General features: G+C 48.7%; 837 protein-coding genes, 11 tRNA genes, 6 rRNA genes, 1 other RNA gene, 21 pseudogenes, 1 riboswitch and 1 other annotated feature (2 of these 878 running past the window's edge). Of the genes and pseudogenes, 508 read left to right on the top strand and 368 right to left on the bottom strand.

Going from position 1 to position 922,746, the window contains the following annotated elements; translation table 11 throughout:
- On the bottom strand, positions 1-607 hold the beginning of the coding sequence (istA, locus tag KZ771_RS11700; RefSeq protein ID WP_290654853.1) for an IS21 family transposase. The gene continues 851 nt to the left of window position 1, outside the view; the window shows 607 of its 1,458 coding nt (coding positions 1-607); the start codon lies at positions 605-607; the stop codon falls past the left edge of the window.
- A gap of 315 nt (positions 608-922) precedes the next feature.
- Between istA (KZ771_RS11700) and KZ771_RS11695 the strand changes: the two are divergent.
- A pseudogene (locus tag KZ771_RS11695) lies at positions 923-1,264 on the top strand (transposase); the annotation flags it as partial.
- 405 nt (positions 1,265-1,669) lie between these two features.
- Here KZ771_RS11695 and KZ771_RS11690 read toward each other — a convergent pair.
- Positions 1,670-3,928 (bottom strand): annotated as a pseudogene (locus KZ771_RS11690) (hypothetical protein); the annotation flags it as partial.
- Positions 3,929-4,000: 72 nt separating this feature from the next.
- Between KZ771_RS11690 and KZ771_RS11685 the strand changes: the two are divergent.
- Positions 4,001-5,206 (top strand): IS256 family transposase, encoded by a 1,206-nt coding sequence (locus KZ771_RS11685; RefSeq protein ID WP_290569042.1) that lies wholly within the window; start codon positions 4,001-4,003, stop codon positions 5,204-5,206.
- Between the two features lie 151 nt (positions 5,207-5,357).
- On the opposite strand, the gene KZ771_RS11680 is transcribed toward KZ771_RS11685, so the two are convergent.
- The 5 genes from KZ771_RS11680 to KZ771_RS11660 form a co-directional block, all read right to left on the bottom strand.
- On the bottom strand, positions 5,358-6,074 hold the full coding sequence (locus KZ771_RS11680; RefSeq protein WP_290653613.1) for an ABC-three component system middle component 1: 717 nt from the start codon (positions 6,072-6,074) through the stop codon (positions 5,358-5,360).
- A complete protein-coding gene (locus KZ771_RS11675) occupies positions 6,074-7,504 on the bottom strand; it encodes an ABC-three component system protein (RefSeq protein ID WP_290653611.1) in 1,431 nt (476 codons plus the stop codon). The genes KZ771_RS11680 and KZ771_RS11675 overlap by 1 nt, the downstream gene beginning before the upstream one ends.
- A 609-nt stretch (positions 7,505-8,113) precedes the next feature.
- Positions 8,114-8,377, bottom strand: a complete 264-nt coding sequence (locus tag KZ771_RS11670) for a hypothetical protein (protein ID WP_290653609.1) — start codon at positions 8,375-8,377, stop codon at positions 8,114-8,116.
- A 69-nt stretch (positions 8,378-8,446) separates the two neighbouring features.
- Complete coding sequence (locus tag KZ771_RS11665; RefSeq protein WP_290653607.1) at positions 8,447-8,974, bottom strand: DNA-binding protein; 528 nt, start codon at positions 8,972-8,974, stop codon at positions 8,447-8,449.
- Positions 8,975-9,033: 59 nt separating this feature from the next.
- The gene (locus KZ771_RS11660) at positions 9,034-9,948 is read right to left on the bottom strand and encodes a hypothetical protein (RefSeq protein WP_290653605.1); all 915 of its coding nucleotides are present in this window, start codon (positions 9,946-9,948) and stop codon (positions 9,034-9,036) included.
- A 403-nt stretch (positions 9,949-10,351) separates the two neighbouring features.
- Here KZ771_RS11660 and istA (KZ771_RS11655) point away from each other — a divergent pair, with 403 nt between their 5' ends.
- Positions 10,352-11,809 carry an IS21 family transposase gene (istA, locus tag KZ771_RS11655; RefSeq protein WP_290654851.1) on the top strand — a complete coding sequence of 486 codons (1,458 nt, stop codon included), beginning with the start codon at positions 10,352-10,354 and terminating at the stop codon, positions 11,807-11,809.
- 11 nt (positions 11,810-11,820) lie between these two features.
- Positions 11,821-12,564 carry an IS21-like element helper ATPase IstB gene (istB, locus tag KZ771_RS11650; RefSeq protein WP_290653603.1) on the top strand — a complete coding sequence of 248 codons (744 nt, stop codon included), beginning with the start codon at positions 11,821-11,823 and terminating at the stop codon, positions 12,562-12,564.
- Positions 12,565-12,588: 24 nt separating this feature from the next.
- Here the strand turns inward: istB (KZ771_RS11650) and KZ771_RS11645 are convergent, their stop codons facing one another.
- Entirely contained in the window at positions 12,589-13,224 is a 636-nt protein-coding gene (locus tag KZ771_RS11645) for a DUF3596 domain-containing protein (RefSeq protein ID WP_290653601.1), read from the bottom strand.
- The gene (locus KZ771_RS11640; protein WP_290653599.1) at positions 13,217-13,450 is read right to left on the bottom strand and encodes a hypothetical protein; all 234 of its coding nucleotides are present in this window, start codon (positions 13,448-13,450) and stop codon (positions 13,217-13,219) included. Before KZ771_RS11640 ends, KZ771_RS11645 begins: the two co-directional genes overlap by 8 nt.
- A gap of 116 nt (positions 13,451-13,566) precedes the next feature.
- On the opposite strand from KZ771_RS11640, the gene KZ771_RS11635 reads away from it, so the two are divergent.
- Positions 13,567-13,770, top strand: coding sequence for a helix-turn-helix transcriptional regulator (locus KZ771_RS11635; RefSeq protein WP_290653597.1), 204 nt, complete (start codon positions 13,567-13,569; stop codon positions 13,768-13,770).
- Between the two features lie 36 nt (positions 13,771-13,806).
- Complete coding sequence (locus KZ771_RS11630; RefSeq protein ID WP_290653595.1) at positions 13,807-14,931, top strand: cysteine desulfurase family protein; 1,125 nt, start codon at positions 13,807-13,809, stop codon at positions 14,929-14,931.
- A gap of 44 nt (positions 14,932-14,975) precedes the next feature.
- On the opposite strand, the gene KZ771_RS11625 is transcribed toward KZ771_RS11630, so the two are convergent.
- From KZ771_RS11625 to KZ771_RS11565, 13 genes and pseudogenes are all read right to left on the bottom strand, one after another.
- Complete coding sequence (locus KZ771_RS11625) at positions 14,976-15,869, bottom strand: phosphoadenosine phosphosulfate reductase family protein (protein ID WP_290653594.1); 894 nt, start codon at positions 15,867-15,869, stop codon at positions 14,976-14,978.
- Positions 15,862-19,248, bottom strand: coding sequence for a hypothetical protein (locus KZ771_RS11620; RefSeq protein ID WP_290653592.1), 3,387 nt, complete (start codon positions 19,246-19,248; stop codon positions 15,862-15,864). The genes KZ771_RS11625 and KZ771_RS11620 overlap by 8 nt, the downstream gene beginning before the upstream one ends.
- A complete protein-coding gene (locus tag KZ771_RS11615) occupies positions 19,238-20,182 on the bottom strand; it encodes a DUF4007 family protein (RefSeq protein ID WP_290653590.1) in 945 nt (314 codons plus the stop codon). Before KZ771_RS11615 ends, KZ771_RS11620 begins: the two co-directional genes overlap by 11 nt.
- Positions 20,183-20,396: 214 nt before the next feature.
- The gene (locus KZ771_RS11610) at positions 20,397-20,825 is read right to left on the bottom strand and encodes a hypothetical protein (RefSeq protein WP_290653588.1); all 429 of its coding nucleotides are present in this window, start codon (positions 20,823-20,825) and stop codon (positions 20,397-20,399) included.
- Complete coding sequence (locus tag KZ771_RS11605) at positions 20,825-22,960, bottom strand: AAA family ATPase (RefSeq protein WP_290653586.1); 2,136 nt, start codon at positions 22,958-22,960, stop codon at positions 20,825-20,827. Before KZ771_RS11605 ends, KZ771_RS11610 begins: the two co-directional genes overlap by 1 nt.
- A gap of 9 nt (positions 22,961-22,969) precedes the next feature.
- Entirely contained in the window at positions 22,970-23,179 is a 210-nt protein-coding gene (locus KZ771_RS11600) for a hypothetical protein (protein ID WP_290653584.1), read from the bottom strand.
- On the bottom strand, positions 23,176-25,251 hold the full coding sequence (locus KZ771_RS11595; RefSeq protein WP_290653582.1) for a DEAD/DEAH box helicase family protein: 2,076 nt from the start codon (positions 25,249-25,251) through the stop codon (positions 23,176-23,178). Before KZ771_RS11595 ends, KZ771_RS11600 begins: the two co-directional genes overlap by 4 nt.
- Before the next feature lie 678 nt (positions 25,252-25,929).
- Positions 25,930-26,006: transfer RNA gene (locus tag KZ771_RS11590), tRNA-Arg, on the bottom strand.
- A gap of 485 nt (positions 26,007-26,491) precedes the next feature.
- On the bottom strand, positions 26,492-27,391 hold the full coding sequence (locus KZ771_RS11585) for a hypothetical protein (protein ID WP_290569083.1): 900 nt from the start codon (positions 27,389-27,391) through the stop codon (positions 26,492-26,494).
- Positions 27,392-27,699: 308 nt separating this feature from the next.
- Positions 27,700-28,854 (bottom strand): annotated as a pseudogene (locus tag KZ771_RS11580) (alkaline phosphatase D family protein); the annotation flags it as partial.
- Between the two features lie 150 nt (positions 28,855-29,004).
- Positions 29,005-29,742 carry an IS21-like element helper ATPase IstB gene (gene istB / locus KZ771_RS11575; RefSeq protein ID WP_082343291.1) on the bottom strand — a complete coding sequence of 246 codons (738 nt, stop codon included), beginning with the start codon at positions 29,740-29,742 and terminating at the stop codon, positions 29,005-29,007.
- Positions 29,743-29,751: 9 nt separating this feature from the next.
- Positions 29,752-31,299 carry an IS21 family transposase gene (gene istA / locus KZ771_RS11570; RefSeq protein ID WP_290569097.1) on the bottom strand — a complete coding sequence of 516 codons (1,548 nt, stop codon included), beginning with the start codon at positions 31,297-31,299 and terminating at the stop codon, positions 29,752-29,754.
- A 172-nt stretch (positions 31,300-31,471) separates the two neighbouring features.
- A complete protein-coding gene (locus KZ771_RS11565; RefSeq protein ID WP_290569098.1) occupies positions 31,472-32,488 on the bottom strand; it encodes a hypothetical protein in 1,017 nt (338 codons plus the stop codon).
- Between the two features lie 261 nt (positions 32,489-32,749).
- Between KZ771_RS11565 and KZ771_RS11560 the strand changes: the two genes are divergently transcribed.
- From KZ771_RS11560 to umuC, 4 genes are all read left to right on the top strand, one after another.
- A complete protein-coding gene (locus KZ771_RS11560) occupies positions 32,750-33,487 on the top strand; it encodes a hypothetical protein (RefSeq protein ID WP_290569099.1) in 738 nt (245 codons plus the stop codon).
- A gap of 100 nt (positions 33,488-33,587) precedes the next feature.
- Entirely contained in the window at positions 33,588-33,905 is a 318-nt protein-coding gene (locus tag KZ771_RS11555; RefSeq protein ID WP_290569100.1) for a hypothetical protein, read from the top strand.
- Between the two features lie 1,177 nt (positions 33,906-35,082).
- Positions 35,083-35,508, top strand: coding sequence for a translesion error-prone DNA polymerase V autoproteolytic subunit (gene umuD, locus KZ771_RS11550; RefSeq protein WP_290569103.1), 426 nt, complete (start codon positions 35,083-35,085; stop codon positions 35,506-35,508).
- Positions 35,486-36,781, top strand: coding sequence for a translesion error-prone DNA polymerase V subunit UmuC (gene umuC / locus KZ771_RS11545; protein WP_290653580.1), 1,296 nt, complete (start codon positions 35,486-35,488; stop codon positions 36,779-36,781). Before umuD ends, umuC begins: the two co-directional genes overlap by 23 nt.
- A gap of 12 nt (positions 36,782-36,793) precedes the next feature.
- Here the strand turns inward: umuC and KZ771_RS11540 are convergent, their stop codons facing one another.
- The 8 genes from KZ771_RS11540 to KZ771_RS11505 form a co-directional block, all read right to left on the bottom strand.
- Entirely contained in the window at positions 36,794-37,261 is a 468-nt protein-coding gene (locus KZ771_RS11540) for a hypothetical protein (RefSeq protein WP_290573463.1), read from the bottom strand.
- 19 nt (positions 37,262-37,280) lie between these two features.
- Positions 37,281-38,504 (bottom strand): hypothetical protein, encoded by a 1,224-nt coding sequence (locus KZ771_RS11535; protein ID WP_290573464.1) that lies wholly within the window; start codon positions 38,502-38,504, stop codon positions 37,281-37,283.
- Entirely contained in the window at positions 38,501-41,413 is a 2,913-nt protein-coding gene (locus tag KZ771_RS11530; protein WP_290573465.1) for a tyrosine-type recombinase/integrase, read from the bottom strand. The genes KZ771_RS11535 and KZ771_RS11530 overlap by 4 nt, the downstream gene beginning before the upstream one ends.
- Positions 41,410-43,680: a hypothetical protein gene (locus KZ771_RS11525; RefSeq protein WP_290573466.1), complete on the bottom strand. Its 2,271-nt coding sequence runs from the start codon at positions 43,678-43,680 to the stop codon at positions 41,410-41,412. The genes KZ771_RS11530 and KZ771_RS11525 overlap by 4 nt, the downstream gene beginning before the upstream one ends.
- Complete coding sequence (locus KZ771_RS11520) at positions 43,673-44,236, bottom strand: hypothetical protein (protein WP_290573467.1); 564 nt, start codon at positions 44,234-44,236, stop codon at positions 43,673-43,675. Before KZ771_RS11520 ends, KZ771_RS11525 begins: the two co-directional genes overlap by 8 nt.
- A 723-nt stretch (positions 44,237-44,959) precedes the next feature.
- Complete coding sequence (locus KZ771_RS11515; RefSeq protein ID WP_290573468.1) at positions 44,960-45,166, bottom strand: hypothetical protein; 207 nt, start codon at positions 45,164-45,166, stop codon at positions 44,960-44,962.
- A 21-nt stretch (positions 45,167-45,187) separates the two neighbouring features.
- The gene (locus KZ771_RS11510) at positions 45,188-45,361 is read right to left on the bottom strand and encodes a hypothetical protein (RefSeq protein WP_290573469.1); all 174 of its coding nucleotides are present in this window, start codon (positions 45,359-45,361) and stop codon (positions 45,188-45,190) included.
- 163 nt (positions 45,362-45,524) lie between these two features.
- Positions 45,525-47,564: a hypothetical protein gene (locus KZ771_RS11505; protein ID WP_290573470.1), complete on the bottom strand. Its 2,040-nt coding sequence runs from the start codon at positions 47,562-47,564 to the stop codon at positions 45,525-45,527.
- Positions 47,565-48,061: 497 nt separating this feature from the next.
- On the opposite strand from KZ771_RS11505, the gene KZ771_RS11500 reads away from it, so the two are divergent.
- Positions 48,062-48,793, top strand: a complete 732-nt coding sequence (locus KZ771_RS11500; protein ID WP_290573471.1) for an HNH endonuclease family protein — start codon at positions 48,062-48,064, stop codon at positions 48,791-48,793.
- Between the two features lie 29 nt (positions 48,794-48,822).
- Here the strand turns inward: KZ771_RS11500 and KZ771_RS11495 are convergent, their stop codons facing one another.
- A complete protein-coding gene (locus tag KZ771_RS11495) occupies positions 48,823-49,212 on the bottom strand; it encodes a hypothetical protein (protein WP_290573472.1) in 390 nt (129 codons plus the stop codon).
- Between the two features lie 106 nt (positions 49,213-49,318).
- Here KZ771_RS11495 and KZ771_RS11490 point away from each other — a divergent pair, with 106 nt between their 5' ends.
- A complete protein-coding gene (locus KZ771_RS11490; RefSeq protein WP_290573473.1) occupies positions 49,319-49,498 on the top strand; it encodes a hypothetical protein in 180 nt (59 codons plus the stop codon).
- Here the strand turns inward: KZ771_RS11490 and KZ771_RS11485 are convergent.
- Genes KZ771_RS11485 through KZ771_RS11465 form a run of 5 tightly spaced genes read right to left on the bottom strand, consistent with a single transcriptional unit; the run spans position 49,472 to position 52,150 of the window.
- Positions 49,472-49,807 (bottom strand): helix-turn-helix domain-containing protein, encoded by a 336-nt coding sequence (locus tag KZ771_RS11485; protein ID WP_290573474.1) that lies wholly within the window; start codon positions 49,805-49,807, stop codon positions 49,472-49,474. The genes KZ771_RS11490 and KZ771_RS11485 overlap by 27 nt on opposite strands.
- 6 nt (positions 49,808-49,813) lie before the next feature.
- Complete coding sequence (locus tag KZ771_RS11480; RefSeq protein WP_290573475.1) at positions 49,814-50,416, bottom strand: hypothetical protein; 603 nt, start codon at positions 50,414-50,416, stop codon at positions 49,814-49,816.
- A gap of 12 nt (positions 50,417-50,428) precedes the next feature.
- Positions 50,429-50,758, bottom strand: coding sequence for a hypothetical protein (locus tag KZ771_RS11475; RefSeq protein ID WP_290573476.1), 330 nt, complete (start codon positions 50,756-50,758; stop codon positions 50,429-50,431).
- A 17-nt stretch (positions 50,759-50,775) separates the two neighbouring features.
- Positions 50,776-51,924: a site-specific integrase gene (locus KZ771_RS11470; protein ID WP_290573477.1), complete on the bottom strand. Its 1,149-nt coding sequence runs from the start codon at positions 51,922-51,924 to the stop codon at positions 50,776-50,778.
- Complete coding sequence (locus KZ771_RS11465; protein WP_290573478.1) at positions 51,917-52,150, bottom strand: hypothetical protein; 234 nt, start codon at positions 52,148-52,150, stop codon at positions 51,917-51,919. Before KZ771_RS11465 ends, KZ771_RS11470 begins: the two co-directional genes overlap by 8 nt.
- A gap of 134 nt (positions 52,151-52,284) precedes the next feature.
- On the opposite strand from KZ771_RS11465, the gene KZ771_RS11460 reads away from it, so the two are divergent.
- The gene (locus tag KZ771_RS11460) at positions 52,285-52,482 is read left to right on the top strand and encodes a helix-turn-helix transcriptional regulator (RefSeq protein WP_290573479.1); all 198 of its coding nucleotides are present in this window, start codon (positions 52,285-52,287) and stop codon (positions 52,480-52,482) included.
- A 34-nt stretch (positions 52,483-52,516) separates the two neighbouring features.
- On the opposite strand, the gene KZ771_RS11455 is transcribed toward KZ771_RS11460, so the two are convergent.
- The gene (locus KZ771_RS11455) at positions 52,517-52,756 is read right to left on the bottom strand and encodes a hypothetical protein (protein WP_290573480.1); all 240 of its coding nucleotides are present in this window, start codon (positions 52,754-52,756) and stop codon (positions 52,517-52,519) included.
- A gap of 896 nt (positions 52,757-53,652) precedes the next feature.
- On the bottom strand, positions 53,653-54,591 hold the full coding sequence (locus KZ771_RS11450; protein WP_290573481.1) for a LysR family transcriptional regulator: 939 nt from the start codon (positions 54,589-54,591) through the stop codon (positions 53,653-53,655).
- A gap of 96 nt (positions 54,592-54,687) precedes the next feature.
- Here KZ771_RS11450 and KZ771_RS11445 point away from each other — a divergent pair, with 96 nt between their 5' ends.
- Positions 54,688-55,122 carry a DMT family transporter gene (locus tag KZ771_RS11445; protein WP_290573482.1) on the top strand — a complete coding sequence of 145 codons (435 nt, stop codon included), beginning with the start codon at positions 54,688-54,690 and terminating at the stop codon, positions 55,120-55,122.
- Positions 55,123-55,131: 9 nt separating this feature from the next.
- On the top strand, positions 55,132-55,593 hold the full coding sequence (locus tag KZ771_RS11440) for a DMT family transporter (RefSeq protein WP_290573483.1): 462 nt from the start codon (positions 55,132-55,134) through the stop codon (positions 55,591-55,593).
- Positions 55,594-55,639: 46 nt separating this feature from the next.
- Here the strand turns inward: KZ771_RS11440 and KZ771_RS11435 are convergent, their stop codons facing one another.
- Together KZ771_RS11435 and KZ771_RS11430 are read right to left on the bottom strand one after the other, a co-directional pair.
- On the bottom strand, positions 55,640-56,767 hold the full coding sequence (locus KZ771_RS11435; protein ID WP_290573494.1) for an MFS transporter: 1,128 nt from the start codon (positions 56,765-56,767) through the stop codon (positions 55,640-55,642).
- A complete protein-coding gene (locus KZ771_RS11430) occupies positions 56,767-57,291 on the bottom strand; it encodes a TetR/AcrR family transcriptional regulator (RefSeq protein ID WP_290573484.1) in 525 nt (174 codons plus the stop codon). Before KZ771_RS11430 ends, KZ771_RS11435 begins: the two co-directional genes overlap by 1 nt.
- A 53-nt stretch (positions 57,292-57,344) precedes the next feature.
- Between KZ771_RS11430 and KZ771_RS14350 the strand changes: the two genes are divergently transcribed.
- Positions 57,345-57,521: a HipA N-terminal domain-containing protein gene (locus KZ771_RS14350; RefSeq protein WP_365996747.1), complete on the top strand. Its 177-nt coding sequence runs from the start codon at positions 57,345-57,347 to the stop codon at positions 57,519-57,521.
- Between the two features lie 29 nt (positions 57,522-57,550).
- Here KZ771_RS14350 and KZ771_RS11425 read toward each other — a convergent pair whose 3' ends face one another.
- Positions 57,551-57,967 carry a YqaA family protein gene (locus tag KZ771_RS11425; protein ID WP_011233330.1) on the bottom strand — a complete coding sequence of 139 codons (417 nt, stop codon included), beginning with the start codon at positions 57,965-57,967 and terminating at the stop codon, positions 57,551-57,553.
- Between the two features lie 155 nt (positions 57,968-58,122).
- Here KZ771_RS11425 and KZ771_RS11420 point away from each other — a divergent pair, with 155 nt between their 5' ends.
- A complete protein-coding gene (locus tag KZ771_RS11420) occupies positions 58,123-59,085 on the top strand; it encodes a calcium/sodium antiporter (protein ID WP_290573485.1) in 963 nt (320 codons plus the stop codon).
- A 54-nt stretch (positions 59,086-59,139) separates the two neighbouring features.
- On the top strand, positions 59,140-59,475 hold the full coding sequence (locus KZ771_RS11415; RefSeq protein WP_290573486.1) for a zinc ribbon domain-containing protein: 336 nt from the start codon (positions 59,140-59,142) through the stop codon (positions 59,473-59,475).
- A 31-nt stretch (positions 59,476-59,506) separates the two neighbouring features.
- Here KZ771_RS11415 and KZ771_RS11410 read toward each other — a convergent pair whose 3' ends face one another.
- Entirely contained in the window at positions 59,507-60,349 is an 843-nt protein-coding gene (locus KZ771_RS11410) for a methylated-DNA--[protein]-cysteine S-methyltransferase (RefSeq protein WP_290573487.1), read from the bottom strand.
- A 237-nt stretch (positions 60,350-60,586) separates the two neighbouring features.
- Between KZ771_RS11410 and KZ771_RS11405 the strand changes: the two genes are divergently transcribed.
- Together KZ771_RS11405 and KZ771_RS11400 are read left to right on the top strand one after the other, a co-directional pair.
- Entirely contained in the window at positions 60,587-60,937 is a 351-nt protein-coding gene (locus tag KZ771_RS11405) for a PadR family transcriptional regulator (RefSeq protein ID WP_054488828.1), read from the top strand.
- Entirely contained in the window at positions 60,937-61,878 is a 942-nt protein-coding gene (locus KZ771_RS11400) for a hypothetical protein (RefSeq protein ID WP_290573488.1), read from the top strand. The genes KZ771_RS11405 and KZ771_RS11400 overlap by 1 nt, the downstream gene beginning before the upstream one ends.
- Before the next feature lie 65 nt (positions 61,879-61,943).
- Here KZ771_RS11400 and KZ771_RS11395 read toward each other — a convergent pair whose 3' ends face one another.
- The gene (locus tag KZ771_RS11395) at positions 61,944-63,041 is read right to left on the bottom strand and encodes a DUF2891 domain-containing protein (RefSeq protein WP_290573489.1); all 1,098 of its coding nucleotides are present in this window, start codon (positions 63,039-63,041) and stop codon (positions 61,944-61,946) included.
- Between the two features lie 217 nt (positions 63,042-63,258).
- On the opposite strand from KZ771_RS11395, the gene egtB reads away from it, so the two are divergent.
- The 5 genes from egtB (at position 63,259) to KZ771_RS11370 (ending at position 67,224) form a co-directional block, all read left to right on the top strand.
- Positions 63,259-64,539 (top strand): ergothioneine biosynthesis protein EgtB, encoded by a 1,281-nt coding sequence (gene egtB / locus KZ771_RS11390; protein ID WP_290573490.1) that lies wholly within the window; start codon positions 63,259-63,261, stop codon positions 64,537-64,539.
- Positions 64,540-64,560: 21 nt separating this feature from the next.
- Positions 64,561-65,424: an L-histidine N(alpha)-methyltransferase gene (gene egtD, locus KZ771_RS11385; RefSeq protein ID WP_290653578.1), complete on the top strand. Its 864-nt coding sequence runs from the start codon at positions 64,561-64,563 to the stop codon at positions 65,422-65,424.
- 530 nt (positions 65,425-65,954) lie between these two features.
- Positions 65,955-66,323: a PhzF family phenazine biosynthesis protein gene (locus tag KZ771_RS11380; RefSeq protein ID WP_290653576.1), complete on the top strand. Its 369-nt coding sequence runs from the start codon at positions 65,955-65,957 to the stop codon at positions 66,321-66,323.
- Between the two features lie 31 nt (positions 66,324-66,354).
- Positions 66,355-66,672, top strand: coding sequence for a hypothetical protein (locus KZ771_RS11375; protein WP_290573493.1), 318 nt, complete (start codon positions 66,355-66,357; stop codon positions 66,670-66,672).
- A 129-nt stretch (positions 66,673-66,801) separates the two neighbouring features.
- On the top strand, positions 66,802-67,224 hold the full coding sequence (locus KZ771_RS11370; RefSeq protein ID WP_035234747.1) for a hypothetical protein: 423 nt from the start codon (positions 66,802-66,804) through the stop codon (positions 67,222-67,224).
- 60 nt (positions 67,225-67,284) lie between these two features.
- On the opposite strand, the gene KZ771_RS11365 is transcribed toward KZ771_RS11370, so the two are convergent.
- Both KZ771_RS11365 and KZ771_RS11360 read right to left on the bottom strand, forming a co-directional pair.
- Positions 67,285-68,490 carry an IS256 family transposase gene (locus KZ771_RS11365; RefSeq protein ID WP_290569042.1) on the bottom strand — a complete coding sequence of 402 codons (1,206 nt, stop codon included), beginning with the start codon at positions 68,488-68,490 and terminating at the stop codon, positions 67,285-67,287.
- A 101-nt stretch (positions 68,491-68,591) separates the two neighbouring features.
- Positions 68,592-68,918 (bottom strand): SEL1-like repeat protein, encoded by a 327-nt coding sequence (locus KZ771_RS11360; protein ID WP_020744997.1) that lies wholly within the window; start codon positions 68,916-68,918, stop codon positions 68,592-68,594.
- Positions 68,919-68,975: 57 nt separating this feature from the next.
- Between KZ771_RS11360 and KZ771_RS11355 the strand changes: the two are divergent.
- Positions 68,976-69,284: pseudogene (locus tag KZ771_RS11355) on the top strand (Na/Pi cotransporter family protein); the annotation flags it as partial.
- A 93-nt stretch (positions 69,285-69,377) separates the two neighbouring features.
- On the opposite strand, the gene KZ771_RS11350 reads toward KZ771_RS11355, so the two are convergent.
- Positions 69,378-70,541: a DcaP family trimeric outer membrane transporter gene (locus KZ771_RS11350; protein ID WP_043961024.1), complete on the bottom strand. Its 1,164-nt coding sequence runs from the start codon at positions 70,539-70,541 to the stop codon at positions 69,378-69,380.
- Positions 70,542-71,107: 566 nt separating this feature from the next.
- Here KZ771_RS11350 and KZ771_RS11345 point away from each other — a divergent pair.
- Entirely contained in the window at positions 71,108-71,311 is a 204-nt protein-coding gene (locus KZ771_RS11345; protein ID WP_063977589.1) for a heavy-metal-associated domain-containing protein, read from the top strand.
- Positions 71,312-71,354: 43 nt separating this feature from the next.
- Here KZ771_RS11345 and cueR read toward each other — a convergent pair whose 3' ends face one another.
- The 3 genes from cueR to KZ771_RS11330 all read right to left on the bottom strand — a co-directional run bounded on the left by cueR (position 71,355) and on the right by KZ771_RS11330 (position 74,956).
- The gene (cueR, locus tag KZ771_RS11340; protein WP_075610838.1) at positions 71,355-71,852 is read right to left on the bottom strand and encodes a Cu(I)-responsive transcriptional regulator; all 498 of its coding nucleotides are present in this window, start codon (positions 71,850-71,852) and stop codon (positions 71,355-71,357) included.
- A gap of 54 nt (positions 71,853-71,906) precedes the next feature.
- Positions 71,907-74,447, bottom strand: coding sequence for a heavy metal translocating P-type ATPase (locus KZ771_RS11335; protein ID WP_198517597.1), 2,541 nt, complete (start codon positions 74,445-74,447; stop codon positions 71,907-71,909).
- A gap of 131 nt (positions 74,448-74,578) precedes the next feature.
- Positions 74,579-74,956, bottom strand: a complete 378-nt coding sequence (locus KZ771_RS11330) for a hypothetical protein (RefSeq protein WP_290653559.1) — start codon at positions 74,954-74,956, stop codon at positions 74,579-74,581.
- 97 nt (positions 74,957-75,053) lie between these two features.
- On the opposite strand from KZ771_RS11330, the gene KZ771_RS11325 reads away from it, so the two are divergent.
- Complete coding sequence (locus KZ771_RS11325) at positions 75,054-75,218, top strand: hypothetical protein (protein WP_290573653.1); 165 nt, start codon at positions 75,054-75,056, stop codon at positions 75,216-75,218.
- Between the two features lie 169 nt (positions 75,219-75,387).
- On the opposite strand, the gene KZ771_RS11320 is transcribed toward KZ771_RS11325, so the two are convergent.
- Together KZ771_RS11320 and KZ771_RS11315 are read right to left on the bottom strand one after the other, a co-directional pair.
- A tRNA-Arg gene (locus KZ771_RS11320) sits at positions 75,388-75,464 on the bottom strand.
- A gap of 158 nt (positions 75,465-75,622) precedes the next feature.
- On the bottom strand, positions 75,623-77,173 hold the full coding sequence (locus KZ771_RS11315; protein ID WP_290653557.1) for a serine hydrolase: 1,551 nt from the start codon (positions 77,171-77,173) through the stop codon (positions 75,623-75,625).
- A 149-nt stretch (positions 77,174-77,322) separates the two neighbouring features.
- On the opposite strand from KZ771_RS11315, the gene KZ771_RS11310 reads away from it, so the two are divergent.
- The 4 genes from KZ771_RS11310 to KZ771_RS11295 all read left to right on the top strand — a co-directional run bounded on the left by KZ771_RS11310 (position 77,323) and on the right by KZ771_RS11295 (position 82,863).
- Positions 77,323-79,437 (top strand): TonB-dependent receptor, encoded by a 2,115-nt coding sequence (locus KZ771_RS11310; protein ID WP_290653555.1) that lies wholly within the window; start codon positions 77,323-77,325, stop codon positions 79,435-79,437.
- Positions 79,431-80,468 carry a PepSY-associated TM helix domain-containing protein gene (locus tag KZ771_RS11305; RefSeq protein WP_290653553.1) on the top strand — a complete coding sequence of 346 codons (1,038 nt, stop codon included), beginning with the start codon at positions 79,431-79,433 and terminating at the stop codon, positions 80,466-80,468. The genes KZ771_RS11310 and KZ771_RS11305 overlap by 7 nt, the downstream gene beginning before the upstream one ends.
- Positions 80,469-80,586: 118 nt before the next feature.
- Positions 80,587-82,122: a leucyl aminopeptidase family protein gene (locus KZ771_RS11300; RefSeq protein ID WP_290653551.1), complete on the top strand. Its 1,536-nt coding sequence runs from the start codon at positions 80,587-80,589 to the stop codon at positions 82,120-82,122.
- 183 nt (positions 82,123-82,305) lie between these two features.
- Positions 82,306-82,863: a hypothetical protein gene (locus KZ771_RS11295; protein ID WP_290653549.1), complete on the top strand. Its 558-nt coding sequence runs from the start codon at positions 82,306-82,308 to the stop codon at positions 82,861-82,863.
- On the opposite strand, the gene alr is transcribed toward KZ771_RS11295, so the two are convergent.
- On the bottom strand, positions 82,829-83,926 hold the full coding sequence (gene alr, locus KZ771_RS11290; RefSeq protein ID WP_290653547.1) for an alanine racemase: 1,098 nt from the start codon (positions 83,924-83,926) through the stop codon (positions 82,829-82,831). The two genes, KZ771_RS11295 and alr, sit on opposite strands and share 35 nt — an antisense overlap.
- 133 nt (positions 83,927-84,059) lie before the next feature.
- On the opposite strand from alr, the gene KZ771_RS11285 reads away from it, so the two are divergent.
- Genes KZ771_RS11285 through KZ771_RS11275 form a run of 3 tightly spaced genes read left to right on the top strand, consistent with a single transcriptional unit; the run spans position 84,060 to position 87,591 of the window.
- On the top strand, positions 84,060-86,093 hold the full coding sequence (locus KZ771_RS11285) for a S9 family peptidase (RefSeq protein ID WP_290653545.1): 2,034 nt from the start codon (positions 84,060-84,062) through the stop codon (positions 86,091-86,093).
- On the top strand, positions 86,093-86,917 hold the full coding sequence (locus tag KZ771_RS11280; protein WP_290653543.1) for a prephenate dehydratase domain-containing protein: 825 nt from the start codon (positions 86,093-86,095) through the stop codon (positions 86,915-86,917). The genes KZ771_RS11285 and KZ771_RS11280 overlap by 1 nt, the downstream gene beginning before the upstream one ends.
- A gap of 20 nt (positions 86,918-86,937) precedes the next feature.
- Positions 86,938-87,591 (top strand): dienelactone hydrolase family protein, encoded by a 654-nt coding sequence (locus KZ771_RS11275; protein ID WP_290653541.1) that lies wholly within the window; start codon positions 86,938-86,940, stop codon positions 87,589-87,591.
- On the opposite strand, the gene KZ771_RS11270 is transcribed toward KZ771_RS11275, so the two are convergent.
- Both KZ771_RS11270 and purE read right to left on the bottom strand, forming a co-directional pair.
- Complete coding sequence (locus KZ771_RS11270) at positions 87,588-88,673, bottom strand: ATP-grasp domain-containing protein (RefSeq protein WP_290653539.1); 1,086 nt, start codon at positions 88,671-88,673, stop codon at positions 87,588-87,590. The genes KZ771_RS11275 and KZ771_RS11270 overlap by 4 nt on opposite strands.
- Positions 88,670-89,161: a 5-(carboxyamino)imidazole ribonucleotide mutase gene (gene purE, locus KZ771_RS11265; protein ID WP_290653537.1), complete on the bottom strand. Its 492-nt coding sequence runs from the start codon at positions 89,159-89,161 to the stop codon at positions 88,670-88,672. The genes KZ771_RS11270 and purE overlap by 4 nt, the downstream gene beginning before the upstream one ends.
- A gap of 195 nt (positions 89,162-89,356) precedes the next feature.
- Between purE and KZ771_RS11260 the strand changes: the two genes are divergently transcribed.
- The 3 genes from KZ771_RS11260 to KZ771_RS11250 all read left to right on the top strand — a co-directional run bounded on the left by KZ771_RS11260 (position 89,357) and on the right by KZ771_RS11250 (position 92,011).
- Positions 89,357-89,902: a hydrolase gene (locus KZ771_RS11260; protein WP_290653535.1), complete on the top strand. Its 546-nt coding sequence runs from the start codon at positions 89,357-89,359 to the stop codon at positions 89,900-89,902.
- 180 nt (positions 89,903-90,082) lie between these two features.
- Positions 90,083-90,289, top strand: a complete 207-nt coding sequence (locus tag KZ771_RS11255) for a cold-shock protein (protein ID WP_006954095.1) — start codon at positions 90,083-90,085, stop codon at positions 90,287-90,289.
- Positions 90,290-90,439: 150 nt separating this feature from the next.
- Complete coding sequence (locus tag KZ771_RS11250) at positions 90,440-92,011, top strand: PAS domain-containing methyl-accepting chemotaxis protein (RefSeq protein WP_290653533.1); 1,572 nt, start codon at positions 90,440-90,442, stop codon at positions 92,009-92,011.
- Here the strand turns inward: KZ771_RS11250 and cysE are convergent.
- From cysE to KZ771_RS11230, 4 genes are all read right to left on the bottom strand, one after another.
- Positions 91,995-92,816 carry a serine O-acetyltransferase gene (gene cysE, locus KZ771_RS11245; RefSeq protein WP_290653531.1) on the bottom strand — a complete coding sequence of 274 codons (822 nt, stop codon included), beginning with the start codon at positions 92,814-92,816 and terminating at the stop codon, positions 91,995-91,997. The two genes, KZ771_RS11250 and cysE, sit on opposite strands and share 17 nt — an antisense overlap.
- Before the next feature lie 33 nt (positions 92,817-92,849).
- A complete protein-coding gene (locus tag KZ771_RS11240; RefSeq protein WP_290573667.1) occupies positions 92,850-93,302 on the bottom strand; it encodes a DUF2489 domain-containing protein in 453 nt (150 codons plus the stop codon).
- Positions 93,302-93,757 (bottom strand): Der GTPase-activating protein YihI, encoded by a 456-nt coding sequence (gene yihI / locus KZ771_RS11235; protein ID WP_290653529.1) that lies wholly within the window; start codon positions 93,755-93,757, stop codon positions 93,302-93,304. Before yihI ends, KZ771_RS11240 begins: the two co-directional genes overlap by 1 nt.
- Positions 93,758-94,346: 589 nt before the next feature.
- Positions 94,347-94,973 (bottom strand): c-type cytochrome, encoded by a 627-nt coding sequence (locus KZ771_RS11230; RefSeq protein ID WP_290573669.1) that lies wholly within the window; start codon positions 94,971-94,973, stop codon positions 94,347-94,349.
- A 222-nt stretch (positions 94,974-95,195) separates the two neighbouring features.
- Here KZ771_RS11230 and yihA point away from each other — a divergent pair, with 222 nt between their 5' ends.
- Both yihA and KZ771_RS11220 read left to right on the top strand, forming a co-directional pair.
- Positions 95,196-95,798 carry a ribosome biogenesis GTP-binding protein YihA/YsxC gene (gene yihA, locus KZ771_RS11225; protein ID WP_290573675.1) on the top strand — a complete coding sequence of 201 codons (603 nt, stop codon included), beginning with the start codon at positions 95,196-95,198 and terminating at the stop codon, positions 95,796-95,798.
- Positions 95,782-96,708, top strand: a complete 927-nt coding sequence (locus tag KZ771_RS11220) for a DMT family transporter (RefSeq protein ID WP_290653527.1) — start codon at positions 95,782-95,784, stop codon at positions 96,706-96,708. Before yihA ends, KZ771_RS11220 begins: the two co-directional genes overlap by 17 nt.
- Positions 96,709-96,848: 140 nt before the next feature.
- Here KZ771_RS11220 and polA read toward each other — a convergent pair whose 3' ends face one another.
- Positions 96,849-99,620, bottom strand: a complete 2,772-nt coding sequence (gene polA, locus KZ771_RS11215; protein WP_290653525.1) for a DNA polymerase I — start codon at positions 99,618-99,620, stop codon at positions 96,849-96,851.
- A gap of 404 nt (positions 99,621-100,024) precedes the next feature.
- Between polA and KZ771_RS11210 the strand changes: the two genes are divergently transcribed.
- The gene (locus KZ771_RS11210; RefSeq protein WP_290653523.1) at positions 100,025-101,641 is read left to right on the top strand and encodes a VRR-NUC domain-containing protein; all 1,617 of its coding nucleotides are present in this window, start codon (positions 100,025-100,027) and stop codon (positions 101,639-101,641) included.
- Here KZ771_RS11210 and aroE read toward each other — a convergent pair.
- From aroE to dprA, 6 genes are read right to left on the bottom strand one after another with little or no spacing between them, the layout of a single operon-like run.
- Positions 101,610-102,419, bottom strand: coding sequence for a shikimate dehydrogenase (aroE, locus tag KZ771_RS11205; protein WP_290653521.1), 810 nt, complete (start codon positions 102,417-102,419; stop codon positions 101,610-101,612). The two genes, KZ771_RS11210 and aroE, sit on opposite strands and share 32 nt — an antisense overlap.
- 2 nt (positions 102,420-102,421) lie before the next feature.
- Entirely contained in the window at positions 102,422-103,354 is a 933-nt protein-coding gene (gene hemF / locus KZ771_RS11200; RefSeq protein ID WP_290653519.1) for an oxygen-dependent coproporphyrinogen oxidase, read from the bottom strand.
- The gene (locus KZ771_RS11195) at positions 103,351-103,911 is read right to left on the bottom strand and encodes a Sua5/YciO/YrdC/YwlC family protein (RefSeq protein ID WP_290653517.1); all 561 of its coding nucleotides are present in this window, start codon (positions 103,909-103,911) and stop codon (positions 103,351-103,353) included. The genes hemF and KZ771_RS11195 overlap by 4 nt, the downstream gene beginning before the upstream one ends.
- A 35-nt stretch (positions 103,912-103,946) precedes the next feature.
- Complete coding sequence (locus KZ771_RS11190) at positions 103,947-104,468, bottom strand: topoisomerase DNA-binding C4 zinc finger domain-containing protein (RefSeq protein WP_290653515.1); 522 nt, start codon at positions 104,466-104,468, stop codon at positions 103,947-103,949.
- Positions 104,469-104,503: 35 nt separating this feature from the next.
- On the bottom strand, positions 104,504-104,977 hold the full coding sequence (locus KZ771_RS11185) for a DUF494 family protein (protein WP_290653513.1): 474 nt from the start codon (positions 104,975-104,977) through the stop codon (positions 104,504-104,506).
- 3 nt (positions 104,978-104,980) lie between these two features.
- A complete protein-coding gene (gene dprA / locus KZ771_RS11180; protein ID WP_290653511.1) occupies positions 104,981-106,018 on the bottom strand; it encodes a DNA-processing protein DprA in 1,038 nt (345 codons plus the stop codon).
- Between the two features lie 63 nt (positions 106,019-106,081).
- Between dprA and def the strand changes: the two genes are divergently transcribed.
- The 4 genes from def to trkA are packed head-to-tail and all read left to right on the top strand — an operon-like array spanning position 106,082 to position 110,260.
- Positions 106,082-106,606 carry a peptide deformylase gene (gene def, locus KZ771_RS11175; protein WP_133540768.1) on the top strand — a complete coding sequence of 175 codons (525 nt, stop codon included), beginning with the start codon at positions 106,082-106,084 and terminating at the stop codon, positions 106,604-106,606.
- Positions 106,606-107,568, top strand: coding sequence for a methionyl-tRNA formyltransferase (fmt, locus tag KZ771_RS11170; protein ID WP_290573383.1), 963 nt, complete (start codon positions 106,606-106,608; stop codon positions 107,566-107,568). Before def ends, fmt begins: the two co-directional genes overlap by 1 nt.
- On the top strand, positions 107,568-108,887 hold the full coding sequence (gene rsmB, locus KZ771_RS11165; protein ID WP_290573381.1) for a 16S rRNA (cytosine(967)-C(5))-methyltransferase RsmB: 1,320 nt from the start codon (positions 107,568-107,570) through the stop codon (positions 108,885-108,887). Before fmt ends, rsmB begins: the two co-directional genes overlap by 1 nt.
- Positions 108,884-110,260, top strand: a complete 1,377-nt coding sequence (gene trkA / locus KZ771_RS11160; RefSeq protein WP_133540771.1) for a Trk system potassium transporter TrkA — start codon at positions 108,884-108,886, stop codon at positions 110,258-110,260. The genes rsmB and trkA overlap by 4 nt, the downstream gene beginning before the upstream one ends.
- Here trkA and KZ771_RS11155 read toward each other — a convergent pair.
- Together KZ771_RS11155 and KZ771_RS11150 are read right to left on the bottom strand one after the other, a co-directional pair.
- Entirely contained in the window at positions 110,257-110,871 is a 615-nt protein-coding gene (locus KZ771_RS11155; protein WP_290653509.1) for a YigZ family protein, read from the bottom strand. The genes trkA and KZ771_RS11155 overlap by 4 nt on opposite strands.
- Entirely contained in the window at positions 110,864-112,825 is a 1,962-nt protein-coding gene (locus KZ771_RS11150; RefSeq protein ID WP_290653507.1) for a transglycosylase SLT domain-containing protein, read from the bottom strand. The genes KZ771_RS11155 and KZ771_RS11150 overlap by 8 nt, the downstream gene beginning before the upstream one ends.
- Positions 112,826-112,960: 135 nt before the next feature.
- Here KZ771_RS11150 and fadB point away from each other — a divergent pair, with 135 nt between their 5' ends.
- The 3 genes from fadB to tusA all read left to right on the top strand — a co-directional run bounded on the left by fadB (position 112,961) and on the right by tusA (position 116,636).
- Positions 112,961-115,117: a fatty acid oxidation complex subunit alpha FadB gene (gene fadB, locus KZ771_RS11145; protein ID WP_290653505.1), complete on the top strand. Its 2,157-nt coding sequence runs from the start codon at positions 112,961-112,963 to the stop codon at positions 115,115-115,117.
- 20 nt (positions 115,118-115,137) lie between these two features.
- On the top strand, positions 115,138-116,301 hold the full coding sequence (fadA, locus tag KZ771_RS11140) for an acetyl-CoA C-acyltransferase FadA (RefSeq protein WP_133540775.1): 1,164 nt from the start codon (positions 115,138-115,140) through the stop codon (positions 116,299-116,301).
- 101 nt (positions 116,302-116,402) lie between these two features.
- Entirely contained in the window at positions 116,403-116,636 is a 234-nt protein-coding gene (gene tusA / locus KZ771_RS11135) for a sulfurtransferase TusA (protein WP_133540776.1), read from the top strand.
- A 21-nt stretch (positions 116,637-116,657) separates the two neighbouring features.
- On the opposite strand, the gene KZ771_RS11130 is transcribed toward tusA, so the two are convergent.
- Together KZ771_RS11130 and KZ771_RS11125 are read right to left on the bottom strand one after the other, a co-directional pair.
- Positions 116,658-117,134, bottom strand: a complete 477-nt coding sequence (locus tag KZ771_RS11130; protein ID WP_133540777.1) for a GNAT family N-acetyltransferase — start codon at positions 117,132-117,134, stop codon at positions 116,658-116,660.
- An 18-nt stretch (positions 117,135-117,152) separates the two neighbouring features.
- Positions 117,153-117,761 carry a DNA-3-methyladenine glycosylase I gene (locus tag KZ771_RS11125; RefSeq protein ID WP_290653502.1) on the bottom strand — a complete coding sequence of 203 codons (609 nt, stop codon included), beginning with the start codon at positions 117,759-117,761 and terminating at the stop codon, positions 117,153-117,155.
- 93 nt (positions 117,762-117,854) lie between these two features.
- Between KZ771_RS11125 and glyQ the strand changes: the two genes are divergently transcribed.
- On the top strand, positions 117,855-118,775 hold the full coding sequence (gene glyQ / locus KZ771_RS11120; RefSeq protein WP_133540779.1) for a glycine--tRNA ligase subunit alpha: 921 nt from the start codon (positions 117,855-117,857) through the stop codon (positions 118,773-118,775).
- On the top strand, positions 118,772-120,838 hold the full coding sequence (gene glyS / locus KZ771_RS11115; protein WP_290653500.1) for a glycine--tRNA ligase subunit beta: 2,067 nt from the start codon (positions 118,772-118,774) through the stop codon (positions 120,836-120,838). Before glyQ ends, glyS begins: the two co-directional genes overlap by 4 nt.
- Before the next feature lie 65 nt (positions 120,839-120,903).
- Here the strand turns inward: glyS and gyrB are convergent, their stop codons facing one another.
- Genes gyrB through dnaA form a run of 4 tightly spaced genes read right to left on the bottom strand, consistent with a single transcriptional unit; the run spans position 120,904 to position 126,932 of the window.
- Positions 120,904-123,321: a DNA topoisomerase (ATP-hydrolyzing) subunit B gene (gyrB, locus tag KZ771_RS11110; protein ID WP_290653498.1), complete on the bottom strand. Its 2,418-nt coding sequence runs from the start codon at positions 123,319-123,321 to the stop codon at positions 120,904-120,906.
- 2 nt (positions 123,322-123,323) lie between these two features.
- Entirely contained in the window at positions 123,324-124,424 is a 1,101-nt protein-coding gene (gene recF, locus KZ771_RS11105) for a DNA replication/repair protein RecF (protein WP_290653496.1), read from the bottom strand.
- A gap of 7 nt (positions 124,425-124,431) precedes the next feature.
- A complete protein-coding gene (gene dnaN / locus KZ771_RS11100; RefSeq protein WP_290653494.1) occupies positions 124,432-125,535 on the bottom strand; it encodes a DNA polymerase III subunit beta in 1,104 nt (367 codons plus the stop codon).
- A 29-nt stretch (positions 125,536-125,564) separates the two neighbouring features.
- Positions 125,565-126,932 (bottom strand): chromosomal replication initiator protein DnaA, encoded by a 1,368-nt coding sequence (gene dnaA, locus KZ771_RS11095; protein ID WP_290573358.1) that lies wholly within the window; start codon positions 126,930-126,932, stop codon positions 125,565-125,567.
- 293 nt (positions 126,933-127,225) lie between these two features.
- Here dnaA and rpmH point away from each other — a divergent pair, with 293 nt between their 5' ends.
- The 6 genes from rpmH (at position 127,226) to KZ771_RS11065 (ending at position 132,386) form a co-directional block, all read left to right on the top strand.
- A complete protein-coding gene (gene rpmH, locus KZ771_RS11090) occupies positions 127,226-127,360 on the top strand; it encodes a 50S ribosomal protein L34 (RefSeq protein WP_126784943.1) in 135 nt (44 codons plus the stop codon).
- Entirely contained in the window at positions 127,353-127,730 is a 378-nt protein-coding gene (gene rnpA, locus KZ771_RS11085) for a ribonuclease P protein component (RefSeq protein ID WP_290573354.1), read from the top strand. The genes rpmH and rnpA overlap by 8 nt, the downstream gene beginning before the upstream one ends.
- A complete protein-coding gene (gene yidD / locus KZ771_RS11080; RefSeq protein WP_133540612.1) occupies positions 127,685-127,960 on the top strand; it encodes a membrane protein insertion efficiency factor YidD in 276 nt (91 codons plus the stop codon). Before rnpA ends, yidD begins: the two co-directional genes overlap by 46 nt.
- A 21-nt stretch (positions 127,961-127,981) precedes the next feature.
- Entirely contained in the window at positions 127,982-129,643 is a 1,662-nt protein-coding gene (gene yidC, locus KZ771_RS11075) for a membrane protein insertase YidC (protein WP_290573351.1), read from the top strand.
- A 5-nt stretch (positions 129,644-129,648) separates the two neighbouring features.
- Positions 129,649-131,025, top strand: a complete 1,377-nt coding sequence (mnmE, locus tag KZ771_RS11070; protein ID WP_290573349.1) for a tRNA uridine-5-carboxymethylaminomethyl(34) synthesis GTPase MnmE — start codon at positions 129,649-129,651, stop codon at positions 131,023-131,025.
- 170 nt (positions 131,026-131,195) lie between these two features.
- Positions 131,196-132,386 carry a site-specific integrase gene (locus KZ771_RS11065; protein WP_290653492.1) on the top strand — a complete coding sequence of 397 codons (1,191 nt, stop codon included), beginning with the start codon at positions 131,196-131,198 and terminating at the stop codon, positions 132,384-132,386.
- Between the two features lie 45 nt (positions 132,387-132,431).
- On the opposite strand, the gene KZ771_RS11060 is transcribed toward KZ771_RS11065, so the two are convergent.
- The 4 genes from KZ771_RS11060 to KZ771_RS11045 all read right to left on the bottom strand — a co-directional run bounded on the left by KZ771_RS11060 (position 132,432) and on the right by KZ771_RS11045 (position 136,120).
- Positions 132,432-132,776 carry a helix-turn-helix domain-containing protein gene (locus KZ771_RS11060; RefSeq protein WP_290653490.1) on the bottom strand — a complete coding sequence of 115 codons (345 nt, stop codon included), beginning with the start codon at positions 132,774-132,776 and terminating at the stop codon, positions 132,432-132,434.
- 60 nt (positions 132,777-132,836) lie between these two features.
- A complete protein-coding gene (locus KZ771_RS11055) occupies positions 132,837-134,516 on the bottom strand; it encodes a DUF927 domain-containing protein (RefSeq protein WP_365996744.1) in 1,680 nt (559 codons plus the stop codon).
- A gap of 10 nt (positions 134,517-134,526) precedes the next feature.
- Positions 134,527-134,724, bottom strand: a complete 198-nt coding sequence (locus KZ771_RS11050) for a helix-turn-helix domain-containing protein (protein ID WP_289117571.1) — start codon at positions 134,722-134,724, stop codon at positions 134,527-134,529.
- 814 nt (positions 134,725-135,538) lie between these two features.
- Complete coding sequence (locus tag KZ771_RS11045; protein ID WP_290653486.1) at positions 135,539-136,120, bottom strand: TetR/AcrR family transcriptional regulator; 582 nt, start codon at positions 136,118-136,120, stop codon at positions 135,539-135,541.
- A 99-nt stretch (positions 136,121-136,219) separates the two neighbouring features.
- On the opposite strand from KZ771_RS11045, the gene KZ771_RS11040 reads away from it, so the two are divergent.
- The 6 genes and pseudogenes from KZ771_RS11040 (at position 136,220) to KZ771_RS11015 (ending at position 138,574) form a co-directional block, all read left to right on the top strand.
- Positions 136,220-136,702 (top strand): HPP family protein, encoded by a 483-nt coding sequence (locus KZ771_RS11040; RefSeq protein WP_290653484.1) that lies wholly within the window; start codon positions 136,220-136,222, stop codon positions 136,700-136,702.
- 69 nt (positions 136,703-136,771) lie between these two features.
- Positions 136,772-136,972 (top strand): annotated as a pseudogene (locus KZ771_RS11035) (helix-turn-helix transcriptional regulator); the annotation flags it as partial.
- A 60-nt stretch (positions 136,973-137,032) separates the two neighbouring features.
- Positions 137,033-137,311, top strand: coding sequence for a cupin domain-containing protein (locus KZ771_RS11030; RefSeq protein ID WP_290654847.1), 279 nt, complete (start codon positions 137,033-137,035; stop codon positions 137,309-137,311).
- Positions 137,308-138,027: an AzlC family ABC transporter permease gene (locus tag KZ771_RS11025; protein ID WP_290653482.1), complete on the top strand. Its 720-nt coding sequence runs from the start codon at positions 137,308-137,310 to the stop codon at positions 138,025-138,027. Before KZ771_RS11030 ends, KZ771_RS11025 begins: the two co-directional genes overlap by 4 nt.
- Before the next feature lie 3 nt (positions 138,028-138,030).
- Complete coding sequence (locus KZ771_RS11020; protein ID WP_290653481.1) at positions 138,031-138,378, top strand: AzlD domain-containing protein; 348 nt, start codon at positions 138,031-138,033, stop codon at positions 138,376-138,378.
- A 22-nt stretch (positions 138,379-138,400) separates the two neighbouring features.
- On the top strand, positions 138,401-138,574 hold the full coding sequence (locus KZ771_RS11015; RefSeq protein ID WP_365996484.1) for a 3-methyl-2-oxobutanoate hydroxymethyltransferase: 174 nt from the start codon (positions 138,401-138,403) through the stop codon (positions 138,572-138,574).
- Positions 138,575-138,756: 182 nt separating this feature from the next.
- Here KZ771_RS11015 and KZ771_RS11010 read toward each other — a convergent pair.
- A pseudogene (locus KZ771_RS11010) lies at positions 138,757-138,972 on the bottom strand (ISL3 family transposase); the annotation flags it as partial.
- Positions 138,973-139,039: 67 nt separating this feature from the next.
- Here KZ771_RS11010 and KZ771_RS11005 point away from each other — a divergent pair.
- Complete coding sequence (locus KZ771_RS11005) at positions 139,040-140,458, top strand: IS1380 family transposase (RefSeq protein WP_290653480.1); 1,419 nt, start codon at positions 139,040-139,042, stop codon at positions 140,456-140,458.
- A 321-nt stretch (positions 140,459-140,779) separates the two neighbouring features.
- A complete protein-coding gene (locus KZ771_RS11000; RefSeq protein ID WP_290653479.1) occupies positions 140,780-142,429 on the top strand; it encodes an IS1634 family transposase in 1,650 nt (549 codons plus the stop codon).
- Between the two features lie 43 nt (positions 142,430-142,472).
- Here KZ771_RS11000 and KZ771_RS10995 read toward each other — a convergent pair whose 3' ends face one another.
- From KZ771_RS10995 to KZ771_RS10945, 11 genes are all read right to left on the bottom strand, one after another.
- On the bottom strand, positions 142,473-145,544 hold the full coding sequence (locus KZ771_RS10995) for a type I restriction endonuclease (RefSeq protein ID WP_290653478.1): 3,072 nt from the start codon (positions 145,542-145,544) through the stop codon (positions 142,473-142,475).
- An 81-nt stretch (positions 145,545-145,625) separates the two neighbouring features.
- Complete coding sequence (locus tag KZ771_RS10990) at positions 145,626-146,759, bottom strand: Fic family protein (protein WP_290653477.1); 1,134 nt, start codon at positions 146,757-146,759, stop codon at positions 145,626-145,628.
- A gap of 111 nt (positions 146,760-146,870) precedes the next feature.
- Positions 146,871-148,223: a restriction endonuclease subunit S gene (locus tag KZ771_RS10985; RefSeq protein WP_290653476.1), complete on the bottom strand. Its 1,353-nt coding sequence runs from the start codon at positions 148,221-148,223 to the stop codon at positions 146,871-146,873.
- Positions 148,223-150,496 carry a class I SAM-dependent DNA methyltransferase gene (locus KZ771_RS10980; RefSeq protein WP_290653475.1) on the bottom strand — a complete coding sequence of 758 codons (2,274 nt, stop codon included), beginning with the start codon at positions 150,494-150,496 and terminating at the stop codon, positions 148,223-148,225. Before KZ771_RS10980 ends, KZ771_RS10985 begins: the two co-directional genes overlap by 1 nt.
- Before the next feature lie 27 nt (positions 150,497-150,523).
- Positions 150,524-151,465: a WYL domain-containing protein gene (locus tag KZ771_RS10975; RefSeq protein ID WP_290653474.1), complete on the bottom strand. Its 942-nt coding sequence runs from the start codon at positions 151,463-151,465 to the stop codon at positions 150,524-150,526.
- Positions 151,466-151,641: 176 nt separating this feature from the next.
- Positions 151,642-152,214, bottom strand: coding sequence for a conjugative transfer protein MobI(A/C) (mobI, locus tag KZ771_RS10970; protein WP_290653473.1), 573 nt, complete (start codon positions 152,212-152,214; stop codon positions 151,642-151,644).
- A 109-nt stretch (positions 152,215-152,323) separates the two neighbouring features.
- Positions 152,324-152,479, bottom strand: a complete 156-nt coding sequence (locus KZ771_RS10965; RefSeq protein WP_008929699.1) for a hypothetical protein — start codon at positions 152,477-152,479, stop codon at positions 152,324-152,326.
- Between the two features lie 41 nt (positions 152,480-152,520).
- Positions 152,521-153,150 (bottom strand): recombinase family protein, encoded by a 630-nt coding sequence (locus KZ771_RS10960; protein WP_290653472.1) that lies wholly within the window; start codon positions 153,148-153,150, stop codon positions 152,521-152,523.
- A gap of 120 nt (positions 153,151-153,270) precedes the next feature.
- Positions 153,271-153,642, bottom strand: coding sequence for a hypothetical protein (locus tag KZ771_RS10955; RefSeq protein WP_290653471.1), 372 nt, complete (start codon positions 153,640-153,642; stop codon positions 153,271-153,273).
- A gap of 89 nt (positions 153,643-153,731) precedes the next feature.
- The gene (locus tag KZ771_RS10950) at positions 153,732-154,145 is read right to left on the bottom strand and encodes a hypothetical protein (protein WP_290653469.1); all 414 of its coding nucleotides are present in this window, start codon (positions 154,143-154,145) and stop codon (positions 153,732-153,734) included.
- Complete coding sequence (locus tag KZ771_RS10945; RefSeq protein ID WP_290653467.1) at positions 154,138-154,986, bottom strand: hypothetical protein; 849 nt, start codon at positions 154,984-154,986, stop codon at positions 154,138-154,140. Before KZ771_RS10945 ends, KZ771_RS10950 begins: the two co-directional genes overlap by 8 nt.
- 531 nt (positions 154,987-155,517) lie before the next feature.
- Here KZ771_RS10945 and KZ771_RS10940 point away from each other — a divergent pair.
- On the top strand, positions 155,518-157,740 hold the full coding sequence (locus KZ771_RS10940; protein ID WP_290653465.1) for a DEAD/DEAH box helicase: 2,223 nt from the start codon (positions 155,518-155,520) through the stop codon (positions 157,738-157,740).
- A 43-nt stretch (positions 157,741-157,783) separates the two neighbouring features.
- Here KZ771_RS10940 and KZ771_RS10935 read toward each other — a convergent pair whose 3' ends face one another.
- Together KZ771_RS10935 and KZ771_RS10930 are read right to left on the bottom strand one after the other, a co-directional pair.
- Positions 157,784-158,107: a HigA family addiction module antitoxin gene (locus KZ771_RS10935; RefSeq protein ID WP_081195053.1), complete on the bottom strand. Its 324-nt coding sequence runs from the start codon at positions 158,105-158,107 to the stop codon at positions 157,784-157,786.
- A gap of 14 nt (positions 158,108-158,121) precedes the next feature.
- Positions 158,122-158,415 (bottom strand): type II toxin-antitoxin system RelE/ParE family toxin, encoded by a 294-nt coding sequence (locus KZ771_RS10930; RefSeq protein ID WP_111569416.1) that lies wholly within the window; start codon positions 158,413-158,415, stop codon positions 158,122-158,124.
- A 387-nt stretch (positions 158,416-158,802) separates the two neighbouring features.
- On the opposite strand from KZ771_RS10930, the gene KZ771_RS10925 reads away from it, so the two are divergent.
- The 3 genes from KZ771_RS10925 to KZ771_RS10915 are packed head-to-tail and all read left to right on the top strand — an operon-like array spanning position 158,803 to position 161,918.
- The gene (locus KZ771_RS10925; protein WP_290653456.1) at positions 158,803-159,948 is read left to right on the top strand and encodes a dicarboxylate/amino acid:cation symporter; all 1,146 of its coding nucleotides are present in this window, start codon (positions 158,803-158,805) and stop codon (positions 159,946-159,948) included.
- On the top strand, positions 159,929-161,614 hold the full coding sequence (locus KZ771_RS10920; RefSeq protein ID WP_290653454.1) for an FUSC family protein: 1,686 nt from the start codon (positions 159,929-159,931) through the stop codon (positions 161,612-161,614). The genes KZ771_RS10925 and KZ771_RS10920 overlap by 20 nt, the downstream gene beginning before the upstream one ends.
- Positions 161,607-161,918, top strand: coding sequence for a DUF2007 domain-containing protein (locus KZ771_RS10915; protein ID WP_290653450.1), 312 nt, complete (start codon positions 161,607-161,609; stop codon positions 161,916-161,918). The genes KZ771_RS10920 and KZ771_RS10915 overlap by 8 nt, the downstream gene beginning before the upstream one ends.
- Here KZ771_RS10915 and KZ771_RS10910 read toward each other — a convergent pair.
- Positions 161,875-162,129 (bottom strand): GIY-YIG nuclease family protein, encoded by a 255-nt coding sequence (locus KZ771_RS10910; RefSeq protein ID WP_290654843.1) that lies wholly within the window; start codon positions 162,127-162,129, stop codon positions 161,875-161,877. The two genes, KZ771_RS10915 and KZ771_RS10910, sit on opposite strands and share 44 nt — an antisense overlap.
- A 90-nt stretch (positions 162,130-162,219) precedes the next feature.
- Here KZ771_RS10910 and gloA point away from each other — a divergent pair, with 90 nt between their 5' ends.
- A complete protein-coding gene (gloA, locus tag KZ771_RS10905; protein ID WP_290653448.1) occupies positions 162,220-162,771 on the top strand; it encodes a lactoylglutathione lyase in 552 nt (183 codons plus the stop codon).
- On the opposite strand, the gene KZ771_RS10900 is transcribed toward gloA, so the two are convergent.
- A complete protein-coding gene (locus KZ771_RS10900; RefSeq protein WP_290653445.1) occupies positions 162,751-163,245 on the bottom strand; it encodes a sulfur transferase domain-containing protein in 495 nt (164 codons plus the stop codon). The genes gloA and KZ771_RS10900 overlap by 21 nt on opposite strands.
- Before the next feature lie 65 nt (positions 163,246-163,310).
- Here KZ771_RS10900 and KZ771_RS10895 point away from each other — a divergent pair, with 65 nt between their 5' ends.
- From KZ771_RS10895 to glmS, 16 genes are all read left to right on the top strand, one after another.
- Positions 163,311-163,766 (top strand): flavodoxin domain-containing protein, encoded by a 456-nt coding sequence (locus KZ771_RS10895; protein ID WP_290653443.1) that lies wholly within the window; start codon positions 163,311-163,313, stop codon positions 163,764-163,766.
- Between the two features lie 442 nt (positions 163,767-164,208).
- Entirely contained in the window at positions 164,209-166,104 is a 1,896-nt protein-coding gene (mnmG, locus tag KZ771_RS10890) for a tRNA uridine-5-carboxymethylaminomethyl(34) synthesis enzyme MnmG (protein WP_290653441.1), read from the top strand.
- 8 nt (positions 166,105-166,112) lie between these two features.
- Positions 166,113-166,745 carry a 16S rRNA (guanine(527)-N(7))-methyltransferase RsmG gene (gene rsmG / locus KZ771_RS10885; protein WP_290654841.1) on the top strand — a complete coding sequence of 211 codons (633 nt, stop codon included), beginning with the start codon at positions 166,113-166,115 and terminating at the stop codon, positions 166,743-166,745.
- Positions 166,746-166,805: 60 nt separating this feature from the next.
- Positions 166,806-167,594 (top strand): ParA family protein, encoded by a 789-nt coding sequence (locus tag KZ771_RS10880; RefSeq protein WP_133540663.1) that lies wholly within the window; start codon positions 166,806-166,808, stop codon positions 167,592-167,594.
- A gap of 23 nt (positions 167,595-167,617) precedes the next feature.
- Positions 167,618-168,508, top strand: a complete 891-nt coding sequence (locus KZ771_RS10875) for a ParB/RepB/Spo0J family partition protein (RefSeq protein WP_290573332.1) — start codon at positions 167,618-167,620, stop codon at positions 168,506-168,508.
- A gap of 177 nt (positions 168,509-168,685) precedes the next feature.
- Positions 168,686-169,072, top strand: a complete 387-nt coding sequence (locus KZ771_RS10870) for an ATP synthase subunit I (protein ID WP_133540665.1) — start codon at positions 168,686-168,688, stop codon at positions 169,070-169,072.
- 12 nt (positions 169,073-169,084) lie between these two features.
- On the top strand, positions 169,085-169,882 hold the full coding sequence (gene atpB, locus KZ771_RS10865; protein WP_133540666.1) for a F0F1 ATP synthase subunit A: 798 nt from the start codon (positions 169,085-169,087) through the stop codon (positions 169,880-169,882).
- A 44-nt stretch (positions 169,883-169,926) separates the two neighbouring features.
- Positions 169,927-170,184 (top strand): F0F1 ATP synthase subunit C, encoded by a 258-nt coding sequence (gene atpE / locus KZ771_RS10860; RefSeq protein WP_006954753.1) that lies wholly within the window; start codon positions 169,927-169,929, stop codon positions 170,182-170,184.
- Between the two features lie 37 nt (positions 170,185-170,221).
- Complete coding sequence (gene atpF / locus KZ771_RS10855; RefSeq protein WP_290653438.1) at positions 170,222-170,692, top strand: F0F1 ATP synthase subunit B; 471 nt, start codon at positions 170,222-170,224, stop codon at positions 170,690-170,692.
- A 17-nt stretch (positions 170,693-170,709) separates the two neighbouring features.
- Complete coding sequence (gene atpH / locus KZ771_RS10850) at positions 170,710-171,243, top strand: F0F1 ATP synthase subunit delta (RefSeq protein ID WP_133540668.1); 534 nt, start codon at positions 170,710-170,712, stop codon at positions 171,241-171,243.
- A 14-nt stretch (positions 171,244-171,257) separates the two neighbouring features.
- On the top strand, positions 171,258-172,799 hold the full coding sequence (atpA, locus tag KZ771_RS10845) for a F0F1 ATP synthase subunit alpha (RefSeq protein WP_290653435.1): 1,542 nt from the start codon (positions 171,258-171,260) through the stop codon (positions 172,797-172,799).
- Positions 172,800-172,853: 54 nt separating this feature from the next.
- On the top strand, positions 172,854-173,717 hold the full coding sequence (gene atpG / locus KZ771_RS10840) for a F0F1 ATP synthase subunit gamma (protein WP_133540670.1): 864 nt from the start codon (positions 172,854-172,856) through the stop codon (positions 173,715-173,717).
- A 42-nt stretch (positions 173,718-173,759) separates the two neighbouring features.
- Positions 173,760-175,145, top strand: coding sequence for a F0F1 ATP synthase subunit beta (gene atpD / locus KZ771_RS10835; protein ID WP_290653432.1), 1,386 nt, complete (start codon positions 173,760-173,762; stop codon positions 175,143-175,145).
- Between the two features lie 17 nt (positions 175,146-175,162).
- Entirely contained in the window at positions 175,163-175,579 is a 417-nt protein-coding gene (locus KZ771_RS10830) for a F0F1 ATP synthase subunit epsilon (protein ID WP_133540672.1), read from the top strand.
- 112 nt (positions 175,580-175,691) lie between these two features.
- Positions 175,692-177,059, top strand: a complete 1,368-nt coding sequence (glmU, locus tag KZ771_RS10825) for a bifunctional UDP-N-acetylglucosamine diphosphorylase/glucosamine-1-phosphate N-acetyltransferase GlmU (RefSeq protein ID WP_290653429.1) — start codon at positions 175,692-175,694, stop codon at positions 177,057-177,059.
- Positions 177,060-177,062: 3 nt separating this feature from the next.
- A complete protein-coding gene (glmS, locus tag KZ771_RS10820; RefSeq protein ID WP_290653427.1) occupies positions 177,063-178,895 on the top strand; it encodes a glutamine--fructose-6-phosphate transaminase (isomerizing) in 1,833 nt (610 codons plus the stop codon).
- A 50-nt stretch (positions 178,896-178,945) separates the two neighbouring features.
- Here the strand turns inward: glmS and KZ771_RS10815 are convergent, their stop codons facing one another.
- Positions 178,946-179,425 carry a hypothetical protein gene (locus KZ771_RS10815; RefSeq protein WP_290653425.1) on the bottom strand — a complete coding sequence of 160 codons (480 nt, stop codon included), beginning with the start codon at positions 179,423-179,425 and terminating at the stop codon, positions 178,946-178,948.
- A gap of 142 nt (positions 179,426-179,567) precedes the next feature.
- Here KZ771_RS10815 and KZ771_RS10810 point away from each other — a divergent pair, with 142 nt between their 5' ends.
- Positions 179,568-180,155: a glutathione S-transferase family protein gene (locus tag KZ771_RS10810; RefSeq protein WP_133540977.1), complete on the top strand. Its 588-nt coding sequence runs from the start codon at positions 179,568-179,570 to the stop codon at positions 180,153-180,155.
- Here the strand turns inward: KZ771_RS10810 and KZ771_RS10805 are convergent.
- Together KZ771_RS10805 and KZ771_RS10800 are read right to left on the bottom strand one after the other, a co-directional pair.
- Entirely contained in the window at positions 180,145-181,800 is a 1,656-nt protein-coding gene (locus tag KZ771_RS10805; RefSeq protein WP_290653423.1) for an acetolactate synthase large subunit, read from the bottom strand. The two genes, KZ771_RS10810 and KZ771_RS10805, sit on opposite strands and share 11 nt — an antisense overlap.
- 115 nt (positions 181,801-181,915) lie before the next feature.
- Positions 181,916-182,299 carry a DUF4168 domain-containing protein gene (locus KZ771_RS10800; RefSeq protein ID WP_290653421.1) on the bottom strand — a complete coding sequence of 128 codons (384 nt, stop codon included), beginning with the start codon at positions 182,297-182,299 and terminating at the stop codon, positions 181,916-181,918.
- 172 nt (positions 182,300-182,471) lie between these two features.
- Here KZ771_RS10800 and KZ771_RS10795 point away from each other — a divergent pair, with 172 nt between their 5' ends.
- The 3 genes from KZ771_RS10795 to KZ771_RS10785 are packed head-to-tail and all read left to right on the top strand — an operon-like array spanning position 182,472 to position 185,990.
- Entirely contained in the window at positions 182,472-183,944 is a 1,473-nt protein-coding gene (locus KZ771_RS10795) for an ATP-binding protein (RefSeq protein ID WP_290653419.1), read from the top strand.
- Positions 183,931-185,259 carry a sigma-54 dependent transcriptional regulator gene (locus tag KZ771_RS10790; protein ID WP_290570673.1) on the top strand — a complete coding sequence of 443 codons (1,329 nt, stop codon included), beginning with the start codon at positions 183,931-183,933 and terminating at the stop codon, positions 185,257-185,259. Before KZ771_RS10795 ends, KZ771_RS10790 begins: the two co-directional genes overlap by 14 nt.
- 44 nt (positions 185,260-185,303) lie before the next feature.
- A complete protein-coding gene (locus tag KZ771_RS10785) occupies positions 185,304-185,990 on the top strand; it encodes a type 1 glutamine amidotransferase domain-containing protein (protein WP_133540757.1) in 687 nt (228 codons plus the stop codon).
- Positions 185,991-186,023: 33 nt separating this feature from the next.
- Here the strand turns inward: KZ771_RS10785 and KZ771_RS10780 are convergent, their stop codons facing one another.
- A complete protein-coding gene (locus tag KZ771_RS10780; RefSeq protein WP_290653417.1) occupies positions 186,024-188,072 on the bottom strand; it encodes a TonB-dependent receptor in 2,049 nt (682 codons plus the stop codon).
- A gap of 8 nt (positions 188,073-188,080) precedes the next feature.
- Positions 188,081-189,214, bottom strand: coding sequence for a PQQ-dependent sugar dehydrogenase (locus KZ771_RS10775; protein ID WP_290653415.1), 1,134 nt, complete (start codon positions 189,212-189,214; stop codon positions 188,081-188,083).
- A 189-nt stretch (positions 189,215-189,403) separates the two neighbouring features.
- Between KZ771_RS10775 and KZ771_RS10770 the strand changes: the two genes are divergently transcribed.
- The gene (locus KZ771_RS10770; protein WP_290570283.1) at positions 189,404-190,918 is read left to right on the top strand and encodes an FMN-binding glutamate synthase family protein; all 1,515 of its coding nucleotides are present in this window, start codon (positions 189,404-189,406) and stop codon (positions 190,916-190,918) included.
- A 3-nt stretch (positions 190,919-190,921) separates the two neighbouring features.
- On the opposite strand, the gene KZ771_RS10765 is transcribed toward KZ771_RS10770, so the two are convergent.
- Entirely contained in the window at positions 190,922-191,836 is a 915-nt protein-coding gene (locus tag KZ771_RS10765; RefSeq protein WP_290570285.1) for a hydrogen peroxide-inducible genes activator, read from the bottom strand.
- A gap of 136 nt (positions 191,837-191,972) precedes the next feature.
- Between KZ771_RS10765 and KZ771_RS10760 the strand changes: the two genes are divergently transcribed.
- The 6 genes from KZ771_RS10760 (at position 191,973) to KZ771_RS10735 (ending at position 197,627) form a co-directional block, all read left to right on the top strand.
- Positions 191,973-192,518 (top strand): peroxiredoxin, encoded by a 546-nt coding sequence (locus KZ771_RS10760; protein WP_133540751.1) that lies wholly within the window; start codon positions 191,973-191,975, stop codon positions 192,516-192,518.
- Between the two features lie 75 nt (positions 192,519-192,593).
- Positions 192,594-193,121: a carboxymuconolactone decarboxylase family protein gene (locus KZ771_RS10755; protein ID WP_133540750.1), complete on the top strand. Its 528-nt coding sequence runs from the start codon at positions 192,594-192,596 to the stop codon at positions 193,119-193,121.
- Between the two features lie 145 nt (positions 193,122-193,266).
- Positions 193,267-194,499, top strand: coding sequence for a Zn-dependent hydrolase (locus KZ771_RS10750; RefSeq protein WP_290570289.1), 1,233 nt, complete (start codon positions 193,267-193,269; stop codon positions 194,497-194,499).
- 66 nt (positions 194,500-194,565) lie between these two features.
- Positions 194,566-195,996 carry a cytochrome c oxidase accessory protein CcoG gene (ccoG, locus tag KZ771_RS10745; protein ID WP_290570291.1) on the top strand — a complete coding sequence of 477 codons (1,431 nt, stop codon included), beginning with the start codon at positions 194,566-194,568 and terminating at the stop codon, positions 195,994-195,996.
- Positions 195,997-196,000: 4 nt separating this feature from the next.
- Positions 196,001-196,984, top strand: coding sequence for a serine/threonine protein kinase (locus KZ771_RS10740; RefSeq protein ID WP_133540747.1), 984 nt, complete (start codon positions 196,001-196,003; stop codon positions 196,982-196,984).
- A 25-nt stretch (positions 196,985-197,009) separates the two neighbouring features.
- Positions 197,010-197,627 carry a thiol:disulfide interchange protein DsbA/DsbL gene (locus KZ771_RS10735; protein WP_133540746.1) on the top strand — a complete coding sequence of 206 codons (618 nt, stop codon included), beginning with the start codon at positions 197,010-197,012 and terminating at the stop codon, positions 197,625-197,627.
- Between the two features lie 159 nt (positions 197,628-197,786).
- Here the strand turns inward: KZ771_RS10735 and KZ771_RS10730 are convergent, their stop codons facing one another.
- Entirely contained in the window at positions 197,787-199,004 is a 1,218-nt protein-coding gene (locus KZ771_RS10730) for a mechanosensitive ion channel family protein (RefSeq protein ID WP_290570295.1), read from the bottom strand.
- Positions 199,005-199,009: 5 nt separating this feature from the next.
- Positions 199,010-199,930 carry an acyltransferase gene (locus KZ771_RS10725; RefSeq protein WP_290570297.1) on the bottom strand — a complete coding sequence of 307 codons (921 nt, stop codon included), beginning with the start codon at positions 199,928-199,930 and terminating at the stop codon, positions 199,010-199,012.
- 128 nt (positions 199,931-200,058) lie between these two features.
- On the opposite strand from KZ771_RS10725, the gene KZ771_RS10720 reads away from it, so the two are divergent.
- The 3 genes from KZ771_RS10720 to KZ771_RS10710 are packed head-to-tail and all read left to right on the top strand — an operon-like array spanning position 200,059 to position 205,177.
- The gene (locus KZ771_RS10720; protein ID WP_290653413.1) at positions 200,059-200,655 is read left to right on the top strand and encodes a SulA-like SOS-response cell division inhibitor; all 597 of its coding nucleotides are present in this window, start codon (positions 200,059-200,061) and stop codon (positions 200,653-200,655) included.
- Positions 200,652-202,100 (top strand): DNA polymerase Y family protein, encoded by a 1,449-nt coding sequence (locus KZ771_RS10715; protein WP_290570301.1) that lies wholly within the window; start codon positions 200,652-200,654, stop codon positions 202,098-202,100. The genes KZ771_RS10720 and KZ771_RS10715 overlap by 4 nt, the downstream gene beginning before the upstream one ends.
- On the top strand, positions 202,100-205,177 hold the full coding sequence (locus KZ771_RS10710; RefSeq protein WP_290570307.1) for an error-prone DNA polymerase: 3,078 nt from the start codon (positions 202,100-202,102) through the stop codon (positions 205,175-205,177). The genes KZ771_RS10715 and KZ771_RS10710 overlap by 1 nt, the downstream gene beginning before the upstream one ends.
- Before the next feature lie 5 nt (positions 205,178-205,182).
- Here KZ771_RS10710 and KZ771_RS10705 read toward each other — a convergent pair whose 3' ends face one another.
- Positions 205,183-205,731, bottom strand: coding sequence for a gamma carbonic anhydrase family protein (locus tag KZ771_RS10705; protein ID WP_290570309.1), 549 nt, complete (start codon positions 205,729-205,731; stop codon positions 205,183-205,185).
- Positions 205,732-206,220: 489 nt separating this feature from the next.
- Between KZ771_RS10705 and KZ771_RS10700 the strand changes: the two genes are divergently transcribed.
- The 7 genes from KZ771_RS10700 (at position 206,221) to KZ771_RS10670 (ending at position 212,987) form a co-directional block, all read left to right on the top strand.
- A 16S ribosomal RNA gene (locus KZ771_RS10700) occupies positions 206,221-207,763 on the top strand.
- 106 nt (positions 207,764-207,869) lie between these two features.
- Positions 207,870-207,946: transfer RNA gene (locus KZ771_RS10695), tRNA-Ile, on the top strand.
- A gap of 97 nt (positions 207,947-208,043) precedes the next feature.
- Positions 208,044-208,119, top strand: a tRNA-Ala gene (locus tag KZ771_RS10690).
- A gap of 238 nt (positions 208,120-208,357) precedes the next feature.
- Positions 208,358-211,325, top strand: a 23S ribosomal RNA gene (locus KZ771_RS10685).
- Positions 211,326-211,447: 122 nt separating this feature from the next.
- Positions 211,448-211,563, top strand: a 5S ribosomal RNA gene (gene rrf, locus KZ771_RS10680).
- Together the 16S, 23S and 5S rRNA genes with 2 tRNA genes alongside form the textbook arrangement of a ribosomal RNA operon.
- Positions 211,564-211,854: 291 nt before the next feature.
- Positions 211,855-212,394 carry a cytochrome b gene (locus KZ771_RS10675; protein WP_290653411.1) on the top strand — a complete coding sequence of 180 codons (540 nt, stop codon included), beginning with the start codon at positions 211,855-211,857 and terminating at the stop codon, positions 212,392-212,394.
- 11 nt (positions 212,395-212,405) lie between these two features.
- Positions 212,406-212,987 (top strand): YceI family protein, encoded by a 582-nt coding sequence (locus KZ771_RS10670; RefSeq protein ID WP_290653409.1) that lies wholly within the window; start codon positions 212,406-212,408, stop codon positions 212,985-212,987.
- Positions 212,988-212,996: 9 nt separating this feature from the next.
- On the opposite strand, the gene KZ771_RS10665 is transcribed toward KZ771_RS10670, so the two are convergent.
- From KZ771_RS10665 to hemC, 4 genes are read right to left on the bottom strand one after another with little or no spacing between them, the layout of a single operon-like run.
- Positions 212,997-214,163, bottom strand: coding sequence for a heme biosynthesis HemY N-terminal domain-containing protein (locus tag KZ771_RS10665; protein ID WP_290653407.1), 1,167 nt, complete (start codon positions 214,161-214,163; stop codon positions 212,997-212,999).
- Positions 214,160-215,341 (bottom strand): uroporphyrinogen-III C-methyltransferase, encoded by a 1,182-nt coding sequence (locus KZ771_RS10660; RefSeq protein ID WP_290653405.1) that lies wholly within the window; start codon positions 215,339-215,341, stop codon positions 214,160-214,162. Before KZ771_RS10660 ends, KZ771_RS10665 begins: the two co-directional genes overlap by 4 nt.
- Positions 215,334-216,062: a uroporphyrinogen-III synthase gene (locus KZ771_RS10655; RefSeq protein ID WP_290653403.1), complete on the bottom strand. Its 729-nt coding sequence runs from the start codon at positions 216,060-216,062 to the stop codon at positions 215,334-215,336. The genes KZ771_RS10660 and KZ771_RS10655 overlap by 8 nt, the downstream gene beginning before the upstream one ends.
- Positions 216,055-216,990 (bottom strand): hydroxymethylbilane synthase, encoded by a 936-nt coding sequence (gene hemC / locus KZ771_RS10650; RefSeq protein WP_290653401.1) that lies wholly within the window; start codon positions 216,988-216,990, stop codon positions 216,055-216,057. The genes KZ771_RS10655 and hemC overlap by 8 nt, the downstream gene beginning before the upstream one ends.
- 69 nt (positions 216,991-217,059) lie before the next feature.
- Between hemC and KZ771_RS10645 the strand changes: the two genes are divergently transcribed.
- From KZ771_RS10645 to KZ771_RS10610, 8 genes are all read left to right on the top strand, one after another.
- Positions 217,060-217,251 carry a lipoprotein gene (locus KZ771_RS10645; RefSeq protein WP_365996481.1) on the top strand — a complete coding sequence of 64 codons (192 nt, stop codon included), beginning with the start codon at positions 217,060-217,062 and terminating at the stop codon, positions 217,249-217,251.
- A complete protein-coding gene (gene lysA, locus KZ771_RS10640; protein WP_290569645.1) occupies positions 217,248-218,501 on the top strand; it encodes a diaminopimelate decarboxylase in 1,254 nt (417 codons plus the stop codon). Before KZ771_RS10645 ends, lysA begins: the two co-directional genes overlap by 4 nt.
- A 7-nt stretch (positions 218,502-218,508) precedes the next feature.
- The gene (gene dapF / locus KZ771_RS10635) at positions 218,509-219,336 is read left to right on the top strand and encodes a diaminopimelate epimerase (RefSeq protein WP_133540639.1); all 828 of its coding nucleotides are present in this window, start codon (positions 218,509-218,511) and stop codon (positions 219,334-219,336) included.
- Positions 219,333-220,028, top strand: a complete 696-nt coding sequence (locus KZ771_RS10630; RefSeq protein WP_133540638.1) for a DUF484 family protein — start codon at positions 219,333-219,335, stop codon at positions 220,026-220,028. The genes dapF and KZ771_RS10630 overlap by 4 nt, the downstream gene beginning before the upstream one ends.
- Positions 220,015-220,920 (top strand): tyrosine recombinase XerC, encoded by a 906-nt coding sequence (locus tag KZ771_RS10625; protein ID WP_133540650.1) that lies wholly within the window; start codon positions 220,015-220,017, stop codon positions 220,918-220,920. The genes KZ771_RS10630 and KZ771_RS10625 overlap by 14 nt, the downstream gene beginning before the upstream one ends.
- Positions 220,917-221,633 (top strand): HAD-IA family hydrolase, encoded by a 717-nt coding sequence (locus KZ771_RS10620; RefSeq protein ID WP_290653399.1) that lies wholly within the window; start codon positions 220,917-220,919, stop codon positions 221,631-221,633. The genes KZ771_RS10625 and KZ771_RS10620 overlap by 4 nt, the downstream gene beginning before the upstream one ends.
- Before the next feature lie 76 nt (positions 221,634-221,709).
- A complete protein-coding gene (gene uvrD, locus KZ771_RS10615) occupies positions 221,710-223,881 on the top strand; it encodes a DNA helicase II (RefSeq protein ID WP_133540637.1) in 2,172 nt (723 codons plus the stop codon).
- Between the two features lie 70 nt (positions 223,882-223,951).
- Positions 223,952-224,380 (top strand): OsmC family protein, encoded by a 429-nt coding sequence (locus KZ771_RS10610; RefSeq protein ID WP_347813160.1) that lies wholly within the window; start codon positions 223,952-223,954, stop codon positions 224,378-224,380.
- Here KZ771_RS10610 and rarD read toward each other — a convergent pair.
- On the bottom strand, positions 224,377-225,297 hold the full coding sequence (gene rarD, locus KZ771_RS10605; protein ID WP_133540635.1) for an EamA family transporter RarD: 921 nt from the start codon (positions 225,295-225,297) through the stop codon (positions 224,377-224,379). The genes KZ771_RS10610 and rarD overlap by 4 nt on opposite strands.
- Positions 225,298-225,328: 31 nt before the next feature.
- Positions 225,329-225,784: a thioesterase family protein gene (locus KZ771_RS10600; RefSeq protein ID WP_208107644.1), complete on the bottom strand. Its 456-nt coding sequence runs from the start codon at positions 225,782-225,784 to the stop codon at positions 225,329-225,331.
- A gap of 84 nt (positions 225,785-225,868) precedes the next feature.
- Here KZ771_RS10600 and recQ point away from each other — a divergent pair, with 84 nt between their 5' ends.
- The 3 genes from recQ to KZ771_RS10585 are packed head-to-tail and all read left to right on the top strand — an operon-like array spanning position 225,869 to position 230,839.
- Positions 225,869-227,737, top strand: coding sequence for a DNA helicase RecQ (gene recQ, locus KZ771_RS10595; RefSeq protein WP_133540633.1), 1,869 nt, complete (start codon positions 225,869-225,871; stop codon positions 227,735-227,737).
- A complete protein-coding gene (locus KZ771_RS10590; RefSeq protein ID WP_290569659.1) occupies positions 227,730-227,996 on the top strand; it encodes a DUF3630 family protein in 267 nt (88 codons plus the stop codon). Before recQ ends, KZ771_RS10590 begins: the two co-directional genes overlap by 8 nt.
- Entirely contained in the window at positions 227,993-230,839 is a 2,847-nt protein-coding gene (locus KZ771_RS10585; protein ID WP_290569661.1) for an EAL domain-containing protein, read from the top strand. Before KZ771_RS10590 ends, KZ771_RS10585 begins: the two co-directional genes overlap by 4 nt.
- 77 nt (positions 230,840-230,916) lie before the next feature.
- Here the strand turns inward: KZ771_RS10585 and KZ771_RS10580 are convergent, their stop codons facing one another.
- Positions 230,917-231,384, bottom strand: coding sequence for an Hsp20 family protein (locus KZ771_RS10580; RefSeq protein ID WP_133540630.1), 468 nt, complete (start codon positions 231,382-231,384; stop codon positions 230,917-230,919).
- Between the two features lie 219 nt (positions 231,385-231,603).
- Between KZ771_RS10580 and KZ771_RS10575 the strand changes: the two genes are divergently transcribed.
- Positions 231,604-232,629 carry a hypothetical protein gene (locus KZ771_RS10575; protein ID WP_133540629.1) on the top strand — a complete coding sequence of 342 codons (1,026 nt, stop codon included), beginning with the start codon at positions 231,604-231,606 and terminating at the stop codon, positions 232,627-232,629.
- Positions 232,630-232,647: 18 nt separating this feature from the next.
- Positions 232,648-233,460 (top strand): mechanosensitive ion channel domain-containing protein, encoded by an 813-nt coding sequence (locus KZ771_RS10570; protein ID WP_133540628.1) that lies wholly within the window; start codon positions 232,648-232,650, stop codon positions 233,458-233,460.
- On the opposite strand, the gene KZ771_RS10565 is transcribed toward KZ771_RS10570, so the two are convergent.
- Together KZ771_RS10565 and KZ771_RS10560 are read right to left on the bottom strand one after the other, a co-directional pair.
- Positions 233,457-235,295, bottom strand: coding sequence for an ABC transporter ATP-binding protein (locus KZ771_RS10565; protein WP_290654839.1), 1,839 nt, complete (start codon positions 235,293-235,295; stop codon positions 233,457-233,459). The genes KZ771_RS10570 and KZ771_RS10565 overlap by 4 nt on opposite strands.
- A 39-nt stretch (positions 235,296-235,334) precedes the next feature.
- Positions 235,335-236,408 (bottom strand): transporter substrate-binding domain-containing protein, encoded by a 1,074-nt coding sequence (locus KZ771_RS10560; RefSeq protein WP_290653397.1) that lies wholly within the window; start codon positions 236,406-236,408, stop codon positions 235,335-235,337.
- 126 nt (positions 236,409-236,534) lie between these two features.
- Here KZ771_RS10560 and KZ771_RS10555 point away from each other — a divergent pair, with 126 nt between their 5' ends.
- Entirely contained in the window at positions 236,535-236,954 is a 420-nt protein-coding gene (locus tag KZ771_RS10555) for a DUF6746 family protein (protein ID WP_290569668.1), read from the top strand.
- Here KZ771_RS10555 and KZ771_RS10550 read toward each other — a convergent pair.
- Together KZ771_RS10550 and KZ771_RS10545 are read right to left on the bottom strand one after the other, a co-directional pair.
- On the bottom strand, positions 236,951-238,054 hold the full coding sequence (locus KZ771_RS10550; protein ID WP_290653395.1) for a beta-eliminating lyase-related protein: 1,104 nt from the start codon (positions 238,052-238,054) through the stop codon (positions 236,951-236,953). The genes KZ771_RS10555 and KZ771_RS10550 overlap by 4 nt on opposite strands.
- Positions 238,055-238,077: 23 nt before the next feature.
- Complete coding sequence (locus KZ771_RS10545; RefSeq protein ID WP_290653393.1) at positions 238,078-238,329, bottom strand: hypothetical protein; 252 nt, start codon at positions 238,327-238,329, stop codon at positions 238,078-238,080.
- A gap of 136 nt (positions 238,330-238,465) precedes the next feature.
- On the opposite strand from KZ771_RS10545, the gene KZ771_RS10540 reads away from it, so the two are divergent.
- Positions 238,466-240,325, top strand: a complete 1,860-nt coding sequence (locus KZ771_RS10540; protein WP_290653391.1) for a DUF885 domain-containing protein — start codon at positions 238,466-238,468, stop codon at positions 240,323-240,325.
- Here KZ771_RS10540 and KZ771_RS10535 read toward each other — a convergent pair.
- The gene (locus KZ771_RS10535; protein ID WP_290653389.1) at positions 240,322-241,428 is read right to left on the bottom strand and encodes a sensor domain-containing diguanylate cyclase; all 1,107 of its coding nucleotides are present in this window, start codon (positions 241,426-241,428) and stop codon (positions 240,322-240,324) included. The two genes, KZ771_RS10540 and KZ771_RS10535, sit on opposite strands and share 4 nt — an antisense overlap.
- 216 nt (positions 241,429-241,644) lie before the next feature.
- On the opposite strand from KZ771_RS10535, the gene recC reads away from it, so the two are divergent.
- The 5 genes from recC to KZ771_RS10510 all read left to right on the top strand — a co-directional run bounded on the left by recC (position 241,645) and on the right by KZ771_RS10510 (position 255,052).
- Positions 241,645-245,100 carry an exodeoxyribonuclease V subunit gamma gene (gene recC / locus KZ771_RS10530; RefSeq protein WP_290653387.1) on the top strand — a complete coding sequence of 1,152 codons (3,456 nt, stop codon included), beginning with the start codon at positions 241,645-241,647 and terminating at the stop codon, positions 245,098-245,100.
- Positions 245,097-248,786 (top strand): exodeoxyribonuclease V subunit beta, encoded by a 3,690-nt coding sequence (recB, locus tag KZ771_RS10525; RefSeq protein WP_290653385.1) that lies wholly within the window; start codon positions 245,097-245,099, stop codon positions 248,784-248,786. The genes recC and recB overlap by 4 nt, the downstream gene beginning before the upstream one ends.
- Complete coding sequence (gene recD, locus KZ771_RS10520) at positions 248,783-250,681, top strand: exodeoxyribonuclease V subunit alpha (RefSeq protein WP_290653383.1); 1,899 nt, start codon at positions 248,783-248,785, stop codon at positions 250,679-250,681. The genes recB and recD overlap by 4 nt, the downstream gene beginning before the upstream one ends.
- A complete protein-coding gene (locus tag KZ771_RS10515) occupies positions 250,674-253,832 on the top strand; it encodes a DUF3427 domain-containing protein (RefSeq protein WP_290653381.1) in 3,159 nt (1,052 codons plus the stop codon). The genes recD and KZ771_RS10515 overlap by 8 nt, the downstream gene beginning before the upstream one ends.
- An 86-nt stretch (positions 253,833-253,918) precedes the next feature.
- Positions 253,919-255,052, top strand: coding sequence for an alpha/beta hydrolase-fold protein (locus tag KZ771_RS10510; protein ID WP_290653379.1), 1,134 nt, complete (start codon positions 253,919-253,921; stop codon positions 255,050-255,052).
- 21 nt (positions 255,053-255,073) lie between these two features.
- Here the strand turns inward: KZ771_RS10510 and KZ771_RS10505 are convergent, their stop codons facing one another.
- Positions 255,074-255,397, bottom strand: coding sequence for a HigA family addiction module antitoxin (locus tag KZ771_RS10505; RefSeq protein ID WP_273269573.1), 324 nt, complete (start codon positions 255,395-255,397; stop codon positions 255,074-255,076).
- 15 nt (positions 255,398-255,412) lie between these two features.
- Positions 255,413-255,706 (bottom strand): type II toxin-antitoxin system RelE/ParE family toxin, encoded by a 294-nt coding sequence (locus KZ771_RS10500; RefSeq protein ID WP_290653377.1) that lies wholly within the window; start codon positions 255,704-255,706, stop codon positions 255,413-255,415.
- 286 nt (positions 255,707-255,992) lie between these two features.
- On the opposite strand from KZ771_RS10500, the gene yafN reads away from it, so the two are divergent.
- On the top strand, positions 255,993-256,292 hold the full coding sequence (gene yafN / locus KZ771_RS10495; RefSeq protein ID WP_290653375.1) for a type I toxin-antitoxin system antitoxin YafN: 300 nt from the start codon (positions 255,993-255,995) through the stop codon (positions 256,290-256,292).
- Between the two features lie 3 nt (positions 256,293-256,295).
- Here yafN and KZ771_RS10490 read toward each other — a convergent pair whose 3' ends face one another.
- Positions 256,296-256,961, bottom strand: a complete 666-nt coding sequence (locus KZ771_RS10490; RefSeq protein ID WP_290653373.1) for a hypothetical protein — start codon at positions 256,959-256,961, stop codon at positions 256,296-256,298.
- A 290-nt stretch (positions 256,962-257,251) separates the two neighbouring features.
- On the opposite strand from KZ771_RS10490, the gene KZ771_RS10485 reads away from it, so the two are divergent.
- From KZ771_RS10485 to KZ771_RS10475, 3 genes are all read left to right on the top strand, one after another.
- Positions 257,252-257,740: a DNA-binding protein gene (locus KZ771_RS10485; protein WP_290653371.1), complete on the top strand. Its 489-nt coding sequence runs from the start codon at positions 257,252-257,254 to the stop codon at positions 257,738-257,740.
- A gap of 68 nt (positions 257,741-257,808) precedes the next feature.
- Positions 257,809-259,071, top strand: a complete 1,263-nt coding sequence (locus KZ771_RS10480) for an anti-phage deoxyguanosine triphosphatase (RefSeq protein ID WP_290653369.1) — start codon at positions 257,809-257,811, stop codon at positions 259,069-259,071.
- A 15-nt stretch (positions 259,072-259,086) separates the two neighbouring features.
- Positions 259,087-259,560: a nucleoside deaminase gene (locus KZ771_RS10475; RefSeq protein WP_290653367.1), complete on the top strand. Its 474-nt coding sequence runs from the start codon at positions 259,087-259,089 to the stop codon at positions 259,558-259,560.
- Here KZ771_RS10475 and KZ771_RS10470 read toward each other — a convergent pair.
- Together KZ771_RS10470 and vapB are read right to left on the bottom strand one after the other, a co-directional pair.
- Complete coding sequence (locus tag KZ771_RS10470) at positions 259,557-260,006, bottom strand: type II toxin-antitoxin system VapC family toxin (protein ID WP_290653365.1); 450 nt, start codon at positions 260,004-260,006, stop codon at positions 259,557-259,559. The two genes, KZ771_RS10475 and KZ771_RS10470, sit on opposite strands and share 4 nt — an antisense overlap.
- Positions 260,003-260,233 (bottom strand): type II toxin-antitoxin system VapB family antitoxin, encoded by a 231-nt coding sequence (vapB, locus tag KZ771_RS10465; RefSeq protein WP_290653363.1) that lies wholly within the window; start codon positions 260,231-260,233, stop codon positions 260,003-260,005. Before vapB ends, KZ771_RS10470 begins: the two co-directional genes overlap by 4 nt.
- Positions 260,234-260,364: 131 nt before the next feature.
- On the opposite strand from vapB, the gene ctlX reads away from it, so the two are divergent.
- From ctlX to KZ771_RS10440, 5 genes are all read left to right on the top strand, one after another.
- On the top strand, positions 260,365-261,264 hold the full coding sequence (gene ctlX / locus KZ771_RS10460) for a citrulline utilization hydrolase CtlX (RefSeq protein ID WP_290653361.1): 900 nt from the start codon (positions 260,365-260,367) through the stop codon (positions 261,262-261,264).
- A 233-nt stretch (positions 261,265-261,497) separates the two neighbouring features.
- Positions 261,498-261,707, top strand: coding sequence for a cold-shock protein (locus tag KZ771_RS10455; RefSeq protein ID WP_133540791.1), 210 nt, complete (start codon positions 261,498-261,500; stop codon positions 261,705-261,707).
- Positions 261,708-261,853: 146 nt separating this feature from the next.
- Complete coding sequence (locus KZ771_RS10450) at positions 261,854-262,684, top strand: putative RNA methyltransferase (protein ID WP_290653359.1); 831 nt, start codon at positions 261,854-261,856, stop codon at positions 262,682-262,684.
- Positions 262,685-262,748: 64 nt separating this feature from the next.
- Positions 262,749-262,988: a DUF2442 domain-containing protein gene (locus KZ771_RS10445; RefSeq protein WP_290569712.1), complete on the top strand. Its 240-nt coding sequence runs from the start codon at positions 262,749-262,751 to the stop codon at positions 262,986-262,988.
- Positions 262,985-264,121 (top strand): GNAT family N-acetyltransferase, encoded by a 1,137-nt coding sequence (locus tag KZ771_RS10440; RefSeq protein WP_290653357.1) that lies wholly within the window; start codon positions 262,985-262,987, stop codon positions 264,119-264,121. The genes KZ771_RS10445 and KZ771_RS10440 overlap by 4 nt, the downstream gene beginning before the upstream one ends.
- Positions 264,122-264,256: 135 nt before the next feature.
- Here KZ771_RS10440 and KZ771_RS10435 read toward each other — a convergent pair whose 3' ends face one another.
- Both KZ771_RS10435 and KZ771_RS10430 read right to left on the bottom strand, forming a co-directional pair.
- Complete coding sequence (locus tag KZ771_RS10435) at positions 264,257-265,399, bottom strand: RNA-guided endonuclease TnpB family protein (RefSeq protein WP_290653355.1); 1,143 nt, start codon at positions 265,397-265,399, stop codon at positions 264,257-264,259.
- 116 nt (positions 265,400-265,515) lie between these two features.
- Positions 265,516-265,809, bottom strand: a complete 294-nt coding sequence (locus KZ771_RS10430; RefSeq protein WP_290653353.1) for an SLC13 family permease — start codon at positions 265,807-265,809, stop codon at positions 265,516-265,518.
- Between the two features lie 107 nt (positions 265,810-265,916).
- Here KZ771_RS10430 and KZ771_RS10425 point away from each other — a divergent pair, with 107 nt between their 5' ends.
- Positions 265,917-266,921 carry a lyase gene (locus KZ771_RS10425; RefSeq protein WP_290653350.1) on the top strand — a complete coding sequence of 335 codons (1,005 nt, stop codon included), beginning with the start codon at positions 265,917-265,919 and terminating at the stop codon, positions 266,919-266,921.
- Between the two features lies 1 nt (position 266,922).
- Here KZ771_RS10425 and KZ771_RS10420 read toward each other — a convergent pair whose 3' ends face one another.
- Positions 266,923-267,753, bottom strand: coding sequence for a DUF4198 domain-containing protein (locus tag KZ771_RS10420; protein ID WP_290653348.1), 831 nt, complete (start codon positions 267,751-267,753; stop codon positions 266,923-266,925).
- Positions 267,754-267,783: 30 nt separating this feature from the next.
- Entirely contained in the window at positions 267,784-268,845 is a 1,062-nt protein-coding gene (locus KZ771_RS10415; protein WP_290653346.1) for a PepSY-associated TM helix domain-containing protein, read from the bottom strand.
- 122 nt (positions 268,846-268,967) lie between these two features.
- Between KZ771_RS10415 and KZ771_RS10410 the strand changes: the two genes are divergently transcribed.
- The 4 genes from KZ771_RS10410 to yjjG are packed head-to-tail and all read left to right on the top strand — an operon-like array spanning position 268,968 to position 271,598.
- A complete protein-coding gene (locus KZ771_RS10410; RefSeq protein WP_290569724.1) occupies positions 268,968-269,750 on the top strand; it encodes a ferredoxin--NADP reductase in 783 nt (260 codons plus the stop codon).
- A gap of 20 nt (positions 269,751-269,770) precedes the next feature.
- Entirely contained in the window at positions 269,771-270,349 is a 579-nt protein-coding gene (locus KZ771_RS10405; protein WP_290654837.1) for a uracil-DNA glycosylase family protein, read from the top strand.
- 4 nt (positions 270,350-270,353) lie between these two features.
- Positions 270,354-270,872, top strand: a complete 519-nt coding sequence (locus tag KZ771_RS10400; protein WP_290653344.1) for a DUF2937 family protein — start codon at positions 270,354-270,356, stop codon at positions 270,870-270,872.
- A 42-nt stretch (positions 270,873-270,914) separates the two neighbouring features.
- A complete protein-coding gene (gene yjjG, locus KZ771_RS10395; protein WP_290569727.1) occupies positions 270,915-271,598 on the top strand; it encodes a pyrimidine 5'-nucleotidase in 684 nt (227 codons plus the stop codon).
- Between the two features lie 12 nt (positions 271,599-271,610).
- On the opposite strand, the gene KZ771_RS10390 is transcribed toward yjjG, so the two are convergent.
- On the bottom strand, positions 271,611-272,072 hold the full coding sequence (locus KZ771_RS10390) for an isoprenylcysteine carboxylmethyltransferase family protein (RefSeq protein ID WP_290653342.1): 462 nt from the start codon (positions 272,070-272,072) through the stop codon (positions 271,611-271,613).
- Positions 272,073-272,085: 13 nt separating this feature from the next.
- Here KZ771_RS10390 and KZ771_RS10385 point away from each other — a divergent pair, with 13 nt between their 5' ends.
- Positions 272,086-272,625 carry a DUF1415 domain-containing protein gene (locus KZ771_RS10385; protein WP_290653340.1) on the top strand — a complete coding sequence of 180 codons (540 nt, stop codon included), beginning with the start codon at positions 272,086-272,088 and terminating at the stop codon, positions 272,623-272,625.
- Here the strand turns inward: KZ771_RS10385 and KZ771_RS10380 are convergent.
- Positions 272,608-273,654 (bottom strand): phospholipase A, encoded by a 1,047-nt coding sequence (locus KZ771_RS10380; RefSeq protein ID WP_290653338.1) that lies wholly within the window; start codon positions 273,652-273,654, stop codon positions 272,608-272,610. The genes KZ771_RS10385 and KZ771_RS10380 overlap by 18 nt on opposite strands.
- A 211-nt stretch (positions 273,655-273,865) precedes the next feature.
- Between KZ771_RS10380 and KZ771_RS10375 the strand changes: the two genes are divergently transcribed.
- Positions 273,866-276,553, top strand: a complete 2,688-nt coding sequence (locus KZ771_RS10375; RefSeq protein ID WP_290653336.1) for an EAL domain-containing protein — start codon at positions 273,866-273,868, stop codon at positions 276,551-276,553.
- On the opposite strand, the gene KZ771_RS10370 is transcribed toward KZ771_RS10375, so the two are convergent.
- The 12 genes from KZ771_RS10370 to KZ771_RS10315 all read right to left on the bottom strand — a co-directional run bounded on the left by KZ771_RS10370 (position 276,550) and on the right by KZ771_RS10315 (position 286,842).
- A complete protein-coding gene (locus KZ771_RS10370; RefSeq protein ID WP_290653334.1) occupies positions 276,550-277,731 on the bottom strand; it encodes an NAD(P)/FAD-dependent oxidoreductase in 1,182 nt (393 codons plus the stop codon). The genes KZ771_RS10375 and KZ771_RS10370 overlap by 4 nt on opposite strands.
- Before the next feature lie 5 nt (positions 277,732-277,736).
- Complete coding sequence (locus KZ771_RS10365; protein ID WP_290653332.1) at positions 277,737-278,216, bottom strand: peroxiredoxin; 480 nt, start codon at positions 278,214-278,216, stop codon at positions 277,737-277,739.
- A complete protein-coding gene (locus KZ771_RS10360; RefSeq protein WP_290653330.1) occupies positions 278,213-278,884 on the bottom strand; it encodes a class I SAM-dependent methyltransferase in 672 nt (223 codons plus the stop codon). Before KZ771_RS10360 ends, KZ771_RS10365 begins: the two co-directional genes overlap by 4 nt.
- Complete coding sequence (locus KZ771_RS10355; RefSeq protein WP_290653327.1) at positions 278,884-279,324, bottom strand: GNAT family N-acetyltransferase; 441 nt, start codon at positions 279,322-279,324, stop codon at positions 278,884-278,886. The genes KZ771_RS10360 and KZ771_RS10355 overlap by 1 nt, the downstream gene beginning before the upstream one ends.
- On the bottom strand, positions 279,321-280,202 hold the full coding sequence (locus tag KZ771_RS10350; protein ID WP_133539998.1) for a Dam family site-specific DNA-(adenine-N6)-methyltransferase: 882 nt from the start codon (positions 280,200-280,202) through the stop codon (positions 279,321-279,323). The genes KZ771_RS10355 and KZ771_RS10350 overlap by 4 nt, the downstream gene beginning before the upstream one ends.
- Positions 280,203-280,259: 57 nt before the next feature.
- Positions 280,260-281,729 carry an AAA family ATPase gene (locus tag KZ771_RS10345; protein ID WP_290653326.1) on the bottom strand — a complete coding sequence of 490 codons (1,470 nt, stop codon included), beginning with the start codon at positions 281,727-281,729 and terminating at the stop codon, positions 280,260-280,262.
- Positions 281,730-281,751: 22 nt separating this feature from the next.
- A complete protein-coding gene (gene aroB / locus KZ771_RS10340; protein ID WP_290653324.1) occupies positions 281,752-282,822 on the bottom strand; it encodes a 3-dehydroquinate synthase in 1,071 nt (356 codons plus the stop codon).
- A gap of 21 nt (positions 282,823-282,843) precedes the next feature.
- Positions 282,844-283,374, bottom strand: coding sequence for a shikimate kinase AroK (aroK, locus tag KZ771_RS10335; RefSeq protein ID WP_133540001.1), 531 nt, complete (start codon positions 283,372-283,374; stop codon positions 282,844-282,846).
- Between the two features lie 120 nt (positions 283,375-283,494).
- Positions 283,495-284,778 (bottom strand): type IV pilus secretin PilQ, encoded by a 1,284-nt coding sequence (gene pilQ, locus KZ771_RS10330; protein WP_290653322.1) that lies wholly within the window; start codon positions 284,776-284,778, stop codon positions 283,495-283,497.
- A gap of 8 nt (positions 284,779-284,786) precedes the next feature.
- A complete protein-coding gene (locus KZ771_RS10325; RefSeq protein ID WP_290653320.1) occupies positions 284,787-285,569 on the bottom strand; it encodes a hypothetical protein in 783 nt (260 codons plus the stop codon).
- On the bottom strand, positions 285,566-286,075 hold the full coding sequence (locus tag KZ771_RS10320) for a hypothetical protein (protein ID WP_290653318.1): 510 nt from the start codon (positions 286,073-286,075) through the stop codon (positions 285,566-285,568). Before KZ771_RS10320 ends, KZ771_RS10325 begins: the two co-directional genes overlap by 4 nt.
- Positions 286,063-286,842, bottom strand: a complete 780-nt coding sequence (locus tag KZ771_RS10315; protein WP_290653316.1) for a hypothetical protein — start codon at positions 286,840-286,842, stop codon at positions 286,063-286,065. The genes KZ771_RS10320 and KZ771_RS10315 overlap by 13 nt, the downstream gene beginning before the upstream one ends.
- Positions 286,843-286,973: 131 nt before the next feature.
- Between KZ771_RS10315 and KZ771_RS10310 the strand changes: the two genes are divergently transcribed.
- On the top strand, positions 286,974-289,445 hold the full coding sequence (locus KZ771_RS10310) for a penicillin-binding protein 1A (RefSeq protein WP_290653314.1): 2,472 nt from the start codon (positions 286,974-286,976) through the stop codon (positions 289,443-289,445).
- Positions 289,446-289,472: 27 nt separating this feature from the next.
- Here the strand turns inward: KZ771_RS10310 and metL are convergent, their stop codons facing one another.
- Positions 289,473-291,914 carry a bifunctional aspartate kinase/homoserine dehydrogenase II gene (metL, locus tag KZ771_RS10305; RefSeq protein ID WP_290569741.1) on the bottom strand — a complete coding sequence of 814 codons (2,442 nt, stop codon included), beginning with the start codon at positions 291,912-291,914 and terminating at the stop codon, positions 289,473-289,475.
- 173 nt (positions 291,915-292,087) lie between these two features.
- Here metL and metJ point away from each other — a divergent pair, with 173 nt between their 5' ends.
- A complete protein-coding gene (gene metJ, locus KZ771_RS10300) occupies positions 292,088-292,414 on the top strand; it encodes a met regulon transcriptional regulator MetJ (RefSeq protein WP_133540008.1) in 327 nt (108 codons plus the stop codon).
- Here the strand turns inward: metJ and KZ771_RS10295 are convergent.
- Positions 292,405-293,655 carry a malic enzyme-like NAD(P)-binding protein gene (locus KZ771_RS10295; protein ID WP_290653312.1) on the bottom strand — a complete coding sequence of 417 codons (1,251 nt, stop codon included), beginning with the start codon at positions 293,653-293,655 and terminating at the stop codon, positions 292,405-292,407. The genes metJ and KZ771_RS10295 overlap by 10 nt on opposite strands.
- Positions 293,656-293,908: 253 nt before the next feature.
- Positions 293,909-294,121 carry a 50S ribosomal protein L31 gene (gene rpmE, locus KZ771_RS10290; RefSeq protein WP_105307524.1) on the bottom strand — a complete coding sequence of 71 codons (213 nt, stop codon included), beginning with the start codon at positions 294,119-294,121 and terminating at the stop codon, positions 293,909-293,911.
- 170 nt (positions 294,122-294,291) lie between these two features.
- On the opposite strand from rpmE, the gene priA reads away from it, so the two are divergent.
- The 5 genes from priA to hslU all read left to right on the top strand — a co-directional run bounded on the left by priA (position 294,292) and on the right by hslU (position 300,898).
- The gene (gene priA, locus KZ771_RS10285; protein WP_290653310.1) at positions 294,292-296,496 is read left to right on the top strand and encodes a primosomal protein N'; all 2,205 of its coding nucleotides are present in this window, start codon (positions 294,292-294,294) and stop codon (positions 296,494-296,496) included.
- A 72-nt stretch (positions 296,497-296,568) separates the two neighbouring features.
- Complete coding sequence (gene argS / locus KZ771_RS10280) at positions 296,569-298,311, top strand: arginine--tRNA ligase (protein ID WP_290653308.1); 1,743 nt, start codon at positions 296,569-296,571, stop codon at positions 298,309-298,311.
- Positions 298,312-298,313: 2 nt separating this feature from the next.
- Positions 298,314-298,886, top strand: a complete 573-nt coding sequence (locus KZ771_RS10275) for an SPOR domain-containing protein (protein ID WP_133540012.1) — start codon at positions 298,314-298,316, stop codon at positions 298,884-298,886.
- A 97-nt stretch (positions 298,887-298,983) separates the two neighbouring features.
- On the top strand, positions 298,984-299,529 hold the full coding sequence (gene hslV / locus KZ771_RS10270) for an ATP-dependent protease subunit HslV (RefSeq protein ID WP_290653305.1): 546 nt from the start codon (positions 298,984-298,986) through the stop codon (positions 299,527-299,529).
- A 19-nt stretch (positions 299,530-299,548) separates the two neighbouring features.
- Complete coding sequence (hslU, locus tag KZ771_RS10265; RefSeq protein WP_290653303.1) at positions 299,549-300,898, top strand: ATP-dependent protease ATPase subunit HslU; 1,350 nt, start codon at positions 299,549-299,551, stop codon at positions 300,896-300,898.
- Between the two features lie 8 nt (positions 300,899-300,906).
- On the opposite strand, the gene KZ771_RS10260 is transcribed toward hslU, so the two are convergent.
- Positions 300,907-302,976: an EAL domain-containing protein gene (locus KZ771_RS10260; protein WP_290653301.1), complete on the bottom strand. Its 2,070-nt coding sequence runs from the start codon at positions 302,974-302,976 to the stop codon at positions 300,907-300,909.
- 174 nt (positions 302,977-303,150) lie between these two features.
- Between KZ771_RS10260 and rraA the strand changes: the two genes are divergently transcribed.
- A complete protein-coding gene (gene rraA, locus KZ771_RS10255) occupies positions 303,151-303,636 on the top strand; it encodes a ribonuclease E activity regulator RraA (protein WP_133540016.1) in 486 nt (161 codons plus the stop codon).
- The gene (locus tag KZ771_RS10250) at positions 303,636-304,682 is read left to right on the top strand and encodes a formimidoylglutamase (protein ID WP_290653299.1); all 1,047 of its coding nucleotides are present in this window, start codon (positions 303,636-303,638) and stop codon (positions 304,680-304,682) included. The genes rraA and KZ771_RS10250 overlap by 1 nt, the downstream gene beginning before the upstream one ends.
- Here KZ771_RS10250 and hutI read toward each other — a convergent pair.
- Positions 304,645-305,865: an imidazolonepropionase gene (gene hutI / locus KZ771_RS10245; protein ID WP_290653297.1), complete on the bottom strand. Its 1,221-nt coding sequence runs from the start codon at positions 305,863-305,865 to the stop codon at positions 304,645-304,647. The two genes, KZ771_RS10250 and hutI, sit on opposite strands and share 38 nt — an antisense overlap.
- Before the next feature lie 134 nt (positions 305,866-305,999).
- On the opposite strand from hutI, the gene hutC reads away from it, so the two are divergent.
- Genes hutC through hutH form a run of 3 tightly spaced genes read left to right on the top strand, consistent with a single transcriptional unit; the run spans position 306,000 to position 309,948 of the window.
- Entirely contained in the window at positions 306,000-306,704 is a 705-nt protein-coding gene (gene hutC / locus KZ771_RS10240) for a histidine utilization repressor (protein WP_133540019.1), read from the top strand.
- Positions 306,705-306,713: 9 nt separating this feature from the next.
- Positions 306,714-308,396 (top strand): urocanate hydratase, encoded by a 1,683-nt coding sequence (gene hutU, locus KZ771_RS10235; protein ID WP_133540020.1) that lies wholly within the window; start codon positions 306,714-306,716, stop codon positions 308,394-308,396.
- Positions 308,397-308,424: 28 nt separating this feature from the next.
- On the top strand, positions 308,425-309,948 hold the full coding sequence (gene hutH, locus KZ771_RS10230; protein ID WP_290653293.1) for a histidine ammonia-lyase: 1,524 nt from the start codon (positions 308,425-308,427) through the stop codon (positions 309,946-309,948).
- Here the strand turns inward: hutH and KZ771_RS10225 are convergent.
- The 3 genes from KZ771_RS10225 to KZ771_RS10215 are packed head-to-tail and all read right to left on the bottom strand — an operon-like array spanning position 309,938 to position 312,125.
- The gene (locus tag KZ771_RS10225) at positions 309,938-310,837 is read right to left on the bottom strand and encodes a bifunctional GNAT family N-acetyltransferase/hotdog fold thioesterase (protein ID WP_290653291.1); all 900 of its coding nucleotides are present in this window, start codon (positions 310,835-310,837) and stop codon (positions 309,938-309,940) included. The genes hutH and KZ771_RS10225 overlap by 11 nt on opposite strands.
- Positions 310,837-311,277, bottom strand: coding sequence for a D-aminoacyl-tRNA deacylase (gene dtd / locus KZ771_RS10220; RefSeq protein WP_133540023.1), 441 nt, complete (start codon positions 311,275-311,277; stop codon positions 310,837-310,839). Before dtd ends, KZ771_RS10225 begins: the two co-directional genes overlap by 1 nt.
- Positions 311,274-312,125 (bottom strand): virulence factor BrkB family protein, encoded by an 852-nt coding sequence (locus KZ771_RS10215; protein WP_290571081.1) that lies wholly within the window; start codon positions 312,123-312,125, stop codon positions 311,274-311,276. Before KZ771_RS10215 ends, dtd begins: the two co-directional genes overlap by 4 nt.
- Before the next feature lie 85 nt (positions 312,126-312,210).
- Here KZ771_RS10215 and KZ771_RS10210 point away from each other — a divergent pair, with 85 nt between their 5' ends.
- The 4 genes from KZ771_RS10210 (at position 312,211) to KZ771_RS10195 (ending at position 314,431) form a co-directional block, all read left to right on the top strand.
- Positions 312,211-312,927 (top strand): SDR family NAD(P)-dependent oxidoreductase, encoded by a 717-nt coding sequence (locus KZ771_RS10210; RefSeq protein WP_290653289.1) that lies wholly within the window; start codon positions 312,211-312,213, stop codon positions 312,925-312,927.
- A 62-nt stretch (positions 312,928-312,989) separates the two neighbouring features.
- A complete protein-coding gene (locus KZ771_RS10205) occupies positions 312,990-313,232 on the top strand; it encodes a YqaE/Pmp3 family membrane protein (protein WP_133540025.1) in 243 nt (80 codons plus the stop codon).
- Entirely contained in the window at positions 313,229-313,861 is a 633-nt protein-coding gene (locus tag KZ771_RS10200; RefSeq protein ID WP_290653287.1) for a DUF2959 domain-containing protein, read from the top strand. The genes KZ771_RS10205 and KZ771_RS10200 overlap by 4 nt, the downstream gene beginning before the upstream one ends.
- A gap of 57 nt (positions 313,862-313,918) precedes the next feature.
- A complete protein-coding gene (locus tag KZ771_RS10195) occupies positions 313,919-314,431 on the top strand; it encodes an NAD(P)H-dependent oxidoreductase (RefSeq protein ID WP_133540027.1) in 513 nt (170 codons plus the stop codon).
- On the opposite strand, the gene KZ771_RS10190 is transcribed toward KZ771_RS10195, so the two are convergent.
- Positions 314,428-315,048 (bottom strand): TetR family transcriptional regulator, encoded by a 621-nt coding sequence (locus KZ771_RS10190; protein WP_133540028.1) that lies wholly within the window; start codon positions 315,046-315,048, stop codon positions 314,428-314,430. The genes KZ771_RS10195 and KZ771_RS10190 overlap by 4 nt on opposite strands.
- 194 nt (positions 315,049-315,242) lie before the next feature.
- On the opposite strand from KZ771_RS10190, the gene KZ771_RS10185 reads away from it, so the two are divergent.
- Complete coding sequence (locus tag KZ771_RS10185) at positions 315,243-315,524, top strand: DUF3081 domain-containing protein (protein ID WP_290653285.1); 282 nt, start codon at positions 315,243-315,245, stop codon at positions 315,522-315,524.
- Positions 315,521-316,183: a hemolysin III family protein gene (locus KZ771_RS10180; protein WP_290653283.1), complete on the top strand. Its 663-nt coding sequence runs from the start codon at positions 315,521-315,523 to the stop codon at positions 316,181-316,183. The genes KZ771_RS10185 and KZ771_RS10180 overlap by 4 nt, the downstream gene beginning before the upstream one ends.
- A gap of 48 nt (positions 316,184-316,231) precedes the next feature.
- On the opposite strand, the gene typA is transcribed toward KZ771_RS10180, so the two are convergent.
- Entirely contained in the window at positions 316,232-318,070 is a 1,839-nt protein-coding gene (gene typA, locus KZ771_RS10175; RefSeq protein WP_133540031.1) for a translational GTPase TypA, read from the bottom strand.
- A gap of 373 nt (positions 318,071-318,443) precedes the next feature.
- On the opposite strand from typA, the gene glnA reads away from it, so the two are divergent.
- The 6 genes from glnA (at position 318,444) to KZ771_RS10145 (ending at position 325,536) form a co-directional block, all read left to right on the top strand.
- Positions 318,444-319,853: a glutamate--ammonia ligase gene (glnA, locus tag KZ771_RS10170; RefSeq protein WP_290653281.1), complete on the top strand. Its 1,410-nt coding sequence runs from the start codon at positions 318,444-318,446 to the stop codon at positions 319,851-319,853.
- Between the two features lie 101 nt (positions 319,854-319,954).
- Positions 319,955-321,043: a nitrogen regulation protein NR(II) gene (glnL, locus tag KZ771_RS10165; RefSeq protein WP_290653279.1), complete on the top strand. Its 1,089-nt coding sequence runs from the start codon at positions 319,955-319,957 to the stop codon at positions 321,041-321,043.
- Complete coding sequence (glnG, locus tag KZ771_RS10160; protein WP_290653278.1) at positions 321,030-322,427, top strand: nitrogen regulation protein NR(I); 1,398 nt, start codon at positions 321,030-321,032, stop codon at positions 322,425-322,427. The genes glnL and glnG overlap by 14 nt, the downstream gene beginning before the upstream one ends.
- Before the next feature lie 79 nt (positions 322,428-322,506).
- On the top strand, positions 322,507-323,184 hold the full coding sequence (locus KZ771_RS10155; protein WP_133540035.1) for a response regulator transcription factor: 678 nt from the start codon (positions 322,507-322,509) through the stop codon (positions 323,182-323,184).
- A complete protein-coding gene (locus tag KZ771_RS10150; protein WP_290653276.1) occupies positions 323,181-324,536 on the top strand; it encodes a HAMP domain-containing sensor histidine kinase in 1,356 nt (451 codons plus the stop codon). The genes KZ771_RS10155 and KZ771_RS10150 overlap by 4 nt, the downstream gene beginning before the upstream one ends.
- Positions 324,537-324,552: 16 nt before the next feature.
- Entirely contained in the window at positions 324,553-325,536 is a 984-nt protein-coding gene (locus tag KZ771_RS10145) for an alpha/beta fold hydrolase (RefSeq protein ID WP_290570980.1), read from the top strand.
- Here the strand turns inward: KZ771_RS10145 and KZ771_RS10140 are convergent.
- A complete protein-coding gene (locus KZ771_RS10140; RefSeq protein ID WP_243734536.1) occupies positions 325,526-326,455 on the bottom strand; it encodes a cation diffusion facilitator family transporter in 930 nt (309 codons plus the stop codon). The two genes, KZ771_RS10145 and KZ771_RS10140, sit on opposite strands and share 11 nt — an antisense overlap.
- A 77-nt stretch (positions 326,456-326,532) precedes the next feature.
- Between KZ771_RS10140 and trmL the strand changes: the two genes are divergently transcribed.
- Positions 326,533-326,997, top strand: a complete 465-nt coding sequence (gene trmL, locus KZ771_RS10135) for a tRNA (uridine(34)/cytosine(34)/5-carboxymethylaminomethyluridine(34)-2'-O)-methyltransferase TrmL (protein WP_290653274.1) — start codon at positions 326,533-326,535, stop codon at positions 326,995-326,997.
- Here trmL and KZ771_RS10130 read toward each other — a convergent pair.
- Complete coding sequence (locus KZ771_RS10130) at positions 326,929-328,290, bottom strand: ABC transporter substrate-binding protein (RefSeq protein ID WP_290653272.1); 1,362 nt, start codon at positions 328,288-328,290, stop codon at positions 326,929-326,931. The two genes, trmL and KZ771_RS10130, sit on opposite strands and share 69 nt — an antisense overlap.
- Before the next feature lie 203 nt (positions 328,291-328,493).
- Between KZ771_RS10130 and KZ771_RS10125 the strand changes: the two genes are divergently transcribed.
- On the top strand, positions 328,494-330,173 hold the full coding sequence (locus KZ771_RS10125) for a cyanophycinase (protein WP_290653270.1): 1,680 nt from the start codon (positions 328,494-328,496) through the stop codon (positions 330,171-330,173).
- 77 nt (positions 330,174-330,250) lie between these two features.
- Here the strand turns inward: KZ771_RS10125 and pyrE are convergent, their stop codons facing one another.
- Both pyrE and rph read right to left on the bottom strand, forming a co-directional pair.
- Positions 330,251-330,892, bottom strand: coding sequence for an orotate phosphoribosyltransferase (pyrE, locus tag KZ771_RS10120; protein WP_290653268.1), 642 nt, complete (start codon positions 330,890-330,892; stop codon positions 330,251-330,253).
- 14 nt (positions 330,893-330,906) lie between these two features.
- Positions 330,907-331,620, bottom strand: a complete 714-nt coding sequence (gene rph, locus KZ771_RS10115) for a ribonuclease PH (RefSeq protein ID WP_290653266.1) — start codon at positions 331,618-331,620, stop codon at positions 330,907-330,909.
- Between the two features lie 127 nt (positions 331,621-331,747).
- On the opposite strand from rph, the gene smrA reads away from it, so the two are divergent.
- The 4 genes from smrA (at position 331,748) to KZ771_RS10095 (ending at position 335,405) form a co-directional block, all read left to right on the top strand.
- The gene (smrA, locus tag KZ771_RS10110) at positions 331,748-332,335 is read left to right on the top strand and encodes a DNA endonuclease SmrA (RefSeq protein ID WP_133540041.1); all 588 of its coding nucleotides are present in this window, start codon (positions 331,748-331,750) and stop codon (positions 332,333-332,335) included.
- Between the two features lie 9 nt (positions 332,336-332,344).
- Positions 332,345-333,208, top strand: coding sequence for a YicC/YloC family endoribonuclease (locus KZ771_RS10105; RefSeq protein WP_290653264.1), 864 nt, complete (start codon positions 332,345-332,347; stop codon positions 333,206-333,208).
- 196 nt (positions 333,209-333,404) lie between these two features.
- A complete protein-coding gene (locus tag KZ771_RS10100) occupies positions 333,405-334,643 on the top strand; it encodes a site-specific integrase (RefSeq protein ID WP_290653262.1) in 1,239 nt (412 codons plus the stop codon).
- 42 nt (positions 334,644-334,685) lie between these two features.
- A complete protein-coding gene (locus tag KZ771_RS10095; RefSeq protein ID WP_290653260.1) occupies positions 334,686-335,405 on the top strand; it encodes a hypothetical protein in 720 nt (239 codons plus the stop codon).
- Positions 335,406-336,171: 766 nt separating this feature from the next.
- Here KZ771_RS10095 and KZ771_RS10090 read toward each other — a convergent pair.
- A complete protein-coding gene (locus tag KZ771_RS10090) occupies positions 336,172-336,585 on the bottom strand; it encodes a hypothetical protein (protein ID WP_290653258.1) in 414 nt (137 codons plus the stop codon).
- Positions 336,586-336,780: 195 nt separating this feature from the next.
- On the opposite strand from KZ771_RS10090, the gene KZ771_RS10085 reads away from it, so the two are divergent.
- The 9 genes from KZ771_RS10085 (at position 336,781) to KZ771_RS10045 (ending at position 347,183) form a co-directional block, all read left to right on the top strand.
- Positions 336,781-338,064, top strand: a complete 1,284-nt coding sequence (locus tag KZ771_RS10085) for an APC family permease (RefSeq protein ID WP_290653256.1) — start codon at positions 336,781-336,783, stop codon at positions 338,062-338,064.
- Between the two features lie 445 nt (positions 338,065-338,509).
- On the top strand, positions 338,510-338,872 hold the full coding sequence (locus KZ771_RS10080; protein ID WP_036206228.1) for an NADH-quinone oxidoreductase subunit A: 363 nt from the start codon (positions 338,510-338,512) through the stop codon (positions 338,870-338,872).
- Entirely contained in the window at positions 338,869-340,704 is a 1,836-nt protein-coding gene (locus KZ771_RS10075) for a heavy metal-binding domain-containing protein (protein WP_290653253.1), read from the top strand. The genes KZ771_RS10080 and KZ771_RS10075 overlap by 4 nt, the downstream gene beginning before the upstream one ends.
- Positions 340,701-341,597 (top strand): complex I subunit 1 family protein, encoded by an 897-nt coding sequence (locus KZ771_RS10070; RefSeq protein ID WP_290653251.1) that lies wholly within the window; start codon positions 340,701-340,703, stop codon positions 341,595-341,597. Before KZ771_RS10075 ends, KZ771_RS10070 begins: the two co-directional genes overlap by 4 nt.
- Positions 341,597-342,133 carry an NADH-quinone oxidoreductase subunit J gene (locus KZ771_RS10065; protein WP_074210963.1) on the top strand — a complete coding sequence of 179 codons (537 nt, stop codon included), beginning with the start codon at positions 341,597-341,599 and terminating at the stop codon, positions 342,131-342,133. Before KZ771_RS10070 ends, KZ771_RS10065 begins: the two co-directional genes overlap by 1 nt.
- Positions 342,130-342,441, top strand: coding sequence for an NADH-quinone oxidoreductase subunit NuoK (gene nuoK, locus KZ771_RS10060; protein WP_036206236.1), 312 nt, complete (start codon positions 342,130-342,132; stop codon positions 342,439-342,441). Before KZ771_RS10065 ends, nuoK begins: the two co-directional genes overlap by 4 nt.
- Complete coding sequence (locus KZ771_RS10055) at positions 342,438-344,336, top strand: proton-conducting transporter membrane subunit (RefSeq protein WP_074210964.1); 1,899 nt, start codon at positions 342,438-342,440, stop codon at positions 344,334-344,336. The genes nuoK and KZ771_RS10055 overlap by 4 nt, the downstream gene beginning before the upstream one ends.
- Before the next feature lie 13 nt (positions 344,337-344,349).
- A complete protein-coding gene (locus tag KZ771_RS10050; protein WP_290653245.1) occupies positions 344,350-345,819 on the top strand; it encodes an NADH-quinone oxidoreductase subunit M in 1,470 nt (489 codons plus the stop codon).
- Positions 345,819-347,183 (top strand): NADH-quinone oxidoreductase subunit N, encoded by a 1,365-nt coding sequence (locus KZ771_RS10045; RefSeq protein ID WP_290653243.1) that lies wholly within the window; start codon positions 345,819-345,821, stop codon positions 347,181-347,183. Before KZ771_RS10050 ends, KZ771_RS10045 begins: the two co-directional genes overlap by 1 nt.
- 104 nt (positions 347,184-347,287) lie before the next feature.
- Here KZ771_RS10045 and KZ771_RS10040 read toward each other — a convergent pair whose 3' ends face one another.
- Entirely contained in the window at positions 347,288-347,689 is a 402-nt protein-coding gene (locus KZ771_RS10040; RefSeq protein WP_290653241.1) for a DUF6691 family protein, read from the bottom strand.
- Positions 347,686-348,147 carry a YeeE/YedE family protein gene (locus KZ771_RS10035; protein ID WP_290653239.1) on the bottom strand — a complete coding sequence of 154 codons (462 nt, stop codon included), beginning with the start codon at positions 348,145-348,147 and terminating at the stop codon, positions 347,686-347,688. The genes KZ771_RS10040 and KZ771_RS10035 overlap by 4 nt, the downstream gene beginning before the upstream one ends.
- Positions 348,148-348,336: 189 nt before the next feature.
- On the opposite strand from KZ771_RS10035, the gene KZ771_RS10030 reads away from it, so the two are divergent.
- The 3 genes from KZ771_RS10030 (at position 348,337) to KZ771_RS10020 (ending at position 349,882) form a co-directional block, all read left to right on the top strand.
- Positions 348,337-349,203, top strand: coding sequence for an MBL fold metallo-hydrolase (locus KZ771_RS10030; protein ID WP_199446747.1), 867 nt, complete (start codon positions 348,337-348,339; stop codon positions 349,201-349,203).
- Positions 349,204-349,278: 75 nt separating this feature from the next.
- On the top strand, positions 349,279-349,488 hold the full coding sequence (locus KZ771_RS10025; protein ID WP_290653236.1) for a hypothetical protein: 210 nt from the start codon (positions 349,279-349,281) through the stop codon (positions 349,486-349,488).
- Positions 349,472-349,882 (top strand): DUF6262 family protein, encoded by a 411-nt coding sequence (locus KZ771_RS10020; protein ID WP_290653234.1) that lies wholly within the window; start codon positions 349,472-349,474, stop codon positions 349,880-349,882. Before KZ771_RS10025 ends, KZ771_RS10020 begins: the two co-directional genes overlap by 17 nt.
- 210 nt (positions 349,883-350,092) lie before the next feature.
- Here KZ771_RS10020 and KZ771_RS14345 read toward each other — a convergent pair whose 3' ends face one another.
- The 9 genes from KZ771_RS14345 to KZ771_RS09980 form a co-directional block, all read right to left on the bottom strand.
- Complete coding sequence (locus KZ771_RS14345) at positions 350,093-350,449, bottom strand: cytochrome c biogenesis protein CcdA (protein WP_223268841.1); 357 nt, start codon at positions 350,447-350,449, stop codon at positions 350,093-350,095.
- A 26-nt stretch (positions 350,450-350,475) separates the two neighbouring features.
- Positions 350,476-350,952, bottom strand: a complete 477-nt coding sequence (locus tag KZ771_RS10015) for a hypothetical protein (protein ID WP_011784881.1) — start codon at positions 350,950-350,952, stop codon at positions 350,476-350,478.
- Between the two features lie 49 nt (positions 350,953-351,001).
- Positions 351,002-351,457: a cytochrome c gene (locus tag KZ771_RS10010; RefSeq protein ID WP_011784882.1), complete on the bottom strand. Its 456-nt coding sequence runs from the start codon at positions 351,455-351,457 to the stop codon at positions 351,002-351,004.
- Positions 351,450-352,304 (bottom strand): hypothetical protein, encoded by an 855-nt coding sequence (locus tag KZ771_RS10005; RefSeq protein ID WP_053115571.1) that lies wholly within the window; start codon positions 352,302-352,304, stop codon positions 351,450-351,452. The genes KZ771_RS10010 and KZ771_RS10005 overlap by 8 nt, the downstream gene beginning before the upstream one ends.
- Before the next feature lie 10 nt (positions 352,305-352,314).
- Complete coding sequence (locus tag KZ771_RS10000; RefSeq protein WP_290653228.1) at positions 352,315-352,824, bottom strand: DUF411 domain-containing protein; 510 nt, start codon at positions 352,822-352,824, stop codon at positions 352,315-352,317.
- Positions 352,825-352,923: 99 nt separating this feature from the next.
- The gene (locus KZ771_RS09995) at positions 352,924-353,217 is read right to left on the bottom strand and encodes a hypothetical protein (protein ID WP_094625679.1); all 294 of its coding nucleotides are present in this window, start codon (positions 353,215-353,217) and stop codon (positions 352,924-352,926) included.
- Positions 353,218-353,328: 111 nt separating this feature from the next.
- Positions 353,329-353,712: a hypothetical protein gene (locus KZ771_RS09990; protein WP_199453991.1), complete on the bottom strand. Its 384-nt coding sequence runs from the start codon at positions 353,710-353,712 to the stop codon at positions 353,329-353,331.
- A 571-nt stretch (positions 353,713-354,283) separates the two neighbouring features.
- Positions 354,284-355,843: a multicopper oxidase domain-containing protein gene (locus KZ771_RS09985; protein WP_094625680.1), complete on the bottom strand. Its 1,560-nt coding sequence runs from the start codon at positions 355,841-355,843 to the stop codon at positions 354,284-354,286.
- Complete coding sequence (locus KZ771_RS09980; RefSeq protein ID WP_094625681.1) at positions 355,843-356,040, bottom strand: hypothetical protein; 198 nt, start codon at positions 356,038-356,040, stop codon at positions 355,843-355,845. Before KZ771_RS09980 ends, KZ771_RS09985 begins: the two co-directional genes overlap by 1 nt.
- A gap of 12 nt (positions 356,041-356,052) precedes the next feature.
- Between KZ771_RS09980 and KZ771_RS09975 the strand changes: the two genes are divergently transcribed.
- The gene (locus tag KZ771_RS09975; RefSeq protein ID WP_290654835.1) at positions 356,053-358,530 is read left to right on the top strand and encodes a heavy metal translocating P-type ATPase; all 2,478 of its coding nucleotides are present in this window, start codon (positions 356,053-356,055) and stop codon (positions 358,528-358,530) included.
- Positions 358,531-358,724: 194 nt separating this feature from the next.
- The gene (locus tag KZ771_RS09970; protein WP_290653222.1) at positions 358,725-359,465 is read left to right on the top strand and encodes a TVP38/TMEM64 family protein; all 741 of its coding nucleotides are present in this window, start codon (positions 358,725-358,727) and stop codon (positions 359,463-359,465) included.
- 52 nt (positions 359,466-359,517) lie between these two features.
- Here the strand turns inward: KZ771_RS09970 and merA are convergent, their stop codons facing one another.
- The 3 genes from merA to merT form a co-directional block, all read right to left on the bottom strand.
- On the bottom strand, positions 359,518-360,924 hold the full coding sequence (merA, locus tag KZ771_RS09965; protein ID WP_290653220.1) for a mercury(II) reductase: 1,407 nt from the start codon (positions 360,922-360,924) through the stop codon (positions 359,518-359,520).
- 86 nt (positions 360,925-361,010) lie between these two features.
- A complete protein-coding gene (gene merP, locus KZ771_RS09960; RefSeq protein WP_011784884.1) occupies positions 361,011-361,307 on the bottom strand; it encodes a mercury resistance system periplasmic binding protein MerP in 297 nt (98 codons plus the stop codon).
- Positions 361,308-361,321: 14 nt separating this feature from the next.
- Entirely contained in the window at positions 361,322-361,672 is a 351-nt protein-coding gene (gene merT, locus KZ771_RS09955) for a mercuric ion transporter MerT (protein ID WP_011784885.1), read from the bottom strand.
- 73 nt (positions 361,673-361,745) lie between these two features.
- Here merT and merR point away from each other — a divergent pair, with 73 nt between their 5' ends.
- The 7 genes from merR to KZ771_RS09920 all read left to right on the top strand — a co-directional run bounded on the left by merR (position 361,746) and on the right by KZ771_RS09920 (position 366,863).
- Positions 361,746-362,186, top strand: coding sequence for an Hg(II)-responsive transcriptional regulator (gene merR / locus KZ771_RS09950; protein ID WP_290653211.1), 441 nt, complete (start codon positions 361,746-361,748; stop codon positions 362,184-362,186).
- 690 nt (positions 362,187-362,876) lie between these two features.
- Positions 362,877-363,464: a hypothetical protein gene (locus tag KZ771_RS09945; protein ID WP_290653209.1), complete on the top strand. Its 588-nt coding sequence runs from the start codon at positions 362,877-362,879 to the stop codon at positions 363,462-363,464.
- Positions 363,424-363,687, top strand: a complete 264-nt coding sequence (locus tag KZ771_RS09940) for a hypothetical protein (protein ID WP_290653207.1) — start codon at positions 363,424-363,426, stop codon at positions 363,685-363,687. Before KZ771_RS09945 ends, KZ771_RS09940 begins: the two co-directional genes overlap by 41 nt.
- Positions 363,687-364,877, top strand: a complete 1,191-nt coding sequence (locus KZ771_RS09935) for a cytochrome c biogenesis protein CcdA (RefSeq protein ID WP_290653205.1) — start codon at positions 363,687-363,689, stop codon at positions 364,875-364,877. Before KZ771_RS09940 ends, KZ771_RS09935 begins: the two co-directional genes overlap by 1 nt.
- A 16-nt stretch (positions 364,878-364,893) precedes the next feature.
- Positions 364,894-365,484, top strand: a complete 591-nt coding sequence (locus tag KZ771_RS09930) for a protein-disulfide reductase DsbD domain-containing protein (protein WP_094625685.1) — start codon at positions 364,894-364,896, stop codon at positions 365,482-365,484.
- 42 nt (positions 365,485-365,526) lie between these two features.
- Entirely contained in the window at positions 365,527-366,231 is a 705-nt protein-coding gene (locus KZ771_RS09925; protein WP_290653199.1) for an SCO family protein, read from the top strand.
- Between the two features lie 164 nt (positions 366,232-366,395).
- The gene (locus KZ771_RS09920) at positions 366,396-366,863 is read left to right on the top strand and encodes a TlpA disulfide reductase family protein (RefSeq protein ID WP_290653197.1); all 468 of its coding nucleotides are present in this window, start codon (positions 366,396-366,398) and stop codon (positions 366,861-366,863) included.
- Between the two features lie 46 nt (positions 366,864-366,909).
- Here KZ771_RS09920 and cadR (KZ771_RS09915) read toward each other — a convergent pair whose 3' ends face one another.
- Entirely contained in the window at positions 366,910-367,311 is a 402-nt protein-coding gene (gene cadR, locus KZ771_RS09915; RefSeq protein WP_008173755.1) for a Cd(II)/Pb(II)-responsive transcriptional regulator, read from the bottom strand.
- Positions 367,312-367,408: 97 nt separating this feature from the next.
- On the opposite strand from cadR (KZ771_RS09915), the gene KZ771_RS09910 reads away from it, so the two are divergent.
- The 9 genes and pseudogenes from KZ771_RS09910 to KZ771_RS14340 all read left to right on the top strand — a co-directional run bounded on the left by KZ771_RS09910 (position 367,409) and on the right by KZ771_RS14340 (position 373,952).
- Positions 367,409-368,305: a cation transporter gene (locus KZ771_RS09910; protein WP_290653187.1), complete on the top strand. Its 897-nt coding sequence runs from the start codon at positions 367,409-367,411 to the stop codon at positions 368,303-368,305.
- Between the two features lie 3 nt (positions 368,306-368,308).
- On the top strand, positions 368,309-368,821 hold the full coding sequence (gene lspA / locus KZ771_RS09905; RefSeq protein WP_141066969.1) for a signal peptidase II: 513 nt from the start codon (positions 368,309-368,311) through the stop codon (positions 368,819-368,821).
- A 99-nt stretch (positions 368,822-368,920) separates the two neighbouring features.
- Positions 368,921-369,559, top strand: coding sequence for a peroxiredoxin (locus KZ771_RS09900; RefSeq protein ID WP_036206316.1), 639 nt, complete (start codon positions 368,921-368,923; stop codon positions 369,557-369,559).
- A 108-nt stretch (positions 369,560-369,667) separates the two neighbouring features.
- A pseudogene (gene nrfE / locus KZ771_RS09895) lies at positions 369,668-370,978 on the top strand (heme lyase NrfEFG subunit NrfE); the annotation flags it as partial.
- Positions 370,887-371,417, top strand: coding sequence for a DsbE family thiol:disulfide interchange protein (locus KZ771_RS09890; RefSeq protein ID WP_290653179.1), 531 nt, complete (start codon positions 370,887-370,889; stop codon positions 371,415-371,417). The pseudogene nrfE and the gene KZ771_RS09890, both read left to right, overlap by 92 nt.
- Positions 371,408-371,896, top strand: a complete 489-nt coding sequence (locus KZ771_RS09885) for a cytochrome c-type biogenesis protein (protein ID WP_278367922.1) — start codon at positions 371,408-371,410, stop codon at positions 371,894-371,896. Before KZ771_RS09890 ends, KZ771_RS09885 begins: the two co-directional genes overlap by 10 nt.
- A complete protein-coding gene (gene ccmI, locus KZ771_RS09880) occupies positions 371,893-372,783 on the top strand; it encodes a c-type cytochrome biogenesis protein CcmI (protein WP_290653176.1) in 891 nt (296 codons plus the stop codon). The genes KZ771_RS09885 and ccmI overlap by 4 nt, the downstream gene beginning before the upstream one ends.
- Before the next feature lie 39 nt (positions 372,784-372,822).
- A complete protein-coding gene (gene lgt, locus KZ771_RS09875; RefSeq protein WP_053115065.1) occupies positions 372,823-373,626 on the top strand; it encodes a prolipoprotein diacylglyceryl transferase in 804 nt (267 codons plus the stop codon).
- Between the two features lie 50 nt (positions 373,627-373,676).
- Positions 373,677-373,952, top strand: coding sequence for a MerR family DNA-binding transcriptional regulator (locus KZ771_RS14340; RefSeq protein WP_365996477.1), 276 nt, complete (start codon positions 373,677-373,679; stop codon positions 373,950-373,952).
- A gap of 199 nt (positions 373,953-374,151) precedes the next feature.
- Here KZ771_RS14340 and KZ771_RS09870 read toward each other — a convergent pair.
- The 3 genes and pseudogenes from KZ771_RS09870 to KZ771_RS09860 all read right to left on the bottom strand — a co-directional run.
- Positions 374,152-374,760: pseudogene (locus tag KZ771_RS09870) on the bottom strand (IS110 family transposase); the annotation flags it as partial.
- Between the two features lie 708 nt (positions 374,761-375,468).
- Positions 375,469-375,597: a hypothetical protein gene (locus tag KZ771_RS09865; protein WP_290653168.1), complete on the bottom strand. Its 129-nt coding sequence runs from the start codon at positions 375,595-375,597 to the stop codon at positions 375,469-375,471.
- Between the two features lie 32 nt (positions 375,598-375,629).
- Positions 375,630-376,205 carry an XRE family transcriptional regulator gene (locus KZ771_RS09860; protein WP_290653166.1) on the bottom strand — a complete coding sequence of 192 codons (576 nt, stop codon included), beginning with the start codon at positions 376,203-376,205 and terminating at the stop codon, positions 375,630-375,632.
- 88 nt (positions 376,206-376,293) lie between these two features.
- Here KZ771_RS09860 and KZ771_RS09855 point away from each other — a divergent pair, with 88 nt between their 5' ends.
- Complete coding sequence (locus KZ771_RS09855; protein WP_290653164.1) at positions 376,294-376,932, top strand: LysE/ArgO family amino acid transporter; 639 nt, start codon at positions 376,294-376,296, stop codon at positions 376,930-376,932.
- A gap of 5 nt (positions 376,933-376,937) precedes the next feature.
- On the opposite strand, the gene KZ771_RS14335 is transcribed toward KZ771_RS09855, so the two are convergent.
- Entirely contained in the window at positions 376,938-377,180 is a 243-nt protein-coding gene (locus KZ771_RS14335; protein ID WP_365996476.1) for a hypothetical protein, read from the bottom strand.
- 106 nt (positions 377,181-377,286) lie between these two features.
- Here KZ771_RS14335 and KZ771_RS09850 point away from each other — a divergent pair, with 106 nt between their 5' ends.
- Both KZ771_RS09850 and KZ771_RS09845 read left to right on the top strand, forming a co-directional pair.
- Positions 377,287-377,580, top strand: a complete 294-nt coding sequence (locus tag KZ771_RS09850) for a hypothetical protein (protein WP_290653162.1) — start codon at positions 377,287-377,289, stop codon at positions 377,578-377,580.
- Positions 377,581-377,657: 77 nt separating this feature from the next.
- Positions 377,658-377,894: a nuclear transport factor 2 family protein gene (locus KZ771_RS09845; protein ID WP_290653160.1), complete on the top strand. Its 237-nt coding sequence runs from the start codon at positions 377,658-377,660 to the stop codon at positions 377,892-377,894.
- Here KZ771_RS09845 and KZ771_RS09840 read toward each other — a convergent pair.
- The 7 genes and pseudogenes from KZ771_RS09840 to KZ771_RS09810 form a co-directional block, all read right to left on the bottom strand.
- A pseudogene (locus tag KZ771_RS09840) lies at positions 377,884-379,450 on the bottom strand (IS66 family transposase). The gene KZ771_RS09845 and the pseudogene KZ771_RS09840 overlap by 11 nt on opposite strands.
- Positions 379,451-379,564: 114 nt before the next feature.
- Positions 379,565-379,921 carry an IS66 family insertion sequence element accessory protein TnpB gene (gene tnpB, locus KZ771_RS09835; RefSeq protein ID WP_290653158.1) on the bottom strand — a complete coding sequence of 119 codons (357 nt, stop codon included), beginning with the start codon at positions 379,919-379,921 and terminating at the stop codon, positions 379,565-379,567.
- Positions 379,918-380,220 (bottom strand): hypothetical protein, encoded by a 303-nt coding sequence (locus KZ771_RS09830; protein WP_290653156.1) that lies wholly within the window; start codon positions 380,218-380,220, stop codon positions 379,918-379,920. The genes tnpB and KZ771_RS09830 overlap by 4 nt, the downstream gene beginning before the upstream one ends.
- A 308-nt stretch (positions 380,221-380,528) precedes the next feature.
- Positions 380,529-381,332: a LytTR family DNA-binding domain-containing protein gene (locus tag KZ771_RS09825; RefSeq protein ID WP_290653154.1), complete on the bottom strand. Its 804-nt coding sequence runs from the start codon at positions 381,330-381,332 to the stop codon at positions 380,529-380,531.
- Positions 381,329-382,387, bottom strand: coding sequence for a histidine kinase (locus tag KZ771_RS09820; RefSeq protein ID WP_290653152.1), 1,059 nt, complete (start codon positions 382,385-382,387; stop codon positions 381,329-381,331). Before KZ771_RS09820 ends, KZ771_RS09825 begins: the two co-directional genes overlap by 4 nt.
- Positions 382,388-382,449: 62 nt before the next feature.
- Positions 382,450-384,978 carry a glycoside hydrolase family 3 protein gene (locus KZ771_RS09815; protein ID WP_290653150.1) on the bottom strand — a complete coding sequence of 843 codons (2,529 nt, stop codon included), beginning with the start codon at positions 384,976-384,978 and terminating at the stop codon, positions 382,450-382,452.
- Positions 384,979-385,085: 107 nt separating this feature from the next.
- Positions 385,086-387,794, bottom strand: coding sequence for a TonB-dependent receptor (locus KZ771_RS09810; RefSeq protein ID WP_290653148.1), 2,709 nt, complete (start codon positions 387,792-387,794; stop codon positions 385,086-385,088).
- Between the two features lie 426 nt (positions 387,795-388,220).
- Here KZ771_RS09810 and KZ771_RS09805 point away from each other — a divergent pair, with 426 nt between their 5' ends.
- Entirely contained in the window at positions 388,221-390,089 is a 1,869-nt protein-coding gene (locus KZ771_RS09805) for a DUF885 domain-containing protein (RefSeq protein ID WP_290653146.1), read from the top strand.
- Between the two features lie 23 nt (positions 390,090-390,112).
- Here KZ771_RS09805 and KZ771_RS09800 read toward each other — a convergent pair whose 3' ends face one another.
- Positions 390,113-391,003 (bottom strand): sensor domain-containing diguanylate cyclase, encoded by an 891-nt coding sequence (locus KZ771_RS09800; RefSeq protein ID WP_290653144.1) that lies wholly within the window; start codon positions 391,001-391,003, stop codon positions 390,113-390,115.
- 62 nt (positions 391,004-391,065) lie between these two features.
- Between KZ771_RS09800 and KZ771_RS09795 the strand changes: the two genes are divergently transcribed.
- Complete coding sequence (locus KZ771_RS09795) at positions 391,066-391,509, top strand: YaiI/YqxD family protein (protein WP_133539503.1); 444 nt, start codon at positions 391,066-391,068, stop codon at positions 391,507-391,509.
- Positions 391,510-391,515: 6 nt separating this feature from the next.
- Here KZ771_RS09795 and KZ771_RS09790 read toward each other — a convergent pair whose 3' ends face one another.
- Positions 391,516-391,794 (bottom strand): peptidylprolyl isomerase, encoded by a 279-nt coding sequence (locus KZ771_RS09790; RefSeq protein WP_290570916.1) that lies wholly within the window; start codon positions 391,792-391,794, stop codon positions 391,516-391,518.
- 139 nt (positions 391,795-391,933) lie between these two features.
- On the opposite strand from KZ771_RS09790, the gene KZ771_RS09785 reads away from it, so the two are divergent.
- Entirely contained in the window at positions 391,934-393,052 is a 1,119-nt protein-coding gene (locus tag KZ771_RS09785) for a Fic family protein (protein WP_290653142.1), read from the top strand.
- Positions 393,045-393,722, top strand: coding sequence for a DNA-3-methyladenine glycosylase I (locus KZ771_RS09780; protein WP_290653140.1), 678 nt, complete (start codon positions 393,045-393,047; stop codon positions 393,720-393,722). Before KZ771_RS09785 ends, KZ771_RS09780 begins: the two co-directional genes overlap by 8 nt.
- Here the strand turns inward: KZ771_RS09780 and upp are convergent.
- Both upp and KZ771_RS09770 read right to left on the bottom strand, forming a co-directional pair.
- Positions 393,719-394,348 (bottom strand): uracil phosphoribosyltransferase, encoded by a 630-nt coding sequence (gene upp / locus KZ771_RS09775; protein WP_290570910.1) that lies wholly within the window; start codon positions 394,346-394,348, stop codon positions 393,719-393,721. The genes KZ771_RS09780 and upp overlap by 4 nt on opposite strands.
- A gap of 111 nt (positions 394,349-394,459) precedes the next feature.
- Positions 394,460-395,653 carry an MFS transporter gene (locus tag KZ771_RS09770; protein WP_290653138.1) on the bottom strand — a complete coding sequence of 398 codons (1,194 nt, stop codon included), beginning with the start codon at positions 395,651-395,653 and terminating at the stop codon, positions 394,460-394,462.
- 73 nt (positions 395,654-395,726) lie between these two features.
- Between KZ771_RS09770 and KZ771_RS09765 the strand changes: the two genes are divergently transcribed.
- Complete coding sequence (locus KZ771_RS09765; protein ID WP_133539487.1) at positions 395,727-395,984, top strand: YkoF family thiamine/hydroxymethylpyrimidine-binding protein; 258 nt, start codon at positions 395,727-395,729, stop codon at positions 395,982-395,984.
- Here KZ771_RS09765 and KZ771_RS09760 read toward each other — a convergent pair.
- On the bottom strand, positions 395,965-396,981 hold the full coding sequence (locus KZ771_RS09760; RefSeq protein ID WP_290653136.1) for a GGDEF domain-containing protein: 1,017 nt from the start codon (positions 396,979-396,981) through the stop codon (positions 395,965-395,967). The two genes, KZ771_RS09765 and KZ771_RS09760, sit on opposite strands and share 20 nt — an antisense overlap.
- Positions 396,982-397,046: 65 nt before the next feature.
- Here KZ771_RS09760 and KZ771_RS09755 point away from each other — a divergent pair, with 65 nt between their 5' ends.
- A complete protein-coding gene (locus KZ771_RS09755; protein ID WP_290653134.1) occupies positions 397,047-397,496 on the top strand; it encodes an N-acetyltransferase in 450 nt (149 codons plus the stop codon).
- Here the strand turns inward: KZ771_RS09755 and KZ771_RS09750 are convergent.
- Positions 397,493-397,927, bottom strand: a complete 435-nt coding sequence (locus tag KZ771_RS09750) for a nuclear transport factor 2 family protein (protein WP_133539484.1) — start codon at positions 397,925-397,927, stop codon at positions 397,493-397,495. The genes KZ771_RS09755 and KZ771_RS09750 overlap by 4 nt on opposite strands.
- A gap of 76 nt (positions 397,928-398,003) precedes the next feature.
- Between KZ771_RS09750 and KZ771_RS09745 the strand changes: the two genes are divergently transcribed.
- Entirely contained in the window at positions 398,004-398,426 is a 423-nt protein-coding gene (locus KZ771_RS09745) for a secondary thiamine-phosphate synthase enzyme YjbQ (protein ID WP_290654833.1), read from the top strand.
- 3 nt (positions 398,427-398,429) lie between these two features.
- On the opposite strand, the gene KZ771_RS09740 is transcribed toward KZ771_RS09745, so the two are convergent.
- Complete coding sequence (locus KZ771_RS09740; protein WP_290653131.1) at positions 398,430-399,740, bottom strand: methyl-accepting chemotaxis protein; 1,311 nt, start codon at positions 399,738-399,740, stop codon at positions 398,430-398,432.
- A 147-nt stretch (positions 399,741-399,887) separates the two neighbouring features.
- Between KZ771_RS09740 and KZ771_RS09735 the strand changes: the two genes are divergently transcribed.
- Positions 399,888-400,781, top strand: a complete 894-nt coding sequence (locus KZ771_RS09735; RefSeq protein ID WP_290653129.1) for a TIGR00730 family Rossman fold protein — start codon at positions 399,888-399,890, stop codon at positions 400,779-400,781.
- A 2-nt stretch (positions 400,782-400,783) separates the two neighbouring features.
- Here the strand turns inward: KZ771_RS09735 and KZ771_RS09730 are convergent, their stop codons facing one another.
- From KZ771_RS09730 to KZ771_RS09685, 10 genes are all read right to left on the bottom strand, one after another.
- Positions 400,784-401,899: an ABC transporter permease gene (locus tag KZ771_RS09730; protein ID WP_290653127.1), complete on the bottom strand. Its 1,116-nt coding sequence runs from the start codon at positions 401,897-401,899 to the stop codon at positions 400,784-400,786.
- On the bottom strand, positions 401,900-404,623 hold the full coding sequence (rbbA, locus tag KZ771_RS09725; RefSeq protein ID WP_290570893.1) for a ribosome-associated ATPase/putative transporter RbbA: 2,724 nt from the start codon (positions 404,621-404,623) through the stop codon (positions 401,900-401,902).
- The gene (locus tag KZ771_RS09720) at positions 404,623-405,678 is read right to left on the bottom strand and encodes an efflux RND transporter periplasmic adaptor subunit (RefSeq protein ID WP_290653125.1); all 1,056 of its coding nucleotides are present in this window, start codon (positions 405,676-405,678) and stop codon (positions 404,623-404,625) included. Before KZ771_RS09720 ends, rbbA begins: the two co-directional genes overlap by 1 nt.
- The gene (locus tag KZ771_RS09715) at positions 405,675-406,442 is read right to left on the bottom strand and encodes an SDR family NAD(P)-dependent oxidoreductase (RefSeq protein ID WP_290653123.1); all 768 of its coding nucleotides are present in this window, start codon (positions 406,440-406,442) and stop codon (positions 405,675-405,677) included. The genes KZ771_RS09720 and KZ771_RS09715 overlap by 4 nt, the downstream gene beginning before the upstream one ends.
- Positions 406,443-406,552: 110 nt before the next feature.
- The gene (pgsW, locus tag KZ771_RS09710) at positions 406,553-407,704 is read right to left on the bottom strand and encodes a poly-gamma-glutamate system protein (protein ID WP_290653121.1); all 1,152 of its coding nucleotides are present in this window, start codon (positions 407,702-407,704) and stop codon (positions 406,553-406,555) included.
- 14 nt (positions 407,705-407,718) lie between these two features.
- The gene (gene pgsC, locus KZ771_RS09705) at positions 407,719-408,294 is read right to left on the bottom strand and encodes a poly-gamma-glutamate biosynthesis protein PgsC (protein ID WP_290570885.1); all 576 of its coding nucleotides are present in this window, start codon (positions 408,292-408,294) and stop codon (positions 407,719-407,721) included.
- A complete protein-coding gene (gene pgsB / locus KZ771_RS09700) occupies positions 408,291-409,499 on the bottom strand; it encodes a poly-gamma-glutamate synthase PgsB (RefSeq protein WP_290570883.1) in 1,209 nt (402 codons plus the stop codon). The genes pgsC and pgsB overlap by 4 nt, the downstream gene beginning before the upstream one ends.
- Before the next feature lie 96 nt (positions 409,500-409,595).
- Entirely contained in the window at positions 409,596-410,798 is a 1,203-nt protein-coding gene (locus KZ771_RS09695) for an ectonucleotide pyrophosphatase/phosphodiesterase (RefSeq protein ID WP_290570881.1), read from the bottom strand.
- A gap of 21 nt (positions 410,799-410,819) precedes the next feature.
- Positions 410,820-411,158, bottom strand: coding sequence for a zinc ribbon domain-containing protein YjdM (locus tag KZ771_RS09690; RefSeq protein WP_290570879.1), 339 nt, complete (start codon positions 411,156-411,158; stop codon positions 410,820-410,822).
- 65 nt (positions 411,159-411,223) lie between these two features.
- Positions 411,224-412,588, bottom strand: a complete 1,365-nt coding sequence (locus tag KZ771_RS09685; protein WP_290653119.1) for an SLC13 family permease — start codon at positions 412,586-412,588, stop codon at positions 411,224-411,226.
- Between the two features lie 75 nt (positions 412,589-412,663).
- Here KZ771_RS09685 and KZ771_RS09680 point away from each other — a divergent pair, with 75 nt between their 5' ends.
- Positions 412,664-413,593, top strand: coding sequence for an alpha-L-glutamate ligase (locus KZ771_RS09680; RefSeq protein ID WP_290570875.1), 930 nt, complete (start codon positions 412,664-412,666; stop codon positions 413,591-413,593).
- A 69-nt stretch (positions 413,594-413,662) separates the two neighbouring features.
- Here KZ771_RS09680 and KZ771_RS09675 read toward each other — a convergent pair whose 3' ends face one another.
- Complete coding sequence (locus tag KZ771_RS09675; protein ID WP_290653117.1) at positions 413,663-415,807, bottom strand: TonB-dependent receptor; 2,145 nt, start codon at positions 415,805-415,807, stop codon at positions 413,663-413,665.
- Positions 415,808-415,970: 163 nt separating this feature from the next.
- On the opposite strand from KZ771_RS09675, the gene KZ771_RS09670 reads away from it, so the two are divergent.
- Genes KZ771_RS09670 through KZ771_RS09655 form a run of 4 tightly spaced genes read left to right on the top strand, consistent with a single transcriptional unit; the run spans position 415,971 to position 419,172 of the window.
- Positions 415,971-416,489 carry a GAF domain-containing protein gene (locus tag KZ771_RS09670; RefSeq protein ID WP_290571089.1) on the top strand — a complete coding sequence of 173 codons (519 nt, stop codon included), beginning with the start codon at positions 415,971-415,973 and terminating at the stop codon, positions 416,487-416,489.
- Between the two features lie 2 nt (positions 416,490-416,491).
- Entirely contained in the window at positions 416,492-417,424 is a 933-nt protein-coding gene (locus KZ771_RS09665; RefSeq protein ID WP_290571091.1) for an META domain-containing protein, read from the top strand.
- Between the two features lie 21 nt (positions 417,425-417,445).
- Positions 417,446-417,886 carry an Rrf2 family transcriptional regulator gene (locus KZ771_RS09660; RefSeq protein ID WP_133539467.1) on the top strand — a complete coding sequence of 147 codons (441 nt, stop codon included), beginning with the start codon at positions 417,446-417,448 and terminating at the stop codon, positions 417,884-417,886.
- Between the two features lie 17 nt (positions 417,887-417,903).
- The gene (locus KZ771_RS09655) at positions 417,904-419,172 is read left to right on the top strand and encodes an amidohydrolase family protein (RefSeq protein ID WP_133539466.1); all 1,269 of its coding nucleotides are present in this window, start codon (positions 417,904-417,906) and stop codon (positions 419,170-419,172) included.
- Here KZ771_RS09655 and KZ771_RS09650 read toward each other — a convergent pair.
- The 4 genes from KZ771_RS09650 to KZ771_RS09635 form a co-directional block, all read right to left on the bottom strand.
- On the bottom strand, positions 419,169-420,059 hold the full coding sequence (locus KZ771_RS09650; RefSeq protein ID WP_290653115.1) for a MaoC/PaaZ C-terminal domain-containing protein: 891 nt from the start codon (positions 420,057-420,059) through the stop codon (positions 419,169-419,171). The genes KZ771_RS09655 and KZ771_RS09650 overlap by 4 nt on opposite strands.
- Before the next feature lie 3 nt (positions 420,060-420,062).
- Positions 420,063-423,131 carry an SMC family ATPase gene (locus tag KZ771_RS09645; protein ID WP_290653113.1) on the bottom strand — a complete coding sequence of 1,023 codons (3,069 nt, stop codon included), beginning with the start codon at positions 423,129-423,131 and terminating at the stop codon, positions 420,063-420,065.
- Positions 423,128-424,270: an exonuclease SbcCD subunit D gene (locus KZ771_RS09640; RefSeq protein ID WP_290653111.1), complete on the bottom strand. Its 1,143-nt coding sequence runs from the start codon at positions 424,268-424,270 to the stop codon at positions 423,128-423,130. Before KZ771_RS09640 ends, KZ771_RS09645 begins: the two co-directional genes overlap by 4 nt.
- A 92-nt stretch (positions 424,271-424,362) precedes the next feature.
- The gene (locus tag KZ771_RS09635; RefSeq protein ID WP_290653109.1) at positions 424,363-426,402 is read right to left on the bottom strand and encodes a BCCT family transporter; all 2,040 of its coding nucleotides are present in this window, start codon (positions 426,400-426,402) and stop codon (positions 424,363-424,365) included.
- Between the two features lie 154 nt (positions 426,403-426,556).
- On the opposite strand from KZ771_RS09635, the gene KZ771_RS09630 reads away from it, so the two are divergent.
- A complete protein-coding gene (locus KZ771_RS09630; protein ID WP_290571103.1) occupies positions 426,557-427,153 on the top strand; it encodes a TetR/AcrR family transcriptional regulator in 597 nt (198 codons plus the stop codon).
- Here KZ771_RS09630 and KZ771_RS09625 read toward each other — a convergent pair.
- Positions 427,150-428,352, bottom strand: coding sequence for a cyanate transporter (locus tag KZ771_RS09625; protein ID WP_290653107.1), 1,203 nt, complete (start codon positions 428,350-428,352; stop codon positions 427,150-427,152). The genes KZ771_RS09630 and KZ771_RS09625 overlap by 4 nt on opposite strands.
- Before the next feature lie 166 nt (positions 428,353-428,518).
- Between KZ771_RS09625 and gmk the strand changes: the two genes are divergently transcribed.
- The 4 genes from gmk (at position 428,519) to KZ771_RS09605 (ending at position 432,117) form a co-directional block, all read left to right on the top strand.
- Entirely contained in the window at positions 428,519-429,145 is a 627-nt protein-coding gene (gmk, locus tag KZ771_RS09620) for a guanylate kinase (protein ID WP_290571107.1), read from the top strand.
- Positions 429,146-429,213: 68 nt separating this feature from the next.
- Entirely contained in the window at positions 429,214-429,486 is a 273-nt protein-coding gene (gene rpoZ, locus KZ771_RS09615) for a DNA-directed RNA polymerase subunit omega (protein WP_133539458.1), read from the top strand.
- 130 nt (positions 429,487-429,616) lie between these two features.
- Positions 429,617-431,722: a bifunctional GTP diphosphokinase/guanosine-3',5'-bis pyrophosphate 3'-pyrophosphohydrolase gene (gene spoT / locus KZ771_RS09610; protein ID WP_290653105.1), complete on the top strand. Its 2,106-nt coding sequence runs from the start codon at positions 429,617-429,619 to the stop codon at positions 431,720-431,722.
- 2 nt (positions 431,723-431,724) lie between these two features.
- Complete coding sequence (locus KZ771_RS09605; RefSeq protein WP_133539456.1) at positions 431,725-432,117, top strand: RidA family protein; 393 nt, start codon at positions 431,725-431,727, stop codon at positions 432,115-432,117.
- Positions 432,118-432,155: 38 nt separating this feature from the next.
- Here the strand turns inward: KZ771_RS09605 and KZ771_RS09600 are convergent, their stop codons facing one another.
- Positions 432,156-433,505 (bottom strand): Na+/H+ antiporter NhaC family protein, encoded by a 1,350-nt coding sequence (locus tag KZ771_RS09600; RefSeq protein WP_290653103.1) that lies wholly within the window; start codon positions 433,503-433,505, stop codon positions 432,156-432,158.
- A 122-nt stretch (positions 433,506-433,627) separates the two neighbouring features.
- Here KZ771_RS09600 and KZ771_RS09595 point away from each other — a divergent pair, with 122 nt between their 5' ends.
- The 12 genes from KZ771_RS09595 (at position 433,628) to hemB (ending at position 446,032) form a co-directional block, all read left to right on the top strand.
- The gene (locus KZ771_RS09595; RefSeq protein WP_290571114.1) at positions 433,628-435,157 is read left to right on the top strand and encodes a bifunctional GNAT family N-acetyltransferase/carbon-nitrogen hydrolase family protein; all 1,530 of its coding nucleotides are present in this window, start codon (positions 433,628-433,630) and stop codon (positions 435,155-435,157) included.
- Positions 435,158-435,193: 36 nt separating this feature from the next.
- Positions 435,194-435,877, top strand: coding sequence for a tRNA (guanosine(18)-2'-O)-methyltransferase TrmH (gene trmH / locus KZ771_RS09590; protein ID WP_133539453.1), 684 nt, complete (start codon positions 435,194-435,196; stop codon positions 435,875-435,877).
- Positions 435,878-435,883: 6 nt separating this feature from the next.
- Positions 435,884-437,968, top strand: a complete 2,085-nt coding sequence (gene recG, locus KZ771_RS09585) for an ATP-dependent DNA helicase RecG (RefSeq protein WP_290653100.1) — start codon at positions 435,884-435,886, stop codon at positions 437,966-437,968.
- A 77-nt stretch (positions 437,969-438,045) separates the two neighbouring features.
- Complete coding sequence (ubiE, locus tag KZ771_RS09580; protein ID WP_290653098.1) at positions 438,046-438,819, top strand: bifunctional demethylmenaquinone methyltransferase/2-methoxy-6-polyprenyl-1,4-benzoquinol methylase UbiE; 774 nt, start codon at positions 438,046-438,048, stop codon at positions 438,817-438,819.
- A complete protein-coding gene (locus tag KZ771_RS09575; RefSeq protein WP_290653096.1) occupies positions 438,819-439,421 on the top strand; it encodes an SCP2 sterol-binding domain-containing protein in 603 nt (200 codons plus the stop codon). Before ubiE ends, KZ771_RS09575 begins: the two co-directional genes overlap by 1 nt.
- Positions 439,421-441,073: a ubiquinone biosynthesis regulatory protein kinase UbiB gene (ubiB, locus tag KZ771_RS09570; protein WP_290653094.1), complete on the top strand. Its 1,653-nt coding sequence runs from the start codon at positions 439,421-439,423 to the stop codon at positions 441,071-441,073. Before KZ771_RS09575 ends, ubiB begins: the two co-directional genes overlap by 1 nt.
- A gap of 16 nt (positions 441,074-441,089) precedes the next feature.
- Positions 441,090-441,350: a Sec-independent protein translocase subunit TatA gene (gene tatA, locus KZ771_RS09565; protein WP_290653092.1), complete on the top strand. Its 261-nt coding sequence runs from the start codon at positions 441,090-441,092 to the stop codon at positions 441,348-441,350.
- A gap of 2 nt (positions 441,351-441,352) precedes the next feature.
- The gene (tatB, locus tag KZ771_RS09560) at positions 441,353-441,712 is read left to right on the top strand and encodes a Sec-independent protein translocase protein TatB (protein WP_290653090.1); all 360 of its coding nucleotides are present in this window, start codon (positions 441,353-441,355) and stop codon (positions 441,710-441,712) included.
- Positions 441,709-442,431, top strand: coding sequence for a twin-arginine translocase subunit TatC (gene tatC / locus KZ771_RS09555; protein WP_133539446.1), 723 nt, complete (start codon positions 441,709-441,711; stop codon positions 442,429-442,431). Before tatB ends, tatC begins: the two co-directional genes overlap by 4 nt.
- A 9-nt stretch (positions 442,432-442,440) precedes the next feature.
- A complete protein-coding gene (locus KZ771_RS09550; protein ID WP_290653088.1) occupies positions 442,441-443,232 on the top strand; it encodes a TatD family hydrolase in 792 nt (263 codons plus the stop codon).
- Entirely contained in the window at positions 443,229-444,998 is a 1,770-nt protein-coding gene (locus tag KZ771_RS09545) for a diguanylate cyclase (protein WP_290653086.1), read from the top strand. Before KZ771_RS09550 ends, KZ771_RS09545 begins: the two co-directional genes overlap by 4 nt.
- A gap of 32 nt (positions 444,999-445,030) precedes the next feature.
- Complete coding sequence (gene hemB / locus KZ771_RS09540) at positions 445,031-446,032, top strand: porphobilinogen synthase (protein ID WP_290653084.1); 1,002 nt, start codon at positions 445,031-445,033, stop codon at positions 446,030-446,032.
- A 5-nt stretch (positions 446,033-446,037) separates the two neighbouring features.
- Here hemB and KZ771_RS09535 read toward each other — a convergent pair whose 3' ends face one another.
- A complete protein-coding gene (locus KZ771_RS09535; RefSeq protein WP_290653082.1) occupies positions 446,038-446,964 on the bottom strand; it encodes a Ppx/GppA phosphatase family protein in 927 nt (308 codons plus the stop codon).
- Position 446,965: 1 nt separating this feature from the next.
- Entirely contained in the window at positions 446,966-448,243 is a 1,278-nt protein-coding gene (gene rhlB / locus KZ771_RS09530) for an ATP-dependent RNA helicase RhlB (protein ID WP_290653080.1), read from the bottom strand.
- Between the two features lie 93 nt (positions 448,244-448,336).
- Between rhlB and trxA the strand changes: the two genes are divergently transcribed.
- The 8 genes from trxA to KZ771_RS09490 all read left to right on the top strand — a co-directional run bounded on the left by trxA (position 448,337) and on the right by KZ771_RS09490 (position 457,361).
- Positions 448,337-448,663, top strand: a complete 327-nt coding sequence (gene trxA / locus KZ771_RS09525) for a thioredoxin TrxA (protein ID WP_133539440.1) — start codon at positions 448,337-448,339, stop codon at positions 448,661-448,663.
- 300 nt (positions 448,664-448,963) lie between these two features.
- Positions 448,964-450,232 (top strand): transcription termination factor Rho, encoded by a 1,269-nt coding sequence (gene rho, locus KZ771_RS09520; RefSeq protein ID WP_133539439.1) that lies wholly within the window; start codon positions 448,964-448,966, stop codon positions 450,230-450,232.
- Positions 450,233-451,705, top strand: a complete 1,473-nt coding sequence (ubiD, locus tag KZ771_RS09515) for a 4-hydroxy-3-polyprenylbenzoate decarboxylase (RefSeq protein ID WP_290571143.1) — start codon at positions 450,233-450,235, stop codon at positions 451,703-451,705.
- The gene (gene fre / locus KZ771_RS09510) at positions 451,706-452,407 is read left to right on the top strand and encodes an NAD(P)H-flavin reductase (protein ID WP_133539437.1); all 702 of its coding nucleotides are present in this window, start codon (positions 451,706-451,708) and stop codon (positions 452,405-452,407) included.
- A gap of 20 nt (positions 452,408-452,427) precedes the next feature.
- Positions 452,428-452,528, top strand: a riboswitch (TPP riboswitch).
- A gap of 57 nt (positions 452,529-452,585) precedes the next feature.
- Positions 452,586-454,685, top strand: coding sequence for a TonB-dependent receptor (locus KZ771_RS09505; RefSeq protein WP_290653078.1), 2,100 nt, complete (start codon positions 452,586-452,588; stop codon positions 454,683-454,685).
- Between the two features lie 12 nt (positions 454,686-454,697).
- Positions 454,698-455,309 (top strand): nicotinamide riboside transporter PnuC, encoded by a 612-nt coding sequence (gene pnuC / locus KZ771_RS09500; protein ID WP_290653076.1) that lies wholly within the window; start codon positions 454,698-454,700, stop codon positions 455,307-455,309.
- Positions 455,309-456,022: a phosphotransferase gene (locus KZ771_RS09495; protein ID WP_290653074.1), complete on the top strand. Its 714-nt coding sequence runs from the start codon at positions 455,309-455,311 to the stop codon at positions 456,020-456,022. Before pnuC ends, KZ771_RS09495 begins: the two co-directional genes overlap by 1 nt.
- A gap of 16 nt (positions 456,023-456,038) precedes the next feature.
- Complete coding sequence (locus KZ771_RS09490; RefSeq protein WP_290653072.1) at positions 456,039-457,361, top strand: MFS transporter; 1,323 nt, start codon at positions 456,039-456,041, stop codon at positions 457,359-457,361.
- A gap of 47 nt (positions 457,362-457,408) precedes the next feature.
- Here KZ771_RS09490 and KZ771_RS09485 read toward each other — a convergent pair whose 3' ends face one another.
- On the bottom strand, positions 457,409-457,609 hold the full coding sequence (locus tag KZ771_RS09485; protein WP_133539432.1) for a DUF3185 family protein: 201 nt from the start codon (positions 457,607-457,609) through the stop codon (positions 457,409-457,411).
- A gap of 168 nt (positions 457,610-457,777) precedes the next feature.
- Here KZ771_RS09485 and KZ771_RS09480 point away from each other — a divergent pair, with 168 nt between their 5' ends.
- Complete coding sequence (locus KZ771_RS09480; protein WP_290571154.1) at positions 457,778-460,240, top strand: TonB-dependent receptor; 2,463 nt, start codon at positions 457,778-457,780, stop codon at positions 460,238-460,240.
- Positions 460,241-460,313: 73 nt separating this feature from the next.
- Here the strand turns inward: KZ771_RS09480 and KZ771_RS09475 are convergent, their stop codons facing one another.
- A complete protein-coding gene (locus KZ771_RS09475) occupies positions 460,314-460,787 on the bottom strand; it encodes a Dps family protein (RefSeq protein ID WP_133539431.1) in 474 nt (157 codons plus the stop codon).
- Positions 460,788-460,845: 58 nt separating this feature from the next.
- Positions 460,846-461,775 (bottom strand): rhodanese-related sulfurtransferase, encoded by a 930-nt coding sequence (locus KZ771_RS09470; protein ID WP_290571156.1) that lies wholly within the window; start codon positions 461,773-461,775, stop codon positions 460,846-460,848.
- 86 nt (positions 461,776-461,861) lie between these two features.
- Between KZ771_RS09470 and KZ771_RS09465 the strand changes: the two genes are divergently transcribed.
- A complete protein-coding gene (locus tag KZ771_RS09465; RefSeq protein ID WP_290571158.1) occupies positions 461,862-462,623 on the top strand; it encodes a sulfite exporter TauE/SafE family protein in 762 nt (253 codons plus the stop codon).
- Here the strand turns inward: KZ771_RS09465 and KZ771_RS09460 are convergent.
- Together KZ771_RS09460 and KZ771_RS09455 are read right to left on the bottom strand one after the other, a co-directional pair.
- On the bottom strand, positions 462,567-463,586 hold the full coding sequence (locus KZ771_RS09460) for a hemolysin family protein (RefSeq protein WP_290571163.1): 1,020 nt from the start codon (positions 463,584-463,586) through the stop codon (positions 462,567-462,569). The genes KZ771_RS09465 and KZ771_RS09460 overlap by 57 nt on opposite strands.
- A gap of 11 nt (positions 463,587-463,597) precedes the next feature.
- Positions 463,598-464,200: a VTT domain-containing protein gene (locus KZ771_RS09455; RefSeq protein ID WP_290653070.1), complete on the bottom strand. Its 603-nt coding sequence runs from the start codon at positions 464,198-464,200 to the stop codon at positions 463,598-463,600.
- A 131-nt stretch (positions 464,201-464,331) separates the two neighbouring features.
- Here KZ771_RS09455 and hemH point away from each other — a divergent pair, with 131 nt between their 5' ends.
- Genes hemH through KZ771_RS09435 form a run of 4 tightly spaced genes read left to right on the top strand, consistent with a single transcriptional unit; the run spans position 464,332 to position 466,989 of the window.
- Positions 464,332-465,432, top strand: a complete 1,101-nt coding sequence (gene hemH / locus KZ771_RS09450; protein ID WP_290653068.1) for a ferrochelatase — start codon at positions 464,332-464,334, stop codon at positions 465,430-465,432.
- Between the two features lie 32 nt (positions 465,433-465,464).
- Positions 465,465-465,917: an OsmC family protein gene (locus KZ771_RS09445; protein WP_133539426.1), complete on the top strand. Its 453-nt coding sequence runs from the start codon at positions 465,465-465,467 to the stop codon at positions 465,915-465,917.
- On the top strand, positions 465,901-466,404 hold the full coding sequence (locus tag KZ771_RS09440; RefSeq protein ID WP_290653065.1) for a retropepsin-like aspartic protease: 504 nt from the start codon (positions 465,901-465,903) through the stop codon (positions 466,402-466,404). Before KZ771_RS09445 ends, KZ771_RS09440 begins: the two co-directional genes overlap by 17 nt.
- Positions 466,405-466,446: 42 nt before the next feature.
- Positions 466,447-466,989 (top strand): hypothetical protein, encoded by a 543-nt coding sequence (locus KZ771_RS09435; protein ID WP_133539424.1) that lies wholly within the window; start codon positions 466,447-466,449, stop codon positions 466,987-466,989.
- Here the strand turns inward: KZ771_RS09435 and KZ771_RS09430 are convergent.
- The 4 genes from KZ771_RS09430 to KZ771_RS09415 form a co-directional block, all read right to left on the bottom strand.
- Positions 466,930-469,632, bottom strand: a complete 2,703-nt coding sequence (locus KZ771_RS09430; RefSeq protein WP_290653063.1) for an EAL domain-containing protein — start codon at positions 469,630-469,632, stop codon at positions 466,930-466,932. The genes KZ771_RS09435 and KZ771_RS09430 overlap by 60 nt on opposite strands.
- 148 nt (positions 469,633-469,780) lie before the next feature.
- Complete coding sequence (locus KZ771_RS09425; RefSeq protein ID WP_290653060.1) at positions 469,781-472,666, bottom strand: insulinase family protein; 2,886 nt, start codon at positions 472,664-472,666, stop codon at positions 469,781-469,783.
- A gap of 151 nt (positions 472,667-472,817) precedes the next feature.
- Complete coding sequence (gene gorA, locus KZ771_RS09420; protein ID WP_290653058.1) at positions 472,818-474,170, bottom strand: glutathione-disulfide reductase; 1,353 nt, start codon at positions 474,168-474,170, stop codon at positions 472,818-472,820.
- 124 nt (positions 474,171-474,294) lie between these two features.
- A complete protein-coding gene (locus KZ771_RS09415; protein ID WP_290653056.1) occupies positions 474,295-476,574 on the bottom strand; it encodes a S9 family peptidase in 2,280 nt (759 codons plus the stop codon).
- A 146-nt stretch (positions 476,575-476,720) separates the two neighbouring features.
- On the opposite strand from KZ771_RS09415, the gene prlC reads away from it, so the two are divergent.
- Positions 476,721-478,766 carry an oligopeptidase A gene (prlC, locus tag KZ771_RS09410; protein ID WP_290653054.1) on the top strand — a complete coding sequence of 682 codons (2,046 nt, stop codon included), beginning with the start codon at positions 476,721-476,723 and terminating at the stop codon, positions 478,764-478,766.
- Positions 478,767-478,778: 12 nt separating this feature from the next.
- On the opposite strand, the gene KZ771_RS09405 is transcribed toward prlC, so the two are convergent.
- Together KZ771_RS09405 and KZ771_RS09400 are read right to left on the bottom strand one after the other, a co-directional pair.
- Positions 478,779-478,994, bottom strand: coding sequence for a DUF2970 domain-containing protein (locus tag KZ771_RS09405; protein WP_290653052.1), 216 nt, complete (start codon positions 478,992-478,994; stop codon positions 478,779-478,781).
- Positions 478,994-479,317, bottom strand: a complete 324-nt coding sequence (locus KZ771_RS09400; protein WP_290571183.1) for a hypothetical protein — start codon at positions 479,315-479,317, stop codon at positions 478,994-478,996. Before KZ771_RS09400 ends, KZ771_RS09405 begins: the two co-directional genes overlap by 1 nt.
- A 135-nt stretch (positions 479,318-479,452) precedes the next feature.
- Between KZ771_RS09400 and rpe the strand changes: the two genes are divergently transcribed.
- The 10 genes from rpe (at position 479,453) to rlmJ (ending at position 488,560) form a co-directional block, all read left to right on the top strand.
- Positions 479,453-480,130, top strand: a complete 678-nt coding sequence (gene rpe, locus KZ771_RS09395; RefSeq protein ID WP_290571185.1) for a ribulose-phosphate 3-epimerase — start codon at positions 479,453-479,455, stop codon at positions 480,128-480,130.
- A gap of 1 nt (position 480,131) precedes the next feature.
- Positions 480,132-481,139: a tryptophan--tRNA ligase gene (trpS, locus tag KZ771_RS09390; protein WP_133539415.1), complete on the top strand. Its 1,008-nt coding sequence runs from the start codon at positions 480,132-480,134 to the stop codon at positions 481,137-481,139.
- 6 nt (positions 481,140-481,145) lie between these two features.
- Positions 481,146-481,739, top strand: coding sequence for an aminodeoxychorismate/anthranilate synthase component II (locus KZ771_RS09385; RefSeq protein ID WP_290653050.1), 594 nt, complete (start codon positions 481,146-481,148; stop codon positions 481,737-481,739).
- Positions 481,740-481,758: 19 nt separating this feature from the next.
- Positions 481,759-482,934: an HDOD domain-containing protein gene (locus tag KZ771_RS09380; protein WP_290571189.1), complete on the top strand. Its 1,176-nt coding sequence runs from the start codon at positions 481,759-481,761 to the stop codon at positions 482,932-482,934.
- Positions 482,935-483,149: 215 nt separating this feature from the next.
- Entirely contained in the window at positions 483,150-484,373 is a 1,224-nt protein-coding gene (locus KZ771_RS09375; protein ID WP_133539412.1) for an aspartate aminotransferase family protein, read from the top strand.
- Between the two features lie 15 nt (positions 484,374-484,388).
- Complete coding sequence (astA, locus tag KZ771_RS09370) at positions 484,389-485,414, top strand: arginine N-succinyltransferase (RefSeq protein WP_290653048.1); 1,026 nt, start codon at positions 484,389-484,391, stop codon at positions 485,412-485,414.
- A 29-nt stretch (positions 485,415-485,443) separates the two neighbouring features.
- Entirely contained in the window at positions 485,444-486,913 is a 1,470-nt protein-coding gene (gene astD / locus KZ771_RS09365) for a succinylglutamate-semialdehyde dehydrogenase (RefSeq protein WP_290571195.1), read from the top strand.
- A gap of 12 nt (positions 486,914-486,925) precedes the next feature.
- A complete protein-coding gene (locus tag KZ771_RS09360; protein WP_133539409.1) occupies positions 486,926-487,267 on the top strand; it encodes a DUF3802 family protein in 342 nt (113 codons plus the stop codon).
- A 10-nt stretch (positions 487,268-487,277) separates the two neighbouring features.
- On the top strand, positions 487,278-487,697 hold the full coding sequence (locus tag KZ771_RS09355; RefSeq protein ID WP_243734500.1) for an OsmC family protein: 420 nt from the start codon (positions 487,278-487,280) through the stop codon (positions 487,695-487,697).
- The gene (gene rlmJ / locus KZ771_RS09350; protein ID WP_290653046.1) at positions 487,694-488,560 is read left to right on the top strand and encodes a 23S rRNA (adenine(2030)-N(6))-methyltransferase RlmJ; all 867 of its coding nucleotides are present in this window, start codon (positions 487,694-487,696) and stop codon (positions 488,558-488,560) included. Before KZ771_RS09355 ends, rlmJ begins: the two co-directional genes overlap by 4 nt.
- Here the strand turns inward: rlmJ and KZ771_RS09345 are convergent, their stop codons facing one another.
- Genes KZ771_RS09345 through KZ771_RS09335 form a run of 3 tightly spaced genes read right to left on the bottom strand, consistent with a single transcriptional unit; the run spans position 488,561 to position 490,751 of the window.
- Positions 488,561-489,460: a phosphoribulokinase gene (locus KZ771_RS09345; protein ID WP_290571200.1), complete on the bottom strand. Its 900-nt coding sequence runs from the start codon at positions 489,458-489,460 to the stop codon at positions 488,561-488,563.
- A gap of 54 nt (positions 489,461-489,514) precedes the next feature.
- Positions 489,515-489,745: a SlyX family protein gene (locus KZ771_RS09340; RefSeq protein WP_290571202.1), complete on the bottom strand. Its 231-nt coding sequence runs from the start codon at positions 489,743-489,745 to the stop codon at positions 489,515-489,517.
- 4 nt (positions 489,746-489,749) lie between these two features.
- A complete protein-coding gene (locus KZ771_RS09335) occupies positions 489,750-490,751 on the bottom strand; it encodes a hypothetical protein (protein ID WP_133539405.1) in 1,002 nt (333 codons plus the stop codon).
- A gap of 95 nt (positions 490,752-490,846) precedes the next feature.
- On the opposite strand from KZ771_RS09335, the gene fkpA reads away from it, so the two are divergent.
- A complete protein-coding gene (gene fkpA, locus KZ771_RS09330; protein ID WP_290653043.1) occupies positions 490,847-491,617 on the top strand; it encodes an FKBP-type peptidyl-prolyl cis-trans isomerase in 771 nt (256 codons plus the stop codon).
- A gap of 57 nt (positions 491,618-491,674) precedes the next feature.
- Here the strand turns inward: fkpA and rsd are convergent, their stop codons facing one another.
- Positions 491,675-492,151, bottom strand: a complete 477-nt coding sequence (gene rsd, locus KZ771_RS09325; RefSeq protein ID WP_290571208.1) for a sigma D regulator — start codon at positions 492,149-492,151, stop codon at positions 491,675-491,677.
- Between the two features lie 90 nt (positions 492,152-492,241).
- On the opposite strand from rsd, the gene nudC reads away from it, so the two are divergent.
- From nudC to KZ771_RS09305, 4 genes are all read left to right on the top strand, one after another.
- Complete coding sequence (gene nudC / locus KZ771_RS09320) at positions 492,242-493,048, top strand: NAD(+) diphosphatase (RefSeq protein WP_290653041.1); 807 nt, start codon at positions 492,242-492,244, stop codon at positions 493,046-493,048.
- 44 nt (positions 493,049-493,092) lie between these two features.
- Positions 493,093-494,163 carry a uroporphyrinogen decarboxylase gene (gene hemE, locus KZ771_RS09315; protein WP_290653039.1) on the top strand — a complete coding sequence of 357 codons (1,071 nt, stop codon included), beginning with the start codon at positions 493,093-493,095 and terminating at the stop codon, positions 494,161-494,163.
- A gap of 142 nt (positions 494,164-494,305) precedes the next feature.
- On the top strand, positions 494,306-495,361 hold the full coding sequence (locus KZ771_RS09310; RefSeq protein ID WP_290571214.1) for an efflux RND transporter periplasmic adaptor subunit: 1,056 nt from the start codon (positions 494,306-494,308) through the stop codon (positions 495,359-495,361).
- Between the two features lie 3 nt (positions 495,362-495,364).
- Complete coding sequence (locus KZ771_RS09305; RefSeq protein WP_133539399.1) at positions 495,365-498,463, top strand: efflux RND transporter permease subunit; 3,099 nt, start codon at positions 495,365-495,367, stop codon at positions 498,461-498,463.
- A 36-nt stretch (positions 498,464-498,499) separates the two neighbouring features.
- Here the strand turns inward: KZ771_RS09305 and KZ771_RS09300 are convergent, their stop codons facing one another.
- Genes KZ771_RS09300 through rsgA form a run of 3 tightly spaced genes read right to left on the bottom strand, consistent with a single transcriptional unit; the run spans position 498,500 to position 501,135 of the window.
- Positions 498,500-499,207 carry a glycerophosphodiester phosphodiesterase family protein gene (locus tag KZ771_RS09300; protein WP_290571218.1) on the bottom strand — a complete coding sequence of 236 codons (708 nt, stop codon included), beginning with the start codon at positions 499,205-499,207 and terminating at the stop codon, positions 498,500-498,502.
- The gene (gene asd / locus KZ771_RS09295; protein ID WP_133539499.1) at positions 499,208-500,086 is read right to left on the bottom strand and encodes an archaetidylserine decarboxylase; all 879 of its coding nucleotides are present in this window, start codon (positions 500,084-500,086) and stop codon (positions 499,208-499,210) included.
- A 5-nt stretch (positions 500,087-500,091) separates the two neighbouring features.
- Positions 500,092-501,135, bottom strand: coding sequence for a small ribosomal subunit biogenesis GTPase RsgA (rsgA, locus tag KZ771_RS09290; RefSeq protein WP_290653037.1), 1,044 nt, complete (start codon positions 501,133-501,135; stop codon positions 500,092-500,094).
- Positions 501,136-501,207: 72 nt separating this feature from the next.
- Here rsgA and orn point away from each other — a divergent pair, with 72 nt between their 5' ends.
- The 5 genes from orn to KZ771_RS09265 all read left to right on the top strand — a co-directional run bounded on the left by orn (position 501,208) and on the right by KZ771_RS09265 (position 503,699).
- A complete protein-coding gene (gene orn / locus KZ771_RS09285; RefSeq protein WP_290571222.1) occupies positions 501,208-501,762 on the top strand; it encodes an oligoribonuclease in 555 nt (184 codons plus the stop codon).
- Between the two features lie 35 nt (positions 501,763-501,797).
- Complete coding sequence (locus KZ771_RS09280; RefSeq protein ID WP_290571224.1) at positions 501,798-503,342, top strand: BCCT family transporter; 1,545 nt, start codon at positions 501,798-501,800, stop codon at positions 503,340-503,342.
- A gap of 83 nt (positions 503,343-503,425) precedes the next feature.
- Positions 503,426-503,501 (top strand) — tRNA-Gly (locus KZ771_RS09275).
- 23 nt (positions 503,502-503,524) lie between these two features.
- Positions 503,525-503,600: transfer RNA gene (locus tag KZ771_RS09270), tRNA-Gly, on the top strand.
- Positions 503,601-503,623: 23 nt separating this feature from the next.
- Positions 503,624-503,699: transfer RNA gene (locus tag KZ771_RS09265), tRNA-Gly, on the top strand.
- Positions 503,700-503,714: 15 nt separating this feature from the next.
- Here KZ771_RS09265 and KZ771_RS09260 read toward each other — a convergent pair.
- Positions 503,715-504,647 (bottom strand): histone deacetylase family protein, encoded by a 933-nt coding sequence (locus tag KZ771_RS09260; protein WP_290569152.1) that lies wholly within the window; start codon positions 504,645-504,647, stop codon positions 503,715-503,717.
- On the bottom strand, positions 504,638-506,491 hold the full coding sequence (locus KZ771_RS09255; RefSeq protein WP_290569151.1) for a GNAT family N-acetyltransferase: 1,854 nt from the start codon (positions 506,489-506,491) through the stop codon (positions 504,638-504,640). The genes KZ771_RS09260 and KZ771_RS09255 overlap by 10 nt, the downstream gene beginning before the upstream one ends.
- A 139-nt stretch (positions 506,492-506,630) precedes the next feature.
- Here KZ771_RS09255 and KZ771_RS09250 point away from each other — a divergent pair, with 139 nt between their 5' ends.
- Both KZ771_RS09250 and KZ771_RS09245 read left to right on the top strand, forming a co-directional pair.
- Positions 506,631-508,709, top strand: coding sequence for a diguanylate cyclase (locus KZ771_RS09250; protein ID WP_290653035.1), 2,079 nt, complete (start codon positions 506,631-506,633; stop codon positions 508,707-508,709).
- Positions 508,706-509,920: an Nramp family divalent metal transporter gene (locus tag KZ771_RS09245; protein WP_290653033.1), complete on the top strand. Its 1,215-nt coding sequence runs from the start codon at positions 508,706-508,708 to the stop codon at positions 509,918-509,920. The genes KZ771_RS09250 and KZ771_RS09245 overlap by 4 nt, the downstream gene beginning before the upstream one ends.
- Before the next feature lie 30 nt (positions 509,921-509,950).
- Here KZ771_RS09245 and KZ771_RS09240 read toward each other — a convergent pair whose 3' ends face one another.
- Positions 509,951-510,958: a DUF4382 domain-containing protein gene (locus KZ771_RS09240; RefSeq protein ID WP_290653031.1), complete on the bottom strand. Its 1,008-nt coding sequence runs from the start codon at positions 510,956-510,958 to the stop codon at positions 509,951-509,953.
- A gap of 168 nt (positions 510,959-511,126) precedes the next feature.
- Between KZ771_RS09240 and KZ771_RS09235 the strand changes: the two genes are divergently transcribed.
- Positions 511,127-511,498: a DUF413 domain-containing protein gene (locus tag KZ771_RS09235; protein ID WP_133540725.1), complete on the top strand. Its 372-nt coding sequence runs from the start codon at positions 511,127-511,129 to the stop codon at positions 511,496-511,498.
- Between the two features lie 39 nt (positions 511,499-511,537).
- On the opposite strand, the gene purD is transcribed toward KZ771_RS09235, so the two are convergent.
- From purD to cutA, 11 genes are all read right to left on the bottom strand, one after another.
- Positions 511,538-512,818, bottom strand: coding sequence for a phosphoribosylamine--glycine ligase (gene purD / locus KZ771_RS09230; protein ID WP_290653028.1), 1,281 nt, complete (start codon positions 512,816-512,818; stop codon positions 511,538-511,540).
- Positions 512,819-512,826: 8 nt separating this feature from the next.
- Positions 512,827-513,690: a methyltransferase gene (locus tag KZ771_RS09225; RefSeq protein ID WP_290569138.1), complete on the bottom strand. Its 864-nt coding sequence runs from the start codon at positions 513,688-513,690 to the stop codon at positions 512,827-512,829.
- Positions 513,691-513,778: 88 nt separating this feature from the next.
- Positions 513,779-515,341, bottom strand: a complete 1,563-nt coding sequence (gene purH / locus KZ771_RS09220; protein WP_290653026.1) for a bifunctional phosphoribosylaminoimidazolecarboxamide formyltransferase/IMP cyclohydrolase — start codon at positions 515,339-515,341, stop codon at positions 513,779-513,781.
- An 83-nt stretch (positions 515,342-515,424) separates the two neighbouring features.
- On the bottom strand, positions 515,425-515,718 hold the full coding sequence (gene fis / locus KZ771_RS09215) for a DNA-binding transcriptional regulator Fis (RefSeq protein ID WP_105307351.1): 294 nt from the start codon (positions 515,716-515,718) through the stop codon (positions 515,425-515,427).
- 7 nt (positions 515,719-515,725) lie between these two features.
- Positions 515,726-516,697 (bottom strand): tRNA dihydrouridine synthase DusB, encoded by a 972-nt coding sequence (gene dusB, locus KZ771_RS09210; RefSeq protein ID WP_290653024.1) that lies wholly within the window; start codon positions 516,695-516,697, stop codon positions 515,726-515,728.
- A gap of 150 nt (positions 516,698-516,847) precedes the next feature.
- Positions 516,848-517,729 (bottom strand): 50S ribosomal protein L11 methyltransferase, encoded by an 882-nt coding sequence (prmA, locus tag KZ771_RS09205; protein ID WP_290653022.1) that lies wholly within the window; start codon positions 517,727-517,729, stop codon positions 516,848-516,850.
- A 3-nt stretch (positions 517,730-517,732) separates the two neighbouring features.
- Positions 517,733-519,082: an acetyl-CoA carboxylase biotin carboxylase subunit gene (gene accC / locus KZ771_RS09200; protein WP_290569127.1), complete on the bottom strand. Its 1,350-nt coding sequence runs from the start codon at positions 519,080-519,082 to the stop codon at positions 517,733-517,735.
- A 43-nt stretch (positions 519,083-519,125) separates the two neighbouring features.
- Entirely contained in the window at positions 519,126-519,584 is a 459-nt protein-coding gene (gene accB / locus KZ771_RS09195; protein WP_290569125.1) for an acetyl-CoA carboxylase biotin carboxyl carrier protein, read from the bottom strand.
- An 18-nt stretch (positions 519,585-519,602) separates the two neighbouring features.
- Complete coding sequence (aroQ, locus tag KZ771_RS09190; protein ID WP_290569124.1) at positions 519,603-520,061, bottom strand: type II 3-dehydroquinate dehydratase; 459 nt, start codon at positions 520,059-520,061, stop codon at positions 519,603-519,605.
- A 157-nt stretch (positions 520,062-520,218) separates the two neighbouring features.
- Positions 520,219-521,973, bottom strand: a complete 1,755-nt coding sequence (locus tag KZ771_RS09185; RefSeq protein ID WP_290653020.1) for a protein-disulfide reductase DsbD — start codon at positions 521,971-521,973, stop codon at positions 520,219-520,221.
- Positions 521,970-522,290: a divalent-cation tolerance protein CutA gene (cutA, locus tag KZ771_RS09180; protein ID WP_133540714.1), complete on the bottom strand. Its 321-nt coding sequence runs from the start codon at positions 522,288-522,290 to the stop codon at positions 521,970-521,972. The genes KZ771_RS09185 and cutA overlap by 4 nt, the downstream gene beginning before the upstream one ends.
- Before the next feature lie 174 nt (positions 522,291-522,464).
- On the opposite strand from cutA, the gene KZ771_RS09175 reads away from it, so the two are divergent.
- The 3 genes from KZ771_RS09175 (at position 522,465) to KZ771_RS09165 (ending at position 525,123) form a co-directional block, all read left to right on the top strand.
- The gene (locus KZ771_RS09175) at positions 522,465-522,755 is read left to right on the top strand and encodes a co-chaperone GroES (protein ID WP_290572268.1); all 291 of its coding nucleotides are present in this window, start codon (positions 522,465-522,467) and stop codon (positions 522,753-522,755) included.
- A 51-nt stretch (positions 522,756-522,806) separates the two neighbouring features.
- Complete coding sequence (gene groL / locus KZ771_RS09170; RefSeq protein WP_133540712.1) at positions 522,807-524,453, top strand: chaperonin GroEL; 1,647 nt, start codon at positions 522,807-522,809, stop codon at positions 524,451-524,453.
- A gap of 133 nt (positions 524,454-524,586) precedes the next feature.
- Entirely contained in the window at positions 524,587-525,123 is a 537-nt protein-coding gene (locus tag KZ771_RS09165) for a DUF3016 domain-containing protein (RefSeq protein ID WP_290572265.1), read from the top strand.
- Here the strand turns inward: KZ771_RS09165 and KZ771_RS09160 are convergent.
- Both KZ771_RS09160 and epmB read right to left on the bottom strand, forming a co-directional pair.
- Positions 525,098-525,418: a hypothetical protein gene (locus tag KZ771_RS09160; RefSeq protein WP_290572263.1), complete on the bottom strand. Its 321-nt coding sequence runs from the start codon at positions 525,416-525,418 to the stop codon at positions 525,098-525,100. The genes KZ771_RS09165 and KZ771_RS09160 overlap by 26 nt on opposite strands.
- A 17-nt stretch (positions 525,419-525,435) precedes the next feature.
- Positions 525,436-526,494: an EF-P beta-lysylation protein EpmB gene (gene epmB / locus KZ771_RS09155; protein ID WP_290572261.1), complete on the bottom strand. Its 1,059-nt coding sequence runs from the start codon at positions 526,492-526,494 to the stop codon at positions 525,436-525,438.
- A 93-nt stretch (positions 526,495-526,587) separates the two neighbouring features.
- Here epmB and efp point away from each other — a divergent pair, with 93 nt between their 5' ends.
- From efp to KZ771_RS09140, 3 genes are all read left to right on the top strand, one after another.
- Positions 526,588-527,157, top strand: coding sequence for an elongation factor P (efp, locus tag KZ771_RS09150; RefSeq protein ID WP_133540708.1), 570 nt, complete (start codon positions 526,588-526,590; stop codon positions 527,155-527,157).
- Positions 527,158-527,172: 15 nt separating this feature from the next.
- Positions 527,173-528,144 (top strand): EF-P lysine aminoacylase EpmA, encoded by a 972-nt coding sequence (epmA, locus tag KZ771_RS09145; RefSeq protein WP_290572258.1) that lies wholly within the window; start codon positions 527,173-527,175, stop codon positions 528,142-528,144.
- Between the two features lie 87 nt (positions 528,145-528,231).
- On the top strand, positions 528,232-528,636 hold the full coding sequence (locus tag KZ771_RS09140) for a MerC domain-containing protein (protein ID WP_290572256.1): 405 nt from the start codon (positions 528,232-528,234) through the stop codon (positions 528,634-528,636).
- Positions 528,637-528,650: 14 nt separating this feature from the next.
- On the opposite strand, the gene trmA is transcribed toward KZ771_RS09140, so the two are convergent.
- A complete protein-coding gene (trmA, locus tag KZ771_RS09135) occupies positions 528,651-529,754 on the bottom strand; it encodes a tRNA (uridine(54)-C5)-methyltransferase TrmA (RefSeq protein WP_290653018.1) in 1,104 nt (367 codons plus the stop codon).
- A gap of 131 nt (positions 529,755-529,885) precedes the next feature.
- On the opposite strand from trmA, the gene KZ771_RS09130 reads away from it, so the two are divergent.
- The 12 genes from KZ771_RS09130 to KZ771_RS09075 all read left to right on the top strand — a co-directional run bounded on the left by KZ771_RS09130 (position 529,886) and on the right by KZ771_RS09075 (position 544,893).
- Positions 529,886-531,484, top strand: coding sequence for a S8 family serine peptidase (locus tag KZ771_RS09130; RefSeq protein ID WP_290653016.1), 1,599 nt, complete (start codon positions 529,886-529,888; stop codon positions 531,482-531,484).
- A gap of 479 nt (positions 531,485-531,963) precedes the next feature.
- Positions 531,964-533,505, top strand: a 16S ribosomal RNA gene (locus KZ771_RS09125).
- 106 nt (positions 533,506-533,611) lie between these two features.
- A tRNA-Ile gene (locus KZ771_RS09120) sits at positions 533,612-533,688 on the top strand.
- A gap of 127 nt (positions 533,689-533,815) precedes the next feature.
- A tRNA-Ala gene (locus KZ771_RS09115) sits at positions 533,816-533,891 on the top strand.
- Between the two features lie 237 nt (positions 533,892-534,128).
- A 23S ribosomal RNA gene (locus KZ771_RS09110) occupies positions 534,129-537,015 on the top strand.
- Positions 537,016-537,137: 122 nt separating this feature from the next.
- Positions 537,138-537,253: ribosomal RNA gene (gene rrf, locus KZ771_RS09105) — 5S ribosomal RNA — on the top strand.
- A 259-nt stretch (positions 537,254-537,512) separates the two neighbouring features.
- Complete coding sequence (locus KZ771_RS09100; RefSeq protein WP_290572757.1) at positions 537,513-539,924, top strand: TonB-dependent receptor; 2,412 nt, start codon at positions 537,513-537,515, stop codon at positions 539,922-539,924.
- 170 nt (positions 539,925-540,094) lie between these two features.
- Positions 540,095-540,403 carry a hypothetical protein gene (locus KZ771_RS09095; RefSeq protein ID WP_290572759.1) on the top strand — a complete coding sequence of 103 codons (309 nt, stop codon included), beginning with the start codon at positions 540,095-540,097 and terminating at the stop codon, positions 540,401-540,403.
- A gap of 26 nt (positions 540,404-540,429) precedes the next feature.
- Positions 540,430-540,849: a copper chaperone PCu(A)C gene (locus KZ771_RS09090; protein ID WP_290653014.1), complete on the top strand. Its 420-nt coding sequence runs from the start codon at positions 540,430-540,432 to the stop codon at positions 540,847-540,849.
- Positions 540,849-541,859, top strand: coding sequence for a DUF2333 family protein (locus KZ771_RS09085; protein WP_133539832.1), 1,011 nt, complete (start codon positions 540,849-540,851; stop codon positions 541,857-541,859). The genes KZ771_RS09090 and KZ771_RS09085 overlap by 1 nt, the downstream gene beginning before the upstream one ends.
- An 8-nt stretch (positions 541,860-541,867) precedes the next feature.
- Positions 541,868-542,572 (top strand): TIGR04219 family outer membrane beta-barrel protein, encoded by a 705-nt coding sequence (locus tag KZ771_RS09080; protein WP_243734515.1) that lies wholly within the window; start codon positions 541,868-541,870, stop codon positions 542,570-542,572.
- A gap of 77 nt (positions 542,573-542,649) precedes the next feature.
- On the top strand, positions 542,650-544,893 hold the full coding sequence (locus KZ771_RS09075) for an EAL domain-containing protein (RefSeq protein ID WP_290653011.1): 2,244 nt from the start codon (positions 542,650-542,652) through the stop codon (positions 544,891-544,893).
- A gap of 12 nt (positions 544,894-544,905) precedes the next feature.
- Here KZ771_RS09075 and KZ771_RS09070 read toward each other — a convergent pair whose 3' ends face one another.
- The 5 genes from KZ771_RS09070 to KZ771_RS09050 form a co-directional block, all read right to left on the bottom strand.
- On the bottom strand, positions 544,906-545,391 hold the full coding sequence (locus KZ771_RS09070) for a DUF3299 domain-containing protein (RefSeq protein ID WP_290572770.1): 486 nt from the start codon (positions 545,389-545,391) through the stop codon (positions 544,906-544,908).
- A complete protein-coding gene (locus tag KZ771_RS09065; RefSeq protein ID WP_290653009.1) occupies positions 545,388-546,629 on the bottom strand; it encodes an ABC transporter permease in 1,242 nt (413 codons plus the stop codon). The genes KZ771_RS09070 and KZ771_RS09065 overlap by 4 nt, the downstream gene beginning before the upstream one ends.
- Positions 546,622-547,332, bottom strand: a complete 711-nt coding sequence (locus KZ771_RS09060) for an ABC transporter ATP-binding protein (protein ID WP_290653007.1) — start codon at positions 547,330-547,332, stop codon at positions 546,622-546,624. Before KZ771_RS09060 ends, KZ771_RS09065 begins: the two co-directional genes overlap by 8 nt.
- A 13-nt stretch (positions 547,333-547,345) precedes the next feature.
- Positions 547,346-547,873 carry an inorganic diphosphatase gene (ppa, locus tag KZ771_RS09055; RefSeq protein ID WP_133539837.1) on the bottom strand — a complete coding sequence of 176 codons (528 nt, stop codon included), beginning with the start codon at positions 547,871-547,873 and terminating at the stop codon, positions 547,346-547,348.
- 102 nt (positions 547,874-547,975) lie between these two features.
- Positions 547,976-548,959: a class 1 fructose-bisphosphatase gene (locus KZ771_RS09050; protein WP_290653005.1), complete on the bottom strand. Its 984-nt coding sequence runs from the start codon at positions 548,957-548,959 to the stop codon at positions 547,976-547,978.
- A gap of 134 nt (positions 548,960-549,093) precedes the next feature.
- Between KZ771_RS09050 and mpl the strand changes: the two genes are divergently transcribed.
- From mpl to panP, 6 genes and pseudogenes are all read left to right on the top strand, one after another.
- Positions 549,094-550,452 carry a UDP-N-acetylmuramate:L-alanyl-gamma-D-glutamyl-meso-diaminopimelate ligase gene (gene mpl / locus KZ771_RS09045; RefSeq protein ID WP_290572779.1) on the top strand — a complete coding sequence of 453 codons (1,359 nt, stop codon included), beginning with the start codon at positions 549,094-549,096 and terminating at the stop codon, positions 550,450-550,452.
- A pseudogene (locus KZ771_RS09040) lies at positions 550,442-551,082 on the top strand (flavin prenyltransferase UbiX). The gene mpl and the pseudogene KZ771_RS09040 overlap by 11 nt, the downstream one beginning before the upstream one ends.
- 3 nt (positions 551,083-551,085) lie before the next feature.
- Positions 551,086-552,018 (top strand): ABC transporter ATP-binding protein, encoded by a 933-nt coding sequence (locus KZ771_RS09035; protein ID WP_290572783.1) that lies wholly within the window; start codon positions 551,086-551,088, stop codon positions 552,016-552,018.
- On the top strand, positions 552,015-552,791 hold the full coding sequence (locus tag KZ771_RS09030; RefSeq protein ID WP_133539842.1) for an ABC transporter permease: 777 nt from the start codon (positions 552,015-552,017) through the stop codon (positions 552,789-552,791). Before KZ771_RS09035 ends, KZ771_RS09030 begins: the two co-directional genes overlap by 4 nt.
- Positions 552,788-553,468 (top strand): SAM-dependent methyltransferase, encoded by a 681-nt coding sequence (locus KZ771_RS09025; RefSeq protein ID WP_290572785.1) that lies wholly within the window; start codon positions 552,788-552,790, stop codon positions 553,466-553,468. The genes KZ771_RS09030 and KZ771_RS09025 overlap by 4 nt, the downstream gene beginning before the upstream one ends.
- A 28-nt stretch (positions 553,469-553,496) precedes the next feature.
- Positions 553,497-555,191, top strand: coding sequence for a pyridoxal-dependent aspartate 1-decarboxylase PanP (gene panP / locus KZ771_RS09020; protein ID WP_243734516.1), 1,695 nt, complete (start codon positions 553,497-553,499; stop codon positions 555,189-555,191).
- Here the strand turns inward: panP and panC are convergent.
- The 7 genes from panC to sfsA form a co-directional block, all read right to left on the bottom strand.
- A complete protein-coding gene (gene panC, locus KZ771_RS09015) occupies positions 555,165-556,010 on the bottom strand; it encodes a pantoate--beta-alanine ligase (RefSeq protein ID WP_290572788.1) in 846 nt (281 codons plus the stop codon). The genes panP and panC overlap by 27 nt on opposite strands.
- A gap of 20 nt (positions 556,011-556,030) precedes the next feature.
- A complete protein-coding gene (gene panB / locus KZ771_RS09010; RefSeq protein WP_133539905.1) occupies positions 556,031-556,825 on the bottom strand; it encodes a 3-methyl-2-oxobutanoate hydroxymethyltransferase in 795 nt (264 codons plus the stop codon).
- Positions 556,826-556,835: 10 nt separating this feature from the next.
- Positions 556,836-557,345 carry a 2-amino-4-hydroxy-6-hydroxymethyldihydropteridine diphosphokinase gene (folK, locus tag KZ771_RS09005; RefSeq protein WP_133539845.1) on the bottom strand — a complete coding sequence of 170 codons (510 nt, stop codon included), beginning with the start codon at positions 557,343-557,345 and terminating at the stop codon, positions 556,836-556,838.
- A complete protein-coding gene (pcnB, locus tag KZ771_RS09000) occupies positions 557,338-558,675 on the bottom strand; it encodes a polynucleotide adenylyltransferase PcnB (protein WP_290572886.1) in 1,338 nt (445 codons plus the stop codon). Before pcnB ends, folK begins: the two co-directional genes overlap by 8 nt.
- Before the next feature lie 135 nt (positions 558,676-558,810).
- Complete coding sequence (gene gluQRS / locus KZ771_RS08995) at positions 558,811-559,683, bottom strand: tRNA glutamyl-Q(34) synthetase GluQRS (RefSeq protein WP_290572791.1); 873 nt, start codon at positions 559,681-559,683, stop codon at positions 558,811-558,813.
- On the bottom strand, positions 559,676-560,125 hold the full coding sequence (gene dksA / locus KZ771_RS08990; RefSeq protein ID WP_105307316.1) for an RNA polymerase-binding protein DksA: 450 nt from the start codon (positions 560,123-560,125) through the stop codon (positions 559,676-559,678). The genes gluQRS and dksA overlap by 8 nt, the downstream gene beginning before the upstream one ends.
- A gap of 99 nt (positions 560,126-560,224) precedes the next feature.
- Complete coding sequence (gene sfsA / locus KZ771_RS08985; protein ID WP_290572793.1) at positions 560,225-560,932, bottom strand: DNA/RNA nuclease SfsA; 708 nt, start codon at positions 560,930-560,932, stop codon at positions 560,225-560,227.
- A 56-nt stretch (positions 560,933-560,988) separates the two neighbouring features.
- Here sfsA and pepB point away from each other — a divergent pair, with 56 nt between their 5' ends.
- Genes pepB through mrcB form a run of 3 tightly spaced genes read left to right on the top strand, consistent with a single transcriptional unit; the run spans position 560,989 to position 567,044 of the window.
- On the top strand, positions 560,989-562,275 hold the full coding sequence (pepB, locus tag KZ771_RS08980) for an aminopeptidase PepB (RefSeq protein ID WP_133539849.1): 1,287 nt from the start codon (positions 560,989-560,991) through the stop codon (positions 562,273-562,275).
- 24 nt (positions 562,276-562,299) lie between these two features.
- Entirely contained in the window at positions 562,300-564,780 is a 2,481-nt protein-coding gene (hrpB, locus tag KZ771_RS08975; RefSeq protein ID WP_290653003.1) for an ATP-dependent helicase HrpB, read from the top strand.
- Complete coding sequence (mrcB, locus tag KZ771_RS08970; protein ID WP_290572798.1) at positions 564,777-567,044, top strand: penicillin-binding protein 1B; 2,268 nt, start codon at positions 564,777-564,779, stop codon at positions 567,042-567,044. The genes hrpB and mrcB overlap by 4 nt, the downstream gene beginning before the upstream one ends.
- Positions 567,045-567,085: 41 nt before the next feature.
- Here the strand turns inward: mrcB and hemL are convergent, their stop codons facing one another.
- From hemL to KZ771_RS08950, 4 genes are all read right to left on the bottom strand, one after another.
- Positions 567,086-568,372 carry a glutamate-1-semialdehyde 2,1-aminomutase gene (gene hemL, locus KZ771_RS08965; RefSeq protein WP_290653001.1) on the bottom strand — a complete coding sequence of 429 codons (1,287 nt, stop codon included), beginning with the start codon at positions 568,370-568,372 and terminating at the stop codon, positions 567,086-567,088.
- A 26-nt stretch (positions 568,373-568,398) separates the two neighbouring features.
- Complete coding sequence (locus KZ771_RS08960; protein ID WP_133539853.1) at positions 568,399-569,412, bottom strand: aspartate carbamoyltransferase; 1,014 nt, start codon at positions 569,410-569,412, stop codon at positions 568,399-568,401.
- A 71-nt stretch (positions 569,413-569,483) separates the two neighbouring features.
- Positions 569,484-569,915, bottom strand: a complete 432-nt coding sequence (locus tag KZ771_RS08955) for a CopD family protein (protein ID WP_290572803.1) — start codon at positions 569,913-569,915, stop codon at positions 569,484-569,486.
- 14 nt (positions 569,916-569,929) lie between these two features.
- Entirely contained in the window at positions 569,930-571,624 is a 1,695-nt protein-coding gene (locus tag KZ771_RS08950) for a chloride channel protein (protein ID WP_290572805.1), read from the bottom strand.
- A gap of 93 nt (positions 571,625-571,717) precedes the next feature.
- On the opposite strand from KZ771_RS08950, the gene KZ771_RS08945 reads away from it, so the two are divergent.
- The 3 genes from KZ771_RS08945 to pepQ all read left to right on the top strand — a co-directional run bounded on the left by KZ771_RS08945 (position 571,718) and on the right by pepQ (position 574,277).
- Positions 571,718-572,455 (top strand): DUF6776 family protein, encoded by a 738-nt coding sequence (locus KZ771_RS08945; RefSeq protein WP_290572807.1) that lies wholly within the window; start codon positions 571,718-571,720, stop codon positions 572,453-572,455.
- 61 nt (positions 572,456-572,516) lie between these two features.
- Positions 572,517-572,867 carry an iron-sulfur cluster insertion protein ErpA gene (gene erpA, locus KZ771_RS08940; RefSeq protein WP_133539856.1) on the top strand — a complete coding sequence of 117 codons (351 nt, stop codon included), beginning with the start codon at positions 572,517-572,519 and terminating at the stop codon, positions 572,865-572,867.
- Between the two features lie 90 nt (positions 572,868-572,957).
- Positions 572,958-574,277, top strand: coding sequence for a Xaa-Pro dipeptidase (pepQ, locus tag KZ771_RS08935; protein WP_290572812.1), 1,320 nt, complete (start codon positions 572,958-572,960; stop codon positions 574,275-574,277).
- A gap of 26 nt (positions 574,278-574,303) precedes the next feature.
- Here the strand turns inward: pepQ and KZ771_RS08930 are convergent, their stop codons facing one another.
- Together KZ771_RS08930 and KZ771_RS08925 are read right to left on the bottom strand one after the other, a co-directional pair.
- The gene (locus KZ771_RS08930) at positions 574,304-575,434 is read right to left on the bottom strand and encodes an anhydro-N-acetylmuramic acid kinase (protein WP_290572815.1); all 1,131 of its coding nucleotides are present in this window, start codon (positions 575,432-575,434) and stop codon (positions 574,304-574,306) included.
- A complete protein-coding gene (locus tag KZ771_RS08925; RefSeq protein WP_290572819.1) occupies positions 575,434-576,750 on the bottom strand; it encodes a peptidoglycan DD-metalloendopeptidase family protein in 1,317 nt (438 codons plus the stop codon). Before KZ771_RS08925 ends, KZ771_RS08930 begins: the two co-directional genes overlap by 1 nt.
- 216 nt (positions 576,751-576,966) lie before the next feature.
- Here KZ771_RS08925 and tyrS point away from each other — a divergent pair, with 216 nt between their 5' ends.
- The gene (gene tyrS, locus KZ771_RS08920; RefSeq protein ID WP_290572821.1) at positions 576,967-578,169 is read left to right on the top strand and encodes a tyrosine--tRNA ligase; all 1,203 of its coding nucleotides are present in this window, start codon (positions 576,967-576,969) and stop codon (positions 578,167-578,169) included.
- A 428-nt stretch (positions 578,170-578,597) separates the two neighbouring features.
- Here tyrS and KZ771_RS08915 read toward each other — a convergent pair whose 3' ends face one another.
- Genes KZ771_RS08915 through lptD form a run of 7 tightly spaced genes read right to left on the bottom strand, consistent with a single transcriptional unit; the run spans position 578,598 to position 587,212 of the window.
- On the bottom strand, positions 578,598-580,598 hold the full coding sequence (locus KZ771_RS08915) for a methyl-accepting chemotaxis protein (protein WP_290572823.1): 2,001 nt from the start codon (positions 580,596-580,598) through the stop codon (positions 578,598-578,600).
- Positions 580,599-580,624: 26 nt separating this feature from the next.
- Positions 580,625-581,437: a symmetrical bis(5'-nucleosyl)-tetraphosphatase gene (locus tag KZ771_RS08910; protein ID WP_290572825.1), complete on the bottom strand. Its 813-nt coding sequence runs from the start codon at positions 581,435-581,437 to the stop codon at positions 580,625-580,627.
- Positions 581,438-581,439: 2 nt separating this feature from the next.
- Positions 581,440-581,817, bottom strand: coding sequence for a Co2+/Mg2+ efflux protein ApaG (gene apaG / locus KZ771_RS08905; protein ID WP_290572827.1), 378 nt, complete (start codon positions 581,815-581,817; stop codon positions 581,440-581,442).
- Positions 581,810-582,622: a 16S rRNA (adenine(1518)-N(6)/adenine(1519)-N(6))-dimethyltransferase RsmA gene (rsmA, locus tag KZ771_RS08900; protein WP_290572829.1), complete on the bottom strand. Its 813-nt coding sequence runs from the start codon at positions 582,620-582,622 to the stop codon at positions 581,810-581,812. The genes apaG and rsmA overlap by 8 nt, the downstream gene beginning before the upstream one ends.
- On the bottom strand, positions 582,615-583,604 hold the full coding sequence (gene pdxA / locus KZ771_RS08895) for a 4-hydroxythreonine-4-phosphate dehydrogenase PdxA (protein WP_290572831.1): 990 nt from the start codon (positions 583,602-583,604) through the stop codon (positions 582,615-582,617). Before pdxA ends, rsmA begins: the two co-directional genes overlap by 8 nt.
- A 12-nt stretch (positions 583,605-583,616) precedes the next feature.
- Entirely contained in the window at positions 583,617-584,915 is a 1,299-nt protein-coding gene (gene surA / locus KZ771_RS08890) for a peptidylprolyl isomerase SurA (protein WP_290652998.1), read from the bottom strand.
- 11 nt (positions 584,916-584,926) lie between these two features.
- Positions 584,927-587,212 (bottom strand): LPS assembly protein LptD, encoded by a 2,286-nt coding sequence (lptD, locus tag KZ771_RS08885; RefSeq protein ID WP_365996475.1) that lies wholly within the window; start codon positions 587,210-587,212, stop codon positions 584,927-584,929.
- Positions 587,213-587,355: 143 nt separating this feature from the next.
- Here lptD and KZ771_RS08880 point away from each other — a divergent pair, with 143 nt between their 5' ends.
- The 3 genes from KZ771_RS08880 to djlA are packed head-to-tail and all read left to right on the top strand — an operon-like array spanning position 587,356 to position 589,872.
- Complete coding sequence (locus KZ771_RS08880) at positions 587,356-588,357, top strand: phosphotransferase (protein ID WP_290652996.1); 1,002 nt, start codon at positions 587,356-587,358, stop codon at positions 588,355-588,357.
- The gene (gene murU, locus KZ771_RS08875) at positions 588,357-589,049 is read left to right on the top strand and encodes an N-acetylmuramate alpha-1-phosphate uridylyltransferase MurU (RefSeq protein ID WP_290652994.1); all 693 of its coding nucleotides are present in this window, start codon (positions 588,357-588,359) and stop codon (positions 589,047-589,049) included. Before KZ771_RS08880 ends, murU begins: the two co-directional genes overlap by 1 nt.
- Entirely contained in the window at positions 589,036-589,872 is an 837-nt protein-coding gene (gene djlA, locus KZ771_RS08870) for a co-chaperone DjlA (protein ID WP_133539870.1), read from the top strand. The genes murU and djlA overlap by 14 nt, the downstream gene beginning before the upstream one ends.
- Here the strand turns inward: djlA and KZ771_RS08865 are convergent.
- Genes KZ771_RS08865 through rapA form a run of 3 tightly spaced genes read right to left on the bottom strand, consistent with a single transcriptional unit; the run spans position 589,869 to position 594,058 of the window.
- Positions 589,869-590,684: a DUF3530 family protein gene (locus KZ771_RS08865; RefSeq protein ID WP_133539871.1), complete on the bottom strand. Its 816-nt coding sequence runs from the start codon at positions 590,682-590,684 to the stop codon at positions 589,869-589,871. The genes djlA and KZ771_RS08865 overlap by 4 nt on opposite strands.
- Positions 590,685-590,731: 47 nt before the next feature.
- Positions 590,732-591,388, bottom strand: coding sequence for an RluA family pseudouridine synthase (locus tag KZ771_RS08860; protein WP_133539872.1), 657 nt, complete (start codon positions 591,386-591,388; stop codon positions 590,732-590,734).
- A gap of 12 nt (positions 591,389-591,400) precedes the next feature.
- Positions 591,401-594,058, bottom strand: coding sequence for an RNA polymerase-associated protein RapA (rapA, locus tag KZ771_RS08855; protein ID WP_133539873.1), 2,658 nt, complete (start codon positions 594,056-594,058; stop codon positions 591,401-591,403).
- Positions 594,059-594,222: 164 nt separating this feature from the next.
- On the opposite strand from rapA, the gene KZ771_RS08850 reads away from it, so the two are divergent.
- The gene (locus tag KZ771_RS08850) at positions 594,223-595,608 is read left to right on the top strand and encodes a PhoH family protein (RefSeq protein ID WP_133539874.1); all 1,386 of its coding nucleotides are present in this window, start codon (positions 594,223-594,225) and stop codon (positions 595,606-595,608) included.
- A 1-nt stretch (position 595,609) separates the two neighbouring features.
- Here the strand turns inward: KZ771_RS08850 and KZ771_RS08845 are convergent, their stop codons facing one another.
- The 6 genes from KZ771_RS08845 to KZ771_RS08820 form a co-directional block, all read right to left on the bottom strand.
- Positions 595,610-596,602: a hypothetical protein gene (locus tag KZ771_RS08845; protein ID WP_290652992.1), complete on the bottom strand. Its 993-nt coding sequence runs from the start codon at positions 596,600-596,602 to the stop codon at positions 595,610-595,612.
- 5 nt (positions 596,603-596,607) lie between these two features.
- Positions 596,608-596,898 (bottom strand): hypothetical protein, encoded by a 291-nt coding sequence (locus tag KZ771_RS08840; RefSeq protein WP_133539876.1) that lies wholly within the window; start codon positions 596,896-596,898, stop codon positions 596,608-596,610.
- An 87-nt stretch (positions 596,899-596,985) separates the two neighbouring features.
- Positions 596,986-597,399: a Holliday junction resolvase RuvX gene (gene ruvX / locus KZ771_RS08835; protein ID WP_133539877.1), complete on the bottom strand. Its 414-nt coding sequence runs from the start codon at positions 597,397-597,399 to the stop codon at positions 596,986-596,988.
- Positions 597,396-597,953, bottom strand: coding sequence for a YqgE/AlgH family protein (locus tag KZ771_RS08830; RefSeq protein ID WP_133539878.1), 558 nt, complete (start codon positions 597,951-597,953; stop codon positions 597,396-597,398). The genes ruvX and KZ771_RS08830 overlap by 4 nt, the downstream gene beginning before the upstream one ends.
- A gap of 52 nt (positions 597,954-598,005) precedes the next feature.
- Positions 598,006-598,959 (bottom strand): glutathione synthase, encoded by a 954-nt coding sequence (gshB, locus tag KZ771_RS08825; RefSeq protein WP_133539879.1) that lies wholly within the window; start codon positions 598,957-598,959, stop codon positions 598,006-598,008.
- Positions 598,960-598,986: 27 nt separating this feature from the next.
- Positions 598,987-599,724 carry a 16S rRNA (uracil(1498)-N(3))-methyltransferase gene (locus KZ771_RS08820; RefSeq protein ID WP_290652990.1) on the bottom strand — a complete coding sequence of 246 codons (738 nt, stop codon included), beginning with the start codon at positions 599,722-599,724 and terminating at the stop codon, positions 598,987-598,989.
- Between the two features lie 119 nt (positions 599,725-599,843).
- On the opposite strand from KZ771_RS08820, the gene metK reads away from it, so the two are divergent.
- The 14 genes from metK (at position 599,844) to tgt (ending at position 615,747) form a co-directional block, all read left to right on the top strand.
- Positions 599,844-600,989: a methionine adenosyltransferase gene (gene metK / locus KZ771_RS08815; protein ID WP_133539881.1), complete on the top strand. Its 1,146-nt coding sequence runs from the start codon at positions 599,844-599,846 to the stop codon at positions 600,987-600,989.
- A gap of 115 nt (positions 600,990-601,104) precedes the next feature.
- Positions 601,105-603,102 (top strand): transketolase, encoded by a 1,998-nt coding sequence (tkt, locus tag KZ771_RS08810; protein WP_290652988.1) that lies wholly within the window; start codon positions 601,105-601,107, stop codon positions 603,100-603,102.
- Between the two features lie 3 nt (positions 603,103-603,105).
- Positions 603,106-604,122, top strand: coding sequence for an erythrose-4-phosphate dehydrogenase (gene epd, locus KZ771_RS08805; protein ID WP_290652986.1), 1,017 nt, complete (start codon positions 603,106-603,108; stop codon positions 604,120-604,122).
- An 11-nt stretch (positions 604,123-604,133) separates the two neighbouring features.
- Entirely contained in the window at positions 604,134-605,315 is a 1,182-nt protein-coding gene (locus KZ771_RS08800; RefSeq protein WP_290652984.1) for a phosphoglycerate kinase, read from the top strand.
- Between the two features lie 27 nt (positions 605,316-605,342).
- Positions 605,343-606,407, top strand: coding sequence for a class II fructose-bisphosphate aldolase (gene fba / locus KZ771_RS08795; protein ID WP_290652982.1), 1,065 nt, complete (start codon positions 605,343-605,345; stop codon positions 606,405-606,407).
- 88 nt (positions 606,408-606,495) lie between these two features.
- Complete coding sequence (locus KZ771_RS08790; RefSeq protein ID WP_243734519.1) at positions 606,496-607,275, top strand: DUF481 domain-containing protein; 780 nt, start codon at positions 606,496-606,498, stop codon at positions 607,273-607,275.
- Between the two features lie 104 nt (positions 607,276-607,379).
- Entirely contained in the window at positions 607,380-609,281 is a 1,902-nt protein-coding gene (locus tag KZ771_RS08785) for a methyl-accepting chemotaxis protein (protein ID WP_133539886.1), read from the top strand.
- 93 nt (positions 609,282-609,374) lie between these two features.
- Positions 609,375-610,055, top strand: coding sequence for a TIGR00153 family protein (locus KZ771_RS08780; RefSeq protein ID WP_133539887.1), 681 nt, complete (start codon positions 609,375-609,377; stop codon positions 610,053-610,055).
- An 11-nt stretch (positions 610,056-610,066) separates the two neighbouring features.
- Complete coding sequence (locus tag KZ771_RS08775) at positions 610,067-611,338, top strand: inorganic phosphate transporter (protein WP_133539888.1); 1,272 nt, start codon at positions 610,067-610,069, stop codon at positions 611,336-611,338.
- 154 nt (positions 611,339-611,492) lie between these two features.
- Positions 611,493-612,056, top strand: a complete 564-nt coding sequence (locus KZ771_RS08770; protein WP_133539889.1) for a sigma-70 family RNA polymerase sigma factor — start codon at positions 611,493-611,495, stop codon at positions 612,054-612,056.
- The gene (locus tag KZ771_RS08765) at positions 612,037-612,579 is read left to right on the top strand and encodes a hypothetical protein (RefSeq protein WP_290652980.1); all 543 of its coding nucleotides are present in this window, start codon (positions 612,037-612,039) and stop codon (positions 612,577-612,579) included. Before KZ771_RS08770 ends, KZ771_RS08765 begins: the two co-directional genes overlap by 20 nt.
- Positions 612,576-613,469 carry a hypothetical protein gene (locus tag KZ771_RS08760; RefSeq protein WP_290652978.1) on the top strand — a complete coding sequence of 298 codons (894 nt, stop codon included), beginning with the start codon at positions 612,576-612,578 and terminating at the stop codon, positions 613,467-613,469. The genes KZ771_RS08765 and KZ771_RS08760 overlap by 4 nt, the downstream gene beginning before the upstream one ends.
- 88 nt (positions 613,470-613,557) lie before the next feature.
- The gene (gene queA, locus KZ771_RS08755; RefSeq protein WP_290572860.1) at positions 613,558-614,610 is read left to right on the top strand and encodes a tRNA preQ1(34) S-adenosylmethionine ribosyltransferase-isomerase QueA; all 1,053 of its coding nucleotides are present in this window, start codon (positions 613,558-613,560) and stop codon (positions 614,608-614,610) included.
- A gap of 21 nt (positions 614,611-614,631) precedes the next feature.
- Entirely contained in the window at positions 614,632-615,747 is a 1,116-nt protein-coding gene (gene tgt / locus KZ771_RS08750; RefSeq protein ID WP_133539908.1) for a tRNA guanosine(34) transglycosylase Tgt, read from the top strand.
- Here the strand turns inward: tgt and KZ771_RS08745 are convergent.
- Positions 615,723-617,162 carry a serine/threonine-protein kinase gene (locus KZ771_RS08745; protein ID WP_290652976.1) on the bottom strand — a complete coding sequence of 480 codons (1,440 nt, stop codon included), beginning with the start codon at positions 617,160-617,162 and terminating at the stop codon, positions 615,723-615,725. The two genes, tgt and KZ771_RS08745, sit on opposite strands and share 25 nt — an antisense overlap.
- 207 nt (positions 617,163-617,369) lie before the next feature.
- On the opposite strand from KZ771_RS08745, the gene KZ771_RS08740 reads away from it, so the two are divergent.
- From KZ771_RS08740 to KZ771_RS08710, 7 genes are all read left to right on the top strand, one after another.
- Positions 617,370-618,101: a PilZ domain-containing protein gene (locus KZ771_RS08740; RefSeq protein ID WP_133539894.1), complete on the top strand. Its 732-nt coding sequence runs from the start codon at positions 617,370-617,372 to the stop codon at positions 618,099-618,101.
- 86 nt (positions 618,102-618,187) lie between these two features.
- The gene (gene rpsU, locus KZ771_RS08735; RefSeq protein ID WP_006954239.1) at positions 618,188-618,403 is read left to right on the top strand and encodes a 30S ribosomal protein S21; all 216 of its coding nucleotides are present in this window, start codon (positions 618,188-618,190) and stop codon (positions 618,401-618,403) included.
- Between the two features lie 162 nt (positions 618,404-618,565).
- Complete coding sequence (gene dnaG / locus KZ771_RS08730; RefSeq protein ID WP_290652974.1) at positions 618,566-620,314, top strand: DNA primase; 1,749 nt, start codon at positions 618,566-618,568, stop codon at positions 620,312-620,314.
- A gap of 102 nt (positions 620,315-620,416) precedes the next feature.
- Positions 620,417-622,252, top strand: coding sequence for an RNA polymerase sigma factor RpoD (gene rpoD, locus KZ771_RS08725; protein WP_290652973.1), 1,836 nt, complete (start codon positions 620,417-620,419; stop codon positions 622,250-622,252).
- Between the two features lie 71 nt (positions 622,253-622,323).
- The gene (locus tag KZ771_RS08720; protein ID WP_290652971.1) at positions 622,324-623,100 is read left to right on the top strand and encodes an amidohydrolase family protein; all 777 of its coding nucleotides are present in this window, start codon (positions 622,324-622,326) and stop codon (positions 623,098-623,100) included.
- 71 nt (positions 623,101-623,171) lie between these two features.
- On the top strand, positions 623,172-624,581 hold the full coding sequence (locus tag KZ771_RS08715; protein ID WP_290652969.1) for a hypothetical protein: 1,410 nt from the start codon (positions 623,172-623,174) through the stop codon (positions 624,579-624,581).
- Positions 624,582-624,627: 46 nt separating this feature from the next.
- Positions 624,628-624,703: transfer RNA gene (locus KZ771_RS08710), tRNA-Ile, on the top strand.
- A gap of 87 nt (positions 624,704-624,790) precedes the next feature.
- On the opposite strand, the gene KZ771_RS08705 is transcribed toward KZ771_RS08710, so the two are convergent.
- From KZ771_RS08705 to cadR (KZ771_RS08670), 8 genes and pseudogenes are all read right to left on the bottom strand, one after another.
- Entirely contained in the window at positions 624,791-625,042 is a 252-nt protein-coding gene (locus KZ771_RS08705) for a hypothetical protein (RefSeq protein WP_133539899.1), read from the bottom strand.
- Between the two features lie 243 nt (positions 625,043-625,285).
- On the bottom strand, positions 625,286-628,456 hold the full coding sequence (locus KZ771_RS08700) for a type I restriction endonuclease subunit R (protein ID WP_290652965.1): 3,171 nt from the start codon (positions 628,454-628,456) through the stop codon (positions 625,286-625,288).
- Positions 628,457-628,584: 128 nt separating this feature from the next.
- Positions 628,585-629,550 (bottom strand): Abi family protein, encoded by a 966-nt coding sequence (locus KZ771_RS08695; protein ID WP_053954624.1) that lies wholly within the window; start codon positions 629,548-629,550, stop codon positions 628,585-628,587.
- Positions 629,551-629,648: 98 nt separating this feature from the next.
- Complete coding sequence (locus KZ771_RS08690; protein ID WP_290652963.1) at positions 629,649-630,239, bottom strand: hypothetical protein; 591 nt, start codon at positions 630,237-630,239, stop codon at positions 629,649-629,651.
- 4 nt (positions 630,240-630,243) lie between these two features.
- Positions 630,244-630,594 (bottom strand): hypothetical protein, encoded by a 351-nt coding sequence (locus KZ771_RS08685; RefSeq protein WP_290572884.1) that lies wholly within the window; start codon positions 630,592-630,594, stop codon positions 630,244-630,246.
- A gap of 132 nt (positions 630,595-630,726) precedes the next feature.
- Positions 630,727-631,943: pseudogene (locus KZ771_RS08680) on the bottom strand (IS3 family transposase).
- Positions 631,549-631,665: a sequence feature (AL1L pseudoknot), on the bottom strand. (Overlaps the previous pseudogene by 117 nt.)
- 47 nt (positions 631,944-631,990) lie before the next feature.
- Positions 631,991-632,416 (bottom strand): hypothetical protein, encoded by a 426-nt coding sequence (locus tag KZ771_RS08675; RefSeq protein ID WP_290652961.1) that lies wholly within the window; start codon positions 632,414-632,416, stop codon positions 631,991-631,993.
- A gap of 125 nt (positions 632,417-632,541) precedes the next feature.
- On the bottom strand, positions 632,542-632,949 hold the full coding sequence (cadR, locus tag KZ771_RS08670; RefSeq protein ID WP_004364961.1) for a Cd(II)/Pb(II)-responsive transcriptional regulator: 408 nt from the start codon (positions 632,947-632,949) through the stop codon (positions 632,542-632,544).
- A gap of 95 nt (positions 632,950-633,044) precedes the next feature.
- On the opposite strand from cadR (KZ771_RS08670), the gene KZ771_RS08665 reads away from it, so the two are divergent.
- The 3 genes and pseudogenes from KZ771_RS08665 to KZ771_RS08655 all read left to right on the top strand — a co-directional run.
- Positions 633,045-633,941 carry a cation transporter gene (locus KZ771_RS08665; RefSeq protein WP_253506366.1) on the top strand — a complete coding sequence of 299 codons (897 nt, stop codon included), beginning with the start codon at positions 633,045-633,047 and terminating at the stop codon, positions 633,939-633,941.
- 3 nt (positions 633,942-633,944) lie between these two features.
- Complete coding sequence (lspA, locus tag KZ771_RS08660) at positions 633,945-634,457, top strand: signal peptidase II (protein ID WP_003821921.1); 513 nt, start codon at positions 633,945-633,947, stop codon at positions 634,455-634,457.
- Positions 634,454-635,452 (top strand): annotated as a pseudogene (locus KZ771_RS08655) (ISL3 family transposase); the annotation flags it as partial. The gene lspA (KZ771_RS08660) and the pseudogene KZ771_RS08655, both read left to right, overlap by 4 nt.
- Positions 635,453-635,494: 42 nt before the next feature.
- Here the strand turns inward: KZ771_RS08655 and KZ771_RS08650 are convergent.
- From KZ771_RS08650 to KZ771_RS08640, 3 genes are read right to left on the bottom strand one after another with little or no spacing between them, the layout of a single operon-like run.
- Positions 635,495-636,883, bottom strand: coding sequence for a restriction endonuclease subunit S (locus KZ771_RS08650; protein ID WP_290652947.1), 1,389 nt, complete (start codon positions 636,881-636,883; stop codon positions 635,495-635,497).
- A complete protein-coding gene (locus tag KZ771_RS08645) occupies positions 636,858-638,573 on the bottom strand; it encodes a class I SAM-dependent DNA methyltransferase (protein WP_290652945.1) in 1,716 nt (571 codons plus the stop codon). The genes KZ771_RS08650 and KZ771_RS08645 overlap by 26 nt, the downstream gene beginning before the upstream one ends.
- 27 nt (positions 638,574-638,600) lie before the next feature.
- Complete coding sequence (locus tag KZ771_RS08640; protein WP_290654832.1) at positions 638,601-639,494, bottom strand: WYL domain-containing protein; 894 nt, start codon at positions 639,492-639,494, stop codon at positions 638,601-638,603.
- Positions 639,495-639,845: 351 nt separating this feature from the next.
- On the opposite strand from KZ771_RS08640, the gene KZ771_RS08635 reads away from it, so the two are divergent.
- The 3 genes from KZ771_RS08635 (at position 639,846) to KZ771_RS08625 (ending at position 641,120) form a co-directional block, all read left to right on the top strand.
- Positions 639,846-640,703, top strand: a complete 858-nt coding sequence (locus tag KZ771_RS08635) for a hypothetical protein (protein ID WP_290652943.1) — start codon at positions 639,846-639,848, stop codon at positions 640,701-640,703.
- 11 nt (positions 640,704-640,714) lie between these two features.
- Complete coding sequence (locus KZ771_RS08630) at positions 640,715-640,858, top strand: hypothetical protein (RefSeq protein WP_290652942.1); 144 nt, start codon at positions 640,715-640,717, stop codon at positions 640,856-640,858.
- A 115-nt stretch (positions 640,859-640,973) separates the two neighbouring features.
- Positions 640,974-641,120: a hypothetical protein gene (locus KZ771_RS08625; protein WP_290652940.1), complete on the top strand. Its 147-nt coding sequence runs from the start codon at positions 640,974-640,976 to the stop codon at positions 641,118-641,120.
- A 73-nt stretch (positions 641,121-641,193) separates the two neighbouring features.
- Here the strand turns inward: KZ771_RS08625 and KZ771_RS08620 are convergent, their stop codons facing one another.
- The 3 genes from KZ771_RS08620 to KZ771_RS08610 form a co-directional block, all read right to left on the bottom strand.
- Positions 641,194-641,646 carry an antitoxin Xre/MbcA/ParS toxin-binding domain-containing protein gene (locus KZ771_RS08620; protein WP_290652938.1) on the bottom strand — a complete coding sequence of 151 codons (453 nt, stop codon included), beginning with the start codon at positions 641,644-641,646 and terminating at the stop codon, positions 641,194-641,196.
- Between the two features lie 278 nt (positions 641,647-641,924).
- A complete protein-coding gene (locus KZ771_RS08615) occupies positions 641,925-642,284 on the bottom strand; it encodes a hypothetical protein (protein ID WP_290652936.1) in 360 nt (119 codons plus the stop codon).
- A 146-nt stretch (positions 642,285-642,430) separates the two neighbouring features.
- A complete protein-coding gene (locus KZ771_RS08610; RefSeq protein WP_290652934.1) occupies positions 642,431-642,646 on the bottom strand; it encodes a hypothetical protein in 216 nt (71 codons plus the stop codon).
- A gap of 308 nt (positions 642,647-642,954) precedes the next feature.
- On the opposite strand from KZ771_RS08610, the gene KZ771_RS08605 reads away from it, so the two are divergent.
- The 4 genes from KZ771_RS08605 to fic all read left to right on the top strand — a co-directional run bounded on the left by KZ771_RS08605 (position 642,955) and on the right by fic (position 654,540).
- The gene (locus KZ771_RS08605; RefSeq protein WP_290652933.1) at positions 642,955-643,104 is read left to right on the top strand and encodes a hypothetical protein; all 150 of its coding nucleotides are present in this window, start codon (positions 642,955-642,957) and stop codon (positions 643,102-643,104) included.
- Between the two features lie 486 nt (positions 643,105-643,590).
- Complete coding sequence (locus KZ771_RS08600) at positions 643,591-646,851, top strand: STY4851/ECs_5259 family protein (protein ID WP_290652931.1); 3,261 nt, start codon at positions 643,591-643,593, stop codon at positions 646,849-646,851.
- 6 nt (positions 646,852-646,857) lie between these two features.
- The gene (locus tag KZ771_RS08595) at positions 646,858-653,142 is read left to right on the top strand and encodes a DEAD/DEAH box helicase (protein WP_290652929.1); all 6,285 of its coding nucleotides are present in this window, start codon (positions 646,858-646,860) and stop codon (positions 653,140-653,142) included.
- Between the two features lie 294 nt (positions 653,143-653,436).
- On the top strand, positions 653,437-654,540 hold the full coding sequence (gene fic, locus KZ771_RS08590) for a protein adenylyltransferase Fic (RefSeq protein WP_290652927.1): 1,104 nt from the start codon (positions 653,437-653,439) through the stop codon (positions 654,538-654,540).
- Between the two features lie 272 nt (positions 654,541-654,812).
- On the opposite strand, the gene KZ771_RS08585 is transcribed toward fic, so the two are convergent.
- On the bottom strand, positions 654,813-656,432 hold the full coding sequence (locus KZ771_RS08585; protein WP_290652925.1) for an alpha-glucosidase family protein: 1,620 nt from the start codon (positions 656,430-656,432) through the stop codon (positions 654,813-654,815).
- 423 nt (positions 656,433-656,855) lie between these two features.
- Here KZ771_RS08585 and KZ771_RS08580 point away from each other — a divergent pair, with 423 nt between their 5' ends.
- From KZ771_RS08580 to KZ771_RS08565, 4 genes are all read left to right on the top strand, one after another.
- The gene (locus KZ771_RS08580) at positions 656,856-659,690 is read left to right on the top strand and encodes a TonB-dependent receptor (protein WP_290652923.1); all 2,835 of its coding nucleotides are present in this window, start codon (positions 656,856-656,858) and stop codon (positions 659,688-659,690) included.
- Between the two features lie 111 nt (positions 659,691-659,801).
- Positions 659,802-661,577 carry an alpha-amylase family glycosyl hydrolase gene (locus KZ771_RS08575; protein ID WP_290652921.1) on the top strand — a complete coding sequence of 592 codons (1,776 nt, stop codon included), beginning with the start codon at positions 659,802-659,804 and terminating at the stop codon, positions 661,575-661,577.
- Positions 661,577-663,094 (top strand): MFS transporter, encoded by a 1,518-nt coding sequence (locus KZ771_RS08570; RefSeq protein ID WP_290652919.1) that lies wholly within the window; start codon positions 661,577-661,579, stop codon positions 663,092-663,094. Before KZ771_RS08575 ends, KZ771_RS08570 begins: the two co-directional genes overlap by 1 nt.
- Positions 663,095-663,098: 4 nt before the next feature.
- Positions 663,099-665,489: a glycoside hydrolase family 15 protein gene (locus KZ771_RS08565; protein ID WP_290652917.1), complete on the top strand. Its 2,391-nt coding sequence runs from the start codon at positions 663,099-663,101 to the stop codon at positions 665,487-665,489.
- 29 nt (positions 665,490-665,518) lie between these two features.
- Here the strand turns inward: KZ771_RS08565 and KZ771_RS08560 are convergent, their stop codons facing one another.
- A complete protein-coding gene (locus KZ771_RS08560) occupies positions 665,519-666,544 on the bottom strand; it encodes a LacI family DNA-binding transcriptional regulator (RefSeq protein ID WP_290652915.1) in 1,026 nt (341 codons plus the stop codon).
- A gap of 117 nt (positions 666,545-666,661) precedes the next feature.
- Here KZ771_RS08560 and KZ771_RS08555 point away from each other — a divergent pair, with 117 nt between their 5' ends.
- Together KZ771_RS08555 and KZ771_RS08550 are read left to right on the top strand one after the other, a co-directional pair.
- The gene (locus KZ771_RS08555) at positions 666,662-668,197 is read left to right on the top strand and encodes a serine carboxypeptidase (RefSeq protein WP_290652913.1); all 1,536 of its coding nucleotides are present in this window, start codon (positions 666,662-666,664) and stop codon (positions 668,195-668,197) included.
- A 144-nt stretch (positions 668,198-668,341) separates the two neighbouring features.
- On the top strand, positions 668,342-670,390 hold the full coding sequence (locus KZ771_RS08550; RefSeq protein ID WP_133538988.1) for a methyl-accepting chemotaxis protein: 2,049 nt from the start codon (positions 668,342-668,344) through the stop codon (positions 670,388-670,390).
- Here the strand turns inward: KZ771_RS08550 and KZ771_RS08545 are convergent.
- From KZ771_RS08545 to gdhA, 3 genes are all read right to left on the bottom strand, one after another.
- Positions 670,383-672,569, bottom strand: a complete 2,187-nt coding sequence (locus KZ771_RS08545; RefSeq protein ID WP_133538987.1) for an OsmC domain/YcaO domain-containing protein — start codon at positions 672,567-672,569, stop codon at positions 670,383-670,385. The genes KZ771_RS08550 and KZ771_RS08545 overlap by 8 nt on opposite strands.
- 81 nt (positions 672,570-672,650) lie before the next feature.
- A complete protein-coding gene (locus KZ771_RS08540) occupies positions 672,651-673,196 on the bottom strand; it encodes a DUF3750 domain-containing protein (RefSeq protein WP_290652909.1) in 546 nt (181 codons plus the stop codon).
- A 135-nt stretch (positions 673,197-673,331) separates the two neighbouring features.
- Positions 673,332-674,684, bottom strand: coding sequence for an NADP-specific glutamate dehydrogenase (gene gdhA, locus KZ771_RS08535; RefSeq protein ID WP_290652907.1), 1,353 nt, complete (start codon positions 674,682-674,684; stop codon positions 673,332-673,334).
- Between the two features lie 128 nt (positions 674,685-674,812).
- On the opposite strand from gdhA, the gene KZ771_RS08530 reads away from it, so the two are divergent.
- The gene (locus KZ771_RS08530) at positions 674,813-676,201 is read left to right on the top strand and encodes a DUF945 family protein (protein ID WP_290652905.1); all 1,389 of its coding nucleotides are present in this window, start codon (positions 674,813-674,815) and stop codon (positions 676,199-676,201) included.
- Positions 676,202-676,221: 20 nt separating this feature from the next.
- On the opposite strand, the gene KZ771_RS08525 is transcribed toward KZ771_RS08530, so the two are convergent.
- Positions 676,222-677,160 carry an HDOD domain-containing protein gene (locus KZ771_RS08525; RefSeq protein WP_290652903.1) on the bottom strand — a complete coding sequence of 313 codons (939 nt, stop codon included), beginning with the start codon at positions 677,158-677,160 and terminating at the stop codon, positions 676,222-676,224.
- 144 nt (positions 677,161-677,304) lie between these two features.
- On the opposite strand from KZ771_RS08525, the gene KZ771_RS08520 reads away from it, so the two are divergent.
- From KZ771_RS08520 to KZ771_RS08500, 5 genes are read left to right on the top strand one after another with little or no spacing between them, the layout of a single operon-like run.
- Positions 677,305-677,853: a DUF3365 domain-containing protein gene (locus KZ771_RS08520; RefSeq protein ID WP_290652901.1), complete on the top strand. Its 549-nt coding sequence runs from the start codon at positions 677,305-677,307 to the stop codon at positions 677,851-677,853.
- Between the two features lie 48 nt (positions 677,854-677,901).
- Positions 677,902-679,284, top strand: a complete 1,383-nt coding sequence (locus KZ771_RS08515; protein ID WP_290652899.1) for a cytochrome ubiquinol oxidase subunit I — start codon at positions 677,902-677,904, stop codon at positions 679,282-679,284.
- Between the two features lie 11 nt (positions 679,285-679,295).
- Positions 679,296-680,303: a cytochrome d ubiquinol oxidase subunit II gene (cydB, locus tag KZ771_RS08510; RefSeq protein WP_290652898.1), complete on the top strand. Its 1,008-nt coding sequence runs from the start codon at positions 679,296-679,298 to the stop codon at positions 680,301-680,303.
- A gap of 20 nt (positions 680,304-680,323) precedes the next feature.
- Entirely contained in the window at positions 680,324-681,982 is a 1,659-nt protein-coding gene (locus tag KZ771_RS08505) for an ATP-binding cassette domain-containing protein (RefSeq protein WP_290652896.1), read from the top strand.
- Positions 681,979-683,616: an ATP-binding cassette domain-containing protein gene (locus KZ771_RS08500; RefSeq protein ID WP_290573435.1), complete on the top strand. Its 1,638-nt coding sequence runs from the start codon at positions 681,979-681,981 to the stop codon at positions 683,614-683,616. Before KZ771_RS08505 ends, KZ771_RS08500 begins: the two co-directional genes overlap by 4 nt.
- A gap of 43 nt (positions 683,617-683,659) precedes the next feature.
- Here KZ771_RS08500 and KZ771_RS08495 read toward each other — a convergent pair whose 3' ends face one another.
- Together KZ771_RS08495 and KZ771_RS08490 are read right to left on the bottom strand one after the other, a co-directional pair.
- Entirely contained in the window at positions 683,660-684,091 is a 432-nt protein-coding gene (locus KZ771_RS08495; protein ID WP_290573436.1) for a TIGR01244 family sulfur transferase, read from the bottom strand.
- 13 nt (positions 684,092-684,104) lie between these two features.
- Entirely contained in the window at positions 684,105-684,998 is an 894-nt protein-coding gene (locus KZ771_RS08490) for an MBL fold metallo-hydrolase (protein ID WP_290573437.1), read from the bottom strand.
- A gap of 270 nt (positions 684,999-685,268) precedes the next feature.
- On the opposite strand from KZ771_RS08490, the gene KZ771_RS08485 reads away from it, so the two are divergent.
- The 3 genes from KZ771_RS08485 (at position 685,269) to KZ771_RS08475 (ending at position 687,738) form a co-directional block, all read left to right on the top strand.
- Positions 685,269-686,165: an MBL fold metallo-hydrolase gene (locus tag KZ771_RS08485; protein WP_290573438.1), complete on the top strand. Its 897-nt coding sequence runs from the start codon at positions 685,269-685,271 to the stop codon at positions 686,163-686,165.
- A 42-nt stretch (positions 686,166-686,207) separates the two neighbouring features.
- Complete coding sequence (locus KZ771_RS08480; RefSeq protein ID WP_133538974.1) at positions 686,208-686,837, top strand: peroxiredoxin; 630 nt, start codon at positions 686,208-686,210, stop codon at positions 686,835-686,837.
- A 148-nt stretch (positions 686,838-686,985) separates the two neighbouring features.
- The gene (locus KZ771_RS08475; protein ID WP_290573439.1) at positions 686,986-687,738 is read left to right on the top strand and encodes a sulfite exporter TauE/SafE family protein; all 753 of its coding nucleotides are present in this window, start codon (positions 686,986-686,988) and stop codon (positions 687,736-687,738) included.
- On the opposite strand, the gene yghU is transcribed toward KZ771_RS08475, so the two are convergent.
- From yghU to KZ771_RS08450, 5 genes are read right to left on the bottom strand one after another with little or no spacing between them, the layout of a single operon-like run.
- Positions 687,735-688,574 (bottom strand): glutathione-dependent disulfide-bond oxidoreductase, encoded by an 840-nt coding sequence (gene yghU, locus KZ771_RS08470; protein WP_290573440.1) that lies wholly within the window; start codon positions 688,572-688,574, stop codon positions 687,735-687,737. The two genes, KZ771_RS08475 and yghU, sit on opposite strands and share 4 nt — an antisense overlap.
- 26 nt (positions 688,575-688,600) lie before the next feature.
- On the bottom strand, positions 688,601-689,842 hold the full coding sequence (kynU, locus tag KZ771_RS08465) for a kynureninase (RefSeq protein WP_290573450.1): 1,242 nt from the start codon (positions 689,840-689,842) through the stop codon (positions 688,601-688,603).
- The gene (locus KZ771_RS08460; RefSeq protein ID WP_290573441.1) at positions 689,838-690,656 is read right to left on the bottom strand and encodes an alpha/beta hydrolase; all 819 of its coding nucleotides are present in this window, start codon (positions 690,654-690,656) and stop codon (positions 689,838-689,840) included. Before KZ771_RS08460 ends, kynU begins: the two co-directional genes overlap by 5 nt.
- Positions 690,657-690,696: 40 nt before the next feature.
- Positions 690,697-691,962 carry a mechanosensitive ion channel family protein gene (locus KZ771_RS08455; RefSeq protein WP_290652894.1) on the bottom strand — a complete coding sequence of 422 codons (1,266 nt, stop codon included), beginning with the start codon at positions 691,960-691,962 and terminating at the stop codon, positions 690,697-690,699.
- Positions 691,959-692,453 (bottom strand): Mpo1-like protein, encoded by a 495-nt coding sequence (locus tag KZ771_RS08450; protein WP_290573443.1) that lies wholly within the window; start codon positions 692,451-692,453, stop codon positions 691,959-691,961. The genes KZ771_RS08455 and KZ771_RS08450 overlap by 4 nt, the downstream gene beginning before the upstream one ends.
- Before the next feature lie 162 nt (positions 692,454-692,615).
- Here KZ771_RS08450 and KZ771_RS08445 point away from each other — a divergent pair, with 162 nt between their 5' ends.
- From KZ771_RS08445 to KZ771_RS08435, 3 genes are read left to right on the top strand one after another with little or no spacing between them, the layout of a single operon-like run.
- On the top strand, positions 692,616-693,659 hold the full coding sequence (locus tag KZ771_RS08445; protein WP_290652892.1) for a methyl-accepting chemotaxis protein: 1,044 nt from the start codon (positions 692,616-692,618) through the stop codon (positions 693,657-693,659).
- Positions 693,643-694,182, top strand: coding sequence for a hypothetical protein (locus tag KZ771_RS08440; protein ID WP_290652890.1), 540 nt, complete (start codon positions 693,643-693,645; stop codon positions 694,180-694,182). Before KZ771_RS08445 ends, KZ771_RS08440 begins: the two co-directional genes overlap by 17 nt.
- Before the next feature lie 25 nt (positions 694,183-694,207).
- On the top strand, positions 694,208-694,771 hold the full coding sequence (locus KZ771_RS08435; protein WP_290652888.1) for a gamma-glutamylcyclotransferase: 564 nt from the start codon (positions 694,208-694,210) through the stop codon (positions 694,769-694,771).
- 173 nt (positions 694,772-694,944) lie between these two features.
- Here the strand turns inward: KZ771_RS08435 and KZ771_RS08430 are convergent, their stop codons facing one another.
- The 4 genes from KZ771_RS08430 to KZ771_RS08415 all read right to left on the bottom strand — a co-directional run bounded on the left by KZ771_RS08430 (position 694,945) and on the right by KZ771_RS08415 (position 699,225).
- Positions 694,945-695,259, bottom strand: a complete 315-nt coding sequence (locus tag KZ771_RS08430; RefSeq protein WP_290654831.1) for a metalloregulator ArsR/SmtB family transcription factor — start codon at positions 695,257-695,259, stop codon at positions 694,945-694,947.
- 70 nt (positions 695,260-695,329) lie between these two features.
- Positions 695,330-696,442, bottom strand: a complete 1,113-nt coding sequence (locus KZ771_RS08425) for a GGDEF domain-containing phosphodiesterase (protein WP_290654830.1) — start codon at positions 696,440-696,442, stop codon at positions 695,330-695,332.
- Between the two features lie 12 nt (positions 696,443-696,454).
- On the bottom strand, positions 696,455-697,540 hold the full coding sequence (locus tag KZ771_RS08420; protein ID WP_290652886.1) for a PAS domain-containing protein: 1,086 nt from the start codon (positions 697,538-697,540) through the stop codon (positions 696,455-696,457).
- On the bottom strand, positions 697,537-699,225 hold the full coding sequence (locus KZ771_RS08415) for an EAL domain-containing protein (protein ID WP_290652884.1): 1,689 nt from the start codon (positions 699,223-699,225) through the stop codon (positions 697,537-697,539). Before KZ771_RS08415 ends, KZ771_RS08420 begins: the two co-directional genes overlap by 4 nt.
- A gap of 133 nt (positions 699,226-699,358) precedes the next feature.
- Between KZ771_RS08415 and KZ771_RS08410 the strand changes: the two genes are divergently transcribed.
- On the top strand, positions 699,359-700,414 hold the full coding sequence (locus tag KZ771_RS08410) for an AI-2E family transporter (RefSeq protein WP_290652883.1): 1,056 nt from the start codon (positions 699,359-699,361) through the stop codon (positions 700,412-700,414).
- A gap of 2 nt (positions 700,415-700,416) precedes the next feature.
- Here the strand turns inward: KZ771_RS08410 and KZ771_RS08405 are convergent, their stop codons facing one another.
- The 4 genes from KZ771_RS08405 to KZ771_RS08390 all read right to left on the bottom strand — a co-directional run bounded on the left by KZ771_RS08405 (position 700,417) and on the right by KZ771_RS08390 (position 703,191).
- On the bottom strand, positions 700,417-700,824 hold the full coding sequence (locus tag KZ771_RS08405; protein ID WP_290652881.1) for a class I SAM-dependent methyltransferase: 408 nt from the start codon (positions 700,822-700,824) through the stop codon (positions 700,417-700,419).
- Positions 700,727-701,536, bottom strand: coding sequence for a class I SAM-dependent methyltransferase (locus KZ771_RS08400; protein WP_290652879.1), 810 nt, complete (start codon positions 701,534-701,536; stop codon positions 700,727-700,729). The genes KZ771_RS08405 and KZ771_RS08400 overlap by 98 nt, the downstream gene beginning before the upstream one ends.
- Before the next feature lie 136 nt (positions 701,537-701,672).
- On the bottom strand, positions 701,673-702,842 hold the full coding sequence (gene amt / locus KZ771_RS08395; RefSeq protein WP_290652877.1) for an ammonium transporter: 1,170 nt from the start codon (positions 702,840-702,842) through the stop codon (positions 701,673-701,675).
- Between the two features lie 10 nt (positions 702,843-702,852).
- On the bottom strand, positions 702,853-703,191 hold the full coding sequence (locus KZ771_RS08390) for a P-II family nitrogen regulator (RefSeq protein WP_133538961.1): 339 nt from the start codon (positions 703,189-703,191) through the stop codon (positions 702,853-702,855).
- Between the two features lie 238 nt (positions 703,192-703,429).
- Between KZ771_RS08390 and KZ771_RS08385 the strand changes: the two are divergent.
- Both KZ771_RS08385 and glpQ read left to right on the top strand, forming a co-directional pair.
- A pseudogene (locus KZ771_RS08385) lies at positions 703,430-704,497 on the top strand (cysteine synthase A).
- 12 nt (positions 704,498-704,509) lie between these two features.
- A complete protein-coding gene (glpQ, locus tag KZ771_RS08380; RefSeq protein WP_290652874.1) occupies positions 704,510-705,553 on the top strand; it encodes a glycerophosphodiester phosphodiesterase in 1,044 nt (347 codons plus the stop codon).
- Here glpQ and KZ771_RS08375 read toward each other — a convergent pair.
- Entirely contained in the window at positions 705,528-705,995 is a 468-nt protein-coding gene (locus tag KZ771_RS08375; protein ID WP_290652872.1) for an N-acetyltransferase, read from the bottom strand. The two genes, glpQ and KZ771_RS08375, sit on opposite strands and share 26 nt — an antisense overlap.
- Positions 705,985-707,445 (bottom strand): RimK family protein, encoded by a 1,461-nt coding sequence (locus tag KZ771_RS08370; protein ID WP_290652870.1) that lies wholly within the window; start codon positions 707,443-707,445, stop codon positions 705,985-705,987. Before KZ771_RS08370 ends, KZ771_RS08375 begins: the two co-directional genes overlap by 11 nt.
- 77 nt (positions 707,446-707,522) lie before the next feature.
- On the opposite strand from KZ771_RS08370, the gene KZ771_RS08365 reads away from it, so the two are divergent.
- Together KZ771_RS08365 and KZ771_RS08360 are read left to right on the top strand one after the other, a co-directional pair.
- Positions 707,523-708,029, top strand: coding sequence for a TIGR03546 family protein (locus tag KZ771_RS08365; RefSeq protein WP_133538957.1), 507 nt, complete (start codon positions 707,523-707,525; stop codon positions 708,027-708,029).
- A 2-nt stretch (positions 708,030-708,031) separates the two neighbouring features.
- Entirely contained in the window at positions 708,032-709,786 is a 1,755-nt protein-coding gene (locus KZ771_RS08360) for a TIGR03545 family protein (protein WP_290652867.1), read from the top strand.
- A gap of 388 nt (positions 709,787-710,174) precedes the next feature.
- On the opposite strand, the gene KZ771_RS08355 is transcribed toward KZ771_RS08360, so the two are convergent.
- The 3 genes from KZ771_RS08355 to KZ771_RS08345 are packed head-to-tail and all read right to left on the bottom strand — an operon-like array spanning position 710,175 to position 714,307.
- Entirely contained in the window at positions 710,175-711,353 is a 1,179-nt protein-coding gene (locus KZ771_RS08355) for a homoserine O-acetyltransferase (protein ID WP_290652865.1), read from the bottom strand.
- Positions 711,350-713,005 (bottom strand): long-chain fatty acid--CoA ligase, encoded by a 1,656-nt coding sequence (locus tag KZ771_RS08350; protein WP_290652863.1) that lies wholly within the window; start codon positions 713,003-713,005, stop codon positions 711,350-711,352. The genes KZ771_RS08355 and KZ771_RS08350 overlap by 4 nt, the downstream gene beginning before the upstream one ends.
- Positions 713,006-713,014: 9 nt before the next feature.
- On the bottom strand, positions 713,015-714,307 hold the full coding sequence (locus KZ771_RS08345; protein ID WP_290652861.1) for a GntP family permease: 1,293 nt from the start codon (positions 714,305-714,307) through the stop codon (positions 713,015-713,017).
- A 223-nt stretch (positions 714,308-714,530) separates the two neighbouring features.
- On the opposite strand from KZ771_RS08345, the gene KZ771_RS08340 reads away from it, so the two are divergent.
- Both KZ771_RS08340 and KZ771_RS08335 read left to right on the top strand, forming a co-directional pair.
- Positions 714,531-716,744 carry a TonB-dependent receptor gene (locus tag KZ771_RS08340; protein ID WP_290652859.1) on the top strand — a complete coding sequence of 738 codons (2,214 nt, stop codon included), beginning with the start codon at positions 714,531-714,533 and terminating at the stop codon, positions 716,742-716,744.
- Between the two features lie 129 nt (positions 716,745-716,873).
- Positions 716,874-717,497: pseudogene (locus KZ771_RS08335) on the top strand (response regulator transcription factor); the annotation flags it as partial.
- On the opposite strand, the gene KZ771_RS08330 reads toward KZ771_RS08335, so the two are convergent.
- Positions 717,386-718,747 (bottom strand): hybrid sensor histidine kinase/response regulator, encoded by a 1,362-nt coding sequence (locus tag KZ771_RS08330; protein WP_290654829.1) that lies wholly within the window; start codon positions 718,745-718,747, stop codon positions 717,386-717,388. The pseudogene KZ771_RS08335 and the gene KZ771_RS08330 sit on opposite strands and share 112 nt — an antisense overlap.
- A 916-nt stretch (positions 718,748-719,663) precedes the next feature.
- Between KZ771_RS08330 and KZ771_RS08325 the strand changes: the two genes are divergently transcribed.
- Together KZ771_RS08325 and KZ771_RS08320 are read left to right on the top strand one after the other, a co-directional pair.
- Entirely contained in the window at positions 719,664-720,161 is a 498-nt protein-coding gene (locus KZ771_RS08325) for a TonB-dependent receptor (RefSeq protein ID WP_290652857.1), read from the top strand.
- A 129-nt stretch (positions 720,162-720,290) separates the two neighbouring features.
- Complete coding sequence (locus tag KZ771_RS08320; RefSeq protein ID WP_133539005.1) at positions 720,291-720,947, top strand: response regulator transcription factor; 657 nt, start codon at positions 720,291-720,293, stop codon at positions 720,945-720,947.
- Here KZ771_RS08320 and KZ771_RS08315 read toward each other — a convergent pair.
- Together KZ771_RS08315 and KZ771_RS08310 are read right to left on the bottom strand one after the other, a co-directional pair.
- Positions 720,897-724,262 carry a PAS domain-containing hybrid sensor histidine kinase/response regulator gene (locus tag KZ771_RS08315; RefSeq protein WP_290652855.1) on the bottom strand — a complete coding sequence of 1,122 codons (3,366 nt, stop codon included), beginning with the start codon at positions 724,260-724,262 and terminating at the stop codon, positions 720,897-720,899. The genes KZ771_RS08320 and KZ771_RS08315 overlap by 51 nt on opposite strands.
- A gap of 2 nt (positions 724,263-724,264) precedes the next feature.
- Entirely contained in the window at positions 724,265-724,882 is a 618-nt protein-coding gene (locus tag KZ771_RS08310) for a trimeric intracellular cation channel family protein (protein WP_290572159.1), read from the bottom strand.
- 158 nt (positions 724,883-725,040) lie between these two features.
- On the opposite strand from KZ771_RS08310, the gene KZ771_RS08305 reads away from it, so the two are divergent.
- The 12 genes from KZ771_RS08305 (at position 725,041) to KZ771_RS08250 (ending at position 735,355) form a co-directional block, all read left to right on the top strand.
- The gene (locus KZ771_RS08305; protein ID WP_290572157.1) at positions 725,041-726,564 is read left to right on the top strand and encodes a sigma 54-interacting transcriptional regulator; all 1,524 of its coding nucleotides are present in this window, start codon (positions 725,041-725,043) and stop codon (positions 726,562-726,564) included.
- 128 nt (positions 726,565-726,692) lie between these two features.
- Positions 726,693-727,028: a preprotein translocase subunit YajC gene (gene yajC, locus KZ771_RS08300; protein WP_133538948.1), complete on the top strand. Its 336-nt coding sequence runs from the start codon at positions 726,693-726,695 to the stop codon at positions 727,026-727,028.
- Between the two features lie 28 nt (positions 727,029-727,056).
- Positions 727,057-728,901 (top strand): protein translocase subunit SecD, encoded by a 1,845-nt coding sequence (gene secD, locus KZ771_RS08295; protein ID WP_133538947.1) that lies wholly within the window; start codon positions 727,057-727,059, stop codon positions 728,899-728,901.
- Positions 728,902-728,909: 8 nt separating this feature from the next.
- Positions 728,910-729,857, top strand: coding sequence for a protein translocase subunit SecF (gene secF, locus KZ771_RS08290; RefSeq protein WP_290652853.1), 948 nt, complete (start codon positions 728,910-728,912; stop codon positions 729,855-729,857).
- Positions 729,858-729,904: 47 nt separating this feature from the next.
- Positions 729,905-730,684, top strand: coding sequence for a peroxide stress protein YaaA (gene yaaA / locus KZ771_RS08285; RefSeq protein WP_290652851.1), 780 nt, complete (start codon positions 729,905-729,907; stop codon positions 730,682-730,684).
- 34 nt (positions 730,685-730,718) lie between these two features.
- Positions 730,719-731,624, top strand: a complete 906-nt coding sequence (locus KZ771_RS08280) for a DUF3014 domain-containing protein (RefSeq protein ID WP_290652849.1) — start codon at positions 730,719-730,721, stop codon at positions 731,622-731,624.
- A complete protein-coding gene (locus tag KZ771_RS08275) occupies positions 731,621-732,223 on the top strand; it encodes a lysophospholipid acyltransferase family protein (RefSeq protein WP_290652847.1) in 603 nt (200 codons plus the stop codon). Before KZ771_RS08280 ends, KZ771_RS08275 begins: the two co-directional genes overlap by 4 nt.
- Entirely contained in the window at positions 732,223-732,873 is a 651-nt protein-coding gene (locus KZ771_RS08270; RefSeq protein WP_290652845.1) for a GNAT family N-acetyltransferase, read from the top strand. The genes KZ771_RS08275 and KZ771_RS08270 overlap by 1 nt, the downstream gene beginning before the upstream one ends.
- 59 nt (positions 732,874-732,932) lie before the next feature.
- Positions 732,933-733,397 carry a 6,7-dimethyl-8-ribityllumazine synthase gene (gene ribE / locus KZ771_RS08265; RefSeq protein WP_133538941.1) on the top strand — a complete coding sequence of 155 codons (465 nt, stop codon included), beginning with the start codon at positions 732,933-732,935 and terminating at the stop codon, positions 733,395-733,397.
- Between the two features lie 10 nt (positions 733,398-733,407).
- Positions 733,408-733,827, top strand: coding sequence for a transcription antitermination factor NusB (nusB, locus tag KZ771_RS08260; protein WP_290652843.1), 420 nt, complete (start codon positions 733,408-733,410; stop codon positions 733,825-733,827).
- Between the two features lie 59 nt (positions 733,828-733,886).
- Positions 733,887-734,882 carry a thiamine-phosphate kinase gene (gene thiL / locus KZ771_RS08255; RefSeq protein WP_133538939.1) on the top strand — a complete coding sequence of 332 codons (996 nt, stop codon included), beginning with the start codon at positions 733,887-733,889 and terminating at the stop codon, positions 734,880-734,882.
- On the top strand, positions 734,879-735,355 hold the full coding sequence (locus KZ771_RS08250; protein ID WP_133538938.1) for a phosphatidylglycerophosphatase A: 477 nt from the start codon (positions 734,879-734,881) through the stop codon (positions 735,353-735,355). The genes thiL and KZ771_RS08250 overlap by 4 nt, the downstream gene beginning before the upstream one ends.
- Here the strand turns inward: KZ771_RS08250 and dxs are convergent.
- The 3 genes from dxs to KZ771_RS08235 are packed head-to-tail and all read right to left on the bottom strand — an operon-like array spanning position 735,350 to position 738,325.
- Positions 735,350-737,191, bottom strand: a complete 1,842-nt coding sequence (dxs, locus tag KZ771_RS08245; RefSeq protein ID WP_290570656.1) for a 1-deoxy-D-xylulose-5-phosphate synthase — start codon at positions 737,189-737,191, stop codon at positions 735,350-735,352. The two genes, KZ771_RS08250 and dxs, sit on opposite strands and share 6 nt — an antisense overlap.
- A 13-nt stretch (positions 737,192-737,204) precedes the next feature.
- Entirely contained in the window at positions 737,205-738,089 is an 885-nt protein-coding gene (locus KZ771_RS08240) for a polyprenyl synthetase family protein (RefSeq protein WP_290652840.1), read from the bottom strand.
- Complete coding sequence (locus KZ771_RS08235) at positions 738,086-738,325, bottom strand: exodeoxyribonuclease VII small subunit (RefSeq protein ID WP_133538935.1); 240 nt, start codon at positions 738,323-738,325, stop codon at positions 738,086-738,088. The genes KZ771_RS08240 and KZ771_RS08235 overlap by 4 nt, the downstream gene beginning before the upstream one ends.
- A gap of 207 nt (positions 738,326-738,532) precedes the next feature.
- Here KZ771_RS08235 and pomA point away from each other — a divergent pair, with 207 nt between their 5' ends.
- The 4 genes from pomA (at position 738,533) to KZ771_RS08215 (ending at position 742,187) form a co-directional block, all read left to right on the top strand.
- Entirely contained in the window at positions 738,533-739,300 is a 768-nt protein-coding gene (gene pomA, locus KZ771_RS08230) for a flagellar motor protein PomA (protein WP_133538934.1), read from the top strand.
- Between the two features lie 5 nt (positions 739,301-739,305).
- A complete protein-coding gene (locus KZ771_RS08225; protein ID WP_290652838.1) occupies positions 739,306-740,238 on the top strand; it encodes a flagellar motor protein MotB in 933 nt (310 codons plus the stop codon).
- 106 nt (positions 740,239-740,344) lie between these two features.
- Entirely contained in the window at positions 740,345-741,805 is a 1,461-nt protein-coding gene (gene thiI / locus KZ771_RS08220; RefSeq protein WP_290652836.1) for a tRNA uracil 4-sulfurtransferase ThiI, read from the top strand.
- Positions 741,806-741,821: 16 nt separating this feature from the next.
- Positions 741,822-742,187 carry a VanZ family protein gene (locus KZ771_RS08215; protein WP_290652834.1) on the top strand — a complete coding sequence of 122 codons (366 nt, stop codon included), beginning with the start codon at positions 741,822-741,824 and terminating at the stop codon, positions 742,185-742,187.
- 2 nt (positions 742,188-742,189) lie between these two features.
- On the opposite strand, the gene srmB is transcribed toward KZ771_RS08215, so the two are convergent.
- Positions 742,190-743,404, bottom strand: a complete 1,215-nt coding sequence (gene srmB, locus KZ771_RS08210; protein WP_133538930.1) for an ATP-dependent RNA helicase SrmB — start codon at positions 743,402-743,404, stop codon at positions 742,190-742,192.
- Positions 743,405-743,466: 62 nt separating this feature from the next.
- Complete coding sequence (locus KZ771_RS08205; protein WP_290570639.1) at positions 743,467-744,315, bottom strand: universal stress protein; 849 nt, start codon at positions 744,313-744,315, stop codon at positions 743,467-743,469.
- A gap of 143 nt (positions 744,316-744,458) precedes the next feature.
- Between KZ771_RS08205 and KZ771_RS08200 the strand changes: the two genes are divergently transcribed.
- A complete protein-coding gene (locus KZ771_RS08200) occupies positions 744,459-746,636 on the top strand; it encodes a S9 family peptidase (RefSeq protein WP_290652831.1) in 2,178 nt (725 codons plus the stop codon).
- A gap of 272 nt (positions 746,637-746,908) precedes the next feature.
- Here KZ771_RS08200 and KZ771_RS08195 read toward each other — a convergent pair whose 3' ends face one another.
- Complete coding sequence (locus tag KZ771_RS08195) at positions 746,909-748,585, bottom strand: Zn-dependent hydrolase (RefSeq protein WP_290652830.1); 1,677 nt, start codon at positions 748,583-748,585, stop codon at positions 746,909-746,911.
- 97 nt (positions 748,586-748,682) lie between these two features.
- On the opposite strand from KZ771_RS08195, the gene KZ771_RS08190 reads away from it, so the two are divergent.
- Positions 748,683-749,534 (top strand): HDOD domain-containing protein, encoded by an 852-nt coding sequence (locus tag KZ771_RS08190; protein WP_290570633.1) that lies wholly within the window; start codon positions 748,683-748,685, stop codon positions 749,532-749,534.
- On the opposite strand, the gene rdgC is transcribed toward KZ771_RS08190, so the two are convergent.
- Together rdgC and KZ771_RS08180 are read right to left on the bottom strand one after the other, a co-directional pair.
- A complete protein-coding gene (gene rdgC, locus KZ771_RS08185; protein ID WP_290652828.1) occupies positions 749,531-750,433 on the bottom strand; it encodes a recombination-associated protein RdgC in 903 nt (300 codons plus the stop codon). The genes KZ771_RS08190 and rdgC overlap by 4 nt on opposite strands.
- Positions 750,434-750,473: 40 nt before the next feature.
- Positions 750,474-752,219, bottom strand: coding sequence for an ATP-binding protein (locus tag KZ771_RS08180; protein WP_290570629.1), 1,746 nt, complete (start codon positions 752,217-752,219; stop codon positions 750,474-750,476).
- 199 nt (positions 752,220-752,418) lie between these two features.
- Between KZ771_RS08180 and KZ771_RS08175 the strand changes: the two genes are divergently transcribed.
- The 15 genes from KZ771_RS08175 (at position 752,419) to phoU (ending at position 768,472) form a co-directional block, all read left to right on the top strand.
- Positions 752,419-753,192: a DUF3450 domain-containing protein gene (locus KZ771_RS08175; RefSeq protein WP_290652826.1), complete on the top strand. Its 774-nt coding sequence runs from the start codon at positions 752,419-752,421 to the stop codon at positions 753,190-753,192.
- Positions 753,193-753,203: 11 nt separating this feature from the next.
- Positions 753,204-754,577 (top strand): MotA/TolQ/ExbB proton channel family protein, encoded by a 1,374-nt coding sequence (locus KZ771_RS08170; RefSeq protein ID WP_290652824.1) that lies wholly within the window; start codon positions 753,204-753,206, stop codon positions 754,575-754,577.
- A gap of 3 nt (positions 754,578-754,580) precedes the next feature.
- A complete protein-coding gene (locus KZ771_RS08165; RefSeq protein WP_133538921.1) occupies positions 754,581-755,111 on the top strand; it encodes a MotA/TolQ/ExbB proton channel family protein in 531 nt (176 codons plus the stop codon).
- 14 nt (positions 755,112-755,125) lie between these two features.
- Positions 755,126-755,533: a biopolymer transporter ExbD gene (locus KZ771_RS08160; protein ID WP_133538920.1), complete on the top strand. Its 408-nt coding sequence runs from the start codon at positions 755,126-755,128 to the stop codon at positions 755,531-755,533.
- A 1-nt stretch (position 755,534) separates the two neighbouring features.
- Positions 755,535-756,137 (top strand): energy transducer TonB, encoded by a 603-nt coding sequence (locus tag KZ771_RS08155; RefSeq protein ID WP_133538919.1) that lies wholly within the window; start codon positions 755,535-755,537, stop codon positions 756,135-756,137.
- Positions 756,138-756,148: 11 nt separating this feature from the next.
- Positions 756,149-757,411, top strand: coding sequence for a hypothetical protein (locus tag KZ771_RS08150; RefSeq protein WP_290652822.1), 1,263 nt, complete (start codon positions 756,149-756,151; stop codon positions 757,409-757,411).
- A 166-nt stretch (positions 757,412-757,577) separates the two neighbouring features.
- Positions 757,578-758,555, top strand: coding sequence for a porin (locus tag KZ771_RS08145; RefSeq protein WP_290652820.1), 978 nt, complete (start codon positions 757,578-757,580; stop codon positions 758,553-758,555).
- Between the two features lie 80 nt (positions 758,556-758,635).
- Positions 758,636-759,559, top strand: coding sequence for an AEC family transporter (locus KZ771_RS08140; protein ID WP_290652818.1), 924 nt, complete (start codon positions 758,636-758,638; stop codon positions 759,557-759,559).
- Between the two features lie 88 nt (positions 759,560-759,647).
- Positions 759,648-760,334, top strand: coding sequence for a phosphate regulon transcriptional regulator PhoB (gene phoB, locus KZ771_RS08135; protein WP_133538915.1), 687 nt, complete (start codon positions 759,648-759,650; stop codon positions 760,332-760,334).
- A 27-nt stretch (positions 760,335-760,361) separates the two neighbouring features.
- Positions 760,362-761,663 (top strand): phosphate regulon sensor histidine kinase PhoR, encoded by a 1,302-nt coding sequence (gene phoR / locus KZ771_RS08130; protein ID WP_290652816.1) that lies wholly within the window; start codon positions 760,362-760,364, stop codon positions 761,661-761,663.
- A 124-nt stretch (positions 761,664-761,787) separates the two neighbouring features.
- On the top strand, positions 761,788-762,777 hold the full coding sequence (locus tag KZ771_RS08125; protein ID WP_290652814.1) for a phosphate ABC transporter substrate-binding protein: 990 nt from the start codon (positions 761,788-761,790) through the stop codon (positions 762,775-762,777).
- Between the two features lie 165 nt (positions 762,778-762,942).
- Complete coding sequence (locus tag KZ771_RS08120; protein ID WP_290652812.1) at positions 762,943-765,210, top strand: ABC transporter permease subunit; 2,268 nt, start codon at positions 762,943-762,945, stop codon at positions 765,208-765,210.
- Positions 765,211-765,230: 20 nt separating this feature from the next.
- On the top strand, positions 765,231-766,892 hold the full coding sequence (gene pstA / locus KZ771_RS08115; RefSeq protein ID WP_290652811.1) for a phosphate ABC transporter permease PstA: 1,662 nt from the start codon (positions 765,231-765,233) through the stop codon (positions 766,890-766,892).
- Between the two features lie 28 nt (positions 766,893-766,920).
- The gene (pstB, locus tag KZ771_RS08110; protein ID WP_133538910.1) at positions 766,921-767,739 is read left to right on the top strand and encodes a phosphate ABC transporter ATP-binding protein PstB; all 819 of its coding nucleotides are present in this window, start codon (positions 766,921-766,923) and stop codon (positions 767,737-767,739) included.
- A gap of 10 nt (positions 767,740-767,749) precedes the next feature.
- Positions 767,750-768,472: a phosphate signaling complex protein PhoU gene (gene phoU / locus KZ771_RS08105; RefSeq protein WP_133538909.1), complete on the top strand. Its 723-nt coding sequence runs from the start codon at positions 767,750-767,752 to the stop codon at positions 768,470-768,472.
- Here phoU and serA read toward each other — a convergent pair.
- The 3 genes from serA to KZ771_RS08090 form a co-directional block, all read right to left on the bottom strand.
- Positions 768,469-769,704, bottom strand: coding sequence for a phosphoglycerate dehydrogenase (gene serA, locus KZ771_RS08100; RefSeq protein WP_290652809.1), 1,236 nt, complete (start codon positions 769,702-769,704; stop codon positions 768,469-768,471). The two genes, phoU and serA, sit on opposite strands and share 4 nt — an antisense overlap.
- A 42-nt stretch (positions 769,705-769,746) precedes the next feature.
- On the bottom strand, positions 769,747-770,409 hold the full coding sequence (gene rpiA, locus KZ771_RS08095) for a ribose-5-phosphate isomerase RpiA (protein ID WP_290652807.1): 663 nt from the start codon (positions 770,407-770,409) through the stop codon (positions 769,747-769,749).
- Between the two features lie 85 nt (positions 770,410-770,494).
- Complete coding sequence (locus KZ771_RS08090; RefSeq protein ID WP_290652805.1) at positions 770,495-771,076, bottom strand: 5-formyltetrahydrofolate cyclo-ligase; 582 nt, start codon at positions 771,074-771,076, stop codon at positions 770,495-770,497.
- A gap of 43 nt (positions 771,077-771,119) precedes the next feature.
- On the opposite strand from KZ771_RS08090, the gene KZ771_RS08085 reads away from it, so the two are divergent.
- Positions 771,120-772,688: an amidohydrolase family protein gene (locus KZ771_RS08085; protein ID WP_290652803.1), complete on the top strand. Its 1,569-nt coding sequence runs from the start codon at positions 771,120-771,122 to the stop codon at positions 772,686-772,688.
- 16 nt (positions 772,689-772,704) lie between these two features.
- Here the strand turns inward: KZ771_RS08085 and ssrS are convergent.
- Positions 772,705-772,892, bottom strand: a non-coding RNA gene (gene ssrS, locus KZ771_RS08080) — 6S RNA.
- A gap of 20 nt (positions 772,893-772,912) precedes the next feature.
- Positions 772,913-773,227: a cell division protein ZapA gene (zapA, locus tag KZ771_RS08075; protein WP_290570590.1), complete on the bottom strand. Its 315-nt coding sequence runs from the start codon at positions 773,225-773,227 to the stop codon at positions 772,913-772,915.
- 145 nt (positions 773,228-773,372) lie between these two features.
- Between zapA and KZ771_RS08070 the strand changes: the two genes are divergently transcribed.
- The 11 genes and pseudogenes from KZ771_RS08070 (at position 773,373) to gcvP (ending at position 786,910) form a co-directional block, all read left to right on the top strand.
- A complete protein-coding gene (locus KZ771_RS08070) occupies positions 773,373-773,939 on the top strand; it encodes a UPF0149 family protein (RefSeq protein ID WP_290652801.1) in 567 nt (188 codons plus the stop codon).
- Between the two features lie 46 nt (positions 773,940-773,985).
- Complete coding sequence (pepP, locus tag KZ771_RS08065; protein ID WP_290652799.1) at positions 773,986-775,308, top strand: Xaa-Pro aminopeptidase; 1,323 nt, start codon at positions 773,986-773,988, stop codon at positions 775,306-775,308.
- On the top strand, positions 775,290-776,117 hold the full coding sequence (locus tag KZ771_RS08060; RefSeq protein WP_290652798.1) for an FAD-dependent monooxygenase: 828 nt from the start codon (positions 775,290-775,292) through the stop codon (positions 776,115-776,117). Before pepP ends, KZ771_RS08060 begins: the two co-directional genes overlap by 19 nt.
- 35 nt (positions 776,118-776,152) lie before the next feature.
- A complete protein-coding gene (locus KZ771_RS08055; RefSeq protein WP_290652796.1) occupies positions 776,153-778,378 on the top strand; it encodes a S8 family serine peptidase in 2,226 nt (741 codons plus the stop codon).
- Positions 778,379-778,396: 18 nt separating this feature from the next.
- Complete coding sequence (locus KZ771_RS08050; protein ID WP_290652794.1) at positions 778,397-778,891, top strand: hypothetical protein; 495 nt, start codon at positions 778,397-778,399, stop codon at positions 778,889-778,891.
- Positions 778,892-779,126: 235 nt separating this feature from the next.
- Positions 779,127-779,363, top strand: a complete 237-nt coding sequence (locus tag KZ771_RS08045; RefSeq protein ID WP_290652792.1) for a hypothetical protein — start codon at positions 779,127-779,129, stop codon at positions 779,361-779,363.
- A 3-nt stretch (positions 779,364-779,366) separates the two neighbouring features.
- Positions 779,367-781,697 carry a TonB-dependent receptor gene (locus tag KZ771_RS08040; RefSeq protein ID WP_290652791.1) on the top strand — a complete coding sequence of 777 codons (2,331 nt, stop codon included), beginning with the start codon at positions 779,367-779,369 and terminating at the stop codon, positions 781,695-781,697.
- 306 nt (positions 781,698-782,003) lie between these two features.
- The gene (locus tag KZ771_RS08035; protein ID WP_290570340.1) at positions 782,004-783,308 is read left to right on the top strand and encodes an alkaline phosphatase; all 1,305 of its coding nucleotides are present in this window, start codon (positions 782,004-782,006) and stop codon (positions 783,306-783,308) included.
- A 17-nt stretch (positions 783,309-783,325) separates the two neighbouring features.
- Positions 783,326-783,487, top strand: a pseudogene (locus tag KZ771_RS08030) (glycine cleavage T C-terminal barrel domain-containing protein); the annotation flags it as partial.
- 34 nt (positions 783,488-783,521) lie between these two features.
- Positions 783,522-783,911: a glycine cleavage system protein GcvH gene (gene gcvH / locus KZ771_RS08025; protein ID WP_133538898.1), complete on the top strand. Its 390-nt coding sequence runs from the start codon at positions 783,522-783,524 to the stop codon at positions 783,909-783,911.
- A gap of 110 nt (positions 783,912-784,021) precedes the next feature.
- Positions 784,022-786,910, top strand: a complete 2,889-nt coding sequence (gene gcvP, locus KZ771_RS08020) for an aminomethyl-transferring glycine dehydrogenase (protein ID WP_290652790.1) — start codon at positions 784,022-784,024, stop codon at positions 786,908-786,910.
- A gap of 235 nt (positions 786,911-787,145) precedes the next feature.
- Here the strand turns inward: gcvP and KZ771_RS08015 are convergent, their stop codons facing one another.
- From KZ771_RS08015 to KZ771_RS07990, 6 genes and pseudogenes are all read right to left on the bottom strand, one after another.
- The gene (locus tag KZ771_RS08015; RefSeq protein ID WP_290652788.1) at positions 787,146-790,244 is read right to left on the bottom strand and encodes a type I restriction endonuclease subunit R; all 3,099 of its coding nucleotides are present in this window, start codon (positions 790,242-790,244) and stop codon (positions 787,146-787,148) included.
- A gap of 229 nt (positions 790,245-790,473) precedes the next feature.
- Complete coding sequence (gene rhuM / locus KZ771_RS08010) at positions 790,474-791,007, bottom strand: RhuM family protein (protein WP_290652786.1); 534 nt, start codon at positions 791,005-791,007, stop codon at positions 790,474-790,476.
- Positions 791,008-791,171: 164 nt separating this feature from the next.
- The gene (locus KZ771_RS08005) at positions 791,172-792,380 is read right to left on the bottom strand and encodes a restriction endonuclease subunit S (RefSeq protein WP_290652784.1); all 1,209 of its coding nucleotides are present in this window, start codon (positions 792,378-792,380) and stop codon (positions 791,172-791,174) included.
- A complete protein-coding gene (locus KZ771_RS08000; RefSeq protein WP_290652782.1) occupies positions 792,377-793,201 on the bottom strand; it encodes a KilA-N domain-containing protein in 825 nt (274 codons plus the stop codon). The genes KZ771_RS08005 and KZ771_RS08000 overlap by 4 nt, the downstream gene beginning before the upstream one ends.
- Positions 793,198-794,781, bottom strand: coding sequence for a type I restriction-modification system subunit M (locus KZ771_RS07995; RefSeq protein ID WP_290652780.1), 1,584 nt, complete (start codon positions 794,779-794,781; stop codon positions 793,198-793,200). Before KZ771_RS07995 ends, KZ771_RS08000 begins: the two co-directional genes overlap by 4 nt.
- 91 nt (positions 794,782-794,872) lie before the next feature.
- Positions 794,873-795,013 (bottom strand): annotated as a pseudogene (locus tag KZ771_RS07990) (addiction module antidote protein, HigA family); the annotation flags it as partial.
- Positions 795,014-795,205: 192 nt separating this feature from the next.
- Here KZ771_RS07990 and KZ771_RS07985 point away from each other — a divergent pair.
- The 3 genes and pseudogenes from KZ771_RS07985 to KZ771_RS14330 form a co-directional block, all read left to right on the top strand.
- Positions 795,206-795,526: a helix-turn-helix domain-containing protein gene (locus KZ771_RS07985; protein ID WP_290652778.1), complete on the top strand. Its 321-nt coding sequence runs from the start codon at positions 795,206-795,208 to the stop codon at positions 795,524-795,526.
- Positions 795,523-795,690 carry a hypothetical protein gene (locus tag KZ771_RS07980; protein WP_290652776.1) on the top strand — a complete coding sequence of 56 codons (168 nt, stop codon included), beginning with the start codon at positions 795,523-795,525 and terminating at the stop codon, positions 795,688-795,690. The genes KZ771_RS07985 and KZ771_RS07980 overlap by 4 nt, the downstream gene beginning before the upstream one ends.
- A pseudogene (locus KZ771_RS14330) lies at positions 795,687-796,385 on the top strand (GGDEF domain-containing protein); the annotation flags it as partial. The gene KZ771_RS07980 and the pseudogene KZ771_RS14330, both read left to right, overlap by 4 nt.
- A gap of 104 nt (positions 796,386-796,489) precedes the next feature.
- Here the strand turns inward: KZ771_RS14330 and KZ771_RS07975 are convergent.
- From KZ771_RS07975 to KZ771_RS07965, 3 genes are all read right to left on the bottom strand, one after another.
- Complete coding sequence (locus KZ771_RS07975) at positions 796,490-796,777, bottom strand: HigA family addiction module antitoxin (protein ID WP_290573629.1); 288 nt, start codon at positions 796,775-796,777, stop codon at positions 796,490-796,492.
- A 9-nt stretch (positions 796,778-796,786) separates the two neighbouring features.
- The gene (locus tag KZ771_RS07970) at positions 796,787-797,065 is read right to left on the bottom strand and encodes a type II toxin-antitoxin system RelE/ParE family toxin (RefSeq protein WP_290652774.1); all 279 of its coding nucleotides are present in this window, start codon (positions 797,063-797,065) and stop codon (positions 796,787-796,789) included.
- Positions 797,066-797,146: 81 nt separating this feature from the next.
- A complete protein-coding gene (locus KZ771_RS07965; RefSeq protein ID WP_290652772.1) occupies positions 797,147-798,022 on the bottom strand; it encodes a DNA ligase in 876 nt (291 codons plus the stop codon).
- 354 nt (positions 798,023-798,376) lie between these two features.
- On the opposite strand from KZ771_RS07965, the gene KZ771_RS07960 reads away from it, so the two are divergent.
- The gene (locus KZ771_RS07960) at positions 798,377-798,961 is read left to right on the top strand and encodes a hypothetical protein (RefSeq protein ID WP_290652770.1); all 585 of its coding nucleotides are present in this window, start codon (positions 798,377-798,379) and stop codon (positions 798,959-798,961) included.
- A 69-nt stretch (positions 798,962-799,030) separates the two neighbouring features.
- Here KZ771_RS07960 and KZ771_RS07955 read toward each other — a convergent pair.
- A pseudogene (locus KZ771_RS07955) lies at positions 799,031-799,206 on the bottom strand (transposase); the annotation flags it as partial.
- 13 nt (positions 799,207-799,219) lie between these two features.
- Here KZ771_RS07955 and KZ771_RS07950 point away from each other — a divergent pair.
- From KZ771_RS07950 to KZ771_RS07925, 6 genes are all read left to right on the top strand, one after another.
- Positions 799,220-800,401, top strand: a complete 1,182-nt coding sequence (locus KZ771_RS07950; RefSeq protein ID WP_290652768.1) for an RNA-guided endonuclease TnpB family protein — start codon at positions 799,220-799,222, stop codon at positions 800,399-800,401.
- A gap of 45 nt (positions 800,402-800,446) precedes the next feature.
- Positions 800,447-801,586: an RNA degradosome polyphosphate kinase gene (locus KZ771_RS07945; RefSeq protein WP_365996734.1), complete on the top strand. Its 1,140-nt coding sequence runs from the start codon at positions 800,447-800,449 to the stop codon at positions 801,584-801,586.
- Positions 801,573-801,770, top strand: a complete 198-nt coding sequence (locus KZ771_RS07940; protein ID WP_290652766.1) for a hypothetical protein — start codon at positions 801,573-801,575, stop codon at positions 801,768-801,770. The genes KZ771_RS07945 and KZ771_RS07940 overlap by 14 nt, the downstream gene beginning before the upstream one ends.
- Positions 801,771-801,782: 12 nt before the next feature.
- Positions 801,783-803,075: an exopolyphosphatase gene (locus KZ771_RS07935; RefSeq protein ID WP_290652764.1), complete on the top strand. Its 1,293-nt coding sequence runs from the start codon at positions 801,783-801,785 to the stop codon at positions 803,073-803,075.
- Positions 803,076-803,207: 132 nt separating this feature from the next.
- Entirely contained in the window at positions 803,208-803,414 is a 207-nt protein-coding gene (locus KZ771_RS07930) for a hypothetical protein (RefSeq protein ID WP_133538722.1), read from the top strand.
- Positions 803,414-804,127 carry a nucleotidyl transferase AbiEii/AbiGii toxin family protein gene (locus KZ771_RS07925; protein ID WP_290570560.1) on the top strand — a complete coding sequence of 238 codons (714 nt, stop codon included), beginning with the start codon at positions 803,414-803,416 and terminating at the stop codon, positions 804,125-804,127. Before KZ771_RS07930 ends, KZ771_RS07925 begins: the two co-directional genes overlap by 1 nt.
- A 120-nt stretch (positions 804,128-804,247) precedes the next feature.
- Here the strand turns inward: KZ771_RS07925 and KZ771_RS07920 are convergent, their stop codons facing one another.
- Together KZ771_RS07920 and KZ771_RS07915 are read right to left on the bottom strand one after the other, a co-directional pair.
- Positions 804,248-806,053 (bottom strand): hypothetical protein, encoded by a 1,806-nt coding sequence (locus KZ771_RS07920; RefSeq protein WP_290652762.1) that lies wholly within the window; start codon positions 806,051-806,053, stop codon positions 804,248-804,250.
- Between the two features lie 279 nt (positions 806,054-806,332).
- On the bottom strand, positions 806,333-807,505 hold the full coding sequence (locus KZ771_RS07915) for a DcaP family trimeric outer membrane transporter (RefSeq protein WP_290570564.1): 1,173 nt from the start codon (positions 807,503-807,505) through the stop codon (positions 806,333-806,335).
- Positions 807,506-807,684: 179 nt separating this feature from the next.
- Between KZ771_RS07915 and acs the strand changes: the two genes are divergently transcribed.
- Entirely contained in the window at positions 807,685-809,625 is a 1,941-nt protein-coding gene (gene acs / locus KZ771_RS07910; protein ID WP_290652760.1) for an acetate--CoA ligase, read from the top strand.
- Between the two features lie 64 nt (positions 809,626-809,689).
- On the opposite strand, the gene KZ771_RS07905 is transcribed toward acs, so the two are convergent.
- Entirely contained in the window at positions 809,690-810,907 is a 1,218-nt protein-coding gene (locus KZ771_RS07905) for a type II toxin-antitoxin system HipA family toxin (RefSeq protein WP_290652758.1), read from the bottom strand.
- Positions 810,904-811,161, bottom strand: coding sequence for a helix-turn-helix transcriptional regulator (locus KZ771_RS07900; RefSeq protein ID WP_133538730.1), 258 nt, complete (start codon positions 811,159-811,161; stop codon positions 810,904-810,906). The genes KZ771_RS07905 and KZ771_RS07900 overlap by 4 nt, the downstream gene beginning before the upstream one ends.
- A gap of 161 nt (positions 811,162-811,322) precedes the next feature.
- On the opposite strand from KZ771_RS07900, the gene KZ771_RS07895 reads away from it, so the two are divergent.
- From KZ771_RS07895 to KZ771_RS07885, 3 genes are read left to right on the top strand one after another with little or no spacing between them, the layout of a single operon-like run.
- Positions 811,323-811,610 carry a helix-turn-helix transcriptional regulator gene (locus KZ771_RS07895; protein ID WP_290652755.1) on the top strand — a complete coding sequence of 96 codons (288 nt, stop codon included), beginning with the start codon at positions 811,323-811,325 and terminating at the stop codon, positions 811,608-811,610.
- Positions 811,600-812,802: a type II toxin-antitoxin system HipA family toxin gene (locus tag KZ771_RS07890; RefSeq protein ID WP_290652754.1), complete on the top strand. Its 1,203-nt coding sequence runs from the start codon at positions 811,600-811,602 to the stop codon at positions 812,800-812,802. The genes KZ771_RS07895 and KZ771_RS07890 overlap by 11 nt, the downstream gene beginning before the upstream one ends.
- 48 nt (positions 812,803-812,850) lie before the next feature.
- Positions 812,851-813,483, top strand: a complete 633-nt coding sequence (locus KZ771_RS07885; RefSeq protein WP_133538733.1) for a response regulator transcription factor — start codon at positions 812,851-812,853, stop codon at positions 813,481-813,483.
- A gap of 326 nt (positions 813,484-813,809) precedes the next feature.
- Here KZ771_RS07885 and KZ771_RS07880 read toward each other — a convergent pair whose 3' ends face one another.
- Entirely contained in the window at positions 813,810-814,841 is a 1,032-nt protein-coding gene (locus KZ771_RS07880) for an IS110 family transposase (RefSeq protein WP_290652752.1), read from the bottom strand.
- A 122-nt stretch (positions 814,842-814,963) separates the two neighbouring features.
- Between KZ771_RS07880 and KZ771_RS07875 the strand changes: the two genes are divergently transcribed.
- The 10 genes from KZ771_RS07875 (at position 814,964) to KZ771_RS07830 (ending at position 837,254) form a co-directional block, all read left to right on the top strand.
- A complete protein-coding gene (locus tag KZ771_RS07875) occupies positions 814,964-818,413 on the top strand; it encodes a PAS domain-containing hybrid sensor histidine kinase/response regulator (RefSeq protein ID WP_290652750.1) in 3,450 nt (1,149 codons plus the stop codon).
- Positions 818,414-818,742: 329 nt separating this feature from the next.
- Positions 818,743-819,009: a DUF4212 domain-containing protein gene (locus KZ771_RS07870; RefSeq protein ID WP_290652748.1), complete on the top strand. Its 267-nt coding sequence runs from the start codon at positions 818,743-818,745 to the stop codon at positions 819,007-819,009.
- Between the two features lie 6 nt (positions 819,010-819,015).
- Positions 819,016-820,731, top strand: a complete 1,716-nt coding sequence (locus tag KZ771_RS07865) for a sodium:solute symporter family protein (RefSeq protein WP_290652746.1) — start codon at positions 819,016-819,018, stop codon at positions 820,729-820,731.
- A 557-nt stretch (positions 820,732-821,288) separates the two neighbouring features.
- On the top strand, positions 821,289-823,121 hold the full coding sequence (locus KZ771_RS07860; protein WP_290569890.1) for a DUF294 nucleotidyltransferase-like domain-containing protein: 1,833 nt from the start codon (positions 821,289-821,291) through the stop codon (positions 823,119-823,121).
- A gap of 2 nt (positions 823,122-823,123) precedes the next feature.
- A complete protein-coding gene (locus KZ771_RS07855; RefSeq protein ID WP_290569891.1) occupies positions 823,124-823,762 on the top strand; it encodes a 3'-5' exonuclease in 639 nt (212 codons plus the stop codon).
- A gap of 142 nt (positions 823,763-823,904) precedes the next feature.
- A complete protein-coding gene (locus KZ771_RS07850; RefSeq protein ID WP_290569892.1) occupies positions 823,905-826,916 on the top strand; it encodes a TonB-dependent receptor in 3,012 nt (1,003 codons plus the stop codon).
- 247 nt (positions 826,917-827,163) lie between these two features.
- Positions 827,164-830,025 carry a TonB-dependent receptor gene (locus KZ771_RS07845; protein WP_290569893.1) on the top strand — a complete coding sequence of 954 codons (2,862 nt, stop codon included), beginning with the start codon at positions 827,164-827,166 and terminating at the stop codon, positions 830,023-830,025.
- Between the two features lie 240 nt (positions 830,026-830,265).
- Complete coding sequence (locus KZ771_RS07840) at positions 830,266-833,007, top strand: TonB-dependent receptor (protein WP_290652744.1); 2,742 nt, start codon at positions 830,266-830,268, stop codon at positions 833,005-833,007.
- Between the two features lie 116 nt (positions 833,008-833,123).
- Entirely contained in the window at positions 833,124-834,038 is a 915-nt protein-coding gene (locus tag KZ771_RS07835; protein WP_290569895.1) for a class I SAM-dependent methyltransferase, read from the top strand.
- 294 nt (positions 834,039-834,332) lie between these two features.
- The gene (locus KZ771_RS07830; RefSeq protein ID WP_290569896.1) at positions 834,333-837,254 is read left to right on the top strand and encodes a TonB-dependent receptor; all 2,922 of its coding nucleotides are present in this window, start codon (positions 834,333-834,335) and stop codon (positions 837,252-837,254) included.
- Positions 837,255-837,342: 88 nt separating this feature from the next.
- Here the strand turns inward: KZ771_RS07830 and KZ771_RS07825 are convergent, their stop codons facing one another.
- Positions 837,343-838,656: an AAA family ATPase gene (locus KZ771_RS07825; protein ID WP_290652742.1), complete on the bottom strand. Its 1,314-nt coding sequence runs from the start codon at positions 838,654-838,656 to the stop codon at positions 837,343-837,345.
- 377 nt (positions 838,657-839,033) lie between these two features.
- On the opposite strand from KZ771_RS07825, the gene KZ771_RS07820 reads away from it, so the two are divergent.
- The 4 genes from KZ771_RS07820 (at position 839,034) to KZ771_RS07805 (ending at position 841,380) form a co-directional block, all read left to right on the top strand.
- Positions 839,034-839,363, top strand: a complete 330-nt coding sequence (locus tag KZ771_RS07820) for a LytTR family DNA-binding domain-containing protein (protein WP_290569898.1) — start codon at positions 839,034-839,036, stop codon at positions 839,361-839,363.
- Between the two features lie 90 nt (positions 839,364-839,453).
- Complete coding sequence (locus tag KZ771_RS07815) at positions 839,454-840,011, top strand: FlgO family outer membrane protein (RefSeq protein ID WP_290652740.1); 558 nt, start codon at positions 839,454-839,456, stop codon at positions 840,009-840,011.
- Positions 840,012-840,021: 10 nt separating this feature from the next.
- Entirely contained in the window at positions 840,022-840,603 is a 582-nt protein-coding gene (locus KZ771_RS07810; RefSeq protein WP_290652738.1) for a FlgO family outer membrane protein, read from the top strand.
- Positions 840,604-840,672: 69 nt separating this feature from the next.
- Positions 840,673-841,380, top strand: a complete 708-nt coding sequence (locus KZ771_RS07805; RefSeq protein ID WP_290569901.1) for a DUF1499 domain-containing protein — start codon at positions 840,673-840,675, stop codon at positions 841,378-841,380.
- 27 nt (positions 841,381-841,407) lie between these two features.
- On the opposite strand, the gene KZ771_RS07800 is transcribed toward KZ771_RS07805, so the two are convergent.
- The 5 genes and pseudogenes from KZ771_RS07800 to KZ771_RS07780 all read right to left on the bottom strand — a co-directional run.
- Entirely contained in the window at positions 841,408-842,898 is a 1,491-nt protein-coding gene (locus tag KZ771_RS07800) for a Fic family protein (RefSeq protein ID WP_290652736.1), read from the bottom strand.
- 162 nt (positions 842,899-843,060) lie between these two features.
- On the bottom strand, positions 843,061-843,984 hold the full coding sequence (locus KZ771_RS07795; protein WP_290652734.1) for a nucleotidyl transferase AbiEii/AbiGii toxin family protein: 924 nt from the start codon (positions 843,982-843,984) through the stop codon (positions 843,061-843,063).
- Positions 843,974-844,513 (bottom strand): type IV toxin-antitoxin system AbiEi family antitoxin domain-containing protein, encoded by a 540-nt coding sequence (locus KZ771_RS07790; RefSeq protein WP_290652732.1) that lies wholly within the window; start codon positions 844,511-844,513, stop codon positions 843,974-843,976. Before KZ771_RS07790 ends, KZ771_RS07795 begins: the two co-directional genes overlap by 11 nt.
- Positions 844,514-844,613: 100 nt before the next feature.
- Entirely contained in the window at positions 844,614-844,871 is a 258-nt protein-coding gene (locus KZ771_RS07785) for a hypothetical protein (RefSeq protein WP_290652730.1), read from the bottom strand.
- Between the two features lie 140 nt (positions 844,872-845,011).
- Positions 845,012-845,188 (bottom strand): annotated as a pseudogene (locus KZ771_RS07780) (transposase); the annotation flags it as partial.
- Between the two features lie 13 nt (positions 845,189-845,201).
- Between KZ771_RS07780 and KZ771_RS07775 the strand changes: the two are divergent.
- Positions 845,202-845,585, top strand: coding sequence for a transposase (locus tag KZ771_RS07775; RefSeq protein WP_290652728.1), 384 nt, complete (start codon positions 845,202-845,204; stop codon positions 845,583-845,585).
- Positions 845,572-846,201 carry an RNA-guided endonuclease TnpB family protein gene (locus KZ771_RS07770; protein ID WP_290652726.1) on the top strand — a complete coding sequence of 210 codons (630 nt, stop codon included), beginning with the start codon at positions 845,572-845,574 and terminating at the stop codon, positions 846,199-846,201. The genes KZ771_RS07775 and KZ771_RS07770 overlap by 14 nt, the downstream gene beginning before the upstream one ends.
- 41 nt (positions 846,202-846,242) lie before the next feature.
- Here the strand turns inward: KZ771_RS07770 and KZ771_RS07765 are convergent.
- Positions 846,243-846,326, bottom strand: a pseudogene (locus tag KZ771_RS07765) (DUF547 domain-containing protein); the annotation flags it as partial.
- A 301-nt stretch (positions 846,327-846,627) separates the two neighbouring features.
- Here KZ771_RS07765 and KZ771_RS07760 point away from each other — a divergent pair.
- From KZ771_RS07760 to KZ771_RS07695, 14 genes are all read left to right on the top strand, one after another.
- Positions 846,628-848,943, top strand: a complete 2,316-nt coding sequence (locus KZ771_RS07760) for a TonB-dependent receptor (RefSeq protein WP_290652724.1) — start codon at positions 846,628-846,630, stop codon at positions 848,941-848,943.
- 9 nt (positions 848,944-848,952) lie between these two features.
- Complete coding sequence (lpdA, locus tag KZ771_RS07755) at positions 848,953-851,094, top strand: dihydrolipoyl dehydrogenase (RefSeq protein ID WP_290652722.1); 2,142 nt, start codon at positions 848,953-848,955, stop codon at positions 851,092-851,094.
- A 1-nt stretch (position 851,095) separates the two neighbouring features.
- Positions 851,096-851,980: an ABC transporter substrate-binding protein gene (locus KZ771_RS07750; protein ID WP_290652720.1), complete on the top strand. Its 885-nt coding sequence runs from the start codon at positions 851,096-851,098 to the stop codon at positions 851,978-851,980.
- Positions 851,981-851,988: 8 nt separating this feature from the next.
- On the top strand, positions 851,989-852,159 hold the full coding sequence (locus KZ771_RS07745) for a hypothetical protein (RefSeq protein ID WP_290652718.1): 171 nt from the start codon (positions 851,989-851,991) through the stop codon (positions 852,157-852,159).
- Positions 852,138-853,721 carry an ABC transporter permease subunit gene (locus tag KZ771_RS07740; RefSeq protein WP_290652716.1) on the top strand — a complete coding sequence of 528 codons (1,584 nt, stop codon included), beginning with the start codon at positions 852,138-852,140 and terminating at the stop codon, positions 853,719-853,721. The genes KZ771_RS07745 and KZ771_RS07740 overlap by 22 nt, the downstream gene beginning before the upstream one ends.
- Positions 853,714-854,361, top strand: coding sequence for an ATP-binding cassette domain-containing protein (locus tag KZ771_RS07735; RefSeq protein ID WP_290652714.1), 648 nt, complete (start codon positions 853,714-853,716; stop codon positions 854,359-854,361). The genes KZ771_RS07740 and KZ771_RS07735 overlap by 8 nt, the downstream gene beginning before the upstream one ends.
- A complete protein-coding gene (locus KZ771_RS07730; protein ID WP_290652712.1) occupies positions 854,354-854,959 on the top strand; it encodes a CDP-alcohol phosphatidyltransferase family protein in 606 nt (201 codons plus the stop codon). The genes KZ771_RS07735 and KZ771_RS07730 overlap by 8 nt, the downstream gene beginning before the upstream one ends.
- Positions 854,960-855,281: 322 nt before the next feature.
- Positions 855,282-856,061: a sterol desaturase family protein gene (locus KZ771_RS07725; protein WP_290652710.1), complete on the top strand. Its 780-nt coding sequence runs from the start codon at positions 855,282-855,284 to the stop codon at positions 856,059-856,061.
- Between the two features lie 335 nt (positions 856,062-856,396).
- Positions 856,397-857,218 (top strand): alpha/beta hydrolase, encoded by an 822-nt coding sequence (locus KZ771_RS07720; protein WP_290652708.1) that lies wholly within the window; start codon positions 856,397-856,399, stop codon positions 857,216-857,218.
- Positions 857,215-858,477 (top strand): ATP-binding protein, encoded by a 1,263-nt coding sequence (locus tag KZ771_RS07715; RefSeq protein WP_290652706.1) that lies wholly within the window; start codon positions 857,215-857,217, stop codon positions 858,475-858,477. Before KZ771_RS07720 ends, KZ771_RS07715 begins: the two co-directional genes overlap by 4 nt.
- Positions 858,478-858,489: 12 nt before the next feature.
- On the top strand, positions 858,490-858,777 hold the full coding sequence (locus tag KZ771_RS07710; protein ID WP_290652704.1) for an ATP-binding protein: 288 nt from the start codon (positions 858,490-858,492) through the stop codon (positions 858,775-858,777).
- 3 nt (positions 858,778-858,780) lie between these two features.
- Positions 858,781-859,068 (top strand): PAS domain-containing protein, encoded by a 288-nt coding sequence (locus KZ771_RS07705; RefSeq protein WP_290652702.1) that lies wholly within the window; start codon positions 858,781-858,783, stop codon positions 859,066-859,068.
- Positions 859,056-860,789 (top strand): EAL domain-containing protein, encoded by a 1,734-nt coding sequence (locus KZ771_RS07700; protein WP_290654826.1) that lies wholly within the window; start codon positions 859,056-859,058, stop codon positions 860,787-860,789. The genes KZ771_RS07705 and KZ771_RS07700 overlap by 13 nt, the downstream gene beginning before the upstream one ends.
- A gap of 417 nt (positions 860,790-861,206) precedes the next feature.
- Positions 861,207-861,283 (top strand) — tRNA-Arg (locus tag KZ771_RS07695).
- Between the two features lie 244 nt (positions 861,284-861,527).
- Here the strand turns inward: KZ771_RS07695 and KZ771_RS07690 are convergent.
- From KZ771_RS07690 to KZ771_RS07680, 3 genes are all read right to left on the bottom strand, one after another.
- A complete protein-coding gene (locus tag KZ771_RS07690; protein ID WP_290652700.1) occupies positions 861,528-862,700 on the bottom strand; it encodes a flagella assembly protein FlgT in 1,173 nt (390 codons plus the stop codon).
- A gap of 76 nt (positions 862,701-862,776) precedes the next feature.
- Positions 862,777-863,214: an LPP20 family lipoprotein gene (locus KZ771_RS07685; RefSeq protein ID WP_290654825.1), complete on the bottom strand. Its 438-nt coding sequence runs from the start codon at positions 863,212-863,214 to the stop codon at positions 862,777-862,779.
- Positions 863,215-863,341: 127 nt separating this feature from the next.
- A complete protein-coding gene (locus KZ771_RS07680) occupies positions 863,342-864,211 on the bottom strand; it encodes a LysR family transcriptional regulator (protein ID WP_290652698.1) in 870 nt (289 codons plus the stop codon).
- Positions 864,212-864,330: 119 nt separating this feature from the next.
- Between KZ771_RS07680 and KZ771_RS07675 the strand changes: the two genes are divergently transcribed.
- The 6 genes from KZ771_RS07675 (at position 864,331) to KZ771_RS07650 (ending at position 869,880) form a co-directional block, all read left to right on the top strand.
- Entirely contained in the window at positions 864,331-865,665 is a 1,335-nt protein-coding gene (locus tag KZ771_RS07675) for an NADH-quinone oxidoreductase subunit L (RefSeq protein WP_290652696.1), read from the top strand.
- The gene (locus tag KZ771_RS07670) at positions 865,649-867,868 is read left to right on the top strand and encodes a putative inorganic carbon transporter subunit DabA (RefSeq protein ID WP_290652694.1); all 2,220 of its coding nucleotides are present in this window, start codon (positions 865,649-865,651) and stop codon (positions 867,866-867,868) included. The genes KZ771_RS07675 and KZ771_RS07670 overlap by 17 nt, the downstream gene beginning before the upstream one ends.
- The gene (locus KZ771_RS07665) at positions 867,853-868,089 is read left to right on the top strand and encodes a hypothetical protein (RefSeq protein ID WP_290652692.1); all 237 of its coding nucleotides are present in this window, start codon (positions 867,853-867,855) and stop codon (positions 868,087-868,089) included. Before KZ771_RS07670 ends, KZ771_RS07665 begins: the two co-directional genes overlap by 16 nt.
- Before the next feature lie 91 nt (positions 868,090-868,180).
- On the top strand, positions 868,181-868,540 hold the full coding sequence (locus KZ771_RS07660; protein ID WP_290652690.1) for a hypothetical protein: 360 nt from the start codon (positions 868,181-868,183) through the stop codon (positions 868,538-868,540).
- Positions 868,541-868,543: 3 nt separating this feature from the next.
- Positions 868,544-868,900 carry a HipA N-terminal domain-containing protein gene (locus KZ771_RS07655; RefSeq protein ID WP_290652688.1) on the top strand — a complete coding sequence of 119 codons (357 nt, stop codon included), beginning with the start codon at positions 868,544-868,546 and terminating at the stop codon, positions 868,898-868,900.
- Positions 868,900-869,880, top strand: a complete 981-nt coding sequence (locus KZ771_RS07650; RefSeq protein WP_290652686.1) for a HipA domain-containing protein — start codon at positions 868,900-868,902, stop codon at positions 869,878-869,880. Before KZ771_RS07655 ends, KZ771_RS07650 begins: the two co-directional genes overlap by 1 nt.
- Here KZ771_RS07650 and flgN read toward each other — a convergent pair.
- The 3 genes from flgN to flgA all read right to left on the bottom strand — a co-directional run bounded on the left by flgN (position 869,877) and on the right by flgA (position 871,431).
- A complete protein-coding gene (flgN, locus tag KZ771_RS07645; protein WP_290569921.1) occupies positions 869,877-870,281 on the bottom strand; it encodes a flagellar export chaperone FlgN in 405 nt (134 codons plus the stop codon). The genes KZ771_RS07650 and flgN overlap by 4 nt on opposite strands.
- A gap of 10 nt (positions 870,282-870,291) precedes the next feature.
- Positions 870,292-870,621 (bottom strand): flagellar biosynthesis anti-sigma factor FlgM, encoded by a 330-nt coding sequence (gene flgM, locus KZ771_RS07640; protein ID WP_290652684.1) that lies wholly within the window; start codon positions 870,619-870,621, stop codon positions 870,292-870,294.
- A 96-nt stretch (positions 870,622-870,717) separates the two neighbouring features.
- The gene (flgA, locus tag KZ771_RS07635; RefSeq protein WP_290652682.1) at positions 870,718-871,431 is read right to left on the bottom strand and encodes a flagellar basal body P-ring formation chaperone FlgA; all 714 of its coding nucleotides are present in this window, start codon (positions 871,429-871,431) and stop codon (positions 870,718-870,720) included.
- A gap of 166 nt (positions 871,432-871,597) precedes the next feature.
- On the opposite strand from flgA, the gene KZ771_RS07630 reads away from it, so the two are divergent.
- The 15 genes from KZ771_RS07630 (at position 871,598) to KZ771_RS07560 (ending at position 887,455) form a co-directional block, all read left to right on the top strand.
- Complete coding sequence (locus tag KZ771_RS07630) at positions 871,598-872,542, top strand: chemotaxis protein CheV (protein ID WP_290652680.1); 945 nt, start codon at positions 871,598-871,600, stop codon at positions 872,540-872,542.
- Positions 872,543-872,578: 36 nt separating this feature from the next.
- On the top strand, positions 872,579-873,412 hold the full coding sequence (locus KZ771_RS07625) for a protein-glutamate O-methyltransferase CheR (RefSeq protein WP_290652678.1): 834 nt from the start codon (positions 872,579-872,581) through the stop codon (positions 873,410-873,412).
- Between the two features lie 284 nt (positions 873,413-873,696).
- A complete protein-coding gene (gene flgB / locus KZ771_RS07620) occupies positions 873,697-874,095 on the top strand; it encodes a flagellar basal body rod protein FlgB (protein ID WP_290654824.1) in 399 nt (132 codons plus the stop codon).
- A 28-nt stretch (positions 874,096-874,123) separates the two neighbouring features.
- Positions 874,124-874,576, top strand: coding sequence for a flagellar basal body rod protein FlgC (gene flgC, locus KZ771_RS07615; protein ID WP_290652676.1), 453 nt, complete (start codon positions 874,124-874,126; stop codon positions 874,574-874,576).
- A gap of 26 nt (positions 874,577-874,602) precedes the next feature.
- Complete coding sequence (locus tag KZ771_RS07610) at positions 874,603-875,286, top strand: flagellar hook assembly protein FlgD (protein WP_290652674.1); 684 nt, start codon at positions 874,603-874,605, stop codon at positions 875,284-875,286.
- Positions 875,287-875,301: 15 nt separating this feature from the next.
- Positions 875,302-876,681 (top strand): flagellar hook protein FlgE, encoded by a 1,380-nt coding sequence (gene flgE, locus KZ771_RS07605; protein WP_290652672.1) that lies wholly within the window; start codon positions 875,302-875,304, stop codon positions 876,679-876,681.
- 287 nt (positions 876,682-876,968) lie between these two features.
- On the top strand, positions 876,969-877,712 hold the full coding sequence (gene flgF, locus KZ771_RS07600; protein WP_290652670.1) for a flagellar basal-body rod protein FlgF: 744 nt from the start codon (positions 876,969-876,971) through the stop codon (positions 877,710-877,712).
- 35 nt (positions 877,713-877,747) lie between these two features.
- Positions 877,748-878,536, top strand: coding sequence for a flagellar basal-body rod protein FlgG (gene flgG, locus KZ771_RS07595; RefSeq protein WP_290652668.1), 789 nt, complete (start codon positions 877,748-877,750; stop codon positions 878,534-878,536).
- A 31-nt stretch (positions 878,537-878,567) separates the two neighbouring features.
- Positions 878,568-879,242, top strand: coding sequence for a flagellar basal body L-ring protein FlgH (flgH, locus tag KZ771_RS07590; RefSeq protein WP_290654823.1), 675 nt, complete (start codon positions 878,568-878,570; stop codon positions 879,240-879,242).
- A 12-nt stretch (positions 879,243-879,254) separates the two neighbouring features.
- Positions 879,255-880,355, top strand: a complete 1,101-nt coding sequence (locus KZ771_RS07585; protein WP_290652667.1) for a flagellar basal body P-ring protein FlgI — start codon at positions 879,255-879,257, stop codon at positions 880,353-880,355.
- Complete coding sequence (gene flgJ / locus KZ771_RS07580) at positions 880,336-881,286, top strand: flagellar assembly peptidoglycan hydrolase FlgJ (protein ID WP_290652665.1); 951 nt, start codon at positions 880,336-880,338, stop codon at positions 881,284-881,286. Before KZ771_RS07585 ends, flgJ begins: the two co-directional genes overlap by 20 nt.
- A gap of 90 nt (positions 881,287-881,376) precedes the next feature.
- Positions 881,377-883,416, top strand: a complete 2,040-nt coding sequence (gene flgK / locus KZ771_RS07575; RefSeq protein WP_290652663.1) for a flagellar hook-associated protein FlgK — start codon at positions 881,377-881,379, stop codon at positions 883,414-883,416.
- Positions 883,417-883,422: 6 nt separating this feature from the next.
- Positions 883,423-884,637, top strand: coding sequence for a flagellar hook-associated protein FlgL (flgL, locus tag KZ771_RS07570; RefSeq protein ID WP_290652662.1), 1,215 nt, complete (start codon positions 883,423-883,425; stop codon positions 884,635-884,637).
- A 402-nt stretch (positions 884,638-885,039) separates the two neighbouring features.
- On the top strand, positions 885,040-886,629 hold the full coding sequence (locus tag KZ771_RS07565) for a flagellin (RefSeq protein WP_290652660.1): 1,590 nt from the start codon (positions 885,040-885,042) through the stop codon (positions 886,627-886,629).
- A 454-nt stretch (positions 886,630-887,083) separates the two neighbouring features.
- Positions 887,084-887,455: a four helix bundle protein gene (locus KZ771_RS07560; RefSeq protein ID WP_290652658.1), complete on the top strand. Its 372-nt coding sequence runs from the start codon at positions 887,084-887,086 to the stop codon at positions 887,453-887,455.
- A 2-nt stretch (positions 887,456-887,457) separates the two neighbouring features.
- Here the strand turns inward: KZ771_RS07560 and KZ771_RS07555 are convergent, their stop codons facing one another.
- Positions 887,458-887,655 carry a hypothetical protein gene (locus KZ771_RS07555; protein ID WP_290652656.1) on the bottom strand — a complete coding sequence of 66 codons (198 nt, stop codon included), beginning with the start codon at positions 887,653-887,655 and terminating at the stop codon, positions 887,458-887,460.
- An 85-nt stretch (positions 887,656-887,740) separates the two neighbouring features.
- Here KZ771_RS07555 and KZ771_RS07550 point away from each other — a divergent pair, with 85 nt between their 5' ends.
- The 5 genes from KZ771_RS07550 to KZ771_RS07530 all read left to right on the top strand — a co-directional run bounded on the left by KZ771_RS07550 (position 887,741) and on the right by KZ771_RS07530 (position 891,229).
- Complete coding sequence (locus KZ771_RS07550) at positions 887,741-888,178, top strand: flagellar protein FlaG (RefSeq protein WP_290652654.1); 438 nt, start codon at positions 887,741-887,743, stop codon at positions 888,176-888,178.
- A 12-nt stretch (positions 888,179-888,190) separates the two neighbouring features.
- A complete protein-coding gene (gene fliD / locus KZ771_RS07545) occupies positions 888,191-889,576 on the top strand; it encodes a flagellar filament capping protein FliD (protein WP_290652652.1) in 1,386 nt (461 codons plus the stop codon).
- Between the two features lie 22 nt (positions 889,577-889,598).
- Entirely contained in the window at positions 889,599-890,069 is a 471-nt protein-coding gene (gene fliS / locus KZ771_RS07540; protein ID WP_290652650.1) for a flagellar export chaperone FliS, read from the top strand.
- A gap of 11 nt (positions 890,070-890,080) precedes the next feature.
- Entirely contained in the window at positions 890,081-890,371 is a 291-nt protein-coding gene (locus tag KZ771_RS07535) for a hypothetical protein (protein WP_290652648.1), read from the top strand.
- A gap of 327 nt (positions 890,372-890,698) precedes the next feature.
- Complete coding sequence (locus KZ771_RS07530; RefSeq protein ID WP_290652646.1) at positions 890,699-891,229, top strand: hypothetical protein; 531 nt, start codon at positions 890,699-890,701, stop codon at positions 891,227-891,229.
- 115 nt (positions 891,230-891,344) lie between these two features.
- On the opposite strand, the gene rpsT is transcribed toward KZ771_RS07530, so the two are convergent.
- A complete protein-coding gene (gene rpsT, locus KZ771_RS07525; RefSeq protein ID WP_133540202.1) occupies positions 891,345-891,605 on the bottom strand; it encodes a 30S ribosomal protein S20 in 261 nt (86 codons plus the stop codon).
- Positions 891,606-892,126: 521 nt separating this feature from the next.
- On the opposite strand from rpsT, the gene murJ reads away from it, so the two are divergent.
- From murJ to ispH, 6 genes are all read left to right on the top strand, one after another.
- Positions 892,127-893,686: a murein biosynthesis integral membrane protein MurJ gene (gene murJ / locus KZ771_RS07520; RefSeq protein WP_290652644.1), complete on the top strand. Its 1,560-nt coding sequence runs from the start codon at positions 892,127-892,129 to the stop codon at positions 893,684-893,686.
- A gap of 244 nt (positions 893,687-893,930) precedes the next feature.
- On the top strand, positions 893,931-894,992 hold the full coding sequence (ribF, locus tag KZ771_RS07515; RefSeq protein ID WP_290652642.1) for a bifunctional riboflavin kinase/FAD synthetase: 1,062 nt from the start codon (positions 893,931-893,933) through the stop codon (positions 894,990-894,992).
- 41 nt (positions 894,993-895,033) lie between these two features.
- A complete protein-coding gene (gene ileS / locus KZ771_RS07510) occupies positions 895,034-897,868 on the top strand; it encodes an isoleucine--tRNA ligase (RefSeq protein WP_290652640.1) in 2,835 nt (944 codons plus the stop codon).
- 4 nt (positions 897,869-897,872) lie between these two features.
- Entirely contained in the window at positions 897,873-898,397 is a 525-nt protein-coding gene (gene lspA / locus KZ771_RS07505; RefSeq protein ID WP_290569578.1) for a signal peptidase II, read from the top strand.
- Between the two features lies 1 nt (position 898,398).
- Positions 898,399-898,839: an FKBP-type peptidyl-prolyl cis-trans isomerase gene (fkpB, locus tag KZ771_RS07500; protein ID WP_133540196.1), complete on the top strand. Its 441-nt coding sequence runs from the start codon at positions 898,399-898,401 to the stop codon at positions 898,837-898,839.
- Between the two features lie 30 nt (positions 898,840-898,869).
- Positions 898,870-899,805 carry a 4-hydroxy-3-methylbut-2-enyl diphosphate reductase gene (ispH, locus tag KZ771_RS07495; protein WP_290652638.1) on the top strand — a complete coding sequence of 312 codons (936 nt, stop codon included), beginning with the start codon at positions 898,870-898,872 and terminating at the stop codon, positions 899,803-899,805.
- A gap of 159 nt (positions 899,806-899,964) precedes the next feature.
- Here ispH and KZ771_RS14325 read toward each other — a convergent pair whose 3' ends face one another.
- From KZ771_RS14325 to KZ771_RS07470, 6 genes are all read right to left on the bottom strand, one after another.
- Positions 899,965-900,249, bottom strand: coding sequence for a type II toxin-antitoxin system RelE/ParE family toxin (locus tag KZ771_RS14325; protein ID WP_365996472.1), 285 nt, complete (start codon positions 900,247-900,249; stop codon positions 899,965-899,967).
- Complete coding sequence (locus tag KZ771_RS07490) at positions 900,249-900,488, bottom strand: type II toxin-antitoxin system ParD family antitoxin (RefSeq protein WP_133540194.1); 240 nt, start codon at positions 900,486-900,488, stop codon at positions 900,249-900,251. Before KZ771_RS07490 ends, KZ771_RS14325 begins: the two co-directional genes overlap by 1 nt.
- A gap of 89 nt (positions 900,489-900,577) precedes the next feature.
- Positions 900,578-900,895 (bottom strand): type II secretion system protein, encoded by a 318-nt coding sequence (locus tag KZ771_RS07485; RefSeq protein WP_290652636.1) that lies wholly within the window; start codon positions 900,893-900,895, stop codon positions 900,578-900,580.
- Complete coding sequence (locus KZ771_RS07480) at positions 900,873-901,088, bottom strand: Type II secretion pathway-like protein (RefSeq protein ID WP_290652634.1); 216 nt, start codon at positions 901,086-901,088, stop codon at positions 900,873-900,875. Before KZ771_RS07480 ends, KZ771_RS07485 begins: the two co-directional genes overlap by 23 nt.
- The gene (locus KZ771_RS07475) at positions 901,075-901,569 is read right to left on the bottom strand and encodes a hypothetical protein (protein WP_290652632.1); all 495 of its coding nucleotides are present in this window, start codon (positions 901,567-901,569) and stop codon (positions 901,075-901,077) included. Before KZ771_RS07475 ends, KZ771_RS07480 begins: the two co-directional genes overlap by 14 nt.
- Complete coding sequence (locus KZ771_RS07470; RefSeq protein ID WP_290652630.1) at positions 901,563-901,973, bottom strand: prepilin-type N-terminal cleavage/methylation domain-containing protein; 411 nt, start codon at positions 901,971-901,973, stop codon at positions 901,563-901,565. The genes KZ771_RS07475 and KZ771_RS07470 overlap by 7 nt, the downstream gene beginning before the upstream one ends.
- A 410-nt stretch (positions 901,974-902,383) precedes the next feature.
- Here KZ771_RS07470 and flhA point away from each other — a divergent pair, with 410 nt between their 5' ends.
- The 13 genes and pseudogenes from flhA (at position 902,384) to KZ771_RS07405 (ending at position 914,951) form a co-directional block, all read left to right on the top strand.
- Entirely contained in the window at positions 902,384-904,525 is a 2,142-nt protein-coding gene (flhA, locus tag KZ771_RS07465; RefSeq protein ID WP_290652628.1) for a flagellar biosynthesis protein FlhA, read from the top strand.
- A gap of 14 nt (positions 904,526-904,539) precedes the next feature.
- Positions 904,540-905,903: pseudogene (gene flhF, locus KZ771_RS07460) on the top strand (flagellar biosynthesis protein FlhF).
- Positions 905,904-905,918: 15 nt separating this feature from the next.
- Positions 905,919-906,791, top strand: a complete 873-nt coding sequence (locus KZ771_RS07455; RefSeq protein WP_290569531.1) for a MinD/ParA family protein — start codon at positions 905,919-905,921, stop codon at positions 906,789-906,791.
- Positions 906,784-907,509, top strand: coding sequence for an RNA polymerase sigma factor FliA (locus KZ771_RS07450; RefSeq protein WP_290652626.1), 726 nt, complete (start codon positions 906,784-906,786; stop codon positions 907,507-907,509). The genes KZ771_RS07455 and KZ771_RS07450 overlap by 8 nt, the downstream gene beginning before the upstream one ends.
- A 33-nt stretch (positions 907,510-907,542) precedes the next feature.
- Positions 907,543-907,926, top strand: coding sequence for a chemotaxis response regulator CheY (gene cheY / locus KZ771_RS07445; RefSeq protein ID WP_133540185.1), 384 nt, complete (start codon positions 907,543-907,545; stop codon positions 907,924-907,926).
- A gap of 14 nt (positions 907,927-907,940) precedes the next feature.
- Positions 907,941-908,681, top strand: coding sequence for a protein phosphatase CheZ (locus tag KZ771_RS07440; protein WP_290652624.1), 741 nt, complete (start codon positions 907,941-907,943; stop codon positions 908,679-908,681).
- A 13-nt stretch (positions 908,682-908,694) separates the two neighbouring features.
- Positions 908,695-910,878, top strand: coding sequence for a chemotaxis protein CheA (locus KZ771_RS07435; protein ID WP_290652622.1), 2,184 nt, complete (start codon positions 908,695-908,697; stop codon positions 910,876-910,878).
- A 15-nt stretch (positions 910,879-910,893) separates the two neighbouring features.
- Positions 910,894-912,078: a chemotaxis response regulator protein-glutamate methylesterase gene (locus KZ771_RS07430; protein WP_290652620.1), complete on the top strand. Its 1,185-nt coding sequence runs from the start codon at positions 910,894-910,896 to the stop codon at positions 912,076-912,078.
- Positions 912,079-912,080: 2 nt separating this feature from the next.
- On the top strand, positions 912,081-912,866 hold the full coding sequence (locus KZ771_RS07425; protein ID WP_290652618.1) for a ParA family protein: 786 nt from the start codon (positions 912,081-912,083) through the stop codon (positions 912,864-912,866).
- The gene (locus KZ771_RS07420) at positions 912,863-913,624 is read left to right on the top strand and encodes a chemotaxis protein CheW (RefSeq protein WP_290652616.1); all 762 of its coding nucleotides are present in this window, start codon (positions 912,863-912,865) and stop codon (positions 913,622-913,624) included. Before KZ771_RS07425 ends, KZ771_RS07420 begins: the two co-directional genes overlap by 4 nt.
- 28 nt (positions 913,625-913,652) lie before the next feature.
- Entirely contained in the window at positions 913,653-913,892 is a 240-nt protein-coding gene (locus tag KZ771_RS07415; RefSeq protein WP_290652614.1) for a hypothetical protein, read from the top strand.
- Positions 913,893-913,933: 41 nt separating this feature from the next.
- Positions 913,934-914,446 carry a chemotaxis protein CheW gene (locus KZ771_RS07410; protein WP_133540179.1) on the top strand — a complete coding sequence of 171 codons (513 nt, stop codon included), beginning with the start codon at positions 913,934-913,936 and terminating at the stop codon, positions 914,444-914,446.
- A gap of 16 nt (positions 914,447-914,462) precedes the next feature.
- Positions 914,463-914,951, top strand: coding sequence for a DUF2802 domain-containing protein (locus KZ771_RS07405; RefSeq protein ID WP_290652612.1), 489 nt, complete (start codon positions 914,463-914,465; stop codon positions 914,949-914,951).
- 71 nt (positions 914,952-915,022) lie between these two features.
- On the opposite strand, the gene KZ771_RS07400 is transcribed toward KZ771_RS07405, so the two are convergent.
- Entirely contained in the window at positions 915,023-915,301 is a 279-nt protein-coding gene (locus KZ771_RS07400; RefSeq protein WP_290569513.1) for an EscU/YscU/HrcU family type III secretion system export apparatus switch protein, read from the bottom strand.
- Complete coding sequence (locus tag KZ771_RS07395; RefSeq protein ID WP_290652610.1) at positions 915,298-917,142, bottom strand: flagellar hook-length control protein FliK; 1,845 nt, start codon at positions 917,140-917,142, stop codon at positions 915,298-915,300. The genes KZ771_RS07400 and KZ771_RS07395 overlap by 4 nt, the downstream gene beginning before the upstream one ends.
- A gap of 140 nt (positions 917,143-917,282) precedes the next feature.
- On the opposite strand from KZ771_RS07395, the gene ccmA reads away from it, so the two are divergent.
- The 8 genes in view from ccmA to KZ771_RS07355 are tightly spaced (at most 1 nt apart) and all read left to right on the top strand, a layout consistent with a single transcriptional unit that may run on beyond the window.
- Entirely contained in the window at positions 917,283-917,963 is a 681-nt protein-coding gene (gene ccmA, locus KZ771_RS07390; RefSeq protein ID WP_290652608.1) for a cytochrome c biogenesis heme-transporting ATPase CcmA, read from the top strand.
- On the top strand, positions 917,960-918,646 hold the full coding sequence (ccmB, locus tag KZ771_RS07385) for a heme exporter protein CcmB (RefSeq protein WP_290569508.1): 687 nt from the start codon (positions 917,960-917,962) through the stop codon (positions 918,644-918,646). The genes ccmA and ccmB overlap by 4 nt, the downstream gene beginning before the upstream one ends.
- 1 nt (position 918,647) lies before the next feature.
- A complete protein-coding gene (locus KZ771_RS07380; RefSeq protein ID WP_290569506.1) occupies positions 918,648-919,397 on the top strand; it encodes a heme ABC transporter permease in 750 nt (249 codons plus the stop codon).
- Complete coding sequence (ccmD, locus tag KZ771_RS07375; protein ID WP_133540172.1) at positions 919,397-919,621, top strand: heme exporter protein CcmD; 225 nt, start codon at positions 919,397-919,399, stop codon at positions 919,619-919,621. The genes KZ771_RS07380 and ccmD overlap by 1 nt, the downstream gene beginning before the upstream one ends.
- On the top strand, positions 919,618-920,109 hold the full coding sequence (gene ccmE, locus KZ771_RS07370) for a cytochrome c maturation protein CcmE (protein WP_290569504.1): 492 nt from the start codon (positions 919,618-919,620) through the stop codon (positions 920,107-920,109). The genes ccmD and ccmE overlap by 4 nt, the downstream gene beginning before the upstream one ends.
- Positions 920,106-922,082 (top strand): heme lyase CcmF/NrfE family subunit, encoded by a 1,977-nt coding sequence (locus tag KZ771_RS07365; RefSeq protein ID WP_290652606.1) that lies wholly within the window; start codon positions 920,106-920,108, stop codon positions 922,080-922,082. Before ccmE ends, KZ771_RS07365 begins: the two co-directional genes overlap by 4 nt.
- Positions 922,079-922,642 (top strand): DsbE family thiol:disulfide interchange protein, encoded by a 564-nt coding sequence (locus tag KZ771_RS07360; RefSeq protein WP_290652604.1) that lies wholly within the window; start codon positions 922,079-922,081, stop codon positions 922,640-922,642. Before KZ771_RS07365 ends, KZ771_RS07360 begins: the two co-directional genes overlap by 4 nt.
- Positions 922,639-922,746 carry the beginning of a cytochrome c-type biogenesis protein gene (locus KZ771_RS07355; RefSeq protein ID WP_290569498.1) on the top strand. Its footprint extends 363 nt past the window's final position, so only the first 108 of its 471 coding nucleotides appear in the window; its start codon is at positions 922,639-922,641; its stop codon lies off the right edge, out of view. Before KZ771_RS07360 ends, KZ771_RS07355 begins: the two co-directional genes overlap by 4 nt.

Here is a 922,746-nt window from a genome sequence, read left to right as displayed (position 1 = left end):
TTAACACCGGTGCGTAGCGGTTTGCCCTGGTGACCGCCGAGCGCAGATTATCCGGCACCAGTAGCTGTGGTACGCCACCGAAGAACTCAAAGGCGCGTACGTGCGCCATGATCCAGTCTTCCAGTTGCTGTGAACGCCCGGCTTCAACATAGGTGTAATTTGAAGCACCTAAGGTTGCCACGAAGACTTGTGCGTTATAGCGAACGTCACCGGTATCGGGATTGAGGATAGGCACTGTCGGGCCGCAGTAATCGATAAACAGTTTATCGCCGGCAAGGTGTAATTGTCGCATGCTGCGCTTTTGGGTCTTGCGCCAACTGCGATAGTGCTCACAGAACTGCGTGTAACCATAGGCAGTGGCTGAGTCCTTTTCCCGGTACTCGCGCCACAACAGTAGCTTTGTCATCCCTTTACGCTTGAGCTCTTGATGCATTTCATAAAAATCTGGCTGGCGTTTGGCGCGGGACACATTCCGGCCTCTATATACAGCAGCCTCAAGCTCAGTGTCACTGAACTCCTCAGGCAGCGGCCAGGTGAGTTCACTGGCAGCAAAGCGCGATAAAATCTCGCTAACGGTGGCGGGGCCGACAGATAAGCATTTACTGATGTCTCTCTAACTGAGCCCGGCATCAAACCGAAGTCTCAGGATGTCTTTTATCTTACTCATTTGGGTTCTCTTTCTAGCCATGGTCAGCCATTCCTCAATGCAGTTGCGTTGAGTTGAGCTTACCAGTTGATTTAGTTAGAAAAAGAACGGTATTTCGGCATTCCGATCACCGATTTCGGCAATCCGAACAGTGATTTCGGAAAAAGGCTAAAAGTGATCGGATAAAACCGAAACAGGTGATCGGTTTAAACCGAAATGGGTGATCGGATTGAACCGAAATGAGTGTTCGGATTCATCCGAAACATGCAGTTAAACCAAGTGCCACCGACGAGCGTGATAGGCAAAGCCGTGCAATATACATTGAACCAATGGTCGAAGTTGCAAGTGTATTTAACCGACGGACGCATTAATATCGATAACAACCGCGCTGAGCGCGCTATCAAACCGTTCGTGATTGGTCGCAAAGCTTGGCTGTTTGCCAATACCTACGGTGGAGCGGATGCCAGTGCGATGCTGTACAGCTTGGTAGAAACCGCCAAAGCCAACGGACTGCAACCGATTGACTACCTGATGAGCCTGTTCAAGCAGTGGCCACTCATTAACGACAGCGATAATATCGACCACTTACTGCCCTGGAATATCGAACTCACATCCTAGCGTCAATTATCTTGGCCGGTTGTGTGGTTCGCGTTACGCTTACCATGGAATAGGCCGACTATTTTTCCTAGCCGAAGGTTTAAGTGAGAAAACCCAACAATGGATGAAAGAGCAAAAATACAGCCGATACTCCTCGCGAGCGATGCAAGCTGCACTTCACAGTCTGGCAATTTATAATTTGTCATTAAAGCTATACGAAGACGCAGAACATTCTGAGCTATCGAATGCTTAGAGTGTGCTTGGAAGTCAATGCTGCAACTTCAAGCGACGGTATCACGCTGCCGACGACTTTAAATTTGCTGAGGGAGCTTTGAGTCGAAAGATTCGAAGCCCCTTATAAAGTTCTATGATTCAAGCGTGAATCTATTGGCGCATCCGATTTTTCAGATTTATTATCAAACGATTCTAGCCACCACTTCCTTCCCTATAGAGAAACTTATCCCTAGGAATCCATTCCTTTCGCTGCATCAAGTTTATGATTTTTACTTCTTCATGATGCTTAAGATATTTATATGTAAAGTACCTTACTACTTTGTCTTCGTGCGTCGATAAAATTATATATTTCTCACGGAAATCGTTCCGCAACACTTCAACCAAAGATGACATATTGATGTCGTCCATAGTCTGAACTGGATCGTCAATAAAAATACTAGAAAACCGATTAGCATAGACTTTATGCAAAGCCAAAGTTAAAGCAATAACAACGGCTGATATTTGGCCAGAACTCATGGTATTAAGAATATCATGATCGCTTTCCCAATTTGAAACAAGCCGCACATTTTTAAGCTCGTCTAGGCCAGTAGGGTCCTTAATAAATATCCCGTGTCCAAGTCCAGCTTGGTGAGATTGCAGAATTTTACCGGAGTATATGTAGAACGGGATCTCAATATCAGTAATAAGTTTTTTCCTATACTGCTTTATTTTGCCTTTTAAAATACCTGCAAGCTTATCTACGTCATTTGCGGCGCGTACCATTATCTCATGTCGTTTAGATAATTCGACAAGTTCCGACGAGACTTCTTTCAAGGAAGCGAAATAGAGATCCTTAACGTAACGTTCTTTCCTATCCAGCAAACCAACATCAAGCTGAGCCAACCTATCATGCTGACTGTTGAAGTAATCTCGATAAATTCTGTCAAACACATTTGAAAGGTTGGCTTCATGATAGCCATCTGGACCTTCTCCTATTGCGGCTCTTATTCGTTCGCAAAGAAAATCTGTAGCCTCCGAAATGCTATTAACAACGTCAGTTGCCGGGAACATACTCAAAAGTAAGTCATCATGCTCGATGTGTTCAGAAAACAGCCAATCTCTTAGTTTTGCAAAACGCTCTTTCATATTTAAAGCCTTAGAAAGAGCAAGCAGCTCCTCTTGAGAAGGAGCTTGCGTCTCATTTAAATAGGCTGCACATGCGTCAATTAAAGGGCTTAAATGTGTTTTATCAAAGCTATCACGAGTAGTGACTAACACCTTCTCTTGCCCTGATAGCTCTGAACGAAGTAGATGCCCATGTTTAATTATCGCGTGGTTCAATGCGTCGTGCGATTCGTAGCCCTGTCCGCAGAGTAAGCAAGCAGACTCATCTGGCATTCTATCGAGATCTGCTGACAGAGAATTGTGATGTTTAAGGAGTTCGGAGTAAATTGAGTTCAGGCCTACCGATTTTTTCTCCTCGTCAATAAGGTGCTGGAGTGAGCTTTCAAAAACCACACTATCCTCCAGGTTAAGCGCATTAAAAAGAGTTTCAAAACTCTGTATTTTGCGAATTTTTTTTAGGTCCCGGCTCTTAAGCGCTATGTAGCAACTCTCGATCAGTCGATGCCTCTGACTCTGTTTCACATGTGCATCGTAGTCAGCAATAGAGTTAAAATAGCCAACATACAGCTCAAGAATTTCCCGCTGCCGAATGGCGTTCTCAAAACGGCGATTTCTAAGAAAATAGAATTGATGGCGAAGAAGGTTCTTAACATGAGTAATTTCTGCCAATGAGCTATTGAACTTTTCTTGGTCCAACTCAGGGATTGCAACCAAATCCCAAAAAGGGCTCATATTGGTTTCAGCAAGCCATGGTAGAGCATAAACATGTGGCTGATTGGCCTCAGTTTTAATGTTATTAAAGTCGTCAATTTTGTATAGCTGTTTTATTTCTAAAATTCGGGAGCTGATCTTTCGTTTGGTATTGTTGATATTTCGGGAAATATCGATGAGTTTCTTTAGCTTCTCATCAGACTCACGTGTGTTGCCGAATAGCTGAGCAAGCTCTTCAGCTCTTTGCGTTTCGTTTTTCGTCTTTAAAAATCGTGATGTCTCTTCTTGTTGTACGTAATGGAAAAGTAAAAAATCCCGTGCAAGATCAGTCGAACCAAAATATTGATTGAGCTTATCCTGACTTGACGGTTCAGCTCTTCCATCCACAATTTCATTCAGCTCCCAAAGCTCTTTAAACTTAGATATTTTCTTGTGGCTATCGGGAACACGGCCTTTCATCTTCCGCTGAAATACTTTTACATTGGACTCTGAATCTACAAACTCCAGTATGACCTCAACATTTTCGTTACCTTGATGAGCAACGACAACGTCAGCTGGATTCTGCCGAGCCTCCAAGGATATTAAACGGCTAATATTCCCCGTTATTCCCAACTCAATAGCATCAAAGACTGATGTTTTGCCATATCCGAGAGTGTAAAAATATCTGTGTAAATGGCATTCTTAGCAATATCGAAGAAGGATATCAGAATGCCAATATCAGACAAACTCATCGATCAGCTGCTTGATGGCTGTGACTCACCCGACGACATTTTAGGTGAAGCTGGGCTGCTCAAGCAGCTTACCAAGAAGGTCGCTGAACGCGCTTTAGAAGCCGAGATGCAAGCCCATTTAGGCTACGCCCCAAATGATGCGGCCGGCAATAACAGCGGTAACTCCCGCAACGGTAAAACCAAGAAGGCTGTTCGTAGCACCAACGGTGACGTCGAGCTGGATATTCCCCGTGATCGCAACGGTAGCTTTGAGCCTAAACTGGTTCGCAAAGGTGAACGTCAGCTTAACGGATTCGATGAGCGCATCGTCGCGCTCTATGCCAGAGGCATGACTACCCGGGATATCCAGGCTTACCTTGAAGAAGCCTACGGTGTTGAAGTATCTCCCACATTCATATCTCAGGTTACAAACGAGGTGATGGACGAAGTAAAGGCCTGGCAACATCGACCACTGGCAAAGCTTTACCCGGTCGTTTACCTTGATTGCCTGGTGGTTCGCAGCCGTGACTCTGGCGTTGTTCAAAATAAGTCAGTCTACCTGGCGCTTGGTATTAACACCGACGGTGAAAAAGAGCTCCTTGGCCTGTGGATGGCGCAAACCGAAGGCGCTAAATTCTGGTTATCTGTGATGAACGAGCTTAAAAATCGCGGCGTCGATGATATCTTTATCGCCTGTTGCGATGGCCTGAAGGGCTTCCCCGAAGCCATTGAAGCGGTTTACCCGAAGACTCAGGTACAGCTGTGCATCGTGCATCAAATTCGTCACTCTCTGCGTTACGTAAACTGGAAGCAACGCAAGATCATCGCAGCTGACTTAAAGCTAATTTATGGTGCTGCCACCCGCGCTGCAGCAGAGCAGGCGCTGGAAGAGTTCGCTGAAAAGTGGGATGAAGAGCATCCGACCATAAGCCGCTCATGGCGGGCAAACTGGGAACGCTTAAGCGTATTCTTCGAATACCCGGCGGAGATACGTAAGGCTATCTACACCACTAACGCCATCGAATCGCTGAACGCGTCATTGCGTAAAATTACCAAGACTCGCCGGTCGTTCCCGAATGATGAGGCCATCATGAAGGTATTGTACTTAGCCTTGCATCAGGCATCGAAAAAGTGGACGATGCCCATACGCAACTGGAAACCGGCCATGGCGCAATTCGAGATCATGTATCAGGATCGGATTTAACAGTGCAAACAGCCATTTACACAAAATTTTTTACAGTCTCCATATCCATTCGGCCCATCAAGTAAAACTAGACGATCACCATTAAAATTCAGGGTATATGGTTCAGCGCCAAATACCTTAAAATTCGATATCGTAATTTTACTTAGACTGATCACTGAAGACTTCCCCAAATCGCTACGACTTGATGTTCGGTATTTTCTTCATCCCAACCTTTATCAGAGTTTACCAACTGATCATATATTAAAGACTGTTCTTCGGAGAGTGAGCTTTCAACTTCCTGATCGAGGTTAATAAGTTCCTGTTCCCTTGGAATGTAGGTGATAAAGGGCAACTTAAGAGCAATCTTTAATATCAGAGAAAAGTGGTCCTTTTTACTTTTATGACTCTTCTTAAATTCTAAAAAATTCTTCCCTCCCTCTGCGGTGATTATATTATTTATCAAACTATTGGTAATCCTTTCGATGCTTTCCTTAGCCAAAAATTCTTCTATCGCATGAACTTCCTGGGGATCATAAGCAATAACATTTTTCTTAAAGTTATACTGGTCCTCCTCTAATGCCAGTACAGTTCGCAGGCTGATTCTTGCTTCCTCATGACAGACGATCATAGTGCAATTTTTCTCAAATGTTTTGTCAACGACTCCTGAGTCACTTATTTCTCCAAATAACTCCTGTGCTTTCTTTTCCAGCAAAATTATTGCCATCTCGTCGGATTGGTCATTCAGTTCTAAAGTTACGAAATATTCTTCCCGATTACATGGTTTGGACGCGGAGAAAAGACAGACCTTAGCAGCTATATCTTCCGAAAGTTCTATACTTACTAACTCATAACCATTATTGGAGAGTACATTATTTATGATACTGATCATTAGGCTAATGCATCCTTAGCGGCCGGAATTGGAACAAGTGTAATATGCTTTAGTATTTCGTCCCTTTTAGAACGGGGATCTTCATCTTCAGATGGCGGTGCTTCTGTATGTTCCACAGAGCCTGGATAGAGCGTGTGCACATCTGAACCGCCATAGATAAGATTCTCAATCTCGAATAAAACTTCACTCATGCTGCGGTTTGATATAATTTCCCTTTCAATTTCTCTGACGCTAGGCAAGCTCGTAATAGTCGTTGGGAGATAATTCTGGTACGGTGGTGTACTTGCTCGATAAGTAAACCTGTTTTTTGATGCATCATGTGATGCCCGCTCAATGTTCATTTGGTGAAAAGCTTTAATCAACACATAACGAATACCAAGCCTATCCGTAGAAATAGCATTATCAAGGTTGTTATCGTATTCTAAGTAGATGTGAGGGCTGAAATTTCGGTAGTGTGACCACAGCTCTTTTGGGCTTAAACTTAACAGAGCTTTTTTTGCTTCTTTGAGGTTACAGAGCTGGTCAACCGGCTCATCGTGATAGTCTGGACCTGTTGTGTATTCATCAATCAAACGCGCAAATTGCTCTTTGAACTTACATGTCAAATACTCAGTTCCTATATCTTCGTGATCTATTTCTAGACCATGTATAATTTCGTTGAACGCTATCGGTATTTTTTCAGAACTTTGTTTTCTTTTGTGTCGTTGAATAATGTAGCGATCCATCATTCCTAAAAAATAGAAGAAGGTTTTTTTCTTTTGCTCTTCTGTAACAGTTAACTCTCTAGCTTGCATGGCCTCAGCAATTTCTGACTTGATTTTGTTATCGATTTCATTTAAATCGCAAAATTCATTGTTATCCTCATACCGATAAGAAGCCAGTCTAGCAATAGCATCGTTTTGCTCATGAAGTATGGAATCTATTACCTTATAAAGCTCTTTGGAAGTAAAGCCCTCAAACGCTGTTCTTAAAATAGCCGCCAACTTTGGAATGTTTTTTTCACCGGATGTTGCTTTTTCCAGTATTGAGCTCCCGTCTTTCGGATTTGTATTATCATATTCTTCTATGATAGCCCTAAAATCATCCTTTACCGACGCAGCCAGACTGGCAGTACCAGTTTTGGAATTAATTGGTTTCCATGTGTGTACCCAACCCTTAACGCCATCCTGTTTATATAACTCAAGTGTTATCGCGACAAGAGCATTGGTATATTTACTATAGCTACTCGAGTTGTATGCTTTAACCTGGTGGACAGATATGGGAGCTTCGTCGTGCCAAAGTTCAAAGTCCTCAGTATTTTCGAGCATCAAATGGTAGTTAGAAAGATCTGACTCTACTGGCTCTTTATTTATGGCTTTTAACGCACAATATAACGCCACCTTTCCTTGATAGTTGAAGCCACTCCATGAGGGTGACGCGTCAAAAGCCATTGCAAACTCCCGTTCCAGAATCAATAAAGCTAGTCAGCAATTTTCACTTTCAGGCCATGAGTTTTTTGCCGGCAAAAGAAGCATTTTCAACAGCATTTAAAACGCCGCTCTGAGTAAGTTTTCCTTAGCATCACGTACATAAAAGTTTTATTTATTAGCACACTCGGCGAATAGTTACAACAATCTAACAACTTACCAGCACTGAAACAACTGTATCTGATTTTTCAACAGTATGGCAGCATTGCAGCACCTCAATGACATAAATCGCTGATTGGCATTTTTACTTTGCGGTTGGGTCCAAGATTTAATCTTAAATTCTGGAGACAAAATCGGCAATCTAAACCCACTTAGTAGGCATCTCGGCCCACTAGAGCAATGAATTGTTACGTTCTCGCTACGATAGCATCTTGAAATGCTCAATAATATCCGCTGAAATTGAGTGCGACTCCACATATCGTTCAATGAACTCATTCATCATAAATCGATAGCGAACAAATTCATTACTGCATTCGAACTCCCGCAACGCGCCATTTACTCGATCATCGTGACGTAAATTCAGCCGGATTTCAGTTGCACTCAGGGCATAATAAAAAGATAAATACTCCGATTTTAAACCCACTCCTCGAGGTTGTCGGGTAGCAGTGAATACGCGAGGCGATACTGAGAGAAAACACACCCGACATCCGAAAAGAACTGCAATAGACCCTGAACATCGCCATGCGGCCATCCAAGATTATATCCTCGAAACGTCTGTGGCTGGTAATGGAAGAGTTCGCCGTCGGTTCTATCGAGTTCAACTTGTACCTGATTTTCAGCAGCTTCCAAAAGGCTAGCCGGTGCAAGCATGAAAAAGCTCATATATTCCGGTTTCATAGTGGGTCCTTTTTAATTTCGTGGTGTGGAAATGACCTGACAGATGAAGTATTGATTGGTATTAGAACTTCAGCCTTTCACTGCTTCAAGCTTGCCCCGCAGTTCCGCGTTTTCGATTAACAGTTTTGCGTTTTGCTGTGCAAGGCTATCTAGCTCCGTTTGCAGTTCATCAAGCTCACCCTCGAGCTTTTGTAAGCACTCATCTGCAGAGCGTTCACTTTCCTTATAATGCTCTAATGCCTGTTCATGAGCCGCTTCAAGACTTTTTAGGCGTCGCTCAAAGAGCTTCTGAGCATCAATGTAGCCGGCAATCGCCATCTGCTTCATTGCATGGACGACTTTATCAATCAAGGTTTGAGCGTTATCAGCGTAATGAGTAGGGAGTGAATCGAACGTTAGACTCTCTTTGCTGGATTCATAAAGCGGGTCATCTCGGTTGTCGCTGTACGTCTCCCAGATACTCTTAATGCGAGCGAGCCCGCCACGGTCGCCCAGCTCTTTGCGAAGAGCGCCCGGATTCGGGCGCCTTCCTCGTTTTTCCAGCGCTAAGCCAGCGTCGATAATTTCCTGCTCCGTGACTTCCGCGTGACGAGCCATCGCAATCTCCTTTTTAACGAAATTAATTTAATTAATGAAATTAAAGTTTCGCAAAGCGTCTATGCGAAAGTAGGCCTATCAATCTCGGCCTCAGCAAGAAATGCCATCGATTGCTGACTGACCACACTACTCTTGACTGAGCGAGCCAGGACGTCATAGAGCAAGGCATGGTTTTGACTGCATGTGTGCTCTCGAAAAACGCCAGACGTCCAGATATGACGCAGCTGATTAGCCAAAGATGGTGAGTGGCTTTCAAGGTTATGTAACGCATCAGCACATACCTCGAGGGTCAGCAGCTCAGGCTCGACCAGAGTACCCAGAGCGGTTTTCGTAGCACCAGCACTCAGCGTTCGTGTTTTACCAACGCCATGCAGTAGCGCAGCGACAACCGCAACATCACGCTCAATATCAGTCAGCGCATGAACACCTGACACATTCCAGGCAACCTCAACAGCATGCTCAATTAGGCCTCCGACATATGCGTGATGCGACCTAAGGCTTGCCGGGCATTGCAGGAATGAGATCCCGATTTTGGGCTGGAGCAACACATCATCGATAAAGCGCCGCATTAACGTTGATTGGATGCGAGCATATAGCACCAGAAAGGCTTGAAACACCGCGGGCCGAGGGCATTGAGAAATTGGGAGAGCCGACAAGCTATTACCCAGACGCTTGCTGGCTGCAGCGCAAGTTAAATTCTTACATACCCGAACTGTTCCAACGCGGGTTGGTAGCGCTGCAACTTCAACATGGATCATGGTGTGCTCAAGAATCACCTCATCTGCAATTTGGTCATGTCGTGCAATAACTGTAAGGTCGCAAGAGCTATCAGAAAGCGTCAGTTCAAACACGTCATTGTCTCGCTCAGGCGAAACCGCCTTTAAAGCCGAAAGATAATAACGTCCGATAAAACGGCGGTAAGTGCTAGCATCAATCAAAAGCGGCTGTACAGTTTCATGAGTTGTTGTATTCATAGTCATTCTCCAAGAAATATTAAATCGTTAACGTGATGGGAGCGAAGCGCTGCGCTTACTCACCAACTGTCTTAAAGTCATTGAAATTTGATTTGTGCATGTTTCGGATGAATCCGAACACTCATTTCGGTTCAATCCGATCACCCATTTCGGTTTAAACCGATCACCTGTTTCGGTTTTATCCGATCACTTTTAGCCTTTTTCCGAAATCACTGTTCGGATTGCCGAAATCGGTGATCGGAATGCCGAAATACCGTTCTTTTTCTAACTAAATCAACTGGTAAGCTCAACTCAACGCAACTGCATTGAGGAATGGCTGACCATGGCTAGAAAGAGAACCCAAATGAGTAAGATAAAAGACATCCTGAGACTTCGGTTTGATGCCGGGCTCAGTTAGAGAGACATCAGTAAATGCTTATCTGTCGGCCCCGCCACCGTTAGCGAGATTTTATCGCGCTTTGCTGCCAGTGAACTCACCTGGCCGCTGCCTGAGGAGTTCAGTGACACTGAGCTTGAGGCTGCTGTATATAGAGGCCGGAATGTGTCCCGCGCGCAACGCCAGCCAGATTTTTATGAAATGCATCAAGAGCTCAAGCGTAAAGGGATGACAAAGCTACTGTTGTGGCGCGAGTACCGGGAAAAGGACTCAGCCACTGCCTATGGTTACACGCAGTTCTGTGAGCACTATCGCAGTTGGCGCAAGACCCAAAAGCGCAGCATGCGACAATTACACCTTGCCGGCGATAAACTGTTTATCGATTACTGCGGCCCGACAGTGCCTATCCTCAATCCCGATACCGGTGACGTTCGCTATAACGCACAAGTCTTCGTGGCAACCTTAGGTGCTTCAAATTACACCTATGTTGAAGCCGGGCGTTCACAGCAACTGGAAGACTGGATCATGGCGCACGTACGCGCCTTTGAGTTCTTCGGTGGCGTACCACAGCTACTGGTGCCGGATAATCTGCGCTCGGCGGTCACCAGGGCAAACCGCTACGCACCGGTGTTAAATGAAAACTATGCGCGCATGGCGCGTCATTACAACACCGCCATCATGCCTGCCCGACCTTATAAACCCAAAGACAAATCAAAAGCAGAAAACGCCGTTCTTATCGTAGAGCGGTGGATCTTAATGCGTCTGCGACATGATCACTTTTATACGCTATCCAGCCTTAATCAGCGGATCCGGGAGCTGCTGGTTGAGCTTAATCACCGTCAGCAACGCGTTCACCCGGGCTCACGGCACGAACTTTATATCCGTCTTGATAAACCAGCGCTAATGCCGTTGCCTGCGTATGGCTATCAATACATCGACAGTAAACAAGCCCGGGTCGGACCGGACTACCATGTTCTGTACGCTAAGCACGCTTACTCTGTACCCCACAACCTGGTCGGACAGACCGTTACACTGGAAGCAACAGCGCAAATCATCTGCTTTTACTATCAGGGTAAGGTCGTGGCACAGCACCCCAGAAAACATCAGCCCGGCGCGTTTAGTACGATTAAAGAGCATATGCCGGATGCTCACGTAAAACAGCGCTGGGGTGTTGAGCGCCTGCTTGGCTGGGCTGAAACCATCGGCAGCGGCACTCGTGCGGTTATCGCAGCCCAACTGGCTCGTCGACAACATCCGGAGCAGGCAATAAAAAGCTGCCTCGCTATCCTTAACCTGGGCAGTAAATACGGACAGGAGCGGCTTGAAGCCGCCTGTCAGAAAGCGCTAGTGCTCGAGCAACCACACCGCAAGGTCATTCTGAACCTGCTGGCAAATAATAAAGAGCAAGACCTCACGCATACCGAAGCCGACGACTCGCCGGCGGTTAACCATCCCAACATCCGTGGACAACACTACTACCAATAAGGACGATCATTATGAGTTTATCATCACTCCATGAACAACTGCGTGCATTACGGCTGGGGCACTTCTCTCAGGCGTTACAACAGCAGCAAGAGCAACCGGATACCTATACCGACATGAGCTTCGAAGAGCGTCTCGGTCTGCTTGCCACCCACGAAATACTGTGCCGTGACAACACCAAAGTAAAACGTCTGACCCGCCAGGCAAAGCTGCTCGATGCCCGCCCGAGCGGTATCGATTACCGCAGTGGGCGTGGGCTTAAGAAAGAAAAAATAGCGGTGCTACTAAGCGGGCAATATCTGCACTACAACCAGAACATTATCATCACCGGGGCAACAGGCTGTGGTAAAACCCACCTGGCTTGTGCGCTGGCAACGCAGGCCTGTGAACAACATCACAGTGCTCGTTATTACCGCCTCGGAGAGCTGCTGGATGAGTTACACGTTGGACATGCTGACGGCTCTTACCGACAGCAGTTGAATACCTTAGCGAAGCGTAAACTGCTTATCCTTGATGACTGGGGCATGGAGAAGTTAAGTGCTCGTCAGGCGAATGACCTGCTTGATGTGATGGAAATACGCTACCAACAATCCAGTACCATTATCGCCAGTCAAATCCCCACCAGCGAGTGGTACAAGCTGATACCCAGTCCCACCATTGCCGACGCCTTACTTGACCGCTTATTGCACAACAGTCACCGAATCGAACTGACAGGAGAATCCATGAGAAAACTAGACCAATCCGATCACTTAGCGTAAAAAGAGGGTTATGAAAAAGAACGGCTAACAGGTGATCGGATAACTCCGGAATCGCTGTTCGGAATCACCGAAATACGCAACATCCGTACGCGGAACTTTAAGCGATTTAATTCCCTGGTAAGGTGAGCTAAAATTGTAGCGGTTGGCTGCTTCATTCAAAATCATGCGCAATGGCGTCATGATGTGGTTTATCCGCGACGGCGATAGCTGCTTGTTGCTTCGAGTCGTCACTTTGGCGAGGGATGCTCGAAACTCCAAGATGTCGGCTTTGGTGATGCAGCCAACCTCTTTATCTCCAAACGCTGGAAGCAAATAGCCATTCAGCGTTCTTCTAACCGTATCTGCGTGAGATGTCCGCCACTGAATACGCATTTCAGCAAACCAAGTTTCCGCGAAATCACTGAAGAGCGGCGTGTCTAAATGCTGACTGCGCACCTGCATTTCCTTGAATTGCTGCGCCTTAGGGCTGCCCGGAAAGTGTCTGGCATAATCAAACGTGCCTAACGTAATCTCCGCTTCAATCCGATCAAGGAGCTTCTGCACCCGCTTACGATTTTCTCGCGTGTCTTCGAGAGAAGTTTGTTCGCGACATCTTTTGCCGCGGTAACTGAAGTCAATAACCAAACGGTTATTTTCCTTCCGTGCGTACATTCTAGCCATGAGCAAGACCTCCACGCGCCATTGGGATAGCCAATGAGTTTGAGGAAGCCCCCATCATGTCCCGCTGAATAGCCTCCCAAATGAAGAGGAGTTTTCGGCCTCCGAAAGGACGAACGTAATGAACCCCTTCCAACAAAACAGAGTCTTTCAACTGCTCTCTGATCGTTCTGGGATCGTATTTAATACGCTCAGATAATTCTTCAGTGGTCAGGTATGTTTCGTTCATGCTATTCTCCTAGTATCTTAAGAGAGCAATAATGATGCTCTAGAGACACATTATACGCCTATTGATAACTTGTCAACGCTTTTTGTATCTCTAGAGGATTAAAATGGGTCGCTAAAATGATAAAATGCAACTTTGCAGAGTTACTAGGCGCGCGAAAACTGAAGGTCGCAGATGTCGTCAGGGATACCGGAATTAATCGCAGTACCTTGACTCGCCTGTATCACGAAACAACGTCACGAATTGACTTCGAGACGCTGGAAACGCTTTGTCGATACTTGGAGTGTGATGTTGGTCAATTACTTGAGGTGATTGATGACTAATATTTCGTTACGAGAAATGGGACGAGGAAACGCTTAATGATTTACTTCGACAGCTTAGCATCGTATCCAATGCTCCCCGAGGTCACAGAGAATCTGCGGTTAACGATGCAGGACCATTACGCAAACCCTTCCGCTTCTCACATGCTGGGGGAGCAAGGAAAAGAGTTGATTGAGAACACGCGTGAGTCGCTAGCCGAATCGTTAGGAGCCTTCGCGAGCGAGATTATTTTTACTAGCGGCGCAACTGAAACTAATAACCTGATTATAAAGGGGGTGATTTTACCTTTACTTTTAAAGGGTAAGAAGCCGCACTTAATAACCTCTGTATTAGAGCACAAATGCATATTGTCGATAAGCAATTATCTTGAATCATTAGGCTGTGGAGTAACATATCTGAGGCCTAACTCAAAGGGTGAAATTAAGCCAGAACAGGTAAAAAATGCTTTAAGAGAAAATACCGCACTAGTGTCGTTAATGCATGTAAATAATGAGCTAGGAACCATCAACCCTATCAATGAAATTGGCCAGATCTGCACGAATGCAAAAGTCCCTCTACATACTGATGCGGCGCAAAGTTACATGAAAATCCAAACAGATGTCGACGACCTTAACGTAGACTTTATGTCCCTATCTGCCCATAAGATAGGTGGACCTAAAGGAGTGGGTGCTGCCTATATAAGAGACCTCAAGGATTTAGATATCAGCCCTCTCGTACATGGAGCAGGCCAAGAGTTTGGTGTGAGAGGCGGTACTTTACCAACACCATTAATTGCTGCTTTTGGCACAGCTGTTGGTGTATTCAGGAATTACTACTCGTTACAGCAAAATATGGAGCTAAAACAGCAACTGCTCATCGGGCTTGAAAAACTTGGAGTAAAATACAGAGTGAACGGTGGGGAAGAGATCTTACCATCTTGTATTAGCCTTACGTTGCCTTGCAGTAATATCGAGGGGCTTCTCCGCGGAAGCCACCAATCACTAGCGCTATCACAAGGTTCGGCATGTTCAGCAGGCTCAATTGAACCTTCACACGTTCTAACATCACTACATTTTAATAGAGACGAGGCATCTAAAACGCTAAGAATCAGCTTCAGCCATTTAAATACGGCTGAAGATATACAAGCATTACTTAATGAACTAGCCAAGTATACGGAATGCTGAGGGAGCACTAAGAGTGCTCTCAAATAATCCTTAATTGAATTAGACTATTTATAGCACGTTATGCAAGCCCCCCCACCTTCAATATCGTCATAAATTTCATCAATATCGCTAGACTCATATACCCCTTCGATATCACCTAAAAGCGCGTTCCGCCTTTTCTTTTTCTTAAATCGTTCAACTTTCTTCTCATGATTCTCAATAATCTGAGCACGTCTCTCGGGATCTTCCAGAGTTTCCAACGGCTCACCCTTCCCCATCCAGTAAAATCTTTCACCAGTGACGTTATTATCCTCGCCTTTCTCGAATTCTTTTGCTTGCTCAAACAGATCGGGGTGGTTTTCTTTTAAACGAATCCACTCTATCTTTTTTTGATAGAAGCAAAACGAACAACCGGAACGGGAGCGCCAACTGTAGTAATCGGGTAGGTCTAGTCCATTTCGTTGGAGAATATTTTCAATATCCGACTTTACTATACCGTCCTCTCTAAACGGCATAACGGTAGTAATCGGTTTATCAATAGTTAAGAGCCCTGTTCTGCTCGGTTCATCAGCTCGGATGCCAACATAATTTACAATGCGATACCCTTCTTTGATGAAGTTGTCAGCCCACTGCTCAAAAGGTTTTAATTTAAGCTGAACAGTACACCAACGATCTCGCTGAGACGGAAGAAAATTCTGATGCTTCTTAAGCAATGATTTAAAATCTAGCTCCCCTCTTCCATCTATGTCATTTAGTGAACGAGCATTCAACCTGTGAATAAATCCTAGACGCTCTTCGAGCTTGTCAATGAAATCATTAGTTTCAGGAAGTTCATACCCGGTATCAGTAAAGAAATAGTCGATATCTAAGTCCGGTCGAGTCTCCTTCATGTACAGAGCCAGAGCACTGCTATCCTTTCCTCCTGAGAGCCCAAGAACATGCTTTATTTTTTCACTCATTAGTTCCCTCCAAAGCTTCGACAGGATGCATAAATTCACTAAGCAACTTAACTAAAACCTCTCTTTTTTGATCATTAGAAAGTGGTGTAAGTTCCTTACTAAAGGATTTCACGAGCCTCTCTAATTCAGGAGCATTTTCTGAGGTCTTAGATATGTGTCCCTCAAGCTCAACCAAACTACCCTGTTCATCAGTTGTTATTAGTCCAACAGGTATTGCTGAAGTTTTCGACGTTAGTTTTGTGAAGGTCTCCTCTCGCCTAAACTGACGACACAAGTTATAAACTTCATGCAAGCCGTTATTGATATGTTTATCAGTCCAGCTCCGCTCAGCCGCTCCAAGAGCTGTTGATACAACCCATTCGAATGAGTTTTTATCGTTTATATATCCAGTCAAACGACTTGCGAATTCCTTTATCGACGGCCTATGAGCAGCCTTTGCGACCCGCTCACTTCTTTTAGCAAGTGTCTGGTCAAAGCTCCCACTCAGCTCTTGCATGACAATCTGTTTAAATGCATCAACTAGAAGTGTGTGCTGTGATGTTAATTCGTCTATTGCTGACTTTAAGCGTACAGATAATTCATCAATAGATTCTTTAGAGCCCTCTCCCTTCTTGGGGATATTAAAAATTTCAGGAATATCTTCAAGCACAAGCTTGTATGGATCGTTTGCTCTCAGCACACTATTTCGTAGTGCTTTAGCTTCTCTAGACAGCTCAACGCTCTTGTCTTCACCATCAAACAGATGGCCTGAAGTTTTCTTCACCCACGGAGGCAGAGTGTGAATTAGCCTAACAATATGCTTTGCTAATTCTAGAAGATTGGAATCCTCCGTTGACTGAAGCTCTGCAGCTGTTGCAATGCTGCGAACTACGTTGGTTTGGATCGAGTCAATCTCAAAATACCTTACTGCTACCTCGTGAGAATGCTTATGTAACTTCTCAACAATAACTTCATCAAGCTGAGGTATGAATATAAAGCTTTGAGTTGAATCCTTATCGTAGAAAGCTACCTTTCCCTCTAAAGATTTTAGTAGAGCTAAGGCATAAATACGGCAAAGGCCAGCTGTCAAACCGAAAGGCGGGCGCATCCACATTTCATAAAGCTCTGACAAGGTAACCATCTTGTCTGCAGATTTGATAAAGTTAAAGCCACTTTCCCATAGTCTGTAAGCATCTTCGAATTCTGCATTTAATTCAGGACTCCAGTCAGATACAAACGCATACCCACAAGGAGTCTTCTGGTGCCAACCTTTGCTTTTCAATACTGATAGATAAACACCTTTTTCCGGCGGGAAAGTGTTCTCATCAAAACCAAGATCAGACTCATGCTCGCTATTCAGCATTGCGAGCATCAACTTGTTCGTAGCTGAATTGGCGTTACCGGATGGCTTTGAACGATTTACCAGTTCGTTAATAACTGTAGGAGAGCGGTTGTATATTGAGTCAGCAGCCAGAGAGGCCAACTGTGACAACGGAGCAATACCTTTTGACTCTCCCTGATAGAACCATTTCGCACTGGAAAACAACGCTTCAAGCTCGTTGGAAAGACGATGACGAACATCTGATAAGCGATTGTTTAATTCCTTTTTTGCTACGTGGTCGTGCGCTAACCTATCTTCTCGTTTAAATACGTTATTAATAGCAATTGACTCAATCGCTGATGCTTTTAGTTTACTTGTACTCTTCGGAGAGCCTAATAGTAAACGAGGGTATTCCTTAGATAACTTTTTCAATTCATTGTGGTTTAGTGACTCGCCGATTAGAACAAAGGTACTAAACGGCTCTCCTGCCTTCGGTTGCTCTTTCGAATCAACCTGGGAGATCGCTTCTGCGTACTCCACAAAGGTAGTCTCTGTCCACCTCATGGCACCAGTTCTGTGGTAGTGTGAGGATGCTAGTATGTGAGTTGCAGAGTTGCATTCATTCGCCCAATTTACCCCGTCCTTAATCGACTCAACTTCGCTAGCAACAAGCTCATTTACATCAACGTCACTTCCTTGGAAAACAAATAGTGCATTATGTTTTTTTCTAAAAATAAGAACCGACGATTTTTCTAGTTCATCTATTACGCCTTCAACCTCTCGCCTCTCAAAGCCGCAACCCTCGTAATATTTAATTAGCAGCTCGCGAGTTGCATATAAGTGGAAGGATTGACCAAAAACTGTTAGTAAAGCAACCAGAGAAGTGAGTTTATGGTACAGCTTTCCATCTTTCGCCCCAGCTCTATAAATCGCATCATTTGCTTCTAGCCAGGCTTTCCCATCCGGAGAGCTATTAATGAGGTGTCCTAAATTAGTCTCAAGATAGTCCCACAGGAGATCTGGACCATAGAGGGATAATGAATCCGTCGACCATTCATTTTCCAGAAACCAACGGAAGCCATATCTTTCACTGGAAGATAAAAAGCCAAAAATGCTTCGCTCATTTTGTGAAAATCGCCGCCTAGAAATTGGTCCCAATAACAGGCTAACTATTGGGTCGATAGGTAACGCGTTGAGCAACGGAGTAGTTGCAGATATTGCCGGAGGTAACTCAGTCGAAATCGCGTCAACTAACCCTGTGTATTTATTAAATAGCCGTTTCTCTACTTCAGGCTCGACCCTTATAGAATCGGCTATCAAAATAAGAGACTCATCCACGGTTGGGTTATAGCTCAAATCGCGATAGCGACCTTGAACTTTTGCCCATTCTTGCTGAGTAAGTGCAGCTTTGCCTTTTGCGTACTGATTAAATGCTTGGTGTAGAAAACCAATGATGATAACTGGTTTTTCTGACTTTTGTGCCAAGTCAGCGAGTTCTTGAAAGAAATACAAATCTCCATCATGACTCGACTGATAATCCAGCGCCTTTCCGAGTTCATCGAGTAGAATGACCACTCCATCTAAGTTCTTCAAGGCTTCTTGAGTCGAATTACTAATCGCCTTTAAACAATCGGCATCAGACATAGCAGCGTTGAGACGACTAATCTCACAGTCCAACTGACTGCAAACTGATTCTGCTATAGAGTGTGCAGGGTTATTTAAACCACACACATGTTTTATGACGCCCCAGCCATTTTTGTAAGGAAATGCTCTTTCAATAGTTTCATCTAATGAGTCTGCATTTTTAAATTTATCTAGAGTAGATTGTCGGTGGTTGCTATTACGCCCTAACGCACCCGATATCAGAGCCGCAAGAGTTGACTTACCCGAACCGTAAGGCCCCGTAACAGTGAATGCTCTTTGTGAACTTCCGTGAATCTCGCGCGCTACAGTAGATATTGTTGATTTCAACGTCCCATGAATGATAACTGCGTTTAAAAACTCATCGAAATTATCAGCAACCGCATCGATTCGAACCGAACTCTTGTACTTATCATTAATATAGACACTAGTAGACATAGCCGTCACCGTAATAATCATCTAAAAATTGGGCAGGGTACTTCTTCAGAAACGAGTCGACCATAATTTGTCTCAGCCCAAGAGAATCGGTCCAAGATACTTTTCCGTTTGAAATGGAAGCTAGATCATCTAGCTTATTCGATAACCCTTGCTCAGATAGGCGAAAAATTCTACCAGGAGAACACGGTTTAGAGAGCAAGGAGTCAAAATCAATGGTGTTAACACCTGACTCAGCCGTCTCATTGCCAACAAAACGACAAAGAGCATAGGCGAAAATCTCTGTAGGCAACGATGGTCGCTCTGTAAACTCGCTAACGCAAAACCCGCCAGAAACCTCCTTAATAAGCCCCAGCTCAGAAAGTGGTGATGCAAAATGATCTTCATCAACGGCTTTTGATTGCCGTGTTTTTTTACTGTAGGTGTGCAAAAAGCAATCTACATCTTTTTTCACGGTAGATTTCTTTCCTGCTTCCATATTGGTTAAACTAATAGTGCTCGATATAATTTCATCGACCAACTTAGGTTTCTCAAAGCTTTGAAAATTGCAGTAGTTAAAAAAGTAGCGATAGGAAGTGAGTAAATCTGTCGAGGCATTTAAACGATAGTGAAGCAACCAAATCGATGCTGTTTTTTCAAGGTAGGGATCCGCACCGCCTTTACTAGCCCCTTCTTCAAAAAGAAATCTACCTAAATCAGCTACCGCTAACTGACTGCGCGACTTAACTAGTGAAGAAGTCATTACACCCGTCATTTCAGCCCAGTAACGAATGGCGTTGACCATGTTTTTCCCTACACCGAGGGTTACAATGGCGTCACGTACAAAGTCATCTGATGTGATAGATTTTTTACTATTATTTATCAGTAGGTTAACAGCTTTATATAACCAACCGTACCGTAGCGCGAAGGTATCGTGCCCTGAAAACTTAGGTTTCATATCCATTCCCTTTTTGGAGAGCCTCTCCAAAATAGCATATGACCTTAAATTTTCAAATCACTAAGTGCATGGTGCACCGGCAAAAATAAAGCATAAAACCGAAGAAAAAAACAGAGTAACTCTTTGTTTTTTATGATAAAAATTTTGCTGCTATTATGAAACCAACTTACCACGCAGCATAAAATCCGACATTTTATATAAATTGGCAATGCGTTTAAGCTAACTCCTCAAGCTCATAGTAGATATTCCACAGAGGGGTAGCCTCAGTCTCAGATAGAATCTTTAACAACATTGGAATACCGGCATTTGCTAAGCCCACGCATAGATCAAGCATTCTTTTGGGATCTAACAAAATATTAGGATCTTCCGTTTCAGCTAAAGCAATCATCTGCATTTGGGCTACTCGATGAGGGTTACGATTTAGAATTTCAGCTGTTATAGCGTTATAAGTATTTTTTTCCTTCATTGGAGTTAGTCCCTTATTGAAGGCAAGACATAATGCCATAAACCAAAAGTCTATTTGCCTATCGAACGGAGAATTCTCACGAGATTGATTTTGGCTACCCGTCGATACAAAGTTTCTTATTTGTTCCTGGTAGGCCTTAGGCATTTCTATTTGGTACTGCGCAAAAATATTCTCCATTAACTTCTCCTAGAAACAAGATTTGTTTGATCTGTTCGTTCACAAATATTACAGAACTGCCTATGGTTACATTCACAAATTGAAGTAACGCCATATTCCTCAGGTTCATTTCGAAGCATTCTTGGATAATGCCCAGAAAAAGACAGTGTCACAGATTCCCCAGCATATTCATCCAATAATGACTCAACTCCCTTTATCTCATCGAAAGTCAAAAACATTACGACTTGAGAGCCTTCTTTAACTAAATTTTCAAGAAGAGAAGCCTTGACCAAGCCTGACGTCATTCCTAATGGCGTATCTATAATATTAGGGGCTTGTACGTTGCTAACTTTTGTTAGAGCAAGGATAAAAGATAACGATATAGCCCTACGTGAAGCCCCATTAAGTTCTGTATCCGGATTTAAAGGTTGATCACTTGGACCATACACTTTGATATCAAAATCCTGACTCAACTCAGCTCGCCTGATGACGCCATTTGGATTCATTCCGCTTTCTGCACCGATCATTGACAGAAATATTCTATTCATTTCCGCGCTCACATTATTTAGTTCAGTTGTCTTTATTTCTTGAAAGATATTTTCATAAACTCTAGTCAATGCTTCGGTAAGCCTATGCTTTCCATCGGCGGTATTTTTCTTGTTTAATTTACTAGAATAAACTTCCGCATCCTTTTTTAATAAGGAATTGTTTTCTTTTAGTCTCTGCATCTCATCTTGTGTAATTACAATAGATTTAGTTATCTCTCTCAATTTTTCGGTTACAATCTTTTCCTGATCTCTGAGCTCTATCAAAAGTTCATCATTAATTTCATCAATCATCGCCTGCTTTTTTCTTAAAAGCTCCATTGATGACCTTAATGATGAGTCCGAATTAAAATAATTTTTAGTATGCGCATCGTATTCAGTTTTCCAGCCACCATTCAGCTGCTCACTTGAATACATTGAAGATGAAAAATACAAATTTGAAGCTCTATTATTCAGTAAGTCCACTTCTCTACTTTCTTCTATAACGTTAACTATGTAGCTTCTCTTTTCTTCCCCTATATTGGTCTCATTAGTCAGAGCCGCGCCACAAAGACACTCCCCTCTTTCTAATATATCGTTAAGGACGGGAATGAATTGCTTAGGAAAGTTATCTCTTGCCTTCATATCGACTAGTATTCTTGATGCCTTACCTAACTTTTTCTCAATCAAGTTAATATGTAAGCTTTGACTATTTAATAATGTACATAAAGATTTGATCGAATTACTTTTAAGTTCCTGTGCTGATTCGATTTGCCGTTTAATAGTGTTGACCTCATTCCCCAAAGCAGTTTTATTCCCGAGTTTTAACTGCTCTTCTATTGCCTTCTTCAGTTTAACCAAATCATCTTCAGACTTAGTTTTTTCAGTTAATAGTTCTTTTAATTCAATATCGCTCCCGCGAATCCAGTCATCGTTATCGTTTATCTTCGTTTCTACTTCAATGAGCTTCTGACCGTAATCTGACTTATCTATATTTCTCAGAAACCCAAGTTTTACACTTTTCAAATTGGCTATTAAAGCCTCCAAATCCTTCATAGATAGGAGAGATTCAATAGCCTTCTGCACTCTTAACCTTTTCTCACTCCCAGTCGCAGTGCTCTCAATGAACGTAAGAGCTTTATCACCGTCAGTGAAATAGATATCTTTTAAAGTCTCAGGAAGAGCCCGCTCAATTCGTGAACTTATCTCTGACTGAATTACCGGCTTGAACCCTTCTTCCGTGTTTTCGTATAGTCTTACATCATCTTGACTACGCTCAAATTTCTTTCCATCGGTAGATACATACTCTGTGCATTTCCTTATTAGCCGATAAACCTTAGAATTAATAGCTGTTCTACCTTTTCGACTAATAACTTCTTCAGTTTCAAACTCGATTTGGACTTCAATATCAATTTCTCGTTGTCCGTCCTCTGCCAATGAGACAGGATATAATTTTTCTTCGATTACTTTAGAGCCATAAAGACCCCAAATTAATCCGCTCATTGCGGTTGTCTTTCCGGTACCATTCTCGGCGCGAATAACAGTTAACTTCTTCTCGGAATCTCGAGAGAAATTTATAAAAACATCTCGTAATAACCTAACGTTCTTAAACTTTGCACTGATTAATTTCATTAGATCCACCTATGAAACTGACATTATGCTGTTGTAATGCTCTATCTTTTCTTGCAAACTTTTTCTAACGGACTTATCATCTGTTTGTGTTGCCTGTATCAAAAAGGCTTGATTAGCTAATTCAGTTAACTTTTCTATATCAAGATCTTGATATGCCTCTGGGGAATTTTTAATCTCTTTTTCAACCAAGCTCTCGACAAGCTTTCTTGACATACTCATAATGATTCCTTAACCGAAATTAGTTCATTGGATATATTTATTGCAGAATTCAACGATTTATCTTTCAACGCTAAAGACATGAACCATTGAATCCTGCTCAATTCACTGCTTACAAGAGCATTATAATCACTTCTATTTTCCGGAGGAAAAACGATAAAGTCGTGTATTATGGCCTTAGTCTTTCCTGTTGATTCACTTTTACGCAAAACTCTACCTAGCCTTTGAACCCAAGTTCTTTTCGTTCCACTGCTAGCTAAGAAAAATGCCGTTTTAATTGGAGGGATATTAAATCCCTCGTCTAGAACTTTTTTAGACGTTAGTATCTCAATGTCCCCTACTTTATAACTTCTTACTAGATCATCCATTAGCTTCTTATTCGAGGTTTCTTCGCCCGTTATTTGGTGAAAAATAAAACGCGTTCTTCGAAGCACCTCATTTACATCAATTAACTGTTCAGGCCCTTTATCCGTACAAAATGCTAATGAGTGAACTCTATCCTTTAGATTTTTGGCCTCGTTTTGAAAAGCTGATATTTTTCCCTTTGCGCTCTCTGAAATAGCTCGTCGCCGTATCTGTAATTGTTCAACAATTTTTTTGGTTTCTTTGTCGTCGCTCCAAGAAAGCCTGTTAATCTTTTCCGTATATTCTCTCCAAAGAGCAGCCTCTTCTTGGTTTAAGTACACTTTATGAGCTACGTATTGAAATGGGACAAGACAGTTCCCAATCGCTTCTTCTAAGGGAAATCGATATACAATCGGACCGAAGTATTGAAACAGCTTATCAGTACCGTCTTGATCATATTGCCGTTCCGGTGTTGCTGACAATGCTAACCTAAAATCTATAAATTCTGGAGGGTCGTCTGCAAAAGATGCAGTACCTAAATTGTGCGCCTCATCACCAATTAGCATCATTTTATTTTTATATTTCGATAATACGTCTTTTATCTCAGGTGTTTTTAACGCATCGTGAGTAAGTATTATCACACTTTGTTGTGGTAAAACATCATGCTCTTTTATTAGTTGCCTTATTGTTCTTGTAATATTTTTGGTTCCCAAACCTTCAGTGCTAATTGGTTCAATAGAAAAATTTCTTACATCTTCTGCCCACTGTTTAATAAGTGGCTTATTAGGAACCGATACAATTAAGAGTGCTGAAAGCTCCTTTTCTAACGCTAACGTAGCGCATACAAGTGAAGTTAGAGTTTTTCCTCCACCTGTCGCAATTTCAAGCGTTCCTCGCTTTCCAGCTGAAAACCATGAGTCTACGGCCTCACCTTGATGTTTAAAGTCTCCATCCCGATAAACTAGCCAATTTGGTACCTTTAATTTTTTTCTATCCATTTTTTCTTCTAGTTTTTTTCGGAGTCTATCCATTAACTTTGGCAATTCGCTTTCTGAAACTTGCAATCTAGTTGAGCCCATTACGTCCGATATTGTTTTGTCATTTAAACACAGCGTATAAGAATCGGGCCTTTCATCTTCCCAAAAGCTATTAAATCTAGATTGATATGCCTCTACTATTTTATTGCTACTATCTGACTCCCATTCTCTATTTAGCACAAGTTGCTCGAAATTTGACATTAGGCCAGATTTAGTTGCATTTCCAGATCCGTGAATAGCAACTTTTCCTGAAAGGGTGTCGAAAAGCCAAATTTTGGCATGCATGATGCCTTGTCTCATCAGTACAAGTCGAATATCAAGGCGCTCTGTCCAAATCAGGTATTTCATCACGTCAAGAGTGCACTCAGCGACTGTGTTTTTGGTTATATCTATATCTCCAATAAGATATTTATATATTGATTTATCTTCGTCATAGGCTTGAAGCAACGCTTCTTTATCCTCGTCACTTAGGCTTGGACCAATTAAAAATCGCCCTTTAGACTGAGGATTCTGATATAAAGTTGATAAAGGTTCCGCCAACTCAGCGAGTACTCTTGACGAGAAATACGCTGACAAACAATCAAAGCTTGTTGAACATTCGGCAACAGGAAGAAATAACGATGAAACAATATTCTTCTCGCTAGGGAAGAAAACAGGGGATAATTTTTCTAGCCGCTTTTTTGTGGTTGTCATCGATAATGAGTCCTAGTTTGTAGCGTATAAAAACGAATCCCGTTCCATGAGTTCGTGACGTATCTCCAAAAGATACGCCTTACTTACTTACTTACTTACTTACTTACTTAACACCATAAATGATGCACTAGTTCCAATCAATGCTTAGCTTACGTCAAAGCGCCAGATCTAAAGTTGATAAATTCGCGATAAGTTAAGTGCGCTCAAAGTTAGCTTTTAAAACACAAACAAGTAAGCGTGATTAAATCAGATTTCTTAACTAGTAGAATCCCCAATTCTCAGCCCAAAAGCGGAAATGGAACCAGGCCCTCTTCGCAGCAAATTTTGGGTAGAAACATGGAAGCAGCCTTATAAACCGAGTTCAAACGGAAGAACAGTAAGGAAATTTCAAGTAATTCAATACACACTTTGAAGGCATGGGGAATGCCACGAACACGCTGATCAATTAGTTTACAAAAGCTGTTTGTAGCAAAGTGAAAGCCTATTTAAGTTAAAGGTCACATTTAAGGTTCGAGTAAAAATCCGCAATTTCTAATGGCACAAATCTGTCACAAATTTGTCACAGCCTTGCTACAGCTAAAAATCAGCCACAAAAGCTAACGGTCAAACCGAAAAGACATCAAAGAAAAGAATTTAGAGTAGATACAGAAGGAAGAAAATCGCTACAGGCCAAGGAAATGGCCCGCCCGATAGGATTCGAACCTATGACCTCAGCCTCCGGAGGGCTGCGCTCTATCCAGCTGAGCTACGGGCGGATTTCCTGCTTTTGACCTTTGGCACCTGTGCCTAATTTCCGAATGACCTTTGCCTCCGGAGGGCAGTCACGGGTTCGGTGGTAAATCGTTAAAGTTAGGCTTAGCAAGGTATTAAACGGTGTTGCTGTTCTAGATCGTTCTAAAAATTTCGCACTTTTGAGACCAATTAACGACAAAATTGGTCACAGAGCACCATCCCCAAAACCGACGATTTTTGACCTCTGCCTTAGAACAAAAATTTGCGAAACCGAGACAAAAATCTGAGTCTTGAGGTGGAAAAAATTCTACCTCAATTGACGTATGTCATCCGCTTAAGAAGCTCGAAACTGCCCCTGATGTTTTCCTTTGAGATCTCAATATTTCTAAGCATTTGAACTTCGATATCAGAATGATTTGTCCATACAATGAGCCGTTGGAAGCTTAACCAATTGTTGTTTCTTGGCGGTCGAGTTTGGTCTGCCACTACACAGCCCCATAATTTGGGCTTAAACCACTTCTTGGCTATTACCCCATATTTCATTACTGTAGAGTTCGTCATATGTATCAACGGTAATAACTTTAATGCCAATGCCTTCAAGAAAAAACTGCTTACCTTCTTCCAGCTTAGTCCGACCGCCATTAGTGACGTGCACAAACCAAGCCTGTTTGCGCATTTTCGGGTACTCCCTAAAATACCGAGCACGTTCAATTAGTAACCAGCGCAGAAATACTTCATTTTCCTCGAGTCCTAAGCCAAATATTAACAACTGGGAACTAAAAATAACCTGTAACCAAGTATCAGCTCCCCGCCAAGTATTATGGCTTTTCCCCGAGAATAGTCTGTTACCATAGCGATGAAGCCATTCTCTCGCTCGCTGGACTGATCCCATGTAATGACTTAAACCAAGTCGTATGCTTTGTCTGTATTCTTGCATGCCATTGATATGCCATATTCCGAACGACTTGCAAGGGTTTGTTATTTTGTCCTGACCAAAGTATGTATCCCACGGGTAGTAGGCTGTAAATTTTTCTTTCTTCGTTCGGCGTTTTTTAAAGCCTCCACAATCAGCAAGAACTTTATCGAAATTTGTTGTAAGAATTGGAGAACTGTTACGTAGTGCCCAATTTACAACTCTACGATGGTGCTCGGCAGGTTCCCACTTATCCAAAAGATCGCAGAATTCTCTTTGAAGTGACTGTCTGGATGAGCTTAGTTCAAGCACATCGTAGTATTCTGTGAGTGAAATGCCTCGGGGATAGATCTTAACTCCCGGTTTGTATTTGTTAGCTAATCCTTGCAAAAGTCCTTCCCAGGAATTACCCATCCCGCTATATCGATGAATTCCGTTACCAACAACAAGAGCAAGTTCAGATTTATTTTTTTTAAGAACCGACGTTATATCCATAGCGCTCCATAATAGTTAGTGTTGAATCGAAAAATAAAGACAAAAGATAAACATCCGCTGAGCAGTATCACGCATTTCTAGAGGTCTGTCCGTTTGAATAGAGACTTACACCGCCAACTAGTTACCATTCAACAAGTGAAGCACAGAGGTATGCGCGCTACTTCTTGATGAACTACTCCAATTGTGAGCGGCCGCATCAATTTAACTATGGCCTACTATCGGCAAAGGTCGAGAAATCAGCTGTAAACGCGTTTGGGTTCCATTGATCACTACAGTTGCCCATGGAAGCTCAAGATGTTGCTTGGTAATTAGCGCAGAGGATAGACAGGTTTATTGTTACTGTCGCATATCCAATTTATCCAAAGCTTTTGGTCAGTTCCTTCAGAAAAGGATACAAAATTTCTTTCACGAATATATTTATCCGAGCCATGAGGGGAAATCATGGTTGCGGTAATCGCTCTTGTTTCTTCCAAATACTCAACATCATCATTTGTTACTGCTAAAATACCTAACCACTGCATATATGAGGGTGCGGGATGAACGATTCCTGAAGATACGACCTGATGAATTCTAATCTGCGTTGTATCAATATCGTCTCTAATTACTCCCATACAACCTATATGGACATCCCCTGATAGAACTACAGTTTTACCATTTCGTCTCTTAGCGTTTTCAAGTAATCTCATCACTAAGCGTAAACGTTCACCTTGATGCTCTTTGGCGCGCCAATGATCCTTGAGATCATCGGTAAGTTCCTCTTCCCATGGGGTTGCCTCAAATGCTTTCTCAGCTAGAGAAAAGTCTCTATAAACAACTGGCACGGCACTTAATACTAGAAGGTCACCCTCATTACAGCTTTTCGCTAAATAGTCGTTGATACTCTTCCATTGTGTCTGGCTCATCACTTGACTTCTGGTTCTCTCAGAACGATGGTCAAGGCTCAGAATATTATAACCTCGGAACTGAGTTGCCATCGCAAAATGATCACCATCTGGACTTAGCAATGTTGAGTTTTCTCCACGTATTTGAAGTAATGAAAAATACTTCTTTGCTATTCTAAATATGCCCTCATAGACGTCACATGTTTGAATATCTTCGGGATAGCTTCCCCACCCGTCAAAAATATCATGATCATCCCACATCATTATTGACGGAACTTCAGCTAACATTCGTGCGAAAGGCTCGCGATTCCAACGCTCGACGTAAAGTTCATAAAAAAACCTATCAACTGCGTCTGCCATTTTATTTGTGAACTTTCTTTTTACTTTTTCCTTACTTCCAAGCTCATTCCAGTCTTTTAGTAAATTCACTTTGGTCCAGAGTGAATCAGCATAGACCTGATCTCCTCCCAATAGCATAAGAGAAAATGGCTGGGCCTCGTGCTCCTCTCTCATTTTATGCCACAATTTGTATGGTTCTTGTGTTGAGGTCATTAACTTGAAGTCTGAAAAACCATTACACGAAGCATAAGCAAACTTTGGTCTTTCATCTTTTACGTTTCCTGGTGCGTATTTCGGTCTATCCGGACAGCGATTCCGGCATCATTCGGACAAGCGTTCCGGTGTCATCCGGACAAGTTAATTTCACCTCGCATGATTTTCTTTTTACGTGATTTAGGCGTCACCTGCTAGTGTTTTTTTGCGTTGCGATTCACCTTGTAATTCCAACCGATGCGCATTATGGATAAGTCGATCAAGCAATGCGTCTGCCACGGTCGGGTTATCCATCAGTTCATACCATTGTGATACCGGTAGCTGGCTGACGATAATGGTACTGCGTCGCTCGTAGCGATCTTCAATGACATCCAGCAGATCGGTGATTTGTTTTCCCTTAAAGCCTTCCAGCCCCCAGTCGTCCAGGATAAGTAAATCGACCTTTTGTAACTTGCTGAGCACTTTTAGATAAGAGCCATCAACGTGACCCAGTTTCAGGGCTTCAAGCAAGTGCCCAAGCCGGTAATATTGTACCCGATAGTTTTGCCGACAGGCCTGCTCGCCTAAACAGCAGGCAAGGAACGTTTTGCCACTGCCGGTTGGGCCGGTGATAAGGATGTTTTGCTGATAGCGTAAGTGATGACCTTCAAGCAGGGGGATGAGCTGCTCTTTTCTAAGGCCCCTCGCTGCCGGGTATTTGAGTTGCTCAGGCTGCGCCTGCAGACGCAGGTTAGCTTGTTTACGCAGGCGTGTAATACGGTTGTTTTCCCGGCTTAAATGCTCCTGTTCAACAAGCAGCAGTAATCGTTCTTCGAAGGCAAGCTCGTCATAAGTACCCGGTGTTTCACGTTGTCGTTCAAGTGCTGATGCCATAGCCGGTAATCGTAACTGGCGCAGCTGGCTGAGTAAGTTATCCATTACCGCTCCTTATTGGTAATAATGTGCGCCACGCACATTGATGTGATGAGTCGGAGTCGTAGCCGGCTCCGGAGTGGATTGACTGTCCCGGCCGTTGGCGAGGATGTTGCGGATAAACCGGATGGCGTAGTGTTGTTGCTCAAGAGCAATACCGCAGGCTCGCTCTAAGCGCTCTGAGCTATAACGCTTTTGCAGCGATAGAAGGCCCAGGCAACTGCGTTGGGCTTGCTCGACGTGGGCTTTTGAGCGCTCAATATGCTCAATCACTAATGCGGTATTTTTGCCAATGCTGGCCGCCCAGCGGTGGATACGCTCCGGTGTCCAGTCTTTATAAACGGCATGTGCCACGGGCATATGTGATGCCTCGGTGGTGTGTTGGTAACGCTTTTTGCTTCGGATGTGAGTCGCGACCACATTACCGCGGTAATGGATTTGTACCAGTCGCTGGGTGACCATTAACTCTACCCGCTCACCGACCAGCGCATGAGGCACCGAGTACCAGTGGTTATCGAAGGCCACATGGTAGTCTTTACCGACTTTTGCCAACTTGAACTGCGCGTACTCGTAAGGCATTTCAGGTAACGGTGCTAATGCGGGTGCGTCGATTTGTTTAAACAACTCCGCCCGGCTCAGACCGTTATAGCTTTTCATCGGTCGCTCGTTGAGCTCTTTGTTCAGCGACCTTATCGCCTGATTTAACGCCGCCATACTGTGGAAGGTCGTATGCCTCAGCCGCGCTAACACCCAGCGTTCAACCACTAACACAGCGGATTCTACTTTGCCTTTATCCTGAGGCTTGCGGGGGCGTGCGGGGATGACAGGACAGCCATAATGTTGACTGAACGCCCGGTAGCTGTCGTTGAGGTGCGGCTCGTAGCGGTCGGCCTGATTAACACCGGATTTTAAATTATCCGGGATGAGCAACTGCGGCACACCGCCTAAAAACTCCAGACAGCGGCGATTGGCGAGCAGCCAGGACTCTAAGTCCTGTCCTTCGCACGCTTCGATGTAGGTGTAATTTGACGCGCCCATTGAGGCAACGAAGATGGCTGCCTTGCGGTATTCTCCGGTGAGTGGGTTAACGATGCGTACGGTTGGTCCGCAGAAGTCAATAAAGAGCTTCTCACCGGCTTTATGTAATTGACGCATAGAGCGACGTTGCTTACCCAACCAGCGGCGATAATGCTCACAGAACTGAGTGTATCCCAGAGCCTGATTACCATATTCGGCCTGGTATTCCTGCCACAACAACTGCTTGGTCACGAGTGGGCTGGTAAGCTCCTTGTGTACCTTCAGCCAGTCCGGCAGCACGCGTTGCGGTTGATAATTGCGACCGGGCATCAATAAATTATCGAGCTTCTCAAGTGACACTTCATCAGGAAGCGGCCACTCGAGCTGTAAACTTCGGAACCGGGTCAAGATGTTGTTGACGGTTGAGCGACCGATGTTCAGCGTTAATGCTATTTGCCGATCAGTCATCCGCCGCTCAAACTTCAAACGAAAAATGTCCAGATAAGTCCGCATATCCGTCCTCGCTTTTTTCTTTGCTTTAGTCATGGTTGCCTCGGCTCACAGATAAAAACTCTGTTATGCCGAAACTCGAAAAGCGAGGGAAGAAAAACTTGTCCGGATGATACCGAAATGGTTGTCCGGCTCAGACCGAAATCAATGTCCGGATGACCCCGAAATACGCAAGAACGCCGGTTCCCTTTCAAGGCGCTCGATTGCATCAGCCGCCCCACTGTTTTGTAATTTCCTCTTCAATAATCTGTGGTTGAGAGCCATCAAAGAAGCGGTAAGCTTTACCATTGAAATAGAGCTGAGATGGGTATTCGTCATCAGTAGCATAAAATGTATAGGGCGTGTCGTGAAACGATTGCATCATCATTCGTCCCAGCGGAACCTTCAATAAGTCTCTGCGCGTACTGACTGTCTCGATGGTGTATCCCTTCTCAGTGGGCGTAGCCTGTACAACGACATCGCCATTTTCATCGGTTTGGATTGCTGAATAAAACCCCATTTTTAACGTAAAATACGGGGGTAACTTCCAGCGCACTGGCTCACCGATAATGACGGGTAAAATATCATTTTCCTCAACGGCCTCGAATTCTACCGGGATGTGAATAAGCGCCACGATTTGCTCAGGTTGATAGCCCCATTGAGGATGGTCTTCGACTGCATCTTTTCGTTGTAAGAGAAATGCTTTACTGCGTTCACCACAGTGACCAAGACACGTTGCCTCATAATTAAATTGTGCTGCAACATCTCCTATTTTTTTATTGATGAACTGCGAAAAGACTTGATGAGCCTCATCGCTCGAGTCGATGGAAGCGCCATTAAAGTCATCCGGTAACCAGGCCTGCCCGACGATATCGTAATCCGATGAGAAAGCTGCACCCAGTACCATACCTCCTATCGATACGGCCGCCCCTAAGTCACTGCCAAGTGATGAGCCTAAATCCCCGACCGCTAAATCGGTCACCATCGATGTCATGGTTCCGTAGTCAGCAGATGACCATGACTCTATAAATTCCTTGTTATACGTATTGGCAACAATTTCCCGGCGAGTCTCTGTTTCAACTAAGTAGCGGCCAATATATGAAAGGCGTTTGTTGGTCAGCTCATCATTTAGCTCCGTTGATTGCGGGTCATTCCCCAAAGAGCGTATGTAAGGGTCATCACTCATCGAAACGCATCCAGAGACAAGTACTGCTGACAATAGACCGACTAAGACTTTTTTGTTCATGGCTAAACTCCTTGTTTCTATCATTTTCTTCCTTGTTGCAATAGCTCTAGCTTATCTGACATTAATTCTAAACGGAATAGAGCAGCGTACTTCGTGCAACTCATCAGGCATCTAGCTGACCGGGTTTTATTTATACGCGCCGGAGATTTGTAAGTTACTGTTTTACATCGATACTTCATTTGCACCGCGTGAAGTAGCGGTAATTTCATATTTTGATAGCTTGTTCACTCACCTCGCAATAGTAAATGAAGGAATTAGCGTATGAGCACAAAATTTGATGAAATTATTACAGCAAGCCACGTCTTTTGCGATGATGTTGGTTGCTTTTTCGATGAAGATGCCAGGCTGTTCGTGATGATTGACCGAGCGGGCAATATCCTTGCTGCTCTCGGCTATCATATCGAACAGGAGGCAATAGCCCGAGTGCAAGAGTCGGCTTCATTGCAAAGCAAAAAAGGGTATGGCTACAGCATTTACTTATACGCACTGGCAACACTCAGTCCCAATCTGATGACTTGCGCCGATACGTCTGAGCTTTCGCTCGGCGCTTTAGCACTTTGGGAGCGGCTTTTTAACGCCGCCACCGACACCAGTCATATTGCTAACAGCGCACACAACTCACTGGAAAACTGTACTTATGACGGTTTGATTAAACGTTCGTTAGTCGATACACCTGTTTATAGACAAAGCCTTGATGAGGAGTTTCAAGAGTCTGTTTTTATTTCAAACCCTGATTTGTTTATTCAGGATCTCGATGCGTTCGATTTACCAGCCAAAGTACAAGCGGGACGGCTAAATCCGAACCTGCCTAATTGGGGGTTTTCAATGTATGGAAAAATCAGTGACCAAATCAGTGCCCGCTTATTTCGAAAGGCTTTCACTCCGGTTCAAAAGCGCGTCATTTATGACTTCCTCACGTGCACATACCAGTTGAGGCATTGCCGGTTCACTATTGCGATGCAGCTTCCAAGAAGCTCGCAAACTACATTAGCCCAGTGAATTGCAAACCGATTAACCCTTCGGCAAAACGTGGTTATGACTCGCTAACCACGCCTTGCTTTAGTTGACTTATTTACAACGTTGAAAATGAGGAACGATAATGAATCAATACCGCATTCAAACGACTGATGCCGGAGCTTTCGAGTTTCGTGGCGTATTAATCGCTCAAACGGGAAACCAGGTCGATATGACATTTTATGACACGGCAACCGTACCTGATACCAATCTTTTTCATTCTGCCAAAATTTTTAAAACGGAGAGTGGACGTTTCGTGGTAGTGAAACGTTTTTTCTCTAATTACCGTGACTGGGATCCGGAGTGCAAAGCGGCTGAATGTAAAACGCATGACGAGGCCCTGGATTGGCTAAACGCCAATGACAATGATCAGGGGTTGGCGGAGCTGTTGAAATATGAATAGCCTTGACTCAAAGGTAGCCTCTACACCCAATATTGGGCTGCCGACTTCCCAAGAGGTTAAGAGCCCAAGGTAAATAGCACGCAAGAATAAAAGCGGTTAGCGCCAACCTGACGCTAACCGCTTTCAAAAAATGCCGAAAGCTCGATTCGGAATAACGTTTACCTTATGCGTTAGTCTGCAAAAGAGCGGCTTCGCTACTTGATTATCACGGACGCTTAATCCGTACAATGAGCCAAAAGGTAAGTCTTCGTAGCTAACGGATAGATGCAAACCAGGTTCGTTGAGCTCATTTAGCAATATTGAAATTTCGTTTGTTTACTGGCTAAACTAGTAAATAACTGACCGTGACTAACAGTCTCTTATGATACCAGAGACATCAGAATTGCAATGCCATACTGGAATAGGAGTTAACAACTTATGGAGCTCACTACATGGGAAGCCATTCTGATTGGCGTTGCGCCACTCGTTCTTCTTGCCGGCACTGCAACTATCTTCATTGGCAACAATAAAGGCAAACGTGACGGCTCAAAGAATAGGAAGTCCGACTCTGATAACCATTAAATCCGTCCCCCTTATTAAACCGTGACAATTTAGGAACTAATTCACTTCACCCAATCGGCTCTCGGCCGAAGTGCCACTCAACATAAAAAGCAAACACTGATATTGTGCCCTCACTCCACCAATAGGCGTTAAATCTGGTTGCAATTTTAAAGCCTCTTGCTTATGCTTTTTCTGGTAAGCACTTGGGCCTTTTATCTGTCGACGTTCACTTTTAAGTCAACCCGGCGGTGACCAAGATGCAATGAGTTCTGGAAGGGGCTGCCTGGAAAGGTAGCCCCTTTATTTTTCGGCTCATTTCGCCGTTTCTGTCATAGTTTAAGCCTAATTGTTCAAGCCTGAAACTTCCACACCATCTACCTCCAGCCGTGTTGACGCTAAACGTTGCTGAGCGACACCCTTCTATTTCCGTATACCTCGGGTTGGGTTATAAATCATTTCAATGTCATGAAATACCGCCTGCTAAACTTCGAAAAAGTCAGGACCACGACGCTTTATTTGACTAAAGAAATCCTGATTTCAGCTTAATAAGAGAGACAGCCTCAGCCAAGATAAAAACAGCAGTTGCGAATTTTGCACGAACAAATATACTGTCTATACATACAGTGCTTGAGGTCGTATGAAAGTTGATATCATCAGTCGTTCGGGCGTGTTCCCGCGCGTGCAAATTCCGTACTTACTGGAAACGGTGCAAGCCGGTTTTCCCTCGCCTGCGCAGGATTACGTGGAGCAGCAGCTTGATTTGAATGAGCTTTGCATTAAACATCCCGCAGCTACCTATTTTGTGCGGGCGAGCGGTGAGTCAATGATAGGCGCAGGTATTCACGATAACGACATTCTGGTGGTCGACCGCGCGCTGAGTGCTCAGGCTGGTGATATCATTATTGCCTGTTTAAATGGCGAGCTCACCGTTAAAGCGCTTCAGCTTAAACCCTATCCTGCGCTTTTGTCCCATAACTCGGATTATCCGCCCATTCGTTTAGGCAGTGATGCCGAGCTTGATGTTTTCGGGGTCGTCAGTCATGTCATCCACCGCTGCCGCTAAGCGAAAGCCATGTTTTGCGCTGATTGATTGCAACAATTTTTATGTCTCCTGCGAGCGGTTATTTCGACCCGACTTACGGGAGCGGCCGGTCATTGTCGCCTCAAACAACGATGGCTGCGCCATTGCCCGCTCGGCGGAGGCCAAGGCGCTGGGTATCAAAATGGGGGCGCCGCTGTTTAAAATCGACGAGCTCATCCGCGAGCACCGTATTGAAGTATTCTCATCCAATTATGCACTGTATGCCGATATCTCCAACCGTGTGATGACAACCATTGAGCAGATAGTGCCGAGCTTAGAGGTTTACTCCATTGACGAAGCCTTTGCTGAGTTGACTGGGGTCGAGCGCGCGGTATCGCTTGATACCTTTGGTCATGAATTAAAAAACAGAATTCTGCGCTGGGTGGGCATGCCGACCTGTGTCGGTATTGCGCCGACAAAAACGCTCGCAAAACTGGCGAATTACGGCGCCAAGCAATACCCGAAAACCGGCGGTGTGGTCGATTTAAGTGAGAGAGCACGGCAGCGCCGCCTGCTTGCTATCACACCGGTTGATGAGGTGTGGGGTGTTGGGCGCCGTATTGCTGCCCGACTTAACACCATGGGTATCACAACCGCATTACAGCTCGCTGAGTGTGACTTAAAAACGCTGCGCAAACAGTTCTCGGTAGTACTCGAGCGCACCGCCCGCGAGCTTCGCGGGGAGTCGTGCCTGTCGCTTGAGCAAGTGCCGTCACAGAAAAAACAAATCGTTGTATCGCGCAGCTTCGGGCAGCCGGTACTGACACTTGATGCCGTTCAAAGCGCGCTCAGCAATTTTATTACCCGCGCCGCTGAAAAATTACGCAGCGAGAAGCAGTGCGCCCGGCAACTGACGGTGTTTATGCGCACCAACCCGTTTCGTCAAAACAACCCGCAATACGGCAACAGCGCAACGCACACATTATCGGTACCGACACAGGACAGCCGGGAGCTTTTGGCGCTCACCCGCGACCTGTCCGAGCGCATTTATCGCCCCGGCTTTTATTACGCCAAAGCCGGTGTCATGATCGGTGATTTTTATGCCCCCGGCGTGTTTCAGCCCTCGTTGTTTGAAACCAATAAGTCAAAACCAAACAGTAAGGCACTGATGGACGTGCTTGATAAGCTCAACCGGGCCAAAACCGGTAGCGTGTATTTTGCATCCCAGAAGAAAACGAAGGACTGGCAGGTGAAGCGCGAGCGGTTATCGCCCGCCTACACCACTCGCTGGACTGATATACCTAAAGTACGATGATGAGATTTTGACTTAAGAGCGAGGGCGCTTTAAACCAAGTTTGCGGGCATACCAACGCGTCTGCTCTTCACCTCTATTGAGCATAGTAGCAATCTCGCGATAAGACATCGACGCAATATTGTCTCTTATAAAATTAAGCTCCTCTTCCGTGAACGGCCTTACTTTTGTCGCAGTCAACAAATTCATCCGATTCGCCTTTTGCCGGACAGCATCTGACGAACGATTAAGATGCTCAGCAACCTTTTCAATACTGAGCTTTCCTGCACTTTCTTGTATGAACCTGAGTTCATCATCATTATAAGCACGGCGCTCCGATGTCGCCGCGTATGCTTTTGAGCCAAGACTTAGTCTTTTTGCCCGTCGCATAACGGCGGCTTTGGAAACCTCCAGCCGCCCTGCTATTTGCCGTGCTGTTCGTTTGTAATAATTTGCTTTTAAGTAACGGCCCATGGATTTCGACCACACATTGTGTTTTGCCATTTTTTTACTCCAAAGCTATTCAATCTACGCTACCCGCTTGATGGGGTAGTTTTTGTATTGCGGCATATTTAGTCTGTAACTTGTTAACAACAATAATTTCAGTTGAATCAGCCTCAAGCGCTTGGAGATACACGAACTCGTCGTCAATGAGCATTTTAATTGCTGCTAAAAGCGGCTGTCGAAGCGTCTTTATTTCATCGAAATCTGGCAAGTCTGCGACATGATTAACACGTGATGTGAGTTGTCCGGACTCCGGCTCTGATTCAAACAAAACTTGAGAAGTTTCGTTTCGAACGACAGGCGACACAAACACGAAGTCTTCACTCTTTTTTTGCTTCGCATCGAGTTTCTTTAACGCCTCAATCGTCTCAAACACATTGAGACAAATACGTTGCTCGCTCGCGTGTGGCGGGGAGATAGATTCGGGGCGGTGACTTAAATCTTTCGTTGTTATTGATGCAAAGCTTTTTTCAGTTTCAAGTATTATGCGCTGGTCAGTTAACTGCATCGACAGCTTCGCATCTCGAGATATATGCATTAGATTAATCACTTTCTGAAATGCTTTAAATGACGCGGCATTCAGAACCGCGCACTGCTCTTCCTCACTTTGAAGAAGTTCAAAGCTTGCATGAAAGTTAGTCGAATCAACAAATGCCTTATCTTTTGAAAACATAACGCTGACATGGTCAGCAACCGTTGCATGTTGTGCCGTATTAAACTCATCAACGGCTTTCAATAGCTTACAACTCCCCTTTGATACCGAGGCACTGAAAGCCTTTTCGTCCATACTAGGCTCAAAATCATAATCAGCGAGCGAATTTATCAAACGAATATTTTGATTAAACGTGGCGCTATCGTCGATACGGATAAATTCTATCGGTGAGAATAAGTTACACTCGAGCAACTTGCCGGAAGAAATGCTCATCGACATACATTGCGTATCAATATCGATTTGAACATGCCGGTCGCGCTTCGTTTTTTCGAGCAACGTAGAGAGAAAGACCGCGTCAAGCTCTAACCACAAATCGTCTTCGATATTGCCATCACTAATATCTAAAACAGCAGACGCAATGAGCTCCTGAGCTTGGGTTTTCAGCTCAATTGTTTCAGCACTGGCATCGCAAATAAGCGTAATAACATTAGCCCGTTGCTCATTGTCATTATTTTGTAGCGACACAGCCGTCGCAAGCAGCTTTGCGGCTCTGCAAAATTCGTCATGAGACACGATAACTTTTATTGTCATGATTGCTCCACAGGTGACACATTTTGTTGAAAGTTAAGATATGAAGTTAAAATACATAAAATGCCGGGAAGGTAGCGCCAAAGCGGCCATCGCAGGCCGTGGGGTTTCGAGGCTATCGATGCGCCCTTTTGGTTATCATCAGTGACAGGCAGCACGGTGAACCCAAGTTTTTTGATCATCACTGCCCATTTTTTAGCTTGTTCAGACCGGCTTTCATCTGGCAGGTACAGCGTTACTTTCGACTGGCTCAGCCCGATCAGATTTAGCGCTCGCAAATGACGTTCAGCATCGCGTAGTCTGGTTATAACTCCCTGACTTGATGTCTTAGATAACGTGCTAATTGCCTTGGTATTTCTCGCACTCCATGTTGCCATCGATAGCGTGTCGACTAGGCTTACCCAGATTTTTGACGTGAACGGTTTTTCTTGTAGAAAACAGATGTCGATGGACGCTGCACATTCTTCAAAATGCTCCCGCAAAGCGTTATCAAAATGTATATTTGATACGGTTTTATAGTGCGTTAACTCGGTCAAATAATCACTGAACGTAGGAGATGATTGCTTAACCCGTTGTTCTGGTAGCACCTCTTGTGTCTCGAAAACATGCGCTTCCGGTAGCCCTCTTGTGAAGGTTTTAAACAACAGCTTTTCAGCCTCACGTAAACCCCTAGTCGCTTCGTATCGTTTTTTGAAATCGAATCGGTAGTTAGTGTCTGGTAAGAGCGAGGCCATGGAATCAGTGCTGAGCGATTGACTTCGCAGGCTATTTTTCATGAAGAACAAAACATCGAGCAAATGCAAGTAGCTTGTCGCGGTGACGACCGGACTAACGTGCCCCATCATTTGCGCGACTGTATCTAACGTTGCGAAGAAATTATTAGGTGGCCGGCCAAGCGCTTCGAGTTCTTGTGTAACTCGCTCAAGTTGCTTATCCGAAAGAATGTCTGCTTTGAGAAAGAATACGCTATCTCGATACGCTTTTAACTGCGGTGAGCAGCAAAGCGACAACTGAAATACAAGGTTATTAGCAGCGCTGTGGCGCAGCGAGTGAAAGACCAGGTTTTCATTAGCACATTTCGTTCGCAGCGCCTGCATAAAGTCATCGTTGAGTGCACTTAAAACGTAGTCATCAAAAAGCGTATCTCGCCCTATTCTTTCTCGCTCACCGATATAACTTTCCAGTCGCTCAACCAAATCTAAAGGGAGCAAACACAGCGGAAACCGCCGAACGGCTTTTAATGTTTTTCGTTTTATAAGACGGGTAACATAGAGTGCTTTTAACTCAATACTGACGTCACTTGTTTCAAGCAAACTCGCTTCTTTTCGCCGCAGCCCTGCGCAATACGCAAGTTGCGCAAAAATAACAAACTGCCAACGTTCAGGAGTATTGGCTTTTGAAAGAAAACTCTCGCAAGCCCCGTTTAAGTCCTGCGACGGGATGTAATGCGCACGTGTTTCACAAGTGCCAGCTCCGAGATACTCTAACTCGTTTGCATCGAATAATTTAATACGCGTTGTTTGAGATAAATACTGCAAAAAGCCAAGGGCAGTGCTTTGTTTACTGGCATCTGCTAATTCGCTGAGCGTGTCTGCAACGTCCTCACTCAGCTCCTCAAGTGCTTCGTGCGATTCCTGAGCCTCAGCCAGAAGCGCTTCATCAGACCATGCATCGCAAGCAAATACACTAAGCGTCGATAGGTACGTTTCAATCGTGCTTACAGCAAGCTTTTCTTTTATGTTGCCGCCATGCAGCATTAAGTCAGTTATGTATGTTGCTATCGCTACAGCGACAAAGCTGACTTTTCTAGAACTTGTGTAAGCCACATTGAGTAAATCAACAAGGCTCTTTTTAAGTTGATTAAACGCTGACGAGTTGCGCTGCTGTTTTTCATCTGCGTCTGCATAAGCTTGAACGCTTTTTCGGACTACATGAATCAGCTCAGAGTCGGCTGACTGAGTACGTGCGTCGAAGCTCAACTGTCGTTGGCTATGCTCATCAAAAAGCTCTGTCAGCTTTTCTAGCGACATAAGCTCTTTTACTGTTCGCTTGTTTCTTCTCCGCTGTGCTCGTTGATTTGTTTTTATTTCACCGTCAACCGCCCCGGCGCCGGTAATTGCGCGTGCAAAACTTGCATCGCTGAGCGGTGTATATAGCTTGGAGAAGCTTTCTGCGGCGATACTCTGCGTCGTAAATGAAAGTGCTTCGAGCGCCTGCGTTAGCGTTAGCTGTGTGCTCAAATGTCGCTCTAACGCATAACGCTGAAATACACTCGATAACGCTTCAGATATCGACTTAGTTGCAGTTGCCTGTGCCGGCAACGACTTCAAAAGCGTGAAAGTGCGCAAAGCAACCGCATCAAAGATGACTCTGTCTTTTTTTAACGAAAGCGCGGCAAATTGTGCATCTTTAAAAATTGTTAAATCAGCAACATCTGCGCTCAAAAATGTGTTTAGCTGTTGCTTTGAGCATATGGCTGCATGCCTGGCAAGCAATAGCGATAAAAGCATTGCGCGCGTCGTCGCTGATTGCTTTTTAGATAACTCAACTTCAAGCATCTCCTCAAGCGCATCGACAAGCCCTAACGCCGGGGAGTTATCGTTAATGACCGTTATCTTCTGTTCGACCGACAGCGTTAAAGGCGGCGGAATGAGAGCATCATTGAACTGAGCGCAATACTCGAAAAGCGCTCCAAAACATAAGCGAAGCGCGTCTTCTTCCTGAGCTCTATTCGCTTTTCTATAAACCGTTCTCGCACGCTCTACGAAGTAGCGTTTTGGCAGCTTATGGGGCGTTACTAGCGCTTTTTCGCACTGAGAAGTTATGACTTGATAGGCAAAGCCGGCGCACCCACGAACAGTTTTTTGCTCTGTGTTGAGCACCTCAACAAAAAAATCAAGCTCGATTGTCATGCCCTCACCCCACTATTCAATTTGTTTAATAGCTCGAGAGCTTGCGCGTCAACCTCATCAAGCTCAGCATCGTCAGCTTGCTCTAACAGTTGTTGTTGGCACTTCGAATATTCACTAATTGAATTTATGCTGTGGTTGCTCAGCGCGTAAGCGTTGGCACGCGCGTGATTCATGAAAAGATTCATTGCACTCTGCGAGTAATTGCGTTTATTTACTGACTGTTTGAGAAAGCTTTGTGCTGCCGTATGACGGAGCGAGTGTGTTTTTACCGGAGCGCTCAAGAGTGTGCTCAACTTTTTCTCAACAAACGCACTAGAAAAGTGCTCCCATTTACTTTCAGCTGTTAATCTCGATATAACCATCGAAGGGCTGCTAATTGCGAGCTTTTCTGCCATCCCATCCGCTGCTTCCAATTGCCTTTCAATCAACAAGCACAATTGCGACGTCAGAACAATGAGCCGGCGCTCATGTTTGTGGTGCACAGCTTTGTCTTTGACTGAAATCAGGTTTAATTTTGCAGAAAAATGCTCGCGAGAAGGAAGTGGCTCTGTAACGGGTCGCAGGCCTACTGTCATCGCTACTCGCAAATAAGCGTAAAAAGCTAGCTCATTAAATGCTTGAGCGTGCGAACCTGGTTTTGACGCTTTCATCATCAAAGCCGCCTTTTCCGCGGTTTGTTGTAAAACTGCTTTTAACAGGCCGCCTCTTAAGGTTAACTCGGAGCCCGCATGGTCAAGATGTTTAGAGTGAGATGCGGCGTCACCTCGTGTGATGCGGGTAAAGTCAAGCTTCAGTAGAAAACGACTCCACGAGTGATTTATTTGCGCTACAATTTCTTTGTGCGACTGGTGTACATAATGCTGCTGGACAGAGCTTTGTTGCCGCAGTAAGTTCAACGTTACCTCTGGCAGTTCCTCGCGAACACTGTGTAAAAAAGCACCTTCGAAAGCGAGGGGGGTCAACCCAAACTTTTTAAGACCACACTCGTTAATTTTACGATTTAGCCAGCGCGAATAATCCGTTGAAGTTAGTTTGAATGCATGTGCAAGTGATTTGTGATTGCGGTTATCAGGCTCGACTACAGATAAGGCTTTTTCAAACAGTGAGAATAGTGGCTCTAATAACTTAAGTGTAATAGAGGCTCTTGTGTAATAATGATGTCGCTCGGCTATTCCTAACGGTCCAGCAACATCTACAAGCCGTGTGTTTAACGTTAAGCTGGCTTCGCTAATTTCATTTTCCGCCTGCTTTTTTCCGCTTCTTTTGTAAGTTAGTGAGCCGGGTATTATGTCTCGTTCACTAAATTGTGGCGAGAGCACGTTCACAAGTGTTAATGAGAAGGGATCGGCCAAGCCAAACAGCTTCGCAAAAAAACAGAATAAGTACATTGATGTCTGTTCATCTATTTGACTAATTCGCCCGCTCAGAAGATTTCTGTCAATTGAGTTTAATAACACCACCAATTCAGCATGTGTTGCCGCTTTCAGGCTCCACACAAGAGCTAGTTCTGCGTTATACAACGCGCGCTGTAACCCCACTCTTTTCTTGTTATACAGTGCATATTCTTGATGACTGAGTTTTGTAAGATTTGGAGTGACATGCAGCCTACTGTCAATGTGCTCGCCATATTCATCGACCGCATCGACTTGCTCAACAGCGACGTTTTCACTCAGTAGCGTACTGCGCTTTATGAAGCTTGCTGCTGCATAAAAACTCTTACCAGTTTTCGTTGCTTCTCGCTCACGCGCTGGTTGATAAAAAGAGGCTAAGTCGGCGAGTGCCTTATCGTCACGATTTTTGGCCACTTTTTTTAGCTCTACCTGGAGCTCATACACACTCGCTCGTGCGACAAAATTCTTTGTGAAAGGGAGTGGCTTTTCTATCTTTATTAGTGTTTTATAAAACTGCAGAAAAGCATTGTAATCCTCCGGTCCGCGCGTCAGCCACATTCGCGCAATCAGCGCGCATTGCAGCGCAAAGCTTTCAAAAGATTCACTCTTTTCTTCAACCTCGCGTATAAGCATTAAGGTTGTTGAAAATGCGTGTGTTTCGAGTTCACCCACGAAGTCGTTTCGCTCGTAGTTCACTATGCCCGCATCAGAAAATTGCTTTAAATAATCCGCTATCTTGCTGATTTCGCTGCGCTGCTGCATCGAAGACTCATCGATATCAAGTATCGTGTCGCACACTAACGACAGCCGGCTCGCATACTCTTCAATAACTAAACCCGTCGGTAGATTGAAATACTGATTGATGAGCTCATCCATTGCGCTGCTCCTTGAGGAACGGCACATCGTTTAAAAGCGCGTCTACATCAACTGATGAAGGTTGCGTTTCTGTCGCCACATCTGTTTTTTCAAATAGCTTATCTTTTTGTCGCAGAGCACGACGATGGCATTTCAAGATTTTTGTGTAATCCACTTGGCGAAATAGCGTCGCACTACGGTCAATTGAGTAGGACAGCGCATAAGCGACTTTCGCGTCCGTCGTTATCAGTGATTCTGCTTCTATTTGGTGAAGTATTTTTTCCCGCAATTGCGCGAGCGTTACCGACCGCTTCAGCGGAACTACGACAAACTCAAGCTCAATAGACAACGAGCGTGATGCGAGCTCGGCAAATAAAAAATAATGCTGAACAAAGTAGTATTTGTCGCGAATGCGATAGACTCGAGCGAAGTCGATGTGCTCAAGCAGAAGCGATAGCTTGTTTGCTTGCAAAACATAGTCGACTAAACGTTTCATTCGTGACTCGACGAGTGTAAGAGTAGGTAGCGGTATGCAGTTGATATTGCTAACTTCAAGTTTTTCGATCGATTCTTTCATTCGTTCACCTCTTTTATCCCAGTCTAAATAAAGAGTTAGCAGGAGCCACAACGGGGATCAAGCACCTTAAACATGATCTTCTTGGAGCTAAACGTTAATTTCACCAATAAACCCTTAAAACTATAGTTTTTACACGATGCGCAGGTATCGTGTAGAAACCTAGAGAGAGACTTTAAACCCACTTAACCGTTTGAATTATCTATTAATTACTTAAAATCATAATAATCGCTCGGTTTATTCCTAAAAATTCTTAAAGTTCCTAAGAATTAACAAAACTTAGCTCAATAAAAATTTGACCTGATGAATTTAACGCATAAATCACAGATGAAACTTTCGCAGAGAGACCTTTTTTCTGCTGTCCAATAGTGGAAAACTATTTGTTTGAGTAAGTTTTATTCACCAAAATTTTTGTCTGGCTAATCAATTTTAAACAAGAAACTAACGAGACTTACGTTTGTGATGAATCCAAGTCAACTGCTAAGAAATAGACTGATGTTGCGGTAGTTCCAAATGTCGTGAAACACGCAGGGCGGGATGGTTCAAGATTTTGGGATAAATGCGCTATTGGGTGTAATTGATAATGCTCAGCAGTGGCGATTCAGTAGATGCGCTAACACTTTACGTTTTCCCAAAGAGGCCGAAAAACAAAGATTGAATCGCATCGGATAAGCTTGTAGTCACGTTTAAAAAACGGCCATGCTGTCGACTGGAGAAAAAATGCCTTTATGAAAGATGCCATGGGCGATCAGCCTCAGCAAAGAATAATAGAAAACTATATGCCACCATCGAATTCTGAATTTGAGACGCAACCCTTGCTTGAGCAATTGCCTTAGCCTGCTCTTGACTATCGCCGTCTTTTATCCGCTCAGTACTAGTTTCTTCAAAACCGTCAGCATTGCGGAAACGCACATCAATTAAATAATTTTTCATACTTTCTTCTGAACAATAAAGTTAACCGTTGCTTTTTTCGATCAACGGGCCGTCTAGCCAGAGCTCATCTTCAGCACTCAATAAAAAATCTTCACGGGAGCTATTAGCCAGAAGCTCCTCGAGACTGTAGTCGCTTGCAGGCACTTGCTGACTGTCGTCGTTTTTTCGCTTCGCGGGTTGGTTCTGACTCTCCATATTGCTACTCCTTTGCTTAAGTACCGAGCTTATTCATGAGCATGAATAGATTCAGCCTGTGCGTACGCGGTACTGACTATTATTAAAGTAGAGGCGCGCAAAAATGGCAAGAGCATACACCGCACGATACAAGATCGTATCGAGCGGTGTATGCTGCTGATGACTAAGTCAAAGATTCTAGCAACGCAAACGCGCCGTTTGACTGATAATATTGCGCCACTGTTTTGAGGTTTATTAACCGTTTTTCAATCGGATCTAAGTAAGTGGCGTTAGGATCGCCCCCTTTTTTGAACATCACCTCGAGGATATCGACTTCATTCATTTCAGCAGCAAGTGCTAACGCTGTGTAGCCTGGTCCTGGCAAGTTATGTTTTGCATTTGGATCCGCTCCCTTATCCAGTAACATCATAATAATATCCCGTGCATGCTGCTCTTTTTCTTCTGAACGCACTGAAGACATCTTAGCATCAAATAGACGTTTCAAAGCTGTCAAAAGCGGGCTTTCTAACTGCTCTAAGTGACGCTGAGATGGAGGTACGCCAAGCTCTAATAGCTCAGCGACAATCTCGCTATCACCGGTGGCTATAGCAAGCCCCAGACATGTTAGTTTCTTCTTATCTGTTCGCATTGCCAATAACTTAGGTACCGCCGGCTTGTTGCTGGCTCTTTCTTCTCGAAGCTTTGCAAGAAGGTTTAGCACCACACCTCGGTCTTCTTGAGTTGAGGACTGTGCAAAATTTTGTAGCGCAATGACCAAAGGATTATGCCCACGGTTCAACTTTCTGCCTATTGAGATGGACGCCTCATCTAAAAGCGTTTCAAACGCATCATAATCACGTAACATAACCGCTTGGCAAATCTGTTCAATGCGAATATCCGAATCTCCAAAACGTGAATACCGATTCGGCTCGGTAAAGCTGATGTCACCGGCTACAACAAATGGATCCGGATGGCTCTTCCAATTAATTTTGGCTTCGGGAAAGTCATGCTTTAATTGGCTTTGTAAGGTTTCAATTTCATAAGGTTTAACAAAGTCTGCGATCGTTGTTAGCGCAGTGCGCGGCCATTCGTCAGGGTGGTCATGAGGCAAATCTAAATTCAACAAAATTGCCAGGTTCTTGGCTTTTTTCAGTAGCACTGAATGACCTTGGGTGCCAAACATCGATGCCGCGGTCAGCGCATCTGTCAACAAGTCAGCATGTAATGGTCCTATAAGAAACGCAACCGAGTCGAGAATTTTTACGTAAGTGTGACAGGCACCTTTTAAGTCGCCGTTCATTGTTAAGTAACGCGCTATTAGCCAGTCACAGTGAAATACATAAGACCACCCGCGCTCATCGCTCATGAGTTTTGTCCTGAGGCGATTAAGGTCATTCAAATAAGTGTTGTCGTTTAATGGGTCGCGCCCCGATGAAAACTGGTTAATAAGAGACTGCACGTCACGATGATACGTTTCGCGCCCTTTCGTAAAGTGATTTCGCCAGATATCCAAAACCGGACGACTATCCTGATTAAATAACTTCAGCCGTGTTGCCGCCAGTAGTTGCTTATACCGTGGCTTCACCTTCATTGTGTCGATGATCCTTGCGTGCAATAAAGCCGTCTTATAGTAGGCTTGAACTCCTGTTGTGAGCATGTCGCTTGCAAACATCTCGTTAATTTTATTAAGTGACGGTAGTTCGGTGTTACCCCAGCGGACTAATTTGTCTTTATCCTCTTTCGGTAACGACTCATAAAATGCAGACCAGTGCGCATCTTTTTTGAGTGCCTGCAGCGCTCTGGCCACTGACCGGTGGTTATCATCTTCAGCGAGCAGTGTTAATGGGCTGACAAGCTCTGGTTGGCTGGACTGAATGTGGAGCAAAAACTCAGCGAAAATGCTCGGTAAAAGCTCCTCAACAATCAGTTGCTCAGCCTCTGAACAGGTGAGCCTCTCAAACACAACCGTAGCACAGTCTTCTAGTCGGTAATTTATGGCTGACTCAGCTGCGCTTTTTAATACTGAAAGGTACTCGTGGCTAACCACGCCTTTTAATCGGCTCACGATAAGCTCATCAACAATATAGTGGTAGCGGTTGTAAGCGAGAAATTGATTGTTCAGTTCCTTTTTTTCTTTATTGTTCAAAGTAATACCCAAGCCGTGTATCCAAACTTTTAATACATCCAGGGGATTTGCAAATTCAGGGCGCTCTATATCATTCATGTAAGCCTCCATGCTTTAACTTGTTCATTTCACTTTTAAAGTTTCGCGATGCTCGCCAGTCACTCGGAGTACTAGGGACGGGGAGCTTCGCGCCTGCTGGCGAGACAACCGCCAGATGCCGCTTCCCCTTTTTTAACCACCACCCTTTATGTCTTATCAGCTCTTGCACCATTCGGTTAATGCTTTTGTCTTTACTAAATTGCATGACCGACCTCCAAAAGCGCCCGCAGGCGCTTAAGGTTAACTACCAGATTATCATGCATTTCTGCGACCACCACCGGACTTACCTCCGGTTTTGCTAGGCCAGCCTGCATCACCTTTACTTGCCTGTGTCTTACCGTATACTTTCATTAACATTGCATATCTCCTTTGTTTTTGCTCTGCATTGAGCAAGATTGAGTATGCAAAAAGACGATGACTATGTCGGCAACGCAACTGCGCCAAAAATTATTATTTTTGTTTTCGCTTTTCTTTAGGTATCTACGGGTTCATTAACAATGATGAAAATTCGCTTCTTGCAACAAGCATCTGTCACGGCAATTTGGCTAGTTATCACAGCCTGTTTTGCGTTACCGATACAGGCAAGCGACAACGTTATAAAGAAAAGTAACAGCGGGATTTGTCATGCTGAAGACAGTCGCTGGTATTCGAGAACCAAAAACTTCACGCCTTACGACACACTTGATGCTTGTCTCAAAAGCGGTGGACGATTACCCAAAGGCTATAAATATCGAAAGACAAACTCACAGCCCACAGGCTATCAGCGTAGCGCTTTTAACCACTGGGTTGATAAAGACGGCGACTGTTTAAACGAGCGCCATGAATTACTGGAAAAACTATCCACCGGTCCGGTTCATTACTCAGATGATAACTGTCGGGTAGTCCGTGGCCGCTGGAATGACCCTTACACCGGTAGAATATTCTTTAACAGCTCCGATGTGGACGTCGACCATGTTGTGGCTCTGAAACGTGCCTGGGATACCGGTGCATCGTCCTGGAGCGATGAAAAGCGGGAGCGTTTTGCGAATGACCCTATCAATTTACTTGTAGTCGATGATGGTACCAATCAATCAAAGGGCGCTAAATCAGTACTCGAATGGCTACCACCCAACGAAGCCTACCATTGCAACTATGTGACCCGGTATTTGCGAGTATTGATAACTTACGAACTGGAGAAAAGCTATCAAGATAAGGTTCGCAACCTCCGACAAAAGCTTTGCGCAAAATAAAACCTGTCATTCATACGGGACTTAAGCGGTTATCGTAGACTTTTCGCCGTCCGACGAAGGTTGAGCATTTCCGGGTAATTATCAGACATCAGCACATCAATAGGTACCTTGCCGTTTGGAAGCGGACGCTGTAACCATGCAATCATTGGCTCATGCGATGAGCTCAGTATTTTTAGATCGGCATATAAGCCAATTATAATGGACAAGCGAAATTGCAGTTTGATATCCGAAGCTTCCGCAATCACCGACTTATCATCCAAAGAGACTGTATCTGATAAGCCAAGTGTCGCTCGCTTCTCAGCATCATTGAACGACCACTTATCCAGTATATTGAAGGCAACATTGAGCGCCTTCTCGGTTTTCTCCGGCGTGAACTCCAGCCCTTCTGTGTATTTATTAACGATATTACTGTCCGTCATGTCGTCCCTTTGTCGTTATTGTCGTACGGCACTGTCATCCTTTTGCGGATAGTCGTTGACGCCGCCCTTACGCTACACTTTTTCTTTTAAAGAAAAGGAGTTTCCTGTGCCTAAAGTTACTTTATTGGCGGATGATAGCGCCACACAACCCATCACATTATCCCGAATTCCCACCATTGGCGAATACATCTTTTTTAACAACGAAACGCTTGCCATTCATCGGGTCATTCATATCCCAAGAGCATTTGGCTCTCAGGCGCTAATCTCGGTTCGTATCATCGAGTAGCACGAGGAGTGCATCAACCTGAGCTCGTAGTTCACGGCGCCGGTTAATACTTTGTATATCACTCACCGGCTGCATATCAATCAGTGACTGAACAATCTGCAAAAGCTCTGTCAGTACCTTATACGACATCGTGTCACCTGACATTGTCGTACGACAGCCTGGCAGTGTTGTCGTATCGATATAGCGGCGACCATGAAAAAGGCGCGATTTAACGCGCCCTTTGCTTACCCACCGCTGAAGCGTCCGGTACGACACATTGGCGTACCGGGCTGCGTCAGTCAGTGTCATTTCATGCGTCATTTTTTTCATAGCGACTTATTCGACAGGCAGCACATACTGATATTCATCCTGGTAACCCACTACATTCCAGTAAGGAATGATGAGGTTATCAATATGGCAGCTTTCGCCTTTTAACACGCGTGTCGACAACTGGCGCTCAACCCACGTAATAAGAGCCATCGCATTGGATTTCTCATTACCGGTGCCTAAGCGCTCAACCAGGTCGGTCTGCTCAGGCACAATCGGATAAGATTTTTGCAGGCGCTGAGCGGCATCGACTATCATCTCGATGCTTTTCATGCCTTGTAGTGCGTACAGGCTGTAACAATGCTTTAACTCCAGCATGCCTTTGACGCCTTCTTGTCGAGCCATTAAATGGTCGACAAGCTGCGGCTCATTTTTAAAGGCATCCGGGCTATAGCAGTAAAGCTCGCGCACCCAGCACTCAAAAGCCAAGTAAGCCACCGAAAGACCAGTGTCGTTCTCTTGCTTTGGCTGATAGTGCGCTTCCAGAAGCTCTAAAAAATGCGGCTGACAATAGCGCAATAAGTTCATTGCTACAAAAGAAGTATCAACGATAACTCCATTCAGTATAGGCAGAGCCGGTTGGCTCGGCGCCATTCCAATATAGTGATGCATAGCATCCTCCTGTTATGAATTGATATCAGCTTGTTTACTGATGGTGATAGGAAGTTTTAAATCGGTACTCAGGCGGTCAACAACCGGCTCCAAAATGCAAAGCAGTGTATTGAAGTGCTTATCGCCGAACGACAGCTTCATGTCAGAGCAAACGTAATAGACCCAGGTCTCGACCGCTTCCTGGTTGTTTTTTTCCGTCCCTAAGCCAATAAATGGCACCAGCTCACTGCCCTCTTTTATTCCAAGCGCACCAACGAGCTTATTGGCCAGGTAACCAGAGAGCTCTCGACGGAGTTTCTGCTCGCGGCGACTTTTTTCAATGTATCGGTTAAATGGGCTCATCGTATCCACCTTATGGGTTAAAAATTCTGTGCTAAAAGACGCTCAAATGCAGAGCCGTCCTGACGGGTTAAGTTCGGGACATACCGGGAGTACACACGGAACAACATTTCCGTCGTTGTGTGCCCCATCTGGCGAGCTATCCATTCTGGGTTCTCACCCGAAGCCAGCCAGAGTGTTGCGGCGGTATGGCGCGTTTGATAGGGCGTACGTTTAGGTAAGCCCAGGTAACGCAATAGTGGGTACCAGACACGCTTCGTCACGTTGTTGTGGCTAAGCGGCGTTCCGGTACGTGTGCAGAACACAAAGTCACCATCACCCGTTACCTCATGCTGAGCTTTAAGCGCCTTCAGCGTCATATCGTTCATGTCGATGATGCGATACGAGCTGTCGTTTTTGGTTTGCTCAATCTCGCCCATCACCAATGCCCGCTTAACAGCGATTTGACGGCGCTCAAAGTCAACGGCATCCCATTGCAGCCCATCAATCTCTCCTGTACGCATGCCGGTGAAGAACCGGACGGTGTAATAATTCCGAAAATCCGGGCGCACGTTGTTTAAGATAAGCTGCACTTCCTCGAGACTGAACGGCTCCACCGAAGAGCGTGGAATTTTTAGCGATTTAATTCCCTGATAAGGTGAGCTAAAATTGAATCGGTTGGCTGCCTCATCCAATATCATCCGCAGCGTATTCATAATTTGATTGATACGTGATGCCGATAATGGCTTTTGAGCTCGAGTGGTCACTTTGGCGAGGGACGCTCGAAACTCAAGAATACTGGCTTTGGTGACGCGGCCAACCTCTTCTTCTCCAAACCGGGGAATAAGATAGTTATTTAACGTCATGCGAATTTTTGACTGGTGCGACTTACGCCATTGAATAAGCATTTCCTCAAACCAGGTGTTAGCAAACGCTTTAAATAACGGCGTATCACCCTGCCCCATATCCAGCTTTTTAAATTTCTCTGCTCGAGGGCTGTTCGGGAAATACTTCGCGTAGTCAAAAACGCCTAGCGTTATTTCAGCCTCTATTCGCTCAAGCAGTTTCTCAACTTTTTTGCGGTTCGCCTTAGTATCGGGCAATGCTGTTTGCTCGCGGCACCGTGTGCCTTTATATCGAAAATCGATAAATAAGTTGCCCGACTCTTTACGAGTGGAAACGCTACCCATTTAAAACACCTCCGCTCGTGAAAGGAATTGACGAAGAAGACTTGGAAAACTTCATCATGTCTTTTTCGATGACCTCCCAAATAAATAAAATTTTGCGACCCTCAAAGGGACGAATGTAATGCACTCCTTCAAGCAAAACTGAATCTTTCAGTCGCTCTCGAATCGTGCGGGCATCATACTGAATGCGGTTAGCTAATTGATCGGTGGTCAAGTAAGTATAATTCATGCTAATCTCCATGGTTCCAAACAAGTCTTTTTTGTAACTCTACAGGTACATTAAACCCTCATAAAGATACTTGTCAATGTTTTTTTGTATCTTTAAAGGGGCTTTTTGTACCTTTTTAGGTTTTAGGTGGGAAAATGATTAAGTGCAATCTAGCTAAGATGATGGGAGAGAGGAAACTGAAGCTCATTGATGTCGTTCGGGATACTGGCATTAACAGAGGTACCATCACACGGCTCTACCATGAGACTGCGACACGGATAGACTTCGATATACTAGAAAAGTTATGTCGCTACTTTGATTGTGAAGTTGGTGAGTTTCTTGAGCTTATTTAACATTCCCCAACTTGTTTTTATAGTCTCTAGCTATTTATGACAAGTCCGGCAATTCCAGACGCGGAGACGAACGGGTGTCAGCTTTGGGATAAAAATGCCGGGCTAATTCCGTATCATTTATCTGGCAGACCTGCTCCCCGTTGATACCGGTTTGCTCTGCCAATGTACTGATTTTCTGTATGGCGCCGATGCTAATTCTTAGGCTGTTTCGCACTTGCCGGATAGACAGCCCGGCATGCAGGCGCAACCGTAAAATTTCACGAAGTTTACGCATTGATATTCTCTTTCTAGACATAACCGAGTCCGCTTCTTTGGGGTTCTAATCTGCAAGTTTGCAGTAAACTGAACACCTTTGATGATATCTTGGTTAGGTCTGAAGGAGTCATCATTTAAACTAAATGCGTCGCTTGTCGGCTCACTCTCATATTTAGGTGTTATTTTAAATAGTTTTTTCAACCATCGCACCGCTTGCGCCTCCTTGGTTTGTTAGCAAGCAAATTTTTCTGCTCAGTCGTTATTTTTTTAAGTAATGACTCGGCAGAGTTTTCACCATTAATGAGGTCAGCGTTCGCGGCTCGCCAGTCAGCGGTGAGTTCGCCGCGAAAGGCTTTGTCTAAGACTGATTGAGTTAGTTTATTGATCCGCTCGAATGCAACATTGGTTTTTTGCTCAATGTTGTCGGCAAGGGCAAATAGTTCTTCGACGCGGCGGACGATGTGGGCTTGTTCTTGTAGTGAAGGAAGTGGTACATCTAAGCCTTTTACTGGGTTGCAAGTAAGTTTCCCGGCTCAAACCTGCGACAGGACGGGCCGATACCTTGGCTATGGCTCTGCCGTCATGGGGAAGAGCTGTATCTAGTGAACTCTTCCACTGAAACTATTGATGAAATATCGGTGAGACACGGAGGGATGCAAACGGTTGATGATGAGGCATTATGCTTGGCGAGCAAGTCGCGCTATACATATAAAAATGTGGAGCCGAACCAAGCTGTTAAGGTTGACGAATACGACGGCTTTTACGACTTAGACTTTTTGATACAAATTTAGGATTTCTTCTATTTTTTTCATTTTGTCACCTAATTGCCTTATGGTGCATGATAGCACCTCTAATTAGGTGACAAAATTAGTTAGCCACTGCACTTTGACTGCAATAGGTGTGAATTGCTTAGTTCTACTCACCGTAATGCCAATACGGTGGTGAGCCAAAAACTTCCACGAAGTAGTCAATTACGGCCCTCACATTAAGAGGTGGGTGCCGGGAATCAGGATAAATAGCTGCAATATATTGTGGTGTTGTTCTTATGGCTGTAGGGCGGTCTTTAAGTAGTTTCACTAGTCTGCCATTTTTCAGGTAGTCGCCAATTAGCCAGTCCGGGAAAAGCACGATACCTGTACTATTTAATGCAGAGGTGAGCAGAGTATCTGCGTTATTAGAAGCTAAAATAGGGGTGATTGCCTGTTGGTGCCAGTTGCCATCCGGTTCTTTGAAAAGCCAGCGGTTTGGTCCTGATGTTCCGCTATAGACCAAACAATTATGTTGAGTTAGATCTTCTGGGTTTTGAGGTTCACCGTGTGTTTTCACATATTCCGGACTGGCTGCCAGATGATAAGTCTGGTTCCCTAAAACTCGCGCATGTAGTGACGAATCATTCAGAGTATCAATTCGAAAAATAACATCCGCAGGTTCCAGGTGCGGGTCAACGTAGTCATCGGTTAGAGTGAGTTCAACACGAAGTTTAGGATGGCGCAGAAACAGTTCTGGTAACCAGGGCGCAATATGTCGTTGCCCAAAATAAACCGGCGCATTTATTCTGACTATGCCTTCCGGCTCATCCTTTCTATCTTGCAGTTTATTGCGCACATCAAGAAATTGTTCCCTGGTTTCGCGAGCAAACTCAATGAATATGCGAGCTGACTCGGTTGGCATAATCGCCCGGGTATTTCGATAAAACAGCTGCTGGCCTAACGCATCTTCTAACTGCTGAATTACCCGCGAAACCATAGAGGGTGACACACCTTCCCGCCGAGCCACGACTGAAAAACTTTTGCTGTCATATACGTCGATAAAAAACTGCAGTGCTCTGAGGTTTATTGCGTTAACTGAGTTCATTTGTGCAGAATTTGCAAAGGAGTTTAGTTAACTTTCCCATTTTTCGGTTGCTGAGTCTAGGGTAGGCTGCTGTTCTTGAAAAGTAAGAGGTAGCTTATGCAAATTATTATGGTTTTATTAACGGTACTTGCTGGCATGGGCCTCTCAGTTGAGGCCGGTCTGCTTGGACCGCTTGGCTCACAGGTTGGAAAGCTCTGGGCAACGTTAAGCATTTTTGGAGTCGGCGCTGCGCTGACCTTCCTTCTCATGCTGTTTTTCAGTCCTCGCAATAGTCCTTCGTTCTCATCACAACCCGCGTGGACACTTACAGGGGGGCTATTAGGTCCGGTGTATATCGTTGCACTGACTCTAACTGTTCCGGTCATTGGCATTGCCATGACTATGATCGGAATCCTGGTCGGGCAAATTACCAAGAGCTTTATTATCGACCATTATGGTTTGTTCGGTACGCCATCACGTAAAGTCGATGGCAGGCGCTTCATTGCACTTTTTTTTATTGTCGTCGCACTCGTTCTCATGGCGCTTGATTAAGGAAGTATTATGACATTATTAATGATTATTATCGCTATTGTGGGTGGCGCCGCACTAAGTATTCAGGCTGCCGTAAACGGCGAGCTTGGCAGTAAAGTTGGTGTTTTTAAAAGTGCTTTTTTGACGTTCTTGCTGGGTGCCATTATTACCGGTTTGCTCATTTTCTATTTCGAGCCCAGCTACGCGATAACGCTAGCAGATGTTCCGAAATGGCAATTATTAGGTGCTTTATGTGGCGTTCCTTACATTGTCATTATGGTGATTGCTGTACAGAAGATAGGAACCGCGGTCGCGACTGTGGCGGTTATTTTTGGTCAACTCGCAATGAGCATCTTAATTGATACGCTTGGTTGGTTTGATAACTCAGAAGTTACTCTCTCGGCCTCTCGAGTTGGTGCCGTGCTTTGCCTGGGCGTTGCTCTGTTTTTCATACATTCGAGTATTAAGAATGAGAAAACAAACTCAACTTAATTTTGGTGTGTTGTCGGATAAGGGTATCAGCTTGAGGGCATTGCGTTCACCCAACACTTTTCGACTTAGCCAGTCCGGCTGTCAAGGTGAGACAGGCGAAGACTGTAACGGCGTAACCTGCTGTAAACTGCTCCATTAAAAGCCCGAAGATTGGGGCTCCTACAGTCTGGCCGATAGCGATGGTAAGGAAACCAATCATCAGACCCGTTGCTGGTCGGTCGGGTAGAGCCGCAACTCCCCAAACTAGATATACACCAGTCAGCATTATATAGGCCATGCCAAAAAGAATACCACCGATCAAAGTCAAGGCGGGCGTGGTGCTTTCAAGTCCTATTAGAAGGATACTTGCTGCCATTGTACTTAAGAACGTCCAATGTATTCGCTCAATTCCAAACCGTGTTACTAAAGACCCTGCAGCCGCACCGACAATGCCAGCTGCGCCAATTGCGATCCATAGAAGTCCGGCGCCGGAATGGCTCCAGCCTAATCGGAGACCTACAAGCTGGCTGCCGAAAGACCATAGAGCGGTGCTGGACGCGCCCATCAGGAAAGAAGCGACGATCAGATGTGTAAGCGCTTTATCGAAGGGTGGTAGGCCAGAGGCGTTTTTAATGGCCATATTAGCTTTTTTGGGTACGCTCAGTGCCGTTGCTACCGCGATGAGGAAAGCGACCGCGGAAAAAATTGCAAACGCTAATCGCCATTGCCCTCCGATCATCAATGCCACCGGCCCTGAGAGCACCACACCTGCACCAGTACCGGCGTTAATGATAGTATTGGTGTTGCTTTGTCGATCCGGGTGGACGACTTTGGCTACAGCAGCTGCCATGGGCGGTGAGGCTAACCCGGTGCTGGATCCAGCGAGCATCACCGCACTTGCGAGCCAAAGGGAGTCAGGTGCCGTTGCGATTCCAGTCATGCCTACTGCCGCTACTAGTGCAGCGCCTGTTGCAACGGCGCGGGCACCGATCCGTTCGGTTAAGTGTGCCGATAGGATAATAGCAATACAGTAGCCCAGAAAAGACCCGCCAGATATCAACCCGCTCAATGTAGGGGATAGGGAGAGGTCTGCGTCGACCTGGGGCAGAAACAGTCCGAAAGCGAAACGGGCGAAGCCGTAACAGACGGCTATCAGACCGAACCCCGTCGCGCTTAGATACAAGCTTGGGTTCATCATTTTGCCCGTGAGACAATTGCTACAGCCGCGTTACGCGCCTTCTCCACAGCTTCCGCACCGCGATAGACGGCTACTGACGTCGCGCCTTCGAATAGAATGAGGACTTGCTCGGCCAGCCCCGGGTCATCAAGACCGCCGGTTTCTATCGCCACAATTTCCTGTATTTTATTCCACAGTCCTTCTTTATGAGCCGACATTACTTCGGCAATTTCCGGAATATCGCCCCCAGTTTCGCCATAAGCGCGCAAAAACAGACATCCTCGGCAACCCTCTACCCGGACCCAGTCTTCGAGCGCTTTAAATAGTGCATCTACGCTGCGAACTTCTAGTCGCCGTAAGAAACGTTTATCCCGCTCAGTTAGCACCTTGGCTATGAGTGCGCTCTTACTGCCTGCATGCTTATAAAGCGTTCTGCTCGATATTCCGGCAGCTTGAGTGAGTCGATCCATTCCAGTGGCTGTGAAACCATTTCGATCGAAAAGGGATTCTGCGGCGGAAATAAGTTTGTTTTTTATGTTCATATGCAGCCTTCATTCTGGATTGATACCTCAAAGTGTAAAGTGATCGTTTTACACTGTCAATTCAGTTTTCATCTAGTAAGAGAGACGTCATCATTTTTTATTTCAATGCTCAACGGTCTGAGTACTTTGATAATCTTTTACCAGAAGGTTTGCGAGAGATTCGTGATCGAATTGTTGACCAAGATAATGCCGACTCGACAAGACCTTTTGATATTTTGGCAATAATATGACGGGATTGCATCGGGGTCGTTACAGCGCATCAAAACAACTGCGTAATACCCAGCAAAATAGCGTAGCGGCCAGCTTTACTAATAAAAACCAGAATCAAAAATTGCCAGAAGGTTAATCGCAGCATACCGGCTATAAAGGTGAGTGGGTCACCAATGAAGGGAGCCCAGGCCATCAGCAACGACCACTTACCAAAGCGTTCAAACCAGCGATGACCACGGGCAAGAGATTTTGGTTTGAACGGGAACCAGCGGCGATCCTGATACCGGACCAAAAAACGGCCCAGAACATAGTTGACCACGGACCCCAGCGTATTACCGATTGAGGCCAGCCACCAGATTATCCAGACATCGTAATCCATGCGCTGGGCTGCCACGACCACAAACTCAGATTGAGCTGGCAGTATTGTGGCCGCCAGAAACGCTGTCAGAAATATACTTAAGTACATAAACCCCTATTACGCGGCACAACTTATAACGGATGTCATCAGCGTACTGGAAATAAGGTGTTCATAAATGAATTTCACCTATTATTGGCTATAAAAATTTAAAATCTGCCGTAAACTGATGTACTTAGTCGGTTCGTTTACTGAAGGTAATCGTTATGGTTATTGATCTGCTGTTACTGCTTTTAGGTGTGGTGCTGTTAACTTTCGGTGGTGAAGCGCTCATTCGAGGTTCGTTGGCTGCAGCCAGGCGCTTCGGCATTTCGCCGCTGCTCAGCGGCCTGGTCATTGTTGGTTTTGGCACCTCTTCTCCGGAGTTGGTGGTTTCTATTGACGCCGCTATGACGGGTCAGCCTGATATCGCCATTGGTAACGTGGTCGGCAGCAATATCGGTAATATTCTTCTTATTCTGGGTGTTTGTGCGGTCATTATGCCAATGGCCGTTCAGCCTTTGGCGCTGCGCCGCGACGCGGTTACTGTGGTCGGTGCATCGGTACTATTTTTGGTGTTAGTAGCTGGCAGTGCCCTCGGACGCACCGATGCTTTTATTCTTCTGATTGCTTTGGTTGCTTATTTGATCTGGGCGTACCGAACTGAACGCCTGCATGCCGGGCCATCTGCCGACATGCATAAAGCAGAAGCTGAGGAGTTAACGGCAGTTCCCAAAACCTCGCTGTGGATAGTTATGGCCGTTCTGATTGGGCTGGTTTTTCTAATCGGTGGCTCGCGTGTGATGCTTTCAGGGGCTATTGGACTGGCGGAATCCTTTGGCGTTTCCGAAGCCGTTATTGGTTTAACGCTGGTTGCTGTTGGTACATCCTTACCGGAGCTCGCTGTGTCGGTAATGGCTGCTCTCCGCCGCCATGCTGACGTTGCTGTGGGCAATATTCTTGGCAGTAATATATTCAACCTGCTCGGTATTCTGGGCATTTCCGCGCTACTTCAGCCACTTCCGGTGCCCGAGCGTATTTTGCAGTTCGATCAGTGGGTGATGCTGGGTACAGCCGCTATTCTATTACTGTTTCTGTACACCGGTCGTCGCCTCAGCCGAATGGAAGGCGGTGTTTTGTTGGCCGGTTATGTCGCTTATGTGGGATTAAGTTTTACTGCTTTTGCGTAATTTTTGACTACACTAAATAATGAACACTCATCAATAAAACAGAGAGGTACCTCAATGGCATTCGAAAAGTGTCCGAAGTGTGAAGATCAGGTACTGGATAATAACTACAGTTGCCCGGCCTGTGGTTTTGTGAAGAGTGAAAAACCGGAACAAGAGAACCAACCGGGCGAAAACAGCACGATTACCTCTGAGAACACATCGAAAAGCTTGCAGATACAAGGCGTGTTATCGCTCATTATTCTTATCGTGGGTGTGCTTTGGTTTTTTCTAACCTCCGAGGAATCTCAGCAAAGTAACGAAATCAATGTGATACCTCTGATTATGTTTATCGGCGGTCTTATCTGGTACATAGTGACGCGCTTTCGAATTTGGCGTTCGCATTCTTCTTAAATAAGAGCAATAACGCGGTTACCGAACGATGCTACTGCTCTACGGGCTCTTCGTGCAGGGACTCCCATGCCTGAAGCATTTCTTTCTTCGTTGAGCCCCAGCGGTAGCCGCCCAAAGCGCCGCTTTTCTGAATAACACGGTGACACGGAATTAGCATGGCAACAGGGTTTGCGCCAACAGCATTACCAACCGCCCGAGACGCTTTAGGGTAACCTAATGCATTGGCAATTTGTGAGTAACTCGCCAGCTTTCCCGATGGTATCCTCAATAAAGCTCGCCACACGGCTACTTGAAAATTTGTACCCATTACGTGCAATGACAAGGGGTTAGACTGCCCGTCTTTTAATCGACTAAACAGTACGTTAGCCACATAGTTGGTCGCGTTGTCGTTTCTTACGAGCGAGGCTCTGGGCCAGTCTTTATGCACACTGGCAAGTATCTCGTCAACAGCTCTGGAGCCCAAAAACTCAATGCGGCATACGCCTCGAGGGGTAATTGCGACAAATATCTTACCAAAAGGCGTTTCATTTACGCCGTATTGAATAGTAACTCCCTGACCTTCGTTCCTGTATTCCCCCGGCGTTACGGCTTCTAGCTTTACAAAGTAGTCATACAGTCGGGAGCCCCCGCTTAGACCCATGCTGAGAGAAACATCCATAAGAGAGCCTTCTTCTTTCAGCATTCGCTTGCTGCGTTCCAGGGTAAGAGCCTGCAAAAAACGCTTTGGTGTGGTGCCTGCCCATTTACAAAATACCCGATGAAAATGGAACGGACTGAGATGAACATGAGCAGCAACGTCTTCCAGGGTGGGCTGGCTCGATACATGCTCTGACATATAGGCCATGGCTTTTTCAATACGGATATAATCAGACATAACCATCACCCTTACACGCGATTAATTGAGATACCACCATCATAAAAAACAGTTTATCCGACAACGACCCGAAGCTTGCTCTTTTTTTTAATCACGCTGCTAGATACGAATGCTTGTATCAAGCACTGACTATATCCCGAGTGTCATTATTATTTGCATTGTTACTGTATGTCACCTAGTATTCATTTTACTGTGTTTCACACAGTGTGCGTAATACAGCATAAATAAGGACTCACTATGGCTACTGCACCACTCGATAAACTCAAGCTAGAACTGCGCCGTGGCGTTTTGGTTTTAGCGGTACTCGCATCTCTGCGCGAGCCTCATTATGGCTATTCGTTACGTAAGCAACTGCAAGGTGCCGGCGTCGATATTGATGAAGGTACGTTATACCCACTTATTAGAAGACTGGCCGATCAAGGGTTGCTCGATAGTGAATGGAAGCAGGGAGAAGGGCGTGAACGACGTTATTACCAGTTATCAACGCTGGGTGTAGAGCTATTAGAACAATTAACCCAGGAGTGGACCTCGCTCAACAGCGCGATTGGCCCCCTACTGTTGCGGAACACCAATGAGGAGCAACACTAATGGATATGGTAGAACGTTATATTGCCGCTGTTCAGCGAGAGCTGCCAGAAAAGAAACGCGATGATATTAGCCGCGAGTTAAAGGCGAATATTCTTGATCAGATAGACGCATTAGAATCGCAGCAAGGGAGTGTGTCTGACGCTGAGGTAGCTGGACTGTTAAAAGCGATGGGGCATCCGCGCAAGGTGGCGCTTCAGTTTTGTCCGCCCACGCCACTGGTAACCGCGGAGCTTATGCCTTTGTATTTGCACACGCTGTATATGGTGCTCGGCGTGTTGTTTGTGATTTCAACCGTTGAAATTACGGGCCGCTGGCTTGGTGGTGCTGAAATGAGCTTGCTGCTATTCATGAAGGGCATAGCAAGCGATTTTCTGGCCAGTGGTTACTTTGCGTTTACGACAATTACCATCGGTTTTGCAGTTATGAGCCGCTCTCGGAAAAAGGAAACTGCAGAGGTTGCAGGCACCTGCAAATGGAGCCCTGAGAAGCTCCCGGCCGCAGGTAAAAGTTGGCAGCATATTAGTTTACAGAATATATTTTCCGATCTAGCCACATTACTATTTTTAGTGATGTTGATTTGGTATCCGTTATGGCAGCCCGACAGTGGTACGCAGAGTATTTTTACTGAGCAAGCGCTGACTATTTTACGCTGGTTTACGCCGGTTATTGCAATTGCTACGGCACATAGTTTGTGGCAGTTACGGACAAGGCTATGGACCCGCAATATGTTGATGCTTAACATTGCCGTTAGTGCTGCGTTTTTACTGGTTTCGGCAGGGTTGCTGATGTTATCGCCTGTGTTACAAATTAATGTCGAAGTTTTGAGGGAAGAACTGGGCATAGCCATTATCGAACGAAGTACTCAGACAGTTCTGGTGGCTGCTGCATTAATAGCAACCTATGAAATTGTCCGTGATGTACGTCGGTTGATCCGCAGTTGATGGGGAAAGACAGACAAACAGCCGCGCTTTATTGCGCGGCTGCAGCCAAGGCTTTTTTCTGACAATTACTGCTGCGCCTGATTCAACGCCTGAATAGCAAAGCTGCCCAGCCAGTGACCACCTTCGTAGCTATCGCCAACTAGATTAGGGTAGGAGTGCGCCATATGTTTATCGGCAACTTCGCGTAAATGCGCATACTGTGGGTATTGGTTAGCCAGCGCATACAGGTTCCAGGCGCGGCTGAAGTTTAAACCGTCCAGATGCACCAGTTTGCCGTCGGTTCTGTCGCTGACTTTACCTACCGTCAGGCTGTAGTCCGGATCAGCGAGTTGTGGCATAAAATCATCTAACCAGGTTAAAAACTGCTGTTTTGGCAGGACGCGCTGCATTAGGCCAATTTCTTCCAGACAGGGTGACAGAAAGTCATAGCCACTTGGCTCCCAGCTTATCGGGCAGTTTTTATCTTCTGAAAAGTAATCTTTAGCGCGCTTAGTAATTAATTGCTGTAGCTCTGTATGTTCGTGATTCACAGCGTAGTCGTAGGCAAAACTTAAGCCAAAGGCTGTGTTGGTATGCTCGCCCACTCGCACCGGGTAGACCAGCCGAGGTAAGAAGTTGATATAGCGTTCAACGATTAAATCGGCTAATGGTTGTAAGTTAGCGGCCAGCTCTTTGGCCATAGGGTCTTTCCATGAGTGAAGCTCGTCAGACAGTTTTAACAACCACGCCCAACCGTAAGTGCGCTCAAACGAGTCATTAATGTCTTTGCTGAAAAAGTCCACTTCACGCGCGACTTTTTCTGCAGTTAAGTTGCGTTTAAGAACGGCTTTTACCTCGTCAGCCTGTTCCAGATCGGGGTACTGCTGTAACAGGGTGACCATTGACCAGTAGCCATGAACGGCACTGTGCCAGTCAAAACAGCCGTAAAAAACGGGATGAAGAACTGACGGCTCCTTTAAATCGTCAGCACTGCCCAGTACCGCTCCGGTTTTGTATGGGTAAGGTGTTTCAACACAATGTAATGGCAGCTCTACCAGTTTATTTGCTTCGGATAGTGTTAAATGGTGTGAAGCCATGCGTTCGGTGTCCTGAGTTGCCGGAGAACAGGCCTGCAATAACACCATACTTAACAGGGCAGTACAAAAGGAAAGGGCTTTTAGCATATTAGGCTCACATTGATGATTGTTTTTAGCTCGAATGATAGTAGCAACCTTATAAATTTTTAGCTATGTCCGAAAGCGGCAGCTGAGTATTGCTATAGCGCCTTAGGCAGGTTTGCGTTATCCGTACTGGCAACCGAAATCAAAACTGCCATACTGAAATTCATAGCACAGAGGTCGACACCTCTCGGACCTATTTGAAGTACAGGAGGCCAAGCTAATGCCGAGTATTGCGCAGCCCTTCGACAATGAGAGCTTGCCGAAAGACAAGTTAATAGCGGAGTATGAGCGGGTGCGTGCGCAAACAATGAGGTTGACGGAAGCCTTAAGTGCAGAAGATATGATGCTACAGTCGATGCCCGATGCCAGCCCGGCGAAATGGCATCTCGCGCATACCACCTGGTTTTTTGAAACTTTTTTACTGCAACCTCATTTAGCGGGTTATCGAACGTACAACAATGCCTATCAATACTTATTCAATTCTTATTATGAAACGGTAGGCGAGCGCCATCCGCGACCGCAACGAGGCTTGTTGTCACGGCCGCCGTTAGAAGAAGTGGTGAATTATCGGAAGCATGTTGATAACGCCATGAAGGCATTGCTGGAGTCATACTCTGCTGAAATTAAGGCGGCTGTTACCATTGGCTTGCATCACGAGATGCAGCATCAGGAACTGATACAAACCGATATTAAACATGCGTTGTCACTTAATCCGTATGCGCTGGGGCCGGATACCAATGCGGCAGAATCTTCCCCTGATTCCGGTAGCACAGGAAACCCTGAATTTGTCCATTTTGAAGGTGGCTTATCTTTTATCGGTACCGATGCGGAGTCATCCTTTGCCTATGGCTGCGAACAACCCCGGCATCAGGTATTTGTGCCGGAGTTTAGTCTGTGTGAGCGCTTGGTGACTAACGCAGAATGGTTAGAGTTTATGGCTGACGACGGCTATAAGCGGCCAAAACTCTGGCTTTCGGACGGCTGGGCAACAGCGCAACAGGAAGGTTGGCGAGCGCCTTTATACTGGCATCGTGAAGGTGAGCAGTGGTTTACTGTGACGGGCCGTAACCGTGTGCCTTTAGATCTAAATGCTCCGGTTTGCCATATTAGCTATTACGAGGCAGACGCTTTTGCGCGCTGGTGCGGTTGCCGTTTGCCAACAGAGTTTGAATGGGAGCATGCGGCTCAGTCGGTTGAATGTTGCGGTAACTTTCTGGAGCAAAACCAGTTACTGCCGCAGCCGGTAGTCGCCGATAATAAAGGCCTCAAGCAAATGTTCGGCGATGCCTGGGAGTGGACGCAGAGTCCGTTTATTCCTTATCCGGGATTCAAAACGCCGGAAGGGGCGTTGGCTGAGTACAACGGGAAGTTCATGGCTAACCAGTGGGTTCTGCGTGGCGGTTCATGCGCTACTGCCGAGCAACAAATACGCTTAACCTACCGGAACTTCTTTTACGCGCATCAGCGTTGGCAATTTAGCAGTCTGCGTCTGGCCAAATAAAATCAAAAATCGGGATGTTTTATGAACCATGGGTTTTTGCAGGATGTTCTGGCGGGGCTACGCTTGCCTCAAAAAACGCTACCACCCAAATATTTTTATGACGCAAAGGGGTCAGAGTACTTTGACCAAATTTGTCAGCTGGATGAGTACTACCCCTACCGCACTGAGCTTGGAATGTTGCCCGATGTCGCCGGGGAATTAAAACAGTACTTTTCGGGAAAATCTCTCGATAACATTCAACTGGTTGAGTTTGGTGCGGGGTCGCTGCATAAAGTAAAACCATTGCTAAAAAAGTTACCTGTGATAACGGAGTTTGTCGCGATTGATATTTCGGGTGAACATCTCAAAAAAGCCTCAGCCGACCTTGCCGAGTCCTTCCCCAAATTACAGATTAAAGTTGCTCAAGGGGATTTTACCCAACCAATAGAACTGGCGCTTTCTCAGGCGACTTCAATGGGCTTTTTTCCAGGCTCTACCATAGGCAACTTTGAGCCTGAAGAGGCCTGCGAGTTTCTGCGTAGCGCTCGCACAACCCTTGGTAAAGAAAGCTATATGCTGATGGGGGTAGACACCAAAAAAGACGAGCAAATGCTTGAGCGTGCATACAACGACAGCAAAGACATTACCGCACGTTTTAATAAGAATATTCTGACCCGAATGAACCGAGAACTCGATGCTAATTTTCATCCCGATCAGTTTGAGCACCTGGCCATTTACAATCAGAAGCTGGGCCGTATAGAAATGCATTTGCGCAGTTGTATCCGGCAGGAGGTTGAAGTTGCCGGTGAAAGTTTTCAGTTTAAGGAGGGTGAAACCATTCACACCGAAAACTCCTATAAATATTACCCCGAAGAGTTTGATCGGTTAGCAAGCTCGGCAGGCTGAAAGCGCGAAAAGATATGGCTGGCGCCTGACGGAATCTTCGCGATTATGCTATTACACAATGCTGACAAAGTTCGAGACTAATCGGTGTCTGCTATGCCAAAACTTTTTACTGTCGATGTCTTTTATGGTTCGCAGGCGTTGGGCAATCAGCATCATATAGCTTATCGCCCGGCCCCCGCTTGGTCCGAAACGCCTTCGAATATCAAAGAGTTCCAAATCTAATTCTGATGAGTGGCGGCTCAGGAGCGTTTCAGGCTCAGTTTTTAAATTATGACAGACAGGTGCGTCGCTGTGGGTCGGGTAACCTCGCGGTTGCTGCGTACATAAACGGGAAACTAAAGACGAAACCCACCAACGATCTTTTATTGACGCCCTCAGGTGAAATACAGCTAGGGTTTGACCATGAATCGGCTTATTACTTTGATAAACCTTTAACGCAGAGACCGTTGCGTAACTTTAGGTTTTGGCGACGATTTATAAGTCAGCCAGTTATTAATGGCTGCTACTGTGGTGGTCGTAATGATTATGTTTTGCTGGAACTTAGCCAGCCGTTGACACAATTGAGTGTAAATAGCGGTGTATTATGCCAGTTTAGCCAGCGAGCTCTAATTGTCATTTACCGGTTGCTGTCAGGTGCGGTACAACTGCGTTACTTTGCGCCGCAGTACGGAGAGGCTGAAGATGCAGCTACGGGCTCGGCCTGTGTGCAGGCTTCCGCTTACCTCAGAAATCAATACCCAAAGAGTTACGCACATAAGCCGATTGAAATTAAACAATGCTCGCCCGCAGGAGGGTGTCTTTATCTGAAAAATTATCAGCAACAGGTTTTGGTCAGGGGGCGAACAGCGATGCGAGATAGTACCGCTGTTTTCTCGTCTTTTGACTACACTGAAGAGTGAACATTCCGCAAGAAAACAGAGAGGTGCTTCAATGGCATTTGAGAAATGTCCAAAGTGTGAAGATGAGGTTCTGGATAATAAATACAGCTGTCCGGCTTGTGGCTACGTGAAGTCCGAAAATTCAGAACAAAAAGAGCAACCGGGTGAAAACGATCAGCCTGGAGAAAGCAAAATTACCACTGAAAACACATCGAAAAGCTTGCAGGTGCAAGGGGTACTGGCAATCGTTATTCTGATTATTGGCGTGCTCTGGTTTTTCCTAACTTCTGATGATGGGTATACGGATTTAATGGTTGATGGGGTGAAGGTGCCCCATCAACCATTAAATCCGTATACCCTTTATTTTTAAGGCAAATGTTTTTCACTGAGAACACAGCAAAATGAATTAACGGCAGAAAAAAGGGCTCTTAATGACGCGGCAGGCTTCAGAAAGCATGCAAAATGCAATCATCGTTTAACAGAAAGGATAGATGCATACATGAACGCAGAAGAAGCATTACTTCAAATCTATATGAGAGAATTAGATACAAAGCGTCAAATAAAACATAATTCTAAATTTGACATATTTATGAGTACGGGGGCGTACCATTTAGAATTCGCTGTGTTGTCGTTGGCTATTAGCAAAGTAAATCAGGAATTAAAGAGTGCAGGTGTTGATATCGCGTCTTTCATAGACGAGATCCATAAATACATAAACGACATCATGGTAGACAGCATGGAAGGCTCGAACCAAGTTAAAGAGTTTGACCCGAACAACCCTAAGGAAGTAGAGGTGTCATGTTATAGCAGAACATTGAAAATGGTGAATGATAACCTGCTTAACCGTTACTACAACGCACTGCAAGCAGAAAGAATGAAGGAGGAGTTAGACAGAAAAGTCATTCGATTCCATAAAAAATGAAGACCTAAAGATATCAAAACGAGACTGTAAAAAATTTTGTGTAAATGGCTGTTTGCACTGTTAAATCCGATCCTGATACATGATCTCGAATTGCGCCATGGCCGGTTTCCAGTTGCGTATGGGCATCGTCCACTTTTTCGATGCCTGATGCAAGGCTAAGTACAATACCTTCATGATGGCCTCATCATTCGGGAACGACCGGCGAGTCTTGGTAATTTTACGCAATGACGCGTTCAGCGATTCGATGGCGTTAGTGGTGTAGATAGCCTTACGTATCTCCGCCGGGTATTCGAAGAATACGCTTAAGCGTTCCCAGTTTGCCCGCCATGAGCGGCTTATGGTCGGATGCTCTTCATCCCACTTTTCAGCGAACTCTTCCAGCGCCTGCTCTGCTGCAGCGCGGGTGGCAGCACCATAAATTAGCTTTAAGTCAGCTGCGATGATCTTGCGTTGCTTCCAGTTTACGTAACGCAGAGAGTGACGAATTTGATGCACGATGCACAGCTGTACCTGAGTCTTCGGGTAAACCGCTTCAATGGCTTCGGGGAAGCCCTTCAGGCCATCGCAACAGGCGATAAAGATATCATCGACGCCGCGATTTTTAAGCTCGTTCATCACAGATAACCAGAATTTAGCGCCTTCGGTTTGCGCCATCCACAGGCCAAGGAGCTCTTTTTCACCGTCGGTGTTAATACCAAGCGCCAGGTAGACTGACTTATTTTGAACAACGCCAGAGTCACGGCTGCGAACCACCAGGCAATCAAGGTAAACGACCGGGTAAAGCTTTGCCAGTGGTCGATGTTGCCAGGCCTTTACTTCGTCCATCACCTCGTTTGTAACCTGAGATATGAATGTGGGAGATACTTCAACACCGTAGGCTTCTTCAAGGTAAGCCTGGATATCCCGGGTAGTCATGCCTCTGGCATAGAGCGCGACGATGCGCTCATCGAATCCGTTAAGCTGACGTTCACCTTTGCGAACCAGTTTAGGCTCAAAGCTACCGTTGCGATCACGGGGAATATCCAGCTCGACGTCACCGTTGGTGCTACGAACAGCCTTCTTGGTTTTACCGTTGCGGGAGTTACCGCTGTTATTGCCGGCCGCATCATTTGGGGCGTAGCCTAAATGGGCTTGCATCTCGGCTTCTAAAGCGCGTTCAGCGACCTTCTTGGTAAGCTGCTTGAGCAGCCCAGCTTCACCTAAAATGTCGTCGGGTGAGTCACAGCCATCAAGCAGCTGATCGATGAGTTTGTCTGATATTGGCATTCTGATATCCTTCTTCGATATTGCTAAGAATGCCATTTACACAGATATTTTTACACTCTCATCAAAACGCATTCCTTGCTGAACAGGAATGCGCATGGACACTAATTGCCTTCTTCAAGGGCAGCGATTTTTGATTCTATGATCGGCAATCTCGCCCTGGCACCTCTGTGTCCTTTATCGACAGCTTTTGAATACCAGATTTTTGCCTGATAAAAATCTTGTTTAACGCCCTCACCTTTTTCATACAACACACCGAGCGTATAAGGCGCAATATCATGCCCTTCACTAGCAGCCTGCTTAAAAAGCGTGATTGCAGATTGTATATCGCCCTTGTCGAGCGCTGATGCGCCTTCAAAGAACGCGTCGTTCGCCCATACAGAAAAAGATAGAGTGAACGCAAAAGAGGACAAAAATAGCTTTCTTAACATAGGTGTTTCCCATACTCTAATTAAGCCGCTTTACGTGGCTTTTTGCTTCGCTTATTTTTAAAAGCTAAGGATATCTATCCGTTCACATTGGGCGCAAATATAGGCACATGTATCACTGCGCTTATCGCAGCGTTGGGTGTAGTGGGGGTTAATAGTGGATTTGCACTACAAATAGCGCTTGTGCACCTGATTTATAACGTTCTGGGCGTTACGCTTATTTACGGGCTGCCTTTATTGCGCAATATTCCGCTCAATTTGTCTTATCAATTATCAGTGATAGCGGCAGAGCGGAAAATGTACGGCGCAGCTTATATCGGTGGCTTATTCTTTATTATGCCTTTGGGTATTATCTTCACTACTATGTAGCTAATGTAGCGCGCCATTCTATTTTTCTGTATGCACAAAAAAACGGCGCTGATGAGCTCAGTGCCGTTTCTCTTTTTTAACTTAGTGCATGTATTAGAATGCGTATTTTGCTGAAACTTGGAAGCGGTTCATGTCGCCTTCAAGGCCGGCTTCAATTTCACGCTTTGCGAAAGCGTATTCAGCGCCAACGGTTAGCGCTTTAGTTGGCGAGTACAAGTAGTTTACACGTGTGCTATAAGTGCTTTCAGTGGTAGCTAAACCCGTTAATGATACGTCATTGTCTGCTTCAAACGCCGAGAACATGATGCTACTGCGCGCTTTTTCGCTCCACTTGTGACGATACGCAACGCCGTAACCTGTTGAGTCTATGGCTTCAAGGTCGCCGCTTTCGGTAAGTACTGCACCATTAACTGCGTTTAGCGCAGAGTATCTGCCTAAACCTTTACCCGTGTTGAACGTGAAGCGAATATCGTCGCCATTAGACAAATTGTATTTACCGGTTACCGATACACCAAAGCTGGTTTCGTCCGCATCAATGCCAGCGGCATTATCGTAAGACAACTGTCTTAATAAGCCCGCTACTTTTACATAACCCCAGTCATACTTTGACGTATAGGCAGCTACAAAGTCTGGAACGCTGCTGTCGTCACTCGTAATTCGGCTACCACCGCCAAATGGCGTAATGGTTGATTCTGGGTTTTCAAGCGCAAGCTGTAGGCCGCCGTTGGTATATCTCACCATAACTTGACGGGCAAAGGTGATGCCGTCAGTGGTACCAATAAAATCAAGTGATTCTGGTAATGAACCTACGTCCATAAAGGTCGTCCATGTTTGGCCCACCAACCAATTCTTGTAAGTTAAGTACGCGTGGCGTACTCGCGGAGTGTAGGAGTTACTGATTCGCTCATCACCGCCGCTAGTTACAAGGAAGTCGAGTTCGAATACACCGTTTATGGTATCGCCTTCAGCCGTAGGCGTTGACGTTGCAAAGCGGAATCGTGAGGTTCTGATGTGGGCATCAAATTGTGGATCTTCGTCAACGCCACCAACAGGTGTTAGTGAAGGAATATAGAAATCGCGACCTACGCTACCCGATGCAATGGTGCCATCTGAGTAGTCACTGACCATAGCGTCGACTTTAATGTAGCCTGTGAATTTCACACTTGTGTCGCCGATTGTTGCTGCTTGTGCTGCACCGGTAGATGCTGCTAGGCACAGCGCTACTGCTGTAGCCGTATTTTTTATTTTAGCTTTCATCGTGTCTGTTCCAAAAAAGTGGTTAAATAAATGTAAATTCAACGTTAACATTGCTGATTGTGTCCTTATTATCTAAAAATTAAGGGTATACGGATTTAATGGTTGATGGGGCACCTTCACCCCATCAACCATTAAATCCGTATACCCCGCAATATTTGCGATCGTATCGTCAAGCACCACCATGAGCTGGGCGGTGGCGATAACGGCCAAGGCCAGACCGAGTGGGCGCTCTGGTCTGCCTGAGTGAGAAGGGGACTCTGTGGATATCGATTAACTCCTTTGTGTTTAGTGCGATTACCGAACACCGGTTGCGCTGACTTTTCACAAAAGGGTAATCGTTCCAATGGTTGGAAGGTCAAGGCTGCGTTTGCATGCCTTGCACAGAGAGACTGTCGGCATCGGCCAGGTCTTATCAATAGCCGTGCATTTGGCAGCCCGTCGGCACAGAGCACTCGACAAATCAAAGTCTGAGGCTCCGCAGTTGACCTTACCAGCGTTGGAAAGACTAGATTGGTCGCTGGGACGATCAGGTTCCTCAATTCTCTGATTCTGTGAAGGAGTTCGATATGTATCGATTCAACGTTAACGGCATGACCTGTGGCCACTGCACATCCGCCGTCGAAAAAGCCATTAAAAGTATCGACCCACAGGCGGAAGTATCTACAGATATAGAACACGCCGAGGTCACCGTGCGCAGCCAGGTCAATGAGGCGCGTATCAGTGATGCCATCCGCGAGGCTGGGTACGATAATCAGCACCTTGCCGGGTAATCATTCAGGTCAGGGCAAGGACGCCGCTTCTGAAGTAGACGCGTCAGCGCTTCTCTTTCCCGCGACGTTGCGTGCAATTGGGTTCAATCCCGATAGCCCCGAAGCGCGTGGAATTAAGTTCTCGCTCACCCTTAGGCGTTCCTTTCACTACGCCATCCCCGGCCAGACCGCTGATAATCGGGCAGTCCGGCCGAGCGTCGCCCTGGCAGTTTTCCGCCAGGTGCTTGAGTGCACGGCTCATTTCCTGGAGTTCGCGCGCCTTGAGCTCAAGCTCCGCGACATGCTCAAGCGCAAGACGTTTGACGTCGGCGCTCGCACGACCCCGGTCGCGCCAGAGCGCAACCAGTTTATTCATCTGCGCCACCGAAAACCCGAGATCCCGTGCGCGCCGGATGAAGCGCAGGGTTTGCACATCCTTGTCCGAGTAATCCCTGTATCCAGCTTCAGTTCGCAACGCTTCCGGAATCAAGCCGATCGATTCGTAGTAGCGGATCATCTTCGCCGATACACCCGATGCCTCCGCTGCCTTTCCAATATTCATAGCCATGCCTCTCCAGATAACATCAAGCCTGCACTGTGGCAGGCTCGGTTGTCCTTATTTCGCTTGTGCAAATTCCACCTGTCTCTGCGACACGTCGTTGTCGTCCGTCCCCATGGGTGAGCGGAAATGACGCAATCTCAGTGCATTGCCGAGTACAAACACCGACGACAGTGCCATGGCGCCGGCAGCGAAGACGGGCGAAAGCAGGATGTCGTAGGCCGGATAGAGCACACCTGCCGCGACCGGAATCAAAGCCGTGTTGTAGGCAAACGCCCAGAACAGATTTTGTCGGATGTTGTCGATGGTTGCCTTCGACAAGGCGATCGCCTTTGGCACACCTTGCAGGTTACCCGACATCAGCACCACATCAGCCGCTTCAATGGCAATGTCCGTACCTGTGCCAATGGCAAGACCTACATCCGCTTCGGCCAGAGCGGGAGCGTCGTTGATGCCATCACCGACGAACGCCACCTTGCCGTGCTCTCCCTTAAGGCGGCGCACCGCGTCGACCTTGCCGTCCGGTAGCACTTCCGCCACCACCTCGTCGATCCCGAGTCGCGCCGCGATGGCCTTGGCCGTGTGGGCGTTGTCGCCGGTGATCATCGCGACCTTGAGCCCGAGATCGTGCAGGGCCTTGATGGCAGCAGGCGTCGTTTCCTTGATCGGGTCGGCAACGGCGATAATCGCCGCAAGCTTGCCCTCTATCGCAGCATAGAGCGGAGACTTACCCTCGTCGCCGAGGCGTTTGGCGACCTTGGAGAACGCCGCCACGTCGTGACCGAGTTCGCTCATGTAGCGGTCAGCACCTATCTCGACCCGCTTGCCACCGGCCTCAGCCTTCACGCCAAAACCCGTCACCGATTCGAAGTTCGACACGTCCGGCAGTGAGATGTTCTCCGCGGCGGCGTTCACGATCGCACGGGCGATCGGGTGTTCGGACTTGGCCTCGACGGCCGCGATCAGACCCAGGACGTTTGCACGTTCGAATCCAGCAGCCAGTTCCAGGTCGGTCAAGGCGGGTTTGCCTTCCGTCAACGTGCCCGTCTTGTCAACGGCGACGACCTTGGCGTCCTTGAGCAGTTGCAGCGCTTCGCCCTTGCGGAAGAGCACGCCCAGCTCGGCACCGCGGCCGGTGCCCACCATGATCGAGGTCGGTGTGGCCAGCCCCATGGCGCAAGGGCAGGCGATGATCAGGACCGCAACGGCGTTGACCAGCGCGAAAGTGAGCGCGGGCGACGGGCCGAAATAAAGCCATGCAGCGAAGGTGAGCGCGGCCACGGCGAAGACCGCCGGCACGAAATACATCGTCACCTTGTCGACCAGCGCCTGAATCGGCAGCTTCGACCCCTGCGCTTCTTCCACCATGCGGATGATCTGCGACAGAACGGTGTTGCCGCCGACAGCCGTCGCACGGATGGCGAACGCGCCTTTCTGGTTCACCGTTCCGGCCACGACCTCGCTGCCGTTCGTCTTGGAGACGGGGATCGGCTCGCCGGTGATCATCGATTCATCGACATAGCTTTCGCCTTCGATGAGTTCGCCATCCACCGGGATGCGATCGCCGGGACGAACCTCGACGATATCTCCCGACAGGACGGAATCGATCGGCAACTCGACCGTCTTTCCGTCCCTGCGCACACGGGCCATCTTGGCCTGAAGGCCGACCAGGCGCTTGATCGCCTCGGAGGTGCGTCCCTTGGCGCGAGCCTCCAGCAACCGGCCGAGCAGGATGAGAGTGACGATAACAGCGGCGGCCTCAAAGTAGACGTTGACGGCTCCGTCGGGCAGGAACCCCGGCGCGAAGGTCGCCACGAGCGAATAGCCATAGGCTGCCATGGTGCCGACCGCGACCAGGGAGTTCATGTCGGGGGCAAGCCGCCCGAGGGCCGGAAACCCCTTGTGGTAAAAGCGGATGCCCGGCACGAACAGAACGATGGTTGTCAACACGAACTGGAGATACCAATTCGTCTCCATGCCGATCGTTGAGGCAATCAGGTCGTGCATGCCAGGAATGAGGTGTGAGCCCATCTCCAGAATGAAGACAGGCACGGTCAACACCGCTGCAATCGTGAAATCACGTGTCAGTCCACGGCGTTCCGCGTCCTTCTTCTCGGTGCGCTCATCGGTCTCGCCCCGACTGCTACCCGTAGCAGCCGCGATTACCCTGGCATCATATCCCGCGTTCTCGATAGCCGTCACCAAGGCGGTCGCATCGGCGCTGCCCTGGATCGTGGCTCTTTCAGTCGCAAGGTTGACAACGGCACTGGTGACGCCGGGCACAGCCTTGAGCGCCTTTTCGACGCGACCGACACAGGACGCGCAGGTCATACCTTCGATGGAAAGCTCTGTGGTCTCAGCAGGCACCGAATAGCCAGCTTTCTCGATAGCGTTGATGAGTGATCCGCGGTCGAGTGGCGAAGCGGACTGGATATCGGCACGTTCGGTCACCAGGTTCACCGTAACAGTGTCAACGCCCTCGACCTTCTTGAGTTCAGCCTCCACGCGCCCGACGCAGGAAGCGCAACTCATACCTTCGATGGGAAAGCTTGTCACCGTCACAGCCGACGGATTCAATTTGTCTTGAGTATGCATCATTCGTCTTCTCCACAAGCATCTCCTGATGATATTCCAGAAAGATAAACCTTCCTATTGTGGGAAGGTCAAGCGCTAAATTTCCTGATGCATAGTTACCACACCCAGTACTTACGGGAACATCGAATCCGGGTTTAGGTTGAAAACTCCATACGAGTGTTGTCAGCAGTCAGTGGCACATCGGACAAATTCGCGCTAAGGGAGCGTTCGAGGTAGACAGAAGGATGCGCGATGAATTCTCTAGTACCACAATCCTTACGCATTTGTTCCAGGCCTCGCCAACCAGTTTTTCCGTTGGGAAAGTGTAATCTGTGATTGCACGCCAAAGAGAAAATCAACCAGCTAATCCGAATACCCCTGATGATTACCAGCAGAGCAAGGAAGTTAATATTGTTCCTCTTATCATGTTTATCGGTGGTCTTGTCTGGTACATAGTGACGCGCTTTCGGATCTGGCGCGAGCATTCCCGGAAGAAATAAGCGGCCGTTAGGAATGTAAGCAATATCGTTCATACATTGCTTTAGAACACAGAGGACTTTGATCGTTTTGGCTTTTTAAACCATACCCATTAGTAAGCAAGTGACTAAAAAGGAAGACCTGGAGGTGGAAATGGACAATAAAGAAGCATTTGAAAAGAAGCACGAAGCGAAAATTGAAGAGATGAAAGCTGAGATTGATCGTCTGAAGGCTAAAGCGAAACAGTCGGAGGCTGACTCTCAAATCAAGTATGAAGAGAAGATTGAAACCAACCAAGTTAATTTCATCAAGCACTAGTTTCAGGTAAAGGTCGTATTTTTGAAGAACAAATTATTAGCAAGAATTGTTGGCCACAAAATGGACACATTATGGACACATTTATTTTTACGCCTTTATTCCAGTATTTTGAGTAGCGGTCAGTTTTAGTGAAAGAAATGATATGAAAATAACGGAAAAATATAATGATTGGCGCGCCCGGCAGGAGTCGAACCTGCGGCCTCTGCCTCCGGAGGGCAGCGCTCTATCCAGCTGAGCTACGGGCGCATCTACTAAATTTTGACCTTTACCTTCGAACCCTTTTTGCCGTCCGACCTTTACCTCCGGAGGGCAACGCTCTATCCAGCTGAGCTAAGGGTGCGCATGCTTATGGAAAGCGAGGGCATTATAGGGATTTGCCCCCGCGCTGTCCAGCGTTAGCAAGCTTATTGCTTTTGTAATTTTAGGTTGTGGAAGTCGAAGCTGAAATCAGTAAAGTCAGCTACAGCTTCCATTGTCGCGGTTTTGACTTGGTTGCCGCGATCCACATCAAAATCAATAAATGCGTCAGCTTCCAGTAATGGCTGGTCCCAACGCACAATAAATGTATTGCCGTTGTAATGCTCTAACCGACCTTTAAGCATCTCCGTATGGGTAAAGTCTATGCGTAACTCACCATTATTACTGGAGATGAGCACGTCGCCGTACCAGGCGTCGTTATATTCACCGACGTACTGCTCCAATACCAGAGGAGGTTGGATATCGTCGGCCGGCTCAACACTGAAGTCCGCTTTTTCCTGTATAAACTCGCGGTATTTTTCGCTTTGTTGCGCAACCCAATCTTTATCCGGCGTGTCTAACACCACCTCCAGGGATTCCTCAACAATGGCCGTTAGCGCGCCAAAGGCTTGCTGATTACTTAAAACCGTTATCGCAAATTCTTCTTCAGGTATCACTGTTGTGAAAGATAACATGCCAAGAATACCGCCGCTGTGGGAGATGTGTTTAACGCCATAGTAATCCTTCACAAACCAGCCCAGGCCATAACCACGGAAGTACGTGCCCTGCTCCGCTGCACTGGCGGCAACCGGCAACGGCGTTTCGAGTTGCCACATGGCATTTAATGAGTCTCCGCTGAATAGCTGTGAGCCGTTCGGGGTTTTACCTTCGTTAAGCAATGTTAGTAGCCAGCGACTCATATCATCAACACTGGCCGCTGTTGCACCTGCAGCAGCAAAATCTTCCAGAAAGTCCAGCGGGAAGCGGTGTAACTCGCCATCCATCTCGATAGTACCAACGGCAACATTCTCATTGTCTGCGTCAATGCGTGAAAAACCAATCGTGCTTTCATTCATTTGCATTGCTTGAAAAAGTGTTTGTTCAACATATTGGTGGTAAGGCATGCCGGACACCCGCGAAATCACCTCTCCGGCAGTGACAAACATCAAGTTGTTGTAGTCAAAACGCTCACGAAATCCATGCTTAATAGGAACATGCGCCAGCCCGGCAAGCACTTCATCAGTGGTTTTATTGGTGTTCGGCCAAATCATTAAATCACCGGCGCCCAAACCAAGGCCTGAACGATGGCTCAGCAAGTCTCGCACGGTAAGCTCGCGTGTGATGTAAGGATCCGCCAGTTTAAATTCCGGGATATGCTCGATAACTTTATCGTCCCAGCTCAGTTTATCCTGCTCGACCAGGGTTGCAATGGCTGCTGCTGTAAAGGCTTTGGTGTGCGACGCAATGCCAAACAAGGTAGTCGCAGTCACCGGTTCATTGGATTCAATATCGCGCACACCAAACCCTTCAGCTAAAACGACTTCGCCATCTTTTACCGCAACGACGGCGATACCGGGAATATTAAAAGCTTTTAACGATTGCTCCGCGGTGTCGCGAATTTTTTGTTCCAGATCAGGGGCGGTTTCAGGTTTATCTGAGCAGGCCGTAACGCCCAGCGTTAATGCACTTGCCAGCAATAGTTGAGAGACGCTTTTCATAAACTGAATTTCCTTATTGTTTTTTTTAAGCCTACCACAGCCGCCGGAAACTTCATCGAAATCAAGCAAACAATAAAGTCACTTAAAAAACTATGAAGTAAACATTGACTCAAAAATACGAATAGTTATCATTAGCTAAAGTTTTGTAAATGATAAAGATTCTCATGTTTAAGAAGTCACTTTCCTTAGCGGTGCTAACCGCGATGTCCTGCGGAGCTGTTGCTCAACAAAACGATACCATTAATATCGACGAAACTATCCAAATTAGCGCAACGCGCACCAGCACCCCGCAAAGTGCTATTCCGGCAACCGTTTCGGTCATTGATGGAGAAGAGCTGCGCCAGCAGTTGACCGTGTCGCAATCCTTATCTGATATTTTGGGCAACCTTATTCCTGCTTTCTCTCCCTCTCGGCAGAAGTTGACCAGTGCGGGCGAAACGCTGCGTGGCCGCCAGCCCCTTTACTTAATTGATGGCGTACCTCAGTCAAATCCATTGCGTAACGGGTCTCGTGCAGCCATGACCATCGACCCCTTTATGATTGAACGTGTTGAAGTTATCCACGGCGCCAGCGCCATTCAAGGCATGGGTGCCAGTGGTGGTATTATTAACATTGTTACCAAACAAGCCGAGCAAGGCACATCACACGAGCTTAACGCCGGTTTTATGGCGCCGGATTCCGAATTTTCTGAGGGGTTGAGCTACCAAGCCGGCTATTTAGTCCGCCACGCAACTGGCGACTGGCGCTTTGTTGGTGGTATCCAGTATCGCGATACCGGCATGTATGTTGATGGCAACGGCATGCTCATCGGCGTAGACACCACGCAGGGCGATACTATGGATTCGAAAAGCTACGATGTTTTCGCCAAGCTGGGGTACGACATTGATGAACAGCAATCGCTAGAGTTCATGATTAATCGGTTTGATATGTCGGGTAATGGCGATTACTACTCGGTCGGCGGCGACCGCGCCGAAGGTATTCCGACGGTATCGGTAGAGGGTGAGTACCCGGGCGATGCGCCGGAAAACGAGGTTACCACCTCAAGTCTAACCTATAACCATAGTAACTTTTTAAACGCGGAGCTTAATTGGCAACTGTTCCTGCAAGACTTTTCGGCGCTATACGGTGGCGGAACCTATGGTGTGTTTCAGGCTCCAGCTTACGGCGATAACTTATTTGACCAGTCCCGCAACGACTCGCGCAAATATGGCTCTCGCATCACCCTAAACTGGGACAATATTCAGCAATCGCCCTACTCTGTGTCAGCTGGCCTTGATTACCTTAATGATACGACCTTCCAGGAACTTGCTCAGACAGGCCGTAAGTGGGTTCCCGAAACAGAGTTTAAGAACTGGGCTCCTTACGCTCAACTTCGCTATCAAGCTAATGGCCTAACCTTAAGCGGTGGTTTACGTTACGAGTATGGCAAACTCAATGTTGATGACTTTACCTCGCTAGCTGCCTATGGCTCAACCTTTGTCGAAGGCGGCGAACCAAGTTTTAATGAGTTGCTGCCCAATGTCGGTGCCGTTTACGCATTAACCGATCAATGGCGAGTTTACGCAAGCTACTCAGAAGGTTTCAGCATGCCCGATGTCGGTCGTGTGTTACGCGGCATTTCTACTCCGGGGTTGAATATTGACAGCTTTTTAAACCTACAGCCAGTGATTGCTGATAACGAGGAGGTTGGCGTTGAATACCGGGGCAATGCTGTAAGTGCATCCGTGAGTTACTTTCGTTCCGGATCTGACCTCGGTGCCCGCTTGCAAGCGGATGCCGATGGTATTTACAGCGTTATGCGCGAAAAAACCGAAATTGACGGGTTTGAGTTAAGTGCTGAGTACGCGTTATCCAGTGACACCGCTTTCGGCCTTAACTATGCCGAAACGGATGGTGAATACGATAGCAACGCCGATGGCTCAGTGGATACCCAGCTGGGCGGCAATAACATTGCGCCAAAGCGCGCTAATTTGTACTGGTCGCAACAGTGGAGTGGCATGATCAGCTCACAAGTGCAGTGGAATAAGTTATTTGACCGTGAAATTTACAGCGGTGATCAATCCATTAATAACTTTGACGGTTACGACACCATCGATGCATCAGTACTAATAGAAACCCGAGACTTAGGTAATTTCTCGGTCGGTGTTGAGAACCTGCTGGATGAATTCTACTTTACCTACTATGCGCAGACCGTTGGTCCCGACAGCCGCAACTTTGCCGGCCGCGGTCGCACAGTAAGCTTTAACTGGAATTACCGTTGGTAAAACCGAACCTGACACAGTGGCACCGCTGGCTGGGTTTAACTCTCAGCTTGTGGATGCTGTTGATGGCAATCAGCGGCTCGTTATTGTTATTCAAAAACGAGCTGCTGACGTTATTCTATCCGCAACTTGATCTGCAGCAGCCTGTTTCAGTAACGGAGGCGGCACATATTGCTGACGGCTTCTCGTCAGGTTACGCCTTAATGCCAACCGCCGACCGGCCCTGGTTTGAGGTCGTCAACGCTGACAAATCGCATTTTTACTATAGTGCCACTGGTGAACTCCTACTTGAGCGTCCTTATTTGGGCGACTTTGTCAGCTGGCTGGTCGAATTACATCACCATTTGGCGCTTAATGACCTCGGCAAGGATATTTTAGGTGTCCTGGGATTGTCGAGCTTGCTGCTTGTTTTTACCGGTCTTATCCGGTGGTGGCCCAGGCGCGGTTCCTTCAGACGTGCGTTGGCCATACGCTGGGCTAATCCATTCTCTCGACGTGGCATGCAGACCCTGTGGCAACTTCATCGTTGTGTTGGCGCTCTGCTATTCATTCCGATTGTTATCGTTTTAGTTACCGGCACTGCGGTTATGTATGCCGCCCCCGTTAAGTCAGCGCTAACTTATCTTTTGCCTTTTCAACCCCAGGTTAAGGAACAAAGCCTACCGCGGCAGCCGCTTAACAACTGGACACAACGGCTTGCCATTGTGTCGGACGTATTACCTGCTGCCGAAGCACGCTTACTCTACCTAGAAAATCCACAAATACGGGCGAAGCACGACGCCGAGTGGCACCCCAATGGCCGCAACTACATTCAATTCTCCGAACAAAACACTGTCAGCAACGTAATTGATGAACGGGCTACACCGCTGGGTAATCAAGTATCTAATATGATTTACCCTACGCACGTCGCTGCGGTTGGCGGATCCTTTTATTTAATTGTCGTTTTGCTCTCGGGAGTCGCATTAATACTGTTGCCCACCACCGGTATCTGGTTTTACGTTAAACGATTTTCAAAGCGCTCCACCATTCGTTAGTTAAAAAACCTGATAAGTATCGCTAAAATTTTGCGGTTAGCCTTATTTGCTTGGTCGATACGCTTGCCAGCGCTATAGTAGTTTTTATTTAAACGGTGTATTACTAAAGGAAAATACGATGACGATACAACGCACACTCTCGGGTATTGCCTTGTCAGCAGCGCTGGCATTACCTGCTGTTGCCAGCGACTACCTGTCGACAACTACACGCTTTACCGACGACAACGCTGACGCTGCTACACGCGTTCTGTTTGTGCCTGAAAATACCACCATCGCTGTAGAAGGCTGGTCTGATGCGCAAAACAAGCAGGTCGCTCGCGCAGCTGAGATCGAAGCATTTGACGGGTCGGCAGCTCAGCTAATCACACTTGTTGCGCCTGACGGCACTAAAGCTAACCATTTATTGCTTGCCGGTGTTGGTAACCCAGCAGAGTTATCACGCTTTAAAGCTGAAAACCTGGGCGCATCAATTGCTGCCGCATTAAAGCCGGAGTTAGACGATGTTGTTTTTGATACCCGTCTAATCAAAAACCCGGGCATCGCTGCTGAAATTAGTGCGCAAGTGGCACATGGTATTGATTTACGTAACTACCGCTTCGATCGCTATCAATCAGAAGCCGAAGCTCGCCCACAAACCAATTACCATTTTGTAACTGCGTCAGCGGACATTGCTGAGAAACATTACGAGGACTATCGAGCTATTGCTGAAGGCGTCTTTGTAGCACGTGACATAACAGCATTGCCTGGCAGTGACGGTTATCCCGAGGCTATCGTTCAACTCGCTCAAAAAGCGATGCAGGGCTTAGATATTGACGTTACCGTCGTTACCCCCGAACAAGTCAATGAAATGGGAATGGGCTTGCTGGAGAGTGTCAGTGCAGGTAGCCAACATGGCTCTTATCTTTTAGCTGCCCATTATAAAGGTAGTGACGACGCGCCAATCGCATTAGTCGGTAAGGGCAATACGTTTGACACCGGTGGCTATAACTTAAAAACCAGCTCCTCTTCAATACTGCGTATGCAAACCGATAAAGCGGGTGCTGGAGCGGTTATCGGTGCTGTCATGGCATTAGCTAAACAACAAGCGCCGGTCAATGTCGTTGCTATTGCGCCGTTATCACATAACTTAATTTCCGGCTCTGCCACGCTACCCGGTGATGTGGTAAAAGCCGGTGACGGGACCTTAGTCGAAATCGCTAATACCGATGCCGAAGGTCGACTCATTCTTGGTGATGGTAACTGGTATGCGAACGATAAATTTAAGCCACGCGCTATCGCCAATATCGCCACGCTAACGGGTTCTAAAGTTGGCGCTTTGGGCACAGGCTATGCGGCAATGTTTGCCAGCGAAGACGATTTACGCCAGGCGATTATCGAAGCCGGAAAAGTGACCGATGAGAAGGTTTGGGAACTACCTCTAGACGGTTATCCCGGAATTATCGACAGCCCGCTGGCAGACATCCGTAATATTGGCTCTCCGGGAACGCAGGCAGGCGCGGCCTTCCTTAAACACTTCGCCGGCGACACGCCTTGGATCCATATCGATATGGCCGCTGATGCTATGGTCAGCAGCCCTACCGGTATTCACCCGGCAGGACCGACGGGTTTTGGTGTGCGGTTATTGACTGAATGGGTACATCAGCTCAATAAATAACCGGTTATACTGCGCGGCCTTGATTAATTATAGGCCGCGCAACACCCTCTCACCGACTCCCACCTTTCCTCATTATTTTTTCTTTCACTTACCTAATATATATCTGACAAATTAATACGCTGAGTGTCATCGACTTGGGTCAGTTTGGCAACTAATGTTAGTGGCTTTTTGGGGGAGTCCATCGTGAAAAAAGTAATCACCTTAATCATTTTTCTCGTCATTAGTCCGTTCGCATTTGGCGAACAAAACTTAACTCTGAGCGATGAGGATATCGAAAATATTCTTGCTGCCTATGATCGGGTACAGCTACCAACAGACTTCTATGACAACTCAGTTAAGCCAGGCGAAACCTATCATATCCCCTCACAAGAGGAGGTTATGGAGCTAATGTTAGGTCAATTTGATTACCGCAAAATACATCACAAATTTTTAGAGTTCTACCACTCAGATAACCACCATGGCCGCTTGATACGCTCACAGTTGGACTACGCGGGCTTTGATAATATCGAGCAGTTCTCACAGGCCGCCTCATTAATGTTTGCGGTGAGTGCTCTAATAACAATTCAACAATATAACCTCGGAGGCACCCTCTGGAATACAGTGTTAGACCGAGCTGAGGCGCTGCAACAACATATCCCCAGCACTACTAAAGCAACAGTAGCACGGAATCTTCCGCGCATTCATGACTTTCTCGAAGCACAAGACGCTAAGCACGATAGACGCGTGGGACACGAACACTAGTCCCCGTTAAAAGGTGCCAAGAGATGGTATCGGCGTAATTGGCGACTTCGCGCACGTCAATTCGCGCCCCCCACAGCTCTACGTCATCTCCAACGCAGGCCTCCGGTATATCGGTAATATCGATAGTAATCATATCCATCGATACCCGCCCAACCAAAGGCGCAATCTTATTGCATACCGCAGTTGGCGTGCCATTACCACACTGTCGGGGGTAACCATCGGCATAACCAATAGCGACAGTCGCTATACGGGACGGTTTTTCTGCTATCCAGGAACTACCATAGCCGACTGAATCACCTTTTTTAAGCTCATGAATGGCGATGATCGGAGCTTTTAACGACATAGCCGGCTTTAACTCAGATTGAACTTCGGTCACGGCGGAGGGGTTAACGCCATATAAGAGTAACCCCGCCCTCACCCAATCGTTTTCGCCAATTTCACCGCGTAATTGCGGGTTGAGTAGTGCGGCAGAATTATGCAGAGAAAATTGAAACCCACTGTTCTGCCGTTTTATCTTCTCAAACTGCTGGCGTTGATAATGGTTAAGCGGCATACCTGAATCTGCATTTGCCAAGTGCGACATCAGCACCGTATCTGCGACGTTATTGCACTTTCGCAGACGCACTAAAAAGCCTTCTACTGCCGCCAGCTCTAAACCAAGGCGGTGCATGCCGGTATCAATTTTTAACCAAACACACAGTGGACGCGCCAGCTTGGCTTGCTCCAACAGCTCTAATTGATAGAGCGAATGAATTACGACCCAGAAATTATTCTCGGCAGCGACTTCCAGCTCAGCGATACTCTGACAGCCTTCCAGAATCAGCACAGGTTTATCCGAACTCGTGTGCGCGTCTCTCAACGCTAAGGCCTCATCGGTAAAGCCCACACCAAACGCATCAACACAGGGTGCTAACACATCGCAAACAGCGCCCACGCCATGGCCGTAACCATCAGCCTTGACGATACCGAGTAGTTTACCCGTTCCAATTTGTTGTCTTACCCAGTTGGCATTTGTACTTAAGGCGTCGACATCGATCTCTGCGCGAGTTGTTCTGAAATTCATTTTTACTGTTCTTTTTTATCAGTTAACGATGAGTTTACCGCAATTTTCCCCGAGTTTAACGGAAGTCTTTGCACTTAGACACGTGCTTGAGTAACGTTAACCCTAACTTTACGTTAAAAACGAGGGATTAATTATGTGGCTAAAAGCTTCTGCAATCGCCGTAAGTTTGGGGGTTGTTGCACCTCAAGTCAGTGCTGATACATTTAAATCAGAAGACATATTTCAGTTGGAGTACGCCAATCAAGTGAGCGTTTCTCCTGACGGTAACTATGTCGCCTATATCCGCAATAGTTTTGATGATATGAAAGACTCCACCCGTCGCTCGTTGTGGGTCGTCGATACGCGCACCGGCGAATCATTACCGATTTTTGACGACGGGCATAGTTATAGCGGCTTGAGTTGGTCAAACGATAGTAGTCGCCTGGCATTTACATCAAACCGTAATGAAAAAAATCAGATCCATGTTTACTGGCTTGACGAGCAAAAAGTCGCCAAGGTAACCAATGTTCACGAATCACCCTCAAGCCTTAGCTGGTCGAATGATGATCAGCACATCGCTTTTATGATGTCCGTAAAGGCCCCAGCGACCGACTTTGCTAAGTCTGTAAAAATGCCGACACGACCAGAAGGTGCTAATTGGGCCGACAAAGCAATCATCGTTGAAGAAGCTTATTACCAGCGTGATGGCGCAGGCGTGTTAGACCCTGCCCATCGCCAGGTCTTTGTGGTACCGGCAACCGGAGGTTCTGCACGCCAGTTAACCGAGGGTGAATATAGTCATCGGGGACCGCTTAGCTGGACGCAGGATAATCAGCATATCGTTTTTTCCGGTAATCGTAGCGAAAACTGGGCATACCAAATTAATGAAAGTGACTTGTATGCTGTGGCGCTCGCCGACAAGTCTATTACTCAAATTACCGATATCCCCGGCGAAGAACATTCAGCGCAGTTCTCACCCGGTGGCGAACAGCTGGTCTATTTACACAGCAATAATGAGCCCGTTCCCTACCATAAAAACCAATTATGGGTAATGGATTGGGATGATCGCTCCAGTCGCGAGCTACAGGCGGATTTCGACCGGTCTTTCGCAAGTCCACAATGGAACAGTGACGACCAGATTGCGGTTCAATTTGCTGATCGCGGTAAAAACGTCATTGCATCAGTAAGCCTGGATGATGAGCTTAATCGACGGGTTGATGATGTCGGCGGTACCTACGTTAGTCGGCCTTATACCATGGGATCTTTTAGTGCATCCTTAAATGGCGCTATCGCGTACACTCGCGGAACTGCCTACCGACCAGCCGATGTCGGTTTTCAGAAAGATGGCGAAAACAGCAAGTCCCTGACCGCGCTGAACGAAGATTTACTGGCCTACAGGGAGCTGGGTAAAGTCAACAAAATTGAGTTTGAGTCCCGTTATGACGGCGCAAAAATTCAGGGTTGGTACATTACGCCGCCTAATTTCGATAGCACCAAGGAGTACCCGCTATTACTTGAGATCCATGGTGGCCCGCACCTGTCTTACGGCCCTCACTTTGCGGCGGAACACCAGCGTTATGCAGCAGAGGGGTATGTCGTTTTATATGTCAATCATCGTGGTAGCACATCATACGGTAAAGAGTTTGCCATGCTGCTTGATGGAAACTACTCATCTCCGTACGACTTTGCAGACCACATGAGCGGCATCGATGCTCTGATCGATAAAGGATTTATTGACGCAGACAACCTCTTCATTGCCGGGGGCTCCGCCGGTGGTATCGCTACCGCTTATGCGGTTGGCATGACGGATCGCTTTAACGCCGCTGCAGCGACAAATCCGGTAATTAACTGGGTTAGCAAAGTGCTTACTGCGGACAGCTCCATGGGCCAAATTCACAACCAGTTCCCGGGCATGCCATGGGAAGAGCTAGAACACTATTGGGAACGTTCACCACTATCGCTGGTGGGTAACGTGAAAACGCCCGTGATGCTATTCACAGGTGAAAATGACCGCCGTACGCCGATTTCAGAAACTGAACAATTTTACCAGGCGTTAAAACTGCGCAAGGTGGATGCTGCAATGGTGCGTGTACCTGGTGCGTCACATGGTGTAACCTATCGTCCATCGAATATGATCGCGAAAATCGAGCATGCGCTGGCGTGGTTTGAGAGGTATAAAAAGGATTAATGAACTCAGCTACAATGGATATTGTAACATTAGGCCCTGCCGGCACGTTCTCTGAACTTGCCGCGCAGGATCTCATTAAAAATAAGGGATTAACGAGCAGTATTTCACTTGCGGATGACCTTTTCAGCGTCATTGAACAAGTTACGCCAGGAACGCTAGGCTTGGTTCCTATCGAAAACCTTAGCGAAGGTTTTGTCTCTCCGGTGGTTGACCATCTGGTTAGACATCCTCTGCAAATTATTGCGGAAACTAAACTCCCTGTCGCATTTAAAATAGTTGCAAACCATGACTCACCCGAGCATTTATGGGCGCAGTTTGTAGCTGCAGGTCAATGTCGTCAGTGCATTCAGTCAATGTCACTACCGGTCATTCACACTAACAGCAATAGTGACTCGTTGTATAAACTACTGCGCTGTAAATCACCCGCCGCAGCCATTGTTCCGGCGCATATTGACTGTCCTACGTCGCTAAAAGTGCTACATAAGACGGCAGCCGATATCGAGCACAACGAAACCCGGTTTATTTTGTTATCCGCTTCACAAGCTAACGCCAACTACGAAGCTAATATCAAGTGGAAAAGTAGTGTTATTTTAGTCGATGACAACGACCATCCCGGCCTTCTCGTTGACAGCCTCTCGGTATTTGCGAGCCGCGGTATCAACCTGACCTCTATCGTTTCGCGCCCCACCGGCGGCAAATTTGGTCAGTACCACTTTTTTATAGACTTTGATGGTCATTCTGAACAACCCCACGTAAAACAGGCGCTCGAACAACTAGCAAAATTGAATCAAATTCGTTGGCTTGGAAGCTATAAAGCGGCCTAACACAAACCAGAGGAGTATCTATGCCGTTAAATGTCATTAAACATGAGCCGTCGCAAACTGCCGATGCAGTTATTATTTGGCTTCATGGTCTGGGTGCATCGGGCAACGATTTTGTACCGATGACTGAGCATTTGCGTTTTGACAGTGCCAACATCCGTTTTCTATTTCCCAATGCCCCTCAGTTACCGGTCACTATAAACCAGGGAATGGTAATGCCGGCATGGTACGACATTACCGACATATCCATCGACCGAACCATTGATAGCAAGCAACTTCGGCAATCAGCTGCTGAAGTCCACGCATTAATAGATGAGCAAATAGAAAAAGGTATCGACAGTCAGCGGATCATTATCGCGGGCTTTTCGCAGGGCGGAGCGGTAGGTTACGAAGCTGCGTTGACGTATCCTAAGGCGCTGGGCGGATTGATGGCTCACTCCACTTACTTTGCCACTGCCTCAGACATAGAGCCGGCAAAGGCAAATGCCAAGTTACCGTTATTGATACAACACGGAACCCAGGATCCGGTCGTGCCCGAGTCTCTGGGACGCAAAGCGGTAGATGAATTAACGCAGCGAGGTTACCCGGTCACCTATCAAACCTACCCGATGCCACATTCTCTGTGTCTCGAGCAGGTTGAAGATATGAAGCGTTGGCTCGCTGACCGCTTCGCTTAAGCCAACTTAATCAGCTCGTCACACCATTGTGAGGCGAGCTTTTCTCCTCGTTCAAAGGTATCAATCATAAAGTTAACATGACCGACTTTACGCCCCGGGCGAGGCGCTTTCCCGTACCAATGGCAGTCAGCCGCTGATGCTTCCCATAACACTTCAGGCAATCCGTCCACGCCAATGGCGTTAATCATTAATGTGGGAGCGACTAAAAACTCGGGCAGTGGCAGTCCGGTGATACAACGAATATGCAGGTTAAATTGGTCGCAATTAGCACCGCTCATGGTCCAGTGACCAGAGTTGTGTACGCGAGGCGCTATCTCGTTTACCAACAGTTGTTGTTTCTCACCCTCTCCCACCACAAAAAACTCAATCGCTAATACACCAATATAATCGATATGATCGGTTAGTTTTTGATGGTATTGCTGTGCTAATGCCTCAAGTTCATCGGTGAACTGTTGTGCGCCGGCCATGCTGTAAGCCAGGATGCCATCATTATGTACGTTTAGCGTTAATGGATAACCGCGCTGCTCGCCATGGTGGTCACGCGCCGCAACCACAGATACCTCGTGGCTAAACGGAATCATGTCTTCGACAATTCCGGGACGTTGGCCGGCTTCCTGAATGATTGGGTCGGCATCTTGCCCGGGCTTCCAGCGCCACTGACCTTTACCGTCATAGCCTCCCCGGGCTGACTTGATGACTACCGCTTTATCGCAGTTTGATAGAATATCTCTAAGTTCATCAGTTGTCTGATAGGCTTGCCAGGGTGATGTTGGCACTCCAAGCTCATCGCACAATGACTTTTGCGTTCGCCGGTCAGTCAGTTGATTAAATCGTTCAGCCTTGATCAAAAATTTATCATGGGTCTGCTCGACCAGCGCTTCACCCAGGTGCTCGTGTTCCCATGTCACCACATCAGCCCAAGCTTTTGCTTCATCCAGCGACATCGGCAATGGTTGGTCGCTGGCTAATGGCATAACCTGTTGCTGTCGATCGCTGTATAAGATGCACTGATGACCTTGCTGAATGACCGCTTTGCCGAGCATTTGTCCGAGTTGGCCATTGCCCAAAATTAAAATATTCATTTAGGTAGCTCCAGGTCGGCATTAGCCATAACCTTGTCGCGCTGTTTAGCGCGGAACGCAGTCACCGCATCACGAACTTTTTGATCAAATGAGCCAATTATCTGTGCTGCAAGCAGTCCCGCATTAGCAGCGCCGGCATCACCAATAGCCAGAGTACCAACCGCTACTCCTTTCGGCATTTGCACAATAGACAATAGGCTGTCCAGGCCTTTGAGCTGTTTACTCGACACGGGCACCCCAAGAACCGGTAATGCGGTATGTGCTGCGAGCATGCCCGGCAAATGCGCGGCGCCGCCAGCGCCTGCGATAACGACTTTAGTATCAGTAGCTTCCGCCTGTTCCATGTGGAACTTGAGCAAATCAGGCGTACGGTGAGCAGATGCCACTTTCGCCTCCCAGTCAACACCAAGCTCTTCCAGCATCAAGGCCGCTTTTTGCATTGTCGGCCAATCAGATTGTGAGCCCATCAGAATAAGAACAGAAGCCATGAAGCACCTTTTAGATTGTACGGTTTGCGTAGGTCTGAAAAGCACGGAATTGTAGCCACAGGAGCGCTAAACTGCAAATCAATTGCAGGATTTTTGACCATATGTGATATCCAGTGATTAATACTAAGCGCTTATAGACTCACTGGTAATTTTAGGTATGGTATCGATAATACGATTAAAAACGCTGAGGTCGCGATGTTACTCTCATCTAAAGATTCCATTTTATTGATTGTCGATGCGCAGGAAAAACTGTTACCAGCGATTCACCAGCGCGATAACGTCACGTCACGTATGCGTTGGTTGGCAGAGATCGCACTGCAATTGGATATCCCGGTATTAATAACGGAACAGTATCCAAAGGGGCTGGGCTATACCGTTTCTGCGCTGCAGGAAATTATTGAGTCCGCCCGGGTTGTCGAGAAGACAAACTTCAGTGCGATGCAAGAACAAAGTTTTCGCGATGTATTAAGTGACTACGACAAAAAACAAGTTGTGGTAATGGGCATGGAAACCCATGTTTGTGTGTTACAAACAGCGATTGAAATGAAACAGGAAGGCTACCAGGTTTTCTTGCCGTCGGACTGTGTCGGGTCGCGCCGGCCAAACGATAAAGACTCTGCGATTACTCGTATGCGCGACAATAACGTCGAAATTATCACCTCCGAAATGGCAGCTTTTGAGTGGTTGCACAAGTCAGGTACCGACACATTCCGGCATATTAGTCGAAACTGGTTGAAATAATTTGACTTTTCATTGACACGCTTAACACAGGGTATATACTCGGGGGGCTGAGAAAATTCGGCTATTGATTTGAGATTTGTGTACGAAGTCCTCCTATGCTGTACCTCGTTTTGTAAGTCCAAGTAATACCTAAGTTTCTGAGCAATTGATTTTTAACATGCACTACGAGGAAATATCAGCATGTCTACTACTACTGGTAAAGTAAAATTCTTTAACGAAGCAAAAGGCTTCGGTTTCATCGAGCAAGAAAATGGCGCGGACGTATTCGTTCACTTCAGCGCTATCCAAGCTGACGGTTTCAAAACTTTGGCTGAAGGCCAACAAGTTTCTTTCACCGTAGCACAAGGTCCTAAAGGTCCTCAGGCTGAAAACGTTGTTCCTATGTAAGAACGCGTAATAAAGAATTCTAAAAAACGCCGCGCTGATTTCAGTGCGGCGTTTTTTTATGCCTAATAGACTTAAACTTTGTAAGGTTTTAGCCGATAATAAGCAGTATTGATTCAAATAAATCTATCGGCATTGCCTTAACGAGTAGCTATGAAAGATAACGGTCCGGTTACACAAAAAGAAAAACAAATTCCCGCACACTACCGGTTAGTATCATCAACTGACCTAAAAGGGGTTATAACGCACTGTAACCAAGATTTCGTGGATATTAGTGGCTATTCGCAGGAAGAACTAATTGGCTCGCCACATAACATCCTGCGTCATCCCGATGTGCCGGGGCCCGTATTCGAAAATATGTGGAAAACCATCAAGCGCGGCAAGCCCTGGATGGGCTTAGTCAAAAACCGTGCTAAAAATGGTGACCATTACTGGGTAAGTGCCTACGTAACACCGATTATGGAAAACGGTAAGCCCAGAGGTTTTGAGTCGGTTCGTGTACCAACCACAGATGAACGTAAGCAGCGAGCCATGGCAATTTATGAGCGCATCAACAATGGTCAGGCGCCTTTACCCTGGCTTAAACGCCTTGCCTATAGTACTCGCGACTTATCTCCCGTTGCCGTGCCCGGCCTTATCGCAACCGCGGTAGTCGGCACTCTGGCAGGCCTGACGCCAGCTATGGTTACTCTCGCAGGTACCGCTTTGTCTTCTGCACTGTATGGCCGCTATGTTAGTTCTATGATGCAGCGGCTTTTAGATAGTCGCCCTGAAGCATTTGATTCCGAGCTTGTCGGCATGACTTATTTTGCTACACACGGGCGTGAAGCACAGTTGTCCATGCTGTTACACAGCGAAGCAGCCCGAAATTATACCGCTCTGACGCGCATAAAAGATGCTGTTGGTGGTATTTTAAAAGTTGCGGAAGATACGCAAAAACAGGCAAGAGAAAGTCATGCCCAGGTCGACCGACAAACCGAAGCAACCGACCAAACCGCAACGGCCATGAATGAAATGGCAACGGCAATTCAAGAAGTCGCCGGTACCGTAGAACAAAATGCGAGCCAGGCCGACTTTGCGCGCCAAAATGTGGATCGCAGTGTTGCCTTAGCTCGCGAAGCAAGTGAAGTGATAGAAGGTCTACACCACGCCGTTGAGCAGATTGCAATGACGGTACAAGCGCTTGACCAGTCCACTGGCGCCATCGGCGAAGCAGCTGACCTAATTTCATCGATAGCAGATCAGACTAACTTATTAGCACTGAATGCCGCGATTGAAGCGGCTCGTGCTGGCGAGCATGGTCGCGGCTTTTCAGTCGTTGCTGACGAAGTTCGTAATCTCGCGTCCCGTACGACAGACTCTACCGATAGTATTCACCAAGTAATCGCTAAATTACGCGAACGTGCCAAGGATGCCGTTGATGTATCAAAACAGGGCGAACAGACCGCAGCAGATGGCGTAGAAAAAGTACGTAAAGCCGATGAGGCGTTACAAGAGATAGCACGTTCGATTGAACAAATTGCCGATATGTCCACACAGATGGCGTCAGCTGTCGAGGAGCAAAGCGGTGTTGCAGAGCACATTAGCGAACAGGTAACGAACATCTCTGACATAGCGAAGCAGACTCAACATACGTCTGAACAGACGGAGTCCTCAAGCCAACAACTCCAGGACACCGTCAAACAACTTTATGAGCTCATCGAGCGCTTTAATCTGAAGAATTGATCTCGGCTTTTTGTGAATGCTCGCGTCGCTCCGCTGCGCGGGCTGTTTCCTCTAAAAACTCAACGTCCTGCACATCCACTTTAGGAATTTCACCGCAGACATCACCACCTAACTTGTTCACCGCATTACATAGGTCAGAAACCTTTTGATCAAGCACGTCCACATGGTCCAGCATGCGTCCAATAGCAGTGGCAACCGGATCTGGATTATCTGCGGCTATCGCATAAGCATCAAAGCCATATGCTTTGGCCATTTTCTCTCTACGCTCAGAGGTTTCCTTATCAACGCCCGATTTTGCAACTCTCGCGGGGATACCTACCATGGTCGCTTTAGCAGGAACATCTCTAACCACAACAGCATTTGAGCCAATACGCGCTTGCTCGCCGACGGTTAACGGGCCAAGAACCTTGGCTCCCGCACCTATCACAACGCCATTTTTTAGTGTTGGATGTCGCTTGCCTTTATTCCAGCTGGTTCCACCCAATGTCACGCCATGGTAAAGCGTAACATCATCACCAATTTCCGCAGTTTCGCCAATAACGACGCCCATGCCATGATCAATAAAGAACCGACGCCCTATCGTGGCGCCCGGGTGTATTTCAACACCTGTTAGCCACCGCGCGATGTTCGACACAAAGCGTGCCAACCAATATAAACGCCAGCACCACAATTTATGGCTAAACCGATGAAACCAAATCGCATGAAGCCCGGGGTAATTAAATAGCACCTCAAAGGTATTTCTGGCCGCCGGATCCCGGTCAAAAACGCTGTTGATGTCTTCCCTGATACCACTAAAAAATGCCATGGCACACTCCCCTCATTGAGCCGTACTGGCCCGTCACTGAACAAACCGGTTTAGCAAGCGTTCGACGTCAGCTTGAATGGTCTCTTTCATACTGACTTCGTAACCTTCACGCTCTTTATCCATTTCACGAATTTTCTTTTTCGGAAACTTCTTACGGTTTTCATGTGTTGGCATGTGTTTGATTTTGTCATACATCTCATGCATCGCCGGATAATCTTTGGCGTAATCGTATTCTACAGATTCGGGTCTGTGATCCAGCAATACAACGATTCTCAAACAGCCTTCTGACAAAGGACATTGCTCCTGCTGCATAGCTTTCGCTATCGTGATGATGCTTTCGTCAATTCGGTCCACACGCTTCTGCACGGCTGCATCGCGTAACTGGTTTTGGTATTTTAGCCGTCGCACCAGTTTGGTTGCGTAAAATGCCAGAGCCATAATGATGGCAATACCAATTAGAATTACAATAATCGCTGTAGCAGACATTAGTACTCCTCGTCGTCCCACTCATCGTCGTCATCTAGATCAATACCCAATTGTTCTGCTAATTGTTCATAGCGATCGGATTTTTCGTCCAGATAAGCTTGTTCCTGCTCCGATAACGTCTCGCCCTGCTCAAACCGTTCAACCAAAGCCTGCAGCCGTTGGTCTTGCTCAAGCTGATGTAGTTCTTCTGCTGGGGTAAGCGCTTTGACCTCGGGCTTTTCAACAGGGTTCACTAACGGAATTTTGCGACGACTACCTTTACGAGGGTCAGTCTTCTGACCTTCAGTTCCGCTTTTAGACGCAGTTTTAGCGGTTGATACGTTATGCCGCTGTCCCGGCTTTTGGCCTTTGCCTTTTTTCTTGCCCTGCGTCGAACTTACACCATCATTATGGTCTTTGGGTTTCTTGGCGGGCGCTAGCGGACCTGGCTTTCTGGATTTTTTCTGGCGAGTCATACTCACTCCTAAAACTGACAATAACGGGTATTGTAACGTATAGAGGGTAGTTTAGTCAGTGAGTATTGAATGAGAAAGAAAAAAGGCGATGCTTTCGCATCGCCTGTCTTTCTCATATTTGGCAGCGCACTGCGATTATGAGAATGGTTGTCACTGCTTCCGAGTTGTTATTGCGGTCTTCCGTAACCTAGTTTTGTTATTGTTTTTATAGAGTAGGAGTTCCATTGCTCGTGACAATTTTACTCCCTGGATTATCGATTCATTGTTGTTCTGATTTTCGATAATCAACCTCGACCTCTTGTTATTTTTATGTGTCGAGTTAAGCCGTTTTAAAAACGATCTTGTTGTTATTATCTGCGAGCTTGTTTTTATTATTTAGCGCAATTGCCCTGCAGACGTTGTACAGACTACTTGATTGATTTTTTTAATCAATGATTTTATTGGTCTAAAAATCAACTTTTTTATAACTTTTTGTTTTTGTGTAGCCAAAACAGTTACATAATATAATTTTTGTTATAATCAAACTCTTCTACTACAGAAACTAAAAAGGCGACATCACTGTCGCCTTTTTACGTTATCGAACCCGGCCTTAGTAAAGTCCGTGCAAATACTCCGCCATCAGTTCAATTTCTTCGTCAGTCATCTTCTCGGCCACACCACGCATCATGCCGTTCGGGTCATTAGCGCGCTCGCCGCTGCGGAACATTTTTAATTGCGACTTAATGTATGCCGGGTATTGACCTGAAATATCCGGGAACGCTGCTAAGCCCATACCGTTACCTTTTGGTCCATGACAACCTGCACAAGATGGAACCATAGATTCAGGGTTGCCGCGACGGTATAAGTCAGCTCCGGATGCAATTAGCTCTTCAGGCGTATCGCCCTTAGGTTCATCCTGTGACGCATAGAACGCCGCCAAATCAGCCATATCTTGTTGTGACAGGCTGGCAACCTGGCCCATCATGATGGCGTTATTACGACCTTCTTCACCGCCACTCTCAGCTGCAGCTTTAAAGTCCATCAGCTGTTTAAACAAGTACTTCTCATGCTGTCCGGCAAGGTGCGGGTACATATCGGTTGGCGACTGTCCCTGAGGGCCGTGACACGCGGCGCAGACTTGTGACTTATTCTTTCCAGCTTCCGGGTCACCTTGCTGTGCCAGGGCAACACCGGTTGAGCCAAGAAATAACCCCAAAATGATTGCGAATTTTTTCATGTTTGCTTCTCTTGTATCTCTGGAGGCGGAGGTCGCCGACATACATCGCGTTCGATTCGATAGATTGCTATTTTACACAAAACTCGTGTGGATTAAACGATTAAAACGCATTCGATCACGATTTGATCATTGGCGGCAGTGTTTAGATCCGTCATAATGGCGGCTGAAATATACACTAAGTCCCAACCAAGAGTTAACCAAACCGTGTCGGAATCCAAAGCGATTAATTATCAAACCGCAAAATTTATTACCAGCGCACCGAATATTCGCAAGCTTCCCGATGATACCGGTATCGAGATCGCGTTTGCGGGACGTTCTAATGCCGGCAAGTCGAGTGCACTCAATACACTAACACGGCAAAAGTCGCTTGCGCGAACCAGTAAAACGCCTGGCCGCACACAACTAATTAATGTGTTTGAACTGGATACCGGCGAGCGGCTTATAGACTTACCCGGCTATGGCTTTGCTAAGGTCCCAATGGCTGTTAAAGAGCAATGGCAACAAGCCCTTTCCGAGTACTTACAAAAACGTGAGTCACTTAAAGGTATTGTTGTGCTTATGGATATACGCCATCCGTTTAAAGAGACTGATCAGGAACTTATTTACTGGGCGGTTAGCTGCGACATCCCGGTTTTAGCCTTACTCACTAAAGCGGATAAGCTTAAGCAGGGGGCAAGAAAAAATATCGTATTAAAAGCTCGCCAGGCCGCCATCGCTTTTAATGGCGACGTGCAAGTTGAAGCGTTCTCCTCGCTGAAAAAGTTTGGTGTCGATAAAGTCGAGGCTAAATTGAATCAATGGTTTGGTTATGACGCAGACGAATGATTCTGCTCCGGCTCAAGCTTGGTTGCTTTTAGGTTTACTTGCGCTAATTTGGGGAAGTTCTTTTTTACTCATTAAAAAAGGTCTAATCGCCTTCGGTCCAATGGAAGTCGGTGCACTACGTATCTCCTCTGCAGGCCTTGTGTTACTTCCGTTGGTAGCAAAGAGACTGAATAAAATCACACCAAAGCATTGGGCTAAGCTTGCCAGTGTCGGGCTGGTAGGAAGTCTTGGCCCTGCTTTTATGTTTGCGATTGCGCAAACACAGATAGCCAGTGGTATAACCGGCGTCCTAAATGCATTAACACCCATTGCAACCTTGATTATCGGCGTAACATTGTTCCATCAACGCGCCAAGCTGACTCAAATAATCGGCGTTATGGTTGGCCTTTTGGGTACCCTGCTTTTAATGACAGCAAGTGCTGACGGCGGTTGGCATTTTAATGCTTATGCGCTGCTTATTTTAGTCGCTACCATTTGCTACGGCATGAACCTTAACCTGATAAAACATAAGATTGCGGACCTTAGCCCTTTAACGATTACCGGCGTTAGTTTGTTAATGGCCAGTGTGCCAGCAACGATTTATTTATTTACCGGCACCGATTTTATTCAGCAAGTACAACAACCCAATGCGATGCTGTCCCTGGCTGCCGTGCTCGTGCTTGGTGTGGTAGGTACAGCCGGCGCATTAATTATATTTAACCACGTAGTTCAGCTTACCAATACGGTATTTACCAGTTCAGTGACCTACCTAATTCCAATTGTTGCAATGCTATTGGGAATTTTTGACGGTGAAGTATTTTTGTTCCAACACGGGTTAGGCATGCTGGCCATTTTAGTTGGTGTTTGGTTTGCTAACCGTCGAGGCCGTTCAGGAATGGCTGGTATTCCGAAGCAAGACAAACAGCCATAAAAAAGCCCGACTCAATGAGTCGGGCGAAAACTACAATCCAGGGAGAACAATTTTTGAGGGCTGGTTTGTTCAGTCCAATAACTTGCCCTCACTTACTCCGACTAAGTCGCTTAAAAAAAGTTCATAATGATGCAAATTTTTTAATGTGCTTCGTCCCAATTTATACCGACACCGGCCTCTGCAATTAACGGCACATCCAGGCTCGCTGCCTGCTCCATGACATCACTAAGTTTTTTCACATAGGTATCAATTTTTTGCTCAGCAATCTCGAAAACCAGTTCATCATGTACCTGCATTAACATTCGTACGTCATCCTGGCATTGCTGCTTCGCTATCCACTCATCAACCGCGAGCATTGCGCGCTTAATGATGTCAGCAGCAGTCCCCTGCATAGGGGCGTTTATTGCAGCACGCTCCGCAGCTTTGCGTCGGGCACCATTAGACGCCTTGATGTCAGGTAGCGGCAGACGACGGCCGTAAAGTGTTTTCACATACCCTTGTTCTTTCGCGAGTTTGCGTGTCTCTTCCATGTAGTTGAGCACCCCTGGGAAGCGCTCAAAATAACGGTCCATGTAATGTTGCGCCTCGTACCGCGGAATATCCAATTGGCGAGCCAGGCCGAAAGCCGACATACCATAGATTAGACCAAAGTTGACGGCCTTAGCTCGACGCCGTTGTTCATCGGTAACCTCGTCCAACGAACACGAAAAGACTTCAGCCGCTGTTGCACGGTGAATATCTTTACCTTCAGCGAACGCAGTAAGCAGCGCCTTGTCTTGGGATAAGTGCGCCATAATCCGCAATTCAATTTGGCTATAGTCGATAGCTACCACTTTATAACCGCTTTCCGCGATAAACGCCTTGCGAACACGACGACCCTCTTCGGTACGGATCGGTATGTTCTGCAGGTTAGGATCAGTCGATGAAAGTCGACCCGTTGCAGCGACCGCTTGCTGATATGACGTATGCACTCTGCCAGTACCAGGGTTAATCATTTTCGGTAACTTATCGGTGTACGTTGATTTTAATTTTGACAAGCTACGATGGCGCAGAATCACGTCCGGCAAAGGATAGTCATGCGCAAGCTCGTGTAACACATCTTCTGCGGTCGAGGGAGCACCTTTTGGCGTTTTCTTTATAACCGGCAGCTCAAGTTTTTCGAATAAAATCTGCTGCAACTGCTTGGTTGAGCCCAGATTAAACTCCTCACCAGCGATATCAAACGCTTTACGTTCATATTCCGTTAATAGCTGCTCGATATCGTGGCTCTGCTGCGCCAGCATATCAGCGTCAATTTTTACGCCATACTCTTCCATGTCTGTAAGCACCGGTATCAACGGCACTTCGATGTCACAAAGTACCGACATGAGCTCATCGCTGGTGTCTTTTACTTTGTTCCAGAGCACGTCATGCAGCCGTAGTGTCACATCCGCATCTTCTGCTGCATACGGAGCAGCCTGGTCTAACGCAATTTGATTAAATGTCAGCTGCTTCGCGCCTTTGCCGGCAATATCTTCGAACTTCACCGGCTTATGATTTAAATATTGCAGGCTCAGGGTATCCATATCGTGTCGCGAACCCACACTGTTAAATACGTAGGAAGCCAGCATGGTGTCGTTTTTTATGCCGCCAAGACGAATACCATAACGACGCAATATATGTGCGTCGTACTTAAGGTTCTGCCCTACTTTTTGTGGTGTTTCAGCTTCAAGAAGCGGTTTTAACTGCTCCAGCAACCACGCACGGTCGACTTGATCCGGTGCTTCCATGTAATCATGTGCCACCGGTATATAAACGCCCTCGCCAGCCTTCACTGCCAGCGAAACACCAACCAGTTCGGCTTCCATGTACTTAAGGCTGGTAGTCTCGGTATCGAATGCAAAGTATTCAGCCTGTTGCAATGTTTCGAGGTAGTCACGAACCTCCTGCTCGGTGAACAGGGTTTTATAATCGTCATGTGAGATGCTGGTTTCTGGTCCGTCAGATTCACCAGCTTCAATACCTAGTGCCTGGTCTGTAGCTGCACCACTTTCATGTAACTCGCCCAGCCAGCGGCGGAATTCACATTGCCCGTATAACTCGGCTAATTTCTTATTATCAGCAGTCTCAATCGCCAGTTGTTGCGGGCTAAACTCCAGCTCCACATCACATTTAATCGTGGCCAGTTCGCGTGACATCAGTAGTTGATCACGAAACTCGGTTAACTTGGCCGGCATTGATTTTGCGCCCCGAAAACTTAACTGCGTTACCGCGTCAATATCCTCATAAATCGCGTCAATCGATGGAATGCCTTGCAGCATAGCTTGTGCAGTCTTCTCACCAACTTTCGGCAACCCCGGAATGTTGTCCGAGCTATCACCCATCAGTGCGAGGTAATCAATAATTTGGTTTGGCTCAACACCAAACTTTTGCTTTACACCCGCCTCATCCAGCAAGGTATCGGTCATGGTATTGATCAGCATGACGTGCTCATTGACCAGCTGCGCCATATCTTTATCGCCGGTGCTAATCAGCGTAAAGCGCCCTTCCTCGCCTGCCTGCGTGGCCAGGGTACCAATAACATCGTCAGCTTCCACCCCGTCTATGCATAACAGAGGCAATCCCATTGCTCTTACAATATCGTGCAACGGCTCGATTTGGCTACGCAGGTCATCTGGCATCGGTGGCCGGTGTGCCTTATATTCCGCATAAATATCGCTACGAAACGTTTTCCCTTTTGCATCAAATACTACGGCCATATTTTCTGGCTTATAGCGCTTAAGTAAACTGCGCAACATGTTAACAACGCCGTATATGGCACCGGTCGGTTCACCTTTAGAATTGGTCAGGTGTGGCGGAGCGTGGAACGCACGAAATAAATAAGAGGAACCATCAACAAGAACAAAGGGATTTTCGGGTACTGATTTGGTCATTAATTGAGCCTGTCGTATCGCTTTTGCATAGTTGGCAAAGGATGCCATAGGTCGACCAGCAAGGCTAGCGACAGCAACTGTATATCTTGTGGATAACTCTGTTGACAATTAGTTCTTCCACAGCAAGAAAATAATTTTCTTCCGTGTCGCTTTCGACTGCAAAGGCTTGTTTTTGAAGGGGTTTAATACAGCAGGCATCCCATTGTGCCCATCTTTTTATTTTTATATTCCCGTGTGGAAATATTTTTTATCCGTTTGATGCACAACGAGACTTCAGTGCAAAACGGTCAGTTAGATTAACACAAATTTTTTAGTGATCTAGGACTATGTGATATTTTCTTAGACCTTTTTGTAAGACATTCACGTATTCCTTATAAACAATCATTTTTTTATTCGGTATTTCAATGCATTGGCAACTAGCTGACGCCAACGATCCCTTTTACTACTGGCATAATTTTGATGTCGTCCGGCGCTGGGTCTTAACTTATCACGACAAATTATTGTCAGTTAGGCAGCGCACGATATTAGCTGAGTACCTTGCCTTACCCAAAGATGCTCAATGTCTTTGGTTGAGGCTGTTTATGCGTAAGGGCGAGTTATTCCGGGTCGATCGCTTGTCGTATGGCGAAATTAATATACCTATTGCATTAAAAACACTTAACAACCGCGGTTGGATTGAATCCGTTAAAGAGCCTGATAAAGACAGTTTGCTCATTTTTACGATAGCTGAACTCAGTAACTTTTATAATCTAAAACGAACAACTAAAACCGATAAAAAGTCATTGGTGGAGGAGCTTTCAACTGCGGTTTCTACGCTGCCGGGCGAGCTTGTTCGGCTGCGACAAAATGACTGCTTTAATGAGCTATCGATGCTGTTCTTTGGCAATAGCCACCAGCAAATTTCTGAGTTTGTTGTTGCTGCACTAGGCCATGTTCGCTACGAGAACTATCACATTCGTCCGCACGCGGTATTTCCTGATCAGGAGACGTTCCACTATTTTTGCCAGTTAGAATCTATACGACGCTACTACCGGGAACTGAGTAGCCACGATGAAGTCATTGCACTGGCGCAAGGTTTAATTAATAACCCTCTGATAAAATACGTTCCGGAGCGTCTGAAAAACAAAACTAACCAATTAATAAACCGGATAGCCCGTGATTGCGAGCGAGCCAAGCAGATTGACTTAGCTTTACGGCTTTATCGATACGCTGAAAGGCCGCCGAGTCGCGAACGTCAGGCAAGGCTGTTATATAAATTAGACTCTGATACTTGCTATTCATTGCTGCTGGACATGGTCGAACGACCATGGGATGAGCCAGAACGCAACGTTGCATCACAGTTACTCAAACGTTGGTTTAAACAGCATAATGGCAATGCTGAATTCGCTATACCCAGCGCAGCAGCAGCATTAGACTTCAAGCCCCGACAGGTCGAACAGGCCGCGCTCGCCTATTACGTAGCACAGGGCTGGAGTGGCCTTCACGCTGAGAATATAATTGTGCAGTCGTTATTTGGGCTCATTTTCTGGGATATCATCTTCGCCGACGTCGATGGTGCATTTATTCATCCGTTTCAGCGCGGTCCCCGCGATCTTAATTCACCCGGTTTTTACCGTAAGCGTAAGGCCAAGATTCAACGTCGGCTAACATCGCTGGCAAAGCATCCCGATGTCGTTAAGTCACGGATTAGACACCAATTGCAGACCAAGCAAGGATTGGCAAACCCATTTATTCCATGGAAGTGGCAGCAGCTTGACGATGTTATTGTTTGGTTAGACCGAATACCTATTCCCGTGTGGTGCAATATTTTCGAGCGCCTTGCGTTCGACGTAAAGAACAATCGTAGTGGCTTTCCTGATCTCTGGTTGTATAAGCAGGGCGAGGTTAAATTAGTTGAAGTTAAAGCTCCGGGCGATTCGCTGCGGCTCAACCAACAGCGGTGGTTACGACACTTAACCCAGAATGATGTCAATGTAATCGTATTGAACGTTAATCCATTGAATGCCTTAAATGCTCAATAACCGGCGCTATTTGAGGAAGCTCACACTGCCACCACAGTCGATAGCTCTCTGCAGCCTGCCCGACCAGCATGCCTAAGCCATCACTAAGCTGAGCTTCGCTGACCGCGGCTGTGTGGGCTAAAAACGATGTTCTGCCGGGACCATAAACCATGTCATACACAAACTGCGCGCCACCAAGCACGGTGGTAGGTACATCAGGCAGCTTGCCGGATAGGGAGGCGCTCGTTGCATTAATAACAATATCGACGCCACTAACCGTCTGCCAAGTTGTTACTGCCCGAACATTTGCATGTCCATCGCCGAGTTGCTGTGCTTTAATTGCCGTACGATTAGCGATCCACACAGTCTCGGGGTTTGCGTCCAGGATATTCTTTAAAACACCTCGTGTTGCGCCGCCGGCCCCTAAAATAAGAACTCTACGGCCAGCAATATCGATGCCCTGTCTTCTTATATCGCGGAGTAGTCCCGCGCCATCCGTGTTTGCGCCTAACAGCCCTCCGGCTGGTAATGGAATTAACGTATTAACCGCACCACTGGCGCGCGCTTCCTCGGTCAATTTTGTCGCCTGCTGCCAGGCCTGTTGTTTAAACGGCACGGTAACATTAGCGCCAGCTAATCCCTGATTAAATTCCGTTGCGATAGTGCGCGCAAAACCATGCAGGGAAACAAGCTGCTTTTTATAGCTGATTTCATGTCCGTATTGCTTTGCAAACAGAGCGTGAATATCCGGCGAGCGACTATGACTTATCGGATTGCCGAAGACGCAAAAACGACGCATAACTAACCGCCTTGGCCGGGGCTCATGTTTGCCCAGTCTTTGGGTAATAAGAAATACTCAGTAAGCGCAGCTTCCGGAGAACCTGGCTCTGGTGCCCAGTCGTATTCCCACCGCACCATCGGCGGCATCGACATAAGAATTGACTCAGTGCGGCCTCCGGTCTGCAAACCGAAAAGGGTTCCGCGGTCCCAGACTAGATTAAATTCTACATAACGCCCGCGGCGGTATAGTTGAAACTGCCGCTGTTGGTCTGTGTAATTAGTATCTTTACGTTTTTGTACAATCGGTTCATAGCCATCGCAAAACGCGTCACCAACTGCTTTAATGACAGCAAATGCATCATCGAAAGAACGATCATTTAAGTCATCAAAAAAAACCCCTCCAACACCTCGCGCTTCGTTGCGATGCTTTAGATAAAAGTAATCATCACACCAGGTTTTATATTTTGAGTACAAGGTATCGTCGACGGCATCCAGGGTCTTTTTCGCATGTTGATGCCAATAAATGACGTCTTCTTCAACAGCATAAAAAGGTGTCAGGTCAAATCCTCCACCGAACCACCACACCGGCTCTTCGCCTGGTTTTTCGGCAATAAAAAAACGAACATTCATATGCACCGTTGGCACATGCGGATTTTTGGGATGAAACACTAACGAGACGCCACACGCATTAAAGTCTCGTCCCTCTAATTCAGGACGATGAGCGGTCGCACTTTTGGGTAATTGCTCGCCATAAACATGGGAAAAGCCGATACCAGCCTGCTCAAAAATTTTGCCCTCTTTCATTACCCGCGAACGGCCACCACCGCCCTGCTCCCGCTGCCATTGGTCCTGCTGAAACTGACCCTCGCCATCTAGACTTTCAATACGCTCACAGATTTGATCTTGCAAGTGCATCAGGTAAGCGAGTACGGGCTTCAGTTTTTGTTCATTCATGACTGTCTAAATACCTTTTTAGTCAAGGGATCGATAATTTGACTCGGCGCAGCAGCCCCGCCGACATCTGCATCCATAATCCAGTTTAGTGCATCACCAAAATACGCTCGAACTTCATCGGCTGTGCGAGCAGGCTCTTCACCGGCTGGGTTTGCACTGGTTGAGACTAGCGGCGTTCCCAGCTTTCGACACAGTTCCCGTGCCGGCTCGAAAGCCGTGACGCGCACTGCTATGGTCTCTCGGCCACCGGTTAGTAAATTAGATACGGATTTGCGCGCGGGCAAAATTAATGTTGTTGGTCCGGGCCAATGAGAGAACACCGAAAAGCGTTTATCCTGACCTATGGCCTGATCATCAACATAAGGTAATAGCTGGCTGTAATCCGCTGCGATTAAAATCAGTCCCTTGTCGACGGGACGCTGTTTTAGATCCAGTATTTTTTGAATCGCAATATCGTTAGTGGGATCACAGCCCAAACCAAAAACAGCTTCCGTTGGATAGGCAATTACGCCCTCGAGCAACGCTTCTCGCGCCGAAGTAATATCATCTGGGGTCAACGCTTAGTTCTCCAACATATAAAAGTTAGTCAAAATTATAACGCGTCAGACTTGTAATCACAGGATTTTTGCGCACATACGTGGCGCTCGACACCATGCTGCTTTTTACGCAACAGCAATGGATACTGACATAACGGACAGGTTGCTTGTATTGGCGGGAGATTTACTGAAAACTCGCATTGTGGGTATTTATCGCAGGCGTAAAAGCTCCGCCCTGTTCGCGTTGTTTTCTGGATCAGTTTGCCGTCACGGCTTTCGCGTTGGCACTCAGGGCAGGCAACAGTCGGTTGTTGCGATGAGTTTTGGTCGGGCTCTGCAACAAAATCGCAGCCAGGATAACCACTACAGCCGACGAACAAGCCATAACGGCCACTTTTTAACTGTAGCTCACGTCCACACTCAGGGCACTCAACACCTAGCCCTTCAGGCTCGATATCGGCTTGGTCACGCAACCCCTGGGTATACTCGCAGGCAGGAAATGCAGAACACGCTAAAAAGCTGTTATGCCCTTTATGCTTTACCTGCAATTCACTACCACATTCCGGACAACGCTGCATTAAACCTGACTACCTCCGTCATTACTGACGCCTGTTTAGTGCAATGGCCCGTCTGGCTCCTCAAATAGTAAACCTTCCATTTGATCGTAAGCCGCTTCATGACCTGGCAGATTAAACAGTACCATCAACACAACCCACTTAAGGTCATCAAGGTTAAAGTTTGCAGTTTCAAGCTCCATTACCCGGTCGATGACCATTTCTCGCGTTGCAAAGTCTAACACACCGAGATTTTCGAGATAAATCAAAAAACCCCGGCACTGACAATCGAGCCGGGAAACTTCCTGCTCGGTAAAAATCCGAACCGACTGCGACGGTTGAGAGGTTAAGAAAGATTTTCCCTCACTGTCCTGCAAATCGGCTAAACGCTCCAGCCAAGCCAGTGCTTTTTGGATCTCTTGTCGATGAAAACCTGCCCGGGCAAGCTCATCAGTTAGCTCATCATGGTCGACAACGACCTCTTGTTCCGAGTGAATGTAGTTCTCGAACAAGTACATGAGGATATCAAACATAGTTTAGCGCCTCCCCACTCTGATATAACCACCCGGTACTGCTGCTACAGCGCCCTGTAATTCGAGTAATAATAATTGTTCCGTTACTTTGGCTGCAGAAAGACCACTACGTTCGATTAACTTATCGACACTAGTGACCTCTAGCCCCACATTAGCTAACAATTTATCGTTTGCCAAGCTTTCTGTGATTGGCTGAGGCTGAGTCTTGGCAGGGCCTTGTTTAAAATCAACTCCGACCCATTCGGCAACTTGCTGAGGGTGGTAAAGCAACTCCGCACCCTGCCGAATTAACCAGTGGCAGCCCTCATGCTCCGACGCAAACAAAGGTCCGGGAACCGCTCCGACATGGCGACCTTGATTTATTGCAGCAAGCGCAGTCGAAATAGAGCCGCTGCGCAGCGCTGCTTCCATCACCACCACACCATGACTTATGCCACTAATAATACGGTTGCGTCGTGGAAAATGATCCATTCGGGCTTGAATCCCCGGTGGGAATTCAGAAATCAGTACGCCTTGATGGGATATCAATCGATGTAATTGTCGGTTCCGCGCAGGATAGATTTGATCAATCCCGGTGCCTAACACCGCAATTGTGCGTCCACTTTCGATTGCTGATTTATGCGCTTGCGCATCGATACCCATAGCAAGCCCACTGACCACCACCAAGCCGTTTTCGGCGCATTCACCGGCAAACCAATCGGTGGCATGCAAGCCACTATGTGATGCTTTACGTGAACCTACGATAGCTATACCAGTAGCGTTAATCAGCTCTGCTCGTCCCTGATAAAACAATAGCCAGGGCGGATCATCTATTTGCCTTAAACGGTCAGGATATTCATGATCATAAAAACCTATCACTCCCTGATTGCTGAATTCCTGCCAAGCCAACGTAGCCTTAACCCACTTTGCGTCTACCGGTTTTAGCGATTGCCCCCATCGGTCAATTACCTCGCTGGTACTTTTCAGCTCCCTCGCAGCCTTTCTTATCTCTTGGTTTGCACGATTAAGCCCCAATAATATACATACATCCTGTTGATTCATGGACTGTCCTTATCCCCCTAAAATGCGTTAAACTAAGGGTAGTCAAAGCAATGGAGTATTTTTATGTCTCAGTTAACGGTTCTAAAATATCCGGATGAGCGTTTGCGCAAGGTTGCAGAACCGGTAGCGACCGTTGATGATGCGCTGCGCGCCACCGTAGACGATATGTTTGAGACCATGTATGAGTCTCAGGGTGTCGGCCTGGCCGCCACTCAGGTAGACGTTCATAAGCGCTTATTTGTCGCTGACTGTAGCGAAGATCAGAACGAGCCGTTGGTGTTTATTAACCCTGAGATTACAAAAGCTGAGGGCCATTTCACCAACGACGAGGGTTGCCTGTCTTTCCCTGGTGTGTATGCGAAGGTAGAACGCGCAGAACGCATTACGGTCGAAGCTTTGGATCGCAATGGTGAAAAGTTCAGTTTGGACGCGGAAGGCCTATTGGCGATTTGTATTCAGCACGAGCTGGATCATTTGAACGGTAAGTTATTTGTGGATTATTTATCGCCTTTAAAACAGAACCGTATCCGCAAGAAGCTCGAAAAAGAACAACGAATACAGCAAAAAATGACGGCGGATGCCGAATAATGAGTCAATCTCTTCGCGTTGTTTTCGCAGGCACCCCGGATTTTGCGGCACAGCATTTACGTCAATTACTACAAACTGAGCATAACGTAGTTGGTGTATATACTCAGCCGGACAGGCCTGCCGGGCGCGGTAAGAAAATGCAGCCGTCAGCGGTTAAGCAAGTCGCCATTGAACATCAGCTCCCGATCTATCAGCCTGAGTCGCTCAAAACGGCTGATGCCCGATCCGAGCTAGAGCAGCTTGATGCAGATGTCATGGTTGTCGTGGCCTACGGTCTGTTATTGCCACAAGCGATTTTAGACATTCCTCGTTACGGTTGCGTCAACGTGCACGGCTCGCTGTTACCTCGCTGGCGTGGCGCAGCGCCGATTCAGCGCGCCATATGGGCTGGTGACACCCAATCAGGTGTTGCCGTCATGCAAATGGAAGCGGGTTTAGATACTGGTCCCGTTTTACATGAAGTCAGTTGCCAGATCAGCGCAGCAGAAACTTCTGCAACGCTCTACGCTAAACTTGAACAACTCGGACCGCAGGCGCTCATATCGGTACTCGATGATCTACCCACCTTTATCGATAACGCTAAACCACAAGACGAATCGCAAGCAACCTACGCTCGCAAGCTGAGTAAGGAAGAGGGCCGCATCGACTGGCAAGCAAGCGCAGAGCAGTTAGCACGTAACGTGCGCGCGTTTTTCCCCTGGCCAACAGCGTGGTTTGATATTGAAGGGTTCAAAGGTGGACAGTCGATGGTAAAAGTACTGGCTGCAGAGGAATTAAAACAGTCCGCAGACGCGCCAGCAGGCACCATCGTGCGCGCATCAAACGAAGGGCTTGATATTGCCTGTGGCCAAGGCACTTTGAGAATCCTTGAAGCTCAAGTACCCGGTAAAAAGCCTCAGCCCGCAGCAACACTCGTTAATGGCTACGCAACTATTTTCTGTAAGGGTAAGACGCTCGCTTAATGGACAACAAAAACAGTAAGGCATCAGGCGCGGATAGTCGTGCAGCAGCAGCACGAGTACTGCACCGAATTTTGAATGATGGTGAGAGCCTGAATACAGCGTTCCCGGCTGAAACTGCTGCGTTAGCTGAAAGTGACAAACGCCTGGCACAAGCCATCAGCTATGGCGTACTCAGATTTTTACCAGCACTTAACCGACTCGTCGCCGCCAAACTCAAACAGCCTCTAAAGGGCAAGCTGGCTATATTAAACTCCTTGTTGTTAGTGGGCGCTTACCAACTTTATTGTTTGCGAACTAAAGATCATGCCGCAGTCAGTGCTACCGTCGAAGCAGCAAAACGACTAAAACGTAAGAACCATACCGGTCTTGTCAATGGTGTATTACGACAGCTGCTGCGTGAGGCACCTGATAGAGATGCTACCGATCAACGAACGTTGCCAGAAGATGAGTTGTTTAACCATCCTCGATGGTTTGTTGATGCAGTAAAACATGATTATCCGGATCACTGGCAACAAATTCTGCTAGCCAACAATCAACATCCACCGATGTGGCTGCGGGTAAACCTGACCAAAACTAATGCTCATGACTATAGCAACGCATTAGCGGCAGAAGGTATCAACGGTTACATCGATAATGAGGTTGCCTCGGCGATACGATTAGAAAAGCCTTGCCTGGTGAACTCGTTACCGGGCTTTGAAGAAGGTACGGTATCGGTGCAGGATAAGTCAGCTCAACTTGCCGGCGTGTTATTACAGGCTGACGATAGTCATCGTGTATTGGACTGTTGTGCGGCACCCGGCGGTAAAACGCTGCACCTGCTTGAAACGCACTCCTTCAAAACCCCATTAACCGCCATAGACGTCGATGCAAAACGGTTGCAGCGCGTCACGGAAAATTTAGCACGCCAAAACCAACCGGCTGAGGTTATTTGTGCCGATGTTAGTAACCTTGACTCCTGGTGGGATGGCCACCCCTTTGATCGTATCTTACTGGATGCGCCCTGTTCAGGAACCGGCGTCATCAGGCGGCATCCGGACATTAAATGGCTACGCCGTAACAGCGATATTGATAAATTGGTCGTGCTGCAGGCAGATATTCTAACAACCGTTTGGCAAGCGCTGGCCGCTGGCGGCGAGTTACTTTACGCCACATGCTCGGTTTTGGCGCGCGAGAACGAACAACAAATTAACGCCTTTCTAGCTTCCCACGATGATGCTAGTCTAATTCCTATTAATGAACATGCAGAGATGCTGCAAAAGCTTCCAGAGCCAGAAGGCGGCGACGGATTCTTTTATGCAAGGCTAAAAAAACGACCATGAAAATTATTATCCTGGGTGTAGGTCAGGTTGGCGGTACGCTAGCTGAAAACTTAGTTGGTGAGCGCAACGATATAACCGTTGTTGATACTGACATGGACTTACTCGAAGCGCTTCAGGACAAATATGATTTACAAGTTGTCGTTGGTAATGGTGCTCATCCCGATACGCTTCGGCGTGCAGGAGCTGACGATGCCGACCTGCTCATTGCTGTAACAAACAGCGACGAAACTAATATGATTGCCTGCCAGGTCGCCTATTCTATATTCAATACGCCGACCAAAATTGCACGCATCCGGTCCGAAGAGTATATCCGTTACAGAGACCAGCTGTTTCATAAGAATGATGCTCCGGTCGACTACATCATCTCTCCCGAACAACTGGTCACTAATTATATTAAGAAGCTTATCGACTACCCCGGTGCATTGCAGGTAATGGAGTTTGCAAACGGCCGAGCTAGCCTGGTAGCAGTAAAAGCTTATTATGGCGGTAAACTGGTTGGTCACGCGATTTCGACGTTGCGCGAGCACATACCCAATATCGACACTCGCGTCGCGGCTATCTACCGTCAGGGGCACCCTATTCGCCCTACCGGCACGACCATTATCGAAGCTGATGATGAGGTTTTCTTTATTGCTGATACACGCCATATCAGCACGGTAATGGAAGAGCTACAAAAGTTGGAAACCAAGTACCGACGCATCATGATTGTTGGCGGCGGTAATATTGGTGCCGGCTTAGCACAGCAACTGGAAAGTGACCATCGCGTCAAGTTAATCGAACGCGACGAAGCCCGTGCCGAAGAGCTCTCTCAACGATTGGAGCATACCCTGATATTTAGGGGCGATGCATCCGATCAAAAGCTGTTAGAGGAAGAACATGTCGAGGACATCGATGTTTTTATCGCCGTTACCAACGATGATGAAGCAAACATCATGTCGGCAATGTTGGCTAAACGCATGGGCGCCCGCAAAACGATGGTCTTGATTCAACGAAGTGCTTACGTTGACCTTGTTCAGGGTGGTGAGATTGATATTGCAATATCGCCCCAGCGCGCAACCATTTCTGCCCTATTAACACATGTTCGTCGCGGCGACATTGTTAACGTTTACTCACTTCGTAAAGGTGCAGCTGAAGCAATTGAAGCAATTGCTCACGGTGACGAAAAAACGTCTAAAGTTGTCGGTAAGGCAATTAAAGAGGTGAAGTTACCTCCCGGTACCACAATTGGCGCCATTGTCAGAGGCACCGAAGTATTGATGGCACACAGTGAAACCATCATACAGTCGGATGATCACGTCATCATGTTTTTATTGGATAAAAAATATATCGATGAGGTCGAGCGTTTATTTGAACCCAGCGCGATGTTCTTTTAATCAACCAAGGTTAATTTGACTTGTCCCTGAGATACCGCATCCAGCTTTGCCTGCAGCGCGTCTAGCTGTTCAGGTATAACGCCAACCGTTTGCTTTACTCGCTCCGCAAAATCACTTTGCACTACACGAATATCAAACTGCTTCCACAGCGATTCAATGTTGCCCTGTAATTCATACGGATAGGATAGCTGGTAGTTACAGCGATAAACAACCAGTTCTGTTTTTAACGTTTCGAGAGCCTCAGCAACGGACTGACTATAAGCGCGTTGTAAACCGCCGGTACCCAATTTTGTTCCGCCAAAGTAGCGAACTACCACCGCAGCAATATCACCAAGCCCGGCATTCTGCAGCACCATCAACATCGGGCGCCCGGCGGTGCCGGAAGGCTCCCCATCATCACTAGACGCAAGAGCCGGTTGGTTAGTTGGCGAACCAACGATGCTTGCGGTGCAGTAATGACTCGCTTTGGGCCACTCGGTTTGCGCTCGGTTCAGCAGCTCAGCGCAGTCCTCAGCACGAAAAGCCGGCGCAATAATGGCAATAAACCGGCTATTTTTTATTTCAATTTCATGTACGCTGCAAGCTACCGGGCGTTGATAATCTTTAGTCATAATCTGGCTGTATCATCATCGATTCCAGGCGTTCAAAAAGATTGCCCTGCCCCTCGTGCAGCATGAAATAGATTTGCTGATACGTCATCACCGCTTTGACATAATCACGAGTCTCGTAATAAGGGATTTGTTCAATCCACTCATCGGCAGGCGTCGGTGAGTCCGGTAACCAATCCAGAACTTTATAATAGCCGGCATTATAAGATGCCGTAGCCAGTAAGTGATTATTATCAAAGCGGTTATTTAAACGACTTAAGTAATAAGTACCAAGCTCAACATTCACTTCCGGGCGATGCAGCTGTCTGTAGCTAATATTGTCATTTTTTAACCGTCGCGCGGTACTCGGCAAAATCTGCATCAAACCACGCGCCCCGGCGCTAGAATATGCATCAGCTCTGAAGGCACTCTCGCGCCTTGTAATCGCCATCGCCCACGACGGATCGATGCCTACTTTGTCTGAGGCGGACGACAACAGCTCCCCATAAGCCATCGGGAAACGAATACTTACCGCATCAAAATAGCCAATTTGAGCTAGAGTCCAAATGGCCTGGTCATGCCACTCCCATTCACTCGCCAACAATGCAGCCGCTTTGTGCTCGCTACCATCCAGTTGCGTTAATAAATGGTTCCATTCCCGTCTGGCATCAACAAACCGTTCAAGTTGAATAAATTCGTAAGCACGGCGCGCACTGGGATGATTTCTAACCGATTCTAACTCCACCACACTAACATCGACCGGTTCACGCTCTAAATTAACCGGCTGACCTAAACGTGCGGCCGCCATAAAACCATAATAGTTTCGTTCTTTTGCCAGTTCGGTATAGATCTCATTAGCCGCCAGTTCATTACCGGTAATTTCACTTGCACGGGCAAGCCAATAACGCCATTGAGCGCCGCCGCCAATCGCCGCCGGCAAACTTGAAATGGTTTGCCTCAAACTAGCGAAATCACGGTCTTTCAAGTACGAGGCCAGGCGCCATTGTAAGGTGCGTTCATCAAGCCCGGTTAATGGCACGCGTTGATGCCATATCCTAGCCTCAGGGTGGTCTTTTAAACTAAGTGCTACGGCAAACTCTTCTGCAATCGTCTCTCTTTGCTCCGCACTAAACGGCAACCGCTTAATGAGTTTGTCGTAGGAAGAAAGCGCCAGGCTCTCTTCTCGCCAAATTAGCTTTTTAAGCGCGTAAGTCGCAATTTCTGCTTCGCGTTTTGGATCACGGCCTAACCAACGGTTGTCAGAATGGATAGCTGCGGGGGAATAACGGACTTTGTGGAAAAGCTCGCCAAGATACTGGATATTATCAGGCATAAGTCCTGTTAAATAAGGTATTAACGTGGCGTTGCCTCCATCTGCCGCAAGTTTAATGCGCTGCCAGACTTTTTCCGTTGTTCGGGCACCTAGTTCAGCCCATTCGTTTAGTATCCCATCACACGCTGTCGGCACTGAAAAACCATGTAACCAAACGCCATCGACCTTCTTGATAAAGGGTTCATTTTCAAGCCCTTGATTACGCTCGGCACTAATTAACTGACATCGATGCGTTAGTGTGCCGGGATAACGAAAGTCGCGAATAAACCGTTCCTCTTCTTTTTGCCCTGCCAAATAGTCAAGCCAGGGGCGTCGCAACTGCCAATCAAGAGGGGTGCCTTCGTACTGCTGCAAAAACGTTAAAACACGTTCCTCATTAGCTAAATAACCAACTTGCTGGAGACGTTCTAATTCAAGATATGGCAACAGCGGATAATCGGTTAGTTGAGCCCGCAATTGTCGGTATTCGGCTAACCTGCCGCGCTTAGCGGCGTATTCAGCCTTAACAAATAACTCTCGTTGTTCTGCCAAACGCTCGTCAGGCACAGCTTGCGGCTTAGCGTTAACAGATAAGACTGTTGCCAAGGCAAATGTGGCAGTCGCTATGTAGCGACTGTAACGAATGATAAACGACTGCTTTTTCATTAATTCAAACGCATGTTTAAATAACCGTTGAAAAATTGGCTTATTCGCGCCAAACTCTCTCTACCTTAACTTAAAGCTATTTTAGAGTCAGTCTCTTTATAGCACTAAATTTATGGATGTCGTGGGAGACCCAACATGATTTACCAAGGTGAAAGCATTCGGGTCGACTTTATTGAACCCGGTTTTGCCGAATTGCAATTCGACGCGAAAGGCTCGGTTAATAAATTCGACCAAGCAACATTGGAAGAATTCAGTGAAGCACTGACAACTTTACAAAATACTAAAGATTTACGCGGCGTCATCGTCACCAGCAGCAAATCAACGTTTATCGTTGGTGCTGACATCACCGAGTTCCTGACTCTTTTCTCTGATCAGGAAAAAACACGCTCGTGGGTGGCTAAAGCATCGCGGGTATTTGACCAACTCGAAGATCTGCCAGTGCCTACTGTTGGTGCGGTTAAAGGTTTCGCGTTAGGCGGTGGTTGTGAAGCACTATTAGCATGCGACTACCGTGTAGCCGACACCACAGCAACTATCGGCCTGCCGGAAGTTAAACTAGGCCTTATCCCGGGCTTTGGCGGTACCATGCGTTTACCACGCGTTATTGGTCCGGACAACGCACTCGAATGGATAACAACAGGTAAAAATAATAAAGCAGAAGATGCACTAAAAGTGGGTGCTATTGATGCCGTAGTTGCACCGGAAAAATTAACCGAAGCCGCATTAAACCTGGCCAAAGCAGCCGCTGCCGGCGAACAAGACTGGAAAGCGAAACGTCAGCCTAAGTTAGAGCCGCTGAAAGCTAACGACACCGAGTTAATGATGACTCTGGTTACCGCTAAAGGTTTAATTGCAGCCAAAGCTGGTAAACACTACCCGGCACCGCACAAGGCGTTAGAAGCCATTGAAAACGGCGCTCGCGAGCATCGCGAAGGCGCATTGAAAGCGGAAAACAACGCATTTTTCGACCTGACTCAAACTGACGCGTGCCAGGCACAAGTTGGTATCTTCCTGGCCGATCAGGCCGTTAAAGGTAAGTCGAAGAAGTACGCTAAAGCCGCAACCAAAGAAATCAAAACAGCGGGTGTTTTAGGCGCGGGTATTATGGGCGGCGGCATCGCTTACCAGTCTGCGTCGAAAGGCGTGCCAGCCGTGATGAAAGACATCAAGCAAGACGCCTTAGACTTAGGCATGAAAGAAGCTGGCAAGATCCTGAAAAAAGGCGTTGAGCGCGGTAAAGTGAGCAACGATAAGATGATTAAAGTCTTGTCGTCTATTACTCCGACCTTGCTAAACGACGCGGTTAAAGACGTCGATATTGTTGTTGAAGCCGTTGTTGAGAACCCAAAAGTTAAAGGCTCAGTGCTGGCTGAAATTGAAGGCGTTATCGGTGACGATGCTATTTTAACGTCAAACACCTCGACCATTTCTATTACAGAGCTGGCGAAGAACCTGAAGCGCCCCGAGAAATTCTGCGGCATGCACTTCTTTAACCCGGTACATAAGATGCCGCTGGTTGAGATTATTCGTGGTGAGAAAACCTCAGACGAAACCGTTAACGCCGTTGTGGCTTACGCACTAAAACTGGGTAAAACCCCTATCGTTGTCAATGACTGCCCTGGGTTCTTAGTAAACCGCGTGCTCTTCCCTTACCTCGCAGGCTTTGCCGGTATGGTTGATGAAGGCGTAGACTTTGTTGGTATCGACAAGGTAATGGAGAAGCAGTTCGGCTGGCCTATGGGTCCTGCGTACTTGAGCGACGTTGTCGGCATCGACACCGCCGATCATTGTACGGTCGTTATGGAAGACGGTTTCCCTACCCGCATGAAACGTGACACCTCAAGCGCTATTGCCAAACTGGCAGCTGCTGAGCGTTACGGTCAGAAAAACGGTAAAGGATTCTACGTATACGGCACCGACAAAAAAGGTAAGCCAACCAAAGAAGCTGATCCGGCGACTTATGAATTACTCGGCTGTGAGCAAGGCAAAAAGCTTGATGCAGACGAAGTGATTGCTCGCTGCATGATCCCAATGGTGAACGAAGTGGTTCGTTGTCTGGAAGAAGACATCGTGGGTTCTGCCGCAGAGGCGGACATAGCACTGCTTTACGGCCTGGGCTTCCCTCCATTCCGTGGCGGCCCGTTCCGTTACCTGGAAACTGTAGGTATCGACAACTTTATTCAACTGGCAGACAAGTACGCGCACCTGGGTGAAATTTATCAGGTTACCGACGGCATGCGCGAAATGGCTAAAGCCGGTAAATCTTACTTTGACACAACCAGCGCGAAGTAAGGCTTGAGGAGGTTATTAAAATGAAAGACATCGTCATTGTAGATTGTATTCGTACGCCAATGGGGCGTTCAAAAAATGGTGTTTTCCGCCATACTCGTGCCGAAGACCTCTCAGCTGCGCTGATGAAGGGATTGCTTGAGCGTAATCCGGAAGTGGATGTTGAAGAACTGGAAGATATCTACTGGGGTTGTGTGCAGCAAACCCTCGAGCAAGGTTTCAACATTGCGCGTAACTCAGCGTTAATTGCCGGCATTCCTCATAAGGTGGCCGGTGTTACCGTTAACCGTCTGTGTGGCTCATCCATGCAGGCATTGCACGACGCAGCACGCGCTATCATGAACGGCGACGGCGAAATCTTTATGGCCGGTGGTGTTGAGCACATGGGTCACGTACCAATGACTCACGGCATCGATTTTCACCCGGGCATGAATAAGTCTGTTGCAAAAGCTTCTGGCAGCATGGGTATGACCGCTGAATTGTTATCTCGCAAGTTCGGTATTACCCGTGAACAACAAGACGAATTCGGCGCGCGCTCACATAAGAAAGCGCACGAAGCGACAGTTGAAGGCCGTTTTGCCAAAGAGATTTACCCAATTAACGGCCATAATGCCGACGGCGAACTGGTACGCGTGACAGAAGACGAAGTTATTCGTCCGGAAACTACCGCAGAAGGCCTGTCACAGCTTCGTCCTGTGTTTGACCCGGCCAACGGCACGGTAACCGCGGGTACCTCGTCAGCCTTGTCTGACGGTGCAGCTGCTATGCTGGTTATGTCTGCTGAAAAAGCCAAAGCTCTGGGTCTGACGCCACGCGTTAAGATTCGCTCAATGGCCGTTGCAGGCTGCGATCCTTCTATTATGGGCTATGGTCCTGTACCAGCCACAGAAAAAGCGCTGAAACGTGCTGGTGTCAGCATGGACGACATCGACGTGGTTGAACTCAACGAAGCCTTTGCCGCGCAGTCACTGCCTGTACTTAAAGGCTTAAAACTGTTCGACAAGATGGAAGAGAAAGTGAACCTGAACGGTGGTGCTATCGCTTTAGGCCACCCATTAGGCTGCTCTGGCGCACGTATCTCAACGACGCTAATCAACTTAATGGAAGAGAAAGACGCGAAGCTTGGCTTAGCAACCATGTGTATTGGTTTAGGTCAGGGTATTGCGACTGTATTTGAGCGCGTTTAGGTTTTATAATAAATCGCGAGTTATGAAAGCGGCTAAAGCGCTTGGATAGCGTTTTAGCCGTTTTTTGTTGGTGTTTTACTGATTATTGGTGATGTCAGAATATGCAGGAAGATAAGTCACTGGATACCCTCGGGTTGCGATGCCCTGAGCCGGTAATGATGGTACGTGCAAGTATTCGAAAGATGTCGATTGGAGAGATCCTGTTAGTGATTGCGGATGATCCGGCAACCACCCGGGATATTCCCGGCTTCTGTGAGTTTATGGAGCACGAATTAGTCGCGCAGGACGTTGAAACAACGCCCTATCGTTATTGGGTTAAAAAAATACACGACTAACCCGAACTTCAGCAGTTCTCGCTAAAGGTACATCTCCCAAAACTCAGCCTGGCCAACATCACCTAGCTCGTAAGGTTTAAAGCCAAACTTTTCGTAGGCTTTTTTGGCGCGGTCATTCTTGTCCAAAACTTCTAACGTTAACTTCACACAACCCCGAAATTGCGCCAGTGTTTTGACCTCTTCGAGTAACTTCTGTGCAACGCCCTCTCCGCGATACTCGGGAATTACGGCAATATCGTGGATATTCATCAAAGGCTTAGCCGCAAAAGTTGAAAACCCTTCAACACAGTTGGCAACGCCAACAGGCTGATCGCCATCAAAGGCAAGCAGCGAAAATACATGTTCACGCTTGTCCATTTCTTTGATGAGGTTTTCTTTTACCTCGTCGCTGATACCTTCACTGCCCCCCATAGGGTCTTTTGCATAGGCATCAAGCATTGCGATAACTGCTTGTGCATGAGCGGGGTTAGAGTAATCCGCTAGAGTAATTTCTATCATTATCGATCCATTAACCGTTTAAGTGTCCAATGGGGTGAACTGACGCATCTGCTCACACACGGGTTGATAACAGTGACAATCCACCAAGTGGTCGTTCATCATACCGACAGCTTGCATAAAAGCATAACAAATTGTCGGGCCAACAAACTTGAATCCTTGTTGTTTCAGCGCCTTTGCCATGGCTCGTGAAGCTTCCGACTCTGTAGGCACCTCGTTTAACGTGCGATAGCTATTAATTTGCGGCTTACCACCTATAAACTGCCATAACCAGCGACTGAAGTTAAGGCCTTGGTTACGCATTGTCATATACGCTTGAGCATTAACAAAAATTGCGTCGATTTTTGCTTTACTGCGTATAATTGCAGGATTGCTGTACAATTTTTCCCGTTCATTATCCGGCATCTCTACAATTTTTTCCGGATCCAGACCGTAAAACGCGGCCTCGTAACCAGCTTGTTTTCGTAAAATCGTCAACCAGCTTAAACCTGCCTGTTGCCCGTCAAGGCAAAGCTTAGCGAACAGCTCAACCGGATCAGTAACGGGTCGTCCCCACTGTTCGTCGTGATATCGCCTATAATCATCCGCTTGTTCACACCATGAGCATCGTTTTTGCGTCAGTTTTGTCATTTGCTCCCCTATAACCAAGGCGCATCAAAGGGTATAATCTAGGCATATTTTTTAGTCAATGGTCAACCGCCATCTCGCAATAAGAGAAGTCTTATGTCTAAATACGATGTTAAAACCTTTCAGGGATTGATCCTGGCGCTACAAGATTATTGGGCGCAGCAAGGCTGTGCCGTGGTACAGCCACTTGATATGGAAGTCGGAGCAGGAACCTTTCATCCAATGACGTTCATTCGTTCCATTGGGCCTGAGCCAGCGAGCTTTGCCTATGTTCAACCGTGTCGCCGTCCTACTGATGGTCGCTACGGCGAAAACCCGAACCGGCTGCAACATTACTACCAATTTCAGGTCATCATGAAGCCCTCGCCTAAAGATATTCAACAACTCTATCTAGGCTCACTTGAGATGCTCGGTTTTGATACGTTGATCCATGATATTCGGTTTGTAGAAGACAACTGGGAGTCGCCGACACTCGGCGCCTGGGGTCTTGGCTGGGAAGTTTGGCTTAATGGAATGGAGGTAACGCAGTTTACCTACTTCCAACAAGTAGGCGGTATTGAGTGCAAACCTGTTGCCGGCGAAATAACCTATGGGCTAGAGCGTTTAGCCATGTACATCCAGGGTGTTGACAGTATTTACGACTTGGTCTGGACAGACGGCCCTCGCGGTAAGATTTATTATCGCGATGTGTTTCATCAAAACGAGGTTGAACAATCGACCTACAATTTTGAGTACGCAGATGTGGACGTGTTATTCCAACGTTTTGAGGATTGCGAGAAAGAGTGTGAGTTGCTTATTGAAAAACGCTTGGCACTGCCTGCTTATGAACAGGTAATGCGTGCTTCGCATGCATTTAACTTACTCGACGCCCGACATGCCATCTCAGTCACTGAGCGCCAGCGCTATATCCTTCGCGTGCGTACTATGGCCAAAGCTGTTGCTAGTGTCTATTACGAATCCAGAGAAGCGTTGGGCTTTCCTATGTGCCAATCACAACCAGAAGGAGCTAACTCGTGAACACGGATAACCTAATTGTTGAACTTGGCACCGAAGAGTTACCACCCAAGGCATTAAAAAACCTGAGCGAGGCTTTTGCGCAAGGTATTATGCAGGGTCTGCAGCAGAACGAGTTGCAGTACAATAACTTACGTGCATTGGCCACACCGCGTCGCTTAGCGGTTTCGGTAGAGGGATTGCAGGCACAACAAGCCGATAAGGTGGTAGAAAAGCGAGGCCCGTCAGTTGATGTAGCGTTTGATGCAGATGGCAACCCAACCAAAGCCGCACAAGGTTGGGCTCGTTCTAACGGCATTGAAGTTTCTCAAGCACAACGACTGAAAACGGACAAGGGTGAATGGCTGTTACACAAAGCCGAAGTCAAAGGACAATCTATCGAAACGTTATTGCCGGGAATTGTTGAGTCAGCGTTAAAGCAGCTGCCTATTCCCAAGCCAATGCGCTGGGGGGATAGTGACGCACAATTTATACGCCCGGTACACAATCTAACCATGGTCTACGGGCAACGTTTGATTGAGGGCGAAGTGCTTGAAACGGCCAGTAGCCGTCATGTAAGTGGCCATCGTTTTCATTCGCCGGCTGGCTTTGAACTTCAATCAGCTGATGAGTACGAGCCTCTACTAGAGCAACATCATGTTATAGCCGATCAGCAGCGCCGTATAAGTATCATTCAACAAGAAGTGGCTCGCCTAGCCGAACAGCTTGGTGGCAATGTAGTTAATGACGATGAGTTAGTCGAGGAAGTCTCGGCTCTTGTTGAGTGGCCTGTTGCGCTGCACGCGAGCTTTGATAAAGAGTTCTTATCAGTGCCGAAAGAGCCACTCATAGTCACCATGAAAGATGACCAGCGGTACTTCCCGGTAGAGGATAAACAAGGCAATCTCCTGCCTGCCTTTATTTTTATCACCAATATCGAGAGTAAAGACCCGCAACAAATTATTAGCGGCAACGAAAAAGTTGTTCGACCTCGCCTGGCAGATGCACAATTCTTTTTTGAAGCTGATAAAAAGCTAACCCTCGAATCTAGATTATCTAAACTTGCTGCGGTACTTTTCCAAAAACAACTGGGTACCGTCGAAGACAAAGTAAAACGCATCAGTGCGTTAGCGGGTAAATTGGCAACACAATTAAACGCGTCAGCTGATAACGCTGCTAGAGCCGGCTTATTATGTAAAGCCGACTTAGTGACCGAAATGGTGCTTGAATTCCCGGAAACGCAAGGCGTGATGGGCAAACATTATGCGCTTAACGATGGCGAACCCACCTCCGTGGCCGATGCAATCGAACAACACTATTGGCCACGTTTTTCGGGGGATACCTTACCTCAATCAGATGTAGCCGCAGCCGTCGCGCTTGCCGATAAGCTTGATACCTTGGTGGGTATTTTTGGTATTGGACAGACTCCTAAGGGCGACCGGGATCCTTTTGCTCTGCGCCGTGCAGCACTAGGTCTTATTCGCATATTAGTCGAGGGCAATTTGCCGCTTGATCTCAAGAATATAATTGAACTAGCACAACAGCAGTTTGGTGGTCTTTTAACAAATAAAGCCGTAGTCGATGACGTATTTAGCTTTGTTATGGGTCGGTTCCGTCCCTGGTACCAGGAACAAGGCGTAGACGTCGATGTAATACAGGCGGTTATTGCACGCGCACCGTCTCGCCCTGCGGACTTTGATGCACGAATAAAGGCCATAACAGCGTTTAAGCATCTCGACGCAGCCACAAGCCTTGCAGAAGCTAATAAGCGGGTGGGCAATATTCTTGCTAAGAATGAAGTCGAATTAGACGGTTTGGTTAATCACAGCCTGCTTGTTGAAGCGGAAGAAAAGACTCTCGCGGCTAAACTCAGTGAAACGGAAACCTCCAGTGCCCCGGAAATTGAGAGCGGCAATTACGAAGGAGCACTTAACCGTATGGCCTTGCTCAAAGACGATATCGATGCATTTTTTGATAACGTTATGGTTAATGCCGAAGATGATAAAATCAAAACCAACCGTTTGAATCTATTACATCAGTTGCGACAACTATTTTTAAAAGTCGCTGATATCTCGTTATTACAGTAATACATCAATTAAAAAAAAGGCCTCGATACTCGAGGCCTTTTTTTATTCCCGGTCATCTAATTTAATTAGACATCCAAGTTTGCTACTTTTAACGCGTTACTTTCAATGAATGCTCGACGTGGCTCAACATCGTCACCCATTAAGGTAGTAAATAGTTGGTCCGCGCCAATCGCATCTTCAATGGTTACTTGCAACATACGGCGTGTTTCAGGATCCATAGTTGTTTCCCAAAGTTGTTCAGGGTTCATCTCACCTAACCCTTTATAACGCTGCACGTACAAACCGCGCTTTGATTCACCAATAAGCCATTCAACAGCTTCAACAAAATGGTCAATCGGCTGCTTCTTGTCGCCACGTGTTACGTAACCACCCTCTTCTATTAGCGAGTCAATTTCCCACCCTACCGTTACTATCTGTTCATAATCTTTAGACATCAGAAATTCGTAACTTAAAGGGTATTCAGTATCAACGCCGTGTTGGCGAATGTTCGTCGACGGAAGCCACATGTTGCGCTCAGCGTCTTCTTTTAGACTGATAGTGTAAGTTGCGGAATCAACCTCACGCGCTGTTAGATCTTCATTAAGCGCTTTTACCCAGCCTTCCATAAAGCTTCTATCTTTTAAACGCTCATCTGTTAACTGTTCGGCATAGAAAAGACGTTGAAGAAACTTCTCAGGAATTCTGCGACTAAGACGCTTAATTGTTTCTTGAGCTAATTGATAGCCATTGACTAAGTATTCCAGGCGCTCACCAGCAATACCGGGTGCGTCGGCATTCACATGCAACGAAGCGTTGTCCAATGCGAGACTGGTTAAATAGCGAATTAAAGCTGGATCGTCTTTTATGTAGGTTTCCTGCTTACCTTTTTTAACCTTATAAAGCGGTGGCTGTGCAATATAAATATAGCCGCGTTCAATAATTTCAGGCATTTGTCTATAGAAAAACGTTAGCAATAGTGTCCGAATGTGAGAACCATCTACGTCGGCATCCGTCATGATAATAATTCGGTGATAACGCGTTTTATCGGGATCGTATTCGTCACGGCCGATACCACAACCCATTGCGGTAATTAATGTTCCGACCTCTTGCGACGATAGCATCTTGTCAAACCGAGCCTTTTCTACGTTAAGGATTTTACCTTTTAGTGGCAAAATGGCTTGGTTCTTTCTGTTACGTCCTTGCTTCGCTGAACCGCCCGCAGAGTCACCCTCCACAATATAAAGTTCAGATAGTGCAGGATCTTTTTCCTGGCAATCTGCCAATTTCCCAGGTAAGCCGGCGATGTCCAGAGCCCCTTTGCGACGTGTCATTTCGCGCGCTTTACGGGCTGCTTCTCGCGCACGAGCCGCATCAATAATCTTATTAACGATCAGTTTGGCGTCTTGTGGACGTTCGAGCAAAAAGTCTGACAAACGTTCATTCATCGCCTGCTCAACCGCTGTTTTAACTTCTGATGACACCAATTTATCTTTGGTCTGTGAAGAAAATTTAGGATCCGGTACTTTAACTGAAATTACAGCAGTTAGACCTTCACGAGCATCATCACCCGTCGCACTGGTTTTAGCTTTTTTGGCAAAGCCTTCTTTTTCCATAAAGCTATTTAAAGTACGAGTCAACGCGGCTCTAAAGCCGGCTAAGTGGGTGCCGCCATCACGTTGCGGAATATTGTTAGTATAACAGTAGATATTTTCCTGAAATGAATCGTTCCATTGCATACTCACTTCAACGGCAATACCGTCTTCTCTTTCAAGCGAGAAATGAAATGCCTCTGGGTGAATCGGCGTTTTTGCTTTATTCAAATAATTAACAAAAGCCGCGATGCCACCCTCGTATTTAAATAAATCTTCACGCTCATCTCTTTCATCACGTAATCTGATAGCTACACCCGAATTCAGAAATGATAATTCGCGTAAGCGTTTTGCCAGAATATCGTAATGGAATAGCGTATCAGTGAAAATTTCGTTGCTAGGCCAAAAACGAAGTTCGGTTCCTGTTCCCTCAGTATCTCCAACCTGTTGTACATCAGACTCTGGTTCGCCTAGATGGTAGGTCTGCTCGTAGATATGCCCCTGACGTCGGATGGTTAACGTCAGCTTATCTGATAAGGCGTTAACAACTGAAACCCCAACACCATGAAGACCACCGGAAACTTTATAGGAGTTATCATCGAACTTACCGCCGGCATGCAATACCGTCATGATGACCTGAGCTGCAGATACACCCTCTTCCTCGTGGATATCTACGGGAATTCCCCGTCCGTCATCTCGTACTGACACTGAGCCGTCCGAGTGAATGGTAACCAGAATTTCAGAACAATGCCCAGCCAACGCTTCATCTATCGAGTTATCCACCACTTCAAAAACCATATGGTGAAGACCCGTTCCATCATCAGTATCCCCGATGTACATGCCTGGACGTTTACGCACCGCATCAAGCCCTTTTAAGACCTTAATACTGGATGATCCGTAGTTATTCTCTTCCATAGTTATTTCTCAATATGACGTTTTAGAATTCCCTGTTCCACGTGGAACATTTCGGGTCGTTCTTTGAAATTTTCGGTAAGATTATTAATGCTCACCGTACTTAAAAAAACTTGTGATCCACTATTCTCTAGTACTGTGCAAAACTTCTTTTGATTTTCTCGGTCAAGCTCTGAGGTTAAATCATCTACAATTATTATACACGACTTACCTGTGGTCTCTCGCAGAAGTTGTGCTTGGCTCAATTTTAAACTTGCGACGAGAACTTTCATCTGTCCTCTCGATAGGTATTCTCGTGCAGAAACACCATCCGCAGTTATGGTTAGATCTGCTTTATGAGGCCCCACTGTCGTATGGCCGTATTTTAGGTCACTATCAAGAGCACTAGTAAGCGCTTCTTCGAAAGTCTTATTCTGATCCCAACCAAGCTTTAGCGAAACGTCCAGTGTAACATTTGGTAAGAATAATTTCGTCGTATCCAGGAAATATTTACGTAGGTTTGAAAGGTACTGTTTTCTAAGCAAAGTGATTTTTTCACCATACTTTTTAAGTTGGTCGAGCCAAAACTTGTCTTGTGAAAGGCTATAATTACTACGATTCCGTTTTAGTAGTTTGTTTCGGTGTTGAAGTACTTTATTGTAATTCGACCAAACTTCAAAAAAAGAATGTTCCACGTGGAACACACCCCAATCAATTAATTGACGCCTTCCACTCGGCCCGCCATAAACTACGTCTACCGATTCGGGAGTAAACAACTGGACTGGAAAATAACTCGCAAGTTCAGAAAGCTTGGTGTTGCCTCCACCATTAATACGGATTTGGTTATCACCGCCCTGGTAGCGAGCCATTCCGAATTTATTCAAGGCATCACCAAAATCCGATTTTGCCTCAATAAACAACGTAAACTTATCCGCTTGCGAATTAATTAAGGGACGGAATCCTCCAGGCCGAAAGCTACGCCCGAAGCCAAACAAATATAGTGCTTCCAATAAACTCGTTTTACCGGAGCCATTATCGCCAAAAATAATATTTACGTTGTTATGGGGAGAGAATTCAAACCGTTTAAAATTACGAAAATCCTCCCCCATAAAACGAACAACCCGCATTATTGAGTTACAACCTCATTGGCATAACAACATAACAACAGGAGTCGTCATGATTTGGTTCAATCAACGCACTGCTATTGGAGTCTGCTAAAGTAAAACGAATTTCGTTATCGTCCACGTTATTTAAAACATCCAGAAGATAACTCACGTTGAACCCTATCTCCAATTCCTCACCCTGGTAATCAACTTCAATAACTTCTTCAGCCTGTTCCTGTTCAGGGTTAGTCGCAGTAATACATAACTCGCCCGAAGCAAGATTTAAGCGCACGCCCCGGAATTTCTCATTAGACAGAATAGACGCGCGTCCGAACGCTTGCCGCAGCAAATCGCGATCAGCAACCACGATTTTATCGCCACCGCTAGGAAGTACACGTCGGTAATCAGGGAAGCGACCATCTACCAATTTACTGGTAAACACAATCGTTTCGTTCTCAATTCGAATATGATTGTTACCAATAGCCACGGACACCTCGGCTTCCTCTTCGCCGAGCAGACGCAGAAGTTCAACTACGCCTTTACGTGGGACAATCACCTGTTTTTGTGCCAAGCCAGGTTGCTCTACTGCGCAGCTACTCATCGCTAAACGATGCCCGTCAGTTGCTACCGAGCGAAGCATGCCATTATCTGTTTCAAATAACATGCCATTGAGGTAATAGCGAACATCTTGGTTCGCCATCGAAAAGTGGGTTTTTTCCATCAATCGTTTTAATACGACTTGGTCGCTAACGAAATTTATATCGCTAGTCCAGTCGTCGATATTGGGAAAGTCATCAGCGGGAAGTGTGCTAAGTTTGAATTTCGACCGCCCCGAGCGAACGAACGCTTTATCTTCCTCTGCAGAAAATTCAATGTTCGAGTCTTCCGGCAAGCTCCTAACGATATCGACAAGCTTTTTTGCGGGCACCGTAACCGCACCATCGCCGCCAGCGGCATTTACAGCAACCGAAGAAACTAACTCTACTTCGAGATCAGTGCCCGTTAATCGTAGACGATCGCCTTCAATTTGTAACAGCAAATTCGAAAGAATAGGTAAAGTATGACGACGCTCTACTGCTCCGCTTACTACCTGCAACGGTTTTAAAAACGCATCCCGACTTACGTTAAATTTCATTGTTCTTCCCCTGGCTATCCCGGTCCGCACTACGACGACAAGGTGCGAATAAGGTTTCTATAGTCTTCTTTTATATCGTGTTGTTCGTCTTTCAACTTTTGTATTTGCCGACATGCGTGCAAAACCGTTGTATGATCGCGACCTCCGAATGCATCGCCAATCTCCGGTAAGCTATGGTTGGTCAACTCTTTTGCTAACGCCATAGCTAACTGCCTCGGCCGGGCAACACTGCGACTGCGCCTCTTCGATAAAATATCTGCCAACTTTATATTGTAATACTCGGCCACAGTTTTTTGGATATTATCTATCGTAACGAGCTTTTCCTGCGCTGCAATAAGATCGCGTAACGCCTCTCTGACAAAATCTATCGTAATCGCACGTCCTGTTAAAGACACATTTGCCACCACACGGTTTAGCGCCCCTTCAAGTTCGCGTACATTCGAGCGCAGACGTTTGGCAATGAAAAAAGCAACTTCATGCGGCATGTGCAAACCGCGCTCTTCTGCCTTACGCATAAGAATCGCAACACGTGTTTCAAGTTCAGGTGGTTCAATAGCTATAGTCAATCCCCAGCCAAAACGAGACTTTAACCTGTCTTCCACCCCATCGATCTCTTTAGGGTAAAGATCGCTTGTCATTATGATCTGCTGATTACCCTCAAGCAAAGCGTTAAAGGTATGGAAAAACTCCTCTTGAGAACCTTTTTTATTCGCGAAGAAATGAATGTCATCGATAAGTAACGCATCGACAGAGCGATAATAGCGTTTGAACTCATTGGTCGAACTGTTGCGAATTGAGTTAACCATGTCCTGAACAAAACGCTCAGCGCGGATATAAAAAACCTTTGCACCCTTCTTGTGTTCCATGATCCCGTTGCCAACCGCATGTAACAAGTGAGTTTTACCCAGACCTGTACCACCATACACAAATAATGGGTTATAAACGCCACCTGGATTTTCAGCGACTTGAATGGCTGCTGCTCGCGCTAATTGATTCGACTTACCCTCGACGAAATTATCAAAGGTGTATTCCGGGTGAATATTGCTTTCAAACACTTCATTTTCATCGGTTGCCAGCTGACCAAAGGTAGGGCCCGTTCGTCTGGGCGCTTGTCGCGAGCGGGCTGGAGCCGTCTTGGATTCACTACTACTGCTTACATTACCAACCTTTATGATGACCTTTGGCGCTTTGTTATCCGTCAATTCATTGAGGATCGTGTTGATCGTCTTTAAGTACTTATCACGGACCCAATCCACTGAGTAAATATTCGGCGCGTATAAGCTTAGTGTGTCGCTTGACTGTTCTGCCTGAATCGGGCGAATCCATGTGTTGAACTGCTGCAAGGGTAGATCAGATTGCAGTCGTTCTGAACACTGCTGCCAAAGCGAATTATTCACACTAACATCTCCATCTTCTTTATAATTATTCGTTACAATGATTGTACTTCAGCGCGTTTTATCACGCCACCTATAAACGATAAATAACGAATAAATTTAACGCTTTAGTCATGAGCATAATTGTGAGTAACCCATACTATTATCCACATAAATCATAGTTATGGACTCTTAAAATGTGGATTAAAAAATACAAAATATAATCACCCGGAGACCATTCACTTGTTGACTACTGCCAAAAAGATCGGTAAGATCCGCGCTCTAAAATTTTAGCTTTGACCGATGGAATAACTGTTATGAAAAGAACTTTTCAACCCAGCGTATTAAAACGCAAGCGTAGTCACGGTTTCCGTGCTCGCATGGCAACAAAAAACGGCCGTAAAGTCATTGCACGTCGTCGTGCACGTGGTCGTAAAGTACTGAGTGCATAATAACACTCTCGCTTATGGAAGGGAGTTGCGCCTGCTAACTCCCTCTCAGTTTCAAACTGTTTTCTCAAGCCCCCCTGTAAAAGCAGTCACTGCGCATATTACAATGCTCGCAACCCCAAATACGCTAGATAATCCAAGAATTGGCGTAACGGTCAGTAAAAAACGCGCTAAAACAGCGGTGCAGCGTAATCGCATTAAACGCAGAGTTCGCGAAACCTTTCGCTTAAAGCAACACAAAATCCCTAATTTCGACATTGTGGTTATTGCCAAACAAGGTATCGTAGACCTCGACAATACCGAACTCAATGACACGTTGAACTATTTATGGCGAAAACTGGCAAAGCGCTGCAAGCAATACCAATCGCAGTAATCAAGATCTATCAGTGGGTTATTTCGCCACTATTAGGTCCACGCTGTCGTTTTTACCCGAGTTGTTCACATTATGCCTGTGAGGCGATAGAGAAACACGGTACAATTAAGGGCGTTGGATTGGCGGCTAAGCGCATAGCTCGCTGCCACCCGGGTAGCGAGGGCGGATTTGATCCGGTTCCCGAACCTACCCGTGACAACAAAGACGCTTTTCATTCACAAGAACAGTAGCAACTTAGAGACGAAATCACTATGAATTCGCCACGATCGATACTTTTTATTGCTTTTTTAGTGGTGTCCTTTTTCCTGTTTCAGACCTGGATGGTCGATACAGCGCCGGGAACTCAGGCACCAAGCAACACGACAAGCACGTCAACAACGAGTAATAGCGACTCCACAGTACCAGAACCTCAAGGTAGTGTGCCCGGTGATTCATCAGTTCCTGATGGTGATAGTCCGGTTGCTAAAACAAATACCGGTGAGCTAGTCGAAGTTAAAACCGATGTTCTTGATATTGTTATTGACGCAAAAGGCGGCGATATCGTTTCGGCAAAATTGCTCGAATTTGCTCAATCGCTGGATTCAGAACAACGTTTTCAATTACTGCAGCGAGAGCCAGGTAACCTTTATATCGCTCAATCTGGTCTGATTGGTCCAGATGGTATTGACTCAAGTGGCGGCCGGGCTGAATTCTCTGTCGAGAAAACTGAATATGTGATGGAAAACGGAACCTTAGAAGTTCCCCTAACCTATCAAAAAGCAGATGGCACGGTTGTTAAAAAGATATTTTCGTTCAAACAAGGCCAGTATGACGTTGGCGTGCGTTACGAAATTTCAAACAACGCAAACGAGGCACAACAACTACAATTTTATGGTCAACTGCAGCAAACAATGACAGCAGGCGAAGGCGGCAGCATGATCATGCCGACATACTTTGGTGCTGCCTACTCACACGATGACGATAAGTTTGAAAAATACGATTTTGAGGACATGCAAGACCAACGTCTGAATGTTTCGACTCAGACTGGTTGGGTTAGTATGCTCGAGCATTATTTTGTATCTGCGTGGATTCCGACGCAGCAGCAAGATAACCGCTTATTCTCCCGTGTAGCCGATAACTCGCAAGCTATCATTGGTGTCATCTACCCAATGGAGCAAATCAATGCCGGTGAAACGGCGGTGATTGAATCAACCGTTTATCTTGGCCCTAAAGATCAAGACTCAATGGCTGCTTTAGTCGAGAATCTTGATTTAACAGTTGATTATGGTTTCTTGTGGTGGCTGGCGCAGCCCATTTTCAAACTGCTTCAGTTCTTACAAAGCCTGGTCTTAAACTGGGGTCTGGCAATTATCCTAACGACCGTTGTGGTAAAAGCAGCGCTATTCCCACTGACCAAGGCACAATATGTGTCAATGGCAAAAATGCGGATGCTGCAGCCTAAAATGACGGCAATGCGCGAGCGTTATGGTTCTGACCGTCAGAAAATGTCTCAGGCAATGATGAAGCTCTACAAAGAGGAAAAAGTTAATCCTCTGGGTGGTTGCCTACCGATGTTGTTACAACTTCCAATATTCCTGGCGTTATACTGGGTATTACTGGAGAGTGTGGAACTGCGTCACTCAGAATTCGTATTCTGGATTCAGGATCTGTCAACTAAAGACCCGTATTACATCTTACCTATCCTAATGGGCGCCAGCATGTTCCTGATGCAAAAACTGCAGCCGACACCGACTGCGGATCCAATGCAACAGAAACTGTTCCAGTACATGCCGGTTATCTTTACAGTATTTTTCCTGTGGTTCCCATCAGGGCTGGTACTATACTGGTTGGTTAGTAACTTGATTACCATTGCGCAGATGTTAATTATTTACAAAGGCCTCGAGAAAAAAGGCATTAACGTTCGCGGTAAGTAATCGCCATGCACGATAATGACTTTACCCACGACACCATTGTTGCCCAGGCTACCCCGCCTGGGCGCGGTGGTGTTGGTATTGTTCGGGTCAGCGGTAAAGCCTGCAAAAACGTTGCAGAAATATTGCTTCGCCAATGTCCTAAACCTCGCAAGGCGGAATACCTGCCATTTTATAATAGCGCCGGTGAATTACTTGACGAAGGTATCGCTATTTACTTCCCGGGTCCTAATTCCTTTACCGGTGAAGATGTCTTAGAACTTCAGGGGCATGGTGGTCCAATTTTGATTGATATGATCATCAAAGCCATTCTGGAAATTCCCGACATACGCCCTGCCCGCCCTGGCGAATTCAGCGAACGAGCATTTCTTAACGACAAGTTAGATTTGACTCAAGCGGAAGCAATTGCAGACCTTATCGATACCAACTCTGAACAAGCAGCTAAAGCGGCACTACAGAGTTTAAAAGGCGAGTTCTCACATAAAATCGACCAACTCGTCGACGCTGTTATCCACTTGCGAATGTACGTTGAGGCCGCTATTGATTTTCCTGACGAAGAAATCGACTTTCTTTCGGATGGTAAAGTTGCCGGCGACTTAACCAACATCATCGAACAATTGTTCCATATAGAACAACAGGCTCGCCAAGGTACTTTAATGCGCGAAGGCATGCGTATTGTCATCGCAGGCCGACCCAATGCGGGTAAGTCCAGCTTACTCAACGCGTTAGCCGGACGCGAATCAGCAATCGTCACAGAAATTGCCGGAACGACGCGCGACGTATTACGCGAACATATCCAAATCGATGGTATGCCATTACATATTATCGATACCGCCGGGCTACGTGAATCTCCCGACCAAGTGGAACAGATCGGTATCGAGCGGGCCTGGGAAGAAATACGCCAAGCCGACCGTGTATTGTTTATGGTTGATAGCCAGGAGACCAATGCTGTCCATCCTGATGATATTTGGCCCGAGTTTTTCGCTCAATTACCCGAAGATATGCCATATACCGTTGTTCGAAATAAGGTCGACTTGACTAAAGAGTCGACAGGCATGGATGAGCATAACGGCATCCCGGTTGTTCATTTATCGGCGAAAACAGGTCATGGCATTGAATTACTGCGCGAGCACCTTAAGCACTGCGTTGGTTATTCGACGAGCGCAGAAGGTAGTTTTATGGCACGGCGTCGTCATTTAGACGCGTTAGCAAAAGCTAAAGATCATTTATTACAAGGCCAGGAACAATTAGAAATGAGTTTAGCCGGAGAGTTATTGGCAGAAGAACTTCGCTTAGCTCAGCAACACCTAAATGAAATAACCGGTGAATTCACGTCTGATGATTTACTCGGTCAAATTTTCGGGTCATTCTGTATCGGGAAGTGAAACGGCCAAAAAGATCGAAAAGCATCCAATCAAATACAAATAACCAATTGTTTTATAAATAAATTTATTCTATTTCTTTGCAGGCCATTTGATCCGTTTTGCCCCCTCTTGCTCCGTGTGTGCTCCGAGTATAAGTTTTCGGAGCACTCGGAGCACAAAAGGAGCAAAACATGAAAATCACTATCCAGAAACGCGAACCAGACAAGAACGGCCACCGTGCCTTGCGACTGGTCTACTACCACGGTTCCAAGACAAGCCAGAACGGTTCTCGGGCGCAGAAGCGCTCGTATGAGCCCCTGAACCTGTTCTTATACGACAAACCTCGACTTCCGGCGGAGCGCGAGCACAACAAGACCGTAAATCAGAAGGCTGAGGCCATCCGGGCAAAACGGCTGCTGGAAATCGAGTCGTCACGACATGGATTGGATGATCGGACCAAGCTTTCTGCCAGCTTCTTCGATTACTTCGACCAGCTGACTGACGAGAAGGCTTCTGGAAGCAAATCCAACCATTCGATCTGGATCTCCACCCGTCACCACCTGCACCGCTACCATGGCTTGTCTGAACTGTCCTTTGAGCAAGTCGATAAGCGATTCCTGGAGGGGTTTCGGCACTACCTTCTGCATGAGGCCACCACCAAATCCGGTACCAAACTGGCCAAGAACACGACCAGCAGTTACTTCAACAAGGTTCGCGCTGCGCTCAACCAGGCCTATCGGGACGGCATTGTCCGCGACAACCCGGTTCAACAGGTCAAGTCCATCAAACCGGAGAACACCAAACGAACGTATTTGACCCTCGAAGAGGTCCGGGCTCTGACCAAAGCCGAGTGCCGGTATGACGTGCTGAGGCGGGCTTTCCTGTTTTCCTGCACTACCGGCCTTCGCTGGTCAGATATCCACAAGCTGGTCTGGGGTGAGATAGAGGAATTCGCCGATGGCCACTACCGCATTATTTTCCGGCAGAAGAAGCTGGTGAATGCCGGAAACTCATTGCAATACCTGGATCTTCCAGATTCAGCGGTGAGACTGTTGAATCTGGAGAATCGCGGAAAGACAGGTGATCGCGTATTCAAGGGTCTCAAGTATGACTCTTATACCAACGTTGCGTTGGCACAATGGGTCATGCGGGCGGGTATCACCAAGAGTGTGACTTTCCATGCCGGTCGGCACACATTTGCAGTGAATCAACTGGCTAGGGGTGTAGATATCTACTCGCTGTCCCGGCTTCTGGGCCATAGTGAGCTGCGAACCACCGAAATCTATGCGGACATACTCGAAACTCGCCGCACAGAGGCCATGAGGAGTTTTCCTGACATATTTGAGGAGACACTGGACGGAGTTGGGGAATGTGCAGCCTAAGTGACGAGAGGGGCTTTCACAGCCCCTCTTTCCTCCTGCCCCACATCAAACACTCCGCCGTCCTGGTCTTCGGTGGCTCACCAGGTGCTGAGCAGCCGACTGCTCGATCTCGTCCGCCGTCGCGATCCGGTTGGACTGGAGCCACTTCAAGATGTCTGCGCGGCGAAAGAAAATCCGGTGACCATTTGGCTTGAAATGAGGGACCTTCTTTTGGGAGGTTAACTGGTACAGGGTGCTTTTCTTCAGCCCAGTGTATTCCGCACACTCCTCAAGGCTCATGATCTCCTTGTCGGCCTCCGGGGCCTTGCTACCATTAATATGGTCCAGAATGATTTTTTTGAGGACCATCATGTCCTGCAATACTCGCTGTAACATCTCTTTTTCTGTCATCGCTCTACCCCTAAACCGCCATAACCAAAGTGGGAAAACTGGGAAATTGGGAACACCGTGTCAGTCCTCATGCTCAATCCTCTCCAGTTCTTCAAGTTGCCGCCTAACTTGGTCAGGCCTGAGCGCGAAAAACCGCTGCAAACCTCCATTGACTCTGGTTTTGTAGGTCCCCCGGGAGCGCTCATTACTCACCAGGCAGTCACGCTGTAACAGCACCTCCACTTCCCTCATGTAATGAGTCGGCAGTCCGAGCCGCTTCAGGAAATGCGATTTATAGATCAACCACAACTCGCGCCCCTCGTGTGAGCGCCGAAAACCAGCTCCCCCCTGGCCACTCGCTTGTTCAATATCACTGAGACTGCGCTCCCAGATTTTTATGGCCCGCTCCAGCGCTTTGAGAAGCCGGAATTCCTCAGAATTTCTGGAGTGGCCTCTATTATCCAGCCAAGCCTTCAAGGTTCGGTGGACGGCTGCCAAGGACTCTTCCTCGCTCCAAGGGAGAATGAAATTCCTACTACCGAGACAAAGTGCCGCCCCTATGAGCGCAAACCGCCTGATGACCCGTTGCACCTGCGATGCCATCTGGTCTCTTGTCCAAATACCGCTTAGGCGACCAATTTCGTGACTCAGGTAGCTGTTCAGCTCGTCATGACGCTCGGTCAGTAAAGAGATCCACTCGCGAATTATGGTGCCGTGGTAGCGCTGACAAGACGATTTCAGCTCGTCCACAAACTGCTGAGGGTGCTTATGACCGTGTAGTTCATCGAACGCCCCATGGGCTCCAAATACAGGAATTTCCACCAGTCGTATCTGCTGGCCTGCGCGTAACGGTTTACCGATCTGTTGAAGTAGCTCAGCAATCCAGACTTCTCCGCTACTCAACACCAGCGTTCGCCAATGGGAGGTTGCAGCCAGCTCGCCGGAAACGTTAGCCCGTAACTTTCCTGATCCGTTCATGATCTGATAGATCGCCGTATCGATGTCTTCTGGGCGAGCCATGCCGATCTCATCTAACGGCAACAACATGTCGTTGTGCTCTGATGAGACTGCCGCTAACCCGTTACTGGTTGAGATCCAACTGCGAACATAGCGGTTTCCCCCATACACGCTAGCCGCCAACTGCAACAAGGTGGTCTTTCCGGTCGACGATGCTCCAACCAAGTGGATGGCGCCATTTTCCATCCCAGCAGACGCAATCAATGGCGCAGCCAGCGCCGTGCCAATACTGAATATTGCTAACGGGTTGCCTCGGCATAGCTGACCGACATAAGTCTGCCAGTCGCTGAGACTTCCAGACTCCTCTAACGTCGCAGAGCCTGATAATTGGCCTACGAAATGGTGCGGCTCGTCAGCGGAGCCGATCGTCCAGTTACTGGTAGCAAATACTCCACCGTGCCAACCCGTTCGATTAACCACTGTCGCCGGTTCGGCCAGAGCCATCTGTTCCAACAGATAGTGCTGAAGCCGGTTCCAGCTTGCTTGGCCGGGCGTAAGTGGATAACCGGTATCAACCAGCATATCCCGCACCTGCCGGGCATTATCGCTGTTGAGATCTCGGGCGTAGATGACCTCGCGTAGCTTCACACCATCGAAATTCTGCCATTCCAGCAACGCTCCATGCCCGTGACGTTTGTCAGTTAATCTGGTGCGAGCCATCACCTGAATCCAGCCACCGATACGTTGCCAGTGGTCACCTGACAATACATAGAGCCCATCTTCTTGAAGTTTGTATTGCATCAGCTCCGCCCCCTCACAGCTTGTCCAGCCAGGCTTTTACATCCTGATAGCGAAAGCGAACGGCTCGGCCATTGGGGTTTGGCTTCACTGGTGCCGGGAACCGACCCTGTTTTACATAGCGGCGCAATGTTGCCTGTGATGTTTTCAGAACAGTGCAGACTTCTTCATAGGTCAGCAAGCGCTCAGTCGAGGTATTTGATTGTTTCTTCATGACTACTCCAGTCGGGTTGTGAATCGTTCGGAGCAATCATCGGAAATATTCGTCTTGGGGGAGAACCGCGGAATTGCCCATAAAGGGCGCAAAGGCGAGGCCGGCTAATAAGCCATTGATTATTAAAAGATAAAAATCACAAGAAACCAGAAAAAGAACGTCATAATCGCAAAATTAGGGCTTACATGAGTGGATTTTGTGCATTTAATGATCAAGTTAGCTGCATGACTTTCACATGTGAAAGTCATTTTCCGGTCTCAGAATCATATTTTGATTCACTGATGGCTGTACGAGTTCGAACCACACATTCTTCTTTAAAAAAGGCCTTTGTGAGGCCGTTTCGAGCTAGGCTGAATAGCACCAGGTGCTCGCTAACCCAAATAGCCTCATGAAGGCCCTTTCAGAGGCCCATTTACGCCATATCAGTAAACGTCGAGTCTGGAAAACATCAACAAGTGCTCAGCGAGTCTTTTTTGAGGCGCTTAAGACGCACCAGCCGAAGAAGCACTGGCAGGGAGGTTACTGACTGAAAGCCCATCGATTCCATCTGATTTGGAAAACTCACACACTGGGATTCCGACGACAACTTATCCAGATTAATAGCGTATGTGCTGCTCATATCTCCAAGAGGCGCCCTCTTAAACGCATGGAAAGAGCCGGGAATTATCCAAATCAGATAGGTATGTGAAGCGATTGGAAAGTCCTCCAGGAGACTCGCCGATCATTGTTGGATATCTCTCAGTCAGCCTAATCTGTCCCTCGCTCGAGGTTCCGCACATCTTGGTCCACTCACCTCGTTTAGAAATCGAGCAAGTTACACATCACCCACTCGGTCTCGCAGGATATTTTCCAGTATATCTTTGGCTTCCATGGCTGCGTTTCGGTTCCCCTGAACATGAGCCATGGATATAGCCCCTTCCTTGAGCAAAACAATCAGGTTTGTGAACTCGATTGTTAATCCCATTGATAGAGACAATTCGTGGACATGCCGTCTAATCAATGCCGTCATATCGGCTTTGTGTCCTGCACAAGCCTGATGGATGGCATTGTCTCGATCACCAAATTCAGCACAGGCATTAATGAAGAAACAACCATTGAAGTGGTCGATCTCCGGCACACGATCATGAAACCAATCATCCAGGGCGTTAAATAACTCCAAGATAGCAGCCTTGCCTGCAGGGACCTGTTCCAGCCGTGATGTCAGCCAAGCCCTGTAATTGCGGTCACGGTAATGGACCGTGGCTTCTATCAGATGCTCTTTACTGGGAAAGTGATGGTAAAGCGTTTTCTTGGCTATGCCGGATTCTGCCAGTACAAGATTCACACCCACAGCATGGATGCCCCGGGTGTAGAACAATTGAAAGGCTGTACGAACCAGCTGTTCTTGCTTGTCCATAAATACAGAAACTCAGTTAGACCAGACACTCGCATATTGACATAGGTAGACAATACTGTCTACCCTGTGTAGACCAATCTGTCTACTGAGGATTTTCTGATGTATCAACGCCTGACCACCTCGCGATATTTTGTTCCTCTGCTGGCCGGCCTGGGAGCCATGCTGTGTATTACCACCCTCGGAAGCCTGGGCATCGCTTTTCAGTCTTCTGTCTGGTTGATGGCGCCCTTTGGTGCAACGATGGTAATCCTGTTCGGGTTGCCGGAAAGCCCGCTGGCACAGCCAAGAAACATCATCGTTGGTCATTTATTAACGACCGCAATTGGCCTTCTTGTGGCTACCTTTGTGGGAGTTATACCTTGGTCTATGGGGCTGGCGGTAGGGCTAGCTGTATGCCTGATGTTGTTGACCAAAACAACGCACCCACCGGCTGGAGCCAATCCGTTAGTTGTTATGGTGGCCGGTGAACACTGGGATTTTTTGCTCATGCCTGTGGGGGCAGGTGCCGTTCTCATTGTGGTATTTGGGGTGCTGTATCACCGGCTTATTTCCGGGCATCGCTATCCGACGCACTGGTTGTAATTCTGTTTTCCACGCTTGACACCCAGTTGTTCCTTTTGTAGAACGTTCTATAAATAGAACGGGAGGAGAATGGAACAATTGGATCAGATCTCACTAGAAACGCTCGGGCGACACCTACAAGCTTTGCGTGTTGCCCGCGGATGGTCGCTTTCCGGGTTAGCTGCGGCAGCCGGTGTTGCCAAGTCGAACCTTTCACGCCTGGAACAGGGCAATGGGAATCCGACCTTGGATACCATCTGGCGACTGGCGGTTCAGCTCAATGTCCCCTTCGGCAACCTGGTTGCCCCTATCCGTGTACCGGTTGGTGAGGAAGGGGTGCAGGTCCGGCTTGTGGATCAGGGGGGAGACAATCCCCGGGTAGACGCCTACTGGATGTCCTGTGCCCCCAACACGACGCGTATGGCGGAGGGGCATACGCCAGGGACGGTGGAGTCCGTTACCGTTATCAGTGGTCAACTGGAAGTCGGTGTCACTGGCCACAGCCAGCATTTGCGGGCTGGCGAGAGCCACACCTTCGATGCTGATCAGCCACACTTATATCGTACCCGGGAAGCCTGGGCCACGTTACTGGTCACCATCGTGTATCAAAAAGAAGGTGAGGGATCATGAGTGATCAGGCAATCAGCGCGGGCGGGCGCGCTTGGGTAAGAGGGGTACGGGATGCGATTCCGCTGCTCGGGGGCTACATTCCGGTGGCGATTTCGTTTGGCCTGATCGCCAATCAGGCCGGTTTCAGCAGCTGGGAAGCCATCATCATCTCCCTGGTTATCTATGCGGGTGCTTCCCAGTTCCTGTTTGTTGGCATGGTGGCCTCGGGAGCTCCCTTGTGGCTTGTGGTGGTGATGACGCTGCTGATCAATGCCCGGCATCTGGTTTATGCCCCGAACCTGGCCCCCTGGCTCACCGGAAATCGGTGGTGGTTCTGGTTGATGCACGGGCTGACGGATCAGGTCTTCGCGTTGGCGCACACCCGCCTGCCGGCGTTGCCGTCATCGGAACGCCTGGGGTGGTTCACTGGCGCCATGCTGTTGGCCTGGTTCAGTTGGGTAGGGGGCACGGCCCTGGGAGCTTTCGCGGGGCAGGAGCTGACCGGGCGCTGGCCATTGCTGAATGACGTTATGCCCTTTGCGCTACCGGCTCTGTTCGTGGTGCTGCTGGCCCCGAGATTCACTTCCTCGTTATGGGCTGCAGCGCTGGGGTGTGCCATTGTCGTAGCGTTGTTGTTTGCGGCTAATGGCCTGCCCAATATGGCGATACCGGTTGCGGCGCTTCTGGGCGCTGCGGTGTTCTTTGTGATGCAATCCAATACACGGGCGGAGGTTTAACGCATGGCTGGTGAACTGTGGGTTGCGGTGATGGTTGCCGCAGCGGGTACATTGTTGATGCGTCTGTTGCCACTGGTGTGGATGCAGAGGCGTTTGGCCCGGGAAGACAGCCAGGGCGCTACAGCGGCCATGCCCAGGTGGCTCGGAGTGCTCGGCCCGGTGATGATCGCGGCCATGCTGGGGGCTTCGCTGGTTCCCGCAGCCGGCACCCTGAATGCCTGGGTTGCAACGGCTGTTGGGGGGTGCGTAACCCTGCTGGTCTGGTGGAAAACAAAGTCCCTGGGATGGCCGGTCGTTTGGGGCGTTGTGGCGTTTGGTGTGGTGCGGTTTCTCAATTTCGTTGTGATTTAACTGATCAAGGATCGGAGTGAATATGAGTACTCATACTTCCAGCCAGAAGATAACAACCTCTAAGATTCAGGCCATGAAAGGACGAGGTAACATTGTTTGCCTCACGGAATACATGAAGCCCATGGCAGAACTCATGGATCCTTTTGTCGATCTGATCATCGTGGGGGATTCCACGGGGATGGTGGCCTACGGATAAGATTCTACATTGCCCGTTACGCTGGATATGATGATTAACCATGGTGGGGCGGTGGTGCGGTGGTGCGTGGCAGCCAGAAAGCCTGCGTCGTTGTTGATATGCCCTATGGTACGTATCAAAAAAGGGGTATACGGATTTAATGGTTGATGGGGCACCTTCACCCCATCAATCTGATACCACCCTCAGATGGTTGATAGATCGACTCCGTAGTTGAGTTCCTCTGCGAAGTCCGGCAGTCCGTAACCGATGGTTTTCTTGTAGAAAGGAGAGACCTTCGCAGTCGGTGCCTTCTTCTTGTGCTTCGTGGTGTAGAGCATTCGTGCCCGCATCACCTCGAAGGAGTAACCGCGCCCTTCACGGTTCTTGTCCTTGGCCAGTCGGTTGATGGACTCCGTGTAACCCGGCTTATTCATGAGGTCGGTCTGAAAACGAAGATGGCGAGTGGTTTTCTCTTGTAGAATCAGGATGTTCCTGCCAGAACACGATTCAAGAGGACCACTCGCCATGGGTGAAAGCCTATCCACCTGGACGCCCTCATGCAACGGCTCTGTCCGTGTTGAGCTGAGCGGCCAGCGCACTACCAGCGACAGCGGCGCTCTGCTGTTGCGTGAGGCCCTCGACAACAGCGGCGTGATTGAGGCGCTGGAAGACAATCTGGTCGATCGACGCCACCCGCTGCGCATCCTTCATTCGCTGGCCAGCCAGTTGCGTACCCTGGTGCTGCAGCGTGCGATGGGCTGGATCGACCTCAGCGATACCGACACGCTGCGCCGTGATCCGCTCTGGCAGCTGGCCTGCAGCGATGCGCGCGGGACAACGCCCCTGGCCCAGGACCGGCCCTCTCAAGCCACGCTGTCGCGGCTGCTGACCTGCCTCGGGCGCTGCGACAATATCGATGCCGTGCACGAAGGCCTGCTGCGACTGGTGATCTGGCGCCTGACCGCGCTGAAGAACGGCGAGCGCCCCAAGCAGCTGACGCTGGACATCGACGGCCTGCCGATCGAGGTCCACGGCCACCAGGGCGGCTCGGCCTATCATGGCCTGTACGGCGCGCGGATCTATTCACCGCTGGTCGCCTCGCTGGCAGAAACCGGCGACATGGTGGGCGGCCTGCTGCGCGAGGGCAACGCCGGCCCGGCCGAGAACGCCGACACCTGGATCCCGCATCTGGTGCGGCGACTCAACGAGAGCACCGGCGCCCAGGTTCGGGTGCGCATCGACGCCGGTTTCACCGACAACGCGACGCTGGCGGCCCTGGAAGAGCGTGACATCGAGTACCTGGGCCGGCTGCGCAGTCACACCGGTCTGCAGAAGCTGGCGGCACCGCACCTGAAGCGGCCACCCGGCCGGCCACCCGAGCAGCCTCGCGAGTGGTGCCACGATCTGGAGTATCAAGCGGGCTCTTGGTCGGCACCGCGTCGCGTCGTGCTGGTGGTGCAGGAACGCCCCGATGACCTGCTGCTGCATGCCTTCTTCCTGGTCACCAACCTCGGAAAGTTCGACTGGCCGCCGGAGAAGGTCCTGGCGCTCTACCGCAAGCGCGGCAGCGCCGAGGCGCACATGGGCGAGGTGAAGTCGGCGCTCGACGTGCACCTCTCGTCGACCGATCGCGGCGCCTCCACCGTTCAGGACGTGATGGCACGCAACGAGGTGAGCCTGCTGCTCAGCCTCTACGCCTACCAGGTCCTGCATGGCCTGCGCTGCCTGCTGGAGCGGCAGACCCGGCAAGGCTGGAGCCTCAGCCGGATGCGCGAGCAGGTGCTGAAGGTCGCCGCCACGCTGAGGCTGCACGCTCGGCGAATCACCGTTCATCTGGGTGCCGCCGCCGACAAGTGGTGGCCGACGCTGCTGAAGGGGCTGCCGAAGCTGACCGCACTGAGCTGACGCTCCTGCGAGACCACCACAGCATCAGAAAGCGAGCGACCGGAGCGGCGGTAGGCGATCACGGCTGCTTGGACGGCCGCCATTGATTCCAAAGAGCTATAAGTAAGTAGGAAAAGGGCTGCGTTCTGGCATTACTCAACAGCCACTCGCGCTGAAGAGGCGAATCCTGATAAGCAATGCCAACAGCCAGTACCTTCAGACCGCTCAATCAGCGCCCTCGTGAATAAGGCGGGTTCAGCCCGAATTGGAAACATGCTGTTGTGTCACGCCGTGTTAGGTATCTATCTTCACAGGTATGTATAAGCCTGCTACCGTTGGCACATGTACACTCGCATCACGCGCTCCGGTGGCCGGAGCTATCTGCAGATCGTCGAAGGCTTCCGAACCGAAGCTGGCGTGCGTCAGCGCGTGATTGCCAATCTCGGGCGTGTGGACCATCTGGACGACAAGAAGCTGGATCCGTTGATCCATGGCTTGCAACGCGCGCTCGGGCGAGTGCCTGCTGCCGCGCCGGTACCGCAGTACGATTCGGCGCTGGCCTTTGGTGACGTCTATGCCTTGAACGAACTCTGGGCGAGCCTGGGGTTTGGCGAGGTCATCCGCCGAGCGTTGCGCTCCTCACGGCGCGCCTTCGATGCAGAGGCACTGGTGCGGGCCATGGTGTTCAACCGCTTGTGTGCGGCGGACTCAAAGCTGGGGTGTCTGGACTGGCTGGAGACGGTGTCGATTCCGGGCATGCCGCGCCAGGTCACGCACGACCAGTTGTTACGCACGATGGATGCGCTGATGGAGCGCGCCGATGCGGTGGAGGCTCGCATCGGCGCACAACTGCGACCGATGCTCGATCAACAGTTGTCGGTGGTGTTCTACGACCTGACCACAATCCGTATTCACGGCGAGGGCAAGGTCGTCGGTGATCTGCGCGCCTTCGGCATGAACAAGGAAACCGGCGGCATCGCCCGGCAATGCGTGCTTGGCGTAGTGCAATCGGCCGAGGGTTTGCCGCTGATGCATACCGTCCACGCGGGCAATGTGTCGGAGACCAAAACACTGAAGGCCATGCTGGCCTGCGTGCTCGAACGCTTTGCGATCGAGCGGGTGATTGTGGTGGCGGACCGTGGCCTGCTGAGCCTCGACAATGTGGCTGAATTGAGCGCGCTGGCGACGCAGACTCAGCGCCAACTGCAATTCATCTTGGCCGTACCGGCGCGGCGCTACCGCGAGCTTGGCGGCACACTGGAGGCGCTGAGCTTCGATCATGATCAGGCGAGTCTGGCTGAAGGCGAATTTGCTGGCCATCGGCTGGTGGTTGCCCACGATCCCGTGCGTGCTGCCGAGCAGTCGGAGAAACGTCGCGAGAAAATCGCCGAGCTCGAGGCTTTCGCTGAAAAGCTGGTGATCAAGCTCGACACGCAAGACAAGGGCGAGACTGCGCGTGGCCGCAAAGCCAGTGATCGCGGCGCCTACAGCCGCTTCCAAAGTGCCGTGGCCGATGCCGAGTTGACGCGCTATATCCAGGCCGACTACCGCGCCGACCTTTTCAGCTACGAGCTCAACGAGGCTGCGATCCAAGATGCCGAACGCTTCGACGGCAAGCTCGCGCTACTGACCAACGTCAGTGACTTGAGCGCCGAGCAGATCGTCAGCCGTTACAAGAGCCTTGCCGACATTGAGCGGGGTTTCCGGGTGCTCAAGAGTGATATCGAAATCGCCCCGGTATTCCATCGCCTGCCGGATCGCATCCGTGCACACGCACTGATCTGCTTTCTGGCACTGGTGCTCTATCGCGTCATGCGCATGCGCCTCAAGGACCACGGCAGCACGCACAGCCCGAAGACCACTCTTGAACTGCTACGCAGACTGCAAAAGCACCGAGTCCAGCTCGGCAACCAACATCTCACCGGCACCGGCACCCCCACCCCGCAGCAACTCGAATTGTTCGCCGCCCTCGGGATAGAAAAACCCGCCTGATCAGCCATGTTGTGTCATTTTCGCTTGTCTCAGCGAAAACAAATCAATCACTTATGTGATTAACTGCGGAACTTGGGTATCCCGTCTCAACGCTGGTTTTGACCTGGTTATACACAGCCCGCATCAGGTACTGAGAAGCGATATTGCGGAAGGACTCGTCGTTCATCAGGCGTATGAAGATGTCCTCGTTGCCGTCCATGCGCTCTACAAACAAGTTCTCAAGCTGCTTGTTAAATACTGGCTCGAAGTTCTCCAGGCTGTTAGCCATGACGGCCTGACGAAGCTGTTCGTTGGCAACGGCGGTTTCCTTCACCTGATCGAAGAACAGCTGGTCCGCCGGGGTAAACTCTGTACCAAATCGCTCATTGAGCTTGTCGACCAGTGTCGATAACTGCACCTCTTCCTCTGCCTGGCCGGTACCGACCTCGGTCGGGCCATAGAGGGCTTCCGGCTCGCCTACTTTCAGGTCGATGGCGCCTTCACTGATTTTCTGAAGTCGGTAGTACTTCAGCTCTACCTCGTCATCAACCTGCACCGTGCGCGTATCGGTGGTGTAAGGCAGCTTGGTGAGCAGGAAGCGGGAATAGGTGTACAGCTTCTCGTGGTCCGAGTCCTGATAAGGAATAATCTGGGCAACGAAGCCGTACAGGTTACGGAAGCTGACCAATTGCCCCTTGAACAGGGCTTGGTCTTCCTCGCTCAATTTCTTGAAACGCTCGACAGCCAGGTCAATCAGACTGTTCAGCTTCTTGTGTTCGCCGCCCGTCGGGTTCAGTCGGTTGCGGAACCAGATCTCGCACCACGCGCTCACCTCACCCTCCGTAAAAATCTGCCAGGTGGACAGGGTGTGGGCCAGGTTATTGAGCTGCTGAGGGTCGGTATCCTCTTCCTTGGTGGTCACCTCGTAATAGGGTTTGAACGCCTTGTAGATTTCATCCGGCTCATTCACGAAGTCGAGGACAAAGGTATCTGTCTTGCCCCTAGCCGTTCGGTTAAGCCGTGACAGCGTTTGCACCGCCTGAATGCCTGACAGCTTCTTATCCACATACATGCTATGAAGCAGTGGCTGGTCAAAGCCGGTTTGGTATTTTTCAGCGACCAGTAACACCTGATATTCCTCGGTGTTGAATTTATCCGGTAGCTCAGACTCCTTGATGCCCTCGTTCATACCGACTTCGGTAAATGTCTTGTCAGCATATTCCTTGAGAGCGATTTCTCCCGAGAAGGCTACAAGGGACTTCACATCGGTATAGCCTTTAGATTTGATGTACTTGTCGAAGCCCAGCTTGTAGCGCACCGCATGTTCACGAGAGCTGGTCACTACCATGGCCTTTGCCCGGCCACCGATCTTGTGGCGGGTATGGGTGCGGAAGTGCTCAACGATCACCTCAACCTTCTGTGCTATCTCATGGTCGTGGAAGGAAACAAAGCGAGCCAACGCCCGCGCTGCCTTGCGGCGCGGCACTTCAGGGTCATCCTCCACCTTCTGGATCAGCTTGTAATAACGCTTGTAGCAGGTGTAGTGGGCCAAAACGTCATGGATAAAACCCTCTTCAATGGCCTGCCGCATACTGTAGTGATGGAACGGAGCTTCGCCGTTTCGTCCCGGCTCGTTGAACACGGCCATGGTCTTGAACTTGGGGGTAGCTGTGAACGCAAAAAAGCTCAGGTTAGGCTGTTTAGCACGTTTGAGCTGCTCACGGATGAGCTCCTTTTTAGCCTCTTCGCTAAGGCTTTCGTCCTCCATGTCCAGTAATTGCTCAGCAATGGCTGATTCGATGCCATCCTTGTTCAGGATCTTCCGCAGCTCCATAGCCGTTTCGCCACTCTGCGAGCTGTGAGCCTCATCAACAATCACCGCGAAGCGTTTGCCTTCCGTCGAAATTGAAATGCCTTTGCCTTTCTGCTCCAGCGTGCGGATGGCCTGACTGATGAAGGGGAACTTCTGGATAGTCGAGATGATGATTGGCACCCCGTCAGCCAGCGCCTTGGCCAGTTGCTGAGTATTCTCGTCGATCTTCTGGACGACGCCCAACTTGTGCTCGAACTGGAAGATGGTGTTCTGCAATTGCTGGTCGAGTACCCGGCGGTCAGTAATCACCACCACGGAATGGAATACCTTCTCGTTGTTAGCATCGTGCAGACTGGACAAACGATGAGCCAACCAGGCAATAGAGTTGGATTTACCGGAACCCGCAGAGTGCTGTACCAGATAGTTATGGCCGGAGCCCTTGGATTTTGCGTGCTGGGTCAGAGACCTTACGGCATCCAGCTGGTGGTACCGTGGGAAGATCAATGTTTCCTTGCGGTGGCGCTTGATTCCCTTTTCGGTTACGACTGTTTTCTCTTCTACCTGAAGGTGCAGAAAACGGGCGAGGATATCCATAAGGCTGTCCCGCTCCAGCACCTCTTCCCAGAGGTAGGCGGTACGAACATCACCTTTCATCGGCGGGTTGCCAGCGCCGTGATTAAAACCCCGGTTGAAAGGCAGGAAAAAGGTATCCTTACCCTCCAGGTGGGTCGTCATAAACGCTTGCTCGGTATCTACTGCAAAATGCACCAGGCAGCGATTTTTGAAGGCGAATAGCGGGTCTTTGGGGTTCCGCTCGAAGCGGTATTGAGACTTGGCATTTTCTACCGTCCATCCAGTCGCCGACATGGCATTTTTCAGCTCCAATGTGGCAACTGGGAGACCATTCACAGCCAGCACCATGTCAGGAATTGCGCCCGTCTTGGTATGTACCTGACGAACCACGCTAAGCCTGTTCGCGGTGTAGCGTTCAGCCGCGCCGGAATCAATACTGGTATTGGGAGCAAAATAAGCCAGCTTCACCGACTTGCCGACGCATTTGAAACCCTCACGCAGCACGGTCAGGGCACCTTTTGCGGCCAGTTCCTTGGTTAGGGCATCCAGCAGCATGCTCTCGGCCTTGCTCGCATCCAGGTTGTTCAACCGCTCCCAGATCTTGGGTTGTGTCTTCTGCACAAAGCTCACGACATCCGCCGGGAACAAGGCTATTTCAGCATCGAAACTGGTGGGATCCCCCTTTTGATAGCCACCCTGGGTGATCAGCGCCTGCTCTATGGCGTTCTCAAAGTCGATTTCTTTGTGCATGTTGTTATCCTGTTACTCTTGTTCTGGCTACACGGCAGCTTTAACTTACCCTTTCTCTAAGTTAAAGGTAACCAAATTACTTTAACTTAAAAACAGCTTAAGGTAAGGATCGAATACATAGCTTCGCCAGCGCTGTTGCCCTGTCATCTCGACCAAAATACCTTTTCCCATCAATGCTTTAATAAGCGCGTTAGCCGTGGGGGTGGTGATATCCAAGGCAGTTTCAAGCTGCTTTGCGTTCACGATTGGCTGACGGTACAGCACGTTCAACGCTTCGCGAGCCAGTGGGGCGCGTTTTCCCAAACCCAACACGTCCTGCTCCACCTTCGCACGCAGAGCCAGGATCTCCCGGAACAGGTCTCGTCCACGAGTCGCCGTCTCCGCCACACCATTGAGGAAGAACCGTAGCCAATGGATGACATTATTATTGGTCCGTACCTGCATCAGCGCGTCGTAGTAACTGGCACGATTGCGTTCAAAAAAGTCCGACAGATATAGCGACGGCTTATTCAGCAATCCATGGCTGACCAGGTAAAGCGGAATGAGCAACCGGCCGATACGGCCATTACCATCCAGAAACGGGTGGATAGTTTCAAACTGGTAGTGGCTCAGGCCGATACGGACCAGGTGCGGTACCTGAATCTGATCGTTGTGCCAGAACAACTCCAGGTCCCCCATCATGGCTACGACACCATCATGGTGAGGCGGGATGAAACTCGCATCAGCGAGGCTGGAACCACCGATCCAATTCTGACTGCTACGGAACTCCCCGGGTAATTTATGCTCACCGCGCACCCCCTGCATTAAGAGTTCGTGGGTGTGCTTGAGCAAGCGGTTAGACAGCGGTGTGCTAGCCAACTGGGAAATAGCCGAGTTCACAGCCTCGATGTAATTGCGAACTTCCTGCCAGTCATCGCGTTTTTCCGGAGAAATCTGCTCGGCCGGCAGCAACGCTTCATCAATGGCGGTCTGTGTACCCTCAATACGGCTGGAGCTTTGTGCTTCCTTGACCACGTGCATCTGAATAAACAGGTCGATATCCGGCACAATCAGGGAGAAGGCATTCAGCTCACCGAGCGCTCTGTTGGCTTTCTCCAGCAGCACGTTGATAGAAGCATCTTCCCACACCCAGTCATGGTTAATGGGTTCCGGCTCGAAGCTCTTGTACTGATAGCGCTGTTGCCAATGGCCTGCTTTAAAGTCTTCCAGCTTCATGAATTGGCCTCCCAAACCATTTTGCTGACCTCAGCAAAATGGTCGCCGGTCCAAATCAAAATCGGGTTGAAGACCATGACGAGGGAATGCTCGCAATGGTGGAGACAAGGTTCAGCCATGGGCAACCTCCCTTTGCTCAGTGGTTGTGGGTATGCAGAAGTCCCGCACGTCGATTTTGCCGGTGACGGCGTTGGTGATCAGGGCAGAGCGGTATTCCTGAAGCTTGGTGATTGCGGCCGTAACCGTGCTCACCATTTTGTCAATCCTTGAAGAAATTCTGCCCACCTCACTAACAATTTCGTCTTGCTCCACACGCGGAGGTACCGGCAAAACCATATTTTTCAAAAGATCGGTGCGTAACACTTTCGTACCGTGTGCGGATTCTTCGACGATGCTGAGCACCAAGCTCTGTATACCTCGCAAGAGGACCGCTAGATATTCGGGGTTCATCGTTGTTTCCAGAACTTTCATATCCTGGTTTACAGTTACGGGCACTTCATTCACGGCTACAGGGAAGGTGTGCGCAAGAATCATGCCCCTGACAACAATAAGAACTTTGCCTGGCGGGTAAAGACGAAGCGTTGTTTCGTTGAGCGCGTCTTCAGTAAGCGTGTCGATTGAGCTTGATAGCCGCTCACTTTTCATATCCTTTGGGCTGACCCATGGAATGTCACCTCCCCAATATCTTGGTTCGGATGTTCTTGGAGTAAGCCCCCCGCTCATGGTCATAAGAAATCTAAGTCGCTTCGTTTCCCAGTGCCGTGGAATCTCACCGAGCCAGGCGACGTCAGATTTTTTCATGGGAACAGCATCATTAAGGCCTTTGGTAACGGCCTGACTAATTAAAGAGCCACGCTGCTCAGCCAGCTTGTCCAAAAGAGACTGCTTTTTGGCAATCAGTGCATCAATCTGCGCAGTTTTATGGTCAAGAAACTGAGCAATAGCTTTCTGCTCATGTGAAGGCGGCCATGCCCAATATATCTTTAGAACATCGCTAGGGTTTACACGTTGGTGACTACGTGTAACCGATTGAACCATGCTCGATAAAAGCTTGTTAACTTTATCTGACCCCCAAACATAGTAGGAGTAATCAAGGTGAGTTTTCCCAGCAATCAATGGCACAAACTCAGATGAAGCAACAACGGTGTATTGATCGTCGGGTGCTGCTATGCACAGCGTTGACTTTCTGGGATTCAATTTAGAAACAAGAAGTTGTTGCTCTGAAATTAGAAGCTTTGCCGAGTCAATTCGATCACCGTCTTCCAGTTTCCCGGTCCCGAACTCTTGCACGTTTGGTATGGAGTAATGAATAAGCTCCAATCCATTCAAAGATTCGGCCGACACTTGTCGTCTATTGGTTTGAACTAAGAAATCAGCCCGCATAATATTCCAATGCGTGGGGATACTTCCTATCCAGCTATTTGGAGACTTTTTATATTCCGGATATCTTTCGTAGGTGCTCATTAAAGTACCTCCGAAAGCATATCGACAATTTCTCTCTCCAATTGACTTATTTCACTGGCGATTTCGTCCAATGGACGAGGCTGTTCATACGCATAGAAATGGCGATTCAGCGGAATCTCGTAACCAACCTTGGTTTTACTGTGGTCAATCCAGGCATCCGGCACATGGGGCAATACCTCAGCAGCCAAATAGGTCTCGCAATGGTCCTTTACCAACGCAAGCAGCTTGTCATGCCCGGTTTCGTTGTCGTATTTCAGCGGCAAGGGCAGGCTGATATCGTCGGGCAGAGTTACATTTTCGGTATCGCGCAACTCCGGATCTGGCTCTGGGTTGCCCTTCTTGTCACGGCAAATGTTAGCCTCTGGGTCCCGCTCTGACAGCGCCGCCAATATCGCCTTCTTCACCGGAGCACCTACCTTGAGGTCGGCCTTCTTAAAAGCCTTATTCAAAACGGCTTCGAATTCGTCCCGGTTCTGATAAAGAATGTTGCCATCCAGCTCTTCTAGCAGGTCTTTAATGGCATCTTGAGTCTGTTTGCCCGCCTCAATTTCTGCCTGATAGGCCGTTTGGTCCTTACGCTTTTTACTGGTGGCCAGATTGGCAAAGGCCCGCTGATCGTCGAGTCGAGCAACTCTCTGGGGACTGACCTGGAAATTCAGCCTTAGAGGGCGTTCCACTGTGATTTTCAGATAGCCAAACTCGTGGTTATCAAAGATCTTGCTGACGGTACGGGTTTCGGTTCCTGTCGGTCTTGATGATCCTTTGGTATGTACCGGCGCTGCGGAAGTCGCGTCATGCTGATGTTCGGCGTAGAGGCGAACCAGCTCGCGGATATGCTCCTCGGCCAACTCATTTCGCTTGTTACCCAGGCTTTTGTCCATCTTTTTGTAATGGCGGGTGCCGTCGATCAACTGCACTTTGCCACGGCGGTGTTCGGGCTTACGGTTACTGACAATCCAGACGTAGGTGTAGATGCCGGTGTTGTAGAACATCTGGTCTGGCAGGGCCACAATGGCATCGAGCAGGTCGTTTTCGATAATCCAGCGGCGAATATTGCTTTCACCACTTCCGGCATCACCGGTGAATAACGGGGAGCCGTTGAAAACCACGGCAATTTTCGAGCCGTCACCACCTTCGCTGTTATTATCAAGAGGAAGCCCATCCACCAGTTTCGGCGGGTTGTGCATCTTGGAAATCATGTGTTGCAGGAATAGTAGCGAGCCATCATTGATTCGGGGCAGACCCGCACCAAAGCGCCCGGAAAAGCCCTGGTCGTCGTACTCTTCACGAACGAAATCTTCTTCCGGCTTCCATTCAACCCCAAAAGGCGGGTTGGAAAGCATGTAGTGGAATTTCTTCTCCGGGTGGCCATCGTGCGGTACGAAGCCGTTGTTTTTGTTCTTGGCGTCTTTCACGCCCAGCGTGTCCCCATAGATGAGATTATCGATGGGTTCGTCTTTGATCAGGAGGTCTGAGCAACAAATGGCGTAGGATTCCGGGTTGTACTCCTGGCCAAACAACTCGATGTGGGCATCAGGGTTCAACCCTTCATGGTTACCGTCACCGCAAATGTACTTTTCAGCTTCCGAGAGCATGCCACCGGTACCGGCTGTGGGGTCGTAGATACTCCGGTAAATGCCTGGCGCGAAGATGCCTTCCTCATCGGTAAACAACAACTGCACCATCAGCCGGATGACTTCACGGGGGGTAAAGTGGTCCCCGGCTTCTTCGTTGGCCTGTTCGTTAAACTTTCTGACCAGCTCTTCAAACAGATAGCCCATTTGCAGGTTGCTGATGGTCTTGGGTGATAGGTCAATTTCGTTGCTACAGAACTCTTTGAGAATCAAGAAAAGGCGGTTGGCCTCATCCAGCTTGGCGATTTCCGCCTCGAAATCGAACTTGTCAAAGATGTCCCGCGCGCGGGGTGAGAAACCCTGGATGTAGGCAATCATGTTGCCCGCAATGTTCGGCGGATCAGCCAGCAGCTTATCGAAAGTGAAGCCGCTGGTATTGAACAGTTCCTGTTTGCGGCCACTGGTGGCAATGCGTGAAAGCGCCTTTTCCAGTGCAGGGCCGGTTATGCCGCGGGCTTCCAGGCGTTCCTTCTCAGCCAGTACCTTTTTCTGGTTTTCCGCCAATACCAGGTCAAACCGACGCAGGACGATCATTGGTAGCATTACCCGCCGGTACTGGGGTGGCCGATACGGGCCTCGCAGTTTGTTAGCGATGTTCCAGATGAAGCCGACAAGGTTTTGATGATGGTTTTGTTGCATGCTGTTCTCGCTATTTAATATCTGTTGTTAACTACTTGGCGCTGCCTCGTCACCGGTGCCGGCATAGCCAGGTGCCAGGACAGCGTTAGCGCAGTGTTCAAGAATGTTGTGGTTACGCAGCCACAGGTGATATTCCTGCTCTGGCAACCGATGATCGGGGCTACAGTCCACGTTCCAATGGCGTAGCAGGTAGCCAGCACGAGCGGCACGGATGCTGATCTGTCGGACCGGCTGGTTGTTCTGCCGGGACATATTCGTCACTTGCATGCCATAGTCCAGCGCAATAGCCTCCGGGTGGCTGTGATACGGGTGCGGGATGAGCTCTAAGGTCAGTTGCTCGTTCCATTCGGAATCCGACGTTTGATGCTCATGCTCTGCGATATCCGCTTTGTCGATAATCACGCTGGTGATGCGATTGCAGACAAAATCTCGGAATGCACCTCGTTTCCGGCAGTAGCCGCGCATGTGCCAACGCTGGCCGTTGTTGACGATGCTGTGCGGCACAACCACACGCTCGTTAGCGCCTGAACTGAGGGACTGGTAGGTTATCCGCACAGCCTGTTGTTGGCTGATGGCCCGGCTCACTGTCGCCAGCACATCCTGTGGTGGCGCGATCAAATCTGGTGCATCCTCACAGAAACCAGACTGGCCAGGCGTCACCGATAGCCCGTCGCCAAAGCCGTGAGCCAGGGTTTTCAAGGCGGCATGGGGCTCATGGTGGAACAGAGGCTGATAGTTGTCGGTACGGTAGTAGCGCTTGTTTTCGTGACGGAGGATCAGGTTCTCGTGGGCTAGCTCACGGTAGAGAGTGAAGTCCCGGGTGCTGGAGGCGACTGCGGTGCCGAAGTGCGCCATTAGCTCACTTCGGCCCACTGAGCCGTGGTATTGCAGGCAAAAATCAATGAACGCCAAGCGCTCGCGCTGGGCGTGTGAGTGATTTTCGAGCTTTAAGGCGGCGTTTCCCGGCACGTTCGCACCTTTTTTGACTAAATATGGTTAGCCACCTTATTACACAAACCTATATCATGCAATCATTTTGATTTGTCCTATAGAACTTTCACATGTGAAAGATTTGGCTCCTTTCCAGATGGAAAAATGGGTGCATAAAGCCCGCCGAAAGGGGACGGGCCTGAATGGTTTTTTGTTTAGGATTCCGGGGGCTGAAGGCCATCGAAGTGCGCCTCCAAACTGTCCAACTGCTTCAGGTTTGCCCTGACGAGACGGCGCATGTTAGTGAGGTTTGCATTCATGATACGCACTATCTCAAACCCGGCTTCGGTCTCCTCAATGATCGGCCTTTCCCAGTCGTGAGCGCGGTTAAACGCCGGTTTTGAATACCGGTGTTTCAGGGCTCGGCGGATGTGCTCACTGAAAACCGCATGCCCTTTACCGTTTTTCACTCTTACGAAGGTGTTGTAGTACCAATGCATCTCCAAGCTGCCGTGCAGCATTCTCACCCGGCAGCCGTGATGGCCAGGGTAGCCTCTCGTTTCCTTGGTTCGATGAGCCTCATTATGTGCCCAAAAATGGTCTGACAGTCGCTGAGCGAGGTAGCGTAGGCGTGCTCTCTCCATATCCAGGCTTTTGGATAGCGATTGTAGATACTGTCTGCATTGATCAAGCGCCATTCGGCGCCCCTGGTGATGGTCAAACTCCCCGGCGCGCGCCACCTCATGCCACTTATCGGTGATTTCCTGAATGGTTTTGGGTTTGCTCATGAGCATTCTCCTGTTGGTTGATGTTCAAGAGAAATGCTACTGGCCGCAGAGACAAACCCACGGGTCTGTAATTTGCCAATTTGGGCAAAAGTAGCCGTTTACCCCCAGATTATCTGGAATTTTTATCGACCTGGCGGCGTGCTTTAAACTTCCGGTTGAGAAATGCTTCCAGCTTGTCAGCATTCAGGTATGTGATGCCGCAGATCGCCAGGATAACGGCGACAAAGCCTAGGAAAGCAATGAGTGTGACGGACATATCGATCATGTGAGTTCTCCTTTTTTCGTTCTGTGATTGCAAATAGCAGCCTATGCTGCATCTGACTGCTTTTGTTCCTTTGCGACAGAGGCAATCAGATGGCGCGAACAACCCAGGATGTCCTGGATTTCGCTATAGCTATGGCCGGTGCGCAGTAAACTGGCGATGTGTTGTCGCCTCTTCAGATCGGGTTGACGCCCCTGATACTTACCCTCGCTGCGGGCCTTGTTGATTCCCTGGTTCTGGCGTCGACGCCTATCCTCGTAATCTTTGCGAGCTACCGCTGCCAACATGTCGAGCATCATGCTGTTGACAGCCTGCAAGATAGAGTCGGTAAAGCCGGTGTTGTCTTTCTTGTCCAGTGCCAGCCAACTCGTTGGTAACTCGGGCGAAACAATCGCCAATCGCTTGGCTGCCAGCCTCTGCTTCAGCGTATCCCAGTCCTGCTGTTTCAGGCGGGCAAGCCGGTCTATCTGTTCTACTAGCACAATGTCACCTTCACCAGATTCGGCAATCAGTCGCATCAGTTCGGGGCGATGCAATGTGGCACCGGAGACGTTCTCGGTATAAAAGGCAGCAATGCGCTGACCGTGTTGCTCGGCAAACTGGATTAGCGATGATTTGGCCCGATCGGCATTTTGTTCCTGGGTCGATGCTCTCAAATAGGCGCGTATAAACATTAAGGCCTCCTCAGTCTGTTATAAGTGGTTCCGCTTGGCCGGTCTGTTTTAAATGGTTCCTTGTCATGTTGAGCGGCCTGAATAGTTGGTTCCCCTGATGTGTACCCATCAGGAACCACCTCAAGAGTCGAAAAACTCCCCGAACGGATCATCTTCTCGGAGGATCGGATTGACTCTGAAGTCATCGAACGGGTCGCCAGTGCCGTCTTTACTCCCGGTGCCGGAGGTTGTCGTGCGGCTTGGACCGTTTTCTCCCCTACCACTGCCTCGACCAAACGACGCCATCTTTTTCTCGAATTCAGGAAACGTCATTTCCCCACCGGGCCCTTTGGCGAAAACCGTCTTGTAAGCATTGACTGCGGCCATTGCGAAGCGAATGAACAGTGTGGCCACCCAGAGCACGAACAATAGATACCATGTGTAAAGCGCTGAATCGGTACCCCTAAAGGCGACCTCGACAACGCCGATCCCGGCGAGCCCCACTGTTACCATTTTTTGCCACTCTTACCATGGCCTCAGTCCCCGATAGTTCTTTACTTCGAAGCTACCAGAACCTGAGAAAATGCAAGTTTTGCCCGGCGTCAGGCCGCTCTGGCTCGTCCAGCCAGAAATGGCAGTTTCACTTTGTCGTAGACATCGTTCGTCATCGCCCTCAAATCTCCCGCGTCTAGGCGTGGAACCAGCCACGCACTGCCTTGATATCGAACTCGCGGGTAGTTGGGTGGCAGGAATACGCCATGAGGGAGGTCGTCCTCATCGCCCAGCCATTGTCTGAGCCGGATATCGATACACCAGCCCTGTTCGAGCTCGATCCAACAATGGGGAGCAGTGACCATTCGGCTCAGTCGGTCCTCTGCGTATCCGATACGGCATTGATGGAAGATGCCTTGCTCTCTCAGGGCATTGCTGATCACAGAGGTCATGCAGTCGCTATCGATTTTGGCGTCTTCAAGCGGCAACAGAGCGAACTCAAGTTCATCATGCCAGTCACTCATGATCTGGCTCCTTGAACATCAGTCGCTGCCCCTGCTCGTACAGCACAGGGTACGGCAGCGGTTCTCCATCCTGGATGATGGTGCCGGGAGGAAAATACACCACCATCCAGGATGGTAAGGCACCACTGACCGTGCGGTATAACTCGTCCACAGGGAAGCTGAGTTGCTCACCTGACTGCCGGAAAACGAGGCGAGAATAATTCTCTGGATGATTAGCCGCGATGTTGTAGCTTTCGGGCTCAGTACCTTCCACATAGGGCGGTGACTTCCAGCGATTTGGAGTTTGGATGTTGTAGGCAACCACACATTGACCCACACCACATCCATGCTCAGCGCTTTCAATCGACCAAAGCACCAGTGGATGGCCGTCAATTTCGGGCGTCTCCACGTTACTGAGCTTGGTAGCACTCAGCGCCATATCATTGGCAGCTAGCCGGATGGCCTGGTCCACCAGATCCACATACTGCTCATAGGCCTGAGCCTCCGAAGTGGCCATGGACGCAGGCATCCATCCCATCAGGCTTGGTCTCGCTGACGGATTATCCGGTGTCATCATGATGTCTGTAGCGTTGAACAAAAACGTCTGGCTACCCGATAGATGTCGAAGCGGTGCATCGAATGAAGTCGCCAGGCTGACGAGATCCAGTAATGGCACCAACATGCCTTTACTGTAGGAGCGGGTACCATCCCTAGAATCCCGCAGGTCCATATCGTAGATGCCACCGGCTCTCGCCAGGTTTAAAGCCCGAGACTCTTCTGGATTGTAGGCTCGTGGGGTGGCCGCGCAGCCAACAAGGGCAGCGGCCAGTATTGCTGTAGTTAAGGGTGCTAATCTTTTCATTATGTCCTCCTGCTTTCATTAAATATTCTCATGAGGTTGAGAATATGCAAGAGGAAAACTAAAAATAATTCTTTTAAATCAATGGTTTGTACTAAATAACAAAGTTCAAAACCGGACGTAGCGAAAAATTGGCGGGGCAGGCATATCTTTGGCTATAAAAGAAAATGGCACTTTTGATCAGCAGAGGTTACCTATGGAAAGCGTCGCCGCAATTACTCTGACAGCGGTGGCGGGTGCTATTCTGGATGACCCGGAACCAAGGTCGCGGGGCCATTCTTATTGATCCCGCTGTTTACTGGTAAGAAAACGCGCTCATTTGTTTTGCTGATTAGGAAGCTATATCTGATAGGATCAGTTAAATTAAAAAAAATGGTTCATTGTGGTTGACTGATTTGGCGGTAGGAGGCATTTATCCAAGTAGAAGAAGAGCTTACAGCCATTGCATTGAGGTTATCTGAGCTTGAGAAGGAAAAAGTAGCCTTACTTTCCCGGAGGAACGAGCTTCAGCGAGCTGCACAATCACCCACATCAATGCAATTGACTCCCAACCAAAAAGCAGAGTTATTCCGGGGCCTCTTTCGCGGCCGACAGGATGTCTATGCGGTTCGCTGGGAAAGTAGCTCGAATGGACGTTCCGGTTATGCTGTCGCCTGTGCAAATGAGTGGGTACAGGGCATCTGTCAGAAACCCCGGATCAAGTGCGGCGAGTGCCCTCACAGAAAGTTCAAACCTCTGGATTTCAATGCAGTGTATGACCACCTGTCCGGCAAGCATGTAGCAGGGTTATACCCATTGTTGCCGGACAGTTCCTGTTATCTGCTGGCTGTAGATTTTGATAAGGAGGACTGGAGAGCAGATGTTCGTGCGCTGGCCCAAGCTTGTCGTGATAAAGATGTCCCTTATCTTATAGAGATCTCCCGGTCCGGTGCGGGTGCCCACCTATGGGTCTTTTTTTCGGACGCCGTTCCAGCCTGGTCCGCCAGAGCTTTGGGGTTCAAGCTGCTGGACAAAGCCATGGAACGCCACCCGGGCCTGTCCTTCGATTCTTATGACCGGCTATTCCCTAACCAGGATACGATGCCCGATGGTGGATTTGGCAATTTGATTGCCCTTCCGCTTCAGCATGAGGCGCGAAGTCGTGGATGTACTGTATTCGTCGACGATAAGCTAACTCCGTATCCGGATCAGTGGGCGCTACTTAGTCAGCAAAAGACCGTTTCACCGGCTCAGCTTCGAGATATGGTTGGAAATGAGCCTGATTCCGATGCGATAGCAGAAGTTGCGTTGCCGTGGGAACAAGCTTTACCGGTCGATACAGGGATAATTTCAGGATGTCCCGAGAGCATCACGCTTACCCTGGCCAATCACATTTATATGAAGTTGTCAGACATACCAGGGACACTGGCGGCACGAATAAAGCGCATGGCGAGCTTTGCCAATCCAGTATTTTTCAAAACCCAGGCACTTCGATTTTCAACTCATGGCATCCCTCGTTACATATCCTGTGCCCGGATTGAGCAAGGTTATATCTCGGTACCGAGAGGCTGTTTTGATGATCTTCAGGCATTGTTGCGCGAACAGGGAATAACGGTAGAAATCGATGACCGCAGAATGCCCGGCCAGTTGCTGCCGGAAGTCAGCCTGAAAGCAACGCTGCGTCGTGATCAGAAAAAGGCTGTGACGGCGCTTGCCGATCACGATACCGGAATACTTCATGCTCCGACCGCTTTCGGCAAAACCGTAACCGCTATTGGCATTGTGGCCAAGCGGCAGGTAAACACGCTGATCCTCACTCACAGTCGTCAGTTACTGGATCAATGGAAGGAGCGTCTGGAAACCTTCATTGAGGGTGCATCCGTGGGTGTGATTGGCGGCGGCAAAAAGAAACCTACCGGTCAGATCGACGTTGCCACCTATCAAAGCCTGATCAACAAGAAAGATAATACGGTCTCAAGTAAAGTCCGGGAATACGGGCAGGTCATCATCGATGAATGCCATCACATTTCAGCTCCCCGTTATGAAATGCTGCTTAACGAAGTCAGCGCCCGATATATTGTAGGCCTCACCGCAACGCCTGACCGTCAGGATGGCCACCAAAAAATCATGTTTATGGTCGCAGGACCCGTTCGTCACAAAGTCAGGGCTGAACATGGGTCTAAGTTTGTCCAGCGTGTCATCGTTCGAGAACGTCATGAAACGCCACCGACGGACATCTTTCAGAATAACGGTGAACGACCACACATAGCATCCGTCTACCGTTGGCTCTCCCATAGCACTGCCCGGAATCAGGATATAGTTCGGGATGTCGTACGCTGCGTTCAAAACGAGGCCAACTGTCTTTTGCTGACCGAACGAAGAGAGCATGCTGAGACGCTGGCAACATTGTTGGAAGCTGAGTCTATATCTTGGGTTGTTTTGCGCGGCGGGATGCGCGTCAAGGAACGCCGGGCTGCCGAGTCGCAGTTGCACGAAGCTCAAGTTATTGTTGCAACCGGGAAATACATTGGTGAAGGTTTTGACTTGCCTCGGCTGGACACTTTGTTTCTGGCTCTGCCCATCGCCTGGAAAGGAACACTGTCGCAGTATGCTGGCAGGATTCACCGGGATGCCGACGGTAAGCAGGAAGTTACTGTCTACGACTACCTAGACAACAGCCTGCCAATGCTTGAACGCATGTTCCGAAAGCGCGAGAAAGGTTACAAGGCGATGGGATACCAGTTTGCCCAATCCGAGCCGCAAACACGGCTACTGTAAACTTTCCAAAGAAAGGAGAAACATGGCTGAAACGAAATGTGCTTCAGGCCTGCTTCAGAGGTAACTCGTGGGGCTTTACGCGTCTCACGTTCTTAGCTTCTTGTTCATAGGCACGATGACGAACATCCCATAACTCAACCGCGTGCTGAATATTCAGCCAGAACTCCGGCGTATTCCCCAAAGCCGCTGCGAGTTTGATTGCCATGGGTGCTGTCAGCGTGCCTTTGTCATGCGCAATCCGACTGAGTGTATTTCTGTGCACACCCATTGCTTCGGCAAGTTCACTAATTTCGATGTTCATCGGCTCCAGAAACTCGGTGACGAGCATTTCGCCAACAGTCACTGGCCGACGTTTTGTATTCCTCATTACCATAACCTCCTCTAGCCCTTGTAAACATGCGGGTCTAGATATGTATCTTGGGCGGTGCCATCTACCCAGCGAAAAATCAGGCGATACTGCTTGTTAACCCGAATAGAACACCATCCAGACAGATTTCCTTGCAGATGTTCAAAACGATTACCCGGTGGAATCCTCAAGTCTGACTCCTGCGTTGCGGCATCCAGAATCTGAATTTTTCTGAACAGAGCGCCTTCAATAGTACTGGGTATTTTCTTGTGGCTTTGGTCTTCGTCGTAGAAAGCCTCTAGCCATATATCCCTGAATTCAACCGCCATAGTTACCTGATCACTTTTTACTCATTCTATGCACAACAACGTTGTGCGTCAAGTCCGTTCAAAATGAGAGCGGATCCGCTTAGAAAACGATGTTACTATAATTTTGTCTGACAGAAAGGGACTATCGAGCAACTTCAAGGCGCTGATTTCATAGAGATAAAAGCGTATACAAGGCTCCCAGTTTCCCACTTATCCCAGTTTAAAATGGGTCGTCAGGAGCCGACGCAGAGGAAATTTGCCAATATTTACACTTTTTTCGCAAATTTCAGCACTCCAATAGTGCTCCACGAGTTTCATAAACTTATGTTTTTAAAGTATTTTATACATTCTGTATCGGAAAGTAATGGTTAACGCCGTTATCCGCCACTTTTTCAAAAGGATTTTTTCATGAAGCTGATCATCAAGCTTATTGCCGGCATTATTGCGGGTATTTGTATTGGTTTATTTGCACCTGACTGGGTAAGCCGATTATTGCTAACCTTCAAAGGCCTATTTGGTCAGCTTTTATTTTTTACCATTCCGTTATTGATTTTATTCTTCATTACCAGCGGTATCGCCAGCTTACCCAGTAATTCGGGACGCCTATTGAGTAAAACACTGGGGGTTGCTTACCTATCAACAATCACTGCCGGTATCATCGCCTTTTTCGTCGCCAGCATTGTCGTTCCGATGCTCAGCGCAGATGCCCAATCAGTTAATGGGTCAGCCAGTGCTACGTTAGAACCTTTTATCACGCTGGATATCCCCCCACTGATGAGTGTTATGTCAGCCCTCGCTTTAGCGTTCATATTTGGTTTGGGAATCGCCAGTACAAAGGCACAACAGCTTAAATCACTCTCTGACCAAGGTCGCGATATTATCGAGTTACTGTTAGGGAAATTGATCATTCCCTTGCTGCCTGTTTATATTGCGGGCGTATTTACCGAAATGGCGGTAGCCGGTACGGTTTTTGAAACACTGAAGACCTTCGGTATTATTCTGGTGATGGCGGTCGTATTGCATTGGGTCTACATTACCACCATGTTTATTATGGCTGGTATCAAAAGCCAGCAATCACCGCTAAAACTCATCAAAAACATGCTACCGGCCTACTTTACCGCTCTTGGTACCATGTCCAGTGCCGCAACCATTCCTGTCACTTTGCGCAGTGTTAAAAATAATAACGTTGACGATAATGTGGCAAATTTTTCAGTGCCGTTATGCGCTACGGTTCACCTGGCAGGTTCCACTATTACCATCGTCAGCTGTACGGTCGCTGTCATGGTCTTACACAACGCTTTGGCAATTCCATCTTTCTTTACGGTGTTACCCTTTATCATGATGTTAGGTGTTGTGATGCTGGCCGCTCCGGGTGTTCCGGGCGGAGCGGTAATGTCAGCCGTTGGCCTGCTGGGGTCGATGCTCGGTTTTGGTGAGACCGCAATTGCGCTAATGATTGCCCTGTATATGGCACAAGATAGCTTTGGCACCGCCTGTAACATTACCGGCGATGGTGCTATAGCGGTGCTAATAGATGACAGCAGTAAAGGCTAGATTTGCACAGTTAGGTTTTGATTACACGCGATACCGGTTCGGTTTACGCACCGGCATCGCAGCCTGCCTCTCTCTTATTATCGCCTGGGCATTAGGGTTGGAACATCCTCAATGGTCAGCAATGACCGTATGGGCAGTATCGCAACCAACCCGGGGGCTACTACTAGAAAAGGCCGCTTACCGTACATTGGGTACGCTTTTGGGTACCGTCGTCGGCATGATCCTCGTGGTTACCGCTGGCGATAGCATTATTTTATTAGCCACCGGCCTTACGCTTTGGGTTGGTTTATGTGTTTACACCGGAAACTTATTACACGGCTTAATTTCCTACGGTGCCATTTTAGCCGGCTACTCGGCATCGATGGTTGCGTTGTTAACACGCACACCGGACGCGCTCCTCCCCTTGGGTATTGACCGTCTACTGACAGTATTTGTTGGCGTACTGACCGCACTATTCGTTGGCTGGTTATTTACCTATAAACGAGCCGAGCAATCACTTGTAAACCAATTTCGCAGACAGTCAGCAGAAAACTTAAAGTTGCTGGCAGATGCATATAATAGTGGCTCGCTAAAAGCACTGAATAGTCATGACCGGTTATCAAAATTAGCCCACCTGGAAGCACAATTAGTCGACCACGGTTCAGGTTCACCGGCCGCTCATCAGTCAGCTAAAACGATCCGTCGTGTATTAAACGCGCAGCTTGGTCTATTCGCACAGCTCGAGACTAAAGGAATTATCAAATCAGCAGTAATAAGTGAACACTTACATTCTTTATCTAATGCGTTAATAAAAAACAATTCGTCGGAAATTATTAATAGCCTAAAGCAAGCTTTGCAAACATTCGAACATGCCTCGGTATTGCCATATTTTAAAGAATTCGTCGATGCATCGCTGCAACGATTGCAATTTAGGGATAGTGGCAAGGCGGCTCAATCAGTACCTCTGCTATCAATTCTTTTACACCGGGACTGGCGCGGCGCTCGCCAGGCTGCAATACGAACCGTCACTGTAATGACATTAATCAGTATGGCCTGGGCCTATACTGAATGGTTTCAAATAGCTTATTTGCTACTCGGCGCCTCAGTAATGCTTACACTCTTTTCAACCGCAGAAAATCCCGCTAAAACGATGGTTTACGTATTTTTAGGGCAATCGGCAGGCGCCACACTTGCATTGCTGATGCAAGCCTTCGTCTGGCCTCATATGGATTCAATATTAACTATGTTGGTTAGTATTATGCCGATCATGTTATTGGTAGGAATTCCCTTATCGCACAATAAAACCACTAATGGCAGCATGGATTTCACGTTAGTTTTCTTACTATTAATGCAGCCGGTACTGCATTATCAGTTTGAACCATTACAGGCCATTTCTATTGCTATAGCAGTTATTGCCGCGCCTATATTGTCATTAGTGAGTTATCGACTGGTTTTCCCAACCAATCTTCTAAGTCGACAAAAACAACTAATTGGTGCATTAGAAAGCGACTTAAAAGAACTAACCTCACGCACTGTTTCGACGCAACAACTACAGCGTTATAAGGCACGGCTTTATCATCGCCTCTTTAAGCTTTATCAAATGGCTGACAAACTAGGCACTACTGCACAAGTCACCAGCGCGCAATATTTATTGCGTGTACAACATCAGGTATCCCAACATGAGTGATGAATGGCAAATCGTATATTACGCCGCAAATCCTATTGAGGCACAATTATTGAAGGGCATGCTCGAAAGCGAAAATATTAACGTTAGCATGAATGAAAATTCGATGATTGGCGGTGTTGGAGAACTACCCGCCGATGCAATAGAAACTGCACTTAAAGTTCCCACCCAACAGTATACAGAAGCGCGCAAATTACTTGATAATTACGAAAATAGCGAGCAACAAACGATCTACTGTTCCCATTGTAAAGAGCAAAACTTTACTAATTTCGAGGTGTGTTGGAACTGCGGAAAAGTGCTTTTTTAGCCGCCGAGCTAAGTTGTTTTATCACATATTCTCGTTTGGCTGCCGATGATCTGTCATAGCCATCCTCCTGATAAACTACCCTGACCGGCCGCCGCGTTTGAGTATATCTGGCGCCGCCTTTTAATTCACCGTTATGCTGCCGCAGGCGCCGTTCGATATCGGTAGTAACGCCACAATAAAGGCTGTTATCAGCGCACTGCATTAAATACACTGTCCATCGACTCACTTGAAACACCCTTGATAAAACCCAATCCTATTATTTACGCGTAAAAGATATCACAAATACTTAGCAGGATTACTTATGAGCAGACATTTTGATCAAGCAAAAGGGTTAGCAGAAAACCACGATCCTCAAACACATGATTTTGTTTTTAATCAAACCATGATGCGCATTAAAGATCCGCAGCGCTCTTTGAAATTTTACAGTGAAGTCATGGGTATGACGCTGGTAAAACGACTCGATTTTCCGGAAATGAAGTTCACATTATACTTTATGGCCGCGTTATCACCTGAACAACGACAACAATGGTCAACAGATCACGACGAACGCATCAAACAGACCTTCTCCCGTCCGGCAATGCTAGAATTGACCCATAACTGGGGCGACGAAGATAACGAGGATGTCGACTTTCACAGTGGCAATAGCGAACCTAAGGGTTTCGGCCACATTGGTTTTGCAGTGCCTGACCTGGAAGCCGCCTGCGAGCGTTTTGAACAACATGGCGTAGAGTTTCAAAAACGCCCGCAAGACGGCAACATGAAGGGTATCGCATTTATCAAGGATCCGGATGGTTACTGGATCGAAATTTTTACGCCGGAAAAACTCCCTAAACTACTTAGCCAGCATCTTTGATACTTTGTCTTCAAGTGATGTCATACCATGTTGGCGACCCACTTCAAGCGCTTGCTCGGTGCTTAGCCCATCGAGCCAAGCCGCACGGAGCGCAAACAACGCGCCAACGCGGTTTGACGAGGCACAATGCACCATAATATTTTTGTCAGCATGGGTTAGCAAAAGACGGTCTAGTGCTCGAGCATTCTCAAAAGTAACACCTGTAGCACCGTTTACCGGAACATGGAAAAATGCGAGTCCCTGCTGGCTCGTCCATGATGTTTCCTCGCTACCCGACATTTCTTCAACCGACAATAAACTTATGACGACATCACCACCACTTTGGGCAAAGGTAGCGATATCTTCTTTATCAGGAACCCCCATAACCCAGATGTTATCAGATGTCTGTTTAGGGCTATCTATACCCTGCGCTAAGCTGACGGAAGGTAATAATAATGCTGTACTTAAAACAGCCGAAACTAACAAACGAATCATACTTAAACTCCTGTAAACTATTAACTCTATACTTACCTATTTAAGCATAAAACAGATTATTGAAAATGACACAACTTCAAATTTTAGTCGGTACCACTTCCGGTAACACAGAACATTTGGCAGACCACGCTGCCGATTTGATCAAAGCACGACTTGATATCGATATCGCAATGCATTACGAGCCAAGTTTTGACACGCTAGACCAGACGCAGCCTTGGCTAATTTTTTTAGCAAGTCACGGTGCCGGCGATTACGGTGATTCGATGCTCGACTTTTATGATCAGCTAACAGCTGTCGAGGCAGTTCAGCCGTTTCCGTACGCCGTTATCGCCATTGGTGAATCCTGTTATGACACGTACTGCTCCGCCGGACGCGATATTGATCAACGATTACAACAACTCGGTGCTGAACGAATATATACGCGTTTAGAAATCGATATGCTTGAAGATGATCCAGAAGCAGCATTTGAACAATGGTATGGCGGATGGATTAGTGCATTGCGATCCTGTACACAATCATGATCATTAAAAATAACGTATTCACGGCCGATCATCATTTATATCCACTGCTTTATACACAAATAAATCAGCATGTGATTGGATCCTGTATAAGATCACATAAGGGCTGTCATCGAATTGGGTATATCCCTGGGGATAACTAAGGCTGTGCATAAACACCCTAGTTATCCACGATCTATGATCCGGGCTTAAGGGATCTTATTAACAGCTAGTGATCTTAACGAACATCTTTTAAAATAAGGGTCTTAGCGATCTATTCACAGATTTTTGCTAACTAAAAGAAGTAATAATAAAAGATCTATAAAGATCAAATACTGATCTTATTTAGATCTTTACAGAATTCGTAAAAAAACTGTTTGCACAAAAATTAACCTTTTCGATCCAGGTCAATTCGCGTTAAAATAACTGGCTCTTTTGATTCCCTTAACCACAAAGGCTTTACTGAATGTCACACACCTCAAGTCAACAATTTGATGTCATCGTTGTCGGTGGAGGCCATGCGGGTACTGAGGCAGCACTTGCCTCTGCAAGGATGGGTAGTCGCACCCTACTATTAACCCACAATATAGATACACTCGGACAAATGTCCTGTAATCCGGCAATTGGCGGGATCGGCAAAGGACACCTGGTTAAGGAAATTGATGCCCTTGGCGGTATCATGGCAAAAGCAGCTGATCGTGCAGGCATCCAATTTAGAACACTCAACTCGTCTAAGGGCCCTGCAGTTAGAGCAACTCGAGCTCAAGCAGATAGGCAGCTGTATAAACAAGCGATCCGCTATGCATTGGAAACACAACCCAATTTAACCTTGTTTCAACAGGGGTGTGATGATCTGATCGTTGAGAATGATCGCGTTTGCGGCGTTGTTACCCAAATGGGTTTACAATTTCACGCCAAAAACGTGGTGTTAACGGTAGGTACCTTCCTTGGCGGTCAAATTCATATCGGCTTAGATAACTATCAAGGCGGACGTGCCGGTGATCCTCCGGCAAATGCGTTGGCTAAACGTTTAAGAGCGTTACCGTTGCGTGTAGAACGATTGAAAACAGGTACACCACCGCGTATAGCCAGCAGCTCAGTAGACTTTTCAGTCATGCAGGAGCAACCGGGTGACAATCCAACGCCGGTTTTTTCGTATATGGGTTCACGCGCTGATCATCCACGCCAAATATCATGCTACATAACCCATACTAACGAAAAGACACACGACATTATTCGCTCCGGGCTTGATCGTTCGCCCATGTATTCAGGTGTCATTGAGGGAGTTGGACCGCGTTATTGTCCTTCAATTGAAGACAAGATTGTACGGTTTGCTGATAAGCAGTCTCATCAAATTTTTGTTGAGCCAGAGGGGCTTGATACGTTTGAGCTTTACCCTAATGGCATTTCCACCAGTTTGCCTTATGACATTCAGGAGCAATTGGTTCGATCCATTCATGGCTTTGAAAATGCGGTTATCACACGTCCGGGTTATGCGATCGAGTACGACTATTTCGATCCCCGCGATCTGAAACAATCACTTGAAACCAAGGTTATTGAAGGGCTGTTTTTTGCGGGTCAAATTAATGGCACAACCGGTTACGAAGAAGCGGGAGCTCAAGGGTTGATAGCGGGCCTTAATGCATCACTCCGTGCTCAAGGAAAAGAAAGCTGGGCTCCGCGTCGCGATCAAGCTTATACCGGTGTTTTGATCGATGATCTTTCAACACTCGGTACGCAAGAACCTTACCGCATGTTCACATCGCGGGCTGAGTATCGTTTGTTACTGCGCGAAGACAATGCCGATATGCGACTAACTGAAAAGGGTCGCGAACTTGGACTTGTCGATGATGAACGCTGGGCATCGTTTAACACCAAAGTAGAATCCATCGAGCAAGAAAAACAACGCTTGCGAGAAACGTGGGTTCACAAGGATCATGAAGCGGTTGATTCCATCAATCAATTAGTGAAAAGTCCGATAACCAAAGAGGTTAATGGTGAAGAATTATTGCGTCGTCCGGAAATTCATTATGTTGATTTGGTCAAGACGCCATTTTTTGCACCAGGTTTGAGTGATCCTGCAGCAGCAGAACAAGTCGAAATTCAGACAAAATACGCGGGTTATATAACCCGTCAACAAGATGAAATTGCGAAACAACAACGGCACGAAAATACATTATTGCCGGCAAGCTTTGATTACGCCTCGATCAAGGGGTTATCTAACGAAGTGATCGCTAAATTGAATCAACATCAACCAGAAACTGTAGGAAAAGCCTCACGTATTTCGGGGATTACACCTGCAGCAATTTCTATGTTGTTGGTGCATTTAAAAAAACAAGGATTGTTGCGTAAGAGCGCCTAAACGACATGCTGAAAGAATCACTGAAGTCATTACTCAGTCAGACAAAGATTGAATCATTGCTGATGCTTGATGAAAACCAGCTGGATCAGTTGGTTCAGCTAGTCGAGCAACTGGATAAATGGAATAAAGCATATAATTTAACCAGTGTCCGCGATCCAAAGCAAATGGTGAGCCGGCACATTGTCGACAGTCTGATCATTAGTCCGTTTTTAACCGGAGACCGGTTTATCGATGTTGGTACCGGTCCTGGTTTACCGGGTTTACCTCTCGCTATTGCCAATCCTGATAAATCTTTTGTGCTGCTCGATAGTCTTGGCAAACGTATTCGTTTTATTCGTCAGGTATGTCATCAGCTAGGCATTAAAAACGTGCAGGCAGTTCAGAGCCGCGTTGAGTACTATACCGAGCAAAATAATAGCTTTGATGGTGTATTAAGTAGAGCCTTTGCCTCACTTGATGATATGCTGACCTGGTGCAAACATTTACCTAAAAATAACGGTAAATTTCTTGCGCTTAAGGGACAATACCCACAGCAAGAACTGGACGAATTATCTGAGCAGTATAAGATTGAACAAATTAGTTCGTTAAATGTTCCTGGTGTTGACGGTGACCGTCATATCGTCGTTATCTCAGCCCAGTAGCGCACTGCGCTCGCCAAAACACGCAGTTATAAAGCGATAATGATAAGAGGTTAAACACCCGTGGCAACTACCATTGCGATAGCAAATCAAAAAGGCGGTGTTGGTAAAACAACGACTGCAGTTAATCTCGCCGCTTCAATGGCCGCGACGCGACGCAAAGTATTACTCATTGACTTGGATCCTCAGGGTAATGCGACCATGGGCAGTGGTGTCGACAAATACGATGTAGAAAATACCGTCTATGAATTACTCGTTGATGAGAAACCGGTAAAAGACGTCGTAGAAACGGATACCAACGGCAAATATCATCTGATAGCAGCAAATTCTGATGTGACCGCTGCCGAAATCAAATTGATGGAATTTTTTGCCCGCGAGGTGCGGTTGCGTAACTCACTAAAAGCCGTGCAAGACGATTATGATTTTATTTTTATCGATTGTCCGCCGTCATTAAACTTACTGACGGTAAATGCGATGGCTGCAGCCGATTCTGTGTTAGTACCTATGCAGTGCGAATATTACGCGCTTGAGGGATTGACTGCGCTGATGGAAACCATTCGTCAATTGGCAGACGTTGTTAATCCAGGGTTATCTATCGAAGGCATATTGCGTACCATGTATGATCCGCGAAACAGGCTCGCTAATGACGTATCTGAACAGCTAAAACAGCATTTCGGAGACAAGGTTTATCGTACTGTTATACCGAGAAATGTGCGGTTGGCAGAGGCTCCTTCTTTTGGTGCCCCGGCGATGTACTATGATAAATCGTCGACAGGTGCAAAAGCTTACCTATCGCTTGCTGGTGAATTAATTCGTCGCTCGGAACAGCGTGCAAACGCAGAAGTTGATTAATAAAAAAGGGAAGAAAGTAACTTATGTCGGCTAAAAAACGAGGACTCGGTCGCGGACTCGATGCGCTGCTCACCAGCAACACGGCAAGTCAGCAAAAACAAACAGAGCAAACTGTGGAGCCTACCGTAGCCATTGCTGAAAAAGGTGAGTTACAAAAATTACCTATTGAGCAATTGAAGCCGGGTCGTTATCAGCCGCGTAAAGATATGTCACCCGAAGCGTTGGAAGACCTAGCTGCATCGGTGAAGGCGCAGGGAATAATTCAGCCAATTGTTGTAAGACCTGTTGCTGACGACGAATACGAAATAATTGCTGGTGAACGTCGCTGGCGAGCAGCGCAACTGGCAAAACTTGAACTGGTCCCATGCTTGATAAAAGACGTTGCCGATGAAGCAGCTGTCGCTATTGCTTTAATTGAAAATATTCAACGCGAAGACCTTAATGCCATGGAAGAAGCAACGGCATTGCAGCGTCTGCTCGATGAATTTCAGATGACCCACCAGGATGTGGCTCAGGCGGTTGGTAAATCACGCACCACAGTAACTAATTTATTACGGCTGAATAACCTCGAAAGCGGCGTAAAAACACTACTTGAACGAGGTGATATCGATTTGGGCCATGCTAAATTGTTGCTGGCATTGCAAGGTGAACAACAAACCGATGTCGCCCAACAAATTGTTGCTAAAGATCTGACCGTTCGCGAATCCGAAAAATTGGTTCGCAAAACATTAGAACCACCAAAAGAACCTGAACAACCGCAAACCGACCCAGACATCGAACGATTACAAACACAGTTGGGTGAAAAACTCGGTGCTAAAGTTGCGATAAATCACGGTCGCAAAGGCAAGGGTAAAGTCGTTATCAATTACACTAGTTTGGATGAGTTAGACGGCATCCTTTCTCACATCAAATAACCGGGTCAGCTAAGTCCCTGTCATAATTGTAGAACTTTTGTTAAATGGCATGAAAAATAACGGCTGTAGCCAAATTTGTTTGCAATTAACGGGCAGATCTTTATACTAGCGCGAGTTTCATAGTGGCTGTTTAAAAGGCCACCAATTAACGACGCTTGAAAACTAAAGGTATCGCGTGTGGTTCAGTCCTTAGGTCGGGTGGGTAGACAACTCGCTTTTAAAACCGTGCTGTACCAACTCGTCGTCGTTGCTCTGCTGACAATTATGGTCGCATTGAGCACACAATGGAATAATGCGTGGCCCGTTATCGCGGGCGGTTTAGCCGCAATTATTCCTAATGCCCTGTTTGGCTTAATCGCATTTATGCATGCGGGCGCCCGGGCAAACCAGAAAGTTGTTAAAAGTTTTTTTGTAGGAGAAGGCGTCAAATTGATGCTAACGGCGGTGTTAATCAGCCTACTTTTTCTACTGACAGATTTTAATCCGTTGTGGTTAATGAGCGGTTTTGTTTTCGCTGTTATTTCACAATGGGTTGCGCCAATTTTATTTTTAAAATCAACGTAACTGGGAAACAACATGGTAAGTGGAGAGCAAACTCCGACTCAGTATATTCAGCATCACCTCCAAAACTGGACGGTTGGTGAAGGATTCTGGGCGGTAAATGTCGATACTATCTTCTGGTCCGTGTTACTGGGTGTGCTGTTTCTGTGGAGCTTCCGCAGAGTAGCTAAAAAATCCTCGGCAGGGGTACCTGGTAAATGGCAATGCTTTGTCGAAATGATTGTCGAGTTTGTCGATAACAGCGTCAAAGAATCCTTTCACGGTAAAGATAAACTCATAGCACCTTTGGCCTTAACTATCTTCGTCTGGATTTTCCTGATGAACCTCATGGATTTGATTCCGGTTGACTGGTTGCCTACTGCAGCAATGTATGGCGGCTACTGGTTAGGCTTTGTTGACGATCCGCACGATGTTTATATGAAGGTTGTTCCAACGACGGATCTCAATACCACTTTTGCATTGAGTTTAAGCGTTTTCGCACTAATTATTATCTACTCAATTAAGTACAAAGGCGTTAAGGGTTTCGCGAAAGAAATGACGCTGACACCGTTTAACCACTGGGCATTAATGCCGGTTAACTTTGTCCTGGAAAGCATTACCTTACTGGCAAAACCGGCGTCATTGGCGCTACGTTTGTTCGGTAACTTATATGCCGGTGAATTGATCTTTATTCTGATTGCAATGATTGGATTGTTCCAGCTACCTGCACACTTTGCATGGGCTGTGTTCCATATCCTGGTTATTACTTTGCAAGCATTTATCTTTATGATGTTGACCATTGTTTACTTAAGCATGGCATCATCTGAACACTAAGTTTTTGTTTTAACTTTAAATCTACTGAAAAACTGGAGAAATCAATGGAAACTGTAGTTGCTTTTACTGCTATCGCTGTATCAATCATGATCGGTTTGGCTGCACTAGGTACAGCACTTGGCTTTGGTATGCTGGGTGGTAAATTCCTGGAAGCTGCTGCTCGTCAACCTGAACTGGCGCCTCAGCTGCAAGTTAAAATGTTCATCGTAGCGGGTCTTATCGATGCTATCGCGATGATCGGTGTAGCAGTTGCATTACTGTTCACTTTCGCAAACCCGTTCTTAACTCAGGTTGCAGGCTAAGCGCGATTCGACGGTCACCAGATAAAGGAGGTCCGTTGTGAATATCAACGCAACTCTAATTGGACAAACGATCGCGTTCATCGTGTTCGTGTGGTTCTGCATGAAATTCGTGTGGCCACCGATCATAAATGCTATCGAAGAACGTCAGAAGAAAATTGCTGACGGTCTAAATGCGGGCGAACGCGCTCAAAAAGATTTAGAAAAAGCCCAGGAAGAAATTGCTGAGCAGCTGAAAGAAGCGAAACAGCAAGCGGCTGAAATCATTGAACAGTCTAAAAAACGTGGCGCTAAAATCGTTGAGGAAGAAACTCAACGAGGCCATGAAGAGCGCGAGAAAATCGTTGCTGCTGGTCATGAAGAAGTCGCCTCTGAGCGTAACCGTGCACGCGAAGAATTGCGTAAGCAAGTCGCTGTGTTAGCCGTTACCGGGGCACAAAAAATCATCGAGCGTGAAATTGATAAAGACGCTCACAGTGACATCGTTGAAAAACTGGTCGCTGAACTTTAATTAAGGGGTTAGAGCTTATGTCAGAACTGACTACGGTCGCTCGCCCTTACGCAAAAGCAGCTTTTGATTTTGCTTTAGAACAGGGAGCGCTCGATAAGTGGGCCGATATGCTCGAATTTGCTGCAGTGGTAGCAAAAGACGAGACGGTGGCATCATTTTTGAGCAGCTCCGCTACTGTTGGTAAGACAGCCGAAGTTTTTATTGGCGTTTGTGGCGATGAGCTCGACGACAATGCAAAGAACTTTGTCAAAGTGTTGGCAGAAAACGAACGTTTACCTGCCCTATCAGCAGTCAGTGAGCTCTATCAGACGTTCCGTGCGGAATACGAAAAGGAAGTCGAAGTTGACGTGACTTCTGCGGTTAAGTTGTTAAAAGCGCAACAAACCGAACTGAGTAAAGCATTGGAACAGCGTCTGCAACGCAAAATTAAGCTGAACTGCAGTGTCGATAAGTCCATCATTGGTGGACTGGTTATTGAAGCAGGTGACGTTGTTATAGATGGCACCTTGCGCGGCAAGTTGGATAGACTTGCTTACGCACTGCAATCCTAATTGGGGACTTGAGCATGCAATTGAATTCAAATGAAATCGCAGAACTGATCAAACAGCGAATTGAGAAGTTCGAAGTCACCAGCGAAGCTCGCAACGAAGGTACCATCATGTCTGTACAAGACGGTATCATTCGCGTTCACGGCCTTGCAGACTGTCTGCAAGGTGAAATGATTGAGCTACCTGGTAATCGTTACGCTATCGCATTGAACCTTGAACGAGATTCAGTCGGTGCGGTTGTTATGGGCCCTTATGCAGACTTGCAGGAAGGCACCAAGGTAAAATCTACCGGTCGTATCTTAGAAGTTCCGGTTGGCGAAAAGTTGTTAGGCCGTGTGGTTAACACACTGGGTCAACCAATTGACGGTAAAGGTCCAATTGAAGCTGACGGCTATGAACCCGTTGAGAAAATCGCACCTGGGGTTATCGAACGTCAATCAGTTGATCAGCCAGTACAAACAGGTTACAAATCAATTGACTCGATGATTCCGGTAGGTCGTGGCCAGCGTGAGCTGATCATCGGTGACCGTCAGACGGGTAAAACCGCGTTAGCTGTTGACGCTATCATTAACCAGAAAGACTCTGGTATTAAGTGTGTTTACGTTGCTATCGGTCAGAAAAACTCAACCATCTCTGCTGTTGTACGTAAGCTGGAAGAGCACGGCGCATTGGAAAACACCATTGTAGTTGCGGCTTCTGCTTCTGAATCTGCAGCATTGCAATATTTGGCAGCTTACTCCGGTTGTACGATGGGTGAATACTTCCGTGACCGCGGTGAAGACGCTTTGATTGTTTACGATGACCTGTCTAAGCAGGCTGTTGCATACCGTCAAATTTCATTGTTGCTGCGTCGTCCGCCAGGTCGTGAAGCATTCCCTGGTGACGTTTTCTACCTTCACTCACGTCTACTAGAGCGTGCAGCGCGTGTTAACGCTGACTACGTAGAAAAATTCACTGACGGTAAAGTGAAAGGCCAGACCGGTTCTTTAACTGCCTTACCTATCATTGAAACTCAGGCAGGTGACGTATCGGCGTTCGTACCGACTAACGTTATCTCAATCACCGATGGTCAGATCTTCCTGGAAACTGACTTGTTTAACTCAGGTATTCGTCCTGCTGTTAACGCCGGTGTCTCGGTTTCTCGAGTTGGTGGTTCAGCACAAACGAAAATCATCAAGAAATTGGGTGGCGGTATCCGTCTTGCCCTGGCTCAGTATCGTGAATTGGCGGCGTTCGCTCAGTTCGCATCTGACCTTGATGAGTCGACTCGTTCACAGTTAGAGCACGGTCAGCGTGTAACCGAACTGATGAAACAGAAACAGTACAAGCCTATGAGCGTGTCTCAAATGGCTGTATCAATTTATGCCGTTGAAAAAGGCTTTTTGAAAGATGTCGCAATCGACAAAATCATGGATTTTGAAGAGTCGCTGCAATCTTTCATGGCAAGCGAATACGCTGAGCTAATGGCTGAGATTGATAAAACTGGCAACTATAACGACGACATCGATGCGCAATTGAAAGCCGCGCTTGAGAAATTCAAGCAAACGCAATCATGGTAATCGCAGTTGGCCGCGCAAGCGGCCATTTGTCGTTGAGTTAACAGGAGAATCGTCATGGCCAGCGGTAAAGAGATAAAAACTCAGATCTCGAGTATCGGTAATACTCAGAAGATCACCAGTGCTATGGAAATGGTCGCTGCGTCTAAGATGAAAAAGGCGCAGGAACGTATGGAGGCAAGTCGCCCCTATGCGGATACCATTCGCAAGGTGATTGGTCATGTGGCGCGCGGTAACCTTGAATATCGTCATCCATTTATGGAAGAACGTCAGGTTAAACGTGTGGGTTACATCATTGTTTCTACCGACCGTGGTTTGTGTGGCGGCTTGAACGGTAATGAGTTCAAGAAAGTCGTTAAGCACGCAAACGAATGGAAAGAGCAAGATGTTGAAGCGGATTTTGCTGCTATAGGCAGTAAAGCAACCGGTTTCTTTAAGCGTTTTGGACCATTAAAAGCGCAATTTTCAGGTATGGGCGATAAACCCGAACTGAATGAAATCACCGGTTCTATCCAGGTTATGCTGGATGCTTTCGAAGAAGGCAAAATCGACCGCTTGTATGTTGTGTTTAACAAATTTGTGAACACGATGACCCAAGAGCCGACCATTCATCAATTGTTGCCATTGCCGCAAGCAGGTTCGGAAGAAGAAGTACAAACAGGTAGCTGGGACTATCTGTATGAGCCGAATCCAGAAAGTATCCTAGACACCCTTATTCGTCGCTTTGTAGAAATGCAGGTGTACCAAGGGGTGGTAGATAACTTCGCTAGCGAGCAAGCCGCTCGGATGATTGCGATGAAAGCCGCAACTGACAACGCCGAAGATATTATTGACCAGCTGCAGTTGCAGTATAACAAGGCGCGTCAGGCAGCAATTACGCAAGAAATTTCGGAAATCGTGTCCGGCGCCGAAGCGGTATAACGCGGCAACGGTAAACAGAATTGAAGAGTTAGAGGAAACGTCATGAGTCAAGGTAAGGTCGTACAAATTATCGGCGCCGTTGTGGATTTAGAATTTCCACAAGACGCTGTACCAAAAGTATACGACGCACTGAAAGTGACCGAAGGTGGTTTGGAAGGATTAGTTCTGGAAGTTCAGCAACAGCTGGGCGGCGGAATTGTCCGAGCCATCGCAATGGGTACAACTGACGGTTTGCGTCGTGGTATCACCGCGAAAAACTCAGGTGAGCCAATTATGGTGCCAGTGGGTAAGAAAACCCTCGGCCGTATTATGGATGTGTTGGGTAATCCAATCGATGAAGCGGGCCCAATTGGTGAAGAAGAGAAAATGTCTATTCACCGTGCCGCGCCAAGCTATGAAGAACAATCGAACACCAACGAGCTATTAGAAACCGGTATCAAAGTCATCGACTTGATTTGCCCGTTTGCTAAAGGTGGTAAAGTTGGTCTGTTTGGTGGTGCTGGTGTTGGTAAAACCGTTAACATGATGGAGCTTATTCGTAACATCGCTATCGAGCACAGCGGCTACTCAGTATTCGCGGGTGTTGGTGAGCGTACTCGTGAAGGTAACGACTTCTATCACGAGATGAACGATTCAAACGTTCTGGATAAAGTATCCCTGGTTTATGGTCAGATGAACGAGCCACCGGGTAACCGTTTACGTGTTGCTCTGACTGGTTTGACTATCGCAGAGAAATTCCGTGACGAAGGTCGCGACGTACTATTCTTCGTCGATAACATCTACCGTTACACACTGGCAGGTACTGAGGTATCAGCACTGTTAGGTCGTATGCCTTCAGCGGTTGGTTATCAGCCTACTCTTGCAGAAGAGATGGGTGTACTTCAGGAACGTATTACGTCAACGAAGACTGGTTCAATCACTTCAATCCAAGCGGTATACGTACCTGCGGATGACTTGACTGACCCATCTCCAGCGACAACCTTTGCTCACTTGGATGCGACTGTTGTATTGAACCGTGACATCGCGTCGTTGGGTATCTACCCTGCGGTTGACCCGTTGGATTCAACCTCACGTCAGTTGGACCCACAGGTTATTGGTGATGAGCACTACGATACGGCAATGGGTGTTCAGGAAGTACTTCAGCGTTATAAAGAACTGAAAGACATCATCGCGATTTTGGGTATGGACGAACTGTCTGAAGAAGACAAGTTGTCAGTATCTCGTGCGCGTAAGATTCAACGCTTCTTGTCGCAGCCATTCTTCGTTGCTGAAGTATTTACTGGTGCGCCAGGTAAATATGTATCGTTGAAAGATACCATTGCCGGCTTTAAAGGCATCTTGGACGGCGAGTATGACGATATGCCAGAGCAAGCTTTCTACATGGTTGGTACCATCGAAGAAGCGGTAGAAAAAGCCAAAAACCTGTAACCGACCGGGAGGTTTGAATGGCAACACAAACATTAAACTTGAGCGTTGTCAGTGCTGAAGAGAAATTATTCTCTGGTGCAGTACAAACAGTTCAGGTTTCTGGTAGCGAAGGTGAGCTGGGTATTTACCCGGGTCACGCGCCACTGCTGACAAAAATTAAGCCAGGTATGGTGCGTTTTGTTAGTGAAGCGGGTGATGAAGAGCTCATGTACGTTGCCGGTGGTGTATTAGAAGTTCAGCCAGGTGAGGTTATCGTTCTGGCGGATGTTGCGGTACGCGGCGACGAATTGGACGAGCAGGCAGCAGAAGCAGCGCGTAAGCGCGCTGAAGAAGCTATTGCCGACCAAAGTCACGACGTTACTTATGCAGAGGCTATTGCTGAACTATCTCGGGCTATGGCTCAACTTGAAGTTATTCGCAAACTTAGACGTTAAGTTTGTAATAAAGTTTAAAAGGCCTTGTTGTGTCTACAACAGGGCCTTTTTTGTCTGTAAACTATAGACATCAATCGTATTTAACGAAGTTAGATAATAAGGACATATCCCCATGAAACTCCGCGTCGTTATTTTGGCTGCAGGTAAAGGAACACGGATGCGTTCGGACCTGCCAAAAGTCTTGCATCAGGTTGCTAAAAAGCCCATGGTGCAGCACGTTATCGACTGCGCAAGAGCGCTAAACCCAGCGGCCATCGACTTGATTTATGGGCATGGAGGCGATCAGTTAAAAAGCCAAATCGTCGGTGACGATCTAAATTGGGTTGAACAAGCGGAACAACTTGGAACAGGCCACGCCGTTCAACAGGTTATTCCATTTATTCAGGACGATGAAAATGTTTTAGTGCTTTATGGGGATGTGCCTTTATTGACAGCAGAAACTGCACAACGTTTACTCGACGCGTCAGCTGACAAGGCGTTAGGTTTGTTGACGATGTACCTGAATAATCCTATGGGCTACGGCCGCATCATTCGTGACGAAGATGAACTCATTCAGGGTATTGTCGAACAAAAAGATGCGACACTGGACCAGTTGCGCATTAACGAAGTTAATACAGGCATCATGGCCGCCGATGGTGCTAAATTGAAGCAGTGGCTGCAGGATTTAAGTAATGACAACGCACAGAAAGAATATTATTTAACAGATGTTGTTGCTATGGCAGCAGAACAAGGCGTCCAAATTGCCTCTGCGCAGCCGGATGATACGGGCGAAGTCGAAGGCGCCAATAATCGTCAACAGTTGGCTACGTTAGAGCGAGCTTACCAATGGCGTTTAGCCGAGCAAGTCATGGCGGCCGGCGCAACCCTCATTGATCCTGCGCGTTTTGATTGCCGTGGTTCACTTAATGTCGGCTCGGACGTGGTTATCGACGTGAACGCTGTATTCGAGGGCGAAGTTAGGTTGGGTAATGGTGTTGTTGTTGAACCTAATTGTGTCATTAAAGATGCCGAGATAGGTGATGGAACCGTTGTCCGCGCTAATAGTCATATTGAAGGTGCTAAAGTAGCTTCCAATTGTAAGGTTGGTCCTTTTGCCCGTTTACGGCCGGGCGCCGAATTAGCTGACGAAGCCCAGGTTGGAAATTTTGTCGAAATGAAAAAAAGCCGTCTGGGTAAAGGCTCTAAAGCCAGTCATTTAACTTATTTGGGTGACACACAGGTAGGCGAATACGCAAATATCGGCGCCGGAACCATCACTTGCAATTATGATGGTGTGAATAAATCAACGACAGAAATTGGCGATGGCGCATTTATCGGTTCAAACAGCTCATTAGTTGCGCCGGTAAAAATTGGAAAACAGGCCACAGTGGGGGCAGGATCTGTAATTACCCGGGAAGTAGCAAATGAAGAACTTGCTGTAGCACGCGGCAAACAACGAAACATCAGTGGCTGGCAACGCCCTCAGAAAAAAGGAAGTTAATCTATGTGCGGTATTGTAGGAGCGACCTCAGAGCGTCGCGTAAGTGGTATCTTGTTGGAAGGACTTAAGCGGCTAGAGTACCGTGGTTATGATTCAGCCGGTGTTGCGGTTATCGATGCGGATAATCAATTACAAAGCACCCGCCGTACCGGTAAAGTCCAGGAACTCGCTGATGCTATGGAGCAGCAACCACTGGATGGAACCATTGGTATCGCACACACCCGCTGGGCGACACATGGCGGCGTTACTGAGGCGAACGCTCATCCTCATCTGTCTGAGGGAGAAATAGCCGTCGTCCATAACGGTATTATAGAAAATCATGAAAGCCTCCGAGAGCAATTACAAAGTTTGGGTTATGTTTTTAATAGCCAGACGGATACCGAAGTAATTGCTCACTTAATTCACCACGAACGTAAACAAAATCCGGATTTATTGGCGGCAGTAAAAGCTGCCGTACGTCAACTGGAAGGTGCTTATGGCACCGTCGTGATGGATACAAAAGATCCTGAGCGTCTTGTTGTTGCCCGCTCTGGTAGCCCGCTGGTAATCGGTCTGGGTATTGGTGAGAACTTTGTTGCGTCAGATCAGCTGGCGTTATTGCCGGTAACACGTAAGTTTATTTACTTAGAAGAAGGTGATGTCGCTGATATTACTCGCACCAGTGTGACTGTTTTTGACGAGGCTGATCAGCCGGTCGAGCGTGAGGTCGTTGAGTCTGATAGTACCTATGATGCCGGCGGAAAAGGACATTATCGTCACTTCATGTTGAAAGAAATACACGAACAGCCTATTGCTGTGCGTAATGCGCTTGAAGGCCGCTTGTCCGATTCAACAGTACTTGATGATGCCTTTGGTAAAGGCGCCAGCGAATTATTTAAAACTGTCGAGCATGTGCAAATTATTGCCTGCGGTACCAGTTACCACGCGGGTATGGTCGCGCGCTATTGGTTAGAAGCGTTGGCCAATGTCTCTTGTAGCGTCGAAATAGCCTCTGAGTTCCGCTATCGCAAATCCTACGTTCACCCGAACAGCCTGTTAGTGACGATTTCGCAAAGTGGCGAAACCGCAGATACCCTGGCCGCGCTGCGTTTGTCCAAAGAGCTGGGTTACACCGGCAGTTTGACCATTTGTAACGTCGCAACGTCGTCGATGGTACGTGAATCTGATCTTGCCTTTATGACCCGGGCTGGTGCAGAAATTGGCGTTGCATCGACAAAAGCGTTTACGACTCAATTAACAGGTTTGTTGATGTTAACCGTCGCCTTGGGTAAATACCGTGGTATGGCTGAACAGCAACAAGCGGCTATCGTAAAAGCGTTACAGGCACTTCCCGCTAAACTAGAGGAGGCCGTTGCGTTAGCGGACGAAATAGAAGCGTTGGCCCCTGATTTTGCCAATAAAAACCATAGTTTGTTCCTTGGACGCGGTAACCAGTACCCGATTGCCATGGAAGGAGCGCTGAAGCTTAAGGAAATTTCTTATATACATGCCGAAGCCTATGCTGCCGGGGAGTTAAAGCACGGGCCGTTGGCATTGATCGATGAAGAGATGCCGGTGATTGTAGTAGCGCCTAATAACGAGCTGTTAGAAAAGCTAAAATCTAACGTCGAAGAAGTTCGTGCCCGTGGCGGCTTGATGTATGTTTTTGCCGATAAAAATGCGCGCTTTAAGAGCGATGACACGCTAAACGTGCTTAATGTATGCCATTGCGACGAGATCGTTGCACCAATCGTCTATACCATTCCGTTGCAGTTATTGTCTTACTATGTTGCCATTATTAAAGGCACAGATGTTGACCAGCCCAGAAATCTGGCTAAGTCAGTCACTGTAGAATAAAAAGGGGCCTTGCGGCCCTTTTTTATTCTCTATACCTAAGTATTTAAACCTTACAAGGTGCTTGCCATACATCTGCGACGCTGGCGTTGTTCATTATCTACAACTTCACCAATAGCAAGAGTAACTTCCACCTGCTCACTAACAGCCTTGCCTGTTTCAACGTCAGCAATCCAGAGTGTGGCCTGGTTTTCTTCAATGTCTTTCTGGAAAACATAGGTATTGCCGGCTTCGAAATCACCTTTTAGCGTCGCATAGGCCTCTTTAGGCTTAGATTCGATATTGTTGAATGTCTGCGTGACTTTAGTTACCACGGTGTGCTCACCTGGGGCAAAGTCTCTTGCTGCCACAAAGTCACTTTCTTTGCCGTTATAGCAAAAATTGTAAACACGGACGGTTTGCGCTAACCCGTTATCGAGAAAATTTCTAAGGCGCCACTGCGAATCATCAGGTGAAGTAGTCACAGGAACGCTAGTGCAAGCACTTAACATAGATGCTCCGATTACGGCTGTAATTAACATTGAACGCGTCATAATTACCTCTGCTTTGCATTAAAAAACATGATGTTATAAAGGTACACTAGTGTATGTAAAAGATAATCCAAGTGACTTTGTGATTTTTTTGTTATCTTTGTAATATCAAGTAGGCAGAGCTTTCAACAATGAGGCAAATAGCATGGAACTTTTTGGTAGTTACACCTCCCCATTTGTGCGCCATATACGTATTGCTATGGCGGAAACAAAGACGGAGTTTTCGTTAACGGAAACTGATCACGAAATGAGTGCAAAATTAAATCCGGCCAAAAAAGTGCCTTTTTTGCATCACAAAGAAACGCGACTACATGATTCAAGTAGTATTTTAAAATATGTACGGGAAAAAGCCGGAGAGCGCTATTTTCCAGACGTAAAAGATTATGATCAGTATTGTTTGGTTAATACTGCACTTGATGCGGGTATTAATCTTTTTCTACTTGAACAGCAAGGTGTTACACCTGATAACAATACCTACATGCAGCGACAAAAATCGCGGGTTGAGGAAATTCTTCAGCTAATGGAGAGTAAAAAACACGCGGTGGCTTATGAAGGGCCGCACCCGTTTAGTGACGGAGAATTACGATTGGGCTGTTTTTTAAGTTGGGGACTCTTTCGTAACCGCATCAGTCTGGGTGAGTATCCGCAATTGCAGGCATTCGTTGATAAACTCAACGATTACCCGCTATTCGCAGACACACACCCCGAGGTACGGCCGTCTGTTACGGAATAAGTTTGGCTGATTTTTCCGGGATTTCTTCGTTTAATAATTGATTATTCATGGAGTAGTCGACGGGCACATCGATAAGGTGCACACCGCCCTGCTCCATGCATTGCTTAATCAGCGGTTGTAATTCGTCTGTTGCCGACAATCGGTAGCCTTTAGCACCGTAGGCATCGGCGTACTTGATAAAGTCGGGGTTGTTAAAATCCAGACCAAAGTCACTGAGTCCCATGTGTTGTTGTTTCCACTTGATCATGCCGTAAGCGCTATCGTTCAGTAGCAGTACAATAAGATCTTGTTTTAACCGAACCGCAGTTTCGATTTCTTGCGAGTTCATCATAAATCCGCCATCGCCGCAGATGGATATAACCTGTTTTTCCGGAAACACGAGTTTGGCTGCCATTGCTGATGGTAACCCTGCGCCCATTGAAGCAAGAGCGTTGTCGAGCAAAACGGTATTAGGCTGACGAGCCGGATAATTGCGAGCAAACCAGATTTTATAGATACCGTTGTCTAGCGCTATGATGCCATCATCAGGCATAACTTCTCGCACCTCTTCGACCAAACGCTGGGGTAACATTGGGAATCTATCGTCGTTGGCCCCCTCGTCGGTGTGGTCTAGCATGTGATCACGCACTTTCAACATAAAGTCAAAATTCCAATGTGGCTGCGGCTCAATTCCTTCTTTTAATTGCCAAATACTATTACCGATATCACCAATCATACTGGCATGAGGGAAATAAACAGAGTCGACTTGAGCGCTCTGGAAGTTGATGTGAACCACTTTGCGCTTGTCATTGGCCTGTGAACGCATCATAAAGGGTGGTTTCTCAACAACGTCATGGCCAACATTAAGAATCAGGTCGGCTTGTTCTATTGCTCGGTGAGGATAATCTCCATCCGAAACAGCAGCATTACCTAGCCAGCCTGGATGGTCTTCGTTAATCACGCCCTTACCCATTTGTGTGGTGATAAAGGGGATTCCTGTTTTGTCGACAAATGCGCGTAGCATTTTAGCGGTTATTTTTCGGTTAGCGGCTGCGCCGATAAGTAGCAAAGGATGTTTTGACTCTTTAAGTAAAGACAAAACGTGACGAACGGCCTTATCTTCAGCAATAGGTCTGCGAGAGTAGCTCGGCTCGATTGGAAATGAATCAACATCTTCGCTAGCGACATCGTCGGAAAGTTCCAGGTGTGAAGCTCCGGGACGTTCCTCTTCAGCTCGACGAAAGGCTTCGCGAACATGCGCAGGAATACTCTTCGCGCTGATGATGGGTTGTGTATATTTAGTGATAGGGGTCATCATGTCGACCACGTCAATAATTTGGAACTGTCCTTGCTGCCGTTCTTTGATGGGCTTCTGACCGGTAATAACAACCATCGGCATAGCTCCGAGTTGAGCGTAAGCAACCGGAGTAACAAGGTTGGTGGCGCCCGGCCCAAGCGTTGATAGACAAACGCCAGGTTTGCCGGTTAAGCGACCATAGGTTGCAGCCATAAATCCGGCAGCTTGTTCATGACGGGTTATAATAAGTTTTATTGACGACTTTGATAGTGACTCGAGCAAGTCGAGATTTTCCTCACCGGGAATACCAAAAATATATTCTACGCCTTCATTTTCAAGCGCTTTTACCATCAGATCCGATGCTTTCACGTCGCTTTCTCCTTGCGTATAAAAGATATGTATTAACAGCGTACGTAAAGCATAGGCTATATGATCAAAAAAGGCGGCTAAGAGCCGCCTTTTGTTCTCTGTCGCAAAGCACTAGTTACGAGTTGCCGTCACCTGTCATTTCCTGAAGGCGGTTGCGCAATTCTTCGTCATTCTGAGCTTGTTGAATGATAGAGTTGTATTCTTGCGGCGTCAGGCCTGCATCTTCAACAGCAGCAATCATTTCTTCCTGTGCAGATTGTTGAATTGTGCGTGCTTGCTCTTGGTTTTCAGCATTCTGGAATTTTTCACGGTATTTTTGAGTAACGCCTTGTACTTCTTCCATTGCCGCAACAAACTTGACCAGCATACCTTCTGTCACTTCAACTTGCTGTTGCATTTGTTGTTGCGCCTGGCCCTGAGCTTGGCCCTGCTGCTGAGCGATAGCGGCTGTTGAACCAAAGATCATTACGGTTGCTAATGCTAATAGTGTCTTTTTCATAATAAGCTCCTAGATTTATTTTCTGGAATTAATTTTGCTCATCTACACTGTAGCGAAGACCATGCCAACTTATTAAGCTTTTGAAAAATAAGAGTTTTAATTATATCTAGGCATTATGTTTGGTTACTCGACTAAATAAGTGTATCGTTTTGATACACTCTGGGAGTTGTTAATGACAAAAAGATACAGTTTTAATCTGTCTAGCCTGCAAAAGCGATTACTTATTTATGTTGTTGTGCCGATGGTCGTGATCTCAGGTCTCGCAATTAGCTTTGGGTTACAGTTAATTGCGGATCAGGAAGAAAAACGATTAAAAGCTGACCTGGAATTATTGGGGCGCGCAATTAGTTTACCGATAAGTGATGCACTATTAACTAACGACCTCAGGACGGTTAAAGCCAATCTGGATTCTGTTTTTTCTATCGGACGCGTCTATGGTGCATCCGTATACAACGTAAAGGGTCAGCAGGTTGCTGAAGCTGGAATCACCGAAACAGATTTGTCTAACAGTTTTTTGGCACAACAAACGGTTAAAACGGGAGTCACTCAGGATGATTACCGGCGGGTCGAAGGTAAAGACGTATTCTCCCAATTTATGCCAATTATTGATCGAGGTGGTCGCATCATAGGCTTGCTGCAAATTAACCGAAAAGCCAGTGATTTTGATGACCGGTTTGAGCAGCTGAGTCAGGTTGCCTGGCTCAGTTGGGCTGCGTTTGGGGCAATTACTTTTGCGGTATTAATATTTGGGCACTTTAGAGGTGTTGGGCGCCATGTCGTTGAGTTAAAAAATGCGATGCGAAAGGTTGCGGAGGGTGATAGAGCAATTCGAGTTGCGCCCAATGGGCCCAGTGAAATTGCTGAAATAGGTATCGGTTTGAATCGTATGCTGGATAGCATTTCACTGGCAGAACAAGAGCTTGAAAGCCGACGTAAAGAGGAAGAACGTTTACAACAAGCGCTGCGGGAACAGGAAAAAATGGCTGCAATAGGGAGTGTAGCCAGCGGCGTTGCGCACGAGCTTGGCGCACCCTTAACTGTTATTGATGCTCGCGCAAAACGTCTACTTAAGCGGATGCCTGATGAAGATGACCGGCGTCAACTAGAAGCCGTTAGAGGGCAAGTTCAGCGTCTAACGGGTCTGGTTAATCAGCTGCTTGCGTTCTCCAGAACCCCGGTATCAGAAAGGGTTTCAGTAGAAATAAATGAAATACTACAGCGAGCAATAAAAGCCTTGAGCTACGAGCGCGATAGCGATGGTATAAATATAGTAATAGATTCCACTGAACAGGCGAACGTTGCAGTCGACATAAAACGATTTGAACTGGCTTTGGTCAACGTCTTACGTAATGCATTGCAAGCCGCCATCAATGAAATCCGCGTAACTGTAGAAGTTAATGAGATGGTGGAGATCAATATACTGGATGACGGAGCCGGTATAGATGAGTCAATAAAAAATGATGCTACGCAACCATTTAAAAGTACCAAGCCACAAGGCAAGGGAACGGGCTTAGGACTTACAATTGTCAGTCATGTAATGAATGACCATAGTGGTTCAATGAAGCTTGATAACTCGTCTCAGGGTGGTTGTTGTGTGCGTTTGTTGTTGCCTAAGTCTGAGGGAAATAAAAATGAGCAGAGGTAAGGCCCATGTTGCGGTAGTTGAAGACGATCCGGCGCTAAATGAATTGTTAGTCGAGGAGCTCGCGGCGGAAGGGTATCAAGTGAGCCACTTTGGTACGGTAGAGGATTTTCTGCTGGCGAGTCTAGATTGTGATGTCGTGGTCAGTGATATTCGCCTTCCCGGAGCGTCAGGCTTATCTTTGCTAGAGACGGTTCAACAGCAAAGTACGCCCCCGGCAGTATTACTGATTACCGCCTTTGGTACGGTGGACCAAGCTGTGGACGCGTTAAAGCATGGAGCGGCGGACTTCTTAACTAAGCCTTTGGACGTCGAGCATTTACTTTTAAGCGTGCAACGCATTCTTGAACACCGAAACTTAAAGCAACAGCTCAAGCGATTTAAGTCAGAACAGACGGGTCCGGGCGGGATGATTGGTCAGAGTCCGGCCATGCGCAAACTCTACAGTCAAATAGAGCAGATTGCTAAAGTTGACGGCAGTGTGCTTATTTTGGGCGAGAGCGGCACGGGTAAAGAGCTTGTGGCGAACGCTATTCATCAGCTAAGCGATAGATCGGACAAACCTTTTCAGGCAGTAAATTGTGCAGGAATTCCAGCTGAGCTGATGGAAAGTGAGTTTTTTGGTCATGAAGCGGGTTCGTTTACCGGTGCAAAAGGTAAGCGTAACGGTTTATTGAAACAGGCCGACGGTGGCACGTTGTTGTTAGACGAAATTGGTGAAATGCCAATGGCGTTACAGGCTAAACTGCTTCGTGTCCTTCAGGAAGGAACCCTCAGAGCGGTAGGAAGTGACAAAGAGGAGCATGTTAACGTACGAATTCTTGCAGCCACGCATCAGGACTTAGAGAAAAAAGTTGAAAATGGTAGTTTTAGACAAGACTTATTTTATCGGTTAGAGACATTTTCTATCCGAGTTCCGGCATTGAGAGAGCGTGGTGAAGATATCGAACGGTTGGTCAGGCATTTTGCTAATGATATTGACAGCGATGCGCTTGAGCTACTTTATCGATACCCGTTCCCCGGCAATGTTCGGGAGTTGCAAAACGCGATAGAGCGAGCTGTTGCGTTTAGTCAGGATGGTGAAGTCCATGCCGAGAATTTGCCGCAGCGTATCACTGAATTTGAAGCCGAAAATGAAGCTGAATCGGTGACTCCGGCGAGCCGATGGCCAACCCTCAACGAAATGCAGGAAGATTATATTAAAAAGGTGTTGGCGCATGTGCAGGGAAACAAATCAAAAGCTGCCGAAGTTTTAGGTGTTACCCGCCGGACACTCTACCGTTGGCTTGAAGATTCAGGTGATCGGGAAGCGGACTAAATTCGTAAGTTTGATGACACAGAGCGGTAGTAAAGGAGACAGTAGTGAAAATTTTAATGGTACTTACATCGCACGATAAACTCGGCGATACCGACAATAAAACCGGTTTTTGGATAGAGGAATTTGCCGCCCCTTATTACGTATTCACTGATGCTGGCGCTGAAGTCACACTGGCATCACCTAAAGGCGGGCAGCCGCCAATTGATCCAAACAGCCAGGGAGAAGATGCGCAAACCGAAGCAACTCACCGTTTTGATAAAGACGATAAGGCGCAACATAAACTTGCGACAACGTGCAAATTGGACGAAGTACAGGTAGACGATTTTGATGCCATCTTTTATCCCGGCGGACACGGACCGTTGTGGGACTTAACCAACGATCAACAGTCGATTCATTTGATTGAACAGTTTTGGAGTAAGGGTAAACCTGTTTCTGCTGTGTGCCATGCGCCAGCGGTACTGCTTAATGCCAAAACCCCATCAGGGGATCCAATTGTTCAGGGCCGTACCGTAACAGGTTTTAGTAACAGCGAAGAGGAAGCGGTAGGTTTAACAAGCGTTGTTCCTTTCTTGTTAGAGGACGAACTTGGTAATAAAGGCGGCCATTATCGAAAAGTTGATGATTGGCAGGCTTACGCTGTGCAGGACGGTATGTTGATTACCGGGCAAAATCCTGCGTCGTCAGAGCAGACAGCAGAGCGACTGCTGGATGTATTAAGAGCAATGGTTTAACCATTGCTCTTAAATCTATTTAACTGACAAAATCTAAAAGCGTCGGGTCCACTTTAACCCGACGCTAAGCTGCCGACCTACGGCTGGCTCAAAGGCTCGCCCACTGCCCTGATTAACCACTACGGCACCCACATAGCTTTTATCGCTTATGTTATCGACTAAAAGCCAGCCCTTTAGTTGATGCTCTCCAATTTGCCAGGATTTGCGCAATGCGGCATCAAAAACAGTATAACTGGGAGCTGACACGGTATTTTCATCAGCGGTGAACGTGTTACCTCTATAACGCGCGGATAATTGTAGCTGCCATTGTTGTGCTAAATCGTAATTTAAACGGGCAAAGGCCTGTTGCTCCGCAACGCCGGGAAGCGTATTACCACGAAGCGACCCCGAGTCAAACACAGCGCTAATATCGGTGTAAGACACCCATGCATTAAGACGCTCCGTGATATCCCCTTCGAGCGATAGCTCAAAACCATCGCGTGATGTTTGTGCGGCATTTCGATACGTCGTGCGGCCATCATTTGACTGATCAACAAGAATTTCGTTGTTGCTTTGAATGTCAAAGTATGACAAGCCAAGTCGCCAGTCATCAGCTAATATCGCTTTTAAGCCTGCTTCATATTGACTATTGGTTGAAGGGGCTAGATTTCGATTAAGGCCTGAGCCTTCATTTCTATAAGCCAGCTCTGTTAACGTGGGCGTTTCAAAGCCTTCGCCATAACTGACATAGGCACTGACTTTTTCAGTTGCCTGCCACGTTAGCGCCGCCGCACTCGAGAGTTCATCAAATGTTCTGCTACCGCTGTCATCAGGGTTTTCTGCGGTAATGTAGCTATCAGTAACGCGGTAATCAATATCGTTATAGCGCAACCCACCGTCAAGTTGCCAATTAGGTGCCAACTGCCAGGCTATGCGGCCATATAGACTGCGGCTGTCGATATGATTAAATTCATCACGTCTAAGATCTCCTCGTTCTCCGCTATCGTTGACCAAACCAAAGCGATGATCCTGCTGTCTTTCGTCTATCCAGCCGGCACTAACATCAACATGGTTGTTTAGTGACCAGTTAGCAAAAGCATGAAGCCCCTCAAACTGGCGAGACAGGTCAATCACAGCACCTGAACTCGTTGCGTCAGCGCCGGAGAACGGTAAAAACTGGACGATATCGCGATCACCCTGCCATGCTGATACACGATAAGTTGCATTATTGCGCTCAAGCTCCCAACTTAATGAGCCCTGGCGATGATGAATACTTTTTCGGGTATTAAAATCGATAGCGCGTTGCACCGTTTGCTCAGGATCTTCACGCCACGCGGAAGGTGTCAATGCGCTGGGATCCTGCAATAGAGGCGCGTAATTATTATCGTAGCGAACGATAAGGCGCTGAGAATCGGAAATATCCATGTACCAACGAAATGCCTGCTGTTCACGTTCGGCACTGTTATGAGGACGAGGACCATCAGTTTGAAAATCTGAAGCCATTAACTTGAACTGGTGTGTGTCCCCGACGTACTGCAGATCAGCGGTATAGCGCTGTAGATTATCTGCTGACTGCTGTGTTGCAAAACTAATAGAAGATAGCTGTGGTGCCAGGCTTTGCCATTCAACGACGCCTCCGCCTGAATTGCCATATAACACGGCTAGAGGACCACGCAACACTTCAACACTGTGCGCATCATCCAGCATAATACTACTAGTCTGGGCTTGTCCGTCCGGCATTGATAACGGAATACCATCGATATTAAGTTGTAGACCGCGAACACCGAATGCAGCGCGCGATCCAAAGCCACGAATAACGATGCGCGTATCCTGCGCATAATTGTAGCGGCTGTCAGCCTGTATGCCGGGAATTCCCTCAAGTAAGTCGCCTGCATCAATGTTGAGTGTTGGTAGTTGGCGATCACGTGAAACACGAGTAACTGAGGCAGGCGTTGTTAACCAGGACTGCTGCGTTTGTGTTGCAGTCACGACGACCCGTTCATCGATTTTGTCTGTCGCCGACGCCATTTGGGCATGACTGACGGGTATGCAATAAAATGGGGTTGCCAATAACGGCAACCCCAATGGTTTAAAATACTTCATAATAAAATTTAATCTGCAGGAGTTAGTTTTACTAAACGACCATTGTCTTCATCAGTCAGGATATAAAGCATGCCATCAGGCCCTTGTTCGATATCCCGGATACGAAAATCAATGTCACCATCAAACAGCCGTTCTTCATGGATCATACGACCGTTTTGTAAATCCAGACGCGATATCATTTGGCCGCGTAGCGCTGTGACCAACAGATCGCCCTGCCAATGCTTGAAGGGTTCTCCGGTATAAAATATGGAGCCGGCTGTAGCAATTGATGGCAGCCAATAGTAAAACGGCTGCTCCATACCCTCTTTATGAGTGCCGATGCCGATTTCTCCACCACCGTAATCTTCACCATAAGTAACGGTTGGCCAACCATAGTTCTTACCCGCTTCCGGGATATTAACTTCGTCACCACCCTGAGGGCCATGTTCGATAGTCCATAGTTCACCGGTTTCAGGATGAATATCGGCACCCTGCACGTTGCGGTGACCGTATGACCAAATCTCATCCAGGGCCTTATCGTCATTAACAAATGGATTGTCTTCAGGGATACTACCATCAGGCCAAATGCGCACTATTTTGCCGTGATGATTATCCAATGTTTGGGCATCTTCCATTCGTGAATAACGGTCGCCCAAGGTGATAAATAGGTGTCCTTCAGGTGAAAATATTAATCGAGAACCAAAGTGCGCGCCGCTTTCATATTTTGGTGCCTGGCGGAATACGACTTCTCCGTCAATCCATTGGCCGCCGTCAATTTTGCCTCGCATCACCGCAGTGCTATTGCCGTCACCACCTTCGGGGTCAGGCTCAGAGTAGCTAATATAAACCCAACCATTATCCTCAAAATTTGGATCGATATTAACATCAAGCAAGCCACCCTGGCTGCGTGCAACAACCTCAGGTGTGCCTTTTATTTCTTTTCGTTCAGAACCGTCAGCCGAGATATGGTTTAAAATCCCGTCACGTTCGGTAACGAGCAGGCTGCCATCGGGCAAAAAGGTCATACCCCATGGGTGAGATAGGTTTTCAGTTAAGGTAGTCATTTCTACGGTGTGACGCTCGGTGCTGTATTCATCAGCTAAAGCAGATGCTGAGAATCCAAGCGCAACCGCAGTTAATAGGGCGATCTTACTGGCTTTCATCAGTTTTCCTCTCGTTCTTCTTTATCAATTGTAGTTAGTATACGGTAAAAATCGGTATTTTGATGACTGCTAACTTGATCTGTTTATTGTTATCAGCATTAATAGAGGTGTTACTTAACGCAAGGAGCTCAAAATCATGAAAATAAAACAAAGTAAAAACGCTGCTCAGCTGCAACAAGCGGCTAAGTAATGGCAGAATCAGCATGGTTTAATAGCCACTCGCTGTTGATATTCGGGCAATGGTTAGCAGCCGCGTTTGTACTGCTAATCATTGTCGCGTTAGTCAGCATTGGCGTTATGTATGTGGTGGATAAAATTCAGGTTCGCCACACCATACGCAGAAACTATCCAGTCGTAGGGCGTTTCCGCTATATATTTGAGCGTATGGGCGAATTCATGCGGCAGTATTTCTTTGCTATGGATCGCGAGGAAATGCCATTTAACAGGGCTCAACGCAGTTGGGTCTATCGCGCGGCAAAAAATGCTGATCGAAATGTGGCGTTCGGTTCGACACGAGACTTAACCCGAACCGGGACGATTATTTTTAGCAACGCGCCCTATCCGCCACTAGCTGAACAATCGGTCAAACCCGAACCTGTTGAAATCGGGCCCTATTGCAATACGCCCTATTATCCCCGTTCATATTTTCATATTTCCGGGATGAGTTATGGGGCTTTATCACCTGTTGCCATAAAAGCGCTCTCTAATGGTGCTGCTAAAGCAGGTTGCTGGCTGAATACCGGCGAGGGGGGCTTATCGCCCTATCATTTGAGTGGCCATTGCGACATTGTTTTTCAGATGGGTACTGCAAAATTTGGCGTACGAACGAAAGACGGCAAACTTGATGAGTCACGCCTTGCTGAACTTGGTCGGCACGATAATGTACGAATGTTTGAGATAAAACTTAGTCAGGGTGCAAAACCCGGCAAAGGCGGAATTTTACCGGGCCTCAAAGTTAATGCCGAAATAGCACAAATTCGTGGTATCGAAGAGGGTAAAGACGCAATTAGCCCTAATCGCCACCTCGAAATTAGCAACAACGAAGAGTTACTGGATTTTATCGCTCGGGTTAGAGATGTCACGGGTAAGCCGACGGGTTTTAAATTTGTTATGGGTGACCCGAGTTGGATTGATGAACTAACAGACGCAATTCTAAATCGTGGTGAACAAGCAGCTCCCGACTTTATAACGCTTGATAGTGCTGATGGTGGCACCGGTGCAGCACCTCAACCGTTAATTGATTACGTTGGTTTAAAGCTTTCGGAGAGTCTGCCCATACTGATAGACAAACTCACGGAAGCGGGATTAAAAGATCGTGTTAAAGTGATTTGCTCGGGCAAGATGATTTCGCCTGCTGATGTAGCCTGGGCCATAGCAATGGGTGCAGACTTTGTCGTTTCGGCACGAGGTTTCATGTTTTCTTTAGGTTGTATTCAGGCCATGCAATGTAATAAAAACACCTGCCCCACAGGAGTTACAACCGACAATCCGAAGCTCCAGAAAGGACTTGATCCGACGGATAAAGCCGAGCGAGTAGCTAATTACCATAAGTATTTAGAGTACGGCGTTAACATTATTGCTCATTCGTGCGGTGTGACCGATCCGCGCCAGCTAAACCGGCGTCATGCGCGAGTAATAAAACCGGACGGCGAAAGCATCAGTCTGGCAGACCGCTACCCGTTGCCGCCGGCGCGTCGGCGTTAACCTTTACGAAAGTGTATTTATTGGTAATAACGCTGCTGCTTCTTCAGCAATTTTGCGAAATGTTTGTCGGCGGCTGGTTGTGGCCCGGTAAACCAATCCGATATCGCGCGCCGCTTCTTGCCCGGAAGGCTTTAGCGGCGTCAAGTCAGTGTGTTCCAAAATGCCTCGGTCAATGGCCATTTGTGACATAAAGGTAGCGCCCTTACGTGCGTTAGCCATTTGTACCAAGCTGTGCATACTGGTAGCAGTAAATGGATTCACTTTTACGGTATCAGTTAACTGACATGCAGAAACAGCATGACCTGTCAGGCAGTGTTCTTTTTCCAGTAAAAAAATACTGCCGTCGGGGAGCATGTCGTAATTAACCGGCTCACCTAATTTATCGGCGATGGATTTATGCGCAACAAGCTTGAAAGGGTCACGACCAAGGATCCATTTTTGGTTGCCCTGAATATCCATAGGTAAAGCCAGCAACAAAATGTCCAAGTCACCGTCGCGAAGCGCATTGAGTAAATTATGCGTTGTATCTTCAGCTAATTGTAATGATAACTTTGGATACTTCTGCTGTATTCGTTCGCTCAAATCGCCAACAACGAACGGGGCTATAGTTGGTATGATCCCGAGCCGAACAGGCCCCTCCAAAATATTGCCGTGCCCCTGAGCATAATGCATAAGCTCTTCAGTTGAGGTGATAATTTTACGCGCCTGCTCGACAATTTCTTCGCCGATAGCTGTAAACAAAAAGGATTTGTGGTCTCGTTCAATTAGTTGACAGCCTAATTGTTCTTCTAAGTTTTGAATGCCGCTACTTAATGTAGATTGGCTCACGTTACAGGCCGTTGCCGCACGGTTAAAGTTTTGCTGTTGGTGTAGCGCCAGCAAATAGCTGAGATTTTTAAGACTTGGTAGCTTGCCCATGATTTAAACCACTAATTTAATTTACCGATTATCATAATAGTTTTTATTCGTTTTATCCAATAAGTCGTTCGGCGTAATATCCACATCGAAACGTTACAGCACACTTTTAATTAACGACTTGTTTGGAGAGAGAAATATGTTAACAGTTGGCGATAAATTACCAGAGTTTAGCGTAGTAGCTGCAAAGCCGGGCTTCAACATGCCTGAAGAAAATGGCGAAAGCGCGTTTGAAACTATCAACAATGAAAGCTTTAGCGGTAAATGGAAAATTATCTTCTTTTACCCGAAGGATTTCACCTTTGTGTGCCCCACCGAGATCGTAGAATTTGCGAAATTAAATGAAGAGTTTGCAGACCGCGATGCAATCGTTATGGGCGGCAGCACTGATAACGAGTTTGTAAAATTAGCATGGCGCCGTGAGCACCCTGACCTAAAAGGTTTGAACCAATACTCGTTTGCCGATAACGGTTCGCTTGTTGATGGTCTTGGCGTGCGTGACAAAGCAGAAAATGTCGCTTTACGTGCAACTTTCGTTGTCGATCCTCACAACGTTATTCAACACGTTTCAGTAAACAACCTGAACGTTGGCCGTAACCCGACCGAAATCCTGCGTATTTTGGATGGTCTACAGACAGATGAACTTTGTCCATGTAACCGTGCCGTTGGTGGTGACACGCTTTAAAGCGTCGGCAAACTATTGAGTGACAAGGTACCCGGATGGTTCTCCCGGGTACCTTTAAAAGTTTAGGAGTAGTTCATGACAATAGCAGACTATAAACAGTTACTTGGCGACCACGGTAAAGATACTAAGCTCAACTTGTCGAGCCTATTTACTAATGTCGATACATCAGGTCTTACTAACGACCAATTTTACGGCACAGCATTATCGCTGGCATACAGTATCGGTGATGCAGAGTTAACTGCAGCAGTTGAAGCAGAAGCTAGCGACAAAGTCGCTGACAATGTCGTAAATGCAGCTAAGTTAGCTGCAACCTTGATGGCAATGAATAACGTTTACTATCGGTTTTTACACTTATCAACCGATAAACAGTTCAGCAAATTACCTGCTGGATTGCGTATGAACGCGATGGCTAACCCCGGCGTCGAGAAAGCGGACTTCGAATTGTACTCGCTGGCAGTGTCGGCGTTGAATGGTTGTGGGCTTTGCATAGACTCTCATGTGAAAACACTGTTACAGCATGATGTTTCGGCACAAGCTGTTCAAACCAGTATTAAGTTGGCGGCGGTACTTAACGCAGCAGCGACTGCGCGTAAACTGTCGTAATCCCCCAGGAGCGCATGGCTCCGATCCCTGTCTAGAGCAGTCGTAAACTGCTCGCAACGCTTTAGCCCGCCTTGTGCGGGCTTTTTTTCTTTCACTTTCAGCTACATGTCCTACAGTTAATAATAAGAATTAACGAGGAGGTACGATGGTTAGTATCAATATCGAACGCTTGAAAGATTCTATCCGGGATTTATCAAAAATTGGCTACAACGATGAAGATCATGGTGTCTATCGTTGGGGCTTCACTGACGCCGACATGAGAGCCAGGCACTGGCTACTGGATTTAGTTAAAAATGAAGGCTTTGATGCGCATATGGACGGCGCCGGAAACGTATTCTTTGGTATTGGAGACTACCATAAGAAGCCAGCGGTATTGACCGGCTCCCATTTAGATACCGTGCCGGCCGGCGGTATATTTGATGGGGCGCTCGGTGTGTTATCCGGCCTGGAAGTTTTGCGCACGCTAAAAGAAAATGACGTAAAGCTTAAGCATCCTGTATGGGTTGTAGCAACGGCAGAAGAAGAAGGCCGATTTGGTGGCATGATGGGCTCTCAGGCAATTGCCGGTGTCGTTAACATGGATTGGCTTATGTCTGCACATGATGCAGATAACGTCTATTTAAAAGACGCTATGGCTGAACACGGTCTGGACGTTATGAATGTTTTAGACGCAGCCTGGCCTGCCGAGCGCTTGAAGGCATTTTATGAACTGCACATTGAACAGGGGCCTGTGCTGTTCAATGAAGATATTTGTATTGGCGCGGTAGAGGGGATATCGGGCGTTTTTAAGTGGATAGTGCACTTGAAAGGTAAAGCAGATCATGCCGGTACGGCACCAATGAATATGCGTAGCGATGCGTTTATGGGGTTAGCGGATTTTGCCCATGAAATTGAACGTATTATTGCTGAAGATGGTACTGATAAAACCCGTATCACCGTGGGTAAAGTTGACCTAAAACCTGGCAGTCCACATACCGTTCCGGGTGAGGCTGTTTTTACCATTGTTGGTCGTGATATGAGCAACGATGTGATGCAGGAACTGGCAGACTCATGCCGCAAAGCGTTGTCTGCGATCGCTCGTAAGCACCGCTTAATGTTTGAATATGAACAGGTTAGTTGGCTTAAACCGCAAGCTTGCTCGGATACTTTGACACAGATCATAGAAAACAAAGCCAAGCAGCGTAAGCTATCTTGTTTGAAAATGCCCAGCGGCGCCGGTCACGATACACAGTTTTTAGCACAAATTACGGAAGCGGGATTAATTTTTATTCCATCGGTGAATGGGGTCAGTCATGCCCCCGATGAATGGTCACATTGGCATGATGTTGAGGCCGGCACTAACGTGCTATTGGATTGTATTGTTGAGTCGGCTAGTTAATTAATGCGAATCAACAGTATGTTCGATATACTCGGTGATATATGACCGATATCAAGTGGTAGCTAAATGGAACAGAAAGTAGAGGTTCAGTCAGCGGATAAGGTCAAAATCCAGCGTCCGAAAAACACCCAAAAGAACAACGATTACGCCCCTCGCAGTCGCATCTATGTGCGCGATATTAAAGGCGGGATGGAGTATTTTCGGCGAATATTCGGCTTCATTTTACTGGCTGTTTTTGCTTTGTTGCCGTGGCTCACGTATCAAGGCGAACAAGCAATTCTGCTTGATATCATGGAACAGCGCTTTCGTATTTTTGGACTAACCCTGTGGCCGCAGGATTTTACTGTTGTTGCTCTATTTGCGATTGTTGCTGCTGTCGCTCTGTTCTTCGTTACCACCATATGGGGTCGAGTATGGTGCGGCTTTATGTGTCCTCAGACCACCTGGACTGCCATATTTATGTGGTTCGAAAAGAAATTCGAAGGCCCCCGCAATAAACGTATCAAGCTAGACCAACGAAAAATGGATTTCGATAAGCTCTGGCGTAAAACGGGTAAGCAAGTCAGTTGGGTTTTAGTGGCTCTGCTAACCGCGATGATTTTTGTTGGTTACTTTACCGATGTACGCGCTTTGTTTGTGAACTTCTTCACGTTAGAAGCCGGGTTCTGGGCCACCTTCAGTGTGTTGTTCTTTACGTTTTGTACCTATGGCAACGCCGCCTACATGCGCGAAATAATGTGTACTCACATGTGTCCCTATGCGCGTTTTCAGTCGGCAATGTTTGATAAAGACACGTTTACTGTAAGTTATGACGTGAACCGCGGTGAGCCGAGAGGGCCTCGAGCACGTAAATCCGATCCAAAAGAACAAGGTTTGGGCGACTGTATCGATTGCTATATGTGTGTTCAGGTATGCCCTACCGGTATCGATATTCGTAATGGCTTACAGTACGAGTGTATAGATTGCGGCGCCTGCATCGATGCATGTAATGAAGTCATGGATAAAATGAAATATCCACGTGGTTTAATTCGCTTCACTACCGAGCGTAATTTATCAGCCAAGCAAAAGTCTGAGAAAACCAATCCATGGCGCATGAAGAGTATTGGTTATTTCATCTTAATGCTGGCAGTGACAGCAGTATTGGTTCTGGATATAGCGACACGAATACCATTAGAAGTAGACGTTTTGCGCGATCGAAATGCGTTATACCGAGAGAACTTCGACGGCGAAATCGAGAATGTTTACACCTTAAAAATAGTGAATAAATCACAGCAAGATCATACCTATACTGTCACTCTAGAGGGATTTGATACCTATCGTCTGGTGGGTGAAACGACAAAGCAAGTAGAAGCCGGAGAAGTGGGAAGTTTACCTATAACCGTGGCAATTCCTCCGCAATTATTGACAGAGCAAGTAACAGACTTCAGTTTTGTGGTACAGTCCAATGATGATTCAAGCGTTAAGTTAACGCACGAGACACGTTTCATCTACGAGTGAGTTTATGCCACAAAATGATTTCGCTTTTCAGGGGCTTGGTCCCGATACTCTGATCAAAGCGATAGAAACTCTGGGGATATATCCCGATAGTGGTTTGCTGGCGCTGAATAGTTACGAAAATCGCGTTTATCAGTTTAGTGACGATAATCGCAGGCGCTACGTCGTTAAGTTCTATCGACCCGGGCGTTGGTCGATAGAACAAATTGTTGAAGAACATCAATTTACATTAGACCTGCAAGCCGAAGAAATTCCGGCCGTTGCTCCTTTGCAGATTAATGGCCGCACGCTACATGAGTTTGAGGGCTATCACTTTTGCTTGTTTCCCAGTGTGGGCGGACGGGCATTCGAACCCGATGATTTGGACCAGTTAGAACGTTTGGGGCGACAAATTGGTCGCTTACATGCGGTTGCTCAAACTGCGTCTTTTAACTATCGGGAAACCATATCTTATAACGGCTTTGTGACTGACTCTGTAGTCGAATTGCGGCGCAGTGAGTTAATCCCTGACGGTCTGAAAACGGCGTTTTTCGCTATTCTCGAGCCTCTCGCTGAACGTTTAGCGGGAACGCCTCTGGCTAACTTTCCGGTGCAGCGTCTGCATGGCGATTGTCACATCGGTAATATTTTGCAATGGGATGACAAATTAACCTTTGTTGATTTTGACGACTGTCGCATGGGACCTGCAGTCCAGGATCTTTGGATGATGTTAAATGGATCGCGTGCGGAACAAACGGTGCAACTGGACGCTCTAATCGAAGGATATGAAGAATTCTGCTCTTTTGATAAGGCGCAGTTGTTGTTGATTGAGCCGTTAAGAGGGTTCAGAATTATTCAATATATGGCATGGTTGTCAAAACGCTGGCAAGATAGCGCCTTTCAGCGAGCTTTTCCCTGGTTTGCAGAAGAGCGATACTGGGAAAACCAAGTGTTAGCGTTAAAAGAACAACTAGCGGCGCTGGATGAAGAGCCGTTAAAACTTGGATTCTAATTGACTTAAAAATGAAGGTGTAATTATGAGTAAATGGCTTTTAGGGCTATTAAGCGCGGCATTTATGTTCGTTGGCGCCGTGCAAGCGCAGCAGTTTGAAGAAGGTGTTCATTATGAGGTGGTTGCTGACGAAGCAACCAGTAAACCTGAAATTGTAGAGTTTTTCTCTTTTTATTGTGTGCATTGTTATCGCTTTGAACCTATCGCTAAATCAATAAAGGAAGCTCACCCGGATGCATTTGAAAAAGCACATGTGTCTTTCATTAGCCCACGAGGTGATGTTGGTGAGACAATGACGAAAGCATTTGCTGCAGCGCAGAAACTGGGCGTTGAAGAAAAAATAAGCGATGCAATCTTTGATTATAACTTTAACAAAAATAGTATGTTAACCAGCAAACAGGACATTCGTAACGTGTTCGTGGTTAACGATGTTGCAGGTGATGAATTTGACAAAGCTCTGGCTAGTTTTGCTGTGCGTGCGTCAGCAAGCAAGATGGATCGCCGGGCGACGAATTTGGGCGTTAATGCGACACCAACATTTATTGTAAATGGTAAGTATAAAATGCTACCGCAAGGGTTCCGTGACAGCGAAGATTTTGTTGCCGACTTCACTGCGTTGGCAAGCTACTTGGTTGATAAATAAATTCAAAAAAATTTAATCAGTTAACCCCCAGATATTTGGGGGTTTTTTGTTGCTTTAATATGACTATCGTCATATATATGTGTAAATAATAAACTTGCAGTTTTTAAATAGCTCTGTTAAGGTTCGTAGCACATGGACAGATTGCAGTACATGGACGTACTACTCCCCCGAGCGTTTATCTTCAGTGGTTGGCAACTCTTTATTAAAATACTGGTAGTGTTTTAATCCGAACGAAGGCATCGCGGTGTACAGATGCTCAACAATTGATGACTGAACAGTTTCGTACTTTGTCCATTCGGTTTCTTCCGAGAAGGCGTATATTTCCAATGGAATGCCGGCTGGTGTGGGTTGCAGTAACCGGGCCATAAATGTCATGTCTTGACGAACCTTCGGGTGATTCGCCAGGTAGTGCTCAGCATACAAGCGAAAGGCTGTTAAGTTACTCACCGGTGTTACTAACTCATTTTCTTTTAGCCAAGCGTCGCTATCGGTATCGAAAAACTCAGAAGCAATGTTGTTAAGCTGATCCTCATTAAGGCTTTTGGTGCTGTCTAAATCAATCATTATCGATCGCATCATGCGACGGCCGCCTGAATTTACCATGCCTTGCCAGTTTTTAAATGACTGATTGATCAGAACATAGGTCGGTAGAAAAACCGTTGTCTTATCCCAGTTTTCTACTTTTAGGGTGATAAGACCAACTTCTTTGACCACACCGTCAACATTTGAGTCAGGAACCTGGATCCAATCATCAATTGCCACCATGCGGTTGGTCGCCAATTGAACGCCGGCGACAAATCCCATTAATGTATCTTTAAATACCACCATTAAAATAGCTGTCATCGCGCCAAAACCGCTCAAAAGATACATCGGTGATTTATCCATGATGATGGCAACGGTGATGATAATGGCCATTAACACCAGCACTAACTTAATTACTTGAATAACGCCGGTAATAGGAACTTCTTTGGCTTTATTGGAGTATTCGTAGGCGATGTGAATCACGTTAGCCAGAGCTGTCAGGATACTGGTTATGATCCAAGTCAGGTAGATAGCAATGGCTGTTTGTAAAGGGCCCTGCCAGGCTTCAAAATTTTCAGTAAATATGACAGGAATAAACGCGTTGATGACCAATATCGGGGCTAAGTTCGCACAGCGTTTAAAAAAGCCACTATTTACCAGCGAGTTATACCAACGCTCAGGCGCTTTTTTTAACAGCCGGTGTATTGCGCGGTTTATGACAAGACGTGCAATCGCGTAGGTAATATAGCTGACAACAATAATGATTGCGGCTTTAATGGCTAGTGCTAAATACTCGATAACCGCGGGTTTAAATCCTGTTTTTTCTAGCCACTCTGTGACGAACAACAAATCCATAGTCGTTACCTTCGTTGGTGAGCAAGATCCATTTTTTCGTGTAAGTCTTCAATAATAGCGTCTTTTTCGTGCCAGCGTTGATTAAGCCATTTTTGAAAGTGCGTTTTAAATTCTGGGTCGTTCGCGTAGTCGCCGATCAAATCATCGGTAATAGGCAAGGTGCGGATATGAACGTAAACATTACGCAACTGGCCACTGAGTAAATGCCATACCACTGGACGATCGTCTTTGCCCGGGTATGCAATAGTTATATCGACAATACCTTCGAATTGATCACCCATTATCTGTAAAGAGAATGCCGTGCCGCCAGCCTTGGGGGGTAATAAATAACGATAAGGACTGTTTTTGTTCTTGTGTTTTTGTGGGGTGAAACGCGTTCCCTCACAAAAGTTAACAACAGTGGTCGGTATATGCTTAAACTTTTTACACGAACGTTGCGTTGTAACGATATCACGCCCTTTCAAATGCGGCTTTTTAGCAATCATATCTTTGCTATAGCGACGCATAAAAGGCATATCAAGTACCCAGCAACCCCAACCAACAATAGGTATCCACAATAGCTGACGCTTTAGAAAGAAGCGCGGCATCGGCATATTGCGTCGCGCCAGATGCATTAATACAAACACATCAACCCAGCTACGGTGATTACCCATAATCATATACCAACCGTTTTTATGCAGGGCTAAGTCGCCTTCGATGTGCCAAGTCATCTTTTGTGTTAATTGAAATAACAAAGACATCGCATAGGCCCAGAGCCGGAATAAGCTATTTGCCAGGGTAGACAGTAGTCGCTGTACCGGGGCAATTGGCAGCAATAATTTAAAAATGCCAATAAAAACAATGCTTGCACCAATTGCTGCGGTTGTTGTAAGTGCCCATAGAAAATTAATGAGGACACGAAATGGAATGAGTAAGGTCGTCAGCATGCAGTATTCCTGTCTGATAAAACGCGATCGCTACATTTTAATCATAACGAAACAAGTGCTTATTGTCTGTTGCTAAAATGGCCTAGTTAATATACTGTATATATGTACAGCACATTGTTGGAGGTCATATGCAACCAAAATTAAAGAAACTGGTTGACCAAGGTCTACTCTGGCAAGGTAAGAGTCATTCGAGTCAGCACCAATCTTACTTATCCAGTGGGTCAGATAAACTGGATAACGTTCTGGGTGGCGGTTGGCAGTTAAGTGGCCTTCATGAGTTGCAACGACAGTGTCACTTTGTCGAACAAAGACTATTAACTCCTCTTTTAAAACAGGCGTTGGTGCAACAGCAGACAGTATTCTGGATTAATCCTCCGGCGTTGGTCTCGGCATCAGGGCTTGCCTGGCAATTATCACAACAGTCACTTCATGTGGTAATAAAAGCGACAGACCAAGAAGCTGCCTGGGCTTTTGAACAGGTACTGCAAACGGGAACCGGCATTGCACTCTTATGGCAGCAGCAACAACACATTAATGCCTCAACGGTAAGGCGTTGGTACAAAGCGGTACAAACAGGTAGGCAGGCAGCTTTTGTTTTAACCAATATCGCAAAACAGCCTGAAGCCAAAGCTTACACCAACCGAATACAGCTCCATCAGGCTGCAGCTCGCGCTGATGTGGTTAAGCGCCGCTATGGTTGGCCGGTAATGAATGTTGACCTATGAGTCTGTGGTTATATTGCCATTTCCCACAGTTACTACTGGATACGGTGTGTCGTATCCATGCGGCTGCTAATACAGTTCCGTTAGTCTATTATTTGCCCGCTGATATGTCTCGCGAGCGACAAGGTAAAGCGCATAGGGAACCTATTGTACAATGTAATCAATTGGCTTTAGATGCGGGAGTAGAGTTGGGGCAGCCGCAAACGTTGGCGCAAGGCTTGGTTAGTGGGCTTGTGTGCCACCGATATAATGCGGAGAAAGAAGCTCAGGCACTACGTCAGTTGGCAGATGGGCTTTACCAAACGATTGATAAGCAAGTGCTGTTTGCCCCTAAAGGCATTGCCATTGCTGTTGACAGTTTATTACGGCTATATCAGGGGTTAAATCCCCTACTTTGCCATATCAAAGAACAGCTACAGGCGTTTGATTTACGGTTTTATATGAGCTTGGCTTACAGTCCTGAAGCTGCGCGATGTTTGTCTCAGGCAGGATGTGAGCAGTTATCGGCTGATAAAAACGCGATCCATGACGCCCTGGCTTGTTTACCCGTTAGCACATTAAATGGGTCAGAAAGCCGTGTGGAGAAACTCAACAAGTCGGGTATAAAAACATTACATGACCTTTGGCAGCTTCCTGCGGCTCAAGTAGGTAAGCGTTTTGGGCTGGAGCTGGTCGAAGAGCTATTTACATTAAAAAGTACGCACACCGCGGAATCAGCAGCAGTTAGCTTTTATCAGCCCGCGCAAACCTTTTCGTTATCGTTCGATTTAGTAACGGAAATTAGCCACTGGCAAGGATTACTTTTTCCGTTAAAACGCGCTTTACGAGAGCTTGAAACGTTTCTTTATCAACGCCAGAAAGTTACCCGGTTGCTCGATATCAGGCTGCATCATCGCGATAACTCCAGTACAAGGGTTCCATTGAAGCTGGCTGTTGATAGCTGGCGCGCATCTCAATTTCTTCAGCTTATTCAGTTACAAGTGGATCGCTATCCTCTACGGCAACCTGTTATAGCGATTAGTCTAACCGTTGAGCATTTATATGAACTTGACCGACATAGTGGACAGTTACTTAACGATAGTGCGCAGCACAAGGGAGATTTGCATGAGTTATTAGCACGCCTGCAGGCAAAACTGGGTGAAAAAGCGATTTACTCTCCTGCTGTAACGAATGATTTTAGACCACTGTTTAATGAGCAGAAAAAATCAGCTGGTAGTGTCACCAATATACCGATAAAAAATGTGAAACGACCTTTATGGTTATTACCTCAGCCGGAGCCGGTTGATATAGCTCAATGGCGATTAATTGAAGGTCCAGAGCGGATAAGCAGTGGTTGGTGGGATGACAAACCGATGGCTCGGGACTATTGGATTGCGTCTGACCCGATGCAACGTCTTGGATGGCTGTTCTTTGAAAAAAAATGGTATCTGCAGGGGTGGTTTAGCTAATGCGCTACGCAGAACTCCATTGCCTAAGTTACTTTAGCTTTCTGCGCTCAGCTGCCGCACCGGGCGAGCTTGTTGATAGAGCCGTTGAACTAGGCTATAGCGCGATTGCACTAACCGATGAGTGCTCGGTAGCCGGAGCCGTGAGAGCTTATCAGGCTGCTAAGCAGCACTCGATAAAATTAATTATCGGTAGCGAATTCAATGTGGACGGGGTGGGTAAAATGGTCGTGCTGTGCCCAACTCGCAAGGCATATGCCCAGTTATGCCACAAAATAACGACGTTTCGCCAACGTATGCAAAAAGGCAGTTATGAAGCGACAACAGAGGATTTTTTAACAGGGTTTGAAGAGTGCTTTTTACTTTGGCTGCCGGCAGCCCCCTGTTCAGGTAGCCATTATGCCAAAGCGATTAATTTAGGTCATCGCTTAAAAAGGCACTGGCAGTCCCGCTTGTGGCTACTATACGAGCGACATTATCAGAGTGATGACAAATCCACGTTTAACTTTATTCAGCGCTTAAGTCAGCAACTACATCTTCGAGTTGTGGCTGCCGGTGGCTGTGTTTTGCATGACGTTAACCGGCAGCCGTTGTTAGATATTGTTTCCGCGATAGCTGCAGGCAAACCACTATCATTGTATCCCGAGTGTGCGAGCGCTAACGCAGAGCGGCGACTTCGGGACTTAAGTGAATTACAGCGTTGCTACCCACAGCAATGGTTAACTGAAACCGTAACTATTGCCGACCAGTGTCATTTTTCAATGGCAGAGCTACGCTATGAATATCCGGCAGAGCTGGTGCCTGCGGGACTTTCTGCTAGTCAGTATTTACGGCAATTAACCGAGCGTGGGGCGACAAAGCGTTATCCTGGCGGAGTGCCTGAAAAAGTCGTCGCGCAATATAAAAAAGAGCTCGAACTTATCCGCGAGCAGCAGTATGAATACTTTTTCTTGACCATTCATGACCTTGTCTGTTTTGCGCAACAACAGGGGATCTTATATCAAGGCCGAGGCTCTGCTGCCAATTCTGTGGTTTGTTATTGCCTTGAAATTACAGCGGTTAACCCGGCACAAATCGACGTCTTGTTCGAACGGTTTATTTCTAAGGAACGTGATGAACCTCCCGATATTGACGTTGATTTTGAGCACGAACGCCGGGAAGAGATCATTCAATATATTTATCGAAAATACGGTCGAGCAAGAGCCGCATTGGCGGCTACCGTTATTCGTTATCGTTTTCGTAGTGCATTCCGAGATGTCGGAAAGGCGCTGGGCTTTAGTGAACAGCAGCTGCAATATTACCGGCAAAACCTTGATCGCCGAGATAAGGACATTGACTGGAAACAACAGCTTGCTGATCAGCACCCTAAACTTGCCGAAAGTCGCCGGGGGCAGCAATTAATTTATTACACAGAACAACTGATAGGCTTTCCTCGTCACTTATCACAGCACGTAGGGGGCTTTGTTATTGCCGCGGGCAAGCTGTCAGACTTAGTGCCCATCGAAAACGCCAGTATGCCAGAGCGAACTGTTATTCAGTGGGATAAGGATGACCTGGAAGCGTTAAAGCTGTTGAAGGTTGATGTGCTGGCGCTAGGTATGTTGACGGCGCTTCGAAAAACTATGCAGCTACTGAAAGCGCAAAATATTAGTCTGACGCTGGCGGATATTCCGCAGGAAGATCCGACGGTTTATCAGGCGTTGCAAAAAGCCGATTCAGTGGGTGTATTCCAAATTGAATCGCGTGCGCAAATGAATATGTTGCCTCGCCTAAAACCGTCCACCTTTTATGACTTGGTTATTCAAATAGCGATCGTTCGGCCTGGCCCTATTCAGGGCGACATGGTACACCCGTATTTACGCCGGCGTTCTGGGTTAGAGCCCATAGATTACCCAAGTGACGAGGTAAAGTCGGTTTTGCAGCGAACTTTAGGCGTGCCTATTTTTCAGGAGCAAGCAATTAAGCTTGCTATGGTGGCGGCGGGGTTTAGTGGTGGCGAGGCAGATCAACTACGTCGAGCCATGGCTGCCTGGCGTAGTACAGGTAAACTTAAGCAGTTCGAAGAAAAGCTCATTAGCGGGATGCTTAAGCGGGGCTATAACGAAGAGTTTGCCCAGCGGCTATTTCATCAAATCTGTGGTTTTGGTCAGTATGGTTTTCCGGAATCTCATTCAGCAAGCTTTGCTAACCTTGCCTATGCCTCAGCCTGGTTAAAAACACATTATCCTAGTGCTTTTTATACGGGCCTTTTAAATAGTTTGCCAATGGGGTTTTACTCGCCTTCTCAATTAATTCAGGATGCAAAACGTCATGGTGTTCGATTTTTACCGTTAGATATCAATAAAAGTGACTGGGACTATCAGTGGTTATCAGATCAAGGGAGTGTGATCCGCCTCGGCTTACGTCAAATTAGCGGCTTAAGTAAAGAGCGATTAATTAATGCGTTGCAATGTCGGGACGATGGTTTTAGCCATATTGAGTCACTGCGCCAGGCAGGTTTGTATGAGTCAGATATAGAAGCTTTAGCAAAAGCGGATGCTCTGCAATCTATATCGGGTCATCGTTATCAAGCGAGCTGGGATGCATTGATGATAAGCGATGAGCAGTTACCATTATTTTCTTCGGTACAGGAAACTTACGATAAAACGCCGTTCGCACCGGACGAGCAGGAAGACATCCGTTTTGATTATGCCAGTACAGGTCTATCCCTTAGGCGCCATCCATTAGCGCTTATTCGTAACAACCCTGTATTGGCAAAATGCCTCACTGCCGAGCAGTTATGTCATCAACGCTCGGGAAAACTGGTCGAGGTAATAGGGTTAATTACCTGTCGGCAACGGCCGGGGACTAAAACCGGGGTAACATTTTTTACCTTAGAAGACGAAACCGGAAACATTAATGTAGTTATTTGGGCAAAGACAGCGCGTAAGTTTCGCAAAGCATTTTTAAGTAGCCGTCTGTTAAAGGTCAAAGGCGTATTAGAGAGTCACCAAGGCGTTACGCATGTGGTAGCAGGACACCTTGATGACCAAACCGAGTTACTCAATATAGATAAGCATCACGAACGGCGTTTCCACTGAAGATTTCAGGAAACCGGATGTACATCCATTAAGTAGTCATTTTTAAGATCGACATAGTTTTGCGCTGATTGACTTAAAAAGCTTTGCTCGCTTTCGTTTAACGGGCGTTTTTTTTGTACCGGGCTACCAACATAAAGAAAGCCACTTTCTAAACGCTTACCCGGAGGAACTACGCTACCTGCACCAATAATGACATCATCTTCCACAATGACATCGTCCATAACCACTGCTGACATGCCAACTAAGATACGGTTTCCTAACTGACACCCGTGCAACATACAGTGGTGTCCAACCGTAACGTCATTGCCAATGATCAGAGGGTGACCATCTGGATTGCCCGGGGAACGCCGGGTGACATGAAGAATGGTACCGTCTTGAATGTTGGTACGTTGGCCAATGCGTATAAAGTTGACATCGCCCCGTGCAGCAACAAGGGGCCAGATACTACTGTCATCTCCCACCTGGATGTCGCCAACGAGAACGGAACTTGGGTCTACATAAACGCGTTCTTGCAAAACTGGCTGCGTATCATGAAAAGCTCGAATATCTGCCATTGTTACTCCCCTGCCCTCAGAATGATAAATAAGCGTCATTTCCACTAACAACGTTATAACAGATCTTCGCTAAAGGTGCCTAACCCAGCTAAAAACGTTCATAAAGACAGCAGGTTGATGCAACTTTATGCAGTTGACAGAAAAAACAATTAAAATTGCAAAAAAGGCCTTGACGGTTGCAGTTAAATCTCTAAAATGCGCTCCACGTTCGAGGCAGGCAACGAAGCCGCCGAAAACAGAAGTTTTCAAAAACATATTTTTTTAAAAAAGTATTGACGGAAAACTTCAGGTGTGTAGAATACGCACCTCTCGCAGCGAGGCTGCTGAGAAACGCTCTTTAACAATATATCAAGCCAAGCAAACTGTGTGGGCACTTGCAGAAGTTAAGCAAAACGAAATATGTATTGCAACTTTTGAATGAGTGTTCAGCAAGGTTTCGAAAGAAGCCAAGCAAAAACGCGTAATTCATTGAGTTGATTGAACTGCTTTTAATTGAAGAGTTTGATCATGGCTCAGATTGAACGCTGGCGGCAGGCCTAACACATGCAAGTCGAGCGGTAACAGAGAGAAGCTTGCTTCTTTGCTGACGAGCGGCGGACGGGTGAGTAATACTTGGGAACTTGCCTCTAGGCGGGGGACAACCACTGGAAACGGTGGCTAATACCGCATAATGTCTACGGACCAAAGTGGGGGACCTTCGGGCCTCACACCTAGAGATGGGCCCAAGCGGGATTAGCTAGTTGGTGAGGTAAAGGCTCACCAAGGCGACGATCCCTAGCTGTTCTGAGAGGATGATCAGCCACACTGGGACTGAGACACGGCCCAGACTCCTACGGGAGGCAGCAGTGGGGAATATTGGACAATGGGGGCAACCCTGATCCAGCCATGCCGCGTGTGTGAAGAAGGCCTTCGGGTTGTAAAGCACTTTCAGTGGTGAGGAAAGGGTAATCGTTAATAGCGGTTACAGTTGACGTTAGCCACAGAAGAAGCACCGGCTAACTCCGTGCCAGCAGCCGCGGTAATACGGAGGGTGCAAGCGTTAATCGGAATTACTGGGCGTAAAGCGTACGTAGGCGGTGTGTTAAGCAAGATGTGAAAGCCCCGGGCTCAACCTGGGAATGGCATTTTGAACTGGCACGCTAGAGTCCTGAAGAGGGTGGTAGAATTTCCAGTGTAGCGGTGAAATGCGTAGATATTGGAAGGAATACCGGTGGCGAAGGCGGCCACCTGGTCAGAGACTGACGCTGAGGTACGAAAGCGTGGGGAGCAAACAGGATTAGATACCCTGGTAGTCCACGCCGTAAACGATGTCAACTAGTTGTTCGTGTCTTTAAGACGTGAGTAACGCAGCTAACGCACTAAGTTGACCGCCTGGGGAGTACGGCCGCAAGGTTAAAACTCAAATGAATTGACGGGGGCCCGCACAAGCGGTGGAGCATGTGGTTTAATTCGATGCAACGCGAAGAACCTTACCATCCCTTGACATCCAGTGAATTTTCCAGAGATAGATTGGTGCCTTCGGGAACACTGCATGGCTGTCGTCAGCTCGTGTTGTGAAATGTTGGGTTAAGTCCCGCAACGAGCGCAACCCTTATCCTTATTTGCCAGCACGTAATGGTGGGAACTTTAGGGAGACCTCTGGGGAGACTGCCGGTGATAAACCGGAGGAAGGTGGGGACGACGTCAAGTCATCATGGCCCTTACGGGATGGGCTACACACGTGCTACAATGGCGCGTACAAAGGGCAGCGAACCTGCGAAGGTAAGCGAATCTCATAAAGCGCGTCGTAGTCCGGATTGGAGTCTGCAACTCGACTCCATGAAGTCGGAATCGCTAGTAATCGTGGATCAGAATGCCACGGTGAATACGTTCCCGGGCCTTGTACACACCGCCCGTCACACCATGGGAGTGGGCTGCACCAGAAGTGGTTAGTTTAACCTTCGGGAGAACGATCACCACGGTGTGGTTCATGACTGGGGTGAAGTCGTAACAAGGTAGCCGTAGGGGAACCTGCGGCTGGATCACCTCCTTACATTAAGCTTATCGGACGTGAGTGCTCACACAGATTGTTTGGTTTGATAGATACAGAGAAGAATTCGGTAGGTCGCGCATTTTGCGCGACATTGCTGAAGGTTACTGGGTCTGTAGCTCAGCTGGTTAGAGCGCACCCCTGATAAGGGTGAGGTCGGTAGTTCAAGTCTACTCAGACCCACCATTTTGAGCGCCTGACCGCGTTGGAAAAAAACCTCGCATGGTAGTCCATGCTTCGGCTTTTTCCGCCTTGTCAGTCACTCAAAACTGAAGCTTTATCCGGGGCCATAGCTCAGCTGGGAGAGCGCCTGCCTTGCACGCAGGAGGTCAGCGGTTCGATCCCGCTTGGCTCCACCACTTCTTCTCTTTAATGTAGCTTGCGTCCTGACGCAAGATGCGATGTTAGCGTTAAGCAGCTTAAAAAGGCTTCTTACCGGTAACTTTGCGTTACATGCTCTTTAACAACTTGGAAAGCTGATTGTAAAAAGATTTGAAATGCCACTCTACTTGAACCTTTTGGTAGAGGCGTATCGAACTTGTGTACAGCGAGAACAAACAATCTTGGTCATGTAATCCAGACACCTTCGGGTTGTATGGTTAAGTGACTAAGCGTACACGGTGGATGCCTAGGCAGTTGGAGGCGATGAAGGACGTACTAACTTGCGATAAGCCATGACGAGGCAGTAAGAGCCATTATCAGTCATGGATTTCCGAATGGGGAAACCCACTCTGTTTACAGAGTATCCGGCACTGAATACATAGGTGCCAGGAAGCGAACCCGGAGAACTGAAACATCTAAGTACCCGGAGGAAAAGAAATCAACCGAGATTTCCCTAGTAGCGGCGAGCGAACGGGAAGCAGCCCTTAAGCGTTACATGTGCTAACAGAATCTGTTGGGAAGCAGAGCCATAGACGGTGATAGCCCGGTATGTGAAGGTGCATGAAATGTGAAAACGAGTAGGTCGGGACACGTGTTATCCTGACTGAACATGGGGGGACCATCCTCCAAGGCTAAATACTCCCAACTGACCGATAGTGAACCAGTACCGTGAGGGAAAGGCGAAAAGAACCCCGGCGAGGGGAGTGAAATAGAACCTGAAACCGTGTACGTACAAGCAGTAGGAGCGGACTTGTTCCGTGACTGCGTACCTTTTGTATAATGGGTCAGCGACTTATATTTTGTAGCAAGGTTAACCGTATAGGGTAGCCGTAGGGAAACCGAGTCTTAACTGGGCGTTTAGTTGCAGGGTATAGACCCGAAACCGGGCGATCTAACCATGAGCAGGTTGAAGGTTGAGTAACATCAACTGGAGGACCGAACCCACTAATGTTGAAAAATTAGGGGATGACTTGTGGCTAGGAGTGAAAGGCTAATCAAGCCCGGAGATAGCTGGTTCTCCCCGAAATCTATTTAGGTAGAGCCTCGGACGAATACCTGCGGGGGTAGAGCACTGTTTGGGCTAGGGGGTCATCCCGACTTACCAACCCCATGCAAACTCCGAATACCGCAGAGTACTATCCGGAGACACACGGCGGGTGCTAACGTCCGTCGTGGAGGAGAAACAAACCCAGACCGCCAGCTAAGGTCCCAAAGTTATGGCTCAGTGGGAAACGATGTGGGAAGGCACAGACAGCTAGGAGGTTGGCTTAGAAGCAGCCATCCTTTAAAGAAAGCGTAATAGCTCACTAGTCGAGTCGGCCTGCGGAAGATGTAACGGGGCTAAGCCATACACCGAAGCTGCGGCAGTGTGTATCACCGGAGCCTATTCCGCTTACGCACAGAATGTGCGAAAGCGTCCCAACAATAGTTGAGGAAACGGAGTAGATTGCGGGATACATACACTGGGTAGGGGAGCGTTCTGTAAGCGGATGAAGGTGTGTTGAGAAGCATGCTGGACGTATCAGAAGTGCGAATGCTGACATGAGTAACGATAATGCGGGTGAAAAACCCGCACGCCGGAAGACCAAGGTTTCCTATCCCATGCTAATCAGGGTAGGGTAAGTCGGCCCCTAAGGCGAGGCGGAAACGCGTAGTCGATGGGAAACAGGTTAATATTCCTGTACCGATGTATATTGCGATGGGGGGACGGAGAAGGCTAGGCAGGCCAGGCGTTGGTAGTCCTGGTGAAAGTGCGTAGGCTGATGGTTTAGGTAAATCCGGACCATCTTAAGGCCGAGACACGAGACGAGCACCTAAGGGTGCGAAGCTGTTGGTGCCATGCTTCCGGGAAAAGCCTCTAAGCTTCAGATAGACATCGACCGTACCCGAAACCGACACAGGTGGTCAGGTAGAGAATACTAAGGCGCTTGAGAGAACTCGGGTGAAGGAACTAGGCAAAATAGTACCGTAACTTCGGGAGAAGGTACGCCGCTGACGGTGAAGACTTCGCGTCGTAAGCTGTTGGCGGTCGCAGTGACCAGGTGGCTGGGACTGTTTATTAAAAACACAGCACTCTGCTAACTCGAAAGAGGACGTATAGGGTGTGACACCTGCCCGGTGCCGGAAGGTTAATTGATGGGGTTAGTTTTCGGACGAAGCTCTTGATCGAAGCCCCGGTAAACGGCGGCCGTAACTATAACGGTCCTAAGGTAGCGAAATTCCTTGTCGGGTAAGTTCCGACCTGCACGAATGGTGTAACCATGGCCACGCTGTCTCCACCCGAGACTCAGTGAAATTGAAATCGCAGTGAAGATGCTGTGTACCCGCACCTAGACGGAAAGACCCCGTGAACCTTTACTACAGCTTGGCACTGAACATTGAACCTACATGTGTAGGATAGGTGGGAGGCTTTGAAGCACAGTCGCTAGATTGTGTGGAGCCGTCCTTGAAATACCACCCTTGTATGTTTGATGTTCTAACATAGGTCCCTTATCGGGATTGTGGACAGTGCCTGGTGGGTAGTTTGACTGGGGCGGTCTCCTCCCAAAGAGTAACGGAGGAGCACGAAGGTTGGCTAAGTACGGTCGGACATCGTACGGTTAGTGTAATGGCATAAGCCAGCTTAACTGCGAGACAGACACGTCGAGCAGATACGAAAGTAGGTCATAGTGATCCGGTGGTTCTGTATGGAAGGGCCATCGCTCAACGGATAAAAGTACTCCGGGGATAACAGGCTGATACCGCCCAAGAGTTCATATCGACGGCGGTGTTTGGCACCTCGATGTCGGCTCATCACATCGTGGGGCTGAAGTCGGTACCAAGGGTATGGCTGTTCGCCATTTAAAGTGGTACGCGAGCTGGGTTTAGAACGTCGTGAGACAGTTCGGTCCCTATCTGCCGTGGGCGTTTGAGAGTTGAGAGGGGCTGCTCCTAGTACGAGAGGACCGGAGTGGACGAACCGCTGGTGTTCGGGTTGTCATGCCAATGGCACTGCCCGGTAGCTACGTTCGGAATCGATAACCGCTGAAAGCATCTAAGCGGGAAGCGAGCCTCAAGATAAGCTCTCACTAGCACTTTAAGTGCTCTGAAGGGTTGTTGAAGACGACAACGTTGATAGGCGGGATGTGGAAGCGTAGTAATGCGTTGAGCTAACCCGTACTAATTGCCCGTGAGACTTAACCATACAACACCCAAGGTGTTTGGTAACGTTAAGCACAAGTTGATAACCTTTACCAAGGTAGGTCGCGTCCTGACGCGACAAGAGTGGCATCACAATCAGCCTTTCAGTTGTTACAACAGTTTTTGTCTGGCGGCCATAGCGGTATGGCACCACCTGGCTCCATTCCGAACCCAGCAGTGAAACATACCAGCGCCGATGGTAGTGTGGGGCTTCCCCATGTGAGAGTAGGACACCGCCAGACTTCAAATAAAACAACCCCAGCCAATCGGCTGGGGTTTTTTTATACCTATCGCTCAGCCGTTGGCTTTTCTTACCTCACCCTTCGCGCGGCTACGCCGCTAAGCCGGTGGTTATTTATGATATGAGTAACCTTAAAATACCTCCTATAACCCTTTCCTGACGTCAAATATCCTTACTATTCTCATAAGCCACACTCTTTAACTTTCTTATTAATCGAATGTTTAATCCAATTAATACCAATTTTATTTCTAAATAATAAGACTATAGTTACCTGTATTGATAAGGAGAAATCATGCTTAAAAACACCAACAAACAGTACGGTAACGTAAGCGTCTCGTTTCACTGGCTGTCTGCGATTTTAGTGGTTGGTATGTTTATTCTGGGTTGGTGGATGTTAACACTAACTTATTATGACGAGTGGTATCGATTAGGCCCTTGGTGGCACAAATCAATTGGTATCGCACTTTTTGTGTTAACCGTGTTGCGGTTATTTTGGAAGCAAGTAAATCCGTCACCTGCCATCGAAGGGACGCCGCTCGAGCAAAAAGGCGCAAAGCTAGGGCATGGAGTGCTATACACCCTGCTGTTTGTTGTCATGATCAGCGGTTATCTGATCTCAACAGCCGATGGAAGCAGTATTAGTGTATTTGATTGGTTTGATGTGCCTGGTTACCCATTAGGTATCGAGAATCAAGAAGATATAGCGGGCATTGTTCATTGGTACGCGGCACTAACACTCATGATCCTGGCGGCGGGACACGCGTTAATGGCGGTTAAGCACCATGTCATTAACAAAGACAATACACTCAGGAAAATGTTTTACAAAACTTAGAGAGGTAAGTTATGAAAAAGACAATTATCGCTGCGGCAATTGCCAGCACCGCTTTATTTGCAGGAACCGCGCAGGCTGAAGAGTATAAAATTGACATCGAAGGTCAACACGCCTTTATTCAATTTAAGATTAATCACCTGGGTTACAGCTGGTTACTGGGACGTTTTAACGAGTTCGATGGTTCGTTCAATTATGACGAAAACGCACCTGAGGACGCATCCATCAACGTGACGATTGAGACTGCAAGTATCGATACAAATCATGCCGAGCGAGATAAACACTTGCGCAGTGATGACTTTCTGAATGTATCGGAATTTCCTACGGCACGTTTTGAAAGTACGCGTTATGTACCCGATGAAGATGATGCTGACGAAGGCACCATGTATGGTAACTTCACCTTGAATGGCGTGACTAAAGAGATTGCTATTGATGTAGAACACATTGGCGCCGGTGAAGACCCATGGGGCGGTTTCCGTCGCGGCTTTGAAGGTGAAGTTGACCTGACCTTAGCTGATTACAATATTGACTACAACCTTGGACCGGCCGCCAGAGAAGTAGAATTATACTTCTCTATTGAGGGCGTCCGTCAGTAGAAACTCGGTTTAAACTGCTGCCAAAGCCTTCTTATAGGCATTGGCAGCCAGTTGACTATCACCCAGAGATTGGTAAATGTCCCCCAGCAACTGATAGTCTGACGCGGTTGCATCTTTATCAACGAGCTTTTTAAGCGCACGTTGAGCCAGAGAATAGTCTTTACTATCATAGGCAAGCATAGCGAGCGCACGGATATAGCCACTATGTTGCGCGTTACGCTTTAATGCTTCTTGCACAAACTCAACGAGTTTCGGGTAATTCGCACACAAAACATCAGAGTTAGTGGCTTCTTCAATGGATACATCTCCCCGTTTAAGTCCTTTATAAATTACTTTTGCACAAGCTTGCTTGTCTCCAACTTGTTTTAATGCAGCTGCATAAGCTAAACGTATCGTAGAATCTGCTCGACTCGATTTATCCAGAGCCCGCCAATAATTGTATAGCGCGTCAGCACTGACTTTCCGTTCAGCAAGGAACTGTCGCCGAAAAGCCTCAAATTTAATCTCATTGATTGCGGTATCGGAAAGCTCAGTGTTGGACTTTAGTGCCGGTAATACATCAATCAGGCGTTGCCACAGCTCATTGGCTTTAAACAAATCAATAGCCAGCAACCACGGATACGCACTGCTCGGCTTCTGGTTTAATACAGCTTCCAATAAACTCAGCGCCTTAGTCGGGTGACTTGTTTTGATCGAGTCGATGTATTTTAATGTTAAGGCCTGATCGGCTTGTTCGAATTCTTTACCTGCTTGTGAGCGCCAAAACTCCGCTTTACCCAGTTCCCCCTGTTGTTGCGCTGAATAACTAGCCAGGGCAGCAAAGGCTGGTTCTTTGTTGCGTTTGTAGGCTTTCTCAAAACATTGCAAGGCAGTTAAGTAATTGAGATCCAGCAGTGCTAATTGACCTTCTTTAAACGCCCGGCTTGCTTTAGCATTTCGACGTTTGCCAAACCAGCGACCACCGCTTTTTCCACGTCTTAAAACAAAACGGATTAAACTAACAACTAAGCTGACGACAACAACCGTTGTTACCGTAATAATAAACAGTGCAATAACCGAGGTCTCTACCGACCAGCCCGCGAACTGGAGCAGCACATAGCCTGCATTACCTGACGAAACAGGCCCGAGAATTGCGCCTGCAACAAGTAGTATAAAGACAACAATTAGCCACTTCATTGCAGGCCCCCCTGGCTAACTGTTTGGCTCAGTGCATCTAGTGACTCAAGAGTTGTCACTTGCGCGGCGCCAACTTGACCATTACGTAAATCTCTTAACCGGGAAATTACGTCCTTGGTAGCCTCAGTTTCGCCTTTCAACTCTGATATTAGTGGAATAGCGTTATCAATGTATCTTCGCCATAACGTGCTATTGTTTTTGATGGCTGCGTTCTGGGCCATGGTTAATAATAAGTCCAAACGCATGGTCATGGCATCGCGCTGTGTAGCCGTTAACAACGGTTCTGCATCTGTTGTCGATGGCTGAATACGAATAAACGTATTAAGGAAGTCGTCCCAATTAGCGCGTAAATTATTACGCCAGTCACTGGCATCAGATGATACCTGCCCGGCTTGGTTTTGATTGGTTAGTTGACGATCTTCGACGCGGTTGGGTAAGTCAGCAATTCGTTGATGCAATCCGGATAGAGACAGGGCAAGCTGGTCACTTTGATTATTTACAACATTTTCGACACGTGCAATATCAGCTGCCAGTAAGCGACGAATCTGCATTGCACTACCCGTTTCAATACCGGCAAGTTGCGTATCAGCGATTTGCAGTAGCTTTAATGCCGCAGCATAATCTTCACTGCCCCATAGTAAACGTGCCGCAGAACTTACGGTTTGTTTGGCTTCAAACAAACGCCATTGAGTTATTTGCTGCGCTTGTTGTTGCGGCAACTGGCGCGTTAGCTGGTTCAGTTCTCTGCGCTGCTCGCTCAGTTCCGTTTCCAGCTGGTTTATTTTACGCTCAAACTTAGTAGCCAGTTGCGAGTCATCATTTGACTCCACATCGGTACTAAGTTGCTCAAGCTGCTGTCGTAACGCATTAACATTTTGCTCTAATGCATTAATCGCATTATCGGTTTCAGAGACTGTTTTGCTATCGACTTGAGGCTCTGTTTTGACCTGACTAAATTGAGATAAGTCCAGGTCGAGTTGTTGGTAAGGTTTTTCAACAATAATCCACGCGACTGTAGCAATAATTATGACCAGTACCAGATACCAAAAAATACGCTTTAATGAACTGCCTTTTTTAGGCTTTGGTTTCGTTTTCTGCCCGTCATCAGCGTTTGACTCATTAACCGACTCTTCGGCTTCCGGGGTTTTCGTTTCCGGGGTTTTATTATCGTTAGTCATAATTACTTCCATTGTTAATCAATGCATTAATCATAGCGTTTTCAGATGCACTTTGCGTAATTGTTATATTATCTGCTTTACAGAAAGGCAGAAGAGCCGCAAGTCGTTCACTGGGTACAATCCAGTGACATCGTTCGAGCCAAGCCAGCGCATTATGATCCAGTTCGGATATAAAAAATGCGAGCTGTTCAGCACTACTTATCGCTATGGTATCAATGTGCTGTTTCCAATCTTGCACAATCGCTGTGTCTTTTAAAGGCTTTTTGGTGCGTTGGTAAACCATCACGTCGGTGATGTTAGCGCCTCTTGCCGTGAGGGTGTCAGGCAATAAAGTCCTGCCGCCAATCCCTTTTACGATAAACCATTGTTGATTAGTTAGCTGTTGTAATTCAGGCAGTTTAAGTAATGCTTCTGAGGAATGAACAAAGGTCGGGCATTCACAGGGTTTATTAAATTGTTTGGACGCTAAACGAGCAGTGGACGGTCCAACAGCATACATCGCAACCTTATCAGGCAATTGTAACCGCTGAGCTTTGGCAAACATGACGGCATTTTTGCTTACCCAAATTATTGCATCAGCCGTTGTCAGGTCAGTTATTGACGACGCCACCTCTGTTATCTGAATAAAGCTATGTTGCGTGTAAGATACCCCTGCTAATTCAAGCGCAGCAGTTAGTTTTTCACGGCTTCGTGGCGGCTGAATTAGTAATAATTTATTCATCCGCTTGCCGATAGACTGCGTCTAGAATCTCGCCGGCACCTTGTGCGAGCAATTTTTCGGCAAGTTGTATGCCGAGCGCCTCGGCATCATGCACAGACCCTCTTACCTCATCGCGGATAACGTTAACGCCTTCGGGATCACCGACGAGGCCGCGTAAAAACAAGGACTCTCCGTCTAACTCAGCGAACGCACCAATAGGCACCTGACACCCACCCTGTAGGCGTCGATTCATCGCTCGCTCGGCAGTTACCCGGAACCGCGTTTGCTGACACTGTAACGGCTCAAGTAGCGCTTTGGTTTGCTCATCATCGCTTCTAACTTCGATACCAAGAGCGCCTTGCCCGTTGGCAGGTAATGACTGTTCTACCGGAATAAACGAGGTGATGCGCTCGCCTAGTTCTAAGCGGATTAATCCTGATGCCGCCAAAATAATTGCGTCGAATTGCCCCTCGTCGAGCTTTCTGAGGCGCGTTTGAACATTACCCCGTAAGTCGTGAATTTGTAGATGGGGAAACGCTTCTTTTACCTGACAACGACGGCGCAAGCTACAGGTTCCTACAACAGCGCCATGAGGCAGTTCGTTAAGGTTTTTGTAGTTGTTAGAAACAAATGCGTCGCGTGGATCCTCGCCCTCGCAGATGGTATGTAATTCGAGTCCTGGCGGGAACTCGACCGGTAAGTCTTTCATCGAGTGCACAGCCAAGTCGGCACGGCCGTCTAGCATTGCTGCTTCAAGTTCTTTTACAAAAAGACCTTTGCCACCAATTTTTGCAAGTGGGGTGTCCAGAATAACGTCGCCGCGAGTCGACATCGGTACAAGCTCTATCGTTAACTCCGGATAGAGCTGCTGTAGGCGAGCTTGTATATGTTCAGCCTGCCACATGGCTAACTTACTTTTCCGTGTCGCAATTCTGACAGTTTTACTCATATCCTTCCCCTACAGCATAATGACTTTTGTTACGTGCAGTGCGATGATACGCACTACTTGTATTTAAACATGATTAGTAGTTTAGCGATGATTAAACAAATTGTAATCAATTCAATGCGCGCCATTTTAACATGTATGTTGCTATTTGTAGTTGCCGGATGCGGGCAAAAAGGTCCGTTACAGCCGCAACCTATGCCTGAACAGAATCAACCAACAGAGCAGCCACAGACTGAGCCGGTGGCAGGTGCAAGAAGCGAATGAACTATATTGACTTTAAACAGGGTCAGCTACACGTAGAGCAAGTGCCTGCGAGTCAGTTGGCAGAGCAGTACGGAACTCCGTTATACGTTTACTCAAAAAGCCAGATAATTAAAAACTGGCAATTATTTAAACAGCATTGGCCAAAACCACATAGGCTTTGCTACGCAGTAAAAGCTAATAGCAACTTAGCGATCCTGCAGTTACTAGCTGAACAGGGCGCGGGTTTTGATATTGTCTCGGCTGGTGAGTTAAAGCGTGTTTTAAAAGCGGGAGGTGATCCTGCGAGCGTTGTATTTTCGGGCGTAGCTAAATCAGAAGACGAACTAAGATTTGCTTTACAGCAGGGCATCGGCTGCATCAATGTGGAATCGGCGGCGGAATTAGAACGTATCCAGCAGGTTGCTGCAGAGCTGTCACAAAGCGCTCCTGTGTCATTGCGCGTTAACCCTGATGTTGACGCCAAAACACACCCCTACATTGCGACCGGAATGAAGGCGAATAAATTTGGTATTGCTATGGCTGATGCGATGCCGATATTTAAACGTGCGGCAGCGCTACCGAACATTAATCTGTTGGGCGCTGATTGCCATATTGGTTCTCAAATCATGAGCTCCGAGCCATTTCTTGATGCAGCGAAGAGAATGTTCAAGTTGGTGGAAGAACTTGCTTCTGAGGGGATTAAGCTGTCACACCTTGACCTTGGCGGTGGTTTTGGAATCAGTTACGAAGAAACAGATCGGCTTGATCTGGAAAATTATTTAAAGGGTGTACTCGAATTAGCAAACAATTACCCTGAACTGACACTAATGTTGGAGCCGGGGCGTGCAATTGTCGCTGACGCAGGTATTTTAATAACCCGGGTCGAGTACATAAAAGCAACGGATGACAAACGATTTGCCTTAATTGATGCGGGTATGAACGACTTATTGCGACCATCGTTATACCAAGCCTGGCATGATATCGTTGCAGTACAAGAAACCCAGAACGCACGAGACCAATTGGTTGATGTGGTTGGTCCCGTATGTGAAACCGGTTGTTTTCTGGGGCATGCACGACATTTGACGGTTAAATCAGGAGATTTACTGGCTGTTAAACATGCCGGCGCTTATGGTTTTACCATGAGTTCTAACTACAATACACGCGCAAAACCAGCGGAAGTATTAATTGATCAAGGCTCGAGTTATATTATCAGAGAGCGCGAAACCTTCGATGACATGGTCCGCGGCGAAAGATTACTAAAAAGGACGTAGACGGCAGATGTTATTGCAGTTCTCTAAAATGCACGGCCTGGGTAACGACTTTGTCGTGGTCGATAACGTAACGCAGAATCTTTACGTTAACCCTGAACAAATCAGACAGTGGGCCAATCGGCACACGGGTATCGGCTTTGATCAATTGCTATTAGTCGAACCGCCTTACGACCCCGACCTGGACTTTCATTACCGAATTTTTAACGCTGATGGCAGCGAGGTTTCGCAGTGCGGTAATGGTGCCCGCTGCTTTGCTAAATTCGTTCGCTTAAAAGGTTTGACCAATAAAAATCACCTAAAAGTGAGCACTAAAGCGGGTAAACTTGTTCTTCACATGGAAAAAGACGGTCAAGTTACCGTCGAAATGGGCGCCCCTCAATTTGAGCCGGCCAGTGTGCCTTTTAAAGCACAAAAAGTTGAGCAAACCTATGTTTTGAGAGCTAACGAAGAAACTGTTTTGTGTGGCGTGCTCGGCCTGGGCAATCCCCATTGCGTTATCATTGTAGATGAAGTGGATAGCGCGCCTGTTGAACGATTGGGTTCTATTATAGGCCAACACGAACGCTTCCCAGAAGGCGTCAACGTGGGTTTTATGCAAGTGATTAACCGCGACCACGTAAAATTACGGGTGTTTGAGCGTGGTGTCGGCGAAACCCAGGCTTGCGGCAGCGGTGCCTGCGCTGCTGCTGTGATTGGAATGCAGCAAGAAAAACTCAATGGGCAGGTAAAAGTGGAGTTACCCGGCGGACCATTGACTATCCGGTGGCAACAAGGGCAACCGGTGAAAATGACAGGCCCTGCAGAACTTATTTTTGATGGACAAATGGTGTTATGAGTACAGAATTGGATAACCTTGACGGGCAACGGATTGATGACACGTTAATTCGCGAATATTTGACCGAGAATCCGGATTTCTTTATCCGTAATGATGATTTGCTCGCTCAGTTGCAGTTTCGCCATGAGGAAAAAGGCGCAGTGTCGCTGGTAGAGAGACAGCAGCAGAAACTACGTGATCAGGTCAAAGCATTACAAGAAGAAATTACCGAGTTATTAGTTAACGCCAGGCGTAATGAGGAAATTTTTAACGCCTACAGCGAGCTCTACGTTAAGTTATTGCGCTGCAAGAGTGTTGAGCAAGTGCTTGACGAACTGCAGGTGACATTTGAACAACAATTAAAAATGCCGGCGTTGTCGTTAAAGTTCTTCAATAATACCAATGAGCTGACTGAGCAATACCGTTTTACATCAGAAACTCACAAGCAACTGTTAAGTAAACGCTTTAGCGAGGGGCCTATTTATTTAGGTCGACTGACTGAGCAAGAACATAATTTATTGTTTGAAGACGAAAGCGTCGCTTCTGTCGCGCTGTTACTGTTAGGTGATAGTGGAGAAATTGGGATGCTGGCCGTTGGAAGCTCGAAACCCGGTCACTTTGAACCAGCGATGGACAAGCTGCTGATAAATCAGTTGCAAGCACTATTAACCGCGTTGTTGCCTACGCTATTAGCTAATGATGACGCTGGTTGAATGGCAAAGTTGCTGGCTTGATCACTTGCGTGGTGAACGCGGTCTGGCTGAGCTTACCTTAAAGAGTTATCAGCGGCTCATTTTACTCGATATTACCTATCTTGCAGATCAGGGCGTTAGTAAGCCACAACAACTGACAACAGCGCTATTAGAGCGCTGTTTGGTTAACTGGCGTCGTGAGGGTCTTGGAGAGAGAAGCATTGCTCTGAAATTATCTGCCTGGCGCACTTTCTGTGATTTTTTACTGCATTCCGGCGCCTTACAGGACAACCCGGCACTTAATGTAAAAGCGCCGAAAATACCTAAAAGACTGCCTAAAAACCTCGATGTTGACAGCATCTCTCACTTACTTGACTTACCCAAATCAGATGAGCTGGCAATCCGAGATGCTGCGATTATGGAACTACTCTATTCGAGTGGCTTACGCTTGGCTGAACTGGTGAGCTTGGATCGAGACTCAATTGATCTGCGCATTGGTCAATTACGCGTCGTCGGAAAAGGAAGTAAAACGCGAATTGTACCTGTCGGACGTCATGCTATTGGCGCGATAAAGGAATGGCTAAAAGTTCGTGCCAACTGGCTGGGAGCTAAACCCGAGCTGGCACTTTTTATTAGCAAACGATTATCGAGAATAAGCCCGCGTACCGTGCAGCAGCGACTAAATTTTTGGGGGCAGCAGCAAGGTATTATTGGCGATCTTCACCCGCATAAATTGCGCCACTCCTTTGCCTCTCATATGCTCGAGGCCAGCGGAGACTTGCGTGCTGTGCAGGAATTACTGGGCCATGCTAATCTGTCGACCACTCAAATATATACGCATCTTGATTTTAAACGCTTAGCTGAGGTGTACGACAGTGCACACCCAAGGGCAAATCGAACGGTAAAAAAATGACACTGAAGTTTCATCGCCGAATCGCAGGCGTTAAAGTTATTAGCTTCGATCTTGACGATACATTGTACGATAATGTTCCTATAATGCGTGAAGCTGAAACTAACGTGCAAGATTATATAGCGCTGAACTATCCACAAACTCGTGACTGGGATCTCGAGCACTGGCGACAGCGACGGTTTGAGCTGATGCAAGCTGATGCGCGCCTGTCATCCGATATGACGGCGTTACGTTTAGCAACGTTACAACAAGGTTTTTCAGAAGCCGGGGTCGAAGGTGCTGATAGAGCTGCCGAAAAAGTGATGGAGCAATTCCATCATCACCGTAGTAATTTCCGGGTGCCCGACGCGGCGCATTCAGTTCTGACTGAGCTAAAGCAACATTTTAAGCTTTGTGCGATTAGTAATGGCAACGTTAATTGTCAACGTATTGGTATTGCTAATTACTTTGATATTGTTATTCAGCCCGAAGCTGAATTAAAAGGTAAGCCCTATCCGGACATGTTTAGCAAGGCGTTAAATTACTACCAAATTTCACCCGCGCAAATGCTTCACATAGGTGATCATCCTATTTCTGATATTCTCGGGGCTCATCGAGCGGGCTGCCACAGTGGGTGGTTTACCGGCGGGCTTGGCGGGTCACATCAGCTCACTGTTGTACCGAGTTTCAGCTTTGATGATCTCAGCCAACTATGCAACCTCTGTGAGCTAGCTTAAACACTGGTTGCACATACAGTATCTGACGATTACACTTGCAACGAATATAATCAGTAGTTACCCGCAAGGAGCCAACATGAGCGATAGCCACCCATTGATTGCAGGACTTAACGATAAGCAACGTCAGGCGGTCAGTGCCGAAGATGGCCATATGTTGGTGTTAGCTGGTGCCGGGAGTGGTAAAACTCGCGTATTAGTGCATCGAATAGCGTGGTTGATTCAACAGTGCCACTACTCGCCCTTTAGCATTCTTGCCGTGACATTTACTAATAAGGCCGCATCCGAAATGCGCGGCCGCGTGGAGCAGTTGCTGGGCAGCTCAGTACGGAACATGTGGATTGGTACCTTTCACGGTTTAGCCCACCGCCTGCTGCGGGCGCATTATATGGATGTTGGCTTACCGCAAAACTTCCAAATACTCGACAGTGATGATCAACAGCGCTTGATTAAGCGGTTGATCAAATCAATGAACTTAGATGATAAGCGTTGGCCTGCAAAGCAGGCGCAGTGGTATATCAATGGTAAAAAAGATGAAGGTTTGCGTGCTCATCATATAGAAACCTATGACCCTAATGAGCAAACCTTAAAATCAATTTACGAAGCCTATCAGGAAAGTTGTGATCGCGCGGGATTAGTTGATTTTGCTGAATTACTACTGCGTGCACATGAATTACTTCGTAATAACACGTCAGTTCGGGAGCACTATCAACGCCGGTTTCGTCATATTCTGGTGGACGAGTTTCAGGATACCAACTCGATTCAGTATGCGTGGATCCGGTTGTTATCGGGGGCGCAGAATTACGTCACCATAGTTGGTGATGATGACCAGTCTATTTATGGTTGGCGCGGTGCACGAGTGGAAAACATTCAACAGTTCATGGATGACTACCCCGCGGTCACGACCATTCGTTTAGAGCAGAATTACCGCTCTACCGGGACTATTCTACGTGCAGCGAATGCCGTTATTGCTAATAATGCTGAGCGGCTGGGTAAGGATTTATGGACTGATGGCAACGATGGTGAACCGGTCAGCTTGTACGCCGCATTCAACGAGATGGATGAGGCGCGTTATATTGTTGGTCGTATCGAAGAGTGGCGTGATCAAGGCAATGCATTACAGGATGTGGCACTGCTTTATCGCAGCAATGCGCAGTCGCGGGTGCTTGAGGAAGCGTTACTGCATGCGCGAATGCCCTACCGTATTTACGGTGGACTACGTTTCTTCGAGCGTCAGGAGATTAAAGATGCATTGGCCTACTTAAGAATATTAGCCAATCGTGATGACGATGCTGCGTTGGAGCGTGTTATAAATACCCCAACTCGAGGGATAGGCAATCGCACTCTCGATATGGTGCGGCAAACAGCGCGCGAAAATCAGCAGTCATTATGGCAAGCAGCTAATGCGATGGTATCGCAAAAGTCGTTGGCGGGAAGAGCACGAAATGCTGTTGCGGCGTTTATTGAATTTGTAGAAAACTTAGACAACGAAACAGAAGAATTTACCCTCGGGCGGCTTAGCGATGAGGTGATCCGTCGTTCAGGGCTGCTGGCCATGTATGAAGCTGAAAAAGGCGAAAAAGCAGAAACGCGCGTCGAGAACTTAAAGGAGTTGGTGAACGCCTGCCAAAACTTTAATCTGGATGAAAACGAGGAACAGATGAGTCCGCTCAATGCTTTTCTCGCTCATGCCGCATTAGAGGCAGGCGAAGAACAAGCGGATGAATACCAGGATGCTGTGCAGTTGATGACGCTGCATAGTGCTAAAGGCCTTGAGTTCCCATTAGTATTTATGACAGGGGTAGAGGAAGGTGTATTCCCGTCGCAACAGTCTATGGATGAGCCCGGACGCTTAGAGGAAGAGCGCCGCTTGTGTTACGTTGGTATGACCCGGGCAATGCAAAAGCTAGTGCTTACTTACGCTGAGCAAAGAAGAATATACGGGCAAGAGTTTTTTCATAAGGTCAGTCGTTTTGTTGCTGAGATACCCGCCGATACATTACATGAAGTGCGCTTACAGACTCAGGTACAAAAACCTTCAAGCTATAGCCGATTTAATAATGCAGCGAGTCACGAAGCGTTCGAGCAAACCGGATATCAGCTGGGGCAGCGGGTTAGACACCCTAAATTTGGTGATGGAACGGTTCTTAATTATGAAGGTACGGGACCCCAAAGCCGAATCCAAATTAACTTTGACCAAGTTGGTAGTAAATGGCTGGTAGTTTCTTATGCCCGGCTGGAACCTTGTTAATTTAACTAAATACAAATTGAACAGAATTTGCCATTCCGCACTATAACTATAGACACACTGATCAATGGAGGTGTTTATGAAACGCAGTGCAAATGCAGTATGGAAAGGCAGCATAAAAGAAGGTTCAGGTGTTGTCTCGACTCAAAGTGGGATTTTAGATGATACGCAGTACTCGTTTAAGAGCCGCTTTGAAGATGGCCAGGGCACCAACCCCGAGGAGTTGATTGGTGCGGCACATGCAGGCTGTTATGCCATGGCGTTTTCGCTGATGCTGGGAGAGGCTGGATACGAGCCCAATAGCATTGACGCAAAAGCAGAGGTATCACTAGTCGAAGCGGATGGCGGCTTCAAAATCGACGCTATCGCACTCACGGTTAAAGCCGACATCGACGGAATAGACAGTGAAGAGTTCCAAAAAATTGCCAACCAGGCAAAAGACGGATGCCCGGTTAGCAAGGTTCTTAATGCCGATATTTCGTTGGATGCCAGCCTGAGTTAACTTAGCGGCTCCTGAACAATTGTTCTACGATTTCGCTGGCGCTGTATAACAGAATCGATCGTGTACAGTGCCAGTGCACTCCAAATGATAACAAAGGTTATCAGCTTGCTTTCCTCGAGCGGCTCTCCATAAGCTAATACTGCTAGCAAAAACATAAGGCTGGGAGCAATGTACTGGAAAAAGCCCAGGGTTGAGTAACGAATGCGTTGTGCGGCCGCAGTAAAGCATAATAATGGGATGGTTGTTACCAGGCCGGCTGCTACCAGTAGCGCATTAAGCTGCCAGGCGTTGGCAGTAAGATCAGAGGCCGATGAGTCTGCAAAAAACACCAGATAACTTAGCATTATTGGCGTCAGGATAGCGGTCTCCAGCCATAAGCCACTAATGGAGTCTACCGGTAGACGTTTTCGTATCGCACCATAAGTTGCAAAGCTCGATGCTAAAGCCAGGGCAACCCACGGGACAGCGCCAAAGGTAATCACTTGAATAGCAACCCCGGTTACTGCCAGTGCAATAGCGACTAGTTGTAGTCGGCGCATTTTCTCGCCAAAAAACGCCATACCAATAGCGACGTTTAACAGCGGATTAATATAATACCCCAAACTGGCATCTAACAGGTGGTCAGTATTTATCGCCCAAATGAATAAAAACCAGTTACCGCCCAATAAAAAGGTGGCGATAGTCAGGCGGATAATAAGCTTGGGGCTGCGCACAATGGGTAAAATCCGATCCATACGTCGCATCGCGATGATAAGAATAAGCACCAATACGAAAGCCCAGATAATTCGATGGGCTAAAATTTCGAAGGCAGGAACCTGCTTTACCAACTTAAAATATATCGGGGCAATCCCCCAGAAGGTGTAGGCGGCAAGTGCGAATAGCACTCCTTGCTTTGCCCGAACAGCATCATCGGTCATCAGTATCCCTTAAACACTTCGAATTTAAATATCACCCCACGAGGTAAGTCCCGGTGCCGAATGCAATGTGGGTGCCGTCTTGATTATGTAATTCCATACGCGCCACTGCGACTTTGTTACCTGAACGTATAATAGTGGCACTTGCGATAAATTCGTCGCCTCGCCCAGGGCGCAGGTAATCAACCCGAAGATCAATAGTACCACAGCGAGTCAGACGCTCCATCAACTGTGCTTCGGATGGGTTATCCAGCCGTGCGACCATGCCGGCGATGGCAACTAAGCCACCGGCTGTGTCCAGCGCGGTGGATGTTACGCCACCATGTAGTATGCGTTGGGGTACGTTGCCCATTAAATCTTCGCGCCATTTAAACCGAACCTCTCCCCGTTCAGGTGTAAATTCGGTTATTTCAAAGCCTAGCATGCGTTGAAATGGCACCCGGTCGTTCATAAAGTCGGAAACTTTTGTCAGTATTGATTGTGTATCCATTTTTATCATGGTGATCAGAGAATAGGACGCTTACAATAGAGCCATGAGGTTTCGCAAGTCAATACTCGCCGGTTTAAGGTGCTCATGGTAGCAGAAAATTACGACGTTGATGAAAAATCGCCGCACGATCAAGCGGTAGTTAAGCAACTTAAGCAACAATTACAAAAAGTGTTTGGTTATTCCAGCTTCCGCGAGGGTCAGCTGGACGTGATGATGTCCGCTTTGCATGGTCGTGATTCGCTGGTGCTGATGCCAACGGGAGCCGGTAAGTCACTGTGTTATCAGTTACCTGCGATAAGCAGCGACGGCCTAACCGTCGTTATTTCGCCGCTATTGTCGCTGATGCAGGATCAAGTCGAAGCCATGTTGGCTATGGGTATTCCGGCGGCGACGTTACACTCCGGGTTAAGCTCGGAAGCCAGTATGCAAACCCTGCAGCAGTTGCAGCAACAACAAATAAAAATTCTTTATGTGAGTCCGGAACGAGCGTTGCAACCGAGCTTTATTGAACGCTTGCAAGGCTATTCATTATCTTTTATTGCCATTGACGAAGCTCACTGCATAAGCCAATGGGGTCATGACTTCAGGCCGGAATATGGGCAGCTCGGCCAATTGAGGCAGTACCTGCCTAATGTACCTTTTATGGCGTTAACGGCAACAGCTGACGCCGCGACACAGCACGATATTTTAGAGCGACTGCAATTACATAACCCGCATTGCCATCGTAGTTCTTTCGACCGCCCTAATATTCGTTATGTGGTACAAGAAAAGTACAAACCGTTAAAGCAAGTAAAAGATTACGTAAAGAAGCAAAAAGGTGCTGCAGGTATCATTTATTGCGGCTCTCGCAAAAAAACTGAGGAAATTGCAGAAAGCCTGCAGCAGTCAGGGATAAAAGCAGCTCCTTATCATGCGCGACTTGAGCATCAACTGAAAGAATCTACGTTGCGTCAGTTTTTGCGCGATGACATTGATGTTGTAGTCGCGACCATCGCGTTTGGTATGGGCATCAATAAACCTAACATTCGGTACGTTGTGCATTTTGACATACCTCGCAGTATCGAGTCCTATTATCAGGAAACGGGACGCGCGGGGCGCGACGGTTTGCCTGCCGAAGCCGTCATGCTGTTTGACCCGCGGGATGCGCAATGGATTCAGCGTATGATAGACGAACAGGATAACGAACATCGGCGGTTGGTAGAAAAACAAAAATTTTCAGCAATGCAAGCCATGGCAGAGGCACAAACCTGCCGACGGTTGGTGTTACTTAATTATTTTAACGAATTCACCGATAAAGAATGTGGTAACTGTGATTTATGTCTTGATCCGCCGAAGCGCTTTGACGCGCTGGAAGACGCACAAAAAGCCCTGAGTTGTGTCTACCGCGTGGGGCAACAATTTGGCATCGGTCACATTGTCGAAGTGTTGAGGGGCTCTAAAAACCAGCGAGTGCTAGACTTGAAGCACGATCAACTTAGCACCTATGGGATCGGAAAGGACGAAACCCATGAATATTGGTTTTCGGTATTACGACAACTGATTCATCGTGGTTTTATTGTGCAGGACATTCGACGCTTTGCGGCATTACAGTTGACCGAAGCGGCACGAGCCGTGTTGAGAGGTGAAGTTACCATTGAATTGGCGAAGCCGCGGATTAATCTGACTGCAACACGCAACAGCATTACTGACCGTGGTGACTATAATAAGATATTGTTTAGGCGACTAAGAAAACTTCGCAAGGATATTGCCGACCGGGATTCAGTCCCGCCATTCGTGGTTTTCAGTGATGCCAGCTTAGTCGAGATGTGTATTGAGTACCCAACGTCCAGTGCCGATATGTTGACTATAACAGGTGTCGGACAAGTTAAACTGGAACGCTACGGCGCAGATTTTATTGCGGCAATACAGGCATTTTTAAACGGAGCAAGCGAGCGACAGTTATTCAATGGCTGACACTACAATTGTATTAAATCATCTGCCCAACGATGAAGCGGAGTTAGACGACTGGGCTAGCGAAATAGTTAACGCTATCGGTGCGAGCGTGCGCGAGACAGAAGTTGCCGCCGATCAATATTGCTGGCGCCTGTCCATCAATCATCAGCACTGGTTGCTAAATTACTCAGCAATTTGTGAGTCAGCCTGGCTACAGCCACTCGAAAGTAGTCCGGCTGAAGTTGTCGAGAAACTGCGCTGTAAGGGTTATCTCGGATGATGGGGCGGGTTAGTCTGCTGTTGATGCTGTTAGCGCTAAACGCCGTTATCAGTGGTGCATATGCGCAAAGCGACTCGGTATTAACCGTTTCGGCACAAACCGAACGGGTAAAACTTAATGAGCAGCTCACCTTTCGGGTAACACACGACAATTTTTCGATTAAGCGGTTAGGGCTCGACAACCGTGAACGGTGGCAAGACTTTAATGCACTGCGCTCGCATCAAAGCGGCGCGGATAAGCCAGTTGTATGGGGGGCATTACGGGTTTACAACCGGAGCCGGTCGGTACAGCGTTATATTATCGACTTTGGTGATGCGTATATCGAAAATGCGAGTGCTTACGTCCTGGATGGCCGGGGCCGTATTCTGGATTCGGCGTCTGTCAGCTTTGATGAGCCGCTGTTAAACCGAGCCTATATTCACGATCAAATTATGTTGCCGCTTGATCTGCCGGCTAGTCAGACAGCCTGGATTGTGATTGCAGCAAAGCAGTGGCCGCAACAACTTAATACCATCTCGCTGTGGGCGCCTCAGGCTTTGCAGTTGCATACTCAACAAAAGCAAACGGCATTGGGTGTTAACGCGGGCGTACTGTTATTGCTGGCGGTAGCTGCATTTAGCTTGGCCCGGGGTTCTCGACGCTTACTGCAAATCAGCTTGGGGGTTGCCACCACCGGGTTTATCTTGGTGATGTTGCTGCATAGTGGAATCTGGATAACTTATTTTTCGCCATACACTCCCGAGGTTGCTGCTTACCTTGTGCCTTATGCTAAGCAATGGTTGTTACTTTCCCTGGTTTGGCTGGTTCGTGAAGGCATAAAACGCGACTTAAAAACAACACGCTGGTTGTCACTCATTAACTTCCTGTTGGGGTTTGAGTTGTTGGTGTTGGTCGCACAACCCTGGTGGTCGGCTTTGCACAGTGACGCGTGGCTCTCGGTCCAGGCGTCGGTGTGGTTAGTCATTGCAACCTTCATCTGCGCCAGGACTGTAAAATTAACGACTGATCGCATAACCCGTTGGTTCGTGTTGTTATTAATTCCCTTGTCATTTATTGCCTGGCTATTAGTTTTACCTCGTGTTAATACGATTTGGCAGGGGCTATCCGGTATCGTGTTATACAGCATATTAACTGCCAACGTGCTGGCGCTAATATTGGCACAACTGGATAAAACGCTGGCTCGACTCGAACGCCGCATCAATAGCCTGAAGGCAATGAAGAACTTTTACCGAGATGGTTACTGGCGTTTTTTGACGCGCAGCAATGAGGGCTGGTTTGAGTTAAACGAAAAACAACAATGGCGCCGCGTTAGCCGCCAGTTTTTGAAGATTATGGGAATCAACCACGCCGACGTTTTACGCAGGCACTGGTCAACTGTCGATACCTTATTTGGCGAGCAGGCAAAAACCTGGAATGACAAAAACCGAACTGAGAGCTGGGAACATTTAACTTCGGTAGAGCGACTGGATGGAAAAACCATTTGGCTACAGATTGAAATTTTTAACGATGGCCGCGGACGGATTCTAGAAGTAACCCAGCAAGTCGAAGCCGAGATGCATCTAAACTTTTTAGTAAAACATGATGCGTTAACCGGGCTGTTAAATGAACGCGAATTTCATCGGCTGTTACAGCGCCAGATAGAGCGACAAAAGCCACTTGCTTTGATTACGTTAAAAATTGGCGGGCTACAAGTGGTAAAGGACCAAAGCGATCCTGCAACGCGTGACCAGGCCCTGTTACAGCTAGTATTAAGCTTGCGTGAAAAACTGCCGTCCGGCACTCGGGTTGCTCGTGTTGATGAATATAAACTCGGTATCTTTTTAAACGATACCGAGCAAGCGGGTTTTACCTTGGGCTACCAGTTGGTTCAGGTGTGCCGGGAGTTTCGATTTACCACCAGTCACCGTGTTTTCCAATTGAGTGCGCATGCAGGGGTGGCTGTTGCCACGCCAAGTACAATTAATGTCAGTAGTCTTTTACACCGTGTTGAGGATGCGTTAAAGCTTGCAGAGCAAAGCGGCGAATTTAGCGTGCACAGCGCGACAGACGATGATCAGCGCCGCTTGCAAGGTCAGGTGGAAAGGAACTGGGAGCAGCGACTGCGTCAGGCGTTGGTGAATGAAGAATGGTTGTTGTTCCAGCAGCCTATGGTTAGCGGCAATCGAGCCCATGACAAACATTGTTTCGAGATACTGTTGCGGTTGCCGGAATCGAACAATACTGACCCTGATGAAGCATTAGCGCCACAGCAATTTTTAACTGCGGCATTGAAAGCAGGCATAATGGGTAAAGCCGATCGCTGGTTATTGCGCCACGTAGTAGACACTTTTTCGGAAAATCCGTTTGCTGCAACACGGCTTTGGCGCTGCCACATTAATCTCTCTATTCAAAGCCTTGAAGATGATGAGTTAATTAATTTTATCGCACAAGAAATCGAGCAATCGAACTTACGGCCTGAGCAGTTGGCCTTTGAAATTGCCGAGCCAGTGGTGTCAGATAATTTTGAGCGAGCCTATCGATTATTTAAGCAACTCCGCGAGTTGGGCTGTATTACGGTAATCGATCAGTTCGGTACCGGGTTTAACTCGTTTAGGCTGTTACGGCAAATGCCGCTGACACAGATAAAGATTAATCGTTTTTGGGTGCAGAATATGTTGCTCGATGCGGTCGAGGCAGAGCTGGTTATGTCGTGTATCCGTTTAGCCAGAGCCGCGGGTGTAGAAGTCAGTGCTGTCGGCGTAGAAAATGACGATACACGTACCGCACTATTAAACGAAAAAGTTGACTATATTCAGGGCTATGTCTGTGGGCGCCCTGTTCGTTGGAATTTTAGTGGGGCGTAGCGCCTGGCAATAAAAAAGAGGCGGAAGCCCGCCTCTTAATCGCTTAGGTTAAATATCCAGGGAGGTCAATTTAACGTTTATTCAGCTGCCTTGGTTGTCCGGTTTTCCAAAAGCTCTTTAGGCGACGCGCCAATGCTGATGCGCTTTGGCTTCATTGCCTCTGGAATGCGCTTAATCAGACCAACGGTCAAGAGCCCATTTTTAAGAGCCGCACCGGTTATTTCAATGTGCTCGGCCAAGCTAAACTTACGTTCAAACGCGCGATTTGCGATACCACGGTGCAGGAATTCTCGCTGCTCGCCTTCTTCAGGCTTTTTACCGGATACCCGTAACACGCCATTTTCAACCTCAATCTCAAGATCCGATTCCTCAAAGCCTGCAACCGCTAGCGTAATTGCATATTGGTTTTCTGCAATAAGCTCAATGTTGTAGGGCGGGTAACCGGTTGCGCCAGTGTCAGAACGAAGTGCCGCATCAAGTAACGACGCCATACGGTCAAACCCAACGCTGCTGCGATAAAGAGGACTTAAATCTATAGTAGCCATAGTCATTCTCCTAAGAAGCAATAACTGATAAATTTTAAAAGTTGGCACAGCGTGTGCCGTTTGGGGCAGACTCTCTAAGAGACGCCTGCCTTACTTCACTATATGTGGCTGTTTGATTTACTTTTCAAGTGAGCGATTAAAAATTTTACCGGTTACTATCGACTTGTTAACGAACAGGGTTACACTAAATGCAACAAGGAAAAGCAGGGACTGCCAGACATGCCTGAATCATCTGAACAGCCAACAGCATGGCAATGGGTGCCGGAAAGTCAGTTTGAAGTTCCCCCAACGCCAACCACGATTGCCATTAAGCGCTGGTGGCTATCGCTGCAGGCTAAACTACAATCAGCAGATGATGAGGAGGCTGAAGCTCCGCAATCTTCCGATGCTGTTAACGTGAATATGCAAAAAGGTCTTGTGGCCTTAGATAAGCGTTTATCTGCCTGGTTAGACGATACCGATGACAGTAGCATTAAGTGGATTATTTGCCCTCCCCATGCCGGTGTAGACGTTATCGCCCGGGATTTTTGTCAGCAACATAGTTTACAAGTGCTTTCCCCTCCGCCACGTGATGAATTGACATTGGACGCACTAGACTTGACGCTTGGTGAAGAAAATTCGACAACAGGTTGGTATATACCTGAACTGGCGCACGGCTTTATTCGTCAATCTAAAGGACTGCGTTGGGTACGCCATTTTTTTGCCAAAGCAATGAGCGGAGAGTTGGGTAAAGGCGTTGTAATTTGTGATAGCTGGGCATGGAGTTTTTTACAAACGCTTTGGCCAACCGGCCATCTTGATACGCTGACATTACAGGCCTTCAGCGCACAGCAGTTGACACAATTGGGGTTCGAAAAAGAACAGGAACACCTTCAGCACTTGGCATCGTTATCGCGAGGCAATCTGGGTATCGTCAGTGCCTATGCAGAACGCCGGTTTCGACGTCAGGCAAGCCACCCCGGCGCACAGCAGTCGCGGTTCGAAATGCCGTCAATGCCCGCAGAGGCTACTGATTACACGGCATTTGTATTGCACATGCTGTTAATTCATCAGGGCTTAAGCTTGCGTCAATTGCGCCAGGTTCTGCCGATTATTTCGCCGTCGCAATTAGATGTCGAGCTTTATAGTTTAAGGTCTAGCGGGCTTGTTGCGTTAACCGACGAGGTTTGGCGCGTTACCGCCATTGGCTACCCAACCGTTCGACAGGCATTAAAGTCGCGCGGTTTATGGCTTGATCGCTTTTAGCAAACGTGTGAGAACGCAATGGATACAGAATCAGTAAAAAATGTCGCCGGTTTGTTTAAGGAAATTACCGCAACGACCTTAATCGAAATTGCTGTTATTGCCGTGCTGGCGTGGTTAGCTGTTTGGTTATCACAACGGGTTATACCCTGGCTTGCTAACCATTTACACGGCAAGCGACGTCTCTACACGCTGGCTTTGGTACCCATGCTGCGTATCGCTATTCTGGTCATCGCACTATTGCTCATTGTTCCACTAATCATCGAACCGACGTTGCAGAACATGGTGGCGGTGATGGGAGCCGCGGGTTTAGCGATAGGCTTTGCCCTTAAGGATTATGTTAGCAGCCTAATTGCCGGCATTGTCGCAATACACGAGATGCCCTATCGCCCGGGTGACTGGGTAGAAGTTGACGGGGTGTACGGTGAGGTCAAACATATTGGGATGCGAACCGTGGAGCTGGTAACCAATGATGATACGGTTATTTGGGTACCGCACCTAAAGCTTTGGGATAATTTAATTCATAACGCCAATAATGGCGGCCCCAGTTTAATGTGCGTGGCCGAGTTTTATATTCGCCCGCAGCATGATGCTTTTATTATTCGTGACGCGCTGGAAGACATTGCGCTAACCAGTCCTTTTTTACAATTGGCTAAGCCCGTAACAGTGACATTGAATGAAGAGCCATGGGGTACACGTTATCGATTAAAAGCGTACCCCATCGACCCTCGTCAGCAGTTTCAGTTTGTCACCGATCTGACGGCGCGCGGGAAACAGCGTTTATTGGAGCTTGGCGTGACGTTTTCTGAAGTGGAAACCACGCAAGCTCATTAATCAATGACTTCTTCAGCTAGGAAGCCACCTGACTGATGGCGCCAGAGCTTAGCGTATAAGCCATTCTGAGCGAGTAACTGCTCATGACTACCCTGCTCGATTATCTGTCCTTTGTCCATCACCACCAGACGATCCATAGCGGCAATGGTTGATAGCCGATGTGCGATCGCAATAACCGTTTTACCCTGCATCAGATGATAAAGATTGTCCTGAATTGCGTTTTCTACCTCAGAGTCCAGTGCGGAGGTGGCTTCGTCCAGAATCAGGATAGGCGCATCCTTAAGCATGACCCGGGCAATGGCAATGCGTTGACGCTGGCCACCGGATAATTTTACACCTCTTTCACCAACATGAGCGTCCAGTCCTGTGCGTCCCTTGCTATCCGAAAGCTCGGCAATAAACTCTTCGCAGTGCGCCCTCTTGATGGCTTGCTGTAACTCTGCTTCAGTTGCATCGGGTCGGCCATAAAGGATGTTATCTCTGACCGAGCGGTGCAATAACGAGGTATCTTGCGTGACCATACCAATTTGGGCGCGCAAGCTATCCTGTTGTACGTCGCTGATGACTTGGTCATCAATTCGGATGGCGCCCGTTTCAACGTCATAAAAGCGCAGTATAAGGTTAACTAAAGTTGATTTTCCGGCACCCGAACGGCCCACAATACCAACCTTTTCTCCCGGTTGTAGCTGTAAGTTAAAGTCGTCCATCACGCCGCTGCCTTTACCGTAGTGGAAGCCAACGTGATCAAATTGAATTTCGCCGCTGTCGACCTTAAGCGGTTTAGCGTTAGGCTTATCAGTAATTCGTTGAGGCACCGACAATGAACCGATGCCATCTTGTACGGTACCGATGCTCTCGAACAGCGTCGACATTTGCCACATGACCATCTGCGACATACCGAATAAGCGCAGCACCAAACCAATAACGACAGCAACGGCACCCAGACTGACTAGATCGCCGCGCCAAAGCCATATAGCAGTGGCAGCCGAACTAAACAGTAAAGCGCAGTTGATAAAGTATAAAAAACCATAAAGCTTAGTAACCAGGCGCATTTGCTCATGCACAGTCCGCAAAAACTTGTCCATGCCCTCTTTCGCAAAGGAAGCCTCGCGTTGCGAATGAGAGAAGAGCTTAACTGTTTGAATGTTGGTATAGGAATCGACTATCCGTCCGGTCATTACAGACCGTGCATCGGCTTGTCGTGCCGAAACCTTGCCTAGCCGGGGAACAAAATAGCGTAGTAATACTGCGTATAACACCAGCCATGATGCGAGCGGTAGCATCATGCGCCAGTCAGCACTGCCAATAATGACAAACATCCCTAAAAAGTAGACCACCACGTAGTTCACTATTTCGATAAACGTCATAATGCATTGCCGAACGGCAAGCGAGGTCTGCATAAGCTTAGTAGCAACGCGTCCGGCAAACTCGTCCTGGTAATAGGCCATCGACTGCTTCATTAGATAACGGTGGCCGAGCCAGCGAATACGCATGGGAAAGTTGCCCAGCAAGGTTTGATGGGTTAACAGCGAGTGAAACCAAACAAGTAGCGGCAGTCCGACTAATACCAGAATACCCATGCCCACTAACGGCCAGAATTGATCCTCAAAGAAGGTCTCCCGGTTTTGTTGGGCCAACCAGTCTACGATTTGCCCTAAAAAACCAAACAGCCAGACTTCTGCAATGGCAATACAGGCCATCAGCACAGCTGTCATGGCAATATACGGTGTTGCGCCACGGGTAAAATGCCAACAAAAAGCAAAAAAGCTCCGCGGCGGCTGTGTTGGTTCCTCCGCCGGGAATGGATTCAAACGTCGTTCAAACCAGGAAAACATCATTTATTTCCTTTACTTGCTGTTAACTTGATGGCTTATCTAATTACCTAAATATTGTGCGACCGAGTCACGCCAATTTTGGGTCTGTATGGCTTGCAGTAATTCGCGGTTCACCGGTTCGCGTAGTTTACTGCCTTGCGGCATGACAAAGCCATAATCTTGTGGCAATACCCGTTCTGGCAAAAGGCGTAGATTATTCAGCGACTGGGTTCGCATGGAGTAACGTAAAATAGGCTCGTCATAAATCACTGCGTCGAGCTCGCCGTTATTAAGTTTTGCCAATGCGTTATCTAAATTAGTAAAGCCTTGGTAGCCAATATTTTGTTGCTCCAACCAGCTTGCGGTAGCTGAATTAGCCAATGTAGCGACGCGTGAACTTGGCAGGTCGGCAACACTCGATACTTTAGACTGAAATTGCGACACCGTTAACGACGATGCGATAGATGCAGTAAAGCTTGAAATAATAATCACGCAGGTAAACATCCATATAAGGCTGACAACACGCCCGCCAAGACTACGCGGCGATTTATCACCGTAACCGACGGTGGTCATCGTCACTGCAGCCCACCAAAAACCAGAACCCAGACCCTGCAAGGGTTTATCAGAGAACTCATCCGGGTTTTTACGTCGCTCAAACAGCCATACCAGTGCGCCTGCAATAAAAAGAACGCCGCCTAACACAAGAACAACTTTTAAAAACTCTATCGATACAAATCGTTTGGTAACCGCCCACCAGGTTGCTGTGTTATTGGCAGGTACTGCAATGGCCAAGCCACCATTATGGAACGGCTGGGAAAAGTCCAGGCGCGACTCGCGCTCCGCAGTGATAGTAAGAGCGCCAATGCCAATGTCATAGTTACCCTGTTCAATTTCACGTAACAATGCATCCAGCGGCATGGGGTGCAACTCGTATGGCCGATTCATATCGGCTGCTATGTCTTGCCATAATTTTATAGCGAGCCCCTGATATTCGCCTTGCTTATCGATAACGAAGGGTGCGTTAACGCGTACCGCAACTTTTAATGGTTGATCGTTAACTTGTTGCGCAAGCGCGCTGTTGATAAAAACTGAGGCTAGCAAGCAGTTAATGAGAAAAACCAAGCGATAGTGCATTGCGTACTCCCTGTTACAGCGGTAATTTGATTGTTATCAAAACTATAGTATCAGCTTTAACGAAAAAGCGTTGACTTGAAGTGGTGCTGAATAGAGAATGAGAATAGTTATTATTAAGGAGCTCTTATGAAAAAGTTTTGGGTTAGTTTTCTAACTGCTACGTTGTTATCTGCAACGCCTTTAGTTTCGACCTCTGTGATTGCTGATGACGACGAGCGTCAATATCAGCACTTTAAACCTGAGCCGGCAGAAAATCTTCAGCAAGCGATTATGAACTTGAACAAATATAACGCCATGTTGGATGAAATCGTAAACGGTGACTTGAGTGCCGAGGATATGGCGAAAGTACATGAACTGACGTACACCCTCGAAGTCGCGCTGGCGCGGTTAAGCAAAGAACTGGATGTCGCCGCTAATTCGCTGGAAGAAGTGCACTTAGGTTCAGAGCAAATGAATAAGCAACGGGTTAAGGGATTCGGCAAAGATTATTTAAAAACCTTAAATCACTTGCTTGGCGAACATAAAGCGCATCACGATAACGACTAAGCATTAAGTGTTTCGATAAATGCTTTAAAGTGTCGCAACCAAAAATCCTGTGGTTGCGACATTGCATTGCGGCCTACCGGTATTTCGCAAATGCTGTGATTATCATCGCCAGAGCGCGGTAACGGTAATATGATGACCCCTTGCTCCCTGACATAGTCGGCAATTTTACGCGCCAATTGGTTGGGTGACAGTGGAAACCTTAAGTGAAACATGGCGGCCTTAGGAGGTTGCGGTGTAACCTGAACATCCTGGAATGGTGCGATCATTTTACCCAACTCATGAGCATAACTCACCGCCTCGGGCATTATAGGTAAGTTTTCTTTTAGGCCTAAACGTGCGGCGAGCACTTCAGGGTAAAGCGATATCGGGTTGCCGCCAGCGCGGCGCGCCCAAATTCTAGCCTCATCAATTAACGGTTTGTTTGCCAATAACATCGCGCCGCTAATACCGCCTAAATCTTTGTAAAAGCTGACATAAACTGAATCAAACAAGGCACAAATCTCCGCAAGGCTGCGGTTGTAGTAGGCACCCACTTGCCATAATCGGGCGCCGTCGAGGTGGCAAGCAATGCCCTGCGATTTTGCCCAGGCAATCTGTTCATCAAGTACTTCCCAGTGAGGCAGTTCGCCGCCAATCTCACGCATCGGCAGCTCAAAAACGAGAGCAGCTGTATCGCTGTCGCATTCTGCCTTTAATTCGGTCAGCGTAAATGGCGCCGATGGCAAACCAACCTGTTGTACTTTTAAGCCCCACAACTGCTCAATCCCGCGGTGTTCGTGCAGTAATAAATGCGAGCTTGGGTGCATAGCGATGCTAAATTTGTTGCGCTTTAAGCTATGCAATTTTAGGGCGACAGGTTGGGCTAACGTTCCGGTGGGTAAAAACAGCCCATTTTGTTTTCCCAGCAACTGCGCGACATCTTGCTCGAAAGCTTCGATTATACCACCCCGGCCGTAAGTATCGGGCTTGTCTCCGGCATCGACACTGGCTGCTAGATGTTTAAGCTGCTCAGCCATGGGGTGCTGCGGGTGCCGCAGCAATGAGTAACTCGCTTGTTCACAGGCGTTTAAATACTGGTCGCGAACTTGGGCATCTATCATGAGTGGTTTCACCGTTTACTAAGCTATTTCATATGTACTTTGCCGCCGATCATTTTATAAGCGGGCGCTCCACGGATCATGGTCTCGCGGGCAAACTCCTGACCACAACCCGGGCAGTGGCAGGGCTGGGTTGTATGATCTTCGACAATACGTTCTATAAAGCATTTGACCAATGCACCTTTACCACCCTTACGATATTTGAAAATAGGCGTTTTACACTGCAAACAGGATATCTGTACGGTGCGTTTGGGACCTTTTTTGTTCGGCTTTGCCATAACGAGAAAAGTCCTTAAACAATAAATTGATTAAAATTTGTTCTTTGCTATTCCAACCAGTGTACCAAGCGCGCTATAGTTTTTCTTCCCCTGCAGGAAAACTGCATGACAAGAATAAAAATTAAAAGGCCGAAACATGAAACACTCAATTGTCGCACTTGCATTAGCGGGTATTCTGGCTGGTTGTGGTCAGCCGGCAGACACCCAGTCACAAAATCAACAAGCAGCTGCTGAGCAACCGGTAACACAAACCGAGCAGTCAGAGACGCAGCGTCTTAATGCGTGGTTTGAAGAAAAGTACCAGCAACAACTACAGCAAAGCCCCATGCAAATGACCTTTTTGGGTCGTAAAGACCGCTATGGCGAAGTTGACGACATGAGTATCGAAGCCGAGCAAGAGCAGCTTGCCTGGCTAAAAGGTACGGTCGATGAGTTAAAGTCCAGCTTCGATTATGACAAGCTCAGTAACGAGGCAAAAACGTCGTACGATGTTTGGGTGTATCAGTACGAGCAAGCTAAGCGTAATGCTGAGTTCCGTCAGTACGATTATGTATTTGATCAAATGCGTGGCGCGCATACCTTCATGCCGCAGTTTTTACTTAACTTCCACCGCGTCGATACAAAAGCCGACATGGACGCCTACATTAGTCGTTTGGGTGAGGGCGCACGAGCGCTGGAACAGTTATTGGTAAGGGCAGAAAAGCAGGTTGAACAGGGGATCCGTGCCCCGCGCTTTGCCTACGAGTTAATTATTGAAGAATCGGAAAAGGTTATCACTGGTGCGCCGTTCACGGAGGGTGAGGACTCTGCGTTTATGGCGGATGCCAATAAAAAAATTGATGGCCTGTTGGCGCAAGAGTTAATTGATCAGCAAACAGCAGAGGCACTTCGGACCGAAGCCGCTGACGTCCTGTATAAACGCGTGATGCCAGTGTATGAGCAAATAATCGGCTTTTTTGAACGTGATATGGAGAATACGCCGGAAGTAGCGACCGGTGTGCATCGGTTTGACGGCGGTATCGAGTTCTACAATGCGATGTTGAAGAACTACACTACCACCGATATGACCGCCGACGAAATCCATCAACTGGGCCTGACTGAAGTAGAGCGTCTTAACAATGAGATGCTGAAAATCAAGGATCAAGTGGATTTTGATGGTGATTTGCAGGAGTTCTTTACTTTTATTCGCACAGACGAACAGTTTTTCTATCCCGATAACGACGAAGGCGCACAGATGTATATCGAGGACTCTAAAAAGTATCTCGCTTTTATAAACGAGCGCCTGCCAGACTATTTCGGCATCCTGCCAAAAGCAGATTTGGTCGTAAAACGGGTGGAATCATTCCGCGAACAAGATGGTGCTGCACAGCATTATTATCCGGGCACACCGGATGGATCGCGCCCGGGGATTTATTATGCACATCTGTCTGACATGACCGCGATGCCAAAAAATGAAATGGAAGCTATCGCATATCATGAGGGCAACCCAGGTCACCACATGCAAATTTCTATTGCACAAGAGCTTGAGTCGGTGCCTGAGTTTCGTACCCAAGCCGGATTCACCGTTTACAGCGAAGGCTGGGGGCTTTATTCCGAGCAATTGGCTAAGGAAATGGGCGCTTACCAGAACCCCTATTCTGATTTTGGTCGTCTGATCACGGAAATTTGGCGTGCTGTTAGGCTTGTTGTTGATACCGGTATGCATGCGAAAGGCTGGACCGAAGAGGATGCGGTAAAATATTTTGAAGAATACACGCCGATTGCCGAAGGCGCAGTGCGATCAGAGGTACGTCGTTACCTGGTTATGCCGGGGCAGGCGACAGCCTACAAAATTGGTATGATAAAAATTCTGGAGTTACGGGAAAAAGCCAAACAGGCATTGGGCGATAAGTTCGATATTCGAGGGTTCCACGACACAGTACTAGGCGGTGGCGCTTTACCATTGCATATATTGGAGCGCCGGGTTGATCAGTGGATTGTCTCACAGCAGGCCTAATAAAAGCGGATGCAGTTACGGCCGTCATCTTTAGCCTGGTAAAGACCCATATCGGCATTGTTCAAAAGCTGTCGTATGGTGCTGGTGACTTCGGCGTCGGCCTTAGGGATTTCAAAGTAACCACCAATGCTGACGGTAAGGTAGGGGTCAGTATCTGAACGCTCATGAGTGATATCGAGGTTTTCGACCGCATCAAGTATTTCGTTGGCTTTGCGCAGGGCTTGCCAGGCTGAGTCTGTAGATATAATGACGGCAAATTCTTCACCGCCGTAGCGTGCTACAAAGTCTGTGCTGCGCTGCATAATCGTCGCTAGCGCACTGGCAACTTGTTTTAGGGCCTCATCACCCTTTAAGTGGCCGTAGGCATCGTTAAATGATTTGAAATGATCAATATCGATGAGTAAAACGGCAATACCGGTGCGTTGCCGTTTTGCCCTTTTTACTTCTTTCTCTAACGCTTCATCCAGGGCGCGTCTATTGGCGATGCCGGTAAGTCCGTCAATCGTTGCGAGTGCCTGTAGTTTGCTGTTGGCTTCTTCAAGTTGGTGCTGCGTTTCGATGAGCTTTTGATAGGTCTGCTCGCGCTCGAGCGTATTGGCAATCATATTAGCGACCAGGCTTAGGTGACGGATGTCCTCTTCTGACCATTGGTAAGTGCCGTGCACCATGTCGCAACCAACAAAACCGAGCAGTTTGTTATTTGCGACAAGGCCTATACAAATAACCGACTTAATCGACTCTCGTTGAAATTCAGCTTTTTCATTTTCGGCCGTAGCGGGCAACTGACTGACGTCATTAATAACAAACTGATGTGAGCTTCGCATCTGGTCAAAGAAATAGGGAAGCTCACCTGACGTTACATCCTGGAGATCATCAATGTGAGCAGACTGCCCATCCCGAACCCACTCGTGAGTGTTACCCATGCTGCTGATGTCGTCAGAAAACTCAAACACGTAGCAACGGTCTGCATCGACATAAGCACCAAATGCAGCAATAGCTTCGGCAATACATGTCTGCGTCTCAGCATGCTCACTGTTGATTAAGCGAGTCGAAAGCTGAGATAAAAGTTGATCAAATGAGGTATCAGGCTGCCGTGGAGTCACATGAATTCTTTATAGCTATCATTATTGGTTATTATTTAAACACATATGATTAATGTCGTAAATAAAATCAGCCTAATAGCTAACAACCAACCAAAAATTTGATTAATGTTATTATGTGATAGCAGATAGCATTGCGACACAAATTGTCGCAGACAACAGTAAAATGGATATAGCATTAATCGATTGCCCCGCACAAAGTAACAAGGAGTCGTCTGCGTGAGAGAGTTAACACCCGGTTTTATCGTAGCCCACGGGCACCGTCTGGAAGATCTGACGGAAGTTGCTGTTAAGTTCACGCAAAATTATCCGCTGGCGCCGCTGGAGCAGGAAACGGTTCTGGTACAGAGCAATGGTATTGCTCAGTGGCTTAAAATTAACCTAGCGCAAGCCAGCGGCATTGCTGCCATGGTCGATGTGACCTTGCCCGCGCGCTTTCAGTGGCAAGCCTATCGAGCCGTGTTGGGCGACGATATCCCGAAAACCTCGCCATTCGATAAAGACCGTCTGACCTGGCGGTTAATGCGTTTATTACCCGAGCTTATTGCCGAAAACCCACACTTTGCGCCGCTGAAGCACTACACTTCGGACGATAATGACGGGCGCAAGCTCTATCAGCTCAGTGGGCGTTTAGCCGATTTGTTTGACCAATACGCGGTGTATCGCGCTGACTGGCTCGACAACTGGGTTAAAGGTCATGACGTTTTGGAAAACAATGAGCCGCTTGAAGCCGAGCAATTGTGGCAGCCGGAACTCTGGCGCGCTGTCAGTAACGACATTGGCATTGATGACTACTGGAACAACCGGGCTGAGCTGCACCAGCGTTTTATTGATACTGCAAAGGCATTGCAGAGCCGCCCTGCAGGCTTGCCGCCCAGAGTTGTTGTGTTCGGTATATCGTCGCTGCCGCAGCAAATGTTGCAAGTGCTAGATGCCATAAAAGGCTACACGCAGATTTTGTTATGTGTGCACAACCCGTCGCAATTTCACTGGGCCGACATTGTTGACGGCAAAGAAGCGCTGCGAGAGGCGGTTAAAGCTTCTTCTCGACTTAAACATAAGCCTGATCTGCCTGAGCAGCCAGACGATGATGAATTGCATCAGCTGGCGCACCCGCTACTAGCGTCCTGGGGCAAGCAAGGTCGAGACTATATTCGTCTGCTCGATTTATACGACGAAACGCTCGCCAAGCAGGAAGCCTTTAATACAGTAAAACTTGAGCTGTTTGAGCCTCACGACACCGATCACTTACTGTCTCAGCTACAGGATGATATTTTAAACTTGCGGCCGGTTCAGGAAACGCGAGAGCACTGGTCGACACCGGCCAAAACGGACAAGTCGTTGCAGTTTCATGTCTGCCATAGTCCTCAGCGAGAGCTCGAAGTACTGCATGACCAGCTACTGGAGGCGTTCGCTCGCGATCCGGAGTTAAAATCGCGCGATGTGATGGTCATGCTGCCCGATGTGAACACCTACGCGCCCTATATCGACGCCGTCTTTGGGCGTTATCATCATCGCGACGGCGAGCGTGACCCGCGTGCCATTCCTTATACCATTGCAGATCAGGGGGAGCGTCATCAGCGACCGTTAATGATAGCACTGGAATTGTTGTTGCAGGCGGATCAGCTGCGCTTTACCCAAACCGATTTGTTCAATTTATTGTCGGTGCCCGCTGTACAGCAGCGCTTCGACATTCATGACGATGACCTGCCGCAGTTGAAACGCTGGGTCAGAGAGGCCGGTGCGCGATGGGGCCTGAACAGTCAGCAGCGTGAACAGTTTTATATGCCTCCGGCGGAGGAAAGAAACAGCTGGTGGTTTGCGCTTAAACGCATGATTGCAGGCTATGCCATTGGCGAGCTTGAAGCAGATCATTCATCCCCCTGGGCTGAGGTTGAGCCCTATCCGGAAGTATCGGGCCTGAGCGCTGCTCTCGTTGGTTGTCTGGCCGATGTTGTGCGCGCGCTCGAGTCATGGTGGCAGCGTACCCAAACTGCGCAGCCATTGACGGACTGGGTGCAGCATGGCGAATGGCTGTTACAGCAATTCTTCGAGACCGACGACGATAGTGATCACTTACTGTTAGCCAAGCTTAGTGATGAACTGTATCAGTTACGGGATATTGGTGTTGAAGCCGACAACGAATCGCTGTTGCGGTTACCGATATTTAAAGACGCGTGGCTGGAGCGTGTTGACCAGCAAAACCTTAACCAGCGGTTTTTAGCCGGTGCAGTGAACTTCGCCACGCTCATGCCCATGCGTGCCATTCCCTTTAAATACGTCTGTGTGTTGGGAATGAACGAAAGTGACTACCCGCGCTCGGTGCCGCGCGTGGACTTTGATTTGATGACGGATCGTTATCGTCCGGGCGACCGCTCCCGCCGTGACGATGATCGATATTTGTTTTTGGAAGCGATGCTGTCGGCGCGGGACTGCTTCTATCTGAGCTGGGTGGGTTACAGTGCCAAAGATAACAGCGAGCGCACTCCGTCGGTATTAGTCGCACAGTTGCGCGACCATATTCAGCAAGGCTGGGGTGTTGACGTTAACAACCTGACCGTAGAACATAAGCTGCAACCCTTTAACACGGCTTATTTTAGCCAGGAACAGTCAAAGTATTTCACTTACGCAAGAGAGTGGGCGCTGGCGCATGGCGGTGCTAAAAACAACCACTCAACAGCGTCTCAGCATAGACCGGAAAGTGTCGAACGCATCCTCAGCATTAATGACATTAAACGCTTTATCGAGGAGCCCGCACGGCTTTATTTTAACTGGCACCTCGATACCTATTTTGGCAGCGACAGCGAAGATCTGGACGACAGCGAAGCCTTCGTGATGGATAACCTGCAAAGCTGGACGCTCATTACGCGTTTGGTGGACTGTGGTAAGCGTGCCTTGTTGCAAGGCGGGGGCACGGAAGCGGCCTTGTTAAAAGAGCTGAATCGAATCAATCGCGAGGGCGCGCTAGGTATAGGCGCTATTGCCGAGCAAAATGGTCTGGAACTGCTTGAACAAGCCGACAAAATACTGGGCTCTTATCAGCAGGGTATTACCGGTTACAGCCAGTTTAACGAGTTCCCCATTGAAGTGGGCTTCGAGCATAACGGCCTGATTATCGACGACACCATTACCGGCTTACACACCAATGAACAGGGCGAGCGGCTGTGGGTGGTAACTTCAGCGAGTAAAATCGCAAAAAATACTAAAAAGGGCGGTGTTGAAGACGGTGGCTGGAAACATATCAGTGCGTATTACATCGGCTTAATGCTGTTGAATTTGCAGCAACCCACCCGTTTACTCATAGTTTCCAAAGGCGGTTGCCAGTTGCCGGTCGCGGCGATACCAGCAGAGCTGGCGCTGCAACAGCTCGAACAACTGCTTGAACTGGTGGCATTGTCGGTGCAGCAACCACAACCCATGCATTTGGATATTGCCTTAACCTGGCTAAATACCTTGGATAAAAACGACAACGACGAAGCGCTTGCGCATGAGGCAGCCCAGCAGAAATACGAAGAAGGCGGCTTTAATGCACCGGCGATAGTGACAAAAAATGATTACTGCGGCCGGGTCGCCGACACTTACGAGGCCATTATGACGTCGCCTCATTTCCGCCGGTTTCTGAATGAACTGTACGACCCGCTGCGTTTAACTATGGTGCCGGAGGAGAAGTCATGAGCCAATCGACGACGCATATTCTGGATAACCCGCTCGACTTTCCGCTGAACGGCAGCCGCTTGATTGAAGCGAGCGCCGGTACCGGTAAAACCTACACTATTGCAGCGCTGTATGTTCGTTTGGTCATTGGTCACGGCACGCAGGACACCGCCTTTGAGCGCGAGCTTGTACCCAAAAATATTCTGGTCATGACTTTTACCAAAGCCGCGACAGAAGAGCTGAGTGACCGTATTCGCGCACGCTTAGCCGAAGCCGCGGCTTATTTTCGTGACCCGGACTCGGTCGACAGTGACCCGTTCTTAGCCAGTTTGCGCGAAGACTGCGTAGCGAAAGAGCAGAACTTAAAACACTTAGCGCGATTACTGGATTTAGCCTCCCAGTCGATGGACGAAGCCGCGGTCAAAACCATTCACGGCTGGTGTCAGTCGATGCTAAAAGAGCACGCTTTTGCCAGCGGCAGTTTATTCAGTCAGGACGTCGAAACCGATAATGAAGAGCTGCGCTTGCAGGCAGCCGAGGACTACTTCCGCCGCTTTATCTACCCGGCCGATGCCGAGTTGAGTGAAAAATTGCTGGCAGACTTTACCTCGCCTGAAGCCTTATTAGGTTTGACCTACAGCTTAAGTAAAAGCGGGCAGGCACCGGTTGAGGGGGACCTGCAAACTCTATTAATTGAGGCGGAAAATGGGCATAAGCAACGAATAGCCGCGATAAAGCAAGAAGTTGCGCCTATTTTACGAGATTTAATCGAAAAGACATCGGCGGCGAAATCGGTCAAACGACAACTGAATCATTTCCAGGTATTTGCTGACTGGTGTGATGACCCTGAAGCAATTGAGTTAAAAGCCAGCCCCGCAAATTCGAAAAGTATTCGTAGTGATGAACTAGAAAAATTCGCTAACGACAAACTCGGTGGCATGGACGAGCGCTGGTATGTGTTAACGCAACTTTCAGAACGCCTAAAACAAAGCAAAGTCCAGCAAACGCAAGAACTGGCTAAAGTAAAACAACATGCCGCGTTTTGGGTGAATAAACGCTTTGCCGAGCTGCAAAATCAGCGTGCAGAAATGGGGCATGACGACATGCTCACGCGCTTACGCGATGCGTTAAAAGGCCCTAGCGGCGAAGCGTTGGCGGCGGCTATTCGTAAGCAATACCCCATCGCCATGGTGGACGAGTTTCAGGACACCGATCCTGTTCAGTATGAGATATTCAATCGCATTTATAATCTGGCAGAGCCGCACACCGGCACCGGTATTTTCCTGATTGGCGACCCGAAGCAGGCCATATACAGCTTCCGAAATGCCGATATTTATACCTATTTAAAAGCCCGGCGAGATACCGAAGGACGGCACTATAACCTGGCGAAAAACTTCCGCTCGTCGCAGACCATGGTGGACAGCGTAAATGCACTGTTTGAGCGCGCGGAAGAGCTACCGCGCGGCGCTTTTTTGTTTAAAACCGAAGATGACAACCAACTACCTTTTAACCGTGTAGCTGCTAACGGGCTAAAACGAACCTTTAAACACTGTTTGTTATCGAGTCACTTAAAAACCGCGCCGGCGCTTCTGTGGTCGGTATCGAATGCAGAAAAACGCAATAAAGATACCGTATTCAGGGCAGCGGCGAACCATCATGCCAACCTAATAGCGTCGTTACTGAATGATCCGCAAGCCGGTTATTACAATGAAGACGACGTGCTGGAGCAGCGCGTGAAAACCAGCGACATTGCCGTGCTGGTGAATAACTTCAGCGAAGCCAATGCCATAAAAAAAGCACTGAGTGACCGCGGTCTTAAAAGCGTTTATTTGTCAGACCGAGAGTCGGTATTTGCGCAGCGTGTCGCGAAAGACTTGCTGGCACTGGTCAGCGCTTGTGCGGAACCACGTGACCCGTCGCTTATTCGCAGCGCACTTGCAACGAGGCTGTTAGGGCTGCCGTTTGCTGAACTGGAGCATATTCACAGTAACGAACAAGCCTGGGAAGCGTGCGTAGAGCAGTTTTTAAGTTATCACGACCAATGGTTGCGCCTGGGCGTATTGACTATGCTGCACAATGTGTTGCACGACCATCAGGTACCGGCGACGTTGCTGGAAGACCGCATTCATGGCGAACGACAGCTGTCAGACGTGCTTCATATTGCCGAATTACTGCAACAACAAAGTCTGGCTTTAGATGGTATTCCGGCGTTAGTGAACCATTTTGCGGAACAAGTGAATGAACGGCACGGCTTTGGTAGCAACAGCCGCACGCAAAGTGACGAGCAGCAGCTACGCCTGGAAAGTGACGATGAACTGATAAAAATTATCACCATTCATAAGTCTAAAGGTTTGCAGTATCCGCTGGTGTTCATGCCCTTTGTGGCTTATACCCAGTCGGAGACCCACCGCATAAAGCCACCAGCGGTTTATCACGATGAAAATGGCGAGCTGCAAGTGCTCTGGTCCAAAGACGACGACAACAAACAGCGTTTAAGCGACGAAATTCTCGCAGAAGATTTACGCAAAATGTACGTCGCAGTGACCCGTGCACAGTACGCCACCTTCATTGCGCTGGAGGCCATGAGCGAGCATCGTAATAATCCGTTGTTTTACTTGTTGAACGGCGGTGAGGCGTTGTCTGACGAGCTTTACAAGGTCGTTAATGAGCGCTGGCAGCAGAGCGCGCATACGCAGGTGACACGCCTGGAAGATGATGAGCCCCTAGTCCGTGCGCTCGAGCAGGAGCAGCAAACGCCTAAGTTGACGCCTAAAACGATGCCAGCAGGCCGAAAACTTGAACGTTGGTGGGTGGCTAGTTATAGCGCGCTTAAGTATGAAGGCGCGGTCACGAAAAGTGCACAGGCACCGCAGTCGCCCGACGAAATGAACTTGCTGGATGAGCGAGAAGACGAGGACGAGCAAGTCGCCAGTGCGGCAGAGCCGAGTGCGGACAGCATTCACCACTTACCTAAAGGCGCTGGTCCGGGCACCTTTTTGCACAACGTACTGGAAGAGTCGGCGAATCAGGGCTTCGCGTTAATTACACAGGATGACGCTGAGCGTAACGCCCTGGTGCAACGTTTTTGTGTCAGCCCTTCGTGGCAGGAGCATGAGCAGAGCATTGAGCGTTGGTTAAATGCCTACTTACGGACAGAGTTTGTGATTAATGCGGACGGCGAGACTGTCAGCCTGGGTCAGTTGCAGCAGTACAAAGCCGAACCTGAGTTTTGGTTTGGTGCCAGTGGCGTTAACGCACAAACGCTGGACAGTCTGGTGCAACAACACATATTACCCGGTTACGAGCGCCCTGCACTAGAGCCTAACTTGCTGAACGGCATGCTAAAAGGTTTTATCGACTTGGTCTTTGAGCATAACGGAAAATATTATGTGGCCGACTACAAGTCGAACTGGCTGGGTGAGGATGACCACGCCTACAGCGAGGAGGCCATGCGCGAGAAAATACTGCACAGCCGTTATGACCTGCAATACGTGATTTATACGCTGGCATTGCATCGTCTGCTAAAAGCTCGGCTCGGCGATGAATACGATTACGATACCCACGTTGGCGGCGCAGTTTATCTCTTTTTACGCGGGCACAGAGCCGACACTGGCGGCGCATTTTGTGACAGGCCACCGAAAGAGCTGATAGAGCAGCTGGACAGCCTGTTTGCCGGAGAAAGCGTCAAAGACAAGGAGTCAGTATGAGCAATGTAACTACCCACACCCTGTTCGAAGCTCTGAGTCAGTGGCGGGATGCCGGCTGGGTACGCTCTATTGATTTGGCGTTTGTCGAGTTTTTGCAGCAAGCGGGCGAGCGTAGCGATGCGGTGTTACTCGCCGCCTGCTGTGTGTCGCATCAAGCCGGGCGTGGGCATACGCAAGTTGATCTAAAGGCTTTGATGGATGCCCCGGAAACGCTGCTGAACCTGCCACCGGAGAACCGTCATGCCGCGGACTGCGCCTTACCAAGTGAGCTTTTTAAGCAATACGGATTAGACCTGAACGACGCACTGGCAGCCAGTCAATGCGTCGATCTGAATGGCCATGGAACCGAGCCGTTGGTGCTCAGCGAACACACCTTGTATTTACGCCGCTATTGGCAGTACGAAACCTTTATTGAGCAAAGTGTTCAGGCGCGCATGCAAGACCGGCCGGTTATTAACGACGAGCTACTAAAGAGTACGCTGGCTAAGCTGTTTGCGCCGACCGAAAATGGCGATATTAACTGGCAGCGTGTCGCTTGTGCCAATACCGTGCGGAATCGGTTTAGTGTCATTACGGGGGGGCCTGGTACCGGTAAAACCTATACCGTAGTGCGCTTGTTGACGGCATTGCAGCATCAGGCGTTAACGCTCGGTTTGCCGCCGCTGCGGGTTTCACTGGCGGCACCGACCGGCAAAGCTGCAGCGCGCCTGACTGAGTCTATTGAAAATGAGCTGGAGCAATTGGTTCAGAATGACAAACTATCCAGTCTGAAGGACGCATTACTTTCGATTCAGCCCGAAGGGAAAACGCTGCATCGACTATTGGGTGTGAAACCCAATTCCCGCGCCTTTAAACACAATGCAGAAAACCCGTTGCGAACGGATGTAGTTATTGTCGACGAAGCCTCAATGATAGACATAGAAATGATGACTGCATTGCTGAAAGCAACACCGAAACACGCGCGGTTGGTACTCATTGGCGACAAAGACCAACTGGCATCGGTCGAGGCCGGTGCCGTGCTCGGTAACTTATGCGCCGGCGCCGACGAAGGGCATTATCACAGCGAGACCGCTAAGTGGCTTCAAAACATTGCTGACACACCAACATTTCCGTCAGAGCTTATCGATGACAAGGGTGAGCAGCGCCTGCAACACGTAGTCAAATTCCGCAAAAGTTATCGCTTTAAAGGCCCTATTGCCGACCTGGCCAACGCCATTAACCGTCAGGATGATGCCGCCACACAACAGGAAATTGAAAAGGCCAAAGCCGCCGAAGAAGACTACCCGGTTAACCTGTACGAAGTCAGCAGCTTAGACGACCCAGCCTTCGAAGCTCTTATCAGGGGTAGCCTGACGTTACACGTCAGGAACAATGCCGATACAACTACCGATGCCAACAACATCAACGAAATCGCCCACGAAGCCCTGCAAAACCTAAGCAACTTCCAAATCCTAACCGCCCTGCGCGAAGGACCCTGGGGCATGAAAGCCGTTAATCAAAAAGTCGGCGACATACTCGGCGTAAACGCCAATACCTGGTATGAAGGTCGCCCCGTCATGGTCACTAAAAACGACTACGGACTAAAGCTTAATAACGGCGACATTGGCATCGCTCTAAAAGACCCGGAACACGGACACCTGCGCGTCGCCTTCCCGGACCAAGAGCATGGCGTACGCTGGATACTCCCCAGCCGTCTCACTCATATAGAAACCGTGTACGCCATGACCGTGCACAAATCCCAAGGCTCCGAGTTCAAACACACCGTCATGATACTGCCCGAACACGACAGCCCGGTAATGAGCAAAGAGCTTCTGTACACCGGCATTACGCGGGCTAAAGAGCGGTTGAGTTTGGTGGGTAATAAACTGTTCAGTCAGGGAGGTAAGCGTGTCTAACTTGCACAGAGGCCTCTATGATTTGCTGCAAACCTCAGCAGTTCAACAAGAGCTTTCAACGCAGGATGAAAATCTCGTTGCTGATCTAGAAAACCTAAGTGTTGAAAGTAGTCATGAACGATTAGTGGATGCGTTAACCGAGCAGTTATCTCAGTTACTAGCAGCCGTTGGTGAGGGTGAACGGCTTTCAGATAACGATAAGCTTTTGGCTCAAGTCGACTTATTGAATAATTTACTCAAGCACGCTCGGCAGCAGCTAAAAGAGAATACAGCAGAAGCACTTATCGACGAAATCGCTGCACCACCACGAGTGTTACGCTCGATTTATCGCCAAGGCGAGCAGCCCGACTTGCCTCAAATTGGCTTATCGCAGCCGTGGCTATTTACTGCGGGTAAAGACTCGCCTGCGTTACTCAACGAATTAATTTCAGAGCTCTCTAGCTGCGATCACGTCGATATTTTAGTGAGTTTTATCACGGTTTCTGGTGTTCGGAAAATTCACGACGTGCTTAAGCAAATTACCGCAGCCGATGCTGAAGGCCATAGTAAAACATCCATTCGAGTGCTGACGACAACCTACATTGGCGCAACAGAGAAAAATGCGTTGGATATGCTAGCCCGACTCCCGAATTGTGAGGTGCGCGTATCATTAGATGGGCGTCGAACGAGACTGCACGCAAAAGCTTGGATGTTTGAGCGAAAAACTGGGTTCGGCAGCGCTTATGTTGGTAGTGCGAATTTATCGGGTGCCGCTTTAATGGGAGGCTTAGAGTGGACGGTTAAGTTCACCGAACACGGGCAACAAAACCTGTATGCACGTGCCAAAGCACATTTTGAAACGCTGTGGGAAGACGGTGAGTTCCAGCCGTATGATCCGAACGACAGTCAACATGTCGCGGCATTGAGAGATGCGCTAAGCAGGGAATCTGGCGGGAAAGCTTTACCTGAGCATGTCACCACAACCTTCTTCGATATAACACCCAAACCGTTTCAGGCGGACATTCTTGAACAGCTAGATAATGAGCGAGCCCACGGACGCTTTAAAAATCTACTGGTAGCGGCAACGGGCACCGGGAAAACCGTTATGGCAGCCTTTGACTACCGACGTATTTGTGAGCGGGAAAAAGGACAGCCGCGACTACTTTTTATCGCACACCGCGAGGAAATTTTAAGTCAGTCGCTGAATACATATCGACAGATTCTAAAAGACGCAAACTTTGGTGACTTGCTGACAGGGCGTCACGAACCTAAGCAATATGATCATGTGTTTGCGACGGTGCAAAGTGTTTGCTCACAAAGGCTGCTTGAGCGTTACCCGGCAAATCACTGGCAAGTTGTGGTGGTTGATGAATGCCACCACATAGCGGCGCAAAGTTTTGATGAGGTTGTTTCACGTGCAGAGCCTAAATACTTGCTGGGTCTGACGGCCACACCTGAACGATCAGATAATAAAAACGTTCTAGCCTATTTTGACACTCGCCCCGATGGTTCGCCATCGGTACAAATGCGTTTATGGAATGCACTTGACCAGCAATTACTTGCACCCTTTGAATACTATGCGTGTGACGACGGCCAGGATTACCGGAAAGTTAATTGGAAAAATGGCGATGGCCGTAGCGACCTTCACGACATTCTCTCTGCGAATGATGCTCGTGCACGTAACGTGGTGAGGGCTTGGGATGAAGTCGTTAACAATATAAAAGAATCTCGCGCACTGGCTTTCTGTGTCGATGTTGATCACGCGCGTTTTATGACCAAAAAGTTTAACGAAGCGAATATTCCAGCGGCATTGATTTACGGAGAAAGCTCACGTGAGGAACGGGAGTCTCTGCCGAGACAGTTAGCGAATAAAGAAATTAACGTGCTAGTTACGGTCGACCTATACAACGAAGGTGTTGATTTGCCTTTTGTCGACACACTGTTGCTATTAAGACCAACGCAAAGCGTCACGCTGTTTCAGCAACAAATTGGTCGAGGTCTGCGCCTACATCCAGAAAAGGAAAGTTGTTTAGTACTCGATTTTATCGGCCAACATCGTGCAGGTTTTCGTTTTGATGTGCTGTACAGTGCAATAACAGGATTAACCCGTAAAGAAGTTTACGACGGTGTGAATAATGGTTTTGGCAAGTTACCGAGTGGTTGCTACTTGCAGCTTCAAAAGGAAGCCCGCGAGTCGATACTGGGAAGTCTACAACAGGCGATCAATCAACGCTGGGATCAACTGCGCAATGAGTTGAATCACTTCGCTCGAATAAAAGGTAACAATAACGTCTCGTTGTCAGAGTTTATTAGTGAACAGCAACTGGAACTGACGGATGTTTACCGTGGAAATGGTAATAACACCGGCTGGACCAATTTAAAGCGTGCAGCTCAGTTGATTGCTGGTGATGCGACGGAACAGGAAACCTACCTAAGCAAGCGCTTTATGAGCCTACTGCATATTGATGATTCTGATTATCTGCAACTCATTCAAAAAGCGACAAGTGGCGATTTAAGTGACGCTTGGACGATGAGTGATAAGCAATATGCGCAAATGTTGGCGTATCAAATTGACCATCAGAACGAGCGTGTGGGTAGCGGTGTTGAGTTTATTGAAGCCTTGAAGCAGGAACCTGAAGCACTCACTGAGCTCAATGAACTTGCGCGTTTATTAGATGCTAAAACAAATTATGTTTTTGAGCCTTTGCCTGGGCTCGAAGATACACCTTTGAAACTTCATGCGTCTTATCAAATACGTGAAATTTTGACTGCAGTTGGTTTTTTGAATGAGCAGGAACGTCGAGTATTTCGAGAGGGCGTGCTCCGTTTTCAAGATAAGAAGCTTGAGTTATTGTTCGTGACGCTGGATAAAGCTGACGCAGTACACGAAGGTGTTGCCTACAATGACTACGCGATCAGTCGAGAGAAGTTCCATTGGCAATCACAGAATACGGCTTCCCCAAATACGCCTACCGGGCGTCGCTATATCGAGAGCAACACCAATGGTTGGCAGTTCCAGCTTTTTGTTAGAAAAAACAAGCAATCAGCTTATAAAGCCTGCGGGCCAGTGACTTTTATTAGCAGCCATGGTGAACGGCCTATGAATGTGACTTGGAAACTGGGGAGCAAATTGCCAACCAGACTTTATCAGTCGTTTAATATTTTGCGATAAGCTTTAGTGAAACAAGACCAGAGGGTTAGCTTTAGTATTTAAAATGGTGCTAAAATTTCCACAATACTTCATAACCCTCTGATCTAATGCCTATTTATCTGAAAGCCCTCAGCTTCTTATGTGTCTTTTTATTCTGCACCTCAACCCAAGCCGCAGAAACCTTCCGAATCGACTCCAAACTCATTAACGAAACCGTCACTGCCCGCATAGTACTCCCGGAAAGCTATCACCACTCCGACAGTTTTGAGTATCCGGTAATGCTAGTCATGGACGGCTCGACGCAGTTTGAGCACATTGCGGGTAACGTTAATTTCTTAAGCACGTTTTCGATAGTGCCGGAAATGATTGTGGTTGGGGTGAGTGCCAAGAACCGCATAAAGCACTTTACTCATACCGAACTAGAAGGCTATGAGGGGCGTTCTGGTGGTGCTGAGGCGTACACACAGTTCTTGAAAGACGAACTGTTGCCTGAGCTAAAAAAGCAGTATCGCATTTCGTCGTATACGCTGGTTACCGGGCATTCGCTGTCGGGGCTTTATACCAGTTACCTGGCGACTCATCATGCGGATTTTATCAATGCGTCAATATCGGTCAGTCCAAGCTTATGGTGGGATGATTTTGCGCTTATCAACGACATAAAGGCGGCGAAACAACAAGCAGAAAAGTCGCCGGTGCGTTGGTTTGTCAGCATGGCGAATGAGCCCAATGAAATGGCTGAGGGCTATAAGCGTTTTATTAAGGTGCTAGAGGAAAAATCGGAAAGTGTTTTTGATTGGGAGTCCCAGCAGTTTCCTGAGGAAACCCATGACAGTACACCATTGATTGCTAACGTCGAAGGGCTTAAATCAATTTTTCGCGGCTATAGCGCTGTGCCGAATATCGAAATTAAGTCGCTGGAACAGTTACAGGCTTACTATGGCAATTACGCAAAGACGATGGGTTACAACTTTCCCATGTCGGTGCATCAGTACAATGTTTATGGTTTGAAAGCCGCCTACGAAGGCGAGCTTGAATGGGGCATCGGGATACTCGAAAAAGGTGTCGAGGTGTTCGGTCAGTCAGAAATCCTCTGGGACAGCCTGGCTACCGTGTATTCAATGAATGATGACACGGGAAGTGCGCTTCAGGCATCGAATAAAGCGTTAGAACTGGCTCGCCAGCATCAGTCCAAATACCTCAGTGAGATAGAAGCGCAGAATAGTGAGCTGACTACGGACTAGCGCGAGAGCAATGACTTTAATTTAGGCCTTTTGATAAGAGCTATCATGAGGTTTCAGACGTTTAACGTTTTTAGCCTCTTGTTCATAGGCTTTGTGGCGAACATCCCATAGCTCAACGGCATGCTGAATATTTAACCAAAACTCCGGTGTGTTTCCGAAAGCGGCGGCTAGTTTAATGGCCATCGGTGCTGTCAGGACTCCTTTGTCATGAGCTATCCGACTCAGCGTGTTACGGTGAACGCCCATTGCTTCTGCCAGTTCGCGAATACTAACGTTCATTGGCTCGAGAAACTCAGTGATGAGCATCTGCCCAACAGTAATTGGGCGGCGTTGTGTTGTTCTCATTGGTACTGACTCCTTTTAGCCCTTGTAAACATGTGGGTCAAGATATGTATTTTTGGCGATACTTTCTTCCCAACAGAAAATGAGCCGATATTGTTTGTTAACTCTCACAGAACTCCAGCCGTGAAGCTTTCCACTTAAACGTTCATAGCGGTTACCTGGAGGGGCTCTTAAATCGGACTCTTTATTTGCCGCATCAAGTATTTGGATCTTTCTAAAGAGAGCTGTTTCGATGTTTTTAGGAATTTTCTTGTGGCTAGTGTCATCTTCATAAAAGCGCTCGAGCCATGAATCTCTGAATTTAACCGCCATCGTTACCTAACTACCAGATATTTTATGCACAACAACATTGTGCGTCAAGTGAATGCATCTAATATAGAGTTAGGCTTAAAGCCGGTCTATTAGTTAAGTATTTATAAAAGCGTAAGATATTTACTGATATTGGATTCAAGCCCGCCAGAGTAGATCCGGTATCCCTTGGTTTAGCTCAAAAACAGGAGGGCTAAATTGTACATAATTATGTATATTATTCTGTTTGTAATTAAGTGCATTTTATGACTATAATTTAATCAGTCTAGTAAATGTGGCGAGGAAAACCATGAACACGCAAACAATATTGGCTGAAAAAACAGTATCTGCCAGCGATGTACGCAAGCATCCCTGCCAGTATTTTAAAGCTGAACCTGTGGCGGTACTTTCCCATAATAAAACAGCTGGCTACATGGTGGGTGCCGAATTATTTGAAGCTATGGTGCGCCAGTTGGAAGCCTGTAACCCTAAGGTCGAGTCTCTTTTCCGTCCGACAGCGGCACGGTTGAAAGCAATTAGTGCTGAGGGAGAGAAGCTTTTAGCCGAGGCCAAAAAATCTGACCTGGATGACTTTGCAGTTCAGAAATAAGTACTAAACCCGCCGCAGTACATCCAGTATCCCCTGGTCTCGGGCTTTTTGAGCGGCCGGTACGTTAAAGTATTCGTTAGCTTTTACCCGCTCTTCCCAAACTTTTACAAAGTCCATTGGCTCGCTGGGGTCGACTTGTTGTGACTCGGGGGTATGGGTTTTGTAGAAGTGTGTTTTCACGAACTGAAAGCTCATGCGGCTGCGTTGTTCCCATGATATTACGCCTGCTTCGTGGAGGTCTTTTGCTAACAAACTCATGTCATCGGGGGAGATTGCCCGAGGGTCATATTTATTGGCGATTTCCGTGGGAATGCCATTGCTGTTAACGGAAGGCTGACTAGAATTGCCTTCTTCAGCCTGACGGCGCATGGCTTCTTCAAACAATTGATCACGGGCTTTAATCAGGCTTTCAAGCTTGTCTTTTTCGTCTTTTGTCAGGCTAGACTTACTCTCCAGCTCTTCAATTTTCTGCTCAATTTCTTCAAGTTGTTCGGTGTCGACACCCATGCGGTTAAGCACCAAGCTGCGGTAGGCTTTATCGATAAAGGTTTCATCATTGTCTGGTGTCGCTTGTTTCGCCTCGGGTGCTGGCGGCTGCTCGGTCTGACGGCTCTGTTGCGAAGAACCTGCCTGGCTCGTGGCTGTATTAAGTAATGTGCTGACGTTCATATCCCCTCCTAGTCCTTTAGCGGCAAAAACGGCAATGGCTTGCCGAAATTATCGGGCATTAGGTAAATATGTGTTAACAGAGCAAGGGGTGTGCCAGTTAGCAGTGCAATAGGCGCGTATATCTATGTAAGCCAATTACAGCCTTGAGCCTGATACCTTCTTTTATCCCTCATAATAAAGCTTAAATATGACTATGGTTGTCACTTGACAACATTGTTGTGTTAGTTTATTTTTATTCGTGTTGGGGGAGCAATGAGTAGGCCGAGACACCGGGCCAGGAGGTAACGACAATGAATAATTACGATTTCACCTTAAAATTTGTCGTGTCTGCCACTATCTCTTCTGACGAAATTACCGACAGTCTATATGGTGGCGCTTGCGACGATGCGATTATAGGAGTGGGTGTACCAGGAAGACTGGCGCTCAACTTTATGCGTGAAGCAGCTTCCGCAAAAGAAGCTATAAAAAGTGCAATTTCCGATGTGCAAAAGTCACTTCCTCAAGCGGTTTTGGTTGAGATAGGGCCAGATTTAGTTGGACTGTCCGATGCCGGCGAGCAACTTAAGATGAGTCGCCAGTATCTGCGCAAAGTTCGCGACAAAGAATTAGCCAAATTTCCCCTGCCAATGCATGAGGGTAATCCGTCTTTGTGGCATTTGTATCATTTGCTGGAGTATTTTAAGCAGGAAAAGCGCAAGGCTATTTCGGAAAACGACATGGAAGTGGCAAAAGCGGCTATGTTACTAAACTATGAACACCAAAAGCAGCGGGTTTACTAATCTTTCACTGGGCAAACGAGTGAAAATTTGTTTTGCTGTGAGGTAGTTATTTTCAACGTATTGCCACTATGAATAAAACCATGCTTCAACGACGCTCAGGTGAAAACAAACCGTTTAATGCCGCAACGCCAGACAGTGATGCGCAGCGTGATCGTGCACGAATCATTCACTCTTCGGCGTTTCGCCGTCTGCAGTCGAAAACCCAGGTGCTGGGTGTGGGCGACAATGACTTTTATCGCACGCGGCTAACCCATTCGATGGAAGTGGCGCAAATTGGTTCGGGTATTTGCGAGCATTTAAAGCGAACTTATGCTGACAATGGTGATATTTCGCAGCAGATACCGTCGTTTTTTCAAATTGAAGCCACTTGTTTGGCACATGATTTAGGGCATCCGCCATTTGGGCATGGTGGTGAAGTCGCGCTTAACTATCACATGCTAGGTCACGGCGGCTTTGAGGGTAACGGACAGACGTTACGCATTTTAAGCAAGTTGGGCGAGTATTCTGAACAGCACGGTCTGGACGTAACCCGCCGCACCTTGTTGGGTGTTTTGAAATATCCGGTGCTGCACAGCGAAGTACAACAAGCGGGTTTAACCAAGGGCTCTCCGCTAAACGCATTTAAACCGCCTAAATCGATTCATGACGACGAAGAAGACGTTCTACATTGGATTTTAGAAGAGTTTTCGCAGCACGATCGCGACACGTTTCGCACCGTATTGGATGCAGACGGCAAGCGACGCTCGCGGTTTAAAGCCTTTGATACCTCGATTATGGAACTAGCCGACGATATTTCTTACGGCGTGCATGATTTAGAGGATGCGCTGGCGCTGGGCTTGGTTACAGAAAGGCAGTGGCGCGAAGATGTGTTGCAATTGGCGCATGAGGACAGCCCGCTTGTAACCGATGCAGAGTTCTACAACGACAAACTCTTCTCGCCTGACAGCCGCGATCGCAAACATGCTATTAGTAAATTAATTGGCTACCTGGTGCCGCAAATATCGGTCGAGCGGCAGCAGCAGTTTGAACACCCGCAACTGGACTTACAGGCAGCACTCCCTGCAGAAGCGGAGCACACGCTAGACCTACTAAAAAGCTTTGTCTTCAAGCATGTGATTCGTAGCGCCGAGGTTAAAGCCATGGAGTTCAAAGGCCAGCGAATTATCATGGCGCTATTTGAGGCATTAGCTGATGCGCCGGAACAATTACTACAACCGTCAACATTGCAAAAGTACCACCAAGCCAGCAATCCAAAACGGGTGATCTGTGACTATATATCGGGTATGACAGACCACTACGCGCGCCGACTACATCGTCGCCTATTGGGATAAACAGGAGTTAAAGCCGTGATTAATCCACATCTTCTACGTTGCGTTGCGCTGGCGGAAGAAGCGCTTGCAGCCGGCGATGCGCCGTTTGGCTCGGTGTTGGTCGATGAAAACGGTAATGTGCTAAAAGAAGACCGAAATCGCGTGAACAGTGTGGATAAAACCTACCATCCCGAGATTGAGTTGGCGCGTTGGGCGGCTAAAAACCTGACACGAGAGCAGCGTCGAAATACCACCATGTATACCTCTGGTGAGCATTGTCCTATGTGTTCTGCCGCCCATGGTTGGGCGGAGTTAGGCAAAGTGGTTTATATTCATTCGACTGTACAGCTGACCCAGTGGCATAAGGAATTTGGTTTAGGAGAATCGCGTGTGAGTCAGCTTCCGATTAGGGAGATCGCACCGAAAGTTGAAGTCGAGGGCCCAGTCGATGACTTGCTACCCCGAATGTATGAACTGCACAAAGCTTATATAACAGCCGAGAAAAGTTAACGGTAAGCCGGGCTTGGTTCGTTCACTGAACTTTGCGGCGGTTGCGTCAGCCAATTTTCTGTAATTAAACCGGGTACGCGTTCAAATTCGGCTGTGTTGTTAGTCACAACGGTTAATCCATGAGATCGAGCATGTCCGGCTATCATTTGGTCATAAGGGCCGATCGGCGTGCCTTTTTGTTTTAATTGATGGCGAATCAGAGCAGTGTGATATGCCGCGTCGGAATCGTAACTCAGAATGTTTAACCGCGCTAAAAAGCTGTGGAGCCTTTCGGCATTGCTAACTCGGTGCTGCGAGTTCTCAACACCGTATTGAAGCTCCATGACGGTAACGGAACTGATACAAAGTTCGCGTGCGTGCTCGTCAAAAATTGGCGCTAAATAGGCCGGTTTGTTTTTCATAATATAAATACAGATATTAGTATCGAGCATATAGCGTAAATTCATAGTGACTCGCGTTCCTGATCGCCAGGTTGCTCTCGTTCTACCATAAAGTCTTCGCTGGCTGGTTCACCACTAAACCATGAAGCCCAACTGGTTTTGGCCGGGGTAATAATTCTGCTCTCTCCCACGACTAACACTTCTACTTCCTTTACTTCGTCAGAAAAAGCAACGTCCTTGGGTAGCCGAACAGCTTGGGTCTTATTATTTTTAAATAGGGTTGTTTTGGTCATAAGAAAAGTATATCCAAATAGTATATACTTAATATAGTTTATTATTTTAACAGTTGCAATACCATTTGAACGTTGCGGGCGACTCATCAAATTGCTATAACTGCGCGCAAATTTATTAGCCCGAAAATCTTATGAAGCAGTCGTCAGATACCGTTATTATGGTGCGTCCGCACCACTTTACGTCGAACCCGGAAACATTAGCTGATAACACCTTTCAGTCGGTGTCGCAGGCAAATGATGTGGCGCAAAAAGCTTATGACGAAGTGACTGAGGCGGCCAATACGCTGCGGCAGCAAGGCGTCACGGTGCATTTGTTTGAGGATGAAACGACCCAAACGCCGGATTCGGTATTCCCAAATAATTGGCTTACTACTCATGCGTCGGGTGAATTGGTGCTATACCCGATGTTTAGTAATAACCGTCGCAAAGAGCGGCGCGCGGATATTATTGAGTTTCTGCAAGGCCACTATAACTACTCAACCACCCTAGATCTCTCTGGTTTAGAGCAAAAAGAACAGTTTTTAGAGGGAACGGGGGCGATTGTCTTCGACCATCAGGCTAAATTGGCTTATGTGGCGCGTTCTAAACGAATGCATGAAGCAGCGCTAAATTCGCTGTGCGAACGATTGGGTTACGAGCCTGTGGTTTTTGATGCAAGTAACAGCGCCGGCACGCCGGTTTACCACACCAATGTTATCATGGCGGTGGGTACCGAATTTGTCATGATGGCACTTGATATGATTGAGGAAAAAGCACGGCAACGAGTTATTACTGCGATTCAGCAAAGTGGGAAAGCGTTGATTGAGCTGAGTGAAACACAGATTGCGCAGTTTGCCGGTAATACGCTGGAACTAGATTCCAAAAAGGGCAAGTTGCTGGCGTTATCAGCCACGGCTTTTGCGGCGCTGACCGAAGAACAAAAAATTCATTTAGCGCAGTGGGTTAAGTTAGTGCCAATGTCAGTTCCCACCATAGAATTAGGCGGTGGCTCCATTCGCTGCATGCTGGCGCAGGTGTTTAAACCAACATAAACCGGTTTTATAAAATTAATTTAAAATATTATTTGACTTTATATTTATAAGGCGTATTGTGGGCGGCGTTGGATAAGAAACAGATAGTTAAACACTCCTCTACGTCACATTATTAGAAGTAATCGTCTCGTCCTGTAGTTTTAAGTTTCACATTTTTTACCCCGCACGATCATCGGCATCGAGGTTGTCTCGGTCCGGTACTTTTATAGTTTTAAAAATTTCAGGATATGATTATGTCTAATACAGTAAACGGTGTTGTTAAGTGGTTTAACGAAGCAAAAGGTTTTGGTTTTATCGAGCAACAAGGTGGCGCAGACGTATTTGCTCACTTTAGCGCGATTGTTAGTGACGGTTTCAAAACCTTAACTGAAGGCCAACGCGTTTCTTTCTCAGTGACCCAAGGCCCGAAAGGCCCTCAAGCTGAGAACATTCAAGCGCTGTAATCCTTGCGATTAACGCCCTTGGAGTCGCTTTAAGCGAACCAAATTATGAAGAGCAGCCTACGGGCTGCTTTTTTTGTTCCTGAATTTTGGCAAAAAAGTCCGTAAACTGGTGTCTGCATTTAATTAATCAGCCCAGAGAGTTTTGCGTGATAGAGCCTGTTACCAATTTGATTTGTCCGCTTGACCAACAGCCGTTGCAACAGCATGACATGAGCTGGCGCTGTAATAGCGGCCATAGTTATGACATCGCAAAGCAGGGGTATGTGAATCTGTTGCCGGTGCAAAAAAAGCGCTCCAAAGATCCGGGTGATAGTAAAGCGATGATACAAGCGCGGCGACGCTTTTTGTCGCAAGGCTTTTACCAACCGCTAGCCGAGCAAGTGGCGGCTCTGACATTGACCGATAACGCTTCATCGGTGTTAGATGCCGGCTGTGGTGAGGGTTACTATCTGCAACAGTTGATTCAGGCAGCCGAACGGCAAGGTAAGTCATTACAAGTGGCGGGCTTGGATATTTCTAAATGGGCGGTGCAGGCGGCTGCAAAGCAGAACAAACGGGCAACCTGGATGGTGGCTTCTAATCGCGCCATGCCGTTGGCGGACAATAGTGTCGATACGCTTCTGTGCTTGTTTGGATTTCCCGCAGAAGCTGAATTCGAGCGCGTGTTAAAGCCCGGCGGGCGCCTTATTATGGTTGATCCTGCATCAAACCACCTGAATGAGCTTAAACAAATTATTTACCCCGAAGTAAAAGCCAAACCGGAGCAACTACCGGTTAATGACAGCCGGTGGTCTCTGACCCAAGAGCAACGTGTTAGCTATACCGTGACGCTGCCCGATAACGATACCATTCGCGACTTATTAGTCATGACTCCTCACCTTTACCGTAGCAGCCAGGCGGGGCGAGAGCGGGCGGAAGTGCTAACAACGTTAGACGTTACAGTCGATGTATGGTTGCGGAGTTTCTGTAATCGGTAGTAAAGTTAAGCCAACTTAAGCAAGTTGGTGGTTAAGCATAGAAACATATTCTTGGAGGCTTGGAATGAGTACTTTGAAGGTTGAAAGCCATCCTGTTGCAATTGATGTATGCGTGACTGAGTCGAACTTAAGCGTTGACCTGGCAGACGGCAGAAAAATTTCTGTCCCTATTGTTTGGTTTCCGAGGCTTCAAAAAGCGAGTAAATACGATCGGGAGAAATGGCAGCTTTTGGGTGATGGGCAAGGTATCCATTGGCCAACTCTTGATGAAGATATAAGTGTTTCAGGGTTATTAAACCCTTGATAAAAATAGAGTTAACCTCCTCGGTAACCGCTGTTTCGCGAGATGATTGGGACAACCTGTTTGGTCGTAACTACCCTTTTACCCGCTATGATTTTTTACTGGCATTAGAGCAAGGCGGAAGCCTGGGGCCGCAGCGTGGCTGGGTACCGCAGTATGCGGTTGCGCGCGACACCGATAACGTGATCGTTGCCATTATGCCATGGTTCAAAAAAACGCACTCTTATGGCGAGTATTTCTTTGATTGGGCATTTGCCGAGGCTTACGAACGCTATGGTTTTCAGTACTATCCTAAGTTAATTAATGCGATTCCTTTTACTCCCTGCTCGGGGCCACGCATTGGGCTGGCAGACGACTACCGCGCTAGCGACGTCGTGCCGTTAATCGAAGCCGAACTGACTAAACAACACGATGTCAGCAACCTACAGTGCCTGTACGTGACGCCCGAATTAAGCAAAACGTTAGCCAATGACGGCTGGTGGCAGCGATTTGATATTCAGTTTTTATGGCAGAATCGTGATTACCGTAGTTTCCAGGACTTTTTAGCGGCTCTGGTTTCGCGCAAACGCAAAAGTATTCGTAAAGAGCGGCGTCAGGTAACTGAACAAGGCGTTACCATGAAGGTGTTAGCTGGCGACGAGCTGGACGATGCATTTTGGCAGCAGTTCACCCGTTTTTACCAGCGAACCTATTTAAAGCGATCGGGTCATGGTGGTTATTTAACGTCGGAAACGCTCAAGCTATGGGGTAAACACCTGGCTGACAGCATTGTTGTTTTTGCCGCTTATCGGGAACAGCAGCTAGTCGCGGCGTCGTTATGCTTTAAAAGCAAGGATACCTTATACGGACGCTACTGGGGTTGTGTTGAAGAGCTCGAATTCCTGCACTTTGAAGCCTGTTATTACCAGGGAATTGAGTATTGCATAGCGCATGGGCTTGCCTATTTTGATGCGGGAGCACAAGGTGAGCATAAACTCCACCGTGGCTTTGAGCCGGTACTGCGCGAAGGTTTTTACCGCTTTATGCCATCACCGCTTAATGAAGCAGTAGCGCAGTTCTGTGGTCAGGAACGAGCGGCCATACAAGAGCATATCAGTACATTAGGGGGTGTGGTTCCTTTTAAGAATAAGGCCTAGTAAAGCGGCCAGAACCAGGTAATTAACACCATTGCTACGGCACAGACCAACACCGATAACGGCAGTCGTGACTACTCACCGCCTTATCAGGCGATGCTTCTTATTTCGTTAGCCGTTGCTCGATAGTATCGAGACTTACGCAGCTTCCATAAGCAGAAACGACTGTCCAGCCGCCTTTAATTCCAGAGCACCTTTATCACGGATATTGAGTGCGGCATTTAAATCCCGATCTATATCCGTCGTTCCGCAAGAGGGGCAATCCCATGTGCGAACCGATAACGGCATTTCTTCCATTTTATGACCGCAACAATGGCAAGTCTTTGAGCTGGCGTACCACTGGTCGAGCTTGACTAGGTATTTACCTTGCTCTTTCAGTTTGTACTCCAGTTTATTGACAAAGCTGTGCCATGCGGCATCCGCTATGTGTTTTGCCAGTTTGCGGTTTTTCATCATATTTGCTGATTTCAATGTCTCAACTATCACCGCTTGGTTTTCGTCAACGAGAGTTCGAGAGAGTTTGTGTTGAAAATCAGCGCGAGCGTTAGTGACCCTTTCATGGCATTTCGCCACAAGCAAACGAGCTTTCGCTCGATTAGCACTGCCTTTTGCTTTTCTGGATAACTGACGCTGCTTACGCCTGAGATTCCTTTCAGCACGCTTTACAAATCTTGGGTTGGCTCTTTTTCTACCATTTGACTCAATTGCAAAGTGAGATAACCCCAGGTCAATGCCTGTTACCTTACTCACCGTTTGAAGTGGTTTAGGTGCTTTCACTCCATCATCCACAAGGATAGAGGCGTAGAATTTGCCAGTTTTACTCAGGCTCACTGTAATGCTTTTAACTGTTCCCGAAATTTCACGATGGATATTCGCTTTTACAGGCTTCATTTTCGGGAGTTTGATTGCGTCATCTAGCACTTTTACACCCACACAGTGATAGCTCGACTGCTTGCCATGTCTGCGTTTGAATTGTGGGTATCTCGCCTTTAGCTTCGGGTTAAAGAAGTTATCGAAGGCTCGATGCAGATTGATCACGGATTGTTGCAAAGCAATGGCGTCATATTGCTTCAGCCAATGGTATTTTCGTGATTTTTTAGCAACAGCAAGCAGTGGTTTTATATCCTTTTTTGGACTCAGTGTGACACCATGCTTGCGATACATGTGAGACTTTAAATACAACGCTTTGTTATACGCAAAACGCACGGCACCAAACTGAGCAATCAAAAACTCAGCTTGTTCGGGCGTTGGATAGATGCGTACTTTCGTTGCTTTTAACATAGTAAGTAGAGGCTGTATTTATATACAGTATAATTACACGCGCCTTTATCTGAGTCAAGGTCGCAGACTGACTATAAAACCTACGCCTTATATCCCCGCCCTCATCGGGCGAGGGTTTACGGCGAAACTGCTAACTGCAGTAATGGGTTATCGCCGATGTTTTTCATCCACCCGGCCAGCGCGTCTACAACACCAGAACGCCAAAGCGCCTGGCTTATAACCAACACTGCCGCAACGGTTATAACTGCCGCATTACCAAAGCCTGAAAAAAACTCCGTGGTGGGCACTAGTCCAAGCACGGCGGCCGTCAGCAGCGCCATCATTGCGACTAAGTCGTAGCGCCACTTGTCTATGACCAGTAGCACCAACATCGCCAGTAGGATAATACCAATTAGCCACTGATCCAGCATATCGCGTGCCTCGTTATAATTTTAGATACCTTACACGCAAGCGACGAGTTGTACTAGCGGCTGAACTTAACTATACCTAGTGTATTAGTTACCAAGGAGTTAATACGATGAAACTGCCTTATACGATGATAGCAGCGACACTTTCTGCGTTGTTTTTTATCGGCGATGCAAGTGCTGACCACCACAAGTCTGCCAACGGATTGGCAACCGCAGAAATTCAGGAGTGGGATGTGCCATGGGAAGATACGCGCCCCCGAGACCCCTGGGTGCATAACGGTACGGTTTGGTTTGTTGGACAGTCCGGTAACTATGTCGCTACGCTTAACCCCGACAGTGGCGATTTTAAACGCTATGAAATCCCCGAGGGTGCACACCCGCATACGGTGATTGTTGATGACCGAGGTGCATGGTACGCCGGTAATCTGGATGAGCATATTGGTCTGGTTAACCCGAATGACGGCAGCGTTAAGCAATTTCCGTTGCCGGGCGGGGGCACCAAAGATAGTCACACCATGGATTTTACCAGTAACGGTGATATTTACTTTACCGTACAAAATGGCAATCAGTTGGGTTTTTTAGACACCGATAGCGAGCAAATCATGTTGTGGGATGTGCCGACTGATAGTGCTCGTCCTTATGGCTTAATCGTAGAAAATGACAAACCCTGGGCGACGCTGTTTGGCACCAACAAGTTGGCGACAATCGAAAAGGGTCAACTAAAGGAAATCGAGCTGAATCGTGACGATAACCGGCCGCGCCGCCTCGGCATGACCAGTGATGGCCATATTTGGTACGTCGACTATAACCAGGGGTATGTCGGTGTTTATGATCCGGAGTCCGGCGAGAATAATGACTGGCGTGCTCCCGGTAAAATAAACTCACGGCCCTATGGCATGGCTATCGATAAACGCGATGACGTGTGGTTTGTCGAAACCGGTATGCAGCCTAACCGCTTGGTGGGTTTTGATACCGAATCAAAAACCTTTTCTGAACCGATGGAAATCCCCAGTGGTGGCGGTACGATTCGCCATATGTATTATGACGAATCGACCGATTCGATTTGGTTTGGTACCGATGTCGATACCGTGGGTGTTGTGCGCTTAACGCCTTAAGTCACAGCGGTAAAACCTCTAAAACGGCCACATAGGAGCCCTGGCGTTGGGTCGCTGGGGCTTCTGCGTTATTGTCCTGGTATTCAGCTTCTAACCAGTACATGCCAGGCTCGTCCACGCTAAAGCTGACTTCGCCTTTGTTATTCGTGGTTAGCGACACTTCGTCAGCTTGGTCACGATAGCGCTCTGCACCTTTGACTAACAAAATGTTAGTCCCCGCAGCAGGTTTTCCGTCCATCATAAAGGTAAAGCTGATGGTTTCACCGATGTACAGATCGTTAGGATGTGTGCCGGGTTCCAACTCAAGGCCTTTGCCTGTCGCGCCCAGCGTGTCGTAGGTCGGCATACCCGCAGTCACAAACGTTTCTACTCGACGTGAACGCTCACTAACTTCTAACTGTTTGGCGTTTTTGGGGACCTCGTTATAAAAGTCCTCATTACTTTTTTGACTGCCACGGGGCGGCCAGAATTGCCGCTGGCCATTGTCATCAACCCAGCGCGCCGTTAACCCGGAACTGGCTGAATAAATGGTGTAGGTTCCTTCTTTTTCAAGCTCGATATCGAATACCGAACGGTACTTACCCTTATGACCATTCTCCAGCGTGACGGCGTTACCATCAGGACCCATGGCGTTGACGCGATCTAACGCTAGAGGAAAGTGATCAGGATAAAACAGGCCATTGGCGATGGCGGCGTCAAAGGTCACCCATTCGGCTTCGCCGGAAACAACGGTATGGCTTGGTTTTATCCAGACACGGTGAGCATTCGAGCTGGTGCTGGCAAATAACGTGAGTACGGCCAGGCTAGTGGTTAATACAGAAGATAATTTCATAAATAATGCTCCAGGTATTGGCAATCAATGTTAAGGAATTAGGTTAAGTGTCACCGTGCCCAATTCGTGTTCACCAGACTCAGTGACTGACAAGGCATTGGTTAACGGTAGTGTGAGAGGTAAACGCAGTAGCTCGCGGCCACCGACTTCCCGGGCGGCTTCGATATACAGGTAATAGTTGCCGGGTTGCAGTTGTGGCAGCTGTTTTAACAGCGGAGTTAGCTCTACAGTCTGTGTGCCGGGCCTGCGGGTGGCTCCTGACACACCATCGATAGGCATATCAGCCATGCGACCGCTGCGGCGCCACCATTGACGCAGATCTTTAAGCCACTTTTCACCCTCATTGTCGGCTAAGCGTAAGTCATACCATACGGCAATATCAGCGACTCGTTGCTGACGCTCGTTAGCCAGCCATACGGCAATATACGGTGGATGATATTCTGCGACATTAAGCCGTGGTATTTCGATACTGAGGGTCGCCTTTTGTAAGGGCTTATCGGCGGCATGGGCTGATCCGATAATGGCAAACAAGGGAATCATGAAACCGGCCAGGATCAGTGGCCAGGTCGACTTTCGACCTTTACTGTATTTATTCAAAAGTAATAACCCCGTCATGGTAAAAATTATGCTGGCGATGGCAAAAACATCGATAAACACACTCCAGATAAAGCCGGTATTGCGGGCTTTATGCAGATCATTTAAATAAGCAATCCAGCCACGATCGGTATTTTCTCCGTAAATCTCACCGCTGGTTAAATCGACACTAAACCAACGGTCGCCACCGGGTTGCGGCATGCCGACGTAAAGCTCGTAGTCGCTCCATTCAATTTGCGCGTTGTTGCTTAGTGCATAACCGGCCTGTTCCGCATACCATTGTTCAAATGCTAAGGGTAGCGCGTCGCTACCGGATGCACTCAATAACTGGTCCAGAGTGTTTTTAGGCAGAGACGTTTCGAACACCTCCACATCCGGGCTTGATTCAATCCAGCCGGCGTGGTTTAACGTAATACCGGTAACCGAAAACAGCAGCATGCCGATTAGGCAAATTGCCGAGCTGATCCAGTGCCAGTCTTTAATGGTTTTAGCGCGCATAACGAAGTAACAACAACTATTTGGTGACAAGACGATTTGGTGTTACTCTATATGCAAACAATTCGCATTTACAATATAGTAATCGTGGATGCATTCTTTAGTAAAAGTTAAGAGCAGGTGTTATGAGAAGTATTATTTCGGAAACGGTCACAGCTGTACGTCATTGGAACGATACCCTGTTTAGCTTTAAAACCACGCGCAAGCCGACGTTTACCTTCGAAAATGGTCAATTTGTGATGATGGGTTTGCAGCTGGAAGATAAGCCGTTGTTGCGTGCCTACAGCATTGCCAGCGCTAATTACGAAGACGAGCTGGAGTTTTTTAGTATCAAAGTGCCGGACGGAGCACTCACGTCGCGCTTACAACATATTCAGGTGGGAGATGAAGTAGTTTTATCGACCCGCCCTACCGGAACACTGGTGCCGGGCCATCTGCTACCCGGCAAGAATTTATACTTGCTCGCGACCGGCACTGGACTGGCGCCGTTTATGAGTGTGATAAAAGATCCTGATATGTACGAGCGCTTCGACAACATTGTGCTAGTACATGGGGTACGTTATGTATCGGAATTAGCCTATCAGGAAGAAATTCAGCAGCAATTGCCAAACAATGAGTTCTTTGGCGACTGGGTACGTGAAAAACTGATTTATTACCCGACAGTAACCCGTGAGGCGTTTATGGATGAGGCGCACCAACAACGCATTACCACGCTTCTGGAAACAGACACGTTAACGCAGCAACTTGGCTTGCCGGCGATCGACCCAGCCAGCGACCGCTTTATGCTGTGCGGAAACAACGCTATGCTGGATGATATTATGGCGATACTAAATGCCCGCGGATTTACCAAAGCCACCTCACGCAAACAAGGTGACTATGTGATTGAACAAGCCTTTTTGGAAAAATAACAGACACTCGGGGATGCACTATCAGCTGGCACCAATTACTGACCGACATTCGAGCTTGTCAGCTCTGTGATAAACACCTGCCGTTGGGTGCCCGGCCGGTTGTTCAATTTCATCCTAATGCGCGCATTCTGATTGCCGGACAGGCACCAGGCCGCCGGGTACATGAGTCAGGTAAGCCATTTGATGATCCGAGCGGCGACCGATTGCGCGACTGGATGGGTGTAGATAAAGCCGACTTTTACGATCCTCAGCAGTTGGCTATTGTGCCCATGGGCTTTTGCTATCCTGGTACCGGCAAATCCGGTGACTTACCGCCGCGTAAGGAATGTGCGGATACCTGGCGTGCGTCCATACTCGCTGAGCTGCCAAATCTTGAGCTTATTTTAGCTATAGGCCAATACGCCCAGCAATGGCATGTAAAGACAACGACCAGGCAAACATTAACCCAGCGCGTAAAAGATTGGCAAATGCACCTGGAACAGGGAGTTTTGCCATTGCCACACCCCAGCCCGCGTAATAATCTATGGTTACGTAAAAACCCCTGGTTTGAAGTCGAGGTTTTGCCCGAACTTAAGCAGCGCATTGCGCAATTGAGGTGACACTATGCGGGTGTTCTATTCTTATCTGCGCCTGATTACTTTTATTTCTGGCGTGCTTATTGGTGTGCAGGTTCCGCACTTTGTCGACCAATATGGTAAAGCACTTCAGTCGCATGCAATCGAGTCACAGCAAGCACTTGATGAATTTCAGCAAGAAGCAGACCGTTATTTTAATGGCGATATCGAACAGCTAATAGCCTATTACCGAGAATCAGATGATCAGGTGTTTAGCGAGGGTGGTGATAGCATAGATGCTATTTACCAACGTCATCAGCAGTTACAACAAGCGTTATCTAACTATCAACAGGGACTGCGGTCCGCCTACTGGCAAACCTTCGTTGGTCCGCAAACGGATATTCGAAGCGAAGTGGTGACAAGTTACACTTATGCCATTCAGCTGACACCGCATGCGATGGCCATTGGTTTGATTTTAGGGCTTCTCGTGGCTGTGATAATGGAATCTTTGCTGCGTTTACTGTTATTACCTCTGCGAAAGAAGCAAACGGGAGAACAACATGGATAAATTTATGGAAGCCGCATTGGCTGAGGCAAAAAAGGAGTAGTTATGCCATACGATTGGGTTGTCTTTGACGCCGACGAAACCTTGTTTAGCTTTGATGCACGAAAAGGTCTGGAAACCCTGTTTGGGCGTTATGAATTAGACTTTAATGATGCTGTTTTTAGCCAATTTAAAACCGTCAACGCGCCGCTATGGCAAGGCTTTCAGCAAGGTAAGCTACAAGCTAAAGACATCAAGCAACGACGTTTTGTGCCCTGGGAACCTCACTTTGGTAAGCCCTCAGAAGCAATAAATTTGGAATTTATGCAGTGCATGGCCGACGTTAGCGAAACCATTGAAGGCACACGCAGGTTGCTGGATACCCTGCACGGCAATACTCGCATGGGTATTATCACCAATGGCTTCACCGAGCTGCAACAAGAACGCCTGCAAAAAACACAAACAGATAAGTACTTTGAGTTTTTGGTGGTTTCAGAAGAAGTTGGAATGGCTAAACCCGATCCGGAAATCTTCCACCATACCCACAGAAACCACATTAACGAGTCAGTCCCAGCCGAGCGAATTCTGATGGTCGGTGACAATCCGCACTCCGATATTCTCGGCGGTATCAACGCCGGCTGGCATACGTGCTGGTTTAAACGCGGCGATGATGCTGATAACAGCAATATCGAAGCTAATCACACGATAACTCACTTAGATGAGCTAACCGCGCTACTGGCAAATAGTTGAGTCCGTCCACGACTAAAGCCATCGGTTCGCTTTGCTGCGGTAGTCTTGGTAGGCTTGGCCGAATTTCTCGGTTAAAATGCGCTCTTCGGGTTTTATCTGAAACGCATTCATATAGAACATGTAAGCCGGTAAGCCAAACAAGGCCGCCATGTTGCCCAGATACAATCCCCAGCCCAGTAGCATAAATGCAAAACCCAGGTACATCGGGTTGCGGGTGACACGATAGATGCCGGTGGTTACGATGGTAGAGGTTTTTTCGGGGTTAGATGGATGTACCGTTGTTTGGGCCCGCCGAAAACTAATCGCCGCTACCAGTGGCAGAATGACACCCAGTATCGCTACAGCAAGCGAGATCCAATTGGGTAGAGGCCCAAACTGCACTTGCGGGAACAATGGCGCGACTAATAACATCAAGCCGGCGACTAGCACGACGATAATCACCGGTGGTATTTTGAGCTCGAGCGCTTTCATCATTTAGGAGTCTTTTGTGTTGAGCGATGCTGTGATTATTAGCCAAACCGAGGCTTGGGTGCAACGGCTGATTGTTAAATACAATATCTGTCCGTTTGCACGCAAGGAATTAGAGCAGCAAACCGTCCGTTATGTTGTTTTTAACGATACGCAGTTCGAAGCGACACTGGATAAATTGATTAACGAATGCCGTTACCTGGATGAGAACCCGGGCACAGAAACCACCTTGCTAATACTGCCAACGTTTAAAAATTTCGACGATTTTCTTGATTTAATTGCGGTAGCGGAGCGGCTATTAGCCATGAGCGGCTATGAAGGCGTTTACCAGCTGGCGCACTTCCACCCTGACTACTGTTTTGAAGGTGAAGCGGTTGACGACCCTGCCAATTACACTAACCGGTCACCGCATCCAACCTTGCACGTTCTGCGAGAAGAATCGATGGCACAGGCGCTTGCGCAAACCGATAGCCCTGAGGCAATCCCCGAGCGTAATATTGAGTTCGCACGTCGTAAAGGCGCACAATTCTTTGAGGCTATTTTAAAGGATATTGTTTAGCGCAATGCCTACACCAAAGCGAGTTTGCTTGTGGTTGTAGTCAATCAGGCTCTCGCCGTATCCGGTGAATAAGCTGGTGTAGCCGGTAAATTTACCCCACAGCGGGAAGGTCCAGTTAATTTCTGCCGACCCGCGGCCCGTGTCTATGGCATGCCGGATGCGGAAAATATATTCAAAGTCACCGTCATTATATGCGGTGGAGAATTCGTAATTGCCGACGTAATCCTCAATATTTGGGTTGTCGTCACCACTAGACTGCAAGGGGTCTTCTTTTGCGTCCTCTTGTAAACGCACCCAGGGTTTGAGTGAAAATACCCAATCACCGTTTTCTACTACAAATTGAGCGTAAAACCGGTTCCAGCTGCGCGATAAAGGCTGGCTGCGTCCGTTAGAGAGATGTTCCGCACCAAATGCTATTGCTGTATTGGTGCCAAAAGGATGCCACCCGGTCGGTGTTGCGTACACAAACTCGGGCATATAATTGGTTTCCCGGAAAGGCTTAGAAATTTCATCAGAGTATACCTGCCACCAGGATTGTACTGTGAAGCCAAAAAAGAGGCGGTCATTTTCAAATAATAAACTGTCTTTAATTAGCGGTACTTTAAAGCTTAACTGAACTTTAGCTTCGAGATCTTCAAGATTTTGTTCGTAACCTTCAACGTCTGCGTATTGCAGACGGTTAATGTTGTTGCTTGTTAGCACTGGCAGTATGTAATTACGTCGATGAGGCGTTAGTACATAGGGATCGAATTCAGTCAGTTGCTCACTGCGCATTCGCTCGGTTAGTGCCCCCGGCTTATCTTCCACCGCATCGACCTGAACTACCTCTTCGCTGTCTGTAGAGTTCTCGACTCGAGCGAGCGATTTTTCGCACCAGGCTTTAATCTCCGCTACGGTAACATCCTCATCGGCACTTTGGAGCCGTTCAAGCAAACACTGCTGTTGTTCGTTTTGTTGGGCGTAAACATTTGAAGAGACTAATGCGAGTGTCCCTAGAACGGCGGAGAGGTAAAGACGGGTTAGGCTCATTAAGTCATCCTTGTAGCAAATCGGTGCAGTTAAGTAATAAGTTTACCAAGCCTAAGCTTGGTGTCTATCGACTAATACGTTGCGGTAAACGCATTGTGATCATTTTACGTAAGTTTTACTTTAACGTTATGCTATGCTCCGCGATTAATTGAACGGTACAAAAGATAAGGTAGGTAACGCGTTGCTGAACATCCGGCAAATCAAAACTACGATGATTCGTTTATTTGACCAGTTACCGCTTTACGTGCGCTTTGGGTTGGCTTTTCTATTGCCCGTATTAGTCATTGCCTGGGTTACTGCCAGTAACATTCTCCAATTAAGCACGTCGGTGAGTCAAATTGACCGCTTGAAAAGCAACCTCGCGTTGACTGTTGATGCAGGGCAGTTAGTTGGCAACTTGCAGGATGAGCGAGGCTATAGTGTTCTGCGGCTAAAAACGGGAGCTGCTGCCTTCGGGCAGCGTTTACAACAGAGCCAACAGCGCACTGATACTGTTTTAGCCGCTTTAGAACAACGTCTTGAAAGTACCACCCCGGCGCATCGACAAAGCGCCACCTACAAAAACTTATCTGAAATTCTGCGCGACCTGTCACAACTAAAAGAAATACGTAGTCAGATCACTACAGCGACGATAAACAGCAACGAAGTCATCGCGTTTTACAGCAAGCCGATAGCCGCTTTTAATGACCAAATTAGTCGATTATCACGGGATGTTTCAGCTCCCCGGTTTGCGCGGCAATTGAATGCGTATTTTATCCTCAACCGGTTACGCGAGTTACTTGGTCAGGAGCGCGCTTTGCTTGGTGTCGCTATCGCTGAGCAACAATTAAATTCGATTGATTTGCGCGATCTTGTTTATTTGGCAGGTCGACAAAAGAGTTTATTGGTAGGGCTACAAAATCAGACACAGCTGGCAGACGTGATCAATTTACAGTCAGTGGCAACAAACTTGCGAGAGCAGATACTGGAGTCGGAAAATCCGCAAGCATTATTAAGCCAGACCAACTTAGAGAACTGGTATCAACGCCAATCGCAACTGATCGCGCAAGTGAAGCAAGTAGAAAAGCAGATTATCGCTAACTTAGAGCAACAATCAGCGGCACAGTATACTGCAGCAAAAGGCGAGTTGTGGCGTTATGCTGTTATTTCGCCACTTGCATTAGTTGTCAGTCTGTTCCTCGCTTTACTTATTTTGCGCTTTGTAAAACGTCGTCTAGTGCTGTCAGACAAGGTGTTTAACCACAGTCATGATCGTATAACCGTAAGTGATGCAGACGGACGTATCGTTGACGTTAACCCTGCTTTTTCGCGAATGACCGGTTACAGCAAGCAAGAAGTGCTGGGGAAAAACCCGCGATTTTTACAATCCGGACGCCAGGACAAGGCGTTCTACAAAGCTATGTGGGATCGTATCCTGCGTGAGGGCTATTGGCAGGGAGAGCTGTGGAACCGTCGCAAGGACGGCGAACTATACGCGGAACAATCGTCAATTAGCGCCATTCGTAATGAGCATGGCACGATACAGAACTTCATTTCGGTTTCTTCAGATGTTACCGAGCGCGCTGAAGCTCATCAGCGAGAACTAGAACATCAGGCCTATCATGATGCTTTGACCGGACTACCGAATCTCATGCTGGTGCGGGACCGCCTGGAGCATGCAATTAATTTAGCTAACCGAGATACCAAATCGGTGGTTGTGGCGTCGCTGGATATTGATAACTTTAAAGCAATTAATGCCCGTTTTGGTCATGTCATCGGTGATAAAACAATCGAGTGTATGGCTAGTCGGCTTAATCATTTGCTACGCAGCGGGGACACTCTGGGGCGAGTCACCGGCGATGAATTTATCTTCATTCTGGAGGGCCACTCCGATACTTCAGTAATCAATAATTTGCTTGAGCGTATCCGTGAGGAAACTTCAGCGCCAATGTCTATTGATGGTCGAACTTTGCAAATTACCGCGAGTATTGGCGCGACCGCTTATCCTAATGACAAACACGATGCGGACACTTTGATTCGCCATGCGACTCAGGCCCTGCATATGGCTAAGCGTAAAGGTCGTGACCAGGTTAATTGGTTTGATGCGGAGCGCGAGCGTGAACAAACTCAGTTAACTCAACTGATCAAAAAGCTCCGTCGTGCAATGGAACACAAAGAACTGATTTTGTATTACCAACCCAAGGTTGATATGAAACGGTGTCAAGTTGTTGGCGTTGAAGCCCTGCTGCGTTGGCAGAAAGCGGATGGCACACTGGTACCGCCGGGCGACTTTTTACCTCACATAGAGCAGCATCCTTTTTCGATAGAGGTTGGTGACTTCGTGATTGAACAAGCATTAACGCAAATGGAAGCATGGCGTAAGGCCGGCTTGAAGCTGCCGGTAAGCGTTAATGTCAGTGCGTTGCAGTTACTAGACCAGCGGTTTGTTGAAGCGTTAGTGACACATTTACGCAATCATCCCAAGGTCGAGCCCGCTGACTTTGAAATAGAAATTCTTGAAAGTGCGGCTATTGGCAAGATCAACGAAGCTGCAAAAGTAATTGAACGCTGTAAAGCGCTTGGCGTGAGTGTTTCATTAGACGATTTTGGTACCGGATATGCCGCTCTGGACTACCTAAAAAGATTACCTGCGCAAACATTAAAAATTGATCAAAGCTTTGTGCGCGATATGCAGGGCGACGATACCGACATGACTATTGTAAAAGGTATCATGGGTTTAGCGGATGCTTTTGGCTTTAACGTGATTGCAGAGGGTGTGGAAACCCCCGACCAGGGTCGTCTTCTGGTCGCTTTGGGCTGCGATATAGGCCAGGGCTACGGCATTGCCAGGCCTATGCCGGCAACGGATGTACACGATTGGGTAAATAAATGGGAGTGCCCACAGGCCTGGCGTTTTTAAAGCGCTTCCGCTGCGGCATAGGCACTGGCCCAGGCCCATTGAAAGTTATAGCCACCGAGCCAGCCGGTAACGTCTACTACTTCGCCAATAAAGTACAGCCCGGGCTGTAACTTGCTCTCCATCGTTTTAGAGCTTACTTCGTCGACATTGACACCGCCCAGAGTGACCTCTGCAGTGCGGTAGCCCTCGGTGCCGTTGGGTTTTAACTGCCAATTGTTCAGCTGGCTCGCAATTGCGTTGAACGTTGCTTTGTTGATATCTGTCAGACGTTTGTCGCCCGGCCAGTTAAACTCATCAATGAGAGCGATCGCTAATCGTTTAGGAAATGCATTTTGCAATAACGTTGATAATTGCATTTTGGGGTTATTGTGTTGACTCGACTGCAGCCAGTCCAGCGCATCAGTGTCGGGCATTAAATTAATACTGACCGGCTCGCCCGGTTGCCAGTAAGAGGAAATTTGTAGCACCGCAGGGCCACTTACGCCACGATGCGTAAACAACATAGCCTCTCGGAAGTAGCCATCACCACTGGCCGCAGTAACAGGTACGGAGATACCAGAAACTTCACCGAACCGTTGTTTTTGTTCTTCATGGAGGGTGAATGGAACCAGCCCTGCGTGCACAGGAATAATCGAGTGGCCGAACTGTTCGGCAATCTGATAACCAAATGGCGTTGCGCCAAGTTTCGGCATGGATAGACCACCGCAAGCTACCACTAATTGTTTGGCATTATAATCGCCGGCGCTGGTTGTTAATTTATAGCACTGATCGTATTCAACAGCTGCTATGTCGGTTCGTAACTGTACTTTGGCACCGTGCTCTGCGCATTCATCCAACAGCATCCTGACGATGTCTTTGGCGGAGTTATCACAGAATAACTGGCCTAAGGTTTTTTCGTGATACGGAATTTTGTAGCGATCGACCAGTGCGATAAAGTCCCACTGGGTGTAACGACTCAGGGCTGATTTACAAAAATGCGGATTGCTGGATAGATAATTTTCGGGGCTTGCGTATAAATTCGTGAAGTTGCAGCGTCCGCCTCCGGAAATAAGTATTTTTTTTCCCGCTTGTTTAGCGTGATCAAGCAGCAGTACGTTTTTGCCACGGCGGGCCGCGTTTGCTGCGCAATGCAGGCCGGCGGCACCTGCGCCAATAATAATCGTGTCGTACTGCTGCATCGGGTTTATTTCAGTTTTTCTAATACGTATTCAGCTTTGCTGACTTCGAATTGCTTGTCATCTTCTACAAACAAGTGCTCAACGACGCCATCCTCAATAACCATGGCATATCGTTTAGAGCGGATACCGCCAAACGCGCCTGTTTCTGTGGCTAAACCTAAGGCTTCGCTAAAAGCACCGTTACCATCAGATAATAACCGAACCTGATCTCCGATCCCCAAGGAATCACCCCAGGCTTTCATTACAAAAGCATCGTTTACAGCCAGGCAGTTAATGCTCTGAACCCCAGCTTTTTTAAGGGCTTCGGCATTTTCGACATAGCCTGGCAGATGCTTCTCCGAACAGGTCGGAGTAAATGCGCCGGGTACGGCGAACAGTACGTGACGTCCTTTGGCAAAAATCTCGCGCGGGTCATAATGCTGAATACCTAAGTCACCTTTACTGGTAAGCGCGCCGTTCGGAATTTGGTCATTTTCTTTAATCATTTGTCGAATCCTTGATTGATATAAATATCGAAACGATGCTTTTTACTGGTTAACTGCTGGTTTGGTTCATTACCATTCAAAAACGGTGCTGAATTAGGGCGTTTTACGACTACACGGTAACGCGCAACGCTTAAAGCCGGCTGCAACAGGTCATCGGCATCCAGGTCACTGCCAACCAGTTGCTGAAACATCTGCATATCTTTTTTAACCTGCGCCTTGCGTTTACCGGTTTTTGGATACATCGGATCCAGATAAACCACATCCGCCGCATTGTGCTCAACTTCGTTAATACTCGATACGTCCAGAAGGTTTAGCCGCTTTGCTGCTTCGCCAATAGCGTCAGACTTTGCTTGTGCGCGGGCCAGCGCGTCATTAAGCAAAGCCCGTACGTATGGCTGGCGTTCAATCAGCGATACCTGACAGCCAAAACCAGCCATCACCATAGCATCTCGTGCCAAGCCGGCGGTAGCATCGATAACAGACGGTTGACGCTTACCGGTGATTCCTATAGCGCGGGCAATGGCCTCTGATTTTAACGCACTATGCTGTGCGCGATAGGCACTTTTACCCTTATGAAAATCAATAATTAATGGCTGAAACCTGGGCTCATCTAACCAAACAAGGGCAAGACCATTATCGGTTTGTTGTAGCTCAAAGCCAACGCTCATTAACGCTCCATATCAATATGAGGAATGCCGTCTTCAAGATATTCGTCGCCGATGGGCTTAAACCCGAAGTCTTTATAAAATTGCAGTAAATAGACTTGCGCGCCAACCCGTATTGGCGCATTGCTACCGCGCTGCTCAAGATAATCAATGGCGCGTTGCATGAGTTCGCGGCCGAGCCCTGTGCGGCGCACAGACTGTGCGGTCAACACCCGTCCGATGCGGGAGTAGCTCTGGCTATCGTTAGCTTGGTATAACCTCGCATAGGCTATCATCTGGCCATCATCAGAGCGTGCAAATAAGTGCTCGGCTTGCTCGTCTTCACCGTCTGCATCTAAATACGGACAGTTTTGTTCAACAACAAAGACGTCCTGGCGTAACTTCAGCAATTGGTATAGCTGCCGCAAAGATAGTTCGTCAAAGGTACGTAAAAACCAATTCATGTGCCCACTTTCTTAATCTGTTTAGAAATTGGAATAACCTTTCCTGCTGTGGAGGCTGTTAGGGTGCCTGAATACAATGCTAACAACTCTTTTACCGGCTTCCTGCCATCAGCCTTCTGGCTAATACTCCGGGCAACGGATAATTGGCTTATCGTTGCCGGCTCATACAGCGCTCGCGTCAACGGCGTGTCGTGATTACTTATTAGTACAGGTATTTGTCTTTTACAAGCCGCTCGCAGTGCATGCCGAGCTAACTCGCTTTGGTCACCCAGTCCAAAACCACCGGTTGCATAACTGGTAAAGTTTGATGCCTGAACCAGCGGTGCATAGGGCGGATCGCAATAAATCACATCACCTTTGCGGGCGCGGCGAAAAACATGCTCAAATGAGTGACAAATAAATTTGGCTCGCTTTGCTTTTTCAGCAAAAAACTCTAATTCGGCTTCGGGAAAATAGGGCTTACGGTAATCGCCAAATGGCACATTAAATATACCTTTGCTGTTATAGCGGCAAAGTCCGTTATAACCATGGCGATTCATATATAAGAACAACAGCGAACGGTAATAAGGATCGGCACTGGCATTAAACTCTGCGCGCAGTGCGTAATAAACATCGGCTTGGTTGTTACGCGCAGTAAACAGCTTTTTGGCGTCCTGAATAAAGGTTTTGGGACGGCGTTTTACAAACTGGTACAGGGTAATGAGATCGGCATTTATGTCGTTCAGCAGATAACTTTCGTAGTCCGTATTCAAAAATACAGATCCTGCACCGACAAAGGGTTCGATGAGCTTTTTACCGTGCGGCAACTGATTTTTTATGGGATTGATAAGAGAGTACTTACCGCCCGCCCATTTTAAAAAAGCCCTGTTCTTTTTCATTTGCCGGCCTTTGGTGAATCTTAACGCTAGTGTACCCCAAAGGCCGGGTGATGAAAATTACTGTTGCACTGGTGCTGCAATTTCCGTTTGCATAGCGGCAAAGGATTTGGCCCAGGGCTCCATCTGTTGAACGGCTTGTGGCAGCTCGGAGGTGGCATCGCGTGCTTGTTGCAGCGATGCATAATCTCCGAAAATAATGACGTAACGACCATCTTCGCGTTGATAAACCGAGGTGTTGTCGGTCAGGCCATAATCATTGCGAAACTCTGTTAATAACTGCTCCGTTGTGATGATGGCAATTTGCAATGCAAAATGTTGCGGATCGGCGGCCATCACTTGATCTGTTTGTAGCGCTCGCTGAGGGGGAGCGGCAGCCGGTTCAACTGTTTCTGCTTTGGCTAGCTTGGGTTCTTTGAACAGCCCAAGCTCAAGTTCTCGCGGGTCATTATCAGCTGCAGCAACCCGGTTAAGATCATCAAGCGCTTCCCGGTAAGAGATAGCAAGATCTTCGGGCATTAGCGCTAATGACTGCTCAGCCAACGGCTCGAAACTAGGGAGCTCAACTGGTGCTTGCTGAGCCTCAGCTTTAACTGGCTCTGGAGCCGACTCAGGCGTTTCCGCAGTTGCAGGGCCTGACTGCGCCTGGCTAAACCAGTCAGACAATTGTTCTTTATTAATGAATCCGGCAACGGCCACACTGATTAACATGGCAATCGCAATTATGTAGCGAAGCCTTATTCCGCGGCCTTTATTTTGCACGCGCGTTTGGCTTAACTTGACGTGGTCATCATCTGGTTCGTCAATAGCAGAATCTGCCGGTGCAGTATCTTCTTTGTAGCGTTGGGCTTGGGTTGCCAGCGCCAGTTGCAATCGTTGCTGGATTTCGCCCGGATAACCGTTAATGGTGCTCAGGAACTGATGAATACGATCAAAATTCCATAGCCGCTGAAGTCTTTCGGGCAGCAAGACCTGGACAAACCGCACCTGCTCATCTTTATTCAGCGGTTGTACCTCAACCATAACCGGGCCTTGTAACCGCAGGTGAGGCGCAGGCTTTTGTTGATACGCCCAACGGCTGTCGGCAGCGATAACAATACTGACTTTTTGACCGACTGCGGACAGTTGGTTAATGGCAGCAACGCATTCGGCTAAAAAGCTCTCGCTGAGTTGTTCGCCGTTATCGATCACAATGACGGCGTGTTTTAACGGTGTTTGGCGTTGGATTTGTCGACTCAGCGTTTCGTCACTTAAGCTGATAGTGCCAAATAATTGGTTTAATATTTGCGCGCGGAGACGGTCGGGTGTAGAGCGTTCGTTGACAGTAATAAACGCGCACTCAGCATAGTTAGATGCTTGTTCCAGGAACAGTTCCGCTATGGTTGTCTTACCCGAACCATCACTGCCATGCAGCATAATCACCGTGTCAGTTTGCTGACAGTGATGATGTATCTGGTCAATAATCTGCTGTTGAGATGTTTTAACTTTTACCGGAGCGGCAACAATCTGTTGTTGAGCCAAAGCTTGCATAACTGTTTTCCTGTCTGATGCGTTAGCAACATTCAGTGATCACAGCAGCTACCGTTTCGTGTTCGATGTTACTGACTACCTCAGCGGAACCAATCGCTGTTGGCAGGATAAAGTGCAGTTTTCCGTCTTTAACTTTTTTGTCACGCTGCATATAGCTTAACCAGTCTTGCCAGGGCATCTGCGGCGCTTTTATTGGCAAGCCCAGCTGGTTGAGCAGGTCGACTACGCGACGGAAATCTGACGACGATAGCTTTTGTGTCACTTCCGACAGTTTAGATGCAATAACAGTGCCAGCTGCAACAGCTTCGCCATGAGTCCATTCGCCATAGTGAGTTGCCGCCTCTATTGCGTGACCAAAGGTATGACCCAGATTCAGCAGCGCTCTTATGCCAGATTCGCGTTCATCGGCAGCCACAACTTCCGCTTTTATGGCGCAGGAACGCTCGATTGCGTAGGTTAATGCAGCGGTGTCCCGGTTGCGCAACTCAGCTACATGGTCTTCCAGCCAATGAAAGAACTCCGCGTCGTAGATGACGCCGTACTTGACCACCTCGGCCAAGCCGCTGCGATAATTTCGTGCGCTGAGGGTTTGTAAGCAGTCAGTGTCAATGAGCACTGCCAGCGGTTGGTAAAAGGCGCCAATAAGATTTTTACCCAGCGGATGATTGATGGCCGTTTTACCACCAACGGAAGAGTCGACCTGTGCTAACAGAGTGGTTGGTATTTGATAAAAATCCACCCCGCGCTGATAGGTTGATGCAACAAAGCCGGCTAAGTCACCGACAACCCCGCCCCCAAGGGCAATGATCGCACAATCGCGATTAAAGCCGGCACTGATTAACTGTTGCATGATGTCGGCGTAGGTTGTGAGGCTTTTGTACTCTTCCCCATCCTGCATGTTAAACACTTCGACATGATGCGAATGCAACACGCTCAAAAGAGGCTGCAAATAGTGTTCTGCGACCGTGGGGTTGGTGACGATAAGTATTTGGCGCGGGCTGCCGGGAAAAAGGTTTGCTGCTGATCTCAGCGCCTTCGGGCTAATATCAATTGGGTAGCTGCGCTCTGCGAGCTTGACGGTTACTTTTGCCATGCGCAGCTCCGTTTGATGGTTTTAACCTAAGCCGTTAACACCAAGTTTTTCGACAATCTCGTTGACGACGACTTTCGCGCTTTGCTCATCAGTTCGAACGGTGATGTCAGCGATTTCTTCGTAAAGAGGATTGCGAACTTCGGCCAGCTCTTCCAATACCTTGCGCGGGTCATCCGCCTCGGCGATAAGCGGGCGTCGTTTATCGCGCTGCGTACGGGCCAGTTGTTTTTCTATTGTCGTTTCAAGATAAACCACCACGCCGCGAGCCGATAATCGATTACGACTCTCTTTGCTCATGATGGAGCCACCACCGGTTGCCAGGACAATGCCCATGTGCTCAGTTAGGTCCTCGATGACTTTCTCTTCTCTTACACGAAAGCCTTCTTCCCCCTCCAGCTCAAATACCCAGCTGATGTCTGCACCGGTTCGGCGTTCAATTTCTGTGTCAGAATCATAGAAATCTAGATGGAGTTGTCTGGCAATTTGACGACCAATAGTACTTTTGCCGGCGCCCATAGGGCCGACAAGAAAAATATTACGTTTCTCAGCCATATTCCTGCTTACATCACTGTTTAAATTAGCTGTAACTCACGAATCCGGAGTGTCTAGAGACGTCCCCCAACCCAACGAAAAGAAGCGCGATTATCGCAATTCACCAGCGTTTTAGCAACTCTATTCGGAGCCCTCTAAAATTGTGGGTGTTACGAAGATAACAAGCTCACGCTTCTGCTGTTGTTGACGCTGGTGTTTGAACAAGCTGCCGACTAGCGGCAACGAGGATAAAATTGGGACGCCGGAGTCGTCCTTCAACTCCAGTGTTTGAAAAATCCCGCCGAGCACGATGGTTTCGCCGTTTTTTACCAACACTTGTGTCCCCATCTCCTGGGTATCAATGGCTACAGCTGGTCCGGTCGGTGTGCTAACAGTATCGCCGCGGGTGTTTTGGGTAATAGTCAAGTCAAGTAGAACGTGGTTATTGGGTGTGATTTTAGGAGTAACCCGTAAGCCCATTACCGCTTTTTTAAATTGTACGGCGGTTGCCCCTGATGCAGCGCTCTCAACATAAGGAATTTCGGTCCCTTGTTCTATAAAGGCAGGTTGTTGATTAGCCGTGAAAATCTTCGGGCTCGCTATGATCTCACCTTTATTCTCGTGCTCTAGTGCGGTGAGCTCTAAATCCAGAAGCAGATCGTCACTCAGGCGCGCAACGTTAAGACCAACTGTTGCGTGAGGTTGAACAACCGGTGCACTAATTTGCATGCCATGAATAAAATTCGTGTCATCAACTGTTGTGGCTTCTAGCCCCGAGGATGAAGCGCCCCAGCGAACGCCGAACTCTTTTGCCAGGTTAGTTTTTAAGCTTACCATTCTGGCTTCGATCATGACTTGCCTTACTGGCCGGTCGAGCTCAGCAACCAACTGTTTTATTGCCTGCCGGTGTTTCTCAGTATCGTTAATAATCAGGGTATTAGTTCGTTCATCAACGGTAATAGAGCCCTGATGAGAACTTAGATTTTGTCCATTTTGAGTTATTAGCTCAGCTAGCTCATTAGCCGCAGCAAAGTTAACGCTAACAAGTTCCAGCTTTCGTTCTTCCGATTCCGAAGGGTTGTCACCGCTTTTAGAAACCCACAGTACATTGTTTTGCAGGTGGATGAAGATTCCGTGGGTTTTCGACAAGCTAGTCATAGCGTCCAGCCAGCTGACGTCCTTCAGTTTTAAGTTGGTTGAACCTGTTATATCGTCTGCGACAATAAGGTTTAACTGAAGCTGATCGGCAAGAATCTGTAGCGCCTCGCTTAAACCAACACGAGTAAGATTAAGGTTCACTTTTTGTTGGCGTTGTTGTTCGCTGAGCAAGGAGTACCAAGCATTATCCTTAGCAATACTTACTGTTGTTGCAAAAATACCGCCCAGTAACAAGGTGATAGGAGCTACCGTCCTCAGTATTGCCATAATATCCTCTATAGTTGAATGATTTTTTTTGTGGTGACATTGCAGTCTTCTGTCGGCAACAGCTGGTCAAGCTCGACGTGTTCGTCAGCAATGGTAGTGATAACCGAGGTCGGGTTATAGAACCGTTGGCCAACTGTTGTTTTGATGTACACGCCAGTGTCGGACTGCCAGTATGCGAATGATGCAGCGTGCTTAGAGGTAACGGTTGCTGCTAGCCTTAAGTCAGCCAGGTTCAGCTCGGCTTGCTGCTGTGTTACCGGTGCTTCAGGGCAGCTCACTTCCGTAATCGAAAGGTTTGCCATGATGGGCTCTAACGCTTGCTCCTGATTAGTTCTTGTAAGCTGCCAGTTAAGTCGGCCATCTTGTCCCGGCGTTTCAGAAAAACTGATAAACTGAGAGTGAAGCGCTCGCTTCCAGACACCTTTTAGCGACTGTTCTGATGTAAGCAACAACAGCTGTCGTAATTTAGCGGCTGCACCGGTAACAACTACCGAATAAGTAAACTTAGTATTATTAAGCGGCTGTAAAGTAAGCGTGAGGCCAAGCTCATCAACCCATTGACTTAGCTGCCAGATAAACTCCGTTTGGGGGCCGTCAGGGGGCGTATGAGATCTTATCATGCGCAAATTTTGGTGATGCTGCGTGAGTTGCTGGCGCCGGCTTTTAAGCTCGCTTAAAAGGCTTTTTTCAGTGGCATGAGTCATCATGTAAGCAGCAGATACAGCAATAATGACAATAGTACAGAACATGCCATAAACAATGTGTGATGTTCGCAGCCAGGGTGTGGTCATGACGCGTGCTCGATTATCGCCCGAATAACAAACTGCCTTGGCGCCGAAAACTGAACGGAAATGGATGAGTTATTGAGAAGATTTGTTAGTTGGTTTTCGAGTAACTTGACACTTTCTGTTCGTAAAAAACTGCCGCTTATTTTTACTTCACGTTTTAATCGGTGAATTGAAGAAATCTGAATTCCCTGTTGTGTCAAGTCGAGTAACTTAATGAACTCAGCTATTACCTGCGCATGAGTTTGTTGCGCAGACCGCTGGTTTGTGGCTGCGGTGGTGTCTTGTTGAAGTTCACTCACTTGTTTTGCGACTAGCTCAAAGTCGTTTAATTCAACGTTTAGCGTTGCCAGCTGTTGTTCTAGTTTTATCAGGCGCGAATTAAATGTTAGGTAATAGGCCGCCACTAAAAGTGCACAGACAGTAGCTACTGTCAGCACACGCCGATACTGCCTGCGCAACACAAGCTGAATACCGGGGCGGCGCCAATCGGCTAAATTTAATGATGCCAAGAGCTGAAGCCCCTTAATGCGTTGCCAAATAAGCTGATGGCTGCGGTTGAGCCGACTGCAGAACTAAAATCGCCCATCGACTTGGGTAGCTGCAACTCGATAGCAGTGTTCAAAAGATTTTGTGTTGTCTCGGAAAACTTTGTCTCGTCGCCAAAATAAAGGGTTAAGGGTGAGTTAGTTATAACCTCATGAAGTTCCGACTCTGCAACAAACTGCAACCTGTCTAAACAACCGTGATGACAAAACAAACAGGTGGATAAGGGATGGCTGAGTTCAACTATGAGCCACTGTTCGCAAGGGCGACTAGTAATTAATTCGCCTTGCCCTAATAAAAAATTGGTAGCTCTTAGGATGGCCTGAAAAGCGGGCTCGACAATGCTCAAGGGACCCGCGAGTTGAGCAAATAACTGTTGGCGCTTTTTGACCTGTGAGCTGTGAGCAGAAATTACGTGTGCTGAAGTAGGGTCGTACTGATAATCGAGTACTATGTCTTGTGTATAGTCAGCAGTTCCACCGTAGGTTTCATGTACGAAACTAGTTACATTGTCCGTAGCACTCGGTTGTGTAAGCCGCTGGTAGTGAGACGCTCGGTGCTCCATCACGGTCATAAGCTCGCGACAATCTAAGCCTTTATTCCAGGCGGTGTTAGCTTTCTGTTTGTGCCACTGATGGATAAAAACATTTCCTCGTTCGGTGCTTAACTGTAAATAAATTAGCTCGTTGTCAATTATGTCGACAGCGGCTAAAGCGGCTTTTGTTCGAGGCATGCGGTTCTCTTTGTAAAGGTTTTTAAAATAGCTTCAAAGGTTAGTTTTTCGGATAAAAATCAGCCATAATGCACAGTCGCGAAATACTGTACGAAATACATGGAAACCGTTGTCCTAAATGGAGCTAACGATTGAAGTTTTTTAAACGTTTTATACTTGCCTTGTTGGTACTTGCGGTGCTTGGAGTTGCCGCTGTTGGTGCGCTTTATTTATATGTTAAGCCAGAACTCCCGAGTGTTGCGACGTTGCGTGATGTGGAGTTGCAAACGCCAATGCAAGTGTTTACCCAAGACGGTGAACTCATTTCTCAGTTTGGCGAAAAAAGGCGTATTCCCGTTGATTTGGAAGACGTGCCCCAGTCGATGGTAGATGCATTTCTGGCAACGGAAGACAGTCGGTTCTATCAACATATAGGGGTCGATCCGATTGGCGTTATGCGTGCTGTTTGGGTGCTGGTAACAACGGGGGAGATAAAAGAAGGCGCAAGTACTATCACCATGCAGTTAGCGCGAAACTTCTTTTTATCGTTTGACCGTGCGTGGATGCGTAAAATTAAAGAAACATTTATCGCGCTTCATATTGAACAGTTACTGGATAAAGACGAAATTTTAGAGTTGTATCTTAATAAGATAACCTTTGGCCACCGGGCTTTTGGGGTTGGCGCAGCAGCGCAGGTTTATTATGGTAAGTCATTGGATGAACTGACTCTGGCGCAAATAGCAACTATAGCGGGCCTTCCTAAAGCACCTTCTAATCTTAATCCTATTAGCAATCCTGATGCTTCCAAAGCTCGTCGACGAGTGGTCTTGTTGCGCATGCTGGATGAGAAAAAAATCACCCGAGAACAATTTGATCAGGCTGCTGATGCGCCGGTTACTGCCCGCCGCCATGGCGCCGAAGTTACAGTGAATGCGCCTTACCTTGCCGAAATGGTTCGGCAACAAATGATCGATCGTTACGGTGAGGAAGAGGCATATAATGGGGGTTACAACGTCTATACGACCGTTAAGAGTGATGTGCAACTAGCCGCGCGTCAGGCTGTGTGGGATAACCTTCATGCCTATGATGAGCGTCATGGTTACCGTGGTCCCGTCAGTGTGTTGTGGTCTGAAGCAGACGGCAGAGCCGCATTATCGTCAAATGAAATTACTCGTTATCTTGAGAAGTTAAAATCGGTTGGTGCAGTAATCCCCGCGGTTGTTGTCGAAGTGGAGGGACAAACCGCTACTGTTATGGCAAAAGATGTCGGTAGGGTTACCTTGCCATGGGAATCAATGCACTGGGCACGCGAATACCTTAACGAGGAGCGCCAGGGGCCTCCGCCGGAGTCGGCCGCCGACATTATGGCCGCGGGGCATGTTATTTGGTTGCGTCGCGTTGCAGCAAAAGATGAAAACAACGCTGTCTGGCGTTTAGCCCAACTACCTGAGCCCAGTTCAGCCATAGCGTCATTGCGACCATCAGATGGCGCAGTGGCGGCTGTTGTGGGTGGTTATAGTTTTGCATTAAGTCAGTATAATCGGGCGTTGCAAGCCGAGCGGCAGGTTGGTTCTAATATCAAACCGCTGATTTATTCGGCTGCTTTTGAGCAGGACTTAACGCTGGCAACGTTAGTGAATGACGCGCCGATAAATCAGTGGAACCCCGGCTCCGGCATCGCCTGGCGGCCGAAAAACTCGCCTGATGTTTATGAAGGGCCGATTCGTTTACGTAAGGCACTGGCAAAATCTAAAAACGTGGTTTCGGTGCGTTTAATTCGCGAAGTGGGTGTAAAGCAAACCGCTGATCATATTGCTAAGTTCGGACTTGATCGAAGTGAAGTTCCTGAAAATGAATCAATTTCGCTGGGTTCGCTTTCGATGACGCCGATGCAAGTTGCGCGAGCTTATGCGGCATTTGCAAATGGCGGTTTCTTGGTTGACCCCTATGTTATCGAGCGAATAGAAGACCGCAATGGCGAAGTGATTTTTAATGCTGAGCCTAAGCTGGCTTGCGTGGATTGTGACAATCCTGCGCCACAAATTATTTCGGAGCAGAATGCGTTTCTGGTCGCTCAGGCTATGAACTCGGCGGTTTGGGGCGGTGGCAGTTGGGCCCACAATACCGGCTGGAATGGAACGTCCTGGCGCATACAGCGCTCAAAGCCGATTGTTAATGAAGTCGGTCGCTCTATCGCTGGTAAGACAGGTACCACCAATGATGTTCGCGATACTTGGTTCTCAGGCTTTACTACCGGCCTGGTGACAACGACCTGGGTCGGCTTTGATGATGTATCGCGGCAGCTTGGCAGAACCACCATGAATCCATTGCTTGATAGCAAACAACAAGCTATTTCGGGCGGTGAAGCCGGCGCTAAAACCGCGTTGCCGGGGTGGATTTTGTTTATGGAGAAAGCATTGCCCCGGTATGAGTCAGGCAACATGATGATACCGCCGGGTGTGGTCAACGTGCGAATCGACCTGGAAACCGGCAAGTTGTCACATTTAACTGACCACACGACTCGGTTTGAATACTTTATAGATGGTACCGAACCTACCGAGTATGCAGATACTCAAAAAGACAACGGCGACATTTTTAAGGAAGACGATAGCGAGCTCTTTTAAGCTCGCTGTCGTTTACTGCGCAGGTGATCAGCTGATGGCGCTAAGACGCCCCAGTAATTGGTTGAGGTCGGATTGCACTCCGCCTGCAGTCACTTGCTTGCCGGCCCCCGGGCCACTTATTACCAGTGGCATTTCTGAGTACCAATCTGTATAGATCACAAAAATGTTTTCACCCGGGATCAGGTTCGCTAACATGTCTCCCGCGGGTATATATTCGATACCGACTTTTGCTTTAACCCGTCGTTCTTCCGATACTGAAAAGCTGGCGAGCAAGCGCGGGACTTTGCCATCTTTAGCAGCTGATTCAAGCATTTCATTCATTGGCTCATCGAGCTCGCTACGCCGTTGCATAAATTCAGCAACTGAAATATCACGCAGATGTTCAGGAACCAGACTATTAACCTCGATATCCTGCCAGTCAAGTTTCAGCCCAATCTCGCGAGCCAGGATTAGAAGTTTACGAACCAAATCCTGACACGACAGGTCTTCACGGGGATCGGGCTCGGTGTAGCCGCGTTCTTTTGCCTCGGCAACTAAATCGCTAAATGCTGTGTCGGCACTGAAGTTTTCGAACAGCCATGACATGGTGCCCGAAAAAATTCCTGAAATACTTCGAATTTCATCGCCTTGAGCGCGCAAATCGTTAATGGCGTAATTAAGTGGTAAGCCAGCCCCAACCGTAGTGTTGTACAACCATTCACGTTTGTACTCGTGCTGGATTGTGCGTATCTCATGGTACAGAGATTCATGGGCAGAGCCCGCGCGTTTGTTAGCACTGATGATATGCAGTCCGTTAGCAAACAAGCTGGGATACAATTGTGCTATCGGTTTGGCATCGGTTAAATCAAGTATCACCAGTTCATCGTATGGCGCATTAGGTAATTCACGTAATAATTCGGTCAGTACGTAGGGTCGTGCCAGCCGATCAAAATCAGCAGACCACGCATTTAACTCAACACCTCCGTAGTCTAGCCACAGGCGCTTAGAGTTAGCAATGCCTATGATCCGCACGTCCATCACCTGGTTGATTCGATCGCGTTGCTGTTTAAACAGTTCTAACCAGGCACTACCAATATTTCCGCGTCCCAACACCAGCACACCTAGACTGCGGCGATAATTGAATAACTGGCTGTGTAAACGATTTAAAAAACGACTATCGAGCTGCTGTTCAAGAATAGCGATAGCCGAATTGCCATGTTCTCCCAGCCCAAACCGACGGACTTTTTGCTCGCTTAGCTGAAGCTTGAAGGTGGTATATTGATCGGTCTCCTGTATGCGGTCACCGACCAGTGCGACCATTGAGTAGCCACGTATTTGGGTCACGGCATTGTCATTATCAATCTGCTCTAACCAACGACTTATATAGTCAAGGTGGTTTTGGTGAAAGACTAAGTACTGATGATGCTTTTCCGGCTCGGTCCAGCTAAATATTGGCTCAAGGTCGAGCTCATCCAATTGATCCACCAGACGTTTATCGTTTAACTCAATTTTAAAAAGCACCACCTCAGATAACGAGGTAAATACCTTGCCGCGGGGCTCAGCATGCTCAAACTGACCAATTCGGGTTTGCTGGTTCTCGACTTTAAGGCTTGAACGAACGGAAATAACCATGCGCTCGCGGTTAACCGGCTGAAATGTTCGCGGATGCAGTACCGGACTGCCCAGGCGAGCTAACTCTTCAGCTTCAGACCAGTCTAACGCTGGCAAGCTGACGACCCGCTCAATTTTGCGGGGATCCGCGGAGTAAACCCCAGCTACATCCTTCCAGATGGTTACTTGTTTTGCGTCGAGCAGGCTACCAACCAGAGTCGCTGAGTAATCACTGCCATTTCGACCCAGGGTCAGGCTTTCACTATTTAACCCACGGGCTATAAAACCAGTGACGATAAACCGAGTGCCTGGGTAGGGAGCAACCCGTTGCAGCAGACCTTCACGCGACACTTGCTCCTGGATTAATGGCTCGGGTGCGTCTTCGGCACAGAGAAAATCCCGGGCATCGATGTGTTCAGCGCGGGTGCCTTGCTTTCTGAGGAGTGCAGCGAGTAAGCGAGCTGACCATAACTCGCCGTACGCTAATAATTCCGCATCACGGCTAATGCTTTCCTCGCCGCGAATAAAGCGTCGAAAACGTTCAAAGTCTGCATTAGATAGTTGGCACAGGGATTGTGCTAAATCGCTACCAAGAAGTTCATTGATAAGTCCTAACTGAAATTTTTCCAGTTGTTCGAGCAGGATTGCGGCAGTATCGCCGGGCTTTTTAGCGGCCGCAATAATAGCTAAAATGCGGTTGGTAGTGTCGCCGGCAGCAGAAACGACAACAACGTCGCTGGCACCAGCGTATTCGGTCACAATTCGAGCGACGCGGCGGTAACAGAAGGCATCGGCAAGACTACTGCCGCCAAATTTATGAACTTGTACGGTATCAGCAGCGGCCTGCACTTGCTCTTGAGTTAGCCCTTCTATTGCCATCAACTACGTCCTCTAAACTACAAATAATTGGTCGTTATGCTGTAAGGCTAAAATATTGTGGCGCAAATGTCAGCAACTTTTAGCCATCTAGACGGATAAAATTTGACGTGGCCAATCCTGTGAGTACAATTCATTATATCTTATAAGGGTTTTTCATACAGCGAGAGAATGCGATGAAGTGGAACGGTGAGTATATTTACCCGTACGCAGAACATGGGCGTAAAAGTCAACAAGTCAAAAAGGTTACGGTATCGATACCAACCCGTGTACTGAAAGTACTGACTGATGAACGAACTCGCCGCCAAGTAAAGAATTTACGCCATGCTACGAACAGTGAACTTCTGTGTGAAGCGTTTTTACATGCGTTTACAGGGCAACCACTACCAACGGATGAAGACCTGGAAAAGTCTAACCCGCACAAAATTCCAAGCGCTGTGCGTGAGGAACTCGAAGCACGCGGGTTACCTATTCCAACGGACGACGAGCTGGATCAGTCCTGATCCAGCATATAGTTTTTGGGCATGTCGATTTTTGCCGCCCCTGATTTGACGGCGGCTTCCGCTACAGCCCGGGCCACGCGCTGACACAGCCGCGGGTCCATGGGCTTAGGAATGATGTAATCAGAGCCAAAGGTAAGGCTGGATTCGCCTGAAGCCTCGAGTACCGAATCGGGAACTTCCTCTTTAGCTAACTGGCGAATCGCTTCGACAGCTGCAACTTTCATTTCGTCAGTGATAGCGGTTGCCCGAACATCAAGTGCGCCCCGGAACATGAACGGGAAGCAGAGCACATTGTTGACCTGATTGGGATAGTCAGAGCGGCCGGTACCAATAATGACATCGTTACGCGCCTGTTTTGCGAGTTCTGGCTTAATTTCCGGATCGGGGTTGGAGCAAGCAAATACGACGGGCTTTTCAGCCATCAGCTTAAGTGTTTCCGGTGATAGCAAGTCAGGACCCGAAACCCCCAGGAATAAATCAGCTCCCTCAATGACTTCCTCTAACGAGCGTTTATCGGTGTTATTCGCAAACAGCATTTTATATTCGTTTAGATCGTCGCGGCGGGTATGAATGACACCTTTTGAGTCCAGCATATAAATGTGTTCGCGCTGAGCGCCGCACTTGATCAACAGTTCCATGCACGCAATAGCCGCGGCGCCTGCTCCCATGCATACGATACGTGCGCTGCGCAATTCTTTACCCTGAATCTCCAGTGCATTTAGCATGCCTGCAGCGGTAACTATTGCCGTGCCATGCTGATCATCATGAAAGATGGGCACGCTACACTTTTCGATTAACGCTTGCTCGATCTCAAAGCACTCTGGTGCCTTTATGTCTTCAAGGTTAATGCCGCCAAAAGAGTCCGCGATATTGGCAACCGTATTGATAAAGTCCTGAGTTGTTCTGTGGGTAACTTCAATGTCGATAGCGTCGAGTCCGGCAAAGCGCTTAAACAATAATGCTTTACCTTCCATTACCGGTTTTGATGCCAGCGGCCCCAAATTACCCAACCCCAGAATCGCAGTGCCATTACTGATAACGGCGACAAGGTTTCCTTTGGCAGTATATTTATAGGCGTTATCTGGATCGTCGGCAATTTCCCGAACGGGTTCGGCAACGCCGGGGCTGTAGGCCAGTGCTAAGTCTTTACTGGAATTTGCAGGTTTGGTTAACTCGACTGAGATTTTTCCCGGAGTGGGATACTGATGATAATCTAACGCTTGTTGGCGAAAGTCAGACATAAAAGCCGGCCTTTTATCTGTGATAATATCGAGCTCTTAGTTTAACGGCTTTTCGTGCAGGAACAAATCTTACCTGCTATACAGAGACTTGTTGGAGCAAGATAACTTTTATCGTGTCTAAAAATACACCGGGTAACTTTTCTTTAACAAAAGGGGCTACGCAGAAGGCGGGCAACAAAAAAGGCGCTTAATAGCGCCTTTTTTTTAAAACTGATAACAAAGCGTTGTTTTCAGCGGTTTTAATCGTCCGGGCTTATTTTTTGCCCAACGTACCAAAACGCTTCTTAAATTTGTCAACGCGACCACCAGTGTCCATTACACGCTGTTTACCAGTGTAGAACGGGTGGCACTCTGAACATACGTCAACCAGCAGATCTTCAGTGCGGGTAGAGCGTGTTTCAAATTTATTACCGCACGAGCAGGTGACGGTAATTGCTTCATACTTAGGATGAATACCTTTTTTCATGGGATAACCTCAATAATGGGCCGCATCGCTATCCGGTCATCGTTATGCCGGACACCATGCGCAAAAAAACATCAATCGTTTGGAGCGCGGCATTCTATGTGATAACAGCTTACTGATCAAGTAAAATATCAGCGCTTGTATTATCTTGAGTAGCGCCACAAAATAGCAAAATGCCGATTGAAAAGCCCCATACACAACGTCAGGTAGAAGTTGCACTGCCGGTGCCACTGCGTAAATCCTTCACTTACCAAATGACCGAGCCTCTCCCTGTTGTAGGCTCGCGGGTTAAAGTGCCGTTTGGTCGTCGAACGTTGATAGGTTTTTATTTAGCACCGTTAGCGAACGCGAAGATTACAGACTATGCCCTGAAAGATGTCAACGAGGTGCTCGATCAGCAACCGTTGTGGGCTGATGATATTTGGCAGTTAATTTGTTGGGCAGCTGACTACTATCACCACAGCCTTGGTGAAGTTGCCGCTAATGCGTTGCCGACACTGTTGCGCAAAGGCGCGGCTGCCAGCTATCCGCCGGTTGAATATATTGCCTTGACGAAGGTGGGCGCCGAGCTCGACAGCGAGCAAATGAAGCGCGCACAAAAGCAACAAGCGTTAATTCACTTGCTGCAGCCGGGTCCGCAGCCGCGAAGTGTTGTAAAGGCAGCAGATATTAGTTCCACCGTGATAAAGGCTGCAGAAGAAAAAGGTTGGGTAGAGCGGCAACAACGCGTTCCCGCAATAGACGAGACCCCCTGGCAGCTGGACTCAGATAACCAGCCACTGACGTTGAACCAACAGCAAGCCATTGCGGTGACAACGATCAACCAGCAACAGAAACATGCCGCAATGTTACTGCAGGGCATTACCGGTAGCGGTAAAACAGAAGTTTATTTGCAGGCAATGACACCTGTGCTTAAACGCGGCCAGCAAGTGTTGGTTTTGGTTCCAGAGATTGGTTTAACGCCACAAACGCTGCGTCGTTTTCAGCAGCGCTTTGACGTACCGATTGTTATGCTGCATTCAGCATTGAATGATAGTGAACGCTTACAAGCATGGTTGGATAGCCAAACTGGTAAGGCCGCTATCATAATCGGCACCCGTTCTGCGGTATTCACCCCGTGTAAAGATCTTGGCTTGATTATTATCGATGAGGAACATGACTTGTCCTTTAAACAGCAGGACGGTTTTCGTTACCATGCCAGAGATATTGCAATTAAACGGGCTCAATTGCTGGATATCCCGATTGTTATGGGTACTGCAACGCCCTCTCTGGAAACGCTGAACAACGCGGTAAGCCAGCGTTTTCATTGGTTAAAGCTGGATCAACGAGCTGGTGGCGCAGAGCAGGTAAAACACCAGCTGCTGGATATCAAAGGGCAGAAAGTTGTAGCCGGTATTTCTGAGCCGCTCGAGCAGCAAATTGCTGATGAGCTGAGTAAGGGCAACCAAGTTCTTTTGTTTTTAAACCGGCGTGGCTTTGCACCCGCACTTATGTGTCACGAGTGTGGCTGGATAGCGCAATGCCAGCGTTGTGATGCCTACTATACGGTACACAAAAGCCTCTACCAGCTACATTGTCATCACTGTGGCTCACAAAGGCCAATTGCTAAACAATGTAATGACTGTGGCTCTTCTCATCTGATGACTCATGGTGTTGGCACGGAACAACTAGAAAATGCATTGCAGCAACGTTTTCCCGATTATGGCGTGTTACGTATCGATCGTGATTCTACCCGTCGTAAGGGTGAACTAGGCAAGCAGTTACAGGCAGCAGCTGATAGTCGTTATCAGATTTTGGTCGGTACCCAAATGCTGGCGAAAGGGCATCACTTTCCCAATGTTACGCTGGTCGCTTTATTAGACGTTGATGGTGCACTCTACAGTGCCGATTTTCGCGCTGCCGAGCGTTTGGCACAACTGTTTACTCAAGTTGCCGGGCGTGCCGGGCGGGCGAAAAAAGCAGGCAAAGTGGTCTTGCAAACTCACCACCCTGAACATGACTTGATCCAGGATCTGTTAAATAATGGCTATCAGGATTTTGCCTTAACGGCGCTTGCAGAGCGCCAGGCTGCTCAACTTCCACCTTATGGGCACATGGGGCTATTTCGGGTAGAGAGTACCGACCGTCTTGCTATCACGACAGCACTTGATCAGCTGGTGCAGCAATTACCCGTTGTTCAGGGAGCGCAAATACTGGGTCCAATGCCGGCATTAATGGAGCGCAAAGCGGGGCGTTACCGTTATCAGCTGTTGGTACACTGCCAAACACGTAAATTACGTTATCAGCTACTCGAACACATGCTACCGCTAATAGACAAACTGCCGAGTTGGCGCAAAGTGCGCTGGTCGTTAGATGTTGACCCACAGGACTTCACATAAGGGCTATAAAGCGAGTAAACTAACACCCTTATCATTCCTTCTTTTTTAATCTATGCACAGGTAGTCGAGTCGATGAAAGAACAACTGGAACAGTTACTTGCTGATGCTATTGGCCAAATAAAAGCCGATGGTGTTTTACCCGCAGATCAAACGGTAAATATTCAGCTCGACCGACCACGAGATAAATCACACGGCGACTTTGCAACTAATTTGGCCTTGATGCTGGCAAAGCCGGCAAAAACAAACCCTCGTCAGCTAGCCGAAACGATTGTTGCAGCGATTCCGCAAAATACGCTGTTAGCGAAAACTGATATCGCCGGACCGGGTTTCATAAACTTTACTATCGCCCAGGATCAGCTCAAGCAACAACTTGAAGCGATGATGACCAGTGATCGTCTGGCAGTAGAGCCCTCGCAGGATAAGCGCACTATTGTTATTGACTACTCGTCGCCGAACTTAGCCAAGGAAATGCACGTCGGACATTTACGTTCTGCCATTATCGGTGATGCAGTGTCCCGCGTTAGTGAGTTCCTGGGTCACACGGTCATTCGTCAGAATCACGTGGGTGACTGGGGTACTCAGTTCGGCATGTTGTTGGCTTACATGGAAGCGCTTGATAACCAGGAAGCGGAATACGAGCTGAGCAATTTGGAAACGTTTTATAAAGCGGCGAAACAGCGTTTTGACGAAAGCCCTGAGTTTGCTGAGCGAGCGCGCGAGCTGGTCGTTAAATTACAGTCTGGAGATGAGTACTGCTTAAAACTCTGGAACCAGTTTATTGATGTGTCGTTAAGCCACTGTCAGGAGGTCTACGACCGCTTAGGTGTTAAATTAACGCGCGCTGACGTGATGGCGGAAAGTGCATACAACGACCGTTTACCGGGAGTTATCGAGCATTTAAAAGAAAAGAACCTGTTGGTTGAAGATCAGGGGGCTCAGTGTGTCTTTTTGGATGAGTTTAAAGGTAAGGAAGGCGATCCGTTACCCATTATCGTGCAAAAGAAAGGCGGCGGCTATCTGTATGCCACGACTGATTTAGCGGCTATTCAATATCGGCAGCAAGAACTCGGCGGCGATTATCTGATGTATTTTGTCGATGCACGTCAAGCGCTGCATTTTGAGCAAATTTTTACGTTGGCGCGTAAAGCAGGATTTATTGAGGGCGATATTCGCACCCAGCACTATGGCTTTGGTACCGTAATGGGTAAAGATGGCAAGCCCTATAAGAGTCGCGATGGCGGTGTGACGAAGTTAGCTGACTTGTTAGATGAAGCAGAGCGCCGTGCGCTTTCGTTGCTACAACAAAAGTCGTCTGATTTGACGGAATCACAACAGCAGGAAATTGCAAAGGTCGTGGGCATTAGCTCAGTTAAATATGCTGACTTATCGAAAAACCGGACCAGTGATTACATTTTTGACTGGGACTTGATGCTCACCTTTGAGGGCAACACTGCGCCTTATCTGCTCTACGCCTTCACACGAGTCAACAGTATTTTCTCTCGCTTGGGGGAAACCGGTTTTGATCAAACAGCCGACTTTATTTTGGATGACCCGCGCGAAGTTGCGTTGGCTAACCAGTTGGTCAGGTTTAATGAGGTAGTGCATCAGGTTTACGATAAAGCCATGCCGCATTTTCTGTGTGGCTATTTATTTGAACTTGCGGGTCGATTCTCAAGCTTTTATGAAGCCTGCCCTATCTTGAATCAAGATAATGAAGCGTTGCGCAATAGCCGTCTGAAACTGGCCCGCCTTACTGCCAATACACTCAGTCAAGGTCTGGATCTGCTGGGTATTCCGACACTGGAGAAAATGTAAGTTTGGATTACGCCAATCGCAAGCCTAATAAGCAGCCTAAACGAGGCGGTAAAAAGAAGTCTGCTGCGCGCAAGTCGGCTAGTGGCGCGACCCGAAGAAAATCGGAGACGCGCAATGTGCCCTGGCTGATTGTTATCATAGCAATTGTGTTGATCGTTGCGTTTGCTTATGGCTTGGTCAAGATCAACGGTAGCTCAGAAAGCTCCGCACAACAGCCCGTAATTCAGCCTCCTCCGGAAAATTTGTTGCCTGAAAAGCCGGAAGAGCGCTGGCAATATATTGAAGAGCTGGAAAGCAAAGAGGTCGAAGTCGACGTGCCGGAACGCGAAGTCGGCCCGCCAAAATTAATGCAGTGCGGCTCGTTCAGGCAAGAAGCTGATGCGCAGCGGCTTCGTGCGCAAATTGCTATGGCTGGTTTAGAAAGCCAGATACGCGGTACTACCGGTAAAAACGGCCTATGGTATCGGGTTATTCTGGGTCCATACGAAACCAAACGAGATGCAGAGCGAGACCGGCATAAACTGCAGCGCGCACAAATCTACGGCTGTGCCATCTGGAACTGGAATATCGATTAGCCCCTTGCTGACCTTGAAATTTAAACGGCATACCCTCAGATAGTTGTCATTGCTGTCGCTAATGCGACATCACCAAACTACGAGAGAGGATGAGGTTTTGACCACGATAGTATCAGTTCGACGGGGTGACAAAGTCGTCATTGGCGGTGATGGCCAGGTATCACTGGGCAATACGGTAATGAAATCTAATGCGCGCAAAGTGCGTCGCCTATATCACGACCAAGTGCTGGCTGGCTTTGCCGGAGGTACTGCTGACGCATTCACATTATTTGAGCGATTCGAATCAAAACTAGAGCAGCACCAGGGTAATCTAATGCGTGCTGCGGTAGAACTCGCCAAAGACTGGCGCACAGATCGTGCACTGCGCAGGCTGGAAGCCTTACTCGCTGTTGCCGATAAAGAAACTTCCCTAATTATTACTGGTAACGGCGACGTTGTTCAGCCAGAAAATGATCTTATTGCTATTGGCTCAGGTGGGCCTTATGCGCAGTCAGCTGCGCGCGCACTGCTGGAAAATACTGAGCTTGATGCCCGCATGATTGTCGAAAAATCACTGACAATTGCCGGCGACATTTGTGTTTACACCAATGGCAATCAAACCATCGAAGAGCAGGAGTCTATCGCTGCTGCTAAGAACCAATAACTTAAGGGGACACAACCTGATGTCTGATATGACCCCCAGAGAGATAGTTGACGAACTGAATCGTCACATTATAGGGCAAGACAAAGCGAAGCGAGCCGTCGCGGTAGCATTACGAAATCGTTGGCGCCGCATGCAACTGGATGACGAGTTGCGGCCCGAAGTAACACCTAAAAATATTTTGATGATTGGTCCAACGGGTGTTGGTAAAACAGAAATTGCTCGCCGTCTGGCGAAGTTAGCCAATGCGCCGTTTATTAAGGTTGAAGCAACGAAGTTTACGGAAGTAGGCTACGTTGGCAAAGAGATCGAGTCGATTATTAAAGATTTGACCGATGCAGCGGTTAAGCAGAAGCGTGAAGAGATGATGCAAAAAGTCCGTTATCGCGCCGAAGAAGCCGCTGAAGATCGTATCCTTGATGTGTTGTTACCACCGGCCCGTTCAGCAGGCTCCGGCTGGGGAGCCCAGCAAGAAGAAGCGCCAACTGAGGAAGAACGTAAATCGCGCCAGGTATTTCGTAAAAAGCTACGGGAAGGCCAGCTCGATGATAAAGAAATAGAAATTGACCTGGCGGCGGCGCAAATGGGTGTAGAGATCATGGCGCCACCGGGTATGGAAGAAATGACTTCACAGCTACAGAACATGTTCCAGAACATGGGTAGCGATAAGACCAAAAAACGCAAGATGAAGATTAAAGATGCGTTTAAACAGCTGGTCGACGAAGAAGCGGCTAAAATGCTCAACCCGGATGACGTAAAAGAGGCGGCCATTCATTCTGTTGAGCAAAACGGTATCGTCTTTCTGGATGAAGTCGACAAGATTTGTAAACGCGGAGATAGCTCGGGTCCGGATGTGTCACGGGAAGGTGTGCAACGCGACCTGTTGCCATTAGTCGAAGGTACTACGGTTAATACTAAGCATGGCATGATCCGCACCGACCATATTCTATTTATTGCGTCCGGTGCGTTTCAGATGAGCAAGCCATCTGACCTGATTCCTGAATTGCAGGGTAGATTGCCGATTCGGGTAGAGCTTGATGCGCTGACAAGCCATGACTTTGTGCGCATTTTGACTGAACCTAATGCGTCATTAACAACACAGTATCGTGCCTTGTTAAATACTGAAGGGGTAACCGTTGAGTTCACGGATGACGGTATCCAGCGAATCGCTGAAATTGCCTTTCATGTAAACGAAACGACCGAAAATATCGGCGCGCGCCGTTTACATACCGTACTTGAACGGTTAATGGAGGAAGTCTCCTTCAATGCCACCGATCATAGTGGCGATACGATTTCTGTTGACGCGGCCTATGTTGATAAACATATCGGTGAGCTGTCAAAAGATGAAGATCTCAGCCGTTTTATTCTGTAACGGGTGACTTAAATAGCCGCTGCTGCAAAAGGCGCAGGCAGCGGCTCTCTTCCTTCTTCGAGTTCTCGTTCAATCAGCTGTTCGGCGAATTCCAGCCGCATTGGCGGTGAGTAGTAATAACCCTGCATCATGTCACAACCGAGCTGTTGTAAAATCATTTGTTGATCTTCGGTTTCTATGCCCTCGGCAATAACTCGCTTACCCAGGCCGTGAGCCAAGCGTATCATTGCTTTTAATATAGTTGCGTCGGTACGATTAACTTGTAGCTCACTGACAAAACTCCGATCGATTTTTATTTTACTTATGGGTAAAGAACGCAGGTATGCCAGAGAAGAGTGACCCGTGCCAAAATCATCAATGGCCACGTTAAAACCCATTGCTCTTAATTTATTAATCACACTCATGCCATTGTGCAGGTCAGACATGGCAACGGTTTCGGTAATCTCCAACTCAAGTGCCGCAGGTGCAATCTGATATTTATCGACAACCGCTTGTAACTGATCGATGAGTTGAAAATGTTGAAATTGCTGGGCTGATAAATTAACGGCAATCGGCCAACAGTGATCGAACTTTTGATGCCAACGCTTGAGGGTGGCCGCTGCTTTTTCAAGTACCCAACTGTCTAATGTATCGGTCATCCCCAATTGCTCGATGTAAGGTAAAAACTCTGCCGGGGATAACAGTCCTCGCTCGGGATGCTGCCAGCGTATTAACGCTTCGAAACCACAAAGTTGTTGATGATCGAAATCAAACTGAGGCTGTAAATACAGCAAAAATTCGTTGTTTTTAAATGCCCGTTTAAGAACAGGCTCCATATCCAGCAATTGGCTGAACATGTCATCCATACCCCGTTCAAAAAACACCACACCGGGTTGATGGTGGCGTTTGGACTCGGTTAGCGCGATAGTGGCTTTATTTAACAAAATCTCCGCATTGGTTCCGTGTTGCGGATATCGGGAAATACCAACTCCGACACTGATGGCGACTGATTTTTCGCCAACAGTTATTGGCATACTCAAGCTTTGTTGTAGCTCATTGCCAAGATCTTTAAGCAAATGTCGGCTTTTTAAATGGTCAAAAACAATAGCAAAAACGTCTCCGCTAATGCGGGCGACCGCCAATGGTGTTTTGTGGAAGTGTCGCAAGCGACTGGCCACTTCTTTTAAAACTTTATCACCACCTTTAATACCCAAGCTTTCGTTAATTGACTTAAAACGGGAAATTCCGATGAGGCAAACGGTTAGCTGGCGGTTATTGGAACGGCAAAAGTCAATAAGATGAGGAATTTTTAATACCAGCTGCGCACGATTAGACACGCCGGTGAGCGCGTCATGTGTATGCAGATATTCGGCACGTTGTATGGCTCGTACTGATGTGTTGCGCTCTGATTCGAGTAACCAGATAATGATACCGACCATGACTATGGCCAGAAAAATCACCGTAAACACACCTTGTACCGCGATTACCCAGTCAAGCGGATGGTCGCTAAGTGTCTGAATAGCTGCCACCACGACAAGGTTTTTAAATGCCACAAATAGAAAGCCGCATGCGACTAAACGAGGACCAATACCCGCCTTAATTTTGCTCCACATGGGTATACCAATGGCGAAAAACAGCAATGCCGGAACCAGAAATTGTAAAAAGCTTTGATTAGGGTTACTTATGGCTACCGACAAACTGTTAGAAGACAGCCAGGCAATAACGCCCCCAAGACCCGCTGTAGCGTATCCTGAGTAGCGGATAAGACGTGAGGGTTGGCGTTTGTCAATTGCATCGAGCGTCCCCAGCGCAATGTATACGATAGCCAAATATTGCAGAGCCAGCGCAACAGCTTGCGCAAGCTGGACACTGGTTGCGCTGATTTGAATTTCACCCATGCCCAGTGCGCCGAGCGTGACGCGAATCAGTTCGCTGAAGCCGTACGAGAAACAAGCGAATGACCAATAGCGCAAATAGGCATAGTCGTATGATGCGAAATAAAAGCGCAGTAGTCCCGCAAACCCTAGTAACAGGAGTGTTTGAACTGAATGGGTTATCGTTTCGATCGCCAATCCGGTGATCAAATCAAGCGTAGGCATGCCACATTTCTTTATTATTATTATTTTCACCTAAATTAATGCACTTTAATGGGTAAGTTCAAGTGCTAGTTAACGTCAAAGTAGGTAATTTGACGCCAATCTTTGATTTGGGTTTTTGAATTAGGCAATACCCGTTATACTCAGAGAGTTAACCCTAACTACGCGGACAAAGACATGGAATACAATACCTCAGAGCTATGCGATCTCTACCCGGATATGGTGGATGTGGTTGAACCCATGTTCGAGAGTTACGGTGGCCGTTCGTCGTTCGGCGGTCAGTTGGTGATTATTAAAAGCTATGAAGATAAGGGCTTGATCGAAGAAACCCTGAATCAGGATGGCGGCGGTAAAGTACTACTTATCGATGGTGGTGGCTCAGTACGCCGGGCATTAATTGACTTAGCTATTGCTGAACAAGCCATGGATAATGACTGGGAAGGCATTATTTGCTATGGCTCTGTCAGGGATGTCGACGCATTAGAAGAGTTAGATATTGGCATTCTCGGCGTTGCTTCTATTCCGGTCGCGGCACCTAGCGAAGGTACCGGCGAAATGGAAATTCCGGTTAACTTCGGTGGCGTTACGTTTCTACCGGAGGATCATATCTATGTGGATAGTACCGGGGTTATCTTGTCACCCGAGCCGCTTGATATTGAGTAATGTCTGATCTGTCGTTTTTAAAGTTAGTTGAGCCCAGCCATTGGGTTCGAGTTCGCGAACACGAAACCAAGATTGGCCAGGCAATTCATTCTCTGGCGCTGGAGGGAAGCTTTGAACAAAGCTTAGCCAGCGCCTGGGAGGGCGGCCAACGTGTCGCGATTGTTGGTATTCCGGAAAGCATCGGGATTAAAGCGAACCTGGGCCGTCCGGGGGCAGAAGGTGGCTGGCAGGCATTTCTGCAAAACTTTTTAAACCTACAAAAAACTGGCTTGGTTTCAACGCACGAATTATTACTCGTTGGCTCGATTGAATGTAGCGACTTGATGCAACAAGCTGAGTCACTGAGTATCGAAGACGAGCAAGAACTTGCCGAGTTGCGGCGTCTGACTGCGATGATCGATGCGCGAGTCAGTCGCGTGTTAGATCCTATTTTTGCGCAAGGTTTTGACGTGGTTGTCATTGGTGGCGGTCACAATAACGCCTATCCGCTGTTGAAATCACTGCATCAAGTGACAGACCAGACCGTGGGCGCCGTTAATTTGGATCCGCACGCAGACTTCCGTGCGACTGAGGGGCGGCATAGCGGTAACGGGTTTAGTTATGCGTATGTCGAGGGCATCCTCGAGTACTATCACGTTGTGGGTTTGCATCCGGGTAAAAATTCAGCGAGTAGTCTACGCAACCTCAGCGATGCGGGTATGCGCTATCACTCTATCCATCGCTTATTCGAGCGGTCTTTTAACGAAGTGATGGATGAAGTTGTCGCTAAAGCTGACTCATGGCAACGCCCGCTGGGTATTGAGCTAGACGTGGATGCGCTAACAGGTGTTCCGGCTAGCGCGATAAATTATAGTGGCTTGTCACTGGCGCAGGGCTTCCAGTTTGTAAAACGCCTGGCTGAGCTTCCCGATGCCAGGTATGTGCATTTGGCGGAGGCAGCCCCAAGCCTTTGTAGCGCCGGTCCTGAAGAGGGTTTAAAGGTCACAGGACAGGTGCTTTGTGAGTTAACTACAGCGTATCTTCACGGTCGTGAGCGACGCCGTTAAGCCATAACGTTTTTAGCGGGTTAACGCCGAATTGATAGGTCAATTCGGCGGGGTTATGTATATCCCACAGCGCCAGATGTGCTTTCATTCCAGCCTTTATTTGGCCGTATTCTTTTTCAATGCCCAGCGCTTTTGCAGCATTTACGGTAACACCGCGCAAACACTCCTCCGGCGTTAACCGAAATAACGTTGCACCCATTTGCAACATCAGGGGTAAGTTGTGAATAGGCGAAGAGCCCGGATTGGCATCGGTAGCCAGCGCAATCGGCACTCCGTATTGCCGCAGTAGCTTGATGGGCGGCACAGTGTCATCACGCAGAAAGTAAAATGCACCAGGCAGAAGTACCGCAACTGTGCCGTTTTCAGCCATCGCTTTTACGCCGTTCTCGTCCAGTTGCTCCAGATGATCAGCGGATAATGCGTGGTAACGTGCTGCTAATGCAGCTCCGTTTTGATTGGTGATCTGCTCGGCATGAAGTTTGATGGGTAATTCATAGGCCTTAGCTGCTTTAAAAACGCGTTCGGTCTGCTCAAGACTAAAACCGATACGTTCGCAGAAAGCGTCAACCGCATCGACTAGCCCTTCAGCAGCAAGTGTCGGTAAAATCTCATTAATTATTAACTCGATATAGCCATCGGCATTGTTTTTATATTCCGGCGGCAGGGCATGCGCCGCAAGCAGCGTAGTTTTGATGTTAATGGGTAATTGCTCGCCCAAAGCGCGTGCTACTTGTAATTGTTTGCGTTCGTTTTGCAGATCCAAACCGTAACCGGACTTAACTTCAATGGTACCGACGCCTTGTTGCATTAATGCAGATGCACGTTTGCTGGCCAAACGCAGTAACTCATCAAAATCGGCAGCACGGGTAGCCTGGACCGTACTGGCTATCCCCCCGCCCTGTTCAGCGATTTCAGCGTAGCTTTTACCATGTAATCTTTGCGCGAATTCGTCAGCGCGAGAACCAGCCCAAACTAAGTGGGTATGGCAGTCAATTAGTGCCGGCGTCAGGCACATGCCCTGCCCGTCAATAACTGTTGCCGCTGGCGTGGCTGGTGCTTCGACAGCAGGCCCCGACCAATAAATTGATTCACCGTCAATAATCACGACCCCGTCTTCGATAATACCGTAATCGTCAGAGTTGTCGGATAGCGTTGCTAAAACGATGTTTTGTATACGTTGCATGGCTATTATTTAACTTCGTTTTGTGGCTTTGTTATAAGAATAGCAACCTGCTTAGGTCTTGTATAGACAATTCAATTGAACTAAACTTTGTTGCATGGGCTTTCACCAACACTGGTCACATGCAAGGGTGCCTCATGGCAAAATTTTCGACAATAAAGCAGCACATCTACCAAAAAATCGAATCCGGTGAATGGCCGGAAAATCACCCCGTCAGCTCAGAAAATGCGCTTGCCGAGGAGTTTTCAGTAAGTCGTATGACAGCCCGCCGAGCACTGCAGGAGCTTGCTGATGAGGGACTAGTTATCCGAACTCAGGGTGCCGGAACGTTCGTCGCCCCAATTAAGTCACAAACGTCTTTCATGGCTATCCGAAATATCGCCGATGAGGTGCGCAGCAGAGGCCACGATTATCGCGCCAAGGTGCATCATATGCGCGTGCAACAAGCCTCAAGTCAGGTTGCGGAAGCGTTAGCACTTGAACCCGGCGTAGACGTGCTGCATTCAACTATTGTGCATTACGAAAACGACAAACCGGTTCAGCTCGAGGAAAGGTATGTTAATCCCAACTTGGTGCCCGACTATTTAAAGCAAGATTTTAGCAAAGTGACCCCACATGAGTATTTGTGTGTTGTGACACCACTAACGGAAGCGAGCCACCAAATAGAAGCTATTCTGCCTATCTCTGCAGTATGCCAATACCTAAGTATTGATCGGCACGAGCCCTGCTTGCGCATCATTCGCCGCACCTGGAGCTCGGGCGGTGTAGTGAGCTACGCCATTCTGACCCACCCAGGCTCCCGCTTTAAGTTGGGTGGGCATTTGAATTTTTCGAATTCTTAGGAGTACGTCATGAGTCAACCACGACTTGATACATCAAGAACAATTAAAGCCGATACCGGTACTGAAATATCCTGCGCTAATTGGCAGATCGAAGCGGCGAAACGCATGTTGATGAACAATCTCGATGACGAGGTGGCGGAGCATCCTCAGGCGCTAGTCGTATATGGTGGCATAGGTCGAGCTGCCCGTAACTGGCCTTGTTATGACAAAATTATAGAAACCCTGGAGCGGCTTAAACCAGATGAATCACTACTGATTCAGTCAGGTAAACCGGTGGGTGTATTTCCAACACATGAGGATGCGCCGCGCGTGCTCATTGCAAATTCAAACTTAGTGCCTGAGTGGGCTAACTGGGAGCATTTTAACGAGCTCGATAAAAAGGGCTTGATGATGTACGGGCAAATGACTGCAGGCTCCTGGATTTACATTGGCTCACAAGGCATTGTGCAAGGTACCTACGAAACCTTCGGTGCGGTAGCTCGACAACACTTTAATGGCGATGCTAAAGGTAAGTGGATACTTACTGGCGGGCTCGGTGGCATGGGTGGCGCGCAGCCACTGGCGGCGACCATGGCTGGTTTTTGTATGCTGGCGGTAGAATGTGACGAGAGCCGTATCGATTTTAGATTGCGTACAGGCTACGTTGACCATAAAGCAACCTCTCTCGATGAGGCAATGACGCTAATAAAAAGCGCGTTAAACAAGGGCGATGCTATCTCGGTTGGGTTACTGGGTAATGCCGCCGACGTTTATAGCGAGATGCAGGAGCAAGGTGTGTTACCTGACGTGGTTACCGACCAAACGTCGGCTCACGACCCGCTGCATGGCTACTTACCGCAAGGATGGACGCTGCAACAGTATCATCAGCAACAACAGCAAGACCCACAGGGTACGGTGAGCGCTGCTAAGCAATCGATGGCAGTGCAGGTTAAGGCCATGCTGCATTTTCAGCAACAGGGTGCTGCTGTGCTGGATTACGGTAATAATATTCGGCAAATGGCAAAAGATGTCGGTGTTGAGCATGCATTTGACTTCCCGGGCTTTGTACCAGCCTACATTAGGCCGTTGTTCTGTGAGGGGATAGGGCCTTTTCGGTGGGTCGCACTATCGGGAGATCCTGAGGATATCTATAAAACCGACGAAAAGGTTAAAGAGCTAATCCCGGACAACCCACATCTGCACAACTGGCTGGATATGGCTAAAGAGCGCATTTCGTTTCAGGGGTTGCCGGCAAGAATTTGTTGGATTGGTTTAAAAGACCGCGCGCGTATTGCTAAGGCGTTCAACCAAATGGTCAAAAATGGTGAATTAAAAGCGCCGATTGTAATAGGGCGTGATCATCTGGATTCAGGCTCTGTGGCTAGCCCCAATCGTGAAACCGAAAGCATGAAAGATGGCTCAGATGCAGTGTCTGACTGGCCGTTGCTCAATGCGTTATTAAATACCGCTGGCGGCGCAACCTGGGTAAGTTTACACCATGGTGGTGGCGTTGGTATGGGTTATTCGCAGCATGCCGGAGTTGTTATTGTTGCCGACGGCACGGATGCAGCAGAAAAACGTCTGGGTCGTGTATTGTGGAATGATCCAGGTACCGGTGTTATGCGTCATGCCGATGCGGGATATGATATCGCCAAAGACTGCGCCAGGGAGCAGGGCTTAGATTTGCCAATGCTCGAGAATCAAACATCGTAGCGTTTAGCATTACGTAAAAGGAATTGTTATGAGTAGTTTTCCGTTAAATCCGGGCCAGCTGACACTGGCAGATCTGCGCCAGTGGTACTTTGCTTCGCATACGCTGAAGCTCAGTGAAGCGGCTGTTACTGACATTAATCAATCAGCAGAGACCGTAGCTAACGTACTGGAGCGCGGGCAAACGGTTTATGGTATCAACACCGGGTTTGGTTTATTGGCCAACACCCGGATACCGCCAGAACGCTTGACTGACTTACAACGCAGGATCGTATTATCGCACTCCGTGGGAACGGGCGAATTACTGGCTGACGATGTGGTGCGGCTGATGCTATTGCTTAAGGTTAATTCCTTGTCACGGGGATTTTCCGGCATTCGTTTAAGGGTCATTGATGCCTTAATTGCACTGCTTAATAACCAGGTGTACCCATGTATTCCCAGCAAGGGTTCGGTGGGAGCGTCAGGCGATCTGGCACCGCTTGCTCACATGGTATTGCCGCTATTAGGCGAGGGCGAAGTGCGATTCCAGGGCAAGATATTGCCAGCTACTGAAGGGCTTAAAAAAGCCGGGCTGGAGCCGCTTGAGTTGGCTCCGAAAGAAGGTTTAGCTTTGTTGAATGGTACTCAGGCTTCAACAGCTCTGGCATTGGCAGGACTGTTTAAAATCGAGCGGGTTTTTCATAGCGCTATTACCATTGGAGCCATGTCGGTGGAAGCGGCGATGGGCTCTCGGTCGCCTTTTGATGCGCGTATTCATCAGGTTCGTGGACAGCATGGACAACAACAGGTTGCAGCTGCCTTCAGGGATATTCTCACCGATAGCTCTGCTATCGCTAAAGATCATGAGAACTGTGAGAAAGTACAGGATCCCTATTCACTGCGTTGCCAACCGCAAGTGATGGGAGCCGCCTATGACAACCTCAAACATGCGGCGACCATTCTGGAGCGCGAGGCTAACGGGGTAACTGATAATCCGCTGGTATTTAGCGAGCAACAGGATATTTTATCCGGCGGCAACTTCCATGCTGAGCCGGTCGCAATGGCTGCGGATATTATTGCTATTGCTGCCAGTGAGGTCGGTTCTATTTCTGAACGCCGGGGTGCTTTGTTGATCGATAAACACCTGAGTAACTTGCCGCCGTTTCTGGTTAATGACGGTGGCGTTAATTCCGGGTTTATGATGGCGCAAGTGACCGCAGCAGCGCTGGCATCCGAAAACAAGAGTCTGGCGCATCCTGCTTCGGTAGACAGTATTCCGACATCGGCTAACCAGGAGGATCACGTATCGATGGCTACCTATGCGGCCCGTCGCCTCGGCGATATCGCCGATAATATTGCTGATATTGTTGCCATCGAATGGCTCGAAGCGGCACAAGGACTGGACTTTAGACGGCCGTTAAAAGCGTCTGACAAAATTGAAGTGGCTTACAGCTGTTTACGTGACCAGGTACCTTTTTATGATCAGGACCGCTACTTCGCGCCGGATATTAAAGCCGCCAGTGACTTAATCAAAGCGGGTGCTTTAGGCATGACATTGGCAGACTTTACCGTTTAGCTAAAATCACGAAGCGGCCGGTGAATTCTGCCACCGGCCGATCGTCATCTAAAATTTGAGACTTCATCGTCAGGCGGGCATTTTTGCCCTCTTTAAGAGCCGAAAAATCTCCGGTTACGTCACTTAAGCGTGCAACTGAACGTGGTTCTTGTGTGACCGGTTTGTGATAATGGATATTTCCGTCTCCCAGCACCACTGAGCCCTCTAATCCCCGTTCCAACAGTTGTAAGTGCAATAAACCCCAGCAGGTGAGCGTGCCCAGCGAATAAATACTGCCGGCAAACATAGTGCCGTGGACGTTAATGTTGCGCGATAATACGGCCCGGGTTTCAAATAGGCGGCCAGTGTACTGGTGTATCTTAATACCCATTGCATCAGATATAGGGATATCGTTTTGCCAGGTCTGTTGCAGCTCGGCACACCATTCAGGCCGGTAGATTATGCGGTTTTGCTCGCTAAACGATTTACGTAACTGGTGTTCAGCCATGGGATTATTTACGGTATTGCCTTCTTCAGCAATGTAGTAACCGCATTTTTTATAAAAACCAATGGTATTGTCGCGTGAGTTAATCACGACGTGTTGTGCGCCTTCATTTCTGGCCGCTAATTCGAGTGCGTAAATAATAGCGACGCCGTGCCCTTCGCCCCGATATTCGGGCGCTACAGCCATAAAACGAATCTGAGCTTCCTCAGGACTGTTAAAGTGCACACGGCCCACCGCCACAGCTTCACCGGCTGCATTGACGACCATGCGGTGTTGGCCAACCTGATCATACTCGTCTTGTTCAGAGCCCCGTGGCCGCTGAAATGGCTCACGTAAAACTCGCCAGCGCAAATCGTAATATTGCTCAAGTTGGTGCGGCGTTTCCGGGGTAATAACTTTGTACATTAATCGACCCTTAACTCAAACGTGACTGGTCCATCGTTAACCAAAGACACTTGCATGTCGGCGGCGAACTGACCGGTTTCTACAGCAATACCTTGTTGCTTTAGTGCGTCGCAAAATACTTCGTAGAGCTGTTTGGCTTGCTCCGGGGTTGCAGCTGACGAAAACGAGGGCCGGCGACCTTTTCGGGTATCGGCGGCAAGTGTAAACTGAGAAACAACCAGTGCTGATAGTTTCTGGTCTAGCAGGCTTTCGTTCATTTTGCCGTCGGCGTCACTAAATATACGGTAACCGGCAATGCGTGCGGCTAATTTTTTGGCTTTATCTTCGTTATCTGCATGCTCTACACCCAGCAGTATCAGTAAACCCGGACCAATCTCGCCAATGGTCTGTTGTTCAACCTCTACTTTTGCTTGTGAGACACGTTGCAGTAGTCCAATCATTCGTCCTTGTCCTTCGATCTACGGTTCAGGTATTGATATTCTTCCAGGCTGACAGTCAGCTCTGCACCAACTAACACTATGTTCCAGGATAAATAAATCCAGATAAGCAAAATGGGAACCGTCGCTAACGCACCATAAATGGCCTGATAAGTGGGAAAGTGCGTGATATATAACGAGAAGATTTGTTTACTAAGTTCAAACAAAATAGCGGCAATGACGGCACCAAAAGCGGCATAACGGAACTTAACGGTACGATTAGGTACCAGCTGATAAAGCAGAACAAATGCCACAAAACTGGTTACAACGGGAACAAACCACAACATAAAACTGCGCACACCGGATACATATTCTTCCGCAAACTGCGTCAGAGAAATGAGATAAGAGGTTGCAGCTAACCCTGAACCAATAAGTACAGGTCCGAGTGTGAGAATCATCCAGTAAATGGCCAAGGACACAATAAAACGTCTTTTACTGGTGTCTCGCCAGATGTTATTCAGCGTCGAGTCGATGGCTGAAATCAGCATCACCGCGACCACAAATAAAAAGCCAATGCCTACAGCTGTCATTCGTGAGGCGTTAGCGACAAACTCGTCGATATACTGTTTGAGTTGTTCGCCTGATGTCGGCAGTAAATTAGCGATCAAAGCGTCTTCAATATTGCGCTGTAATTGTTCGAATACCGGAAACGCCGAAAAAATAGTAAACATAACAACAATCAGCGGCACCAACGACAGCAGACTGACGTAGGTAAGATGACCTGCCGTGACGTTGATTTTATCAGCAGAGCAGCGTTGTCCGAAATACTTAAAGAACTGCGCACCCTGTTGTAGCTTTTGCTGCCAATCCATCGTTGTTTTCAAGCGTGAGTCCTGAGCCAATTTGTGATTAAGATACGTATCAATACGTACTATATCATGTGGGAGTTTATCATTTATGGCAATGGTGGTGTTCGGAGCAGCAGGCGGACTAGGCTGTGCGATAACGGAGCGTTTGGTTCATGAGTTCCCGGAGCAACAGGTAATTGCTATTTCTCGTCAGCCAACTAAGCGTCGTATCGCCGGCGTTCAATATATTGCGCTGGATGCCTACAATGAACAAGCATTGGCTCAATGGTCTGCAGAATTTAAAAAAACCGGAGCGCAACTTGATGGCGTGGTGTCCACCATCGGTATGCTGCACGATGAAGAAACATCTCCGGAGAAACAACTCGCAGATATCACAGCGGATAATCTGGAAAAATTGTTTGCCGTTAACGCGGTTGCTCCGATGCTGGTCCTCAAGTATTGCCAGCCGTTATTTGATAAGAAAAATGAGGCATTTTTTGTTCAGTTATCGGCTAAAGTGGGTAGTATAGAGGACAACTACCTGGGTGGCTGGTACGCTTATCGAGCGTCAAAAGCCGCACTCAACATGCAGTTAAAAACAGCCTCGATTGAGTTAAAACGCAGTCATAAGAAGCTGGTTGTTGCGGCGATTCATCCTGGTACAACGGATACACGGTTATCGAAGCCTTTTCAAAAGCGTGTACCGGAGGGCAAGCTCTATTCTGCTTCATTGTCCGCTGAGCGTATTGTGAACGTGATAAAAGGATTAACCCCTGATAAGTCAGGAGGACTGTTTCACTGGGATGGAGTAAAATTACCTTACTAGCTGTCATTATTGCATTTAGTCTGCAAATGGTTCTAAATTGGTAAAAAACCAAGGAGCATCACATGTTATACATCCTCGCGATCTTATTGCCGCCGTTGGCGGTGTTATTCACCGGTAAAATATTTCAGTTTATTTTTAATCTTATTTTGGCGGCTGTCGGTGTGATTTTAGCCGTGGTCACGCTGGGCGCGTTCGGTTTAATCTATATTCTCGCTATCATTCACGCGATCATCATTGTGCATGGACACCGCCAGGAAAAACGTGACGAACGGTTAGTGCGTGCAGTGCGGGGGGATAAAAAATGAGGCTATTAGCCGCAGTTACGGCAGTTTTATTGTTAACGGGGTGCCAGACGGCTTATTACTCGACAATGGAAAAACTGGGTATCGAAAAACGCGATATATTGGTTGACCGTGTTGACGAGGCTAAAGATTCTCAAGGCGAGGCACAGGAAGAGTTTCGTTCCGCTTTAGAGCGTCTGGATACCATGCTTAACATTGATGGTGGCGAGCTGGAAGAGCAGTACAATGCCCTGAATGACGACTACGAAGCCAGTAAATCGGCAGCTGAGCGCGTGCGTGAACGTATTGATGCCGTAGATGATGTCGCTCAAGACTTATTTGATGAGTGGAGTGAGGAGTTAGAACAATATTCTAATGATTCGATGCGTCGCCAAAGTGAACGCCAACTGCGCGAAACAGAGCGCCGTTACGCCGACCTGATTCGTACCATGGAACGAGCTGCGAGCAAGATGGATCCGGTGTTGGCGAAGTTACAGGATAACGTTCTGTATCTTAAACATAACCTCAATGCACAGGCAATTAGTGCCATTCGAGGCGAGTTTGATAATTTACAGGTAGACATCCGCGATCTGATCAAGGAAATGGAAACGGCGATTGCTGAATCGGATAAGTTTATTGCGTCGATGAACTAAGCGGCTCGCTCGTTACGTATGCAATACCTAGTCACAGCAAATAAAGGATAGCTTTGAATGTCAATTTTATTAATTGGCGGCAGTCGCCGCAAAGACTCACTTAATACAAAAGTTAAACATCGTATTGCAGAGGTCGCTGATAAATACGGTATTCACTACAAGTTACTTGATGCCGATGCACTTGATGCACCGATTTATCACGGTGATTATGAAGCAGCTGAAGGCGTGCCGGAGTCAATGCAAACGTTGGCGCGGGAAATAAAAGCTGCGTCCAAAGTTGTTTTAATCAGCCCGGAATATAACTCGTCTGTGTCGCCGTTAATAAAAAATGCTATCGACTGGGTTTCTCGAGTTGAGAGCCAGGCATGGCAAAACAAAAAGGTGCTCTTAGGCGCGGCGTCACCGGGTGGTTTAGGCGGAATTCGTGGTTTGATGCACTTGCGCGACATTTTGGGCAATGTGCAGGCCTGGACTGCGCCTAATTTCGCTATCTGCCCAAACGCCAATGACGAAACCATTGCAAATATGGACGAGTCATTTCTGAAAAGCTTTCTGGAGCAGGGTGATTAGTCTCTCTGGCTAAGGCCGTCGAGATAAGTTTCGATGGCCTTACTGCCATACTCACTTAAATCAAAATAGTTGCTGTCGAGTAACCAGTTGTAAATTAATCCATCAACCATACCGAAAAGGCCAATCACCGCCATTCTGGGGTCAGTCTCGGGTTTTAATTGCTGATCCTGCAATGCTTTCTCGAACAACGTTTCGAAGTCTTCTATGCATTCATTCCGACCACTGACATGACGCAATTTTATGGGGTTGACTTCATCAACGTATTCACACTTGTGCAGTAAAATACTGGCTAGCGCCTGTACCCGCTCATTACTTTGAATTCGGGTAAGAAACTCAATGGTGCGTTTACGGATTTCCTTTAAGGCGTCGTAGTCTTTGAGTTCAGCGATGTGCTCGCGCATCTCGTCTATGGGTAACCGAACTCGATCCATCAGTGACTCGATCAAATCCTGTTTATGACGAAAGTGGTGGTAGATGGCGCCGCGAGTTACTCCTGCTTGCTCTGCAACCTGGGCCATAGACGTGTGGGCGACACCATTTTTACCGAACAGAAGTTCGGCTGCATCGAGCAATTTAGCCCGCGTTTCCATGGCATCTTCTTTAGTCCGTCTTACCAAAATATCACCTTCCAGTCAGTTACCTGCGAACTTAAGCACAATTAATTATATCGCACATTGTTTAATCATGCACCTACGCATGTATAAGTACCAAGTTCGGAATTGAAAAGTCCTTGTGATAGCGGTCTAGCTGTGCAGATAATACGTAAGACATAGTACTGATTATACAAGTAGTCGGAAACCGTGGAGGTTTTATGAAAAACGAAATTGATTTTCGCCTGATTCTTGATGCGTACGAAAAAATTCATGAGCATGGTGAGGCAAAGCAGGGCCAGCACGTGTTAGACGGCATCACTGCATTTACTGACCATGATGGCTACACGGTGTTTTTGGAAGGGCATGGTGTTAAGTTACGGCTGGAATTTCATAATAAATATCACTTGGATTATGATAACGGCACGCAGCTGGATAAGTTTATCAGGGCTCTTAAAAACATTTCTGAAGGTTATGAAACGCCCGGCAGAGAGCGTGGATGAGTAAAAAAGCCTATACCTTCCGGGAAGAAGTTGCGCATGCCCTTACGCATGGTATTGGGGCTGCGCTGAGTATTGCAGCACTATCGGTGATGGTTTGGTGGGCTTTAGCCTACGGCGATGTTTGGCACGTCGTGTCCGCGAGCATTTATGGTGCCAGCCTTATCATTCTTTATACTGCTTCAACTCTTTACCATGCATTCCCGTGGCCGAGGCTAAAAGGATATTTTCAGCAGCTCGATCATGCTGCAATCTTTTTGTTGATAGCAGGCACTTATACGCCCTTTGCGCTGATTAATTTGCGCGGTCTCTGGGGCTGGAGCCTGCTCGGCGTGGTGTGGGGTATCGCACTCATTGGCGTGGTAATTGAGCTGTTTGTAAAAGATGCGCCCAAATGGCTATCGTTGACCTTGTATCTGGGTATGGGATGGATTGCGTTGGTTGCCATTAAGCCAATGCTGGATAATGTCCAACTCGAAGGTTTGATGTTACTTCTGGCTGGCGGCCTGGCCTATACGCTGGGCGTGGTATTTTATGTTTGGAAGTCATTACCCTACCACCATGCTATCTGGCATTTGTTTGTTTTAGCCGGTAGTGTTTTTCACTTCTTTTCTATTTTTTACTACGTACTGCCGCAGCCTGAAATATTGGCGCTTGGATAAAAAAATACCCGCTCAATGGCGGGTATTTTTAGCTAAGCAGCGTGGCTGTTAAGCTTTAGGCTCACGGCCCGCGCGCTTACGTTCGTTTTCGGTTAACAAACGCTTACGAATGCGGATAGATTCAGGCGTAACCTCAACCAATTCGTCATCGTTAATAAACTCTAATGCTTGCTCAAGTGTGTATTTAATTGGCGGGCTCAATGTTTGAGCGTCGTCAGTACCTGAAGCACGAACGTTGGTTAGCTGCTTACCTTTTAGACAGTTAACGGTTAAGTCGTTAGAGCGGTTATGAATACCAATAACCTGACCTTCATAAACTTCGTCACCGTGCGCTGCGAACAATTTACCGCGTTCTTGCAGGTTAAACAGTGCATAGGTCAGTGCTTTACCCTGTGCGTTAGAAATCAATACGCCGTTTACACGCTGGCCGATGGTACCGCCTTTATGCGGGCCGTAATGGTCAAACGTGTGGTACATCAAACCAGTACCTGAGGTCAATGTCATGAACTCAGTCTGGAAACCAATCAAGCCACGGCTTGGTACTTCGAAATCGACGCGCACGCGGCCTTTGCCATCCGGAGTCATGTTGGTCATCTCAGCTTTACGCAAACCAAGCTTTTCCATAACCGCACCCTGGTGCTGTTCTTCGATGTCTACCGTCAATGACTCATACGGTTCCATTTTCTGGCCGTCTTCGTACTTGATGATAACTTCCGGGCGCGATACGGCTAATTCGAAGCCTTCACGACGCATGTTTTCGATTAATACGCCTAAGTGCAGCTCACCACGACCAGAGACACGGAATTTATCCGGGTTATCAGTTTCTTCAACACGCAATGCGACGTTATGGACTAGCTCTTGTTGCAAACGCTCAAGAATTTGACGAGAAGTAACGAATTTACCTTCTTTACCGGCAAATGGTGAGGTGTTGACCTGGAACGTCATGGTAACAGTCGGCTCGTCAACGCTTAGCGGCTTCATTGCTTCAGCTGCGCCTACCGCACAAACGGTGTCTGAAATTTTAAGTTCACCCAAACCGGTTATGGCACAAATGTCGCCTGCATGAGCTGATTCTGCGTCAATGCGGTCAAGACCCAGGTAATTAAATACTTTACCGATTTTACCGCTACGCTCTTTGCCGTCAGCACCAACGATAGTAACCGGTTGGTTTACTTTAACGCTACCACGAGTTACACGACCAATACCGATAACGCCAAGGTAACTTGAATAATCAAGTTGAGAAATCTGCATCTGTAAGTCAGCGTCAGGATCTGCGTCCGGGTGGCTGACTTCGTTAACGATAGTTTCGAACAACGGCGTCATGTTTTCGCCAACCGTTTCTTCTTCACGAGTAGCCCAGCCATTCAGTGCCGAAGCGTAAACAACAGGAAAGTCTAACTGTTTGTCGGTTGCGCCTAAGTTATCAAACAAATCAAACACCTGATCCATCACCCAGTCAGGGCGAGCGCCGGGACGGTCGATTTTGTTGATGACAAGAATCGGGTTCAAACCGTGCTCAAACGCTTTTTGTGTAACGAAACGCGTTTGCGGCATAGGACCGTCAACAGCGTCGACTACCAACAATACTGAGTCAGCCATTGATAATACACGTTCTACTTCACCACCAAAGTCGGCGTGTCCCGGAGTGTCCAGAATGTTGATGCGGTAGTCCTGCCAGTTAACGGCTGTATTTTTTGCCAAAATGGTGATGCCGCGTTCTTTTTCCAGATCGTTAGAGTCCATGATGCGCTCTTCGAGCTCACCACGACTTTCTAAGGTGCCAGATTGTTGAAGTAGTTTGTCGACCAGTGTGGTTTTGCCATGGTCTACGTGCGCAATAATCGCAATGTTGCGAAGTTTATTAATATCAAATGCCTGAGTTGTCATTAAGAAAGCCTGTGTTTGTCGGAGTAAACCCTGCCGACAGAGGGTTGATAAAAAAGAGCGGCGTATTCTACCTGTTTAGTAACTAATTAAAAAGCCTTTGTTCGTTTTTTACTCAAAAGATTCATAAAGCAACATAACGGTGCACCATTATGGTGTATAATGCACTAATATGGTGCGATTGAGGTTGGTGGTCTTCTCTTTTAAATTCGTAACCTATTGAAATTAATTGAGTATCTATTTTGGCATGGCTGTTGCTATGTAAAACGTGTCGAGTCATTACAACAAAATTAATTGTGATCGAAACCGCTATTAACAGAGTTATCGATTACACTAGCTAAAAATAACTAATTTATTCATTCCGCTGGAGGAAAACATGTCAGCAAGCAAGATTTTCGATGCCATTAAAGAACACGACGTAAAATTCGTTGATTTGCGCTTTACCGATACCAAAGGTAAAGAGCAGCACGTCACTATTCCGGTGTCGCAAATCGATGATGACTTCTTTGAAGAAGGTAAAATGTTTGACGGCTCATCGATTTCGGGTTGGAAAGGGATCAATGAGTCAGACATGGTATTGATGCCTGATTCAGATTCACTGGTACTGGACCCGTTTACCGACGAAATGACCCTGAACGTTCGTTGCGATATTCTGGAACCGGATACAATGCAAGGCTACAGCCGCGATCCACGTTCTATTGCTAAACGAGCAGAAGAGTTTTTACAGTCATCAGGTATTGCTGACAACGCCTTTTTTGGTCCCGAGCCGGAATTTTTCTTATTTAATGATGTGCGATTCCACACCGACATGAGCGGCTCGTTTTATAAAATAGATGCCGAAGAAGCCAAATGGAATTCAGGTCGTGAATACTCTGAAGGTAACCTGGCACACCGCCCAGGTGTTAAAGGAGGCTATTTTCCGGTTCCTCCGGTAGATTCAGCACACGATATTCGCGGCACCATGTGTCTGGTTATGGAAGACATGGGATTGGTGGTTGAAGCACACCACCATGAGGTTGCAACCGCAGGACAAAACGAAGTTGCTACTCAGTTTAACTCGTTGACTAAGAAAGCCGACGAAATTCAGGTTTACAAGTATGTTGTGCACAATGTAGCCCATAGCTATGGCATGACAGCGACCTTTATGCCGAAGCCATTGGTGGGTGATAATGGGTCCGGTATGCATGTGCACATGTCATTGCAAAAAGGTGGCGAAAACCTGTTTGCAGGTGACCAGTATGGTGGGTTAAGCGAAACTGCATTGTATTATATTGGTGGTATTATCAAACACGCACGTGCCATTAATGCGTTTACCAACCCATCGACCAACTCATACAAACGCTTAGTACCTGGTTTTGAAGCGCCGGTAATGTTGGCTTACTCTGCACGTAACCGTTCGGCTTCTATTCGTATACCGCTGGTTTCGAGTGCAAAAGCACGCCGCGTCGAAGTACGCTTCCCTGATCCAAGCGCAAACCCATACTTATGCTTTACTGCGCTACTGATGGCAGGTCTTGATGGTATCCGCAATAAGATACACCCTGGTGATGCTATGGATAAAGATCTGTACAACCTGCCGGCCGAGGAAGCGCGCGATATACCTACCGTGTGTCACTCTCTGGAGATGGCATTAGAAGCGCTGGACAAAGATCGTGACTTCTTAAAACAAGGCGGAGTAATGGATGACGATATGATCGACGCATACATTGATCTGAAATATAACGAAGTCGAGACACTGAAGAAAACAACGCACCCCGTTGAGTTTGATATGTACTACAGCTGCTAATTTCTATTGCTAAGACTTTAGCAATTACTAAAAGGGAGCAAGGCTCCCTTTTTTAAGCAGAATACATGCACTATATTGGTGCATTCAACGTGAGTTAATTTATGGCGGCGCTAAAAACACAACAGGTAACTATACTGGATGCTTTGCTTACAGCGGTCGTGGTGCTGGATGAACAACTGGTTATTCGACAGGTCAATGCGGCAGCTGAATCGTTACTCGACCATAGTGCCCGTAGACTGTTAAACGAGCCCTTTGCCAGTAGTTATGTGTCTACCACATTAAGTTCGGATTTACTAAAGAGTTGTTTACTCGACCAACAAACACTGGTTAATTCCGAAGCTGAATTGGTGTTGCATTCTGGGCATAAGATCACGGTTGAAGTGAGTATCCAGTTTTGGCACGACGCCAACGCCGATATGCCTTGTTTATTGTTGGAATTGAGACAAGTTGATTTACAGCGTCAAATTTTGCAGGAAAACTCTCAACGGCAACAGTTATTCGCTACACAAAGCCTGTTACGAGGCATGGCTCATGAAATTAAAAATCCGCTTGGTGGGCTGAGAGGGGCAGCACAATTGCTAGCAAGGCAATTACATGATGACGATTTGTTGGAGTATACCGACCTTATCATTGCTCAATCTGACCGACTACGTAATTTGATTGACAGGCTGTTGGGACCATCACGGATTGACCAGCCAAAAACAGTTAACTTGCACCAGGTAATCGAGCGTGTGCTTCAGACGGTTAGCTACGAGTATGAGAAAACCTTGGTGTTAAAGCGTGACTATGATCCTTCGTTGCCGCATTTGAGTGGCATAGAGGATGCGCTCGAGCAGGTGTTCTTAAACATTGTGCAAAATGCAGCACAAGCTCTGGATGGCGACGGTGTTATTACCGTCAGAACCCGGGTCGAGCACCAATTAACGCTGTTTGGGCAACGCTACCGTCAGTGTGCGGTTATCAGTATTCACGACAATGGTCCGGGAATACCAGCCTCACTTCAGGGGCAAATATTTTATCCTATGGTGAGTGGACGACCCGGGGGTACCGGCCTTGGGTTGTCATTAGTGCATAGCCTGGTTCATCAGCACGGCGGCAAAATTGAGTTTAGCTCAGAGCCGGGTCATACCTGTTTTAATATTTTTCTTCCTTACCGGCAGCCGGAGGCGTTTGCGTATGACGACCGCTAAACTATGGGTGATTGATGATGACCCTTCTATTCGCTGGGTGTTAGAGAAAACCTTTAACGGTACCGAATTTCAGGTACGTTGCTTTAGTGAGACTGAACAGGTTTACGAAGCATTTGTAGAAGACGCGCCAGACGTATTGTTAAGTGATATTCGCATGCCGGGTGAAGATGGACTGACGTTATTAAAAAAGATGACCAGGGAACGCCCTGACCTGCCTGTAGTTATCATGACAGCACACTCTGATCTTGATACCGCAGTAAATGTTTTTAAAGGCGGGGCGTTTGAGTATCTGGCAAAGCCTTTTGACCTGGATGATGCCGTCGCAACCGTCAGGAAAGCTTACCAGCAACGGCAAAGCCAACCTCAACTTACCGAAGTTCAACGCACGCCACCCACGCTGATTGGTGACTCGGCTTCGATGCAAGATGTTTTCCGCGTTATCGGTCGACTATCAAAGTCCAGTGTCAGCGTTTTGATTACCGGCGAGACCGGAACCGGTAAAGAGCTAATCGCGAACGCACTACATCAACACAGCCCAAGAGCGGAACATGCGTTTGTGGCGTTGAATATGGCAGCGATTCCGGCTGAACTTATCGAGTCCGAGTTATTTGGTCATGAAAAAGGCGCATTTACCGGCGCCGATAAACGTCGTGTCGGACGTTTTGAACAAGCTAACCACGGCACTCTTTTTTTAGATGAAATTGGCGACATGCCGTTACCTGTACAAACCCGGTTGTTGCGAGTTTTAGCCGAAGGGCAATTTTATCCAGTAGGTGCTCATCAGCCATTGAATGTTGATGTAAGGGTCATAGCAGCAACCCACAAAAACTTAGAGCAGGCCGTCACTCGTGGCGAATTTCGAGAAGACTTATTTCATCGGCTAAATGTTATTCAGTTGAAACTGCCCGCATTACGAGAGCGGACCGAAGATATACCTCAACTTGCAGAGTACTTTTTACAACGCTCAGCGCAAGAGCTAGCGGTAAACACCAAACAACTGAGTGAAGATGCGGTAGCTGCGCTGTGCAGGTACAACTGGCCTGGTAACGTCAGGCAGTTAGAAAATGTCTGCCGTTGGCTAACTGTAATGGCGCCGGGGCAGGTTGTTCAGACACATGAATTACCGGATGAACTGCAACAGAAAAATGAACCTGACGTTAGTTTAGAGGTCAATGAAGCAGCTAGCTGGGGCGACACCATTGACGCAGAACTGCGTCGACGTGTTCATCAACACGACGTGTTAACTGAGTTAAACGAAGAACTAGAGCGCCGGGCACTCCGATTTGCTCTTGAGCGTTTCGGCGGGCACAAACAAAAAGCAGCGCGCTGGTTAGGTTGGGGACGTAATACCTTAACCCGTAAAACCAAGCTATTATTAAAGTAAATATTTTGAAAAAGGCATCGCCCTGTGCCGCTGGTTTATAGAAGATAGGGTAGATGTCATGCAACTGAGAAGGCAAACAATGCATTCTGTATTACTGATTGACGATGATCATGAAATGTCGGCGATGCTGACGGAGTTATTCAAGCGAGAGTCTGTTGAGCTTACTGTCGTTGATGACGGTGTAAAAGGTCTGGACGCTGCCTTAAATGGCGATTTCGAGTTGATCCTGCTCGACGTCATGTTGCCCGGCATAGATGGTATGCAGCTACTACAGCGATTGCGGCAGCAGCATCGAGATACTGCAGTATTGATGTTAACGGCGCGTGGCGATGACGATGACCGGGTAATGGGGCTTGAGCTAGGTGCTGATGACTATTTACCCAAGCCATTTAATCCGCGTGAACTTATTGCACGGGTTCGCGCGTTGTTGCGCAGAACACCTAACACCACCATGCAATCGGAGAAGCTAGTCGCTAGCGGCTTTGAACTTGATCCGGCCAAAGCTGAAGTGAGCTGTGACGGCCAGGCGCTGGTCATTACACCAACCGAATTTGATATTTTGCGCTGTTTGATGCAGCAAGCGGGACAAATGGTGAGTAAAGATCAACTATCGGTAGCTGCGCTGGGGCGCAAAATGGGCCCGTTTGACCGCAGCCTGGATGTACATATCAGTAATATTCGCAAGAAACTTCCCAGCCGGCCTGAGCGCATACAGACCGTGCGCGGCCGAGGTTACCGTCTGACCGCGCAGGCATGATCTCCAACAGTAGTCGCCGCAAAAGTCGTTGGTACCAGTCGCTGACATTGCGACTGCTGTTATTGTTTTGGGCCTTATTGTTTGTTACCGCAAGCAGTGGTTATTTCCTCGCTGTATGGAATAGAGCGACGCCCGAACCACAGCCTGTGGCCGAGCCGATAAAACGAACGATTGCTCCGCTGTTACAAGACCCTGTTACCTTTCTGAGTTTAGAACCTGGCCGGTTAATTGCCGGTAATTATCGTGTTGCTGCACGCGTATCGGCCGCCGGGCAGCAGAAATTAATGCTGGATGAATACCTTGGTGAGCAACACCGGCGTACGCTGTTGCGATTTCTGAATTATGAGCAAACGATGCAGATGCCGTTAGCTGACCGGTTGTTGATTGGGCCATTCGAGTTAAATGGTAATAAAGTACTGGTAACGCGGCCACTGCAGGCTGCTGAATGGCAAGATCAGGCTCAGGCCGAACGAGAGCTGACACAAGCCCGAACATGGGCCATCGTGTCCGGTAGTTTTGTTATCGCTATTCTGTTGGGAGTATGGCTGATACGCCCAATTCGCCGGCTAAGTTCTGCAACCCGCGAAATAGCAGCAGGTAGCGCTGAACCTAACCTTGCTAAGTTGCCAAATCGGCGCGACGAAATTGGTGATTTAGCAAGGTCTCTTGCACAAACCGCGCGTGATCTAGCGGTCTCGCGTGACGCACAACGACGGTTGCTCAGCGATGTTTCGCATGAGTTACGTTCGCCAATGGCACGTATGCAAGTAGCATTGGATCTAACCGATGCCAGCGAAGATGATGCGCATATGCAGCAGTTACGCAGAGATACCGAGCGACTTAATCTAATTATTGAACGAATTCTGTCACTTTCTAAATTAGAAAACGGATTGGTGAACCTGAATGAAGAAACGGTTGATACGGGTCAACTTGTTGCGCGTTTGATTGATGATATTCAATATGCTGACGAGGCTTTAGGACAACGCTTAGAGCAACAGCATGCACAGTGGCCGGAGCTCCAATCTGACGAAGAGCTGTTACGCATGATAATCGAAAATATCGTTCGCAACGCGCTTCATTACACCGATGGTACTGTCGAACTCGGCTATAGCCTGAGTGATAATCAACACCGAATTAGCATTCGTGACCACGGACCCGGCGTCGACGACGACTTATTAGCGAAATTGTTTGAGCCGTTTTATCGTGGTGACCCTTCACGAAAACATAAAGCAGGGGTGGGCTTGGGATTAGCGCTGAGTCAGCGCGCTGCCGTGGTGTTGGGCGGCACCTTATCAGCTTCTAATCACCCTGATGGGGGGCTGGAAGTTGTGTTAACATTGCCTCAAGATTAACGACACCAAGCAGCACGTGACCCGAACCACTGACACAACCCGCCCCGGCGACGATAGCCCAGCCTGGTTAACGCATTATTACGACCATGTAATGCCATTCTGGCAGCAGGTTAACAATCGTTGGCTAAAAAGCTTCGATGGCATTAAATTGCACTGGTGTTTTTATAAAGTCAGTGAGCATGCGCCTTTGGTTGTTATCAGCCCGGGACGTATTGAGGCTGCGCTTAAATATCAGGAAGTTATCTGGGAATTAGCGCAGGCGGGCATTTCGTGTGCCGTGTTAGATCACCGTGGGCAAGGCGAATCAGAGCGCATGACGACTAACCCTCACCAAGGGCACGTAGAAAAATTTAGTGACTTTATTGGTGACTTCGAAGTTTTTAATGAAGCAGTGAGTGACGTTTTTCCGCTTGCCAGTAGGCGGTGTCTATTAGGTCATTCGATGGGTGGAACTATTGCCGCATTATATATGCATAACCGCGACGGTGGTTATGAGGAAATGCTACTTTCTTCTCCCATGTTCTCTATTAACACAGCCGGTATTCCGGTTAGTGTTGCTAAGTCGATAATCTCGGCTGGCGCTTGGCTTAATAAGCATTTGATGCCAAACCGACCCTGGTATTTTTTGGGTATGAAGGGGTACCAACCGGTAGAGTTTAATAAAAACGAACTGACTCATAGTAAAAACCGGTATCGGGTGTTTAGAGAACTTTATCAGCTGCAACCCGAGGTACAATTGGGTGGGCCTACCTTTAACTGGCTACACGAAGCGTTAATTGCCTGTGATAAAGCTAGCTCGGGGAGCCTCTCAATAGCGTGTCCAGTGACCTTATTTCAGGCCGGCAGTGACAGTGTGGTGACGGCTGAAGGGCAAGATCGTTTTGTTATGTACAATGAGGCAACTAAGGTGATCATTGAGGGAGCACGGCACGAGCTATTAATGGAAAGTGATCGTTATAGACAACCACTGATGAGCAAACTGCTATCCATTAATGAGTGATTGAACCTTCTACCTTAGCTACGATCTCGGGATCCATGTGTACAATGATATCTGCTGCCGGGAAGTGCTTCATCAATTCAGCCTCTACACAGTCCGAAATGGCATGTGCTTTTAGCAACGACAAGCGATCATCAAGTTCGATATGGAGTTGAATAAAACGTGTTGGCCCGGCTTCCCGGGTGCGCAGTCCATGTAAGCCCCGTACACCATCAACTGACTTGGCAATCGTGATAATTTGTTGTTGTGTCTGTTCGGGCAACTCGCGATCCATCAACGAATTGAAGGCTTGAGAGCCGATTTTGATAGCGCCAATGATGAGGTATGCAGCGATACCAATGGCAAATACGCTATCAGCCCAGAGTAACCCCCAGCCGCTCAACAGCAACGCGATAATAACGGCAATATTCAATAAAATATCGGATTGGTAATGTAGGTGGTCGGCTTTAACTGCTTGCGAATCGGTGTGTTTAATTGCGATACGCTGGATAGTGATCAGCACAAGTGTTAGCGCAATAGCAGCTCCTGACACCCATATGCCGGTATTAACCGAAGGCAGTCTGGGCCCTTGGATTAATTGCTCAATACTATGAAACACCAACAGCATGCTGGAACCGGCAATAAATGCACTTTGCGCAAGTGCGGCTAAAGACTCAGCCTTACCGTGACCAAAGCGGTGTTCTTCGTCTGCAGGCTGAAGAGCATAACGAATGGCGAAAAAACTAAATACCGAGGCGCCGCTATCGAGAATTGAATCGGTCATCGATGCCAGCATGCTCGCCGATTCGGTTTGCAACCAGGCAAACAGCTTCATGGCAATAAGAGAAAATGCGACGATAACAGAAGCTGTGCTGGCAAGCTTAACCCAGAATGAATAGGTTTTACGAAAGTTAGCTGCTGAGTTTTCGTTAGTTGGTTTCACAATAGGACCGAAATTTGATGCGCCGTGTTAGCGATAGTTTGCTATTCTAACGCTTTTTAGCTGTCGTTAAAATTATCATGCTGCATTTAGTCTTATTTGAGCCAGAAATACCTCCTAATACTGGTAATGCCATTCGGTTGGCGGCCAACACTGGTATGCAACTGCACTTGATCGAACCACTAGGATTCGAGCTTGATGAAAAGAAGGTCCGGCGTGCGGGTCTTGACTACCGGGATCTCGCTAATGTTCGTATTCATGATTCGTGGCAACATTTTTTAGACACGATCGAACATAACCGAGTTTTCGCCTGCACGACACGCGGTACAACCCGTTATACAGACGTAGAATTCGAGGCGGGTGATGTGTTGTTATTTGGGCCAGAAACACGGGGATTGCCGCTGGAAGTATTAGAGACATTCCCCGCGAAGAACTGGTTGCGTCTGCCTATGGCAAGTAATAGCCGAAGTCTGAATTTATCGAATTGTGTTGCTATTTTCGCTTATGAAGCGTGGCGACAGCTTGGCTTCGAGGGCGCGATCTAAGTGCGCCTTTAACTGAGCACCTAACTCGTTATTTTTAAATGCGACATATAATGGTAATGGCTCACGCAAGCGACTTCGGTGATAAGGCGTAGTGACCCAGTCAGGCAGATTGTATTTGTAATCGATGACGCCTTCAATTCGGTTTAAATCCAATAATGCAAAACAGTCTAATGACGTGTTAGCTCGATAAAACGAAAGCGAGTCTGGTAGTAGTTTGTGTAATTCTTCATTGCCTGAATAGCATACGGTGTGGCTCTCTTGGCCAGCCAGAATAGCCTGTTTTTTTGTCCTGTCACTGGCAAAAAGGTAAAGGGCATCATCCATCGCAATGGGTTTTTTGGAGTACAGCAGCTCATTATCAAACTGATTTTTATAAACCCCTACCACCATGTGGGCTTTGTCTTCGAGCAAAGCGTTTAAGGCTCGGGGCCAATTACTTGCCAGGGTTTTAACTCCAGCTACGGTGTCGCCGTAGACTGTGTTGATAAGTTGCCACAACCGACCGTTACCGTTAGCCCCGGTTAAACCAGGCCTAGCCGCTGCAGCTGCGGTCAACTCCGTTGGCATAGGCATGGGTTTTAATTGCTCGGGCGCTTGTAATTTAAATTGCTGGCGTAACTGCGATAGTCTGCCCGAGGCCTGCATCAAGGAAAGGCGTTGATAGAGGGGCTCAATCAGGTGTTTATATTTTTGATGTAGATAATGAAAACCAACCTCTGACTTAACGTGGTACACGATAAAATCTTTGGGTTGGGACAGCTCAAGGTTTCGCAGTTGAAAGTCTGCGATTAGGGCAGCGTCAATTCGTTCTGCGTTGAGCAGTTTAGACACCTGGTGTATATCAGACTGGCGAAACGTCGTTTTATCGAAGTTAGCGTCGGTAAGTACAGTTTCTGCTGCGCGCATCCCGCCAATGTAAGCAATATTATTGACGGATTTTAGTGTACACAAACCGCAGGCCGCCTTACGAGCGACCAGGACGATAGAGAACTCATAAAGTTTGAACGGCACTCTGTTCAGGTTATCGAGCTCTTCTTCCAGGCCGGCAAGTCTTCCCAGCTCGCCCGCAATCTCACCATTTTGTGCCAGTTGTTCGGCTCTAAGGCGTGGTATCGGTTGATAGTTAAGTTCGATACCTAAATCTGCATAAGCTTCTTCAAGTACGGCGGTGATGTAATCAGCTGTCGGACCCGTTGCAGGCTTACGAAATGTCAGCACCTGCTGGGCAGCAGCCGGTGTTAGCCAGATGCTGATAAATAAACAACACAATGTGAGTGACAAGCGTTGGCGCATACGACTTCAATAGTTGACTCAACGAAAACGCAGTATAACAAGATCTAAGCGCATGTCATCTTAACCGGTTGATGGACCGGTCTATGGGAATCTTTTGCATCGATACTAGTCACAGCAAAACTGACTACTTAATCGTGCAAGCAATTTAGTGTGTAAACGCTATAATAAGCACAACTATTAACGACTCTTAGAGGCTTTAATTTATGAAATTTAGTGGTATGAAGCCAAGTCTGACAGCAGCTTTACTACTGGTTGCATCACCATTTGTTGCTGCACAACAAAGTGAAGATGACTATCGCCATGTTTATCTATCGGGTGGTGCTCTTCAGCTTTGTTCTAGCTTTAATCCAAATAATTGTGATGACGCAGACTGGATAGACAGCGACAACATGCGTACCGACCGTTATTTGAATATATCTGAGAAATTTCGTATTGAAGCAACATCAGATCGTGTTTGGAGTGCATATCGGGAAGAAACTCGCAAAAAGGTCCTCGATGCATTAGAGCTGATTCATGAACGGATAAATGAAGACATCATATCCGAACGGGTGTTCGAGAGAGAATTTACCCGGCGTGCAACATTACAAACCTATAACTCTCTGTCGGATGCAGAATACGCCAAGGTAATTGATTTGCTCGAAGTACCTATGTCGAGTAGTTTTCCTGAAATCGTTAACGTCGAAGAGTCACTAGATAAAGCGTCTGCAAAGGTTTTTCGCCGTTTTGCGGATTTTGCCGAACAGAACGTTAGCAATGAGGAAAAGCCTGTAGTTTACTTTTCAACAGCTGGATATCGTGATCCGTACTCGCGTATCGATTTTTATCAAAGTACCCTGTCTCAGCTTGGCCTGGAAGCACGTTGGTTACCATTAGATGAAGCTGTGGTTGCTGCAAGAGCGGAGAACCGCTGCAGCGAACTGAATAGTGTACAGGAAGAGCTATTCGGCGCTTATGATCGCAATCGTGTTTATCGTGATGATTATCAGCGTCAGGTCGAATTTTGCAAGTCAGGCGATGCTGAATATGAGATGTTAGCGAATGCTGATGCGGTTTTCTTTGCGGGCAATAACGCCAATCAAATTCGCAATGCGTTTGTTAAAGATGATAACAGCCCATCGGAATTACTGCGCATGATGGTTGCGCGGGTACAGCAGAAAAAACTCGTTGTTGGCGGCACCAGTGCCGGAGCCGCAGTGTTAACAGCCAAGCCAATGGTTTCGAATGGCACAACGGCTTCTGCCATTAAAGACGGTAGCGTAGCCACTAACCCACCACCGTTTGGCTGTGATCTGGACAACACATGTCCAGCGAATACCGGGCCGGATACACTGACGTATCACCCATTCGGTGGTTTGTCGTTGTTCCATTTCGCCAGCCTGGATACACACTTCTCAGAACGTGGCCGGCATGGACGTTTGGTTCGCTTAGCCGCTGATAGCACCACCCCACTGTCTATTGGCATCGATGAAAATACCGCGATGCTGGTTAATTTGGAAAAAGGTGACTTTGATATTATCGGTGAACGAGGCGTCTTTTTTGTGGAAAATGCTCAAGGTGCTGCGAATGCCGTTGCGGCGACATTTCATTACTTAGTCGCAGGGGCTTCCGGAATGATGAGCCCATTTGGAATTCAAACGGCAGAGTTTGCTGACGGCAGTAATATTGTTCAGTCAGAACCAACGACTAACTTCCTTACAGACCGTGGCTTAATAGACTCAATGCGGGTGCTGTGCGGTGAGCGTAAAGAGATGACGCTGATTAATAAGGAATACCGATTAGTCGCACAGATAGATGACAGCAGTCGCACCGCAACAGCGGGTGGGGAATGCCAAATCATCAACGGCAAAATCGGCATGGCCTATCAGCCGGAAGAACAGCTGTAACTGAAAGAAAAAGCGGATGGCTGAGATAATCTAATGCAATCTCACCGTCCGCTTTTTGGCTGCGCCAAAAGTGCAACCTACACGCCGTATTGTTCGCGGTAGGCTTGTACTTTCGGTAGGTGTTGGTTGAATTCCGGGTCGTCTTTAAGGAATTCAATGATGTCGTTCAGGCCAACGATAGAGATAATCGTAGCCCCAAAGTCACGCTCAACTTCCTGGATAGCCGACAACTCACCCTTGCCTTTTTCTTGTCTATCCAGCGCGATCAGAACACCCGCGAGGCTGGCGCCGTTGGCTTCGACAATCTCCATTGACTCGCGAATCGCTGTGCCGGCAGTGATAACGTCGTCTACCAGCATGACCTTGCCATTAAGTTCTGAACCGACCAGGTTGCCGCCCTCACCGTGATCTTTTTTCTCTTTACGGTTAAAGCAATAAGGCGTGTCTTTTTGATGATGGTCATACAGTGCGACGGCTGTTGCTGTTGCAATGGGAATACCTTTATAGGCCGGGCCAAACAACACGTCAAATTCGACCTTAGCGTCCATTAAGGCCGCAGCGTAAAATCGGCCCAGTTTGGCCAGATCAGAGCCCTTATTGAACAAGCCTGCATTAAAAAAATACGGGCTGGTGCGTCCCGACTTTAATGTAAACTCACCAAATTTAAGTACGCCTCGTTCTATGGCGAAGCTGATAAAGTTTTTTTGATAGTCTTTCACCGGCTAACCCTCGCTTACGCTAACGCTGATTTCTGGATATCGATAAGCTCTTTAATGCTATGGCGGGCAAAATCAACCAGCGTATTCATTTCTTCTAGGCTGAAAGCTTCGCCTTCGGCAGTGCCCTGAATTTCGATAAACTTACCGGCTTCGGTCATTACGACATTCATGTCGGTATCGGCCTTGGAGTCTTCGACGTATTCCAGATCGCTAACCGGTTCACCATCTAAAATACCCACTGAAATGGCAGCAACCATTTCTTTTAGTGGATTCGTTTTGATCATGCCCTGGCTGCGCATCCAGTTCAATGCATCGATTAAGGCAACGCAAGCACCGGTGATGGCCGCGGTACGAGTACCGCCATCTGCCTGAATAACATCACAGTCGATGGTGATTGTGTGCTCGCCTAAGGTATTCATATCGACACAGGTGCGCAATGAACGACCAATCAAACGTTGAATCTCCAGAGTACGCCCGCCTTGCTTACCGCGAGAAGCCTCTCGAGCCGAACGCGTATGTGTTGCGCGCGGTAGCATGCTGTATTCCGCCGTCACCCAGCCCTGACCTTTACCTTTTAAAAAGCGAGGCACGCCGCGCTCGACCGATGCGTTGCAAAGTACTTTAGTGTCGCCAAACTCGATTAAAACCGAGCCTTCTGCGTGTTTTGTGAAGTTTCGGGTAATAGTAACCGGGCGAATTTGTTGGGCAGTACGGCCGCTTGGACGCATGGCATCTCCTGTGATTGGCTTGATAATTTATAACGGCGTATTGTAGCAAATTCGTGCACTGAATGGATCGCTTAACTGCCGTTGACGTATTACACTATAGGTTAAGCAACGATGAACGGGAGGCTGTATGTCGCGTTCAGATGACGAAGAGTTTGAATTGTTCCGCCAGGAGATGAACGATGTCACGCCATTGGTCGGTGACCAAGTGGCGGATATCCGTACTGCGTTTGAGCCAACGTTGGCTCAAAAGGAACGTCGCCGGGCGGCGGAGGCGGAAGAACAGGAAAACGTGAATTTTTTATCCACTGAATATGTTGATTTAGTGGAGCCGGACGAGGTGATCGAGTACCAGCGTGATGGTGTTCAGGCAGGTGTTTTTAAACGCCTGAAACAAGGTCGTTACACAATGGAAGCCAGCCTGAACTTGCACCACCACACGTTGCGTGAAGCACGCACGGCGGTATTTAACTTTGTTCAGGATTGTCATCATGCGGGTATTCGCACTGCACTAATTATTCATGGGCAAGGTAAACACTCGAAGCCACATCCTGCGTTGATAAAGAGCTATGTGAATAAGTGGCTGCGTGAAATGCCGCCGGTATTAGCATTCCACAGCGCGCAACGGCCGCACGGCGGCCGCGGCGCAGCCTATGTAATGCTCAAGAAAAATGCTGAGCAAAAGCAAAAAAATCGCGAAAAACACGCGAAAAAATAAGGAATTGCAATGATTCAAAGCATGACAGGATACGCACGTTACGAGCATAAAGCTGATTGGGGCTCTGCCACGTGGGAAATTCGTTCCGTTAACCAGCGCTATTTAGAAACCTATTTTCGCCTGCCGGAAGCGTTCCGCTCGCTGGAAAACACCTTACGTGAACAGTTTCGTAAGAAACTGCAACGTGGCAAGGTTGAATGCAAACTCTACATACACATGGACGAAGCACGCCAGACAGAATTAAACATCAATGAACCGCTGGCTAAAAGTGTTATCGCTGGCGCTAAATGGGTCAGTCAGCAATCAGCCGCTGGTCAACTGAATCCAATTGATGTGCTCAAGTGGCCGGGGGTAGTGAGCAATGATGAACAAGACATGGATGAAGTGCAAAAAGAAGTGTTAGCTGCGCTCGATAAAGCCACTGCTGATTTCATCGACAACCGTAAAAGTGAAGGCAGTGCCATCGATCGCATGCTGCAAGAGCGTCTGGATGGCGTCAGCACACAGGTTGCTTTTGTTCGCGAACGTATGCCAGAAGTCATGCAGTGGCAACGTGAGCGCTTACTTACACGGTTTGAAGAAGTAAAAATAGAACTGGACCCACAGCGGGTTGAGCAGGAAATGATTATGCTGGCGCAAAAAGTCGACGTTGCTGAAGAGCTCGACCGACTAGATGCTCACGTAGAAGAAGCCCGCAAAATACTGAAAAAAGGCGGCCCTTGTGGACGTCGCTTGGACTTCATGATGCAAGAGTTTAATCGTGAAGCAAACACCCTGGCCTCAAAGTCGATTAATGCTGATATCACTTCCGCCGCATTGGAGCTGAAGGTTTTGATTGAGCAGATGCGAGAGCAGATCCAAAACATCGAATAATTTTCTTTACGCTGTCTGATATTTTCCTGATGCTTCCAAAGCCCTTTTAAATAGAGGGCTTTGTTGTTTCTGAAGCTTCCTGGTTTTTCCGTTGCGTAGCAGTTTTGTGGTGAGTGCGGCGGTGAGTATGAAACAGTTGTGAAAAACCAGAATGGTGAGTACTTTCTTGTAAAGAGTTTAAGAGAGGTACGCAACCATGGCCACGTTAACCGCAACGAAAATCGCATCATTGGACAGAAATAAACAACACGGAAAATATGCCGACGGTCTCGGTTTGTATTTTGTGGTCCCAAAGAAAGGGCATTCTTACTGGTCTTATCGTTACACTGTCCATGGCAAGCGCCGTGAAATGACGTTAGGCAAATATCCATTTATGGGGTTGGCCGACGCTCGCGGTGAACTATTACTGAAAAAGCGTGAGCTACTCAGTGGACTTGACCCTTTGGTAGCCAGGAAAAGAGAGGCTTGGTCTGGCATTGAAACCATGGATCATTTGTTCGAAGACTGGTTTGCCAATGATATTAAGCCAAGATTGAAACATCCGAACATTCCTGTTCGATTGTACCGAAAGGAGATGAAACCGGTAATCGGCGATATGCGCATTGAGCAGGTTACTGCTAGGGATGTGCGAGAAGTGTTACAACGGGTGAAATTAAGCGGACGGCCAAGTATTGCGAATGACGTTTTGATGTATATGAAGCAGCTGTTTCGTCATGCGGTGAAGCTTGATTTAACCCTGAATAACCCGGCAGCAGCATTTGGTACCAATGATGCCGGGGGCATAGAGAAATCTCGAGATCGCGCGCTTTCTCTCGCAGAAATCAGAGAGGCAACTAAGGTTTTCCGGAAGCATATGGACCGCTTCGGTATGGATAACTACATTGCCGTTTGTTTGTATCTGGTGCTTGGCGTACGTAAAACCGAACTGACTGAAGCACCATGGAGCGAACTGGATTTAGTTAAAGCAGAATGGGAAATACCGGATGAGCGGGTGAAGAAAGGTAAAGGTATTGTTATACCACTGCCAAGCCAAGCGGTTGAATGGTTTCACATGCTAAAAGCGCGGTCATTCGGTTCAGATTATGTTCTACCAGCGCGAAGAGGTTCGAATAGACCTTTCATTGGTGGAGACACCATTAATCGTGCAATCAACAAAATGTTTGGCATCGAACAAGGCCGAAAACGGCCCGGACCTAACTTGATGGGAGACATAGAGCATTTTACTGTACATGACTTACGCCGTACCTTTCGCAGCCAAGTATCAGCATTAGGTTTCAGTGGAGCCGTTGGTGAACGAGCTATAAACCATAGTCTGAAAGGCGTTGAAGGCATTTATGATCGTTACGATTACTACGAAGAACGGTGGCAGGCGCACCAGAAGGTAGCTGATGTGATAGCGCCGCTGGTTTGGGTGGGGTTTGATGATAAACTATAGGCGCATAATAAAACTGGAATCCATGAAGGTAGGGAAACTATTGTGACGGTCCATGATGGAATCAGCGACATAAAAATTGTCGAAGATGGTAGAGAGGCGTCTTATTCTCTTGAACACCTGTGGGATCTCGTCGTCACTATCCCTAATTTTCACTTTGAGGATGGAAGAACGGATACTGTTGAAGTTTTTGTCCGGCCAACCAATCATGTATACAGTCGTGCTCTAAAGCCGGAGGAAGACCGTGAGATCCTAAGACAGACCGGACGCTTAATAATTAGATATGAGCATCATGAGGACGCACCAAATAAGATCAAAAAAGGCGATGATGGTAATCCAGTTGTGTCATCAGATGCACGCGCTTTTTGCGAAGAGAAATATCAGTCAAGCCTCAACATACCTGATTTTGTCGATGCACTTGAAGCCGGTCCAGCCAAGCTATGCGTTTTAGCTAACCGAGACGATGACAGAAGTTGTTTAACAGCGTTATTTGAGTTCGTGCACGGGCCGCAACAAAAAGAGTGCTTCGTAGTCATTTTCAAATTACATAAGCTAAGTGCTCGTCAGCTATCAATGGTTATAGAAACAGCATTTTTGATAGATGGAGATGACTTTCGCGTGCACTTGTTAAACTCCAAGGACAAAGGAAAACCGTTTTTTGTTATTGCAAATAATGTATTCGCTAACCGAAAACCGTTTGAAGGGAAGGCAAAAAAACGAGCCAAGAAAAGCTATAAAAAAGCAAAAAAGAAACGCCAAAAATGAAAAAACCTCGCCAAAAAGGCGAGGTTTCCAATAGTTTTTCCGAGATCCCTATTTCTGGATTACCCAGTTATCTCTGTCTTGCAGAGCGCTGGCATCTGAATCGTCAATTGACTCATCAGTACAGTTATCCAGCGGGAGGCAGGGTTTCTAGAAGTGTTGGACACTTCGCAATCCGAACGATCCTGCTCTTACTGTTCGTAATGATAAAACATTTAGGAGGCTTATGTGGTACGACCAGTTTATTTTCTATTGACAGAGCGGGTACAGATATACGAGGGGCTAACACTTTCGGTGTGAAGTATACCATAGTAGATGACTTGCTTGGCAAGAGTGAATGTGAAACGAAGTGCAAATCCTGCCAATCTTGGATAAGCAAATCTATATACAAGTTTCATAGGTCAAATCTTGCATATAGGCCGGTTAATGTAAGTTTCAATGACTAAAATCTATGTATATGCATTTGCCGAGCCTTTGACAGTACATTGCATATTCGCGCCTTGAGCGTAAAATAGAACGCAACATAGCCGCCACGCTTAGTGCTCGAGAGGGTAACGCGAAACCTTGGCGGTTTTTCTTTTCTTCAACCTACCAATTAAGCGGATGAAGCTCAAATTCAGCATCTCAAATCAACTCACCAAGCTATGTAAACTGGACTTGCCCCGGCTTACTGATGCGAACGGAGAAAACCCTGGTGTACAGCCGGTGGTAACAAACAGTGTGCAATGTGGCTGGCAATTTCATGTCGTACGCGATGAGCTCTGTTGGCTTATGTAGCGTCAATTACCTTGGCCGGTAATTGTCGCATGCTGCGCTTTTGGGTCTTGCGCCAACTGCGATAGTGCTCACAGAACTGCGTGTAACCATAGGCAGTGGCTGAGTCCTTTTCTCGGTACTCGCGCCACAACAGTAGCTTTGTCATCCCTTTACGCTTGAGCTCTTGATGCATTTCATAAAAATCTGGCTGGCGTTTGGCGCGGGACACATTCCGGCCTCTATATACAGCAGCCTCAAGCTCAGTGTCACTGAACTCCTCAGGCAGCGGCCAGGTGAGTTCACTGGCAGCAAAGCGCGATAAAATCTCGCTAACGGTGGCGGGGCCGACAGATAAGCATTTACTGATGTCTCTCAAACTGAGCCCGGCATCAAACCGAAGTCTCAGGGTGTCTTTTATCTTACTCATTTGGGTTCTCTTTCTAGCCATGGTCAGCCATTCCTCAATGCAGTTGCGTTGAGTTGAGCTTACCAGTTGATTTAGTTAGAAAAAGAACGGTATTTCGGCATTCCGATCACCGATTTCGGCAATCCGAACAGTGATTTCGGAAAAAGGCTAAAAGTGATCGGATAAAACCGAAACAGGTGATCGGATTGAACCGAAATGAGTGTTCGGATTCATCCGAAACATGCAGCCGGTATCTTCGCTTTGACCGGGCAGATGGCACAGATGACGGGCACTCTGTTTCCATTGGCGTTTCTGGCCGCGGCGATAATAGTCAGTTTCAGCGCCTATTCCTACATCAAGATTTCAAATGCATACCCCTCCGCCGGCGGTATCGGTATATACTTGCACAAAGCATACGGCGATCGGTTGCCGACGGCTTTCAACGCGTTGCTGATGTATTTCTCGATGGTGATTGCCCAGAGCTTCCTGGCCCGAACCTTTGGCTCTTACACCATGCAACTGTTCGGTGGCGATGAAAGCGGCCGAATGGTGCCGATTCTTGGCGTAGCCCTCATTATGGCAGCGTTTCTGATCAATCTACTCGGCAACCGGATGATTCAGAGCGTAGCGTCTTTCATAGGCGTATTAAAGATTGGAGGCATACTGATTTTCGGAATTGTGGGTATCTGGATTACTGATAACCTGGCAGTAGACTTTTCAGGCACGGGCGAAGCCGAAGCAACGGGTAATTTTCTGGGTGCGACGGCGCTGGGAATACTGGCCTTCAAGGGTTTTACCACGATTACCAACAGTGGCTCCGAGGTAATCGACCCCAAACGGAATGTGGGGCGGGCGATCATTATTTCCATCGCGGCCTGCGTAGTGATTTATACCCTGGTGGGTTTTGCGGTTGCCAGCAATCTGTCGCTGGGTGAAATCATTGAAACGCAGAACTATTCGCTTGCGGCCGCAGCGCGTCCGGCGTTGGGCGAGTATGCGGTCTGGTTCACGGTGGCGATTGCTATGACGGCCACCGCCGGTGGCATTCTGGCCAGCATTTTCGCCGTCTCGCGTACGTTGGCCATGCTGACTGAAATGAAGCTGGTTCCTCACCGTCATTTCGGTATGCCTGGCAGTATCCAGAAGCACACGTTGGTTTACACGGTGGTTCTCGGGCTCGTTCTGACGGCGTTTTTTGACCTCTCACGGATTGCCGCTCTGGGCATTGTGTTCTATTTGGTAATGGATATTGCCATTCACTGGGGAGTTCTTTGTCATTTGCGCGACGATGTGAAGGCAAAGGCGTGGGTGCCAGCGATTGCTATCGTCCTGGATTTGCTCGTACTCGTGGGTTTCGTCTGGGTCAAACTGAATAGTGATCCGTTTGTTATTGGCGTGGCGGTAATTACGATGATTGTTATCGTCGCAGCAGAGCATATTTTTCTGAAGAAGTTTCTGCGCTCGGAACATGAAGAATCGCATGTCCGTGATCACCACTAATCGGCGATAACTGGATCGTTGAGCTTTTTGTAACCCTGTGATAGGATTAGACGCCAGCGTTGATGTGACACCAATTGTTGAACGAAAGCGGGAGGGGTCAGGATGAAAGCAAATAGCTTTAGACTATTCGTGTTTTTGTTGTTTTTACAAGCGCCATATTTACAGGCTGATGAGATTCTCTCGGGCGAAGATGTTGCCAATGTCGTCGTCGGAAACACGGTAAATTTTGCACATCTGTCTACGGTCGCAACTATTCCTGTAACAAGATAAAGCCTTTGTCTGGCAATAATTTCGAATTGGTCAATGAGGGAGGCGAGATCAGGAATGTTAAATTATACGAAGGGAAGCATCACGGACTGGAGTAGGGTACCCGGGAATTATTTTCATCGGGCATCCTGGCAAGAGAGTGAGGGGCTATTTGGTTGCTCGATCCGAGGATTGGATAATGAGTTTTTTGGAACTGTATAGTCTTTTACTTGCCCTGGTGGTCGGCATCGTGGCTACCATCCTGGGCCTTTACGGGTTTGTGCGCGTGATGGGCTCTGCGCGCGGGGAGCCGGGCAAGGATGTGCCGGCAAGCTCCGGTGTGCTGTCGCGGGATCCGGTGTGGGGGCGCTATCACGCGCGTTACTACGGTTACGCATTGTTGTTCCTGGCCTTCGATATGGAAATGGCGTTCATGTACCCATGGGCCGTCGTGTACAAAGAAGTAGGGCTGGTTGCTTTGTATGATATGGGCGTATTTCTTGCCATCCTCTTTCTGGGCCTGCTTTATGGCTGGAGTCAGGGGGCATTGAGGCGTCAATGACTTCTGATCATCCCATTAACACCACAGGTTCGCGTCAGAGGCAGACACGGTTTGCCGCTCTTCAGAAGTGGGTTTCCCGTGCATTTGCGCGTGACCTGAGTTGTCTCATCGTCCCGGGACAGGATGTCGCTCTGGCGCATGGCTTGAATGTGAGTGCCACCGGCATGCGTGTCAGCGCCTCACCCCGTGATGCGAATGTGCTTCTGATCGTCGGCGGGCTTTCAGAAAAAATGGGCGAGGTTGCAACGGTGCTTTATGCGCAGATGCCCCGGCCCCGCACTATTCTCATGCTTGGCGGCAAGACGCCATCGTCTTTTCCGGATGCTGATGTATCAGCGGGTCTGTCGCAAAAGGCACTGGCCGACGCGGTTGGGCGGCTGAAGCGGGCACTGGCGGAAGGTGCCTTCGCTACTTCAGCGGAGGATTTTGATGCCTCCGTCCTGCACGTCAAAATCGAGTACGTCTGCCCTATGCACCCGGAAGTTGTCGAAGACGAGCCGGGCAGTTGCCCCAAATGTGGCATGGATCTGGTAGCACGCGAAGCGGGGGAGCAGACTCCTGAAGGCGGCCACGATCATGAACATCGCCATGATCACGAACAGCAGTGCCAAGACCACGACCACGACGACAGTAACGAACACCAACAGGAACACGCTCACGAAAATGCCGCGACCGAATATACCTGCCCCATGCACCCCGAAATTGTTCGGGACGAGCCTGGCAGCTGCCCCAAGTGCGGTATGGACCTGGTAGTCCGCGAGGACGGGGAAGATGAGGGCCACTCAGAACATGAACATTCCAGCCATGATCACGGTGAGCATGAGCATGGAGGGCACGATCACGGTGGCCACGATCATGGCGCCTCGGGATTCATGTCGATGATTGAAGTCACCAAGGATCTGCCACGCAGCGCCGATGGCCTGCAGATGGACTGGCTTGAGGTGCCGTTCGGTCCGGTCTTCCCCGGCTTGCCCGGCGGACTGAAGTTGACGCTGACCCTTGATGGTGACGGCGTAACGGAGGGGCAGGCGACCTCCCTGGTGGGGGTGACCAGCGAAGGTGAGAATATTGAAGAAAGTGAAGAGATGGATGCCGAGACCTTCATTGGGTATCTGTCAGCCGCAATTCCACTGGCACCGGTGAGCTACCGTCTTTTAGTCTGTCTGGCAATAGAGCAAGCGGCAGGGCTGGAGGACGATTCGGCAAACGCCGGTGCTCGCACCGGCGCCCTTGAGCGTGAGCGCATCGGCAGTCACCTTGGCTGGCTGGCTCAGTTAGGGCGCCAGCTCGGCTTTGCCTGGCTGACGCAACGGGCAGCAACTCTGCAACTGCAAGTCAGAGAGGCTAACAGGGACAGTCTTGCTGCACTGGAGCCAGCGCTGCACAAATTAACTATCCGCCTCGGGCGAACGCCTTTGCTCAAATCTCGGCTTAAGGGTGTCGGCCTACTGCCAACGGACTCTTTTGGTCTGCGCGGGCCCGTAGCGCGTGCTGCGGATGAAGGCGGTGATGCCTGGGCGCGCCTGTGGCAACGCCTGGCCGAAATTTCGGCCAGCCTTGACCTTATAAAGTCGGGCGGGGAACCGGAGCTGCCGGTTCTGCGCGACGTTGGCGATGTGTCAGGAACCGGTGAGGCCACCGTTGACACTCCGCGCGGCGAGGCCCGGTTAAGTCTGAAACTGGAGCGCGGCCATGTGAAGTCATACGAGCTGGACACCGCCTGTAGTCAGCATATCGGCCTGGTCCCTAAGCTTGTCGAGGGCCAGGAACTGGGCGATGCGCTGCTGGCAGTCGGGTCACTGGATCTTTCGCCCTGGGAGGTGACTTCGTGACCGTCGCTATTGTTTTGCTCGCGCTGCTTGGCAGCGCCTGGCTGCTGGCTGTGATTGAGGGCTGGATGGCGACTGGGCGTCTGAGTCCGGCCGCGCCTCTGTTTCGCGGCCTGGCTCACCTCGGTCGTGAGTCCATAGTACCGCGCTCACCAGACCGGGTCTTCTTCGAGGCCGCGCCCGTGCTTCTTTTGGTTGTCGCCGTGCTCGGTATGGCAGTCCTGCCGCTGGCGCCGGACCTGATCATTGCGGACCTTGGCACTGGCGCACTGTTTGTGAACGCGGCCCTGGCCTACGTGCTCGTCGCGGTGATCATGGCGGGTTGGGGGCCGGATGGAGCCTACGGGATGATCGGTGGCTGGCGCTTTCTGGGCCAGCTTATTGCCTATTCCATGCTGATTGTCATGCCGATCACGGCCGTGGCCATGCGTGCCGAATCCCTGGTAAACACTGCGATCGTCGGCTCCCAAGCGGGTCTTTGGAACATCGTCTACCAGCCCCTGGGCTTCGTGCTGTTTTATATTGCGGCCATGGCACTGGCATTCCGCGCCCCTTTCGACCTGCCTTCTGCAGAGGGGGAGCTTGACGGCGGTGTCGACGCTGAGTATACCGGGGTACGCCTGGCGGTGCTTCGCCTTGCCCGGCTGACGCTGGTGGTTACGCTGGCCTCCGCGACCACGGTGTTCTATCTCGGCGGCTGGCATGGGCCGCTGCTGCCGCCCTCGGCCTGGAGCCTGATCAAGACCCTGGCCGTGGCCGTGTCGATGCTGCTCGTCGGCCACTATCTGCCACGCATCCGCGAGGCGGATCTGATGCGGTGGTGCTGGGTCCTGGGTATTCCCCTCGCACTGCTCAATATCATTATTGTCGGCTTACTGATTCTGGTGGTTCCCTGATGTATGCACAGGCTTTTTTCGTTGCCGTTTTCGGGCTGGCTGCCATTGGCTTCGGCGTGGTGGTGTTTCGCACCTCGTCCATGATGCGTTCCGCACTGGCACTGCTGTTTTCGATGACCGCCGTCGGCTGCCTGTTCCTGGCGATGCAAACCGAATTCCTGGGCGTGCTGCAGATCATGATGATGGCCACCGAGATGAGCATCATGGCCATCTTCATGGTGATGTTCATGATGGATCCCGGCGGGCTTGGCGGTATGGATATGAGCCACCAGAAGCGCTTCTCGATAGGTGCCGGGGTGAGTGCCGCCGTTGTCGCCATCGCCGTTGCGCTGCTGTCCGACTGGGGCCCCGCAGCGGAGCAGGTGGTGGACGCGCAAGCGCAGACACGGGCGCTGGGCATGGAACTGCTCGGGCGCTCGATGATGATCTTTGAGACCGCCGGTATCACCATCCTGACCGCAATGATTGCCGCCACGGCAGTGGCAATACCGGTGCAGAACCTGTCAAGTAAAGACGACAAGGAGGCATCGGAATGACCATGATTCTGATCTTGGCGCTTGTGACCGGCGCCATCCTGTTCGGTATCGGAGTCTATGGAGCTCTGTCACAGACCAATCTGGTGATGATCATGATGGGCGTGGAGCTGATGCTGGCAGGCGCCATGGTGAATCTGGTGGCTTTCTGGCGCTTTCTGCATCCGGAAGCCTATTCCGGCCAGATGTTTGTGCTGGTGGTGATGACGGTTATGGCATTGGAGATGGCGGTCGGCTTTGGCGTTGCCATTGCGCGTTTCCGGGCCAAGGGCTCGGTCGAGATGGAAGAAGCGGAGGACCTGAAAGGATGAGTGCAGTACTTCTGCCGATACTGCCGCCGCTGATCGTCACCCTGGCCGTGTTGATACTGCGCCGTGGCAGCGCTGCGCTGGCCCTGGCTGGCGCGACGCTCAGCCTGGCAGGCGGTGTCCGGCTGCTGGCCGGAGCCCTTGACGGCCAGGCCGAAACCCTGCTTCTACCCGGGCTGCCGGACATGCCCTTGCGCCTGGTTTCGGGTCCGATGACGGCACTGCTGAGTGTGGCAGTGGCCACGGTCGGAACCTTCGTTCTGGTTTATGCCATCGGCTATATGAAGCGGGAGTCCGGCCAGGCGCGCTTTTATGCCGTAATGTCGCTGTTCCTGGCGGCGATGCAGGCGTTGGTGCTGGCTGGCGACTGGGTTCTGTTGTTGGCGGCTTGGGAACTCATCGGCCTCTGCAGTTACCTGCTGATCGGCTTCTGGTTCCAGCGGCCGGAAGCCGCAAACGCAGCCAGCCGTGCTTTTCTCTATACCCGCAGCGCCGATCTCGGGCTTTATGTGGCGATATTCATACTCATCGGGTCGTCGGGTACCAGTGAGATTGCCGCCTCTCTGGAAGCTGGCGGTAATGCCTCGACCGCCGCCGGGCTGCTGTTATTGCTGGCGGCCATGGGCAAGTCGGCCCAGGTTCCCCTGCAGGACTGGCTGATGCGCGCCATGGCCGGCCCGACACCGGTCTCGGCGCTGCTGCACTCGGCCACGCTGGTGGCGGCGGGCGCCATTCTGCTAATCCGGTCTGCGACGCTGCTGAGTCCTGAAGCGCTTTTCGCTATAGGGCTTGTGGGTGGTGTCACCACGGTGGCAGCCGGGGTCATTGCGCTGGCTGAACGTGATCTCAAACGCCTGCTGGCGGCTTCCACGGCCAGTCAGTACGGCCTGATGCTGATTGCTGTGGGCGCCGGGGTTCCGATGGCCGCGCTGTTGCACTTTCTCGCCCATGCTGCCATTAAAAGCACCCTGTTTCTTGCTGCCGGTGACTTTCAACATGCCCGCGAGGGTACCGCTTTTGATCAGTTGAAAGGCGTTGGCCGCGCCAGGCCCTGGGCCTTTGCCGGCTTTGCGCTGGCAGCGCTGGCACTGGCGGGCATTCCACCGCTGAGCGGGTTCTTTTCCAAGGATGCGGTAATTGCTGCCGCGCTGTCGGGGCAAGGCGCCGCCTGGCTCGGCCCTCTGGCCCTGGCGGGCACTCTACTTACCGGCGCCTATGTGGCCCGGGCTCTACGGGTGCTCTGGCAGAGCACGGGCGACAGCCGGTCGGTAGAAGGTACTGGCTGGATGCGCGCTGGCATCTGGGGGCTGGCAATTCCCGCCGCTGGCCTGGGTCTGGCCTTTGGTCCCCTGGAAACAATACTTGATCTGCCCGCTCCGGAAACCGCAGGTACCGTCGCCATAGTGCTCGGGCTGGTCGCCGCATTGGTCGGGCTGGCCCTGGGCTGGCTGGTGCCGGTCCAGCGCCTGCTTGGACCTGCCCATCAATGGGCAGAATCGGGTTTGGAAGTTGCGGGCGGGCTTACCGCCTGGATAGGCCGGCCCGCAATGGCTGTTGCCCGGGGCTGTGACCGTCTGGAGGATCATCTGTACGCGGCCGCGCTTGCCATTGGTCATACAGCTCTCAGCATTGCCCGTGGGGGCGAGCGACTGGAACAACGTTTGTATCTGGCCGTGCTTGGCGTCGGCCGCGCCAATCTGGCGGTGGGTCGCTGGGTTCGGGGCGGGGATGAGCGTGGTATAGACGGCCTGATCTTCGCCCTGGTGGCCGGTGTGCGGGACCTCGGCGCGCGGGCGAGAACCCTGCAAAGCGGCCTGATCCATCATAGCCTGGCGATCAGCGCCGTAGCCACAGCTGTGCTCCTGGCCATCCTGTTTTCAGCTTCACTGAGTGTCTAAAGGAACCCTACTCATGTTACCACTTGTATCCCTGACCCTGTTTTTGCCACTCGTCGGCGCTGTGTTGATTCTGTGTTTGCCGAAGCCGACGGCACGGACGGTGCACAGCATAGCGATCGCCAGTGCCGCCCTGACCCTGGTCGGCGCGCTGGCCATGTGGCTTCAGGGCGTGAGTGGTGACGGCTTTTCCCAGGTCGAAGAGCTGGTATGGATGCCGGCCATTGGCGCCGCCTACCGGGTCGGGGTTGATGGCATCAGCCTGCCGCTGGTGCTGCTGAGTGCCGTGCTTTTCCTGGTTTCTCTGATCTACGCGTCATCGCTTCGCGACCGACCACGTGCCTACGCAGCTCTGATCCTGCTTCTGGAAACCGCTGCAATCGGTACTTTTACCGCCCTGGACGGCATTCTGTTCTACGTCTTCTTCGAAGTTTCCCTGGTGTCGATGTATTTCATGATTGCCGGATGGGGACATGAAGACCGGCAGCGGGCCGCCCTGATGTTCTTTATCTACACCCTGTTGGGCAGCCTGCCACTGTTACTCGCGATTCTGGGGCTTTACCTCGGCAGCCCCGACCCCACCTTCGATATGCGGGCGTGGATTGCCAACCCTCCCCTCGAGGGGGCGGCGGCCATGTGGGCGTTGATCGCCATGCTGATTACCTTCGCGGTCAAGATTCCTGCGATACCCCTGCATACCTGGTTACCTGCGGCACACGTGCAGGCACCGACCGTTGGTAGCGTCATCCTGGCGGGTATCATGCTGAAGTTCGGCACATACGGGCTGGTGCGGTTCGCCCTGCAAATGACCCCTGACGCCCTCCGCGATGCCGGCATCGTTGTTTTGTTTTTCGGTGTCGTCAGCGCAATCTACGGTGCCTTTGCCGCCCTGGCACAAACTGATCTCAAGCGCCTGGTGGCCTATACCTCAATCAACCACATGGGCTACGTCATTGTCGGCGTTGCCGTTGCCGCACTGACTCTGGACCCGTCGGTGCGTGCCGTCGCGCTGGATGGAGCCGTGCTGCAGATGTTCAGCCACGGCCTGGTCACGGGGGCCCTGTTCCTGCTGGTTGGCATGATTCAGGAGCGCGCCCATACCCGGGAAATGAACGAGTTTGGCGGCCTGCTTAAAACGGTTCCACTGCTTGGCTGGTTCTTTGTGCTGGCGGCTTTTGCGTCTCTGGGGCTTCCAGGCCTCGCGCACTTCCCGGCGGAGTTCCAGATATTCCTCGCGACTCTGGGCACCACTCCTGTCGCGGTTGTGGTGATTCTGGGGATTGCCATTATCGCCGGGACCTTTCTCAAGGCCCTGCGCGAAACCTTTCTGGGTGAGCCCCGGGATCGCTGGAATAAAATGCCGGATCTGAGCCCGCGCGAAATTCTTGCGGTGGCGCCCCTGCTGGTGCTCACCGTTGCCACTGGCGTGGCGCCGTCCTGGGTGCTGGACGTCATTCACCGGACGACATCGGCACTGGTGCTGTAATGGGTCGAGATCTCGCATTAATCATTCCGGAAATTGCCGTTCTGTTGACGGCTGTTGGTGCCCTGATCGCCGAAATGCTGCGACAACCCCGGATTTCGCTGATCATTGCCGTCATCGGCCTGGTCGTTGGCACCGGGCTGACCCTGCGCCTGCTCGGCACAGACGCAGCGGTATTTGGCGGCAGTTTCCGCATCGATACGTTAAGCATCTGGGCCAAGCTTATCCTGCTACCTGCTACGGTGCTCTCGATGCTGTTGGCGCGGGTGGATGTCCGGGGCAGCGCCCGCGAGGGTACGGTTTACAGTCTGCTGATTTTTTCAACGCTGGGTGCCCTGGTACTGGCGGGGGCAGGGGACACCATGTTTCTGGTGCTGGGTGCGTTGCTGACTGGCCTGGCCACCTTCGCCCTGGTTGCCTACCCGGATACGGACCCGGCGACCGAAGCGGCGATGAAATTCTTTGTGTTCGCTTCCGTCACCACTGCCATCATGATTTTCGGTTTGAGCTACTGGTTCGGTGCCTCCGGCTCTACGCTGATCGCCGATCTGCCGTCCATGGATACCATGCCGCTGGCCGTTATTCTCGGGTTCGTGGCTGTGGTAGTGGGCCTGGGCTACAAGGCATCACTGGTTCCGTTCCACTTCTGGGCACCCGACGCCTACGAGGGTGCGCCACTGTCGATTGCCGCCTACCTATCCGTCGCGCCCAAGATTGGCGCCCTGTTTGCGCTCACTCAGGTGGTTCGTCACCTGCCACCGGAAACCGGCTGGGCTGCGGTCATGGCGGGGCTGGCCGTGCTGAGCATGACCTATGGCTATCTTGCGGCACTGGTGCAGGATAACGTCATCCGGCTGCTGGCCTATTCGTCGATTGCCCAGTCCGGCTATTTCCTGCTGGGCATCCTCGCGGTGGGCTCCAGTGAGCTGGCCTTACCATCGATCATTCTGTTCGCCGCCGCCTATGCGGCTATGAACCTGGGCGCTTTCGCGGTTGCCGCCATAGCCGGGCGCACTCTGAACGACTTTAGCGGGCTGGGCCGGTCGCGGCCTTTGATTGCCATCGCAATGGTAGTCTTCCTGCTGTCATTGGTGGGCATTCCGCCACTGGCAGGTTTCGTCGGCAAGTTCCTTCTGTTTGCGGCAGCCATTGACGTCCAGTTCACATGGCTGGCGGTGGTGGCGATCATCAATAGTGCACTGTCGCTGGCAGTGTATCTGCGCATTGTTGTGCCGATGTACAGGGGAGGGGATTCTGCATCCGTTGAGCTTGATGCATGGCTGGGATTCGTGGTGTTTGCGACGGTTGCAGCCACATTCATCATCGGACTGGGTGCCCAGTTTATGATTGTTCGCGACATCGTATGATGTGCCTAGTGTTGTGTTCGGCATCCATGCGAGAAAGCCGCCGAACGCTGACGTGGTCAAGAAATCGCCATCTTACCCCAGCAGACAAACTATGCTGCGCTACCTCAGACCCGGCGAGCCAGCCACCAACCAGCGACCATCGACAGCAACAACGCCACGAGAGGCCAGGTTATACCACTTATTGACGCAAAGGCCGGGCCCGGACAATAACCTGATAGACCCCAGCCTATCCCAAACACAGCCGCACCAATCAATAAACGGGTATCAATATCACGACGTGCGGGCACGATAAACGTTTCTGCGAAAAGAGGGCCCTGACGACGGAACACCAATCGGTAGCCGATAAACGTTGTTATCACCGCTCCGCCCATAACAAATATGAGCGTTGGGTCCCAGTTACCAAAGACGTCGAGAAAGCCCTGAACACGATGGGGGTCAGTCATACCGCCGATAGCCAGACCCAGGCCAAACAACAAACCAGCCAGGTAACCAAAAATCAGTTTCATAAAGAGTGTCCTGTCATGAGTCTGACGACGTAGACGGTTACAACACCCGTCAGGAGGAAAACCAGCGTTGCCAGCATGGATCTGGGGGATAGCCTGGCGATACCACAAACACCATGCCCACTGGTGCAACCGTTGCCGATACCAGACCCCAAGCCCACCAGTAAGCCAGCCAAGACCATCAGCGGCACGCCACCGATGGGGTTGCCGACCACGGCCTCAGGATTGCCCGCCACGTTTCCAAGCGAGCCATTCAGGACAACCAACAACAGAGGCCCGCTGACAAGGCCCAGCACAAACGCCAGTCGCCAGGCAGACTCCGCAGTAAACCGATCAAAGATCAGACCTGATACCATCCCACTGATGCCTGCAATACGTCCCAACGTGACCATAAGCATCACTGCGGACAAGCCTATTAAAAGACCTCCGAAGGCACCTTGAGTAAAAGAGCTCCAGTCCATTTCTATACCTCTTCAAATGCCACGATTTGCCCGGTGGACAGTGTGTCGTCTCCACCTAACGGAGACATACCACGAGATTGTTGCAACCTATAATCTCAGTTATTTAATATAGCTGTTAACGCTATCGTTATAACATAAAACCTGATACGTTGAAATCTGATCAATTCTCCTTGCGACGAGGGTGACGCCATGCAACATCCGCTAGTCACGCATTTCTTTGACGAGCCTACAAACACATTCAGCTACATCGTTCAGGATCCTGATAGCTCGGTCTGCGCGATCATCGATTCTGTGCTGGATTTCGACTATGCCGCGGGCCGGACCGATGTCCGTTCCGCTGACAAGATTATTGAGTACGTTCAAAGCAATGACCTGAGTGTGGAATGGGTTTTGGAAACCCACGTGCACGCTGACCACCTCTCTGCTGCACCCTACCTCCATGAGCGTCTCGGCGGAAAAACAGGCATTGGTGAAAAGATCGCTGTCGTTCAGGAGGTGTTTGGCAAAGCTTTCAATGCCGGAACAGATTTCGCTCGGGATGGCAGCCAGTTCGACCGTCTGTTCAAGGAGGGCGACACGTTCATGATCGGAAATCTTGAGGCGAGCGTTCTTCACACGCCGGGACATACTCCGGCTTGCCTGACGTACGTCATCGGAGATGCAGCCTTCGTCGGCGACACACTCTTTGCGCCGGATGCCGGGACCGCCCGTTGCGATTTTCCAGGGGGCGACGCCCATACCCTTTACCACTCCATTCAGAAAGTCCTGGCGCTTCCCGGAGAAACCCGCGTTTTCCTTTGCCATGACTACAAAGCGGCGGGGCGCGATGAGTTTATTCATGAGACGACCGTCGCCGAGCAACGTTCCAGCAACATCCATGTGGGCAACGATATCAGTGAAGACGAGTTTGTTGTTTTTCGCTCAGAGCGTGACGCCAAGCTCGGAATGCCCCGACTGATACTACCGGCCGTTCAGGTCAACATGAGGGCGGGGCACCTTCCCCCCTCCGAGGATAACGGGCAGGTGTACCTGAAAATTCCGATCAACCGGTTTTAAACAAAGGTCTGGAAGGGCGCAAATGGTTGGAGAGACCACTAGAGCGAAAACTCTGACGGCCGTGGAAGGTTGACGGTGAAGCGAATTGCGGCATATTTGCCAATTGTTGACTGGCTGAAAGGTTATCGTGGAGATACATTGCTAAGCGATGGCCTTGCGACCTGGGACGACTCGGGCTCAAAGACGGTCGAGCGTACCATGGAACGCTGCGAGAAGGTGTTGACCGATCTAGGTTTTGACATCAATCGCCTCAAGGAGCAAGTGGCCGATGTCGAAGCCATCTGAATCAGATACTCACAAGCGTATCCGGTTGGCCATTGTTCGATTGGAAAAAGGCCAGCCCAAGGTCGTTGAGAAGGGGCGAAAAGTCTCGGTGGCCGCTGTTGCCGAAGAAGCCGGAGTCAGTCGAGCCCTGATCCACAAAGACTACCCCGACTTGATGGAGCGCATCCGGGGCAATGCCAACAAGGCGATCCAGAGACAGCGGGATGAGAAGCACGAGAAACTGAAAGAGGAACGAGCCAAGAACCGTCAGCTACGGGAAAAGATTGTGGAGCTGACGGAGCAGCGCAATGAGCTCGCTTCCAAAAACGCGACTTTGGAACTCGAAAATCGTCGACTCTCGGCAATCTTGGAAAGTAAAAACGTTACAGTTTTTAGGGGGAAATCGGGCGAGTAGCGCTACGCAGATTTTGGCCAGAACCTTTTTCTCCCGCTTCTAAACAAAAGCGAACAATCGAGTCAGGGCTTTCCTCCGGAGCCTCCAAACTAATCACAACCATTTCGTACAGTATGATTGGCGGAGCCTCTTCTGTTCATGAAACCTGCTCATATGCAGTACTTGAGTATGAAGCCATGGACCGTTCCCTGTAGTTTGGCTGTAGGAAGCTCACCCAAGCCTTCCGAGAACCGGAAACGTCGACAACATCCACGACGCAAAGAGTGTCATCCGACCGGTGAGCACCATTACTCCCATTACAACGAGCACCAAGCCAGCAAGCGCTCTCAGCAGTCTACTCCAGCGACTGAGCCAGCGTACTCGTTGCCGAAAGTGTTCAATAAACAGGGCAGTTCCGAGAAAAGGAAGAGCCAACCCCAACGAATACGCCGCCAGATACAGCATGCCCGCCTCAGCATTGGCATGCGTGGAGCTGAGCGCCAATATGGCCCCGAGTATGGGGCCTATACAGGGTGTCCAGCCGATGGCAAACGCGGCGCCAATTCCCCAGGTTGCAAGATCAGGAATTTAGTCCCCTAAGTTTTGTAAGTCCGTTAAACTGCCCAGAAATCAAATTTGATACCTTCACTGGAAGGGTCGTTGTCGATGATAACCCTCGACCGCCATAGCATCTTGCCGGTACCGCACTCCGGCAGGGTAATGGTTCCCTGGTAAACACCCTGGGCATTCGGTAGCAGCTGGGTGCGGACCACGCCCATGTACATTTCAAGCCCTTCGAAATCCACGATCAGGGAGTCTGCTGTCATGTTATCGAGACGCACACGAATGGGAATCTCTGTCATCGATTCGATGGCTTCATTACCTAAGCCGACTGTGATGGTTTGATCGCCCTTTCGCCCGATACACTGACCTTCAAAAGGTGCGCATCCCTCGGTGGCGTAAAAAGTGACACCGGCATCCAGATCAGGCTTCAGGTACTGCGGCAACACGAAAATTGCAGCGACCACCAGACTGAAACCGGCTATACCGAATAACCATGACCATTTATTGAAGTGCTGCTTCAACGACATTTTCGAGTTACCGAGATTTAAAGGAGTGTTGTCTGGTATCCGTGAGAAGTCAGGAGGGGCTCTCGGCCTGGTTAATGTCCTGACTTTCGTTCTGTTGATAGCGGCGCTGGTCGTCTGTCCATAGTGTTCTCAGGTACTCGATCACCCACTGAATTTCCTCGTCGGTGAGGGTGTCCTCAAATGCTGGCATAGCCAGCCGATCTGTTTTGTTGAAGGGATGCCGCCATCCCTCGGCAATCATCCTGAACAGCATGGCATCACTGTGGCGCCAGGTGTGGCCGGTCTCATCGTGTGGTGGCGGGGGCATTTCGCCTTTCTCATCCGGTTTGTTCCAGTTGGCCGCACCTTCACCCTGCCATCCGTGGCAGGCGGCGCAGTATTGCTCGTAGATCTGGCGACCCTTGGCCACTTCGGTCGGCAAGCTGTCGCTGTTTGGTGGCGCGCCACCGGCCATCAGAAGGGCCGGGGCAACGAGCAAGACCAGCGGGACAAACCACTTATTCATGAACAGGCACCCATTCGCCAGAGGCGTTCCGCGAAAGCAGGTCTCCGTTTTCCGTGCCCACCACGAGTCCTTCCTTGGGTGAGAATGTCAGAGCGGTGATTGCCTGGGGTATTTCAAGGCCAACCCAGGTTTCGCCGCCGTCAGAACTGTGGTGAAGTTGCCCCTCGATTACGGCGTAGACGTTCTCCGGGGCCGAAGGATCGTAATCAATGGCCGTCACCGCCCCTCGCAATTCGCCGGCATCGCCCCAGAAGCAAAAACAGTCCATGGAACGGGCCACACCACGGGTGGTGCCCGCGAACAGCCAGCCACTTTCCATGCTGCCGGGCATATCCGAGTGCAGGAACGCCTGCACCGGCTCCCGGGGTCCACCGTCAACCTTCACCCATTCGCCACCGCCGTCCCTGGATCGGAACATGCCACCTTCACCAAGATAGGCGTAGAGCGTTTCCGGTTGGGTGGCGTGGGCGGCAATGGCGGTGATTCCGAGATCCGGCAGGGTGTCATTGAGGGAATGCCAGCGCTCGCTAGCATACTCATAGCGCCAGATGCCAAGGCCTGGCCCTGCCAGGTACAGGCGTTCGTCCGCGCCCTTTGCCATGGAACGGGGTTGAGCGCCGGAATCGGACGGTGGCAGCGGGATGTCGGCGGCAGTCTTATCATCAAGAACAAGCAGGCCGCTATCCCGAAGCACCAGCAGGGCGCCGGAGGAGTCAGTCGCCAGCGCTTTCACTGCTTGGGCATCATTCGCAGACTCGGCTTGAACCAGGGCCGGCATGACGGCAACCAACGCGAACAGGAAAAGCCTGGAAACGCCAGAATTCAGGCGGTAAACCATCGTTTTCATGGGGCTGACCTCAGTAATCCTTGTGTTCACGGAAAACACCTTGCTTGCCATTGGCATTAAAAGCGATGACCTGGTAATCGTCCTTCCGGCCGGTTTCCATGCCGGGGGTGCCATGGGGCATGCCCGGCACTGATAGCCCAATCGTATTGAACTGCGGGTCCTCAAGGTAGGCGACGATGTCATTGGCCGGCACATGGCCCTCAATCACCAGGTCTCCGATCAGCGCAGTGTGGCAGGACGCCATATCTCGGGGTACGTCGTACTCTTGCTTGATTTCATTGAGGTTGTCGGTTTCAACGATGCGGGTCTCAAGGCCATTGGCCGCGAGGTGCTCGGCCCAGTCCTGGCAGCAACCGCAATTGGGGCTCTTGTAAATGGTGATGGCCTGAACTGTCTTTCCACTCTCGGCTTGCGCAACCGATGACTGGTCAGATTCGTTGGCCTGGATGGCCAAGGTGGCGCCAGCGCCGATAACGACAGCGGCTATACCCGTATAAAGGGCGAGTTTCATGGTCTTCATGGAAAATCCTCGGTTGGAATCGCTTATATGCAGTGCAGGGCTCGGGGATGCACATGCATCCCCGGCCCATAGCTTCAGTTCATGAGGGTGTCCAAATGGTTATTTGGTGCCGGTGTCTTTGTCTTTCATGCCATCGCCACCATGAGCCTGCATCATCTTCATGCACGCTGCGGTCATGGCTTTACGGTCTTCAGGGGACATATCGGACATCATGTTCATCATCCCCATCATGCCGCCCATACCCTCCGTGCCTTGCGAGGACATCATGCCATTCTGCTCGGAGTGTCCGGCCATCATGCCGGCGCCTTCGCCGTGGGCAACGGCAGAGAAGAGGGCAACACTGCCTGCCAGAACGGCGGCGGTTACGGTAAGCTTGAGTTTTGAATTACGCATTTGATTTACTCCAGTTAAAGTCTCGTTACGGATGGACGGAAGTACGAGACTTTGTTGTAAGAATTAACGTTAAAGAGCTTGCCTCCTAGAGGCAAAAATCCGGGTTAAAACTCAGGAGTGGTGTTCTGGAGGAGGCGTAATAGAGGCCAGGAACGGATCCTGGTAGAAGGTTGATCGTGCGGTCAATACCGGGTGGGAGCCCGTATCGGTAAAACCGATGGAATCCCCCGGTAACAGGGCAACGCTGACGCTGACCCCGCATTTGATCAGCCCACTGGCGCTCGGGCAGGCCATGTCAGGGGCTGAGGAACAATCCGTTTCAGTATCTGTTGAGGAGCCGGCGCTCTCAGCCTGAGCCATCATCATGGAACCACAATCCGGCATCGCAGTGTCCGCGTCGCTGTCCGCTATTTTGGACATAGCCAATGCCGGCCCGCTTATCACCAGAAGCAGTGATAGCAGCGCGGAAATAAATTGGCGGGTTGTTGCGGTCATCCTGATTCCAAGCACCAAGCTGTAAAGGTTCAACGCTGTGACACACAGCTCGTCTTTCAGTTCACCAAATCCTAGCAGTTTTTATTTCAATGATACAACGCCATCGATACCCAAAGGCCCAAGGTGAATTCACTTTGGCCATTCTGATAAAAGCCTTGACCTTAAACCTTGCTTCAACGTTATTTTCTTAAAAATGCTCAACTGCAAGGCTGTTTACCGCATAAGCGGTGGAAATGAGCAACCAACAACTAAGGTAAAAATGAGGGACGATAATGAGTTGCTGTAACAAAACGAGCGGCACAGACAAGGGCACGTTGAATTCAGATCCTGGCCGAGGAAGGCTAGTGGGTTTGCTGACAGGGCCACGGCGTTGGTGGTTGTTTGGCGCCATCGCGGTCATCGCCGGACTTACCTTTGGCTGGGAACACCTGGTGCTATTCGGACTCGCTCCCATACTGATCAGCCTCCTGCCCTGCCTGATCATGTGTGGTCTTGGGTTGTGCATGATGAAGTGCAAGGACAAGTCGGGCTCGGTGACAACGGTTGAGCAGACGAAGGAGACCGGCGGCGCTTAGCCTTGCACCTGAAAATAGCGCATCATCCCTGCGTCTTCATGTTCCATGTTGTGACAGTGGTAGATGAAAAGGCCGGCAAAGCGCTCGAACTTCATCGCCAGTTGGACCGTTTCCCGGGGCATGACCAGAACCGTGTCGTGCCAGCCGCTGTCCACCAGGCCCTGCTGCAAACTGTCCGAGTTGCCACCTCTTCGCCCCACAATGTTGAACTGCAAACCGTGAATGTGCATGGGGTGCGGCATGGGTGTGTTGTTCCGGAATTCCCAGATTTCCGTATCGCCAAGGCGGACTTTTTCGTCATCCGCCACGTGGGGCCCTTCAAAACGCCGACCGTTAATCGCAAAGCCCCGCATCATCACCGGTCTTAACTCAAACGTCCGGATGCGTGTGTTACTTCCTACCAGTATCCTTTGCCGCTGCTGACCTAACTGCGCTGGCAACTGTTCGTTGACCTCTAACGATTCGGCCACCTCCAGACCGACCAGGGTGAATCGGCTGCCGAGGGGAAGAGCGTTGCTACCCATCATTCCCATTCCGCCCATCATACCGGCCTGGAAACTGTCGCTGATGAGCTCCAGAGTGCTACCCGGCTGGGACTGGGAAAGGTCTAACCAGATATCAAGCCTTTGGGCCGGAGCCAGAGTGGCGTAGGGCCTGTCTTCCGGTTCCGGGAGAAGGCCACCGTCTGCACCGATCACTGTGACAGGTCGCCCGTCACTCCAGGCCAGTTTGTAGATGCGGGCATTGGAGCCGTTAAGGACCCGAATTCTGTATGGGCGCGTGGCGACCTTGCGCGTGGCCGGAGGAACGCTGTTAACCAGTATCCTGTCTCCCAGAAAACCGTGCATGCGATCCATCATGGCTCCCATACCCCCGTCGAGGTAAACCAGTTCATTGGCACCCGCAAAGGTGCGGTCCTGAAGCACCAGTAACAGTTCATTGTCGCCTGACGGCAATCCGAGGCCCGCCTCTTCGTCGTCTTCAACGATCAGGAGCCCGGCAAGCCCCGCGTAACTTTGAAATCCTACGCGCCCGCCCCGCTCACCATGGGCATGGGAGTGGTACCAGAACAGGCCAGCCCGGTCCCACACGTCGAACCCAACCGTCATGGTTTCACCGGGTTGAATGGGTAGCCTTGGCTGTCCGTCGACATCGGACGGCACATGAAGCCCGTGCCAGTGTACGGTGGTGTCCTCCGGAAGCTCGTTGTGAATATGGATTTTTACCCTCTGACCACGGCGCAGCCGGATTGTTGGGCCCAGATAGCTGTTTGTGTTTTCAGTGAGGGTGTTTTTCGGCCCTTTCAGCAATTCTGCCTTATAACGCCAGACTTCACTGGGTGTGCCTGGAAGTATGGATACCGAATCGGGCGTGGCACGAAGGGCCAGTTCAACATCGTATTCCTCTGAATCAAGGCCGAGCGTTACGGATTCAGTTGCTCTCACACCGCCGTCACAGCCAGTGAGCAGAAACCCAGGCGACAGCGCGAGAAAGAAGCCAGTGCCCGCCGCAGCCTGAAGGACTGTGCGCCGGTGGACACGTTTATCCCGATTCATTACTTATTCCTCAGATATTTGATCAGTGCCAGAATCGCAAGAATCAGGAGCACAACCAGAAGAATCATGACAATCATCATGAAGATCCCCATACCGCCCATGCCCTGCATCATGTTGCCACCCATCATGCCCTCTCCCATGCGACCGGGCTCGTCGGCAAGAGCAAAGAAGGGCAGGAAAAGCCCCGCCATCAACATAATTAGCTTCTCATAGAGGTCCGTGTTGATGGAATGTCTTGCGCTTCGTGCGTTGGGCGGATCGAAAAGGCGCTCATGGGTCAGCGCGGCGTTGCGGAAGCCCAGGTGAATCTGGCGACCGGAAAAGCCACCGTGAAATTTGACCAGCCCGCCACGCCGGCCACGCTAATCGACTTGATTAAGGAGGCGGGTTACCAGCCACGGCTACAGTCGGCTGAAATTCCGGTCATCGGAATGACCTGTGGCTCCTGCGTATCCCGGGTTGAGCGGGCATTGAACAAGCAAGCCGGCATGGTCAAGGCCAGTGTCAATCTGACGACCCAGAAAGCGTTTGTGGAGTTCCTGTCTGACACCTTGTCAGTGTCGCGAATTCATCAGGCTATCCGCGACGCAGGGTATGAACCTCAGGAGCCGGACGCCAGTAGTGAAACGGAAGAGCAGGACAGGGAGGGCATGGACCTCCGCCGGAAAGTGATTTTCGCTGCAGCGCTAACTATCCCGGTAGTCCTGATTGCCATGGGTAAGATGATCCCTGCTCTTGAGGCTCTATATGCAAGCCTCCTGCCCCATCGGGGGTGGATGGCTATTGAGTGGCTCCTAACCACGCCGGTGTTGTTTTATGCCGGATTGAGGTTTTTCCGGTCCGGGTACACCGAATTACGCCATGCCAACCCCGGCATGAACAGTTTGGTCATGATTGGCACCAGCGCTGCCTATTTCTACTCGGTAGCAGCACTGCTGGTTCCAGGATTCTTTCCCGCCGGTACCGCCGAGAGTTATTTCGAGGCAGCGGCGGTAATCGTGACGCTCATTCTGCTGGGACGCTACTTTGAGCATATCGCCAAAGGCCGGACGTCGGAGGCAATCAAAAAGCTTCTGCAATTGCAGGCCAAGACCGCCCGTGTCATTCGGGACGGGGAAGCTGTCGAAGTGCCCATCGAAGCCGTGGTACCTGGCGACCGTATCCAGGTGCGCCCGGGAGAGCGGGTTCCTGTTGATGGCGTGGTAGAAGAGGGCCAATCCTACGTGGACGAGTCCATGATCAGCGGCGAGCCCGTTCCCGTGGCCAAACAAAAAGACGCCGAGCTGGTGGGTGGAACCATTAATAAGAACGGTTCCCTGACGTTCCGGGCTACGAGGGTCGGTGCGGACACCGTTCTGGCACAGATCATCAGAATGGTGGAATCGGCTCAGGCTGATAAACCCCCGATTCAGGCACTGGCCGACAAGATAGCGGGAATTTTCGTTCCCGTGGTGATCGTACTGGCGATTCTGACGTTCATCACCTGGTTCAGCTTCGGGCCCGAGCCGGCCCTGTCCTTTGCCTTCGTCACGACGGTCAGCGTGCTGCTGATCGCCTGTCCTTGCGCGATGGGGCTGGCTACGCCAACAGCCATTATGGTCGGAACCGGTAAGGGCGCCGAAATGGGGGTGCTGTTCCGCAAGGGAGCGGCTCTGGAGACATTGTCTCGGATGGACACCATCGTCCTCGACAAGACCGGCACCCTGACCCGGGGCCAGCCTGAGCTGACGGATTTCATTCTGGTGGAAGGCCGCGAGGATGAGGTCCTGGCCTGGGTTGCAGCTGTGGAGACCGAAAGTGAACATCCGATCGGGGAAGCCATCGTCAAAGGTGCAAGGGATCGCGGGCTCACGTTGCCCGCGACCAGTGAATTCCAGGCGGAGCCGGGCTATGGCATTCAGGCACAGGTGGCCGGACGCCGGGTCAATGTGGGCGCGGACCGTTATATGCGCCGCCTCGGTATCGACCTGGCCAGCGTCGCCGACAGTGCGGTGCCACTCGCTGAAAAAGCCAAATCCCCGCTGTATGTTGCCGTCGATGGCCGCCTCGCCGCACTGATTGCCGTGGCCGATCCTCTCAAGGACGGCTCGATGGAAGCGATTGCCGCGCTCAAGGCTTCAGGGCTGAGTGTAGCCATGCTCACCGGTGACAATCGCGCCACGGCCGAGGCGATTGCGCGGCAAGCCGGCATCGAACGGGTGCTTGCGGAGGTATTGCCGGACCAGAAAGCGGCCGAAGTGAAGCGCCTGCAAAAAGAAGGTGCCCGGGTTGCTTTTGTGGGTGACGGTATCAATGACGCACCGGCCTTGGCGCAAGCCGATGTGGGTATCGCCATCGGCACCGGTACCGACATTGCCATTGAGGCCGGCGACGTGGTGCTGATGCGCGGCGACCTCCGGGGCATCGTGGATGCCGCTGCGCTTTCACGGCGCACCCGTAAAACGATCCTCGGCAATTTCGTCTGGGCCTACGGCTATAACCTGGCACTGATCCCCGTGGCGGCGGGCGTTCTTTTCCCGTTTACCGGTTACCTGCTTAACCCCATGCTGGCCGCCGGCGCGATGAGTCTTTCCAGTGTATTCGTGGTGACCAATTCCTTGCGGCTGGGCCGGTTTAAACCCGATAGCGGCCGCTCCTCGGCGAGCCACCTGAACGAAAGCGGGACCGCACAGGCCAGCGTCTCATGAGAGACCTGGCACAGAGAATCAGGAGATAGACATGATGACAAATGAGGCATGCATGTTTGGAATGGCGGGAATGGGATTGATAGCCCTTTTGCTCATCGTCGCCTTGGTACTTGGTGTCGCTGCCCTTGCCAAGTACCTGTTTTCGAGAAACAGGGACGATTCTGGACGCGCGAGTAAGAGCGCCAGAGGAGATTATGACCACCACTCTGGAGCATGAAATTCATCGGACACCCATGGCAAGCATGGGAGTGAGACCGAACGCAAAAGCAAAAGTAGTCGGGGGTCTGCTCCTGCTGGTTGCACTGGCGGCGATCTATTGGGTCATGCTGGAGACCGGAGCGTTGGCCACCGTGACCAACAAGGCGGCGTTGCGGGAATGGATCGAACAACTGGGGTATTGGGGGCCGGTGGGCATCATTGGCCTGATGATCCTGGCCATCGTCCTGAGCCCGATTCCCAGCGCTCCGATCGCCATGGTCGCCGGGGCGGCTTACGGCTCCTTCTGGGGGACGGTTGTCGTAGTTATCGGTGCTGAGGCGGGGGCTCTGATCGCCTTTGCCATTGCCCGGTCCCTGGGATACGACGTTATCCATCGTTGGAGGCGGGTGCGTCCGGTATTGGAGTGGCTGGGCAAGGACCGCTCCCAGGGCGCGTTGATGTTTGTCATTTTTACATCAAGGCTGGTGCCCTTTATCTCCTTCGATGCGGTCAGCTATGCAGCGGGCCTGACACCACTCGCGTTCTGGCGCTTCGTGGTCGCAACGCTGGCCGGTGTTATTCCGACAGCGTATTTGATCACTGCGTTTGGTGGCTTGCTCATGGCCTCTGAGTCCGGGGTGGTGACGGTGCTTCTGATTCTGGTCAGTGGCATTACCCTGTTACCGATTGTCGCCAAGCTGTTTATGGCTCGCCGAGGGTGCCAGAAAGCCACCTGAGCTGCACGATAGGGGCCGACAGACAGTGGGTTGAATGCGCCCTGGCAAATACTTATCCCGCACAGCAGGAAAGTTGCTTGACGTCCTTGGTGAAGGTTTGCGCGCAGAGCTTGAGACCTTCCACCATGGTCAGATAGGGAAACAGCTCATCGCCGATGTCCTGCACCGTCATACCGGCCCGCAGCGCCATAACCGCCGCCTGGATCAGCTCACCGGCTTCCGCGGTGACAGCCTGCACCCCCAGCAAGCGTCCCGAATCGCGCTCGGCCACCATCTTAATAAAGCCATGGGTGTCGAAATTCACCAGCGCTCGCGGCACGTTTTCCAGATCCAGCAGACGGGTGTCCACATTGTAGCCCTGCTTGAGCGCTTCGGCCTCTGTCAGGCCAACTGTGGCGACCTGAGGGTCGGTAAACATCACCCCCGGCATGGCGCTGAGATCCAGGGTGGCCTCGCCTCCCGTCATGTTGACCGCAGCCCGGCTGCCCCCGGCAGCGGCGACGTAGACAAACTGCGGCTGATCGGTGCAGTCACCGGCGGCATAGACACCGGGGACCGTGGTTTGCAGTTGCCCATCCACCTGAATCGCGCCACGGGAGGTTTCCACACCGATGCCCGCCAGGTTCAGGTTTTCGGTATTGGGTATCCGGCCGGTCGCCACCAGCAGTTGATCAGCTCGTAAGGTACCGGCATTGGTCTCTATAACGAATTCATTGTCGGTATAGTCCACACGGCTGGCCTGGGTCTGCTTGAGCACCTCGATGCCCTCGCGCCTGAACGCCGCCTCTATGGCCTCACCGATGGCGGGTTCTTCACCGGATAGCAGGCGGCTGCGGGCCAACACGGTGACCTTGCTATCCAGCCGGGCGAACGCCTGGGCCAATTCCAGGGCAACAAAACCGGCGCCGATCACGATCAGCCGTTCAGGCACAGTAATTAATGCCAACGCACTGGTGGAGGTGAGATAAGGCGTCTCAGCCAGCCCCGGTATCGACGGCTCTGCGGGACGGGCGCCAGTGCCAATAAAGGCGCGATCGAAATGGACGTTCTGTTCGCCGCCCTCGTTCAACTGGACCACCAGGTTATTGGCATCGACAAACCGGGCTTCACCGTTCAGGACCGTGATTGCCGTCTGGTCGCGCAGAATCCCTTCGTACTTGGCGTCGCGCAGTTCCTCGACACGCGTCTGCTGTTGCTGAAGCAGTTTCGCCCGGTCCACCTTCGGTATCTGGGCGCTGACGCCCCCGTCAAATGGGCTCTCCGTGCGCAGATGCGCGATATGGGCGGCACGACTCATGATTTTCGACGGCACGCAGCCGGTATTCACGCAGGTACCACCAATAATGCCGCGCTCGATCAGGGTGATGCGGGCACCGCGCTCCGCGGCCTTCAGGGCAGCCGCCATGGCTGCGCCGCCGCTACCAATCACAGCGATATGCAGGTTATTGTCACTATTCATTCCGAGTTCCTTGTATTACTGGGGCATTGTCACGGCAGGCGCCGAGTCGCGTGTAACAGAGGGCGCCTGGAGTCCTTTATTACAACTCACTTACTGTCCGTTTCCAGGGATTTCAGGGTGGAGGGATAGCCGACATCGCCCGTTGCCTGGGTTAAGGCTTCCACCGATGTTCGTGTGTCGTCAAAGGTAATCACGGCTTCTCGATCCGGATAGCTCACGTCGACTTGTGAAACACCGTCCACCTTGTTCAAGGCCAGCTTGATGGTAATGGGGCATGCGGAACAGGTCATCCCCGGAACCGAAAGCGTCACTGTCTGCATGGCGGCCCAAGAGGGCATGCTGAGCAGGGCGAAAAGCAACGTCATGGCAAAGCGCATTTTCATGGGACAATCTCCTTTCAATAAAACAGAGGAAGGGCATAGGGAAACAACAGGGCGACCAGTATCAGTGCCGTTACTGCCCAAAAGATCACCTTATAAGTCGTTCGCACCCGTGGTACGGCACACACTTCACCGGGTTGACACTGTTCCACTGGCCGGAAGATTCGACGCCAGGCGAAGAACATGGCCACCAATGCAACGCCGATGAAAATCGGGCGGTAAGGTTCAAGAGCCGTGAGGTTGCCCATCCAGGCACCGGAGACACCCAGCGCGACAAGTACCAGCGGTCCGAGACAGCAGGCCGAAGCCAAAAGGCCCGCAATACCTCCCGCAGCCAAGGGGACACGCCCCGATTTGGAATTCGGCATAACGCTGACACCTTTCATGGTTTCATTCGATGAGATAAGATTGCTTCCGTAGTCAGCTACGGAGTCAAGGGGTATGCCGGATAAAGCGAATTCATTGACCATCGGTGGCCTGGCTAAGGCTGCCAACGTCCATGTCGAGACAATCCGCTATTACCAGCGGCGACGTCTAGTACCGGAGCCGGAACGTCCTCCAGGTGGTATTAGGCGCTATGGTCCAGCTGATATCGAGCGGTTAATGTTCGTGAAAACGGCTCAGCAGCTGGGCTTCAGTCTTGTCGAAATCAGTGACCTGCTACAACTTGAAGATGGCGCTCACTGCCAGGAGGCCAGCGCTCTGGCCGAGCACAAGTTGCGGGACGTGCGTGAGAAAATCGACCAACTGGGGAGAATCGAGAAGGTACTGGGCGAGATGGTTGAGCAGTGCCATGCCCATCCGTACAATATTACCTGCCCATTGATTGCATCATTGCATGAGGGGGCAGTGGGGGAGAACGATCAACGTGAAAGAACATGATTTTCACTCGACTGAGGGCTCGAGGGAGAGCGGATGTTTTATCCCCGGATAGTCCCCACACCCAAGCTTCTGAGGAACTTATGTGCGCCGCCAACATCTTACTCTGGTAGCCGAATTGGCGGATACGGTGATGGAGCGTGTCTGTTTGCACTTCCGCCAATGTAGGTTAAAGTGGGCGACTATCTTCCCACGCGGAAGATGTTTTAGCTGTTCTGTAATCAGGATATCAGTGCGATGACCACACGGCTTATGGGACTGGCAGTACTACTGCTCGTGGCTCTTCTCCCCGTTGCACAGGGAGTTGCCGCGACCTCTTTTGAAGCGGAACCCATGGCCGAGGCTTGTGTCATGTTGCCAGACACCCAGGTGATGCATGACTGCGCCGGGCTCAATGCCGAGGGCAGCTGCAGTAGCCCGTGTTCAACGTCCCATGTCGGGAAATCTGCAATTAGAGACTCGGTAGTGCTGTTATCTTCCCCCTGCCCGAAAGGCTATTCTTCTCATTCCGGCCGTGTACTTTCTGGCCCAGACCCTTTTCCTCCCAAGTATTCAACAGTCTCCTGAACCTTTGATTACCAGAGGCTTTCGCTTCGAGTGCCTGTCGTTTGGCCTTGCGCGGTAGACCACCACGTAGGCAGCTTTGCTGGTGATTTTATCGACTGATGAATACATGAAAACGGGAACGTATCTGTGATGTCATTCTATCTGGAATACCCGGTGCGCGGCATGACCGTGCTCTGCCATAAGCTTTCGATGGCACTTTTTTTGAGTTTATTCGCTGCCTTGGCCTCGGCGTCACCACCAATGGACCCGGGAATCAAGGCACTGCAGGAGAGAATCGGTTTTACGGTGACTGAACGCTTCTCCACGCCAGCCGAGGGCGTGACCGGCTATGTTGTAAAGACCGGCGACGGGAAAACCGGAATCCTCTATGGTCTCGGTGACCTCACTTTTTCCGGCGCACTTCTGGAGAGTGATGGCAACGATCTGACCAGCGAATATTCCGCTCGTTATATACCGAAGCCGACGTATGCGTCGGTTGCCGAGCAGCTCTCCCGGGACCCCCATCTGGTGAGCGAGGGCGGTAAAGATGCCCCTGAGGTCTATATCTTCGCGGATCCCAACTGCATTTTTTGCCACAAATTCTGGCAGCAAACCAGGGATTGGGTTGCGGAGGGGAAAGTGGGTCATGGTCGGGTTTCTCAAACCGTCCAGCCTGGGGCTTTCTGCAGCAATCATGAACGCAGAGGATCGAGCCGCGGCGCTCCAGGTGTTTGAGGAAAACTTCGGAAAAAGCGGTGACGGCCGCGGCATTTCTGAACTCACTCCGATCCCGGCCGACCTTCAACAGGCCCTCGAACAACACGGTCAGTGGATGGCCGAGGCGGGTTTCAGCGGGACGCCAGGGCTGCTGTTCAAGGACACGAGCGGACAATGGCGGGGCCAGACTGGTGTGCCCAGCCAGGAAGCGCTCGGCAGGATGCTGGGAGTCACTGAGTAATGGATCAGCTGCCCTCATTACTCATTGCCGGCCAGATCATGATGGCGGTTATGGCAGGTCTACTGCTGAACCTGACGCCCTGCGTGCTGCCCGCGATTCCCATCAAGGTCCGGACCATCCTGCGGGAGGCGGGCGGCCAGAGGTCCCATCGGGTGCTGGCCGCGTTGGCATTCACGGCCGGAACACTCACCTTTTTCCTGACGCTGGGCGGCCTGACCGCACTGCTGCAGTGGAACTGGGGCACGTTGTTCCAGTCAACGCTATTCGTGGCCGTCCTGGTTGCGTTAATGGTCGGGTTTGCGGTGATTACCTGGCTCGATCTGCCCATCCCCGTCCCGACATTCGCCGCCTCGGCGCATGGCCGGCGTTACTTTGAAGCCTATGTATCCGGGCTGTTGAGTGCGATTCTGGCCGCGCCCTGCGCAGGACCATTCCTCGGTGGCGTTCTGGCCTTTGCCGTTACCCAGCCGACACCGGTCATCATGGGGATATTCGGCAGTATCGGGCTGGGGCTGTCGTTGCCCTACGCGGTACTGATGCTCAGGCCCGAGTGGCTGAGCCGGTTGCCCACGGCGGGCCCCTGGACCCTGGCCATTCGTGAAGTGCTCGCGCTGATATTGCTGGCCGCCGCCGTCTTTTTCAGCGCGAGCCTGGTGCCCAAAGCGGTATACCCCTGGCTGTGGTGGGCCTGGCTGGCGCTGGTGCTGGTCTGGGGTCTCCGTCGTTTCGTTCAGGGGAGCGGTGCCGTTCGCGTGATCACTGCAACGGCGACAGGCCTTGCCCTTGCGGTGACAGTGGTATTCGCATCTCCGTTGGGCAGCGGCGAAGACGAACTTGTCTGGCAGCCCTACTCCGCAGAACTCCTGGCGGACACAAAAGCCCGGGACACACCGTATTTGCTGGAGTTCACTGCCGATTGGTGCATCAACTGCAAGGTCCTGGAGCGCACCGTGTATAAAGAGCCCGCTGTGGCTGAAGCCGTAGCGCGGGCCGGCATGGTGCCGATTCAGGTTGATGTGACAGCAAGCGATCCCGAAAAAGACGCATTGTTAACCGCAACGGGAGGGCAGGCTTTACCTTTTGCGGCGATTTTTGACGCTGACGGCACCGTTGTCGCCCGTTTCACTGGGCTATTTGATACCGACAGCCTGGTCGAGGCGATCAACCGCACCGAGAACTCACAACGCTAGCTACTGGAGATGAACCATGACAACCCGAACCAAAGTATTGCTGACCGGCGTAGCGGTTTTTCTGATCGCGATCGCGGCGTTCACGTTGATCGGTACCAATTCCGGAAACGCTCCTGGCTCGGCCCAGACCGAACGAGCCAATTCCGACCCCCAGGCACCAGTTGCCCGCACGGGGTTGGCAGATTCTTCCGATAAGGTCCGCCTCAATCTTGCGGAAGGCGGCAAAGCCCTGATAGGGGAGACCGGTGAAATTATTCTGACACTGGACATTGAATCGGGCTGGCACGTGAACGCCAACCCGGCCTCCATGGAGTTCCTGATTCCCACCGTCGCCAGTTCTTCGGTCAACGGTCAGTCGCTTGACATCCCGACCCAGTACCCCCGCGGCAGGGTCAGTGACATCACACTGGGTGACACCGCCCTGGAGGTGTACGACGACGGTGCGAGTATCCGGCTGCTGCCAGACGAAAAACAGACCGCCGCGCTGAAAGAGGCAGGCAAGCTAGACATGACGGTACGGGTACAGGCCTGCAGTGACGAGGGCGTTTGCCTGGCACCAGCTGACCTGCCCGTTGCGCTGAATCTGGACGATATCAAGCCACAATAAACCGGGACTCCCTTCGGAAAACAACTCAAATGGAGAATGACTGTGAACAGTGTATTCAGAGTATTGCTGATTGCCATGGTTGCCCAGGTCAGCACCAATGCCATGGCCCATTCCATGGAAGATGTGGAGGCCTCGTTGAACGAGAAAGAGCGGTATGCCCAGTTTGTGGATCAGCCGGCCCCTGAATTTGATCTTACAGGCGTTGATGGCAATACCCTTGCCCTTGCCGACTTAAACGGCAAAACCGTTGTGCTTAACTTTCTCTACACGCGCTGTACCGAGGCCTGCCCTTTGCATATGAACCTGATCCGGCAGTTGCAAACCGGGGTTGAAGAAGAAGGGCTGAGTGAAGAGGTGGTGTTCATCACCATTGCCACTGATCGCGAGGATATTGCCGGGACCCGGGACAACATGCGCGCGTATGGCGACAATTTCGACCTGAACCCCGATAATTGGCACTTTCTGTACCGGGGCGAAGGTGAATCGCCCGGGTTGACGTCGGAGCTCGCCAAAGCCTACGGCGTTCAGTTCAGGGATACGGGTGAGGGTGTACAGGTCCATGGTGTGGTAACCCACGTGATTGACCCGGAAGGGCAGATGCGGGCCCGGTTCCATGGATTGAAATTCAAGCCTGAGCATCTGGTGACCTACCTGACGGCCATTGCCAAAGGCCCCAACGCGGCAGCCGATGATGGGTTCTGGGGCCGACTGCACGGGCGAATTGAAGAGCTGTTACAGAGTGAGTAACGCGTGGGGCACCATGCCGGCAACAAACCGACCACTGTAATCAGGAGAAATGTCTAATGAGTCACCAGCGCATATCCGCCGCCCGTGGAATCGCCGTAGTCCTTTTCGCGCTTGCTATTTCCATAGCCGCTCCAGTTATGGCTGCAGGGAAGGTTCCGAAGTCGGTGGGGCCCCAGGGGTTCCTGATCTGGGAGTCCCCTCGCACTCTGCCCGAGCTGGCTTTTGAGGACGAAGACGGCAGGCCGCTGACACTGGCTGACTTTAAGGGTAAGGCGATATTGCTCAATATCTGGGCGACCTGGTGCCTGCCTTGCCGTGAGGAAATGCCGACGCTGGACTCACTTCAGGCTCAACTGGGCGGCGAGCAATTTGAAGTGGTCGCGCTGTCCGTTGACCACGCAGGCATCAGCGTTGTTGAAAAATTCTACCGGGAAACAGGCATCCAACATCTTCGCCAGTATATTGATCCGTCGACACTGGCGACCTCAACACTGGGCATAGAAGGTGTTCCTACAACGCTGCTGATTGATCACGACGGTCGCGAAATTGGCCGTCTGGTCGGTGCCGCGGAATGGGACAGCCCGGCCATGGTGGATTTGATGACCCGCACCATTGAAGGGGTTCCGGACTGACTGGATTTACGCAATTGAAAAGGCAGGTGCGTAATGCTTCAAGCTACTACTGCATGCTTCCTTCGCTGAGCCCTTCGAGAACCCCGCAGGCCTCAATTTCCCGATCATCGTTACAACTCGCTCGCAGCGACACAAGTTGTTTCTCCAGTACCTGCAGATCGGTTATCTGAGACCGTACTTGAGCGATGTGATCATCAAGCAAGGTGTTGATGGCCCTGCAAGGCTGATGGGGCGCGCCCTGATAACGCTGTAACTCGTGAATTTCAGCGAGTGACAGCTCAAGTATTCTGCAGCGCCGGATAAAAGCCAGTCGCTCAACATGCCGTTCGGTGTAAATACGGTAGCCGTTGTCCTGACGATCCGGCGGTGGTAACAAGCCCTCTCGCTCATAGAAACGGATGGTCTGGGTGTCAACCCCTACGGACCGCGCCAACTGACCAATGCGCATCGGGTGTCTCCTCAACAAATGGTATCTGCTCTATTGACCTTATAGTGGCTATATGGTTTTAAATCATAATCCGACAATACTCAAGTGGAGCCGTATCATGAGTAAATCCTGTGAAGGCGCCTGTGGCTGCGACGCAATACCCGCCGAGGGTAATACCGGGTCGTGGGCCTCTGAAGCGTCCGGCAACTGGATCAGTGTGTATACCGTACCGAAGATGGATTGTCCTTCGGAGGAACGGATGATTCGACTGGCCCTGAATGGTTTTGAAGACATTCGCGGGCTGTCCTTCGACCTGTCTGATCGGCGGTTGAAGGTTGTGCACGATGGCGAGGCTGAGCCTATCACCGCGAAGCTGGCGACCCTCGGGCTGGGAGCTTCGCTTCAGGAAACGGCCGCTGCCGACCCTGAATCAATCAAGGCGCTCGGGGGTACGGCTATCTCGGCCGAGCAGGAGTCGGGCACCCTGCGTTGGTTGCTCGGTATCAATGCTGTCCTGTTTGTGGTGGAAATGACGGCCGGCCTGATCGCGCACTCCACCGGTTTGATTGCAGAATCCCTGGACAATTTTGCCGACGCGGCCGTGTATGGGCTCGCCCTGTATGCGGTTGGGCACAGCGTGAAAATGCAGGTGCGTGCGGCGCATCTTGCGGGCGTACTCCAACTGATACTGGCTGTGGGCGTACTCGCAGAGGTGGTGAGGCGCTTTGTCTTCGGCAGTGAGCCGGAGTCGCTGGTAATGATGGGGATTGCGTTCATTGCATTGATCGCCAATACCACCTGTCTGCTGCTGATATCCAAACATCGGGAGGGCGGTGCCCACATGAAGGCGAGCTGGATATTCTCAGCCAACGATGTGGTGATCAATCTGGGGGTCATTACCGCTGGCGCCCTGGTCGCGTGGACTGGCTCCAACTACCCGGACCTGATCATCGGCAGCATTGCGGGGGTTATCGTACTCAACGGGGCCAGGCGCATCCTGGCGCTTAAGGGTTAAACAATGTCCATCGTTACCAAAAAACTCTTGCCGTATAGCCTGCTGGCGATTTCGGGCCTGATTGCGGCGTCTGATCAGGTTGTAAAATGGCTGGTCCAGCAGTCAATGGCGTATGGCGAATCGATTCCGGTGACCCCGTTCTTTAACTGGGTTCATGTCTGGAACACCGGCGCCGCATTCAGCCTGTTTGCCGATGGCGGAGGTTGGCAGCGATACTTTCTTATCACAGTCGCGGTAGTTGTCTCGATTGTACTGATCGGGCTGATTCTTCAGTGCCGCCGCAGGGGAGAAGCCATCGCGTACAGCCTTATTCTTGGCGGTGCCGTGGGCAACCTGATTGACCGGATATTTCGTGGCTATGTTGTGGATTCCTTTGATGTCTATTGGCAATCCTGGCACTGGCCAGCCTTTAACCTTGCCGATATCGCCATTGTGCTGGGCACCGTGCTTTTCCTCTATGTCAGTTTCATACCCGAAAAATCGGGCACGAACGTCGAGCTCGATGGATCAGGCTAAAAAACATCTGACAAACGTCTTGACCTTAAAGTTGACTTTAAGGATATCGTCTGTGCTGACAAACCAAGAACGACAGCCAAAGCAAAGGAGAATGAAACGATGACATTGCAACTTGGAGAAACCGCTCCCGATTTCACCGTCGCATCCACCGAGGGAAACATTCAGTTTCATGAGTGGCTGGGAGACGACTGGGCCGTGCTGTTTTCACACCCCGCCGACTACACCCCCGTCTGTACCACAGAGCTTGGCGCCTTCGCCAAGCGTAAGGACGAGTTCGCCAGTCGTGGAGTGAAGCTGATCGGGGTGTCCGTTGATCCGCTCGACTCCCATAACGACTGGGCCAAGGACATTGAGAAAACCCAGGGCACGGGGCTCAATTTTCCCCTGCTGGCAGACAAGGATCAGGTGGTTGCCGACCTGTACGGAATGATCCATCCAAAAGCCGATCCCAAGGTGACTGTTCGAACGGTATTCATTATTGATTCCGCGAAAAAAATCCGTCTGATGCTAACGTATCCGCCCAGCACGGGGCGCAATCTGGACGAGATCCTGCGCGTCATTGATTCGCTCCAACTGACCGACAACCACAAAGTGGCCACGCCGGTGGACTGGAAGAATGGAGAGGATGTGATCATCGTTCCGTCGCTCTCCAACGAAGAGGCCAAAGAGCGCTTCCCCGACGGATGGGATGAGCAGACACCGTATCTGCGCGTTACCCGCCAACCTGGTCGGAAGTAATAGGGTATTCGTCAGCCGGCCGTGCGGCTGGCTGACGTAGCAATACCTGAGAACCCCTCACCGATAGGTTCGGTCATCGCTGAACCCTTAACCGAACACGGCCCCGAAATGCTTACCCTGACAGTTCCTGAAGTTGGTCTCTTCGCGTTATTGATTGCACTTTGCCTGTCGCTGCTTCAGGCGACCGTGCCCTTGCTGGGAGCCGCCACCCGGCGCCCGTTGTGGATGGCATTTGCAGAGCCCATGGCATGGGGGCAATTTGCCTTTCTACTGGTTTCTTATGCCAGCCTGACCGCCAGTTTTCTTCTGGATGATTTCAGCGTGGACTATGTGGCCCGTAATTCGAACTCGATGCTACCCTGGTACTACAAGTTTACCGCCGTCTGGGGCTCTCATGAAGGCTCGGTGCTGTTATGGAGTCTGATTCTCAGTGGCTGGGGCTTTGCCGTCAGTCTGTTTTCCCGCCAGTTGCCACGGGATATGCTGGCACGGGTTCTGGGAGTTCTGGGTGTCGTCAGCGCAGGGTTCCTGCTTTTCATCGTCGTTACGTCCAGTCCCTTTGATCGCCTGTTGCCGGGCATGCCCGCCGACGGTGCCGATCTGAATCCGTTGTTGCAGGATGTTGGCCTGATCATCCATCCGCCGATGCTTTACATGGGCTATGTGGGTTTTTCAGTGGTCTTTGCTTTTGCCATCGCTGCGCTGATCGAAGGGCGTCTCGATGCGGCCTGGACGCGCTGGGTTCGGCCGTGGACCAACATTGCCTGGGCCTTTCTGACCCTCGGCATCGCTCTGGGTAGCTGGTGGGCCTACTATGAGCTGGGTTGGGGCGGCTGGTGGTTCTGGGATCCGGTGGAAAATGCATCGCTCCTGCCCTGGCTGAGCGGGACAGCGCTGATACATTCACTGGCGGTCACGGAAAAACGCGGCACGTTCAAGAGCTGGACGGCGCTGCTAGCGATTTTCACGTTCTCACTCTCGTTGCTGGGCACCTTCCTGGTGCGATCAGGGGTACTGACCTCGGTTCATGCCTTTGCCAATGATCCGTCACGGGGGCTCTTCATTCTCGCGTTGCTGGGTATAACGGTTGGCGTCTCGCTGTTGATCTTTGCGCTACGGGCGCCGCGAATGAGCGCCAACGCGGGCTTTAGCTGGCTTTCCCGGGATGCACTGTTGCTGATCAACAATATTTTGCTGGTCATCATGACGATCACGGTCCTGATGGGCACCCTGTACCCCTTGATCCTGGATGCACTCGGGCTGGGCAAAATCAGTATCGGCGCGCCTTACTTTAATAGCCTGTTCGTGCCACTGACCGTCATGCTGTGTGCCTTTATGGGACTGGGGCTGGTCTCACGCTGGAAGCAGATGCCCGGTCGGGAGCTGTTCCGGCGACTACCGGGGGCTTTCGCTGGATCCCAGTGCTCGCGAGTCAGCCCTGATAGGCCAGGCGTTTCCCGCGTTCACGCTCCCGACGCTGGAGGACCCTGATACCGAGGTGGATGAATCCCTGCTTCGCGGGCAGATATCTCTGGTCAATGTCTGGGCATCCTGGTGCCCGACCTGCAAGGAGGAAATGCCCCAGCTACTGGCGCTCTCCGAGCGCGGCATTCAGATGGTGGGCATCAACTATAAAGACGCCCGTGACCTGGGGCGACAGTTTCTCGAAGAGTTCGGAAAACCTTTCGAGGTCAACATCTTCGATCCTGCCGGTGACCTGGGTTTTGAAATTGGCGTGTATGGCGTGCCCGAAACCTTCCTGGTCGACGCAGACGGTATCGTTCGATACAAGCACGTTGGGTACATAACGCCCGCCCAGGTGGATGAAGTCATGATGGAGGTAGAGAAATGGCGCTAACCCTGAAGATCCGTTGCTGTGTGGTCATCGTGCTTTTGATGGCCTCGTTCCAGTCGATGGCGGATACGGCAATTGATGCGCGTCATTTCGAGGATCCGGTGATGGCGGAGCGTTATCGCGACCTTACGGCGTCATTGCGGTGCCCTAAATGTGATGCTCAAGCCATCGACAGCTCCGATTCGCCGGTGGCGGCGGACATGCGGGAGCGGGTAGCGCTGATGCTTCATGAGGGGCGTGCGGATAAGGAAATTCTTGATTTCATGGCTAATCGTTTTGGCGAGTTCGTTCTTTACAATCCGCGCCTTGACGGGCGAACGTGGCTGCTTTGGGCGTTGCCGGCAGCGCTGGTAGCAGGAGGCGCCCTGGTTGTGATTGCGTTTGTCCGGGCGCGCAGGCACCGGCGAGTGCGGCCGCTCTCCGAGGAGGAGCGTACCCGCCTGTCTTCCCTGATTCATCGTCACCGTGAGGGATCGGAATGACTATGCTCTGGTTAAGTATCGGCACACTGCTGCTGCTTGCGCTGTGGTTCCTGAGTCTACCGTTGCGAAGAGCAAGGGCGATCCATGACTGGCAGCAGCGATTTGAGGCCGATGATCATGCGGAGGCGCAAAACCTCGCCGTCTATGAGCGCCGGCTTTCAGCACTGGAAAGCGCCCGCGATCGCGGCGAGATTGACGTCGCCCGATTTGAAGAAGGCCGCCACGAGCTGGACCGCAATCTGCTGGAGGACACCGAGGCCCGCCGCCGAATGCCTCTCAGGCGCCCCGTGTCAGGACGTTTGATGATTCCACTGGTGATAACGGCAGTCATGGGTGCCAGCATCATCGGCTATCGATGGCTGGGTGCCGATGGCGATCTGGCCCTGTATGCCGCCCAACAGAATGCGCTCAATACGCCCGGCGCCTCAATGAAAACCCTGGTTGGCCGGCTCGAAGAGGAAGCCGAGACTCAGCCGGATAATCCCAAGGTCTGGTCGTTGCTGTTTCCGCTTTACCAGAAGATCGGTCAACCGGGGCAGGCGATTGGCGCCCTGGAACGACTGATCGAACTGGAAGGCCGCAGAGTTGACCTACTGGCCCAACTGGCCCAGATCAAATTCTTTGTGGCCGGGCGCAGCCTGACCGATGAAGTGCATGCGCTGATCGACGAAATACTCGACAAGGATCCACGTGAGCCAACGGCGCTGGGCATACTGGGGGTCGAGGCCTTTGACGACGGCCGCTATGAACAGGCGATCAATTACTGGCGTCGGGCATTGGCTGGCTTCGGCGACAACGAGTCCGCACAGGCCATGCGCAACGGTATTGCTGTTGCCAGGCAACGATTGGAGGAGACAGCCAATGGAGCGGAACGTGTTACTGATTAAAACCCTAACGCACTTTCAATCACGAAATCAGGAAAGCTTATGCTTCAGTATCCTCAAATAGACCCGGTAGCCATTGCGCTGGGCCCGCTAAAAATTCATTGGTACGGCCTGATGTACCTTGTCGGTTTTCTCGCGGCCTGGTGGCTGGGGCGTCGTCGGGCTCATCGACTCGGGTTGAACGCAGACGCTGTTGAAACATTGATTTTCTACTGCGCGATGGGCGTCATTCTCGGTGGCCGCGTCGGTTATGCGCTCTTCTACGGTTTTGACAAGCTGGCAGACAATCCGCTTTGGCTGTTCAAGGTCTGGGAAGGGGGCATGAGTTTTCACGGCGGCTTGACCGGCGTCCTGATTGCAGCCTTGGTCTTCGCCCGCAAGCAGAACCTGCGGTTTTTCCAACTCACGGATTTTATAGCGCCACTGGTGCCAATTGGCCTGGGGGCGGGGCGCCTTGGCAACTTTATCAACCACGAGCTCCCGGGGCGGGTCAGCGACGTGCCCTGGGCCATGGTGTTCCCGAATATGGGGTCGGCGCCACGTCACCCGTCGTCATTGTACGAGTTTGCCCTGGAAGGTGTTGTGCTGTTTGTGGTGCTGTGGTGGTTCTCACGCCACCCTCGTCGGATGGGCGCAACGTCCGGCCTGTTCCTGTTGCTCTACGGAATTTTCCGTTTTGCGGTCGAGTTTGTTCGCCTCCCCGACCCGCAACTGGGGTTCATTGCCCTTGACTGGGTGACCATGGGGCAGTTGTTGACCTTGCCGATGATCCTTGGAGGCCTTGGGTTAGTCGCTTGGTCGAAAAGCCAACCGATCAATAACGTAAAGGTGGCGACGGGCGGATAAAGGTCGACTTCATTTATGCAATAACAAATTGAGAGAGTTTCAGAGTGGTCATGCTGGCGTTTTCTCCTCTGATATATCGGGATCTGTTTCATGCGAGCGATGTGGGCACGATGAAAGTCAATGAAATTGCAAACTTGGCGGATGTCTCTCCGGACACCGTTCGTTTCTATAACCGTGAAGGGTTACTTCGGCCACGAAAAGATCCCCGAAATGGCTACAACTTGTATAATTCGGAAGACCTGTGGCGTGTATGGACTCCTCCTCTTTTGCAAGCATTTTGTTCAATCGCGAGTAGGTACGACTGCCTACGTGTATTCGGTCTCTAAAAAGATGCCGCATCGGTAGGCACCGGACCTTAATGGGCTATTCGCGCACTGATTTCCAAACGCTTACACGAGCTCAAGGCTCTTCGTCACATAAGGAGTTTCTCAGTGCCGGTTCGACCTGTTCGCCATCAAGCAAAAGCTTTGCAATCGTGGTGTTGAGTTTATCCTGTTAAAATTTGTTTGTTACTTTAGCATCAGATTATCTACTTGCAGCTGCAAGTGTTTCATCATAAGCCGTTTCATTGGCGACTAACGCCCAGGCAATTCGGGCCGTTTTGTTAGCCAACGCAACGGTCGCTACGTTAATGTGCTTACGGTTGACCAGACATTTTAACCAATGACTCAGCCCATCACTTTTTCTATCAACATGGCGTAGTACCGCTCGTGCACCATGGACAAGCAACTTGCGGAGGTAGCCATCACCGCGCTTGCTAATTCCGAGTAATCGTTCCCGGCCGCCGGTGCTGTGCTGTCTGGGTGTTAATCCTAAAGACGCTGCAAAATCACGTCCTTTTCGAAAAGCTTTGCCGTCACCCAGCGCCCCGGAAAGTGCACTTGCGGTTAATGGTCCAACGCCACGCAACGTCATCAAGCGACGCGCAACGGGATCCTTTTGGACATTCTCAGTGATGTTCTCATCAAGACTTTTGATGCGGTCATCGAGGTAACGAAGATCCTCCGCCAAACTATTAAGAAGCGTGCGGAAAGTATCACTCAGCCCGTTTTCAGCATCCTCAAGCCATTTTGGTAAAGCCCTTCTCAGTTGATGGATGCCAACTGGCGAAATAACACCATATTCGGCGGTAATATCCAGCGTACTAGCTGATTTTCAGAGTTCTATTAAGGTCGGTCGATGATATCTATCTAAGAAGAATTTATGTCGAAAAACAAGAAACAATAGACACGTTAAACTGACTGAATCGAACCTATAAAGTCGGAGACTAGTGCCTTCGTACACATGTGTACGAACCTAATTTCTGTTATAAATGGTGTTACTTAGCAGTTTGTAATAAAATTTCATTGGCTACAAAGTTGAGTTTCAACGGCTGAAAAGGTGGCGTGCGGTCATGGAAAATAAACTCGCAAAATATGGTGTTAAAAAACCGGTTGGTCGACCGAAGATCAAACCAACTAAGCAACTGAACCTAGATACTCCAGAGGGGCAACGCCTAGTTTATACCGAGGCACGAATGATTCTTGCGCAACACAAGAAAACGTTTAGACGCTTGGCGTCTATGTGATGCAACTTTTTCAACTCCCAGCAACCCGCGTTATTGACGAAAAACAGTTTGCCGATCTACTTTACGATTGTTACGCAAACAACTTCGAGCAGTAAAAAGCAGGTTACACTTCCGCCGACTGGTGAGTACATCGGTGAGTATAGTCAAAATGAATCTTGATAAATATATCCTAACTTATTGATTTTAAGGATTATTATATTTTCAATCAACAAGCAGATCCAGAACATCGAATAATGCATTTTGACGTAGCCTGCGGTTCTACCGCAGGTGAGATCTTACAGCTCAGTAAACCGCAGCAATCGAGCAATATTTAACGCATCATCAATACCTCGGTGATGCGTGCCTTCAAAAGACAAACCATGATAGTTAAGCGCATTGGCTAAGCCAGCGCTACGACTGTTCACTTTCCCCTGACGCCACTGTTGTTATGAAACGCCTACCGAGACTTTTCATAAACCGTCATAGTGAAGTGAACGGGATCGCTAGTGCTGTTCTGGTAGGTGTGAGCAACGTCCATTTCAGCGGTCATTGAGTCACCTGCCGATAAAGTATAAGTTTCTTCATTCACCAAAACGTCTAAACAACCCTCCTCAACGTGAATGAGTTCAATGGTTCCGTTAGAGTGCGCTTCAGATACAAATTGTTCTTTGGGAAACATGGACCACCGCCATAACTCAATCATGATAGCGCCCTTTGAACCGGCAAGCAGTCGAGCAGAGCCCCCATGATCACCATTCCAAAGTGTCGGAATATCCTGAGGCTGTCGAATCGTTACTTTTGGATCGTCTGACACAGCTACGATATCAGCAACAGAAACAGCGAGTGCATTGGCTAATTTACACAGAATCCCTATGCTTGGGTTTGCACGCCCTTTCTCTATTTGCACAAGCATTCCCTTGCTAATTTCGGCATTTTTAGCCAGTTCATCAAGGGACATTCCGTACTGCTTACGAAAGTTGTTAACGCGTTTTGCGATAGCTTCATTAATAGCTGTTTTATCTTTCATGGTCATTATATTGACTATTTGTTTCTTTATATTAAACTGTCGATGATTTCCATTATCGTTGACTTAAACGATTAGAACAACGCAGGAAGTGATAATGTTTGAGTTTGTCAGTGTATTCGTCATGGGTGCCGTGATCTCTGGTGGTTTGATTATCGCAATTGGTAGCCAGAATGCATTTCTGTTGAAAACTGGGCTAACCAATAATCATCCGTTTGCAGCCGCGACGGTTTGCTTTATCGGCGATATCCTACTTATTGGTGCGGGTGTGTTTGGCGTTGGCGCGCTCTTTTCGATTGAAAGCATCTGGGGACAAATGCTGAGCTTAGCCGGTGCTATTTTCTTAATTTGGTATGGAAGTAACGCGCTAAAGGCCGCAATAAAAGGTGAAAGTCGATTATCGGTAGACGAGAATGAAAGCAAAAGAACATCGCTTAAAAGCGCATTATTGATGGCTTTTGCGATGACATTTTTAAACCCACATGTTTATATCGACACCGTTGTTCTGGTCGGCGGCGTTACTGCCGGGCTTGAGCAAGCCTATAGACCGTGGTTCGTGGCCGGCGCTTTATGTGCCTCCGCAACGTGGTTTTACACATTGGTATTTGTTGCAAAAAAGCTCGCTAACAAACTGAATAAACCAAAAACGTGGCGTATTATCAATGCATTAATCAGTGCGGTAATGTATCTGATCGCTGGCCGTTTGTTAGTCGATGTGATTCCGTATTGGTTTTAGAAAAACTACCCTCGAGACACAAGAAGAGCGCATAAAGGCTCGTTAATATAATAGTTAGCACGACCAATGCGTTGTTTTTTCAGAAAGCCGTGCTCAACAAGTTGCTCCAGGTATTTTGTCGCTGTAATTCGCGTAACGCTAAGTTCATCAACGACAAACTCGATTTTAGTGTGGTAGCGAAGCTGACATATAAGTTTTAGCCTTTTCTGTACATTAATACCGAAATATATATAAATAATCGTAAACATTATATATGAAAAGATGTTTATGTATAGAAAATAGATTTTTTTATACATAAGGCGCGTTAGCACTAGCAATTAACTTGTCGATACACCCAGGAAAAAAAGTTTGCTTATGCGAAAAAATGACAAAAAAATCGAACGAGAAATCATCCGCGAGCTGACCCAGGTGTGTGAAGAGGCCAAATTTGACCATCAAGGCTTTATTTGGCTGACGCACGACGTGGATTACCAGCGCTTTCCGCAGAGTTTAAAGGTAACTCTGGTATTCAATGAGCAAGTCGATGAAGCGGTTATGCTGTCTGAGTTTGGCCAATTAGTTCCAAACGTTCAGGCTGCGCTGGAACCCATCATTGGTGGTATGCTGCCAGCGAAACAAATTGAAGCTCGCCGTGAGCATACCCTGTAATAATGGGTTAAGGACTGATCATGCGTTACCTACGTTACTGCTTTATATTTTTCTGCTTTGTTTTATCGGTGCCTAGTTTGGCAGAAACGAGTCGCCTGCAGCAGGTTGAACGGTTTGTCGCGGCATTCAATGCCCACGATGCAGAGAAAATGGCGCAATATGTGACGGAAGACGTGCAGTGGTTATCCGTTAGCGGCGACAAAATTAGTATCGAGACCAGTGGCAAAGAAAACTTGGTTAAGGCGATGAGCGGTTACTTTGTAAGCGTAACTCGAACCACACAACCGGCCAAGATAATTGACGCTAGGGTGTGAGCTCGATATTCCAGGGAAGTAAGTGGTCGATATTATCGCTGTCGTTAATGAGTGGCCACTGCTTGAACAGGCTCATCAGGTAGTCAATCGGTTGCAGGCCGTTGGCTTTGGCGGTTTCTACCAAGCTGTACAGCACCGCACTGGCATCCGCTCCACCGTAGGTATTGGCAAACAGCCAAGCTTTGCGACCAATCACGAACGGTTTGATAGCGCGCTCGGCGCGGTTGTTATCGATATTAATGCGTCCGTCGGTTAAATACACTTGCAACTTCGACCATTGGTTCAATGTATATTGCACGGCTTTGCCTATCACGCTCGTCGGTGGCACTTGGTTTAACTGCGTATCAAGCCACTCTTTCAAGTCGCTCATTACAGCTGCGGATTCGCTTTGCCGTGCATGCAAACGCTCATCCGCTGACTTATCAGCCATCAGCCGTTCAACACGATACAGCTTTTGAATAAACGCAATCGCAACATCTGCTTTACCGGTTTTCTTTTTCCCCTGCACGGTTTTGGCGTCCACGAACTTACGTCTGGCATGTGCCCAGCAACCGGCAAGGATAGCATCAGTTTGCTCGTAACCTTGATAGCCGTCCACTTGCAATGGCCCACGGTAACCCTGCAGGAAGTCCTTCGGATGTGACCCGCCGCGACCATCCTGGTAGTCATACAGTACGATGTTGGGTGGTGATGAGGTATTACCGGGCGGCGGCTTATCTGTGCCGCAACCATACACCCACATGTAGGATTTTCTTTTCTCAGACTGGATGACTTTTATTGTTGTCTCGTCCGCCCACAGCACAGGCTGTTGCACGAGAAGGTCATGCATGCGCTGGTACAGTGGCTCAAGTTTTTGACTCACCGCTACCAACCAACGGCTCATGGTCTGGCGACTGATATCGGCGCCGAACTGCTTGCTTGAACATGGCTTCCTGGCGATACAGCGGCAGGCCATACTGGAACTTCGCTGTAATGATTTGGGCCAGTAAGCTTGGCGTAGTGATGCTTTTTGGCAGCATGCTTGCCGGCACCGGTGCCTGCTTTATCCTGGTTTCAGTGCCTTGCTGCTCACAAGTGCGGCAGCTGTATTTAGGTCGAATATGTCGAGTCACCTGCATTTTAGCCGGGATGAAGTCGAGCTTCTCGCTGACATCCTCGCCCATGCGATGCATGTCCGTGCCACAGCATTCGCAGGTTTTATCGTCATCGCTGATATCGTGAATGACTTCTTTACGCGGCAATGATGCATCGAGTCTGGCACGGCGCGGTAGTTTTCGGGTGTAGGCAACGTGTTGTTCGACAGCGACCTCTTCCTCATCAGGATTGAGGATGTCTTCCACTTCGTTGAACAAGTCGCCTTGACCCGGAAGACCTTCAGCACTGGCCGCAAAACGCTTTTTCAGCTCAAGCTGCCATTTTTCAAATAACTGATAGAAGTCACGCTTCCAGCGCTCACTTTCTTGTTGCAGTCGAGCCTTCTCAGCCTGCTGCTCAAGCAGCATAGCTTTGAGTGCTTCAACATCGTCTGGAAGTGTGTTTGCATCAATCTTTTTCATGCGGACATTATACCGCATAAATCGGCGCTAAACCGCAACAGATAAAGGCTTTCTTAGACCGATTAGTGATCGAAAAATCATGGTTTATGCTTGATCCCTATATGAAAAAAACGATCATGTTATCGAGCTAAAATGCAGTGGTTGATGGCCTTTCATCAGGGTAATATCCAGACCATCCAAAAGCCATGCCCATTGCTGCTCAGTCAGGGAAATGGTGCTGCCTGACATCTTTTTCGGCCATTTGAACCTGGCTTCCTCAAGACGCTTGTACCACAAGCAAAAGCCTGTTTTATCCCAATACAGAGCCTTGAGCTTATCGCGTTGGCGATTGCAAAAAATAAATAGCGCACCACTGAACGGTGAGAGCGCCATTTCACTCTCTACAATGGCACTCAAGCCATTAATGCTTTTACGAAAGTCGACCGGCGCCTTGTGTAAGTAGATTGCCGGTGGCTCAACGAACATCTTCATGCGCTGAGCTCTTTGACCAATTGCGCGACCCAACGCGGTGATACCGACAACGGCAACACCAATTCGGTTTGGCCAAGACGAAGCTGCAAGGTTTGCTGCGCGGTGGCCGACTGAGGCACCGCTAGAGCAAAGCTCGTGTCATTATCTTCAGCTTCGCGCCTAAGCTCTGCTCGACGTTGACTGAAGTAGGCAGAATTTATGCCGCGTGGCTCACAAAAGTCTTTCTGACTCAGGTTGCTTTGTTCAAATTCAGCAATGAGCTCACGCCATTGCTCGCGAGTTCGGTATGCTCGGCTCATGATGCTACCACCTTATTGGTTAAACTTGATGGTAGCCTATGGCTTTAAACTATGACTGAATAGGTGTGGTTCGAGTTACGCTTACGTTACTTTACGTCTTGCCCATCGTGCCAAAGCCAATTAGAAGACTTCACTGTGTTAGGCAGTCGCATCAGCGTTGTGGAGGAGGCCAGCTGGCGCGGGAAGGGCGAGCTCCGTTCGCAGAAAAGCCTGGCCGTTTATGAGTTCTCTAATAACTTAATCCACCGAGTTTACTACTTCCCCGCTGACTAGTTATATCATGAATTGGAAATATGTAGCTGATATATTTACTTTTTTTGCGCGGAAAACAAGCGAGTTTTAAGAGCGGCACTGTACGTTCGGCTCACCTTAAGAGCCTTCTCATTGGTCAGTTCGATGCGGTATTCCGAGTTTCGAAGTGCTTCGATGTGCTGGATATAGCGAATATTCACGGCGGTCGATTTATGAATGCGCACAAACTCCGGGGGCAGTATGGTGTCGACCAGATGCTTAAGCCGGGCTCTCATCACATAGGTTTCGTTGTGTGTATGGATGCACATGTAATCGCCGGCGGCATCGATCCACACGATCTCGCTGAAAGGTACTAGTTGCCCTGAGTTACGTCCGTCTGTGATAATGAGCTTTTCGCGCTCGACGCGATAACTGGAAGAGGGCGTTGCTCCTGCTTGATCCTTACTTTCGAGGGCAGCGGAAGCCGTGAGCAGTTGTTGCTTATACAGCGGATCGGGGCGCCGCGCTCGGACTCGTTCAACAGCCTCAATTAAGCGGCTCTGGCGTACGGGTTTTAGCAAATAATCCACGGCTTCGACTTCAAATGCCCGCACGGCGTATTGATGAAAGGCGGTAACGAACACAATCGCAGGGTGCTGTTCCGGCTGAAACTGCTTGAGCAAATCAAAGCCGCCTTTCCCCGGCATCTGGATATCCAGGAAAATTAAATCCGGAACGTCGCGCTTCACGCACTCAATCGCTTCGTCGATGCTGGTCACCATATCAATAATGTGAATGCCGTCCATCCTGTCCAGCCTCAGCTTGAGTCCTTCGAGGGCGCTGAGTTCGTCATCGACTAATAAGGTATTCAATGTTTTCATGACGCGCTGCCCTGCAATTCTCGCGGTAGCACAATACTGACCCAGGCGCCGCCTTCTGGTCGGTTGCCCATGGTTAGCCGGGCGCTGTCCTGATACGTCAGTTGTAAACGTTGCTGACAGTTTTCCAGTCCGATTCCCCGCTGGCAGTCGTATTGTTGCGCAAAGCCTTTGCCATTATCAGTGACATGAATGTGTACGTTGTCCTGGCTGGCTCTAAAATCCACGGCAATCGCCATGGTCTGATTGGCGAGCATGCCATGTTTGAGTACATTCTCAACCAAGGGTTGTATCAACAGCGGTGGGATTAAGGTGGACTCACACGCGGCGTCGGTCGTGATCGAGACATCCAGGGCTGTCTGAAATCGACTTTTTTCGATTTCCAGATAGGTATTCAGTAACGCGGCTTCCTCGGCAACAGGAATTTTCTTTAGCGGGTCGGTGTATAAGCTGTAACGCAAGAAATCGCACAGTTGCTCTAACATATCGACCGCACGGTTGTTCTCGTGCTTGAGGATCAGCGTGCATATCGCATTGATACTGTTGAACATAAAGTGCGGGTTAAGTTGATACCTCAGCATTTTAAGCTGGGCTTCTTTGGCCAGATGGGTTGCCCGTTCCGCCTTTTCGCGTTGCTCAACGTTATCGAGGTAACTTTTAATCCCATAATACACGGCGGTCCAGGCGGACAGCATGGTTAATGACGCGCTGGTCCAGGTACCAAAGTCGAACCATGACATGGGATCCCATGTTCCGCCATACAACGCCTGCAACGCATACCATTGAAATTGTGTCCAAACGAGCGATGCGCTGATGATCAAGACAATGTGAGCCGCCACGGTATAACGGTCGACGCGCTTCGCCCGCTTATAAAACGAGTGCAAAGCCATGGTGATGAGAAAGCCGGAGCAGACATCAAGCAGCAGGTGTGGCACATGGATCTGCCAGGGCTCATCGCTTGGTAGTTTGATCAAAAGCTCTGTCAGCAGCGCATAGATAGACCAGCCGCAGACCTGACAGAACCAAAATAACCGCAATCGTTCAACTAATTTTGGCATTACCGACTCACTCAACACCTTCCGTTGTGGGCAGAGAACGCTCTACCCACAGCATCATTGCGTTAGTTGCAGGAAACGGTCAAGGCTTGTTCGCTCGGTTCACTGACCAGTGCGACGTCTGCAATCGACAGACTGGTTTTTGCCGGGCTACTGACGCTTAGCATAATGGAGGCGCCCTGACTTACTTCGTTATTCTCACAGCCCGCCTCGATAGCCAGCGTATTCCAATCCCCGCGTTTCAACTCTGGCGTCGACTCACTTAACTGGACTTCATTGGAACACTGCTTTTCATGGCACAGCACGCCGACGCTGACCGGGCCACTCAGGTTATCGCTGAAACGAACAGTTGCCTGCAGAAAACGCGCGTCGCGATGCGCAAACGATTCGATGGGATCCTCGCTTGCCAATATGGCGGCAACACCGCTCTCTGCCTCATGCCAAACAAAACGTCGGCCGTCTTCCTGATAAGCCAGATTGACTGACTGCATCGTAACCGAGTGTTCATCCGCGTTGGCACCGGAAGGACCGACGATCGGGCTAAGGTTGCCATTGGCTTCAGCAAATCCCCAATACCAGCCGTCCGCGAGGTTTCTTACGAACAACGGTACGCTGCCCGGTTCGGCTGATTGGCTGTCTTTGAGGCGTTTTTCCTCATGCAGTGTGTCAACGTGCTGGTTATCCTGATACGTCAGTCCATAGCCGTAGGGAAACAGCGGATCGTAGTCATTGTCATAACGGTTCAAGGTAAATTGGTCGTCGAACTTCGGCCATGAAAAACTGAGTTTACCGGTAAAGTCGTGCTGGATAGCGCCATTGGCATCCCGCAGAATGACATCGGCGACGCCTTGTCCCTCTGAGCCGGGCAGCCAGGCAGCGACAAACGCATCGGATACATTGAGCTCTTTATTGACCCACAGAGGGCGGCCGCTCAAGAAGACGGAAACGGTCGGGATACCCTGGTCGCTGAGTCGTTTGAGCAGTGCGTAGCTTTCGCTGTCCACCTGACCAAAATCTAAAGACTGAATATCGCCGAACCACTCGGCATAGGGTTGCTCACCGAATACCACGATGGCCGCATCCGGCCGGGTATCGAATTCTCCGGTTTCACTGAGCGTGACGGTACCACCCGCAGCAACCACTTGCTGCTCGATGCCCCGGTAAATTGAGGTGGCGTTCGGAAAATCGGCATTGGTGTTATCGGTGCCCTGCCAGGAGACACTCCATCCGCCGGCTTGCATCGCGATAGTGTTTGCTCCCTGCCCGGCAACTAAAATATTTGCTTTCGGGGAGAGGGGCAGCACCTGATCGTTGTTCTTTAACAAAACCAGCGATTCGCGTACGGCCTGCGCGGCTAATTCCCTGTGTTGCTTTGCATTGAACCATTCGGCGTGCTGAGTTTCCGGGCGACGCGATGGCTTGTCACGATCAAACAGCCCCCAGCGAACTTTTACACGCAAAATTCGTGTTACGGCATCGTCGATGCGTGCTTGTGGAATAACGCCGGATTTTACCTGAGCAACGGTATTATGATAGAGCGCTTCAAAGTGTTCTGGTGCCATCAGCACATCAATTCCGGCATTGATGGCCGCCGCGCATTGTTCAAGGTCACAGCCATCAACAAACTTATGCGCGTTCCAGTCACTGATGACAAAGCCGTCAAACTCCATTTGCTCTTTTAATACGTCAGTTAACAAGTAGTTATGTCCATGAACGCGGGTACCATTCCAGCTGTTAAAAGACGCCATTACCGACTGCACGCCGGCTTCCAGCGCGGAAACGTAGCCGGCTCCATGTATTTCACGCAATGTGGATTCATCAACGCGGGTATCGCCACGGTCGATACCGCGGGTGGTGCCGCCATCGCCAATAAAGTGTTTTGCTGTTGCAATGCGATGATGGTCCTTTAAAAAACCTTCGCCGACGGCACCCTGGATGCCTTCAACCACCGCTGCGGCATATTGGCGTACAATTTCAGGATCTTCTGAGTAGCTTTCGTAAGCCCGCCCCCAGCGATCATCTCTTGCTACCGCAACGGTCGGTGAAAAACTCCACTCAATACCGGTGGCGGCGACTTCCTTTGCGGTCGCCTCGCCAATTTTTTTTACCAGTTCAGGATTGCGGGCTGCGCCTAACCCGATATTGTGCGGGAACAAGGTTGCGCCGAACACGTTGCTGTGACCGTGCATGGCATCGGTTCCCCAAAGGGTGGGTATCGAGCTGCCGTCCTGGGCATCATCGATTGAGGCCTCATACATTTCGTCGGCGTAGCGTAACCAGGTATTTCTATCGGCCTGCTTCATGCCGTAAGGTGCCGTATTGCCGCCGTTAAGGTAGGAGCCAAAGCCATATTTCCGCATTTGTTCCACACTCAGGTAGCCAATTTCCGGCTGGATCATCTGTGCAACTTTCTGTTCAATTGTCATGGTTGCCAGAAGTTCTTGCACTTGTTGTTCAACATCTTGGTTATAAATCTGGGGTTGTTCGTCTAAAGACCAATCGACTTGCTGAGCTGACGCTGGGCTGCTTAAACTCATTAAACCCATAGTCATCAATGCCGGTATTGATGACTTATAGAATTTACGTTTCAGCATGTAGGCTCTCCTCGTGGGTATTTCGGCTGATAGCGTGATTACGTGTGATGTTAGCAATGGCCTGCAGTCACTTTGCTATAGCGACTGCAGGTTGTTGTGGTGAGCTTTTAGAACGTAAAACCGGCGCGGATGCCATAGTATCTCGGCATACCGAAGCTGCCTTTGGCAAAGCCTTTGGTGGTGTTGTTCCAGTACTGAACGATCTCATCGGTGGCATTATTGATGAAGATCTCAGCAAACCAGTTTTGGTTTTGTGGCTCATACTTTAACGAGGCGTTGACCACGGCAAAGGCGTCGCGACTGTCGTCCATGTACGCCACGGCTTCGTCAGGGATAGCGAAATCCATGTCGTCCAAATGTTTGTCGACATTCCAGATGGTCGAGTAGGACTCGTCTTTCCAGCTGACGTTAAACCAGCCATGGAGGTAGCCATAGGCGTCCAGGTTAATGGTATGGGTGTAGCTCAAATTGGCCGTGTATTCCGGCGTCATCGCCAGGTTATTGCCTTTTAGATTGGTGGTGAGGACGGTATTGGTCGGATCGACGGACTCCTCATAAGACAGGTCAAACAAGTACTCAGGATCATAATCCCACTTGGTAATCCAATCTTCGGTGATCGTCGCATCGGTCCAGGTAACATAACCGTTTATGCGACCGTTTTCGTAGGGCTTCCAGTCGAACTCAAATTCGATACCCTTAATGGTCGAGCCGGGAACATTTTGCGTGTAGTAAGCAATGACCGGCTGGTTTTGATAATCGAGAATCGGGTCGCCATTTTCGTCCAAAATCGGTGAGCCGTCCTCACCTTCAACCGGTGATAACCGTTCGACATTACCAATAGAGCCAACCGATGCATACTGCATATCGGTGTAATCGGTATAGAAGAACACCGCCTGCACGTTTAACGAGTTATCCAACAGGCTGGATTTAGCACCGACCTCCCAGGTTAGCACTTCTTCCGGGTCGAACTGGGTTTCAAAGCGCGTAGTGTCACCGGTTCGGTCGTTGACCACTTCGTACACATCACCAATACCGCCGGCTTTGAACCCTGAGGCGACATAACTGTACACCATGGTCGCATCCGTCAGGTCATAATCGAGCCCGACACGGAAGTCATTACGGGTCCAACTGCCTTTATTGTCATTGGCAAAATAGGAAGCGTAAATCGATGGATCTTCAAAGTAGTCAACGGGTAGGTCGTTGAGTGCGGTGCGGTTGAGCCAACCCGGTGCGCAACCATCGGCATTGGAACAGCGGTAGGTTCGTCCGCCCTTATCTTCTTTGGTTTCGTCACTGAACCGATAGCCCATAGTTAAGTGCAGTTTGGGGGTAATGTTGTAAGTGGCCTGACCAAACAACGCGTAAGCGTCAGTAGAACGATCCGGCTGATCCCAGAATGATTTGTCGTCCATCGGGTTGTCATAGTAACCATAGGTGGTCGTTTGCTCATGGAAGTAGTTCAGTCCCGCTATCCAGACTAAGTCACCGTAATCGTTAGACTGCAGTTGTACTTCGGTAGAGTAAGACTCAGCGCCGGTACCGTCGAGGAAGTAAGTGGCCCCGTCCCAGGGGTCCAGTGATACCTCACTGTCCTGGGCTGAAGAACGCTCCATGTCTTCATAACCCACTAACCAGACCAGACTCATGTCGTTATCAAAGGTGTAATTAAACGTGTTACGCAGATAGGTAATGTCTAAGTTGAGTTCGCCGGGGACATTGACCACCGCCTGGTAGGTATTATCGCTGGGTAAAAAGGTTGAGCAGTCACCGCCGTATTCTGCGGATCGACCGGCCAGTTTTTCACAGTTAACGAGGTCAACATTGTTGCCGCTATCATTGATGTATTGTTGAAAAACCGTGTGGTTAGAGAAATTACTGTCGAGCGGTTCCCAAAGCGCGCTGATGCGATAGGAGTACTCGTTCGCGTTGTTATAGAAATCGCCCTCATCAGCAGGTGTCAGGGCTCTAATGCGCTGTCGCTCAGGGTCGGTACCCGCGCCATCAATCCACCAGTTGTCCAGCTGAGTGATGGTTGAACCAACGCCGGAATAAGCATCTTCGGCAATCACTTCGGCATTGATGACATCATCCGACAAACGGCGGAGATCATACTGGTTTGGATCCCAGTAGCCTTCCAGATAAGAGTCACGTTTGAGTCCTTTACCGGAGAAACGGATGGCAAACTCGCTGTTGACCGGGATGTTGACGAAACCTTCAACACTGCGTGCATTAAATCGCCCCAGTTCTGTACTGACGCGGCCAAATACCTCGCCAAATTCCGGCTTCGCGGAAATAACGTTAATGCTGCCGACCGTTGAGTTACGTCCAAACAGCGTACCTTGCGGCCCCCGCAGTGCTTCGATGCGGCTAACGTCATACATCAGTGCCAGTGCCCCTTGCATGCGCGGAGAGTAAACGCCGTCAAGGTGGATACCGACCGCCGGATCGCCTAATTCGGTAATGTTCGTGGAGCGCACACCGCGCATCGAGATGACGGGGGCTGACTGATCGGTGGCCGTGGAAATATCCAGACCGGGTACTAAATCGGCGATATCTTTTATGTTGTTAACACCGTTCTGCCTCAGCACTTCCTCGCTCAGCGCTGAAATCGCGACGGGCGTTTCCATTAATTTGGTTTTTCGCTTGGTCGCGGTTACCGAGATGACTTCTAAACCGCTTTCTGTTGCTACTTTTTCGTTGTTTTCACTTTGTTCCTGGGCGTCAGACTCTTGAGTGACTTCTTGTTGTGCCTGCACGCAAAACGGCATTGAACAGGTGAGCAATATGCCTAGGGTGATACTATTCAGTCGTTGCATTATTTTTTCCCACTTTTAGGTTTATTATCGGGTAATTGCTATACCTATTAGGTCTTGGATACTGCTTACGGATACATCACGTATTTTTAACAAGTTACACAGTTCTGGTTGGCGGGAGTATTTGCTTTCGATAATGCGAGTAGTAAACGCTATGACCCGTGTTGTGTTGCCACAAAATTTACACACTCTTTTTTTACGGGTTGTTATTTTCGATAGGATAGAGAGCCGATAATTGGCGCTATGCTATCGATTAAGAAAATTGAGGCATGTCGTGAGCATCGGCTTCAATGAAAGGCGGCTCAGTCGTTGCCTGTATTCTAACCAAAGCGAACCACCCGCCTTAACAATTGCCCCTGCGGTCGTCCATGCGTTGACATTGCGTAGCGTAACCGTTATCAAGTTTACAAACTGACAGGAGATTAAACTATGTTCGAATATAAACGAATTGCACTGGCGGTATCATTGGTGCTGATGACCGCCGCGTGCTCTGAGGCATCGAAGCAAGAAGCGACGTCGACAACCGCGGAACAGCAAACTGCGGCGGCGGAAACGGCTCAGCAGGAAACACAGCAAACAGAATCTGAAAAAGCCAATCAGCTGTTTGAAGACATTTTTATGGAAAATGTCATGCGCAGCCCGATGTATCAGTCTTATTTGGGTATCAAGGAAGATCAGGATAAATGGGACGATATTTCACCGGCTGCTGAGCAGGAAGAACTGGCTTTACAGAAAAAACATCTGGAACAAGTTAAGTCGATTGACGAATCAAAGCTTAATGAGCAGACCAAAATCAGCTGGATGCTGATGAAACAGAGTCTAGAAAATGATATCGCTGACTTTAAATGGCGCCATCATAATTATCCGGTTAATCAAATGTTTGGTCTGCACTCGCGAGTAGCATCGTTGCTGATTAACCAACATGGTATTGGGAGTGTCGACGATGCCGAAGATTATATTGCGCGGTTAAATGGCTTGCCGGGATTATTTGAACAGCTTGCAGAAAACCTGGAGTTACGAGCCGAAAAAGGCATCATGGCACCCAAATTTGTCTATCCATACGTCATTAGTGACAGTAAAAATATTATTACCGGTGCGCCATTTGATGATGGTGAGCCAAGTGCACTGTGGGACGACTTTACTAGTAAAGTCGAGCAGCTTGAGCTTGAAGAAAACCAGCGTGAAGAGCTGTTAGCGGCGGCCGAGAAGGCTATGCTTGAATCAGTTAAACCGGCCTACCAAGGCTTAATTACTGCCGTCGAGGGCATTGCTGAACAAGCCACGACCAGAGACGGCGCCTGGAAGTTCCCGGACGGTGAGGCATTCTATAATAACGCGCTACAACGCACGACTACGACTGACTTAACAGCAGAAGAAATCCACGAAATAGGCTTAAGCGAAATGGAGCGCATCCACAATGAAATGCGCGCCATCATGAAAGAGGTTGGCTTTGAAGGCACGCTGCAAGAGTTCTTCGTGCACATGCGAAATAACGACGAGTTTACCTATCCGAATACGGAAGAGGGTCGTCAGCGTTATCTGGATGAAGCGACAGCCTATATCGATAACATGCGTGAGCGGTTGGATGAGTTGTTTATCAAAAAGCCAAAAGCGGGTCTTATCGTGAAGGCGGTAGAACCGTTCCGCGAGAAATCGGCGGGTAAGGCCTTTTATCAACAACCGTCAATGGATGGAACGCGACCGGGCACTTACTACGCCAATCTTTACGACATGGAAGCGATGCCGACATACCAGATGGAAGCACTCGCTTATCACGAAGGCATTCCCGGGCATCATATGCAAATTGCGATTCAACAGGAGCTTGAAGGTATCCCGAAATTCCGTCGTTTCGGTCGCTATACTGCCTATAGTGAGGGCTGGGGCTTATACACCGAGAAGCTACCTAAAGAGATTGGTCTATATAAAGACCCGTACTCTGATTTTGGTCGCTTAGCGATGGAGCTATGGCGTGCGGTCCGCCTGGTGGTTGATACCGGCATCCATGACAAAAAATGGACGCGTGAAGAAGGAATCGATTTTTACGTAACAAATACACCAAATGCGAAATCTGACGCCGTTAAAATGGTAGAGCGCCATATTGTCATGCCAGGTCAGGCAACAGCCTACAAAATTGGTATGAACAAAATTCTGGAACTGCGTGAAAAAGCGAAGTCAGAATTAGGTGATAAGTTCGATATTCGCGAGTTCCATGACGTAGTGCTGGGCAGTGGTCCGGTTCCGCTAAATATCCTGGAACAGTTCGTTAACGACTACATTAGCGAAACAAAAGGCGCGTAGGCGTCACTAAACCGCGTTGCTGCTTATGTAGCAACGCGGTTGCCGGCGCTTCGTTTGGCTCGATACATCGCGTGATCAGCATACTGTAGTAATTCTTCAATAGTCGAGCCGTTTTCTGGCCATCTTGCCGTTCCGATACTGGCAGTGATGTGTTCTTCTCCGTGAGGTAACTTTAGTGGCTTAGACATGGCATGGCATATTTTCTCTGCGACAGCTGACAACGCATTCGGAGTATCTATGGCATCGACCAGCACCACAAATTCGTCGCCACCTATTCGGGCGGCGCTGTCCGTGGCTCTAATTGCACCCAGAATGCGTTCTCCCGCGGCTTTAAGCAGACTATCGCCGGTAGCGTGGCCGTATGTGTCGTTGATGTGTTTGAAATGATCTAAATCCAGGTACAAAAGGCCTATTTCGACACCATCTCGTTGTGCCCTGGCCGTCGCTGTCTTCACCCGGTCATAGAATAGAACACGGTTTGGCAGACCGGTCAGGGCGTCAGTCAGCGCCATCTGCTCCAATCGTTTGATCAGTTCTTCACGCTCGGCTTCCAGCTGTTTTTGTTTGGTTACATCGCGAGCGACCCCCACCCGCATTTGATCTCGATCTGACCAGCGCGCGGACCATAAAATATGCGCGGTAGAACCATCTTTTCGAATGTAACGGTTTTCGAAGTGCAGTACTTCATCACCCGTATTAACTTTTTCTGCCACCTGCCCGGTTGTATTTTTATCATCAGGGTGTACAAAGTCGAACATAGAACGGCCGACCATTTCGTGCGGTGAATAACCGAAGACTCTTTTTGCACCCGGGCTGACATAGCGAAAGGTATTGCTCTTATCGACCACGCAGATAGCGTCGAGCAACAGATCCATGTAGTCAGCAATATCGGCAAACGCGGTTTGTTTAATCATTAGTTGGCTTGTCTGCTATTATAGCGTTTGCCTTTAATTTAGATGGTAACCACATGAAGTCAATGACAATTTGGGTTGATGCCGATGCCTGCCCAACGGTTATAAAGGATATTTTGTATCGTGCGGCAGAACGCAAGCAGCTGCCTTTAGTATTAGTCGCGAATCAGCCATTGCGGGTACCGCCGTCTAAATTTATTCGGACGATGCAAGTGTCAGCTGGATTTGACGTTGCCGATGATGCCATTGCCGAACAGTGCCAGCCGGGTGATTTAGTTATTACAGCTGATATACCGCTGGCTGCTGATGTCATTAAAAAAGGTGGACAGGCGCTTAGCCCGCGTGGTGAGCTTTTTACAAAAAGTAATATTGGCTCACGTCTTAATATGCGTGACTTTATGGATACCATGCGTAGTAGCGGCGAACACACAGGTGGTCCGCCGCCTTTGCATCAGCGTGACCGCATGGCTTTTGCGAACGAATTGGATAAAATTCTGGCGCGCGCTTAGTCTGTGCTAACTGCGCGACAGCGTTTTAATTAAATGCCAGCCAAACGCGGTTTTTACCGGGCCGTGTACTTCCAGCGTAGGCTTGCCAAATACAACTTTGTCGAACGCAGGCACCATTTCACCGCGGCGAAACTCACCCAAATCGCCGCCTTTTTTACCCGACGGGCAAAGTGAATGCTTGCGCGCTAAGTCTGCGAACTTGGCACCGCTAGCCAGTTGCTTCTTTAAATCTTCAGCTTCTTCTTTGGTTTTAACCAAAATGTGTACTGCGTGCGCTTGTGCCATGTCGGACTCCTCTATTTATTAATTGTATTTTACCTAAATTTGCATCGTGAGCCGAATAGAATTATTATTCGGCTCATACTATGAGCCGATTATGCCGTTTAATCGGCTTACTCTGAGTAGAATCAAGGTGACGTTAGCAATGGAAAAATGGCTTTGGCAGCACAAAAATTGGCCTAACCTAGTGTGGCAGCAAGATACGCTAACGCCACTGCTACGCGACGCCTATAACCGCTTAGGTCAATTAAAGGGGAAGTCAGTCCTTGTCGAAGATAATGAGGAATTTAGTCTTGATGCATTAGTTGCCAATATCGTTGCATCCTCGGCCATTGAGAGCGAAAAGGTGGATGTGTATGCAGTGCGTTCCTCGTTAGCACGACAACTAGGCATTCACGACAATTCACCCGTCAAAGTCGATGATTCATCAGAAGGGCTCGCTAATTTGATGCGTTCCGCCGTTACGGAGCTGGATGAAGCACTGACATTAGATACTTTGTTAAAGTGGCATCGTTGGTTGTTTGAGCATCACGACTCGCTGATGCAAAAAGTAGAGCCTGGGCTTTTACGTGGCGATGCTCCTATGCAAATAGTGTCAGGCTCTATTACACGGCCAACCATTCACTTTGAGGCCCCTCCTAAGGAATCGCTCGAGGTTGAACTTGATCAATTTCTAAAATGGTTTAATACGACACAACACGATACTGCTTACGATCCACTGATACGAGCAGGTATTGCCCATCTTTGGTTCGTTACTATTCACCCATTTGAAGATGGTAATGGCCGCATCACCCGCGCACTGACTGACAGAGCTTTGGCTCAAACTGATTATCAAAGTATCCGTTTGTTTGCTATGTCAGAGGCCATTTTAGCAAACCGCTCTGGTTACTATGACATACTTGAATACACACAAAAGCATGACACTGATATAACAGCGTGGCTGGTATGGTTCGCGGAAACGCTAATTGAAGCTATGGATGGCGCATTGATAAGAATTGAACGTATTGCTAACAAAACTAAGTTTTGGGCACGCCATTCGAATAAAGACTTACAAGCGAATCAGAAGAAGGTAATAAATCGTCTACTGGACGGTGACTTTGCTGACGGGATTAACGCGTCTCAGTATAAAGCGGTAGTTAAGGTTAGCAAAGCGACCGCAACCCGGCATTTAACTGATCTGGTTGCACAAGGTCTTTTGTATAAAACAGGCTGCGGCGGACGAAGTACCCGTTATAAAGTGACTGGAGTAAACCAGAATGACTGACATTATCAACTTTTCGGTGTTTTATGACCGAGCCTGCGAACGCAAGGGCGGAGAAGCCGCAATGCACGCCATGTTACCCGAGGTAGTAAGCGATACAGAACTAGCAAAGGTTACTGATGATAGAGTCCTTTCGTTAATGACCCGCTGTATTTTTCGGGCTGGCTTCGTATGGCAGATTATCGACCGTAAGTGGCCGCAGTTTGAGGAAGCCTTCAGCGGTTTTGTGCCGCTTTACTGGCAGCAAGTGCCACCGGAGCGACTAGAAGAGCTGGCGCAAGACGAGCGTATTGTACGTAATTACCAGAAAATTTTGACTGTGCCCGTCAACGCGCGAATGATCGTTGAAATTGAGGAAGACTATGGCAGTTTTGGTCAATTTCTGGCTAACTGGCCGCATGATGACCAAGTTGGGTTATTGATGTTCTTAAAGAAAAACGGTGCTCGCCTGGGCGGTAATACCGGTCAGTATCTATTGCGTTTGCTGGGCTGGGACGGATTCGTTTGCTCTAGTGATGTATTGACTGTGCTGCGTAATTTTAATTTACTGGATGCTTCTCCAACTAGTAAAAAAGGACTGATGCAAATTCAAGCGGCCATTAACTATTGGCATCAGGAAACAGGGCTACCGCGTAGCCATATTTCCCGCATCTTGTCATATAGTGTTGGCTAACGCGTTCCAAATATCTTATCACCGGCATCGCCTAAGCCGGGAATAATGTAGCCGTTTTCGTTGAGCTTTTCGTCCAGCGCAGCTGTAAATATACGCACGTCAGGGTGTTTCGCTAAAACCGCTTCTACGCCTTCGGGAGCCGCGACTAACACCAGTACGCGGACGTCTTTACAGCCTCTGGCTTTTAGCATATCCAGGGTTGCTATCATGCTGCCGCCGGTAGCCAACATGGGATCAATAACCAAAGAAATGCGCTCCTCTAAGTTACCAACAAACTTATCAAAATAACTGACCGGCTCCAGCGTTTCTTCATTGCGATAGAGTCCAACCACACTAACTTTAGCGCTCGGAATTAAGTCGAGAACGCCATCCAGCATGCCGATGCCTGCCCTTAAAATAGGCACGACCGTCACTTTTTTTCCTTTTAACTGTTCGACTTCTATGGTCTCCCCGCTCCAGCCATCAATAGTCGTGGTTTCGAGTAAAAAGTCGCTGGTGGCTTCATAGGTTAATAGACTGCCGATTTCGTTAGAGAGTTCACGAAAGCTTTTAGTCGAAATTCCCGATTTTCGCATTAAACCTAGTTTATGCTGCACCAGCGGGTGCTTTATTACTTGTAATCCCATCGTTGCTATCCTCACTAACCAAACTTGGCAATGAGTATAAGTAAAACTAACGCTATTAGTACACCTGTAATCGTTGTAAAACCATGCTGATAAATGCGTTTGTCTTCAGGTTTACGTGTTGTCATGGCGTTTCTCTTTATCAAATTTGGACATGGCCAATAGGCCCAGCAGTGGGCCGGGCAATAATAACCAGCTAACCCATTCGTTAAGCACTGGCCAGCTATAGCTGACCAACCAGATAGCAGGAACGGTCAGCGCAAAACCAACGGCATTCATAACGGCTAGTGAACTTCCAACATTATCCGCTGGTGCCACTTGTGCTGCCAAAGCCGAAAATTGGGGGGAGTCAGCAATAACTGTTATACCCCACAACATTAATACGACGAGAAGTACAAAGGGGGGCAAAACCGTGAGCAGTGGGTATATCAGGCACAGCAATCCCGAGCTTATCAACGCGAATCGGGCCACAGCGAAGCCACCAATTGCTCGACTCAACCAACCTCCGGCCAGGCAACCAAGAGCGCCGATACCGATCAGGGCAAATGATAGCCAGGGAATACTACTGAGTGACCAGTTAGACTCGGTTACAGGCCTGACTACCAGCAGTGGAACTAACATCCAAAAGGCATATAACTCCCAACAGTGACCAAAATATCCACCGGCAACCGACCGGAAGTTTGGAATTTTTAATGCGGATAACCCCTGACTTAACGCTGCGCGCCTGGCTGTTGCAGGTAAATGTGGGCCACAACCTAAAGCGCCGACGGTAATACCGCCCAGTACCGCAAGAACGGATGCGGTGAATAGCGGTGCTTGCCAGCCCAGTCCCAAGGTGAAGCCTCGCATTAAGTGGGGTAGCGCAGTTCCTAAAGTAAGCATAGCAAGCAACCAGGATAACGCTGAACCCGCGTATTTGGGCACCCAGGATATAACCAACTTCATGCCCATGGGGTAAATTCCCGCAAGGCACAGTCCCGTAAGTAATCGTAGTAACCAGGCCAGCATGAAGTGGTCGACGGCTAAGATAAATAGCGCGTTTACCAGTGCGCCGAATAAACTGGAAATGCAAAAAATCATGCTGGCTTTGTAGCGGTCAGCTAAACCGGTTAGTGCTAATGACAAGGTGCCGATAATAAACCCTAACTGAACGGCAAGCGTAAAGGCACCTAGATCTGCTTCGGTAAATCCTTGTTCAGATGAAAGGCTGAGCCAAACGCCATTGATACTAAACCACAACGAGGTGCCAAATAGCTGAGCTAAAATGATAACCGGCAAAGCGATACGCAAGCGAACATCCGATGTCATTCAGAAACCTCGTGTTAGCATCAATGGTCTGGTAATTTAGGTCGCAACAGTCGCAACATAAGGAGCAACTATCATGAAACTGACCGTTGAAATTAGCAAGTACCCGTTAGCGGACGACTATATTGGCCCCATAAAGGGCTTTATCGATGAGCTGAATAAGTCTGAGCAGTTAAAAATAATAACCAATACGCTAAGTACGCAAGTTTTTGGCGACTACGATGAGGTCATGGCAGCACTGCAGCGATGCATTAAGTGGTCGTTCGAGCGTTACGGTAAAGTTGTTTTCGTGTGTAAGTTCTTACACGGTGATCTTAGCCCTGCATCGGCATAACGCGGTTGCGACCCAGCCGCTTGGCTTCATACAGGCGGCGATCCGCTGTTTCCAGTAAATCACTGCGACGCATACCGTGATCGAGTTTAGCTACCCCAAATGAGGCGGTAACGCCGTCAATGCTGCGATTAGTCCGGCGGTCATAGACGGTGACTTTTTCTAGCGCGCGACGAATAACCTCAGCTTGGTGAATAGCTTCTGCCAAAGAAGTGTCGCGCATGAGCACAGCGAACTCCTCGCCGCCAAAACGAAAAGGCGTAGCGTTGGGTTTACATTTTTCCTGCAATCGTTTGGCAATGGCTTTTAATACTCGGTCACCCATTTGGTGTCCGTATTTATCGTTAATCTCTTTAAAGTAATCAACGTCTATCATAATCAAACAAGGTGATTGTGATTCGTCTATAGCTTGTATTTCGCTGTCCAGATAGCGTCGATTGTAAAGCCCGGTGAGAGCATCATAAAAAGCGTCTTTTTGACTCTTCTCAAGTTCTCTTTTCAGTTGCGACACCTCTTTTTCAGCCGTTTTTAATGCCGTTGCGAAATCTAATGTTGAATTGCGAATAAGTTGGGTTTCTTTCACCATGGTGCGGACAAGCTTCATTACCTCGTCCATAGACCAGCCCTCTTTTTCGACTTTGTTTAAGTCATCCAGGCAGGTATCCATCGAGGCCTTGAAACCCTCAGTATTGTTTTGCGTATCAAGCACCGTTTGCGAAAACTCGGTAAGCATAGCCTCAACGCTCTGTCGTAATTGCCAGGCACTGAGCTCTTCTTTATCGGCAACGTGCTTGCGATAAAGCTCTTGGGTGTAAATATCAGAAAATGGTCGCCCTTCTATTAACGCACGTTCGATTTCTTCGTGCAGTTCATTATTTTGATTTTCAACGTAGGCGTACCACAACGCGTAGTTAGTCGGTATCGCCGGAATTTTATGCTTAAGCAATAAGGGGATGGTTTGCTTAAGTGTTTTAAATGACTGGTCTAAAGAATCACTCATGCTGCGTTTTATTTTCCGTTATGCTGTGATTAACTTACGCTCAAAACATACCAATAGGTTTAACTGTGATCAAAATCGCTACGAAAGCCGATCTACAAACGGCATTAACCTGGCCCGCTGACGCCGATGAATTTAAACTTTGGTTCGGTGATAACATCGCTTTTGGTAGCCAAGTCGATACCATCTGGATGCAAATAAAGGCCGATGAGCGCGCGACGTTTGCTTTTTATGATCAGCAGCAACTGCAGGGCTTTGGGCAATGTTACCAGAAGCAACCCGGTGCTCGTCATATCGCCTGCCTTATTGTTAATGCGGCCTGCCGTGGACAGGGATTAGGCCGCCGCTTTGTCACTGAACTTATGCAACAGGCATTGGCTCAGGATGATGTCGATTACATCACGCTAAATGTCTACCCTGAAAATATTCCGGCGCGCCGGCTATACAGCGATCTCGGCTTTCGGGAAGTCGGCGAGACCCGCGGCATGGTATCAATGCAATACGACCGTCCAGGCTAATCTTTGGCAACCGTGGCATTCCAGTTGAGTGCTTGCCAGCGACCGTCGCGTTTAACAAATACGCCGGTATTGTAAAAGCGATCAGTGACCGTCCCGTCAGTGGCTGAAGTCAGGGTAAAGTTGACAATGACCGCATCGGTTAGCGACTTAACCTCAATATTTTCTGCGCCATACCAGGTATTGACTTGCTCCGGGTCATACGGCTCAACGTCCTGTAAACCTTGCATCAGAGAGTCTTTGCCGTAGCGGGTGCCGCGAGAACTGGTATACGTCAGACCATCCGCCCAGAATTCGGCATGTGCCTGTGGATCATTGATGCTGGCACCATATAAAAACGTTTCAATGGTTTCCGTCAGTTCGGCTTTGAGATCGCTTTGTGCGTTCGTGCTGAAAGATATCACTAACAAAACCAGCGGTATTAACATGCGCATGAGAATTGTACCTTTGATAAGCTAAGAAGCTTAAGCGTGTCACTGACGCATGCAAAAAGCAATAAGGCAGGAGGCAATCGTGTATAAGCAAACCGAAATAAAATTGACACCGAAAAGCCGTGGCTTTCATTTGATTACGCAAGATATCGACAAGGCGTTACAACAACTGCCGCAGGTTGAGTGTGGGATACTGCATGTTTTCATTAAGCACACCTCTGCGTCATTAACGATTAATGAAAATGCTGACCCAACGGTGAGAGCTGATTTTGAAAGTCATTTTAATCATATGGTGCCGGAGAATCAGCCGTATTATCAGCATACGCTTGAGGGGCCCGATGATATGCCTGCCCATATAAAATCAAGTCTACTTGGCAGTAGTGTGACAATCCCGGTAACCAACGGGCAGCTAAATATGGGAACCTGGCAAGGCGTTTATTGCTGTGAACACCGCGATCACGCCGGCTCGCGCACGTTGGTGCTCACGCTACAGGGTGAATAATCGCTAGTCTGAAATGAACTCGTCGAGTAAGCCAACCACGCGGTCGGAGGTCGCTATAAGTTCTTCGACCATGGGTTCGAGCTGATCATGGCTAGCACCTTGTTTGGCTTTGGCAAAAATATTGCGACCGAGCTGGTGTACCTTAGGATGAATATCGTTATAAAGTTCATTAAAACTGGCTTTATTCGCTAAAAGTGACTGCCCGCGCTCAGAGTCGAGGAATTTACCCAATCGGCACTGGGTGTGGTCTTTAAGCTCGGCTTCGCTCAGTGATGTTTGGCTAAACAAGGCGTAGCGGATGACTTTATCCACCCAAACGATGTGGTCAGACTTAGCCAATCGTAGAAGCATCCCGGGCTCGTCATCGGGGAGATATTGTAGCTCTTCTAGTTGATTCTCGCGTAAGTGACGCATTACTTTAGCAATATCATTAAAGGATAAGCTGGCTGTTTTAACTGAGTCCGAAACATGTTGCAGGCGTTTAGCCATGTCACTGGCAACGTTGGATTGTTCGCGAGTTGCCGTTGAAACCTCTGTGGTTGCTGATAGGTTTTGCTCAGCGGAATCGCGCGCTCGTTCTAAAATATCACAGACCTGCAAACGATCCTCACGTGATTCGGTTAACGCATCATTACTGGTTTCGATAACTGACTCAATGTCGCGAGCGCCTTTAACCACGTCATTAACAATAGTATCAATTTCGGTAGCGGCCTCCGAGCTGCGGTTAGCCAGCTCTCGCACAGCATCAGCGACAACAGAGAAGCCGCGTCCGGCTTCACCGGCTCTAGCCGCCTCAATCGCCGCATTAAGTGCTAGCAAGTTAGTTTGGTCGGCAATATCATTAACAGTTTTGGTGAGGTGGGTAATGCGCTCAGTTTGGCTGACAAATGCGCGTGTGTGTTCCGTTACCTGAGCGATGGATGATTCAACATCGCTCATATGAGTCACTAATGTTTTAAGTTTTTGTAGGCCGTCGTCAGCATCGCTGGCAGACTGTTGCGCTGCCGTTAAGACTTGCTCTGCATAAGCAGCAACCTGCGTTGCGGAGGATGACATTTCTTCAACCGCCGTTGCGAGTTGTTCTGCATCCGCTTCTATGCCGTTTATCTGTTCTTGAAAGGTGAGCCCTTCGCGACCAAAACGGACGATATTGCGAATCGAATCAATACTACTATCCGCAATGCCATAAATATCGGTCGATGATTTGGGCAGGTTAAATAGCGGTGACATCCAATCTGGCGCCTCATGGGCTGCCAGCTCGCCACGACTATATGCTTCGAGGTAGGCTTGTGCCTTTCTCTGAGTTAACAACATAGTTAAGACGCCTTTTATCCTTATAGATTACAGGGTTATTGTGACATAAAAGCGTGCAATGCCAAGTAAAATTATCATCGTTTAAACGCTAGTTTGTGATTACACTATCGACATAATTCACAAAAAACTTAAACATGAGATGAAGATATGACCGAAAAGGATGAACTCCATCGGCGCCGGCTAACTTCTGCTAAAGAGTCTGATGCAGCCGTAGCAAAAATAGAAGGCCAAGGGTCTTATAAATTAGCCTTTGCTGACGATGATTTTTTATTGCGGGATGACTTGCGTGCGGTCCGTTTGCAGCTGGAATACTTAAAACCTCAAATCGTATTAGAAGAACATAACGTAGAAGCGACGATTGTGGTTTTTGGTAGCGCCCGCTTTTTATCGCCGGAGCAAGCTGAACATGATCTAAGAATTGCGGAGGCTGAACTTAACAAGGCGCCTCACGATGATAGCCTAAAAGGTCAGCTAAAACGGGCTAAACGAGCGTTGAAGAATAGTCACTACTATCAACAAGCCCGAGACTTTGCTCGTATCGCCACTGAACATAGTTTACGGCGACCCGATGAAAACTTAATGATTGTCAGCGGCGGCGGGCCAGGGGTAATGGAAGCCGCAAATCGAGGTGCAATGGATGCTGGGGGCGAGAGTATTGGCTTAAATATCGTGCTGCCTAAAGAACAACGGCCCAATCCTTATATCACCCCGGACTATTGCTTTCAGTTTCATTATTTTGCGATTCGTAAAATGCACTTTGTGCAGCGAGCCAGAGCATTAGTCGCTTTTCCGGGTGGTTTTGGAACCTTAGACGAACTGTTTGAAACACTGACATTAGTGCAAACGAAGAAGTCAGAACCGGTGCCTATCGTATTGGTAGGTAAAGCGTTCTGGTCTCAATTGATTGATTTTGAACTGATGGTTGACGAGGGAACGATCGAACAAACCGATCTTGATTTGTTTACCGTGGTTGATACTCCTGAGGAAGCCTGGCAGGCCATCTGCCAGTGTTATGACCTCAAAAATGGTAAAGCCATTTAAAACTAAGCCATAGCGGCCAAGCGTTGTTGAAAATTACGCCAAGAAATAACAAAAAATGCCAATCCAATGGCCAGCAAAGCAGCTAATTGCGGCCAAACTACGCTAAAGCCTGCCCCACGAAACAGTAGGCTTTGGCCAAACGCAGTGTAATGTGATGTCGGCGCCAGGGACATTATCCATTGTACTGGCGTCGGCATACTATCAAAAGGCGTCATGCCCCCCGATAAAATCTGCATGGGTAAAATAACTAACAAAAACAGCAAGCCAAATTGCGGCATGGTGCGGGCAAAGGTACCCATAAATATACCAATCGAGGTGGTTGCGAATAAATGCAGTGCCGTCCCTAATAAAAACAAGCTGGGTGAGCCTTGAACCGGAATAGCGAGTGCCTGTTGAATGACGATAAGTAGTGAGAAACTTGCGGCAAGCAATACCACTACCCCCATAGACCAGACTTTGCTTAACATGATGTGTAACGGTGTGATTGGCATGACCATCAAATGTTCGATAGTGCCATGCTCACGCTCTCTGAGTAATGCCGCCCCTGTCAAAATGATAGAGAGCATGGTGATCTGGTTGATTAACTCCATAACCGCACTGAACCAGCCGCTGTCGAGTTGTTCGTTAAACATCGTCCGCATCGAAATATCAATGGGTATGGCGTTAGATTGCTGCGTGAAGCGCGCTACTTCCGATTGAATAATCGCTTGTATGTAACCGTTGCCAGTAAAAGCTTGTGACATTCTTGTAGCATCGACTAGCACTTGAATTTCGGGCTGTTGGTTAGCAAGCACATCGCGTTGTAAATCTGATGGTATGGTTACAATAAAGGTAAAACGGCCTTGATCCATTTCGCTATCGGCTTGTTGTGCGGTGACGCGTTGAGGGGATAAAAAATAAGGTTCAATAAAGGCGCTGATAATTTGTTGGGATAGGGGTGAGCGATCGTTATCAATAACGGCGATAGGTGTCTTATGTAACGTCTGTGGAGTCGCAGAAGCGGCTGTGCACACGAAAACCGTAAAGGCTAACACGATAAACAGCAGCAGCATCGGGTCGCGCGATAGGCTAACGAGCTCTTTAATACCTAAATTAAAAACAACTTTTAGATTACGCATTTAGCCGTCCTGCTTCTTAACCAAAGCGATACCGAGGAGTGTGAAGGCCATTGCAGCAACAGCTAGCCCGGTGATCATCGGCAGTAGGTCCGCCATTCCCAACGCTTTTGAGAACGCGCCACGACTGCTGATCATGTAATAGGAGGTGGGGTAGATCTCGCCAATAAATTTAGCTAAACCCTCTAATGACGTGACCGGTGTGATCATGCCGGAAAATTGTGATGCGGGGAGAATAGTCGCTAACGCCGTGCCGAACAGGGCGGCTATTTGACTGTTTAAAAAGGCTGACATGATGAGCCCAAGTGCGGTTGCGACAATCACGTAAAGTACGGTGGCTAGTGACAGTGCTACGAAGCTGCCTTTCAGTTCAACGTCAAAAATGAGGGTGGCTTGGGCAACCAAAATTAAGAAGTTAATTAGACCGAGTATGATGTAGGGTAATTGCTTACCCAGAAAAAACTCACTTTTTTTGGTTGGCGTCACGTAAAAGTTGGTGATAGAACCGAGCTCCTTTTCGCGTACCACGGATAACGACGTTAATATGGCCGGAAATAACATGAGTAACAACGGAATAACGGCTGGTACCATTGCGGCTAAGCTTTCAATGTCGGGGTTGTAACGGTAACGACTTTCGATATTAATAGCAGGACCTAAAGGCCGCGATTGACTTAATGACTGTAATTGCAGGCTTAGCCATTCGTTGTGCATACCTTGAACATAGCCTTGTGCTGTTTCGGCGCGCATTGGCATGGCGCCATCGAGCCAAACACCGATGCTAAGCGGATCCTTGCGCTGTAAATCGCGGGCAAAGTTAGGTGGCAACTCCAGCGCCAGACTGATTTCACCGTTTCGCATACGCTCATCCAGTGCTTGATAGTGACTGATATCCGCATGCTGCTTAAAGTAGCGGGAACCAGCCAGATTATTAACATAGTCGCGGCTGGTGCTAGTCTGATCGCGGTCGAGTACGGCGAAGTCAATCTCATCAACATCCATATTGATACCGTAGCCCAACACAAACATTAAAATAACGCTACCTATCAGGGCCATGGCCAAGCGAATAGGATCACGCACTAACTCGAGGGTTTCGCGGTGGCTGATACTGAGTAGTCGACGCAGACTGAAGCCACGCTGTTGCTCAACCGGTTGCTGCTGTATTTCAGTTAACTGCGTTGTCGCGTGACTGTCGCTGACTTGTTGCAAGTAATAAATAAAGGCGGACTCTAAATTATCTTGCTGGCTTTGTTGGATGATCTGTTCTGGCGTGTCGGTAATCAAGACCTCACCGGCGTGCATTAAGGAAATGCGGTGACAGTGCTCAGCTTCGTTCATAAAGTGGGTTGAAACAAAGATAGTAACGCCTTGCTCATCTGCTAAAGACTGCAAAATTTGCCAGAACTGTTCCCGCGCGACAGGATCCACACCAGAGGTGGGTTCGTCTAAGATCAAAATATCGGGTTGGTGAATAAGTGCCACTGCTAGCGATAAACGCTGGCGCTCACCTACGGGTAACTGCTTGGCTAATAAGGGCAGTAACCCTGTCAGGCCAAGCTGTTCGGTTAGTGTAGCTAAGCGTTGTTCTAATTGTGGAGCTGACAAATCAAACAGCTTGCCATGCAGGCGCAAGTTTTGGGCAACGGTCAGCTCTTCATACAATGAAAAGTTCTGTGTCATATAACCAATACGCCGGCGCGTATCGATGCCATAATCAGTCAGCGGCTGACCAAATAGTTGAGCATTGCCTGAGGTCGGCTTCAGCAGGCCTGTCAGCATTTTCATGGTGGTGGTTTTGCCACAGCCGTTAGAGCCTAAAAAGCCAAAAATCTCGCCTTTTCTGATCGTGAAGCTCGCTGATTTGACGGCGGTAAAATCGCCGAATTTTAACGTTAAATCATGGGCTTCGATTGCAATCTCTTTTGTTGCTGTAGCGGATCTTACAGATTGACTGGGTTCTGCTTGCTCTGTGGCTATACCCAGCAGTTGTGTAAAGGCTTGGTTTAGATTGCTGGTGTGAGTCTGTTGTAAGAGTTCGTTGGGTGTGCCGCAGGCAAGTAACTTGCCTTGATTAATCGTTGCCAGCCAATCAAACGAGGTTGCCTCGTCCATGTAAGCCGTGGCAACGATAATACTTATTTCGGGTTGCTGCTGTCGAATTGATTGGATCAGCTGCCAGAACTGACGGCGGGAGAGTGGATCAACGCCTGTGGTAGGCTCGTCTAACAGCAGCAGCTTAGGGTTATGGATTAACGCGCAACAAAGTCCTAGCTTTTGTTTCATCCCGCCGGATAATTTGCCGCTGGGGCGATGGCGGAAATCCCACAAACCGGTGGCGTTTAACAAAAACTTGATGCGCTGCCGACTTTGTTGGGGCGGCAGCGCAAACAATTTGGCAAAGAAATTTAAGTTCTCCAGCACCGACAACGTAGGATAAAGGTTTTTACCGAGTCCTTGCGGCATATAGGCAACTTGGCGTTGCAATTGTTTGCGTTCATGTTCGCTGGCGATGTCGTAGCCGAGCACCTTAAGGCTACCCTGTTGCAGCTTTCTGGCACCGGCGACTAAGGATAAAAAGGTTGATTTACCAACGCCATCGGGTCCTATAATGCCGCAAAGCTTACCGTCAGGAATAGACACCGAAATATCAGCTAATGCCTGCTTCTTGCCATAGAGATGCGAGACGTTTGCACAGTTAACGGCACTGACATGAGCACCCTCTGCGGCCATCAATTAAGCTCCGTTTGCAGTGCTTCCGGCCAGGCGGGGCGCGAATCAAACTTAATATAAGCGACACCGGGTAAACCGGTTTTCACCTGCTCTAAGTGTTGCTGTAGTAACGCTTTGTTAATACTAACACGCACCCGGAACATGAGCTTTTCTCGCTCCTCGCGAGTTTCTACGGTTTTCGGCGTAAACTGTGCAACATCAGAAATAAAGCTAACTTGGGCTGGAATATTCACTTCAGGGAGCGCATCAAGCACGATTCTTGCGTCGCTACCGAGCGAGATTTTGCCAATGGTAGTCGTCGGCAAAAATACGGTCATATAGACATCGCTGACATCCACCATGTTGATGACGCGACCACCGGCGGCAACCACTTCGCCGGGGCGAGCAATAAGATATTGTATGCGGCCATCCCGAGGCGCTAATAACAGGCTGTCATCGATCTGGGTTTGCACCCGTTCTAGTGTGGCGGCTGCAGCCTCCGCTGCCGCCTCGGTGTTAGCCAGTTGTGAGCGGGCCGTTTGAATAGCGGCCTCACTGGCAGCCAGTTGCGATTTGGCCGCAGCAACAGCGGATTCGGTGCTGACAACCGCAGCGCGTGCATCGTCTAAGTCTTGGGTTGATACAGACCCTTGCTCAGCTAATGAGCGGATCCGTTGTAAACGCTTTTCAGCCAGTTCTAGTTCGGCTTGCCGTTGTTTGACTAATGCGACGGTCGCCTGTTGCTCTGCCTGACGTTGTTTTATCTGGCTCTTTGCAGTGGTAATTGCAGTATTCGCTTGCTTTTGCTGTGCCTGAGCTTGGTGCAATTCTGCTTGCAATGACGACGTATCGAGTTGTGCCAGTTTATCACCGCTTAAAACAAAATCACCGTCATTCACCCACACCTGCTCAAGGCGCCCGGCAATTTTTGTGGCAATGTTCAGCTCGACCGCTTCGATGCGACCATTGCCGCTAACAATATCAGTGTATTCGGGTTCGTCCTGGTTCAGGCTCAAGTAAACAAAAAAGACCAGGACGACAGCAACGACGGCGATTACGCTATTGCGCTTGTTCATGCGCCCATGCCACCGTCGACACGGTACTGGCAGCCGGTAATAAAGCTACTTTCATCACTGGCTAAAAACAGTACCAGGTTAGCCACTTCTGCTGATTCACCGTAGCGCTGCATAGGAATGCTGCGTTCCAGCTTTTGTTTGGCTTCGTCACCATGGCCGGGACTAAATAATTCTTCAATGGAGCGCATCATACGCGTATTGATGGGTGAAGGGTGAACCGAGTTAACCCGAATATTTTGTGCGGCGACTTCTAGTGCGGCACATTTAGTCAAGCCGGTAACGGCATGTTTTGAAGTGACATAAGGCGCAGCCGTTGCGGTACCATCTAAACCTGCCACAGAGGACATGTTAATAACACTGCCTGAACCTTGCTTTTGCATCTCCTGCAATACGTATTTTAGCCCTAAAAAAGCCCCCCGAACATTCACTGCCATGACGCGATCAAAATTCTCCAGGGATTGTTCGCTAATAGGACCCATTTTGCCTTCGATACCGGCGTTATTAAAAAACACATCGACACGACCAAAATGAGCGACTGTTTGAGCTACATAGTCTTTTACCGCGGCTTCGTCGGCCACGTCTGCCGCAATCCACTTTACGTCAGATTGATTAAATGCGGATGCTGTTTGTTGCAGTTCATCGGCGTTAATATCGACTAACATGACTTGGGCGCCATGTTTTACGAACAGTTCTGCTGTCGCTTTTCCAATGCCGGCTGCAGCGCCGGTTATGATAGCGACCTTACCTTTTAAACGTTGATCCATTATTTGCTCCCGCTTATTAACTATCAGTTAGTGTTAGCGATTTTGTGCAAATATGCAAAGGCCCTACGGAAATTAGGGCCTTTATTTGATCCTTATCTACTACTGTTAGCTTAGACCATGGGTTTAGTGCCTTTACCGCTGTGACCCGAACGCTGCCATAGGCTGGTAATACGAGCAGAGCGCACTATCAGCCAAGTCAGTCCAAATAGGCCAATGGCTAAGCCAAGCGCTAACCAACGGTTATAGGTTGTAGCAGAATAAATACCGCCGTTGCCGACCGGCACAGCTTGCTGTGGCATAAGCGGTAATCCGTGACGCTCGGCCATAGTTTTGATACCAATAAAATGAATGCCAGGAACGTCTTCTTTAAGGAAGTAACCCATCACCGTTTCTACAGCGAAGGCTCTGGCAGGAGCATCCTCTTGCAGACCTGATTTAAAGAAATCATCGATGCCTGCAGGGCCCACCGATGTAGCACCACCACCAACGTTAACGTAAGCAGCGTAGTTTCTTTCAGCCGAGTATTCCCGGAAAATTGCAATACGGTCAGCCACGGCTTCTTGGTAGTTAGCGGGATCTATAAATTTGATGTTGGCGCGCTCGATGGTACGCCTAATTGAATCTATGCCCTCATCGGCTATGCCAACACCGCGGTCTTCGATGCCACCGATCGATGAGTATTCAGCATGCAGGCTGATGACACCGGCTTCGCGCAGTTCGCGCTCCATATCTAACCATAGAAAGTTGGGTACGTTAGCACCCCACTGAGATGACGACGCAGAAGCGACAATCACGGCATCGGCCTCAATGGCCTCAAGAGCAGAGTATATGGCTAAGTTGATGGCAGGAAATGAGCCGGAAATGGTCACCGCGACTAAATCGCCTTCCTTCACGCCTGCATCGGCGAGCAGTTTTACCGCTACAGCTGCCCAATTAGGATTAATCGTGGTCTGCTTGGATTCGCGCCCACCCTGATTAGTTGTGACAATGCTATTTTCCAGGCCAACAAGGCCAGAGCGTTGCGGATCAAATTCGGGATTAATAGGAGCTACCTGTGCTCGCAATGGTTGCAGTACGTTCATGCCTTCACGCATGATTTTGGCTGCGTTAACCATGGTCGCATAATTTTCTTCGACGACCGGATCCCGCTGTTTCATCTTTTCTGCGGCGATCATAACAATAACGGCAACCACGATTAAAAAAATCAGTCCCCAGGTAGGTACACCTGAAGAGCGCCAGTAAATTTTAGTAAAACTACTCATTATGGGTTCTCCTGTTACCAACCGGGCATTTGAAAAGCTTTGCTGGCTTCGTACATTTGTAGTGATTCTGGCATGATTACAATTAACGCCAAACGCACTAAGACAGCAGTTACAGCCAGTCCGCATAATGTCTGCAGTACACCTTGCCGCTCAAACCAAATGGCGATTAGTCCGGGAATGATGTAGCCGATGATGCTGCTTTCCATGACTGACATCATCACTGTCGATTCAAGCATACCGACACGTGCCTGCGAGTCGTCACCGCCAGCAATCATTTGCAAGTCCGCCCAATTAACCAGGTTGCCTATAAACAAATCAAAGAGGCCAGCAATAAGGTACCCTGTCAAAATCATAATAATGGTTTGGCGACGACCATAAATAATCGCAAAGCTAGCGATAACCTTGACGATTAAATAGGTGATCAATGCGGCGAGCAGCGTTATCGCCAGGCTCAAAGGGTCGGTAAGTTGTAAGGCGACGTAACCGGGTACGACCAGGCCACCTGCGGCTAAGCCAAGTGTGTGTGTTAACAGCAACGTAAAAAACAGGCCGACGCCAATAGCAACGGCTAAAATATTGAGTGCAATCATAAGTCTTCCTCTTTGACGGCACGGTTTTGGAAAAAGCGCGCGACTTCTTCGCCACCGCCATGAATATTACACATACCGACAACCAGCGCGTTGCCAGCGGACTCCTCTAGAATGGTTTCGGTGATATCTATCGTGTCGCCACCTTCCAGAACCAGCAGCTTTTCGGGGTCGAGTCCATGCTTTACGGCATTGCGCACAAACACAAAACAGCCGGAGCCCATGAGTATGACTTTGTCCGCCTGAGTCCACTGGCCGGCCTCTTCAGCCATTTGTTGAGAACGATGGGGTCGGTCGGCACGACAGTTGATCAACATGATCCTGCGACGATTTTCACCGAACTTTTCCACCATGTTCTCCCAAATCTTACCGGTCGATTCAGGATCGTTTGCGGCAAAGCCGTTAACAAAAACGATTTCACGTTTAAAATAGTTGATGTGCAGAACCTGCATCGCTCCGGCCTCAGGCTCTAAGGCTGTCATTCCCTCAAGCGCTGCTGCCCGCTCTACACCCAGGTGCTGACAAATTTTGAGTGCGAGTGCAACGTTCTCCTTATGCTCGGCGTATTGGAATTTGCTCATGGTGTCGTCGGATATCGCCTCGACTTCATCCAAGGTTACGCCATGCAACGTGGAGTTACGGTCTTTGCATGAATGATCAAAGGTTTGCAGTAGGTCACGCTCAGCGGTAAACAGATCGCCTTTGACTGGGGTGCTGCCGGCAAGGGCCAGAGCGACGTCTTCTTCGCCAGGCCCCATCACATCCAAATGATCAGGGCGCGCATTAGTAATGACACCGACGTTCGAACGTACCATACGCAATTCGCTAAGCGACTGATATTGCGGTTGCAACGCCATACACTCCATGACGACAATTTCTGGTTTTAGTTTTGCCATACGCTTGAGCGTTCGCATTTGCTCGATGATATTGGCACCGCTAATGCGGTATATGGGGAATTCGCGCCCGTCCGGGTCAGTAACGGCGGCCGCAGAGCCAGTAGTTTTCGCGCAGACGCGCTTGCCGCCAGCTCTCAGGCCTGCGGCGATCAGGCGGGTAACGCTGGTTTTTCCGCGCGTGCCGTTAACGTGAACCCGCACCGGAATGCGGTTAACCAGCCATCGGTGTTTTAACGCCTCGAGTCCGCCAGCCAATATCAGCGCAACCCAGAGACCCATGACGATGGCCAGCAATGCAGGGATTTCCATCATCGCTCTCCTTAACATACAAACTTGTATGTTAAGTTAATAGCGAAAATATCAGAAAAAGACCAATGAATTTAGGGATCTTTACAGTTAACTATACTGTTAATCGTTATCAATTAATGGCGCCAACAACTCGCTGTCACCATCAATTTTTGTCATTAATTCTAGACCCAGTAGCTCTGCCATAAACGGGTAAATGTGTATATTGCTAAACCGATCAAGTTCGGCGTTGGCATTGATCGCTGGGCCGGCGGTAATAAAAATGCCATCCATATCGCGACTACCATAAAAGCCGTGAGTGCCACCATCCTTGCGCCTTTCCGGCGGGCGGCCGGTAAAAGTAGCCGGGGCTTTGGCTGTTAATGTGATATCCGCTTTGCGCGGACCAGGTTTAACGCCTAACGATGACAGAACCTGATTTGATTCAACGCTAAACGTTTTATTAGGCAGCTTCAGCAAGCGCTCGCGTTGCGCCGCAATTTGCTCGTCAGTAGTGTCTTCTTTGGCGTATAGCATAAAGCGCGTTTGTGAGTTGACGGTTTCAAATAGCGACTTATCCACCGGTAACGAATCTTCATCAATCATTTGGTCGGCTTTGATAGGGGTCATGCCATGATCAGAGACTAAAATTAAGTTAACGGGTACATCAACCTCATTGTTTAACCGCTGCCATAGCTCGCCGATCAGTTGGTCGACATGTTGCACCGCTCCTTTGACCTGATGCGCATCGGGGCCAAAGCGATGCCCCATGGTATCGACGACCGAAAAGTAACCGGTAACAATACGAGGACGCGCTGCCGCGGGCAGTTTTAACCAATCAATAATTTGTTCGACCCGTTGGCGGTTAGGTGTTGGGGTGCTGTAATTGTAGTAATAACTTGCTGTACGGCCATTGATTCTTGCCTCAGATTCGGGCCAAAAAAAGGTTGCCGCTTTTACACCCTGAAACTCTGCCAGGTTCCAAATAGGTAGCGTCGTTAACCAGGTGCTGTCTTCGACGCCATCACCCATTCTGTACCGCTGCTGGCGCTCTTTGTCATAAAAATTGTTGTCGACAATACCGTGATTAGCGGGGTATTGACCGGTAACAATAGATAAATGGTTAGGGAATGTTTTAGACGGATAAACCGGAATTAGCCCCTCTGCTCTAACGCCCGTCTCGGCTATGGCTCTAATATTTTTCGCATCGTGTTTTTCGATGTAATCATAGCGAAAACCGTCAATTGAAATTAATACAACGGTCTGCTCTTCAGCTAGGGCGGATAGACTGAATAATAAGCAAAGGCTAAGTAAAAAGCGTTTCATAAGATGACCTGTTTTAAAGCGTTAAACCTTTTTAACAAACTCAGATTTCAGTTTCATGGCACCAATACCGTCAATTTTGCAGTCGATATCATGGTCGCCGTCGACCAAACGAATGTTTTTTACTTTGGTACCAACTTTCACGACCGAAGAAGAGCCTTTAATTTTTAGATCTTTGATAACGGTGACGGTGTCGCCATCATTAAGTGGGCTACCATTTGCATCACGAAACTCAGGTTTTGCGTCGGTTTCTGCAGGCTCATTTTCAGACCATTCATGGCCACATTCAGGACACACAAGCAGCGTGCCATCATGATAGGTAAAAGAAGATTCACATTCCGGGCAGGCGGGAAAGTCGCTCATTAGGTATCCTTAACAATATAGAAGTGGTTGCGAGTATACCCAAAAACAGCCCACAGCGCAGTGGGCTAGACAAAGATCATGACGACGATCGTGGTAACAAAGGCCAGTAAGACATTGAGTATGACGCCCTCTCGTGCCATTTCTTTAATGGTAATACGATTCGAGGCAAATACGATGGAATTGGGGGGCGTGGCGACAGGCATACAAAATGCGCAGCTACAGGCAATAACAGCCGGGATCATGAGTAATTCAATGGGTAAATTAATGGCGGAGGCGGTAGCCGCTAAAATAGGCATTAATAGTGTTGCCGTAGCGGTATTCGATGTGACCTCGGTAACAAATGACACCACAATAGCCAGCACAAAAACAAGTAGCCAAACCGGTAACCCTTCCAGCGCAGTCAGTGAACTACCAATAATGTCACCTAAACCACTTTGCATTACCCCTTTTGCGAGGCAGATGCCCCCGGCAAATAACAATAAAATCCCCCAGGGAATGTCTTTGGCAAGGTTCCAATCAAGTAGTTTTTCGTTGTCGTGACGGCCTGAGGGTATTACAAACATTGCAACGACCCCCGCTAAGGCGACGGTCGCGTCATTTAGGCTGCCCAAGCCCAGTAGTCCGGTCCAGCCGCCAAACGGGCTAGTGCGGGTAACCCACAGTAAAACAACTACGCCGAATACCGCCAGAACGCGTTTTTCGTAACTTGTCATAGCGGTGTTTTGTGGTAACTGCAGTGGCTCTTCGAGTTTGACGTTGCGCGTTAACCAAAGTGCAATTACGGGCAAGCCGAGTATGACCAGTGGTAAGCCTATTCCCAGCCAGCGTGTGAAGCCAAATTCCTGACCGGTAATATTTTGATAAATCGATGCAAAAATTAAATTCGGTGGTGTGCCTACTAATGTGGCAATTCCACCCAGCGAGCCGGCATAAGCCAGCCCTAGTAGCAGCGCCCGCTGGAAGTTTTTATCGTCGGTTGCATCGATAAGCGCCAAGGCTACAGGTAGCAGAGCGAGAACACTGGCCGTATTAGAAATCCACATTGACAAAAACGCGGTAGCGACCATAAACGAAATAATAATTTTACGGCCGTTTCCGGTGCCCATACGCGCCACCAGACCCAATGCTATGCGTTTGTGTACGCCACTGGCCTCTACCGCCTTAGCCAACATAAAGGCGCCCATAAATAACAAAATGATGTTATCACCCAGGGCCTGAGCTGCTGCAGCGGGTGTTAGAATATTTGCGAGTGGTAACAAGATGAAAGGCAGTAGTGAGGTAACCGGTAATGGGATACATTCGCTAATCCACCACCAGGCAACCCAAATAATAACCGCCAGCGCTGATGCGGCGGCCAGAGGCATGCCCATTTGCGTAGCAAATAAAAGGCTTAGTAAAGCACTGATAGGTGCTAATAGAATATGCTTCATTCGATTCATTATTGATCGTAGTTAAGGTCTCGAGTGTAATGTAATGCAGTTAAAAATAAACCTTTAGAGGCATTCATGAGAGAAATTGTAGTTCTTCATGAAAATGAAGAATGGCTGGTACCGTTGCGCGAAGCATTTAAAGAACGGGGCGCCGAGGCAAAAGAGTGGTTTTTGGATGAGGGTGTGGTGCCCTTTACCGACACCCCTGCAGACGCAGTCTATTACAACCGTATGAGCGCATCATCGCACACGCGGGGCCATCGATATGCGCCTGAGCTAACCAAGCTGGTATTGACCTGGCTGGAAAGTCAGAATCGCACCGTGGTGAACGGCAGTCAGGTGCTAGCGTTGGAGATCTGCAAATTATCTCAGTATGCCGCGTTACAGAGAGCTGGTTTGCAGGTACCTAAAACCCAAGCTGTGGTGGGTAAAGAGAAGCTAGCAGGAGCGGCCGAAAAATTCGCTCAATGGCCGTTGATTCTTAAGCCTAACCGTGGCGGCAAGGGGTTGGGTGTGCAGCGGTTTGAATCGCTAACTGCACTAGAGTCGTTTGTTGCTAGTGGCGATTACCAGGAACCATTAGACGGAACCTGGTTATTGCAGGAGTATATTCAGCCTAAAAAGCCGCATATTACCCGAGCAGAATTTGTTGGCCAGCGCTTTGTTTATGCGGTCGAGGTAAATACCGAAGACGGTTTTGAATTGTGCCCGGCCGATAATTGTTCCATCGAGGATCAATTCTGTCCCACTGACCAGACTTCGCATAAATTTACTATTAGCAGGCGTTTTAACGACCATGAAATCATTCGCTCACTGGAAAACTTTCTGCGTAGCAATGATATTGATGTCGCTGGTATCGAGTTTATCGAAAACGAGCAGGGTGAATTATACGTTTATGACGTGAATACTAACACCAACTACAACCAGCCTGCAGAACAACGTGCGAAGGTTAAGGCAACGGGAATGGGTGCCCTGGCTGATTATTTGATTAGTCTTGCAGGTTAAAAAAAGCTGGCCCTAACTCGGGGCCAGCTCAACATGCCAGGGAGAGGTCGGCATTTTAAAACCTGTACTTTAGAACGAGTACTCGACACCTAATGACGCGGTTTGCGGCTTATTCGGACGCGCACCGTGTGGTGAGCGAGCAACAATTTTCTGTTGGTCAAAGAGATTTTCGACTTTCAGGTAAACTGCCATGTTCGGATTGACTTCGTAACGGCTGACGATGTCGGTGACAAATAACGAATCAGTACGAGCAAAGGCACTGTCGTTACGGTTGCAGCCGACTGATACACACATTTCGTCGATATACTTGGCGACAACATAGTTGGTCCAGCCTTCATTGTTATCTAGTGTAACGCGGACGCTGAACGTGTTTTGTGGAATGTCGTTCAGCTCGTCGCCATCCATTAAGCCAGTTACAAGGCTATCACCCTTAATTTCACCTTGAGTGTAGGTATAAGTGAAATCGACGGGCATAGCGAACTGACCAAATTCAAACAACTGACTTGCTTGCAATTCCAGGCCTGCCACGGTTGATTCGCCCAGCACGTAAGAGCCTGATTCAGCGCCGTTGTCGCAAGGGTTGGCAATGGAGCATTGTTGTGTGGTGTCGTTAAAGTCGCTGTAAAAAGCAATGGCTTCGGCAAAGAAAGAACCATCACTATAGCGCGCACCGAATTCATAGTTGTCGCTGGTTTCGGGGCGTTGATTTTCGCTCGCGCCACCACCGAGTGGCGAAAAGCCGCGATGAGCACCAGCGAGCATCTGCCACTGCGGGTTTAGCTGATAAGTGAAAGATACGCCCGGTAACCATTCATCGCTGCTATTGCCACGCGTGCTATCGAGTGCTGTGCGCGATGGATCCGCATATTGCAAACGGTAAGATTCTACGTCTTCGTGGCGCAGTGCCAAATTAACCGTTAGTGCGTCGCTAACTTGCCATTGGTCTGTTAACCAAAACGCTGTCGCATCAGCACCTTCCAGGCGGTTATTACCGCCAGTCGGAGCAATCATGTCCTGGTAAACCAGACTGCCGTTAACTTGATCATAAACTGCAACGGGTTGATAGCGATCCATTTCGTCGCTGTGGTCGCGCAATCCTGCCTCAATGTCATGGTTTTGCCATTGCCAGTTTATATTTAGCTCAATGCCTTTAGATTCGTAGGCACGGTTATTATTTTTGTATTCGAGCCCGACTTCGTCGCGGTCACCGCGCAGAATCGCAAGCGCTTCAGTATCACCAGCATTGGCAGCATTAATGTAACTATTGCCGCCGTCTAACTTAAACCAATTACGTTTGTAATCGTTGTAATAACCGATTGCACTAAAGCTTAGACTTTCTGTTGCTTCAAAACGATAATGGACACTGTAGCCCTCATGCTTATTGTCCATCTGATCAATTTCGGATAAGCCATAACGACGGTTTGGATCGGCACTAAAATCAGCGTCGGTCAGGCCGAGGTAGGTTTCGTTACTTTCTTCTTCCGAATACTGCAGCTTGGCAAGCAGACTGCTGCGTTCGCCTTGCCATTGTAATTTTGCAACATAGTCTTGAATAGCAAAACCGGCATCTCGTTCGGAACGGTCAATTGTTTTAAAACCGTCACTATTGCGTTGCACCGCTTCCAGCAGGAAGCCAAAGTCGCCTTCGGTGCCGCCAACATGGGCATGAATGTCACTACTGGCATACTCACCGAACTCTGTCAGTACTTGTCCGCTAAATTGCTCAGGGATAGGGGTGCTAACAAGATTTAAGACGCCACCTGTGGTTTGGGGGCCATAACGTAACAGAGGCGCACCTTTTAAGACCTCAACTGCCGACATTCGCAGCGTTGTAGGGAAGTAATAGGCGGCGGGGTTAGAGTATGGCGCTGGCGCCATCATAATACCGTCTTCTAATAGGGTGACTTTACTTACACGGCCAGCGCTGGCAGCGCGGATACCGATATTTGGGCGCAACCCCTGACCATCTTCTTCGCGAACATAAACGCCGGGAATGGTTTTCATTAGCTGATTAATATCGCTTGGTACTTCGATACGCATTTGCTCTTCATCAATAACTGCGCTGGAGCCAGCAGTCGCTCGAGAGTCTTGTTTAGTACCAATAATTTTAATTTGCTCGATGTTGGTCTCAACTTCCGGTGCTGTGCTAGCCAGCGTCTGTGATGACATAAGCAGCGCAGCGGCTACAGCAGTTGATAGCAGTGATTTATTCATCGTTACCCCTGTTTACAGCTTTTAAAAAGTGTTTTTATTTTTCGATGGGAATAATAATCACAATGAGAATAATTCGCAATAGCAAAATGCATTTTTCTAAATGTCTTTTAATCCGTTAGTAAGGACGTAGAATGACACTTCAAAATTACTGAGAGGAGTAGACGTGAAACCAGCAGCCAAGCCAGCCAATGAGGCATCACGATTAGCGATACTGAATAGTTTGTCTATTTTAGATAGCGAACAAAGCTCAGGTTTTGATAATTTAGTTACGCTAACTAAACAACTATTTGACGTGCCTATGGTAGCGGTGTCGCTGGTGGACGAGGATCGTCAGTGGTTCAAGTCACGTATTGGGTTGGGCGTGTGCGAAACCAACCGGGACGTTTCTTTTTGTGCGCATATCGTCGAGGACCCTCAGACTATGGTGATTGAGGATGCCATGCTTGATGATCGGTTTTTCGATAATCCTTTGGTAACCGAAGAGCCTTTCATTCGTTTTTATGCGGGCTCGCCCTTACGTCCGATTGGCGACGAAGTACTGGGTAGTCTATGTATTATGGATACGCGTCCGCGAGAGCTAAGCGAAAAAGAACGTTCAATTCTTGACCTATTAGCGCACCAAACGGAAAAACTCATTGAGTTGCATGCACTAAAGCACACCACAAATAAAGGTCCATTTTGAGCATGAATGTATATCGCAACCTGCTAATCCTGTCAGCAACTTCAGTAATATTGGCCTGCAGTAGTGTTTCTGACCACGCTAGAGAAATTGTTTACCAGTGTGGTATCCAGGATGTGACGGCCACATTCGCTAACGAAACAGTCACACTTGCAATGCGTGGGCAGCAACAGCAGTTACAACAGGTTGTTGCAGCGTCGGGAGCGCACTTCAAGAGCAACGATGGAAGAACGAGTTACTGGAACAAAGGCTCCGAGGCAACGATCACCTGGCACGACGAAAACCTGCCGCTATGTAGTGAACAGGGCAAGCTGCCTAATAACGTGGCGTTCAGCGGTAACGAACCATTTTGGCTGCTTACCCTTAACCGCGACCACGTTAGTTACACTACTCCCGAACAAGAGTTGGAATTCGCAGCGAGTCCGGCTGAGTATAATGACGATAACGACTGGTTAATTGCGTTAAGTGATGCCGGGGAAGAGGTCGGTCAGTTACGGATTAACTCTAGTATTTGCTATGACTCTATGAGTGGGAAAGCATTTCCGTACTCAGTAAAACTTGTCTTACAGGGCAATGAATACAGAGGTTGCGGCGGCGAAACAACGCAACTCATTCAGGGACAACCCTGGCAGCTGTCTGCAATGACGGGTTCTTCAGGCAGCATGCTGGATAGGCCATCGCTGCAGTTCTTAACTGAGGGGCGCTTGGTGGGAACGGACGGTTGTAATCGGTTTTTTGGTCACTATAGCGTTGACGGAGAAATTCCGCGCTTAAGTGTTCAGGGCGCAACCAAACGAATGTGTTCGCAGGCCTCGATGACGTTTGCACAAAAATTCATCGAGAACTTGAACAATACGTCAAAAATTGACATAAAAGAAGATAAGCTAGTGTTGAAGGTGAATAGCGGTCAGCAACTTACTTTCGCGCCTAAATATTAACAGCTGACCACGAGGTTTAATGTGCAATTAAAGAAGTACACAGACTATGGCCTGCGAGTGTTGATATACCTGGCGGCAAAGCAGCAAACTCGTTTGGTAACTATTGATGAGCTGAGTAAAACTTTCAGCGCACCGCGTAATCATTTAAACAAGGTTATCCACCAACTGGGCAAAGAAGGCTTTATTGAGACCCGCCGTGGTAAAAATGGCGGCTTTCAGATAGCAATGCCGGCTGACGAAATTCGCCTTGACCATTTAATACGACGTCTAGAGGGCGATGAATACTGGATAGATTGCCATAACCCCCAATGTGCAATTTTTCCTGTCTGTGAGCTAAAACACATCATTAACGAAGGTAAAGAGGTGTTTTACCGGCACTTGTCCCAGTACACCATAGCCTCGTTAGTTAAAAAGCCTGAGGATATTCAGATTCTCTGGCAAACTGAATTAAAAAGCGAGTAGCACCTAGGAGAATAATAATGATTAAAAAGATAGCACTGGGAGTCACCCTGGCGTTAACAGCATCGCAAGCTAGTGCTGCGGACTGGTTACATTGCGGTAATGTGTTTGATAGTGAAGCCGGTGAATTACGTGGCGAGCATTATATTGAAGTTGAAGCTGGCGAGATTAAAACAGTGACGCGGTCTGCGCCCACGGATGCAGATATGGTCGACTTAAGTGATATGACGTGCTTACCCGGGTTGATTGACCTGCACGTGCACCTGGATGGGCAGTCTGGGCCTCAGTCTTATTTAAATCGGTTTACGCAAGGTGCGGCGGACCTGGCGCTTATTGCGCAAAATTACGGTATGAAAACCCTTGAAGCCGGCTTTACCACAGTGCGTAACCCCGGTGATTCGTATAACGTAACCATTGCGCTACGTGATGCTATTAATGCGGGCACTGTGCAAGGGCCACGTATTTATACCGCTGGTAAATCACTGGCAACAACGGGTGGGCATGCTGATCCAACAAATGGTGTTAAAGACGAATTGATGGGCCGTCCCGGACCTACCGAAGGTGTAATAAACAGCCCTGAAGACGCTAAAGAAGCGGTACGCCAACACTATAAAGAGGGCGCAGACTTTATCAAGATAACCGCAACGGGTGGCGTGCTGAGTATGGCAGCTAGTGGTGAAAACCCGCAGTTCACTCAAGATGAATTGAAAACGTTAATTGAAATTGCTGACGACTATAACTTTCACGTAGCGGCTCACGCTCATGGTAAAGAAGGTATGTTGCGTGCGGTTAAAGCGGGTGTAAAAACTGTTGAGCACGGTACTTACATGGATGACGAAGTGATCGCGGCAATGAAAGAGAACGGGACTTATTTAGTGCCGACAATCCTGGCCGGTAAGTTTGTTGCCGAAAAAGCAAAAATTGATGGTTACTTCCCTGATGTTGTTCGCCCAAAGGCAGCCGAAATCGGGCCGCTAATTCAAGATACCTTCGCTAAAGCGTATCGCGCAGGCGTGAATGTTGCGTTTGGCACCGATAGTGGTGTGTCTGCTCACGGTGATAATGCGTTGGAATTCCAATATATGGTGGAAGCCGGAATGCCGGCAGCAGAAGCGATACAGGCAGCGACAACGGTGGCAGCAGGAATACTTAAAAACGATAAATTAGGAGTGATTGCTGCAGGCAAGTATGCCGATATCGTTGCCGTGGATGGTAACCCGCTTGAGGATATCAAGCAGTTACAGAGTATTGATTTTGTGATGAAAGACGGACGTATTATTAAGCGCTAGTCAGCGCTTAACTTTACTGTTCCATCAAGTTGCACTTGAGAGTGGTCAGCGCTGCGAACCTCATAGCGGTGCTGGCCGGCTTCTTTGTTCAGCCATAACTGAACACGAGCAGGTAGTACTACCGGGCGTTTAAAGGTTACGTCAATCCGTTGTGCGCTTTTACCACTTACCTTTTCTATTTCAGCCTGAGCTCGCGCCATCATGTACATGCCATGAATAATAGGTTTTTTAAAGCCAAACCAGCGAGAGGTTAAGGTATGCAGGTGAATTGGGTTAAAGTCACCGGATATACGAGCGTAGCGCCGGCCCATGCCAGACCCGAGCTGCCAGTGGCAGTGATTAACCCAGCCCTCAGCAGGCTCGAAAACTTTTGTTGCTTTTTTACCTGAACGCTCTGGTGCCTGACCTTTCATTACCTGGTAGGTGCTCTTACAGGTTACAACGAGGTTATCGTCTTGATAAAACTTAACCGTAAACTGGGGGCGTAGGCGACGCGGCGACACATCGGGGCCCCTGGCAGGAATGCCAACGTGCGCGTCAATAGAAAAACCTTGTGTGGCGTCTATGGTGGCGTGTTGTTCAAGATTGTTATTAACATGAACGAGGCCGGGAGCCGGCCAGGGAAAACGCTGATCAAGCATTTGTGCCAAGTGAGTGCGTTGGGCCATGCAATAAAAAAGCGATAACGGAACATCACTGTTAAAGCCGCCAAAAATATCGTGGAAGCCTTGACGTTGTTTTGCACTAACGGCTTCGATAGCAAACTTGTCATGTAGTTCGCTTTTGTCTGCTGCAGTATCATCAACACGATTTAATGTGAGTAACGATTTGGCGAGCATCCCGGGCATCGCCGGTAATCGTTGAGCCTGTGAACTAACCGTATCCATCCGCTAATTTGTCCTCAATTCTATCCTGCTACCGTTGCGTTCGCGAATTACATCAATACGATCATGCAACCGATCCTTTAATTCTCTCACATGCGAGATAATTCCAATAGTCCGACCACTCGCTCGTAATTCTGCGAGTGTATCAATTGCCATATCAAGCGCCTCTTCGTCGAGACTGCCAAAGCCTTCGTCTACAAACAATGTATCGAGCTTAATGCCGCCAGCGTAACTTTGTACAACATCCGATAATCCTAACGCTAATGCGAGCGCAGCCATAAATCCTTCGCCACCGGATAAGGTTTTGGTGCTGCGCTGTTGGCCGGTATAGGCATCTTCTACCAGAATTGTTAACCCGCCGGCCGAGCGAGCATCAGTAACCTGACTTTCGCGTGACAGTTGATAACGGCCATGAGTCATTTTTTCCAACCGTTGTGAGGCGACGGTCAACACGTCGTCAAGCAGTACACTCAAAACAAACCGGTGTAAACTTAAGCGTTGTGCATTTTGGCCATTGGCGACGTCAGCTAAAGTTCCCTGAACAGCATACTGCTTATGAAGCGCTTCTGCATGTTTTTTACTGTTATTAACATGATTTAACAGCGTCTCCAGTTCACGCAGGCGGTCACGTGTGTTCAGCCAAACTTCGTTTGTTTGCTGGTATTGCTGCTCATGGTGTTGTAACTGTTGTTTGGCAGTGTCCAAATCAGGTTGCTGTTGTTTACCCAGGGTCGCGTCAAGCTCCTCAAGTAAGCTTGAAATTTTGGCGCGCTGTTGCTGAAAGAGTTGAATTTCCTGTTCAGTTTGTTGGTAGCGTTGATCGGGCATTATCGCATCTTTGTATTCATCAAGAGACTTAAATTCCCGCTCGTCGAGCTGTTGCGACAGTTCTTTTTCGGCTGCAAGGGTTTCCTCACTGTTTTCGTGTTGTTGTTGTGTCAGGTCGTCATGTTTTGCCGTGACTGCTGAGAGTTGCTCTAAAACTTGCTGGCGTCGCTCGGAGGCCTTCTGATACGCAGTCTGTTTTTGTAGCAGTTCGTTGTGTAGTTCCTTTAGGGTGCGCTCTACTTGTTCAGGAGAGCGGAACTCTTCAGGGATCTCCTGCTCCAGGCTACTAAGCCGCTCACCAATCTTCGTTTGATTTATGTCGGTTTCCTTTAATTTATCGGTGAGTTGCTTCAATTCTAATGCGATCGAGTCAAGCTGCTCTCGGTTCTCGGTGATGCGATGTTCCAACGTCTGATAGTGAGCTCTTTGTTGTTCCTGTTGTTCTGCTGTTAGCTCAAGTGCTTGCTGCGCGCGGGTAAGTTCTGCTTCTGTCTTTACGTTACCCAGTTCCTCGATTTGTATTTGCACGAATTCTGATGCTTGGCGGTTTTGCAATAGACTACGTTCAAGCTTTTGCTGTGCCTGTAATTGCTGCTGATGTTGCTGGCGGGCGTTTACAACTTGCTCATGAGTAACCAAGGGCTCATCACCTGAACTCGCCGGTGACGGATGTTGTCTGGATCCACAAACGGGACACGGTTGTCGGGGCTTGAGTGTCTCGGCCAAACTGATTGCTTGCTGTTGATACCAGGTATGCTCCAGCGCCTGGGCATGCTGTTCAGACTTTTTCGTCTGTTGCTGTTGGGTATCCAGCTGCCCTTTTATGGCGTGTTGTTGGTCGTTAAGTTGTTGCTGTTGTTGCTTAAGATTAACGGAGTTTTGTTGCTGCTTTTTGGCATAGCTAAGCTGTTGGCGTTGGGACTCGATATTCTGATGCTTAGACAGTGTTTCAGAAAGCGCCTGGCGAGCTTGGCTATCAGTAGTTAATTGCTCGTTTAAGGTTTCTTTAGCGCGATACCGCTGGTTAACCTCACCTTGTTGCTCGTTGCGTAACTCAGTGACTTCCGCATATTGCCGCTGCAGCGCTTTTAATGATTCAAGCTTAGGCCGCCAGCTGGATAATTGCTCAATTCGACGTTGTAACTGTTTGCCCTCCGCATCCTCTGTTGCCGCTTGTTGGTATTGCTTTTCAGCATGTTGCTTGTCAGTTACCAGTGCCGCATGCTTTTTTTCATTGGCTTGCAGTTGCTGAGCAATACGAGCTTGCTCTGCTTTGAGCCAATCAAATCGTTGCGCTGAAGGCGTGACCGCTTGTGCGGCGCGAGCACGTTTTAATTGCGCTTGTTTTTCGTTTATTTGTTCAGCATCTTTATTAAGTTGTGATAACTGCTGCTGTAACTGAGCTTTTTGTTCAAACTGCTGTTGCAACTGCATTGCTTGTTGAAAGAGTTCACGTTGTTTTTGCAGTTGTTCTGCGGCGCTGTCTTTATTATTGAGCGCAATATCCAGCGCCGCTGCTTGTTCAGAAATTTTATCAGTGAGTTGTTGCTCACTCTCAATATTACCGTTACGTAATAGTGCTTTTAAATTGCTCTCGTGTTCTTGTACTTGTTGTTTAAGATCGCGCGCGGCATCCTTTAATTTCTCCTCAATTAACAAGTACCGGTGAGTTTGGAAAAGTTGTGCAAAGATTTCTTCGCGCTGGCCGGCATCGGCGGTTAGTAGTTCACGAAATTTGCCTTGCGGTAGCACCACAACCTGACGAAACTGGTCCGCTTGTAGACCAATTAAACGCTCGACCTCTTGCGTCACCTGCTTAACCTTACGACTCGCTAGTAACGTCATGTCATCTTGGTCGAGATCGAGCCTAGCTGCTATTCCCGGCTTAATGTGCCAAAGCGAGGCACTTGCTACATCATCTTTTAGCCCGGCTCCCCGCAACTTCGGTCGTTGTTGGGCCGGCAAACGTTTAACCCGGTACAAGTCGTTGCCAAGGCTAAAAATAAAATCGACTTCGGTGGCAGTTGAGGCAGATGCGTGGTGGCAGCGCATCTGCTCACCTTGCCGCTCGGCGCCGGTAGTTTTACCAAATAAGGCATAACTGATAGCGTCCAGCAAAGTAGTTTTTCCGGCACCGGTCGGGCCATTGATCAAGAATAGCGGATGCTCACCAAGTTCTGCAAAATCGATAGTTTCCCGCTGTGCAAACGGGCCAAATGCCTGCATAGATAACAACACGGGCTTCATGACGAACGCTCCTGTTCGTTAATCTCTGCCAGTGTTTTTTGCAGTAGCTTAGTTTGTTGCCCGGTCAATTTTTGCTCGTGAACCTGTTCAAAAAAGTCGTTAAATATATCCAAGTCGGTGCGTTTGAGCTGTTCACTGGAGCGGGCATAATCCTGCCCTGTTCGCGTTTCAAAGCGTTCTTTTTTCAACTCGAGAATATTGGGGTAGTGCTCTCTTAATCGCGCCATAGGATTGAGCAACGCTTGCGAGTCTGTTAATACCGCCTGAATGAAATCTTCATGGTTAACATCGTCTTTGGCGGCGTTAACGAGTTCTTCGAGGGTGCCTCTAATAACACGGAGATCACGACGTTGTTTTAAAGGCAGTAGTGTAATTTTATTACTGCCATCCTGCCCAATATCGACCATGGTAAAAGATTTATTATGGTGTTGCTCTGAAAAGCTGTACTTGAGTAAGGAGCCACTATAACGGATGGATTCCTGTCCTTTATATTGAGGTTGGTGCAAATGACCCAACGCGGTATAGCAAAATGGTTTGAAAATTTTCCAGTCCACCCGATCCGCGCCACCTATGGTTAGTGGACGCTCTGACTCAGACTCGTTGGCGCCATCTAAATAGCAGTGGCTAATCATCACGTTACGGTGTTTTTTATTAATCGGTAGCTGCTCGATGAGTGAACAGTGGGCTTGATTAAAGTCTGTTTGCGGCGAGCCTGTAAAATCGGCAACCTGCGCAGGATCGTGAAACGGCACAGCCCAAAAATCGACGTTTCCATACTCATCGGCTAAGGTAATCGGCCTCTGCATTTGGTCTAAAGACGTGACCAAGTGGAGACCCGAGTGCTTAAGCTGATTGGCTGCGAAGCCAAGCCGCTCAGCACCATCGTGATTTCCGGATATAGCGATAATAGGCACCTTGAGAGTACCGATACATTGGTCGACAAATTCATTAAAAAGCCCAATAGCGCTGGCTGGCGGTATCGAACGGTCATAAATATCGCCGGCTATGATCACCACCTCCGGCTTATGCACTTCAATGGCTTCGATAATCTGAAACAATGCGTGGCGTTGCTCGTCAATTAATGAAAACTGATGGAAAATACGGCCTAAATGCCAGTCCGAAGTGTGTAATATTCGCATTACTGCCTAACTTAATTAGTCGTTTGTATCTTACTATACAGGATAAAAAAGCCGCCCGAAGGCGGCTCATTAATTATTGCATTTTTGTGTAGTTACTTCTGCGTTTCCGTGTCTTGCAGATCATCATCGTGTTTTTCCATCTCCCATGGCAGTACACCAGGACTGTGGTGACGGAAGTGCAGATAGTTTTCAAACTGATTGATGACATCGTTGATAATATCTGCCTTCTCCCAGCCGTACAGGTCGTAGGACTGGCCACCCTGACGCAGAAATACTTCGGCACGATAATAGACTTCGCGATGCTTATCGTTAGTAAGAGCAAACTCCGGTAACAAGTAGTCACGTAATCGTACTTCGTAGGCAAAGTCGAGCTCCCTATCGCGCTCAACTGTCAGCATAATACGATTGTGCTCTTTGTCTTCGGCAAACTCGGCTGGCCAATCCTGGCTTTTCAGTTCATCTCTAACTTGTTTGAGTGACTCTTCTGCAGCGCCATAGATAAACGACAATACCGGTTCTTTTTTCGGAAAATCTACCAGACCGGATAGGCGTTTTTTCCAGTAATCAGGGCCTTCATTAACCCCTCTACGATGAAATTGGCGGTGACTTTTGAGGCTCGTATATTGATGCCCTTCGATGATTAACGCTCGCCACATGCCAACGGCGGCGATGAGAATGACTACGGCAAACGGTAAGGCACTGGTGATAGCGGCGGTTTGTAGGGCGCTAAGACCCCCGGCTAAGAGCAGAACCGCAGCTACTATACCTTCTGTTGACGCCCAGAAAACACGCTGCCAAACGGGTGTTTCCAGCATGCCGCCTGACGATAACGAGTCGATAACCAGTGAGCCTGAATCAGATGACGTGACAAAGAAGGTAATGATCAACAACACTGTGATAAAGCTGATAATACTGGTTAATGGCAAGTTCTCGTAGAGCTTAAATAATGCGATTGCCTGATTATTCTGAACTTCACTAATTAACGCCGTGTAGCCTTCATTCATAATCATGTTGAGGGCTGTGTCGCCAAATACAGCAAACCAGAAAAAGGTAAATATTGATGGTACCAGCATGACACCGAATACATATTGGCGAATCGTGCGGCCACGAGAAATTTTGGCTATAAACAAACCAACAAACGGAGCCCACGCTATAGTCCAACCGAAAATAAATAGCGTCCAGTTACCAATCCAGTCACTGCGCGTGTACGCTTGCAGATTAAACGTGCGCTCGACAATACCACTTAGGTAGGCGCCGGTATTCTGTAAAAAGGTCTCCAGAATATGCACCGTTGGACCGGCGAAAAATACGAATAGCAACAGGAATAAAACCAGCGACATATTGATTAAGGATAGTCTCTTAATCCCTTTGTCCATACCGGCAACGACCGATGCAATGGCTGCCAGAGTAATAACTGCTATAGCAATAATCTGTACTGTAGAGCCAATGGGAATGTCTTCCCATAAGTAGTTTAGGCCGGTGTTAATCTGGATAACCGAGAGCCCCAGGGTTGTGGCAATACCAAACATAGTTCCTAAGATGGCAAAGGTGTCGACCGCATGTCCAGCAGGTCCGTTAATTTTTTCGCCAATCAGTGGGTATAGCGTGGAGCGCATTGAAAGCGGCAAACCATGGCGGAAAGAAAAATACGCCAAAACAAGCCCAACCAGGCCATAAATTGCCCAAATATGAAAACCCCAGTGGAAGTAGGCGATCTGCATTGCTTGTTTCGCTGAGTTGACTGTTTCAGCAGCCCCGGCCGGCGGATCAGCATAATGCAGTACGGGCTCAGCAACACCGAAAAACAGCAGTGCAATGCCGTATCCAGCCGAGAACAGCATGGCAAACCAAGAGGTAAAACTATATTCCGGTTCGCAGTGGTCAGGACCCAGTTTGATACGGCCCCATTTAGAAATCCCTACACCAACGATAAAGATTAAAAACAGCGCGACCGCCAACATATAAAACCAGCCGAAATGCTCAGTAATGCCGGCTAGTGTGCTATCGAACAGTTTACCTGCCTGCTCGGGTGCGCTTAAGGTACCAATGACCAATAAGGCGATAACAAAAATCGCGGGTAGAAATACCGGAAACAATATGGCGTGATGCCATGGTTTTTTATCGGTAGCCATTTAACACTCCTGTTATTTTCATTATTTCCTAATTAATAGTTATAACGTACTGAGGAAAAAGCACAAAGGGTCACTTTTTCTAAATATCCACTTTTAAGGTCTGTAATGGTTATCTATACTCTTGGGAACATTTTGTTCAGTTCAGGGAACCATAATGGCAAGAACGCCACAGTTTGATCGTGATACCGCACTTACTAATGCAATGAGTTTATTCTGGCGTCAGGGCTACCATGCCACGTCAATGAAGGACATCGAGCACGCTCTGGATATGCGTCCGGGCAGTATTTATGCCGCATTTGGTAGTAAAGAACGGTTATTCAGAGAAGCGCTGGCGAGTTATGGTGAATCGACCAAGGAAAGTTTTGCCGGCACCCTGGCGACCGGGGAGCGCGAACTCGACGGGGTGACTAATTTAACCTTGTCGATGGTTGAGCAAACGCAATCCGGTATCCCAAGTAAAGCCTGTATGTTAATTAAAACATTGCTAGAGCTCAGCAACAGCAAGCATATGGACAACCAGCCGGTTAAAGATTACATGAGTGATTTGCAACGTCTGTTTGCCGATAAGTTTCGCCGTGTAATTGCGGCTGGCGAGTTATCGCCCCACGCACAGCCAGAACGTCTGGCACGCCTTTACCAATCAAGCATTCTTGGCCTTAGCGTGATGGCTCAGCGTGATCTTCCGGTAGAAGAGCTACAGCAGTTGGCAGAAGATATTAATGCGCAGTTATTGCCTGCCCACCAAAGTTAATCTGTGAAAAGTTGTTTGTAACGTGCCGGATTAAAGCGCAACGTGCAAAGCAAAATAACCACGCCTACGACAATATGAAGTTGCCAGCCGAGCGTGTAGTCGCCGCTCATGTCTCTAAACCAGCCGGTTAGCAGCGGCATTAGGCTGGCAAATATAAAACCAATACCCTGCATGAACGACACTAGACGCCCTGCCTGTACCGGATTGTCTAAGTGATCGAGCGCCATTACAATACACAAAGGGAATGCGCCGCCGAGGCCAAAGCCACACAGACCTGACCATAACCAGGGTGATACTTCCGGAGCAAAGCTGAGTCCGGCGAAGCCAATCATTTGTGTCACTACCGCAATGACCAGCCAAAGTCGGCGGTCATAGCCGCGCGATAACGCGGGTAAAATGAGTGCGCCTGCTACTTGAACGAGCGAAAAGAGAGCGAGCAGGTTACCTGCTTGTTGCGCAGGCCATCCGAACTCACCATAAAACGGTGCTATCCAGGCGATGAAACCGGCATAACCGGCATTTACAAGTGCAAAGTAAGCACCTAAAAACCATGCGCGTGGGTATTTAAATGCTTTAAGCAGTAAATGCCTTGGCGGAATATCCGCTGCGGGGACCTGATTCTGTGGTAATAGCCACACCAGCAGGGTAAGGATGGCGAAGATCGACCATGCGGCGAGGGCATAATAACGTTCGGCCAAAGCGTCTGCCAGCATCGGTGTGAGTACTGCGCCCAGCGCGGCGCCGCCCATTAACGCTGCTGACCAAAGACCGGTTACCAGGCCCAGCCGGTTGCGGTATTGGTGCTTTGTTAGCTCGGGGATAATGATATGCAGTAACGCAATGCCAAAACCGCCAATCAGTGCACTGCCCAATAGCAATACGGTTGTGGGGGGATAGAAGCGAATGGCCAACCCGACCGCCAGAATCAGTAAGCCAAAGCTAATCCCGCGTTTATAGCCAAGCGTCATTGTCAGCCGCCCGGCAAACAGTGCCAACAAACCAATCATTAGGATAGGCAGCGTAGTGAGTAATGAGATGCTGCTGTATGACGCGTCCGTTAAGTTAATTAATTCGTCGGTTAACGGTCCCACAGATGTTAATAATGGGCGCAGGTTAAGGCCCAGCAAAACCAGCAATAGCAAACCAAATAATAAAGCTTTTGGAGACGTGTTGAGATTGCTTTTGGTGGTCTTTGGCACTGCATTTATTCCTTTAATTAGCCTGAACCGAACACTTTACTGTGTTTTGTTGTTGCTGTGAATATTTGCGATGACAGGATAAATTCAGTTTTTACCAACCCAGCCCAACCGTGGTATTCTCTTACGCCACTATTAACAATGAAATATTGTGCATATGGCAACCAGCATGGCGACGCATAGCGGCAACCTGTTCATCATTGCAGCACCAAGTGGTGCCGGCAAATCAAGCCTGATAAAGGCACTGCTAGAAAAGTATTCGGATGGGTCGATGCAAGTATCGGTATCGTCAACGACGCGCGCGCCGCGCCCGGGTGAAGAAAACGGTGTTCATTATCACTTTTTAACGGTGCCCGAATTCGAACAACGCATTGACCGTGGTGAATTTTACGAATGGGCCAGGGTTTTTGATAACTACTATGGCACATCCAGAAAAGTCGTCGAACAATCTTTGGCGGCAGGTATTGACGTATTTTTAGATATCGATTGGCAGGGTGCGCAGCAAGTGCGGGAGCATCATCCACAAACACGGTCTGTTTTTATTGTACCGCCGAGCCTGGAAATTCTTGAGCAGCGTTTACGTCAACGTGGTCAGGACAGTGATGAAGTGATTGCCAAGCGAATGGCGAAAGCACAAGCCGAAATGTCTCACTACCACGAATTTGACTACCTTTTGGTTAATGACGATTTTGACGATACCTTGACGCAATTAGAGCACATTGTTATGGCTCAACGTTGCCGCATGCCATTACAGCAAGTCCGGTATGGCGAAACTCTTAAGGAATTACTTGGCTAATTGTGACGTTTTCCGTATAATAATTAGCCTTTCGAAAAATATCACTCAGGCTTTATGGGGAGTAAACCATGGCTCGCGTAACCGTTGAAGATGCCGTAGATCGCGTTGGCAACCGCTTTGATTTAATTTTATTAGCAGCTCGTCGTGCGCGCCAGTTGGCAGTACAGGGCAAAGAACCCTTGGTAGAAGTAAAAAACGAGAAACCAACGGTAATCGCTTTGCGTGAGATCGAGCAAGGCTTGATTGATAACGACCGCCTTGACGCTGAAGATCGTCAAGCTCAGCAGCAAGCCGATGCTGAGGAAATGCAAGCGGTCAATGCGTTGCGCGGCGTAGAATAAACTATTTATCCAAGCATGATATAAGCCAACGGCTCAACGGTCGTTGGCTTTTTTGTTGGAATGCTCGTATTCTGTTTAGAAGCAGACCCATCAGTTCACGCAAAAGCATATTCTGTCGCGGAGATAGTCGGTGTACCTATTTGAAGGCTTAAAAACGCAAATTAGTGACTACTTGCCCGCGGAACAAGTGGAGCAGGTGCAACAGGCTTTTGTGGTAGCCAATGATGCACACAGCAGCCAGAAACGCAGTAGTGGTGAGCCCTATATCACTCACCCGGTAGCGGTTGCGAGCCTACTAGCTGATATGCGCCTTGATTACGAGACCATCATGGCGGCGCTGTTGCATGATGTCATCGAGGACACAGAGACTCGCCGTGAAGATCTCGCGGAGTTGTTTGGTGCGACCGTTGCGAACTTGGTCGAAGGCGTATCAAAACTAGATAAACTGCAGTTCGATTCAAAAGAAGAGGCGCAGGCCGAAAACTACCGCAAAATGATCATGGCAATGACTCAGGATATTCGCGTTATTCTGATCAAGCTTGCCGACCGCACCCACAATATGCGTACCATTCAGCATTTGCGTCCCGATAAACGCAGACGAATAGCGCGCGAAACACTAGAAATCTATGCGCCGTTAGCCCACCGCCTGGGTATTCATGATATTAAAAACGAGCTGGAGCAATTGGGTTTTTGGGCCCTGTATCCCTGGCGTGCGCGGCTGTTAGAGTCTGAAGTTAAAAAGGCTCGCGGCAATCGTCGTGAGTTTATGGAGCGTGTGCAAAGTGAGATTTCATCGCGCCTGGACGGTAATCACATTGAAGCGCGGGTGCAAGGGCGCGAAAAGCATTTGCACAGCATCTACCGAAAGATGCAAACCAAAGAGCTGCGCTTTAATCAAGTCATGGATATTTATGCGTTTCGGGTGATAGTCGATAGTGTAGACACCTGCTACCGGGTACTCGGCGCGCTGCATAACCTCTACAAGCCTATCGAAACACGCTTTAAAGATTATATCGCGATTCCAAAGTCAAACGGCTACCAGTCATTGCATACATCGCTGAAAGGCCCTCACGGAGTGCCGGTTGAGATCCAGATTAGAACCGAAGAGATGGATTTGATGGCTGATCGCGGTGTGGCCGCGCATTGGCTCTATAAAAATACCGATGATGCCGGCACGACAGCGCAGGTTCGCGCACGTAAATGGATGCAGAGTTTATTGGAACTGCAGCAAAGCGCTGGTAGTTCGTTTGAGTTTATCGAAAACGTTAAATCCGACTTATTCCCTGACGAGATTTATGTATTTACACCGGATGGCCGGATTATTGAATTACCGCAAGGCGCTACGGCAGTCGACTTTGCCTACGCTGTGCATACCGATGTCGGTAATACTTGTATTGGTGCAAGGGTAAATCACCGCACGTATTCGCTGAGTAAACCGCTTGAAACCGGGCAGACTGTCGAAATAAAAACCGCCAACGGTTCGCGTCCGAACATCGCCTGGCTCAATTTTGTTGTCACTGGCAAAGCACGCGCTAAGATTCGACAGTATCTCAAGGGGCAGGAGTCTTCAGAGGCGCAACAGTTAGGTGAGCGCTTACTGCGTTCAGCCCTAGGGCCAATTAGCTATGAAGATATCCCGGAAAGCGAGTTTACGCGCGTACTGACAGAAACCAAGGTTGAAAGTAAAAACGAGCTACTCAAACAAATTGGTTTGGGTAATATGATGTCGGTTGCTATTGCAAAGCGTCTGTTAGGGGAGCTGCAAACGTTAAAAGACGAGTTGCCGTCGCAACGTAGCTTATCTATCAAAGGCGCCGAGGGATTGTTGGTGAGCTTTGCCAAATGCTGTCGGCCGATCCCGGGCGATGACATCATTGCTCACGTAAGTCCGGGCAAAGGGCTCGTGATTCACCGCCGTGAGTGTAAAAACGTACGTGGGCACGAGGATGAGCCGGGTCGATACTTCCCGGTCGAGTGGGATAATAAACCCGATGCAGAGTTTATTTCGGAAATTCGTATCGAAATCGTCAATCACCAGGGCGCTTTGGCAAAACTGACTTCGGCGATTGCGACAACGGGCTGTAATATTGACGGCCTTAGAACCGAAGAGATCGATGCGAATATTTATTTTATTGATGTGGCATTAACTATCCGTAATCGTAAACACCTAGCGGACGTTATCCGACACATTCGGAAAATGCCTGATGTTCAGCGCGTGACGCGCTTAAGGAAGTAATCATGTCTAAAGTTATTATTGCAACGGATAAAGCACCAGCGGCCATCGGCACCTATTCACAAGCCGTTAAAATTGGCACTACTGTTTATCTTTCTGGTCAGATTCCACTGGTTCCGGAGACGATGGAGTTAGTCAGTGAAGATTTTGCTCAACAAGCCGAACAGGTTTTTAAAAATCTTACTGCGGTATGTGAAGCTGCCGGTGGCGAATTACAGGATATGGTTAAGGTGCAGATCTATCTGACTGATTTGGCCGAATTTGCCATCGTGAATGAGGTGATGGCAAAACATTTTAAAACGCCTTACCCCGCTCGTGCAGCGATTGGTGTTAAGCAGTTGCCGAAAGGCGCGCAAATCGAAATTGATGGCATTTTAGAGTTGCCAAGCACCAACTAACGCGCTTTCACTTAATTTAACGAGTGACAAAGAAGCGGCTAAACAGCCGCTTCTTCTGTTTCCGGATGACGATCTTCAAGTGGACGTCGCCACAGGATCATCAGCAACGCGACACTGCCCAGAATAAAGCCGTAACCCGTGTGAAGACTGACTGAGAGCGGTGATATACCAAAGCTGGCTCCCATTAACAGAGCCTGGGCACCGTATGGCAACGCGCCCTGAACCGTGCAGGCAAAGATATCTAATAAGCTGGCACTTTGCCGGGCGGCTAAGTTCCCTTGTTTAGCCAGTCGTTTGCTGACTTCGCCGGCCAGCAGAATACTGACGGTATTATTGGCTACACAAAGGTTTGTGAGTGAGGTTAAACCCGCAATACCGAACGCTGACGAACGTTGTTTGTTTTTACTGACACGGCTGGAAACGGCCTCTACGACTTTGGCTAAAAACGCCAAGCCACCTTGTTGTCGGATAAGGCCTGACAGGCCGCCGATGAGCAGTGACAGTAAGAAAATTTCTTGCATACTGCTAAAGCCATCGTAGATATCCTGGCTAAACTTCACCCATTGGTAGTCGACAGTTACCATACCAAAACCCGCGGCTAACACGATTCCAAGCCCTAACACGGCAAATACATTCAGGCCCATCACGGCCAACACGATAATCGCGAAATACGGTAGGCAAAGCCAAAGGTTTGCGTCAGGAATCTGAAGGGGCACATTGCTGGTGTCGTAACTGATTAACCAAAGCACCGTGATGACAGCAGCGGGGATGGCAATTTTTAAGTTAGCACGGAATTTATCTCGCATACTGCAGCCCTGGGTGCGGGTAGCTGCGATGGTGGTATCAGAGATAATGGATAAGTTGTCACCAAACATGGCGCCGCTAACTAATACACCTGCAAGTAACGGCAGGCTGATGTCGGTTGCCTCGCCAATTCCTAGTACAACCGGGGCTAGTGCTGCCAATGTTCCCATGGAAGTACCCATGGCGGTAGATATCACCCCGGCGATCAAAAACAGCCCGGGAATCAAAAACGAAGCTGGAATAATTTGTAAGCCCAGTGCCACCATCGCGTCGACCCCACCGGTTGCTTCGGCGACAGTGGAAAATGCGCCCGCCAGCAGGTAAATCATACACATGGTAATGATGTTGCTATCGCCGACGCCAGCCACAAAGGTTGCGATACGCTCTTCAAACGCTTGCCTGCTCAGCAATATGCCCAGCGCAATAGCCGGTAGAATCGCAACTGGACTAGGCAGCTGATAGAAGGCGTACTCAACACCTTCTGTTTGAAAATAAATACCAGTTCCCAAAAACAAAGCCAAAAACAACGCCAGCGGCAACAGCGCCTTGGCGCTCGGGGGCTGAACGGCGGCGGATGAATTCATACCACTTCCTTTATATTTTTATTTAGACGTCTAGAAGTTTATACAGCTAATCCCTCTAGTGCAACCCTGATCAATTTACGTGTAAACTACCTATAACATGGTTTTACCGTTTTGGGGCAGTTATGAGTCCGGATGATCTCCACCTACAGTTACGTAACCTTCGCTTAGAAGATTACCCACAATTAAAAGAGTTAATGGATGCCATCTATACCGATATTGGTGGTGCCTGGAGCCAGTTTACAATCGAGAAGCTGATAAAAGACTTCTCGGAGGGGCAGTTTTGCCTTGAGGATAATGGCAAAATTGTTGGTGTCGCCCTTACTGTTAAGGTGGCCTACAACAAATTTTCTAACCCGCACACCTATGATGATTTAATTGGTCATCGCGAGGCGATTCTCAACGATAAAAAAGGTGATGCACTTTATGGGCTGGATGTGCTGATCCACCCGGATTATCGTGGTTATCGGCTGGGACGTCGGTTATATGATGCGCGAAAAGAGCTGTGCCGCCAGGCCAACCTGCGTGCGATTCTCGCTGGTGGTCGTATCGTCAACTATCACAAATATTCTGAGGAGCTGACCCCGAGTCAATATTTAGACAAGGTTCAGCGCCGCGAAATTTATGATCCGATATTAACCTTCCAGTTAGCCAACGACTTTACGGTTAAACGCCTGCTGGGTAAGTATCTGCCGGAAGATCAAAAATCTCGCGGTTTCGCGACTTTGTTAGAGTGGAACAACTTCCTCTACGACCCTTCTACCAGCATTTTAACTACGCGTATTCAAAACGTCCGCGTGGGAGCTGTGCAGTGGCAAATGCGATCGGTAGAGTCTGTCGATGAATTGTTACAGCAGGTCGAGTATTTTATTGACGCGCTCTCTAATTACCAAAGTGACTTTGCGGTGCTGCCTGAGTTTTTTAATACCCCGTTGATGGGATTGACGGATCAGAGCCAGCAAATGAGTGCGATACGGTTCCTTGCCGGATACACTGAGCGTTTTAAAAGCGAAATGTCGCAAATGGCGGTGAGCTATAACGTCAATATTATTACTGGCTCAATGCCGTTGCAGGAAGGCGACAGTATTTATAATGTTTCCTACCTTTGCCGCCGCGATGGCTCGGTTGAAGAACAACGCAAGCTTCATATTACGCCGCACGAGAAGCGTGACTGGGTTATTGAGGGTGGCAATGAGGTTAAGGTGTTTGATACCGACGCCGGGCGCATTGGTATTCTGATTTGTTATGATGTTGAGTTCCCGGAGCTTGGTCGAATCATGGCGGAAGAAGGGCTGGAGATATTGTTTGTGCCGTTTTGGACTGATACTCGCAATGCCTATTTACGTGTTCGCCATTGTGCTCAGGCACGTGCAGTCGAAAACGAATGTTATGTGGTTATTTGTGGCAGCGTAGGCAACCTGCCCGAAGTCGAGAGCCTCGATGTTCAGTATGCGCAATCAGCGGTATTTTCGCCGTCGGACTTCGCCTTCCCGCACGACGCGATAATGTCGGAAACAACACCCAATACCGAGATGCTGATGTTTTCAGACCTTAATTTAGACGAACTTCGTTATCTTCACCACGAGGGTTCGGTCACTAACTTAAAAGACCGACGTACCGATATTTACGAAGTCTCCCGCAAACATCGTAGTTAATGATGTGATTTTATAAGGATAAGTGAGGGTTAAGGAATGAGTCCGGAGCGCTTTAAGCGCATTAATGAAATGCTGAATTTGCGTCAGCCAGACCTGACTGTAGTGATGGAAAATGTTCATAAAAGTCACAATGTGTCAGCGGTTATTCGCACTGCCGATGCGGTTGGCGTGCACAAAATGCACGCTGTTTGGGAGTCATCAAAACGCAAAATGTCGGCCGGATTAGCGCTGGGTAGCCAAAACTGGGTCGGTGTTTCGCATTATGATCAGGTTGCAGATGCAATAAAGGCGGTTCGGCAGCAGGGCATGCAGGTGGTTGTAACCAACTTGTCTGAGCAGGCGATTGATTTTCGTGACGTTGATTACACTCAGCCAACTGCCATTTTGATGGGCCAGGAAAAACATGGTGTCACCGAAGAGGCACTGGCGCTTGCAGACCATCAAGTGATGATCCCGATGGTCGGTATGGCGCAATCATTAAATGTTTCGGTGGCGGCTGCGGTGATGCTGTACGAAGCACAACGCCAGCGTCAGGCTGCTGGTCGATATGGGCATAATCAGCTGGATATCGCTGAACGGCAGCGTATTTTATTTGAGGGCGGCCACCCCATTTATGCGAAGGCCTGTCGTCGCAAAGGTATCGATTATCCTGAGCTTGACGAAGCTGGCCAAATTGTTGCCGGTGACGATTGGTGGCAAGCCATGAGAACAGCGAAATAGTCGACAATGTCCACTGCACAGCCGCTTACCCGAATCCCGTTGACGACCCTGAAAGGGGTGGGTGAAAAGGTCGCTCAAAAGCTAAAAAAATTGGGACTGGAAAGCGTACAGGATGCGCTTTTTCATCTGCCGTTACGTTATGAAGACAGAACACGGATCGCAATGATAGCGCAACTGCGACCGGGGCAATCTGCAAACCTTGTGGTCGACGTGCAGCATGCAGAGATTAAATATGGCCGCAAACGCATGTTGCTGGTCAGAGCTAAAGATGACAGCGGCTCTATCACCTTGCGCTTTTTCCAATTCAGTGCAGCGCAATTAAAACAGTTTAGTGCGGGCACCCGAGTGTTAGTGTTTGGTGAAGTCAGGCACGGCATGGCCGGTGCTGAACTTATTCATCCTGATTATCAGTTGCTGGAAGCAAATCAACAGGTGAAGCTGGAGCCGACTTATACGCCGGTCTATCCGACAACGGAGGGTGTTTATCCGGCTGCGTTACGTAAAATTATTGAGCAGGCGTTGTCCTATCTGACTGCAGCCGCGGTTGAGGAGCTACTACCAGCGTCTTTGCAGCCCCATCAATTGTCGTTAGTGGATGCGATAAAAACCTTGCATCACCCGCCTGTTGGAACATCGCTACAACAACTGGAACTTGGTCAGCACCCGGCTCAACAGCGGCTGGCGGTTGAAGAGTTGTTAGCGCATCAAATTAGCTTGCTGCAATTGCGACAGCAACGCCAAAGTGAGGGTGGCATCGCGATTCGTGTTAACGGCGAACTCGCGCAACAATTTTTAGCGAGCTTGCCATTTAAACCGACGCAGGCGCAGCAACGTGTGGTTGCAGAAATAGCAAACGACCTGCAAAAAAGTGTGCCCATGATGCGTCTGGTACAGGGCGATGTCGGCTCAGGGAAAACGCTGGTTGCAGCGCTGGCAGCGCTGGCCGCAATAGAAGCCGGTTATCAGGTTGCCTTGATGGCGCCAACAGAACTGTTATCGGAGCAACATGCATTGTCGTTTTCCCAATGGCTGGAGCCGTTGGGTATTGGTGTTGGCTGGTTAAGCGGGCGCACCAAAGGTAAAGCCCGGCAACAGCTGTTGCAGCGTGTTGCTGACGGAGAGGTTGCGATGTTAGTCGGTACTCATGCTTTGTTCCAGGATGACGTGCATTACCAACGGCTCGCGTTAGTCATTATTGATGAGCAACATCGTTTCGGCGTGCACCAGCGGCTGCAACTGCGACAGAAGGGCGTTAAAGCGGGCTTTCAGCCGCATCAGTTAATCATGACGGCAACACCAATACCGCGCACCTTAGCAATGACTGCATATGCTGATTTAGCAACCTCGGTGATTGACGAGTTGCCACCGGGGCGTACACCGGTGACTACGGTGGCAATCCCCGATACACGCCGTGACCAAGTGATAGCGCGTGTTAGAGACGTCTGCATAACGGAACAACGACAGGCTTATTGGGTGTGCACACTAATTGAAGATTCAGAAGTGCTTGAGTGTCAGGCCGCAGAAGAAACTGCTCGCGAGTTGCAGCAGGCATTACCTGAATTAAAGGTAGGGCTTGTTCATGGGCGTTTAAAAGCTGAAGAAAAAGAACAGGTGATGCAGGCATTTAAAGCCGGAGAACTTGATCTTTTAGTTGCAACTACGGTTATTGAGGTGGGGGTTGACGTGCCCAATGCCTCGCTAATGATTATTGAAAATCCCGAACGCCTGGGCTTGGCGCAATTACACCAGTTGCGGGGGCGAGTTGGGCGTGGCTCAGTCGCCAGTCACTGCGTATTGCTCTATAAAAGTCCGTTATCAAAAACCGCAACTGAGCGTTTAAGCGTATTAAGAGAAAGTAACGATGGTTTTGTAATAGCACAACGGGACTTAGAAATAAGAGGTCCCGGTGAGCTATTAGGGCAGCGGCAAACGGGACTAACACAATTAAAAGTTGCCGATTTAGAGCGTGACGCAGACTTGGTGCCTTCTGCGCAACAGTTAGCGGAGCAATTACTGCGTGATTATCCGGCGACTGCCTCTGCCTTAATCGAGCGCTGGCTGCCGCGGCGTGATGAATATGCGCATGTGTAAGACACAATTGCAGTGGCTGATATCGCACAAACTGGTCGCATCAAGTACACTAAAGGAAATAGGTTCAAGGTGTTTGTATGAACGATAAACAAGATAAGCAAGACCAACAAAGAGACTCGATTGACTTTGGCTACCAGCAGGTCGCGCGCGAGCAAAAGAAAGGGCTGGTGGCAAACGTTTTTAATTCGGTTGCGGCTAAATATGACGTAATGAATGATCTGATGTCGATGGGTATTCATCGACTCTGGAAACGTTACACCATAGATTGTAGCGGTGTTCGCCAAGGCATGAAGGTACTTGATATAGCTGGCGGTACCGGTGATTTAACCGCGCAATTCGCACGTCGGGTTGGCCCGCAAGGGGAGGTCGTGCTGGCCGATATTAACGATGCCATGCTCAAAGTCGGCCGGGACAAGCTGCGTGACAAAGGTCATGTCGGTAATATTCGTTACGTTCAGGCAGACGCTGAGCAACTGCCCTTTGACGATAATAGTTTTGACATCATTACCATTGCTTTTGGTTTGCGCAATGTCACCGATAAACCTGCCGCTTTACGTTCGATGTTCAGAGTGCTGAAACCGGGGGGGCGTTTATTGGTATTAGAATTCTCCAAACCGATAACGCCGGCACTTGAACAGGTCTACGATTTTTATTCGTTTAACGTACTGCCCAAAATGGGGCAGTTAGTGGCCAACGATGCAGATAGTTATCAATATTTGGCTGAGTCAATTCGTATGCATCCGGATCAAGAAACGTTAAAAACTATGATGCACGAAGCAGGTTACGATAACGTCGACTACCAAAACTTAACCGGCGGCATTGTTGCTCTGCACCGAGGATACAAGTTTTAATGAAATCACTTTCGTTAATTCCCTGGTTGGTATTGGAGACTCTGATCAACGAGTTATTGTCGCGTGATGCAAACTCGCCGCAGCGACTACAGAAGCTTGCCGGAAAAGTTTTACGGTTTGATATTAAAGAGTTGCCGTTTGTTGTTACCGTAACAGTTGAACAACAAGCCATACGCCTAAGTACCTCTACAGAAGGTGATGCAGACTGTTGGATACAAACGGAATTAGGCGTATTACCAGAGCTTACTGAGAACGCTAATTTAACGCGTTTAATCAAAGCCGGGCAGTTAGATATTGAAGGTGACCCGATGCTGGCGCAGCAATTAGTAATGCTGGTTAAAGGGTTAGACATTGACTGGGAATCGGAATTGGAAGCGAAGCTCGGCGTGTTGCCTGCGCAATGGTTAAGTAATTTGTGGCGGTCCGGTCAGCGACATATGAAGGAGGCCAGTGAGTCTCATCGTCGCTGGATAAACGGGGTTGTGATTGAAGAAAAACGGCTACTTCCGGCGCGGATTGAATTTGAACAGTTTAAGCAACAGTTACAACAACTCAGGGCGACCATTGAACGCCTGGAACGTCAGGTAAAACAGGAGCAGTAATGCGCAGTCGGCGACTTTACGCGATAACAAAGACCTTATTGAACTATGGTTTAGATGATCTGATTCCGGCTAAATGGCTGCCATGGTCTTTGCGTTTAGGCCGTCATGTGTTGTTTTGGATGCCTAACCGGCACAAAGACAAACCTGCGGGTGTGCGGCTAAGGCTGGCGTTGGAATCTCTCGGGCCGGTGTGGGTTAAATTTGGACAAATGTTGTCGACCCGACGTGACTTGTTGCCACCTGATATCGCATTAGAACTGGCCTATTTGCAGGATCGTGTGGCACCGTTCGATGGTAATGCGGCCAAGGCGATTATTGAGAAATCCTTGGGTATTAAGGATATCGCCGAGCTGTTTGAAAATTTCGATACACAGCCGTTGGCGTCGGCCTCGATTGCGCAAGTTCATACCGGACAAATTCGACTGGGTGAGAACGATGTTAAGGACATCGTTGTAAAAGTCATTCGCCCTGATATTCGCTGTACTATCGACGCCGATTTAGAATTAATGGAAACTCTGGCAACAGTGATGGCACATCACTTACCTGATGGACGCCGGCTAAAGCCCAGAGAAGTGGTAAAGGAGTACCGTAAAACATTACTCGATGAGTTGGATTTATTGCGTGAAGCAGCTAATGCAATTCAGTTAAAACGTAATTTTGAAAATTCAGAATTACTCTATATTCCTACTGTTTACAGTGATTACAGCCGTCATAACGTGATGGTGATGGAACGAATTGATGGCATACCCGTTAGTGATGTTGAGGTGTTGCAAGCCCGTGGCGTAGATATGAAGAAGCTTGCCGAACGTGGCGTCGAAGTGTTTTTCACGCAAGTGTTTCGGGACAGTTTCTTTCATGCCGATATGCACCCGGGCAACATTTTTGTTGCCAAGGATGAACCGTTAAACCCACGCTACATCGGCATTGACTTTGGCATTGTTGGCACCTTAAACCGTGAAGACAAACGCTATCTTGCGGAAAACTTTTTGGCGTTTTTTAATCGTGACTATCGTAAAGTTGCGGAGTTGCATGTAGATTCAGGCTGGGTGCCAAGGCACACCAATATTGAAGAGTTCGAGTCCGCCATACGTACCGTTTGTGAGCCTATCTTCGAGAAGCCGTTAGCCGAAATTTCGTTCGGACATGTATTGATTAATTTATTTAATACGGCCAGACGATTTGAAATGGAAGTACAGCCGCAACTGGTGTTATTGCAAAAAACCCTATTGTACATCGAGGGGTTAGGCCGTCAGCTTTATCCGGAGCTGGATTTATGGAAAACTGCCAAGCCATTTTTAGAGCGCTGGATGAACGAGCAGCTTGGATGGCGGGCTGTGGTTCGTTCAGTCAAAGAGAACGCCCCCTATTGGGCTGAGAAGTTGCCGGAGTTGCCTAATTTGCTTTATGAAAACCTGAATTCTCAGCAACATATTCAGCGTCAACTGGAGCGCCAACATCAACAGCAGTTGATGCATCAGCAGCAGGCTTCACGCAGCTCCTTCTGGTCTCTGTTAGCAGCGAGCGGTGTGGTAAGTACAGCGTGGCTGATAACAGAAAGTAGCACACCGCTGTGGCCGATCACTTCCGGTGTGATTACTGTTATACTGGGATCTTTGGCGTGGCGTTCGCGACCCCGCGCTAACAATCTTTAATCAAGATAGGTGAATTATGGGCGGCATTAGTATTTGGCAACTGCTTATTCTATTGGTCATTGTAGTACTGCTTTTCGGCACCAAACGTTTGCGCAACTTAGGTAGTGATATGGGTAGTGCCGTTAAAGGGTTTAAAAACTCGATGGGTGACAGTGATAAGGCGGATGAGGCGGAATCAGATAAAGAAGGCAAGCCTGATAGCCAGCTATCTGAGCACAAAAACGCATCACATAAAACTGAATCTGACCGATCAGAAACTGATTCCTCGCGGAAGTAACCATGTTTGATATTGGCTTCTGGGAACTGTTGTTAATAGCGATAGTCGGCCTATTGGTGCTCGGCCCCGAACGATTGCCCTCTGCGCTTCGCAGTGCTCAGCGAACGCTTTCCGGTATCCGTAGCTATGGGCAGCGAATGCAAAACGAGCTTGACCACGAGTTACGCATTAAAGAGTTGCACGAAAACCTCAAAAAGGCAGAGGCCAGCGATTTTAGCGATTTAAGCCCGGAGTTACAGCGCTCAATTGTAGAGTTACAAAGCGCGGCAGATAGCGTGCAAAGGCCTTATCAGCGCACCGACGATGAGGCGTCTACTTGTTCTGACGGTTCAACTGACGGTAAGCGTGGTTCGGATGTATGAGCGATTCACCGCTGCTAGATCATTTACTGGAGTTACGAAACCGGCTATTGCGGGCTATTGTTGTCATTGTCATCGTATTCGCGGCATTGGCTTATTTTGCCAATGACCTGTACCGATTATTAGCTGACCCGCTAATTGCACACCTGCCTGCCGGCACACAAATGATTGCCACTGACGTGGCAGCGCCTTTCTTTACACCTTTTAAGCTAACTTTTGTGATTGCGGTCGCTCTCGCTATTCCCTTTTTGCTTTGGCAAATCTGGGCCTTTATTGCACCTGGGCTTTATCGTTCAGAAAAACGCTTAGTGGTGCCGTTATTGGCGAGCAGTACCATGCTATTTTACGCCGGTATTGCGTTCGCGTACTTTGTCGTTTTGCCGCTTGCGATGGGATTTTTTACCAGTGTTGCGCCGGCCGATGTGGCCATAGCCACCGATATTTCGCGTTATCTTGATTTTGTTTTAGCTATATTTATTGCTTTTGGTATTGCCTTTGAAACACCAGTCGCTATTGTATTATTGATATGGAGTGGGGTGAGTACGCCGGAGTCACTCAGTAAGAAGCGTCCGTATATTATTGTTGGGGCGTTTACGTTAGGCATGCTGCTGACTCCCCCTGATATTATTTCGCAAACATTGTTAGCGATTCCAATGTGGCTATTGTTTGAATTGGGACTGGTCATTGGACGGTGGTATCAACCCAAAAAGGAACAAGAATAATAAACACTGATGTGGTTTGATGCTGGAGTTAACTTAACCAACGCACGCCTGCTAAATAATTTAGACGGCGTTATGGAGCGTGCCCGAGCAGCAGGTGTAACGCGCCAGCTTATTATCGCGACTAACGAAAGCGAAGCGCAGGCAGCCATTACACTATGCGAACGATACCCTGAGCAGCTGGTAACTACTATAGGCGTGCATCCTCATGACGCAGCCGGGGTCAGTGCAAACTACCTTGAGCGTTTGACGGAACTTGCAAAACATCCAGCAGTGGTCGCTATTGGTGAGTGCGGTCTGGACTTTAACCGAAATTATTCGCCGCCGGAACAACAGATCAAGGTGTTTAGCGAACAAATTCAGCTGGCTAATCGGCTTGACTTACCTTTGTACCTTCATGAGCGCGATGCGCGTGAAAAGCAGATCCAATTGCTTGATAAATTATGCTCAGCATCTACTGAATGTATCTCTCACTGTTTTACCGGGGGGCCGGAGGATGCTAAAGCCTACAAAGCAAGAGGACACTGGTTTGGAATAACAGGTTGGTTATGTGATGAACGCCGCAACCAGGCACTAGTTGAGGCATTACCACTATTGCCCCAAGATCAGTTATTAATTGAAACAGATGCGCCCTTCTTGTTGCCTCGTACGATACGTCCCCGACCCAAATTCAATGAACCACATTGGCTGCCTGAAGTAGGCTGTGCATTGGCTCAGCACTTAAATCTGAGTCAGGGAGAAGTCGCTAAGTTGACCTCGGATAACGCGTATCGCTTGTTTGCGTTGTCGGAGGCAGGCGTATGATGCGTTGGTTATATGGGTTATTTGGCGTCGGGTTAGTGTTGCTGCTTACGCTTTGGTTTGGCGTTAATGCGCAAGCCGAGGCGCCGCAGGCAGGCGATGAACTCGATATCGAGTATCTGAGCAGCGAACAACAGCTAACCTTGGCGGATGTTTATGATAACGACTCGGTGACGTGGGAACCATTAAAAAGTCAGCGGGCCTCTTTTGGTTATACCGAGGACGAATATTGGTTCAGGCTCTCGATTGAGAGCGCAAGCTACGACCGAGTACTTCACATAGGTTATCCGTTAATCGATTATCTTAACTTGTACTGGGTAAAAGCTAACGACATAACGACCTATAAGCTAGGCGACCGCCAGCCTTATTACCAACGGCCGATTTTAACTTCTGAGTTTTCCGTGCCAATTCCGGCTGGTCAAGCTGGTGTTATGTACATTAGTGCGCTTACAGAAAGCTCGATGCGACTGCCATTATCAATGCGCAGCGAAACCCAGTTTTTTGATACGCAAATGCAAAAAAGATTAGCTGAAGGCATCTATTTTGGCGTTCTGTTATGTATGGCTGTCTATAACCTGTTCGGATTCGTTGCGTCACGAGAGCCTGAGTTTGGTCTTTACTCTTTGTACACGCTGTTTTTTGGCGGGTTGATGTTGTCTCTGGATGGCTTGGGCTTTCGTTATCTGTGGCCGGAGTCGCTGTTTCTGCAAGACAAAGGCATTCCAATTTTTGGTAGTTTAACGTTTTTAACAGCCGCACTTTTTGCCTATCAGCTCCTGCGCTTAAAACAGTACCGCCGCACCCTTGCCCGGGGTCTGTTTATTATGGCTGGTTTGTCCTTTTTTACCTTGTTAGTAGGTATTTTCGCGAGCTATCGAATCAGTATCCACGTATTACTTACGTTGGCCGCACCAGGCTGTCTGTATTTGTTGATTGTAGGAGCTTACTTGTGGCGTAAGGGTTTTGTCTACGCGCGCATGTTCACCATTGCCTGGGGAACCTTACTGTTATCTGTAATGGCCAACTCGCTGGGATATCTGGGAGTGATTGATAGCATGTTTATTCAACGACATGCCATCATGTTGGGCTCCGGCATCGAGATATTATTACTTTCCTGGGTGTTGGCTGTTAGATATAACGAACAGCGACGCGAGAAACTTGAAGCCCAACAACGCTATAACGAGGAGCTGGAAGGGAGCGTAGAAGAGCGAACCTTTGAGTTACAAATTGCGTTACGTGAGTTACAGGATGTAAACGCTGAGCTTGAAAAGCGCAATTACGAAGATTCGTTAACCGGTCTTTATAATCGCCGTTATTTCAGTCAGCAGATAGAGAAAGAATATCGGCGCGCCTACCGCAATAAGCGACCACTCAGCCTGTTGATGATCGACATTGATCACTTTAAGAAAGTGAATGATACCCATGGTCATTTTATTGGTGACCAAATTCTGAAAGGCATGGCTGATAGACTAAAAGATAGTGCAAAGCGCCCCGGCGATATTGTTTGTCGGTATGGTGGCGAGGAGTTTGCGGTTATTTTGGCCGACTGCTCGCAGGCACAAGCCGAAGCCTTTGCAGACCGTCTTGTCACACAGGTAAGAAGCCAGCCATTCGATACCGACTCAGGCCCCCGTCACATCACCATTAGCGTTGGCGTGGCAGAGTTGAATAGTCAGTCAGGACAATCGACAGAACACTTGTTTAAGGCGGCAGACGAAGCGCTGTACCGTGCTAAACGCGAGGGTCGCGATCAAGTCGTTACGGTGTAGCCGGTCAATTTTATGTTAAGGAGTTTGTTGTTATGACCGAATTAGGCCATTTTCCCTTTAGTCGTATGCGCCGCAATCGGGCCAGCGACTTTCGTCGACGCCTGGTCGCTGAACATGCACTTAGCGTCAATGATTTAATCTATCCAATGTTCGTCTTAGAAGGGCAACAGCAACGTGAAACGGTTGCGTCAATGCCCGGTGTTGAGCGACTAAGTATCGATTTGCTGGTTAAGGAATGTGAAGAGTTAGTCGAGCTGGGAATCCCGATGGTGGCGATATTTCCGGTCACGCCAGGGTCCGCCAAGTCATTGATGGCCGAAGCAGCCTATGATGATAATGGGCTGGCACAACGTGCGGTTAAAGCAATAAAAGCCGCTTGCCCCGAGCTCGGTGTAATGACCGATGTGGCGCTGGACCCTTTTACTACTCACGGGCAGGACGGCATTATCGATGAACAGGGCTACGTGCAAAATGACATCACCACGGAGGTGTTGGTAAAGCAGGCGTTATCGCATGCGAGTGTCGGAGCTGATGTTGTTGCACCGTCCGACATGATGGACGGTCGTATCGCTTGCATTCGTGAGGCATTAGAAGAAAAAGGCTTTGTTAATACCGCGATCATGGCCTACTCCGCTAAATATGCCAGCGCGTTTTACGGGCCATTCCGGGATGCGGTCGGCTCTTCGGGGAATTTAAAGGGGGCCGATAAAAAAACCTACCAAATGGATCCTGCCAACCGGCTAGAGGCTATACGTGAGGTTGGTCTCGACATCCAGGAAGGTGCAGACATGGTGATGGTAAAGCCGGGAATGCCCTATTTAGACGTTGTTCGGGAAGTAAAAGACCGTTTTGGCGTGCCTACGTTTGCTTATCAGGTGAGTGGCGAGTATGCGATGTTGAATGCTGCCATTCAAAATGGTTGGCTCGGTGAGGACGTGATAGAGGAAAGTCTGCTGGCATTCAAGCGTGCCGGAGCCGATGGTATTTTGACGTACTTTGCTAAGACGGTTGCTAAAAAAATGGCGAAAAAGTAATTAAACTAGGCTGTTTCGGTGGCTACAAGCTCGGCCAGAAGGCCCTCGCGAAGAGCACCATTGGTGACTCCAAATTGGCTTATTTGTAATTCGGTCAGTATCCCCATTAAGATAGCCAAACCGCCGCACAAAATTGCGCGGCGGTCATCGCGAAGGCCGGCAAAGTCCAGTTTTTGTACGTGGCCTGCGGCAATACATCGTTCTATCAGTGCAGCCAGCCAAGCTGTCGTTAATTGGGCATGATTTTCTGCTAAAGCGATTTCTGCCACTGCCCGAAATGTGCCTGAGGCACCTAAAACATGTTGCCAGCCAACCTGCTGATATTGCTGTTTAAGACCGCTAATTTGAGAACGGCTTTGCTGTATAGCATCGTTAAAGCGCTGTCGTGTTATTGTCTGTTGATCAAAATAGTTATTTTGAAATACGACACAGCCCATATCGAGACTATTGAGGACTTTTGCCCTAAGCGGTTCACCGGCGATAACCTCGGTACTGGCACCGCCGATATCAATGACTAACATCGGACCTTTTTGTTCTGAAGCCGCACAAACACCAGAAAAAATCAAAGCCGCTTCACGCTCGCCGGATATGACCTCGATGGGATAATTAAGTACCGCTTCTAACTCTGGTAAGACGGCATGTTGATTTGTTGCTTTACGTAAAGCCGCTGTTGCAACAACCTTGAGTGCGTCCGGTTTGAAGCGCGCTAACTGGTCGGAAAACCCTTTTAAACAGTCCTTCGCGCGGGCGATGGCCGCTGCATCTAATTCCAGCGATGTGTTGAAGCCATCTGCGAGTCGAACTTTGTGCTTATATCGGGCAATAATGCGGGGCTTTGGGAAAAAACCCCGCATAGAAACCTCGGCAAGCAGCAGGTGAAAGCTATTTGAGCCCATATCTATTGCTGCGAGGCGTTTGAAACTGGCGCTCATGTTAGCTCTTACGTTGGCCGCCAGGTTTTCGTTGTCGGGAGCGATTACCGCCGCGATTACCACCGCTGTTATGGCGGCGTCGACGATTGCTTGGCCGTGGACGTTTTAGGTCAGACAGTAAAGCCGTCTCGTCATAGTTGGTAACCGGAATTGGGTGCCCGATGTAGTCTTCAATTGCAGGTAGGTTATAAACATATTCTTCGCATGCCAGGCTTATTGCTGCACCACTTGCTCCGGCTCGACCGGTACGGCCAATACGGTGTACATAGTCCTCGCAGTCGTCAGGCAGGTCAAAATTATAGACGTGACTAACGGCAGGAATGTGTAAGCCTCGTGCAGCAACGTCGGTCGCAACCAGAAAGTCGAGTTGACCCTGGGCAAAATCCTCAAGAATTTTTAACCGTTTCTTTTGCGGCACATCGCCGGTGAGCAGCCCAACACGATGGTCATTGACTGCCAGCCAATTATAAATCTTATCGCATGTGTGCTTGGTGTTTGCAAAAACGATGGCTTTGTCGGGCCAGTCTTCTTCAATTAAGGTCAGCAACAACGGCATTTTATCAGGTTTAGAAGGATAAAATAATTCTTCACTGATACGCACGCCGGTCTTTTGCTCTGGCTCAACTTCAACTTTTGCTGGTGCATTCATGTGTTCGTAAGCAAGTTCCTGAACACGGTAGGACAGCGTTGCTGAAAATAACAAGTTAAGGCGCTCTGCCGGCGGCGGCATTTTACGCAACAGATAGCGGATATCATCAATGAAACCTAAGTCGAACATGCGGTCGGCTTCGTCTAACACGACAACTTCGATATTATCCAGCGCGTATAAGCCTTGCTTATAAAAGTCGATTAATCGACCTGTAGTACCAATTAAGATGTCAGGTTGGTTAGCCAGCTGTTGTTTTTGAACCTCATAGCCCTCACCACCGTATATAACTGCCATGTTGAGGTCGCAGTTTTTAGTCAGTGGCTCAGCATCATTGGCAATCTGAATTGCAAGCTCGCGCGTTGGCGCCATGATTAAGGCGCGTGGCCCTTTGCGATCGGGCGCCGCGGGCTTGTTCATCAAGCGGTTGAAAGTCGCGAGCAGAAATGCCAAGGTTTTACCCGTGCCCGTTTGGGCTTGTCCGGCAACATCCTGACCAGCTAAGGCGACGGGAAGACTTAACGCCTGAATAGGAGTACAATGCTCGAATCCAGCATGAGTAATTGCTTGCTCGACCTGAGGATTGAGCCCAAGTTCGGCAAAACGCGTTTCTGTAAGATGTGTTTTAGTCATAAGTTATAAGCATATCAGTTTGCGCTTGCATTCAAAAACATAAATAATAGTATTTTAAAATATTTCCACGCGAAGAACGTAGCGGAGAGTACCATGAGTGATGTAATTGTTCAGCTAAGTGATGACAGTTTTGAAGAAGATGTCATTAAATCCGATAAGCCTGTCCTGGTTGACTTCTGGGCAGAGTGGTGTGGGCCATGCAAAATGGTAGCGCCGATTCTTGATGACATCGCCGGTGATTACGAGGGTAAACTCGTTATTGGTAAGCTGAACGTTGACCACAACGACCAGACTCCTCCGAAGTATGGTATCCGTGGTATCCCGACATTACTGCTGTTTAAGAATGGCGAAGTAGTCGCAACCAAAGTGGGCGCATTATCACGCGCGCAACTTACCGAATTTTTAGACCAGCACATTTAATTGATTAAAAAAGCGGCGCATCAGCGCCGTTTTTTTGTTTATTGTCGTGAAAACTGGACGAATCAGCAATTTGATGATAGTTTTTGCTCATTAACTGAACATCCAGGCGTCATTGACCACCGAAACGCTGGAATAAATCTGAACGAATCTTGCAGTTGTTGGCACCGCACCTCGTGGAATTCAGGCCAAATCAATAGCGAAGCAAAAGTATTAAACCTTACACAGAATACTTTATACAGAATACTTTACACAGAGAGTCCCAAAGACTTAACCATTAATCGATAACTCGAAAACCCTCCTATGAATCTGACAGAACTTAAAAATAAACCCGTAAACGAACTTGTTGAACTTGCAGACAGCATGGGCCTTGAAAATATGGCTCGCCTGCGTAAGCAAGATATTATTTTCGCAATCCTTAAAGCACACGCTAAAAGCGGTGAGGATATTTATGGCGGTGGCGTGCTGGAAATCCTGCAGGATGGCTTTGGCTTCTTGCGTTCAGCGGACTCATCTTATTTAGCCGGCCCCGACGACATTTATGTATCGCCGAGTCAAATCCGACGTTTCAATTTACGAACGGGCGACACCATTGGCGGCAAGATACGCCCGCCGAAGGATAGCGAACGTTATTTTGCGTTGCTAAAAATTAGAGAAGTTAACTTCGACAAGCCTGAAAACTCCCGTAATAAAATCCTTTTTGAAAACTTAACTCCACTGCACGCAGACGAGCGTTTTCGTCTGGAACGCGGCAATGGCAGTACCGAAGATATTACGGCGCGAGTGTTGGATTTATCGGCACCGATTGGTAAAGGTCAGCGTGGTCTAATCGTGGCGCCGCCTAAAGCCGGTAAAACCTTATTGCTCCAGAACGTTGCAACATCAATTGCGGCCAACCATCCGGAAGCTGAGCTTATCGTATTGCTGATCGATGAACGCCCGGAAGAGGTGACCGAGATGCACCGCCTGGTAAAAGGCGAAGTGGTTGCTTCAACGTTTGATGAGCCGGCTAACCGACACGTGCAAGTAGCGGAAATGGTAATCGAAAAAGCTAAGCGGCTGGTAGAACACAAAAAAGACGTCGTTATTTTGCTGGATTCGATTACTCGTCTGGCACGCGCTTATAACACTGTTATCCCAAGTTCAGGTAAGGTTTTGACCGGTGGTGTTGATGCCAATGCACTGCATAAACCTAAGCGCTTTTTCGGTGCTGCCCGTAATGTCGAAGAAGGCGGTAGTTTAACAATTATCGCAACCGCACTTATTGATACCGGCTCGAAAATGGATGAAGTTATCTACGAAGAGTTTAAGGGTACCGGTAACATGGAGTTACACCTTAACCGTAAGATTGCCGAACGCCGTGTGTTCCCGGCTATCGACTTCAATCGTTCAGGTACGCGTCGTGAAGAATTGTTAACAACGCAGGACGAACTGCAGAAAATGTGGATCCTACGGAAGATTATGCACCCGATGGGCGAAGTTGAAGCGATGGAATTCCTGATTGACCGTCTGCAGATGACTAAAACCAACGACGAGTTCTTCGAGTCAATGAAGCGTCAGCGTAATAGCTAAATGAAATATCAAGACCTTCGGGATTTTATTGCGCAGTTAGAACAGCGTGGCGAACTTAAGCGCATTAGTACCGAGATTGACCCCTATCTGGAAATGACCGAAATTGCAGACCGTACGTTAAAGGCGGGCGGTCCTGCATTGTTATTCGAAAACGTGAAAGGTCACTCTATTCCGGTACTGGCCAACTTGTTTGGTACGCCCGAGCGCGTAGCAATGGGAATGGGTCAGGATTCAGTTACAGCGTTACGGGATGTCGGTAAATTACTGGCTTTTTTAAAGGAGCCGGAGCCGCCAAAAGGTTTTAAAGACGCACTGAGCTTGTTACCGACATACAAGAAAGTGCTGAGTATGTCGCCTAAACAGGTTAAAAAAGCCCCCTGTCAGGAGGTTGTGTTAAGTGGTGACGACGTTGACCTGACTAAATTACCTATCCAACATTGCTGGCCAGGTGATGCCGCTCCGTTAATTACCTGGGGATTAACCATAACCCGGGGACCGCATAAAGAGCGCCAGAATCTGGGCATTTATCGGCAGCAGCTACTCGGACCTAACAAGCTCATTATGCGTTGGTTGTCGCATCGCGGTGGGGCATTGGACTTTCAAGAATGGTGCCAGCAACATCCGGGTGAGCGATTCCCGGTATCAGTTGCGTTGGGAGCTGACCCTGCCACTATTTTGGGAGCGGTTACGCCGGTACCCGATAGTTTGTCTGAATATGCCTTTGCCGGACTATTGCGCGACGGCAAAACTCATGTCACGCAAAGTGTGAGTAATGACCTGCAAGTACCGGCGCATGCCGAGATGATTCTTGAAGGGTATATCGAGGCAGGCGAAACAGCACCGGAAGGGCCTTATGGTGACCATACCGGTTATTACAACGAAGTCGATGAATTCCCTGTGTTTACGGTGACCCACATTACCCACCGTAAACAACCGATTTATCACAGCACATATACCGGGCGTCCGCCGGATGAACCGGCTGTATTGGGTGTTGCGCTTAACGAAGTTTTTATTCCGCTATTGCAAAAGCAATTCCCTGAAATCGTTGATTTCTATTTGCCACCAGAGGGGTGTTCATACCGGTTGGCTGTGGTGACGATGAAAAAGCAATATCCGGGTCATGCCAAGCGGGTGATGATGGGTGTGTGGTCTTTTTTACGCCAATTTATGTATACCAAGTTTGTCATTGTCTGTGACGATGATGTCAATGCACGTGACTGGAAGGACGTGATCTGGGCGATGACAACACGAATGGACCCAGCGCGGGACACTACTATGGTAGAAAACACGCCCATCGATTATTTGGATTTTGCGTCGCCGGTTTCGGGGTTGGGTTCGAAAATGGGGATGGATGCAACGAACAAATGGCAGGGCGAAACAGACCGCGAATGGGGCGAACCTATTACCATGAGTGAAGACGTTAAACAGCGCGTTGATATGCTCTGGGAACAACTCAATATTCTGGAGAAGTAAATGTCAGAACAGCTGACTTGCAAGGCGGCTATAACCCGTCAACTGGCTGATTATGTCTGGGAAGTGAGTATAGAATTGCCGAAACCTGTTGACTTTAAAGCGGGCCAGTACTTACAGGTTGTTATGGGCGAACGGGACAAGCGCCCGTTTAGCATAGCGTCAGACCCTGCTGAACATAACCAATGGTTACTGCACGTTGGTGCGACACCTGATAACAGTTATGCGGGCGAGGTACTAACGCAAATTAAGCAACAGCAGCAACTTATTATCGACGCGCCTGCAGGCGATGCGTTTGTAAAGTTACCCCAGCAGCAGCCTATTGTTTTAATAGCGGGTGGGACAGGATTCTCCTATACCTATTCGATACTGCAGAAATTACTTGCTGATGGCTTACAACAGCCTGTGTATCTTTATTGGGGAGCACGTCAGGCGAGCGATTTATATTTGCACCAGCAGCTTGAGCAGTTAGCCGAGCAACATCCGCTATTCAATTATCGCCCGGTTATAGAAGAAGCTTCTGCAGATTGGAGCTATGCTGTTGGGCTTGTGCATCACGCGGTAATGGCGGAGCGTGATAACTTAAGTGACTGCCAGATTTACATGGCAGGCCGTTTTGAAATGGTGCGAGTCATTCGTGACGATTTTATCGCGCGTGGTCTATCGATGTCGCAATTGCACGGTGATGCGTTAGCATTTATATAAACGCTGCGTTACACTAACGCGGCAATACCAAGGGGTGCCCTACCGGGCTGAGATGCATTTTTGCGAACCCTTTGTACCTGATCCGGTTAATACTGGCGTAGGGATGGTAAAAATAAAAAAACCTATCCAATAAAGCCTTACCGGATCGTTTCTTCGCATTAATTATAGGAAATGATCCATGTTTAAACGTTTTGCTATTCTTGCAAGCGCGGTTTCACTATCAACACTGACGCATGCACAAAGCCCTGAACCACTCGAAACAATCGAAGTTAGCGCCGACTTTCAGCAACAAACCCTTAATCAAACCCCTCAGAGTATTGCTATTATTGACTCTGAGGTAATTCAAAAACGTAGTGCCCAACATCTGCAAGAGGTGCTGAATACGGTCGGCAACATTAATTTCTCGGGCGGGACATCAACAGCGCGATTTATTCAAATACGTGGAATTGGTGAGCGTTCTCAGTTTGTTGACAATGTTAATCCGTCGGTAGGGCTTATCATCGATGGTATTGATTATTCAGGGTTAGGCGGCGCTGCCAGTTTATTTGATATTGGTCAGGTTGAGGTGTTCAGAGGGCCGCAAAGTGGTCGCTTTGGAGTCAACTCTCTGGCTGGTATGGTGGTGATGCAAAGCGAGCAGCCGACAGAGCTATTGAGTGGCAAGCTTGTCCTCGGGCTGGCCAATTATGACGAACGTAGAATAGGGCTGGCTATAGGCGGTAATTTAGGCGTTCTGGGTAATGCGCGGCTCTCGGTTCAGCAATTTTATCAGGATGGCTTTACCAACAATGTTTATCTGAACCGCGATGATACTGAACAGCGAGACGAGCTCGCTGTCCGGCTAGGCGTTGATAGCCAAATTAATGAGCTTTGGTCGCTGCAAACCCAGCTGCATCATATTGATACCGATAATGGTTATGATGCGTTTAGTCTGGAGAATAATCGCGAAACCCTTTCAGATGAGCCAGGTAATGACGATTTGCGTTCAACGGCATTGCGACTTGGCGCAATGTATCATGGTTTTGACTCGGCTCAACTTGAGATAGCAGTCAGTGGATTAACTGCAGACAGCTTATACAGTTTTGACGAAGACTGGACCTATGTCGGTATAGCGCCGGGATGGGAGTATTCCTCTTTTGATGCCTACACCAGACAACGTGATGACCTAACGCTGGACGTACGGTTGACCTCTAAACAGTCCAGCGACCTATTGGGTTTACCTACCAAGTGGACGTTAGGTATTTATCACTATCAAAAAGACCAACAACTTAGCCGTGATTATTTTAATTGGGATCTCGGCATACCAACGATTTTTAACAGTGATCAGCAACGCCGTCATTACGCCGTTTACGGTGAACTCATTCAGCAGTTAGCTAAGCGCTGGAGTTTACTGAGTGGTTTGCGTTTAGAGCGTTACGAGACCGACTACAATGACAGTAATAATGTTGTTGAGCGGCCCGCGGATACGATGGTGGGTGGTAACTTAAGTTTGCGTTATCAATTAGCAACCAACAGCTACTGGTACACCACCATAGCCCGCGGCTATAAAGCTGGTGGGGTTAATGGTGAAGCCCTTGGGCGGGCAAAGGATCAGCAGCTTGAATCAATCGAAAACTATCTTTTACAGCGCGCGACATTTGCTCCCGAACACTTATGGAACCTGGAGAGCGGATTTAAGTGGTCTAGTGGTGACGGCATGTCCGGGCGTGTAAGTGGTTTTTATAACTGGCGCGATGACGTGCAATTAAAAAGCTGGATTAATCGCGATCAGTCGTTTGTCGGTTTCTTAGAAAATGCAGCCAGCGGTAAAAATTACGGTCTCGAAGCTGAGGTTAATTATCAGCTAATGCCGGAGCTGGAAATCTTCGCCAATGTTGGCTGGTTAAAAACACGTATTGATGGCTTTGTCAGAGAAGACGGCACGGATATCTCAGGACGAGAACAGGCACATGCGCCAAACTATACCGCAAATATCGGTTTGCAAGGATCGCTTGGGGATAATTGGGCCTGGTCAGTTCAGGCTGATGCCAAGGACAGCTTTTACTTTTCTAACTCTCACGACCAACGAGCGCAGTCATCAGTGCAGTGGCACGCACAGCTCAGTTACTATTGGAGCAATTGGCAGTTAAAGCTTTGGGGCCGCAATCTAACCGACGAACAAACTGATATTCGCGGTTTCTATTTTGGTAATGACCCCCGTGATGAGTATGTTACAGAAACCTATCGTCAGTATGGCGAACCACGCCGTATCGGCTTCACGGCAGAATATAAGTTTTAAGGGTATTGTATAATGGAGCAGTTAACGTGGGTGGCTGACCAGTTAGTAATGAGCTCAGGCTGGGAGCTGATAGCTTTGGTACTGGCGTTAGCCTATCTTATGCTTGCGGCGCACCAACGCCAGTGGTGTTGGCTGGCAGCGGCCGTTAGCTGCACCATTTATGCACTAATATTTTGGCAGGCAAAGCTCTATATGGAGTCGTTGCTACAAGTCATTTATATTGCGCTAGCCGGTTATGGTTGGTGGCAGTGGCAACATAAAGACGATGCTGCGCAATCGACCGGGTTCAAATTCTCATGGCGGTGGCACTTAAGGCAATGGCTTTGGCTTACACCGCTGGCTATTGCAATTGCCCTTGCATTGCAGCAATTCACCGATGCTGATGCGGTTTGGTTAGATACCTTTACCACCTGTTTTAGTTTGCTGGCGACGTGGTTAATTGCGCAAAAAGCGTTTGAAACCTGGTGGTACTGGCTTATTATCGACACAGCCTACGTCTATTTATACTGGAGTAAAGGTTTTGTCGCTACAGCCCTGCTTTTTGTTCTATACGTCGTGCTTGTTATTTACGCTATGTATCGCTGGCGCCGGGATCAGCACACGGAGTTGGTGACGGAATCCTAATGATAGAGAAGCCCATCGAAATTCAGACCTTAACTGCCGGGCCTGCAAATCAGGTGTTGTGGCTGAAGGGGCGCACTGAATCTTATATCTTTAAATGGTTGCGGCACAGTCAACGCTTTGGTCTCGATCGCAGCGCTGAGTTTGAGTTGCAGCAACAGTTAGCTGTAACTGGATTAGCGCCCGATGTCATTGCGCTTGACCCGAAGCAATGGGTTTTGCAACGTTATGTGGAAGGCACGCCCATGAACTCGTTTGCGCTGGGTCAAACTGAAAAGCTGAAAGTAACCGCGCAAGCATTGGCATTGGTGCATCAGCAGCAGCCGGCCTGGCAGGGAACCACGCTATGGCAAAAGTGCGATGCCTATGCAGACAAACTAGGCGGCGCAATAAGCGCGCAACTGTTACAATTTAAGCAGGCATTAAAGAGCAATCGCGCGCAAGTACTTTGTCATTTCGATCTGGCGTTTGCACATATTTTAGTTAACCAAAAACTGACGATTGTCGACTGGGAATACGCAGGTTGGGGTGATCGGCTTACAGATATAGCCAGTAGTATAGAAATAAATCAACTTGATGATCCCAGCGCTGATGCCTTGTGCCATTATTATCGCCAGTACAGCGATACTGTAATCGACAATCATGAACTTAATGACCACCGGTTATTTGTGCGCTGGCTTAATCAGCAATGGACGACGTTATTAAATCAGGAATAACCCGAGGGAGCGATAAATGAGTGATAAGGACCTGACCCACCGCGTCTACGGCTATCTTGCTGAAGACGAAGATGCCAGGGTTTGTAGGGATATCCCGGAATCTGCCTGCAATCATCAGCCGCGCTCATTTGTATTGATGTTATTGTCGCTTACCTTGACTAAACTCGGCGACACGTTAGTCAGCGCTCGGTTAGTGCTGCCGTGGATGCTAAGTACGCTGGGTGCTCCTGCCATATTTATTAGTGCGTTGGTACCTCTGCGAGAATCACTGGCTTTATTGCCGCAATTGTTTGTAGCGCAGAAGCTGCGGGAACAGCCGGTTAGAAAGTGGTTTTGGGTAGCTGGCAGCGTGGGACAGGCTCTCGCGCTGGCATTAATGATCGTAGCCGTAGCGACCCTAAACGACAGTGCATTGGGCTGGTCTGTAGTCATTTTGTTAGCTATTTTTTCGTTATCACGTGGCATTTGTTCCGTTGCGAATAAAGACGTAACGGGTAAGACGGTATCTAAAACTCGTCGTGGCCGGTTGTCAGGTGTTGCAGCGTCAGCTGCCGGCTTTTTAACTCTTGCCACTGCGCTGGTCATAATGTTTGCGCCGGATATTAGTGGTGAACGCTGGTTATTCCTGGCGTTATTAGGGGCTGGCGTGATTCTGTGGGCCTCAGCAGCGTTGCTTTATGCTGGTATTCCGGAAGTCGCCGGCTCAACCGAAGGAGGTGGTAACGCCATTAACGAGGCGCTACGATCTTTGACGCTGTTATGGCGCAATGGACAGTTTGGTCACTGTGTTATTACCCGCGCACTATTAGTGTCTGCGGCCTTTGCGATTCCTTATATCGTGGTTTTGATACAGCGTCAGGGGGATGCTGAGTTAACTAGTCTCGGCAGTTTATTGCTGGCTAGTGGGCTTGCAGGGCTGCTGGCTGGCCGAGTATGGGGGCGTTGGTCTGATGCTGCCAGCGATCGTGTTATGGCTGCTGCCTCGGTTATGTCAACGCTGGTTATGTTATTGGCACTTGGTCTTTATTACTGGATGCCGCACGCACTGGCAATCGGGTGGGTAGCCGGGGCGCTACTGTTTTTATCAGCTGTCGCGCATCACGGAGCGCGTGTTGGCCGCAAAACGTATTTGGTCGACATGGCAACGCAAGATAATCGGGCTCAATTAACGGCAGTTTCTAACACGGTAATGGGCGTAATACTACTCGCAGGAATTTTGCTGGGTTGGCTTGATTCAGCCTATGGCGTTGCTGCCGTACTATGGTTTTTAGTTGCTGTCGGTGTGCTTGCCTTCGTCTCTGCGCTGGCACTGCCGAATGTGTCGGGTGAAGAAAACTAATTGTCGGGGTAAACGGTGGCTCTCGAGCCACCGTTGTTGTTAATGGCTTATTTTTTTCCTTTGAGTAAGGCATACAAACCAATAATAACCGCTGCAACGCCCCCAATTAGGTACCAAAGGGTGCTATCGGTCGGTTGGTTGGTAAACGCCTCAGATGCTTCTGAAGCCAATGACTGTGATGCCTCATATGATAAAAAGAGTAAAATCGCCCCTACTACCACTAGCACTAATCCCACCGCTTTATTCATATTATTCTCCTAGTTATCTGATTTCCCGCTAGTTTCTTTTAAAATGTAGCACAGCTATTGTGGTTATCAAGCTACTGCCATTTGATATATAAGAGTTGACATATATCAAAACACTTTAACTCCGAGTAAATAATAAAATACATATTTAAAACAGGGGTTAATAAAAAAATGAAAAAAGTCCTTAATAAAGCTGGGGTTGCGGTAGCTATAAGTGCTGTTTTATACGGAGCTCCTGTTCACGCACAAAGCCAGTCGGATAATGCAGACGCTGAAAATATGGAACGTATTGTTACCCTGGGTTCCCGCGTTAATGGTCGCACCGCGACAGAGTCGGCTTCACCGGTTGATATTATTTCAGGTGATCAGTTAGTGAGTACTGGTGCGTCTGAACTGGGTAAAGCTCTGCAAATGAGCGCACCGTCGTTTAACTTTTCTACCACCACGATTTCCGATGGTTCTGACATTATTCGACCCGCAACACTGCGTGGTTTAGGTCCTGATCAGGTACTCGTGTTGGTCAACGGTAAACGTCGCCATCAACAGGCGCTGGTGAATGTGCAGGAAACTATCGGTAAAGGCTCTGCGGGGTATGATATCAATGCTATCCCTATTTCGGCCGTGGCGCGAGTCGAGATCTTACGCGATGGAGCGGCAGCTCAGTATGGCTCAGATGCTATTGCCGGCGTTATTAATATCACCCTTAAAAGTGGTGATGGTGGTAGCCTGAACGCAGAAATTGGTCAAACCTATGAGGGTGATGGTGAGAACAAACAGCTGGGCTTTAATATTGGTACTTCGAGCAGTGAAGGTTTTGTTAATTTAACGCTGGAATATCGTGACCGCGGAATGACCAACCGTGCTTCGCCAGCGACCCTCGAAGCGACGGGTGGCCAATTAATAGGTAATTGGCTGGACGCCAATGGCGATCCGGTTGTGCGCTTGCATGTCGGTGATGCGGACTCGGAAAACTATTACGCCTGGCTCAATGCAGGCTATTCATTAACTAGTACTACAGAACTTTATGCTTTTGGCGGTTTATCCACTCGTGATGGTGGCTCGGCGGGTTTCTTCCGTGGACGAGGTCATCCTCGCACTATCGAAGCATTGTATCCGGATGGCTTCCTGCCGCAGTTAAAAACTGAAGCTGATGACCAATCGTTAGCCGTTGGTGTACGCGGCGATCTGCCTAATGCGTGGATGTGGGATGCAAGTGTCGTGCATGGTAAAAACGAATTTCGTTTTAACTCTGCCAACTCGGCTAATGTCAGTTGGTACTACGAGCCTAACGGTAATGGAGGAATTTTTGCCGAGACTCCGACCGAGGCCTTTGATGGCGAGTTAGTGTTTGAACAAACCACGTTTAATTTAGACTTTAATGGCACGGTTGATGTTGGCAATGAGCTATTATATCTGGCTGTCGGCGCAGAATACCGTACTGATGGCTATGCTATTAATCCGGGTGATCCGGTGTCCTGGGCTTATGGCAGAACGAATGACCCGAGTATCGAAATCTTAACCCCATCGGGTGCCGCCGCAGAAGCTGGTATACAGGGCTTTCCGGGCTTTAGTCCGGGCCAGGCTGTCGACGCAGACCGCGATAGTTATGGTGTCTACGTTGATGCAGAATACTATGTAACGCCTGAGTTTCTATTGGCAGGTGCGTTACGCTACGAAGACTACGATATAGCAGGCGATAATATCTCTGGTAAGTTATCGATGCGTTATGACGTAGACTCTGACTTTTCATTGCGTGGCACGTTATCTACCGGCTTTAGAGCTCCCGGTGTACAGCAAATTTATTATTCGCAGGTACTAACTAATATTGTTAACGGGACACTGGTACAAACGGGTACTGTATCTAATGATGATGAAGTGGCGCGGCAGTTTGGTATTAATCAATTGGAAGAAGAAACATCCGAGAGTATTAGCCTTGGCTTGATTAAGCGTTGGGATAATGGTTTTGATTTAACGGTTGATGCGTACCAAATTAATATTGATGACCGTATTGTGATATCAGAACCTTTGACTGCATCGGTCGGTGCTGACTTTGCCACGATATTGGCTGCTAACAACTTAGGCGCAGCACAATTCTTTACTAATTCGGTCAATACCAAAACTACGGGAGTCGATATTATTGGCTCTTATCCTACGCAGTTGTGGAGCGGTGATTTGGATTTAACGGCCGCAATAAGCTTTATGGATACCAGTGTGGAAAGTGTCAACTCAGTTTCTTCACTAATCCCGGCTAATCAAATTTTTAACGACACACAAGTACTTCGCATTGAGGAGGGACAACCGGGGGAGAAAGCGACGTTTAGCGGCCAATGGCAGCGTAACGACTGGACAGTTAACGCAGCACTAAATTATTTTGGCGCGGTTGAAGGACAAGCGTTTACAGGTATTCGCCATGAATGGAGTGCTAAATGGTTGATGGACCTGTCAGTTGGTTATGACATCACCTCAGATCTTAACCTGATGGTAGGTGCTAACAATGTCTTTGATACCTATCCAGATGAGTGGGGTGACGCCGGTGTTCCGTTCTCGCAGGCGGGCTTCAAATATGGCTGGGAAACCTTACCGTTTGGGATTAACGGCGGTTATTACTACGCACGTATTAACTATTCATTCTAACTGTGCGGAAAAACTAAAAGAGCCCAGCGGCTAACCGTTGGGCTCTTGCTATAAAGCGAAATGGCAGGGCCGTTTACCCCAGATATGAGGTTAGCATCCAGGCGGTTTTCTCTTGTTCACGGATATAGTCACTCATCAACGCAGCTGTGCCTTCATCATCAGCTTCGTTAGCGAGTGCTTGAATTTCGCGCTGCAGGCGAATCACTGATTGGTAACTATCAAGGATATTGCCAACGCAGGCGCGACCTTCGTGAACGTCTTTTACTTCCTCGATATCACTCGCTTTAATATAGGTTGAATAAGCATGCATAGGGCGCTGACCCAGAGTTAGAATACGCTCGGCAATCTCGTCCACTTTCAACAGCAAGTCATTGTAAGTTTCTTCAAACTTCACGTGTAGCTCAAAGAATTGCTCACCTTTGATGTTCCAGTGAAAACCACGCACGTTCATATAAAAAATCTGATAATTAGCCAAAAGCTCATTTAGCTTATCGCCTAATTTTGCCGACTTCTTCTCGTCTAACCCGATAACCTGTAGTTGTTTCATGCTGTCTCCTTACGCGAAAATTTAATATCATTAATTACGAACTAAGCGGATAAAGTGATCATTTTTGAGTGATAGCTTCTTGTTTACCGTCACGAATATGTTGCTCGCCGCGCTGCTTCGCCAGCTGAATTTGGCGTTCCCGCTCGGCAAAGCGCTCTTTTTGTTCAGCGGTTGTTTTGTCAAAACAATGGGGGCAACTCACACCTTTTTGATAGTGCTCAGATTGTTTTTCTTGTTCGGTAATTGGCATACGGCAGGCATAACACTGGTCGTACTCACCTTGCTCCAGACCATGTTTAACAGTAACACGTTGGTCGAACACAAAGCACTCGCCATTCCACTTACTGGTCTGCTCAGGCACCATCTCCAGGTATTTCAAAATGCCGCCTTTTAAATGATACACCTCGTCAAAGCCTTGCTCCTTAAGGTACGCAGTGGACTTTTCGCAGCGAATTCCGCCAGTACAGAACATGGCAACTTTTTTATGCTTAGCCGGATCCAGGTGTTGTTTCACATACTCGGGAAACTCGCGAAACGCCTCGGTCTTCGGGTTAACCGCACCTTCAAAGGTGCCAACTGCGTATTCGTATTCATTACGGGTATCAATGACCAGCACTTCGGGATCCGAAATCAGATCATTCCATTGTTCAGGCTCAACGTAAGTGCCGACAGTATTCTTAGGGTCGACCCAGTCAACGCCCAATGTGACAATCTCTTTTTTCAATTTTACTTTGGTGCGGTAAAAAGCCTGGGTATCACTCGGTGACTCTTTGTGGTCAACGTCCGCTAATCGAGGGTCAGCGCGCAAGTATTTCAGCACGTTATCAATACCCTCGCGGGTACCACAAATAGTCCCGTTAATACCCTCGCGAGCTAAAAGAAGAGTGCCTTTAACATCGTTATCGATTAAGGTTTGGTACAGGGGTTCACGGAGTTGCTCAAAATCGTTGAGCTCGACAAATTTATACAATGCCGCGCATATATACATAAAATAATTACCTTTTCAGCTAGCCGGAACGTAAATCCGGGGCGTTAAAATCGCGCGAATTATAACCGTTCAGGGAGTTTTGCTCAATGTCTGCAAGCGATGGCTTGTTTTGGTTGCTGGTTTTTATTTCTTCGCTAACCTCGTTGCTTACTGCCATAGCTGGCGCCGGCGGTGGCGCGGTACTTATCGCCATTTTGGCTTTGGTGTTGCCCGCTCAAGCCATAATCCCGGTTCATGGTGTTGTACAAATGGGCTCTAATATTGGTCGCGCTATTTTAGCGTGGCGTTATATCAATTGGTTTACGGTCGCTTGGTTTGTCCCGTTTGGTTTGTTGGGAACGTATGTGGGTAGTTTGTTATTAGTACAACTTCCCGCAAGTATTCTGCAATTATGCATTGCGCTGTTTTTATTGTATTTGACCTGGGGGCCGAAATTACCTCAATTGGTTTTGGGACGAGCCGGGTTAGCTACCGGAGGGTTGATTACTGGGTTTATTTCGCTATTTGTAGGGGCTTCCGGGCCTGTAGTGGCGGCATTTATTAAGTCCAGATTTAACGAACGCATGACCACCGTGGCTACTTTTGCCGCCACGATGAGCATGCAGCATGCTCCCAAGGCATTAGTGTTTGGCTTGGCAGGTTTTATATTTAAAGACTGGTTGGCACTGATTTTCGCCATGATGGTGGCGGGCTTTGTTGGTACCTGGGCTGGCTTAAACTGGCTAAAGCGAATCTCCAATCATCGCTTTAACCAGATCTTCAGTTGGGTTATAACGCTATTGGCATTGCGCTTATTGTGGGTCGCGTTTGAGGCGCTTATCCCAACGCTGGCGGGCATAACGGCGTAGGCTGGATACGTTGTCCGTCTCGTCCATAATCGGGGTCCCCAGAATGGTTTCGATGATATCTTCTAAGGTAATCAACCCAAGCCAACTCCCGTGTTCGTCGTATACAAGACACAAATGCTGGCGTTCTTTTAGTAAGTAGGCCATCAAATTTTCGATGCTTACCGTTTCGGTGACAATTTCGACCGGTCGAACTAGCTCGGCGACATCCTGATGTCTCTCTGCATCTAGCGCGTCACTCCTGAACAGCAATCCTAAGGGTTCCTCCTCGGCATCAATAACAGGAAAGCGAGAAAAAGGAAGAGTTCGGGCTTTTTCAGCAAACTCCGCAACTGACATACCTGGCGGAATGGTCTCACACACAGTACGCGGGGTCATGACATCCTTAACGCGAATATCATGCAAGTCGAGGATATTCCATATTACCCTGTGCTCGTCTTTATCCAACGCCTCTTGTTCCAATCCCATTGTCGCCATGGCTTTAATTTCCGACCGCACGTCAATGTCGGGTTCGGTACTACCGATACGGCGGGTAATTTGGTCGGACAACCAGATAAATGGACGCAAAATAAATATCATAAAAATTAACGTAGGAGCTAAGACCGGGGCAAGGCCACGCCAAAATTTTGCGCCAATGGTTTTGGGAATGATCTCTGATAATACTAAAATTAATAATGTCATTACCGCACTAGCAATACCAAGATAGCCATCACCAAACACAATACCAACCTGAGCACCGACGCCTGCGGCGCCGGCAGTATGCGATATTGTGTTTAGGGTTAATATGGCAGCCAGCGGCTGATCAATATTTTGCTTAAGCTTTTTAAGTTTGTTGTGTAATTCTGGCTTGTGCTCTTTTAGCTGTGCTATATAACTCGGTGTAATCGACAGCAGCGCAGCTTCTAATATTGAGCAAACAAATGACACACCGACTGCTAAAACAGCAAAAACAATAAGTAAAAACATGGGCTCTCTATTTAGCTAAACTGAAAGATCAGCAATGCAATGGCTGAAATAATAGCAATCGACCAACCCAAACGCGATGCATTTTTTTGCCACCATTCCTGCGCGTAGGGGCCAAGCCATAACGCAAGTGCTGCCAGGCCGTAATAACGTATACCCCGGGATAGCCCGGAGGCCAGTAAAAATAGTGGTAACGAGAATGCAGTTGCGCCGGCGGCTAGCATAGCAGTTTGAAACGGAACCGGGGTGACGCCGACCAGAAATATCGCGATAAAACCGTCACTTTCCAGGGTCGTCTTGAAGTCTTGGTAGTAATCCTGAAGATTTAGGTAGTTGATAAACCACTGGCCAGCCGTATCAAACAAGGTGTAACCAATATAGTAGCCACAAACTGCACCAAATAAGCAACCTGCTAAGGCTACCGAGGCGATGCTCCAAATACGTTCGCGTTCGAGGATCATAAAGGGAATTAATACCAGCTCTAGCGGAATTGGTATGAGGGTAGCCTCCAGCGCAGACATAAAGAATAAAATAACCAGAGCGTGGGGAGACTCCAGTAATCGCTGCAGCCATTTTTGTGCTGACTTATTAGTGGGTTTGACGTTGCTGTCGTTCACGATTTTCCATTATCGATTGGTACAATCGTAACTAGTTTAACGCGAAAACTTTGCAATAGGGATCGAACCGTTTAAAAATGACGTAATGAGCAGGTAATTTGTTTTAGTGGTCACCAAAAGGAAAGCGACGCATGAAGTTTAAGGGCAGTCCCACATTTTCTCATCAGCAGCCAGATAAACTGGGGGTACTGGTAACCAATCTGGGTACCCCAAACGCGCCGACTAAAGCGGCACTGAAACCTTACCTGAAACAATTTTTGTCTGATCCTCGTGTGGTCGAGGTTCCCAGGCTGTTGTGGTCGCTAATTTTGAATGGCGTTATTCTAAGGATTAGGCCCAAGCGCTCAGCAGAAGCTTACCAGACGGTATGGACCGATCGCGGCTCACCGTTGCTGTACCACACTGAAGATCAAGCGAATGCGATTCGTGAGCAGTTACAGCAACAGTATGGTGAACATGTTGTTGTTGAGTTTGCCATGCGTTATGGCTCGCCGAGCATTGAAGATGCGATTGAACGAATGATGCAGGCAGGAGTACGAAAGTTATTAGTATTGCCGCTTTACCCGCAGTATTCGGCATCTACCGTAGCCTCAACGTTCGATGCTATTGCAAATGACTTCACCCGTCGTCGCTGGATTCCCGAATTTAGGTTTATCACGCATTATCATGACTTTGACCCGTTTATCGAGGCGGCTGCGGCTCGCATTACACGCCACTGGAGCGAGCACGGGCGAGCTGACAAACTTATATTTTCTTATCATGGCGTGCCGCTCCGTTATTTAAAAAATGGCGACCCGTATCATTGTGAATGCTATAAAACATCTCGTCTTCTGGCAGAAAAGCTGGGGCTTAGCGAAAGTGAGTACTTAACCACATTCCAGTCGCGTTTTGGCCGAGAAGAATGGCTGCAGCCATATACCGACGAGACAATGAAAAGCCTACCGAGTAAAGGCGTCAAATCAGTACAGGTTTTCTGTCCGGGTTTTTCGGCAGACTGCCTGGAGACAATTGAAGAGATTGGCGAAGAGAATAAAGAGTACTTTATGGAGAGCGGCGGTGAGCGATATGAGTATATCAGTGCGTTAAACGCAGAACCGCAACATATAGAGGCGTTGACTCAACTCATAACACATAACTTGAGTGGCTGGGTAGTTGAGCAAGATCAAACTGACGCTTTGAGTGTTAGACAGGCTCAGGCGGATAAAGTAAAAAACCAAAATTTACCTTACTAGCAATCGATTGTGTGGCTTTAAGAGGAGATATCATGGAAGGCGATTTTAAGTTAAGCCTGGAGCTTGTAGAGGACTATAAATTCGTTGTCGATTTTGGTCAGTTTGGCGAAATCACTACCGATGAGCCTGAGCCGCTGGGCGGGGGCGAAGGTCCCAACCCTTCAAGAATGCTTGCAGCATCAGTGGCAAATTGTCTGGCAGCCAGTTTAATGTTCGCGCTACGCAAGTACAAAGATAATCCCGGCAAGGTTAGTGCTGAGGTTGAGGGCTCAGTAGAGCGAGTAGAAGGACGTTGGCGAATTACCAACATTACGGTCGAAATATTTCTGGGTAATGAGCAGGATAATCTTGAACACTTGCAACAAGCGCTGGAGAAATTTGAAGACTTTTGTGTGGTTACCCAAAGCGTACGTAATGGCATTGATGTTGATGTGAAGGTCTATGACAGCAACAATACCAAGGTAAAAGATGTCGACCACGAATAGCTTTGGTAAGCCCTTTTTGTTTATCGCATGGGGCCTGGCACTGGCATTATTGGTTTGGTTTTTTGAAGATAAGCTGCAGCAACAATTTAACCCTAACCGACAATTACAAGCCCAACAGCGGGACAATCAGTTGCTTGTCCAGTTAGTGCAGAATCGCATGGGTCACTATGTTGCTGATGGTCGCATTAATGGCTCGCCGGTAACCTTCTTACTGGACACCGGAGCAACTCTGGTTGCCATACCGGCAGGTTTGGCTGAGCGGCTAAACCTAAAACGGGGTCGGCAAGGCATGTCGCAAACAGCTAATGGCCGGGTTATAACCTACCGCACGCAGCTTAATTCGCTTGAGTTAGGTGGTATAACCTTGAATGATGTCGAAGCATCGATTACACCGGGTATGGATGGTGACGTTATTTTATTGGGTATGAGCGCGTTAAAACAATTTGAGTTAACGCAAAAAGGCGATACGCTGACTATCCGATACTAACCCCGATATCGAGTCAAACAACTATTTTAAGAGGATAGCATTATGCAAAAACGTGCAGCATTAGCATGTATTGCGTCATCAATCGTAATGACCGCATCGGTAGCCGCACAACAGACTCCGCTGCAACGATGCGCAACCATAGAAGATTCACTGGAGCGTTTGGTGTGTTATGACCAGTTAGCGCAGAAGCAGGCTGATAAAACTTCAGTTTCTGGTAAAGAACGCCAGGCTAAAGGCAATAACCATGGCCAGCAAGTAGCCGAGCAAGCTCGTAAAAAAGGTCAGCAAAAACGCAGCGAAAATGGGAAGAGCTCTGAACAACGCTTTGGACTTGAACACAAAAACGCCAAAGATATGGACGAAATAGAGAAGCTGATTGTTAATGTGGCAAGCCGCCGCCAGGACCCTTACGGCAATTGGATAATTACACTGGACAATGGCCAGGTCTGGAAGCAAACGGAAAGTGTCGGCTATTTTAGTTGGAAAGAAGAAGACACTTATTATATCGAACGTGGCGCACTTAACTCATTCTTTTTCGGGCGGGAAGGAGCTAACCGACGCTTTCGAGTCACTCGGGTTGAGTAAATTATCTAGCTGCTGAAAAGGCATGGGTTTGTAAAATAAAAAGCCTTGCAAGCCCATGCAGCCTAATCGTTTAAAGAAATCAGCCTGCTCAGTAGTCTCGATACCCTCTACAATAATGTGTTTATTAAGTCCGTGTGCCATGCTAATTATTGCTTTGCAAATAGTCTGGCTGGCCGGGTCAGTATAAATTGATTGCGTGAATTCGCGGTCAATTTTGAGTACATCAACCGGCAACTTATTCAGATAAGCCAGCGAAGAGAATCCCGTACCAAAGTCATCGATTGCAATTTGGCATCCTATTGTTCTTAACTCCGCCAGTTCGGTAAACACTTGCTGAGCATCGTCGACCATCACGCTTTCTGTCAACTCAAACTGCAAGCGGTGTAACGGTACATTGAATTCTGTTGCAAGCGATGAAACCAATTGCGTGATATTTTCGCGTTGAAACTGTTTCACCGATAAGTTAACCGACATCACAAAGTCAGAGTTGTGTTGGATTTTTGCAAGCTGGGCAAATGCTTTGCGCATGATAAGGGTCGAAAGCGGGACAATCTGGCCCGTTTGTTCAGCAATGGCTATAAACTCTGCCGGGGATATAAAACTGCCGTCCGCCTGTGGCCATCTGGCCAACGCCTCTGCGCCAATTATTTTGTTGCTATTGGCTGCCACGTAGGGCTGAAAGTAAACCTCAAAGGAGTCCGCTTCTATCGCTGTTTGCATTTTATTGCGCAAATGCAATGCGTGTTCGTATTTAACTCCCATTGATTCAGTAAAGACCTGAAAAGTATTACCCCCTCGTTCTTTGGCCTTACTCATTGCAAGATCGGCGTTTTGAATCAACAGCTCTGCTGTAGTTTGTTCTAATTTGGGCTGGCTGATACCTATGCTGGCGGTTAAATAGAGCTCGAGTTCGTCGAAAGAAAACTTTTCCCGGATACGGCTGAGTAATCGCTCGGCAACGGTTATGCAGTTATCGATAGATGAATAACGGAGAAACACGATAAATTCATCGCCGCTGAACCGTGCAATTTCCACGTCGTCTAATTGCTTCTCCTTTAAGCGCTCAGCAACAGCCCGTAAAAGCCGGTTGCCAATGTTAATACCCAAATTGTCATTTATCGCTTTGAAGCCATCTAAGTCAATAAACAGCACGCCGCATTCCAAGTGCCTATTTTTAGCTAAATAGTCTTCTATTCGTTGTTCGAGCACATCACGTCGTATTAAGCCGGTGACGGTATCAAAATTCGCCAGGTTATAAAGTTTGTTGCGCTCTCGGTTTAAGCGGCGATTAACATCGAAAGTGGCTAAAAAAAGCACGCTCAACAGCAGGCCAACGATTAAAATAAACTGATTAATCATTGCGTTGTGCCAAAATACGCTGGGGCTATTAAGCGCGGCATGAAATACCATCGGTTGTTCGCCAAAAACCGGTAATTCGGTAGATAACTGGAAAAAGTGTAAGTCGGCTAGTTCAGCTTCAGATAGCGTATAAAATTCACTACTCGCTATCGGTAAATAGTAATCGGCGCTGAGCTTGAGGTAAGTGTCGAAATAATCAAGATAGGGAATTTTCCGAACATCTAAGAGTTTACTAATATTCAGCACGACTGCTAACTGCTTCGGTTGCTTGTCCTGACTATTGATCGGGTAGACTAATACAAAGCGAGGCTGATTAGAGTGCAGGCTTTTTTCGACAACTACAGCTGCCTGAGTGCTAAAGTTGTCAGCGCGCCATTGCTTGATACTCTCGATAGAGAAAATATCGAGAGCTTCGTCAGCACCTGAGGATGCCGGTAACAACCGGTTAGGTTGCTCAAAAATAGCAATGGCCTCAATTAAACCAAAATCATCGATATAAGTCTGCGAATCTATCTCGATCAAGGTTTTCAAATCTTGCGCACCAACGTTTTCCCAACGGTTTACCAATCGCTGTATTGCCGCGTCCTGAATTACCAAACGCTCACTTATTGTTTCGCTGGATGTTCGCAGATTGAGTTTACCGCGGTGCTTGATATTGTCGATATGCTGGTTAGAGACAACCGCCCAAATGGTGATGGTTGCTGTAACAATGGCGCCGGCTAAAAAGAGTCCAACAGGATGGGGGTAAGTATTTTGCCGCTTGGCACTCGGCAACAGTAAAAAAGCCAACGCCACAGCGGTCGTTATAACCATGGCTGCGGTTACAGTAATTGGATTCGTAGCCCATTGGGTGGTATAGCCACGGACCCAAAGCGAGATAAAGAGGGCGGTGGATAACGTGGCTAGTAGTAAGCCTGTAAATTTAGACCAGCGAAAAGAGAAATTATGATTAGAAGACAACAAAAATACCGAACCGACTAATAGAGCAACCGGTGGCAAAAAAACCGACATTTGGGTCTCAGCAAACCACGCTGAATAACCCGCACTAATAATAATTACTACACCTAGCAAGCGTGTAAGAAGCCACCACGAGGCCAGGTAGCTAAGAATAGCAAGGCCAGTAACGATTGTTGCCAAAGACAACACGGGTGTTAATGCGGGCATGATTTCGGCGTTGGCACTAACAGCAAGGTCGATAACGCCGACCAGACCAAATAATAGACATACAAGCCCCATTAACGGGACCAATGATGATGAGAGATTATCTGTTAATTGGTTTAACACCGTGGCTCCTTGGCAACCGTATACTCGCAGTAGATCGCCTGTCTATTATAAAGGTCATAGTAGCCGCGCAGATATGTCCTGTAAAGAGCATAAAAAAGGCAGTCATTTTTAGACTGCCTTTTGTATTTGTGATTGCAGGACTAACTGTTTATTGTTTGGGCATAGTTTGATGAAAGTCGGAAAGACTCTCGATAACGGTCATGTTAGGAATGTCTGCAAATGGCTGCTCGGCGAATTTTTCGCCACGTAATTGAACAGAAATGCGAGCAGCTTCAGGGTTAAGCAACGTTGCTTGATAAAAAGCTTTCAGCTGTTCTAACGTAAGCGCTTCGACAGCCTGTATTAGGGCTTGCTGACTATCAAAGTCAAACCGCTGTAGTGCCCAGTCAGATAAGATTGGGGCGACTTCCTCGTTGAGGTTTTTCGGCGGCTCGTTAAGGGTTATTAGCGTGCTTGATTTTAACTGTTCAAACTTATCGACCGACATGTTTTTTAGTTGCTGCCAGTATTCCTGCTTAAAGCGATTAAACCGCTCATGCATGTCAGCAACATTTTTCACCGGTGTTTGAATGTATAGACCCAGGCCCGTGTATCGATCCAGAGTTGGAGCGAAGGTGCCTACCGCATAGGCTAACTGCTCTTCCGTTCTGAGCGTATCAAACGCAGCAGTGCGGAAGTGACTTTGCAGCACGGTGCCGGCGGCGTGCGGTGCAAATCCAGGTTCCGGGTGCATGTGAACTTCCACTAAACCAACATCGGCGACATCGAGATCTTTACGCAACACTATAGCGCTTTGCTGTTGAGGCTTGTAAAACTTAGCGTAGCGGTAATCGGTGACATTGCGGTCATCAGGTAGATTGGTCTTAACCTGAGCCACTGCCTTATCGATATCGGCTTGATTATAGTTACCGAATGCAAACGCACGTATGGTGTTATTACTTAATAGAGCCGACATGAACTGCTCGAGGTCTACTGCACTGAGAGACTGAGCGGTTTTAATTAGCTCGTCCTCGGCAAAGCTGCCTTCGCGGATCAAACTGCCGTAGGCGTCGAACGATTGATATAGCGGGAATTGTTGGCCCTTGTTATTAATCGCCCGGATGTAACGGTCGACTGCTTGCTTGAAGCTACGAGGCTCTACATCAAATGCAAGTGCTGATAATGCACGATTCAGCAACTCAGGTTGTTTGTCAGTAAAACCAGATACGGTCAACGTCATACCAACACCATTGGCAAGGCTTAAATTCATGCCCGCGATGCTCGCTTCAGTATCCAAAGCACTGGTATTCAGGCTGTAGAGATCGCGCCAAAGGGCAGCCAATACGTGACTTTTTATATCAGTAATCGGTGCTTCGTTATTTATATTGACGGTTAGAATGCCGCGAGGTTGGTCAGCAAACTTCTGGCTCGGATATTGCCATACCTCAAGGCCTGGCTCTTGTGTAACAATTTTCGGTTTAGCGAAACTCGCATTGTCACGAATTGCAAAGCTTTCGGGTAATAATTCGTTGACTTTAGGTAAGCTAACCGCATAGTCGGCGGGTTGTTGGTATTGCTGTAACTGCTGCTCACTCAGCTCCACGACTTTATATTTACCATCGTAAAACTTCAGCTCACTATCACTCGGCTCTTGTTGGCTGATATACCAAATTCGTAACCGTTCCGGCGTTAACTGGTCAAGTACGTTATTTATTGCGTCTGGGTTAAAGCGCTGAAATTCGTATGGTGCGCTGATAACGTACTCTGCAGGATAATTTTGCATAGCTTCCGCGAGCGATGAAACATAGCTAAACTCATCGCCTTTTTCGAGAAATCTAAAACGATTCTGTAAACTCGTACGTATTTCTTTAGAGTACTTCTCGTCGACCCCTTCAGATTTAACCTGTTTAATGTAATCCATCATAACGCGAACAATTTCTTCGCGCTGTTCCATGCCGGCGTCAGTCAGTTCAAAATCAATGGATAATATGCCATAGTTTTCATAAAAATCAGGCGACGCTGATGCGTTCAGGCTTGAGATTAAACCCGCTTCTTTTAGCGTGGCGGCCGGTGTCCCCGGCATTTCTGAGCCTAGCAAATAGGTTACGTAGCGATTAGGTTTTACCGCAAACTGGTCCTGGTTATTGGCTATCAGGAATTCCAGCTTTAATTGCTTCACATCCTCGTTAGGGACGTAATGGATGAGCTTGCCGCCTACGTCTGCAAAGTTCAGTTGTTCGTCCACTTCCGGGTTTTCGATATTGTCATTTTCTACGCTGGCAAAATGCTTACGTGCCAGGGCTTCCATTTCATCCAGCGAACGATTACTTAGCATCGCGACTTTCATGATATTGGCAGAGTAATACTGGTTATAAAACTTAACGGTTTCTTCGTGAAGCTTACTGTTTTCTTTATCGCTTAATGTTTCCAGGTTACCAATTAAAAAACGGTTGGCCGGGTGTTCGCCGAGTAACGCGCGACCTAATTTAAACTGTCCAAAAAAATCCATTTCGCGGCGCATTGACCACTCGGCATTTACTGCATTACGCTCTTTGTCGACGTACTCCGGGTAGAGCATAGGAGCCTTAAAAAAGTCCGAGAATCGATCCAGCCCTTCGTCATATGCGTCATTATTAACCTTAAACATATAGTTAGTAATATCGAGCCAGGTGTAGGCGTTTTGGCTACCCCCGTTGCTGCTCATAAATTCACTGTAGCCATTGGTATCGGGATACTTTTCGGTGCCCAGGAATAGCATATGCTCAAGGTAGTGTGCCATACCCTGTTGGGTCATTGGGTCATGTAGCAAACCAACATCGACGCTCAGCGAAGCTGCCGATTTTTCAGTATCAGGGTCAGACACTAAAAGTATCTGCAGTTGGTTGTCGAGTGTTACGGTGCGATATTGGCGCTGGTCGTTTGGGCTTTTAATAACTTGATCAGCGGCTACTGGCGCTGTACTGATGCTATTGGTGTTTGTTGATGTGTCTGTTTGCGCACAACCAGCGGCAAATAATGCTGCGCTGATAGCGGAAACAAGGAATAGTTTTTTCATAGTGAAAAGTCTCAGTTACCTAAATTATATTGACCAGACTTTAACACTGTTATAACGATTGAGGTTGATCCCTTGTCTAAAAATTTGTAACAACTTTTAACCATAAAAAAGCCGGCAGAGTCGCCGGCTTTACTTCGCATGGTTAGGCTGTTTATCGCAATGTAACGAATTCTTCCGCTGATGTTGGATGCAATGCAACGGTCGAATCTAAGTCAGATTTGCGTGCACCCATTTTTACGGCAACGGCAAAGCCTTGCAGAATTTCATCCATGCCTTCACCGATACCGTGAATACCCACGACTTTTTCTTCCGGGCCATAGCAAACCAGTTTGAAATAACTTAACGCGCGGTGTGGTGTTACCGCATTGTACATTGCAGCAAAAGACGAGGTGTAGGTCTTAATGTTACTGGCGCCATACTTAACAACCGCATCTTCTTCGGTTAATCCAACGGTTCCTATAGTTGGGTGGCTGAATACGACCGTTGGGATATTTTCGTAATCCATGTGCGCATCCGGCATATCATTAAATAAGCGCTCAGCTAACTGTCGGCCGGCTTTTATCGCGACTGGAGTTAATGCGGCTGCGCCGGTGTTATCACCTACCGCATAAATACCTTGTACGTTGGTATTTTGGTACTTATCGACTTTGATAAAACCGTCAGCATCTAACTCAACACCCGTACAATCAAGGTTAATCTTATCGGTTGCAGGCACTCGCCCTATTGCCCACACCAGGCAGTCAACGTCGGCAAGTGATTCACCGTTTTCGTAGTGCAGCGTCAAGGTACCATCGTCTGCTTTGACCACTTCCTTGACCGTAGTCTCTGTGTGTAAGGTCGGGCCGTCTTGCTTCATTCGTTCCAGCAGTCCGTCGGTGATGTACTTATCGAAGTTACGCAACGGTCGGTCACGGCGAACTAAAAGATGTGTATCGGTGCCCAGTGCGTGAAATACGCCGGCAATTTCTACTGCTATATAGCCTGCGCCAATGACAGCGGCTTTTTTTGGTTGTTCTGTCAGCGCGAAAAAACCATCTGAATCAATACCATGCTCAGCGCCTGGAATATCCGGGATCATCGGGCGTCCGCCAGTGGCAATAGTAATGTGGTCGGCAGTGATTTTTTCGCCATTCACTTCAACCGTGCGATGATCCACGAAAGTTGCATAGCCTTCAATGAATTCAACACCATTACCCTGAAAGCCGCGATGGTAGCCGCCGTGAATACGCTCGATGTACGCTTCACGGTTTTTAACCATGGTTGCCCAGTCAAAACCTTTCTGCTCGACATCAAAACCGTACGCGGGGGAGTATTTAACTGCTTCTGCAATATGAGCGCCGTACCACATGACTTTTTTGGGTACACAACCGACATTGACGCAAGTGCCGCCAACAGCATTGGCTTCGATCACTGCTGCCTTAGCACCACGGATTGCAGCGCGGTTAGCTGACGCAATACCACCACTACCTGCGCCAATAGCCAAATAGTCATAATGTCTGCTCATACTACTAAACTCCTGTCAGAAAAATTTGAATGCGCATATCTTGAAGAAAAACCCCTCATGTTGCAACGAACTGAGGGGCTTTGCCTGTTGATAATACCGATTACCGTAATCGAAAGATCAGTTCTTAGCGACCGCCGGCTGGTAGGTTTTCTTTAACAAACTTGGTCATCATGGTGCGAAGGTGTTCGACAGTGCCCGGGCCTTCATAAATTCCATGAGAACGGTTCGGATAAGCGAAGAAGTCGAACTGCTTACCGTGCTTGATGAGTTCGTTAACTAATCGCTCGGAGCCCTGAAAATGCACGTTATCATCACCGGTACCATGTACCAGCAGCAAATCCCCTTGTAATCCCTCAGCGTGAGTAATGGCAGAGGTTTCCTTATAACGCTCTGCAGATTCCGGCAGCAGCCCTGAATAACGCTCCTGGTAAATAGTGTCGTACAGGGTAAGGTCAGGAACCGGCGCCAGGGCCATACCCATATGATAGGCATCGGGGTAACGGAATAAAGCGTTTAGCGTTTGTGACCCACCGCCACTGTGACCCCAAATGCCGACTCGTGAGGTATCGATAAAGTCCCAGCGTTGGCTCATAGCCTGCAACGCGTCATACTGATCGCGCACGGTAACAACCCCAAGGTTTTTGTATATCGAACGACGCCAGTCAAAGCCCCGTGGTGACTTGGTGCCGCGATTGTCGATTGAAGCCACAATATAACCTTGTTGGGTTAGCATGGTGTGCCACAAGAAGGTCGAGCCTCCCCATTTATTCGCAACGGTCTGGCCCCAGGGTTCGCCGTAAACGTAAAACAAAATGGGATATTTTTTAGTTGGATCAAAGTCGGCTGGACGCATGATATAACCGTCGAGTGCTAAGCCGTCGCGCGCTTCGACACGGAAGAATTCAACGGGTTTGCGTGCGATGCTATTGACCTGTTGTTGAACATCCTCATTTAATACGACAGGACGGATGATCTCGTGGCTTGGTAGTTTAACCATGTGAGTTTGCGGCACCTGATCAACCGCACTAAAGGTGTGCTCAGCATAGGCTCCGTCCTGCGAAACACTATAGGCATGAGTGCCCGCTTGTTGTGGTGTTAAACGCTCCAATACTCCGCTGCCGTCAAGTTTGGCACGGAATAAATAACGCTCGAGCGGTGAATCCGGCGACGCAATAAAATACACCCAGCCACTGGTCTCATTGATACGCAAAACCTCGACCACGTCCCAGCTACCCTGGGTGACTTCGGTCATTTTACCCGAGCTTTTATTAACCACGTAAATATGGCGGAAACCTGAGCGCTCAGACAACCAGGTAAAGCGTTCGCCACTGGCTAAAAACTTAACGTCGTCAACATATTCAGCCCAGGAGTCGGTGGTTTCGCGAATTAACTCCTGAGTACGCCCTTTATCAATAGTGCTAAGGAATACGCGGTTAATGTGTTGTTTACGGGTTAGCTGTTGAATTAACAGCTGCTGATTGTTGCCTGCCCACTGCATGCGTACCAGATAATGTTGGCGCGGATCGCCGGGTAATTGCATCCAGCTTGTGTCGCCGCCATCGGCGTCAATCACACCAATGCGCATGGCGGCATTGGTTTCACCAACTTTAGGGTAAGGGAACTGTTTTAGCGTTGGATACAATTCGTCAGTGTTGTTGATCATGGTGAACAGCGGTGTGCCCTCGGTGTCGAGCTGCCAGTAGGCAATATGCTCACCGTCGGGGCTCCAGCGGAAGCCGTCACGCAAGAAAAACTCTTCTTCGTTAACCCAGTCAAAGGTCCCATTAACAATATAGTCGTTACCATCAGTGGTAATGGGTGTAATAGTCATCGACGCCAGATCCTGCACGTAAATGTTGTTCTGCATTACGTAGGCAACTTTGTCACCTTGTGGATTAAATTTTGCAAACTGCAAGGTCGACTCTGGCGCAGTACCACCTAACTTTTGTAATTGATTGTTAGCTCGGTCAAGCACCCAGTAATCGCCGAGCGTGTGGGTTCGCCACGAGCGTTTTGTATTAGTAAAAATCAGTACTTTGTTACCGTCATCGGACCAACGGTAATCAGCTATATCGAGCGCGGTTTCAGCACCCGCTGGTGTTAGTTGCTCTGCCGAAACGAGGATATCGCGTTCATTTGTTTCTGGATGATAACGGACGATATCTCGCCCCTCGTTTGTTGCTGATGATTCCAGCGTTGTATAACCTGAACCATCTTCTAGCCAACGAGTCGGCGCAGGATAATCCAAACGAAAGGTGTCGCTATTGTATATCGTATCGACGGATAAACTACTCGTTTGCGCCACTGACTCTACCGTTGAGGAGGTCTGTGCACAGCCACTAACCGTCAGGCCAATAATACCGGCCATTAAAAGAGGGCCCCGTAACGCTTGTTTCACTGACATGGAAAAACCTTATAATGTTGTAATCTGATTTAGTCCCGCCAACGATACTACCCTAAGCGTAAGCAAAAGTCAGAGGCATGGCTTGAAGAATCGACCACTAGCCCAATATCTAGGTTATGAGAAAAGATAAAGCGACCGAGGAACTAATGAACGAGAATCCGCTATTGAGTGATGAAAAACAGGGTGAAGTGTTACCTGACTTTAAGGCAATCCAGCCTGATCATATTGTACCGGCCCTGAAACAACGTTTAGATGAGGCCAGAGAAACAATCGAAACCGTTCTGGCTGGCGAAGACTACAGTTGGAATGGTTTAGTCGAGCCACTGACTGACGCAGACGAGAAAATAGAGCAAGTGTGGGCGCCGGTATCACACATAAATTCGGTTGTTAGCACGCCGGAATTACGTGAAGCTCATGATAGTTGCCTGCCGCTGTTATCTGACTACTCTACTTTTGTTGGGCAACACAAAGGCTTATTCGATGCCTACCAGAGCCTGCGTAATAGCGACGAATTCGAGCAATTGACCGAGGCGCAACAAAAGCTAATCAACGACACACTGCGCGATTTCCACTTGTCAGGCGTTGATCTTGATGAGGAGAAAAAGCAGCGCTACGCGAAAATCTCAAGTCGTCTGTCGGATTTATCATCACAATTTAGTAATAATTTACTTGATGCCACGCACGCGTGGCACTGTCATATTACTGATGAAGCGCGTTTGGCCGGTTTACCGGAAAGCGTAAGGGAAGCAGCTGCCGAGGCCGCAGGCGATCAGGGCGGCTGGTTGTTCACGTTGGATATCCCCAGCTATTTACCGGTTATGTTGTATGCCGAAGATCGTGAACTGCGTCGTGAAATGTACTACGCATTTACTACTCGGGCGTCTGAAACAGGGCCCAATGCCGGTGAATATGATAACTCCAGTATTATGGATGAAACACTGGCGCTGAGACATGAGCTAGCGGAGTTACTCGGCTTCAACAATTATGCCGAAATGTCATTACACACCAAAATGGCCGATGAACCGACGCAAGTATTGACGTTTTTAGACGACCTTGCGACCAAGTCGTTGCCACAAGCAAAGCAGGAATATGCAGAGGTTGAAGCATTTGCAGAACAACAAGGGGTACAGCAACTCGAAGCCTGGGACGTCCCCTATTACAGTGAGCAGCTGAAACAACAGCGGTACGCTATTTCCGATGAGGTGTTGCGCCCTTATTTTCCTGAGCAACAGGTATTAAACGGCTTATTTGAGGTGGTGAAACGCCTGTTCGGAATGACCGTCAGCGAGCAAACCGATATCAATGCCTGGCATGAACATGTCAGGTTCTTCCGTATTCATGACGCAGACGGTCGGTTACGCGGAAGCTTTTACCTTGATTTATACGCGCGCGCCGGCAAACGTGGAGGGGCGTGGATGGCCGATTGTGTCGGTCGGCGCAAACATGCATCAGGGCAGGTACAAAACCCCATCGCCTTTCTAACCTGTAACTTTAACAAACCGGTAGGCGGTAAGCCGGCGTTATTTACACACGACGAGGTGGTCACGTTATTCCACGAATTTGGGCATGGGTTGCACCACATGTTGACGCAGGTAGACACCGCGGGAGTTTCCGGCATTAATGGTGTTGAGTGGGATGCGGTTGAGTTGCCTAGTCAGTTTTTAGAGAACTGGTGTTGGGAACCGGAAGCGCTGGCCTATATTTCGGGGCATTATGAGACTGGTGAACCGCTGCCAGACGAGTTGTTACAAAAGATGCTGGCGGCGAAGAATTTTCAGTCTGCCATGCAGATGATGCGCCAGTTGGAGTTCTCTTTATTCGACATGCGCTTGCACTATGAATTTAATGCTGCTGAAGGAGCGCGGATCGCCGAAATACTGAACCAAGTCAGAGAACAAGCCAGTGTGCGTATACCTCCCGACTACAACCGCTTTCAACATAGTTTCGGGCATATCTTTGCCGGCGGCTATGCGGCTGGTTATTACAGTTATAAATGGGCGGAAGTACTGTCGGCAGATGCATTCTCCCGGTTTGAGGAAGAGGGAATATTCAGTGCTGCCACCGGGCGCGATTTTCTTACGGCAATATTAGAGCGCGGCGGGACACGCAGCGCAGCAGATTTATTCGTCGAGTTCCGTGGTCGCGAGCCTCAGGTAGAACCATTACTGCGGCATAGTGGAATAGCCGCATAGTACGAGCGTTAGTTACTGGCCGCTACTTGCGGCCAGCACCCAATTAACCACACCAATGAGTCCAAACACCATTACCGTGGCGAGAATAATGCCAACGATGATGTAAGCCAATGGACTACCGTGTTTAAAGTCGCGCTGTCGATTTGACTCACTCTGCACGCCAAAAAAGGCCGCGATGACACTAAAAATAGTACTGATAATACCAGGGCGCTTCTGCGATTCAGACATTACAGTGAAGATTGTTGATTAAAACGTTGTTTTTGTTGTGAGGCGTCTTTGGAGCTGAATAACAACTCAAATAAATCAATGAAGTGAAACTGCGCCGAGCGGCTTTCGCCTTTTACCCAGTTCGTCCAGGTAACTTCGTTTGCGGCAGCTACACACTGCTTTTTAATGTCACCTGTTTCTGCATTCGTAAGCAACTGCTCACATTGCTGAGTGGAGTTACTGACTGAGGTGATCGGGGATGCGGGTGTTGCAAACAGGTAACCAACAGCCGCTAAGCCGATGATTGATGTTGCAATAGATACTGATTTTACTGTCAACGACATGTGTCAGTCCCCCGATGGTTAATACTGCTTAATTTATCAGCGATTTGTTACAATTACTAGCAATTTAAGAGAAATTTTTTTGTCATTCATAACCTGCTATAATCCGCGCACTTACTGTTTTAGAGGCTATTGACTATGCAACCCTTGATCGCTCCGTCAATTTTATCCGCGGACTTTGCCCGCCTGGGAGAAGAAGTACAGGACGTGTTAGAGGCAGGTGCCGACGTTGTTCATTTTGATGTAATGGACAACCATTATGTGCCCAATCTGACCATTGGACCAATGGTTTGTAAGGCGCTGCGCGACTATGGCATTAGTGCACCTATCGATGTGCATTTAATGGTAAAGCCGGTCGATCGCATTATTCCCGACTTTGCTAAAGCGGGTGCCTCTTACATTACCTTCCATCCCGAGGCATCGGAACATATTGACCGGACCTTACAGACGATCAAAGAACACGGTTGCAAAGCAGGACTGGTTTTTAACCCGGCAACGCCGCTGCATTACCTGGACCATGTTATGGATAAACTAGACGTTATATTGCTCATGTCCGTTAATCCGGGATTTGGTGGTCAGTCATTTATTCCATCGACATTAGAAAAGTTGCGGCAGGTGCGTCAGCGTATCGATGCCAGTGGGCGAGAAATCCGGTTGGAAGTTGATGGTGGAGTTAATGCTGACAACATTAAAGATATTGCTGCAGCGGGCGCAGATATGTTTGTTGCTGGTTCAGCTATTTTTAATCAACCCAGTTATGCTGATGCTATCAGTAAGATGCGTCAACAAATATCACAAGTAGAATCAGGAAATTAACATGTCAAAACCCGTTGTACTCAGTGGCTGTCAGCCATCAGGACAGCTTTCTATTGGTAACTATATTGGTGCGATTAGTAATTGGGTGAAAATGCAGGATACCCATGACTGCAAGTTCATGCTGGTTGATTTGCATGCAATAACTGTGCGGCAGGAGCCGCAGAAGTTGACCGAGGCGACACTGGACGGATTGGCGTTGTATTTGGCATGTGGACTTGATCCGAATAAAAGCACGCTATTTATTCAATCACATGTGCCACAGCATGCGGAACTGGCCTGGATATTGAATTGTTACACCCAGATGGGTGAGTTAAACCGAATGACCCAGTTTAAGGATAAATCGCAGCGACACGCCGGCAATATTAATGCCGGTCTGTTTACCTACCCGGCTCTTATGGCGGCTGATATTTTGTTATACAAAGCACATGAAGTGCCGGTGGGTGATGACCAAAAACAGCACCTGGAATTGGCACGAAACGTAGCCGAACGTTTTAATAATCTCTACGGCGAAGTCTTTAAAGTGCCCGAACCAATGATTCCAAAAGTTGGGGCTCGAGTTATGTCACTGCAAGAGCCGACTAAAAAGATGTCGAAATCTGACGATAACCCGAATAACTATGTCGGCTTACTCGAAGAACCTAAAAAGATAGCTAAGAAAATAAAGCGCGCGGTGACTGACTCTGACGAACAAGCGCGGATATATTTTGATCCTGCCGAAAAAGCAGGTGTGTCTAATTTACTTAGCATCTTATCGGCAGCAACCGGACGTCATATTGACGACTTGGTGCCGGAATATGAAGATAAAATGTACGGGCACCTCAAAACCGACGTAGCTGATGCCGTGGTGGCAATGCTTGAGCCGATTCAGCAGCGTTATAGCGAGATGCGAAATGATCCGGCGTTTTTACAGCAGGTAATGAAGCAAGGCGCTGACAAGGCTCGGGAAAAGGCGGCGCAGACGTTGGCTGACGTATACAAAGCGGTTGGTTTTGTTGCTTACCCCGAGTAAGTATTTATGCTGGCGCTGATCGACAATTATGATTCGTTTTCGCACAATTTAGCGCGCTATTTTGTTGAGTTGAATGTTCCGGTCCAAGTTTACCGTAACAACCAGATAACTATCCAACAATTGCGTGAGCTGGCAGATAAAAAGGCGATGCAGGGGTTGGTTATTTCGCCCGGTCCTTGTACCCCGAACGAAGCGGGTATTTCGCTTCAGGCCATTAACGAGTTTGCCGGCGAGCTTCCTATTCTGGGCGTGTGTCTGGGGCATCAGGCTCTGGCCCAAGCTTATGGTGCAGAAATTATACGCGCGCAGCGAGTGATGCACGGCAAGACCTCAATGATTACGCACTCGGGGCAAGGGTTATTCGACGGTATAGCCAGTCCGTTACAGGTGACCCGATATCATTCGCTGGTGGTTAAGCCGAGCTCGGTGCCGTCAGATTTTATTGTTGACGCCTGGGCTGATGACGGCGAAGCAGAGCGAGAAATTATGGCTATTAGACATCGTGAAATGGCGCTGTTTGGTGTGCAATTTCATCCGGAATCGGTGATGACCCATGCGGGTCATCAGCTATTAAAGAATTTTGTCCTGACGTTAGGCTAAGTGGGAGCGTTTTACACGCATGTATGACTTTTTTGCAGTATCCACCGAGGGTGGCAGCCAAGATCCAGCCGTGCGACTGGAGAAGCGCTTTATCAATTATTTGATTAGCTTCCCTTTTGCGCGTAAAAGTCGTGATAAGGCAGATGGCAAAGAAGGCGAAGAACAAGAGCAAAAGCGTCGGCTTTTGCAAGTCGAGCAAATCAACCATGATGAGAGGCAACGTCTCAAACAAGCGCGTCAACGATACCTAGATCGTATATCTGACGAGCTTCATGAATCGATTTATCATCGCATCCTGGAACGCATTGATGATGCAAATTATGTACGTGAACGCTTGATCCCGTTGCCAGAGCAACTTCCGGAGCTGCTGGACATATTAAGTACTAAAGCAGCGTCCATGCGGCGTATAGAAAACGTTGTACAGGGATTGGACTGGTTTCACAATGGCGTGCTCAAAACAGTTAACCAGCCGCCTTTTATTGATAAGCGTCGCAAGCAAAAGCAAGTAAAAGTAGAGAGCTTACGCACGGCTATGAGCTTTATGGGGCCGGAAAACCTGCGCATTCTGACGCCCGCGTACATCATGCAATATTGGCTACCACCCTCGACTCATCCGTTTACACTATTTCGGCGCAAAGTTTGGGACCATAGTTTGGGTACCGCTATTTTGGCGCATGAAATAGCCACCCAGGAAGGCCTCCGTGACCCGGTTCTGGCATACACCATCGGCATGTTTCATGAATTGGGTAAAATAGCATTGACCAAGCTTTATTTGCGCGTTTTTGATGACGTGCAACGTGAAATGGCAATGAAGTCGATTAAAGACAGTACGCCGGACAAACACAATGCACTGGTCGAATTAAAACCGGATGAGCGCTTTTTACGCAATTTAATGCTCGAACAGGATAAGCGAGTCAGTTACCTGGTGGCTGAGGGCTGGGGATTGCAACGGGTACCGATCAGCCAGCAGTTGCTAAGTTTTACCCAAGCGAAATCGCGTGATGATTATACTGATTATGCTGCGGTTTTGGCGCAGGCGAATGCCTTTTGTGAATATCGGTTACTGCGAGAAGTCGATCTTGCGTCGGTAGAAGAGGGGCTGCACCTGCTTAAAAAGCACAATATTGATGCAGAGCGGGTAAAAATCTTGAATAACGTCAACCTCAAACGTCCCAAAGTTATCGTGCCGGAATAACACGGTTGCTAGAAAATGCTTATTCATGCGCCTTATTGGCGCATGAGTGAATACTTATTCTGTTCTTGTGAAAATCTTACCGAGCCCCCGCCACTAAAAGCCTGAGCTTCCAATAAAAACAGACAATTCGGTTAAATTTTGGCATAATGGGCGGCTAAATTATGAATCCATGACTCTTATCAAATTAATTCGCGATAGCGATAAGGAAGTGAGCAATGGCAGCTAACCAACAAGCAAATTCAATTACGCGTGAAATGTTTAACGACGTAATGGTTCCAAACTATAACCCCGCCCAAATGATTCCGGTAAAAGGCGAGGGAGCTCGTGTGTGGGATCAGCAGGGAAAAGAGTATATTGATTTTGCAGGTGGTATTGCGGTTAACTGCTTAGGCCACTGTCACCCCGCTATGGTCAGCGCGTTGCAGGAACAAAGCCAAAAACTTTGGCATTTAAGCAACGTCTTTACTAACGAGCCGGCTATTCGCCTGGCCAAAAAGCTAACTGATGCCACCTTCGCTGACCGTGTTTATTATGCCAACTCGGGCGCCGAAGCAAACGAAGCAGCATTAAAACTAGCACGTCGCTGGGCACTGGAAGAGCATAACGAAGAAAAACAGCAGATCATTGCTTTTAGTAAAGGCTTCCACGGACGTACGTTTTTTACCGTGACAGTTGGCGGACAGCCTGCTTACTCCGAGGGTTTTGGTCCCAAGCCCGGTGCTATCGAGCATGTACCTTATAACGATATCGACGCATTAAAAGCGTTAATCTCCGACAAAACCTGTGCTGTGATGATGGAGCCGTTGCAGGGTGAAGGCGGTGTTGTGCCTCCCGAAATGGACTTTGTAAAAGCTGTTCGCGAATTATGTGACCAACATAATGCGTTGCTCATTTTTGATGAAGTTCAAACAGGCTTTGGTCGGACAGGATCGCTGTATGCCTATGAACAGTTGGGTGTTACGCCGGACATCTTAACCAGTGCGAAGTCATTGGGCGGCGGCTTTCCGATTGGCGCTATGCTAACGACTGACGCGATTGCGAAGCACTTAAAACCCGGTACCCATGGCAGCACCTATGGCGGCAACCCGCTAGCATGTGCGGTATCTGAGGCGGTACTTGATGTTGTTAATACTGACGAAGTATTAAACGGTGTTAAACAACGTGAGCAGTGGATGAAAGAGCAACTCAACGCAATTAACGAAAAGTATCAGGTATTTAAAGAAGTACGCGGTAAAGGTTGTTTGTTGGGTGCTGAGTTGAGCGAAAAATACGAAGGCCGCGCGCGCGACTTTTTACTGGCAGGTCAGGAACATGGCGTAATGGTATTGGTTGCCGGCGCCAGTGTTATTCGATTAACACCGTCATTGATTATTCCTCAGGAAGATATCAAAGAGGGTCTGCAGCGCTTCGAGAAAGCAGTTGCTCAAATTGTCGGCTAATTAAGGAGCTGAATTATGTTGCTGATCCGACCGATCGAGTCAGCCGATTATCAGGCTCTTTACAGTTGCGCTGTAGAGTCAGGACACGGCTTTACGTCGCTACCTGTTGACCAGACATTGCTGGAACGTCGCATTTCGCGCGCCAATGAAGCGTTTAAAAAAGCGGATGTCGAGGCACCTGGTGACGAGGGGTATTTGTTTGTCATGGAAGACACCGAGAGTGGCGAGATCGCTGGTGTCAGTGGCATTGAAGCAGCTGTCGGCTTAACTGAGGCTTTCTGGCACTATAGGCTCGGTAAAGTGGTGCACCACTCAGAGAAGCACAATATTTATAATGCGTTGGAAACTCTGACACTGTGTAATGATTACACCGGGGTGTCGGAGTTGTGCACTTTGTTCTTACGCGAACCTTATCGGCATAGCCTTAACGGACGCACTTTGTCGCGTTTTCGTATGTTATTTTTGGCGCAGTTTAAACAACGGTTCAGCGACTGGGTTATTGCGGAAATGCGAGGAGTCTCTGATGAAAATGGTGACTCGCCTTTTTGGCAGTGGCTGGAGCAGCACTTCTTTTCTATGGACTTCCCTAAAGCCGACTATTTAAGTGGTGTGGGTGATAAGGTATTTATTGCGGAGTTAATGCCGCGTTTTCCGATATACACCAGTTTGTTGTCTGAGCAAGCTCGCGCTGTAATCGGCAAAGTTCATGATAATACGCGTCCGGCGCTGCGGTTACTCGAATCGGAAGGGTTCCGCTTTCGCGGTTTTGTCGATATTTTCGACGCCGGCCCCACAGTTGAAGCAGAAGTTTGCAATTTACGCAGTGTACGTAATAGCAGAGTCGTGCCCGTTGAGATTGTTAACGAAGCAGCGAAAGGTGACGACCTGCAGCCGCATATTGTCTGCAATACCAAGCTGCAAGCATTCCGTGCTGCTCAAGTGCAATGTAAGCCCGGTATCGATTCATTAGCGTTAACCGGTGAGCAGGCACGACATTTAAATTTAGAACATGGCGACGATGCGCGCATTGTTGCGCTATAACCCGTCGCGTTGTAACAGGAGATCAGCAAATGAGTTCCAGTGTACAGTTTATTGATGGCTGTTGGTCAGCCGGTAAAGGTAAAACATTTTCCTCAATTGATCCGGCCCGCAATACGGCTGTCTGGTCAGGTGAATCTGCTGATGACAGCCAGGTAGAAAGTGCCGTCATAGCAGCGAGAAAAGCGTTTCCCGAGTGGTCTACGCGTAGTTTTGATGAACGCTTGGCAATTTGTCAGCGTTTCTCCGAACTACTGGGCGAAAATAAAGAAGATTTAGCGCGTGTGATGGCCGAAGAGACAGGTAAGCCTTTATGGGAAACCCGTACCGAAGTTGGTGCAATGATCGGCAAAGTAGCAATTTCCGAGCGTGCATACAAAGAACGCACTGGCACGGTAGAAAACGAAATGCCCGGCGCAAAAGCCTTTATTCGTCATAAACCGCATGGCGTCGTTGCTGTTTATGGGCCCTATAACTTCCCCGGCCATTTGCCGAACGGCCACATTGTGCCCGCGCTTATTGCCGGCAATACAGTGGTATTCAAACCGTCAGAATTAACCCCCAAAGTCGCTGAGTTCACAGTAAAATTATGGGAGAAAGCCGGTATTCCTGCCGGAGTCCTTAATTTGGTTCAGGGCGAAGTTGACACCGGTAAAGCGTTGTCGGCGCATCCGCAAATTGATGGTTTGTACTTTACCGGCTCGTCTAACACCGGGCATTTATTACACAAGCAGTTTGGCGGCCGTCCCGATAAGATTCTGGCTTTAGAAATGGGTGGAAATAACCCACTTATCGTTACCAATGTATCAGACGTAGATGCGGCTGTTCATAACATCGTTCAGTCAGCTTATATTACCTCAGGTCAACGCTGCACATGCGCACGTCGGCTGTTTATAGAAGCCGGTGAAAAAGGTCAGGCAGTACTTGATCGCTTAGTCGAAGTGACCAAAAACATTGTTGTCGATGACTACGAAGCAGAGCCACAGCCGTTTATGGGCGCGATGATTTCTGCTAAAGCTGCGGCAGGAATGGCCGATGCACATAATGAGCTGGTGCGTTTAGGTGGTAAGTCGTTGGTAAAATCGACTCACCGTGATACGCAAACCGGATTTGTAACACCCGGTATTGTGGATGTAACGGGTATTGAAAATATTCCTGATGAGGAATACTTTGGACCTTTACTAAAAGTGTATCGCTTCACCAAGTTGGATGACGCAATAAAAGAAGCGAACAACACGCGCTATGGTTTATCGGCTGGTATTTTGTGCGACGATGAAGAAACCTATCGTTACTTCTTCAAGCATATTCGTGCTGGTATAGTAAACTGGAATAAACCGATTACGGGAGCCAGTAGTGCGGCACCGTTTGGCGGTATTGGGGCAAGTGGTAACCACCGTGCCAGTGCTTACTATGCAGCAGATTACTGCTCGTATCCGGTTGCCTCGGTAGAGGCTGAGAGCCAGTCTATGCCAGAAACCTTAGCGCCGGGATTAAAATTTTAATCAAGGCAACTTATGATTGTTGAAACCGATGGATACATCGAGCTGGTCCAATATTTAACGGGCCAGCTACCGTTGTTTGCTCAGAACAAAGGTGCAACAAGTACAGCTGATTACACGCTACGTGAGCTACTCGAAGAGAAGCTTGGCGAAAGTATGATGGCAGTATTTGAGCAAAATGATCTTGAACAGGAGACACGGCTGGACATTGTGCGTGAAGCTGATGCCATCATGTACGACTTAGAAGAAGTGTTATCCAGTGTCCTCAACAATCATCCTACCGCAGAACAAGAAGAGTTCGTGTTGGAATTTGTAGGTTTAGTAAAAAACCTATTCGATCAAAAGCTCAATCATTAGGGAAGTCAGCATGGCGGATAATCGCATGACCGCAGCGGTAAAATGGGTTGATGATTTAACCTTTGTTGCGGAGTCCGGTAGCGGACATCAAGTGGTTTTAGACGGAAACAGTCCGGGCACCGCTCCTAGCCCAATGGAAGTGGTGTTAATGGCGGCCGGTAGTTGTGCGTCTGTGGACGTTGTCAGTATTCTCGAAAAAGCGCGTCAGCAGGTCACTCGCTGTGAATGCAAAGTTACCGGTGAGCGTGTCGGTGAAACACCCAATGTATTTAAGTCTATTCATCTGGAATTTCATGTCACTGGCCATGATATTGCCGAAAAGCACGTGGAACGAGCGGTGCAGCTGTCAGCAGATAAATATTGCTCGGTAGCTAAAATGCTTGAGGCCAGTGTTGCAATGAGCCATGGTTACGTTATTCACGCTGCATGAATTATCGTCATAGCTATCACGCCGGCAATTTTGCTGATGTGTTCAAACATTTGCTACTCACGCGTGCCTTGGTTTATTTGAATAAAAAAACCAAGCCTTACATGGTAATGGATACGCATGGCGGTATTGGCCGATATAATTTAAGCGGTGAAGAGGCACAGAAAACACAGGAATTTGAGCAAGGTATTTTGCGTCTTTTAGAAGCGCAAGACTTACCAGGTTTTACTGATGATTTCGTGGCTTGTGTTAAACAGCTTAACGCAGATAGCGCGCCGAGTGACATTACCCAATACCCTGGCTCACCCTGGCTTAGTCAAGCCTTGATGCGCGCGGGGGATCGACTCATTGTATGCGAGTTACATCGCGATGATGCTACTACCTTAAAAACCAATCTTGCGCCATTAAAAACGCAGGCAAAATTGGAAGTGTTGGCTCCCCAGGATGGCTATCAGGCGCTGAGTGCCAAGCTTCCGCCGCGCGAAAAACGTGGTTTGGTATTGATCGATCCGCCATTTGAGCAAACTGACGAATATGATCAGGTTGTTACAGCACTAAACGCTGCGCTAAAACGTTGGCAAAGCGGCAGCTATGCAGTGTGGTTTCCAATCAAGGATCCGGTAAAAACCGCGGCTTTTTATGACAATGTTGCGGCACTTGAAAACGTGCCGAAAACACTGCTAATTGAATTAATGATTCGCACACCTGACGAAGCCAGCGGGCTTAGTGGTTGTGGTTTTGTCTGGCTTAACCCGCCTTTTGGAGTGGTTAACGAACTGGATCAGATCCTTCCGTTTTTGCAAAACCTACTGGGCCAAAGTGCAGGTGCAAGTGCAAGCTGCCGTTGGCTGGTTGAAGAGTCTTGATTACTTCGAACTTATCCAGTCGAGTTGTGTGCGGGCTTTTAGTTTACGTTCCATAATTTGCTCAATTAACGGCGTTAAGATCAGCTCCATTGCCAGCGCCATCTTTCCTCCGGGTACCACCAGTGTATTGGTGCGTGACATAAACGCACCTTCTATCATTTGCAAATAGTAGGGAAAGTCGACATTTTTAATGCCCCTGAACCGAATCACCACAAAGCTCTCATCCAGCGACGGAATATCTTTAGCGCTAAATGGGTTTGAGGTATCAACGGTTGGTACGCGCTGAAAGTTGATGTGGGTACGAGAAAATTGCGGCACGATGTGGTGAATGTAGTCTTCCATACTGCGCACAATACTTGTGGTAACGGCTTCTCGCGAGTGGCCTCGATCTTGTGTATCGCGAATTAGCTTTTGAATCCACTCAAGGTTAACGATAGGCACCATGCCAATGAGCAAGTCGACATGGCGTGCCACGTCATATCCCTCGCCGGATACGCCACCATGTAACCCTTCATAAAAAAGTACATCGGTATCGTTCGGTAGTTCTTCCCAGGGAGTAAAAGTTCCGGGCATTTGATTGTATGGAACGGCGTCGTCAAAGGTGTGCAGGTAACGCCTTATTTCACCTTGACCAGACTTCCCATAATGCTGAAATAGATCCTGAAGTCGTTCAAAGTCATTGGCTTCCTGACCAAAATAACTAATATGTTTGCCTTGCTCCTGAGCCTTGCGGATAGCAAGTTCCATCTCGGGACGTGAGTAGCGGTGAAAACTATCGCCCTCGACAAATGCGGCAGACACATCCAGCGAGCGGAATATGTGTCGTACAGCTTGTCCAGTCGTGGTAGTTCCGGCGCCGGATGAACCGGTTACCGCAATAATAGGGTGTTTAGCAGACATAGACGCTCAATAACAAAAAGTGAACATCTGTTATACCTGACCCGACGATGGGATTCAATAATGTGGTGGCGGTGGTTCTTGGCTGGGGTCAGACTCAGGTCCATTGTCGCCATTTTGTAACTGGCTTACCTTCCGGCCCAGCCAGCGCAAACGCTCGTGGATTTCGGTTAACTCTCTATTCTGTTGAGTAACGAGTTGATTGAGAGACTCAATGGTATCTTCCTGGAACGTGAGCTGACTTTCGAGATGCTCTATGCGTGTTAATAACGCCATACTATCAGTCATAATTTTACTGCTTCCAATCGTCGTTTAACTGCCACCATTCGGCAAGGCCGGCAGAACTTTCTGTAAGTAACACGTTTTCGGTTTCGTAATAATGTACGGCTAAAACAACCGCACTGTTGGGATTTCGTTGCTCAACCAGGTCGACGTTCCAATGTTTCAGCGATTCGCCAGTTTCGGTGGCCCAGAGTGTAACACGGCGTGATGGAGCACCGGTGATTAACAGCTCCCCCGAAGCGCTAAAACGCGCCGCGCTGAAAATCTTCTGGCGGTCGATAAATTGTAGTCTGCTGTGTTCATCGCCGCCGGGTAACGACCATATAATAGCATTGTCGGTACTGCCCGAAGTAAACACATACTTAGCTTCGGGGTGAAGGGCTATCTGGGTCACCCGGTTCTTGTGTTCCCATCGATGAACGATTTGTCCGCTGCGGGTATCCCATAAAATGGCTGATGCATCATTACTGCCACTTAGCACGTAGAAGCCGTTGGCAGAAACATCGACAGCGTTGACTCGCTCAGTATGTCCATAGAACTCGATGCGTCGACCAGAGGCAGGATTAAAGGCTATCTGGGTGCCATCGCGCTTAGCCAGTACAATTGTGCTGCCGCCATCACTGACGGCAATATCTTGTATGCCGCCCTGGCCGACTTTCCAAAAACCTAAATTTTCACCACTTTGCGCATCCCAAAGCGCAAATTCGATACGTGTGGCTGAGGCGACTACGCTGCCATCAAAGCTGGCATCGATAGCAATAATTTGTGAGGTGTCGTCATCGTGCTGCCACTGAAATTTGGGATCGTTAGCATAACGGGGCCACAGCAACAGACCATTTTCGTTGGTTGAAACGACGCTGAATTCACCGGTATCGGCAATGTCAGCAACATAGCTCCCTTGCTGCGCATGGATTTTCTGATGCACTTTATCAGGCGCCGGAGAGCAGGCAGTTGCAGTTATGCCGACCAATGCGACAGCAAAAGCCGCACGTACTTTGTCAAGAAAAGTCATGGGCAAGCTTCCTTTGGTTGTGTAGTATGGTGCTGACCTCATTTAGGAATTATGGCATAGTCCGGTCATTTACGGGACGAGAATTGGAGAAAAACATGAATCGAGTGATAAAGCCTTTAGCGCTGTCGGCTCTTACTTTAGCGTTGGCGGCATGTTCACAACAAGAACAATACCCAGTGAGCCAGGAAGAACTAAAAACGGAAGAACAAAAACAAGCGTATGCGTTAGGCTCATCCGTCGGACGTTTCGTTGGTCGTAACCTTGACCAGCAAGAAGAAGCGGAAGTGATGTTAGACCGCAATATGGTTATTGCCGGTTTCGTTGATGCTGTAAAAGGCGAAGTGAAACTGGACGAAGAAGAAGCAGAAAAACTGTTGAACGATTTGCGTTCTACAGTGATGGAACAACGTCAAAACGTATTGGGCTCAAAAGCAGCGGAGCAAGGCGAAGCGTATCAGGCTGAAAACGCCAAAAAAGAAGGCGTTACGGTAACTGAGTCAGGACTGCAATATGAAGTGCTGGAAGCCGGTGACGGCACCAGCCCGGCAGCTGAAGATACGGTAGAAGTTCATTATGAAGGGACGCTGGTCAACGGAGAAGTATTCGATAGCTCTTACGAGCGCGGCGAACCAACTGTATTCCCGTTAAACCGAGTTATCCCTGGCTGGACTGAAGGTCTGCAATTGATGCAAGAGGGAGCAAAGTATCGTTTTGTTATCCCGGCAGAGCTTGCCTACGGTGAACGTGAAGTGGGTGGTGGTCAGATCCCACCGAACTCAACATTGATTTTTACCGTTGAGTTACTGGACGTAAAGGACCAGCAACCCGCTGAGGCTGATGCAACTGCAGGTGACGAGACAAACTAAAAGTGTGTTCGCGTTCCATAAAAAATGCCGGCAATTGCCGGCATTTTTCGTATCAAGTCAGCGCTTTAGTAACTCGTTCTCGTGCAGGTGGTTTAGCAATTGATCTTCAAATTCCATTCTCAGCTCAATCGCTTCGCCTAGCGCAGATAAATCGCGGTCAAACTTGTTAAGGTCACTGTTGTTATCCACTTGACCGTAGGTATCGTTAAAATCCAGGGCGATATCTGTGGTATCCGAAATCAATGGAAATAAGTTGTCCATTAAATCATCCAACTGAACATGGTGGTCTTTACCCGCATTAATCAACTGCCCATAAATTTCAAAATGTCCGCTGGAGACATAATCAACGAGCTGACCACAAAACTCCCGGATGTCAGTAATATCCGGTAACCCATTTCGCACCGTTTCGTACGGAGGGAGAGCGGCCAGCTTAAAGTAGTTAACCAACAGGTCCTGACGTTCAGTCAACCACTGATCAATACTATCGTTAGCTCCGCCCCACTTTTTTTTGGCGTGTTCGCCTTTCCTTAACATGTGCTTCTCCGAACAACGGTTATCTGTCACAATCACAACTAACCATGACACAAAGTTTTCAGTTTACTGATCTGACCATAGGAGCCTTTTATGGTAAAGCCTTATTCCCGCCCCGCGGCCGATGAGCCTGCCTGGTGGTGCATTATTAGTTCAGATCAAATCTTCCTAACAGACGATAATGATTTACCCTTCGGATGTCTACAGGATTTACCGTTTCCGGACCTGACTAAATACAAAGTGATATTTATTGGCGAACTCAGGGAGCGAGCCTGTTACCTGATCATGGCAGACTATTTAGATGACAGCTTTGTCGGCGGCTCTTTTAACTCTCTGCGTACGTTGTTGGATGCGCATGATTTAGAAAAATTCGCCATAGCCGGACGTGCGCGGCAGTTCAGTGACTTTGTAAACACACATCGGTTCTGTGGCCGCTGTGGCAGTCGCATGCAAGCCGTAGATTGGGAACTCGCCATGCACTGTCAGCAGTGTCAGCATCGTTGTTACCCGCGCGTGTCGCCATGTATCATCGTGGCGATTACCAAGGGTGACAAGCTCCTGTTAGCGCAGGGTAAACGCCACAAGCAGGGCATGTATTCGATTCTCGCTGGTTTTGTCGAGGCAGGTGAATCACTCGAGCAGGCCTTACAAAGAGAAGTACACGAAGAAGCGGGGATTGAAGTAAAAAATATAACCTATCATTTAAGCCAACCCTGGCCTTTCCCACACTCGCTTATGATGGGCTATACAGCTGAGTGGGCAGGCGGCGAATTACACATTGATCCGTATGAGTTGGTAACTGGCGATTGGTTTGAGTTTGATAACCTTCCACCTATTCCGCCGGCTGGTACTATTGCCCGAACCCTGATAGAAAAGGCTATCGGCAAAACTAGCCAATAGTGGTAAAATCTGCGCTTACTTGTTGTAAAACTGGAAACTTAATAATGCATAAGCCGGTACTAAAAAATGATCGCTATTTACGCGCGTTAATGAAGCAACCCGTCGACCGGACGCCGGTCTGGATGATGCGTCAAGCGGGTCGTTACTTGCCAGAATACAAGGCTACACGAGCGCAGGCCGGCGATTTTATGTCACTGTGTCGTAATACTGAGCTTGCTTGTGAAGTCACGTTGCAACCGCTGCGTCGCTATGACTTAGATGCGGCCATTTTATTTAGTGATATTTTGACGATTCCTGACGCAATGGGCTTAGAGCTATATTTTGAGACCGGTGAGGGGCCAAAGTTTGCTAAGCCGATCACGTCCGTAGAGCAAATTGAACAGTTGGCTGTCCCGGATATGGGTTCAGACTTACGCTATGTAACCGATGCCGTCAGCCTGATCCGTCAAGAATTACAAGGTAATGTCCCCTTGATTGGCTTTTCGGGTAGCCCCTGGACGCTGGCGACCTATATGGTCGAAGGTGGTAGTACCAAGAACTTCTCTAAAGTTAAGCAGTTAATGTTTGCTGAGCCAGAAGCAATGCACAAACTATTAGATGTCTTGGCGGACTCAGTTATCGACTACCTCAATGCTCAAATTGAAGCCGGTGCGCAATCAGTGATGGTATTCGACACCTGGGGCGGAGTATTGTCGCCGCGCGATTATAAACTTTTCTCACTGACTTATATGGAGAAAATCGTAAACGGTTTAACCAAAGAGTCAGAAGGGCGAACGGTTCCGGTTACGCTATTCACTAAAAATGGTGGTCAGTGGTTAGAGGCCATGGCCGCTACCGGGACGACCGGTCTGGGTGTCGATTGGACCACCGATTTAGGTGACGCGCGGGCACGGGTTGGTGACCAGGTAGCCCTACAGGGTAATATGGATCCGAGTGTACTATATGCCAGCCCGGCTCGTATCGAAGATGAAGTTAAAACGATTCTGGCAAGCTTTGGCGAGGGTACCGGACATATCTTTAATTTGGGTCATGGTATTCACCCTGAAGTAGATCCGGAGCATGCGGGTGCCTTTATAGAAGCGATTCATAAGCATAGCCCGCAGTATCATAAATGATTGCAGCTGAGTAAAGTTTGTTAAAAAGCTAACTATTTTGCGATTAACACCCTGTAATCCTCGTTAGAAACACCGCCTACATGGCGGTGTTTTGCGTACAATAGGTACAGTAACATCAGTTTATTAATGCCTAGAGGTAAGCATGGCCCGACGTTCCTGGATAAACCCGCTCACGATAATCGTTATTGTATTGATAGCGCTAGCTGTGTATTTTTTTGCTTTTCCACCTAAACAGGAAAATCAGGCGCGTGAGCAACCCAGTGTACCGGTTCGCGTGCAAACTGCCGAAATTAGTGAGTTTCGTGATGTTATCGAGGCGTTAGGAACGGCACAAGCGAACGAGACCGTGGCAATCACCTCGCAAACCCAGGAAGTTGTCGAAAAAATTTATTTTGATAGCGGTGACTTTGTAGAACAAGGACAACTGCTGGCAGAACTTAACGCGCGTAAAGAGATTGCCCGCGTGCAACAGTTAGAGTTTAGTTTGGGTGAAGCGGAGCGCCAACTAAAACGACTCAATGAACTTCGTCGCGGAAATGCAGCTTCTCAGCAACAGGTAGAAGAGCAGCAAGTTAGGGTGAATGGTCTGCAGGCTGAGCTTGAGGTAGCGGAAGCAACCCTCGCTGAGATGAAGATCTATGCACCTTTTTCTGGCCGCGTGGGTATTCGTGAAGTTAGCCCGGGCGCGCTAGTTTCGCCTGGCGACGTATTTACCACTTTAGATGATATTACTCCGATAAAAGTCGATTTCAGTGTTCCTGAGCGGTACTTTGCCAGCTTAGCTGTTGATCAGGAAGTTATCGCGCGCAACCGTGCCTATCCTGGCCAGCAATTCGTCGGTCGTATTACCAGTATCGATTCTCGCGTGGATCCGGTAACTCGATCAGTTCGCGTGCGTGCGCAACTGCCTAACAGTGACGATTTGTTGCGACCCGGCATGCTATTACAGATCATTTTGCTACGTAGCATTGATAAAACCTTGTTGCTGCCTGAGAAGGCGCTGATGCCAATACAAAACCGGCAGTACGTGTTTAAGTTGATGCCTGATGGCAGTGCTAAGCAGGTCGAAGTGGTTATAGGCCGCCGGAAGCCGGGAATTGTAGAAATTACTGAAGGTGTAGAGCCGGGTGATAAGGTAATAGTGGAGGGCTTGGTGCGCCTTCGCGATGGTGTTCCCGTAAGCGTGCGGGAGGATTAATACGTGTTTTTATCTGATGTTTCGGTAAAGCGTCCGGTTTTCGCCACGGTTATAAACGTGCTCTTGCTAATTTTCGGCATTGTCGCGTTTACTATGCTGCCACTGCGTGAGTTTCCTGATATCGACGCGCCGGTAGTAAGTGTCAGCACAGACTATCCGGGAGCGTCTGCAGAAGTCGTCGAGACGCAAATTACGCAGCTGATCGAAGAGCGTATTAGTGGTATCGAAGGGATTAAGAATATTAGTTCCAGTAGCCGTCCGGGTTATTCTAATATCAGCATCGAGTTTAATTTAACACGTGATATCGACGCGGCCTCAAACGACGTGCGCGAGCGTGTCTCCCGGGCCCTTGACAACCTGCCGGAAGAATCCGACCCGCCTGAAGTCTCAAAAGCTTCCTCAGATGAAACCACTGTGGTTTGGTACAACCTGCGCAGCGAAAGCATGTCGATTCTGGAGCTTACCGATTACGCCGAACGCTACATTGTCGATCGCTTAGCGGTAGTCGATGGTGTGGCGCGAGTTCGGATTGGCGGTGACCGCCGCTACGCGATGCGTGTATGGCTTGATCGTGACGCTATGGCAGCCCGCGATGTAACAGTTACCGATATTGTCAGCCGACTGCGGGAAGAAAATATTGAGCTGCCCGCGGGCCAGGTTGAATCGACCGAACGCGAATTCTCGGTGCGCATGGCGCGTGCTTATCTATCCGAAGAGGACTTTAAAAACCTTGTCGTGCGCCGGGGAGACGACGGGTACCTGGTAAGGCTGGGAGAAATAGCACGTGTCGAACTCGGTGCCGAAGATGATAAAACCGACTTCCGCGGTAACGGCGTTAACATGGTCGGTATTGGCATTATTAAACAATCCAAAGCCAATACGCTGTCAGTTGTCGAAAATGTCCGGCAAGAGATGGAGCGGCTGGAAAAAACGCTTCCTGAAACCATGTATCTGGCGACCAGTTATGACTCATCGATTTTCATTCAGGGTTCAATCGACGAGGTATACAACACATTATTAATCGCCATGTGCTTAGTGGTGGTGGTGATATACTTATTCCTCGGTAATGTCCGTGCCACCATCATTCCGGCGCTCACCGTTCCGGTCGCGATTATCGCCTCCTATATTGTATTATTTGCTTTAGGCTTTTCGATAAACCTGTTGACGCTGCTGGCGCTGGTGCTTGCGATTGGCCTGGTGGTCGATGACTCTATTGTAGTGCTGGAGAACATTTATCGCCGCATTGAGTCGGGCGAACCGCCTCTGTTGGCTGCTTACCGCGGCGCACGTGAAGTTGGTTTTGCAGTTGTTGCAACAACCTTAGTGCTAATCAGTGTATTTGTACCGTTAGCCTTTTTGGAAGGTAACATTGGTAAGCTGTTTACGGAGTTTGCTTTAGCCATAGCGGCGGCGGTTGCGTTTTCGAGCATTGCGGCGTTGACGTTAACGCCGATGCTAAGTTCAAAGGTACTAAGCCATAAAGAGCGCAGTAGCAAATTTGGTAAGGCGTTTGACGCGGTATTTTCGTGGCTGGAGAAAAGCTATCGCAAGGTGCTGGAGGCGAGTGTTGCGCGACCGATTTTTGCCCTGATATTAGTCATCATGGCGGGTGTTGTTAGCTTTGGCGCACTTAAACTCATCCCCCAGGAGTTTGCGCCACCAGAAGACCGAGGCACGTTTTACATTAGTATCCGTGGCGCTGAGGGTGCGAGTTTTGAATCAAACTCTCGTCATATGGATGAAATTGAGCAAATACTGTTGCCGTACCTTGATCAAAATAAAATTGACCGTGTCATTGTGCGGGCGCCAGGCTGGGGTGGCTCTGCCGGTATTGCCATTGTCGGTGCTATTCCGTTTGAAGAGCGCGAATGGTCGACGTTCGAACTGATGGAAGAGATGCGCAGCAAACTTAACCAGGTTGTCGGTGTACAGGCCTTTGCCTTTATGCGCAGTGGTATTAGTGGTGGTGGCGGCCGCCCGGTTCAGTTTGTACTGCAGGGCAATACCTATGAGCAGCTGGCACAATACCGGGATATTGTTATCGAAGAGGCGATGACTAATCCGGGTTTGCAGGAAGTCGATAGCGATTATAAAGAAACATTGCCGCAGTTATTGATCGAAGTAGACGAAGCCCGGGCTGCTGATTTAGGTGTGTCGGTACAGGATATCGGTATTACCTTACAATCGATCCTTGGGCAGCGACGGGTAACCACCTATCTTGATCGCGGTGAAGAATATTATGTGATGCTGGAAGGCGAGAAAGCTGACTACCGCAGTCCGGCAGCTATCGATAACATTTACGTACGCTCAAGCCGTAGCGGCGAGTTAATTCCGCTGTCTAACGTGGTCAATATTAGTGAAAAGGCTACTTCCGGACAGCTTAATCGCTATAACCGAATGCGCAGCGTGACCATCGAAGCAAACCTTGCAGAAGGTTATTCACTGGGTGAGGCGCTCAGTTTTCTGGAAGGGGTAGTCGATGAGAAATTGCCGGAAGATGTATCCATTGATTATAAGGGCGAATCGCAGCTTTATCAGGAAAGTGGCAGCTCAATCATTTTTGTGTTTGGACTGGCCCTGGTAATCACATTTCTGGTATTGGCGGCGCAATTTGAGAGCTTCGTGCATCCGCTGGTTATTATGCTGGCGGTACCCATGGCAATTGTCGGCGCATTTATTGGCCTTTACGTTACCGGGCAAACCATTAATATTTACTCCCAAATCGGCATTGTGATGTTAATCGGTCTGGCGGCTAAAAATGGTATTTTGATTGTCGAATTTGCCAACCAGTTGCGTGATGCCGGCTTAGATTTTAAAGAGGCTGTGTTACGCGCGTCGCAACAGCGTCTTCGCCCTATCGTTATGACTGCATTTACCACTCTAATGAGCGCACTACCGCTTATTCTGGGGTCAGGTCCGGGGCATGAGAGCCGTATGGTTATTGGTATTGTTATATTTTCCGGGGTTGCTGTATCGGCGTTTTTAACTCTGTTTGTAATTCCGGCGCTTTACTTGTTGATGGCTAAGAAAACAACATCACCATTAGCACTTACCCGACGCCTGGAATCTATGCAGGAAGACTATCCCGACCATCACAGCTAAAACGCTGCGGCAAATTGAGTAAGTTAAAAGGGGTTGTCACCGGGAGGTGCCAGCCCCTTTTAAAATGTTGTCGACAAACACCGGGTTGTTGGTAAAAATGCCATCGACGCCCATGGCGTGCAGTTCTTCAATATCGTGCTGCTCGTCAACGGTAAACACATAAATTTGTAGATCGCGCCGGTGTGCGTCATCGACCAGTTCCTGCGTAATAAAATCAACATCGACGTGAGCGGCAACAGCATTGAGCCGTGACGCGAATGCGCAATAATCCAGCGGGCAGCAGGTCGTTAAAGCGCCAATCGCAATGTCAGGGCGACGATGAGTCAGGCGCTGTAGCCAGTGATGGTTAAACGAAGATACCAAGATCTGCGGCAGCTCAAACTGGGTGTTGGCCAGTGCCCAGTCAATGTCGCTAATCAACTCGGGGCTGGGCACATCACCTTTTAACTCGATGTTGACGCAACAGTAACCATCAATGTGTTGCAGTGCTTCGCGTAAGGTTGGAATGGGTTGTTGGCCAAACACTTTTAAGCGGCGAATTTGCTGCTGGGTAAGGTCTTTTAAACGTCCGTGAGTCGCGGTTAAACGCTGTAAATAACGATCGTGAAACACGAAGCGCTCACCGTCGATAGCATAAACATCCAGCTCTATGCCGTGAACCTTTGCATCCATCGCGCGACTAAATGCCGCCAGGGTGTTTTCGGGAGCCTCTGCACTGGCTCCCCGGTGCGCCCAAATTTTCATTTAGCTGTTAGCTTCCTTGCATACAGCCATAATTTGCCCCATACGTGTAACTGAGCGCGGTTTTAGCGACTCCTCAAACGTAATGGCGTCTTTAGCAAAGGCCAGAACCACAGTAGAACCGAGTTTAAAATGCCCCATCTCTTCACCTTTGTTTAAGCGAATCGCTTCGGGTCCCGATGTCGGATAAGACCATGATTGAACTCGGCCGCCGCGCGGAGGTGTAACCGTTCCTGACCAAACAGTGCCAATACTGGCAACAATAGTTGCCCCAACCAGCACCATGGCCATAGGGCCAACTTCCGTATCAAAAATAGCGACTACGCGCTCATTACGGGCAAACAAATTCGGTACGTTTGCTGCTGTCAGGGGATTAACAGAAAACAAGTCGCCGGGTATATAGGTCATTTTCTTCAGCACGCCGTCGCAGGGCATATGAATACGATGGTAATCTTTCGGTGCTAAATAGATGGTGGCAAAATCACCGTCGATGAACTGGCTCGCATCCTGCGCCTCGCCGCCCAATAATTCTTGTAATGAATAATCGTGCCCCTTGGCCTGAAACACACGGTCTTCATTTATCTGGCCCAGTTGACTGACAGCCCCGTCAACAGGATGTGCTAACTCGCCTTCCGCGGCAATCAGAGGGCGTAATTCGGGTTTGAGACGCCGGGTGAAAAACGCATTAAAGGTTTTATACGCCGACGGGTGTTCCTCAATCGCCTCGCTCATATCAATGCCATATTGCTTGATAAACCATTTAATGAATAACTGGGTAAAAATACCTGCCCGAGCCGCAGCAAACCGGCCGACTAAGCGAGAAAGTAAATGTTTTGGGGTAGCATACTGTGCTGCAATTTTAATTTTGTCTGACGTTGACACGCTCATTAACCTCTTGGCATAGCCCTATTGGGCTTCTGTGAGTCCATAGACTCGATAATTCGGTGATAGTTCTGCAATCGCCAGCTGGCGATCTCGCCGGTGTCTGTCGCCTGTTGAAGGGCGCAGCCAGGATCATTGCGATGCTTGCAGTCTCGAAACTTACAGCCGCCTAGGTAGGGTCTGAAGTCTTTAAAGCCCCAGGCGACCCGGTCTTTTTCTAAATGCCACAAGGAAAACTCACGAATGCCGGGTGAATCAATCAATGAGCCACCTGCCGGCAAGTCGTACCATGTCGCAACTGTGGTTGTATGCTGACCGAGCCCTGAGTTATCCGAAACCTGCTTGGTGGCGGTGCCAACTTCAGGCAGGATATTATTAACCAGTGAAGATTTACCCACGCCGGACTGACCGACAACAATCGAAATATGGCCGGGCAGTTTTTCGGTCATAGCGGTTAGGCCGTGCTCAAGCGCACTACTGACTTTAAGAACCTTATACCCTATCTCTTGATAATAATTTAAACAGTCGTTGATCAACTGTTGCTCGTTACTCGAAAGTTCAGCCAGCAAATCAATTTTATTCAGCACGATGATGGGTTCAATATGAATATCTTCGCAGGCGACAATATAACGATCGATAATCTGTGAACTAAAAGCAGGTAACACACTGGATATCACAAAAATCTGGTCGACATTAGCAGCGACCGGTTTCAGCCCGTCATAGAAATCAGGCCTAGAGAGAAGCGATTCGCGATCATGAACCGCTTCGATGACGCCCTGCATGCCATCAGTAGATGACGTGGCCCGGCGCCAGATTACGCGATCGCCACAGACCAGGCTGTCGACGGCGCGACGAATATGACAGCGTATCAACACGCCATCATTATCTATAATGTCGGCGTGTTGCCCATAACGGCTAACCACGCGTCCCTGCTCGGACGGACCTAATTGATCACTATCAAAGTCTAAGCCAGGCTGTTCCAGCCGCTTACGCTGATTTTGTTTTACCCGGCGTTGCTGACCTTTATTGAGGCGACGTTTTTTTACCAAGCCAATCGACCTGTCGTTGAAACTGAATTGACGCTATCATACCTGAAAATAGTAACAGTTTAGAGTGGGATTATGAGCGATAACAATAAAAACGATAGGCTAATTTGGATTGATCTGGAAATGACCGGCTTGGATCCTGAGCAACATCACATTATTGAAATAGCGACTATCGTAACGGATGCTGACCTTAATGAACTGGCGCAGGGGCCAGTAATCGCTATCAACCAACCGCAAGAATTTCTTGATCGGATGGATGATTGGAATGTAAAAACGCATACCGGCTCGGGCCTGGTTGATCGTATAAAGGCAAGTGCATTTAAAGAGCCTCACGCTGTGCAAGCAACCCTCGACTTCCTAAAACAATGGGTCGAGCCCAATAGCAGCCCGATGTGTGGTAATAGTATTTGTCAGGATCGCCGTTTTTTAGTTAAACACATGCCTGAATTAGAGTCTTTTTTTCATTATCGCAATTTGGATGTCAGTAGCTTGAAAGAGTTGGCAAAGCGCTGGAATCCGGAGGTTCTGAATGGCTTTAAAAAGAAAGGCGCACACGAAGCTCTGGAAGATATTCGTGAATCAGTTGCAGAACTTCGTCATTATCGGGAAAACTTTTTACGTCTCCCCTAAGTACACTTTATAAACTGACCGACAAAGGCCGCGCGATGAATCAAGCGAACGTAAATCAGGAAAAACGCTTCGGAGACCCTATTGTTCTTGTCTTAACAATGGGGTTTATTGTTTTGTTTTTAGGCCTGTCGCTTTGGGATATAGAACTAACGGCAAGCGCTATTGCCAGCGGGTTTGCCTGGACTGCCAAATATTTTGGCTCGTTTTTCCAGGTTCTGCTGATACTTACTTTTTTTATTGCGATCGCGACGGCCATGAGTCGTTATGGTAAGGCACGAATAGGCTCCCTTGATAAGCCGGAGATAACCACATTTCGTTGGCTGTCGATGATTTTGTGTACCTTACTTGCAGGTGGTGGTGTATTTTTCGCGGCAGGAGAGCCGGTCTATCACTTTTTGGTCAGTCCGCCGGCCTCAGGTGCAGAGGGCGGAAGTGCTGAAGCAATAGCGCCTGCGCTGGCGCAGAGTTTTATGCATTGGGGGTTCCTGGCCTGGGCAGTGCTGGGCTCCTTATCGGCGATCGTATTGTCCTATTCCCACTATGTTAAGGGTAAGCCGCTGCAACCGCGGACATTGTTGTATCCGGTTTTGGGGGAGCGCGTTTTAAAAGGTGCGTTAGGCAGTATTGTTGATGCTTGCTGCGTGATTGCAGTGGTTGCAGGAACAGTCGGTCCTATTGGTTTTCTGGCAACGCAGGTGAGCTTCGGCTTGAGTGAGTTGTTTGGCGCAACGGATGGCTTTGCCCTGCAGCTGACTATTTTGTTGTGTCTGGCGGCGATTTATATGATCTCAGCGTTAACCGGACTGCACAAAGGCATTCAGTTTTTAAGTCGAATGAACGTGTTTTTAGCACTCGCTATTGCCGCTGTGATTATCGTATTTGGGCCAACACTGTTCCTGGCAGACAGTTATTTACAGGGCATGGGCAGATATCTTGGCTCGTTCTTTGCGATGGCGACGATGACTACAAATACTGCTCCGGATTGGTGGATGCAGTGGTGGACCGTATTTTTCTTTGCCTGGTTTATTGGTTATACACCATTAATGGCCGTGTTTGTTGCTCGTATCTCCCAAGGCAGAACCATTCGCCAAATGGTTGTTGCGGTGGCAGTCATTGCACCAATAGCGACCACGATTTGGTTTACTCTGCTTGGTGGTTCCGGCATTTTTTATCAGATGCAGGGTGTTTTCGACCTGACCCAGGCATTAAATGACTTCCAGTTTGATGTGGCAACGCTAACCGTGGCGCAAGCCTTACCGGGTGGTAAAATAATGGCCGCTGCAATTTTGTTGTTGACGACAATTTTTGTAGCAACCACGGGAGACTCGATGAGTTACTCCATTGCAATGGTAGGTGCCGGACACGATGAGCCTCATGCCGCAGTGCGCGTATTTTGGGGTGGCGCTATGGCAATCATGGCTGCCGTTCTACTCTATATGGGGGCGGGCCAGATTAGTGTCTTACAGCAGTTTATCGTAATAACCGCCTTGCCCGTATCGTTGGTTATTTTGCCGACACTCTGGACCGGGCCACAGACCGCAAAAGCAATGTACCGGCAACAGTTTGGTGATAGTGATTAAATGTTCGCCAGGTCGCACTAAATTTGCAGAAAAACTATTGACGAATGCGGCGTAATGGGTAGAATACACGCCGCACTGACGATGCGGGAATAGCTCAGCTGGTAGAGCACAACCTTGCCAAGGTTGGGGTCGCGAGTTCGAATCTCGTTTCCCGCTCCAAGTCAGTAGCAAAAGTTTTAGACGCGGGAATAGCTCAGCTGGTAGAGCACAACCTTGCCAAGGTTGGGGTCGCGAGTTCGAATCTCGTTTCCCGCTCCAAGTCAGTAGCAAAAGTTTTAGACGCGGGAATAGCTCAGCTGGTAGAGCACAACCTTGCCAAGGTTGGGGTCGCGAGTTCGAATCTCGTTTCCCGCTCCAAACTTCTCTCAATAGTTAATACGCATCACTTCCAAGCATTCCTTTTAGATGTGCGACCACACTGCGGCCGAGTGCGCTCAAATCGTATCCGCCCTCAAGGGTCGACACAATGCGTCCGTTGCAATGCTTATCAGCAAGACGTTTAATCTGCTCAGTTACCCAAAAATAGTCTTCCTCTTTTAGCAAAAACTGGGACATTTCATCTTCAACATGCCCATCAAAGCCTGCAGAAATTAAAATAAGCTGAGGTTTGAACGCATCGATTTTCGGGAACCACTTTTCGTATACGGCCTCGCGCCACTCATAGTTTTTACAACCGGGTGGTAAGCCAATACTTAAAATATGTTCGTTGTTATGGTTCTCATCAACAAAAGGATACAGTTGTTGTTGAAAAGACGAACAGAACAGGACGCGTGGATCGGCTTCGAAAATGTCTTCAGTGCCGTTGCCGTGATGCACATCAAAATCAACAATAGCAACGCGTTCAAGGTCATACTTATCCATAGCGTATTGAGCGGCGATGGCAATATTATTAAAAATGCAAAACCCCATGGCCTGGTTGCGGGTTGCATGATGTCCCGGCGGCCGAACAGCGCAAAACGCCTGTTGATTAGTATGCTGCATAACGTGGTCTACGGCATTAATATTGGCGCCGACTGCCATCAATGCTGATGCCAGTGTTTCGGGCGTCATTGGCGTATCAGGGTCAAGCCAAATGTGACCCTCGGTAGGGGCTTTTTCAAATAGCCCGTCGACGTAATCTTTGTCATGCACACGATAAATAGGCGCTAAGTCCGATGCAGTTGCCTGTTCTCTAACCAGCACAAAATCTAATCCTGAGCGAATAATTTGATCGTTAATCGCGTCGATTCGAGCCGGACTCTCCGGGTGATGAGGGTCCGGGTTATGCAGGGCACAATCTTTGTGTGTAAACAGCGTTATTGACATGACGCTTCCTTTTCATCAACCAGTGATAGCTTAAGTAGTACTTCGCCTGGCTCGTCCGCAGGCTGGCGCTTAAAGCCGCCTTTTTCGAACACATTTAACATAGGTGTGTTGTTAGCCATAACAACCGCCTGCATGCTGGTTAAGCCGCGTGTTTTGGCAATTCGTGCCATCTCTTGCAGCAACATACTGGCCATCCCCTGCCCCTGGTAATGTTCGCGGGTAACAAACGCAACTTCACAACTATTTTGCGACTCGATGAAGTAATAGCGGCCAACGGCCATAATTTTTGCTGCAGAGCCTTTTTGTCTAACAATGCATAAGGCCAGATCTTTGGATTGATCAATACTGACCAGGGTACAAGACTTTTCGCGGCTCATTTGTGTTGGAACTGCATTATATCTTAGCTGCAGCGTTTCCTTAGTATGCGAATAGAAAAACTCCTGCAAGCGCCTTTCGTCAGAGGGGTAGAGTGGTCGCAAATCAAATTCTTCGCCTTTAAAATTGATTTTTTTGAAGCCCATAACACCAAGCTCGGGCACATCAACTGGTGTTTGTTGCTGATAGTGAGGAACCCAGTAATGCTGACGAACCTGTTGTAGTAGTTGTTGCCGAAACTTAGGGTGTGCAACTCGAATCAATTCTAAAGCACGTTCGCGTATACTCTTTCCACGTAGTGATGCAACGCCGAACTCGGTTACCACGTAATGAACATGGCCTCTGGACGTTACGACACCGGCCCCTTCTTTGATGTGGGCTACGATTCGCGAAACTTTACCGTCAGATGTTGTTGAGGGTAGCGCGATAACCGGCTTGCCACCTTTGCTTAGCGAGGCGCCGCGGCTAAAGTCGACCTGACCACCGATGCCACTATAAAACTGATGACCGATTGAGTCGGAAACAACCTGCCCGGTCAGATCAACCTCGATAGCACTGTTAATCGCTATGAGGTTATCATTACGGGCGACATTGGTTGGTGAGTTGACGTATTCACTGGGATAAAAGCCGACATGTGGGTTCTGATGCACAAAATCGTATAGCTTTTGTGTACCCATGCAAAAACTGGTGACGATTTTGTTGGGATGAAACGTTTTTTTACGGTTATTAATAACGCCTTTGAGCATTAGTTCCATAATGTCGTCAGTAATTAGCTCACTGTGAACCCCGAGATCCTGATGGTTACTTAAATATCGCAGCGCAGCAGCGCATACCCGTCCAACCCCAATTTGAAGTGTACAACCGTCTCGTACCAGCAATGCTATGTACTGGCCGATACGTTCTATTATTTTACTGTCCTCACTTGCCGGAGGCATTAATTCCGGTAGTGCTTCGTCGTGTGCCCAAAAATAATCAATTTGACGCTTGTGTAAAAATGACTGCCCGTAGGTTACCGGCATCTGAGGGTTAACCTGAGCAATGACAGTATTGGCCGACTTAGCCGCTGCAGAGACCACGTCAACCGAAACGCCCATTGAGTGGTAGCCGTATTGATCGGCGGGACTCACCATAATCAAAGCCGCATCAAGCGGTAAAATGCCATTTTCAAAGAGGTTGGGAATGTCAGATATAAAACAGGGCGTGTAATCAGCGCGCCCCTCGTTCACCGCTGTTCTGACTGTTTCGCCACCAATAAAAAACGTATTAACTTTAAACAACTGTTGATGTTCTGGTTTAGCCCATTCGTTGTCAGATAACGTCATTAACTGGACAACCTCAATATCATGCAGGTGTTTGGCGTGCGCCATCAAATCCTTGATTAAGGCGGTGGGCACGCCTGCATGCGAGCCAATAAAAATACGTTGGCCAGACTTTAATATTTTAGACCAATCGAGCTTTGCTTCTGCCATAGTTGCCTCGATGTTTCGTTCAGGCTATTCATTTATCTATACGCCATCTTGAGTACTTGGTAGCCATGTTAAAAATCGGTTACAATTTGTTATAACTTATAAACGCCATTGTGTCTGCGTAGCCAAACGAGAAGAGCCCATGACAATAACAATGAACAGCCGGCTGCGTCAGCCAAGCTTTATAAAATACGCGATTGGGCTCGTTTGTCTTGTTATACTCTGTTTGTCAGCAAGCGGCTATGCCCAAAAAGTCGTAGACATCCCGCCAACCGATTCGGATATAGAAGCCCAGCTAGATAGTTATCTGGGTGACGACAGCATGAGTTCTGCTGAGACGACTACATTTTTAAAAAACGTCGTTGAGCAACTAACCCCCGCCACGCCGTTAATGTCAGTTGTGCGAGCCAAGGCTTATTACGCCTCGCAATTGTTTTATAACGAGGAGTCGAAAAGAGCTTACAGCTTGCTTGATGCGCTAAAACAACAGGTAAATGCGTCTGGCCTGGTCGATGCGCAGGCAGAAGTATTGGCTACCCGTATGGACCTGCTGAACATTGAAGGTAAGCGAGGTGACGCATTTTTACTGGTACCGGAATTAGAACGTTTGCTTAAGCAGACGCTGACTCCACGCGTGCGTTTTTACGGTTATAACTTATTGTCTTCCATTTATGTTGACTGGCGCCGTTACGAAGACGCGTTGAAACATCTACTTGCTGCGCAGACGGCGCTTAATCAGATGGACTCGGCATTGAACCAAGGGCGACGACTTTATTTATTAACCAGTATGGCGGGCATACAAAACTCCTTAGAGCAGTGGAGTGCGGCTATAGAAACCGTTAATAGCGCCGTATCGGAAGCTCAGCAAGCGGGTCATGACGTGCTCGCTTATGACCTTTGGTTTGCTAAATACTATGCGCAAGCGTCATTGGGTGATTACGAAAATGCGCTGGACTCTCTTCGCAATGCATACCTGTTGGCGAAAAAGCTTGAGCTTGATTTCCAGAAAGTGATTATTCTTAATAATTTTGGTGATGCCCTCATGAAATTAGGGCAGTTCGAGGAAGCTGAAAAGCATTTACTTGAGGCGCGGGAAAAAGCAAAAGCACTAGAGTTTAATGAGATGTTGAGCACTATTGACTTTAATTTAGGCTTTATCGCGGTTCAGCAAGGCGATAGCCTGGGTATAAAGCAAATGGAGCAAGCCACCGGCGAGTTCCGTGAGGATGAAAACCTTTCCTCTTTCGAGTTAGAGCAACTCCTTGGGGAGTTAGCAGAGGCATACGAAACACTGGGTAACTTTCGTATGCAAGCGCAAGTGCTGCAGGAACGGTTAACGCTGCGTCAGCAGATTAGCGAACAGTCACAAAAGCAACAAATGGCTGAATTACAGGCGGTCTATAAATCTCGCGACAATGCGCAGCAAATTGCATTACTTGAGCAGCAAAACGCGTTAAAGGAACAGATCATCGCCAATACCCGGCAACAGCAGGTGGTATGGACCTTGTTTGGAATTGCAGCAGCAATTAGCTTAATCCTCCTGCTATTGTTATATCGCAAGTCACGGCAGGCTAACCAGCGCCTAAATACAGCGAACGTAAAACTTTCCGACCAGTCATTGCGTGATCCGTTAACCGGGCTACTCAACAGACGGGCGCTGCAGGATGCGATGCTGAAGCGAGACGTAAATGACCAATATCATGATGGGCTGTTATTACTCGATATCGACCACTTTAAACGCATCAATGATAAATATGGCCATGCAACGGGGGATGCGGTTCTAACTGAAATTAGCCGGCGCTTGCAAAATGTCTGCCGTGATTCCGACATGTTGGTTCGTTGGGGCGGAGAAGAATTCCTCTTTTATGTTCGTCAGGTTGAGCTGAGTAGCCTTAAGCGCTTAGCCTCGAGAATTCTCGAGGCTATCGCAAAGGACCCAATAAAAATGGGCGAAGAGTTAATTCACGTAACAACTACCATTGGCTTCTCTCAATTGCCTTTTGCGGGAGTCAGTGAAGACCAGGTTGACTGGGAGCGGGCACTGCAGATTGCTGACATGGCGCTTTATACCGGTAAAACACAGGGCCGCAACCGTGCTTGTGGCGTTACCGCCCTTCATGTCGACTACCAACAAGCTCGCAAGGCACTTGAACATGATTTAAGCGAAGCAGTGGAACAGAACTGGGTTGAATTGACGACGATTAAAGGGCCGAACGCGTGAAATTATCGCAATTTGGTCCCGGGGCCTTAGTTGCGGCCGCCTTTATTGGTCCCGGTACCGTTATTACGGCGTCGCTAGCCGGTGCCAATTATGGTTACGCGTTACTATGGGCGCTGCTATTTTCTGTCGTTGCGTGTCTGATATTACAGGAAATGGCTCTGCGCATCGGTATCGTTACCCAACAAGGACTTGGTGAGAATATTCGTGCGAATCTGACCAATCCGCTAACCCGGGCTTTTTTTATTGCATTAGTTTTTGCTGCGGTGGTGATTGGTAATAGTGTTTATCAGGGTGGCAACCTATCAGGGGCCAGCATGGGATTGGCCGGATTGTTTGGCGAACTGACGTGGCCAGCAATTGGGCTAACCTCAGGGTGGCCAATCATTGTCGGTGGAACAGCCTTTGTTGTGCTTTGGACTGGGAATGCGCGATTTATAGAAAAAGCATTAATTGGCTTAGTTCTGCTGATGAGCCTCTCATTTATTGGAACCTTTTTTTTAACGCAACCCGATCTCAGCCGTTTTTTTAGCGGATTGCTGCTACCCTCGCTGCCAACCGGCGCGACCTTGACCGTCGTTGCACTTATCGGCACGACCGTCGTGCCCTATAACTTATTTTTGCATGCATCGAGTGTTGCAAAAAAATGGCGTTCTCCTGCACAATTGAAGCAAGCTCAGGCAGATAATCTAGTATCTATTCCATTGGGTGGATTAATTTCTATGGCGGTTCTTGCAACCGCAGCATCGGCATTTTTTGGCTCTCAACAGTCCATTACCAGCGCCGCAGATTTGGCAACATCGCTGGAGCCGTTATTTGGGGTGTGGGCTCAGTATCTAATGGCTATCGGGTTGTTTGCTGCAGGTATTTCCTCGGCAAGCACCGCGCCGCTTGCTTCAGCTTATGCGCTCAGCGGCATCATGGGGTGGTCGAAAAACCTTAAAAGCCGTTCATTCCGGCTAACCTGGCTGGCAATACTAGTTATTGGCGTCTTTATTAGTAGCCTGGGGTTAGAGCCGATCAGTGTTATTTGGTTGGCGCAGGTTGCTAATGGTGTGCTGTTGCCGGTTATGGTGGGGTTCATTTGGTGGCTTTGCAACAAGCCGTCGTTAGGTCATTATAAGAATCGTTTTTGGCAAAACCTTTTGGCCGGCCTGGTGATGTTAATATCGCTGGGGTTGAGCGCAAAAAGCCTAATTAATGCATTTGCCTAGTTGGGGAGGGACGTCCTTGTCCCGAAACTGTTATTGTGTGGTAACAGGCTCAAAATCAACCGTTTGAGGTTGATTGGATTCCTCAATAGTTACGTCAACTGAATGTAAAAAGCTAATGTCATCATCTGTTTCTGAATCGTCGTTACCATTACAGGTTAATGCGGCGGTGTACTCGCCAGCATTGACAAAGCCGAGCTCGTAGTCATAACTAGAGGCACCATCAAAGTAAACCGCTGTGCTTGCATAGGGTTGCTGTTCTTCGCTACCACCGATATCTGCTAAGGCTGACAGTTCATAGCCAACACCTTCATACAGGTAAATGTAAGCGACCGGAGTTGTTAAATCGGCAGGAGCAACTTCGCAACTTGTCTCATTGAGTAAAAGCTCTTCAGATACCGAACCCTGAAGATGCCCGACCGAGGAGTTATCCACTAACCGAACCCCACGGGGCTTAAGAATAAACCCTTCCTGACCTACCGGGTTAGTCATACCCTGACGTAGATCGAATTCCGCGGTGTAGTTTAAGTTACCCCCGGCATCGGCAGTAAAGCCATCAAGCTTTAACTCATTTGAGGGGACGCTAACAGGAACATCGGTAGTGGTTCCGTCACCATCTAAGTCCACGCTTGCATAAGAGCCTTCACCCATTACTAAGCGCAGTTGCCCATAGTTGCCTGCAGCGATAGTTGCATCCTGCAAAAATTGGTTTTGTTCACTGCCTGTAAATTGAAGTAGATCAATGCCGATGGTATTAGCAATCACGTCACCATTGCTGTCCCGGCATAGATCGTTTTCTCCGGGAACTTCGACATCAACTCCCACTTCATACTGAATTGGTTGGCCTTGTCCGGTCAACTCGACAGCATTAAAGCAAACAACAACCGCCTCAGCTGCATCGATAGGGGCGTCGCTAATGCCAAGATTAAAGGTTGCTGTTTGCGAAACTGAATCGTCATTATTGTCACTACCGCCACAGGCTGCTAGTACAGAAGCTGTTAGGGCCGCCATGGTGATCTGTCCAAATGTAGCTGCTTTCATTTTGCTTCCTCCTTAATGTGTCCTAGCAGTATCGGTTAGATGAGAATAATAAAAAGTGTCTTTGCAAAAAATTTTCATTGACAAAATTTATGAATCGCTCTATATCGTCTTTGTCGTTTACAAGCGACAGACTCTTTGTTCGGTTTTAGTCTGTAGGAAGGGCTTGCCATGACCAATTTTACTCGTGAATCTCTGCTGAAGAGACCATTTAATGACTTCCGTAATTACCCTTATGGTTTTTCCCGTTCAGGTGATTTCTCTATTCGAGAGAGTGATGCGCTAACTCAATATGGTGTGCTTATCAGTGCTTTATTGAGTGGTGAATATGCGCCACAGAATCAGGAGGATGATGCTCTGTTAGCGTCTGCCCGCGGCGAACAAGCACCGACGACGGTAGTGGAAAAAGCCTGGGCCAAATATCAAGCGCGTATCCACCGTCCTAAAGTTGCCAGCATGTACGGCAAAGGAAAATTTGCTGATGAAAGCTTTGGCTCCGGCAGTGCAGAAGACAGTGAAGACGACTTGATTGTTGAGGATTAATATAAAAAGCCCGGCGGTTGGCCGGGCTTTCAGGGGAGGTTATTGTTCGCGCTTAATGGCGCGGTGGGCAATATCCGTTCGGTAATACGCGTTATCCCAATGGATTTGATCAACAAGCTGATAGGCGTTTTGTTGGGCTTCGGTAACGTTATTACCCAGCGCGGTACAACAGAGTACGCGGCCGCCGTTGGTTACTATGTTAGCGTCCTTAACCGCAGTACCGGCATGAAACACTTTGCTGTCATCGGTTGCGGCGGGAATACCCTGGATAACATCGCCCTTACGATAGCTGTCGGGATAACCACCGGCTGCCATTACCACTCCGACAGCGGCGCGAGGATCAAAGGCAACGGGGGTCTGTTTAAGTTCACCGGCAATGGCCAGTTCGCATAACTCGACTAAGTCCGACTGTAAGCGCATCATGATGGGCTGTGTTTCGGGGTCACCAAAGCGACAGTTGTATTCAAGCACCTTGGCGCTGCCGTCCGGTGCTATCATCAGGCCAGCGTACAAGAATCCCGTGTAAGGATGACCTTCTTCAGCCATGCCATCGACCGTCGGCTTAATAACATGTTGCATGACCCAGTCATGCACCTTTGGTGAAACAACCGGCGCGGGTGAGTAAGCCCCCATACCACCGGTATTGGGCCCTGTATCGCCGTTATCACGAGCTTTATGGTCTTGGCTTGAGGCAAACGCAATGGCGTTTTTGCCGTCGGCCATGACAATAAAAGAGGCTTCCTCGCCTACCAGAAACTCCTCGATAACGACTCGGTGTCCGGCTTCGCCAAAACGGTTGCCCGCCAGCATGTCATCGATGGCTGCATCTGCTTGTTCAAGCGTTTCGGCAATGATTACGCCTTTACCAGCGGCAAGGCCATCGGCCTTAATGACGATGGGTAACGCATTATCGCGCACATATTGCTTGGCTGCGTCGACATCAGTAAAGTTTTGGTAGGCAGCGGTTGGAATATTATGGCGCTGTAAGAAATCCTTACTAAAGGCTTTAGATCCTTCAAGTTGAGCGGCAGCCGCTGTTGGTCCAAATATCGCAAGACCGGCTTGCTGGAAACGGTCAACAATGCCTTTAACCAATGGCGCCTCTGGGCCAACAATGGTTAGCTCGATGCGCTGTTCGCTGGCAAAAGCGAGCAACCCATCGATGTCTTCTGCTGCGATATCCAGATTGGTTAACTGAGGCTCCGTTGTGGTTCCGGCATTACCCGGCGCCACATACACGTGTTCAACTTTGGGTGACTGCGCCGCTTTCCATGCCAGAGCATGTTCACGGCCACCACCGCCGACAACCAAAACTTTCATGCGTATCCTTATTGTACTGGTTTTCTAAACTTCAGGGTAAAGCGGTCACTCTCACCAATCGCCTTGTAAATGTCGGCATCGTCGCCGTCTTCGACATTAAGCGTTGGCGGCAGGTTCCAAACCCCATTAGGATGATCGGCTGTATCCTGCGGGTTCGCGTTAATTTCGCTACTTTCAACGAACTCAAAACCGGCTTGTTCAGCAAGGTCTATAACCCAGCTTTCTTTGATGTAGCCACTATTTGCCATTGCCTCATCGTTGGCACCTTCCGGTAGTCTGTGATCAACGACCCCCAAAACGCCATCAGGCACTAACGCCTGATGAAATTGACGAAACGCGCTTAATACGGCCTCTTCGCCACCATTCATATACCAATTATGCAGGTTACGGAAGGTCAGTACCCGATCTGCACTGTTTGGAGGCGCAATATCGGTATCAAGCGGCGTGAGCGGAGCGAATTGGGTCAACTCAACATTACCAAATACGGCCTCACTGGTTAAACGCTCTTTAAATTTATTGAGTGAACGAGTGTAGTAATCACTATTTGTGTTCTCAGGAAAATGAGCAGCGTAAAACGTACCTTCATCGGCAAGGTAGGGAGCCAGTATTTCACTGTAATAACCGCCGCCTGGCCAAATTTCTACTACCGTCATTGACGGTTCAAGGCCGAAAAACTCGAGCGTTTCCTGCGGATGACGAAATTCATCACGTTGCACATAGGCCGGCGTGCGATCGGCATGGTCAACAGCTTTGTTCAAGGTGATAGAAGCACCTTGCTCAGTGCTTGCAGGAGCTGATGATTGCGGGCCCGAGTCACAGGCAGACAACGCCAGAAGCGATGTCATCGATAATGCGATTGCAGTGTATTTCATAATAGCTGCCTCTTTATTTTTAATAAGTGTTGGTAAAGATTAGCCCCGATCAAGCGGGGCGGCAAATAACATCACTTATCATTACGCATTAATGACGGAAATGGCGCATTCCTGTAAACACCATGGCGATGCCATGTTCATCTGCAGCCGCAATGATCTCGTCGTCACGGATAGAGCCGCCGGGTTGAATAATTGCCTTGATACCTGCCGCCGCAGCAGCATCAATTCCGTCGCGGAAAGGAAAGAATGCATCGGATGCCATCACTGAGCCCTCGACCTGAAGCCCTTCATCGGCTGCTTTAATACCGGCAATTTTGGCACTATAAACACGACTCATCTGACCCGCGCCAACGCCTATCGTCATACCGTCTTTGGCATAGACGATGGCATTAGACTTAACAAATTTAGCGACCTTCCAGCAAAACTTAAGATCAGCTAATTGCGCTTCCGTTGGCTGCACTTTGCTGACCACCTTGAGCGCATCAGTATCAAAGTCCTCGGTGTCGGACTGTTGTACCAGTAAGCCGCCGTTAACACGCTTGTAGTCCCACTGTTCTTGCTGAACAGACCACTCTCCAGCCTCTAGCAACCTTACGTTTTTCTTTTCGGCAACGACGCGAATAGCCGCATCAGTAACGGTTGGTGCGATAATAACTTCGACAAACTGTTGCTCGATGATAGCTTTTGCCGTCGCTTCGTCTAATTCGCGGTTAAAGGCGATAATACCGCCAAAAGCTGATGTCGGGTCGGTTTTAAACGCACGCTGATAAGCCGCCTCAATAGTGTCGTCAATGGAAACCCCACACGGGTTGGCATGCTTAACGATGACACAGGCAGGCTGGGTGAAGCTTTTTACACACTCCAGCGCCGCATCGGTATCAGCAATATTATTAAAGGACAGCGCTTTCCCTTGCAGCTGTTTCGCGCTTGATACGGTTCCTGATGGCGCATCGGTTTCGGTGTAGAATGCCGCTTTTTGATGACTGTTTTCACCATAGCGCAGGCTTTGTTTGTGATTAACCTGAAGATTATAAGTGCTTGGAAAATCGGCTTCGCCAGTTAGCTTTCCACCTAAGTAGTTAGCAATCATGCCATCGTATTGTGCGGTATGTTCAAAGGCTGCCACGGCCAATTTAAAACGGCTTTCTGCTGACACTGCGTCACCGTTTTCTGCCATTTCATCCAGTACCCGCTGGTAATCATCACTATTAACAACGATGGTCACATCTTTATGATTTTTAGCGGCAGCGCGAACCATAGTAGGTCCACCGATATCAATGTTTTCGATAGCATCTGCTAAGGTGCAATCTGGTGCCGCAACGGTTTTCTTAAAGGGGTAAAGGTTGACCACCACTAAATCGATAGCAGCGATGTCCTGCTCTTGCATCACCGCGCTATCGATGTCGCGGCGTCCAAGGATGCCGCCATGAATTTTTGGATGTAGTGTTTTGACACGACCGCCCATGATTTCAACTTGACCCGTGTGCTCCGACACATCTTTTACTGCGATATCGTTTTCGCGTAACAATTTTGCGGTGCCGCCTGTTGATAGAATTTCAACACCTTTTGCTGCTAACTGAGTGGCAAATTCGACTATGCCGGTTTTATCAGAAACACTGATTAACGCACGCTTAATGGATTGGGTTTGCATCACGTTGCCTTTAACTTTACTAACTATGGATAATATCAAGAGTATAAAAAAAAGAGCGCCAGAAGGCGCTCTTTAAGAGAAATTTAGTTCATGCCGTATTTTTTTAACTTCTTGCGAAGAGTACCACGGTTAATACCCAGCATGGTTGCAGCGCGGGTTTGATTGCCGCGAGTGTAAGTCATCACTTCCTCAAGCAAAGGGGCTTCAACTTCTGATAAAACTAACTCGTAAAGCTCTTCAGGATCCTGGCCGTCTAGCTGGCGTAAAAAGCTGTTTAGCGCTTGCTTCACCGAATCACGAAGTGGTTTCGGTTGTGAGTTATTACCAATCGTTGTTAATGGTGATGTGTTCTCACGGTTAGGGTTTTGATCAAACATAGTGCGCTTATCTCTTCTCTACAGTGACAAAATAGTGTTCGAGTGAATCAAGTTGCTCGTTAGGCGACTCGATCCGGTTAAACTGTTGACGCATCTCGCGTCCGCCGGTTCGTTCGTTTAGGTACCAACCGACGTGCTTACGCGCAATGCGGACACCCTGGTATTCGCCATAGAACTGGTGAAGTCGACGCACGTGGCTTATTACCGTGGTCGCGACTTCATCATTACTCGGTTGTGGACAATGTGTTCCATGCCGCAAGTAATGTTCAATTTCGCGGAATAACCAAGGATTACCTTGAGCGCCTCGGCCAATCATAATGGCATCGGCGCCGGTGTAATCTAATACCTGCCTGGCTTGTTCCGGCCGCCGGATATCTCCGTTGGCGACAACCGGTATGGAAACCGCCTGCTTAATTGCTTTAATTGTGTCGTATTCGGCTTCGCCTTTGTACATGCACGCGCGAGTGCGCCCATGGATAGCTAATGACTGAATACCACTACGTTCTGCAATACGGGCTATTTCAATACCGTTTTTGTGCGCCGGTTCCCAGCCTGTTCGAGTTTTTAATGTTACCGGCACGTCAACTGCGTTAACAACGGCGACAAGAATTTCCTCGACTAGGTCCGGGTGCTGCATGAGCGCAGAACCTGCCAATTTTTTGTTTACCTTTTTCGCCGGGCATCCCATATTAATATCAATGATCTGGGCACCCATAGCGACGTTTACGCGCGCAGCTTCCGCCATCAGTTGTGGCTCAGAGCCAGCAATCTGCACTGCCCGAATACCTAATTCGCCGGAATGATCCATTCGCTGTCGCGACTTATCGGTATTCCAGACTTTCGGATTGCTCGACAGCATTTCCGATACTGTAAGTCCGGCACCCAGTTCATGGCACAACTGCCTGAATGGCTGGTCGGTAACGCCCGCCATGGGTGCAAGTATTACATTGTTGTCTAATTGGTATTGACCAATCCGCATCGGTTAAAAACTACGCAGCGAAAGGGTGGAGAATTTTATGGAATTTAGCGGATAAAGAAAAGGCTAAAAAGTATGCAATTTTAGCCTTTTTTTGAGTTTTTACTATTGACAAAAATGCTGGTTGGCGAGCTAAACAGCTTAATAGCCCGTCTACTGTGTTCGTTTACCCGACAGCATTACCCAGTCACCTTCGACGACAATAGGGTCAAACGTGATGCTGGGCGTATAAGCAGCCATTACGTCCTCAGCCTGGCGTTTTAAAATACCGGACAGTACCAGAGATCCGCCAAGGTCAACGTAGTTCAGTATGGTGCCGGCAAGTTCCCGTAATGGTCCCGCAAGAACATTAGCCATGACCAGGTCGGCTTTGGCTGTGGGCTGCTCTGTTGGTAGATAGACATCAAATTTGCCGGCGACACCGTTACGTTCAGCGTTTTCCTGCGTTGCGATTAGCGCCTGGCGATCGATATCAATACCAATCGCATGCCGAGCGCCTAATTTAAGCGCAGCAATACCCAGAATGCCAGAGCCGCAGCCAAAGTCGACAACCTCGCTATGTGAGTGGCCGTGTTGATCTAACCAACGCAAGCACATAGCCGTTGTCGGGTGAGTTCCGGTGCCAAATGCCATGCCGGGGTCTAGCAGAATATTAACCGCATCGGGTTCAGGGATGTCACGCCATGTGGGACAAATCCATAACCGTTCGCCAAACCGAATGGGATGGAAATTATCCATCCACTCGCGCTCCCAGTCTTTGTCTTCCAGGCCGTCGACTTTATATTGCAATGGTGCTGGCAGTACCTTTGCTTTTTCGAGGTTAGCGATGACTGGTTTTAAATCAACCTCGGCATCGAATAAACCGGTAACTAAGGTATGTTGCCACATCAGCACTTCGCCCAGCGGAGGCTCGAAAATAGGGTTATCAGCGCCATCCCGATAAGTAACTGCCTGAGCGCCATTAGCCATTAGCATATCGCCCACCTGCGGGGCGTGATCTTCGGTACTTGAGAGTGTTAACTGGATCCAGGGCACTGTTTAGTGCCCTCCGATACCGAGTTTTTTCTCAAGGTAGTGAATGTTGGTACCACCATGCTGAAAGTTTTCGTCCGCCATGATGTCCTTTTGCAGAGGAACGTTAGTCTTAATATTCTCGATGATCAGTTCACTGAGTGCGTTACGCATACGGGCAATAGCGATGTCACGATTTTCGCCGTATGTAATTAGCTTACCGATCATGGAATCATAGTTAGGCGGCACTTTGTAGTCTGCATAGACGTGCGAATCCCAGCGCACACCAAACCCACCGGGTGAATGAAAGCGCGTGATGGTGCCGGGCGACGGGACAAAGGTAGCGGGATCTTCGGCGTTGATCCGACACTCAACCGCGTGGCCGCGAATAACAACATCTTCCTGATTAAACGAAAGCTGGCGTCCGGCCGCTATGCGGAGTTGTTCTTTGATGAGGTCGATACCAGTCACCATCTCGGTAACCGGGTGCTCTACCTGAATGCGGGTGTTCATTTCGATAAAATAAAACTCGCCGTTTTCGTACAAGAACTCAAACGTACCGGCACCGCGATAACCAATCTCTATACACGCTTTGGCACACCGCTCGCCAATGAATTTACGCATTTCAGGCGTGATGCCCGGGGCAGGCGCCTCTTCAACAACTTTTTGATGCTTACGTTGCATCGAACAGTCACGCTCGCCTAAATGAACTGCGTTACCCTGACCATCAGCCAAAACCTGAACTTCGACGTGTCGCGGGTTCTCGAGGAACTTCTCCATGTACACGACCGGGTTGCCAAAGGCAGCACGCGCTTCATTTTGTGTCATTGTAATTGCACTGAGTAGCTCGCTCTCCTGCCGAACTACGCGCATACCACGACCACCGCCGCCCCCGGCTGCTTTAATAATAATCGGGTAGCCAATGCGTTTTGCGAGCTTGATGTTGCGATCGTCATCGTCATCAAGTGGGCCATCAGAGCCTGGTACACAGGGTACGCCGGCTTGTTTCATGGCTTTAATGGCAGACACTTTGTCACCCATTAAACGGATAACATCGGCAGTGGGGCCGACAAATATAAAGCCGGACTTTTCAACTTGCTCAGCAAAGTCGGCATTTTCAGCTAAAAAGCCGTAACCCGGATGAATAGCTGCTGCATCGGTAATTTCAGCCGCGCTTATGATGCGGGGAATATTTAGATAGCTCTCATTTGCTGGCGCTTTACCGATACAAATGGACTCGTCGGCCAATAGGACGTGTTTCAGATTCCGGTCAACGGTCGAGTGAACGGCGACCGTTTTGATACCCAGTTCTTTACACGCCCGCAGAATTCTAAGGGCGATTTCACCGCGGTTTGCGATAACCACTTTATCTAACATGATAAATTCCTGGTTGTATTCGTTGCTTAGTGGTTTAACAGACTTATTCGATAACAAATAGCGGCTGGTCAAATTCAACCGGCTCTTCGTTTTCCACTAAGATTTGCTTAATTACACCACTTTTGTCGGCTTCGATTTGATTCATCATTTTCATCGCTTCGACGATGCATAAGGTTTCGCCTGCGTTAACTTTAGAGCCTACGGTAACGAAAGGCCCGGCATCGGGTGATGGTGCTTCATAAAAGGTACCGACCATCGGCGAGCGAACGATATGACCTGTAGGCTCTTCTTTCGCAGGTGCTGCATTTTCAGCGCCTGGGGCTGCAGCTGGTTGAGAGGCTGGCGCTGGTGCTGGTTGCGGTTGCGGTGCATATTGCATTGGCGCAGGTTGCGCGCTGTAGCGATTAATGCGCACTGCTTCTTCACCTTCGGTGATTTCTAGCTCGGCGATGCCAGACTCTTCGACTAGCTCGATCAACTTTTTAATTTTACGAATGTCCATGATAACCGTGTGCCTCAGTTAAAGTTTTAATTGTTTGATAATTGCAAGCAATGCCATCGAGTAACCAAACGGTCCAAAACCACTTAAGGTCCCGGCCGCAATGTCGGCTAAATACGAGTGGTGGCGAAATTGCTCGCGCTGATAAATATTAGAGATATGTACTTCGTAGAACGGGATAGCAACAGCTGATAGCGCGTCACGCAGAGCGATACTGGTATGCGAATAACCAGCTGCATTAACGATCATGTGGTCAACTGAACCACGCGCCTGCTGTACCTGATCAATAAGTTCGGACTCGCTGTTAGACTGCTTAAAAATAAGCTGAACCGCATGCCCGGATGCGAGTTCTTTTAAATCTGCTTCAATGTCTGCCAAGCTCGTATGCCCATAAATATCGGGCTCACGCGTACCTAACAAGTTAATGTTCGGTCCGTTCAAAACGAGTACATTTGCTTTTTGCGAGTTATTAGATTGCATTTGGCTGCCAAATGTTGCGAACGTGTCGATATCATTAACTTTGTTCGAAATATCGACAGATTACAATAAAAAAGTTTCATCTTTTGGCATTATAGAACAATAAGCGGCAATTGCAGTAAAATACTGGTCTTATCACCGCTTTTAGGAGCAACTTAGGTTATTGGGCAGACTTCATTCGCTTCACATGGCTGATAAATGCGTCGGCATCTTTAAATCCTGTGATACGCCAATCGGTAACTTCCTCACCATTAGGAGAGAAAAACATTACCGTCGGCAGGCCTAGCACGCGATACTCAGATAACAGTTGTTGGTCACTACCATCATTTGCAGTGACATCCGCCTGTAGCAACAGCATTGACTGAAGTTCTGCCTTTACTCGCTCGTCTGCAAAGGTGTACTGCTCGAACTCTTTGCAGGCGACACACCAATCGGCGTAAAGATCGACCATGACCCATTGCTGTTGTTGCGCGGCCGTTTCAACTTTACTCTCAAGTTCCGCCAGCGTGGCTACCTGAGTAAACAGCGCGTGCGCTTGTTGAGCGCGCTCGCGTTTTTCATACTGCCACTGAGCGCCGAATACGATTGTCGCAACCAATACCAGAAAAAGTATGATTTTTGCGCCGGGACGGGTAAGTGTTTTTAGGTGTTGCCCCATAAACACCGTGAGTGACGCGAAGTAGGTTAGCCATAACCAGAAGGTTTGCTCAGTAGACAATAAACGCTCTATGAGTACCACCACGACGGCAAGTAGCAACCAACCAAATGCGTGTTTTATCATGTCCATCCAGGCACCGGCTTTGGGTAATAACTTACCACCCGAGACACCAAATATAATTAACGGCACGCCCATCCCGAGACTTAGCGCATATAGAATAGCGGCACCGGAAACAACGTCGCCGGACTGTGCAATGTAGAGGAGAGAGCCTGACAGCGGGGCCGTTGTACAAGGCGAGGCGACTAATCCTGAAATAACGCCAATGGTAAAGACACCACCAACACGGCCACCTTTTTGCTGACCGCTGAGCGCCTGTAATTTGCTTTGCAGTGATGATGGTAACTGCAACGTGAATAAGCCCAGCATGCTCAGGGCGAAAAGCCCAAATGCAATACTGAGTACAATTAATACCGCAGGGTGCTGAAAATAAGCCTGGTATTGCATTCCCGCAAGCGCGACGACAAGCCCGAGCAATGAATAGGTAATAGCCATGCCCTGAACATAAACAAAGGAAAGCCACAGGGCGTTTTTGAATGTTCTTGGCTTATCGCCAATCACAACACTGGATAGAATCGGATACATCGGAAACACACAAGGTGTAAAAGCTAAGCCGATGCCGAGGATAAAGAACACCAACAAAGAAACGCCAAGGGTCTGGGTTTCCAGCCCGAATAAGCCGGAGTTACTGCTGTTGTCGGGGCTGACGTTTGTTTGCTCACTTGGTGTCGCTGCAGCTGTTGCTGGTTGTGTTTCGCTAGCCAAATTGATGCGTGTAGGAGGATAACATAAGCCGGCATCTGCACAGCCCTGGTACTGTAACTCTACCCCTTGCTCTGCCATTGTTGCATCAAGCTTTACGCCAAACTCAAGGTAGCCGCGAAAAATCTGCGTTTCACCAAAAAATTCATCAACGTGAGTTTCGGAAGCGGGAAAGTTAATGGGCTGTTTGAGAGCTTCTGCTGGTGTGACCTTAAACTGATGTTTATAGAGGTAGTAGCCAGGCTCAATATTAAAACTAACGGTTATACCTTCATCGTCTTTACGCACTTCGGGGGTGAAGGCTTGTTCGACCGGCAGAAATTCAGGCTCAGAGCTGAACGGATTATTTGATTGCGAAAAACCGGATTGTGCCAAGGCTACAGAGCTAACTGCCAGCAGTAGTAAACAACTAAAAAATCTAACCACCCGGTACTTCATTTTGTCTGCGCCTCAATCCAGTTAAGGTATTCCGGTAAGCCATCATCAATTTCAAAGCTGATCAGTTCCGGTGAGTCATAGCTATGTGCCTTTTGAACTGCCTGCTTAAGCGAAGCAACTTTGAGTTTGGACGTCTTAATAATTAACAACACTTCATTGTCTTCATGCACATGACCCTGCCACTCGTAAACCGATTGAATTGCAGGAACGATATTGACGCACGCCGCCAGCTTTTCTTTGACTAAGCTATGTGCCAGTTGTTTTGCCTCGCCTATATCGCTGCAGGTGCATAAAAGCATACGTGTCGCATTAGCCATAAAAATACCTCGTTACCGACTGACCGGACGTTAAAATAACACAAAAAAACAAAAAATTTTTTTCATCCTACCCTTGATAACACAATTTCTTGCCCCATTTATTGAGCACACACATTTTTTAACGCCCTTAAAGGGTATTAACCACACACAACATAGGTTGAGGAGTTATCACCAATGAAACTTCGTCCTTTACACGATCGAGTCATTATTAAACGCATCGAAGTCGAAGCAAAGTCTGCAGGCGGCATTGTTTTGACGGGTTCTGCGGCAGAAAAGTCCACCCGCGGTGAAGTCATTGCCGTAGGTAATGGCCGTATTTTAGATAACGGTGAAGTGCGTGCGCTGGACGTGAAAGCCGGCGATAAGGTTCTGTTCAACGAAGGTTACGGTGTTAAAACCGAAAAAATCGACGGTGAAGAGTTCCTGATTATGAGCGAAAGCGACATTTTGGCAATCGAAGAATAAGCCAAAAACTAACGCATAAATCGTTAAACCGTATTTAAGAGGAAAGCAAACATGGCAGCTAAAGAAGTTAAATTTGGTAACACAGCGCGTCAAAAAATGCTGAAAGGCGTCAACGTATTGGCCGACGCTGTAAAAGTAACCTTAGGTCCTAAAGGCCGTAACGTTGTTTTAGATAAGTCATTCGGTGCACCGAACATCACTAAAGATGGTGTGTCAGTTGCAAAAGAAATCGAGCTTGAAGACAAGTTCGAGAACATGGGCGCACAAATGGTCAAAGAAGTTGCGTCTAAAGCAAATGACGAAGCCGGTGACGGTACAACGACAGCGACCGTATTAGCACAATCTATTGTTAACGAAGGCCTGAAAGCCGTTGCGGCGGGCATGAACCCAATGGATTTAAAACGCGGTATCGATAAAGCAGTTATCGCTGCCGTTGAAGAGCTGAAGAAAATCTCTCAACCATGCGCTGACAGCAAAGCGATTGCACAGGTAGGTACTATTTCTGCTAACTCAGACCATACTATCGGTCAAATTATCGCTGAAGCGATGGACAAAGTTGGTCAGGAAGGCGTTATCACCGTTGAAGAAGGTCAGGCACTGACTGACGAACTTGATGTTGTTGAAGGTATGCAGTTCGACCGTGGTTATCTGTCTCCTTACTTCATCAACAACCAGGAAAGCGGTTCAGTTGAACTGGATAACCCGTTCATCCTGTTGGTTGACAAGAAAATCTCTAACATCCGCGAATTACTGCCGGTATTAGAAGGCGTTTCTAAAGCAGGCAAACCATTACTAATCATCGCTGAAGATGTTGAAGGCGAAGCGTTGGCTACCTTGGTGGTGAACAACATGCGTGGCATCGTAAAAGTTGCTGCGGTTAAAGCACCTGGATTTGGTGACCGTCGTAAAGCAATGTTGCAGGACATCGCTGTGTTGACTGGCGGTACGGTTGTCTCTGAAGAAATCGGTATGGAGTTGGAAAAAACTCAGCTGGAAGATCTGGGTACTGCGAAACGCGTTGTTATCACCAAAGACAACACCACCGTTGTTGACGGTAATGGCGACGACGCAGCGATCGAAGGTCGCGTAACGCAAATCAAGCAGCAGATGGAAGATACGACGTCTGACTATGATCGCGAAAAACTGCAAGAGCGTCTGGCTAAGTTAGCTGGCGGCGTTGCGGTAATCAAAGTGGGCGCGGCGACTGAAGTCGAAATGAAAGAGAAAAAAGCCCGCGTAGAAGACGCGTTACACGCAACTCGCGCTGCGGTTGAAGAAGGCGTTGTACCTGGTGGTGGTGTTGCACTGGTTCGTGCAGCAAGCAAACTGGGCGAATTACGCGGCGACAACGAAGAACAGAACGTCGGTATTCGTTTAGCATTGCGTGCAATGGAATCACCATTGCGTCAAATCGCAACCAACGCTGGTGCAGAAGCTTCAGTTGTTGCTAACAATGTGCGTGACGGCGAAGGTAACTTTGGTTACAACGCAGGTAACGACACTTACGGCGACATGCTGGAAATGGGTATTCTTGACCCAACTAAGGTTACTCGCTCAGCGCTGCAGTTTGCTGCATCCGTTGGTGCATTGATGATCACCACCGAAGCGATGATCGCTGACATCCCGCAAGATGATAATGCCGGCGGTATGCCTGGCGGCGACATGGGTGGCATGGGCGGAATGGGCGGCATGATGTAAGCTGCTGTTTCCAGCCTTTGTTTATTAAAAAAGCGCCTGCGGGCGCTTTTTTTGTATATCTATGCATTGAGGTTTTGAATTTTTCTGCTAAACGTTTGTCATAGTGATTAAGTAATTTCGCCAGGAGGTGATTATGCGCACACTATCAATGACAGCATTAGCGTTAGTTTCGGCAATGTTATTTACACCAGCTCATGCAGGTGAGGCTAAAGTTAACTTCGAGAAAGTTGATGACTATACCGATTTTGAGCCCGCGAACGGTTTGGAAGAGCGCTATCAAAAACGCTTGATGGAAGAGTTAACCGGTTACTTCAATGAACTGTCTGCTGACTTGCCCGACGGGCAAACGTTAGCTGTAACGGTAACTGACATCGACTTAACAGGCCGTCTCGAGCCAACATTTGGCGAATCGACATCTAACTTTATCCGCGTGGTACGTTCGATCGACTTTCCAACGATGGATTTCAATTACTCTTTAACAGATAGTAACGGTAGTGTAATTAAACAAGAGGACGTCGAGTTAAAAGACATGAGTTTTGACTTTGACACGATGGCGACTAAACGGTCGCGTTCTGACGACTTGTACTACGAGAAAAAAATGCTCAAAGACTGGTTTAGAAAAACCTTCTCTGAGCACGTCGCATCTAGCCAGCCTGCCGAATCTGCTTAAGTCGGGCTAGGGTTTCTGTTAACAGTTGTAGCTGCTGCACGATTTTTTGCAGCAGCGCCTCGTCCTCTTTATTCTGTTGCCACTGCTCAACGTTTTCGGTTACCTCTTTTAGGTAAGGTTGAAACCGATTGCTGCTCGTTACAAAATGAGTATTATCTGCGAAGACATCTTGAAACTTCGCTTTACCCTGTTGTCGTAGGTCATCCAGGTAAGTGTCAGCGTCAACAGTCTGGCGATAAAGAACCTGTAAGTGTTGTTGCAGTTTTTCCTCAACAGAAATCATGGTATCGGTCATATTTTCCTTGCCTTAATCTATTTAAATCTACCGTCGGGCATGATTGCAGTCTTGCTGTTTTCTCCGCCCACTTCGCGCACGAGCTTAGGCACTAAAAAACCGGGTAGACGCTCATTCATACCTAACCAAAGTTGCTGGGCCGTATCGTCACTCACTTCAAAATGAGCCGCGCCCGTAACTTTATCAAGTTGATGCAGATAATAGGGTAACACATCGCAATCGAACAGACTCTCGCTCAGTTCGGTCAGTGAGTCGACATTGTCGTTAACGCCTTTTAACAGAACACTTTGGTTGAATAAGTGAATACCCGCCTTATACAACGAAGCCAGCCGGTGCTTCAGCTCAGCTGAAATTTCGTTAGCGTGATTAGCATGCAGTACCAGGCTGGTTTTTAGTCGGGTATTCGCCAAAATCCTCACTAATGTTTCCGTGATCCGAGTCGGAATAACAATGGGTAATCGAGAGTGGATACGTAGCCGCTTTAGTTGGGTGACATTACTCAGTGCTTCAATAATCCGTGTAAGAGTTTTGTCACTGGCCATCAGCGGATCACCTCCGCTTAGGATAACTTCGTTAATCTGGGGGTAACGAGTCAAGTAATCTATAGTTTGACTCAGTTCGTGTTGGCTAAAGCGAATCTCTTGATATGGGAAGTGACGACGAAAACAATAACGACAGTTAACCGCACAGCCCCCTTTTAGAATGATTAAAATACGCGACTGATATTTGTGCAGCAGGCCCTGGTTTTTGTCTACGGCGACATTATCACCTTGTTCTAACAGTGGGTCAGCAGTATAACCGGGAGTATCGTCAAACTCCTGTTTTAGCGGCAATACCTGCCGTAGCAATGGGTCGTTGGCGTCGCCGGGTTTAATCAGTCGTGCAAATGGGCGCGGCACAAGCAGCGGAAAAAGTTCTCGTGCGCGAGAATCCTCAAAAAACTGTGAAGCATCCAAACCGACGTATTTGAGCAGATCATTGGGACTGCGAAACGCTTGTTGTAACTCAAGCCGCCAGTCGGGTCGAGTTAGCAGTGTTGCTTGTTGGTTCAAATCAGCCTCGACTATTTGTTTCATCAGATGATTATTTTACCTGAAAAATTTTGCCGTTTGTTTTATTATTGCCGGCATCTGGAATGATTTGACGATTAGCTCATAAAGGAAAAGATTATGGCAAATTACAGCACCAACGAGTTTAAAGGTGGCTTAAAAATAATGCAGGATGGCGAGCCATGCAGCATTGTCGAAAACGAGATGGTAAAGCCGGGCAAAGGTCAGGCCTTTAACCGAGTCAAGATTCGTAAATTAATCAGTGGCAAGGTTGTCGAGAAAACGTTTAAGTCGGGTGAGTCGGTCGAAGGGGCTGATGTTATCGAATTGGAACTAGCCTACTTATATAATGACGGCGAATTCTGGCACTTTATGAACAACGAAACCTTTGAGCAAGTTGCAGCCGACGCTAAAGCTGTTAGCGATGCAGAAAAGTGGTTGGTTGAGCAAGATGTATGTACTCTCACTTTATGGGAAGGCAACCCTATTAATGTTCAGCCGCCAAACTTTGTTGAGTTGGAAGTGACTGAAACTGACCCAGGTCTTAAAGGTGATACCGCGGGTACCGGTGGTAAACCAGCGACGTTGAGCACGGGGGCTGTGGTACGAGTGCCATTGTTTGTTCAGATAGGCGAAGTCATTAAAGTCGATACACGCTCGGGTGAGTATGTATCGCGCGTACAAAAGTAACGACTGACATAGATAATGGACTGGCGTTCTGAGGCATCTTTGCAAACGCTCCAGCAGCGAGCTGAATTGATGCGACAGATCCGCCAGTTTTTTTATCAACGCAATGTCCTCGAAGTTGATACCCCCTTATTAGCCCGCCATGGCGTTACCGACCCCCACTTAGAAAACCTGACAACCACACTGTCGGCGGGACCTGATGGACAACCGCTGAAACTTAGCTTACAAACATCGCCGGAATACGCCATGAAAAGGTTACTGGCACAATATAGAACCAGTATTTTTCAGCTATCGCACGTGTTTCGGGACGATGAAATCGGACGTCACCACAACCCAGAGTTCAGTTTAGTTGAGTGGTATCGTGTTGGTTTTAATCTTGTCGATCTCATTGCTGAAGTCAGCGAGTTAATACAGTATGTTACCGATGCGCCGCCGGTTATAACGTACACCTACCAAGAGATATTTGTGCAGTGCACGGGCTGGGACCCACTGCAGAGCGAGGGAATATCCGCCATACATCGTCACTTAAAAACACGCTCAGATACGCGCGACTGGATGGAAAAAGAAACGGATCCGGATACTATATTACAACTTGCATTTAATGTTCTTATCGAACCTCAACTACCATCACAAACGCCTGTAGCTATCACTCACTTTCCTCGTTCGCAAGCTGCGTTGGCGCGTGTTTGTCCCGAGGACGAACGTGTATCACTGAGGTTTGAAATCTACTACCAGGGAATAGAATTAGCGAATGGATACGATGAACTGACCGATACCGATGAGCAAAATCGGCGGTTTGTTGAGGATAACGCTAAACGTAGGCAATTGCAGCGAGCAGAGAGAACTGCTGACGAATACTTGCTTGCTGCGCTTAGACACGGCATGCCACCTTGCTCTGGTGTTGCGCTTGGATTTGACCGCTTATTGATGATTGCTCTGAATAAAGACCAGATCTCCAGCGTAGTGCCTTTCTCTATCGCTAACTGCTGAAGACAGTTTGATAAAAACTTAATCGATCCCCTTGGCATCTGATAGCGTATGTTATAATATAACAGCACGGTAGTCAGGGGGGCGAATATGACCTTATCAAAACAAAAGCGATTGGACAGAGCTGGGATGTGGATCACCACATTGTGCGCGATCCATTGCCTTTTATTGCCGCTGATACTCCCCCTGTTGGCTCTGGCTGGTTTAGCGTTTATTGGCGAAGACCTGCTAGAAAATACCATTTTAGGTCTTAGCGTAGCGGTGGGCTTATGGTCCCTGATTGGTGGCGCACGTAAGCACGGTGAATGGCGCCTGCTGGTACCATTACTAGCTGGCGCGCTGATATACTCTCAGCGCGACATCCTAGGGCACCTGGGCGAGCCTTTTATTATCCTGCTTGGCGCGAGCCTCATTATTTACGCACACTGGAGTAATCTGCGACGATCCCGTAAGGTTAACGCTGTAGTTCCTGTGGCTGTTCCTGAAACAAATTAAGCATCAACGCAAGGCTAGCTTAATTTCTCCAATATAACGCCAGATTCAATGTGGTCAGTGTATGGGAACTGGTCAAATATAGCGGCCGACGTCACCTTAAACTCTTTACCCAGCGCTTTGATGTTCTCGATTAGCGTATCAGGGTTGCATGAGATATAAATGATACGAGAATATTGACGGACAAGCTGTATGGCTAGTTCATCCAGACCGGCGCGCGGCGGATCAACGAGTACTGTTTTACAGTTAAAAGAGCTTAAGTTGGCTTCCTCAGCGCGTCTTGAAGACAACGTCCCCTGCATTGCCTGGCTGAACTCTTCGGCTGACATTCTAACCACAGTCACGTTGTTAATGCTATTGAGCTCGGCACCGCGTCGTGCGGCATTGACCGAACCCTTGCTGATTTCGGTTGCAAGCACTCGATTAAATTGTTTGGCAAGCGGTAGGGTGAAGTTGCCATTGCCACAGTAAAGTTCTAACAGGTCGTGACTCGTGTTACCGGCATGGCGGCTTGCCCATTCGATCATTTTTTCGTTAATACCGGCATTGGGCTGGGTAAAACTATTTTCTGTTTGAATAGACTGATAGGTTTTGCCATTCACCCTAACTTGCTCAGTAACGTACTCCTCCCCAAAAACAACTTTTTGTTTGCGGGCTCTGCCAATTAAATGCAATACATCCGCATATTGCTGGAGGTGTTGATGCAATTCCGCAGCAGCAGCTTGCCATTCCTCATCAAGAGCACGGTGGTAGAGTACTGATACAATGGCCTGTTGTGTTGTGGTGGTTAAAAAATCAACCTGAAATAACTTCTGCCGCAGTACGGGTTTATCGATGACATAGTCTCTAACGGCCTGCATCAGCTTATTAATAAGTCGACTACCCGGCAAAAACTCATCTTTTCTGACTTTTTCCCGAGTTTCCGGATTAAACATAATATAGTAAAGGTCATCGCCTTCATGCCAAAGCCGGAACTCTGCGCGCATGCGATAATGCTTAGGCTCAGATTTAACTACATCGAAGTCGCTTACACCGATTTCCTCAAAGCGCTGGGCAGAAGTCTCGATCTTTTGTTCAAGCTGCTTCTCGTAATCGATCAACTCGATGTTCTGATATGTCATCTGTAATACCTTTGTAAAGATTGGTTACATTTAGTAATAATTTGTGGCAGATTTTTAAATGCCAACGAGACGTTATTCTCTCATGTTGTGTTGGCCCTGAAAATTCCAAATATAAAAACACAGGGTTAATCATGAAATTATCGCTAAAAAAATCATTAGTATTTGTGGCAACAGCATCGGTCCTATCTGCTGGAGCGCAGGCTGCTGTAGATAAAGAACGCGTTATTGTAGCTTTTAAACCGGGTAATAAAGCATCGGTACAGCAGGCGATTCAAAAGGCCGGCGGTGAGACCAAGGTCGATTTACCGAACCACCATGCCATGGCAATTACTGTGCCCGCTAATGCTCTAAAGGGTTTAAAAAACAATCCGAATATTGAATATGTGGAACCCGACGTAAAACGTAAATTGTTAGCCTCAGAGTTCGAGCCAGGCCAACCATATGGTATTGCGCAGGTTCAAGCCGACTTATTGTCAGATGCGGCCGCGGGTAATAGAAAGGTTTGTATTATCGACTCGGGTTATGACTTAGGTCATCCTGACCTACAAAGTGCGGGTGTTGATGGTAGCTACAATAGTGGTACTGGTAATTGGTATACCGACGAGAGTGGTCATGGAACGCACGTTGCAGGAACAATTGCAGCACTAGCGAATGGTACTGGCGTTGTAGGAGTCCTACCGAATGGCAATATAAACCTTCACATAGTAAAAGTATTTAATGCGGATGGCTGGGGCTATTCATCTTCATTGATTGCTGCGGCTGATGAATGCGCGGCGGCAGGCTCTAATGTCATTAATATGTCATTAGGTGGAGATCGCGGCAGTAAAACTGAAGAAAGGGCGTTTGCACAATTTAATGACCAAGGAATATTAAGTATTGCTGCTGCGGGTAATGCAGGCAATACCCGTCATTCTTACCCTGCATCATATGACGCTGTTGTATCGGTTGCTGCAATAGATTCAAACAAACAGGTTGCGTCATTTTCGCAACAAACTAATCAAGTTGAACTTTCCGGACCGGGGGTCGCCGTACTATCTTCTGTTCCTCGGGGCATGGGTGAACGTTCAGAAGCCGTGGTTGCAGAAGTGAGCTTCGAAAATCTTGCTATGGAAGGATCTGCTAAAGGCACTGCGACAGGTTCATTAGCTGACTGCGGTATCGGTGACCAGGTTTGTGCTGACGCAAACGGTAGCGTATGCCTCATTGAGCGGGGAGCGATTAGTTTTGCTGAAAAAGTACAAGCTTGTGAAGTCGGTGGTGGAATTGGCACCATCATTTACAACAATGAAGTGGGTGTTTTGAGCGGCACGCTGGGCGATGTCGTTACCAGCATTCCGTCTGTTGTGGTGAGCGCTTCTGCTGGTGCGCAAATGTTGAATCAGCTGGGGTCGACGGCAACCGTTGCTGTTGAAAGTAGCGATTGGGCATTTTTTGACGGAACGTCGATGGCAACACCGCATGTTGTTGGAGTAAGTGCATTAGTGTGGAGTCATTTCGCAGATTGTAGTAATACGGACATCCGTAGTGCGCTATCGGCTACAGCCGAGGACCTTGGTGATACTGGTCGTGATAATGCGTATGGACATGGTTTAGTCCAAGCCAAACTTGCCTATAATTATCTAGCGAACAACGGATGCTCCGGAAGCGATGGTTCAGGTGGAGATACAGGTGGTTCTGGTGATGACGATACCAAGCCCGGTAACGGAAAAGGTAATGGAAAGAACAAATAATCAGGTGAAATCCACTATTTAGTCGTAAAAGCCCCTGTTATAGAACAGGGGTTTTTTATTTTAACGTCCTATAAAGGCTATATAATTGTTAATATTGATCACATTTGAATGGTATTTAAACGGTTGGCATAGAAAACAATTAAAATTGCAAAAAAGGCCTTGACGGTTGCAGTTAAATCTCTAAAATGCGCTCCACGTTCGAGGCAGGCAACGAAGCCGCCGAAAACAGAAGTTTTCAAAAACATCTTTTTTTAAAAAAGTATTGACGGAAAACTTCAGGTGTGTAGAATACGCACCTCTCGCAGCGAGGCTGCTGAGAAACGCTCTTTAACAATATATCAAGCCAAGCAAACTGTGTGGGCACTTGCAGAAGTTAAGCAAAACGAAATATGTATTGCAACTTTTGAATGAGTGTTCAGCAAGGTTTCGAAAGAAGCCAAGCAAAAACGCGTAATTCATTGAGTTGATTGAACTACTTTTAATTGAAGAGTTTGATCATGGCTCAGATTGAACGCTGGCGGCAGGCCTAACACATGCAAGTCGAGCGGTAACAGAGAGAAGCTTGCTTCTTTGCTGACGAGCGGCGGACGGGTGAGTAATACTTGGGAACTTGCCTCTAGGCGGGGGACAACCACTGGAAACGGTGGCTAATACCGCATAATGTCTACGGACCAAAGTGGGGGACCTTCGGGCCTCACACCTAGAGATGGGCCCAAGCGGGATTAGCTAGTTGGTGAGGTAAAGGCTCACCAAGGCGACGATCCCTAGCTGTTCTGAGAGGATGATCAGCCACACTGGGACTGAGACACGGCCCAGACTCCTACGGGAGGCAGCAGTGGGGAATATTGGACAATGGGGGCAACCCTGATCCAGCCATGCCGCGTGTGTGAAGAAGGCCTTCGGGTTGTAAAGCACTTTCAGTGGTGAGGAAAGGGTAATCGTTAATAGCGGTTACAGTTGACGTTAGCCACAGAAGAAGCACCGGCTAACTCCGTGCCAGCAGCCGCGGTAATACGGAGGGTGCAAGCGTTAATCGGAATTACTGGGCGTAAAGCGTACGTAGGCGGTGTGTTAAGCAAGATGTGAAAGCCCCGGGCTCAACCTGGGAATGGCATTTTGAACTGGCACGCTAGAGTCCTGAAGAGGGTGGTAGAATTTCCAGTGTAGCGGTGAAATGCGTAGATATTGGAAGGAATACCGGTGGCGAAGGCGGCCACCTGGTCAGAGACTGACGCTGAGGTACGAAAGCGTGGGGAGCAAACAGGATTAGATACCCTGGTAGTCCACGCCGTAAACGATGTCAACTAGTTGTTCGTGTCTTTAAGACGTGAGTAACGCAGCTAACGCACTAAGTTGACCGCCTGGGAGTACGGCCGCAAGGTTAAAACTCAAATGAATTGACGGGGGCCCGCACAAGCGGTGGAGCATGTGGTTTAATTCGATGCAACGCGAAGAACCTTACCTACACTTGACATGCTGAGAAGTTACTAGAGATGGTTTCGTGCCTTCGGGAACTCAGACACAGGTGCTGCATGGCTGTCGTCAGCTCGTGTCGTGAGATGTTGGGTTAAGTCCCGCAACGAGCGCAACCCTTATCCTTAGTTGCCAGCACGTAATGGTGGGAACTCTGGGGAGACTGCCGGTGATAAACCGGAGGAAGGTGGGGACGACGTCAAGTCATCATGGCCCTTACGGGATGGGCTACACACGTGCTACAATGGCGCGTACAAAGGGCAGCGAACCTGCGAAGGTAAGCGAATCTCATAAAGCGCGTCGTAGTCCGGATTGGAGTCTGCAACTCGACTCCATGAAGTCGGAATCGCTAGTAATCGTGGATCAGAATGCCACGGTGAATACGTTCCCGGGCCTTGTACACACCGCCCGTCACACCATGGGAGTGGGCTGCACCAGAAGTGGTTAGTTTAACCTTCGGGAGAACGATCACCACGGTGTGGTTCATGACTGGGGTGAAGTCGTAACAAGGTAGCCGTAGGGGAACCTGCGGCTGGATCACCTCCTTACATTAAGCTTATCGGACGTGAGTGCTCACACAGATTGTTTGGTTTGATAGATACAGAGAAGAATTCGGTAGGTCGCGCATTTTGCGCGACATTGCTGAAGGTTACTGGGTCTGTAGCTCAGCTGGTTAGAGCGCACCCCTGATAAGGGTGAGGTCGGTAGTTCAAGTCTACTCAGACCCACCATTTCTGCGCTGTGGACTGCGTTGCTGCGTCGTCGCATACTGGTGTATGCTTCCTCCTTGCGGCCTTGCCACAGCTTGAAATTCCCTTTTCGGGTTGTGTCGGACATGCCGACAGACCTGCGGTCTGTGGGGCCATAGCTCAGCTGGGAGAGCGCCTGCCTTGCACGCAGGAGGTCAGCGGTTCGATCCCGCTTGGCTCCACCACTTCTTCTCTTGATTGTAGCTTGCGCTTTTAGCGCAAGGCGATGTTAGCGTTAAGCGTTCAGGTTTGAATGTTTACCGGTAACTTTGCGTTACATGCTCTTTAACAACTTGGAAAGCTGATTGTAAAAAGATTTGAAATGCCACTCTACTTGAACCTTTTGGTAGAGGCGTATCGAACTTGTGTACAGCGAGAACAAACAATCTTGGTCATGTAGTCCAGACACCTTCGGGTTGTATGGTTAAGTGACTAAGCGTACACGGTGGATGCCTAGGCAGTTGGAGGCGATGAAGGACGTACTAACTTGCGATAAGCCATGACGAGGCAGTAAGAGCCATTATCAGTCATGGATTTCCGAATGGGGAAACCCACTCTGTTTACAGAGTATCCGGCACTGAATACATAGGTGCCAGGAAGCGAACCCGGAGAACTGAAACATCTAAGTACCCGGAGGAAAAGAAATCAACCGAGATTTCCCTAGTAGCGGCGAGCGAACGGGAAGCAGCCCTTAAGCGTTACATGTGCTAACAGAATCTGTTGGGAAGCAGAGCCATAGACGGTGATAGCCCGGTATGTGAAGGTGCATGAAATGTGAAAACGAGTAGGTCGGGACACGTGTTATCCTGACTGAACATGGGGGGACCATCCTCCAAGGCTAAATACTCCCAACTGACCGATAGTGAACCAGTACCGTGAGGGAAAGGCGAAAAGAACCCCGGCGAGGGGAGTGAAATAGAACCTGAAACCGTGTACGTACAAGCAGTAGGAGCGGACTTGTTCCGTGACTGCGTACCTTTTGTATAATGGGTCAGCGACTTATATTTTGTAGCAAGGTTAACCGTATAGGGTAGCCGTAGGGAAACCGAGTCTTAACTGGGCGTTTAGTTGCAGGGTATAGACCCGAAACCGGGCGATCTAACCATGAGCAGGTTGAAGGTTGAGTAACATCAACTGGAGGACCGAACCCACTAATGTTGAAAAATTAGGGGATGACTTGTGGCTAGGAGTGAAAGGCTAATCAAGCCCGGAGATAGCTGGTTCTCCCCGAAATCTATTTAGGTAGAGCCTCGGACGAATACCTGCGGGGGTAGAGCACTGTTTGGGCTAGGGGGTCATCCCGACTTACCAACCCCATGCAAACTCCGAATACCGCAGAGTACTATCCGGGAGACACACGGCGGGTGCTAACGTCCGTCGTGGAGAGGGAAACAACCCAGACCGCCAGCTAAGGTCCCAAAGTTATGGCTCAGTGGGAAACGATGTGGGAAGGCACAGACAGCTAGGAGGTTGGCTTAGAAGCAGCCACCTTTAAAGAAAGCGTAATAGCTCACTAGTCGAGTCGGCCTGCGCGGAAGATGTAACGGGGCTAAGCCATACACCGAAGCTGCGGCAGCAACTTGTTGCTGGGTAGGGGAGCGTTCTGTAAGCGGATGAAGGTGGTTCGAGAGGACTGCTGGACGTATCAGAAGTGCGAATGCTGACATGAGTAACGATAATGGGAGTGAAAAACTCCGCACGCCGGAAGACCAAGGTTTCCTATCCCATGCTAATCAGGGTAGGGTAAGTCGGCCCCTAAGGCGAGGCGGAAACGCGTAGTCGATGGGAAACAGGTTAATATTCCTGTACCGATGTATATTGCGATGGGGGGACGGAGAAGGCTAGGCAGGCCAGGCGTTGGTAGTCCTGGTGAAAGTGCGTAGGCTGATGGTTTAGGTAAATCCGGACCATCTTAAGGCCGAGACACGAGACGAGCACCTAAGGGTGCGAAGCTGTTGGTGCCATGCTTCCGGGAAAAGCCTCTAAGCTTCAGATAGACATCGACCGTACCCGAAACCGACACAGGTGGTCAGGTAGAGAATACTAAGGCGCTTGAGAGAACTCGGGTGAAGGAACTAGGCAAAATAGTACCGTAACTTCGGGAGAAGGTACGCCGCTGACGGTGAAGACTTCGCGTCGTAAGCTGTTGGCGGTCGCAGTGACCAGGTGGCTGGGACTGTTTATTAAAAACACAGCACTCTGCTAACTCGAAAGAGGACGTATAGGGTGTGACACCTGCCCGGTGCCGGAAGGTTAATTGATGGGGTTAGTTTTCGGACGAAGCTCTTGATCGAAGCCCCGGTAAACGGCGGCCGTAACTATAACGGTCCTAAGGTAGCGAAATTCCTTGTCGGGTAAGTTCCGACCTGCACGAATGGTGTAACCATGGCCACGCTGTCTCCACCCGAGACTCAGTGAAATTGAAATCGCAGTGAAGATGCTGTGTACCCGCACCTAGACGGAAAGACCCCGTGAACCTTTACTACAGCTTGGCACTGAACATTGAACCTACATGTGTAGGATAGGTGGGAGGCTTTGAAGCACAGTCGCTAGATTGTGTGGAGCCGTCCTTGAAATACCACCCTTGTATGTTTGATGTTCTAACATAGGTCCCTTATCGGGATTGAGGACAGTGCCTGGTGGGTAGTTTGACTGGGGCGGTCTCCTCCCAAAGAGTAACGGAGGAGCACGAAGGTTGGCTAAGTACGGTCGGACATCGTACGGTTAGTGCAATGGCATAAGCCAGCTTAACTGCGAGACAGACACGTCGAGCAGGTACGAAAGTAGGTCATAGTGATCCGGTGGTTCTGTATGGAAGGGCCATCGCTCAACGGATAAAAGGTACTCCGGGGATAACAGGCTGATACCGCCCAAGAGTTCATATCGACGGCGGTGTTTGGCACCTCGATGTCGGCTCATCACATCCTGGGGCTGAAGTCGGTCCCAAGGGTATGGCTGTTCGCCATTTAAAGTGGTACGCGAGCTGGGTTTAGAACGTCGTGAGACAGTTCGGTCCCTATCTGCCGTGGGCGTTTGAGAGTTGAGAGGGGCTGCTCCTAGTACGAGAGGACCGGAGTGGACGAACCGCTGGTGTTCGGGTTGTCATGCCAATGGCACTGCCCGGTAGCTACGTTCGGAATCGATAACCGCTGAAAGCATCTAAGCGGGAAGCGAGCCTCAAGATAAGCTCTCACTAGCACTTTAAGTGCTCTGAAGGGTTGTTGAAGACGACAACGTTGATAGGCGGGATGTGGAAGCGTAGTAATGCGTTGAGCTAACCCGTACTAATTGCCCGTGAGACTTAACCATACAACACCCAAGGTGTTTGGAATCGTTAAGCACAAGTTGATAACCTTTACCAAGGTAGGTCGCGTCCTGACGCGACAAGAGTGGCATCACAATCAGCCTTTCAGTTGTTACAACAGTTTTTGTCTGGCGGCCATAGCGGTATGGCACCACCTGGCTCCATTCCGAACCCAGCAGTGAAACATACCAGCGCCGATGGTAGTGTGGGGCTTCCCCATGTGAGAGTAGGACACCGCCAGACTTCAAATAAAACAACCCCAGCCAATCGGCTGGGGTTTTTTTATACCTATCGCTCAGCCGTTGGCTTTTTTTACCTCACCCTTCGCGCCGCTGCGCCGCTAAGCCGGTGGTTACTTATGCCCGCTCTTTGGGTATTTACGATATAAACTGGATTGGGCACGGCGGTATAGATTTTATTTATCTAGACCATTACCAACCGTTTTATGAGGTTTTTCATATAACTGCTATATTGAATGAACAATCATAGTGGGAGAGCAGTTATGAAAAGAAAAAACCTTATTACTTTAGCCATTCTGTCCAGCGCGACGCTTGGCGTGCCGGCAATAGCCCAAGAGACCAGTACGGAGTCCCAGGCCGACGTCGAGGAAGTGTTACAAGTCGTTGGCTCGCGACTGTCTTTTCGTACTGCAACTGACGGTGCCGCACCGGTCGATATTATTTCTGGTGAAGACTTGGCAGCTACAGGTATTACGGAAACCGGCAAGGCATTGCAATATGCTGTTCCAAGTTTTAATTTCCCATCATCCTCGATCACCGATGGTACCGATGCCGTCAGACCTGCTTCTCTGCGTGGTCTCGCGCCTGACCATACCCTGGTACTCATTAACGGTAAGCGACGTCATAGTTCTGCGCTGGTTCATTTGAATGGAACCACAGGTCGCGGTAGTTCTAACGTAGACTTAAACGCTATTCCTATTGCCGCGATCAAACGTATCGAGGTATTACGAGACGGAGCGGCAGCCTTGTATGGCTCCGATGCTATAGCCGGCGTAATCAATATCGTTTTGAAAGACAACGCTGAGGGTGGTTCCGCCAATTTGCAGCTAGGTCAAACGCATAAAGGCGACGGAGAACAATGGAAGCTAACGGGCAGTCACGGCTTTTCGGTTGGAGATGAAGGAAGTTTTACAATATCCGGCGAGTTACATCACAAAAACCGTACTAACCGTGCAGGGGATGACCCACGGCAACAATACCCCTTGTTACCTAATGGCGAACTCGATCCTCGCGAGGAAACTTTTAACCGACAGAGTTTCCATGTTGGTGATGGTGAATATGAAAACGCTGCGCTTTTCGCAAACTTTGAGACGGCAGTAGGTGATTCCGGAACGCTTTATGCTTTTGGCGGCTTCAGTGACAGAACGTCAGAATCCGGCGCATTTTACCGTCGCGCTTTGCAATCGAATACCCTCACCGAAATCTACCCCGACGGCTTTTTGCCGATTCTTGCGCCTGATGTAAAAGATTACTCAGGTTACTTAGGTTACGAGTGGATGCTTGGCGAATGGACGTTTGACGTAAGTGCAGGGTATGGCCTGAGTGAGTTCCAGTATAATGTAAACAACTCCCTGAATGCGTCTTTAGGCCCAGAGTTAACACCGACCTCATTTGAAGCGGGTACACTCGAGAATACTGAAACGAACGTCACCATCGATGCGCAGCGTTTCATCCCATTTGCTAATAACTCTGATTTGTCTCTAGCAATGGGGGTGAGTTACCGCGAAAATAATTACCAGGTCAGTGCCGGCCAGGAAGAAAGTTATATTAACGGCGGTTATCAGGATCGTCCCGGCGGAAGTCAGGGTTTTACCGGGTTTACGCCGGAATCTGAAGTCGATCGGTCACGCGATAATATTGGCGTTTACGTAGAAGCAGAGAACCAGTTAACAACTGAGTTTTTATGGGGTGCTGCAATTCGGCACGAAGATTACTCAGACTTTGGTACAAACACCAGTTGGAAGCTTTCGGGTCGATATGATCTCACTGATCGGATAGCGGTGCGTGGTACCGCAAACACCGGATTCAGGGCACCGAGCGTGCAGCAATTGTATTTTACCAACATTTCGACTCTGTTTGTTGATCGCGGCGATGGCCCCGTGCCAGAACAATCAGGCACGTTTAATAATATAAGTCCGGTGACTAACGCGTTGGGTATTGGTAATTTGCAACCTGAAGAATCTGATAGCCTAAGCTTGGGTTTAGTTTGGAATGGTTACGAGGGCCTGGCAATTACCGTTGATGCGTTCCAGATCGAAATTCAGGACCGGATTATTCTCTCGGGCGATGTGACACCAGAGGACTCGCCAGCGGTTGCGGATGCTCTGGCAAACACTACAGCCGAAAATGCGCGCTTCTTTGTCAACGCAGTGGATACCACCACCAAGGGTGTCGATATTGTAGTGACTCAGCAGTTTGATTTGGGTGGCTATGGCGACCTGAAAGGTCAATTGGCTTACGGCTACAATGATACTGAGATTGACGCGATTAACTTACCGCCGCTTCTCGATGGGCTGGATGATGTGTTATTCGATCAGGAAGAACAAACAAGGATGACTGAATCGGTACCAAAAAATTCTGGTTCACTGGGGCTTACGCATGAGTTAGGCAAGTGGAGCAGTAATATCCAGTTTAGCTACTTTGGTACTTACGATATTTACTACAGCAGTGGTACCGAAACTTATGGCCCGGATTGGATTACCGACGTGACGGTTAATTATCAATGGAATGATAATTTAAAAATTAGTGTCGGTGCCCAAAATTTATTCAGTGACTACCCTGATATGCGCTCAGAGGGCAATCAGTTCAACGGAATATTTAAGTACCCATTAACAAACTCGCCAATAGGGTTTAATGGCGGTTACTTCTTCACTGAACTGCAATATACTTTTTAAATGACCGTATTAACCAAAGCCGCCACTTTGTGGCGGCTTTTTTATTTAATTCGTTAAATCCACGAACTCAGCCTGTTTAATTATATGTAACCACTTGAATTTTAAAGATATTAACTTGGCATTAAAATTGAAAGTGATGACCTGTAACGATTAGTTTTAATGAGGTGTCTATGTCACGTAATCAAATTATCGCAATCGCTGTCATCACAGTATTGGTGTTATTCTTTGCTCCGGAAATACTTTCAACACTAGGCTTTGCCATCGGTTCTGTTATTGAGTTTGTTATTTCTATAGTTTTCAGCCTGGCTATCGTAGGCTTGGTTTTCTTCCTGGTAATGACCTTGTTCGGTAGTGTACTGCTCGGTTTAGGAGCCGCGTTGTTAGCGTTGATATTTACAGGTATCGGCTTGTTCTGGCCACTAGTACTCTGCGTCTTAGTGTTGTACTTTGTCTTTAGGAGTCCACGCAAAACTGTATAACCGCAGGGTTACTAAAGAGACAAAAGATGAGAAAGACAATTTTATTACTGTTCACCGCCTGCATTTCTTTTATGGGCAATACGGCCGAGCTTGTTATGACTGATGGCTGGGCGCGGGCATCGATTCCCGGAGCGGCTAATGGCGCTGCCTATCTGAGCCTGAAAAACACAGGCGATGATGCAGTAACATTAGTCGGCATGTCCAGCGAAGTAGCTAAGGTTACTGAGCTGCATACACACATTCATGCTGACGGCATGATGAGAATGGAGCATGTTCCATCAAAAATTATATCGCCGGGCGAATCGTTAATTATGCAGCCAGGTGGCTATCACGTAATGTTGATGGGCCTAAAGCAACCATTGCAAGAGAATGGAATGCTCCACATTGTGCTAGACTTTGCTGATGGAACACAACAAACTCTTGATGTTGGCATAAGGAAACCTTAATGAAGGATGCAAGTAGTCGATTTGCTCATATCCCATGGCGCTGGGTAACCTATTCGTTGCTGATTGTGGTTGTCTTACTTTGGCTATTGGGATGGATACTAAGCAAAGAACCCGAACAATTTTCAGTACAACAAGCGGTTGAGCAGCAAGCGCAGCAGTTAAAACTAGAGCCGGTAAAGGGTTTCGCTACCACCACTGCTGTTATTCGAGTTACCAACACCCTAACCGATAAGCGCGGCGGCTACATGAGCAACGATATTTTACCGCCGACCAGCTTGCTCGATAACATTCCGGCATGGGAGTTTGGCGTTATTCAAATGACCCGTGATATTTTGTTATCACTACGTAATGACTTTAGCCGCTCGCAGTCGCAGTCGGTTGAAAACCCAAATCTAACAACCGCACAACCGGCGATGAATATCGATCATCAAAGCTGGTTTGCACCTACTGCAGAAAACGAATATCAAACCGTTGTTAACGAATTAAGTCAGTATCGATTGGCGCTTGCAGATCCTAATGATCATTCGGCTCAATTCTACGCACGCTCCGATAATTTAAGGCGCTATATACAAGAAGTCGAGAAACGATTGGGGTCGTTATCGAGGCGGTTAAGCGCAAGTGTAGCCCGAGTCGAAACCGACGTTTCATTAGCCGGGGATGTGAGCTCCTCACAGTCTACACCGACGCCTCAGCTCATGAATAGTAAAACCAGTTGGTGGGAAATTGATAACGTGTTTTACGAAGCCAGGGGAGCCAGTTGGGCTGTACTACATTACCTAAAAGCGGTTGAATTAGATTTCGCTGATGTACTGAATAATAAAAATGCGTTAATAAGCTTGCAGCAGATAATAAAAGAGTTAGAGTCTTCGCAACAAGCTATCTGGAGCCCGATGGTATTAAATGGCTCGGGCTTTGGTTTATTGGCTAACCACTCATTAGTGATGGCTAATTATTTATCGCGCGCGAATGCAGCGCTGATCGATTTGCGAAATTTACTAGCGGAAGGTTAAACGGAGTTATGATGAAAAAATTAAGTGTTGCAATACTGTCAGCAGCATTTGCGGCGGCTCCTACGGTAGCGTCAGCCGACACCGTGTTGGGACTTTATATTGGTGCTCAGGGGTGGCAAGCTGATTACGATGGGCGTTATGGCATCGGTTCAGATATATCCCCTTATTACATCGACAACGATGACACCATGACAAGCTTTTATGCAGCGCTAGAACATCCTGTCCCCTTAGTACCTAACTTGAAAATACAGCAAAATAGCCTTGAGGTTGATAGCCCACATGGTATGAGCGCAGGGAATTTCGACAATACCGATTACACCTTGTACTACGAAATTTTCGATAACGATATCATAGCGATCGACGTTGGCATTAACGGCAAAAAATTCGACGGCGAAGCAGAGGTTATTTACGGCGATATTATTGAGTCAGTGAGCTTTTCGGGCGTAGTACCGACCGCGTATGCGGCGGCAAGAGTCGGCTTGCCTTTCACTAACTGGACGGTAACCAGCGAAGCGAAGGCGGTTAGCTTTGATGACAGTAGCCTGCATGACGTTCAAGCGGCTCTGGAGTACCGTTTTGTTGATAACTTAGCCATTGATATGAGTGTCAGTGCAGGTTACCGCTCTATGCGTGTCGAGCTAGACGATGTCGATGGTATTTATTCCGATCTTAATTTTGATGGCCCATTTGTCGCGTTAGATATACATTTCTAACGATTAGCGCTTGCAGTCACATCCAGTTGTAGCTAGATTGTTAACGTTATGGGTTAATAAAAGGCAGCTGGTATTTAATGAGCAGTAACCACGATGAGCCACTCTTCTTAAATGATGACCCTGAAGAACTGCCCGGGGAACTTACAGAAGGTGTTTGGAAACTCCTGATCGTTGATGACGATCAGGAGATTCATGCTGTCACCAAGATGGCGCTCTCTGACGTGATTATTGCCAACCGAACACTTGAGTTTCTGCATGCTTACAGCGGTGAAGAGGCATTAGATGCGCTGACGGATCATGATGACATTGCAATGGTGTTGCTTGATGTCGTGATGGAAACTGATGATGCAGGTCTGAATGTCGCTAAAGCAATACGCGAAGAGCTTAATAATGACGAAGTGCGGATTGTTTTGCGTACCGGTCAGCCTGGTTACGCGCCCGAAGAAAGCGTCGTAAAAAGTTACGACATCAATGATTACAAGACCAAAACGGAACTCACCCGTAGCCGTTTGTTGACCACTGTATTTTCTGCCATCCGCTCATACCAGCAATTACGAACGATTAATGAGAATCGCCGCGGACTAAGAAAAATCATTCATTCAGCCTCAAACTTAATGGAAAAACATTCCATTGTTAATTTTTCCGAGGGGGTTGTGACTCAGTTAGCATCTCTATTAGGTTTGCGAGCTGAGGGAATTGTTGGTGCCAGGGCGCCGGACAAGGATAATGAAATTATTGTATTGGGCGCTGCGGGGCATTTTGCCGGGAGTATTAATAAAACCCTTCGGTCGCTAGAGTCTCAGCGTATCGAGCAAGGCGTGCAACGTTGTCTTATCGAGCGAAGACATATTCAGCTTGAAGGAGCCACGGTGTTCTTTATTGACGGCCAGGAGCATCAGGCCGCGGCTTATATTGAGACCTCTGAGTCGATTGAAAATTATGATCAGGAATTACTGGAAGTCTTTTTAGCCAATATCGCCGTTGGTTTCGAAAATGCCAACCTTTTTGAGGAGCTTCGCTCGGCAGCCTATCTCGATCCATTAACGGGTATTGCTAACCGAGCAGAGTTTACTCGTAAGTTGCAGCAATTATCCGAGTACCCTAACAAAAACCAGGTTGCAGCCATCGTCGATATCGACCATTTTTCTGACGTTAATGACGGGTTAGGACAGGATGTGGGCAACGCATTACTTCGTTCAGTGGCGCTTCGCTTAACTGAGCAGCTGGGTGAAGATATCTTTGTTGCGCGAATTGCAGCCGATGTGTTTGGTCTGATTGGTCCGGTCAATTTAGTATCCCCACAAAACCTTAATGAACTGTTTAAACTGCCATTCCGAGCTGGTGAGCATTATATACCGCTTAGTATTACGTCCGGTTTTACCTCCGGTGAAAATCCGGAGCAAGCCAATGGCAAAGGTTTATTGAAACAGGTTTATATTGCGCTTAAAAACGCCAAAAAGAACTCTTTTGAGCGCTTTAATTATTATCGCCCATACATGGAAGAAGAAACGCAACGGCGTCTGCATATGGTGCGGCGTTTGCGAGCAGATTTTGCTGCACGCAAACTCGAGGTCTGGTATCAGCCTCAGGTTGATTTGAACACGGGTTGCATTATTGGTGTAGAGTCGCTGCTGCGTTGGCCGCAAAGTGACGGTAGTTTTATTAGTCCGGCAGAGTTTATTCCATTGGCAGAGTACTCCGGCCTGATAGTTGATATCGGTGCCTGGGTAATCGAAGAAGCCTGTCAGCAAATTAGACGTTTTAACGAACGTGACTATAATAATATTCGTATTGCAGTTAACGTTTCGGTGCCGCAATTTCGTACGCGTGACTTTCCCGAACTCATAGAGCAACAGCTTAATAATCACCAAGTTAATGCGGACCGCCTGGAACTAGAAATCACCGAAAGTATTGTGATGGAAGATCCTGACTTTGTCGCTGATATTTTATACCGCTTAAAGCAACAAGGTATTCACGTAGCAATTGATGATTTCGGCGTAGGCTTTTCATCCTTGAGTTACCTACAGAAGTTACCGTTGGACCGGTTAAAAATTGACAAAACATTTGTTCATAATTCCTCGCAAGATAGCGGCAGAATCATTATCGAGACTATAGTTGATATGGCACACCGCCTGGGGCTGGGTATTGTTGCCGAAGGTATTGAAGACCAACAGCAACTGGAATACTTTACACGGTTACAGTGTGCAGAAGCACAAGGCTATTACTTCGCGCGCCCTATGCCTGCCGAGCAACTGATGAAGCTGCTGGAACGGGAGAATGGCGATTGTGTTAGCCTGAGCTCATCTGCAGCATCAGACTAACAACAAGTGAACTTATTGATAAACTTCGACGCTGTCTGCAGTCATTGAGTATCCGGTAACGGCTAACTCGCCTTCGGTACGTTGTGTCTTTATCGTACCCTCAATCCAGACTGCATCGTAGGTGTGCTCGTAAGGTACGCCTTGTTCGTATACAACGTGAATAATCTGGTTAGGCGGTGGTGGCGGTACGTGGACACAAGCACCAAAATAAGGGACTAACAGAAACTCTGTTACCGCATCTGCGTTGCCTTCTAACTGCACCACGTAACCGGGAATACGAACCTTTTTGCCATCAAGAGACTCCACCACGGGAGCGTCGAGATGCGATTGTTTGTCGGCCTCAGGGTTGGCATCATAATAGGATTGCGGACGCACAGGAGGCGGTGTAAATCCTTCAGGCAGAAGATCCTTCCAGCCAATTTTTTCTGCAGCGCTAACCGGTAATGCCAGCACCAGACCCAGTGCCAATAAAGTGCTGAGCTTTTTTAATAACGTCATACTTTCACCGTTAATCCATCCGAAAGTGATTGGCGATAAGCTCGCCAGGCTGGGATTAAACTTAACAGAAATCCCGCGATAACCACTAACCCCATTCGCCACCATTCGGCAGGCGTGGGTAAATTTAAGCTAAACAGTATGCCTGTTTGGCTGTGAATAAAGTCCATCAAAGACCATTGTAAAGTATACAGTAAGGCTAAGCCGGCGAAGGTTGCGAATAACGTGACCAATACGGCTTCGGTTACGAGTAAAGAAAATAGCGTCAGCGGGCCTGCCCCTACTGCGCGTAAGACCGCCATTTCACGGCGTCGTTCGCGCAGGCTGGCCAACAGAATGGTCAGCATGCCAATAAGTCCGATAAGTACCACAATCGCAGACATCCCGTTTAGGGTTTGTTCAAATACGTTCAACGTCTTCCATAATTGTTGTAGCGTCATTCCAGGCATCAACGCAGTCAGGGGTTCTTTTTCGTAGGTATTTATTTCGCGCTGTAAACGCAACGCTAGCGGTTTAACTTTTAAGCCTAGCAGTGCAGCTGTAATGCTTTCTGCCGGGTGTTCATGCCCCTCGTGATGATGATCTTTGGCATGTTCCGTAGCGCCTGGTTCAATGCCGTGTACAGTTTCTATGGTCTCCAGGCTGACAAACACTGCTTGGTCAACCGGCGTACCCGTTCGTGCTAATACACCGACGACAGCAATCGGATGCTGGTCGTGCTCGCTAAAGCTTAAACCACCACTGCCGTGCGCTATGGTTAATTGGTCACCGACAGCTAGTCCCAGAGTTTTAGCCGCCTCTGCCCCCAGAATAGCTTGCTCATTGTCAGCAAACCATCGTCCCTGAATCACATTTAACGTTTGTTTATCAGCGTAACGATAATGTTTAACGTAGCCTTCTGTGGTGGCGACCACGGGTAAGCCCTGAACGCTATCACCCAGCGATATTGGTACAGCCCAGTCGACCTCATCCCGGCCGGCAATATTTTCGTAGCTATCCCAGCTCATCGCGTTGGTCATGCTACCGATGTGGAAAATTGATGCCAGTAACAGCTGTGTTTGACTGCTTCGTGGGCCAATGATCAGGTCGGTTCCGGACACCGTGTTGGCAAAGTTTTGCTGTACTTGTTCCTTGACCCGCTCAACTGCTAATAGCAAAGCAACGCTAACCGCAATTGCGACAACCGTCAGGATGACACTAGTTTTGCGGTTCAACAGACTTTTTAAAGCCAGCTTAAACATTGTTACCTCCGGCAGAGGCAGTCTGCGGTAAAGGATTTAACTGGCTTAATTCTGTGTGGGTATTAAAGTGCCCTGCCAGCGTTGCATCATGGGTTACAAACACAACGGTGGTGTTATTTGCCTGGCTAAGCTCTAGTAGGAGCTTAATAAATACATCGCGATGCTCGGTATCTAACGCAGACGTTGGCTCATCGGCAATGAGTATTTCGGGTGCGCCAATCAGTGCACGGGCAGCCGCAACCCGCTGCTGTTGACCGACACTTAGAACAGCAGCGGGTTGCTGTTGCTGCTGTTTTGACAATCCCAGGCGGGTTAGGTAATCGGTCGCTGTTTGCGTAGCTGACTGAGTTAATCGCTGACGTCGGAGTGCAGAAAAATGAACGCCCAGTAGCACGTTTTCGTGTGCACTCAGGTAGGGGAGCAAATTAAATTGCTGAAAGATGTAGCCGATATGATCGGCACGAAATTTATCTCGCTGGCGAGCACTTAATTGGGTGATATCGCTTCCGAGCAAACAAATTTCACCGCGCTGAGGCTTATTGATGCCGGCCAGCAGCGATAACAATGTTGATTTTCCGCTGCCACTGGCGCCTCGCAATAAAAGCGTATCGCCATAATCGACACGCCAGTGCTCTATATCGATTATTGGCGCTTGCGAAGACCAGCTAAACCGAACTTTATCGAGCTCAATGGCAGCGGACATAAGCTAACAGTGACTACTTTTGAGCACGTTCAAAAGATGATTTGATTTCTTCTTTTGCTGCGTTAACGTCGCCCCAGCCTTCAACTTTAACCCATTTGCCTTTTTCCAGCTCTTTGTAGCGCTCAAAAAAGTGAGTGATTTGTGAGCGAAGCAACTCAGGTAAGTCATTAACGTCCTGAATATGGTCGTACTCTTTAGACAGTTTACTGACTGGCACCGCGATAACCTTGGCATCTTCACCAGATTCGTCGCTCATTTTCAGTACGCCAACCGGACGACACTTAATTACAGAGCCGGCCTGCAGCGGGTAAGGTGTTGGCACCAACACGTCTACCGGATCACCATCTAAAGACAAGGTGTGGTTAACAAAGCCGTAGTTGCACGGATAAAACATAGGCGTCGCCATAAAACGGTCAACCCAAAGCGTTCCAGTATCTTTATCCACTTCGTACTTGATTGGATCTGCATTTGCCGGGATTTCGATAATAACGTTAACTTCGTCAGGCAGGTTACTCCCTGCAGGAACGTTTCCTAAGCTCATGATGACTTCCTATGTATTGATAAGTAAAAAAGTAAACAATGTTGCGCGATTATAGCTTCTCCGCGATCCCGCGCAACCCTGCATTAGTCTATGTCTTTTCTGTTAAAAAGGTTTGCTGTGACGAGCATGATACTCAAGGCATTTATCGACTTCGGCAGCCGAACCCAGCACAACGCCGACACGTTGGTGAATATCATTGGGGACAATATCCAAAATGCGCTGATAACCGTCACTGGCTTTACCACCGGCCTTCTCTATTAACAACGCCATCGGTGCCGCCTCGTACATTAACCGCAGTTTAAACGGTTTCTTCTCGTTCCGGGCATCCCAGGGGTACGTAAACAAACCGCCGCGGGTAATAATGCGGTGCACGTCCGATACCATTGCCGCATTCCAGCGCATATTAAAGTTTTTCTTACGCGGGCCGGTCTCGCCTTTAAGTAAATCGGCAACGTACTCACTAATAGGTGCAGACCAGTGGCGTTGATTCGACATATTGATGGCAAATTCTTTGGTTGAACGGGGAATTTCCGCCCGCTCTTTGGTCAGCAAGAACTCCCCAACGGTTTGGTCTAAGGTAAATGTTCTTACGTCCTTACCCGTTGTCAGTACCATCATGGTCGCGGGGCCATAGACAATGTAGCCTGCTGCCACCTGAGCTTTGCCCGGCTGCAGAAACATCGACTCACCGGTATCTTCGCCTTCTGGTTTGCGCAAAATCGAAAAAATCGTGCCAACGGAGCCGTTGATGTCAATGTTTGAGCTGCCGTCTAAAGGATCAAAAGCAACCAGGTAGTGACCCGAGTTGGGGCTTACTACGATAGAGTCTTCTTCTTCAGAAGCTATGGCATGAACATTCGGTGATTCGAGTAGTAGCGTCTTGAGTAGTTGGTTGGCAACCACATCGAGCTTCTTTTGGGTCTCACCCTGAATATTCTCATCAAGTGTTGAACCCAGAACGCCGGCTAGCGCTCCCTGATGCAAGCGAAAAGAAATTTCTTTTGCTGCGATTTGAATCGTATTAATCACCGAGATTAATGATTCGCTGGTTTGGTCTGCGCGTAGGGTTGGCAGTAAACGTTTCATGATTGCCTCTGTATACCTGGTCACTGTGTGTTAACAGGGCGCAAATGATACCTTATTTTTGCGCAAAAATCCTGCTCTGTGTAGCGGACAATGATACACTTTGGTCATCGTTAAGAATTAACATAAATACTATCATGCATATTCACATTGTCGGTATTTGCGGCACCTTTATGGGCGGTATTGCTGCCATTGCTAAACAACTGGGCCATCAAGTTAGTGGTTCCGATGCTAATGTCTACCCACCCATGAGCACGCAGTTAGAGAGCCTGGGTATTACCTTAATGGCCGGCTATAACGAGAACAATTTGGTACCGCAGCCCGATTTGGTCATTGTTGGTAATGCGCTAAGCCGCGGTAACCCAGAAGTTGAAAAAGTATTGCGTGACCGTATGCGCTATATCTCGGGAGCGCAATGGCTGCATGACGAAGTACTGCGAAATCACTGGGTTTTAGCTGTATCTGGTACGCACGGTAAGACAACCACCGCCAGCATGCTGGCCTGGATACTCGAGTCAGCGGGTTACAATCCGGGCTTTATGATTGGCGGCGTGCCAGAAAACTTTGGCATCAGTGCGCGGGTTACTGACTCACAATTCTTTGTTATCGAAGCAGATGAATATGACACCGCATTCTTTGATAAACGATCTAAATTCGTTCATTACAGTCCGGATACATTGATTATCAATAACCTTGAATTTGACCATGCTGATATTTTTGATGACTTGTCAGCAATACAACGTCAGTTTGCGCATCTGTTAAGAATTGTTCCTGACACCGGCCAAGTGATCGTACCGGCAAATGATGCAGTAATAGAACAGGTTATTGAGCAGGGGTGCTGGAGCGAGACTGTTACCGTGGGTAACGGGGGGGATTGGCAGGTCAATATTGGCAATGGTGATGCCAGCCAATTTACGCTTGCCAGCCGCGATAAAACCACGACAGCTGATGTTAATTGGCAACTTATCGGAGAGCATAATGCGCACAACGCAGCAATGGCAATGCTAGCGGCCCGCCATGTCGGTGTGGATGCATCATTAAGTGCAACGGCATTAGCTCGTTTTAAGTCGCCTAAACGCAGAATGGAACTACTGACAGATGTTGATGGCATTAAGGTTTATGACGACTTCGCCCACCATCCGACCGCGGTAAAGACAACATTAACGGCCGCCAAATCGCACCACAGTGGTCGCGTTATAGCGGTACTGGAACCGCGTTCGAATACCATGAAGCTTGGTGTGCATGCCAATCAGTTGGCGGATGCGTTGTCATTAGCGGATCAGCAGTTTGTACTGCAACCCGATAACATTAGCTGGAATTTAACTGAGCACTTACCGGGAGCCACCATAGCCGCAACGGTAGATGAATTAGTTGCGGCCGTAATAGCGAACGTAGAGGCTGAGGACGCTATTGTTATAATGAGTAATGGCAGTTTCGGTGGATTGCACCACAAGTTAATTGACGCATTGAGCGAAAGGAACCTGGATGACAGATAATCGCATTACAGTCGCAATAACCGGAGCGTCGGGCGCCCCTTATGGGTTGCGGCTTATCGAGTGCTTGCTGGCGCAAAAACAAAAAGTGCTGTTGCTTATTTCAAGTGCCGCTCGGGTGGTGTTGGCAACAGAGCAAAATCTAAAGTTGTCAGCAGCGCCGCAGCAAGCCGCTGAGCAGTTAGTTGATTATTTTACTCAGCGTGGTTGTGTACTGAGTTCGCAGCAGCTTAACGTTTACAGTAAGGAAGATTGGTTCTCGCCCGTCGCGTCTGGATCAGCGGCCCCTAAGCGTATGATAATATGCCCCTGTTCGACCAGTACGTTATCGGCGCTGGCTACCGGCAGCAGTAATACGTTGATTGAACGTGCGGCTGACGTGGTAATGAAAGAGCGCGGGCAATTAATTGTGGTGCCAAGAGAAGCACCACTCTCTACTCTGCACCTGCAAAATATGCTGCAGCTGAGTCAGCTGGGGGTGACGGTTATGCCGGCATCACCGGGTTTTATCATCAACCGCAATCGATTGATGATCTCATTGATTTTATGGTAGCGCGGATGCTCGACCATCTGGGTCTTGAGCAGAATCTCGTCAGTCGCTGGGGTTACGGCAACGCAAAGGAGTCATTATAGCCGATGAAAGCATTAGAAATTTCGGAGTTGCGTAAAGTCTATCGTGGTGGATTTGAGGCGTTAAAGGGCATCGATTTAGTTGTTGAAGAAGGCGATTTTTACGCGCTTTTGGGTCCTAACGGAGCCGGTAAATCAACGACTATCGGGATTATCTCGTCATTAGTTAATAAAACCAGCGGTAGCGTGAAGGTTTTCGGTTATGACCTTGATACACAATTGACGGAGCTAAAACGTCAGATTGGTCTGGTGCCACAGGAATTTAACTTTAATCAGTTCGAAACGGTTCGCCAAATCGTAGTGAATCAGGCGGGGTACTACGGTGTTCCCAGAAAACTAGCCTACCAACGTGCAGAAAAGTATCTCAGCCAACTGGGATTGTGGGACAAACGAGATGAGCCCGCACGGTCATTATCCGGTGGCATGAAGCGTCGCTTAATGATCGCCCGTGCACTGCTACATGAACCCAAGCTACTGATACTGGATGAGCCCACTGCGGGGGTCGATATCGAACTACGACGTTCGATGTGGGATTACCTGACACAGATTAACCAAGAAGGTATCACCATTATTTTGACCACTCACTATCTGGAAGAAGCAGAAATGTTGTGTCGAAATATCGGTATCATCGACGCCGGAAGAATTGTTGAGAATACCTCGATGAAACGACTGCTGGCGCAATTGAATACCGAGACCTTTGTGCTTGATTTAGAAGATGAGCATCAGGAGCCCGCTATAGAGGGCTTCGAACATCGCTGGAAAGACAATAATACGTTGGAAGTCGATGTCGATAAAAATGCCGGCCTAAACGGCGTGTTTGAGCAATTGAGTCGTGCTGAAGTAAAAGTATTGTCGATGCGCAACAAAGCAAACCGGTTAGAGGAGTTGTTTGTATCGATGGTTGAAAAAGGCCGCGGTCAGGGAGGAGACAAAGCATGAGCTACATGTCGTCAAATTTTATTGCATTAAAGACAATCTGGATAAAAGAATGCACACGATTTCTGCGTATTTGGATCCAGACCTTAGTGCCGCCAGCCATCACCATGACACTTTACTTCATCATTTTTGGCAGCATCGTCGGCGAGCGTATCGGCACGATGAGCGGTGTAACCTACATGGAGTTTATCGTTCCCGGGCTGATTATGATGTCGGTCATTACCAATTCATATTCCAACGTAGCCTCGTCGTTTTTTAGCGCTAAGTTTCAGCGCAATATCGAAGAAATGCTGGTGTCGCCGGTGCCAACAGCAGCCATTATTATGGGTTATGTTGGTGGCGGTATGGCGCGCGCGATGATTGTAGCGGTTATTGTAACACTGGTCTCATTTGCGTTTGTTGATATTCAGATGGCGCATTTTGGCTACGTCGTGTTGACTGTTTTTTTAACTTCTAGTTTGTTTGCTCTGGGCGGCCTGATTAATGGCGTATTTGGTAAAACATTCGATGATATTTCGATTGTACCGACGTTTGTGCTTACGCCGTTAACATACCTGGGCGGTGTTTTTTATTCGGTAAGTTTACTGCCGGATGTTTGGCAGAAAGTCTCTATGGCTAACCCCATTCTTTATATGGTTAACGGCTTTCGTTATGGTTTTCTGGGGCAGTCGGATGTCGGTATTGCGACAGCAATGACGGTACTAGTTGGCTTTAATGTGGTGTTTTTTGCGCTGGCATACTATTTACTCGAAAAAGGCATAGGTATACGTTCGTGAATACTCAGGCACGCCCGGTTCATTCAAACCAAACAGGGCCACATGAGGACGTTAAAGCGGTTGTTTCGCGGCACTTAAACAGCGAGTTTAAAAAGCCAATCCAGGCTCATAACCAAACCGCATTTGATGAAGTCAATGGGTTGGTAAGTGAATGGCAAGGTCCGTTAATTCTGGATTCCTGTTGTGGTGTTGGTGAGAGTACGGCAGTTATTGCGCAGCAACATCCCGATGCTCTGGTTATCGGTGTGGATAAGTCGGCTCATCGCATCGATAAGCACAGCAATTACCAACAGGGTGGTCATGGCGAACGCTACTATGTGTTGCGTGCTGACTTGCTGGATTTCTGGCGCTTAGCTTGCAACGCTAACTGGCAGATTAGCCAGCACTTTTTGCTGTACCCAAATCCCTGGCCAAAAGCAGCGCATTTAGCACGTCGCTGGCATGGTTCGCCTGTTTGGCCCTACCTGGTTAAACTGGGTGGGCAACTGACGCTGCGTTCGAACTGGAGCACCTATTTACTGGAAGTCGCCGAGGCTTTAAGCTTGTCCCGTATAAAAGCGGGTATTTCGCTATTGGACATGCACAATACCGCGCCAATGACTCCGTTTGAGCGCAAATACCAAGACAGTGGACAGTCCTTATGGCAGCTGACCGCCGATTTAAATGCTCTGAACTAAGCGACATCAGAGTTAAGAGAGAATTCCATTGACCAATCGTTCTAAATTAGAAACCGAGTTGTTTGATACGGATGACAAGCAAATTGCTGAGGTCAGCCAGCAGGCGCTTTATCGTATTTTTACTATTCCCGAAGCGCCAGACTCGACATTGGGCAAAATTGAGCGCCACCTGTCTGAGAATTTGATGGGGTTCCTCGGTGACCACATCGTAGCCCGCGAAAAACCGCTGCAGGAAATCGAACGCGACTTCGATCAAGCTAACATCCCGGAAGATCCGCAGTTCGTATCCGAGCATACCGAGTTTTTGCTTAATAAATTAGTCGCGCATTCAGTACACACGGCGTCGCCGAAGTTTATTGGACACATGACATCGGCACTGCCGTATTTCTTATTGCCGCTGGCCAAGTTGATGGTCGGCTTAAATCAAAACCTGGTTAAGATTGAAACGTCTAAGGCCTTCACGCCATTAGAGCGCAACGTTATTGGCATGTTGCACCATTTGATCTATCAACAGGATGCCGGATTTTACAACCGCTGGATGCACAGCGCCCAGCACTCTCTTGGTGCATTTTGCTCAGGCGGTACCGTCGCCAATATGACTGCGCTATGGGTGGCTCGCAATCGGCTATTAAAAGCTGATGGCGACTTTGCCGGTATCGCTGCCGATGGATTAGCCGCCGGGCTGGCGCACTATGGCTTTAAAAAATTAGTCGTTTTAGTCTCTGAGCGTGGTCACTATTCATTAGCTAAAGCAGCAGACGTACTCGGTATCGGTCGACGCAATCTGGTATCGGTGGCAACTGATGAAAATAACCGAATCAAGATTGATGCATTACGGTCGACTTGTGAAAAAGTTGCCGGTGAGGGCGGCCGTGTACTTGCTATTGTTGGGGTAGCCGGCACCACCGAAACCGGACATATCGACCCGCTTGCGGAGATGGCCGAAGTCGCCGGCGAAATTGACGCCCATTTTCACGTCGACGCGGCCTGGGGTGGGGCGACCTTGCTGTCTAATGATTATCGCCATTTGCTTAACGGAATCGAGCAAGCTGATAGTGTGACCATTGATGCGCATAAACAGATGTACGTTCCAATGGGTGCGGGCATGGTGTTATTTAAGAATCCTTCTTTAGTTAAATCAATTGAACACCATGCAGAATATATTATACGCCAGGGTTCTAAAGACTTAGGCTCGCATTCGATGGAAGGTTCGCGCGCCGGTATGGCTATGATGGTGTTCTCGGCTATGCACGTCATTGGCCGCAGGGGCTACGAATTACTGATTAACAATAGCCTGAAAAAAGCCCGTTATTTTGCTCAGTTGATCGCTGAACAAGATGATTTTGAGGTGATCACCGAACCTGAGCTGTGTTTATTGACTTACCGCTTTGTGCCGGCGAAAGTTAAGCAGGCGATGAAGACCGCTACTGCTGATCAAATTGAGCGTTTAACGCCACATTTGAATGCACTGACTCGCTATATTCAGAAGCGCCAACGTGAAAATGGTCGTTCTTTTGTATCACGCACAAAGCTCACGCCATCACAATATTATCACGAGCCCAGCGTGGTCTTCAGAGTGGTGTTGGCCAACCCGTTAACCACAGAAGTCATGCTGCAAGAGATCATTGAAGAACAGCGTGAGATTGCCCAAAAAGCGACCAGCTTAAGAGGTGCATTACATACCGAGATGCGCGAATTAGGGATGATCCTTATTGATAACTAAGTTATCGATAAGGCGCGTGCTACCTAATTTAGCCGCAATTAAAGCAACTAAGCGACCAGAGGTTGCTGAGGCTGGCTGCAGGTCATTGGCATTGCGAATTTCAACATAGTCGATAGCAAAACCTGCAGTTTCCAGCTCTGTTACGGCCCACTGACGAGCAGCTTCTACTGACGTCCCCGCGTTTATTTTTTCAGCAATACCGGCTAGCGTTCTGTATATGACCGCGGCTTGTTCGCGTTGTGACTCGGACAGGTAACCGTTACGAGAACTTAGTGCGAGTCCAGTTTCAGCCCGTGCTGTTGGCTCGCCTATGATATCGATAGGTAAGCTCAAGTCCTGCGTCATTAAGCGAATGACCTGTAATTGTTGGAAGTCTTTTTCGCCGAATACGGCAAATTGCGGCTGTACCATGTTGAAGAGTTTGCAAACCACCGTAGCAACGCCAACAAAATGCCCCGGGCGATTTGCGCCACACAAAATATCGCTGATGCCGGGCACCTCGATTCGGGTTTGTTGATCCATGCCGCGCGGATACATATCCTCAACTTGTGGAGTAAATACGGCATTAACGCCAAGCGCTTCAAGGGCACGGCAATCCTGCTCAAGGGTTCGCGGATAACTATCAAGATCTTCGTTCGCGCCAAATTGCATTGGGTTAACAAAAATACTAACCACAACAACGTCAGCGTGTTGCTGTGCGCGCTTAACCAACGTCAGGTGACCCTCGTGCAAGTTACCCATGGTGGGCACTAACGCTACAGAGCCTTGTTGCTGCACCCGCCACTGGCGCAGGTTTGCTAAATTCTTTAATAAGCGCATAGCTAATGACCTTGTAGTTCTTACTTATAACAATGCTCGGGGCCAGGGAAAGCGCCATCTCTGACTTGTTCAACATAGGTACTGAACGCGCCGGCTAATGATCCGCTCTCGGCCAAAAAGTTCTTGGCGAACTTAGGCAGGTAATCGCTGTTAATCCCTAACATATCATGCATAACCAAAATTTGACCATCAGTGTCGGGGCCTGCACCAATGCCTATCGTTGGTATGGTTAATGCCTCTGAAATACGCTTGCCCAAAGCTGCTGGCACGCATTCAAGCACTAACAGTTGTGCGCCCGCTTGTTCTAATGCCAATGCCTGCTCGAGTGTATCGTCGGCCTGTTGCTGCTGTTTGCCCTGTACCTTGTAACCGCCCAATACATTGACTGATTGCGGCAATAAGCCGAGATGCGCACATACCGGCACGCCGCGAGTTGTCAGGCCTTTAATGGTATCTATTAACCAGCTACCGCCCTCAAGTTTTACCATGTTAGCGCCGGCTTGCATTAACTGCGCGGCGTTGTCATAGGTCTGAGATGGGGTTGAATAACTCATAAATGGCATATCTGCCATAACAAAAGCATCGGGGGCGCCGCGGCGGACTAAAGTCGTGTGATAAACCATGTGTTCCATGGTCACCGGGACGGTGGAATCTAAGCCCTGCATGACATTGCCGAGAGAGTCACCTACCAGCATAAAATCAACACCTTCGGTTGTCATTAATTTGGCAAAGCTGGCATCGTATGCGGTCAATGAAGCAATTTTCTGTCCCTGCTGTTTCATTTTTTGCAGCGCTGAAATGGTCATTGTTGCCATCATTCGCTCCTTAGCCCAGTTGTTGTTTTAATTTATCTCTTAAAAGTACCACAGTTAGCCCCTCTTCGGTAACACGCTGAGCTTGTTGTTGGGCACTATCGCCGTTGGGTAATGTCAGATCGGCAGCAATTTCGGCTAGTGGAAGCAGAACGAAATTTCGTTGATAAAGTCCGGGGTGGGGTAACCGAAGTGAATCAGCATCGGAACGCTGGTCACCAAACAGTATCAGATCTAAGTCCAGCGTGCGCTCGCCCCAGTGGCGCGTTCGCGTGCGGCCAAAACTATCTTCAATATTATGCAAAGTGGCTAATGTGTCAGCAGCACCGATGTTGCTGCTAATAATACAAACCGCATTCATGTAGTCCGGCTGATCAGGTGGCCCCATGGGCGGACTGCTGTAAATAGACGATACATCCAGTAAGCTGAATTCAGGCTGGCTCTTAATCGCCCTCAAGGCATCAATAATTTGTTGCCGGGGCGAACCTAAGTTTGCCCCCAGCGCGACTACAGCGTTAGTCATTTTTTGGTGCCCGATCGGTGTTCTGGCGGCCTCGGGAACGTCCGCCACGACGCCGGCGGGTAGGTCGCTTCTTACCTTTAGGTTGCGCATTATTCTGCACCAAATTCGGATCATTCTGGGCGTTAGTCCAGAACTTCGCCAGTGCCGGCAAGTCCTCGCCGGGCATAGGCGCCGAACATGCCTGGCGCAACATCAGGAAATCATAGCCTGCGCGGAATTTACTTTGCTCTAAGGCCTTTTTAGCACGGGCTCCGCGGGTGTTTTGCAGGCGCAGCTGCATTTGCCAAATATCACGCGCCGTTAAACTGAATCGTTTAGGAATTGCCATAGTTTGTGATTGACGATGAACAACGTCAGCACTGCCTATATTAATGGCATCCATTGGCGGCAGCCCACCCTCGTTTTGCAATTGCTCGCGGCGAGCTTGCAATGGCCACCAAAGTAATACGGCTACAAGGTACGCCGGTGTAACGCGTTGCTCATTAATTACGCGTTTATCGGTGTCGGCAAAAGCTTTGCGTAGCATTTTTACGGGGGGCGCATCTGCTGTATCCAGATAACTTTTTAATATGGGGAATAACTGTTGAAATAACTGAAATTCGCACATCATATCGAAGTTAGCTTGTGCACGACCGGCCATAAATAACTTTAAAAACTCATCAAACAGACGCGCTGGCGGAATGTTCTTTAATAATCCGGCAAGCGACTTGATGGGCAGGCGGACATCGTCAGCTAGTGCCATATTCAATTTAGTGGCAAACCGAACTGCTCGCAGCATTCGCACGGGATCTTCACGATAGCGTATTTCAGGGTCGCCGATTAACTTTAATACCCCGGCTTCGATATCTGCGACGCCGTTGGCAAAGTCGTAAATGCAAAAATCTGCAATGTTGTAGTACAACGCATTGACTGTGAAATCACGACGTTCGGCGTCCTCTTCGATGCTGCCATAGACGTTGTCACGCACTAGCTGCCCATGCTCATCTTGTTGCGCGATTTTGGCATGGCTCTCGTCATCTTCGTTATGATGACCACGAAAAGTTGCTACCTCGATAATCTCACGACCGAATAAAATATGTGCTAGTCGGAATCGACGACCGATCAAACGGCAGTTGCGGAATAACTTTTTCACTTCTTCGGGGGTAGCATTGGTGGTTACGTCAAAATCTTTCGGTTGCAACCCCAATAACAGGTCGCGTACACACCCGCCAACCAGATAAGCGTCAAAACCGGCATTATGTAACCGGTAAAGCACCTTAAGCGCGTTGGGACTAATGTCTTTACGGGATATCGGATGTTCATCTCTGGGGATAACGCGCAGCGGCGGCAGAACCGATGTATTTTTAACTGTCTTTTTGTCTGAAAATGCGCGTCGCGCAAGTTCTGTTAATTTCTTAATGATGATGGTTCTCCCTAATCATCAATGGTTGGTGTTGATTAAAATAAATACCACAATAGTGTACCGTTAGTTGCCCATGATGTGCCACTTTTTACACCACGACGCGGTAGCTTTTTGCAGAAACTCAGTCACTGTTTCGGCATTAATTTCGCCCAGCTGCAAGTGCGTCGCAGCCAGTTTTAGATTTTGTAATGGCTGACCCGAGTCAATCGGGGCTGCATGGTTTTGCTTGCTGAGTTTACGCCCGTCAGTATTTAGTACCAGCGGCAGATGCATCATACGTGGGCAAGCGCCTTTAAATCGTTGCCATAGCGTCAGTTGCCAAAAACTTGGCTGCAACAAATCAGACCCCCTGACTACGTCAGTAATTTGTTGTGCAATATCGTCAACAACAACGGCAAGTTGGTAGGCAAACAAATTATCGCGGCGTTTAACAATAAAGTCTTCTTTGACACAATCGCTGTCGGGGCTGACCAAACCATGCCAACGGTCAGTAAACTGAGTGACCGGCTTGTCATTGATAAACCGAAGTGCATAGGGTTGCGGCCGAGGTTGGCGCGTGCGGCAAAGACCATCATAGCATTCGCCCCGCTGCCGAATCTGCTGGCGGCTACAGTCGCACGAGTAAATGTCATTACCAAGGTCGTGCAGAACCTGCTGGTAGACCTCATCGCGGTCGCTTTGATAGATGACTTCGCCGTCCCAGTACAAACCATGCGCTTCTAACTGCGCCAGAATCATGGTGTCTGCACCCTCGACTGCGCGAGTTTTGTCGACATCTTCTACGCGAACTAACCAACTTCCATTGTGAGCTTTGGCATCCAGATAGGAACCGAGTGCAGCGACTAGCGAGCCGAAGTGAAGGGGACCTGAAGGGGTCGGCGCAAACCGCCCCCTGTAATGAGGTGCTGAATTATCCGGGTGACTGTTGTTAGGCACCGGTCATTTGTTTTTCTTTGATTTCTGCAAGCGTTTTGCAGTCAACACAAAGGTCAGCTGTTGGGCGCGCTTCTAACCGGCGTATACCGATTTCGATGCCGCACGAATTACAAAAGCCAAAATCATCTTCTTCGATCTTTTGCAGGGTTTTCTCAATTTTCTTGATCAGCTTGCGTTCACGGTCGCGTGTACGAAGTTCTATGCTGAATTCTTCTTCTTGTGCGGCACGGTCTACAGGATCAGGAAAGTTAGCCGCTTCATCTTTCATATGATGCACGGTACGATCGACTTCCTGACGTAGTTGACGGCGCCATTCTTCCAGTATTTTACGAAAATGAGTCAGTTGCTCATCATTCATATACTCTTCGCCCGGCTTCTCTTGATACGGCTCTAGCCCGGCCAGCGCCAGGATGCCATGCGTTTTTTTCTTGCCCTCTGGCATCATGGTTCTCCTAAATATTTAATCATCGCTGAGCGATTAATCGACCCTTAATTTACGGTCGCTCCAAAAAAGGACGCTACATATAGCAGAAAGATTTACTTACCGCAACTGGAATCGCACAACACGATCCAGTTCTATTTTCGCGTCACTGATATGGGTTTTAACTGCATAGAATTCAACCCCAAGTTCAGCAGCTTGAATACATAATTGCGCATACTTAGGATCAATATGGCTGGCAGGGCGGACTTCATTGATGCCCGTATGCATAACAACAAAGAGCATTACCGCCCGCTGCCCTGCCTGTCGCATAAGGATTAATTCCTTAAGATGTTTTTGCCCTCGAGTGCTGACGGCATCGGGAAAATACCCCAGGCCGTGGTCATTTAACGTGACACTTTTTACTTCGACAAAACACTGCTGTCCGTCGCTGGCGCGACCCAACCAATCGATACGGCTATTATGTTCACCGTATTTTTGTTCCGCCTGCCATTCAGTGATGTTAGCAAGCTCGGGTATAAACCCGGTTTTAAGCGCCGCTCCGGCCAACTGGTTGGCTCGCTGTGTATTGACCACTATCCATTCATTATTAGCATTAACACTGAGTTCCCAGGTGTAACGATATTTGCGCTTAGGATTGTCTGAGTCACTACAATAAGCAATAAATCCAGGCTCTGCACAGCCTGTCATTGCGCCAGTATTTGGGCAATGAACTGTGGTAAACTGTTGCTCACCAAAATCAATGTCTGCCAGGAAGCGTTTATAGCGTTTTTGCAGAACGCCGCGTATCAGGGGCTTGTTAAATTGCATTTAGGCCTCATAAATTAACAGTAAAGGCAGCGACAAATTATAAGGAGAGGCATGTTATGTCCAGCGCATTATCGGTTTATCTTACTAAAACGCTACCCAACAATTACCTATCAGAGTCCGCTTTAATTGCGTTTAAAGACGAGGCGGCACATATTGTCATTGGTGATAACGAAGAAGAGAACCTGCGCCGTATCCAAAAAGCCGGGCGACAATTAGACACCCAGGGTGTTACGGCCATTTCGGTAAAGGGTCAGGGCTGGGATAAAGAGCGTCAGTGGTCGTTGTCGTTAGGTTTTACCTCAACCTTGTCGCGCAACCATATTCAATGGACCGCTGAAGTTGCTGATGAACTGCAACAGATTAGTGATGTTTATCGCTTTACGCGTGAATTGATTAATCTGCCGGCCGAGGATATTTATCCGGTCGCACTAGCAGAACGGGTTGCCAGCCACCTGACCGAGCTTGCGCCGGATCATGTGAGCTATGAAATGATTAAAGGTGAGGAGTTAAAACAAGCAGGCTGGATGGGGATTTATACGGTCGGCCGTGCCAGTCAACATGAGCCGGCAATGTTGGTATTAGATTACAACCCCACTGGCGATGCTAATGCGCCGGTAGAGTCTGCACTTATTGGTAAGGGCATTACCTATGACTCGGGCGGCTACAGTATCAAGCCGAGTGAAGGCATGTTATCGATGAAATGCGATATGGGTGGTGCCGCGACGGTCAGTGGTGCGCTATCGTTAGCGATTCGTCAGGGGCTGAAGAAGCGCGTCAAGTTATTCCTATGCTGCGCCGAGAACATGATTGACGGTCGTGCTTATAAACTTGGCGATATCATCACCTATAAAAACGGCTTGACCGTTGAGGTGGTTAACACTGACGCCGAGGGTCGTTTGGTCTTAGCTGATGGTTTACAGGCAGCGGGTGAAGCTGGGGCTAAACAAATTATTGATGCTGCAACCTTAACGGGTGCGGCACAGATGGCAGTCGGCAATGAATATAATGCGTTATTTAGTGTTGATGATGAAGCAGCAACAACGGCATTGGCCTGCGCTCAGCAGGAACACGAACTGCTGTGGCGTTTGCCGCTTAACCGTTGGCATGCTGAAAATTGCCCATCGCCATACGCCGATACAGCTAACAGCCGTCCACAAAAAGGCGGTGGCGCAGGCGGTGCGAGCAACGCTGCAGGCTTTTTATTACGTTTTGCACCGAATGATGGCCAGGGCTGGTTGCATTTTGATTTGGCCGGAGCATTCCAAAAATCAGCAACATCGATGTGGCCTGCCGGCGCAACAGCTATGGGTGTAAGAACCATCGCTGCGACGTTAGCGCGTTAACGTTAAAAGCAGGTCGTAGAAGTCATGTCGTCAGCTATGGCGTTACCTATTGATGCCATCAGTGATGATATTGTCGCGCAGTTTCCCGCTGCGCGACTGGTTATCCAGGCGCCGCCCGGCGCCGGTAAATCGACGCGGTTACCGCTGACGCTGCTAAAATCACCCCATACCGGCCTGATGGTCATGCTGCAGCCACGTAGACTTGCTGCGGTTAATATTGCCCATTATTTGGCTGAACAATTGGGCGAGCAGCCGGGCGAAACCGTGGGGTATGTTATCCGTGGTCAGCGACGGCGGTCTGCAGCGACGCGGTTGTTGGTTGTTACCGAGGGCGTTTTAGTACGTTGGCTACAAGATGACCCCGAGCTGGATGGCGTCGATACAGTAATTTTTGATGAGTTTCATGAACGGAATCTGGCCAGCGATCTGAGTTTAGCGCTGCTGTTGGACAGCTTAACATTACGTCCTGATTTATCGTTACTTATCATGTCAGCCACGTTACCGGCAGAGCCAATTCAGCAGTGGCTGGAACAGGTTTTATCAGAACCGGTTAAGGTACTTAAAAGCGAAGGTCGCCAACATCCACTGGTTACGCACTATCGCCCGGTTGGACGGCACCCCTGGCAGCAACGGTTGGTCGACGTTGTAAGGGAAGCCCTAAGTACAGCGCCGCAAGGCATTTTGGTTTTTGTTCCGGGCGTACGAGAAATATCAAATCTGATACAGCAACTGGCAAGCGTTATTGCTGAGCCCTGTTTACCTTTGCACGGGCAATTGTCGCTGGCAGAGCAACGCCAAGCGCTAACTTACAACGGACAGCGGCGGGTGGTTGTCGCCACCAACGTGGCGGAAACTTCGCTGACCATCGATGGTATTGATTGTGTGGTCGATAGCGGACGCGAGCGCGTTAGTCTTTATCGGCCGAAATATGCAACATCGCAGTTAGTGACCCGCTTCATTTCGATGGCATCAGCCACGCAAAGGGCGGGGCGAGCCGCAAGGCTGGGACCCGGTCAAGTCTATCGGCTATGGGGTACTGCTGATGAACATGGCTTTAACGAATTTTCACAAGCAGATATTGCCACTCATGATCTGACCCAACTGGTGGCGGAAGTTAATGCATGGGGCGCTACCGTCGATGCGCTCAACTGGCTTACTGAGCCGTCAGAGGCACATGTTAACAGGGCGCAAGAGGCGCTAACGCAATTGGGCGTGGTGTCATCAACGCAGCAGTTAACAGAGTTGGGAAACAAGGTTGTAGCTATGGGGGCAGATATTCGTCTGGCATGTATCGCAGTGGCTGCACAAGAGCACTCAACTCAGGAGCGTTACGGCGTCGCTGTGGCACTGACCTGTCTGGAAGAGCCCATTAAAACGCTGGTTGATGATGACATCGAGATTACGCTCAGTAATCATTTAGCTAAAGCGCCAAAACAGAGCCGTTGGCGACAACGTTTGAAATACTGGATGCAACAACTTGATTGCAATCGTGCTGGTGAAACGTTGAGCTCGACTAGCCTGGCCGGGCTGCTCCTTTATGGTTTTCCTGAGTATCTGGCAAAACGTGTGGACCAACAAACAGTGCAACTAGTGACTGGTGTTAGGTTGCAGGCAGACAATGTTGTAAGTGAGTGGTCACTGGCGCTTAATGTGCGGTTATCAGAGAGGGAATCGGCTAATCGCGCGACATGGTTAATAGCAGTGCGAGAAAGTGACTTACATGGACACCCGATACTGCCAGTGGATGAAATGACAGAGGTTGACGTTGAATCGGGGCGTAAACCAGCGCTTTACAGCATAAAAAAGATAGGTGCGTTAACGCTGGAAAAAAGTCGTGCAGCTGAGCCTCCGAGCATTGAGCAAATTCATCAAGGTTTAGTAAATTGGCTCGCACAGCGAGGTCTCAAGGCATTAAACTGGTCTACCGATGCAACCCGCTATTGGCAGCGTCTGTATTATTTTTATAAGCATTGGGACGATGCTAAGTCAGCTTTTAATGGGATTGAGCCAACGCCTGAATCATTATTGATAAACCTGCAACGCTGGGCATGTCCGTTCTGGACGGATATCCGCAGTGTAGAGGATTTAAAGCGCTGGAATCCCACGATTGCATTACAACAGTTACTTGATTACGGAGCGCAACAACAATTGCAGCAGTTATGTCCTACAACATGGCAGGCACCGAGTGGACGTAGGGTGACCATCGATTACCCAAGTTTGAGTGATGCTGACCAAGGGGTAAAGCCCAGGGTAACGCTGAAGTTACAAGAGGCATTCGGCGAACCTTCATCGCCAACTATTCTGGCGGGGCAACAGCGGTTAGTGATGGATTTATTGTCACCTGCCGGGCGTTTGTTACAGCGTACCGAGGACTTGGCGAGCTTTTGGCGCAATGCCTATGCCGATGTTAGTAAAGAGATGCGAGGTCGTTATCCAAAGCACCCGTGGCCGGACGATCCGATCAATGCTAAAGCAACCATAAAGACCAATAGACAATTGCGATGATAAAAAGACCCTGGCTTAGATATCTTGTTAAGACCAGCATAAAGTTAGCGCTGGTAGCGGTAGCAGCTGTTGCTGTCTATTTAATTTATCTGGACGCTAGTTTATCCAAAGTATTTGCCTCTGAACGTTATCAGGCGCCGGCACTCGTTTACGCATCAGAAACGCGACTATTTCCGGGCAAACATGTCAGTCAGTCGCAATTGATTGAACAACTTGAACGCTTAAGCTACCAACGCAGCACCAATACAGAAGAAACTGGCTATTACTCGGTTAATAAAAGCCTGCTAATGATTCATCGTCGGCCGTTCGACTTCTCTGACGGCGCGCAAATGTCGCGCCGGGTTGAGGTTCGGTTCGATGGTGAACAAATACAATCAATAAGGGATTGGCCAAGCGGTGCGGCATTAAGGGAGCTTAGGCTGGAACCCCAATTAATTGGCCGAATCAACCCGCTGGACAATGAAGATCGTTTATTGGTTGGGTTGGAAGTTGTGCCCAATCTGCTTATCGAAACGCTATTGTTAGTCGAGGATCGCAACTTCTATCATCATTCGGGGGTGTCGCCCTGGTCGGTGCTCAGAGCGTTGGTTGCCAATATTAAAGCAGGCCGAACCGTGCAGGGCGGTTCTACGCTCACGCAACAGTTAGTAAAAAACCTTTACCTAAGCCGCGAACAGACGCTTTGGCGTAAATTTCATGAGGCTATGATGGCTTTGGTCATCGATTTCAGGTTCGATAAAAATACCATACTCGAAACCTATCTTAACGAGGTTTATTTTGGTCAGGATGGTCGTCACGCAATTCACGGTGTTGGCTTAGCGAGCCAGTACTATTTTGGTCGTCAGATCCAGGAGCTGACCCCCGCACAAACGGCGCTAATGGTCGCAATGATAAAAGGACCATCTTATTACGATCCGCGCCGCCACCCGCAACGCACCAAAAGCCGTCGCGATACCATTCTGCGGATGATGTATGAGCACGATTTAGTTGAGAAAGAAAGTTATATTGCTGCAGTTGAAGCACCGATTAATGTGCGCGAAAGCCGACGCCTTGTGGAGGAGAGTTATCCGCACTATTTGGATTTAATTCGTCGCGAATTAGGTGAAATTGTGCTGCCGACCGATTGGCATGATGTCGGGCTAAAGATTTACACGGCAATGGATGTCGATTTGCAGTCATCAGCGCAACAGGTGTTGCGGGCCGGAGTACCGGGGCGCGATATTGAAAAACTGCAGGGAGCTGTGGTCATCAGTGATTATCAGCGCGGTCATATCCGTGCGATTGTGGGTTCAACCACCGATGATGGTCAGGGTTTTAATCGTGCATTGATGGCGCTAAGGCCTGTTGGCTCGCTTATAAAGCCAGTTATTTATGCTGCCGCTATGTCGGTATCGGATCAAATGCATTTAGGTAGTCAGGTCATTGATGAACCGGTGGTGCTGGAAGATGAAAACGGTAAACGCTGGCAGCCGGAGAACTATGATAAAGAGTATCACGGCGAAATGTTAATTTATCAAGCCTTGGTTAAGTCTCGCAATATACCGGCTGTGCGTATTGGTTTGCGAGTCGGTACGAAAACGCTGGCTAACTATTTGCGCGCCATGGGCGTTACTACCGCAATTAATGAGTATCCATCGTTGACACTGGGTGCAGTGGAGCTATCGCCTTTAGCAATTAACCGTGTTTATGCCACGCTGGCGAATAATGGACGCTATCAGCCTCTGACGGCAATCACCAGTATTACCACCCACGACGGCCTAAGCGTTTATGAATCGCACGCTGCAGAGGCGGAACAGGTATTTAGTCCTGAAGTGAGTTACATGATTCGCTATGGTATGGCTGGCGTGGTATCGCTGGGAACTGCAACCAAGCTCCGCGAGACATTGCGAGGGGCAACGGTAGCCGGCAAAACCGGGACCACTAACGATTATAAAGATAGCTGGTTTGTGAGTATTGACGGTGAACATGTCATTACCACCTGGCTGGGACGCGATGATAATGAGACGACCGGCTTAACGGGAAGTAGCGGAGCGTTAATGATCAATCGTGAAATTTATCGACAGACGCCACCCCAACCAATGTCGTTGCGCCCGGTTGGTAATGTTCGTTTGCAAAGCTTCCATAACCAAAAAGGCGTTCGCATACCGAGTAATTGCGCCCAGTCTCAGACAGTGCCTGCACCGCCAGTAGCGCTGGATGAAGATATCAATTGTGAGGCAGATGTTGAGGAAAAAAGTTGGCTTGAGCGCCTCTTTGGGCGTTAAATAGGGTGCTGGCGACAATAGTGTTCGCCAGCACCGTCAGCTTAAGCGCTCATCGTTGCGAACGCTTTTTTAACTGCCGCTAAGGTATCGTTAATGTCCTGCTCGGTATGAGCTGCTGACATAAAGCCACCTTCAAATGCAGATGGTGCCAAATAAACACCTTGCTCTAGCATTAAGTGATAAAAGCGCCGAAACGCGTCCATATCGCACTCGGTAGCTTGTTTGTAAGTGGTCACTTGCTTTTCTTTGGTAAAGAAGAAACCAAACATTGAACCCGCACGGTTGGTGGTCAAGGGTATGCCAGCCTCATCGGCAAGTTGTTGCATGCCATCAAGGAGCTGGTCGACACGTGCATAGAGTTGGTCATATAAACCCGGTTGATTGAGCTGCGACAGTGCCGCTAAACCTGCTGACATGGCAACCGGATTGCCTGATAGTGTACCTGCCTGATACACCGGCCCTGTCGGCGCGATATACTCCATGATGTCTTTTTTACCGCCAAAAGCGCCTACCGGCATACCGCCGCCGATGACTTTGCCCAAGGTTGTCAGATCCGGGGTCACGTTATAGCGCTCCTGTGCGCCACCAGGGGCTGCACGAAATCCGCTCATCACCTCGTCAAAGATGAGCACTGAGCCATAGCTGTCACAGATTTCACGTAAGCCTTCAAGGAAACCTGGTACAGGCGGTATGCAGTTCATATTACCGGCGACAGGTTCGACAATAATGCAGGCAATCTGGTCGCCAAGCTCTGCAAATATCTGTTTGACGGAGTCTATATTATTGTAGTCGACGGTTAGGGTGTGTTTGGCAAAGTCTTCAGGGATACCGGGCGAGTTAGGTACGCCCAGCGTTAACGCGCCTGATCCTGCTTTAACAAGCAACGCATCGGCGTGGCCATGATAATTACCCTCGAACTTTAGGATTTTATCGCGTTTTGTATAACCGCGCGCCAGTCGAATAGCGGTCATAGTAGCTTCGGTGCCCGAGTTAACCATGCGGACCTTTTCTATCGACGGCACAATGGCTTTAATTTTTTCAGCCATTGTAATTTCAATTTCAGTTGGTGTACCAAAGCTAAGACCGCGTTGAGCTGCGGCAATCGTGGCCTCTAACACCGCGGCGTTATTGTGGCCGAGGATCATCGGCCCCCACGAGCCTACATAATCAATATAGCGCTTACCGTCCGCATCGAACATGTACGCGCCTTCGGCACGTTCGATAAAAATTGGACTACCGCCAACGCCATTAAATGCCCGTACCGGCGAATTAACGCCGCCGGGAATACTTAACTGTGCTTTCTGAAAGAGTTCTTCTGAACGACTCATCGTAAACCTTTCCTTTAATTAAAATTTTAAAACTGGCTCTTTTCGCTATACCAGTTAACCTCACATTCGAATTTATCTACTTGATCAACCACGCCCAGAGTCAAGGCGAACAGCGCCATGCGAATTAAAACTCCATTATCCGCCTGCCGGAAAATCGCCAGATTCGGATTTTGATTGAGATCGTTATCTAACTCGTTCGCCTCAGACCGGGAATCCCTGGGTAGCGGGTGCATAATGACCGTATTGGGTTTGTAGTGCTTAGTGTAGATTTCTTGGTTTAAACGAAACTTACCGCGATATTGATCAGCATCCTCCGGCGAGGCAAAGCGTTCTTGTTGAATACGTGTTTGGTACACAATATCGGCATCAACTAAACCATCAACTTTTTCTGTCACCGTATACCGGTGGCCGGAGTTTTCTAAAGTATCGAGCACGCCGGCGGGCATGGACAGTTCCAATGGTGAAATCAGGGTAAATCGCACATTTTTATACATCGCTAACAGTTTCGACAGTGAGTGCACGGTACGGCCGTATTTGAGGTCACCGATCATACAGATATGCATACCGTCGATGCCCTGCCCGTGGTAGGCGAGCTCTTTTTGGATGGTATACAAATCAAGTAACGCTTGTGTCGGGTGCTCGTTGGCACCGTCGCCGCCATTGATAACAGGCACTCGGCTACCCTGGGAAAACTCGCTGACTGAGCCTGCTTTGGGGTGGCGCATGGCAATCACGTCGCTGTAACTACTTAAAACGCGCGCCGTATCATAGAGTGATTCGCCTTTGGCAATAGCAGAGCTTTCCATGCCGGTGGTTTCTCTGACCTCACCGCCCAGTAGGTTGAATGCGGTACCAAAACTAACTCGTGTCCGCGTCGAGGGCTCAAAAAACAGATTCCCGAGGATGGCGCCATCCAGAACCTTAGTACGTTTTTTGCGTCTGGCGTAGGGTTGCATTTTATCAGCAACGGCAAATATATAGTCTATGCTGTCACGGTCAAACTGGTTAACGGAGAGAATATTAGAACCGGTGAAATTCATGGTGATGTGCGCCCTTGTTGGCCGAAAGTCACTGGACGCACACTATAGCAAAATATGGAGTCAAAAAGAATCTAATACGGTTTTACCACCGCTAAAATAATGACCGAAAATAAAATAAGTACCGGCACTTCGTTAAACACCCGGTAAAAACGATGGCTGCGGCGGTTACGGTTGTTTTTGAAGTCAGCAAGTAATTTAAAACAATAACCGTGGTAGCCATAGAGTATGGTGACCAATAGCAGTTTAGTGTGCACCCAGCCACTGGCCGCAAACCAGGCACTGCCATAGGCGAAAATTAACACGACCCCGAATACTAACGTCAAGATTGCGAAGGGCGTGACAAAATACAGCAGCTTTCGCTCCATCACCTTAAATTGCTCATCCACTGCCGGTTGGTTGGTCATGGCGTGGTAGACGAATAGCCGTGGCAAATAAAAAATACCGGCAAACCAGGCGACCATAAAGGCGATGTGTAGGGCTTTAACCCATAAAATCCAAGTCATTAATTATTCCCCGTTTAAGACAGCTCGCGTTGCAATGCTTTACGTACCGTTTCCCAGGTAACGATACCACAAGGCTCGCCTTGTTCTTGATCGTAAATATATACCGCACCGCGGCGTGCGCCGCTTAATTCATCCCACACCTCGGCCAGTGTTGATGTAACTTTTAAGCCGTTAATGGGCATGTAATTCAACGATGGACTATCGCCGGCACCAATATCATAAGTGACTAAACGATAAACCGGCTGGTTGTCCTCGTCGACATTCATCACGATGACGCTTTGATTAGAGGACTTTTCGAGTACGTCTAACAACTCGTTTTGGGTCGGTTCCAGCAACAGTTTAAACTCTGTCTCCATCATGTTCTCTACCCCTGTTTTCTGCAGGGCGACTTGCACAGGGGGGATTTGGTATGGCAAGTCTTGCGCATCTAACTGGGCAATAAAAATCGATTTAGAATTAAATAGCTGAGACGAAATCAGGTAGGCAGGCACAATAACCAGCATGGCCGGAATAATAATTTCGACGCTTCGGGACAACTCGACAATCGCTAATAGTGCGGCCATCGGGGCATGAATGCAGGCTGCTAAAATGCCCGCCATGCCTAATAATATATAGGTGTCGTATTGCAATAACTGCTCTAGCTGCAACTGGTTCACTATAGTAGTGAATAGCGCGGCAACCACGGCACCGATACCAAATACGGCACCAATAAGCCCGCCGGGAATACCCATACCGAGCGCAATCGCACTGGCGACAAGTTTTGCCAGCAACAGCGTAAAGAGTATCGATAACTCTGCCTGATGCTGCAGCACTTGCTGGATGGCTGTTAAGCCGGGTCCCAGGCTGGTGGGTATAATAAGCGCCAGTAATGCGGTGATGAATGCAGCAAACAGTAAACGGGTAAGTAAGGACATATCCTTAACGGTATTCATGACATCGAGCATCAACTGTTTAAAAATTACGCCGCTGATACCCAGAATAACGCCTAAAGCGACCACCCACGGCAGTTGAATGTTAGGCACTTCGGTACTGCTGAGCATGGCTAATTCAGAGGCAGGGCCAAAAATCTGTTCGGTAATCAAAGACCCGGCAACAGCCGCTAACATGACGGGAATAAAAATATGTACTTTATATTCCCGCAGCACGACTTCCATCACTAAAATCATTGCGGCAATGGGGGTGTTAAATGAGGCAGCTATAGCTGCTGCAATTCCGCAGGCTGAAAGGGTGCGTATAGCATTTTTTGGGGTGTCTACGTGATAACCGACCCAGGTACTGGCGGCCGCGCCTAAATGCACTGCAGGCCCTTCGCGACCTACACTAAAGCCTGCGACCAGGGCAATTATGCCACCCAGGAACTGATTCACGGTGCTGCGCCATGGCAACATGCCGTAATGCTGTTTCATGCGATGTATCACGTAGGGAATGCCCATGCGCACACGGCGCGAACGAGATAAACTGAACAATAAGAAAATGAGCAAAGCTGCTGCAATAGGTAAGGCAAATCGCGTAAAGTTGTCTAAGGGTTGTTGCCAATGACTGAAGTTACCGACAAGATAGGCACCTTGCTCTATGGCGAAACGAAAAACAACAATTAATAAGGCTGCTGCAATACCGCCAACAAGCCCAAGCAAACAAATTGCGAGTGTCGTGGTGGGGGCTGCAAGCTGTCTTCTTAACGTTTTTTTAATTGCCTGAACGTGAGTCATTTAAGGGTTCCTGAAGCGCACGTTAACTAGGACCAAAGCCTTTAGACTAAGCGTAACACAAACCGCAGAATAGCGAGCTGAAAAGGACACGTTTTGATTAAAAATTTATTATCTATCAAACAGCTGCAACAACGTTTTGGCCGACTTCCGGTGGTACTGGTTAGCTTGCTGTTATTGTGTTTGGTAATAATAAGTGCTTACCAGGTTGGCGTTTGGCATGCGCGCTATTTAAAACAACAGGTGAGCGAACAAAAACAACAATTAACGCAACTGTATCAGCAGCTTGATCAATTCGAATATCAGCGCAATGTCCTGCAAGTTGAGTTGGATGTTGAAAAGTCAGCAAACCAAAACCTGCAAGCACAGCTGGGTGAGCTGCAGGAAGAAAACTATAGTTTGCGCGAAAACGTTGCGTTTTATCAGAAAATAATGGCCCCGGAGCTGCAACAAAGCGGTGTGATAATTGAATCACTGGCGGTATCAAAAAATCGCGCTGAGCGTCATTATCACTTCTCGCTGGCATTGTTGCAGGTGGAGCAACGCAGGGAGTTAGTTGAAGGTGAAATTGCTATTCAGTTGGTGGGTCGGGTAAAGGGTGAAGAACAACGCTTTAACTTGCTCGACTTAGCTAATATTAGCCCCAGCGAGCATAACTTTATGATGCGCTATTTTACCTTATACGAGGGCGATTTTTTGTTACCCGAAGGGTTAGTGCCGGAACGTATCGAGGTAACTGCCGATATAACGCGTGGTGGCTCTGGTCGCTTGCAACGCACCTTTTTTTGGCGTGATAGTTTACGCAACGGTCAGGCCTCTGGCGAGAATACTTGACCCTTTTAGTCAACTACGAGAAAATTGACCGGTGATCAGTCATCAGACGAAGGTAGTGTAAATGTCAGCTTCTGTAGAACAAGCGATGCCCATCGAATTTACCGAACAGGCAGCAAATCAGGTTAAAAAGCTGATAGCCGAAGAGGAAAACCCGACGCTTAAATTGCGTGTGTTTGTTACCGGCGGCGGATGTTCAGGTTTCCAATACGGTTTTACCTTTGACGAAAAGGTGAACCCCGGTGATATGCAAATTGAAAAGGAAGGGGTAACGCTGGTCGTCGACCCAATGAGCTTACAATACCTTGTTGGTGGTGTTGTTAACTACGAAGAAGGGCTTCAGGGCTCGCGCTTTTTTGTCGATAACCCCAATGCCACAACCACTTGCGGTTGCGGTTCGAGCTTCTCTATTTAATACGTTACTCGTCAGTCTATCGCTCGCCGGCTGATTTTAAGCCGGTAATCAGCTAGAATACCCTTTTAATTTTAAGCTTGAGGGTGTTTTATGAGCTCGTATGCACAGCATATAAAAACAGTTACTGAGCGTTTCGACCAAGCATTGGCGGACACAGGTTACGAATCGACATTAATATACGCGGGCCAGCCGCGTGTTGCATTTCTCGACGATAACCCCGGCACCTTCAAAGTTAACCCTCTATTCAAGTATTGGATTCCGGTTTTAGAAAGCCCCAAAAGCGCTATTTTTTACCGCAAGGGCTCTGGTAAGCCAACGGTTTACTTATTTCAAGCGCGAGACTTCTGGCACTCCCAGGCACAAATTGCTGAGGAAGATTGGCAGCAACATGTTGAACTAAAAATCATCGATGATTTAAGCCAGTTGACTGACGACTTGGGGGATGCGTTGGCCGCGAGCGCGTTTCTAGGGGAAGACTTTGCGCAGCCCGTCGCTGATTGGAATGTGAAAGCACGCAACCCACAGGCGTTAATCGACCACCTGCACTTTCACCGAGCGGTTAAAACGGATTGGGAAGTAGAAAATTTACGCCAGGCAAATCTGCTTGCTGCTAAAGGTCATCTGGCAGCAAAAGAGGCATTTTTGGGCGGTAAAAGTGAGCTAGAGATTCACAGTGACTATTTGGCCGCGATGAACTTTCGTGAAAGCCAGGTTCCCTACAATAGCATTGTCGCGCTTAACGACCACTCAGCCATTCTTCATTACGATGTTTACGACGTTACGCCGCCGAAACAGCGTTTGTCATTTTTAATTGATGCAGGCTCTTTGTACAAAGGTTATTGCGCTGATATCACCCGTAGTTATGCCAGCGAAGCCGGTTTTTACGCTGATCTGGTAAACGCTATGGATACTGCGCAGCAAGAGCTACTTAGCGAAATTAAGCCGGGTATTAATTACTATGACCTGCATGTGTCGATGCACTTAAAAGTTGCGGCTATTCTCGAACAGTTTGATTTTATTAATATCAGCGCACAAGAAGCTTATGATAAAGGTATAACATCGGCATTTATGCCACACGGACTGGGTCATTTTATTGGCTTGCAAGTGCATGATGTTGGCGGCTTCCTGCAAGATGATAAAGGTAACAGTTATGAGCGTAGCGAACGTCATCCGTTCTTACGACTGCTACGTGACATTGAAGTTGGACAGGTGTTTACCATAGAGCCGGGCTTATATGTTGTCGATCAGTTGTTGGAAGAGTTTGCCGACAGCAAAGATATTAACTGGACAATGGTTGATAAATTACGGCCATACGGCGGTGTGCGCATCGAAGACAGTATTGTCGTCGGCGCAAACGGTGACAATGAAAATTTAACCCGTAATGCGTTTAAAGCGCTGGGTGGAGAATAGGATAAAGAGTTACAGCTATACGTTTTTCAGTTAGCGTAGGTTTTACTACCCAGAACAACGTGGCGTTGAGCGCCGGTGACGGCGCTCAGGTTGCCCGGCTGGCGCTTGTCATAGCACCAAGCCAGCCATGCGAATGCAATTGCCTCAACGGCCTGCGGGTCTATGCCGTAATCTGCAGTAGTAGTTAGATTTGTCGGTGCGAGTTTGGTACTTAGTTGGCGCATGAGTAATTGGTTGTGCACACCGCCACCGCATGCGACTATCAAAGAGGGCGAGTGAGGCAGCAACGTTAACGACTGGACGATCGAGTCGACAGTTAGTTCTAATAACGTGCGTAGCAAGTCTTTACCCTTAATAGAGCTGTTCAACTTTTTATTTAGCCACGTTTCGCTAAAATATTCCCGTCCGGTACTTTTAGGCGGTAGCTTTGTAAAGTAAGGGTCCTGGAGTAATCGCTGTAGCAGTGCTTCCTGCACAAGACCCTGACTCGCCGTATGTCCATTTTTATCATATCCGGGCGAACCATAGTGCAGTCGATACGCCAAGTCGAGTAGCGTATTGGCCGGACCGGTATCAAAACCGATGACGCTGGTTTTGTCGCTGCCGAGGTAGGTGATGTTGGCAATTCCGCCTAAATTCAGTATGGCAGTGCGGGCAGGACACTGACGGGCAAATACATGATGATGAAATGCCGGAACCAGGGGCGCACCTTCGCCTCCCGCCACGATATCTTTCTGACGAAAGTCAGAAACTACGTCAATCCCGGTTTTTACCGCAATGAGAGCAGGGTTTAACAACTGCAGAGTAAATGCGGCGCTGCCATCAGCTGATGCAATACTTGGCGGATGATGCCATAGTGTCTGGCCGTGACAGCCTATAGTTTTAATCTGCTTAGCTGTTTTGTTGGATAGCGCTAATAAGTTATTAACCGCAGTTACAACGAGCTCAGAATAGTCATGCTCGAGCTGTTTAAATGCCAATAAGTCACTAATGCTCGGCGACATTGCCTGGTGTAGTCGTGCGCTTAACGGGGCTGAGAAAGGTTCGCTGTGAGAACTTAGGTGCTCGGTTTCACCGGCGCTATTTATTTGGCAGAGGACCGCGTCGACTGCGTCGACGCTGGTACCTGACATAATGCCAATGTAGTATTCCGCCATTAGCGCATCGCGAGTGCTACGCGTTTGTTATCTTCTAATACCGCAACCAATTGATCGGCCTGCTGGCGAAATGCCGGAAGCTCTGCTTCTGCCAGTGATTGTGCCTTAGGTAGCTCGACTGTTCTGGGGTTACGATGAGTGCCATTAACAAGGAACTCGTAATGCAGATGCGCACCGGTAACACGGCCAGTCGCGCCAACGCGACCAATCAGCTGGCCCTGACGGACTCGTTCGCCGGTCTTTACGTGCTTGCGACTCAGGTGTAAATATTTGGTGACATAGCGCTCACCATGCTGAATAAAAACGTAGTTTCCGTTAAGCGAATTATAGCTGGCTTTTATTACTTTACCGTCGCCCGCTGACATCACCGGAGTACCAACCGAAGCCACATAGTCGGTGCCATTATGAGGACGAACACGACCGGTTACCGGGTGCAGACGCTTCGGATTAAAGTTAGAGCTAACATAGGTAAACTTTACCGGTGATCTCAGGAACGTTTTGCGCATAGCGCGCCCGTTAGGCGTGTAATAATTGCCATTATTATGCAAAATAGCCTGGAACTTCTCACCGCGATTAATAAATTCGGCTGCCAAAATATCGCCATAACCGACAAATTCGCCGTCCGCGTACTGCATTTCATAAAGAACACTGAACTCGTCGCCACTACGCAGGTCAAGTGCGAAGTCGATATCCCAGCCAAAAATATTGGCCACGCGCATGATTTGATTGTCTGTCATGCCTGCATTAATACCGGCGTTCCAAAAACTGGACTTAATCACTGCGTGGGTAAATTCACGGCGGGTTTCAATTTCTCGCTTTTCGACTTCAGCGATAAAGTCACCGGATTGTCGGGTAATAATCAGGGTGTCTATGTCGTTAACTTCAAAAACGAGTTGCACTAGTTCACCGGTATCGTCGGTCGCTAACCTCAGGATGTCGCCAGGGTGCACTTTTTTAAGTAATTGCGCTTCATCGCCTGACTGTGTAACCCGATAAAGCTGTTGTGCTGAAAAGCCCAATTTATCGAAGATTTTTGCCAGGTTGTCGCCTGATTTAATTTCGTAACTTTGCCAAGCCAATTGGTTTTGCGACGCCTGCTGGTTGGTTTGCTGAGTTTCAAACGCCAAATCAAGCTCATAGCGTTTACCCGGCATGAGCTGCTCAGGCGACTTAGAATTTTTGGACGCGGTAGCTGGTTCAGAAGGAATAACCAATAACAAAAACAGCGTTGCGCTCACCGCACTAATTAAGACACGATGAGAGTGAGGCAGCTCATTCAGCAGCTGCTTAATTTGGGATACAACTTTTGACGTCATAGTTAGCGCACTTCTTACCTTAATTTATGGATGTTTTGTCGCGACACGACAATCGCTCACCTTGTTGTATTATTTTTGAGCACGTCCATGCTATTTGTGAGGATAATACGAAAAAAATCAGAATACCAGTTTTAGAGTGCTTAAAACTAGCCGTTTTATGGCGTAAACTATGACTTTTACACTTTCTAGACCCTTTTGCGCAGGAGAATCACTTAAATGGCAGCTCAGATTAAAGAGGCGCTGGCGGAAATAACCCGTGGCGTCGAGGAAGTATTGATCGAGAGCGAGTTAGCAGAAAAACTCGCGCAAGATAAACCCCTGATTATCAAAGCCGGCTTTGACCCGACCGCTCCCGATCTTCACCTCGGTCATACCGTGCTGATCAATAAGCTGCGCATTTTTCAGGATTATGGCCATAAAGTGATATTTCTTATCGGCGACTTTACCGGCATGATCGGCGACCCAACCGGTAAAAATGTTACTCGTAAGCCGCTGACTCGCGAAGAAGTTATTGCTAACGCCGAAACCTACAAAGAGCAAGTTTTTAAAATTCTCGACCCGCAAAAAACCGAAATTCGTTTTAACTCGGAGTGGATGAATAAGATGGGCGCTGCCGACATGATAAAATTGTCAGCGAGGCAAACGGTAGCAAGGATGTTAGAGCGAGACGACTTTAAAAAGCGTTACAAAGCTAATCAGTCCATTGCCATCCATGAGTTTTTATATCCGTTGGTACAAGGCTGGGACTCAGTCGAATTAAAAGCAGATGTCGAACTCGGTGGCACCGATCAGCGTTTTAATCTGCTAATGGGGCGTGAACTGCAAAAGGAAGAGGGGCAGCGGCCACAAACGGTGATAATGGTACCTTTGCTGGAAGGTCTGGATGGCGTCCAGAAAATGTCGAAGTCGCTGAACAATTACATTGGAATCACCGAATCAGCCAATGATATGTTTGGTAAAGTGATGTCAATTTCGGATGAATTGATGTGGCGTTACTTCCAATTACTGAGTTTTCGTCCGCTTGCCGAAATTGAACAGTTCAAAGCAGACGTTGCTAACGGTAAAAACCCACGCGACATCAAAGTATTATTGGCAAAAGAAATCATCGAGCGTTTTCACTCTAAGGAAGCGGCAGAGAAAGCAGAGCAAGACTTTGTCCAGCGCTTTCAGAAGAACGCGATTCCCGACGATATCCCGGAAGTCGAAGTCGAAGCCGGCCCCGATGGCATAGCCATCGCCAATGCACTAAAAGCCGCCGATTTGGTCAAATCAACCTCTGATGCCATGCGCATGATCAAACAATCAGCGGTAAAACGCGACGGCGAAAAAGTCGATGACACCAAGTTAATCTGCACCACCGAGCACAGTGGCGTCTACCAAGTCGGCAAACGCCGCTTTGCCAAAATCGTCTTTAAATAACACCAAAGCCTCGCGTTTCGCAAGGCTACAGCCAAACCCTATCGCTCTTTAATCACAGCGTTGCCCATCAACCAGGGGGACGCTGCAAGTACATCCCTGTACGCTTGTTTCCGGCCATCCATGGCCTCCAACACCCCCTGGTTGAGAGCAACGCTGTAATCAAACGCGATAGGGTTTGGCTGCTAAGTGGCGCAAGAGCGGTCGTTTGGAGGTGGCGATAAGGGGATTGATCAGCTTCTGTTCCAAGAGTGTCTGGCGCCATGGATGGCGCCAGTCAAGCCCTACAGGGACGTACTTGCGGGCGTCTCTTGGAACAGAAGTGTCAATCCCCCGCCATCTTCAAACAACCGCTCTTGCAGCGTCCCCCTGACACGGGGCGCAGTGTGAGTGATAAGCAAAAGGGACTGGTAGCCCAGTCCCTAGCGACGCTAGACGGTGAAGCTCTTGATGGAGTCTTGCAGTTCGTCGGCGAGTTTGGCGACTTCGTTGGAGGCTTGTGCTGTTTGTTTTGAGCCGGAGGCGGTTTGCTCGGCGATGGAAACAATGGCTTCTAAGCGCTCACTGATGTCATGTGCGGTGCGGCTTTGTTCTTGTGCTGCGGTGGCAATATGGTTACTGCTGTCGGCGGCTTGATGCACCGAGTCGGTGATCGATTGCAGGGCACTGGCGGCTTCGTCAGTTTGCTTAACGCTGCGTTCAGCTTGCTCGCGGCCGCGTTCCATGACTTCTACCGCCCGCGTTGAGTCGGTTTGTAAGCTTTCAATCATTTGCTGAATTTCTTCCGTCGACTCTTGTGTGCGGCTGGCCAGCGTGCGCACCTCGTCAGCGACTACGGCAAAGCCGCGGCCTTGTTCACCGGCACGGGCAGCCTCAATCGCCGCATTCAGGGCCAGCAAGTTGGTCTGATCGGCGATGCCACGAATAACATCCAGAATACCGCCGATATTTTTGCTGTTCTCGGACAATTGATGGATAACTTCTGACGCGCCCTGGATCTCGTTTGCTAATTGCTCGATCGTGCCGCGGTTTTGCTCGGAAATTTGGCGCACTCGCTTGGCTTCGTCGTCTGAATGCTGAATTTCGCCTAATGCCTTGTCTGCACCCTGTGCCATTTCGCTGGCGGTATTATTCATTTCCTGAGTGGCAGTGGCAACTTGTTCTATTTGACGGCGCTGCTCTTCGATCGCCCCGGTAGTTTCATCCGAGACGCTGGAGCTTTCTTCTGCGGCGGTCGCTAACTGCGTGGCACGATTGGCTATGCCTTCAATCAATTGACGCAGGTTATCGGTTAACTTATTGGTATTTGACGCTAATGTGCCGAATTCGTCTTCAGCCTGGTACTCAACACGCTCCGTCAGGTTACCGTCAGCCATAATGTTGAGCATATGATTCACTTTGCTCAGAGGCACACTGATGCTGCGTACGGTATACCATGAAATAAATACGGCCAACGCAATCGAAACCAGAGTAATAATACCGTTAATCCAGCTTGAGCTACTGATTGATGTCGCAACCGAGGACTGAGTTTCGTCTGCGATACCGCGTACCGCTTGGCGTAGCTCCTCTGCCAGTGCTAACAAGCCCTCTAGTTGCTGCTCTGACTGTTGTAGCGTCTGAGCCTCATCGAGCCGGGTTTGCTTTTGTGCGACAATGTTGTCGGGATATGAACCTGCGCCCTGAAGTCCTTTGATAGCTGAACGAACCATACCAATAGCGTCGTCAACAATTTGCTCAGATGCACCGGTTGCGACGTTATCCAGGTCGTCTAATCTTGGTTTAAGCGCATCAACATTAATATCGATTTCGCTGCGAATAATTTTTGCGGTATCAATATCGTCGGCATTGCTTAGGTCATACATCAGCGTGATTAAGGACGCGAGCGATTTCTCGATAGTTCCTGCTATTTCAGCCACTTCGTCACTCTGCGTCATATCCGACGCATCAAGCAGCATAATCGAGGCGTCGTCAACGGCAAAGGCGAGCTCGTCAAGTTGTGCCTGGGCAGTATTGCCGAGTTCTAAATAACGACTTTGTTGCGAAAACAGTTGTTCGACCAAACCGATGTAGCTCTCGGCTTGGCTATCCATACGTTTAATCATCTCACCATAACCTTCGCCACGAATTAAATCGCGAAGGTTAGTCAATGAGGCTTGAAAACCCTGGCGAGTGGACTCTAATTCCTGTGTGTGGGTTTCGACTAACTGGAGGTTTTCGTCATGATAGGTTTCTGTTTGCAGTGCGCCTAATTTGAGTACGTCGACCTGAACACTGGCAACACTCTCTAATGCGGGCACCGCTTTTTGATTTAAGCGGTCGACAGATGAGCCAATACTATTGACGTTAAAGATTGAACTTAGGCTGATAACCAGCAACAGCAGGGTTATGATGGCAAATCCGCCGATGACACGCATGGCTACTGTTAATTTCATGAAAACCTCTCAGCACAGTATAAGTTCTATTGACGTATGGCTGACTGCCGATAATAGCTATCGTTGTCGACGTCCCATAACGTCATATGATTACCCCAAACACATCCAGTGTCCAATCCGATCGTCCTTGGGTGCGATGTTTCACCCATTAACGCAGCCCAGTGACCGAAAGCCACACGATGATTACCCCGGAAAAAATCGAACCACGGTCGTAAGTCGTTATTGTTAACGTCGTTAGGATGCGTTTTTACAGAAAAATCCAATTCTCCGTTAATCGAGCAATAGCGCATTCTTGTAAATGCATTAACTATAAAACGGTATCGGTCAAAGCCGCTAAGACTTGAGTCCCATTTCTGCGGCTCGTTACCAAACATTGCCTTGATAAATGTACTGAAGTCCTCACTTTTAAGGATTTGTTCTACCTCAGTTGCATGCGTGCAGGCTTCCACGTCGGTCCACCAGGGATAAAGACCGGCATGGCTAATAAACAGGTTATGTTCCCGGTTAGAGTGGCATAACGGCTGGTGGCGTAGCCAGTCAATCCAATCCAGCTTACGCCTGGAAGCGACAACTGCATCAAGCTTGTCTTTCGGGTTAATCTTGCGCTGGCCAAGTAATACACCAATAAGATTTAAATCATGATTACCCAACACGGAGCGCACTGAGCCAGTAGGCGCGTCAGCGAAAAACCTTAACGCCTCAAGCGAGTCAGGACCCCGCGCGACGATATCGCCGACACACCAAAGCTGATCGTTTGAGAATGAAAAACCTACTTTATCGAGCAGTTGCATCAGCTCGCGGTAACAGCCTTGAATGTCGCCAACGACGTATAAACTCATGATTAGTGGATAATATTTGGAATTGCCAACCTAAACGATGGAATTTCTACCTTAAAATGGCAGCCATCGGCATCGACCATCAAATAATGACCCTGCATGGTTCCTATTGGTGTGGCTAATACGGTACCGCTGGTGTAACTGAAGGATTCTTCAGGCTTGATCAATGGCTTTTGTCCGACAACGCCTTCGCCCGCAACGCGAGTTACTTTATTATCGGCGTCAACAATGCGCCACTCTCGACTCAACAGTTGCACACTGCTATTGGCATTATTGGCGATAATAATGGTGTAGGAAAAAACATACTGCCCATTTTCCGGAACCGATTGTGCGGCCAGGTATTGTGTAGTGACTGTAATGTCAACTTTGTTGGTTTCACTCATGGGGATTTTTCTGATCGGTTAAATAGTTAGCCATAGCACAATAATCTGCCACACTCAGCGTTTCGGGTCGAGCGCCCGGATCAATACCTAACTGATTAAGTTGCGTTTCGTTTAATAAACCTTTTAGGTTATTGCGAATCGTTTTCCTGCGCTGATTGAATGCTTGCAGACAAAGAGCATGCAGTTGTTGCCTGTCTTTGACAGGCGTTGGGCTTTCGCTGTAAGGCTCAAGTCGTACTACAGCTGATTCCACCTTAGGCGGAGGATTAAAGGCTCCCGGGGGAACATTAACAACCGCAGTGACGCGGCAGGCTTGCTGCACGGCAACGCTGATACGCCCATAGGTTTTAGAACCGGGTTCGGCGGCCAGGCGGTCGACGACTTCTTTTTGCAGCATAAAGTGCATGTCTTTGATGCGGTCAGTATATTGCAACAAGTGAAAAATTAGTGGCGTAGAAATATTGTATGGCAGGTTGCCGAATACCCGCATTGGCTGTTCCGGGTTTACAAACTCGTTAAAGTCAATTTTCATCGCGTCGCCACGCGTCACGGTTAGTTTTTCCCGCAAAAAAGGATGCGACTCAAGTCTGTCTGCCAGATCGCGGTCAATCTCAATAACGTTAAGGTGATCAGTGCGGTCCGCTACGGGCTCGGTTAATGCGGCTAATCCCGGGCCAATTTCTACAAGGTTTTCGCCATGTTGTGGATTAATCACATCGACGATTTGTTCGATGATGTTCTGGTCATGCAAAAAATTCTGACCGAAGCGCTTACGGGCACGATGACCCAGGTGCGTTTTACTCATTGTGTGATGCTCTTACCATATCGATAGCGGTATTGATTGCTAATAGACAACTGCCGGAATTAATATCGCCGGAGCCAGCCATGTCCAGTGCCGTGCCATGATCCACCGAGGTTCGAATAAAGGGTAGTCCAAGGGTAATATTAACGGCGTTGCCGAAGCCTTTGTATTTTAGTACAGGTAGTCCCTGGTCGTGATACATAGCAACGACAGCTGCAGCATCGTCCAGATATTTGGGCTGAAATAAGGTGTCAGCCGGTAATGGCCCAATCAAGTTAATGCCTTGTTCACGTAGCTGCTCGAGTACCGGCTCGATAACTTCAATTTCTTCACGCCCCAGATGACCGTTTTCACCCGCATGTGGGTTTAGGCCACAGACAAGAATTTTGGGGTTAACTTCAGCAAACTTATTGACCAGGTCATGATGCAGAATGGTTATAATCTGCGTTAGTCGTTCTGGTGTTATCGCTTTGGTCACATAAGCTAGCGGAATATGTGTCGTTACCAGCGCTACACGAAGGCCTTCGGTCGCTAGCATCATCACTACATCATTGCGGTTAGCCTGATTAGCGAAAAACTCTGTGTGGCCTGAAAAAGCGATGCCGGCATCGTTAATGATACCTTTATGTACCGGGCCTGTTACCACCGCATCAAATTCGCCACTCAGATTGCCCTGGCTTGCCCGGGTTAGCGTTTCTACCACATATTGCCCATTGGCTACATTCAGTTGGCCCGCAACCGCCGCTACTGCCATCGGAATGTGCTCAACCAAGATCGTGCCAGCCGGACTAGGAGTTGTTGGCCTATGCCCTTTATATTCCTGGATAGTGATGGGCAGTTCTAGCTGCTCGGCACGGGCTTGTAACAAGTTTTTATCCGCACAAACGACAATCGCAGCAGGCCATGCCTGCTGCGATATCATGATGGCTAGGTCAGGACCTATGCCGGCGGGCTCGCCGGGCGTGAATACTATAACGGGTAACATCTATTCACGCGTCTACTGAACCACTCTACGGACATAGGCGCGGTCACGGATTTCCTGTTGCCAGTTATCCAGTTCCTCGCGATATTTACGTGCAAAAATCATCTGATAGGCACGGTCCTGTTTGCTTTCTTCGGTTGCATCCAGGGTACGGCGATCAGTGACTTCGACGATGTGCCAGCCAAACTGGGTTTGGAACGGCTCACTAATTATGCCCTGTTCAATAGTCTCTACCATTTGCTTAAACTCTGGCGCATAGCGGTCTGGCCGAGACCAGCCTAAATCGCCACCGCGAGAGGCTGAACCGGGGTCGGCTGAATTTTCCCGGGCTAGCTCTGCAAAGGTCTTTTCGCCTTGCTGCACTTGTTCACGAAATTTAGTTAACATTTCTTTGGCGCGCTTGTCCGACAAAATGACTGACGGCTTGATAAGTATATGGCGAGCTTTAACTTCCTGAACTTCGACTTTTTGTTCGCCACGTTTATCTGCGACTTTAAGGATGTGGAAGCCTACACCGCTGCGCAAAGGTCCTACAACTTCGCCAACTTCTTTACCTTGAACAACGTCCGCGAACAGCGTTGGCATGGTGTTTTCTGTCATCCAGCCTAAATCACCGCCATCAAGGGCGTTACTGCCTGATGACGAGCGAATGGCTAAGTCGGCAAAGTCCTGGCCTTCTTCCAGTAACTCTAAAACTGCTTCAGCACGTCGTTTGGCTGTTTCTTGTTCTTGTTGTGACGCATCTGATGGACTGGCAATCAATATTTGGCTTAAGCGATATTCAGTGCGCGTCTCGCTATTTGACTCGATTAACTCGACCAGGTTGTTAATTTCCTGCGGCGTTATGCTAACCCGACGCTGAACCGCTGCACGTTCTACCTGTGAGGTAATAAGTTCATTGCGAATTTGCTCACGAAACGTTGGCCAGCTAATACCATCGCCAGTGACTTGTGCACGTAATTGATCAACGCTTAATTCTCGTTCTTGCGCGACACGGGTAATTGCTTGTTCAAGTTGAGATTCACCAATTTCTACACCCATACGCTCGGCCATCTGCAATTGGAGTTCCTGCAAAATCAGCCGCTCGGTTACTTGGGTTTCTAATACTTGCTCAGTGGGTGCATTTGCATCTTCAAAATTATTGCCACTTTTGACTTGCTGGATCATCTGGTCAATTTGGCTTTGTAAGATAACACCTTCATCGACGATGACTGCCACACGGTCAAGCGTCTGCTGTGCGTGGGCTGGCGCCGTGGTGATAACGCTAAGCGCTACGCTTGATATCGCCAAGACGAGAGTCAACAAATATTTCATTATACCTACCACTAGTTACTAAGATAAAAAGGCCGACGATAACCATAAATACTCTTTTCGAGCATATCAATTAAGCTATTGCTATCGGACGAAAGCCCGCTGATGATAAATTGCAAACTGACGCCGTTATCAAATTGTGCCGGGTTGCCTGCCGCCTGCATAGCAAATGCTGAGCTTGCGGATTCTAAATCGCGATTTATGCGGCGGTATGCTGACACACGTAGCGCCCAACAACAACTACTGTATTGTACCCCGAGTATAGCGTCATTGACGCGATCATTACTCAGGTCGTAATACACATTAGCAGCAACCTGCCACTGATTACTCAGCTGCCAGACTGCCTGGGTTCCCATCTGCTCAATGTCAGAATTAAGAATGTTAGTTGCTTTGCGATGGTTTATTTGCACCAAATTTTTATTATCGAGCCGATACTCTAAAGCGGTCTGACTCTTACGCGTACGGTTAAGTTCCGTATCGTACTGTATTGAGCTACGCAGGCTCCAGCTAGAATCTATAGCCCAGTTAATATCACCGACCCATTCAGAGTTACTGGAGGTAACCTGAGACTGGCTATCTAAGAGTTGTGTTCGGCTGTCATCAAAATAATAAATTTGGCCCAGGCTCAGGCGCAGGCGCTCACGTTCATTCTGATCAAACAAGCTACTACTGACGCCATAGGTAACTTGGTTAGCTTCTGCAATTCGGTCCAGTCCCGAAAAACGCTGTGCCCGGAACAGGCCGTTGTAGTCATCCTGCATCAGCGTGGTATCGTAGATGCCGATATTTTGTTGGTTTTCGTATGGTACAAAAAGGTATTGAATCTGAGGCTCCAATGTCTGGCGGTACTCATTACCATCCTGACTAAAATAGCGCTCTAAATTTAGGCGTCCTCTAAGCCGGGCACGAGGGAGAGCACGAGTGACTTCATCCTCCAAAGCCGGGTTATCATTTTGTTGACGATAATGAGTTACCAGGTAACTGACTTCCGCTTCAGCATCAAAGGCGGGTTCTTCGAACCAGTAATTCAGAGACGGAGCAGAGTGAATTCGCGTCGCATAATTGCGCGTGCGAACTTGATTCTGGAAATAGGTCAGTTCGTTGTACCAGTCCAGGCTCAGGCCCTCTAACTGATTACTTTGATAATTCAGGCTGAGTTGGGGCAACGTTCGGTAGGGGCTGCGAAACTGACCCAACAGTTCGTAATCTTCAGTGCGCATTCGCAGGTGCCAGTTACGCTCCACATAATCCAGCTGTGCAACTCTATATAAATGAGTGTCGGCACGCCCGGCAAACTCACTACCAAAGTCATTCAGGTAGTTATCGTCGCTTATCTGGGTGACATCCAGATAGGCGCTCCAATGTTCATTAAAGCGCGCGTTATGATTCACATGCCATAAATACCGATCGGCATTATCAACGCGAGCATCATCACTGGGTAGATAATTAACGTTAACCTGCCCGGCGTGATCGGCAAACAAATATCTATACTCAGTTTTTAACATCACACCCCGCTCACTCATGAGCACTGGTGCAACGGTCGCGTCCATGTTGGGTGCGATATTAAAATAGTATGGTGCTTCCAGCTCAACACCGTTTAGTGATGACGAGTCAATGGTGGGGTATAAAAAGCCCGACTTACGATTCTCGGTAACAGGAAAAGTAAAATAAGGCAGATAAAATACAGGGACGTCAAAAAGTTCGAGCTTCGCCCCCCAGGCACGGCCAAAATCACTTTCTTCATCAATCTCAATTCTTTCTGCAGTAAGCTGCCAGGCTGGGTTATCTGCCGGGCACGTGGTAAAGCTGGAACCTAACAAATTAACGTGTTGGGGAGATATCTCTAATTGCTCTGCCTGACCCCGTGCATTGGTGGTCGACATCTCATACTGGGTCTGCCGTAATTTTGCGACTTCGGTACCGCCATCAAAATTGAAGGATTCACCATAGACGTTGATATAGCCGTCAGTGAAGCGAACACCACCTGTTGCATCAATCACGTTCTGTTGTTGATTGATTTGCGCACTCTCGGTAAACAGCCATTGATTATTGCGGCGAATAATAACGTCACCGCCAAAGTTCGCGCGTTCGTTATCAAAAATTTCCGCATCGTTTGCCGATACTTTAATGACGTCTTGTGCTAGTGGTTCTGCTGACTGTATTGCTTTAAAGTCAAAAGCTGCCGTTGTTGGAGGACATAGCGGTGCAGGCTCTTGCGCGGCAACTTCTGTGACAAAGGCCGATGGTAGCAAGCAAAAACTAAGCGCAGCGATAGACGAGAATTTATTGCAAACAGGCAAAGGTGGATCCGTTTAATTATTGTAAGGCTTTAATATTTGTCTTGTTCGGGTGCTATGATATAGCAATTTTTTAGATTCCGCCATTTGCGCAAACGCAGATTATGCATATAAGGTGGACACTCGCGTGACATAAGGGGGAGTGCTTGGAAGATAAACGACAACGTAGCCTTAAAGCTTGGTGTGAGGCTCAAACTGGTACCGCACAACCCGCCCTGGAGGTTGTTTCTGGCGATGCAAGTTTTCGACGATACTTTCGTGCTACCGATGGTCGGCAGAGTCTAATTGCGGTGGATTGCCCGCCGGATAAAGAGGATATGACGCCTTTTATCGCGGTGGCAGACGCCTATCAGCAAGCGGGCGTGAAAGTCCCCTCGGTATTGGCTGTGGACCAGCAGCACGGGTTTATGCTGCAAGCTGACTTCGGGCAAATTTTATTGCTATCTAAACTTCATCCGCGCAATGCCCGCCAGTATTACCAACAAGCACTGCAGATCCTGCCGCGTATTATGCAGGTAACAACGACTCAAACAGGGCAACTGCCATTATATGATCACGCATTGCTCAAGCGTGAACTTGAACTATTTAAAGAGTGGTTGTTAAAGACTCATTTATCGCTGTCCTGGAACGCCGACGATGAAGCCGTTTGGTCAGCTTTTAGTGACACTATGATCGACAATGCGCTGAACCAGCCTCAAGTTGGCGTTCATCGCGACTATCATTCGCGCAATATCATGGTTCTGGCTGATGACGAACTGGGTATTATTGATTTTCAGGATGCCGTGAAGGGTCCGATAACCTACGATGCAGTTTCGCTACTGCGTGATTGTTATATCGAATGGCCGCCAGCAATGATTGACGAGTTGTCGTTGAATCTGCGCGAGGAATTAATAGCACAAGACTTGTTGGCAGCCAGTATTGACGAGCAACAGTGGCAAACATGGTTTGATTATATGGGGCTTCAGCGTCACACCAAAGCAGCCGGTATTTTTGCTCGCTTAGCGCATCGAGATGACAAGCCTGGTTATCTGCAGGATGTCCCGCGTACGCTGGGTTATCTAAAATCGGTTGCCAGCCGCTACGCGGAGCTATCTGATTATACCCAGTGGTTATCAGAGCGTGTCATTAAGCAGTGGGAGCTTAAGTAGTGAAGGCTATGGTGCTGGCAGCCGGACGCGGAGAACGTATGCGTCCATTGACGGATGAACTACCCAAGCCGTTATTATCGGTCAACGATAAACCCTTGATTGCGTACCATTTAGAAAAGCTTGCAGCCGCGGGTGTCACTGATGTGGTTATCAATCATGCGTGGTTGGGTGAAAAAATCGAGCGCATGTTGGGTGATGGCAGTCAGTGGGGGGTGTCGATTACCTATTCTCCGGAGCCTGAGGGTGGGTTAGAAACCGCGGGAGGCATTATTAAGGCTTTGCCGACGCTGGGTAGTGAACCATTTTGGATTATCAATGGTGACGTTTGGACTACCATTGATTTTAACCGGCTGCCGCGCCATTTAGGCCGCGATGATATGGCACACCTGATACTGGTGGATAACCCAGCGCATAATAAAGCAGGTGACTTCGGTATAGAAAACGGACGGTTGCGGGCAAAGTCGGCAGACAATGGCAGTTACACCTATGCCGGCATTGGCTTATTCAGGCCACAATGGTTTAGTGGCCTGCCGGCGGAAAAGCTAGCCTTGCGGCCGCTGTTTGAGCAAGCGATAGCAACGGATAGTTTGGCCGCCACGTTATTAACAGATTGTGACTGGTTTGATATTGGCACGCCACAACGACTGGCCGCATTAGACAGTAAATTAAGAGGTGCAAATGATTTGGGGTAAAGTCATCGGTGCATTAGCCGGCTATCTGTTTTTACGATTGCCCGGAGCTATTATTGGTGCCGTAATCGGTCACTGGTTTGATCGCGGTATGGCGCAAGACTTCACTCGCAAGGGCGGTTTTGGTCAGTTTATGTTTGGTGCGGATAAAGCCGCCGAAGACGCAAATTTTCTTTATACGCTATTTGCGGTAATGGGCCACGTCGCCAAAGCAAAAGGACGGGTGACAGCTCAGGATATTGCGCAAGCGAGCGCGCTGATGGAGCGTTTACGTTTAAGTGATGACGCGCGCGTTGAAGCACAGCAAGCATTTCGAGAAGGCAAAGAAGCTACCTTTCCTTTGCAGCAGGTGGTAAAAGACTTTAAGCAGGCGTTTTACGGCAACCGCGACGTGTTGCAGCTGTTTATGGAGCAACTCATGGCACTGGCACTGAATGACGGCGTGTTGGATAAAGCAGAACATGACGTGTTAGTGACCGTTGGTAAAACACTTGGTTTTACCCGTTTTCAAATAGACCAGTGGCTGATGATGCAAAAAGCCGCTTTTCGTTTTCATCAACGCCATCAGCAACAAGGCCACAGTGGTGGTCGTGCTAAGACAGCAAGTGCTGATGACATAAAGGATGCATACGAAATACTGGGGGTTAAAGAGAGCCAGTCTGATGCTGAAATCAAAAAGGCTTATCGCAAGTTAATGGCACGTCATCACCCGGATAAATTGGCGTCTAAAGGATTACCAGAAGAGGTGATGAAAGAAGCACAGGCGCGGGCACAGGATATACAGGCTGCTTACGATACAATCAAGCAGAAACGCGGGATGCGCTAAAATCCGTGATATTTCAACCAGCCTTTGAGTGTACTGCGTAGTTCGGCGGTAGCAAGCGTGGAGTTACTTAATAACTGTCGTTGCCGATAGTTTACTTGCTGATATTTTTGGCTGTACTGGCGACGTAACGGTTGTGCGTTTTTAATCCAGCGATTGCCACTATTACTGATAATATCAAGCACCGGTAATTGCAGTTGGGCCAGCTGACGGGATACGGCCTGATTCAGTTGCAGTTGTGGCAAATATAAGTCGATCACCACCAGTGCGTCAGGCATCAACTCTGGTTCAGCTGAAATGAGCTTGACGGCTATAGCGGCAGTTATTCCCTCTACTACCCATACGGTAAAGCCCGGTTCATTATCAAACTCTCTTGTCAGGCGCTGAACACGCTGCTTGAGCGCCTCGCGGTGCGGCTCAAAAAACGCCTCGTCAACAACCTCAGGAAATACTGAATTAGCTTGCGTAGTGGCTAATTGCGATCGTTCAATCGTTAACACCGGCGGCACTAAAGCCCAGCTGTGCCAGCCCAAATCGGGGCTATCAGCGTAGACACCCTGAATAAGGTTTGATTGCAATGGGTGCAGGTGCCAATCGGGCAGGCTGACAATTTGTCCGCGTGGGAAACTGGCCATCGGCTCTTTGTAAAGTGCCAGGTAGCGGGTGTTGCTATCAGCATCGTTGCCCGAACCAGCATCAGCGTTTAGCCAACGCACTTGGTCGGGCGGTAAATAGCGCTGCAAATCGTCGTTAGCGTGACCGGTCAGACTAACGAGAGCAACTGCAACGAAGGTAATTATAAGCGGTATTTTCATGCCTTAATTATCGGCACTAAACGATGGGACTTGAGCGATGTTGTTGGTTAAAACGGCGTCGGGCTGATAAACCGAATCAATTGCTCAGTTTGCGGGTGTGCTACTCGAAGCTCATGTGCGTGCAGTAACAGACGGGATGCGAGAGCAAATGCCTGGGGGCAAGCATAAAATTTATCGCCCAGAATGGGTGTTGCCAGCGCTTGCATATGAACGCGTAACTGATGTGAACGACCGGTGACAGGAGTTAGTTCAACACGCGAACAATCGTCCTTGTGCTCAATAACTCGATAGCCTGTTTGACTGGCGCGCCCGTTAACATAGTCAATTTGCTGACGAGGGCGATTGGGCCAGTCACAAGCTAGCGGTAGATCAATAAACCCGCGTTTTGCAGGTAGTTTACCCTGTACCAGAGCATGGTAGACCTTGTGCGTAGTGCGTTGTTGAAATTGGCGGCTTAAATGACTTTGTGCCGGCTTACCAATAGCAAACAACATGATACCCGACGTCGCCATATCGAGTCTGTGTACGAGCTTTGCTTCGGGGAGTACGCGTACCACACGACTGTAGACCGAATCATTATGTTCCGGGGCGCGACCCGGAACACTAAGCAGCCCGCTGGGTTTATCAATGACCAGTAGCTGCTCGTCACGATAAAGAATCCGCAGATAGGGAGTCTGCGGAGGATCATAGTTAAGCAGCGCCAAAATAGTCGTCCATTAAGGCTGATTGAACAAAATACGGATAGAAAATAACGACAGACTGGCTTGCTGCATGACCTCGAGTAACGCGTTACTGCGCTGCTCTATAGCATCAATTTCGTCCTGGCGCACGGCCGGATTGTGCTGTTGTAGTTCGATTAACCGTTGTTTTTGCCCGGCCAATTGCTGACGCGCTTCTTCACTGGCTTCGGTGATACGCTGGTTGCGCCATGCATCTGCATGCGGTTGTTGCTGCTGAATAAAGCCCTGCGCCGTATCGCGTAATTGTTTTACAATTTGGCGGGCTGTTTTCTTGTCGATAAAAGTAGCCTGTTGGGTTAGCGCATCGCGAGGCACTTTGTCGGTAAGATTTCGGCCCTGGCTATCCAATAAAATACGTAGCCGTTGTTGGGGGTAATATTCCTGCACCCCTAATTTACGTGGGGCCGTAACTTCGCTGACATAGTCAAGCTCTACAAACCAAGCACCCGCAGGCAAGGCGGCGTTCTGTAGCTTGGCTACACAGACACTACCAAAATCTTCTGTTGTTAGTAGCTCGATAGCCGCCTGCACGTGGGGGTGGTCCCAGCTAAGGAATTCGATGTCCTCGTAGTTTAGTGCGGTATCACGATCAACCGTAATGGTCATGCCGTCTTCCCGCAACCCGGGAATTGCCGGCACCCGCATGTGCTCGCTGGGACGAACAAATAACCGATGTTCATCAAGCACTTCGGTGGTTACGCCAAAACGATCCCAGAATGCTTCCATAAAGTCGTACAGGCTGTCGGGATCTGCTTGCTGTTCTATGCTGGTAATCAGTTGTTGCGCAATAGCGGGGCGACAGGCATTCAATTCCTGTAACTTGTCCCGGCCGGCTTCTGCATCGGCGGTAAGTTGTTGATGACGCTGTTTCGTTTGCTGCAATAACTCGTCAGGCAGCTCCGCCGCGGTCGTCATCGCTTTCGATAATTGCTCTTTAAACTCGTCGTAAACCTGTCGACCAACTGGGTTGCACTGCTCAAACGCATTCATTCCCTGGTGATACCAAGGTAACAATAAGGCCTCGTCTGATTCCTCCAGATAAGGCACGTGAATGTGAATATCGTCTTTTTGACCGATGCGATCCAAACGGCCGATGCGCTGCTCAAGTAAGTCGGGATTTGCAGGCAGATCGAATAAAACCAGATCCTGGACAAACTGGAAGTTGCGCCCCTCACTGCCGATCTCAGAGCAAAGCAATATCGGGCTTCCGTCTTCGGCTGAGGCAAAGAATTCTGCGGCGCGGTCGCGTTCCAACAACGACATACCTTCATGAAAAACTGCAGCATGAATACCGGCCAATACCCGCAACGCTTCTGATAAATCGAGCACGTCATCAGCATGGTGACAGATCAGCAGTGTCTTTTTAGGTTTTTGGCTTTTTAAGAATTCTAATAGCCAACTCACTCGGGGATCTTCCAACCACCACGGCTCGCCGCTTTCCGGTGTGTAAGCGGGCAGTTGATGAACATGCAGATGTCGGGTTGGAAAACCGCCAACGTGTTTGCGACGATTTCGGAACATGACCCGGCCGGTACTATGACGATCTAACAATCGATCCAGTTGGTCGCCTGATAATTTTTCAGCTTCGCTGGCCAGCTGTTGATAGTGACGTTGCTGCTCGGTAAAGGATTCCAGCGAATCAAAGCGGTTGGGGTCTAGTAGCCGTAGACGATGGAAGTGGCCTTCACTACCTTCTTGCTCAGGGGTGGCAGTTAGTAATAATACATCATTGATGGTTTCAGATAAGCGCTGAAGTTGTTCATAACCTTGAGTTTCTGGTTGCATATGATGCGCTTCGTCAACAACGAGCAGGTCAAATTCGGCACTGAGCAAGGCCTCTTGCCAACGTTGCTGAATAACAAAGTCAGTGCTGACGATAATAAGCTGCTCAGCAAAAAAAGGATTGTCGTGCTCATCCTGAAGCTGTTCACAGCGCTCATCATCAAACACACTAAAAGTCAGCGCGAAGCGGCGGCGCATTTCTACCAGCCATTGATTTCTTAATGACTCCGGAACCACCACTAGTACGCGTTGATCGCGACCCGTTAGCAACCGCCGTTGCATAATCATGCCGGCCTCAATGGTTTTACCCAAGCCAACTTCGTCAGCAAGAAGTACCCGTGGGTGATAACGTTCGGCGACGGTATGGGCTACATAAAGTTGATGTGGCAACAGCCCGACACGTGCGCCAAACAGACCGGCAACCTCACTTTGCTGCCATTTGGCGTAATATTCACTGGCCTGGTTACGCAGTAAATACAAATCGTGGCGATCGGCGTTACCCGCGACTAAGCGTGTCAACGCCGGGTTTATAGCTATATGATGAGACAGTTGGGACTCGGGTACCATTACCTCGCTACCATCGTCCAGACGCTCGCCAAAATAAATTAGCAGGCCGCCCTGCTCTTTGACTTCAGTGATAGTGAAGGACCAGTCCTCAGCATGGTGTGCTTGCTGGCCTTCGCTTAACTGCAGTCGGGCCAGAGGCGCGTCATTACTCGCATAGATGCGGCTTTCACCATTGCTGGGGAACATCACGGTTATCTGGCGACCATCAATTTGTGTAATGATGCCCAATCCCAGGTTTGTTTCTGTTTCGCTTAACCACCGTTGTCCCAGACTATAATCGCTCACTCTTCATCCTTACTGCTGACCCGTTAGAAGGTCGCAAATGGTAAAGGCCACGCGCTAAAAAAACAATCATGTCATCACGCTGTCATCAAATTTAGTCTAAGCTGTAAAAAAACGATAACGATAATAACTGACGCTAACAAGGTGACGTGATGAGCCCAAAATCCATGCCTGATAACACTCTTAAGTCGTTTGTCCTCGATACCAACATCCTTTTGCATGATCCGCTCGCATTTTTAAACTTCGACGAACATAACGTGATTATTCCTATGGTCGTGCTGGAAGAACTCGACAATATCAAAGACCGCCACAAAGACGTTAGCCGCGAAGCTCGAGTCGCTATTCGTTCATTAGAGGAGGTTTTAAAAGAGGCAAGCCCGGAACAAATAATAGCCGGAGTGCCCTTAACTCGAGTACACGGTGATCATCAGGCCAATGGCACCCTGGCTATTTTTCCGGATTATCAACTGGAGCAAAATGAATCGGTGCTGTCGCTAAAAGAAAATGACCATCGCATTATTCAGGCCGCACTCGAAATTCAGCGCACTCAGTCGCCCGCGGACGTGATCCTGGTCACGAAAGACATCAATATGCGCCTAAAAGCAAAGGGTGCAGGCATGCGCTATGTCGAAGATTATCGTACCGATCAGCTGATTGACGATATTCGTTTGCTAACCAAGGGCTTTTACGAATTTGAAGGTGATTTTTGGGCGCAGGTAAAGGATGTTTCTACCCAACAGGAGGGGCGTGATGCCTATCACACGGTGTCACGGAGTGTGTTGCCGCAGGTCTTTCATAACGAGTACATTGTTGATGACACGCACACCTTTGCCAGCCGAGTCGATAGCTACGACGACGTCAGTGTGACGCTGCAGGATCTGGGTTACGACCGCATGATGGCTTATAATGCATGGGGCGTAAGACCTAAAAATATTTATCAGGCGATGGCGCTGCATGCGTTGCTTGATACGCATATGGATATGGTGGTATTAACCGGTCCGGCGGGTTCAGGTAAAACCTTGTTAGCCTTATCGGCCGCGTTAGAGATGGTGGTGGAGCAAGGGATATACGAGAAGATTATCGTAACGCGAAACACCCCTGAAATAGCAGAATCGATTGGTTTCCTGCCGGGTACTGAAGAGGAAAAAATGGCGCCCTGGCTGTCCGCGATTACTGACTCGCTGGAAGTATTGCACCGCCATGACGAAAGTATGGACTCCAGCCTGAATTACATCATGAAAAAGGCTAATATTCAGTTTAAATCGCTCAACTTTATGCGCGGGCGCAGCATCCAGAATGCGGTGGTAATTCTGGATGAAGCGCAGAACCTGACCGCATCTCAACTTAAAACTCTGATTACCCGTTGTGGTGAAAATACCAAGCTAGTGGTGTCCGGTAATTTAGCGCAGATCGATAGCTATTACTTAACTGCCGTTACCTCTGGTTTAACCTACATCGTGGAGCGATTTAAAGACTACCCCGGTAGTGCCACGATTAACCTCAATGGTGTTGTCAGGAGTGCTTTGGCAAAATTCGCCGAGGAACATTTATAAGTTAGTTTATCGCAGCAGTGCGGTACTGACCGTTGTCGATATAAAACTGACTTTGCGATGCAATTTGGCCGGCCGGCATCTGTGCTGGCCCTGCCACTTCAACTAATACCATTTTCGTTCCCTCAACAGTGATAATACTGTCATCAGGCTGTGGTGCCATTGCGATGGCGAACAGTGCATGGCCGGGCAAGTAGACGATGGCCATTTTTGCCGACGGAATAATAGGTCGCAGCAACGATGACATTAAACTGGCTTTGCTATCACAGTCGCCCTGATTGTAAAAAATCACTTGGTTGGGAGGAAGAAAGCCATCGCCGCGGTTATGGATACCATCGTCGAGCGCATTGTAAGGAATGGCCTGTATAAACTGTGCGATAAAGTCGGTATAGCCGCGCCGACTGTTGTCTCTTAAAGTCTCGCCAATAGCATTAACCAGTGGATTAAACAGCGGCTCTTGTTGGCGTGCGATAGCGACGGCATCAGGAATAATACCTTGTTCCCCCGAGGGCAGGGTTAGGTGGCGGTAGTAATTGCTTTGTAAGTAATCTTGCCAACGCTGTCGGTAATATTGGCGAAGGCGTTCTGCTTGTTGTCGATAGCGCTGTTGCTGTTGGCTATCGCGAGCTTCGCGAACGTTAATGCTTAATTGTTGCTCTCGTGGTGCTAGACTAACTTCCACACCGCGCCAGTTTTGTTGCCGAATGTAGCGATTAAGCTGTTGAAATAATTCGCGGTTTGCGCGCTTTTTGTTGTAGTTTCTGAAACGCTTAAACGGAGCCAGGAACTCTGTCTGATTAACTTCAAACTGGAGCGTTCTGGGTTGGCTGTTAGAGGGTTGCCAGGTATATGAAAAGTTTGTGTCGTCGCTGTCAGGGAGTTGGCTACGTTCAAAGACGAGCTGTTGGGCCTTGGCACTGACCGCAACGAGGCAGAAAACAACAAACAGCGCTGTGGCCAATCCGTTAAACATTAAGCAGGACTGGCCAAAACGCATCGTGATTAGAACTTCATTTCGGTAATGGGGCTTTCTTCAAACTTCAAATCGATTTGATATTCTACGCCACCGGCACGGACAAAGAAGTAAGTCTTATCGCGTTTGAACAATTCTTGTAGCGAGACGATCTTAACGCCGGGGCGACGCTCCTGACCCCAGTCAGACATCTCCACGCCGGAGCGTGTTACTAAGATATTTTTGTACCGCTCATTGGTAACGAGTAACAGTTTTTTGTTCTCGTCTTTCAGCATGATGGTATTGCCCGTTAAGGTGTAAGGTTCTTCATTACCAAACACGAGGTTACTCCTTCCAAAAGTTATAGGCGATACTATAACGAAATATTAAAGATTAACCAACATGACGTCAATTAGACACCAGTCGTATTAGTCATTAAGTTGATTTAGGTAGTCCTCAACGATCAATAGTGCGGCGGTACTGTCGACTTTTCCCTTGTCCAAATTGCGAAAGCCGCCACGATCGAACAGTTGCTCTCGTGCCGCTGTCGAGGTTAGTCGTTCGTCCTGAAACTTTACAGGTAAACCAAAGCGCCCGTGTAATCGGTTGCCAAATTTACGTGCGCGGGCTGTTAATGGCTGCTCTGACCCATCCATGTTCAGCGGCAATCCCACCACTAACTGTTGTGGCTGCCACTCCTTAAGCAGTTTTTCTATAACAGTCCAGTCCGGAATGCCTTCTTTGGCTTTTATTGCGGTAAGTACCGAAGCCGTGCCAGTCACGGTTTGACCCACCGCGATGCCAATACTTTTGGTGCCAAAGTCGAAACCCAGCAAGGTCATGCGTGGCCTACGTCCGGTCCAAGTTGCCAGACATCGAAACCGAGTTTTTCAGTGGCTTTTTGCCAGCGGTCTTTTACCGGCGTGTTAAAAATAATATCGGGGTCGGCAGGGATAGAAAGCCAGGCGTTTTCTGCCAGTTCTTTTTCCAATTGGCCGGCCTCCCAACCTGCGTATCCCAGTGTCAGGAGAAATTTTAACGGCGCTGCTGATGAACCCAGTGCTTCTAAAATATCCCGCGAGGTAGTAACCATGATGTCATCACTTAACTTAAGGCTGCTGCGCCAGTTTTCCTGGGGCGGATGGATGACGAAGCCTCGCTCTTGACCTACAGGACCACCCTGATAAACCGGGCCCTGAAGAGATGCAGTTGCATCGGGATAAATAATTTCGAGCTTATCTAACAAACTATCGACATTCAGATTGGCAGGTTGATTAATAATCAGCCCCATCGCACCGTCCTCGTTATGCTCGCAGATATACGTCACGCTGCGCTTAAACAACGGGTCATCCATTGTTGGCGTAGCAATTAAAAAGTGATTCTGTAAGCTTTCCATCGGTGACTCCTTAACATTCGATAGTTTAAATATCGGTACGATGGCAATAATTTCAATGCTTATTCGCTAGTTTTTCATCGATGGCTGCAAATAGCCTGGCGGCGATGTTTATGTCATAGGCCGCTTCAATCTCGCGCATACAGGTGGGGCTGGTTACGTTTATCTCTGTGACCTTGTCTCCGATAACATCCAGCCCAACCAACATTAACCCTTTAGCTTTTAGCGTGGGTCCTATCGCCCGCGCGATTGCCCAGTCTGATTCTGACAGCGGCTGCGGGCGACCACTACCGCCTGCGGCTAAATTACCCCGTGTTTCGCCAGCCGATGGTACGCGAGCCAGGGCATAGGGCATGGGTTCACCGTCCACAATCAAAATACGCTTATCGCCGTCCTTGATGGCTGGCAGGTACTTCTGTGCCATCGCGTAACGCGTGCCTTTTTGCGTTAACGTCTCGATAATAACGCCCAGGTTAGAGCCGTCACGGCCGACTTTGAATATCGACGCTCCACCCATGCCATCAAGCGGTTTCATAATAACCTCACCATGGGTTTTATGAAATTCACGCAGCACGTCGCTGTTTGCGCTTACCAGAGTGTCAGCGATGTGTTCAGCAAACCAGCTGGTATAAAGTTTCTCGTTACAATCGCGCAAGCTTTGTGGATTATTTACGACCAGCGCACCGTCGCGTTCTGCCAGCGAAAACATATGTGTGGCATATAAAAACTCGCTGTCGAAAGGGGGATCTTTGCGCATCATAATAACGTCGAAATCACCAAGCCGGACACGCTCGTCTTCACCCAGCTGATAAAAGTCAGTAACTTGGTCAGTCACCTTAACTTTGCGGGTAACGGCATAGGGTGTGCCATTGTCGATGAGTAGGTCGCCCATCTCGACGTAATAACATTGGTAGCCCTGTGTCTGAGCCTCCAACAACAAACGAAAACTGGTATCTTTAACGGTTTTAACGTCCGCAATGGGATCCATCACCATGGCAAGCTTTCTCATTACAGTATCCTTTTAATGCAAAGTTCGTTAGGCCAGGTCACCTAATTCATATTGGATAACACTTAGCGCGGTCAACGCTGCCGTTTCGGTTCTTAAAATACGCGGGCCTATTCGTATCGGTTTAAACTGGCCGCGTTTGGCTAAATCGACTTCTGCTTCAGTAAAACCACCCTCGGGCCCAATCAGCAAGGCAACTGACGCTGGCTGGTCAGCACCGGTTAGTTGGCGCAGTGGTAGCGGCGCATAAGGGTCGAGTGTCAGTTTTAAATCGGCGGTAACTTGCTGCACAAAGTTTGCCACCGTCTGAGCTGCGTGCACCACCGGTACACGGCTTCTGCCACACTGTTCACATGCGGAGATGACGACCTTTTGCCATTGTTGCTGTTTCTTCTCTAGTCGCTCACCGGTAAGCTTAACGCCGCAACGGTCGCTAAACAGCGGGGTGATCTCCGCAACGCCCAGCTCAACGGATTTTTGTAAGGCAAAATCCATCCGGTCACCGCGTGAGATTACCTGGCCTAAGTGAACACTTACTGTTGACTCAGAGTCGTTACTCTCTACCGCAACAACACGCGCCGATGCACTGCGTTTATCGGCCTCCAGCAATTCAGCCTGATAATCATTGCCATCGCCATTAAACAGGCATACCGGCTGTTCGTTGCTCATCCGCAGCGCCTTTACGCTGTGCTGAAATGCATCGGCTGAAAGTTTAACCTGATCACCAACAGCAAGGTTGCCCGGATGAAATAGTCGCGGAATTCGCATCAATTCTTCTCTTGTGTAGTGGACTTTTAGACGTCCAGAAGTAGAAAAAGTTTTACTGATCGGTTACATTAGCATCTTAGTACTATTAGCTTTAATCAAAATAAAGGAATGAAGGGCATATGTCACGTCACCTGTTTACTTCAGAGTCTGTTTCTGAGGGACATCCGGACAAAATTGCGGATCAAATTTCTGATGCCGTTTTGGATGCAATTCTTACCGATGATCCTCGTGCTCGGGTTGCCTGTGAAACATACGTTAAAACGGGCATGGTGCTGGTAGGCGGCGAAATATCAACCAATGCCTGGGTTGATATCGAGGAGCTTACCCGAAATACCATCAAAGACGTAGGTTATGTGCATTCAGACATGGGTTTTGATGCTAATTCGTGCGCGGTATTAAACGCCATTGGTAAACAAAGCACGGATATCAACCAAGGTGTTGATCGAGACCACCCTGAAGAGCAGGGTGCCGGTGATCAGGGCTTGATGTTTGGTTACGCTTCAAATGAAACGTCGGTGTTGATGCCGGCGCCGATTACCTATGCTCATCGAGTGGTACAACGCCAGTCTCAGGTGCGCAAAGACGGCACTTTGCCGTGGTTACGACCGGATGCTAAAAGCCAGTTAACCTTTGTTTATGAGAACGGCAAGCCTGTTGCGATCGACACGGTGGTGTTATCAACGCAGCACCATGAAGATATCTCTCAGGCGCAGTTAAAAGAAGCTGTGATGGAAGAAATTATCAAACCGGTTCTGCCGCAGCAGTGGGTCAGTAAAGACACCAAGTTTCATATCAACCCAACCGGGCGCTTTGTTATCGGCGGCCCTATGGGCGACTGTGGCCTGACAGGACGTAAAATCATTGTTGATACTTACGGCGGTATGGCACGTCATGGTGGTGGCGCGTTCTCGGGTAAGGATCCGTCTAAAGTTGACCGCAGCGCTGCCTACGCGGCGCGTTACGTTGCCAAAAACCTGGTTGCTGCCGGGTTGGCTGAACGATGTGAAATTCAGGTTTCGTACGCAATTGGTGTAGCCGAACCAACCTCTATTAGCATTGATACCTTTGGCACCTCACGCCATGACGAGGAATCGCTGATTGCGCTGGTGCGCCGACATTTCGATCTGCGCCCTTATGGACTAATAAAAATGCTGGATTTAGAGCGCCCCATTTATCGCGCAACATCAGCTTATGGTCACTTCGGTCGTGATGAATTCCCATGGGAGCAAACGGATAAAGCAGAGCAGTTGAAAGCCGATATTTGATCGGCTTTTGGTTCACACTATCTGTTCATAAAAAACGCATTAAATTTGCTTGTAACCCCCGAAATGTGGACAATACGCGCTCAAACGTTTGCTTGTCACCTTTTGGGGGTTTTTCATGTCTGATCGTCGTCATCTCGCCAACGCCATTCGTGCACTCAGCATGGATGCGGTACAAAAAGCTAAGTCAGGTCACCCGGGTGCGCCCATGGGTATGGCTGATATTGCCGAAGTACTGTGGCGTGATTATCTAAAACATAACCCCAACAACCCTAACTGGGCCGATCGTGATCGCTTTGTGTTGTCTAACGGCCATGGCTCGATGCTGATTTACTCGTTGCTGCACCTTAGTGGTTATGACCTGAGTATCGATGATTTAAAGCAATTCCGTCAGTTACATTCTAAGACTCCCGGTCACCCCGAGTATGGTTACACACCGGGTGTTGAGACCACCACCGGTCCCCTAGGTCAGGGCATTGCCAACGCCATCGGCATGGCGTTAGCCGAAAAAACGCTGGCTGCACAATTTAACCGTGACGGACATGACATTGTAAACCATCACACCTATACCTTTTTAGGTGATGGCTGCTTAATGGAAGGCATTTCTCACGAGGCCTGCTCGTTAGCAGGTACGCTGGGACTGGGTAAACTAATCGCGTTTTACGATGATAACGGTATCTCCATTGACGGCGAAGTCGAAGGTTGGTTTACCGATGATACCGCCAAGCGTTTCGAGTCTTATAACTGGCAAGTTATCCGCGACGTTGACGGCCATGACGCCGCAGCTGTTGCCGACGCAATAGACAAGGCTCAGGCAAACACTTCTCAGCCAACATTGATTATTTGCAAAACCGTTATCGGTTTTGGCTCCCCCAATAAACAAGGTTCAGAGAGCTGCCACGGTGCACCATTAGGCGATGACGAAATTGCCGCCACGCGCGACCAGCTCGGTTGGAACTATGGACCGTTTGAAGTTCCTGATGATGTTTATCAACAGTGGTCTGCGAAAGATCGCGGCGATGCAATTGAAGCTAGCTGGAATAAGCGTTGGGTTGCCTACGAACAAGAGTTTCCCCAGCTGGCAGCAGAATTAAAGCGACGCCTAAATGGCGAGTTGCCGGAAGATTTTCAGCAGCACGTTGCGGCTTATGCGAAGCAACTACAAGATAACCCCGACCATCCGGCAACGCGCAAAGCGTCATTAAATACGCTGAATGAGTTTGCACCTAAACTAACTGAGTTGTTAGGTGGCTCCGCCGATTTAGCCGGCTCAAACCTGACTTTGTGGGACGGCGCTAAAGGGGTTACGGCTGATGATGCGAGTGGTAACTATGTTTACTACGGTGTGCGTGAGTTTGCGATGTCGGCAATTATGAACGGCATCACACTGCACGGCGGCTTTAAGCCGTATGGTGCAACCTTCCTTATGTTTATGGAATATGCACGTAATGCTGTTCGTATGGCGGCATTAATGAAGCAGCCATCGATTTTTGTTTACACGCATGATTCGATTGGTCTGGGTGAAGATGGCCCAACGCACCAGCCGGTAGAACAAATGGCAAACCTGCGTTTAACCCCAAACCTGAATTGCTGGCGCCCTTGTGACGCGGTCGAAACGGCTGTTGCATGGGGTAATGCGATTAGTAGTAACCACGCACCAACAGCATTGGTATTCAGTCGCCAGGGGATGCCACAACAGGAACGTGATGAGCAACAATTGAATGACATCAGCAAAGGTGGCTATGTATTAAAAGATTGTTCAGGAACACCTGAACTGCTCTTGATTGCGACCGGCTCTGAGGTTGATATTGCGGTGCAGGCAGCGGCACAGTTAATCGACAAAGGTCATAAGGTTCGCGTAGTATCGATGCCATCGACTGACGTATTTGACCAGCAAAGTGCGGAATACAAAGAGCAGGTGCTGCCTGCTGCGGTTAGCCGTCGCATTGCGATCGAAGCGGGTATTGCTGATTACTGGTATAAATATGTTGGCCTAAATGGTGCTGTTGTAGGTATGAATAGTTTTGGTGAGTCCGCGCCGGCTGCCGATTTATATAAACACTTTAACATTACCGTTGAAGCAGCTCTTGAACACGCACAAAAAATGCTGGGGTAAGATGTGAGCGTACGCATTGCTATTAATGGCTTTGGTCGCATCGGGCGTAGTTGCTTGCGTGCGCTTTACGAGAATAATTATCGTGAGAGCTTCAGTGTCGTGCTGATTAATGAGCCGGCGCCGGCAGAATCGATGGCGCACTTATTAAAATACGACTCCAGTCATGGCCGCTTTAAGTTTCCGGTAGCAGACGCAGGCGAGATATTAACCGTAGCCGGCGATAGCATTGCGCTAACTCACGAGACCGAAATAGAAGCCATTGACTGGGCTGAACACGCCGTCGATATCGTTATTGATTGCACCGGCGTGTTTGGTAGCCAGGCAGATGGGCAGCGGTATTTGCAACAGGGCGTTAAACGGGTGTTGTTTTCTCACCCCGGCACACCGGATGTTGATTTTACAGCCATCTATGGCATCAATGACGATGAGCTGACCTCAAACCATAAAGTGGTCTCTAACGGCTCTTGTACGACCAACTGTATTGTTCCGGTTATCAAGCTTATTGACGATGCGTTCGGCATCGACTCCGGGGCTGTGACCACAATCCATTCAGCGATGCATGATCAACAGGTGATAGATGCTTATCATCCTGATTTGCGCAGAACCCGGGCGGCGGGGCGTTCGATTATCCCGGTCGACACCCGACTTGCACGTGGTATCGAGCGGATTATGCCGCATCTCGAAGGTCGTTTTGAAGCGATTGCGGTGCGCGTGCCTACCACCAATGTTACGGCAATGGATTTAAGCGTTACACTCAACAGTGACGCGTCGCTGCAAGACGTTAACCGGGTGATTAAAGAGGCTGCTCGCAGTGGTTTAAAGGGGATTATCGACTACACCGAAGAACCCTTGGTTTCGATTGATTTCAACCACGACTCACACTCCAGCATTGTCGATGGAACGCAGACGCGGGTTAGTCATAAGCGCTTAGTAAAACTGTTGTGTTGGTGCGATAACGAGTGGGGCTTCGCAAATCGCCTGCTTGATACCACTAACGTGATGATCAACACACTGAATTAAGAGGACAAACCATGTCAGTTTTAGCGATGGCGGATTTAGACCTTAACGGCAAAAAGGTATTAATTCGCGAAGACCTTAACGTACCGGTAAAAGACGGCAAAGTCACCTCTGATGCACGCCTGCGGGCCGCACTACCAACCATCAGGTTAGCCTTAGAAAAAGGCGCAACTGTGATGCTGATGTCGCACTTAGGCCGCCCCACCGAAGGGCAGTTTGATGCGGCTTACTCAATGGCCCCGGTGGTCGATTACTTAGCTGCTGCGCTGGATGTGCCGGTGCGTCTGGAAAACGATTATTTGAACGGTGTAGAGACCACTGCCGGTAGCGTGGTGGTATTCGAAAACGTGCGTTTCAATGTCGGCGAAAAATCAAATGATGATGCGTTAGCAAAAAAATTAGCGGCACTTTGTGACGTTTACGTTATGGATGCATTTGGCACCGCGCATCGCGCTCAGGCGTCAACTCACGGCGTGGCAAAGTATGCGCCAATTGCCTGTGCCGGGCCGTTGTTGGCAAACGAGCTGGATGCCTTAAGCAAGGCATTGGATAACCCGAAGCGTCCGCTTGTCGCTATCGTTGGCGGCTCAAAAGTGTCGACCAAGCTGACCGTACTAGAGTCTTTGTCTCACGTTGTCGACCAACTGATTGTCGGCGGTGGTATTGCTAATACGTTTATTGCTGCGGCCGGGCACGATGTCGGTAAATCATTGTATGAGCCTGATTTAATTGCTGAAGCGCGACGCTTGATGGAACAGGCACAAGCGAATAATGCTGAAATTCCGTTACCAACAGATGTTGTTACGGGTAAAGAGTTTAGCGCTGACACTCGTGCAGAAACAAAGCCCGTTACTGAAATCGAAGAAGACGACATGATTTTTGATGTCGGCCCCGATACGGCAAATATGCTGGCTGAGAAATTAAAAACTGCCGGTACCATTGTTTGGAATGGACCCGTTGGTGTTTTTGAATTTGAGGCGTTTAGTAACGGCACCGAAGTGATGGCGAATGCGATTGCAGATAGTGATGCATTCTCTATTGCCGGCGGTGGTGATACGCTGGCAGCAATTGACCAATATGGTATCGCTGATAAGATGAGCTATATATCCACTGGCGGTGGCGCTTTTTTGGAGTTTTTGGAAGGCAAAAAGCTACCGGCAGTAGAAGTTTTAGAACAGCGCGCGAAAGACGCTTAACAGAACCGAATAATAAGGAGTTATATCATGGCCCTTGTGTCACTTAGACAAGTACTGGACCACGCCGCGGAGAACGGCTACGGTGTGCCAGCGTTTAACGTTAACAACCTGGAACAAATGCGCGCGATTATGCAGGCCGCAGATAAGACCAACAGCCCGGTTATCGTGCAGGCGTCAGCTGGCGCGCGTAAATATGCCGGTGCTCCATTTCTGCGCCATCTAATGGAAGCGGCTACCGAAGAATGGCCACATATCCCTGTGGTTGTACACCAGGACCACGGCACTTCGCCAGCGGTATGTCAGCGTTCAATCCAATTGGGCTTTACCTCGGTTATGATGGATGGCTCGTTGCTGGAAGACGGCAAAACACCAGCAGACTACGACTATAACGTACGTGTAACCCAGCAAGCAGTAGCTATGGCGCACGCATGTGGTGTATCGGTAGAAGGTGAGCTCGGTTGTTTGGGTTCGTTAGAAACAGGTGAAGCTGGTGAGGAAGACGGCGTTGGTGCTGAAGGTAAGTTATCGCATGAACAGCTGTTGACCGATCCGGAAGAAGCTGCTGATTTCGTCAAAGCAACCCAGGTTGATGCATTGGCAATCGCCTGTGGTACTTCTCATGGTGCTTACAAATTTACTCGTCCACCAACGGGTGACATTCTTGCCATTGACCGCATTAAAGAAATTAACCGTCGCATTCCAAATACGCATTTAGTGATGCACGGTTCATCTTCGGTACCGCAAGACTGGCTTGCCATTATTAATGAATATGGTGGTGAGATTCCCGAAACTTATGGTGTTCCTGTTGAGCAGATCCAAGAAGGCATTAAAAACGGTGTTCGCAAAGTCAACATCGATACAGACTTGCGCCTAGCTTCGACGGGGGCTATCCGCCGCCACCTGGCAGAAAATCCGTCTAACTTTGACCCACGTAAATTCTTTACTGCAGCAACTGAAGCCATGCAGGAAATTTGTGAAGCACGTTATTTGGCTTTTGGTTGTGAAGGTCAGGCGAGCAAAATTACACCGATTTCTCTTGAGACAATGTTTAAACAATACGAAAACGGTGATTTGAAGGCCATCGTAAAGTAACGTAAACTTTGCAAAAAATCACTTAACGTTAGTTACTGCTGTCGTGGGCGGCAGTAACTGATATTTACAGCAGTATATCGAGGTGTGCGTGCGCTTATCAGTTTTATTTGCCAGTTTAATGCTTCCACTTAGTGCATCAGCGCAAACATTTATGTTTGACGATGCTAACGATATGGATACCGATACCGTCGAAGAATGGGAAGCAAGTGCTGAATTCGGCTTATTGTTTACAACAGGTAATACTGAAACAGAAAGTCTAAAAGGTAAACTTAATGTGGCGCGTGACTATAAAAAGTGGCGTCACAAAGGGGTGTTAGATTATTACACTGCGGAGCAGGAAGATCAGTCAACCGGCGATACCTACGAAACGGCTGACAGTTTGTTTTTATCCGCACAAAGTAACTACAAATTTGCTCCGAATAGTAAATCGTCCATGTTTGTCTTCGTATCCTACGAAGAGGATGAATACAGTGGTTATGAATATCAGAGCACAGTAGCGCTGGGTTATGGTGCACGTTATCGTTATAGCGAAAACGTGTATGCAGACTATGAGATCGGTCCTGGTTACGCTCGTTCTAAGCCAATAGAAAATGGTATAGCACAAGAATCTGAAGGCTCAGCAATTTTGCGTCTAGCAGGCAATGCGCATTGGAAAATATCTGAAAACTCGAAATTTAATGCATTGCTGTCATCAGAGATTGGTGAAGACAACACCAAGAGCCGTGGTGAGGTGTCTGTTTCATCAAACCTGAATAGTTCGCTGGCCATGAAAATTTCACTTTCGGCAACCCATAACTCTGAGGTTGCTAACGAAACGATCGAAAATTTAGATACAGAAACCGCAGTGACCTTGGTTTATAGCTTCTAAAAGCGAGTACCCTCTTTACAAGCCCGCCTTTGAGCGGGCTTTTTCATAAAAGTGTCATTTTTAACACGTATTCTATCGCTACGTTTCACTGTCTCTTGTACCGTATGCGGGTCTCTCATTTTAGTCGCCTATCGTCATTATCGTTATCGCTTGTTTCGCTCGCTTTTTTAGGTTTGCTACTTTGGGGTAACCAGAAGCTTTCTGAGCAAAAGCAATTAACTGATTCATTTCAAGCATTAAAGCAACAGGTGCAGGTCGAATTGGTGACAACACTCAGTCAGTACCTGCAATCAGGTGACGCCGTGCTTTTAAGTCAGGCGTCGGAGATACTGGTGGCCGTAAATACGCAACTTGAGACAATGACACCCGAGACTCAGCAGTTGCTTAAACCTTCAGTGAGTACACTGCTTAAACGAACTAACAGTGATTATCGAGCGCTGGGAAAGCTTGCAGGGGCCGAACAGGAATTAGTGATTAACGCCGAACGCTCGATAGGGAATGAGATATCCAGCTTACTGGATTACGCCGAGCAGGGCTTAAAAGAGGGACGACCTAATTCGAGCGACTATTTGGCGCTGGCAAATGACTTGATGCAGCAGTTAATCCATTTAATCCATGCCCGTCAACAACAGGCCGATTACTTAGTCACGATTAACCAGATGCAAGCAAGTATGAGTCAGCTAGAGCAATTGCCCCTGCTGGGGATAAAAGAGTCGCTACCTGACCAAAGTATGATGCTCGTACAACGTGAAGCCAAGGATCTCGGCTTAGGCATCATTAGCGAACTTAACAGCTTATTGGGCCGCTACCCCGGGGAAATGCAAAAGACGCGGGAACAAATTGTCCAGCGGCAACAAGCATTTTCTAAGCTGCGTGAAGACATTGCACATGTGCAGGATAGCGTGATTAAAGCAGAGACTAACGTTGCTAAGCACAGTGACGAAACTCTGCTGCAAGTAAAGCTTGCGGTAGTAGGTCTGGTGGTTGTGCTGATGTTATTTTCAGCGGTGAATTATCTTTTATTAAATCGTATGGTGCTGGCACCGCTAAGGCGCTTGAGGGATGCTATGCAGCGCCTGGTTAGTGACGGACACAAGGAAAAACTTGCGGGTGCAAATGTCGATACCGAGATGGGAGAAATAGCCACTAGCTTTAATCACATACTGGCACAACATGATGCGGAGGCTGAGCAAAAACGTCATCAAATGCAGGCAGTCAACTCAGCTCTGGATTCGATTGGTTCAGAAATAGCGCGGGTTCAGCAGGACTCGCAACGCAACCATCAAGTTGCAGGTGATAACCAACAACAGTTATCTGTGTTGGCTGACATTGGTATTCGGCTCCGTGAACGATTTGACGTGTTAGAAAAAAATACCAATCAGACGGCTGAATTTGTGGCTGAAAGTGAGACAACGAGTGCGCGACTAACCGACTCATCCAAACAAACTCAGGCAATTATTAGCAACGGCGAAAGCTCAGTAACAGAACTTAATAGTTCGGTTGATGAAGTAAGCCAGATACTTAATGTGATCAGTACCGTTGCTGAACAGACGAATCTATTGGCGTTAAATGCAGCGATTGAGGCGGCTCGTGCCGGAGAGCATGGGCGCGGCTTTGCAGTGGTGGCCGACGAGGTTAGAAAGCTCGCCAGTAAGACCAATGATTCATTGGCTCAAGTTCAGGGTATATTGCAACGCTTGCAGAGTGCGGCCAGTACACTCAGTAAAAATTACGCTGTTATTGACCAGTCAGCGTCAGAACAACAGCAGCAAATTCAGCAAATTTTATCGATCAATGCAGAGACCGGCGCGCAAGCACGGTCGTCGTCGGCAGAAGTAAATGAAGCCTATGCATTAGTAGCATCCCAAGCTGACAAAATGTCGGAGTTTGAACGTGCGATGCAAGATATGTTGCATAAACTGAGTGAAAGTATACAACTGTTGCAGCATACGGCGTCCCAAACGGCACAGCAACAACAAAAAATTGAGCAGGTTTTTGGCGACTAGCTGCAAGTTTTGTCGGCAAAACGGTTCCTTTTGAACTAAGATTTAGCTAACATTCGCGCAGCTAAAACAAGCTAAGCCAAGTAAGGATCCGATATGTCGGTAAACTCGTTTTTAGGGGTGTTTGCTAAGTCCCCGATAAAACCTATGATCGAGCACATGGATGAAGTGCATCGGTGTGCTGAATGGTTAAAGGAGTTTTTTAAAGCCGTTTATGCAAAAGACTGGAGCGCTGCAGAAAAAGCGCGCCAACACGTTGTTGAGCATGAACAGCGCGCTGATGAATTAAAGCGCAAAATTCGCTTAAATTTGCCGGGCGGTTTGTTTATGCCGGTAGAGCGCACAGACTTACTCGAGTTGGTATCGCAACAGGACCGCATAGCTAACAAAGCTAAAGATATTTCCGGCTTAATGACGGGGCGTCAGTTGGAAATTCCTGAAACCTTAGTTAAATCATTTGATGCCTACCTTCATCGTTGCCTTGATGCGACAGAAAAAGCCAGAGAAACGATTGGCGAGTTTGATGACTTGCTGGAAACCGGCTTTAAAGGTCGTGAGCGTGACTTAGTTAATAATTTTATCGCTGAACTCGACGCCATAGAGGCCGACACAGACAGCCTGCAAGTACAATTACGCCAAGACTTGCGCAAGATAGAAACCGAAATGAATCCGTTGGATGCGATGTTCCTTTATCGGATTTTAGATTGGGTGGGTGACTTAGCCGACCTGTCAGAGCGTGTCGGCGCACGCTTCGAACTCATGCTAGCACGAGTTTAAAGGAGCGATTCATGGATATTATTACTTCTTATGGCATGATCCTGGTGATCATGGCGGCAGTCTTTGGCTTTTTTATGGCTTGGGGTATCGGCGCAAATGACGTAGCCAATGCCATGGGCACCTCCGTTGGCTCAAAAGCGCTTACGATTAAACAAGCCATTATTATTGCGATGGTGTTTGAGTTTGCCGGTGCTTACTTGGCGGGGGGCGAAGTGACTTCGACCATACGCAAAGGTATTATCGACTCTGCGTACTTTGTCGACCAACCGGAACTGCTCGTGTTTGGTATGATCGCCGCACTATTGGCTGCAGGTTTTTGGCTGCTTATTGCGTCGTATCTGGGTTGGCCGGTATCAACCACGCACTCGATCATTGGTGCTATTGTCGGTTTCTCCGCCATTGGCGTCAGCATGGATTCGGTGCAGTGGGCTAAAGTCGGAGGGGTTGTTGGCTCCTGGGTTGTAACACCAGCCATATCCGGGTTTATAGCTTATATGATCTTTATGAGTGCTCAGAAACTGATTTTTGACCGCTCTAACCCGCTAAAAATGGCGCAACGTTATGTGCCATTTTACATGGCATTTGCCGGCTTTGTGCTATCGCTGGTGACCATCAAAAAAGGCCTTAAACACGTTGGTTTAGACTTGGGCTCGCTAGAGGGCTATCTATGGGCGTTAGGTGTTGCAGCTGTCGTTTTTGTTATCGGTAAGTTTGCGATTTCGCGGCTTAAATTTAATCCTTCTGATGACAAAGAAATGCATTACACCAACGTTGAAAAGGTGTTTGCTGTACTAATGGTTGTTACCGCGTGTGCGATGGCGTTTGCGCACGGCTCAAACGACGTTGCCAATGCCATCGGGCCATTGGCTGCAGTAGTCAGTATTGTTTCCAGCGAAGGCCAGATTAATTCAACTGCCGCGCTAGCCTGGTGGGTATTACCAGTAGGTGCTGTTGGCATCGTCGCTGGTTTGGCAATGTTGGGTAAACGCGTTATCGCCACTATCGGTAAAGGTATAACGCATTTGACCCCAAGCCGGGGTTTCGCCGCAGAATTAGCAGCCGCTTCAACAGTGGTGCTGGCATCGGGTACAGGCCTGCCCATCTCTACCACACAAACCTTGGTTGGTGCGGTCTTGGGTGTCGGTATGGCGCGAGGTATTGCCGCGCTTAACCTGGGGGTTGTGCGTAACATCGTAGTATCCTGGGTTGTCACCTTACCGGCTGGTGCCATTATGTCGATTATCTTCTTTTATATTCTTAAGGCGATATTTGGCGTTGCTTAAGCGATGCTTTAATACGCTCAAAAGCCCCGCTCGTTGCGGGGCTTTTTTATTACTGCCTCTCAACAAAAATATTTTATTTTCATCCAACTATTTTTTCGCCACTATCGACTTAACTAGCAAACGATTAAAAATAACTTGATGGACAAACTGACACGTGTTCAAAAAATCGGATAAACGACTTGCGGAACAAGCGCTGAAGGGAAAGTCATCAGCATGGGTAGCACTGGTTAAGCGGTATGAAAAAAGAGTATTTCACTATGGCTTAAGGATGCTTCCCAGTGCTGATGAAGCAATGGATTTGGTGCAGGAAACCTTTACCAGTGTGTTTAAAAGCTTACATAGCTGGAACCAGGCGCACGCATTTAATGCGTGGTTGATGACGATTGCGCATCGTCGCTGCGTAGAATATTACCGGCGACGGAAGAATGAACAGGGTTGGGATTTAAGCGAACATGACCAAGTCGATGAAACAGTCGCAGCGAGTCCGCATGATGTCGCGACGCTGGAACAACAGCAGCAATGTATCATCGAGGCACTACAACATTTGCCCATAGAACAACGCAGTGTTGTCGAGGCAAAGTTTTTTCAGCAGTTAACGACACGTGAAATTGCGCAGCAGCAGGGTGAATCAGAAAACACCATAAAGTCGCGCCTGTACAGTGGTTTAGATAAATTAAAAGTGTACCTGGAGGATGTATATGAACAAGCAGTCAGGTAAAAATGCGCCTAACTTCGAGCAATGGCTGAGTCAAACGACAGAACGTTACCAGTCAACTGAGGAACTACCGGAGTGGGATCGGGAGCATGCGATACGCCAATATGCGACTTCCGGTAAACGTCAGCGCTGGTTACAACCGATGGCTTTTGCCTCTTTTGCCCTGTCCTGTGTCGCTGTGTCCTTAGTTGTTGTTCAAAGTTATCGAGCTGATATGGCCGCTGAAGTTGATCATCGGGTGGCAGAACTGGTGGAGCAGAAGCTAAGCGTTTTCGAAGAACAGCAGAAAATACGTTTGGCTCAGCAAAGTAAAGCATTACGTAACGATTTTCGGCAGCAGTTATCGACGTCGACCACCCAGTTGGCAACCTACATTTTGGCAACTAACCGCCAGGAGCGAAAAGACGATATGCAAAACATAGTTGAATATGTAAACAAAACACGCGAAGACGACTTAACTTTTTATGCACAGCAGTTACGTCGCGCTGAAGTAGCAGGTCCATCAACGATGCTGGAGAATGAATGATGAATAAGTGGATGAGTGGATTGATTTTAGGTAGCGCCATATTATCGGTGCCGGCGGCAGCAAATGAACCTTATCAGGAACTGAAGAATCAGTTAGAGATATTCACCGGTATTCTGACGACTGCAGTTGGCCAGCAAAGTGACGAGCAAACAAAGCTGGAGGACTTTCGTTACACTTACGTCAGAGATCAGGGCGTAATTTATCGAGCTCGTCTTGGCGCATCTAAGTGGCGTTTTGTTGCCCCCGATATTCCAGAACCGCCGTTACCACCGGAAGCACCGGAGATGGGCGAGTTTGCGCGCGATATGCAACTTGACGTTGTCGTTGAGCAGGGGCTGCGCAGTGCACATCGAATACTGAGTAAGCTAAGCGGTGAATATTCACAGGAGTGGTTTGATCTGGTTGAGCAGCAACGCGATCTGGCCTGGGATATTCGTGACGGCGAACGCGAGTTACGAGACTTAGAGTTTCAGTTACGTAATGCCGACGACAGTGATAAAGCAGAACTGACAAAACGGCGCAATAATTTAGCCTTAGAGATCGAACAGCTGCGTGAACAGCAAGCGGCAATAAAAGCTGAGGCAGCCGCGTTAAAGCAGCAACTTAAGCAGCAACAGCAAGAAGCACGTCAACAACGTATAGAAACACGAGACAAAACAATTGCGACAGCTGAGCAGTTACTTTCAAAAACGTTGTGTGACTATGGGGTTACGTTAAAATCTCTTCCTGAAGACGAGTTTGTTACCTTCATAATTGAAGGGGCTGATAATAGTGTGGGTGAGCGTCGTCGTGACCGTGTTTACGTGTTTTCCAAAGAGACGATAGATGCGTGCACCGACGATAATGGCGCCCGGCAACTGTTGGAACAGGCAAAACCCTACTACTTTTAATTCATTGAACGACTCGGCAGCCGTGACAGGTTGCCGAGTTTCGAGTAAAATCCGCGCACATTACCTTAACAGATTTCTTGTGCGACCCATGAGCCGACCTGAGACTTCGCTAAAAGTCAGCGACTTCAATTTTGATTTACCCGATGAACTCATTGCGCGGTATCCGCAGCAGCAACGTAGTGCCAGTCGCTTGTTGCGTGTTGATGCGGCAACGCAGCACATTGGCCATAATCAGTTCACCGATATTATCGACTTGCTTGAACCGGGTGACCTGCTGATTTTTAATGATACACGGGTGATTCCGGCACGCTTGTTAGGCGAAAAGGTATCGGGTGGAAAAGTTGAGGTTCTGGTAGAGAGGATCCTTGATGATCATCGGGTATTGGCTCATGTACGGGCAAACCGGGCGCCCAAAGCTGATCAACAATTGCGCTTAGAAGGCGAAGTAACGGCGACGATGATAGGTCGTCATGATGCATTATTTGAGCTGCGCTTTGAGCACCAACAGACGGTGCTCGATTTGCTTGAGCAGTATGGGCATATGCCGTTACCACCTTATATCGACCGACCTGATGAAGACAGTGATAAAGAGCGTTATCAAACTGTTTATAACAAAGAGCCGGGCGCGGTTGCAGCACCGACAGCCGGTTTGCATTTCGATAATGATATTTTACAGCAATTACAGGATAAGGGCGTTGAGTTTGCCTATGTGACATTGCATGTTGGCGCCGGCACCTTCCAGCCTGTGCGCGTGGATGATATCCAGCAGCATGTTATGCACAGTGAATATGCGAAAGTCCCCGAACAAACTTGCGAGAAAATCATTGCGACTAAGGCTGCGGGAAAACGCGTTATTGCTGTCGGCACAACATCTGTTCGCTCGGTGGAGTCAGCCGCTGCCGCTAGTCAAGCGGAACTCATTGAACCCTTTTTTGATGACACGGATATTTTTATCTATCCGGGCTACGAGTTCCGTGTTATCGACGGTTTGATCACAAATTTTCATTTGCCGGAATCGACACTAATCATGCTCGTTTCTGCCTTTGCAGGACGAGACCTGATTATGAGTGCTTACCAACAAGCTATTGACGAGAAATACCGATTTTTTAGTTATGGCGACGCGATGTTTTTGACGCGTTAACAACAAAGATTAATGACTATGATGAAATTTGAATTAGACAAAACACACGGCCGCGCGCGTCGCGGGCGTATGAAGTTTGAGCGTGGCACGGTAGAAACACCAGCCTTTATGCCGGTCGGTACACTAGGTACCGTAAAAGGCATGACGCCAGAAGAAGTTGAACAAACCGGAGCACAAATTTGCCTGGGCAACACCTTCCATTTAATGCTGCGTCCGGGCACCTCGATTATTCAGCAGCATGGTGACTTACACGATTTTATGCACTGGAATAAACCGATTTTAACTGACTCGGGCGGCTTCCAGGTGTTTAGCTTAGGCGAGTTACGTAAAATCACTGAAGAGGGCGTAACATTTCGCTCGCCGATAAATGGCGAAAAAATCTTGTTAACGCCGGAAAAGTCGATGCAGGTGCAACGTGAACTGGGATCAGACATCGTCATGATTTTTGACGAGTGCACACCCTTCCCGGCAACGCAAAGTGAAGCGCGAAAGTCGATGGAGCTCTCACTGCGTTGGGCTGAACGATCGAAACAGGCTCACCAAGGTAACCAAGCTGCACTATTCGGTATTATTCAAGGCGGTATGTACGAAGAACTGCGCGACATCTCGTTAAAGGGGTTAACAGATATCGGCTTTGATGGTTACGCTATCGGCGGTCTTTCGGTGGGTGAGCCGAAAGAAGACATGATGCGTATTCTCGAGCACACAGCACCACAAATGCCGGAACAGAAACCGCGTTATTTGATGGGCGTTGGCAAACCTGAAGACCTGGTCGAGGCAGTGCGCCGGGGCGTTGATATGTTTGACTGTGTGATGCCAACCCGTAACGCACGCAATGGCCACCTATTTATCAGTACCGGTGTGGTAAAAATCCGCAATGCTGTTCATCGCACTGATACCGGGCCACTGGATTCAGACTGTGATTGTTACACGTGCAAAAATTATTCACGGGCCTATTTACATCACCTCGATCGCACCAATGAGATCCTCGGCGCACGGCTCAATACTATTCATAATTTGCGCTACTACCAGCGTGTAATGAGCGATATGCGCGAAGCGCTGGATAATGATAGTTTTGACGAATTTGTAAGCGGCTTTTATGCGGCTCGTGATCAGCAGGTGCCGCCACTGGATTGATTTTGCAGTGCATCAATTTTGCACTCAAGCGTGCGGTAGTGCGGTGTGTCAGGCTGAATCGAAAGCGCCCGCTCTATAGCGGTTTTGGCATGTTCAAGCCATCGCTGATAAACGTTTGTCCGGGGTTGGTGAAGCTTGGCCAGGTGATAGTATATTTTTGCCATCGCAAACGCTAACTGTGGTTGCTCACTGTTTATATTTTCTGCCAGAGATAACGTATCCAGCAACAGTGCCGATAACTCCGATTGGCTAAATAGCTGTTGCTGGGTAACGACAAAATCAACCAGTCTCAGTAATGGTTCAATAGTTTGACCGTCACTTAAAGTGATCGCCTGACGATAATATTGGATCGATTTTTGTGCTTGTTGTCGTGCTTCCCTACCTTTACCTTCATGCATAAGTTGAGTGGCATAAAGTGCATGCATAGAAGCCTGATTTACTAAACCCTCGCTATCCTCGTCATCAGACCATGCAGACGGGGTTAATTGCGTGGTAACTAACACGCTTAACGCTACAATGACACCTGCGCTGGCAGCTAAAATAGCTGGCTGTCGGTTGGGTTTGTAGTAACTAAGCTCGCCTAAGATACCGACGACCTCGGCCATTGAACTGAATCGCTTTTTCGGTGACTCGGCAAGGCATCGCAGGATAAATTTACGTAAAGGAGGCGAACAGCGTCTTCTTATTGTTTTAAGTTGAGCCGCAGGATTTTTCGATGGCGCCTGTCCGCTGACTAAAAACAGCAGTAATGCACCCAGGCTGTATATGTCTACCTTCTCCAGCATATCGGCTGCAATTTCGTTGTCTTCTCGCTGCTCGGGCGCACAAAATAACGGCGTAACGCCAAACCCTTTGGGTCGCGACTGTTTACTGGGCCTGCCGGCAATACTTAAATCAATTAACGTGGGCATCGGCTCTTCATTACCCTGCTGGGTAATGATGACGTTGCCTGGGTTGATGTCATTGTGGACTAAACCAACGGCATGCAGTTCACTCACGCCCTCGGCAAGTTTGTGGATGAGTTTAATAGCCTGAGTGGTGGTTAATTTGCCGGCCAGTTCAGCAAGGCGGGGACCTTCAATAAGCTCCATAACCATAAATAGTGATGAATGCTCGTCAACTGGCTCGCCAATGTCATAGATTGAGCAAATACTCGGATGATTGACTTTAGCCAAAGCGCGAGCTTCTGCAACCAAACGTTGCCGTGCGACAAAGGAAGGGTTGCGGATAAACTTTATTGCAACCATGCGTTGCAACATATCGTCCCAGGCTTTAAATACTAAGCCGCTGCCGCCACTGCCAAGAAAGCCTTTGCAATGATAACGCTCAGCGATACGGTACGGAAACGAAGCGTCGCCGTCGTTATCACTGATCAACACATTATACTTGTTGGCGTTATTGCCCTCTCTAACCAAAGCCGCATCCCTTCTGCTGACAGGTTTAATCCATTTTTAGTGTACCTATTTAAACTGATTTCGCACAAAGACTGTGATACACACAGCATAGGCAGTCATAAATTGACGTCAAATAACGTCATAACTATTTTTTAAAGCTAACTTTTTACATCAGAAAAAAATGCGCTATGCTGAATTCATCAATTAAAACATCATAATAATAACTATATGAAAACAAGCGCGGATAAGCTCATCGCCTCTGGCTACAACCAGGTAGTAGAAATTCAGGGTGTTGTTAACGACAATGCAGAGCGCGAGGCTACCTTTCATTTCACTTTAATCGGGCAACATTACCCTGACTATTTGATCCTTGATGTGCCAACGTTATATCGCTGGCAAGATGTTCTGCCCGCGCTGCGTAACAGCGACAAGTTAGTTATGCGGACGATATCGGCTAACGGAGAGGTTATTGTCGGTTACGTCAATATTGTTCATGCAACGCAGTTTCCTGACAAACTATTGTTTATTTCGTACCCACAAAACCTGCAAGCCCGTGCACTGCGAAAAACACCCCGTATGCAAATAGAGGTGCGAGCTCAACTAATAGAGCCCGAGGCACCTGAGCCGTTGTTAAATGGTATGTTACACGACATGTCGGCGCAGGGGTTTGGCTTTGACTGCGAAGGCGTGTTGCCATGTTTTGAAAGTCAGCTTCTGGGGCGGGAACTCGACCTTAGAATTCAGTATTCCGATGACCAATGCGAATCGCTGTCGGTGCGGGTTAAGCTTGTCGAAGAACGAGGGCCAAGGCAATGGCGGATTGGTCTGGAATGTGATTTAAGTGACGAGCAACGGGTGCAGTTGATGCAAAACTTATTGCTCAATTCGTTGTCGGTTCTTGCGGTAAAAGATGGCAAACGATCAGAAAGATCAATTTCGGATAAGGCTTTACAACTGTAATCTGACTCGGTACAATTCAGCACCAATTGAACCCGAAGCGGTTAATTTTTAACCAAAACAGATAATTTATCCGAGGTGATTTTTTAATGCCAGTCGTTAAAGTGAAAGAAAACGAGCCGTTTGACGTAGCTCTGCGTCGCTTCAAGCGCTCTTGTGAAAAAGCAGGCGTTCTGTCTGAAGTTCGTCGTCGCGAACATTATGAAAAGCCAACTGCAGAACGTAAGCGCAAGAAAGCAGCTGCTGTTAAGCGTCACGCTAAAAAGCTGGCTCGCGAAAACGCTCGTCGTACTCGTTTGTATTAATAGATTGGTGCTCGAACACCGAGCCCAACGAGCGGATTCTTTCGCAACAACAATGACGCATTGAGTTTATAAACTTAATCATTGTCATGTTATAAAAGCCGTGTCGGAAAGCCGTCGCGGCTTTTGTGTTTTATGTGGGTAACTTAAAAGGTACGGTGTTGCATGGCTGGGCTGATCCCAAAATCCTTCATTCACGATTTGCTGGATAGAGCTGATATTGTGGACGTCGTCGACAGCCGGGTTACGTTAAAAAAGGCGGGCAAAAATCATCAGGCCTGTTGTCCCTTCCACAACGAGAAAACACCCTCGTTTACGGTAAGTCAGGATAAGCAATTTTATCACTGTTTTGGCTGCGGCGAACACGGTAATGCCATTGATTTTCTGATGAACTACGATGGTCTTGAATTCCCTGATGCGGTGGAAGAACTCGCCAACATGATGGGGCTTGAAGTACCGCGGGAAAGCGCTACACAGAACCCACAACAACAGCAACAACGCCAGCAGCAACAACGAGCCGACAGCGACCTTATGGCTAAGGCCGCACGCTATTTTCAGCATCAGTTAAAGCACCACGCGCAGGCTGATAAAGCCATTAATTACCTAAAAAATCGGGGCTTATCCGGCGCAACGGTAAAACGTTTTCAAATAGGCTACGCCGGCGACGAGTGGGACGGAATATTAACTACGTTTGGGCAATCCGCACAGCAACGCCAGCAATTACTTGAATTAAAGTTAATTAATAAAAATGATAACGGCCGTCATTACGACTTTTTCCGTGATCGTATTATGTTCCCTATCCATGACCGCCGGGGTCGGGTTGTTGGCTTTGGCGGCCGCGTGATTGATAGTGACGGGCCCAAATACCTTAACTCACCGGAAACCCGACTGTTTCATAAAGGCCAGGAACTCTATGGTTTCTGGCATTTACAGCAGGCTCATAAACGACCACAGCAAATCGTCATCGTGGAAGGCTACATGGACGTCGTTAGCCTGGCAGAGGCGGGCGTTGATTATGCGGTGGCCTCACTTGGTACTGCAACCACCAGCGAGCAACTACAACGATTGTTTCGTACAACGCAAACCGTGGTCTGTTGCTACGATGGCGACCGGGCTGGGAGAGATGCGGCATGGCGGGCGTTGGAGAATGCGTTACCGTTGCTTAAAGACGGTGTCGACATGAAGTTTTTGTTTCTGCCCGACGGCGATGATCCTGATTCGCTGGTACAACGTCACGGTGCAGAGGTATTCGAGGAAAAGCTTAAACAGGCAAGTTCTTTCATCGATTACTTTTTCGAGCATTTATTGGCAGAAATCGATCCAAGTAGCGACGCCGGACGTTCTCAATTATTAAATGAAGCTAAGCCACGTATTGAAAGGGTTGCCAGCGATTTTTATCGTGAATCACTGATGGAAAAATTGGCAACGCTTTTACGCCGTGACCGGTCGCAATTAGAGCGTTACGTGGATAAGCCGGCGCAACAACGGGCGATGCCGCAGTCAATGCGAATGACGCCGCTGCGAAAGGCCATTGCCTTATTATTGCAGCATCCGGGTCTAGGCCAAACAGCACCGGTAAGAGCGGAGCTGGCGCAATTGAGAATAGCCGGTATAGATTTGTTTGCAGCCATACACCAGCAGACCGCAACGCAGGCTATGACGACAGCGCAGTTACTAGAGCAGTGGCGTGATACAGATTATTATAGTGCGTTAACCAAATTGGCGAGTTGGGATCACCAATTGGATGAGGAACAAATTGCCGCTGAGTTTAACGATATTTTTATTTATTTGATTGATCAGTATGTCGAGCAACGAGCAAATGACCTATTGAAAAAGGAACAAACAACACAATTAACTAAAGCAGAAAAGCAGGAATATTTGATGTTGTTACAACATCTTCGTAAAAAGCATTGAACGGTCAGAAATGCGTGATTGGCTGGTTTAAAAGTCAGTTATCTGTTATACTTTCTGGTCATTTTGAGTAATCTTTAGTCAGTTATTGGGTGGAACATCTGTATGCAGCAGAGTCGGCAATCGCAACTTAAAGTCCTTATTGCGAAAGGCAAAGAACAAGGGTTTTTGACATTCGCTGAGGTAAATGATCACTTACCTCAGGAAATTGTTGATTCCGATCAAATAGAAGACATCATCCGCATGATTAATGACATGGGTATTCGCGTATTCGAAAGTGCGCCTGATGCCGATGATCTGATGATGGCGGAGAGTGCAGCCGACGAAGATGCCGCAGAAGAAGCAGCCCAGGCACTTGCTTCTGTCGATAGCGAAATCGGCAGAACAACGGATCCCGTTCGCATGTACATGCGCGAAATGGGTACCGTGGAACTACTGACCCGTGAGGGCGAAATTGATATCGCCAAGCGTATCGAAGAAGGTATTAACCAAGTTCAGTGTTCCGTTGCGGAATATCCCGAAGCGATAAACTTTTTGCTGGAACAATGGGATTCGTACGAGGCGGAAGAACTGCGTTTAACCGATATCATTGTTGGTTTTATTGACCCTGACGAGGTTGATGAGGCGCCGGTTAGCGCGACCCACGTTGGCTCTGAGTTGTCTGAAGACGAGTTAGAGGAAGAAGACGACAAAGATGAAGACGATGACGACGATGAAGAGACTGATACCGGCATCGATCCAGAGTTTGCTCGTGCTAAATTTACCGAGCTGCGTGAACAGTACGAAGCAACCCGCCAAGCGATTATCGACAATGGGCGCGAACATGCAAAAGCACGCGCTGAAATAGAAAAACTTAGCGACCTGTTTAAACAGTTCCGTCTTGTGCCCAAGCAATTTGACCGCCTGGTAAAAGACATGCGCGACATGATGCATCGAGTGCGTGTGCAGGAGCGCCTGGTGATGAAGGCCAGCGTTGAACAGGGCGGAATGCCTAAACGCGCGTTTATGAAGGCGTTTTCAGGTAATGAGAACTCTATGGCCTGGGTCGATGAGCACATTGCTTCAGGGGAAAATTACGCTGACGGCCTTAAGGAAATCCGTGCTGACATTGAGCGCAGCGTCGGTAAATTACTCGAAGTTGAACGCGAAACCGGGTTGACGATTGCCAAGGTAAAAGACATCAATCGCCGCATGTCGATTGGCGAAGCGAAAGCACGTCGAGCCAAGAAAGAAATGGTCGAAGCCAATCTGCGTTTGGTTATCTCGATAGCCAAAAAGTACACCAACCGCGGATTGCAGTTCCTGGATCTGATCCAGGAAGGTAACATCGGCTTGATGAAAGCGGTAGATAAGTTTGAATACCGTCGTGGTTACAAATTCTCTACCTATGCGACCTGGTGGATACGGCAGGCGATTACGCGTTCGATTGCGGATCAGGCGCGGACCATTCGTATACCGGTGCATATGATCGAGACGATCAATAAATTAAACCGTATCTCACGCCAAATGTTGCAAGAAATGGGACGTGAGCCGTTACCGGAAGAGCTTGCTGAACGCATGATGATGCCGGAAGACAAAATTCGTAAAGTGCTTAAGATCGCAAAAGAACCGATCTCGATGGAAACGCCGATTGGCGATGACGAAGATTCGCATCTGGGCGACTTTATTGAAGATAACACGCTGGACCTACCGATTGATTCAGCCACCTCCGAAAGCCTGCGCAATTCGGTGCGTGAAGTACTCGGTGGTTTAACTGCGCGTGAAGCGAAAGTTTTGCGTATGCGTTTTGGTATTGATATGAATACCGACCATACATTGGAAGAAGTGGGTAAGCAGTTTGATGTAACTCGGGAACGAATTCGTCAAATTGAAGCCAAAGCATTACGTAAGCTTCGTCACCCTAGCCGTTCTGAACAGCTTAAGTCGTTCCTGGACGAATAAAGATAAGGCTTACGTTATGAGGTCAGGTGCGTTAACCTGACCACGATTCGATTGCAATGTCAGGAGGCACTATGGGAAATAGCCGCAACAATTGGCCAAAACGGATTATTGATTCACACCTGCATATATACGATGAACAGTTTCCGTTGATTGAAAACCAAGGGCATATCCCAGAGCCTTTTTACATCGACGACTACCGCAAGTTAGTCACCGGCATGCCTGTCGAGGGCGGCGTTATCGTGTCGGGCTCGTTTCAGGGATTTGAGCAGCGTTACTTAAAAGCGGCGCTGGAAAATCTCGGTGATAACTTTGTCGGCGTAACTCAGTTACCCGGTAGTGTTAGCGATGAAAAAATTCAGCAGCTCAATGAGCACCGTATTCGTGGTGTACGAGTCAACCTAAAGCGTGGTGTTCACCGCGACATCGAAGGTATTGTCGACTTTGGTAAACGTATTTGGGATCTGGCTGGCTGGCACCTGGAAATTTATGTCGACAGTCGAGAGCTGGATGACATGGTGCCAACTTTGTTGAAGCTACCTAAACTTAGCGTCGATCACCTGGGTATGGCAAAGTCAGGTTTGTCACAAGTCCGCCGGCTGGCAGACGCTGGTGTGAAAATCAAAGCCAGTGGATTCGGACGTACCGAAGTTAATATTACCGACGCGATGAAGACCTTATACAAGGCTAATCCGGATTGCCTGATGTTTGGCACTGATTTACCGGGAACTCGCAGTAACCGGTCGTTTGAGCCCAGTGACATCGATACCATGGTGGCAGCGCTTGATGACGAACAAGCCGTTGATAAAGTTTTCTATCAAAATGCGCGAGAGTTTTATAAGCTACCTTAGTTAGTTTATTCACGAGACAAGCGTGGTATTGGGTGTACTCACTTTCTAATCATTCCAAGTATAACCGCTGGATGGCGATAGCTTTTGTCGCCATTGCGGTTATTGGTTTTAGCTTTGCTTTGTCACAATCAGCACAGCAAACAGTCGATAATCGTCAACTGCACCTGTTTGAAACCTGTGGGGCAATACAGTCAGAGATTCAACAGCTTTTCCCCAATGAAGAAGAAACCCAGACCCGGGTTAATAACCCAGAACTGTTCCAACAACAGTTAACACGCGTCTTGTCCAGCCAAGAAGGAATTGAGGGCGGTCTGTGGCATTTAGACAGTGGCTTTTTTGGTTATACCTTCCCGTCCTATCGCGGTAGCGATATAAAAAGAGACACGCCGGAAACAGAGCGCACCTTGCTGGCTGCACTCTCATTGCGTGCTATTGAACAAGGCGGGCTGGTTGAATCGGTACAGCGGGACAATAATATGGCAGTTCTTGCGGTTGCCTGCCCGATAACGACCCATGAGGGACTCAGTGCGTGGTTAATACAGCGCAGTAGTTTGGTGCCGACGGCCAGCACCATTACTAATGTCATTTTGTTCGCATTACTCGCCATCGGCGGGGTTGTTATGTATTTGAAGTCGCTAGCGTTTGAGCGGCGTTGGTATCTAGAGCGTGACAAATTAGTAAAGCAGGGGGATGACGAGACCCAACCTGTGCCTGTCACGTCGAATATTAACGAAGTACAACCGCTGTTAATGCTGTTGTATCAGGCGCGTCAAAAGAATATAAATTTAGAACAAACAATTGCTGCGCTGGAGGCTAAGTTAGCACGTACTTCTGACCTTTCGGCTGTGGCGCGTATTGCAGCCTCATTCGCCAAAGAACTGAGCAAACGGCTGGAGCAAACAAAAAACAACTTCCTGGCGTTATCGACAGAACAACAGCGTATTGACCAACTGAACCATGTTGCCGCTGAACTGGACCGGATTAACACCTTAGTTGTGTGCTACGAGAACTTAGATTTGGCGGCACCAAGTTCGCAGGGCTACGAACGTGAAAATCTGGCCGACTGGCTGGATCATATTGCCAATTACCATCAAGACCGCACGGCAAAAGATACCCAAACCATTACCGCGGTGTGCACAGAACAACTTGCGCTGCACAGCCATCTTTTACTAATACGGTTCGCGCTGGATACACTAATAGGCCACGCAGCCACCTTCGGCCCCGATCGCGGCGAGATATTGATAAAGGCTGGTAGCACCGATGATAAAACCATTACCGTTGAAGTCATCGATGAACATAACGGCTTATCCGCACAACAGGAACGGCGCGTATTCCGCGACGATGATGTTTTACCCGAAGCCTACGGCCAGGGGCTAAAACTGGTGCGCGACACGCTTGCGATCATTCACGCAACCGTGAGTTACGAATCTGATGGCGAAAACTCTCGATTTATCTTGCAGATACCCATGACAAGCGAGTAAAAAGTTCGTATAATTTGCGCCGCTTTATAGCAATCCTTCCGAATAAGGCCCCTTAGCTCAGTGGTCAGAGCAGTCGACTCATAATCGATTGGTCCGCAGTTCAAATCTGCGAGGGGCCACCACTCTTATCAATGACTTAGGTCATTTTGTGTTTTGCCGAATTCCGCTTGGGGTTACCTTAGGGTATACCTTAGCAATGGCCCTGTGTTTTACGCTGCACATGATTCAGATCGGCTCGCAGGCATGTTCTCAATAAAATACAGGATTGACGATAAACGCCAGTACTTTAAGCCACCGAGGGTACGGGCAGGCGGCACGAGGTTTGCTTGCTCGTAACGCCACCAGCTTGTTCTACTAACCGCCAGCATGTCCAGTACTTCGCAACTACGCAACATGCGCTCGGTTTGGTTATAACGTTTTAAAATCTCTGATCGATTTTCAGGGCTCGGTTCTTGGTACATCGTGTTTCTCCGTCGTTAAGATGAGCCCATTGTGTGTGAGTGACTTGCAAAAGTTAAGAAGTTAGAGAGGGGGTTTTGGTGGGCTCTAAAATTCGACTTTTAGGCCGGTTTTTTGCGTCAAAATATTATGATGTATTAGAAAAAAATGAGTATTTTAGCTAGCGGATGTTGGGATTCTTAAATAGAGTAGCCGCCGTCTTATTTACAGTAAAAAGCGACCGACTATGATTTTAAGTTTTGAAGTCACCCAGTCCAACGACTAGAAAGCACTTCCGCCTGTTTTAAAATCAACTCGACGGCTGCTGGTGCGCGGTCGGGTGGGTACTTGTATCGGCGCAAGGTTCTGCGTACAAGAATTCGAAGTTTTGCCCGGACACTTTCCCTGACTTGCCAGTCTACCGTGGTGGATTTTCGTAGTTTGTCCGTAATTTCGACGGCAATCTTCTTCAGTGTGTCGTCGCCCAGTTCGCGAACAGCGCTTTCGTTTTCGGCGAGGGCGTCGTAGAAGGCAATTTCATCGGGGTTTAGACCCAGGGCTTCGTCACGAGCCAGCTCTTCCTGAAATTGCTTGGCCATGGCGATGAGCTCTTCGATAACTTGAGCCGTTTCAATGCCGCGGTTGTTGTATTTTCGCAATGTCTCTTGCAGGCGCTCAGCGTACTTTTTCTCTTGTACCACGTTGTTACGTGTCTTGGCCTTAATATCGTCTTTAAGCAGCTTCTCAAGCAGCTCTACGGCAAAGTTTTTGTAAGGCATCTGCCGCACATCTTCCAAAAACTCCTCAGACAATAGACCGATGTTGGGCTTGTCCAGCCCGCACATGGCAAAGACATCGGACACACCTTCCGCTCGAACGGCATTGTCTAAAATCTGCTTCAACGCTGAGTTTTTTTCTTCCTGCGTGAGCTTTTTATCGACACTGGTGAACTTAGTAATGGCGGTTTTTACCGACGTCAAGAACGCCACTTCTTTTTGATATTTCTGCGCTTCGTCCAGCGTGCTGCACAATGAAAATGCCTTATTCATGGCTAGCACTGTGTCCAGAAAGCGTTTCTTGCCATCTTCCAGACTGAGTACATAGTTCGCCGTTGCCAGCAGCAATTGGTTTGGGTCGTCTTCGTAGCTCTTACCGTTATGATTGGTGTAATCAAAACCGTCCGTGTTCGGACCTTTGGCAAACATGCCATGAATGACATCCAGCTTTTCCAGGAGCAGTGCAAAAGCTTCCTCGGCGCTGTGTGTCGGTTGCCCTTTACCTTGCGAATCGGTGTAGGTTTTCAGCGCTTGTTTCAGCTCGTTAGCAATACCGATGTAATCAACCACCAAGCCACCGGGTTTGTTCTTAAACACGCGGTTTACCCGGGCAATGGCCTGCATCAGGTTGTGCCCTTTCATTGGCTTGTCGACATACATTGTATGGCAACAAGGCGCATCGAATCCGGTCAGCCACATATCCCGCACGATAACCAGCTTCAGCGGATCGTTGATGTCTTTAAAGCGCTTTTCCAGTCGCTTCTTGGTTTGCTTATTGTAGATGTGTGGCTGCAACAACGGCTTATCTGATGCAGAGCCGGTCATGACGATTTTGATCGCGCCTTTTTCAGGATCCGGGTCGTGCCAGTCAGGGCGTAACTTCACAATTTCGTTGTACAGATGCGCACAAATATCGCGGCTCATCGCCACAATCATGGCTTTACCTTCAATGCTTTTTGCGCGGGTTTCGTAGTGGTTAATCAGGTCTTCTGCTACTTGCGCTAAACGAGGACCAGAGCCAACCAGTTTTTCCAGACGGCTCCATTCGCTTTTGGTTTTCTCACGGGCACCGACGTCTTCTTCGTCTTCGACCACCTCATCGACCTGATCAGAGAGCTCTTCGATAACGTCCTGGTTGATGTCCAACTTGGCAAGGCGTGATTCGTAATAAATGGGGACCGTAGCGCCATCGTCCACCGCGTCCTGAATGTCATAAATAGACACATAGCTACCGAAAACGGCGCGGGTGTCTTTATCTTCACTGGCAATGGGTGTGCCGGTAAAACCAATGAAAGAGGCATTGGGCAACGCGTCACGCATGTGCTTTGCGTAGCCAAACTTATATTTTCCGTCCTTCTTCAACGTAGCTTTTAAACCGTATTGGCTACGGTGTGCCTCGTCCGAAATCACAACAATGTTGTGGCGGTCGTTTAAAATGGGGTGGCCGTTTTCATCTTCCAGTAGCGCAAACTTTTGTACCGTGGTGAAAATAATTCCGCCGGACTCGCGCTCGGCTAACAACTGTCGAAGTTTGTCCCGATTATCTGCCTGCACCGGCTCTTGTTTGAGTAAATCCTTAGCGGCACTGAAGGTTGCAAACAACTGACCGTCTAAGTCATTGCGGTCGGTAACGACAATGAGGGTGGGGTTATTCATTTGCGGTTGTTGCAGTAGTTTTCCGGCGTAACAACACATAGAAATGCTTTTGCCTGAGCCTTGTGTGTGCCAGACAACACCGGCTTTTTTACTGCCGGGAACTACTTCATCCGCGTAGGTTGCGCGCTTCTCTGCAACTTCATCCAGATTTTGCTGCTCTGCTGCAACAACGGTGGCACGAACCGCTTCGCGCACAGCATGAAACTGGTGGTAGCCTGCTATTTTCTTAATGAGGTTGTCGGCGTCATTTTCGAAAATAACAAAATAGCGGATGTAATCTAGCAACAGTTCGCGCTTAAAAAAGCCGCGAACCATGGTTTCCATTCGCCATTCCAGCAAAGGTTTGTCGTCTTCGTGGTTGACGGTGCGCCAGGGCATAAAGCGCTCTTGATTAGCGGTTAACGAGCCGACTCTGGCATTGTAGCCGTCACTGATAACCAAGGCTTCGTTGTAGGCAAATAAGTCTGGGATCTCGTCTTTATAGGTTTGTATCTGGTTAAAGGCGTCCCAAATACTGACGTTTTCGGCGCTCGGGCTTTTAAGCTCGATAACAGCGACGGGTAAGCCATTAATAAAACAGATAATGTCCGGCCGGCGCAGCTGCTTTGAACCTTCAATGGTAAATTGATTAATGGCCCGGAAGCGATTGGCGTCCAAGTCGCCAAAGTCCATCAGAAACGCGCGGTCATGAATGACTTTATCCTGTTTTTTGTATTCAACCGGCACGCCGTCAATAAGCAAGCGATGAAACTCACGGTTATTAACAACACAGTCCAGACTGTCGGGCTTGCGGACAACCGCAACAACTTGCTCGATGGCGCTTTCGGGTAGGTGAGGATTAATGCGGCGTAAAGCGGCTTCAAGATCAGCGAACAACAGAATTTGCTTATAATCGACCCGTTCTGGATAGGGTCCGTCATGGGCAATGTCAGGGCCATGGGCAACTTCCCAGCCATCCTCGGCAAACCATTCCAGGCATTGTTGTTCTAACTGGTCTTCGGTCATTCCATTAGTCCTTTAATTGTACTTTGCCTAAATTACCTTAAAGTAATTGACAGGTAAAACATCTTGTTTATACTAACCCGTAATACGCCCGGCGCCTCTTCGCAACTTTGTTGTGTACGCGTCGGCTCTCATTTCAGGCCCCACACTGGCCAAGACTCCCAGTTATCAACCACCCCAAACTCGCTAATTTTTATTGCGTTATTTTCCGGTTCGGGGAAGCTTTCAACAATAGTGTCAAATCGCTTATTCCATGTCGAATTAGGACTTATTACTGCGAGTAATTTTTGCATAAGGCAAAAGTAGAAGAATGGGCGTGAGTTATTTATCTTTTGCCAATGTTCGTAATGAGGAACGGGAGCTCGCTCGAGAACGTTGATGTTCCAAAGCCTACTGTGGTGAGCGCAAACATTACGTATAAAGTTTAAACTTCTTAACCATTTACTAAAATCATGGCCACTGGGAGCACCATACTTCTCAGCTATTTTATCTTGATGCTGTACCTTCATGCCTGAGTAAAGCATCGACATCATGCCGAAGTCCCACACTTCAATAGCAACCCAAATTGGTATTCCTTCATAGTTCTTTTTGTAGTGTTCAATAAATGGCTCTCGTCTAGCTCGCCATATGGCTCTTTCGTACTTTTCTAACCAGACTTGGTGCTCCGTTTTACCTTTTGCAGGCCCTTTCTTTTTAGCCTGTTTACTAAAGCGGCCATGCAAGCATTTTGGGTTCTCATGCGCATAACAGTCTATTTCGCCTAGTAAGTGAGCAATGTCGACTCGTACTGCCATTTCTATTCGTTCTAAGGCATCTAGCGCATGAAGCCGGAGTCGCTTATCGAAAATATATAAATCAACAATATCCCGAAAGTGCGAGCCATTAATAAACTCATCATAACGGATAGGTATATCCAATTCTTGGTTGAAGTGCGTTGATATTTTGCGAAAGGGGTACCAATACCCACTTAGCCGGTAGTAACCCAGCTTTTCCAAGTAACTTCTTGCTATTTCAGGTTCATCAATTGTCATACCACGGTCGGTTAGCAATTCTAACTGCTGACCTAATGATATCCAGGGTTTTTGTTGCCGAGGCATATTAATTATCTCTTGAGTTCATTATATCCAATGACTGCTTCAACGCGCTTTTACTAACCATCCGGAATTTCCGGATGGTTGATTGCGAGTGTTCATAATTACCGAATGTCCTGATTATCTGCGGGGGACTTAGCCAATCGCTCCAGCAGAGTCAGCATAGCATCTTTTGGCCATAGCACCGTCTTTTGACCTTTTACTGAGCGTGGCGTGTCGGCGAGCCAGGCGCCGGCGTTATAGCCGGTCATGTCGGCTATATTCAGCCGGTCGTAATAAAGCTGATGTTCAAACTCGTCTTTCATGCGGTTCAGCGTGCCCTGAACGGAGCGGCTACAGTCGCTATCAACTTGCAGTGGGCGAAGGTATTTATCGGCCGTTTCAAGGTGAACCTCATTAGCGCCGCATTTAAGCAGGGTATTCATAAAGGCATCGACAAAGCGGACGTTCAGCTCAGTGAAATCCGGCTTAGTCAGCGCCGGCAACACCAGCGGGAAACGTGTGCTGTCATGCGCCATTAATATGCAGTTTCTGCGTTGCAGCGTAACCAGGTGACCATGCCATCCGCTCAAAGGGTTGATATCAAGACTGGGCTTTTCATACAGCCACTTGCTCATTGGTGTAACCGGTAATGTACCCTCGCTGGTGAGGGTTAATTTTTCGAAAAGTTTACGGGTGGCGTGGAGTTTTAGCATGCTTTTACTTGTTCCAGGCACTTTTAATTAAACGACCAGTTTGATTATAAATACCAACTTGCTCAATGTAGTGATGAAAATCACTGTTCTCAGCAACAATCCTATTTGCTGACTTCCAGTCTACAGATGGTCTTTCTCGTGCTGGAATTAAGATCTGGCTATCTTCAACATCGCTATTTAACCCTGTTGCAACGAGGTAACCATAGTGTGCCCAGCTAGAATTTGAGACAGCCTGAAAGAAATATTTTCTGACGTTACCTTTAGTAAGATGTTTCTTGACCTCAAAAGACCATAATCGTACTGAACTGTCACTACCGCTTCTTACACAGCTTCTGACTATATCTTCCCAGCCCATGTCGATAGTTTCTAGAGCTACAATATCCGGGTGCAGCCAATGATTTCCGCCGCTTCCGTGAGTGTTTTTTGACTTCTTTTCGTCAATACGTTGTGAATCGAACCGGTAAATTCGGAGGCGTATTTGTTTGAGTCATGCTGCCTCATCTTCTGCTAGTTGTCGATAATAGTTATCTTCATACTCAGCAGGTGGAATATCTCCGATGGGACTCAACAGGCGCTTATTGTTGAACCAGTCGACCCAATCGAGTGTTGCCAGTTCGACTTGCTCGAGCCCTCGCCAGGGTCCGTCTTTGTAGATGACTTCCGCCTTATACAGGCCGTTAATCGTCTCGGCTAACGCGTTATCATACGAGTCGCCGACGCTGCCAACTGACGCACTAAAACCCGCTTCAGACAGTCGCTCTGAGTAGCGAATAGACACATACTGGCTACCGCGGTCACTGTGATGAATAACACCTTTCGGTTTTCCTCGTGACCATAATGCTTGCTCTAAGGCGTCCAGAATTAACGGTGTCTGCATCGACTTCATCACACGCCAGCCAACAATCTTGCGCGAGAAAACATCGGTGAAAAAGGCCACATACACAAACCCTGACCAGGTCGCGACGTAGGTAATATCAGCGACCCACAGTTGATTCGGGCGCTGTGCAGTAAACTCACGATTGACCAAATCTAATGGTTTATCCGCACTGTCATCGGGAATAGTCGTGACACAGCCGCGACCTCGGCGCACACCACGAAGGCCCTGAACGGCCATCAGTCTGGCGACCGTGCAACGGGCAACCGTAAAGCCTTCTCACATCATCTGTTTCCACACTTTTCTGACGCCATAGCAGCTGTGGTTTTCCTGCCATACGCGCAGAATTTCTGGTTTTAGTGCTTCATCCTGATGAAAACGCTGGCAGCGACGCTCAGGCTCCGCTTCAAGTGACTTGCAGCGATAATACGTTGATGGTGCAATCTTCAAGACCCGACAGATTGGCTCGACACCATACAACGCCCGGTGAGCATCAATAAACCGGACTATTTCTTCGGTTTGCGGTCGAGCTCCGCCTGTGCAAAAAATGCAGCAGCTTTCTTCAGGATCTCGTTAGCTTGCTTGAGCTCTTTGTTCTCCCGCTCGAGCTCTTTCATTCTGGCTGCGGCATCACTGGTGACCCCTGGCTTCTTGCCTGAGTCGACCTCCATTTTGTTGACCCAGGACCTTAAGGTCTCTGGAGTACAACCAATTTTGGATGCAATAGATACCAAAGCAGCCCATCGCGACGAGTGCTCATGCTCTGATGTCAAAACCATGCGAACAGCACGTTCGCGGACTTCCGGTGAATAGGTGATTCTTTTGTTCATTGGCTAATTCTCTCAAGATTATTAGCCTCCGACAAACCCGGTTTGATTCATTGGCAGTATAAGTTGTACTCTTTATTAAGAAACTCAATTAACAGTGGGTACAAGTCACTTTCGCTAATTCCAGGGGCAGTAAGCGGAGTGTCTATGTTGAATTCATCTGATTCATCCTCAAGTTCCGTCGCGGACTCATTTTGGTCGGGATAAGGCTCCCAGTAATAGACTCGAGGACGAGGTTTATCTCTCGTGGCTACATTAGGACACTGATTTTTAGCTGCAATCGTGCGTTCGCCCCCGATCTCAGCTGCTAATTGCGCGATTAATTTTTCTTCAGTGTTATAACGAGGATTTAGTTGCTTTTCTGCTATTTCTGCAGGGTAGCGTTCTATAAAAAGCTTAGCCAACTCACGAGCGGTAAACTTAGCGTTAGGAAAGGCTTTTAACGTTTCTATAATCATTTCTACGCGCGTCGCCATTAGAGTATTTCCTCCGAATCAGCGGGGCTATTAATTATGGGTAAGCGGATTAAATGGTTGATCTTACCTTTGCATGAGAGTGAGACAGACAGGCATCTCATCGGATTATCTGGTTGATGCTTCACCTACTGCTGGTGCATGTTTCCTTCGCTAATTCCAGCAAGAACCCCACACGCCTCAACTTCCCGGTCATCGTTGCAACTCGCTCTCAGTGAAACGAGTTGTTTCTCAAGCGCTTGCAGAGCGGTTATCTGCGACCGCACATGAGAGATGTGATCATCGAGCAAGGCGTTGACGGCGGTACAAGGCTGATGAGGGTCGTCCTGATAGCTCTGTAGTTCGTGAATCTCAGCCAGTGACAGGCCCAGGATTCTGCAGCGACGGATGAAGGCCAGCCCCTCACCATGCTTCTCGGTATAGACACGGTAACCGTTGTCCTGCCGATCAGGCGGCGGCAACAAGCCCTGCTGTTCATAGAAGCGGATCGTCTGTGTTTCGACCCCTACCAACTGCGCCAACTGACCAATGCGCATCAGCCTCCTCCCCAACGGATTCTTTACTCTATTGACCTTATAGTAGCTTTATAGTTTAAAATGGTACCACAACATTGTTCAAGTGGAGTCGTATCATGAGCAAATCCTGTGGTGGCGCCTGTGGCGGTGATGCAACGTCCGCAGCGGATACCGATATACAGGCCTCCTCCGAGGCGCCAGGGAGATGGGTCAGTGTTTATGCCGTGCCGAAGATGGACTGTCCATCAGAAGAACGAATGATTCGCCTGGCCCTGAACGGCTTTGAGGAGATTCGGGCGCTGTCCTTCGACTTGTCGAACCGCCGGCTGAAGGTCGTGCATGACGGCGAGGTCGAGCCCGTCACCTCGAAACTGAAGACCTTGGGGCTAGGCGCCTCGCTTCAGGAAACCGTCGCTGCAAATCCGGAGACCATCAAGGCCGCCGAGTTTTCGGCAGCTTCTGCTAAGCAAGAATCCGGGACCCTGCGCTGGTTGCTCGGCATCAATGCACTTCTGTTCGTGGTGGAAATGACTGCCGGTCTGATCGCCCAGTCCACCGGCCTGATTGGAGAATCCCTGGACAATTTTGCCGATGCGGCGGTGTACGGGCTTGCCCTTTATGCGGTTGGACATAGCGTGAAAATGCAGGTACGTGCCGCGCATCTTGCTGGTGTACTGCAACTGATCTTGGCTGTGGGCGTGCTCGTAGAGGTGGTGAGACGCTTTGTATTCGGTAGTGAGCCTGAATCGCTGGTGATGATGGCTATCGCATTCGTCGCATTGATTGCCAATACCAGTTGTCTGCTGCTCATATCCAAACATCGGGAAGGCGGGGCGCACATGAAGGCAAGCTGGATATTCTCGGCCAACGACGTGGTGATCAACCTGGGGGTCATCACCGCCGGCGCCCTGGTCGTGTGGACCGGTTCCAATTATCCGGATCTAATTATCGGCACCATCGCGGGGCTCGTCGTGCTTAACGGTGCCAGGCGCATTCTGGCGCTCAAGGGTTAAATAATGCTCATTATTGGCAAAAAGCTCTCGCCGTATGCCCTATTGTCCATATCGGGCCTGCTGGCAGCGTCTGATCAGGCTGTAAAGTGGCTGGTGCAGCAATCAATGGCCTATGGCGAGTATGTTTCGGTGACCCCGTTCTTTAACTGGGTGCACCTATGGAACACCGGTGCCGCATTCAGTCTTTTTGCGAATGGTGGAGGCTGGCAGCGCTACTTTTTTATCGGAATCGCGGTAGTGGTCTCGATTTTTCTGATCAAGCTGATCCTTGAAAATCGTCATAAAGGAGAAGCCATCGCTTACAGTCTTATCCTCGGTGGCGCCATGGGCAACCTGATTGACCGGGTCTTTCGCGGCTATGTTGTGGATTCCTTTGATTTCTATTGGCGAGACTGGCATTGGCCGGCCTTCAACCTGGCTGATATTGCAATTGTCCTCGGTGCCTTACTTTTCGTTTCCAGCAGCTTGTTGGGTAAAAAAGCAAACACCAATGCCGAGTCGGATGGATCTGACTGACACTGCGGCTGCATGAGTACGTGGAGAAGGAATCCTTCAACCACCCCTACACCTTTGTGGCGGCACAGACCGGCCTGGACGAGAAGACGGTGCGCGACATCTTCAACGCCCGCGCCGAGTTCCTGGGGCGCTGGCACCGCTTCGAGACGCCCCGCATCCTGGGCATTGACGAGCTATACCTGAACAAGCGCTACCGCTGCATTCTGACCAACATTGAGGAGCGAACCCTGCTCGACCTGCTGGCCACCCGCCGCCAGAACGTGGTGACCAACTACCTGATGAAGCTGAAAGACTGGCAGAAGGTCGAGATCGTCAGCATGGACATGTGGAACCCCTACCGGGCAGCGGTCAAGGCTGTGCTGCCCCAGGCCCGTATCGTGGTCGATAAGTTCCATGTGGTGCGCATGGCCAACGATGCCCTAGAGAGAGTGCGCAAGGGCCTCAGAAAGGAGCTGAAACCGTCCCAGAGCCGGACTCTCAAGGGAGACCGGACAATCCTGCTGAAACGCGCTCACGAAGTCTCAGACCGGGAGCGCCTCATCATGGAGACCTGGACAGGCGCATTCCCGCAACTGCTGGCCGCCTACGAGCACAAGGAGCGCTTCTACGGCATCTGGAATGCTACCACACGGCCCCAGGCAGAAGCCGCCCTGGACGAATGGATAGCCACCATCCCGAAGGGCCAGAAGGAAGTCTGGAGCGATCTGGTCAGGGCGGTGTGTAACTGGCGCGAAGAGATCATGATCTACTTCGAGACGGATATTCCCGTCACCAACGCTTACACGGAGTCCCTCAACCGATTGGCCAAGGACAAGAACCGTGAAGGGCGTGGTTATTCCTTTGAGGTGATGCGGGCACGAATGCTCTACACCACGAAGCACAAGAAGAAGGCACCGACTGCGAAGGTCTCTCCTTTCTACAAGAAAACCATCGGTTACGGACTGCCGGACTTCGCAGAGGAACTCAACTACGGAGTCGATCTATCAACCATCTGAGGGTGGTATCAGATTGATGGGGTGAAGGTGCCCCATCAACCATTAAATCCGTATACCCTTAATTATAAGTTCTCCGGACAAAAGCTTTGGAAGTAACGTATCTCGCGTCTGTTTTAAAGTTTGTGACTCTTTGCTCTTCGTAAAAATGGTTTTATCCAGACTTCCAGCATAACTCTCGAACGCTCCAACTAATTGTGCACAAGGCTTTATGACGGATAATGCTTTTAAGTTTTTTTGGTTAATCGAGCCAAATACAGTGCCTTCAGAGTCATAAGACGCCAACTCTTTGCCAAGCTGTTTAACTGAATAATAAGTAAATGAAGAGCTTTGTGATTTATGCCTTAGGGCAGCTAAACCTCGTCCAATACAACAATCGGTCAGTGCTATATTGGAGTCTCCAACGGGTGCGCGAACACTAAGCAGAGTATCTCCCTTGTTTGCCATGCGTTTTGGTGCAGTACAGTAAACTCTTTCACTTGGAAAACGTTTTCCAAAGTCTCTACGGCCTTGAAAAAATGGAATCCCTTCACTCTCCTCGTTGTAGGTGCTACCAGGTGGTGACTGACCCATTGTTACACCAAACTCCTCTCCAACTGTTGATGCTGACCACCCCCTCGGAATCTCGCCCAGTTCGCTGTCGTGCATGGCTGCGGGGAAGAGTTCGGCGGTGGTACGGAGTTGGTTGTAGTAGTCCGGGTTTTCGGTTTGGAGCTGAGTTAGTTGAGCTTTGTCTTTGCCGGATATGGCTTGCATGGCGGCGAGTAGGGCATCTTCTTGGCTGCCGCCGGCTGCTAGTGCGTTTATTTTGGCTTTAACGGGCTCGAAATCGACAAACCAGCTTTTGAAGATGGCTTGGGCGATTTGTTCTAGGGTTTGGTTTGTTTGGTTGTTAATCTGAATTTTATTATCAATAGACTTGAGTATTTTGGCTATTTTTGTCTGTTCTTGTTTTGGTGGAATTGGAAGTAAAACTTTTCTCAATTCACTTTGCTTAATGCCTTTTACGGTTGAGCCTGAGGCACGAGCCTCTAGCTGTCCTTGGACATAAGGCCCTTGCATGACATAGCGTAGATAATCACTCTCTAAAATCTCTTTTGCGCCTCTAAGCGTCACTATCCGCTGTGCGAGAGCAACGTTACAATCTTCCAGTTGGGCGACTTCTCCTAGTGGAGCCTCGGTTGTTACTACAACATCGCCAACCTGGGGCAGCCCACGAACCATCCATTCGTCGTAATCTTCTTCAGCGATAAATTCGGAAACGGGCAATATTTTTCCATTTTTTACGATTTTAGCCGTAATTAAAGGAATGCCCGTATCTGTTTTCTTGGGGGTCTTCCCTCTGTAGTCAATAAGCGCATCTAAAGCCTCGGCTAGCGGCAGCAATTGCCAATGTGTCGGGAAACTCCTACAGCCCATACCCAAGCCCTCCAAGATTGCGCTTAATCTCGGCTTCTAGTTGCTCGCTTTCGGCAAACTGCTCGCTTAGTTGTGCGGTTAGGCGTGCCATCTTTTCGTTGAAGGGTTCGCCGTCGTCTTCTTGTTCTTTTGCGCCAACGTAGCGGCCTGGGGTAAGCACAAAATCGTGCTTTTTAATGTCGTCTAAGTTAACGGATTTGCAGAAGCCGGCGATGTCTTCGTAGCCTTCACCTTGTTGCCACTGGTGGAACGTGTCGGCAACTTTAGCAATGTCGTCGTTAGTAAAGTCGCGTAATATCCGGTCTTTCATGTAGCCAAGTTCGCGTGCGTCAATAAACAAGAATTCGCCGCGGCGGTCGCGCTTTTTCTCGTTACGAACCATGCCATTGGCTTTGTCCTTGGTGAAGAACCAGATACACGCCGGTATTTGGGTATTGGTAAATAGCTGACCGGGTAGGGCGACCATACATTCCACTAAATCTTCTTCAATGAGCCGCTTGCGAATTTCGCCTTCGTTGTTGGTGTTCGAGCTCATGGAGCCATTAGCCAGCAAAATACCCATGCTGCCGGTTGGTGCAAGGTGATGCAGCATATGTTGTACCCAGGCAAAGTTGGCGTTGCCTTTAGGTGGCGTGCCGTATTTCCAGCGCACATCATCGGCCAACGACTCGTTCCACCAGTCTTTTACGTTGAACGGTGGGTTCGCCATGACAAAGTCGGCACGAAGGTCGGCGTGTTGATCGTTTAAAAAGCTGTCGGCGTTTTTCTTACCAAAATTAAAGTCGATACCGCGTATGGCCATGTTCATAGCGGCTAAACGCCAAGTGGTCGGGTTGGACTCCTGGCCGTAAACTGAAATATGCTTTCGCTGCTCGGAAGCTTCGTAATGCTGCTCTTTGGCGTGCTCTTCAATGAACTTGTCGCTGGACACAAAAAAACCACCAGAGCCCATAGCAGGGTCATACACACGACCGGAATAGGGCTGCAACATTTCGACAATCAGCGTCACGATGCTTTTTGGCGTGTAGTACTGGCCGCCTTGCTTGCCTTCAGCGAGTGCGAACTGACCCAGGAAATATTCGTAAACGTGGCCGAGAATGTCCTTGCTTTGTAAGTTAAGGCGCTCACCACCGAGCTCTGGTTTGGTGAATGAGGTGTCCGAGAAGGTGTTAATAAGACCAATGAGCTTCTCGTTTTCTAACTGATATTGGCTGATGCGATTAAGAATGCCTTTGAGCTTGCTGTTACTTTTCTCGATTTCTTCTAAGGCGTTGTCGATAAGCCAGGACACCGAGCGCAATTTCACGTCGTTACCGGCATCGTCCTGCCACAAAACGCTACCAATGGGCAGAACGGCTTTTTCTTTTAATGTGCTCCAGCGGGCCGCTTTGGGCACCCAAAACACGTTGGCTTCACGGTAATAATCGAGCACTTCCAGCTCTTCGGCTAAGGCTTCTTGGTACTCTTCGTCACTGTCGAAGTCATCGCGCGGCAGGTAGTAAAGGTTGTTTTCGTCGTCGGTTTTGAAAAGCTCAAGTAATTGCTCCTGACGCTCTTCAAAGGCGTCTGATACGTACTTTAAGAAAATAAGCCCCAGCACGACGTGTTTATAGTTGGCGGCATCTAAATTCGCACGCAGTTTATCGGCAGCTTTCCAGAGTTTGTCATCGAGTTGTTTTAAGAATTTTTGCTCGGTGTTGTCCATGTTTTACGGCATCCTTTTAAATGAATTTTAGCGGGCGGGCGAATTGTTTTCGTAGCCCGGCGCTATCGCTAAATTACTGGTGTTCATTAAACTTGTGCGGTTACGCAACCACAATTGATATTCGGGACCTTTTAAGGCCGCGTCTTCGGTGCAATCGACATTCCAGCGACGTAATAAATAACCGGCCATGGCAGCACGAACATCGACGGTTAATAAACCGTTTTTCATGTCCCCTCCGTTGCAATAATCCATCTCAATAGCTTTGGGGAATTTAACGTTGTTGGGGTGAGGAGCCAATTGCAAAGAAATCATGCGTTGCCATTCGGTATCGGAATTACTGTCTTCACCAAATTCGTAATTACCAATGAGCTTCACATTACTAATTCGGGTTAACACAAAATCGCGAAAACTTTCGGTTTTTCGATCAAACGCGCGAATGTGCCAGCGCATGCCATTATCAACAATTGAGTGCGGTACAATTTCTCGTTTTCCGGAGCCGCTGCTGAGCGAGGTGTAATTAATTTCGAGAGCGCGTTCATTAAGTATGGCTTGCACGGTTTTTGCCACAACAAAAATGTCCGGAACGTTCAAGCTGGAAGGTGCTTCAACCGGAAAATGTAAATCGCCAATGGCGTCGAAACCATCGGAAATGTCATTCGCTAATTTAATTAAACTGCGTTTGGCGTCATGGTCGAAAAGCGGTTTAAATTCGCTGGTCTGGAAGTAACGTTTTTGCTTAACGTCGTATTCAAGATTTTGCGGTGCTAATTCTTTGTAGAGATTAAAGTCACGGGAGCCTGCCGATAACCCAACTTCGAATCGTTTAATTAAGTCCTGGCGGTAAATCGAGCCTTTAAACAGCAAACAAAAATCGATGTACGCTAAGCGCTGTTTTTGCGAAAAGGCGAGTTTTTCCAGCATCATCCATGGCCACTTTGTATCGTTATTTTCGGCCTAGTGTGGTTCATTTTGGTGTGCATGTAAAGTGGTTAGGTGGTAGAGCCTAAGAATGTATCAGGGCGGGGATTTGTATAACAGAGTGGTGACAGAAGCTGGATTTCGAAAACATCCGCTGACATCAACGTGTCCAAAAACAGGATCAGTCACCACTTTGTTGTACAGAAGGTCGCTTTGGCAATTTGCGGTAACCAGGTGTTTTGCCACCACATACTAGGTTCCGTACAACAGATAGTATTTATTAAGAAATACCGTTAACGTGAGCATTGCTTTGCGGCGCTTAAGCAAGGGTGATTTTCACGCGGGAGGGTTGAAATGGATGTTAACTCGGTTGTCAACAGAGGTGTCTTACTGGTGGGGATGCCAGATGAACTTCTGTTCAAATCGGGATGGTTTAAAAGTTTCGGCGATTTGGTGATGCAGTTTCTGCGAACGCAAAATAAAGATGGTGCTGGGGCAATTACTTCTGATCTGCAATTATTTAAATTGCTTAGCTCGAATCGAGAATCGGTAACGTCGGAAAAATTTAAAACGTTGAGTTTGAAGTATGCGCCGGAACTTGAAAGTACGTGGATTGATTCTGAAACGCCCGACGAAAAGGAAACTCCGGGTGCCTGGTGGCTTTTAGAAATTGTTCTGAATATATTTTTATCGAAACAGCCAGCGCTGCAGTTTGAAAAACTTAATGAATTTTTAGCCGATGAGAAAAATGCGGTTGCGGTTTATCTGCAACAAAAAGATTCGCGTAGCGTTTTGTCTTATATCGAAAAATGGATTGGTGGCGATTGGGAAAGCAGCGCTGAATTCGAAACCAGAAAAATACTTTTGTGGCTCGGCTTTTTCGAAAAGTTTCTTCGTGTAACCACGGCAGGTTTTGATAAACGCTTTCCAGAGCCAGCCATGATGAAAATGTTTTTGCCTATTACCGAAAGCGATGAATTGATATTGAGTAATGAGCGATATGTATCAGCGATAAAACAAAAGTGGGTTGGCACTGCAGGCAGTTGGGTTTCGTTTTATGAAAAAATAACGGAAGCGAAATACACTTTTTATTCGAAAGAAGGTGATGACCCGAAAGCTGCTGTCGAAAAATCAGTAAAAAGAATTCGCGCCGGTACGACTCGGTTAAAAAAAACTATGCGAGTAACTTCCGCGTTCTGGATACCGAATTAAGACAAGCCCCCATGCAGTCGGTTGAGCTGATTGCACTGTTCTGTGAAGTGATGACGAAAAAGCAAGTGGCGATGCTCAATGACAATGGCACGCCCACGGATATTGAAAAAGTGTTTGCCGTTTATTCCAGAATTTATGAGCAATTCACTGACTGATTCAGCGAATTTTTAAAATTCCATTCAGATGTCCTCCTCATCGGCGAGCTGCCGTGGAAACATCCTCTTTGCTGTTTTAGCAAATTAACTAACTTAAGACTTAGAGGATAGAATAATGGCCAGAACATCAAACGATGACCGTTCAGATTCAATGAACCCAAATAACGACGCCTACTGGGATAGCTTGGACAATCATGCTAATCAGTTGAACCCGAATCACGACGAGTATGGTGGAGGCTGGGAAGCCGAGGAAGAGGATTAGTTAGCGTTAGCTGTTTCATTCAAACATTCTTGCGGGCTAGCGGGATGTTAGTCCGCAACTTTAAAGGTCGTGGCTAATTGAAAACACCGCGCTCCAGGCGATGGATAAGAGAGACCACTTGCTGAAACTCGAAGAATGAGTTCAGGTTTTCAATAGGCGCGCGCCTACCAAGACCATGACAAGGTTTTTTAAGCCAATTAATGGCCTTGCATGGATCGCCCTGAAAAAGCGCTTCAGAGGCCTCTATGGCTTCAATTAACGCATAAATACGGTTGCTTTCTAGCCTGGTAAAGCGTCTGTGTTTTCTTCTCTGGACTTTTTTCCGGTCAGGAAGATTAAGCGCATTCAAGATTTCGGTTTCTGACAGCTCCGTTTCGTGCGCAAGGGAAGCGACGACCTCAAAAGTGAAACCTTGCACAATAGCATCGCCCATTGCCGGGTAGTCTTCAGGTAGCCCTAGCTTTTCCTTTAAAGTCAGCTTTAAAGGCTGTTGCGCAGTCTTGGGGATGTAGTGTTCGTGGTGCATTGGAGTGCCTCACAGTGAAAGCTCACTCAGAGCCTTTCTTCTTGCTTTGAATATAGGTAATAAGCAAGTGAATACCCAGCATCACGACCGGCATCACCGCTACCCAAATTAATAATGACTCGTCGCCCATCAAATACTCCAACCAAGTTACCAAGTACTTAGAATAGCATTTTCTGTTGGATTTACAGCCACTATGGGGTCGAGAACTCGGATGCGTGTGGCAGAGAAACAAAAAAGCCACCGGTGATGGTGGCTGGTACCAAAATGCAGAAGGTTGATTAGTTTGAGGAGCAGCCAGTGCGACTAGTGTCAATGACAAGGTCACCCTCAATTTTGTATTGCACGTAGCCGAAAAGGAAAGCGAATGCTTCCGAATCCGCAGTCACGTCCGTTAAAGCAACGGCGCATGGGTTAGTTTCGATAGCACGGTCGGCTGCCTCTTTTACGCTTGGAACGCCGAGTGGAAATAAGACAACATATTTTTTGTCAATTCCTTCAACTCGTTCACCCTTTACGAATTGTCCGCTGTTAAGATCGACATTTTTAGTCGAAGCCAACGTAAAGTCAGCGATTCGTTGCGCGCAGCCTGTTGTCATCAGAGTAGCCAGCACTGCGGTAGCTAAAGCTAATTTTTTCATGCAAAGTCCTTATAAAATTAAATCCATGAGGTTGAAAATAACTCATTCTAATATGACATTCGTCAGGTTTGCTTAGTATGTACTTTGATTAGTTTACTGTCAATCAAGCATTGATCTTGGTCGCTAATCCCAGATAAACAATTTGTTCAACCAATGTCGTTCTCTCTTAATTCATCCCAAATGGCTTCGTAGGGTACGGCGGTGCCATTCGCACACCTGTAATTAGCCAACGGGATTATTGCAGACATGTAATTCTGAAACGCTTTTTCTAATTGCTCCTCGTTTGAGAAGTTATGAGATAAATTCTCCAAGGCTTCTTTAAAATTTCTAAGTGCCTGTTCTTTGGTTATTAAGTTTGCCATACCGATTGCCTTACTTGCTTTTCGAGACCGAATTGCCTCAATACTCCAAGTTAGACACTCTTATAGTCCACTAGTAACAAAAAACCATTTATGATTGGCGTTTTCCTCTACTGAAGCAATTTTTAATTTAAAGCCGCGAAAAAACAGGAAAAAGGTGAAGCCTTAGCATATCCCCCTGACGAACAAGCTAATAATCTGGCTGGATAAGTCGGCGCTATAGGTCAGCACACAGTCACTTCTCGGCAAAGCCCGGCTTCTCTCAACTACTTGTGATGTCGCGCGACCGCCATGACGGGATCCTGTACAGCATGGTTGAAACCGTCAAGGTCAACGGCCTGATGGCGGTTGACTGTCTCATGCTGTTGTTCGAGCAACAGCCGCTGGTGAATAAAGATGATGACCTCGACTCGCTGGTGTCCTGGATCATCAACGTCGACTTATCAGGTCAACAAAATTGACCCACAACAGCCTGTTCCGATATGCATAAATTGGTGGTCAGATTAAACCATGAACGCATGGCTGGGTGTTACCGAGATCATCTAAATGACAATCATTTGGGCTGGTTGTATGGTTTATGCGACGTCTACTAAAAAAAGCCACCGGTGACGGTTGCTAGGAAGTATCGCTTAGCATGACATTGCGGCTCCGATTGCCAAGTGTGAGAGGCTAGCGATTTGAGCATATTAACAGAGCAAAATGGTAAGCGGAAGAGAGGGAATCTTATGGTTCTATTTTGTTGGTTAGACCTAGAATGATTCTGCGTTTAGAAAACTATTGGAAAATCGCAATGGGAAATCAACTGATTGATAGTGAAACAACTACACAATTCACTAAGTCTAATATACCATCTGTCAGGTTTATGTGATTTATACAATTAAAAAGCTTGACTGTTATAACTCGCGACTAGCATTCACTCTTGAGAGTTTTAGCAGCCAGGAGGGAATATGAACGGTAGCGAAGGGATTGTCGATAAAGGCCTTAGCGTGAACCTATATATTGAATCGCTGTTGAGCCAGCGCGAACTATCAGAACCAAGCGGCGCGCCTTTATTTACCTATCAGTTAAATGCCAATGCCTATTCTAGATTACGGTCATTGTTACAAGCCCGTTTGCCATGTTCAGCTTCCTTCAAGAACCCACTTTGGTGCGCATCATTTTGTTTATTTGGTGCTGAGTGGTATCGGCGTGAATATCAGTCAGGTTGGTCGTGGTCTGGAATTTTTGATGCATTAGGTTTTGAGCTGGAGCCTAGTCAGCGAGCTGATGTTGTTATTAAAGGTCTTGCCTACTGGAAACGTAATGTTAATCGTTATGCGAGTAATCGCAATGATTACCTCGGTTCATTGTTTAGTGAAGGGGGCTTACCGTTCTCTTTACTGGCGGCAGAAGGTGGGCGATTTCAGGCTCTTTTCAAACGATTACTGGTAGAATTTGACAGAGCTAAATCGTTTGGGCTGTCACCATTAGCACTGATTGAAAAGCAATTAAGCAGTATGCCTGATGCATTTCAGTCAGAGAGTACTGTCACGTTGTTGCATGATATGGTTGGAAATCTATATGCTCTAATAGATACCTACAGCTTGGAGCAAAAGAATAACCCTGCTGAATACTTAGATTCAGTTACAAAAAGTTGGCGAGCAAGCTTTCCCATTCCTTTAGACATTGAGACGGGGGATAAATTCCTAGCTGGTCTGCTGAATTCAGCTGCAGCTCGACGCAAAGTAAAAAAGAATGAACAGACTCGACTCCAGCTCGCCCAAAGGCTCAGAAACACAAATGAAATCTCGTTTTCTGCAAATATTGAGGTTAGTAAACGTTTTACTATTCCGTTGACCCGAAAGGACTTAACTGCACCAATTGTTGAAGTACTGGTGTTTGAAGGAAATACTCAGATAGCTGACTTTGGTATGGCGAGAGCCGAAATCTGTGAAAGCGGCATTAAACTTCACATGCGCAAAACAGAAGTTTCTTTTGGACGTAACGATTATGAAGCGCCGCTTTCGGTTGTGATAATGCAGGCGGGGAGAGTGAGTTATGTTGAAGAAATTCCAAATTCCTCTCTACCGTTAAATGATATGCCCGTGCTTTTAAAGCAAGGAAATGAAGGGCTTTTGGTAGTCGGGTGCGGTAGTGCTAGTCACAAAGCAGAAAAGTTATCACTGTTGATTCCTGATGACGCAGAGATTGATAAAGGAAGAGCGATACTGCTCAATAGCCAACACAGGGGGGCCTATCTACAGCTGTCATTCTCAGGTGAACTCGTTATTAATTATTCTAGTGCTGGGGGCGGAGATAGCTATTTAGTATCTAATCAAGAAGATAGCTATAACAAAGCCAGCCTCGAAATAAACGGCGAGCAAATTGAATTCCCAAGTTACGGGGGTTACCCGGTATATAAAGGAATACCTAAGATTGCGTGTCATCATCCTAACAGTCGAATATTTATCGGTGATAATGACCTAGATAGTAGGACCAACCCGTCAGAGTTTTTTGGCAGACAAGTGTTGAGAGTTAAAGCCCAAGGTAAAACGCTTTATCGTAAAAAGATCGCCATTTTGCCCCAAGATTTTGAGATCAACTTAAGCCCAGGGACGAGACCCAATTGGGGCTGTGTTCTCATTACCAGCGAGAACGCATTTATCTATAAAGTAGATACAGACATCCAAACTAAAACCTGCGCTGAACAAAAAACCAAGAAAATTGAACTCCATGCGAAAAGCGTCCCGCCGGCTCATATAAACTTAAATATACAAGCAAACCTATTGGCTGATCCTATTTCGCTAGTACTACCGTTTCCTAGTCGTGGCGCTCTTGTGTTTGATGCCAACGGGAATGAACTACCACGTCACTGTGCGATTAGTGATCTGCTGGGTGCTCGAGCATTGCTATTCAGGGCTCCTAATAAAAAAAGCACCGAGTTTGATATTGAGCTAAAGGCGCCAACATCTGCTCGAGGTAATCCAGCCTATCTATTCCACTATGATGTCCAAAAAAGTGTGGGAGAAGTCAGTCTCTTTGAATTGCGCGAGAAAACTAAAGAGCTGCTAGCCACAGCTCAAAATCATGAGCTTGATGAAGTGGTAAGGATGGTTATAAGTAGCTCAGGCTTTGGATTCAAGCAATATACAGTGGGGTGGAATGCGGTTTCTGGTAAGTTAGATGGCAACTCGATTGTATTCAGTAGCCAAGAAGTAAAAGACTTTTCGGATCTGAAAATTGAATTGATTAATCTTACCGATCTCAATGAAAAACCGGATATATTGACTCAACGCTTATCGCAAGGTTCACCGATAGGCGTATTTGAGTTGCCCTTGCATCGAGCGACGCCAAAACTGGCTGTGCCGCAGAAAGCTTCGACAGTCTCGTTTCGAGCTGTATTTATTCCTCCTACTGAGGCGACAGCACTCAATAGCGAGGTTAGATCGATTGAGAAAGCTGCGCAAACATTTCATCCTGTGCATAACTCAGCGGTTTTTACTCCAGTTCTGGATGATATGACGAAAGAAATTGAACACTCAGGCTGGCGCTACGTTGATAAATTACTAGAAAGTTACGCACATTTGCCGATGGCCACCTTTGAGTTGTGGAAAGTACTTTCGAAGCATACCGGCTGCCTGGCTACGCTGCCATTTGCGACTAGGGCAAGTGTCGAAAAAGTTTTAGAGGCGTTACAAACAGAATTCAATGTTGTTTGGGAGCTTATTCCTTTGAGTCAATGGAATGAAGGTCGCAGCCGGTATAGGGCTTACTTGGAAAAACTGGGGTTCCCTGAGCCGCTTGTTAACAAGTATTTACAGGATAAGGATGAAGCCATTACCGAGTTTATGTCATTGCCTGAACTTTTCTCAGTGAATAGTAAAAACAAGGAAGTGTACCCCATTCTAATAAATACATGGAAGGATGACTTGCTAAGGCATAATCCCATTGAGGAGAGGCGTTGGCCTCAGCATTATGAGGAGGAGATTAGAAAGAGTGTTCTTAGCAATTTTTCTGATTTAGCTCTATTTGAAATCCCTCATGAGTTCAAGACTGCTGTTATGTATTTTCCTATCGTTGCAGCTGCAGTAGTGTCAGATAAAGCCAGCTGGGAAGACTTGCTAGGTGTGGGCAACGTAAATTACTTTTTGTTACGTCAGTTAATGGATTTTGATCGAGATTGGTTTAATCCGGTATTTCAATGTGCCCTAAGTTTTTTTAAGGAGTAACGATAAGTGAAAGGATTCTTTTCAACGTTAAAACGACAAGCGAATTCCCGAGCAAAAGAGGCAACGCTGAGCGTATTGGGTATTAATAACCCGAGGTTACGTAATCACTTAAGTGAAAAAATGGAAAGCGACGAAGCTTTTGTCCACGGACCAGTTTTTGAGCAAATGTTTGCTTGGGAGCGCGAACAGTCACAGACTATGCAAGGACTTTCCGAACAGGGACTATTGTCCCAAGCAGTGATAGACGCATTGGACTCAAAAGATAATGGGCGCTATCGCTTTAACCGAGACTGGTATCCGTTTAAGCACCAATACAAGGCGTGGAATGATTTACTGGCCTCAGAAGCACAGTCACGAATCATTACTAGTGGTACTGGTTCGGGTAAGACAGAATGTTTCATGATTCCGGTGCTAGAAGATTTATACCGAGAGTCTGCCGAGACACAGGCTCGCATGACAGGTGTAAGAGCACTCTTTTTGTACCCCCTGAATGCTCTGATTAACTCGCAAAGAGAACGACTGAACGCTTGGACTCAGCATTTCAACGGCGATATTCGTTTTTGCTTATTTAACGGAAAAACACCTGAGTACCTTGAGAGTAAGGAACGACAACGTCAGAAAGCTAACCCTCAGGAAGTGATGAGCAGAGAAGGGTTGCGTGATGATCCAGCACAAATCTTAGTTACGAACGGTACCATGTTGGAATACATGCTGATTCGTCAGGCAGATGCGCCGATTATCGAGAGGTCAAAAGGAAAGCTTCGCTGGATAGTGCTTGATGAAGCCCATACTTACGTGGGCTCCCAAGCAGCGGAATTGGCGTTGCAGTTACGGCGTGTAATGCAGGCATTTGACGTAGAACCGGAGAATATCCGCTTTGTTGCAACATCAGCAACCATAGCAGGAGAAGAAGCTGAAAATAGCCTCAAACGTTACCTCGCTAACCTAGCAAATATCTCCGAGGCTCAAGTCGATGTAATTGGCGGTCGTAGATTAGTACCTCGACTAAGGGCAACGGCATCAGAAAACTTAACTCTGGATGAGATTGAGGCGATTGAGTCAGAGGGAGAAATTCCCGATTCTAAAAAAGTAAAGCGCAACCCTTCAGTGTCGAAGAGTCGTTTTAATGCTTTGGTAAATAGTAAGATTGCGACCTCTTTAAGAGATTTGCTGACCAGAGATAATACACCACCCAAGACCATCCAGGAATTGCAACGTGGATTAGCTGAATTCGAGTTAACTGAGAATGATATATATCGTTGGCTGGACGTTTGCACGAATACTCGGCCGTCTTATAACGGACAAGAAGAAGCGTTTTTAAAGCTTAGAGCACATTATTTTCAACGCACTTTGGATGGAGTATGGGCGTGTATTGATAAGGGCTGCTCACACAAGAACAATACGCCGCTTGAAGATAATTGGGACTTCGGTGCTGTTTACTCATCCCATCGAGTTCATTGTGAATGTGGAGCCCCGGTGCTTGAGTTGGCATTTTGTGACCAGTGTAACGAGCCTCACTTACTTGGTGCCTATGATAACAGTTCAATGCTGCAACAATGGGTAAATCGTCAGGAAGATGAGTTTTCTCTGACGGAAGGAGAGAGGGAGTTAGATCTCGATGAAACTAGCGATACAGCTGATGTTGATACCATTACAAGAACGTCTAACCCCATCGTCTTTAGCTATAGGATGAATGAAGATCACGGTTACCACCCAATATCTTTCAATAAATCAGGCCAAATGACATTTGGTGAGGAAGGGGAGATAAAGCTAGCTGAAAATGCTGGAGATCAACAAGAATGCTCAGATTGCGGTCATAGGGGCAGGGGGCAATATGGAAAACCTTTCAGAAGGTGCATGTTAGGTGCGCCTTTTTATGCAACCAACGCCGTTCCAACAGTACTCGAATATTGTCCTGACTTTGAACCTGAGGAAAATAACAAGAACCAAGAAGGTCCAAATTCGTTGCCAGGAAGAGGGCGGCGGCTGATTACGTTTACTGACAGTCGACAGGGTACCGCTAAAATATCGGTGGGTATGCAGCAGGAGGCTGAGCGTTCTCATTTCAGAGGGGTTTTAATTCGGGAGTTGCGCAAATCATTAGAATCCAAGATGGATTTGGATCCTGAAACTCTGGAAAAAGTGAAAATGTATCAGTCGATGCCGGTAGACAAGATTAAAGAGTTGCTGCCTGCAATTGAAAAATTGAATGTTGACGAAGCCTGCGCACTTAGAACTTATATTACTGCCTTGGAAGATGGAACACAGTTTAGAACGTATCCAAAGCCTATGCCGTGGCCAGAGCTGATCGATATTGTAAAAAGTGATAACGATATAGCGCATTCCATGACGATGGAAAATCGTTATTTGGCCCCCGAAGTCTTTGAAAGAACTGATGCCACTAAATTATCTGAAATGTTACTCACGCGTGAAGTGGCAAGGCGACCTAAGTTTCGAAACAACATTGAGACGCAAGGCCTTATAAAGCTTGTTTATCCGAGAATTGAGACCATAGATTGGGTTCCTGAATTCTGGGAGCAATACAAATTCACGCTTCAAGATTGGAAAGACTATTTGAAAGTCTGCATGGACTTTTTTGTAAGAGAAAACACCTATGTTGCGGTTAATGAAGAGTGGTCACGCTGGATAGGCATGCACTTTTATCCAAAGTTCTTAATTGATCCTGATTCAAAGGGTGAAGATGAAAACAGAATCAAAAAGTGGCCGCTTGTTAAGAAGGGGAATACAAGGCAGCAGAGGGTCATTACATTATTAGCAAAAGCGGCTGGCTTTGATCAGTTACAAACAAGAGAAGAGAATATTCTCAATACATGGTTGAAAGCAGCCTGGAAAGCACTCGTGGATACGCGAACGCTTGCTGAGGTCTCAAATAAACAATTCCAGTTACGATTGAACTCAGTGCAGTTTTCATTAATGTCAGAGGCTTATGTTTGCCCCATAACCAATAAGCTTCTTGATACCGTGTTTAAAGGAATAACACCTTATATCCCATGGAATAAAGATGTGACCTCCTATTTATGCGAAAAGGTAGCACTCCCTTCTATTTGGGAGTTCAACACGGGCACTAACGTTTCCACATTTATTGAAGAGGTAAGGGAAAAAGTCGCGAATGACTCTAAAGTGTCTGCTTTACGAGAACAAAACTTGTGGACTGATATTAATGATAGAGCCGTCGAAGGAGGGTTCTACTATACAAACGCTGAGCATTCTGCTCAGCAGTCATCGGAAAACCTAGAACGCTACGAGGAATGGTTTAAACAAGGCCGTAAGAATGTACTGAATTGCTCGACGACCATGGAGATGGGCGTTGATATTGGCGGGATATCTGCTGTAGTCATGAACAACGTTCCTCCTCACCCTGCAAATTATCTACAACGGGCCGGACGAGCTGGGCGGTCCAGTGAGTCGCGGGCAATAGGGTATACCATCTGTAAAAGTAACCCACATGATCAGTTTGTGTTTAACCAACCCAAATGGCCGTTTGTAACAGCGATACCTGCTCCGATGGTAACGTTCAGCTCATCGAAGCTGGTTCAGCGACATGTGAATGCCTTTTTATTGGGTAAATTTCTGCGAGAGAAAGTAGGTATTACTCAGAAGGAAAGACTTTTCTTAAGTCTAGAATGGTTTTACCTAAAACAAGACTCACTTCAAGCGATACACGAACGCTTTGTCGATTGGCTAAGCGCAAACAGCGCGGATGTGAAAAGTGATCTGGCTGTGCTTGTGAGGGGAACTTCATTATCGTCGAGCTCAGAAGTTAAGCTCTGTGATGAAGCTATTGAAAAAATAGAATCCCTAGCCAAACGCTGGAGAGACGAGTATCAGTATATTCAGGACGAATTAAGAGCAACTGACTCAGAGCTTTACAAGCACAAACTTGAAAAAGATTTGCGTAGGTTGTGTAGGGAGTATCTGCTTAGAGACTTGGCAACGAGAGGTTTCTTGCCTGGGTATGGATTCCCGACTGACGTAGTGAATTTATCTGTGTACTCATTAACTGATTTTATACGTGAAAAAGAACATGAACGAAAAAGAAAAAGTAATGAGTCTAGAGATGACAATGTGTCGTTGAGTCGAGGTATGCCCAGTAGGAACTTGGCTGTAGCAATCCGAGAGTTCGCCCCCGGAACTGAACTGGTATTAGACGGAAGAGTTCACAAATCAGCAGGGATTACATTGAACTGGCAAAACGTGCATGTTGAGGGAGCAAAAGACGCACAGAAATTTGATATTGCCTGGAAGTGTGACAGTTGCGGCCAGACGGGGTATGAGTCTGAGTTAAATAAACAAACTGAACTTGTTTGCACTAACGCAAGATGTGGTAAGCCGATAAAGGCTAAGCATCAGCGCCATGTAATAGAACCTACAGGGTTTGTGGTGGACTTTTATCAGCAGCCATCAAATAACATTGCTCATACTCAGTTCGTGCCAGTAGAAAAGCCATGGGTGATGGGGAAAAGGGAACCTATACCGCTACCAAACCCAGAGGTAGGTTATATGGTAGCAGATAATGAAGGACATGTTTTTCACCACTGCTCTGGCGTAAACGGAACAGGGTATGCCCTTTGTCTTGGGTGTGGGAAAGCGGAGTCGATGACACAAACAGAAGAACTCCCAAAAACTCTTTCATTGGATAAGCCGCACCGGCCACCCATGCCTAACCGTTTCCAGCGGAACTCGGATGATAAGTCGGAATGTGATGCTGCGGGGAAAATCATGGAGGGTATCCATCTGGGATATAACACCACAACGGATGTGTTTGAGCTGGTTTTGCGCAACCCAGACTCTAAGTCCTACCTCCACAATAAGACTGTGGCTACAACCATTGCGGTTGCGTTGAGGAAGGCTCTGGTTGATCAGTTGGGGATCTCTGTCAGCGAGGTAGGTTACAGTACTCGACCAGCGTTGGTAGAGGGAGGAGCTCATGCTGAAGTAGTGCAACTGTTTGATATTGTTAGTGGTGGTGCGGGCTTCGCGACCTCTGCAAAGCATAGTATCGAAAGTCTTTTAAATAAGCTCACTAAAGTACTGGATTGTCGCGAAAGTTGCGAAAAATATTGCCACTCTTGCCTTTTGGAAAGTGATTCTCGTCATGATATTGACCGACTAGATCGGAAGCTTGCTTTGACGTGGTTACAAGAAAACATTCAGCATCATGTATTTTTGCCAAGTGAGTTCAAAGATCTGTTAGGAGCTGATTGTCAGGTTAAGTATGTTGCTAGCACTCTAGAAGAGAAATTAAGTGAAATTGTAAGAGTCAGACCAGATAAACTTAAGTTTGTTTTTTCCAAAGAAGCGGCTAACTGGGATACAGCAACAGGCCACTTCAAAGCGATTTTTCATCGTTTAATGAGTGATGATATTTCAGTGGAGGTTGTCGTCCCGAGGGATGAATTTGATAAAGAAGTTAAAAGCTTCTTGTTAGAGTTAAACAATATTGGTGTCGAGATCTTGTTGGCTAATGTTGAGCACAACGTAGTATTCCAAGCTATAAAAGGCGATCAATGTATAACTGTGGCTAATGCTGACGAGCTTACCTCACTCCCTGGCGAGCACTGGCTTACGAGCCAAGAGATTTCTATTGAATCTAATACTTACCCGGAGATTCTAGGGCAACAACTTGAATTAGAGCTACCGCGTAATGTCGGAGCTTTAGAAGTGGGCGTTCTTAAAGAACTTAACGGGTCTCTCCTGGGATTCGGTAACAGGCTATTAAACTTTTGGTTTGAAAAAGAGCCAAGACTTTACGAGTTGGTTACAGATTCGACGTTGGAAAAAGTGATTTATACCGACCGTTATCTTCAAAGCCCATCAAGTCTATTGATGCTTTGCGAACTATTAACGGCGATAACTGAGGAGCAGGCGGCTAGTATAGAAGTAAAGACTTGCTTTAGCTCAAGCAACTGGGCAAAGAGTGGTTTTGCTATTCATCATGACTGGGTATACGAAGACGATTACAAGGCAATTTTTACTGGCTGGCTTTCGCATGCGTGTTCACAAGATGTGCAGGTTACCTATGCTGATAAAGTAGATACCCCTCACAGGCGGACGCTTGAGATGCACTTTGATAATGGCAAGGTAGTAACTATAGCTTTAGATCAAGGTCTCGGCTACTGGAGGTTGAGATTAGATAGAGGGCTTCATAACTTTGATTTTGAGCGTAGTGTCAAAGACCAAATTAGACGTTTGGGTGAAGCGTACGGCCGGGCAACGGTAAATAACAGTGCGGATTGGCAAACATGGTTTACCGTAGGAATATCTGAATAATGTTGGTCTTTTACGGCACCTCTATTTGACCTCCTTGAGCGGGCTAATCTGTTTTAGTGGTGCCTGTAGTGGCAAACTAAATTTGGCCACCTAATTAGAGGTCTATCATGCACCAAGAGACAACTAGGCTGACATAGTGGGGGGTTAAGGCTTGGTATGTCGATAATATCGACCTAAAAATAACGTATGTCGAAAAAATAACAAAAAATCGACACATTAAATTGATATGTCGATCGGAACGACATAAACTGAACTCATCGTTTATTTATGTCGATTTAGACTGGAAATTTGAGCATGACTTGGCAAGCAGAACAACCGTACAACCAATTACCGACATTACCACCCAGCTTAGATGTCATAGAAACTAGGGCTGTGCTGAAGGCCTGTATTTCTGCACGTGCTGCTGTAGCGGAGTTAAAAAAGGCTGGAGAGCTCATTCCCAACCAAAGCATGTTAATTAACCTGCTACCTTTGCTTGAAGCAAAAGATAGTTCAGAAATTGAAAATATTGTTACCACGACCGATAAGCTTTTTCAGTATGCGCAAGGGGGTAAAGGTGCTGATCATGCAACCAAGGAAGCATTACGTTACCGAACCGCGTTATACCAAGGCTTTATACAACTTGAGAAAAAGCCGCTATGCACAGCGACGGCTATTGAGGTATGCAGTACCTTAAAGCACTCCGAGATGGATATTCGTAAAGTACCGGGGACTTTTATAGGGAACCGAACGACAGGCGAAATTATCTATACGCCGCCAACCGGAGAAGATGTGATTCGGGACTTGTTAACCAACTGGGAGCGATTTCTTCATAATGACGACGATCTGGATCCGCTGATAAAGATGGCGATTAGCCATTATCAATTTGAAGCTATACACCCCTTCTATGACGGGAATGGCAGAACAGGTCGTATTTTAAACGTTTTATACCTTATTGAATCGGGTCTTCTAACACTGCCTATTTTGTATTTGAGTCGCTTCATCGTTCATAATAAGCAAGACTATTATCGCCTCTTGAACCAAGTCACTAAAGATCAGAGCTGGGAAGAGTGGTTGTTATTTATGCTAAAAGGTGTCGAGCAAACCGCAATATGGACCGGTGAAAAAATTACAGCGATTAGAACGCTCATGGAAAGTACAACCGATTATGTAAAGGCGCAGCTACCGAAAATATACAGCTACGAGCTTGTTCAGCTTATTTTTGAACAGCCTTATTGCCGTATTAGCAATCTGGTTGAGCGTGATATTGCAAAACGTCAGACCGCTTCAACCTATTTAAAGCAGTTAGCCGATATTGGCGTGCTGCAAGAGGTCGATTCAGGAAAGGAAAAATTATTTGTGCATCCGCGATTGATGACGCTAATGACAAAAGACAGTAATCGTATTAAACCTTTTTGAAGCAAACTAATCTCAAGCGGTAGTTACAGCGGAAGTTAAGATCAAAATCGTCAAAACCGGCGTCGGATCAAAAACATCCAGTTAATACATAACCATCTGAAAAACCGAATATTTTTAACCGAAGCTAAGTGTTAGAAAACCCACCAATGCAGGACTCATAATCGGTAGGTCCCCAGTTCAAGTCTGGGAGGGGCCACCATTTTTAAGTAAAAAAAACACCCCGAAGGGTGCTCAAAAATGTCATGTCATTTTTGACACCAGGAAATCTGTCCTCATACCATTGCAAACCAGCAGCCGAAAGCGGGCAAAGTCAGTGTTGAGCCATGCAATGATGCGTTGTGATGGTTGAGCTCGCCGGCAAATTGATGAGTTGGTTGCAGCGTTAAATCCAGACTTGCTGGTGCGTCAGCCAGATTAAAGCAGCACAAAATCGATTCTCCATCGTGTTCGCGATAGAAGGCTAGCACGGGTTCATCGGTTTCTATAAAACGGATACTTCCCTCAACTAACGCCGGCTGAGTGCTGCGCCAGGCCATGAATTCGCTGAACGCATTCAGTGTCGACTCAGGATCTTCTTTTTGTTTAGCGACGTTCTGGGCACGGTGCTCGGCATAAACCGGAAGCCATGGTTTACCCTCGCTGAAACCGGCATTTTCCTCGTCACGCCAGGGCATTGGTGTGCGGCAACCGTCACGGCCTTTAAAATTAGGCCAAAACGTGACTCCGTAAGGGTCCTGAAGGTCATTGAATGCCACCTCGGCTTCGCCCAACGCCAATTCCTCGCCTTGATACATACAAACACTGCCACGCAAAGAGCCTAGCAACGCTGTCAGCATTTTTACTTGGTCGGCGTTTACCTGACCATTACGAGCCCAGCGGCTGGCTACACGTTCGACGTCATGATTACTGAAAGCCCAACAAGGCCAGCCCTCACGCATGTGTGCTTCAAGTGTTTCTACTGTTTTGCGAATATAGTGGCTGCTGTAGTCATCTGTCAGTAACTCAAAACTATACCCCATATGTAGCTTGTCGCCGCCACTGGTATATTCCGCCATGGTCGCCAGTGAATCTTCAGAGGATATTTCACCTAACGCTACTGTGCCGGGGTACTTGTTAAGCAATGCGCGGATGTCGCGAATAAAATCAAGGTTCTCGGGCTGGGTATTATTGTAATAGTGGTATTGGAATGCGTAAGGGTTATCAGTACTAAACCCACGTCCTTGTCGTTTTTCCTTAGGCTTGGCCGGGTTATCCCGCAACTGTGCATCGTGATAGCAAAAGTTGATGGCATCCAAACGGAAGCCGTCGACGCCCTTTTTAAGCCAGAACTCAACGTTATCCAGTACCGCCTGACGGACTTTCGGGTTATAAAAGTTCAGATCCGGCTGTTCGGTTAAAAAGTTGTGCAAATAATATTGTTCGCGGCGCGGCTCCCACTGCCAGGCCGGGCCACCAAATAATGACAACCAGTTATTGGGCTGAGTGCCATCCTCTCTCGCATCTGCCCATACATACCAATCTGCATAATCATTATTCTTTGATTCGCGACTTTCTAAAAACCACGGATGCTGATCAGACGTGTGGCTTAAAACCTGGTCGATGATAATTTTGATGTCGCGCTTATGTGCCTCTTCGATTAGCTCATCGAAATCATCGAGGTTACCAAATATCGGGTCGATGTCGCGATAATCACTGATATCGTAGCCGAAGTCCTTCATTGGTGACTTAAAAAACGGCGATATCCATACCGCGTCAACACCCAGGCTTTTGATATAATCAAGTCGACTAACAATACCAGGTATGTCGCCGATCCCATCACCATTTGTATCTTGAAAGCTGCGTGGGTATATCTGATAAATTACCGCACCTTTCCACCAAAGAGGGTTCGCCATTTGTTGCTCCAGAACATCGGTTATTTTTATTGTCGGGCAAAGAATAAGTAAGGCTCGAAGCCTTGTAAAAAATCTGCATACGTATGCATTTTGCGTGGGTTTGCAGGATAACGGCTACAACGCGGTTGCGCTATGGGCTACAGCGCTCGAGAATGGTCGAAAATTATTTTTCCCTACAAGTTTACGTTTACGTAAACTGACAACAGCAAAATTTATTGTTGTCGAGTTTTTACTCGCGTGGTGCGGGACTGATGCACAATAGTGGGGCAAACGCGCAACTGAATACGTATGCATAAATTTGTTAATAATTTATTACGAGCGCTAGTATTTCGCCGACAACAACAAGAACCACAGTGGATAGCGGCTAAAAATAAGAGTCTGCACCAACTTGGTGATAAGCATGAACAACCAGGATTAATTATTATGTCTACGTTCAAACCCAGTATGCTAACGCTTGCCCTTATTAGCGCCGGCCTCATCGGTCAGACCGCTTATGCACAAGAGGCAGATGCTCAAAATAACGCCACACAAAAAGGCGAACAGCAGCAACAGCAGCAACAAAAAGATGTTGAACGAATTGAAGTAACCAGCACGTTCCGTCGCAGTGTGGTTGAATCAATCAACACCAAGCGTTTTTCAACGTCGGTTGTTGAATCTATTTCTGCAGAAGACATTGGTAAGCTCCCTGACTCATCGATTGCTGAGTCAATCGCACGACTGCCGGGCATCACTGCACAACGGCTGGATGGGCGAGCTTCGCGAGTCAGTGTTCGTGGTTTTAGTGAAAACGAAAGTACCACAACCTTTAATGGTCGTCAGCAGGTATCCATAAGCGATAACCGGGGTGTGGAATTTGATCTGTATCCATCTGAAATCATGAGTGGTGTGACGGTTTATAAAACACCGAGCGCGTCACTGAGCGGCGAAGGTATTGCCGGCGTTATTGACATGCAAACGGTTCGCCCACTGACTAAAGGCGAACAGGTATTTCAGGTCAATGGCCAGTTTGAACAATCCAGTTTTGATAAATTAAACCCGGACGGTGATGATCAGGGTTATCGCGGCACCGTCTCTTACATTGATCAGTTTGCGGATGACACCTTCGGTGTGGCGTTTGCTTACACCACCATGAGCTCTCCGAATCAAGAAAAGCGCTGGAACTCATGGGGATACCCGGAGTTTACGACAGAATCGGGCGACACTGGATCTATTCTGGGCGGTGCTAAACCGTATGTGCGTTCGTCAACTTTGGAGCGTGATTCGGCTATGTTGGTGCTGGAATTCACTCCAACCGATAAGGTCAATATGACCTTTGATGCTCTTTATGTTGACTTCGTTGATGAAAAAATCTTGCGTGGTACTGAAGTGCCGTTTGCCTGGGGGCAGGGCTCGATTGATCCGGAGAGTGCGACGGTAGACCCGGAAACCGGCTTTGTCACCAGTGCGGTTACTCAAGGTCAGCGTGTGGTGTTGCGCAACGACTATGAAGAACGAGCAGCTGAGCTGACGCAATTCGGTTATAACGTCGAATACTTCCTGGACCATAACTGGACATTAGAATTTGATGCCAGTCGTTCTGAAGTTGAACGCCAGGTATGGAGTGTCGAAAGCTACGCCGGGACCGGTCGAGGCGATAATAATGGTATTGCCGATGACATTGGTTATGTGTTTGATTCCGGTAACACAGGTGCACAGTTCAGTCATCAGCTAGATTACAGCGACTTTAACCTGATGCAGCTAGGTGGCCCGTTATCCTGGGGGGCCAGTGCAGCGTTAAACGATAACTACGGACTGGTCGGCACACCATATGAGAACACCGCTCAGGATGGCTTTATTAATGCTCCGGCGGTTGAGGACGAGCTAACCACCTTAAAGCTAGCTGCCAGCCGAGTTTTAAACAATGAGTTCTTTAAAGGTATTGAATTCGGTGTGACCTATCGGGATCGTGAGAAAAGTAAGGATTCCGAGGGGTACTATATGACACTGGCCGACTTCTCCTACCCTGATAACGTCGGCATGATGTCAGTACCTGAACAATACCGTTTGGGTACCGCAGATTTAAGCTTTATCGGTATGGGGCCGATGATTGCTTATGACACACAGGGTCTCATCGATGACGGCTATTATGAACTGTTGCGCGAAAGTTTAACCGATCCCAAGCACTTAACCCGCTCGTGGACGGTACAAGAGGATGTAACTGCAGCCTTTGTCCAAGGTAACATTGATACTCAGTTTGCTGGTATTCCTGTTACCGGTAATGTCGGTTTACGCTATGTTCACACCAAACAATCATCACAAGGTAATGCATTTAACGTTGTCGATGGTCTGGTGGTGGCTCAGCCAACCGACGTGAGCCACGATTACGGTCATGTTTTACCTAGCTTAAACCTGATCTTTGCAATCGACGAACAACAAATGCTGCGTTTTGGTGCTGCAAAAACGATTTCGCGCGCTCGCCTGGACGAGATGAATGCATCAATTAGCGCAACTTACAGCGCACAGCAGCCTGATGAGAATGGCAACTACTGGTCAGTATCAGGCGGTAACCCAAACCTGGAGCCTAAAGAAGCTACTGGCTTAGATTTAAGTTACGAAAATTACTTTACTGCTGAGGGTTACTTCTCTGCGGCATTGTTCTACAAAGATCTGAATGATTGGATCTTTAACGGTAATTACGAGCTTGATTTAAGTGGTGTTCCTGACCCTGCTACCGGCGAAATTCCGGAGACCAGCTCGGCGACAGGTTCAGGCAAAGTCAATGGTGGTGGCGGCCAACTTTGGGGTTATGAGTTAGCTATCGCGCTGCCGCTGAGCGAATTCTCTGAGGCACTAGAAGGCTTCGGTATTTTGGCTAGCCATACCGGTGTCGAACAGGATATTCAGGACCAGAACGGTAATGATTATGAGCTACCCGGCTTGTCTGACAGCATTCAGAGCGTAACCTTCTACTACGAGCGTTATGGCTTTAGTGCCCGCACCAGCATGCGTAAACGCAGTGACTTCAAAGGCGATGTGTACGGCTTGGGCTTTGAGACGCAGCAAGTTGATATTCAGGGTGAAACCATCTGGGATGCGCAATTTGGCTATGACTTCGCAGACTCTGGCATCAGCGGACTTGAGAACTTGGAAGTCACTTTCCAGGTGCAGAACATCACCGAAGAACCGTTTATCTCGTTACAAGGTGACAATGCGTTGCAGGTTCGCGATTACCAGGATTACGGTCGCAACTACTTGCTGGGCTTTAGCTACGAGTTCTAACGTTTTTGTTAGGTAATTGGTTTAACAAAGCCCCTAACCAGAGGGGCTTTTCGCGCATGGCGTCAGCATGATGCCGTCGCATAATCAATTTATACAAAGGAGCCTTACATAATGCGTTTAGCTCTGTTGTTGAGTGCTTTGGTAGCATTGCCGGGCATTAACGTGCAAGCGGCTGAGCAAGATACCGCTCAAAAGCCGGTCGTTTATCAGGTATTCACGCGTTTATTTGGCAACACGCAAACGACAAATAAGCCCTGGGGTACATTAGAGGAAAACGGCGTCGGCAAGTTTGCGGATTTTGATAGCAAAGCCCTTGAGGGTATAAAAGAGCTGGGTGTTACCCACATTTGGTATACCGGCGTTTTACATCATGCCACCGTGACTGATTACAGCGAGTTTGGCTTGCCCGCCGATGATCCTGATGTCGTTAAAGGCCGCGCGGGATCGCCGTATGCGGTCAAAGACTACTATAACGTCAACCCTGACTTAGCGGTTGACCCCGGCGAACGGCTACAAGAATTTGAGGCGTTAATAGAGCGTACTCACCAGCACGATATGAAGGTCGTCATCGATATTGTGCCTAATCACGTTGCCCGCGATTACCATTCGGTTTCTAAACCTGACGGTGTCGAAGACTTTGGTGCCAATGACGACACCACGGTGACCTACCAGCGCGACAACAATTTTTATTACGTGGTAGGCGAGGACTTCCGGGTACCACAAAGTGACGACTATGAGCCATTAGGCGGCATGGAGCACCCTAAAGCGGATGGTCAGTTTACTGAAAGCCCGGCGAAGTGGACGGGTAATGGCGCCCGTACCGCCCAACCCGACATTAACGATTGGTACGAAACCGTAAAAATTAATTATGGCGTTAAACCTGATGGCAGTTACGACTTTCCACGCTTGCCTCAGCAGTATGCCAACAAAGATTACCGAGCTCACTACGCGTTTTGGCAGGACAAGGACTTGCCGGACAGTTGGTATAAGTTCCGTGATATCACGCAATACTGGCTGGACAAGGGCGTTGATGGTTTTCGCTACGATATGGCGGAAATGGTGCCGGTGGAGTTCTGGAGTTTTTTAAATGCGTCCATAAAAATGCAAAACCCGGATGCATTTTTACTGGCCGAAGTCTATAACCCGGAGCTTTACCGGCCTTATCTTGAGCAAGGTAAAATGGACTACCTTTACGATAAAGTCGGGTTTTACGACACCTTAAAAGCCATTATTCAGGGACGCGAAGACGCGGCTGCACTGCTTGCGAAGCACAATGAAGTTGCTGATATCGAACAGCACATGCTGCACTTTTTAGAGAACCACGATGAACAGCGCATTGCCAGCCCTGACTTTGCCGGTGACATGAACTGGGGTAAACCGGCGATGACTGTATCAACGCTGGTAAGCCGCGCACCGACGATGATTTACTTCGGCCAGACGGTTGGCGAAGATGGTTCCGAAGAGCCGGGGTTTGGTGACCCGACCCGCACCAGTATTTTTGACTACATCGGTGTGCCTGCGCATCAGCAGTGGATGAATGATGGCGAGTTTGATGGTGCTGATCTTAGCGCAGAACAACGCCAGCTGCGGCGGTTTTATGTCGAGCTGATGGCGCTTAATCAGCTACCAGCGATAGCTCAAGGCAACTTGCTGGAAGTCAGTAACTCGCAGCCGCAGCACGTTGTCAGCTTTATCCGAAAAGCTGGTCATCAGCGCGTTTTGGTGGTGGCAAACTTTGCTAAACAGAAGCAGCAGGTGAGTGTTGACGTGAAAGAGTCACAAGCTCAGGCATTACTCGGTGCGCCGCCACAATTTACCGATGGCACTTTGTCCCTAACGCTGCCCTATCAGGGCGTTAGCGTGATCCAATTAGGAAGTAATCGTTAATGCAAGATCAAGCCCAACATAATAACGAAAGGCCGACACTGAGCTTTTGGCAGATCTGGAACATGTGCCTTGGTTTTATGGGCATTCAGTTTGGCTTTGCGCTACAAAATGCCAACGTCAGCCGTATTTTCCAAACCCTGGGAGCCGAAATTGATGATATTCCGATTCTATGGGTTGCAGCACCTCTGACCGGCCTTATCGTACAGCCAATTATTGGTTACCTCAGCGATAAAACCTGGGGACGTCTCGGTCGTCGGCGACCCTACTTCTTTTATGGTGCGATTGTCACGACTGCCGCGCTGTTGGTTATGCCGAACTCACCGACGCTATGGGTTGCCGCCGGCATGTTGTGGATTATGGATGCATCAATCAACGTGACGATGGAGCCATTCCGGGCGCTGGTTGGCGATAACCTCCCTAACAAACAACGTGCTTTAGGCTATTCATTACAAAGCTTTTTTATTGGCGTGGGTGCGGTCGTTGCGTCGAGTTTACCGTGGGTTTTGACCAATTGGTTTGACGTCAGTAATACCGCGGCTGCGGGTGTTATTCCGCCATCGGTGCAGTACGCGTTTTACATTGGCGGTGCGTTTTTATTGGTTTGCGTTATGTGGACCGTGTTTACGACCAAAGAATACAGTCCTGAGCAGCTTGCGTCTTTTAGCGAAGATGGGGATAGCAGCCAGGCAGGACAGGAAAAAGCACGCATCAACTTCGCCCGCACGCTGTCGGTTAGTGGTGCTGTCGGTGTCATTATTATTGCCGCCGTTGGCCTGATCGACCTGGAAAAAGAATTGTATTTATTAGGTGGGTTATTAGTCGCTTTTGCTTTATTACAGGCGCTGGCTGCCTGGCAACAGCAACAGGGCCATACCCAAAACGGCTTCTTTACCGTGGTACATGATGTTTTCACCATGCCCCGGGCAATGCGTCAATTAGCCTGGGTGCAATTCTTTAGCTGGTTCTCGCTGTTTGCCATGTGGATATACACCACGGGGGCTGTCACCAGTTACCACTTTGGCACGGCGGATGTCACTTCTAAGGCCTATAACGACGGTGCTGATTGGGTCGGCGTATTGTTTGCGGCCTACAATGGCTTTGCCGCCTTAGCTGCCCTGGTTATTCCGGTTATGGTCAAACAGTGGGGTATTCGGCTTGCACATGCGGTTAATTTGCTGGTTGGCGCGTTGTCGTTAGTCAGCTTTTTATTGATCAAAGACCCGAACTGGCTGATGCTGCCGATGGTCGGTATTGGTTTTGCCTGGGCGTCTATTCTATCGCTACCTTACGCCATGCTCGCCAGCGCATTACCCAGCGCCAAAATGGGCGTTTACATGGGTATCTTTAATTTCTTTATCGTTATTCCGCAGTTACTCGCGGCCAGTATTCTGGGTCTCATATTAAAGCACGGCTTTGCAAACGAGCCTATTTACGCACTGGTTATTGGTGGGGCTTCGTTTGTCTTGGCTGCCTTGTCGCTGACTCGGGTAAAACTCAATAACAAAAATATAGGGTGATACAGTGAAAGTTGTGAACACAATTGCCAGCGCCATGTTGCTGGCGGGATTAGCCGGCTGCAACACTAGCGCCACGACATCGGGCGTTAACGAAGTGGCGCCGGGAGCGCCCGGCGAAACGCCGTATTGGGCGTACTCGGGGAAAACCGGCATTGGCACCTCTTATGAGGCGTATCAGAACGGACAATATGACGAGTCGAGCATGACAGGTACGGTCTCGAAGGTTTGGTTTTCACTCGCTAAAGGCATGATTACCGAAACCATGTTTGGTCTGATTCACCAGGCGCAAATTCGCGACATGCAATTTATGGTCAGCGGCGACGATTTTGTGGTTAGCGAAGCTGACGGCCTGAAAAATACCGTCGAATATCTGCACGTTGATGAGCAGGGACGTCCGTTATCGTTAGCATACCGTGTGACCAGTGAAGACAACCAAGGTCGCTTTCGTATTATTAAAGATGTTTTCACTGATCCTGATGCGCAGTCATTGATGGTGCGTGTGCGCTTTGAGGCGGAAGAGCCAGGTTTGACGGCTCACGTCCAGGTTAACCCTTATGTGAACAACGATGGTGTTGATGACAGCGCCAAGGTGGCTGACGATGCGTTGGTAGCCTACTCGGGTGAACACTATCTGACGTTGCAAAGCACGAGTGGTTTAAACCAAGGCTCGGTGGGTTTTGTCGGCACCTCAGACCGGCATTCACAATTAAAAACAACGGGTGACTTTAAGCGCTACCAAACGACCGGTGAGCAGTCAGGCAATGTATCGATGAGTGCCACGCTGGGCGAAATCACCGACAGCGCAGAATTTGATTTAGTGCTGAGCTATGGTAACAGCGAACAGAGCGCACTTGAGCAGGGCCGGAAGACCTTAACCAGCGGCTACGACAAGGTACTGGCGAATTACAATGGCGAAGGCGATGCTATTGGCTGGCAGGACTACCTGCAGAGCTTAAAGCTTGAAGAAATGTATGACGCTACGACCGATGGTGGCAAGCTACTGCATACCAGCGCGTTGGTGTTGAAGGCGCAAGAAGACAAAACCTACGCCGGCGCGTTGATCGCTTCATTGTCTAACCCCTGGGGCGACACTGTCTCCGCCGAAGAGGGCAAGACGGGCTATAAAGCCGTTTGGGTACGCGACTTCTATCAAGTTGCTATGGCGTTTTTGGCTATGGGTGACACGCAAACCGCAAAAGCCGCCTTTAGCTATTTACCCAAGGTGCAAGTGACCGAAAATACACCGGGCAATAAAGGCGACACGGGTTGGTTCCTGCAAAAAACACACGTCAATGGCGATTTAGAATGGGTTGCGGTGCAGCTGGATCAAACCTCTATGCCAATTATGCTGGCCTGGAAGCTCTATAAACAGGATGTACTGACACAAAGTGAATTGAGTGATTGGTACCAATCGATGCTCAAGCCGGCAGCGGACTTTCTGGTAGACGGCGGGCGAGCTAAAGTGTTGTGGAACGATACGCAAATTGATCCACCGTACACCCAACAAGAGCGTTGGGAAGAGCAGGCGGGCTATTCACCGTCGAGTATTGCAGCCACAGTAGCCGGGCTTATCAGTGCCAGTGAGATAGCAAAACTCAGTGGTGATGAGGCTAATGCTAAACGCTACCTGAATACAGCCAAGCAATACGAGCAGGATATCGAAGCCTTGATGTTTACTACCGAAGGCACGCTGCAAGGCGATGCAGCCGATGGTAACTATTTTGTGCGTATTGCTCAGGACAAAAACGTTAATGCAGATACCAAACTGGGTGACAACAATGGTCGTCCGGGAATGGATAAAAAGCTGATTCTGGATGGTGGCTTTTTAGAGTTAGTGCGCTATGGCGTGCGCCCTGCAGATAGCCCGTCGGTAACTGCGTCGTTACCGGAATATGACGATGAAAGCCTGGAACACAAGCTTCGGGTAAAATACACCTTTACCAACGAGCAAGGGCAGGAGTATCCGGGCTGGCGTCGCTATGGTAACGATGGCTACGGGGAGGACAAAGAGCTTGGCAAAAACTACGCCGAAGGTGGCGAGCAAACGGCGGGTCAACGTGGTCGTGTCTGGCCTTTCTTTACCGGTGAACGGGGCCACTACGAGATTGCTGCGGCAACCAAGGCCGATGGTGAGCTGAGTGAAGACGAGTATCAGAGTATTAAAAACACCTATGTGCTGGGCATGGAAGAATTTGCCAACAAAGGCATGATGCTGCCAGAGCAGGCTTGGGATGGCGTCGGTGTTAACCCGTTTGACTATGAGCTGGGTGAAGGCACCAATTCAGCAACGCCGCTGGCCTGGACCCATGCCGAGTACGTTAAATTGTTACGTTCACTGAGTAATGAGTCCGTCTGGGATCATTATCCGCTTGTGGAACAACAGTTGGCGCAGTAGCAACGTTAGACTCAATGTGCGCCAGTAATTTATTGACTGGACTGGCGCACAATAAGTTTTGGCGGCAGGATGCTGTTGGGTAAATCGACAGCTTGCTCAGCGATTAAGTTAAGCAGGTTGGCGACTAACATTTGTCCGGCGAGTGTTGTGTTTTGTTGGACAGTCGACAACGGCGGGCTGCAAAAGCGGGCGATGGCAATATCATCAAAGCCGACCACTGACACGTCTTGCGGCACGCGTAAGCCAACTTCCTGCAGCGCCCGGATAGCGCCAATAGCGATCAAATCGCTGGCGCCAAACAGTGCGTTAAACGGAATATCGTTAGCTAGCAACGATTTAGTGGCTTGATAACCGGATTCTTCGGTAGAAATTGCGGTCGCCACTTTGCGCTCGCTGACGTGTTTACCACTTTCCTGCAGGCGCTCCTCAAAGCCGTTAAAGCGGGCGCTAAACTCCGGGCTGTGATGCGATGCATCGCCAATAAAAGCACAGTTAGTACGACCCTGCTCAATAAAGTGCTCAGCAACGAGCCGGCCGCCGAGGTGGTTATCACAGCTGACGGTAAGCTCCGGACTGCCGTCAACACTGGCTCCCCAGCAAACAAACTTGGTGTCCGTATCCAGTAAACGAGCAAATTTACTCTGGTAGTCAATATAATCGCCGTAACCCAGTAAAATAATCCCGTCAGCGCGGTGCGTCTCGGCGTAATCGGCATGCCAGTCATTACTGCTGGACTGAAAAGAAACTAATAAGTCATAACCCTCTTTAGCGCAGGCCCGCGTTATCGAACCTAACATCGACAGAAAGAACGGGTTAATTTGTGAATCGTCAGAGGTCGGGTCTTCAAACAGCAGTACCGCTAAAGTTGAGCTCTGTTGAGCACGCAGGTTACTGGCGTTTTTATCCACTTTATAATTAAGCTCGCGGGCAATTTCGATAACCCGGCGCCGTGTCTCTTCATTAACCAGAGGACTACCCCGCAATGCGCGGGAAACCGTCGATTGAGAAACCCCGGCATGATGAGCTATATCGAAAGAAGTGGCTTTACCTTTCATTTGTTTCCTTGCAGTGCGCTCGCGATAATGCAAAACCATACAGCCAAGCAGTCCTAAAGAGAACCCCTAACAAAGTTATGCTAACCTGAGTTAATAATTAATAAAGGAAAATCGCTCGTGAAAAAACTAACATGTTATATCAAACTTATAGCACTGACCTTGTGTATACCCACGTCTGTTGGCGCCTTAGCTCAAACAGAGGAGGCCGGACAAAGTACTGAAGCGGTTGCAGAGCCAACCCGGTTTGTTTCCGGGCATAGTGGAAGCTTTAACGGCGAGCGCATTGACTACCAGGTAAGTGCGGGTGAAACCTATCTTAAAAATGCGGCGGGTGAGCCGACGGCAAGCATTTTCTCGTTTGATTATATTGCCGAGGATGATGATAATCGTCCGGTGACGTTCATCTGGAATGGTGGTCCGGGCTCTTCATCAAACTGGCTCCACATGGGCGGCTATGGTCCCAAGCGTATTGTCGTACCCAGTGATGCAGAACATCCCGGCGCTGCGCCGTACACCCTTAAAGATGCCCCCGAAACCATTCTGGATGTAACCGATATGGTGTTTGTCGATCCGGTGGGTACCGGCTTTTCAAGGGCTATCGGCGAGGGCAAGAAAACAGACTTCTGGGGCCTGACCGAAGATGCCGAATCAATGGCTGCCTTCATTGCCCGGTGGATGACCGAAAACAATCGCTGGAATTCGCCGATATTTTTGTTAGGCGAGAGTTTTGGCACGACCCGGGCCGCCGCGGTTGCAAAAGTATTGCTGGATGATTACGTCATTAACGTAAATGGTATTGTGTTTGTCTCGCAGGCGCTGGATTATCAGGGCTCAACGCCTTATGTGGATGACAATATCATCTCTTATATTACCTACATTCCAAGTATGGCGGCGACCGCCTGGTATCATGGCAAAGTAGATAATAGCGGCGACTTTGAGGCGTTTATTCAGGCTAGCCGCGAGTTTGCCACCAACGAACTGCTGCCCGCATTATTTAGCGGTAATTTACTTGCTGCAGATAAACGCCAACAACTTATCGAAAAACTGCATAGCTTCACGGGTTTGAGTAAAGAATACATTGACCAGGTTGATTTGCGTATTAATGCGTTTCGGTTTGCCAAGGAGTTGCGGCGCGACCAGGGTATAGCCGTGGGATTGCTCGACAGTCGCTATACTAACGATGAACGTGATGACGTGCTGGCGCGTCCGGAAAATGATGCGGCACGGGCAATTTCTCCGGCCTATAAAGCATCATTGATGCATTACATGCGTAATGATCTTGGCATTGACTGGGATCGCACCTATTTAAATCCGTCTGACCCGGAACTGTCGGGCAAGTGGCGCTGGAGCCCGTTACCTGAGGGACGCTCGTGGGAGCCGCATTACGTTAATACTGCGCCTGATCTGGCAGCCGTTTTACGGGCTAATCCTGCGCTTAAGGTCATGGTAGGCTCAGGTTACTACGATTTAATCACGCCGTTTTTTGACGCCGAGTACACCCTTAACCGTCATGGCATAAAATCTGACGATATTATCTATCGTTATTACCACGGCGGCCACATGATGTATGTGCACGAGCCGGCGCGTAAAGCCTTGCTAAAAGACACGCGTGAGTTTATTAATGCGCAACTACAGGGTGCAGGTAAGGAGTAGATGATGAAACTTATAATGTCCATGCTTACCCTGACGGGACTTGCTCGCAGCTCGCAATATCATCCGTACATTGCGCCATTGTTAAGAAAACCATGAATTAGTCGATAATATTAACGAATATAAAATCATAAAAACGGTAGGACCATGCACATAAAAGGCTCGTTGCAACGTAAACTTATTGTCTCAATCTCTGGTGTATTGATTGTGTTATTGGCTGCGTTTGGCGTATTTGTTACCCAGACAATAGCCGATCTTACGCGGGAAAAAACAGAAGCTCAGGTTGCCGAGCTTATTGAATTAAGAGCTGCTGAAATTAATAGCTTTTTCAGTGAACGCGCTCGCATTCCAACCACGGTTTTAACCGACCCTCGAGTGACACAATGGTTAACTCAGTACACTGAAAGAGGGAAGGATCTTTCAACCGATTCAGACTTTCAATCAATAAAGCAAACTTTTGAAAACATTGTCCAGAATGACCCCACGGTTAAGTCTGTTTTTATGGGGTCGGCAAATACTTATGAATATCTTTATGAAGAAGGGCGTGTAGGTGTTGATACTTCGGGACCTGATGCCGGAGACCCAACCAAAGGCTACTTTACGAATAAGCGCCCATGGTGGCATAACGCGATAGAAGAGGGCCGTTTATATTTGACCTCTCCTCAGGTTGATGCCACGGATAAAACGATTTCTTCGGTATTGCAGATGCCCATTAAAAATCAACAGGGCGAATTGGTTGGTATTGGCGGCGTGGATATATTAATCACAACCATTGCTGAACTTATTGATAGCATCAGTTATCAAGGGCAGGGTCAGGCTTTTTTGATTAATGATAACAACGAATTAGTTTATTTTCCGACGCAGGAAATTGAGTTAGCGCTGAATACTCCCATTGGGCAGTTAGATAAGGTCTACACGTCAGCGATGAACGCAGAAACTAAAGGCTTTGAAAAGTTATCCACAACAATGTCGGGTAGCGCCCGCGGAAGTGGCTTTCCAGTGACTTGGAAAGGCGCTGGTTATCAAGTGTTTTATGTGCCGGTAAAGTCCGAAGTTCCTTACATAGATTGGCAGCTGGGGTTACTCGTTCCAAGCGAAATGATAGCTGCGCCCATAGCCAATGCTCGGTGGACGTCCTTTAGTATTCTGTTAGCGATCATTATTGTGTTGACATTAGTGACGTACTACGTGTCGATGAAGGTGTTTAAGCCGGTAAAAACGATTGCTGCAGCCATGAAAGACGTTGCTCAAGGTGATGGGGATTTAACTCAGCGTTTAGCGATAAACTCTGATGACGAAGTAGGGACGATGGCTCGTGAGTTTAATCGCTTTTCAGACAGAATACAGCAGCTAATCGCACACGCGAATAACTCTTCAGAGGAGGTGAGTGAGTCCGCTGACAGAGTTTCAGGAACCATGAATGAATTGAATGCTGAAGTACATAATGAGCAGCAACAAATCGCTCGGATTGTCGAAGCGGTTCAGCGAATGAACTCAACGAGTGAAACCATCGCTAATTATGCTCAGGATGCGTCACAATCTGTAGAAGATGCAGCAGAATCGGTCAAAGTCGTCTCGAATAATAGCCACAAGACCCAGCAAGTGATAAGCGAAGTTTCCCGTTCTATATCCAGTGCAACAGAAGCCGTGCAAAGCCTAAACGATGATGTTGCAGATATTACCTCAGTGCTGGATGTTATCACGGGTATCGCTGAGCAAACTAATTTATTGGCGCTTAACGCTGCTATCGAAGCGGCGCGAGCGGGAGAGCAAGGGCGAGGTTTTGCGGTGGTGGCAGACGAAGTTAGAACGCTGGCAACACGAACCCAGGATTCTATCGACCACATTCAGCAAACGGTTGAAAAGCTACAAACGGGGGCAGCTACAGTAAAAGGAGCGATGGAGCAAACTGACGCTATGAGTAATGACGGCGAAGAGCAGGTAGAACTTGTTCTTAAAGCTATTGTTCAAATTGAACAAGCAATGCAAAAAGTGACTCAACTGAACCATGATATCTCGAGTTCAACCGAGGGCCAAAGAGCATTGGCAGCCGAGGTTAATGGCGAGTTAGAGAGTGTTCATAGTTTAACTGAGCAAATGGTGGCACACTCTAACTCGATGCAAACTGACTTCAGTCGCTTAAGGGATATTTCAGCCGAGCTGAAAGCGACCGTCGGGCGCTTTAAAATTAACTAACGGAGTTTGCGCGGGCTCGATGTAGCTTTTTATAGCTGTCCAGTAGCTTCAAATGACGGTCGATCCCTTCTAATTGCATATTAGTCGGGGTCAGACCGTAAAAGCGAGTATTACCTTGCACTGAACCGATAACGGCATCGATAACCGTTTCACCATACATTCGGCCGAGATTATAGCGATAATCCTCCAGCGCTAACTCATCGTCCAGCGTGATTTCCAGTACCGCTTCGACAGCACGATAAAACAGCACACGCTCCGGTGTATTGTCATTATATTGCAGGAACATCTCGACATATTCCTGAGCATCTTCATGGCGCTCAAGAGCCAGATAAATGAGCAATTTCAGCTCGAGAATGGTGAGTTGGCCCCACACCGTATTTTCGTCAAACTCGATACCAATGAGCGTAATAATGTCCATATAGTTATCGAGCTGGCTGTCTTCCAGGCGTTCGACTAAATCTTCCAGTTGCTGCTCTGACAAGCGATGCAGATTGAGAATATCCTCGCGGTACTGCAGGGCGATGTTGGTATTGTCCCACACCAGATCTTCAACCGGATAGACTTCAGAATAATCCGGCACCAAAATGCGACACACCGGCGCGCCGAGATCTTCGTGTACCATGATGTAGGCTTCTTTGTCGAGCTCACTCAGAATACCAAATAGCGTGCTCGCTTCTTCGTCATTGGATGGCGATGCAAAATCCCACTCGACAAAATCGATGTCGGCGTTGCTACTGAAAAAACGCCAGGACACCACGCCGGATGAATCAATAAAGTGTTCGACGTAATTATTGGGTTCAGACACCGCCATAGAGTTGAAGGTTGGCGGTGGCAAGTCGTTCAAGCCTTCAAAACTGCGACCTTGCAGTAGCTCTGTCAGGCTGCGCTCTAAGGCAACCTCAAAGCTTGGATGTGCGCCAAAAGAGGCAAATACGCCACCGGTACGGGGATTCATCAGGGTCACACACATCACCGGGAAGCGGCCGCCAAGTGACGCATCCTTAACTAGTACCGGATAGCCTTGTTGTTCCAGCGCATCAATACCTGCAACAATGTCCGGGTATTTATTCAACACCGCTTGTGGCACGTCCGGCAAGGTTATCTCATCTTCAATAATTTGCTTTTTAACAGCGCGCTCAAAAATCTCTGACAAACACTGAACCTTAGCTTCCGCCAGTGTATTACCTGCGCTCATACCGTTGCTCAAATACAGGTTTTCGATAAGGTTAGACGGAAAGTAAACCGTTTCGCCATCGGAGTGACGCACGAAGGGAAGAGAAACAATGCCGCGGTCGGTGCGGCCGGAATTAGTATCGATTAAGTGCGAGCCACGAAGCTCACCCTCGGGGTCGTAAAATGCGCGCGTTCGTTCATCCAGGATCTCTGCCGGGAGTTCGTCATTTGGCCCGGGTTTGAACCATTTTTCCTGTGGATAATGAACAAAGTCAGCGTTAGCAATCTGTTCGCCAAAGTATTGGTCATTGTAGAAGAAGTTGCAGCTTAAGCGTTCAATAAACTCACCCAAAGCTGAACACAGTGCGCTCTCTTTGCTTGCGCCTTTGCCATTGGTAAAGCACATGTGCGAGGCGGCATCGCGAATGTGAAGTGACCATACATTAGGCACGATATTGCGCCAGGAAGCCACCTCGATTTTCATGCCCAGGTCAGCCAGCAACCGAGTCATGTTGTTGATGGTATCTTCTAAGGGCAGATCTTTGCCCTCGATATAGGTTTTTTCATCCCCGTTTGGGTCGATGGTAAGCAACGCCTGAGCATCTTGGGTAATATTTTCAACGGCTTCTACGTCAAATGCCAAATCGTTTTCGATCACGCGTTTAACGGCACAGCGTTCAGCCGCGCGAATAATGCCTTTGCGGTCTTTCTCGTCAATGTCTGCGGGTAACTCAACCTGAATTTTAAATAGCTGCTGGTAGCGGTTTTCTGGGTCGACAACATTATTCTGAGAAATTCGAATGTTCTCGGTCGGTATCTCACGCGCATCACAATAAAGACGAATAAAGTGTGCGGCACACATAACCGAGGATGCTAAAAAATAGTCGAACGGGCCCGGTGCCGAACCATCACCTTTATAGCGAATCGGTTGGTCTGAGATTACGGTAAAGTCGTCAAACTTGGCCTCAAGGCGCATGTTTTCTAAAAAGCGTACGTTGATTTCCATAAGGGAGTAAAACCGCAGATAGTCATTGATCAGAATTTGCGCGTATTATGCCTTTTTTACGAGCAAACGTCAGTCAACAATTTATTTATTGTCGGCGTAGCCACTGCCTATAGCGCTGAAGGGTAACTTTAGGCCGAGCTCGGGAATCTGCAGTGCGACCCAGGCGGGGTAGGTATTACTGTTGGGGCCGGGTACCGCCTCGTATTCGTCCATCCACGGGTAATTTTGTGATACCTCCTGAATGCGGGGGATCAATTGCGCGGCTTTTTCACCGGTTATGGATAACAGCTTTTCTGGTTTGGCGCCGTACCAATAACGGTCGGGTGTCGGGGTTTGATATACACGCAGCGCATCGCGGCCGTTTTCGACGCCCCAGCCCACCACTTCATAGACGGTATATTGATCGGCGTTGGCGGGTTTAACCGCTAACCAGGTATGCACGGCAAACCAACCACGCCAGCCAAACGCATCAGCAGCGTAGGCTTCAATCACCGCTTGCTGCTGTATGGCTGGGTCAGGGGCAAGTCCCGCAGACTCACGAGATGCCGTACGCCAATCACCTGACGAGCAGGCCGTTAGCATTACAGCCCCCAGCAAAAGTCCAAACAAACCCAAAAAATTACGCATAACCAGTCCTTGTCTTAATTCGCGCCGAAGGCGCAAACAGCCTGCGGCAAGCGCAGCGAGCCGCAAAATAGCCGTTGGCTACGCCAACAAAAAGCCGCTGCGTAGCAGCAAAAGACCGCTGTATAGCAGCAAAGATTAAACAACCCCCTGCTGCAACATCGCATCAGCCACCTTGCGGAAGCCGGCAATATTTGCACCGAGTGCTAAATTCGATGGATGATCGAATTCCTCTGCAGCGCGCTTACAGTCGCGATAAATATTACGCATGATGCGCTGTAACTTGTCGTCTACCTCGTCGAAGCTCCATTTCAGCATACTGGCATTCTGGGCCATTTCCAACTGGCTGGTCGCAACACCACCTGCATTAGCGGCTTTGCCGGGTGCATAATGCGCATTATTTTCGATAAATAAATCCACCGCGCTTTGAGTACACGGCATATTGGCGCCTTCGATAATATAGCGGCAGCCGTTCTCGAGCAGAGCCTGAGCGTCTTTTTCGGTTAATTCATTTTGAGTAGCGCAGGGGAAGGCCAAATCAGCCTCGTAGCGCCATACACAATGGCCATCCTCAGGGTAGTCCTGTCGTTTTGTATACTCCGCACCAGAATGGGTCTCTAAATATTCCTCTAAGCGGCCATGGTTCTGTTCTTTGATCCGTTTAACTAAGTCCAGGTCGATACCATTTTTATGGTAAATGGTGCCATTGGAGTCAGAACATGAGACAGGCGTCGCACCTAATTCGTAGAGCTTTTCCATAGCATAAATAGCAACGTTTCCGGAGCCGGATACTAAGCAACGCTTGTCCTTCATCGACTCATCATTGTCGCCCAACAGACATTGCGCAAAATAGACGGCGCCGTAGCCGGTTGCTTCGGTACGAACATGCGAGCCTCCCCACAGTAATGCTTTGCCGGTTAGCACGCCATCAAATTGGTTAACAATACGTTTATACTGGCCGAACAGGTAGCCAATTTCACGAGTTCCCACGCCAATATCACCCGCGGGTACGTCGGTGTTCGGCCCTATATGGCGGTGCAATTCGGTCATAAAAGACTGGCAAAAACGCATGATTTCGCCGTCTGATTTACCTTTAGGATCAAAGTTGGCACCACCTTTACCACCGCCTATGGGTAGCCCCGTTAGCGCGTTTTTAAAAATCTGTTCAAAGCCCAGAAACTTAATAATGCCGGCGTTTACACTGGGGTGAAACCGCAGACCACCTTTATACGGCCCCAGCGCTGAATTAAACTCAATACGATAGCCTTTATTGACTTGGACTTGACCGTTATCATCAACCCAGGGTACGCGGAACATTATCTGGCGTTCCGGCTCGACTAGCCGCTCGATAATAGCTTGTTCGCGGTATTTTGGACGCTCTTCAATAATAGGTTCAATGGATTCAAGGACTTCTTCTACCGCTTGATAAAATTCGGTTTGTGCGGGGCTGGTCTGCTTTAATTTTTCGATTGTGTCTTTTATAAAGGCCATCGATCCTTCCCTGTTGTTAAAAGTAATTGATACCCATAGTAGTACTCCGACTGGGATTAGGTGGATTATTTTTGTGATTATCGATAAGCTAGGTGTTCCAGTTAACAAATATATTACAAATTATTATAATGAAAAAGGTTCTTCTCTCAGTTATTGGCGTCGCTGTTGCCGGCGCACTTATCGCCCCCACATTTATTGGTCAAAATGCAGAACGCGAGGTCAAGGCAATTGCTGACGCGATTGATGCTAACCCCGCTTACACGGTTGAGATTGCCTCTTATGAGCGCAGCTGGTTTAGTTCACGCGGTGTGTTAACAGTCAGTATGGAGCTGCCTATGCCGCAGCCGGACGGCAGCACCGAGGTCATGACGCTGGATAGCGGGGAGATGTTGTTAGAATTGCAACACGGGCCTGTGTTAACACAGTTTGACGGTGGCTTGGGCTTATTGTCATGGCAGCTAACAGCTAATGATGACAACAAACGCACCTCACTGAATTGGAGTGAGGATCAGGCGCTTTACCAATTGACCGGCTCCATGGGGCTAACCGGTAGTGCTACTTATGACGACCAAATCGCTGATGTTAACTACCGCAGTGCTGATGGTGATTTTATCGTCGAAATGAGCGGTTACCGGGGTAATGGTACATTCGGTAACGACGCATTTAGTTACAGCGGTAGTCATAAAACCCTGGTGATGGGCGAGGCCTCTGATCCTGCTACGATCACTGGTATTGATCTGCAAACCAGCGCTAATGGCAGTTTAATTGATGCCTTAAACGGTGAGTTACTCGAGAGCGATATTGTGTTGTCGGTTGCTAACGCAACGCAATCAGGTGAAGAGGTGTTGTCGGGCTTTGCGATGACCGCAGGCAGCGAGCTTGCAGAGACCGGCGATACTCTGAGTGTTAATGTTAATACCGCTGTAGAAGCGGCACAGCTGCCGTCCGGGACAGCCAGCAATCTGGTTATGAACGTATCCTTTAGCCGTATCGACAAGGAGTTTACGCAAGCGTATCAACAGCTGGTAAATTCAACTTATGGTCAGCCGCAGGAAGTTATGCAACAACAGTTAACGGCCTTGTTTGAACAATACCAGCAGCAGGTATTGGCAGCCAAACCGGAGTTCAGCATCACTGAGCTTTCGGGAGACCTACCCAAAGGCTCGTTTAGCGGTCAGGCTAACGTGACGTTTGCTGATATTGCGACTATTCCAGCGAACCCGACAACGGATTTTTGGTTGCAGCATATTTTAGCTGAGGGTGCTATCGAGGCTGCTAAACCGTTAGTAAAAGATGAGCTTAGGCTGCAACTGCAAACGGTGCTTGCGCAGCAAATGCCTAACCAGGACGTAAATTCAGAGCAGTTTCAGGCAATGATTGAGCAGCAAGTCGAGCAGGTCATCGCGGTTTATCTGCAGCAAGGGTTTATCGTGGAAAACGAACAGCAATATCAAAGCGCCGTGGAATTAAAACAGGGCTCGTTAATGTTAAATGGTAAACAGCTGCCGTTGATGTAGTGCGCATAAGGGGCTGGGCACTAGCTGCCTAGCCCTAACGAACTTTGTACCTCACTGACTTTACGCAATAATTTTGGTAGTTCATAACAGATTTTGTTTAGCGCGATTAGCTCGGTATCAATCGTTTCGTTAAGCACGTCTTCCGCGATTTGTTGTTTAATTTCCGCTGGCGGCAGGTGACTATTTTTACTATCAGCAGCTAAAAAGAAGCTCAGCTCGTCGGCGACCATGATGGCTGCAAGCAACTGTCTATTTTCGTGGGACAGCGAGCGGCTCTCAAATACTTCAGGCGAGTGATGATATTGCACTGCGATGCTGATCAAACGTGGTAAGTGGAGCTTTTTGCAGGCACTTAAACCGACTTCGGCATGAGTATGACCGGTAACTTGTTTCTCTACGTCGACTAGTTCGACAGCGGTATGCCAGCCTTGCGCGTCTGTTTTATCCAAGGCATGAGGAGCTAACTGCAACATGACGAAGCGACCGACATCATGCAACAAACCCGCCATGTACACTTGTTGCGGATCAACATGCTGATGCTCGGCATGCTCTACCAGATAGGTAGCAAAATGAGCGACCTGAAGCGAGTGCTGCCACAACTGCCGGTGTTCGTTCTTGTGCGGCAGAAAGACACGCGTCACAGAGCTTGCAAACAGTAATTCAAACAGACGCTTCGCGCCGACTCGGGATAGTGCTGCTTTAACACTGGATATACGGGTGGCCTGATGCTGGGCAAAGGCCGCAGAGTTTGCGTAACCTAGCAAAGCAGTAGCGAGCGGTGGATCGGACTGAGCCAGCTTAAGCACAATGTCATAAAAATCTTTACTGTTGGGGTCGTATTTCATTAATTCGTATACGACCACCGGCAGCATCGGCAACTTCTGAATATTCTTGCGAATATCGTCAATATCAACGCCTTCAACACTGGGCAAATTTTCGTCGGGATGCTGCTCTGTCATAACCTTGTCATCTATTACTCTATAAAATTGTAAAGTATCAACTACACTTGTTATTGCGCTGCGACAAAACGACACAGTTGAACATGTAGAACCAAAACGAATAAGCATATAACATAGGTAAAAATTCCCAAGCAGGAGTTAGCCATGTCATTTAAGTTACGAATTCTGTCAGTTATTGCATGTTTAAGTATAGTAACACCATCGAGTTTTGTTTTCGCTAGTGAACCGAGCTATTCGGAGGCTGCAAAGCAACTACAACAGCGTTTGGGAAAAGTGCTTATGTCGACGATACAAAGCGAAGGACATATTGCCGCTATTGCCGTTTGTAATGAACAGGCTCCTGCTATTGCGCAGGCGGTTAGTGACGATCTAAATGTACAGGTTGGGCGTACTGCTTTAAAAGTACGAAACCCAGGCAATACGGCATCTGAAGCGCAACAAGATGTATTGCGAGCCTTTCAGCAACAATGGCAAAAAAGTAAAGACAAGGTGCCAAGTCAGACCTACACGGATGATTCCGGCAAAACGGTATGGATGAAGGCGATTGTTATGCAACCGCAGTGCGCGGCCTGTCATGGTAGCAACGTTAAACCGGAGTTGAAGCAGGCGATCAATGCACGTTACCCGGATGATCATGCAACGGGTTTTGAGGTTGGCGATATCCGCGGTGCCTTTGTCGTGCGCGAAAACTGATTGTTCAGCATACGTTGAATTTGAGTCATAAAATGAGGAGTTCTTATCATGGAACTTGACCCGCTGTTACTCTCGCGAATTCAGTTCGCGTTTGTTGTGTCCTTCCATGCCATCTTTCCGGTTTTCACCATCGGTTTGGCATCCTATATTGCACTGATTTACGGACTCGCGTTTAAAACCAATAACCCTAAGTGGGAGCGTCTCGGCGCTTTTTGGACGCAGGTCTTTGCGGTGGTTTTTGGCATGGGCGTTGTATCCGGTATTGTCATGTCATTTCAGTTCGGCACCAACTGGAGTAATTTCTCGCTGGCCACGGCCAACTTCCTGGGGCCGGTATTAAGCTATGAAGTGGTGACGGCGTTCTTTCTGGAAGCCGCTTTCCTTGGTGTGCTGTTGTTTGGACGCGGTAAAGTGCCTAATGGCGTTCACTTTTTTGCTGCATTGATGGTATCGATCGGAACCTTTATTTCCTCGTTCTGGATTTTGTCCGCCAACAGTTGGATGCAGACGCCGGCCGGCGTCGAAATTCGTGATGGTATTTATCACGTGGTCGACTGGTCGACAGCTATTTTCAATGAATCATTTTGGTATCGCTTTGCGCATATGGGAATGGCTTCGTTCCTTACTGGCGGGTTCGTTGTTGCCGGTGTCAGTGCCTGGTTCCTGATTCAAAAGCGCGATACTGAACTGCATCGCAAAGCTTTATCGATGACGTTGTGGTTGCTGTTGTTCTTAACGCCGCTGCAAGTATTTATTGGCGACTTGCATGGTTTGAATACGCTGGAACACCAGCCGACTAAAGTAGCCGCGATGGAGGGTAACTGGGAAACCCGCAAAGGAGCGCCGCTGTTGTTGTTCGCGATTCCGGACCAGGAACAGCAAACCAACCACTTCGAGGTAGGCATTCCTAAGCTGGCAAGCTTTATTTTAACTCATGACTGGGACGGGGAGCTGCCCGGCGTAAAAGAAAAGCCGCCGGAACTACAACCTAATGTTCCTATTGTGTTTTGGTCATTTAGGGTGATGGTCGCGATGGGGCTACTGATGGTGCTGGTGTCGGTTATCGGCTTGTTCCTGCGTCGTAATCGCGCCTATATGCACAAGCGTTGGTACTTACAGACACTCAGGTTAATGACCCTAAGCCCGTTTATTGCGGTGCTGTCAGGTTGGTTCGTTACTGAAGTGGGGAGAGCCCCCTATTTGGTATACGGACAAATGACACACGCTGAAGGCGTGACGCCTTCTCTAACTGGCGGGATGGCGTTATTTACACTGATTGGTTACTTCCTGGTTTATGCCTGTGTTTTCGCTGCTGGTGCATATTACCTTACGCGAGTCATTCGCACGGGAACCGAGGGAACCGAGCAGCACGAGGATGATAAACATCGTGCTAAACGTCCACTGTCTGCTGCTGAAGCAAGTTTTGATTAAGGATGGCCGTTATGAGTGAACCTGTTTTTGACTTAACCTACATTTGGGCCGGAATCATTGCTTTTGGCGTTATTATGTATGTATTGATGGATGGCTTTGATTTGGGTCAGGGTATCTTGTTTATGTTTGCGCCGAGCGACCATGATCGAGATATTATGATGAATTCAGTGGCACCGGTTTGGGACGGTAACGAGACCTGGCTGGTGCTGGGCGGCGCAGGGTTGTTAGCCGCCTTTCCGTTGGTCTATTCCATCTTTTTACCGGCACTCTACATTGGCGTGTTTTTACTGCTCGCCGGGCTGATATTTCGTGGTGTTGCTTTTGAGTTTCGCTTTAAGGCGCATTCATCCCGCTATTTATGGAACTGGTCGTTCGCGATTGGCTCAACCGTGGCAGCCTTTGCACAGGGCGCGGTAGTGGGTGCTTACATTCAAGGCTTCGAAACCGAAAACATGCGTTATGTGGGTGGTGCGCTGGACTGGCTGACACCGTTTACCGTACTGACCGGCATTGGCTTGGTGGCAGGTTATGCGCTGCTTGGTGCTACCTGGTTGATCATGAAGTCAGAGGGCTCGACTCAGGAGTGGGCTTATAAGCTGGTCAAGCCATTACTGGCTGCCGTTTTGGTCATTTTCTTTGCCATCAGTATTTGGACGCCGTTTGTCGATGCATTTGTTGCAGACCGCTGGTTTGATGGTATATCAGCGATATGGTTACTGCCTATTTTGGGGCTGGCTAGTGCGTTTTGGATTTATCGTTCGGTTAGCCAACGCCGCGAGGGTACGCCATTTATCGCAACCATGGCATTGTTTGTGTTCACTTATCTGGGCTTGTTAGCGAGTAAATGGCCGTACGTGGTACCGCCAAACTATACTCTGGCAGACGCCGCCTCTGCACACGAATCGCAGCTGTTTTTATTAATTGGTTTACTGTTTGTGATCCCTATTGTGCTGGTTTATACCGCTTGGACCTATTGGGTGTTCCGCGGTAAGGTTAAAGCCGACCAGGGTTATCACTAGGTTATCACCAGGAATAAGCCATGAGCGCAGCATTTGCGTCAGCTTCAAGCTATCTTCGGCAACTTGCCGCTGCAGTAAAACGCCCCATTCAGTGGGCGTTTTTATTAGGGCTGTTAAAAACGGTCGTTGTCATTGGCCAGTTAGCCCTATTGGCTTTGTTAGCCGAACGGCTATTTGTGAACGGAAACGCTGTTGAATCCCAACTGTTATTAATCGCCGGGTTAGCCGCCACAAGCCTGGTGCGGACTATAGTGCCCCTATGGCAGCAGCGGTATTTACGCCGTGCGACACTTATTGCCAGCCAGCGTGCGCGTCACCAATTGACTCAAGACTGGCAACACAAGGCTCAGTCAGGACAAGTTCTTGCTGCGGCTGATGGCGCATTACAGTTAGATCCTATTGAATCGCTAAAAGGCTACTTCAGTCGCTATCTTGTGCAGCAGTATCTGGTGGTGGCATCGCCTTCAATTATTCTGTTGGTATGTTTTTATCTCAATACCGTAGTCGGTGTACTGTTACTGTTTTCAGGGCCGATTATTCCGGTCTTTATGGCGCTGGTTGGGCTCGGGGCTGAAAAGCTCAGCCAAAAACATGCGCAGCAAAGTTTTGCATTAAGCCGGGTTTTTACCGACAAGTTACGCAATATTACTACGTTGAAGCTATTTAACGCGGGCGCCGTGGCCGTGAACGATGTTGCTGCAGCGGGCGAGGGCTATCGCAAAGCAACGATGTCGACGCTACGTATCGCTTTCTTATCGTCGGCTGTGCTGGAGTTCTTTTCCAGTGTTGCGATTGCAGGAGTTGCCCTTTACGTCGGCTTCGGGTTGTTGGGGTACATTGACTGGCTGGGCGCAGACCAGTTGACACTTTTTAGCGGTTTGCTGGTGTTGTTACTGGCGCCGGAATATTTCGCACCGCTACGGCAATTTGCACAAAGTTATCACGATCGCGCGGCTGCCATAGGCGCGGCAACTTTGCTATGTGAAGTGAACAAGGCGGATGTATCTTATTCTCAGCCCCCAACTCAGTCACGAATACAAAAAACGTCGAGCCCCAATACGCTTTACCAGTGGCGTGGTTTAAAAGTAAACCTAAGTCAAGCAGATGACGCTGGCGGTAAACCAATAGATTTTTCAGATAACGAGATTGCCTGCGGCGATTTATGTGTGATTAACGGCAATTCGGGCAGTGGCAAAACAACCTTGCTAAAGGTGCTGATTGGACTCATGCCGTTTAATGGCAAACTGACTCGGTCTGAGCAAGCGACCACTGACATCGCCTACTTTGCTCAGCAACCGTTTTTAAGCGCAGGCAGCCTGCGAGCCAACATGAATTTATTTGAACAGCATAGTGATGCGCAAATTACGGCGGCGTTGGAGCAGGTTAAACTGGATCAATTAGTCGCCAATCTGCCGCTCGGTTTAGATACTAAACTGGCAGAGGGTGGGTTAGGTTTATCGGGTGGTGAGCAGCGCCGCCTGGCTCTAGCGCGTTGCCTTTTGTCCAGGCGCGCGGTGTTGATTGCCGATGAACCGACGGAAAATCTTGATGAAATATCCGCACAAGCGATTCGGCATTGTTTGAAGGAATACTGTGCCAGCGGGCATACGGTTATCGTGGCAACCCATGATCCTGCACTAATCGCTAGCGCAACGCGACAGATTAGGGTGGTGGCATGATAAAGCGAGACTGGCAGCTGCTAAAACCCTGGCTGAAACAACTGAAGAGTGCGCGGTTGCAGTTAGTTGTTGGATTAGCTCTGGCTGTGGCGACGGCATTGTTTGGTATCGGTTTGTTGTCGTTGTCGGGGTGGTTTATTACCGCTGCGGCTTTATACACGGCCTTTGATATTTACACGCCGGGGGCCGGTATTCGTTTTTTTGCTATCGCCCGAACGCTGAGTCGATACATTGAGCGGCTGGTAAACCACGACATGGTGTTAAAGCTGCAGGCACGCTGGCGCATTGCATTATTTAAACGGTTAAAGCAGCAGGCGATGGCGCAGTTAGCGTCGTTGCGTGTTGCCGATGGCGTACAAAATCTTACCCGCAATCTGGATGCCATGGATAACCTGCTGTTACGGCTGGTTGCGCCGGTCATTGTATTTGTGGCTGCAACGTTTTCACTAACGGTATTTTGGTATTTGTATATTCCCGCCGCGGCGCTGGCGCTAGTGTTAGTCATGGCGCTAGTGCTGTTAGTCAGCGGCCGCATGGCGGCAATAACCCGGCGACTGGCGCTGCAGCAGTTGCAGTCCACCCAACGGCTGCGTCGGCAGGCTATGGCACTCACCGAATCGATTACTGAACTGGTGGCATGGGATGCCTATGCGGCGCAACAGCAAAGCCTTTTAAAGCAAGCCCAGCGGCAAGAACAGCTCGATGACCAACAGTTAGCGCTGCAACACCGTGCGTTATGGCTGGTTGAGCTACTTTCACAGGTTATTTTTATGGTTGTGGTGATACTGTCTTCACTTACATTTCAGGCGGGGAATTTAAGCGCAGCCGAGATGATCATGCTGGTACTGTCAGCATTAGCATGGCAAGAGTTAGCTGCTGATTTGCCATCGCAATGGGGTGGTTACGGTAAGACGCTCGCAGCAGCGCGGCGCTTGCTTACTGATGGGCAGTCTTCGCAAGTAAGCCCGCAAGGTAAGGCGGTTCACAAAGCGAGTCACACTGCAACGTTAACCCTGAACCAGGTGAGCGTGATGCGCAATCAACGTCTGTTAATAAAACCTGTTTCAGCTTGTTTTGAAACCGGCGCAGTCCATTGGTTACAGGGGCCGTCAGGACTAGGAAAAAGCTCGTTAGCGGAGGCCATCATGGGTTGGCTGCCTACAGCAGGCGGCAAAATAACCTTATCCAATGGCACTGAAATTTCTTCTCAGGTTAGTTTTTTGACACAAAAAACCGAAATCCTTGATGGTACGGTCAGAGAAAATCTTAATCCGGCTCAGCGGCCTTTGTCCGAAGAGGATATCTGGTCTGTATTGAAAATTGTAGAGCTGGACGCAGTTATAAATACCTTGCCCAAGGCGTTAGATTCGATGTTGGGGGCTCGGGGTATCACCTTATCCGGTGGTCAATTAAGGCGTCTGGCATTGGCGCGGGTGCTGTTGCAGGGGCGGCCAATTATGTTGTTAGATGAACCCTTTGCCGGTTTAGAGCGCGACTTAGCCAAGCGTATGCTGGAAAACATGGTATCCGCTAACAAAGACAAACTGTGGCTGATTATCAGTCATATAGGACCGCAACAACTGGACCATCCGAATGTGCCCGAAGGCAAGTGTATTGAGTTACAACCTTATTAAAAAAGTGGCGGCTACCGGAGAGAGTGAGCAGCCGCCACAAGTATTAGTCATGCAATAGAAAACGTTGTTGCAGTCGTGACTGCTGACCGGATAGGTCATAGCCGGCTTGTTGTGCAGTATCCAACAAGGTTTGTGGCGCCAAATGGGCGGCTTCTGCTAACGCCCACAATGTGCATGAACGGGTGCCAGTGCGGCAATAAGCCAGTACCGGGCCTTTAACGGTTGCCATGAGCTTAGTAAAGGAGCTGACATCGTCATCGGTGATATTGCCGGAAACCACCGGTAAGTGTTCAAATGCTAACCCATTTTTTTCTGCAGCTTGTTGAATTTTATCGGCGTTGACCTGGTCTTCACCCTCGTTGTCAGGACGGTTACAGACAATAGTTTTGAACCCGAGTGAGGCTGCGACACCAACATCTTCGACAGAGATCTGTGGCGAAACACTGATAAACGGGCTGAGTTTACGACGTTCCATAGCAAGACCCCGGTTAGAATAAATTAAGTGGAATTTTAAGGTAGCGCTGGCCGTTATCCTCGGCCGCAGGCATTTCGCCTGCGCGCATATTGACCTGTACCGAGGGTAGGATTAGCCGCGGCATTGCCAGTGTCGCGTCGCGTTCGGTACGCATTTTTACAAACTCATCTTCGGTTTTGCCACCGCCAACGTGAATGTTATTTTGCTTCTCTTCTGCAACGGTTGTTTCGAACGCATAGTCCTCGCGAGCAGGCGCTTTATAGTCGTGACACATAAACAAGCGTGTTTCATCTGGCAATGCGAATACCTTTTGAATAGAGCGGTACAGTGTGCGGGCATCGCCGCCGGGGAAGTCACAACGGGCTGTGCCAAAGTCCGGCATAAACAAGGTGTCGCCAACAAAGGCTGCATTACCCATCACATAGGTTAAACACGCCGGCGTGTGCCCTGGGGTGTGTAATACCCGGGCTTCGATGTTGCCAATATTAAATGTATCGCCATCGGCAAACAGTTGATCAAACTGGCTACCGTCACGGGCAAATTCGGTACCGGCATTAAATGCTTTGCCAAAGGTGTCTTGTACCGTTTTGATATGCTCGCCGATGCCTAGTTTAGCTCCGGTCTGTTGTTGCAAATAAGGCGCTGCTGATAAATGGTCGGCGTGTACGTGGGTTTCTAAAATCCAATCTACGGTTAAATCATGCTCTTTAATAAAGGCTAAAATAGCCTCGGCCGACTCGGTGTTAGTGCGGCCGGCAGCATAATCAAAATCGAGTACTGAGTCGATAATGGCACAATGCTTTGATTGCGGATCCTGCACTACGTAGCTATAGGTATTAGTGGGTTCGTCGAAAAAATGCGTGACGACCGGTTCAATACTACTCGTGTTTGTTACGGCTACTGACATGGTGAATACCTCATAAAATACATTTTCTTTATATACCAAAAAGCAATAAGCATATAACTTGAGGTAACCTTACTCCAAAAATAGATCCGGATCAAATAGCAATACGCTATAACTAAACAGTCTATTAGAACGAATTATTTCATCGCAAAAATCGATTATGGTAATCGACCAACGAAAGGGTTCTGTCACTTGCGTAAGAAATATTTTGTTATATGCTTATAACCAATTAAGCAATTGCAAACGGCAGTCAACTGCCAGGAGGCTTACATTATGACAAGCATTATTCGCAAAAGCCCTTCAACAGGCCCTCAGTCTCCGGACGTCTGGGGAATTTACGAGGCAGATACCGGGTCAGTGCAATATATTGTCGCTGATCCCAAAACTAAAAAAGCGGCTTTAATTGATGTGGTGCAGAATTTCGATCCACGCAGTGCCAAATGTTCGTACGAGAGCGCTGACGAGGTGTTACAACTTGCCAAGGATAACGACCTAAGCATCGAATGGGTATTAGATACTCACCCTCACGCGGATCACTTAATGGCGTCAGGGTATTTGAAAGAAAAAACCGGCGCTCCTAACGCTATTGGCGAAAAGACCTGCGAAATTGCAAAGCTTTGGAGTGACTACTACAACGTACCGGGACTGTTTGACCCGACCAAGGATTTTGACCATCTGTTTAAAGAAGGTGACACGTTCAAGATTGGTGAGATTGAGGTAGATGTCTGGCTCTCACCGGGACACACATTAGGCTCTATTACCTATGTTATCGGTGATGCGGCATTTGTCCACGATACCTTTATGTATCCGGACAGCGGTACCTCGCGGGCTGACTTCCCGGGGGGGTCTTCGAAAGACTTGTGGGACTCGTTGCAACGTATTTTGAGCCTGCCCGACGAAACCCGTCTATTTGTCGGACATGATTACGGCAAAGGCGGACGCGAGGCACAATGGGAAGCAACCGTGGCGCAACACAAGCAAAGCAATGTTCACCTGTCAGGTAATGTGAGCGAGCAGCAGTACCGCTCGGTTCGCGATGAACGCGATGCGACACTGGCATTACCGGACAGAATGTTACACGCACTGCAAGTTAATTTACGCGCAGGGCAATTACCACCGGCTGAGAATGATGGAGAACATTACTTCAAGATTCCAGCCAATAAGTTTTAATCACTGATTAATTACATTGATACAATACAAGAGGAAATCATTATGAGTTTACGTATTGGTACTATCGCACCAAACTTTAAAATCGAAACCACCACCGGCACGATTGATTTTCATGAGTGGGCGAAAGGTTCATGGACATTTTTCTTCAGCCACCCTGCGGACTACACCCCGGTGTGTACGACTGAAATGGGTCGTACTGCGCAGTTGGCACCTGAGTTTGCAAAGCGTAACGTTAAGCCTTTAGGCCTATCGACTGATACCGTTGAAGAGCACCTTGGCTGGATCAAGGACGTTAACGAAACACAGAACACAGTGCTTGAGTTCCCTATCGTAGCGGACAAAGACAAGAAAGTGGCAGAACTGTACGACATGATCCACCCGGATGAAGACGACAACGCAGCGATTCGCTCGGTATACATCATCGATCCGGATATGAAAATTCGTCTGACCATGACTTACCCAATGACCGTGGGTCGTAACTTTGCAGAAATCCTGCGGGTAATCGATGCGCTGCAGACAACCGATAGCCAGGAAGTTGCCTGCCCGGCAGATTGGGAGCCCGGGAAGCCTGTGATCATTCGTCCAAGTGTTTCGGATGATGATGCTAAAGTTAAATTTCCACAAGGCTGGGAAACATTGCGCCCATACTTGCGCTTGACTGATATTAAATAGAGCCTGCGGCCGGTTTAGGCTCGCTGTGCTCGCGGTATAGGGCTGCGCCGGTATATAGCTGGTGTGGCCCTTTTTTATGCTTTCAATTAACGAATAAATAAATTAAAATAGTTATAACGATATTCAATTAAGGAATATGAGGTAATTTATGTTACTCGCCATTTTAGGGGCTGTGATCATTGGTCTGTCATTAGGGCTATTTGGCTCGGGCGGTTCGATATTGACGGTGCCGGTGTTGATGTATTTGGTCGAGATGCCTGCAGATGTATCCATTGCATCATCGCTGTTGATTGTGGCGGGTATCAGCCTGTTTGGTTCTATTTCTTATATTCGCCGCAAAACGGTTAGCTGGAAGCATTTCTGGGTGTTTGGTATTCCGGGAATGATCGGCACCTACGGCGGCGCCTGGTTGGGCACGATAGTTGATAGTCGCTGGCAGTTATTGGTGTTCTCACTATTAATGATTGCGGCGGCGGTGTTGATGTGGCGCAGCAAGCCTAGGCCTGTTGAGCAGCAGCCGCAAATGAATTATGCCAAGGTCACCTTAGAGGGATTGATTGTCGGTGTTATCACGGGGTTTGTGGGTGTTGGCGGTGGCTTTTTAATTGTTCCTGCATTAGTACTACTCGCCGGCTTGTCAATGCCAGTAGCGATTGGCACCAGCTTGCTGATCATAGTAATTAAGTCCATTGCAGGGTTCTTCAAATATTATGCGGTGATGGCTGCTCAGGATGTTCAGTTTGATTGGTTTATTATTGGCTTGATGATTGCTGGTGGTGTTTTAGGTAGTGTATTCGGCTCTAAACTGGGTCGTTCATTGCCAAAAGAAAAACTGCAAAAAGGCTTTGCAGTTTTCCTGGTGGCTATGGGCATCTTTGTTATCGCCAAGTCCGTTATTTAATCAAAGTCTGCAGCTGAGTGGCGTTCGCGCAACTGTTCGCTCTCATCGCCCCACACTTTGTTTACGCGGCGACCACGTTTAACCGCCGGGCGTTCATTGATGCGGTTGGCCCAGGCAATAACATTTTTGTACTCATGTGCCTGTAAAAATTCAGCCGCGTCATAAACTTCGTTCAGTACCAAAGCGCCGTACCATGGGAAGATGGCCATATCGGCAATGGTGTATTCGTCGCCGGCGATAAAGTCGTGTTTAGCGAGCTGCCGGTCAAGTACGTCTAGTTGTCGCTTAACTTCCATAGTGTAACGGTTAATCGGATATTCCAGCTTCTCTGGTGCGTAGGCATAAAAATGCCCAAATCCACCCCCTAGCATTGGCGCACTTCCCATTTGCCAGAATAACCAGTTTAAACACTCGGTACGCTTGCTGGGTTCGTTGGGGATAAAGGCGTCAAATTTTTCGGCCAGATAAAGCAGTATTGAACCTGACTCAAACACGCGTGTTGCGGGCGTTGTTGAAACGTCCAGTAAGGCGGGGATCTTAGAATTAGGATTAATCTCGACAAAGCCACTACTGAATTGCTCCCCCTCAGTAATATCCACACTGTAGGCGTCATATTCGGCAGCAGCAATGCCTTTTTCCAGTAGCTCTTCAAACAGTATCGTGACCTTTTGGCCGTTTGGCGTTGCTAACGAATACAGTTGGTGAGGGTGTTCGCCTGCGGGTAATGATTTATCGTGGGTTGCGCCGGCAACCGGTCGGTTAATGTTAGCGAACTTACCACCGCTTTCTTGATCCCATGTCCAAACTTTTGGGGGCTGGTATTCGTTAGTTGACATTAAAACCTCCACTTTAGATTAATTCGTTAGGTTACCGCCTGACGCTTTGACCAGCGCGGCTCTTTATAAGCTTCTGAAGCAATCACATCATTAATCGCCTGCACCGCATGCCAGATATCTGCAAAACTGTTATACAGTGGTGCAAAGCCAAAGCGAATATAATTTGGCGCGCGAAAATCAGCAATCACCCCACGGTCAATGAGTGCCTGGCATAACTCGTAGGCGTAATCAAAAGCATAGCTCAACTGACTGCCACGCTGCTCTGGTTCTGTCGGTGACAGACGCTGTAATTTATCCTGTAAGCCGTGTTGCTCAATGAGCTCGTCAAACAATGACCCTAATTGTAACGACTTAGTACGCACCGATTGTAGATCCAGATCGGCAAACAGTTCTAATGCAGCATCGACTGCGGCCATAGAAATAACAGATGGCGTACCGGCCAGAAACTGTTTGATTCCGGTATCGGCCGCATAGTGGGGGCTGAATTCGAACGGTGAACGGTGACCAAACCAACCCGCGATAGGTTGTTGCAGCCGGCCTTGCAGAGCCCGGTTGACGTAAACAAAGGCTGGCGCTCCCGGTCCGCCATTCAGGTATTTGTAAGTGCAGCCAACAGCCATATCCACTTGCCAGTCGTTTAGGTGTATCGGCATAACACCGGCGCTGTGGGCTAAATCGACAACAATTAATGCACCGTGTTGGTGTGCCTTGCGCGTTAGTGCAGCAATGTCCAGTCGTTTACCGCTGCGAAAGTTAACTTCTGTTACCAATACAATGGCAACCGAGTCGTCGATTTGATTCAGTAACTGTTCCTCTTCAACATTAACGAAGTGACACTTCTCGCTACCCAGTAAGCCTTGCAGGCCCTGAGCAATGTATAGGTCTGTGGGGAAGTTATCACTGCTGGAAATAATTTTATTGCGCTGCCTGCTGGCATTAAATTGGACTGCAGCACTCAGTAATTTAAATAAATTAACCGAAATCGAATCGCAGCAAATCACGTCGCCTGGGTTGGCACCAATGACGGGTGCAATCTTATCACCGACTTGTTGCGGTAAGCTGACCCAGTCATGGGTATTCCAGCTACTGATTAAGTCTTCACCCCACTGTTGTTCGGTAACCGCTTTGACGCGCTGCTTTACGCGCGTCGGTAAGGCGCCTAGTGAATTACCATCAAGGTAAATGGTATTTTTAGGTAACGAAAACTGTTCACGATAAGACTGCAACGGATCTTGCTTGTCTAACGTTTTAATTTCGTCGAGCTTAATCATTAGTTAACTGCTCCAGGGTGTCCAGCAAGGTAGTAAAGGCTTTGGTATTGGGATGAACCCAGTCAAAGTGTCCTGCTTCGGGTACGACTTTTACCGCAGCCCGAGGTAACCTTGCAGCGTAGGATGGCGCCACAATGCGATCAGCATCGCCTTGTAATAAAGTAGTATTGCTGTGAGCCGGGTAGTTGACGGGATTCGCATCCCGGTATGCGTCGGCACGTTGCTGTGGTGTACCACCCATAAAATCAGCGGTAACACTTTCACAACTGTTCTTGCCTTGCGCATAGGCATTAATATCGGTTATCGCAGCCAGGCCGATAATCCCATCGATTTGCTGCTTAAAGTCTTCACGGCTTGCTAATAATAAGCCCAAATGTCCACCGGCAGAGTGACCCATAACGACAAGCGGACGCTTTGAAGTCCGGTGCGTTAAAACTTCAGAAAAACCGCGTTGAATATCATTAAAGGTGGTCGGCCAGCCGCCGCCAGTATCGCCGGTGCGGCGATATTCGATGGAATAAACTGAATAGCCGGCCTCATTAAGCGCGCTACTCATCGCGTAAGTGTGCTTTATATCGTAAGCAGACAGCCAGCAACCACCATGAATAAAGACAATGTCAGCTTTGGCATCAGCGGCGGTCCAGTGCATGACTTTTTGGTTCTCGTCATGGCCATAAACAAGCTGACCGGATGGCTCGTTAAAAGGTTGATCAAGCACTGCGCTAAAACTGACGTTTTGGTCAGCCGCGGCTGGCGGTATCAGTAATAACGCAAAGGTAATAAAAAAAGTGTACCACTTGATAGTTGTCATGAATGCGCCTGTTACAACAAAGAGTCGTGGAACTATACAACTAACCTTTACCAGGCTCAACGCTACGACTTGCTAACTTCGCAACAGAGTTCCGGATGTCAATGCCGCTGGGCTCCTGGAACACAGCCAGGCCAAAACGCGGTAATATGGCATACAAGTGGTCAAAAATATCAGCCTGGATGCCTTCATAATATTCCCACCGAATATCATTGGTAAAACAATAGATTTCCAGCGGCAGGCCCTGTGGCGTAGGGCTTAGTTGACGTACCATAAGGGTCATGCCCTGATGAACTTTAGGGTGATGTATCAGGTAGTTCTGAACATAGGCTCTAAAGGTACCAATATTGGTCATGTGGCGACCATTCATGGTGTCTTTGCCCTGACTGACAAGCTCACGGTTCCAGTCGTTAATCTCACTTTGTTTGGTATTGACGTAGTCTTTTAATAGCGCCAGTTTGCTTAATTCGTTGAGTTTATCCTGGTTGAGAAAATCGATACTGGTTTGATCGATAAACAGCGAGCGTTTTATACGGCGGCCACCCGCATCTTGCATGCCGCGCCAGTTTTTAAAAGAGTCAGATATCAGACGCTTAGTGGGGATGGTGGTAATGGTTTTATCCCAGTTCTGAACGCGCACGGTGTGTAGCGCCATATCAATAACTTCACCGTCGGCATTAACCTGGGGCATCTCAATCCAGTCACCGACGCGGATCATATCGTTTGATGAGAGCTGAATGCTGGCAACAAAAGATAGAATAGTATCCTGAAATACCAACAGTGTTACCGCACCCATAGCACCGATACCGGACAGTAAAATGACTGGTGACTTATCAATTAACGCGGCAATGATCAGAATGGCAGCTATCAGATACACAATAATCTGAGCAATTTGCAAATAGCCTTTTATTGGCTTTAAGTAAGATCCCGGGCGGCGCATGTAGATTTCATTAACGCTACTCATCGCGGCGCTAAAGGCACGAGCCACAGTTAATGCAATATAGGCTATGGCAACGTTACGGATAACGGTAACGACCCACTCGGGCAACTCGGGGACATAGGCGATACCGGCTGACAATATCAAGGCCGGAACAACTTGTGCCAAGCGGCCAACAATAATTTTTAAGCCGACACTTGGGTCACTGCCGAGTTCGGTACGCGACAGCAGTTTGCTGACCCCGCGCAGCAGGATGTGTTTAGTAATAAACTGCGACAGCCAAACCGCAATAATCAGGATAGCTAATGCAGCCATTGTGTAAACCCAGGGCTGTTGGTCAGCCCAGTCTGTAAACCACTGAGGGTAATTCATCGTTGTCGCTCAACTTGACGCTTCAGTTCCGGACGAAGTCCCAGCATAAATACCACCTCAGCAACAACAAATAGCGGACCAATCGCTAAGCCAATAATGTCGTCGACAAATGCCGGTTTACGGCCTTCGTAATAATGCCCAATAAACTGAAAGATCCAGCCAACAATAAATAAACCGATTCCCCAGCTGAGCCAGGCTAGGGTGCTCATCGCAGCAATGTCACGGCCCAGGCTTAGGCAGAGCCATAACAGAACAGTCATCAACAGACCGAGTTTTATGTCTAACCGAATATAGAAAATGACAGCGGCAAAAACCACAAGGTTGGCCGGCGTCAGCAACAGATAGGCCACTGAGAACTCGGGACGGCTGAGTAACGTCAAAATGGCTATAACGATCATCGGTATGCCGACTAAGTGGGTCATGATATTACGGCGGTCACGATGGTAATCGCCGTATTGGGCTAAATGTTCAGCAACGGTTTTGTTGCTCATGGCTTGCTCCGTCCGCAGCTAGAGTTAATTGTGTAAAGAGTGCAATGTCCTTTGTCGTGTGTCAATTAATACGGCTATTACGACTATCGTCGGGTTTACTTTGTATGTTTTTTGCGCGAATCATAGCCAGGTAGATAATTTTAGCGTTGAGGAGTTAGACCATTGAGTACGCGCTATATGGTTTGGATAGTAGCCGTTGCCAGTGCTGTTGGGTTGGTGTTGTTGCCACTTCTGTTTCAGGAATCAGTTTTAATTATGTTCATAAATGCGATGTTAATCGCGTTATTACTGAGCTCGATGTTTGTACTACTGCGTCGGCAACAACAAATACAGACGTCGGCTACGTCTGCTCAGGATACACAGCCGCTCGATGAGACCTTACGTTACGTCACTGAAAACTCCGGCTCTAACGCGATTGCCACCGCTGAGCTGAGTTTTGCAATTAGTGACCTGGTAAAAGTGATTAGTGCGGTCAATGAGCGATTAGATGAGTCAGCAGCGTCTGCTAATCAAGCGCAACAGCAGGCAGAACAAATTAACCTGGCGACGGATTCGGTTGCTGCTACCACGGAGCAAACCAAGACCATTAGCGAACGTGGCAAGTTGTCTATGCAGCAATTAGCAAATGGCATTACGAAGATCGTGGAACAAAATCGCGAAGCTGCGGCTACGCTAGACGAGCTGCAACAAACCGCTGATAAAATTGCTAAGGTTACGGATGTGATTGAAAGCATTGCAGAACAAACCAATCTGCTGGCATTAAATGCATCAATTGAGTCGGCTCGAGCGGGAGAACATGGGCGCGGCTTCGCGGTGGTTGCCGACGAGGTAAGAACGCTCGCGGGACGAACGGGCACAGCCACTGTAGAAGTATCTGAACTGGTTGCTAGTATTCGTACACGTACATCGGCGGCGGTAACAAGTATTCGACAATTGGCCGAGGATATTAGCGTGCAGGCGGCTAGTAGTGAACAGTTATCGGAGCAACTACAGCAGCTCGCGGAGCAGTCATCAGATGCTAGTGAAAAAGTGGCAACGATGGCTAGTTTATCGACCAATAACCGTGAATTGATGCAAGCGAACGCTGATAATGTGCTACATGCGTTAAACGACCTCAGTACACGCAAGCAACAGCTGGGACAAGTAGAAAAGCAGGCAAAACAATTAGAGCAGCAGTCAGAGCAATTATTTGGGCTACTTGGTTGACGAAAATGATGGTACCGAACATGGTGAAATCTTCCGTCTTGCACGTGCGGCTGCTGATCAAATTGAAGTTTGTTTTGAGAATGCGCTGGCGCGCAATGAATTAACCCGCGAGCAGCTATTTGATCGCAATTATCAGCCAGTCGAGGGCGTCTCTCCGGCAAAGTATGAAACCGCATATACGGCATATCTGGCACAACACCTACCGCCCATTCAAGAGCCAGTGCTCGGTCAGAATAGTGATCTTATCTATGCGATTACCACGGATCCCAATGGCTATGTTGCACGCCACAATGATCGTTTTAATCAGCCTTTAACCGGTGATTATGAGCAAGACTTAGTGGGTAATCGTTCACGTCGTATTTTTGATGACCCAACGGGTAGCCGCTGTGGTGCCCATACACAGAAATTGCTATTGCAGACTTATAAACGCGACACAGGTGAAGTCATGCATGACCTTTCCGTTCCGATTTATGTTGAGGGTAAACATTGGGGAGGTTTTCGGGTAGGCTATAGGCCTGCATAACGATGCCAACAAGCGAGAAAGCTGTATGCCGCATGACACGACTGCGATCAATAGACAACGTCAGGATTTAAGTCAGCATGATTCCGTTTGGCTGTTTGGCTACGGGTCATTAATTTATAAAGTAGATTTTCCATATCTTGAACGCCAACCTGCTTCTATAGAAGGTTGGAGTCGTCGCTTTTGGCAAGGCTCACATGATCATCGTGGCACGCCTGAAAATCCTGGACGCGTGCTAACCTTAATTAAAACGCCGGGTGAACGTTGTACTGGAATGGCATATAAAGTGAGCCCGGATGTCTTTGCACATCTCGACCATCGGGAAAAAAACGGCTATCTGCGTTTTTTTACCCCCATGACATTTACTGATGGCACGCATGAACAGGGACTTGTTTATATTGCTACAGAGGAAAATGCGGCATTTTTAGGGGATGCTGATGAGGCCGACATTGCGCATCACATTGCTCATTCTGAAGGGCCTAGCGGCCATAACGCAGAGTATTTGCTTAAGCTTTCTGATGGTTTAGCAGAGCTGGGGATTATTGATCCTCACGTCGAGGCGATTCGTCGTCATCTTGAACCTCTGTTGTAGGAGCATTGTTTTGCGAACTAGGCCGATCTGCTATAGAGCCTATACACATACGGCAGTCACCCTCTGCGGGCGCAGAAGCTTCCACATAGCGAAGTTTATGTGATGCACGGCCACGATTAGTCGAAACCTGATAAATACGCTCTCTATCGTGGTTTTGATTGTCATCGCTCATGCTAGGACTCGATGGCCGCTGAGTTTTGACAGTATAATCGGTAAAGTAAATTCATGATTTCTGCAGTACGCGGATCAGCCAGCTGGTAATGAATATACTTACCTTCACGTCGAGTACTAACCAAGTCCTGTTGACGCAGACGATTTAAGTGCTGCGAGAGCATGGGCTGATGCAGCTCTAAACGTTGCTCAATTTCACCTACAGTAAACTCACCTTCGCTCAGTAAGCATAAAATTAATAACCGGTCAGGGTGCGACAACAGTTGCATCACTCGCGCCGCCTGAGCGGATGAGGCTCTCATCACTTCCGGGTTCATAGTCACTTTTATCTCTTAAGTTAGAATCGTTCCCATTAATAATAACAAATGTTGTACTTAACAGGGGATATTAGTCGAGGTTAATTAGTTCACCGACAGGTTTTGCGGGATGAATTAAATGACCCTGCCACTTCTGACAGCCAAGTTGTAGTATCAGTTCCAACTGCCTTTCATTCTCGATACCTTCGGCGATAACCTCGACACCGGCTTCTTTTGCAATTTTAATCATTGCCGCCACAATGCGTTGCGTGCGTTCATTATCGGTCAGGCTTCGCACTAAGCTACGATCGATTTTTACGGTATCAATGGGGTAATCGGCTAAGTAGTTTAAACTAGAAAAGCCGGTACCAAAGTCGTCAATTATCACTGCGATACCGAGCTGTGATAATTGCTGAATGGTACCGTTGATGGCCTCATCAGCTTCATTAAGCGCGCCTTCTGACACCTCTATCGCCAATCCACCTTTTAACTCGGGATTATCGGCTAGTTGACGCGCAAACTCACTGCTCAACTGGCTGGACAGCTGTGAAGTTGATAAATTTATGGACACCCGTTTGATGGGCGAATTGTCATCTTGCCATTGCGCTAATTGGTTGCATACCGATGACAATACCCAAAAACCGATTTCAGTTAAGGCGTTGCCATGCTCAGCATGGCGCAGGAATTCACCGGCACTCAATAAACCGAACTCTGGATGATGCCAGCGCAACAGCGCTTCGGCGGCGACAACGCGGCGCTGATCGTCCAGGATAGGCTGGTAAAACATTTCGAGTTGTTGTTTTTGTAAGGCTGACTGAATATCTTCGGCCAATTGCAATTGTGTATGTGATGGCTGCTCGACATCCTGCTGAAAAATGACTGCATTACTGGCGTGACCATGGCGAGCGGCTAACATAGCCGCTCTGGACTGAGTGACCAGTTGCTCACTATCATAACCATCCAGTGGATAGATACTGGCACCTGCGCTGCAGGTTAAGTGAAACTGTGCATCCTGATTAATAACTAATTTTTGTTCGAAGACTGAGAGTAACTTATCGCTAATAACCTGAACATCAATGTATTCAGTGATGTTATTAATCAACACAATAAACTCATCGTTACCGGCTGAGTAAAGTTTACTGCCAAAAGGCAAGGCCTCTTTTAAGCGGCGGGCTATGCGTTGCAATGCCTGAGCGCCAACCAGCCCACCATAGCGTTAGGTAAGCTGATAAAACTGGTTGATGTTAATGGTGACCAACGCGGCAAGGCGATCATCAGGTAAGCTGTTGATCAACTCATTAAAGCTCTCATGTAAGTTACGAAGGTTGGGTAAGCCCGTTGTTTCGTCGTGATAAGCCTCTTGCACAAGCTGGTGATATTGTTGCTCGATATGAGAGAGGTCGGCCAGACAGGCAATTAAGCGGTCGGTTTTGTCACACTGTTTTACAATAAGTTGTGCTTTAAAACGAGTGAAATCCTTGCGTCGACCTACAACAGCAAAGGTTTCGCCTGGTTCAAATGCGGCGCTTTTCTGAGAATGAACCGGGGTGAGAATATCCTCCAGCCGTGTACCTTTGACTTCGTCGTTACTCAGGCCGATGATTTTCTCAAAATGTTTATCAATGTGGCTGACGCGTCTTTCGTTATCTAACTCCGCCTGGCCAATCATAAAATGTTGGCTGATCTCAGTATTGGGAGAGTCGGCAGGGGAATTAAATTCCGTCGAAATATTTAGCCAGGAGCCTTTTATGCGCTTGCCGGAGTCGTCGTCCTGACGGATTTGATCGCGGATCCAGATGTAATGGCCATCGGCATGTTGAAAGCGGTATTCGTAAAGAAATTCAGGTTCTTCGACGCCGCGAATTGCTTTTTTAACTACCGCATTGCGGTCGGCCGTATGTAAATGATTGAACCACCAGTTTGACGCTTTAATTTCATCTATAGAGTAACCTAAAAGCTTTTCTGCATTTTTACTAACCCAGTGGACCCGAAAATTATCGTTCTCGCGACGTAACTCAAAATGAATAGTAGGGCTGTTCTGCAGATAATCACTGAGCAAGTCAGTGGGTCTGCGGTAGTGTTTTTGCCAGGAGCGACCATATATGACAATAAAGATGAGTGATAAAACAATTACCACCCACGGCTGGGCATGGCGTAACCACCAGCTAACATCTTCGGATAAACCAGCCCATTCAGATAGGGCAAGCATTACAGCTTCCATCGCTACAATTAAAATGACATACAATGCGACAGCATGAAGCGTAGTCCGCTTGTACCAAGGTTTGTCGTGCTGCTTGCTCATCGTATTCGTGCCCATGGTATTTCGTCTTTTGGCTGTGCTTTACTCAAAATAGCGCCTTGTAACTCCTCACAACCAATTTGTTTTAATAGTAATAACTTACTACGGTCATCCACCCCTGTCGCGATCGTTTTTAGGCCACGCGAGCGTGCCATTTTAACCATGGATGACAACGCGCGCTTTTTATCGCTGTTAGATGTTGCTTTTTTAACCAAATCTTCTGATAGTTTTACCGCATCTACGGGCAAAACGAATAAGGACTGTATAGTAGAAGCGCCTTCACCAAAATGATCGGCAATAATGTTCACGCCAATACCACGTAGTTTTTCTAAATAACGTTTTGCTTTATCGGATATTCGCATCAACGACTTTTCACTCACTTCCAGGCTGAAGTCTCGTGGCGGGAACTTTGATTCCTGCAGCTCCCGGGCGACCGCGTTCAGGACGTTGGGTTCGACGATATCATTTAAGGTAATGTGCAGTGAAACGCGCACCACAAAACTATTCTTTTGCCATTCGCGAATATCTTCAAAGGCTTTTTTCACCATCCACGACGTAAATTGTTCGGTTAATGCTGCTTCTTCTATGAGAGGCCGGAATTCATCGGCCGTCATATCACCGCGCTTGGGATCGGTCCATTTAACAATGGCCTCTAAGACCGAAAAATAGCCGGTATTGGCGTTAAGCCTTGGCTGGTAATATAAGCGGATGTCATTGCTTTCGATGGCTTCGGTTAGTTGCCGTGAGAACGAAACATCCGAAATGGATTCTATGGCATCGTCCTGCTCTAAAAACGAAAAGTTTTTATTTTGTTCACGGGCTTCGAACGCATGGTGTTGTGCCTGCTCGACAACTTGCTCTGCTTTTTCTTTGACTTGCCCGCGACTGGTGCGTAGAACACCGGTTGCGCTATCAAGTTGATACGGTACACCATCAATGACAATAGGGCGCTCGAGTAACTTTTTTAGCTTTTGTTCGAGTTCTTTGTGAGAGTGCTGCGTGTCAGTACTGACACCCACCAGTTCGTTATTAGAAGTTTGCCCAATGTGAGCTGACTTACCGATAATATTGCGTAGTTGTTCTGCTAACTGGCGCATTAGCTTTTCGGTTCGTTCAGTACCTATTTGATGCTGGATACGCTCCATGTTTTGCAGCTTAAAGTTAAATATGTCGACTAAATCTTTGGTATCGGCGTCTTCTTCGTTACCTATGGATTTGAGTTGCTCAACAAAGGCTGCCATATTGGGTAGCTCAGTACCCTGGTAGGTATGTTTGGCTTTTTTCTCCAATGCCACCAGGTCTTTAACGGAATTCGCTATAAGACCGGCAATTAATGGCATTAAGGTCAACAATAATAATCTCAGTAGCCAACCGGTACTAATTTCGCTGTCGGCAAATGCGGCATCGGCGAATGATAGAGGACTTAAAGCAACTCCGCACACAAATCCGCCGAGGGCGCCAATACGAGGCCCGAGTAATAGCCCGGCAAAAAATAGTGGCACATAAATAAGGTGTTCGTAGACACTGGGTAAGCCCGTTGTTGTCTCGATAAGTTTTACGCACGCAGCGACAACAATAGCCAACACAAAACCAATAAACACCTGTTTTTCAGCGTTTAACTTGGTAAAGTCAACAAGGCTCTCGCGGCACCAGGCCGCAAAGCTGTATGGATCGTTGGGTTTGGTCATTGTTGTTAAGTAGACTAACCTTTTTGTGCTATATACGGTTACAGAGTGTTAATTTAGTTGCTTTATGTCAAGTATTTAGTATGCGTAATATCATAATTACAACAGTATAACGTACGTTTTAAAGGAAACTTTAATGAAAGACAAGCTAGAAACGCGTTCATTTATCATTATGCTACTGCTGGTAAGCATCGCGTTTTTATGGGTGCTTAAACCTTTCTGGATGTCGATTTTCTGGGCTTGCGCGGTGGCGGTTATTTTTTATCCGCTACAACGTAAGTTACAACACTCTTTGGGCGACAAGCCCAACCGGAACGCGTTGTTAACATTGCTCATTGCCGTTGTGATTGTGGTGATACCGGTGTTGGGCATCGCCTATTCCTTTATTCAGGAAGGCGTTCAGTTTTATCAGAAAGTAGATTCGGGGGAGATTCGCCCCGGTCAGTTTATTCAGCAGATAGAGACGGCCTTTCCGTTTATTCCGGAGTTACTGGAAAAACTCGGTATAGAAACCGATAACCTGCGCCAGAAAATTTCTGAGTTCGCGGTAAGTGCCAGCCGCACACTGGCAGAACAAGCGCTGACGGTGGGGCAGAACACCTTTAGTTTTGTGGTGAGCGTTGCGTTAATGATTTACCTGGTGTTCTTTTTACTACGTGACGGGCATTTATTGATTAATTTAATGGTGCGAGCGTTACCGCTGGGAGATCAACGTGAACGCGAATTGTTTGGCAAGTTCGCAGAGGTAACCCGGGCCACGGTAAAAGGCAATATTGTTGTCGCTATGGTGCAGGGCGCACTGGGCGGTATAATATTTGCGATCCTCGGTATTCCGGGGGCATTGCTTTGGGGTGTGGTGATGGCGTTTTTATCGCTTATCCCAGCCGTTGGTGCCGGCATCGTTTGGTTGCCGGTAGCTGTTTATTTGTTGGCTACGGGTAGTGTGTGGGAAGGTATCGTATTGATCGCATACGGTGCGGTGGTTATTGGCTTAGCCGATAATATTTTGCGTCCACTGCTGGTGGGCCGCGATACCAAACTACCTGATTATATTGTTTTATTTTCAACCCTCGGCGGACTGTCACTGTTTGGTATCACAGGGTTCGTGATTGGGCCGCTGGTAGCGGCCCTGTTTATGGCGTTTTGGGACATTTTTATGCGTGAATTTAACGTTGACGGGCAGTCAGGTTAAATTCAGTAAAACGGCCGTTCGTACCCCCCCTCAAGGCCTTGCGGTGATAACACCCACTGCCATAGCTGGATATCGCGGGCGCGGAATGCGCCTGCGCAGGACAGCAGGTAGTAAGTCCACATGCGGTAGAAGTTATCGTCAAAATCGCCTTTGATTTCCGGCCAGGCCTGGTCAAAGTTGGCAAACCAGGCCATTAATGTCCTGTCATAGTCAGCGCCGAAATTATGCAAATCTTCGCATACAAATCGCTCTTCAATAGCCTGCCCAATTTGTGCGATAGAGGGGATCTCGCCGTTAGGGAATATATAACGACTAATCCAGGGGTCGGCGGCAGTATCGGATACATTCTTGCCGATGGAGTGTAGTAAAAATAACCCATCCTCTTTGAGGCAGCGTTGGGCGACGGTCATGTAGTCGTCGTAGTTTTTTTGTCCAACATGTTCGAACATACCCAGGCTGATGATGATACGGCGAAGCGCGTTCGTCCAGGTCCCGATAATCTTGCAACCTGAATTCAACCGGTAACCCTTTACACCGCTGTTGCCCCAATGCAACCTGCTCTTTAGATATGGTTACGCCAACACATTCGACCTGGTAATTCTCGGCTGCATATTGCATAAAACTGCCCCAGCCACAGCCTATATCCAATACCCGCATGCCGGGCTTTAGGCCGAGCTTTTGGCAGCATAGCTCTAATTTATCCCGCTGCGCGTCATTCAGGTTATCGCTGTGGCGCCAGTAGCCGCAGGTGTAAACCATACGTGGATCCAGCATGTGTTGATAAAGCTGATTACCGATGTCGTAATGGTGCTGGCCTACTTCCCAGGCTCGCTTGCTGTCCTGTAAGTTAAACATACGCGCTTTTAGGGAGTGAAATATCAGCCGCGCCGGATTAACTTCGTGTTGAACCCCCGAACGAAGCAGCCGGTGAAAAAACTGGTCCAGCTTTGCAACGTCCCAAAGCCCTGCCATATAGGATTCTCCCAGGCCTAGATTGCCCCGCGAGAGTGCCTGATCAAAAACGCTTTCATCATGCACCTGCATATCCCAGGGGCGTTCGCCATTGATACGGATATCGGCGCTAGCTAACAGCTCTTCCACATAAGCTCTCGAGGTTGCCATGTGATTCCCTTTTTTGAGAATGTTGTTGTTATGGTTAAAAAATTAGCGCATTCAACAGGAATACGCTAACAGGATGTACAACTTATGACAACGCTCAGCCTTATGGGCGCAATTATGTCGGCAATTATGTCGGCAATTACCGTGGACTTGAGCGAACAAATTCGGGATAGGCTTCAACGCCACAGTCGACGCTGTCAGCACCTTGGTACTCCTGTTCCTTCGAAACACGAATGCCGATAATTTTGTGCAGAATCCACCACACGGCCAGGCTGGTAAAAAACATCCAGGCGAAGATAACCGCGGCTCCGCTGAGTTGCCCGCTAAAGGTTGCTGTGCTGTCACTGAGCGGAACAATCAGCAAACCGAAAATGCCACCAACACCGTGTACCGACAATGCGCCGACAGGGTCGTCAATGCGTAGCTTGTCAAACATTAGAATTGATACCACGACGATTAAGCCCGCAACGAAACCGAAAACGGCCGCGAGTTCAGGGGATGGTGTGGCAGGTTGCGCGGTTATCGCCACTAAACCGGCCAACGCACCATTTAGGATCATGGTAAGGTCGGCTTTTTTGGCTGTTAGTTTGGTCAATAGCAGTGCGCCTAAGGTACCGGCCGCCGCCGCAATATTCGTGTTTACAAAAATCAGCGCAATGGCATCAGCATTACCTGCTCCGCTTAATTGCAACTGTGAGCCGCCATTAAAACCAAACCAGCCAAACCACAAGATAAAGGTGCCTAATGCAGCCAGTGGCATATTGGCACCGGGAAAGGCCTGCGGTTTGCCGTCTTTGTATTTACCGCGGCGTGGGCCCAACACAATAACACCAGCTAGCGCAGCAGCGGCGCCGGCTAAGTGAACAATGCCCGAACCGGCAAAGTCAACGAATCCCCATGCGGATAAAAAGCCTCCGCCCCAACTCCATGCACCCTGCACCGGATAAAGAAAGGCGGCCAGGACGATGCTAAACAGCAAGAAACTGATGAGCTTCATGCGCTCAGCAACCGCACCGGAAACAATAGAAAGAGCGGTTGCCACAAAAACACTTTGAAAGAAAAAGTCCGCGGCGTCAGCATAGGTATCGGAACCGCCCTCGCCGTACATGAGCTGATAGCCGATGAGTAAATAACAGACACAAGCCAGTGCATAGAGGGTGATATTTTTAGTTAAAATCTCAGTGGTATTCTTAGCCCTTACCAGCCCGGCTTCCAACATGGCAAAGCCTGCGGCCATCCACATAACTAAGGCACCGGATATTAACAGGTAAAATGTATCAAGGGCAAAAGCCAGGTTAGTTGATTCCATTATCTGCTCCTTACAGCGCTTGCTGATCAGTTTCGCCGGTGCGAATGCGGGTACAGTGTGTCAGTTCCCAAACAAATACTTTGCCGTCGCCAATGTTGCCGGTATGAGCATGTTCAGCTATCGCCTCGGTTACGCGCTCCTCCATGTCATTAGCGACCGCGATCTCAATGCGGATCTTGGGTAAAAAGTCGATTTGGTATTCGGCTCCGCGGTATAGTTCGGTATGCCCCTTTTGCCGGCCAAATCCACGCGCTTCGGATATTGTCATGCCGGTGCAGCCGATATCGGCCAGTGCGCGACGCACGTCATCGAGTTTAAAAGGTTTAATTAATGCAACGACCATTTTCATTGTTGTCTCCTGGATATGGACTAACGATGACTAGCTTTACAATTGTCGTGCCAAACTATAATGCTTTGAAAAATAATAGATTATTGTGATTTTCTGAATTTACCCGGAACCGAGCTGGTGCATCCTGCGGTGCAGTTGCACCGCAGATGTGCATGGCTTATAACGCAAAGTTAGTTGAACCAATAACAGAGTGACGAGATACTATATTGAATGAACATATCAACGTGAGAGGGTGCCAATGTTAGTAGGTCAGCGCATGAGTGACTTGATTGGGCAAACTGATCTGGTAAAAATTCCGTCGCTATCCAAGCTTACCGGTAGTGATATTTTCTTAAAGTGTGAATTTCAAAATCCGGGCGGGTCGATTAAAGATCGTGCCGCTAAGCAGCTCATCGAAGACGCTTTTGAACGCGGCGAATTGCGTCCGGGTATGACCGTAGTTGAGGGAACGCGGGTAATACAGGTATTGGCTTGGCGCTGGTGGCAAAGTCTTTCGGCTTGAATATGCTAGCTGTTATGCCGAATGACCAATCACCGGAAAAGGAACGCATGATCGCCTTACATGGTGGCGAGCTGATGGCTGTCGACCCGGTGCCGTTTAAAAACGAAAATCATTTTTATCACACAGCTCGCCGTATAGCCGAAGAACGTGACGATTACTGGTGGGCGAATCAGTTTGAAAACACTAGTAATGCACGTGCCCATTACTTGCATACTGGCCCTGAAATCTGGCAACAGATGGAGGGTCGAATCGATACCTTTGTATCGGTTGCAGGTACCGGTGGGACCATCGGCGGCAACTCGATGTTTTTTAAAGAGCAGGATGAAAACGTTGATGTATGGCTGGCTGACCCGGACGGCTCCGGTATATTCGAGTTCTTAAAGTCAGGTGACTATGTATCTGAAGGCGGCTCTATGACCGAAGGAATCGGCATAATGCGGTTAGTCGAAAACTTTAATCAGGCAAAGATTGATCATGCCGTTAATTTGCCGGACCAGGACTTGGTTACCTTGTCACGCTACTTGCGGGAGCAGGATGGCATTGTTGTTGGGCAGTAGTTCAGCATTAAATGTTGCCGCGGCACTGGCTGCAGCGTTGCATAAAGGCAAAGGCCAGCGCATTGTTACCTTTGCCTGTGATCTAGGCGAACGATCAGCGAGTAAGCTGTACAATGAAGCCTATTTAAAAGGCCGTGGTCTTGACCCACAGCCTGAGCCAATCGAACAATTGCTCGAGCGCTATGGCAACTTGGGTGATAAACTCATATCAACACATTGGCGCGGGCAAGCAGCGCGCGGTAAATAAAAGGTGAGGCTAATGCGGCTCAAGTTAGTAGTCGGTGTTTTTTCGTTTTTGTTGGTGGCTGCGCAGAGTGTTGCCGCCAGCACGCAATCGATGGATGCAGCTGCCGAAGTCGGTTCATTAAAGACACTCTCGGTACCTGATTTTGTTGATGTGGCACACCGTGGAGCCTCGGGTTACTTGCCGGAGCATAGTCGTGAGGCTACCGTGATGGCGCATGCGCTGGGTGCCGATTACATTGAACAAGACGTGCAGTTAAGTCGTGATGGCATTCCGGTTGTATTACACGATATTTACCTTGATGCGATTTCGAATGTGGCAGAGGTTTTCCCTGATCGCCATCGTCCCGATGGCCGCTACTACGTTGTTGACTTTACTTTAAACCACTTGCAAAAACTGACCTTGACGGCTCGCCATAACGAGTCGGGTGAGCGTGTTTATCCCGAACGATTCAGTGCATCTGACATAACCTTTAAAATTCAAACGTTAGCAGAGAACCTGAGTCTGATTCAGGAGATGAACCGGGTCAGAGATACTAACACCGGCGTGTACGTCGAAATAAAAGCACCACGTTGGTACCACCAACAAGACTACGATATTACAGCGTCAACAATGCGGGTATTAGAAGAGGCGGGTTATAAAGATGATGCTTTGCCGACGCCTATTTATCTGCAATCGTTTAATCCAGAGACATTGCGGCGCTTGAAGCGAGAGTTTCACGTTAACTATCCGTTGGTTCAGCTAATAGCAGACAATAGCTGGAACCAGAGCGATGTTGACTATGATGCGATGAAAACATACGCTGGGCTGGAATCGTTGTCCGCTTATGCCGACGCTATTGGGGTATGGTTAGATCACGTGTTGGTCGGTGTAAAAGACGGTGAGCCGCAGTGGAGTGGTATTTTGGATGATGCCAGTCGCGCTAAATTACCGGTGTTCGTATATACCTTGCGCGCTGACGATTTGCCCGACGGCGTAAGCTCCCATAAGCAATTGCGTGAATGGCTAAAAAAAGCAGGTGCAGTTGGCGCCTTTAGTGATTTTCCAGACCAAAAGTAACACGCATTTTAAGACCATCGGTGCCGTCATCGTAATAGCCGGGTAGCAAGTCGATGGTCTCAAAGTGATAATGTTGGTACAGCGCAATAGCGGCGCGGTTATCTGACTTCACTTCCAGTGATAGTCCGCGACACTGCGCCTTTTTAGCTTCAATAATAACGTGTTCTAACATCGCTCGTGCTAAACCCCTGCCGCGATGATGCATATCTACAGCTAACGAGTACACACGCCAGTAACGGCTGTTGCTGCGGCTTAATGCAATGGCATAAGCAATGACATTTTGTTGCTCAATGACAACCCAAAAATGTGCAGACGGGGATTGCATCAGTCGCCTAAAGTTACGACGGCTAATGCGGCTGTAATCAAAAGTTCTTTGTTCAAGCCGCACCAGGCTATCCAGATCATCGGCTGTTGCGCGTCTGATGGTCGGGTTATTGCTCATCCAGTCGACGTCCGAAATCTGCCATGATAAGGCGGTAAAGTTCGTAGCCTAAATGCTTATCCTCGACGCCCGACTCAATTGATGGATTATCATTAATCTCGATAATCACTGGACCATCGCGGGTAATTTTTACATCAACCCCATATAAGCCATCGCCAATCAGCCGGGTTGCCTGCAAAGCGACTTTAACCACGTCTTTGGGGGCCTGATGAACCCCAAAAGTCTCAAACGAACCACTCTTGGCACGCGCTGACGACTCTTTATGGTTATAAATCTGCCAATGGTTGCGTGCCATAAAGTATTGGCAAGCGTATATCGGACGGTTGTTAAGTACACCAATACGCCAGTCATAATCGGTTTTAAGAAACTCTTGTGCCAGCAAAATAGTCGACTGTTCAAAGAGCTTATTGGCTACCTGCTCAAACTCTTCAGCGTTATCGGCTTTCTCGACACCAATCGAAAACGAACCATCCGGAATTTTTAGCACAACGGGATAACCCAGCGACTCGCCTAACGCGGCATAATCAAGGGACGTACCACTTAGCAGCAGTTCGGTTTTAGGCATACCGACATTATGCTGTTCTAACAGTTCTTTTAAGAACACTTTGTTAGCGCATTTCACGATGGATTCGGGATGGTCGATGACGACCATGCCATTCGCTTCGGCTTTTTTAGCAAAGTGGTAGGTATAATGATTAATGCGCGTAGTTTCGCGAATAAATAGCGCATCAAACTCCAACAAACGACTGTAATCCTCAGCTGTTATCAGTTCCGCCTCGATGTCCGCCTCTTTCGCTGCTTTAATAAACTGTGTTAGTGCCTTTTTATCGCTGGTTGGAATGGCTTCGTCAGGGTTATAAAGAATCGCTAAATCGTAACGGTATTCCTTTTTGGCACGAGCTTTTCGCCACACGCGTTTATTAAAGGCGTCGAGCGAATCGCCAAAAAATGTTTGTTGCTCATCGGATAGTTGATTGAGTTGCCCCGCGGTTAGCGAGTGAATATACCAACGGCTCTCTTGGCGCAACTGTACCCGCAGAATCGGGCAGGGATAGCGTTCGAATAATTGTCGCGCAAAACCAGCAAAGGCGGCAATGGGAGAGACGCCAAAACAAATGATCAATTCGAGCGTATTATCGGTATAGTTAAGAAGATACTTAGACGCTGTTTTATCCAGCACATTCGTCAACAGCTGGTAGTGACGAAAATTATTTAAGTCATTGATCGTGGTTACCGATGGCAGCACACGTTGCCCACGAGCCTCGCCCAGCAAGCTAACATAGTAGCCGGTGGACAAATAGCTGAGGTCATTACATAAGTTGACGATATGCGAGCGCGCTTTACTTTTTTGCGTACTCAAATATTCGTTAGCCGTTAACAACGATTGGCTGGGGTAATAGGGTTGCCAGTCGTCGATATCATTGATCACTACGTGAACGTGTTGCTGCATAAAGTGAAAAGTTAGTTGCGAGAGAGACTTAAGCGACACTATATTAGAAAAGGAAATAAAGACAAGGAGCTTTGTGTATGTTGACGTTGTTGGCCAAACTTTTTAAGGCCCTGAACTCAGAGACCAGTCCCTGGGCGTTGGCTATGGCAATGGTGCTGGGTATGTTTTTGGGTCTAACGCCGCTATGGCGAGTACACAACCTTGTGATTTTACTGGGTGCATTAATTTTTCGGGTCAACCTGACGCTGTTTTTGCTCTCGTTTGGCTTGTTCTCGGGTATTGCCTACCTGCTCGATCCCATGTTTCACGATTTTGGTTTAGCTATTTTGCAAGCATCAAGCTGGCAAGGTATTTATGAGGCCGCGTACGCAACGGCGGTGGGTCGGGTAAGTCAGTTTTACCACACCATTACCATGGGAAGTTTTGTGTTCAGCTTGTTAATTAGTCCAGTTGTTGCGGTGGTGACATATTTTGTGGTCAATAATTACCGCAAACGCATTCAAAAAGCCTTGCTTAAATTAAAAGTGGTGCAAATGTTGCGAGGCAGCCGCTTTTGGCAACTGTACACGGATTTACGGGGGTAGTGATGAAGCGCAGTGTAATTCGTTGGCCGGGGTTGGCCGTATTTGGTGGCATCGTCGCGTTATTAGTAATTGTATCGTGGCTGTTTTTAGACGCGATTTTAAAAGTGTCGATGGAATATGGACTTGGCCGCGTCAATGGTGCGGAAGTCAACATAGCGCGTGTTGAGCATGAGTGGTCACCGCTGACGCTCAGAGCCTATGGCGTTCAGGCGACAGACGCCGCCAAGCCGACTCACAACCAGGTACAGTTGGAAAGCTTCAGCGCGGACATATCTGCAGCCGAGCTTTTATTAGGACGTATTCATATCGAACAGCTTGACGTACTGGGTGTGAGAGTTGATCAACCGCGTGAACAAGGCGAAGGCGAGGTTTATGTCACGCCGTCAAAAGATGATGTAAAAAACTGGGCATCGGCAAACTGGGAGCAATTGAAAGTATCATTGCCCTCGACCGACGAAATCGTTCAGCAAGTTGGCCTGCAAACCGATCAAGTATTGGCGGACGCGGAACAGAAGATTGAGCAGCAGCGGACTCAGTTCAATGACGCTAAAGCAGCGTTACCGGATAAAGAAAAAATCGCCGCCTACCAGCAACAGATTAAAGAAATTACAGAGGGTGACGTCGAGGGCTTAGGCGATGTGGCCGCGCGCAAGAAAAAACTCGACCAGTTGAAGGATGCTATTCGCGAAGATAAAGCCGCAATAGAACGCTTTAGAGCGCAGTTAAGCGAATCTGCCGAGGTCGTAAAGACGCAAATAGCTCGTGTGAAAGATGCCCCGGGTAACGATATCGATCGAATCCAAAATTTCTTTCAGTTAAACGAAACCGGCCTGCAAAATGTTACCGGCTTACTATTGGGTGATAAAGCACGTCAGTGGAGTGAGTATTTACTATTAGCATACGAACAACTTGCACCGATGCTAGCGCGTTCAGCCAATTCGCAAACAGTAGAAAAGGCACGTGGCGCTGGCGAAAGCTTGTCATTTGTCGAAGCTGATGCACCGCCTGAATTCTGGATTAAGAATGCCCGCACCGAAGTATTGATTGCAGGCACAGCGGTTAATATCGATTGGCAGAACATTACTCATCAACACAATTTACTCGGTCAGCCAACAACCTACCAGGCGCGGGTAGATAACAGTGATCTGTGGAACGCGTTTAACCTGAATGGTGAACTGTCGTTACTGGAGTCGGGCATTGATGCCAAGCAACAATGGCAGTTAAAAGGCGCTAACCTGAAAAGCCTGGGTCTGAGCGAAAGCGACGAGCTGACCGCGTCAATCGCGTCAGCGCTGCTCGACAGCGACGGTACCGTGTTAGTGCGTGGCAACCAACTTGATGGTGAAGCCATTATTCGCATGCTGGATTTAGAGATGCTGGCGCAGGGTAGCAGTAAAATTACCAATGCCATCGCCGCTGCATTAAAGCAATTGAACCGGCTGGACATTAATACCGAAATTGCCGGCGATATCCTAAGCCCAAGCTTAAGCTTAAACTCCGACCTGGACCAACAGCTCGGCAAACTGCTGGGTGACACCGCCATGGCAGAAGCACAAGGCAAGCTGAACGAAATAAAAGCCGACCTGACCGCCAAAGTTGAACAACAGCTAGGCCCCAACACCGAGTTGCTACAAAATATTACGCAACTCAACAGCCAGGCCGGCGACTTCAACCAACAGCTGGAAGAACTGTTAAAATCCAAAATCGAAGACAACCTAAAAGACAAACTCAAAGACCGCCTCTTCGGCAACTCGTAGCTCGCGCATCCTGCGCGAGGGGGGCCGTACGGGCCAATAAGGGCGGGCGATTGACACTCCTTAGCCAAGGGACGCCCGCAAGTACATCCCTGTAGGGCTTGACTGGCGCCATCCATGGCGCCAGACACCCTTGGCTAAGGAGCTGCTCAATCACCTTAACGCCGTTTTTGACCCGTACGCCCAGTCACTTCCAAGCATTTATTCCAGCAGTCAGCAAGATAAGCCCTTAGTCAGCAGCGTTCCTGTATTCAGGGGGTGTTGGAGGCCATGGATGGCCGGAAACAAGCGTACATGGATGTACTTGCAGCGTCCCCCTGAATACAGGAACGCTGCTGGCTAAAAAGGGCTTGTCTTGCTGACTGCCACGCCCTCGCGCAGGATGCGCGAGCTACTGCAGGAAGGCTTTTAGGGTGTCGGCTTTTTGCTGGATGCTGTAGATGCCGTCAAGGTGACCCCAGGGTCCGTCAATGTGTTCGATTTCGACGTCTTTATCCAGTGCTTTGAGTTGTTCAGCGGCGTTTTCTGCCATGTACGGCATTAGCAGTAAGTCGTTGCTGGCGGGCAGGAATAACGTCTTTGCACTGATGTTGTTCAGGCCTTCTTTTAGTGTTTGCTGGTGGCCGGCGATGAACAATTGATTGGCACGTACTAAGTACAAAATGTGATTGGCATCGGCCAGCGGGGCGCGTTGGCGGCTGCTGTCATAGAGCCATTTGGCTGCTGGTAGCTGGTTGTTAACGGTAGCCAGACCTTCGGTGGGCAGGGTTTGCTGGGCTGGCGCTACTTGGTTGAAGATCGTTGGGTACATTGCGCCGTGGGTGATTAACGCTTGTGCCATGGTAACGCCGTCAAGCGGTGCTTGGCCGTCGTAATAATCACCGGCGTTCCAGTTGGGGTCCAGTTTTATTGCTTGCGACCAGGCTTCCAGGCCGGCTATGGTCCAGGCATCCATGGATGCCGTGCCGATTACCGATACCATGCGCTCTACCCAATCAGGATAAGCCGCAGCCCACTCAATGGCTTGCAGTGACCCCATTGAAGCACCGATAACCGCGTGCAATTTATCAATACCCTGTGATTCTAATACCGCCTTTTGCACGTTGACGAAGTCGCGGATGGTGACAACCGGGAAGTCGAGACCATAAGGTTTGCCGGTTTCCGGGTTAATACTGGCGGGGCCGGTAGTAACAACCGTTGGTAGGTTGGGGTAAGCGTTAACCAGCGAGTCAACACTCACGACATAAAATTCATTAGTATCTATGGCCTTACCCGGACCAATAATGGCGTCCCAATAACCGGCCTGAGCATCATCCGGCGTATACTTACCGGCAGCGTGACTGTTTCCCGAAAAAAAGTGGGTGACTAAAATCACGTTGTCTTTAGCTTCGTTTAGTTCACCATAGGCTTCCCAGCCGACTTTAACATTACGGATGGTTTCGCCGCCGTGGGTGGTGTACTCATCCAGGGTAAATGTCTGTTTTTCTACCAGTAGTGGTTGCTGAGCGATACTCGCGACACTAAATAGTCCTGCAAGAAGCAGGCTACCCAGTTGAATTAATGGTTTCATTTTATGGTCTCCGTTGAGTTTTCTGTTAGGTAGTTTTGGTAGGCTTTTCGCAACTCATTTTTTACCAGCTTGCCGGTGCCGGTATGCGGCAATTCATCAACAAATACAACGTCGTCCGGCGTCCACCAGCGGGCTATTTTGCCATCCAAAAATTGTTTGATTGCGTCTTTTGTCAGCGTTTCGCCTTTATTAAGGACCACCAGCAATAGCGGACGTTCGTCCCACTTCGGGTGCTTGACGCCAATAACACAGGACTCATTAACGGCGGGGTGTTGGCTTACAATGTTTTCGATATCGAGAGAACTAATCCATTCACCGCCGCTTTTAATCACATCTTTTTTCCGGTCCACGACCTTCATAAAGCCTTCTTCGTCAATCACCGCAATGTCGCCGGTTGCCAGCCAGCCGTCGGGAAAGCTGCTGAGGTCGTCGTTACGGAAGTACTGCGAGGCAATCCAATGCCCCCGAACCTGAAGCTCGCCGCGGGTTTCGCCGTCGTGCGGCAAGGGTTGGTTATCGGCATCAACAATACGTGCGTCAATGCCAAACACCGGCCGTCCGGCGGTGGTTTGTATGCGATACTGCTCATCTTTACTGCGTGACAATATGTCGGCCTGGGGTGGGGCTGAATGTACTAGTGGACCCGTTTCGGTCATGCCCCAAATAGGTTGCCAGTAAACACCGTAGGTTTGGTCATAGGTTTTAACCAGCCCCAGTGGTGATGCCGCGCCGCCGACGCATACGCGTTCTAAACTGGGTATATCCAGACCATTTTCAGCTAAATAATTGTGCAAGGTTAGCCAAATGGTTGGCACACCTAACCCAACCGTGACGTTTTCTGAACGGATCATTTCAGCCATTGCTTCGCCAGACGTTCCATCGCCGGTAAACACTAACTTACAACCTGAGATAGGCCCGGCATAGGGTGCTCCCCAAGCCGCTACGTGGTACATGGTCACCATTGGCATCAGTACCGTGTTGGTGCTTAAGTCGAGCATGTCACGACTAATGGTTGCCTGAGCATGCAGCACCATCGCTCGGTGAGAAGCAATAACGCCTTTGGGGTTGCCTGTTGTACCCGAGGTATAACACAACAATGCCGCGCTATTTTCATCGATGTCAGGCCAGTCATAATCGCTGGGCTGCTCTTCAATAAGCGCCTCGTAACAGTGAACATTGGGTAACGATGTTTTGGGCATGTAGGCTTTATCGGTCATAATAATAAAGCCTTTTACCTGAGGCAGCTGGCCAGCGATTTGCTCCAGCAATTCAACAAAGCTCAAGTCAACAAAGACCCAGCCACTTTCTGCATGGTTGATAATCCAGCTAATCTGCTCAGCAAACAGTCGTGGGTTGACGGTGTGCATTACTGCACCGATACCGCTGACGGCGTAATAGAGTTCCATATGACGATAGGTATTCCAGGCAAGGCTGGCAACACGCTCGCCGGGACTGATGCCTAACGCCGTTAACGCATGGGCCATTTGTGCGCTACGCCGGTAACAATCGGCATAGGTATAGCGGTGGATGTCGCCTTCTAAACGGCGCGTTACAATTTCTTGTTTGGCATGGCGGGCAGCGCCGAACTTAAGCAAGTCAATAACTTGCAACGGCCGCTGCATCATGTTTCCTGAGGTTGGTGATACTAGCATGTTTATTCCTTACAGCATGAATAAGCCAATAGCGACAGCAAGTCCCATTAACGGCACAACAACCGTAACCGCGGCAACAGCCCAGTATGCTGCACTGTGTGTCTCGTTACAGATGGCGCGGATGGTAGTAACTACGTAGCCATTGTGAGGCAGCGAGTCGAGTGCACCTGACGAAATAGAAACAATACGATGCAGTTGGTCGGGATTAACGCCGGCCTGCAAGTAATGTGGACCGACTTCCGGTAGTGCAATAGCCTGTCCGCCTGATGCCGAACCGGTTAAGCCGGCGATGACACTTACTGCTACAGCGGCACCGACGAGTTCGTTGCCGGGTAAGTTGGTCATTGCGGTTACTGCGGTATCAAACGCAGGTGTGATCTTGGCAATACTGCCAAAACCAACCACTGCGGCGGTGTTACCAATGGCAACCAGAGCGCCGGTAGTTGCTTCGGATATGGCTGTTTGGGGACGATGAAAGTGTTTAAAGTTAATGATGGCAATAGAAATGACGCCGCCAAGTAAGGCTACGATCAATGCGTTTTGTGCCAATGTGTCATGAAAACTAAACGATAGCCCCAGCACCACAAGCAGTGGAATAAGGCTTAAAATGGGACGCGGTAGCTTACGATCCAGTAACACCGGATCACCCTCACGGGCTTCAAATTTTTCGCCATTGGCAATTGCCCGGTTGATAATTTTACGTAACCACCAATAACCAAAGCTCGCCATTAACACAGCAACCACCAGGCTGACCTCCCAGGCTGCATAAGGCGATGTGCCCAGATATTTAATGGGAATCCAGTTTTGAATTTCGGGTGAGCCGGCCGAGGTCATGGTAAATGTGACGGAACCAAATGCGAGTGCGGCGGGAATAAACCGGCGGGGCAAGTTGGCATCTTTAAATAGTGACAATGCCATGGGGTACACGGAAAATGCCACCACAAAAACGCTGACACCGCCATAGGTCAGAATCGCACAGGCCAGGACTACCGCTAATACGGCTTGTTTACGCCCGAGTTTGTTGATAATCCATTGCGCGACGCTATCGGCGGCGCCGGTATCCTCCATAAACTTACCGAACATGGAGCCGAGTAAGAACATAAAGAACCAGGCGGCAACAAAGCTGGCAAAGCCATCCATGTAGGCGGCTACAAAATTAACCTCACCGGTAAATAGCGGTATGCCACTGCACAAGGCAACGACGACGGCACACAAGGGCGCACTAATAAACAGGTTCATTCCCCGAAGGGTAAGGATAATCAGCAGCACCAGGCCACCGACAAGTCCAATCATACTTAACATGAGATACCTCGCAACGAGTCAATAGAAACAGCCATGCTCCAGTCGTTGCATGAGCTGTATTGTGCGCTATCTACAAATTTTGCCCCATAGTACTATGGTACAGATCACTTTTTTAACAAATTGCGCTAGCTTAATAACCAGCCATGACTCTGGTCCGTTCAAAACACAACGTTAACAGCAACGGAAATCCAATAAGAATGACAATATTGTCAGGGGAACAACAATGAATACACCCAAATTTAAACATTCGTTAGTCGCAGCGGCGGTCGCTACTTTGCTCTCCAGCCCAATGGCTTTGGCTCAGGAACAACAGGATACAACCGAGGCCGAAGACGGCAAGCTGGAGCGTATTGAAGTTACCGCGCGCCGAACCAGTGAAAGCCTGCAGGAAGTACCGGTTGCGGTAACCGCCTTCGGTGAAGGCGAACTCGAGCGTGATGGCATCGAGGATATTACTGAACTGCAATATAAAATGCCGAACACAACCTTCCAGGTCAGCCGTGGTACTAATTCTACCCTGACGGCCTACATTCGTGGTGTGGGTCAGCAGGATCCATTGTGGGGTTTCGAACCGGGCGTCGGTATTTATATCGATGATGTATATGTTGCCCGCCCGCAAGGTGCGGTGCTGGAAGTGTTGGATGTGCAGCGAGTAGAGGTGCTGCGCGGACCGCAGGGCACGCTGTATGGTAAGAACACCATCGGTGGTGCTATGAAGTATGTCACCCGTGAATTGACCGGCTATGACGAATTTGAAATAAAAGGAACCGTCGGATCATACAGCCAGGCAGATTTAAAAGTTTCCGGACAGACTGCGCTGGCTGATAACTTTTATGTTGGCGGTGCGTTCGCGACTCTGAATCGTGATGGTTTTGGCGAGTTTGTTAATACCGGTGACGAGAACTATAACAAAGAGTTAATGACCGGTCGTCTAAATGCGAAATGGCTGGTAAGCAAAGATATCAACGTTAAATTTGCGGCTGACTGGACCAAAGACGATTCCAATGCGCGTGGTGGCCATCGTGAGCAAGAGTCTCTGCTTAGCGACGAGCCGCGATTAAATGACGTTTATGACGCTTACACAGCAATGCCTACCTGGAACGAAGTCGAGACCGAAGGTTATTCAATGACCGTGGACTGGGCAATTAATAACGACTGGATGTTCAAATCAGTAACGGCATACCGTGAGGGTTTGACCAATACCAACATCGACTTTGACTCCACGGTTAATCCCGTGCTGCTGGTGCCTGCGATCTACGAAGATGATCAAACCACGCAGGAATTCCAGTTTATGTATCGGGACGACCGTCTGGACTTTGTTGGCGGATTGTATTTTTACGAGGGCGAAGCCTGTGGTGAGTTCGGAACCGTCTTAGGTTTACTGGGCTTATCGATCGATACCGGCGGTTGTGTCGATACGTCCAGCGAAGCGGTATTTGGACAGGCGACTTATCAGCTTGATGACCAATGGTCAGTGACTGTAGGCGGGCGTTACACGCGTGACGACAAAACGGCTGACGTGTTCCGCTATACCTATGCCGGCGTTAAGTTTCTTGACCGCGGCAATTACTCCGCTGATCCGATTGTAGTTAACTCGGACTTTACTACTCAGGCAGACTGGAGCAAGTTTAGTCCGCACGCCAGTGTAAGCTACCAGGTCGATCCGGCCGTTATGCTGTATGCAAGTTACAGCAATGGCTTTAAGTCGGGCGGTGTTGATATGCGCGCGGATGTATCACTAAACCCAGATGCCTCAAACCCTTACGATCCAGAGACTGTGGATACTGTAGAGTTTGGTGTTAAGAGTGAGCTGCTCGATGGGCGTATGCGCGTAAACGCGGCGACCTTCTTCTCCGATTATCAAGACATGCAGGTAACCGTACAGCGCGCGATTGAGGGCGGTGGTGTGGCCTCTCAGGTGTTAAATGCTGCTGATTCGACGGTACAGGGTTTTGAAATTGAGTCGACTTTTGCCGCGACATCAACGCTGAACTTTACCGGCTCTTTGGGTTATATCGATGCCGAGTTTGATTCAGTTGAATTCTTTAACCCCGAAACCCAGCAGGTTGAAGATGTGTCCGACTTGTGGTCATTCCAAAATACGCCAAAAGTAACGGCTAACCTTGGCTTTACCAAAGAGTTTGCGCTGGAAAGTGGCTCATTGGTTTGGTCGGGTAGTGTATCTTACCGCGACGATACACAAATCTTTGAAGTGCCGTCTCCATTGGATGAAGAAGCTTATAGCCTAACCAATACCAGTCTGGTGTGGTATTCAAACTCTGGACAATGGACTGTTGGCTTGCACGCCAAAAACGTGCTCGACGAGGAATATCGTGTGTCAGGTTATAACTTCGGTTCGACCTTTGGCGAAAATATCGTCACTGGTTACTACGGCGACCCGCGCACGGTGTCACTGTCAGTTGGTTATCGCTTCTAGTTAATCTGGCAAGCAAACCCTCTCGTGGTTTGCCGGCGGTTAGGCCACTCCCTGTGAGCCTGGCCGCTGGCATTTTTTTAAAAAGTGGTTAGCATGGTCATTATCAATTCTTCAACACCGACAACACCAATGGCCAGAGCTATAATTGCTGACGATCATCCGTTATTTCGCGCAGCGATGAAACAAGCCATCGCCGACTGTTTATCAGCAGATATTATCGAAGTTTCAAGCTTTCAACAGCTTGAAGAAGTATTGCCGGAACACCCTCAGATTGAACTGGTTTTTCTCGATCTTTCCATGCCGGGCAATCAAGGCCTGACAGGCTTGTCGCTATTGCGCAGCCAGTATCCAGATGTGCTGGTGGTCATTGTCTCTGCCAACGAAGATACGCGCGTTGTTCGTCAGGCGATGGCACTGGGTGCCAGCGGCTATATTCCCAAATCGGTACCCTTACCGGAGTGGAAAGTAGCTGTGCAGACGGTATTAGCTGGTGATAATTGGCTACCTGCGACGATGCAGAACGTTATCGACGATACGGATGAAGAAATGACCGCGTTCGCCAATAAACTGGAACAACTCACGCCACAGCAATTTAAAGTACTTAAGTGCATCGCTGATGGCTTGTTAAACAAGCAAATTGCTTACGAGCTCGGCGTGCAGGAGACAACGATTAAACAGCATGCGTCAGCGATTTTGCGCAAGCTAGATTGCATCAACCGTACGCAAGCTGGCATTTTATTCAGGCAAATGCTGGCTGCTTCTGAGTCGTTTGATGAGTCTTTTAAAGCGCCACTTTTTAACGGCTTAGGAATAAAATGTGCGCCTATTTCCAGCGCCTGCTCGCGTAATTGCTCGTCAGGATCAGCTGAATTAATAATGGCAGTGACATCAGCATGCCACAGATTGCGCAGCGTTTTAACCACCTCTATACCGGTTAAACCGTCATCCAGATGATAATCGACAAACAGTAAGTCAACGCGTTGAGCTGATTTGGCCTGGGCCAAGTTTTGTGCGGTTTGTACGTCTGCCCCCCATTGTTGCAACAGTGACGCCGTCGCGTTTAATACGCGAGGATCGTTATCAACCACCAAAACCCGCACGTTATTTAACAATACTTCGTTAACCAGGGCTGGCGCCTGGGTGCGTTCTTCAAGAGGTTGCTTGCTCCAGCTTACAACCGGAAGCTTTATGCTAAAGGCTGTGCCCTTGCCGGGTTTAGAATACAGCTCAATGCTGAGGTCCATGAGCCGGCAAATACGTTCCACAATAGATAGCCCCAAACCAAGCCCGGGGTTATCACCGCCAGATTGCAGTTGATGGAACTCTTTAAAAATTTCTTTCTGTTTATGCTCCGGAATTCCTTCGCCGGTGTCGATAACCCACAGTTCAAGTTGTTCGCCGCGGCGTCTGCTACCAACGACTATGCGGCCCAGGTGGGTATACCGCAGCGCATTGGAGAGGAGGTTTTGAATGATACGGGTGAGCAACTTGCGATCACTTGAAATTGATGCAGAGCTGTATAAATAACTTAACTTTATGCCTTTTTCCGCTGCCATCGCTTGGTATCGCTCAACCAGAGGAGTCAGAATAGAGTCAAGCGAGATAGTCTGTGGCTCGGGCTTAAGATTACCGGCATCAAGCTTAGTCATATCGAGTAGCATGGTGAGTAATTCCTCAGCATGATCCAGCGAACGGCGCACATTTAATACCATCGGTGCTTGTTGGGGATTACTTTGCGCTTGTAACATTTCGCAGAATAAGCTGGCAGCGTTAAAGGGTTGCATCAGGTCATGGCTGACGGCGGCAAAAAAACGTGACTTACTCTGATGCGCTTTTTCTTCTGCCTGTTTGGCCATTAGTAGCTGTTCGGTTCGCTCGTTAACGCGCTGTTCAAGTTCGGTGTTAATACGCTGCAATGCCCGCTGTGCCTGCACCCGTTCAGTAATGTCACTGTAGGTGGTAACAAAGCCGCCGCCCGGCATGGGATTGCCCTGTAGCTCGATAATCGAGCTACCCTGGGCGCGCTGGTATTTATAAGCGCTACCTTCGCGTAAGTAGGTTAATAAACAAGCAAATTAACCCGTACCGCTTTGAAGCTCGGCGTGCAGAGACAACGATTAAACAGCGTACGTCAGCGATTTTGCGCAAGCTAGATTACCCGCGCATCAACCGTACGCAGAAGCTGGCATTTTATTCAGGCAAATGCTGGCTGCTTCTGAGTCGTTTGATGAGTCTTTTAAAAGCGCCACTTTTTAACGGCTTAGGAATAAAATGTGCGCCTATTCAACGCCTGCTCGCGTAATTGCTCATCCCAGGATCAGCTGAATTATGTGATGACATCAGCATGCCACAGATTGCGCAGCGTTTTAACCACCTCTATACCGGACAAGCCGTCATCAGATGATAATCGACAAACAGTAAGTCAACGCGTTGAGCTGATTTGGCCTGGAGCCAAGTTTGTGCCAGTTTGTACGTCTGCCCCCATTGTTCCAACTTAGTGACTTAAATGCAATTTAATACGCGAGGATCGTTATCAGCCACCAAAACCCGCATTATTTAACAGTGCTTCGTTAACCAGGCGGGGCGCACAATTTGCGTTCTTTAAGGGTTGCTTGCTCCAGCTTACGACCGGGAGTTTGTACTAAAGGCTGTGCCTTGCCGGGTTTAGAATGCAGATCAATACACTAAAGTCATGAGCCAGCAAATACGTTCCACAATAGATAGCCCCAAACCAGCCAGGGTTATCACCTTGAATTACAGTTGATGGAACTCTTTTAAAAATTTCTTTCTATTTATACTCAGGAATTCCTTCGCCAGTATCGATAACCCACAGTTCAAATTGTTCGCCGCGGCGCATCTTCTAACGACATATACGGCCAGGTGGGTATACCACAGCGCATTGGAAGGAGGTTTTAGATAATGGGTGAGCAACTTGCGATCATGAAATTGATGCAGAGCTGCGCAAATAACCCAACTATGCCTTTTTCCGCTGCCATCGATGCCGAGTTTGATTCAGTTGAATTCTTTAACCCCGAAACCCAGCAGGTTGAAGATGTGTCCGACTTGTGGTCATTCCAAAATACGCCAAAAGTAACGGCTAACCTTGGCTTTACCAAAGAGTTTGCGCTGGAAAGTGGCTCATTGGTTTGGTCGGGTAGTGTATCTTACCGCGACGATACACAAATCTTTGAAGTGCCGTCTCCATTGGATGAAGAAGCTTATAGCCTAACCAATACCAGTCTGGTGTGGTATTCAAACTCTGGACAATGGACTGTTGGCTTGCACGCCAAAAACGTGCTCGACGAGGAATATCGTGTGTCAGGTTATAACTTCGGTTCGACCTTTGGCGAAAATATCGTCACTGGTTACTACGGCGACCCGCGCACGGTGTCACTGTCAGTTGGTTATCGCTTCTAGTTAATCTGGCAAGCAAACCCTCTCGTGGTTTGCCGGCGGTTAGGCCACTCCCTGTGAGCCTGGCCGCTGGCATTTTTTTAAAAAGTGGTTAGCATGGTCATTATCAATTCTTCAACACCGACAACACCAATGGCCAGAGCTATAATTGCTGACGATCATCCGTTATTTCGCGCAGCGATGAAACAAGCCATCGCCGACTGTTTATCAGCAGATATTATCGAAGTTTCAAGCTTTCAACAGCTTGAAGAAGTATTGCCGGAACACCCTCAGATTGAACTGGTTTTTCTCGATCTTTCCATGCCGGGCAATCAAGGCCTGACAGGCTTGTCGCTATTGCGCAGCCAGTATCCAGATGTGCTGGTGGTCATTGTCTCTGCCAACGAAGATACGCGCGTTGTTCGTCAGGCGATGGCACTGGGTGCCAGCGGCTATATTCCCAAATCGGTACCCTTACCGGAGTGGAAAGTAGCTGTGCAGACGGTATTAGCTGGTGATAATTGGCTACCTGCGACGATGCAGAACGTTATCGACGATACGGATGAAGAAATGACCGCGTTCGCCAATAAACTGGAACAACTCACGCCACAGCAATTTAAAGTACTTAAGTGCATCGCTGATGGCTTGTTAAACAAGCAAATTGCTTACGAGCTCGGCGTGCAGGAGACAACGATTAAACAGCATGCGTCAGCGATTTTGCGCAAGCTAGATTGCATCAACCGTACGCAAGCTGGCATTTTATTCAGGCAAATGCTGGCTGCTTCTGAGTCGTTTGATGAGTCTTTTTAAAGCGCCACTTTTTAACGGCTTAGGAATAAAATGTGCGCCTATTTCCAGCGCCTGCTCGCGTAATTGCTCGTCAGGATCAGCTGAATTAATAATGGCAGTGACATCAGCATGCCACAGATTGCGCAGCGTTTTAACCACCTCTATACCGGTTAAACCGTCATCCAGATGATAATCGACAAACAGTAAGTCAACGCGTTGAGCTGATTTGGCCTGGGCCAAGTTTTGTGCGGTTTGTACGTCTGCCCCCCATTGTTCCAACAGTGACGCCGTCGCGTTTAATACGCGAGGATCGTTATCAACCACCAAAACCCGCACGTTATTTAACAATACTTCGTTAACCAGGGCTGGCGCCTGGGTGCGTTCTTCAAGAGGTTGCTTGCTCCAGCTTACAACCGGAAGCTTTATGCTAAAGGCTGTGCCCTTGCCGGGTTTAGAATACAGCTCAATGCTGAGGTCCATGAGCCGGCAAATACGTTCCACAATGGAGAGTCCCAAACCAAGCCCGGGGTTATCACCGCCAGATTGCAGTTGATGGAACTCTTTAAAAATTTCTTTCTGTTTATGCTCCGGAATTCCTTCGCCGGTGTCGATAACCCACAGTTCAAGTTGTTCGCCGCGGCGTCTGCTACCAACGACTATGCGGCCCAGGTGGGTATACCGCAGCGCATTGGAGAGGAGGTTTTGAATGATACGGGTGAGCAACTTGCGATCACTTGAAATTGATGCAGAGCTGTATAAATAACTTAACTTTATGCCTTTTTCCGCTGCCATCGCTTGGTATCGCTCAACCAGAGGAGTCAGAATAGAGTCAAGCGAGATAGTCTGTGGCTCGGGCTTAAGATTACCGGCATCAAGCTTAGTCATATCGAGTAGCATGGTGAGTAATTCCTCAGCATGATCCAGCGAACGGCGCACATTTAATACCATCGGTGCTTGTTGGGGATTACTTTGCGCTTGTAACATTTCGCAGAATAAGCTGGCAGCGTTAAAGGGTTGCATCAGGTCATGGCTGACGGCGGCAAAAAAACGTGACTTACTCTGATGCGCTTTTTCTTCTGCCTGTTTGGCCATTAGTAGCTGTTCGGTTCGCTCGTTAACGCGCTGTTCAAGTTCGGTGTTAATACGCTGCAATGCCCGCTGTGCCTGCACCCGTTCAGTAATGTCACTGTAGGTGGTAACAAAGCCGCCGCCCGGCATGGGATTGCCCTGTAGCTCGATAATCGAGCTACCCTGGGCGCGCTGGTATTTATAAGCGCTACCTTCGCGTAAGTAGGTTAAGCGCTTTTTAATTTCAGTCGCGGTATCGCCATTTTCAACGCCATTGAGCAGGCCACGGTCCGCGTTGTACTGCAATAACTCCTTAACCGGCATACCGGCGCGTACCAAACCGTCGGGGTAATCAAAAATTTCCAGATAGCGACGGTTCCAGGCTACCAGCCGCAAATCACCATCAATAACGCTTATTCCCTGCGGGATATTTTCGACCGAGGCTTGCAGTAATTCACGATTAAATTGATAAAGTTTAGATGCCTCTGTTGCCCAGTCAACGACCTTGGTTACCGGCAAATCCTGTTGCTCGGAAATGGTGTCAAACAACAGCCGTGTCGCTGAGGTTCCGATAATACTGGCAAGTTCACGCTCTAGTCGCATTAGGGTGGGAGCAGGAACACCGGTGTAACTATCGTGACTGACCAGGTCAATGGCCAGTTTGCGCTGCAGGGCGCTCAGTTGGGTCGGATTGTAAAGGCGCTCGAGCAATAACCGTAATCGTTGCCAGGTAATGCTCGGCTGTCGTGAGAACTCTGCATTGAACGCCGAACCACTACCTAGCTCGGTTACCGGCCGCGAGCATAGCGAGACGACGATATAAGTGAGTAGGTTTAACGATAAACTCCATACAACTCCATCAGCAACCTGTACGTCAGAAATCGGATTAGCCGTATCCAGTGCCGGTATAAACAATAATAAGAACCAAACCAAGGTGCCTAAACACAGCCCGCTGAAAACAGCTAACTGACTATTGCGTTGCCAAACCACACTGCCGACGATACCCGGACCCAGTTGTGCCAGCAGTGCCAAAGACAGCAGCCCCGAGTTAACCAGCGGCAAAGAGTCGATGGTTAATTGGTAATAAAAGTACGCAAGCAGCATAACAACCACAATGGTGATGCGGCGAACCCAGAGAATACGGCCAGGTGAGAAATTAAACGTGGTTAATCGCCGGCGTGCAATACGTAACCATAATGGCATCACCACATCGTTAGAAATCATGATACTCAGTGCCAGCAGCGCAATAATCACCATACTGGTGGCAGCTGCCAGTCCGCCGATAAAGGCAGTAAGGGATAAGCTTTGCGAGCCGCTGGAGAGCGGAATAACCAGCATAAAGGTATCGGTGGACGCTTGTTCCGGCGCAATTAACAATGCTGCCAGGGCAATCGGCAAAATAAAGAAGTTAATGGCAAACAGATACAGCGGAAAACCCCATCGCGCAATACGAAGTTCGTCGCTGTGGGTGTTCTCTACATAACTGACATGAAACTGTCGCGGTAAGCAGAACATAGACAGTGCACCCAGTAAAATATGCACGATATAGATGTATGTGCCACTCTCGGCGCCCTGCAGCGTTTTAAGTGTCAGACTGTTATTCAAGCTCTGTGTCAGTAGATCGGTAAAACCATCGAACAAACCGTAGGTCGCGTAAAGCCCAACCACAACAAACGCGATAAGTTTGACTACCGATTCAAACGCAACAGCGTCCATTAAGCCACCGTGCTGCTCGGCTAAGCTGAGTCGTCGGGTGCCGAATAAAAAGCCGAAACCAATCATCACCAGTGCAACTAAGGCCGACAGGTCAAACAACCAAAACGGCTCGTGTTCAAAGCCGGTTACCGCAGCAAAACTTGCGGTAACCGCACGTAGTTGCAACGAGATGTAAGGAACCACTGCAATTAATGCGATAATTGCTACGATGCTGGCCAGTAAGGGGGATTTGCCGTAACGGGTACCGATCAGGTCGGCAATGGATGTGATATTCTGCTTTTTACAATAATTGAGTAATTTCAGTTGTACGCCATGCAAGACTAAAAACACAAAAATGGCACCGATATAGGTAGGGGCAAAGGCCCAGCCATAATGTGCCGACTGTGTTACGGTGCCAAAAAAAGCCCACGACGTGCAGTGAACCCCTTGTGCCAAGGCATAGCGGTAGGGCTTAGGAGGTTGCGTGCAGGTGCGGTCACCGCGATAGGCAATGGTAAATAAAACCAGCAGGTAAACAACGGCAACCGCGACGGTTAGGGTAACTGAGAGCATGGTTAATGCGGCTCATTATGATCGGGAAACACGGGTAGCGACCATAGATACTTTATTGCACCCAGGCGTATTGCAAGTGTCGACAACATACCGGCCGCCAGGGCAATGACCGGATAGTAGGGAACCAACAGCACATAAACACTCGCACCCACCAGACAGGTTGTTGCATAAAGCTCGCTTTTTAGCACCATGGGTATATCTCTGGCCAGAACGTCTCGTATCATGCCGCCAAAACAAGCCGAAATAGTGCCCATAATGACTGCAATAAATGGCTCAAAGCCTGCTGCCAGTGCTTTTTGTGCGCCCATGGTCGCAAAAAATGCTAAACCGACCGCATCAGCGACTTGTAGTGTGGTCATTGGGATGTATGCTTTATAGCGTAACCAGATAATAGTTAACAACGCCGCGATAAGAATCGTGTAAATATAAGTTGGGTCGTGCGCCCAGAATACCGGCAGGCCGAGGATAAGATCACGGACGGTACCGCCGCCAATGGCGGTAGTTGATGCCAAAATAATAACGCCGAATCCGTCCATGTGCTTACGAAAGGCTAACAGCGTGCCCGCGACTGCAAATACCGCCACGCCAGCTTGGTCTGTCCAATAAAATATAATGTCCATTTGGGCTGCAATCCATAACGTACTTTTTAATGCAGTTTGTCATTATAACGGCGAGATTGGTAGCATTGGGCGGTTTAAATTATTTGGCTATTTTATCATCAATCTCGTACAATGAATTATCTAACGAGACGTCGTAATGCTAAGGACTAGCGCTAAAGATGAATGTTGCAGAAATGAAAACCCAACATACTGACGACGATATTGCTTGTCGTGTAGAGTATGTGCCCACGTTAATTATCGCACTTCACCCGGACCTGGAGCGAGTCGGCGAGACAGCCCCTCTGCTTGGTATGGTTACTGACGAGCGGGATTACGTTAGCCGTAATCGACCCGACTTCAGTAAAAATGGTCATGCGGGAAAACCATTAAACGACCCTCATTTAAGTCGCTCGCCGGTAATCATCCAAAAGGACAATGATGACGTGTACCGGATTCGGGGACATTCAACCAGCACGCGTGTTCGTATTGAAGGTCGTGCGCAGCAAAGTGAATATTTACTGAGCCAGAGCGATATAAGCAGCGGGGTTACTATCACCCTGAGTAATAAAGTCGTTTTGCTACTTAAGCTTTTGCCGTTGCAAGACAGTCGGTTAAAAAAAGACGCCTTGTTAAAAGGCATCAGTCCGGATATTCATGCGTTAACGGGTAAGCTTGAGCACATCGCGCAACTGGATATTCCGGTGATTATTCGGGGCGCAACAGGCTCGGGGAAAGAGCAGGCCGCCTATAAAATTCATCGCGATAGCTCACGCTGCGACAAGCCATTTGTGGTGGTCAATCTGGCGGCGATTCATGATGTGGTCGCAGAAGAAGAACTGTTCGGTGTAAGCCGTTCGGGGCAAACATCGCCGGGCTATTTTTCGCAAGCCGAAGGCGGGACGTTAGTACTCGAAGATTTAGAGGATGCCTCTGAAGTTGTAATCTCAAGCTTATTTGCTGCACTGGCGAGTGGTTCTTATGTGGCTGTTAATGGCGATCAGCAGCAGCCGGTGACCTGTCGTATTATTGCCACTAGTATTTATGATGCCTGCCCTTGTTCACATGGTTCCAAATTGTGGCAATTAACTAATTTACTTGCTGCTTATCAGGTATTCTTAGCGCCATTAGGCGACAGGCTGGAAGACGTAAGTATTTTGTTTTTGCACTTTGTTAAGCAACAGTGGCAAAAGATTTATCCGGGTCGACCATTTGAGTTGCGGATACCTCCCGCTATTATTGCCCGGATTTTAAGTTTCAACTGGCCCGGTAATGTACGGCAGCTGCGCAATGTTGCCCGGCAGGCGGTTATTGATAGCCGTGAACAAGAATCGCTACAGTTAGATCAGCAACTGTTGTCTATATTAAAGCCAAAACCCAATCTTCGTGATGTGACCGATACCGTGAAGCATAATGGCAATGGTCGCAAGCCCAATACCATTGGGCGCGAGGAATTGACCGAGGCGTTGCAGAAAAACCGTTTTGAGTTGCAGGCTACGGCTCGTGAGCTGTCGATATCACGTGCATCGGTTTATCAGTTAATACAACGCTTTGATGGATTAAGAACTGCCCAGGATCTGGCTGAGCAGGAGCTAAAATCGTGCTACGAAAAATATCGCGGGGACACCGAACAGATGATGTGGGAACTGCAGGTTTCTCAAGTTGGTATGCGGCGGCGATTGAAAGCCATGGGTTATGATATTTGATTGAGTATTCTTTCCTGCCAAATTTTTGCTAGACTATCCGACCTGTTCCACTTGTAATTGCGGCACCTTGTCCCTATGTATGACAGGGTGCAAAAAAACAATATAAATTAATTTGATTGGGGAAACTTATGAGCTTTTTTATTAGTCCTGCTTATGCTCAAGACGCTGGCGCAGCGCAAGGTGGTGGTATGGAACTTATCTTCATGCTGGTCATGTTCGGTCTGATTTTTTACTTTTTAATTTATCGCCCGCAAGCGAAGCGCGTTAAGCAGCACAAAGAGTTGGTATCATCGCTAAGCAAAGGCGACGAAGTTCTTACCCAGGGCGGAATGGTTGGTCGCATTACAAAAGTAAGCGATGACAAAGATTTTATCGTGATTGCATTGACTGAAGAAATGGAAGTCACCGTGCAAAAGGCAGCGGTAACCTCGGTACTACCTAAAGGCACCATGAAGTCACTGTAATTGCAGTAACAACAAAGGCAGGCACGACGTGTTAAATAAATACCCGTTGTGGAAAAACCTGCTGGTTATTTTTGTCGTTCTGGTGGCAGCGCTTTATGCGCTGCCAAATATTTACGGCGAAGACCCAGCAGTTCAAATTTCCGCAGATCGACAGGCCACTATTGATACCGCGACACTTGATCGTGTACGCAATACGCTCTCAAGCGAGAACATCTCGCCAAAGTCAGTTGCTTTAGAAGAGCAGCAGATCCTGGTTCGACTTAACTCTGACAACGAACAGCTCAAGGCGCGGGAAGCGTTAGTTGACGCATTGGGCGATAATTATATCGTTGCGCTTAATTTGGCCCCGGCAACGCCTGAGTGGCTAAAAGCCGTTGGCGCACAACCCATGAAACTAGGCCTCGACTTGCGTGGTGGTGTTCACTTCCTGATGGAAATCGACATGGATGAAGCCATGCGCAAAATTCTTGACGGCATGAAAGACACCGTACGCAACGAATTACGTGAAGAGCGTATTCGTTACACGGCTGTCGATGTTGATGGCACTGGCGTTCGAGTCGAACTTCGCAGTGACGAAGCTTACCAGGCGGCTGCGACTTACTTGGATAATCGCTACCAGGGTTACCAGCTGTTCGAAACACCCGATGAGCAATTGCTTGAATTGCGTATGACCGAGCAAAAGCTGGCGGAAACTCGTGATTATGCGGTATCTCAGAATATCACTATCATGCGTAACCGCGTTAATGAACTGGGCGTGGCAGAGCCGGTCATTCAACGCCAGGGCTCTAACCGTATTGTTGTTGAGCTACCGGGTGTGCAGGATACGGCGCGAGCTAAGGAAATTCTGGGCGCTACTGCGACGCTTGAATTCCGCATGGTAGATACTGAAAATGACGTGCGCGATGCGACCAGTGGTCGCGTGCCATTCGGCAGTGAATTACTGCCAATGCGTGACGGTCCGCAGCAGTTGCTAAAAGAAGATGTCATTTTAACCGGTGATCATATCGTGAATGCTGGTGTTGGTTATGATGAGTATAACCGCCCGCAGGTTAACATTACTTTGGACGGAGCCGGCGGTAACAAAATATCGATGGCAACCAAGGATAATGTTGGCAAACCCATGGCAACCGTATTTATTGAGTACAATGCCACTGGAGAGCGCGACGAGAACGGTAATTTACAGTTCACTAAGAGCGCTGAAGTAATCAACGTCGCGACTATTCAGTCACGCTTGAGTAGTAGCTTCCGCATTACTGGTGTCGGGGCGCAAGAGGCGCAAAACCTCTCCTTGCTACTTCGTGCCGGGGCTTTGATCGCACCCATTCAAATTGTTGAAGAACGCACGGTCGGCCCGAGCCTGGGTCAGCAAAATATTGATGCGGGTACGCAAGCCATCATGTGGGGCTTTATCTTAGTGCTACTGTTTATGGTCGCCTATTACCGTAAATTTGGTCTGGTTGCGAACTGTGCACTAGCAGCAAATCTCGTGTTGATCATTGGTGTTATGTCGATGATTCCTGGCGCGACACTGACCTTACCGGGTATGGCAGGTATCGTCTTAACTGTTGGTATGGCAGTGGACGCAAACGTGTTGATCTTTGAGCGGATACGCGAAGAAATCAAAGACAAGCGTAGTCCACAGCAAGCAATACACCACGGCTATGACAGCGCCCTATCGACCATTGCCGACGCCAACGTGACCACACTGATTGCGGCATTAATCTTGTTCGCGATTGGTAATGGTCCAATCAAAGGGTTCGCGATAACCCTGGCAATCGGTATTATTACCTCGATGTTCACAGCAATCGTCGGTACGCGCGCTATTGTTAATTCAGTCTGGGGCGGTAAACGCCTGAGCAAACTCTCGATTTAGGCGATATTATGCGAGAAATAATAAGTACAGACGAACGAATTCCGTTTATGCGCTTCCGGGGCATGTTCGCGATAATCAGTGGCTTACTGCTGGTTGCATCGATTGTGTCCTTGTCGGTTAATAAGTTGAATTTTGGACTAGACTTTACCGGCGGTACTTTAATCGAAGTTGGTTTTCAGCAACCCGCCGACCTGAATCAGGTTCGGTCGGTACTAGACGATAGCGGCTATGGTGATGCGGTGGTGCAAAACTACGGTACTCAGCAGGATTTGTTGATTCGTCTCGAGCCACGCACTGACGTCAAAGCAGAGCAGCTTGGTACAACTATACTCGACGCGTTAAGGGCAAATATCGATGCGGGTATCGAAATGCGCCGTATCGAGTTTGTTGGCCCGAACGTCGGTGATGAGTTCATCGAACAAGGCGGCCTGGCGATGCTAACGGCGCTGATCTGTATCCTCATTTACATCGCATTGCGCTTTGAATGGCGCCTGGCGGTGGGTGCAGTTGCAGCCTTGGCTCATGACGTGATTTTAACGCTGGGTCTGTTTTCGTTCTTGCAATTAGAATTTGATCTTACTGTGTTGGCAGCATTGCTGGCGGTGATAGGTTATTCGATAAACGATACCGTGGTGGTGTCTGATCGTATCCGGGAAACCTTCCGCAAATATGCCAAGCTAACCCCAATGCAAACGGTTAACAGAGCGTTAACCGATACATTGAGCCGGACCTTGGTAACCTCGTTAACCACCATTTTAGTGTTGTTAACGCTATTCTTTTTAGGTGGGCCATTGATCCACGGCTTCTCTACCGCGTTACTATTTGGTGTTGTTATCGGTACTTACTCGTCAATTTTCATCGCGAGTTCGGTTGCGATAACCTTTGGCGTGAGCCGTGAGGACTTGATGCCAACCGAGGTAGAAAAAGAGGGTGCTGATCAGGACCCATTGCCTTAAGCCAGCGGTTAGGGCAATAGCCTTTTTGCTAAAGTGAGGAATAAAAAATGCTAGCAGTATTGTCACCGGCGAAAAACTTAGATTATGAGACTGAATACGCTTCAGTCGATGTAACACAACCACGGTTACTGGATGATGCTCAGTCTTTGGTGGAGGTTTGCCGTGATTTGAGTCCACAACAGTTGGCTTCACTGATGAGGATCAGCGATAAACTGGCCGGCCTCAATGCTGCTCGCTTTAGTGATTGGCAGTTGCCGTTTGACGAGGGTAACGCAAGACCTGCGGTATTTGCGTTTAACGGTGATGTTTACGCAGGCCTGGATGTTGCAACCCTGGATACACAAGCATTGACCTCGGCGCAGCAACAGTTACGTATTCTTTCAGGTTTATACGGATTGTTGCGGCCGCTCGACTTGATGCAAGCCTACCGTCTGGAAATGGGCACAAAGCTAAACAATCCCCGTGGCAAAAACCTCTATGAGTTCTGGGGCGATACCATTACCGAGTTGTTAAATAACGACTTGCAAGAGCAGGGCGCTGATACGTTGGTTAACCTGGCTTCTAATGAGTACTTTTCGGCGGTAAACGTTAAAAAGTTAAACGCGACCGTGGTGACACCAGTATTCAAAGACGAAAAAAACGGTCAGTATAAAGTGATCAGTTTTTATGCCAAGAAAGCTCGTGGCTTGATGGCACGCTTTATGGTGAACCAAAAACCACAATCTGTGTCTGACTTAAAAGCGTTTAATTTGGCTGGATATCAATTTGACGCCGATGAATCCAGTGATAAACAACTGGTATTCAAACGCGCAGAAGCTAATCGGTAGGCTCCTTAATCCTTGTAGCAATGGCGGAAATATTATGACAGATAATAATACGGAACAGCAGCAAGAATACGCCGATGATACGGCGAATAAGAGTCGTACTACCGTTATCGCGGTTGCTATTGTTATTATTGCGGTAATTATCGCCGTTGTATGGTGGTGGCTGCCGGCAGACCAGCAGACCACGACCGAAAAAGTAGCGGAACCTGCCAACACAGTGTCTGAGACGGCAGTAGTGGATGAACAGCAGGCCACAACTGAACCTGAACCGGAACCATCGCCTGCAGCCGTTGAGCCGGATGAACCCGAACAGGCAGCAATGGCTGAACCCCAACCAGAGCCAGAACCCGTTCAAGAACCACAGCTACCGGCGTTAGATGAGAGCACCCCAACTGTGTTGCAAACTTTGGACACCAGCGGTGTGGTAATACAGCCGTTGAAGAGCTCACAACTGGTGCGCGATGCAGTAGTCATTATCGATAATTTGCGCAACGGTACGCTGGTTAGAGACAGAACCATTGTTCAGCGTCCCGACGGCCGTTTTCAAGTGATGGAAATAGACGGCGAGCTCTATATTGATGAGCGCAGTTATCAGCGTTATGACGCCTTGGTTGACTGGTTCGTCAGCATCGAAGAGCAGGCACTAATTAAAAATTACGAACTGTTTAAACCGTTGATGCAGCAAGCCTACGGCGAAATTGGTTATCCAGACGCCGACTTTACCGATGCGATGTTGGAAGCAATTGATGTATTGCTGGCAACACCGGTACCAGAAACATTGGTTCAGGTAAAAGATGACGAAGTTATGTATACCTATGCTGACCCTGCTTACGAGGGCTTGCCGCCTGCGCAAAAACAATTGTTACGCATGGGGCCTGACAACATAAAACGTATCAAGCAGAAATTGCGCGACATTAGACGAGTATTTAAAGCAAATCTATGAATGAGATAGAGAACGTTCCAGCCCACGCAAAAGGCGAATTCCCTACACGTAAAGGGCGGTTTTTAAAGTGGGTTGGCCGCGTTGGGTTACGGTTATTCGGAGGCTGGAAGATCAATGGCCAGATGCCGGATGTCAAAAAAGCGATAATTCCGATAGCCCCACATACTTCCAACTGGGACTTTCCTGTGGGCGTGTTTGTGATGCTGGCACTGGGATTAAAACTTAATTATCTTGGTAAAGCCAGCTTGTTCCGTTTTCCTATTAAGGGGTTAATGTTAAAGCTGGGCGGCATTCCGATTGACCGCAGCGCGGCCAATGGCGTCGTGGGTAAAATGGTGTCGGAATTTGAAAGTCAAAATGAACTTATTTTGGTCATAACGCCGGAAGGAACCCGAAAAAAAGTCCAGCAATGGAAGAAAGGCTTCTTACATATGGCCAAACAAGCTAATGTGCCGATTATTCCTGTAGCGATGGATTTTGCTCGTAAAGCTATCGATATTGGTCCGGCAGTCATGGTTGCTGGTGAGATAGAAAAAGAACTGGAACGCGTAAAAAGCTTTTTTGCCCATGCTCAGGGTAAGCGCGCGGAGTATAGTTGATGAACCGGCTATTGGCTTGCTGTGGCATTGTTATAGTCAGTCTGTGTTGGGGATCATTCGTCAATGCCGCTGAATTTTGGCAATCCGGTTGGTCGACACCGCAAAAGGCGGAGTCGTCATCATTGCTAGTGCGCCCCATTGAGGCTGCCGATGCAGAGCGTCTCTTCCATAGCTATATGGGGTCTCAACGCTATCTCTATAGCCAACTCGGTTGGAGTTGGCCTTCAGAAAAAAGCTCCTTAGAACAAAACCAATCCATGGTAAAGCTGCATCTAAAACAGTGGCAGCAAAAAACAGCGTTTACCTATCTTGTTATTGATCGCGAGCGCGATATGGTGGTCGGAGCGGTGTATTTTGTGCCCGTTCCGGAACAACGCGGTCAATCAGGTACAATACAGGGCAGCAAATTTAATGCAGAAATTACCTGGTGGCTTACTGAACCGGCCGTTAATGCCAGCCTGCATAATGACCTGTTTCAACTATTAGTGGATTGGTTACGTTCCAGCTGGCCCTGGCAGCAAGTTTTATTCCCCGTCGCCGACAACAACCGCGTGACCATTTCATTATTAGAGAGCAGCTCAGCACGGTTTGTTGGCCAAAACCGTGATACTCAGGAGCGCTTCTATTCTTATACTTTAGCGCGCAAATAAACCGCAAATAGACGGATTTTATGCTATTATTCGCGCCAAATTGAATAAGGGAAATTGATATGCAAGTTATCGAAGGCGGTATCGCCGCTAGCGGAAAAAAATTCGCCATCATTGTTTCACGGTTTAACCACTTTGTTGTCGAAAGCTTGTTAGATGGTGCAGTTCAAACATTGCAACATTACGGCCAGGTCAGTAGTGATGATATCACCGTGATCCGGGTGCCAGGCGCCTATGAAATGCCGGTCACCGCAAAAAAACTGGCTGCATCGGGTGATTACGATGCGATTATTGCTGTTGGAGCGGTAATTCGCGGCGGCACGCCGCATTTCGATTTCGTTGCAGGTGAATGCAATAGCGGATTGGGTCGCGTTGCTACTGAGTTTGGACTGCCTGTTGCTAATGGTGTTATCACCACCGAGAACATCGAGCAGGCGATTGAGCGAAGCGGTTCGAAAGCCGGCAATAAAGGCTCGGAAGCTGCGCTGAGCGCGCTCGAAATGGTTAACGTTTTAGCCAAGCTGTGAGGAGAAAATAATGAAACCTGCAGCACGACGTAAAGCACGCAAATTAGCGGTACAAGCGGTCTATTCCTGGCAGTTGTCACAAAATACGTTTTCTGACATCGAAGCTCAGTACCTGACAGACACCGACACCAGTAAGGTTGATGTCGACTACTTCCTCGATTTATTGCATGGTGTTGGTAGCTATTATAAGAGCCTCGATGAATCGATAGCTCCTTTTCTGGATCGCCCAATTAAAGAGCTTGACCCGGTCGAATTGGCAGTGCTGAGAATTGCCGCGTTCGAGTTAAGAGAGCGTCTGGATGTACCTTATAAAGTAGCCATTAACGAAGCGATTGAACTAGCTAAATCCTTTGGCGCTGATGACAGTCACCGTTTTGTTAATGGTGTGCTGGACAAAGCGGTTGACTCTCTGCGCCCTGTGCGTCAGTAATTTAAAAATCAACATAGCGAGCAGCCTACGGCTGCTCGCGACCCGCCACGGCTTTCCCCATGCAGAACGAATTTAACATTATCGAACACTACTTCAAGCGTCAGGAAAAACAACGCAGCGACGTGGTCATAGGTATTGGTGACGACGGTGCTGTTACCCAAGTTCAGCCTGAACATCAGTTAGTCACGGTTACCGATACGCTGGTTGAGGGGGTGCACTTTGATCAGACCACGCCCGCCCGCGCGGTTGGGCACAAATGTATCGCGGTTAACCTAAGTGACTTGGCCGCAATGGGCGCTGAACCTTGCTGGATCAGTTTGGCGCTAACGTTACCTGATATCGATGAATTGTGGCTAAATGAGTTCGCCGCGGGATTACACGAGGTTTGTCAGTATTACGGCTGCACCCTGATTGGTGGTGATACGACCCGCGGTCCGTTAACAGTTACGGTAACAGCACAGGGACAATTACCAACCGGTTCGGCACTGACTCGAGATGGTGCAAAGGCCGGTGACTGGTTGTATGTGAGTGGCCCCCTCGGGGACGCGGGGCTAGCACTTGATATCACCCAACAACGCTATCCGAAAGCGAGTCCGCACCTGCAAAAGCTGGTTGAGCGCTTGCACTATCCAACGCCCAGAGTAGCCCTTGGGCAATCATTACGCGGCGTCGCCAGCGCCTGTATAGATGTGTCGGATGGATTATTAGCCGACCTGCAACATATTTTGTCAGCCTCCGGTGTTGGTGCTGAAATAGAATTAGACCGATTACCGCTGTCGTTAGCGATGACGGAAACGTTATCGCAAGAAGATGCATTTGTTAAAGCACTTACGGCCGGTGACGACTATGAATTGTGTTTTACGGTCGAAGAGTCTAATCGTGGACGGCTGGAAACACTAACCGCACACCTTAAAAATCGCCCAATTTGCATTGGACGAATACAAAAGGTGGCGTCGGAACCAATTACCTTTAAATTGTTCGGTGAGGAATACACATTAAGCTTGCCGCGTTCCGGTTATAATCATTTCGCCAATATTGAGGCTGACCCATCATGAAGCGCTGGCCCGGAATCAGTCTGCTTAACCCAGTACACTTTCTGGCGCTGGGTTTTGGTAGCGGGCTGATAAAAAAGGCACCTGGCACCTGGGGCACGGTGGCAGCTATTCCAGTGGTAGGGTTATTAAGTTTGTTCCCGCTTTCTGTGATGGCTGTATTTATTGTTGTTGGAACGTTGGCGGGTATCCTTATTTGCCGTAAAACCGCTGACAAAATGGGGGTTCATGACCATCCGGCGATTGTCTGGGACGAGATTATCGGCTATGCAATCGCGATGTTTGCGTTACCGTTTAGCTGGACTTATGTGCTCGCTGCTTTTGTTCTATTCCGTTTTTTTGACATTTTAAAGCCCTGGCCTATTGGCTGGGTCGACAAGCGACTGACGGGCGGTAGCGGAATTATGATGGATGACGTATTAGCAGGCATCGTCAGCTGCCTGCTAATACACGCCGGGCAGCACGCGTTGTTATAGCTGCGATTTTATTTGAGCTTCGATGCCAGCGGCGTCTAAACCAAGCTCGGCCCTAACCTGATCTTGCGAGCCATGCTTAATAAATTCGTCAGGTAGCCCCAGAGTTAGCGTGTTAACTGATAATTTGTGTTGTGCCAACACCTCCAGCACAGCACTGCCGGCGCCACCGCTAACCGCATTTTCTTCTACTGTCACAATAAGTTGATGAGCTCTAGCTGCATCGATGATCGCTTGTTCATCTATCGGTTTTACAAAGCGCATATCGATAACGGTCGCATCCAGCTCCTCAGCTGCTTGCATGCAGTCAGGTAACAACACCCCAAAGTTCAAAATGGCAATGTTTTTACCTTGCCGAACAGTGTTTGATTTACCGAGGGTTAACTGTTGGTCAGCTTCGCGCAAGGTAACGCCGTTACCACTACCGCGCGGGTATCTTACTGCGGCGGGGCCTGCGTAATGATAGCCCGTGTATAACATATCACGGCATTCTTGTTCATCACTGGGCGTCATGACCACCATATTAGGAATACAGCGCAGATAACTCAGATCAAATGCACCCTGATGCGTAGGGCCATCAGCACCGACCACGCCAGCCCGGTCGATAGCGAACAACATATCGAGGTTCTGAAGTGCAACGTCGTGAATCAGTTGGTCATAAGCGCGCTGTAAAAATGTCGAATAGATAGCGACTACAGGTTTAAGACCGGCAATGGCCAAACCTGCCGCATAAGTAACGCTATGCTGTTCGGCTATAGCAACATCAAAATACTGCTGCGGGAAACGTTTTGAGAACTCAACCATACCCGAGCCCTCGCGCATTGCGGGAGTGATCGCCATGAGTGCAGAATCCTGACTCGCAACATCACAAAGCCACTGGCCAAAAATTTCTGAATAACTGGGAATGCCCGGGGCTTTCACCGGTAATGACGACAGCGTGGGATCAAATTTTGGCACGCCATGATAACCAATCGGGTCGTTTTCCGCCGGCTGATAGCCTTTACCTTTTTGCGTCACAATGTGAAGTAGTTGCGGACCTTTTAAGTCGCGCATGTTGGCCAGGGTCTCGACCAGTTCGTCAACATCATGACCATCAATCGGGCCAATATAATTAAAGCCAAGCTCTTCAAAAATCGTTCCCGGCGCCATCATGCCCTTCATGTGCTCTTCGGCGCGGCTGGCGAGGTGATGAATTTGCGGCAGTGGCTTGAGTAACTTTTTGCCTTGTTCACGTATCGAGGTATAGACTTTACCCGACAATAATCGCGCAAAGTGTCGGTTAAGTGCGCCAACATTTTCCGATATCGACATGTCGTTGTCGTTAAGCACCACCAGCATGTCGGGTTTAATATCACCGGCGTGATTCATGGCCTCAAAGGCCATGCCTGCCGTCATTGCGCCATCGCCTATGATAGACACGACTTTTTCGCGGCTGCGACGACGCTCAGCTGCAACAGCCATACCCAGAGCAGCAGATATTGAAGTACTCGAATGGCCGACCGAAAGCACGTCATAAGGGCTCTCGTCCCTCCAGGGGAAGGGGTGTAAACCATCTTTTTGACGAATCGTATGTAGCTGCTGTTTACGGCCGGTTAAAATTTTATGCGGATAGGCCTGATGGCCAACATCCCAGACCAACTTATCGTCCGGGGTGTTGTAAACATAATGCAAGGCAACGGTCAGTTCGACGGTTCCCAGGCCCGACGCTAAGTGGCCACTACTTTTGCTCACCGAGTTTAGTAAAAATTGGCGAACCTCATCACAAACCTGCTTGAGTTGGTGCTTGGGCAGGCGGCGTAAATCCGCAGGTAACTCGATACGGTCAAGAAGTGAAGTCATAATACTCTTTGGTTTAATGGTCCCGGGTTAACAGAACCGTAGAAAATTGTTCTAGCTGTGCAGTATTGTACGGTATATCCGCTAGCGACTGTAGTGCTTGTTGGTGCAATAAAAGCAGTTTTTGGCGGGCGCCGTCAAGCCCGAGTAGCTTAACGTAAGTTGATTTCTCGGCAAGTTCATCAGAACCCTGAGGCTTCCCTAAAACATCGGTAGAGCTGGTGACATCCAAAATATCATCCTGAATTTGAAATGCTAACCCCAGCTGCTGTGCGAATTCACTAAATTGTCGCCGATAAGCCAGGGCATCTTCTTCGCCACACAAAGCACCCAGCTCAGCACTGGCTTGAATCAATGCCCCGGTCTTGTTCAGATGTACCTGCTGCAGTTCGACTTCTGATAGTGTCTTATGAGTGGCCGCTAAATCCAGTGCCTGACCACCGCACATGCCGTTACCACCGCTGGCTTTGGCTAGCACATGCATCATCTGTAACTGGCGCTTCGGAGTTATGTTGGGCAGAGGCTGCGATAGCAACTGAAAAGCGAAAGACTGCAGGGCGTCACCGGCTAATATAGCTGTGGCCTCGTTAAATTGAATATGGCAGGTTGGCTTACCTCGCCGCAGGGCGTCGTCATCCATGGCCGGTAAGTCGTCATGAATCAGCGAGTATGCGTGGACTGATTCGATGGCGCATGCGGCAGTTAATGCGGCTGACATATCACCACGGCATATTTCAGCTACAGCCAGTGTCAGGTAGGGCCGGATACGCTTGCCGCCAAGTAACACGCCGTACCGCATCGCTGCGGCCAGGGACTCGTCAATGCTGGCGCGCTGCAAATGTTCATCAAGGGCGTGGTCAACGCGTTGGCGAACGTCCTCGGTAAGCGATTTGATACTCACTCACTGGCCTCATGATCTTGTAATTGTTGCTCGCCGTTTTGCGCAATCAACTGTTTAACTTTTAGTTCCGCTTGTTGCAGTTGCTGCTGACTGGAACGAGAGAGGGCGATAGCCTGTTCAAACTTTTTTAATGAATCTTCCAGCGGTAAATCACCATGTTCCAGTTCATTTACCAGTTGTTCAAGTTGTTGTAGCGCCTGCTCAAAAGATGGTTCTTGTGTTTTTTTATCAGTCATAATGTGTGCTCGTTGCCAGCGGATAGTCGCCATTATCTAATAAAGATTTAGCAATGTCAGCCGATGATAAGCTAACTTGGCGCAGGAACTTTGTGTAATCGCTTGTCAGCGGCGCCGTGATGATTAAAAATGAACGTACTGCAATGCATAGACTAACGCGCTGCAACCGGAATACCGGCCAGCTTAATTGATTTCGGGGGACGCTGAGTGGATATCGCAACGCTGATAGGAATTATAGGTGCAATAGGTTTTGTTGTTGCGGCTATCGTGTTAAGCGGAGACGTGGGCCTGTTTATCAACGTACAGTCCATTCTTATCGTGGTGGGTGGTTCCCTGTTTGTGGCGTTAGCCAACTTTTCCTTAAGCCAGTTTTTTGCCACCGGTAGAGTTATGGCAAAAGCTTTTTTCTTTAAAATTGAGCACCCGCAAGAGCTTATCGACACCGCTGTTGAAATGGCAGATTCCGCCCGTAAAGGGGGCTTTCTGGCATTGGAAGAGGCAGAAATACCAAATCGTTTTTTCCGTAAAGGTATCGACATGCTGGTCGATGGACATGACGCCGAGGTGGTTCGCCAGACACTTTCTAAAGATATTCAGATGAGTTACACCCGCCACGAGGAGGGCGCTCGGTTCTTCTCGGTGCTAGCCGACATCGCACCGGCGATGGGTATGATCGGTACTTTGATCGGTCTGGTGGGTATGTTATCCAATATGGATGACCCTAAGGCTATCGGCCCGGCCATGGCAGTTGCGCTACTGACCACACTCTATGGCGCCTTTATGGCGAACGTGTTTTGTATCCCGGTTAAAAACAAGTTAATGCTACGTGCTGATCAGGAAAAGCTGAATCAACAATTAATTCTGGATGCCATTTTGGGTATTCAGGATGGTCAAAACCCGCGGGTAATCGAAGGGATGCTGCGTAACTATTTAGCAGAATCGAAACGAGCCACCGCGGATGAGGGCGACGAGTAAAACGCATGGCTGCAACAGCGGAAGACAAAGAAGAATGCAAATGCCCGCCCCCGGGGTTACCAGCCTGGATGGCGACGTTTGCCGATCTTATGACACTGTTGATGTGCTTCTTCGTGTTGTTGCTGTCGTTCTCCGAAATGGATGTGTTGAAGTTTAAACAAATAGCAGGCTCGATGAAGTTTGCTCTGGGTGTACAAAATAAAATCGAAGTTAAAGATATTCCTAAAGGAACCAGCGTTATAGCACAAGAGTTTCGTCCGGGACGCCCTGAACCGACGCCAATCGAAACGATTCAGCAGCAAACGGTAGAGATGACTCAGCAAATGCTGGAGTTTCAGGAGGGCGAGTCTGACTTTGCCGGTGGCCAGCAAACGGAACGTGGTGGACAGCAGGCAGAAAGTGAAGAAGACAAACAAAGCGCTGAGTCGGAGAGCAACTCAGAAGCCGCTAGCGAAAAAACCAAAGAGTTACTGGAACGAATTCAACGTCAACTGCAACAAGAAATGCAGGCCGGCACACTGGAGCTTGAGCAGTTTGGTCAACAGATTTTAATTCGGATTCGTGAGCGCGGTTCATTTCCCGAAGGCTCAGCGTTTTTGCAGCCACAGTTTAAACCGGTAATACGCGAGGTGGCTGAGGCGTTAAAAGATATCCCGGGCGAGATTACGATTTCCGGACACACCGATAATCAGCAGTTGGTATCGGAAATTTATACCTCTAAGTGGGACTTGTCGGCCAAGCGAGCTGTTGCTGTAGCCGAGGAAATGTTGCAAGTCGAGGATTTTGAAGCAGACCGTCTGGTCACTATGGGTTATGCAGACACTAAACCCATCGTGCCGAATAACTCGGCAGCTAACCGCGCTCAGAATCGCCGTGTCGATATTGCAATTATGCAGGGTAAAGCAAAAGAGTCAGATCCGGTTAACGTGGTGGAATAGCCGTCAGTCTAAAAATTTCGTATAATAAGCAGGTTTTCTTAAGTAGCCGCCATTGGCGTTGTAAAACGTTATGGCGGCTTTGTTGTTTGTTTTAATTGGTTAATCTATGAAATTTGTTGCTCGCCTCCACGCAGAAATCACTATCAAAAGCCGCTCTGTCCGCAAACGTCACGGTAAAGTACTGACTAACAATCTGCGCAAGGTGTTGGCTCGTGACGATGCCGATGTTTATGTAAAGTGGTTATGGGACCGCATCGAGGTTTCGGTTACACCAGAATCGGCTACTGACGCCAATGCTATCGGTAAGGCGATTGCTGAGGGGTTGAGCTGTACGCCCGGTATTTCATGGTTTGCAGAAGTGCAGGAACGAACGCTGGGCGACTTTGATGATGTCGCCAATTGGGTTGGCGAGCACTGGGCCAAAAGTCTGCAAGATAAGAGCTTTGCTGTGCGGGTAAAACGCAAAGGTCATCACGAATTTAAATCGCAGCAACTCGAGCGCTATGTTGGTGGCTACCTACTAAAGGCCGCACCTAATAGCCGGGTGCAGTTAAAAGATGCCGATACCGAAATTAACTTGCAGATTACCGACCAGACGATTTATTTGCTGGGCGACCGGCAGGAGGGGCTGGGCGGTTTTCCGATCCCAACCCAGGAAACTGTCGTTAGCCTTATGAGTGGGGGTTTCGACTCCAGTGTCGCAAGTTTCGAATTCATGCGCCGGGGGGCGCGCACGCATTTTTGCTTTTTTAACTTGGGTGGTGACGCGCACGAGGTAGCTGTAAGGCAAATTAGTCATTATTTGTGGCAGCGCTATAGCTCATCGCATCCGATAAAATTTGTCAGTGTCGATTTTGCGCCGGTGGTTGAAGATATTCTCAGTCATTGCGATAACGGCGTAATGGGTGTGGTATTAAAACGGCAAATGTTACGAGCAGCCTCGCATGTTGCGCGCTTTTTAAAAGCTCAGGCGCTTGTTACGGGAGAGGCCATCGGTCAGGTATCCAGCCAAACCTTGTCCAACTTGCGGGTTATAGATTCGGCTACCGATGCTTTGGTGCTGAGGCCATTGATTACTAAAGATAAACAAGAAATTGTCGATGTCGCTAAGCGCATAGGTACCGAGGCATTAGCTAAGTCGATCCCGGAATACTGTGGCGTTATTTCGATAAAGCCTACGGTCAGAGCCTTACCTGACGAAGTCGAAGCAGAAGAGGCGAAACTAGATATGGAACTGCTCAAGCAGGTTGTCAGGAATGCCGATGTGCTGAGTATGCAGGATATTGCGGAACAGGCTGAACAGCAAACCACAGTAGCCGTTGATCAAGTCAACCAAAGTAAGCCTCAAACAATTATTGATATCCGCAACCGCGACGAAATTGAAGAAATGCCGCTACGCAGTGATCTACCGGTTATAGAAATTCCGTTTTTCAAGTTACAGTCAGAGTTTGTAAAGCTGGATGCTAACCAACATTACTTGTTGTATTGTGCGCAAGGCGTTATGAGTAAAATGCAGGCGCTGTTACTGCATGAAGCCGGCTACAGTAACGTATCCGTCTATCAATAATATAAAGGAAGTCAGTTTGTTACGCTCCAAACGTTCAAAGCTTTTGGCTCGGCTCGCTTTTATCGGTTTGTTAATTGCCGCGACGGTGGCGTTTTTTGTTCAAGTACCAACGACTGGAGCAAGTAAAATACCGTACTTTGATAAATACGTTCATGTCGGTGTTTTCTTCCTGCTGAGTTTTACCTTGCATCAGGCGTTCGCATTAAGCGGGCGAGTGTCATTTTTATTACTAGGCTTATATGGCCTGTTGATAGAAATAGGGCAGAACTATATTCCCGGACGGGGCTCAGACTTTTACGACTGGCTGGCTGACGCCGCCGGCGTGATTGCTTATTTTTCGTTGGTTTTATTGTTTAAACAACGTAAAAAAAACGCTAACTGATGTTAGCGTTTTTTGTTTTTCTTCGCGGTTTTCTTCTTTTTACTACGCTTTTTATCCGTCGCCGGAAATTTATGCTGGGGCTTTAAGTCGCTGAATACCCGCCGATCTAAGGCCTGGCCAGTATAACGCTCGATGCGACCAAGCAATAACGCGTCGTGCGCTTCGACCAGTGAAATAGCAACGCCCTTTGCTCCGGCACGCGCAGTACGACCAATTCGGTGCACGTAGGTGTCCGCTTGTTTCGGCAAATCAAAATTAACGACAACACTGACGTCATCAATATCAAGCCCACGCGAGGCAACGTCAGTCGCGACTAATACGGCTTTTGGATGCGCTTTAAATTGTTCGATGATCCGTTGACGCTCTGCTTGTGGCAGATCCCCGCGTAGATGCAATACGGGGTAGCTTAAATTTGCTTGCAAGGTGCCAGCTAACTGAGCGACTTTGTCACGAGTTTTAACAAAAACAATCTGACGACCTTCAAATTCTTTAAGTACCCGTAACAACAAGTTCTGTTTATGCTCCAGGGTGTCTGCCAAATACACATACTGGAGAATTTTGCCACGCTCGCGTTTTGGGGGCTCTACTTCGATGCGCACCGGTTCATTAAGCAATTTTTTGGCAAACGACTCTACCCCGGCACTGGCCAGAGTAGCTGATGATAATATACTCTGCTGACGATGGCGGGCGTGCCGGGCGATCTCTTCTACCGGTTTGGCAAATCCCATGTCCAGCATACGGTCTGCCTCATCGATGACTAACCATTCTACTGTTTCGAGCTGATACTGTTCAGCTTGTAAGATATCCAGTAGCCGTCCGGGCGTGGCAATCAGTAAATCATGTGATTTTTCTAACTGACTGAGTTGAGAACCGTAGTTGATCCCGCCGGTTACCACGACTGCGCTAAGGCCTGATGACTTAGAAAACAGGCATGCCTGTTGGTAAATTTGCTCGGCAAGCTCGCGAGTCGGAGCCAACACTAAAATGCGCGCGCCACCGGGTGATTTGCGCGGGAAATCACGCAAATGCTGCAGTGCGGGTAACAGGAAGGCTAATGTTTTACCACTACCCGTTGGCGAGCTGAGCAACACATCCATGCCATCCAATGCTGTAGGGATGACTTCTTGCTGCACTTTAGCCGGCTTGTTTAAGCCTTGCTCCAGCAACGGGAATATTAGTGATTCGTCGAGTTCTAAATCTTGCCAGTCGATTGCCATGAAAGCCCTTAATCGATATGCTGGTTAAGCCAGCGGTTTTTCTTCGCGAAGTATCGCACTGTTTACCGAAGTAATAATAACGGAACGTCCGCTGCCTGCAGAAGTTTTCGGGTGGTACTGCCTAAAAACCATTGCCGTGCCCTGGAGTGCCTAAACGCACCCATGACTATCAGATCAATATGATGCTTATGCTGATAGTCAAGCAATGCAGACTCTACCTCACCGGTAACGATTTCAAAATCTACCTGATGGCGATATTCACGTAAATGATTAGCAGCAGCTTCAATTGCAGCAACTACCTCGTTGCTATTTTGACCTACAGTCACCAGCGTAATTTGCATCCCTTTAAAAATTGGACTTTCCGCTAACATTTTAACACCTTTACGCGATGCATCACTGCCATCAAAAGCCAGCATGACACTGCGCGGTGCCCGGAATGACTTAGGTGTTACCAAAGTAGGCTTTTGCAACGAGCGAATCAATGTTTCTAGCTGGCTACCCACGCGCAAGCTGTCATTACTATCAATTCCATGTAACCCTACAACAAGCAGGCGTATCGAAGCCTCCACTTCAGCCAAAGCTTGCGCTAGCTGACCATGGCGTTGACTTTTAAAAACTTCACCGACACCATTTTCGATAGCGCGGCGATGGCCAGCCTCGAGCATATTACGGCCATGCTGCAAAGCGAGTTCGTTGCGCTGGTGCTCCAACTCAGCAAGTTGTTCAAGCAATTGCTGTTGCTCGCCCAGTCCTATAGTGCCGGTTAAGTCTGAGTTAACTGGATATCGTAACTCGTCAAGTACATGTAATAACGTTAACGGAGTGGCGAGTCGTTGAGCTGCCCAACTGGCGTAATCACAAACTGCGGTGGTCGACGCGGAACCGTCGACGCAGGCAAAAACATGCTTCATTAATGCGTCCTTATTTTCGGCCAGAATACTACCATGGGATAGCGATTTTAGCTATGAGTTCCGCCCCCACGGGGGAACTTTCATTTTTTTGAAAAAGCGGTACATTAGTTAACACAAGAACAACAATCAGAAGGTTAATTATAATGCTTAAACGCAGCTCACTATCTGTTTCAATCGCCATAATTTTGGGTCTGTCACTCGCGGCTTGTAGTGATCAGACAGAGCAACAAACCAACAGCCAACAAGCCTCGCAGACGGAACAACAGTCGCAGTTGCCGGCACCGCCTGACGCGGTAGAAAAGGACTTTATCGTCGAGTCACCGGTTGCTGACCGCGTCGATACTTACTACTGGTTACGTGATGACGAGCGCAAAGACCCTGAGGTATTGGCTTACCTTGAGGCAGAAAATGAGTACTACGACGCTTACCGAAAAAGCTATGAGCAGCTGGAACAAACCTTAACCGACGAAATTATTGGGCGCATAAAACAAGACGACAGCAGCGTACCCTACGTGAAAGGCGATTACGAATATTACACACGCTACGAGGAAGGCAGTGAATACCCGATCCATGCGCGTAAACCGGTGTCTGGCGGTGAAGAGCAAATACTTTTGAATGTGAACGAACTGGCAAAAGACCACGACTACTACACTGCAGCCAACTTAACCATTAGCCCTAATCAAAATTTATTGGCGTATATGGTCGACACCAATGGACGACGCCAATACCAACTGTGGATTAAAGACTTAACCAGTGGCGAGATGCGGAAGCAAAGTCTGGATGGATTATCATCCAGCATCGCCTGGGCGGCAGACAATAAAACTCTGTTTGTTATCGAAAACGACCCGCAGACATTGTTATCAACTCGCGTGCTTAAACATCAGCTTGATGCGCCCGCAGAACAAGCGGAGTTAGTTTACGAAGAACAAGATGAGTCGTTTTATATGTGGCTTAGTAACAGTCGCGATAACCAGTACGTAAAAGTGCAGATGAGCAGTACTGTCGCAGATGAGTTACGTATCCTGGATACCAGCACTCCAGATGCCGACATGACTGTTTTTGCGCCGCGTGAACGTGGTGTTCAATACAGTGCTGAACATATTGATGGTCGCTGGATTATTCGCACCGACTGGAACGCGCCTAACTTTAAAGTCATGCAGGTTGACGCTGACGAGGTTGGTTCACGCGATAACTGGCAACCATTGATTGAACACTCCGATGATGTCTTTATTCAGGGCTTTACCACCTTTACCAATTACTTAGCCATTAACGAGCGTAGTGATGGCCTTCGCCGTATTCGCGTGCTGCCCTGGCAGGACTTTGAGCAACAACGCTATATCGAAGCCGAAGAAACACCTTTCGTGATGTACTCTCAACGCAACCCGGAACAGGATACCGACACACTGCGTTACGGCTTTAGCTCGTTAAAAACACCGACCAAGATCTACGCCTACGACATGAAAACTGGTGAGCAAGAGTTACTCAAACAAGACGAAGTACTGGGAGATTTTGATTCATCGAATTACCGCACCAAACGTGTTTGGGCGAAAGCGGACGACGGCACGGAAATCCCGGTATCGTTGTTAATACGCAGTGATTTTGAGCACGACGGCACCGCACCACTGTATCAATATGCCTACGGCTCATATGGCTCCTCGTCAGACCCGTATTTCCGCTCTACGGTGTTATCGCTAGTTGATCGCGGCTTTGTCTACGCAATCGCGCATATTCGCGGTGGTCAGGAAATGGGACGCGAATGGTATGAAGACGGCAAGTTGTTGAATAAGAAAAACACCTTTACCGACTTTATCGACGTGACCGAGCATTTAGTAAAAGAGGGCTACGCGCACCCGGACAAAGTTTTTGCCATGGGCGGCAGTGCCGGCGGACTGTTGATGGGAGCTGTCGCCAATATGGCACCGGATTTGTATCGCGGTATGGTTGCACACGTGCCCTTCGTCGATGTCGTCACCACTATGCTGGATGAGTCGATTCCGTTAACCACTAACGAATTCGACGAATGGGGTAACCCAAAACAAGAAGAGTATTACAACTACATGTTGTCCTATTCGCCGTACGATAATATCAGCGCCCAGGACTACCCGGCATTGATGGTTACGACCGGCCTGCACGATTCACAAGTTCAGTATTTTGAGCCCGCAAAATGGGTGGCTAAACTCCGCGATATGAAGACTGACAACAATCCGCTGGTATTTAGCGTCAACATGGAAGCCGGTCATGGCGGAAGTTCGGGTCGCTTCTCGCGGCTGGAGGAAATTGCTGAGGAGTACGCGTTTATTCTGGACTTGCTGGATAATTAAGTAGTGGAGGACGCGTTCGTGCATATCGACCCTGCGAAGGCGGGCTAGTCGGTATGCCGAGGGCTTCTCGCAAGAGGGACGCTGCAAGTACATCCATGTACGCTTGTTTCCGGCCATCCATGGCCTCCAACACCCTCTTGCGAGAAGCCCTCGACACACCAACGCCCGCCTTCACAGGGTCGATAGGAGTCCCTCTTGCGCGAGCCCCCGGCATACCAACTAGCCCGTCTTTGCAGAGTTGATATGCCCGAACTCCCCGAGGTCCCCAGCGCTTATAGGCCCAGCACTTCTTTACCCTGAATAAAATCAACATCAACCGGAATGCCGGCATCGCTGAGGCGGTCAAGATCGGCTTGCAGTTGCGTATTGATCACACCCAGGCTGTTGACCAGTTCGGCAACGCCGTCGTAATCACCGTCGCCTTGCAGGGTCAGGATTTTTTCTGACAGCTCGTTCATTGCCTGACGCATTTTGCCCATGTTAATTGCGTACTGGCCTTCAGCGTTGCGGGTGAAGGCCCCGGCGTTGGCAAAGTAATTAAAACGAATCATATTGGCTTTGCCGTGGGCGCTGGAGGCACCGAAGCGGACAGAACGGAAGATACTGGCCATAAAGGTGGTGTAGTAATCTTCCAGTTTGCCGGTCTCGATTTCGCCTTTTTCGAACAATTGGGTGATCATATACAGACCCAGGATATCGGCTTTACCTTCTTCCAGTGCCGAGGCATGTTCTTTTAACGCAGCGCGGACGGTGCCCTTGTCATTAATGGTGTTTTTAATACCTAAACCATGGGCGACTTCGTGGAACATGGTATTGGCAAAGAATGCATCGAAGGTAATATTACCTCGTTGCTCGGGCGCAATAAGCTGTTCGGCAATAGGCACCAGAATTTTATCAAACTTAGCCTGCATGGCGTTTTTTAACTGCAGGCGGCGGGTACCTTTTTCTAGCTGAACTTGCTCGTCATTAGGTAAGTTGATGGCAATTGTTTTACTACCAGCGTTGGAGTGGCCGGCGTAGTAAATAGCGTCGTAGGCGTTAAGTTGTGCATTAGCACCGGGCATTTCGGCCTTGTATTTGTCCGCAACCGGCAGGCCTCGTTGCAGTTCCGGTAAGAATTGCGCGTACTTAGCTAATCGTTCACTCCATGCTTTGTCCTTAATTAAAACGTAGGACTCAAATGCAGTTTTGTAGCCGAATAATTGGTCTTCGTAATTCTCGATCGGGCCGATGACGACGTCGATATCATTGCCGGTCATATCCATCCAGGCAAGATCAGAGGGCTGGTATTCGTTACTCAAAAAGGCGTCGGCGCGCAAACGCAGATAGTTTGCAAAATCCTGGTTCTCCGCTAAATCAGCTGCCTGGCGCAATAGGTCAGCCGCTTTGTGCAGCTGCTGTTGATAAGCACGAGAATATGGGACTGTGGTTAACTGACCGTTGCTATCGCGACGGATTAAGGTGTACAAGCTGTCTTTCTGGTCGTTGTCAAAGGCCTCAAATTCCGGCTTAGTCATGTCGGCGGGATAAAAATTGGCGCCGGCAGGTTTTTCGCTGAACTCAGCAATAAACGGCTTGTCGCCGTTGAGACGATCCCAGGGGCCGTAGTTAATTCGTCCAAATTCTTTCGCTGACTCGGGAACGGAGGATAAAAACTCGTCGCGGTCGCGTGGGAATGCCTGCTGCCAAAATAAATCATCCATGATCACTGATGCGTCGATTAATAGTGAGATCATGCGCTTTTGGTTATCACTCAGATGGCTCAAATCTGAATTCAACTCATAGTCAGTGTATATATCAAAGCGACTTTCGGCGCCATCAGCGACGCTGTATTGCACTGTTGTAGCAGTCGATGATTGCTCGGCGCTATCGGTTGATGATGTCGGTTGATCGCTGCAAGCGACCAGAGCTAAACATAAAGGAGCTAAGGTAAATATTTGTTTTAACATAACGGTGTTTTTTTGGTTATAGTAGCGGTTACACGATCTATAAAGTACTGCTTACTACCAGCGGGCGCAAGCGAGACTAAATAATAAGGATACGGCAATGGCAGCGCCGAATGCGCTTTACCTATTAATCGACGACCGTTTAAAACGCGATGAACTGCAATTACCGGGCTTACCTGAAACCGCAGAGCGGGTTCGTGAAGCAACGCTGAACCCTAATTGTAATTTGCAGGAGCTGGCGCGAATCATTCAGCATGACCCGGCTTTGTCGGCGCGTTTAATTCGATTAGCTAATAGTGCGTACCTAGGGAGCAGAAGCAAGGCAGAAAGTTTAATGCAGGCGCTAACCCGCATTGGACTGCGGCGGATAAGAACGTTGGCACTGGCGATGGCGGTAGAACAAGTATTCTGCCCGGCTAACGATATTGTGCGTGAATATGCACAACGCTATGTTCGGCAAACACGCGAGATCGCAGCTGCGTCGGTTGTTATCACACAGCATCTGCAAGAGCGTGGTATAGGTCATCGGTTACATCAGGACGTGGCCTTATTGGCAGGCATGGTATCGCGCATCGGGCTGGCGCCAATTTTAAAGCTGGCAGATGAGTTTGATGATAGTTTTGCCAACCCGTCGTTAATTAACGGCACGATGCGAAGCTTCGGCGGCAAGTTGGGAGTGGATGTGCTCAAACACTGGGAGTTCACGCCTAATTTAATTCGTGTACCGCACTATTTTCGCTGTGGCCGTATGAAGTTGCTCGACGATGCAATTGTTGTGAATTACTGCGATATCGTGCATCTGGCAAGTTTGCTAACGGAAAATGCCGAAGCAGATAAAGCGGCTATGACCATTGCCGAATATGAACAGCGGGAAATTATTCCTGCCAGTGGTTTCTGGCAGGAAGAGTCAATACAAACAGCCTATCGAACGATGCTGGAGACGCTAAGTTAAGCGTCAGAACCCGTAAAGGCACGCACCAGGTCATCATATAACTGACCCACTTGTGCTGAAATCAGCATAAAATCAGCGTCAACTTTTTGCTCCGGGGTTGGGTCGACCAGGTCATCTTGCTCATCCATTAGCATATCGGTTGCCTTGACCCGTTTTAATGCAAAATCTGTCTCGATAATAAAGTCGATATGCTCTTGCCATGTTAGCCCCAGCCGCGTTACCTGTTTACCGGATGTCAGGTGAGCCTGAATATCATCACGGCTAAGATCTTCGTTTTTGCAACGTAATATGCCACCGTCTTGCTGTGGTGCTGTTAGTTCGGCTTCGTCACCAAATTCAAACGGGTTAGGAACGTGATTGGACTTAAGCCATTCGGTCAGGGTTAGTTCGATTGATTCGGCCGGGCTCACCGGCTGCACCGGTAGTGAGCCTAGCGTAGAGCGCAACAGCCCCAAAAAGTCTTCTGCTCTGTTAGCAGCGGACTCATCGATAACAATCAACTGGCGTTTTAAATCGATGTATCCCCAGCTTAGGCGAAAGCGACTGAATGCTTGTGGCAGCATCTGGTGTACCAAGTCTTCTTTGAGGTTTTGTTTTTCTTTGCGATTAACCGGACGTCCCTCAGTTTCCTGGATTTGACGAACTTTTTCGTCCACTTCTGCGTTAACGACGGTCGCGGGTAATACCTTTTCTTCGCGCCGGGCACAGAGCAAGTGACAATTATTTAAGCTGTGTGTGAGTAACGCATTGTCTGCGCCAAAGGGAGAACACCAGCCAAAGCTACTTTGATCCTGGCGCCCGCAGGGCTTAAATAGATAGTCCTGTAACTGATTTTCAAAGTCTTCGGGCAATGCAAAAGTGTCGCTAAAGCGATAAAAGCGTAAATTCCTAAACCACATGCTGAGGTCTCTTTAAGTTGATTATTTATGTAAACAAGGATTAATTAAGAATGATTACCGGGAAGGTAAACTCGTAAGTTAGGCCATTACCCGGCTCACTGTAGGCGTTAATATCGCCTTTTAATGTCTGTGTTACGAGGTTTCGTACAATGTGCGTGCCCAGACCGCTGCCGCCCTGGTCACGTTTGGTGGTAAAGAACGGGTCAAACAAATGATTCAGCTTTTGTTCATCAATACCAATGCCATCATCGCTGTAGCGAATACGCAGCAGGTCTTGCTCGCCATCATGCTCGGTAGTGATATTTATCCACATATTACCGCTATTAATGCCATCAAAGCCGTGCAGTAGCGAATTCATAATCAGGTTTGTGAAAATCTGTGATATGGCGCCGGCCGGGCAGCGGATATACAAATCGGCGGGACACTCGATATGTATCTGGTGTTGCGTTTTTTTTAGTTGCGGTTGCAGTGACTGGATTAAGTCTTCTACATAGCGCTTTAAATTAATATCGCGAATAGCATCTGACGCTTGGTCAACAGCAACCTGTTTAAAGCTGCTGATAAGTTCAGAGGCGCGCTGCAAATTGTTGTCAAGCAGGCCCAGACTCTCCTGACCTTCGCTAATAAACTTTTTCAGTTGCGGCTGGGTGAGCTGTTTGGACTCCAGTGCTTGTGCCAATTCTTCCAACTTTTCCTGCATAAATGAAGTCGCGGTAACACTGATGCCTATGGGCGTATTCACGTCATGTGTTATACCGGCAACTAAACCTCCCAGTGAGGCCATTTTCTCTGATTCAACCAGTTGCTGTTGGGTTTCTTTTAAATGTTGCAGAGACGCTTCCAGGCGCTGGTTTGAGTCGCGCAGCGTTTTTTCCATGGTACGGCGTTGGCTGATTTCCCGTTCCAGCTTCTCCTGGCGCATTTCCAGTTCGTTTTTACGTTGCTCCAAGTCCAGCATCACCTGGCTCAGGCGCGAGGTCTTGCGGGCGACTTCCTGCTCCAGAATAGCATTTTGCTCATCCAGCTGGCGGTTAGCCAGTTTCAGTTTGTGCTGTGTGCGCTCCAGGTCGTCCTGATATTCCTCGATATTATCAATAAGCTGATTGTAAGCGTGTTCAATTAATACCAATTCATTGTTGTGTTGGTCGTGTAGACGTACTCGCGAGGCTTCCAGGTTATCTAACCGGAACGAACGAATCTGCCGGGTCAGGTCATTTAACGGGCGATTAAGCATGCGATTAAAAGCCAGCGAAAATAGAATCAGCAGGAAGGTACTCTTGATGATGGCGTTACCGACAATAAAGGCCAGGCTGAGCTTAATGCGGTCAATGGCAATATCGCGGGTCGAAAATAGCGTGACATCACCGACGCGGGTAGAGTGTCCGGAAAACTCAAAAATAAGCGTATTAAAATAACCAAAGATACCGTTCTGTTCTTGTAGCGTATAGCCGTCGGCTACTTGCTCCGGAAGCTCGTCAACCGATATTGTTTCGCCTAACTGCACCACCACGTTACCGCTGTCATCGCGAATTAAAACGCCGGCAATAGCCGGAATACTGATTAAGCCATCGGCAATGGTATCTATTTGCGGGTTATTAAACTCCCACAACGAGCGAGTCAGCGAACCGCTAAAGGTACTTTGCTGGTTTTCCAGTTCGGCCAGTAGTGCGCGTTTGGTATCAAAGTATTCGGCCCCAATCTGGATCGCTGTCACCATTAATGTCAGTAGAAAATAGACTGACAAAACGCGAGTGAGTAGTGAGGTAGAAATACTTTTATTGGCCATAAAAGGGTAACAATCGCCGTTTATTCTATGCGGATAATTATCGCTTAAGCTAAAACATTCTCGCCCGTAACGCAATAAAAAGGCGTGTCACAAAGCTGACATATAGCCGTCATCAAGCTGTCACGAAAAATCACTAAAGTTGTCGCATCTTTCACATGGGGGCTTAATTCCCCTTGATTAAATAGCGAAGGTCCCACTTATGAGGTTGTTAGCAACAAGCACCGCGTTAGCTCTCGCAGCCACGCTATCACTGTCTGTAAATGCTCAGGATTCCAATCTTGAGCCGGTGGTAGAAAATGCCGCACAAATCAACCAGTCCGCACGGCAGTCACAATTAACTGTCGATACGATAGCAGAGTCAATGCAAGAGCGCCTGCAACAGTATAAGCAAATCATGAAGGAAATTGATGGTTTGCAAGTCTATACCCAGCAGCTACAGCAGCAGGTTGGTAGCCAGCAACAGGAAATGGATGACCTGAACCAGTCACTTGATCAGGTGAGCATTGTCGAGCGCCAGGTATCGCCTCTGATGACACGCATGATTGATGCACTGGAAACTTTTGTAGAACTGGATGTACCGTTTTTAGAAAAAGAACGTGCAGACCGCCTGGCAGGCTTAAATGATTTAATGCAGCGCGCCAATGTTGAGGTTTCTGAAAAGTTCCGCCGGGTCATGGAAGCTTATCAAATCGAAGCGGAATATGGCCGCAATATCGAAGCCTACAGCGCAGAGCACTCGGTCAATGGTCAGCTGCAGGATGTGACCTTTTTGCGTATCGGTCGGCTGGCATTAATTTACAAAACCCGTGATGGACAGCAATTAGGTATTTGGGATCAACAAGCACGCGAATGGAAGCCTCTCGACAATAGCCACCTTATTGCCGTCGACCAAGCGATTAGCATTGCCCGCAAACAAAAAGCACCGGACATGCTGATGTTACCTCTTCTCGCCAATAAAACCTCGGGTCAATAAGGAGCTCTGGTATGTTACGTCACTCGTTAAAAAAATTGACCCTGGCTGCAGCGGCTTCTTTGCTGGCCATGTCGGCAAGCGCGGCAAAACCGCAGGATCCGATTAATTTAGATCAGTTATTACAACAGTTGCAGCAAGGTCAATTCTCGCAGTCGGAAGAGAATAAAGCGCGTGAAGCGCGTTTCAGGCAGCAGGAAGCACAGCAAGAACAAATCCTGCAAGAGGCCATCGCGCAGCGCAACGCGCTGGAGCAACAAGCGTCAGATTTAGAGACACAGTTTGAAGGCAATGAAACTCGCCTGGCTGAGCTGGAAAATAACCTTGAGCAAAGCATGGGCTCGCTGAAAGAGCTGTTTGGTGTATTGCAACAGGTAACCAGTGACGCGGCGGGTAAGTTCCAGAATTCGGTAATATCTGCGCAATTCCCCGGCCGGGCGGAGCAACTATCAGCACTGGCGGAAAAAGTCGGTAATTCATCTAAGTTGCCGTCGATAGAAGAGATTGAAACGGTCTGGTTTGCTTTGCAAAAAGAAATGACCGAGTCGGGCAAAATTGCTGAATTCAATGCTGAAGTGACTGAGGCAGATGGTGAGAAAGAACAACAACCGGTCGTTCGAGTTGGTAGCTTTAACCTGGTGGCTGACGGTAATTACCTGGAATACAACAGCACTACCGGCAATATTGCAGAGTTAGTGCGGCAACCAGCCGGGCGCTATCTTGATTCGGCAGAGGCGATACAGGAAGTCGATTCGGGCGTGGTGAACTTTGGTTTAGACCCCACCGGTGGCTCAATCTTAGGCTTGTTAGTGCAGGCCCCCAGTTTAAAAGAGCGTGTCCAGCAAGGTGGTACTGTGGGCTATATTATTCTGGCGCTGGGCGTGGTCGGTTTACTATTCGCGCTGGAACGATTTGTATCGCTGATGTTGATTGGCAACAAAGTTAAACGCCAGCTCAAGAAACCGCAGCCGAGCAATGACAACCCGCTGGGTCGCGTCATGCTCATTAAAGACAAATACCCGCAAGCTGACACCGAAACACTGGAACTGAAACTAAGCGAGGGGATTTTACGCGAGGTGCCTAAGATCACCCGTAACCTAACCTTTATTAAAATCATCTCGGTCGTTGCGCCTCTAATGGGTCTGTTAGGTACCGTCACCGGCATGATCAATACCTTTCAGGCGATCACCTTATTCGGTACTGGTGACCCTAAGCTGATGGCTGGTGGTATCTCGCAGGCATTGGTTACGACCGTACTGGGCTTGGTTGTCGCTATTCCAATGACGCTGTTATTTGCGATGTTACATACCCGCAGCAAAAACATGATTCATATCCTGCAGGAACAAGCGTCGGGCATCATTGCGGAGCGTTCTGAGCGAGGAGCATAAGTCATGTTATTCCTCATTGAATTTAGTCACGCGTTACGTGACTTCCTGGAGACCGGCGGCCAGGTGCTGCTGGTCATCGGAATCCTCATCTTTACGATGTGGTTGATGATTTTAGAACGAATTTTTTATTTTTTTCGTGGTCATCGTGCCCGTGTCAAAGATGCACTAAAACGCTGGCAGCAGCGTGAGGACAAGTCCTCCTGGCACGCCGAGCAAATTCGCCAGGCGATGATTTCACGGGTGGCATTGAGTTTAGGCGGCAACCTGCCGGTGATTAAAGCATTGGTAGCACTGTGTCCGTTGCTGGGTCTGATGGGAACCGTAACCGGCATGATCGAGGTGTTCGACGTGATGGCAATTACTGGTACCGGGAGCGCACGTTCAATGGCTTCGGGCGTGTCGAAAGCGACTATCCCAACGATGGCAGGCATGGTCGGTGCTTTATCGGGGGTGTTTGCAGCAACCTGGTTACAGCGCACCACCCGCCGCGAAAAAATGAAATTAGAAGACCGCATTTTACTTGAGCGTCATTAATTGGAGCGCCAACAATGAAACAGCATTTTGCCAACTTAGTGGAAGAAGAAGAAAGCCAAATTGATATGACGCCGATGCTGGACGTTGTATTTATCATGTTGATTTTCTTTATAGTTACAGCGTCTTTCGTCAAAGAAGCGGGTATCGACGTTAACCGGCCGGACGCTTCAACAGCGGTGCAAAAAAGCCGCGCCAATATCCTGGTTGCTATTAGCGAAAATAACGAGATCTGGATTAACAAACGCCAGGTTGATGCGCGAGCGGTGCAGGCAAATATTGAACGCTTATACGCCGAGAACCCGCAAGGTTCGGTGGTTATTCAGGCGGATGAGCAAGCCAATACCAAAACCCTGATTCAGGTAATGGATGCCGCGCGTTCAGCCGGTGTATTTGACGTGTCAGTAGCAACGGACGAGCAGTGATATGCGTTATCTTGCTGCAATTTTAGCTGCCGCAGGCATCACCATTGGGTTGTTCTATCTGATGCAATCGCTAATCAGTGGCGGCGAGGGGGCGATGTCAGAGCCGGTGCGCGGCAGTGTGCTTGATTTTGTGCGTACCCCCGAACCAGAGCAAGTTCAGGAAAAGGAAAGAAAGCCTGAGCGTCCGCCGGAGCCTGAGCAGCCACCGGAAGATTTACCACAGCCACAAATGGACACCAATGTCGAAGCCGATACCGGCGCTGGCTATGACTTTTCGGCCAATGTCGATGCAGCAGCTGATATTGGTAATGGCGCTTCGCTACAAGCCTCTGATGGAGAATATTTACCCATCGTTAAGGTGCAGGCAACTTATCCTCGCCGGGCTTTACAGCGTGGTATCGAAGGTTACGTGGTAGTTGAGTTTACCGTTACCCGGCAGGGCACTGTGCGTGACCCGGTGGTCGTGCAAGCTGAGCCTGAGGGAATCTTCGAGCAATCGGCGCTGGATGCGGTCATGAAATTTAAATACAAGCCGCGGGTAATCGATGGTGAACCTGTCGAAGTCGAAGGCGTGCAAAACCGCATGACCTTTGAAATGAATTAATGGAGAGCGTCATGAATAAACTGTTAAAGACGCTGGCATGTGCGGGTGTTGCACTCTTTGTATCGGCACAACCGGTGCTGGCGCAACAAACAGAACGTGTACCGGCGTTACGCGAGAAAGTTTATAGTCAGTTGGCCCGGGCACAGTCGGTTGCTGACGAGCAAAATAACGCAGCAGGTATTGCTGTGCTGCGTGAGATAGAATCTCGAGCGGATAGCATGAATAGCTATGAGCGGGCGATGCTCTGGAACTTTTTCGGTTTTATGCACTATGACAATGGCGATACGACCAAGGCCATTGAATATTTCGGCAAGGTGGTAAACGAAACGCCAATCCCAGCATCGTTAAAAAAGAGCACCTTGTTCAGCTTGTCGCAGTTAGCATTGAGTGACGGCCAGTACCAAAAGTCACTGACTTACCTCAGTGACTGGAAAACTCTGGCGGAAGAAAAAGAGTTAGCTAAGGCATGGATTTTAGAAGCGCAGGTCTACTATCAAAAAGGCGATTATGCAGCTGCGCTTGAACCGATACAGCGGGCACTCGAAAATGCAGTAAAGGAAGGCGATATAGCTAAAGAAAACTGGCTGATTCTGGCACGCGCAGTGCACTATGAGCTGGGTCAAACAGAAGGCGTTGCGCGTATGCTCGAACAGTTAGTGGTTAACTACAGTAAACCCGAGTATTGGTTACAACTAGCCGGTATTTATGGCCAGCTGGAACAAAATAAAAAGCAACTGGCAGTTTTAGAGGCGGCTTATCAGCAGGGTTTTGTTACTAAAGCCAGCGATATTCGCAATCTGGCGCAGGTATATTATTTGAACGAATTACCCTATGAAGCTGCGCAGTTGATGCAAAAATTCTTTGCTGAGGGTGTGCTTGAGCGTAACCTGAGTAACCAAAAATTTTACGCGCAAAGTTTAACGCAAGCCAAAGAATATGACGCGGCAATAGTAGCTTATCAAACCGCTGCTGATTTGGGCGACACAGCAAAAATGCTGGCTCAGGCTGCTCAGTTAGCTATTAACATAGATAACAACGAGCAAGCGTTGCAGCTGGCTAAACAGGCATTGTCAGCGGGCGACGTTAAAAGCCCGGGCAACCTTTATCTGGTGCAAGGTATGGCTCACGTAAACAACAAAGATTTTGAACAAGCAGTTACAGCATTTGCCCGTGCCGCCGAATTTGAGGCAACGCAAGCAGCAGCTCAACAATGGGCAAAATATGCTAAAGCTCAGGAAAAATATGCTCAACAAATGGCCAACATTGACATCTGAGTGACATCTAAAATTCATTCAATTGTCACAATGTCATAAAGCTGTCATAAAAAAGACATAACATGGACACAGATTAGCAATGATTCTGTAACCTCATCTATTTTGGTTTATAACCATTCAGATGAGTTTAACGCTCCATTTAATAAAGTTCAGGCAGGGTCTTTTTATGAACAAGCTTTTAGGTATCGCTGCGTTGGCAGCATTAAGTGTTCCATTCGCAAGTCCTTCACTTGCGCAAGACAACGACGCGTTGACAGTTTACGGTCGCGCCAATGTGTCATTGCAGAGTAACGACGAAGGTAACGGTGCCGAAACCGAAGTGGTCAGTAACTCCTCTCGGTTTGGTTTTAAAGGCTTTTCCGAGTTGAATGACGAGCTGGAGGTTTTTTACCAGCTTGAATTTGGCATTGACTTAGCGGACTCCAGCGACAACGATGACGCCGTGAGTAACCGTAACCAAGTTGTTGGTTTGCGGGGTGGCTTTGGTGAGGTGATGATTGGCCGCTACGATACCCTTTTGAAGGATTCGCAAGGCAGTGTTGATCAGTTTAAAGACTACGAAGCAGACCTAAAAGCGTTGTTCCGTGGCGAGAACCGTCCTGATAATACGCTAACCTATTACTCGCCGAGTTATAACAACTTTAGTGTTGGTGTCACCTATGTCGCATCAGAAAACGACGCCGTAGACGATGGCGTTTCATTCGGGCTGTTATACGGTGATGACAAACTTAAAAAGACCAACTTTTATGCGGCGCTGGCTGTTGACCGTGATGTAGCCGGTTATGACATCGAACAGTTTAGTGTGCATACGAAAGCGGGTGACTTTAAGCTGGGTGCAGCGCTGCAGCAATTTGAAAGCACCAATGGCCAGTTTGATGGCGACGGTTATTTATTGAGTGCGGCCTACCCCTACAATAATTGGGTTTTCAAAGGGCAATATCAATCGGTCGATGAAAGCGGTGATACTGACGCCTCCTTCTCAGCAGGCGCTGACTATTTCTTTAGTGGCGACACCCGTGTTTACGCCTGGTATACCGGCCGCGAGTGCGACATTCAGGCCTATGCAAGCCGAGGTTGTGGCGCATCGCCGGGTGTCAGTCAGGACTACTTTGCTGTCGGTATTCGCCACGACTTTTCTTGGTAACGCGTCACTGACTGCAGTAGCCTCTATCCTCGATAGAGGCTACACTGAGCCCTGTAGCATTTAACAGGGGAGTTGTTGTTATGATCAATCTGGCTGTTCTGGGCATTTACCTTTTGATTGGTCTGGTGATAAAACGTGCGGGAAAATTCCCCGACAATACCGCACAAGTGCTTAATCTTTATGTCATTTATGCTGCGCTCCCCGGGGTAATTTTTACCAAGATCCCATCACTTGAATTCTCTACTGATTTATTAATTCCGGTGATTATCCCCTGGGTACTGTTATGTATCAGTGCGGTTTTTATTTACGCGGTCGGTCGCCTATTGGGTTGGAGTCGCAGCATTATTGGCGCGCTGCTAATTTGTGTGCCGCTGGGTAATACTTCCTTTTTTGGTTTCCCGATGATCGAGGCGTTTTATGGCAGCGATGCGATTTTGTATGGTCTGCTATATGACCAGTTTGGCTCTTTCTTTGGCCTGGCCATATATTCGACCGTGATTATTGCACTATTTGCTGAAGGCGCCGAGGGTGAGACTGCCAGACCCACTGTGCTGGCGATTGGCAAAAAAATAATCTTGTTTCCGCCCTTTATTGCTTTGGTTATCGCGTTATTTATCAAAGACCTGCAGTATCCGCCAATATTTGCTGAATTAGTGCAGTCGCTGGCGGTGACGCTGGTACCGGTGATTATGGTAGCGGTTGGGTTTCAGCTTAAATTCAGGCTGCCAAAGGGTAGTAAAACCCCCTTATTTGTTGGTTTAGTGACCAAGCTTCTGTTAATGCCCTTAATCACTATTGGCTTACTGTGGGCATTCGGTTTTGAATCACAGTTGGTGCAAGTCACGGTATTTGAAAGTGCTATGCCGCCTATGATTACTGCAGGTGCAGTAGCCATCATGGCAGGCCTGGCGCCGAGTCTGGCTGCCGCAATGGTAGGTTATGGCATTCTGTTTGCGTTCGTGTCACTGCCGCTTTTCTACCAGTTATTACAGTGGCTGGCATAAAATGTTGTCATAAAAGTGACGTGTTTTCATAAAAGTGTCATATTAATTGTTAATAATCAGGGCATCCCAACAGTGCAGGAATCCCTAAATGTCACGCAGAATATTAATTGTTGAAGATGAGGCTCCCATTCGCGAAATGTTAAGTTTCGTGATGGAGCAGCATGGCTATCAGGCAGTGGAAGCCAAGGACTTTGACACTGCGATAAGTAAAATTGCCGAACCTTACCCCGATATGGTGTTATTGGACTGGATGCTCCCTGGTGGCTCGGGTATTCAGCTGGCAAAAAAAATAAAGGGTGATGATTTTACCCGTAACATTCCTATTATTATGCTGACCGCTCGCGGTGAGGAAGAAGACAAAGTCAAAGGGCTGGAAGTAGGGGCAGACGACTACATCACTAAACCGTTCTCGCCAAAAGAATTGATGGCTCGGATGCGGGCAGTTTTCAGACGTGTTGCGCCAACGGTGTTGGATGAGCCACTTGATTTTGAAGGCTTAAAACTAGATCCTGTTTCGCATCGTATATCGGCTAATGACAGAAGCATCGATATGGGGCCAACCGAGTTTAAGCTATTACATTTTTTCATGACTCACCCGGAGCGCGTGTACAGCCGCGAGCAATTGCTTGACCACGTATGGGGGACCAATGTGTATGTTGAAGATCGCACCGTCGATGTTCACATCCGCCGTCTACGCAAAGCACTGACCGAGCACGGCTATGATCGTCTAATACAGACGGTTCGTGGTGTCGGTTATCGCTTTTCAAGTCGCTAACAGGTATTAACAGGGACCGCGCAATTCATGGACCGTGATTACTCAAATTTGATGGCTGTGCGCGGCCTGCTGCTTTACCTGATTCCCTTTGGTGTCATTGGCTGGCTGTTAGACTTGTTTTGGCCGGTACTTACCTTTGCACTTGCCGGCCTTGTGCTATGGCATTATTACTACCAACAACGGTTAACTAAATGGTTATGGAAAAGCCGTAACCTTTTGCCACCAACCGCACCGGGTAGCTGGAGCTATATTTACGATGGCATTTATCGCAACCAACGTCGTAGTCAGTATCGTCGCAAATCGCTGGCGCGGCTGTTACGCCGATTCCGCGAAGCTGCCGAAGCGCTTCCTGATGCAGCCATTGTTTTTCGTAAAGACGGCTCGTTATTGTGGAGCAATAAACTAGCCCAGTTTTATTTCGGCTTGCGTTGGCCGGAAGACGCTGGCATGCGATTATCCAACCTGATTCGTCACCCGGAGTTTTTTGTTTACCTCAACAAGGGTGAATTTGGTGAGGCGTTAACCATACCATCCCCCGTGCGCGATTCCTTAGATATCGAAATTCGCGTTATGCCATACAGTGATGACCAGTTTTTATTGGTGGCACGTGACGTGACGCAGTTAAAGCAGCTCGAGAACTTGCGCCGCGACTTTGTTGCTAATGTTTCACACGAATTGAAAACCCCACTGACGGTGTTACAGGGATACTTAGAGATGCTGGATGATCCGCAGCATACGCCCCCTGCAATGACAGCCAAAGCGGTAGAGCAAATGCAGCTACAAAGCGAGCGGATGAAGAACTTGGTTGACCAGTTATTGCAGTTATCCCGCATGGAAACGCCGAGCCATGATGTGTTTGATCAAGTGGTTGAGATGCCAGCACTAATTGGCGAGCTACGTGCTGAGGCTGAAAAACTGGCAACTGACAAAGCATTGCAACTGACCTTTGATATCGAACCGATTAATGTTTACGGTAAACGCGACTTGCTGCGCAGCGCAATGCAAAACCTAATCACTAACGCCATACGTTATATTCAGGACGAGGGTCATGTGCGGGTTACCTGGCGGCGTGTTCGCGATGAAGTTGAATTTAGCGTTGAAGATAACGGCCCGGGTATCGATGGTGAACATTTACCGCGTTTAACTGAGCGCTTTTACCGGGTCGACGCCGATCGTAACAGTGAAAATGGTGGCACCGGGCTCGGGTTATCGATCGTTAAGCAAGCGCTGGAACATCACAACAGCCATTTAGAAGTTAATAGTAAACCAGGCGCCGGTTCGCGTTTTTGGTTTCGCTTGTCAGCAGGTTTAATTCAAAACCGCAAATAATAAAGTGGCATCACAAAAGCTTTAAGAATCTGTCATATTTGTCATCAAACTGTCACATTGCTTGCCTATACTCTCATCATCGAAACAAACTCATCAATTCGATGATGACTAAGAGGTGAACACAATGTTCAAATCATTAAAATCCTTCAGTAAATCATTTTCAGTTGTTGCTTTAGCGGGCGGCGTGGCATTTAGCGGCGCAGTGGCAGCTAATACCGATGACCTGCCGGAATACAATAAAGTGTCTGGTCTGTCTGGTAACCTTTCATCAGTTGGGTCTGACACATTGGCTAACATGATGACCTTCTGGGGCGAAGAGTTTAAACGCATGTATCCCAGCGTTAACATTCAAATCCAGGCTGCCGGTTCATCTACTGCACCGCCAGCGTTAACCGAAGGTACGTCAAGCTTTGGCCCAATGAGCCGGGCGATGAAGTCGAAAGAAATCGAAGCGTTTGAAAAGCGTCATGGCTATAAGCCAACGGCTGTGCGTGTTGCTATCGACGCCTTGGCCGTATTCGCGCACAAAGATAATCCTATCGAGGGTCTTTCTATTGCCGAAGTTGATGCAATCTTCTCTTCTACCCGCAAATGCGGCGCCAGCAAGCAAGTTAACCGTTGGGGCGATTTAGATTTAGACGGCGAATGGGCAGGTCGTGATTTACAGCTTTATGGTCGTAACTCGGTATCAGGTACTTATGGCTACTTTAAAGAAGTCGGTTTGTGTGATGGTGATTTTCGTTCTAACGTTAACGAACAGCCTGGCTCGGCTTCAGTAGTGCAGTCAGTTTCTACTTCTTTGAATGCGATTGGTTACTCTGGTATTGGTTATGTTACCTCTGGCGTTAAAGCAGTACCTATTGCCAAAGGCGAAGGTGAAGACTTTATTGCGGCGACACGCGAAAACGCATTGGCAGGAAAGTATCCACTAGCACGCTTCTTGTACGTATATGTAAACAAGCACCCGAATAAGCCTCTGGGTAAAGCAGAAGCTGAATTCATGAAAATGATTCTGTCAAAACAAGGCCAGGATATTGTCAATAAAGATGGCTATATCGGTCTACCCAAAGCGGTTGTCGATGCTGAACTGGAAAAACTTGGTTTAAGCCACTAAATTATAAACCTTTTAGAAGGCCGGCATCCCATTTGAGGTTGCCGGCTTTTTATATTTTTACACTTTGGTGAACAAAATATGACAGCACTGTAACAGTACTGTCATAAAACTTTACTAAACTAGTACTCAGTTAATTTAGAGTCACTTTAAATACTTGAGGTCACGATGGCGACACAATCTGCCCAGCAGTTATCTGCCAATCGCACGCGGTTGTTTAAAGACCGATTTGCCCGCTACGGAGTTACCGCTGGCGGCATTATGGTGTTGGTTGCACTGCTTTTGATCTTTTTCTACCTGCTTTATGTGGTACAGCCGATTTTCGAATCGGTTAGCCTTAAAAAAGTAAATGAATTTAACTTGCCGCAAGCGCAGCAAGTTGAAGCGGTGGGGATGGAAGAACAAGCAGAAATCGGTTATCGCTTTTTGCAGAGCGGTAAATTAGAGTTTTTCGCATTAATTGACAAAAACGAACGTCAAGCCGGCGACATTTTGCTTAGCGAGCAGTTTGCTGATGCGGATACCATCAGTAGTTTTGCGAAAACCTTACCGGTCAACAAACAGTACGTTTATGGTTTAAACGACGGCAAAGCTGTGGTGGTTGAACCAAAATTCAACGTGACCTTTCCTGAAACAGCTGCAACTGCCGCTACCGACCGTGTTGAGCGGATTATTACCCCGCGCTTTGAAGTGAAGAATGATGGTCAGCCTTTGGTCATTGATGAGCAACAACGTGCTTTGCAAAAACTTGCCTACGAAACTGATGGCGATGGAATGTTGTTTGCGGCGTCCGTGGATAGCAGTACGTTGCTGATCACGCATTTTGTAGCCGAAGAAAACTTTATGACCGGTACGGTAACACTGACGCCAAACTACACTGAAATTCCGCTTAACAGTGCTATTGATGACATTGTGGTTACGCCGGATCTGCGCCAGGTGATGGTGCGCCGTGAAAATCGCGTGCATATATTTGATATATCGGTTAGTGGTGAAGTTAGTGAACGCGATCTACTACCGATGCGCAAAGGTGAACTTGGTAACGCAACCGGAATGTACTTGTTGGCTGGGGCGTCGTCTATCCTGTTAACCCATGATACCGGTTTGGTCTCACAATGGTTTGAAGTTCCCGGTGACGAAGGTCGCCAATACCAGTATATTCGCCAGTTTGATGCGGGGTCACCGGTAACTGATGTTGAAGTGGAATACTATCGCCGTACGTTTTACACCTTGTCTGAGAATGGTGAATTAAACATTTTTCATACCACCTCAGAAGCTGACTTATACCAGGGCAAACCTGCCGAAGTCGACGTTGAGCGCGTGATGGTTGATCCGCGTGCAAATTATCTATTGATGAAAACGGCGTCAGGGTACAGCTTATTCGATGTTGATAACGAACATCCGGAAGTAACCTGGAGTGGCATATGGCAGGAAGTCTGGTACGAGGGTTATCCTGAACCTGATTACACCTGGCAGTCAACCTCGGGTTCGGATGATTTCGAATCTAAATTTAGCCTGGTGCCCATTTCATTCGGTACCATTAAAGCCGCGGCCTACGCGATGCTATTCGCGGTGCCGATTGGCCTGGCTGCTGCAGTCTATACGGCTTACTTTATGTCCCCTTCGGTGCGTAAATTTGTTAAGCCAACGGTCGAAATTATGGAAGCACTACCGACCGTTATCCTGGGCTTTTTGGCGGGCCTATGGCTAGCGCCGTTGGTCGAGGCCTATTTGCCCGGATTTGTCGCTATATTAATTTTAATACCGACCTCCATAATCGCCATGGCGGCTATCTGGAGTCAGATGCCGACCAACATCAAGTCTAAAGTGAATGACGGCCGTGCCAGCTTGTTGCTGATACCGGTTGTATTGTTGATGGGCTGGTTATCTTTCGAGATGAGTCCGTGGATAGAACAGGTGCTGTTTGACGGTGATGCACGTCGCTTTATAACTAACGAGCTTGGCGTGACCTTTGACCAGCGTAACTCTCTGGTGGTTGGTATTGCTATGGGCTTTGCGGTTATTCCGACCATTTTCTCGATTGCCGAAGACGCCGTATTCAGTGTGCCTAAACATCTATCTAATGGCTCGCTGGCACTGGGCGCTACGCCATGGCAGACACTGACTAAAGTGGTACTGCTGACAGCCAGTCCGGGTATTTTCTCGGCGGTTATGATGGGATTAGGCCGAGCGGTCGGCGAGACCATGATTGTGTTAATGGCGACAGGTAATACGCCGATCATGGACTGGAACATCTTTGAAGGTATGCGCACCTTGTCTGCCAATATCGCGGTCGAGATGCCTGAATCAGAAGTGGGTAGTTCGCACTACCGGATTCTGTTCCTGGCAGCGTTTGTGCTGTTTATTTTCACCTTCTTCTTTAACACCATTGCTGAATTTGTGCGCCAACGTTTGCGCGACAAATACAGCTCAATGTAATCCGGACTTGAGGTTTAACAATGAAAAAGTGGTTTAGAACCGGCAAACCCTGGATTTGGCTAACCGCAGGCTCTGTTAGTATCAGCCTGGTCGCGGTCATTGGGCTGGTGATCATGATTGGCTGGCGCGGCTTGTCCTTTTTCTGGCCATCAGCGATTCACGAGATGGATGTAAAGCAAGCCGACGGCGGCACTAAGCACATCATCGGTGAAATCTATGACAGCGAAATAGTACCGACCACGCGGTTGCCGCAGTCTATGGTCGAGTTGGCTGAAATTGAGTCAGAAACAATTACTCGTTACCTGATGAAAATTGGTAACCGCGAATACGTGCCGCTGGATTTTACCTGGGTATTGGAATCGTTGGTGACCGAAGACACCACCCCGGCCGATTTAGCCGTTATCGAGCGCAGTAAAGACGGTAATTTTTACGGTCGTATTACGGCGATTACTGAACAAGGTAACGTGATTGCCCGTCAGGGCGATGCCGACTTCCGTGAGGTGCTGTTTGAGCGCGTGGAACGCGCGGTCGAGCTGAACGAACAGGCGATGGGCTTACAGGAAAGCGAAATTGCCTCGGTTAACTATGCCATGGGCGAGCTGGAACTCGAACGTCGACGGCTGCAACTTGAAGGTAAGTTAACGGATGAGGCTGTGGCATATCTGCAGGAACAGCGTGAAAAGTTGCAACAGGACTACCAGGTCTATGAGGAGCAACTGTTTGATTTGCGTGAGCAGGCTCAGCGCGACACCTTGCTGGTAAAAGACTTTCGCGGCGAGGAAGTCATGGTACCCATGTACCGGGTGCTGGATGTAAACTTCCCTAACGACATGGGATTTTTTGCCAAAGTAGGACACTTCTTCCAGCAAGTGGGTAAATTTGTCAGCGAAGATCCACGCGAAGCGAATACCGAGGGCGGTGTTTTCCCTGCTATCTTTGGTACAGTATTTATGGTGTTGCTGATGTCCGTCATCGTGACGCCGTTTGGTGTGGTGGCTGCTGTTTATCTGCACGAATATGCTGGTAAAAACTCGATCACAAAGTTAATCCGTATCGCGGTGATAAACCTGGCCGGTGTACCATCCATTGTTTACGGTGTATTTGGCCTGGGCTTCTTTGTCTACATGGTCGGTGGCAGCCTTGACCAGGTGTTTTATCCGGAAGCCTTGCCGAACCCAACGTTTGGTACGCCGGGTGTACTATGGTCTGCAGTAACGCTGGCGATACTGACTTTGCCGGTGGTGATTGTATCCACAGAAGAAGGCCTGTCGCGTATTCCCAGTACCTTGCGCGAAGGCTCATTAGCGTTGGGTGCGACGAAGTGGGAGACCATTTGGCGGATTATTATTCCGATGGCATCGCCGGCTATTATGACCGGTTTAATCCTGGCCGTTGCGCGTGCAGCGGGTGAGGTAGCACCGTTGATGCTGGTCGGTGTGGTTAAATCAGCGCCGATGTTGCCGGTTGACGGTAACTTCCCGTACTTCCATCTTGACCGTAAATTTATGCACCTGGGCTTCCATATCTACGATGTCGGCTTTCAGAGCCCGAACGTGGAAGCAGCAAGACCGCTGGTTTATGCCACCTCGTTCTTGTTAATTACGGTCATTGTTGGACTCAATTTAACGGCGATCAGCGTGCGTAACCATTTACGCGAAAAGTATCGTTCGCTTGAACACTAAGTTTGAATTGTCGAGAAGGTTTTAAATTATGATTTCGGTAAACCCGACTACAAGTAACGCAGAAAAGCTAGATCTGGAAAACTTATCACCAGAGCAAACAGCATTGAGCATCAAGAACCTCGACTTGTTCTACGGACAGGATCAAGCGCTGTACGATATTTCGATGCATGTACCGAAGAACCGTGTTACCGCGTTCATCGGTCCGTCTGGTTGCGGTAAATCGACGCTGTTGCGTTGTATTAACCGTATGAACGACCTGGTCGAAATTTGTAAGGTTAAAGGCGACATCGAGCTGCATGGCAAGAATATCTATGACAAAGACGTTGACGTAGCAGCGCTGCGTCGTCGTATTGGCATGGTGTTCCAACGGCCTAATCCTTTCCCTAAGTCGATTTACGAAAACGTCGTATACGGCCTGCGCTTACAGGGGGTTAAAGACCGTCGCGTGCTTGACGAAGCGGTGGAAACATCGCTGCGTGGTGCAGCTTTGTGGGATGAGGTTAAAGATCGTTTAAATGCCAGCGCGTTTAGTTTGTCTGGCGGTCAGCAGCAACGTCTGGTTATTGCTCGCTCTATCGCAATAGAGCCGGAAATCCTGCTGCTTGATGAGCCAACCTCGGCGTTGGACCCGATCTCAACACTGACCATTGAAGAGTTGATTACGGATCTTAAAAAGCAGTTCACCGTCGTTATTGTTACGCATAACATGCAACAGGCAGCGCGTGTATCCGATCAAACGGCGTTTTTGTATATGGGCAAATTGATTGAATATGCCGATACCGATACGCTATTTACAACGCCGTCAGAAAAGCAAACCGAAGATTATATTACCGGCCGTTACGGTTAAGGAGACAGTGATGGATAAAATGAATATGGGCAAACACATCTCCGGAAAGTTTAACGAGGAGCTGGAAGCGGTCCGTAATAAAGTATTAAGCATGGGTGGCATGGTTGAACAGCAAATCAGCGATGCCCTCGAAGCGATTCAAACAGCGGACGTTGAGTTGGCCGAAAAAGTACTGAGCAGTGATCACAAGATCAATAAGCTGGAAGTACAGATAGACGAAGAGTGTGTGCATATAATCGCTAAACGCCAGCCGGCTGCCAGCGACTTGCGGTTGGTGATTGCGATCATCAAAACCATAGCTGATCTTGAGCGCATCGGTGACGAAGCTGAGCGTATTGCTAAAGTGGCGAAAGAGAGCTTCAGCAAAGACCAGCAGCAACTGTTGGTTAGCCTGGAGAATCTGGGACAGCACATTCTGGGCATGTTGCGTAAAGTGCTGGACGCTTTTGCTCGCATGGATCTAGAGGCGGCATACGAAGTGCATCAACAGGATGAGCAGGCGGATCGTCAGTACGAAGCACTGACGCGTCAATTGATGACCTACATGATGGAAGACTCACGTTCGATCCCGAAAATTATGGATGTATTGTGGTCAGCACGTTCGTTGGAGCGGATGGGCGATCGCTGTCAGAACATTGCTGAATACATCATCTTTTTCGTTAAAGGCAAAGACGTGCGTCATGTATCGCCAGAGAGCATGGAACGCACGGTGCTGGGCAAAAACCGCGATTAAAATAATTGCCGGGCACGAATGGTGCCCGGTATTTTCCGCATCCGCGCAAGTATTTCGCTGCCATTATTACTGTCAATATCCATCACCACATAGCCCACGGCTTCGTCTGTCTGCAGATATTGACCCGCGACGTTAATCTGATATTCACTCAAGATACTGTTAATCGCGTTAAGCATGCCCGGCTGATTCTTATGGATATGCAACAAACGACGGGTGGTGTCGTGTGTTGGCAGGCTGACTTCCGGGAAGTTTACAGCTGACAGTGTCGACCCGTTATCGGAGTAACGCACTAATTTACCCGCTACTTCAGTGCCAATATTTTCCTGAGCTTCCATCGTCGAGCCGCCGATGTGCGGAGTTAACAAACAATTATCAATACCACGCAGGGGTGATAAAAACTCTTCGTTGTTACCTTTTGGCTCGACCGGGAATACATCAATGGCGGCGCCCGCTAAGTGGCCACCTTGCAATGCTGAGGCCAGCGCATCGATATCCACCACGGTGCCGCGCGAGGCATTAATAAACAGGCTGTTGGGCTTCATGCGGCTAAATTGGCGGACGCCCATCATCATCTGTGTTTGCTCGGTTTCCGGCACGTGCAGGGTCACAATATCGGCCTGACTGAGCAGATCATCCAGCGTGTGCACCGGCATCGCATTACCCAGCGGCAGCTTGTCTTCGATATCGTAATAGATAACCTGCATGCCCAGTTGCTCGGCTAATACACTGAGCTGGCTACCAATATGGCCATAACCAACAATACCCAGTGTTTTGCCGCGCGCCTCAAACGAGTTTTTTGCTGATTTAAGCCAGCCCCCGCGGTGGGCCGAGGCATTTTTAGCCGGAATGCCGCGTAGCAGCATAATCACCTCGGCTAACACCAATTCGGCAACACTGCGGGTATTGGAAAAGGGCGCGTTGAACACGACTACACCATGGCGCTTAGCGGCGGCTAAATCAACTTGATTGGTGCCAATACAAAAACAGCCAACTGCAATCAGTTTCTCTGCTGCGGCAAACACACGTTCGTTAAGTTGCGTGCGTGAGCGAATGCCAACGATGTGCACATCCTTCATTTTTTCGATTAGTTCGTCATCGGACAGCGAACTGGGTAACACCTCCATATTGGTGTAACCGTGTCGTTCAAATAATTTTATGGCGCTGGGGTGCACGCCCTCGAGCATCAGGACTTTGATTTTATCTTTTGACAACGATTGTTTTACTACGCTCATGGTGGTTTTTATTCTTATTAGTGATAAATAGGTTATGAGAGTTTAAAATTCGTATTTTTTAACACCGTCAGGGCTACCCAATAGGGCAATATTCGCGCCGCGAGCCGCAAATAAACCGTTGGTAACCACACCGACAATATTATTGAGCTTGTCTTCCAGCTCCATCGGTTTCATGATCTCAAGGTTGTGTACGTCCAGGATCCAGTTGCCGTTATCGGTAGTAACGCCCTGACGCCATTCCGGGTCACCACCTAACTTAACAATTTCACGTGCCACATAAGATCGAGCCATGGGGATAACCTCGACCGGCAACGGGAACTTGCCCAGTATGCCAACCATTTTGCTTTGGTCCGCAATACACACGTATTTTTCGGCTACGGCGGCAATAATTTTTTCGCGCGTTAACGCCGCGCCACCGCCTTTTATCATTTGGCCGTATTCATTAATTTCGTCAGCGCCATCAATATAAACCGGTACCGGGCCTGCCGCGTTCAAGTCAAAAACGGGTATGCCATGCGCTTTTAAACGTGCGGTCGATTCTTCAGAACTCGATACAGCACCCTCGATATCGTCTTTTTGGGTTGCCAGCGCGTCAATGAAAAAGTTAACGGTCGAGCCCGTGCCTACGCCGACAATGGTACCGTTTTCAACGTACTCTAATGCTGCTTCCGCGGCTGCTTTTTTCATTCCGTCGCTTGCTGCCATGATCAATTTTTCCTGTTTATTTGTTGCGCAAAAAAATCAATGTTTAGTATACGGCTTTTTACGGTTGCCTGCACCGCAACATCTGTTAAAAACGCCAATGTTTTGCCGGCGTAATCACCTCAGGGATAGGTACGTCCCAGGACTCAGTCGGAATGTATTCGACTTGTTGTTGGTCGTAGGCAAGACCAATGGGATGTAACTGCGTTAACAAGCCATCGCGCCATCGCGCCAGGGTGCGGTCGTAATAACCACCGCCCATGCCCAGACGATTGCCCTGTCGATCAAAGCCAACCAACGGCATAAATAGCCAATCGATTTGTGCCAGTGGAACAATGTTCTGGCAATCAAGCGCCGGCTCGGCGATACCGTAACGGTTTTTTATCATCGTTGTGTGCGGGTTGTAGCGTAAAAACAGCAAATGTCCTTTGCTGAAGGGATGTAAAACCGGCAATACGGTGGTTATACCCTGCTGCCATAACGCGTTGATAGTCGGGGTTGTATCCAGCTCTGCAGCAAAGCTTTTAAAAATTGCTGCAATGCCGCCGTGGTTTGAATCTAGCCGCTGTTTTACGCGCGCCGCGACCGCCTCGGCTGCCTGCTTGCGGCTGGCCTCAGAAAGCTGTGCTCTGGTCTGCTGTAACTTGCGTCTTAAGGCATCTCGGGTCATGCTAAAGCGATAGGTAAAATAACAATGACAATAAGGATAACCGATGAAGGCATTAAAAACGATGTTAGTCGGACTCGTCGCGCTGACGATGAGCATTGCGGTTCTGGCATGGCAGGCGCCACCCAAAGCGCCGGAACGAGCCCAGGGTGATGGCCCATACGAGCGCTTAATTTTACGCGGTGGTACCGTGATCACCGGCGAGGGCGCACCGCCACAGGGGCCGGTTGATATTATCATTGAAGATGACCGTATCGTGCAAATTGTCAGCGTTGGTAATCCGGGCGTGCCGGTGATTGAATCACGTCGGCCTAAAGCCGGTGCCGACGATAAAGAAATTGATGTTTCCGGGCACTATATTTTACCGGGCTTTATCGATATGCATGCACATATTGGTGGTTCAGCCGAGGGCATACCTGCTGAGTATGTGCTCAAGCTATGGCTGGGTCATGGCATTACTACCATTCGTGAGCCAGGCAGCTTTAATGGCCTGGACTGGGTAAAATGGCATCAGGCTGAGGCTAAAGACAATGATATTGCGGCGCCGCGCATTGTGCCTTATGTGGGCTTTGGACAGGGCTGGGAGGAACCCATTTATAACGCTGAGCAGGCACGTGACTGGGTGCGTTACATCAAAAAACGCGGCGCCGCCGGTATTAAGTTTTTTGGCGCATCACGTAAGGTGATGGAAGCGGCGCTTGATGAAGCCAACAAACAAGGCTTGGGTACCATGATGCATCATGCGCAGCTTAATGTGATGTCGATGAATGCACTGGACTCTGCGCGGCTCGGTTTAACTTCTATGGAGCACTGGTATGGCTTGCCCGAAGCGTTGTTTGAAGACAAACGGATTCAGAACTATCCGGCGCATTACAATTACAACAATGAACAACACCGCTTTGAAGAGGCTGGCAAACTGTGGCAACAGGCGGCGGAGCCCGGCTCTGAAAAATGGAATGCGGTTCGCGACGAGCTGATCGAATTAGACTTTACGATTAACCCGACCTTAACCATTTATGAGGCGTCGCGCGATCTGATGCGTGAACGTCAGGCAATTTGGCACGATGAATATACTCTGCCGCGGTTATGGGACTTTTTCGAACCGAGCCGCTATGCGCATGGTTCGTATTGGTTTGACTGGACCACCGATAACGAAATTGCGTGGAAGAAAAACTACCAAAAATGGATGGCGTTTTTGAAAGATTACCACGCCAATGGTGGCCGTATTACCCTGGGTTCAGATGCAGGTTATATCTACAAAATTTATGGTTTTGGCTACATCCGCGAAATGGAACTGCTGCGTGAGGCAGGTTTGAACGCACTAGAAGTGATTCATGCAGCAACCTTAGCTGGCGCAGAAGCGCTCGACATGGAAGACGAAATTGGCAGTATCGCACTGGGTAAAAAAGCTGACATGGTTATCGTAAAAGAAAACCCGTTGGCTAACTTCAAAGTGCTATACGGTACCGGTCATTTTAAATTAAATGACGACAACCAGCCGATCCGTACTGAGGGCATCAAATACACCATCAAGGACGGCATTGTTTACGATGCACAAGCACTGCTTGACGATGTAAAACGTATTGTTGCTAAAGAAAAAGCATCACGCCAGTGATGCTTTTTTTATAGGGTGGTTTCCCGGCGGCGCCGTTGTTGGGCGTTAGCCCTTGAACCCATTGGTTCAAGGCGGGGAGCAAATGGGATCCATCGTAGGCTTCCCGATACGTGTCGGGCTTGCTCATGACGGGCCAGTGGTCCCCTTTAGATATAAGCATCGGCTCAGGGACATTCGCCTACGTGTCGTACGCCCCAGGAAACCGCAGAAAAGGGTACTTTAATTTAGCGTGAACCGCGCTGCGATCGCTGTTCACTCATTGCTTGTTCTATGGTTGCCTGCAGTAATTGGATCTTTTCTTCCAATTTAGCCGTGCGTGCAGCCTGATCATTTTGATCCTGAATCCATTCGTGGCACAGGTTCAACGCTGTCATCACCGCAATTTGTTCGACGTTGGTCAGACTGGTGCGCTCCTTGGTGTCGCGCAGACGCTCATCTAACGCATCCGCAGCTTGTTGTAACGCGCTTTCCTGACCCGCCGGGCAGTTAACTTTGTAGTTTCTGTCCAAAAGGGTGATATCCATGGTACGACCTGCCATTTTGCAGACTCCCTGCTTATTATTCTAACAACACAGTAATCTGTGCCAACCCCACTATTATGACACGAGCGGCGAGCGCTTGTCAGCTAGCGTATTATAAAGGCCAGTGTTAGGATGTAAGCAAGCGAATTCAAGGACTTTTACAATGGCGACACGTTTTAATTATGACCGCTTAGCGGAAATGTTCGCGCAGTTTGATATGACGCCCTCGGCTGCCGAAGTACAGGGCATGCTCACCGGCCTAATTGCAACCGGTACGCGCGCCGACAGTGATGAACTGCTGACGTTAATGACTGACCTGGCCTATGACGGCAACACCATGCCGGCAGAGCTAAAAAATCTTATCCGCGAGCAGGCCGAAGAAATTCAGGTGTCATTGGGCGATCGTGATATGGGTTATCAGTTGTTGTTACCCGACGATAAAGCACCTTTGGTGGACCGCTTACAGGCCTTAGGTGGCTGGGTGCAATCCTTTTTGGTCGGTTTTGGCGTAAACCAGTCAAGCGTAGCAACGGCTTCCGGCGATTTACGCGAAGCGCTGGATGACATGATCGAAATTGCCAAACTGGACTTTGATGATGAAGAAGGCGAAGACGCGGAGCGTGCTTATTTTGAAGTCGCTGAATACCTGCGTATTTCTGCCATGATGTGCTTTACCGAATTAGGACGTCACCAGCCGGCGGCTAATGATAGCAGTAAAACACTTCATTAATTGGTTATAAGAATTCGTTTTAAGTTGCTCGTTAAGAGGTGAACTGATGAAACCCGTGATACCCCAGGATGAGTTTTTACAACGCCGTAAACGCGTGCTCGAACAGCTACCCGATAACGTGGTGGCGTTGGTCGCAGCAAACCAAGAATTGACGCGCAGCAACGATACCGAATATCCATTTCGGCAGAATAGTTATTTTCATTATCTGACGGGCTTTAACGAGCCGGATGCGGTATTGGTGTTAAGCACGGTGTCTGACCACGCCGGCAGCACACTTTATTGTCAGGACAAAGATCCGGATGCCGAAGTTTGGCATGGACTGCGGCTGGGGTATCACAATGCACCCAACGCTCTGGGTATTGAACAGGCCTTTGATATCGAAGAAATCGACGAACGCCTGCCCGAAACACTCAACGGTGCCGAGAGCGTCTATTTAATTTTAGGCGAAGATGAAGAGCTCGAGCATCAGGTTCACCAGGCAATGGCGTATTTGCGTGAGACCGAAAAACGCGGTAACAAGGTCCCGCACCGTATCGACGATCTCAGACCCTTGGTCGATCGCATGCGACAAATCAAATCGGCGCACGAGCTGCAAGTAATGCAGGAAGCCGCGCGCATTAGCAGCGACGCGTTTAAACGCATCATGAAATTTGTCCAGCCCGGCGCGTATGAGTATCAACTGGGCGCTGAACTGCATCACGAATTTGCCATGAATGGCGCATTATACCCGGCCTACGGCATGATTTGCGGCGGTGGTGCCAATGCCTGTGTGCTGCACTACACCGATAACCGCGACCAATTACACGACGGCGATCTGGTACTGGTCGATGCCGGAGCTGAATATCAGGGCTATGCCGCGGATATTACCCGAACCTTCCCGGTTAACGGCAAATTTTCGAATGAACAAAAGCTGTTATACGAATTGGTCCTAAAGGCGCAGCTGGCCGCATTTGAAAAAATCAAACCCGGCTCTGACCTGAATCAAGCAACCCAGGCAGCGGCGCGTGTTATCAATGATGGTCTGACAGAACTGGAAATTTTAACAGGGGATGCGGACGAGAATTTCGAACAGCAGCGCTGGAAAAAATACTTTATTCACGGCCTAAGTCACTGGTTGGGTCTGGATGTACATGATGTCGGCCGCTACAAAGATGCTGACAACCAACCGGTTAAATTGGAGCCGGGTATGGTTATTACGGTTGAGCCGGGTATTTATATTTCGCGCGAATCAGGCGCAGATGAGCGCTGGCGCGGTATTGGTATTCGTATCGAAGACGATTTAGTTATTACCGAAGACGGCTTTCAGAACATGACGGCGTCAGTACCGAAAACGGTGGAAGAGATAGAAGCGTGGATGCAAAAGTTGTAATTGCCGGCGGTAGTCTGGTCGGTGCGCTAACCGCCTTAATGTTAGCGCAACAACGGCCTGACTGGCCGATTGTGGTGGTAGAACCTCGTGCCGAGGGACCACCTCAGGATAAGCGCATCATTGCGTTGGCGGCCGCGTCGGCAAAACGTTTAAAACAACTAGGTGTGCTGAATGAGCACATTACACAAACCCCAATCGAGCACATTCACATCAGCGACCGCGGCTTTATTGGGGCAACAGAATTACACGCCGAAACCGAGGGTGTCGATGCGCTCGGCGTGGTCGCGCCTGCGGCTCAGTTGGTTCAGCGATTATACGAAAGTTGCCGACAGTTACCGAATGTCGAGTGGCTTAGTGCGAGTCGGGTCGAGACCATCGATCAGCAGGTAGCGCAGGTTAATATCAGACTCGATAACGGGCAACAACTAGCGACCGAATTGTTGGTGGGAGCGGATGGTCAGCATTCTCTGGTGCGCGAAGCGCTTCGTTTACCCAGCGAGGTCGAAGAGTATGACCAGGTCGGCTGTATTGCTACCTTAACCCTGGATCGGCCCCTCAATGGCTGGGCCTACGAGCGTTTTACCGAGCACGGCCCGATTGCATTGTTACCGATGCCCAATAATCAGGCTTCGCTGGTCTGGACCTTTAGCGGCGACGCGGCAGAACAGGCAAGGCACTGGCAGGATGAACATTTTATCAAAACCTGCCAGCAGGCATTTGGTTATCGGGCCGGCGCAATAACCGCTACCTCGGAGCGCTTTTTTTATCCCCTGCAATTACGGCGGGCAACGCCGCAAGAAACGGTGTAAAAACGCAAGTTGTATAACAACAAGAAGAGGGCATTATGGCGAGAAATACCTTTAAGCTGACAGCGCTGTCAGCAGCAGTACTCATGGGCTTGACCGCCTGTGGTGGTGATGGAGATACCAACTTTGCTCCGGATGTGAGCGCACAGAACATAGACGGCGGCCTACAATGGGTCCCCGTAACCGGTCAAGTGACCGCTACCGATGCGAATAATGATTCGTTATCTTTTTCAGCAAGTGTCGTGGCTTCTGAAGGAGGAGAAACCCCCGGAACGGTTTCTATCGATGGTAGTGGTCACTTCTCATATATTCCACTAACCACCGCTCCTGCGACCATTAACGTACAAGTTAGCGACGGCCAGGAAACAACCACGGCTCAGGTACAAATTAGCGGCATTGCCGGCGATCCACTGGCTTATCAACAATGGCATTTGCGCAACACCGGGCAAAAAGCCTATGCGCAAAGTGACGAATTCCTGAATTTCCTGGTTAACGTTTTAGGTTACCCGGAAGAAACTGCACGCGAGATCTTCTTTGACGAGTCGGTATTTCAGGCGGGCGAAGACATGAATATTGTCGAAGCACACGCACAGGGCGCATATGGTCAGGGCATGATCGTTGGTGTTGTTGATTCTGGTTTAGAAATTAACCATCCGGATTTACAAGCCAACATTGCGGCAAACAAATCACTGAACGTGATCCCGGGCGCACGCAACAAAATGGACCCCACCAGCACGTCGGTGACCGGTGATCACGGTACTTCTGTGGCGGGCTTGATTGCCGCTGTTGCCGGTAACGATGAAGGCGGCCGTGGTGTAGCACCAATGGCAAAAGTTTTCGGTGTTAACTACCTGGGCGGTCAGGGCACACAAACGATGCTGAATGCGGCGTTGTCTCACGGTTTACCGGGCAGCGGTATCAGCGAGAGCGATCCGGTTATTGCTTACAACCGCAGTTACGGTATTTCGGTTCCGTTTGCATTGTACTCGTCAGCAACCGACGAAGCGTTCGAACAATACGTGATGTTAGGTCTGCGTGATGGTAAAGGCGCGGTTAACGTTAAATCGGCAGGTAATGCGTTTGATAACACCGGTAATTCGGGTTTCTTCGCAAACATCTGTGACGCAACCGGTGCGAGCCAGTATGGCCTGAGCTGCCTTAACGGTAACTTAGATCCGTCTAACGCGAACTTCTTTACCACTACGGTCGCTGCAGTTAACTCTGACGGTAACCACACCAGTTACTCGACTGCGGGCTCGAACGTCTTTGTTTCTGCACCTGCAGGTGAATACGGTTATGCGGCACCTGCGATGGTAACGACTGACCAGTCGACCTGTCTGCAGGGGTATTCAAGCTTCCCGCGTCAGGATGCGATTGACGCTTCAAGCGGTATCCCGGGTTACTTTGCGGGTCTGTATCCGTTTAACGCACCGGGCCACCCCGAGAACCCAAGCTGTAACAACACCTCAACCTTTAATGGTACTTCTTCTGCAGCGCCTAACGCTGCCGGTGTGGTGGCATTGATTGGTTCTGCCAACCCAGAATTAAGTGCGCGTGAAATTCGCCACGTGCTGGCGAACACGTCAACTCAGGTTGATGCAGACGATCCGGGTGTTGTTTTACCCGTTGGCGAAGGCGAATTTGTTGCTGACGCAGGCTGGGTAACTAACGGTGCGGGCTACAACTACAACCTGAAATACGGTTTTGGGCGTGTTGATGCAGGTGCCGCGGTTCGTTTAGCGAAAGAGTGGGTGCCAGGTGACTTAGGGCAATTGGCATCAACCGGTTGGTTAGATGTATCGCCGGAAGCGCCTGTCGACGTACCTGATAATAACGCTGAGGGTGCATCATATAGTTTTGAAGCGCCGGCTGGCTTAACGCTGGAAGGTTTACAGTTCCGTTTAACCGTGGCTAACGATGACTTTGCGGGCTGTTCGTTCTCGACTGCCGGTAACGATTTGGCGGTTGAGGTGACTTCACCTGCAGGAACAACTACGCAACTATTGACTGGTCGCCAGGCGATTAACGTCGGTGCTGACGGGTTCTGTAGCCAATACATCCTGGAAGATACTGTTTTCCTTGCTAACGCGTTTTACGGCGAAGGCTCAGGCGGTACCTGGACTGTACGTTTAGTCGATACTAACGGTAGCGACATCGTTGCTGATGGTCGTGCGCTGGGCGGTTCGGCAGAAACCACGTTTGCCAATAACAGCACACCGTCACGCCTTGAAGCGATTCAAGTTCGTGCCTTTGGTCATCAATAAGCGGTCAGGAGATAAATCATGAAATTAGTTACTTTATTTACACTGGCAGCGTCTGTTGCGTTGGTTGCGGGTGCACAGGCACAGCAACTGCCAACACCTAAAATGGGACAGGACAACGTGGACCAGCAGTTTGTTGGTGGTGAGCGCGATTACAAAGCGTATCAGTTTACTAAGTTACCGGAGCCGCGTAAGGGCGTTGACTTCTCGCAGCGTAAAGGCAGTCAGTTACTGGCCGGCACCGAAATGGTGAACACGCTGTCGGGTAAGGAAGCCTATGTATCGGGTATTGTGTCGGTACTGATGGACGGTACGGATATCGACCAATTGGCGCAGCAGTTTGGTTTAACGGTAGAGCGTTTGTATGGCCGTTTAAACCTGGCACTGCTGAAAGCCCCGGAAGGTACTGAAATGTTGCAGCTACGCCGCGACATGATGGACTTTACCGGTGTAAACAACGTGGACATCGAGATTGTCGAAGACATTCGCGAAACACATGTTTTGACACAACGCTAACGCGTTGCGCTGGGCGCTTCGCTTGCTGTTCGGGCTGCGCCCATCGCTTCTTCAAAACCGCCTTCCTTCGGAGGCGGTTTTTTTGTTTCGTGCTTTCGTACGTGCGTCAGGACGCACGGTACTGACCCGACCACAAATTATGATCTTGATCATATGTTGATTTAGTGTAATAACAGTAGATGTCATCTTAATGACAAACAAATTGTTGTTTTATAAATCACAGGGAATAAAAACAATGAAAAACACCTTTAAGTATTCTTTGTGCGCGATAGCGATTGGTGCTGTGTTTGCATCACCCGTTAGTTACGCACAACAAGATCAGGCGCAAGCCGAGGACGACCGTTTAGAACGGATTCAGGTTACCGGTTCACGTATTAATCGCACCGACATGGAAGGTGCATCGCCGGTTGAGGTTATCTCCCGCGATGACATCGAAGCGTCAGGTTTTAACAACCTGCAACAATTACTCTAGCGCTTGCCGTCGGCCGGTGTTGGTACTTTCTCAACCCAGGGTAACAGTCAGGACACCACCGCTAACGGTTCAGCGGCTATCTCGCTGCGTGGCTTCGGTGCGGACTCTACCCTGGTATTATTAAACGGTCGCCGCGTCGCTGTCTCTTCTTTTGCCGAGGGCGTAGCTAACTCGTTTGTCGATATCAATACCATTCCTGTGGCAGCTATCGAACGTATCGATATCTTAAAAGACGGCGCCTCGGCTATCTACGGGTCTGACGCGGTTGCCGGTGTTGTGAACATCATACTGCGTGATGATTTTGTTGGCACCGAACTGTCGTTCAGCCATGGTGGTACTACCGGTGACGTAAACTACGAAGAAACCAGCATGAGTCTGGTGTGGGGTACCGGCGACGATAAAGGTAATACCACCGTTATAATGGATTACTGGAAGAATACCTCTATCTTTGGTGCCGAATTCGGCCGTAACGGTACCGCCAACCAGGCGCCATACGGCGGTAACGATTTCCGTTCGTCACGTGGCTTCCCGGGTAGCTTTATCGTCGATGGCGCTGAGCAGCCGGATCCGGATTGCCCGCCTAGCTCTACCGTTGGCACACGCTGCGTATTTGACTATGGCCCGTATGCTCAAATTTTCCCTGAAGCTGAGCGCGTAGGTGCAATCATTCAGTCTCGCCGTGAGCTTAGCCGCGACGTTGAAGCCTACATTGAAATTGCCGCACAGCATAACCGTTCGATGGCCGGTGGTGCGCCTACTCCGCTTGATGCGGACGCAGGTCTCTATGTACCAGCTGACCATCCAAACAACCCATGGGGTGAGCGTGTAGACATTAACTTCTTCCGTACCGTTGATGCCGGCGCTCGTATTTGGGACGTTGAGTCTGACACGCTGCGCTTTATTGCCGGTTTACGTGGTGATTTAGATGGCTGGAACTGGGACGTTTCTTATCAAAAAGGCCGTAGCGAAGGCATGCAGACCGGTTCGCGTGAGCAAGGTTGGGTGCGTACTGACTTCCTGCAGGAGCAAATCAATCAGGGTAACTACAATCCATTCGGCGGCACAATTAACGATCCATCGGTAATCAACGACATTACTACCTCGCTGGTACGTCGTGGTGAGTCACACTTAACCGCTATGGATGCCAGCATCGCCGGTGAGGCCTTCCAGCTTGGCGACCATTGGGTATCAATGGCTGCAGGTCTGGAATACCGCGAAGAAGATGTATTTGACCAACCGGATGATCAGTTCCAACGTGGTTTGATCTTTGGTACCGAGTCGGTGCAGGCAGAAGCCGCACGTGACCAGTGGGCCGCTTATGTGGAATTCCTGGTGCCTATTACGGATCAGTTAGAGCTGACAGCTGCCGGTCGTTATGACGATTACAGCGACTTTGGTTCAACCTTTAACCCGCAGTTTAAATTGCAATGGCGCCCGTCTGATGACGTAACGCTTCGAGCATCATACGGTGAAGGCTTCCGTGCACCGTCGCTGGCGCAAATTGGCCTGGGCCCATCGCAAGTATCGACCTTCTTCACTGATACCTTCCGTTGCGAAGCCGATGGCGAGAGCTGTGTGCCGCTGGATTATACCATCGTGTTCTCTGGCTCTGATGGTTTAGAGCCGGAAGAATCGTCAAACTACAATATCGGTGGTATCTGGCAGGTTACGGATGCGTTCGATATCTCGGCTGATTACTGGTCAATTGAGCAAGATAATAAAATTGTCCAAAACGACTTCGAGAACGTTTACGCGGCGAACTGTAACGACCAAAACAGCACGATTTGTGAACGTCGCGATCCGTTACCGGGCGATCGTTTAGGTGAACTGGCTGTGTTATATAACACTTACGTGAACTTATCGAGCCAGGAAGCCGCCGGCCTGGACTTCTCTGCTAACTACACGTGGCAAGTACAAGACTTAGGCGACATCCGTTTGGGCGTTGACTGGTCTTATATGAGCAAGTTCGAAAAAGATGGTATCGACTACGCGGGTGAGTATGAGTACCCGGAACATCGTTGGACGAGTCGTGCAGAGTGGGCGCGTGATGCGTTCGGCATTAACCTGAACCTTAACTACATTGGCGAGTTTGAGGATTATCAGGCACCGGCTGAAGTTGAAGCATCTGAAACGCGTATGGTCGACAGCCAGTTATTGGTTGATTTACAGGCGTATTACGACGTTACATCGAACTTCCGTGTGACCTTAGGTTCAACCAACTTGTTTGACGAAGAGCCACCTGAAGCGTTCAATACCGATCTTTACGGCTATGCACCAAGCGTACATAACCCACGCGGTCGCTTTGTTTACACCAAAGTGAGCTACTCTTTCTAAGAGCTCGCTGCGCTCGCGCATTCAAAAACCGCCTTCCCTTTGGGGGGCGGTTTTTTTGTTATGGCTCGCGGTGTAGGCCCTTCGGGCGGTGTAGGCTCGCTTCGCTCGCGGGGTACGGCTACGCCGGTGTAACCTAAACCCGTGCGCCGAAGGCAGCACGCTACACCGCCCGAAGGGCCTACACCGCGAGCGAAGCGAGCCAAAACCGCCCAAAGGGACTAAGCCTGAGCGAAGCGAGCATCGTAGACTTGCTAGTGTAACAATCCGCGAGTAGGATCGAGCTAACTTTATCATGGAGACGTAATCATGAAACGTACACTTCTCGCGGCGTCGGTCGCTTTATTGGCCACTTCGGCTGTTGCTGACGACCACCAGAAACCGAATATTATTTATGTGATTGGCGATGGTATGGGCTTTGAGTTCATCAGCGCGTATCGCTATGCGATGTCGGATTTAGAAACCAAAGACATGGCCGAAACGCAGTTTGATCATTATCTGACCGGTGCGGCGATGACGTATCCGGAGGATGATACCTGGGTAACCGATTCGGCAGCAGGTGCTACGGCGCTGGCGACTGGCGAAAAGTCGTACAACGGTGCCATTGGTATGGATAACGACAAAACTTCGTTAAAAACCGTGATGGAATACGCCAAAGAAAGCGGCTACATGACCGGTTCGGTATCCACGTCGCAGGTTAACCACGCCACCCCGGCATCGTTTTTCTCGCATCACCCGTCGCGTTATGAATATAACGAAATCGCTGATCTCATGGCGCAGCAGTATATTAAAGAAGAAGCGTCTTACGATGTATTGCTTGGCGGTGGTCAGCAATATTTTATCCGTGACGACAAAAACTGGGTTGAGTTATTGCAACAGCACGGCCTAAACGTCATTCAGGATATGCAGATGCTGGATCAGGTAGAGCAGGCGCCGGTAATGGGCTTGTTTGCGCCGAAAGGCCTGCCACATGCTATCGATGAAGGTAAAGACTCACTTGCGCGTATGACCTCTACAGCATTGCGTTTATTGTCGGCAGAAGACAAGCCATTTGCGCTAATGATTGAAGGCAGCCAGATTGATTGGTGTGGCCATGCTAACGATATCGCCTGTGCGGTGCACGAAATGGACTCGTTAAATAAAACGCTGGAAGTGGTTAACGAGTTTATTGCTGAGAACCCGAATACCTTGTTTGTGATGACGGCTGACCACTCGACCGGCGGGCTAACGCTGGGCCGTGATGGCGAATATGCCTGGTACTCTGACCGGGTAATGTCGATTGAAAGCTCTATCGCCACCATGCGCAGCGAGTTGTTAGCAATGGATGCCGAGCAGTGGGCTGATTACGTTGCTGATAAGGTTAACTTTGAATTGACCCAGGACTATATCGACGAGCTGGCGCTGGCTGCAGAACAGCAAGGTGAGGCGCGCGAGGACGCACTGCATGATGCGTTGGTTTATATCACCGGCGACATTACCGGCACCGGCTGGACCGGCAGCGGCCACACCGCGGTTGATGTACCGGTTTTTGCCACCGGCCCGCATGCCGACCAATTCCGTGGGTACATGGATAACACCGCACTGGGCAAAAGGTTAATCGATATCGTGAAATAAACTTGCGCCAAAGGCGCATATCTTCTGGTACATTCTCGCCTACACTTGGATTCTCTGTCGCGATGGCTCGTGTACCGGCCAGCGTTGGTGATACAGCCGAGGTAGAAATGCGTAAGAAGCAAGTACCGGTAAAAGTCGTTAAGCCAAGCTTCGTGCGAAACGGTCAATCTGTTTTATAATCACGTTTTTATAGACTAATAACAGGAAGTCATTATGAGCAACATTCCAGCCGATTTAAAGTATGCATCAACCCACGAGTGGGTTCGCGACGAGGGTGACGGTACCTTCACCATTGGTATCAGTGAGCATGCCCAGGACCTGTTGGGTGATATGGTATTCGTCGAGTTGCCTGATGTTGGCGATAAAGTTGAAACTGGTGACGATATTGCAGTCGCTGAGTCAGTAAAAGCGGCATCCGATATCTATGCACCCATTAGCGGCGAAGTCGTTGCTATTAATGAAGATTTGGAAGATTCGCCAGAAACCGTCAACAACGACCCGTATGGCGACGGTTGGTTATTCAAAATTAAAGCGGACGACAGCAGCGAACTGCAAAACCTGTTGGACGCAGACGCCTATGAAGCGTCAATTGACGAAGATTAATTTCGTCATGCATTAGCAGACATGGAACGTCGCGAACCCCGGAGCCAATAGCCGGGGTTCGTTGTTTTTCTTACACAGAAAATTTTCCTATTTGTACGAGGCCGAGGTAAATGACCAGTACTACCCTGACGCAATTAGAACATCACGACGAATTTATTGGCCGCCACATTGGCCCCAGCGCTGACGAGCAAAAAGCGATGCTTGATGTGCTTGGTGCGGATTCGCTGGAAGCGCTGACTAAAGACACGGTGCCGGGTACTATCCTGCGCGAACCGTTTTTGCAGGTGGGCGAGCCACAAAGCGAGCGCGAAGCGTTGGCAACGCTGAAAGCGATAGCCAAAAAGAATCAAATTTTTACGTCGTATATCGGCATGGGCTATTACGACACCGTAACGCCTAACGTGATCTTGCGTAACGTACTGGAAAACCCGGGTTGGTACACAGCGTACACGCCGTATCAGCCGGAGATTGCACAAGGCCGTCTGGAAGCCCTGCTTAACTTCCAGCAAATGACCATGGATTTAACCGGCCTGGATTTGGCCAGCGCCTCGTTGCTGGATGAAGCGACTGCGGCAGCCGAAGCAATGGCGATGGCCAAACGCGTATCGAAAAATAAAAAGTCGAATGCGTTCTATATTGCTGACAACGTTTACCCACAAACCATCGACGTAGTTAAAACACGTGCAGAGTACTTCGGTTTTGAGATCATTTTAGGTCCGGCCCGTGAGGCCTCTGACCATGACGTGTTCGGTGCGTTGTTACAGTACCCGGATAAAACTGGTGAGCTGCATAATATCGAGCAGCTGATTGGCGAGTTACAAGAGAAAAAGGCCATCGTTGCCGTTGCCTCCGATTTAATGAGCTTGTTGATGCTTAAGTCGCCGGGCGAAATGGGCGCAGACATGGTGTTCGGTAACGCACAGCGTTTCGGCGTGCCGATGGGCTACGGTGGTCCTCATGCAGCGTTTTTCGCCACTCGTGACAAGTTTAAGCGTTCATTGCCGGGTCGCATAATTGGTGTGTCCAAAGACAGCCGCGGCCGCCCTGCATTGCGCATGGCAATGCAAACGCGTGAGCAGCATATCCGCCGCGAAAAAGCGAATTCAAACATCTGTACCGCGCAAGTACTGCTGGCTAACATGGCGTCGTTTTATGCGGTCTACCATGGCCCGCAAGGCCTGCGTCGTATTGCTAATCGTATCCACCGTCTGACCGACATCGTGGCGCTGGGCTTAAAAGACAAAGGCGTAGAGATTCAAAATGGTCATTGGTTTGACACCCTGACTTTCGAAATGAAAGACAACGCGGCAGACGTGTTGGCGCGCTCTAAGGCAGCACAGCTGAACCTGCGCAACGACGGCGAGGGCGTGTTTGGTGTGAGCCTGGATGAAGCCAAAACTCGTGACGATGTCGAAGCCCTGTTTACTGTCTTGTTTGGCGAAAATCACGGCCTGGATATCGACGTATTAGACAGCCGTGTTGCAAGCGGTGACGTTGAGTCGATTCCTGCGGGGTTGGTGCGCCAGTCGGACTTTTTAACGCACCCGGTATTTAACGAGTACCACTCAGAAACCGAAATGCTGCGTTATATCAAAAAGCTGGAAAACAAAGACTTAGCATTAAATCATTCGATGATTTCGCTGGGTTCGTGCACCATGAAGCTTAACGCAACCGCCGAAATGATTCCGGTCACCTGGCCTGAGTTTGGCCAGTTGCACCCGTTCTGCCCGGTCGATCAGGCGCAGGGTTATGCCGAATTGGTATCGACGTTGTCTGACTGGTTAATTGATATTACCGGTTACGACGCGTTGTCGATGCAGCCTAACTCCGGTGCGCAAGGCGAATACGCTGGTCTGCTGGCGATTCAGAAGTACCATGAAAGCCGCGGCGACGGACATCGCGATATTTGCTTAATCCCAAGCTCGGCGCACGGTACAAACCCGGCCTCAGCGCAAATGATGAACATGAAAGTGGTGGTCGTAGACTGCGACAAACACGGCAACGTCGACATGGCTGACCTGAAAGCGAAAGCTGAAGAAGCCGGCGATAACTTGTCGTGCATCATGGTCACTTACCCGTCTACGCACGGTGTATACGAAGAAGGCATTCGCGAAATCTGTGACTTAGTCCACAGCTACGGCGGCCAGGTCTACATGGACGGTGCCAACATGAACGCTCAGGTTGGCGTGACCTCACCGGGTTACATAGGCTCTGATGTATCGCACCTTAACCTGCATAAAACCTTCTGTATTCCGCATGGCGGTGGTGGTCCGGGTATGGGCCCCATCGGTGTTAAAGAACACCTGAAAGACTTTTTGCCAAACCATAGCGTGATCAACATCGAGTCGACTAAAACCGGTAACGGCGCCGTATCGGGGGCACAGTTTGGTAGTGCCAGCATTCTGCCAATTTCGTGGATGTATATTGCCATGATGGGTGGCCGCGGTCTGCGCGAAGCCTCTGAAGTGGCTATTATGAACGCAAACTACGTTGCTGAGCAGTTAAGCAAACACTTCAAGATCTTGTACCGTGGTCGTAACAACCGTGTCGCGCACGAATGCATTATCGACTTGCGCCCAATGAAAGACGCAGCCGGCATTGCGGAAATTGATGTGGCTAAGCGCTTGCAGGACTACGGCTTCCACTCACCAACCATGAGCTTCCCGGTCGCCGGTACCATCATGGTTGAACCGACTGAATCCGAGTCTAAAGCAGAGCTGGATCGTTTTATCGAAGCGATGGTTAGCATTAAGCAAGAAGCCGATAAGATTGCCGCCGGCGACTGGCCGAAAGACAACAATCCGCTAGTTAACGCACCGCATACGTTAGCCGACATCACTGACGCCGAATGGGACCGCCCATACGACCGTCAAACGGCAACCTACCCGGTAGAAGCGGTCGGCTACGACAAGTTCTGGCCAACCGTAAACCGTATAGATGACGTATTTGGCGACCGTAACCTGATGTGCTCATGCCCGAGCATTGAAGAGTATCGGTAGCGTGCGCTTTTAGCGCACGTGGATTGTTGTGCTAAAACTTGTTAGTCAAAAGCCCTCTGGTTAGAGGGCTTTTTGTATTGATTGCCGACTTCTGAGACTTAATCGTCCTTAACCATAGTGCAAAGTCAGCTGTAGCAAAGCAAGCACGGCCTCATCGACTTTGTCTTCATCAACTTTCATAGTTTTTATCCTGTGGTTGTTTCAAACTACGCGACGACCTGACTACCGCAAAATACTAAACCTGCCCACCAACCCCTTTAAACTTCTCAACAAACGCCGAAATTTTCTGGAATACGGTCTGTTTCTTGGTTCGGTATTCCGGGTTTAGCGGGCTTAGTTTCGGCAGTGTTGAGTTCAGCTCGGTGCCGTTTTCGCTAGCATATTCGCGACGTAATGAGGCAGCGATGTAGCGCTTGGCGGCGTCTTCATTGAGGTTCTCTGAGCGAATAAGTTCTTCGGCTTCGCGCAGTTGCTCAGCTTGGGCGAATTTATAGAAGTCGTCGATAATTTCCGATTTTTCCGGTATTTCATCAAGCTCGGTTTGGTTAATAAATTTAACCACCAGGCTTTCTTTGGCTCGGTTGCCAAGGCTGGCGCGAATTAGGCGGCGAACTTCTTCTATTAAGTCGTCTTTGCTTTTGTTTTTCTTATTCTGCTCAAATATCAGCTCAAGAATATAGTCGAGGTTAATTTCCTGCGACTTCAGCAAGTCGACTTCAAACTCAATATCGTCCCAGTCGATGGTTGACTGCGCTTGGTTTTCGGCTGATTTTTCACGGCGGATCCAGTCGCGAATATCGTTATAGGTCGAACGATAATCCTGCACCTTGCGCTCTGGTGGTATGCGAATGGTTTGCAACGTTGCAATATCGTCGTCGCTTAAATGATGCTCAACTTTGAACGCTTCGACGGCATCATCGTCGCTGGTATCGATTTTCTGCAGAGCTTTTAAGCTGGCAAATTCATCGTAGTTTTGCAGAATGTTTTCAACACGCAAATACTCACCAAATAACTTGGCAAAGTCTTTCTTGTCCTTCTCTCGTTCAATGTCATCCGGGTCCGGGAAGCGCTGTTCAAGCTCGGACACCACCTCCATAAAACCACGTCTTGCCTGGCCGGTAACAAGGTCGGTAAAGCCTTCCATGTACTCTTTGTAGCTCTTTTCGAGCACCACATTCTTAGTATTCTTATCACCAAACAAGGTGATGGCATCAACGGTCGACTTTTCCAGGTCGCGGAAGGTGACAATATTGCCGAAAGTCTTGGTGGCATCGTAAATTCGGTTGGTGCGCGAATAGGCTTGAATAAGTCCGTGGTAACGCAGGTTTTTATCCACAAACAGGGTGTTCAATGTCGGCGCATCAAATCCGGTGAGGAACATACCCACCACAATCAGCAAATCAATTTCCTGGCTTTTAACGCGCTTGGCTAAGTCGCGATAGTAGTTCTGGAAGCCTTTACTGTCGACGCCATGGTTCACCTTAAACATGTTGTTGTAGTCGTCAATAGCAGCGCTTAAAAACTCTTTACCGCTGCTGTTCATGGCAGATACTTCGAAGCTCTCGTCCGGTATTTCGCCAATAGCGTCTTGTTCTTCATTCGCCGCAAACGAGAAAATGGTCGCTACACGTAATGGCCGCTCTGCATCTTGTTGCAGCTGCTGAAACGCCTCGTAATAGGCTTTTGCAGCATCAACACTGCTGACCGCGAACATTGCGTTAAAACCTCGGCCACCAGCTCCCCTGCGATGCGTTTTCTGGCGGAAATGCTTCAGTATGTACTGTGTTATTTCGCGTATACGCTCGGGGTGCAGTAATGCTTGTTTGTTTTCCGCAGCACTGAGTTTCTGCTCGTCCTGCTCGGTTTCAATTTCACGGAACTGCGGGCGTACGTCGTTGTAGTCTACTTTGAACTTCAGGACTTTTTCGTCACGAATGGCGTCAGTTATCACATACGAGTGAAGCTCACGACCAAACACACTGGCGGTGGTTTCAGCACCTAATGCGTTCTGAGGGAATATCGGCGTTCCGGTAAAACCAAACTGATAATAGCGCTTAAATTTCTTCTGTAAGTTCTTCTGTGCTTCACCAAACTGGCTACGGTGGCACTCGTCAAAAATAAACACAACCTGCTGACGATAAACCGGCAAATCGCGCTCGGTTTTCATCAAGTTATTCAGTTTTTGAATAGTGGTGACAATAATTTTGTTGTCATCCTTACTCAAATTGCGCTTAAGGCCAGCGGTGCTGTCCGAGCCGTTTACGCTATCGGGCGAGAAGCGCTGATACTCCTTCATGGTTTGGTAATCGAGGTCTTTACGGTCGACCACAAAGAACACTTTGTCGACAAAGTCGAGCTCGGTCGCCAAACGCGCAGCTTTAAAGCTGGTTAATGTTTTCCCCGAGCCCGTGGTGTGCCAGATATAGCCACCCGCATCGGTTGAACTCCATTGCTTGGCCTGAAATGCGCTCTTTATCTTCCACAAAATGCGTTCGGTAGCGGCAATTTGATAGGGCCGCATCACCAGCAGGGTGTCGCTGACATCAAATACTGAGAAATGCAGCAGTACTTTGAGCAACGTCTCTTTTTGAAAGAAGGTCGCAGTAAAGTCTTTAAGATCTTTAATCAAGCCGTTGTCGGACTTCGCCCAGTTCATGGTGAAATCGAAGGTATTTTTGTTGCGCTTAACAGTGTTGGCGAAATAGCGCGTGTCAGTACCGTTGGAAATGACAAACAGCTGCAAATACTTAAATAGCGAGCTCTCGGCGTTAAAGCTTTCTTTACTGTAGCGGTGCACTTGGTTAAAGGCTTCGCGAATGGCCACACCGCGCTTTTTCAGCTCAACTTGAACCAGCGGCAGGCCATTCACCAAAATGGTGACGTCGTAGCGATTGGCGTGCGAACCAGTCTGCTCAAACTGCTTGATCACCTGCACCTTGTTACGTGCAATATTGTTTTTATCAACCAGGTAGATGTTTTGAATGCGGCCATCATCAAAGACAAAGTCTTCAATGTAATCGTCATGAATTTTGCGGGTTTTATCGGTGATGCTGTCACTGGGTCTGTCGAGATACGTCTCAACAAAGCGCGTCCACTCACCGTCTGAAAACTCAACGTTGTTCAAGGTCTGCAACTGCACGCGCACATTGGCAAGCATAGCAGTAGGGTTGTTAAGGCCCGGCACGTACTCATAGCCCTGATTCACTAAGTCCTGAATCAGTTCACGTTCTAAATCACTCTCGCTTTGGTAACTTTCAGCAACTTCATCGTGCTTAGTGTACTTATCTAAAACGATAAAGTTCTTCGACTCGGCTATGGTTTTGTAGGTGGTCATTCCTTTGTATCCTTTTTCTGCAACAGCGCTTTATTCACGTGCGGTTGAGTGGTTGTTTCCAAAATGGAACTAACCACTTTCAGTTCACGTGTTCCAAAATGGAACTAGTCGCTTTTATCACCTGTTTTCAACATAATAAAGTGCTCAACCAAACGAATCATCAGCTCTTTTTGGTCAGGTAAGCTCTCGGCGACAAGCAGCGCTAAAGCCACAAGTGTATTGTCACTGATCAATTGCTCAACGGGCTTTGCTCGTCATAGCCCTGCAACAAGCTCCAACTGCGTGCATAGTCATTAATGACAGCGAGGACAGCCTCGCCTTCATTACTCACCAGTTGTTGGTTTGCCAGTGTGCGAGAAAGCAAAGCAATCGCTTGCGCGAACTCAACACCACGCTCTTGCAACCGACGCTGGTTAACCGTGTAGCCTTCGATGATATGCTGTTTGAGGATACTGTTGGCCCACTGACGGAACTGTACGCCGCGCTGGGACTTAACTCGATAACCTACGGAAATGATCACATCTAGGGAGTAAAAGGCTACCGGCTTGTCGGAGCCAGCAATATGCATTTTTTGCATATTGCTTTTTTCAGACAATTCTCCGTCCTTGAATACATTGCGAATATGTCGAGATAACACTGACTGGTCACGCCCAAATAGCTCTACCATTTGTATTTGGGTGAGCCAAACCGTTTCGTTCTCAAGGGTAACATTAAGTTCTAGTTTACCGTCATCGGCTTGGTAAATTTCAATACTATTGGTCATCGGAAATTCCTTTTCCTTGAATGCCATTAAATCGCCTAACGATTTGAACTGCTAAGAAATTCTTATGAGTTGCGGTTGTCCGCACACGTTCTTTGCAATCATGTGCCCCAGCTGCTCGGTCAGCAATGCTTAACAGATTGAGGTTTCCGAGCGCCATCGACATATCAAGCCACCTGCTCATCTGGCTTTGGAAAGCTTAGCAGCAAATCACGATAATACTCGTACTGCTTTTGCCGTAACTCAATTTCGCGCGGAAGGCCCTCGGTTATGGAGTTGGTTAGGGCATCGAATTTATCGAGTATCGTGACGATGCGCTCTTGTTCTTCAAGTGACTTCGTTGGCTCTCCCGGACAAGGTATCGGGATTTTGAAACTTTTGATTATTCCCGAGTTCAGGTCTCCGCGGGCTCCTTGTCCCATTTCCTTTAGCTTTTCATAATTCAAGCTGACCCAATGAAATACATACCGGTAAAGCGCTTGCTTGGGATCTATTTCTAAGCAGCAACAGTGCTGGTTGGTTGTTAATGGAATTCTGTTGATTGCAGAACGACCTGCTGTGGCTCCAGAAATAGCAATTATAACGCAATTTTCAGGAATCCATTTCGCAGCCGTTTCATCTATTGCAGCTTGGGTAACCTTAACCGATGTTTCATAAATATCAGAAAACTTAACTTCTTTCGTTCGAAGCCAAGGGATTGTACCACCATCATAATAAGTTGGGTTTCCCGCTTTGGGCGTGCCGCCAGAATAAGATTTTAAACTAACCTCGCCTAGCGTCTTCCACTCCACGTCGCCGTCTTCAAAGCTGAGCAATTTATCGCGGTAGTAGTTGTATTGTTTTTTGCGAGCGGTAAGCTCGGCTGTAAGCTCGGCTGTAAGGGAGGTAAATGCGTCCAAAATTCGGACGATTTCCGCTTGGATTTGCAGCGACTTTTCTGGGTTTTCAGGGCACGGGATTGGCACGACTAAGTTCTCAACAGCCGACCGAGAAAGACGAGGTATGCTTGCTCGGCGAACTTGAGACAATATTTTACCTTTTTGTGCTAATAAGCCGTGATAAAGGTATTTACTATTAATGTGTGTAGGCACTTTTAATGAAAAAACATCATCTGCCGCCCAAAAATCGTTGTTGCTATATCCTATTTCTCCCGCAGCGCCAGCACAAATTATGAAGGTAGTGTCGGCTGACACATTGCTTGCATGATAGTAACCAAGAGGGGTCATACTATTCTGAAACACAGCATATTCGCCTAGTTCATTTAGTTCACTTTTAACTAACCTTTTTCCTCTTTGAAGGCTAACTAAGTCATTGAGCTTAATGAACTCAACTTCAACCCCATCCAGTAACCTCTCCATAAAACTAAAATCACTCACCCCTGACCTCCTTCAAGCTTCTTCATGCTTTTGTCTTCAGTTAACAGCTGCATTTGTTGAATGGCGGTGTTATTGAGCAGGGCAAGCCGCTGCGCTTGCGGTATTGATTGCTGAATCAGATGAGCATTTAAGGCTTCAAGATTAGCCAAACATACCAGCTGTGAAACGTTCGAGTAATCGCGAATATTACCCTCTTTATTGGGGTTTTCGTTACGCCACTGCTTAGCGGTTTTGCCAAACAGTGCCATGTTGAGTAAATCTGCCTCAGACGCATAGACGCTACCGGTTTGCTGCGGTGTTAACTCCGGAGGGATTAGGTTTTCTTTTACGGCATCGGTATGAATGCGATAGTTTATTTTAGTGAGGTGGCGTTTTACATCCCAGCCCAGCTGTTTGTGCTCGTCTTCTTTTAAGCGTTGAAATTCTTTAATTAAGTACAGTTTGAATTCTACAGAAACCCAGGCTGCAAACTCAAAAGCCACGTCTTTGTGGGCATAAGTTCCGCCATAGCGACCAGCTTTAGATGTCAGTCCTATAGCTTGAGTTGACGCTATCCATTGCTTGGGGGTGATTGCAAAACTATTTAATCCAGCCTGGCTTTTAATCCCGTCGAATTCGACGGAATTAAAATCTGGGTTGTTTAACTGCTCCCAAATACCCAGAAACTCAAGCGTATTACGGTTGCGAAGCCAGTTGCGGATGAGATCGTCAGGGTGTTCAGGGTTTTTTGATTTGGCAATGTCTGTTAGACAAATAAAGTCGTCGCGTTCGACTGTTTTGATTTTTACTTCCGTGTTGAGTACAGCAATACTTTTGCTCATTTGAACTCGCCTCCTGCGATGCTAATTCCATTTGGTGTAGTCCCTTCAATCTCCGCCACAATCGAATCAATATCCGCACGCAATTGGTCAATTTTGGCAACGGTTGTTTTCAGCTCGGCGTTGAGCTCAGTAATATCAATCACTTCCCGGGTGTCTTTGAGTTCAACATAGCTACTGACTGAGAGGTTGTAGTCGTTTTCTGCAACTTGTTCGAATGGCACCGACTTGGCAAAGTGTTCAGTATTTTCTTTGCTCTCGAACACTTTCAGAATCTGCTCGATGTGCTTGTCGGTCAGGTAGTTGTTGTTGGTTTCTTTTTTGAATAGTTCACTGGCGTCGATAAACTGCGTGTTGGTGTCTTGCTTGTGCTTTGAGAGCACCAAAATATTCACGGCAATGGAGGTGCCGAAAAACAAGTTCGGTGCTAACGAAACAACCGTTTCAACGTAGTTGTTATCGACTAAATACTTACGAATTTTCTGCTCGGCACCGCCGCGGTAGAAAATACCCGGGAAGCACACAATGGCCGCCCGGCCCTTACTGGACAGGTAATTGAGCGCATGCAGCACAAAGGCAAAATCGGCTTTTGACTTGGGAGCCAACACACCCGCAGGCGCAAATCGCTCGTCGTTAATTAGTGTGGGGTCTTCACTACCAATCCACTTAACTGAATAGGGTGGGTTAGATACAATGGCGTCAAACGGCTTATCGTCAAGAAAATGGGGATCCGTCAGTGTGTTCCCCAACTGGATATTGAACTTATCGTAGTTGATGTTGTGCAAAAACATGTTCATACGGGCAAGGTTGTAGGTGGTGTGGTTAATCTCCTGCCCGAAGTAACCGTCTTGAATACGGTGAGGGTCCATGTGCTTTCTGGCTTTCATCAACAAAGAGCCCGACCCCACGGCTGGGTCATAGACTTTATTCACTTGTTCCTGGCCGTTAATGGCAAGCAGGGCGATTAACTTCGACACCTGTTGTGGGGTAAAGAACTCACCGCCCGACTTGCCGGCATTGGCGGCATAGTTTGAAATAAGGAATTCGTAAGCGTCGCCGAACAGATCAATGTGGTTGTCTTCGAAGTTACCGAAGTCCAGACCTGCTACGCCTTTTAATACCGCTGCTAAGCGCTGGTTTTTATCTTTAACCGTGCTGCCTAAGCGATTGCTGGTGGTATCAAAGTCAGCGAACAAGCCTTTAATGTCGTCTTCCGACTCATAGCCGTTGGCTGAGTTTTCGATTTCACCAAAAATAGTGGCAAGGTCGGTGTTCAGGCTCTCGTTTTTGTTTGCCGTTTTCGCAATGTTCTCGAACAACTGGCTCGGGTATATGAAGTAGCCTTTGGTTTTAATGGCATCGTCTTTAATGTCATCGGTTATGACCGAGTCGTCGAGCGCTGCATAGTTAATGCTTTCGTCACCGCCTTCAATGTAATTAGCGAAGTTTTCGCTAATGAAGCGATAGAACAAAGTACCGAGTACGTACTGCTTGAAATCCCAGCCGTCGACTGAGCCACGAACGTCGTTAGCAATTTGCCATATTTGGCGCTGAAGCGCGGCGCGCTGTTGGGTACTTGTCATGTTGAGTCCATTTCCCTGGTTTTACTGTGGAGCTTTTATGCTAAGTTCTCTAGAGTACTTGGTAGTGGACGTATTTTGAAGTCTGTTTGGATTATTGCGCGACGGTCAAATCAAGTTTCTGCACTTTGTCTACGCTTAAATTTTTCTCAGCATGCCACAAATCGTATGCGTCCTGCACGGCGAGCCAACTTTCGGTGCTTCTGCCTAACGCTTTTGATAAACGTAGTGCCATATACAGGACTTATACCACTTTGGCATTACTCTGAAGTATTGGATTAGACTTTCTTTAGCCCTTAAAAGTGCTTTTATAATTAATTTATGGCTTTGCAGTCCATATAAGGTCTTTTATATGAATGTAATTGCGTGCCTTAGATAGTCTGTTACACTCTAATCATTAGTTTAAAATCTATTTAAGGTTCTTTATATGGATTCTGAACGTGTTTCAGCAATCATTGGTCAGCGAGTCAGGCAGTATCGGCTGAACCAGGATTTAACCCAGGAGGACTTGGCTACCTTAGCTAATGTCTCACTGAATGCGGTTAAATCTGCGGAGGGTGGTAAAAGCACCTTACCGACCTATGTCGCAATTCTTCAGGCTTTGGGTCATATTGACAATTTACTGGCCGCATTCCCGGACGAGGGAGTTTCTCCTGTGCAACTACTCAAAAGTAGCACCAAACAGAAGAAACGAGCGAGCGGTAAAACGCGTGTGAAACCTGCTGACAATCAGGAGCTGGACTGGTGATTAATACCATTGAAGTTCGCTACAAAGGCGAGCCTGTCGGTGCCTTAAGTTATAACAAAGGCGACACGGCTGCGCGGTTCGAGTACTTATCTGAATTTGTCGAAAAAAACAAGCTACTACTGTGGCGCGAGTACAAGACTAAAGCACAGGGAAAGCGTGAATGAATGAAACGACACTGACGTCACTGGTGGCACTGCTCTCGCTGGTACTGGTTATAAATTTATTTCGGACGCGGAAATTACGGCAACAAGCAGAGCCGACGTTGCAGCCAGTCAGTAAAAATGATCCGGTCTGTGGTTTACCTTCGCGGGATGTGATTGAAAGCGCCATTCAAACTGAAATTGCCGAAGCTAAAACAGCATTTAGAACAGAGCTTGGGTTGATTGTCTTTATCGATATGGATGGTTTTAAGCCAATCAATGATGAATACGGCAAAGCTGCAGGGGATAACGTTTTACAAGTATTGGCTGAGCGGTTAACGACATTCGTTGCCGATAAAGCCTTTGTTAGCCGTTATTGCAGCGATGAATTTATTGTCTACTTTCCTGCCTGTGCCGTGAGCGATATGGCAGTACCGCATGACCTTGAATGCTTGCAAGCCGAATTATCGAAAGCTATCGAGCAAGATGGACATGAGGTCGCATTAACCGCCAGTATCGGTTTTTATCGGCTTAATGAAACAACAAAAAGCCCGGCTATGGCTATTCAAGCTGCTGACATTGCTATGGGCGAGTCTAAGCGTCAGGGCGGCAATGTCATTACCGAATTCAGTGATGAGTTACACCAGTGCTATCAGCGAGAATTGTCGATAAAGTCGGGATTGCAGGTCGCCTTGACGGAAGGCGAATTAGATATTGTTNCAAAGGCCTGCTGAAAAAAGCGCTTGGTTGCTTCAAGGTTCCGCGCTGGTAGTTCAATGTAATTAATTTTGGTTGAGCTCATTTTGTGCCTCGCTTAGGGCTTTTATGCGGCAACGAGCTTCTTAACCTTGAGTTCTTTACGATGTTGCTCGGCATGCCAGAGTTCATACTGGGACTGCTGGTTTAACCAGCTTCCCGCTGAAGTATTAAATGCGATTGATAGTCTGATAGCCATTTCAGGGCTAATACCAGCCTTGCCGTTCAGAACAGCACTTAACGTTTTCCGGCTTACGCCCAAAGCTTCCGCTGCAGCGGTTACAGATAAGCCAAGAGGCTCGAGACAAAGCTCTCGTACAACTTCGCCAGGGTGGGGGGGATTGTGCATCAACATACGAATACCTCAGTGATAATCTTCATAATTTACTATCTCGGCGTCTCCATCCTTAAATCGGAAGGTCACGCGCCAATTTCCGCTGACTGTCACTGACCAAATTCCAGAGCGGCTATCGGAGAGCTCATGAAGTCGAAGACCTGGCAAATCCATATCTTTTGTGCCAGATGCCGCATTCAACCTACCGAGAATAAGTCGAAGCCTCTTTGCGTGGCTGGCCTGAATCCCTGCGGTGCTACCGAACCTGTAAAACTTAGCCAAACCTTTGTGCTTGAAGTTTCTGATCACGATTAAATCGTACCCTGTAACGTGTCGGGTGTCAATTTTTCTAGTTTCGGTATATTACGCATGGACATCCTGCTTGGAAAGTTATTCATCTTCGAGCTCCTCTCTAATTCTTAAAAAACTAGCAAAGCGCGGCACGCCATTATTGGTGTAGCCGTGGTACTTATAGGTAATGATGCTGCCGACAGGCGGTGGGTTGGCGCGTTCGGCGTCGGTGAACCCGGTACCAATAGAAAACTCAGTGCCTTGTTGATTGCGCACGCGCAACGCACCTAGCATATCGGTGTATTTTCCTTTGCCGGGTAAATGCGCGATAACCTCAGCCTCGTCGTCAAAGTAGGGCTTTAATTTCAATAAAGCATCGCTTCTGCCGGGTTGATGAGGTGCACTTGCCAAATGCAGCATCAGGCCTTCTGCGCCTTTCTCGACCATCGACTCAAGATGCTTGCTTAGCGCGTGATTGGACTGAAACTGCTGTTGCTTGACGGCTTTAATATGTTTCACGTTCAGCTGCTCAATTAAGCTTGAATAGTTTTTGTATCGCTGCGCAAAAGGCAGCTCGGTATCAGGCATATCAAATACCATATAGTTAACTTCACGCCAGCGTTCTTGTTCCGGAATGTGGGTTCTGACTATGGCGCTCAATGCCTCAAAATTCTGGCGTGACGTCCACAACTCACCATCAAGCCAGACGTCAGGTAGTGGTGCAGTAAACCATTTGGGCGCATATATTCGGTTACCTTGCCGGGTCAGCAAGTGCTTGCCTGTCCATATTGCTCTGATACCGTCGTACTTTTCGCTGACTAAGTAGTTGCTAACGGGAATGGCAGCATTTTCTTCATACACGTTTGCCAGCTGGGTTTGCGTCGACACCTGTAGCGCCACTGCAGAATTGGGTATAAGCGCCGTGAAACACACAGCGGTTAGATAAAGCAGATAACTCCTGGCGAGCTTTTGCATCCTTGCCTCCATAAAATCTCGTTGGTTATAGCGACATCACGCGAATTGCTAGTAACGATGTTAGTAGTCATAACGTCGCTTTCCAGTATGTGTTGTCGTATACAGCCCGACGAAAGTCGCTGCTTGTCGCTTTATGATAGTATTGCTAAAACACGATGAGAAAGAACGGAGTCTATTTTGCTGAAGTGTGTACTTGCCCTTATCTGCTGTTGTCCCTGGCTTTTAGTAAACGCTAACGAACTTACGATTATCGGATCAATCCATAGTTCCTCAAAGAACTATAATTCTTCAGATCTTTCAGAGTACATCAGTAGGTTAGATCCTGATTTCATCCTGACGGAGGGAGATCCGTCGATGTTTAACAGTGAGGGCAATATATCAAGCGAAACTTCAGGGTTAGAGATCGAGGCATACCGGCAAATTCAACGACATCATGAGATACCAATTGTTAATGTCTCCATGGAACATCGCAATCAAGCGATGAAAAAGATAGCTTATAACCAGACACTTGGAGAAGTTTTTCAGGTGGTTCAAGGAAAGTATAAATCCGACGACTTAATTAATGCTCCTCTTTTTGAAAGGATCCTTGGGACCTTCTCAGAAAGAAGCCACTGCATGCAAAACGCTACATTCGAAGAGCTTCAGTCTGCAACCTGCGTTAATGCATTTCAAAATAATAGTGATGCAATTTTTAACGATATGCTGACTCTGCTTGAGAACAACCCTAACCTATCTGACCAATTAGAGCGTTGGAAACCATTAGTTGCATTTCATAATCAGCGGCATCAAGCGATGGCCGAAAACATAGCAAAACATCTTTGTGAGGGATCTGATAAGAAATACTTGTTTGTCGTCGGAGTAATGCATTTTAATGAGGTTAAGCAAATACTGAATACTAATGATTGTAATTTTAAATTACACACATTCTCGGGCGAGTAAACTTAGCAAAACTCCGCGTAAACCCTCGCACAATCGGGCGGGGATACAAGCGGGAACCGCGCAACGGTTCTATTCTGGTGTAGCCTGACTCTGCACATAATCTCTCAGTGTTTCGATGGTTGCCCCGCCGGCACTACAGGCAAAGTAAGAGCGTGACCAGAGCCTGCACTTTTGCTTTGCCGGGGTATGTGGGCATTGAGTATTCGTATCCGGCGTGATGAAACCGATTTACTGGATTATAATAATTGAACCATACCAATGAGCGCTGAAATGTTAAAGGCCACGAAGGTACGCATATATCCGACACCTGAACAGGCGGAATTTCTCAACCGCCAGTTCGGTGCTATGCGGTTCGTGTACAACAAGGCGTTGCATATCATCAGCTCACAGTACAAACGTCACGGCCTGAAGCTCAAGGCCAAGAAAGACCTTAAGCCGCTGTTGGCGGTGGCGAAAAAATCTCGCAAGTATCATTGGCTCAAGGATTTTGATTCGATTGCACTCCAGCAAGCGTGCATCAACCTTGATAAAGCCTTCCAGAACTTTTTTGACCCGAAGCTTCCCGCCCGTTACCCGAGGTTCAAGCGCAAACACGGTAAACAATCCAGCTACCACTGCACGAGTGTGAGTGTTGGCGAGAACTGGATAAAAGTGCCGAAGATGAAGCCGCTTAAGGCGCGGGTTCACCGTGAGCTGAACGGAAAGCTCAAGAGCGTAACGCTGTCGCGCTCGGTAACAGGGAAGTACTACGCCTCGCTGTTGGTTGAAGATGGCTTGCAAACACCGGCCCCATTGCATAGCGTTGATACCGTGCTGGGCGTTGATATGGGGCTAACCCATCTTGCTATCGACTCCGAAGGAAACAAGACGGCGAATCCCCGTTTCCTGAAACGCGCCCAATCTAATTTGCGACGCAAGCAGAAAGCCTTATCCCGTTGCCAGAAAGGTAGCAAAGGACGTACGAAAGCACGCTTGAAACTGGCTAAGGCGCATGAGCGCCTAGCGAATACCCGTGCGGATTTCCAGCACAACCTGTCCCGACAACTCATTGACGAAAACCAAGCGGTGGTGGTCGAGACATTGAAAGTGAAGAACCTGTTGAAGAACCGGAAGCTATCCAAGCACATCGCAGACGCAAGCTGGTCCGGCCTGATTCAGAAACTGGAATACAAAGCGAAGGAGCAGGGCAAACATCTGGTCAAAATCGACCAGTGGTTCGCCAGCTCCAAGACCTGCTCCTGCTGTGGGCACAAGGTAGACACCCTGCCGTTGTCGGTGCGTAACTGGTCGTGCCCTGCTTGTACAGCAGAGCTTGACCGCGACATCAACGCCGCGGTCAATATCCGGCAGCAGGGTATTATCAAACTAAGAGCCGAAGGGCTGTCGGTTCCTGCCAATGGAGGCTTGCGTAAATCCGGCCACGCGCCGGTTGCTGCCTAAGAATTTGGAAGCCTCGCCCGTCAGGGCGGGGAGCAGTCACACGATATCCTGCAGCTGAATCTTGATGAACTGTTCCGCGGCATTGTGCCGTTTAAGCGGTTGCGGGCGTTCTCTTTCAAAATGACCCGTGATGCCGAATACCATCCGTCTGATGACATTGAACAAAGCATTCTGGAGCGGATGGAAGAGGGGCTTAAGCAGCGCTTTAAGGCCGACCCCGTGCGCCTGGTTTACGATAAAAAAATGCCCGACGAAATGCTGGTGTTTTTAAGCGAAAAGCTGGATTTGAACCGCTTCGACTCGCTGGTTGCCGGTGGTCGTTACCGCAACACCCGTGACTTTGCTAAGTTCCCCAACTACCGTCGGGCAGTGCTTGAACATCCGCGTCAACCGGCGTTGCTGCACCCGAAGTTTTACCGGTTTGATAACGTCTTCGATGCCGTTCGCAGCAGCGATATTTTGCTGTATTACCCGTACCACCGCTTCGCCCATTTTACCGAGTTTGTGCGTCAGGCCGCGTATGACCCGAATGTGACCCGTATTGCCATTTGTATTTATCGGGTAGCACCGCACTCGCGTATTCTGCATTCGTTGACCGATGCCGTACAAAACGGCAAACACGTCACCGTGATGGTGGAGTTGCAGGCGCGCTTTGACGAGGAAGCCAATATAGAGTGGGCGAAAGAGCTAACCGAGGCGGGTGTGCATGTCAGTTTTGGTATTCATGGCTTAAAAGTGCACTCGAAACTGGTGCTGGTACATCGCCGTGAGGGTATTACCGAGCGCCGCTATGCGGTGATCGGTACCGGTAACTTCCACGAAGGTACCGCGCAGGTGTATACCGATTTTAGCCTGTTTACCTGCGATAACGCGATTACGGCGGATGTCGATAACGTGTTTAATTATCTTGAGCAACCGTATCGGCAGACAAAATTCAGAGAGTTGATGGTAGCGCCGGTGACTATGCGGCAGCGGCTGACCGATTATATCGAGTACGAAATTGAACAGGCACAGCAGGGCCGGCCGGCGGCGATATTTATCAAAGTAAACAACCTGGTTGACGACAGCCTGATTGAGCGCGAGCAGGCAGGTAAACGTAAGACCAAAAAATCACGCCTGCTGCGATCGCAGACGGCGATTTACCGTTATTTTAAACGCCGGAGTCATGACTATGAGCGCGAATAGTACGTCTCAACAGCAGTTTGCCGCGCTCGATTTGGGCTCAAACAGCTTCCATTTGATTATTGTGCGATTGGTCGAAGGCCAGCTGCAGCCGATTTTTAAATTTAAACAGCCGGTACAGCTGGCGCAGGGTCTGAATGGGCGTTATTTGTCAGACGCCGCGAGCGCCCGCGGGCTGGATGTGTAAAAACAATGTGCGGTGCGGCTGGAAGGATTTACTACCGATAGCGTTAAAGTGGTGGCGACGCACACCTTGCGACGGGCAAAAAATCGCAAGCAATTTTTAGCGGCTGCGGCTAAGGTTCTGCCGTTCCCGATTGAGGTGATTTCCGGGCGCGAAGAAGCGCGTTTGATCTATCGTGGGGTCAGCGAGACCATCGCCGATAGTGTCGGCGAGCTGGTGATTGATATTGGCGGCGGCAGTAGTGAATTTGCCTTTGGTAAAAACAAACAGGCGTCGGTGTTGAGTTCGCGCAGTGTCGGCAGTCTGGCTTGCACAACGCAGTTTTTTAACGACGGTAAAATTAGCGCCAAGCGCTTCGATAAGGCTGTGGTTTATGTGCGCCAACAGATTGAACCGGTTGCTAATGCGCTTGCCGGCAAACGGGTGCAGGCGGTTTACGGTACATCGGGCACCGTCAAGGTGATTTACCAGTGGGTGAGTAAAACGATAAATTCCTCCGCAAGCGGGTTAACCATGGCCGATTTGTTGGCATGCCGCGACCAGCTGATTGCGGCGAAGCATGTTGATAATCTGCAAACCGAGGTGATTTCTGACGATCGACGCGTATCGATAGTGGGTGGCCTGGCGGTATTAATTGGGATATTTGAAGAGCTGGAACTGGAGCGTCTGCAACCTCATGATGCTGCGCTGCGCGAGGGCGTTTTGTACGAACTGGCGCAGGAAGTGCTGAGCCTCGAGGACGTGCGTGAACGAACGATTTATAGTTTGGCACAACGGTATTCGGTCGATGAGGCGCAGGCAAGACGGGTATGGCGCACCGCTTGTCAGCTTTATCAGGCTGTGGCTGCTGCCTGGCAGATTGACTCGCACGATATGGAGTTGTTGCTGGAAGGTGCTACCAAGCTGCACGAAGTCGGCTTGAGTATCAGTGCCAGCGGGGTGCAGAAACATTCTGGTTATATCCTCAGCAATGCGTACATGCCGGGTTTTAATGCCGAAGAGCAGCGATTATTAGCCACGGTGGTGCGGTTTTTTCGGAAAAAACTCAAACCGGAAGAATTTCCCGAGTTGGCATTATTTGATCAGAGCCAGGTGGTAAAGCTGATTTTAATTCTGCGGCTGGCGGCGGTTATTAATAGTGACCGGCAGGACCGGCGGCTGGTGGACGGCGTTAGCGTTAAAGAGAGTCAATTGACTCTCAAACTAACTAAAGCCGCCCGCTTAGACGCCGTGCTGCAGGCCCAGCTCGATGACGAAGCCGCCACCTTTAAAAAGCTTGGCTACCGACTGCTGTACGTCGCGCCCTGACGCGACATTGCGAAGCCGGACGTGCGTCAGGACGCACGCTACGAGGTATTTTATTCGGTAGGCCAATCACTGGACAAAAAATTACCGCTGAATTATGCTTGTTTTACGGTTACAGCACAGTGAGGAAGCCCGATGGAGTTAATTGATCGTAATCAGTATCCGCAGCTTGATCGCTTACTGTGGGATACCAAACAGCAATATTTTACGCATAAAGAGGCAATAACGATTTATGAAGATCGCTGGCGCTTTTTGTTTGAAACTGAGCTGACAGCCAAGGAGCGTAAACTGATTGCAGGACTAACGAAGGAATTTGGCATCTTTCTGCCCGCAGTTGCCTGATGGAAAGCTATCAGCCAGTGGCTTACACGCAACCTCACCATCAACTGATCGAACAGTTGCTACAAGGATTCAATCACGAGTACCTTGGTTCCCACAATATTTTGTTTGGCGGTGGCACCCGCATAGCACTCGAACTAAAAGAGTATCGTACCTCTGTTGATATCGATTTTTTATGTGCCAATAAAGAGGCTTACCGGGCCGTTCGACGTCAAGTTACATCGCAGTCATTGGGTGAGTTAGTTAGACGCGAATTTACTTATGTGCCCGAAATTCGTTTTGATCGATATGGCGTCAGGACATTTTTAGAGCAGAATGGCGAGCAAGTTAAACTTGAATTCGTGGCGTTCGATGATTATCAATTAGCTAAAGACGCACGAAACAGTCTCTTCCCAGTACCTTTTATTGATCAGACTTCGTGTTTCACGACCAAACTGCTTGCTAATGCTGACCGAGCCGGCCAAAAGCCCTATAAAGATATATTTGATATTGTCGCGATGGCCGCAGCCTGGGGCCCAATCCCTGACTCGTCGCTGCGAGCGGCTGCAAATCATTACAGCGAAAAAGTTGTCATACAGGGGCTGAAAAAAGCGTTGGAAGGATTTAGTGACAATTTGGAGCGTTATCAAGAAGCTGCCGGTGCAATGAATATTTCATCCGACTTTTTTGAATCAACCTTGCAACCGACAGCAGAGAAACTTCGCCGGAGTTTGTAGTACCGTGCGTCAGGACGCACGCTACTTAACGACGATTCGCGCCATGGTGCGGTCGACATCGCTGGTGCCGGCGCGGATTTCCATGATGACTTCGTATTCGCCGGGCTCTGTGTAAGAGGTTTAGGCGGTGTGATTGAAGGACCACTGGGTATCGAAGCTGTTGTCGTTATTAAAGTCCCAGCGTACTTCGTAGGCTGACGGTTGTTCGTTGCTGCCGAAGGACTTTTCGGCACTAAAAGTTATGCTGTCACCGATGTTGATTTCGTCCAGCTCTTTATCATGGGTAATTACGCCAACCGGTGGGGTTTTATCGCATGTCATTTCGAAGTGCGTATAACCGTCGGTTTCAACCTGTTCGAAACACCAGCTTAACTGCTCCGTCCCCAGCAAAAAATCACGGGCAAATACCGGGTGCGCTTGCTCTGCGGTATAAGCATCGTAGGATCTTAATGCTTTGGCGGCATTGTCAAAAAATGACTTAGCGGCCTGCAAATGAATCTGCGATACATTGCCATCAATATCTCCGCCCTGGTCAATAACTGATAAGCCTTCAAACATCAGGCTGCTAAAATTGCGCCAATTTTGCTCATCACGCATCCAGTTGAGGAACTCGGCATAAAGTCGATGTGGCGAGTTGCCGGAGGTTTGCTGAATCGCGTTGTGCAGGAATGGTTTTAGCTTTTCTGCGGTCAGTTGTCCGATGGCCGCACTGGTCAGCGGACACCAGTTAATCGCATCCAATACCCGGCACAACCCATGAATCAGCGTCGCCGGAGCATTTTTAGTTAACGACAACTGCTGGAAGTCATCGGTACTAAAAACACGCTCTGTAACAAGGGTACTTAAATCGCCAAACAGTTCCCAACCAACAGCCCGTGGATAGGCCAAGGCGATGTTGTCGTGTTGTGTGTTAATGTCGTAGTAGGCGCCCGAATGATTATAGGCGCTAAATTGATGTTCATTGGCAGGTTGAATTATGCCATCCAGCTCAGCAATTGGCGGATACCATTGAGTGCTGCCCAGTGCGCTGCTTGCCGTCTCAAAGGCCGCGAATGCGCTATGGTAGACTTCCGGAAACACGTCGTAATTCATCAAGTTCTTGAAGTCAGTGGCTATGCCGTGCTCGATAGTTTTCTTAAAGTCCTCAAACAGCGGTAGTTTTTTTACCTCGTCAAGTATCAATGCGCGGTCGGCGCGGCTGTATCCCATCATCATCGGCAGCGTTGCCACAGTGCCGAGGGCGATTGAATCCACCGTTATGTCGTGATCACCACCGCGCCATTTGCTGGACTCGGTATCCATCAGCGAGGGAGCAATCAGGCTTTGGTCGTCCGCTTTAGTCAAAAACAGTAATTGATAATCCGGTGTTCGGATGGTTCTGATAAACCCCAGGTCACTGAACATGACTCGGTCTGATAATGCGGTAGTTAATCTAAAATCCTCCGATAAGTCGTAGTCGGCGAAGGCGCTGACGGCAACCTTCAACGACTGCAATTTGGGTTGAACTTTCGCCACCGGGTCGGCTTTATAAACCACCTCGACATCGGCAATATCGCTGTCGGTGGCGCCATCATCATCGGTTACAGTGTACTCAAAGCTAATAATTTCGACATCGCCATCGTTAACCTCCGGCGCGGTAAAGGTAATTTGATTTGCGTCTGAAGAGGTCAGCGTGATGCTCGGCCCGGCAACCTGATTCCACTCGGCCTTTACAATTGTGCCATCAGTGTCCTCGCCGCTGCCGGTGATGGTAACCTCGGTGAGCATATCGACCGTTTGCCAATTGCTGGCTTCAGCCGTGGGTGGCTGGTTTTCGATATCAATCGCGACATTGCCGCCGCCATCTTCCTCTTCTGCACCACAACCACTAAGCAAAGCCGCAACAGCAACTGCCACCAACGAGCGTGAAAAAGTATGCACGTCCATGTTCGTTTCTCCCGATGTAAAAGGAGAACAAGAATAGCGTCAGCAACAGGCGAAAAGGATAGAAGAAAGCGCAACACCACGTAGGATATGTTGGACAGGGGGAGGGCTCGCTTTGCTCGCGGTGTAGGGCCTGCGGCCGGGGTAGGCTCGCTGCGCTCGCGGTTTAGGGCCTTCGGCCGGTTTAGGGTTTAACGCGCGAAGCGCCTAAACCCGTGCGCCGAAGGCAGCACGCTACACCGCGAGCGCAGCGAGCCTACCCCGGCCGAAGGCCCCAAGTGTTTAGAACTTATACATCGCCATCAATTGCAGACGATTCAAATCGCCATCAATACCGGCTTCGGTTTCGCGTGTTGCTTGTGAAATTTCGGCGCCGAAGGTCAGGTTAGAGGCGGCTGAATACATTACGTTAAACGCCAGGCGTTCGGTGTATTCGGTCATGTCGCCGGCCAATGCCAACAGCGCGTCGTCGTTATCGGCCCAGCCGCGTGAGTAGACCACGTTTGAACGCAGTTTCTCGGTCCAGAAATGGCGGTAAGCAAACGAGATACCGGTAGAATCGATGGTTTCCAGACCACCGTCAGCGTCAATGTAAGCGCCGTTCCAGGTGTTCAGACCCAGATAGCGGCCAAGGCCAGAGCCGGTAGTGATTGACGCACGGATGTCGTCCATACCAAAGCTGTATTTCGCGCCTAAGCTAACACCGTAACCAAAAGCCGTTTCATCGTCGCCGCTTTGTGCCACATCATAAGTTAACTGGCGCAATAACGCGGATGCCTGCCATACCAGGTTGTCTGCTTTACCGGTGTACTTAAAGGTGACGTCCGGCATCAAACCGTCGCTCGATACGATACGGCTGCCGCTTTCGTCGGTCACTGTCGTTTCCGGGTTTTCAAGAGACGCACTAAAGCCACCGGAGGTGTAACGGATCTGCGCTTGACGGTTAAACACGATACCGTCAGTGATACCGATAAAATCGACCGATTCTGCCAGAATGTTCAAATCCTGGAAGTTTGACCAGGTTTGACCAAAGGTCCAGTTACCGTATTTGATGAACGCATGGCGCAAACGCGGGTTGTAGGAGTTAGAAATACGCTGGTCGCCGTCCGGCGTCAGCATAAAGTCCATTTCGATATGACCGGTCAGGGTTTCACCGTTATCAAGCTCGGTTTTGTTGGTAATAAAGAAGCGTGACTGACGTGCGTGAAAATCAGTTGCCATGTCATCGCCGTCGCCACCGACCGGCGTCAGGCTGGGAATGTACTGCTGGCGAGCAATGCTACCACTGTCCGGTGCCGCACCGTCGGCATAATCCGATACCATCATATCCAGTTTAACGAAACCACCAAACGTGAACTCTGAGTCCTGCGCCTGAGCGCCGAAGCTGGTGACGCCCATCACTGCTGCTGCCGCAGCCGTAAGTAAGAATTTGTTCTTGTTCGAACTTGAAGCCATCGTGTGTTCTCCCGTGTCAGCCAAGTTTTATGCTTATTTTTTATGAGTCGATAAGCTTTATAAACGCCATTAATTCTCGGTAATTGTTCAATTTTTCGCAATCTAGACTATGGTCTAATAGTGTTCAGCCCGCGTATTCCGTACAAATGAGTCATTAAGCGAATAAGGAGGAAGTGGTAATGTCGCAACTATATAAAGTGCCGGATCACATTAAGCAAACAGCAAAATTAGATAACGACAAGTATTTAGAGCTTTACCAACAATCCGTTGATGACCCCGAAGGTTTTTGGCGAGGGCAAGGTAAACGTATTACCTGGTTCAGCCCCTATTCAAAAGTCAAAAACACCACCTTCGAGCCGGGCAACGTTAATGTTAAATGGTTTGAAGATGGCACCTTAAACGCCTGCTACAACTGTGTTGACCGCCATCTTGCCGACAAAGCCGACAAAACGGCGATTATCTGGGAAGGCGACGACCCGAGTGTAGACAAACACATAACCTATCGCGAGTTACACAAAGAGGTATCTCGTTTTGCTAATGGCCTGAAAAAATTAGGTATTGGCAAAGGTGACCGCGTGGCGATCTACATGCCTATGGTACCAGAAGCAGCCTACGCGATGTTGGCCTGTGCCCGTATTGGCGCTGTTCATTCGGTCATTTTTGGTGGATTTTCGCCTAATGCCATCGCTGACCGCATTAATGACTGTGGAGCAAAGGCAATTATTACCGCCGATGAAGGTCGCCGCGGCGGCAGCACCATTGGTCTTAAAAAGAACGTTGACGCAGCGCTCAACGACGATGCCTGCCCGACTTTGGAGCACGTGATTGTTGCCCAGGTTACCGAAGGCGATGTTAACTGGACGGACGGCCGCGATGTTTGGTGGCATGAGCTGGTTGGTGATGTAAGCAGTGAATGCCAGCCGGAAGTAATGGACGCCGAAGATCCACTGTTTATTCTTTACACGTCGGGCTCAACCGGCAAGCCAAAAGGCGTTGTACATACCACCGGTGGCTACATGGTCTACGCGTCGATGACGCACGAATACGTATTTGACTGCCATGATGATGACATTTACTGGTGTGCGGCCGACGTTGGCTGGATTACCGGCCACTCGTATATTGTTTACGGCCCGTTTGCCAACGGCGCCACCAGCCTGATGTTCGAAGGCGTGCCAACGTATCCCGGTGTAGGCCGCATCGGCGAAATCGTCGATAAGCACAAGGTAACGATTCTATACACCGCGCCAACTGCTATCCGTGCGTTGATGGCGAAAGGCGACGAAGCCGCGAAAACCTCGAGTCGCGAGAGCCTGCGCATTATGGGTAGTGTCGGTGAGCCGATTAACCCGGAAGCCTGGACTTGGTATCACGAGCGTATTGGTAACGGCAAGTGCCCGATTATGGATACCTGGTGGCAGACCGAGACTGGCGGCATCATGATCACGCCATTACCGGGCGCGACCGACCTTAAACCGGGCTCGGCAACACGACCGTTCTTTGGGGTGAAACCGGCGCTGGTCGACAACGAAGGCAACAAACTGGAAGGTGAGGCTGAAGGTGGTCTGATTATCGAAGACTCCTGGCCGGGCCAAATGCGCACGCTTTGGGGCGACCACGAACGCTTCGAGCAAACTTACTTCTCGACCTATAAGAATGTTTATTTTACCGGTGACGGTGCGCGTCGCGATGCCGATGGTTACTACTGGATCACCGGCCGTGTGGACGACGTACTCAACGTATCCGGCCACCGTTTGGGTACTGCCGAAATTGAGAGTGCCTTGGTTGCGCACGAAGCGGTTGCTGAAGCTGCCGTGGTGGGTTATCCCCACGACATCAAGGGGCAGGGGATTTATGTGTACGTGACCCCGGTTGAAGGTGTCGAGGTAACTGACGAGCTGACCAAAGAGCTGCGTAACTGGGTACGCTCTGAATTAAGCCCTATTGCGACCCCGGACTTGATCCACTGGACCACCGGTATGCCGAAAACCCGTTCCGGCAAAATCATGCGCCGTATCCTGCGTAAGATTGCTGCGAACGAGTTCGACAGCCTCGGTGACACCTCAACCCTCGCCGATCCGTCCGTGGTCGACGACCTCATCGAGCACCGCAAAAACGCATAACAACATCCCACCAAAAGCGGGTAGCGCGTGCCTTTGGCACGCGAGCCCGTTTTTTTATACAACCTTACTTCGGGTATTTGCGTTTCTTGTCATGCCGATAAGTGCTAACCGTTGCGGTTTGATGCATTGTTCGGGATAGATGCCGTGAAATGGATTCCTTTAATCCATCAATGAGCTTTACCTCTTCGCTATCTACTAAAAGCTCCTCGATACGTTGAGCAAACTCATGAATTATGTCTTTTGCGCCTCTTATTTTAAATCCAGGTCCATCGGCCAATGCAAGTAAATGACTGAACGAAGGAAACTCCTTCGAGCCCGCCATTTTCAACGCCATCTTATTATCGATGTCCTCGTAAATCAGTGTATGAGTGATGTCGAAAGGAGGACTTACAAAAATTGCATTCATGTCAGGCGTGTATTGCAGGGCAAAATTTTTGAGATGTGCATCACCGTTTCCGATCAAGCAGTTGAACACAATGTAACGATACATGCGGGTGACTTCTTGTAAGTTATTGGTATAAAGCATAGTGGCGCGTAACAAAGCTTCGTAACTACCTTGGTATTTGGCATCAGGCGTATTCGCGCGCTTCATCAGCGTGGTAAAATCTTCATAGCCTAGCCATTGGCCATTCGGCCGGTCAAAGCGCTCGATCACAAAATGCTGCAGATCGTTAGACAGATATGTTGCCGGTGGCGCCAAACCGCAGGCTTGAGCGGCTTGCATGCAAACATATTCATTCACGGTCAGTAGAGGGAAAGCTTCGTCATAAGTTTTTACAATAACCCCGGGTTGCGGGACAGTTCGGTCAGTTATGTTCGAAATACTGACTTTGGGCTGAACGCCAGAAACGGCATTGCGTAAGTAATATCGTTCCAATAGTTGTGGAAACAGCGATTCGGTACCTTGGTAGTCGAGAATATCGGTCAAAGACAAAGGCTCTACGTCATCAAGTTGGAGTTCGCTCTGGTAGCATAATTGACCGATGCCGTTGTTTTGCTGTAATGCCAATAAGTACATGTCATCCAGTTTGGCATACCGAGCAAGTCGCTCAGCAATAAATCGCCGGTTGAACCCTTCAGGTAAATTTTGACTAAAAATGGGGTGAAGCGCGCCACTGTTATAACTTCGTAGGTCTCTGCGGGTCATCGTGAGCGACACAAAAGCGTCATCTGAGGTCGGCTGGTAATTATAAACAGCGCCGTGCGTTAACAAGCCAAGCTTTTCATGTTGGTTGGCTACGTTAATCGACGTGATCTTTTTCGGCAGTATTTTGCTCGTCATTCGTCATCCTTAAACAAATCATCAAGATCATCCCAATCGGGCAGCGTATGCTGACGCTGCTGGATCGCTAAATCAAAATTAAGATAATGAATGTAGCGTAAAAGAATATCTAATGACCCGGTAAAACGACCATTTTCAATTTCAGACAATGTGCTCTTATGGATACCTGTGGCCTGCGCAACCTGCTGCTGCGTGAGTTTCCGGCTTTTCCGCTCAGCCGCTAAGGCTTGCCCGATAGTATTGAGAGAAGTCATTTGTTAGTCAAATAGCGAACTTTGTTAAATTAAAGCATTAAGTTTGCTATTTAGCAATAAATCATGCTTTTTATCTTTAGTCAAAATCTATGAATCACTTGATGTAGTATATTAATAGTCTATATTTAATAAATAAGTTGCTAATTGGTAAAATATGATAAATGAAATCTGAAGAATTCTTAACTACCCTCGGCAGCATTGTTAAACGCACCCGGTCGAAAACGATGGATCAAGTCAATTTTGCTCAGCGCGTGGGGTGTGGCGTTGCCACGCTATCGCGTTTGGAAAATGGCCAACCGGTGAATGCAGAGACCTTATTCACAGCCCTCGAACTTTTGGGTTTGCTGGACGACTACATTGCGGTCGGCGATGAACAGAATGCACGCCTGGCCAACGCGCCGCTGCGGAAAAAACGTAAACCTGAAAGTGATTTGCCAAATGATTTCTGAAGCCTATGTTTTTGTCGAGGGATTAGAAACTGAACCGGTAATTTGCGGAGTGGTGCAGTACGATGCGGTGAACCAATTTGGGCGATTTCGATATGGTAAGTCCTATTTGGCACGACATGATGCCTTTGCGCTTGACCCGATTCATTTACCGCTGACAGAAAATACCCACGAGACACGTGTCAATACGGGGCTTTTCGGTGTATTGAGTGATGCTGGTGCTGACGCGTGGGGTCGCAAGCTGATTTTGCAACTTCGCAAAACCAAACCAAAAAATGAACTCGAATTTATTATTGCCGGGGCCTCAATGGGTGTCGGGGCGCTCAGTTTTAGTCTTTCGCGGAGTAAATCGAAGTCTCCCACTAATCGAAACTCATTGGATAATTTGAATTTACTGGTAGAGGGTAAAAACAAAATCCTAGCCTCCGAAACCGTCTCGGTCGAGGTCAAAAAGGCCTTTCAGTATGGCGATTCAATGGGAGGAGCTCGACCTAAAACCGTATTAATCCATGATAACCAAATGCATTTGGTTAAATTCAACCGCAGCGATGATCTGATAAATATTTGTCGGGCAGAATTTGCCGCGATGCAGCTATTATCCCAGATTGATGACGTCAACGTTGCAGAAACGGAATTAATCAATGGGGTTGAAGTTCTGTTACTAGTGCGACGTTTTGACCGCAGTGGAACAGATGTTTCACACCACCTTATAAGTGCTAATTCGCTGCTATTGGAAGGGCATGTGAGTGAGGCTGCGTTAACAAAATGGTACTCGTACGGAGCGCTGGCCGAGTACTTGCGGCGATACAGCAGACGTGCCAAAGACGCGGAAGAACTCTACAAACGAATGGTTTTTAATGCCTTAATTGGTAACACCGATGACCACGGTCGCAACCATGCGTTAATTTGGCACTTAAAAGGCGGAGGTTGGCAATTATCGCCTGCTTACGATGTTTTGCCTGTTAATAATACGCGCTTACATGCAATCGGCCTGGGTGACGAAGGGCGCTTTGCCAGTCGTAAAAACTTATTGTCGCAAGCCAAGCGCTTTGGTCTTTCCGCGCAAAAAGCCCAAGCAATTGTGAATGATATTCATGACTTGGTGGACGATTGGGAAGTGCATTTTTCCCGAGCGGGAGTCAGTGATGGCGATATTGAACGGCTGAAGGGTATTATCCCCAACCTTGCGCGTTAGCGGCAAGTTGGGTAGCTTATAGCAATTGCTTCGAAGATAAGAATAATTATGGCTAAGTTTTTGATTGCGGATGATCATCCGTTGTTCCGCGAGGCGTTGCAGGGTGCGCTGGGTAATCATTTTGAAGAACTGACTTTGCGTGAGGCGGAGGATCTGGACTCGACGCTGGCGGCGCTTAATCAAGATGATGACGTGGATCTGTTATTGCTTGATCTGCACATGCCGGGCAGCGGCGATCTGTATGGCCTGATCCGTGTTCGCGAAGACTTTCCGTTATTGCCGGTGGCTATTATTTCCGGCTCTGAAGATGCATCGATTGTGGCTAAATGCATTGGTTTTGGGGCGCTCGGTTTTATTCCTAAGTCGTTGTCGTCGGCGAAAATTGCCGAGGCGATTGATACCATTCTGCAGGGCGATACCTGGGTGCCTGAAGAAACCCGTGGCCGCTTGGATAGCATTACCGACGAGGATCAGGAGCTGGCGCGCAAAGTGTCTGAGCTGACACCGCAACAATATCGGGTACTGCACTTTTTGCACGAGGGCTTGCTGAATAAGCAGATTGCCTACCAGCTGAATATTACCGAAGCGACCGTTAAAGCGCATATCACCGCCATATTCCGCAAACTCGGCGTCTACAGCCGCACCCAGGCCGTGCTGGTAGCCGAGCGACTGCAGTTGTGACTTGTTTGTTACGGTAGCTCGCGCCTCTGGCGCGAGGATGTTTTTTGTGACTTGCGCCAAAGGCGCATATATGGTCCCCTCCCGTTTTGCAACGTCAACGTTGTGGTAAATGTTGGGTGCTCGCATATATACGGCCTGTTTCTGGTGACTTGTCACCTGGCCTGGATGAACTCCGCCCAACGACTGGCTTATCAAGCTAACGTTATCTGAGTAACAGCGCCTTGTCAGTCTCAGCCGTTGCCGGTTTACCCGTGTTTACCATCCTGTTGAAGTTAGCAACTCCGGAAGGTTTGAACCTTCGTTTACCTCGGATCGGTGGTTGCCGCTTAGGCGGCAGCCATCCGGTAATCTTCTTTATGTGTCAGCATCGCCCAGATTATCCGTGCGTGCTTGTTGGCCAGCGCCACGGCGGCAATGTTATTGCCCCGCCGCTTTGCGACATCCTGCGCCCACAGGCTCAGTTTGTCGTTGCGTTTATGCGCCATCCGTAGCGCTGAGCGTGCGCCATGCACCAGCAATGTTCGCAACCGGGTATTGCCTTTTTTGGTGATACCACCTAACCGGTCTTTACCGCCACTGCTGTTTTGCCGCGGCACAAGCCCCAGATATTCCGACACGTTGCGCCCGCGCTTAAAATCGCTCACATCCCCGATTAATGCCAGCAACGACACCGCAGTCACCGGGCCGATACCCGGTATCGTCATAAGACGTCGACTGTCGTCAGTATTATTTGCTTCAGCCGACAACAGCTTATCCATTGCTTTGACTTCTTCGTCCATTGTTTTGAGCAGTTCATACTGCCGTAACACAAGGTCTCTGCTTCTGGCTGTCAGTGCGTTGTCCGCATCTTCCAATATCTCCGGCACCCGTTTGAGTATGGAGCTTATCCGCTGCGGCATGGTGATGCCGTATTCAGCCAACACGCTACGCAAGCGGTTAGCCTCCTGTGTTCGTGTTTGCACACGACTGTCACGCTGACTAACCATGAGCGCTAAGTCCTGCTGCTCGATGCTTTTTATCCGAACCGACTTCCTGTTCGGTCTCGATGCCGCTTCGGCTATCGCCCGTGCATCATTCGCATCGTTTTTCTCACCCTGCAGGTAAGCTTTTACAAATCGCGGTGGCAACGCCACCGTTTTATAACCCAGCTTTTCGATTTCCCGTCGCCAGTGATGACTCATTCCGCAGGACTCAACGGCCACTTCGCAATCATCGGTTCTTTTCAGCGTGGCCAGCTTAGCTAACACCTTGTTACTGCGAAGCTTTTTATTAAATACTTCCTGCTCGCTCTCATCCAGAGCCAACACCTGAATAAAATCTTTTGCCAAATCAAGGGCAATTCTGTTTACAATAGCCATTGGTCCTCTCCTTTCCTCTTTATAGAATCTTCGAAACTCTATATTGGCACATTGCGATGCCGTTTAGGAGGGAGGGGACCATCTCATCAAGCTACGATATGTTTCTTGATGGGCGCTAAACAATGACGTGGATTTTGGTGCTGGCTTCGCTGCTGTATGTGGTGTTTTTGTTTACCGTGGCGAGCTGGGGCGATCAGAAAAACTCATGGGCAAACCGGCTCAGTCACCGGCCGTTTGTCTATGCCATGTCACTGGCCATTTACTGCACCTCCTGGACTTATTACGGCGCCGTTGGTAATGCCGCCAACGAGGGCTGGGCGTTTTTCCCGATCCTGCTGGGCCCGATTCTGCTGTTCCTGTTTGGCATCCGTATCCTCGAAAAGCTGGTATCGGTCAGTAAACAGCAAAATATCACCTCGATTGCGGACTTTATTTCTTCCCGCTATGGCAAAAAGCGCCGGCTAGCCGTTGTTGTTACCACCATCGCAGCGCTGGCGATTGTGCCGTATATAGCTCTGCAGTTAAAAGCCGTGGGCTTAAGCTTTTCGGTGTTAACCGAGGTAGATTCCGTCGCCAGTGAATTCTCACTAAAAGAGCTGGGCGCCGCAGCCCTGATGGCGATGTTCGCGATGCTGTTCGGTACCCGCCACGTGGAAGTCACCGAGTACCGCAGTGGCATGATTTTAGCCATTGCAGTGGAGTCTATGATCAAGCTAGCGGCACTGGTTGCCGCAGCAATTTTTGCCTTCGAGCTCATTAACGACGACATGCAGTATCAGCTGGCGCAAACCTTTCAGTCGATAGAAAAACCGCAGTGGAGTCTGGCCGCATTCGGTGAATTTGAGTTTATCGTACAAACGCTGATGGCAGCCGGCGCGATCCTTTGCCTGCCGCGGCAGTTTCACGTGGCGGTAGTCGATAACGTTAACGTTAAGCACTTAAAAACCGCGCGCTGGGGCTTCCCGTTGTACCTGGCTATTACCGCAGCGGCCATTGTGCCCATTGCCGTGGCCGGAAGTATGTACTTACCCGCAGGTGCGGATGGGTCGACCTTTTCACTGCAACTACCATTGCTGCAAGACCAGTTGTGGTTATCGTTGGTGGTGTTTATCGGCGGTATTTCGGCGGCCACGGCAATGGTGATTATTGCCTCGGTAACCCTGAGTACCATGGTCACTAACGACGTGATTATGCCGCTGCTATTGCAGCGCGAGTCTAAGTTACCGCTTAAAGAACGTCGCCGCGAATACGACCGCACGCTGTTAAAATTCCGCCGCTGGGCAATAGCCGTGACCATGGCGCTGTCATTTTTATGTTATTACTTTTGGGCGTCGCGCACCGATCTGGTCAGTATCGGCCTGCTGGCATTCTCGCTGGTGCTGCAATTGCTGCCTACATTAATTGGTGCGCTGTATTGGCGCAAAGGCCATGCTCGCGGTGTTTATGCGGGCCTGACCGCGGGCTCCATCGGCTGGATCGTAGCGGTTTTAACTCCGTTATACAGTAACCTTGAATTGACCGACGTTGAGGTAATTACCCGCGGCACGGTGATTTCGCTGAGCATGAACCTGATTGCCTATATTGCGTTTTCGATGCTGGCGCAGCCGCGCTTAGTTGACCGCATTCAGGCCACCGCCTTTGTCAAACCGCGCGCTGCGCTACCCGATAACAACCTGCACAAAAACCATCATGCGACCAATGCCGACATGATGTTGTTGCTGAAAACCTTTTTAGGTGCCGAACGGGCGCAGCAGTTGATGTCCTATTATCAGAGCCCGGACGAGAACCAGTCCCTTAGGGCAGAAGCGGTGGCCGAGCAGGCGCTGATTCAATATGTTGAACGCGCCATTGCCGGGGTGCTGGGGTCCGCTACCGCACGCTCGTTAATTCAGGCGGCACTGCGCGACAAACAGTTGAACTTAGAAGAGGTCGTGCACTTTTTCGACGATACTACCCAGGCGCTGCAAACCCAGCAGTCGATATTGTTCAGTTCGCTGGAAAATCTGGCGCAGGGCATTAGCGTGGTCGACAAAGAGTTAAAGCTGGTGGCCTGGAATGCCCGCTACCTGGATTTGTTTGACTACCCCGAAGGCATGGTCAAGCCGGGCCAACCGATAGCCATGTTAATTCGCTATAACGCCGAACGCGGCGAGTGCGGACCGGGTGACATCGATGAGCTAGTTAGTAAGCGCTTACGCCACATGCAAATGGGCTCGCCACACCGATTTATTCGCCGCCGAGCGGATGGCCGGGTGATCGAAATGGTCGGTAACCCGCTGCCCAGCGGCGGCTTTGTTACCAGTTTTACCGACATTACTGAGCACGTCGAGACTCAGCAGGCGCTGGAAGACGCCAATATCGATCTGGAGCAGCGGGTGGATACCCGCACCCAGGAGATCCGCGAGATTAACCAGGAGCTAACCGCCGAAATTGATCGTCGCCGCGAAGTCGAAGAGCAACTGAAAAAAGCCAAAGCCGAGGCCGAAGCCGCCAACGCATCCAAAACCCGCTTTTTAGCGCTGGCCAGCCACGATATTCTGCAGCCGCTCAACGCAGCGCGATTGTATCTGTCGGCGATTGACGAAAAAGAATTATCCGAGCGCAACATCGGGCTCATCGGCAAGTTAGACACCGCATTGGGTTCAACCGAACACTTATTGTCGACGCTGTTATCCATTGCAAAAATGGACCAGGGGGCGTTGCAACCGCAGTTCCGGCATATCCAGTTAAGCTCGATTTTGTCGCCTTTAGTGGAGGAATACACGGTTCTTGCCGAACAACGACAACTGGAATTTAATGCCTTTTACAAGGATCGGCCGGTGTACACCGACCCAACCTATCTGCGCCGTATTGTGCAGAACTTTTTATCCAACGCGATTAAATACACCCATACCGGCAAGGTCTTACTGGGCGTAAGAAAGCGCGGCGATTATCTGCAAATCGCGGTATGGGATACCGGTCCGGGCATTGCTGCACAACAGCAAAACAAAGTATTCGACGCTTTTTACCGCATTCAGAACCAGAACGTCGAAGGCGTCGGCTTAGGCTTAAGCGTGGCACAGCGTATGAGTGAACAACTGGGCTGTGAACTGCAGATTAACTCGGTAGAGGGTAAAGGTTCGTGCTTCTCAGTGACCGTGCCATTGGGCAGCGCCGCGCAGATCGTGCACAAACCGCAATACCAAACCGACGAAGCACCTACGGCAGAGTTAACTTTACTGGTTGTTGACGATGACAAAGACAACCTAAACGCCGTTAAAGCCTTGCTGGAAAAATGGAATTGCGCAGCGATAACCTGCCAAAGCTACGCCAGTGCAATTGAATACGCGAAAAGCAACGCAGCCGTTGACGGCATGCTGTTAGATTACCAGCTGGGCGAGGGCGACGGCCTGGCACTGGTACACGAACTACGCCACATCTGGCAAAAAGACGACCTGCCCGGCGCACTCGTCACCGCCATGCGCGACGACACCGTCAAACACGCCGCCCGCCAGGCCAAACTGCACTTCCTGCCCAAACCGGTTAAGCCGGCGTCGCTGAAGGCCTTACTAAAGTATATCTCATCGCGATGAGTAAGGCTGTATGTCGCTGCGCGACGGCTGTTTGCACCTGCGGTGCGGCTGTTGGCAACATCGCTTCGCTCGTTGCGGCTGTTTGGGCGAGACAGAAAATAATGGTCAAACATGGTTTTCCTGCATGAGCGCAGCGAATGCAAAAAAGCCGCGATGGCCGAAGGCACATCGCAAACAGCCGTTGCGCAGCAACAAATAGCCGTCGCAAAGCGACATACAGCGGCTGTTAGACCAAAGTCCAATTCTTTTTCTTAACAACTCCATCTACATTTGTTAGCGAACAACAAGTAACGTTCAAAAAAACCATTAACAAATAAGAGGGGACGTTTATGGCATTTAAAAACGAAAGCGATGCCAAAGCGTATTGGAAAGAGAACCTGGCTTTGATGTTAAAGCTACTGGTTGTCTGGTTTATTGTTTCCTACGGCTTTGGAATATTGCTGGTGGACGTCTTGAACCAAATCACATTCTTCGGCTTAAAGCTGGGATTCTGGTTTGCGCAGCAAGGCTCAATTCTCACCTTCATCCTGCTCATCTTTATTTACATGAAGGGCATGGCCAAACTCGATAACAAATACGAAGTTCACGAGGACTAGTGCGCTATGGATATTCAAACGCTCACATTTATTATTGTCGGCCTGACCTTCGCGTTATATATCGGTATCGCAATTTGGTCTCGTGCCGGATCAACCAATGACTTCTACGTAGCCAGTGGTGGCGTACATCCCGTTGCAAACGGTATGGCGACCGCGGCGGACTGGATGTCGGCGGCGTCTTTCATTTCAATGGCGGGTATTGTTGCCTTCGCAGGCTATGACGGCTCGGTTTACCTGATGGGTTGGACCGGTGGTTATGTGCTGCTGGCGATGTGTCTTGCACCCTACTTACGTAAGTTTGGTAAGTTCACCGTGCCGGACTTTATCGGTGACCGCTATTATTCACAAACCGCACGTACCATCGCGGTACTGTGTGCCATCCTGATCTGCTTTACCTACATTGCCGGCCAAATGCGCGGCGTGGGTGTGGTGTTCTCACGGTTCCTGGAAGTTGATATCGCTACCGGCGTTATCATCGGTGCGGTTATCGTGTTCTTCTACACCGTATTGGGCGGCATGAAAGGGATTACCTACACGCAGGTAGCGCAATACGTGGTATTGATGTTTGCTTACATCGTACCAGCGGTATTCCTGTCGTTGCTGATCACGGGTCATGTGTTACCACAAACTGGCTTTGGTGCGACTATTGCGGAAGGGGTTCCCGGCTCAGGGCAGTTCCTGCTTGAACGGCTCGATGGACTCTCGCAAGAGCTCGGGTTTGCGGCTTACACCGAAGGCGTGCGTAGTAAAGTCGATGTATTCTTTATTACCGCTGCTTTAATGGTCGGTACGGCTGGTCTGCCACACGTTATCGTACGCTTCTTTACGGTACCGAAAGTACGTGATGCGCGTCGCTCAGCGTTCTGGGCACTGACGTTCATCTCTGTGGTTTACCTGACTGCGCCTACCATTGCTGCGTTTGCGAAAGTTAACATCTTTAACACCATAAACGGTCCAGACCTGCAGGGTGTTGAATATGAAAACGCGCCAAGCTGGGTTAAGAACTGGGAGAAAACCGGTTTGATCACCTGGGAAGATGAAAATGGCGATGGCAAGATGTTCTATTCGGGCGACGAGCGCAACGAAATGACCATCGACCGTGACATCATGGTACTGGCTAACCCGGAAATCGGTGAACTACCAGCATGGGTCGTAGCGCTGGTTGCTGCGGGTGGTGTTGCCGCCGCATTGTCGACTTCAGCGGGCTTGCTATTGGTTATCTCGACCTCGGTTTCGCATGACTTACTCAAGCGAAATCTGATGCCGGATATAACTGATAAGAAGGAGCTGTTCTACGCCCGACTGGCCGCAGCGGTGGCGATCTTTATCTCTGTCTACTTTGGTATTTACCCGCCCGGCTTCGTGGCGCAGGTGGTGGCATTTGCCTTCGGCTTAGCCGCAGCAAGCTTCTTCCCTGCGATCATTCTGGGTATCTTCCATAAACGTATGAACCGTCAAGGCGCGGTAGCGGGTATGGTTGTGGGTATTCTGTTTACCTTCTCGTATATCGTGTTCTTCAAGTTCGTTTCACCTGAACTGAACACACCGGAGAACTGGTTCTTTGGTATCTCGCCAGAAGGTATCGGTACCCTAGGTATGATCATCAACTTTGTGGTTGCCACGATCGTACACAAAATGACAGGCGATGCCCCTGAAGACATTCAGGAGCTGGTTGAGTCAATTCGTTACCCGAAAGGTGCCGGCGAAGCGACTGACCATTAAGTTAAACGTGCGCCCAAGGCGCACGCTACAGTTTGTAGTTAAACGTGCGCCTAAGGCGCACGCTACACTAATCGTACCGTGCGCCTTGGGCGCACGTTGCGCGAAGTCCCAACCAAAGCCGGTGTGGTATTAATTGCCCACCGGTTTTTTTATACGCTAGGCGCGGGCTATGCCCGCTTGCCGGGCGGAACGTGCTCCGCCGTGCCTTGCCTGGCTCTCGCTACGCTCGTTTGCTTGGCGGCGCTGTCGCGTCTTGTGAAAAAACAGCGGGATGGGGATGGGCGTTTGGGTATGGGGTGGTGGCGCACGGGGATGTTGGAGGGCATGGATGCCCGGAAACAAGCCACACGGACGTGCTTGGAGCGGTCCCCGTGCGGCACCACCCCATACCCAAACGCCCATCCCCATTCCGCGTTTGTGTTTAGCAAGGCGCGACAGCGCCGCCAGGCAAGGCTAGCGTAGCGAAGCCGCCAAGCAAAGCGCGGCGAAGCACGCGCTGCCGAGCAAGCAGCCGCAGGCTGCGCCTAGCACTCGAATTCAAGCAGAGGACATAAAAAATGGAACCTGATAGCTTTTTAGAAGACTGCCCGCCGTTTGATGAGCTTGAAGCCGAGCAACGACGTTGGGCCGTATCGCAGTTGCAGTCTGTCTATATGAACGAACAGAACTGTAATGAGATCATGCATGACATGCGGCCGGCGCTGTTTATTGTTCGCTCCGGTGTTTATGACTTGCGTAGCGGTGAGGGGCGCTTGATTGACCGGTTGGAAAGTGGTGACTTATTTGGGTTTCCGTCGTTGTTGACCGGGCGTGAGATTGTAAACCGCTTAACGACTATCGAAGACGGCATTGTTTATGTGCTGCCGCAACACGCCTTTGATCGCCTGCGAAATGCCTCTAAGCAGTTCGAACAATACTTTATCCGTGCACACGGCGAGCGACTGTTGACCGAAAAAGGCGGTGGTGACGGCAGTGGTGATGACTGGACCGAGCAAACTGTGGGCTCGGTAGTGACTATGGCGCCGGTGAGTTTGGCAAGCGATACGTCGATTCAGGATGCCGCCAAACTCATGGCTGAGCACGGTATTAGCTCGGTGTTGGTAGTGGATGACGGGCAGTTAGTGGGGATTTTAACGGATCGGGATTTGCGTAATCGGGTTATTGCTCAGGGCTTGTCGTACGACGTTAACGTTGCCGCGGTAATGACGCAGCTACCGGAGTCGGTTGAGGAAAATCGCTCACTGCTGGATGCGTTAACCACCATGACGGCCAGTAACGTGCACCATTTACCGGTGGTAAATAGCAAGAACCAACCGGTGGGGATGGTGACAGCGACCGACTTGATCCGTCAGCAGCGCAGTGAGCCGGTGTACTTAATTAGCGCGATTCGCAAAGCGGAGAGTCGCGAGCAACTGATTCAGGAAGCGCAAAAGGTGCCTGAATATTTAAAAACCTTTGCCAACCGGGTAAAACGCACCACGGTGGTTGGGCAACTGATGGCGTCGCTAACCGACGGCATGACGCGGCAACTTATTCAATTGTACGAAAAACAATACGGCGCGGCACCGGCTCAGTATAGCTGGCTGGCGTTTGGCTCGCAGGGGCGGGAAGACCAAACGCTCAGTTCGGATCAGGATAATGGCTTGTTGCTTGCCAATGGCCTAACAGAAAAGCAAAAAGACTGGTTTAAGGGCCTGGGTGAGTATGTCTGCGAAGGGCTACATGAATGCGGTATTCCGCTGTGCCCGGGTAATATCATGGCGTCAAACCCGGAGTGTCGCGGCACCACCGACCAATGGTTACAACGATTCAAAAAGTGGACCCAAAGCCCAACCCCGAAAGCGTTGATGTATTGTCAGATATTTTTTGACAGTCGTGCTGTGGTCGGTAACGGGCGGTTTTACCAGAACTACCGTGAACAGGTCGCTACGTTGGCACAAAACGAGATGTTTATGGGTAACTTAGCCATGTTAGTTAACCGCATTTCGGTACCCTTAGGTTTGTTTAATCGCTTTAGAACCGAGGATACTGACGATGGCGATACTATTGATATTAAACGCTACGGTATTGCCCTGATTAACGATATTGCCCGCATCTATTCACTACAGGCAGGCTTAACCGAGCCGAGCACACCGGTGCGGCTAAAAGCGTTGCAGAATAGTAAGTTACTTAACCAGCGTGATAACGAATCCTTGTTGGAAGCGTGGCAATTTCTGACCCAGTTGCGGCTTAATCACCAACTCGCCGTGTGGGATACTGACAAACCGAAAAATGCACTGGACCCGGATGCGCTCAGTACGCTATCGCGGCGCCAACTCAAGTCTGCGTTTAAAATTATTAAAGAAGCGCAGCAGGGCGTGGGTCTTAAGTTCAGCCGCCAGGGATATTAACCATGGGTAAGTTACTCGGTGCGTTAGCCGACTGGTACCAACGCCGGCAACAATTACAAAAGCCCTGGACACAACAACGTTATGTCGCACTGGACATCGAGACCACCGGGCTTGACCCAAACAAGCATCAGGTACTGTCCATCGCCTGGATGTCAATTAACCCGCCGGTTATGCACACCGGCAGTGCGCAATATCACGTGTTCTCCCACGGACAAGAACTGGAACTGGGCCAAAGCCCCACCATACATGGGCTGACGCAACAGGACTTTTTGCATAGTTCTGATCCACGTCAAACCTATGCCATGTTAAGCCGGGCCTTACAGGGCGCGGTTCTGGTGTGCCATCACAAGGGTATGGATTGGCGCTTTTTAAAGCACATCGAAAAGGAGTTTTTAATAAATTTCAGGCCTTTGGGGGTTTTTGACACGCTGGCCTTTGAAAAAAACATAATGTTCAAAAACCCTGACAGTCCTCCAAAACAAGGGCAGTTAACTTTAAGCGCATGTAGGGCAAGGCGCGGGCTACCAAACTATACATCTCACCATGCTTTTACAGACACTCATGCATGTGCGGAACTATTTTTGGCGCAGGCCTTTAAATATGCGGATGAGTCAACAAAAACACTACATCTGTTAAAATAGTGTAAACATTTAATGTGAAATAAACATTTTCCACACAAAACGTTTACATCGCTGGATCATGTTGTTATGTTCGACGAACGTCACAGGTTCCCTTCCGGGGTCTGGGCGCACAAGAATAATATTCCAGGGAGTATTACGAGTTATGAAATCTCAGTTTTTTAAACGCACATTAACAGCTGCAGCGGTTGCAGCTGCCATGGGTATGTCCGCGTCTGCGGTTGCTCAAAACACCACCGGTAGCGTTACCGGTAGTGTTATCAATAATCAGCAAGAAGTTGTGACTGGCGCTAGCGTTACCATTCGCAATGTCGAAACTGGTTATACACGTACTATCCAGGTTGGCGAAGACGGCCAGTACCGTTTTCCTTCACTACCGACAGGTCGTTACACGCTAACAGCGAACGCAAGCGGTTTTGAACCCAACCAGACGCAAGAATTTGTGATCAATGCCGGTAGCTCGCGTGATGTAACCGTGCCGCTATACACTGACATCGAAACTATCGATGTATCAGGTACGGCAATCTCGATGGTTGATACACGTTCTTCGTCAACCTCATTGAACATTGGTGAAGCAGAAATTGACCGTATTCCTGTGCCGCGTAACGCAACCAGCGTTGCTTTGCTTGCACCGAGTACAACAGCGGGTGATAACCGTTTTGGTAACCTGGCCTCTTTCGGCGGTGCATCGGTTGCCGAGAACGCGGTTTACATCAACGGCTTGAACGTAACCAACTTCCGTAATGGTCTAGGTTTTTCTGACGTACCTTTTGAATTCTACAAAGAATTTGAAGTACTGACCGGTGGTTACTCTGCAGAATTCGGTCGTTCGACCGGTGGTGTTATCAACGCCGTAACCAAAAGCGGTACTAACGAGTTTGAAGTAAACGCGAACGTTTACTACTCGCCGGATAGCTTCCGCGAACAATCGCCTGATGTGCGTCGTCGTAACGGCGAAATGTATATTTACAATGCAGCAGATGAGCGTGATGAACTAGAAGCAAACATCTCTGTGTCAGGTGCGATCATCGAAGACACCTTATTCTACTACGCGATCTACAATCCGCGTGACCTGGAAACCAACAGTGTTGGTTCTGAGGGTACTTCGTATTTCAATGACCAGTCAGATGATGCGTTCTGGGGTGCTAAAGTTGATTGGCAAATCAACTCCAACCACTTGATGGAGTTTTTAGCATTCTCGGACTCAAGCACAACAGATACGCAAAGTTTCGGTTACGATCTTGATTCAAACTCAACTGTTGGCAATCCGCAAACTTCATACAGTGAAGCTGGCGGTGATAACTGGTCTGTTAAATACACCGGTTACCTGACTGACGATTTGTCTGTTACCGCTATGTACGGTGAAAACGAATACTCACTAACTGAGGGCTCTGATCCAGAGGTTTATGCGAACTGTACCTTAATTCAGGATACCCGTGATACTAAACCTTACGGCTTAAACCTGGGTTGTGCTGACGCATCGAACTATTCTGGTCAGGTTGGTGTTGATACGCGTGAAGCCATGCGTATCGACTTTGAGTGGTACTTAGGTGATCACTTGCTGCGCTTTGGTTACGATAGTGAGACTAATACGTCTTTCTCTCAACAAAGTTACTCAGGTCCAGAGGGTGCTTATTACCTGATTTCGAATGCAGTTAACGATGAAGGTAATCAGGTTCAGCTACCAAACGGCACATTCGCTCCTGAAGGTTATGATGCCTACGCGTCACAACGTATTCGCACCGTTGGCGGCGAATTCGAAACTGAAGCGACCGCTTTTTATGTTGAAGACGTTTGGTCAATTACTGACAACGTGACTGCAACATTGGGTGTTCGCTGGGAAACCTTCGATAACAAAAATGCCGGCGGCGAAACCTTCGTTAAAATCGACGACATGGTTGCTCCACGTTTAGGTATTTCCTGGGATCCAAACGGCGACGGTCAGTCTAAAGTGTTTGCCAACGTTGGCCGTTACTTCCTGCCGGTTGCTAACAATACCAACGTGCGTTTGTCAGGTAACGAGTTTGACCAAACTTCTTATTATGCACTTGAAGGCGTAGAGCAAACTACCATCGCTGGTTTTGATGCTTACGATTTGATCTTAGGTCCACAAATCGGAAACACCGTAACCAACGCCGACGGTACAGTACCTGATACACGTTCAATCGTTGATGCTGATATCGACCCAATGTACCAAGACGAATTTATTCTTGGTTATCAGACAGCGTTTGCTGAAAACTGGAGCTGGGGTATTCGTGGTATCCGCCGTGAGTTAAGCGGTGCTATCGATGACATGAGTATCGAAGACGGCATCATGAACAAGTTTGGCTGTGAAAACTACTTCCAGCGCGCTTGGTATGGTGATGGTTCACCAAGCTATGTACTGGGTAACCCAGGCGAAGAAATGACTGTGTATGCAGATACTAACTGTGACTTCACAGCAGATAGCTGGGTAACTTTCTCTCCTGAAGAGCTGGGCTACCCTTCTGCTGAGCGTAACTACAGTGCTGTTGAGTTGACCTTGAATAAAGCGTGGGATCAGGTTTGGTCAATGAGCGCGTCTTACACTTGGTCTAAGAGCTATGGTAACACCGAAGGTCTGGTAAAATCTGACATCGCGCAAACCGATGCGGGTATTACTCAGGACTTTGACTTCCCATCGTTGATGGATGGTGCTTATGGCGATTTGCCTAACGACCGCCGTCATACTTTCAAGGTATATGGTTCTTACGCGTTGATGGAAGACTTCACGGTTGGTGCTAACGTCAATATCTCTTCAGGTCGTCCGCTGAATGCCTTTGGTATTGGTCACCCTGATGGCGTACCCGTATACGGTGATACCTTCTATGTTTGTTCTAGCAACTGTGGTGCAGACGCTGAAGGCGAAGCAAATTACACGCAAATGCCTCGCGGTACATATGGCGAAACTGAGTGGAGTACACGTATAGACTTAAATGCGCAATACACCACCATGTTGGGTGAGTTTGAAACCAACTTCCGTGTAGACGTATTTAACGTGTTGAACTCTGCGGCAGTAACTCGTCGTTACGAGTTCGCAGAAAGCGGTGGACCGGGCGATGCTAACCCATTGTTCATGACGCCGACTTCTTTCCAGTCGCCTCGTTATGTGCAGTTCAGCGCTTCAGTTAAGTTCTAAAGCTAAGTTAATTTAGATTTAAAACTTAATAGCGAGAATACAAACCGCCCTTCGGGGCGGTTTTTTCGTATCTGCGCCTAAAAATTGACCCGGGACAAGCAAAAAGTTGATGAGTTCAACATTATTTCAACAAAACAACCACATGTGCGTTACAAAGTGTTTACATTAAAATAACTTCTTGCTAACTTTTAAACATCCACAACACGAAGTGGATTCATAACAATAATGTTCCGGGGAGTTTTTACTCATGAATAACACGACATTTCGTAAGAGTTTACTTGCGGCGACTATTGCTGGTGCAATCAGCTTTCCAGCCGCTGTATTAGCTCAAGACAACCAGGAAGACGGTGCGCAGGAAGACGTAGAGCGCATTCAGGTTACTGGTTCTCGTATTAAACGTACTGACATGGAAACTGCTTCTCCTGTAGAAATGGTTTCTTCTGAAGAAGTTAAAGCCTCAGGTTACACCCGTGTGGAAGACTTGATGGCAACTTTGCCGCAGCTAGAAACTGCTGCACAAAACTCGTTTGTTGCTAACGGCGCGGCCGGTGTTGCAAACCTTGACCTTCGTGGTCTGGGTGCTAACCGTACCTTGGTGTTGGTAAATGGTCGTCGGTTACAGCCAGGCGGTGTTTACTCACAAGCAGCGGACGTTAACCAAATCCCAACAGCACTGATTGAACGCGTTGAAGTTATGACTGGTGGCGGCTCATCAGTATACGGTTCTGACGCTGTAGCCGGTGTTGTTAACTTTGTCATGAAGAAAGACATGGAAGGTTTCGAGGTATCTCTGGGGACATCAGGCTACCAACATGATAATAGTAACGAATACATGCAAGGTTTGATGGACGAAGCTGGGTACGAGTATCCTACAGGCGGCTCGGGCATCGATGGTAAAACATACACTATTGACGTGGCAGGTGGGAGCTTGTTCGCTGGCGGTAAAGGTAGTGCGACTTTTTATGCCACCTATCGTACTAACGAAGAGCTTCTTCAAGCACAACGTGATTATTCTTCTTGTGCGTTGAGTAACGCGGGTACTTCGTGCGGTGGCTCTCAAACGGCGCCAATTCCAAATTTCTACATTTCGCCATTGGTAAACGGTGCGCCGGATTTTGATAAAGAAGTTTTTTGGTCACTCAATCCAGACAACTCATTTAATCCCGACAACGCCGACAATTTATACAACTATGCGCCAGTGAACCACTTTATGCGACCTAACGACCGCTACACATTTGGTTCATTTGTTAACTATGAAGCGAACGATCACTTCCGCCCGTACATGGAAACCAGCTACATGCATGACCGCACGGCCGGACAAATCGCAGAATCTGGTATTTTTTTCCAAAGCTTTAACTTCGATATTGATAGCCCCCGATTTAGTGATGCGCAACGTCAACAGTTGTTAAACGAATTCGGTGCAGGCACTGAGCAAGTGCTGGCCTATATCGGCAAGCGTAATGTCGAGGGTGGTGGACGCGTTAACAACCTTGAACACAATTCGTATCGTATCGTCGCAGGTGCCAATGGTGCACTGAGCGGTATGTGGGAATACGATGTATCGTTCCAGTATGGCTCTACTCAGTCGTCATCAGTATACATCAACGATTTCTACGTACCTCGCATGGCACAGGTTTTAGGTGCTTCTGGTGCCGATGCGTGTACAGACGGCTGTATTCCTTATAATGTCTTTGAATACGAGGGAGTAACCCCAGAGGCGGCTGCTGCTCTCGGTGGTACGGCAACGCTAACAGGTTTGACCACGCAACGTATTATCAACGCTTATGTTACCGGTGAAACTGGCGTTAAGTTCCCAACTTCAAACTACAACATCGCCGCGGTATTTGGTGTTGAAAACCGTGAAGTTGATTTCGAACGAGTCGCTGATGAGGTCTACCAATTAGGCGCACTTTCAGGTCAAGGCGGACCCACCAACAGCTTGATCGGTGGATTTAATGTTTCAGAGGTATTCGCTGAGCTTAATGTCCCGTTGGTTGAAGATGCGAGTTGGGCTAATTCGTTAGTTCTGGATCTTGGTTACCGTTACTCTGACTACAGCACTTCTGGTGGTGAACCAGCATATAAAGTTGCTCTAGACTGGCAGGTTAATGATGACTACAAACTTCGTGGTACATTTAACCGTGCGGTTCGCGCTCCTAACGTAGCGGAATTGTTTGCAGAGCAAAGCCTCGGTCTCTGGGAAGGTGTTGACCCTTGTGCCGGCGCCGATCCAGAGTACTCTCAAGAGCAGTGTGCGCTAACCGGCGTCTCTGCGGGACAGTATGGGAACGTATCAGTAAATCCAGCTGACCAGTACAATGGTATCTTTGGTGGCAACACGAATCTAGAGCCGGAGATTGCGGATACCGTAACGTTTGGTTTGGTGGGTAATCCCACTGATAACTTTAACTTCTCAATTGACTACTGGGATATTCAGATGGAAAACCGTATTGGTGCCATCAACCCAGAGTTAATTTTACGCCAATGTGCGTTGACTGGCGACACAGAGTTCTGTGATGCCATCACCCGGAGTCCTGCAGGAGATGTATGGCGTGGGGAAGATGGTTTTATTTTTGCACCGCAAGTTAACCTGGCAGAATCTACTAACACTGGTATCGATGCCAACTTTAACTACAACACCGAAATCGGTGGCGGCCAGTTGGCAGTCAGCTTGACGGGGACTTATTACCTGACTAAAGAAACCACGACCGTTCCTGGTTTAGCAGGTACAACTACAGACTGTGCCGGATTCATCGGTGGACCGACTGCGTGTTTCCCTCAACCAGAATGGCGTCATTCAATGAACTTCACTTATAGCACTGGAGATTGGTGGACGGTAGGTGCTAAATGGCGTTACTACGGTCAGGTTGACTACGCTGGTGGCGCAGATGTGTTGATCGGTGACGGTTTAGCATCAACCAGCTATTTGGATCTTAACGCAAACTTCGATGTCACTGATAACATCTCTGTGTTGCTGGGTATGAATAACGCGTTAGACAAAGAACCACAAATTGTTGGTGGTGTTAATGCGCTTAACGGTAACACGCTTGCGGGTTATGAAGATGTGTTGGGTCGTTATGTGTTCGGTAGCGTAACATTCCGCTTCTAAACATCCCTGCGATTATTATTCTTGTGAATAAAGGCGACCTCCGGGTCGCCTTTTTACGTTTTAGTAACAGGTGTTATTAAAAAGCTAAACATTTGACCACCAAATGAACCAAATGACCAATTAATAGCCAAACAAACCACTTTTACTCTCTGATCAGTTGAATTCGCCCTCACCAGCGAGTACAACAGGTGCGCTTGTTTTAAGCAAAACTAACAAAAAGACGTACCAGGGAGTTTTCTCATGAAACGTAGTACCTTCCGTAAAAGTCTGACCGCGGCAGCGATCGCGACAACCTTAGGCTTTCCAGCAGTAGCGGCTGCGCAAGATAGCGGCGCAAACGATGTAGAACGCATTCAGGTTACCGGTTCACGTATCAAGCGTACCGACACAGAAACAGCAAGCCCAATCACGGTTTTTGACGCAGAAGCGATCGAAAACTCAGGCTTCACCACCATGGAAAAGTTCATCCATAACATTCCGTCGATGAACGGTGGTTACAATGGCTCAAACACAAATAACGGTTCGGTAGGTTATGCATCAGCTAACTTACGGGGCTTAGGCTCAGCGCGTACGCTGATCCTGATCAACGGACGCCGTTATGCGTCTGGCGATTTGAACTCAATTCCAATGGCTTACATCGAGCGCGTAGAAGTACTGCGTGACGGTGCTTCAACCATTTACGGCTCTGATGCAATTGCCGGTGTAATCAACTTCATTACTAAGTCAGACTTTGAAGGCGCTGAATTCTCTGCGCAGTACGATCTGACCGGTGAAGGCGATGGCGAAACCACCAAAGTATCGGGTGTTATCGGTGCCACCAGCGACAAAGGTAACGTAACCTTAGCGCTTGAATACCAAAACCGTAACCCAATCTGGCAGGGCGACCGCGACTTTTCTAAAGTACCTTACAGCGAATCCGGCGGCGAGTTAGTACCGGGTGGTTCTTCAACCATTCCTTACGGTAACTGGTCTGCACTTGATCCAAACTCACAATATAACTCAGGTAACGCGGGCACCAGTTTTGTTGTTGATCCGGTAACCGGCGAAGTTCGCCCGTATAACGGCCAGCAAGATGCATATAACTTTGCACCAGCCAGCTACATGGTAACGCCGCAGGATCTGTTCTCGATCAACGCATCTGCAAACTACGAGCTAACCCGTGATCTGACTGCGTTTATGGAAGGTGGTTTCACTAACCGTCAATCAGACCAGTTGATGGCTGCAGAAGGTACATTCTGGGGACCAACCGTTGCCGCGGATCATCCAAACAACCCAGTTGGCGAAGAGCTAGTTATCTATCGTCGCCTGGCGGAAACCGGTGGCCGTTCATTCACTCAGGACTTCTCTGACTACCGCATGGTATTTGGTTTAGAAGGTTACCTGGACAACGGTTGGGCGTGGGATGTTTCTTACAACTACTCTCGCTATGTTGACAGCCGTGTAGAATATGGTCGTTCAAACCCTGAGCGTATCGGCACATTGTTGGATCCAACATTATGTGAAGCTGACGCAGAATGCCCTGGCGTATGGAACCCGTTCCAGACAGGTACCTTCACACAAGAATTCCAGGACTACGCAACCATTCCAAACTCACCGGTTGACCGTGCTACAACTAAGCAGTTGATGGCTAACTTAACTGGCGACACCGGTTCATTTGGTCTGCCTGCTGGCCCTGTAGCCTGGGCGTTCGGTGTGGAAAAACGTTGGGAAGAGTACCAGAACCAGCCGGATGGCGGTGCTATCTTAGGTCAAATCTACAGCGTTGCAGCTGAGCCGACTAATGGTTCTTACGATGTTCAGGAAGCTTACCTGGAAATCAATGCGCCGCTATTGTCAGGTATTACCGGCGTTGATCGTTTAGACTTGTCTGCTGCGGTTCGTCGTTCAGATTACGACTTCCTTGATGCGCAAACCACCACCAAGTTCGGTTTAGAATATGTACCGACCGACGGTATGCTGGTTCGTGCGACCTTCGCTGAAGGCTTCCGTGCACCGGGTATCGGTGACTTGTATTCACCACAAGTCGAGTCAAACATCAGCTACACTGACCCGTGCATCAACTACGCGAACAGTAATGCCAGCGAAACCGTAAAAGCAAACTGTGCCGCAGAAGGCCTGCCGGGCGATTTCAATCTGGATAACAACCAGTCTTCGACGCTTGTCGGTGGTAACCCAGACCTTAAGCCGGAAACTTCTGAAAGCTTCACCATGGGTATCGTTTACCAGCCTGAGTTTATCGAGAACTTCAGCGTTGCGGTTGACTACTACGATATCGAAATCGAAGACGGTTTAGGGGCGCCTAGCACCTCAGCAATCATTGCTCAGTGTTACAACAGCGAAAACTTCTCAGCTGATTCTTGTAACCTGATCTTAGGTCCGGAAGCGGTCGGTCGCCCTGGCTACACTGGCTCTGACTACCGTGACTCACAAGGTTACATGGCGGGTATCCTGGCAGGTACGGCTAACATCTCTACCTTCACCACCTCAGGCTTTGATTTTGACATCAACTGGGCGACTGAACTGGGTGATGGCATGTTCAACATGCGTGTTGACGGTACTTGGTTAGATGAGTACACCTACCTGGCACAAGAAGGCGCACAAACGCTGGAGCTGGCGGGTAAATTTGGTGCTGACACTAACTTCGGTGGTCGTGTAGCCGCGTTCCCTGAACTGCGTACTAACTTGACCATGGGTTACCAAATCGGTGACTTCGACTGGAGCTGGATCACACGCTTCCAGGACGGCGTAAACGACATCAACTACTCAGAAGACGACCTGTCGTCAGAAGTGGGTAGCTATGTTTATCACGACGTACAAATGAGCTACTTCTTCAACAACACAACCACCTTTACTTTAGGTGCGCGTAACCTGTTTGATAAGCAGCCTCCATACGTGACTAACAACAACGATATGAACACCTTGAACTCTTCTTATGACACAGCAGGCCAATACTGGTATGCTCGTATCGGAGTCAAGTTCTAAGCAGTGATTGCTTAACGTGATCATGATAAAAACCCGGCTCCGGCCGGGTTTTTTTATGGGCATGTTTTGAGCAACTAAACCTAAACAATAATAAAGTGGCGTAAGGAAGTCGTATTATGTCAAACAAACAAAATCCATGGTCTGTGTTTTGGCAAAAAGGCGCATTCGCGTCGTTTTTAGATGAGAAGTCGACATTACAGAATTACCAAATGCGTAAATTCTGGTTCGAACGAATGGAAGAAACCGAAGCTAAGCAACCGATACTGGATGTGGCAACGGGTAACGGCATTGTGGTGCAGTGGTTAACTGAGTTTGCCGAGAAAAAGGGCAAAAAGTTTGATCTGATTGGCGTTGATGCTGCGGTGATCAAGCCCAGTAACGATAAGCTTAAGTTGCACGGAGAGACCGAGTACGAAAGCTTTACCTTACCGTCCAATAAAAAAGTGGGGACCGTGGTTTCGCACTACGGCCTGGAATACGGTGACATGGCTACCGGTTTGCCGCATTTGCATAAACAGATCAAACGCGGTGGTGGGCTTATTGCACTGGTGCACTCAGAAGACTCGGTGATTGTGCAAACCAGTCGCAAAGTTTACGAGTTGTTGCCATCGCTGATAAAGCAATTAAATAAATCGGTCGAGCCATTATTTGAAGCCATTTTAAAAGCTGCCGGCAAGCCCTTGCCCCGTAACGCGCAGTTAGCACAACAAAAGCTGAATCAATTTGCTAACAAATACCGCAACGATCCGACTTTTCATCGCACCAACTTTGTACCTGCTGTACGCCATATTTTACAGGCGGCAGAGCAGGGTAAGGCAGCTGAAGCCAAACACGTGTTCAATGATTACCTCGGTAATTTAACCGATCATAAGGCACGCCTCGCGACTATGGTACGTGCCGTTGAGCAAGCGGGTGACGGTCAGCAATTAAAACAGCAGTTTGAAACAGCAGGCTTTAAAAATATTCGTGTTCAAACAGTTCAGTTTCCGGAAACGGGCATCGTTGGTCAATGTGTACAAGCTGATAAATAACAGTCTCAGTGACCTGACACAGTAGAGCAATATTCCAGTTTTAATTGTTAGTAAAAACTCCCTGAAAATCAAAGCCCTCCGCGTGAGGGCTTTTTTTGGTAATGAAAACGAGTATAGAGATGTCAAAGAAATAATTAATTACACAATAAAAACTATTGTTAAATCGATGTGAATTTTATATGTTATGCAGTTCTGGTTGTACAACTCTGTCTGAATTTGCTGAACAGAGTGCGAATAGCTGATAACTATTCTTAACAATTAGAAAAAAACTATAATAATTCAGGGAGATTTAACATGACCGAACAGTCATTACTGGCTCGTTCTATTAGAACGATTTTATTTGCAGGTGTGAGCTCCGCGTTTTTTACTATGCCGGCTATGGCTCAACAAGCGCAGCAATCTTCACAAGAGTTAGTGGATGAAGAGCAAGAAGAAGTTGAACGCGTTACAGTTACGGGTTCAAGGATTGCTCGTATTGGTGATATTGCACCAACTCCAGTGACTGTTATTTCTGGTGACGGGCTGGTTGACGCAGGCGTAAACAACGTGGCTGACCTATTGCATGAATTACCTAGCACACTAGTGGGGTTGTCGCCTGAGACTACTAACAATACAATTTTTGCAAGTGGCTTGAATAATACTGACTTACGTGGCTTAGGTTCAGACCGCACGCTAGTTCTTGTGAATGGTCGTCGCTTCATCGCTGGCGCGCCAGGCTCAGGTGCCGTGGACTTGAACAATATTCCTACTGCAATGGTAGAGCGCATTGAAATTACAACAGGCGGTGCATCTGCTGTTTACGGTTCTGATGCTATTGCAGGGGTAGTAAACGTAATTACGAAAAAGGACTTCGAAGGTGCTGAACTTGATGTTTCTGTGATTCGACCATTTGAAGACGGTGGTGATGAAGAGTTTGCGTCAATTACTTTCGGTTCTAGCTTTGATAAAGCTAGCTTTGTGACAAACTTGAGTGTTACAAAGTCTGGTCAGTTGTCAGCAATGGATCGCGAATTTCTGCGTGAAGCGCCAATTGTTCTTCAGAATCCGGAAGCGGCAGAAAACCCAGATGATGATACTATTCCAAGGTTAACCTTCTGGGGTCTAGGACAGCAAGTGCTGGCGGCCTACTCAGAGACAAGTGATTTCACTACTGTTTTTGGCGATAAATATAATTATACACCAGATGGGACGCTCAAGCCGTTTTCTTATGGAGAGCCGTTACCTTATCCGCTAGGAAGTGGTCGGCAAGATTATCTTGGTGGCGATGGATATAACTTCTCTGAGAATACTTACTATAGAACCCCACTTGATAGAATTAACTTTACGACTCACTTCACTTATGAATTGAATCGAGACCATGCAATGCATCTTGAAGTTAACTACTCTAAAACAGATGCTTATGGTGAGGGTTCTCCAGCATTTTTAGGTTTTACTGTTCGTCCTGACAACGCATTCCTCACGGATGAAGCTCAAGCCATTGTTCAGTCCGATTTTGATGATAGAGCGGCCATTCGTGCAGGCACATATCCAGGTCTCGGTGCTATAGCAGTAGGACAGTATACTTCAGGATCTATTCTTGCCTCTGATTTTGGAAATCGTCAGTATACTCAGGATCGAACCTTAGCTCGAGCTTCATTAAGCTTTGAGGGCTCACTTGGAGCGGGCTGGATATATGATGCTTACGCGACAGTAGGTCACGTGCAGTCAGATACTGAGTGGTACGGAGAGCTTTTTGAAGATCGTTTCTATCAAGCGATTGATGCTGTTGAAGTTGATGGTCAAATTCAGTGCCGTGATACCTCGAATGGCTGTGTTCCATTGAATATATTTGGTAGCGAGCAGTTCTCAGATGAGGCCTATGATTGGGTAAGCACGGACGCAATTCGTCGTGCATCTATTGGGCAGACAGTCCTAGGAGCCACCGTTACTGGTGACTTATATGATTTGCCAGCTGGCCCGCTAGCTACAGCATTCAGTGTTGAATATCGAGAGGAAAAATCTTCTACTCTCCCTGATCCTGCAATGAGAGCAGGTCTACTTTTTAACAACATCTCGTCCCCACTCGATGGAGAATATGATGTATCTGAGGCTGCGATAGAGTTGTCAATACCAGTTGTCGCGGACATGGCGTTTGCCGATTTATTGACGATTGAAACTGCTTACCGTTACATGGATTACTCAACATCGGGTTCGGATGATGCTTGGAAAGTGGGTGTAAACTGGGCGGTAAATGAGGATCTTCGAGTTCGTGCTAGCCGCTCGAAATCTGTCCGCGCTCCAAATATTGGAGAGCTTTACAGTCCTCCAGGCCAGACATTTGCGAGTTATTTTGACGTTTGTGATTCAGACCGTGTGGGTGAGTTAAGCACTGAATATCGTGATCAAATTCGCGCAAACTGCGCAGCTGATGGCGTTCCCGCCGACTTCTCACCATCGGATGAGTGGTACGGCTCCACTCGACCTGGTTTTAACGTCGGAAACCCTGATCTGTCAAACGAAGTAGCGAAGGACGTGACTGCGGGATTCGTATTTACTCCATCATTCGTTGAAAACTTGAGCTTAACAGTTGACTATTGGGACTTTGAAATCACTAACGCTATTTCCGCGGTGGGTGTGGGCACAGCGGTCAACTTATGCTATCGCTCGAGCTCGATAGACAACCCTTATTGTGACCTGATTGAGCGTGATCCAGAAACCTTTGAAATTGTAAACTTTTTCCAGCGTCCGGTGAATGCAGCCTATAGCCAAACATCCGGCTATGATATTGAGACTGCATACCGTTTAAGCACTGACGTGGGCATTTTTGATTTCCGCTTAATTGGTACTTACTTAGATGAGCGTATCAGTAACAGTACGGGGCTAGCCGAAGACGAAATCGACGCAACAGGCGAGCAAGCTCGCCCTGAGTGGCGTCATCGTTTAATCACTAGTTACCAGTTAGATAACTTCTCGGCAGTTCTGTCTATGACGTATCGTGCATCTACTGTATTGAATAACGAGTGGACTCCAAACCAAAATGATTATAACGATGTTCCGTCTTATACTCAGTTTGATTTGACTACACGTTATAACGTTACTCCTGAGCTTCAGTTGCGAGCTGGTTTGTTGAACATGTTTGACAAGACTCCGCCTCGCCGGCCAGGTATGTACAACCAAGGTGCTTATTATGACCTGCTTGGTAGACGTGCCACATTAGGAATTAATTATTCCTTCTAATTAATTTGAGCAATTAATACATTTTAAAAACCCCGATTCTTCGGGGTTTTTTATTAGGCTCACGATCTAAGTTGTCAGACGAATTAAACTACAAAAGCTTCGTAACATACTGGGTAAAATACAATGGCAGAACAAAGTGCTTTTTCTCAGTAACGGGCGAGCCTTGAGTCCCTGTCAGTTTTAGTGTTTTTTTTGGTTGGCACTTATTAATATAGGACTGAAGAGAGCGCGCTTTTGTTCGGCGACCGCTTTTAACTTCGACAGGAATGATGTTGCCTAGATCGTCGCTTAGCAAAAATTCAATTTCTGAACGAGCGTCGTTCCATGAAAAGCTCGGCTCAATACCTAAAGCTGAAAGCTCCTGCGCGACAAAATTCTCAGCAATATACCCTTTGTATTGATAACTTTGTTGCTTTATCTCCTTATAGCCCGTATTCAGCATGTGGTTGAGTAAACCAACATCGAACAAGAAAAGTTTGACTCGGCTATCTTTCTGATAAGCTGCCAACGGTGACTTCGCCTGCCCTTCTATTGGATAGTTTTTTAACACCAAGCGGCATTTGTGCAGCCAACTTATAGCGCTCTCGAAGTCTGAGTAGCGAGACTTTTTGTCAAAAACGTCTTTAAATTTAAATCGTTTTACTGATTCATCTCGTACCGCTGAAAGTTGTGCTGGAATGCTGCTGAATACTGATTCGATGAGTTGCGCATTAGTTTTTCCTGAATATTTACCAAAGTCACGTAAGTAGCCATTAAAGAGGTTATCGTGTAGCTCAGAAACGGCCTCTACTCTGCTAATGATGCTTTCATCTGAATTTTTAAACCAGCGGGCCACGACTTCGGGCATGCCCCCAGTGAAGTAGTAGTCAGTGAGTTTATCGAAAAGTTGTTTGTGAGCGGCTGTCGAGTTTGCTTGGTTTTCGAAGGCCTTAATTAAAGGAGCTTCTTCTGATGCCCAAAGAAACTCCTGAAAGGTTAAAGGTTGCAGATTGTATTGTTCGACTTTTCCTACGGGGAAGGACGTTAATAATCCGATATTAGATCCACTGGCAGCGACGAACATGTTTGGCGCTTTTTCAGCAAAGTACTTCAGTGACGTGACGGCTCGAGGGCATTCACCAATTTCATCTAAAATAAGTAAGTCGGATTGTGCGTTAATTTCCTTACCCGTTATGAGCTCGATGCTTGATAGTATATCTTCTGGAGTTAAAGAGTCCTCAAATGCATCCGCAACTTCGGGGGTTTCTAAAAAGTCGATACGAACAACGTTTTTAAAGTGTTGGCCCAAAAGCTCCTTCAACAAATAAGTTTTACCGGTTTGGCGAGCCCCATCGATGAGTAGAGGTTTTCGTTGTGATTTGTTTTTCCACGAAAGAAGCTTCTCAAGGAGTATTCGTTTCATATAGCGGCCCTTAATATATTCAGGTTTAGCTGCTATTACACTTTATTGCGCATAAAAGTGCAAGCGTTATCATTTTTATGCGCATAAAAGTGATTAAATTTACTTTTTTTATGCGCTTAAAAGTGTTATTTTGATTGTTGTTCATCGAAAAAATGAAATCACGACGCTATAAAAAGTCATATGGCTTACATGCAGTTTTGCCGCTTTTATCTACAGTTTACTGATGCTTTGTTAACGGTGCTGAATGATTGATTGTCCCTAAATACGATTCATTAGAAAACCCAAACGATTCACTAATCACATATTGTTCTATTAAAGTGTTGCTTCCCTACCATCGTGATTATGAGGTAATGGAAAGGGACGGACCATTTAGAACCATGAAACGGGTATTTCCGGTGCGCTCGGTGGGTAAGATCGAGCTGGTGCCTTTAAACGAGATCCGCTGGATAAAAGGCGCGGCAAACTATGTCGAGATCCATGCTGCGAGCGGCAAGTATATGCATCGTGAGACCATGCATAACGTCATTGAGCAACTTGATGCAAGTATGTTTGTTCGTATTCATCGATCGGCTATCGTCAATCTCGAACAAATTAAAGAGATAAGCAGTGAGCTGGGGCGTTATTCACTGTTGGTTTTGCATGACGGTACTGAGTTAAAAATTGGTAATGCCTATCGCGAGCAATTGTTCGACGCGCTTAACTTATAAAGTGCGCCACAGGCGCACGCCACGAAATTCCCCTCAATTATTTCCAGGCCAGGCCGATAACAGCGTAACAAAGCATTAGCGGAGAAGTTTATGTTACGCGCAGGTCTTTTGTTGCTGGTATTAGCATTAAGCCCGTTAGCAACAGCACATCAACCGAGAAGCTATGATGGCGTAGCCGATGAATTGGCAGACCAATTGGTCGCGCAAATACAACATAGCCAGTATGACGACGGTTATTCACAACTGGGGCTAACCCGCTGGGTGATGGCTGACTCACTGGAGTTACCGCATCCGCATGACTCGGTCACCAGCCTCAGCCATCAACTGAGCGAGAGTTTATACGCGCATCTGCAGGAGCGTAACGTGCGTTTGATTGACTACCGGGCGCAGGATTTTGTGTCACTGTCCGAGGATGGCAGCACGCTGCTAACGCGTGACTCCGAGCAATTGAATCAACAACCAGCACTTGACTGGGTGTTAGTTGGCACCATGGCGCCGGAGCAGGGTGGCGTTATTGTTAATCTGCGGGTTATCGATCGCACGTCACAGCAAGTGTTGGCGGCTGCAAACCGTTTTGTGCCTAAACACTTATATGCCAGTAACCGCCGCAGCGAAGTCGTTGATGGCAAACTACAGCGCAATTTTTAAGGAGCTGACTATGAATCGCTTAATGCTTTTACTGGCCGGCAGTGCCTTTGTTCTGAGCGCTTGTACGGTGTTGCCTAAACCAGAGCCAAAAGCACAGTTATCGCCTTACGAAAAACCTTTTTCCGAGCCTGGCAGTGCTCACTATGTTAATGCCATTGCAGAGCAGTTAGCACACAACGCAACTATCGACTTAACACGCACCACCATTGGCGTAACGACTTTTAGTAACGTCACCTCAGACTACAACGAAGGCACGCCGTTTGCGCAAACACTGGCGCAGCAGTTGATGACCGAAATGCACCGTAGTGACTTGCCGTTGATGGATTTTAAAACGACTGATTTTATTCGAGTGACTGAGGACGGGGATTTTGCTCTGACGCGAGATTACCTTGAACTGGATGAAATTATTCCGATCAGTCACGTGGTGGTGGGCACCTGGGCGCAACATCGCAGTGGCGTGATGGTGTCGGCGCGGTTGGTCGATATCAACAGCAAAGATGTGGTGAGTGTTGCGCAGACGTTTATTCCACAAATGGTGGTGCGGCAGCTAAGCGAGCAGAGCGATAAAGCGATAATTCGCAAAGCACCGTAGATCTCGCTTTCGTTAGTTAGCGTACCTATACTGGTTAAAATTCAATAACAAAAACCTAAAAGGTACGCTATGAAAATCTTACAAACCCTTGTTATTTGGCTTGGTCTGCTGTCAGTGTTGGTGCTGGCAGTGTCCGGTCCGCTTTATCAAGCTGAGATAATTGGTTTAGGTACTGCATTTACGTTGCTGCGTTATGCCGCATTTGTTGCTGCGGGATCTGCTGTAATAAATATTCTGTTCTTTATTTTTAAACGTCCGGCCGGGGCTAAAGCGGGTTTGACTGTGGTGTCGATTATTGCAGCGGCTATTGCGTTTTATCTGCCTTATAGTCAATACCAAACGGCCACATCGGTGCCTGCTATCCACGACATTTCTACTGATTTAGCCAATCCGCCTGAATTTGTTGCGATTGCGCCGCTGCGTGCTGATGCGCCAAATCCGGTTGAATATGCTGGCCCGGAAACGGCGGAACAACAGCGCCAAGCCTACCCGGACCTACAAACCTATACCACGCAGCAAGACGTTGATGCGTTGTTTGCGCAGGCGCTGCAAGTGGCGAACAACATGGGCTGGGAAATTGTCGAAGCCAATGAAGATGCTGGCCGAATTGAAGCAACCGACACCACCACCTGGTTTGGCTTTAAAGACGACGTGGTGATTCGAATTCAGACAGTTGACGGTGAGACGCAGCTCGATATACGCAGTAAGTCGCGAGTTGGCCGCAGCGACGTCGGCAAAAACGCCGACCGCATCCGCGAGTTTTTAGCCGCACTGTAGCTCGTGCCTTTGGCACGAGTCCTAATGCTACGATTTAAATATTTCCTTAAACTTACTTTCTAAAGCCCGAACTTCTCTATTGGTAAGGGCTTCAAACTCTTTTTGCTTAGCTCGTTGAGAGAGTTTGCCCTTTCCCTGCTGTAGAAAATTTATTAGCAGGCTTGCTTTTTTCTGCGGCATATCAAATTGAGTACCAATATATCGCCACAACTCATCATAGCGTTTTAGGTAATCAACCTCATCGGGCAAGACCTTCTCTATGGTTGTTTTTACGCAATCGAACAAAAACTCAGCTTGCGCAGTAAAGTCTCCGTAGCGATACAAATCGATGGTGTCATTAGTCACGTGAACATTACCAGTATCGGTTGGTTGCCACTCAATGAGTGCCATTCGACGTTGTGTAAATTGTTCCAACGTAGTTTTGTATTCACTAATTCGTTCAAGTATCACGGCTGAGACCGGAAAAATCAGGCCTGATGGACTAAAGTTTTGTTCTGCTAATGCATGGTGAATTAAATAACGATGAATGCGGCCATTGCCGTCCTCTAACGGATGGATAAATACAAAAGCAAATGCCAATACGGTTGCGGTTAAAATAGGGTGTAAGCCACCTTGCTTACAGTAATCATAAGTCGTTAGCAACCCCTCGATGAGCGTTAAAAGGTCATCCGGTTTCGCCGAAATATGCTCTGGCAACGGGTGGTTAGTCAAGCGGTCATGGCTGCCGATAAAGCCACCTTCTGCACGCAGTCCTTTAAAAATAAAGCGGCTATCTGGTATCACTTCATCTTGCAAACGTTCAATTTCATCTACGCTCAACGGCGTTTCACCGGCTGTGCCAATGATTTTACCCCAACGTTCGATACGACTATGAGGTGGCTGCTCCCCCTCTATTGTGTACGAGGCTTTTGAATCAGCAAGCAATAAGAAAGCGGCAGCCCTGCTGATAAGATCGGGATGAATTTGTCCGGTTTGTTCTAACGCTTTTTGGGCAAGATTTTGATCAACCCAATCGATTAGTAGCGGCGTTTTCCGGATCAAGAAGCAACACTGAGAGGTGCCGGGTAAATTATTATTAACTCGCTGTCGTTTTTCGCGTTTGGGGTGGCAAGCAAACTGCAAACCTTCGTCGACAACATTGACATAGCCGCCGCTTTTGGCATCGTCTATGGGGAGTTTTTTCTCTAATAGCCACTCATACAAAAACCAAATTCTGCGACTATAGCTACCTGTGATTTCGTTTGATATTTTACTGATAACTTGTTGCTGCGAAAGTTTGCTAAATAGCGATTTAAGCGTGAGTAAATCGATGCCCTCGTATTTAAGTGCAAACACTAACTGAGAAAACCAGTCCTCTTTGGGTTGATATCTACTCCCTAGCAGATGCCAGCGACCTTCGTTTTTGTTGGTATTTTTTGCAGCTACGATAGCGCATAGTCGATCAGGCGTCGGCACTTTTAGGCCATGGTGGTGAATAAGCCAGGCATAACCTGCCAGTGCGAGGCAATTTGTTGGCACAATAAGGTCATCAAAATGGGAGGGGTTAGGTTGTTTCATACTAGGGTGAAAAATGATCACGACGCCTGAAAAATGATCATATAAATGTAGACCACCTGAAAAATGATTACAAGTAGCTCGTGCCTCTGGCACGAGACCCATCTCTAGTAGATGCAGTTAAAATTAAAGTATAAAGTCAGTGTCGCGTCGATTATTTCCACTAAGCTCTTTTTTTACTGACGATAGTAGTGTAACCAAGTTAGATGTCAAAAAAGCCCGAAACTTATCTTTACCTAACGTACGGTCATAGGCTTTCTGGCTTAAAAAGCGCCTCATTTCCTGCTCGAAAGCTCGCCCGGTTACAATATCGTCAATTGAATTAATTCTGGCATCCAGCATGTCCAGAAAACCGTCGATTTTGTAATCGTTAATTTTGCTTTCAATTAGATCCTTATCAATGGTTGCCCCTTCCTGTTGCAACCACATCAGATCCCAGATATCGCGATGCCTCACATATTTACGGGTAGCAGGGAGTGAGATAACTTTATCCGCCAGAATTTCATCCAAAGACTCCACGTAAACAAGCGTATCCCTGTAACCATCGGGCAGAAAATCATAATTCTGCTTTAACGGCAGCGGCACCTTTGTATAAGCGGGGATATTAGACACTTCGAGTTTGATTCGTTGTTTTGGAACATCTTTTTGGCCAGGGGCAGTGACGATAGAAACCTGCCATTTATCGACTCTTAGGTCGGTATATTCTGGCTCGCTTTTAAGGGAATTGGGCTCTTTGACCGTGACCTCAAGACCGTACCGGCCACCGATATATTTTTCGAGAACTTGCTTTATTTCGGCCATCGTTTTTGTGTTGAAGTCATAACCGCCCGCAAAGTCTAGATCCTCGCTGTACCGATTTGAGCCATAGCATAACCTAAGGCTCGTGCCTCCCTGAAAGACAATCTCATCAAGCAGTCCGGCTCTGTCGAGCGCAACCAGGATGTCGTAGTGTAGAAGCTCTTTTTCGATGACGGGGCGATTACGCGCTCCGCCACTTTCTTGAATTGCTCGCTCAACTAACGCTGTAAAATTCTCGTGCTCAGTCGGCATACATTGCCTCCATATCAACTAAATGGGTATTTCTACCAACTCGCTTTAGATCCCGTAGTGCCGCGTGTTTTGATGCAATTCTTAATGGTCTGCCAGCACGAACAATACTATCGAGGATATCTCCAATCCCCCGCTTAGTGTGAGTAAATTCGATAACTCCATAGGAGGTCTTATATTCACCTTTAACACCGGTCGTCATCACGGTTAATCGGTCAATTGGAATTTGTGAAATAACACCGTAAAAGGACAATGCCGACTCTAAACTGATGTAGTTGTACTCGCCACGTCTTAAAGCTATGGCAATTAAATCAAGGGTAGCTGACGCGTTCTTATTAGCTGCTAAAGCGTATAGATATACGCCTCTCGCTACTCGCTCAAGAATCCCGTGTTTGACTAGACGAGCGAGACTGTCTGAAAGAGAGCGAGGGGAGTCTTCATGAAAGATTTTTTCCAAGTCGCGATGAAGGAATACATAGCGGCCTTTTTTGTCGAGTTCATTAAGTCTTTGAATTGCTAACTCTTGCTTCATAATTAAGTGGTTAGTTATTACGGTTTTAGGCAGTATATGTTACCACTTGTTCAAATTCAAAATTATAAGTAGTTCGTGCCTCTGGCACGAGTCTCAATGATCAGTCGCGCTGTAAGCGCGACCTACTGTTTAATAGCCAGTTGTAGTCGGTGTAGCGGATGGCAATGTCGGTTTCTGTTAAGCGCTGACGCTGCGCTTCGTTATGCGCTAAAGCTTGTGCATATTGTCGCATATACTTACGTACACCGGCCTCGTTGCTTTGCTTAAAGCCCTCAGCATACCAGTCAAAGATCTTGGATAAATACAGACCCTTTTCGGCGATACCGTTTTTATCACGATCGTGTAAAAACGACACCATTTGGTCTTCAAGCTGCTGTTCAAGTTCGTCAGCGATAAAAGCCTCTGCGCGCAGTTTAGCACAACTCCGCGTAAACCCTCGCCCAATCGGGCGGGGACAGTGTGCCCTTTGGGTATACAAGCGGGAACCGCGTAGCGGTTCTATTCTGGTGTACTCTGACTCTGCACATACTCTCTCAGTGTTTCGATAGTTGCCCCGCCTGCACTACAGGCAAAGTAAGAGCGTGACCAGAGCGCTGCGCTTTTGCTTTGCCGGGGTATGTGGGCATTGAGTATTCGTATCCGGCGTGATGAAACCGATTTACTGGATTATAATAATTGAACCATACCAATGAGCGCTGAAATGTTAAAGGCCACGAAGGTACGCATATATCCGACACCTGAACAGGCGGAATTTCTCAACCGCCAGTTCGGTGCTATGCGGTTCGTGTACAACAAGGCGTTGAATATCATCAGCTCACAGTACAAACGTCACGGCCTGAAGCTCAAAGCCAAGAAAGACCTTAAGCCGCTGTTGGCGGTGGCGAAAAAGTCTCGCAAGTATCATTGGCTCAAAGATTTTGATTCGATTGCACTCCAGCAAGCGTGCATCAACCTTGATAAAGCCTTCCAGAACTTTTTTGACCCGAAGCTTCCCGCCCGTTACCCGAGGTTCAAGCGCAAACACGGTAAACAATCCAGCTACCACTGCACGAGTGTGGGTGCTGGGCGTTGATATGGGGCTAACCCATCTTGCTATCGACTCCGAAGGAAACAAGACGGCGAATCCCCGTTTCCTGAAACGCGCCCAATCTAATTTGCGACGCAAGCAGAAAGCCTTATCCCGTTGCCAGAAAGGTAGCAAAGGACGTACGAAAGCACGCCTGAAACTGGCTAAGGCGCATGAGCGCCTAGCGAATACCCGTGCGGATTTTCAGCACAACCTGTCCCGACAACTCATTGACGAAAACCAAGCGGTGGTGGTCGAGACATTGAAAGTGAAGAACCTGCTGAAGAACCGGAAGCTATCCAAGCACATCGCAGACGCAAGCTGGTTCAGCCTGATTCAGAAACTGGAATACAAGGCGAAGGAGCAGGGCAAACATCTGGTCAAAATCGACCAATGGTTTGCCAGCTCCAAGACCTGCTCCTGCTGTGGGCACAAGGTAGACACCCTGCCGTTGTCGGTGCGTAACTGGTCGTGCCCTGCTTGTACAGCAGAGCTTGACCGCGACGTAAACGCCGCGATCAATATCCGCCAGCAGGGTGTTATCAAACTAAAAGCCGAAGGACTGTCGGTTCCTGCCAATGGAGGCTTGCGTAAATCCGGCCACGCGCCGGTTGCTGCCTGAGAATTTGGAAGCCTCGCCCGTTAGGGCGGGGAGCAGTCACGACAGCTAACAGCGGCACAGACCAACGCTGCATGAATGCGCGGCTCGTCAAAATCAACGCGGATTTTTTCATGTTCTAACCAGTCCGTGTGCTATGTATTCAAAGCATACGCAATGACATACAATTTTGTTCGCTGTTGCACGATAATAAACATCCGAAATACCAATAACTTACGTAAGCCAATGACAATGTAGGCTTTGCGGTTTAGGCGCTTCGCGCGGTGTAGCTAGTCGCCTTCGGCGCGAGGGTATAGGTCCGGAGGCCGGTTTAATGCGTTAAGCTTATACTCCCTCGCGCCTAAGGCAGCGAGCTACAACGCGAGTGCGCAGCACGAGCCCAAACCGCGCGCAGCGGCCCAAACCAGAATCAATCGATAGGATAATGTAGTGAAGAAAACAGTTATTTTGGCCTTAACGGCCATCCCGCTGGCAGCCTCGGTTATGGCACAAGAGCCAATGGAAATAATTGAAGTGATGGGCCGCGACAGCGAACAGTTGGTATTGCCGTCGGAAGATGAAACCGAGGGATTATTTGGATTGGCTGAGAGTCTCAAGGATATTCCGCGTGCGGCGACGGTGATTAATGAATCGCTGATGCAGGAGGCCGCGATTGATGACTTGCATGATATAGCGCGTTTTGCACCCAACAGTTATGCCGCCGCGGGTTTTGGCAATCCATCGTTGCCGACCATTCGTGGTCAGTTGGGCGAACTATACGAAGCTGGTATGCGCCGTCAGGCGGGTAATAATGGTTTGGGCATTCCAATGTCGTTTAATGCCATCGAGGGCATTGCAGTGGTTAAGGGCGCACCGCCGGTGATGCTGGGCACCAGCCAACGGGTCGGCGGTTTTGTTAACTTACAGCCCAAAACCGCCAACGTTAACCGCGAGCACACGCGACTGACCGGTGAATGGGGGCAATGGAGCCAGTACCGTTTGCAGTTAGACCACAACGCGGTGTTAAAAAGTGATGAACACGCATTGCGGGTCAGTGCTGAATATATCGATGAAGATAGCTTTTATGATTATCACCAGCACCGCAGCGATGACTTACTGGTCGCTTACCAGTGGCAGCCGAATAGCGATACCCAACTTGACGTTGCGCTGGAATATTACGACGTCGCCTGGACCGATAATGCCGGCATCAACCGGCCAACACAGAACCTCATCGATAATAATTTATACATTACCGGCCAGGGCGTACAGCCTAACGGGTCGACCGTGCCGGGGGCCGGTGCGGTGATTAGCCCGACCGGGGAAGTGCGCATTGATCGCAGCACCACACTGAACGATCCACGCGACACTAATACCGCCGAAACGACCTTGCTGCATGCTAAGTTGCAGCATTACTTTAATGACGATTTGGTGTTGGTTAATCGCACTTATTATCAGTATTTAACCCGCGAAGGCATCAATCAGAATAGCTTTGTCGAAATCATCGATGACGCCCATACCTTTGAGAATCGCACCGAGCTGCATATTGCCAAAAAGACGGTGATCGGTGCTAACTTGCGGGTTAATGATGTGTTGGGTTATAGCCAGTTCACGACCGAAGCAGACAATCCAATCGATTTAACAGGCCCGCTGAGCAACCGTCGCATTCCGTTGACTGATGCGCAGCAAGCGCGGTTAATCGAGCTGCGACCGGGGCTTTTTGTGTCGCCGGGCGGCCAATACGATTTAGACGGCGATGGTGCCGGTGATTTTAATCTGTCGGATACCACCGACTCGACCAGCTATCAGTGGGGCGTGTTCGCGCAACACGAGCAGGCACTAACCGAACGCTGGAGCATCACCGGCGGCGTGCGGGCCGATTATTATGACGTGGAAGCCGAGGATCCGCTGGCGCCGGCTGGTGTTGACGCGAAACGTGACAGTTACAGTGACTGGTTATCGGCGCTGAGTTTATCCACGCAATATGCCTGGACGCCGGATTTAACCCTGTATGCAACTGCCTATAAAAGCGACTCGACCTCGAATTCTATGGCCGGTGGCACCGTGCTGAATACGGCTGGTGTGATTGATGAACAGAACTTTGCCACCGAAAACGAATTGTATGAAATTGGCCTAAAATACGCACCGTCTGATGCGCGCTGGTATGCCGACGCGACGTTGTTTGACCAAACCCGCAGCCTGCGTAATCGCGATGGCTCTAACAGCGGTATTCGGACCGAAGGTATTGAAGGCCAGTGGCATTTTGCTGCTGATTCATACTGGGTGACGCTGGCCGCCAGTTATATTGATGCCTATTGGGACAACTCGGCGTCGTCGCAGGGCACCGGCCAGGTTGCTGATGCCTTTGATGATTCGCGTCCTGATATTATCGAGGGCACCGGGTTGGGCTCGCCAAATTTCACCTTGTTCCCGGCATCGACCCAGCAGTTGCAGGGCATTCCTGAAGTACAGGCTTCGATGGTAGCGGGCTGGTCAATTACCGAACAATGGTCGGTCGGCGGTGATTTAAGCTATACCAAGCACTTTCCGCTGGATTTTTTGCAGACCGTATTTATCCGCGATCAGCACACCCTGAATCTGCACACGCAATACCATGTGACGCCGCAACTGAGCGCACGGCTGGATGTATTTAATGTCACCGATCAGGATAACTGGTCACCGGTATTCGAGGGCGGCTATTTTGGTGCCACACTGGCATTTCCATCGCAGCCCGTACACGCTCAGTTAAGTGTGCGTTACGCATTTTGAGGTTAGTTTATGTCATTGAAAAAGCTACTGTTGCTGTTGGTTATTATTGCGCTGTTTATCAGTGTATTTGCGTTCGATTTGACCCAGTACTTATCGCTTGATGTGCTTAAAGAAAAGCAGCAACAACTGAATCAACTTTTTGCAGCGCACCCGTTCAAAGTATTTGCGATTTATTTTGCCATTTACGTTATTTCTACAGCACTTTCTCTGCCCGGCGCGACGGTATTAACACTAGGGGCCGGCGCAATATTAGGGTTTGGTTGGGGCTTGTTGTTAGCTAGCTTTGCCGCCTCTGTTGGCGCTTTCTTATCATTTTTAAGTGCCCGTTTTATTTTGCGCGACTGGGTACAGGCCAAATTCGGTGAGCGACTGGATGCCATCAATCGCGGTATCGAGCGTGACGGCGCGTTTTACCTGTTGAGCTTGCGACTGGTGCCGCTGTTTCCGTTTTTTGTCATCAATCTGGTCATGGGGCTGACCCCGATCAAAGCCTGGACTTACTATTGGGTCAGTCAGGTGGGTATGTTGCTGGGGGCTGCGGTTTATATCAACGCCGGTACTCAGCTGGCGCAAATCAGTAGCCCTGGCGACGTGGTTTCTGCTGATCTTATCGGCGCGTTTGTATTATTGGGCATTATGCCGATCATCGCCAAATTCATCTTGAGCATTGTGAAGCGCCGTAAGGCATTCAAAGGCTACCAAAAGCCGAAATTGTTCGATAATAATATGGTGGTTATTGGTGCCGGCTCTGCCGGGTTAGTCAGTGCTTACATAGCCGCCGCGGTAAAAGCGAAAGTCACACTGATCGAGCGCGATAAAATGGGCGGCGACTGTCTGAATACCGGCTGCGTGCCCTCTAAAGCCTTGCTGCACGTGGCGAATGTGGCACACCAGGCGCGTCAGAGCGAACATCTTGGCGTTAAAGCTGACAATGTGCAGGTCGACTTTAAGCAGGTAATGCAACAGGTACAGGACGTTATTGGTAAAATCGAACCCCATGATTCGGTGGAGCGCTATGAGCAGCTGGGTGTTAATGTCGAACTCGGCGAAGCGCGTATTGTGTCCCCATGGGAAGTCGAAATAACCCAAAATGGCGAGACCAAAACCATCACTACCCGTGCGATTATGGTGGCGACCGGGGCCCGCCCGTTAGTGCCCGAATTTGAAGGACTGGGTAACATCGATTACCTGACCTCCGACAACTTGTGGTCGTTGCAGGAGTTGCCTGAACGACTGGTAGTACTCGGCGGTGGCCCGATTGGCTGTGAATTATCACAGGCCTTCCAACGGCTAGGTTCACAGGTAACCCTGGTGGAGATGGCGAATCGTATTTTGGGGCCGGAGGATCAGGACTCGGCCGAATTGTTAACTAAGCAGCTGCAAAACGATGGTATTGACTTAAGAACCGGTCACAAAGCCAAGCGCTTTGAACAGCGCGACGGCGAAAATATATTAGTGGCCGAACATAATGGAAAAGAGCAGCAAATTCCGTTCGACCGGGTGCTCATAGCGCTGGGTCGTCAGGCTAACGTCAGTGGTTTTGGCCTGGAAGAGCTGGGTGTCGAAGCCGATCGCACTATCAATACCAACGAGTTGCTGCAAACCAATTACCCCAATATTTATGCCTGTGGCGATGTCGTGGGTCCGTATCAGTTTACTCACGTTGCCTCGCACCAGGCCTGGTATGCAGCCGTTAATGCCTTGTTTGATCCGTTAAAAACCTTCCGCGTGGATTATTCGGTGATCCCCTGGGTCACTTATACCTCACCGCAGGTGGCAAACGTCGGCCTGACCGAGCAGCAGGCGCAACAACAGAATAAAGCGTACGAAGTCACGACCTACGATATCGGTGAGCTGGATCGGGCGATAGCCGATGACAATGCCTATGGACGGGTTAAGGTATTGACCGTGCCGGGCAAAGATAAAATCCTCGGGGTTAATATTGTCGGCCCGTCTGCGGGTGAGCTGTTAGCGGAATATGTGCTGGCGATGAAGCACGGCATTGGTCTTAATAAAATTCTCGGTACCATCCATAGCTACCCGACGCTGGCAGAAGCCAATAAATACGTTGCCGGTGAGTGGAAGCGTGCTAATGCGCCGCAGAGCTTGCTAAACTGGGTGGAGAAATTCCATCGCTGGCGGCGGAGCTAACATGCGCACGTTAATCCTCAGCTTATTGTTATTACTGTCTAGCGTAGCTTGTGCGCAGCCGCAAACGGTCTACTTTTATGCCTGGGGCGGCAATCCGGCGGTTAACGACTACCTGCGCTGGGCAGCACGTGAGCTTAAAGCGCAGGACATCGAATTGCGCCACGTTAAGGTGGCGGATATTGCCGAGGTGGTAAAGCAATTAACCGACGGCCGCAGTAACGCCGACTTGCTGTGGATAAACGGCGAAAACTTTCATGCTCTAAAAGCAGCGGATAAGTTGTACGCGGCAGCCGAACAGGTGCCAAACCTGGCCCATGTGCGGGACGAATTGAACTGGCAAACCGACTTTGGTGAACCGGTCGATGGTTTGGAAATACCCTGGGGTGTGGGTCAGTTTTACCTGCTCAGCTGTCAAGCCTGTTTAACCGGGAACACCATTTCAGCCGAAGAGTTACTGCTATACGCCGAACGCAATCCCGGCCAAGTTAGCTATCCGAAACCACCGGAGTTTCACGGCACGACCTTTTTAAAAGCGTTATTACTGTCGTTAAGCGAACAAGATGAGGTGTTCCAGCAGCCGGTATCGGCAGTCGATGCCGAAAAACTCACGCAACCGTTGTGGAATTACCTACAGCGACTGCATCCGCTTTTATGGCAACAGGGCGAGAACTTTCCCGCGTCGGCTTCGGAAATGCGTAATTTATTTGCCAACAGCGCGTTGGATATCGCGGTCAGTTTTAACCCCAACGAAGTGCAAACACTTGTTAATCAAGGCGGATCCCTGCCGGGACCCAGCGGGTCACCCTGGGTGATGCCGCGATTACCAACCATCACTATTTGGCGATCCCTGCGTCGGCTAAGGCGAAAGATGCGGCCGTTGAGGTGATTAATTTTATGCTCAGTGACCAGGCTCAGCTGCGTAAAGCGCAGCTTGATGGCTGGGGCGACCCGGCGGTTGTCGAACTGTCAGGCGCCAAAACAAACGCATTGTTGCCGGTAGCACCGGATTTTCACGCCAGTTGGCAAACCTACCTGGAGCAGGCGTGGTTAGAGCGCTTTCAGTAACGGTATTACTGGTATTAGTCGGTGCGCCGCTACTCGCGGCATTGCCGGCTTTGCAATTGCCATCGACTATTGACTGGGCGCTATGGACCTGGCCATTACTGCAAACACTCTTAGTAACAGGGGGCAGCGCGCTGCTGGTTGCCTGGCTGAGTTTTGCGGTTGCCCCTGTTATTGCGAACAGCCGCTGGTTTAATGGTCTTAGCGTGGTGCTGGCAACACCGCATGTTGCCTTTGCTGTGGGGATTGTGTTTTTGTTCAGCCCTACGGGTTATCTGGTACGCCTTGTCGAAGCCATGACCGGGCTGCTGCCGACACCGCCGAGCGGCTGGCCATTACCCGATAAGTCGCTGTTAACGTTGACGCTGGTTTTGTTGCTTAAGGAACTCCCTTTTATGTTGTTGATGGTCAGCACCCAGCTAAAACAAATTCCCTATCAGCGCTGGTTGTTGCAGGCGCAGAGCATGGGCTGGTCGGCACGCCGCAGCTGGTGGACGCTGATTGTTCCGGTGCTGTTATCACGGCTAAAACTCCCTCTGGCTGCCATTATTATTTATACCGTGTCGGTCGTTGATATCCCGTTGTTATTAGGCCCCAATGCGCCGGGTTTACTTGCCGTGGTGGCTTTTGAACAACATTACCAATGGGGCAATCAGGATAATGCCAGTCAGGGCGTGTGGCTGCTGATATTAACCAGTGCCCTGGCATTGGCGGCGATGTTGATGGCTATTCGCGCGTATCGGTGTGTGGCTGAACGCTTACGGCAGCAGTTTGCTAAAACGTCGCGACGGCAATGGCATCTGTCGCTTGCCAGCCGCGCCGTTGCGGCGGCTTTGGTTGTGGTGTCGCTACTGGTTATCGGGATGTTAGTGGTACAAAGTATTGCCGGCGCGTGGTTTTATCCCGATTTACAGCCCGGCGCATGGCAGCCGCAGCGCTGGATAACCGAGTGGCCCTATGTGGCGCCACTGCTATGGGATACGTTTTGGGTTGCTCTAGTTAGCGCTATAGCATCGGTGGCGGCAGCGGTTACGGTATTAGAGCGACAACGACAGCGCCGGCAAAAGCAGCTGAAGGTATTGCCATTACTGTTGTTGTTAGTGCCGCAGTTGGTGTTGGTTCTGGGCTGGCAACAGCTTGCAGGACAGGGCTCTGAAGGCGCTGTTTTACTGTGGTCGCATGTGGTATTTGGCTTCCCTTATGCATACCTGGTTATGCACGGCGCCTGGGTGAATTTCGACCAGTGTTGGCTTTATCAGGCGCAAAGTCTGGGCTACAGCTATGGCCGCGCCTGGTTTACACTGGTGCCCCGGATGCTGAAAGGACCGCTGCTAACGGCCTTTGCTATCGCCTTTGCGGTGAGCATTGCGCAATATCTGCCGACGCTGTGGCTGGCAGGGGGGACCTTGCCGACCTTAACTACCGAAACGGTCAGCATCGCCTCCGGCGGCGACTGGCGTTTGGCTGCGGTCTATGCAGTGATGCAGACGTTATTGCCATTGCTGGTATTTAGTTTGGTTTTAATGATTCAACGTCGACAACGGGGAACACAAGTCAGTGTCTGACAATACGGATTCATTACTGATTCGACAGCTTGACATCAGCCGGCAGGGTAAGTCGCGGATCAGTCTGACGGAACTGCGGGTTAAACCCGGTGAGGTGGCGACCATCGTTGGCCCCAGTGGCAGCGGCAAAAGTACGTTATTGCGCTGGGTTCTGGGCGAGCCGCTGCATGATTTTAGTGCCAGCGGCGAACTTTGGCTGGGTGGCAAACGTATGGATAAAGAGCCCATTGAGCGGCGTCAGATTGGCTTGATGTATCAAAAAGGTGACCTGTTCCCACACTTGACGGTATTGCAGAATTTATTGTTTGCGCTGCCGCGGGTTGGCAAAGCAGAGCAGCGGCAACGTGCAGAGCAGGCACTGCAGGCGGTGGGATTACAGCATAAACGAACGGCAATGCCGGATGAGCTCAGTGGGGGGGAACAATCGCGTATTGCGTTGATCCGATCGTTGCTGGCTGAGCCTGAGGCCATTTTGCTGGACGAGCCGTTTTCGGCGCTGGATACGCAATTGCGTCGGCACATTCGCGAGTGGACTTTTGCGCAAATCAAACAACGCAATATCCCGGCCATTTTAGTGACGCATGATGCGGCTGACCATGGTCAGGGCCCATTGGTAGAACTTGGGGAAACACATGTTTGATCCGGTTATTACGCCGCTAACGCGAAAAATACTCGAGCCAGCAGCGGGCTGGTTAGTTAAGCACAATATCAGCGCCGACCAGGTAACGGTGAGTGGTTTCTTAATTGGTTTGCTGGCAGTGCCGGCACTGGCGTTCGAGTTTTACACTGTGGCGCTGCTGTTTATTTTATTAAATCGCCTGGCCGATGGCCTGGATGGTGCGGTAGCTCGGCAGACTCAGCAGACAGATGCCGGCGGCTATCTGGACATTGTACTGGATTTTATTTTTTACAGTGCGGTAGTGCTGGGATTTTTGCTGGCAGATCCGACGCAAAATGCGGTGGCCGCCGGGGTGTTAATGGTGACCTTTATGGGAACCGGCTCAACGTTTTTAGCCTTTGCCGGTATTGCCGCCAAACGTGGTATCGAGAACCTCGATTACCCGAATAAATCGTTGCACTACATGGGCGGTTTAACCGAAGGCTTCGAGACCATACTGGCGTTTGTGCTGTTCTGCCTGTGGCCGCAACACTTCGTTATGCTCGCGTACGTATTTGCCGCTGCCTGCTGGCTAACCGCGCTAACCCGCCTGTACAGCGGCTACCGCACACTTTCATGACTTGTTTGGCGTTGCTAATGATATAACCGCAGAGGCGCAGAGCCCGCAGAGAAAATACTTTAAAAGGGAAAACAAATTTAACCACGGAGAACACGGAGAGCACGGAGAAAACCTTTACAAGGGAAACACAAACCCTGAATGTTTTGGTTTTACATTTCTAAATGTTTTCTCCGTGTCCTCCGTGTCCTCCGTGTCCTCTGTGGTAAATGTTTTTAGTGTTTTAGCAAAAAGGGTTTTCTCTGCGGGCTCTGCGTCTCTGCGGTGACATCTCTGGTGTTTAGCCTGTAAGGTGTTTGTTCCGTTATATTGGACGGGTGAGAAGATGGAAGCGATTATACGACTGACAATTTTTCTTAGCGTGCTGGCGTTGATGGTGGGCTGGGAAGTGGCGCGGCCTAAGCGGCAGCCGCGGTATAACCGTTGGCAGCGTTGGCCGGCGAACCTCGGCATTGTTGTTATCGATACGCTGGTAACGCGTTTGTTAGTGCCGGCTGGTGTGGTAGGCGCGGCGCTATGGGCACAGCAGCAGGGCGTGGGTTTGTTCAATATGCTGCAAGTGCCCGCTTGGCTTGCTGTCGTGGCGAGCTTTATGGTACTGGACATTGCCATCTACTGGCAGCATCGCGCGTTTCACCGTATCCCCGTTTTATGGCGTCTGCATCGCGTACACCATGCCGATCCGGACTTTGACGTAACTACTGGACTGCGCTTTCATCCCATCGAAATAGTCTTAAGTCTGGGCATTAAAGCGGCCGTGGCTGTCGCGCTGGGCGCACCGGTTTTGGCGATTATCATTTTCGAAGTGGTATTAAATGCCTGTTCGCTGTTTAACCACGGCAATGTGGCACTGCCGCCAAAGTTAGAAAAAGCTGTTCGTAAGGTATTGATCACACAGGAACTTCACCGCATTCATCACAGCAGTATAAAAAAAGAAACCAACTCCAACTACGGTTTTAGTGTTAGCTGGTGGGACCATCTGTTTAACAGCTACACCGGCCAACCTCAGGCTGGCTCAGACAACGTCGACATCGGCCTGACCGACTACCGCGACGCCTCGCTCACCACCAAACTTTGGGGCCTGCTGCGTATTCCTTTTGGGTAAATCAGCTGTTTGTGCCTGCGGCACGGCTATTGGTCGCTTCGCGACGGCTGTTGGCAACATCGCTTCGCTCGTTGCGGCTGTTTAAAGACAAAAAGACACTTAAATGTATCCAGCAATAAAGCCGCAGCGGCCGAAGGCTCGCTGCCAATAGCCGTGCCGTAGGCACAAATAGCCGCCCGCAGGGCAAACAGCCGCCGCAGAGTGGCAAGGAGCCGCCCGCAGGGCAAATAGCCGCCGCAAAGTGGGACAAAGCGTATCCCCGCCGGTGGAAGGTTGTCGAAGCATACAGATAATGCTATATAGTACACAAAATATTAACAAAACAAGGTGCGCGCATGGACAGAGATGCGATCCTTTTGCGTAATAATGTCAACGTTCGTGGTGATGGAGATACCACGCTGCTTTTTGCTCACGGGTTTGGCTGTGATCAAACTATTTGGAATCAGGTAGCCCCGCACTTTTATAACAAATGTAAAGTCGTGTTGTTTGACTACGTTGGTAGCGGTGAGTCTGATTTAAATGCCTACGATGAACATCGTTATGACTCGCTCGATGGCTATGCACAAGACCTAGTCGAGGTAATTAAGGCGCTCGAGCTGGATAACATCGTGCTGGTTGCTCATTCGGTCAGCGGTAGCATTAGCGCTATTGCCTACCCGGAGATTAAGCAGCGGTTAAAGCACATCGTTATGCTGAACCCGTCACCGCGTTACATCCATGACGAGCCGGATTACGAGAGCGGCTTTGCTAAGGAAGACGTGGATCAGCTGATTATGATGATGGAACAGAACTTCTTCGGCTGGGCGCAAACACTGGCGCCGCAGGTGATGGAAAACCCCGAGCGGCCGGAGCTAACCGAGCAATTACATCATCACTTTACTGCCGGTGAAAATCGTATCGTGCGTGCGTTTGCCCGCGCGACCTTTTATTCGGATACACGTGACAAGCTTAGCTCGGTCGACTGCCCGGTGACCATTTTGCAGGCCGATAAAGATATCGTCGTGCCGAAGCAAGTTGCTGAGTATACCGCTGCACACTTGCCTAACGCGACGCTGGAAGAAATAGATGCGCGCGGGCATTATCCCCACGTTAGTGCGCCCGAACTGATAGTGCGCCACATTGAATCATTAATCGAATCGTCTGACATTACGGTATGAGTCAAGCTATCCGCGACTGGCCCATACGTGCGTTGACGCTTGAATTAGACGGGCGAACCATTAAAGATGTGAGTCGGGCGTTTGCTGCGCATATGGGGCAAACGCCCGAGCAGCTTATCGATACGTCTATCGACACCATACTGACCGCCGCCTCGCGGTTATACTTCTTATCCGCCCTAGATCCAAAGTTACGCCAAAACCTGGACTGTGAACAACACACGCTTTACTTAAAAACGCCGCTCGGCGGTTTGCCGTTTTTAACATCGGCACACCCGCAACATGCTAACCAGGCCTTATTTGTTTTTATGCCGGCGGAGCAACACCTGGTACTGCAACAACAACTGATCCAGGAACGCGACTATACTGAAAGCCTGAATCGCGATTTAAGCAGGCAACAACACCAGTTAATTGAGCAGCGTAACCGCCAAAAAGAGTTGCTGGAAAAGCTTGAAAATACTAACCATGAATTACTGCAAACCGAAAAGCTTGCCGCGCTGGGTCAACTCGCTGCAGGTATCGCGCACGAAATTAACAACCCGGTGGGGTATATTCAGTCGAACCTTAATAGCCTGGATCATTATCTAACGACATTGCTGGCTATTTTAGCGGATGCCAGGGGCGACGACATCAAGCAGCGTCTCGCCGCTGAGAACTTTGACTTCATTAAAGATGACCTGGTGGATTTGCTAAACGAGAGCCAACAGGGCGTGCAGCACATCACCAGCATTACCCAAGCGTTAACGCAATTTACCCGCGCCCCGGGTAAGGAGCAAACCTGTGAGCTGCATGATCAAATCAATACCACCTTGCGGGTTATAAACAACGAACTTAAAAATAAAGCTCATATCCAGCGCCAATTTATCCAAACTCCGGTTAGGGTCAAGTTTGATCCGGCGCAGCTTAACCAAGTGATGATGAACCTGCTAATCAATGCAGCGCAGGCTATCGAACGGTTTGGCGAGATCCATATCGTCAGCGAAACTGACGGCAATTACGCCAAAGTTACGATAACCGACAGTGGTGTGGGGATGGATGAACATACCCTGAACCATGCGATAGAGCCGTTTTTTACCACCAAACCCGAGGGTGAAGGCACGGGGCTGGGGTTATCGCTGGTGTATAACATGATACGTCGGCATTTTGGCAAACTACAGATAGACAGTGATGTCGGGCAGGGCACAACAGTGACTTTGTGGCTACCGCTAGCACAGGAGCGTGACAATGACTCAGATAGCGAATCCGGAACAACATATCGGTAGCTCGGCGGTTGCGTGCAGCTGACGCGGCTGCAGTTTCAAGTTTATACGCAGCGTTTAGGCAGTAATAAAGTTGCCTGGTGCTTTGCCGATAACGGACAGGGTTTTAAAAACCACCATGCAAAACGCCTGTTAAAGCCGTTTAGTCGTGGTCAGGGAGTCGAAACCATAGCCGGTAGTGGCATGGGATTGGCGCTGGTGGACAAAATTGTTGACTTACATCATGGAATGTTGACTATAGAGAGTTCGCCTGAACAGGGATGCTTAATTAAGGTGGTGCTGACGCAGGCCGCTGAAGGATAAACGATGACATCTGATGCATTATTATTACAACTACTAGAAGATATGCCCTCGGCCGCATTGCTGGTCACACTAGAGCGAAAAATTCTGTATGCCAACCCGGCAGCAGAGTCAATGCTGATGCAAAGCGACATTGAATTACGTGATCGTATTTTGCCATTAAATTTTGAGGCGGATTCGTTGTTAGGCGCGACTGGAACCTTGGCTTTGCCAAACGGTACAGAGAGCTTCCGGTTAGGCATTTTAACGTACCAACGTTTTGGCACGGCAACCCTGTGCGAATGGTACATTTAGAAGACGTATCCCCACTGCAGGGGCTGCAGGAGAAAGTTGCTAAGTTTGCGAATTATGACACGTTAACCGGCTTACCTAATCGCAGCTTGTTAGAAGACCGCCTAAAACAGGCGTTTAGTCTGGGTCAGCGAAATCAAGGTTGTTTGGCTGTAGTATTTTTTGACCTCGACGGCTTCAAGCCCATTAACGACACCCTCGGCCACGAGCTCGGTGATAAGTTGTTGCAGGCCGCTGCCGAACGTTTTAAACAACACATACGCCCGGGCGATACGCTGGCGCGTTTGGGCGGCGATGAGTTTGTGGTGGTATTGCCGGATTTAAGTCATCCCAGCGACGCCGCGTTGGTTACAGAACGGATGCTCGCATCTATTGCCGAACCTTTTGTCATTGATAACAACGAGTTGCCGATTTCGGCCAGCGCAGGTATTGCCACTACTGAGTTGTATGACGAACAACCGTTGCAACTGGTGCGTCAGGCAGACATGGCGATGTTCGAGGCGAAAAAGCAGGGGCGCAATAATTATCAGTGGTATGATCCCAAGTTGGATGAATCGACTAGCCGCACGCTGAAAATTCGTCATGCGCTCAAAGCGGGCATTGAGCACAAGCAGTTTGAACTGCACTACCAGCCTCAATTTGATTTAGCCAATAACGAAATTATCGCTTGCGAAGCCTTGGTGCGCTGGAATCATCCAGTCATGGGCATGATTTCGCCAGTCGAATTTATTTCAATTGCGGAAGATACCGGCCAAATCGTTACCCTGGGACGTTGGATCCTGCGCCGGGCATGTAAAGATTTTGCTGAACTGCGTAACCGCATGATTCCTGAGGCGACGGTGTCGGTAAATATCTCGGCTATTCAATTGTTGCGGCAGGAATTTGTTGGTGACGTGGAAGCGGCGTTGAAGGAATCGAAGTTACCCGCGCGCTGTTTAGTGCTGGAAATGACCGAGTCCGTGCTGGTAGAAAACCCGCAGTTGGTTAGTCGTAAGTTGTCAGAACTTGAAGATTTGGGTGTGCACGTGGCTTTGGATGACTTTGGTACGGGCTATTCGAGTCTCAGCTATTTGAAAGACTTAGCGGTCGATTGGGTTAAGATTGATCGTAGCTTTATTCAGGAGCTGACGCATGACAGCCAGAATGCCGCTATTACCGAAGGCATTATCTCGATGGCGCACCACTTAAAGTTACAAGTGCTGGCAGAAGGTGTGGAGACCAGCGCGCAACGCGGTTACTTGCGGCGGGCCAATTGCGATGCCATGCAGGGCTTTTTGATGGCCAAGCCCATGCCTAAACCAGCGTTAATTGAGTTTATTAACGACTACCAGGCGGATGCTGCCTTTGATGACGAACGGGAAGCGCGGACGTTGTTGATTGTGGATGACGAGGAGAACGTGCACAAATCACTGCGGCGCTTATTGATGCGGGATGGTTACCATATTCTGACGGCATCAGGGGTTAACGAAGCCTTTGATTTACTCGCGCAAAACCGCGTCGATGTGGTGTTATCCGATCACCGCATGCCGCAAATGCAGGGCGTCGACTTTTTAACGCATGTGCGCTCAATGTATCCGCACACAGCCAGAATAGTGCTGACCGCCTATCAAGATGAGGAAGTACTGTCGAAGGCATTAAACGAAGGCGAAGTATTTCGCTTTTTAACCAAGCCTTGGGACGACGAAAAAATACGCCAGGCGGTGAGGGCGGCGCTAGCCAGCTAGCTGACAGCTGGCGCTGCTTGGCGCGGCCTGCGGCCGCTTGCTTGGCGGCGCGGGCTTCGCCGCGCCTTGCTGGGCACTCGCGTTGCTCGTTTGCCTGGCGGCGCTGCGCGCCTTGCTAAACCAGGCTCGTGCTGCGCACTCGCTTAGCGATCGTTTGGCTCGTGCTTCGCACTCGCTTTATGTCGTTGGCTTCTCGTCGACTGCGGGCTCGCCCCGCCGGTACGTTCGGCTCCGCCTCTCTAAACCGGCGGCTACTTACGATATGCAAGAGGCCCTCTTCATCGCGAGCGCCATTTCATTTTTATTGTGAGGGTGTTGAATTCTTTTTTTGAATTCATGCACGACGGTATTCAATGCACCGATTGCTGGTGCGATCACCTTGCTCTCAGTTTGCCTGGGTGGCATAATTCGCGCCGTGTTCCCGTAGCTCAGCAGGATAGAGCAGCCGCCTCCTAAGCGGCAGGTCGCAGGTTCGACTCCTGCCGGGAACGCCACTCACACCTGAAAAGAATTCAACGTCCAAACACAAAAAATGAGATGGCTCTGCAGTCGTAGCAGAACCTTTGCATATCGTAAGTAGCCGTCGGTTTAGAGAGGCGAAGCCGAACGCACCGGCGGGGCGAAACCCGCAGTCGACGGGAAGTCTGTTTATCCGCGGGCGAAGCCGAACGCACCGGCGGGGCGAGCCCGCAGTCGACGGGAGGTCTGTTTATCCGCGAGCGAAGCCGAAGGCGGCGCCTAGCGTTCCCGCTCTACCGGAATAACCCAGTCGTTAACCTGTACGTTGGTCAGAATACCGTCGCCGTTTAATTCGGCCACGGCGGTGTTGTGCTGTACCTGGGTAACTTCAACGGTAAATTCACTCACCTGCCATTTTTGCCGGTAAAGACCTTCGTTATCAACAAAGTTTGACGGGTGCACCACCTTTAACTGATCGCCAACACGCACGCCATGTTGTTCGCCCAGGTTAAATTGAATTTGATTGTCCTGTTGCCAGACAACCCGGCCGCGAGTGGGTTTACAACGTAATTGATCGCGTACGCCGGCGGCTAGATCTTCAATGCCGGTCATCAGTGCCGCACCGAATGGTTTATCCCAAAACTCATTAGCGGCAACGTCAACAGCCTCGTTGCGGTCGTAAGTCCAGGCCTCAATATCACTAACCCGGGCGCGGGTCAGTAATTCACCACTGCTGGCATTTAACAGGTACAAGGTCAGTGCATAGTTGCGGCGGTAATCTGAATCCAGGTAACCCCAACCACGTTCAATTTCAACCATAGACAAATCATCGAATAGGCCAAACACCACATACTGGCTGTCATTTGCCATGCCGATTTCGCGCGCCATCATGCCAAGCTGTTCTAAATTAAGCCGGTTTAACGCGTCATTAAGGCCGGTATTACGCGACAGTGTATGGCTGACAAAAATACGGTCACTGCGGCTGGCTATTTCCCGTGTCAGACGATTGGCTGCGACCTTGCCTAACGACCAAACTTGCCCAAACGCACCATGTTCGCGGTTACTGAGTTCAAAGGGCACAACCGTTAACGCGACCTTGTAATTATCCGCCTGACAGGAGTTATCCCGGTTCCAGATTTCGGCCTGTAGCAACACAACCACGCGGTCATCACGAACCTCTTCGCGAATAATGTTAACCCTCTCAATATCGCCGGACGCACTGATTTGAGTTTGGTTGGTGCTGAGTACACCGTTAACGATAGATTGAACGCTGGATATTGAACTTCCACTAATTAGTAAGGCCTGCTGCAACGCGCTTTTAATAGCACGCTCGCGCGCTTCATCGGTGTCGCCGTTAACAATGCGCGCACTGCCCTGAGCTTCGACGACGCGCGCTTCGGCCGTAACGGCAAACACCAAAACTAACGCCAGAAGTATGGTTTTCCAGTTCATTCACTACCCGCTTGACAGAATTTTGTCGGTATTTATTAACTGAACTGACAGAAGCAAAAAACGTACCACTAAGGATTTAGTAGTAGACCACACGTTTAATTTTCTGCTGGCGGCTGGTGCTTTGGTAAATGCGGTGCACCTTCTGAAAGTCCAACTTCAGTTCAGTGGCATAATACTCGCCGACGGTATAGGTGCGAATAACCTCGGCACCACGGATAACACCATCGACCGAGGCCTGGAAGGTATCGTTAGTCAGCGCCCAGTTCTCGACTGAACTGCCGCCGGCAATACGTTGCCCATAAACCTGCTCGGCGAGCTCGCGGTAGGCGGCTAGTTTGGACGCGCGCATGGCGGCTAGATCCTTGTGCTGCTGGTTATCACCGGGTTGATCCGCAATCGGCGCGTAGCCAACCGCCGTTAAGACCGGGAATTGATCCGGGGTTTCGGTTTCCCACTCCACGTGTTGCTGGTCGTAAGCCAAATCATAATAAGCACTGCAGCCGGATAACAGCATGGATGCAGCAATGGCGAATGTAGCAGCGTATCGTTTCATGACAACCTCGTCGTATTTGCGGTAATACCTTACGTGATACCTGCTATAACGGCAGCTGCACAAAAATCTTTAGGTTCAAATAGTCAGCCTAAAGACTAAACTTCTGCAACAGCTTAATCACCATCGGGTGCTGAAACGGCCGTTTAAGCGTAATCGCATAAAACTGCTCATACACATTAGGTAGCTGCAAATAACGCGTCAACTGGCCGGAATTTAGCTCGTCCCGTACAACGACGTCGGGGATCACGGCCAACGCACCGGTATCACGGGTTAGCAGCCGTAACATGGCCATGTCGTCGGCCTCGGCCAGAATAATCGGCTGCCAGTTATACTCAGCACTGAGCATATCAAACGCCGAGCGCAGCGTTAGATTTTCCGGCGGTAATACCCAATGTTGGCCAATTAACGCATCAGAAGTCAGCGCATCGATACCCAGCCCGGGTGGGCCAATTAATGATACCGGCTGACGTGCCAGTAACCGACTTTGCCATAGTTGTTTATCACCGCCGCGGACATTGGTATTGGCCAGCGCAATATCAATTTGGTGATTCGCCAACTCGGTAAATAGCTGATCCGGCGTCATCGAGTGCAGACGGTAATGCACTTGCTGCTGATGCACCAGGTCACTGATAAAGGCCTCGACAAAGTTACGCGACATCGTCGACGCATGACCAATGCGGATAACCGCAGGCTGCGATGACGAGCCGTCCTTGATTTGCTGCACCAGACTTTCGCCTTCGGCAAAAATGCGATCAGCATGCTGTTTGGCAATATGACCGGCTTGCGTCAATACCAGTTGTCGTCCCCGACGTTCGAATAACGCCGTCCCCAGCCAATCTTCCAGCTGTTTAATTTGCGACGATAATGCCGATTGCGACACATGCAGCTTTTGCGCGGTCTGGGTTAAATGACCACTATCGGCAACATGCCAAAAATAAAATAAGTGCTTATAATTCACGCGAGCCTCTTAAATGTTCTTTTAAAAAGAACGAATTATTAGTTTATATCTATTTTACTTAACATTGTCCAGCCGCCACACTACCCAAGTTAATTATTTGGTAATACGTAGGACGGGGTATGGCAGAACTGCTGACAATTTCAGGAATTCGCCCCATATTGCTGGCGCTGGTGGGCGTGCTGGCGATGGTGGTGCTGCGCTATTCGTGGCGTAATTTTCGTTTAGACCCGCGCCGCGGCGTTTTTATGCGCTACATGAGCCTGTGTCTGGCTGCGGTGCTGGTACTCATTGTCAGTAATCACTTACTGCTGTTCTTTGCCGCCTGGGTGTCGATAAGCCTGCTATTGCACCAGTTACTGATGTTTTACCCCGAGCGCGACAGGGCGGTGTTAGCGGCGCACAAAAAGTTTATTCTGGCTCGCTGCTCCGAAACCTTTCTGGGCATCGCACTGCTGCTAATTTATCTGCAAACCGGCACCGCAACACTTGATCGGGCATTATCGTTGATGCCGCAGGCGCCTCACCTGATGCAGCATGCTGCGGGCATTTGTCTGGTGATGGCGGCGCTGATTAAATGTGCCCAGCTGCCACTGCATGGCTGGTTAATTCAGGTGGTGGAAGCGCCGACACCGGTATCAGCATTGCTGCACGCCGGCATTATTAATTTGGGCGGCTTATTACTATTGGTCACTAAACCGGTGTGGAGCGTCTCCACGCCCGCCATATGGCTACTGTGCCTGGTGGCTGCGGTGTCCTGCTGTGTTGCGGCATTAATTATGGCGACACGGATCAGCATAAAAGTTCGGCTTGCCTGGTCTACCAGCGCCCAGATGGGTTTAATGCTGCTGGAAATCGGCCTCGGTTACTACGATCTGGCGCTGCTGCACTTGGTCGCGCACTCGGTTTATAAAGCGCACGCGTTTTTGTCGGTGAGCGAAGTGGCGTACATCAAGCAATCGGAAGCGCGTTCACTGCCGCGGGTAGTGATGGTGTTTGTGCTGTTCCAGCTTGCCTGTATTGTCGCGGCGTGGCTGCTCACCGGGTCGGCTAAATGGCTGCCATCGGCGCTGTTGGCTATGGTCCTGGCCACCATTTGGATGAATTTAAACCGCAGTGGCTGGCGGCTGTTACTGTCTTCAGCACTGGTTATCAGTTATGGCCTGCTGGTGTGGGGTGCTGCGCAGATCATTGAGAATCGTGATATTTCGCTGCCATTAGAGTTAGCCACCGCCGCCATCGCTAATGTGTTTGCCATTTGCTATTGGCTGATACATCACACCCCGCAATATGCTGTCAGTCAGCGCTGGTTTATCAGTTTAAATGCCGGTTTGTATCTGGATGAATGGCTGACCCGGTTAGTGCTGTGGCTATGGCCGAGCCATCCGATCCACTACTATCAATCACGCAATAATGTCAGTGCTGTAAAGGGAAAGTTGTATGAGCAAACTCGCTGAAGTTGCCGCGCAGGCTGTCGCTAACGTCGCCCCGCAATGGCCGTTGCCACAATGGGTGGCGGTTAATCCCTTGTGGGAATTTCGGCATCGCCCGCTGCCGGAGGTTGCCGCTGAATGGCGCTATTGTGGTGACGTGGCGTTAACCATGAGTGCCGAGTTTTATCTACAGCAGGCAGAGCAGGGCGGTATCGATGCAGAACTGATTAGCGAGGATATGCGGCTGGATTTACTTAAGCTTCGCGAAACGCCGCGCTTTTATAATATCAGCCATCTGGTTGATCGCTATCAGCAGCGCCGCCGCAAAATGCTGTGGCACGACGAGGTGGTATTCCAAATAAGCCAGAGTTGCGGTTTGTTTATGCAGTTTCCGCGGCGCTTTCAGGGGCAGGGCAGTGCCAGTTCGCTTTACCAGCACTGGTTAACGATTTCGCGCGCGGACCGCGGTATCGAAACACTGATGGATGAAGAAGATCTGAACCAACTGTTTGCCGCCTTGCCCGATACACCAGCCGCGCTGTTTCAGGCCTGCGAGGAAACGTATCTGGCGTCGGCTGGTGATAGCGAACAGCGCTATTATTGTCAGGCACTGCTGACTGACGTGCTCGGCTGGGCCGCAGCCTTAAGCTATCAGGACCGTCAGTACGGCAGTGACTGGCTGATCCAGTTATTGGCGATTCGCATGGCCTGGGATTTTATTTTGTGGCAGCTGGCAGAAATGACCAACGCGGACGTGTTTGCATCCATTGCGGACCATTTCAGGCAGCAATCAGCCAATAGCCAACAGGCGTTAGAGCAGATAAGTGAGTGCCAGGCGGTATACTGGCAATGGCAAAAAGCTTACGAGAAAACCCAGCTTAAGAAACTACAGTTTAAGCCGGCGCCTGAGGTGTCGGCTGATAAACCTGAGTTACAAGCGGTGTTTTGCATCGATGTGCGCTCTGAGCGCTACCGCCGCGCTTTACAAGCTGCCGGGCAAGCACAAGGCTTGCCAACCAGGACTAAAGGCTTTGCCGGCTTTTTTGGCGTACCGCTGGGGCGCGAAGACGAGCAGCAACAACGTATTCCGCATGTTCCGGGTTTATTGAGCCCGAGCTTTTACGTTAAACAGCAAGGTACTGACGCGCCGCTAAAAGATCTATTGTCTCGTGCATTTAATAGCCCGGCATCGATGTTTACCGGGGTCGAAGCACTGGGTCTGAGCAAACTGGTGGAATTGATCAAGGGCAAACCAGGCTTGTTGGATACCGCGACATTTAACGCCGATTCAGAGATTTATCACAACGGGCAACCGGTCACCTGCGATCAACTGGCGGAGATGTGTGCGCAGGCATTGGCCGGTATGCAATTGACCGAATTCGCTGAACACGTGGTGCTGGTCGGGCATGGGGCTAAGCACAGTAATCACGCCCAGCGGGCGGGCTTGAACTGCGGCGCCTGTGGTGGCGAAACTGGAGCCCTTAGTGCCCGCGTATTGTGCCATTTACTGAATCAGTCGGCTATTCGCCAGCGTTTGTCCGCCCACGGCTACAACATTCCCGGCAATACGGCCTTTTATGCTGCTTTGCATGAGACAGTGACCGATGAGGTTTTTTGGCTCTCGGACGATGTCCCGGAAAAGCTGCAGGCAACGTTTAAACAGGCCAGTGGGGCGCTGCAGCAGGAACACAACCGTGCAACCCGTGCCAACCACTGGGCCGAACTACGGCCGGAATGGGGCCTTGCCGGTAATCAGGCTTTGTTTTTTGGTAACGCCCGGCGTTTAAGCGAGCAGAACCCGCAGGGCCATACCTTTTTGCATGATTACGACGCGCAACGTGATACTGACGGCTCATTGCTTACTGCATTGCTATCAGCACCGGGATTGGTGGCGAACTGGATTAACTGGCAGTACTACACCGCGGTGACCGAGCCCGCCCGTTTAGGCAGTGGCAATAAGTTGCTGCATAACCGCGTAGCCAATGATATCGGCGTATTCGAAGGTAATGGCGGCGACTTGCGACTGGGGCTTGCCTGGCAGTCTGTGCACGACGGCGAAGATTTCGTCCATAAACCGTTGCGTCTTAGCGTCATTATCGAAGCAGACGACGAAGCGCTTATCCACAAAGCCCTGGCACAAGCCAGCGACTTTAACCAATTGTACCAACATCAATGGATTGACGTTTACCGACTCAACGCAAGAGGTGATCTATGCCCAATCGAGTAAGAACCGACAGCGATAAAACGTCAGCGCCGTCAACGCGCACCTGTTATTTATTGAAAGATCTCTACGACTGCATTCGCAATCGGCCGTTCAACAAGCCGTTCAGCCTGCAGCACGAAGATGGCAGTGTCGATGAGGCATTAAAAACAGAGCAAGACATGAAAAACGCATTATGGCGACGTAAAAACCCATTTTTACAGCGCCCGGTAGTTTTTAAGTGTTAAAAACACATAAATATGGTTATGTTTAGTTGACGAACTATTATTTTGTGCTATTAATTAGTCTATTGTAAATAAATCACATTAAAGTGTGTTTATGGCTAATTTATCTACGGTTAAACACGAGCAAATTGAAGAAATTCTGCAACAGTATCGTGTGCATCAAGAACGAGAACTAAACAGTTTACGTGAACAACTGGCTGGGCAACTTCAGGATACAGAGGTTGCGGGTGAGCTTGAAGACTTTGGCAATCTTGTCGATGCATATAAGAAAGAGCACAAGGTCACCAACGAAGAATTGGCTTTGCTGTCAGGAAAATCGAAAAATGCCATCAGTAAAGCGTGCCAACGGCCAGGGTCAGCAGGTGTTGCCACCATTACGAGTATTCTTGATGCTATGGGTTATCGGCTGGTTATAGCTCGTGGCAATCCTAAACCTATTGCCGAGCAGGATTAACTGGTGACTAAAGTTAATCGAGTAGGCGCGATTTACGCGAACGGTAAACTTGCAGGTCACTTGACCGAGTTGCGCGAGGGCCTGATTGAGCAATATGAATTTGTTTATGCTGAGTCATATTTAACTGATGGTGTGCCCATTGGCCATCATTTCCCTTTGCGAGCGCAACCTTTCACATTTGACACCTTTCCGCCATTTTTCCAAAACCTTGTCAGCGAAGGTTGGGTCAAAACCTTCCAGGCGAGTCGCTCGAGATTAGATAAAAATGACGAATTTGGCTTACTGCTGGCTAATGGCGAGGAATTGATTGGTGCGCTGTCGGTGTTGCCACTCGTTGTCGAAGAATGGGAGGCTAGCTGATGGTTGTTGTTGAATCATCTGCCTACTTTAAAAAAATGTTTGCAGCCGATGCGGCATTAATCGGTAGCCTGAAAGTGGTTGGTGATAACGCGAGTTTTGATGACTATGCACCAGCGTATCTGGATGGTCAGTCGGTTTCCGGTGTGCAGCGCAAACTCTTTATGCGGCGTGAGGGCGATCGCCTGATGCCAGCCCATAAAGATGGCGACTTTATCGTTAAACCCTGCCCAAAACAATTTTCCGAATTGCCCGCAAACGAATACAGCATGATGACATTGGCATCAGTAACGGGAATTGATACAGCGCAGCATGCGCTGGTGCCATTCGAAGACGGGGAATTGTGTTTTGTTACCCGGCGATTCGACTTACTCGCGCAACCAGCAAATAAAAAGCCTGAGCCTGCGCGGCAACGCTACTTTATTGAGGATGCGGCCAGTCTTTGTCAAATAAACTCCAAACACAAAGGTAGCGATGCTTTGTCTTACGAAACAACGCTAAAGCAGCTTTATCAATGCAGTGGTGCTAATAAAGTGGTGTTGCTAAAAGGCTTTCAGCAAGTCCTGTTTGCCTATCTTATAGGCAACAATGATCTGCACTTAAAAAACTTCTCGATGTACCGAAAGCCTGACGACCGTTCCACTTTGATGCGCGACTTTACGCCCGCCTACGATATTCTCTCGGTCGCACCCTATCCGGCCTATTATGGTGAGGATCTGACGCTGTGTGTATTGGCATCCGAAGTTGATGCAGAATTTAGCGACGCCTACGAGCAATATGGCTACTACACACGACCCGACTTTGTGTTGTTAGCAGAAAAGATTGGATTAGGAGCAACGGTTGGTGAGCGCTTGATTCAGAAAATGATTAATCAAGTGAGTCAGAATGTTGAAAAGGTACTAAATCAATCGGTCTGTTCTTCTCAATTAACTGATGCCATAAAAGCGCATATAGAGGAGCGGCTTGGGCGAATGCAACGCTAGCGTATTTTGCCTTTGGCGTTGTAGGTCAGGCTGTCTTTTTTGGCGTTTGAGAGGATGGCTTGTTTGAGCTGTTCGATGCTGTTTAAGGTAGATTGCACAACGCGTTCGTTTACCGCACTTTGCTGCTGCACATCAGCTAGCTGACGTTTTATTTCAGTCACTTGTGCGGCCAAGGTTTCGTCGTCTTTTAACAAGTTTGCATCGGGATGTTCACGCAGCGTGGCGTCAAGCGATGATACCTGCTCAAGCTGCTGCGCTTTTTGCTGTGCGATATCCGCAACGCTGCTGTGTTGGCGTTCTACAATGGCTTTGAGTTCTTGCTGTTGCAGTGCAGCAAGGGCATCTAGCGAGTCTGCCAGCTGTTGTAGAAGCTCGTTAACAGGTGTTGCGGTAGCGCTCATAAATTAGCGGTTACTCGTCGCCGTCAATCTGCGAACCAAACAGGTCGCCTTCGAACTGTGCTAACTTCGACGCCAAACGGTCAACGTCAACCTTATATGAGCCGTTTTCAATTTGCGCCTTAATGCGATCAACCTTCGCCTGGTCGATGCCACTGCTGTTCATCGCTTTTTCCTGCAGGTCGTTAAGTTGTTGCGCCTCAGAGGTCAGCGATACGGAATCACCACCACTTTTAGCCGGTGCCGGGCTGTTGCCGGAATTATTACCGCCATCGACCTGACGATTGGTCTTGGTGTCGATCGTGGTGTTTTTTAATCCTGCATTATTGATATTGATTGGCATATTGTCTCGCCTCGCTAGATAGAAGTTCTCGTGCCCTTATCGACACTTTGCGAGAAACCTTTAATCTTTTTTGCTACTTTTTTGACCGTCGACATATTACAACTGCACGGTCACTTCGTTTAAACCGGTGACAATCGCTTCTAACGACTTGTTAGAACGCGTGTTTTGCACCGCCACCGACTCGCCTTTCAGGCCGTCAGCCAATGCTTTGCCACTGGCTGTTATTTGCAATGCCTTGCTTTTAGCCACTATTGTAACCTTTTCCCCCGAACAAACAAGGCAGGTGTCGCTGGCTTCAATCGGCTGTCCGGAGCGCACGCGTCTTTTGATCCGCGCGCCGACTAACGTATCTGCTGAGGTAAAAACATTAGACCGAATACGATTAATATCCACCTCTTGCGTGGTTAAATCAGATTCCGACACCAGATGCCCCGGTGACATGGGGACCGCTGCCGTAATCACCGGTTTATAGCGGTAAATACGAACCGGTACATAGGTACGCCAGGCCGTTGGTGCAGCACACTGTATCTCAACCGTGGTATAACTATCGAGCCCTGAATTAGAGGCAAAACTGACCTGCGGCTGCTCGCTGCATTTTTTGGCCACCATACGCGGATCCAGGTTGTTCGCCACAATCTCGACCCGACCGTTATCGGGCGCAGTCACCTGAGCTTTAACAAAGTCGTGCGCCAACGTCTGCAAGGCTTTGTGATCTAAACTATCGCTTTTACGTTCGTTTGCATTCGCAACCGAGCCCGAATGCGCTATGATCAAAAGCAAACTGATTAATAAGCTATTGCGTATTATCATTGTGTAATTCCACTAAGGTTTAATGGTCTTCTGCCGACACATTCTTTAACAATAGAGAATGTAATTAACGTCAAGTTTTTGTCACTGACGTTACGGCACCACGAGTTACAATAGCTTAAGCAAGGAGCATGCCAGCGGTCAGCCTGCTCCGATAAAAGGAGTGAACATGGCGAGTATCCTGGACTCGGTAAACCAACGCACACAGATGGTCGGCCAAAATCGGCTGGAATTATTACTGTTTAGACTGGCCGGCAAACAGCGTTTTGGTATTAACGTATTTAAAGTGCGCGAAGTACTGCCGTGCCCCAAGTTAACGGCTATGCCACATCGCAATCGTTTGGTTCGGGGGATTGCCCATATTCGTGGTCAGGCTATCTCGATTATTGACTTGAGCATGGCCACCGGGGGACCGGAAATTACCGACCTTCAAAACCGTTTTATTATCATCGCCGAGTATAACCGCACGGTGCAGGGCTTTTTAGTCGGAGGGGTTGATCGCATTATCAATATCAACTGGGAAGAGATCCTGCCGCCGCCAAAAGGCACAGGCCGTGACGCCTATCTGACCGCGGTCACCGAAATAGACAAAGAATTGGTCGAAATTATCGACGTCGAGCGTATTTTGGCCGACATCACCCCGGTTAATACCGACATCAGCGAAGAAGTCGCTAATCAGCCCATTAACGTGGCGAAAGAAAACTTGACGATATTGATCACCGACGATTCGGCCGTGGCGCGTGGCCAGATCAAGCGTGCATTGCAGTCTCTTGATATTCCAATGGAAATCAAAAAGAACGGCAAAGAAGCGCTGGACTGGTTAAAAGAAAAGGCTCAGGAAGTCGATGGCGATGTGCACCCGCACGTGCCGGTGCTGGTCTCTGACGTAGAAATGCCGGTTATGGATGGCTATACCCTGACTGCCGAAATCAAAGCCGATCCCAAACTCGCCGGTGTTCATGTTATTCTGCATACGTCGTTGAGTGGGGTGTTTAACCAAGCTATGGTTAAAAAGGTGGGCGCCGATGACTTTATCGCCAAATTCCACCCCGATGAGCTGGCAACTGCCGTTAAAAAATGGCTTAATGCAGAAGCAGACGTCAATATTGAATAAGCTTAATCAGAATAAAAACAACGCAGTAGAGAAAACGTGACCAATAAAGAGCTCAGTCAGTCAGAGTACCAGGAGTTTCGTCAGTTTTTAGAGCATCAGTGCGGTATCGTGCTCGGTGATAACAAGATGTACCTGGTTAAAAGTCGCCTTAGCCCCTTAATGGCAAAATTTAACATCGACTCGCTGTCCGAGTTGGTGAAGAAGTCGATGAAGATCAGCGAGCGTGCACTGCGGGCTACGGTTATCGATGCCATGACCACGAATGAGACACTGTGGTTTCGTGACACCTATCCGTTTGAGATCCTGGCTAACCGAGTGCTGCCGGAATTTAAAAACAATGCGGCACCTGTCAAAATTTGGTCATCGGCCTGTTCTTCAGGGCAGGAGCCGTACTCTATTGCCATGACCTATCTGGAATACAAAGCCAAAAACCCCGGCGGATTAAAAGGCGGCATTCGTATTACCGCCACAGATATATCGAACAAAGTCTTAGACCAATGTGCGGTAGGAGAGTATGACAGCCTTGCAATAGCCCGTGGTCTATCGGCCGAACGGCAAAAGAAATTCTTCACCGAAGGCAGCAAACCCGGTGCCATGAAAGTAAAGAACGAAGTAAAAAGCTTCGTTCAATTTCGACACTTAAACCTGTTAGACAGCTACGCATTACTCGGCAAATTCGACATCATTTTTTGCCGCAACGTACTCATCTACTTTTCCGCCGACGTTAAGCGGAAAATTATTGCCCAATTCCGGCAATCCCTCAATCCCGGCGGCTACCTCTTCCTGGGGGCATCAGAATCAATTTCCGGTCTAACCGACGACTTCGAAATGATCCGCTGCAACCCGGGAATCATTTATCGTCGGCGCTAACGCCGACTGGCCTTTTGCAGCTGCGCTGCGGCTTTTTGCCCTGCGGGCGGCTGTTTGCAACATCGCTGCGCTCGTTGCTGCTTTTTGTGCTGCGCACAGGATTTACCGCCGTCAGGCAAATAGCCTTAGCGGCCGAAGGCAAGCTAAAAACAGCCGTGCCGCAGGCACAAACAGCCGCCCGCAGGGCCAAAGGCCGCAGCGCAGCTGCAAATAGCCGTGCCGAAGGCACACATTGGCACGATCTCTGCATAGTCTCCCCTATCGAAAACACGGGAGACGAAAAAATGGCACTTACCATGGATAACCTCCTTGGCATCCAACAGCACACACTGGGCGTACGTACCCAGCGTGCGGAGATGATTGCCAATAACATCGCTAATGCCGATACCCCTGGATACAAAGCGAAAGGCCTCGATTTTCAGCAAGCGTTGCAGCAAGCGCAGCGTGGCATGGAAAATCATAAGCTAACGCGTACCCACGAAAAACACTTCAATGTCGAAATCAGCCCGGCCGGGCAGGAAAAATTCCGCGTACCCACGCAGCCGGACACGGGCGATGGTAATACGGTCGATGTGCAGTTGGAACAAAACTTGTATGCACAGAACGCATTGGAATATGAAATGACCATGAACTTCCTTGACGGCAAGATCAGTGGTGTCAAAAAAGCGCTTAGCGGCCAGTAATGGTAAAGACCAATCGAGGTAAGTCAGCATGAGCTTATTCAACATTTTTAACATCAGTGGTTCAGCCATGAGCGCGCAGTCAGTGCGACTGAATACCACCGCCAGTAATTTGGCGAACGCAAACTCAGTCAGCAGCAGCGTGGATGATACCTATCGTGCCCGTAACCCGGTTTTTGCAACGGCACTTGCCGATGCCGGAGGTAGCTATCGGGGCGATAGCCTGACCAACCAGTCGCAAGCAGGCCAGGCTGCGGGGGTTAAAGTTAAAGGTATTGTCGAGAGTCAAAAACCACTACAAATCGAATACGCGCCGAATCATCCGATGGCTGACGGCGAGGGGTACATCTACCGCTCCAATGTCAACACCATGGAAGAGATGGCCAACATGATTTCCGCCTCACGCTCTTATCAGAGCAACGTACAAGTAGCGGATACCGCTAAAACCATGACTCAGCGTTTATTACGCCTTGGTCAAGGTTAGTAGACAAGGCTAACAGGAGATAAACGATGGAAAGTGTCAGTAACAACTCCTACGTTGACAGCATGCGCTGGAAAAGGGAGGAAGGAGCACAGTTTGCAGATCCGAGCGAAAAACAAAAACTCGAGCAAGAGGACTTCTTCAAACTGATGACGGAACAGCTGAACATGCAGGATCCGACCAAGCCGGTGGATAATGATCAGATGATTTCGCAAATGACTAACTTTTCGATGGCTGAGGGCATCAGTGAACTGTCGCAACAGTTTACTCAGTTTACCCAGAACATGTCATCGAATCAGGCGCTGCAAGCTTCAACCATGGTGGGTCGTGATGTGCTGGTGCCATCCAACAAAGCATTTGCTAACGCCGGTGAAGGCGCTGATGGAGCAATTGCACTGGAGCAATCCGGCTATAACACCAAAGTCACGGTAAAAGATGAAGTCGGACAGGTGATAAAAACGGTCAGCTTAGGTGATTTAGCCAATGGCCGCCATGATTTTAACTGGGACGGCATGAATGAAGCCGGCGAGCCGGTAAAAGAGGGTGTTTATTCATTTACCGCACAAACAACGATCGGCGGTGAACGGGTGGAAGTGCCACTACAAATGCGAGCAAAAGTTCAGAGTGTGAGTATGGGCTCAGGCGATGGCGTTGTGCTTAATTTGGAAGGATTAGGCGGCATCAAGTTTGGTCAAGTATCAGAGATTAGTTAATCAAAGGGGTGACTTATGTCATTTAGCATAGCTTTAAGCGGTATTTCATCCGCACAAAAAGATTTGGATGTGACGTCTAACAACGTTGCCAACGTCAAAACAACCGGCTTTAAAGGGTCGCGTGCAGAATTTTCTGACGTTTATGCAAATAGTATTTTTAGTGGCTCTGACCAGCAGACCGGTAATGGCGCTGCCACCGCGGCAGTTGCTCAGCAGTTTAGTCAAGGTACGCTGCAGTTTACGCAAAACTCGCTGGATATGGCGATTAGCGGCAACGGCTTTTTTGCCACGACCTCAGGACTGACCGACCAGGATTTTACTTACACACGAGCGGGCGCGTTTAAATTAAACGACTCCAGCTATATCGTTAACAATCAGGGTCAGTTTTTACAAGGCTTCCCGGTTGATCGTGATAGCGGTGCGACGCAGTCAACATCACTGGCGGCATCAGGCCCTATTCGTATTCCTGATTCTGCCGGGGCGCCGTCTGCGACCGAAAACCAGTATCAGTCATTTAACCTCGATGCACGCGCGCCAGGTGTTAGAGTGGCAGAAGGTACCGGACCTACAGCGGTCCCGGGTAATCCTTTTAGTGTTGACGACCCAACCTCTTACACGTCATCAACCTCAACAACGATTTATGATTCGTTGGGTGAGTCGCACGTTTTGACCACCTATTATGTACGCCGTGATTCAAATCAAGCGAGTATTGAGAATAATACCTGGGATATTTACACCGCTGTCGATGGCCAGGTTGTAGACTTTGATAATGGCGGTGCTAGCGCGGAGCCAGCAGAGAATGGCTCCACCGGTGTTCGTGTTCGCTTTGATGAATCAGGTTCACCATTAAATGCTAACGGTAACGGCACTTTTGAGCCCGGTCAGTTGTCACTTTCAGGTGTGCTAAACAACGGCGCCGATGACACCCAACAGATCAATGTGTTCTTCCGTGATCAGTTTGATTCTGAAGGTGAAACAGCGCCGACACAATTTGCTTCTGATTTTAGTGTTAACTTACTGGAGCAGGACGGTACCACCGTCGGTCGCTTAACCAATATTGATATTGCTGAAGATGGCTTGATTTTAGCCAGTTATTCTAATGGTGATGTCAGTTATTTGGGTAAAGTCGCGTTAGTACGCTTCGCCAATGAACAGGGACTTACCCAGTTAGGCAATGCGTCATGGGCAGAGAGTCAGGCATCTGGTATTGCCACCTCTGGTGAGGCAAACTCGGGCGTCTTTGGTGCTGTAGAATCCTCTGCATTAGAGAGTTCTAACGTCGATCTGACCAAAGAACTGGTCGATTTGATTTCAGCCCAGCGGAACTTCCAGGCCAACTCACGGGCACTGGAAATCAACAACGGCCTGCAACAGAACATCTTGCAGATCCGATAGTCGCACCGCGACTATCGGCGCCTTCGTCGCGGCTGTTTATCGGCTCGCTTCGCTCGCCGATGGCTGTTTAAACACAATGAAGGGGCTTGCATCCGCAAGCCCTTTTTTTATGGCTACCGTGCCGCAGGCACACACAACCTCGGCGCAGCCGAACAAAACCGCGCCAAAGGTGCCCAAAACCTCGGCGCAGCCGAGCAGAACCTAGGCGAAGCCGCACATTGGCACGATCTCTGCATTCCATTTAAGCATAAACGTCTAAGTGACAAATTTTTGGCTGGAGGTCAATCATGGACAAAATGCTTTGGATCGCCATGAGCGGTGCCAACGAGAACATGAAAGCCGTATCGCAAAGCGCTAATAACCTGGCTAATGTTAATACCACCGGCTTTAAAGCCGATTTGCAGCAGGCCAGATCAATGCAAGCGTTTGGCGAAGGCTTGCCAACGCGGGTATTTGCACTGACTGAGAGCCCGGGGCAAAACTTTGCCCACGGCGGCATTCAAACGACCGGTCGTAATCTTGACGTCGCAGTCAAAGGACAAGGCTGGCTTGCAGTGCAGGACGCCAACGGCAACGAACGCTACACCCGCAATGGTAGTCTCGAGATAGACGCTGGCGGCATGTTGCGGACCTCATCCGGCGACCCGGTCATGGGCGATGCCGGACCGGTATTAATTCCAATGCCGATAGATTCGTTAACGATTGGCAGTAACGGCAATATTTCGATCCGCCCGCAGGGCGCGCCGGAAGATGCCATGGAGATTGTTGACCGGATTAAACTGGTGGACCCGCCACTGAATAATTTGAAGAAAAACAATGAAGGCTTTTTTGAGTTGAAAGACGGCCAGCAAGCGATCGCTGACGCCAACGTCAAACTCGAAGTCGGCGCACTTGAGGGCAGTAACGTCAATTCTGTTGGCGAAATGACCCAGATGATCATGTTGCAACGACAGTACGAAATGAACGTCAAAATGATGAAAACCGCCGACGAGAATGCGCAACGCGCTGAATCGCTGATGCGCTTAAGTTAATCGCTTAAGTTAATCATAGGTAGAGGAGAATAACGATGAATCCTGCACTGTGGATTAGTAAAACCGGCCTTGATGCGCAACAGCGCGATATCTCGGTTATCTCAAACAACTTGGCGAACGCCAGCACGGTCGGCTTTAAAAAGAGTCGTGCCATTTTCGAGGATTTGCTTTACCAAAACGTTAATCAACCCGGCGGTCAGTCAGCACAAGACGTGGAATTACCCAACGGATTGATGTTGGGCGCGGGTACCAAAGTGGTGGCAACGCAAAAGTCACATACCCAGGGTAACGTGCAAACCACCGATAACTCACTGGATGTGATGATCAACGGCAAAGGCTTTTTTCAGGTTCTGATGCCCGATGGCACCTTGTCGTACACCCGCAACGGGCAGTTCTCAGTTAACGAGGAAGGCACCATGGTGACCTCGGGTAACGGGTATCCCATCGAACCGCAAATTCAGGTGCCCGAAGATGCGATTTCGCTAAGTATCTCGCAAGAAGGTGAGGTTACCGTGCGTCAGCCGGGCAACGCCGATAACGCCGTTATTGGGCAGATGAACCTGGCCAGCTTTATTAATCCGGCGGGCTTAGAGCCGGTCGGGCAAAACTTGTATAAAGAAACAGCAGTCAGTGGCGCGCCACTCGAATCGGTGCCGGGTGTCGATGGCATCGGTACCGTGCGTCAGGGCATGTTAGAAACCTCTAACGTCAACGTGACAGAAGAGTTAGTCAATTTGATTGAAGCACAGCGCGGCTACGAGATGAACTCGAAAGTGATTTCCTCGGTTGACCAAATGCTGAGTTACATCAATCAGCAACTTTAACCTGAGCGTCAATGAATAGGTGGATGATATGATGCGTAGACTCTTGGCAGTTTTTGTAGCAACCGTAATCACCGGGTGTGCAAGCAATGGGCAGAAACCCATGCCGGATGATCCCATGTATGCGCCGGTGCTACCGGAAGAGCGCGCACAACCGGTAGTGCCAGATGGTTCGCTGTTTCAGGCGCAGTACGCAGACAGCCTCTACTCTGATATTAAAGCACGACGGCTGGGCGATATTATTACGGTGAGCTTACAAGAGCGAACCACCGCCAGTAAGTCGTCATCGACCGAAACCACCAAAGACAGTAGTACCGCACTGCCGACCCCACAGCTTTTTGGTCGCGATGTAACCGTTGGCGGTAACCCCTTATCCGCAAGTTTTGGCGGCAACCGCTCGTTCAGCGGCGAGGGTGACTCCGATCAAAGTAACCAACTCAATGGCGAGATCACGGTCACCGTTATCCGTACGCTGGCTAACGGCAACTTAATTGTGCGTGGCGAAAAATGGATGCGCATTAACACCGGCGACGAATATATCCGCTTAACCGGCATGATCCGACCGCAGGACATTAGTGCTGAAAACACCATTCCGTCAACGCGGGTAGCCAATGCGCGTATCGAATACAGCGGTACCGGAACGCTGGCCAACACGCAAGAACAGGGCTGGTTGACGCGCTTTTTCAATAGCCCGATCTGGCCGTTTTAAGGGAGTATGAGCATGTTGCGGTTTCTTAAATTTTTATTAATAACGCTGAGCCTGGCATCGTTGGTAATGCCGGTACAGGCCTCGCGCATAAAAGACATCGCCTCGGTACAGGGCATCCGCGATAACCAGCTGGTCGGTTATGGGCTGGTGGTTGGCCTGCCCGGAACCGGCGAACAAACGCCTTTTACGGACCAGACCTTTCGTACCATGCTCGGTAATTTTGGTATCAATATGCCGTCGGGTGAGCGGCCGAAAATTAATAACGTCGCCGCTGTGGCGGTAACCGCCACTATTCCGCCGTTTGCTAAACCCGGCCAAAAAATCGATGTAACCGTGTCATCCGTCGGTAGTGCCGATAGCTTAACCGGCGGTACCTTAATGCAAACCTTTTTAAAAGGTGCCAATGGCGAAGTGTATGCCGTCGCTCAGGGTAATTTAATCGTTGGCGGTTTGGGCGCCGAGGGCAATGACGGCTCGCGCATCGTGGTGAACACACCAACGGTCGGTCGAATCCCGGGGGGCGCCAGTGTCGAGCGCGAAATCCGTACCTCATTTGGCAATGGTGATTACTTTACCTTTAACCTGCACCAGTCGGACTTTACTACCGCCAAACGTGTCGCCGAGACCATTAACGGCTTAGTTGGTGAAGGAGCAGCACAGGCCATCGACGCGACTTCGGTGCGCGTGCGAGCGCCGCGGGATTTAGGCCAGCGTGTCAGCTATATGTCGACACTCGAGAATTTAGAGGTCGAGCAGGCGATGGGTTCAGCTAAAATCATCGTCAACGCCCGCACCGGCACCGTGGTGGTGGGTCAAAACGTCGAGCTACGCCCGGCAGCGGTAGCGCACGGTAATATGCAGGTAACCATTGCCGAAAACGCCCAGGTCGATCAACCCAACCCATTTGGCGATGGCGAAACCGTGGTAACGCCACAGAGTATTATCGATGTGCAGCAGGACGATGCCCGCATGTTTGTATTCCAACCCGGCACCACATTAAATGATTTAGTCAGAGCAGTGAATCAAATCGGCGCGGCACCCGGCGATATGATCGCCGTGCTGGAAGCGTTGAAGCAAGCAGGAGCAATTTCCGGTGAGCTCATCGTCATTTAATACCAATCACGGGGTTAATGCACAAGCCTCCGCCGCGTTAGATAACCACGCGCTGGATAGTTTGCGCGAAAAAGCCTTTGGCGAAGATAAAAATGAAGCGCTAAAGGCCGCAGCCCAACAGTTCGAAGCCATATTTTTGAATATGGTGATGGGCAGTATGCGCAAAGCCAACGAGGTCTTTGCTAAAGACAATATTCTGGATAGTCGCTACACCAATATGTACCGTGACATGTACGACCAACAATTAACCTCAGAGCTGTCGTCCCAAGGCTCTCTGGGACTAGCGGACTTGATGGTGAAGCAATTAAGTCAGCAGGGCGGTATTCAGACCACTGAACGAGTCGGCGGTGAGCTTACCGACCCACGTGCTGCGGTGCTGCATCGCAATAAAACACGCAGTGATCAGGGCGGGGTTGATGCCGGTTTATTTTACGGCGACCACCGGGTTAATACGATAAAGGTCGGCCAGCAGCCGCAACAGGTTAATTCGGTCGATGATTTTATTGCGCTGATTAAGCCGCACGCCGAACAAGTGGCGGACGAAACCGGTTTGCCGGCCAAAGCGCTGATAGCGCAAGCGGCACTGGAAACCGGCTGGGGCCAGCGCATCGTGCCCGGACGCCATGGCGGCTCCAGTAACAATCTGTTCAATATTAAAGCCGATCAACGCTGGTCAGGTGACAAATCCCATGTCAACACACTGGAATACGACGGCATGACCGCGGGCAAACAAAAAGCCGCATTCAGAAGCTATGTAAACCTTGAGCAAAGTCTGCACGATTATGCTAATTTTATAACACAACATCCCCGCTACCAGCGGGCAGTGGCTGCTGAACAGCCTGAGCAATACGCAGAGCAACTGCAACAAGCCGGCTATGCAACCGACCCGCACTATGCCGACAAACTGAAAACCATAATGCAACGGTTGTAACGGCAGGCGGCAAAAAGTTGCCGTCCAGGCTCAACTTTTTTGCCGCGATGCCGATATACGCATAGTGCAGTAATTTAAGGAGTGACCCTAATGGCGTCATTTGACTTGTTAAGCAAAGGTCAGAATGCAATTTTAGCGCATCAGCGTGCATTGCAGATCACCGGCCAAAATATCAACAATATCAATAACCCCGGCTATGTCAGAGAGCGCCCGGAGTATATTGGTAATGAGTATGGTGGGCTACGTAACGTCGAGTCACGCCGCATGATAGACGAATACATTTTTGGTCAGCTTAACCGCAGTCGCATGGACACCTCATTTCAGCAGGGGCGCTTAGATCAGGCACAACCATTAGACTCTTTGCTGGGTAACACCGAAAGCAGCATCAATCAGTCGATCACTAACTTTTTTAATAGCGTACAAGACGCCAATAACGACCCGTCATCAATCACCAACCGCCAGGTGGTGTTGAGCGAAGCTGATGGCATGATGACGCGAATTAACGACTTCTCACGCTATTTAAATGATCAAGAAACGATCGTTAACGAGCGCGTGCGCGATTCGGTTGGGCAAATTAACACCATTGCCGAAAATATCGCCGACCTGAATAACGAATTAAAATTCGGCTCATCGGCAGTTAAAGGCTACGATGCCAACGCCTTAAAAAACCAGCGCGACCAAGAGCTTGAGAAGCTCTCAGAGCTAGTTGATTTTACGGTCGTACCCAGTGACTCCGACGCCATTCAAATTAACCTGAAAAACGGCAGCCCATTGGTGCTAAAAGATGGACGTTATAACGTCATCACTACATCCGGCGCGCCGGATACCGGCCGTATCCAGTTAGGTATTGAATCGACCAATAGCGGCGACCCCACCACCTTCTCGTTAAAATCAGATTCATTAGGTTCAGCAATTGGTGGCTATTTAGATTACCGCGATAATGTGTTGTTACCCACTCAACGTCGGGTCGGGCAAATGGCGCTGCGTGTTGCCGATGTCATGAATACACAAAATCAAAAAGGCATGGATCTGGACAACCAGCTGGGTAGCAAATTATTTGACCTGAGCCAGACCGGCGTGCGCGGGTTGGATTTTGCCGGTAACCAGGGCGATGCCAATATCAACGTTAAACTGCTAGAAGGCAACAGCGAGCAATTAACCTCAGACAACCTACTGATTGAAAAAGTCGATGCCGATACCTTTCGCGTGACCGCCGCTGACGGCGAGGGCAACCCGATTGCCGGCGCCGAACCGGTCGAAGTCGACTTTAGCGGTGGTGATACCGCCATCGACGTGCCGGAATACGGCATTCAGTTGTCATCAAATGATTTTAGCGCCGCGGCTGACGGCGATAAGTTTTTAGCCAAACCCACCGAAGACATCGCCAAAGATATTGCGATAGCGATTGAACGGCCGCAAGACTTAGCACTGGCATCGCCGATACGGGTGGCTAATGACAATGGCAATAAAGGCGAAGCGCAAATAGAGCTTGAAGGTATCAACGGCACCAGTAACTTTTTCGATAAAGCGAACCGAAGCCTGGCCGATGGCGCACCAATCGGCGCAGCCATCAACAGTGTCAGTGGCGGCACGTATAATGTCAGCATTGAACGTAAAAACGGCAGTGCCATCACCTTTGATACCAACTCGCTGGAAAATCTGGTGTCGCAGGCTAATGCACAGCAGACACCCGCACCCTTTGGCGACGAGCCAGTCGATGTGGAGTTCTCGTTAAGTGGCACACCAGAAGCCGGCGATAGCTTTAGCCTGGAATACAACACCGATGGTTTTGATGATAACCGCAACGGCCTGGCGCTGGTAGAAACACAACGGGAAGCGCAAGTGCGTCGCTCAGCGGTTGATAATGATCAACCGACGCTGACCTTTGCCGAAAGCTATTCGCGCGTGGTGTCGGATGTCGGTAGCTTTGTCGCACAAGGGCAAACCCGACTGCAGTCAGCACAAGCGATAGAAGCACAAAACCAGGCTATGTACGAAGCCAAATCCGGGGTCAACCTGGAAGAAGAAGCCGCCAACCTGATCCAGTTTGAGCGTGCTTACAACGCTGCCGCCCGCATTATAACCGTGGCGCAGCGGACCTTTGATAGTTTACTGAATGCAGTGGGGTAATCAGCGATGCGTATAAGTACTAATTTAGTCTATCAACGCGGTTTAGAAAGCCTGCAACGGTCCGAAAATGCGTTGTACAAGGTACAGCAACAGCTGACCCGGCAAACCAAATTATTATCACCATCGGACGATCCGATTGCCAACGCACAGGTGATGAACATTAATAACTCGCTGGCGCAAAACGAGCAGTTTATGCGCAACAGTGTCACGCTGGAAAACGGTCTACGTCAGTCAGAAGGGGCCTTAAACAGCGTTAATGATTCGATGCTGCGGGCACGCGAACTGACCGCCGGAGCCATCAACGGCAGTTACGGCCCGGAAGATCGCCAGGCCGTTGCTAAAGAACTCCGTGCCATCGAAAAACAATTGTTCGACCAAGCGAATTCGCGCGACGCTCAGGGTGAATACCTGTTTTCCGGTTACCAGAGCCGTAAACAACCGATGGAATTCAACACCGCGACTGATTCATATCAATATGTCGGCGATCAAGGGCAGCGCGAGTTACAACTATCACCGAGCCTTAAATTAGCGGCTAACGAACCGGGTAACAAGCCCTTTGCAGCGGTCTCTCAGCGTGTCGATTTAGACGTTGATGCCGGCGCTGAACAGTTAGAGAAGCTAAAAGTGACCGATCGTGACGCCTTCGTGGCATTTACTGAAGGCCAGCAAGACGCCGGCGCATCGGCGGACTTAGCGATCAGTTTTGATGGTAGCGGCGGCTACACCATCGCCGACGGCGACGGAAATGCACTGGATACGGGCACATTGAGCGAAGGCAAACTCAGCTTTAACGGCCTGGAACTGTCGTTTGATCCGGAAAACCTGCCGGCTAACGGCGACACCATCGAAATCGGCAATAACTCCGGTGAATCGCAAAACGCCATCACCCTCATCCGCGACCTGGCCAGCGCACTAGAAGGTAAAGGCGTCGATGGACAGTGGCAAGATCAAGCGCAATGGGCGCTGGACGATTTGAACACCGCCATGGATAGCGTCGTCGGCACCCAAGCCGACATCGGCGCACGTATAAATGTGATGGAAGCCACCCGCGAATCCATCCGCGAATCCGACGTCGTTAATCAAACCGCCCGCGCCGAGCTATCCGATGTGGATTATAACGAAGCTGTGACTGAACTGGTGAAAAATGAGACCTTGTATCAGGCTTCGCAGCAGGTTTTTTCGCGGATTAATCAGTTGAGTTTGTTTGATTACGTGCAGTAAACCTTGAGCTTGGATGCGGGCTGCGCCCGCAGGCTGTGATGGCGCTCGCTGCGCTTGCGCCAGGCCTTGTACGCATCGCTTCGCTCTGCGTGGCTGTGTAAAAGCAAAACGAATGCAGACTGTCGGTTGTGCACGGCCGCATGGCGCGAAGCGCACATGCGCAAAGCCTGCGGCAAGCGCAGCGAGCCCCATCCTAACCTGGCGGCGAAGCCGCCATCCCCACTGAATTCCCCCCGGTCAAAAAAAATTCAAATATTTTCTAAAGGTTCCTAATACCTCGCCGATACCCTTTACGAGAGGAAATTTTAATCAGGCAAAACACGACGCCGAATCGTTCCTCCAGCTTGGCGACACAACTTTGGTAACACCAAGCTTTCGTTTAAAACTAAGGGAGCATGCAACATGGCTTTATATGTAAACACCAACGTCAGCTCGATCAACGCACAGAATCAGCTGGTACAATCAGGCAATAAGCTTGACCAAGCTTTCGAACGTTTGTCGTCAGGCCTTCGTATCAACAGCGCAGCCGACGACGCCGCCGGTCTACAAATTTCAAACCGTCTGACCTCACAGGTCAATGGTCTAAACGTAGCCACCCGTAACGCTAACGACGGCGTATCATTGGTTCAGACCGCTGAAGGCGCGATGTCAGAATCAACCAACATCTTGCAGCGTATGCGTGAACTAGCACTGCAGTCAGCTAACGGTTCAAACAGTGATGAGGATCGGGGGGCGTTGCAGAAAGAAATTTCTTCTTTACAGTCTGAATTAACCCGTATTTCAGAAACTACCTCGTTTGGTGGTCAAAACCTATTGGATGGCAGTTTTGGTTCCAGAGACTTCCAAGTAGGATCTCAGTCTAATCAAACAATTGGTTTTGAGCTAGCAGACATCTCAGCTTCAGCAATAGGCGCAGTCGGTAAGGGCATTGACGGGACCTCGATAAGCAACCTTGGTATAGCAGGGACTCGAACCACACCATTGGAATTCGGGGAAGGTGATGCATTCGAAGTTAGTATCGACGGTACTACATCTGACATAAGTTTAAGTAACGGCATGTCCGCAAAAGACTTAGCGGGAGAATTAAACAAAGTTGACGGGGTTACCGGTGTTGCCGCACAGAACGTGACTGAACTATCATTTGGTTCGAACACCACCGGCAGTGATTCGTTAACCCTAACGATCGCAGGAGTTACTGTCGCCGATGATATTACAGTCGCTGCAGGCGCAACCCCAAACGCAGACGAGACAGTTGCAGATATCTTCAGTAAGTTAGACGGAGCCGCTATCTCAGAGTTAGAAGAAAAAGGTATAACAGTAACGCAAGAATCAAACGCCGGTACCGATTCGGATGACAGAATAATTGTGACCGATAGCGCCGGCAACAATGTGGACATTAGTATGTCTATCACTGGTGGTGGTACCGATGGGCTAACCGGAAACATCCAGTCTCGCGATGCAGATGGCAACGTAACAGGTGGTACTGAAACGGTAACAGCAGGAACTAATGCTTCAGCATCAGCGAGCGTGGAAACGACAGGTTTCCTCGATTTCTCTAGTGCGACTGTTTCATCTGATTCAAGCATAGTGAACTTTAAAACGACTAAAGACGCCACCAGCAGTGGTTTCAATACTGCAGCTATTGATGATAATGCGACTTTAACTGCTGAAAAGCTCAATTCAGTTGAAAATATTAACATTGATACTCAGGGCGGAGCTCAGTCAGCCATTGACGTGATTGATGGTGCTATTGCTCAAATTGATGGTCAGCGTGCTGACTTAGGTGCTGTTCAAAATCGGTTTGAGAGCACGATTTCAAACTTGAGCAATATCTCTGAAAACGTATCAGCAGCTCGTTCACGTGTACGTGACGCGGATTTCGCGGCAGAGACTGCTAAATTGACTCAGGCGCAGATCATTCAGCAGGCGTCAACTACTATCCTGGCGCAGGCTAACCAGCGTCCTCAGGCTGCTCTGTCACTGTTGGGTTAATAACCTACAATGACTTAATCAGTCTAAAGCAATACAGACGGCTCCTTCGGGGGCCGTTTTTTTTTGCTCTGAGCTTGGATGCGGGCTGCGCCCGCAGGCTGTGATGTTACTCGCTCCGCTCGTAACAGGCTGTGCGCGCGACCGCTTCGCGGCGCGCGGCTATGCACAATCCGCTCGTACACAGCCGCATGGCGCGAAGCGCATATGCACACAGCCTGCGGCAAGCGCAGCGAGCCGCATCCCGACCTGGCGGCGAAGCCGCCATCCAACCCGCATGTACACAGCCTCGCGCCGCGAAGCGGACGCGAACACAGCCTGCGGCAAGCGTAGCGAGCCGCATCCCAGCCTGGCGGCGGAGCCGCCATCCCCACTCAAAAATCTCACACCACAATCATCCGCAAATTCAAAAAGCATCACCTAAACTGCAATCACCCCTCACAACCCAACAGAAACAATGAATTATCAAAAACTTTGGCTTTGGCAGCACTCCCTTGATATCGCCATTGAGATAATGGAAGCTTTCCAACACAGCAAAAATTTCAGTTTCAAGGATCAGGTATTCCGAAGCGCCATTTCGATACCCAGCAATATTGCCGAAGCAATGACACGAGACACTCCTGCTGACCGACGAAGAATCCTATATTACGCCATCGGCTCATGCGCAGAACTTGATACACAACTGCAAATTGCGCTGGGATTAAAGTGGATTGAGGCGGATAAGCGAGAAGAATGGCGTCGTGCATTACGACAGATTTATGTTGGATTGCAGCGGCTTCGGGGGAAGCTCGAGCAGAGCCGGGATGCGGGCTCCGCCCGCAGGCTGTGATGTTACTCGCTACGCTCGTAACAGGCTTTGCACGTGTCGCTACGCTCCACGTGGCCGTGCACAAGCGGCTCGTACACAGCCGCATGGCGCGAAGCGCACATGCGCACAGCCTGCGGCAAGCGCAGCGCGCCGCATCCCAGCCTGGCGGCGAAGCCGCCATCCAAGCTCAAAAAATATTCAAACAAATCGCTAAAGTTCATCAGCGCCCCGCCGATAACCTACACGTATTAGTGTATTTATTGCACTAAACAGCTATCATAACCAACAATAAGCGAGGACAAGGTTATGGGTGAATTTACAATCAGTAGCCGCGATGTGATGCGGGCAAACGCCGGCAATGCGGCTGACCCCGGCACCGGGCGGGGGCAGTTGCGCGAGCAGGTCATTGGTGCGGTTAAGGCGGTGCAACAGCAAAATAATGCTGCGCCGGCAGCAGATGCCGCCAAAGAAGACCAGGCATCGTTGCAATCGACCGCCAGTTCGGCGCAGCTGGCCGAACAAATTGACCAGCTGAATAAAGCGGAGACGATCCGCAATACCAGCTTGCAGTTTGTGATGCAGGAAAATAACGAATCCCCCGTCGTACAGGTCATCGACAAAGACAGCGGCGATGTCATACGGCAAATTCCATCGGAAGTTGCGCTTAAGATCGCTAAAGCTATCGATGAATTGGTCGATAACCCAGATAGTCGAAGCGGAAATCTGTTCGACAGCAGTATTTAAAGGAGGCCTATTATGGCAAGTATTTCATCCCTCGGGGCACAATCCGGGCTAGACTTAGAAGGAATCGTGCAGGCAACAGTAGATGCCGAGCGAACGCCTAAGGTTAATCGCCTGAATCGACAAGAAAGTAACTTGTCGGTGGAGCTCTCGTTTATCGGGGAGCTGAAATCCGTCATGTCCGACTTTAAAGATGCAGCAGCAAAACTGGCTGATGTTGACCAATACAGCCAAAACAAAACCACGGTAACGCAACCGGAGTCGGGCGATATTATATCGGTATCGAGTGACGGTGATGCGGCGCCGGGCAGTTTTGACGTCGAAGTGGTGAATATGGCGAAGGGCAGTCGTGCAACGTCAACGATCGGCGCCTTTACCGATGCTGATCAAGTGGTGAGCACCCAGGCGGGGAGCCTGACGTTTACGGCCGGAGAAAATAGTTTCACAGTCGACGTAGCAGCCGATGCAACATTAGATGACATTCGTCAACAGGTTAATGACGCAGAAGATAACTTTGGTGTGACCTTCAACATTATTAACACGGGCTCGGAAGCGCGCTTGGTCGCCACTTCGTCAGAGACCGGTGCGGGCAATGATATTGAAATTACCAACACCAATGCGGATTTTGATGCGTTATCGACAGTCGCTAATGGGGGCGGTGCCGGGGGGATGACGATTGCTGCCGATGATCAGGCGACAGATGCGTTAATTCGTGTTGATGGTATCGATGCAACCAGTGCTGATAACACCTTTGAGGATGTCATTCAGGGTTCAACCATTACCGTCGAAGGCGAGTCGCAGAACGGTGAAACCGCCACCATGCGTATTGCTGAAGACAACAGCGCGGTGCGTAAAAACATCGACGGGTTTGTTAAGGCGTATAATGGTGTCATTGGTTTACTTGATCAGGCGGGCGCGGAAGGCGCTCAGTTCCAGGGCGATGCCACGGTACGCAGTATTGAAAACCAGATGCGGCGCTTTTTAAGTGCTGAATCCGGTGGTCTGAGCATGTTTAACGCCGGTTTTGGTATTGGTGAAGACGGCAAGTTGCAGCAGGAAAACACCTTAACCAGTGTTAGTGAAGTGGCGAATGAGCGTTTTGGTGACTTTGAAAAGTTATTTGCCGGTGAAAATGGTTTAGCAACCCGCATCGAAGACTACGTTGATACCTATACCAGTTTTGGTGGTTCGCTGCAGTCACGAACAGATTCATTAAATAACCGCTTAGATCGTGTCGATGACCAGCGCGAACAGCTTAATCAGCGTCTGGAGCAATTAGAAAATCGGCTGAGACAGAAATATTCGGGGCTTGACTCTTTACTGGGTCAGCTACAGTCGACCAGTAACCGGTTAGACCAACAGTTGAGCGGTCTGCCAGGCTTTGGCGGCAATAAAGAATAATCAGCAACGATAGAGGTTCGTTATGAATAGCAAGCTTAAAAATTACACCCGTGACAACGTGCGTAATCGCCTGGAAGACGCTGACCCGTATACGGTCATTCAAATGTTGATGCAAGGCGTGCTGGAAAACTGCAGTTACGCTAAAGGTGCGATTGAGCATAAAAATATGGAAAAGAAAGGCCACCATATTGGCCGTGCTCAAGCGATCCTCGAGTCGTTAATTGTTAGCCTGAACCCGCAAGCCGGCGCCGATGCTACCGATAATCTGATCGGTTTATATGGCTACATGAGTGACCGGTTAATGACTGCTTCGGTTGAGTTGGATACGAAAATTATCGACGAAGTGATGTCATTGATGATTGAGATTAAAAGTGCGTGGGATCAGATACCGATGGAAGCACGCCAGGAAGCCCACGAAGTACTGGGTAAGTTGCACGCCGAAGAAGACGCGGCGCATCAGCAAGAAGTGCAACGTATTGCCAGCAGTGCCTAAGTCGCTGACACATGGCTGCTAACCCGCAAGAGAAAATCAGCGCCCTCGCTGAGCAATTCAAAACAGCCGTTGCTGAGGAAGACTTCGCAACGGCAGAATCCTCACTGCAACAGTTAGACAAGGCAATCAACGCATTACCGGATGACTGGCAGCAGGACCAGACGCTGGTCGAATTATTGCTGGATGTCCAACAGACCCTCGCCACCTATCAACAACAGCTTAGTGATGCCCACGGCGACGCCCGACAACAATTAGATAAGTTGGGCAAAAGCAAAAAAGGCGTTAAGGCGTATACCAAATAGCTGTATGTAGGCTATCTCTTAATTTCCTCTTACATCATTTAAATTTGACTAGACTTTAATCCATTCTCAATGATGTTGACAGAAGTCAACATGCAGCTATAATGGAGTTTCTATCAAAAGGCACCCTAATAAGGAAATTCAGGCGGCTATCAACTTTGCATTAGTTTACGGCTGGCGCTTTATCCCGAGCCGAGGTCACGCATTTGGACGCTTAAAATGCTCCAAAGGACACAGGCAGCACCAATTAAGTGTTTGGTCGACGCCAAAAGATCCAAAAGCCCACGCACGAAGGATAGTAAAGCAAGTTATGGTTTGTGAGGAGTCAATATGACTGTTTATAGTTTTTCGTTGGTGCTAAATGGCGTTAATAGTGAGATGCCGAAACTCGAAGATCAATTGTACGAAGCGGGTTGCGACGATGCTTTGGTTTGCTTCTATGGACGAACTGTTTACTTGGTTTTTGATCGCGAATCAGAAAGTTTTAGGCAAGCCGTCTTGTCTGCTATTCAACAAATAGAGTCACTAGTAGGTTGTCGAGTCAAATCGGTGGATGCCGGTGGTTATGTCGGGGTCAGTGATATTGCCGAACGAAGCGGATTAACAAAACAATCAATTTCATTATTGAAGGAGGGTAAACGCGGCAAAGGTGATTTTCCCTCCCCGTTATATCGTCTCTCAGGTAAGCAGCCATTATGGCAATGGAGCGAGATAGCAGAGTGGCTTTCGAATTACGATAAATTGCCACAGAACCTGGCGCAAAATGCAGAGCTTGTTAACGACTTAAACCTAGCTTTACAGTTGAGAGAACCGAGCGTCAAGAAAAAGGTGGATGTGTTACTGGATGAATTGAATACTTAACTGAGTTAATCGAAGTTAGCGATAGTAACAAAAAAACCGACCAGCACGTTACCGTGGGTCGGCTTTTTCAGTGTTAATGGCGATCGCGCGGAACGCCGTTAACAGCGAATGCTGATTAAAGCGCTTGGATCTTAGCGTTCAAACGGCTCTTATGACGTGCCGCTTTGTTTTTGCTGATCAGGCCTTTAGTTGCGTAACGATCCAGCATTGGCGCTACGTCTTTAAGTGCTGCAGTTGCAGCTTCTTTGTTTTTACTCTCAATCGCAGCATTTACGCGCTTGAGGTATGTACGCATCATTGAGCGACGGCTTGCATTGTGGCGGCGATTTTTCTCGGCTTGGATCGCACGCTTTTTAGCAGACTTAATGTTAGCCAAGGTGAACTCCTAAAATTCGTTAACTTACGCTTGTCTTATAAAGGCCGCAGATTATGCCTTTTCTGACGGAAAAGTCAACAGCTATCCGGGAAAAAAGATGGCTTTTTGCGGACTGCGTCCGCGGCGGTTTTCGGCTTCGCCGAGGCTGTTTGGGCCTCCGGCCCGGCTATTTGCCGCTTCGCGACGGCTTTTTGCAGCGTGCCTTCGGCCGCTGCGGCCTTTTGCGGCTCGCTGCGCTTGCCGAGGGGGCGAAATACTATTTGCGTTACCCAAACAGCAAAAGGCTAAGCATCTAATTGTAAAAGCATAGCAAATTTGCGATATTTCTCACACAACAAAGACCATAATTGCCTCGGCGAGCAAAGCGAGCCGAAAAAGCCGCGCCGCAGGCGCAAATAGCCGCTGCGAGCGTAGCAAGCAGCAAACAGCCTCGGCGAAGCCGAAAACCGCCGCGGACAAGGTCCGCAAACAGCCGTCGCGCAGCGACAAATAGCCGTTGGCGAAGCCAACAAAGGATTGTTGTGTCGAAGTCCCTTTTAAAATCCGGATTCATCGTCAGCTTCATGACCCTTATTTCGCGGGTTCTGGGCTTGGTGCGCGATGTGGTTATTGCCAACCTAATGGGCGCGGGTGCAGCGGCGGATGTGTTCTTTTTTGCCAACAAAATACCCAACTTTTTAAGACGCTTGTTTGCCGAGGGCGCGTTTGCGCAGGCATTTGTACCGGTGCTGACCGAATATAAGCAGGGCAGGGAGCTGCCCGAGCAGCAGCTATTAATTGCGCGGGTATCCGGCACGCTAGGCACGATTATTACGGTAGTCACCATTTTTGGCGTTATTGCCTCGCCGGTCGTGACGGCATTGTTTGGTATGGGCTGGTTTCTGGACTGGTGGAACGACGGTCCGCAGGGCGAGAAGTTTGTGCTGGCCAGCGATTTGCTGCGCATCACCTTTCCTTATTTGTGGTTTATCACCTTTACCGCTATGGCGGGGGCGATCCTTAATACGCTGGGCAAGTTCGCGGTAGCGGCGTTTACCCCGGTATTTTTGAATATTGCCATTATCACTGCCGCCATTTGGCTGGCGCCTAACCTGGAACAGCCGGAATATGGTCTCGCCTGGGGCGTGTTTTTTGGTGGCCTGATCCAGTTGTTGTTCCAAATTCCGTTTTTGAAAAAAGCGGGGTTGTTGGTGAAGCCGCAGTGGGGCTGGAAAGATCCGGGCGTCACTAAAATTCGCAAACTGATGCTGCCGGCCATTTTCGGAGTGTCCGTAAGTCAGATTAATTTATTGCTCGACACGCTTATTGCGAGCTTCCTGATGACCGGCTCGATTAGCTGGCTGTACTACTCTGATCGCCTGCTTGAATTCCCGTTGGGCTTGTTTGGCATCGCCATAGCCACGGTCATATTGCCGGCACTTTCATCGCGACACGTGGATAAATCACCGCAAGAATTTACCAAAACCCTCGATTGGGGCATTCGCATGGTGCTGATCCTGGGTGTGCCGGCCATGGCTGGGCTGTTCTTTTTGGCCGAACCCATGCTGATGGTGCTGTTTATGCACGGTGCATTTAGTCCTGACGACGCACGCATGGCGTCCTATAGCCTGATGGCGTATTCCGCCGGCTTGCTGAGTTTTATGCTGGTAAAAGTGCTCGCCACCGGATTTTATTCGCGCCAGGACACTAAACGCCCGGTAAAATTCGGTATCATCGCGATGGTCGCCAATATGGTCTTTAACATCGCCCTGGCAATACCCTTTAGCTATGTCGGTTTGGCCATGGCAACCGCCGCTTCCGCCGCCATCAATGCCGGTTTACTCGGTTTTACATTATATAAAGAAGGGGTATTAAAAGCCCAGCCCGGCACCTGGCGTTTTATTATTCAGGTGATTATCGCCACCGCTGTAATGGTCGCCGCCATCCAATGGTTCAGCCCCGCCACCGAAGCCTGGCGCACCACCTCCGTCATCGAACGTCCCTGGCTGCTCGCGCAAGTTATCGGTCTAGGCGCCGCAGCGTACTTGGTCACCTTGCTCATCACTGGCCTGCGGCCAAGGCACATCGCAGGCCACCGTTGAGGTCGGTTTTTTCGCCTCGCGCCGCAGGCGCGAGCAGTTATCGGTTGAGCAAGGCGCGAAGCGCCGCCAAGCAAGCGGACAAAGTCCGCGCCTAGCAAACCGCAAGCGCAGCGACGCGGAGCCAAGCAAGCCCCGCAGGGGCGCCTAGCGCTCCGCTTCAAACAGCCGTGGTTTAACGCTTAGCTTTAAGTTATAATCGGCGCTTTCTTAAACACAGCAAAAACAGGGTACGGACTCGCCCGTCATGGAACTCATTCGCGGTACACACAATTTGCGCGCAAAGCACCGGGGTTGCGTATTAACCATCGGCAACTTTGACGGCGTGCACCTTGGCCACCAGGCAGTACTGCAGCAAGTCTGTGCGAAGGCAAAAGCGCTGGGTGTGCCCGCTGCTGTGATGACGTTTGAACCTCAGCCACAGGAACTTTTTCAGCCGGAAAAAGCCCCGGCACGGCTAACTAACTGGCGTGAAAAATACCTGGCCTTGCGCGACCAGGGCGTCGACCGCCATATCGTTATTGAGTTTAATAAAAAATTCGCCAGTCAACCGGCACGGGAATTTATTGAAAAAACCTTAGTCGACAAGCTGGGTGTAAAATTCCTGGTGGTGGGCGATGACTTTCGCTTTGGCTTTAAGCGTGAAGGCGATTTTGAACTACTGACTAAAGCGGGCAAAGAGCTGGGCTTTGAAGTGGTGGATACACGCAGCTACCGGCAGCAACAACAGCGGGTTAGCAGTACCGCGATCCGACAAGCGTTGAATGAAGGCGACTTCGAAAACGCCGAAGCGATGCTCGGCCGCCCTTACCAAATGCAGGGCAAAGTAGTACACGGCCGCAAAAACGGCCGCACCATCGGCTTCCCCACCGCCAACATCCCGCTAAAACGCCTAAAAAGCCCCCTACACGGCGTCTTCGCCGTAAAGGTAACCCTCGGCGAAGCCGAAAATAGCAGCTGCGGCCGCGACGAGCGAAGCGAAGTCGCCAACAGCCGGGCCGAAGGCCCAAACAGCCGTTGCGCAGCAACAAACAGCCGCCGCGAAGCGGCAAAAAGCCGTGCCGAAGGCACATACCAAGCTGTCGCCAACCTCGGCACACGGCCAACGCTAAACGGCGACGAAGTCCAATTAGAAGTGCATTTATTCGATTTTTCAGGCAATCTATACGGTCAGCACGTGACCGTTACACCGGTTGCCAAATTACGGGCCGAGCAGCGGTTTGCCTCGCTCGATCAATTAAAACAGCAAATTCAAAAAGATGCCGCTCGTGCTAAGCAATTACTGGCGCAACACACAGCTGAAAGCTAGCGCGATGTCGTTAAAAAATGCGGAAATGGAAACAGTGACCCATGAGTGATTACAAGCATACGTTAAACCTGCCGGACACGGCGTTCCCGATGCGCGGCAACCTGGCGCAACGCGAACCTAAAATGCTACAAGACTGGTACGCCGATGATCTTTACGGAGAAATTCGTAAAGCCAAAGCGGGCAAGCCCAGTTTTATTTTGCATGATGGCCCTCCGTACGCTAACGGCAAAATTCATATCGGTCACGCGGTTAACAAAATTCTGAAGGACGTTATCGTAAAAGCGAAGACGCTGAGTGATTTTGACGCGCCTTATGTGCCGGGCTGGGACTGTCACGGCCTGCCAATCGAGCTGCAAGTCGAGAAAAAACACGGCAAACCGGGTAAAAAACTGGATTTAGCCCAGTTCCGCGAAAAATGCCGCGAGTACGCGCACACGCAAATCGACCAGCAACGCGAAGACTTCAAACGCTTAGGGGTGTTTGGTGATTGGGATAACCCTTATCTGACCATGAACTTTAAGCAGGAAGCCGACAGCGTTCGTGCACTGGCAAAAATTATTGATAACGGCCACCTGCATCAGGGCTTTAAACCAGTGCATTGGTGTACCGACTGTGGTTCGGCGCTGGCTGAAGCAGAAGTCGAGTATAAAGACAAAACCTCGCCGGCGATTGACGTCAAAATGCCGTTGGCTGCCACCGAAGAAGCGCTAAGTCGTTTTAGCACGCCGGAAGGGCACACCGGCGAAGGCAAACTGAGCATGGTTATCTGGACTACCACGCCATGGACCGTTCCGGCCAACCGCGCGGTAACTCTGGCCGAAGGCCTGGAGTACGCGTTGGTGCAAATCGAAAAAGACGATGAGCATGAGGCTGAGCGCCTGATCATAGCCAGTGACCTGGTTAACGACTGTATGGACCGCTGGAACATCAATCATTACCACAAACTCGGTTTTGCCACCGGTAAAGACATCGAAGGGCTACAGCTGAATCATCCGCTGTACGACTTTAACGTACCGGTTATTTTAGGCGATCACGTGACCACCGAAAGCGGTACCGGTTGTGTACACACCGCGCCGGGCCATGGTGTTGATGACTTCTTAGTCGGTCAAAAATACGGTCTCGAGGTTTACAATCCGGTGGGTGACAACGGCGTTTACAAAGACGACACGCCATTGTTTGCCGGTCAGCACGTGTTTAAAGCCAACGAACCTATTGTGGATGCCTTGCGCGATGCCGGTAACCTGATGCATGCCGAGGCTTACGAGCACTCGTATCCGCATTGCTGGCGCCATAAAACGCCGATTATTTTCCGTGCCACACCGCAGTGGTTTATCAGCATGGAAAAACAAGGCCTGCGCCAGAAAGCGCTGGAGCAAATCAAAAAAGTCGGTTGGTTCCCCGAGTGGGGCGAAAGCCGTATTGCGTCGATGGTCGAAGGCCGTCCGGATTGGTGTATCTCGCGTCAACGTACCTGGGGTAACCCCATTGCTGTGTTTGTGCACCGCGAAACCGAAGAATTGCACCCGAACACGCTGGAATTAATGGAAAAAGTCGCGCAGCTAATTGAAAAAGACGGCGTGCAGGCGTGGTTCGATTTAGAGCCGGAAACCTTATTAGGCGACGAAGCTAAGGACTATCGCAAAGTCACCGATACGCTGGACGTCTGGTTTGATTCGGGCGTGACGCACCACTGTGTACTGCGTGAATTTAAAGGCTTGAGCTGGCCGGCGGATTTATACTTAGAAGGTTCGGATCAGCACCGCGGTTGGTTCCAGAGCTCGTTGGTGACTGGTGTTGCGATGTACGAAGAAGCGCCGTATCACCAGGTGCTGACGCACGGCTTTACCGTTGATGCCAAGGGCCGCAAAATGTCCAAGTCCATCGGCAACGTGGTGGCGCCGCAAGACGTGATGAACAAGCTCGGTGGCGACATCCTGCGCCTGTGGGTTGCTTCAGCGGATTACTCCGGCGAAATGACGGTATCGGACGAAATTCTGAAGCGCTCGGCTGACGCGTATCGTCGTATCCGTAATACCTCGCGCTTCTTGCTCGCTAACTTAAGCGGCTTTGAGCCCGCCGAGCACAGTGTTGCGATGCAGGACATGGTTGAGCTGGATCGCTGGATTGTCGGCCGTGCCGCCGACCTGCAAAAACAGTTGGTAGAGCATTACAACAACTACCAGTTCCTGACGGTGGTGCAAAAACTGATGCACTTCTGCTCTATCGAGCTGGGTAGCTTTTATCTGGATATCATCAAGGATCGCCAGTACACCGCTAAATCAGATAGCCTGGCGCGCCGCTCGTGTCAGACGGCTTTACATCATATCGCCGAAGCGCTGGTGCGCTGGATGGCGCCGATTTGTAGCTTTACCGCGCAGGAAATCTGGGAACTGTTACCGGGCGAGCGCTCAAAATACGTGTTTACCGAAGCCTGGTACGCCGGTTTTGACGAGTTTGCCGGGGTAAAAGACGAAGAAAACCAGTTCTGGATGCAGTTGCTGGAAGTGCGTGACAATGTTAACCAGGCGCTGGAACAGGCACGTCGCAATGATGCGATTGGTGGCTCGTTGCAGGCTGAAGTGACCTTGTATGCCGATGACGCTCTGGCGCAAAAACTGTCGCGTTTAGGTGACGAGCTACGCTTTGCCTTGCTGACGTCGGAAGCCAGAGTTAAGCCGCTCGGCGAAGCAGGCGATGATGCGGTTAAAGCCGAGCAGTTGCCGCTGGCTGTTGCGGTCAACGCATCGGCGCATAAGAAATGTGAGCGCTGCTGGCATCATCGCGAAGAAGTCGGCACCATCGCCGGGCATGATGACCTGTGTCAGCGCTGCGTGACCAATATTGACGGAGCAGGTGAGGAACGTCGTTTTGCCTAATCAAATGCTTAAAAAACGCGCCTCTGGCTTGCGTTATCTGTGGCTTACGGTGTTGATGGTGATCGTTGATCAGATCACCAAGCTGTGGGTCGCAGCAGAATTTGAGTTGTACGAAAGCCGCGTGATTATCGATGGTTTGTTCAACTTTACCTATGTGCATAACTACGGCGCTGCGTTTAGCTTTTTAAGTGATGGCGGCGGCTGGCAACGCTGGTTCTTTACCGTTATCGCGGTGGCCATCAGTGCGGTGCTGTTGATTTGGCTGCGCCGTAACCCGGTGAGTTTCTGGCGTCAAAACTTGTCTTTTGCGCTGATTCTATCCGGTGCTATTGGCAACGTGGCGGATCGTATGATGTACGGTTATGTCATCGACTTTTTAGACGTGCATTATCAGGGCTGGCACTGGCCGGCCTTTAATATTGCCGATATGGCGATTACCATTGGTGCCGCGTTAATGTTACTCGAAGCCTTTGTCGATAACCGTCGTGACGACGAGCGCAAGGGTCAAAACCAAGAGGGTAATAAGTAGTATGAGCCGTTTACCCATAGAAGATGGCCGCGAAGTGGTCATGCACTTTACCATCAAGTTGACTGATGGCTCGGTTGCTGACAGTACCAAGATGTCGGGTAAGCCGGCCAAGTTCCGTATGGGCGATGGCAGCCTGACCGACAACTTTGAGGCTTGCCTGGTTGGTTTGCGAGCCGGTGCTAAACGCGAGTTTACGCTGGAGCCTAAAGATGCCTTTGGCGAGCCGAACGAGGACAACTACTATTACGTAGACTCGTCTAAGTTCAGCGAGGAAACCAAGCCGGAAGTCGGCGCAATTTTGGCGTTCACGCAGCCCGACGGTACCGATTTACCGGGAATTGTGCGCAAAATTAATGGTCCAACGGTGACCATCGACTTTAATCATCCGTTGGCCGGGCAAACGGTCATCTTTGATGTCGAAATTATTAGTGTTGAGCCGTAATTCGCGTTAATCGCAGGCTCTGGAGGAATAATGCAAATACTGTTAGCCAATCCACGCGGGTTTTGTGCCGGTGTCGACCGTGCCATTACCATTGTTGAACGGGCGCTGGAGATTTTTGAACCACCGATTTATGTGCGTCACGAAGTGGTGCATAACAAGTACGTGGTTAACTCGCTAAAAGACGCGGGCGCAGTATTTGTCGAAGAGCTGGACGAAGTGCCGGATGACGCCATCGTTATTTTCAGTGCCCATGGGGTATCGCAGGCGGTGCGCCAGAATGCCAAAGATCGTGGTTTGAAGGTGTTCGACGCCACCTGCCCGTTAGTGACTAAAGTGCATATGGAAGTGACCCGTGCCAGCCGCAAAGGTCATGAATGCGTATTGATTGGTCACGCCGGCCACCCGGAAGTGGAAGGCACTATGGGCCAGTATGCTAATAAAGACGGCGGCATGTATTTAGTTGAGTCGCCGGCGGATGTTGAAAAACTCGAAGTGAAAGACCCGGACAACCTGCATTACATGAGCCAGACGACGTTATCGGTGGACGACACGGCTGATGTGATTGAGGCTCTACGCGCTAAGTTCCCCAATATTTCCGGGCCACGCAAAGATGATATTTGTTATGCCACCCAGAACCGCCAGGATGCGGTGCGTGAATTAGCCGGTGAAGCGGATGTGATGTTGGTGGTCGGTGCCAGCAATAGTTCAAACTCTAATCGCTTACGCGAATTGTCCGAGAAAATGGGCACACCAGCGTATTTGATTGACGACGCCAGCTGCATTAAACGCGAATGGCTGGACGACAAACCGCGTGTGGCCGTCACTGCCGGCGCCTCCGCACCGGAAGTCTTGGTACAGTCCGTTATTGAGCAGTTGCGCGAGTGGGGCGGCCAAACCGTCACCGAACGCGAAGGCCGCGCCGAAAACATCACCTTCTCCATCCCACCCGATCTGCGCCCCGCGTAGCTTGCGCTTTTCGTAGCTTGCGCCTTCGGCGCAAGGGCACTTTGCCGCATCCGCGACGGCTATTTGTGCCTTCGGCACGGCGGTTTGCAGCGAGCCTTCGGCCGCTGCGGCTGTTGGGATGAAATAAGATAAAAGCGGTAGGCGCGTTCGATTGGAGTTTTAGAGTTTTACATCCATCGATTGATGCAGGATTCTCACGATTAATAGTGATTCGACATTGAGCCTTCGATAAAAAATTAGGTGTTGGTTAAAACTAAGCTTGCTATAATTAGGCAGAATTTCATCACATGCTACGCCGCTTTCGGGAAAGTCTGCTAGCTGCATAATTCGACTATCAAAGGCTTTTAAGTAACTCTGCCTTTTGGAGCGACCCCATCGTTGTTCTGTGTAGCGAGCTATCGCTTTAATATCATTTTTCGCTAACGGACTGATCTTAATCCGCATTAATAACGCTCGTCATCCAATTCACTCACTATTGAAGCCATGTCGTAATCTGCTTTGCCGCTCATTTCACCTTCTTGCAATGCGTTTCTTAGCATTGAGAGCTTTTCCTCTCGCTCTTCTAATAGCCTTAACGCCGAACGAACCACTTCACTCGCGGAGCCATAGCGACCGCCTTGTATCTGTTGAGCAATGAAATTTTCAAAGTGAACACCAAGTGAAATACTTGTATTTTTAGCCATAAAGTAACTTTTCATCTTAAATACCAATATTTACCAATAATAATTACAAATAGAAATTAAGCAACTCAATCCATGAGTTATCGTAATCACTAACGTGTCAGCATAAACTTAAGGTTATAGTCGTCAGCGGACAGGGTTAAAACGGCTCGGTGTTCGTCGATGACATCGATTTGCCAGTCAATATCATGACTATCGACCGTTACTGCGCCGTCCCGCCATTGCGCTGCGATATCAGCATGCAACGACATCATGGCTTCGACTTGTTCAGCGCGTTGCTGCACTTTTAGTTGGGTCGCCAGGCCTAACTGCAATGCATACAAACTGCTGGTTAGCCAGATTGAGAAAATCGCCGCGGCCATCAGTACTTCGATTAACGAAAACCCGCTACTCTTGTTCAAGCTGCGCATAATAGGCCTGCTGCCGGGCAAATTGCTGCTCGTTACGTTGCTTTAACAGCAACCATTGCCGATGTTGTTGCGCTTGTAACGCCTGCGCCTTAAATAATAGTCCCGCCAGCGCCATCGAACTCAATGCTGTCAACGTCACCACCGTCATCAGTACCGCCAAACCTTGCTGCGACGACAAGTCAACGTGCCGCATCTAAAACCACCTCGCGATTAAAGGCATGAAAACTGTTATCTCGTGGTGATTTTGCCATTAAGGCTATCGACAGCGTGGGCAAACCCTGCGATTTAAACAGCTGCAGCGTTAGCGACTTAATCGCAACCGAATGGTAATGACTTAAACTTTGCCAGCCAGTAGTTGGGCAATAAGGAGCCAATGTATGGCGCTGCACTTGTTTATTCTTAACGCGATAGGCTAATTGGCGACCATCATACTGGGGCAGTAAGTAACAACTGCCAGCTAAATTAACTGCGTCGGGGTCAGCATCCACAATATCCTGAGTGAGCTGCTCTAATAACGACTGGGCGGTTAAAAAGGCTTTGGTTGAATCGCTGTGGCCCAATTGCTGCCCCATTTGCCACGCCCAGGTTTGTTGCACCGCCAGGATCACCAGTAGCCCCAGCGATGCGGCGACAATGACTTCTAGCAAGCTTGAACCGCGCTGGCGCGTTAACATGCGCGAAATCCGGGCAATACCATGCCAACGCTCTGACAACGGCGAATTCGGCCCAGGCCACTAATAATAATTTTGCTGCCGTAACCGGCATTTTGAAGTTCGATACTCCCGGCCCGCGCAAAGCCGCTATTACCCTCGAAAACCAGCGGCGAACCTGCACGAAAATTATGCTTAAGGCTCAAGCCATTGGGCAGCTCAGCCGCGATTGAATCAATAGCAATAGTAATTTGCCGGTTCTCAGCCATGGCAAAGGCCTTGCGCTGTTGCAACAACATTAAAATACGCTCGCTCCACACCTGCATTTGCACCCGTTCAGAGCTCTGTTGCAATCCCGGCATACCCGCCGCCAACAAGATCGCCACCACCGCCATCGACACCAACATTTCAAGCAAACTAAAGCCCATTGATTTCCCGTCCAAAACAACCCAGTGTAGATTTCCGACTCAAAACACGAATTGCGATTTGGCGTATAAATTCGTGCGCTATTTCGGCTTCGATGGGCTTTTTCGTCGGGGATACGCTTTGAACCGCCGTCACGCGGCTTCGCCGCTAAGCCGGCGGCTACACACGATCTGTTCGCGTTTCCGGGATGTGCCGTCATTTGAGGTTTTAACGGAATTCGACGTTGAATTCTTTTAAAACTCAGATCGTGACTGCCCCAAGATCTTAATTCATATCATAAGTACCCGCCGGTTTAGCGACCGCAGGGAGCGCACCGGCGGGGCGAAGCCCCCATCCGCCGAGGAATCCGAACTTGGCACACATCTTGAATAGACCAACCCCAGATACAAACTTTTGACGCGAGATACGATGTATGGCGAGTGGAGCAGAACGGCTCAATAGTTTAAAAGGCTTTGCGCAAAGAAATCCCCATTTAATCAAAGGCTTCGGTACGCCGATGGCGGTAATGGCGATTTTGGCGATGGTGGTTTTACCGATTCCGCCAATGATGCTGGATATCCTGTTCTCGTTCTCTATCACCTTGTCGCTCGTGGTTATGCTGGTTGCGGTATATACCCAACGGCCGCTCGATTTCGCCGCATTCCCCACGGTATTGCTGATCGCCACGGTATTACGGCTGTCTCTAAACGTCGCCTCAACCCGTATTGTCCTGCTTGAAGGGCACAACGGCCCGGGCGCTGCCGGTAGCGTTATCGAAGCCTTTGGTAGCGTGGTTATCGGCGGCAACTACACTGTTGGTTTAGTGGTATTCGCCATTCTCGTCATCATCAACTTCGTGGTTATTACCAAGGGTGCGGGTCGTATCTCGGAAGTTACTGCACGCTTTACCCTCGACGCCATGCCGGGTAAGCAAATGGCTATCGATGCCGACTTAAATGCCGGACTCATTAACCAGGAAGAAGCTAAACTGCGCCGTAGCGACGTCACCCGCGAAGCGGACTTTTACGGCTCTATGGATGGTGCCAGTAAATTTGTAAAAGGCGACGCCATCGCCGGTATCCTTATCCTGCTCATTAACATTGTCGGCGGCTTCCTGATTGGTATGCTCCAACACGGGCTGAGTTTCGGCGAAGCTATTGAAGTTTATACCCTGTTGACCATCGGTGACGGCTTGGTTGCACAAATTCCATCGCTGTTACTCTCGGTTGCCACCGCCATTATCATCACCCGCGAAAATGACACCAAAGACATGGGTGATGCGGTGGTGTTTCAGCTTATCGACAACCCCCGTGTATTGGTTATCTCCAGCGCTATTTTATTTGCCTTGGGCGTGATTCCCGGCATGCCGCACTTAGCGTTTTTAAGTATGTCGGCGATTCTGGCCGGCGCTGCCTATTTCAAAATCAAAAAGAGCGAGTCACAAGAAGGGGAGCTGGTCGAGCAGGAAAAACAAGAACAGCAACAACAGCAAACCCAAAAAGAACTTAGCTGGGACGACGTACGTCATGTTGACACATTAGGTCTGGAGGTTGGCTATCGCTTAATTCCGCTAGTGGACAAATCGCAAGGCGGCGAGCTGTTGTCGCGTATTAAGGGCGTGCGTAAAAAACAATCGCAGGAGTTTGGGTTCCTGGTCCCCTCGGTTCATATCCGCGACAACCTTGATTTAGGCCCTAACAGCTACCGCATTACTATGATGGGCGTGACCATGGGTGAAGCCGAAATTCGTCACGACTGGGAACTGGCCATTAATCCGGGTCAGGTATTTGGCGAACTCGAAGGCGAGAAAACCAAAGACCCTGCGTTTGGCTTAGATGCGGTATGGATCCGTCCGGAACAGCGCGAACACGCGCAAACTCTGGGCTATACCGTAGTCGATTCGGCGACTGTGGTAGCGACTCACTTAAGCCAAATTGTTACCAATCACGCATCGCAGCTACTCGGGCACGAAGAAGCTCAGGAATTACTGGATCGCCTGGGGCGCAGCCATCCGAAACTTACCGAAGGCCTTATTCCCGATATGTTGTCGCTGGGTAACTTCGTTAAAGTGCTGCAAAACCTGCTGGACGAGGGCATCGCCATCCGCGATTTACGCACTATTGTGCAGACCTTGGTGGAGTACGCACCGCGGAGTCAAGATCCCGACGTTCTGACCGCAGCCGTACGCATCGCGTTGCGCCGTTTGATTGTGCAGGATATCTCGGAAGGCGCGCCAGAGCTGCCGGTTGTAACGTTAGCGCCAGAGTTGGAACAGATGTTGCATCAGTCTCTGCAAGCCGCCGGTAATGAGGGCAATCAGCAGGGCGCAGGTATCGAACCCGGCCTGGCAGAACGCTTACAAACCTCATTACGCGACGTACATCAGCAACAGGAAATGAACGGAGAACCGTCAGTGTTGCTAACTTCGGGGCTACTGCGCTCGACTATGGCACGTTTTGCCCGTCACGCGACAGATGGCATGAGAGTACTGAGTTATCAGGAAATCCCCGACGATAAACAAATTCGGATAGTCAGCTCCATCGGCGGAAACCAAGCCGTGGGCCAGAATAGTTAGGATGGGAGTCGCTTGTGAAAATTAAACGCTTTTTTGCCGAAGATATGCGCCGCGCATTGCAGCAGGTAAAAGAAACCCTGGGCCCGGACGCTGTCATCATGTCCAACAAAAAGGTTAACGGCGGCATCGAAATAGTAGCCGCCGTAGACCCCGACGCCCAACAGCCAGCAGAGGAGGCGACTGCGCAGCAGGAGCCCACCCCAGCAAATTCCCTAACCGAACTCCTACAACGCCAATCAGCGAGTGCCGAAGGCACAAGCGCCCCGTTGGCGCGACAGCGAGTGCCGAAGGCACAAGCCCAACAGCCGCTGCGGCCGAAGGCACGCAGCAAACAGCCGCGCCGCAGGCGCAAACAGCCCGGCCGCAGGCCGACACAGCCGTGCCACAGGCGCACCCAGCCCACGCGCAGCGTGATGACGAAATCCCCGAGCACGTCACCGGCGGCTCAGCCGCAGAAATCGCCGAATTAAAAGCCCAAATTCGCGGCATAAAAGACCTACTGCAACACCAGCTAAGCGGCCTGATGAAGCAGGAAGTTGAACGTGAAGAACCTATCCGCGCAATGCTGACCAAGCGCCTGATGGGCATGGGATTAAGCGAACGTATCGCCGACCAGATCGCCTGCTTTATTCCCGAAGGCGGTGACGACGATGATAGTTGGGAGCAATGCCTACAATTGCTTGAAGGTCAGTTAAACACCACCGCTGACGATATTTTGACGCGTGGTGGCGCAGTGGCTTTAGTAGGCCCTACCGGCGTCGGCAAAACCACCACTATTGCTAAGTTAGCAGCGCGTTACGCCCAGCGCCACGGCGCTGACAACGTCGCGCTTATTACTACAGATACCTTCCGTATCGGTGCCAGTGAACAATTGCAGACCTATGGCCGTATTATTGGCTGTCCGGTCAAAGTCGCTAATAACGCCAAAGAACTGGCCGATGCGATGCTCACATTACGTGATAAATCATTGATTCTGATTGACACCGCGGGCATGGGGCAGCGCGATAAACGCTTAAACGACCAATTAGCGACCTTACTGCACAATAATCGTCTGCGCATTCGCCCATATCTGGTATTATCGGCTACTTCGCAAACACAAGTACTGAACGATGCGGTTAAGCAGTTTAAAACGCTGCCGCTGAGCGGCTGTATTTTTACCAAGCTCGACGAATGTCTGAGCCTGGGTGAGAGTATAAGTGTTGCCATCGAGCATGGCATGGCGGTAAGTTATCTAACAAATGGTCAGCAAGTGCCGGAAGACATGAAAGTGGCCGACGCCCACTATTTAGTGAGCGAAGCCGAACGCTTGTATGACAAAAGCATTTGTTCGAACATGGCAGAAATGCCAAAATCCTACTGGCAGTCTAGTATTAACTAAAGAAGTAGCGCGCACATGGACCAAGCAAGTGGCTTAAGAAGAATGAAACAATCTAAGATAAAAGTAATCGCAGTGACCGGTGGCAAAGGCGGCGTGGGTAAAACTAACGTGTCGCTGAATATGGCTATCGCGATGGCTCAACAGGGCAAACGCGTACTGGTACTGGATGCTGACTTAGGCTTGGCCAATGTGGACGTGATGCTGGGCTTGCGGGTACAAAAAAACCTCTCACACGTACTCGATGGCACTGCCGAGCTGCGCGATATTCTCATCGAAGGTCCGGCCGGTATTAAAATTGTCCCGGCGACTTCGGGCACACGTTCTATGGTTGAACTCTCCGAGCGCGAGCATGCCAGCCTGATTCAGGCTTTCAGCGATCTACAGCACGATTTTGATGTGTTAATTATTGATACCGCTGCCGGTATCGGCAACACCGTGGTCAGCTTTGCCAGAGCCTCGCAAGACGTTATCGTGGTGGTTTGCGACGAGCCCACCTCGATTACCGATGCTTATGCGCTGATGAAGGTGCTGAGCCGCGACCAGGGCGTGTTTAAATTTAAAGTGGTTGCCAATATGGTGCGCAACCTGCGCGACGGTCAGGTGCTGTTTAATAAGTTGACCAAGGTCACCGATCGCTTTTTAGATGTTGCGATAGAATTATCAGCAATTATTCCGTTTGACGAGAACTTACGTTTAGCCGTTCGCAAACAAAAAGCCATGGTTATGGCGCACCCCAAATCACCGGCGTCGCTGGCGATAAAAGCGTTGGCGAAAAAGGCTCTGGATTGGCCGATCCCGGCACAAGCCGGCGGTCATATGGAATTTTTCCTTGAACAATTAATAACTTCTGCCGATAACGCTAATAAGCAGGATGTTGCCAATGAATAAAGCGGCTGTTTACACTGCCCATGCCGATAATCGGCAGGCAATCATCGAACAACATACCGGCCTGGTAAAACGTATTGCCCATCACATGATGGCGCGATTGCCGGCGAGCGTACAAGTCGATGACTTAATACAGTCCGGTATGATTGGCTTATTAGAAGCTGCCCGTAACTTTGACGGTAGCAAAGGCGCCAGTTTCGAAACCTTTGCCGGTATTCGTATTCGTGGCGCGATGTTAGACGAGATACGCCGCGGCGACTGGGCACCACGTTCGGTGCATCGAAATCACCGCCGTGTTTTAGAGGCTATCCGGTTGGTCGAAAACGACACCGGCCGCGATGCCAAAGACGTTGAAGTGGCTGAGCGACTGGAGATGTCGCTGGATGAATATCACGCTATCCTGCGTGATGTAAACTCGGGGCGCATTATCGGAATGGAAGATCTAGGCGTGTCAGAAGACGCCATTATTCCGGAACAAGTTACCGGCTCGCACTATGAGCCACAGCGGGATGTAGAGAACGATGCCTTTCATCGGGCGCTGGCTGATACCATTTCGACGTTGCCAGAACGTGAAGCTTTAGTGCTTTCGTTGTATTATGATGAAGAATTAAATTTAAAAGAGATTGGCGAAGTGCTCAGTGTGAGCGAATCGCGAGTCAGTCAAATTCATAGTCAGGCTATGTTGCGTCTTAAATCACGGATGCAAAACTGGGTTGACTAAACGTGGTAATCGAGAGCCTCAGTGGAGGGAGCTTTGGATAAAAATATGAAAATTCTTGTTGTTGATGACTTTTCAACAATGAGACGAATCATCAAAAACTTGTTGCGTGATTTGGGCTTCACCAATATTCAGGAAGCCGATGACGGCAATACCGCGCTACCCATGTTGCAACAGGGTGACTTTGACTTTGTCGTAACCGACTGGAACATGCCGGGCATGCAGGGTATCGATTTGCTTAAGGAAATTCGCAAAGACGATAACTTGTCGCACCTACCGGTATTAATGGTAACCGCAGAAGCCAAGCGTGAGCAGATTATTCAGGCTGCGCAGGCAGGGGTTAACGGCTACATCGTTAAGCCATTCACTGCAGTGACGCTTAAAGAAAAGCTCGACAAAATTTTCGAACGTATTAGCTAAAAGGGCGAGCCACCATGACTGAGCAAGCCCATAATGTTTCGTTAGAGCAAGCGCGAGAGTTGGTTGAACTGCTTGAAGCAGGTCAGCAGAACAAAGCCAATGACAAGCTCGACGAAATGTTTGATCGTCGCAACGACAAGTTATTCACTTCTGTCGGCCAGCTGACGCGAGACCTCCACGAAGCGCTGCAGGACTTTCAGCTCGATCCGCGTATTGTGCAGTTGACCGAAGACGATCTGCCCGATGCCCAAAACCGCTTGCAGTATGTCATTCAAAAAACTGAGGATGCGGCCAACCGCACCATGGATGCCGTTGAAGCGTGTTTGCCGATGGCGGATGACATGCATCAAAAAATCGACCGATTAATGCCACAGTGGCAAAAACTCATGGACAATGACATTCAGTTAGACGAGTTTAAGTCGCTATGTCACGGCGTTGACGATGTATTGAAGTCGTGTGGCAGTAACATGCCACAGATCCATAGTCTGATGACCGAAGTATTGATGGCACAGGATTTTCAGGATATCACCGGACAGGTTATCCGCCGGGTTATACAACTGGTCGAAGACGTCGAGAAGAATCTGATTGAATTGTTAAAACTTTTTGGTGATGACGCCAAAAAAGTTACTAAGCAAGAGCCAAAAGCGGCCGATAAAAATCAAGCAGAGGGACCGATTATTGACGCCGACAAGCGCGATGACGTGGTTCATGGTCAGGACGATGTTGATGATTTACTGTCCAGTTTAGGATTCTAGGAGCAGCACTCGCATGAGCTTTGAAATGGACGAAGATATTCTACAGGATTTTTTGATAGAGGCCGGGGAGATACTCGAGCAACTATCTGAACAGCTGGTAGAGCTGGAAAATGATCCTGAGAATTCCGACTTGCTGAATGCTATTTTCCGTGGCTTCCACACGGTTAAAGGCGGCGCTGGATTTTTGAATGTACACGCGTTGGTCGATACCTGTCACGGTGCCGAAAACGTGTTCGATACCTTGCGTAACCATCAGCGTAAAGTCACCTCAGAGCTTATGGACGTGATCCTGCAGGCACTGGACACCATTAATGCGCAGTTTGCGCAGTTGCAAGCGCGAGACGAGCCGGAAGCGGCGTCTGACGAATTATTACAAGCGTTGCATAAGTTAAGCGAACCAGAGACCGAAGACGAGAGCGCTGCTGCTGAGAGTGTTGCGGAAGCTTCGCCAGAATCTGAACAACCAGCAGCCGAACAACCAGCTGCAGAGCAACCATCGTCTGACGGTGGTATTGACGAAATTCAGGATGACGAATTTGAAGCGCTGCTGGACGAGCTTCACGGCAGTGGCAAAGGTCCTGGTGCTAACAAAGCTGATGACGCGGCTGCAGCGGATGATGCAGCTCCTGCTTCCGGCTCTGGTAAAGACGACGACGAAATAACCGACGATGAATTCGAAGCCCTGCTGGACGAATTACACGGCAGCGGCAAAGCGCCGACCAGCGCCGAAAAACAGCAAGAAGCGCAGAAAAAAGCAGATAAGTCGGATGATGACGAAATTACTGACGATGAATTTGAATCATTGTTAGACGAATTGCACGGCCAGGGCAAAGCCCCGACCACAGCCGATAAACCGGCGCAGCAAAAGGCAAGCCCTAAACCAGGCGAGGCCTCTAAACCCGCCGAAGGCGCCAAACCGGCCGCAGGCCCCAAACCAGGCGAAGCCTCTAAACCAGCGCAGCCGAAGGCAAGCGCCAAACCCGCCGCAGGCCCCAAACCAGACGCTGCCGCCGCAAAGCCACCCGAAACCACCGTCCGTGTCGATACCAAACGTCTCGACGATATCATGAACATGGTCGGTGAGCTGGTGTTGGTGCGTAACCGTTTGCTGAGTCTGAGCAACAACGATGACGCCGAAAACGCTCAGGAAATGAGCAAAGCCATTTCGAACCTGGATGTGGTGACCGGCGACTTGCAGGGCGCGGTAATGAAAACTCGTATGCAGCCAATCAAGAAAGTCTTTGGTCGCTTCCCACGGGTGGTACGTGACCTGGCGCGCAGCCTGAAAAAAGAAATTAACCTGGAAATGTACGGCGAAGACACCGATCTGGATAAAAACCTGGTCGAGGCGCTGGCCGATCCGCTGGTGCACTTGGTGCGTAATTCGGTAGACCACGGCATCGAAATGCCTGACGATCGTGTGGCCAAAGGCAAACAACGCCAGGGTACGGTAACTTTATCGGCGTCGCAGGAAGGCGACCATATTATGTTGTCGATAAAAGATGACGGTGCCGGTATGGACGCGGAAAAACTCAAGCAAATCGCCATTAAACGCGGGGTGCTGGACGAAGACAGCGCCGCCCGTATGAGCGACGAAGACGCCTATAACCTGATTTTTGCTGCCGGCTTCTCGACCAAAGAACAAGTCTCGGAAGTATCCGGACGCGGCGTGGGTATGGACGTGGTAAAAACCAAGATCTCGCAGCTTAACGGCAGTGTTAAGATCAATTCGGAGCTCGGCAAAGGCACTGAATTGATGATCAAAGTGCCGCTGACATTGGCTATTTTGCCGACCCTGATGGTGGCAGTAAAACAGCAGACGTTTGCCTTGCCGTTAGCGGTAGTTAGCGAGATTATTGACCTCGATATGAGCAAAACCAACACCGTCGATGGGCAGTTAACGCTGATTGTACGTAATCGTGCGATTCCGTTGTTCTTCCTGGAGAAATGGCTGGTGCGCAATCCTGATGGCTCAGCCCGCGACGAGAATGGTCACGTTGTGGTGGTGCAAATCGGCAATCAACAAGTTGGCTTTGTGGTTAATGCGTTGATTGGTCAGGAAGAAGTCGTGATTAAGCCGTTGGATAAATTATTACAGGGTACGCCGGGTATGGCCGGCGCGACCATCACCAGTGACGGTGGTATTGCGCTGATTATTGATGTACCCAGCATGCTGAAGTATTACGCTAAACGTTAACGGATAACCCTCCACATGACAGTACGAGTTCTGGTGGTAGATGACTCGGCGTTTTTTCGCCGCCGGGTCACTGAGATCCTCGAACAAAACAGCCGCTTAGAAGTTATCGGCTCTGCTAACGACGGTCGCGAGGCCGTCGACAAGGCTCAATCCCTTCGCCCTGACGTCATTACCATGGACATCGAAATGCCGGTAATGAATGGCATCGACGCAGTCAAAGAAATTATGCGCTCGGCGCCGTGCCCGATTTTGATGTTCAGCTCATTGACCCATGAGGGCGCAACCGCAACCTTAAATGCCCTGGAAGCCGGTGCGGCTGATTTTCTGCCGAAAAAATTTGAAGATATCGCCCGTAATCGCGACGAAGCGGTAAAAACCCTGCAGGATCGGGTGCTGGCCATTGCCAACGATACCGGTGCCCGCTCAACCCGCGCGGCAACCCCGCCGCCACCGTCAGCAACGCCACGGAGCTCGACGCCGTCGACACGAACTACCACGACCCGGGATTCTTCAGGTTCGGCGCTGGATCGTATTCGCCAACGCAGTGAAGAGCGTCAACGCCAGCGGGGCGAGGCGACAGCGCCGGCCAGCGTAGCGGCTAACAGTTTAACAATTAATCGGGCCTACCAAGTTCTGGCCATCGGCACCTCCACCGGCGGCCCGGTCGCGCTACAAAAAATTCTAACCCAATTACCCGCTGATTTTCCCTACCCGATTGTTATGGTGCAACATATGCCGGCGGCGTTTACCAAGGCATTTTCGCAACGGCTCGACGGGCTGTGTAAAGTGCGGGTCAAAGAAGCCGAAGACGGCGATGTACTGCGCCCCGGGCAGGCGTATCTGGCACCGGGCGGCAAGCAAATGATCGTCGATGGCACCAGCAGCAATGCCCGTCTGCGCATCAAAGAAGACAACAGTGGCCGGGTCACTTACAAACCGAGTGTGGATATTACCTTTGCCAGTTTATCAAAATTATTCGGCGGCAAGGTATTAGGTGTGATTTTGACCGGCATGGGCGCCGATGGCCGTGAAGGGGCGCGGATGCTTAAGCAAAAAGGCGCCACCATTTGGGCACAGGACGAAGCCAGTTGCGTGGTTTACGGTATGCCGCAGGCAGTCGCTTCGGCCGGTATTTCGTCGCGTAGCATTAGCCTGAACGAAATGGCCAAAGCTATTGTTAAAGAAGTGGGATATCACTAACCATGATCGTATGGACAGTCGCCAACCAAAAAGGTGGCGTGGGTAAAACCACCACCACGGTTGCCTTAGCCGGGTTGCTGGCTGAGCGCGGCCAACGTGTACTGTGCATAGATACCGATCCGCACGCGTCGCTGACCTACTACCTGGGCTTTGACTCCGAAGAGTTGCCGGCCAGTGCTTATGACGTTTTTGTTGCGGGCAAGAACATTACCCGCGAGCAGATTCAGCAGACCATATTACCCAGCGAAGTCGACAATTTGCATGTCATGCCGGCCACCATGGCGCTGGCCACACTCGACCGCAAACTGGGTAATCAGGGCGGTATGGGGCTGGTGTTAAAACGTGCGCTGGCGCTAGTCGCGCAAGATTATGATTATGTTTTAATCGACGTACCGCCAGTGTTAGGGGTGTTAATGGTCAATGCGCTGGCCAGCTGTCATCGGGTGTTGATACCGGTGCAAACCGAATTTTTAGCGTTAAAAGGGCTGGATCGAATGATGCGCACGTTAACGCTGATCCAGAAATCCCGCGGGCACGGCTACAGTTATACTATTATTCCGACGTTGTACGACAAACGTACGCGGGCATCGCTGGATACCTATAAAAAACTGGTTGAACGTTACGGCAAGTCGGTTTGGAGTGGCATGATCCCCATCGATACCAAATTTCGTGATGCCAGTAATCAGCAACTACCGCCATCGGTGTATGCACCGAAATCACGCGGCGTACTGGCGTATCAGAGTTTATTGACCCATCTTCAGCAATTAGCACAGCAGGATACAGCATGAGCGGCAGCGATAAAGCGATGATGGAATACCTCAACGCTCTGCTTGAGGAAGAGAAAAAGCCCGTAGCCGAGTTCAACGACGAACCGATAAAAAAGCTGCTGCAAAAAGCAACCGTAGCGCGCGAAGCGCCCAAACCGCGAGACGAAGTCGAGCCCGAACCGGTCGCAGACCCCGCCCCGCGCGAAGCGCCTAAACCGCGAGACGAAGTCGAGCCTAAACCGGTCGCAGACCCTACACCGCGCAAAGCGCCTAAACCGCGAGATGAAGTCGAGCCCAAACCGCTCGCAGACCCTATGCAGGAATATCAAAAAGACGATTTCCAGGCATTGTTCTTCCGTGTCGCCGGGCTAACCTTAGCGGTGCCGCTAAAAAGTTTGGGGGGTATTCACACGCTCAGCAAAATTAGCCCGATAATCGGCAAACCGTCCTGGTTCAAAGGAATCATGACTGAACGTGAAGAAAAACTACAAGTGGTCGATACAGCTAGATGGGTGATGCCGGAAAAAATCACGCCGGAGCTGGAAGAAAAAATCGAATATCAGTATTTGATAACGCTCAACGACAGCCCCTGGGGCTTGCTGTGCGAAGAGTTGGTTGATAGTGAGCCCTTGCACCCGGACTCGATCCAGTGGCGCAGCGGGGTTAACGAAAAGCGCCCCTGGCTTGCCGGCGTGGTACGCGATCGCATGTGTGCATTGCTCGATGTTAACGCATTGATTACACTGCTTGATAATGGTTTGGGACATATTAAAAAATAATGTATGTCGGGTCCTGACACGACATACCATGGTCCGTGCTAACGTGCGTCAGGACGCACGCTACGGATTTACTGGGTGGTCGCGTGTTGATGCGGCTAAAATACCCGTGCGTCAGGACGCACGCTACGGATTTACTGGGTGGTCGCGTATTGATGCGGCTAAAATACCCGTGCGTCAGGACGCACGCTACGGATTTACTGGGTGGTCGCGTGTTGATGCAGCTAAAATACCCGTGCGTCAGGACGCACGCTACGGATTTACTGGGTAGGTCGCGTCCTGACGCGACATTTAAAGACGCGGAGCAATACTATGGCGACGGAAACTCGAAACGTGAAAGACAACAGAAAAAACAACGACGCAGAAGCAAATGACGAAGTATTGCAGTGGGTAACTTTTCAACTAGAAGAAGAAACCTACGGCATCAACGTAATGCAGGTGCAGGAAGTACTGCGCTACAGCGAAATTGCGCCGGTCCCCGGAGCACCAAACTACGTACTCGGTATCATTAACCTGCGCGGTAACGTCGTCACGGTTATCGACACCCGTTTGCGTTTTGGTTTGCCGCAAACCGAAGTCACCGACAGTACCCGCGTAGTGATCATCGAGTCTGAAAAACAGGTCATCGGTATTTTGGTCGACAGCGTCGCCGAAGTTGTTTACCTGAAAAAGTCAGAAATCGATACCGCACCTAACGTTGGTACCGACGAGAGCTCACGCTTTATTCAGGGTGTAAGCAATCGTGACGGCGAACTGCTGATTTTGGTCGATCTGGATAAGATGCTGACCGATGACGAGTGGGACGAAATCTCACGGTTAGGTTAACAGACGGAGTTTGCCGGTGATCCTGTCTACGCCGCTGGTTATAGCTATTATCGCATTAGTGCTGGCCTTGCTGGCGCTAACTGCTGTGGTTATTACTGCGCGTAAGCAAAGCCAGGTAATTGAACGGCAGCAACAGCGTCTGATGATGCTGACCGAAACCGCCAGTGATATTTTAGCCCTCAAAAAGCAGCTGGAGCAGCAGAACGAGAAGCAGGACGGTGGCGATTTTGCCCAAACCCAGCAACTGCAGCAAAGCCTTGAGTTAAGCCTAAAGCAACAGCTGGAACAACAAAACCAGCAATTGCAGCAAACCGTCGCACAGCTTAGCCAGGAACAATGCGCGCTCGAACAAAAGCTGCAACAATTATCTGAGCAAGACCCAGGCGCCAAACTCTACCAACGCGCCGCCAAACTCGTCGCCAGCGGCGCCAGCATAGAAGAAATCATGCAGGAATGCGATCTGCCCCGCGCCGAAGCCGAACTCCTCGCCGCCATGCGGAGATGATGTAGCCGATTGTTTGGTTTCGATGGGATGCACCGGCGACGGGGCGCTACGTCCCGCCGGTGGATTTTCGTTTATTCCCACGAAGCGGGAAATTTGCCGTCGAGCAAGTAAGCGAAGGCGATGATTTCGGCAATGATGATATATAAATCGCGGGGGATTTCTTCGCCAACGTTCAGGCGCGCGAGCGAATCGGATAATAAGGGATCCTCGTGCACCATCACGCCGTGCTCTTTGGCTACCGCAATAATTTCTTCTGCCAGTTCGTCAAAGCCTTTAGCGATAACCTGCGGTGCATTGACGCCATCATAGGCAAGGCCAATGGCTTGTTTTTCTTTGCGATCATCGCTCATACGGTCACCCGAATTATGCCACTTTGTTGTTTCGCCAGCGTGTCGGGTACCCGACCTTTTTGTACCGTTAAATTCAGTCCGTTTACCTCGAGTTGTTCAAAGCGCTTAGTCAGTTTTTCCAGCTTGGTCTCCAGCGCCCGTTGCGCATGGTCAGATTCGGTATAAAAATCGACGCGGGTGCCGGCCGGGTGGTAGCGACCTTTAACCAATAACGGGCCATAACTTTTTAATTCAAAGCGCAAGGTAAATAACCACAGCGTACGGCCTTGTTCACCGTCACTACCACGTTCTTGCTCGCGACGAATCAATAACTCGTGTTGTTGTTCTGGCTGTTGCGCATTAGCCGGCAACAACACATAGTATTCCGGTGTTGCTGCCGATGTCTCAGCGAGCCTCGCCTGACTAGTTTGAGCACTGTTCACCGCCGAGGTAAATAGCTGCATTAAGCGCTGTAGTTGCGTTTGCGGCAATTGTTGCAACAGCTGGTTAATGCGTTCGCGCACTTCGCCGGTAAAACCGGTATCGCCGGCACTGCGTGGTGCCGGGCGCATTACTTCGTCAATTAATGCCTGTGTCAGCTGGCTTACCGACTGCTGTTGCGAGCCACTTAGCGGAGCGGCCGATTGTGACGCCGCGGCTGCGGGCTTTTGCAGTGCCATGCCCAACAACATCATCAGCATTTTGCCCAGCGTACCCATTTGTTGTTGTGGCGCTGTTGCGACGGGTTTTGCCGCAAACCAGTCGTTAACCCATTGCTTAAGTTGCTGCGGTTGTTGCATGGCCTCGCCTTTCGGCAGTTGCTGCAAAACGGCCTGTAAGACGCTGGCCAGCGCTTGACGCGGGGAGGGCGCTTCGCGTGGTGTAGGCTCGGCGGTGCCTCGCGGGGTGGGCGCTTCGCGCGGTGTGGGCTCGGCGGTGCCTCGCGGGATAGGCGCTTCGCGCGGTGTAGGCTCAGCGTTGCCTCGCGGCGGAGGGAGTTCGCGAATCAGGTTTTGCAGGGCTTGTTGCAATTGGTTGGGGGTGGTTTGGCTTGCTTGCTTTAGCAATACGCCTGGGGTGGCTGGCGGTGGCGCCGTTGGCGCGGCTGTTTTCGGCGTTGCCGAGGCTGTTGGCAGCGTGCCTTCGGCCGCTGCGGCTGTTTGCGCTGCGCGCGGTGTTAACAAAGGCACCTGCGTTCCGGATTGCTGAGTCGGCGTTTGTTGGGGCAAGCGTTGTTGAGCTACGCTTTGCAACAAGGCATCGGCTGCGGGCCTGGGCAGTTGTGCCAGTGGCAATTTAATCTCTACCGGTTGTTTAGGCGCTTTAAGACTAACCAATTGCAGGTTTAATTGCGGCTTACTCTCTTGTGCTGCTGGCTTGCTGACGGACTTTGCAATAACCAGCATCGGTTGTTGCGGCGCTTGCTGCTGTAGTTCCTGAATCTGTTGTTGCTGAGTCCGGGTTATGGCTACCGGCACAACCACGTTTTTACCCTGCACAGTTAATTGCAGCAGCACCTGTGGTGGCTGCTGTTTTGCCGCATTGGCGGGCTGTACGGTCACCTTTACTGCCATTATCGGCAAACGGCTAAGTTGCTGGCCGACTTGCTGCTGCACACTTTGCTGCAAAAGCCCACCAGCTTGCCCCTGCGCAGCAGGCGTTTGCGCTGCTGTGGCTGAGCCAGCAACATTACCCGTCCCGCCGCCGGCACGCTGCAATACCCCCATCAACACCTTCGCCGACTCGGCATTGACCACCCGGGTTAAGTCATTCAATACCCGCACAGGCAACGCATCGGGCGCGGCCGATTTAGCACCGCCACTGTTACCCAGCAGATTTTGTAGTAACTGACCCAGCTCCATGTAACCTCTGTATTACCCGTTAGCAAACGTTGACTTAACACGGACAAATTGCCGCGCCTTTACATGGTATTTTCGGCAGCAATTGTGGTAAACTCGAATTAATTTATCCATCTAAATATGCGCCTTGTTGGAACCCACGAATGACTCAGTTCGCGAACTCAGCAGTACCACTATTACACGCAGACGGTGTAAGCTCAATTCGCAGTGGCCGCGTATTGTTCTCGCAGTTGCAGTTTGCCGTACAAAGCGGCGAAATTTGGCAGATTACCGGTGCTAATGGCGCCGGTAAGTCGACCTTGCTGCGTATGTTGACCGGCTTGCTGCAACCGTCAGAAGGGCGCATCTACTTTAACGGCAATCCGATCGAAAAAGTTCGCGACGACTACCATCAGCAATTACTTTACATCGGCCACAAAGCCGCCGTTAAGCCCGAGTTGACCGCGCTCGAAAACGTCTACTGGCAGCGCCGTCTTAACGGCGATACTAACGCCAAAAACCAACAACAAAGCGATTGGGATGTGCTGGAACAACTGGGCTTACTGGGGTTGGAAGAAGAATTCACCGGTCGCCTGTCGGCTGGCCAGCAGCGTCGTGTAGCGTTAACCCGCTTATGGTGCAGTCAGGCCAAACTATGGATCCTGGACGAGCCCTTTACCTCACTGGATGTCGAAGGCATTGCCTTGCTGCAACAACGCTTTATTGAACATTTAAATCAGGGCGGCACCATCGTCATGACCTCGCACCAGCCGCTAAACGACCCGCAACTGCCGTTGCAGCAATTAGCTTTAGCGGCACCGCAATACGAGATGCTGGCGTCATGAGCAGTAGCGTGAACTCGACCGCACTGTGGCGGTCTGTATTGGTACGTGACTTGCGCATTGCAGCACGGCGGCGCTCAGATGCACTTAATCCGTTGCTGTTTTTGTTGATGGTCGTGACCCTGTTCCCGTTGGGCGTGGGCCCCGGGCCGGATATCCTGGCGCGCATTGCACCGGGAATTATCTGGGTGGCGGCGTTACTGGCAACCTTGTTGGGACTGGATCGGTTGTTTAAAGACGACTATAACGACGGCAGTCTGGAACAACTGTGTTTGCTGCCACAGCCGCTGGCCTTTACGCTGACCGCAAAAGTGGCGGCGCATTGGCTGTTAAGTGGCTTGCCGCTGGTTATTTTATCGCCGGTGTTGGCCTTGTTACTGAATTTGCCGTTAGATGCCTGGTGGGCGCTGGCGCTAACCTTACTATTGGGCACTCCGGCACTGAGTGCGTTAGGTGCCATCGGTGCCGCTTTAACATTACAGCTACAACGTGGCGGCACGCTGATTAGCTTGATATTATTGCCGCTGTTTATTCCGCTGTTAATCTTCGCGACCTCGGCGGTCGAAAATGCCGGCATGGGGCTGGCGGTACACGGGCAATTGGCCATTTTGGCTGCAATTTCCGTATTAACGGTAACCCTGGCGCCGCTGGCAATGGCGGCCGCTGTCAGAATGAGTATGAATTAATATGTGGCGATGGTTACATCCTTACGCAAAACCTGAAGCAACCTACCGTTTAGTCGACAAACTACTGCCGTGGTTTGCCGCTTTAACTATCATTAGCCTGGCGGTGGGTATGATCTGGGGACTGGCTTTTGCGCCGGCTGATTACCAGCAGGGCGACAGCTATCGCATCATCTATATTCACGTGCCGTCGGCAATCTTTTCGATGGGCGCGTATTTTGGTATGGCGGTGATGGGTGCCATTGCGCTGATTTGGCAAATAAAAACTGCCGAATGGTCAATTCCGGCTATTGCGCCGGTGGGCGCGGCCATGACGGCTATCGCCTTATTCACCGGCGCCATTTGGGGTAAACCCATGTGGGGAACCTGGTGGGTGTGGGACGCACGCCTGACGTCAGAACTGATTTTATTGTTTTTATATGTTGGCGTGATGGCGCTTTACTATGCCTTCGATGATCAGCGTACCGGCGCCAAAGCCGCAGCCATACTGGCGATGGTCGGGGTGGTTAATCTGCCTATCATTCATTATTCGGTGGAGTGGTGGAATACCCTCCATCAGGGCGCGACTATTACCAAGTTCGAACGTCCGTCCATTGCTACCAGTATGCTGTGGCCATTACTGATTAGCCTGCTGGGCTTTATGTTATTGACCGCGACGCTGGTGATGATGCGTTTTAAAAACGAATTACTGCGCCACGAATTGCATCGGCCGTGGGCACAGAAGGTGCTGGGTACGGCGCAGGAGGCTGACTAATGGCGTTTGATAGTTTCAGTGATTTTGTTCAGATGGGCGGCTACGGATTTTATGTTTGGCTGTCTTTCTTTTTAACCTTTTTGGTGATTGCCGGTGTCGCATTGGATGCCGCGATTGGGCGTCGCCGTTTGCAGCGTCAAAGTAAAACGTTACTGCGCCGCAAACAGCGTCTGTCCAAACGTCAACAACGGCAAGCATCGCCGGTCGGGGAGTCGAAGCGATGAATCCACGCAGAAAAAAGCGCTTAACCTGGGTCGCACTATTAGTGGTTGGCGTGTCAGTTGCGGTAGGACTGATGCTCTACGCTATGAGCCAGAGTATTAATTTGTTTTACACGCCGTCTGATTTTGTCGAAGTCGAAGAAGGCAAGCAGGCGCCGGTTGTAGGCCAGCGCATGCGCGTTGGCGGCATGGTGGTGGAAGGCTCGGTTAAGCGTAACCGCGACACCCTCGAAGTTAAATTTAACATCACCGATACCGGACCCGAAATTACGGTGTTGTATCAGGGCATTTTGCCGGATCTATTCCGCGAAGGGCAGGGCATTGTCGCGCAGGGCGAATTAGTTGAACCGCGTGTGCTTAAAGCCAGCGAAGTACTGGCCAAGCACGACGAAGAGTACATGCCGCCTGAGCTGGCCGAAAAAATGAAAGGCATTAAACATGTTAATCCGAATTCACCTGAGGCTTACACTGACGACGGGAGCGAGCAATGATTGCTGAACTCGGACACCTCAGTATCGCCATTGCCTTAGCTTTTTCGGTATTGCTGGCCGGCTATGCGCTTTATGGCGCGTGGCGTGGGCACGGTGGCGTGATGAGTTACGCGCGGCCGCTGGCTATCGGGCAGTTTTTATTTACCGCTATAGCTTTTGCGATGTTGGTTACGGCGTTTGTCGTTAACGATTTTTCCATTGCTTATGTAGCCGCCAACTCGAACACTGCACTGCCGACTCATTATCGAGTGACCGCGGTATGGGGATCGCACGAAGGTTCATTCCTGCTGTGGATGTTGATGCAGTCGGGCTGGATAGCGGCAGTGGCACTGCTGTCACGCTCGATGCCGCTACCGATGGTGGCGCGGGTATTAGGTATTTTAGGCCTAATCAGCATCGGCTTTTACCTGTTTATGCTAACGGTCTCCAATCCGTTTGATCGTAGCCTACCGATGATCCCGGTAGACGGCCGCGATCTGAATCCGTTATTACAAGACCCCGGCATGATCATTCATCCGCCGTTACTGTATATGGGTTACGTCGGCTTCTCGGTGGCGTTCGCCTTTGCTATCGCGGCATTGATATCCGGTAAGCTCGACGCCGCCTGGGCGCGCTGGTCGCGCCCGTGGACTCTGGCTGCGTGGATTTTTCTGACCCTGGGTATCGCTATTGGTAGTTGGTGGGCCTATTACGAACTCGGCTGGGGCGGCTGGTGGTTCTGGGATCCGGTCGAAAACGCCTCGTTTATGCCATGGCTGGTGGGGACCGCCTTATTGCACTCGCTGGCGGTCACCGAAAAGCGCGGCAGTTTTAAATCATGGACGGTGCTGTTAGCCATAGCGGCCTTTAGTTTAAGTTTGCTGGGTACCTTCTTAGTGCGCTCCGGCGTATTGGTCTCGGTGCATGCGTTCGCCTCCGATCCCACCCGCGGGCTGTTTATTTTAGTGTTGTTAGCCATCGTTATTGGCGGCTCGCTTATTCTTTATGGTATGCGAGCCTCGCAAATGCAGGGCTATAGCCGTTACGACCTGGCCTCGCGCGAAGTGATGCTACTGGGCAATAACGTGCTGCTGATGGCCGCCATGATTGTGGTACTGCTGGGCACCCTGCTGCCATTAGTCCATAAAGAACTGGGTATGGGCAGTATCTCCATTGGTGAACCGTTCTTTAACGAGCTGTACGCCTACCTGGTGGTACCCTTTGCATTACTACTTGGGGTCGGCCCGCTGATGCGCTGGCGCCGACAGCCACTGCAGCCGCTACTTAAACCACTGGCACTGTGTCTGGTATTAGCCCTCGCACTGACCTTTATTTTACCGCGTATTTGGGCTGAACAACTGCCGGTGTGGGCGGCTATTGGTCTGTTCCTGGCGTTCTGGGTGGCACTGTCGACGATAACCGAAGTGCAACAGACCCTAAAACAACGCAAACAGGGCCTGGCAGGCATTACCCGTATACCGGCCAGCCATTGGGGCATGGTGCTGGGGCACATCGGCTTCGCCGTAACCCTGATTGGGGTGGCGTTGGTGTCGCATTACGAAACCGAGCGTGATGTTGCCATTGCGCCCGGACAAACCGTAGAAGTTAGTGGTTATGAGTTAACCTTTAAGGAGCTTACGCACTTTGAGGGGCCTAATTACCTTGCTGATCAGGGAATTTTCCAGCTACATAAAAACGGCGAATTCGTTACCGAAGTGGTTAGCGAAAAACGCTTTTACACCGTTCAGCGCATGAGCATGACCGAAGTCGGCTTAGACGCTAGTTTATTGCGAGACTTATATGTAGCGATGGGCGAGCCTTTAGATGATGTCGCGGACGCGGATCAGCCCTGGGCAGTGCGTTTTTACGTAAAACCTTTTGTGCGCTGGATTTGGTTAGGCGCGATTATTATGGCCATTGGTGGCGCACTAGCGATGGCCGACAAGCGCTATCGTTCGGGCAAACGGGTTAAAGCTAAGGAGCAGTCGGCATGAGTGAAGAGCAGTCCAAACGCCGTTGGTGGGTGCTATTTGCGCCTTTAATCGTATTTGCACTATTGCTGGTGTTTTTATTAAAAGGCCTGGGCAGTGACCCGACCAAACTTGAATCGGTGTTAATTGATAAATCGGTACCTGAATTCAATGCCGTGGACTTGTTTAACAACGACAAAGTCTACAGCCAGGAGGTGTTAAAAGACGGCCCCATGCTGATGAACGTCTGGGCCACCTGGTGCCCGACCTGCCGCGCTGAACATGCGTTTTTAAACGAGTTGGCGGCACAGGGAATTCCTATTGTCGGGCTAAATTACAAAGACGATTCGCGTGCCAAAGCCATAGGCTGGTTAAATACCCTTGGCGACCCGTACACCGTTAACCTGTTCGATCCCGAAGGCGAGGTCGCCTTTGAATTTGGTGTGTACGGTGCGCCGGAAACTTACTTTATTGATGCCGAGGGCAAAATTCGTTACCGCCATGTGGGCGACGTCAATGCCCGTAACTGGCAGAACAAACTCAAAGGCATTTATAGCCAGTTACAGCAGGAGGCACAGCAATGAGATATTTCAGTGCGTTAATAGCCAGCCTGTTGCTGTGTTTAAGTCTCGGGGCTTTGGCGCAGCAGGTTACCTATGATGGCCACGAATTCGACACTGAACAACAG

It is taken from the genome of Idiomarina sp. (assembly GCF_019431395.1).
Lineage (GTDB): Bacteria > Pseudomonadota > Gammaproteobacteria > Enterobacterales > Alteromonadaceae > Idiomarina.
This window is presented reverse-complemented; position numbering and strand designations above follow the sequence as displayed.

What these genes read in the sequence shown, in the direction of transcription:
- KZ771_RS08585 (WP_290652925.1), bottom strand. Translation starts at nt 656,432, where the DNA reads ATGGCGAACCCTCTTTGGTGGAAAGGTGCGGTAATTTATCAGATATAC.
- KZ771_RS08685 (WP_290572884.1), bottom strand. Translation starts at nt 630,594, where the DNA reads ATGGGCTGGGAAGATATAGTCAGAAGCTGTGTAAGAAGCGGTAGTGAC.
- rraA (WP_133540016.1), top strand. Translation starts at nt 303,151, where the DNA reads ATGGAATACAATACCTCAGAGCTATGCGATCTCTACCCGGATATGGTG.
- KZ771_RS11255 (WP_006954095.1), top strand. Translation starts at nt 90,083, where the DNA reads ATGTCTACTACTACTGGTAAAGTAAAATTCTTTAACGAAGCAAAAGGC.
- apaG (WP_290572827.1), bottom strand. Translation starts at nt 581,817, where the DNA reads ATGAGTGAAACCAACAAAGTTGACATTACAGTCACTACACAATACCTG.
- KZ771_RS07450 (WP_290652626.1), top strand. Translation starts at nt 906,784, where the DNA reads ATGAATAAAGCGGCTGTTTACACTGCCCATGCCGATAATCGGCAGGCA.
- KZ771_RS08630 (WP_290652942.1), top strand. Translation starts at nt 640,715, where the DNA reads ATGCAGTCGGTTGAGCTGATTGCACTGTTCTGTGAAGTGATGACGAAA.
- panC (WP_290572788.1), bottom strand. Translation starts at nt 556,010, where the DNA reads ATGCGCTTATTAAAGAATTTAGCAAACCTGCGCCAGTGGCGGGTGCAG.
- KZ771_RS11370 (WP_035234747.1), top strand. Translation starts at nt 66,802, where the DNA reads ATGAACGCAGAAGAAGCATTACTTCAAATCTATATGAGAGAATTAGAT.
- KZ771_RS10490 (WP_290653373.1), bottom strand. Translation starts at nt 256,961, where the DNA reads ATGAACGTCAGCACATTACTTAATACAGCCACGAGCCAGGCAGGTTCT.
- KZ771_RS07675 (WP_290652696.1), top strand. Translation starts at nt 864,331, where the DNA reads ATGGCAGAACTGCTGACAATTTCAGGAATTCGCCCCATATTGCTGGCG.
- KZ771_RS07825 (WP_290652742.1), bottom strand. Translation starts at nt 838,656, where the DNA reads ATGAAACGAATACTCCTTGAGAAGCTTCTTTCGTGGAAAAACAAATCA.
- KZ771_RS10740 (WP_133540747.1), top strand. Translation starts at nt 196,001, where the DNA reads ATGCCACAAAATGATTTCGCTTTTCAGGGGCTTGGTCCCGATACTCTG.
- KZ771_RS07835 (WP_290569895.1), top strand. Translation starts at nt 833,124, where the DNA reads ATGTCAAACAAACAAAATCCATGGTCTGTGTTTTGGCAAAAAGGCGCA.
- hemL (WP_290653001.1), bottom strand. Translation starts at nt 568,372, where the DNA reads ATGAGTCGTTCAGAAGAACTCTTTCAGAAAGCACAGTTAAGTATTCCC.
- KZ771_RS07920 (WP_290652762.1), bottom strand. Translation starts at nt 806,053, where the DNA reads ATGGACGTGCATACTTTTTCACGCTCGTTGGTGGCAGTTGCTGTTGCG.
- KZ771_RS07795 (WP_290652734.1), bottom strand. Translation starts at nt 843,984, where the DNA reads ATGCCGACTGAGCACGAGAATTTTACAGCGTTAGTTGAGCGAGCAATT.
- KZ771_RS07975 (WP_290573629.1), bottom strand. Translation starts at nt 796,777, where the DNA reads ATGTTGATGCACAATCCCCCCCACCCTGGCGAAGTTGTACGAGAGCTT.
- KZ771_RS10325 (WP_290653320.1), bottom strand. Translation starts at nt 285,569, where the DNA reads ATGACCACACCCTGGCTGCGAACATCACACATTGTTTATGGCATGTTC.
- KZ771_RS11415 (WP_290573486.1), top strand. Translation starts at nt 59,140, where the DNA reads ATGGCATTCGAAAAGTGTCCGAAGTGTGAAGATCAGGTACTGGATAAT.
- KZ771_RS08575 (WP_290652921.1), top strand. Translation starts at nt 659,802, where the DNA reads ATGCGTTTAGCTCTGTTGTTGAGTGCTTTGGTAGCATTGCCGGGCATT.
- KZ771_RS08165 (WP_133538921.1), top strand. Translation starts at nt 754,581, where the DNA reads ATGTTATTCCTCATTGAATTTAGTCACGCGTTACGTGACTTCCTGGAG.
- KZ771_RS14335 (WP_365996476.1), bottom strand. Translation starts at nt 377,180, where the DNA reads ATGTTTACGATTATTTATATATATTTCGGTATTAATGTACAGAAAAGG.
- KZ771_RS09080 (WP_243734515.1), top strand. Translation starts at nt 541,868, where the DNA reads ATGATGAAAAAATTAAGTGTTGCAATACTGTCAGCAGCATTTGCGGCG.
- KZ771_RS11680 (WP_290653613.1), bottom strand. Translation starts at nt 6,074, where the DNA reads ATGATCAGTATCATAAATAATGTACTCTCCAATAATGGTTATGAGTTA.
- lgt (WP_053115065.1), top strand. Translation starts at nt 372,823, where the DNA reads ATGCTTCAGTATCCTCAAATAGACCCGGTAGCCATTGCGCTGGGCCCG.
- KZ771_RS08720 (WP_290652971.1), top strand. Translation starts at nt 622,324, where the DNA reads ATGGGAAATAGCCGCAACAATTGGCCAAAACGGATTATTGATTCACAC.
- KZ771_RS10000 (WP_290653228.1), bottom strand. Translation starts at nt 352,824, where the DNA reads ATGAAGACCATGAAACTCGCCCTTTATACGGGTATAGCCGCTGTCGTT.
- KZ771_RS08460 (WP_290573441.1), bottom strand. Translation starts at nt 690,656, where the DNA reads ATGACAACTATCAAGTGGTACACTTTTTTTATTACCTTTGCGTTATTA.
- KZ771_RS11660 (WP_290653605.1), bottom strand. Translation starts at nt 9,948, where the DNA reads ATGAATACAACAACTCATGAAACTGTACAGCCGCTTTTGATTGATGCT.
- KZ771_RS09260 (WP_290569152.1), bottom strand. Translation starts at nt 504,647, where the DNA reads ATGTCAATAACGCTGTTTACACACAAAGATTGTGCCCTGCATAACCCG.
- pdxA (WP_290572831.1), bottom strand. Translation starts at nt 583,604, where the DNA reads ATGTTACCCGTTATAGTATTCACGCCCGGCGAGCCCGCCGGCATAGGT.
- trxA (WP_133539440.1), top strand. Translation starts at nt 448,337, where the DNA reads ATGAGTGATGTAATTGTTCAGCTAAGTGATGACAGTTTTGAAGAAGAT.
- KZ771_RS09930 (WP_094625685.1), top strand. Translation starts at nt 364,894, where the DNA reads ATGACAACCCGAACCAAAGTATTGCTGACCGGCGTAGCGGTTTTTCTG.
- priA (WP_290653310.1), top strand. Translation starts at nt 294,292, where the DNA reads ATGCCGATTGAAAAGCCCCATACACAACGTCAGGTAGAAGTTGCACTG.
- hemE (WP_290653039.1), top strand. Translation starts at nt 493,093, where the DNA reads ATGCATAAGCCGGTACTAAAAAATGATCGCTATTTACGCGCGTTAATG.
- KZ771_RS09740 (WP_290653131.1), bottom strand. Translation starts at nt 399,740, where the DNA reads ATGTTGTTAACTCAGAGAAAGGCACAAGCCTACCTCGAAGCATATAGT.
- KZ771_RS08480 (WP_133538974.1), top strand. Translation starts at nt 686,208, where the DNA reads ATGAGTTTACGTATTGGTACTATCGCACCAAACTTTAAAATCGAAACC.
- KZ771_RS10345 (WP_290653326.1), bottom strand. Translation starts at nt 281,729, where the DNA reads ATGCAAGCTTTGGCTCAACAACAGATTGTTGCCGCTCCGGTAAAAGTT.
- KZ771_RS07855 (WP_290569891.1), top strand. Translation starts at nt 823,124, where the DNA reads ATGGGTAAGTTACTCGGTGCGTTAGCCGACTGGTACCAACGCCGGCAA.
- KZ771_RS07420 (WP_290652616.1), top strand. Translation starts at nt 912,863, where the DNA reads ATGAGCGGCAGCGATAAAGCGATGATGGAATACCTCAACGCTCTGCTT.
- KZ771_RS14340 (WP_365996477.1), top strand. Translation starts at nt 373,677, where the DNA reads ATGCTGGCGTTTTCTCCTCTGATATATCGGGATCTGTTTCATGCGAGC.
- KZ771_RS09060 (WP_290653007.1), bottom strand. Translation starts at nt 547,332, where the DNA reads ATGTCCGCTGCCATTGAGCTCGATAAAGTTCGGTTTAGCTGGTCTTCG.
- KZ771_RS11440 (WP_290573483.1), top strand. Translation starts at nt 55,132, where the DNA reads ATGACATTATTAATGATTATTATCGCTATTGTGGGTGGCGCCGCACTA.
- KZ771_RS10485 (WP_290653371.1), top strand. Translation starts at nt 257,252, where the DNA reads ATGAATAATTACGATTTCACCTTAAAATTTGTCGTGTCTGCCACTATC.
- hslU (WP_290653303.1), top strand. Translation starts at nt 299,549, where the DNA reads ATGTCTGATATGACCCCCAGAGAGATAGTTGACGAACTGAATCGTCAC.
- KZ771_RS09750 (WP_133539484.1), bottom strand. Translation starts at nt 397,927, where the DNA reads ATGCGCATGTTAATACCGCTGGTTTTGTTAGTGATATCTTTCAGCACG.
- KZ771_RS10075 (WP_290653253.1), top strand. Translation starts at nt 338,869, where the DNA reads ATGACTTCTGATCATCCCATTAACACCACAGGTTCGCGTCAGAGGCAG.
- KZ771_RS10360 (WP_290653330.1), bottom strand. Translation starts at nt 278,884, where the DNA reads ATGAGCGTTGGCTTTGAGCTACAACAAACCGATAATGGTCTTGCCCTT.
- KZ771_RS08315 (WP_290652855.1), bottom strand. Translation starts at nt 724,262, where the DNA reads ATGCTCTCAGTTACCCTAACCGTCGCGGTTGCCGTTGTTTACCTGCTG.
- mpl (WP_290572779.1), top strand. Translation starts at nt 549,094, where the DNA reads ATGCATATTCACATTGTCGGTATTTGCGGCACCTTTATGGGCGGTATT.
- recF (WP_290653496.1), bottom strand. Translation starts at nt 124,424, where the DNA reads ATGCGGGTTGTTCGTTTTATGGGGGAGGATTTTCGTAATTTTAAACGG.
- KZ771_RS10940 (WP_290653465.1), top strand. Translation starts at nt 155,518, where the DNA reads ATGCAATTGACTCCCAACCAAAAAGCAGAGTTATTCCGGGGCCTCTTT.
- ppa (WP_133539837.1), bottom strand. Translation starts at nt 547,873, where the DNA reads ATGAGCTTAGGAAACGTTCCTGCAGGGAGTAACCTGCCTGACGAAGTT.
- KZ771_RS08000 (WP_290652782.1), bottom strand. Translation starts at nt 793,201, where the DNA reads ATGAGCAAAAGTATTGCTGTACTCAACACGGAAGTAAAAATCAAAACA.
- pnuC (WP_290653076.1), top strand. Translation starts at nt 454,698, where the DNA reads ATGGAGCAGTTAACGTGGGTGGCTGACCAGTTAGTAATGAGCTCAGGC.
- lpdA (WP_290652722.1), top strand. Translation starts at nt 848,953, where the DNA reads ATGTCATTGAAAAAGCTACTGTTGCTGTTGGTTATTATTGCGCTGTTT.
- serA (WP_290652809.1), bottom strand. Translation starts at nt 769,704, where the DNA reads ATGAGCGTAGTAAAACAATCGTTGTCAAAAGATAAAATCAAAGTCCTG.
- KZ771_RS07410 (WP_133540179.1), top strand. Translation starts at nt 913,934, where the DNA reads ATGGCGACGGAAACTCGAAACGTGAAAGACAACAGAAAAAACAACGAC.
- tkt (WP_290652988.1), top strand. Translation starts at nt 601,105, where the DNA reads ATGTCTGATCGTCGTCATCTCGCCAACGCCATTCGTGCACTCAGCATG.
- cydB (WP_290652898.1), top strand. Translation starts at nt 679,296, where the DNA reads ATGAGTGAACCTGTTTTTGACTTAACCTACATTTGGGCCGGAATCATT.
- def (WP_133540768.1), top strand. Translation starts at nt 106,082, where the DNA reads ATGTCTCAGTTAACGGTTCTAAAATATCCGGATGAGCGTTTGCGCAAG.
- KZ771_RS08190 (WP_290570633.1), top strand. Translation starts at nt 748,683, where the DNA reads ATGGCAGCGCCGAATGCGCTTTACCTATTAATCGACGACCGTTTAAAA.
- rpmH (WP_126784943.1), top strand. Translation starts at nt 127,226, where the DNA reads ATGAAAAGAACTTTTCAACCCAGCGTATTAAAACGCAAGCGTAGTCAC.
- KZ771_RS11640 (WP_290653599.1), bottom strand. Translation starts at nt 13,450, where the DNA reads ATGAACGAAACATACCTGACCACTGAAGAATTATCTGAGCGTATTAAA.
- rdgC (WP_290652828.1), bottom strand. Translation starts at nt 750,433, where the DNA reads ATGTGGTTTAGGAATTTACGCTTTTATCGCTTTAGCGACACTTTTGCA.
- KZ771_RS07530 (WP_290652646.1), top strand. Translation starts at nt 890,699, where the DNA reads ATGACTGTTTATAGTTTTTCGTTGGTGCTAAATGGCGTTAATAGTGAG.
- lspA (WP_290569578.1), top strand. Translation starts at nt 897,873, where the DNA reads ATGCTTAAAAAACGCGCCTCTGGCTTGCGTTATCTGTGGCTTACGGTG.
- KZ771_RS10950 (WP_290653469.1), bottom strand. Translation starts at nt 154,145, where the DNA reads ATGAGTGACTGGCATGATGAACTTGAGTTCGCTCTGTTGCCGCTTGAA.
- KZ771_RS09655 (WP_133539466.1), top strand. Translation starts at nt 417,904, where the DNA reads ATGATTAAAAAGATAGCACTGGGAGTCACCCTGGCGTTAACAGCATCG.
- KZ771_RS11585 (WP_290569083.1), bottom strand. Translation starts at nt 27,391, where the DNA reads ATGGATATAACGTCGGTTCTTAAAAAAAATAAATCTGAACTTGCTCTT.
- KZ771_RS08155 (WP_133538919.1), top strand. Translation starts at nt 755,535, where the DNA reads ATGCGTTATCTTGCTGCAATTTTAGCTGCCGCAGGCATCACCATTGGG.
- queA (WP_290572860.1), top strand. Translation starts at nt 613,558, where the DNA reads ATGAGCCGACCTGAGACTTCGCTAAAAGTCAGCGACTTCAATTTTGAT.
- KZ771_RS08405 (WP_290652881.1), bottom strand. Translation starts at nt 700,824, where the DNA reads ATGACCGTCGCCCAACGCTGCCTCAAAGAGGATGGGTTATTTTTACTA.
- hutC (WP_133540019.1), top strand. Translation starts at nt 306,000, where the DNA reads ATGGCAAAATTTTCGACAATAAAGCAGCACATCTACCAAAAAATCGAA.
- KZ771_RS09640 (WP_290653111.1), bottom strand. Translation starts at nt 424,270, where the DNA reads ATGCGAATATTACACACTTCGGACTGGCATTTAGGCCGTATTTTCCAT.
- KZ771_RS08600 (WP_290652931.1), top strand. Translation starts at nt 643,591, where the DNA reads ATGAACGGTAGCGAAGGGATTGTCGATAAAGGCCTTAGCGTGAACCTA.
- KZ771_RS10655 (WP_290653403.1), bottom strand. Translation starts at nt 216,062, where the DNA reads ATGAATAAATTATTACTAATTCAGCCGCCACGAAGCCGTGAAAAACTA.
- KZ771_RS08430 (WP_290654831.1), bottom strand. Translation starts at nt 695,259, where the DNA reads ATGAACCCGGAAGTGATGAGAGCCTCATCCGCTCAGGCGGCGCGAGTG.
- KZ771_RS11000 (WP_290653479.1), top strand. Translation starts at nt 140,780, where the DNA reads ATGTACACTCGCATCACGCGCTCCGGTGGCCGGAGCTATCTGCAGATC.
- KZ771_RS08270 (WP_290652845.1), top strand. Translation starts at nt 732,223, where the DNA reads ATGAACCGGCTATTGGCTTGCTGTGGCATTGTTATAGTCAGTCTGTGT.
- KZ771_RS10765 (WP_290570285.1), bottom strand. Translation starts at nt 191,836, where the DNA reads ATGGGCAAGCTACCAAGTCTTAAAAATCTCAGCTATTTGCTGGCGCTA.
- KZ771_RS11530 (WP_290573465.1), bottom strand. Translation starts at nt 41,413, where the DNA reads ATGACAATCGAGCTTGATTTTTTTGTTGAGGTGCTCAACACAGAGCAA.
- KZ771_RS09820 (WP_290653152.1), bottom strand. Translation starts at nt 382,387, where the DNA reads ATGCCAAAATTAGTTGAACGATTGCGGTTATTTTGGTTCTGTCAGGTC.
- KZ771_RS07805 (WP_290569901.1), top strand. Translation starts at nt 840,673, where the DNA reads ATGAAAATCTTACAAACCCTTGTTATTTGGCTTGGTCTGCTGTCAGTG.
- KZ771_RS07660 (WP_290652690.1), top strand. Translation starts at nt 868,181, where the DNA reads ATGGCTAATTTATCTACGGTTAAACACGAGCAAATTGAAGAAATTCTG.
- KZ771_RS08140 (WP_290652818.1), top strand. Translation starts at nt 758,636, where the DNA reads ATGATCAATCTGGCTGTTCTGGGCATTTACCTTTTGATTGGTCTGGTG.
- KZ771_RS08785 (WP_133539886.1), top strand. Translation starts at nt 607,380, where the DNA reads ATGCGGGTCTCTCATTTTAGTCGCCTATCGTCATTATCGTTATCGCTT.
- flgE (WP_290652672.1), top strand. Translation starts at nt 875,302, where the DNA reads ATGTCATTTAGCATAGCTTTAAGCGGTATTTCATCCGCACAAAAAGAT.
- KZ771_RS09630 (WP_290571103.1), top strand. Translation starts at nt 426,557, where the DNA reads ATGGCAAGAACGCCACAGTTTGATCGTGATACCGCACTTACTAATGCA.
- KZ771_RS10630 (WP_133540638.1), top strand. Translation starts at nt 219,333, where the DNA reads ATGAGTACAGAATTGGATAACCTTGACGGGCAACGGATTGATGACACG.
- KZ771_RS09240 (WP_290653031.1), bottom strand. Translation starts at nt 510,958, where the DNA reads ATGAAAGCAGCTACATTTGGACAGATCACCATGGCGGCCCTAACAGCT.
- KZ771_RS09810 (WP_290653148.1), bottom strand. Translation starts at nt 387,794, where the DNA reads ATGCAACGACTGAATAGTATCACCCTAGGCATATTGCTCACCTGTTCA.
- KZ771_RS08355 (WP_290652865.1), bottom strand. Translation starts at nt 711,353, where the DNA reads ATGAAACCATTAATTCAACTGGGTAGCCTGCTTCTTGCAGGACTATTT.
- KZ771_RS10585 (WP_290569661.1), top strand. Translation starts at nt 227,993, where the DNA reads ATGATGGGGCGGGTTAGTCTGCTGTTGATGCTGTTAGCGCTAAACGCC.
- thiI (WP_290652836.1), top strand. Translation starts at nt 740,345, where the DNA reads ATGAAATTTGTTGCTCGCCTCCACGCAGAAATCACTATCAAAAGCCGC.
- KZ771_RS09790 (WP_290570916.1), bottom strand. Translation starts at nt 391,794, where the DNA reads ATGGCACAAGCGCACGCAGTACACATTTTGGTTAAAACCAAAGAAGAA.
- KZ771_RS07610 (WP_290652674.1), top strand. Translation starts at nt 874,603, where the DNA reads ATGGAAAGTGTCAGTAACAACTCCTACGTTGACAGCATGCGCTGGAAA.
- yafN (WP_290653375.1), top strand. Translation starts at nt 255,993, where the DNA reads ATGAACACGCAAACAATATTGGCTGAAAAAACAGTATCTGCCAGCGAT.
- KZ771_RS10010 (WP_011784882.1), bottom strand. Translation starts at nt 351,457, where the DNA reads ATGAATAAGTGGTTTGTCCCGCTGGTCTTGCTCGTTGCCCCGGCCCTT.
- KZ771_RS07425 (WP_290652618.1), top strand. Translation starts at nt 912,081, where the DNA reads ATGATCGTATGGACAGTCGCCAACCAAAAAGGTGGCGTGGGTAAAACC.
- KZ771_RS10250 (WP_290653299.1), top strand. Translation starts at nt 303,636, where the DNA reads ATGTCTGATCTGTCGTTTTTAAAGTTAGTTGAGCCCAGCCATTGGGTT.
- tatC (WP_133539446.1), top strand. Translation starts at nt 441,709, where the DNA reads ATGAGCGATTCACCGCTGCTAGATCATTTACTGGAGTTACGAAACCGG.
- KZ771_RS09635 (WP_290653109.1), bottom strand. Translation starts at nt 426,402, where the DNA reads ATGGCTACCGATAAAAAACCATGGCATCACGCCATATTGTTTCCGGTA.
- rsmB (WP_290573381.1), top strand. Translation starts at nt 107,568, where the DNA reads ATGGACAACAAAAACAGTAAGGCATCAGGCGCGGATAGTCGTGCAGCA.
- pepB (WP_133539849.1), top strand. Translation starts at nt 560,989, where the DNA reads ATGTCCAGCGCATTATCGGTTTATCTTACTAAAACGCTACCCAACAAT.
- KZ771_RS11130 (WP_133540777.1), bottom strand. Translation starts at nt 117,134, where the DNA reads ATGATAGAAATTACTCTAGCGGATTACTCTAACCCCGCTCATGCACAA.
- KZ771_RS08120 (WP_290652812.1), top strand. Translation starts at nt 762,943, where the DNA reads ATGGCGACACAATCTGCCCAGCAGTTATCTGCCAATCGCACGCGGTTG.
- KZ771_RS08305 (WP_290572157.1), top strand. Translation starts at nt 725,041, where the DNA reads ATGAATGTTGCAGAAATGAAAACCCAACATACTGACGACGATATTGCT.
- KZ771_RS10510 (WP_290653379.1), top strand. Translation starts at nt 253,919, where the DNA reads ATGCCTATTTATCTGAAAGCCCTCAGCTTCTTATGTGTCTTTTTATTC.
- KZ771_RS07435 (WP_290652622.1), top strand. Translation starts at nt 908,695, where the DNA reads ATGAGCTTTGAAATGGACGAAGATATTCTACAGGATTTTTTGATAGAG.
- KZ771_RS09780 (WP_290653140.1), top strand. Translation starts at nt 393,045, where the DNA reads ATGACTGACATTATCAACTTTTCGGTGTTTTATGACCGAGCCTGCGAA.
- KZ771_RS07885 (WP_133538733.1), top strand. Translation starts at nt 812,851, where the DNA reads ATGGCTAAGTTTTTGATTGCGGATGATCATCCGTTGTTCCGCGAGGCG.
- atpE (WP_006954753.1), top strand. Translation starts at nt 169,927, where the DNA reads ATGGAAACTGTAGTTGCTTTTACTGCTATCGCTGTATCAATCATGATC.
- dusB (WP_290653024.1), bottom strand. Translation starts at nt 516,697, where the DNA reads ATGCGGATTGGTCAATACCAATTAGACAACAATGTAATACTTGCACCC.
- egtD (WP_290653578.1), top strand. Translation starts at nt 64,561, where the DNA reads ATGAACCATGGGTTTTTGCAGGATGTTCTGGCGGGGCTACGCTTGCCT.
- KZ771_RS10130 (WP_290653272.1), bottom strand. Translation starts at nt 328,290, where the DNA reads ATGCGCCAACGCTTGTCACTCACATTGTGTTGTTTATTTATCAGCATC.
- KZ771_RS08820 (WP_290652990.1), bottom strand. Translation starts at nt 599,724, where the DNA reads ATGCGAATTCCGCGACTATTTCATCCGGGCAACCTTGCTGTTGGTGAT.
- KZ771_RS11605 (WP_290653586.1), bottom strand. Translation starts at nt 22,960, where the DNA reads ATGAAATTAATCAGTGCAAAGTTTAAGAACGTTAGGTTATTACGAGAT.
- purE (WP_290653537.1), bottom strand. Translation starts at nt 89,161, where the DNA reads ATGGCTTCTGTTCTTATTCTGATGGGCTCACAATCTGATTGGCCGACA.
- KZ771_RS09720 (WP_290653125.1), bottom strand. Translation starts at nt 405,678, where the DNA reads ATGAACAAGCGCAATAGCGTAATCGCCGTCGTTGCTGTCGTCCTGGTC.
- KZ771_RS09490 (WP_290653072.1), top strand. Translation starts at nt 456,039, where the DNA reads ATGAGTGATAAGGACCTGACCCACCGCGTCTACGGCTATCTTGCTGAA.
- KZ771_RS10200 (WP_290653287.1), top strand. Translation starts at nt 313,229, where the DNA reads ATGAGGCTATTAGCCGCAGTTACGGCAGTTTTATTGTTAACGGGGTGC.
- KZ771_RS09760 (WP_290653136.1), bottom strand. Translation starts at nt 396,981, where the DNA reads ATGAGTGATTCTTTAGACCAGTCATTTAAAACACTTAAGCAAACCATC.
- KZ771_RS10455 (WP_133540791.1), top strand. Translation starts at nt 261,498, where the DNA reads ATGTCTAATACAGTAAACGGTGTTGTTAAGTGGTTTAACGAAGCAAAA.
- flgC (WP_290652676.1), top strand. Translation starts at nt 874,124, where the DNA reads ATGAGCTTATTCAACATTTTTAACATCAGTGGTTCAGCCATGAGCGCG.
- trmL (WP_290653274.1), top strand. Translation starts at nt 326,533, where the DNA reads ATGCTGCATTTAGTCTTATTTGAGCCAGAAATACCTCCTAATACTGGT.
- KZ771_RS10065 (WP_074210963.1), top strand. Translation starts at nt 341,597, where the DNA reads ATGTATGCACAGGCTTTTTTCGTTGCCGTTTTCGGGCTGGCTGCCATT.
- KZ771_RS08225 (WP_290652838.1), top strand. Translation starts at nt 739,306, where the DNA reads ATGGCTGCAACAGCGGAAGACAAAGAAGAATGCAAATGCCCGCCCCCG.
- KZ771_RS08605 (WP_290652933.1), top strand. Translation starts at nt 642,955, where the DNA reads ATGGTTGAAACCGTCAAGGTCAACGGCCTGATGGCGGTTGACTGTCTC.
- istA (WP_290569097.1), bottom strand. Translation starts at nt 31,299, where the DNA reads ATGACTAAAGCAAAGAAAAAAGCGAGGACGGATATGCGGACTTATCTG.
- KZ771_RS08780 (WP_133539887.1), top strand. Translation starts at nt 609,375, where the DNA reads ATGTCGGTAAACTCGTTTTTAGGGGTGTTTGCTAAGTCCCCGATAAAA.
- aroK (WP_133540001.1), bottom strand. Translation starts at nt 283,374, where the DNA reads ATGGCTGAGAAACGTAATATTTTTCTTGTCGGCCCTATGGGCGCCGGC.
- gloA (WP_290653448.1), top strand. Translation starts at nt 162,220, where the DNA reads ATGAGCAGACATTTTGATCAAGCAAAAGGGTTAGCAGAAAACCACGAT.
- amt (WP_290652877.1), bottom strand. Translation starts at nt 702,842, where the DNA reads ATGGAATCAACTAACCTGGCTTTTGCCCTTGATACATTTTACCTGTTA.
- mobI (WP_290653473.1), bottom strand. Translation starts at nt 152,214, where the DNA reads ATGAGCAAACCCAAAACCATTCAGGAAATCACCGATAAGTGGCATGAG.
- KZ771_RS09460 (WP_290571163.1), bottom strand. Translation starts at nt 463,586, where the DNA reads ATGTTTTTACTTATTGTTTTTGCTGTTTTAGCAGTCGGTGTGTCATTT.
- KZ771_RS07915 (WP_290570564.1), bottom strand. Translation starts at nt 807,505, where the DNA reads ATGGCTTCAAGTTCGAACAAGAACAAATTCTTACTTACGGCTGCGGCA.
- zapA (WP_290570590.1), bottom strand. Translation starts at nt 773,227, where the DNA reads ATGGCAGGTCGTACCATGGATATCACCCTTTTGGACAGAAACTACAAA.
- KZ771_RS09165 (WP_290572265.1), top strand. Translation starts at nt 524,587, where the DNA reads ATGCGCACACTATCAATGACAGCATTAGCGTTAGTTTCGGCAATGTTA.
- KZ771_RS10005 (WP_053115571.1), bottom strand. Translation starts at nt 352,304, where the DNA reads ATGAAAACGATGGTTTACCGCCTGAATTCTGGCGTTTCCAGGCTTTTC.
- KZ771_RS09770 (WP_290653138.1), bottom strand. Translation starts at nt 395,653, where the DNA reads ATGACATCGGATGTTCGCTTGCGTATCGCTTTGCCGGTTATCATTTTA.
- KZ771_RS09495 (WP_290653074.1), top strand. Translation starts at nt 455,309, where the DNA reads ATGATAGAGAAGCCCATCGAAATTCAGACCTTAACTGCCGGGCCTGCA.
- KZ771_RS07630 (WP_290652680.1), top strand. Translation starts at nt 871,598, where the DNA reads ATGGCGAGTATCCTGGACTCGGTAAACCAACGCACACAGATGGTCGGC.
- pepQ (WP_290572812.1), top strand. Translation starts at nt 572,958, where the DNA reads ATGAGCTCGTATGCACAGCATATAAAAACAGTTACTGAGCGTTTCGAC.
- ruvX (WP_133539877.1), bottom strand. Translation starts at nt 597,399, where the DNA reads ATGACCTTGCTGGGTTTCGACTTTGGCACCAAAAGTATTGGCATCGCG.
- KZ771_RS08550 (WP_133538988.1), top strand. Translation starts at nt 668,342, where the DNA reads ATGCACATAAAAGGCTCGTTGCAACGTAAACTTATTGTCTCAATCTCT.
- KZ771_RS09345 (WP_290571200.1), bottom strand. Translation starts at nt 489,460, where the DNA reads ATGTCTGCTAAACACCCTATTATTGCGGTAACCGGTTCATCCGGCGCC.
- KZ771_RS10195 (WP_133540027.1), top strand. Translation starts at nt 313,919, where the DNA reads ATGTCAATTTTATTAATTGGCGGCAGTCGCCGCAAAGACTCACTTAAT.
- KZ771_RS10750 (WP_290570289.1), top strand. Translation starts at nt 193,267, where the DNA reads ATGGTTAGTATCAATATCGAACGCTTGAAAGATTCTATCCGGGATTTA.
- KZ771_RS10315 (WP_290653316.1), bottom strand. Translation starts at nt 286,842, where the DNA reads ATGCCTCGAACAAAAGCCGCTTTAGCCGCTGTCGACATAATTGACAAC.
- KZ771_RS11520 (WP_290573467.1), bottom strand. Translation starts at nt 44,236, where the DNA reads ATGAAAGAATCGATCGAAAAACTTGAAGTTAGCAATATCAACTGCATA.
- KZ771_RS10920 (WP_290653454.1), top strand. Translation starts at nt 159,929, where the DNA reads ATGACAGCAGTAAAGGCTAGATTTGCACAGTTAGGTTTTGATTACACG.
- KZ771_RS09470 (WP_290571156.1), bottom strand. Translation starts at nt 461,775, where the DNA reads ATGTATATATGCGCGGCATTGTATAAATTTGTCGAGCTCAACGATTTT.
- argS (WP_290653308.1), top strand. Translation starts at nt 296,569, where the DNA reads ATGAAAGAACAACTGGAACAGTTACTTGCTGATGCTATTGGCCAAATA.
- KZ771_RS08345 (WP_290652861.1), bottom strand. Translation starts at nt 714,307, where the DNA reads ATGTTAAGTATGATTGGACTTGTCGGTGGCCTGGTGCTGCTGATTATC.
- thiL (WP_133538939.1), top strand. Translation starts at nt 733,887, where the DNA reads ATGCAGAACGAATTTAACATTATCGAACACTACTTCAAGCGTCAGGAA.
- KZ771_RS08760 (WP_290652978.1), top strand. Translation starts at nt 612,576, where the DNA reads ATGATGAATAAGTGGATGAGTGGATTGATTTTAGGTAGCGCCATATTA.
- KZ771_RS10815 (WP_290653425.1), bottom strand. Translation starts at nt 179,425, where the DNA reads ATGACGCGTTCAATGTTAATTACAGCCGTAATCGGAGCATCTATGTTA.
- phoU (WP_133538909.1), top strand. Translation starts at nt 767,750, where the DNA reads ATGGATAAAATGAATATGGGCAAACACATCTCCGGAAAGTTTAACGAG.
- KZ771_RS10770 (WP_290570283.1), top strand. Translation starts at nt 189,404, where the DNA reads ATGGCAGAATCAGCATGGTTTAATAGCCACTCGCTGTTGATATTCGGG.
- KZ771_RS11040 (WP_290653484.1), top strand. Translation starts at nt 136,220, where the DNA reads ATGTATCAACGCCTGACCACCTCGCGATATTTTGTTCCTCTGCTGGCC.
- KZ771_RS11065 (WP_290653492.1), top strand. Translation starts at nt 131,196, where the DNA reads ATGAAAATCACTATCCAGAAACGCGAACCAGACAAGAACGGCCACCGT.
- KZ771_RS11500 (WP_290573471.1), top strand. Translation starts at nt 48,062, where the DNA reads ATGATGAAAATTCGCTTCTTGCAACAAGCATCTGTCACGGCAATTTGG.
- KZ771_RS10800 (WP_290653421.1), bottom strand. Translation starts at nt 182,299, where the DNA reads ATGAAAAAGACACTATTAGCATTAGCAACCGTAATGATCTTTGGTTCA.
- KZ771_RS08150 (WP_290652822.1), top strand. Translation starts at nt 756,149, where the DNA reads ATGAATAAACTGTTAAAGACGCTGGCATGTGCGGGTGTTGCACTCTTT.
- KZ771_RS11665 (WP_290653607.1), bottom strand. Translation starts at nt 8,974, where the DNA reads ATGGCTCGTCACGCGGAAGTCACGGAGCAGGAAATTATCGACGCTGGC.
- KZ771_RS09545 (WP_290653086.1), top strand. Translation starts at nt 443,229, where the DNA reads ATGATGCGTTGGTTATATGGGTTATTTGGCGTCGGGTTAGTGTTGCTG.
- hutU (WP_133540020.1), top strand. Translation starts at nt 306,714, where the DNA reads ATGAGTCAACCACGACTTGATACATCAAGAACAATTAAAGCCGATACC.
- KZ771_RS11345 (WP_063977589.1), top strand. Translation starts at nt 71,108, where the DNA reads ATGTATCGATTCAACGTTAACGGCATGACCTGTGGCCACTGCACATCC.
- KZ771_RS08615 (WP_290652936.1), bottom strand. Translation starts at nt 642,284, where the DNA reads ATGAAAAAATTAGCTTTAGCTACCGCAGTGCTGGCTACTCTGATGACA.
- KZ771_RS08070 (WP_290652801.1), top strand. Translation starts at nt 773,373, where the DNA reads ATGGCGACACGTTTTAATTATGACCGCTTAGCGGAAATGTTCGCGCAG.
- KZ771_RS10995 (WP_290653478.1), bottom strand. Translation starts at nt 145,544, where the DNA reads ATGCACAAAGAAATCGACTTTGAGAACGCCATAGAGCAGGCGCTGATC.
- KZ771_RS07440 (WP_290652624.1), top strand. Translation starts at nt 907,941, where the DNA reads ATGACTGAGCAAGCCCATAATGTTTCGTTAGAGCAAGCGCGAGAGTTG.
- rarD (WP_133540635.1), bottom strand. Translation starts at nt 225,297, where the DNA reads ATGACCGATGATGCTGTTCGGGCAAAGCAAGGAGTGCTATTCGCACTT.
- hutH (WP_290653293.1), top strand. Translation starts at nt 308,425, where the DNA reads ATGAGTAGTTTTCCGTTAAATCCGGGCCAGCTGACACTGGCAGATCTG.
- rlmJ (WP_290653046.1), top strand. Translation starts at nt 487,694, where the DNA reads ATGAATTATCGTCATAGCTATCACGCCGGCAATTTTGCTGATGTGTTC.
- smrA (WP_133540041.1), top strand. Translation starts at nt 331,748, where the DNA reads ATGTCGCGTTCAGATGACGAAGAGTTTGAATTGTTCCGCCAGGAGATG.
- alr (WP_290653547.1), bottom strand. Translation starts at nt 83,926, where the DNA reads ATGAATTTCAGAACAACTCGCGCAGAGATCGATGTCGACGCCTTAAGT.
- tnpB (WP_290653158.1), bottom strand. Translation starts at nt 379,921, where the DNA reads ATGAAGATGTTCGTTGAGCCACCGGCAATCTACTTACACAAGGCGCCG.
- KZ771_RS10350 (WP_133539998.1), bottom strand. Translation starts at nt 280,202, where the DNA reads ATGAAAAAGAACAGGGCTTTTTTAAAATGGGCGGGCGGTAAGTACTCT.
- KZ771_RS09980 (WP_094625681.1), bottom strand. Translation starts at nt 356,040, where the DNA reads ATGTTGATGGCGGGGCTTTTCCTGCCCTTCTTTGCTCTTGCCGACGAG.
- KZ771_RS11210 (WP_290653523.1), top strand. Translation starts at nt 100,025, where the DNA reads ATGCATTGGCAACTAGCTGACGCCAACGATCCCTTTTACTACTGGCAT.
- KZ771_RS10155 (WP_133540035.1), top strand. Translation starts at nt 322,507, where the DNA reads ATGCATTCTGTATTACTGATTGACGATGATCATGAAATGTCGGCGATG.
- KZ771_RS07745 (WP_290652718.1), top strand. Translation starts at nt 851,989, where the DNA reads ATGCTCAGTGACCAGGCTCAGCTGCGTAAAGCGCAGCTTGATGGCTGG.
- tatB (WP_290653090.1), top strand. Translation starts at nt 441,353, where the DNA reads ATGTTTGATATTGGCTTCTGGGAACTGTTGTTAATAGCGATAGTCGGC.
- metK (WP_133539881.1), top strand. Translation starts at nt 599,844, where the DNA reads ATGTCACGTCACCTGTTTACTTCAGAGTCTGTTTCTGAGGGACATCCG.
- yidC (WP_290573351.1), top strand. Translation starts at nt 127,982, where the DNA reads ATGAATTCGCCACGATCGATACTTTTTATTGCTTTTTTAGTGGTGTCC.
- KZ771_RS09255 (WP_290569151.1), bottom strand. Translation starts at nt 506,491, where the DNA reads ATGGCAGAAGCAAAGCTCGATTGGTCTAAAATATTAAAGTCTGGCCAA.
- KZ771_RS11675 (WP_290653611.1), bottom strand. Translation starts at nt 7,504, where the DNA reads ATGGCTTTTGACGCGTCACCCTCATGGAGTGGCTTCAACTATCAAGGA.
- KZ771_RS07875 (WP_290652750.1), top strand. Translation starts at nt 814,964, where the DNA reads ATGACGTGGATTTTGGTGCTGGCTTCGCTGCTGTATGTGGTGTTTTTG.
- KZ771_RS10945 (WP_290653467.1), bottom strand. Translation starts at nt 154,986, where the DNA reads ATGAAAAGATTAGCACCCTTAACTACAGCAATACTGGCCGCTGCCCTT.
- trmH (WP_133539453.1), top strand. Translation starts at nt 435,194, where the DNA reads ATGAGTCCGGAGCGCTTTAAGCGCATTAATGAAATGCTGAATTTGCGT.
- KZ771_RS10550 (WP_290653395.1), bottom strand. Translation starts at nt 238,054, where the DNA reads ATGATAGATGCCCAAGTTCGCGACCAGTATTTAAACGCCTGTGAACAA.
- flgH (WP_290654823.1), top strand. Translation starts at nt 878,568, where the DNA reads ATGCGTAGACTCTTGGCAGTTTTTGTAGCAACCGTAATCACCGGGTGT.
- KZ771_RS09600 (WP_290653103.1), bottom strand. Translation starts at nt 433,505, where the DNA reads ATGAATTCATCCGCCGCCGTTCAGCCCCCGAGCGCCAAGGCGCTGTTG.
- panB (WP_133539905.1), bottom strand. Translation starts at nt 556,825, where the DNA reads ATGGCAACAATGACCATTTCAGCGCTGCAAAAAATGAAACAGCAGGGA.
- KZ771_RS07395 (WP_290652610.1), bottom strand. Translation starts at nt 917,142, where the DNA reads ATGGAGCTGGGTCAGTTACTACAAAATCTGCTGGGTAACAGTGGCGGT.
- acs (WP_290652760.1), top strand. Translation starts at nt 807,685, where the DNA reads ATGTCGCAACTATATAAAGTGCCGGATCACATTAAGCAAACAGCAAAA.
- KZ771_RS10725 (WP_290570297.1), bottom strand. Translation starts at nt 199,930, where the DNA reads ATGCTGACGACCTTACTCATTCCATTTCGTGTCCTCATTAATTTTCTA.
- merT (WP_011784885.1), bottom strand. Translation starts at nt 361,672, where the DNA reads ATGCCGAATTCCAAATCGGGGCGTGTCCCCTTGGCTGCGGGAGGTATT.
- KZ771_RS11275 (WP_290653541.1), top strand. Translation starts at nt 86,938, where the DNA reads ATGCCGTTAAATGTCATTAAACATGAGCCGTCGCAAACTGCCGATGCA.
- KZ771_RS10295 (WP_290653312.1), bottom strand. Translation starts at nt 293,655, where the DNA reads ATGTCTGACTTTCGCCAACAAGCGTTAGATTATCATCAGTATCCCACT.
- rhlB (WP_290653080.1), bottom strand. Translation starts at nt 448,243, where the DNA reads ATGACTAAAACACATCTTACAGAAACGCGTTTTGCCGAACTTGGGCTC.
- KZ771_RS07965 (WP_290652772.1), bottom strand. Translation starts at nt 798,022, where the DNA reads ATGCAAAAGCTCGCCAGGAGTTATCTGCTTTATCTAACCGCTGTGTGT.
- KZ771_RS08665 (WP_253506366.1), top strand. Translation starts at nt 633,045, where the DNA reads ATGAGCAAATCCTGTGGTGGCGCCTGTGGCGGTGATGCAACGTCCGCA.
- KZ771_RS07850 (WP_290569892.1), top strand. Translation starts at nt 823,905, where the DNA reads ATGAAATCTCAGTTTTTTAAACGCACATTAACAGCTGCAGCGGTTGCA.
- KZ771_RS10560 (WP_290653397.1), bottom strand. Translation starts at nt 236,408, where the DNA reads ATGCACTATCGCTTGGTTTTTCTCATTAACTGCTTGCTAGCCTCAGTT.
- KZ771_RS10045 (WP_290653243.1), top strand. Translation starts at nt 345,819, where the DNA reads ATGGGTCGAGATCTCGCATTAATCATTCCGGAAATTGCCGTTCTGTTG.
- KZ771_RS08410 (WP_290652883.1), top strand. Translation starts at nt 699,359, where the DNA reads ATGAAAGACAAGCTAGAAACGCGTTCATTTATCATTATGCTACTGCTG.
- KZ771_RS10580 (WP_133540630.1), bottom strand. Translation starts at nt 231,384, where the DNA reads ATGGCTACTATAGATTTAAGTCCTCTTTATCGCAGCAGCGTTGGGTTT.
- KZ771_RS07790 (WP_290652732.1), bottom strand. Translation starts at nt 844,513, where the DNA reads ATGAAGCAAGAGTTAGCAATTCAAAGACTTAATGAACTCGACAAAAAA.
- KZ771_RS10470 (WP_290653365.1), bottom strand. Translation starts at nt 260,006, where the DNA reads ATGAATTTACGCTATATGCTCGATACTAATATCTGTATTTATATTATG.
- umuC (WP_290653580.1), top strand. Translation starts at nt 35,486, where the DNA reads ATGTCATCCACCGCTGCCGCTAAGCGAAAGCCATGTTTTGCGCTGATT.
- umuD (WP_290569103.1), top strand. Translation starts at nt 35,083, where the DNA reads ATGAAAGTTGATATCATCAGTCGTTCGGGCGTGTTCCCGCGCGTGCAA.
- KZ771_RS10390 (WP_290653342.1), bottom strand. Translation starts at nt 272,072, where the DNA reads ATGATGAAAGCGCTCGAGCTCAAAATACCACCGGTGATTATCGTCGTG.
- flgA (WP_290652682.1), bottom strand. Translation starts at nt 871,431, where the DNA reads ATGATAATACGCAATAGCTTATTAATCAGTTTGCTTTTGATCATAGCG.
- KZ771_RS08545 (WP_133538987.1), bottom strand. Translation starts at nt 672,569, where the DNA reads ATGGAAATCAACGTACGCTTTTTAGAAAACATGCGCCTTGAGGCCAAG.
- KZ771_RS11525 (WP_290573466.1), bottom strand. Translation starts at nt 43,680, where the DNA reads ATGGATGAGCTCATCAATCAGTATTTCAATCTACCGACGGGTTTAGTT.
- KZ771_RS08055 (WP_290652796.1), top strand. Translation starts at nt 776,153, where the DNA reads ATGGCGAGAAATACCTTTAAGCTGACAGCGCTGTCAGCAGCAGTACTC.
- KZ771_RS07820 (WP_290569898.1), top strand. Translation starts at nt 839,034, where the DNA reads ATGAAACGGGTATTTCCGGTGCGCTCGGTGGGTAAGATCGAGCTGGTG.
- KZ771_RS10445 (WP_290569712.1), top strand. Translation starts at nt 262,749, where the DNA reads ATGAGTACTTTGAAGGTTGAAAGCCATCCTGTTGCAATTGATGTATGC.
- KZ771_RS10925 (WP_290653456.1), top strand. Translation starts at nt 158,803, where the DNA reads ATGAAGCTGATCATCAAGCTTATTGCCGGCATTATTGCGGGTATTTGT.
- KZ771_RS10600 (WP_208107644.1), bottom strand. Translation starts at nt 225,784, where the DNA reads ATGGATACACAATCAATACTGACAAAAGTTTCCGACTTTATGAACGAC.
- gyrB (WP_290653498.1), bottom strand. Translation starts at nt 123,321, where the DNA reads ATGGAAGAGAATAACTACGGATCATCCAGTATTAAGGTCTTAAAAGGG.
- KZ771_RS07685 (WP_290654825.1), bottom strand. Translation starts at nt 863,214, where the DNA reads ATGCTGTTATCCGGCTGCAGTGCTTATTATGATTTGGCTTACGACCAG.
- KZ771_RS07750 (WP_290652720.1), top strand. Translation starts at nt 851,096, where the DNA reads ATGCGCACGTTAATCCTCAGCTTATTGTTATTACTGTCTAGCGTAGCT.
- KZ771_RS10755 (WP_133540750.1), top strand. Translation starts at nt 192,594, where the DNA reads ATGACAATAGCAGACTATAAACAGTTACTTGGCGACCACGGTAAAGAT.
- recQ (WP_133540633.1), top strand. Translation starts at nt 225,869, where the DNA reads ATGGTAGCAGAAAATTACGACGTTGATGAAAAATCGCCGCACGATCAA.
- KZ771_RS09065 (WP_290653009.1), bottom strand. Translation starts at nt 546,629, where the DNA reads ATGTTTAAGCTGGCTTTAAAAAGTCTGTTGAACCGCAAAACTAGTGTC.
- KZ771_RS09550 (WP_290653088.1), top strand. Translation starts at nt 442,441, where the DNA reads ATGTGGTTTGATGCTGGAGTTAACTTAACCAACGCACGCCTGCTAAAT.
- merP (WP_011784884.1), bottom strand. Translation starts at nt 361,307, where the DNA reads ATGAAAATGCGCTTTGCCATGACGTTGCTTTTCGCCCTGCTCAGCATG.
- atpA (WP_290653435.1), top strand. Translation starts at nt 171,258, where the DNA reads ATGCAATTGAATTCAAATGAAATCGCAGAACTGATCAAACAGCGAATT.
- rhuM (WP_290652786.1), bottom strand. Translation starts at nt 791,007, where the DNA reads ATGACCAATAGTATTGAAATTTACCAAGCCGATGACGGTAAACTAGAA.
- KZ771_RS08500 (WP_290573435.1), top strand. Translation starts at nt 681,979, where the DNA reads ATGATAAAGCGAGACTGGCAGCTGCTAAAACCCTGGCTGAAACAACTG.
- dksA (WP_105307316.1), bottom strand. Translation starts at nt 560,125, where the DNA reads ATGCCAGAGGGCAAGAAAAAAACGCATGGCATCCTGGCGCTGGCCGGG.
- KZ771_RS10675 (WP_290653411.1), top strand. Translation starts at nt 211,855, where the DNA reads ATGCTTAAAAACACCAACAAACAGTACGGTAACGTAAGCGTCTCGTTT.
- KZ771_RS11230 (WP_290573669.1), bottom strand. Translation starts at nt 94,973, where the DNA reads ATGAAAAAATTCGCAATCATTTTGGGGTTATTTCTTGGCTCAACCGGT.
- KZ771_RS09465 (WP_290571158.1), top strand. Translation starts at nt 461,862, where the DNA reads ATGTCTGCAAGCGATGGCTTGTTTTGGTTGCTGGTTTTTATTTCTTCG.
- KZ771_RS08370 (WP_290652870.1), bottom strand. Translation starts at nt 707,445, where the DNA reads ATGCAGCAACACGTTCACGTAGTGATCAATGATATCGACGACTGGCAA.
- ubiD (WP_290571143.1), top strand. Translation starts at nt 450,233, where the DNA reads ATGAAATATCAAGACCTTCGGGATTTTATTGCGCAGTTAGAACAGCGT.
- KZ771_RS09850 (WP_290653162.1), top strand. Translation starts at nt 377,287, where the DNA reads ATGCGAAAAAATGACAAAAAAATCGAACGAGAAATCATCCGCGAGCTG.
- KZ771_RS07535 (WP_290652648.1), top strand. Translation starts at nt 890,081, where the DNA reads ATGGCTGCTAACCCGCAAGAGAAAATCAGCGCCCTCGCTGAGCAATTC.
- KZ771_RS08145 (WP_290652820.1), top strand. Translation starts at nt 757,578, where the DNA reads ATGAACAAGCTTTTAGGTATCGCTGCGTTGGCAGCATTAAGTGTTCCA.
- KZ771_RS08450 (WP_290573443.1), bottom strand. Translation starts at nt 692,453, where the DNA reads ATGAGCAACAAAACCGTTGCTGAACATTTAGCCCAATACGGCGATTAC.
- KZ771_RS11480 (WP_290573475.1), bottom strand. Translation starts at nt 50,416, where the DNA reads ATGCATCACTATATTGGAATGGCGCCGAGCCAACCGGCTCTGCCTATA.
- KZ771_RS10705 (WP_290570309.1), bottom strand. Translation starts at nt 205,731, where the DNA reads ATGGCAGATATTCGAGCTTTTCATGATACGCAGCCAGTTTTGCAAGAA.
- gdhA (WP_290652907.1), bottom strand. Translation starts at nt 674,684, where the DNA reads ATGGCCTTTATAAAAGACACAATCGAAAAATTAAAGCAGACCAGCCCC.
- KZ771_RS10410 (WP_290569724.1), top strand. Translation starts at nt 268,968, where the DNA reads ATGAGAAGTATTATTTCGGAAACGGTCACAGCTGTACGTCATTGGAAC.
- rpoD (WP_290652973.1), top strand. Translation starts at nt 620,417, where the DNA reads ATGCAGCAGAGTCGGCAATCGCAACTTAAAGTCCTTATTGCGAAAGGC.
- KZ771_RS07985 (WP_290652778.1), top strand. Translation starts at nt 795,206, where the DNA reads ATGGATTCTGAACGTGTTTCAGCAATCATTGGTCAGCGAGTCAGGCAG.
- KZ771_RS09030 (WP_133539842.1), top strand. Translation starts at nt 552,015, where the DNA reads ATGAGCTACATGTCGTCAAATTTTATTGCATTAAAGACAATCTGGATA.
- astA (WP_290653048.1), top strand. Translation starts at nt 484,389, where the DNA reads ATGTTGCTGATCCGACCGATCGAGTCAGCCGATTATCAGGCTCTTTAC.
- yghU (WP_290573440.1), bottom strand. Translation starts at nt 688,574, where the DNA reads ATGTCAACTAACGAATACCAGCCCCCAAAAGTTTGGACATGGGATCAA.
- hutI (WP_290653297.1), bottom strand. Translation starts at nt 305,865, where the DNA reads ATGCAACGTATACAAAACATCGTTTTAGCAACGCTATCCGACAACTCT.
- KZ771_RS08715 (WP_290652969.1), top strand. Translation starts at nt 623,172, where the DNA reads ATGGCGATAGCTTTTGTCGCCATTGCGGTTATTGGTTTTAGCTTTGCT.
- KZ771_RS10375 (WP_290653336.1), top strand. Translation starts at nt 273,866, where the DNA reads ATGATTCGTTTATTTGACCAGTTACCGCTTTACGTGCGCTTTGGGTTG.
- KZ771_RS08310 (WP_290572159.1), bottom strand. Translation starts at nt 724,882, where the DNA reads ATGGACATTATATTTTATTGGACAGACCAAGCTGGCGTGGCGGTATTT.
- KZ771_RS08525 (WP_290652903.1), bottom strand. Translation starts at nt 677,160, where the DNA reads ATGACAGAGCAGCATCCCGACGAAAATTTGCCCAGTGTTGAAGGCGTT.
- KZ771_RS11335 (WP_198517597.1), bottom strand. Translation starts at nt 74,447, where the DNA reads ATGATGCATACTCAAGACAAATTGAATCCGTCGGCTGTGACGGTGACA.
- KZ771_RS09340 (WP_290571202.1), bottom strand. Translation starts at nt 489,745, where the DNA reads ATGACTGATAGTATGGCGTTATTAACACGCATAGAGCATCTCGAAAGT.
- KZ771_RS10645 (WP_365996481.1), top strand. Translation starts at nt 217,060, where the DNA reads ATGATTAGTAGTTTAGCGATGATTAAACAAATTGTAATCAATTCAATG.
- KZ771_RS10400 (WP_290653344.1), top strand. Translation starts at nt 270,354, where the DNA reads ATGCGGGTGTTCTATTCTTATCTGCGCCTGATTACTTTTATTTCTGGC.
- KZ771_RS10775 (WP_290653415.1), bottom strand. Translation starts at nt 189,214, where the DNA reads ATGAAAGCCAGTAAGATCGCCCTATTAACTGCGGTTGCGCTTGGATTC.
- dapF (WP_133540639.1), top strand. Translation starts at nt 218,509, where the DNA reads ATGTTATTGCAGTTCTCTAAAATGCACGGCCTGGGTAACGACTTTGTC.
- KZ771_RS09695 (WP_290570881.1), bottom strand. Translation starts at nt 410,798, where the DNA reads ATGAAACGCTTTTTACTTAGCCTTTGCTTATTATTCAGTCTATCCGCC.
- KZ771_RS10895 (WP_290653443.1), top strand. Translation starts at nt 163,311, where the DNA reads ATGACACAACTTCAAATTTTAGTCGGTACCACTTCCGGTAACACAGAA.
- KZ771_RS07900 (WP_133538730.1), bottom strand. Translation starts at nt 811,161, where the DNA reads ATGACTTCTCTCAATACTATCGGGCAAGCCTTAGCGGCTGAGCGGAAA.
- KZ771_RS11515 (WP_290573468.1), bottom strand. Translation starts at nt 45,166, where the DNA reads ATGAAAAATTATTTAATTGATGTGCGTTTCCGCAATGCTGACGGTTTT.
- KZ771_RS09505 (WP_290653078.1), top strand. Translation starts at nt 452,586, where the DNA reads ATGTTTAAACGTTTTGCTATTCTTGCAAGCGCGGTTTCACTATCAACA.
- KZ771_RS09665 (WP_290571091.1), top strand. Translation starts at nt 416,492, where the DNA reads ATGAATGTATATCGCAACCTGCTAATCCTGTCAGCAACTTCAGTAATA.
- KZ771_RS08800 (WP_290652984.1), top strand. Translation starts at nt 604,134, where the DNA reads ATGTCAGTTTTAGCGATGGCGGATTTAGACCTTAACGGCAAAAAGGTA.
- gshB (WP_133539879.1), bottom strand. Translation starts at nt 598,959, where the DNA reads ATGAGAAAGCTTGCCATGGTGATGGATCCCATTGCGGACGTTAAAACC.
- KZ771_RS09885 (WP_278367922.1), top strand. Translation starts at nt 371,408, where the DNA reads ATGGCGCTAACCCTGAAGATCCGTTGCTGTGTGGTCATCGTGCTTTTG.
- KZ771_RS09765 (WP_133539487.1), top strand. Translation starts at nt 395,727, where the DNA reads ATGAAACTGACCGTTGAAATTAGCAAGTACCCGTTAGCGGACGACTAT.
- ribE (WP_133538941.1), top strand. Translation starts at nt 732,933, where the DNA reads ATGCAAGTTATCGAAGGCGGTATCGCCGCTAGCGGAAAAAAATTCGCC.
- sfsA (WP_290572793.1), bottom strand. Translation starts at nt 560,932, where the DNA reads ATGCAATTTAACAAGCCCCTGATACGCGGCGTTCTGCAAAAACGCTAT.
- KZ771_RS10425 (WP_290653350.1), top strand. Translation starts at nt 265,917, where the DNA reads ATGAAACTGCCTTATACGATGATAGCAGCGACACTTTCTGCGTTGTTT.
- groL (WP_133540712.1), top strand. Translation starts at nt 522,807, where the DNA reads ATGGCAGCTAAAGAAGTTAAATTTGGTAACACAGCGCGTCAAAAAATG.
- KZ771_RS11485 (WP_290573474.1), bottom strand. Translation starts at nt 49,807, where the DNA reads ATGAAAAAAATGACGCATGAAATGACACTGACTGACGCAGCCCGGTAC.
- KZ771_RS08765 (WP_290652980.1), top strand. Translation starts at nt 612,037, where the DNA reads ATGAACAAGCAGTCAGGTAAAAATGCGCCTAACTTCGAGCAATGGCTG.
- mrcB (WP_290572798.1), top strand. Translation starts at nt 564,777, where the DNA reads ATGATAAAAAGACCCTGGCTTAGATATCTTGTTAAGACCAGCATAAAG.
- KZ771_RS09990 (WP_199453991.1), bottom strand. Translation starts at nt 353,712, where the DNA reads ATGACCGCAACAACCCGCCAATTTATTTCCGCGCTGCTATCACTGCTT.
- KZ771_RS07960 (WP_290652770.1), top strand. Translation starts at nt 798,377, where the DNA reads ATGTTTAACAGTGAGGGCAATATATCAAGCGAAACTTCAGGGTTAGAG.
- flgM (WP_290652684.1), bottom strand. Translation starts at nt 870,621, where the DNA reads ATGCCAATCAATATCAATAATGCAGGATTAAAAAACACCACGATCGAC.
- KZ771_RS11670 (WP_290653609.1), bottom strand. Translation starts at nt 8,377, where the DNA reads ATGAAACCGGAATATATGAGCTTTTTCATGCTTGCACCGGCTAGCCTT.
- KZ771_RS11125 (WP_290653502.1), bottom strand. Translation starts at nt 117,761, where the DNA reads ATGACAAAACTGACGCAAAAACGATGCTCATGGTGTGAACAAGCGGAT.
- ctlX (WP_290653361.1), top strand. Translation starts at nt 260,365, where the DNA reads ATGAAGCAGTCGTCAGATACCGTTATTATGGTGCGTCCGCACCACTTT.
- hemB (WP_290653084.1), top strand. Translation starts at nt 445,031, where the DNA reads ATGACCGAATTAGGCCATTTTCCCTTTAGTCGTATGCGCCGCAATCGG.
- KZ771_RS10205 (WP_133540025.1), top strand. Translation starts at nt 312,990, where the DNA reads ATGTTATACATCCTCGCGATCTTATTGCCGCCGTTGGCGGTGTTATTC.
- KZ771_RS11625 (WP_290653594.1), bottom strand. Translation starts at nt 15,869, where the DNA reads ATGAGTGAAAAAATAAAGCATGTTCTTGGGCTCTCAGGAGGAAAGGAT.
- flgG (WP_290652668.1), top strand. Translation starts at nt 877,748, where the DNA reads ATGAATCCTGCACTGTGGATTAGTAAAACCGGCCTTGATGCGCAACAG.
- KZ771_RS11015 (WP_365996484.1), top strand. Translation starts at nt 138,401, where the DNA reads ATGAGTACTCATACTTCCAGCCAGAAGATAACAACCTCTAAGATTCAG.
- KZ771_RS09090 (WP_290653014.1), top strand. Translation starts at nt 540,430, where the DNA reads ATGAGAAAGACAATTTTATTACTGTTCACCGCCTGCATTTCTTTTATG.
- KZ771_RS07950 (WP_290652768.1), top strand. Translation starts at nt 799,220, where the DNA reads ATGAGCGCTGAAATGTTAAAGGCCACGAAGGTACGCATATATCCGACA.
- KZ771_RS09300 (WP_290571218.1), bottom strand. Translation starts at nt 499,207, where the DNA reads ATGAAAATTTGGGCGCACCGGGGAGCCAGTGCAGAGGCTCCCGAAAAC.
- KZ771_RS10735 (WP_133540746.1), top strand. Translation starts at nt 197,010, where the DNA reads ATGAGTAAATGGCTTTTAGGGCTATTAAGCGCGGCATTTATGTTCGTT.
- KZ771_RS07360 (WP_290652604.1), top strand. Translation starts at nt 922,079, where the DNA reads ATGAGTGAAGAGCAGTCCAAACGCCGTTGGTGGGTGCTATTTGCGCCT.
- tgt (WP_133539908.1), top strand. Translation starts at nt 614,632, where the DNA reads ATGAAATTTGAATTAGACAAAACACACGGCCGCGCGCGTCGCGGGCGT.
- KZ771_RS09225 (WP_290569138.1), bottom strand. Translation starts at nt 513,690, where the DNA reads ATGAAATACACTGCAATCGCATTATCGATGACATCGCTTCTGGCGTTG.
- KZ771_RS08775 (WP_133539888.1), top strand. Translation starts at nt 610,067, where the DNA reads ATGGATATTATTACTTCTTATGGCATGATCCTGGTGATCATGGCGGCA.
- flgF (WP_290652670.1), top strand. Translation starts at nt 876,969, where the DNA reads ATGGACAAAATGCTTTGGATCGCCATGAGCGGTGCCAACGAGAACATG.
- KZ771_RS11280 (WP_290653543.1), top strand. Translation starts at nt 86,093, where the DNA reads ATGAACTCAGCTACAATGGATATTGTAACATTAGGCCCTGCCGGCACG.
- KZ771_RS10730 (WP_290570295.1), bottom strand. Translation starts at nt 199,004, where the DNA reads ATGGATTTGTTGTTCGTCACAGAGTGGCTAGAAAAAACAGGATTTAAA.
- KZ771_RS10965 (WP_008929699.1), bottom strand. Translation starts at nt 152,479, where the DNA reads ATGATCGATATGTCCGTCACACTCATTGCTTTCCTAGGCTTTGTCGCC.
- nudC (WP_290653041.1), top strand. Translation starts at nt 492,242, where the DNA reads ATGGTAAAGCCTTATTCCCGCCCCGCGGCCGATGAGCCTGCCTGGTGG.
- aroB (WP_290653324.1), bottom strand. Translation starts at nt 282,822, where the DNA reads ATGGCAAAAGTAACCGTCAAGCTCGCAGAGCGCAGCTACCCAATTGAT.
- lspA (WP_003821921.1), top strand. Translation starts at nt 633,945, where the DNA reads ATGCTCATTATTGGCAAAAAGCTCTCGCCGTATGCCCTATTGTCCATA.
- pilQ (WP_290653322.1), bottom strand. Translation starts at nt 284,778, where the DNA reads ATGGCAATACTGAGGACGGTAGCTCCTATCACCTTGTTACTGGGCGGT.
- merR (WP_290653211.1), top strand. Translation starts at nt 361,746, where the DNA reads ATGCCGGATAAAGCGAATTCATTGACCATCGGTGGCCTGGCTAAGGCT.
- KZ771_RS10590 (WP_290569659.1), top strand. Translation starts at nt 227,730, where the DNA reads ATGGCTGACACTACAATTGTATTAAATCATCTGCCCAACGATGAAGCG.
- KZ771_RS08505 (WP_290652896.1), top strand. Translation starts at nt 680,324, where the DNA reads ATGAGCGCAGCATTTGCGTCAGCTTCAAGCTATCTTCGGCAACTTGCC.
- KZ771_RS08455 (WP_290652894.1), bottom strand. Translation starts at nt 691,962, where the DNA reads ATGAATTACCCTCAGTGGTTTACAGACTGGGCTGACCAACAGCCCTGG.
- KZ771_RS11535 (WP_290573464.1), bottom strand. Translation starts at nt 38,504, where the DNA reads ATGACAATAAAAGTTATCGTGTCTCATGACGAATTTTGCAGAGCCGCA.
- KZ771_RS09650 (WP_290653115.1), bottom strand. Translation starts at nt 420,059, where the DNA reads ATGGATACGGTTAGTTCACAGGCTCAACGATTACCGGCGATGCCCGGG.
- KZ771_RS07430 (WP_290652620.1), top strand. Translation starts at nt 910,894, where the DNA reads ATGACAGTACGAGTTCTGGTGGTAGATGACTCGGCGTTTTTTCGCCGC.
- pgsW (WP_290653121.1), bottom strand. Translation starts at nt 407,704, where the DNA reads ATGAGTAGTTTTACTAAAATTTACTGGCGCTCTTCAGGTGTACCTACC.
- KZ771_RS08960 (WP_133539853.1), bottom strand. Translation starts at nt 569,412, where the DNA reads ATGAATTTCACCGGTTCTAATATTCTCTCCGTTAACCAGTTTGACCGT.
- KZ771_RS10055 (WP_074210964.1), top strand. Translation starts at nt 342,438, where the DNA reads ATGAGTGCAGTACTTCTGCCGATACTGCCGCCGCTGATCGTCACCCTG.
- KZ771_RS11685 (WP_290569042.1), top strand. Translation starts at nt 4,001, where the DNA reads ATGCCAATATCAGACAAACTCATCGATCAGCTGCTTGATGGCTGTGAC.
- KZ771_RS07490 (WP_133540194.1), bottom strand. Translation starts at nt 900,488, where the DNA reads ATGGCTAAAAATACAAGTATTTCACTTGGTGTTCACTTTGAAAATTTC.
- KZ771_RS11475 (WP_290573476.1), bottom strand. Translation starts at nt 50,758, where the DNA reads ATGAGCCCATTTAACCGATACATTGAAAAAAGTCGCCGCGAGCAGAAA.
- fba (WP_290652982.1), top strand. Translation starts at nt 605,343, where the DNA reads ATGGCCCTTGTGTCACTTAGACAAGTACTGGACCACGCCGCGGAGAAC.
- KZ771_RS07650 (WP_290652686.1), top strand. Translation starts at nt 868,900, where the DNA reads ATGGTTGTTGTTGAATCATCTGCCTACTTTAAAAAAATGTTTGCAGCC.
- KZ771_RS09995 (WP_094625679.1), bottom strand. Translation starts at nt 353,217, where the DNA reads ATGCGTAATTCAAAACTCAAGCTTACCGTAACCGCCGCCGTTCTGGCA.
- KZ771_RS08910 (WP_290572825.1), bottom strand. Translation starts at nt 581,437, where the DNA reads ATGAGTTTATACGTCGTTGGCGACATTCAAGGCTGTTACCGCGAGCTG.
- KZ771_RS10050 (WP_290653245.1), top strand. Translation starts at nt 344,350, where the DNA reads ATGTTACCACTTGTATCCCTGACCCTGTTTTTGCCACTCGTCGGCGCT.
- KZ771_RS11420 (WP_290573485.1), top strand. Translation starts at nt 58,123, where the DNA reads ATGGTTATTGATCTGCTGTTACTGCTTTTAGGTGTGGTGCTGTTAACT.
- KZ771_RS09715 (WP_290653123.1), bottom strand. Translation starts at nt 406,442, where the DNA reads ATGGATCAACGTTTAAAAGGTAAGGTCGCTATCATAACCGGCGCTGCA.
- KZ771_RS09690 (WP_290570879.1), bottom strand. Translation starts at nt 411,158, where the DNA reads ATGAGCGACTTTCCCGCCTGCCCGGAATGTGAATCTTCTTTTACCTAT.
- KZ771_RS08580 (WP_290652923.1), top strand. Translation starts at nt 656,856, where the DNA reads ATGTCTACGTTCAAACCCAGTATGCTAACGCTTGCCCTTATTAGCGCC.
- KZ771_RS07380 (WP_290569506.1), top strand. Translation starts at nt 918,648, where the DNA reads ATGTGGCGATGGTTACATCCTTACGCAAAACCTGAAGCAACCTACCGT.
- istB (WP_290653603.1), top strand. Translation starts at nt 11,821, where the DNA reads ATGAGTTTATCATCACTCCATGAACAACTGCGTGCATTACGGCTGGGG.
- KZ771_RS10955 (WP_290653471.1), bottom strand. Translation starts at nt 153,642, where the DNA reads ATGGTAACAGTGGGGCTCGCCGGGATCGGCGTTGTCGAGGTCGCCTTT.
- KZ771_RS08865 (WP_133539871.1), bottom strand. Translation starts at nt 590,684, where the DNA reads ATGAAAATACCGCTTATAATTACCTTCGTTGCAGTTGCTCTCGTTAGT.
- fkpB (WP_133540196.1), top strand. Translation starts at nt 898,399, where the DNA reads ATGAGCCGTTTACCCATAGAAGATGGCCGCGAAGTGGTCATGCACTTT.
- KZ771_RS07895 (WP_290652755.1), top strand. Translation starts at nt 811,323, where the DNA reads ATGAAATCTGAAGAATTCTTAACTACCCTCGGCAGCATTGTTAAACGC.
- KZ771_RS10960 (WP_290653472.1), bottom strand. Translation starts at nt 153,150, where the DNA reads ATGTTTATACGCGCCTATTTGAGAGCATCGACCCAGGAACAAAATGCC.
- KZ771_RS08485 (WP_290573438.1), top strand. Translation starts at nt 685,269, where the DNA reads ATGACAAGCATTATTCGCAAAAGCCCTTCAACAGGCCCTCAGTCTCCG.
- KZ771_RS08695 (WP_053954624.1), bottom strand. Translation starts at nt 629,550, where the DNA reads ATGCCTCGGCAACAAAAACCCTGGATATCATTAGGTCAGCAGTTAGAA.
- KZ771_RS11565 (WP_290569098.1), bottom strand. Translation starts at nt 32,488, where the DNA reads ATGAACAAAAAAGTCTTAGTCGGTCTATTGTCAGCAGTACTTGTCTCT.
- fkpA (WP_290653043.1), top strand. Translation starts at nt 490,847, where the DNA reads ATGAATCGAGTGATAAAGCCTTTAGCGCTGTCGGCTCTTACTTTAGCG.
- fic (WP_290652927.1), top strand. Translation starts at nt 653,437, where the DNA reads ATGACTTGGCAAGCAGAACAACCGTACAACCAATTACCGACATTACCA.
- KZ771_RS09860 (WP_290653166.1), bottom strand. Translation starts at nt 376,205, where the DNA reads ATGACCATGAAAGATAAAACAGCTATTAATGAAGCTATCGCAAAACGC.
- KZ771_RS08400 (WP_290652879.1), bottom strand. Translation starts at nt 701,536, where the DNA reads ATGGCAACCTCGAGAGCTTATGTGGAAGAGCTGTTAGCTAGCGCCGAT.
- KZ771_RS07670 (WP_290652694.1), top strand. Translation starts at nt 865,649, where the DNA reads ATGAGCAAACTCGCTGAAGTTGCCGCGCAGGCTGTCGCTAACGTCGCC.
- KZ771_RS11460 (WP_290573479.1), top strand. Translation starts at nt 52,285, where the DNA reads ATGATTAAGTGCAATCTAGCTAAGATGATGGGAGAGAGGAAACTGAAG.
- flgN (WP_290569921.1), bottom strand. Translation starts at nt 870,281, where the DNA reads ATGAGCGCTACCGCAACACCTGTTAACGAGCTTCTACAACAGCTGGCA.
- KZ771_RS08415 (WP_290652884.1), bottom strand. Translation starts at nt 699,225, where the DNA reads ATGACCAAACCCAACGATCCATACAGCTTTGCGGCCTGGTGCCGCGAG.
- rbbA (WP_290570893.1), bottom strand. Translation starts at nt 404,623, where the DNA reads ATGGCCGCAGAGGGTGCTCATGTCAGTGCCGTTAACTGTGCAAACGTC.
- KZ771_RS09335 (WP_133539405.1), bottom strand. Translation starts at nt 490,751, where the DNA reads ATGACTTTTCTTGACAAAGTACGTGCGGCTTTTGCTGTCGCATTGGTC.
- polA (WP_290653525.1), bottom strand. Translation starts at nt 99,620, where the DNA reads ATGACCAAATCAGTACCCGAAAATCCCTTTGTTCTTGTTGATGGTTCC.
- egtB (WP_290573490.1), top strand. Translation starts at nt 63,259, where the DNA reads ATGCCGAGTATTGCGCAGCCCTTCGACAATGAGAGCTTGCCGAAAGAC.
- KZ771_RS08035 (WP_290570340.1), top strand. Translation starts at nt 782,004, where the DNA reads ATGAAACGTACACTTCTCGCGGCGTCGGTCGCTTTATTGGCCACTTCG.
- KZ771_RS09795 (WP_133539503.1), top strand. Translation starts at nt 391,066, where the DNA reads ATGACAATTTGGGTTGATGCCGATGCCTGCCCAACGGTTATAAAGGAT.
- KZ771_RS10915 (WP_290653450.1), top strand. Translation starts at nt 161,607, where the DNA reads ATGAGTGATGAATGGCAAATCGTATATTACGCCGCAAATCCTATTGAG.
- KZ771_RS10215 (WP_290571081.1), bottom strand. Translation starts at nt 312,125, where the DNA reads ATGGATTGGCAGCAAAAGCTACAACAGGGTGCGCAGTTCTTTAAGTAT.
- ubiE (WP_290653098.1), top strand. Translation starts at nt 438,046, where the DNA reads ATGAACGATAAACAAGATAAGCAAGACCAACAAAGAGACTCGATTGAC.
- cysE (WP_290653531.1), bottom strand. Translation starts at nt 92,816, where the DNA reads ATGGCATTTTTTAGTGGTATCAGGGAAGACATCAACAGCGTTTTTGAC.
- KZ771_RS08495 (WP_290573436.1), bottom strand. Translation starts at nt 684,091, where the DNA reads ATGGAACGTCGTAAACTCAGCCCGTTTATCAGTGTTTCGCCACAGATC.
- gcvH (WP_133538898.1), top strand. Translation starts at nt 783,522, where the DNA reads ATGAGCAACATTCCAGCCGATTTAAAGTATGCATCAACCCACGAGTGG.
- KZ771_RS08915 (WP_290572823.1), bottom strand. Translation starts at nt 580,598, where the DNA reads ATGAAATTAACAGTAGCCATGCGTGTCATCGGCGGATTTGCCATCATA.
- KZ771_RS10930 (WP_111569416.1), bottom strand. Translation starts at nt 158,415, where the DNA reads ATGGCGGTTGAATTCAGGGATATATGGCTAGAGGCTTTCTACGACGAA.
- KZ771_RS08610 (WP_290652934.1), bottom strand. Translation starts at nt 642,646, where the DNA reads ATGGCAAACTTAATAACCAAAGAACAGGCACTTAGAAATTTTAAAGAA.
- KZ771_RS09355 (WP_243734500.1), top strand. Translation starts at nt 487,278, where the DNA reads ATGGCGGATAATCGCATGACCGCAGCGGTAAAATGGGTTGATGATTTA.
- KZ771_RS09805 (WP_290653146.1), top strand. Translation starts at nt 388,221, where the DNA reads ATGTTCGAATATAAACGAATTGCACTGGCGGTATCATTGGTGCTGATG.
- flgB (WP_290654824.1), top strand. Translation starts at nt 873,697, where the DNA reads ATGGCACTTACCATGGATAACCTCCTTGGCATCCAACAGCACACACTG.
- KZ771_RS08830 (WP_133539878.1), bottom strand. Translation starts at nt 597,953, where the DNA reads ATGGAAAGCTTACAGAATCACTTTTTAATTGCTACGCCAACAATGGAT.
- KZ771_RS11150 (WP_290653507.1), bottom strand. Translation starts at nt 112,825, where the DNA reads ATGAAAAAGCAGTCGTTTATCATTCGTTACAGTCGCTACATAGCGACT.
- nuoK (WP_036206236.1), top strand. Translation starts at nt 342,130, where the DNA reads ATGACCATGATTCTGATCTTGGCGCTTGTGACCGGCGCCATCCTGTTC.
- folK (WP_133539845.1), bottom strand. Translation starts at nt 557,345, where the DNA reads ATGACTAACGCTGTAGTCGCGCTGGGGGCAAACTTAGGTTCGCCCCGG.
- KZ771_RS10355 (WP_290653327.1), bottom strand. Translation starts at nt 279,324, where the DNA reads ATGAATTGGTTTTTACGTACCTTTGACGAACTATCTTTGCGGCAGCTA.
- KZ771_RS08930 (WP_290572815.1), bottom strand. Translation starts at nt 575,434, where the DNA reads ATGGCGGAATACTACATTGGCATTATGTCAGGTACCAGCGTCGACGCA.
- glnL (WP_290653279.1), top strand. Translation starts at nt 319,955, where the DNA reads ATGGCGGCGCTAAAAACACAACAGGTAACTATACTGGATGCTTTGCTT.
- KZ771_RS07555 (WP_290652656.1), bottom strand. Translation starts at nt 887,655, where the DNA reads ATGAACTTTAGCGATTTGTTTGAATATTTTTTGAGCTTGGATGGCGGC.
- accC (WP_290569127.1), bottom strand. Translation starts at nt 519,082, where the DNA reads ATGTTAGATAAAGTGGTTATCGCAAACCGCGGTGAAATCGCCCTTAGA.
- istB (WP_082343291.1), bottom strand. Translation starts at nt 29,742, where the DNA reads ATGGATAACTTACTCAGCCAGCTGCGCCAGTTACGATTACCGGCTATG.
- KZ771_RS09910 (WP_290653187.1), top strand. Translation starts at nt 367,409, where the DNA reads ATGAGTAAATCCTGTGAAGGCGCCTGTGGCTGCGACGCAATACCCGCC.
- djlA (WP_133539870.1), top strand. Translation starts at nt 589,036, where the DNA reads ATGATTTGGGGTAAAGTCATCGGTGCATTAGCCGGCTATCTGTTTTTA.
- KZ771_RS11560 (WP_290569099.1), top strand. Translation starts at nt 32,750, where the DNA reads ATGAGCACAAAATTTGATGAAATTATTACAGCAAGCCACGTCTTTTGC.
- gmk (WP_290571107.1), top strand. Translation starts at nt 428,519, where the DNA reads ATGGCGACGCATAGCGGCAACCTGTTCATCATTGCAGCACCAAGTGGT.
- KZ771_RS10625 (WP_133540650.1), top strand. Translation starts at nt 220,015, where the DNA reads ATGACGCTGGTTGAATGGCAAAGTTGCTGGCTTGATCACTTGCGTGGT.
- orn (WP_290571222.1), top strand. Translation starts at nt 501,208, where the DNA reads ATGAGCGATAACAATAAAAACGATAGGCTAATTTGGATTGATCTGGAA.
- fadA (WP_133540775.1), top strand. Translation starts at nt 115,138, where the DNA reads ATGAAAGACATCGTCATTGTAGATTGTATTCGTACGCCAATGGGGCGT.
- rsd (WP_290571208.1), bottom strand. Translation starts at nt 492,151, where the DNA reads ATGTTAAGGAAAGGCGAACACGCCAAAAAAAAGTGGGGCGGAGCTAAC.
- KZ771_RS10420 (WP_290653348.1), bottom strand. Translation starts at nt 267,753, where the DNA reads ATGAAATTATCTTCTGTATTAACCACTAGCCTGGCCGTACTCACGTTA.
- pgsC (WP_290570885.1), bottom strand. Translation starts at nt 408,294, where the DNA reads ATGATTGCACTCAATATTTTAGCCGTTGCTATTGGCGTCGGCCTGTTT.
- KZ771_RS08340 (WP_290652859.1), top strand. Translation starts at nt 714,531, where the DNA reads ATGAATACACCCAAATTTAAACATTCGTTAGTCGCAGCGGCGGTCGCT.
- KZ771_RS07940 (WP_290652766.1), top strand. Translation starts at nt 801,573, where the DNA reads ATGAGCGCGAATAGTACGTCTCAACAGCAGTTTGCCGCGCTCGATTTG.
- KZ771_RS10085 (WP_290653256.1), top strand. Translation starts at nt 336,781, where the DNA reads ATGAGTGTTCGGATTCATCCGAAACATGCAGCCGGTATCTTCGCTTTG.
- KZ771_RS09480 (WP_290571154.1), top strand. Translation starts at nt 457,778, where the DNA reads ATGAAAAAAGTCCTTAATAAAGCTGGGGTTGCGGTAGCTATAAGTGCT.
- KZ771_RS08420 (WP_290652886.1), bottom strand. Translation starts at nt 697,540, where the DNA reads ATGAGCAAGCAGCACGACAAACCTTGGTACAAGCGGACTACGCTTCAT.
- KZ771_RS10105 (WP_290653264.1), top strand. Translation starts at nt 332,345, where the DNA reads ATGATTCAAAGCATGACAGGATACGCACGTTACGAGCATAAAGCTGAT.
- KZ771_RS10480 (WP_290653369.1), top strand. Translation starts at nt 257,809, where the DNA reads ATGAATAAAACCATGCTTCAACGACGCTCAGGTGAAAACAAACCGTTT.
- glyQ (WP_133540779.1), top strand. Translation starts at nt 117,855, where the DNA reads ATGTCTAAATACGATGTTAAAACCTTTCAGGGATTGATCCTGGCGCTA.
- KZ771_RS08390 (WP_133538961.1), bottom strand. Translation starts at nt 703,191, where the DNA reads ATGAAAATGGTCGTTGCATTAATTAAACCTTTTAAACTCGATGACGTG.
- KZ771_RS10555 (WP_290569668.1), top strand. Translation starts at nt 236,535, where the DNA reads ATGAAAAAGTTTTGGGTTAGTTTTCTAACTGCTACGTTGTTATCTGCA.
- KZ771_RS07810 (WP_290652738.1), top strand. Translation starts at nt 840,022, where the DNA reads ATGAATCGCTTAATGCTTTTACTGGCCGGCAGTGCCTTTGTTCTGAGC.
- KZ771_RS07905 (WP_290652758.1), bottom strand. Translation starts at nt 810,907, where the DNA reads ATGACGAGCAAAATACTGCCGAAAAAGATCACGTCGATTAACGTAGCC.
- KZ771_RS09375 (WP_133539412.1), top strand. Translation starts at nt 483,150, where the DNA reads ATGGCAGCTAACCAACAAGCAAATTCAATTACGCGTGAAATGTTTAAC.
- KZ771_RS09605 (WP_133539456.1), top strand. Translation starts at nt 431,725, where the DNA reads ATGTCTAAAGTTATTATTGCAACGGATAAAGCACCAGCGGCCATCGGC.
- KZ771_RS09825 (WP_290653154.1), bottom strand. Translation starts at nt 381,332, where the DNA reads ATGAAAACATTGAATACCTTATTAGTCGATGACGAACTCAGCGCCCTC.
- KZ771_RS09575 (WP_290653096.1), top strand. Translation starts at nt 438,819, where the DNA reads ATGAAATCACTTTCGTTAATTCCCTGGTTGGTATTGGAGACTCTGATC.
- upp (WP_290570910.1), bottom strand. Translation starts at nt 394,348, where the DNA reads ATGGGATTACAAGTAATAAAGCACCCGCTGGTGCAGCATAAACTAGGT.
- KZ771_RS09900 (WP_036206316.1), top strand. Translation starts at nt 368,921, where the DNA reads ATGACATTGCAACTTGGAGAAACCGCTCCCGATTTCACCGTCGCATCC.
- trmA (WP_290653018.1), bottom strand. Translation starts at nt 529,754, where the DNA reads ATGACATATCAGAACATCGAGTTGATCGATTACGAGAAGCAGCTTGAA.
- cutA (WP_133540714.1), bottom strand. Translation starts at nt 522,290, where the DNA reads ATGGCTAATGCGACACGTATGCTTTTATGCACCTGCAGCGATATAGGC.
- KZ771_RS09435 (WP_133539424.1), top strand. Translation starts at nt 466,447, where the DNA reads ATGCAAAAACGTGCAGCATTAGCATGTATTGCGTCATCAATCGTAATG.
- KZ771_RS10760 (WP_133540751.1), top strand. Translation starts at nt 191,973, where the DNA reads ATGTTAACAGTTGGCGATAAATTACCAGAGTTTAGCGTAGTAGCTGCA.
- KZ771_RS07880 (WP_290652752.1), bottom strand. Translation starts at nt 814,841, where the DNA reads ATGGCTATTGTAAACAGAATTGCCCTTGATTTGGCAAAAGATTTTATT.
- KZ771_RS07560 (WP_290652658.1), top strand. Translation starts at nt 887,084, where the DNA reads ATGAATTATCAAAAACTTTGGCTTTGGCAGCACTCCCTTGATATCGCC.
- KZ771_RS07480 (WP_290652634.1), bottom strand. Translation starts at nt 901,088, where the DNA reads ATGCGGCACGTTGACTTGTCGTCGCAGCAAGGTTTGGCGGTACTGATG.
- KZ771_RS11510 (WP_290573469.1), bottom strand. Translation starts at nt 45,361, where the DNA reads ATGGAGAGTCAGAACCAACCCGCGAAGCGAAAAAACGACGACAGTCAG.
- KZ771_RS10715 (WP_290570301.1), top strand. Translation starts at nt 200,652, where the DNA reads ATGAGTCTGTGGTTATATTGCCATTTCCCACAGTTACTACTGGATACG.
- KZ771_RS11555 (WP_290569100.1), top strand. Translation starts at nt 33,588, where the DNA reads ATGAATCAATACCGCATTCAAACGACTGATGCCGGAGCTTTCGAGTTT.
- epmB (WP_290572261.1), bottom strand. Translation starts at nt 526,494, where the DNA reads ATGAAACAAATAGTCGAGGCTGATTTGAACCAACAAGCAACACTGCTA.
- KZ771_RS08015 (WP_290652788.1), bottom strand. Translation starts at nt 790,244, where the DNA reads ATGACCACCTACAAAACCATAGCCGAGTCGAAGAACTTTATCGTTTTA.
- KZ771_RS08675 (WP_290652961.1), bottom strand. Translation starts at nt 632,416, where the DNA reads ATGGCGACGCGCGTAGAAATGATTATAGAAACGTTAAAAGCCTTTCCT.
- KZ771_RS11155 (WP_290653509.1), bottom strand. Translation starts at nt 110,871, where the DNA reads ATGACTAAAGATTATCAACGCCCGGTAGCTTGCAGCGTACATGAAATT.
- KZ771_RS10500 (WP_290653377.1), bottom strand. Translation starts at nt 255,706, where the DNA reads ATGGCGGTTAAATTCAGAGATTCATGGCTCGAGCGCTTTTATGAAGAT.
- glnG (WP_290653278.1), top strand. Translation starts at nt 321,030, where the DNA reads ATGACGACCGCTAAACTATGGGTGATTGATGATGACCCTTCTATTCGC.
- KZ771_RS08705 (WP_133539899.1), bottom strand. Translation starts at nt 625,042, where the DNA reads ATGTACCAAGAACCGAGCCCTGAAAATCGATCAGAGATTTTAAAACGT.
- KZ771_RS10015 (WP_011784881.1), bottom strand. Translation starts at nt 350,952, where the DNA reads ATGTCGTTGAAGCAGCACTTCAATAAATGGTCATGGTTATTCGGTATA.
- KZ771_RS07865 (WP_290652746.1), top strand. Translation starts at nt 819,016, where the DNA reads ATGGATATTCAAACGCTCACATTTATTATTGTCGGCCTGACCTTCGCG.
- surA (WP_290652998.1), bottom strand. Translation starts at nt 584,915, where the DNA reads ATGAAATATTTGTTGACTCTCGTCTTGGCGATATCAAGCGTAGCGCTT.
- KZ771_RS08635 (WP_290652943.1), top strand. Translation starts at nt 639,846, where the DNA reads ATGGATGTTAACTCGGTTGTCAACAGAGGTGTCTTACTGGTGGGGATG.
- rpe (WP_290571185.1), top strand. Translation starts at nt 479,453, where the DNA reads ATGCAACCCTTGATCGCTCCGTCAATTTTATCCGCGGACTTTGCCCGC.
- KZ771_RS09385 (WP_290653050.1), top strand. Translation starts at nt 481,146, where the DNA reads ATGCTGGCGCTGATCGACAATTATGATTCGTTTTCGCACAATTTAGCG.
- KZ771_RS09735 (WP_290653129.1), top strand. Translation starts at nt 399,888, where the DNA reads ATGACCGAAAAGGATGAACTCCATCGGCGCCGGCTAACTTCTGCTAAA.
- KZ771_RS07890 (WP_290652754.1), top strand. Translation starts at nt 811,600, where the DNA reads ATGATTTCTGAAGCCTATGTTTTTGTCGAGGGATTAGAAACTGAACCG.
- KZ771_RS11025 (WP_290653482.1), top strand. Translation starts at nt 137,308, where the DNA reads ATGAGTGATCAGGCAATCAGCGCGGGCGGGCGCGCTTGGGTAAGAGGG.
- KZ771_RS08515 (WP_290652899.1), top strand. Translation starts at nt 677,902, where the DNA reads ATGGAACTTGACCCGCTGTTACTCTCGCGAATTCAGTTCGCGTTTGTT.
- tyrS (WP_290572821.1), top strand. Translation starts at nt 576,967, where the DNA reads ATGGCAGCTCAGATTAAAGAGGCGCTGGCGGAAATAACCCGTGGCGTC.
- KZ771_RS11190 (WP_290653515.1), bottom strand. Translation starts at nt 104,468, where the DNA reads ATGCAGCGTTGTCCGGAATGTGGTAGTGAATTGCAGGTAAAGCATAAA.
- cadR (WP_004364961.1), bottom strand. Translation starts at nt 632,949, where the DNA reads ATGCGCATTGGTCAGTTGGCGCAGTTGGTAGGGGTCGAAACACAGACG.
- KZ771_RS09360 (WP_133539409.1), top strand. Translation starts at nt 486,926, where the DNA reads ATGATTGTTGAAACCGATGGATACATCGAGCTGGTCCAATATTTAACG.
- KZ771_RS09940 (WP_290653207.1), top strand. Translation starts at nt 363,424, where the DNA reads ATGAACGCAGAGGATCGAGCCGCGGCGCTCCAGGTGTTTGAGGAAAAC.
- KZ771_RS11600 (WP_290653584.1), bottom strand. Translation starts at nt 23,179, where the DNA reads ATGAGTATGTCAAGAAAGCTTGTCGAGAGCTTGGTTGAAAAAGAGATT.
- rho (WP_133539439.1), top strand. Translation starts at nt 448,964, where the DNA reads ATGAATCTGACAGAACTTAAAAATAAACCCGTAAACGAACTTGTTGAA.
- KZ771_RS11410 (WP_290573487.1), bottom strand. Translation starts at nt 60,349, where the DNA reads ATGTCTGATTATATCCGTATTGAAAAAGCCATGGCCTATATGTCAGAG.
- KZ771_RS11050 (WP_289117571.1), bottom strand. Translation starts at nt 134,724, where the DNA reads ATGAAGAAACAATCAAATACCTCGACTGAGCGCTTGCTGACCTATGAA.
- nusB (WP_290652843.1), top strand. Translation starts at nt 733,408, where the DNA reads ATGAAACCTGCAGCACGACGTAAAGCACGCAAATTAGCGGTACAAGCG.
- KZ771_RS08325 (WP_290652857.1), top strand. Translation starts at nt 719,664, where the DNA reads ATGGGTGAGCAACTTGCGATCATGAAATTGATGCAGAGCTGCGCAAAT.
- KZ771_RS10040 (WP_290653241.1), bottom strand. Translation starts at nt 347,689, where the DNA reads ATGAAACTGATTTTTGGTTACCTGGCTGGTTTGTTGTTTGGCCTGGGT.
- KZ771_RS08280 (WP_290652849.1), top strand. Translation starts at nt 730,719, where the DNA reads ATGACAGATAATAATACGGAACAGCAGCAAGAATACGCCGATGATACG.
- KZ771_RS07925 (WP_290570560.1), top strand. Translation starts at nt 803,414, where the DNA reads ATGGAAAGCTATCAGCCAGTGGCTTACACGCAACCTCACCATCAACTG.
- KZ771_RS09415 (WP_290653056.1), bottom strand. Translation starts at nt 476,574, where the DNA reads ATGTCAGTGAAACAAGCGTTACGGGGCCCTCTTTTAATGGCCGGTATT.
- KZ771_RS10505 (WP_273269573.1), bottom strand. Translation starts at nt 255,397, where the DNA reads ATGAGAACAACACAACGCCGCCCAATTACTGTTGGGCAGATGCTCATC.
- purD (WP_290653028.1), bottom strand. Translation starts at nt 512,818, where the DNA reads ATGAAAGTTTTGGTTGTCGGCGGTGGTGGCCGTGAACATGCTCTGGCA.
- flhA (WP_290652628.1), top strand. Translation starts at nt 902,384, where the DNA reads ATGGCGAGTGGAGCAGAACGGCTCAATAGTTTAAAAGGCTTTGCGCAA.
- KZ771_RS10985 (WP_290653476.1), bottom strand. Translation starts at nt 148,223, where the DNA reads ATGAGCACCTACGAAAGATATCCGGAATATAAAAAGTCTCCAAATAGC.
- KZ771_RS09645 (WP_290653113.1), bottom strand. Translation starts at nt 423,131, where the DNA reads ATGAAGCCCGTGTTGTTATCTATGCAGGCATTTGGCCCGTTTGCACAG.
- KZ771_RS07715 (WP_290652706.1), top strand. Translation starts at nt 857,215, where the DNA reads ATGAGTCAAGCTATCCGCGACTGGCCCATACGTGCGTTGACGCTTGAA.
- fliS (WP_290652650.1), top strand. Translation starts at nt 889,599, where the DNA reads ATGAATAGCAAGCTTAAAAATTACACCCGTGACAACGTGCGTAATCGC.
- KZ771_RS10380 (WP_290653338.1), bottom strand. Translation starts at nt 273,654, where the DNA reads ATGAGCCTAACCCGTCTTTACCTCTCCGCCGTTCTAGGGACACTCGCA.
- hrpB (WP_290653003.1), top strand. Translation starts at nt 562,300, where the DNA reads ATGTCGTCAGCTATGGCGTTACCTATTGATGCCATCAGTGATGATATT.
- KZ771_RS08475 (WP_290573439.1), top strand. Translation starts at nt 686,986, where the DNA reads ATGTTACTCGCCATTTTAGGGGCTGTGATCATTGGTCTGTCATTAGGG.
- KZ771_RS09730 (WP_290653127.1), bottom strand. Translation starts at nt 401,899, where the DNA reads ATGCGTAATCTAAAAGTTGTTTTTAATTTAGGTATTAAAGAGCTCGTT.
- KZ771_RS08950 (WP_290572805.1), bottom strand. Translation starts at nt 571,624, where the DNA reads ATGACTCACGTTCAGGCAATTAAAAAAACGTTAAGAAGACAGCTTGCA.
- KZ771_RS09400 (WP_290571183.1), bottom strand. Translation starts at nt 479,317, where the DNA reads ATGTCGTTGACAGTAAAATCAGTATCTATTGCAACATCAATCATCGGC.
- gcvP (WP_290652790.1), top strand. Translation starts at nt 784,022, where the DNA reads ATGACCAGTACTACCCTGACGCAATTAGAACATCACGACGAATTTATT.
- KZ771_RS11435 (WP_290573494.1), bottom strand. Translation starts at nt 56,767, where the DNA reads ATGAACCCAAGCTTGTATCTAAGCGCGACGGGGTTCGGTCTGATAGCC.
- KZ771_RS08625 (WP_290652940.1), top strand. Translation starts at nt 640,974, where the DNA reads ATGGCCAGAACATCAAACGATGACCGTTCAGATTCAATGAACCCAAAT.
- KZ771_RS08200 (WP_290652831.1), top strand. Translation starts at nt 744,459, where the DNA reads ATGCTTAAACGCAGCTCACTATCTGTTTCAATCGCCATAATTTTGGGT.
- KZ771_RS11630 (WP_290653595.1), top strand. Translation starts at nt 13,807, where the DNA reads ATGATTTACTTCGACAGCTTAGCATCGTATCCAATGCTCCCCGAGGTC.
- KZ771_RS09785 (WP_290653142.1), top strand. Translation starts at nt 391,934, where the DNA reads ATGGAAAAATGGCTTTGGCAGCACAAAAATTGGCCTAACCTAGTGTGG.
- uvrD (WP_133540637.1), top strand. Translation starts at nt 221,710, where the DNA reads ATGAGCGATAGCCACCCATTGATTGCAGGACTTAACGATAAGCAACGT.
- KZ771_RS08170 (WP_290652824.1), top strand. Translation starts at nt 753,204, where the DNA reads ATGTTACGTCACTCGTTAAAAAAATTGACCCTGGCTGCAGCGGCTTCT.
- KZ771_RS11350 (WP_043961024.1), bottom strand. Translation starts at nt 70,541, where the DNA reads ATGAAAGCTAAAATAAAAAATACGGCTACAGCAGTAGCGCTGTGCCTA.
- KZ771_RS11400 (WP_290573488.1), top strand. Translation starts at nt 60,937, where the DNA reads ATGGATATGGTAGAACGTTATATTGCCGCTGTTCAGCGAGAGCTGCCA.
- ccmI (WP_290653176.1), top strand. Translation starts at nt 371,893, where the DNA reads ATGACTATGCTCTGGTTAAGTATCGGCACACTGCTGCTGCTTGCGCTG.
- yajC (WP_133538948.1), top strand. Translation starts at nt 726,693, where the DNA reads ATGAGCTTTTTTATTAGTCCTGCTTATGCTCAAGACGCTGGCGCAGCG.
- KZ771_RS10620 (WP_290653399.1), top strand. Translation starts at nt 220,917, where the DNA reads ATGACACTGAAGTTTCATCGCCGAATCGCAGGCGTTAAAGTTATTAGC.
- KZ771_RS09475 (WP_133539431.1), bottom strand. Translation starts at nt 460,787, where the DNA reads ATGAAACAACTACAGGTTATCGGGTTAGACGAGAAGAAGTCGGCAAAA.
- KZ771_RS09070 (WP_290572770.1), bottom strand. Translation starts at nt 545,391, where the DNA reads ATGACGTTATTAAAAAAGCTCAGCACTTTATTGGCACTGGGTCTGGTG.
- KZ771_RS10430 (WP_290653353.1), bottom strand. Translation starts at nt 265,809, where the DNA reads ATGCTGGATCAGTGGCTAATTGGTATTATCCTACTGGCGATGTTGGTG.
- KZ771_RS07565 (WP_290652660.1), top strand. Translation starts at nt 885,040, where the DNA reads ATGGCTTTATATGTAAACACCAACGTCAGCTCGATCAACGCACAGAAT.
- KZ771_RS09280 (WP_290571224.1), top strand. Translation starts at nt 501,798, where the DNA reads ATGAATCAAGCGAACGTAAATCAGGAAAAACGCTTCGGAGACCCTATT.
- KZ771_RS11425 (WP_011233330.1), bottom strand. Translation starts at nt 57,967, where the DNA reads ATGTACTTAAGTATATTTCTGACAGCGTTTCTGGCGGCCACAATACTG.
- ccmE (WP_290569504.1), top strand. Translation starts at nt 919,618, where the DNA reads ATGAATCCACGCAGAAAAAAGCGCTTAACCTGGGTCGCACTATTAGTG.
- rsmA (WP_290572829.1), bottom strand. Translation starts at nt 582,622, where the DNA reads ATGAGTAAAACGCACCTGGGTCATCGTGCCCGTAAGCGCTTCGGTCAG.
- KZ771_RS10415 (WP_290653346.1), bottom strand. Translation starts at nt 268,845, where the DNA reads ATGCGCGCTAAAACCATTAAAGACTGGCACTGGATCAGCTCGGCAATT.
- KZ771_RS10020 (WP_290653234.1), top strand. Translation starts at nt 349,472, where the DNA reads ATGTCGAAGCCATCTGAATCAGATACTCACAAGCGTATCCGGTTGGCC.
- recG (WP_290653100.1), top strand. Translation starts at nt 435,884, where the DNA reads ATGTCCACTGCACAGCCGCTTACCCGAATCCCGTTGACGACCCTGAAA.
- KZ771_RS07785 (WP_290652730.1), bottom strand. Translation starts at nt 844,871, where the DNA reads ATGGTGTCGTTTTTACACGATCGTGATAAAAACGGTATCGCCGAAAAG.
- KZ771_RS08570 (WP_290652919.1), top strand. Translation starts at nt 661,577, where the DNA reads ATGCAAGATCAAGCCCAACATAATAACGAAAGGCCGACACTGAGCTTT.
- KZ771_RS11005 (WP_290653480.1), top strand. Translation starts at nt 139,040, where the DNA reads ATGTTCCTGCCAGAACACGATTCAAGAGGACCACTCGCCATGGGTGAA.
- epmA (WP_290572258.1), top strand. Translation starts at nt 527,173, where the DNA reads ATGGACTGGCGTTCTGAGGCATCTTTGCAAACGCTCCAGCAGCGAGCT.
- KZ771_RS08925 (WP_290572819.1), bottom strand. Translation starts at nt 576,750, where the DNA reads ATGACGTCAAAAGTTGTATCCCAAATTAAGCAGCTGCTGAATGAGCTG.
- KZ771_RS10225 (WP_290653291.1), bottom strand. Translation starts at nt 310,837, where the DNA reads ATGTACAAAGTTATTACCCCGGAAACGCCGCACCAACTTGAGCAATAT.
- KZ771_RS10080 (WP_036206228.1), top strand. Translation starts at nt 338,510, where the DNA reads ATGAGTTTTTTGGAACTGTATAGTCTTTTACTTGCCCTGGTGGTCGGC.
- KZ771_RS09160 (WP_290572263.1), bottom strand. Translation starts at nt 525,418, where the DNA reads ATGACCGATACCATGATTTCTGTTGAGGAAAAACTGCAACAACACTTA.
- KZ771_RS08490 (WP_290573437.1), bottom strand. Translation starts at nt 684,998, where the DNA reads ATGTCAGTAGCCGTAACAAACACGAGTAGTATTGAACCGGTCGTCACG.
- KZ771_RS09675 (WP_290653117.1), bottom strand. Translation starts at nt 415,807, where the DNA reads ATGAATAAATCACTGCTATCAACTGCTGTAGCCGCTGCGCTGCTTATG.
- glmS (WP_290653427.1), top strand. Translation starts at nt 177,063, where the DNA reads ATGTGCGGTATTGTAGGAGCGACCTCAGAGCGTCGCGTAAGTGGTATC.
- dxs (WP_290570656.1), bottom strand. Translation starts at nt 737,191, where the DNA reads ATGACTTCACTTCTTGACCGTATCGAGTTACCTGCGGATTTACGCCGC.
- KZ771_RS10090 (WP_290653258.1), bottom strand. Translation starts at nt 336,585, where the DNA reads ATGAGTAAGATAAAAGACACCCTGAGACTTCGGTTTGATGCCGGGCTC.
- KZ771_RS11270 (WP_290653539.1), bottom strand. Translation starts at nt 88,673, where the DNA reads ATGAATATTTTAATTTTGGGCAATGGCCAACTCGGACAAATGCTCGGC.
- KZ771_RS14325 (WP_365996472.1), bottom strand. Translation starts at nt 900,249, where the DNA reads ATGCGGATTAAGATCAGTCCGTTAGCGAAAAATGATATTAAAGCGATA.
- yihI (WP_290653529.1), bottom strand. Translation starts at nt 93,757, where the DNA reads ATGACTCGCCAGAAAAAATCCAGAAAGCCAGGTCCGCTAGCGCCCGCC.
- aroQ (WP_290569124.1), bottom strand. Translation starts at nt 520,061, where the DNA reads ATGCAATCTAATAACTCGCAAAAAGCAAATGTACTCGTTTTGAACGGA.
- lspA (WP_141066969.1), top strand. Translation starts at nt 368,309, where the DNA reads ATGTCCATCGTTACCAAAAAACTCTTGCCGTATAGCCTGCTGGCGATT.
- KZ771_RS08955 (WP_290572803.1), bottom strand. Translation starts at nt 569,915, where the DNA reads ATGACTTGGATTTTATGGGTTAAAGCCCTACACATCGCCTTTATGGTC.
- KZ771_RS08160 (WP_133538920.1), top strand. Translation starts at nt 755,126, where the DNA reads ATGAAACAGCATTTTGCCAACTTAGTGGAAGAAGAAGAAAGCCAAATT.
- tatA (WP_290653092.1), top strand. Translation starts at nt 441,090, where the DNA reads ATGGGCGGCATTAGTATTTGGCAACTGCTTATTCTATTGGTCATTGTA.
- KZ771_RS11365 (WP_290569042.1), bottom strand. Translation starts at nt 68,490, where the DNA reads ATGCCAATATCAGACAAACTCATCGATCAGCTGCTTGATGGCTGTGAC.
- KZ771_RS11635 (WP_290653597.1), top strand. Translation starts at nt 13,567, where the DNA reads ATGATAAAATGCAACTTTGCAGAGTTACTAGGCGCGCGAAAACTGAAG.
- KZ771_RS11250 (WP_290653533.1), top strand. Translation starts at nt 90,440, where the DNA reads ATGAAAGATAACGGTCCGGTTACACAAAAAGAAAAACAAATTCCCGCA.
- KZ771_RS08360 (WP_290652867.1), top strand. Translation starts at nt 708,032, where the DNA reads ATGAAGCGCAGTGTAATTCGTTGGCCGGGGTTGGCCGTATTTGGTGGC.
- KZ771_RS09095 (WP_290572759.1), top strand. Translation starts at nt 540,095, where the DNA reads ATGTCACGTAATCAAATTATCGCAATCGCTGTCATCACAGTATTGGTG.
- KZ771_RS07860 (WP_290569890.1), top strand. Translation starts at nt 821,289, where the DNA reads ATGGAACCTGATAGCTTTTTAGAAGACTGCCCGCCGTTTGATGAGCTT.
- KZ771_RS11260 (WP_290653535.1), top strand. Translation starts at nt 89,357, where the DNA reads ATGTTACTCTCATCTAAAGATTCCATTTTATTGATTGTCGATGCGCAG.
- ileS (WP_290652640.1), top strand. Translation starts at nt 895,034, where the DNA reads ATGAGTGATTACAAGCATACGTTAAACCTGCCGGACACGGCGTTCCCG.
- KZ771_RS09970 (WP_290653222.1), top strand. Translation starts at nt 358,725, where the DNA reads ATGACCACCACTCTGGAGCATGAAATTCATCGGACACCCATGGCAAGC.
- KZ771_RS10900 (WP_290653445.1), bottom strand. Translation starts at nt 163,245, where the DNA reads ATGATTCGTTTGTTAGTTTCGGCTGTTTTAAGTACAGCATTATTATTA.
- ccoG (WP_290570291.1), top strand. Translation starts at nt 194,566, where the DNA reads ATGGAACAGAAAGTAGAGGTTCAGTCAGCGGATAAGGTCAAAATCCAG.
- KZ771_RS09085 (WP_133539832.1), top strand. Translation starts at nt 540,849, where the DNA reads ATGAAGGATGCAAGTAGTCGATTTGCTCATATCCCATGGCGCTGGGTA.
- KZ771_RS08845 (WP_290652992.1), bottom strand. Translation starts at nt 596,602, where the DNA reads ATGCGTTTTGGCCAGTCCTGCTTAATGTTTAACGGATTGGCCACAGCG.
- KZ771_RS09595 (WP_290571114.1), top strand. Translation starts at nt 433,628, where the DNA reads ATGAGTCCGGATGATCTCCACCTACAGTTACGTAACCTTCGCTTAGAA.
- KZ771_RS11450 (WP_290573481.1), bottom strand. Translation starts at nt 54,591, where the DNA reads ATGAACTCAGTTAACGCAATAAACCTCAGAGCACTGCAGTTTTTTATC.
- KZ771_RS07415 (WP_290652614.1), top strand. Translation starts at nt 913,653, where the DNA reads ATGGTCCGTGCTAACGTGCGTCAGGACGCACGCTACGGATTTACTGGG.
- KZ771_RS11505 (WP_290573470.1), bottom strand. Translation starts at nt 47,564, where the DNA reads ATGAATGATATAGAGCGCCCTGAATTTGCAAATCCCCTGGATGTATTA.
- KZ771_RS10575 (WP_133540629.1), top strand. Translation starts at nt 231,604, where the DNA reads ATGCCTGAATCATCTGAACAGCCAACAGCATGGCAATGGGTGCCGGAA.
- KZ771_RS07830 (WP_290569896.1), top strand. Translation starts at nt 834,333, where the DNA reads ATGACCGAACAGTCATTACTGGCTCGTTCTATTAGAACGATTTTATTT.
- KZ771_RS09440 (WP_290653065.1), top strand. Translation starts at nt 465,901, where the DNA reads ATGTCGACCACGAATAGCTTTGGTAAGCCCTTTTTGTTTATCGCATGG.
- KZ771_RS11610 (WP_290653588.1), bottom strand. Translation starts at nt 20,825, where the DNA reads ATGGAGAATATTTTTGCGCAGTACCAAATAGAAATGCCTAAGGCCTAC.
- fadB (WP_290653505.1), top strand. Translation starts at nt 112,961, where the DNA reads ATGATTTACCAAGGTGAAAGCATTCGGGTCGACTTTATTGAACCCGGT.
- KZ771_RS09445 (WP_133539426.1), top strand. Translation starts at nt 465,465, where the DNA reads ATGGAAGGCGATTTTAAGTTAAGCCTGGAGCTTGTAGAGGACTATAAA.
- KZ771_RS10670 (WP_290653409.1), top strand. Translation starts at nt 212,406, where the DNA reads ATGAAAAAGACAATTATCGCTGCGGCAATTGCCAGCACCGCTTTATTT.
- KZ771_RS07455 (WP_290569531.1), top strand. Translation starts at nt 905,919, where the DNA reads ATGGACCAAGCAAGTGGCTTAAGAAGAATGAAACAATCTAAGATAAAA.
- KZ771_RS10665 (WP_290653407.1), bottom strand. Translation starts at nt 214,163, where the DNA reads ATGAAGTGGCTAATTGTTGTCTTTATACTACTTGTTGCAGGCGCAATT.
- KZ771_RS11300 (WP_290653551.1), top strand. Translation starts at nt 80,587, where the DNA reads ATGACGATACAACGCACACTCTCGGGTATTGCCTTGTCAGCAGCGCTG.
- cueR (WP_075610838.1), bottom strand. Translation starts at nt 71,852, where the DNA reads ATGAATATTGGAAAGGCAGCGGAGGCATCGGGTGTATCGGCGAAGATG.
- KZ771_RS11020 (WP_290653481.1), top strand. Translation starts at nt 138,031, where the DNA reads ATGGCTGGTGAACTGTGGGTTGCGGTGATGGTTGCCGCAGCGGGTACA.
- KZ771_RS08050 (WP_290652794.1), top strand. Translation starts at nt 778,397, where the DNA reads ATGAAATTAGTTACTTTATTTACACTGGCAGCGTCTGTTGCGTTGGTT.
- KZ771_RS07365 (WP_290652606.1), top strand. Translation starts at nt 920,106, where the DNA reads ATGATTGCTGAACTCGGACACCTCAGTATCGCCATTGCCTTAGCTTTT.
- KZ771_RS11395 (WP_290573489.1), bottom strand. Translation starts at nt 63,041, where the DNA reads ATGCTAAAAGCCCTTTCCTTTTGTACTGCCCTGTTAAGTATGGTGTTA.
- KZ771_RS10660 (WP_290653405.1), bottom strand. Translation starts at nt 215,341, where the DNA reads ATGACTAACGATAATAAAACCCCGGAAACGAAAACCCCGGAAGCCGAA.
- typA (WP_133540031.1), bottom strand. Translation starts at nt 318,070, where the DNA reads ATGACAACTCAGGCATTTGATATTAATAAACTTCGCAACATTGCGATT.
- KZ771_RS07700 (WP_290654826.1), top strand. Translation starts at nt 859,056, where the DNA reads ATGGTACATTTAGAAGACGTATCCCCACTGCAGGGGCTGCAGGAGAAA.
- KZ771_RS10570 (WP_133540628.1), top strand. Translation starts at nt 232,648, where the DNA reads ATGGATACAGAATCAGTAAAAAATGTCGCCGGTTTGTTTAAGGAAATT.
- KZ771_RS11620 (WP_290653592.1), bottom strand. Translation starts at nt 19,248, where the DNA reads ATGTCTACTAGTGTCTATATTAATGATAAGTACAAGAGTTCGGTTCGA.
- KZ771_RS10035 (WP_290653239.1), bottom strand. Translation starts at nt 348,147, where the DNA reads ATGGACTGGAGCTCTTTTACTCAAGGTGCCTTCGGAGGTCTTTTAATA.
- efp (WP_133540708.1), top strand. Translation starts at nt 526,588, where the DNA reads ATGGCAAATTACAGCACCAACGAGTTTAAAGGTGGCTTAAAAATAATG.
- KZ771_RS07470 (WP_290652630.1), bottom strand. Translation starts at nt 901,973, where the DNA reads ATGGGCTTTAGTTTGCTTGAAATGTTGGTGTCGATGGCGGTGGTGGCG.
- KZ771_RS10720 (WP_290653413.1), top strand. Translation starts at nt 200,059, where the DNA reads ATGCAACCAAAATTAAAGAAACTGGTTGACCAAGGTCTACTCTGGCAA.
- KZ771_RS11470 (WP_290573477.1), bottom strand. Translation starts at nt 51,924, where the DNA reads ATGGGTAGCGTTTCCACTCGTAAAGAGTCGGGCAACTTATTTATCGAT.
- KZ771_RS07720 (WP_290652708.1), top strand. Translation starts at nt 856,397, where the DNA reads ATGGACAGAGATGCGATCCTTTTGCGTAATAATGTCAACGTTCGTGGT.
- dprA (WP_290653511.1), bottom strand. Translation starts at nt 106,018, where the DNA reads ATGAATCAACAGGATGTATGTATATTATTGGGGCTTAATCGTGCAAAC.
- KZ771_RS09130 (WP_290653016.1), top strand. Translation starts at nt 529,886, where the DNA reads ATGAAATTATCGCTAAAAAAATCATTAGTATTTGTGGCAACAGCATCG.
- gorA (WP_290653058.1), bottom strand. Translation starts at nt 474,170, where the DNA reads ATGAGCAGACATTATGACTATTTGGCTATTGGCGCAGGTAGTGGTGGT.
- KZ771_RS10790 (WP_290570673.1), top strand. Translation starts at nt 183,931, where the DNA reads ATGAGCAGAGGTAAGGCCCATGTTGCGGTAGTTGAAGACGATCCGGCG.
- KZ771_RS07585 (WP_290652667.1), top strand. Translation starts at nt 879,255, where the DNA reads ATGTTGCGGTTTCTTAAATTTTTATTAATAACGCTGAGCCTGGCATCG.
- atpH (WP_133540668.1), top strand. Translation starts at nt 170,710, where the DNA reads ATGTCAGAACTGACTACGGTCGCTCGCCCTTACGCAAAAGCAGCTTTT.
- pstB (WP_133538910.1), top strand. Translation starts at nt 766,921, where the DNA reads ATGATTTCGGTAAACCCGACTACAAGTAACGCAGAAAAGCTAGATCTG.
- KZ771_RS07730 (WP_290652712.1), top strand. Translation starts at nt 854,354, where the DNA reads ATGTTTGATCCGGTTATTACGCCGCTAACGCGAAAAATACTCGAGCCA.
- KZ771_RS09405 (WP_290653052.1), bottom strand. Translation starts at nt 478,994, where the DNA reads ATGTCTGAATCGCAGAAGCGCCCTGGTATTATCAGTACTATTTTTAGT.
- KZ771_RS10780 (WP_290653417.1), bottom strand. Translation starts at nt 188,072, where the DNA reads ATGAAGTATTTTAAACCATTGGGGTTGCCGTTATTGGCAACCCCATTT.
- KZ771_RS08350 (WP_290652863.1), bottom strand. Translation starts at nt 713,005, where the DNA reads ATGCTAGTATCACCAACCTCAGGAAACATGATGCAGCGGCCGTTGCAA.
- trkA (WP_133540771.1), top strand. Translation starts at nt 108,884, where the DNA reads ATGAAAATTATTATCCTGGGTGTAGGTCAGGTTGGCGGTACGCTAGCT.
- atpB (WP_133540666.1), top strand. Translation starts at nt 169,085, where the DNA reads ATGGTAAGTGGAGAGCAAACTCCGACTCAGTATATTCAGCATCACCTC.
- KZ771_RS11615 (WP_290653590.1), bottom strand. Translation starts at nt 20,182, where the DNA reads ATGAAACCTAAGTTTTCAGGGCACGATACCTTCGCGCTACGGTACGGT.
- KZ771_RS08435 (WP_290652888.1), top strand. Translation starts at nt 694,208, where the DNA reads ATGCCGCATGACACGACTGCGATCAATAGACAACGTCAGGATTTAAGT.
- KZ771_RS11375 (WP_290573493.1), top strand. Translation starts at nt 66,355, where the DNA reads ATGGCATTTGAGAAATGTCCAAAGTGTGAAGATGAGGTTCTGGATAAT.
- KZ771_RS10875 (WP_290573332.1), top strand. Translation starts at nt 167,618, where the DNA reads ATGTCGGCTAAAAAACGAGGACTCGGTCGCGGACTCGATGCGCTGCTC.
- KZ771_RS10810 (WP_133540977.1), top strand. Translation starts at nt 179,568, where the DNA reads ATGGAACTTTTTGGTAGTTACACCTCCCCATTTGTGCGCCATATACGT.
- rpoZ (WP_133539458.1), top strand. Translation starts at nt 429,214, where the DNA reads ATGGCTCGCGTAACCGTTGAAGATGCCGTAGATCGCGTTGGCAACCGC.
- KZ771_RS11445 (WP_290573482.1), top strand. Translation starts at nt 54,688, where the DNA reads ATGCAAATTATTATGGTTTTATTAACGGTACTTGCTGGCATGGGCCTC.
- KZ771_RS08520 (WP_290652901.1), top strand. Translation starts at nt 677,305, where the DNA reads ATGTCATTTAAGTTACGAATTCTGTCAGTTATTGCATGTTTAAGTATA.
- KZ771_RS07665 (WP_290652692.1), top strand. Translation starts at nt 867,853, where the DNA reads ATGCCCAATCGAGTAAGAACCGACAGCGATAAAACGTCAGCGCCGTCA.
- metL (WP_290569741.1), bottom strand. Translation starts at nt 291,914, where the DNA reads ATGGCAATAGAAGGGCTAACTCAAGAGCAAGTGCAGGCCGCTGCTGAT.
- KZ771_RS11645 (WP_290653601.1), bottom strand. Translation starts at nt 13,224, where the DNA reads ATGGCTAGAATGTACGCACGGAAGGAAAATAACCGTTTGGTTATTGAC.
- KZ771_RS07400 (WP_290569513.1), bottom strand. Translation starts at nt 915,301, where the DNA reads ATGAGCGATGATCGCAAAGAAAAACAAGCCATTGGCCTTGCCTATGAT.
- KZ771_RS08645 (WP_290652945.1), bottom strand. Translation starts at nt 638,573, where the DNA reads ATGGACAACACCGAGCAAAAATTCTTAAAACAACTCGATGACAAACTC.
- KZ771_RS10260 (WP_290653301.1), bottom strand. Translation starts at nt 302,976, where the DNA reads ATGCCTACGCTTGATTTGATCACCGGATTGGCGATCGAAACGATAACC.
- KZ771_RS10210 (WP_290653289.1), top strand. Translation starts at nt 312,211, where the DNA reads ATGGCAATGGTGGTGTTCGGAGCAGCAGGCGGACTAGGCTGTGCGATA.
- KZ771_RS10100 (WP_290653262.1), top strand. Translation starts at nt 333,405, where the DNA reads ATGGCCACGTTAACCGCAACGAAAATCGCATCATTGGACAGAAATAAA.
- hemC (WP_290653401.1), bottom strand. Translation starts at nt 216,990, where the DNA reads ATGAGTAAAACTGTCAGAATTGCGACACGGAAAAGTAAGTTAGCCATG.
- dnaN (WP_290653494.1), bottom strand. Translation starts at nt 125,535, where the DNA reads ATGAAATTTAACGTAAGTCGGGATGCGTTTTTAAAACCGTTGCAGGTA.
- KZ771_RS07845 (WP_290569893.1), top strand. Translation starts at nt 827,164, where the DNA reads ATGAATAACACGACATTTCGTAAGAGTTTACTTGCGGCGACTATTGCT.
- KZ771_RS11285 (WP_290653545.1), top strand. Translation starts at nt 84,060, where the DNA reads ATGTGGCTAAAAGCTTCTGCAATCGCCGTAAGTTTGGGGGTTGTTGCA.
- KZ771_RS09800 (WP_290653144.1), bottom strand. Translation starts at nt 391,003, where the DNA reads ATGATTAAACAAACCGCGTTTGCCGATATTGCTGACTACATGGATCTG.
- KZ771_RS10795 (WP_290653419.1), top strand. Translation starts at nt 182,472, where the DNA reads ATGACAAAAAGATACAGTTTTAATCTGTCTAGCCTGCAAAAGCGATTA.
- KZ771_RS11455 (WP_290573480.1), bottom strand. Translation starts at nt 52,756, where the DNA reads ATGCGTAAACTTCGTGAAATTTTACGGTTGCGCCTGCATGCCGGGCTG.
- cadR (WP_008173755.1), bottom strand. Translation starts at nt 367,311, where the DNA reads ATGCGCATTGGTCAGTTGGCGCGGTCCGTAGGGGTTGACACCCAGACC.
- rpsU (WP_006954239.1), top strand. Translation starts at nt 618,188, where the DNA reads ATGCCAGTCGTTAAAGTGAAAGAAAACGAGCCGTTTGACGTAGCTCTG.
- purH (WP_290653026.1), bottom strand. Translation starts at nt 515,341, where the DNA reads ATGCAAACCCAATCCATTAAGCGTGCGTTAATCAGTGTTTCTGATAAA.
- prlC (WP_290653054.1), top strand. Translation starts at nt 476,721, where the DNA reads ATGAACGAGAATCCGCTATTGAGTGATGAAAAACAGGGTGAAGTGTTA.
- tusA (WP_133540776.1), top strand. Translation starts at nt 116,403, where the DNA reads ATGCAGGAAGATAAGTCACTGGATACCCTCGGGTTGCGATGCCCTGAG.
- KZ771_RS08690 (WP_290652963.1), bottom strand. Translation starts at nt 630,239, where the DNA reads ATGCTAAAACTCCACGCCACCCGTAAACTTTTCGAAAAATTAACCCTC.
- KZ771_RS09250 (WP_290653035.1), top strand. Translation starts at nt 506,631, where the DNA reads ATGACAATAACAATGAACAGCCGGCTGCGTCAGCCAAGCTTTATAAAA.
- KZ771_RS11405 (WP_054488828.1), top strand. Translation starts at nt 60,587, where the DNA reads ATGGCTACTGCACCACTCGATAAACTCAAGCTAGAACTGCGCCGTGGC.
- KZ771_RS07930 (WP_133538722.1), top strand. Translation starts at nt 803,208, where the DNA reads ATGGAGTTAATTGATCGTAATCAGTATCCGCAGCTTGATCGCTTACTG.
- pepP (WP_290652799.1), top strand. Translation starts at nt 773,986, where the DNA reads ATGAAACCCGTGATACCCCAGGATGAGTTTTTACAACGCCGTAAACGC.
- KZ771_RS07870 (WP_290652748.1), top strand. Translation starts at nt 818,743, where the DNA reads ATGGCATTTAAAAACGAAAGCGATGCCAAAGCGTATTGGAAAGAGAAC.
- hemF (WP_290653519.1), bottom strand. Translation starts at nt 103,354, where the DNA reads ATGAATGAACAAAAACTGAAGCCCGTACTCGCTTACCTGATGCACTTG.
- KZ771_RS08540 (WP_290652909.1), bottom strand. Translation starts at nt 673,196, where the DNA reads ATGCGTAATTTTTTGGGTTTGTTTGGACTTTTGCTGGGGGCTGTAATG.
- KZ771_RS10370 (WP_290653334.1), bottom strand. Translation starts at nt 277,731, where the DNA reads ATGCAGCAGTACGACACGATTATTATTGGCGCAGGTGCCGCCGGCCTG.
- flgK (WP_290652663.1), top strand. Translation starts at nt 881,377, where the DNA reads ATGGCGTCATTTGACTTGTTAAGCAAAGGTCAGAATGCAATTTTAGCG.
- KZ771_RS09815 (WP_290653150.1), bottom strand. Translation starts at nt 384,978, where the DNA reads ATGCTGAAACGTAAATTCTATAAGTCATCAATACCGGCATTGATGACT.
- KZ771_RS10540 (WP_290653391.1), top strand. Translation starts at nt 238,466, where the DNA reads ATGAAACACTCAATTGTCGCACTTGCATTAGCGGGTATTCTGGCTGGT.
- KZ771_RS09075 (WP_290653011.1), top strand. Translation starts at nt 542,650, where the DNA reads ATGAGCAGTAACCACGATGAGCCACTCTTCTTAAATGATGACCCTGAA.
- yidD (WP_133540612.1), top strand. Translation starts at nt 127,685, where the DNA reads ATGGCGAAAACTGGCAAAGCGCTGCAAGCAATACCAATCGCAGTAATC.
- KZ771_RS11595 (WP_290653582.1), bottom strand. Translation starts at nt 25,251, where the DNA reads ATGACAACCACAAAAAAGCGGCTAGAAAAATTATCCCCTGTTTTCTTC.
- KZ771_RS07775 (WP_290652728.1), top strand. Translation starts at nt 845,202, where the DNA reads ATGAGCGCTGAAATGTTAAAGGCCACGAAGGTACGCATATATCCGACA.
- KZ771_RS09175 (WP_290572268.1), top strand. Translation starts at nt 522,465, where the DNA reads ATGAAACTTCGTCCTTTACACGATCGAGTCATTATTAAACGCATCGAA.
- KZ771_RS10435 (WP_290653355.1), bottom strand. Translation starts at nt 265,399, where the DNA reads ATGTTAAAAGCAACGAAAGTACGCATCTATCCAACGCCCGAACAAGCT.
- lysA (WP_290569645.1), top strand. Translation starts at nt 217,248, where the DNA reads ATGAACTATATTGACTTTAAACAGGGTCAGCTACACGTAGAGCAAGTG.
- KZ771_RS11540 (WP_290573463.1), bottom strand. Translation starts at nt 37,261, where the DNA reads ATGGCAAAACACAATGTGTGGTCGAAATCCATGGGCCGTTACTTAAAA.
- KZ771_RS07550 (WP_290652654.1), top strand. Translation starts at nt 887,741, where the DNA reads ATGGGTGAATTTACAATCAGTAGCCGCGATGTGATGCGGGCAAACGCC.
- metJ (WP_133540008.1), top strand. Translation starts at nt 292,088, where the DNA reads ATGAAGTGGAACGGTGAGTATATTTACCCGTACGCAGAACATGGGCGT.
- recD (WP_290653383.1), top strand. Translation starts at nt 248,783, where the DNA reads ATGAGCAATGTAACTACCCACACCCTGTTCGAAGCTCTGAGTCAGTGG.
- KZ771_RS07840 (WP_290652744.1), top strand. Translation starts at nt 830,266, where the DNA reads ATGAAACGTAGTACCTTCCGTAAAAGTCTGACCGCGGCAGCGATCGCG.
- trpS (WP_133539415.1), top strand. Translation starts at nt 480,132, where the DNA reads ATGTCAAAACCCGTTGTACTCAGTGGCTGTCAGCCATCAGGACAGCTT.
- KZ771_RS07815 (WP_290652740.1), top strand. Translation starts at nt 839,454, where the DNA reads ATGTTACGCGCAGGTCTTTTGTTGCTGGTATTAGCATTAAGCCCGTTA.
- fliD (WP_290652652.1), top strand. Translation starts at nt 888,191, where the DNA reads ATGGCAAGTATTTCATCCCTCGGGGCACAATCCGGGCTAGACTTAGAA.
- KZ771_RS09380 (WP_290571189.1), top strand. Translation starts at nt 481,759, where the DNA reads ATGTATGACTTTTTTGCAGTATCCACCGAGGGTGGCAGCCAAGATCCA.
- KZ771_RS11315 (WP_290653557.1), bottom strand. Translation starts at nt 77,173, where the DNA reads ATGAAAAGCGTCTCTCAACTATTGCTGGCAAGTGCATTAACGCTGGGC.
- KZ771_RS10545 (WP_290653393.1), bottom strand. Translation starts at nt 238,329, where the DNA reads ATGGCAAAGCCGAACAAAAAAGGTCCCAAACGCACCGTACAGATATCC.
- phoR (WP_290652816.1), top strand. Translation starts at nt 760,362, where the DNA reads ATGGACCGTGATTACTCAAATTTGATGGCTGTGCGCGGCCTGCTGCTT.
- KZ771_RS08640 (WP_290654832.1), bottom strand. Translation starts at nt 639,494, where the DNA reads ATGCTGGAAAAACTCGCCTTTTCGCAAAAACAGCGCTTAGCGTACATC.
- srmB (WP_133538930.1), bottom strand. Translation starts at nt 743,404, where the DNA reads ATGGCAATCGACTGGCAAGATTTAGAACTCGACGAATCACTAATATTC.
- KZ771_RS08195 (WP_290652830.1), bottom strand. Translation starts at nt 748,585, where the DNA reads ATGTTAAAACAAATATTTACCTTAGCTCCTTTATGTTTAGCTCTGGTC.
- KZ771_RS07705 (WP_290652702.1), top strand. Translation starts at nt 858,781, where the DNA reads ATGACATCTGATGCATTATTATTACAACTACTAGAAGATATGCCCTCG.
- KZ771_RS08175 (WP_290652826.1), top strand. Translation starts at nt 752,419, where the DNA reads ATGAGGTTGTTAGCAACAAGCACCGCGTTAGCTCTCGCAGCCACGCTA.
- KZ771_RS11430 (WP_290573484.1), bottom strand. Translation starts at nt 57,291, where the DNA reads ATGAACATAAAAAACAAACTTATTTCCGCCGCAGAATCCCTTTTCGAT.
- vapB (WP_290653363.1), bottom strand. Translation starts at nt 260,233, where the DNA reads ATGACCAAAACAACCCTATTTAAAAATAATAAGACCCAAGCTGTTCGG.
- recB (WP_290653385.1), top strand. Translation starts at nt 245,097, where the DNA reads ATGAGCCAATCGACGACGCATATTCTGGATAACCCGCTCGACTTTCCG.
- secF (WP_290652853.1), top strand. Translation starts at nt 728,910, where the DNA reads ATGCGAGAAATAATAAGTACAGACGAACGAATTCCGTTTATGCGCTTC.
- KZ771_RS08560 (WP_290652915.1), bottom strand. Translation starts at nt 666,544, where the DNA reads ATGAAAGGTAAAGCCACTTCTTTCGATATAGCTCATCATGCCGGGGTT.
- mnmE (WP_290573349.1), top strand. Translation starts at nt 129,649, where the DNA reads ATGCACGATAATGACTTTACCCACGACACCATTGTTGCCCAGGCTACC.
- yaaA (WP_290652851.1), top strand. Translation starts at nt 729,905, where the DNA reads ATGCTAGCAGTATTGTCACCGGCGAAAAACTTAGATTATGAGACTGAA.
- KZ771_RS10030 (WP_199446747.1), top strand. Translation starts at nt 348,337, where the DNA reads ATGCAACATCCGCTAGTCACGCATTTCTTTGACGAGCCTACAAACACA.
- KZ771_RS11310 (WP_290653555.1), top strand. Translation starts at nt 77,323, where the DNA reads ATGATAAAGATTCTCATGTTTAAGAAGTCACTTTCCTTAGCGGTGCTA.
- KZ771_RS09185 (WP_290653020.1), bottom strand. Translation starts at nt 521,973, where the DNA reads ATGAAGTACCGGGTGGTTAGATTTTTTAGTTGTTTACTACTGCTGGCA.
- ispH (WP_290652638.1), top strand. Translation starts at nt 898,870, where the DNA reads ATGCAAATACTGTTAGCCAATCCACGCGGGTTTTGTGCCGGTGTCGAC.
- KZ771_RS10185 (WP_290653285.1), top strand. Translation starts at nt 315,243, where the DNA reads ATGAAAAACGAAATTGATTTTCGCCTGATTCTTGATGCGTACGAAAAA.
- KZ771_RS11495 (WP_290573472.1), bottom strand. Translation starts at nt 49,212, where the DNA reads ATGACGGACAGTAATATCGTTAATAAATACACAGAAGGGCTGGAGTTC.
- KZ771_RS10980 (WP_290653475.1), bottom strand. Translation starts at nt 150,496, where the DNA reads ATGCAACAAAACCATCATCAAAACCTTGTCGGCTTCATCTGGAACATC.
- KZ771_RS11185 (WP_290653513.1), bottom strand. Translation starts at nt 104,977, where the DNA reads ATGTTTGATATCCTCATGTACTTGTTCGAGAACTACATTCACTCGGAA.
- KZ771_RS10150 (WP_290653276.1), top strand. Translation starts at nt 323,181, where the DNA reads ATGATCTCCAACAGTAGTCGCCGCAAAAGTCGTTGGTACCAGTCGCTG.
- KZ771_RS11220 (WP_290653527.1), top strand. Translation starts at nt 95,782, where the DNA reads ATGACGCAGACGAATGATTCTGCTCCGGCTCAAGCTTGGTTGCTTTTA.
- KZ771_RS09035 (WP_290572783.1), top strand. Translation starts at nt 551,086, where the DNA reads ATGAAAGCATTAGAAATTTCGGAGTTGCGTAAAGTCTATCGTGGTGGA.
- atpD (WP_290653432.1), top strand. Translation starts at nt 173,760, where the DNA reads ATGAGTCAAGGTAAGGTCGTACAAATTATCGGCGCCGTTGTGGATTTA.
- KZ771_RS10125 (WP_290653270.1), top strand. Translation starts at nt 328,494, where the DNA reads ATGAAATTTAGTGGTATGAAGCCAAGTCTGACAGCAGCTTTACTACTG.
- KZ771_RS09425 (WP_290653060.1), bottom strand. Translation starts at nt 472,666, where the DNA reads ATGAAAAAACTATTCCTTGTTTCCGCTATCAGCGCAGCATTATTTGCC.
- KZ771_RS08205 (WP_290570639.1), bottom strand. Translation starts at nt 744,315, where the DNA reads ATGAAGCATGTTTTTGCCTGCGTCGACGGTTCCGCGTCGACCACCGCA.
- flgL (WP_290652662.1), top strand. Translation starts at nt 883,423, where the DNA reads ATGCGTATAAGTACTAATTTAGTCTATCAACGCGGTTTAGAAAGCCTG.
- KZ771_RS07690 (WP_290652700.1), bottom strand. Translation starts at nt 862,700, where the DNA reads ATGAACTGGAAAACCATACTTCTGGCGTTAGTTTTGGTGTTTGCCGTT.
- KZ771_RS08740 (WP_133539894.1), top strand. Translation starts at nt 617,370, where the DNA reads ATGAAAACAAGCGCGGATAAGCTCATCGCCTCTGGCTACAACCAGGTA.
- erpA (WP_133539856.1), top strand. Translation starts at nt 572,517, where the DNA reads ATGTCAGCTTCTGTAGAACAAGCGATGCCCATCGAATTTACCGAACAG.
- KZ771_RS08320 (WP_133539005.1), top strand. Translation starts at nt 720,291, where the DNA reads ATGGCCAGAGCTATAATTGCTGACGATCATCCGTTATTTCGCGCAGCG.
- KZ771_RS07725 (WP_290652710.1), top strand. Translation starts at nt 855,282, where the DNA reads ATGGAAGCGATTATACGACTGACAATTTTTCTTAGCGTGCTGGCGTTG.
- dtd (WP_133540023.1), bottom strand. Translation starts at nt 311,277, where the DNA reads ATGATTGGACTACTGCAACGTGTCTCACAAGCAAAAGTAGAGGTTGAA.
- KZ771_RS09680 (WP_290570875.1), top strand. Translation starts at nt 412,664, where the DNA reads ATGAGAGAAATTGTAGTTCTTCATGAAAATGAAGAATGGCTGGTACCG.
- aroE (WP_290653521.1), bottom strand. Translation starts at nt 102,419, where the DNA reads ATGCGTCGTTTTTGCGTCTTCGGCAATCCGATAAGTCATAGTCGCTCG.
- ribF (WP_290652642.1), top strand. Translation starts at nt 893,931, where the DNA reads ATGGAACTCATTCGCGGTACACACAATTTGCGCGCAAAGCACCGGGGT.
- yjjG (WP_290569727.1), top strand. Translation starts at nt 270,915, where the DNA reads ATGCCATACGATTGGGTTGTCTTTGACGCCGACGAAACCTTGTTTAGC.
- KZ771_RS08180 (WP_290570629.1), bottom strand. Translation starts at nt 752,219, where the DNA reads ATGGCCAATAAAAGTATTTCTACCTCACTACTCACTCGCGTTTTGTCA.
- KZ771_RS08125 (WP_290652814.1), top strand. Translation starts at nt 761,788, where the DNA reads ATGTTCAAATCATTAAAATCCTTCAGTAAATCATTTTCAGTTGTTGCT.
- glpQ (WP_290652874.1), top strand. Translation starts at nt 704,510, where the DNA reads ATGCGGCTCAAGTTAGTAGTCGGTGTTTTTTCGTTTTTGTTGGTGGCT.
- ubiB (WP_290653094.1), top strand. Translation starts at nt 439,421, where the DNA reads ATGCGCAGTCGGCGACTTTACGCGATAACAAAGACCTTATTGAACTAT.
- KZ771_RS11240 (WP_290573667.1), bottom strand. Translation starts at nt 93,302, where the DNA reads ATGTCTGCTACAGCGATTATTGTAATTCTAATTGGTATTGCCATCATT.
- KZ771_RS08365 (WP_133538957.1), top strand. Translation starts at nt 707,523, where the DNA reads ATGTTGACGTTGTTGGCCAAACTTTTTAAGGCCCTGAACTCAGAGACC.
- KZ771_RS11325 (WP_290573653.1), top strand. Translation starts at nt 75,054, where the DNA reads ATGGACAATAAAGAAGCATTTGAAAAGAAGCACGAAGCGAAAATTGAA.
- hemH (WP_290653068.1), top strand. Translation starts at nt 464,332, where the DNA reads ATGAAGTTTAAGGGCAGTCCCACATTTTCTCATCAGCAGCCAGATAAA.
- rpiA (WP_290652807.1), bottom strand. Translation starts at nt 770,409, where the DNA reads ATGGCAGCAAGCGACGGAATGAAAAAAGCAGCCGCGGAAGCAGCATTA.
- KZ771_RS09855 (WP_290653164.1), top strand. Translation starts at nt 376,294, where the DNA reads ATGTTTGAGTTTGTCAGTGTATTCGTCATGGGTGCCGTGATCTCTGGT.
- mnmG (WP_290653441.1), top strand. Translation starts at nt 164,209, where the DNA reads ATGTCACACACCTCAAGTCAACAATTTGATGTCATCGTTGTCGGTGGA.
- KZ771_RS11330 (WP_290653559.1), bottom strand. Translation starts at nt 74,956, where the DNA reads ATGAACGATATTGCTTACATTCCTAACGGCCGCTTATTTCTTCCGGGA.
- KZ771_RS08620 (WP_290652938.1), bottom strand. Translation starts at nt 641,646, where the DNA reads ATGCACCACGAACACTACATCCCCAAGACTGCGCAACAGCCTTTAAAG.
- KZ771_RS07475 (WP_290652632.1), bottom strand. Translation starts at nt 901,569, where the DNA reads ATGTTAACGCGCCAGCGCGGTTCAAGCTTGCTAGAAGTCATTGTCGCC.
- KZ771_RS07995 (WP_290652780.1), bottom strand. Translation starts at nt 794,781, where the DNA reads ATGACAAGTACCCAACAGCGCGCCGCGCTTCAGCGCCAAATATGGCAA.
- KZ771_RS08090 (WP_290652805.1), bottom strand. Translation starts at nt 771,076, where the DNA reads ATGACCCGAGATGCCTTAAGACGCAAGTTACAGCAGACCAGAGCACAG.
- pgsB (WP_290570883.1), bottom strand. Translation starts at nt 409,499, where the DNA reads ATGATGGAAATCCCTGCATTGCTGGCCATCGTCATGGGTCTCTGGGTT.
- KZ771_RS11045 (WP_290653486.1), bottom strand. Translation starts at nt 136,120, where the DNA reads ATGGACAAGCAAGAACAGCTGGTTCGTACAGCCTTTCAATTGTTCTAC.
- KZ771_RS10935 (WP_081195053.1), bottom strand. Translation starts at nt 158,107, where the DNA reads ATGAGGAATACAAAACGTCGGCCAGTGACTGTTGGCGAAATGCTCGTC.
- KZ771_RS10365 (WP_290653332.1), bottom strand. Translation starts at nt 278,216, where the DNA reads ATGATTAAAGAAAATGACCAAATTCCGAACGGCGCGCTTACCAGTAAA.
- KZ771_RS09535 (WP_290653082.1), bottom strand. Translation starts at nt 446,964, where the DNA reads ATGAGCGCCAGTTTCAAACGCCTCGCAGCAATAGATATGGGCTCAAAT.
- KZ771_RS09235 (WP_133540725.1), top strand. Translation starts at nt 511,127, where the DNA reads ATGACCAATTTTACTCGTGAATCTCTGCTGAAGAGACCATTTAATGAC.
- dnaG (WP_290652974.1), top strand. Translation starts at nt 618,566, where the DNA reads ATGGCTGGGCTGATCCCAAAATCCTTCATTCACGATTTGCTGGATAGA.
- KZ771_RS08085 (WP_290652803.1), top strand. Translation starts at nt 771,120, where the DNA reads ATGAAGGCATTAAAAACGATGTTAGTCGGACTCGTCGCGCTGACGATG.
- KZ771_RS09985 (WP_094625680.1), bottom strand. Translation starts at nt 355,843, where the DNA reads ATGAATCGGGATAAACGTGTCCACCGGCGCACAGTCCTTCAGGCTGCG.
- accB (WP_290569125.1), bottom strand. Translation starts at nt 519,584, where the DNA reads ATGGACATTCGTAAAATTAAAAAGTTGATCGAGCTAGTCGAAGAGTCT.
- rpmE (WP_105307524.1), bottom strand. Translation starts at nt 294,121, where the DNA reads ATGAAAAAAGGTATTCATCCTAAGTATGAAGCAATTACCGTCACCTGC.
- KZ771_RS11360 (WP_020744997.1), bottom strand. Translation starts at nt 68,918, where the DNA reads ATGTTAAGAAAGCTATTTTTGTCCTCTTTTGCGTTCACTCTATCTTTT.
- KZ771_RS09310 (WP_290571214.1), top strand. Translation starts at nt 494,306, where the DNA reads ATGGCCCGACGTTCCTGGATAAACCCGCTCACGATAATCGTTATTGTA.
- KZ771_RS08850 (WP_133539874.1), top strand. Translation starts at nt 594,223, where the DNA reads ATGCCTGATAACACTCTTAAGTCGTTTGTCCTCGATACCAACATCCTT.
- pstA (WP_290652811.1), top strand. Translation starts at nt 765,231, where the DNA reads ATGAAAAAGTGGTTTAGAACCGGCAAACCCTGGATTTGGCTAACCGCA.
- KZ771_RS08250 (WP_133538938.1), top strand. Translation starts at nt 734,879, where the DNA reads ATGAAGCGCTGGCCCGGAATCAGTCTGCTTAACCCAGTACACTTTCTG.
- KZ771_RS11060 (WP_290653490.1), bottom strand. Translation starts at nt 132,776, where the DNA reads ATGACAGAAAAAGAGATGTTACAGCGAGTATTGCAGGACATGATGGTC.
- astD (WP_290571195.1), top strand. Translation starts at nt 485,444, where the DNA reads ATGAGTTCCAGTGTACAGTTTATTGATGGCTGTTGGTCAGCCGGTAAA.
- phoB (WP_133538915.1), top strand. Translation starts at nt 759,648, where the DNA reads ATGTCACGCAGAATATTAATTGTTGAAGATGAGGCTCCCATTCGCGAA.
- ccmD (WP_133540172.1), top strand. Translation starts at nt 919,397, where the DNA reads ATGGCGTTTGATAGTTTCAGTGATTTTGTTCAGATGGGCGGCTACGGA.
- KZ771_RS10830 (WP_133540672.1), top strand. Translation starts at nt 175,163, where the DNA reads ATGGCAACACAAACATTAAACTTGAGCGTTGTCAGTGCTGAAGAGAAA.
- fis (WP_105307351.1), bottom strand. Translation starts at nt 515,718, where the DNA reads ATGTTTGATCAAAACCCTAACCGTGAGAACACATCACCATTAACAACG.
- KZ771_RS08235 (WP_133538935.1), bottom strand. Translation starts at nt 738,325, where the DNA reads ATGACTGATAAAAAAACACAAGAACCATCTTTTGAGCAGGCGCTACAA.
- KZ771_RS09140 (WP_290572256.1), top strand. Translation starts at nt 528,232, where the DNA reads ATGACCTTATCAAAACAAAAGCGATTGGACAGAGCTGGGATGTGGATC.
- KZ771_RS08375 (WP_290652872.1), bottom strand. Translation starts at nt 705,995, where the DNA reads ATGAGCAATAACCCGACCATCAGACGCGCAACAGCCGATGATCTGGAT.
- glmU (WP_290653429.1), top strand. Translation starts at nt 175,692, where the DNA reads ATGAAACTCCGCGTCGTTATTTTGGCTGCAGGTAAAGGAACACGGATG.
- fre (WP_133539437.1), top strand. Translation starts at nt 451,706, where the DNA reads ATGTCAGAACAGCTGACTTGCAAGGCGGCTATAACCCGTCAACTGGCT.
- rph (WP_290653266.1), bottom strand. Translation starts at nt 331,620, where the DNA reads ATGCGTCCAAGCGGCCGTACTGCCCAACAAATTCGCCCGGTTACTATT.
- KZ771_RS08700 (WP_290652965.1), bottom strand. Translation starts at nt 628,456, where the DNA reads ATGACCGAAGACCAGTTAGAACAACAATGCCTGGAATGGTTTGCCGAG.
- KZ771_RS10990 (WP_290653477.1), bottom strand. Translation starts at nt 146,759, where the DNA reads ATGAAGCTGGAAGACTTTAAAGCAGGCCATTGGCAACAGCGCTATCAG.
- merA (WP_290653220.1), bottom strand. Translation starts at nt 360,924, where the DNA reads ATGAATAGTGACAATAACCTGCATATCGCTGTGATTGGTAGCGGCGGC.
- KZ771_RS08275 (WP_290652847.1), top strand. Translation starts at nt 731,621, where the DNA reads ATGAATGAGATAGAGAACGTTCCAGCCCACGCAAAAGGCGAATTCCCT.
- KZ771_RS08045 (WP_290652792.1), top strand. Translation starts at nt 779,127, where the DNA reads ATGAAAAACACCTTTAAGTATTCTTTGTGCGCGATAGCGATTGGTGCT.
- KZ771_RS09100 (WP_290572757.1), top strand. Translation starts at nt 537,513, where the DNA reads ATGAAAAGAAAAAACCTTATTACTTTAGCCATTCTGTCCAGCGCGACG.
- KZ771_RS09050 (WP_290653005.1), bottom strand. Translation starts at nt 548,959, where the DNA reads ATGAAACGTTTACTGCCAACCCTACGCGCAGACCAAACCAGCGAATCA.
- KZ771_RS07485 (WP_290652636.1), bottom strand. Translation starts at nt 900,895, where the DNA reads ATGCGCAGCTTGAACAAGAGTAGCGGGTTTTCGTTAATCGAAGTACTG.
- KZ771_RS11465 (WP_290573478.1), bottom strand. Translation starts at nt 52,150, where the DNA reads ATGAATTATACTTACTTGACCACCGATCAATTAGCTAACCGCATTCAG.
- ccmA (WP_290652608.1), top strand. Translation starts at nt 917,283, where the DNA reads ATGACTCAGTTCGCGAACTCAGCAGTACCACTATTACACGCAGACGGT.
- KZ771_RS10180 (WP_290653283.1), top strand. Translation starts at nt 315,521, where the DNA reads ATGAGTAAAAAAGCCTATACCTTCCGGGAAGAAGTTGCGCATGCCCTT.
- KZ771_RS09830 (WP_290653156.1), bottom strand. Translation starts at nt 380,220, where the DNA reads ATGAGCCGAGCATACCGAACTCGCGAGCAATGGCGTGAGCTCATTGCT.
- ccmB (WP_290569508.1), top strand. Translation starts at nt 917,960, where the DNA reads ATGAGCAGTAGCGTGAACTCGACCGCACTGTGGCGGTCTGTATTGGTA.
- glnA (WP_290653281.1), top strand. Translation starts at nt 318,444, where the DNA reads ATGTCAGCAAGCAAGATTTTCGATGCCATTAAAGAACACGACGTAAAA.
- KZ771_RS09485 (WP_133539432.1), bottom strand. Translation starts at nt 457,609, where the DNA reads ATGAATAAAGCGGTGGGATTAGTGCTAGTGGTAGTAGGGGCGATTTTA.
- fmt (WP_290573383.1), top strand. Translation starts at nt 106,606, where the DNA reads ATGAGTCAATCTCTTCGCGTTGTTTTCGCAGGCACCCCGGATTTTGCG.
- KZ771_RS09685 (WP_290653119.1), bottom strand. Translation starts at nt 412,588, where the DNA reads ATGAAGCATATTCTATTAGCACCTATCAGTGCTTTACTAAGCCTTTTA.
- KZ771_RS10710 (WP_290570307.1), top strand. Translation starts at nt 202,100, where the DNA reads ATGCGCTACGCAGAACTCCATTGCCTAAGTTACTTTAGCTTTCTGCGC.
- KZ771_RS08530 (WP_290652905.1), top strand. Translation starts at nt 674,813, where the DNA reads ATGAAAAAGGTTCTTCTCTCAGTTATTGGCGTCGCTGTTGCCGGCGCA.
- KZ771_RS10565 (WP_290654839.1), bottom strand. Translation starts at nt 235,295, where the DNA reads ATGTTTTCCTGGTTTGAACGACGTTTGAATCCATTCCCGGCGGAGGAA.
- KZ771_RS09935 (WP_290653205.1), top strand. Translation starts at nt 363,687, where the DNA reads ATGGATCAGCTGCCCTCATTACTCATTGCCGGCCAGATCATGATGGCG.
- atpG (WP_133540670.1), top strand. Translation starts at nt 172,854, where the DNA reads ATGGCCAGCGGTAAAGAGATAAAAACTCAGATCTCGAGTATCGGTAAT.